The organism is Pseudomonas sp. S5F11, from assembly GCF_019641515.1.
Taxonomy (GTDB): domain Bacteria; phylum Pseudomonadota; class Gammaproteobacteria; order Pseudomonadales; family Pseudomonadaceae; genus Aquipseudomonas; species Aquipseudomonas rhodesiae.
In genome coordinates this window covers 4923269-5846014 of sequence record NZ_JAIFJZ010000001.1, presented here as the reverse complement: position 1 = coordinate 5846014, position 922746 = coordinate 4923269, and the positions used below count along the sequence as shown (strand labels likewise).

857 protein-coding genes, 16 tRNA genes, 1 other RNA gene, 18 pseudogenes and 3 riboswitches (2 of these 895 only partly in view) are annotated in these 922746 nt (G+C 59.7%); of the genes and pseudogenes, 374 read left to right on the top strand and 518 right to left on the bottom strand.

The window, feature by feature from the left end:
• The 11 genes from K1567_RS26610 to K1567_RS26560 form a co-directional block, all read left to right on the top strand.
• Positions 1-721: the 3' portion of an efflux transporter outer membrane subunit gene (locus K1567_RS26610; protein WP_213547464.1), read on the top strand. 695 nt of this gene lie to the left of the window's left edge; 721 of the gene's 1416 nt are visible here — the last part of the coding sequence; its start codon lies off the left edge, out of view; its stop codon occupies positions 719-721.
• 104 nt (positions 722-825) lie between these two features.
• Complete coding sequence (locus K1567_RS26605) at positions 826-1575, top strand: alpha/beta fold hydrolase (RefSeq protein WP_220699006.1); 750 nt, start codon at positions 826-828, stop codon at positions 1573-1575.
• A gap of 107 nt (positions 1576-1682) precedes the next feature.
• Complete coding sequence (locus K1567_RS26600) at positions 1683-2450, top strand: FadR/GntR family transcriptional regulator (RefSeq protein ID WP_034137819.1); 768 nt, start codon at positions 1683-1685, stop codon at positions 2448-2450.
• A 152-nt stretch (positions 2451-2602) separates the two neighbouring features.
• Complete coding sequence (locus K1567_RS26595; RefSeq protein WP_220699005.1) at positions 2603-3805, top strand: ABC transporter substrate-binding protein; 1203 nt, start codon at positions 2603-2605, stop codon at positions 3803-3805.
• Between the two features lie 59 nt (positions 3806-3864).
• On the top strand, positions 3865-4725 hold the full coding sequence (locus tag K1567_RS26590; protein ID WP_040268820.1) for a branched-chain amino acid ABC transporter permease: 861 nt from the start codon (positions 3865-3867) through the stop codon (positions 4723-4725).
• Between the two features lies 1 nt (position 4726).
• Positions 4727-5737: a branched-chain amino acid ABC transporter permease gene (locus K1567_RS26585; protein ID WP_040268821.1), complete on the top strand. Its 1011-nt coding sequence runs from the start codon at positions 4727-4729 to the stop codon at positions 5735-5737.
• Positions 5734-6483: an ABC transporter ATP-binding protein gene (locus K1567_RS26580; protein WP_034137823.1), complete on the top strand. Its 750-nt coding sequence runs from the start codon at positions 5734-5736 to the stop codon at positions 6481-6483. The genes K1567_RS26585 and K1567_RS26580 overlap by 4 nt, the downstream gene beginning before the upstream one ends.
• A complete protein-coding gene (locus K1567_RS26575; protein WP_169868516.1) occupies positions 6483-7178 on the top strand; it encodes an ABC transporter ATP-binding protein in 696 nt (231 codons plus the stop codon). Before K1567_RS26580 ends, K1567_RS26575 begins: the two co-directional genes overlap by 1 nt.
• Before the next feature lie 13 nt (positions 7179-7191).
• Positions 7192-8463: a Zn-dependent hydrolase gene (locus K1567_RS26570; protein ID WP_169868517.1), complete on the top strand. Its 1272-nt coding sequence runs from the start codon at positions 7192-7194 to the stop codon at positions 8461-8463.
• Positions 8456-9859, top strand: coding sequence for an amidase (locus K1567_RS26565; protein WP_169868518.1), 1404 nt, complete (start codon positions 8456-8458; stop codon positions 9857-9859). The genes K1567_RS26570 and K1567_RS26565 overlap by 8 nt, the downstream gene beginning before the upstream one ends.
• A gap of 94 nt (positions 9860-9953) precedes the next feature.
• Positions 9954-10817, top strand: coding sequence for a LysR family transcriptional regulator (locus tag K1567_RS26560; RefSeq protein ID WP_034111016.1), 864 nt, complete (start codon positions 9954-9956; stop codon positions 10815-10817).
• A gap of 71 nt (positions 10818-10888) precedes the next feature.
• On the opposite strand, the gene K1567_RS26555 is transcribed toward K1567_RS26560, so the two are convergent.
• The 10 genes from K1567_RS26555 to K1567_RS26510 form a co-directional block, all read right to left on the bottom strand.
• Entirely contained in the window at positions 10889-12331 is a 1443-nt protein-coding gene (locus tag K1567_RS26555; RefSeq protein WP_034098972.1) for a hypothetical protein, read from the bottom strand.
• Between the two features lie 116 nt (positions 12332-12447).
• The gene (locus K1567_RS26550) at positions 12448-12825 is read right to left on the bottom strand and encodes a hypothetical protein (protein WP_034111018.1); all 378 of its coding nucleotides are present in this window, start codon (positions 12823-12825) and stop codon (positions 12448-12450) included.
• A gap of 2 nt (positions 12826-12827) precedes the next feature.
• The gene (locus tag K1567_RS26545) at positions 12828-13205 is read right to left on the bottom strand and encodes a hypothetical protein (protein ID WP_047882612.1); all 378 of its coding nucleotides are present in this window, start codon (positions 13203-13205) and stop codon (positions 12828-12830) included.
• 190 nt (positions 13206-13395) lie between these two features.
• Positions 13396-13782, bottom strand: coding sequence for a hypothetical protein (locus K1567_RS26540; protein WP_034115644.1), 387 nt, complete (start codon positions 13780-13782; stop codon positions 13396-13398).
• A gap of 567 nt (positions 13783-14349) precedes the next feature.
• Complete coding sequence (locus K1567_RS26535) at positions 14350-14727, bottom strand: hypothetical protein (protein WP_047882636.1); 378 nt, start codon at positions 14725-14727, stop codon at positions 14350-14352.
• Positions 14728-14729: 2 nt separating this feature from the next.
• Positions 14730-15107: a hypothetical protein gene (locus K1567_RS26530; RefSeq protein WP_034111024.1), complete on the bottom strand. Its 378-nt coding sequence runs from the start codon at positions 15105-15107 to the stop codon at positions 14730-14732.
• Positions 15108-15109: 2 nt separating this feature from the next.
• Complete coding sequence (locus K1567_RS26525; RefSeq protein ID WP_034111025.1) at positions 15110-16105, bottom strand: hypothetical protein; 996 nt, start codon at positions 16103-16105, stop codon at positions 15110-15112.
• A 137-nt stretch (positions 16106-16242) separates the two neighbouring features.
• Complete coding sequence (locus K1567_RS26520; protein WP_220699004.1) at positions 16243-17307, bottom strand: lipocalin-like domain-containing protein; 1065 nt, start codon at positions 17305-17307, stop codon at positions 16243-16245.
• On the bottom strand, positions 17297-19759 hold the full coding sequence (locus tag K1567_RS26515) for an FtsX-like permease family protein (RefSeq protein WP_220699003.1): 2463 nt from the start codon (positions 19757-19759) through the stop codon (positions 17297-17299). The genes K1567_RS26520 and K1567_RS26515 overlap by 11 nt, the downstream gene beginning before the upstream one ends.
• A 1-nt stretch (position 19760) precedes the next feature.
• Positions 19761-20429, bottom strand: a complete 669-nt coding sequence (locus tag K1567_RS26510) for an ABC transporter ATP-binding protein (protein WP_034098980.1) — start codon at positions 20427-20429, stop codon at positions 19761-19763.
• Between the two features lie 235 nt (positions 20430-20664).
• On the opposite strand from K1567_RS26510, the gene K1567_RS26505 reads away from it, so the two are divergent.
• From K1567_RS26505 to K1567_RS26490, 4 genes are all read left to right on the top strand, one after another.
• Positions 20665-21378 (top strand): histidine phosphatase family protein, encoded by a 714-nt coding sequence (locus K1567_RS26505; RefSeq protein ID WP_220699002.1) that lies wholly within the window; start codon positions 20665-20667, stop codon positions 21376-21378.
• A gap of 183 nt (positions 21379-21561) precedes the next feature.
• Entirely contained in the window at positions 21562-23217 is a 1656-nt protein-coding gene (gene arnT, locus K1567_RS26500) for a lipid IV(A) 4-amino-4-deoxy-L-arabinosyltransferase (RefSeq protein ID WP_169868523.1), read from the top strand.
• A complete protein-coding gene (locus tag K1567_RS26495) occupies positions 23217-24737 on the top strand; it encodes a glycosyltransferase family 39 protein (RefSeq protein ID WP_169903406.1) in 1521 nt (506 codons plus the stop codon). The genes arnT and K1567_RS26495 overlap by 1 nt, the downstream gene beginning before the upstream one ends.
• A 366-nt stretch (positions 24738-25103) precedes the next feature.
• Positions 25104-25883 carry a helix-turn-helix transcriptional regulator gene (locus K1567_RS26490; protein ID WP_034098983.1) on the top strand — a complete coding sequence of 260 codons (780 nt, stop codon included), beginning with the start codon at positions 25104-25106 and terminating at the stop codon, positions 25881-25883.
• 32 nt (positions 25884-25915) lie between these two features.
• Here the strand turns inward: K1567_RS26490 and K1567_RS26485 are convergent, their stop codons facing one another.
• The 4 genes from K1567_RS26485 to K1567_RS26470 form a co-directional block, all read right to left on the bottom strand.
• Positions 25916-26842, bottom strand: coding sequence for a pyridoxamine 5'-phosphate oxidase family protein (locus K1567_RS26485; protein ID WP_220699001.1), 927 nt, complete (start codon positions 26840-26842; stop codon positions 25916-25918).
• Positions 26843-26921: 79 nt separating this feature from the next.
• The gene (locus tag K1567_RS26480) at positions 26922-27788 is read right to left on the bottom strand and encodes a LysR substrate-binding domain-containing protein (protein ID WP_034111037.1); all 867 of its coding nucleotides are present in this window, start codon (positions 27786-27788) and stop codon (positions 26922-26924) included.
• Positions 27788-28708: a LysR family transcriptional regulator gene (locus tag K1567_RS26475; RefSeq protein WP_220699000.1), complete on the bottom strand. Its 921-nt coding sequence runs from the start codon at positions 28706-28708 to the stop codon at positions 27788-27790. Before K1567_RS26475 ends, K1567_RS26480 begins: the two co-directional genes overlap by 1 nt.
• Positions 28709-28717: 9 nt before the next feature.
• Positions 28718-29350 (bottom strand): glutathione S-transferase family protein, encoded by a 633-nt coding sequence (locus K1567_RS26470; RefSeq protein ID WP_034111040.1) that lies wholly within the window; start codon positions 29348-29350, stop codon positions 28718-28720.
• Positions 29351-29582: 232 nt separating this feature from the next.
• Between K1567_RS26470 and K1567_RS26465 the strand changes: the two genes are divergently transcribed.
• On the top strand, positions 29583-30662 hold the full coding sequence (locus K1567_RS26465; RefSeq protein ID WP_034111042.1) for an aldo/keto reductase: 1080 nt from the start codon (positions 29583-29585) through the stop codon (positions 30660-30662).
• A 181-nt stretch (positions 30663-30843) separates the two neighbouring features.
• Positions 30844-32049 carry a DUF1835 domain-containing protein gene (locus K1567_RS26460; protein WP_034111044.1) on the top strand — a complete coding sequence of 402 codons (1206 nt, stop codon included), beginning with the start codon at positions 30844-30846 and terminating at the stop codon, positions 32047-32049.
• A gap of 850 nt (positions 32050-32899) precedes the next feature.
• Here K1567_RS26460 and K1567_RS26455 read toward each other — a convergent pair.
• The 13 genes from K1567_RS26455 to K1567_RS26395 all read right to left on the bottom strand — a co-directional run bounded on the left by K1567_RS26455 (position 32900) and on the right by K1567_RS26395 (position 45110).
• Positions 32900-33937, bottom strand: a complete 1038-nt coding sequence (locus K1567_RS26455) for an IS110 family transposase (protein WP_099311725.1) — start codon at positions 33935-33937, stop codon at positions 32900-32902.
• 990 nt (positions 33938-34927) lie between these two features.
• On the bottom strand, positions 34928-37147 hold the full coding sequence (gene gspD, locus K1567_RS26450; protein WP_047882623.1) for a type II secretion system secretin GspD: 2220 nt from the start codon (positions 37145-37147) through the stop codon (positions 34928-34930).
• A complete protein-coding gene (locus K1567_RS26445) occupies positions 37144-37668 on the bottom strand; it encodes a general secretion pathway protein GspN (RefSeq protein WP_034098993.1) in 525 nt (174 codons plus the stop codon). Before K1567_RS26445 ends, gspD begins: the two co-directional genes overlap by 4 nt.
• Complete coding sequence (gspM, locus tag K1567_RS26440; RefSeq protein WP_047882625.1) at positions 37665-38276, bottom strand: type II secretion system protein GspM; 612 nt, start codon at positions 38274-38276, stop codon at positions 37665-37667. The genes K1567_RS26445 and gspM overlap by 4 nt, the downstream gene beginning before the upstream one ends.
• Positions 38251-39294 (bottom strand): type II secretion system protein GspL, encoded by a 1044-nt coding sequence (locus K1567_RS26435; protein ID WP_034098995.1) that lies wholly within the window; start codon positions 39292-39294, stop codon positions 38251-38253. Before K1567_RS26435 ends, gspM begins: the two co-directional genes overlap by 26 nt.
• The gene (locus K1567_RS26430; protein ID WP_220698999.1) at positions 39291-40016 is read right to left on the bottom strand and encodes a general secretion pathway protein GspK; all 726 of its coding nucleotides are present in this window, start codon (positions 40014-40016) and stop codon (positions 39291-39293) included. The genes K1567_RS26435 and K1567_RS26430 overlap by 4 nt, the downstream gene beginning before the upstream one ends.
• Positions 40013-40642: a prepilin-type N-terminal cleavage/methylation domain-containing protein gene (locus K1567_RS26425; RefSeq protein WP_034098998.1), complete on the bottom strand. Its 630-nt coding sequence runs from the start codon at positions 40640-40642 to the stop codon at positions 40013-40015. Before K1567_RS26425 ends, K1567_RS26430 begins: the two co-directional genes overlap by 4 nt.
• Complete coding sequence (locus tag K1567_RS26420; protein WP_034111052.1) at positions 40639-40995, bottom strand: prepilin-type N-terminal cleavage/methylation domain-containing protein; 357 nt, start codon at positions 40993-40995, stop codon at positions 40639-40641. The genes K1567_RS26425 and K1567_RS26420 overlap by 4 nt, the downstream gene beginning before the upstream one ends.
• Positions 40992-41423, bottom strand: coding sequence for a type II secretion system protein (locus K1567_RS26415; protein ID WP_220698998.1), 432 nt, complete (start codon positions 41421-41423; stop codon positions 40992-40994). Before K1567_RS26415 ends, K1567_RS26420 begins: the two co-directional genes overlap by 4 nt.
• 3 nt (positions 41424-41426) lie before the next feature.
• The gene (gspG, locus tag K1567_RS26410) at positions 41427-41852 is read right to left on the bottom strand and encodes a type II secretion system major pseudopilin GspG (RefSeq protein WP_034111054.1); all 426 of its coding nucleotides are present in this window, start codon (positions 41850-41852) and stop codon (positions 41427-41429) included.
• 20 nt (positions 41853-41872) lie between these two features.
• A complete protein-coding gene (gspF, locus tag K1567_RS26405) occupies positions 41873-43075 on the bottom strand; it encodes a type II secretion system inner membrane protein GspF (RefSeq protein ID WP_169903928.1) in 1203 nt (400 codons plus the stop codon).
• A complete protein-coding gene (gene gspE, locus K1567_RS26400; protein ID WP_220698997.1) occupies positions 43072-44790 on the bottom strand; it encodes a type II secretion system ATPase GspE in 1719 nt (572 codons plus the stop codon). Before gspE ends, gspF begins: the two co-directional genes overlap by 4 nt.
• Positions 44791-44882: 92 nt before the next feature.
• Positions 44883-45110 carry a hypothetical protein gene (locus K1567_RS26395; RefSeq protein WP_034099010.1) on the bottom strand — a complete coding sequence of 76 codons (228 nt, stop codon included), beginning with the start codon at positions 45108-45110 and terminating at the stop codon, positions 44883-44885.
• A 507-nt stretch (positions 45111-45617) separates the two neighbouring features.
• On the opposite strand from K1567_RS26395, the gene K1567_RS26390 reads away from it, so the two are divergent.
• The gene (locus K1567_RS26390) at positions 45618-48368 is read left to right on the top strand and encodes a glycoside hydrolase family 3 C-terminal domain-containing protein (RefSeq protein WP_220698996.1); all 2751 of its coding nucleotides are present in this window, start codon (positions 45618-45620) and stop codon (positions 48366-48368) included.
• 58 nt (positions 48369-48426) lie between these two features.
• Here K1567_RS26390 and K1567_RS26385 read toward each other — a convergent pair whose 3' ends face one another.
• The 7 genes from K1567_RS26385 to K1567_RS26355 form a co-directional block, all read right to left on the bottom strand.
• Entirely contained in the window at positions 48427-49041 is a 615-nt protein-coding gene (locus tag K1567_RS26385) for a TetR/AcrR family transcriptional regulator (RefSeq protein ID WP_034099013.1), read from the bottom strand.
• Positions 49042-49107: 66 nt separating this feature from the next.
• The gene (locus K1567_RS26380; protein ID WP_220698995.1) at positions 49108-50718 is read right to left on the bottom strand and encodes a gamma-glutamyltransferase family protein; all 1611 of its coding nucleotides are present in this window, start codon (positions 50716-50718) and stop codon (positions 49108-49110) included.
• 36 nt (positions 50719-50754) lie between these two features.
• Complete coding sequence (locus K1567_RS26375) at positions 50755-51534, bottom strand: amino acid ABC transporter ATP-binding protein (protein WP_034099017.1); 780 nt, start codon at positions 51532-51534, stop codon at positions 50755-50757.
• A 2-nt stretch (positions 51535-51536) separates the two neighbouring features.
• Positions 51537-52313, bottom strand: coding sequence for an amino acid ABC transporter permease (locus K1567_RS26370; RefSeq protein ID WP_034099019.1), 777 nt, complete (start codon positions 52311-52313; stop codon positions 51537-51539).
• Positions 52314-52324: 11 nt separating this feature from the next.
• On the bottom strand, positions 52325-53131 hold the full coding sequence (locus tag K1567_RS26365; protein WP_034099022.1) for an ABC transporter substrate-binding protein: 807 nt from the start codon (positions 53129-53131) through the stop codon (positions 52325-52327).
• Positions 53132-53192: 61 nt separating this feature from the next.
• Positions 53193-53861 carry a GntR family transcriptional regulator gene (locus tag K1567_RS26360; RefSeq protein WP_220698994.1) on the bottom strand — a complete coding sequence of 223 codons (669 nt, stop codon included), beginning with the start codon at positions 53859-53861 and terminating at the stop codon, positions 53193-53195.
• Between the two features lie 289 nt (positions 53862-54150).
• Positions 54151-56556, bottom strand: a complete 2406-nt coding sequence (locus K1567_RS26355) for a TonB-dependent receptor (RefSeq protein WP_220698993.1) — start codon at positions 56554-56556, stop codon at positions 54151-54153.
• A gap of 706 nt (positions 56557-57262) precedes the next feature.
• Here K1567_RS26355 and K1567_RS26350 point away from each other — a divergent pair.
• A pseudogene (locus tag K1567_RS26350) lies at positions 57263-57926 on the top strand (integrase arm-type DNA-binding domain-containing protein); the annotation flags it as partial.
• A gap of 255 nt (positions 57927-58181) precedes the next feature.
• A pseudogene (tnpB, locus tag K1567_RS28100) lies at positions 58182-58361 on the top strand (IS66 family insertion sequence element accessory protein TnpB); the annotation flags it as partial.
• Positions 58362-58404: 43 nt separating this feature from the next.
• Here tnpB and K1567_RS26340 read toward each other — a convergent pair.
• Genes K1567_RS26340 through K1567_RS26325 form a run of 4 tightly spaced genes read right to left on the bottom strand, consistent with a single transcriptional unit; the run spans position 58405 to position 64157 of the window.
• Positions 58405-58968 carry a condensin complex protein MksE gene (locus K1567_RS26340; protein WP_034099035.1) on the bottom strand — a complete coding sequence of 188 codons (564 nt, stop codon included), beginning with the start codon at positions 58966-58968 and terminating at the stop codon, positions 58405-58407.
• Positions 58952-60358 (bottom strand): hypothetical protein, encoded by a 1407-nt coding sequence (locus K1567_RS26335; RefSeq protein WP_220698992.1) that lies wholly within the window; start codon positions 60356-60358, stop codon positions 58952-58954. Before K1567_RS26335 ends, K1567_RS26340 begins: the two co-directional genes overlap by 17 nt.
• A complete protein-coding gene (locus K1567_RS26330) occupies positions 60355-63300 on the bottom strand; it encodes a hypothetical protein (RefSeq protein WP_220698991.1) in 2946 nt (981 codons plus the stop codon). Before K1567_RS26330 ends, K1567_RS26335 begins: the two co-directional genes overlap by 4 nt.
• Positions 63301-63305: 5 nt before the next feature.
• Positions 63306-64157: a hypothetical protein gene (locus tag K1567_RS26325; RefSeq protein ID WP_034099041.1), complete on the bottom strand. Its 852-nt coding sequence runs from the start codon at positions 64155-64157 to the stop codon at positions 63306-63308.
• Between the two features lie 219 nt (positions 64158-64376).
• On the opposite strand from K1567_RS26325, the pseudogene K1567_RS27700 reads away from it, so the two are divergent.
• Positions 64377-64496, top strand: a pseudogene (locus tag K1567_RS27700) (IS5/IS1182 family transposase); the annotation flags it as partial.
• An 84-nt stretch (positions 64497-64580) separates the two neighbouring features.
• Here the strand turns inward: K1567_RS27700 and K1567_RS26320 are convergent.
• Positions 64581-64817, bottom strand: coding sequence for a YdaS family helix-turn-helix protein (locus K1567_RS26320; RefSeq protein WP_034099043.1), 237 nt, complete (start codon positions 64815-64817; stop codon positions 64581-64583).
• 98 nt (positions 64818-64915) lie between these two features.
• Between K1567_RS26320 and K1567_RS26315 the strand changes: the two genes are divergently transcribed.
• Complete coding sequence (locus K1567_RS26315) at positions 64916-65341, top strand: helix-turn-helix domain-containing protein (protein ID WP_005789662.1); 426 nt, start codon at positions 64916-64918, stop codon at positions 65339-65341.
• A 51-nt stretch (positions 65342-65392) separates the two neighbouring features.
• Here the strand turns inward: K1567_RS26315 and K1567_RS26310 are convergent, their stop codons facing one another.
• The 5 genes from K1567_RS26310 to K1567_RS26290 form a co-directional block, all read right to left on the bottom strand.
• Positions 65393-65710 (bottom strand): DNA-binding transcriptional regulator, encoded by a 318-nt coding sequence (locus K1567_RS26310; RefSeq protein ID WP_034099046.1) that lies wholly within the window; start codon positions 65708-65710, stop codon positions 65393-65395.
• On the bottom strand, positions 65707-66051 hold the full coding sequence (locus tag K1567_RS26305) for a toxin (RefSeq protein WP_034099048.1): 345 nt from the start codon (positions 66049-66051) through the stop codon (positions 65707-65709). Before K1567_RS26305 ends, K1567_RS26310 begins: the two co-directional genes overlap by 4 nt.
• A gap of 122 nt (positions 66052-66173) precedes the next feature.
• Entirely contained in the window at positions 66174-66977 is an 804-nt protein-coding gene (locus K1567_RS26300) for a phage antirepressor KilAC domain-containing protein (protein WP_220698990.1), read from the bottom strand.
• A 77-nt stretch (positions 66978-67054) separates the two neighbouring features.
• Positions 67055-67285 carry a DUF3077 domain-containing protein gene (locus tag K1567_RS26295; protein WP_236238667.1) on the bottom strand — a complete coding sequence of 77 codons (231 nt, stop codon included), beginning with the start codon at positions 67283-67285 and terminating at the stop codon, positions 67055-67057.
• 73 nt (positions 67286-67358) lie between these two features.
• Complete coding sequence (locus K1567_RS26290) at positions 67359-67514, bottom strand: Arc family DNA-binding protein (RefSeq protein WP_143506426.1); 156 nt, start codon at positions 67512-67514, stop codon at positions 67359-67361.
• 153 nt (positions 67515-67667) lie between these two features.
• Here K1567_RS26290 and K1567_RS26285 point away from each other — a divergent pair, with 153 nt between their 5' ends.
• Positions 67668-68099, top strand: a complete 432-nt coding sequence (locus K1567_RS26285; RefSeq protein ID WP_052202228.1) for a helix-turn-helix domain-containing protein — start codon at positions 67668-67670, stop codon at positions 68097-68099.
• A gap of 488 nt (positions 68100-68587) precedes the next feature.
• On the opposite strand, the gene K1567_RS26280 is transcribed toward K1567_RS26285, so the two are convergent.
• Positions 68588-69220 (bottom strand): hypothetical protein, encoded by a 633-nt coding sequence (locus K1567_RS26280; protein WP_220698989.1) that lies wholly within the window; start codon positions 69218-69220, stop codon positions 68588-68590.
• 200 nt (positions 69221-69420) lie between these two features.
• Between K1567_RS26280 and K1567_RS26275 the strand changes: the two genes are divergently transcribed.
• The 3 genes from K1567_RS26275 to K1567_RS26265 all read left to right on the top strand — a co-directional run bounded on the left by K1567_RS26275 (position 69421) and on the right by K1567_RS26265 (position 70564).
• Complete coding sequence (locus K1567_RS26275; RefSeq protein ID WP_034114380.1) at positions 69421-69894, top strand: hypothetical protein; 474 nt, start codon at positions 69421-69423, stop codon at positions 69892-69894.
• Positions 69895-69999: 105 nt separating this feature from the next.
• Positions 70000-70287, top strand: coding sequence for a type II toxin-antitoxin system Phd/YefM family antitoxin (locus tag K1567_RS26270; RefSeq protein ID WP_034099056.1), 288 nt, complete (start codon positions 70000-70002; stop codon positions 70285-70287).
• Positions 70277-70564: a type II toxin-antitoxin system RelE/ParE family toxin gene (locus K1567_RS26265; RefSeq protein ID WP_034099058.1), complete on the top strand. Its 288-nt coding sequence runs from the start codon at positions 70277-70279 to the stop codon at positions 70562-70564. Before K1567_RS26270 ends, K1567_RS26265 begins: the two co-directional genes overlap by 11 nt.
• Before the next feature lie 39 nt (positions 70565-70603).
• On the opposite strand, the gene K1567_RS26260 is transcribed toward K1567_RS26265, so the two are convergent.
• The 3 genes from K1567_RS26260 to K1567_RS26250 all read right to left on the bottom strand — a co-directional run bounded on the left by K1567_RS26260 (position 70604) and on the right by K1567_RS26250 (position 72030).
• Positions 70604-71368, bottom strand: a complete 765-nt coding sequence (locus K1567_RS26260) for a KilA-N domain-containing protein (protein WP_034099060.1) — start codon at positions 71366-71368, stop codon at positions 70604-70606.
• Positions 71369-71480: 112 nt separating this feature from the next.
• A complete protein-coding gene (locus K1567_RS26255; RefSeq protein WP_034099062.1) occupies positions 71481-71699 on the bottom strand; it encodes a hypothetical protein in 219 nt (72 codons plus the stop codon).
• Positions 71700-71721: 22 nt separating this feature from the next.
• A complete protein-coding gene (locus K1567_RS26250; protein ID WP_034114377.1) occupies positions 71722-72030 on the bottom strand; it encodes a hypothetical protein in 309 nt (102 codons plus the stop codon).
• Between the two features lie 1114 nt (positions 72031-73144).
• Here K1567_RS26250 and K1567_RS26245 point away from each other — a divergent pair.
• The 3 genes from K1567_RS26245 to K1567_RS26235 all read left to right on the top strand — a co-directional run bounded on the left by K1567_RS26245 (position 73145) and on the right by K1567_RS26235 (position 75353).
• Positions 73145-73378, top strand: a complete 234-nt coding sequence (locus K1567_RS26245) for an Arc family DNA-binding protein (RefSeq protein ID WP_169903935.1) — start codon at positions 73145-73147, stop codon at positions 73376-73378.
• A 151-nt stretch (positions 73379-73529) separates the two neighbouring features.
• Positions 73530-73877 (top strand): hypothetical protein, encoded by a 348-nt coding sequence (locus K1567_RS26240; protein WP_034099069.1) that lies wholly within the window; start codon positions 73530-73532, stop codon positions 73875-73877.
• 279 nt (positions 73878-74156) lie between these two features.
• Positions 74157-75353 carry a tyrosine-type recombinase/integrase gene (locus K1567_RS26235; RefSeq protein ID WP_034099070.1) on the top strand — a complete coding sequence of 399 codons (1197 nt, stop codon included), beginning with the start codon at positions 74157-74159 and terminating at the stop codon, positions 75351-75353.
• 368 nt (positions 75354-75721) lie between these two features.
• Here the strand turns inward: K1567_RS26235 and K1567_RS26230 are convergent, their stop codons facing one another.
• The gene (locus K1567_RS26230; RefSeq protein ID WP_034099071.1) at positions 75722-76831 is read right to left on the bottom strand and encodes an MFS transporter; all 1110 of its coding nucleotides are present in this window, start codon (positions 76829-76831) and stop codon (positions 75722-75724) included.
• 145 nt (positions 76832-76976) lie between these two features.
• The gene (locus K1567_RS26225) at positions 76977-77900 is read right to left on the bottom strand and encodes a LysR substrate-binding domain-containing protein (RefSeq protein WP_034099072.1); all 924 of its coding nucleotides are present in this window, start codon (positions 77898-77900) and stop codon (positions 76977-76979) included.
• Between the two features lie 505 nt (positions 77901-78405).
• On the opposite strand from K1567_RS26225, the gene K1567_RS26220 reads away from it, so the two are divergent.
• Positions 78406-79782 carry an MFS family transporter gene (locus K1567_RS26220; RefSeq protein WP_034099074.1) on the top strand — a complete coding sequence of 459 codons (1377 nt, stop codon included), beginning with the start codon at positions 78406-78408 and terminating at the stop codon, positions 79780-79782.
• Between the two features lie 62 nt (positions 79783-79844).
• On the opposite strand, the gene K1567_RS26215 is transcribed toward K1567_RS26220, so the two are convergent.
• From K1567_RS26215 to K1567_RS26205, 3 genes are all read right to left on the bottom strand, one after another.
• On the bottom strand, positions 79845-81299 hold the full coding sequence (locus tag K1567_RS26215; protein ID WP_034114375.1) for a sodium:alanine symporter family protein: 1455 nt from the start codon (positions 81297-81299) through the stop codon (positions 79845-79847).
• 166 nt (positions 81300-81465) lie between these two features.
• On the bottom strand, positions 81466-82284 hold the full coding sequence (locus tag K1567_RS26210; protein WP_034114374.1) for an alpha/beta fold hydrolase: 819 nt from the start codon (positions 82282-82284) through the stop codon (positions 81466-81468).
• 159 nt (positions 82285-82443) lie between these two features.
• Positions 82444-83337: a LysR family transcriptional regulator gene (locus K1567_RS26205; RefSeq protein ID WP_034099080.1), complete on the bottom strand. Its 894-nt coding sequence runs from the start codon at positions 83335-83337 to the stop codon at positions 82444-82446.
• A 105-nt stretch (positions 83338-83442) separates the two neighbouring features.
• On the opposite strand from K1567_RS26205, the gene K1567_RS26200 reads away from it, so the two are divergent.
• The 14 genes from K1567_RS26200 to K1567_RS26135 all read left to right on the top strand — a co-directional run bounded on the left by K1567_RS26200 (position 83443) and on the right by K1567_RS26135 (position 96328).
• Positions 83443-84108 (top strand): RraA family protein, encoded by a 666-nt coding sequence (locus tag K1567_RS26200; RefSeq protein WP_034099082.1) that lies wholly within the window; start codon positions 83443-83445, stop codon positions 84106-84108.
• Entirely contained in the window at positions 84108-84770 is a 663-nt protein-coding gene (locus K1567_RS26195; RefSeq protein ID WP_034099083.1) for an RraA family protein, read from the top strand. The genes K1567_RS26200 and K1567_RS26195 overlap by 1 nt, the downstream gene beginning before the upstream one ends.
• Positions 84770-85408 carry an RraA family protein gene (locus tag K1567_RS26190; protein WP_034099085.1) on the top strand — a complete coding sequence of 213 codons (639 nt, stop codon included), beginning with the start codon at positions 84770-84772 and terminating at the stop codon, positions 85406-85408. The genes K1567_RS26195 and K1567_RS26190 overlap by 1 nt, the downstream gene beginning before the upstream one ends.
• On the top strand, positions 85405-86619 hold the full coding sequence (locus K1567_RS26185; protein ID WP_099312049.1) for a pyridoxal phosphate-dependent aminotransferase: 1215 nt from the start codon (positions 85405-85407) through the stop codon (positions 86617-86619). The genes K1567_RS26190 and K1567_RS26185 overlap by 4 nt, the downstream gene beginning before the upstream one ends.
• A gap of 173 nt (positions 86620-86792) precedes the next feature.
• Complete coding sequence (locus tag K1567_RS26180) at positions 86793-87332, top strand: thiamine pyrophosphate-binding protein (protein ID WP_003442221.1); 540 nt, start codon at positions 86793-86795, stop codon at positions 87330-87332.
• On the top strand, positions 87320-87916 hold the full coding sequence (locus K1567_RS26175) for a thiamine pyrophosphate-dependent enzyme (protein ID WP_034099090.1): 597 nt from the start codon (positions 87320-87322) through the stop codon (positions 87914-87916). The genes K1567_RS26180 and K1567_RS26175 overlap by 13 nt, the downstream gene beginning before the upstream one ends.
• Before the next feature lie 66 nt (positions 87917-87982).
• Positions 87983-89146 carry an acyl-CoA dehydrogenase family protein gene (locus tag K1567_RS26170; protein WP_034099092.1) on the top strand — a complete coding sequence of 388 codons (1164 nt, stop codon included), beginning with the start codon at positions 87983-87985 and terminating at the stop codon, positions 89144-89146.
• Between the two features lie 74 nt (positions 89147-89220).
• Positions 89221-90423 (top strand): CaiB/BaiF CoA-transferase family protein, encoded by a 1203-nt coding sequence (locus K1567_RS26165; RefSeq protein WP_177449821.1) that lies wholly within the window; start codon positions 89221-89223, stop codon positions 90421-90423.
• 63 nt (positions 90424-90486) lie between these two features.
• Positions 90487-91236, top strand: coding sequence for an electron transfer flavoprotein subunit beta/FixA family protein (locus tag K1567_RS26160; RefSeq protein WP_034099095.1), 750 nt, complete (start codon positions 90487-90489; stop codon positions 91234-91236).
• A 16-nt stretch (positions 91237-91252) separates the two neighbouring features.
• Complete coding sequence (locus tag K1567_RS26155; RefSeq protein WP_034099096.1) at positions 91253-92182, top strand: electron transfer flavoprotein subunit alpha/FixB family protein; 930 nt, start codon at positions 91253-91255, stop codon at positions 92180-92182.
• Positions 92183-92207: 25 nt separating this feature from the next.
• Positions 92208-93053, top strand: a complete 846-nt coding sequence (locus tag K1567_RS26150; RefSeq protein ID WP_034099098.1) for a MaoC family dehydratase N-terminal domain-containing protein — start codon at positions 92208-92210, stop codon at positions 93051-93053.
• Positions 93050-93865: a CoA ester lyase gene (locus K1567_RS26145; RefSeq protein WP_220698988.1), complete on the top strand. Its 816-nt coding sequence runs from the start codon at positions 93050-93052 to the stop codon at positions 93863-93865. Before K1567_RS26150 ends, K1567_RS26145 begins: the two co-directional genes overlap by 4 nt.
• A 61-nt stretch (positions 93866-93926) precedes the next feature.
• Positions 93927-95318: an aldehyde dehydrogenase family protein gene (locus K1567_RS26140; protein ID WP_034099102.1), complete on the top strand. Its 1392-nt coding sequence runs from the start codon at positions 93927-93929 to the stop codon at positions 95316-95318.
• A gap of 95 nt (positions 95319-95413) precedes the next feature.
• A complete protein-coding gene (locus K1567_RS26135; protein ID WP_220699067.1) occupies positions 95414-96328 on the top strand; it encodes a transporter substrate-binding domain-containing protein in 915 nt (304 codons plus the stop codon).
• A gap of 170 nt (positions 96329-96498) precedes the next feature.
• Here K1567_RS26135 and K1567_RS26130 read toward each other — a convergent pair.
• From K1567_RS26130 to thrS, 9 genes are all read right to left on the bottom strand, one after another.
• Positions 96499-96575 (bottom strand) — tRNA-Pro (locus tag K1567_RS26130).
• Between the two features lie 90 nt (positions 96576-96665).
• The gene (locus K1567_RS26125) at positions 96666-97022 is read right to left on the bottom strand and encodes a MerR family transcriptional regulator (RefSeq protein WP_003174972.1); all 357 of its coding nucleotides are present in this window, start codon (positions 97020-97022) and stop codon (positions 96666-96668) included.
• Positions 97003-97305 carry an integration host factor subunit alpha gene (gene ihfA / locus K1567_RS26120; RefSeq protein ID WP_029613142.1) on the bottom strand — a complete coding sequence of 101 codons (303 nt, stop codon included), beginning with the start codon at positions 97303-97305 and terminating at the stop codon, positions 97003-97005. The genes K1567_RS26125 and ihfA overlap by 20 nt, the downstream gene beginning before the upstream one ends.
• 3 nt (positions 97306-97308) lie before the next feature.
• Positions 97309-99687: a phenylalanine--tRNA ligase subunit beta gene (pheT, locus tag K1567_RS26115; RefSeq protein WP_169868998.1), complete on the bottom strand. Its 2379-nt coding sequence runs from the start codon at positions 99685-99687 to the stop codon at positions 97309-97311.
• A 26-nt stretch (positions 99688-99713) separates the two neighbouring features.
• Entirely contained in the window at positions 99714-100730 is a 1017-nt protein-coding gene (gene pheS, locus K1567_RS26110) for a phenylalanine--tRNA ligase subunit alpha (RefSeq protein WP_034099107.1), read from the bottom strand.
• A gap of 109 nt (positions 100731-100839) precedes the next feature.
• Positions 100840-101196: a 50S ribosomal protein L20 gene (rplT, locus tag K1567_RS26105; RefSeq protein WP_002553161.1), complete on the bottom strand. Its 357-nt coding sequence runs from the start codon at positions 101194-101196 to the stop codon at positions 100840-100842.
• Positions 101197-101226: 30 nt separating this feature from the next.
• Positions 101227-101421 (bottom strand): 50S ribosomal protein L35, encoded by a 195-nt coding sequence (rpmI, locus tag K1567_RS26100; protein ID WP_002553160.1) that lies wholly within the window; start codon positions 101419-101421, stop codon positions 101227-101229.
• A gap of 60 nt (positions 101422-101481) precedes the next feature.
• Positions 101482-102033: a translation initiation factor IF-3 gene (gene infC, locus K1567_RS26095; RefSeq protein ID WP_169850653.1), complete on the bottom strand. Its 552-nt coding sequence runs from the start codon at positions 102031-102033 to the stop codon at positions 101482-101484.
• Entirely contained in the window at positions 102033-103955 is a 1923-nt protein-coding gene (gene thrS / locus K1567_RS26090) for a threonine--tRNA ligase (RefSeq protein WP_169868999.1), read from the bottom strand. Before thrS ends, infC begins: the two co-directional genes overlap by 1 nt.
• A 366-nt stretch (positions 103956-104321) precedes the next feature.
• Here thrS and K1567_RS26085 point away from each other — a divergent pair, with 366 nt between their 5' ends.
• Positions 104322-104636, top strand: coding sequence for a hypothetical protein (locus K1567_RS26085; protein WP_021491187.1), 315 nt, complete (start codon positions 104322-104324; stop codon positions 104634-104636).
• Between the two features lie 289 nt (positions 104637-104925).
• On the top strand, positions 104926-105138 hold the full coding sequence (locus tag K1567_RS26080; RefSeq protein ID WP_003234260.1) for a cold-shock protein: 213 nt from the start codon (positions 104926-104928) through the stop codon (positions 105136-105138).
• A gap of 72 nt (positions 105139-105210) precedes the next feature.
• Here the strand turns inward: K1567_RS26080 and K1567_RS26075 are convergent, their stop codons facing one another.
• Both K1567_RS26075 and K1567_RS26070 read right to left on the bottom strand, forming a co-directional pair.
• Entirely contained in the window at positions 105211-105531 is a 321-nt protein-coding gene (locus tag K1567_RS26075) for an I78 family peptidase inhibitor (protein WP_034099112.1), read from the bottom strand.
• Positions 105532-105676: 145 nt separating this feature from the next.
• Entirely contained in the window at positions 105677-105985 is a 309-nt protein-coding gene (locus K1567_RS26070; RefSeq protein WP_169869000.1) for a hypothetical protein, read from the bottom strand.
• Positions 105986-106154: 169 nt separating this feature from the next.
• Here K1567_RS26070 and K1567_RS26065 point away from each other — a divergent pair, with 169 nt between their 5' ends.
• Complete coding sequence (locus K1567_RS26065; RefSeq protein ID WP_034099115.1) at positions 106155-106367, top strand: hypothetical protein; 213 nt, start codon at positions 106155-106157, stop codon at positions 106365-106367.
• A 33-nt stretch (positions 106368-106400) separates the two neighbouring features.
• Here K1567_RS26065 and K1567_RS26060 read toward each other — a convergent pair whose 3' ends face one another.
• The 7 genes from K1567_RS26060 to K1567_RS26030 are packed head-to-tail and all read right to left on the bottom strand — an operon-like array spanning position 106401 to position 113370.
• Positions 106401-107429: a nucleoside hydrolase gene (locus K1567_RS26060; RefSeq protein WP_169869001.1), complete on the bottom strand. Its 1029-nt coding sequence runs from the start codon at positions 107427-107429 to the stop codon at positions 106401-106403.
• Between the two features lie 26 nt (positions 107430-107455).
• Positions 107456-107860, bottom strand: coding sequence for a D-ribose pyranase (gene rbsD / locus K1567_RS26055; RefSeq protein WP_034099117.1), 405 nt, complete (start codon positions 107858-107860; stop codon positions 107456-107458).
• Entirely contained in the window at positions 107857-108774 is a 918-nt protein-coding gene (rbsK, locus tag K1567_RS26050; protein WP_040268858.1) for a ribokinase, read from the bottom strand. Before rbsK ends, rbsD begins: the two co-directional genes overlap by 4 nt.
• A gap of 23 nt (positions 108775-108797) precedes the next feature.
• On the bottom strand, positions 108798-109820 hold the full coding sequence (locus K1567_RS26045; protein WP_034114417.1) for a LacI family DNA-binding transcriptional regulator: 1023 nt from the start codon (positions 109818-109820) through the stop codon (positions 108798-108800).
• A 3-nt stretch (positions 109821-109823) separates the two neighbouring features.
• Positions 109824-110801 (bottom strand): ABC transporter permease, encoded by a 978-nt coding sequence (locus K1567_RS26040; RefSeq protein WP_003174987.1) that lies wholly within the window; start codon positions 110799-110801, stop codon positions 109824-109826.
• Positions 110798-112351 (bottom strand): sugar ABC transporter ATP-binding protein, encoded by a 1554-nt coding sequence (locus tag K1567_RS26035; RefSeq protein WP_034114419.1) that lies wholly within the window; start codon positions 112349-112351, stop codon positions 110798-110800. The genes K1567_RS26040 and K1567_RS26035 overlap by 4 nt, the downstream gene beginning before the upstream one ends.
• A 59-nt stretch (positions 112352-112410) precedes the next feature.
• Complete coding sequence (locus tag K1567_RS26030) at positions 112411-113370, bottom strand: sugar ABC transporter substrate-binding protein (RefSeq protein ID WP_034099124.1); 960 nt, start codon at positions 113368-113370, stop codon at positions 112411-112413.
• A gap of 543 nt (positions 113371-113913) precedes the next feature.
• Here K1567_RS26030 and K1567_RS26025 point away from each other — a divergent pair.
• From K1567_RS26025 to K1567_RS26015, 3 genes are all read left to right on the top strand, one after another.
• Entirely contained in the window at positions 113914-115002 is a 1089-nt protein-coding gene (locus K1567_RS26025) for an asparaginase (RefSeq protein WP_034099126.1), read from the top strand.
• A 167-nt stretch (positions 115003-115169) separates the two neighbouring features.
• Positions 115170-115421 (top strand): DUF1654 domain-containing protein, encoded by a 252-nt coding sequence (locus tag K1567_RS26020; RefSeq protein ID WP_169869002.1) that lies wholly within the window; start codon positions 115170-115172, stop codon positions 115419-115421.
• Between the two features lie 4 nt (positions 115422-115425).
• A complete protein-coding gene (locus K1567_RS26015; protein WP_034099128.1) occupies positions 115426-116115 on the top strand; it encodes an endonuclease in 690 nt (229 codons plus the stop codon).
• A gap of 32 nt (positions 116116-116147) precedes the next feature.
• Here K1567_RS26015 and K1567_RS26010 read toward each other — a convergent pair whose 3' ends face one another.
• Positions 116148-116513 (bottom strand): SPOR domain-containing protein, encoded by a 366-nt coding sequence (locus K1567_RS26010; protein WP_034099847.1) that lies wholly within the window; start codon positions 116511-116513, stop codon positions 116148-116150.
• Positions 116514-116775: 262 nt separating this feature from the next.
• On the opposite strand from K1567_RS26010, the gene csrA (K1567_RS26005) reads away from it, so the two are divergent.
• On the top strand, positions 116776-116970 hold the full coding sequence (gene csrA, locus K1567_RS26005) for a carbon storage regulator CsrA (protein WP_003192511.1): 195 nt from the start codon (positions 116776-116778) through the stop codon (positions 116968-116970).
• Between the two features lie 551 nt (positions 116971-117521).
• Positions 117522-117818, top strand: coding sequence for a hypothetical protein (locus tag K1567_RS26000; RefSeq protein ID WP_220698987.1), 297 nt, complete (start codon positions 117522-117524; stop codon positions 117816-117818).
• Between the two features lie 19 nt (positions 117819-117837).
• Here K1567_RS26000 and K1567_RS25995 read toward each other — a convergent pair whose 3' ends face one another.
• Positions 117838-118515: an HAD-IA family hydrolase gene (locus K1567_RS25995; RefSeq protein WP_169869003.1), complete on the bottom strand. Its 678-nt coding sequence runs from the start codon at positions 118513-118515 to the stop codon at positions 117838-117840.
• A gap of 200 nt (positions 118516-118715) precedes the next feature.
• Here K1567_RS25995 and K1567_RS25990 point away from each other — a divergent pair, with 200 nt between their 5' ends.
• Genes K1567_RS25990 through K1567_RS25980 form a run of 3 tightly spaced genes read left to right on the top strand, consistent with a single transcriptional unit; the run spans position 118716 to position 121081 of the window.
• Entirely contained in the window at positions 118716-118967 is a 252-nt protein-coding gene (locus tag K1567_RS25990) for a DUF2790 domain-containing protein (protein WP_034099132.1), read from the top strand.
• Positions 118968-119009: 42 nt separating this feature from the next.
• Positions 119010-119681: a heavy metal response regulator transcription factor gene (locus K1567_RS25985; protein WP_034136881.1), complete on the top strand. Its 672-nt coding sequence runs from the start codon at positions 119010-119012 to the stop codon at positions 119679-119681.
• Positions 119678-121081: a heavy metal sensor histidine kinase gene (locus K1567_RS25980; RefSeq protein WP_169869004.1), complete on the top strand. Its 1404-nt coding sequence runs from the start codon at positions 119678-119680 to the stop codon at positions 121079-121081. Before K1567_RS25985 ends, K1567_RS25980 begins: the two co-directional genes overlap by 4 nt.
• Here the strand turns inward: K1567_RS25980 and K1567_RS25975 are convergent.
• The 7 genes and pseudogenes from K1567_RS25975 to K1567_RS25945 form a co-directional block, all read right to left on the bottom strand.
• Positions 121082-121540: pseudogene (locus K1567_RS25975) on the bottom strand (anti-virulence regulator CigR family protein).
• Between the two features lie 75 nt (positions 121541-121615).
• Entirely contained in the window at positions 121616-122245 is a 630-nt protein-coding gene (gene pcp / locus K1567_RS25970; protein ID WP_034099139.1) for a pyroglutamyl-peptidase I, read from the bottom strand.
• A gap of 7 nt (positions 122246-122252) precedes the next feature.
• Positions 122253-123203: a DUF979 domain-containing protein gene (locus K1567_RS25965; protein WP_034099141.1), complete on the bottom strand. Its 951-nt coding sequence runs from the start codon at positions 123201-123203 to the stop codon at positions 122253-122255.
• Positions 123200-123916 carry a DUF969 domain-containing protein gene (locus K1567_RS25960; RefSeq protein ID WP_169869005.1) on the bottom strand — a complete coding sequence of 239 codons (717 nt, stop codon included), beginning with the start codon at positions 123914-123916 and terminating at the stop codon, positions 123200-123202. The genes K1567_RS25965 and K1567_RS25960 overlap by 4 nt, the downstream gene beginning before the upstream one ends.
• A 254-nt stretch (positions 123917-124170) precedes the next feature.
• Positions 124171-125784, bottom strand: coding sequence for a histidine kinase famiy protein (locus K1567_RS25955; protein WP_034099144.1), 1614 nt, complete (start codon positions 125782-125784; stop codon positions 124171-124173).
• Positions 125785-125906: 122 nt separating this feature from the next.
• Positions 125907-126332, bottom strand: a complete 426-nt coding sequence (locus K1567_RS25950) for a hypothetical protein (RefSeq protein ID WP_169869006.1) — start codon at positions 126330-126332, stop codon at positions 125907-125909.
• Positions 126333-126490: 158 nt separating this feature from the next.
• A tRNA-Val gene (locus K1567_RS25945) sits at positions 126491-126567 on the bottom strand.
• 184 nt (positions 126568-126751) lie between these two features.
• Between K1567_RS25945 and K1567_RS25940 the strand changes: the two genes are divergently transcribed.
• Positions 126752-128035: an FAD-binding oxidoreductase gene (locus K1567_RS25940; RefSeq protein WP_220698986.1), complete on the top strand. Its 1284-nt coding sequence runs from the start codon at positions 126752-126754 to the stop codon at positions 128033-128035.
• Positions 128036-128190: 155 nt separating this feature from the next.
• On the opposite strand, the gene K1567_RS25935 is transcribed toward K1567_RS25940, so the two are convergent.
• From K1567_RS25935 to leuC, 19 genes are all read right to left on the bottom strand, one after another.
• Positions 128191-128267, bottom strand: a tRNA-Asp gene (locus K1567_RS25935).
• 103 nt (positions 128268-128370) lie between these two features.
• A tRNA-Asp gene (locus K1567_RS25930) sits at positions 128371-128447 on the bottom strand.
• 55 nt (positions 128448-128502) lie between these two features.
• Positions 128503-128578: transfer RNA gene (locus K1567_RS25925), tRNA-Val, on the bottom strand.
• A 107-nt stretch (positions 128579-128685) separates the two neighbouring features.
• Positions 128686-129450, bottom strand: a complete 765-nt coding sequence (locus K1567_RS25920; RefSeq protein ID WP_034136873.1) for an SDR family oxidoreductase — start codon at positions 129448-129450, stop codon at positions 128686-128688.
• A gap of 11 nt (positions 129451-129461) precedes the next feature.
• On the bottom strand, positions 129462-130673 hold the full coding sequence (locus K1567_RS25915) for an O-succinylhomoserine sulfhydrylase (protein WP_034099149.1): 1212 nt from the start codon (positions 130671-130673) through the stop codon (positions 129462-129464).
• Between the two features lie 65 nt (positions 130674-130738).
• Positions 130739-132244 carry an amidophosphoribosyltransferase gene (gene purF, locus K1567_RS25910; protein ID WP_034099151.1) on the bottom strand — a complete coding sequence of 502 codons (1506 nt, stop codon included), beginning with the start codon at positions 132242-132244 and terminating at the stop codon, positions 130739-130741.
• A gap of 41 nt (positions 132245-132285) precedes the next feature.
• Positions 132286-132843: a CvpA family protein gene (locus K1567_RS25905; protein WP_034099153.1), complete on the bottom strand. Its 558-nt coding sequence runs from the start codon at positions 132841-132843 to the stop codon at positions 132286-132288.
• Positions 132844-133061: 218 nt separating this feature from the next.
• The gene (locus K1567_RS25900; protein ID WP_169869007.1) at positions 133062-133736 is read right to left on the bottom strand and encodes an SPOR domain-containing protein; all 675 of its coding nucleotides are present in this window, start codon (positions 133734-133736) and stop codon (positions 133062-133064) included.
• Positions 133720-135027 (bottom strand): bifunctional tetrahydrofolate synthase/dihydrofolate synthase, encoded by a 1308-nt coding sequence (gene folC / locus K1567_RS25895; RefSeq protein ID WP_169869008.1) that lies wholly within the window; start codon positions 135025-135027, stop codon positions 133720-133722. Before folC ends, K1567_RS25900 begins: the two co-directional genes overlap by 17 nt.
• Positions 135024-135944 (bottom strand): acetyl-CoA carboxylase, carboxyltransferase subunit beta, encoded by a 921-nt coding sequence (accD, locus tag K1567_RS25890; protein WP_034099158.1) that lies wholly within the window; start codon positions 135942-135944, stop codon positions 135024-135026. The genes folC and accD overlap by 4 nt, the downstream gene beginning before the upstream one ends.
• Positions 135945-136188: 244 nt before the next feature.
• Positions 136189-136821 (bottom strand): phosphoribosylanthranilate isomerase, encoded by a 633-nt coding sequence (locus K1567_RS25885; protein ID WP_169869009.1) that lies wholly within the window; start codon positions 136819-136821, stop codon positions 136189-136191.
• A gap of 63 nt (positions 136822-136884) precedes the next feature.
• Complete coding sequence (truA, locus tag K1567_RS25880; RefSeq protein WP_034099162.1) at positions 136885-137709, bottom strand: tRNA pseudouridine(38-40) synthase TruA; 825 nt, start codon at positions 137707-137709, stop codon at positions 136885-136887.
• A 158-nt stretch (positions 137710-137867) separates the two neighbouring features.
• A complete protein-coding gene (locus K1567_RS25875; protein WP_169869010.1) occupies positions 137868-140405 on the bottom strand; it encodes a FimV family protein in 2538 nt (845 codons plus the stop codon).
• Positions 140406-140569: 164 nt separating this feature from the next.
• Entirely contained in the window at positions 140570-141580 is a 1011-nt protein-coding gene (locus K1567_RS25870) for an aspartate-semialdehyde dehydrogenase (RefSeq protein WP_034099166.1), read from the bottom strand.
• Between the two features lie 237 nt (positions 141581-141817).
• A complete protein-coding gene (asd, locus tag K1567_RS25865; RefSeq protein WP_034099168.1) occupies positions 141818-142930 on the bottom strand; it encodes an aspartate-semialdehyde dehydrogenase in 1113 nt (370 codons plus the stop codon).
• 64 nt (positions 142931-142994) lie between these two features.
• Positions 142995-144077 (bottom strand): 3-isopropylmalate dehydrogenase, encoded by a 1083-nt coding sequence (gene leuB, locus K1567_RS25860; protein ID WP_034099170.1) that lies wholly within the window; start codon positions 144075-144077, stop codon positions 142995-142997.
• A gap of 53 nt (positions 144078-144130) precedes the next feature.
• Positions 144131-144895 (bottom strand): class I SAM-dependent methyltransferase, encoded by a 765-nt coding sequence (locus K1567_RS25855; RefSeq protein ID WP_040268881.1) that lies wholly within the window; start codon positions 144893-144895, stop codon positions 144131-144133.
• 136 nt (positions 144896-145031) lie between these two features.
• Positions 145032-145676: a 3-isopropylmalate dehydratase small subunit gene (gene leuD / locus K1567_RS25850; RefSeq protein ID WP_034099174.1), complete on the bottom strand. Its 645-nt coding sequence runs from the start codon at positions 145674-145676 to the stop codon at positions 145032-145034.
• Positions 145677-145686: 10 nt separating this feature from the next.
• Positions 145687-147105, bottom strand: a complete 1419-nt coding sequence (leuC, locus tag K1567_RS25845) for a 3-isopropylmalate dehydratase large subunit (protein ID WP_034099176.1) — start codon at positions 147103-147105, stop codon at positions 145687-145689.
• A 148-nt stretch (positions 147106-147253) separates the two neighbouring features.
• Between leuC and K1567_RS25840 the strand changes: the two genes are divergently transcribed.
• Positions 147254-148144 (top strand): LysR family transcriptional regulator, encoded by an 891-nt coding sequence (locus K1567_RS25840; protein WP_034114436.1) that lies wholly within the window; start codon positions 147254-147256, stop codon positions 148142-148144.
• A gap of 69 nt (positions 148145-148213) precedes the next feature.
• A complete protein-coding gene (locus tag K1567_RS25835; protein ID WP_034099180.1) occupies positions 148214-151492 on the top strand; it encodes a PAS domain S-box protein in 3279 nt (1092 codons plus the stop codon).
• 34 nt (positions 151493-151526) lie between these two features.
• On the opposite strand, the gene K1567_RS25830 is transcribed toward K1567_RS25835, so the two are convergent.
• From K1567_RS25830 to uvrB, 12 genes are all read right to left on the bottom strand, one after another.
• Positions 151527-152471 carry a hypothetical protein gene (locus K1567_RS25830; RefSeq protein WP_177329684.1) on the bottom strand — a complete coding sequence of 315 codons (945 nt, stop codon included), beginning with the start codon at positions 152469-152471 and terminating at the stop codon, positions 151527-151529.
• Between the two features lie 87 nt (positions 152472-152558).
• Positions 152559-153713: a hypothetical protein gene (locus tag K1567_RS25825; RefSeq protein ID WP_220698985.1), complete on the bottom strand. Its 1155-nt coding sequence runs from the start codon at positions 153711-153713 to the stop codon at positions 152559-152561.
• Between the two features lie 535 nt (positions 153714-154248).
• A complete protein-coding gene (locus K1567_RS25820; RefSeq protein ID WP_034114440.1) occupies positions 154249-155214 on the bottom strand; it encodes a tRNA-dihydrouridine synthase in 966 nt (321 codons plus the stop codon).
• A 55-nt stretch (positions 155215-155269) separates the two neighbouring features.
• Positions 155270-155704 (bottom strand): thioesterase family protein, encoded by a 435-nt coding sequence (locus K1567_RS25815; protein WP_034114443.1) that lies wholly within the window; start codon positions 155702-155704, stop codon positions 155270-155272.
• 41 nt (positions 155705-155745) lie between these two features.
• Positions 155746-156579 carry an alpha/beta hydrolase gene (locus K1567_RS25810; protein ID WP_034114445.1) on the bottom strand — a complete coding sequence of 278 codons (834 nt, stop codon included), beginning with the start codon at positions 156577-156579 and terminating at the stop codon, positions 155746-155748.
• 12 nt (positions 156580-156591) lie between these two features.
• Positions 156592-157131 (bottom strand): TetR/AcrR family transcriptional regulator, encoded by a 540-nt coding sequence (locus tag K1567_RS25805; RefSeq protein ID WP_034099190.1) that lies wholly within the window; start codon positions 157129-157131, stop codon positions 156592-156594.
• A 182-nt stretch (positions 157132-157313) separates the two neighbouring features.
• Positions 157314-157389: transfer RNA gene (locus K1567_RS25800), tRNA-Glu, on the bottom strand.
• A gap of 78 nt (positions 157390-157467) precedes the next feature.
• A tRNA-Ala gene (locus K1567_RS25795) sits at positions 157468-157543 on the bottom strand.
• Positions 157544-157593: 50 nt separating this feature from the next.
• A tRNA-Glu gene (locus K1567_RS25790) sits at positions 157594-157669 on the bottom strand.
• A gap of 81 nt (positions 157670-157750) precedes the next feature.
• Positions 157751-157823: transfer RNA gene (locus tag K1567_RS25785), tRNA-Ala, on the bottom strand.
• Positions 157824-157970: 147 nt separating this feature from the next.
• Complete coding sequence (gene gltX / locus K1567_RS25780) at positions 157971-159452, bottom strand: glutamate--tRNA ligase (RefSeq protein ID WP_034114447.1); 1482 nt, start codon at positions 159450-159452, stop codon at positions 157971-157973.
• A gap of 188 nt (positions 159453-159640) precedes the next feature.
• Positions 159641-161656 carry an excinuclease ABC subunit UvrB gene (uvrB, locus tag K1567_RS25775; RefSeq protein ID WP_034099192.1) on the bottom strand — a complete coding sequence of 672 codons (2016 nt, stop codon included), beginning with the start codon at positions 161654-161656 and terminating at the stop codon, positions 159641-159643.
• 343 nt (positions 161657-161999) lie between these two features.
• On the opposite strand from uvrB, the gene K1567_RS25770 reads away from it, so the two are divergent.
• Complete coding sequence (locus tag K1567_RS25770; protein ID WP_034099193.1) at positions 162000-163196, top strand: amino acid aminotransferase; 1197 nt, start codon at positions 162000-162002, stop codon at positions 163194-163196.
• A 97-nt stretch (positions 163197-163293) separates the two neighbouring features.
• Positions 163294-163506 carry a hypothetical protein gene (locus K1567_RS25765; protein ID WP_094066772.1) on the top strand — a complete coding sequence of 71 codons (213 nt, stop codon included), beginning with the start codon at positions 163294-163296 and terminating at the stop codon, positions 163504-163506.
• 48 nt (positions 163507-163554) lie between these two features.
• Here the strand turns inward: K1567_RS25765 and K1567_RS25760 are convergent, their stop codons facing one another.
• On the bottom strand, positions 163555-164427 hold the full coding sequence (locus K1567_RS25760) for a putrescine utilization regulator PtrR (protein ID WP_034099848.1): 873 nt from the start codon (positions 164425-164427) through the stop codon (positions 163555-163557).
• Positions 164428-164530: 103 nt separating this feature from the next.
• Between K1567_RS25760 and K1567_RS25755 the strand changes: the two genes are divergently transcribed.
• The 8 genes from K1567_RS25755 (at position 164531) to K1567_RS25720 (ending at position 172600) form a co-directional block, all read left to right on the top strand.
• Positions 164531-165922, top strand: coding sequence for an aldehyde dehydrogenase family protein (locus tag K1567_RS25755; protein WP_169869016.1), 1392 nt, complete (start codon positions 164531-164533; stop codon positions 165920-165922).
• 73 nt (positions 165923-165995) lie between these two features.
• A complete protein-coding gene (locus tag K1567_RS25750; RefSeq protein ID WP_034099199.1) occupies positions 165996-167438 on the top strand; it encodes an ATPase domain-containing protein in 1443 nt (480 codons plus the stop codon).
• A gap of 23 nt (positions 167439-167461) precedes the next feature.
• Positions 167462-167824 carry a response regulator gene (locus K1567_RS25745; RefSeq protein WP_034099201.1) on the top strand — a complete coding sequence of 121 codons (363 nt, stop codon included), beginning with the start codon at positions 167462-167464 and terminating at the stop codon, positions 167822-167824.
• Between the two features lie 96 nt (positions 167825-167920).
• Positions 167921-168850, top strand: a complete 930-nt coding sequence (locus tag K1567_RS25740) for a DNA/RNA non-specific endonuclease (RefSeq protein WP_169869017.1) — start codon at positions 167921-167923, stop codon at positions 168848-168850.
• Between the two features lie 36 nt (positions 168851-168886).
• Positions 168887-169080, top strand: a riboswitch (cobalamin riboswitch).
• A 117-nt stretch (positions 169081-169197) separates the two neighbouring features.
• The gene (locus tag K1567_RS25735) at positions 169198-170208 is read left to right on the top strand and encodes an ABC transporter substrate-binding protein (protein WP_034114455.1); all 1011 of its coding nucleotides are present in this window, start codon (positions 169198-169200) and stop codon (positions 170206-170208) included.
• Positions 170209-170216: 8 nt separating this feature from the next.
• Positions 170217-171221 carry an iron ABC transporter permease gene (locus K1567_RS25730; protein ID WP_169869018.1) on the top strand — a complete coding sequence of 335 codons (1005 nt, stop codon included), beginning with the start codon at positions 170217-170219 and terminating at the stop codon, positions 171219-171221.
• Complete coding sequence (locus tag K1567_RS25725; RefSeq protein ID WP_220698984.1) at positions 171218-171982, top strand: ABC transporter ATP-binding protein; 765 nt, start codon at positions 171218-171220, stop codon at positions 171980-171982. Before K1567_RS25730 ends, K1567_RS25725 begins: the two co-directional genes overlap by 4 nt.
• 114 nt (positions 171983-172096) lie before the next feature.
• Entirely contained in the window at positions 172097-172600 is a 504-nt protein-coding gene (locus K1567_RS25720) for a GNAT family N-acetyltransferase (RefSeq protein ID WP_220699066.1), read from the top strand.
• Between the two features lie 446 nt (positions 172601-173046).
• Here the strand turns inward: K1567_RS25720 and K1567_RS25715 are convergent, their stop codons facing one another.
• A complete protein-coding gene (locus K1567_RS25715; RefSeq protein ID WP_169869119.1) occupies positions 173047-173991 on the bottom strand; it encodes an alpha/beta hydrolase in 945 nt (314 codons plus the stop codon).
• The gene (locus tag K1567_RS25710; protein ID WP_034099216.1) at positions 173991-174431 is read right to left on the bottom strand and encodes a tryptophan-rich sensory protein TspO; all 441 of its coding nucleotides are present in this window, start codon (positions 174429-174431) and stop codon (positions 173991-173993) included. Before K1567_RS25710 ends, K1567_RS25715 begins: the two co-directional genes overlap by 1 nt.
• Positions 174432-174617: 186 nt before the next feature.
• Here K1567_RS25710 and chrA point away from each other — a divergent pair, with 186 nt between their 5' ends.
• Positions 174618-175817 carry a chromate efflux transporter gene (gene chrA / locus K1567_RS25705; protein WP_169869118.1) on the top strand — a complete coding sequence of 400 codons (1200 nt, stop codon included), beginning with the start codon at positions 174618-174620 and terminating at the stop codon, positions 175815-175817.
• Here the strand turns inward: chrA and K1567_RS25700 are convergent.
• Complete coding sequence (locus K1567_RS25700) at positions 175806-176378, bottom strand: nucleotidyltransferase family protein (RefSeq protein ID WP_169869117.1); 573 nt, start codon at positions 176376-176378, stop codon at positions 175806-175808. The two genes, chrA and K1567_RS25700, sit on opposite strands and share 12 nt — an antisense overlap.
• 133 nt (positions 176379-176511) lie before the next feature.
• On the opposite strand from K1567_RS25700, the gene K1567_RS25695 reads away from it, so the two are divergent.
• A complete protein-coding gene (locus K1567_RS25695) occupies positions 176512-177117 on the top strand; it encodes a hypothetical protein (RefSeq protein ID WP_169869116.1) in 606 nt (201 codons plus the stop codon).
• A 358-nt stretch (positions 177118-177475) separates the two neighbouring features.
• Entirely contained in the window at positions 177476-177715 is a 240-nt protein-coding gene (locus K1567_RS25690; protein WP_034099222.1) for a DUF6124 family protein, read from the top strand.
• Here the strand turns inward: K1567_RS25690 and K1567_RS25685 are convergent.
• Positions 177712-177945, bottom strand: a complete 234-nt coding sequence (locus K1567_RS25685) for a hypothetical protein (protein WP_034099224.1) — start codon at positions 177943-177945, stop codon at positions 177712-177714. The two genes, K1567_RS25690 and K1567_RS25685, sit on opposite strands and share 4 nt — an antisense overlap.
• A gap of 165 nt (positions 177946-178110) precedes the next feature.
• Here K1567_RS25685 and K1567_RS25680 point away from each other — a divergent pair, with 165 nt between their 5' ends.
• From K1567_RS25680 to K1567_RS25670, 3 genes are all read left to right on the top strand, one after another.
• The gene (locus K1567_RS25680; protein WP_034097281.1) at positions 178111-179541 is read left to right on the top strand and encodes an IS1182 family transposase; all 1431 of its coding nucleotides are present in this window, start codon (positions 178111-178113) and stop codon (positions 179539-179541) included.
• Positions 179542-179939: 398 nt separating this feature from the next.
• The gene (locus K1567_RS25675; RefSeq protein ID WP_034114463.1) at positions 179940-180500 is read left to right on the top strand and encodes a hypothetical protein; all 561 of its coding nucleotides are present in this window, start codon (positions 179940-179942) and stop codon (positions 180498-180500) included.
• A gap of 1523 nt (positions 180501-182023) precedes the next feature.
• Complete coding sequence (locus tag K1567_RS25670) at positions 182024-182902, top strand: hypothetical protein (protein ID WP_143506432.1); 879 nt, start codon at positions 182024-182026, stop codon at positions 182900-182902.
• 457 nt (positions 182903-183359) lie between these two features.
• On the opposite strand, the gene K1567_RS25665 is transcribed toward K1567_RS25670, so the two are convergent.
• From K1567_RS25665 to K1567_RS25655, 3 genes are all read right to left on the bottom strand, one after another.
• The gene (locus tag K1567_RS25665) at positions 183360-185516 is read right to left on the bottom strand and encodes an AAA family ATPase (RefSeq protein WP_169868997.1); all 2157 of its coding nucleotides are present in this window, start codon (positions 185514-185516) and stop codon (positions 183360-183362) included.
• Positions 185517-185920: 404 nt separating this feature from the next.
• Positions 185921-186379 (bottom strand): hypothetical protein, encoded by a 459-nt coding sequence (locus tag K1567_RS25660; protein WP_220698983.1) that lies wholly within the window; start codon positions 186377-186379, stop codon positions 185921-185923.
• Positions 186380-186411: 32 nt separating this feature from the next.
• A complete protein-coding gene (locus K1567_RS25655; RefSeq protein ID WP_213547512.1) occupies positions 186412-186780 on the bottom strand; it encodes an antibiotic biosynthesis monooxygenase in 369 nt (122 codons plus the stop codon).
• 97 nt (positions 186781-186877) lie between these two features.
• Here K1567_RS25655 and K1567_RS25650 point away from each other — a divergent pair, with 97 nt between their 5' ends.
• The 4 genes and pseudogenes from K1567_RS25650 (at position 186878) to K1567_RS25635 (ending at position 190571) form a co-directional block, all read left to right on the top strand.
• Complete coding sequence (locus K1567_RS25650) at positions 186878-187342, top strand: MarR family winged helix-turn-helix transcriptional regulator (RefSeq protein WP_034114568.1); 465 nt, start codon at positions 186878-186880, stop codon at positions 187340-187342.
• A 174-nt stretch (positions 187343-187516) separates the two neighbouring features.
• On the top strand, positions 187517-188890 hold the full coding sequence (locus tag K1567_RS25645; protein ID WP_220698982.1) for a transposase: 1374 nt from the start codon (positions 187517-187519) through the stop codon (positions 188888-188890).
• 287 nt (positions 188891-189177) lie between these two features.
• Positions 189178-189345 (top strand): annotated as a pseudogene (locus K1567_RS25640) (AAA family ATPase); the annotation flags it as partial.
• A gap of 356 nt (positions 189346-189701) precedes the next feature.
• Positions 189702-190571: a GyrI-like domain-containing protein gene (locus tag K1567_RS25635; RefSeq protein WP_034114570.1), complete on the top strand. Its 870-nt coding sequence runs from the start codon at positions 189702-189704 to the stop codon at positions 190569-190571.
• Between the two features lie 8 nt (positions 190572-190579).
• On the opposite strand, the gene K1567_RS25630 is transcribed toward K1567_RS25635, so the two are convergent.
• The 3 genes from K1567_RS25630 to K1567_RS25620 are packed head-to-tail and all read right to left on the bottom strand — an operon-like array spanning position 190580 to position 193047.
• Positions 190580-191245: a hypothetical protein gene (locus K1567_RS25630; protein ID WP_053060084.1), complete on the bottom strand. Its 666-nt coding sequence runs from the start codon at positions 191243-191245 to the stop codon at positions 190580-190582.
• Positions 191246-191247: 2 nt separating this feature from the next.
• Positions 191248-192615, bottom strand: coding sequence for a M48 family metallopeptidase (locus K1567_RS25625; protein ID WP_259445029.1), 1368 nt, complete (start codon positions 192613-192615; stop codon positions 191248-191250).
• A gap of 3 nt (positions 192616-192618) precedes the next feature.
• Complete coding sequence (locus K1567_RS25620; protein WP_034114580.1) at positions 192619-193047, bottom strand: hypothetical protein; 429 nt, start codon at positions 193045-193047, stop codon at positions 192619-192621.
• Between the two features lie 173 nt (positions 193048-193220).
• Between K1567_RS25620 and K1567_RS25615 the strand changes: the two genes are divergently transcribed.
• Both K1567_RS25615 and K1567_RS25610 read left to right on the top strand, forming a co-directional pair.
• The gene (locus K1567_RS25615) at positions 193221-194168 is read left to right on the top strand and encodes an AraC family transcriptional regulator (protein ID WP_220698981.1); all 948 of its coding nucleotides are present in this window, start codon (positions 193221-193223) and stop codon (positions 194166-194168) included.
• Positions 194169-194243: 75 nt separating this feature from the next.
• On the top strand, positions 194244-194699 hold the full coding sequence (locus K1567_RS25610) for a VOC family protein (RefSeq protein WP_169868995.1): 456 nt from the start codon (positions 194244-194246) through the stop codon (positions 194697-194699).
• 3 nt (positions 194700-194702) lie between these two features.
• On the opposite strand, the gene K1567_RS25605 is transcribed toward K1567_RS25610, so the two are convergent.
• From K1567_RS25605 to K1567_RS25595, 3 genes are all read right to left on the bottom strand, one after another.
• Positions 194703-195482, bottom strand: a complete 780-nt coding sequence (locus K1567_RS25605) for an SDR family NAD(P)-dependent oxidoreductase (protein WP_034099242.1) — start codon at positions 195480-195482, stop codon at positions 194703-194705.
• A 55-nt stretch (positions 195483-195537) separates the two neighbouring features.
• A complete protein-coding gene (locus K1567_RS25600; RefSeq protein WP_034136833.1) occupies positions 195538-195903 on the bottom strand; it encodes a hypothetical protein in 366 nt (121 codons plus the stop codon).
• A gap of 114 nt (positions 195904-196017) precedes the next feature.
• Positions 196018-196812, bottom strand: coding sequence for a hypothetical protein (locus K1567_RS25595; RefSeq protein WP_047882074.1), 795 nt, complete (start codon positions 196810-196812; stop codon positions 196018-196020).
• Between the two features lie 285 nt (positions 196813-197097).
• On the opposite strand from K1567_RS25595, the gene K1567_RS25590 reads away from it, so the two are divergent.
• The 3 genes from K1567_RS25590 to K1567_RS25580 all read left to right on the top strand — a co-directional run bounded on the left by K1567_RS25590 (position 197098) and on the right by K1567_RS25580 (position 199340).
• Positions 197098-198324 (top strand): MFS transporter, encoded by a 1227-nt coding sequence (locus K1567_RS25590; RefSeq protein ID WP_034099249.1) that lies wholly within the window; start codon positions 197098-197100, stop codon positions 198322-198324.
• Positions 198325-198486: 162 nt separating this feature from the next.
• The gene (locus K1567_RS25585) at positions 198487-198918 is read left to right on the top strand and encodes a YeeE/YedE family protein (protein WP_034099251.1); all 432 of its coding nucleotides are present in this window, start codon (positions 198487-198489) and stop codon (positions 198916-198918) included.
• Between the two features lie 2 nt (positions 198919-198920).
• On the top strand, positions 198921-199340 hold the full coding sequence (locus K1567_RS25580) for a YeeE/YedE family protein (RefSeq protein WP_220698980.1): 420 nt from the start codon (positions 198921-198923) through the stop codon (positions 199338-199340).
• 15 nt (positions 199341-199355) lie between these two features.
• Here the strand turns inward: K1567_RS25580 and K1567_RS25575 are convergent, their stop codons facing one another.
• Entirely contained in the window at positions 199356-200816 is a 1461-nt protein-coding gene (locus K1567_RS25575; protein ID WP_034099255.1) for an MFS transporter, read from the bottom strand.
• 125 nt (positions 200817-200941) lie between these two features.
• Here K1567_RS25575 and K1567_RS25570 point away from each other — a divergent pair, with 125 nt between their 5' ends.
• Together K1567_RS25570 and K1567_RS25565 are read left to right on the top strand one after the other, a co-directional pair.
• Positions 200942-202705 carry a S8/S53 family peptidase gene (locus K1567_RS25570; RefSeq protein ID WP_184336098.1) on the top strand — a complete coding sequence of 588 codons (1764 nt, stop codon included), beginning with the start codon at positions 200942-200944 and terminating at the stop codon, positions 202703-202705.
• Positions 202706-202781: 76 nt separating this feature from the next.
• Complete coding sequence (locus K1567_RS25565) at positions 202782-203162, top strand: cupin domain-containing protein (protein ID WP_034099257.1); 381 nt, start codon at positions 202782-202784, stop codon at positions 203160-203162.
• 36 nt (positions 203163-203198) lie between these two features.
• Here the strand turns inward: K1567_RS25565 and K1567_RS25560 are convergent, their stop codons facing one another.
• The gene (locus K1567_RS25560) at positions 203199-203825 is read right to left on the bottom strand and encodes a glutathione S-transferase family protein (RefSeq protein ID WP_220698979.1); all 627 of its coding nucleotides are present in this window, start codon (positions 203823-203825) and stop codon (positions 203199-203201) included.
• Positions 203826-203947: 122 nt separating this feature from the next.
• A complete protein-coding gene (locus tag K1567_RS25555) occupies positions 203948-205687 on the bottom strand; it encodes an OPT family oligopeptide transporter (protein ID WP_220698978.1) in 1740 nt (579 codons plus the stop codon).
• Between the two features lie 533 nt (positions 205688-206220).
• On the opposite strand from K1567_RS25555, the gene K1567_RS25550 reads away from it, so the two are divergent.
• Positions 206221-206679, top strand: a complete 459-nt coding sequence (locus tag K1567_RS25550; protein ID WP_220698977.1) for an REP-associated tyrosine transposase — start codon at positions 206221-206223, stop codon at positions 206677-206679.
• Between the two features lie 306 nt (positions 206680-206985).
• Here the strand turns inward: K1567_RS25550 and K1567_RS28095 are convergent, their stop codons facing one another.
• The 3 genes from K1567_RS28095 to K1567_RS25535 all read right to left on the bottom strand — a co-directional run bounded on the left by K1567_RS28095 (position 206986) and on the right by K1567_RS25535 (position 210811).
• Positions 206986-207678: a methyl-accepting chemotaxis protein gene (locus tag K1567_RS28095; protein ID WP_371263991.1), complete on the bottom strand. Its 693-nt coding sequence runs from the start codon at positions 207676-207678 to the stop codon at positions 206986-206988.
• 1696 nt (positions 207679-209374) lie between these two features.
• A complete protein-coding gene (locus K1567_RS25540; RefSeq protein ID WP_220698975.1) occupies positions 209375-210070 on the bottom strand; it encodes a tRNA (adenine(22)-N(1))-methyltransferase TrmK in 696 nt (231 codons plus the stop codon).
• Positions 210071-210100: 30 nt separating this feature from the next.
• Positions 210101-210811, bottom strand: coding sequence for a FadR/GntR family transcriptional regulator (locus K1567_RS25535; RefSeq protein ID WP_220698974.1), 711 nt, complete (start codon positions 210809-210811; stop codon positions 210101-210103).
• Positions 210812-211135: 324 nt separating this feature from the next.
• Here K1567_RS25535 and K1567_RS25530 point away from each other — a divergent pair, with 324 nt between their 5' ends.
• Positions 211136-212494: an MFS transporter gene (locus K1567_RS25530; RefSeq protein ID WP_040268929.1), complete on the top strand. Its 1359-nt coding sequence runs from the start codon at positions 211136-211138 to the stop codon at positions 212492-212494.
• A 19-nt stretch (positions 212495-212513) separates the two neighbouring features.
• Positions 212514-213839, top strand: coding sequence for a glucarate dehydratase (gene gudD / locus K1567_RS25525; protein ID WP_220698973.1), 1326 nt, complete (start codon positions 212514-212516; stop codon positions 213837-213839).
• A 342-nt stretch (positions 213840-214181) separates the two neighbouring features.
• Here gudD and msrA read toward each other — a convergent pair whose 3' ends face one another.
• Positions 214182-214688 carry a peptide-methionine (S)-S-oxide reductase MsrA gene (gene msrA / locus K1567_RS25520; protein WP_034114605.1) on the bottom strand — a complete coding sequence of 169 codons (507 nt, stop codon included), beginning with the start codon at positions 214686-214688 and terminating at the stop codon, positions 214182-214184.
• A gap of 96 nt (positions 214689-214784) precedes the next feature.
• On the opposite strand from msrA, the pseudogene K1567_RS25515 reads away from it, so the two are divergent.
• The 3 genes and pseudogenes from K1567_RS25515 to K1567_RS25505 form a co-directional block, all read left to right on the top strand.
• Positions 214785-214919, top strand: a pseudogene (locus tag K1567_RS25515) (3-oxoacyl-ACP reductase); the annotation flags it as partial.
• 181 nt (positions 214920-215100) lie between these two features.
• Positions 215101-215574, top strand: a complete 474-nt coding sequence (locus K1567_RS25510) for a VOC family protein (protein WP_310794505.1) — start codon at positions 215101-215103, stop codon at positions 215572-215574.
• 278 nt (positions 215575-215852) lie between these two features.
• Positions 215853-217874, top strand: coding sequence for a methyl-accepting chemotaxis protein (locus K1567_RS25505; protein WP_169868988.1), 2022 nt, complete (start codon positions 215853-215855; stop codon positions 217872-217874).
• Between the two features lie 69 nt (positions 217875-217943).
• Here K1567_RS25505 and K1567_RS25500 read toward each other — a convergent pair whose 3' ends face one another.
• The gene (locus K1567_RS25500; protein WP_220698972.1) at positions 217944-219290 is read right to left on the bottom strand and encodes a hypothetical protein; all 1347 of its coding nucleotides are present in this window, start codon (positions 219288-219290) and stop codon (positions 217944-217946) included.
• 379 nt (positions 219291-219669) lie between these two features.
• Between K1567_RS25500 and K1567_RS25495 the strand changes: the two genes are divergently transcribed.
• Positions 219670-220710 carry an alpha/beta fold hydrolase gene (locus K1567_RS25495; RefSeq protein WP_169868986.1) on the top strand — a complete coding sequence of 347 codons (1041 nt, stop codon included), beginning with the start codon at positions 219670-219672 and terminating at the stop codon, positions 220708-220710.
• A 145-nt stretch (positions 220711-220855) separates the two neighbouring features.
• Positions 220856-221017, top strand: coding sequence for a DUF2986 domain-containing protein (locus tag K1567_RS25490; protein WP_080758769.1), 162 nt, complete (start codon positions 220856-220858; stop codon positions 221015-221017).
• Position 221018: 1 nt separating this feature from the next.
• Here K1567_RS25490 and K1567_RS25485 read toward each other — a convergent pair whose 3' ends face one another.
• The 3 genes from K1567_RS25485 to K1567_RS25475 all read right to left on the bottom strand — a co-directional run bounded on the left by K1567_RS25485 (position 221019) and on the right by K1567_RS25475 (position 224409).
• Positions 221019-222230, bottom strand: coding sequence for a YeeE/YedE family protein (locus K1567_RS25485; RefSeq protein ID WP_034099273.1), 1212 nt, complete (start codon positions 222228-222230; stop codon positions 221019-221021).
• A 70-nt stretch (positions 222231-222300) separates the two neighbouring features.
• Positions 222301-223098 (bottom strand): DNA/RNA non-specific endonuclease, encoded by a 798-nt coding sequence (locus K1567_RS25480; RefSeq protein ID WP_034099274.1) that lies wholly within the window; start codon positions 223096-223098, stop codon positions 222301-222303.
• 93 nt (positions 223099-223191) lie between these two features.
• Positions 223192-224409 (bottom strand): MFS transporter, encoded by a 1218-nt coding sequence (locus tag K1567_RS25475; protein WP_169868985.1) that lies wholly within the window; start codon positions 224407-224409, stop codon positions 223192-223194.
• A gap of 123 nt (positions 224410-224532) precedes the next feature.
• Between K1567_RS25475 and K1567_RS25470 the strand changes: the two genes are divergently transcribed.
• Positions 224533-225183 carry a TetR/AcrR family transcriptional regulator gene (locus K1567_RS25470; protein ID WP_220698971.1) on the top strand — a complete coding sequence of 217 codons (651 nt, stop codon included), beginning with the start codon at positions 224533-224535 and terminating at the stop codon, positions 225181-225183.
• Positions 225184-225218: 35 nt separating this feature from the next.
• Here K1567_RS25470 and K1567_RS25465 read toward each other — a convergent pair whose 3' ends face one another.
• Both K1567_RS25465 and K1567_RS25460 read right to left on the bottom strand, forming a co-directional pair.
• Positions 225219-225677 (bottom strand): Hsp20 family protein, encoded by a 459-nt coding sequence (locus tag K1567_RS25465; protein ID WP_034099277.1) that lies wholly within the window; start codon positions 225675-225677, stop codon positions 225219-225221.
• A gap of 168 nt (positions 225678-225845) precedes the next feature.
• Entirely contained in the window at positions 225846-227699 is a 1854-nt protein-coding gene (locus K1567_RS25460) for an ABC transporter ATP-binding protein (protein ID WP_034099278.1), read from the bottom strand.
• A gap of 126 nt (positions 227700-227825) precedes the next feature.
• Between K1567_RS25460 and K1567_RS25455 the strand changes: the two are divergent.
• The 4 genes and pseudogenes from K1567_RS25455 to K1567_RS25445 all read left to right on the top strand — a co-directional run.
• A pseudogene (locus tag K1567_RS25455) lies at positions 227826-228500 on the top strand (DUF1206 domain-containing protein); the annotation flags it as partial.
• Positions 228501-228571: 71 nt separating this feature from the next.
• Complete coding sequence (locus K1567_RS28090) at positions 228572-228874, top strand: transposase (protein WP_040267329.1); 303 nt, start codon at positions 228572-228574, stop codon at positions 228872-228874.
• Positions 228871-229707, top strand: coding sequence for an IS3 family transposase (locus K1567_RS25450; RefSeq protein ID WP_405046002.1), 837 nt, complete (start codon positions 228871-228873; stop codon positions 229705-229707). Before K1567_RS28090 ends, K1567_RS25450 begins: the two co-directional genes overlap by 4 nt.
• Before the next feature lie 36 nt (positions 229708-229743).
• Positions 229744-229884 (top strand): annotated as a pseudogene (locus tag K1567_RS25445) (DUF1206 domain-containing protein); the annotation flags it as partial.
• Between the two features lie 113 nt (positions 229885-229997).
• On the opposite strand, the gene K1567_RS25440 reads toward K1567_RS25445, so the two are convergent.
• Positions 229998-230073, bottom strand: a tRNA-Asn gene (locus K1567_RS25440).
• A gap of 60 nt (positions 230074-230133) precedes the next feature.
• The gene (locus K1567_RS25435; protein ID WP_034099281.1) at positions 230134-231030 is read right to left on the bottom strand and encodes a LysR family transcriptional regulator; all 897 of its coding nucleotides are present in this window, start codon (positions 231028-231030) and stop codon (positions 230134-230136) included.
• 101 nt (positions 231031-231131) lie between these two features.
• On the opposite strand from K1567_RS25435, the gene lldD reads away from it, so the two are divergent.
• Together lldD and K1567_RS25425 are read left to right on the top strand one after the other, a co-directional pair.
• Positions 231132-232274 (top strand): FMN-dependent L-lactate dehydrogenase LldD, encoded by a 1143-nt coding sequence (gene lldD, locus K1567_RS25430; protein ID WP_034099282.1) that lies wholly within the window; start codon positions 231132-231134, stop codon positions 232272-232274.
• Between the two features lie 272 nt (positions 232275-232546).
• The gene (locus K1567_RS25425; protein WP_034114620.1) at positions 232547-233473 is read left to right on the top strand and encodes a GGDEF domain-containing protein; all 927 of its coding nucleotides are present in this window, start codon (positions 232547-232549) and stop codon (positions 233471-233473) included.
• 21 nt (positions 233474-233494) lie between these two features.
• On the opposite strand, the gene K1567_RS25420 is transcribed toward K1567_RS25425, so the two are convergent.
• From K1567_RS25420 to K1567_RS25400, 5 genes are all read right to left on the bottom strand, one after another.
• Positions 233495-234274, bottom strand: coding sequence for a TenA family transcriptional regulator (locus tag K1567_RS25420; protein WP_187697020.1), 780 nt, complete (start codon positions 234272-234274; stop codon positions 233495-233497).
• A 79-nt stretch (positions 234275-234353) separates the two neighbouring features.
• Positions 234354-236816: an EAL domain-containing protein gene (locus tag K1567_RS25415; protein ID WP_220698970.1), complete on the bottom strand. Its 2463-nt coding sequence runs from the start codon at positions 236814-236816 to the stop codon at positions 234354-234356.
• Positions 236817-236886: 70 nt separating this feature from the next.
• Positions 236887-238707 carry an ABC transporter ATP-binding protein gene (locus K1567_RS25410; RefSeq protein WP_220698969.1) on the bottom strand — a complete coding sequence of 607 codons (1821 nt, stop codon included), beginning with the start codon at positions 238705-238707 and terminating at the stop codon, positions 236887-236889.
• The gene (locus K1567_RS25405) at positions 238700-239335 is read right to left on the bottom strand and encodes a DsbA family protein (protein WP_034099292.1); all 636 of its coding nucleotides are present in this window, start codon (positions 239333-239335) and stop codon (positions 238700-238702) included. Before K1567_RS25405 ends, K1567_RS25410 begins: the two co-directional genes overlap by 8 nt.
• Positions 239336-239338: 3 nt before the next feature.
• Positions 239339-240280: a rhodanese-related sulfurtransferase gene (locus K1567_RS25400; RefSeq protein ID WP_034099294.1), complete on the bottom strand. Its 942-nt coding sequence runs from the start codon at positions 240278-240280 to the stop codon at positions 239339-239341.
• Positions 240281-240515: 235 nt separating this feature from the next.
• Here K1567_RS25400 and K1567_RS25395 point away from each other — a divergent pair, with 235 nt between their 5' ends.
• The 3 genes from K1567_RS25395 to K1567_RS25385 are packed head-to-tail and all read left to right on the top strand — an operon-like array spanning position 240516 to position 252574.
• Positions 240516-243218 (top strand): Tc toxin subunit A, encoded by a 2703-nt coding sequence (locus K1567_RS25395; protein ID WP_259445028.1) that lies wholly within the window; start codon positions 240516-240518, stop codon positions 243216-243218.
• Between the two features lie 33 nt (positions 243219-243251).
• Complete coding sequence (locus tag K1567_RS25390; RefSeq protein ID WP_220698968.1) at positions 243252-248093, top strand: neuraminidase-like domain-containing protein; 4842 nt, start codon at positions 243252-243254, stop codon at positions 248091-248093.
• Positions 248090-252574: a SpvB/TcaC N-terminal domain-containing protein gene (locus K1567_RS25385; protein ID WP_220698967.1), complete on the top strand. Its 4485-nt coding sequence runs from the start codon at positions 248090-248092 to the stop codon at positions 252572-252574. Before K1567_RS25390 ends, K1567_RS25385 begins: the two co-directional genes overlap by 4 nt.
• 51 nt (positions 252575-252625) lie before the next feature.
• On the opposite strand, the gene K1567_RS25380 is transcribed toward K1567_RS25385, so the two are convergent.
• From K1567_RS25380 to K1567_RS25370, 3 genes are all read right to left on the bottom strand, one after another.
• Positions 252626-255499, bottom strand: a complete 2874-nt coding sequence (locus K1567_RS25380; RefSeq protein WP_169868978.1) for an RHS repeat-associated core domain-containing protein — start codon at positions 255497-255499, stop codon at positions 252626-252628.
• A gap of 114 nt (positions 255500-255613) precedes the next feature.
• Entirely contained in the window at positions 255614-255910 is a 297-nt protein-coding gene (locus K1567_RS25375) for a BolA family transcriptional regulator (RefSeq protein ID WP_034099304.1), read from the bottom strand.
• A gap of 6 nt (positions 255911-255916) precedes the next feature.
• On the bottom strand, positions 255917-256432 hold the full coding sequence (locus tag K1567_RS25370) for a DUF2059 domain-containing protein (protein ID WP_032885944.1): 516 nt from the start codon (positions 256430-256432) through the stop codon (positions 255917-255919).
• Between the two features lie 194 nt (positions 256433-256626).
• On the opposite strand from K1567_RS25370, the gene K1567_RS25365 reads away from it, so the two are divergent.
• On the top strand, positions 256627-258015 hold the full coding sequence (locus K1567_RS25365; protein ID WP_034099307.1) for a class II fumarate hydratase: 1389 nt from the start codon (positions 256627-256629) through the stop codon (positions 258013-258015).
• On the opposite strand, the gene K1567_RS25360 is transcribed toward K1567_RS25365, so the two are convergent.
• The 3 genes from K1567_RS25360 to pap all read right to left on the bottom strand — a co-directional run bounded on the left by K1567_RS25360 (position 258012) and on the right by pap (position 262252).
• Positions 258012-258968: a DMT family transporter gene (locus K1567_RS25360; protein WP_034099309.1), complete on the bottom strand. Its 957-nt coding sequence runs from the start codon at positions 258966-258968 to the stop codon at positions 258012-258014. The genes K1567_RS25365 and K1567_RS25360 overlap by 4 nt on opposite strands.
• Before the next feature lie 114 nt (positions 258969-259082).
• Positions 259083-260267, bottom strand: coding sequence for a thiolase family protein (locus K1567_RS25355; protein ID WP_034114632.1), 1185 nt, complete (start codon positions 260265-260267; stop codon positions 259083-259085).
• A 470-nt stretch (positions 260268-260737) separates the two neighbouring features.
• Complete coding sequence (gene pap / locus K1567_RS25350; protein WP_034099313.1) at positions 260738-262252, bottom strand: polyphosphate:AMP phosphotransferase; 1515 nt, start codon at positions 262250-262252, stop codon at positions 260738-260740.
• 152 nt (positions 262253-262404) lie between these two features.
• On the opposite strand from pap, the gene mnmC reads away from it, so the two are divergent.
• The 5 genes from mnmC to K1567_RS25325 all read left to right on the top strand — a co-directional run bounded on the left by mnmC (position 262405) and on the right by K1567_RS25325 (position 269676).
• Positions 262405-264393: a bifunctional tRNA (5-methylaminomethyl-2-thiouridine)(34)-methyltransferase MnmD/FAD-dependent 5-carboxymethylaminomethyl-2-thiouridine(34) oxidoreductase MnmC gene (gene mnmC, locus K1567_RS25345; RefSeq protein ID WP_169868976.1), complete on the top strand. Its 1989-nt coding sequence runs from the start codon at positions 262405-262407 to the stop codon at positions 264391-264393.
• A 188-nt stretch (positions 264394-264581) separates the two neighbouring features.
• Entirely contained in the window at positions 264582-266354 is a 1773-nt protein-coding gene (locus tag K1567_RS25340) for an N-acetylglutaminylglutamine amidotransferase (protein WP_169868012.1), read from the top strand.
• A gap of 3 nt (positions 266355-266357) precedes the next feature.
• Positions 266358-268091 (top strand): N-acetylglutaminylglutamine synthetase, encoded by a 1734-nt coding sequence (ngg, locus tag K1567_RS25335; protein ID WP_040268959.1) that lies wholly within the window; start codon positions 266358-266360, stop codon positions 268089-268091.
• 113 nt (positions 268092-268204) lie between these two features.
• Entirely contained in the window at positions 268205-269389 is a 1185-nt protein-coding gene (locus tag K1567_RS25330) for an osmoprotectant NAGGN system M42 family peptidase (RefSeq protein WP_034099320.1), read from the top strand.
• Between the two features lie 59 nt (positions 269390-269448).
• Positions 269449-269676 carry a YheU family protein gene (locus tag K1567_RS25325; RefSeq protein ID WP_003192759.1) on the top strand — a complete coding sequence of 76 codons (228 nt, stop codon included), beginning with the start codon at positions 269449-269451 and terminating at the stop codon, positions 269674-269676.
• Positions 269677-269686: 10 nt separating this feature from the next.
• Here the strand turns inward: K1567_RS25325 and csrA (K1567_RS25320) are convergent, their stop codons facing one another.
• Positions 269687-269890 carry a carbon storage regulator CsrA gene (gene csrA, locus K1567_RS25320; RefSeq protein ID WP_034099321.1) on the bottom strand — a complete coding sequence of 68 codons (204 nt, stop codon included), beginning with the start codon at positions 269888-269890 and terminating at the stop codon, positions 269687-269689.
• 318 nt (positions 269891-270208) lie between these two features.
• Positions 270209-271024, bottom strand: a complete 816-nt coding sequence (locus K1567_RS25315; protein WP_034138785.1) for an SDR family oxidoreductase — start codon at positions 271022-271024, stop codon at positions 270209-270211.
• A gap of 329 nt (positions 271025-271353) precedes the next feature.
• Here K1567_RS25315 and K1567_RS25310 point away from each other — a divergent pair, with 329 nt between their 5' ends.
• Positions 271354-271506 (top strand): DUF3309 family protein, encoded by a 153-nt coding sequence (locus K1567_RS25310; protein ID WP_003192767.1) that lies wholly within the window; start codon positions 271354-271356, stop codon positions 271504-271506.
• Between the two features lie 55 nt (positions 271507-271561).
• Here the strand turns inward: K1567_RS25310 and K1567_RS25305 are convergent, their stop codons facing one another.
• The 5 genes from K1567_RS25305 to K1567_RS25285 form a co-directional block, all read right to left on the bottom strand.
• Complete coding sequence (locus K1567_RS25305) at positions 271562-273649, bottom strand: LTA synthase family protein (protein ID WP_040268962.1); 2088 nt, start codon at positions 273647-273649, stop codon at positions 271562-271564.
• 270 nt (positions 273650-273919) lie between these two features.
• Positions 273920-274111: a PLDc N-terminal domain-containing protein gene (locus K1567_RS25300; protein ID WP_003172956.1), complete on the bottom strand. Its 192-nt coding sequence runs from the start codon at positions 274109-274111 to the stop codon at positions 273920-273922.
• A gap of 67 nt (positions 274112-274178) precedes the next feature.
• Positions 274179-274709 carry a hypothetical protein gene (locus K1567_RS25295; protein WP_040268963.1) on the bottom strand — a complete coding sequence of 177 codons (531 nt, stop codon included), beginning with the start codon at positions 274707-274709 and terminating at the stop codon, positions 274179-274181.
• A gap of 41 nt (positions 274710-274750) precedes the next feature.
• Positions 274751-275263 carry an ankyrin repeat domain-containing protein gene (locus K1567_RS25290; RefSeq protein ID WP_034099327.1) on the bottom strand — a complete coding sequence of 171 codons (513 nt, stop codon included), beginning with the start codon at positions 275261-275263 and terminating at the stop codon, positions 274751-274753.
• Between the two features lie 111 nt (positions 275264-275374).
• On the bottom strand, positions 275375-277201 hold the full coding sequence (locus K1567_RS25285; protein WP_220698966.1) for a long-chain-acyl-CoA synthetase: 1827 nt from the start codon (positions 277199-277201) through the stop codon (positions 275375-275377).
• Positions 277202-277596: 395 nt separating this feature from the next.
• On the opposite strand from K1567_RS25285, the gene K1567_RS25280 reads away from it, so the two are divergent.
• Positions 277597-277875 (top strand): DUF3509 domain-containing protein, encoded by a 279-nt coding sequence (locus K1567_RS25280; protein WP_003172952.1) that lies wholly within the window; start codon positions 277597-277599, stop codon positions 277873-277875.
• Between the two features lie 60 nt (positions 277876-277935).
• Here the strand turns inward: K1567_RS25280 and K1567_RS25275 are convergent, their stop codons facing one another.
• The 4 genes from K1567_RS25275 to aroC form a co-directional block, all read right to left on the bottom strand.
• Positions 277936-278205, bottom strand: a complete 270-nt coding sequence (locus tag K1567_RS25275) for a response regulator transcription factor (protein ID WP_034099331.1) — start codon at positions 278203-278205, stop codon at positions 277936-277938.
• Between the two features lie 210 nt (positions 278206-278415).
• Positions 278416-278922 carry an acireductone dioxygenase gene (locus K1567_RS25270; protein WP_220698965.1) on the bottom strand — a complete coding sequence of 169 codons (507 nt, stop codon included), beginning with the start codon at positions 278920-278922 and terminating at the stop codon, positions 278416-278418.
• A complete protein-coding gene (locus tag K1567_RS25265) occupies positions 278919-280076 on the bottom strand; it encodes an MFS transporter (protein WP_220698964.1) in 1158 nt (385 codons plus the stop codon). The genes K1567_RS25270 and K1567_RS25265 overlap by 4 nt, the downstream gene beginning before the upstream one ends.
• An 85-nt stretch (positions 280077-280161) precedes the next feature.
• Positions 280162-281253 (bottom strand): chorismate synthase, encoded by a 1092-nt coding sequence (aroC, locus tag K1567_RS25260; protein WP_034099336.1) that lies wholly within the window; start codon positions 281251-281253, stop codon positions 280162-280164.
• A gap of 142 nt (positions 281254-281395) precedes the next feature.
• Between aroC and K1567_RS25255 the strand changes: the two genes are divergently transcribed.
• Positions 281396-282358, top strand: coding sequence for an alpha/beta hydrolase (locus tag K1567_RS25255; protein WP_034114650.1), 963 nt, complete (start codon positions 281396-281398; stop codon positions 282356-282358).
• A 99-nt stretch (positions 282359-282457) separates the two neighbouring features.
• Positions 282458-283264 (top strand): hypothetical protein, encoded by an 807-nt coding sequence (locus K1567_RS25250; RefSeq protein WP_034099339.1) that lies wholly within the window; start codon positions 282458-282460, stop codon positions 283262-283264.
• A gap of 62 nt (positions 283265-283326) precedes the next feature.
• On the opposite strand, the gene prmB is transcribed toward K1567_RS25250, so the two are convergent.
• Entirely contained in the window at positions 283327-284235 is a 909-nt protein-coding gene (gene prmB / locus K1567_RS25245; RefSeq protein ID WP_047881342.1) for a 50S ribosomal protein L3 N(5)-glutamine methyltransferase, read from the bottom strand.
• Positions 284236-284474: 239 nt separating this feature from the next.
• Here prmB and K1567_RS25240 point away from each other — a divergent pair, with 239 nt between their 5' ends.
• The 5 genes from K1567_RS25240 to K1567_RS25220 all read left to right on the top strand — a co-directional run bounded on the left by K1567_RS25240 (position 284475) and on the right by K1567_RS25220 (position 287252).
• Positions 284475-285065, top strand: a complete 591-nt coding sequence (locus K1567_RS25240; protein ID WP_034099343.1) for a cysteine hydrolase family protein — start codon at positions 284475-284477, stop codon at positions 285063-285065.
• Between the two features lie 136 nt (positions 285066-285201).
• The gene (locus tag K1567_RS25235) at positions 285202-285522 is read left to right on the top strand and encodes a hypothetical protein (RefSeq protein WP_034099345.1); all 321 of its coding nucleotides are present in this window, start codon (positions 285202-285204) and stop codon (positions 285520-285522) included.
• Between the two features lie 74 nt (positions 285523-285596).
• Complete coding sequence (locus K1567_RS25230) at positions 285597-286154, top strand: Smr/MutS family protein (RefSeq protein WP_034114655.1); 558 nt, start codon at positions 285597-285599, stop codon at positions 286152-286154.
• A gap of 78 nt (positions 286155-286232) precedes the next feature.
• Entirely contained in the window at positions 286233-286778 is a 546-nt protein-coding gene (gene folE, locus K1567_RS25225; RefSeq protein WP_003236739.1) for a GTP cyclohydrolase I FolE, read from the top strand.
• Between the two features lie 102 nt (positions 286779-286880).
• Positions 286881-287252, top strand: a complete 372-nt coding sequence (locus K1567_RS25220; RefSeq protein ID WP_034114659.1) for a glutathione S-transferase N-terminal domain-containing protein — start codon at positions 286881-286883, stop codon at positions 287250-287252.
• Here K1567_RS25220 and K1567_RS25215 read toward each other — a convergent pair.
• Genes K1567_RS25215 through K1567_RS25205 form a run of 3 tightly spaced genes read right to left on the bottom strand, consistent with a single transcriptional unit; the run spans position 287215 to position 290199 of the window.
• The gene (locus K1567_RS25215) at positions 287215-287583 is read right to left on the bottom strand and encodes a hypothetical protein (RefSeq protein ID WP_259445027.1); all 369 of its coding nucleotides are present in this window, start codon (positions 287581-287583) and stop codon (positions 287215-287217) included. The genes K1567_RS25220 and K1567_RS25215 overlap by 38 nt on opposite strands.
• Entirely contained in the window at positions 287580-288905 is a 1326-nt protein-coding gene (locus K1567_RS25210; RefSeq protein ID WP_220698963.1) for an acyclic terpene utilization AtuA family protein, read from the bottom strand. Before K1567_RS25210 ends, K1567_RS25215 begins: the two co-directional genes overlap by 4 nt.
• Position 288906: 1 nt before the next feature.
• On the bottom strand, positions 288907-290199 hold the full coding sequence (locus K1567_RS25205) for a CitMHS family transporter (RefSeq protein WP_034099360.1): 1293 nt from the start codon (positions 290197-290199) through the stop codon (positions 288907-288909).
• 114 nt (positions 290200-290313) lie between these two features.
• Between K1567_RS25205 and K1567_RS25200 the strand changes: the two genes are divergently transcribed.
• Positions 290314-291210, top strand: a complete 897-nt coding sequence (locus tag K1567_RS25200) for a LysR family transcriptional regulator (protein ID WP_220698962.1) — start codon at positions 290314-290316, stop codon at positions 291208-291210.
• A 9-nt stretch (positions 291211-291219) separates the two neighbouring features.
• Here K1567_RS25200 and K1567_RS25195 read toward each other — a convergent pair whose 3' ends face one another.
• Both K1567_RS25195 and K1567_RS25190 read right to left on the bottom strand, forming a co-directional pair.
• Positions 291220-291822 carry a glutathione S-transferase family protein gene (locus tag K1567_RS25195; protein ID WP_034099363.1) on the bottom strand — a complete coding sequence of 201 codons (603 nt, stop codon included), beginning with the start codon at positions 291820-291822 and terminating at the stop codon, positions 291220-291222.
• 10 nt (positions 291823-291832) lie between these two features.
• Complete coding sequence (locus tag K1567_RS25190) at positions 291833-292999, bottom strand: PLP-dependent aminotransferase family protein (RefSeq protein WP_220698961.1); 1167 nt, start codon at positions 292997-292999, stop codon at positions 291833-291835.
• An 81-nt stretch (positions 293000-293080) separates the two neighbouring features.
• Between K1567_RS25190 and K1567_RS25185 the strand changes: the two genes are divergently transcribed.
• The 3 genes from K1567_RS25185 (at position 293081) to K1567_RS25175 (ending at position 295732) form a co-directional block, all read left to right on the top strand.
• A complete protein-coding gene (locus tag K1567_RS25185; RefSeq protein ID WP_047881338.1) occupies positions 293081-293515 on the top strand; it encodes a MarR family winged helix-turn-helix transcriptional regulator in 435 nt (144 codons plus the stop codon).
• A 263-nt stretch (positions 293516-293778) separates the two neighbouring features.
• Positions 293779-295041 carry an NCS2 family permease gene (locus K1567_RS25180; RefSeq protein WP_405046005.1) on the top strand — a complete coding sequence of 421 codons (1263 nt, stop codon included), beginning with the start codon at positions 293779-293781 and terminating at the stop codon, positions 295039-295041.
• A 64-nt stretch (positions 295042-295105) separates the two neighbouring features.
• Positions 295106-295732 carry a LysE family translocator gene (locus K1567_RS25175; RefSeq protein ID WP_034138799.1) on the top strand — a complete coding sequence of 209 codons (627 nt, stop codon included), beginning with the start codon at positions 295106-295108 and terminating at the stop codon, positions 295730-295732.
• Here the strand turns inward: K1567_RS25175 and K1567_RS25170 are convergent.
• The 3 genes from K1567_RS25170 to uraH all read right to left on the bottom strand — a co-directional run bounded on the left by K1567_RS25170 (position 295722) and on the right by uraH (position 301507).
• Positions 295722-300722, bottom strand: a complete 5001-nt coding sequence (locus tag K1567_RS25170) for a dermonecrotic toxin domain-containing protein (protein ID WP_259445026.1) — start codon at positions 300720-300722, stop codon at positions 295722-295724. The two genes, K1567_RS25175 and K1567_RS25170, sit on opposite strands and share 11 nt — an antisense overlap.
• A gap of 24 nt (positions 300723-300746) precedes the next feature.
• Positions 300747-300998 carry a hypothetical protein gene (locus K1567_RS27680; protein ID WP_259445025.1) on the bottom strand — a complete coding sequence of 84 codons (252 nt, stop codon included), beginning with the start codon at positions 300996-300998 and terminating at the stop codon, positions 300747-300749.
• A gap of 155 nt (positions 300999-301153) precedes the next feature.
• A complete protein-coding gene (uraH, locus tag K1567_RS25165; protein WP_034114675.1) occupies positions 301154-301507 on the bottom strand; it encodes a hydroxyisourate hydrolase in 354 nt (117 codons plus the stop codon).
• 379 nt (positions 301508-301886) lie between these two features.
• Here uraH and puuE point away from each other — a divergent pair, with 379 nt between their 5' ends.
• From puuE to K1567_RS25130, 7 genes are all read left to right on the top strand, one after another.
• Positions 301887-302813 (top strand): allantoinase PuuE, encoded by a 927-nt coding sequence (puuE, locus tag K1567_RS25160; RefSeq protein ID WP_034099379.1) that lies wholly within the window; start codon positions 301887-301889, stop codon positions 302811-302813.
• The gene (gene uraD, locus K1567_RS25155) at positions 302810-303325 is read left to right on the top strand and encodes a 2-oxo-4-hydroxy-4-carboxy-5-ureidoimidazoline decarboxylase (protein ID WP_034099380.1); all 516 of its coding nucleotides are present in this window, start codon (positions 302810-302812) and stop codon (positions 303323-303325) included. Before puuE ends, uraD begins: the two co-directional genes overlap by 4 nt.
• Positions 303326-303365: 40 nt before the next feature.
• Positions 303366-304361, top strand: coding sequence for an allantoicase (gene alc, locus K1567_RS25150; protein ID WP_034114678.1), 996 nt, complete (start codon positions 303366-303368; stop codon positions 304359-304361).
• 120 nt (positions 304362-304481) lie between these two features.
• Positions 304482-304985 (top strand): ureidoglycolate lyase, encoded by a 504-nt coding sequence (locus K1567_RS25145; RefSeq protein ID WP_034099384.1) that lies wholly within the window; start codon positions 304482-304484, stop codon positions 304983-304985.
• 51 nt (positions 304986-305036) lie between these two features.
• Positions 305037-306326, top strand: coding sequence for a urate hydroxylase PuuD (locus K1567_RS25140; protein WP_034114680.1), 1290 nt, complete (start codon positions 305037-305039; stop codon positions 306324-306326).
• Between the two features lie 178 nt (positions 306327-306504).
• Complete coding sequence (locus tag K1567_RS25135) at positions 306505-307851, top strand: nucleobase:cation symporter-2 family protein (RefSeq protein ID WP_034099388.1); 1347 nt, start codon at positions 306505-306507, stop codon at positions 307849-307851.
• A 233-nt stretch (positions 307852-308084) separates the two neighbouring features.
• A complete protein-coding gene (locus tag K1567_RS25130; protein WP_034099390.1) occupies positions 308085-308870 on the top strand; it encodes an outer membrane protein OmpK in 786 nt (261 codons plus the stop codon).
• A gap of 57 nt (positions 308871-308927) precedes the next feature.
• Here K1567_RS25130 and K1567_RS25125 read toward each other — a convergent pair whose 3' ends face one another.
• The gene (locus tag K1567_RS25125) at positions 308928-310067 is read right to left on the bottom strand and encodes a patatin-like phospholipase family protein (protein ID WP_034114686.1); all 1140 of its coding nucleotides are present in this window, start codon (positions 310065-310067) and stop codon (positions 308928-308930) included.
• A 29-nt stretch (positions 310068-310096) separates the two neighbouring features.
• Complete coding sequence (locus K1567_RS25120; protein ID WP_220698959.1) at positions 310097-311032, bottom strand: lipid A biosynthesis lauroyl acyltransferase; 936 nt, start codon at positions 311030-311032, stop codon at positions 310097-310099.
• A gap of 119 nt (positions 311033-311151) precedes the next feature.
• Between K1567_RS25120 and minC the strand changes: the two genes are divergently transcribed.
• From minC to K1567_RS25085, 7 genes are all read left to right on the top strand, one after another.
• Positions 311152-311889, top strand: a complete 738-nt coding sequence (gene minC / locus K1567_RS25115; protein WP_034099395.1) for a septum site-determining protein MinC — start codon at positions 311152-311154, stop codon at positions 311887-311889.
• 200 nt (positions 311890-312089) lie between these two features.
• On the top strand, positions 312090-312902 hold the full coding sequence (minD, locus tag K1567_RS25110; protein WP_034099397.1) for a septum site-determining protein MinD: 813 nt from the start codon (positions 312090-312092) through the stop codon (positions 312900-312902).
• Between the two features lie 3 nt (positions 312903-312905).
• Entirely contained in the window at positions 312906-313160 is a 255-nt protein-coding gene (gene minE, locus K1567_RS25105; protein ID WP_003175252.1) for a cell division topological specificity factor MinE, read from the top strand.
• 96 nt (positions 313161-313256) lie between these two features.
• Complete coding sequence (locus K1567_RS25100) at positions 313257-313892, top strand: RluA family pseudouridine synthase (protein WP_034099399.1); 636 nt, start codon at positions 313257-313259, stop codon at positions 313890-313892.
• A gap of 170 nt (positions 313893-314062) precedes the next feature.
• Positions 314063-315352 (top strand): M18 family aminopeptidase, encoded by a 1290-nt coding sequence (locus K1567_RS25095; RefSeq protein WP_034114690.1) that lies wholly within the window; start codon positions 314063-314065, stop codon positions 315350-315352.
• 124 nt (positions 315353-315476) lie between these two features.
• Complete coding sequence (locus K1567_RS25090) at positions 315477-315653, top strand: hypothetical protein (protein WP_016970148.1); 177 nt, start codon at positions 315477-315479, stop codon at positions 315651-315653.
• A gap of 72 nt (positions 315654-315725) precedes the next feature.
• Positions 315726-317891 (top strand): mechanosensitive ion channel family protein, encoded by a 2166-nt coding sequence (locus K1567_RS25085; protein ID WP_034114692.1) that lies wholly within the window; start codon positions 315726-315728, stop codon positions 317889-317891.
• Positions 317892-317928: 37 nt separating this feature from the next.
• On the opposite strand, the gene K1567_RS25080 is transcribed toward K1567_RS25085, so the two are convergent.
• From K1567_RS25080 to K1567_RS25060, 5 genes are all read right to left on the bottom strand, one after another.
• A complete protein-coding gene (locus K1567_RS25080) occupies positions 317929-318153 on the bottom strand; it encodes an MbtH family protein (RefSeq protein WP_034099405.1) in 225 nt (74 codons plus the stop codon).
• Between the two features lie 83 nt (positions 318154-318236).
• Positions 318237-319631, bottom strand: coding sequence for an aspartate aminotransferase family protein (locus K1567_RS25075; protein WP_220698958.1), 1395 nt, complete (start codon positions 319629-319631; stop codon positions 318237-318239).
• 301 nt (positions 319632-319932) lie between these two features.
• The gene (locus tag K1567_RS25070; RefSeq protein WP_034114696.1) at positions 319933-320700 is read right to left on the bottom strand and encodes an N-acetylmuramoyl-L-alanine amidase; all 768 of its coding nucleotides are present in this window, start codon (positions 320698-320700) and stop codon (positions 319933-319935) included.
• Between the two features lie 124 nt (positions 320701-320824).
• Positions 320825-322147 (bottom strand): ATP-binding protein, encoded by a 1323-nt coding sequence (locus tag K1567_RS25065; RefSeq protein WP_034114698.1) that lies wholly within the window; start codon positions 322145-322147, stop codon positions 320825-320827.
• A complete protein-coding gene (locus tag K1567_RS25060; RefSeq protein WP_034099412.1) occupies positions 322144-322824 on the bottom strand; it encodes a response regulator in 681 nt (226 codons plus the stop codon). Before K1567_RS25060 ends, K1567_RS25065 begins: the two co-directional genes overlap by 4 nt.
• Positions 322825-323001: 177 nt before the next feature.
• Between K1567_RS25060 and dsbD the strand changes: the two genes are divergently transcribed.
• Genes dsbD through dsbG form a run of 3 tightly spaced genes read left to right on the top strand, consistent with a single transcriptional unit; the run spans position 323002 to position 326317 of the window.
• Positions 323002-324729 carry a protein-disulfide reductase DsbD gene (dsbD, locus tag K1567_RS25055; protein ID WP_169868022.1) on the top strand — a complete coding sequence of 576 codons (1728 nt, stop codon included), beginning with the start codon at positions 323002-323004 and terminating at the stop codon, positions 324727-324729.
• A complete protein-coding gene (locus K1567_RS25050) occupies positions 324729-325580 on the top strand; it encodes a TlpA disulfide reductase family protein (RefSeq protein WP_047881332.1) in 852 nt (283 codons plus the stop codon). Before dsbD ends, K1567_RS25050 begins: the two co-directional genes overlap by 1 nt.
• Entirely contained in the window at positions 325556-326317 is a 762-nt protein-coding gene (gene dsbG / locus K1567_RS25045; protein ID WP_034099418.1) for a thiol:disulfide interchange protein DsbG, read from the top strand. The genes K1567_RS25050 and dsbG overlap by 25 nt, the downstream gene beginning before the upstream one ends.
• A 63-nt stretch (positions 326318-326380) precedes the next feature.
• Here dsbG and K1567_RS25040 read toward each other — a convergent pair whose 3' ends face one another.
• Together K1567_RS25040 and K1567_RS25035 are read right to left on the bottom strand one after the other, a co-directional pair.
• Positions 326381-339277: a non-ribosomal peptide synthetase gene (locus tag K1567_RS25040; protein ID WP_220698957.1), complete on the bottom strand. Its 12897-nt coding sequence runs from the start codon at positions 339275-339277 to the stop codon at positions 326381-326383.
• Positions 339278-339329: 52 nt separating this feature from the next.
• Complete coding sequence (locus K1567_RS25035) at positions 339330-340082, bottom strand: thioesterase II family protein (RefSeq protein ID WP_220698956.1); 753 nt, start codon at positions 340080-340082, stop codon at positions 339330-339332.
• A gap of 302 nt (positions 340083-340384) precedes the next feature.
• Between K1567_RS25035 and K1567_RS25030 the strand changes: the two genes are divergently transcribed.
• Positions 340385-340936: an RNA polymerase factor sigma-70 gene (locus tag K1567_RS25030; RefSeq protein ID WP_034099424.1), complete on the top strand. Its 552-nt coding sequence runs from the start codon at positions 340385-340387 to the stop codon at positions 340934-340936.
• Positions 340937-340945: 9 nt separating this feature from the next.
• Here the strand turns inward: K1567_RS25030 and K1567_RS25025 are convergent, their stop codons facing one another.
• Together K1567_RS25025 and K1567_RS25020 are read right to left on the bottom strand one after the other, a co-directional pair.
• Positions 340946-341734: an ABC transporter substrate-binding protein gene (locus K1567_RS25025; RefSeq protein ID WP_047881329.1), complete on the bottom strand. Its 789-nt coding sequence runs from the start codon at positions 341732-341734 to the stop codon at positions 340946-340948.
• Between the two features lie 93 nt (positions 341735-341827).
• A complete protein-coding gene (locus tag K1567_RS25020) occupies positions 341828-342454 on the bottom strand; it encodes a TetR/AcrR family transcriptional regulator (RefSeq protein ID WP_034099426.1) in 627 nt (208 codons plus the stop codon).
• A gap of 152 nt (positions 342455-342606) precedes the next feature.
• On the opposite strand from K1567_RS25020, the gene K1567_RS25015 reads away from it, so the two are divergent.
• From K1567_RS25015 to K1567_RS24980, 8 genes are all read left to right on the top strand, one after another.
• Positions 342607-344385 (top strand): acyclic terpene utilization AtuA family protein, encoded by a 1779-nt coding sequence (locus K1567_RS25015; protein WP_034099427.1) that lies wholly within the window; start codon positions 342607-342609, stop codon positions 344383-344385.
• 13 nt (positions 344386-344398) lie between these two features.
• Positions 344399-345271, top strand: coding sequence for an SDR family oxidoreductase (locus K1567_RS25010; protein ID WP_169868026.1), 873 nt, complete (start codon positions 344399-344401; stop codon positions 345269-345271).
• A 4-nt stretch (positions 345272-345275) separates the two neighbouring features.
• Positions 345276-346892 carry an acyl-CoA carboxylase subunit beta gene (locus K1567_RS25005; RefSeq protein WP_034099429.1) on the top strand — a complete coding sequence of 539 codons (1617 nt, stop codon included), beginning with the start codon at positions 345276-345278 and terminating at the stop codon, positions 346890-346892.
• A gap of 16 nt (positions 346893-346908) precedes the next feature.
• On the top strand, positions 346909-348066 hold the full coding sequence (gene atuD, locus K1567_RS25000; RefSeq protein WP_034138818.1) for a citronellyl-CoA dehydrogenase: 1158 nt from the start codon (positions 346909-346911) through the stop codon (positions 348064-348066).
• Complete coding sequence (locus K1567_RS24995; RefSeq protein WP_034099432.1) at positions 348063-348824, top strand: enoyl-CoA hydratase/isomerase family protein; 762 nt, start codon at positions 348063-348065, stop codon at positions 348822-348824. Before atuD ends, K1567_RS24995 begins: the two co-directional genes overlap by 4 nt.
• Before the next feature lie 90 nt (positions 348825-348914).
• Positions 348915-350837, top strand: coding sequence for an acetyl/propionyl/methylcrotonyl-CoA carboxylase subunit alpha (locus tag K1567_RS24990; protein WP_220698955.1), 1923 nt, complete (start codon positions 348915-348917; stop codon positions 350835-350837).
• A gap of 90 nt (positions 350838-350927) precedes the next feature.
• Positions 350928-351470: an exonuclease domain-containing protein gene (locus K1567_RS24985; RefSeq protein ID WP_034099435.1), complete on the top strand. Its 543-nt coding sequence runs from the start codon at positions 350928-350930 to the stop codon at positions 351468-351470.
• Positions 351471-351563: 93 nt separating this feature from the next.
• Positions 351564-351848, top strand: a complete 285-nt coding sequence (locus K1567_RS24980) for a pyrimidine/purine nucleoside phosphorylase (protein ID WP_034099437.1) — start codon at positions 351564-351566, stop codon at positions 351846-351848.
• Between the two features lie 69 nt (positions 351849-351917).
• On the opposite strand, the gene K1567_RS24975 is transcribed toward K1567_RS24980, so the two are convergent.
• Positions 351918-352724 (bottom strand): MOSC domain-containing protein, encoded by an 807-nt coding sequence (locus tag K1567_RS24975; protein WP_034099438.1) that lies wholly within the window; start codon positions 352722-352724, stop codon positions 351918-351920.
• 40 nt (positions 352725-352764) lie between these two features.
• The gene (locus K1567_RS24970) at positions 352765-353700 is read right to left on the bottom strand and encodes a chemotaxis protein CheV (protein WP_034099439.1); all 936 of its coding nucleotides are present in this window, start codon (positions 353698-353700) and stop codon (positions 352765-352767) included.
• 555 nt (positions 353701-354255) lie between these two features.
• Between K1567_RS24970 and K1567_RS24965 the strand changes: the two genes are divergently transcribed.
• The 3 genes from K1567_RS24965 (at position 354256) to K1567_RS24955 (ending at position 356585) form a co-directional block, all read left to right on the top strand.
• A complete protein-coding gene (locus K1567_RS24965; protein ID WP_177329668.1) occupies positions 354256-354705 on the top strand; it encodes a hypothetical protein in 450 nt (149 codons plus the stop codon).
• 330 nt (positions 354706-355035) lie between these two features.
• Complete coding sequence (locus K1567_RS24960; protein ID WP_184336205.1) at positions 355036-355929, top strand: sensor histidine kinase; 894 nt, start codon at positions 355036-355038, stop codon at positions 355927-355929.
• Positions 355926-356585 carry a response regulator transcription factor gene (locus K1567_RS24955; protein WP_034099442.1) on the top strand — a complete coding sequence of 220 codons (660 nt, stop codon included), beginning with the start codon at positions 355926-355928 and terminating at the stop codon, positions 356583-356585. Before K1567_RS24960 ends, K1567_RS24955 begins: the two co-directional genes overlap by 4 nt.
• Here the strand turns inward: K1567_RS24955 and yegS are convergent.
• From yegS to K1567_RS24695, 52 genes and pseudogenes are all read right to left on the bottom strand, one after another.
• Positions 356544-357464: a lipid kinase YegS gene (gene yegS / locus K1567_RS24950; protein WP_220698954.1), complete on the bottom strand. Its 921-nt coding sequence runs from the start codon at positions 357462-357464 to the stop codon at positions 356544-356546. The two genes, K1567_RS24955 and yegS, sit on opposite strands and share 42 nt — an antisense overlap.
• Before the next feature lie 146 nt (positions 357465-357610).
• Complete coding sequence (locus K1567_RS24945; protein ID WP_034099447.1) at positions 357611-358003, bottom strand: DUF2802 domain-containing protein; 393 nt, start codon at positions 358001-358003, stop codon at positions 357611-357613.
• Complete coding sequence (locus tag K1567_RS24940; protein WP_370694733.1) at positions 358004-358489, bottom strand: chemotaxis protein CheW; 486 nt, start codon at positions 358487-358489, stop codon at positions 358004-358006.
• 83 nt (positions 358490-358572) lie between these two features.
• On the bottom strand, positions 358573-359397 hold the full coding sequence (locus K1567_RS24935) for a CheW domain-containing protein (RefSeq protein WP_034099449.1): 825 nt from the start codon (positions 359395-359397) through the stop codon (positions 358573-358575).
• Positions 359397-360185, bottom strand: a complete 789-nt coding sequence (locus K1567_RS24930; RefSeq protein WP_034099451.1) for a ParA family protein — start codon at positions 360183-360185, stop codon at positions 359397-359399. Before K1567_RS24930 ends, K1567_RS24935 begins: the two co-directional genes overlap by 1 nt.
• 51 nt (positions 360186-360236) lie before the next feature.
• On the bottom strand, positions 360237-361124 hold the full coding sequence (motD, locus tag K1567_RS24925) for a flagellar motor protein MotD (protein ID WP_034099453.1): 888 nt from the start codon (positions 361122-361124) through the stop codon (positions 360237-360239).
• A gap of 15 nt (positions 361125-361139) precedes the next feature.
• On the bottom strand, positions 361140-361880 hold the full coding sequence (locus K1567_RS24920; RefSeq protein WP_034099455.1) for a flagellar motor protein: 741 nt from the start codon (positions 361878-361880) through the stop codon (positions 361140-361142).
• The gene (locus tag K1567_RS24915; RefSeq protein ID WP_034099457.1) at positions 361880-363016 is read right to left on the bottom strand and encodes a chemotaxis response regulator protein-glutamate methylesterase; all 1137 of its coding nucleotides are present in this window, start codon (positions 363014-363016) and stop codon (positions 361880-361882) included. Before K1567_RS24915 ends, K1567_RS24920 begins: the two co-directional genes overlap by 1 nt.
• 48 nt (positions 363017-363064) lie before the next feature.
• Entirely contained in the window at positions 363065-365308 is a 2244-nt protein-coding gene (locus tag K1567_RS24910; protein ID WP_034099459.1) for a chemotaxis protein CheA, read from the bottom strand.
• A gap of 11 nt (positions 365309-365319) precedes the next feature.
• Positions 365320-366108: a protein phosphatase CheZ gene (locus K1567_RS24905; protein WP_034138832.1), complete on the bottom strand. Its 789-nt coding sequence runs from the start codon at positions 366106-366108 to the stop codon at positions 365320-365322.
• Between the two features lie 18 nt (positions 366109-366126).
• The gene (locus K1567_RS24900) at positions 366127-366501 is read right to left on the bottom strand and encodes a chemotaxis response regulator CheY (RefSeq protein ID WP_162276696.1); all 375 of its coding nucleotides are present in this window, start codon (positions 366499-366501) and stop codon (positions 366127-366129) included.
• A 169-nt stretch (positions 366502-366670) separates the two neighbouring features.
• On the bottom strand, positions 366671-367411 hold the full coding sequence (fliA, locus tag K1567_RS24895; protein ID WP_034099464.1) for an RNA polymerase sigma factor FliA: 741 nt from the start codon (positions 367409-367411) through the stop codon (positions 366671-366673).
• Positions 367408-368241 (bottom strand): flagellar synthesis regulator FleN, encoded by an 834-nt coding sequence (gene fleN / locus K1567_RS24890; protein ID WP_003192912.1) that lies wholly within the window; start codon positions 368239-368241, stop codon positions 367408-367410. The genes fliA and fleN overlap by 4 nt, the downstream gene beginning before the upstream one ends.
• Before the next feature lie 104 nt (positions 368242-368345).
• Positions 368346-369662 (bottom strand): flagellar biosynthesis protein FlhF, encoded by a 1317-nt coding sequence (gene flhF, locus K1567_RS24885; RefSeq protein WP_034099465.1) that lies wholly within the window; start codon positions 369660-369662, stop codon positions 368346-368348.
• 12 nt (positions 369663-369674) lie between these two features.
• The gene (gene flhA, locus K1567_RS24880) at positions 369675-371789 is read right to left on the bottom strand and encodes a flagellar biosynthesis protein FlhA (protein ID WP_187696874.1); all 2115 of its coding nucleotides are present in this window, start codon (positions 371787-371789) and stop codon (positions 369675-369677) included.
• A 344-nt stretch (positions 371790-372133) separates the two neighbouring features.
• Complete coding sequence (locus K1567_RS24875) at positions 372134-372334, bottom strand: cold-shock protein (RefSeq protein WP_099312015.1); 201 nt, start codon at positions 372332-372334, stop codon at positions 372134-372136.
• Positions 372335-372364: 30 nt separating this feature from the next.
• Entirely contained in the window at positions 372365-372565 is a 201-nt protein-coding gene (locus tag K1567_RS24870) for a cold shock domain-containing protein (protein ID WP_047881322.1), read from the bottom strand.
• 163 nt (positions 372566-372728) lie between these two features.
• Positions 372729-373865, bottom strand: a complete 1137-nt coding sequence (gene flhB / locus K1567_RS24865; RefSeq protein ID WP_034099468.1) for a flagellar biosynthesis protein FlhB — start codon at positions 373863-373865, stop codon at positions 372729-372731.
• Positions 373866-373867: 2 nt separating this feature from the next.
• Complete coding sequence (gene fliR / locus K1567_RS24860) at positions 373868-374653, bottom strand: flagellar biosynthetic protein FliR (protein ID WP_034114727.1); 786 nt, start codon at positions 374651-374653, stop codon at positions 373868-373870.
• Between the two features lie 4 nt (positions 374654-374657).
• Positions 374658-374927: a flagellar biosynthesis protein FliQ gene (gene fliQ, locus K1567_RS24855; protein ID WP_034099472.1), complete on the bottom strand. Its 270-nt coding sequence runs from the start codon at positions 374925-374927 to the stop codon at positions 374658-374660.
• A gap of 4 nt (positions 374928-374931) precedes the next feature.
• On the bottom strand, positions 374932-375675 hold the full coding sequence (fliP, locus tag K1567_RS24850) for a flagellar type III secretion system pore protein FliP (RefSeq protein ID WP_034099473.1): 744 nt from the start codon (positions 375673-375675) through the stop codon (positions 374932-374934).
• Positions 375675-376109 (bottom strand): flagellar biosynthetic protein FliO, encoded by a 435-nt coding sequence (fliO, locus tag K1567_RS24845; protein WP_034099475.1) that lies wholly within the window; start codon positions 376107-376109, stop codon positions 375675-375677. The genes fliP and fliO overlap by 1 nt, the downstream gene beginning before the upstream one ends.
• Position 376110: 1 nt before the next feature.
• The gene (fliN, locus tag K1567_RS24840; protein ID WP_027603860.1) at positions 376111-376578 is read right to left on the bottom strand and encodes a flagellar motor switch protein FliN; all 468 of its coding nucleotides are present in this window, start codon (positions 376576-376578) and stop codon (positions 376111-376113) included.
• A gap of 39 nt (positions 376579-376617) precedes the next feature.
• A complete protein-coding gene (gene fliM / locus K1567_RS24835; RefSeq protein ID WP_034099479.1) occupies positions 376618-377586 on the bottom strand; it encodes a flagellar motor switch protein FliM in 969 nt (322 codons plus the stop codon).
• A 9-nt stretch (positions 377587-377595) separates the two neighbouring features.
• Entirely contained in the window at positions 377596-378099 is a 504-nt protein-coding gene (gene fliL / locus K1567_RS24830; RefSeq protein WP_034099481.1) for a flagellar basal body-associated protein FliL, read from the bottom strand.
• A gap of 331 nt (positions 378100-378430) precedes the next feature.
• Entirely contained in the window at positions 378431-379747 is a 1317-nt protein-coding gene (locus K1567_RS24825; protein WP_034099484.1) for a flagellar hook-length control protein FliK, read from the bottom strand.
• A gap of 101 nt (positions 379748-379848) precedes the next feature.
• On the bottom strand, positions 379849-380193 hold the full coding sequence (locus K1567_RS24820; RefSeq protein ID WP_034114730.1) for an Hpt domain-containing protein: 345 nt from the start codon (positions 380191-380193) through the stop codon (positions 379849-379851).
• A 30-nt stretch (positions 380194-380223) separates the two neighbouring features.
• Positions 380224-381942: a fused response regulator/phosphatase gene (locus K1567_RS24815; protein ID WP_034114732.1), complete on the bottom strand. Its 1719-nt coding sequence runs from the start codon at positions 381940-381942 to the stop codon at positions 380224-380226.
• Positions 381939-382243 (bottom strand): annotated as a pseudogene (locus K1567_RS24810) (STAS domain-containing protein). The gene K1567_RS24815 and the pseudogene K1567_RS24810 overlap by 4 nt, the downstream one beginning before the upstream one ends.
• Before the next feature lie 78 nt (positions 382244-382321).
• Positions 382322-382771 carry a flagellar export protein FliJ gene (gene fliJ, locus K1567_RS24805; protein WP_034099491.1) on the bottom strand — a complete coding sequence of 150 codons (450 nt, stop codon included), beginning with the start codon at positions 382769-382771 and terminating at the stop codon, positions 382322-382324.
• Positions 382772-382774: 3 nt separating this feature from the next.
• Positions 382775-384133 carry a flagellar protein export ATPase FliI gene (fliI, locus tag K1567_RS24800; RefSeq protein WP_034099493.1) on the bottom strand — a complete coding sequence of 453 codons (1359 nt, stop codon included), beginning with the start codon at positions 384131-384133 and terminating at the stop codon, positions 382775-382777.
• Entirely contained in the window at positions 384123-384887 is a 765-nt protein-coding gene (gene fliH / locus K1567_RS24795; RefSeq protein ID WP_034099495.1) for a flagellar assembly protein FliH, read from the bottom strand. The genes fliI and fliH overlap by 11 nt, the downstream gene beginning before the upstream one ends.
• 10 nt (positions 384888-384897) lie before the next feature.
• Entirely contained in the window at positions 384898-385917 is a 1020-nt protein-coding gene (gene fliG, locus K1567_RS24790) for a flagellar motor switch protein FliG (RefSeq protein WP_034099497.1), read from the bottom strand.
• Complete coding sequence (fliF, locus tag K1567_RS24785) at positions 385910-387688, bottom strand: flagellar basal-body MS-ring/collar protein FliF (protein ID WP_034099499.1); 1779 nt, start codon at positions 387686-387688, stop codon at positions 385910-385912. The genes fliG and fliF overlap by 8 nt, the downstream gene beginning before the upstream one ends.
• Positions 387689-387704: 16 nt before the next feature.
• A complete protein-coding gene (gene fliE / locus K1567_RS24780; RefSeq protein ID WP_034099500.1) occupies positions 387705-388034 on the bottom strand; it encodes a flagellar hook-basal body complex protein FliE in 330 nt (109 codons plus the stop codon).
• Positions 388035-388162: 128 nt separating this feature from the next.
• Entirely contained in the window at positions 388163-389539 is a 1377-nt protein-coding gene (locus K1567_RS24775; RefSeq protein WP_034114734.1) for a sigma-54 dependent transcriptional regulator, read from the bottom strand.
• Positions 389540-389545: 6 nt separating this feature from the next.
• A complete protein-coding gene (locus K1567_RS24770; protein WP_047881320.1) occupies positions 389546-390757 on the bottom strand; it encodes a PAS domain-containing sensor histidine kinase in 1212 nt (403 codons plus the stop codon).
• Between the two features lie 110 nt (positions 390758-390867).
• The gene (locus tag K1567_RS24765; protein WP_034099504.1) at positions 390868-392343 is read right to left on the bottom strand and encodes a sigma-54 dependent transcriptional regulator; all 1476 of its coding nucleotides are present in this window, start codon (positions 392341-392343) and stop codon (positions 390868-390870) included.
• 169 nt (positions 392344-392512) lie between these two features.
• On the bottom strand, positions 392513-392809 hold the full coding sequence (gene fliT, locus K1567_RS24760) for a flagellar protein FliT (protein ID WP_034099506.1): 297 nt from the start codon (positions 392807-392809) through the stop codon (positions 392513-392515).
• A gap of 25 nt (positions 392810-392834) precedes the next feature.
• Positions 392835-393224: a flagellar export chaperone FliS gene (gene fliS, locus K1567_RS24755; protein WP_034099507.1), complete on the bottom strand. Its 390-nt coding sequence runs from the start codon at positions 393222-393224 to the stop codon at positions 392835-392837.
• Between the two features lie 128 nt (positions 393225-393352).
• The gene (gene fliD / locus K1567_RS24750) at positions 393353-394720 is read right to left on the bottom strand and encodes a flagellar filament capping protein FliD (RefSeq protein ID WP_220698953.1); all 1368 of its coding nucleotides are present in this window, start codon (positions 394718-394720) and stop codon (positions 393353-393355) included.
• An 83-nt stretch (positions 394721-394803) separates the two neighbouring features.
• Complete coding sequence (locus tag K1567_RS24745; protein WP_034099511.1) at positions 394804-395148, bottom strand: flagellar protein FlaG; 345 nt, start codon at positions 395146-395148, stop codon at positions 394804-394806.
• A 76-nt stretch (positions 395149-395224) separates the two neighbouring features.
• On the bottom strand, positions 395225-396919 hold the full coding sequence (locus K1567_RS24740; RefSeq protein ID WP_220698952.1) for a flagellin: 1695 nt from the start codon (positions 396917-396919) through the stop codon (positions 395225-395227).
• Positions 396920-397196: 277 nt separating this feature from the next.
• Positions 397197-398126, bottom strand: a complete 930-nt coding sequence (locus K1567_RS24735) for a ketoacyl-ACP synthase III (protein ID WP_034114743.1) — start codon at positions 398124-398126, stop codon at positions 397197-397199.
• A 280-nt stretch (positions 398127-398406) separates the two neighbouring features.
• Positions 398407-400017 carry a flagellar hook-associated protein 3 gene (locus tag K1567_RS24730; protein WP_040269028.1) on the bottom strand — a complete coding sequence of 537 codons (1611 nt, stop codon included), beginning with the start codon at positions 400015-400017 and terminating at the stop codon, positions 398407-398409.
• A 14-nt stretch (positions 400018-400031) separates the two neighbouring features.
• A complete protein-coding gene (gene flgK / locus K1567_RS24725; RefSeq protein ID WP_034099519.1) occupies positions 400032-402077 on the bottom strand; it encodes a flagellar hook-associated protein FlgK in 2046 nt (681 codons plus the stop codon).
• 10 nt (positions 402078-402087) lie between these two features.
• Complete coding sequence (flgJ, locus tag K1567_RS24720; RefSeq protein WP_220698951.1) at positions 402088-403359, bottom strand: flagellar assembly peptidoglycan hydrolase FlgJ; 1272 nt, start codon at positions 403357-403359, stop codon at positions 402088-402090.
• Between the two features lie 4 nt (positions 403360-403363).
• Positions 403364-404452 carry a flagellar basal body P-ring protein FlgI gene (locus K1567_RS24715; RefSeq protein WP_034099860.1) on the bottom strand — a complete coding sequence of 363 codons (1089 nt, stop codon included), beginning with the start codon at positions 404450-404452 and terminating at the stop codon, positions 403364-403366.
• A gap of 27 nt (positions 404453-404479) precedes the next feature.
• On the bottom strand, positions 404480-405175 hold the full coding sequence (gene flgH / locus K1567_RS24710) for a flagellar basal body L-ring protein FlgH (RefSeq protein ID WP_034099521.1): 696 nt from the start codon (positions 405173-405175) through the stop codon (positions 404480-404482).
• 52 nt (positions 405176-405227) lie between these two features.
• Entirely contained in the window at positions 405228-406013 is a 786-nt protein-coding gene (flgG, locus tag K1567_RS24705) for a flagellar basal-body rod protein FlgG (protein WP_034099522.1), read from the bottom strand.
• A 68-nt stretch (positions 406014-406081) separates the two neighbouring features.
• The gene (locus tag K1567_RS24700) at positions 406082-406822 is read right to left on the bottom strand and encodes a flagellar basal body rod protein FlgF (RefSeq protein WP_034099525.1); all 741 of its coding nucleotides are present in this window, start codon (positions 406820-406822) and stop codon (positions 406082-406084) included.
• Positions 406823-407292: 470 nt separating this feature from the next.
• Positions 407293-408855, bottom strand: coding sequence for a sigma-54-dependent phenylalanine hydroxylase transcriptional regulator PhhR (locus K1567_RS24695; RefSeq protein WP_034099527.1), 1563 nt, complete (start codon positions 408853-408855; stop codon positions 407293-407295).
• 258 nt (positions 408856-409113) lie between these two features.
• Here K1567_RS24695 and phhA point away from each other — a divergent pair, with 258 nt between their 5' ends.
• From phhA to K1567_RS24680, 3 genes are all read left to right on the top strand, one after another.
• Complete coding sequence (gene phhA / locus K1567_RS24690; protein WP_034099528.1) at positions 409114-409905, top strand: phenylalanine 4-monooxygenase; 792 nt, start codon at positions 409114-409116, stop codon at positions 409903-409905.
• A 99-nt stretch (positions 409906-410004) separates the two neighbouring features.
• The gene (locus tag K1567_RS24685) at positions 410005-410361 is read left to right on the top strand and encodes a 4a-hydroxytetrahydrobiopterin dehydratase (protein WP_034099530.1); all 357 of its coding nucleotides are present in this window, start codon (positions 410005-410007) and stop codon (positions 410359-410361) included.
• Entirely contained in the window at positions 410361-411554 is a 1194-nt protein-coding gene (locus tag K1567_RS24680; RefSeq protein WP_220698950.1) for an amino acid aminotransferase, read from the top strand. Before K1567_RS24685 ends, K1567_RS24680 begins: the two co-directional genes overlap by 1 nt.
• 120 nt (positions 411555-411674) lie before the next feature.
• Here the strand turns inward: K1567_RS24680 and K1567_RS24675 are convergent, their stop codons facing one another.
• Entirely contained in the window at positions 411675-412493 is an 819-nt protein-coding gene (locus K1567_RS24675; RefSeq protein ID WP_220698949.1) for a UDP-2,3-diacylglucosamine diphosphatase, read from the bottom strand.
• Between the two features lie 137 nt (positions 412494-412630).
• On the opposite strand from K1567_RS24675, the gene K1567_RS24670 reads away from it, so the two are divergent.
• The 3 genes from K1567_RS24670 to K1567_RS24660 all read left to right on the top strand — a co-directional run bounded on the left by K1567_RS24670 (position 412631) and on the right by K1567_RS24660 (position 414777).
• A complete protein-coding gene (locus K1567_RS24670) occupies positions 412631-413380 on the top strand; it encodes an AraC family transcriptional regulator (protein ID WP_034114747.1) in 750 nt (249 codons plus the stop codon).
• 100 nt (positions 413381-413480) lie between these two features.
• A complete protein-coding gene (locus tag K1567_RS24665) occupies positions 413481-414365 on the top strand; it encodes a DMT family transporter (protein WP_034099538.1) in 885 nt (294 codons plus the stop codon).
• A gap of 130 nt (positions 414366-414495) precedes the next feature.
• Entirely contained in the window at positions 414496-414777 is a 282-nt protein-coding gene (locus K1567_RS24660; RefSeq protein WP_040269035.1) for a hypothetical protein, read from the top strand.
• A 36-nt stretch (positions 414778-414813) separates the two neighbouring features.
• Here K1567_RS24660 and K1567_RS24655 read toward each other — a convergent pair whose 3' ends face one another.
• Positions 414814-415101, bottom strand: a complete 288-nt coding sequence (locus K1567_RS24655; RefSeq protein WP_034099542.1) for a SelT/SelW/SelH family protein — start codon at positions 415099-415101, stop codon at positions 414814-414816.
• Positions 415102-415185: 84 nt separating this feature from the next.
• Between K1567_RS24655 and K1567_RS24650 the strand changes: the two genes are divergently transcribed.
• Positions 415186-417375: a patatin-like phospholipase family protein gene (locus tag K1567_RS24650; RefSeq protein WP_034099544.1), complete on the top strand. Its 2190-nt coding sequence runs from the start codon at positions 415186-415188 to the stop codon at positions 417373-417375.
• A gap of 86 nt (positions 417376-417461) precedes the next feature.
• Here K1567_RS24650 and K1567_RS24645 read toward each other — a convergent pair whose 3' ends face one another.
• Positions 417462-417896: a MarR family transcriptional regulator gene (locus tag K1567_RS24645; RefSeq protein ID WP_034099546.1), complete on the bottom strand. Its 435-nt coding sequence runs from the start codon at positions 417894-417896 to the stop codon at positions 417462-417464.
• A 121-nt stretch (positions 417897-418017) separates the two neighbouring features.
• Positions 418018-420144 (bottom strand): DNA helicase RecQ, encoded by a 2127-nt coding sequence (gene recQ / locus K1567_RS24640; RefSeq protein WP_099311988.1) that lies wholly within the window; start codon positions 420142-420144, stop codon positions 418018-418020.
• 274 nt (positions 420145-420418) lie between these two features.
• On the opposite strand from recQ, the gene K1567_RS24635 reads away from it, so the two are divergent.
• From K1567_RS24635 to K1567_RS24625, 3 genes are all read left to right on the top strand, one after another.
• Positions 420419-421006, top strand: a complete 588-nt coding sequence (locus K1567_RS24635) for a YecA family protein (RefSeq protein WP_034099550.1) — start codon at positions 420419-420421, stop codon at positions 421004-421006.
• Positions 421007-421026: 20 nt separating this feature from the next.
• The gene (locus tag K1567_RS24630; RefSeq protein WP_034099551.1) at positions 421027-421410 is read left to right on the top strand and encodes a YbaN family protein; all 384 of its coding nucleotides are present in this window, start codon (positions 421027-421029) and stop codon (positions 421408-421410) included.
• A 119-nt stretch (positions 421411-421529) separates the two neighbouring features.
• Positions 421530-425000, top strand: coding sequence for a PAS domain-containing hybrid sensor histidine kinase/response regulator (locus K1567_RS24625; protein ID WP_169868039.1), 3471 nt, complete (start codon positions 421530-421532; stop codon positions 424998-425000).
• Positions 425001-425020: 20 nt separating this feature from the next.
• Here the strand turns inward: K1567_RS24625 and rmuC are convergent, their stop codons facing one another.
• Together rmuC and K1567_RS24615 are read right to left on the bottom strand one after the other, a co-directional pair.
• The gene (rmuC, locus tag K1567_RS24620) at positions 425021-426385 is read right to left on the bottom strand and encodes a DNA recombination protein RmuC (RefSeq protein WP_169868058.1); all 1365 of its coding nucleotides are present in this window, start codon (positions 426383-426385) and stop codon (positions 425021-425023) included.
• Positions 426386-426560: 175 nt separating this feature from the next.
• A complete protein-coding gene (locus tag K1567_RS24615; protein ID WP_034138870.1) occupies positions 426561-426884 on the bottom strand; it encodes a hypothetical protein in 324 nt (107 codons plus the stop codon).
• Positions 426885-427339: 455 nt separating this feature from the next.
• Between K1567_RS24615 and K1567_RS24610 the strand changes: the two genes are divergently transcribed.
• The 4 genes from K1567_RS24610 (at position 427340) to K1567_RS24595 (ending at position 430502) form a co-directional block, all read left to right on the top strand.
• Positions 427340-427645 (top strand): hypothetical protein, encoded by a 306-nt coding sequence (locus K1567_RS24610; RefSeq protein ID WP_034114754.1) that lies wholly within the window; start codon positions 427340-427342, stop codon positions 427643-427645.
• Between the two features lie 441 nt (positions 427646-428086).
• A complete protein-coding gene (locus tag K1567_RS24605; RefSeq protein WP_007898912.1) occupies positions 428087-428311 on the top strand; it encodes a hypothetical protein in 225 nt (74 codons plus the stop codon).
• A 281-nt stretch (positions 428312-428592) separates the two neighbouring features.
• Complete coding sequence (locus tag K1567_RS24600) at positions 428593-429075, top strand: hypothetical protein (protein WP_169868040.1); 483 nt, start codon at positions 428593-428595, stop codon at positions 429073-429075.
• Between the two features lie 146 nt (positions 429076-429221).
• Positions 429222-430502, top strand: coding sequence for an OmpP1/FadL family transporter (locus K1567_RS24595; RefSeq protein ID WP_169868041.1), 1281 nt, complete (start codon positions 429222-429224; stop codon positions 430500-430502).
• Positions 430503-430569: 67 nt separating this feature from the next.
• Here K1567_RS24595 and K1567_RS24590 read toward each other — a convergent pair whose 3' ends face one another.
• The 14 genes from K1567_RS24590 to cobO are packed head-to-tail and all read right to left on the bottom strand — an operon-like array spanning position 430570 to position 441804.
• The gene (locus K1567_RS24590; RefSeq protein WP_034114756.1) at positions 430570-431121 is read right to left on the bottom strand and encodes a glutathione peroxidase; all 552 of its coding nucleotides are present in this window, start codon (positions 431119-431121) and stop codon (positions 430570-430572) included.
• Positions 431122-431156: 35 nt separating this feature from the next.
• Positions 431157-431279: a hypothetical protein gene (locus tag K1567_RS27675; protein ID WP_256203843.1), complete on the bottom strand. Its 123-nt coding sequence runs from the start codon at positions 431277-431279 to the stop codon at positions 431157-431159.
• A complete protein-coding gene (locus K1567_RS24585) occupies positions 431276-432484 on the bottom strand; it encodes an MFS transporter (protein ID WP_034099567.1) in 1209 nt (402 codons plus the stop codon). Before K1567_RS24585 ends, K1567_RS27675 begins: the two co-directional genes overlap by 4 nt.
• A 54-nt stretch (positions 432485-432538) precedes the next feature.
• Entirely contained in the window at positions 432539-432943 is a 405-nt protein-coding gene (locus K1567_RS24580) for a MarR family winged helix-turn-helix transcriptional regulator (RefSeq protein WP_034099569.1), read from the bottom strand.
• Positions 432944-432985: 42 nt separating this feature from the next.
• On the bottom strand, positions 432986-433714 hold the full coding sequence (locus K1567_RS24575; RefSeq protein ID WP_034099571.1) for an adenosylcobinamide-GDP ribazoletransferase: 729 nt from the start codon (positions 433712-433714) through the stop codon (positions 432986-432988).
• A 2-nt stretch (positions 433715-433716) separates the two neighbouring features.
• Positions 433717-434292, bottom strand: a complete 576-nt coding sequence (cobC, locus tag K1567_RS24570) for an alpha-ribazole phosphatase family protein (RefSeq protein ID WP_034099572.1) — start codon at positions 434290-434292, stop codon at positions 433717-433719.
• A complete protein-coding gene (gene cobT, locus K1567_RS24565) occupies positions 434289-435344 on the bottom strand; it encodes a nicotinate-nucleotide--dimethylbenzimidazole phosphoribosyltransferase (RefSeq protein ID WP_169868042.1) in 1056 nt (351 codons plus the stop codon). The genes cobC and cobT overlap by 4 nt, the downstream gene beginning before the upstream one ends.
• Entirely contained in the window at positions 435341-435862 is a 522-nt protein-coding gene (gene cobU / locus K1567_RS24560) for a bifunctional adenosylcobinamide kinase/adenosylcobinamide-phosphate guanylyltransferase (protein WP_047881309.1), read from the bottom strand. Before cobU ends, cobT begins: the two co-directional genes overlap by 4 nt.
• Positions 435850-437316: a cobyric acid synthase gene (locus K1567_RS24555; RefSeq protein WP_047881308.1), complete on the bottom strand. Its 1467-nt coding sequence runs from the start codon at positions 437314-437316 to the stop codon at positions 435850-435852. Before K1567_RS24555 ends, cobU begins: the two co-directional genes overlap by 13 nt.
• Entirely contained in the window at positions 437313-438302 is a 990-nt protein-coding gene (gene cobD, locus K1567_RS24550) for a threonine-phosphate decarboxylase CobD (RefSeq protein ID WP_099311980.1), read from the bottom strand. The genes K1567_RS24555 and cobD overlap by 4 nt, the downstream gene beginning before the upstream one ends.
• The gene (gene cbiB, locus K1567_RS24545) at positions 438295-439203 is read right to left on the bottom strand and encodes an adenosylcobinamide-phosphate synthase CbiB (protein WP_094064960.1); all 909 of its coding nucleotides are present in this window, start codon (positions 439201-439203) and stop codon (positions 438295-438297) included. Before cbiB ends, cobD begins: the two co-directional genes overlap by 8 nt.
• Positions 439200-439850, bottom strand: coding sequence for a 5,6-dimethylbenzimidazole synthase (gene bluB / locus K1567_RS24540; protein ID WP_034099583.1), 651 nt, complete (start codon positions 439848-439850; stop codon positions 439200-439202). The genes cbiB and bluB overlap by 4 nt, the downstream gene beginning before the upstream one ends.
• Positions 439847-441196: a cobyrinate a,c-diamide synthase gene (locus K1567_RS24535; protein WP_034099585.1), complete on the bottom strand. Its 1350-nt coding sequence runs from the start codon at positions 441194-441196 to the stop codon at positions 439847-439849. Before K1567_RS24535 ends, bluB begins: the two co-directional genes overlap by 4 nt.
• Positions 441193-441804, bottom strand: coding sequence for a cob(I)yrinic acid a,c-diamide adenosyltransferase (gene cobO, locus K1567_RS24530; protein WP_169868043.1), 612 nt, complete (start codon positions 441802-441804; stop codon positions 441193-441195). The genes K1567_RS24535 and cobO overlap by 4 nt, the downstream gene beginning before the upstream one ends.
• 78 nt (positions 441805-441882) lie before the next feature.
• A riboswitch (cobalamin riboswitch) is annotated at positions 441883-442136 on the bottom strand.
• Between the two features lie 99 nt (positions 442137-442235).
• Here cobO and K1567_RS24525 point away from each other — a divergent pair.
• Complete coding sequence (locus K1567_RS24525) at positions 442236-443549, top strand: sorbosone dehydrogenase family protein (RefSeq protein WP_034099588.1); 1314 nt, start codon at positions 442236-442238, stop codon at positions 443547-443549.
• Positions 443550-443596: 47 nt separating this feature from the next.
• On the opposite strand, the gene K1567_RS24520 is transcribed toward K1567_RS24525, so the two are convergent.
• The 5 genes from K1567_RS24520 to K1567_RS24500 all read right to left on the bottom strand — a co-directional run bounded on the left by K1567_RS24520 (position 443597) and on the right by K1567_RS24500 (position 448178).
• Complete coding sequence (locus tag K1567_RS24520; RefSeq protein ID WP_034099589.1) at positions 443597-444136, bottom strand: C40 family peptidase; 540 nt, start codon at positions 444134-444136, stop codon at positions 443597-443599.
• Between the two features lie 144 nt (positions 444137-444280).
• Positions 444281-444910, bottom strand: a complete 630-nt coding sequence (locus K1567_RS24515; RefSeq protein WP_034099590.1) for a C40 family peptidase — start codon at positions 444908-444910, stop codon at positions 444281-444283.
• 209 nt (positions 444911-445119) lie between these two features.
• A complete protein-coding gene (hda, locus tag K1567_RS24510; RefSeq protein WP_034099591.1) occupies positions 445120-445824 on the bottom strand; it encodes a DnaA regulatory inactivator Hda in 705 nt (234 codons plus the stop codon).
• A 204-nt stretch (positions 445825-446028) separates the two neighbouring features.
• A complete protein-coding gene (locus K1567_RS24505; protein ID WP_034099592.1) occupies positions 446029-447102 on the bottom strand; it encodes an AI-2E family transporter in 1074 nt (357 codons plus the stop codon).
• 44 nt (positions 447103-447146) lie between these two features.
• Positions 447147-448178 carry a DUF2066 domain-containing protein gene (locus K1567_RS24500; protein WP_220698948.1) on the bottom strand — a complete coding sequence of 344 codons (1032 nt, stop codon included), beginning with the start codon at positions 448176-448178 and terminating at the stop codon, positions 447147-447149.
• A gap of 357 nt (positions 448179-448535) precedes the next feature.
• Between K1567_RS24500 and purM the strand changes: the two genes are divergently transcribed.
• The 4 genes from purM to K1567_RS24480 all read left to right on the top strand — a co-directional run bounded on the left by purM (position 448536) and on the right by K1567_RS24480 (position 451430).
• Positions 448536-449594, top strand: a complete 1059-nt coding sequence (gene purM / locus K1567_RS24495) for a phosphoribosylformylglycinamidine cyclo-ligase (protein WP_034099596.1) — start codon at positions 448536-448538, stop codon at positions 449592-449594.
• The gene (purN, locus tag K1567_RS24490; protein ID WP_220698947.1) at positions 449594-450244 is read left to right on the top strand and encodes a phosphoribosylglycinamide formyltransferase; all 651 of its coding nucleotides are present in this window, start codon (positions 449594-449596) and stop codon (positions 450242-450244) included. Before purM ends, purN begins: the two co-directional genes overlap by 1 nt.
• Positions 450245-450252: 8 nt before the next feature.
• Positions 450253-450966, top strand: a complete 714-nt coding sequence (locus K1567_RS24485) for a DUF3108 domain-containing protein (protein WP_034099599.1) — start codon at positions 450253-450255, stop codon at positions 450964-450966.
• Positions 450967-451241: 275 nt separating this feature from the next.
• A complete protein-coding gene (locus K1567_RS24480; RefSeq protein ID WP_034099600.1) occupies positions 451242-451430 on the top strand; it encodes a hypothetical protein in 189 nt (62 codons plus the stop codon).
• A gap of 169 nt (positions 451431-451599) precedes the next feature.
• On the opposite strand, the gene K1567_RS24475 is transcribed toward K1567_RS24480, so the two are convergent.
• The 7 genes from K1567_RS24475 to K1567_RS24445 all read right to left on the bottom strand — a co-directional run bounded on the left by K1567_RS24475 (position 451600) and on the right by K1567_RS24445 (position 459344).
• On the bottom strand, positions 451600-452145 hold the full coding sequence (locus tag K1567_RS24475; protein ID WP_034114768.1) for a DUF2058 domain-containing protein: 546 nt from the start codon (positions 452143-452145) through the stop codon (positions 451600-451602).
• 25 nt (positions 452146-452170) lie between these two features.
• Positions 452171-453004, bottom strand: coding sequence for a nucleoside triphosphate pyrophosphohydrolase (mazG, locus tag K1567_RS24470; RefSeq protein ID WP_034099603.1), 834 nt, complete (start codon positions 453002-453004; stop codon positions 452171-452173).
• A gap of 8 nt (positions 453005-453012) precedes the next feature.
• Complete coding sequence (relA, locus tag K1567_RS24465; RefSeq protein WP_034099604.1) at positions 453013-455259, bottom strand: GTP diphosphokinase; 2247 nt, start codon at positions 455257-455259, stop codon at positions 453013-453015.
• Positions 455260-455398: 139 nt separating this feature from the next.
• Complete coding sequence (gene rlmD / locus K1567_RS24460) at positions 455399-456751, bottom strand: 23S rRNA (uracil(1939)-C(5))-methyltransferase RlmD (protein ID WP_220698946.1); 1353 nt, start codon at positions 456749-456751, stop codon at positions 455399-455401.
• Positions 456751-457653 carry a cysteine synthase CysM gene (cysM, locus tag K1567_RS24455; protein WP_034114771.1) on the bottom strand — a complete coding sequence of 301 codons (903 nt, stop codon included), beginning with the start codon at positions 457651-457653 and terminating at the stop codon, positions 456751-456753. The genes rlmD and cysM overlap by 1 nt, the downstream gene beginning before the upstream one ends.
• 184 nt (positions 457654-457837) lie before the next feature.
• Positions 457838-458443 (bottom strand): tRNA-uridine aminocarboxypropyltransferase, encoded by a 606-nt coding sequence (locus K1567_RS24450; protein ID WP_034099608.1) that lies wholly within the window; start codon positions 458441-458443, stop codon positions 457838-457840.
• 7 nt (positions 458444-458450) lie between these two features.
• On the bottom strand, positions 458451-459344 hold the full coding sequence (locus K1567_RS24445) for a LysR family transcriptional regulator (RefSeq protein ID WP_034099609.1): 894 nt from the start codon (positions 459342-459344) through the stop codon (positions 458451-458453).
• A 149-nt stretch (positions 459345-459493) separates the two neighbouring features.
• Here K1567_RS24445 and speB point away from each other — a divergent pair, with 149 nt between their 5' ends.
• From speB to K1567_RS24425, 4 genes are read left to right on the top strand one after another with little or no spacing between them, the layout of a single operon-like run.
• On the top strand, positions 459494-460444 hold the full coding sequence (gene speB / locus K1567_RS24440) for an agmatinase (protein WP_169868045.1): 951 nt from the start codon (positions 459494-459496) through the stop codon (positions 460442-460444).
• The gene (locus K1567_RS24435) at positions 460444-460866 is read left to right on the top strand and encodes a nuclear transport factor 2 family protein (RefSeq protein WP_169868046.1); all 423 of its coding nucleotides are present in this window, start codon (positions 460444-460446) and stop codon (positions 460864-460866) included. Before speB ends, K1567_RS24435 begins: the two co-directional genes overlap by 1 nt.
• Before the next feature lie 21 nt (positions 460867-460887).
• Positions 460888-462384, top strand: coding sequence for a cytosine permease (locus K1567_RS24430; protein ID WP_169868047.1), 1497 nt, complete (start codon positions 460888-460890; stop codon positions 462382-462384).
• Between the two features lie 24 nt (positions 462385-462408).
• Positions 462409-463791, top strand: a complete 1383-nt coding sequence (locus K1567_RS24425) for a sodium:solute symporter (RefSeq protein ID WP_034114773.1) — start codon at positions 462409-462411, stop codon at positions 463789-463791.
• Between the two features lie 52 nt (positions 463792-463843).
• Here the strand turns inward: K1567_RS24425 and K1567_RS24420 are convergent, their stop codons facing one another.
• The 3 genes from K1567_RS24420 to K1567_RS24415 all read right to left on the bottom strand — a co-directional run bounded on the left by K1567_RS24420 (position 463844) and on the right by K1567_RS24415 (position 466811).
• Positions 463844-465415 carry an amino acid dehydrogenase gene (locus K1567_RS24420; protein WP_220698945.1) on the bottom strand — a complete coding sequence of 524 codons (1572 nt, stop codon included), beginning with the start codon at positions 465413-465415 and terminating at the stop codon, positions 463844-463846.
• Between the two features lie 220 nt (positions 465416-465635).
• The gene (locus K1567_RS27670; protein ID WP_003193089.1) at positions 465636-465758 is read right to left on the bottom strand and encodes a PA1414 family protein; all 123 of its coding nucleotides are present in this window, start codon (positions 465756-465758) and stop codon (positions 465636-465638) included.
• A 159-nt stretch (positions 465759-465917) separates the two neighbouring features.
• Positions 465918-466811: a putrescine utilization regulator PtrR gene (locus K1567_RS24415; protein ID WP_034099619.1), complete on the bottom strand. Its 894-nt coding sequence runs from the start codon at positions 466809-466811 to the stop codon at positions 465918-465920.
• A 104-nt stretch (positions 466812-466915) separates the two neighbouring features.
• Between K1567_RS24415 and K1567_RS24410 the strand changes: the two genes are divergently transcribed.
• Complete coding sequence (locus K1567_RS24410) at positions 466916-468121, top strand: MFS transporter (RefSeq protein WP_220698944.1); 1206 nt, start codon at positions 466916-466918, stop codon at positions 468119-468121.
• On the opposite strand, the gene K1567_RS24405 is transcribed toward K1567_RS24410, so the two are convergent.
• The 3 genes from K1567_RS24405 to K1567_RS24395 all read right to left on the bottom strand — a co-directional run bounded on the left by K1567_RS24405 (position 468033) and on the right by K1567_RS24395 (position 470958).
• Positions 468033-469475 carry an NCS1 family nucleobase:cation symporter-1 gene (locus tag K1567_RS24405; protein ID WP_220698943.1) on the bottom strand — a complete coding sequence of 481 codons (1443 nt, stop codon included), beginning with the start codon at positions 469473-469475 and terminating at the stop codon, positions 468033-468035. The genes K1567_RS24410 and K1567_RS24405 overlap by 89 nt on opposite strands.
• A 198-nt stretch (positions 469476-469673) precedes the next feature.
• Complete coding sequence (locus K1567_RS24400) at positions 469674-470069, bottom strand: DUF2177 family protein (protein ID WP_034099623.1); 396 nt, start codon at positions 470067-470069, stop codon at positions 469674-469676.
• A gap of 52 nt (positions 470070-470121) precedes the next feature.
• Entirely contained in the window at positions 470122-470958 is an 837-nt protein-coding gene (locus K1567_RS24395) for a S1 RNA-binding domain-containing protein (RefSeq protein WP_034099624.1), read from the bottom strand.
• 322 nt (positions 470959-471280) lie between these two features.
• Between K1567_RS24395 and K1567_RS24390 the strand changes: the two genes are divergently transcribed.
• The 3 genes from K1567_RS24390 (at position 471281) to K1567_RS24380 (ending at position 473322) form a co-directional block, all read left to right on the top strand.
• Entirely contained in the window at positions 471281-471460 is a 180-nt protein-coding gene (locus K1567_RS24390) for a hypothetical protein (RefSeq protein ID WP_003193095.1), read from the top strand.
• Between the two features lie 206 nt (positions 471461-471666).
• On the top strand, positions 471667-472389 hold the full coding sequence (locus K1567_RS24385; protein WP_034099626.1) for a TorF family putative porin: 723 nt from the start codon (positions 471667-471669) through the stop codon (positions 472387-472389).
• A 66-nt stretch (positions 472390-472455) separates the two neighbouring features.
• On the top strand, positions 472456-473322 hold the full coding sequence (locus K1567_RS24380) for a DUF6279 family lipoprotein (RefSeq protein WP_034099628.1): 867 nt from the start codon (positions 472456-472458) through the stop codon (positions 473320-473322).
• Positions 473323-473355: 33 nt separating this feature from the next.
• Here K1567_RS24380 and K1567_RS24375 read toward each other — a convergent pair whose 3' ends face one another.
• Positions 473356-473757: a hypothetical protein gene (locus K1567_RS24375; protein WP_034099630.1), complete on the bottom strand. Its 402-nt coding sequence runs from the start codon at positions 473755-473757 to the stop codon at positions 473356-473358.
• Between the two features lie 155 nt (positions 473758-473912).
• Here K1567_RS24375 and K1567_RS24370 point away from each other — a divergent pair, with 155 nt between their 5' ends.
• A complete protein-coding gene (locus tag K1567_RS24370) occupies positions 473913-474188 on the top strand; it encodes a hypothetical protein (RefSeq protein ID WP_034099632.1) in 276 nt (91 codons plus the stop codon).
• A 49-nt stretch (positions 474189-474237) separates the two neighbouring features.
• Here the strand turns inward: K1567_RS24370 and K1567_RS24365 are convergent, their stop codons facing one another.
• Positions 474238-475584 carry a DEAD/DEAH box helicase gene (locus tag K1567_RS24365; protein WP_016979359.1) on the bottom strand — a complete coding sequence of 449 codons (1347 nt, stop codon included), beginning with the start codon at positions 475582-475584 and terminating at the stop codon, positions 474238-474240.
• A 193-nt stretch (positions 475585-475777) separates the two neighbouring features.
• Here K1567_RS24365 and K1567_RS24360 point away from each other — a divergent pair, with 193 nt between their 5' ends.
• Complete coding sequence (locus K1567_RS24360; RefSeq protein ID WP_034099634.1) at positions 475778-477076, top strand: mechanosensitive ion channel family protein; 1299 nt, start codon at positions 475778-475780, stop codon at positions 477074-477076.
• On the opposite strand, the gene K1567_RS24355 is transcribed toward K1567_RS24360, so the two are convergent.
• From K1567_RS24355 to K1567_RS24345, 3 genes are all read right to left on the bottom strand, one after another.
• Positions 477073-477942, bottom strand: a complete 870-nt coding sequence (locus tag K1567_RS24355; protein WP_034099636.1) for a carboxylate/amino acid/amine transporter — start codon at positions 477940-477942, stop codon at positions 477073-477075. The genes K1567_RS24360 and K1567_RS24355 overlap by 4 nt on opposite strands.
• Before the next feature lie 202 nt (positions 477943-478144).
• Entirely contained in the window at positions 478145-478744 is a 600-nt protein-coding gene (locus K1567_RS24350; RefSeq protein ID WP_034114781.1) for an FMN-dependent NADH-azoreductase, read from the bottom strand.
• A 151-nt stretch (positions 478745-478895) separates the two neighbouring features.
• Complete coding sequence (locus tag K1567_RS24345) at positions 478896-479210, bottom strand: hypothetical protein (RefSeq protein ID WP_034099640.1); 315 nt, start codon at positions 479208-479210, stop codon at positions 478896-478898.
• Positions 479211-479259: 49 nt separating this feature from the next.
• Here K1567_RS24345 and K1567_RS24340 point away from each other — a divergent pair, with 49 nt between their 5' ends.
• From K1567_RS24340 to aqpZ, 5 genes are all read left to right on the top strand, one after another.
• The gene (locus tag K1567_RS24340; RefSeq protein WP_034099642.1) at positions 479260-480183 is read left to right on the top strand and encodes a LysR family transcriptional regulator; all 924 of its coding nucleotides are present in this window, start codon (positions 479260-479262) and stop codon (positions 480181-480183) included.
• 14 nt (positions 480184-480197) lie between these two features.
• On the top strand, positions 480198-481001 hold the full coding sequence (locus K1567_RS24335; protein WP_040269070.1) for an alpha/beta fold hydrolase: 804 nt from the start codon (positions 480198-480200) through the stop codon (positions 480999-481001).
• A 3-nt stretch (positions 481002-481004) separates the two neighbouring features.
• Complete coding sequence (locus K1567_RS24330; RefSeq protein ID WP_220698942.1) at positions 481005-481568, top strand: peptidylprolyl isomerase; 564 nt, start codon at positions 481005-481007, stop codon at positions 481566-481568.
• Between the two features lie 82 nt (positions 481569-481650).
• Positions 481651-483483 carry an ABC transporter ATP-binding protein gene (locus K1567_RS24325; protein WP_034099647.1) on the top strand — a complete coding sequence of 611 codons (1833 nt, stop codon included), beginning with the start codon at positions 481651-481653 and terminating at the stop codon, positions 483481-483483.
• Between the two features lie 147 nt (positions 483484-483630).
• Positions 483631-484332 (top strand): aquaporin Z, encoded by a 702-nt coding sequence (gene aqpZ / locus K1567_RS24320; protein WP_034099649.1) that lies wholly within the window; start codon positions 483631-483633, stop codon positions 484330-484332.
• Positions 484333-484403: 71 nt separating this feature from the next.
• Here aqpZ and K1567_RS24315 read toward each other — a convergent pair whose 3' ends face one another.
• The 3 genes from K1567_RS24315 to K1567_RS24305 form a co-directional block, all read right to left on the bottom strand.
• Positions 484404-484652 (bottom strand): BrnA antitoxin family protein, encoded by a 249-nt coding sequence (locus K1567_RS24315; RefSeq protein ID WP_034114783.1) that lies wholly within the window; start codon positions 484650-484652, stop codon positions 484404-484406.
• 16 nt (positions 484653-484668) lie between these two features.
• On the bottom strand, positions 484669-484908 hold the full coding sequence (locus K1567_RS24310) for a BrnT family toxin (RefSeq protein ID WP_169868050.1): 240 nt from the start codon (positions 484906-484908) through the stop codon (positions 484669-484671).
• 77 nt (positions 484909-484985) lie between these two features.
• Positions 484986-486110: a GNAT family N-acetyltransferase gene (locus K1567_RS24305; RefSeq protein WP_169868051.1), complete on the bottom strand. Its 1125-nt coding sequence runs from the start codon at positions 486108-486110 to the stop codon at positions 484986-484988.
• A 284-nt stretch (positions 486111-486394) separates the two neighbouring features.
• Here K1567_RS24305 and K1567_RS24300 point away from each other — a divergent pair, with 284 nt between their 5' ends.
• On the top strand, positions 486395-487717 hold the full coding sequence (locus K1567_RS24300) for a putative porin (protein ID WP_034099652.1): 1323 nt from the start codon (positions 486395-486397) through the stop codon (positions 487715-487717).
• A 107-nt stretch (positions 487718-487824) separates the two neighbouring features.
• Here K1567_RS24300 and K1567_RS24295 read toward each other — a convergent pair whose 3' ends face one another.
• From K1567_RS24295 to aceK, 5 genes are all read right to left on the bottom strand, one after another.
• A complete protein-coding gene (locus tag K1567_RS24295; RefSeq protein WP_034099654.1) occupies positions 487825-488070 on the bottom strand; it encodes a zf-HC2 domain-containing protein in 246 nt (81 codons plus the stop codon).
• Positions 488064-488678, bottom strand: a complete 615-nt coding sequence (locus tag K1567_RS24290; protein WP_034114785.1) for an RNA polymerase sigma factor — start codon at positions 488676-488678, stop codon at positions 488064-488066. Before K1567_RS24290 ends, K1567_RS24295 begins: the two co-directional genes overlap by 7 nt.
• A 16-nt stretch (positions 488679-488694) precedes the next feature.
• The gene (locus tag K1567_RS24285) at positions 488695-489816 is read right to left on the bottom strand and encodes a beta-ketoacyl-ACP synthase III (protein WP_034099658.1); all 1122 of its coding nucleotides are present in this window, start codon (positions 489814-489816) and stop codon (positions 488695-488697) included.
• A 264-nt stretch (positions 489817-490080) separates the two neighbouring features.
• On the bottom strand, positions 490081-493992 hold the full coding sequence (gene hrpA, locus K1567_RS24280; protein ID WP_220698941.1) for an ATP-dependent RNA helicase HrpA: 3912 nt from the start codon (positions 493990-493992) through the stop codon (positions 490081-490083).
• Positions 493993-494092: 100 nt separating this feature from the next.
• Complete coding sequence (gene aceK, locus K1567_RS24275) at positions 494093-495808, bottom strand: bifunctional isocitrate dehydrogenase kinase/phosphatase (RefSeq protein ID WP_034099662.1); 1716 nt, start codon at positions 495806-495808, stop codon at positions 494093-494095.
• 195 nt (positions 495809-496003) lie between these two features.
• Here aceK and K1567_RS24270 point away from each other — a divergent pair, with 195 nt between their 5' ends.
• From K1567_RS24270 to K1567_RS24260, 3 genes are all read left to right on the top strand, one after another.
• Positions 496004-496900 carry a DMT family transporter gene (locus K1567_RS24270; RefSeq protein WP_099311953.1) on the top strand — a complete coding sequence of 299 codons (897 nt, stop codon included), beginning with the start codon at positions 496004-496006 and terminating at the stop codon, positions 496898-496900.
• A 69-nt stretch (positions 496901-496969) separates the two neighbouring features.
• The gene (locus K1567_RS24265; RefSeq protein WP_034114789.1) at positions 496970-497761 is read left to right on the top strand and encodes a CPBP family intramembrane glutamic endopeptidase; all 792 of its coding nucleotides are present in this window, start codon (positions 496970-496972) and stop codon (positions 497759-497761) included.
• 73 nt (positions 497762-497834) lie between these two features.
• Positions 497835-499400 (top strand): PAS domain-containing methyl-accepting chemotaxis protein, encoded by a 1566-nt coding sequence (locus K1567_RS24260; RefSeq protein WP_040269076.1) that lies wholly within the window; start codon positions 497835-497837, stop codon positions 499398-499400.
• Positions 499401-499493: 93 nt separating this feature from the next.
• Here K1567_RS24260 and K1567_RS24255 read toward each other — a convergent pair whose 3' ends face one another.
• Entirely contained in the window at positions 499494-500186 is a 693-nt protein-coding gene (locus tag K1567_RS24255; protein ID WP_169868054.1) for an alpha/beta family hydrolase, read from the bottom strand.
• 78 nt (positions 500187-500264) lie between these two features.
• Between K1567_RS24255 and ccoN (K1567_RS24250) the strand changes: the two genes are divergently transcribed.
• From ccoN (K1567_RS24250) to K1567_RS24175, 16 genes are all read left to right on the top strand, one after another.
• The gene (gene ccoN / locus K1567_RS24250) at positions 500265-501689 is read left to right on the top strand and encodes a cytochrome-c oxidase, cbb3-type subunit I (RefSeq protein ID WP_034138921.1); all 1425 of its coding nucleotides are present in this window, start codon (positions 500265-500267) and stop codon (positions 501687-501689) included.
• A 10-nt stretch (positions 501690-501699) separates the two neighbouring features.
• Entirely contained in the window at positions 501700-502308 is a 609-nt protein-coding gene (gene ccoO / locus K1567_RS24245; RefSeq protein WP_034099669.1) for a cytochrome-c oxidase, cbb3-type subunit II, read from the top strand.
• A gap of 3 nt (positions 502309-502311) precedes the next feature.
• Positions 502312-502518, top strand: coding sequence for a cbb3-type cytochrome c oxidase subunit 3 (locus K1567_RS24240; RefSeq protein WP_034099670.1), 207 nt, complete (start codon positions 502312-502314; stop codon positions 502516-502518).
• A complete protein-coding gene (gene ccoP / locus K1567_RS24235) occupies positions 502515-503462 on the top strand; it encodes a cytochrome-c oxidase, cbb3-type subunit III (RefSeq protein ID WP_034114792.1) in 948 nt (315 codons plus the stop codon). The genes K1567_RS24240 and ccoP (K1567_RS24235) overlap by 4 nt, the downstream gene beginning before the upstream one ends.
• Before the next feature lie 387 nt (positions 503463-503849).
• The gene (ccoN, locus tag K1567_RS24230; protein ID WP_040269079.1) at positions 503850-505292 is read left to right on the top strand and encodes a cytochrome-c oxidase, cbb3-type subunit I; all 1443 of its coding nucleotides are present in this window, start codon (positions 503850-503852) and stop codon (positions 505290-505292) included.
• A complete protein-coding gene (gene ccoO / locus K1567_RS24225; RefSeq protein ID WP_003193167.1) occupies positions 505292-505900 on the top strand; it encodes a cytochrome-c oxidase, cbb3-type subunit II in 609 nt (202 codons plus the stop codon). Before ccoN (K1567_RS24230) ends, ccoO (K1567_RS24225) begins: the two co-directional genes overlap by 1 nt.
• A gap of 6 nt (positions 505901-505906) precedes the next feature.
• On the top strand, positions 505907-506092 hold the full coding sequence (locus K1567_RS24220) for a CcoQ/FixQ family Cbb3-type cytochrome c oxidase assembly chaperone (RefSeq protein WP_020372609.1): 186 nt from the start codon (positions 505907-505909) through the stop codon (positions 506090-506092).
• Positions 506089-507066: a cytochrome-c oxidase, cbb3-type subunit III gene (ccoP, locus tag K1567_RS24215; protein WP_169868055.1), complete on the top strand. Its 978-nt coding sequence runs from the start codon at positions 506089-506091 to the stop codon at positions 507064-507066. The genes K1567_RS24220 and ccoP (K1567_RS24215) overlap by 4 nt, the downstream gene beginning before the upstream one ends.
• Before the next feature lie 350 nt (positions 507067-507416).
• Complete coding sequence (ccoG, locus tag K1567_RS24210; RefSeq protein WP_034099674.1) at positions 507417-508832, top strand: cytochrome c oxidase accessory protein CcoG; 1416 nt, start codon at positions 507417-507419, stop codon at positions 508830-508832.
• A gap of 29 nt (positions 508833-508861) precedes the next feature.
• Complete coding sequence (locus K1567_RS24205) at positions 508862-509401, top strand: FixH family protein (RefSeq protein ID WP_034099675.1); 540 nt, start codon at positions 508862-508864, stop codon at positions 509399-509401.
• Positions 509402-509496: 95 nt separating this feature from the next.
• Entirely contained in the window at positions 509497-511947 is a 2451-nt protein-coding gene (locus K1567_RS24200; RefSeq protein WP_047881288.1) for a heavy metal translocating P-type ATPase, read from the top strand.
• A gap of 22 nt (positions 511948-511969) precedes the next feature.
• Entirely contained in the window at positions 511970-512188 is a 219-nt protein-coding gene (gene ccoS, locus K1567_RS24195; RefSeq protein ID WP_034099677.1) for a cbb3-type cytochrome oxidase assembly protein CcoS, read from the top strand.
• Positions 512181-512864 (top strand): sulfite exporter TauE/SafE family protein, encoded by a 684-nt coding sequence (locus K1567_RS24190; RefSeq protein WP_220698940.1) that lies wholly within the window; start codon positions 512181-512183, stop codon positions 512862-512864. The genes ccoS and K1567_RS24190 overlap by 8 nt, the downstream gene beginning before the upstream one ends.
• Positions 512865-512966: 102 nt before the next feature.
• Entirely contained in the window at positions 512967-514349 is a 1383-nt protein-coding gene (gene hemN / locus K1567_RS24185; protein WP_034099679.1) for an oxygen-independent coproporphyrinogen III oxidase, read from the top strand.
• A gap of 138 nt (positions 514350-514487) precedes the next feature.
• Entirely contained in the window at positions 514488-515222 is a 735-nt protein-coding gene (gene fnrA / locus K1567_RS24180) for a Crp/Fnr family transcriptional regulator FnrA (RefSeq protein ID WP_034099680.1), read from the top strand.
• Positions 515223-515303: 81 nt separating this feature from the next.
• Positions 515304-515852, top strand: coding sequence for an adenine phosphoribosyltransferase (locus tag K1567_RS24175; protein WP_034099681.1), 549 nt, complete (start codon positions 515304-515306; stop codon positions 515850-515852).
• A 12-nt stretch (positions 515853-515864) separates the two neighbouring features.
• On the opposite strand, the gene K1567_RS24170 is transcribed toward K1567_RS24175, so the two are convergent.
• The 6 genes and pseudogenes from K1567_RS24170 to dnaX form a co-directional block, all read right to left on the bottom strand.
• A complete protein-coding gene (locus K1567_RS24170; protein ID WP_047881287.1) occupies positions 515865-517013 on the bottom strand; it encodes an acyl-CoA dehydrogenase family protein in 1149 nt (382 codons plus the stop codon).
• Positions 517014-517819: 806 nt separating this feature from the next.
• Positions 517820-518857, bottom strand: a complete 1038-nt coding sequence (locus tag K1567_RS24165) for an IS110 family transposase (RefSeq protein ID WP_034097221.1) — start codon at positions 518855-518857, stop codon at positions 517820-517822.
• Positions 518858-518959: 102 nt separating this feature from the next.
• Positions 518960-519562, bottom strand: a complete 603-nt coding sequence (recR, locus tag K1567_RS24160; RefSeq protein WP_014719453.1) for a recombination mediator RecR — start codon at positions 519560-519562, stop codon at positions 518960-518962.
• Positions 519563-519628: 66 nt separating this feature from the next.
• Positions 519629-520663 (bottom strand): NADP-dependent oxidoreductase, encoded by a 1035-nt coding sequence (locus K1567_RS24155; protein ID WP_034099683.1) that lies wholly within the window; start codon positions 520661-520663, stop codon positions 519629-519631.
• 132 nt (positions 520664-520795) lie between these two features.
• On the bottom strand, positions 520796-521134 hold the full coding sequence (locus K1567_RS24150) for a YbaB/EbfC family nucleoid-associated protein (protein WP_017527493.1): 339 nt from the start codon (positions 521132-521134) through the stop codon (positions 520796-520798).
• A 44-nt stretch (positions 521135-521178) separates the two neighbouring features.
• Positions 521179-523214: pseudogene (gene dnaX, locus K1567_RS24145) on the bottom strand (DNA polymerase III subunit gamma/tau).
• A gap of 134 nt (positions 523215-523348) precedes the next feature.
• Between dnaX and K1567_RS24140 the strand changes: the two are divergent.
• Both K1567_RS24140 and K1567_RS24135 read left to right on the top strand, forming a co-directional pair.
• On the top strand, positions 523349-524110 hold the full coding sequence (locus K1567_RS24140) for an ABC transporter substrate-binding protein (RefSeq protein WP_034099685.1): 762 nt from the start codon (positions 523349-523351) through the stop codon (positions 524108-524110).
• Between the two features lie 54 nt (positions 524111-524164).
• On the top strand, positions 524165-524536 hold the full coding sequence (locus tag K1567_RS24135; protein ID WP_047881285.1) for a VOC family protein: 372 nt from the start codon (positions 524165-524167) through the stop codon (positions 524534-524536).
• On the opposite strand, the gene K1567_RS24130 is transcribed toward K1567_RS24135, so the two are convergent.
• On the bottom strand, positions 524450-525409 hold the full coding sequence (locus tag K1567_RS24130) for a DMT family transporter (protein WP_220698939.1): 960 nt from the start codon (positions 525407-525409) through the stop codon (positions 524450-524452). The genes K1567_RS24135 and K1567_RS24130 overlap by 87 nt on opposite strands.
• Before the next feature lie 102 nt (positions 525410-525511).
• Here K1567_RS24130 and K1567_RS24125 point away from each other — a divergent pair, with 102 nt between their 5' ends.
• Both K1567_RS24125 and K1567_RS24120 read left to right on the top strand, forming a co-directional pair.
• Positions 525512-526375, top strand: a complete 864-nt coding sequence (locus tag K1567_RS24125; RefSeq protein ID WP_034099687.1) for a LysR family transcriptional regulator — start codon at positions 525512-525514, stop codon at positions 526373-526375.
• Positions 526376-526449: 74 nt separating this feature from the next.
• Positions 526450-527361, top strand: a complete 912-nt coding sequence (locus tag K1567_RS24120; protein WP_034099688.1) for a DUF2167 domain-containing protein — start codon at positions 526450-526452, stop codon at positions 527359-527361.
• 58 nt (positions 527362-527419) lie between these two features.
• Here the strand turns inward: K1567_RS24120 and K1567_RS24115 are convergent, their stop codons facing one another.
• The 4 genes from K1567_RS24115 to K1567_RS24100 all read right to left on the bottom strand — a co-directional run bounded on the left by K1567_RS24115 (position 527420) and on the right by K1567_RS24100 (position 531671).
• Positions 527420-528016, bottom strand: coding sequence for a hypothetical protein (locus tag K1567_RS24115; protein WP_034138934.1), 597 nt, complete (start codon positions 528014-528016; stop codon positions 527420-527422).
• A gap of 1 nt (position 528017) precedes the next feature.
• Positions 528018-529064 carry an N-acetylmuramidase family protein gene (locus tag K1567_RS24110; protein ID WP_040269099.1) on the bottom strand — a complete coding sequence of 349 codons (1047 nt, stop codon included), beginning with the start codon at positions 529062-529064 and terminating at the stop codon, positions 528018-528020.
• Between the two features lie 157 nt (positions 529065-529221).
• A complete protein-coding gene (locus tag K1567_RS24105) occupies positions 529222-531183 on the bottom strand; it encodes a hypothetical protein (RefSeq protein ID WP_220698938.1) in 1962 nt (653 codons plus the stop codon).
• 59 nt (positions 531184-531242) lie between these two features.
• Positions 531243-531671, bottom strand: a complete 429-nt coding sequence (locus K1567_RS24100) for a hypothetical protein (protein ID WP_034099692.1) — start codon at positions 531669-531671, stop codon at positions 531243-531245.
• A gap of 405 nt (positions 531672-532076) precedes the next feature.
• On the opposite strand from K1567_RS24100, the gene K1567_RS24095 reads away from it, so the two are divergent.
• The 3 genes from K1567_RS24095 (at position 532077) to K1567_RS24085 (ending at position 535354) form a co-directional block, all read left to right on the top strand.
• Positions 532077-533369, top strand: coding sequence for a site-specific integrase (locus tag K1567_RS24095; RefSeq protein WP_220698937.1), 1293 nt, complete (start codon positions 532077-532079; stop codon positions 533367-533369).
• Between the two features lie 511 nt (positions 533370-533880).
• Positions 533881-534588, top strand: a complete 708-nt coding sequence (locus tag K1567_RS24090; RefSeq protein ID WP_213547798.1) for a hypothetical protein — start codon at positions 533881-533883, stop codon at positions 534586-534588.
• 97 nt (positions 534589-534685) lie between these two features.
• Complete coding sequence (locus K1567_RS24085; RefSeq protein ID WP_213547800.1) at positions 534686-535354, top strand: hypothetical protein; 669 nt, start codon at positions 534686-534688, stop codon at positions 535352-535354.
• Between the two features lie 500 nt (positions 535355-535854).
• Here the strand turns inward: K1567_RS24085 and K1567_RS24080 are convergent, their stop codons facing one another.
• Both K1567_RS24080 and K1567_RS24075 read right to left on the bottom strand, forming a co-directional pair.
• Entirely contained in the window at positions 535855-536163 is a 309-nt protein-coding gene (locus K1567_RS24080; protein WP_213547802.1) for a hypothetical protein, read from the bottom strand.
• A gap of 54 nt (positions 536164-536217) precedes the next feature.
• Positions 536218-536538: a hypothetical protein gene (locus K1567_RS24075; protein ID WP_213547803.1), complete on the bottom strand. Its 321-nt coding sequence runs from the start codon at positions 536536-536538 to the stop codon at positions 536218-536220.
• A 106-nt stretch (positions 536539-536644) separates the two neighbouring features.
• On the opposite strand from K1567_RS24075, the gene K1567_RS24070 reads away from it, so the two are divergent.
• A complete protein-coding gene (locus K1567_RS24070) occupies positions 536645-536920 on the top strand; it encodes a helix-turn-helix domain-containing protein (RefSeq protein ID WP_213547805.1) in 276 nt (91 codons plus the stop codon).
• Between the two features lie 262 nt (positions 536921-537182).
• Positions 537183-537397: pseudogene (locus tag K1567_RS27665) on the top strand (hypothetical protein).
• Positions 537398-537411: 14 nt separating this feature from the next.
• Here K1567_RS27665 and K1567_RS24065 read toward each other — a convergent pair.
• Complete coding sequence (locus tag K1567_RS24065) at positions 537412-538098, bottom strand: hypothetical protein (protein ID WP_213547807.1); 687 nt, start codon at positions 538096-538098, stop codon at positions 537412-537414.
• A 299-nt stretch (positions 538099-538397) separates the two neighbouring features.
• Between K1567_RS24065 and K1567_RS24060 the strand changes: the two genes are divergently transcribed.
• Positions 538398-539024, top strand: a complete 627-nt coding sequence (locus tag K1567_RS24060) for a recombinase family protein (RefSeq protein WP_213547809.1) — start codon at positions 538398-538400, stop codon at positions 539022-539024.
• A gap of 396 nt (positions 539025-539420) precedes the next feature.
• Here K1567_RS24060 and K1567_RS24055 read toward each other — a convergent pair whose 3' ends face one another.
• The 7 genes from K1567_RS24055 to K1567_RS24025 form a co-directional block, all read right to left on the bottom strand.
• Positions 539421-541121, bottom strand: coding sequence for an AIPR family protein (locus tag K1567_RS24055; protein WP_220698936.1), 1701 nt, complete (start codon positions 541119-541121; stop codon positions 539421-539423).
• A 333-nt stretch (positions 541122-541454) separates the two neighbouring features.
• Positions 541455-541551: signal recognition particle sRNA small type (gene ffs, locus K1567_RS24050), an RNA gene on the bottom strand.
• Between the two features lie 147 nt (positions 541552-541698).
• Complete coding sequence (locus K1567_RS24045; protein WP_034099693.1) at positions 541699-542865, bottom strand: putative zinc-binding metallopeptidase; 1167 nt, start codon at positions 542863-542865, stop codon at positions 541699-541701.
• Between the two features lie 119 nt (positions 542866-542984).
• Positions 542985-545351, bottom strand: coding sequence for an NAD-dependent DNA ligase LigA (gene ligA, locus K1567_RS24040; protein WP_047881282.1), 2367 nt, complete (start codon positions 545349-545351; stop codon positions 542985-542987).
• 86 nt (positions 545352-545437) lie between these two features.
• Positions 545438-546301, bottom strand: a complete 864-nt coding sequence (zipA, locus tag K1567_RS24035) for a cell division protein ZipA (RefSeq protein ID WP_220698935.1) — start codon at positions 546299-546301, stop codon at positions 545438-545440.
• A gap of 292 nt (positions 546302-546593) precedes the next feature.
• Entirely contained in the window at positions 546594-550082 is a 3489-nt protein-coding gene (gene smc / locus K1567_RS24030; RefSeq protein WP_220698934.1) for a chromosome segregation protein SMC, read from the bottom strand.
• 2 nt (positions 550083-550084) lie between these two features.
• On the bottom strand, positions 550085-550744 hold the full coding sequence (locus K1567_RS24025; RefSeq protein ID WP_034114814.1) for a GntR family transcriptional regulator: 660 nt from the start codon (positions 550742-550744) through the stop codon (positions 550085-550087).
• Between the two features lie 279 nt (positions 550745-551023).
• On the opposite strand from K1567_RS24025, the gene xdhA reads away from it, so the two are divergent.
• The 4 genes from xdhA (at position 551024) to guaD (ending at position 557136) form a co-directional block, all read left to right on the top strand.
• Complete coding sequence (xdhA, locus tag K1567_RS24020) at positions 551024-552472, top strand: xanthine dehydrogenase small subunit (RefSeq protein WP_034099698.1); 1449 nt, start codon at positions 551024-551026, stop codon at positions 552470-552472.
• Positions 552465-554864, top strand: a complete 2400-nt coding sequence (gene xdhB, locus K1567_RS24015; RefSeq protein WP_220698933.1) for a xanthine dehydrogenase molybdopterin binding subunit — start codon at positions 552465-552467, stop codon at positions 554862-554864. Before xdhA ends, xdhB begins: the two co-directional genes overlap by 8 nt.
• A 117-nt stretch (positions 554865-554981) precedes the next feature.
• Positions 554982-555824 carry a xanthine dehydrogenase accessory protein XdhC gene (gene xdhC / locus K1567_RS24010; RefSeq protein WP_213632348.1) on the top strand — a complete coding sequence of 281 codons (843 nt, stop codon included), beginning with the start codon at positions 554982-554984 and terminating at the stop codon, positions 555822-555824.
• Between the two features lie 7 nt (positions 555825-555831).
• Positions 555832-557136 carry a guanine deaminase gene (gene guaD, locus K1567_RS24005; RefSeq protein WP_034138943.1) on the top strand — a complete coding sequence of 435 codons (1305 nt, stop codon included), beginning with the start codon at positions 555832-555834 and terminating at the stop codon, positions 557134-557136.
• Between the two features lie 139 nt (positions 557137-557275).
• Here guaD and K1567_RS24000 read toward each other — a convergent pair whose 3' ends face one another.
• Positions 557276-558040: a GntR family transcriptional regulator gene (locus tag K1567_RS24000; RefSeq protein WP_015885332.1), complete on the bottom strand. Its 765-nt coding sequence runs from the start codon at positions 558038-558040 to the stop codon at positions 557276-557278.
• A 244-nt stretch (positions 558041-558284) separates the two neighbouring features.
• Between K1567_RS24000 and K1567_RS23995 the strand changes: the two genes are divergently transcribed.
• Positions 558285-559475 (top strand): benzoate/H(+) symporter BenE family transporter, encoded by a 1191-nt coding sequence (locus K1567_RS23995; RefSeq protein ID WP_034099702.1) that lies wholly within the window; start codon positions 558285-558287, stop codon positions 559473-559475.
• A 54-nt stretch (positions 559476-559529) separates the two neighbouring features.
• On the opposite strand, the gene K1567_RS23990 is transcribed toward K1567_RS23995, so the two are convergent.
• Complete coding sequence (locus K1567_RS23990; RefSeq protein WP_034099703.1) at positions 559530-559874, bottom strand: YggL family protein; 345 nt, start codon at positions 559872-559874, stop codon at positions 559530-559532.
• 237 nt (positions 559875-560111) lie between these two features.
• On the opposite strand from K1567_RS23990, the gene dacB reads away from it, so the two are divergent.
• Complete coding sequence (gene dacB / locus K1567_RS23985) at positions 560112-561572, top strand: D-alanyl-D-alanine carboxypeptidase/D-alanyl-D-alanine-endopeptidase (RefSeq protein ID WP_034099704.1); 1461 nt, start codon at positions 560112-560114, stop codon at positions 561570-561572.
• A gap of 100 nt (positions 561573-561672) precedes the next feature.
• Here dacB and K1567_RS23980 read toward each other — a convergent pair whose 3' ends face one another.
• Positions 561673-564060: a diguanylate cyclase gene (locus K1567_RS23980; RefSeq protein WP_034099705.1), complete on the bottom strand. Its 2388-nt coding sequence runs from the start codon at positions 564058-564060 to the stop codon at positions 561673-561675.
• Positions 564061-564198: 138 nt separating this feature from the next.
• The gene (rlmKL, locus tag K1567_RS23975) at positions 564199-566463 is read right to left on the bottom strand and encodes a bifunctional 23S rRNA (guanine(2069)-N(7))-methyltransferase RlmK/23S rRNA (guanine(2445)-N(2))-methyltransferase RlmL (protein ID WP_034099706.1); all 2265 of its coding nucleotides are present in this window, start codon (positions 566461-566463) and stop codon (positions 564199-564201) included.
• Positions 566464-566995: 532 nt separating this feature from the next.
• On the opposite strand from rlmKL, the gene rmf reads away from it, so the two are divergent.
• Positions 566996-567211: a ribosome modulation factor gene (gene rmf, locus K1567_RS23970; RefSeq protein WP_002553055.1), complete on the top strand. Its 216-nt coding sequence runs from the start codon at positions 566996-566998 to the stop codon at positions 567209-567211.
• Positions 567212-567334: 123 nt separating this feature from the next.
• Here rmf and K1567_RS23965 read toward each other — a convergent pair whose 3' ends face one another.
• From K1567_RS23965 to sctC, 5 genes are all read right to left on the bottom strand, one after another.
• Positions 567335-568363 carry a quinone-dependent dihydroorotate dehydrogenase gene (locus tag K1567_RS23965; RefSeq protein ID WP_034099707.1) on the bottom strand — a complete coding sequence of 343 codons (1029 nt, stop codon included), beginning with the start codon at positions 568361-568363 and terminating at the stop codon, positions 567335-567337.
• 87 nt (positions 568364-568450) lie between these two features.
• Positions 568451-568909 (bottom strand): transglycosylase SLT domain-containing protein, encoded by a 459-nt coding sequence (locus K1567_RS23960; protein WP_034099708.1) that lies wholly within the window; start codon positions 568907-568909, stop codon positions 568451-568453.
• Positions 568902-569291 carry a winged helix-turn-helix domain-containing protein gene (locus K1567_RS23955; protein WP_034099865.1) on the bottom strand — a complete coding sequence of 130 codons (390 nt, stop codon included), beginning with the start codon at positions 569289-569291 and terminating at the stop codon, positions 568902-568904. Before K1567_RS23955 ends, K1567_RS23960 begins: the two co-directional genes overlap by 8 nt.
• A 152-nt stretch (positions 569292-569443) precedes the next feature.
• Complete coding sequence (locus K1567_RS23950; protein ID WP_169902490.1) at positions 569444-569671, bottom strand: FliM/FliN family flagellar motor switch protein; 228 nt, start codon at positions 569669-569671, stop codon at positions 569444-569446.
• A gap of 12 nt (positions 569672-569683) precedes the next feature.
• The gene (sctC, locus tag K1567_RS23945) at positions 569684-571126 is read right to left on the bottom strand and encodes a type III secretion system outer membrane ring subunit SctC (RefSeq protein ID WP_220699065.1); all 1443 of its coding nucleotides are present in this window, start codon (positions 571124-571126) and stop codon (positions 569684-569686) included.
• A 271-nt stretch (positions 571127-571397) separates the two neighbouring features.
• On the opposite strand from sctC, the gene K1567_RS23940 reads away from it, so the two are divergent.
• The 5 genes from K1567_RS23940 to cobA all read left to right on the top strand — a co-directional run bounded on the left by K1567_RS23940 (position 571398) and on the right by cobA (position 577071).
• Positions 571398-572624, top strand: coding sequence for a CmpA/NrtA family ABC transporter substrate-binding protein (locus K1567_RS23940; RefSeq protein ID WP_099312259.1), 1227 nt, complete (start codon positions 571398-571400; stop codon positions 572622-572624).
• A gap of 13 nt (positions 572625-572637) precedes the next feature.
• Positions 572638-573213 carry an ANTAR domain-containing response regulator gene (locus K1567_RS23935; RefSeq protein ID WP_034114824.1) on the top strand — a complete coding sequence of 192 codons (576 nt, stop codon included), beginning with the start codon at positions 572638-572640 and terminating at the stop codon, positions 573211-573213.
• A gap of 208 nt (positions 573214-573421) precedes the next feature.
• Entirely contained in the window at positions 573422-574633 is a 1212-nt protein-coding gene (locus K1567_RS23930; RefSeq protein ID WP_034099712.1) for a NarK/NasA family nitrate transporter, read from the top strand.
• The gene (locus K1567_RS23925; RefSeq protein WP_220699064.1) at positions 574633-576303 is read left to right on the top strand and encodes a bifunctional protein-serine/threonine kinase/phosphatase; all 1671 of its coding nucleotides are present in this window, start codon (positions 574633-574635) and stop codon (positions 576301-576303) included. The genes K1567_RS23930 and K1567_RS23925 overlap by 1 nt, the downstream gene beginning before the upstream one ends.
• Before the next feature lie 24 nt (positions 576304-576327).
• Entirely contained in the window at positions 576328-577071 is a 744-nt protein-coding gene (gene cobA, locus K1567_RS23920; protein ID WP_034099714.1) for a uroporphyrinogen-III C-methyltransferase, read from the top strand.
• A 59-nt stretch (positions 577072-577130) separates the two neighbouring features.
• Here the strand turns inward: cobA and K1567_RS23915 are convergent, their stop codons facing one another.
• From K1567_RS23915 to ppsA, 8 genes are all read right to left on the bottom strand, one after another.
• Positions 577131-578111 (bottom strand): OmpA family protein, encoded by a 981-nt coding sequence (locus K1567_RS23915; protein WP_034099715.1) that lies wholly within the window; start codon positions 578109-578111, stop codon positions 577131-577133.
• A gap of 107 nt (positions 578112-578218) precedes the next feature.
• Positions 578219-578809, bottom strand: coding sequence for an RNA polymerase sigma factor SigX (sigX, locus tag K1567_RS23910; protein WP_034114827.1), 591 nt, complete (start codon positions 578807-578809; stop codon positions 578219-578221).
• An 87-nt stretch (positions 578810-578896) separates the two neighbouring features.
• Entirely contained in the window at positions 578897-579721 is an 825-nt protein-coding gene (locus K1567_RS23905) for a mechanosensitive ion channel family protein (protein WP_034099717.1), read from the bottom strand.
• A gap of 2 nt (positions 579722-579723) precedes the next feature.
• Positions 579724-579969 carry a hypothetical protein gene (locus K1567_RS23900; RefSeq protein ID WP_005790375.1) on the bottom strand — a complete coding sequence of 82 codons (246 nt, stop codon included), beginning with the start codon at positions 579967-579969 and terminating at the stop codon, positions 579724-579726.
• An 86-nt stretch (positions 579970-580055) separates the two neighbouring features.
• The gene (locus tag K1567_RS23895) at positions 580056-581051 is read right to left on the bottom strand and encodes a zinc transporter ZntB (RefSeq protein WP_047881273.1); all 996 of its coding nucleotides are present in this window, start codon (positions 581049-581051) and stop codon (positions 580056-580058) included.
• A gap of 25 nt (positions 581052-581076) precedes the next feature.
• A complete protein-coding gene (gene rraA / locus K1567_RS23890) occupies positions 581077-581568 on the bottom strand; it encodes a ribonuclease E activity regulator RraA (protein WP_034114828.1) in 492 nt (163 codons plus the stop codon).
• A gap of 187 nt (positions 581569-581755) precedes the next feature.
• Positions 581756-582745 carry an alpha/beta fold hydrolase gene (locus tag K1567_RS23885; protein WP_034114829.1) on the bottom strand — a complete coding sequence of 330 codons (990 nt, stop codon included), beginning with the start codon at positions 582743-582745 and terminating at the stop codon, positions 581756-581758.
• Positions 582746-582850: 105 nt separating this feature from the next.
• A complete protein-coding gene (ppsA, locus tag K1567_RS23880) occupies positions 582851-585226 on the bottom strand; it encodes a phosphoenolpyruvate synthase (protein WP_034099721.1) in 2376 nt (791 codons plus the stop codon).
• A 177-nt stretch (positions 585227-585403) separates the two neighbouring features.
• Here ppsA and K1567_RS23875 point away from each other — a divergent pair, with 177 nt between their 5' ends.
• Positions 585404-586222: a pyruvate, water dikinase regulatory protein gene (locus tag K1567_RS23875; protein WP_034099722.1), complete on the top strand. Its 819-nt coding sequence runs from the start codon at positions 585404-585406 to the stop codon at positions 586220-586222.
• Positions 586223-586291: 69 nt separating this feature from the next.
• Here the strand turns inward: K1567_RS23875 and K1567_RS23870 are convergent, their stop codons facing one another.
• The gene (locus K1567_RS23870; protein WP_034114830.1) at positions 586292-587716 is read right to left on the bottom strand and encodes a PLP-dependent aminotransferase family protein; all 1425 of its coding nucleotides are present in this window, start codon (positions 587714-587716) and stop codon (positions 586292-586294) included.
• A 160-nt stretch (positions 587717-587876) separates the two neighbouring features.
• Between K1567_RS23870 and K1567_RS23865 the strand changes: the two genes are divergently transcribed.
• The 5 genes from K1567_RS23865 to K1567_RS23845 are packed head-to-tail and all read left to right on the top strand — an operon-like array spanning position 587877 to position 593371.
• Positions 587877-588770 (top strand): DMT family transporter, encoded by an 894-nt coding sequence (locus tag K1567_RS23865; RefSeq protein WP_167389909.1) that lies wholly within the window; start codon positions 587877-587879, stop codon positions 588768-588770.
• 38 nt (positions 588771-588808) lie between these two features.
• Positions 588809-590671 (top strand): molybdopterin-synthase adenylyltransferase MoeB, encoded by a 1863-nt coding sequence (gene moeB, locus K1567_RS23860; RefSeq protein WP_220698932.1) that lies wholly within the window; start codon positions 588809-588811, stop codon positions 590669-590671.
• A gap of 24 nt (positions 590672-590695) precedes the next feature.
• Positions 590696-591610, top strand: a complete 915-nt coding sequence (locus K1567_RS23855) for a PLP-dependent cysteine synthase family protein (protein WP_034099867.1) — start codon at positions 590696-590698, stop codon at positions 591608-591610.
• 37 nt (positions 591611-591647) lie between these two features.
• The gene (locus K1567_RS23850; RefSeq protein WP_034099726.1) at positions 591648-592640 is read left to right on the top strand and encodes a serine O-acetyltransferase; all 993 of its coding nucleotides are present in this window, start codon (positions 591648-591650) and stop codon (positions 592638-592640) included.
• Positions 592641-592642: 2 nt separating this feature from the next.
• Positions 592643-593371, top strand: coding sequence for an alanyl-tRNA editing protein (locus tag K1567_RS23845; protein ID WP_034099727.1), 729 nt, complete (start codon positions 592643-592645; stop codon positions 593369-593371).
• 67 nt (positions 593372-593438) lie between these two features.
• Here K1567_RS23845 and K1567_RS23840 read toward each other — a convergent pair whose 3' ends face one another.
• From K1567_RS23840 to K1567_RS23810, 7 genes are all read right to left on the bottom strand, one after another.
• Positions 593439-594353 carry a hypothetical protein gene (locus K1567_RS23840; RefSeq protein WP_220698931.1) on the bottom strand — a complete coding sequence of 305 codons (915 nt, stop codon included), beginning with the start codon at positions 594351-594353 and terminating at the stop codon, positions 593439-593441.
• A gap of 148 nt (positions 594354-594501) precedes the next feature.
• On the bottom strand, positions 594502-595986 hold the full coding sequence (gene prpD, locus K1567_RS23835) for a 2-methylcitrate dehydratase (protein ID WP_220698930.1): 1485 nt from the start codon (positions 595984-595986) through the stop codon (positions 594502-594504).
• A gap of 129 nt (positions 595987-596115) precedes the next feature.
• Positions 596116-597306, bottom strand: a complete 1191-nt coding sequence (prpF, locus tag K1567_RS23830; protein ID WP_034099868.1) for a 2-methylaconitate cis-trans isomerase PrpF — start codon at positions 597304-597306, stop codon at positions 596116-596118.
• 11 nt (positions 597307-597317) lie between these two features.
• Positions 597318-599912 (bottom strand): Fe/S-dependent 2-methylisocitrate dehydratase AcnD, encoded by a 2595-nt coding sequence (gene acnD / locus K1567_RS23825; protein ID WP_220698929.1) that lies wholly within the window; start codon positions 599910-599912, stop codon positions 597318-597320.
• Positions 599913-600049: 137 nt separating this feature from the next.
• A complete protein-coding gene (gene prpC, locus K1567_RS23820) occupies positions 600050-601177 on the bottom strand; it encodes a 2-methylcitrate synthase (protein ID WP_034099731.1) in 1128 nt (375 codons plus the stop codon).
• A gap of 41 nt (positions 601178-601218) precedes the next feature.
• Positions 601219-602112, bottom strand: a complete 894-nt coding sequence (prpB, locus tag K1567_RS23815; RefSeq protein ID WP_034099732.1) for a methylisocitrate lyase — start codon at positions 602110-602112, stop codon at positions 601219-601221.
• Positions 602109-602831, bottom strand: a complete 723-nt coding sequence (locus K1567_RS23810; RefSeq protein WP_034099733.1) for a GntR family transcriptional regulator — start codon at positions 602829-602831, stop codon at positions 602109-602111. Before K1567_RS23810 ends, prpB begins: the two co-directional genes overlap by 4 nt.
• A gap of 268 nt (positions 602832-603099) precedes the next feature.
• Here K1567_RS23810 and K1567_RS23805 point away from each other — a divergent pair, with 268 nt between their 5' ends.
• The 4 genes from K1567_RS23805 (at position 603100) to pabB (ending at position 607603) form a co-directional block, all read left to right on the top strand.
• Positions 603100-603636, top strand: coding sequence for an ATP-dependent zinc protease (locus tag K1567_RS23805; protein ID WP_034099734.1), 537 nt, complete (start codon positions 603100-603102; stop codon positions 603634-603636).
• Between the two features lie 5 nt (positions 603637-603641).
• On the top strand, positions 603642-605174 hold the full coding sequence (locus K1567_RS23800; protein WP_034099735.1) for an inactive transglutaminase family protein: 1533 nt from the start codon (positions 603642-603644) through the stop codon (positions 605172-605174).
• On the top strand, positions 605174-606160 hold the full coding sequence (locus K1567_RS23795) for an alpha-L-glutamate ligase-like protein (protein ID WP_034099736.1): 987 nt from the start codon (positions 605174-605176) through the stop codon (positions 606158-606160). Before K1567_RS23800 ends, K1567_RS23795 begins: the two co-directional genes overlap by 1 nt.
• A gap of 99 nt (positions 606161-606259) precedes the next feature.
• The gene (gene pabB, locus K1567_RS23790) at positions 606260-607603 is read left to right on the top strand and encodes an aminodeoxychorismate synthase component I (RefSeq protein ID WP_034099737.1); all 1344 of its coding nucleotides are present in this window, start codon (positions 606260-606262) and stop codon (positions 607601-607603) included.
• Positions 607604-607707: 104 nt separating this feature from the next.
• On the opposite strand, the gene thrH is transcribed toward pabB, so the two are convergent.
• Positions 607708-608325, bottom strand: a complete 618-nt coding sequence (gene thrH, locus K1567_RS23785; protein WP_034114837.1) for a bifunctional phosphoserine phosphatase/homoserine phosphotransferase ThrH — start codon at positions 608323-608325, stop codon at positions 607708-607710.
• Positions 608326-608476: 151 nt separating this feature from the next.
• On the opposite strand from thrH, the gene K1567_RS23780 reads away from it, so the two are divergent.
• The 3 genes from K1567_RS23780 to K1567_RS23770 all read left to right on the top strand — a co-directional run bounded on the left by K1567_RS23780 (position 608477) and on the right by K1567_RS23770 (position 611951).
• On the top strand, positions 608477-609211 hold the full coding sequence (locus tag K1567_RS23780; RefSeq protein WP_034099739.1) for a phosphoadenylyl-sulfate reductase: 735 nt from the start codon (positions 608477-608479) through the stop codon (positions 609209-609211).
• 468 nt (positions 609212-609679) lie between these two features.
• A complete protein-coding gene (locus K1567_RS23775) occupies positions 609680-611209 on the top strand; it encodes an NCS1 family nucleobase:cation symporter-1 (RefSeq protein WP_047881270.1) in 1530 nt (509 codons plus the stop codon).
• Positions 611210-611222: 13 nt separating this feature from the next.
• Entirely contained in the window at positions 611223-611951 is a 729-nt protein-coding gene (locus tag K1567_RS23770) for an aspartate/glutamate racemase family protein (RefSeq protein ID WP_099312247.1), read from the top strand.
• 13 nt (positions 611952-611964) lie between these two features.
• On the opposite strand, the gene K1567_RS23765 is transcribed toward K1567_RS23770, so the two are convergent.
• Complete coding sequence (locus tag K1567_RS23765) at positions 611965-612888, bottom strand: LysR family transcriptional regulator (protein WP_169868641.1); 924 nt, start codon at positions 612886-612888, stop codon at positions 611965-611967.
• A gap of 126 nt (positions 612889-613014) precedes the next feature.
• Between K1567_RS23765 and K1567_RS23760 the strand changes: the two genes are divergently transcribed.
• Positions 613015-613761, top strand: coding sequence for a 3-oxoacyl-ACP reductase family protein (locus K1567_RS23760; RefSeq protein ID WP_220698928.1), 747 nt, complete (start codon positions 613015-613017; stop codon positions 613759-613761).
• 48 nt (positions 613762-613809) lie between these two features.
• Here K1567_RS23760 and K1567_RS23755 read toward each other — a convergent pair whose 3' ends face one another.
• Positions 613810-614496 carry an HAD-IA family hydrolase gene (locus K1567_RS23755; protein WP_169868639.1) on the bottom strand — a complete coding sequence of 229 codons (687 nt, stop codon included), beginning with the start codon at positions 614494-614496 and terminating at the stop codon, positions 613810-613812.
• Between the two features lie 164 nt (positions 614497-614660).
• On the opposite strand from K1567_RS23755, the gene K1567_RS23750 reads away from it, so the two are divergent.
• From K1567_RS23750 to K1567_RS23740, 3 genes are all read left to right on the top strand, one after another.
• On the top strand, positions 614661-615239 hold the full coding sequence (locus K1567_RS23750; RefSeq protein ID WP_169868638.1) for a DUF4337 domain-containing protein: 579 nt from the start codon (positions 614661-614663) through the stop codon (positions 615237-615239).
• Between the two features lie 114 nt (positions 615240-615353).
• Positions 615354-615689 (top strand): hypothetical protein, encoded by a 336-nt coding sequence (locus K1567_RS23745; protein ID WP_034099746.1) that lies wholly within the window; start codon positions 615354-615356, stop codon positions 615687-615689.
• A gap of 61 nt (positions 615690-615750) precedes the next feature.
• Positions 615751-616791, top strand: a complete 1041-nt coding sequence (locus tag K1567_RS23740; protein WP_034099747.1) for a DMT family transporter — start codon at positions 615751-615753, stop codon at positions 616789-616791.
• A 30-nt stretch (positions 616792-616821) separates the two neighbouring features.
• On the opposite strand, the gene K1567_RS23735 is transcribed toward K1567_RS23740, so the two are convergent.
• Positions 616822-618387, bottom strand: a complete 1566-nt coding sequence (locus K1567_RS23735) for a sensor domain-containing diguanylate cyclase (protein ID WP_034099748.1) — start codon at positions 618385-618387, stop codon at positions 616822-616824.
• Positions 618388-618567: 180 nt separating this feature from the next.
• Here K1567_RS23735 and K1567_RS23730 point away from each other — a divergent pair, with 180 nt between their 5' ends.
• The 4 genes from K1567_RS23730 (at position 618568) to K1567_RS23715 (ending at position 621985) form a co-directional block, all read left to right on the top strand.
• Entirely contained in the window at positions 618568-618945 is a 378-nt protein-coding gene (locus K1567_RS23730) for a c-type cytochrome (protein WP_047881265.1), read from the top strand.
• Between the two features lie 245 nt (positions 618946-619190).
• The gene (locus K1567_RS23725; protein ID WP_220698927.1) at positions 619191-620681 is read left to right on the top strand and encodes a site-specific integrase; all 1491 of its coding nucleotides are present in this window, start codon (positions 619191-619193) and stop codon (positions 620679-620681) included.
• 140 nt (positions 620682-620821) lie between these two features.
• A complete protein-coding gene (locus tag K1567_RS23720; RefSeq protein ID WP_220698926.1) occupies positions 620822-621262 on the top strand; it encodes a hypothetical protein in 441 nt (146 codons plus the stop codon).
• A gap of 78 nt (positions 621263-621340) precedes the next feature.
• Positions 621341-621985 (top strand): hypothetical protein, encoded by a 645-nt coding sequence (locus tag K1567_RS23715; protein WP_220698925.1) that lies wholly within the window; start codon positions 621341-621343, stop codon positions 621983-621985.
• 714 nt (positions 621986-622699) lie between these two features.
• Here the strand turns inward: K1567_RS23715 and K1567_RS23705 are convergent.
• The 6 genes from K1567_RS23705 to K1567_RS23680 form a co-directional block, all read right to left on the bottom strand.
• Positions 622700-623245: a recombinase family protein gene (locus K1567_RS23705; protein ID WP_220698924.1), complete on the bottom strand. Its 546-nt coding sequence runs from the start codon at positions 623243-623245 to the stop codon at positions 622700-622702.
• A gap of 988 nt (positions 623246-624233) precedes the next feature.
• The gene (locus K1567_RS23700; protein WP_220698923.1) at positions 624234-625406 is read right to left on the bottom strand and encodes a hypothetical protein; all 1173 of its coding nucleotides are present in this window, start codon (positions 625404-625406) and stop codon (positions 624234-624236) included.
• Positions 625407-626775: 1369 nt separating this feature from the next.
• On the bottom strand, positions 626776-629007 hold the full coding sequence (locus tag K1567_RS23695) for a tape measure protein (RefSeq protein WP_220698922.1): 2232 nt from the start codon (positions 629005-629007) through the stop codon (positions 626776-626778).
• A gap of 28 nt (positions 629008-629035) precedes the next feature.
• Positions 629036-629584: a hypothetical protein gene (locus K1567_RS23690; RefSeq protein ID WP_220698921.1), complete on the bottom strand. Its 549-nt coding sequence runs from the start codon at positions 629582-629584 to the stop codon at positions 629036-629038.
• 115 nt (positions 629585-629699) lie between these two features.
• On the bottom strand, positions 629700-629960 hold the full coding sequence (locus K1567_RS23685; RefSeq protein WP_220698920.1) for a hypothetical protein: 261 nt from the start codon (positions 629958-629960) through the stop codon (positions 629700-629702).
• 1006 nt (positions 629961-630966) lie between these two features.
• A tRNA-Ser gene (locus K1567_RS23680) sits at positions 630967-631056 on the bottom strand.
• A gap of 320 nt (positions 631057-631376) precedes the next feature.
• Here K1567_RS23680 and K1567_RS23675 point away from each other — a divergent pair.
• The 3 genes from K1567_RS23675 (at position 631377) to K1567_RS23665 (ending at position 634080) form a co-directional block, all read left to right on the top strand.
• Positions 631377-632069: a crotonase/enoyl-CoA hydratase family protein gene (locus tag K1567_RS23675; protein ID WP_034099749.1), complete on the top strand. Its 693-nt coding sequence runs from the start codon at positions 631377-631379 to the stop codon at positions 632067-632069.
• Positions 632070-632281: 212 nt separating this feature from the next.
• Positions 632282-633004, top strand: a complete 723-nt coding sequence (locus K1567_RS23670) for a 1-acylglycerol-3-phosphate O-acyltransferase (RefSeq protein WP_034099750.1) — start codon at positions 632282-632284, stop codon at positions 633002-633004.
• 104 nt (positions 633005-633108) lie between these two features.
• Entirely contained in the window at positions 633109-634080 is a 972-nt protein-coding gene (locus K1567_RS23665; RefSeq protein WP_034099751.1) for a magnesium and cobalt transport protein CorA, read from the top strand.
• On the opposite strand, the gene K1567_RS23660 is transcribed toward K1567_RS23665, so the two are convergent.
• From K1567_RS23660 to K1567_RS23650, 3 genes are all read right to left on the bottom strand, one after another.
• Positions 634058-634801, bottom strand: a complete 744-nt coding sequence (locus K1567_RS23660) for an amidotransferase (RefSeq protein WP_034099752.1) — start codon at positions 634799-634801, stop codon at positions 634058-634060. The genes K1567_RS23665 and K1567_RS23660 overlap by 23 nt on opposite strands.
• Positions 634802-634885: 84 nt before the next feature.
• Complete coding sequence (locus tag K1567_RS23655; protein ID WP_169868637.1) at positions 634886-637033, bottom strand: 3-hydroxyacyl-CoA dehydrogenase NAD-binding domain-containing protein; 2148 nt, start codon at positions 637031-637033, stop codon at positions 634886-634888.
• Between the two features lie 16 nt (positions 637034-637049).
• A complete protein-coding gene (locus tag K1567_RS23650; RefSeq protein WP_047881263.1) occupies positions 637050-638255 on the bottom strand; it encodes an acetyl-CoA C-acetyltransferase in 1206 nt (401 codons plus the stop codon).
• A 651-nt stretch (positions 638256-638906) separates the two neighbouring features.
• Here K1567_RS23650 and K1567_RS23645 point away from each other — a divergent pair.
• Positions 638907-639710: a cytochrome c gene (locus K1567_RS23645; protein WP_034114886.1), complete on the top strand. Its 804-nt coding sequence runs from the start codon at positions 638907-638909 to the stop codon at positions 639708-639710.
• Positions 639711-639760: 50 nt separating this feature from the next.
• On the opposite strand, the gene K1567_RS23640 is transcribed toward K1567_RS23645, so the two are convergent.
• From K1567_RS23640 to K1567_RS23575, 14 genes are all read right to left on the bottom strand, one after another.
• Positions 639761-640564 carry a transglutaminase family protein gene (locus K1567_RS23640; RefSeq protein ID WP_034099755.1) on the bottom strand — a complete coding sequence of 268 codons (804 nt, stop codon included), beginning with the start codon at positions 640562-640564 and terminating at the stop codon, positions 639761-639763.
• On the bottom strand, positions 640561-641511 hold the full coding sequence (locus K1567_RS23635) for an alpha-E domain-containing protein (protein WP_034099756.1): 951 nt from the start codon (positions 641509-641511) through the stop codon (positions 640561-640563). Before K1567_RS23635 ends, K1567_RS23640 begins: the two co-directional genes overlap by 4 nt.
• Before the next feature lie 4 nt (positions 641512-641515).
• The gene (locus K1567_RS23630) at positions 641516-642925 is read right to left on the bottom strand and encodes a circularly permuted type 2 ATP-grasp protein (RefSeq protein WP_034099757.1); all 1410 of its coding nucleotides are present in this window, start codon (positions 642923-642925) and stop codon (positions 641516-641518) included.
• Positions 642926-643335: 410 nt separating this feature from the next.
• The gene (locus tag K1567_RS23625) at positions 643336-643677 is read right to left on the bottom strand and encodes a ribonuclease E inhibitor RraB (RefSeq protein WP_034099758.1); all 342 of its coding nucleotides are present in this window, start codon (positions 643675-643677) and stop codon (positions 643336-643338) included.
• A 213-nt stretch (positions 643678-643890) separates the two neighbouring features.
• Positions 643891-644127, bottom strand: coding sequence for a hypothetical protein (locus tag K1567_RS23620; protein ID WP_034099759.1), 237 nt, complete (start codon positions 644125-644127; stop codon positions 643891-643893).
• A 103-nt stretch (positions 644128-644230) separates the two neighbouring features.
• Entirely contained in the window at positions 644231-644836 is a 606-nt protein-coding gene (locus K1567_RS23615; protein WP_169868636.1) for an START domain-containing protein, read from the bottom strand.
• A gap of 41 nt (positions 644837-644877) precedes the next feature.
• Positions 644878-645132, bottom strand: coding sequence for a YkgJ family cysteine cluster protein (locus tag K1567_RS23610; RefSeq protein ID WP_034099761.1), 255 nt, complete (start codon positions 645130-645132; stop codon positions 644878-644880).
• A gap of 160 nt (positions 645133-645292) precedes the next feature.
• A complete protein-coding gene (locus K1567_RS23605; protein ID WP_034099762.1) occupies positions 645293-645763 on the bottom strand; it encodes a hypothetical protein in 471 nt (156 codons plus the stop codon).
• A gap of 115 nt (positions 645764-645878) precedes the next feature.
• The gene (locus K1567_RS23600; protein ID WP_034099763.1) at positions 645879-647318 is read right to left on the bottom strand and encodes a PLP-dependent aminotransferase family protein; all 1440 of its coding nucleotides are present in this window, start codon (positions 647316-647318) and stop codon (positions 645879-645881) included.
• Between the two features lie 211 nt (positions 647319-647529).
• A complete protein-coding gene (locus K1567_RS23595; protein WP_034099764.1) occupies positions 647530-648345 on the bottom strand; it encodes an OmpA family protein in 816 nt (271 codons plus the stop codon).
• Positions 648342-648704, bottom strand: a complete 363-nt coding sequence (locus tag K1567_RS23590) for a DUF4398 domain-containing protein (RefSeq protein WP_034099765.1) — start codon at positions 648702-648704, stop codon at positions 648342-648344. The genes K1567_RS23595 and K1567_RS23590 overlap by 4 nt, the downstream gene beginning before the upstream one ends.
• A 9-nt stretch (positions 648705-648713) precedes the next feature.
• Positions 648714-649532 (bottom strand): ABC transporter substrate-binding protein, encoded by an 819-nt coding sequence (locus K1567_RS23585; protein WP_169868634.1) that lies wholly within the window; start codon positions 649530-649532, stop codon positions 648714-648716.
• Between the two features lie 84 nt (positions 649533-649616).
• Positions 649617-650546 (bottom strand): electron transfer flavoprotein subunit alpha/FixB family protein, encoded by a 930-nt coding sequence (locus K1567_RS23580; RefSeq protein ID WP_034099767.1) that lies wholly within the window; start codon positions 650544-650546, stop codon positions 649617-649619.
• Positions 650547-650548: 2 nt separating this feature from the next.
• Complete coding sequence (locus tag K1567_RS23575) at positions 650549-651298, bottom strand: electron transfer flavoprotein subunit beta/FixA family protein (protein ID WP_034099768.1); 750 nt, start codon at positions 651296-651298, stop codon at positions 650549-650551.
• Between the two features lie 515 nt (positions 651299-651813).
• Here K1567_RS23575 and K1567_RS23570 point away from each other — a divergent pair.
• A complete protein-coding gene (locus K1567_RS23570; RefSeq protein ID WP_034099769.1) occupies positions 651814-653478 on the top strand; it encodes an electron transfer flavoprotein-ubiquinone oxidoreductase in 1665 nt (554 codons plus the stop codon).
• A gap of 108 nt (positions 653479-653586) precedes the next feature.
• On the opposite strand, the gene K1567_RS23565 is transcribed toward K1567_RS23570, so the two are convergent.
• Positions 653587-654480, bottom strand: coding sequence for an AraC family transcriptional regulator (locus K1567_RS23565; RefSeq protein WP_220698919.1), 894 nt, complete (start codon positions 654478-654480; stop codon positions 653587-653589).
• Between the two features lie 222 nt (positions 654481-654702).
• Between K1567_RS23565 and K1567_RS23560 the strand changes: the two genes are divergently transcribed.
• The gene (locus K1567_RS23560; protein WP_034099771.1) at positions 654703-655755 is read left to right on the top strand and encodes an NAD(P)-dependent alcohol dehydrogenase; all 1053 of its coding nucleotides are present in this window, start codon (positions 654703-654705) and stop codon (positions 655753-655755) included.
• On the opposite strand, the gene K1567_RS23555 is transcribed toward K1567_RS23560, so the two are convergent.
• From K1567_RS23555 to K1567_RS23530, 6 genes are all read right to left on the bottom strand, one after another.
• The gene (locus K1567_RS23555) at positions 655756-656559 is read right to left on the bottom strand and encodes an IclR family transcriptional regulator (RefSeq protein ID WP_034099772.1); all 804 of its coding nucleotides are present in this window, start codon (positions 656557-656559) and stop codon (positions 655756-655758) included.
• 437 nt (positions 656560-656996) lie between these two features.
• On the bottom strand, positions 656997-657965 hold the full coding sequence (araH, locus tag K1567_RS23550) for an L-arabinose ABC transporter permease AraH (RefSeq protein WP_034096889.1): 969 nt from the start codon (positions 657963-657965) through the stop codon (positions 656997-656999).
• Positions 657966-657974: 9 nt separating this feature from the next.
• A complete protein-coding gene (araG, locus tag K1567_RS23545) occupies positions 657975-659477 on the bottom strand; it encodes an L-arabinose ABC transporter ATP-binding protein AraG (RefSeq protein ID WP_220698918.1) in 1503 nt (500 codons plus the stop codon).
• Positions 659474-660463 (bottom strand): substrate-binding domain-containing protein, encoded by a 990-nt coding sequence (locus tag K1567_RS23540; protein ID WP_184316511.1) that lies wholly within the window; start codon positions 660461-660463, stop codon positions 659474-659476. Before K1567_RS23540 ends, araG begins: the two co-directional genes overlap by 4 nt.
• Positions 660464-660501: 38 nt before the next feature.
• Positions 660502-661323 carry an SDR family oxidoreductase gene (locus K1567_RS23535; RefSeq protein ID WP_034139010.1) on the bottom strand — a complete coding sequence of 274 codons (822 nt, stop codon included), beginning with the start codon at positions 661321-661323 and terminating at the stop codon, positions 660502-660504.
• A gap of 167 nt (positions 661324-661490) precedes the next feature.
• A complete protein-coding gene (locus tag K1567_RS23530) occupies positions 661491-661970 on the bottom strand; it encodes a GNAT family N-acetyltransferase (protein WP_034099874.1) in 480 nt (159 codons plus the stop codon).
• A gap of 219 nt (positions 661971-662189) precedes the next feature.
• Between K1567_RS23530 and K1567_RS23525 the strand changes: the two genes are divergently transcribed.
• From K1567_RS23525 to K1567_RS23515, 3 genes are read left to right on the top strand one after another with little or no spacing between them, the layout of a single operon-like run.
• A complete protein-coding gene (locus K1567_RS23525; RefSeq protein ID WP_034099875.1) occupies positions 662190-662522 on the top strand; it encodes a hypothetical protein in 333 nt (110 codons plus the stop codon).
• Positions 662523-662573: 51 nt separating this feature from the next.
• Positions 662574-662840 (top strand): hypothetical protein, encoded by a 267-nt coding sequence (locus K1567_RS23520; RefSeq protein ID WP_034114858.1) that lies wholly within the window; start codon positions 662574-662576, stop codon positions 662838-662840.
• A gap of 50 nt (positions 662841-662890) precedes the next feature.
• Positions 662891-663271: a termination factor Rho gene (locus K1567_RS23515; RefSeq protein WP_034114859.1), complete on the top strand. Its 381-nt coding sequence runs from the start codon at positions 662891-662893 to the stop codon at positions 663269-663271.
• 51 nt (positions 663272-663322) lie between these two features.
• Here K1567_RS23515 and K1567_RS23510 read toward each other — a convergent pair whose 3' ends face one another.
• From K1567_RS23510 to K1567_RS23415, 20 genes are all read right to left on the bottom strand, one after another.
• Complete coding sequence (locus K1567_RS23510; protein WP_220698917.1) at positions 663323-664240, bottom strand: PfkB family carbohydrate kinase; 918 nt, start codon at positions 664238-664240, stop codon at positions 663323-663325.
• Positions 664233-665699: a cytosine permease gene (locus K1567_RS23505; protein ID WP_220698916.1), complete on the bottom strand. Its 1467-nt coding sequence runs from the start codon at positions 665697-665699 to the stop codon at positions 664233-664235. The genes K1567_RS23510 and K1567_RS23505 overlap by 8 nt, the downstream gene beginning before the upstream one ends.
• A gap of 102 nt (positions 665700-665801) precedes the next feature.
• Positions 665802-666803 (bottom strand): ADP-ribosylglycohydrolase family protein, encoded by a 1002-nt coding sequence (locus tag K1567_RS23500; protein ID WP_034114862.1) that lies wholly within the window; start codon positions 666801-666803, stop codon positions 665802-665804.
• Positions 666800-667513: a GntR family transcriptional regulator gene (locus K1567_RS23495; protein WP_220698915.1), complete on the bottom strand. Its 714-nt coding sequence runs from the start codon at positions 667511-667513 to the stop codon at positions 666800-666802. The genes K1567_RS23500 and K1567_RS23495 overlap by 4 nt, the downstream gene beginning before the upstream one ends.
• A 70-nt stretch (positions 667514-667583) precedes the next feature.
• A complete protein-coding gene (locus K1567_RS23490) occupies positions 667584-668144 on the bottom strand; it encodes a DUF1285 domain-containing protein (RefSeq protein WP_034099882.1) in 561 nt (186 codons plus the stop codon).
• 27 nt (positions 668145-668171) lie between these two features.
• Complete coding sequence (locus K1567_RS23485; RefSeq protein WP_025854156.1) at positions 668172-668777, bottom strand: DUF4823 domain-containing protein; 606 nt, start codon at positions 668775-668777, stop codon at positions 668172-668174.
• Between the two features lie 87 nt (positions 668778-668864).
• Positions 668865-669833, bottom strand: a complete 969-nt coding sequence (locus tag K1567_RS23480; protein ID WP_047882806.1) for a GTP 3',8-cyclase MoaA — start codon at positions 669831-669833, stop codon at positions 668865-668867.
• A 107-nt stretch (positions 669834-669940) separates the two neighbouring features.
• Positions 669941-670600, bottom strand: coding sequence for a TetR/AcrR family transcriptional regulator (locus tag K1567_RS23475; protein ID WP_034099884.1), 660 nt, complete (start codon positions 670598-670600; stop codon positions 669941-669943).
• Positions 670601-671043: 443 nt separating this feature from the next.
• Entirely contained in the window at positions 671044-671829 is a 786-nt protein-coding gene (locus tag K1567_RS23470; protein WP_034099885.1) for a TatD family hydrolase, read from the bottom strand.
• Between the two features lie 65 nt (positions 671830-671894).
• Entirely contained in the window at positions 671895-672884 is a 990-nt protein-coding gene (locus K1567_RS23465; protein WP_034099886.1) for a DNA polymerase III subunit delta', read from the bottom strand.
• Positions 672877-673509 carry a dTMP kinase gene (tmk, locus tag K1567_RS23460; RefSeq protein WP_047882807.1) on the bottom strand — a complete coding sequence of 211 codons (633 nt, stop codon included), beginning with the start codon at positions 673507-673509 and terminating at the stop codon, positions 672877-672879. Before tmk ends, K1567_RS23465 begins: the two co-directional genes overlap by 8 nt.
• Positions 673510-673528: 19 nt before the next feature.
• The gene (gene mltG, locus K1567_RS23455; protein WP_034099888.1) at positions 673529-674638 is read right to left on the bottom strand and encodes an endolytic transglycosylase MltG; all 1110 of its coding nucleotides are present in this window, start codon (positions 674636-674638) and stop codon (positions 673529-673531) included.
• A gap of 1 nt (position 674639) precedes the next feature.
• The gene (pabC, locus tag K1567_RS23450) at positions 674640-675455 is read right to left on the bottom strand and encodes an aminodeoxychorismate lyase (RefSeq protein WP_034099889.1); all 816 of its coding nucleotides are present in this window, start codon (positions 675453-675455) and stop codon (positions 674640-674642) included.
• Positions 675455-676699 (bottom strand): beta-ketoacyl-ACP synthase II, encoded by a 1245-nt coding sequence (gene fabF / locus K1567_RS23445; protein ID WP_034099890.1) that lies wholly within the window; start codon positions 676697-676699, stop codon positions 675455-675457. The genes pabC and fabF overlap by 1 nt, the downstream gene beginning before the upstream one ends.
• 128 nt (positions 676700-676827) lie before the next feature.
• Positions 676828-677064 carry an acyl carrier protein gene (gene acpP, locus K1567_RS23440; RefSeq protein ID WP_016973676.1) on the bottom strand — a complete coding sequence of 79 codons (237 nt, stop codon included), beginning with the start codon at positions 677062-677064 and terminating at the stop codon, positions 676828-676830.
• Between the two features lie 193 nt (positions 677065-677257).
• Entirely contained in the window at positions 677258-678001 is a 744-nt protein-coding gene (gene fabG / locus K1567_RS23435) for a 3-oxoacyl-ACP reductase FabG (RefSeq protein WP_034099891.1), read from the bottom strand.
• A 31-nt stretch (positions 678002-678032) separates the two neighbouring features.
• The gene (fabD, locus tag K1567_RS23430) at positions 678033-678971 is read right to left on the bottom strand and encodes an ACP S-malonyltransferase (protein WP_047882809.1); all 939 of its coding nucleotides are present in this window, start codon (positions 678969-678971) and stop codon (positions 678033-678035) included.
• Between the two features lie 127 nt (positions 678972-679098).
• Positions 679099-680109 (bottom strand): phosphate acyltransferase PlsX, encoded by a 1011-nt coding sequence (gene plsX / locus K1567_RS23425; RefSeq protein WP_080758776.1) that lies wholly within the window; start codon positions 680107-680109, stop codon positions 679099-679101.
• A gap of 4 nt (positions 680110-680113) precedes the next feature.
• Positions 680114-680296, bottom strand: coding sequence for a 50S ribosomal protein L32 (rpmF, locus tag K1567_RS23420; protein WP_003179396.1), 183 nt, complete (start codon positions 680294-680296; stop codon positions 680114-680116).
• Between the two features lie 13 nt (positions 680297-680309).
• A complete protein-coding gene (locus tag K1567_RS23415) occupies positions 680310-680840 on the bottom strand; it encodes a YceD family protein (protein WP_034099894.1) in 531 nt (176 codons plus the stop codon).
• 105 nt (positions 680841-680945) lie between these two features.
• Here K1567_RS23415 and K1567_RS23410 point away from each other — a divergent pair, with 105 nt between their 5' ends.
• Positions 680946-681524 carry a nucleoside triphosphate pyrophosphatase gene (locus K1567_RS23410; protein WP_169868629.1) on the top strand — a complete coding sequence of 193 codons (579 nt, stop codon included), beginning with the start codon at positions 680946-680948 and terminating at the stop codon, positions 681522-681524.
• 133 nt (positions 681525-681657) lie between these two features.
• On the opposite strand, the gene K1567_RS23405 is transcribed toward K1567_RS23410, so the two are convergent.
• Genes K1567_RS23405 through rluC form a run of 3 tightly spaced genes read right to left on the bottom strand, consistent with a single transcriptional unit; the run spans position 681658 to position 684271 of the window.
• A complete protein-coding gene (locus K1567_RS23405) occupies positions 681658-682641 on the bottom strand; it encodes a S49 family peptidase (RefSeq protein ID WP_034099896.1) in 984 nt (327 codons plus the stop codon).
• A gap of 21 nt (positions 682642-682662) precedes the next feature.
• Positions 682663-683325, bottom strand: a complete 663-nt coding sequence (locus K1567_RS23400; protein WP_034099897.1) for an HAD-IA family hydrolase — start codon at positions 683323-683325, stop codon at positions 682663-682665.
• Positions 683312-684271: a 23S rRNA pseudouridine(955/2504/2580) synthase RluC gene (gene rluC, locus K1567_RS23395; RefSeq protein WP_034114867.1), complete on the bottom strand. Its 960-nt coding sequence runs from the start codon at positions 684269-684271 to the stop codon at positions 683312-683314. The genes K1567_RS23400 and rluC overlap by 14 nt, the downstream gene beginning before the upstream one ends.
• Before the next feature lie 767 nt (positions 684272-685038).
• Between rluC and rne the strand changes: the two genes are divergently transcribed.
• Complete coding sequence (rne, locus tag K1567_RS23390; RefSeq protein ID WP_220698914.1) at positions 685039-688239, top strand: ribonuclease E; 3201 nt, start codon at positions 685039-685041, stop codon at positions 688237-688239.
• Between the two features lie 59 nt (positions 688240-688298).
• On the opposite strand, the gene K1567_RS23385 is transcribed toward rne, so the two are convergent.
• From K1567_RS23385 to K1567_RS23375, 3 genes are all read right to left on the bottom strand, one after another.
• Positions 688299-688883 carry an NTP transferase domain-containing protein gene (locus tag K1567_RS23385; protein ID WP_040269227.1) on the bottom strand — a complete coding sequence of 195 codons (585 nt, stop codon included), beginning with the start codon at positions 688881-688883 and terminating at the stop codon, positions 688299-688301.
• Positions 688880-689866 carry an XdhC family protein gene (locus tag K1567_RS23380; protein WP_220698913.1) on the bottom strand — a complete coding sequence of 329 codons (987 nt, stop codon included), beginning with the start codon at positions 689864-689866 and terminating at the stop codon, positions 688880-688882. The genes K1567_RS23385 and K1567_RS23380 overlap by 4 nt, the downstream gene beginning before the upstream one ends.
• Positions 689867-690002: 136 nt before the next feature.
• Positions 690003-691334, bottom strand: coding sequence for a dicarboxylate/amino acid:cation symporter (locus tag K1567_RS23375; RefSeq protein WP_034099901.1), 1332 nt, complete (start codon positions 691332-691334; stop codon positions 690003-690005).
• A gap of 340 nt (positions 691335-691674) precedes the next feature.
• Here K1567_RS23375 and K1567_RS23370 point away from each other — a divergent pair, with 340 nt between their 5' ends.
• The gene (locus tag K1567_RS23370; protein WP_220698912.1) at positions 691675-692673 is read left to right on the top strand and encodes an AraC family transcriptional regulator; all 999 of its coding nucleotides are present in this window, start codon (positions 691675-691677) and stop codon (positions 692671-692673) included.
• 99 nt (positions 692674-692772) lie between these two features.
• Here K1567_RS23370 and K1567_RS23365 read toward each other — a convergent pair whose 3' ends face one another.
• Genes K1567_RS23365 through K1567_RS23355 form a run of 3 tightly spaced genes read right to left on the bottom strand, consistent with a single transcriptional unit; the run spans position 692773 to position 695120 of the window.
• Positions 692773-694119: an ATP-binding protein gene (locus K1567_RS23365; protein WP_034099903.1), complete on the bottom strand. Its 1347-nt coding sequence runs from the start codon at positions 694117-694119 to the stop codon at positions 692773-692775.
• A complete protein-coding gene (locus K1567_RS23360; protein WP_034099904.1) occupies positions 694116-694793 on the bottom strand; it encodes a response regulator in 678 nt (225 codons plus the stop codon). The genes K1567_RS23365 and K1567_RS23360 overlap by 4 nt, the downstream gene beginning before the upstream one ends.
• Positions 694794-694811: 18 nt before the next feature.
• The gene (locus K1567_RS23355) at positions 694812-695120 is read right to left on the bottom strand and encodes a hypothetical protein (RefSeq protein WP_034099905.1); all 309 of its coding nucleotides are present in this window, start codon (positions 695118-695120) and stop codon (positions 694812-694814) included.
• 135 nt (positions 695121-695255) lie between these two features.
• On the opposite strand from K1567_RS23355, the gene K1567_RS23350 reads away from it, so the two are divergent.
• A complete protein-coding gene (locus tag K1567_RS23350; RefSeq protein WP_220698911.1) occupies positions 695256-695981 on the top strand; it encodes a 4'-phosphopantetheinyl transferase in 726 nt (241 codons plus the stop codon).
• Here the strand turns inward: K1567_RS23350 and K1567_RS23345 are convergent, their stop codons facing one another.
• Positions 695982-697598, bottom strand: coding sequence for an ATP-binding protein (locus K1567_RS23345; RefSeq protein ID WP_047882815.1), 1617 nt, complete (start codon positions 697596-697598; stop codon positions 695982-695984). It lies immediately after the preceding gene.
• The gene (locus K1567_RS23340; protein WP_034114870.1) at positions 697595-698320 is read right to left on the bottom strand and encodes a response regulator; all 726 of its coding nucleotides are present in this window, start codon (positions 698318-698320) and stop codon (positions 697595-697597) included. The genes K1567_RS23345 and K1567_RS23340 overlap by 4 nt, the downstream gene beginning before the upstream one ends.
• Before the next feature lie 786 nt (positions 698321-699106).
• On the opposite strand from K1567_RS23340, the gene K1567_RS23335 reads away from it, so the two are divergent.
• On the top strand, positions 699107-702001 hold the full coding sequence (locus K1567_RS23335) for a ribonucleoside-diphosphate reductase subunit alpha (RefSeq protein WP_034099909.1): 2895 nt from the start codon (positions 699107-699109) through the stop codon (positions 701999-702001).
• A gap of 91 nt (positions 702002-702092) precedes the next feature.
• Here the strand turns inward: K1567_RS23335 and K1567_RS23330 are convergent, their stop codons facing one another.
• The 7 genes from K1567_RS23330 to K1567_RS23300 all read right to left on the bottom strand — a co-directional run bounded on the left by K1567_RS23330 (position 702093) and on the right by K1567_RS23300 (position 708362).
• Entirely contained in the window at positions 702093-703184 is a 1092-nt protein-coding gene (locus K1567_RS23330) for a hypothetical protein (protein ID WP_259445022.1), read from the bottom strand.
• 143 nt (positions 703185-703327) lie between these two features.
• Positions 703328-704638, bottom strand: coding sequence for a flagellar hook protein FlgE (gene flgE, locus K1567_RS23325; protein WP_034099910.1), 1311 nt, complete (start codon positions 704636-704638; stop codon positions 703328-703330).
• A 31-nt stretch (positions 704639-704669) separates the two neighbouring features.
• Complete coding sequence (flgD, locus tag K1567_RS23320; protein ID WP_034099911.1) at positions 704670-705395, bottom strand: flagellar hook assembly protein FlgD; 726 nt, start codon at positions 705393-705395, stop codon at positions 704670-704672.
• A gap of 15 nt (positions 705396-705410) precedes the next feature.
• Positions 705411-705854: a flagellar basal body rod protein FlgC gene (gene flgC / locus K1567_RS23315; RefSeq protein ID WP_024076985.1), complete on the bottom strand. Its 444-nt coding sequence runs from the start codon at positions 705852-705854 to the stop codon at positions 705411-705413.
• Positions 705855-705857: 3 nt separating this feature from the next.
• Positions 705858-706265, bottom strand: a complete 408-nt coding sequence (flgB, locus tag K1567_RS23310) for a flagellar basal body rod protein FlgB (RefSeq protein WP_003175633.1) — start codon at positions 706263-706265, stop codon at positions 705858-705860.
• A gap of 295 nt (positions 706266-706560) precedes the next feature.
• Positions 706561-707388 (bottom strand): protein-glutamate O-methyltransferase CheR, encoded by an 828-nt coding sequence (gene cheR, locus K1567_RS23305; RefSeq protein ID WP_034099912.1) that lies wholly within the window; start codon positions 707386-707388, stop codon positions 706561-706563.
• A gap of 41 nt (positions 707389-707429) precedes the next feature.
• A complete protein-coding gene (locus tag K1567_RS23300; RefSeq protein ID WP_034099913.1) occupies positions 707430-708362 on the bottom strand; it encodes a chemotaxis protein CheV in 933 nt (310 codons plus the stop codon).
• Positions 708363-708443: 81 nt separating this feature from the next.
• Between K1567_RS23300 and flgA the strand changes: the two genes are divergently transcribed.
• From flgA to K1567_RS23280, 4 genes are all read left to right on the top strand, one after another.
• Complete coding sequence (gene flgA, locus K1567_RS23295) at positions 708444-709199, top strand: flagellar basal body P-ring formation chaperone FlgA (protein ID WP_034099914.1); 756 nt, start codon at positions 708444-708446, stop codon at positions 709197-709199.
• 140 nt (positions 709200-709339) lie between these two features.
• On the top strand, positions 709340-709660 hold the full coding sequence (gene flgM / locus K1567_RS23290; protein WP_034099915.1) for a flagellar biosynthesis anti-sigma factor FlgM: 321 nt from the start codon (positions 709340-709342) through the stop codon (positions 709658-709660).
• Positions 709661-709708: 48 nt separating this feature from the next.
• Entirely contained in the window at positions 709709-710179 is a 471-nt protein-coding gene (locus K1567_RS23285; RefSeq protein WP_034099916.1) for a flagella synthesis protein FlgN, read from the top strand.
• A 95-nt stretch (positions 710180-710274) separates the two neighbouring features.
• Positions 710275-711024 carry a flagellar brake protein gene (locus K1567_RS23280; RefSeq protein ID WP_034099917.1) on the top strand — a complete coding sequence of 250 codons (750 nt, stop codon included), beginning with the start codon at positions 710275-710277 and terminating at the stop codon, positions 711022-711024.
• A 58-nt stretch (positions 711025-711082) separates the two neighbouring features.
• Here K1567_RS23280 and K1567_RS23275 read toward each other — a convergent pair whose 3' ends face one another.
• From K1567_RS23275 to K1567_RS23260, 4 genes are all read right to left on the bottom strand, one after another.
• Complete coding sequence (locus tag K1567_RS23275; protein WP_034099918.1) at positions 711083-712462, bottom strand: MFS transporter; 1380 nt, start codon at positions 712460-712462, stop codon at positions 711083-711085.
• A gap of 1409 nt (positions 712463-713871) precedes the next feature.
• The gene (locus tag K1567_RS23270) at positions 713872-714216 is read right to left on the bottom strand and encodes a hypothetical protein (RefSeq protein WP_220698910.1); all 345 of its coding nucleotides are present in this window, start codon (positions 714214-714216) and stop codon (positions 713872-713874) included.
• 302 nt (positions 714217-714518) lie between these two features.
• Positions 714519-717470 (bottom strand): hypothetical protein, encoded by a 2952-nt coding sequence (locus K1567_RS23265; protein ID WP_220698909.1) that lies wholly within the window; start codon positions 717468-717470, stop codon positions 714519-714521.
• 284 nt (positions 717471-717754) lie between these two features.
• Positions 717755-719092, bottom strand: a complete 1338-nt coding sequence (locus tag K1567_RS23260; RefSeq protein WP_220698908.1) for a tyrosine-type recombinase/integrase — start codon at positions 719090-719092, stop codon at positions 717755-717757.
• 783 nt (positions 719093-719875) lie between these two features.
• Between K1567_RS23260 and K1567_RS23255 the strand changes: the two genes are divergently transcribed.
• The 3 genes from K1567_RS23255 (at position 719876) to K1567_RS23245 (ending at position 722430) form a co-directional block, all read left to right on the top strand.
• The gene (locus tag K1567_RS23255; protein WP_220698907.1) at positions 719876-720172 is read left to right on the top strand and encodes a hypothetical protein; all 297 of its coding nucleotides are present in this window, start codon (positions 719876-719878) and stop codon (positions 720170-720172) included.
• Positions 720130-720786, top strand: a complete 657-nt coding sequence (locus K1567_RS23250) for a DUF262 domain-containing protein (protein ID WP_259445021.1) — start codon at positions 720130-720132, stop codon at positions 720784-720786. Before K1567_RS23255 ends, K1567_RS23250 begins: the two co-directional genes overlap by 43 nt.
• Before the next feature lie 717 nt (positions 720787-721503).
• On the top strand, positions 721504-722430 hold the full coding sequence (locus tag K1567_RS23245; protein WP_259445020.1) for a DUF6685 family protein: 927 nt from the start codon (positions 721504-721506) through the stop codon (positions 722428-722430).
• Here the strand turns inward: K1567_RS23245 and K1567_RS23240 are convergent.
• The 4 genes from K1567_RS23240 to K1567_RS23225 all read right to left on the bottom strand — a co-directional run bounded on the left by K1567_RS23240 (position 722402) and on the right by K1567_RS23225 (position 726083).
• Complete coding sequence (locus K1567_RS23240) at positions 722402-722809, bottom strand: hypothetical protein (protein ID WP_220698906.1); 408 nt, start codon at positions 722807-722809, stop codon at positions 722402-722404. The genes K1567_RS23245 and K1567_RS23240 overlap by 29 nt on opposite strands.
• Complete coding sequence (locus K1567_RS23235) at positions 722802-723338, bottom strand: 3'-5' exoribonuclease (protein WP_220698905.1); 537 nt, start codon at positions 723336-723338, stop codon at positions 722802-722804. The genes K1567_RS23240 and K1567_RS23235 overlap by 8 nt, the downstream gene beginning before the upstream one ends.
• A gap of 454 nt (positions 723339-723792) precedes the next feature.
• Complete coding sequence (locus K1567_RS23230) at positions 723793-724842, bottom strand: DUF4238 domain-containing protein (protein WP_220698904.1); 1050 nt, start codon at positions 724840-724842, stop codon at positions 723793-723795.
• Between the two features lie 74 nt (positions 724843-724916).
• Positions 724917-726083 carry a restriction endonuclease gene (locus K1567_RS23225; RefSeq protein WP_220699060.1) on the bottom strand — a complete coding sequence of 389 codons (1167 nt, stop codon included), beginning with the start codon at positions 726081-726083 and terminating at the stop codon, positions 724917-724919.
• Between the two features lie 518 nt (positions 726084-726601).
• Here K1567_RS23225 and K1567_RS23220 point away from each other — a divergent pair.
• From K1567_RS23220 to K1567_RS23205, 4 genes are all read left to right on the top strand, one after another.
• Positions 726602-727168 (top strand): hypothetical protein, encoded by a 567-nt coding sequence (locus K1567_RS23220; protein WP_220698903.1) that lies wholly within the window; start codon positions 726602-726604, stop codon positions 727166-727168.
• 781 nt (positions 727169-727949) lie between these two features.
• On the top strand, positions 727950-729623 hold the full coding sequence (locus K1567_RS23215; RefSeq protein WP_220698902.1) for a dsDNA nuclease domain-containing protein: 1674 nt from the start codon (positions 727950-727952) through the stop codon (positions 729621-729623).
• Positions 729616-731790 carry a DEAD/DEAH box helicase gene (locus tag K1567_RS23210; protein WP_220698901.1) on the top strand — a complete coding sequence of 725 codons (2175 nt, stop codon included), beginning with the start codon at positions 729616-729618 and terminating at the stop codon, positions 731788-731790. Before K1567_RS23215 ends, K1567_RS23210 begins: the two co-directional genes overlap by 8 nt.
• A 217-nt stretch (positions 731791-732007) precedes the next feature.
• Complete coding sequence (locus K1567_RS23205; RefSeq protein WP_220698900.1) at positions 732008-732493, top strand: hypothetical protein; 486 nt, start codon at positions 732008-732010, stop codon at positions 732491-732493.
• 36 nt (positions 732494-732529) lie between these two features.
• Here K1567_RS23205 and K1567_RS27655 read toward each other — a convergent pair whose 3' ends face one another.
• Entirely contained in the window at positions 732530-732748 is a 219-nt protein-coding gene (locus K1567_RS27655) for a hypothetical protein (RefSeq protein WP_259445018.1), read from the bottom strand.
• 294 nt (positions 732749-733042) lie between these two features.
• Here K1567_RS27655 and K1567_RS23200 point away from each other — a divergent pair, with 294 nt between their 5' ends.
• On the top strand, positions 733043-733588 hold the full coding sequence (locus K1567_RS23200; protein WP_220698899.1) for a hypothetical protein: 546 nt from the start codon (positions 733043-733045) through the stop codon (positions 733586-733588).
• A gap of 274 nt (positions 733589-733862) precedes the next feature.
• On the opposite strand, the gene K1567_RS23195 is transcribed toward K1567_RS23200, so the two are convergent.
• From K1567_RS23195 to K1567_RS23185, 3 genes are all read right to left on the bottom strand, one after another.
• Entirely contained in the window at positions 733863-734327 is a 465-nt protein-coding gene (locus K1567_RS23195; RefSeq protein ID WP_220698898.1) for a hypothetical protein, read from the bottom strand.
• Positions 734328-734414: 87 nt separating this feature from the next.
• Positions 734415-734816 carry a hypothetical protein gene (locus K1567_RS23190; RefSeq protein ID WP_220698897.1) on the bottom strand — a complete coding sequence of 134 codons (402 nt, stop codon included), beginning with the start codon at positions 734814-734816 and terminating at the stop codon, positions 734415-734417.
• Between the two features lie 224 nt (positions 734817-735040).
• Positions 735041-735595: a hypothetical protein gene (locus tag K1567_RS23185; RefSeq protein WP_259445017.1), complete on the bottom strand. Its 555-nt coding sequence runs from the start codon at positions 735593-735595 to the stop codon at positions 735041-735043.
• Between the two features lie 303 nt (positions 735596-735898).
• Here K1567_RS23185 and K1567_RS23180 point away from each other — a divergent pair, with 303 nt between their 5' ends.
• The 3 genes and pseudogenes from K1567_RS23180 to K1567_RS23170 all read left to right on the top strand — a co-directional run.
• Positions 735899-736366, top strand: coding sequence for a transcriptional regulator (locus tag K1567_RS23180; protein ID WP_220698895.1), 468 nt, complete (start codon positions 735899-735901; stop codon positions 736364-736366).
• Between the two features lie 325 nt (positions 736367-736691).
• Positions 736692-737693, top strand: a complete 1002-nt coding sequence (locus tag K1567_RS23175) for a metallophosphoesterase (RefSeq protein WP_220698894.1) — start codon at positions 736692-736694, stop codon at positions 737691-737693.
• Between the two features lie 68 nt (positions 737694-737761).
• Positions 737762-738370, top strand: a pseudogene (locus K1567_RS23170) (histidine phosphatase family protein); the annotation flags it as partial.
• Positions 738371-738721: 351 nt separating this feature from the next.
• Here K1567_RS23170 and K1567_RS23165 read toward each other — a convergent pair.
• The 4 genes from K1567_RS23165 to K1567_RS23150 all read right to left on the bottom strand — a co-directional run bounded on the left by K1567_RS23165 (position 738722) and on the right by K1567_RS23150 (position 741310).
• Positions 738722-738964, bottom strand: a complete 243-nt coding sequence (locus K1567_RS23165) for a hypothetical protein (protein WP_220698893.1) — start codon at positions 738962-738964, stop codon at positions 738722-738724.
• Between the two features lie 651 nt (positions 738965-739615).
• Complete coding sequence (locus K1567_RS23160) at positions 739616-739840, bottom strand: DUF2188 domain-containing protein (RefSeq protein ID WP_220698892.1); 225 nt, start codon at positions 739838-739840, stop codon at positions 739616-739618.
• Between the two features lie 150 nt (positions 739841-739990).
• Positions 739991-740821: an alpha/beta fold hydrolase gene (locus K1567_RS23155; RefSeq protein WP_220698891.1), complete on the bottom strand. Its 831-nt coding sequence runs from the start codon at positions 740819-740821 to the stop codon at positions 739991-739993.
• Between the two features lie 45 nt (positions 740822-740866).
• Positions 740867-741310, bottom strand: a complete 444-nt coding sequence (locus K1567_RS23150; RefSeq protein ID WP_220699059.1) for a DNA methylase — start codon at positions 741308-741310, stop codon at positions 740867-740869.
• A gap of 407 nt (positions 741311-741717) precedes the next feature.
• Between K1567_RS23150 and K1567_RS27650 the strand changes: the two genes are divergently transcribed.
• Together K1567_RS27650 and K1567_RS23145 are read left to right on the top strand one after the other, a co-directional pair.
• A complete protein-coding gene (locus K1567_RS27650; protein WP_259445111.1) occupies positions 741718-741927 on the top strand; it encodes a hypothetical protein in 210 nt (69 codons plus the stop codon).
• Between the two features lie 57 nt (positions 741928-741984).
• Positions 741985-742845, top strand: coding sequence for an alpha/beta fold hydrolase (locus tag K1567_RS23145; protein WP_220698890.1), 861 nt, complete (start codon positions 741985-741987; stop codon positions 742843-742845).
• 67 nt (positions 742846-742912) lie between these two features.
• Here K1567_RS23145 and K1567_RS23140 read toward each other — a convergent pair whose 3' ends face one another.
• Positions 742913-743128 (bottom strand): hypothetical protein, encoded by a 216-nt coding sequence (locus K1567_RS23140; RefSeq protein ID WP_405046004.1) that lies wholly within the window; start codon positions 743126-743128, stop codon positions 742913-742915.
• A 59-nt stretch (positions 743129-743187) separates the two neighbouring features.
• Positions 743188-743889: a glycosyltransferase family 2 protein gene (locus K1567_RS23135; RefSeq protein ID WP_220698888.1), complete on the bottom strand. Its 702-nt coding sequence runs from the start codon at positions 743887-743889 to the stop codon at positions 743188-743190.
• A 187-nt stretch (positions 743890-744076) separates the two neighbouring features.
• Here K1567_RS23135 and K1567_RS23130 point away from each other — a divergent pair, with 187 nt between their 5' ends.
• Positions 744077-745300 carry a zinc-dependent alcohol dehydrogenase gene (locus K1567_RS23130; protein ID WP_042559202.1) on the top strand — a complete coding sequence of 408 codons (1224 nt, stop codon included), beginning with the start codon at positions 744077-744079 and terminating at the stop codon, positions 745298-745300.
• A 266-nt stretch (positions 745301-745566) separates the two neighbouring features.
• The gene (locus tag K1567_RS23125; protein WP_042559203.1) at positions 745567-745977 is read left to right on the top strand and encodes a response regulator; all 411 of its coding nucleotides are present in this window, start codon (positions 745567-745569) and stop codon (positions 745975-745977) included.
• Between the two features lie 351 nt (positions 745978-746328).
• Here the strand turns inward: K1567_RS23125 and K1567_RS23120 are convergent, their stop codons facing one another.
• On the bottom strand, positions 746329-746595 hold the full coding sequence (locus tag K1567_RS23120) for a DUF1652 domain-containing protein (RefSeq protein ID WP_220698887.1): 267 nt from the start codon (positions 746593-746595) through the stop codon (positions 746329-746331).
• A 325-nt stretch (positions 746596-746920) separates the two neighbouring features.
• On the opposite strand from K1567_RS23120, the gene K1567_RS23115 reads away from it, so the two are divergent.
• Complete coding sequence (locus K1567_RS23115; RefSeq protein ID WP_042559206.1) at positions 746921-747169, top strand: DUF6555 family protein; 249 nt, start codon at positions 746921-746923, stop codon at positions 747167-747169.
• Positions 747170-747364: 195 nt separating this feature from the next.
• On the opposite strand, the gene K1567_RS23110 is transcribed toward K1567_RS23115, so the two are convergent.
• The 12 genes from K1567_RS23110 to K1567_RS23055 all read right to left on the bottom strand — a co-directional run bounded on the left by K1567_RS23110 (position 747365) and on the right by K1567_RS23055 (position 754892).
• Positions 747365-747901 (bottom strand): hypothetical protein, encoded by a 537-nt coding sequence (locus K1567_RS23110; protein ID WP_220698886.1) that lies wholly within the window; start codon positions 747899-747901, stop codon positions 747365-747367.
• Between the two features lie 93 nt (positions 747902-747994).
• Positions 747995-748498 (bottom strand): ferritin-like domain-containing protein, encoded by a 504-nt coding sequence (locus K1567_RS23105; RefSeq protein ID WP_220698885.1) that lies wholly within the window; start codon positions 748496-748498, stop codon positions 747995-747997.
• Positions 748499-748650: 152 nt separating this feature from the next.
• Entirely contained in the window at positions 748651-749580 is a 930-nt protein-coding gene (locus K1567_RS23100) for a ZIP family metal transporter (protein WP_220698884.1), read from the bottom strand.
• A 221-nt stretch (positions 749581-749801) separates the two neighbouring features.
• On the bottom strand, positions 749802-750686 hold the full coding sequence (locus tag K1567_RS23095) for a manganese catalase family protein (RefSeq protein ID WP_220698883.1): 885 nt from the start codon (positions 750684-750686) through the stop codon (positions 749802-749804).
• A 132-nt stretch (positions 750687-750818) separates the two neighbouring features.
• Entirely contained in the window at positions 750819-751046 is a 228-nt protein-coding gene (locus tag K1567_RS23090) for a PLD nuclease N-terminal domain-containing protein (RefSeq protein WP_042559210.1), read from the bottom strand.
• A 90-nt stretch (positions 751047-751136) separates the two neighbouring features.
• Entirely contained in the window at positions 751137-751583 is a 447-nt protein-coding gene (locus K1567_RS23085; protein ID WP_042559211.1) for a DUF421 domain-containing protein, read from the bottom strand.
• Positions 751584-751590: 7 nt separating this feature from the next.
• Positions 751591-752109 carry a hypothetical protein gene (locus K1567_RS23080; protein ID WP_042559212.1) on the bottom strand — a complete coding sequence of 173 codons (519 nt, stop codon included), beginning with the start codon at positions 752107-752109 and terminating at the stop codon, positions 751591-751593.
• A complete protein-coding gene (locus K1567_RS23075; RefSeq protein WP_042559213.1) occupies positions 752109-752615 on the bottom strand; it encodes a CinA family protein in 507 nt (168 codons plus the stop codon). Before K1567_RS23075 ends, K1567_RS23080 begins: the two co-directional genes overlap by 1 nt.
• Positions 752616-752628: 13 nt before the next feature.
• Positions 752629-752877, bottom strand: a complete 249-nt coding sequence (locus K1567_RS23070; protein WP_181263831.1) for a hypothetical protein — start codon at positions 752875-752877, stop codon at positions 752629-752631.
• A 127-nt stretch (positions 752878-753004) separates the two neighbouring features.
• Positions 753005-753826, bottom strand: a complete 822-nt coding sequence (locus K1567_RS23065; protein ID WP_042559215.1) for a DUF3618 domain-containing protein — start codon at positions 753824-753826, stop codon at positions 753005-753007.
• Positions 753823-754251: a phage holin family protein gene (locus tag K1567_RS23060; RefSeq protein ID WP_042559216.1), complete on the bottom strand. Its 429-nt coding sequence runs from the start codon at positions 754249-754251 to the stop codon at positions 753823-753825. Before K1567_RS23060 ends, K1567_RS23065 begins: the two co-directional genes overlap by 4 nt.
• Positions 754251-754892 carry a hypothetical protein gene (locus K1567_RS23055; RefSeq protein WP_042559217.1) on the bottom strand — a complete coding sequence of 214 codons (642 nt, stop codon included), beginning with the start codon at positions 754890-754892 and terminating at the stop codon, positions 754251-754253. Before K1567_RS23055 ends, K1567_RS23060 begins: the two co-directional genes overlap by 1 nt.
• A gap of 307 nt (positions 754893-755199) precedes the next feature.
• Between K1567_RS23055 and K1567_RS23050 the strand changes: the two genes are divergently transcribed.
• Positions 755200-755649: a low affinity iron permease family protein gene (locus K1567_RS23050; protein ID WP_142580120.1), complete on the top strand. Its 450-nt coding sequence runs from the start codon at positions 755200-755202 to the stop codon at positions 755647-755649.
• Between the two features lie 179 nt (positions 755650-755828).
• Here K1567_RS23050 and K1567_RS23045 read toward each other — a convergent pair whose 3' ends face one another.
• On the bottom strand, positions 755829-756944 hold the full coding sequence (locus tag K1567_RS23045; protein ID WP_042559219.1) for a sensor histidine kinase: 1116 nt from the start codon (positions 756942-756944) through the stop codon (positions 755829-755831).
• A gap of 252 nt (positions 756945-757196) precedes the next feature.
• Here K1567_RS23045 and K1567_RS27645 point away from each other — a divergent pair, with 252 nt between their 5' ends.
• On the top strand, positions 757197-757415 hold the full coding sequence (locus K1567_RS27645; RefSeq protein WP_042562089.1) for a hypothetical protein: 219 nt from the start codon (positions 757197-757199) through the stop codon (positions 757413-757415).
• 115 nt (positions 757416-757530) lie between these two features.
• Positions 757531-757785: a hypothetical protein gene (locus K1567_RS23040; RefSeq protein ID WP_220698882.1), complete on the top strand. Its 255-nt coding sequence runs from the start codon at positions 757531-757533 to the stop codon at positions 757783-757785.
• Positions 757786-757980: 195 nt separating this feature from the next.
• Here the strand turns inward: K1567_RS23040 and K1567_RS23035 are convergent, their stop codons facing one another.
• Positions 757981-758220, bottom strand: a complete 240-nt coding sequence (locus K1567_RS23035; RefSeq protein WP_042559149.1) for a hypothetical protein — start codon at positions 758218-758220, stop codon at positions 757981-757983.
• Positions 758221-758404: 184 nt separating this feature from the next.
• Between K1567_RS23035 and K1567_RS27805 the strand changes: the two are divergent.
• The 4 genes and pseudogenes from K1567_RS27805 to K1567_RS23020 form a co-directional block, all read left to right on the top strand.
• Positions 758405-758692: pseudogene (locus K1567_RS27805) on the top strand (short chain dehydrogenase); the annotation flags it as partial.
• Between the two features lie 265 nt (positions 758693-758957).
• A pseudogene (locus tag K1567_RS27640) lies at positions 758958-759278 on the top strand (hypothetical protein).
• Between the two features lie 156 nt (positions 759279-759434).
• The gene (locus K1567_RS23025) at positions 759435-759617 is read left to right on the top strand and encodes a hypothetical protein (RefSeq protein ID WP_080896020.1); all 183 of its coding nucleotides are present in this window, start codon (positions 759435-759437) and stop codon (positions 759615-759617) included.
• Positions 759618-759703: 86 nt separating this feature from the next.
• On the top strand, positions 759704-760378 hold the full coding sequence (locus tag K1567_RS23020; protein WP_042559147.1) for an HAD family hydrolase: 675 nt from the start codon (positions 759704-759706) through the stop codon (positions 760376-760378).
• A 217-nt stretch (positions 760379-760595) separates the two neighbouring features.
• On the opposite strand, the gene K1567_RS23015 is transcribed toward K1567_RS23020, so the two are convergent.
• Positions 760596-761861, bottom strand: coding sequence for an APC family permease (locus tag K1567_RS23015; protein ID WP_042562070.1), 1266 nt, complete (start codon positions 761859-761861; stop codon positions 760596-760598).
• Positions 761862-762227: 366 nt separating this feature from the next.
• Between K1567_RS23015 and K1567_RS27635 the strand changes: the two are divergent.
• Positions 762228-762441 (top strand): annotated as a pseudogene (locus K1567_RS27635) (hypothetical protein).
• Between the two features lie 335 nt (positions 762442-762776).
• Positions 762777-764342, top strand: a complete 1566-nt coding sequence (locus K1567_RS23010; RefSeq protein WP_042559146.1) for a PAS domain-containing methyl-accepting chemotaxis protein — start codon at positions 762777-762779, stop codon at positions 764340-764342.
• A 130-nt stretch (positions 764343-764472) separates the two neighbouring features.
• Here K1567_RS23010 and K1567_RS23005 read toward each other — a convergent pair whose 3' ends face one another.
• The 3 genes from K1567_RS23005 to K1567_RS22995 all read right to left on the bottom strand — a co-directional run bounded on the left by K1567_RS23005 (position 764473) and on the right by K1567_RS22995 (position 766313).
• The gene (locus K1567_RS23005; RefSeq protein ID WP_042559145.1) at positions 764473-764838 is read right to left on the bottom strand and encodes a histone-like nucleoid-structuring protein, MvaT/MvaU family; all 366 of its coding nucleotides are present in this window, start codon (positions 764836-764838) and stop codon (positions 764473-764475) included.
• 168 nt (positions 764839-765006) lie between these two features.
• The gene (locus K1567_RS23000) at positions 765007-765306 is read right to left on the bottom strand and encodes a hypothetical protein (protein WP_042559144.1); all 300 of its coding nucleotides are present in this window, start codon (positions 765304-765306) and stop codon (positions 765007-765009) included.
• A 296-nt stretch (positions 765307-765602) separates the two neighbouring features.
• Positions 765603-766313 carry an SOS response-associated peptidase family protein gene (locus K1567_RS22995; protein WP_042559143.1) on the bottom strand — a complete coding sequence of 237 codons (711 nt, stop codon included), beginning with the start codon at positions 766311-766313 and terminating at the stop codon, positions 765603-765605.
• 97 nt (positions 766314-766410) lie between these two features.
• Here K1567_RS22995 and K1567_RS22990 point away from each other — a divergent pair, with 97 nt between their 5' ends.
• The 6 genes from K1567_RS22990 to K1567_RS27625 all read left to right on the top strand — a co-directional run bounded on the left by K1567_RS22990 (position 766411) and on the right by K1567_RS27625 (position 770886).
• On the top strand, positions 766411-766842 hold the full coding sequence (locus K1567_RS22990; protein ID WP_042559142.1) for a LexA family transcriptional regulator: 432 nt from the start codon (positions 766411-766413) through the stop codon (positions 766840-766842).
• Positions 766829-768109, top strand: coding sequence for a translesion error-prone DNA polymerase V subunit UmuC (umuC, locus tag K1567_RS22985; protein ID WP_220698881.1), 1281 nt, complete (start codon positions 766829-766831; stop codon positions 768107-768109). Before K1567_RS22990 ends, umuC begins: the two co-directional genes overlap by 14 nt.
• Before the next feature lie 243 nt (positions 768110-768352).
• Positions 768353-768481, top strand: a complete 129-nt coding sequence (locus K1567_RS27630; protein ID WP_256588646.1) for a hypothetical protein — start codon at positions 768353-768355, stop codon at positions 768479-768481.
• Positions 768482-769012: 531 nt separating this feature from the next.
• Entirely contained in the window at positions 769013-769381 is a 369-nt protein-coding gene (locus K1567_RS22980; RefSeq protein WP_038443869.1) for a hypothetical protein, read from the top strand.
• A gap of 61 nt (positions 769382-769442) precedes the next feature.
• Positions 769443-770615, top strand: coding sequence for a DUF3800 domain-containing protein (locus K1567_RS22975; RefSeq protein ID WP_220698880.1), 1173 nt, complete (start codon positions 769443-769445; stop codon positions 770613-770615).
• On the top strand, positions 770608-770886 hold the full coding sequence (locus tag K1567_RS27625; RefSeq protein WP_259445015.1) for a hypothetical protein: 279 nt from the start codon (positions 770608-770610) through the stop codon (positions 770884-770886). Before K1567_RS22975 ends, K1567_RS27625 begins: the two co-directional genes overlap by 8 nt.
• 528 nt (positions 770887-771414) lie before the next feature.
• Here K1567_RS27625 and K1567_RS22965 read toward each other — a convergent pair.
• Together K1567_RS22965 and K1567_RS22960 are read right to left on the bottom strand one after the other, a co-directional pair.
• Entirely contained in the window at positions 771415-772854 is a 1440-nt protein-coding gene (locus K1567_RS22965) for a hypothetical protein (RefSeq protein ID WP_220698879.1), read from the bottom strand.
• Positions 772851-773837, bottom strand: a complete 987-nt coding sequence (locus K1567_RS22960; RefSeq protein WP_032894897.1) for a nucleoid-associated protein — start codon at positions 773835-773837, stop codon at positions 772851-772853. Before K1567_RS22960 ends, K1567_RS22965 begins: the two co-directional genes overlap by 4 nt.
• Before the next feature lie 323 nt (positions 773838-774160).
• Between K1567_RS22960 and K1567_RS22955 the strand changes: the two genes are divergently transcribed.
• Entirely contained in the window at positions 774161-774790 is a 630-nt protein-coding gene (locus K1567_RS22955) for a hypothetical protein (protein ID WP_220698878.1), read from the top strand.
• A 290-nt stretch (positions 774791-775080) separates the two neighbouring features.
• Here K1567_RS22955 and K1567_RS22950 read toward each other — a convergent pair.
• The 3 genes and pseudogenes from K1567_RS22950 to K1567_RS22940 all read right to left on the bottom strand — a co-directional run.
• Positions 775081-775683 (bottom strand): annotated as a pseudogene (locus K1567_RS22950) (Sir2 family NAD-dependent protein deacetylase); the annotation flags it as partial.
• Positions 775684-776001: 318 nt separating this feature from the next.
• Complete coding sequence (locus K1567_RS22945; protein WP_220698877.1) at positions 776002-776385, bottom strand: hypothetical protein; 384 nt, start codon at positions 776383-776385, stop codon at positions 776002-776004.
• Between the two features lie 590 nt (positions 776386-776975).
• Positions 776976-777371, bottom strand: a complete 396-nt coding sequence (locus tag K1567_RS22940; protein ID WP_220698876.1) for a DUF6957 family protein — start codon at positions 777369-777371, stop codon at positions 776976-776978.
• Positions 777372-777465: 94 nt separating this feature from the next.
• On the opposite strand from K1567_RS22940, the gene K1567_RS22935 reads away from it, so the two are divergent.
• Entirely contained in the window at positions 777466-777963 is a 498-nt protein-coding gene (locus K1567_RS22935) for a helix-turn-helix transcriptional regulator (RefSeq protein ID WP_310794503.1), read from the top strand.
• 252 nt (positions 777964-778215) lie between these two features.
• On the opposite strand, the gene K1567_RS22930 is transcribed toward K1567_RS22935, so the two are convergent.
• Positions 778216-778287: transfer RNA gene (locus K1567_RS22930), tRNA-Arg, on the bottom strand.
• Between the two features lie 546 nt (positions 778288-778833).
• Between K1567_RS22930 and K1567_RS22925 the strand changes: the two genes are divergently transcribed.
• The 3 genes from K1567_RS22925 to K1567_RS22915 all read left to right on the top strand — a co-directional run bounded on the left by K1567_RS22925 (position 778834) and on the right by K1567_RS22915 (position 779980).
• Complete coding sequence (locus K1567_RS22925; protein ID WP_034099919.1) at positions 778834-779064, top strand: hypothetical protein; 231 nt, start codon at positions 778834-778836, stop codon at positions 779062-779064.
• A 10-nt stretch (positions 779065-779074) separates the two neighbouring features.
• Positions 779075-779254: a PA3371 family protein gene (locus K1567_RS22920; protein ID WP_047882818.1), complete on the top strand. Its 180-nt coding sequence runs from the start codon at positions 779075-779077 to the stop codon at positions 779252-779254.
• Positions 779255-779653: 399 nt separating this feature from the next.
• Positions 779654-779980: an Arc family DNA-binding protein gene (locus K1567_RS22915; protein WP_017849200.1), complete on the top strand. Its 327-nt coding sequence runs from the start codon at positions 779654-779656 to the stop codon at positions 779978-779980.
• Positions 779981-780108: 128 nt separating this feature from the next.
• Here the strand turns inward: K1567_RS22915 and mgtE are convergent, their stop codons facing one another.
• The 8 genes from mgtE to ltaE form a co-directional block, all read right to left on the bottom strand.
• Positions 780109-781551 carry a magnesium transporter gene (gene mgtE, locus K1567_RS22910; protein ID WP_034099922.1) on the bottom strand — a complete coding sequence of 481 codons (1443 nt, stop codon included), beginning with the start codon at positions 781549-781551 and terminating at the stop codon, positions 780109-780111.
• Positions 781552-781880: 329 nt separating this feature from the next.
• Positions 781881-781957 (bottom strand) — tRNA-Arg (locus tag K1567_RS22905).
• Between the two features lie 72 nt (positions 781958-782029).
• Positions 782030-782106 (bottom strand) — tRNA-Arg (locus K1567_RS22900).
• Between the two features lie 108 nt (positions 782107-782214).
• A tRNA-Ser gene (locus K1567_RS22895) sits at positions 782215-782305 on the bottom strand.
• 62 nt (positions 782306-782367) lie between these two features.
• A complete protein-coding gene (gene csrA, locus K1567_RS22890) occupies positions 782368-782556 on the bottom strand; it encodes a carbon storage regulator CsrA (protein ID WP_003175645.1) in 189 nt (62 codons plus the stop codon).
• Positions 782557-782742: 186 nt separating this feature from the next.
• Positions 782743-783984, bottom strand: a complete 1242-nt coding sequence (locus K1567_RS22885; RefSeq protein ID WP_034099923.1) for an aspartate kinase — start codon at positions 783982-783984, stop codon at positions 782743-782745.
• A 95-nt stretch (positions 783985-784079) separates the two neighbouring features.
• On the bottom strand, positions 784080-786698 hold the full coding sequence (gene alaS, locus K1567_RS22880) for an alanine--tRNA ligase (RefSeq protein WP_040269234.1): 2619 nt from the start codon (positions 786696-786698) through the stop codon (positions 784080-784082).
• 146 nt (positions 786699-786844) lie between these two features.
• Positions 786845-787849: a low-specificity L-threonine aldolase gene (ltaE, locus tag K1567_RS22875; RefSeq protein ID WP_034099927.1), complete on the bottom strand. Its 1005-nt coding sequence runs from the start codon at positions 787847-787849 to the stop codon at positions 786845-786847.
• A gap of 190 nt (positions 787850-788039) precedes the next feature.
• A riboswitch (FMN riboswitch) is annotated at positions 788040-788209 on the top strand.
• A 114-nt stretch (positions 788210-788323) separates the two neighbouring features.
• On the opposite strand from ltaE, the gene K1567_RS22870 reads away from it, so the two are divergent.
• Positions 788324-788833 (top strand): 6,7-dimethyl-8-ribityllumazine synthase, encoded by a 510-nt coding sequence (locus K1567_RS22870; protein ID WP_003193604.1) that lies wholly within the window; start codon positions 788324-788326, stop codon positions 788831-788833.
• A gap of 120 nt (positions 788834-788953) precedes the next feature.
• On the opposite strand, the gene astE is transcribed toward K1567_RS22870, so the two are convergent.
• The 7 genes from astE to K1567_RS22835 form a co-directional block, all read right to left on the bottom strand.
• A complete protein-coding gene (gene astE, locus K1567_RS22865; RefSeq protein WP_034099929.1) occupies positions 788954-789958 on the bottom strand; it encodes a succinylglutamate desuccinylase in 1005 nt (334 codons plus the stop codon).
• Positions 789959-789970: 12 nt separating this feature from the next.
• Entirely contained in the window at positions 789971-790261 is a 291-nt protein-coding gene (locus tag K1567_RS22860) for a hypothetical protein (protein WP_034099931.1), read from the bottom strand.
• Positions 790262-790284: 23 nt separating this feature from the next.
• On the bottom strand, positions 790285-791631 hold the full coding sequence (astB, locus tag K1567_RS22855) for an N-succinylarginine dihydrolase (RefSeq protein ID WP_034099933.1): 1347 nt from the start codon (positions 791629-791631) through the stop codon (positions 790285-790287).
• Positions 791632-791786: 155 nt separating this feature from the next.
• Positions 791787-793256 carry a succinylglutamate-semialdehyde dehydrogenase gene (gene astD / locus K1567_RS22850; protein WP_220699057.1) on the bottom strand — a complete coding sequence of 490 codons (1470 nt, stop codon included), beginning with the start codon at positions 793254-793256 and terminating at the stop codon, positions 791787-791789.
• Positions 793253-794278, bottom strand: a complete 1026-nt coding sequence (astA, locus tag K1567_RS22845; RefSeq protein WP_034099936.1) for an arginine N-succinyltransferase — start codon at positions 794276-794278, stop codon at positions 793253-793255. Before astA ends, astD begins: the two co-directional genes overlap by 4 nt.
• A gap of 48 nt (positions 794279-794326) precedes the next feature.
• Positions 794327-795346 carry an arginine/ornithine succinyltransferase subunit alpha gene (aruF, locus tag K1567_RS22840; RefSeq protein ID WP_034099938.1) on the bottom strand — a complete coding sequence of 340 codons (1020 nt, stop codon included), beginning with the start codon at positions 795344-795346 and terminating at the stop codon, positions 794327-794329.
• A gap of 204 nt (positions 795347-795550) precedes the next feature.
• Positions 795551-796771 carry an aspartate aminotransferase family protein gene (locus tag K1567_RS22835; protein ID WP_034099940.1) on the bottom strand — a complete coding sequence of 407 codons (1221 nt, stop codon included), beginning with the start codon at positions 796769-796771 and terminating at the stop codon, positions 795551-795553.
• A gap of 304 nt (positions 796772-797075) precedes the next feature.
• On the opposite strand from K1567_RS22835, the gene K1567_RS22830 reads away from it, so the two are divergent.
• Positions 797076-803006 (top strand): dermonecrotic toxin domain-containing protein, encoded by a 5931-nt coding sequence (locus K1567_RS22830; RefSeq protein WP_220698875.1) that lies wholly within the window; start codon positions 797076-797078, stop codon positions 803004-803006.
• 8 nt (positions 803007-803014) lie between these two features.
• Here the strand turns inward: K1567_RS22830 and argR are convergent, their stop codons facing one another.
• From argR to acs, 7 genes are all read right to left on the bottom strand, one after another.
• Complete coding sequence (gene argR, locus K1567_RS22825) at positions 803015-803995, bottom strand: transcriptional regulator ArgR (protein ID WP_034099944.1); 981 nt, start codon at positions 803993-803995, stop codon at positions 803015-803017.
• 206 nt (positions 803996-804201) lie between these two features.
• Positions 804202-804966: an ABC transporter ATP-binding protein gene (locus K1567_RS22820; protein ID WP_010208310.1), complete on the bottom strand. Its 765-nt coding sequence runs from the start codon at positions 804964-804966 to the stop codon at positions 804202-804204.
• A gap of 27 nt (positions 804967-804993) precedes the next feature.
• Positions 804994-806106, bottom strand: a complete 1113-nt coding sequence (locus tag K1567_RS22815) for a succinylglutamate desuccinylase/aspartoacylase family protein (protein WP_220698874.1) — start codon at positions 806104-806106, stop codon at positions 804994-804996.
• 1 nt (position 806107) lies between these two features.
• Positions 806108-806806 (bottom strand): ABC transporter permease, encoded by a 699-nt coding sequence (locus K1567_RS22810; protein WP_034099949.1) that lies wholly within the window; start codon positions 806804-806806, stop codon positions 806108-806110.
• Complete coding sequence (locus K1567_RS22805) at positions 806803-807492, bottom strand: ABC transporter permease (protein WP_003193627.1); 690 nt, start codon at positions 807490-807492, stop codon at positions 806803-806805. Before K1567_RS22805 ends, K1567_RS22810 begins: the two co-directional genes overlap by 4 nt.
• Positions 807493-807583: 91 nt before the next feature.
• Positions 807584-808369 carry an ABC transporter substrate-binding protein gene (locus K1567_RS22800; RefSeq protein WP_034099951.1) on the bottom strand — a complete coding sequence of 262 codons (786 nt, stop codon included), beginning with the start codon at positions 808367-808369 and terminating at the stop codon, positions 807584-807586.
• Between the two features lie 694 nt (positions 808370-809063).
• Positions 809064-811019: an acetate--CoA ligase gene (gene acs, locus K1567_RS22795; protein WP_034099953.1), complete on the bottom strand. Its 1956-nt coding sequence runs from the start codon at positions 811017-811019 to the stop codon at positions 809064-809066.
• A gap of 399 nt (positions 811020-811418) precedes the next feature.
• Here acs and K1567_RS22790 point away from each other — a divergent pair, with 399 nt between their 5' ends.
• The 4 genes and pseudogenes from K1567_RS22790 to K1567_RS22780 all read left to right on the top strand — a co-directional run bounded on the left by K1567_RS22790 (position 811419) and on the right by K1567_RS22780 (position 814377).
• Positions 811419-811688, top strand: coding sequence for a DUF2790 domain-containing protein (locus K1567_RS22790; RefSeq protein ID WP_034099955.1), 270 nt, complete (start codon positions 811419-811421; stop codon positions 811686-811688).
• Positions 811689-812198: 510 nt separating this feature from the next.
• Positions 812199-813449, top strand: coding sequence for a ribonucleotide-diphosphate reductase subunit beta (locus K1567_RS22785; protein ID WP_040269240.1), 1251 nt, complete (start codon positions 812199-812201; stop codon positions 813447-813449).
• A 77-nt stretch (positions 813450-813526) separates the two neighbouring features.
• Positions 813527-813658, top strand: a pseudogene (locus K1567_RS27615) (HNH endonuclease); the annotation flags it as partial.
• Between the two features lie 71 nt (positions 813659-813729).
• Positions 813730-814377: an HAD-IB family hydrolase gene (locus K1567_RS22780; RefSeq protein ID WP_034099970.1), complete on the top strand. Its 648-nt coding sequence runs from the start codon at positions 813730-813732 to the stop codon at positions 814375-814377.
• Positions 814378-814493: 116 nt separating this feature from the next.
• Here K1567_RS22780 and K1567_RS22775 read toward each other — a convergent pair whose 3' ends face one another.
• Positions 814494-815453, bottom strand: a complete 960-nt coding sequence (locus K1567_RS22775) for a LysR family transcriptional regulator (protein WP_220698873.1) — start codon at positions 815451-815453, stop codon at positions 814494-814496.
• A 194-nt stretch (positions 815454-815647) separates the two neighbouring features.
• Between K1567_RS22775 and argH the strand changes: the two genes are divergently transcribed.
• From argH to K1567_RS22740, 7 genes are all read left to right on the top strand, one after another.
• Positions 815648-817075: an argininosuccinate lyase gene (argH, locus tag K1567_RS22770; RefSeq protein WP_220698872.1), complete on the top strand. Its 1428-nt coding sequence runs from the start codon at positions 815648-815650 to the stop codon at positions 817073-817075.
• Between the two features lie 119 nt (positions 817076-817194).
• Entirely contained in the window at positions 817195-818073 is an 879-nt protein-coding gene (locus K1567_RS22765; RefSeq protein ID WP_034114941.1) for an amino acid ABC transporter permease, read from the top strand.
• Positions 818074-818096: 23 nt separating this feature from the next.
• Positions 818097-818861: an amino acid ABC transporter ATP-binding protein gene (locus K1567_RS22760; RefSeq protein ID WP_034099976.1), complete on the top strand. Its 765-nt coding sequence runs from the start codon at positions 818097-818099 to the stop codon at positions 818859-818861.
• Between the two features lie 25 nt (positions 818862-818886).
• Positions 818887-819705, top strand: a complete 819-nt coding sequence (locus K1567_RS22755; protein WP_034114942.1) for an ABC transporter substrate-binding protein — start codon at positions 818887-818889, stop codon at positions 819703-819705.
• A gap of 151 nt (positions 819706-819856) precedes the next feature.
• Positions 819857-821026 carry an MFS transporter gene (locus tag K1567_RS22750; RefSeq protein WP_220698871.1) on the top strand — a complete coding sequence of 390 codons (1170 nt, stop codon included), beginning with the start codon at positions 819857-819859 and terminating at the stop codon, positions 821024-821026.
• A 54-nt stretch (positions 821027-821080) separates the two neighbouring features.
• Entirely contained in the window at positions 821081-822028 is a 948-nt protein-coding gene (locus K1567_RS22745; protein ID WP_034099982.1) for a hypothetical protein, read from the top strand.
• Between the two features lie 106 nt (positions 822029-822134).
• Positions 822135-822515, top strand: coding sequence for a helix-turn-helix transcriptional regulator (locus tag K1567_RS22740; RefSeq protein WP_047882006.1), 381 nt, complete (start codon positions 822135-822137; stop codon positions 822513-822515).
• Positions 822516-822544: 29 nt separating this feature from the next.
• On the opposite strand, the gene K1567_RS22735 is transcribed toward K1567_RS22740, so the two are convergent.
• Both K1567_RS22735 and K1567_RS22730 read right to left on the bottom strand, forming a co-directional pair.
• Complete coding sequence (locus K1567_RS22735) at positions 822545-823105, bottom strand: hypothetical protein (RefSeq protein WP_259445014.1); 561 nt, start codon at positions 823103-823105, stop codon at positions 822545-822547.
• A 294-nt stretch (positions 823106-823399) separates the two neighbouring features.
• Positions 823400-824449: an MBL fold metallo-hydrolase gene (locus K1567_RS22730; protein ID WP_034099986.1), complete on the bottom strand. Its 1050-nt coding sequence runs from the start codon at positions 824447-824449 to the stop codon at positions 823400-823402.
• A gap of 124 nt (positions 824450-824573) precedes the next feature.
• Here K1567_RS22730 and K1567_RS22725 point away from each other — a divergent pair, with 124 nt between their 5' ends.
• The 5 genes and pseudogenes from K1567_RS22725 (at position 824574) to K1567_RS22710 (ending at position 828639) form a co-directional block, all read left to right on the top strand.
• Positions 824574-825200 (top strand): TetR/AcrR family transcriptional regulator, encoded by a 627-nt coding sequence (locus K1567_RS22725; RefSeq protein ID WP_034114943.1) that lies wholly within the window; start codon positions 824574-824576, stop codon positions 825198-825200.
• Between the two features lie 192 nt (positions 825201-825392).
• On the top strand, positions 825393-826451 hold the full coding sequence (locus tag K1567_RS22720; protein WP_034114944.1) for a diguanylate cyclase: 1059 nt from the start codon (positions 825393-825395) through the stop codon (positions 826449-826451).
• Between the two features lie 264 nt (positions 826452-826715).
• Positions 826716-827486 (top strand): annotated as a pseudogene (locus K1567_RS28085) (PAS domain-containing protein); the annotation flags it as partial.
• Positions 827487-827540: 54 nt separating this feature from the next.
• The gene (locus tag K1567_RS28080) at positions 827541-828035 is read left to right on the top strand and encodes a methyl-accepting chemotaxis protein (RefSeq protein ID WP_256593263.1); all 495 of its coding nucleotides are present in this window, start codon (positions 827541-827543) and stop codon (positions 828033-828035) included.
• Between the two features lie 85 nt (positions 828036-828120).
• Positions 828121-828639 carry a DUF1003 domain-containing protein gene (locus K1567_RS22710; RefSeq protein WP_220698870.1) on the top strand — a complete coding sequence of 173 codons (519 nt, stop codon included), beginning with the start codon at positions 828121-828123 and terminating at the stop codon, positions 828637-828639.
• On the opposite strand, the gene K1567_RS22705 is transcribed toward K1567_RS22710, so the two are convergent.
• On the bottom strand, positions 828636-829520 hold the full coding sequence (locus tag K1567_RS22705; protein WP_220699056.1) for a LysR family transcriptional regulator: 885 nt from the start codon (positions 829518-829520) through the stop codon (positions 828636-828638). The genes K1567_RS22710 and K1567_RS22705 overlap by 4 nt on opposite strands.
• Positions 829521-829600: 80 nt before the next feature.
• On the opposite strand from K1567_RS22705, the gene K1567_RS22700 reads away from it, so the two are divergent.
• Both K1567_RS22700 and K1567_RS22695 read left to right on the top strand, forming a co-directional pair.
• Positions 829601-830308 carry a CTP synthase gene (locus K1567_RS22700; protein ID WP_034114947.1) on the top strand — a complete coding sequence of 236 codons (708 nt, stop codon included), beginning with the start codon at positions 829601-829603 and terminating at the stop codon, positions 830306-830308.
• Complete coding sequence (locus K1567_RS22695) at positions 830305-830619, top strand: antibiotic biosynthesis monooxygenase (RefSeq protein WP_034099998.1); 315 nt, start codon at positions 830305-830307, stop codon at positions 830617-830619. Before K1567_RS22700 ends, K1567_RS22695 begins: the two co-directional genes overlap by 4 nt.
• Here K1567_RS22695 and K1567_RS22690 read toward each other — a convergent pair.
• Positions 830616-830954, bottom strand: a complete 339-nt coding sequence (locus K1567_RS22690) for a DUF2025 family protein (protein WP_034100001.1) — start codon at positions 830952-830954, stop codon at positions 830616-830618. The two genes, K1567_RS22695 and K1567_RS22690, sit on opposite strands and share 4 nt — an antisense overlap.
• A gap of 232 nt (positions 830955-831186) precedes the next feature.
• Here K1567_RS22690 and K1567_RS22685 point away from each other — a divergent pair, with 232 nt between their 5' ends.
• The 4 genes from K1567_RS22685 (at position 831187) to K1567_RS22670 (ending at position 835613) form a co-directional block, all read left to right on the top strand.
• Positions 831187-832314 carry a glycerophosphodiester phosphodiesterase gene (locus tag K1567_RS22685; RefSeq protein WP_034114948.1) on the top strand — a complete coding sequence of 376 codons (1128 nt, stop codon included), beginning with the start codon at positions 831187-831189 and terminating at the stop codon, positions 832312-832314.
• Positions 832315-832393: 79 nt separating this feature from the next.
• Positions 832394-832699, top strand: coding sequence for a PepSY domain-containing protein (locus K1567_RS22680; RefSeq protein WP_034100004.1), 306 nt, complete (start codon positions 832394-832396; stop codon positions 832697-832699).
• 145 nt (positions 832700-832844) lie between these two features.
• Positions 832845-833867, top strand: a complete 1023-nt coding sequence (locus K1567_RS22675) for a transporter (RefSeq protein ID WP_034100005.1) — start codon at positions 832845-832847, stop codon at positions 833865-833867.
• 129 nt (positions 833868-833996) lie between these two features.
• Complete coding sequence (locus tag K1567_RS22670) at positions 833997-835613, top strand: inorganic phosphate transporter (RefSeq protein ID WP_034100006.1); 1617 nt, start codon at positions 833997-833999, stop codon at positions 835611-835613.
• Between the two features lie 251 nt (positions 835614-835864).
• Here K1567_RS22670 and K1567_RS22665 read toward each other — a convergent pair whose 3' ends face one another.
• A complete protein-coding gene (locus tag K1567_RS22665) occupies positions 835865-836761 on the bottom strand; it encodes a LysR family transcriptional regulator (protein ID WP_034100007.1) in 897 nt (298 codons plus the stop codon).
• 105 nt (positions 836762-836866) lie between these two features.
• Here K1567_RS22665 and K1567_RS22660 point away from each other — a divergent pair, with 105 nt between their 5' ends.
• Complete coding sequence (locus K1567_RS22660) at positions 836867-837625, top strand: SDR family NAD(P)-dependent oxidoreductase (protein ID WP_034100009.1); 759 nt, start codon at positions 836867-836869, stop codon at positions 837623-837625.
• Here K1567_RS22660 and K1567_RS22655 read toward each other — a convergent pair.
• On the bottom strand, positions 837524-838036 hold the full coding sequence (locus K1567_RS22655) for a multidrug/biocide efflux PACE transporter (protein ID WP_034100011.1): 513 nt from the start codon (positions 838034-838036) through the stop codon (positions 837524-837526). The genes K1567_RS22660 and K1567_RS22655 overlap by 102 nt on opposite strands.
• Before the next feature lie 88 nt (positions 838037-838124).
• Here K1567_RS22655 and K1567_RS22650 point away from each other — a divergent pair, with 88 nt between their 5' ends.
• Positions 838125-838979, top strand: a complete 855-nt coding sequence (locus K1567_RS22650) for a LysR family transcriptional regulator (RefSeq protein WP_034100013.1) — start codon at positions 838125-838127, stop codon at positions 838977-838979.
• A gap of 5 nt (positions 838980-838984) precedes the next feature.
• Here the strand turns inward: K1567_RS22650 and K1567_RS22645 are convergent, their stop codons facing one another.
• From K1567_RS22645 to K1567_RS22635, 3 genes are read right to left on the bottom strand one after another with little or no spacing between them, the layout of a single operon-like run.
• Positions 838985-840214, bottom strand: a complete 1230-nt coding sequence (locus K1567_RS22645; protein WP_220699055.1) for an RNA polymerase sigma factor — start codon at positions 840212-840214, stop codon at positions 838985-838987.
• The gene (locus K1567_RS22640) at positions 840211-840555 is read right to left on the bottom strand and encodes a YciI family protein (RefSeq protein WP_034100016.1); all 345 of its coding nucleotides are present in this window, start codon (positions 840553-840555) and stop codon (positions 840211-840213) included. The genes K1567_RS22645 and K1567_RS22640 overlap by 4 nt, the downstream gene beginning before the upstream one ends.
• Before the next feature lie 42 nt (positions 840556-840597).
• Positions 840598-841017, bottom strand: a complete 420-nt coding sequence (locus K1567_RS22635; protein ID WP_034100018.1) for a nuclear transport factor 2 family protein — start codon at positions 841015-841017, stop codon at positions 840598-840600.
• 145 nt (positions 841018-841162) lie between these two features.
• Here K1567_RS22635 and K1567_RS22630 point away from each other — a divergent pair, with 145 nt between their 5' ends.
• Positions 841163-841648 carry a GNAT family N-acetyltransferase gene (locus K1567_RS22630; protein WP_040269256.1) on the top strand — a complete coding sequence of 162 codons (486 nt, stop codon included), beginning with the start codon at positions 841163-841165 and terminating at the stop codon, positions 841646-841648.
• Positions 841649-841722: 74 nt separating this feature from the next.
• Here the strand turns inward: K1567_RS22630 and K1567_RS22625 are convergent, their stop codons facing one another.
• Positions 841723-842205, bottom strand: coding sequence for a GyrI-like domain-containing protein (locus K1567_RS22625; RefSeq protein WP_047881999.1), 483 nt, complete (start codon positions 842203-842205; stop codon positions 841723-841725).
• A gap of 196 nt (positions 842206-842401) precedes the next feature.
• Here K1567_RS22625 and alaC point away from each other — a divergent pair, with 196 nt between their 5' ends.
• A complete protein-coding gene (gene alaC, locus K1567_RS22620) occupies positions 842402-843613 on the top strand; it encodes an alanine transaminase (protein WP_220698869.1) in 1212 nt (403 codons plus the stop codon).
• A 157-nt stretch (positions 843614-843770) separates the two neighbouring features.
• Here the strand turns inward: alaC and K1567_RS22615 are convergent, their stop codons facing one another.
• Entirely contained in the window at positions 843771-845123 is a 1353-nt protein-coding gene (locus K1567_RS22615; RefSeq protein WP_034100026.1) for a GntP family permease, read from the bottom strand.
• 83 nt (positions 845124-845206) lie between these two features.
• Positions 845207-845740: a gluconokinase gene (locus K1567_RS22610; RefSeq protein WP_034100028.1), complete on the bottom strand. Its 534-nt coding sequence runs from the start codon at positions 845738-845740 to the stop codon at positions 845207-845209.
• 213 nt (positions 845741-845953) lie between these two features.
• Here K1567_RS22610 and K1567_RS22605 point away from each other — a divergent pair, with 213 nt between their 5' ends.
• The 6 genes from K1567_RS22605 (at position 845954) to K1567_RS22580 (ending at position 851262) form a co-directional block, all read left to right on the top strand.
• Positions 845954-846985, top strand: a complete 1032-nt coding sequence (locus K1567_RS22605; protein WP_169868277.1) for a LacI family DNA-binding transcriptional regulator — start codon at positions 845954-845956, stop codon at positions 846983-846985.
• A 314-nt stretch (positions 846986-847299) separates the two neighbouring features.
• Entirely contained in the window at positions 847300-847533 is a 234-nt protein-coding gene (locus K1567_RS22600) for a DUF6124 family protein (RefSeq protein WP_034100032.1), read from the top strand.
• 129 nt (positions 847534-847662) lie between these two features.
• Positions 847663-848295 carry a glutathione S-transferase family protein gene (locus tag K1567_RS22595; protein WP_034100034.1) on the top strand — a complete coding sequence of 211 codons (633 nt, stop codon included), beginning with the start codon at positions 847663-847665 and terminating at the stop codon, positions 848293-848295.
• Positions 848296-848435: 140 nt separating this feature from the next.
• Positions 848436-849851: an MFS transporter gene (locus tag K1567_RS22590; protein ID WP_220698868.1), complete on the top strand. Its 1416-nt coding sequence runs from the start codon at positions 848436-848438 to the stop codon at positions 849849-849851.
• A 131-nt stretch (positions 849852-849982) separates the two neighbouring features.
• Positions 849983-850480 (top strand): hypothetical protein, encoded by a 498-nt coding sequence (locus tag K1567_RS22585; protein ID WP_047881995.1) that lies wholly within the window; start codon positions 849983-849985, stop codon positions 850478-850480.
• 344 nt (positions 850481-850824) lie between these two features.
• Positions 850825-851262, top strand: coding sequence for a GNAT family N-acetyltransferase (locus K1567_RS22580; RefSeq protein WP_034100038.1), 438 nt, complete (start codon positions 850825-850827; stop codon positions 851260-851262).
• Between the two features lie 206 nt (positions 851263-851468).
• On the opposite strand, the gene def is transcribed toward K1567_RS22580, so the two are convergent.
• From def to K1567_RS22565, 3 genes are all read right to left on the bottom strand, one after another.
• Entirely contained in the window at positions 851469-852008 is a 540-nt protein-coding gene (def, locus tag K1567_RS22575; protein ID WP_034100039.1) for a peptide deformylase, read from the bottom strand.
• Positions 852009-852011: 3 nt separating this feature from the next.
• Complete coding sequence (locus tag K1567_RS22570; protein ID WP_034100041.1) at positions 852012-852962, bottom strand: YihY/virulence factor BrkB family protein; 951 nt, start codon at positions 852960-852962, stop codon at positions 852012-852014.
• Between the two features lie 182 nt (positions 852963-853144).
• On the bottom strand, positions 853145-853330 hold the full coding sequence (locus tag K1567_RS22565) for a CsbD family protein (RefSeq protein ID WP_034100043.1): 186 nt from the start codon (positions 853328-853330) through the stop codon (positions 853145-853147).
• Between the two features lie 200 nt (positions 853331-853530).
• Here K1567_RS22565 and K1567_RS22560 point away from each other — a divergent pair, with 200 nt between their 5' ends.
• On the top strand, positions 853531-853908 hold the full coding sequence (locus K1567_RS22560; protein WP_024077075.1) for a hypothetical protein: 378 nt from the start codon (positions 853531-853533) through the stop codon (positions 853906-853908).
• Between the two features lie 59 nt (positions 853909-853967).
• Here K1567_RS22560 and fadD1 read toward each other — a convergent pair whose 3' ends face one another.
• Positions 853968-855659 (bottom strand): long-chain-fatty-acid--CoA ligase FadD1, encoded by a 1692-nt coding sequence (fadD1, locus tag K1567_RS22555; protein WP_034100045.1) that lies wholly within the window; start codon positions 855657-855659, stop codon positions 853968-853970.
• Positions 855660-856056: 397 nt separating this feature from the next.
• Complete coding sequence (fadD2, locus tag K1567_RS22550; RefSeq protein WP_169868267.1) at positions 856057-857745, bottom strand: long-chain-fatty-acid--CoA ligase FadD2; 1689 nt, start codon at positions 857743-857745, stop codon at positions 856057-856059.
• Between the two features lie 211 nt (positions 857746-857956).
• On the opposite strand from fadD2, the gene K1567_RS22545 reads away from it, so the two are divergent.
• Positions 857957-858901, top strand: a complete 945-nt coding sequence (locus K1567_RS22545; protein WP_169868258.1) for an alpha/beta hydrolase — start codon at positions 857957-857959, stop codon at positions 858899-858901.
• A 57-nt stretch (positions 858902-858958) separates the two neighbouring features.
• Positions 858959-859429, top strand: a complete 471-nt coding sequence (locus K1567_RS22540) for a MaoC family dehydratase (RefSeq protein WP_003175719.1) — start codon at positions 858959-858961, stop codon at positions 859427-859429.
• 112 nt (positions 859430-859541) lie between these two features.
• Here K1567_RS22540 and K1567_RS22535 read toward each other — a convergent pair whose 3' ends face one another.
• A complete protein-coding gene (locus tag K1567_RS22535; protein ID WP_003175720.1) occupies positions 859542-860009 on the bottom strand; it encodes a PA2169 family four-helix-bundle protein in 468 nt (155 codons plus the stop codon).
• 206 nt (positions 860010-860215) lie between these two features.
• Between K1567_RS22535 and K1567_RS22530 the strand changes: the two genes are divergently transcribed.
• Together K1567_RS22530 and K1567_RS22525 are read left to right on the top strand one after the other, a co-directional pair.
• On the top strand, positions 860216-860452 hold the full coding sequence (locus K1567_RS22530) for a DUF3820 family protein (RefSeq protein WP_003213031.1): 237 nt from the start codon (positions 860216-860218) through the stop codon (positions 860450-860452).
• A 10-nt stretch (positions 860453-860462) separates the two neighbouring features.
• Entirely contained in the window at positions 860463-861644 is a 1182-nt protein-coding gene (locus K1567_RS22525) for an aminotransferase class V-fold PLP-dependent enzyme (RefSeq protein ID WP_034114959.1), read from the top strand.
• 101 nt (positions 861645-861745) lie between these two features.
• Here K1567_RS22525 and K1567_RS22520 read toward each other — a convergent pair whose 3' ends face one another.
• From K1567_RS22520 to zwf, 3 genes are read right to left on the bottom strand one after another with little or no spacing between them, the layout of a single operon-like run.
• Positions 861746-862411, bottom strand: coding sequence for a bifunctional 4-hydroxy-2-oxoglutarate aldolase/2-dehydro-3-deoxy-phosphogluconate aldolase (locus tag K1567_RS22520; RefSeq protein WP_026067364.1), 666 nt, complete (start codon positions 862409-862411; stop codon positions 861746-861748).
• 17 nt (positions 862412-862428) lie between these two features.
• Entirely contained in the window at positions 862429-863142 is a 714-nt protein-coding gene (pgl, locus tag K1567_RS22515; protein WP_034100055.1) for a 6-phosphogluconolactonase, read from the bottom strand.
• Positions 863129-864595 carry a glucose-6-phosphate dehydrogenase gene (zwf, locus tag K1567_RS22510; RefSeq protein WP_034100057.1) on the bottom strand — a complete coding sequence of 489 codons (1467 nt, stop codon included), beginning with the start codon at positions 864593-864595 and terminating at the stop codon, positions 863129-863131. Before zwf ends, pgl begins: the two co-directional genes overlap by 14 nt.
• Before the next feature lie 219 nt (positions 864596-864814).
• Between zwf and K1567_RS22505 the strand changes: the two genes are divergently transcribed.
• The gene (locus tag K1567_RS22505) at positions 864815-865675 is read left to right on the top strand and encodes a MurR/RpiR family transcriptional regulator (protein WP_169868275.1); all 861 of its coding nucleotides are present in this window, start codon (positions 864815-864817) and stop codon (positions 865673-865675) included.
• 328 nt (positions 865676-866003) lie between these two features.
• Here K1567_RS22505 and K1567_RS22500 read toward each other — a convergent pair whose 3' ends face one another.
• The 10 genes from K1567_RS22500 to K1567_RS22455 all read right to left on the bottom strand — a co-directional run bounded on the left by K1567_RS22500 (position 866004) and on the right by K1567_RS22455 (position 877053).
• On the bottom strand, positions 866004-866849 hold the full coding sequence (locus tag K1567_RS22500; protein ID WP_034114960.1) for a D-hexose-6-phosphate mutarotase: 846 nt from the start codon (positions 866847-866849) through the stop codon (positions 866004-866006).
• Positions 866850-866946: 97 nt separating this feature from the next.
• Positions 866947-868293, bottom strand: coding sequence for a carbohydrate porin (locus tag K1567_RS22495; protein WP_040269278.1), 1347 nt, complete (start codon positions 868291-868293; stop codon positions 866947-866949).
• An 85-nt stretch (positions 868294-868378) separates the two neighbouring features.
• The gene (locus K1567_RS22490; RefSeq protein ID WP_034100065.1) at positions 868379-869539 is read right to left on the bottom strand and encodes an ABC transporter ATP-binding protein; all 1161 of its coding nucleotides are present in this window, start codon (positions 869537-869539) and stop codon (positions 868379-868381) included.
• Positions 869540-869541: 2 nt separating this feature from the next.
• The gene (locus tag K1567_RS22485) at positions 869542-870387 is read right to left on the bottom strand and encodes a carbohydrate ABC transporter permease (RefSeq protein WP_034100067.1); all 846 of its coding nucleotides are present in this window, start codon (positions 870385-870387) and stop codon (positions 869542-869544) included.
• Positions 870380-871288, bottom strand: a complete 909-nt coding sequence (locus tag K1567_RS22480) for a carbohydrate ABC transporter permease (protein ID WP_034100069.1) — start codon at positions 871286-871288, stop codon at positions 870380-870382. The genes K1567_RS22485 and K1567_RS22480 overlap by 8 nt, the downstream gene beginning before the upstream one ends.
• A gap of 99 nt (positions 871289-871387) precedes the next feature.
• Entirely contained in the window at positions 871388-872674 is a 1287-nt protein-coding gene (locus K1567_RS22475; RefSeq protein WP_034100070.1) for an ABC transporter substrate-binding protein, read from the bottom strand.
• 104 nt (positions 872675-872778) lie between these two features.
• On the bottom strand, positions 872779-874038 hold the full coding sequence (locus K1567_RS22470) for an AGE family epimerase/isomerase (protein WP_169903355.1): 1260 nt from the start codon (positions 874036-874038) through the stop codon (positions 872779-872781).
• A 115-nt stretch (positions 874039-874153) separates the two neighbouring features.
• Positions 874154-874981, bottom strand: a complete 828-nt coding sequence (locus K1567_RS22465; RefSeq protein ID WP_034114963.1) for an ATPase — start codon at positions 874979-874981, stop codon at positions 874154-874156.
• A gap of 127 nt (positions 874982-875108) precedes the next feature.
• A complete protein-coding gene (locus K1567_RS22460) occupies positions 875109-876107 on the bottom strand; it encodes an NAD(P)-dependent oxidoreductase (RefSeq protein WP_034139103.1) in 999 nt (332 codons plus the stop codon).
• 52 nt (positions 876108-876159) lie between these two features.
• Positions 876160-877053: a LysR family transcriptional regulator ArgP gene (locus tag K1567_RS22455; protein WP_034114965.1), complete on the bottom strand. Its 894-nt coding sequence runs from the start codon at positions 877051-877053 to the stop codon at positions 876160-876162.
• 98 nt (positions 877054-877151) lie between these two features.
• Here K1567_RS22455 and K1567_RS22450 point away from each other — a divergent pair, with 98 nt between their 5' ends.
• The 7 genes from K1567_RS22450 (at position 877152) to K1567_RS22420 (ending at position 884712) form a co-directional block, all read left to right on the top strand.
• Positions 877152-877553 carry an ACT domain-containing protein gene (locus K1567_RS22450; RefSeq protein ID WP_034100078.1) on the top strand — a complete coding sequence of 134 codons (402 nt, stop codon included), beginning with the start codon at positions 877152-877154 and terminating at the stop codon, positions 877551-877553.
• A gap of 5 nt (positions 877554-877558) precedes the next feature.
• Positions 877559-878158, top strand: coding sequence for a LysE/ArgO family amino acid transporter (locus K1567_RS22445; RefSeq protein ID WP_034100080.1), 600 nt, complete (start codon positions 877559-877561; stop codon positions 878156-878158).
• Positions 878159-878336: 178 nt separating this feature from the next.
• Positions 878337-878933: a superoxide dismutase gene (locus K1567_RS22440; RefSeq protein ID WP_003212997.1), complete on the top strand. Its 597-nt coding sequence runs from the start codon at positions 878337-878339 to the stop codon at positions 878931-878933.
• Positions 878934-879084: 151 nt separating this feature from the next.
• The gene (locus tag K1567_RS22435) at positions 879085-879261 is read left to right on the top strand and encodes a hypothetical protein (RefSeq protein ID WP_158248577.1); all 177 of its coding nucleotides are present in this window, start codon (positions 879085-879087) and stop codon (positions 879259-879261) included.
• 235 nt (positions 879262-879496) lie between these two features.
• The gene (locus tag K1567_RS22430) at positions 879497-881548 is read left to right on the top strand and encodes a bifunctional diguanylate cyclase/phosphodiesterase (protein ID WP_034100084.1); all 2052 of its coding nucleotides are present in this window, start codon (positions 879497-879499) and stop codon (positions 881546-881548) included.
• 127 nt (positions 881549-881675) lie between these two features.
• A complete protein-coding gene (locus K1567_RS22425; RefSeq protein WP_169868250.1) occupies positions 881676-883019 on the top strand; it encodes an imelysin family protein in 1344 nt (447 codons plus the stop codon).
• A 238-nt stretch (positions 883020-883257) separates the two neighbouring features.
• Complete coding sequence (locus K1567_RS22420) at positions 883258-884712, top strand: TrkH family potassium uptake protein (protein WP_169868248.1); 1455 nt, start codon at positions 883258-883260, stop codon at positions 884710-884712.
• On the opposite strand, the gene K1567_RS22415 is transcribed toward K1567_RS22420, so the two are convergent.
• Complete coding sequence (locus tag K1567_RS22415) at positions 884669-885727, bottom strand: AraC family transcriptional regulator (protein ID WP_034100089.1); 1059 nt, start codon at positions 885725-885727, stop codon at positions 884669-884671. The genes K1567_RS22420 and K1567_RS22415 overlap by 44 nt on opposite strands.
• 159 nt (positions 885728-885886) lie before the next feature.
• Between K1567_RS22415 and K1567_RS22410 the strand changes: the two genes are divergently transcribed.
• From K1567_RS22410 to K1567_RS22400, 4 genes are all read left to right on the top strand, one after another.
• Positions 885887-886198, top strand: coding sequence for a DUF962 domain-containing protein (locus K1567_RS22410; protein ID WP_034100605.1), 312 nt, complete (start codon positions 885887-885889; stop codon positions 886196-886198).
• A gap of 116 nt (positions 886199-886314) precedes the next feature.
• Positions 886315-886443: a hypothetical protein gene (locus tag K1567_RS27610; protein WP_256203855.1), complete on the top strand. Its 129-nt coding sequence runs from the start codon at positions 886315-886317 to the stop codon at positions 886441-886443.
• 72 nt (positions 886444-886515) lie between these two features.
• Positions 886516-886698, top strand: coding sequence for a hypothetical protein (locus K1567_RS22405; protein ID WP_034100091.1), 183 nt, complete (start codon positions 886516-886518; stop codon positions 886696-886698).
• Positions 886699-886800: 102 nt separating this feature from the next.
• Positions 886801-887997, top strand: a complete 1197-nt coding sequence (locus tag K1567_RS22400) for an MFS transporter (RefSeq protein ID WP_213547911.1) — start codon at positions 886801-886803, stop codon at positions 887995-887997.
• On the opposite strand, the gene arfB is transcribed toward K1567_RS22400, so the two are convergent.
• Both arfB and K1567_RS22390 read right to left on the bottom strand, forming a co-directional pair.
• Positions 887994-888407 carry an alternative ribosome rescue aminoacyl-tRNA hydrolase ArfB gene (gene arfB, locus K1567_RS22395; RefSeq protein WP_034114970.1) on the bottom strand — a complete coding sequence of 138 codons (414 nt, stop codon included), beginning with the start codon at positions 888405-888407 and terminating at the stop codon, positions 887994-887996. The genes K1567_RS22400 and arfB overlap by 4 nt on opposite strands.
• Before the next feature lie 110 nt (positions 888408-888517).
• Positions 888518-889939 carry an amino acid permease gene (locus K1567_RS22390; protein ID WP_220698867.1) on the bottom strand — a complete coding sequence of 474 codons (1422 nt, stop codon included), beginning with the start codon at positions 889937-889939 and terminating at the stop codon, positions 888518-888520.
• Positions 889940-890574: 635 nt separating this feature from the next.
• Here K1567_RS22390 and K1567_RS22385 point away from each other — a divergent pair.
• Positions 890575-890712 (top strand): hypothetical protein, encoded by a 138-nt coding sequence (locus K1567_RS22385; RefSeq protein ID WP_034100099.1) that lies wholly within the window; start codon positions 890575-890577, stop codon positions 890710-890712.
• Between the two features lie 73 nt (positions 890713-890785).
• Positions 890786-891745 carry a leucyl aminopeptidase gene (locus tag K1567_RS22380; protein ID WP_220698866.1) on the top strand — a complete coding sequence of 320 codons (960 nt, stop codon included), beginning with the start codon at positions 890786-890788 and terminating at the stop codon, positions 891743-891745.
• Positions 891746-891844: 99 nt separating this feature from the next.
• On the opposite strand, the gene rluB is transcribed toward K1567_RS22380, so the two are convergent.
• The 5 genes from rluB to K1567_RS22355 all read right to left on the bottom strand — a co-directional run bounded on the left by rluB (position 891845) and on the right by K1567_RS22355 (position 896537).
• The gene (gene rluB, locus K1567_RS22375; protein ID WP_034100103.1) at positions 891845-893053 is read right to left on the bottom strand and encodes a 23S rRNA pseudouridine(2605) synthase RluB; all 1209 of its coding nucleotides are present in this window, start codon (positions 893051-893053) and stop codon (positions 891845-891847) included.
• 231 nt (positions 893054-893284) lie between these two features.
• Entirely contained in the window at positions 893285-894199 is a 915-nt protein-coding gene (scpB, locus tag K1567_RS22370; RefSeq protein ID WP_034114971.1) for an SMC-Scp complex subunit ScpB, read from the bottom strand.
• Positions 894200-894211: 12 nt separating this feature from the next.
• Positions 894212-894910: a ScpA family protein gene (locus tag K1567_RS22365; protein ID WP_164365898.1), complete on the bottom strand. Its 699-nt coding sequence runs from the start codon at positions 894908-894910 to the stop codon at positions 894212-894214.
• A 120-nt stretch (positions 894911-895030) separates the two neighbouring features.
• Positions 895031-895660 carry an L-threonylcarbamoyladenylate synthase gene (locus K1567_RS22360; RefSeq protein WP_034100108.1) on the bottom strand — a complete coding sequence of 210 codons (630 nt, stop codon included), beginning with the start codon at positions 895658-895660 and terminating at the stop codon, positions 895031-895033.
• A gap of 13 nt (positions 895661-895673) precedes the next feature.
• A complete protein-coding gene (locus K1567_RS22355) occupies positions 895674-896537 on the bottom strand; it encodes a PHP domain-containing protein (protein ID WP_034100110.1) in 864 nt (287 codons plus the stop codon).
• A gap of 87 nt (positions 896538-896624) precedes the next feature.
• Here K1567_RS22355 and K1567_RS22350 point away from each other — a divergent pair, with 87 nt between their 5' ends.
• The 7 genes from K1567_RS22350 to K1567_RS22320 all read left to right on the top strand — a co-directional run bounded on the left by K1567_RS22350 (position 896625) and on the right by K1567_RS22320 (position 902124).
• Positions 896625-897221, top strand: coding sequence for a septation protein A (locus tag K1567_RS22350; protein ID WP_034114973.1), 597 nt, complete (start codon positions 896625-896627; stop codon positions 897219-897221).
• A 1-nt stretch (position 897222) separates the two neighbouring features.
• Complete coding sequence (locus tag K1567_RS22345; RefSeq protein WP_169868244.1) at positions 897223-897522, top strand: YciI family protein; 300 nt, start codon at positions 897223-897225, stop codon at positions 897520-897522.
• Between the two features lie 107 nt (positions 897523-897629).
• Positions 897630-898037, top strand: coding sequence for a translation initiation factor 2 (locus tag K1567_RS22340; protein ID WP_034100116.1), 408 nt, complete (start codon positions 897630-897632; stop codon positions 898035-898037).
• 7 nt (positions 898038-898044) lie between these two features.
• Entirely contained in the window at positions 898045-898722 is a 678-nt protein-coding gene (locus K1567_RS22335) for a response regulator transcription factor (RefSeq protein ID WP_034100118.1), read from the top strand.
• Positions 898723-898857: 135 nt separating this feature from the next.
• Positions 898858-899322 carry an LTXXQ domain protein gene (locus K1567_RS22330; RefSeq protein WP_034100120.1) on the top strand — a complete coding sequence of 155 codons (465 nt, stop codon included), beginning with the start codon at positions 898858-898860 and terminating at the stop codon, positions 899320-899322.
• Between the two features lie 67 nt (positions 899323-899389).
• A complete protein-coding gene (locus tag K1567_RS22325) occupies positions 899390-900736 on the top strand; it encodes a HAMP domain-containing sensor histidine kinase (protein ID WP_034100122.1) in 1347 nt (448 codons plus the stop codon).
• 38 nt (positions 900737-900774) lie between these two features.
• A complete protein-coding gene (locus K1567_RS22320) occupies positions 900775-902124 on the top strand; it encodes a CoA transferase (protein ID WP_034100124.1) in 1350 nt (449 codons plus the stop codon).
• A gap of 51 nt (positions 902125-902175) precedes the next feature.
• Here the strand turns inward: K1567_RS22320 and arcD (K1567_RS22315) are convergent, their stop codons facing one another.
• A complete protein-coding gene (gene arcD, locus K1567_RS22315) occupies positions 902176-903603 on the bottom strand; it encodes an arginine-ornithine antiporter (RefSeq protein WP_220698865.1) in 1428 nt (475 codons plus the stop codon).
• Positions 903604-904048: 445 nt separating this feature from the next.
• On the opposite strand from arcD (K1567_RS22315), the gene arcD (K1567_RS22310) reads away from it, so the two are divergent.
• From arcD (K1567_RS22310) to K1567_RS22255, 12 genes are all read left to right on the top strand, one after another.
• Complete coding sequence (arcD, locus tag K1567_RS22310; RefSeq protein WP_034100127.1) at positions 904049-905476, top strand: arginine-ornithine antiporter; 1428 nt, start codon at positions 904049-904051, stop codon at positions 905474-905476.
• A gap of 24 nt (positions 905477-905500) precedes the next feature.
• Positions 905501-906757, top strand: a complete 1257-nt coding sequence (gene arcA / locus K1567_RS22305; protein WP_034139119.1) for an arginine deiminase — start codon at positions 905501-905503, stop codon at positions 906755-906757.
• A gap of 69 nt (positions 906758-906826) precedes the next feature.
• Positions 906827-907837 (top strand): ornithine carbamoyltransferase, encoded by a 1011-nt coding sequence (locus K1567_RS22300; RefSeq protein ID WP_034100131.1) that lies wholly within the window; start codon positions 906827-906829, stop codon positions 907835-907837.
• Between the two features lie 88 nt (positions 907838-907925).
• Positions 907926-908855 (top strand): carbamate kinase, encoded by a 930-nt coding sequence (gene arcC / locus K1567_RS22295; RefSeq protein ID WP_034100134.1) that lies wholly within the window; start codon positions 907926-907928, stop codon positions 908853-908855.
• An 18-nt stretch (positions 908856-908873) separates the two neighbouring features.
• Positions 908874-909236 (top strand): DUF5064 family protein, encoded by a 363-nt coding sequence (locus K1567_RS22290; RefSeq protein WP_220698864.1) that lies wholly within the window; start codon positions 908874-908876, stop codon positions 909234-909236.
• Between the two features lie 186 nt (positions 909237-909422).
• Complete coding sequence (locus tag K1567_RS22285) at positions 909423-910931, top strand: sigma-54-dependent transcriptional regulator (protein ID WP_169868240.1); 1509 nt, start codon at positions 909423-909425, stop codon at positions 910929-910931.
• A 424-nt stretch (positions 910932-911355) separates the two neighbouring features.
• A complete protein-coding gene (gene gcvH, locus K1567_RS22280; protein ID WP_034100140.1) occupies positions 911356-911739 on the top strand; it encodes a glycine cleavage system protein GcvH in 384 nt (127 codons plus the stop codon).
• A gap of 10 nt (positions 911740-911749) precedes the next feature.
• The gene (gene gcvP, locus K1567_RS22275) at positions 911750-914590 is read left to right on the top strand and encodes an aminomethyl-transferring glycine dehydrogenase (protein ID WP_220698863.1); all 2841 of its coding nucleotides are present in this window, start codon (positions 911750-911752) and stop codon (positions 914588-914590) included.
• A gap of 115 nt (positions 914591-914705) precedes the next feature.
• Entirely contained in the window at positions 914706-916082 is a 1377-nt protein-coding gene (locus K1567_RS22270; protein WP_034100144.1) for an L-serine ammonia-lyase, read from the top strand.
• Positions 916083-916122: 40 nt separating this feature from the next.
• Positions 916123-917247: a glycine cleavage system aminomethyltransferase GcvT gene (gcvT, locus tag K1567_RS22265; RefSeq protein WP_220698862.1), complete on the top strand. Its 1125-nt coding sequence runs from the start codon at positions 916123-916125 to the stop codon at positions 917245-917247.
• Positions 917248-917640: 393 nt separating this feature from the next.
• On the top strand, positions 917641-917853 hold the full coding sequence (locus tag K1567_RS22260) for a cold-shock protein (RefSeq protein WP_003365337.1): 213 nt from the start codon (positions 917641-917643) through the stop codon (positions 917851-917853).
• Between the two features lie 93 nt (positions 917854-917946).
• Positions 917947-918435: an RDD family protein gene (locus K1567_RS22255; protein WP_034100149.1), complete on the top strand. Its 489-nt coding sequence runs from the start codon at positions 917947-917949 to the stop codon at positions 918433-918435.
• Positions 918436-918501: 66 nt separating this feature from the next.
• Here K1567_RS22255 and nadA read toward each other — a convergent pair whose 3' ends face one another.
• The 6 genes from nadA to tolB all read right to left on the bottom strand — a co-directional run.
• Entirely contained in the window at positions 918502-919560 is a 1059-nt protein-coding gene (gene nadA / locus K1567_RS22250) for a quinolinate synthase NadA (protein WP_034100151.1), read from the bottom strand.
• Between the two features lie 339 nt (positions 919561-919899).
• A tRNA-Lys gene (locus K1567_RS22245) sits at positions 919900-919975 on the bottom strand.
• Positions 919976-920122: 147 nt separating this feature from the next.
• Positions 920123-920770: a 7-carboxy-7-deazaguanine synthase QueE gene (queE, locus tag K1567_RS22240; protein ID WP_034100607.1), complete on the bottom strand. Its 648-nt coding sequence runs from the start codon at positions 920768-920770 to the stop codon at positions 920123-920125.
• A 164-nt stretch (positions 920771-920934) separates the two neighbouring features.
• Positions 920935-921768: a tol-pal system protein YbgF gene (gene ybgF / locus K1567_RS22235; RefSeq protein WP_220698861.1), complete on the bottom strand. Its 834-nt coding sequence runs from the start codon at positions 921766-921768 to the stop codon at positions 920935-920937.
• A 6-nt stretch (positions 921769-921774) separates the two neighbouring features.
• On the bottom strand, positions 921775-922275 hold the full coding sequence (pal, locus tag K1567_RS22230; protein WP_034100156.1) for a peptidoglycan-associated lipoprotein Pal: 501 nt from the start codon (positions 922273-922275) through the stop codon (positions 921775-921777).
• A 55-nt stretch (positions 922276-922330) separates the two neighbouring features.
• A protein-coding gene (gene tolB, locus K1567_RS22225) for a Tol-Pal system beta propeller repeat protein TolB (protein WP_034100158.1) crosses the window boundary here: on the bottom strand, positions 922331-922746 show its end. The gene runs 865 nt beyond the window's last position; 416 of the gene's 1281 nt are visible here — the last part of the coding sequence; the start codon falls outside the window, past its right edge; the stop codon is at positions 922331-922333.

Here is a 922746-nt window from a genome sequence, read left to right as displayed (position 1 = left end):
CGGCCAGCAGCGCCAGTTGCCATTGATCGCGCAACAGGCCGAAGAATCGCGCATCACCCTCGCCGCCCTTCTCGGCCAGCCCGTGCAGGCCCTGGACCTGGGCGCCGAGCCCTTCCAGAACCTGACCTGGCCCGTCATTGGCGCCGGCCTGCCCAGCCAATTGCTCAGCCGCCGCCCGGACATCGCCAAGGCCGAAGCCCAACTGGCGGCGGCGCAGGCGGACGTGACGGTGGCCCGCGCCGCCCTGCTGCCCGCCGTGACCCTCGGCGCCACCTTGGGCTCCGACGCCTACAAGGCCGTCGATGTGCTACGCAGCCCCTATTACACGTTGACCGCCGGGCTGGTGGCACCGATCTTCAACAACGGCCGTTTAAGCGCTGAACGGGACAAGGCCCGCGCGCGCCAGGACGAATTGCTACAAAGCTACCGCGGCGCGATCATCAACGGCTTTGCCGACGTGGAAAAAGCCCTCAGCAGCATCACCCGCCTCGACCAGCAGCGCCAATGGCAGGACGAAGAACTGCGCCAGGCGCAGACCGCATTCCAGATCGCCCAACAGCGCTACCAGGCTGGGGCCGCCGACTGGCTGACGGTGCTTGAAACCCAGCGCACCTTGTTCGCCTCTCAGGACCTGAACGTGCAACTGCGACTGTCACGCCTGCAAGCCAGCATCGCGCTCTACAAAGCGTTGGGTGGCGGCTGGACCTCTGAAATCCGATAAACAAAACTCCGCTTTCTTACACGAGCCGTCTTTTCACCCTACATTCTCAACCCCGAGGTCCTTGGTAAAAAAGCCGCTGTCATACAGCTGCCCTGGACCTCTCGATGACCGTCGTAAAACACTTGGCCTGCGGCTGCCTCTGGCTGCTGGCAGGCCTTGCCTTTGCCGAGCCGTTGATCAAACCGACCGCCATCGATTGGTTGCTGGACTGCCCCCTGCCCGCTAACGAACGCCTCGACCCCAACGTACTGGAACGCACCCAGTGCGGCACCGTATCGGTACCGCGTAACTACGCAGCGCCCCGCCAGGGCATCCTGCGCCTGACCGTCACCCGTGTTGGCGCCCGCGAGCCGTTGAGCCGTCAGGGCGTGATCTTCACCCAAGCCGGCGAACCGGCGCGCAAGAACAGCAGCGGCACCTTCGCCATTCAACTGGCCAGCCGCTGGAATACCCACACCACCCCGGCCTATCGCACGCTGCTCGATCGCTATGACGTAATCGAACTCAGCACGCGCACTATCCGCCAGCCCAACGACGTCGAATACGCCGCCCGCGACATGGAATACGTACGCGCCCAACTCGGCGATGCCCAACTGCATTACCTGGGCAACGCCGAAGCCACGCGACTGGGCAATCGCTACAGCGCGCTGTTCCCCGAACGCGTGGCGCGCATGGTGCTGGTCAACGCCGACCCCGACCACAGCGGCCCCCTGCAAGTCGAACAGCTGCGTCTCAAGGAGCCGGCAAAGGCGGATGCCGGCGCTTGCGTCACCCGCTGGATCGGCGATTTTCTGGCCTATGGCAAGCAGCCGCCACCCTTCACGCGCTGCCTGGATATAGGCGACTGGCAATAACGCACCGTTTGCGACCCTTTGCCGCCGAAAACGACCTCCCGCATTGACGCTCCGGTCGGATCGTTATTAAGTGCTATTTATCCGCATTAATACGATAAATCGCACCCATGCTAAGCCGCCCGCTACGCCGCAAACGCCAGAAGCTGTCCGATGTGATTGTCGAGTCGGTCAAGCGCTCCATCGTTACCGATGCCTTGAAGCCGGGTGATCGACTGCCCACTGAGCGTGAGCTGATGGAGAGCTTCCAATGCTCGAAAGGCTCGGCCCGCGAAGCGCTCAAGGCCTTAGAGGTCGAAGGCCTGGTCAGCACCCGCACCGGCCCCAGCGGCGGTGCGTACCTGAACCAGGCGGGCACCGAACCGGCCAGCCGTGCGTTGCGCAACTATCTGCACTTCCAGCATTTGGACGGCGAGCAGGTGTACCAATTGCGCAAAGTCATCGAGGTGGAACTGGCGGTGTCGGTGTTGGGTCGCCTGAGCGAAGCCGACTTCCAGGCCCTGCAGGACAACGTGGATTTTTGCAGCGCACCGGAAGACAGCGAGGCCGGCCAACGCGAACAGCGCTTGGCGGAGTTGGAGTTTCACAACCTGCTGGCCAAGGCCTGTCCTAACCCGTTGCTGAGTTTTATGGCGCAATTTCTCAACGACCTGCTGCGCGACCTGGTGGTGCTGAAAAAAGCCTACAAGCCCAAGCGCAAGCAGTTCGACGCGGCCAACCTGGATTATCACAAACAGCTGCTGGTGGCCTTTCGCGCCGGTGATGAACACGCCGTGCGCAGCCTGATGCACGAACATATGTGCGACGCCGAGCACCATATGGCCGCGCTGGAAGGCCAGGTCAGCCCGCACTTCCTTTTGGAGTTCGATCACTCTTAAGCACACGTCGATTCAAGGTGGGAGCGGTTTGCCCTCTCCCCCACCGTGAACACTATCCATGCTCGCCCCAAATAACAGGCCTGCCCACAGGCCCCAGCTCCACCGTATCGCCCTTGCCGCTCCTGCCAATAACTAAACCAGGGAGTCACCCCATGCAGCGTCGTACGTTATTGAAAGCCAGCCTCACCGCAGCCGCCGCCCTCAGCCTCCCGCTGAGTGTGCGTTCGGCATTCGCCGCCGAGCCCTTTACCTTTTACGGCCTCAAGTCCATGTCCGGCGCTTTCGCCAGCTATGGCAAGTTTGCCGACATGGGCTCGCGCCTGGCGGTGGAGCAGCACGCCGAGATTCTCGGTCGCCCGCTGAACTACAAGGTTATCGACACCGAAGGCAATGCCGGCAAAGCGGTACGCAAGGTGCAAGAGGCGATCCAGCAGGACGGTGCGCGGTTCTTCCAGGGCTGCACCTTGTCTTCCTCGGCGTTGGCGGTAGCCAAGGAAGTGGACAAGGCCGGTGGCGTGTTCATGACTCCGGTGGGCGCCGATGAAGTTACCGGCAAGGACTGCAACAAGGCCACGTTTCGCTGGTCGGTGCCCACCTACGGTGCGATCCGCGAAACCCTGCTGCCGCTGATCAAGTTGCTGCCTGAGGCCAAGCGCTGGTACACCATCACGCCACAATACGTGTTCGGCGAAGCGCTGCTTGAAGGCGCGAAAACCGTGCTCAAGGACAATGGCCTGGAGCACGTCGGCAACAGCTTCCATTCGCTGCAGGAGCAGGAATTTTCCGGTTACCTGACCAACGCCATCGCCGCCCGGCCCGATGTGCTGGTGCTGCTGAATTTCGGCAGCCAGTCCTCCAACACCCTGCGCCAGGCGGTGAACTTCGGGATCAAGGAGCGCATGAAGGTGCTGCTGGTGTGGTCCGCCGGGCTCGACCAGTTCCAGGAACTGGGCAGCGACCTATTGGAAGGCGTGTACCTCGGCGCGCAGTACTGGCATCAGGTGGACACCCCACTCAACCGCGAGCTGGTCAAGCTGACCCAGGCCAAGTACGGCATCAACCCCACCTACCCGCTGGCCGCCGACTACATCAGCACCAAGGTCATGCTCGACACCATCGTCGCCACCGGCAGCTTCGACGGGCCCACGGTTGCCAAGGCCATGCAGGGCCTGAGCTACGACGGCCCCACCGGTAAAGAATCGATCCGCGCCGGCGACCATCAGGTGATCAAGGATTACTACCTGTTGATCGGCAAAGCCGCCAGCGAAATGGCCGACAAGGACGACTTGGCCAAAGTGCTCAGCGCCGGCCAATCCTTCCCGCCGGTCGACGCCACGGGCTGCACGCTCGTCTGATCCTGACCAGTCAAACGCGACAGCGCCGCCCCGGCGGCCACCTGTCCGAGGGTTTCTGCATGCTTAATCTTTACCTGTTCCAGATACTCAATGGCCTGGGGTTGGGAATGATCTACTTCCTGATCGCGGTCGGGCTGACGATCATTTTCGGCCTGCTTAACTTCGTCAACTTCGCCCATGGCGCGTTCTTTCTGCTGGGGGCGTACATCTGCTACACGGCCGTCAGCCTGACCGGCAATTTCTGGCTGGCGTTGCTGCTCGCGCCGTTGGTGGTGGCCGCCTTGGCCTGGGTGATCGAACGCGTGTTGATCCAGCGGATTTATCACCTGCCCCACATGTTCCAGATCCTGGTGACCCTGGGCATTGCGCTGATCATCCAGGAAGCCAGCGTGATGATCTGGGGACCGGTGGGCAAAAGCGTCGCCGTACCGGAGTTGCTGCGCGGCGTACTGGTGGTGGGGGATTTTGTCTATCCCTACTACCGCCTGTTTCTGATCGGGTTTTCCGCCCTGATCGGCCTGGGCCTGTGGCTGTTGCTGGAACGCACGCGCTTCGGCGCCCTGGTGCGCGCCGGCAGTGAAAGCACCGAAACCGTATCGCTGCTGGGCACCAATATCTTCCGTCTGTTCTCCATGACCTTCGCCCTCGGCGTGGCGCTTGCCGGCGTCGCGGGCGTGCTGTTCGCGCCGTTGCGTGGCGCGCAGCCTTTTGTCGGCCCGGAAATCCTCGGCATCGCCTTCGTGGTGGTGGTGATCGGCGGCATGGGTTCGTTCGGCGGCGCGCTGGTCGGCGGCCTGCTGGTGGGCGTAGTGCAAAGCCTGATGACCACACTGTGGCCCCAGGGCGCGAGCCTGATGATCTACGGCGCCATGGCCGCGGTGATTCTGGTGCGTCCTTACGGCCTATTCGGGAGAGCCTGACATGAGCGAGAAAAACCCCCTGCCGTTCGCCAAGACCCAGTCCCGCGCCATGCTGCTGTGGGTGCTGGCAGTGCTGATCGGCCTGCCATTGGTGCTGCCCTCGGCAACCCTGGCTACCGAGATTCTGATCTTCGCCATGGCCGCCCTGGCCTGCAACCTGTTGCTGGGCTACACCGGGCTGTTGTCGTTCGGCCAAGGCATCTTCTTTGGCGCCGGCGCCTATTGCGCAGCGCTGCTGATGATCCACCTGCAACTGGGGCTGTTCACCGCGCTGCTCGGCGCGGCCCTGGCCGGCGGGTTCCTGGCGTTGCTGGTGGGCGCCCTGGCGATTCGGCGTACCGGCATTTACTTTGTGATGCTAACCCTGGCGTTCAGCCAGATGGCTTACTTCGTGGCCTACACCTTGAGCGACTGGACCGGCGGCGACAACGGCTTGCTCAGCGTGCCGCGCCCGGAGATTCGGGTAGGCGACAACGTGCTGCTGTCCCTGGCCGATGCCCGTGCGTTCTACGGGTTTGTCGCGGTGCTGTTCCTGCTGATATTTATCGGTGCGCGCCGGGTCATCGCTTCGCCATTCGGCAGCACGTTGATGGCGATCCGTGAAAACGAAACCCGCGCCTCGGCCATCGGCTACGACACGCGGCACTTCAAGATCCTGGTGTTCGTGCTGTCCGGCGCGGTCACCGGCATCGCCGGCGCGCTGTACGCCATGCTGCTGCACTTTGTGCCGCTGTCGAATATCGACCTGGCGATGTCCGAGAACATCCTGATCATGACCATCGTCGGCGGCACCGGCTCGTTGTTCGGTTCGCTGCTAGGTGCCGGCTCCATCGTGTTGTTGGGGGATTTTTTGTCCGACCTGTGGCCACGCTGGCTGATGCTGCTGGGGGCGATCCTGATCCTGGTGGTGATCTTCATGCGCGGCGGTTTGTGGGGCGGCCTGGCCGGGCTGTTCGAACGGGTGCGCGGCATTCGCAAAACCGCTGCCGTCATCAAGGAGGAAGGGCTATGAGTATCTTGCTGGAAACCCAAGATTTGGAACTGGCCTACGGCGCGTTCCGAGCGGTGAACGGCGTGAACCTCAAGGTCGAGGCCGGCACCATCCACACCATCATCGGCCCCAACGGCGCCGGCAAAACCAGCCTGTTCCACTGCCTGACCGGCGAACGCCAGGCCACGGCCGGGGCGATTCATTTCAACGGCCAGAACCTGATGCGCAAACCGGCCCACGGCCGTGTGGGCCTGGGCATGGCGCGCTCGTTCCAACTCACCAGCCTGTTCCAGAACCTTAGCGTGCGCGAAAACCTGCGCCTGGCCGCCCAGGGCCGCGACGGTGCGCGCGCGCTGAATTTCTGGCGCCGGGTGGACAGCCAACGCGAACATCTAGAGATGGCCGATCAGGTGCTGGAACGCCTGCAACTGACCGCCCGTGCCGAGACCCTGGCCGGCGAGTTGTCCCACGGCCAACAACGGGTATTGGAGGTGGGCATGTCGATCTGCTCCAAACCCAAACTGTTGATGCTCGATGAGCCCACCTCGGGCATGGGCATCGACGACATCCCGATCATGACCCAGTTGATCAGCGACCTTGGCCGTGACCACACGGTGCTGTTGATCGAACACAACATGAGCATTGTCATGTCCATCAGCCAACGCATCACCGTGATGAGCCACGGGCAGATCCTAGTGGAAGGCACACCGGAATTCGTGCGCGCCGATGAACGTGTGCGTACGGCTTACCTGGGGGAGGCTGCCTGATGCTGACTGTCGAGAATATCCATTCCTACTATGACAAAAGCCACGTCCTCGAAGGCGTGTCGTTGACCGTCAACCCCGGCGAGCTGGTGACCCTGCTGGGCCGCAACGGTGCGGGCAAGACCACCACGCTGCGCAGCATCCTCGGCATCATTTGCCCGCGCCAGGGCCAGATCCACTTCAACGGCCAGGCGCTGGTGGGGCAGAAAATCTTTGAAATCGCGCGCCAGGGCCTGGCGCTGGTGCCGGAGAACCGTGGGATTTTCCGCCTGCTCAGCGTCGAAGAAAATTTGCGCATCGCTGTGCGCAAGAGCAGTCGCTGGCAGTTGGATGACGTGTACACCATGTTCCCGCGCCTCAAGGAGCGCCGCAAAAACGCCGGCCACGCGTTGTCCGGCGGCGAGCAGCAGATGCTCGCCATCGCCCGCGCCCTGCTTAACGCCCCCAAGCTGCTGATCCTCGACGAGCCCACCGAAGGCTTGGCCCCGGTGATTGTCGACGAGTTGGTAAAGATCCTGCGCAAGGTCAAGGACGACGGCCTGCCGGTACTGCTGGTGGAACAGAACCTGATGGTCTGCGACAAGCTCGCCGACCGCCATTACGTGCTCGAACAGGGGCGCGTGGTGTACGAGGGCAGCGCCGCAGCGTTCCGCGCCGACCCGAGCATCAAAAACCGCTATTTGGCCCTGAGCGCCTGACCGGAGAGTGCCCATGAACAGCTTTGCACAACCGCTCCAGAACAATGCCCCGCTGATCGATCGCGACCGCTTGTGGCAGTCGCTGATGGACCTGGCTCGCCTCGGCGCCACCGCCAAAGGCGGCGTGTGCCGCCTGGCCCTTACCGACCTCGACCGCCAGGCCCGCGACCTGTTCGTGCAGTGGTGCGAAGACGCCGGGTGCAGCGTGACCGTCGACGGTATCGGCAACATTTTCGCCCGCCGCCCCGGTCGCAATCCGGACCTGGCGCCGGTAATGACCGGCAGCCATATCGACACCCAGCCCACCGGCGGCAAGTTCGATGGCTGCTACGGCGTAATGGCCGGTCTGGAAGTGATCCGCACCCTCAATGATTTGAAGATTGAAACCCAAGCACCGATTGAAGTGGTGGTGTGGACCAACGAAGAAGGTTCGCGCTTTGCGCCGTGCATGATGGGCTCCGGGGTGTTCGCCGGGAAATTCGACTTGCAGGACACCCTGCACAAACAGGACGAACAGGGCCTGTCGTTGGGCGCCGAGTTGCAACGCATCGGCTATGCAGGTTCTCGCGCCGTCACCGGCCACGCGGTGGGGGCGTATTTCGAGGCGCATATCGAACAAGGCCCGGTGCTGGAAGACCGCGCCACTACCATCGGCGTGGTGATGGGTTGCCTGGGCCAGAAGTGGTTCGACCTGACCCTGACCGGTGTCGAGGCCCACGCCGGTCCGACGCCGATGCACTTGCGCAAGGACGCCCTGGTGGGCGCCGCCGAAGTGGTCAGCGCGGTCAACCGCATCGCCCATCAACACCAGCCGCACGCCTGCGGCACGGTAGGTTGCCTGAGCCTGCATCCGGGTTCGCGCAACGTGATCCCCGGCCAGGTGCATATGACCCTCGACCTGCGCCACCTGCACGCCGACAAGCTGCAAGCCATGGTCGAACAAGTGCGCAGCGTGATCGACGCCACCGCCGCCCGCCACGGGCTCAGCGTTGAACTGACACCCACCGCCGACTTCCCGCCGCTGGACTTCGACCCGGCCTGCGTCAATGCCGTACGTGACGGCGCACAGGCGCTGGGCTTGAGCCATATGGACATCGTCAGCGGCGCCGGGCACGACGCGATCTTTGTCGCCGAACTGGGCCCGGCCGGCATGATCTTCGTGCCGTGCGAAGGCGGTATCAGCCACAACGAAATCGAAAACGCCGCCCCGGACGACCTGGCGGCAGGCTGCGCGGTGTTGCTGCGCGCCATGCTCAACGCCGCCCAGGAGAGCCGCCATGAGTGAGATCGGCCAGCTGACAGCGGTTCAGCTACTGCAGCAGTTCCGCGACAAAACCCTGTCGCCGGTGGAGGCCACCGAAGACGCGCTGCTGCGCATCGAACGTTACAACCCGGTGGTGAATGCGTACTGCCATGTGGACCCCGAAGGCGCGCTCAATGCCGCGCGGGCCTCGGAGCAACGTTGGTTGAAGGGTGAACCGTGCGGCGCGCTGGATGGCGTACCGGCGTCGATCAAAGACCTCACGCTGACCGTCGGCATGCCGACGCGCAAGGGTTCACGCACCACCTGCGCCGACGGCCCATGGGATGTCGATGCGCCCTTTTCGGCATTCATGCGCAACGCCGGCGCGGTGCTGCTGGGCAAGACCACCACCCCGGAATTCGGCTGGAAAGGCGTCACCGACAACCCGCTATACGGCATTACCCGCAACCCGTGGGACACCCGCACCACCGCCGGCGGCTCGTCCGGCGGCGCCGGCGCGGCGGCGGCATTGAACCTCGGTGTGCTGCATCAGGGCAGCGACGCGGGCGGCTCGATTCGCATTCCCTGCGCGTTTACCGGCACCTTCGGCATCAAGCCGACCTTCGGCTATGTGCCGCAATGGCCGGCGAGTTCCATGACCATCCTGTCGCACCTGGGGCCGATGACCCGCACCGTCGAAGACAGCGTGCTGATGTTGCAAGCCGTCGCACGGCCGGATGCGCGGGATGGTTTGATCGGCGCGCCACGCAGCACGCCGTGGTTATCCGACCACTTGGACTTGAAGGGTCTGCGTATCGCTTACAGCCCCAACTTCGGTTACGTCGACGTGGATCCGCAGGTGGCCCAGGTGGTCGCACGGGCGGTTGAGGGCCTGGTGCAGTTGGGCGCCCATGTCGAGCAGATCGACCCCGGCTTCAGCGACCCGCTGGACCTGTTCAGCACCCTGTGGGCGGCCGGCGCCGCGCGCTTGACCGGTTCGATGAGCGAGGCACAAAAACACCTGCTGGACCCTGGCCTGCTGCACATCGCGCAACGCGGCGAACGCTTGAGCCTGAATGATTTCAACACCGCCCTGGAAGCGCGCGCAGCGTTGGTGGCACGTATGGCGGCGTTCCATGAGCATTACGACGTGCTGGTCTCGCCGATGCTGCCGATCACCGCATTTGCCGCCGGGCACAACGTACCGCCAGGCTCGGGGCTGGACGAATGGACGCAATGGACGCCGTTTACCTACCCCTTCAACCTCACCCAGCAACCGGCGGCATCGGTACCCTGTGGCTTGGCCAATGGCTTGCCGGTGGGGTTGCATGTGGTGGCGGCGCGATTTGCCGATGAGAAGGTGTTGCGGGTGTGTCGGGCCTATGCCGACGCGTTTCCTACCCAGCACTTGCGGGCGCCGAAGGACTCGACACCGTAGAACAAAATGTGGGTTGGGCTTATCCCTTCCCACATTTTCTGATCGCATTTCAATTCCCTGCCTCTACAATGCCCCATTCATTCGCGGGGGCTTCATGGACATCGAACTGGCACGCACCTTCCTCGAAATCACACGCTGCGGCAGCCTGGCCGCGGCGGCAGAGAAACTGCACGTTACCCAGACCGCCATCACCGCCCGCGTGAAAAACCTGGAGAACCAGCTGGGCTGCACGCTGTTCGTGCGCAACCGGGCCGGGGCACGACTGACCGCCGATGGCGAGGCGTTTGTGGTGTACGCCAATCAATTGCTGCAAACCTGGGAAGCCGCGCGCCGCGACCTGCCGTTGCCCGATGGCTATCGCAATGTGCTGCATATCGGCGGCGAGGTGAGCCTGTGCAACCCGCTGATGCTCGGCTGGGCCCAAGCCCTGCGCGAACACATCCCCGGTCATGCCCTGCGTACGGAAATCCGCGAGGGCGACTATCTGTTGCGTCAACTGGAATTGGGCGTGCTCGACGCCGCGCTGGTGTTCCAGCCGCACTACTGGCCGGGGTTGCAGGTGGAGCAGGTGTTGGAGGAAAAACTGATCCTGGTGCAATTGGCGAGCAAGCCCGAGCCCTACGTCTATATCGATTGGGGCCCGGGGTTTCGCCAGCAGCATGACGCCGCCCTGCCCGACCGGGCCCGCGCCGCCGTGAGTTTCAACCTCGGCCCGCTGGCACTGCAATACATCCTGGAGAACGGCGGCGCCGGGTACTTCCGCACGCGAGTGGTGCAAAGCTACCTGGACAGCGGCGTGATGCGGCGCGTAGCCAAAGCGCCCGAATTCAGCTTTCCGACGTACCTGGTGTACGCACGGGCGCGGGATTCGGCGGTGTTGCAGCAGGCGCTGGAACTGTTGCGCGGGGTGGTCAAGGCCGAAGGGGATTGGTCACAGCGCTGGGATCCATTGAGTTAAGCCATCAGCCATTGCCGCAAAAAAGGGGGCAGCCTGTGCAGGCTGCCCCCTTTTTCACTGACGCGTCACGATCAATGCACGATGGTCTGGGTGCAGATATGCCCCAGGCTGACGTACTGCACATTGTCACCACCGACGCCTACCCCCGGAAACTCAGCCAGCTCGATGCGCCAGCCGCCCTGGTTGTAGGTGGTGTCCCACTTGTACGGCACACCGGTGCTGCTGTCGTTGATGACCGTATGGTAATCGCCGAAGCAGCTGCCGATATTTGCCGTGGCCGAGGTCGCACCTGCGCTGTTGGTGGTGGCCGGATAGTCGACCCAGCGGTAGTCGAAGTCGATGAAGTGGTTGTCCACGCGCAGCACCGGCGTGACACCCAGCAACGGCGCTCCGGTGGAGTCGGACCATTGCGTGCTCCAGTTCAAAACCCGCGCGGTTTGCGTGGCCAGTGGCATTTCCGATACCGGCACACGAACGATGTTGTCACCCTTCACATCGTGGTTATTGAGGCGCGGCGTGGAGCCCAGGCTCAGCTGGTACTGCTTGGTCGCATCCTGCGCCACGTTCGGGTTGGCCCGTACGCGCACTTTGACCGTGGTGCCCGGCGCTACGCTGGGGTAGGTCGACGTCGAACCGGCCGGCACCGTGACCCAATTGACCCCGTCGAAACGGTCGAAGATCCACTGGTTGCGACTGCCGGTTTCATCACCGGCCAGGTACATACTCACGCTCTGGCCGCGCACGGCCTTGAAGTCGAAGTAATCGACATCGTTGGCGTTGTCGAGGTTACCGCTGACTTTGTTCATCGAGTCCGGCAGCACGAAGGCGGTTTGCGGCGTGTCGTTGGGTTCGTAGGCATCGATATTGGTGTCTACGGCAACGCCAAAGCTGAACTGCCCGTTGCTGGCGGCGTTGGCCACCATGTACCAGTAATAATCCCCCGCCGGCAGCACGCCATTGAGGTATTCATCGGCGTTGCCGGCGGCATCCGAAGAGCCGACCAGGCTCAGGTTGCCCTGGCCGTCGTCGAGGAACAGGTTCAGCGACATGTCGGTGCCGGCGCTCTGGTTGACCAGTTGCACTTGGATGCGCGCATTCTGCGGCAGGTTGAAGTGGTAGGCGAACTCGTTGCCGGTCTGCACCCCGTCCACGCTGTAGAGCGTGTTGATATCCAGCGTGGGGAACAACGGCTCGAACGCAGCAATGGCAGCGGCGCTCAATTGGGCCTGCGCCGGTTTTTTCAGTTCACCGACCACGGTGTCGAACGGTGCGGTTTTCACCGCCTGGGTCAGCGCCTTGGACTGGCCGGTCTTGGCGGCCTTGAGTTTTTGCTTGAGCGAGGCCGAAACCTTCGCCCCATCCAACTTGCCGCCGGGCTTGAGCGCCTTGTCGACCGCCTGCCGGACGGCCTGGGCACTGAGTTTCTGAGGGGTTTGCTCCGCCAGCGCAAAGGCCGAAACAAAGCAGGAGGCAGCCATGGCCGCGCCGAGCATAAAGGCTTTTTTCGATTTCATTTTTTATCCATCCATAGTTAAAAACTGAAGGTCAGGTGACATCCGGTCACCTGGGATGGACTGTAGGACTTTACTGTATAGATGTACAGTGTTTTTTGAAAAAAATGTGGGAGACTTCAGATTTCAATGCCGCCCCATCTACGCCAGACAGCCCCGATGATCAATGCGAGAGCCCAAATGTGACACAGGCGATAGGGCCATAGAGCCCAGCGTTTGAGAGCTAACGGAACGCAGCCCAACTCAGCCTCGGTCACAAGTCCTTCTTTCACATGGCACTTTGGCATTGAGAGGATATCGATCATCAAACCCATGCGATGAAATCTGGCGAGTCTCTGGTTACGCCCCCATTTACGTTTGTGTTCAAGAACCATTTTGTTCTTACTGAAATAACTCTCCAGCTCTTCCAGCTTTCTATGTTCGGCAAATAACATCAGTCCTAAGATGACGAAAGTAAAAACTATCAATAGAGTGATGTAGACGAGAAAAAAATCCACAGTCAAATCCACTCTGGCCACCCATGAAACCAGATATACCAAACGCAGGATGCGACAAACCAAACGCAAGCAACACGATAAGGCCACAACGCCCATCGTTTAAGCGCTAAAGGAACAGATGCCAGTTCCGCCTCAGTCACAAGACCGGCTTTCAGAAAAGCGTTGGGCGTTGACAGAATATCGATCATCAACCCCATGCGATGAAAACGGTCAATTCGCTGTTTTCTTTTCCAAAAACGTTTATGTCTACAAACTTTCTCGTTTTCACTGAAATAACTTTCCAGTTCGTCGAGTTTTGTATATTCGGCATAAAGCATCAGTCCCAAAATAACAAGCATCCCACCAAACCACACGATGGTGTAAGCAAGAAAAAGATCCATGGCTATGCGCCCTCTGGCTGGAATATCAAATCACCATTAACTTCCAGGATCTGCCCACCCAGAAACGCCCCGCCATCGCCGAACAAATTACCGCCCTCATATCCACCCGCAGCACCTCCGATAACACTACAGATCAGTTCACCACGCCCTTTAGCCGCAATATCTAAAAAGATGTTGCATGCACACCGACTTAATTTAGCGCCATTTCGACGCCGCACCATCTACGCCAAACGGACCAAGCGACGGTGCCGATAACCCAAATGAGGCCAAGGTAATAGGGCCACAACACCCAACGCTTGAGCGCTAACGGCACAGACACCAGTTCGGCTTCGGTCACGACACCTGCTTTCACATAGCGTGCTGAGTCAGACAGTAAATCAAACATCAACAACATGCGGTATTGCCTGTCGATCCAATGATTTTTTCTCCAGAATCGCTTATTGGCGCGGACCCTTTCGTTATGAGTGAAATAACTTTCCACTTCGTCGAGTTTTGTATATTCGGCAAACAGCGCCAGTCCCAAAACAACAAACGCCCCAACAAAATGCACAATGGTGAAGGCAAGAAAAAACGACACGCTTAAGCCCCCTCTGGCTCGAAGATCAAATCACCGTTAACCTCCAGGATCTTTCCACTCAGTAATGCAAGCCTACCGCCTGCCCACCCGCAGCGCCGCCAATATCTGCGCACGCCAGCACCCCTTGTCCCCTCATCGAAGCGCCCAAATGTGGATGTACAGTATTTTTTGAAAGTTATGTAAGACATTTCAGATTTCGATATCGTACCAACTGCGCCAGACAGCTCCAACGAGCAATGCAAGAGCCCAAATGTGGCACAAGCGATAGGGCCATAGAGCCCAGCGTTTGAGAGATAATGGAACGCAGGCCAACTCGGCCTCGGTCACAAGTCCTTCTTTCACATAGCACTTTGGCATTGAGAGGATATCGATCATCAAACCCATGCGATGAAATCTGGCGAGTCTCTGGTTACGCCCCATTTACGTTTGTGCTCAAGAACCATTTTGTTCTTACTGAAATAACTCTCCAGCTCTTCCAGCTTTCTATGTTCGGCAAATAACATCAGTCCTAACATGACGAAAGTAAAAACTATCAACAGAGTGATGTAGACAAGAAAAAATCCACAGTCAAATCCACTCTGACCACCCATGAAACCAGATATACCAAACGCAGGATGCGACAAACCAAACGCAAGCAACACGATAAGGCCACAACGCCCATCGTTTAAGCGCTAAAGGAACAGATGCCAGTTCCGCCTCAGTCACAAGACCGGCTTTCAGAAAAGCCTTGGGCGTTGACAGGATGTCGATCATCAACCCCATGCGATGAAAACGGTCCATTCGCTGATTTCTTTTCCAAAAACGTTTATGTCTACAAACCTTCTCGTTTTCACTGAAATAACTTTCCAGCTCGTCGAGTTTTGTATATTCGGCATAAAGTATCAGTCCCAGAACGATAAACGTCCCAACAAACACAACAATGGTGTAGACAAGAAAAAAATCCACAGTCAAGTCCACTCCGACCACCAATTGAACCAGACGTACCAAATGCCGGCAGTGACAATCCAAATATAAGAAACACAATATGGCCATAATGCCCATCGTTTAAGCGCTAAAGGGACAGATGCCAACTCAGCCTCAGTCACGAGGCTGGCTTTCAGGAAAGCCTTAGGCGTTGACAGAATATCGATCATCAACCCCATGCGATGAAAACGGTCAATTCGCTGATTTCTTTTCCAAAAACGTTTATATCTAAGGACCTTCTCGTTTTCGCTGAAGTAACTTTCCAGCTCGTCGAGTTTTGTATATTCGACAAAAAGCATCAGTCCCAAGAGGACTAATACTCCAATAAAATTCACTACAGTGAAGGCGACAAAAAACGACATGGTTAAACCCCCTCTGGCTCGAATATCAGGCTCCCGTTGACCTCCAGTATCTTTCCCCCCAGAAACGCTCCGCTATCGCCAAGTATATTGCCGCCCTCATAACCACCCGCAGCACCTCCGATAACACTACAGATGAGTTCACCACGTCCTTTAGCCGCAATACCTAAAAAGATGTTGCATGCACGCCGACTTAATTTAGCGCCGAAACTTGCAGCTCCAGCCGCCCCCGACACCGCCCCCACCAACCTCCCCGTCTCCACATACTTCGCCTTCCTGCACTGCGCCTCTCGCCCCGTCACACACGCCTCCTTGATCTCCAACCCCGCCACGCCCACATCCAGCGCCACGCCCAGATAGGTCCCCTTGCCCAACCACTTCGACATTTGCGCGGTCTCCCGAATCCGCTGTGCATACCCGGCGATCTCACCTTTATGCAGATAGCTTTTGGTCGATATTCCCAGCACCTTTTTCAACGATTCATGCCCCTGCAGCCCTGTGCCAAAACGTGCCGCGCCTTGCAGTTGCAGGTCCAGGCGGCGGAACAGGGTCTGGCGCTGTTGGATAAAGGCATCGCGGTCCAATGCACCGTCTTTCAAGCGCTGATGCAACTGCTCGATTTCTTCCAAGGTCTGCGCCACGTCATTAAGATGCCGCGCCCAGGCCGCTGTGGCGCTGCCGATGCCTATGGAGCTGTATGCCATAAAGCTTTGTAACAAGTCATAGTTGCCGATCAAGGCCTTGCCGGTGGATGAGTTCATGTCCAGGTTGCGTCGCACTACTTCGGCATGCCGCATCAACCAGGCTTCCTCGCCGGAACAACTCACGCTGTGGGGATCGGGAATAATCACCAACTGCCCCGGCGTGACCAGGCCGGGGCGCAGGTGTCGGTTCAACACATCAAAATGTTCGGAACGTTGTCGGGTCGGGGCGCTGCCCATCAGGCGGGATTTCAAGCTGTGGTAGTCCGTGGTGCGGTCGTTGATATAGCTCTGCGCCATGCCCTACATCCGGGATGCAAAGAAGATGGCGTGGAAATATAAGCAAGCGCCTACGCCCCGGACACAAGCGCAGGTGGGGTAAAGCGCATTTGGGAAGTTGCCTACTGGGTGAGGAAATAGCGCCTACGGAAACGCCCCTAATAGCCAGTCATCTCCAAGTAACCCACCCCACCGTCAAAGCGCACCGGGCCTTCCCAGTACGGAATACTCAGGTTCATCCAGGCGTTCGGGTTAAGCGCCTCGGTGGTGATGTCCAGCTGTTTGCTGGGGATCTTCAGCGACCAGCGCGTCGGTATCTGGCGCCCATCGATGGCGGTAGTGTCCAACGGCGTCAGTTGGATATCGCCATTGTGCAGGGTCTGGGTATGGCCTTCGCGGTCGATCCAGGTGCCGGTCAGGTAGGGCGCACCGTCGGTTTGCCGCACCCGGAACAGCATCAGTTGTGCGCCGCGATCCAGGTGCAGGGAGAACCAGTCCCAGCCGCTCTGGCTGGCGCTCAGCGGTTGGCTGCTCCATTCGCGGTCGAGCCAGGCGGGGCCGCTGACCTGATAGGTCTTGCCATCAATGCTTACGCTGCCCTCGGCGCTAAAAAATGGCTGGCTGTAGTAATACGACGCCTGGCCCTGATCGGATTTGCGGCTGTAGCCGTTGTCGCCCTGTAACACCAGCGGGCGCTGGGAGGTCAGGCGCAGGTCGTAGGCAAATTGCGCGCCGTGGGCCTTGAGTTGCATGTCGGTCAATGCGCGGGTGGCACCGGGGCGGCTGGCGAAATTCCAGTCATCGATCCAGGCATTGAACGGCGCCGCTTGCGCCCCGGCCTGGCCCACGCCGCCACGGGCAAAGCGTTCGGCGGCGTAGTGGCGGGTGGCGGATGTGACGGCTGCATGTCCGAGCCACAGGGTGGAGTCGTGCCAGCCCGGTCGGGCGGGCCCGGCCTTCAGGGCGTTGCGAAACAATGTCCACTGCACACCGAACTGATTGCCCTGGGCATCCTTGAGATTGGCGGTGACGTACCACCATTCGATGCGATACCCCGCGTGGGGGCCATGGTCTTCGGGAAAGCTGAAGACTTTACCGGGCACCACTTGGGCAAAGTCCGCCGCATCGCTGCCAAGGCCGGCGAAGCTTTCCGCGGGCGCAGGGGCTTTATCGCAGGCCGCCAGCAGCCACAGCACAGCCCAACACAACGACCTAACCTTCATGGGCAAATGTCCTCAACAAGTCCGCCGGACGGCTGCGATACAACTGCCACAGCGGCCAGGCCGAAGCCAGCAACGTGGCCAGCAGTGCCAAGCCCAGCAATTGCGCCAATTGCCATGGGAACACCTGCAACGGCAGGCGCCAGCCGAACGCCTGCACATTGATCACCGCGTCCAGGCACCACGCCAACAGCAGCCCCAGCGGCAGCGCCAGGCACAAGGTGAGCACCGCCAGCAGCCAGGTCTGGCCGAGGTTGAGCAGCATCAATTGTCGCCGCGTCACCCCCAGCGCCCACAACGGTGCGAGTTGACCGAGGCGGCTCTGGCTCTGGGTCAGCAAGCTGATGAACAACGCCACGCCCGCCACGCCAAGGGTCAGGCTATTGAGCGCGGCGGTGGCGGCGAAGGTGCGCTCGAACACCTGGCTCGACCAGCCCTTGAGTTGCTGCTGATCGATGATGCGGCTGTCCTCCAGGGCAAACACCCGTTGCAGGTCACGGATCAGCGCCGGCACATCGGACGGCGCGACCCGCAGGTTGAAACGCGACGGCGACAGGCCCGGCCAGTGGCTGAGCAAGTGGGTGGCATTGATCAGCAGATGGCCCTTGGGGTTGCCGTAGTCGGCGTAGATGCCCACCACCTTCGGCGTCCACGGCCCCTGCGGCGTTGACAGGTTCAGCGTGTCGCCCACGCTGACGGAAAGGCGGCGCGCCAGTTGCTCGCTGAGCATCACGCTGTCGCCGTCACGCAATTGGTCCCAAGGCGCGCGCGCCGCTTCCAGCAACGGCCAGTGCTGCCGATAGGTGGGATCGTCGACCACCCCTGACAGGTCCGCCGGCCAGCCTTGCACCTGCACCGCCACCTGCCAGGTGGGCAGTACCGCACGCACCCGTGGTTGCTGCGCCAGCCAGGTGCCCAGTTGCTCGGCCTGGGCCGGGCTTTGGGGGTTGAGGTACAGCTCGGCGGTCAGGCGTTGTTCCAGCCAATGATTGAATGTATGGCGAAAGCCCGAGGTCATGGAACCGGCACCGATATTGGCGGCCAGCGCCAACAGCACCGCCATCAGCGCCAAGCTCAGGGCCGGCAGTTGCTGACGGCAATCGGCGAGAAACCATTGGCCGAGCACCGAGCGACTGCGGCCCAGCACTGCTTTGAGCAAGCCGTTAAGCAACACCGGCAAACCCAGGGCGGCGCCCAGCAGCAACGCGGCCATCAACACAAAGCCGGCGGCCAGGCTATCGCCGCGCCACAGCGCCAACAGGGCCACCAGCAGCGCGAAGGCGGCCACATAGCCTTGACGCCGCAACCAGCGCCCGTGGGCCTCGTGCCAGGCCTGGGCATTGGCCAACGCCAGCAACGGCAGGCGCGCCGCACGCCATAGGCTACTGGCACCGGCGAGCAAGGCGCCGAGCAGGCTAACGCCCAAACCGGCCAGCCACCAGCCTGGGTTCAGGCTCAATTGCCCCGGCACTTCGGCGCCATACAGACCGCGCAGGCTGGCGGCCACATCCGGCAGCAACAGGCTGGCCAGCAGGTAACCGCTGGCCACGCCGAGCACGCCGCCGAGCAACGCCAATGCACCCAACTCCACCCCTAAGCCGACGATCAGGCAACGCGCGCTGACGCCGCAGGCACGCAAGGTGCGCAGTAACCCACGCCGCTGCTCCAGGGCCAGGCCGATGGCGGCATGCACGATAAACAGCCCGACTACGAAGGACAAAAAGCCCAGTGCGTCGAGGTTCAGGTGAAAACTGTCGGTCAGCCGCGCGAGGTTGTTGTCCTCGCCCTGCTTGAGTTGGAGCCCGGCGGGCGGCGTGGGGCGGTCGGCGGCGAAAGCGTTGTCCAGCAACAGGCGTGACAAGCGCTCGTGCATCCCCAGCAACGGCTGGGCGAAAGCGATATCCGTGAGCAACAGCCCAGGTGCCATGTCCGCTTGGGCCTGCAACGGCGGCAGGCGCTGCCCGTTCAGCGTCAAGGGTTGCTCGCCCGCTTGCAGCCCGAGGGCCTGCAAGGTTTGCGGGGCCACCCAGGTGCGGCCCGGCGGCGCGAAGAACGCCAGCATCTGCGCCTGGCTCAAGCGCTGCCCCGCCACCGCGCCACTGCCCGGCAGCGACAGCGGATCGATGCCCATCAATTGCAGGCGCAGGTCTGCATGCCCTTGAAGTTGCACCCTGCCCTGCACCACCGGCGACACCGGCCACCCGGCACGGCGCAACTGGGCAAACAGTGCCTGGGGAAAACTGGCGCCGTCCGGCATCGCGAGGCTGGCCTGGGGTTCGCCGCCGATCAATTGGCTGGCGCGGGCGTAGCTGTCGCGCGCCTGGCTGTTGAGGGCTTGCACCCCGGTCAATAACGCGGTGGCCAGCCACAGGCCGGTGAGCATGCTGAAAAACTGCACGGGATGGCGTCGCCAATGGCTGAGCAAGGCGCGCAACGTCCAATAGAACACCGCCATCTCAGACTGCTCCCGCCGCTACGACCTGGCCGCGATGCAGCACTACCTGGCGATCCAGTCGTGCAGCGAGGCGTGGGCTGTGGGTGACCATCAACAGGCTGGTGGGGCTGTCGCGCAACAGGTCGAGCATCAGTTGCAGCACCTCGTCGCTGGTGGCTTCGTCGAGGTTGCCGGTGGGCTCATCGGCCAACAACAGCCGCGGACGCGAAGCCAACGCACGCCCCACCGCGACCCGCTGCTGCTGGCCGCCCGAGAGTTGCTCCGGGTAACGCGTCAGCAAATCCCCCAGGCCCAGGCGCTCGATCAATTGCGCCTGCCAATGGGCATCGAAACGCCCCGCCAGCCGCGCCTGGAATGCCAGGTTGTCGGCCACGCGCAAACTGCCGATCAGGTTGAATTGCTGAAACACCAGGCCGATGTCCGTACGCCGCCAGTGCGCCAGTTGCGCCTCGCTCATCCGGTCCAGGCGCTGTTCGCCGATCTGGATACGGCCACTATCGACTCGATCCAACCCGGCCACCAGATGCAACAGCGTGCTCTTGCCGCTGCCCGACTCCCCCATCAACGCCAAGCTGCTGCGTGCGGCCAGGTGCAGATCGACACCGGCCAGCACCGTCAACGGGCCCTGAGGAGTGACATAGCTTTTAAACACGCCTTGCACCTGCAACATGGGAGCACTCGTTTGATGGGTGGCCATCGAGGATAACGGCTGCGGTCCGAGCCCACGCAAATTTTTCACATGGATTTCACCGGACGGCCACCCGTCACTCTTTAAATTGCCGGCCAAGCGTCATCCGTCGGCAACTTGTTAGTTGCTACGCCTGGCAACTTTTAAACGCTCCATGTTCAGCGAAAAGACAGCCGCTCTGTGACAGCTTCTGGCTCCACTCAAGGCACTCGCCAACATGTCGCGCCCAATAAATAAAACGCTGGCGACAGCGCCCAAGGTGAATGAAGTGGTTGACCTGACCCTGACCAAACCACGCGCACGCCGATACTTTCTCAAGCGCTTGTCAGCGCTCTGGCTGGGCATTACGGTAGTTGCCTTGCTGGTGACTGCTTTCATGAACTGGCCCTTATCGCCACGGGACTTGGGAGTCGGCAATCGCCTGCTGAGTTCATCGGTGTTGCCGCTCTGGCGCGATGGCGATCTGATTGTGCTGGTGCGCCACGAAGAGCGTTGCGACCGTTCGAGCAACCCGTGCCTGGGCCCCGTCGAAGGCCTGACGATTGAAGGCAGCCAACGCGCCGAACAACTCGGCAAAGCCTTTAAATCCTTGGGCATGGAAGGCAGCGACGTGCTCGCCAGCCCGACCATTCGCACCGCCCAGACCTCCCGCTTCATGTTCGACAAGACCGATGTCACCGCCAGCCAGCAAGCCGTCTGCGGCGCGGCCATGGGCGAGGAATTGCTCAGCCATAAACAGCCCGGGCGCAACCTGGTGTTCGTCACGCACAGCGGCTGCATCGCCGACTTTGAAACCCATCTGGGCTACCCCCGTGCGCGGTTTCCCGAGTACGGCAGTGCACTGTTCGTGCAAGTTCTGCCCAACGGTAAGTTCAAAACCCTGGGCATTGTTAATAACCCCGATTGGCCCGCTGCCCTCAAGCAACTTTAAGCACAGTACAACGACCGCCACAGCGTGTTCAGCAAAAAGACAGCCCTGTTCTGGCATGTTGAATTGCGTCTTTAAATCAGGACGCCATGACTCTTTCTCGCCACTTAGTGAACGCTTTGGTTCTTCCGCTATGACTTTATTAGTTCAAACGGTCTCCATAAAACGTCAAGGAGCGACGTTGCCATGCCCCGCATAAAACCGTTGCACCTGCTGTTATTGGCCTTCGCAGGGTTTTATCTGCTGCCCTTGGGCCTGCACGGTTTGTGGACGCCGGATGAAACCCGCTACGCCCAGGTCAGCCAGCAAATGCTGCTCAGCGGCAACTGGGTGGCACCGCACTTTATGGGCATGCGCTATTTCGAAAAACCCGCCGGAGGCTATTGGCTGATCGCCCTGGGCCAAGCCGTGTTTGGCCAGAACCTGTTCGGCGTGCGCATCGCCTCGGCCCTGACCAGCGGCCTGAGTGTGTTGCTGGCCTATCTGCTCGCCCGCCGCCTGTGGAATGACCCGCGCAAAAGCTTCGCCTGTGCCCTGCTCTACCTGAGCTTCGGCTTGATCGCCGGCCAAGCCGGGTATTCCAACCTCGACCCGCTTTTCACGCTGTGGGTCAACCTGAGTCTGGTCGCGTTGTGGTTTGCCCTCGACAGTCAAACACTGCCTGGCCGACTGAGCGCCTGGGCCATCGTGGGGCTTGCCTGCGCCATGGGCTTTATGACCAAGGGCTTTCTGGCCTGGACGCTGCCGGTGTTGATCGCCGTGCCCTATATGCTCTGGCAACGGCGCCTGGGGGAATTACTGCGCTACGGCCCACTGGCGGTACTGGTGGCGGCGCTGGTGTGCCTGCCGTGGGTGTGGGCGATTCATGTGCAGGAACCGGATTTCTGGCGCTTCTTTTTCTGGAACGAACATATTCGCCGCTTCAGCGCCGCGGATGCGCAGCATGTGCGGCCGTGGTGGTTTTTCCTGCCGATCATGGCTGTGGCGTGCCTGCCCTGGGCGGGGCTGTTACCCAACACCCTGCGCAAGACCTGGCAGGAAAAAAACCAGGCCCCCATTCGCTTCCTGGCCCTGTGGCTACTGCTGCCGCTGGGATTTTTCAGCCTCAGCAACGGCAAGCTGCCGACCTATATCATGCCGTGCCTGCTGCCGCTCGCCCTGCTCATGGGGCACACCTTGACCGACCTGATCAGCCAAGGCAAAGCCCGGTCGATCTGCCTTAACGGCCTGCTTAATTTCGCCATTGGCATGGCGGCGATGATCGGCCTGATTTACCTGCAAATCGCCCGACCGCTATACGGCAATAGCCATGCCGAGATGTTCAGCCTGTCCCTGACCTTTATCGTGCTGTTGGTGTGGATTCTGACCAACCTGCTGCAAGCCTTCCGCCCGTTGACGCTGTGGGCCATGCCGACCCTGGGCATCGGCCTGCTGGTGGTACTGCTGCCCGCCGGCATGCCGGCGCTGATCACCGACAATGAAATGCCCGACCAATTCGTGCAAGAACACCTGGGCGAACTGCAGCAAACCAGCGCCTTGCTGAGCAACCAACTGGAAAGCGCCAGCGCCCTCGCCTGGCGCCTGCAACGCCCTGACGTGACGTTGTACAACACCGAGGGCGAATTGCGTTACGGCCTGCAATACCCCGATGCCGCGCAGCGTAAGGTGGGCGTGGCGCAGGTTCAGGACTGGCTCAAAGAGGCCCGCCGTCACGGCCCGGTCGGCGTGCTGCTGCGGGTCGGCAGCACCAGCGAAATGGCCGAGGCTGGGCAACTGCCGCTGGGTGGTAAACGCTATAACAAAGGCTATCTGGAACTGACCCTGTACCCGCAGGTGCCCTGATGCCGTTTTTTCCTCGCAGCGAACGCGGCGCCTTGCTGTTACTGCTCGGCGTCTGTGCCCTGTTGCTGTTGTGCGGGCTCGGCGCGCGTGACCTATGGGGGCCGGAAACTCGCTGGGCGAACATTGCCTTGCAGATGTTGCAGAGCGGCGATTACTTCGACCCGTACCTCAAAGGCGCGCCGTATTACGACAAACCCCTGCCCTCCTACTGGATGATCACCGGCATGGCGCACCTGATGGGCGGCCTGGGCCCGTGGTCGCTGCGCTTACCCTCGGTCATCGCCGCGTGGTTGAGCGTGTGGCTGATCTACCTGCTCGGCGAGCGCCTGTTCCGCAAAGGCACCGGTCTGATCGCGGGCTGGATGCTCGCCACCACGTTCTACTTCCTGTTCTGGGCGCGGGTGGCCACGGCGGATGTGCTGACTCTGTGCGGCGTCCTCGCCGCCGTATGGTGGTACTGGCGTGGGCCGGACGACACACGGTTGGGACGTTACACCGTGTTCTGCCTGCTGCTGGCAGCGACGTCGCTGTTCAAAGGCTTGATCGGCGTGGTGCTGCCAGGCCTGGTGTTGCTGCCGCACCTGCTCAGCAAGCAGCGCTACAGGCAGCACCTCAACCTGCGCTTGTTACTGGCCGCACTGATTGGCGGCGCGGCATATGCGGTGCCGTTCGTGTTATCTCACCTCTACGGCGCAGCGACTTACGGCGAGAGCGGCCTAGCATTGGTGTTCCGGGAAAACGTGGTGCGCTTCTTCGATCCCTTCGACCACATGGGGCCGATCTACACCTACCTGATCTACCTGCCCGCCTACACCCTGCCCTGGACGCCGTGCTGGCTGCTGGGTCTGTGGCTGGCCGTGCGGCACTGGCGCCATACGCCTGCCAATGTGCGCTGGCTGGTTTGGGGCTTGGGTCTGTTATTTGTGTTTTTCACCGCCAGCGGCAGCCGACGCAGTTACTACGTGCTGCCGCTGGTGCCATTCGCCCAGCTGTTGGCCGCTTGGTGGTTGAGCGAACGCCTGGCGAAAACGCCGGCCAGTGGGACGCGCTGGCGCAAGGGTTTCGCCATCGCCGCCGTGGTGATGCTCGGTGTGCTTGGCGTGGCCTACCCCTGGAGCAACGGCAATGGCGGCGTCACCCGCTTTGCCGAGGATGTACGCACCGAGGCGGTCAAAACCGCGCCGTGGGATCAATGGCAGATGGTCATGTTGGAAGTCGACAACAAGGTGCCCCTGTACCTGCAAAACCAAGGCAACGCGTTCTACTACGTCAGCCAGGCCCAAAACTTCCCGCGTCAAGGCGACAGCGCCGCGTTCATGGCGTGGCTGGACACCACCAGCGGCCGGCACTTCGACCCACAGCGCACGATTATCGTCACAGCGTTCTCCAAGGACGACCCGATGCCGCTGGCTTACCTCGCCGCAGACCATCAGATCATCACGACACAACCGGATAACGGCGAACGGCTGTTTCAGGTGCGCGAGGACGGCAGCAGGGCGTTCATTCCTCGCCCGCCCTGAGGTGGACGGTCGAGCTGATCTACTGTCCCTGATATCCAAACGAATGGATCGGCGCTTTTGATGCTTGAATGCTGAAACGATTAAAGCCCTGTAGGAAATTGGCTAGTAATTGGCGAGGACAACGTGAACAAAGGAATCTTTTCTTTAAAATTTTTTGTATATATTTCAAATACTTAAATAAATATAAAAACCTGACCTACTAAACCCTATCCGGAAACACCCCTTAGAAGCGTCGAATTAATGACGTGGTTTTTATGGCACGTTGTGTACCTCGTTTCAGCTGGATAAGTAGGATTAGGCCCTTATGTTTCAAGCAAACTCCCCGGGCGACCATTAACGGTGCTCGACCTCGACGATCAACGGGCCATGGATGCCCAGCCCTACGCCCCTCAGAGCCCACACTTTTATGCGCAACTGGGCGAGGTGATAACCCACAGCGGGCACGCCCATTTCGCCGACCATCTGCTGCATCTGGTAAACCGATGGGTGCCTACCCAGTGGGTCGATCTCAGCCAATGGGCGTTTGACGAATTGCCCGAGCGCGTCCTCGATATCACACGGCTGGGCAGCGCCGGCCACCCGCAGGCACGGCCGCCACGCCTGCCCTCGGCGAAGGACCACCCCTTGGTGCGAGCCATGCTCGACATGCAGGACCCGCTGCTGATCCAGCTGAACCCCAGAATCAATAACCTGCACCAGTGCCATCTGGTATCGCGCCACGGCAACCAACGCTGGGTGATCTCGCTGTTCCGGCCCTACACCGAACACGGGTTTTCCCTGACGCAGTTGTCATTCCTCAAGTGCCTGTCGGATACCCTTCTACCGTTGCTCGAACACCACGCCCAACTGCTGCGTCAGGCGCCGCGCAAAACCGATCACGCGCTGCCGGAACAATCGCAGCTGCAGCAGGCGTTCTACCGGCGCTTGTCTCTAGAGAACATCAGCCTATCGGCGCGCGAGCAGGAGGTGTGCCTGGGCCTGCTGACCGGCAGTACCGTGCCGCAGTTGGCGGAAAAACTCAGTGTGAAGAACAGCACGATCGAAACCTACCTCAAACGCGCCGGCGCCAAGCTGGGCATGAGCGGCCGGCATGGTCTGGCCAAGTGGATGATAGGCGCCGGTGAGTCTGGATACGGTAAGCGTTGACGCAGTCTGCACTGGACTAATGGGGTGAGCGATCACCGCATCGCCATACTGAACGGCGAAAATTCCGCAAACCGCCAGCGCAAGGCCAATGCCGCCGGGCGCCGAACCATGTGCTCCACGGTCACTGTCCACACGCGCTGGGCGCCTTCGAACAGCGCCACTTGCGGCCCGTCCAGGATCAGCGTGGTGCGCCCGACAAGCTGCAACACATCCCCCGTGTCGAAATCGATAAACAACAGCCCTGCCACCGGGTTGGCCGCCAGGTTGCCCAAAGTGTTGAAGAACAGGTTGCCGGCGTAGTCGGGGATGGTCAGCACGTTGCCGTCGACGCGCACGAAACCGGTATTGCCGCCCCGGTGGGAAACATCCACCGCGCGCTCGCTGTCGGTGTCGACGTAACTGGCGACGAAGAAGGTGTCGGCGCTGCGAATCAGGTGCTGCGCGGCGGCGTCCAAGTGATCATAACGCTCAACCGCACTGCCCGGTTTGCGGGCGACGCCTTCGACCGGGCGCAATTGGATGTACTTGGGGCAATTACCGAAGGTGTGCACCACGTCCACCGACAATCCTTCGTGGTCAAGGGCACCGATGCGGCCGTTCATGCGATTGCGACGACGGGTATTGAGGTCGATGCCGAGTACGCCCACCGACGCGCCCTGATGCAGCCCCGCACGGGCCGGATCGCCCGCCGAGGGCAGGCTGTCGATCTGCAAGCGCTGCGGGTCGGGCGAATGCACAAAGCCCGGCGCACCTTCCACCAGGGTCGCCCAGGGAAGGCCTTGCGCATCCACCGCGCCCAGCACCAGGTACGGCAGCAAGGGGTAGAAATCCCGGTGCTGTTCGGGCAAGTGGTCGCGAATCACCTTGGGCCCGACCATCGCCATGCGCTCGGCAACGCCGGCGCTGTGCTGCATCTGCCGCTCGCCGGCATGCCAAGGGGACTGTTCGATCGGGTTCATAGGGTCACCTCCATTAGGGATAGGCGAATGCTGCGCCCCGATACGCGACGGGGGAATCACCACCTCCGGCAATCCACTGTTACGCCAACTGAAATGCCGGATGCCCGCGCAGCGCGCTCACACAGTGTTCGACAAAACTGCGCACGCGCATCGGCGCCTGCCTGCCCTCGCGGTACACCACCTGCACCGGCAGCGGTGGTCCGTCGAAGTCCGGCAGCACACGGCGCAGGGCGCCGCTGAGCAAATGCTCATGCACCGGATAACTGAGGCAGTGCAACAACCCTGCGCCCTGTACGGCGGCATTGATCGCGCCTTGCACCGTGGAACAGGCCAGACGCGCGCGGGTGCGGAACGGATCATAAGAGGCGGGGCTGGCGATCAAGCGATGCTGCTTGAGTTCATCGGGGTGGGTGGGTTCACCGTGGGCAGCCAGGTAATCGGGGCTTGCGCACAGAATGGGTCGCACCTGGCCCAAAGGACGCGCGATCAGCGCTGAGTTGGGCAATTCGCCCACCAGGATCGCCACATCCAGCCCCTCCTCGTACAGGTTAGGGTGAGGGTCCTGATAGCGCACCAGCAAGCGCATGTCGCGGTAGTGCGCCAAATAGTCGGCCAATACCGGCGCCATCACGTAGCGGCTGAACAGTAACGGCAAACACACCCGCAGGCTGCCCTGAACCTGCATCTGCAAGCCCTTGGCCGAGGCTTCGGCGGCGTCGACGGCGGCCAGCAACCGTACGCAATCGGCTAGGTAGGCAGCGCCGGCAGTGGTGAGGCTGACGCCGCGGGTGCTGCGCTGCAACAACGCCACGCGCAGGCGCGCCTCCAAACGGGCAATGGCGCGCACCAAGGTCGGGCCGGACACCCGTGCAGCGCGCGCCGCCGACGCCAGGCTCGGTTGCCCAGCCAGCGCGGCGAACAACTGCATATCGCGATAACGCTCCATCAAAGCGAGTGCCGGTCGGACGGGTTCAGCGCAGCATCCTGGCTCAGGCGCTGGCTGAGAAAGTCGACAAAGGTGTTGACCCTGGCCGGCACGCGCCCACGGTTGTGGAACACCACCTGGATCGGCAGCGGCGGCGGCTCGAAGGCGTCCAGTACAATCTCCAGCTCACCAGCCGCGACCGCCGCCGCGACCTGATACGACAGCACCCGCGTCATCCCCCAGCCTAGGCGCGCCAGATGGATCGCCGCGTTATTCGCCGAGACCACCAGGCGTGGAGTAATCGGCACCGTCAGCGAGCGACCGCCGTCGACGAATTGCCATTCGCTGACCACTTGGCTGGCGGACGAGGTGGCAATCGTAGCCTCGCGCAACTGCCCGGGATGTTCGGGCCGGCCATGCCGCTCCAGATAGCCCGGCGCAGCACACACCACGCGGCGCACTTCGCCGACTTTTAGCGCCCGCTGCCCCGGCTCATGCAGATGGCCGATACGCACGGCCACGTCGACACCTTCATCGGCCATGTTCACCACACGATCGACCAGCAGCGCGCTGATCGTCACCTGGGGGAATCGGTCGAGGTATTCGCCCAACAGCGGCGCCACATACAGCTCGCCGAACAGCACCGGGGCGGTCACCGTCAGGTGGCCCCAGGGGCTGGCGTAACTGCCCGCCGCCGCCTCCTCGGCCTCGTCCAACTCGGCGAGGATGCGTCGGCAATCTTCCAAATAACGCTGGCCGGCTTCAGTCAGGTGCAGGCTGCGGGTGGTGCGCGCCAGCAGCTGTGTGCCGAGGCGTTGTTCCATCGCGGCGATGGCACGGGTCACGCTGGGGGGCGACGTATTTAACCGCCGTGCTGCCGCAGCGAAGCCCTGCTCCTCGGCCACCGCCAGAAAAACCTGCATTTCATGAAATCGGTCCATTGACGCTCCCTAGCTCGATTGCAAACCGACGGCTGTGCGCGGCATACCGACAAAACCCGGCAGGGCTTCGATGCGCCCCAACCAGGCGCGTACCTGAGGGTAGTCGGCCAACGACACATTGCCTTCCGGCGCGTGAGCCACGTAACTGTAGAACGCCACATCGGCAATGCTCGGCTGCTCGCCCACCAAAAACGATGTCTGACTCAGTTGCTGCTCCAACAGGCTCAACAACCCATGAGCCCGGCTGATGGCCAACGGCGCATCCACATCGGCGCCAAACACCACCGCCAGCCGCGCGGTGGCAGGCCCTGCGTGCAGCGGCCCGGCGGCGGCCGACAGCCAGCGCTGGACCCGCGCCTGCCCCACCGGGTCACTCGGCAGCCATTGGCCGTTACCGTATCGGCTCGCCAGGTACACCAGGATCGCATTGGAATCGGCCAGCACCACGCCGCCGTCATCGATGGCCGGCACCTGACCGAAACTGTTGATATTGGCCAGAAACGCCGCGCTTTTATGCGCGCCTTGCTTGAGGTCGACCAGGATAAATTCACTGGGCAGCCCCAACAGCGACAACATCAGCTCGACTCGATGGGAGTGGCCGGACAACGGAAAACCGTAGAGTTTGATCGCAGGCTGAGACATGACAGGCTCCAAAAAAGTAGTGGGTAGGCAGCGCTGACCATCTTCCAGCGCTGCTGCCACCGATGGAATCACCACGGTTCACAATCGAGCATTTCATCTGGCGAAACAATGCCCATCCACATATATCCGGCAGCCAGGTGCAGCAGGCGCATCGAGGTTTCATGGAAAAAATTCAAACTATCGCCAACTGCATGGCTCAGAACTTCACGTTCAACGTTTAGCAGGAGGCGACATGCAGTATCGACAACTGGGCCATTCGGGTCTGCTGGTATCCGAAATCATCCTGGGCACCGTACCGTTTGGCGGCCGCGCCGAGTTTGAGAAATGCGGCAGCGTCGACGTGCCCCAGGCCAGGCGCATGTTCGACATCGCGTTCGACGCCGGGGTAAACATGGTCGACACCGCCGACCTCTATTCCCATGGCTTGGCCGAGGAAGTGGTCGGCAAGGCGCTTGGCGACAAGCGCAACGACATCCTGCTGGCCACCAAAGGGCGCAGCCCGGTGGACAACAACAACCCGAACAACTCCGGCTCGTCGCGCTATCACTTGATCCGAGCCTGTGAAGCCAGTTTGAAGCGCCTGGGCACCGACCATATCGACCTGTATCAGCTGCACAACTGGGACGGTATGACGCCCATCGAGGAAACCCTCGAAGCCCTGCGCTTGTTGGTGGGTTCGGGCAAGATCCGCTATTTCGGCACCAGCAATTTCACGGCCTGGCAAATGATGAAAACCCTGGGCAAAGCCGAGTTGCACGGCATGCTCAAACCCATCACGCAACAGATCTACTACACACCGGAATCCCGCGAGGCCGAGTACGAATTACTGCCGCTGGCCCTCGATCAGCACGTTGGCACCCTGGTGTGGGGACCGATGGGCGAAGGTCTGTTGACCGGCTCCACCCGCCGAGGGCAAAAGCCGCCGGCCAATACCCGCCAGGGCAGCGACTGGCCGGAACCCTACGTGCATGATCATGAGCGCGCGCTGGACATCATCGAAACCCTCGCCGCGGTAGGCGACGAGCACGGCGTCTCGGTGGCGCGTACGTGCCTGGCGTGGCTCAAGGATCGTCCGGGCATCACCTCGTTGATCGTCGGCGCGCGCACCGAGGAACACCTGCGCGATAACCTGGCGGCCACCGAGTTGAAGCTCACCGAGGCGCAATCCTCCCGCATCGAAGCCGTGACACGGCGCCAGCCGTTATACCCGTACTGGCACCGCTTCACTGCCGGGATCGATCGCTTTGATCCGGCCGAACAGCCGTTCTTGGCCGAACACCGCAAGACCCTGGACGCGCGCCAGGACAAGTAAGGCAAGGCGGCCCTCTGCGTGAGGGCCGCCTTGCAATCGCCTGCCATGCTGCCTATATTTGCGGCCTGGCGCGATCCACGCCACCTTCCGCGGAAAGGGCTGCGCCCAGGACACCGCAACACCCATCCGATTGCTACGACTCCCCACCTGACAGCGGAAAAAGGTAAGCCCAGGAGCTCGTATGTCGCCACGTCCCGTCACCTCCACCACCGATGGTCGCCTCAACCTTGAGCAGCAGCGCAAGCGCGCCAAGGAATTGCTGCCGCATCTCAAAGCCCAAGACCCCGGTGCAACCTTGTCCCAGGCCCAATGGCAGATCGCCAAGCAGTTGGGGTTCAGCAGTTGGCCCAAGCTCAAGGCCCATGTCGACGCCCTCGACTTTGCCGCGCGCCATCCCGATTTCCACGCCAGTGATGAAGCCCGCACCACCCATTGGCGCTGCGGCAGCGACATCGCCCACACCTTGCAACTGGCCGGGTTCCAGGGCCAGTTCCGCATGCTCACCGACCCGCTGTGCATGGGCCCGGTACGCGACCTGCCCGCCGAGGCGTTTCGCGCTCTACGCAGCGCCTTTATCAGCCAGGCCTTCGCCCTGGACTTGGCCACCGTGGCGCGCCGGGTCGACGATGAATACCAGCAATTGCAGGCGCTGGCCGACGACACGCCGAGTGTGTTGTGGTGCGAAGCGGACGCGTATGACCAGCTGTTCCTGATCCGTGTCCTGGCCGGCCTGGACCGTGCTCCGCGCCAATTGGAGTTGATTGAAGTGGCGCAGATTCCAGGCGTCGAACGCTTTATCGGCATCGGCCAACTGGCCCCGGACGTGCTCGCCTGGCTGTGGCCACAGCGGCGCTTGATCGGTGACGACGCGGTGCAGCTGGCCAAACAGGCCTGGTCGGCCTATTGCGATCCGTCACCGCTCAAACTGGCGCAACTGGCACACGCCCATCACCCCGCCCTGCCCTTGCTGGGCCCGGCCTTGTTGCGTCAGTTGCAAGAATTGCCTGGCGCCCAGGACGGCCTGTCGCTGACCGAGCGCCTGGCCTTGACCAGCCTCGCCGACACCGGGCCCATGCCCTTCGGGCGTGTATTCGCCGAACTGATGGCCAAGCGCGAACCACTGCCGTTTCTGGGCGACATGATGTTCCATGCGCTGCTCCGCCCGCTCATCGATGGCGCGCAACCGTTACTTACCGAAAGCGCAACACAACTGGAATGGCCCCGTCGCGTGCTGACGCTGACGCCCCTGGGCCATCAGGTGCTCAGCGGCCAAGCCTATTGGCTCGACCACGCCTCACACGAACGCTGGGTCGGCGGCACTTGCATCCGCCCCGGCGAGCCGCACTGGGTGATTGACCACGCGCTGCGGCCAGTCTGGAAGACCTAAGAAAATAGGTTTTTTTGTGGTGAGCGGGCTTGCCCCGCGCTGGGCCGCGAAGCGGCCCCCAAACCAAGCCCCTCGGTGTGCCCGATAAAAACACAGTGTCTGGAGTGGGGCTGCTTCGCAGCCCAGCGCAGGGCAAGCCTGCTCACCACAGCGTGATGAGCCAGCCTTTATGATTGGCTTAGATATCTACACATCTGCGGCGAAAACAAAACCCGAGAAAATGAGCTTTCTGTGATGAGCGGGCTTGCCCCGCGCTGGGCCGCGAAGCAGCCCCCAAACCAAGCACCTCGGTGTGCCCGATAAAAACACAGTCTCTGGAGTGGGGCTGCTTTGCAGCCCAGCGCAGGGCAAGCCTGCTCACCACAGCGCTATATCTCAGCCTTTATGATTTGCTTAGATATCTACACATCTGCAGTGAAAACAAAACCCAAGAAAATGAGGTTTCTGTGGTGAGCGGGCTTGCCCCGCGCTGGGCTGCGAAGCGGCCCCCAAACCAAGCCCCTCGGTGTGCCCGATAAAAACACAGTGTCTGGAGTGGGGCTGCTTCGCAGCCCAGCGAGGGGCAAGCCCGCTCATACATGGACGCCCCCAGTATGCCAAGCACTCAATTCGTGAAAACACAGACGGGATAAGGTTGCAGCCATACATCCGGACTTTAAGTGAGGCGGTGCCTCTGTCCCTGATGGAATTCGCTGATCGGGCTCTTATCACTACAACGCGCTCGAAGCGCTGTGAGCAGGGCAGAGTTACCCGATCCCGGTCCTACCTGTCTTGCCATCACGTCATGATCGCCTGAGCAACCTTGGAAGTACTCCTTCTAACGCATCACTTTTTCATTCCACCGGGCCGGCTACGCCACCGTTACGTCGGGGGTGTAGTCGGGTCGGAACTTGGTGCCATGGGCCAATAATGCCCAGGCTATCCGGGCCGTTTTATTAGCCTGGGCAACGACAGCAACGTTGGTGTGACGACGAGCCAATAACCCCTTCAGCCAATCCGCCGAAGGATCTGTCTTGCTCTCCACCACTCGAACCATCGAGCGTGCGCCGTGAATCAGCAAGGTGCGTAAATAACCATCGCCCCGTTTACTGATCCCCAACAACGTGGGCTTGCCTCCGCTGGAGTGTTGTCGCGGCACTAACCCCAACCATGCCGCCATTTGCCGACCGTTACTGAAGTTTTTCGCGTCACCCACTGACGCCACTAGCGCGGTTGCAGTGAGCGGGCCAACGCCTGGGATTTCTGCCAGGCGGCAGCTGCCTTCATTGCTGCGATGCCATTGTTGAATCTCTCGTTCCAACTCGACGACCTGTCGATCCAGCTCTTTGAAATGCTCCATCAAGCGCTGCATCAGTTGGCGTAACGATCCAGGAAGAGCGTTTTCATGATCTTCCAAAATATCCGGCAAACGCTCGACGATATGTCGAATGCCCTGAGGCAAGACCACGCCAAATTCTCCAAGGAGCCCACGAATCGAATTAGCTTGTGCCGTTCTGGCCTTTACAAACCCTTGCCGTGCGCAATGCACCGCCAAAATAGCTTGCTGCTCTACCGTCTTGATCGGCACAAAGCGCATGTTGGGCCGAGTAACGGCTTCACAGATCGCTTCTGCGTCAGCTACATCGTTTTTGTTCGACTTCACGTAGGGCTTCACAAATTGCGGAGCCATTAACTTGACCGTATGACCAAGTGCCTGCAGTTTTCTTGCCCAATAGTGGGCTCCGCCACATGCCTCCATGCCCACTAGGCAGGGCTCCAGGTTGGCAAAAAAAGGGACAACCTGCTCACGTTTAAGCCGCTTCCTTAGTGCTGTTTTTCCTTGTTGATCGATCGCGTGAAGTTGAAACACGGTTTTTGCCAAGTCAACCGAAACAGTCGTAAGCTGCATGAGGACGCTCCCTTCCGCTAAGTGTGGGTAACACTTTAACTTTGGCACATAGATGCCGTTAGGAAGGGGGCGTCCATTCCATTACCACAGCGTTATGAGCCAGCCTTTATGATTGGCTTAGATATCTACACATCTGCAGTGAAAACAAAACCCAAGAAAATGAGGTTTCTGTGGTGAGCGGGCTTGCCCCGCGCTGGGGCGCGAAGCGGCCCCCAAACCAAGCGCCTCGGTGTGCCAGATAAAAACACAGTGTATGAAGTGGGGCTGCTTCGCAGCCCAGCGCAGGGCAAGCCTGCTCACCACAGCGCTATATCTCAGCCTTTATGATTTGCTTAGATATCTACACATCTGCAGTGAAAAAAACCCGAGAAAATGAGTTTTCTGTGGCGAGCGGGCTTGCCCCGCGCTGGCGCGCGAAGCGGCCCCCAAACCAAGCCCCTCGGTGTGCCAAATAAAAACACAGTGTCTGGAGTGGGGCTGCTCCGCAGCCCAGCGCGGGGCAAGCCTGCTCAGCACAGCGTGATGAGCCAGCCTTTATGATTGGCTTAGATATCTACACATCTGCGGCGAAAACAAAACCCGAGAAAATGAGCTTTCTGTGGTGAGCGGGCTTGCCCCGCGCTGGGCTGCGAAGCGGCCCCCAAACCAAGCGCCTCGGTGTGCCAGATAAAAACACAGTGTATGAAGTGGGGCTGCTTCGCAGCCCAGCGCAGGGCAAGCCTGCTCACCACAGCGCTATATCTCAGCCTTTATGATTTGCTTAGATATCTACACATCTGCGGTGAAAAAAACCCGAGAAAATGAGTTTTCTGTGGTGAGCGGGCTTGCCCCGCGCTGGGCGCGAAGCGGCCCCAAAACCAAGCCCCTCGGTATGCCCGATAAAACCACAGTCTCTGGAGTGGGGCTGCTTCGCAGCCCAGCGCAGGGCAAGCCTGCTCACCACAGCGTTATGAGCCAGCCTTTTCGATGACGCAGGCAGTTCAAACCTGCTTACTGAACAGGCCGCAACAACTGCATCTGCTGGCGATAGTCATCCGTCACCTGTCGCGCCTGGCTGCTGCTGGTGATCACCCTCGGTGTAATCAGCACGATTAATTCCGTGCGGTCCTTGGACTTGCTGGTGTTGCCGAACAACCAGCGCAATCCCGGAATTTTCCCCAGGTAGGGCACTGCACTGACACTTTCGGCGTTGTCCTGTTTGATCAAGCCGCCGAGCAGCACCGTCTGCCCGCTCTGCACCGCCACTTGGGTCGAGACCGAGCGTGTGGAGATGCGCGGATTATTTTGCGTGTCGCTGTTGGCGGCCTGGTCCTGGGCGTCGCTGACCTGCTGCTGAATGTCCATGTACACCAGGCCGCCCGGATTGATGCGCGGCACCACGTCGAGGATCACACCGGTCTGCACGTATTCGACGCTGCTCAACGTGGTGTCGGAGGTGCCGGTGTTGACCGTGGTCTGGCTGATGGGGATGTTGTCGCCCACTTGGATCTGCGCCGGTTGGTTGTTCATCACCACCAGCGACGGCGCCGACAGCACTTGGGTACGGCCGTTGGTTTCCAGGGCGTGCAGGGCCACTTGCAGGTTGGAGCTGACGAAGGAATAGAACAACGAATCCGTCGCCCCCAGCCCTGCCCCGCCACCGCCCAGCGCACCTTGGCTACCGGCGGCGTTGGCCACGGTGGTGCTGGTGGAATTACCGGCCAGGCGCCCCAAGTACCACTGCACGCCCAGGTCCAGTTCACCGGTGAGTTTGACTTCGAGGATGCGCGTCTCGATCTGTACTTGCAGCGGCGGGTTGTCGAGGCGTTTGATCGCCGATTCGATCTCTTTCCACTGCACCGGGCGCGTGCGTACCAGAAGTTGGTTGCTGCTCTTCTGCGCGGTGATGCGGGTGCCGGCGTCGAGGCTTTTGGTCGGGGCGCCTTCACTGGCGTCCTGGGCGGTGCTGTCCTGATCGGCTTCGGGCTCCTGCTCTTCATCCTCCGCGGCGGGTGGGTTGTTATTGAAGTTGTTACTCAAGCCGCCCGGCGTGCTGCCGGAGGTGCTGTTGGTGCCGGGGGATGACAGGGTCGCGGTGCGCAGGCCAGGGGCGACTTTAGCCGGGGCGTCGTCCTTGATCGCGCCCGTGCCGTAGATCTGTCGCAAGTACTTGGCCAGGTCGGTGGCCTTCATATTGCGCACGTCATACACGTACATCTGCGGCTCGTTGCCGCCGCCCTCATCGATGGTGTGAATCCAGTCGCCGACTTCGCTGAGGTACTGCGGCTGCGACGAGATCGCCACCACCGAGTTGGTCCGCTCGATCGGCAGGAAGCGCACCATGCCCGCCAACGGCATGCCACTGTCGGGGCCGAACATTTTTTGCAGCTCAGGCATCAGCTCCGCCACCGAGGCACGTTGCAGGCCGAACACTCCAACGGACATGCCTTTGAGCCAGTCCACATCGAAGGTGTCGATGGTGTCCTGATAGTTGGCCAACTCTTCCGGAGTGCCGGCCAGGCTCAGTACGTTGCGCGCCGGGTCCACCAGCAAAAATGCGTTCTCGCGGGCGAATGGCTTGAGCAGTTTCTGCATCTCGGTGGCCGAGATATAGCGCAACGGAAACAGCCGCGCCGACAGCCCGCTGGACGGCTGTGCCACGCGCATCTGCGGCACCAGTTTGCCCGCCACCGCCTGGCTCGCCGGCAGGATCACATAACGGTTGCCCTGCTGGATCATGGCATTGTCGGTCCAGGACAACAGGGTTTCGAGGATCGACAACGCCTGCTGCTTATTCACCGGCTTGGAGGTGGAAAAGCTGACAGTGCCTTTCACGCCCTGGGCGATGCTGTAGTTCTCGTGCAGCAGGTCGCCCATCACGCTGTTGATCACCGCTTCGATGGGCTGGTCGGCGAAGTTGAACACGATGTCGCCGCCGCTCTCCTCGCGACCGGCGGGTGCGGCGCTTGGGGGGCGAACGAAGGACTGGTTGCCACGGATCAACTGGCGCTGGGGTGGGGTTTTCGCGCTGGGTTGGGGATTGTCGAGCGGTGCCTGTTCCGTTGTCGGGTCCACCGGCGGGCGTTGCGAACCGGTGCCTTGCAACGCTTCGTGCAACAGCGCCGGGTCGGCGTCCAGGTGCTCGGGAAAGGTCCCGCAGCCACCGAGGGTGACGGCGGTGGCCAGGCAAAACGCAGTGGTGCGCAAAGCGCCAGGGAAAGTATCGATCAAGGGGTGGACTCGTGAGGAAGGGTAATCGGGGGCGTCATGGACGGCGGCGGCAAACGCGGGGTTTTGAGGCTCAGGGTTTGCGTGCGGCCATCCAGCACAAAACGGGCGTCGCGTGGGGTGAGCTGTTCGAGTCGCCAGCCGTTGGGCAGGGTCTGACCCTGGTGGACTTTGAGCGGCGGGCCATCCGCGCGCTTGAGCAGCGCCACCCGCACGTTGCCGTCCAGAAGGACGCCGGTCAGCACCAGGCTCGAAAAGCCGGACACACCGGCCTGACCGACAGCGCGGTCAGGGCTGCGATCCGGGCTGAACAGTGGCGCCTGCCAGGTGCCGGCCAGGCTGTCGAGACTTGCACTCGGTGCATTCAGCACCTTGGGCGCGGCCTGGGTACGCGCATCCGGCGCTGGCGCCGGCAGCCATTGGGGCGCGTCGCCGATGCTGCTGAGAATGCCGGCCATCAGCAGGCCCAACAGCGCGGCCACGCCGAGCAATACCCATTCGAGGGGGCGCAATACACTGATCATGGCTGCACCTGCCGCGCGCTCGCCGGTTGCAGGTAGCCGCGCACCAACAGGTGCACCACCAGCTTGCCGGCACCGCCACTGACCGGCGCGCTCGGCGCGCGGCGAATGCTCATTTCATCAACGAACAGAAACGGCCGCTGGTATTCCAGCTCGTACAGAATCGCGGTCAACGGCTCGATGGCGCAATTAAGCGTGAGGCTGACTTTAACCTGGCGATAGGGCTCGCTGTCGTCTTGTTCCGGGGTGATCGGCATGCGTTGGGTCAAGCTGCAACCGCCGCCGACAGTGGCGCGGCTGTTGATCAGGTCGGCGATGCGTTGCATCAAGTCGGCGGCCACCGCGCTGGGGTCATCGCCGGGCAATAGGCTGGTGCTGCTGGTGGGGTCCTGGCGCGCCTGCTCCAACTGTTGGCGCAGGCTGTCGGCCTGGCGCAGTACCCCGGCGTAGCGTTGTTGTTGCTCGCGTAACTGCTCGGCTTGCTCGCCCATAGCGCGCAAGGGGCCGGCGAACCAGCTGTCGATCAACAGCCAGTACACGGCGCCGAGTACCAGAGCCAGGCCGATCAGGGCGGCGCCACGGCGTTCACGGGGTGTCAGGGGTCGGCGCATCAGCGGCCTCCTGGTGCAGGTGGGCGCGCAAGGAAAACTGATCCTTGCCGGTTTGCGCATCGGGTTGGATCACCCCTTCGAACTGGGCGTTTTCCAGGCTGCGGCAGCCTTTGATCCGAGTGATCAGCGCGCTGGCCTTGGCGCTTTGGCCGGAGAAGGACACCTCGGCACCGTCGCCGACTTCCAACTGGTCGAGCCAGGTGTCGGGCGGCAGGCACGCGGTCAGTTCGTTGAGCAGCGCCGACAGCGGCGGTTGCGCCATTTTGCGGCGGATCAGGTACTGCGCGGCGCCGCGGGTATTAAGCAGTTGCTGGCGCAACGCTTGAACGTCGGCCACTTGCGCTTTTTGCTCGCGCACGCTCTGCTGCATGGCCTCCAAAACCCGTTGACGGTCATCGAGCCACAGCACCATGGCGCCGATCATCAAGGCGCCGCACAGCCACGGCAGGCTGCGCTGCAAGCCCTTGCCGGCTGGACGCTGACGGCGGCGCAGCGGCAGCGGCAACAGGTCGACGCCAAGGGCGTTGCCCCCAGCGTCCTGCACATCCACGGCATGGGGCTGCAACCCCAGGGCGGCGCAGTCGCTGAGGATCTGGTCCAGACGCTCACGTAAAATCGCCACCACGGTCACGTCGACATGGGTCGGCATGCGGCGCTCCTGGCGGGCGACGAAGTACAGTTGGTCCGCATCGAACGGGGTAAAGCGATCCAATTCATAACCCACCACCGTGGACAGATTGCGCGCCGTCGCCGGCGGCAGCCGCAGGGTTTGCATCAGCACCGCCTGCGGAGCCAGCAACAGCACCTGGCGCACCTCCCCCACCACTGGCGGCACGGCGGCGGTCAGTGGCCAGTGGTAGAGCCGGTCGGGGATATCGTGCAGCGACAGCCAGCGCGGCAGGCAGCCACGCAGTTCCTTGAGCCACAGTCGCCAGCCCTGTTGCAACAGGCTGCCACGCCAGCGCTGGGCGATGGGCGCCGTAAGCGGTTGCAGGCGCGCCGCGAGGAAGTCATTCATTCTTGCCAACGGAGTACTCGATAAGGTTGGGCGCTGCCTTGCGCGGGGCTCAATAACACGGTGGCCTGCAACCGGGCGTGGTAGCCGCCGGGCCGTTCGGCGTGGCTGTCGATCACCAACACCTCACCGGGGTCGGCGCCCACCGCGCTCAGGTGCGGCAGGTTCAGGGCAAGGCGCATCAGGGCGCTGGCAAAGGCTGGGTCAGGCCGGTCGAGGCCGCTCCACAGGCTGATCTCGGGTACGAGTGCGCTGTACAGCGCCTGGGTCATGCCCGGTAATTGACGCAGTTCTTCCACCACGCGAAACGGCGCCAGGCCCTGGTTACGACGCACCTCCAGGTCCCGCGCCACTTGGTTGGCCTGGGCCTGGCTGGCACCACAGGCCAGGGCCAGGCGGGCAAAATCGGCCACCTCGGCGCTGTTCAAATACAACTTGCCGCGCTCGCTGCGCAGGCTGACGCGCAGCTGCGCATCGTCGAATACCAATGGGATTTCGCGCCCATCGGCGATCCACTGTTTGCGCTGCAACGGGTCGGCGAACGCCTGCATCGCCAGGGCGATACCCGCTTCGGCCGCGAGCACCGCCTGGGTGTGCTGGCGATGCCACGCCGCCTGACGCGTTTCCAGTTGCACCCAACCGGCCAGGCCGCCCAGCAGCAGGCTGAGCAACGCCAATACCCACAGCACCAGCAGCAACGCGACGCCGCGTTGATGACGGATCATTCCGCGGCCCCGCTGGATAGGTTCAGGCGCAGCGCAATCACTTGGGTCACCCACGGCACCGGGCCGTTGACCCGCGCGGCGATCCGCACCGTCTGGGGCAAGCGCCGCGACCATGGCCAGTCACTGAGCCAGCCGGTCGGCTGGCCCTTGGGCGACAAGCCGCGATAGCTCAATTGCAGGTCTTCGACATCGCTGAGCAACACCTGCGGCTCGCCGCGTGAGGCCGGCACACTGACCTGGGCCGGCGACTCAAACCGCGCGAACGCCACCTGCAAATCGCGCTGCGCCTGGTCGCCGGTCAACTGCAAGGTAAAGCGCTGGATGCCGCCGCCGAGCACGCCGGGCAGGGTTGCGACAAACTGCATGCGCTGGGCGCTGCCGACAAAGAAGCCATCGGTCTGGCTGTCATCCTCGGTAACATCCAAGGGCAGCGCCTCGCTGATCGACGTACGCAGAAACTGCTGCGCCGCGCGTATTTCATCCAGGCTTAGCGTGTACCGCTGTGCCTTGAGCACCGCGCGATTGGCCCCCAGCAGCGCGCCCCCGACCAGCACCAGCAGCACCCCCAGCAAGCTGATGACGATAAGAATTTCCAGCAAGGTGAAGCCCTGTTGTCGCGTGTTCACAGGCTCGCTCCGCGCAATTTCAAGGTGCTGAATTGCGCGCTGCGCGGGCCTTCGCTGACGGTCAGGTCGAGGCGAAACAAATGCGGCTGGCCGAGGCGTCCGGGTTGTTGGGCGATACGCAACTGCCAGGCGATGCCGTCCAGTTCGCCCTGGCGCACGCCGTTGGCGAGGGGCCCGGAGGCTTCCTGGTCCATCACGCTAAGGGCGGCGTGGCTGAGGCGGTCGCTGTGGGTCACTTGCAGCAACGAACGTGCGCTTTGGCCAAAGGCGACCAGCAGCACCGTGCTGCACAGGGCCATCAACAGCAGCGCGGCGAGCATTTCCAACAAGGTGAAACCGCCTTGTTTTTTCATGGCAACGCCTTGGATTGCACGCTGCCGGTCAGCCAGCCGATATCGATGCGCCAACGCCGCGTGCCGTGGGCCAGTAGCAGATGACCGCCGGTGGAGCTGCCGTCGGGGTAGAACTCAATCGCGGAGCCGGCCTGCTCGGCGGTGTGCAGGGTCACTTGCAGCTCGGCGGGCCAGTGTTTGGGTGGGCGATCCGGAGCTTGGAAGCTGAGTGTGTTCAAGTCGAACAGCGTGCTTTGCGTGGCGCCGCTGACAATCGCCCGCGCCCGCGTGCTGAGCAGCGCTTCAACCATCTGCCCTACCACCTGGCGTTCCTTTGCCGCGCGCAGGCCCTGTTGCAGGCCAAACCCAACCAAGCCGGCCGCGACGCTGATCAGTACGATCACCACCAGCATTTCCAGCAGGGTAAAGCCGCGTTGGCGGGCGGGCATGGGTTATTCCCAGTTGCCCAGGTCGGCGCTGTAACCATCGCCGCCGGGCTGGCCGTCCTGGCCGTAGAAAATCAGGTCGAAGGCGCCGTGTTCGCCGGGGAAGCGGTAACCGAAGGCGTGGCCGAACGGGTCTTTGAGGTCCGACGGTTTGGCATACGGACCGGCCCACCCGGCGCTGTTGGCGGGTTTGTCGACCAGTTGCTGCAAGGTCTTGGGCGGCGAGCCGACGTCCAGGCCATAGCTTTCGATCTTCATGCTCAGGCTGGCCAATTGGGCCTTGCCCGCGCCGTACTTGCCCTTGTCCACGTTGCCGCCGACCTGGCGCACCACGATGGTCGCGACGATGCCCAGCAGCACGATCACGGCGAGCATTTCCAGCAAGGTAAAACCGCCCTGGCGGCGGGCGGGTTTGAATCGGGTATGGCGCATGGGAGTGGGTCCTTATGGGTTCATATATTGCTGGTCAGGCTCATCAGCGGCAGCATGATCGCCAGCATGATCACCGCCACCAGCACCGCCATGACCACGGTCAGCGACGGCACCAGCGCGGCCAGCAAGCGGTCGATGCCGCGCTTGGCTTCGACGTCGAACACATCGGCGACCTTAAGCAACATGCCGTCCAGGTCGCCGGCCTGTTCGCCGACTTCAATCATTTGCAGGGCCAAGTCCGGTAGCAGCGGCTCGGCGCCGAACGCACTGGCCAGGGTGCCGCCGCCCTTGACCGACTCGGCGGCCTGGGCCACCTGGGCTTGCAGGGCGCGGTTGGTGCAGACCTGCCGCGCAATCACCAATGCTTGCAGCAAGGCCACGCCGTTGCTGAGCAAGGTGCCGAGAGTGCGCGCCAGGCGTGCGGCTTCGACCCGTTGCAGCAACGGGCCGATAACGCGCAGGCCGAGCACGCGACGGTCATAGCGTTCGCGGCACTGGGGGTCGCGCAGACGCGCGGCCAGGACCCAGACCGTTACGATCAGGCCGGCCAGCACGGCTAATCCATAGGCGCCGAGAAACTGCCCAAGGCCCAGAATCACTTCGGTGATCAGCGGGATCGGCACGCCAAGGTCTTTGAAAATCGGCACGAATTGCGGCACCACATAGGCCAGCAGCAGCGCCAGGGAACCGAGTACGCCGACCACCAGAAACGCCGGATAGATCAGTGCGTTGATCACTTCGCCTCGCAGCAACTGGCTGCGTTCCAGGTAGTCGCTGAGTTGACGCAGGGTGTTTTCCAGGGCCCCGCCCGCCTCGCCGGCGCGCACCATGCTCAGGTACAGCGGCGAGAACTGCCCGCCCTCTGCTTCCAGGGCTTTGGATAACGGCTGGCCGGCCTTGACCTGTTCGCGGATGCGCTCGATCAGCGCGCGGGTCTGCGGTTGGCCGGGTTGCTTGAGCAGAATGCCAAGGGCGCGCTCCAAGGGTTGCCCGGCGCCGAGCAACGTGGCCAGTTGCTGGGTAAAGCTGACCAGGGCGGCGCCGTTGAGCTGGCCACGGCCCAGGGCTTTATGCAGGCCACTGAGGCCCGCTGGCTCGACCTGCAGCACCAGCAGGCCGCGCTTTTGCAGCAGGGTCACGGCAGTGGGTTGATCCTTCGCGTCGAGGGTGCCGTTGTGCGGCGCACCCTGAGCATCGAGCGCGCGGTATTTGAACAGGCTCACGTGCCCTCCCCACGCGTGACGCGCAGCACTTCTTCCAGCGAGGTGATGCCGGCCAGCGCCTGGCGCAAGCCTTCTTCGTGCAGGGTACGCAGGCCGCTGCGGCGCGCCGCATGTTCGAGGGTGGCAGCGTCGGCCTGGCGCATCAGCAGGCTGCGCAGTTCGTCATTCATCACCAGCAATTCGGTGATGGCGCTACGGCCGCGATAACCACCAGTGCCGGGGCGATAGAGCACAATCGGACGTCGGTCCGTCAGGCGATCCAAGCCATGTTCCGCGATCAATTCAGGCGGTGCTTCGAAGGCTACGCGCGTGGCCGGGTCCAGGCGGCGCACCAGGCGCTGGGCGAGGATGCCGTTGACCGTCGAGGCGATCAGGTAGCTCTCCACGCCCATGTCCAGCAGGCGCGTGATACTCGCCGCCGCGCTGTTGGTGTGCAGGGTCGACAGCACCAGGTGCCCGGTCAACGACGATTGGATCGCGATGCGGCAGGTCTCCAGGTCGCGGATCTCGCCGATCATGATCACGTCCGGGTCCTGACGCACGATAGAGCGCAACGCACCGGCAAAATCCAGGCCGATGGCGGGTTTGACCTGGATCTGGTTGATGCCTTCGAGTTGGTATTCCACCGGGTCTTCCACGGTGATGATCTTGCGTTCGGCGGTATTGAGCCGCGACAGCGCGGTGTACAACGTGGTGGTTTTTCCCGAGCCGGTCGGGCCGGTGACCAGCAGAATGCCGTGGGGCCGCTCCAGCACATCGAGAAAGGTTTGCAGGCGCTCGCCGTCGAAGCCCAGGCTCTGGAAGTCGAAGCGTACGGTCTGGCGGTCGAGCAAACGCATCACCACCGACTCGCCAAAACTGGTGGGCACCGTGGACACGCGCAGGTCCAGTTCCTTGCCCTGGATGCGCAGCATGATGCGCCCGTCCTGGGGCAGGCGGCGCTCGGCGATGTCCAGGCGCGCCATGATCTTTACTCGGGAAATCACCGCCGCCGACGAGCTGGACGGCGGCGCTTCGGCGTCATGCAGCACGCCATCGATGCGGTAGCGCACCTTGAGTTGGTTCTCGAACGGTTCGATATGGATGTCCGAGGCGCGCTGCTCGACGGCGCGTTGCAGGATCAGGTTGACCAACCGTATCACCGGCGCTTCGGAGGCCATGTCCTTGAGGTGTTCGATGTCTTCCAAGGCGCCGCCCTGCTCATCGAGGTTTTCGATCAAGGTGCCCATGGTCGAACGGCCCTGGCCGTAATAGCGCTCGATCAAGGTATCGACTTCGGTGCGCGGCCCCACCGCCAGCCACACCGGCACCCCGCAGGCATAGGCCAGGGCCTGGAAAGCGTAGCGTTGCGCCGGGTTGGCCGACAGCACCGTCAGCCCGCCTTCTTGCCACCCCACCGGCACCACTTGGTAATGACGCATAAAGCGCTCGGTCAACACCGGTAACGGATCGAGCAGCGCGGGCGCGGCCTCGGCCAACAGCAGCGGCGCGCCGAGCAATTGAGCCCAGGCGCGCGCCAGTTCGACTTCGGAAACCAGCCCCAGACGCGTGAGCAGGCCGAGCAAATCGTCGTCGGCGGACGCCTGAGCCAGACGGCGAGCACGCTCCAGATCGACGGTTTTCAGGCCGGCGTGCCGCATCAGCCAGGCGCAGACTTGGTCGGTCTCCGGGAGGGGGGTCTGGCAGGCATCGATGGGCGTTGAAGGGTTGGACATGGGTGACGGTCTGAGGGGCTATCTGAGGGGCTATGTTCATAAGGCCTGTGGGAATGGCGCTTGCCATCTCCCACAGGCGACCGGCTTTCCCGTTAGTTCGAGGTTTTCGGCGCGGCCTGGTGGCTGCTGTTCAGTGGGCGACCGCCCTTGGTGGTTTCAGCCTTTTGTTTCTTGGCGGCTTTGGCATCGTGGGTCTGGGTCAGCACCGTGGAATCGGCAGCGCCAGACTGGGCATCTGCATCGGTGGAGTCGGCGGCCATGGCCGCGCCACTCAATGCAACGCCCAGCACAATACCGGCACCCAACAGGGAAACTTTCATAAATATTCTCCAGATAAAAACAGCGTTCGGCTCAAGCGGCGCCTTGACTAAGTTCAAGACCCTACACCAAAGCAGGAAGTGTTACAGCCTGTATGAAACATGGCACTTTAGAACTATCGGGCAACGCCATTAGTTCGCCATGACTGCATATATTTTCTTAAACCAATCGACTTGTAGGTTTAGCGTAAGTTCCAAAGCGTAAGAAATTATTTCTTATTTTGCGCAAAAAATAGCTTTTATTTGACTTATAAGCGCAAGAATTGCCTTAATTGTGACGTTTTTGCGATTCAAAATGCCATCGCGTGATATCGCATAGACACCATCCACAAGAATAATCAATACAATTTCCAACTAATACATTCGCGAATTTCGCCAAGTAGTTGCAATTAGCCATCGGCTAAAAATTGCGATCAGGGGCAACTATTGCCCTTAAAAAAGTGATGAGTGCGCAGAAAACACTGTTGTTTAACGCGCCTATTGATTGAACTGTTGTTGTCGGAGAAACCCATGAGTAAACGCAAAAAGATCGGTGCGCAGTCGGCGCTCGCCCTGCTGGCCCTGGCTGTGTCCCAAGTGCATGCGGGCACCAGCCCGGCGCTGGACGAGGGCCGAATGAGCCGCGCGGAAACAGCGGCGGATAAAACCCTGGCGAAGATGACCATGGAGGAAAAACTCGCCTACATCGGCGGTATCGGTGGCTGGGACGTCAAACCCCTGAGCCAGTACGGCATTCCACAGATCCACGGCGCCGACGGTGGCGTGGGCGTGCGCTACACCAGCGAAGGCAATGCCCAGGGCGTGGTGTACCCGTCGGGCCCGAACCTGGCAGCCAGCTGGAACCCGCGCCGCGCCATCGACTTGGGCCGGGCGCTGGGTTATGACACTGCCAGCGGCGGCTACCAGTTCGTCACCGGCCCCGGTGTGAACCTGTACCGCATGCCGTACAGCGGCCGCGCGTTCGAGTACCTGTCCGGTGAAGACCCGTTCCTCGGCGCCAGCCTGGGTCCTGCGTTGATCAACGGTATCCAGTCCCGTGGCGTGTGGGCCAATGCCAAGCATTTCGCCGCCAACGATCAGGAAAGCAACCGCTTCCACCTCAATGAAATCATCAGCGAACGCGTGCTGCGCGAGATGACGTTGCCGCCGTTCGAATCCGCGTCCAAGAACAGCAAAGTCGCGATGATGATGTGCGCCTTCCAGAAAGTGAACGGCGAGTTCGCCTGCCAGAACAAGCACCTGATGCACGACATTCTGAAAACCGAATGGGGCTATCCGGGCTTTGTGCAGAGCGACTACAACGCGGTGGTCGATGGCTTGCCCGCAGCCCAGGCCGGCACCGATCTGGACATGATGGGCTACCAGATGAACAGCACGGTGCTCAAGCCGTACCTGGACAGCGGCGAACTGAGCAGCGCGACCATTGATGACAAAGTGCGGCGCATCCTCAAGCAGATCTACCTGTACAAGTTCGACAGCAAGGCGCCGTTGACCAGCCACAATATGAACAGCGCCACCAGCAACCGCGTGGCGCTGAATGCCGCGCGCGAAGGCATTGTGCTGCTCAAGAACCAGAACAACCTGCTGCCGCTGGATGCCAAGAAGGTCAAGCGCATCGCCGTGGTCGGCAGCCTCGCCAAGTACGCGCCGCCCACCGGTTTCGGCAGTGCCAACGTAATGGCAGCCAACTACATCAGCGAGCTGAGCGGCCTGCAGCAATTGGCGCCGGGCGCCAAGGTGGAGTTTATCGACGGCCTGTCCCTGGACCCGGCCACCTCGACCTGGACCCACGCCGACAGCGACGGCAACCCCGTCAAGGGCCTGAAGACCGAGTTCTTCAGCAACGCCAACTGGTCCGGCGACCCGGCCGCGCGCCGCACGGACCAGCATGTCGACCTGGACTGGTCCACCGACAGCCTGCAGGTCAATGGCGACACCGCCGCCACATCCATCCGCTACAGTGGCCAGATTACCCCGACAGTCAGCGGCGAGCAGGTGTTCAAGGTGCGCGCCGACGGTGCGGTGCGCCTGTACGTGAACGGCCAGAAAGTCCTCGATAACGGCGACGGCAAGCCGCTGCCCAACAACAGCATCCCGCCGACCATTCCGGTGTTTGCCAAGGTCAAGCTGGAGGCCGGCAAACCGGTCGACATCAAGCTGGAATACTCGCGTCGCAATGGCTACCTCTCGACCATGGGCGGCCTAGTGGGCGTGCAGATGAGCTGGGCTTCGTTGGTGGCGCCAAAGGACCTGGCCAACTACGACGCGGTACTGGTCGCGGCCGGTAACAGCAACGAGTACGAAGGCGAAGGCTTCGACCACAGCTTCGATCTACCGGAATATCAGAACCTGCTGATCCAGAGCATCGCCAAGGTCAACCCGAACACCGTCATCACCCTGCACGGCGGCACCGGGTTGAAGATGAGCGACTGGGTCGATCAAGTGCCGGCCGCGCTGCATGCGTTCTACCCTGGACAGAACGGTGGCCAGGCGTTGGCGGAGATCCTGCTGGGCAAGGTCAACCCGTCGGCCAAACTGCCGATCAGCATCGAACGCAATATCGAAGACAACCCGATCTACGCGACCTTCCCCAAGTTCGACAACCAGGAAACCCTGGACGAGATGAGCTACAAGGACGACCTGTTCCTGGGTTATCGCGGCTACGAGAAAAAGGGCATCAAACCGCTCTACCCGTTCGGCTACGGCTTGTCGTACACCACGTTTGGCTACAGCAATATCAGCGTCACCCCTGGGGTGGCGGTGGCCGGTGCGCCGATCAAAGTCTCGTTCGACCTGGCCAACACCGGCAAGGTGGGCGGCGCCGAAGTGGCGCAATTGTATGTGGGGCAGAACAACCCGAAAGTCGAACGCGCGCTGAAGGAACTCAAGGGCTACAAAAAAGTGTTCCTCAAGCCGGGCGAAAGCAAGCGCGTCACCATCGAGCTCAATGACCGCTCGCTGGCCTACTACGACGTGGCGAGCAAGCACTGGGTGGTGGACGCCGACAGTTTCACCCTGTCGGTGGGCGCGTCGTCCCAGGACATTCGCCTGAACGCCAAGCTGGTCAACCCGTTCCGCCAGGAACTGTCGACCGGCACCAGCAACCCGCTGCCACGTTCGGCGCTGAACTCGACGTTGCGTGAATCGACGGTCAAGACCGGCGGCGTGCTGCATCAAAACCAAGGCGACAGCGGCACCAGCGACGGTGATGGCTATGACATGAGTGATGACAGCAGCCAGGGCAGCGCTGCAGGTAACTGATCCAGCGCGGTCGAGTGTGGCTGGGCTTGCGCCCTCTCACACTTGACCCGCGTTCGGCTCAGGTTCTGATGGCCGCTTCGACCCGCGCAAGGTAGGTATCGAAGCGCGCCACCAGGTCCACCCGCTCGGGAAACCGCAGCCACTGGATCTGCAGGCCATCCATCATGGCCAGGATTTCTTCCACCAGCCCAGGGATGTCCACATCGCTGCGCACTTCCCCCGCCGCCACGAGATCGGCGAACTGTCCCTGCAAACGTCGTTGGATCCCCTCATAGCGTTGCTGGAACCAGGCCCAGGCCGGCTGTGCATCGAGCAGGCTTTCGGCATTGAGAATGGTGAACGCGCGCACTACCCCCGGCGCATTGGCGTTCGCGGCATTGATCGCCCGCAGGCTGCCGAGCAACCCGCACAGCGTCTTCTCGGCGCGCACTTGATCGGCGATCCGCTGATTAATCTCGTCACGCCGTTGCAGCACGCCCATCAGCAACGAGATCTTGCTGGGATAGTGATGCAGCAACCCCGCCACCGAGAGACCGGCAACCGCCGCCACCCGCGCCACGGACGCGCCGCTGTAACCTTCGCGGGAAAACACCTGCAAGGCCGCGTCCAGCAGCTCTTCGCGGCGTTTTTCACCTTTGGGGGCGCGACGGGTTTTAGGAGCGGGATCGGTCATGGGGGCATCCTGGGGGGGCAGGTATGCACCCTATCCAAAATGCCCATGAGCCGCAAATGGTGCGTTTTACCACACCGCGATATGCCCATCCGCCCGCGGCTCGGTGCCGCCGCATAACACCCCGCTGTGTGGGTCGCGCAGGATGATCTGCCCGCGCCCGTAATCTGTGAGGTCGCTGGCGATCTGCACCTGGTGACCGCGCCGCGCCAGGGCATTGGCCAACTCGCGAGAAGCGCCGTGCTCGACGCCGACATTCATATCGCCCAACCATTGCCAGCGCGGTGCATCCAGCGCGGCCTGGGGGTTGAGGCCGAAGTCCACCAGATTCATCACCATCTGCACGTGCCCCTGGGGCTGCATGTAACCGCCCATCACGCCGAATGGGCCGAGGGCGTGGCCGTTCTGGGTGAGGAAGCCAGGGATGATGGTGTGGAAGGTTTTCTTGCCGGGAGCCAGGCGGTTGGCGTGGGTGGCGTCGAGGCTGAACTCCTGGCCACGGTTCTGCAGGGCGATGCCGCTGTCGGGCAGTACCACGCCGGAGCCGAAGCCGTGGTAGTTGCTCTGGATGAACGAGACCATGTTGCCTTCGGCGTCGGCGGTGGCCAGGTACACCGTGCCGCTGGCGTGCGGGTCGCCTGGTTTGGGCGGTTGCGCCTGCTCGCCGATCTGCGCGCGGCGACGGCTGCTGTAGCGGTCGCTGAGCAGGTCGTCCACCGCCATGCGCATGTGCAGCGGGTCGGTGATGTAATGCAGGCCGTCGCTGTAGGCCAGCTTCATGGCTTCAAGCTGACGATGCCAGGTCTGTGGGCTGTCGCGGTGATCGAAGTGGAAACCTTCGAGGATTTTCAGCGCCATCAGCGCGACCAGTCCCTGGCCGCTGGGGGGGATCTCCCAGACGTCGACGCCGCGATAGTTAATGTGGATCGGCTCCACCCATTGGGCGCGGTAATCCTTGAGATCGCTGGCGCGCAGGTAACCGCCAGTGGCGCGGGCATGCGCGTCCAGGCGCTCGGCCAGGGCGCCGCGATACAGGCTTTCGCAGCGCGTGACGGCCAGTTCCTCCAACGTGCGGGCCTGGGCCGGATTGCGGAATATCTCGCCGGTTTTGGGCGCGCGCCCATCGATGAGGAAAGTGTCGAACCAGGCATCGAGCACCGGGTCGCGATGGGGGCTGAATTCGTTTACGGCCAGTTGCCATTGATGGGCAACCACCGGCGACACTGGAAAACCATCCCGTGCCAAGCGGATGGCCGGTTGCAGCAGCGCAGCGAAGGGCAACTTGCCGAAGCGTTGCGACAGCTCCGCCCAAGCCGACGGGCAGCCAGGCACCGTCACCGGCGTCCAACCGTACAGCGGCATACGCTCGTAGCCGGCTGCCTTGACCGCCTCGATACTCAACGCTGCCGGCGCATGGCCGTTGCCGTTCAGACCGTGCAGTTGGCCTTTGCACCAGACCAGCGCAAACGCATCACCCCCCAGGCCGCAGCCGGTGGGTTCAACTACGGTGAGCGCCGCCGCCGTGGCGATGGCGGCATCGATGGCATTGCCGCCCTGCTGCATGACTTCAATACCGGCCTGAGCGGCCAGGGGCTGGGACGCGGCTACCATGCCGCGATGGGCGAACACACTTTGACGCTGCGACGGATAGGGGTACTCATGGGCAGAGAAATTCAACATGGCAAAGGCTCTTGAATACGGGGGGTTGGCGTGCGTTCAGAGCACGCGACTGAGAAACGCTCGGGTACGCGGGTGGCTGGGATGGCTGAAGATCTGTTCCGGTGGCCCTTGCTCAATCAGTTCGCCCTGATCGAGCACCACCACGCGATCAGCCACCTCACGGGCAAAGCCCATTTCATGGGTCACCACCACCATGGTCATGCCCTCCTCGGCCAGTTCCTTCATCACTTGCAGCACTTCGCCGACGGTTTCCGGGTCAAGGGCGCTGGTGGGTTCGTCGAACAGCATGGCCTGGGGTTTCATTGCCAGCGCGCGGGCAATCGCTACCCGTTGCTGCTGGCCCCCGGAGAGCATCGACGGGTAGTGGCTGGCCTTGTCCGCCAGGCCCACCCGCGCAAGCAAACCGCGCGCCTGTTCCAACGCTTCGGCACGCGGGGTGCCGAGCACCTGGATCGGCGCCTCGATGATATTTTCCAGCGCGGTCATATGGGGGAACAGGTTGAACCGCTGGAACACCATGCCGATGTCGCGGCGCTGACGGGCGATGTTGCGCTCCGAATCGCGCACCAGGCTGCCGTCGCTGCGTTCGCGGTAGCCCATGGCGCGGCCATTGACACGGATGCGCCCGCCCTGGATGTCCTCCAGCAGGTTGATACAGCGGATAAACGTGGTCTTGCCGGAACCGGAGGCGCCGATCAGCACCACCACTTCGCCGCGCCGCACTTGCAGGGAGATGCCTTTGAGGATCTGCAGCGCGCCGAACGATTTGTGGATATCCAGCGCCTCAATGATCAGTTCTTCACTTTGATGCGCCATGGTTAACGTCCCCTCAGCAGTTTCAGGGTACTGCGACCGAACATGCGGCTGGCTGCCGGCGGCGGTGCAGACGGCCGGTCGGACTGGCTGAAGCGCACTTCAAGCCAGCGCTGGAAAAAGCCCCACAGCGTGGTCAGCGTAAGGAAGTACAACGCGACCACCAAGTACAACTCGAACACGCGGAACGTCGCCGAGGTGATCATCTGAGTGCTGAGCAGCAGCTCCTGCACGCCGATCACGCTGACCAAGGTGGTGTTCTTGAGCATCACGTTGAACTCATTGCCCAGGGGCGGCACGATCACGCGAAACGCCTGGGGCAGCACAATGCGCCGCATCAACTTGGCGAAGCCCATGCCCAGGGAACGTCCGGCTTCGTATTGGCCCTTGTCTACCGCACCGATACCGGCGCGGATGATTTCGGCCATGTACGCGCCTTCGTTCAGGCCCAGGGCAATGATCGCCGCCTGGATATTGCCGGGGACGATCAAGCCGAACAGCTCGATGTCCTCGAAGCGGAAAATCCCGCCCGCCGCCAATGCGGTGTACAGAAACACGATCTGCACCAGTAACGGCGTGCCGCGCATCAGCCACACATAAAAGCGTACCGGCAGGTGCAGCAACGGGTTGCCGGACAGCCGCAACAACGCCGCCGCCAGGCCCAGCACACACCCCAGCGCCATGGCCAGCACACTGATCAGGCAGGTCAGCCACAGCCCGGTGAGGTACACCCCGCTGGGCTGCAATAGGTACTGCCAGAACACATCCCAATTGAAGTTCATCGCGGCGGACCTCAGTCGAGTGTGTCGCTGCTGACATGCCACTTGTTCAGTAACTGCACATAGCTGCCATCGCTGCGCATATCGCTGATCACCTGCTGCACGGCGGCCGTCAGTTGTGGGTCATCCTTGCGCATGCCCAGGCCGGTGAGGATGCGGCTGAACGCAGGCACGCCCTCCTGAAACAGGTCCGGGGCCATCGCCGCGTAATAACCGGCGGTTTCCACGGTGGTGCCGTAGGCGTCCACCTGGCTGATGCGCAGGGCCTGAAAGGCGTCGGTGTCGGTGTTGTACACCACCAGTTTCATCGGCGGCTTGCCGGCCTTGGTCAGGCTGTCGTTCTGCGTGTCCAGCAGGGTTTTGATGGTGGAGCCGTTGAGCACAGCAACTTTGTGCGCGGACAAATCGTCCAGCGTCTTGATGCCCTTGGGATTGCCCTTGGGCACCACCACCGCTTGGCTGGAATACATGTAGTTGACGATGTCGATCACTTGCCGCCGCTCGGGCTTGTCGAACAGCTGATCAACGATCATGTCGCATTGCTGGGCCAGTAACGCCGGCACCAGCCCCGAGAACGGAATCACCTTCCACTGCACCTGCTTGTCGCCCAGGCGCTTGGCGATTTCCAAGCCCAGGTCCACTGTAAGCCCCCGGGGTTTCTGAGACTCATCGAAGGAGACCAGGGGCGGTGAATCCATGCCGGAGCAATAAGTGAGTTTATCGACGTTGCGCAATCGCTCCGGCACCTGGGGCGCGGCAACGGCCCATTGCGTGCACAGACCGAGGGAGACAGCCACCAGCAAGGCGCGGTGTTTATGCATGACCAGACACTCCAGTTCGTGGAAAAACGGGGCAGGACTCAACGTCAAAACACAGTGGATCTTATTGTTCTGTTTGCAGGAATTGGATCAGGGCCGGCACGGTGCCTTCGATGTGCTCACGCACCACGGCCTCGGCGCGCGCGGCATCGCCGGCACGAATCGCCTCCAGGATCACCGAGTGCTCCTGACGCGCGCTTAGAGGTTTTTCGCCGTGCTGCAGCCACAGCCGCATCGGCGCTTCGACCAGGGAATACAACGCCGAAATCTGCTTCATCAAACGCGGCCTGCCGCTGAGGCTGCACAGGTATTCGTGGAAGGCGCGGTGTCGGCTGACCCACTCGGCGCTCTCATAGCGGTAGTCATCCATTTCATCCAGCAGACGCTCCAGCGCCGCCAACTGACGCTCGCCGATGCGGCCTACCGCCACGCGTACCGCCAGCCCTTCCAGGGCGCTGCGCATCTCGAAGACTTCGTGCAACTCATCAATGTCCAGGCCACTGACAACCGCGCCACGGTTGGGACGCAAAGTCACCAGCCCTTGGGCATCCAGACGGCGAAACGCTTCGCGCACCGGCATACGGCTCATGCCGATCTCGCTGGCGATGTCTTCGGCGATCAGGCGATCGCCCTTGCGCAAGCGACCGCCGCAGATGGCGTCGAGCAGGAAGTTGTAAGCCTCCTCCTCGGCGGTCAGCGGCTGACGGTCAACGTAAGCGGGAGCAAATTGCATCAGCGTCACCTTTTGTATTTTTGTATCCAATTATCCACGGATACAAACACAGCAGGATATGTGCCAGATGCACTAGGCAATGTTTAAGAGACTGATTTTGCAGGAAACAGCGGCACGCCCCGTCGGTTAACAAGGGCTGCCGTGTGTGGAGGTGTGCTACCAAATGGCTCACCGATGGCACCGATTGTGAGCAGAACAGTGCCAGTAACACGCTGGGGATGAGCGCTCGGTCAGGCAGTCCGACCGCGCTCCCCCCCTTTTGCCAACCCGTTGCAGCCCGCGCCGGGCGTTAAAAGTCGACGGTAGCCGACAGCAGATACGTCCGCGGTGTAGACAGGGTCAGCCCCGGCTCGCTGTCGTCCGAAGCGCCTGCCGAGCTCCAGTAGCGTTTGTCGGCGACGTTCTCCACGTTGGCGCGCAGGGTGATGTGTTTGTCGTCCACCTTGAATGCGTAACGGGCGCCGACGTCGATTCGGTTCCAGGCGTCGATTTCCTTGACGTTGGACTGGTCCAGGTACTGGGAACTGGAGTGGATGCCGCGGGTAGTCAGGGTCAGGCCTTCGAGGGTCGGTACGTCCCATTCGGCACCGAGGTTGACGTTGTACTTGGGCGTGGCCGGCGCACGGTTGCCGTCGAAGGTGCCGTTAGTGGTGTTTTTCAGTTCGCTGTCGATATACATCACGCCGCCCAGCAGGCGAACGCCCTTGAGCGGCTCGCCGAACACACTCAGCTCCACCCCGTCGTTCTGGCGCTTGCCATTGGGACCGAACACGCGGGTGGTGGCGTTGGTCTCGTAGGCCGGCTGCTTGATGCGAAACACGGCGGCGGTCACCGCAAAGGCACCGGCGTCGTACTTGGCGCCCACTTCCACTTGGCGGCTGATGAACGGCGCGAAGATTTGATCTTCGTTGACCGAGGTGGATGGCGCGATCTTGCCCTGGCTCAGGCCTTCCATGTAGTTGGCATACAGCGACAGTTTGTCGGTGGCTTTGAACAACAGACCGCCCGAAGGCGAGATTTTTTCTTCGTCGTAGGCGGTGTCGCCTTTGACGCCATTGCTCCAGTCGTCGACCTGGACCCGCTGCCAGCGGGCACCGAGGGTGAGCAACAGGCGATCGTCGAAAAAGCCCAGGGTGTCGGACAACGCCAGGCCGCTGAACTTGTTTTCGGTGTAGACCTTGGCGTCCTGGCGCGTAGGCGTCGAAGGTGTCGGCGTTTGCACCGGGTCGTACAGGTTGCTCGATGCCTCTGCATAGCGCGCGCCGCCGTTGGTGAAATCCATATAGAAGTAGCTGGCCGCCAGGTTGACCTCGTGGCTCACCGGCCCGGTGTGGAACCAGTTGCGCACGCCAGCGGTGGCGGTGCGTACATTTTCATCGCGGGTGAAGTCCCGAGGCTGCACTTTGAACGCACCGGCCGCGTTGGTGACGGACACCGCGTGGCGCAGGAAGTCGTGGCTGCTTTTGCGCACGCCGACGCCGCCATAGAGCATCACGTTATCGCTCAGATCGAACTCGCCGTTGAACGTGCCGAACGTGTCGTTGGTGCGTGCCTTGCTCCAGGATTGCGCATAGTTGCGGCGCACATCGCTGGCCCGGGGCACCGGCGCGGCGGCGGCGACTTGCACGCGCTCCTGGGGCGCGTCGGTGTCGCGTTCGGTGTGGCCGATATCGGTGGAGAGGCGCAGGCGCTCACCACGGAAGTCCAGACCGAGCACGGCCATTTCACGGTCGACGCTTTGGTGATCCCACTCGGTATCACCGGACTGCTTCACGCCGTTGAAGCGCAGGCCGAACTGGTTATCCTCGCCAAAGCGCCGGCCCACATCCACCGCGCCGCCGGCCTGGCTGTCGGAGGCCCAGGTGCCGGTGAATGAGGTGATGTCCTTGTCGGTGGCGCGCTTGGGCACCACGTTGATACCGCCGCCCACACTGCCTCGCGGCGAGATGCCGTTGATCAACTGGGTCGGCCCCTTGAGGATGTCAACGCGGTCGGCCATTTCCATATCGATGCTGTAGGTCGGCAGTACGCCGTACAGACCGTTGTAAGCCACATCGCTGTTGAACAGGCTGAAGCCACGGATGGTGAATTGCTCATAGCGCCCACCGGCCGGGTTGGTGGCGCGTACCGAGGGGTCGTTGGCGATGAGGTCGCCCAAGGTGCGCGCCTGCTGATTTTTTACGGTGTCCTGGGTGTAGGTGGTGATGCTGAAGGGCGTCTCCATAAAGTCGCGGGTGCCCAGCAAGCCCTGGGAGCCACGTCGCGCCACCTGGCCGCCGGCATAGCTGTCGCCGTCATACAGGCCGGTGGTGCCGAGGATGGAGGTGGGCGCCAGTTCAAGGCTGCTGCCGTCCGGCTGGGGCACCAGCATGTAGGCCTGCTCGCCCATGGGTTGCAGTTGCAGGCCGGAGCCTTGCAGCAGGCGCGCAAAGCCCTCTTCCACACCATACTCGCCGGTCAGGCCTTGGCTGCTGCGCCCGCTGACCAACGCCGGGTCCACCGACAAATTAACCCCCGCCAGCCCGGCAAACCGGGTCAACGCCGCGCTCAGGCTGCCGGCCGGCACCTGGTAGCTGCGGCGCGGCGCGCTGTCTTCGGCATAACTGACGGGGACGAACAACGGGCTGGTACTCAGGCTCAGCAGCAAACTCAGTTTCAGCAACGGGCGCAAGCGCAAGGGGCGGACGACGGGCATTGGGGAAGCTCTCGATTATGTTCACTTGCCTGGAATGACAGGCGAGGTGAAAAAAAGGGACAGGCTCCACCCCTATTTTTTGTCGATGGCTATGCGCGCTATGAAAAGGATCAGGCGGAAAATCCGCGGTGAACATGCCTCATCGCCAATATTTTTTCTTCGCCTAACAGCCTTCGCGTCAGCAGCGGATCTCAAAGCCGCCGTCAGCAGTTTATGAGCCAACCTACTGCTCTGCCTCCACAACGACAGCACCGTCGGAGCGCATCTCGCTAAAGCAGCCGACGCGATGTATCAAGCCACACCAAGCAGTGGAGACACCTGCCGTTTCAGTCGAGTACGCCGGCTAGCCGATCAGGGTTGTACAGGGTACAGGGGACGCTTTGATTGGCTTCCATTGCCGTTGCGTAGCGCATGGGTGTGAGCACGGGTGGGAGTCGTGGGATATTTTTTGGGCATGAAAAAGCCCAACCTGGGTAGATTGGGCTAAGTCATTGAAAGATATGGTCGGGACGGAGTGATTCGAACACTCGACCCCTAGCACCCCATCTCCTTTTTCATACTTCTTGAAAGCTTTCAAAATTTCACTCTGGAATATTCAAAGCTAGTATTTACTTGAGTTTCAGCGGAGCTCTGCTACACAAAAGTCCAGTAACGTCCATCAAGAGCAGACGTTTTTGTGGGGGGAAAAGTAGGGGGAACCGATTTCATGGCCAAAATCACCATAAAAGAACTCGAGTCGCTGACCGCCAACGATGTCGGTCGAATCCTGCGGGAGGATGGCAATCTGGCCGGTCGAATCTCAATGCGTAAGGACGGTGTGTAGGTCAGCTGTTTCTATCGGTATCGCTGGGGCGACCAGGACAAAGAGTACTCCTGCGGATCCTGGCCGCGCAAATCCCTGACAGACATCCGCAAGGCGCGTAACCAGGCCAAGGCGCTCATCGATGAGCAGATCAATCCCAACGAACACAAGAAAACGGCCAAGGCACAGGCCTATACCGCGGCCAACGTCGAGGCCGAACAAGTAAACACGTCGAAGGTGCAAACGCTGATCGTCCAAGATCTGGCCAAGGCCTGGCTGCTGGATGGCGTCGCGCGAAGACGGCAATGCCGAGTTGCAACGACGCTTTAACAAGAACCTTTTGCCAGCACTCGGCAAGAGCGCGGTGAACGATGTTTCCGAACACGATGTTCGGGCGCTGATCCGCGCCGTGGTCAACCGCGGCGCTCACCGGCAAGCCATCAGCTTTTTCGCCGACCTCACTCAGATGTTCAGTTGGGCCTGAAAGCGTCAGCCTTGGCGGGCCTTATTGATCGAGGGCGATCCGACTGAGCTAGTCGACATATCCCCCTTGATCCCTGCCGACTACTAAGCGGAAAGAAGCCGCATCCCGATTGCTACCGACTTCATAAGTCGGCATTTTCGGTACTGAGTAATCATAGTTTCGTATTACATCGCCGAGCGCGCTATTTGGCTCAATTTCTGCCCATCATGACCGGCAAAAGTCGGCCAGCAGTTGCCAGTCGCACGTCTTAAAAAGTATCGGCGACTCAGCCGCTGGCAATGAGCCAAAAGCAGGCACTCAAAGCGTCTACTAAACCGGGGACGATTCAGTGCTTATCTCTTTGCCAACCGCCGAGGCAATCGCATGAAGGTGTTGGTGCACGACGGACTGGGCGTTTGGTTGGCGGCACGGCGTCTGCATCAGAGGAGGTTTTCCTGGCCGAGTAATCGGCATGACGGCCTAATGGAGCTGAATTCTGAGCATCTCCAGGCATTGGTGGTATCTATGTCGAGGATGTGATGGAGGGTAAAGAAACCATCTACCAACTGATAAAGCCGGAAACTCAAGCCACCATAACTGCACCTGGTTCAGCATTACTGTACTTAAATACGTCGTCAAAGAACGCTAATCCAGCATGAGTCAGTACCAGGTTGCCTTTTGCATTCCTGTAGGCGATCCCACGCTGCTCGAGATTTTTCCTAACTGCAGATGTAAGAGCCTCCCCTTTCATGTTGCTGGCAGACATGACATCTTGTTTGTCTTCTCCCTTCCCGATCTCCTCCATAATCCCATCAGACACACCAGCTTCCCCGTCGCGCAGAATATCTAGCTGGTAGCCCTGTTCATGCAGTCCGCGAGCAAGGATCAACAGCAGAACCTGTATTTTCCTGACCACCTCGCTGTACTCCTCATCGCGCTCGACTGAACGGATGTAGATAAAGCCATTCCGCATCACCAACTCAAACCCGATGTTCAAGTACAAGGGCTTGTAGCTCTGATCGTAGTTATTGAGCATCTCTTCGAAGAGCGGGTTGGGTTTTATTTCACCATTCTCGTAGGTGTCTTTGTTGATCACCTTCCCCGACATCAACTCTTTGTAGATGGCTTGGCTAAGCTGTTGTCTCACTACCCTGCTCCTCGATCCTCAATTTGTAATAGGTCAACTTCTGCCTGTCGTCCTCAATCACCCCTAACTGAAATCGAGGGGTTAGCACAATGTCCTCTCGGTGCTTTAGCCAAGACACGCCTTCCACTAGGTCAGCAATTTCGTAGTCGCTGATCTGCTGGGCCAGATGTGCGTGAAGCGACGCATGGGCGTCAGGCCCGACCTGAACAGGCCACTCATCTATCAGCCTTCCAATTAGTTTTCGGCGCACGTCTGAAGCACGCCTAGCTTTGAGCACGTCCTCTCCAACCGGCTCAACAGACGTTGTTGTTACTCGGGTATTTTTGAGTGAATCCAGGCTACTCCGCAGATGCTCCTGAAGGTGAAGCCAATGGTCTACGTTGTGCCATTCAATCTTGCTATCGGCTCTCTGCCTCTTCATGCCTTTGAAGGTAGAGAAACGCTCCAGTACCTCATGATCTTTAGGGATGAGATTGCCCCTTAGTTTCCCGTCATGGAGCTCCCGACAGGCAACCAGTAGATCGTTGAAAACACTCTCAACCTGGTCGTACTCACGACGCTGAAGTTCATTCTGATGCACGTAGCGCTGCAGAGACTTGCTGATGACCTCCACGTCGTAGCGATAGGAGCGAATGGATGCCACTGCATAGAGAACCTGCTGACCCAATTTTGGCAACTTGGCATCGCGGAACATCTCGGATATCCGCAGCAAGGCAGTGAGTGCCGGTAGGCCTTTCTTCAGAGGTTCCCTCTCGTTGAGGAACTGCAATGTGGGGAGAACATGCCTACCGTAGATTCGGGTGATCGCCTGCAAAGCACCGCGAGCCTGCTTCACCTCGTCGAGGTTCTCAAGGCTCATCACTTCGACGATCTCCGCCAGGCGAAGAGTCTGCCCCTGAAGACTGTCCACGTTCTCCTTGATCTTCCCTTGAGCGTAGCGGATGCGTTCCCGAAGTAGCTTAAGCTCATCCTCGAACGTGTCGTTACCCTGCTCAATCACTGTCAAATCGCGAAGCTTTTCAAGACTATCATTGAAGCTATCGCACAGCGCCTCAAGCTCGGCGCTACTCAGCTGCCGAAGACGCGATCTATCAAAGTGACGAAATAACTCGATCAAAAACGGGGCGAAGGCAATGACTCCTCGCTTGGTGTCATGGTGCAATATCAAGCTTGCCCGGACGAGGTTACGCACGTCGAAGGCCGCTTCAATTTTTTGCCGATCGGACTTACTGTCTCCCAGCGAATCAAGCAGCTTCATCACTTTTGACTCGTAGAGACGAGTTGACACTTCTTCGCCAGCCGAGCCTTCATCCATGATGTCGATAAGATCAAGAAAAATGTGCTTATGCTCGATCATGAGCATGACCGTTTTGTCTGCTGCAACGATCATCCGGCAGTGATCTCCGCAACAGCATCGGCGGGATCTTTCTTTGTTCTCAGCGACTCGCTTTCACCTGTGTAGATCACTCGACGTAAGTGGCTGTAAGCCCTGTCGGTGGCGAGAAAATGCGAAAGGTCGATGTAGTTTTCGATTACTTTCGCGATAGTAGACGTGGGCTCCGGCGTTGCCCCGAACAGCACGAACCCTTCTGACTCAGCGATGCCACGCGCAGCCTTCAGATTCAAGTGGCTCAGATTCGACAGCTCATCCATTACCAATGGCAAACAGATCTGTGTATTTGCAATCAGCAGCCTACGCAGAAGGATCGATAGCAGGCGGCAGTTAATCATTGCCGTAGTACCGTTGGATTGATCCTCTTCGGTGTACTTGTCATGCCCACGCTTGCGGTACCGATATCCAACCCGATCAATCAGTAGGCTCATATCCAGTGTGGTCCCCCGACGGCCACCGTTAACAAAGAACTCGGTACAGAAAGCTCGTAACCGTTCATACAAGCGCTTCTCGTGGAGCCCGGTTGTCATGAGGTTTATGGAATCAATATCGACCAACAGTTCTTCGAAATGGGGATTTAATACGCAGTAAATCTCGATCGCCTCGAGGTCAGACACGATGAATTCCGAGAGCTGGTCATCTACCTCTTTCTCGAACTCCTTGATCATCCTTCTGGCGTGTTTGATTTCGTCGATTTGAATAGAGGTATTCGAGTTATGCGCGGTGACCTTGGCCTGGTAGGTCTGCTGCTCACCTTCCAAGGTGCCAAACATCGCCGCGAAAGCTCTCCGACAGCTACGCATCCGACTCAAGTCATGGAAAGCATGGTAGCCAAAGTCTCTGCCCTCTTCGCCCAGCAAGTTACGTTTCAGCAGTTCATCCAAGGCCACTTGCAGAGCTTCTCTGCTCTTGGCTACCTCAGAAGCGAACTGGGAAATCTCCTTGATCTGGCTAGGGTGAAAGAAAGTATCGCGAGCTTTCAGCTTCATTTCGCGGATCGAAAGGAATCCTAAAGTGATCTCAGCTACGTTCCGGATCTGCTCAAGGTAATTGCGCAGATCTTCGTTTTCCTTCCGGACCCTGGCGAGCACGTCTTTTGCGCGCTCAACCTGTACCGCTAGGTCCTCCAGCTCACTGGCGGCATCCGCCACACTCTCATGTAGCTTGGCCAACTCTACCGTCTGTTCCCCCACCTCAAGTTCCAATGCTTTCTGCTGCTCGCGCATGTAGCCATGCCGACTGAGTAGTTGAACCTCTTCATCAGTTTCAATCCGCTCGCGGGTCAGCTTCTTGGCTTTATCCATGGCCTGCTCAGCAGTCAACTTGCTGTCATCGTTTAGGCGCTGAATAAGATCATCACAGTCCTTGATATCGTCATCCAGTTTAATCAGGTCTTGCTCGTGCTGCTTCCTTGCTCTGGTCGGATCGAAAGACATGAAACCAAATGAGGTCTCCTGACTCAGGAAGCTGATGAAAGAACCTCGCTCCTGGAATAGGCAGCCAAACTCTTTGATGGCTTGCTTCTGGTCAGAGTTGAGTCGAGGAGTTAGCTTGGTGAACAGCGTCGAGTTCAAGCTACTCAGCACCGACGCACTGTGACGATCGACCTGCTCGAGAACAGTTTCCACATGTTCATCAAGAATTTTTCGGAGTTGGTCGCGCTGATGGGAAAGACTGTTCTTATTCCTGATCGCCTGGGCTAGTTGCTCAGCGCTCTGAACCTTGTTTGTCAGGGTCTCGATCTCTGCGGTCAACTCTGCGGAGAGATCGGATAAGAGCTCGCGGACCTCATGCTCTGTTGTGCCAGGGTAACGCCGAAGAATCTCGCTGACCTTAAATAGCTGCTTTTGGACACCGTCCAAATCCTTATGCCGGAGACTCAGTGCTCCAGCCAGCTTCAGATACTCAGCCTTGACCAGACCGTGGTGCTGTCTCTTAGCTGAGTGAGCCACATCAAGAGCCTGATATCTCTCGGATGCTGCCTTAACATCATCAAGAATGCTGGACTGCCTATCAGCCAAGGCATGCTCAACATCGACGATACTCTGAACGATCAGTTCGGATTTCGTCTCAAACAGTTGGAACTGGCTATCAAAGCTCTCCCAAGACCTCCGCGCGCTTTCTATGTCCGCCAGGCGATCGCCTTCTTTTTTCAGGTTCTCATAGTCATCGAGGATCTCGCTCAGGCTGACACTCAGCTCTGCATTCTTCCGGTCCTTATCCCCTTCGATGATCGTGGCGATAGTATCTGGCAGAGTGCGGTTGTCCTTCGCCCCAATGTCGAAGGCCAGGTGGATTAGCATCTTCCACGCGTCGATCTCGCGTGCTGTACCGCCATTCCTAAGAGGCAGCAAGCAGAATCGGCCCTCCTCACGATTAAGAGCCTGTTGACCGAAGAGCCGCTGGCGAATGACAGCACCGTCGTTCATTGCCTCCCCGCCCCGAGCTCGGAGATCCGAAAGCACACCAGAAAGTGAGATGCCGTCTATTGGTGCTCCCATGCCCCCATTGATGGGCGATTCAAGGTCCCAAAACAAGTGCTGGATATCGGTATATATGCAAGGTACTGCCATTCGGCCGTATGAGAATGGTCGATTCCCACGGTGCAGGACCAGGCAGAACGGGCCGTGCATGTTCTCCGCTTCGAGGATGATAAAGGAGTGATTTTCCGGGAAGTAGTAGCTGAAGCTAGCCTCAGTCGAGTAGTAGGTCCCGGCCGGCCCCTTGAAGGCGAATTTCTTGGAGCAGCTCTTGAAGTTCTCGTGTGGCAGCAAAAAAAGCTTCAATGCATTCAACATCGAGGTCTTTCCGAGGTTGTTCTGGCCACACAAAGCGGTGTGCTTGTCCACGCGGATTACAGTGTAGGCATAGGCAGCACTGTTAACAAAAATCAGCCTGTGGAATTTGTATACGTCCTGAAACGCGTATGAGTCGCTCAACATCATCAGTCCCTTGTCGTTGTCGACATCAAATAGGTTTCCTGCTCTAGCGCTTTTCGGCTGTCTCGCATAAGTCCGATCAGCTCATTGGTTTCCTTGGATAGACCAATAAACTCAAGGAGATTTTGTCTCGTTTGCTGATTGAGTGAGTATTTGGAAGCGGTTAACCGGTGAGCGATATCATCAGGGTACACAAACACTACCCGGTGCCCGTCTGGCAACCCTTTGAGAAGGGTTCGGTACATTATCAGCCCGCCTAAGTCGACATCAAAAAGGCAGTACAGCCTCTGATATTGGCTGAGGAATGGCATGTTCAGCCTGTTGGTGATCTGATTACCGGCGCTGAAGATGACGTCGAAATTTTCACTTTGCTCAGCTACGCCACAGTCGGCCAGGATGTCGACGGTCTGTTTGAGAGCTAGGAAGTTCTCGAGATTTTCCACCAGCAATGCCGCTGGTTGGAGAGTGTTAGGTGCTTCCCATCCATCCTTGCTCAGAAGAACCACGCTTGGATGAGGATGGAGCACGCTTCGTGTTATCAAAAGCGAGCTGCTTACTGCTGCTGCGTGGCTATTTCCATCGAAAGCAGCACCAATACGACCCGCAAATTCTGATAGAGCGTGTTCACGAATCAGCTCCGCAAAGCGATCCTCACGCAGGACGGCCACCTGATAGCTGCTCTTTCCAATTTTCGACGCTGAAAACGTATCGAACAGATAGCCAGCACCCTTGCCATGCTTCTTCAATTCCTTAGCGAAAGCCTCAAAATTGATCGGCTGACCAGAGCTGATTGAGTTCAGATAGGTGTAGATCCTCGACATTGCATCCCTTGCGCTCTGCGAAACAAGTGAAACCATAAGCTCTCTTGGCCGTAGCATATATCGATTGTCGCGGCTAAGCGTATTCAACGAATACACTGCAGTCTTTTCGCTTGCTGGGCCTGCCTGGCGGTTTCTTCGCCCACGATACAGAGAAAACGGGCTCTAGGTTCTGTACGAAATCCCCAGAAACCAATTTGAATTCCATAGCCGTTGAGATTCAGTAAAGTCCCCAACCATCAAAGGCAGGAGCCCACGATGGCCAAACGGTACGAACTCCCCGACGCAGCCTGGGATTTGGTTGCGGATATCTTCGACGAACCACGTCACAGCGGGTGCCCGCGAACAGATGATCGCTTGATGCTCAACGGCGTACTCTAGGTGCTTTGCTCGGGCGCCGCTTGGCACGTTCAGCTCAGGGCGAAGATATGCGCCCCCAATCAGGGCTTCTATTAATCGGGATTAAAGATTTGGCTCTTGGCCTGAATTGCGCAGATAGGCCCAGTCGACATCGGGCCGGAGCTCTTCACAGGTAACCGCCCTGCTCGACTCCCGCTCAAGATTGATGGCGAGGCCTGGGCCCGCCCGGCGAAAGCCATGGGCGATCTGTTTAAGGTTCCCGGCACTGGTGCCGCTGCGCTTGGCCAACGACTCCATCGAAGGTGTGTCGAGGGACCGGATGAGTTCGAGTAGCGTCATGTATGCCTACGAAAGAAGCCCAGATTACATTTTGCTAATCTCAATAGCAATAGCATTTTATAATTTACTGTTTGCTAATGCAGGGACACTATTCGCCTATGGATATCAAAACTCTTCGGGTCGACGCGCTGCGGCGTGTAATCGGCCCACTCAGCCAGAAAGACTTCGCCGACCAGCACGATCTGGACGCTTCGTATTTGTCACAGATCCTCAATGGGCACCGCTCTCTGGGCGAGAAGGCGGCGCTCAACCTCGAGAAGAAAATCGGACTCACGCCTGGTGTGCTGGTCAACCCGAACGGGCACGGGCCGGCATTGATCGAGGGTGAGTACACTCGTCAGGATGTGGTGCGAGAAGCGGCATCTGCTTACCAGGCCCTTCAGGACAAGGCCACGCCGCGAGCAGTTGCGGTTATCGAGAAACTCGCCAGGGCCGCGGCGAAGGGAAGACTCAAGGAGTCGGACTTAGTTCTGCTTGAGGGCATAGCTGCCCTGCTTGAGAAGGCCAACGCTGAAAAGCCTTGAGCTAGATGCAGAAAGCCCGGCGCTTGGCCGGGCTTCAAGGTAATCATCAATTCAAACGGCGTTGAGTCGCTCAACCATGTCAGGGAAGCGCTGAACCAACTTAATCAGCAGCGCCGCCTGGGCATTTGGCTTGGACTTCGATTGCTCCCAGTTCTTCAGCGTGTCGGGGCTCGTCCTGATTTGCCGGGCGAACACTGGCTGCGACATGTGAAGATTCTCACGGATGGAAACGATCTCAGCAGCCGTCACCTCTGGAGGTGCAAGAGCCTCCACTTCGTACTGTCGAAGTGTGATCTTCCCCTGCCGGTGCTCGCCCATCTCGTTTACGCCTTGCATCAGCTCAGCAAACAGATCGCGCTTCTTTTTCATTTCCCACCTCGTTTTTTCAGCTCTGCATCTATAGCGGCCTTCAATGCCTTCTCCTGAGCAGCAGTCAGGTTCGCCATCTCATCCTTGTCATAAATCGAAAACATCCAGAACTGGCCGTCATTGAGCAGCCAGTAATAAATCACACGAAGACCACCACGCTTGCCCTTCCCGCGGCGAGTGTCCTGCCAGCGAAGCTTTCTGAAGCCACCGGTACGTGGCATTACATCACCGGCTTCAGGATTCGCCTGCATTTCCGTCTGGAGCTGCCGATATTCATCGTCAGTCAGATAGTCACCTACCGTGGCGGTGAAGCTTGTCGTTTCAAAGAAGACTGTTTTCATTAGGCACAAGTATACGCAAGTTGCTTACATTTAAAAAGCGTAGCCGCTCTGCCAAGTCGCTGCCACGCCATTGAGGATTACTGAGGCTCTGACGAAAAGCCCGGCACTGGGCCGGGCTCTACTTATTGCTGCGCTAACAAATCAGCGTCTCGCTCCCGCCACAGAGCTTCTAACTTCGTCAGCCCCTTCCCGGTAATCAACGTTGAGAATGTCGGGATCGTCCCCTGAATGGGATGCTCGAAGGTGCCCAGCTTCACATCCAGCAGACCGGCCTCGATCTTCGCCTGATACGGTTCGTTCGATCGAGTGATCCACCCCTTTTGCCGCATGAAATGCAGTAATCTGGTACGGCCCGTACCAATGAGCTTTGCAGCCTGGGCGGCGTTGTACGTCTTATGCGACACAACGACCATGTCGTGAAAGGCCACCTTTGGCGCGTCCTGCTCCACCTTCACTTCCAGCTCGTGGTTCTCTTTCGAGAGCTCCGTGTTGTCAGCTTCCAGGGCGACGACCTTGCGGACGTTGTCAGTCAACAATGCGAGCAGCACCTTGGGGTCATTCAGGCTGGCAATGTCGAAGGCTGGCTTGATCGTTTGCTCTTCCAATTTCTGCCAGCGATCAACCAGGCGTGCCGTAAACTCAGGGCTAAGCTGGGCCACGATGACGTAACTGTCGCGCTTGCTCACATAATAAACCGATTCTGTGCGCGGACGGCCCAGTGCGTCGTTGAACTGTTCATCCCCCATTGGGGGGCGGACGATGACGCTACGCTCAGCCAGTCTTTCAATGGACTGCTTCACCTTGTCGTGACGGGAACCCACCAGTTCTGAAATTTGGCGAGACGACATCCGCGCCACGTTTTGCGTTTGCGGAAAACGTGGCGCATCTTCAGAACGCTTCTCTGCTTGAATCGATATCGTATTCATCGTGTTTTCTCCAAGCCTTCGGCGACGGAGTCGATAGCAGCTTTAGCAGACTCGACTGCCATATGTAACAACCGTGCTTAGCTTGGGGTGACGATGAGCTCGGACATACCTGCGTCTTCTAAAGCCTTTTTCACGCTATGAAGAGTGCAAGATGCCTGATTCAAAGCATCAACAGCGGGAACGCCTGGACGGACGCCATACAAATCTTGCTCTTCAATGTTGCAGCGCGCGAACGAAAGCGCCACGGTCACAGGTCCCTTGAAGGTGCCAGCATTGAGTTTTTCGTTTACTTCGGTATGCTTATTCATGACGTTTTTCCTAGAAGATTGACGTTATCCAAACCTCAGCGCTGGCCGGCGCTGAGGTTTTTTTATGGATCCCCTACCCACGGTCCACCTCCTGCTCCAACGATTTCCTCAATCGATAGACGATCTTCCTGCTCATGCTACGGTCATTTTCCTTGGCTTTAGCAGCTAGAGCACTTCTCATCAGGATCTCTAGTCGAATCCCAACGACCTTGGTTTCTTCTGTTTTCATTGCTTCCTCCATCGAGATGTCACATAAAGCACCTTGTTGTGTTTGTTGTGTTTGTTGCGTTTGTTGCTTTAGTCAACATTTTTGTTGTCTTTGTTGCGTCGTGCCACTCACCGCGTAATTTCACTTCAACGAATTAGCCATAAATTGACAAAGATGAACGAGAGCTTCGGAAAGCGCCTGGCTCGCCTCAGAGCAGAGAAAGCGATGACTCAACGTGATCTTGCTTCTAAGGCGGGAATTTCTTGGTCGCAGATATCCAGATACGAATCGGACTTGGCCCAACCTCGTCTCAAAGTCCTGATGAAGCTGGCGGAGGCGCTTGACGTTCATAAGGACGACCTCAAGCCGCCCGGCAAAAAAGAAATTACGCTCAGTTTGTCTGACGAAATGATCTCCAAAATTGAAGAGTTTGCTGAAACCAAGAAAATAGCCTTCGATCAGGCGGTTCAGTTGATAGTTATAATGGGCATGAAGATGAAGCTCGATCAGGACCCGTCGCTTGTGGAAGAGCTTGAAGCCGAAATACCTGGCGCGTACGAGAGCCTTCTGAAGGGCATCAGTAATAATGGCGCCTACAAGCGATAACGTTTGAAAAATGAAAAATCCCTCCAGCTTTTGGTGATGGAAGTGCATTTTTGGCCCCGTGATTAATCAACGAGGTATAGCTTGATTCAAAAGTTATACACAGGCCAGCACCTTTCCTACACTAATAGGTCACCCATTCAGCAATGCCGGACAGCCTGATAAGACAAAAGCTAGAAAAATAAAGGCCCATGAATGGGTAGCCTATTATTTTGACCTGATTGCACCGCTTCCCTTCCCGCGCCAGCCAATCACGGCTGCCAGACGCTTTATACGCAAACCAGACTTCTTCATAGAACCGACATCAGGCTCCCCTCGAGATTTCAGCCATTCGAGAACAAGACTCTGAGCCCCTCTCCCCCCAGGACCAGACGGATCGCGAGTTCCATTATCAGTAACCGCTTGCCAGCACTGGAAAGCCTCGTACAGCCCTTTCGGGTGAAGCGGATTTTCAGGGTTGAAGCAATTCAAAAACACATCGAGCTCCGCGCTCAACGCTCAATCTGCGCATCCTTTTCTTGAATTTTTCTATCCTTGGCTCGGAGCTCGTTATAAAGATTTCGGCTATCATCGGCTGAAGCTTTCTCCTTAGCCTTGAGCTCGACAATTAATGACTCAGCCTCGGCAAGGCGGTTTTCAGCCTCCAGTACAGCAAGCCGATCTTCGGGAGAGCGCACGATTACCGGGTCACTATCGAGCTGAGCTAGCCCACCAGGGGGTTGATGACTTCGCGCCTGACGCTCCTGTCCTTTTGGCGCACTTGTATAATTTGGAATTAACTCGCCACCCAGCGAGCGAGCTTTCTTTTCAGCGTCGCTCACTTGCCGATCGAACCACTCCCGATTGACCATGACCTTATTTGAATCAATCGGCCCCTGTGGAGTTTCAAACAACACTGGTACATACCTACCGGTCGCACTTCTAAAATATTCAGACAACTTAGAATAAGTAACCGGAATATTTAAAACAGCGTTTTTGGTACCTTTTATGTAAATAGTTTCGGGATTAAACTCTGCATCAGGCTGAACAATTGAAGACAATCGTTCTGCAATAGATACAAGCAGAGAGGGATTTCGGCCTTTGATATTAGAGCAGGATACATCCAGCGAAATGTATTCTTGCATCAATGCCCCCTCCCTTATCGAAAACCAAGCTCGAAGCCAGACACTGTCTATCCAACCAGCAATGGCACTCAGTCTAACCAGCCCGTTAGCAAAATGTAATAGCCCAAGGGCGCATCTCGGGAACACACTCTTGGCCAGCTACGTGTAGGCGTAGGTCCTCGCCAATCAACGTCGAACATCACTCGTCAGGGATGAAAAAAATGGGTTTATTCACAAAATGGAAGCTATCTCGCTACCTCCGCATTCAAGAAAGCGAGATTTCGTCGTTCACCGCTCAGCTGAGCCAGATGGACAGCGCCGAAATAGGCGTGGTGGTAGCGCTGACCACCGATACTAGAAATCGACTGGAGGATGCAGGTTTTCTCCTGAGCGATCCGATCGTGGCTTATACAATTAACCCTGAGACCCCTTCAGCTCTCAGCGGGATGATCAAAACCCTCCAGGCCGAAGGACGCCTTCAAGAAGCAGCAGCAGTCATGGTTTGGCTGCATACATCGCGAGTCGGCGCCCGATTAGAACTGAGACCTTTGGCCAGGCAGATGTGGGGGCAGCTCGAGAGAGGCTTTCCACATGCCGAAGATGCATCGATGTCGCTCATGAGAGTGTTTTTTCGGCCAATCAGAATTGACGGGTACGATCAGTTTCCAAAAGGCCTGTCACCGGATCCTCTATGACATCCATCGCTATAGAACAGCCCCTCTGACTCGATACTGCGCTGTTTGAGCTTGCCACGCCAGTCTAAAAAGACCAGAATAAAGACCAATATAGGAGTCTTATATATGCAAAATATTCTGGCTGATGTGGCCGTCAGCGTATCTGAACTCAAGAAGAACCCCTCCTCCGTCTTGAGCGGCGCCAACGGCATGCCTGTGGCTGTGCTGAACCACAACCGCGTTATGGGCTACATGGTTCCAGCAAACGTCTACGAGGCGATGGTTGAGCGCCTGGACGAACTGGAGCTGGTCCAACTAGTCAAGGCTCGGCTCGATGCTAAAGAAACACCTGTTCGGGTATCTCTGGACGATCTGATTGGCGAGACAGAGGCAGATATCGCCAATGGCCGCTGAGTACGAGGTTGAGTGGGATCCGAAGGCACTGAAGGAGTTGCGTAAACTCGACGGAACAATACGCCTCCAGTTTCTGAAAAAGCTCCAGGAGCGGCAGTCCGGCCCGCGAGTGCCAGGCGATGCGCTTCATGGCATGAAGGACTGCTACAAGATCAAATTGCGCGGCGCCGGCTACCGACTTGTGTACCGCGTTGAGGATGAGCGAATTGTCATCCTGGTGCTGGCTGTCGGCAAACGCGAGCGAAGCTCTGTGTATGAGCAGGCGGGGAAGCGGTAGGCAGAGATAAGAAGCCCGGCGCTGGGCCGGGCTTGATCTCTAACGCGGTGCTGGCAGGGCAAGTAGGCGCTCAAGGTGCGGAATGGCCTTCAGGTCTTTACCTGAAAAATACGCGACGGATTTCTGCGGGAGCCAAACGGTGTGAAAATGATTTCTAAAGTCCGCAAGGACTTCGTTGGGATACAGCTTGGGGTAAACGATGCGGCCATCTTCAAACTCATGGCGGTACTTTGGCAGTGCGTCCGTGTCAATTCCTTTGACATCCCTTAACCATTTGCAAAACATTTTACCTTCTGAGATGTCTGGCAGCAGGTTGTCTGGCAGCGTGTAACCGGTGTCCTCCATTGGACCTATCAAAACCAATGCCATTTCATTGAGCATAGAGAAATGGGTGTAAGGGACTTGGCTGCGGTTAGCCATGTATCTGCGGAGATGATAGGGAATGCCGTTGCCTTGAGGCTTTGCGCCACCACCGCCCAACCACTCCCTAACCCACTGCGACACTGCAACAGCGAATCTCGGCGAGCACCATTGCCCTAAATTTATAGCTACGTCTGGATGGACCCAAGTGCCACGGTTTTCGTTCGACCCATTGGTTACTGTGTGAATCAGCCGGTCACCGGGAATTCCCGTTGACCTCGTTAGCTCATTCAGAAAATCGCCAGTCGCCTTTAAACGCGAGTAATCGTAGAAGTTTTTCCCTGATGCGTTGCACATTGCCGTTGCATTAACGTAGCCATCAAGTGCTCGCTGATGAATAAGCGCGCCCTCTACCTGTCTCGGTATTAGTTCAAGTTGAGCCATCCTTGCCACCCCTCATTCTCTAAAGATGCCCTACGGGCGGTAAAATTCTTTGCGCTTACATACTCATCCTTGTCAGGTCATCACGCGCCGCACGATCCTTCCCGCCTTCACCTCATGCGCCCACGCCATAAAAGTGGTTCAGCGCTATCAGCTCAACCACCGCCACGAAAACGCAGAGCACAACAAAACCAGGGCTGAATACCCGCTTGCGGCCTGATGAGCCCCAGCTAAGACCAGCTGCGTCGGAATAGCCGGGGATCAACATTAGGAAGGCCAGCGCAGCCAAGACCCCAACCTTGCTCCATAAGCTCTGCTCTCGCCATTCAGTCATTGGCTGATCCTGGGCAGCAGCATCAGGAAAACCGGCCATACCCAGGACACTTCATGGCTCTGAGGCGATTTCTAAGAACTTGAGTCTCGGTATATTCCGAATCCGAGGCGCCCATCTTGGACCGCAGTGCGTATTGCACGAAATCCTCAGCCTGCTGGCGATCTGCGGCTAGCTTGAAGGTACGGCATTGCTCTAGACGCTCAGCTTCCGTCACAGGCATCGGTAATGCGTCGATCTGTTTTTCGTACTCAGTTTTTTCTTTTGGCGTGCTGTAGCAGCCGGCGAAAAGAAGCGGCGCAGCTATTAGAGCGGCTATCCGTAAGGCATTCATCACTACATTCCCTTGCGCATACGAGCTTTGCTCAGCTCGCGGTAGTTCGATTTAGGTTGTCGCGCCCGACCAGGTGTCTATTCGGGCTTGTTTCGATTTATTTGCCCCGCCTTCACCTCATCGGCATAACTCACCAGCCTGTCAGTTTTCTCATATAGCGTACCCACCAGTCCCATCAGGGCTATGGCGTCAGCATCGCTGAGTTTTTCTGAGAGCTTACCCATCAAGGTTTGAGGCGATCGCCTTCAGGTCGCGGCGTAGCTGCTGGCTAGGTTTGGAGAGAGCCATGACTAAATATCCAAGTAGACTTATTGGGCCATTATTTCCTGATAGCGCTTCTGATATTCATCGTAAGGCAGGTTCTGTTCTGTGAGTTTCTGAAGTTGGATCTGCTTGTACTGACTCTTGGTCATAGGGCCAGGTGTCGGTTGCACGGGCGCCGCGGAGTAGTTTGATGGTGCCCCTCCTCCGACCTTCGAGCCACTACGGGCATAGCTGCTCACAGTCCCGTCAGGAGCAATGGTCACCGTAGTGCTCTCTACCTCCGTGCCGATACCTGCGAAACCGACATAGGCATAGCCCCAGCCCAAAACCTGCGATCCGTCAGAATTCTGGGTGACTGCTGTAGGCGGGCCGAGAAGGGCAATCACTTCTTTGCTGGTGGCTTTGCCTTTAATCAGGCTATCGATCTGGGCTGTTCGATTTTGGTGCCACTACTAGCGCAGCCGGAGAGGAGCGCCGCCATTGAGAGGCAAAGAAGCATCTTTTTCATAAAGTCCCTTTCTGTCTTGAGGCCAGCAAACTTAAGCCCTAGCTGGTGCTGCCAACCAGTCGTAATGAGGCGAATCTAACACCATTATTTAGCCACTACGAGTTGAAAGCTTTCTCCCCGAGAAAAATTAGCAAACGTCAAATCGCAAGAACAATTTGCTAATTTACAGCCACTCCTTCGCCACCTCATGGCGAAACAAGAGCACCTCAATTTTTTGCGAAAGCCAACAACGCGGCGGGCCCTTGCTCGCCCTGGAGAAAGTGAATGTCACCACGCCGAAATCAGGCGAATAACCCCACTCATTCAGCTCCCAATACGTAGGGGGCTCGCCAGGAGATCATCATGACCACCAACCAATACGATTCTCGCACCGCAGACAAGCTTGTGGTGCGACTGCCTAACGGCCTGCGCGCGGACATTGAAGCGGCTGCGAGCGCCGCGGACCGCAGCATGAACAGCGTATTCGTCCAGGCCGTGCGCCAGTATCTGGACGGACAGAATCGCCAATCCTTGCTGCTAGACGCTCTGACAAATGCCGGCGCCCCGCTCCCACCGGCTGTGAGTTCTAGCTTATGAGCCGCCGCAACGGACAACAGGGCGAGCGCCTGATCGAGCTGCTCAACGCCATGCAGCGTCGAGAAACCACCCCAGATCTATGCCATGTCCGCATCGTGCGGTATCGACGCTCGCAGGGTGCTGGCAGACCACTTTCAAGGTGGTGAACTCCATGGCTAAGACAGTACTGCGGGTGCGCCTCGATGGCGTCGCGTTCTACATGAACACCGAGACCTCTTCACCCGGTACCGGACACCGAAACAGGTTTCGCTTGTTCAAGACAGAAAACTACGGGCGCGACAAATCCGGCTGGATTCAGGTGGGCTCGACGGCTGGCCAGGAGTTATTGGCAATTGAAGATGAAAGCACCTTGCTGAAGGCGTGTGAAAAGCTATTCGCCAGCAAAAAGCCCCACCGCTACGACCTACATGGAGCGATACGCGGCAAATCCGGCAAGTGGGAGGGCGAAGCCTTTCCCATCAGGAAGTCAGTGCAAACAACGTCCTCCATCGACCAGTGATGACTCCATGGCCAAGTCAACTGCATTACCCACCAAAGAGACCGCGCCTCGCTTCCTCAGAGCGTCAACTGCCCCCTCGTACCTGGGCATGTGCCGGGAAGAATTTAACAAGACCGTTCGACCTAACGTCCGCGAATTCCCCATTGGGAAACAGGGCGTTGGCTTCGACCGGCTCGAATTGGATCAGTGGGCAGATTCCTGGGCTGAGTCCATGGCAATTGAAAAGCAAGCCAATGAGGACAACAATCTGCCCCGCAGTGGGCGCCAAGGAGCAAAACAATGGCGCGAAAAACGATGTCGGGCCTCTACCAGAGGAACGGGATTTGGCACATCGACAAAGTCGTCCGAGGTAGCCGACTTCAGGAAAGCACTGGAGCAAGCGAAAGGGAAGAAGCCGAGCAGTACCTGATTCATCGGCTGGAAAAGCTACGACAGGAAAAGATCTACGGCGTGCGCCAGGTGCGAACCTGGCGTGAGGCCGCTACCCGATTCCTGGTTGAGTTCAAAGACCAAGCATCGATCGGCCTTTCCGCATCCCACATCGAACAGCTTGACCCGTATATCGGTGATCTACCGATCACACACATCGATGACGGGACCTTGGCCCCATTCATCCGCGACAGGCAGCAGCCAAGCAAGACGGACAAAGGCAAGGTCAAGCCTGGCGTATCGAACAGGACGGTCAACATTGCTTTGCAACGTGTCGTTCGAATCTTGAACCTGTGCCACAGGAAGTGGCGAGACGCAGAGAAGCGGCCGTGGCTGGATAGCGTGCCGATGACCTCAATGCTGGAGGAGGCGAAGTCGAGCAGGAAGCCCTACCCGATGTCCTGGGCTGAGCAGTCGATGCTGTTCTCGGAGATTCCGGATCACCTGTTGAGGATGTCACTCTACAAGGTGAACACCGGGTGCCGGGAGCAGGAAGTCTGCAAACTTCAGTGGGATTGGGAGGTTAGGGTTCCGGAGTTGGGAGCAAGCGTGTTCCTGATCCCCGCTGATTTTGGCGGGAGAAGCGAAAAGTCAGGCGTGAAGAACGGCGACGAGCGACTAGTGGTGCTGAATAAGGTGGCGATGTCGGTCATCGACGGTCAGCGCGGCCTGCACTCGAAGTACGTATTCCCATACGGACAGCCGGACGAACGCGGTCCGACTCCGATGCACCGGATGAATGACACGGCGTGGAAGAAGGCCAGGGTGAGAGCGGCGACGAGGTGGGAGTTGGAACAAAAGTCGCCGGCACACCCTGGGTTCAGATCAATCCGGGTTCACGACCTCAAGCACACCTTTGGGAGAAGGCTGCGTGCCGCAGGGGTGACACTGGAAGATCGGAAGGCGCTCCTGGGGCACAAGAATGGCAGCGTTACCAGCCACTATTCTACCGCAGAGCTTGAGCAGTTGATCGCAGAGGCAAACAAAGTGTCAGCGACGGATTCACGCGGGCCGGCACTGACAATCTTGAGGAGGAAAACGGGATGAACCCCCGCAAAAGTCCCTACGCATGAAAAAGCCGAACTGGTTAGAGTTCGGCTAAGTCATTGATAAATATGGTCGGGACGGAGTGATTCGAACACTCGACCCCTAGCCCCCCATCTCCTTTTTCATACTTCTTGAAAGACTCCAAAATTTTACTCTGGATTTCTCCAAGCTAGTGTTTACTTGAGTTCCAGAGGTGTTCTGCTCTACGAGAGTCCAGGAACGTCCATCAAGAGTCGCCGTTTTTGTGGGGGGAAAAGTAGGGGTAACTCATTTTATGGCCAAAAAATCACCATCAAAGAACTTGAATCGCTGATCTCTGAAGATGCCAGCCGAATCCTTAGGGAAGATGACAATCAGCGCTGTTCTTTTCATACCAGTCGAATGAGCAGCAAGACCAAGAGCACGTTCAATACAGCCAGCACACTCAGTCCCGCAAGCACACCGCCAGCGCCCCAGGTCTGCAACAGGTAACCGCCTGCAAGGGGGGTCAAGGCTTGTCCTATGAGCGAAGGCCGAGCCATGCGTCCCATCAGCAAAACATAATGGGTGGGCGACATGAGGGCCAATGGCAGAAGTCCTCGAACGATCGCCCGCAAACCATTACCCGCGCCATAGATCACCAACCCCAGGGCAGTCATTGCCGGTGCGATGGTCACAAACAGCAGACCAATTGCCACGAATATAACGGAGATCAACGTCGTCCAGATTGGGTGTCGCTTACGCGAAAACACCTGTAGAACACGTGATCCTACCTGGCTCGGCCCCAGCAATGCGCTCAGTCCGACGGCGGCTGCAAGCGAGTAACCCTGCCCCTGCAACAATGAAATCAGCTGGACCGACATCGCCGTCATGATCACTGCACCCAAAGCAAAAATCAGCGTAAGCAACAAGTAGATCCGCCGGTCGATTGAGAAACTTTCGCCACCCACTGCCTGACTTTTTATGAGTGGTCCCGTGCCCCGTGCCAGCACCCAGAAATAAAGCGGTGCCACGACAATGACCAATAACACTCCATAAGCCACGCACGTCGTGCGCCAACCAACGTGTTCGATGACCAACGCAACCGCGGGCCATGACAGTGTTGTAGCAAACCCGGACACAAGCGTGATGCCCGTAATCGCACTGCCCGCTCGCTCCCCATAGAGAGAACCTAAAGCGGCGAATAGCGCTTCATACAACCCCAGCGCCATACCGACACCTATTACAGCCCAAGACAAAAAAAACATCGGCAACGAGGTCGAACTGGCCATCAGAAACAACCCGATGGCGACGCCCAGACCGCTACTGGCCAGAATAGGGCGACCGCCGTACTGGCCAATAAGCTGGCTGGTCAACGGCGCCAGCAACGCGGAAACCAGAATGCTCAGAGACAGTGCGCCATACACCCATTGGCTGGCCCAGCCGGTTTCTTTCATGATCGGATCGGCCATGACGGCCATCAGGAAGAACGAGCCTCCCCAGACCAGAACCTGCAGCATCCCCAAAATAAAAATGCCGAATACGCCAGGCAGTCGCGTTTGTTGATTCAAGACGATGTCATCAGTGGTGAGAAAGGCGGATAGCGTGACTAGCTGAGCAATTACGTTTAAACGAACGATTCACCTAGCCAACGAATCCATTGGCTCAAAGCATGTGCCCAGCCCAAATCTTACGATTGACCAGGTCGGCAGCAATTTCGATGAAGGCATCCCCGACGAATTTGGCAGCCGGACTGACACGCCTGTCGGCAGGAAAAACCTGAACAAGTTTGCGCATGGGAATGGGGTCAATCAAGGGAGCGGCACTGAGCACGCCAGCTTCGATTTGGGCGTAAATCGATGCCAAAGGCAAAGCGGTCAAACCGAACCCATTGCAGACCAAGGCAATCATCGCGCCAAAGGAATCCGCTTCGACACTGGTCTTGAGCTTGATCCCGACTTCACGCGCACAATCATCCAGAATCACGCGAAGGCTATGCCGAGCACTTGGCAACACCAATAGCTGCTCTGCCAAAGACTCGAACGACACCGGTGTATCAAGACGCAGGTTGGCGCTGGCGGGGCCGACCAGCAGCAGATTTTCCATCATCACCGGCACGATACGCAGCGTATGCAGGGGTTGGGGATCGTAAGAAATCGCCAGTTCCAATTCGCCACGCTGAACCCAATCCAGCAGATAGCCGCTGAAGGCCGAGGAAAACCTGACGGCAAGATTCGGATGCGCCTCTTTGATTTTGCGCACTAGAGGAACGGTGACGATTTCCGCTACCGTCGGCGTCGTACCGATGACGACCGTTCCCCGAAAAGAGGTCTTTCCGCCCACCACAGAACTTCGAATGGACTCCATTTCTTCCATGATTCGAGTGGCATGCGCCAAGACTTCACGGCCGGCATCGGTAATTTCCATGCCTCGTCCATGCCGATCAAAAAGGTAGGCCCCGAGTTCCTTTTCCAACAGACGAATTTGCCTACTCAGTGCCGGTTGTGCGATGTGAAGCCGGTCGGAGGCCTTGCTGAGACTGCCAAGCTCGGCCACATGAATTAGGGTCTTGAGTTGAACGACATCCATTACCTGGCCAGTCAAAGTCGGGCTCGGCGCGAAATGCGTCGAAAGTAGTATGAGTGTAAACGCATTAGCGTTCCTTGGAATGCCACAGGGCCCGCGCCGCAGGGGGCCTTGCGACTTTCGAGCCGGCTGTATCCCCCAGCCCGCACGGGTTGCAAGGCAAGCTATAAAATTTCGGTATATCAGTTAGGCCTGGCTGACGGCTTATTACCCTCGTCACTCTGCGGTAGCGTGCAATCAACGTCGACGCCAAGAGCGCTCGACTGACTACAAGAATAAGATTCGAGGGCTTACGTCATGATTTACTGCATTTCTCGTTACCTGACCGACCCGCCTTACACAGTCAGCAAGCAGCTGACCTCTCATATACATCCCCCCTCTTCATGTGCCTTGGTCGTCAAAGGATCACTGCAACTGCGTTAAGCCCATCAACCCATCGAGCTTGCAACGTCGGACACGCATCAGCGTGCGCCTCGTATCGTCTCGCCTTGAAAAAAGGGTGAACAGAATGTCTGCATCAACCAGCGACTCAACACTCCACACTGAAAAGTCCGATCAGATAAAAAGTCCGAATCGCGTCAGAGCCATCATGGGTGCCTGCTCGGGCAATTTGGTGGAGTGGTACGACTTTTTCATTTACGCCTATACCGCCATCTATTTTGCGAGCTCGTTTTTCCCCAAAGGCGACACCACCAGTCAGTTGCTCGCAACCGCCGGCGTCTTCGCCGTCGGCTTTTTCATGCGGCCTCTCGGCGGCTGGATTTTCGGCTGGATTGCCGACACTCGCGGCCGCAAGGTCTCGATGATTATCTCGGTTTTTATGATGTGCGCCGGCTCCCTGCTGATTGCCGTCATGCCGACCTATGAAACCATTGGTGTGGCGGCGCCAGTTTTGCTTGTCGTCGCGAGGTTGATTCAAGGGCTGTCAGTCGGCGCGGAGTACGGCACCGGTGCCACCTACATCAGTGAGATCGCTACACCTGGGCGTCGCTGTTTCTATGGCTCGTTCCAGTACTTCACCATCATTGCCGGTCAGCTCATGGCATTGATGACTGTGGTCATTCTCCAGCAAACCCTCACCGGCGAAGAATTGCGCGAATGGGGCTGGAGGATTCCGTTCTTCATCGGTGCCCTGAGCTCAATCGTGGTGGTGTATCTGCGCCGCGCCATGCATGAAACCGCCACCAAGAAAGACATGAGCCGCAAAGACGCCGGCTCGCTACGCGGCATGTTCAAGCACAAACGGGCGGTCGCGCTGGTGGTAGCGTTTACCATCGGTGGTTCTTTGTACTTCTACACCTTCACCACCTATATGCAGAAGTTCCTGGTGATCTCAGCCGGTTTCAGCCCGGAAACGGTTAGTTTCATCATGACCGCGGCCCTGGTCGGTTTCATGTTCTGCCAGCCACTGTTCGGCTTGCTGGCGGACCGTATCGGGATCAAGGCGCACATGCTGATGTTTTCCGGGTTGGCGATGCTGTTGGTGATTCCCCTGCTCTATTCACTGCAATCGGTCAGCAGCCCGTTTACGGCGTTCCTGCTGGTGTTTGGTGGCCTGGCCATTGCGTCGCTCTACACCCCGATTGCCGGGATCGTCAAAGCTGAACTGTTCCCACCTGCGGTACGCGCATTGGGCGTAGGCTTTCCGTATGCCATCGGCAATGCGGCATTCGGCGGCACCGCCGAATACGTCGCCTTGTCGCTCCGGTCCCAAGGCATTGAGGAATATTTCTTCTTCTATGTCGCGGCCGTCGTGACCATCACTTTCATCGCCGCGATGCTGATGCCGAATCTTTCGCGCTATGGATACATCAGCGGTTCCGGTGAGATCGAAGAGCGCACCGGTTTGAAGGGTTGCGCAAAGTCACACGCTGCGAGCGTTTGAAGCACTGACGATTACAGCAGGTATTTGAAAAGGGCCCATGAGATCCATGGGCCCTTTTTGCATCACTGGGTAGCAGATGCAGGTGCAACTTGAGTGACAGTTTCGGCGAGGACGTTGGCCGCGTGCTCCCGGTTCGGCCATGCATGCAAATCAAGATCAAGATCCTTGAACTGACTTGAATCGAAGACAGGCGTTTTGATGCCGGCTTTGCGTTGCTGGTCATAGTCGCGCAGCAAGCGCATGCCGACATTGAACAACAGCGCCAGGGCGATCAGATTCACGAAGGCCAGCAGCGTCATGGTGATATCGGCAAAAGCGAACACAGTGCCCAGATTTTGTACGGCCCCCCAAAGGATCAGCAGCAGCACCAAACCACGATAGACAATGACTGCAGCGCGCTTGTCGCCCAGCAGAAAGCGCAGGTTATTCTCGCCCAGGTAGTAGTTGTAGAGGATCGACGTGAAGACAAACAGCGCCAACGCCACGCTGATGAAGGTGCGTCCCCAATCTCCGACCACTGCCGCCAACGCGTTCTGAGTCAGCACCAGGCCATCGCCTTCAAAACTAGCCGTGTAAAAGCCTGACAGCAGAATCAGCAGCGCCGTACAGGTACAGATCACAAAGGTATCGAGAAAAACGCTGAAGGCCTGAACCACCCCTTGAGCCGCCGGGTGATCCACTTTCGCCACCGCGGCTACGTTGGGAGCACTCCCCAGTCCCGCCTCGTTGGCAAACACCCCACGTTTGACGCCCATGACAATGGCACTGCCGACCAGGCCGGCAAACGCCTGATCCAGGCCGAAAGCACTTTTGAAGATGGTCATCAGCATTCCGGGAACATGATCAAACTGGAGCACGATCACATAAACGGTCACGCCAATGTAAGCCAGCGTTTTGACCGGCACCAGCAGGTCCGAGACCGCGGCGATGCGCTTGATGCCGCCCATGAACACCAGGCCAAGCAATATGGCAATCGTAATTCCGGAGTAGGTCGTAGAGAAACCGAACGCATTATTCAGCGAGTGAGTCACGGCATGGGATTGCAGTCCGTTGAAGGCGAAACCAAAGGTCACCAATAGCAGTAACGCCATGACCTTGCCCAGCCAGGGTTGTTTCAGTCCGTACTGGATGTAATACGACGGCCCGCCGCGGAACTGTCCGTTAGCATCACACCGTTTGTACAACTGCCCCAGGCTGCACTCAAAGAAGCTGGTGGACATGCCCACCAGCGCGGTAACCCACATCCAGAACACCGCGCCCGGGCCGCCCAACGTTACCGCCAACCCGACACCGGCGATATTGCCCGCACCTACGCGCCCCGCCAGGCTAAGCATCAATGCCTGGAATGAGCTGATCTGCCCGGCACTCTTTTGCACGCTATCGCGGAAGGCGCCGAACATATGCAGAAAATGGCGGAACTGGACAAAGCGTGAACGCACCGTGAAGTAGCCGCCCAGGCCTACGATGAGCACGATCAGAAGCTTGCCGGAGAGAAAATCATTAATGACATCAAGCATGGGTCGAACCTCTTGTTTTTATAGGTACACGGATTTCAGGCACGCACGCGCCTGCACAAGTCGCCGCCCGAAGGCAGGAGAAGTGACTGAATCAGCTTTTGAATTTCAACTTCGTGGCCTGGCCAGGCTCCCGCGAATGATCAGGAAGCCCTCAGGACGACCGGGTTTACCCGGTAAGGCTGCTCACCTGGAAATCGGCGATCTGTTGCCACATCGCGATGGGGTTGGAATACATCGGGAAATGCCCGCAATCAGGAATGGGGGCCAGCCGGACACCTTCGGCCTGGATATGCGGCAGATAGGACAGTGACGCGTTCTGCTCGCCGTACATGAACATTCGTGGGCATTTCAAGCCGAGGAATTTGCTCATCAGATCGGCATTATCGGAAAGATCTACCATCGACTGGAATATCCCCCGCACCGCACCGGCACGCACCTTGTGCCGCAAGCTCGCGGAATAGAGTGCACTGGCATAGGCAGGGGCGTGTCGGGCACGTTCGATGAAGGCGGCGAAAAACACCTCGGGATCGTTGCTCGGATAGTCGATGATCTGCCGGCTGAGGAAGCAGTCTTCCGGGGCGATATTGCCCTCGATATCGACGAAACTGAGCACCCGGTCCGGGAACTGATGCGCCAGCATCAATGCGGTCAGACCGCCCATGGAATGGCCGACCAGATGGAAGCGTTCGATGCCGAAATGTGCCAGCACCTGCAGCGCTGTCTGCAGCACAAAGGGAATGGAAATCCTGGAAAGATCATCGCACTGGCTTTCACCACAACCCGGTGCGTCGTAAGCCACGAAAGGGTGACCGGCGAACGCGGGCTGCTGCACGATGTCGGCATAGTCCTCCTTGGTCGAACCAAAACCATGCAGGAACACGATCGGCGCAAGGACGCCGTCGCGATGGATGGCGGCCACGTTCAGTTGGACACCCTCCACCGTCAGAGGGAGTTGCACATGAGTGAACGTTTGTGGAGAAGACACGTTGTTGACTCCTTGAACGAAAAGGTAGCGCCGAACTTGGGTTGCCGGCAGCCAGACTCGCAATTTCAAGGGAATCGAGCCTTCTGTAAATTCCTAATACGGGAAGGCTTTCATACGCCAAACCTATCACTCCTGTTCACGCACAGGGCCTTGCTCGACTCACACACGGGACTGGAGTCGGGTGACCAGCTCCTGCACCAGCGGATTGGGCCGATCTGCATTCCAGGCCACCGCTGTGGTCACGACATTGAGCTTCTGGATCAGTGCTCGAAATACCACATTGTCCGGTGCCAGTTTTTTCAGCGACGCTGGTACCAGTGCGATACCCTGGCCGCAGCTGACAAAGGCAATTTGCGAGGCGACCGAGCGCACTTCATGCAGCACGCGCGGGGAAAAACCGCTGGCGCGGCAAGTCGCAATCAGATTGTCGAAGTAGACCGGACTAACCTTTCGGGAAAACATCACCAAGGGTTCAGTGGCCAGGCTGGCCAGGCTGATTCGCGTGCGCGCCGCCAAGGGGTGATCGCTGGGCAGGGCCACAACCAGGCGGTCCTGAGTCAGCGGCAGTGATTTGATCGAGGCCCCCAGATCACCGTCCAGCCGGGCGAAGGCCAGGTCGATGTCTCCGGCTTCCAGCGCCGGCACCGCTTCGACGCTGTCGATCTCCCGTACAGACACGGTGAGGTGCGGGTAATCGCTCTTCAGTTGCTCGATCAAACCCGGCAAGACATCAAACATGGCCGTAGAAATCGCGCCGATGGTCAATATCCCCGACTGCCCCGCCACCGCCTCCTCCACGGCGAGCTCCAGCCGTTCCAATTGGTCGGCGAACTTGCGCACGGCCGGCAGAATCGCCGCTCCCACCGGGGTCAGCTTCGCACCGCGTCGCGAGCGATCAAACAGCTTGACCTTGAGCGCCTGCTCCAACACTTGGATCTGCTCGCTCAGCGGTGGCTGGGACATGCCCAAACGCTTGGCCGCACGGCCGAAGTTCTGTTCTTCGGCCACCGCCAGGAACAACCAGAGATGACGAATCAGTCGAAAATTGATCATGATTAATCCATAGGTTTAACGTATCTAACGCATCTGTGATTAGTAATATACCTATCAAATTGTCTCGCTAACACTGGGCGCCTCCGTCACCACTGAGGCTTTCCCATGATCAATAAGAGTTTGCTGGATCGCTTGGCGGCGCTGGATACCAACACGGTTTCCGATGCGCTCGACTTCATCGGCCTGCCGGGTGCCACTGTTGGGCTGCGCCCACTGTGGAACTGCCCAAAGATTGTCGGCCGCGCCAGCACCGTGCTGCTGGCTCCTAAATCCGACAACGTCCCCACTGTGCACCTGATTACCCCCGTGGTGGAACAGATCGACAGCGATGATCGTGTGCTGGTGATTGCAGGTGGAATCGAAGGCATCTCCTGCTGGGGCGATATCCTCGCCAATGCAGCGGCCAGCAAGAAAGTGCGCGGCACGGTAATCGACGGTTTCAGCCGCGACATCGACGGCAGCGAGTCGATTGGCTACCCGGTTTATGGCCGCGGGGTGACCATGATCAGTGCCCGCAATCGGGTGGTGCAGATCGATGCCGCCGTAACCATCAACGTGGCCGGCGTCGACGTCAGCGAGAACGACTATGTCATCGCCGATACCTGCGGCACCGTATTCGTGCCCTCAGCCTATATCGAGAAAGTGCTCGACCTTGGCGAGCGTATCGCCCGCCGCCAGGACGGCATGGTCGAGGCTGTCCGCAGCGGTCGCTCGGTCGCCGAAGTGATGCATGACACCCAATTCGAAGCGATCCACACGGAGCACGCCTGATGAATATCGAAGACAAAGAACTGGTCGCCTTGTTTGAAGGCCTGGACACCCCGGGTGTTTCCGATGCGCTGGACAAACTCGGCCTGCCCGGCCAATGCCTCGGTGTGGCGCCACTGGACAACTACAGCAAGGTTATCGTCGGCCCGGCGTTTACCGTGCAGTACGTCTCGGCCAGCGTACCTCCGGGTACCGTTGGCGATTTCATCGAAGACGTCGCGCCCGGCGATGTGGTGGTCATCGACAACGGCGGCCGCACTGATTGCACCGTCTGGGGCGACATCATGACCCAGTACGCCGGTACTCGGCAGATCGCTGCCACAGTCATCGACGGTGTTTGCCGTGACGTGAACAAAGCACTGGGCGATGGCTACCCGATCTTCAGCAAGGGCCGCTTCATGCGCACCGGCAAAGACCGCGTACAGGTTCAGTCGGTCAACCAGCCGGTGTCCATCGGTGCCGCCCGGGTCTGTGCCCGCGACATCGTAGTCGCCGACGCCAACGGTGTGGTCGTCGTCCCCCGGGCTCGTGCAGCTGAAGTGGCAGCGTGTGCCCGTCAGATCGAATCGGTCGAAGCCGACATTCGCGCCCTGATCGCTCAGGGCAAAACCCTTAAAGAAGCCCGCGCCGCACTGGGCTACCACAGCCTGCAGAGGAAAGTTTGATGACCATACTCCCCCTCCCCCTGGATTCTTACGCACGGGCAAAAGTGCTGGGCAGTTCGACGCTGTATGAAGCGTCCCACCTGCCTTGCGCGGTCGACAGCGCGATCCGCCCGATCTGGGACGGTGCCTTTATCTCCGCTCCCGCTTACCCTCTGGAATGCTCGCCCGGCGACAACCTCGCCCTGCACCTGGCGATGGAACGTGTGCCCCGTGGCAGCGTGCTGGTCGTAGGCACGGGCAGCTTCATCGCCGGTTATTGGGGCGAAGTGCTGACCGTGGCGGCCGAAGCGGCTGGCGTGGTCGGGCTGGTGATCGATGGTGGCGTACGCGATATTGCGGCCCTGAAGAAACGCCAGTTCCCGGTGTTCGCCCGCGGCATCTCGCTGAAAGGCACAGTCAAAGCCAGTGCGCTTTCGGTGGGGCAGCCGTTCAATTTCAATGGTGCTTTCGTGACACAGGGCGACTGGGTGGTGGCCGACGATGATGGTGTGATCATCATTCCCAAGGCGGATGCCGCACGCACCTTGGCAGAAGGTGAAGCGCGGGCGGACAAGGAAGCGCAGATGATGCAGGCGTTGACCGAGGGCCGCTCGACCCTGGAACTGATGAACCTGACTGAGTGGAGAACTCGCGCATGAGCGCCGATATCCAACGTCTGAATCAGCGTCTTGCCAATGCGCAGCCGTCCGCGACTTACCGAATCATGGATCGGGTGGCAGAGCGCCGGGCGCAAGGCGCGAAAATTATTTCGCTGTGTGCCGGCGAGCCGGATTTCGATACGCCCAAGCATGTGCGTGAAGCGGCCATTCATGCCATTGAACACGGCCACACCCGCTACACCCAGGTCGCCGGTGTACGTTCACTGCGAGAAGCAGTGGCCGCCAAGTTCCGTCGTGAGAACGGTCTGGACGTAGCCTGGCAAGACACCCTTGTCTGCAACGGTGGCAAACAGGTGATCTACAACGCCTTGGCCGCGACCCTCAATGAGGGTGACGAAGTTATCGTGCCGGCGCCGTACTGGGTCAGTTACCCGGAGATGGTTCAATTGTGTGGCGGTGAAGCCCGAATCGTTACTTGCGACGCCGACACTGGCTTCAAGCTGACGCCCTCGGCGCTGGCCGCCGCGATCACACCGCAGACCCGCTGGTTGATCCTCAATTCGCCGTCCAACCCGACCGGCGCGGTGTATAGCCGGGAAGAACTGCACGCCTTGGCTGAGGTGTTGTTGGCTCACCCTCACGTGCTGATTCTGGCCGATGACATCTACGAGCATCTGATTTTTGATGATCAAGCGTTCTACACCCTGGCCCAGGTTGAACCACGACTGGCACCTCGCACCCTGACCATGAACGGTGTGTCCAAGGCCTATGCTATGACCGGCTGGCGAATCGGTTTCGCCACAGGGCCGCGCTGGTTGCTGGAAGCCATGGAAAAACTGCAAGGTCAGCAAACCTCTGGCGCCAGCTCTGTGTCGCAACAGGCTGCGCTCGCGGCACTGGAAGGTCCCAAGGATTTCATCCGTGAAAGCCGGGTGGCATTCCAGAGTCGTCGCGATTTGATGGTGGCGCTGCTGAACGACACCCCAGGCCTTGAATGCGTCAGTCCAGCCGGGGCGTTCTACGCGTTCGCGTCCTGTGCCGGATTGATCGGGCGTACCTCAGCGGGTGGCCGGGTACTGCACACCGACGAAGATGTCGCGCATGCACTGCTCGACGAAGCGGATGTGGCCGTAGTGCATGGTAGCGCTTTTGGTCTTGGCCCTTACATTCGCATCGCCTACGCCCTGGATGAGGCTTCATTGCGCCAGGCCTGCGAGGCGATCCGTACCTTCTGCACCTCACTACGTTAATCATTTCCCTTCCCATAATGCGTGGCTATCGCCGTTGCCCGGCAGGCCACGCATTCACCCCACCTGCTATACAAAATGGGCATATCTCAAAGACAAAAACGGTAGTCGCAGTCCGCTCCCAGCACTCCCAGAATGGGTGAAAACACAAAAGCAGCACTGCTTGGGAGATTGGCATGTCAACAGAAGCTGAACACACCGTGGGACAGGATTGGCAAGAGGACGTGTTCCGCGTGCTCAAGGCCCACGACGTCAAACACGTGGTCTTCGTACCGGATGCAGGTCACTCGGCGGCCATCCGCATGTCGTATGCCGACCCGGATATCAAGGCTGTCGTCCTCACCACCGAAGAAGAAGGCATCGGCTACCTCGCCGGCGCCTGGCTGGGCGGTGAGCGCGGTGCACTCTTGATGCAGTCCAGCGGCGTCGGTAACTGCATCAACACCCTGGCACTTCAAGTCTGTGCCGGCTTCCCGTTGTTGATGGTGGTCACCATGCGCGGCGACTGGGCCGAATTCAACGCGTGGCAGAACCCGATGGGCCAGGCCACAGAAGCCTCCCTGAATCTGATGAAAGTGATGACCTGGCGCGCGGACGTCCCGGAAGACGTTGCCCCGCTGCTGCACGGTGCCGCGACCATGGCCTTCAACGGTGATTCGTCCACTGCCCTGCTGCTCGGTCAGCGCCTGATTGGAGAAAAGAAATGGGTCAAGTAAGCGCAAACCACACTCTGTGCCGCCGCGAAGTGGTCAAGGCCTTGCTGGCCGACCGCAAAGACGTGCTGGTCGTGACGGGTCTCGGTTCGGCGTCCTACGACGTCATGGCTGCCGGTGACAATGATCTGAATTATTACCTGTGGGCTGCCATGGGCAGCGCGATCACTGTGGGTCTGGGCCTGGCAAATGCGCAGCCAGACAAATCGGTGGTGGTAGTCACCGGTGACGGCGAGTTGCTCATGGGCTTCGGTGCACTGGCCACGGTAGCACTGCAAAAGCCCGCCAACCTGACCATCGCGGTGCTGGATAACGGTCACTTTGGTGAAACCGGCATGCAAGTCAGCCACGCCGGTTTTGGTATTTCCCTGGACCAGGTGGCGAAGACTTGCGGCTTCAGTTGGACCGATGAAATCCGCGACATGGAAAGCGTACATGACCTGCGCGAGCGCTTTGCGAGCCGCGACGGCGTCAAGCTCGCGACGATAAAGATCAAAGCGGAAAACCCGCCACGGGTGCTGCCACCGCGCGATGGTCATTACGTCAAGAATCGCTTCCGTGCCGCCTTGGGTTTCAACCCGATCTGATTGCTCTTTGCCCGGACCCGGTCACGCAGGGCAGATGCCGTGCGTGACACGTTGAGGAGAATAATAATGACTGACCGTAACTCTGAAGAGCTCAATGCCATCCGCGAGGGCGTACGTGCTCTGTGCGCTGAATTCGATGCGGCTTACTGGCGCAAAGTCGACGAAGAAAAAGGTTTTCCGGAAACCTTCGTCAAGGCCCTGACCGATGCCGGCTGGCTGGCGGCGATGATTCCTGTCGAGTACGGCGGATCCGGCCTCGGGCTGGCCGAGGCCTCGGTGATCCTTGAAGAAGTGAACCGTTGCGGCGGCAACTCCGGCACCGTCCACGGGCAGATGTACAACATGTTCACCCTGCTACGACACGGCAGCGAGGCGCAGAAAAGCTACTACCTGCCGAAACTGGCCAGCGGTGAATTGCGCCTGCAATCGATGGGCGTCACCGAACCCACTACCGGCACCGACACCACCAAGATCAAGACCACCGCGATCAAGCGCGGCGACAAGTATGTGATCAATGGGCAGAAGGTGTGGATCTCACGAATCCAGCATTCCGACTTGATGATCCTGCTAGCGCGCACCACACCCTTGGCCGAGGTGAAGAAGAAGTCCGAGGGCATGTCGATCTTCCTTGTCGACCTGCGTGAGGCCATCGGCAATGGCATGACAGTGCAACCCATCGCCAACATGGTCAACCACGAGACCAATGAGTTGTTCTTCGACAACCTGGAGATCCCCGCAGACAGTCTGATCGGCGAGGAAGGCAAAGGCTTCCGCTACATCCTCGACGGGTTGAATGCCGAGCGCACCCTCATCGCCGCCGAATGCATCGGTGACGGTCGCTGGTTTATCGAAAAGGCCAGTGCCTATGCTCGCGACCGCGTGGTGTTTGGGCGTCCTATCGGGCAGAACCAGGGCGTGCAATTCCCCATCGCCGAAGCGCACATCGAAATCGAAGCGGCCGACCTGATGCGCTGGCGCGCCTGCGAGGAATACGACAGCGGCCTCAACGCCGGGGCCAGCGCCAACATGGCCAAGTACCTGGCGGCGAAAGCCTCCTGGGAAGCGGCTAATGCCTGCTTGCAGACCCACGGAGGCTTCGGCTTTGCCTGCGAATACGACGTCGAGCGTAAATTCCGTGAAACCCGTCTGTATCAGGTGGCGCCCATCTCCACCAACCTGATCCTGTCGTACGTTGCCGAACACCTACTTGAACTGCCGCGCTCCTTTTAAAGGATCAGCGTAAAGCCCAGTGCGTCGGCCCAAGCTGGCGCGGCTGGGGAGCCATGACAAGAGAGATAATAATCATGAGCCAACCCAAAGGCATCCGTCCGCTCGATGGCATTACCGTCGTCAGCCTTGAGCATGCGATTGCAGCGCCCTTCTGCACCCGACAATTGGCCGATCTTGGCGCGCGCGTGATCAAGGTCGAACGCCCAGGCACGGGTGACTTCGCCAGAGGGTACGACCAACGCGTCAACGGTCTCGCCTCGCACTTCGTCTGGACCAATCGTTCGAAAGAAAGCCTGACCCTCGATCTGAAACAAGATTCGGCCACCGAGGTGCTGGACAGCTTGCTGGCCACTGCCGATGTCCTGGTGCAGAACCTGGCGCCGGGTGCCGCAGCACGAATGGGACTTTCATTTGAGGCTTTGCATCAGCGGTTTCCGCGCCTGATCGTTTGTGACATTTCAGGCTACGGCGCAGGCGGCCCGTATGAAAAGAAAAAAGCCTATGACCTGTTGATCCAGAGCGAAGGCGGATTCCTATCGGTCACCGGCGGACCGGGTGAGGAAGAAATGGCCAAGGCCGGTTGCTCGATTGCTGACATCGCGGCCGGCATGTACGCCTACACCGGAATTCTATCTGCCTTGCTGTTGCGTGGACGCACTGGCGAAGGTAGCCACCTCGATGTGTCGATGCTGGAAAGCCTGGTCGAGTGGATGAACTACCCGATGTACTACGCCTACGACGGCGCTACACCTCCCCCTCGCGCCGGCGCCGCGCACGCCACGATCTACCCCTATGGCCCCTTCCCTATCGGTGACGGCACCACAGTCATGCTGGGGTTGCAGAACGAACGAGAGTGGCGGCTGTTTTGCGACAAGGTACTGCTTACTCCTGAACTGGCGAAAGACGAACGCTTCTCTGCCAACTTCAAGCGCGTCGAAAACCGTCAAGCGCTGCGGGCACTCATCGTTGAATCGTTCTCCACACTCAATTTCGATGCCGTGTTTGATCGGTTAGAGCATGCGCAAATTGCGAACGCCCGGGTCAACGACATGCAAGGTGTTTGGGACCATCCGCAACTTCAGGCACGTGACCGATGGCGGGAAGTCGAAACCTCCGCCGGCACCGTCCCGAGCTTGATACCTCCCGGCAGCAACAGCGCGTTCGAGCCACGCATGGATGCCGTACCGGGCCTCGGTCAGCACACCGAACAGGTGCTCAGGGAACTGGGTCTGGGTACAGACCGTATTGAACAAATGCGCGCAGCCGGGGCGATTTAGCCTTCATCTGAAAACAAAAAACCTGCCTGCAACAATCAAAGTTTTTCGAGAGAACACTGCCCAATGAAAATGCTGGTAGCTGTGAAACGAGTGGTCGACTACAACGTCAAGGTTCGCGTTAAGGCGGACAATTCCGGCGTCGACCTCGCCAACGTGAAAATGTCGATGAACCCGTTCTGCGAGATCGCCGTGGAAGAAGCCGTACGCCTGAAAGAAAAGGGTGTTGCGACCGAAATCGTTGTCGTCTCCATCGGCCCGTCCACCGCTCAAGAGCAACTGCGCACCGCGCTGGCTCAGGGTGCCGATCGCGCCATCCTCGTCGAATCCGCCGAAGATCTGACTTCCCTGGCCGTTGCCAAGCTGCTCAAGGCTGTTGTCGACAAGGAACAGCCACAGCTGGTGATCCTTGGCAAACAGGCCATCGACAGCGACAACAACCAGACTGGCCAGATGCTCGCTGCATTGAGCGGCTACGGTCAGGGCACGTTCGCTTCGAAAGTCGAAATCAGCGGCGACAGCGTGGCTGTTACCCGTGAAATCGACGGCGGCGCGCAGACAGTTTCCCTGAAACTGCCGGCCATCGTCACCACCGACCTGCGTTTGAACGAGCCGCGCTACGCGTCGCTGCCCAACATCATGAAAGCCAAGAAGAAGCCTCTCGACGTGCTGACTGCGGACGCTTTGGGCGTTTCCACCGCCTCCACCAACAAAACCCTGAAAGTCGAAGCGCCTGCTGCACGCAGCGCGGGTATCAAGGTCAAGTCGGTGGCTGAACTGGTCGAGAAACTGAAAAACGAAGCGAAGGTGCTTTGAGCTTAGGAGCCTAATCATGACTATCTTGGTAATCGCTGAACACGACAACAAAGTAGTGGCCCCGGCCACGCTGAACACCGTGGCTGCTGCCGTCAAAATCGGCGCTGACATCCACGTTCTAGTTGCAGGCCAGGGCGCTGGCGCCGTGGCTGAAGCCGCTGCGAAAGTGGCTGGCGTGGCTAAAGTGCTGGTTGCCGACAACGCTACCTACGCTCACCAGCTGCCGGAAAACGTTGCTCCTCTGGTCGCTGAACTGGGCAAGGGCTACAGCCACATCCTGGCTGCCGCTACTTCCACCGGCAAAAACATCCTGCCACGCGTTGCCGCGCAGCTGGACGTTGACCAGATCTCCGAGATCATCGCCGTGGTCAGCGCTGACACCTTCCAGCGTCCGATCTACGCCGGTAACGCCATCGCGACCGTACAGTCCAACGCTGCAGTGAAAGTGATCACCGTGCGTGCCACCGGTTTCGACCCGGTTGCCGCTGAAGGTGGTTCGGCTGCCGTTGAATCGGTGGCTGCTGCTCACGACGCCGGTACTTCCAGCTTCGTTGGTGAAGAACTGGCCAAGTCCGATCGTCCGGAACTGACCGCTGCCAAGATCGTCGTTTCCGGCGGCCGCGGCATGCAGAACGGCGATAACTTCAAGCACCTGTACGCCCTGGCCGACAAGCTGGGCGCTGCTGTTGGCGCTTCCCGCGCGGCAGTGGACGCAGGTTTCGTACCCAACGACATGCAGGTCGGTCAGACCGGCAAGATCGTTGCTCCACAGCTGTACATCGCCGTCGGTATTTCCGGCGCGATCCAGCACTTGGCCGGCATGAAAGACTCCAAAGTGATCGTTGCGATCAACAAGGACGAAGAAGCGCCGATCTTCCAGGTGGCCGATTACGGCCTGGTGGCGGATCTTTTTGAAGCGATTCCAGAAATGGCCACCCTGGCCTGATCACTGACCGACTGGAGCAAAGAATATGAGCAGCAGTTCCGATTTTTCCGCCTGGATTGGACGACGTCAGGAAAGCCAGGACCGGATCAGTTTCACTCTGGTCAGACGCATTGCCGCGACATTGGGCGAGTCGGCACCACAACCCGGTGAGCCGCTGCCGCCCCTGTGGCACTGGGCATTTTTTCAGGAGCCGGTGGGTGCCAGCGAACTGGGGCCGGACGGCCATCCAGCGCTTGGGGGATTTTTGCCGCCGGCCCATAACCGCAATCGCATGTGGGCGGGAAGCCGAATTGAGTTTTTCCAGCCATTAAAAGTGGATGCTGAAGTGACCTGTGTATCGACCATCCTCAACGTCGAGGAGAAGCACGGTCGCACGGGTTCCTTATTGTTCGTCACAGTACGCCATGAGTTTTTCCAGGACGGCAAACGCGCCCTTCAAGACGATCAGGACATTGTTTACCGTGAACCTTCCCCGCCCAAACTGAACGGTACCGAAAAGCTACCTGAAGGCCAATGGCAGGAACGGATAGAGCCCACTCCAACCCTGCTGTTTCGCTATTCCGCAGTGACCTTCAATGGTCATCGTATTCACTATGACTGGCCGTATGTGACAGAGACCGAAGGTTATCCGGGGCTGGTGGTACATGGTCCATTGATCGCCACGTTGAATTTGCGTGCCTTTACCAAAGCGCATCCAACTGCGCGCCTGGAGCGTTTCGCATTCCGCGGAGTACGACCTCTGATTTCGCCTAAGCCTTTCCAGGTGGGCGGACGTCTAATCGAAAACGGCAAGGCACAGGTCTGGGCTGGCAATCAGGACGGCACAGCACAGATCGGAGAGATCGAGTTCAGCAATGGAGCAACGCCATGAGCAAATCAATTGTTCGCTCCGCCCTGTTTGTGCCGGCTACTCGACCAGAGCGCATCTCAAAAGCTATTGCCACCGGGGCGGATCGAGTCATCGTTGACTTGGAAGATGCCGTGCAAGAAAACCTCAAGGAGCAGGCGAGGGATAATCTCGACGCGTTCCTGAGCGAAGCCCCGGATGCACGGATTCTGGTCCGAGTGAATGCCCCGGATCACTGGGCGCATGTTGCGGATCTGGATCTTTGCCGACGCCACGCCGGCGTTATCGGAATTCTGCTACCCAAAGCAGAAAGCGCGAAACAGGTCACCACAGCTGCCGGTACCGAAAAAACGATTTGGCCAATCATCGAGAGCGCGAAGGGCTTGTCAGCACTCAACGAAATTGCCGGCACTCAAGGCGTTGAGCGGTTGTCGTTCGGTAGTCTGGATCTGGGTCTGGACCTGAACCTGACTACTGGCAGCCATGCCGCCGAAGAAATCCTTAGCCATGCGCGCTACGCCGTTTTGCTCGCCACCCGGGTTGCAGTGCTCGCTCCAGCGTTGGATGGAGTATTTCCGTCGATCCAGGACACCGCTGGGCTACTACGCGCGGTTCATTTTGCACGCGACATGGGCTTTGGTGGCGCGCTTTGTATCCATCCAACCCAAGTCGCGATCATTCATCAGGCGCTAAAACCAAGCCAGGAAGAATTGCACTGGGCGCAACGCATTATCGAAGCCGCTCGTTCAGGTGAAGGCGTTTTCGTGCTGGATGGGCAAATGGTCGATGCGCCGGTCATTGGTCGCGCGCAATCCATTTTGGCTCGCGCGACCTGATTCAACACCGGCGCCGTTGCTTAGAAGCTATGAATCCATTCCCATCCTACAGGACGGTGTCATGACTAACGTTTCCAGCCTTACCCATGCCATTTCAATCAATCCCGCCAATGGTGAGCAGATCGGCCACTACCCCTTCGAATCCGCATCGGAACTGGAGGCATCACTGTCACGTTCTAACAAGGGGTTTTCCACCTGGCGTAGCCAACCCGTCGAAATGCGTTCGCAAGCACTGATCGCTTTGGCAAGGGCATTGCGCGACAACGCAGAAGCGATGGCGAAGATGATCACTCAAGAGATGGGCAAACCCAACACTCAGGCGCGCGGTGAGATTGAAAAGTGTGCGCAACTCTGTGAGTGGTACGCCGAGCACGGCCCCGCCATGCTAACCGCCGAACCCACTCAGGTTGAGGGCGGAAAGGCACGAATTGAATATCGTCCACTGGGTCCGATTCTCGCCGTGATGCCTTGGAACTTTCCGATCTGGCAGGTGCTGCGTGGCGCCGTCCCGGCGTTGATTGCCGGCAATACCTACGTCCTCAAACATGCGCCGAACGTGATGGGATGCGCCTATCTGCTACTAGACGCGTTCAAGCGCGCCGGCTTTGCTGAAGGTGTGTTCGAAGTCATCAATGTCACGCCCGACGGTGTCTCCACTGCGATAACAGACACTCGCATCGCCGCGGTCACGCTCACTGGCAGCGTCCGAGCGGGCATGGCTATTGGGGCACAGGCGGGTGCAGCTTTGAAAAAATGTGTGTTGGAACTGGGTGGCTCAGATCCCTTCATAGTGCTCAACGACGCCGACCTGGATGAAGCTGTCAAAGCCGCTGTGATTGGCCGCTACCAAAACACCGGACAAGTCTGCGCGGCGGCTAAACGCTTAATTGTCGAACAAGGCGTTGTCGAGGAATTTACCCGCAAGTTTGTCGAATCCACCTCCAAGTTGGTCATCGGCGATCCACTGGCCACAGACACTTACATAGGGCCCATGGCCCGCTTTGATTTGCGCGATGAACTGGATCGTCAGGTCCGAGACACCCTGGAAGAAGGTGCGACCTTGTTGTTGGGAGGCAGAAAGGCCGAAGGCCCTGGCAACTACTACGAGCCTACGGTCTTTGGTGATGTCACCGACCAGATGACCTCATTCAAACAGGAATTGTTTGGGCCCGTGGCATCGATCATCACCGCGCGGGACGCCGCACATGCATTGGAACTGGCTAACGACAGTGAATTTGGGCTCGCCTCGACCATCTACACACGCAATGTCCAACTGGCCCAGAAGCTGGCCGGCGAACTGGAAACCGGAGGCGTGTTCATCAATGGCTATTGCGCAACCGACCCACGCGTCACCTTCGGCGGCGTAAAGAAAAGCGGGTTTGGCCGTGAGCTTTCGCATTTCGGTGTGCGCGAATTCTGTAATGCACAGACCGTCTGGCTGGACCGTCACTAACAACAAGCAAGTCGCCAGGCCCAGCGAAAACGTCCGCTGAGCCAAAGATGGGCGAGTCAGAAAAAGACTCGCCCCACCTTTATGAGGAGCTTTTGATGCGAGTCTTCCCTGCAATGCTGGGCGTGACGCTGACTGCGGCGTTAACCTTCACGCCAGCGATGGCTGCCGAACTTACCGGTACACTTAAAAAAATTAAGAACTCGGGGACCATAACCCTGGGGCACCGAGACTCTTCAATTCCGTTCTCCTACATCGCCGACGCTTCCGGCAAACCAGTTGGCTACTCGCATGACATCCAATTGAAAATTGTCGACGCTATCAAGCAGGAACTTGAGATGCCCGAGCTGAACGTACGGTACAACCTGGTGACGTCACAAACGCGCATCCCGCTTGTGCAAAACGGTACTGTCGATCTGGAGTGCGGTTCTACAACCAATACCGCAGAGAGGGCGCAGCAAGTCGAATTTTCAGTCGGCATCTTCGAAGCCAGCACTCGACTGTTGGTCCGAAAGGATTCGATCTACAAAGACTTTGACCATCTCAATGGCAAGAACGTAGTGACCACTGCTGGCAGCACTGCCGAACGGATGCTCAAGGTCATAAATGCCGAGAAAAAGATGAACATGAACGTCATCTCTGCCAAAGACATTGGAGAGTCTTACCAAATGCTCGAGTCCGGCCGCGCCATTGCGTTTATGCAGGACGACGCATTGCTGGCGGGCGAGATGGCCAAGGCAAAGAAACCGGAAGATTGGGTGGTGACCGGCACCCCGCAATCCAACGAAATCTATGGTTGCACAATGCGTCGGGGTGATCCGGATCTCAAAAAAGTCGTGGATGACTCGATCAAGTCACTTTTCGTCTCGGGCGAAATCAACGCCATCTACGATAAATGGTTTACTCAGCCCATCCCTCCCAAAGGCTTGAATTTCAAATTCCCCATGAGCGCAGAACTCAAAACAATCATCGCCCAACCCAACGACCAACCGGCGCCGGAAAAGGCTCTTTAACGGTCGCCCCCTTCTGCTCAAGCGACCAGGACACAGCGAGGCACTCTCCTCGCGCCATGACCTTTGTATCAGCTGAAAATTCCACCAAGAGCCAGAGCTTTTGTAGGGGTAAAAACGCCTAAAAATAAAAAGGGGTCGCGAGATAAAATCTCGCAACCCCTTGAATTATATGGTCGGGACGGAGTGATTCGAACACTCGACCCCTAGCACCCCATGCTAGTGCGCTACCGGACTGCGCTACGCCCCGACTAGGCGTGTTACTGGGTTCGCTTCGCAACGAAGCGATCAGGAATATACCGCAAGCTTTTGAAATGTGGAAGTATTTTAAAAGCCGGATTTACTTCTTCAAAACCACCAGCACATCTTCGAGTTCGGAGATCATCTGGCGGATCAGTTGTTTGTACTGAGTGGTGTCGTCCTTGGCTTCATCACCGGACATGCGCTGACGCGCACCACTGATGGTGAACCCTTGGTCGTACAGCAACGCGCGGATCTGTCGGATCATCAGCACATCCTGGCGCTGATAATACCGACGGTTCCCGGTGCGTTTGACGGGGTTGAGTTGAGGAAACTCCTGCTCCCAATAGCGCAGCACGTGCGGCTTTACCGCACACAGCTCGCTGACTTCACCAATGGTGAAGTAGCGCTTGCCTGGGATGACGGGTAGTTCGTCGTTATGACTTGGTTCCAGCATAAGCCTCAACTCGGGCCTTCAACTTCTGCCCTGGACGAAAGGTGACCACACGGCGAGCCGTGATCGGGATTTCTTCTCCCGTTTTTGGATTGCGGCCAGGCCGCTGGCGTTTGTCCCGCAGGTCAAAATTGCCGAAACCAGACAATTTGACCTGTTCGTTTTCTTCCAGAGCATGGCGGATCTCTTCAAAAAACAGCTCGACCAATTCCTTGGCCTCGCGCTTGTTAAGACCCAGCTCTTCGTACAGACGTTCCGCCATCTCAGCTTTCGTCAAAGCCCCCATACGTCACTTCCTTAACGTGGCGTTTAACCTTTGTTCAAGCGAGGTGAGGATATTTTGTGTCGTGGTATTCACCTCATCGTCATTAAGAGTGCGCGATGGATGCTGCCAGGTCAAGCCGACTGCGAGGCTTTTTCTATGCGGATCAATACCTTTACCCTGATAGACGTCAAATAGCCTGAGGTCCGTCAGCCATTCCCCTGCATTTTCACGGATTACATCCAGAACGGCAGTAGCGGCGACATCGCGATCGGCGATCAGCGCCAAGTCTCGGCGCACTTCAGGGAAACGCGACAACTCGCTGAATTTGGGCATCTTGCCAGTCGCCACTTCAGCCAACACCAGCTCGAATACAAATACCGGGCGATCAAGGCCGAGAGTTTTCGACAGTTCCGGGTGAATAGCGCCGACGAAACCGACCAAACGTCCCTCACGCTCGATGCGCGCAGTCTGGCCCGGATGCAGCGCCGGGTGGCTACCCGGAACAAAGGTGAACGCGTCCAACGCACCGGCAAAGCCCAGCACGGCTTCTACGTCAGCCTTAACGTCGAAGAAGTCCACGGCTTCGCGGCCTTGGGCCCAGCCCTCCGGCAACCGGCTGCCACAGACCACACCGGCCAGCATCGGCTCTTGCTTCAAGCCATCCAACTGCCCTACAAAACGTAGGCCACTTTCGAACAGGCGCACGCGATCTTGTTGGCGGTTCAGGTTGTGAGAAAGCGCTTTCACCAAGCCTGGCCACAGAGACGAACGCATGGCGGCCATATCGTTGGAGATCGGGTTGGCCAGCAACAGCGGCTCGACGCCTGGATTGAACAGTTCAAACTGCTTTGGATCGATGAAACTGTAGGTCACCGCTTCTTGGTAACCACGAGCAACCAGCAGACGACGCAGCTCAGGCAAGTGCGCACGCGCCTCAGCCTTGGGCTGAGGAGCAAGACGAGCCTGCGGGTAACGGACCGGCAAACGGTTATAACCGTACAGGCGCGCCAGTTCTTCGATCAGGTCGACTTCAAGGCTGATATCGAAGCGATGGCTTGGCACTTCTACCTGCCACTGCCCTTCCCCGCCCGTAGCAATGCCAAGGCCGAGGGCTGACAACAACTGCTCGATTTCAGCAGGATCGATCACCAGGCCAAGCATCTGCTCAACGCTTTTAGCGCGCAGGGTAATCGGCGCCACACTTGGCAGATGCTCTTCGCTGACAGTTTCGGTGATTGGGCCGGCTTCACCGCCGGTAATCTCCAACAGCAGGCCAGTGGCGCGCTCCATGGCTTCACGGGCCAGCTTCCAGTCCACACCGCGCTCGTAGCGGTGCGAAGCATCGGTGTGCAAGCCGTAGGAGCGAGCTTTACCAGCAATGGCGATCTGATCGAAGAACGCACTTTCCAGGAATACGTCGCGGGTGGTCGCGGACACGCCGCTGTGCTCGCCACCCATCACGCCCGCAATCGCCAGGGCGCGAGAGTGGTCGGCGATGACCAGTGTATCGGCACGCAGGGCCACTTCCTGGCCGTCGAGCAGTACCAGCTCTTCGCCTTCTTCGGCCATGCGCACACGAATGCCGCCGTTGATTTCGGCGAGATCAAATGCGTGCAACGGCTGGCCCAGCTCCAGCATCACGTAGTTGGTGATATCGACGGCAGCGTCGATGCTACGGACATCAGCGCGACGCAGACGCTCGACCATCCACAACGGGGTAGGCTTGGACAGGTCGACATTCCGGATCACACGACCCAGATAACGTGGGCAAGCATTCGGTGCCAGCACTTCGATCGGGCGCACTTCGTCATGCACCGCAGGCACGGCAGCCACTACGGGTCGAGTGACCGGCACGTTGTACAGAGCCCCGACTTCACGGGCCAGACCGGCGAGGGACAGGCAGTCGCCGCGATTCGGGGTCAGATCGACCTCGATGCTGGCATCCTCCAGCTCCAGGTAGACGCGGATGTCCTGACCCACCGGCGCATCGGCCGGCAGCTCCATCAAACCATCGTTACCTTCACCCACCTGCAGTTCCGCCTGGGAACACAGCATGCCGTTGGACTCGACCCCGCGCAGTTTGGCCTTCTTGATTTTGAAGTCGCCTGGCAACTCGGCGCCGATCATGGCGAAAGGAATCTTCAGGCCCCGGCGCACATTGGGCGCTCCGCACACGACCTGAAAGGTTTCCGCGCCGTTGCTCACTTGGCACACACGCAATTTGTCAGCATCCGGGTGCTGCTCGGTGCTCAGCACCTCGCCCACTACCACGCCACTGAAAACACCGGCGGCCGGCGTAACGCTATCGACCTCAAGGCCGGCCATCGACAAACGAGCAACCAGCTCGTCGCGATCTACCTGCGGGCTTACCCAGCCACGCAGCCATTGTTCACTGAATTTCATCCTGCTCTCCTAAAGATTCGTTACGACTAGCGAAATTGCGCGAGGAATCGCAAGTCGTTGTCGAAGAACAGACGCAAGTCGTTCACCCCGTAACGCAGCATAGCCAGGCGCTCTACGCCCATGCCGAAGGCAAAGCCCGAGAACTCTTCCGGGTCGATCCCGGACATGCGCAACACATTCGGGTGAACCATGCCGCAGCCCATGACTTCCAGCCAGCCGGTCTGCTTGCACACGCGGCAGCCTTTACCGCTGCACATCACGCACTCCATGTCGACCTCAGCGGACGGCTCGGTGAACGGGAAGAACGAGGGACGGAAACGCACCGCCAGCTCTTTCTCGAAGAACACCCGCAGGAATTCTTCGATCGTGCCTTTAAGGTCGGCGAAGTTGATATCGCGATCTACCAGCAGGCCTTCGACCTGATGGAACATCGGCGAGTGGGTAATATCGGAGTCGCTGCGGTACACACGGCCTGGGCAGACGATGCGGATCGGCGGCTTGTTCGCTTCCATGGTGCGGACCTGTACCGGCGAGGTGTGGGTGCGCAGCAGCATATTGGCGTTGAAATAGAAGGTGTCATGCATCGACCGGGCCGGGTGGTGGCCTGGGATGTTGAGTGCTTCGAAGTTGTGATAGTCATCTTCGACCTCAGGGCCTTCGGCAATGCCGTAGCCAATATGGGTGAAGAACTGTTCGATACGTTCCAGAGTCCGTGTGATCGGATGCAGACCGCCCGAGGCCTGACCACGGCCAGGCAAGGTGACGTCAATGGATTCGGCGGCGAGCTTGGCCGCAAGATCGGCCTCCTCGAGCGACGCCTTACGCGCATTGAGAACCTCTGTGACACGCTCCTTGGCGACGTTGATCAGCGCACCGACTTGCGGACGCTCTTCAGCCGGCAAATTTCCCAGGGTCTTCATCACCTGAGTCAATTCACCCTTTTTGCCAAGGTAGTGAACCCGGATTTGCTCCAGGGCATTGATATCTTCAGCGCTTTGCACAGCCTCGAGAGCTTGAGCGACGAGCGCGTCCAGGTTTTCCATGTACAGACTCCAGATACGAAATAGGGGAAGAGCTTTAAGGCTCTTCCCCTATTTATGACGTTTAACACCTTGGGCTGCAGGAGCAACCCAAGGTGACTGTCGGGGGTACTTAAGCCAAGGTGGCTTTAGCTTTCTCGACAATCGCAGCAAACGCCGCTTTTTCGTTCACTGCCAGATCAGCCAGAACCTTACGGTCGATCTCGATGGACGCTTTTTTCAGGCCAGCGATGAAACGGCTGTAGGACAGACCGTTAACACGAGCACCAGCGTTGATACGAGCGATCCACAGAGCGCGGAACTGACGTTTTTTCTGACGACGGTCACGGTAGGCGTATTGGCCTGCCTTGATTACCGCTTGCTTGGCAACACGGAATACGCGTGAACGCGCGCCGTAGTAGCCTTTAGCAAGTTTCAGAATTTTTTTGTGACGTTTACGGGCAATGACGCCACGCTTTACACGAGCCATGAGTTACTTCCTCTATTCTTGATCCAAAAATTAACGAAGGCGCAGCATGCGCTCGACTTTTGCCACGTCAGACGGATGCAGCAAGCTGCTACCGCGCAGTTGACGCTTACGCTTGGTCGACATTTTGGTCAGGATGTGGCTCTTGAAAGCGTGCTTGTGCTTGATACCGTTAGCAGTTTTCAGAAACCGCTTAGCAGCACCACTTTTAGTCTTCATCTTTGGCATGTTCGGATACTCCGCATTCAGTTGATAAACATAATCAGAAGGCCTGCCGTGCCCTGTTGATTACTTCTTCTTTTTCGGGGCGATGACCATGATCAGCTGGCGTCCTTCCATCTTAGGATGCTGTTCGACCGAACCGTACTCGAGCAGGTCAGCTTCAACCCGCTTGAGGAGTTCCATCCCCAGCTCCTGGTGGGCCATCTCACGGCCGCGGAATCGCAAGGATACCTTGGCCCTGTCCCCATCACTCAGGAAACGTACCAGGTTGCGCAGTTTTACCTGGTAATCCCCTTCCTCCGTCCCTGGACGAAACTTGATTTCTTTTACTTGAATCTGCTTCTGGTTCTTCTTCGCCGCAGCAATCTGCTTCTTCTTTTCGAAGATCGATTTGCCGTAGTCCATCACCCGGCAAACAGGCGGGACTGCGTCGGCGGAGATTTCCACCAGGTCCAATTTGGACTCTTCAGCGATACGAAGCGCTTCATCAATCGAGACGATGCCAATCTGCTCGCCGTCAGCGCCAATTAACCGAACCTCGCGTGCCGAGATATTCTCGTTGATCGGGGCTTTCGGTGCAGCTCGTTTATCTTGTCTCATTTCACGCTTAATAATAATTACTCCGAATCTGGGCGACCACGCCGGGAAACCGCTTGCGCGAGGAACTCAGCGAACTGGGCGACGGGCATCGAGCCCAGGTCAGCACCTTCACGAGTACGCACAGCGACAGTCTGCATCTCGACTTCCCGATCTCCGATAACCAAAAGATAGGGAACCTTGAGCAAAGTATGCTCGCGGATTTTAAAGCCGATCTTTTCATTTCTCAAGTCGGACTTGGCACGAAATCCGCTTTCGTTGAGAGTTTTTTCAACTTCAGCGGCAAAATCTGCCTGTTTATCAGTGATATTCATGATCACTGCCTGGGTCGGAGCCAGCCACGCAGGGAATGCACCCTCGTAGTGCTCGATCAGGATCCCGACGAACCGCTCGAACGAACCGAGGATCGCCCGGTGCAGCATGACCGGGTGCTTACGGCTATTGTCTTCGGAGACGTATTCGGCTCCCAGACGGATCGGCAGGTTAAAATCGAGCTGCAAGGTACCACATTGCCAGACACGGCCAAGGCAATCTTTCAGCGAGAATTCGATCTTAGGACCGTAGAAAGCTCCCTCACCCGGCTGCAGGTCGTATGCAAGGCCCGCACTATCAAGGGCTGCGGCCAATGCTGCCTCGGCGCGATCCCACAGCTCGTCGGAACCGACGCGTTTTTCCGGACGAGTGGACAGCTTCATCTCAACTTCGGTAAAGCCGAAATCACGATAAACGTCCATGGTCAGCTTGATAAATGCTGCCGACTCAGCCTGCATCTGCTCTTCTGTGCAGAAGATATGAGCGTCATCCTGCGTAAAGCCGCGCACACGCATGATGCCGTGCAGCGCACCCGATGGCTCGTTGCGGTGGCAGGCACCGAACTCCGCGAGGCGCATCGGCAACTCGCGGTAGCTCTTCAGGCCTTGGTTGAACACCTGCACGTGGCATGGGCAGTTCATAGGCTTAATGGCGTAATCGCGGCTTTCCGACTCGGTAGTGAACATGTTGTCGGCGTAGTTGGCCCAGTGCCCGGACTTCTCCCACAGACTGCGATCAACCACTTGCGGTGTCTTGATTTCCAAGTAACCATTTTCGCGCTGAACCTTGCGCATGTACTGCTCAAGCACTTGATACAGGGTCCAACCGTTCGGGTGCCAAAACACCATGCCCGGCGCTTCTTCCTGGAGGTGGAACAGGTTCAGGCGCTTGCCGATTTTGCGGTGGTCACGTTTTTCGGCTTCTTCGATGCGCTGGATATAAGCGGCCAACTGCTTCTTGTCAGCCCAAGCAGTGCCGTAGATGCGCTGCAATTGCTCGTTCTTGGCGTCGCCGCGCCAGTAGGCGCCGGACAGCTTGGTCAACTTGAACGACTTGAGGAAACGCGTGTTCGGCACGTGCGGGCCACGGCACATGTCGACGTATTCTTCGTGGTAGTACAGACCCATGGCCTGTTCGTCCGGCATGTCTTCCACCAGACGCAACTTGTAGTCTTCGCCTCGAGCGGTGAACACGTCGATCACTTCGGCGCGCGGCGTGACCTTCTTGATCACGTCGTAGTCTTTTTCGATCAGCGCGTGCATGCGCTGCTCGATGGCCGCGAGGTCGTCCGGAGTAAAAGGACGCTCGTAGGCGATATCGTAATAAAAGCCTTCTTCGATGACCGGACCGATCACCATTTTCGCCGTCGGGTACAGTTGCTTGACCGCATGGCCAATCAAGTGCGCGCAAGAGTGGCGAATGATCTCCAGCCCTTCTTGATCCTTGGGCGTGATGATTTGCAGGCTGGCATCGGTGGTGATCAGGTCGCTGGCATCGACCAGCTTGCCGTCGACCTTACCGGCCACGGTGGCTTTGGCCAGGCCTGCGCCAATGGATGCGGCGACCTCGGATACGGAAACCGGATGATCGAATGAACGCTGACTGCCGTCGGGAAGAGTAATAGTTGGCATGGCGCCTCCTCTCCTAGTGGTGACCCCTACCAAAGGTCACGTGGGTTGGGATGAGCCAGTACAAGATCCAACACCAGGCCGCTCAATGCTGAACGCCTGCCTTACAGCGGCAGGAGCCTTTCGGCCAACCGATAATCGAACCAGAGTGACTGGAGTGAAAAAAAACAACGTGGCAAGGCCGCTTTGAACGCGCCGTTAAATAGCCAGGCCGCCGATGCTAGCACAGATGAACGGTCATCGGGCCGCAGCTGCTGTTGCTGATAACGAATTTCCAGGCTTTATAGATGCAAAAGTGAACTTGAGCTGTACGCTGTGCCTCAAACCCCCTGAGAATCGCCGTTCGTCCTCGACTCAAAGGAGCATCCAATGATGCGTTTTACCTCGACCCTCGCTCTCGCTGCTTCACTGACCGTCCTTTCCCTTGGCGCCCAGGCTGCTGCCCCATCGAACTGGCCAGCCGGTGCGCGCGATAGTTTCGTCAGCGACTGCAGCGCTGCGGCCAGCCAGAATGTGGACGTCAAAACCGCCAAAGCCCATTGTGAATGTGGCGCAGATAAGATCAACGCGGAATTGAGCACTGCTGAAATCAAGGAATTGATGACTAATCAGAACGCCAGTCCGGAGCTTAAAAATAAAGCTGTGGCGGCTATTTCGTCCTGCAAAGTCGTGAAGAAAAAGTAAATCGACAGCCTGATCACACGGCCGATTGATCGAAAAAAAGACCTGAAATCCGCTGTTTCTCACAAATTACGCAGCTTTTACGGCTTTTTTTAAGACCCCATATTTAGCGCAGAAGCCCCGTAGTTCGGGGCTTTCAGCCAGAAGAAGGTCTAAAGCCAACGCTATTGATCAGCAAACAATGCCTTGGGGGGGCTCCCAAGCCGAGCATTTCGACTATGATACCCCGGTGTGCCCAGTTGGCCTGAGCAGCACAGCACTACTGAAAATATATGTTTCTTGGAGATACACCATGTCTAATCGCCAAACCGGCACCGTTAAATGGTTCAACGATGAAAAAGGCTTCGGCTTCATCACTCCTCAAGGTGGCGGTGACGACCTGTTCGTACACTTCAAAGCTATCGAAAGCGACGGTTTCAAAAGCCTGAAAGAAGGCCAAACCGTTTCCTTCGTGGCTGAGAAAGGCCAAAAGGGTATGCAAGCTGCACAGGTTCGCGGCGAGTAATTCTCCGCTGAGCTAAAAAAACCCCGTCCATGTGACGGGGTTTTTTATGGGCATAGCAAAAGCCGGTGAAGATCAGCCGCAATTGACCCGCGTGATCACCAAGTTATCATCGGTGTTCAGGTTCAGTCGGTCGGAGCGGTACTCCAGGGTGATCATGTCGTTGGGCTTGAGGATCCGGGCGTTCTGCGCACCGGAGCGCGTACGAGCCTGTTCCAACAGTTGCGGCGAGGCTTTCTGGCCAATTGTAAATTCGGCAGCCTTCGCCTCACAGCGGCTATGACCGGCATCGGTCACAGCGGCATTTTTGGCTGGCTCAGAGGTACCCGAGGTGCTGCAGCCCGCCAATGCGAGTGCTGCCAACAAAGTACCGAATGATGCGAGCTTCCAAGGCATGAAGCCTCCTATGAATAAAAAATGGACAGAGATCGTGCGACAGCGGTGTGGCGATTTGGTTTCAAGACGTAAACCGTTGAGAAGCAAGTCTGCCTGACTCTAGCCGGGCATTCGCTTGATCAATCGTGACCAGATATGAACGCGATCAGTAGATGTCGATATAGTCATCCGACGGCTTCGGCCAGTTTTGCCGCAACGCATTGAAAATCTGCGTGACCCAGACTTCGTCACTGGCCGCCACGTTACCGACATAACCGGAGCCTTTTGCCCAGGTCTCCAGCCGAAACAGCAACCCGTCGATATCCGCACTGCCTACCGCCCTTCCACTTGAAATGTAGGCAAGACCGGCCTTGGTCACTCTTAACTGGGCATGCTCTTCGTCGCTGGCACTGGCCAGCAGTTGGCGCACGGCGGCCAATGTCAGATTCTCAGGGTTATTCAAATCGATATGCACGTAGCGTTTTCCGACTGTTAAACAAGCCGACAGTGTGGCACAGCGCGCGCCCGCACCTAAGCATCATGCCTAAGTATCAGTGCCAAACAGCATGCAAAATGGTTAACTGCCCCGGCAAAAACCGCGCACCAGCGCGCTGCCCAGTATTTTTCTGCCTCGCGAGACCTTCATGACCACCGTAACGCTTCAAGCCGACATCAAAGCCAAATGGCCCTTGGGCCAGAGTTCCTACAGCCCAGGCAGCCCAGAGGAATTGGCAATCATCGGCATCGACCTGCTGGTAAAAGAATTGGGTACCCAGGCCGCGCAAGCATTCATCGGCCAGGTATTCGAAAAATACCCAGCCGATCACATGGGGGCGGATAACCCCGAGCGCGAGTAAAAATCGGCCGGCGAACGCCGACCGATCAGCACGTTACTTCAAGCGAGCCAGGCGTTCGGTCAGCAGATCGAAAAAGCCCTGGGCATCGCCGTTCTCAACCCAGAATGCGTTCTTCGGTTGTTTCAGGCCATCGTACCAATCGACGATGGTCTGGCCGAAGGTCGGGCCTTCACGGCTGTCGACCACAACGTTGACTTCACGCCCGCTGAACAGCGAAGGCTTGAGCAGATAGGCGACCACGGTGGCGTCATGCACAGGCCCACCGGGAATGCCGTAGTGCTCCATGTCGCCCTTGACGTACTCGTTGAGGATATCGCCGACGATCTTGCTCGCATTGCTCTTGAGGTCGGCGATCTGCTTCAGGCGCGCTTCACTGGTGAGCACCTTGTGGGTGACGTCCAGCGGTAGGTAGGTCAGCTTGACCCCACTCTTGAGCACGATTTCCGCGGCGACAGGGTCGGCGAACAGGTTGAACTCCGCGACCGGCGTGATATTGCCGCCGTTGAAGTGCGCACCGCCCATCACCACCACTTCCTTGATGCCTTGAGTGATTTCCGGGTCTTGGGTCAATGCCAGCGCCAGGTTGGTCTGCGGGCCGAGCATAGCGATGGTGATGCTGTGAGGCTTGGCGGCACGCAGGGTCGTGATCAGGTAATCAACGGCATTGCCTGGCGCGAGACCCTTTTTGGGCTCATGCACGGTGACGCCGGAAATACCTTCCTTGCCATGAATGTTCTCGGCATAGATCGGCGTGCGCAACAGCGGTGCTGGCGCACCGGCGTATACCGGAATGTCCTCGCGCCCTGCCCACTCACGGGCCAGCCGGGCGTTACGGGAGGTTTTGTCCAGGCGCACATTGCCGGCGACGGTGGTGAGCGCGCGGATATTCAGCTCCTCAGGAGAAGCCATGGCGAACAGCAACGCCACAACGTCATCGGCGCCCGGGTCGGTGTCGATGATCAGGTCGATTTTTTCCGCCGCCTGGGCGCTTGCTGCAGTGAGTGCGGACAAAAGCAGAACACTCCGAAACAAATTTCTCAGGGTGGGTAGACCACGTTGCATAAAACACTCCTTGTCGTTGGGAAAGACTAGAACGTCACGCCGGACACCAGCGCAATATTGCAGTAAGGCTGGCATTCGCCAGTACGCACCACGGCGCGGGCCTGACGGCTCAGTTGTTTGAACTCATCATGACTCAGCAGACGACGCTCGCCGAGCGCGGCCTGAGCCGTCAGGGCATTCAGCTCAGTCAGCGCTGGCGGCTGCTTGAGTAGAATTTCGTTGGCCAGTACATGGCTCTCCACCTGCATTTCACTGAGCACAATGCGCAGGGTACTGATGAAGTCCGGAATGCCCTGAGTCAGCGCCAGGTCGATCAACTCTACACCCGGCGGCACCGGCAAACCGGCGTCACCGATGACCAGGATGTCGCCGTGTCCCAGAGAAGCGATCACCCGCGACAGGGCGATATTGAGCAGTGGGGTCTTTTTCATGAGGCTACAAAACCTTGTACGTCGTGCAGCGTTGGAATGGAGGGTTGCGCACCGGCGCGGGTGACCGACAACGCTGCCGCGACCTGACCGAAGCGGATGGCCTCGGCCTCGCTTTTGCCAGCGGACAACGCAGCTGCAAAACCGCCTACGAAGGTGTCGCCGGCTGCGGTGGTATCCACCGCCTTGACCTTGGGTGCCACCAAGTGCTCAAACCCTTGGCCATCGGCAAACAACGCACCTTGCGCACCCAAGGTAACGATAACTTTACCGGCGCCAGCTTCGATCAGACGAGTCGCCGCTTCTTTGGCGCTGTCGAGAGAGTCGACCATCACGCCGCTGAGCGCACTGGCTTCGCTTTCGTTGGGAATCAGATAGTCGATCGAGGCGTACCACTCGGCCGGCAAAGGAGCACTGGCAGGCGCCGGATTGAGGATCACAGTCTTGCCCAGTTCACGGCCACGCTTGAGGGCGTACCCCACCGTGTCCATGGGCACTTCAAGCTGGCAGACGATCACGTCGGCGCCCTGTAGCACCGCGTCGAACGCTTGCAATGACGCCGGCGTTAGAGCGCCATTGCTACCGGCCACGATGACGATTGCGTTCTGACTGCTGTCATCCACCACGATCAACGCGACACCGCTGGAGCCGGCGACGCTGCTGACCGCCTGGCAATCGATGCCTTCGACCAGCAATGCCTCGCGCAGTTGGCTGCCGTAGGCATCGGTGCCGACGCAGCCGATCATCGCCACATCGCCACCCAGCCGCGCCGCCGCGACTGCCTGATTGGCGCCCTTGCCGCCGGGCACGGTGGCAAAGGTCTGGCCGATCAGCGTTTCACCGGCGCGCGGCAAGCGGCTGGCGCGGGTCACCAGGTCCATGTTCAAGCTGCCTATTACCACTACTTTTGTGGGCATACATCAGTACTCATCAATTCGGTTCAGCGGTATTGGGCAAACACACCGGCGACGGGGGCCGTCGACTCGCGCAACACAATGCTTGGGGTCACGATACGTTGATCGATTGGCAGTTGAGGGTTGGCGATCCGTCGCAGTAAAAGCTCGGCAGCCGTCTCGCCCAGCTGCACGATGGACTGCCCCACCGTGGTTAGCGCCGGGTAGACGTAACGGCTCATTTGAATGTCGTCGAAACCGATCACCGACAGCTCGCCGGGCACGCGAATATTACGCTCGGCCGCCGCGCGCAATACACCGAAACCGATCATGTCGTTGCTGGCGAAAATCGCGCTGGGCGGTTTTTCAGCCAGCAGTTGCACGGCGGCGGCATAACCGCCGGTGCTGGTGAAATCGCTTTCGCGGATGCGCTCGGCCGGTACTTCCACGCCAGCCTCGTGCAACGCCCGGCGATACCCTGCCAGACGCATTTGTGCCACGCGGGTGTGGGCCGGGCCGCCGATACAGGCAATATCCCGATGACCGAGGTCGAGCAGGTGCCGGGTGGCCAGGTAAGCGCCCTCTTCGTGGTCGATACGCACCAGATCGACATCAATGCCATCCAACGCCCGGTCGACGATCACCATGGGCGTTCGCACCGCGCTCAAGCCTGCGGCCAGCCCACTGTCGTCGCCGCCCACTGAGGTGACGATCAAACCGTCGATACGCTTCTCCAGCAATACCCGTAAATAACTGCGCTGCTTTTCAGCGTTGTCATCGGAGTTGCAGAGGATCACGCAATAGCCATTACGCTCGCAATAGTCCTCGATACCACGGGCCAATTCCGCGAAATACGGGTTGAGGCTGTTGGGCACCAGCAGGCCTATGGTTGCGGTGGTCTTGGCTTTGAGCGAACGCGCGACGGCACTGGGCACGTAGTCGAGCTGCTTGATCGCCGCCTCGACCTTGAGGCGCACCGGCTCGCTGACCGGGCGCGTCTTGTTCACCACATGGGACACTGTGGTGTAGGAAATACCCGCAAGCGCTGCCACATCCTTGATCGTTGCCATGGTTCAGCCTCGCCGACTGGCACGCTGGCTGCGATAGGTATCGAGCACCACAGCGATCACAATCACGGCACCGGTAATGATGCGCTTGGTCGGCTCCGTGGCCCCGATCTGCGCCAGGCCGGCAGCCAGGACCGAGATGATCAAGACGCCGAAGAACGTGCTGATCACCGAACCGCGCCCGCCCATCAGGCTGGTGCCGCCGATAACCACCGCCGCGATCACTTGCAACTCCAGACCGGAACCCGCGTTCGGGTCAGCCGCCTCCAGGCGCGAGATCTGGAACAACGCGGCTACGCCGGCCAACAGGCCCATAAGGCTGAACACCAGGATCTTGTAAGGCTTGGGATTGATCCCCGCCAGGCGTACCGCTTCCTCGTTGGTGCCGATACCGATCAGGTAGCGACCGAACACGGTCCGCGTCAACACCAGTTGGGCCGCAATGATCACTAGCAAGGCAATGATGAACGACGGCGAAATACCAAAGGCAATCGGATTGGACAGCCAGGCGAAGGAGTCACCGATGTAGGCGGTGCGTGAACCGGTCATTTGGTACGCGACGCCGCGGGCCATTTCCAACACACCGAGGGACACGATAAACGACGGAATGCGCCAGGCCACGGTGATCGAACCGGTGAGCGTACCGGCCAGCGCCGCACAGCCCATGCCCAGCACGGCGGCCGGCAAAACGCTCCAGCCCCAGCTGAGGATCGCCACACTGACCGCCGATGCCGCCAGCGCCAGCACCGAGCCTACCGACAGGTCGATACCGCCGATGATCAGGATGAAGGTCATGCCCACCGCCAGCACCATCAGGTCCGGAATCTGGTTGGCCAGCGTACTGAACGTGTCATAGGACAGGAAGTGATCGCTCAATACCGAGAACAGCGCAATCATCGCGAGCAAGGCACCTGCCAGGCCCAGGTAAGTCCCCAGGCCGTAGAAGTTGCCGCCGGTTTTACCGGGAGAAGTGGTCGTTTTCATGGGGTATCCCTAAGCACTGCATCGTTGAGCAGCGCATCACGTTTCTGATAGCCGGCAAAGGCGGCGGCGAGCAATTCGTCCTGGGTCCAACTGTCGCGCTCGAAGGTGTCGATCAGGCGCCCGGCGGACAGCACACCGATGCGGTCGCAGATCAACATGAGTTCGCGCAGGTCGCTGGACACCACTACCAACGCCTTGCCCTGCCGGGTCAACTCGCCGAGCAAGGCGTAAATGTCGAATTTGGCGCCGACGTCGATACCGCGCGTAGGCTCGTCGAACAGCATCACCGAGCAGTCGCGCTCCAACCAGCGACCAATCACCACCTTCTGCTGGTTGCCGCCGGATAATTCCGACACCAACTGCGCCGGGCTGGAACTGCGAATGCGCATGGCATCGATCTGACGTTGGGCCAACGCGGTTTCATCGCCACTGTTAACGACGCCGCCCGCGGAAATTTCAGGCATGTTGCCCAGAGCAATGTTGGCGCTGATGGACTGGGTCAGCAGCAAGCCTTCACCCTTGCGGTCTTCGGTGATCAGCGCGATGCCATGGCCCACGGCATCCACCGGCGAACGAATGCTCACCACCTGGGCTGGCGAGCCCAGGGCCACGGTGCCGCTGTCGGCTTGGTCAGCGCCGAAGATCAGGCGCAGTAGCTCAGTACGGCCCGCGCCGATAAGCCCGGAAATGCCATAGATTTCACCGGCACGAACTTCGAACGAGACGTCGCGGACTTTGTCCGAGCGCGTCAGACCTTTGAGCGTGAGCGCCGGGCCACCGATGGTGCGCGGGCCCAAATCGATGTGTTCGCCCAGTTCGCGACCGACCATCAATGTGACCAGTTGCTCGCTGTTGTAGTTAGCCATCGGCTCGACGCACACCAGTTTGCCGTCACGCAGGACCGCGATGCGCTGGGCGACACGAGCCAGCTCTTCCAGTCGATGGGAAATGTAAATAATCGCTACGCCGCGGGCCTGCAAACGGGTGATCTGCTCAAACAGCATCTCGACTTCACGGGCGGTAAGCATAGCCGTGGGTTCGTCGAGGATCAGCACATGGCAGTCGCCGATCAGGTTGCGCGCGATCTCGACCATTTGCTGGTGGCCGATCCCCAAGCTGCCGACCAGGGTGTCTGGGTCGATGGCATCCAGGCCGACCTGGGCCATGGCTTCGATGGCAGCCTTACGCAGTTGCTTGCGGCTGATCCAGCCACCGTGGCTGGGCAGGTTATGCAAAAACAGGTTTTCGGCGACAGTCAGGGTCGGCAGCAGGTTGAGTTCCTGCATGACCATGCGCACACCCAGCGCTTCGGCCTGGGTGCGGCTGCCTGGGCGGTAATCCTGGCCGTTGAACTGCATGTGCCCGGTGGTCGGAGTGACCAGCCCGCCGATGATTTTCGACAAGGTGCTTTTGCCTGCGCCGTTTTCACCCGTCAGCGCCAGCACTTCGCCGCGATTGAGCGTCAGAGTGATGTCGGACAGAACTGGCTGGGCATACGTCTTACCGATACCGCTGACCGAGAGGACAGCGTTCGGGGCGGAAGATGACATAGGAAAATCTCCGAGCGTCCGCCCGGGAGCGAGCGGACGCTGTTTGGGTGCTGCCAGAATTACTTCTTGAGGACGAGTTCGACCGGGGTTTCGATCACGCCATCTTTGGCATCGACTTTTTCACCCTTGACCAGCTTGAGCGCGTTCTGGATACCGAACACGGCTTGCTGGGCAGCGGCCTGGTCGGCGGTAGCCAGCACGCGGCCGTCCTGCAGCATCGGCTTGATGGCTTCGATATTGTCGTAGCCCACTACCAGCACCTTGCCCGCTTTGCCGGCTGCACGTACGGCAGAGACAGCACCCAAAGCCATGTTGTCGTTACCGGCCAGCAGCGCCTTGAGGTCTGGGTATTCGCTCAGCATTGCGGAGGCGACTTTCTGGCCCTGGTCGATCTCCCAGTTACCCGACTGGGTGGATACGATCTTCATGCCGGCAGCATCCATCGCGTCTTTGAAACCGGCGGTGCGCTGCTGGGCGTTGGTGGTGGTCGGTACGCCTTCGATGATGCCGACCTTGTCGCCCGCGCTCATTTGCTTGGCCAGGTAATCGCCCACCAACTTGGCACCTTTGCGGTTGTCCGGGCCAACGAAGGGAATGTCCAGGTTCTTGCTTTTCAACACACCGGGGTCGAGACGATTGTCGATGTTGACCACCTTGATCCCAGCGTCGGAGGCTTTTTTCAGTACGGTGACCAGCGCCTTGGAGTCGGCTGGCGCAATGACGATGGCGTTGACCTTGGACAGGATCATCTGATTGACGATATCGATCTGGGCAGCAGTATCGGTTTCATTCTTGATGCCGTTCGTGATCATGTCGAAATCGGCGGGGTGGGCTTTCTGATAGTCCTTGGCACCTTCCTGCATGGTGACGAAAAACTCGTTGGCCAGGGACTTCATTACAAGACCGACTTTCGGTTTGGCGGCGGCCTCGTCAGCGAATGCAGAGGAGAGCGGTAAAGCGGCGGATGCGGCAGCAAGCACAGCGATAGCAAGAAGACGTCCAGCAAATGGCAGCTTCATGGGGTCACTCCGATCTTATGATTATTGTGAGCAACGCTTGCACCGAAGAAGGCTTCGGCAGCCCGCCCACCTGGGAGGCTGATACGAGCTGTCACGTTACGCCAAGCGCATCGGAAACATCTCGCAAACGTTTGCGTTATTCAAACTATGAGAACCTTGTCGAAATTTGTCAACGGGGGTATGCGTCTTTGATGCTCCGCTAATACGAAAGCTTGGCAACATGCGCTGCTTCTAAACATCGCCTCCCCTTACAGATCTCCGAAACGACAGCTCATGTCTGATCACGGCGGATTTTTCCGTCAGTGTTTTCGGGCTACCGAACGCCAACCCAGGCAGTTGTTCGGAAAGCCGGACAATAAGCTCGTCGCCCACACTAAAAACTTCTACAAATTCCTTTTTAATCAATAAGTTAATTTAAAAATACACAAGCCATAAGGCTGGTACAGATCCTGCTCTTACCCAGTACCTCGCGGCATTTAGCATCGCCCGAGTGTTCTGGATGAACCTGCTACAGCACTCATCAAAAAATCAGAGAGAAAAATAATGAAATCCGCACTGAAGAACTTTGTTCCGGGCGCCTTAGCCCTCCTGCTGCTGTTCCCCGTTGCCGCCCAGGCAAAAGAAGTTGAAGCCAAGACCAAACTGTCCAACGTGGTGATTCTCGCCACCGGCGGCACCATTGCCGGCGCCGGCGCCAGTGCCGCTAACAGCGCCACCTATCAGGCGGCCAAGGTCGGTATCGAGCAATTGATCGCCGGTGTTCCTGAGCTTAGTCAGATCGCCAATGTGCGCGGCGAACAAGTGATGCAAATTGCGTCCGAAAGCATCAACAACGAGAACCTGCTGCAACTGGGTCGCCGCGTTGCGGAGCTGGCCGACAGCAAAGACGTGGATGGCATCGTGATCACCCACGGTACCGACACCCTGGAAGAAACCGCCTACTTCCTGAACCTGGTAGAGAAAACCGACAAGCCTATCGTAGTGGTCGGCTCGATGCGCCCAGGCACCGCCATGTCGGCGGACGGCATGCTCAACCTGTATAACGCAGTGGCCGTGGCCGGCAGCAAAGATGCACGCGGCAAAGGCGTACTGGTGACCATGAACGACGAAATCCAGTCCGGTCGTGACGTCAGCAAGATGATCAACATCAAGACCGAAGCCTTCAAGAGCCCATGGGGTCCCCTGGGTATGGTGGTTGAAGGCAAGTCCTACTGGTTCCGCCTGCCGGCCAAGCGCCACACCATGGACTCCGAGTTCGACATCAAAACCATCAAGAGCCTGCCCGATGTGGAAATTGCCTACGGCTACGGCAACGTGAGCGACACTGCTTACAAGGCCCTGGCCCAAGCTGGCGCGAAAGCCATCATCCATGCCGGTACCGGTAACGGCTCGGTGTCTTCCAAAGTTGTGCCGACTCTGGTGGACCTGCGCAAGCAAGGCGTGCAGATCATTCGTTCTTCCCACGTCAACGCGGGTGGCATGGTGCTGCGTAACGCCGAACAGCCTGACGACAAGTACGACTGGGTCGCAGCCCTGGACTTGAACCCACAGAAAGCGCGGATTCTGGCAATGGTCGCCCTGACCAAGACCCAGGACAGCAAGGAGCTGCAACGGATGTTCTGGGAATATTGATTTCTAAACATCTTCTGTAGGAGCGAATTCGCTCCTACAGCCCCTCCTCCCCTCCCCCCATCAAACATCCCGAATTGCTGACAGAAGAACTTCCAGAAATTTAAGCAGTTGCGAAATTGCCTACAGTTAAATACTGTATGCACGTACAGCTAAATAAGGAATATTCCGTGGCAAAATCTTCTGCAGCACTGCCGACAGCACCTGATGCCTATGAACGCCTGGCCGTTCGTGTGCAAAAGATCATTAACTCGACCCAGGCTCAGAAAGCCAAGGCCGCCCTCATCTTCCGCCTGCCGGATGAGCCTGAAGAGCAATGGCAGCGCCTGCTCGAGGAAATCGCTGAAAACGATAATGTCACCCTCGCCTACCGCGACGACGGCGGCGTACAGATTTTCTGGGTTGTGCCGAAGGAAGATTGAGTCAATGAGTGCCCGTTTTATTGCTGTCTGTTGCCTGTTTTTTGCCATTTCCGCCCATGCCCAAGCGCCGCGCACTTTCAGCGAAGCCAAGAAAATTGCCTGGAAGCTCTACGCCCCGCAATCCACCGAGTTCTATTGCGGCTGCAAGTACACCGGCAATCGCGTGGACCTGAAAGCCTGCGGGTACATTCCACGCAAAAACGCCAACCGCGCCGCGCGAATTGAATGGGAACATATAGTGCCGGCATGGCAGATAGGCCATCAGCGCCAGTGCTGGCAGAACGGCGGTCGCAAGAACTGCACGCGCCATGATGATGTGTTCAAGCGCGCCGAAGCGGATTTGCACAACCTGGTGCCTAGCATTGGCGAAGTAAACGGCGACCGTAACAACTTCAGCTTTGGTTGGCTGCCGGTACAGAGTGGGCAATACGGTTCATGCCTGACACAGGTGGACTTCAAGGCCAAGAAGGTCATGCCGCGCCCATCGATTCGCGGAATGATCGCGCGTACCTATTTCTACATGAGCAAGCAGTACGGTTTGCGCTTGTCGAAACAGGATCGCCAATTGTATGAAGCCTGGAACAAGACCTACCCCGTACAGGCCTGGGAGCGCCAACGCAACCAGACCGTGGCTTGCGTGATGGGGCGCGGTAATGAGTTTGTCGGCCCGGTGAACCTCAAAGCATGCGGTTGAACATGGGCGGGAGCCCCCGCCCAATCGGCCCGTTACTGGGCGGCCTTGTGCTCGATGACTTGGGACTCGGTGTCGTTCTTCTTGGCCCGCGCGAGTTTTTCAGTGAGCAGTGCCTGCTTGGCTTCTGCTTCCTCCTTGGTTGCGAACGGCCCTAGAAGCACTTCGTCCTTGCCGTCCACTTTCACGATATAAAAATTGAAACCATGTTCCAGCAACCAGGCGGTGAGGTCAGTGATCGCCTGCAGCTTGTGGTCCGGTGGACCTACCCGTACATCCCACTCCTGCACAGCAATCGCGCCGGTCTGTGGTTGGCTTTCGCTCACGGCAGGCTTGGCCTTGGGGGTATCGACGGGCTTGCCTTCGCCACAGCCGGCCAGCGCCAACACCATCATTGCCATCACTACTTTACGCACTGCCCTGCTCCTTTAAGGATTAAAGAGGCGACTTTATCATCCACTGTCTATTCTGGCCGTCATAAACGTTGGATTAAACAATGCGAATGATGTATCGCAGACCTGTATGATGCGCCCATGGGAATTAATGTTGCCTCTATGCGTCCTAAAGAGGCAGTCACAGGGAAGCGCTTAGCAGTAAGCTATACACATCCGACACCTGCCCTGTCTGAAACATGTGTCCTTAAAAGTAATCAAGGAGAAGTCCATGCTTATACTCACCCGCAAAGTTGGTGAAAGCATAAACATCGGTGATGACATCACGATCACCATCCTGGGCGTCAGCGGCCAGCAAGTACGAATCGGCATCAACGCACCGAAAGACGTTGCCGTGCATCGCGAAGAGATCTATCAACGTATCCAGGCTGGCCTGACTGCTCCGGACAAAAACCAGACGCCTTGAAACGCCCTCAGTAGCCAGCCCTTTCGTGCACGGTAACGGCTGGCGAAAACTCTTCCCAACGGCCTGCGTTTCGGACGTGGCCAGTATCGCCAGCAAGTCGGTCCACGCGACAAGATGAAACAATCTTCGGGACCGGAACTTGTTACGTCATTTACAGCCGAAACTCCTGACTGACTTCCTCCATGTGCACTCGGGAGCACGTACATGAGGTCTGATACCGCATCGCCGCGCTTTTCCAGATCCTGGCTGATCGCCTTGCTGATAGGGCTGGCTTTTATCGGCCTGGAATTTGTAATCAGGTTTGAAATTGCAGGCAGCGCTCCCACCGATCAGCATTCGGTGCTGGACCTGACGCTACTGCTATGCGGTTACCTGTTTATGTTCTGCCTCAAGCCTATACAAAAGGTCGTACACCGCAGATTCTGTCAGCGCAGCCCTGGAAAAACGTCACGCCCATAGTCACGTATCAGCTAGCAGATTGCCGGTATTTACAGTGTCGCATCGCGGCCTATGCTTGGTGTGTTTACCCGTTAGTTGAAGGCCTGAAATCGATGGATACCCTCAGCCGATCAGAAATCGAATCCGCCCTTGCAGCTCGCTTACCCAGTTATTCGGTTGCCTGCACGCTACACGCTAACGGCACCTTGTCCGTGGTGCTCAGCGGCCCGGAGACAGATCATTTCGCAATCACCGGGATCGTACGCGCGCACTATCGCGGCGCCGAAGCGATTGCACGACTGGCTAATGAGATTCTTCGCGAAATGGTGGTGTCACGACGCGGCATGAGGAGCGAACGCATGCATGCGCCGCCCAACGCGATTGCGTGGCAAGAAAGCCAAGACCCGTAAAGGTCTTGGCTTTCTTGTATCAACCCGCCTCGTTGTGCAAGGTCAACCAGCCCTCGGCATTCCGCCGCACCTGCAGCCGCTCATACCCACCAATGGTTGGGTGTTGTGTCGCCAACGGCTTGAGGTGGGTCGTAGTCACCACCATCACATCCGCGCCCGCCGCCTCACCTGCGCGAATGCCCACCGACGCATCCTCAAACACCAGACACTCCTGCACCGAAACGCCCAAACGCTGGGCGCCCAGCACATAACAGGCCGGATTCGGCTTACCGATGGCGACATCTTCTGCCGTCACCATCACCGTCGGCGGCGCAATGCCCGCTGCTTGCAGCCGGCGCATTGCCAGTTCCCTGGGCGCCGACGTCACCAACGCCCACTGATCGGCAGGCAGGCGGTCGAGAAACGCCGCAGCACCGGGAATCGCAACCACGCCATGCACATCGTTGATTTCAGCTTCGGTGATCCATTGCGCTTCAGCGTGCGGGTCGACGCCGGGTAACCCCTGGCGCGTGATGGTATCGATGGCGCGGGCGCCATGGATGGTGGTTAAAAACGCCGCCACATCCAGACCGTGACGTTCGGCCCAGCGGCTCCACACACGCTCGGCGGCGGCGATGGAGTTGAGCAGGGTACCGTCCATATCAAACAGGAAAGCACGGTAAGAACGGGCAAATACAGCTGGAGCACGGATGGACACTGGGGGCTTCCTCGTGGGCGGTAACGCATGATCGACCGCTGCAATCTACGGGGCTACCCGATGGCTGTAAACGCCACCACGCCTGAGCCAGGGGTTTCATTACGAACTTGTCATCATTCTGTTGGCGGGCTGTTAGGGGCGGCTGTTTACCGTGAACTTACTGCCAGAGCCTGGCAGCCACCCTTCGGAGTAAGAACGTGATGAAACTGTTGATCCTCGGCGTCGCCACACTGCTTGCCACCGGCTCCGTATTCGCCGCCGACAACACCGGCGTAATCCATGACGCGACTGGCGCCTATGTACATCTGGACGTCGCCAAAGTGCTGTCGAGCAGCGACACTGGCAACCAATGCGGCATTGTCCCGGCGCAATTGCGCTATCTTGACCACCAAGGTCGCGAACATGTGCTGGACTATCAGGTCCAGGCTATCGGATGCCCCAATGACAATTGATCGGATTACACTGGCGCGACGTACCGAATCCGAGCCTTTTCCATGAATATCCTTGTTGTAGAAGACGAACCCAAGGCCGGCAATTACCTGCTCAATGGCCTTCAGGAACTGGGCTACTCCGTCAGCCTTGCCCGCGATGGCGTGGATGGCCTGCACCAAGCGCTGGAAACGCCGTTCGATGTGATCGTGCTGGATGTGATGATGCCGAAAATGGACGGCTGGGAAGTGCTGCGCCGCCTGCGTAAAGAAGCTGACACACCAGTGCTTTTTCTTACCGCCCGTGATGATATCGCCGACCGCATCAAGGGCCTGGAGCTGGGTGCGGACGATTACCTGATCAAGCCCTTTTCCTTCGCTGAACTGGTAGCCCGCCTACGCACCCTGACCCGTCGCGGCCCAACCCGTGAAGAAGACCAACTGCACATCGCCGACTTGCACATTGAAGTGCTCAAACGACGCGTCACCCGCGCCGGCACACGCATTACCCTGACCAACAAGGAATTTGCCCTGCTGCACCTGTTTGCCACGCACCAGGGCCAGGTATTGTCACGCTCGCTGATCGCGTCGCGGGTATGGGACATGAACTTCGACAGCGACACCAATGTGGTGGATGTAGCCGTGCGCCGCTTGCGCCTGAAGATCGACGACCCGTTCCAGCTCAAGCTGATCCATAGCGTGCGTGGCATCGGCTACCGCTTCGATACCCAACCATGACGCCTCGCCGACATTATTCGCTGACTCTGCGCTTGGCGCTGGTGTTCGCCCTGCTCGCCTTTGCTTTGCTGGCCACCCTCGGCGTGGCGCTGTACCGCGAACTGGAGCGCGAGCTGATCCGCCGCGACGACGCCGCGTTGATCTCGCGGGTCGATCAACTGCGCAACCTGCTCAACGACAGCAACACCCTGGAGCTGATCAGGAACAAACCGGAATTGTTCCAGAACATGCTGGGCAACCGCGAGTCGGTGCTGAGTATTGCAGCTCCCGGGCAACAGCCATTGCTGCTGGTGAATCCAGGAAATATCGACTTGCCGGCGGTCACACCGGTGCCCAAAGGCCATGTCCTGGACCTTGCCGATGTGCAGCACCTGCCCGGTGTCAACGGTGTTCCTTTGGCCGCCCTTGCCGCGTCTATCGACTCCGGCGACTTGGGCAACCTGCAAGTTACCAGCGGACGCTTGATGACCGAACGTACCGCCATGCTCGCCAGTTATCGATTGAGTGTGTATATCCTGGCAGGTATCGCCGCACTGGCCCTGGCGCTAGCCGGCTATCTACTGGTGCATCGAGGCCTGCTGCCGTTGCGACGGTTGGCGCAGCATGCCCAAGGGATCGGCGTCGGCAACCTGGCCGAACGTCTCGACAGCCGGGGCGCACCGAAAGAACTGCTGCCGATGATTAATGCCTTCAACACCATGCTCGAACGCCTGGCCAAGGGTTTTGCGCAATTGAGCCAGGTGTCGACCGACATGGCCCATGAACTACGCACGCCTATCAACAACTTGTTGGGGGAAACCCAGGTTGCCCTGCATCAACAGCGCAGCGTCGATAGCTACCAGCAACTGTTGGCCTCGAATGTCGAAGAACTCGAACGGCTGGCGCGCATGCTCGACAATATGCTGTTCCTCGCACGCACTGACCCGGCCAGCGCCCTGCGCCAACGCCAGGCACTCAGCGCCGCAGATGAAGTGGAACGCATCGCGGAGTACTTCGAGGGGCTGGCAAGTGATCGGGGGATGCGCATTCTCGCCGCTGGCCAAGGGGAAATCTGGGCCGAGCCCATGCTACTGCGGCGCGCCCTGGCGAACCTGTGCGCTAATGCGATCAAGTACGGCGCCGCGCATTCAGAGCTGCGTATCGAGGCGATGCCCACGGATGAGGGCCTCATCCTACGGGTGAGCAATCAGGGGGAGACGATTGCGGCCGAACACCTGCCGCGTCTGTTCGAGCGTTTTTATCGAGTGGATGAGTCGCGGGAACGTTCGGCTCACTCCAACGGGTTGGGCCTGTCGATCGTGGCGACCATCATGCAGTTGCACAATGGCCGCTACAGCGTCAGCAGCCAGAACGGTGTCACCTGTTTCGAGCTGTTGTTCCCCGGGCGTGAAGAGGACTGATCAGTTGAACGCACCATTGAGGACTTCGTAGATGATGCCCGAAGCAATGGCCACCAGGATCAAGTCAGTGCCCGCCTGCTGCCATTCGTAGCCATCGTAATGTGGCAACTGACCCAGCAAACGGCCATCGAGTTTTTTCGCGATACCCGGCGGCAGCGGTTTGCCGCGTGCCAGGTTCTTCTGGATCCCCGGCGGCAAGGCCGGGCCGGGGCTTCAATAGTTCCGATAACCGCCCAGCACATTCAATACGCCGCTGCGATCCACGTTGGGCCCATGACTGCCCGAGGCACCTTTGCCTTTGGGTTTGTCGTAGTTCTGACCGCCAGGGTTATTGCCTTTGCCGTTACCGCCGCCCTTGCCATTCCCATGGCCGTTGCCAGGATCGGCCAACGCCAGAGCACTCCCGGCAGACAACGCAAGCATTAGCGCAACAGACGCATATTTCGAGCACTTGATCATGGCGATTTTCCAGGGCAGAAACGTCCTTCAACTGTAGTTGAAATTACACCGCGACGCATTGAAAGCAGCGCCCGATCAACTTACCTGACCGCCCGCCTCCACCACATCCACCGAGGTCTGCCAGGCTGCCGTCACCGCGACGCGCAGTCCTTCGATCAGGGTCGTCAACGCCATGGACGGCTCGCTGCCCCCTGGCAAGCGCGGCACATGAATAAAGCCGCTGCGCACACCGGAGCCGGCGAGCGCATGCTGCAGGCGATAGAACACCTGGTTGCACACGAACGTACCCGCTGTATGGGACACCGAAGCGGCTACCCCAGCCTCGCGCACCGCCCGCACCATCGCCTTGATCGGCAGCGTGGTGAAGTACGCCGCCGGGCCATCCGTTACAACCGCCGTGTCGATCGGCTGCGCCCCGAGGTTATCGGCGATACGCGCATCGTTGAGATTGATCGCCACCCTTTCGATGGAAATATCGCTACGCCCAGGCCCCAGCCCCGTGGCGATAACCATCGCCGGGCGCAGTTCGTTGATCATTTGCAGCAGGCATTCCGGGGCCGTGGCAAAGGCACAGGGCAGCCGCCGCGCAACGATCCGCACGTCGTCGCGCAGTTGCAGGCCATCCAACTGGCGCACGGCTTCCCAGGACGGGTTCACCGGGTCTTGATCGAAGGGCTCAAACCCCGTTAGCAACACAGTGTGCATAGTGGCCTCACATCAACAGGTAAAGCAGGACGATATTGACTACCAGCATCATCAGGGCGGTCGGCAATTGCGCTTTGATCACCGCGTTCTTGTCCGGCAGTTCCAGCAAGGCCGCCGGGACGATATTGAAGTTGGCGGCCATCGGGGTCATCAGCGTACCGCAGTAGCCGGAGAACATACCGATGGCAGCCATGACCGCTGGGTTGCCGCCGTAGATCCCCACCAGCACCGGCACACCGACGCCGCCGGTCATCACCGGGAACGCCGCGAAACCGTTGCCCATGATCACTGTGAACAACGCCATCCCCAGCACATAGACCATCACCGCCACCAACTTGAAATCCAGGTTGATGTAGGTAGTGGTGACATGGGCGACCGCCGTGCCCACCCCAGCCTCGTTAAACAACAGGCCGAGCATGGCCAGCATCTGCGGCAAGACCATGGCCCAGCCCAGGGCTTCGGTCAGGCGACGCGACTCCCGCAAGGCTTGCACCGGAGTATCGCGGGTTAGCCAACAGGCCAGGCCGAGGGCGATCAGACAGCCGATACCGAGGGACACAAAGGTAGTGTTTTTCGGGTCCAGCAACGGCACGCCGCCGATCTCGGTGTGCTTGAGCAAGACCGAACCGATCACCGTGGTCAGGGGAATAGCCAACGCTGGAATAAACAACTTGTGCCCCAGGCGACCGGCGCTGGCGCGGGTGGCCTTGTCATGCAGTTCAGCATGGGAGCCACGCCCCACACCGCCGAAACCGGCGATCAATGCCATTACCACTACGCCGGCGCCGATCACCACCGAGGGCAGACGCTCACCCACCAGAAACGGAATCGCGAACAGTAGCCAAAAGAGCGCGCTGGACCAACGCTTGGGGTGGCTGCGATCCAGCACAATCATGCCTGCCGTAATCAACAGCAGCACCCCGGCCAGCCAGTACAGGTATTGAATCGAAATAATCATTGCGCCGCCTCCACAGCCTTCACGCTGGGCGTCAGCTCGCGGGTGAGCCGTCGGTCGAAGCGGTGCAGCCGGATTCCATGCACGATAAATGCACAGATCGCCGTGGGAATGCCCCATACCGCAATGTGCAGCGGCTCCACATCAATCCCCGAGCCCAGCAGGAACGTGTGCATCAGCGCGATGGCGCCGAACGCCACGAAGATGTCTTCACCGAAGAACAGCCCAACGTTGTCCGTGGCCGCACACATGGCTAGGACTTTGTGGCGCAATTTGTCCGGCAGTTTGCCGTAGCGCTTTTCCGCCGCACCTTCAGCCATCGGCGCCAGCAGCGGCCGCACCATCTGCGGATGCCCGCCCAGGCTGGTCAGGCCCATGGCCGCAGTGGATTCGCGTACGAACAGATAGATGATCAACAAGCGCCCGACCGTGGCGCGCTGGAACCGTGCGATCCAGTTCTGCGCATGCAAACGCAACCCATGACGCTCCAGCAGTCCGATGACCGCCAACGGTAACAATAGAATCAGCTGTAGGGCACGGGTCTGAAGGAAGCCATCCCCCATGGAGGCGAGGATTTTTTCCAGGGGAAAATGAGCAGCAAGCCCGGTGGCGATCGCAGCACCTGTGACCACCAGCAGCGGATTGAAGCGCAAGATAAAGCCAACCACGATGACAAGTACGCCGATCAACGGCCATAGATTCACAACAGTTTGCATGACGGGGAGGTCCTTTAAATGCGCGCTGCGGCGCCATTACAGCAGGATGTGAACAAAGGGTTCACAGCAAGAGATGGCGTGCAGTCGGCTCGGTTTTTTATTGTTGACCCGGAAGGTCGAGCGTCAGTGGCGGCAACTTTGCTGCCTGGAGGCGGGAGGTGTCCAACAAGAAAAATTGTTGCTGCGATCCAATAAATTTTGTGGGTATCGGAGGGGATGGGGGCGCGTCGTCGGCGACGCCCCCTACGCAAGGCTCAGCTCACGCCGTTGGGGCCATCGAGCACGTACCTGACCTTCTTGGCCAACACATTGGGCAAGCACGGTTTGGAGATCACCTCGAACTCCGCGCCGCCCAGGTCGGTGCGTTCAATGGCGTTTTCCGCGTAGCCAGTGGTCAGCAGGATTTTCATGTCGGGGTACAACTGGCAGACCTCCCGCGCCAGCATCACGCCATTCATGCCGCCGGGCATGATCACGTCGGAGAACAGCAAGTCGTAATGTTCTTCCCTGGCCAGCACGTCCAATGCCTCGGCAGCGCCGTAGGCGATGGTGGTGTGATAGCCGTAGTCCTCCAGCACCATGCGCGCCAGCTCGGCCACATCAGGGCGGTCCTCGACGATCAGGATACGTTCCGAACCGCTGCGGGCTTCCGATACCTTGGGCTCTTCATGGGCCGAGATGCCGGCCTCATCCGCTGGAAAATACAAGCGCACCGTGGTGCCAAGGCCCTCCTCTGAATAAATCCGCACCGCACCGCCGGATTGCTTGGCAAAACCGTAGACCATCGACAAGCCCAAGCCAGTGCCCTTGCCTTCATCCTTGGTAGTGAAAAACGGGTCCATAACCCGCGTAAGAATACTGTCGGGCATCCCACAGCCATTGTCCGTCAAGGCCATGCTGACATAGCGTCCCGGCATCAGCCCGTCGTAGGACATGGAGCTGAGTTCGCGCACTCGGATATTGCGGGTCTCGATGGCTAAGGCTGGCTGCTCACGCTCCACCAGGGCATCGCGCGCATTGATCACGATATTGAGGATGGCCAGCTCGGCCTGGGTCGGGTCGATTCGGCAGTTCCACAGGTCGGTTTGCAGGTCGGTGCGAAAATCGATGTTGTCACCCATCACACGCTCAGCGGAGCGTCTGGCCAGCTCGACGAAATGATTGAGGTTGATCACACGCCCCTGCAGCTTTTGCTTGCGGGAAAACGCCAGCAACTGCTGCGTCAGCGTAGACGCTTTCTCCACCGCCCCTTTGGTCATACTCAGGCTGCGAATCACACGATCTTCGTCCAGCACAGGCTTGCGCACGGCGCGGTCGACCATCTCGACATAGCCGCCGATGACCTGCAGCAGGTTGTTGAAGTCGTGAGCAATACCGCCGGTGAGCTGGCCCAGGGCTTCCATTTTCTGCGCCTGACGCAGCGCGTCCTCGGCATCGCGGCGGCGACTGACGTCCAGCTGCGAGGCGAAGAAGTACATCAACTGATTGGATTCGTTGTATACCGGCGAAATGAACAAGGCGTTCCAGAACGTTGAGCCGTCCTTGCGGTAGTTAAGCAACTCGACCGAGATGTCTTCTTCTTCACTGATAGATTGCTTGATCTGGCCCACCACCTCGGGGTCGGTGTCCGGCCCTTGCAGAAAGCGGCAATTGCGCCCGTAGATTTCGTCGGCGCTGTAACCGGTCATATCCAGGAAAGCCTGGTTGGCAAATATGATCGGGTTATCTTCGCGATTGGGATCGGTGACGATCATGGGCATACGCGTGGTGCCGACGGCAGCAAAGAAAATGTTCTTACCTGCCGATGTGATATCACCGGTTTCAGAGTTATCCACGCGGGTGTGGAGATCTTTTGGTTGATGAGTCACGGGGCTAAATCCTGTCGGCTTGATAGAGGAGAAAACGGACTTCCTGCCTCATAGACAACCGGAGTCAAAAAATAGTTTGGCGCCCCGTGGCTCCTTTGCTACACCAACTCTTCACGATCAGATCACGCCGTCGTGCTGACCATTGAGCCCTTCCCACTGCCGCTCTCGGCCATGACGGCCTGCAAAAGCGCTGCGGTAACGGTCTGCAATGCCGCGCTGATGGTCATAACTTGTGTTTGAGCTGCGGCGACAGCCACGGCCTTGGCCTCTTCACTTTGTTTGCTGGACTGGGCTCTCTGCAACGTCTGCTGCGCCTGCTGAAGCTGCTTTTGCAATTGTTCGATCTGTTTTTTCAACTGTTTGACCTGATCGGACTCCTGCGGGCCGGATGAGGCCTGGTCCGCGCCGTTTGCGGCAGTAGCCCCGTTAGCTTTTGGATCCATACGAATGGTCAAAGGCCCAGTGTTTTCGTCCTTAGTCGTTTCGCTGGTGATAGACGTGGTCTGCGGGACGACTACCGTGCTCGAATTGCCAGCATTGATAAGCATGTCGAATGTCCTATAACGAGAAAGTGCTCACTTTATCGGCTTGTTTACAGGGGACTTTAGTCTCGCTATCCGTCTACATTGCAGTAAATTCGAGACAACAAAAAAGGGCCCACCTTTCGGTGAGCCCTTCTAGACCGCCCAGCAGAGCGGATTTTGTTTGGTAGGCGCGATTGGACTCGAACCAACGACCCCCACCATGTCAAGGTGGTGCTCTAACCAACTGAGCTACGTGCCTGCTGTGAGGCGGCATTCTACGGAATTCCGAAGGTGTGTCAACATCTTTTTCGTAGCTAACCCTATGAATATGCGAATTTTTTATCGAGGGCCACATCACTCGCAGTTTTTGCATGGCTGGCAGCCGATTTTCAACTCAGGTAGGATTGACGCACTCGTAAAAAATATAAAACAGAGGTTCCAGGATGGCGAACACCCCCTACCCCCAGTCGTATTACGCCGCTTCCGCCAACGCCGTTCCCCCTCGCCCAGTGCTGCAAGGCGAGGTCGAAACCGATGTGTGCGTAATCGGCGCCGGCTACACCGGCCTGTCCAGCGCGCTGTTCCTGCTGGAGCACGGCTTTCGCGTGACGGTACTGGAGGCCGCGAAAGTGGGTTTCGGCGCCTCGGGCCGCAATGGTGGACAGATCGTCAACAGCTACAGCCGCGATATTGACGTGATCGAGCGCAGCGTTGGGCCCAAGCAGGCGCAGTTGCTGGGGCAAATGGCGTTCGAAGGTGGCAGGATCATTCGCGAACGAGTGGCCAAGTATCAGATTCAGTGCGACTTGAAAGACGGTGGAGTTTTCGCCGCGCTCAACAGTAAGCACATGGCCCACCTAGAGTCGCAAAAGCGTTTGTGGGAACGCTACGGCCATACACAACTGGAGCTGCTGGACGAGCGCCGTATCCGCGAGGTGGTGGGCTGCGAGAACTACGCAGGGGGTTTGCTGGACATGAGCGGCGGCCATATTCATCCGCTCAACCTGGCATTGGGCGAAGCCGCCGCCGTGGAATCCCTGGGTGGCACGATCTACGAGCAATCGGCGGCGGTGCGCATTGAGCGTGGCGCGAATCCGGTGGTGCATACGGCCGAAGGCAAGGTCAGAGCCAAGTTCATCATAGTCGCGGGCAATGCCTATCTGGGCAACCTGGTGCCGGAGTTGGCGGCGAAATCGATGCCGTGCGGCACCCAAGTCATCACCACTGCGCCGCTGGGCGATGAGCTGGCCAAGTCGCTGCTGCCGCAGGATTACTGCGTCGAAGATTGCAATTACTTGCTCGACTACTATCGCCTGACCAGCGATAAACGCCTGATCTTCGGTGGTGGCGTGGTGTACGGCGCGCGTGATCCAGCCAACATCGAGGCGATCATCCGACCGAAAATGCTCAAGGCCTTCCCACAACTCAAGGACGTGAAGATCGACTACGCCTGGACGGGCAACTTCCTGCTGACGCTGTCGCGCTTGCCGCAAGTCGGGCGCCTGGGCGACAACATCTACTATTCCCAAGGCTGCAGCGGCCATGGCGTGACGTACACGCACTTGGCAGGAAAGGTACTGGCGGAGGCTTTGAGAGGCCAGGCGGAGCGTTTTGACGCATTCGCCGACCTACCGCACTACCCGTTCCCAGGCGGGCAACTGTTGCGTACGCCGTTTGCGGCAATGGGGGCCTGGTATTACGGGCTGCGGGACAAGCTGGGTTTCTGAATAGGTCGTTGGAGCCGGTTCGCCGGCTCCAACATTCGTTCCAAATCGCACAAACAAAAAACCCCGGTCTTTCGACCAGGGTTTTTGCTATCGGATCAAAACAGCTTTTAGCTTGCTTTGTGCTTCAAGGCGTTCAGTGGGCCTTGACGCAGATATGGCGCAGCGGACGGGACTCGAACCCGCGACCCCCGGCGTGACAGGCCGGTATTCTAACCGACTGAACTACCGCTGCGTATCGCTTGACCGGCAGAGCAACATCTCTACCGTCATTAAACGTCTGACTGATCAACCTTGGCTGTTCAATCTCAGGCCCGATGTATCAGACCTGGAGAATATGGCGCAGCGGACGGGACTCGAACCCGCGACCCCCGGCGTGACAGGCCGGTATTCTAACCGACTGAACTACCGCTGCGCGTCGGTGCAACCTTTAACGTTGCGTCCTGCCCGAAGGCAAAACTCTCAAGAAGTGGTGGGTGATGACGGGATCGAACCGCCGACCCTCTGCTTGTAAGGCAGATGCTCTCCCAGCTGAGCTAATCACCCTTTGCTTCGTTGAGGCCGCGAAATTTACGCAGGTAGCAGACCTAAGTCAATAGCCCGCTTGAAGTTTTTCCGAAAAAGACAAAATTGCTTCAAGACAGCCCGGCGCCCTACTCGCTGTAAATCATCTTCTTGCTCATGCCACCGTCCACGACGAACTCTTGCCCGGTAACAAACCCGGCCTGACGCGACAGCAACCACGCCACCATCGCCGCCACATCCTCCACCGTGCCGACCCGGCCGGCCGGATGCTGAGCATGGTCGGCGTCACTCAACGGCTCGGCGCGCCGCACCGCAGGATCACGCGCATCGATCCAGCCAGGGCTGACGGCATTGACCCGCACTTCCGGCCCCAAGCTGATAGCCAGCGCGTGGGTCAGCGCCAGCAGCCCGCCCTTGCTCGCCGCATAGGCTTCACAGTCCGGCTCCGATTGCCGCGCACGGGTCGAGGCCAGATTGACGATTGCGCCACCGTGGGCACGCAGGTAGGGCGCACAATGCTTGGCCAGCAACATCGGTCCACTGAGGTTAACCGCCAGCACACGATTCCAGTACGCCAGATCCAGGCTTTCCAGCGTAATGTTATGCGGATCGGCAACCGCTGCATTGCACACCAGGGCGTCCAGGCGCCCGAACTGCCCGAGCACTTCGGCAACCCCTTGGGCGACCTGTTTCTCGTCAGCCACGTCCATGCTGATAAACCAGGCGTTATCGCCCAACACCTTGGACACCTTGGCACCGCGCTCACGATCAAGGTCCGTCAGCACAACTTGCCAACCCTCACTGATCAACCACGCCGCGATACCCAGGCCAATGCCCCGCGCCGCGCCGGTCACCAGCGCAACACGGCCGTTACTGGCTACCGCGGCTTCCATGGCCCACTCGATCACAAGACCGCCAGCCCGCGAGCCAGGTCGGCCTGCAGGTCGGCCACGTCTTCCAGGCCGACCGCGATGCGGATCAGGCTGTCACGGATACCGGCCGCTTCCCGCTCCTGCGGTGCCAAGCGTCCGTGGGACGTAGTGCTCGGATGGGTAATGGTGGTTTTGCTGTCACCCAGGTTGGCGGTGATGGAGATCAAACGAGTCGCGTCGATAAAGCGCCAGGCGCCGTCCTTGCCGCCTTTGACCTCAAAACTCACCACAGCGCCGAAACCACGCTGCTGGCGCTGGGCCAACTCGTGCTGCGGATGGCTCTTGAGGCCCGCGTAGTGAACCTTCTCGATGCCGTCCTGCTGCTCCAGCCACTCGGCCAAAGCCTGAGCGTTGGCACAGTGGGCCTTCATGCGCAGGCTGAGGGTCTCCAGGCCCTTGAGGAAGATCCAGGCGTTGAACGGGCTCAGGGTCGGGCCGGCGGTGCGCAAAAAGCCCACCACTTCCTTCATCTGTTCGCCGCGACCAGCCACTACACCGCCCATGCAACGACCCTGGCCGTCGATGAACTTGGTCGCCGAATGCACCACAACGTCCGCACCCAGCTTCAGCGGCTGCTGCAAGGCTGGCGTGCAGAAGCAGTTATCGACCACCAGCATTGCACCTTTGGCATGCGCCACTTCGGCCAGGGCGGCAATGTCCACCAGCTCGGCCAACGGGTTGGACGGCGACTCGACGAACAACAATTTGGTGTTGGCCTTGATGGCCGCGTCCCAGCCGGACAGGTCCGCCAAAGGCACGTAGTCCACTTCGACGCCGAAGCGCTTGAAGTATTTTTCGAACAGGCTGATGGTCGAGCCAAACACGCTACGTGACACCAGCACATGGTCGCCGGCGCTGCACAAGCTCATCACCACCGCCATGATGGCTGCCATGCCGGTCGCGGTGGCTACCGCCTGCTCGGCGCCTTCCAGGGCCGCAATGCGCTCTTCGAATGCGCGTACGGTAGGGTTGGTGTAGCGCGAGTACACATTGCCCGGCACTTCACCGGCAAAGCGCGCAGCGGCATCGCCAGCGGTACGAAACACATAGCTGGAGGTGAAGAACATCGGATCGCCGTGCTCACCTTCCGGCGTGCGATGCTGGCCGGCGCGCACAGCCAGGGTATCGAAAGCTACGCCATCGAGGTCGCTGTCCAGCCGACCGGCATCCCATTCCTGACTCATGCTGCCACTCCTTACTCAATACGGTATTTAAGATACAAAACCGGCCCCTCAGGGCCGGTGTCTACTCAGTTGTTGTACAGATCGATGATCGCACTGACCGCCTGGGTCTTGATCTTCGACGAGTCGTTACGCGCCTGCTCGATCTTGTCCAGGTACGCCTCGTCGACGTCCCCGGTCACGTACTTGCCGTCGAACACGGCGCAATCGAACTGGTCGATCTTGATCTTGCCGCCACCGACCGCTTCGATAAGGTCCGGTAGGTCCTGATAGATCAGCCAATCGGCGCCGATCAGATCAGCAACGTCCTGGGTCGTGCGGTTATGGGCGATCAGCTCATGGGCGCTCGGCATGTCGATACCGTACACGTTCGGGTAGCGCACGGCGGGTGCGGCGGAACAGAAGTACACGTTCTTCGCCCCGGCTTCGCGGGCCATCTGGATGATCTGCTTGCAGGTGGTGCCGCGCACGATGGAGTCGTCCACCAGCATCACGTTCTTGCCGCGGAACTCCAGCTCGATGGCGTTGAGCTTCTGACGCACCGACTTCTTGCGTGCTGCCTGACCCGGCATGATGAAAGTACGGCCGATGTAGCGGTTCTTGACGAACCCTTCGCGGAACTTGACGCCCAGGTGGTTAGCCAGTTCCAGCGCAGCGGTACGACTGGTGTCCGGAATCGGGATCACCACGTCGATATCGTGCTCGGGACGCTCGCGCAGGATTTTCTCGGCCAGTTTCTCACCCATGCGCAGGCGCGCCTTGTACACCGACACACCGTCGATGATCGAATCCGGACGCGCCAGGTAGACGTGTTCGAAGATGCACGGCGTGAGTTTCGGCGCCACGGCGCACTGACGGGTGTGCAGCTTGCCATCTTCGGTGATGTACACCGCTTCACCCGGCGCGAGGTCGCGAATCAGGGTGAAGCCCAACACGTCCAGGGATACGCTTTCCGAGGCGATCATGTACTCGACGCCTTCGTCGGTGTGACGCTGGCCGAACACGATCGGGCGGATGCCATGGGGGTCGCGGAAACCGACGATGCCGTAGCCAGTCACCATGGCCACTACCGCATAGCCACCTACGCAACGGTTATGCACATCGGTGACCGCGGCAAACACGTCCTCTTCGGTGGGTTGCAGCTTGCCGCGCTGAGCCAACTCGTGAGCGAACACGTTGAGCAGCACTTCCGAATCGGAGCTGGTGTTGACGTGGCGCAAGTCAGATTCGTAAATCTCCTTGGCCAGTTGCTCAACGTTGGTGAGGTTACCGTTGTGCGCCAGGGTGATGCCGTAAGGCGAGTTGACGTAAAACGGTTGGGCTTCGGCCGAAGTGGAGCTGCCGGCAGTCGGGTAGCGCACATGGCCAATGCCCATGTGTCCGACCAGCCGCTGCATGTGACGCTGATGAAACACGTCACGTACCAGGCCATTATCCTTGCGCAGGAACAACCGGCCGTCGTGGCTGGTCACAATACCGGCAGCATCCTGGCCGCGGTGCTGGAGGACGGTTAGCGCGTCATACAGCGCCTGATTGACGTTCGACTTACCGACGATACCGACGATGCCACACATGCGACGCAACCCCTACTTAATGGATCTTGACTGAGTACCGCTTACTGAGGCGTTTTGGCCGGTAAGAGGTGCTCCTTGAACGGCATATCAGCGGGTACGCTGATGCCGCTGGCCAGCCACTGACTGCTCCACCCCAATATGAGGTTCTTGGACCAATCTGCAACCAATAGAAATTTTGGCACGAGTACCGACTCCTGCCACCATGCATCCTGCTGTACCGGCCCTAGGCTCAACAGCCCGACCGCCACGACCACCAGCAACGCACCACGCGCGGCGCCGAAGGCCATGCCGAGAAATCGATCGGTCCCGGAGAGGCCGGTGACGCGTATCAACTCGCCAATAAGATAATTGACCATTGCCCCCACCAGCAGCGTGGCGATGAACATGATGGCGCAGCCCGCGATGACGCGAGCCGAAGGTGTCTCGATGTAACCGGCCAGGTAAACCGACAGTGAACCACCGAACATCCAGGCTACGACTCCTGCGATGATCCAGGTCAGCAACGACAGGGCTTCTTTGACGAAGCCGCGGCTGAGACTGATCAAAGCGGAGATGGCGACGATTGCGACAATCGCCCAATCAACCCAGGTAAATGGCACGTTTGAGCCTACGGACGGATAAGGCGGCGCATTTTAGCAGAGCGTCAGGCTGTCGGTAAGCGGTGATTGCAGCTGCTTAGCAAATCAATGGTTTGCGACGCCCATGACAAACCAATGTGGGAGGAGGCTTGCCTCCGATAGCGGGCCAGTCATTCGTCGACTGCTACACCGCCATCAGATTCCCCCCTCCCACACTCAGACCGATTGGTCGGCTTGGATCAGCCACGCTCAGGCTGGAAACGGGTCACAAAACCTTTAAGACCCTGTTGACGATCGAGCAAATCGCGCAAACGATCGGCTTCGGCACGCTCGATTAACGGCCCGATAAATACCCGATTCTTGCCGTCAGCACTGCGGATATAGGCGTTGTACCCTTGAGCCCGCAGCTTTTTCTGCAAGGCGTCGGCACCGTCGCGATTGCCCAGGCTGGCCACCTGGATTGACCAGCTGATCGACAGACCATTGGCATCGATACGGCTCTGCCCCACGTCCGGCTTGCCCGGGGCGGCGGGCTGTGGCGCCACCGGCTTGGGTGCCGGCGCGGGCGCGGGCGCCGCAGGCTTGGCAGCTGCGGTCGCTGGCGCAGGTGCCGGAACAGGCTTGACCACCGGCACGCTTGGCTGCACCGGCATCGACGGCGCCTGTTGCGTCGCCAGGTCTTCCTCGCTTGGCACAGGTTCTTCTTCCGGCAAAGCTTGCGGCTCAGGCACCACCACCGGCTCAACCTGTACCTGCGGCACTGCCGGCGCCTGAGGCGCAGCTGGGGCCTCGACCACCACCTGGCGCTGTTCGTCCTGGCGGGAAAACAGCATCGGCAGGAAAATCACGGCCAACGCCACCAGCACCAGTGCGCCGACCATCCGCTGCTTGTAAGCGCTATCCAGTAATGCCATGTGCAGCTTCCTCCGTGGAGCGCCGGGCCAACCACTCAAGCGCCTCGGCAACACAATAAAATGATCCGAACAACAGAATCTCGTCCTCGGGCATTGCCACCGCACACTGCGCCTCAAGGGCTGCGATGACGCTTGTATACGACGTCACCGGTGCACCAAGGTTCTGTAGCGCCGCCGCCAATTCCGCGGCCGGACGACTGCGCGGCGTATCCAACGGTGCTACCGCCCACGCCTGGACGCTGCTCAGTAGAGGCGCAATCACCCCATCAAGATCCTTGTCGGCCAGCAACCCGAAGACCGCAAGACGTCGCCCGACCGGCGGCGTGCGCGCCAAGCGGCGCGCCAGGTAGTCGGCGGCGTGGGGGTTATGCCCCACGTCCAGCAGCAGATTCAAGCGCTTGCCTTGCCATTGGACCACACGACGATCCAGGCGCCCGGTCACCCGGGTCGACAACAAGGTCGCAGCAATCTGCTCGGCATTCCACGGCAGATCCATTAGCAGATAGGCTTGCAGCGCCAGCGCAGCGTTTTCCATCGGCAGATTCAACAGCGGCAGGTCACCCAGCGTCACGACCTGTCCACGCGCATCACGCCCCTGCCATTGCCAGTGCCGCTCGCCAATCTCAAGTTTGAATTCACGGCCTCGCAGGAAAAACGGGCAATCCAGCGTGCGCGCTTTGTCCAGCAATGGCTGCGGCGGGTCAAGATCGCCGCACAGCGCAGGCTTGCCCTGGCGGAAGATTCCGGCCTTCTCGAACGCCACGGATTCCCGTGTGTCGCCCAGATAATCGGCGTGATCCACGCCAATACTGGTGACCAGCGCCAGGTCGGCATCCACCACGTTAACCGTGTCCAGGCGCCCGCCCAGGCCCACTTCCAGCACCACCACATCCAGCTGCGCACGCTCGAACAGCCAGAACGCCGCCAGAGTGCCCATTTCGAAGTAAGTCAGGGAAATATCGCCACGCCCGGCATCAAGCGCGGCGAAGGCGTCGCACAGCTGCGCATCGGTGGCTTCGACGCCATTGATCTGCACCCGCTCGTTGTAGCGCAGCAGGTGCGGCGAGCTGTACACGCCCACCTTCAGGCCTTGGGCCTGCAGCAACGCGGCGACAAAGGCACAGGTAGAGCCCTTGCCGTTGGTGCCGGTCACCGTGATTACGCGCGGTGCCGGCCGGCCCAACCCGAGGCGGGCCGCTACCTGTTGCGAGCGCTCCAGGCCCATGTCGATGGCGGAAGGATGCAACTGCTCAAGGTAGGCGAGCCATTCGCCCAGGGTTCGTTGGGTCATAGGTTTGCAGGCACCGGCGGCACCACGATCGGCTCGACCTTGGGCGCAACGTATACCGGCGTAGGCAAGCCCATCATTTGCGCCAGCAGGTTACCCAGGCGCGGACGCAGTTCGCCGCGCGGAATGATCATGTCGATGGCTCCGTGCTCCAGCAGGAACTCGCTGCGCTGGAAACCTTCGGGCAGCTTTTCGCGCACGGTCTGCTCGATCACGCGCGGGCCGGCAAAGCCGATCAGGGCTTTTGGCTCGCCGACGATCACATCACCCAGCATCGCCAGGCTGGCGGAAACGCCGCCGTAGACAGGGTCGGTCAGCACGGAGATAAACGGGATGCCTTCTTCGCGCAGACGCGCCAGCACTGCGGAGGTCTTGGCCATTTGCATCAGGGAGATAAGGGCTTCCTGCATACGCGCACCACCAGAGGCGGCGAAACAGATCATCGGGCAACGGTTTTCCAGCGCATAGTTGGCGGCGCGTACGAAGCGCTCACCAACGATCGCGCCCATGGAACCGCCCATGAAGGAGAATTCGAACGCCGACACGACGACCGGCATGCCCAGCAGCTTACCGCTGACGGAAATCAGCGCGTCTTTCTCGCCGGTCTGCTTTTGTGCGGCGGTCAGACGGTCCTTGTACTTCTTGCCGTCGCGGAACTTGAGGCGGTCGACCGGTTCCAGGTCGGCGCCCAACTCATTACGGCCATCGGCGTCGAGGAAAATGTCGATGCGGGCGCGGGCGCCAATACGCATGTGGTGGTTGCACTTGGGGCAAACGTCCAGGGTCTTTTCCAGCTCGGGGCGGTACAGCACCGCGTCGCAGGATGGGCACTTGTGCCACAGACCTTCAGGAACCGAGCTTTTCTTCACCTCGGAACGCATGATCGAAGGGATCAGTTTGTCTACTAACCAGTTGCTCATGCTTTCTTTCTCCAGTACCGGTGGCTTGAACTCAGCCCCGCGTATGCCCTTGAGCTAAATTCATATGTGGCGATGACACAGACTGGACGGGGTCAGACGTTCGACCTGCCATTTCCAGCCAGTGCCCTCAGCCTTCCAGACAACCTGCCAACGCAAGGTTGCCACTTCGTTTCCGAGCCACCCACAGGCGGCGTCGGGCTGTTTTACACAGTGGTAGTTATGGACGGCGGCAGACTGCCAGCCGTCACATCCCGCCATTGCTGTCGCGCACGGCCTGCATGAACGCGCGAATCTTGCTGTGATCCTTGATGCCTTTGGCCTGCTCCACCCCACCGCTGACATCTACCGCATAGGGCCTGACTTGCTGGATGGCCGCACCGACATTCGCTGGGGTAAGCCCGCCGGCCAGGATGATCGGTTTGCATAGCCCTTGCGGAATCAGCGACCAATCGAACGCCTCGCCCGTGCCGCCCGGAATACCTTCGACGTAGGTGTCCAGCAATATGCCCCGCGCACCGGCATAGGCGGCGCAGGCACTGGCGATGTCATCGCCGGCCTTGACTCGCAGCGCCTTGATGTAAGGCCGCTGATAGCTTTCACATTCTTCGGGGGCCTCGTCGCCATGGAATTGCAGCATGTCCAGCGCCACGGCATCCAAGGTTTCGTTGAGTTCGCAACGGCTGGCGTTGACGAACAATCCCACGGTGGTCACGAACGGCGGCAAGGCGGCAATGATGGCCCGCGCCTGCAACACATTCACCGACCGCGGGCTTTTGGCATAAAACACCAGGCCGATGGCATCCGCCCCCGCCTCGACGGCTGCCAGCGCGTCTTCTATGCGGGTAATCCCGCAAATCTTGCTGCGAACGGCTGACATGTCGTAGAAACCTCGGGGTTGGACCGCGAAAGTCCCGGATGGTAACAAAAGCTTTTCCGGGCGTCAGCCGCCAAGTTCGCTGAAGCCGGTCAGGAAGTGTGGCCCGATAAAACGCTCCGGCAGCTCGAATTCGTCCCGGTACTCCACTTGCACCAGATACAGCCCGAACGGGTGCGCCGTCACACCACCGGTACGCCGGATGCGGCTTTCCAGCACTTCCTTGGCCCATTCCACCGGACGCTCGCCGGCGCCGATGGTCATCAACACGCCAGCGATATTGCGCACCATATGGTGCAGGAACGCACCGGCACGGATATCCAACACAATCATCTTGCCGTGACGGGTCACACGCAGGTGATGAACTTCCTTGATCGGCGACTTGGCCTGGCACTGGCCGGCACGAAACGCACTGAAGTCATGCACGCCAACCAAATGTTGTGCCGCCTCGGCCATGCGTTCGGCGTCCAGCGGGCGGTGGTTCCAGGTGATCTCTTCATTGAGGTGGGCCGGACGGATCTGATCGTTGTAGATCACGTAACGGTAGCGCCGGGCGATGGCTTTGAAACGCGCGTGAAAATGCGCGGGCATCACTTTGGCCCAGCTGACGCTGACGTCATGGGGCAAATTGATATTAGCGCCCATGACCCATGCCTTCATTGAGCGCTCGGCCTGGGTATCGAAATGCACCACCTGGCCGCACGCGTGGACGCCGGCATCGGTGCGCCCGGCGCACATCAGCGACACCGCCGAGTCGGCGACTTTGGACAGCGCATTCTCCAGGGTTTCCTGCACCGTCGGCACGCCGGACGCCTGGCGCTGCCAGCCGCGATAGCGCGAACCTTTGTATTCAACGCCCAAGGCGATGCGGTAAAAGCCTGCGGCCGCCATTTCGGCGGCCGCGTTATCTATGTTTGCCAAGAACTGAGAGCCTGATGAGTTGCGCAAAGGCGGCCATTATAAGGCCGCACGCCACATACGCCATGTGTTTGGTGGGCTGCAAAGCAAAACGGCGACCCGAAGGCCGCCGCTGCGTCAATGGCCCGTCATCAAGCCAGCCGGCCGAGCATCTCTTTGGCCTCGCCGCGCTGCACCTCGTCGCCCTCGGTGAGCACTTCGGAAAGGATGTCCCGCGCACCATCCGCATCGCCCATGTCGATATAGGCCTGGGCCAGGTCGAGCTTGGTCGCCACTTCATCGGTGCCGGAGAGGAAGTCAAACTCTGGCTCATCATCACCCAGCGCGGCGTCCTGCGCCGTGAAGGACGGGTGCTCAAGGCTCTGGGACAGGCGATCCAACTCAGCGTTGACGTCGTTCAGCTCCGAGGCGAACGCATCCGGCTTGGCCGCTGCCTCGGGTTCGTCCGCCAAGGACAAGTCGAAGTCCTCCGGCAGGTCGAAGTCGTCCAGGGCCGCAGGCGTCAACGTTGGCGGCTCTACGGCCGGCACGTCCTTCATCTCGCTTTCCAGACCCGAAAGGAAATCGTCGTCCGACTGCGCCGACGCTGGCGCGTCCAGCTGCAAGTCGAAATCCGCCAGCTCATCCGGGGCGGCCTGGGCTTGGGTTTGCTCCTTGAGCAGGGATTCGAAGGTCTGCTGATCGTCCTTGAGTTCGGCCGGGGATGCCGACTCCAGCTCGTCCAGGCTCAGATCGAAATCCGTATCGAACGCTTCCGGCTGCTGCGCGGGCTTATCTTCCAGCAACTCCTTGACGTACTGAGCGTCAAGGGCAGCGGCGGCCACCGCGGCACTGACCCCCGCGGCCAGCACAGCCATCGCCGGGAAGCGCGCCTTGAGCTGCTCGACCTGGGCGTGGTTTTCACCGTTGGCCACCAGTTGACGCTCTTGGGTGACGAAGCCGTCTTTGTCGTTTTGCAGGCCGTAGACCTCCATCAGCTTCAGGCGCAGATCGCTGCGCTTGGGCTCATGCTTGATCGCCTGCTCCAGTACATCGGCGGCCTGATTGAGCAGGCCGCGATCAATATGGGACTGAGCCAACGCCAAGGCGTCATTGGCGTTTTGCGGCGCGACCGCCGCGGCCAGGGGCGACAGCACGGACGCAACCGACGGTGCCACCACCGGCGCGCTCACCGCAGCAGGCGCGGGCGCAGCAGCCAGTTTGACGTTCGGTGGTGGCACCTCCAGGCCTTCAAAACTGTCCGGCGGCAGGTCCTGGTCGATATTGGAGGTGAATTCCGGTTCTTCGGCCAGGGCTCGCGCCATGCGCAGGTGCTTTTCTTCTTCGCGGCGAGCATTGCGATGGCGCAATACCAGCAGCAAAAGCAGCAGTGCAATCAAGGCCGCGGCACCGCCGACCACACCCAGGACGATCGGGTTGGTCAGCAGCTCATTGAACTTGCCTTCGGTGGCGGCCGGTGCCGCATCCGTCTTGATCGGTTCAGACACCGGGGCCACTGGGGTCGGTGTAGTCGGTGTAGTCGGTGTAGTCGGTGTGGTCGATGCAGCAGGAGCAGCCGGGGTGGCAGCGGGGTCGGCGGCTAGTTGGGCCGACATCGCCGGCGCTGCGGCGGCAGGGTCCGCTTTTTCAGCCTGGAGGCGAGCCAACTGATCGTTCTTCAGTTGAATCAGCTTTTGCAGCTTGTCCAGTTGGCTTTGCAGGTCGGCGGCGCGGCTTTTCAGCTCTTCGTTGTCGCGGCGCGTGGTGTCCAATTGCTCCTGGGTCATCGCCAACTTGTCGCTCAGGGCCTGGCTGTCGCCAGCCTTACCCTTGCCGCCTTTCTTGGCCGCTTCGGCAGAGACCAGGCTCAGGTTGTCCTTGGCATTGGTGGTCGCCGGGGCATTGCCCGTCTGGGTGCGTTTGGTGGCGTCCAGCTGCTGCTTGCCGGCGGCCTGGTTGGCCGCCGTGCGACGGCCCTGACGCCAGGCCTCGTTCTGCGCCCTGACTTCGGCGATCGCCTGGGGTTGCGGCAGTGCAGTGCTTTGGACCGTGTCCGGCAGGCGCAGCACCTGGCCGGTTTTCAGCCGGTTGATATTGCCGTCGACGAACGCGCTCGGATTAAGTGCCTGGATAGCCAGCATAGTCTGTTGGACCGAAGCGCCATTGCGATGCTTTTCGGCAATTTCCCACAGGGTATCGCGGGAGGTGGTGGTGTGCTGGGCGGGCTTGCTCACGGCCGGCGCACTCAGGCGCGGCGCCGGGGCTGCGGTGGTGGCGGCCGGCTGATCGAACTTGGCCGGGTCAAGCAGCACGCTGTAGTCACGCATCAAACGGCCATTGGGCCATTGCACCTGCAACAGGAAACGGATGTAGGAATCGGGCAATGGCTTGCTGGAGGTGACGCGCACCACACTGCGACCATTGGGATTGACCACCGGGGTGAACGTCAGGTCATCGAGAAACGCCTGACGATCGACGCCGGCATCCACAAACGCCTGTGACGACGCCAGGCTCGGCGTGATCTCGGACGCCGTGAGGCCGCCGACATCGAGCAATTCGATTTCCACCGACAAGGGCTGGTTCAGCTTCGACTTGAGGGTCATTTCCCCCAACTGGAGCGCCTGCGCCATACCGGAGGACAGCGCCGAGGCGGCCGCTATTGCTAACACCAGTTTGCGAACTTGAACCATAGCCTCATCCTTTGTTTGAACGCTCCCCGGCCTGCGAGAAGGTTGGTAACCGCTGCCATAAAAGGCATGGCGAGCCGATAGGTCACCGACACGCAATTGTTCCTGCTTGGGGCCAAGCATAGCGCCTGGTTAGAATCAATCTACAAATTGCCGCCAAGTATCTTTTACACAAGGCCTTTTATCAACAACTGCGCCAGCTGCACGGCGTTGAGCGCCGCGCCTTTGCGTACGTTATCTGACGTCAGCCACAGATTTAGTTCCGCCGGGTCATCCACACCGGCACGCACACGCCCGACATAGACCACATCCTGGCCCACCGCATCGCCGACTGCCGTTGGATAATCGCCCTCCTCTACAAGCTCTATCCCAGGCGAGGTATCGAGAATGCGATTCACCGCAGCGAGATCGACCGGCGCCCCCAATTGCAGCGAGACAGTCAGGCTATCGCCAAAAAACACCGGGGCTTGAACGCAGGTTGCGGAAATCTTTAGCAATGGTGAATCCAGCACGGCGCGCAGTTCGTGTACCAGGCGCTTTTCCAGGGCGGTATGACCTTGAGCATCTGGCGTGCCGACTTGCGCCAAGAGGTTAAAGGCCATCTGGCGATCGAAAAACTTTGGCTCCAATGGCCGCGCATTCAGCAATTCGGCGGTTTGCCGGGCCAGTTCACTGACGGCTTCGCGCCCCTGTGCCGACACCGCCAGATTAGCTGTGACGTTAACCCGCTGGATATCCAGCAAGCCACGCAACGGCGCCAGGGCCACCGCCAGGTATGTGGCGGATGGGCTCGGGCTGCTCAGCAGGAACGGTTTGCCCAGTCCATCGAGCAGATGGGCATTGGCCTCAGGCACCACCTGCGGCGCCTGCTCGGCGGGCAACGCGCCCGACAGGTCGATCACCGAGCAACCCGCGGCCGTGGCGCGCGCAGCGAAGCTCATGGTCACGGCCGGGCCGGCGGCGAAAAACGCCAGGTGCGCTTTGCTGAAATCGAACTCGTCTACCTCTCTGACCCGCACGTTCTTGCCACGAAACGGCACCGAGGCCCCGGCGGAGTTGCTGCCCGCCAGCAGATACAAGGTGCCCACCGGAAACGCCAGTTCTTCGAGAATCTGCACCAGGGTTTCACCGACGGTGCCGGTGGCGCCGATCACGGCGACTTCAAAGGTCTGGGTCATGGGGGTTGCCTCGGGCATTGCGGGGGGAGCGGCACTTTACCGGGTGGCTGGGGGCGAGGCAATTGGTGTGGGGGTGTGGTGGAGCGGATGGCGCTATCGGGGGCAAGCCCCCTCCCACCTTTGAGTTGCGAACACATGCCACTGTGGGAGGGGGCTTGCCCCCGATAGCACCCGAACTCCCAACAAAAAACCCGCGCCTGTCACCAGAACGCGGGTTTCTCTTACCGCCTCAGGCGATCAACGCTCCAGCAGAATCCGCAGCATGCGACGCAGCGGTTCGGCCGCGCCCCATAGCAACTGGTCGCCGACGGTGAATGCGCCCAGGTACTGGGTGCCCATGTTCAGCTTGCGTAGACGACCCACCGGTACATTCAGGGTGCCGGTGACCTTGGTCGGGCTCAGCTCCTGCATGCTGATCTCGCGGTTGTTCGGCACCAGCTTGACCCAGGGGTTGTGCTGGCTGATCAGCGATTCGATATCGGCGATCGGCACATCTTTGTTCAGTTTGATGGTCAGCGCCTGGCTGTGGCAGCGCATGGCGCCGATGCGCACGCAGATACCGTCGACTGGGATCGGGCTCTTGAAGCGACCGAGGATCTTGTTGGTCTCGGCCTGGGCCTTCCACTCTTCACGGCTCTGACCGTTGGGCAGCTCCTTGTCGATCCAGGGAATCAGGCTGCCGGCCAACGGCACGCCGAAGTTCTCGGTCGGGTAGGCTTCGCTGCGCATGGCTTCGGCCACACGGCGGTCGATGTCGAGGATCGCGCTGGCCGGATCGGCCAATTGATCGGCGACGGCGGCGTGGGTGGCGCCCATCTGTTTGATCAGCTCGCGCATGTTCTGCGCGCCGGCGCCGGACGCCGCCTGATAGGTCATGGCGCTCATCCACTCGACCAGCCCTGCTTCGAACAGGCCGCCCAGGCCCATCAGCATCAGGCTGACGGTGCAGTTGCCGCCGACGTAGTTCTTGGTGCCGGCGTCCAGTTGCTGGTCGATGACCTTGCGGTTGACCGGGTCCAGGATGATCACGGCATCGTCCTGCATGCGCAGGCTCGACGCGGCGTCGATCCAGTAACCCTGCCAGCCGGCCTCGCGCAACTTGGGGAAGACTTCGCTGGTGTAGTCGCCGCCCTGGCAGGTCAGAATCACGTCGAGGGTCTTCAGCTCGTCAATGCTGTAGGCGTCCTTGAGCGGAGCAATGTCCTTGCCCACGGACGGACCCTGGCCACCCACGTTCGACGTGGTGAAAAACACCGGCTCAATAAGATCGAAATCCTGCTCTTCCAGCATCCGCTGCATGAGCACGGAACCGACCATACCGCGCCAACCGATCAGACCTACACGTTTCATCGCAACTACACCTTGTTAAAAAGTGGGCCGCCTTGCAGCAACAACTGCAAGCGGGCCCGAGAGATTACAGATTCCGCAGCGCGGCGACTACTGCGTCGCCCATTTCTTGCGTACCGACTTTGGTGCAACCCTGCGACCAGATGTCGCCAGTGCGCAAGCCCTGATCCAAGACCAGGCTCACGGCCTTCTCGATGGCATCCGCCGCGTCGCTCAGGTTGAAGGTGTAACGCAGCATCATCGACACCGAAAGGATAGTCGCCAGCGGGTTGGCAATGCCCTGCCCTGCGATGTCCGGCGCCGAGCCGTGGCAAGGTTCATACATGCCCTTGTTGTCGGTATCCAAAGACGCCGACGGTAGCATGCCGATGGAACCGGTGAGCATCGAGGCCTGGTCGGACAGGATGTCGCCGAACAGGTTGTCGGTGACGATCACGTCGAACTGCTTGGGCGCGCGCACCAGCTGCATCGCGGCGTTATCGACATACATGTGGCTCAGTTCCACGTCCGGGTAGTCCTTGGCGACTTCTTCGACAATCTCGCGCCACAGTTGGCTGGACGCCAGTACGTTGGCCTTGTCCACCGAGCAGACCTTTTTGCCGCGCACGCGGGCCATGTCGAAACCGACACGGGCGATCCGGCGGATTTCGCTTTCGCTGTAGGGCAAGGTGTCGTATGCCTGACGTTCGCCGTTGTCCAGCACGCGCACGCCGCGTGGGGCGCCGAAATAGATACCGCCGGTCAGCTCACGCACGATCAGGATATCCAGACCCGACACCACCTCCGGCTTGAGGCTCGACGCATCAGCCAGCTGCGGATAAAGGATCGCCGGGCGCAGGTTGCCGAACAGGCCCAGTTGCGCGCGGATCTTCAGCAAACCGCGCTCCGGACGGATGTCGCGTTCGATCTTGTCCCATTTCGGTCCGCCCACTGCGCCCAGCAGCACGGCATCGGCGGCGCGAGCACGTTCCAGGGTTTCATCGGCCAGCGGCACGCCATGCTTGTCGATGGCGGCGCCGCCGATCACGTCGTGGCTCAATTCGAAGCCCAGGCTGTACTTGGTGTTGGCCAGCTCCAGAACTTTGACCGCTTCGGCCATGATTTCCGGACCAATACCGTCGCCAGGGAGAATCAGAATCTGCTTGCTCATGCTTGCCTCATTTCATCGGGCGACCCATCCGCGGGACAGGTCGGAAAAATTAATCAGCGCTCGGCCCACACTACCAGCACGTCGGTACTGAAGGTGCCGTCGGCTTGAATCTCGTAGTAATCGCGCACTTCCTGGCCCATCGCTTGCTGCAGCTCAAGAATCGCGGTGCGCAAGGCTTGTGGCGTGCGCATGCGCTCGACCCAAGAGGTGTATTCCAGACGCAGGCGTTGGCGGCTGCTGTTGCGTACGTGCAAACCGGCTTCGCTGAGCTGACGCATCCATTCAGCGGCAGAATAATCGCGTACGTGGCTGGTGTCGCGCAGCACTTCGACGGTTTGCAGGTAAGTGTCCAGCAGCGGGCTGCCGGGTGACAGCACATCGACAAAGGCCGCCACGCCCCCAGGTTTAAGCACCCGGCGTACTTCGCGCAAGGCCAGGCCGAGGTCACTCCAGTGGTGGGCCGAATAGCGACTGAACACAAAATCGAACTCGCCATCGGCGAACGGCAAGCGCTCGGCGGCACCGTTTACGGTGCTTATATTGGTGAGACCGCGCTCCTGCGCGGCGGCGGCCACTACGTCGAGCATCTGCTGGGACAGGTCGTAGGCCACGACTTCCTTGACCAATGGAGCCACATGGAAACTCACATGACCGGCACCGCAGCCCAGGTCCAGCAGCCGTGCATGGCCCTGCCCGGCCAGCTCGGCCTGGAGCAGCGCGAATTCGGTGCCTTGGGCGTGCACGGCACTGCTCAGGTAGGCCGAGGCCTGTTCGCCGAATTGTTTTTGCACGACTTGGGTGTGGGCGGTGGCGGTCATGGTGGCATCCTTCAAGGGTTGTGTTGCTGGTACCGGCCCTATCGGGGGCAAGCCCCCTCCCACATTTGAATGTATTCACAACTCAAAAGGTGGGAGGGGGCTTGCCCTCGATGAAGCCGGCCCTGCCTACATCAATTTACGCGTCACGAAACAACCAAGGCTGGCTGGCCCGGTGCTTGGCTTCAAACGCCGCAATCGCATCACCGTCCTGCAAGGTCAGGCCGATATCGTCCAGCCCATTGAGCAGGCAGTGCTTACGGAAGGCATCCACTTCAAAGTGATACACCTTGCCGTCCGGACGGGTCACGGTCTGCGCGGCCAGGTCCACCGTCAATTGGTAGCCCACAGTGGCTTCCACTTGCTGGAACAGCTCGTCCACTTCGGCGTCGCTCAAGATGATCGGCAACAGGCCGTTCTTGAAGCTGTTGTTGAAGAAAATGTCGGCAAAGCTCGGCGCGATGATGCTGCGAAAGCCATATTCTTCCAGGGCCCACGGCGCGTGCTCACGGCTGGAACCGCAGCCGAAGTTTTCCCGGGCCAGCAATACACTGGCGCCCTGGTAACGCTCGGCGTTGAGGACGAAATCCTTGTTCAGCGGGCGCTTGGAGTTGTCCTGATAGGCATAGCCCACGTCCAGATAGCGCCACTCGTCGAACAGGTTGGGGCCGAAGCCGGTGCGCTTGATCGATTTCAAGAACTGCTTGGGGATGATCTGGTCGGTGTCCACGTTGGCACGGTCCAACGGCGCGACAAGACCTGTGTGTTGGGTAAAAGCTCGCATCGGGTATTCCTCAGATCAATTCGCGAACGTCGATGAAACGACCGTTGACGGCAGCAGCGGCGGCCATGGCCGGGCTGACCAGGTGGGTACGGCCACCGGCGCCCTGACGCCCTTCGAAGTTACGGTTGGAGGTCGACGCGCAATGCTCGCCCGACTCCAAACGGTCCGGGTTCATCGCCAGGCACATGGAGCAGCCCGGCTCGCGCCATTCAAAACCGGCCTCAAGGAAGATCTTGTCCAGGCCCTCGGCCTCGGCTTGCGCTTTGACCAGGCCCGAGCCCGGCACCACGATGGCTTGCTTGATGGTCGAGGCGACTTTGCGGCCCTTGGCGATCACCGCCGCGGCGCGCAGGTCTTCGATCCGCGAGTTGGTGCAGGAGCCGATGAACACGCGATCCAACTGGATATCGGTGATCGCCTGGTTGGCGGTCAACCCCATGTACTTCAGGGCGCGCTCGATAGAGCCGCGCTTGACCAGGTCGGTTTCCTTGGCTGGGTCCGGCACATTCTGATCCACCGCCAAGACCATTTCCGGCGAAGTGCCCCAACTGACCTGCGGCTTGATCTGGGTTGCATCCAGCTCGACCACGGTGTCGAACACCGCATCGGCGTCGGACACCAGGTCTTTCCAGGCTTCGACCGCCGCGGCCCAGTCGGCGCCTTGCGGGGCGAACGGCCGGCCTTTGACGTACTCGATGGTTTTTTCGTCCGCCGCCACCATGCCCACGCGGGCACCGGCTTCGATGGACATGTTGCAAATGGTCATGCGGCCTTCGATGGACAGATCGCGAATGGCGCTGCCGGCGAACTCGATGGCATGGCCGTTGCCGCCGGCGGTGCCGATCTTGCCGATCACAGCCAACACGATGTCCTTGGCGGTCACGCCAAAAGGCAATTGGCCTTCGACGCGCACCAGCATGTTCTTCATTTTCTTGGCGACCAGGCACTGGGTGGCGAACACATGTTCCACTTCGGAAGTGCCGATGCCATGGGCCAGCGCGCCGAACGCACCGTGGGTGGAGGTGTGGGAGTCGCCGCACACCACGGTCATGCCCGGCAGCGTGGCGCCCTGCTCCGGGCCGATGACGTGCACGATGCCTTGACGCACGTCATTCATCTTGAACTCGGTGATGCCATATTCGTCGCAATAGTCGTCGAGGGTTTGCACCTGCAGGCGCGACACCTGGTCGGCGATGGCGTCGATGCCGCCCTTGCGCTCGGGAGTGGTCGGTACGTTGTGATCCGGGGTGGCGATGATGGAATCGACGCGCCAAGGCTTGCGCCCGGCCAGCCGCAGGCCTTCGAACGCTTGGGGCGAGGTCACTTCATGGATGATGTGACGGTCGATATAGATCAGCGACGAACCGTCGTCGCGCCGTTTCACTTCATGGGAATCCCAAAGCTTGTCGTAAAGCGTTTTGCCGGCCATCAGTCGGTCCTCATCAGCGGTCTTTCTATGCCCCGGGTTTTGAGACGTATCAATAACCCTTTGGCTTGTGAGGCTGATGGTATGGCGCTACATTAAATAACTCAAATTCATATTTTTTATGCTTTGGATTACCAACTGGAATACAACAATGGACCTGGCCAACCTCAATGCCTTTATTGCCATCGCCGAGACTGGCAGCTTTTCCGGGGCCGGCGAGCGCCTGCACCTGACCCAGCCCGCCATCAGCAAGCGCATTGCTGGCCTGGAGCAACAGCTCAACGTGCGGCTGTTCGACCGGCTAGGCCGCGAGGTCGGCCTGACCGAAGCCGGGCGTGCCCTGCTGCCGCGCGCGTATCAGATTCTGAATGTGCTGGACGACACGCGCCGCGCCCTCACCAACCTCACCGGAGAAGTCAGCGGGCGCCTGACCCTTGCCACCAGCCACCATATCGGCCTGCATCGCCTGCCGCCGGTACTGCGCACATTTACCCGGCAGTACCCTAACGTGGCCCTGGATATTCAGTTTCTGGATTCAGAAGTGGCCTACGAAGAAATCCTCCATGGCCGTGCCGAAGTGGCGGTGATCACCCTGGCGCCCGACCCTCATCATCTAGTGCGCGCCACCCCCGTTTGGGACGATCCGCTGGATTTCGTGGTAGCGCCGGAACACAGCCTGGCCGGCGATAGCCCTGTCAGCCTGGCCGACATTGCCGGCCACCCGGCGGTATTCCCTGGCGGTAACACCTTTACCCACCATATTGTCAGCCGTTTGTTCGAGGCTCAGGGGCTCACGCCGAATATCGCGATGAGCACCAACTACCTGGAAACTATCAAGATGATGGTGTCCATCGGCCTGGCCTGGAGCGTGCTGCCGCGTACCATGCTGGACGATCAGGTGGCCAGTGTCGCTTTGCCAGGCATACAGCTCAGTCGCCAGCTAGGCTATATCGTGCACACCGAAAGGACGCTGTCGAACGCTGCGCGGGCCTTTATGAGCTTGCTGGATGCACAGGTCGATCTCCCAGGGATATCGGCATGACCTAGTGCGTCCGGTTTACTGAGCTGGACCGCGTTGTTTGCCCATTGAGTGAGCCAAGGCCCTTTGATAATGCGCACCCCCGTCGATTCCATGCCACCGCTGCCCCGCATCTACGCCCTCGACCCGCGTGAGGCGGAGCAAAGCTGGGAGAGCGCCCCGCAGTTGCTGGCGGCGCTCAATGCCGCGCGCCTGGGCGCATGGTGCTGGGAAATCGACAGCGGGCGCATCAGTTGGTCACGGGGCACCCAGGCGCTGTTCGGCTTCGACCCGCGCCAGCCACTGCCCAAGGACCTGGAATACCTGGAGCTGCTGGACCCCGCCGATCGCTCCCGGGTGGTGCGCGCCTTCCACGCAGTCTTGGCCGGCGAGCCGTTCGAGCAAGCCATGCACCACCGCATCCAGTGGCCAGACGGCAGCTTTCATTGGCTGGAGATCAACGGCAGTGTGGTGCCGGATAACACCGGACGGGGCCGCATGATCGGGGTGATCCGCGAAATCACCGAGCAGCGCGAGCGGGAGCGCGCCCTCAGCCACTCCGAAAAGCGCTTCGCCACGCTGTTCCACCTGTGCCCGAACATGGTGCTGCTGACCCGCCAGGCCGACGGCTTGATTAGCGAAGCCAACCAGTATTTTGAAATGCTGTTCGGCTGGCCCCTGGCCGATGCGATTGGCCGCACTACCCTGGAGCTGGGCCTATGGCGCCATCCCGAACAACGCGCGCAGCTGGTCAAAGCCACCCAGCGTAAGGGTGAACCGATCACCATGGAAGTGCAGTTCTGCGCCAGTAACGGCCAGATCCACGACGGCACGCTCAGCGCCCAAAAGGTCGAACTGGACGGTGAGGCCTACCTGATCAGCACGTTCCTCGACACCACCGAACGCAAAATGGCCGAGGACGCCCTCAAGGATAGCCAAGAGCGTCTCGACCTGGCCCTTGATTCCGCGCAATTGGGCACCTGGGACTGGCACATCCCCAGCGGCATGCTCTACGGCTCGGCCCGCGCCGCCCAACTGCATGGCCTGCCGCCGGAGCCGTTCCACGAGTCCTTCGATGCGTTTTTCGAAGGCATGCCCGATGAAGAGCGCGAAAATATGCGCCATGCCTACCGCACCCTGCGCGAAGGCCCGGCCGGCAACTATCAGCTGACCTACCGCGTGCCGATGGAAGACGGCTCCTCACGCTATTTGGAAAGCCGCGCCCGCCTGTACCGCGACGCCCAGGGCGCGCCGTTGCGCATGGCCGGTACCCTGCTGGACATCACTGACCAGGTCGAACGGGAACAGCGCCTGAGCGCCTCCGAAGAGAAATTCGCCAGTCTGTTCCAGGCCAGCCCCGACCCAATCTGCGTCACCGGCCTGGATAGCGGCGCGTTCATCGAGATCAACCCGGCGTTTACCCAGACCTTCGGCTGGAGCGTCGCCGAGGTGATTGGCAGAAGCGCCGATGAAATCGGCCTATGGAACGATTCGAGCCAGCGCCTTGAGCGCATCGAGCGAGTAATCCGCGAGCAAGCGCTGAACAATGTGGCGGTGGTGGCCCATCACAAAGACGGCCGCAGCCTCACCTGTGTAATTTCCAGCCGCCTGATCAAAGTGGGGGAGCAACCGTGCATCGTCACGACCTTGCGCGATATCACCCAGCAACAACGTTCGGAGGCGGCGTTGAAGGCCAGCGAAGAAAAGTTCGCCAAGGCGTTCCATTCCAGCCCGGACGCTATCTCGATCACCGAACGCGACACCGGCCGGTATGTAGAAGTCAACGATGGTTTCTGCCGCTTGACCGGCTACCGTGCTGAAGAGGCCATCGGTCTGACCCTCTATCAGATCGGCATCTGGGCCGACGACAAACAACGCTCGGCGCTGCTGGCCGAGCTGCAGATCAAGGGGCGCATCCATCATCTGGAGATGCTCTGGCACAACAAACGCGGCGAATTACTGGCAGTGGAAGTCTCGGTGGAGCCCATTACGCTGAATGAAACCCCGTGCCTGCTGCTGACGGCGCGGGATGTGAGCCTGCTGAAAAACGCCCAGGCGCAGATCCGCCACCTGGCCTATCACGACCCACTGACCAACCTGCCCAACCGCGCGCTGCTGATGGATCGTCTGAGCCAGCAGATTGCATTGCTCAAGCGCCACAACCTGCGCGGAGCGCTGTTGTTTCTGGACCTGGACCATTTCAAGCACATCAACGATTCCCTCGGCCACCCGGTGGGCGACACCGTGTTGAAAATCGTCACCGCGCGGCTTGAAGCCAGCGTGCGCATGGAAGACACCGTGGCGCGCCTGGGCGGCGATGAGTTCGTGGTGTTGCTTAGCGGTCTGGAAGGCTCACGCAACGAAGTCAGCCATCAGGTTCAGAACCTGGCCAATACCCTGCGCGAGTTGCTCTCGGAGCCAATGTTTTTGGACGGTCACCGCCTGCAAGTCACTCCCAGCATCGGCGTGGCGCTGATCCCCGACCACGGTTCGACCCCGGCCGACCTGCTCAAGCGCGCCGACATCGCGCTGTACCGCGCCAAGGACTCGGGGCGCAACACCACGCAAATGTTCCACAACAGCATGCAGAAGACCGCCAGCGAACGGCTGCGCATGGAAACCGACCTGCGCCTGGCCCTTTCCCGCGGCGAGTTCAGCGTGCATTACCAGCCGCAAGTGGACGCGCGCGGCAACCGTATCGTCGGCGCCGAAGCTTTGGTGCGCTGGCAGCACCCGCAATTGGGCGCGCAGTCGCCGGCGGAATTTATCAAGGTATTGGAAGACAGTGGCTTGATCCTTGAAGTCGGCACCTGGATTCTCGACGAGGCCTGCGCGGCGTTCGGGCAATTGCTTCAGGAGGGCAAGATCGACCCGTTGGACTTCAGCCTGTGCGTGAACATCAGCCCGCGGCAGTTCCGCCAGAGCGATTTTGTCGAGCGGGTGGAGCGCAGTCTGCAGCAGCACTCCTTGCCCTGCAGCCTGCTGAAACTGGAAATCACCGAAGGCATCGTGATCCAGAACCTCGACGACACCATCAGCAAGATGCGCCGCCTGAAAAAACTCGGCGTGAGCTTTGCGATGGATGACTTCGGCACCGGCTATTCATCCCTCACTTACCTCAAGCGCTTGCCGGTGGACGCGCTGAAAATCGACCAATCGTTTGTCCGCGATGCCACCCACGATCCCAACGATGCCGAAATCATCCGCGCCATTGTGGCCATGGCGCGCAGTTTGAATCTGGAGGTGATTGCCGAGGGCGTGGAAACCCCTGAACAACTGGCATTCCTGCAGATGCTGGGCTGCCATTTGTACCAGGGGTATTTACACAGTCGTCCGCTGCCGATCGAAGGCTTCAGACGGCTGCTGGTATAGCCGACACCCGCCCTTCAGCGCAGGTAAGCGACCCCTAGACCAAGGCTACTGCAACGCCCCGTCTCGGTGTCGAACCCTGTCGCCCCCACAACTCTTCACGTCCGTTGATAACCGCCACCGAATGCCCGGCTCGATTACACATGCCTATTTGTCCACGGGCGAGCTCACGCACGGAGACTCTTTTCATGTGCTTTTTCAATCCAAGCCGTTCAAACCCCTCACCTGCCATGGTTTCATCCTCACCGTTGTTCAAGCTGTGGATCGCTGCACGGTAACTCCTGCCCGCCGTGCCGTCGTTATTGTCCCGTTGAGCACGCTTGGCGCTCACCGCAAACAGAAACTGCGCATCCTTGAGCATTCCTTTGTCCGGGCCAATAAACTTCGCGCCTTGTGCGCCCTCTCTCAACTCTTGGTCGCTCAAGGTCAGTTCATAGCCGTCCCGCATGACCACGTGATAACCCGTACTGGTTTTTTTCACCTCTTTATAAATATCCGTTGGGCTTTGACCGAAGCGATGCATCGCCGCCTTAATCGCCGAGACAGTGACACAATTGCCATCGGGGCCCTGACGAAAACCACTCCAAATATTCTCCGGCTTGGCACCATTACGCTTGCTTGAAAGACCCGGGATATCCGTGGCGGGTCCGGGAGCGGGCGGTGTCGGATCAGGTACGACCTTTGGCAGAACGTCAGGGGGACGTGGAACGTCAGGTACGGCTGTTTCTTTTTTATTGGATATCAAGCCAATTAATTGGTTAAAAAATGAAGCAAACAATGCCACCAATGAATTGACCGCATCCGCATTTTGGACAGCACTATTTTTTACATTCGCGACGGCGCTGGGCGACGCATCAAACTTTATGTTATTTCTGGAAGAACCGTGCGAGACGTCTTCATTCACTGCATTGAAAGTATCAACACCAAGGACCTGACGCACATCTATCACACGCGCAACATTATTAATTAAAGGACATGGCATAACTGACTCCTTGAACAATGACCTCACCGAACCGAGCCGACACCGGAGAAGTCATTGTTTTACGTGAACGATCCTAGCCTGTTGTTTTCAACGCCTGAATGCAGGCCGCCTATTGAAACGCCAGTCCCTGTTATCGAATGTATTTTCCGCTGGGCCAGGGCTGGTCAAATCAGGTTCCGTTTTGTCAGGTTTAACTTCGACGAGGGTGTCCGGCTTGACGGGTGGCGTCACATTGGGTTTCGCGTCCGGCTTCACATCCAACTTCACGGCCGGCTTCATGTCCGGTTTCACATCCAACTTCACGGCCGGATTCGTGTCCGGTTTCACATCCAACTTCACGGCCGGGTTCGTGTCCGGTTTCACATCCAACTTCACGGCCGGGTTCGTGTCCGGTTTCACATCCAACTTCACGGCCGGGTTCGTGTCCGGTTTCACTTCCAACTTCACGTCTGGCTTCGTGTCCGGTTTCACCTCAGGCTTAACTCTCGGCGCGGGTTTTGGCGTTACGCCAGGCGTTACATCGGGATTGGGCCCAACGCGCACGCCTGGGACAACCCTTGGCCTGATCCCACTATCAGGCAATACACCGTGGTCGGGGCAGTGACAATGGCTGACGTTGACATTCACCTGTACGTTCGCCTTTGCATCGTTGGTCACTGCGACCTCAGGCCGGGGCACTTGCGGCATCACCGGTGTTGGGGTGTTGCGGGCGTCCGCTAAAACCATCGACTTCTCTGCGTCAGCCTTACCGGAGAGGTCCGTTGTCTGAGGGGTTACCCGACGCTTTTCCAAGCCTGGTGTCACGGATGGGGCGGCAGCATCCGGCTTCACCGATTGCTTTTCCATATCCGGCTTTACCAATCGCTTATCTGCGCCTGGCGTCGCCGGTTGGTCAGCAGCATCCGGCTTCACAGGCGCTTTGGTGACGTCCGGCGTAAGACCCGGCGAATGCTTCAAACCAGACATAAGATCAGGCGCATTATTTCGCCCAACAAACACTTCCCGCATAGACCTAAAGAACTGTTCGATCATGTCAAACATCTTAAAGAGTGCACCCGCACTGAACATCAACTCGTTATTTTTAACGCTAGAATTTTCAAAGCGCGTCGTCGAAACATCGGAACGGGAAGTGCTACTAGGCGGGGTGGATTTAGCATCAGCGCTCGTCGGCTTGGACGACGGTTGATCGAGAATCGATGTATCAGGTTTTACAAAAGTAGGATTATTGATCGTTAGAGACATTCATAAATTCCTCAATTAACGCAACCTGACCCCGTTATAGGAACAGGAAAGCAATAGTCTTATTGACCAGCAAGCAACAAGGCTGCTTCACAGTCCCTACTTTCGTGGAAAATAACGCTGTCGGGTTCCTTGAATCGCATTTCATATAAGGAAATCAAACCGAATTTTCAGATAATGCCTCATGGCTTTTATCGGAAGTCCGCGAATCAAGCCGCCAAGCGAAGGCATTAACGGAAATACATATTAATAAATCGACGCGCGCGCAACTCAGCGAAATAATTCCGGATACCGCCCAGTAATTGATTCTGCTAACAGCCTCGCAAGAGACAAATCAAGACAAACTGACACATGTGTATGAACTTAAATAAAAAGACACCCGGCGATACATCAGCTTGGTTAAATATAAAAAATACATCTCACTTGACGCCGCCCCATTGATGCCGCCCATAAACAAAAAATGCCCCGCATCTTTCGATACGGAGCATTTCCTGGAAACATGCAGCCATTCACGCCATACCGCCGCCCCACTCCTCCGTCAGGGCTGATAAACCGGCGGATGGGCCACACCGAGCAAAAGACTGACTTGCTCCAGCGATGTCTCACGCCGCAAGGCGGCAAACAACGCCACCGCTTCGGGGTAGTTACGCGTCAACATCGCCAGCCACTGCTTCAGGCGACCTGGCGCCTGGCGCTCGGTCAATTGCGCCACGCATTGCACCCAGAAATCCTGCAGCAGCGGTTGCAGCTGTGCCCAGGACATTTCCACCACGTCTTCACCTGCGCGAGCAGCTGCGATTTGCCGCGCGAGATCAGGACGCGCCACCAAGCCACGGCCGAGCATGATGTCTTCGGCGCCGCTGACTTCGCGACAACGCCGCCAGTCTTCAACACTCCAGATATCGCCATTGGCGAACACCGGCACCTTGACCACGTCCTGCACACGAGGAATCCACTCCCAATGCGCGGGCGGCTTGTAGCCATCGGTCTTGGTACGGGCGTGCACCACGATATGGGCGGCGCCGCCCTCGGCCAGGGCTGTGGCGCATACCAGCGCACCGTCGGGGCTGTCGAAGCCCAGGCGCATCTTGGCAGTCACCGGGATATGCGCCGGCACCGCGCGGCGCACATGCTCGACAATCTGGTTAAGCAGCTCTGGTTCCTTGAGCAGCACGGCACCGCCGCGCGATTTATTGACGGTCTTGGCTGGACAGCCGAAGTTCAAGTCGATCACTTCGGAGCCCAGTTCACAGGCCAACGCGGCGTTTTCCGCCAGGCAAACCGGGTCGGAGCCGAGCAATTGCACACGCAATGGCACACCCGCAGCGGTGTGGGCACCGTGCAGCAGTTCAGGCGCGAGCTTATGGAAATAGGCTGGAGTGAGCAGGCGGTCGTTGACGCGGATGAATTCGGTCACGCACCAGTCAATCCCGCCGACGCGGGTCAGCACGTCACGCAGGATGTTATCGACCAGCCCCTCCATGGGCGCCAAAGCAATTTGCATGGAAAACACTCAAGAAAAATCGTGGCGCAGTTTACTGGGTTTCCCACTGCAACCGTTAACCCCCTGTCAGGGCGGGGCCATAGCCATCGAGAAACTCCGTCGGCATGCGCTTGGGCTTGCCGCTGGACAGCTCAATGCAGACGAATGTGGTGTGCGCCCGCAGCAAGGTGGCGCCATCCCGGGGGCGGACCAGTTGGAAACGGCGGGTCATCTTCAGACGCTGATCCCAATCGACGATCCAGGTGGCCAACTGCAACTCATCGCCTTCGTACCCGGCCGCCAGGTAGTCGATTTCATGACGCACCACCGCCATGGCACGATCCAATCGACGGTACTCGGCAAGGTCCAACCCCAAGCGCTGCGAATGGCGCCAGGCGCAGCGTTCGAGCCAGGCGACATACACTGCGTTGTTGGCGTGCCCCAGACCGTCAATGTCTTCAGGGGCGACCTGCAGGTCAATGATAAACGGCGTTGCCAAATCCCAGCCCATGCGCTGCTCCCGGTCGATTAATGTCAGGGGGCAGCAGTGTATCAGGCGCTTTGTCGCTCCTGTAACCGAGCGCCGGCCAACAACGTCAGCACACCGTCGATCACCCGTGGATCGGCCAGTACCTTCTGATGCCCGCCCTGCTCCAGTTGCAGCAAGCGGCTGTCGAACCAGGCCTCGTGGATGGCCTTGGCGGCCTTGACGGGCACAAACGTATCGTCCTCGGCGTGCACGATCAGCCCGGGAATAGCCATATCGTAGTGAGCGACATCCAGATGTTTGAGTGGCATACCAAATGTCAGCTCGACCTCTTGGATAAATGCCAGCCGCGCCCGCGTCGGCAGGCCCACCATACGGGTAAAGCCGCGCAGCACATCCAGAAAGCGCGACGGCGCAGCAATGCTTACCAACGCATTGGTGCGCAATCCCAATTGCACGGCGAGCATGGCACTCGCCCCGCCCATGGAATGGCCGATAACCGCGTGCAGCGGCGGCAACTCGGCGGCCGCCTCCAACATGGCTCGGGCAAACAGCAGCACATGGGCTTCACGCCCCGGCGAATGGCCATGGGCCGGGCCGTCCAGGGCGATCACGGAGTAGCCGTTGTCGACCAGCGCATTGATGAGGCTGGCGAATTGGGTTGGCCGGCCTTCCCAGCCGTGCATCAGCAGCACGGCGGGCCCTTCGCCCCAGCGCAGCGCCGACAAACCGAAACGCAACGTGACACGCTGCGCCTGCGCCAGCAGCGGCAACTCCCAATCACGGGGCGGCAATTCGCGCGGGGTCATGAACACACGCCGCATTCTGTTGGCCACCGTTCGCGGCGCCACGTACCCCAATGTACCGTTGACACCTCGCACCCAGGTTAACGCACCCATAACCCGCTCCTTTTAACGCACCGCCGACTTGGCCGCGCGCATCACCCGATCCGACAATTCCCCCGGCCCGAGCGCACGCGCCAGGGTCAGTCCACCCACCATCAACGCCATGTCCGCCAGGGCCTTGTCGATGTCTTCCGGGCACGTCGCCAACTGTGCAGCCATCAATTCAACATGTTCGCTGAGCACCTGGCGGAACGCCTCTGGCAAGCGCCCCATCTCCCCGACCGTGGCGGGTAGCGGGCAGGCCTGGGAGGTTGAGTCGCGGTGTTTGCGCGACAGATAAAACGCCGCCGCCAGGGCGCGGCGCTCTTCGCCGGTGATCTGCTCGTCCAGGTCATTGATGGACGCGCGGCGCTGAGCCAGCAACTGACTGAATGCCTCCAGCATCAGCGCGTCCTTGCTTTCAAAGTGTGCGTAGAAGCCACCCACGGTCAGCCCCGCCGCCCCCATGACTTCACCGACGCTAGGCTCAGCCGGGCCACGCTGAATCAACGCAGCGCTGGCAGCCTGCAGAATGCGTTCGCGGGTTTGCGCTTTTTTGTCGCTCATCGTTGCCTCCGTGGTTCATGGGTTGAATATTATTACCATAATAATATTCCGCAAGCGACGGGTATGACCACTGGTCAGAACGACAATAAGAAAGGGAAGGAGGAATTGGCCAAACGCCAGACAAACAAAAGGGCCATTCAATAATTGAATGACCCTTAAAAATCCCGCAGAGCGGGTAATCGTGGCGTCCCCTAGGGGACTCGAACCCCTGTTACCGCCGTGAAAGGGCGGTGTCCTAGGCCACTAGACGAAGGGGACACAAACCTTCTATACAACTGATCAGGCTGAGACTGATCGATTCAAGGACGGTGTGGCCGGAACCTTGAACCTGTAAATTGGTGGAGCTAAACGGGATCGAACCGTTGACCTCTTGCATGCCATGCAAGCGCTCTCCCAGCTGAGCTATAGCCCCAGATTTTTCGCCTCGCGGCGCAGCAGACCTTGCGAGCTGCTTGTTGAAACTGGCGTCCCCTAGGGGACTCGAACCCCTGTTACCGCCGTGAAAGGGCGGTGTCCTAGGCCACTAGACGAAGGGGACAAAACCTTCTGTACAACGGATCAGAGCTGAGTTCTGATCGATTCAAGGGCGGTGTGGCCAGACCTTGAACCTGCAAATTTGTGGAGCTAAACGGGATCGAACCGTTGACCTCTTGCATGCCATGCAAGCGCTCTCCCAGCTGAGCTATAGCCCCTCATCGGTGAGGACGGGGCGAATCTTAATGGCGGTTTGGAAACGTGTCAAATTTATTTTCAACTATTTCCAAAATTTTTTGCCGGGATAACAATCACTTACCGACGAAACCCCGGAAAACCGGGGTTTCGTCGTTACAACCGCGTGCTTAAGCGATAGTACCCAGCAGCTTTTCCCACTCTTTGTTTTCTTTCTTCGACACACCACCCAGCAAATCAAGCGCTTGGCGCAGACGGAAACGCGTCAGGTCAGGGCCGAGAATTTCCATCGCATCAAGCACCGACACCGAACTAGCCTGCCCGGTGATCGCCGCGAACATCAGCGGCATGGCGTCGCGCAGTTTCAACTCCAGGGACTCGACCACCGCCTGAATCGTCGCGGTGATGGCGTCCTTCTCCCACTGACGCAGGCTTTCCAGCTTCCACAGAATCAACTGCATCAACTGGCGAACCTGGTCACCCGAGAGCTTCTTGGATTCAAACAGCTTCGGATCCGGGTTCACGCCCCCCGCAAAGAAGAAACTGGCCAACGGCGCGACCTGGCTGAACGTCTCCACCCTGCCCTGCACCAGCGGTGCGATCTTCATCATGTATTCAGGGTTCAACGCCCACTGCTGCACACGGCTGGCGAATTCTTCCACCGGCAAGTCACGCAGCCATTGGCCGTTGAGCCACGACAGCTTCTCGATATCGAAGATCGGCCCACCCAGCGACACACGGGACAAGTCGAAGTTGTCGACCATCTCCTGCAGCGAGAACTTCTCGCGCTCGTCCGGCATCGACCAGCCCATGCGACCCAGGTAATTGAGCATCGCTTCGGGCATAAAGCCCATGCGCTCGTAGAAGGTCACCGAAGTCGGGTTCTTGCGTTTGGACAACTTGCTCTTGTCCGGGTTACGCAACAGCGGCATGTAGCACAGTTGCGGTTGCTCCCAGCCGAAGTATTCGTAGAGCAGGATCAGCTTCGGCGCCGACGGCAGCCATTCTTCGCCGCGCAGCACATGGGTGATGCCCATCAGGTGGTCGTCGACCACGTTGGCCAGGAAGTACGTGGGCAGGCCGTCGGTCTTCATCAGCACCTGCATGTCCATGCGGTCCCACGGGATCTCGACGTCACCGCGCAGCATGTCCGGCACCACACACACGCCTTCGCTCGGCACCTTCATGCGGATCACATGGGGTTCGCCGGCAGCCAGGCGACGTGCCACTTCTTCTTTGGATAGCAACAGCGCGCGACCGTCGTAGCGCGGCGTTTCGCCCCGGGCCTGTTGTTCGGCGCGCATCTGGTCGAGTTCTTCGGCGGTGCAGAAGCATGGGAACGCATGCCCCATGTCGACCAGTTGCTGGGTGTACTGCTTGTAGATGTCACTGCGCTCGCTCTGGCGATACGGGCCGTGAGGGCCGCCCACGTCCGGGCCTTCGGCCCAGGTAATGCCCAACCAGCGCAGCGCATCGAAAATCTGCTGCTCCGACTCGCGGGTGGAGCGCAGTTGATCGGTGTCTTCGATCCGCAGAATGAATTCACCGCCGTGCTGCTTGGCGAAGCAGTAGTTGAACAAGGCGATGTAAGCGGTACCGACGTGGGGATCCCCAGTGGGCGATGGCGCGATGCGCGTGCGGACGGTGGTCATGGCAGGTCTCGAATGGGCGATATAACTGAAAATTGAAACAAGGGGCGAATGGTAACAGCCCAGGGGGTTTTCTGGAAAACCGCGGCGCGGCTATCGGGGGCAAGCCCCCTCCCACACTTGGATCTGTGAACACATTTCAACTGTGGGAGGGGGCTTGCCCCCGATAAGGCCAGTCAATTCAGCGCAGATCAAACCGCCAGCAATCGCTCACGCAACTTGCCAATCTCGTCACGCGTCTGCGCCGCCGCTTCAAACTCCAGGTCGCGCGCCAACTGGTACATCTTCTCTTCCAACTGCCGAATCCGCTTGGTGATTTCACTCGGCGAGCGCAGTTCGTTTTCGTACTTGGCACTCTCCTCCGCGGCCTTGGCCATGCCCTTGCGCTTCTTGCTGCGCGAGCCGGGCACGGTGGCGCCTTCCATGATGTCGGCAACGTCCTTGAACACACCTTTGGGCGTGATGCCATGTTCGAGGTTGAAGGCAATTTGCTTGTCGCGACGACGCTCGGTCTCGCCGATCGCCCGCTCCATGGAACCGGTGATACGGTCCGCGTACAAAATCGCACGACCATTGAGGTTACGCGCCGCGCGGCCGATGGTCTGGATCAGCGAACGCTCGGAGCGCAGGAAGCCTTCTTTATCTGCATCCAGGATCGCCACCAGCGACACTTCCGGCATGTCCAGGCCTTCGCGCAGCAGGTTGATGCCCACCAGCACATCGAAGGTGCCCAGGCGCAGGTCGCGGATGATCTCCACGCGTTCCACGGTATCGATGTCCGAGTGCAGGTAGCGCACACGCACGCCGTGGTCGGCCAGGTAGTCGGTCAAGTCTTCGGACATGCGCTTGGTCAGGGTGGTAACCAGCACCCGCTCTTCCAGGGCCACGCGCTTGTTGATTTCCGACAGCAGGTCGTCGACCTGGGTCAGCGCCGGGCGGATTTCGATTTCCGGGTCCACCAGGCCGGTGGGACGCACCAACTGCTCGATCACCCGCCCGGCATGCTCGGCTTCGTAGTTGCCAGGCGTTGCCGAGACAAAAATCGTCTGCGGGCTGATGGCCTCCCACTCATCGAAGCGCATCGGCCGGTTATCCAGCGCCGATGGCAACCGGAACCCGTATTCCACCAGGGTTTCCTTGCGCGAACGGTCGCCCTTATACATCGCGCCCACCTGCGGCACGCTGACGTGGGATTCATCGATCACCAGCAGCGCATCCGGCGGCAGGTAGTCATAGAGGGTCGGCGGCGGCGCGCCGGACTCGCGGCCTGAGAGGTAGCGCGAGTAGTTTTCGATGCCGTTGCAGTAACCCAGCTCCAGGATCATCTCCAGGTCGAAGCGGGTGCGCTGTTCCAGGCGCTGGGCTTCCACCAGCTTATTGTTGGCGCGCAGGTATTCCAAGCGTTCGGCCAATTCGACTTTGATGCCCTCAATCGCGCCCATCAGGGTTTCGCGGGGCGTCACATAGTGGCTTTTCGGATAGAAGGTGAAGCGCGGCAGTTTGCGGATTACCTCGCCGGTCAACGGATCGAACGCCGACAGGCTCTCGACTTCATCGTCGAACAGCTCGATGCGGATCGCCTCCAGGTCCGATTCGGCCGGGTAAATATCAATCACATCGCCGCGCACGCGGAAGGTGGCCCGGGCGAAGTCCATGTCGTTGCGGGTGTATTGCAGGCTCGCCAAACGACGCAGCAGCTCGCGCTGGTCGAGTTTGTCGCCGCGATCGACGTGCAGCACCATCTTCAGATAGGTTTCCGGGCTGCCCAAGCCGTAGATGCACGACACCGTGGTAACGATGATTGCGTCCTTGCGCTCCAGCAGCGCCTTGGTCGCGGACAGGCGCATCTGCTCGATATGGTCGTTGATCGAGGCGTCCTTCTCGATGAAGGTATCGGAGGACGGCACGTAGGCTTCGGGCTGGTAGTAGTCGTAGTAGGAAACGAAGTACTCCACCGCGTTGTTCGGAAAAAACGCCTTGAACTCGCCATACAACTGCGCGGCCAGGGTTTTATTCGGCGCCAGCACCAGGGTCGGGCGGTTCACCTGGGCGATGACGTTGGCGATGCTGAAGGTCTTGCCTGAACCGGTCACCCCGAGCAGCGTCTGGTGGGCCAGGCCGGCTTCAATGCCTTCGACCATCTGGCGAATGGCCTCGGGCTGATCGCCGGCGGGTTCGAAGCGGGTGACTAGTTGGAAATCCGACATAACGTACCTCTTGAAGTCACCCCAGACTGTAAAGCGGTCGGGGAAGAAATAGACCACCACCCGCGAAAATACAGAGCGGGCCGTAGGAAATAATCATGATAGCCATACAAGTGGAGGCGAATGTGACGGCTTTCAAGGCAATCGTCTGACCCTGGGTTTTCGATCAAGGTTGCAATATGACTAACGGTCGGTAAATAAACCGAAAAACTTGGCCGAAAAGCCGTTTCGGTGGTCGCCCTCGGCGATGATGGCCTCTATACTAGCTCCCCGTTTGTGCACCGCTCTAGTGCATTCGGCTGGAGCGCGACACGTCCCTCCTACCCCCCATAGAGCTGCCGCAAAAATGAGCCTGTTCTCCGCTGTCGAAATGGCACCACGCGATCCAATCCTGGGCCTCAACGAAGCATTCAACGCCGACACCCGAACCACCAAGGTCAACCTTGGCGTAGGCGTTTACTGCAACGAGGAGGGGAAGATTCCACTCTTGCGTGCCGTTGCCGAAGCGGAAGCCATTCGCGTGGCGCAACATGCCGCTCGCGGGTACTTGCCGATCGATGGTATCGCCGCCTACGACAAGGCCGTGCAGACCCTGCTGTTCGGTCAAGCGTCGCCATTGCTCAGCGCTGAGCGGGTGGTCACCGTGCAAGCCGTTGGCGGCACCGGCGCGCTGAAGATCGGCGCAGACTTCCTCAAGCAGCTGCTGCCTAACGCCGTAGTAGCCATCAGCGACCCGAGCTGGGAAAACCACCGCGCGCTGTTCGAAACCGCCGGTTTCCCGGTGCAGAACTATCGCTACTACGATGCCGCCACCCACGACGTAAATCGTGCCGGCCTGTTCGAAGACCTCAACGCCCTGCCGCCGCAGTCCATCGTGGTACTGCACGCCTGCTGTCACAACCCGACCGGCGTCGACCTGAGCCCGGCCGACTGGCAAAAAGTCCTGGACGTGGTCAAGGCCAAAAACCTGGTGCCGTTCCTCGACATGGCCTATCAAGGCTTTGGCGATGGCATCGACGAAGACGCCGCCGCCGTGCGCCTGTTCGCCGAGTCGGGCCTGACCTTCTTTGTGTCCAGCTCTTTCTCCAAGTCGTTCTCGCTGTATGGCGAGCGCGTAGGCGCGCTGTCGATCGTCAGCGAGTCGAAGGAAGAAAGCGCGCGCATCCTGTCCCAGGTCAAGCGTGTGATCCGCACCAACTACTCCAACCCACCGACCCACGGCGCGGCCATCGTCGCGGCGGTACTCAACAACCCGGAGCTGCGTGCTCAGTGGGAAGCCGAACTGGCCGAAATGCGCCTGCGCATCCGTGGCATGCGTGAGCAGATGGTCGCCGAACTGGCCAAGGCTGCACCGGGCCACGACTTCAGCTTCGTCGGCCGCCAGCGCGGGATGTTCTCCTACTCCGGCCTGACCGTTGAGCAAGTTACCCGCCTGCGCACCGAGTTCGGTATTTATGCGTTGGATACCGGGCGGATCTGCGTGGCAGCGTTGAACCAGGCCAACATCGATGCGGTCACAAAGGCAATCGTTCAGGTCCTGTAAACCTGCTGGTTGCATAAGGAGGGGAAGCCGATGGCTTCCCCTTTTTCGTATCCAGCCCCTAGACTGAACCCCACCGCCCCTTTGCTGTGAGAGCCCTATGCGAAACGATGACTTGGACCTGCGCGCCGACCCCGACGACATGGACCCCTTCCCCCCGCGTACCACCCACCACCCCAAGCGTGAAAAAAGCCTGGTGCTGCAAGTGGCGCTCGGTGTGTTCCTCGGTGGTTTGGCACTGTGGCTGGTGCAACTGGGGGCAACGGCGATCATGGCGAAATTGGCCATGGGCACCTTCCAGTTCGGCGGCTGATTAAGACCAACATGTGGGAGAGGGCAAATCCACTCCCCTATCGATAACTCAGGCGGCAACCAGGCCGCCCTCCTCCAGCAGCTTCACAAAGCTGTTCAAACTCTGCGACACCGTGCCACGCCGCCAGATCAGCCAGGTATTCAATAAGCGGAAGGTATCGGCCAGCGGCCACACACTCACCGCCGCCGACCCCGGCATGCTTTCCAGCATGCTGCGCGGCATCAACGCCAGCCCGGCACCGGCACTGACGCACGCCAACATACCGTGGTACGACTCGATTTCGAAGATTTTGCCCGGCACCGCGCCATCCTGGGAAAACCAGCGCTCAAAGTGATGCCGGTAAGAGCAATTGGAGCGGAACGTATAGATGTTCTCGCCATTCACGTCTTGCCCTCGGGTGATCGGCGCGTGGTGCAGCGGCGCGATCACCACCATCTCTTCCTCGAACACCGCCACACCTTCCAGGGTCGAGTGCAACACCGGCCCGTCGACAAACGCGGCCGTCAGGCGCCCCGACAGCACACCTTCGATCATAGTGCCCGATGGCCCGGTGCTCAGGTCCAACTCGACCTTGGCGTGCTTCTGGTTATAGGCCGCCAGCAAGGCTGGGATGCGCACCGCCGCCGTACTTTCCAGCGAGCCCAGGGCGAACGCGCCCTGGGGCTCCTCCCCCGCCACCGTGGCGCGGGCCTCTTGCACCAGATCGAGAATGCGCCGCGCATAGCCGAGGAAATTCCACCCAGCTGGCGACAAGCGCAAACGGCTCTTCTCGCGAATAAACAACTCGACGCCCAAGTCCTGCTCCAACTGCTTGATGCGCGTGGTCAGGTTCGACGGCACCCGATGGATCAGCTGTGCCGCGGCACTGATACTGCCCTGCTCGGCCACGGCCTTGAAGATTTCCAACTGCACCAGATCCAAGTCATTCTCCATTCGTGAATGTATCGCTCAATATTATTCAGTTCTCAGAAAAGAGCCAGCCCCGTACGCTGAACCCATTCCTCCCATTCAGCAGGACGGCGCCATGAACGCAATCACTTCCCAGACCCACGCCCTCTCGATCAACCCGGCCAGCGGCGAAACCGTCGGCAGCTACCCTTACGAAACCGCACCGCAACTGGACGCGGCGCTTGATCGCGCTACCCGGGCGTTCCGCACTTGGCGTCGCCAGCCGGTCTGCCAGCGTGCCGAGCTGCTGCTGGCCCTGGCCACTGCTCTGCGCGAGCAGGCCGAAGCCATGGCGCAGATGATCACCCTGGAAATGGGCAAACCCATTGCCCAGGCCCGTGCCGAAATCGAAAAATGCGCCCAACTCAGCGAGTGGTACGCCGCCCACGGCCCGGCCATGCTCGCCCCGGAACCGACCTTGGTGGACAACGGCACGGCCCACATCGAATATCGCCCGCTGGGGCCGATCCTCGCCGTGATGCCGTGGAACTTCCCGGTCTGGCAGGTGCTGCGCGGTGCCGTGCCGACTTTGCTCGCTGGCAATACCTACGTGCTCAAGCACGCGCCGAATGTGATGGGCTGCGCGTACCTGATCAAAGCAGCGTTCCAGCAAGCCGGTTTCCCTGATGGCCTGTTCGAAGTGCTCAACGTGACCCAGGAAGGCGTGTCCAACGCCATCGCTGACCCACGCATCGCCGCCGTCACCCTCACCGGCAGTGTGCGGGCCGGCATCGCCATCGGCTCACAGGCCGGCGCCGCGCTGAAAAAATGTGTGCTGGAACTGGGCGGCTCCGACCCATTTATCGTGCTCAACGACGCCGACCTCGACGCCGCCGTGCAGGCCGCCGTCATCGGCCGCTTCCAGAACAGCGGCCAGGTCTGCGCCGCCGCCAAGCGCCTGATCATTGAGGAAGGGGTGGCACAAGCCTTCACCGCAAAGTTCGTCGAAGCCACTCGCACCCTGGTCATGGGTGCCCCGACCGCCGACAGCACTTACGTCGGCCCGATGGCGCGCTTCGACCTGCGCGACGAACTGCATGGGCAAGTCCAGGCGACCCTGAATGAAGGCGCGACCCTGCTGCTGGGCGGCGACAAGGTCGAGGGGGCCGGCAACTATTATCAGCCGACGGTACTGGCGGGCGTCACCGATCAGATGACCTCCTTCAAACAAGAACTTTTTGGCCCGGTAGCCTCGATCATCACTGCCCGCGATGCCGACCACGCCGTGGCCCTGGCCAATGACAGCGAGTTCGGCCTCACCGCCAGCATTTTCACCGAAGATCCGGCCAAGGCGCGCCAGATCGCCGACCAACTGGAGACTGGCGGTATCTTCGTCAATGCGTTCAGCGTTTCCGATCCGCGCGTCGCTTTTGGCGGTGTGAAAAAGAGCGGGTTCGGCCGCGAGTTGTCGCACTTTGGCGTACGAGAGTTCTGTAATGCACAGACGGTGTGGCTGGATCGTAAGTAGCCCCATTGAACAAATGGCGTTAGCATCCTGTCCACTCGGCTTAACAGCATGTTTTTAGGGTCAGGATCGCACTGTGGAAAAGCTAAATCGCCTTCAAAGCGGAATCGAAGGGCTGGATGCTCTGCTCAAGGGAGGGCTGGTGTCTGGGGCGTCCTATATCATTCAGGGGCGCCCCGGCTCCGGTAAAACCATCCTCGCCAACCAGCTGGGGTTTCATCATGCGCGCAACGGCGGCCGTGTCTTGGTCGCTACGTTGCTGGCGGAATCCCACGACCGCCTTTTCCAGTTTCTGTCCACCCTGAGCTTTTTCGATGCCTCCCGCGTCGGCGCCGAAATCCAATTCGTCAGCGCCTTCGACACCCTGGAAAACGAAGGTCTCGACGAGGTGGTGAAGTTGCTCCGGCGCGAAATCAGTCGGCAAAAGGCTACCGTCATGGTGGTGGACGGCCTGCTCAATGCGCGCTCCAAAGCTGACTCACCCATCGACACGAAAAAATTCATCTCCGAACTGCAAGGCCATGCCGCCTTCGCCGGTTGCACCGTGCTGTTTCTAACCAGCTCGCGCCTGGACGACGGCAGCCCCGAACACACCATGGTCGACGGCGTGATCGAAATGGGCGAAGAACTGTTCGGCACCCGCTCGGTCCGCCGTATCCAATTGCGCAAGACCCGCGGCAGCGGCGCGCTCACCGGCCTGCACGAATGCGAAATCACCAACGACGGCCTGGTGGTGTACCCGCGCCTGGAAAGCCTCTATGGCCGCCCTTCCGCACCGGACAGCGCCGACCTGACGCGCATCCCCAGCGGCATCACTTCATTGGACGCGATTCTCGGCGGCGGCCTGCACAGCTCCAGCGTGACCCTGGTGATGGGCCCGTCGGGCATCGGCAAGACCACTTTGGGCCTCAAGTTTTTGTCCGAGTCCACGGTGGACGCGCCGGGTCTGCACTTCGGCTTTTACGAAAGCCCGCAGCGCCTGCAACTCAAGGGCCTGTCCCTCGGCATCGACTTGCAACAGATGCAGGACAGCGGCGCCCTGAGCATCGCCTGGCAGCCCACCACCGAAGGCTTGCTCGACGGTCTGGGCGCGCGTCTGCTGGGCCTGGTGGAAGAAAAAGGCATCAAGCGTCTGTTTATCGACAGCCTCAGCGGCATGACCCGCGTGTCCACCAACCCGGCGCGCATCACCGATTTCTACAGCGCGCTGATGAACGAACTGCGCGCCCGTGGCGTCACGGTATTCGCGACCTGGGAAATGCACGATCTGTTCGGTTCCGAGGTCAGTTCACCGGCATCCGAGCTGTCGAGCATTGCCGACAACTTGATGTTGATGCGTTTCTTCGAGATTCAGTCTGAACTTAGAAGGACGCTTTCCATTCTTAAGGTCAGAGACAGCTTCTATGACCCCTCGCTCCTGGAAGTGGTCATCCGCGACCAAGCCGTTGATCTAAGAAAGGTTTCAAGAAATGCCCCCTCAGTGGTGTCCAATTCAGCGCTGCCTGGTTCAGCTTTTTAAGTCTTTGTGTGGGTTGGACTGACATGACCACCATCCTGGTCGTCGATGACGAATATCTGATCGCCGACATCCTTGGCTTCGCGCTGGAGGATGAGGGGTTCATGGTCGTCACAGCGAGCAACGGACGCAAGGCACTGGACGTGCTGGAGCGCGAACGCCCGTCGCTGATCATCACCGACTTCATGATGCCGGTAATGGACGGTCAACAACTCGCCGAAGCGGTGCGCGCCCTGCCGAGCGTCAATCACCTGCCGATCATCCTGATGAGCGGCGCGCAGGCGCACATCGGTATGGAGCGCTCGGACCTGTTTGACGCCGTGCTGGCCAAGCCCTTCAAGATCGATCTGATCGTCGCCGAAGTGAGAAGGCTGCTGGCGGCGACGTGACAAGCGCTGCCCTGACAATCGCGATAGCGACCAGGCTGAAATTGTCATGAGCCTATGCTGCACTGGTGTGTATTCAAGGACCGAGAGGAACACCCCATGCCAGCCCGCAATCCCCCTATCGATTTGTCCCATCGCCCGCGCCTGGCCGATCTGCGCCCACTGATCGCGCCAAGCGCGAGTCTGCTGGAAGCCCGGGCAGCAACCCCACGGGTGACCGCCGCCAAGGATCTGCAGGACCGCCAAGGTTACGCCACGGATTTTCTCAGCCGCTTCGTCGTGCCTTGGCCCGCTACAGACGAGGCGTTGCAGGATGATGTGGAACCACTGCGCCTGGACTACACGCACTTTTCGATAACGATGTCGCGCTCGCGGCGACTGGCGCTCTACGTGGGCGTCAATATCGACGGCGCCAAGCACGTAGACATTACCCGCAGCAACGACACCTGGGCCTACGACGGTCGCCTGCCGATCAGCGCGCAGGTGGGCGAAGCGCTCTACACCAACAATGGCCTGGACCGCGGCCACCTGGTACGGCGCCAAGACCCCAACTGGGGCGAGCAGGCCGCCACCGCCAATGTCGATACCTTCCATTTCACCAACTGTTCGCCGCAAATGAGCGGGTTCAACCAGAAGACCTGGCTGGAGCTGGAAGACTCCATCCTGGACAACACCCAACGCTGGCAAGCCCGCGCCACCGTGTTCAGCGGCCCGGTGTTTGCCGATGACGACCGCGTGTACCGTGGCGTGAAAATCCCCAAGGCATTCTGGAAAGTGGTGGCTTACCTGGGCGATGACGGCAAACCCTCGGCCAGTGCCTACATGATCGATCAAAGCCGCGAGCTGGGGCAGCTCGACCTGATCTTCGGCCCACTCAGGACCTACCGGCGCAGCGTGCTGCAAATTGAACAGTTGACCGGCATTCGCTTCGCCAACCTGGCTGACTACGACGGCTTCAGCAACGAAGAGCGCGCTACCGGCACGCGGATTGAGGCACTCATCCGGGGCCCGCAAGACATTCGTCTGTGACCGGGCGTTCTTCGGGCTATATCGCCTCGCTCTGATCGACTACCATACCGCGCCGGTTCCCGAAGGGGACTAATAGGGAATTCGAAGCGCGGTACGCCGCGCCAATCGGAACTGCCCCCGCAACTGTAGGTGCCGAGCCTGCTCCCCACTGCCACTGGACGCGTCCGGGAAGGCTGGAGCGAGGCGACGACGCATCAGTCAGGAGACCTGCCGGCCCAGCAACATCACTAACCGGCGGGGTGTCCGGGAAGGACTTCCTTGCCCGGCCCTTGGCGGCGGTGTTCAAGGGCGTGTTTCCATGACCGTAGCTCCCCAGTCGCACGTACGGTCCACACGGAGAACGCCCCATGCTGCCACGCGCTACCGCCCTGCTCGCCAGTTTCGGCCTGGCCACCCTGGCTCACGCCGCGCCCACTCACTACCCGCTGACGGTGCAGAACTGCGGCAGCACGCTGACCTTTGCCCAGGCCCCCGCGCGCAGTGTGACCATCGGCCAGACCGCCACCGAGATGCTTTACACCCTCGGTGTAGGCGACAAAGTGGTCGGCACCTCGCTGTGGTTCAACCCGGTGTTGCCGCAGTTCAAGGCGCAGAACGACACCATCGAGCGCCTGGCCAATAACGAACCGAGCTTCGAAGCCGTGATCGCCAAGCGCCCACAACTGGTGGCCGCCGAGCTGGAATGGGTGGTCGGCCCCCAAGGCGTGGTGGGCACACGCGAGCAGTTTCATGAGCTGAACATCCCCACTTACCTGCTGCCCTCCGATTGCGAAGGCAAGGACAACCTGGTGGGCGCCGACGGCACGCGGCTGGAGCCGTTTCGCATCGACACCATTTACAAAAGCATCAGCCAACTGGCAGCCATTTTCGACGTCCAGGATCGCGGCCAACAACTGAATGACAGCCTCAAGGCGCGCCTGGCCAAGGCCGTCGCCACGGCGCAGGGCAAGGGTCTCAAGCAGGCCAGTGCGCTGGTGTGGTTCTCCAGCTCCGAGATGGCCAGCGACCCGTACGTGGCCGGCCATAAAGGCGTGCCTGAATTCATGCTGGAGACCCTCGGCCTGCGCAACGTGGTGCAGTCCGACGAAGAGTGGCCGGCCGTCGGCTGGGAAACCATCGCCAAAGCCAACCCGACCTTTCTGGTAATCGCCCGCATGGACCGCCGCCGCTACCCCGCCGACGACCACGAAAAGAAACTCGCTTTCCTGCGCAGCGACCCGGTCACGCGCAACATGGACGCGGTCAAACATAACCGCATCATCATCCTCGACGCCCTGGCCTTGCAGGCCAGCGTGCGCACCTTCGATGGCCTGGAACAACTGGCCAGCGCCATCGACGGCTACGACCTGCCGCAATGACCGCCAGTCTGCTACGCACCCTCCTCGCCCTGGCGCTGCTGCTCGCTGCCGTACTCGCCGGGGTGGCCATCGGCGAAACCGCCATCGAACCCCAGGTGGTGTTGCAGGTGCTCGCCAACAAACTGTGGCACGCCGGTTATGTGCTCGACCCCATCGACGAGGGCGTGGTGTGGAACTACCGCCTGACTCGCGCCCTGGTCGCCGCCGCCTGCGGTGCCGGGCTGGCCACTTGTGGGGTGATCCTGCAATCGTTGCTGCGCAATCCGCTGGCCGATCCGTATTTGCTGGGCATCAGCGCCGGCGCCTCGACCGGCGCGGTGCTGGTGGCGCTGATGGGCGTGGGTGGCGGGCTGGTGTCGCTGTCGGCCGGCGCATTCGTCGGCGCGATGGCGGCGTTTGCCCTGGTGATCCTGCTCGCGCGGGCCAGCGGTTCGTCCAGCGGCACCGGCCAGATCATCCTGGCGGGCATTGCCGGTTCGCAGTTGTTCAACGCCCTCACCGCCTACCTGATCACCAAGTCGGCCAGCTCCGAACAGGCGCGCGGCATTCTGTTCTGGCTGCTGGGCAACCTCAGCGGCGTGCGCTGGCCATCGGTGTGGCTGGCGGTGCCGGTGGCGCTGTTGGGGTTGGCGGTATGCCTGTGGCACCGTCGCGCGCTGGATGCGTTTACCTTCGGCAGCGACTCGGCGGCATCCCTGGGCATCCCGGTGCGGCGAGTGCAGATCGTGCTGGTGGGCTGCGCGGCGCTGGTCACGGCGGTGATGGTGTCGATTGTGGGCTCCATCGGTTTTGTCGGCCTGGTGATCCCCCACGCCGTGCGCCTGTTGCTGGGCACCGGGCACTCGCGCCTGCTGCCGGCCAGTGCGTTGGGCGGCGCGCTGTTTCTGATCGCCGCCGATGTGCTGTCGCGCACCTTGATCAAGGGCCAGGTGATTCCAGTCGGCGTGGTCACGGCGCTGGTGGGCGCGCCGGTGTTTGCGCTGATCCTGATCGGCCGGAGAAACGCGCGATGACGGTGTTGAGCTGCACCAACCTGGGCTTCAAAGTGCGCGACGCCGAGCTGCTGCGCGGGATCGATCTGCAGGTGGCCCAGGGAGAAACCCTGGGCATCGTAGGCCCGAACGGCTCGGGCAAATCCACCCTGCTCAAGCTGCTCGCCGGCCTGCGCCCGCCGGCCAGCGGCGAAGTGCGCTTGGGCGAGCAGCGCTTGCACGACCTGTCGCGCCGCGCCATCGCCCAGCAACTGGCGGTGGTGGAACAACAGGCCGACACCGACGACGCCATCCGCGTGTTCGACGCCGTGGCCCTGGGGCGCACACCCTGGCTGTCGGCGCTGAGCCCATGGTGCGCCGAGGACGACGCCATCGTGCGCCAGGCCCTCGTCGACGTGGACGCCACCCACCTGCGCCAGCGCGCCTGGCGCAGCCTTTCCGGCGGTGAACGCCAACGCGTACACATCGCCCGCGCCCTGGCGCAACGGCCCCGGATCCTGCTGCTGGACGAACCGACCAATCACCTGGACATCCAGCACCAACTAGCGATCCTTAAAGGCGTGCAAGCGCTACCGGTGACCACCCTGATCGCCCTGCATGACCTCAACCAGGCCCTGACCTGCGACCGCCTCGCCGTGCTGGATCGCGGGCGGTTGGTGGCGCTGGGCAAACCGTTGGAGGTGCTCACCCCGCAACGCCTGCAAGACACCTTTGGCGTGCAGGCGCACTACCTGACCGACCCGTTCGATGGGGCGCAAATACTGCGGTTGCGGCCCAACTGATCAGACAGCCAGGGCGTGGGGCGGATTCAGCCTGCGTAGACGAGTAATTTTCCAGTTCTCTATTTCAGCTCAACCAGTCAAGGACACCCTGTGAAACTTGATAAAAGCACCACGATGCTGCCGGCACTCACTCTTACACCAACAGCGATAACCACCGCCGACATCCCCGACGTACTGACCTTCATCCTGCAGGCCCGCGCCGAGTTGTTTCCGTCCCTCAGCGCCGCCGGTCTACCCGCCGATCTAGCGAGTTTCGAAGCAACGTACCTTCAGGGTGGAGGTCAATTCATGATCGTGCGTAAAGCCGGTGCGATCGTTGCCGCCATCGGCTACCTCCCCTACGACGGACGTTTTCCCCAGTTGAACTACCGAGGCCTGAACACCGTGGAAGTGGTGCGCCTGTACGTGCTGCCGGCGTTCCGTGGCTTTGGCCTGGCAAGCAGGCTGTATCGGGCGCTGGAGGTACAGGCCCGAGCCGATGAAGTGCAGATGATGTACCTGCACACTCACCCGTTTCTGCCGGGGGCGATTGATTTCTGGAGACGCCAGGGCTTTGAAGTGGTGGATATCGAGTCAGACCCGGTTTGGCGGACCACTCATATGCAACGGCGGTTGTAAGTGCACTCAGGTGAGCGGGCTTGCCCTAATGCCAGCCAGTTAAGACGAGATGGGCAAGACTAAAAAATCAGAGCCAGTATGCGAATCTAAACGGCCTACTCAGTATTAACTGGAAGAACCGGCTCAAAATGTGGGAGGGGCGGTGCGACGATTCGACTTGCCCCCGATTGCGGTGGGTCAGTGACAGATGGGCTGACTCACCAGCGCTATCGGGGGCAAGCCCCCTCCCACCTTTGATAGTCATCGCCTGGCTGGATCATACGGCGTACTACCGCGCAGTTTGCGGCATGCGAACCCGTCCTCAGCCTAGCGCAGAAAAACACTCACTGAGTCCTTAACTGACCGGCATTCGGACAAGCCCGCTCACCACAAAAAACCGCTCATCACATCACGTCGACTCACCACGAAAAGAGTCGTCAGACCCACTGTCGATGTGATGCGCTGTGTTAGCGCGAAGACTGTTCACCAGTGATGCAACCGCTGATCCACCGTCGGCTATACGCCAATACCGCATCCGCCATGGCCACCGGAAAGTGGATAAACCCGTGGGCCGATTCCGGCAGCAAGTGCGCCTCTGCCAGGGGCCAGCGCTCGGCGAGCAACCGCGTATCGTCCAGCAGCGGGTCCAGCTCGCCGACGAACATCAAGGCCGGCGGCATTCCCTCCACCTCACCAAACAGCGGCGATAACGGTGGCTGCCGACGCTGCTCGTCACTCAGCCCTGGCGTCAGCAAGCGCAGCGCGTCGACCATGCCCGGCCCGTCCAGCAGCAACGTATCGGGGCCTGCCGCCCGCACGCTGGGGCTGCCGGTGAGGTCGTAGACGCCGTAATACAGCACCGCGCCGCTGATCCGTTGGAGCAGCGCCGGCCATTGTTTCAGCGCGAGCAATGTCGCGGTCGCCAGGTGCCCACCGGCCGATTCGCCGACGACGATCACCGGCAACCCGGCAAACTCCGGTTCACCGAGCAGCCAGCGCGCGGCGGCCAGGCAGTCCTGCATCAGGCCTTGGACCGGCGTGTCGACCGCCAACCGATAGTCCACCGACACCACTATCACGTCGCAGGCGCGCACCATGCCCAAGTTGAGGTCGTCGTCCATTTGCGCGTTGCCGATCACCCAGCCGCCGCCGTGGATATCCAGCACCACGCCCTTGGGTGTGCCGCTGGGACGCAGGATGCGCACCGGCACTTGAATGCCGTCCTGGCGAATCAAGCGGGTTTCAGCGGCTGGGCCTTTCTTGATTTTCTGGCTGATGCGCAACAACGTCTGCAATACGCGCGGCGTCACGCGATTGCGGATCTTGAAGCGCGGCATCCACCCCAGTTTCTGGTTGAAGCGGCGCATCTGGGCCAGTTCGGCCGCACTGGCGGGCCATGGCTGCAGGGCCATCAGCGGTTATTACGCAAGATCGAAAAATTCAACGCCGCCGCCACACACAGCCACGCCAGGTACGGGAACAGCATCAAACCGGTGAGCAGGTCCAGGCGCACGGCCAGCACCACCATCGCGGCGACGGTAAGCCACAGCAGCACGATAATCACCATGCCCGCCAACAGCCGGTGGGCGCCGAAAAACACCGGGGTCCACAAGGTATTCAAGGCAATCTGCGCCGCCCACAGCGCCAATACCATCTGGCTGCCGGGGATCAGGCTCAAGCGGTAACCAGCCCAGGCCAGCAGCAGATAGATGATCGTCCACGCCACCGGGAACAACCAATTGGGCGGTGTAAAGCTCGGTTTGACCAGGGAGTCGTACCACGCGCCAGGCTTGAAAATGATGCCGGTACTGGCGGCGGCGGCGCAGGCGAGCAGGAAGATAAAAAAGGTCATCGTCGGTCCTTGGCTGAAGTCAGCGGGGCGAGTGGAAAGAAAACCAAGCGGTCTGCTTGTTTCAAATGACTCAAGCAAGCGCGCATAAATTCAATGCGGGTCTGAAATTCGCGTCGGCCCCCTCGCTTTCAGCCGTCATTAAAATTGGTTACCGTGCCTTCACTCCACGCGCCCGAGAGCCCAATCTTGACCGACCTCATCAGCGATCGACACAGCAGCCCCTGGGCGGTGTTCCTGATTTTCCTGCGCCTGGGGCTTACCTCGTTTGGCGGCCCGATTGCGCACCTGGGGTATTTTCGCCATGAGTTCGTGACCAGGCGGCGCTGGCTGAGCGAGCGCAGCTATGCGGAATTGGTCGCCCTGTGCCAGTTTTTGCCCGGCCCGGCCAGCAGCCAGGTCGGCATCGCCCTGGGCCTGACCCGCGCCGGTTATGGCGGCGCGGCGGCGGCGTGGGCCGGGTTCACATTGCCGTCGGCATTGCTGCTGATCCTGTTTGCCCTGGGCTTGGCCCACTACGGTACGGCCGTGCCCGCCGGTGTGCTGCATGGCCTCAAGGTGGTCGCGGTGGCAGTGGTCGCCCAAGCCGTGTGGGGCATGGCGCGCAGCCTGTGCCGGGGCGTAGCGCGGGTGCTGCTGATGCTGCTCGCGGCCGCAGCAGTACTGTGGCAACCCTCGGCGTGGGCGCAGGTGGGCGTGATTGCCGCCGCTGGATTGGCCGGCCTGGTGCTATTCAAACCTGCACTGGCCGCTGCGCCCGACGCACTGCCCATCCCCCTCAGCCGACGCGCCGGGGCCCTGTGGTTGCTGCTGTTTGCCGTACTGCTGGTGGGCCTGCCGGCGCTGGCGCAGGGGCTGCCCCATCACAGCCTGGCGCTGGTGGACGCCTTCTACCGCAGCGGCGCCTTGGTGTTCGGCGGTGGCCATGTGGTGCTGCCGTTGTTGCAAGCTGAAGTGGTGGCGCCGCAATGGCTGAGCAACGACGTATTCCTCGCCGGCTACGGTGCCGCACAAGCCGTGCCCGGCCCACTCTTCACCTTTGCCGCTTTCCTCGGCGCCTCGATGCATGCGCCCCCCAACGGCTGGATCGGCGGCGTGGTGTGCCTGCTGGCAATCTTCGCGCCGTCGTTTTTACTGATCTTCGGCGCGCTGCCCTTCTGGCAGAGCCTGCGCCACAGCCCCCGCACCCAGGCCGCGTTGGCGGGGGTCAACGCGGCGGTGGTCGGCCTGTTGCTGGCGGCGCTGTACCACCCTGTGTGGACCAGCGCGATCTTCAATCTGTACGACTTCGCCCTAGCGTTACTCGCACTCGTCGCCCTGATGACCTGGAAGCTGCCGCCGTGGCTGGTGGTGGCAGGTTGCGCCGTGCTGGGTGGCCTACTCGGCTGAACCGGGCGCGACGATCCTGAGCCAGGGCCAGCGCGCCTGATAACTAAGGGCCTTTTGCGCAAACAACGCGGGTTCTGTGTGCAACGGGTTGATGCGCAGCACGCCCTCGGCCACATCCTGCAACCCGTAAGGCGCATACAACTCGCCCGTCGCCACCTCCAAAGCGATGCAGGTGCCGGCCACCAAGTAACGATCCACGCCGTCGCGGGCCGAGTGCAACTGGGGGTAAGGCCGACCGAAACGTTGGCCATACCACAAGTGAACCCGCGCCTGATTCCTGACCTCGACATTTACCCCCAAGTCCTTGAACACCCCCTGCGCCGCCCGAATCACCCTGTCCTCAGCCTCGTAGGACAGGTCTGGGTCGAAATAAAAAACGTCGTAGTCCTTTACGCCGTGATCGGCCGGTCGATTCGCTTGATGGTTCCACACCGCCTGGAACAGGCAGCCCGCCGTGAGCATGCATTGCGCCACACCCAGGTCGGGTAGGCGTGCAGTAATTTCGGCATTGAGGGGGTTGGCCATGGCCAGGGAGATAAACGTGTCGACGGTCAATGTCATGGGCGCTCCTGCGGACGGCACTGCTTATTCGGGCGAAGGCGGCCACAATAATGCACCGTCGTAAATGGCGGAAACATTTACTCAATGTGACAGTCTCAGTGCCGACACGCCCTCAATCGTCAAGGATAAAACGATGCGACTCACTGCCATGGCCCTCGCCACCGCCAGCGCCCTGCTGCTCACCGCCTGCAGCGACAGCCCGTCCGACACGGACATTCAAACGGCGCTGCAAACCCGACTGCAAGGCCCTGCCTGCATCAGCGCACCAATGTTCAAGAGTTTCCCGGTGACCTTGAGCGAGAGTTTCAGCGCCGGCGTTTCCAGCGGCAACGCACCGGCGTTCGACGCCCTGGTCGACGCCGGCCTTCTGGCCAAAAGCGACAAAACCTACAGCCTCACCGAATCCGGTCGCACGGCCTACACCGAACAAGCGCCGGGCTTCTGTTATTCCCAAGGCTACGAAATTGCCAAGATCAAGGATGTCAGCCCCAACCCTGACCCGATGGGCGCCGCCGTGGACAAATCCTGGGTGGTCACCCTAGACATCCGCCAGATGCCCGTGGCCGCCTGGGCTAAAACCCCGGCCCTGGCAAAACTCACACGCCATCCGGAAAACCTTTCCGAAGCGCCCAAGACCTACCACGTTACGGTCGGCCGCGTGAAAGGTGAGCAGGGCCTACAGCTGATCGACCCACGGTTTTTCATCATGCGTGGGGTCAGTGTCAGCCAGGGGTTCTGACCGTAGAACTTGGAGGTGTTGGCGAAAATCGTCTGAAGGCTAAATCCGAATAGCCAGCGACGCCTTGCTCCCTTGCCTACGCCTGCGTCAGAATCCGCCGGCTTGTGCGCTGGGGTGGCCGTCTCTAAGGTTGCCCGGTCGCTGAATTTCTCAGGGACCGGGTTTAGTAGCCTGAGTTGGGTATCGAAGAGTGCATGAGTTACATCATTCAGACATTGCGTCTGAACTTGATGGTGGCTGTGCGTAGGGCGCCTCCGGGCGCGCCGGCTTTAGATATCCACCGGTCTACTAACCTGCGTACAGCTGCCACCCATCGTTTAGTAGCGACAAGGTGACGGCATCATTCGGGATATCTTGTATGTACAAAGTCACGCCAGATTCACCCCCTCTTTTTAGCGTCACCCCCGACGCCAGCACCGAAAGCCTCATCACCAACAGCTACGAAACTTTCACCAGCGTCAGCACGCTGCTGCTCGACCTGTCCGAAGACCTCAGCGGCAAACACCGCGACATCGCCCTGGCCATTCACCAACTGAGCGAACTCGGCGTACTGCTCACCGCCCGCCTCCTCGACCGCGAAGCGCCCTGCTCGGCTTAACCTTTCAACTCATCCGCCCGATGGCTCGCCGCGTCGTCGTAAGCCACATACAACGACTCGGCGACCTGGCTCTTGATCGCTTTGCTGGCTTCCAGCCCAAGCACAAACCCTTCGGCTTTACCCCCGGCGCGGTTGAGTTCTTCATGGGTGGCGGCGCCGGTAATGGCGTCAAGAAGCTTGGCGGCCTGCGGGCCGACGCCTTTGGGGAGGGAAATGTGCTCGATGGACATTGCGGTACCTATTGAGGAAAAGAACGGTAGCGCGTGGAACCACTGCCGGGGCGTGCATGGTAGACAGATTGCGGGCGTGATGGGCCGGTTTCGGCCCAGAGTGTGTAAAAACGCCCGGACATACCCTTGCTATGATTTCTGAGAATTTCATCGCAAGGGAAGCCCATGAAACGGTTTATCCAGGGTGAGCACCGAGGGCAAAGCACCTTACTTCCCGAGAGGCTCGACGACTACGTCAGCGATTCCAACCCGGTACGGGTGGTTGATGCCTTCGTCGATGAACTCGATTTGGCCTCGTTGGGTTTTGATGGCGTCATTCCCGCCGAAACCGGCAGACCTGCGTATCACCCTGCGATCCTGCTGAAGATCTATATCTACGGCTACCTCAATCGCATCCAATCGAGTCGACGTCTTGAGCGAGAAGCCCAGCGCAACATCGAATTGATGTGGTTAACCGGGCGCTTGATGCCCGACTTCAAAACCATCGCCAACTTCCGAAAAGACAACAGCAAAGCCATTCGCGGCGTGTGCCGCCAGTTCGTTGTGCTGTGCCAGCAGTTGGGGTTGTTTAGCGAAAACCTGGTGGCCATCGACGGCAGCAAATTCAAGGCAGTGAACAACCGCGACCGCAATTTCACCAGCGCCAAACTGAAGCGGCGAATGGGAGAAATCGAGTCGAGCATCAACCGTTACCTGACCTCCCTTGATGCAGCTGATCGGCAAGTGCCAAGCGCCGCTGAGCCAGACGCTACGCGCCTGGAAGAGAAAATCGCCAAGCTCAAAGCTCAGATGAAAGAGCTTCAGGTGATCGAGTCTCAGCTCAACGACTCTCCAGACAAACAGGTCTCACTGACCGACCCCGATGCCCGCTCGATGATGACGCGTGGCAATGGCATCGTCGGCTACAACGTACAGACGGCGGTCGATACCCAGCACCATTTGATCGTTGCTCACGAGGTCACGAACGTTGGCTCTGACCGCGACCAACTCAGCTCGATGGCGAAGCAGGCGCGGGAAGCCATTGGTTCAGAAACGCTGTCCGTCGTGGCTGATCGAGGCTACTTCAAAAGCGAGGAAATCCTGGCCTGCCATGATGCAAAAATTACCGCCTATGTACCCAAGTCGATGACTTCAGGAGCTAAAGCGGACGGGCGTTTCAACAAAGATGCCTTCGTTTTTAACGCAGCTAAAAATGAATACCTTTGCCCGGCTGGCGAGGCATTGATTTGGCGTTTCTCCAGCGTCGAGAAAGGCCTGAACATGCACTGCTACTGGAGTTCGAACTGCCAAAGCTGCGCCCTGAAAACTCAGTGCACGCCGAGCAAGCAGCGACGAGTGCGGCGTTGGGAGCATGAAGCCGTGCTAGACGAAATGCAGAACCGGCTGAACCAGGCGCCGGACATGATGCGAGTCCGAAAGCGCACTGTTGAGCATCCCTTCGGGACGCTCAAACAATGGATGGGATCCACGCATTTCCTCACGCGTAGGCTGGCCGGCGTCAGCGCGGAGATGAGTCTAAATGTGCTCGCCTACAACATGAAGCGGGTCATGAGAATCATCGGTGCCGAAGGCTTGTTGAAGGCAATAGCGGCGTAAAAACCTCCGGCTTTTGCTGCTCCAGGTTGCGCTAAAACGCTTCATAAGCGCTCCGGAGCGTTACCGATGCTGATCGTGGCAAATACGTGGCCAATCGACTCGCCTGGCTGCGCTGGGCTGAGGCATCCACGATACGGAAGTGTTTTTACACACTCTGGGCCAATAGAAGCCGCTGGACAGCTTGGGCAGGTGTTGTCGTTCAGCGTTTGCCTTCAACGTTCGCGGGTTCACACTGGGTTGGGGTAAAGAGAGCATGGCGGCGGCCTTTTCTCTCTCCCGAAGTGCGCGCGTACAGTCTGTCCTGTTATGCTGATTCAGCCGTCCGGCGTGTGGATAAGATGCTATACGGCATTAAGTGACAGGTATGTTGGATAATTGATAGTTAGGGAAAACTAAGTATGCGTCGTTTAATAGCCAACGGGTTTGTGTTTGTCGGCATTGCTATACTCTGTTGCAGCTGCACATCTTATTCGTCCCAGCCGACAATCAACGAACCCGTTGAACCCGAAACACAAGAAATTGTCTCCAGCTTCAGTTACGCAATAAATTCTCCATGGAAAGACAGTCGCTTCGGCAAGGACGCATACGCAGCGACACTCAACGTTATTCCCGGTGCGCAGGATAAGAACTCCAGCCTTGCCGCCCCGAGCCTGCCAGCATTAGAAATAAAGATCTCGGAGTTCTCATCTGGCGGCGCTTGCGGACAAGATTACTTGACGGGGCTGAGTCTGGGTTTGTTCCCCAGTTGGTGTACGCGGACAAACCTTTTCAAGTTTGATTTTATATTGAATAAGGACCAGCGCTTTTGCAGGCAGAAAACCTACTCGATAAACTCCACGTCGTTTTCACATCTCACGATGATTCCGTTTGCACTTCTCAATACGGGCAATCAGCCATTGACGCTCTATCAGGCGGCGCTTAAAGATTTTCTTCGCAGAGGTCAATGTGCCACGCGTTGAGAGGCTGCTTTTGGCCCAGACTGTGTAAAAACGTTTTTGAGCGCGTCAGGTACTCCAAACCGCACCGGAAATCGCGTTTCTACGTGAAATCCATATCTACAGATGTGCTGATAAATTTCAGATTTAACGTAGACGCGCACACTTCAATTTTGGCGAAGCGATTTTACACACTCTGGGCCGGTTGCTGCCCGTCACGAACGGCATAAATCGGCCAGAAGCAGCTCTTTAGATCAGATATGTCGCGTCGATTTAGAGAGCAGAGAGTATTGAATAAACTGCCCTAATGTTTGGAATGAAGTGAGGTGTCGGGCCCGACGCCAACTCACTTGCGACTTGCGTGATAAATTCCCGTGCCCGCTCAAGTGGAAGGCCGATGATTTCATAAGGAAGCCAATCATTATTCATGGCATCCTCGTATGCCTCGATTACATACAGCAAATAGTCGCCTTCAGGGGTATCTCGGAAGGCACTGTACTCCTTTGGAGAACTAAGGCGCGTGCTCAACTCTACTACTTGCGCGGATCCAGGGGCGTCTGGATTTTGCCAACGCGGTGACGCTGAAAGTTCTCTTGTTTCAGCGATTAAATGAGCGGTGATTAAGTGACTCCAAATCATAAGCTAGGTAGCCTGCATTGAAGGTACCGGCGAGAGCATATCACTGACGAATGGACACTGAATTAACCCGCTAGCCATATCACCAAAAAGCAGGATCTGCGAACCGATCCCGACAGTTACACCCGTTAGCGCTGAAGGAACCATTTCGGCCAAATCTGAATCACTTATCATCATTCCGTACTCTGGTCACACCGGTGGATATTGAAGAATCATAGGTCTGAATCGAATCTCATTTTGTAGGAAGATCATATGTCTACTTGTTATAACTTCCACTCATTCTGACCACCAGGTCCTTGCAGAGAGGGCTCGGGCCAGCGTCCGCTTCTGGCCCAGACTGTGTAAAAACGTTTTTGAGCGCGTCAGGTACTCCAAACCGCACCGGAAATCGCGTTTCTACGTGAAATCCATATCTACAGATGTGCTGATAAATTTCAGATTTAACGTAGACGCGCACACTTCAATTTTGGCGAAGCGATTTTACACACTCTGGGCCGATAGCTGTCAGTAGGGGCCATGCGGGCGTAGGATGAGGGCTTTCCCATCAGTCCAGATTTTTTCCCTTATGACTCAATCCCTGCGGACAATCTCAAGGAATCCGCGAGCCGAGGTTTGGCAAGGTGGCTAAGGGAGCCTGATGAGCACGGCTATACGCCACGCAAACTTCTTAAACCAGAACAAAGAATTTTTTTAGAATGTATTGCATCAGGAAAATTCAGCGGCTCAGAGCTCTGATTACTTCAAGCGGGCAACTCAGCCGGTTGTAAAAAATAGCGTTGTTCAGTTTCACCGTTCGACTCGTGATCCAACTGCCGCTGATCGTGATGGACCGCAATGGGTCGAATGGAGCCTTTCACGACAGGCAGCAATCGGCCGGCGAAAAATCGAGTTGCAATGTCCGGTGGTCTGGCATGCAAGGTAAAATGGCGATTTTTGTCATATCAAGGAACGAAAGAGTGTCGACCATTAAAATGACATCCCGGGCCGATTGTCGGCTAACCTCCGCGCTGCTGTTATTAACAGGCTTAGTGGCTCTCTCTGGTTGCCGCCAGTTAACACCTGAGCAGCGAATAGATTCCTGGATCGATAGCGATGGTAAATCCGCTCCAAGTTACCTAACCCCAGAAGAAATCAAACGTCTCGAAGCAAGACGTTATCTCAGGGTTTTGCGCTCTACCTTGGCTCGAAGTGTGTTCTGGGCAAATGGCGAGGGGATGCAAGGCAGCGTGAAGTTGCGGATGAAGCTCAATCAGCAAGGTGACGTATTGCTCTGCGAGGCGCAGCCAAGTGACGCTGGAGCTCCACCAGGCTTTACGAATCTCGTCATGGATGTGTGCTGGAGCAGTAGCTGGAATAGCATCCCGGAAGGTCTCCAGAATCCAGCTGATGGCACGCTCGAGGTCATCGCACCTTTGATAGCTTCTGGTAATACCTCACCTATTTCTGATTACGAACGGGGGCACCAGAGAACTGATGCTGAAAGCCGTTTTTTCTGGGACAACGTGGTGGCCAAGCAATCAATAAATGCGTTCGGCAGAGCTCGCTTCGAATTCACTGCCAACGTAAAGGGCCAAGTCGCAAGTTGCGATGTGACGCTTAAAAAACACTATTTCCGTCCTGAATATTTTCATCCGGATCCTGCGTTACAAAAGGTACTTGCAACTCAGTGCTTGCAGCTGGATTTGCAACAAATGCCTGGGTTTCGTGTAGGGGAAAACGGGGTAACCCATCGCGTGGTTTTCGTGGACTACTTACCGTGGAAAAACCATGTGGGGAAATACTCCGAGTAAGGCCCTCACTTTAGTGTCTTCTGCGATGGCGTTCCTGTGGCAACACCTTGCGCAAGGTGAATCGCCCTCAGTTTTTCAGACACATCCAAGGTCTGCAATTGGCCGATTTCTGCGCTGGTGACGGGCAGCAATCGGCCCAGAGTGTGTAAAATCGCTTCGCCAAAATTGAAGTGTGCGCGTCTACGTTAAATCTGAAATTTATCAGCACATCTGTAGATATGGATTTCACGTAGAAACGCGATTTCCGGTGCGGTTTGGAGTACCTGACGCGCTCAAAAACGTTTTTACACAGTCTGGGCCAAAAGCGGACGGTCACCCAGTGAATAAATCTGCCCCCTTTTCCACCCACCTGGTTTCGTGATGGGGCTGGCTTCACCCGTCCTGACGGAGAGAGCCTGGCTAATTGCCGATGAGACGGAGTACTCGCCATATGGTGAGTGCCCGTCTCATGTCGGATTTACTTATTCATCGCCTGGTAATGCTCTCCATATCCTGACTCTTCGAAAATCAACCTCAAGCCGTCCTTGAATATTTGATGGTCAAATTCTTTGATATCAAAAATATTTTGTCCCAACGAATGGGATTCTCGATTCATATATCTGTAGAACGTCACGAACTTATCGCCTGACAGGGCTGGTTTTTGGAAAACATTATTAAAGTCTTTCTTTTGAACAAAATTAAAGAAGTATTCGACAATGTTGCGCATGCAGTTTGCAATTAGCGCAGGCGGTGAGGCTTGGTCCTTTATAATTGACCAGTAAGACTGGTAATCATTCTGGATTTCCTCATAGCTCATTGAAATTACAGAGCTTCCATTTGCATTTTTGATAATCCTGAAAAGATGCTGCGTCTCGGCCCGTTTCTCTTTGTTAGTGTGCGTTAGCTCATAGAAAAAATACAGGCTATGAGTCAGGACAAAAACTTGGGCATAGCTTTTATCATTGATGAAGTATCTTTTAATCAACTGCCCGACATTGAAAACATAAAGGTGTGAAAGGCTTGAGATCGGGTCATCAATCACCATTACTTTCGTCTGCGGGACGGCATCGGCCGTCTTCTGCCCTTTACAAAGCTCAATGAAGTACAGAAAGCTAATGACTGTTTTCTCGCCCTCACTTAGCGAGTGAAATGCGTTCCCTTGATCACTGGCCCTTGAAACGCGATAGAAGTTCTCGCCATGTGGTATCACAGAAAAACCATCGATGCCGATCTCTACCAGTCCGCGATTTATATTTTCGATAGATTCTTCGATATTAACAGTTTGTTTTCTAAGATTAGAAATTTTGAGATTGGAGGCTCCGATAGATTCATTTATTTTGCTGGCGGCTTGGCTGATTTGGCTGGCCTCATATTTAATGTCAGTGGCCGATTGAGAGTAGGCAGAAATGGTTTGATCGTAGTCCCAACGCATCAAAGCCCAAAAACGAGCCTTTATATCGTCCCGAGTTTTTTTCTTGTTCGTGAGTTTGTCATTATGCGATTCGATCAATGTGTTCAGGTCGTTGAGCAAACCGTTAAGCACATCAACAGTTGCCTTGGTGTCGGTAAGACTAACTGCCGCGCTCGGGCTCTTGACCTTGCTGCCAATAAGCAGGACGTTCTCGCGTATTGATGCTCTCAAAGCCTCAGATGCGATATTCCATGTTTCTACTAGTTCTTTACTCGCAAGCGCAGCGTTTGAGATGTCGTGGAGGTTCAAGCTAGAGGTCAGTGTTTCATAGGTACTTTTCATTGACTCCAGCGAGTTAACATCAGCCTTGTAAGCCTCATCAAATACTGAACTTATGGACTCAATAAAACTTTTGGTGACCGTTTCTTGCTGGCAAAAGGGGCATTCCTGCTGATCTTTGTCATTCGAAACGAACTGAAGGCCCTCTTTCACCCAATCAAAATTACCTGCCTTGGCTATGAATTCGGCGACTGAACCTTCTTGACTGCCTACAATGATCTTCGACCAGAGCGAATTGTCCTCAATACTTAGCCAACCAGCAGAAATGTTTGGAATTTTATTATACGTAACAGCACCTTCACCTTCGATTGATGAGGCCTCAGCTTTTAAATCATCGGCCGTGTATTCCGGTGCAGCTTCTGGCAAGGGAAGCCCAAGAACGTGCTGAAAAAGAAGATCTGTCTTTTTCAAACCATCCATGCAGAACTCCAATACACGATCTCCACCAGCATACCTCGTTTTTATTTCCCAGATCTTTGTGCTCGCTTTCGATTTCTCTTGGTCTAATTTGGCAGAGTTTGCTGAAGAGGCTGCGGAGTTTTCCTGTTGCGCAGCACGATGTTTGTCCAGCTCTTTCGTTTCTGCTTCAATTCTTTGGAGTGCCACCTTGTTCTCTTTCGAAAGAGTAAAAATTCCTTTTAAATTATCTTCTTCGTAGAAGTAGTCGTTGAGAAAGCTTTGGTTATAGACTAGAAAATCACACGGCTGACTTAATTTTACACTGCATTTAGCAAACCGCGGCTCACTCTGGTTATATAGAAACTCGGAAATAGTGCTTTTCCCGGCTCCATTAAGCCCATAAATTAGCGATGTCTTTCTGGTTGGAGAGAGAATAGATTTGGATTTGTAGCTAGCGACGCCATCGATATTCAATTCCGTGATCACATCCTGACTCCCTTTTTCTAAGTGGCTTTGGGCCATTATTGTTGACAGCAAGGAGCATAGGCGACGACGGGAACACCTTCCTCATCTACTCTAGGCGAGGACAAAGATTTTTGGGCGTGTACAAACCTGGCTTGAGACCGAGCTAGAGCCTCTGCGGGGCGTATCAGACCCCTTTTTTCTAATAGATCATATGCCTAGGCGCTGAGTGGATGTCCACAGCTCTCACCAGCCACCCCTGGCTGCCTTTCACTACTGGCTGATCCGTATAGATCCATCGTTCATTTGCACGGAATAGGGGACAGAGTTACCTATTGGGTAACAGTCCACTTCTGGCCGATAGCTAGCGGTCACAAACGGCGGATTTCGGCCCAGCTTTTTAAGACAAGCAGAAACAAGTATTCAGCTTACTGTCTGTGACGTGCAACCCGCAGCAGTCGGCCGCTGAGGCGCAGGCCGTCACGCATATTCAGCCCCTTTAATGCGAGATTGGTGGCCCCTGCGATCAGTTCGATTACCTGTACGAGGTAAAAACGCGTATCGAAGCTTCCCGCCGACGCCCATTGGTTAAGCACAATGGCGCACGGCATCAGAACCAGCAGGCCATTGGCGGCAATGAATGGCATGCGTTTCTTCTTCAAAGCGACCAGTCGTCCTTGTCGTTTCCGACTCATTAGCACTCCACTTGCACCGGTCGCAATCATTGCCGGTACCAGTATCCAAAGCCCGGGACTCACGATCAGGTGCTTGAGTGAGGCTATCGAGTGTCCGGATCCGATGAGTTCGACAAAAATAGTCGACAGAAAGAAGGTGGCGATGCAGGTCAGTGCCAGCGTGCTGGAGATCAAATGTAATCGTCTAAGCATTTATCTAATACCGTCAGACAGTTGGTTAATACTCAGGCCGTGCAGATATTCGACACAGCTACCTTGGTGAACAGATGCGGCATGGCCAAGGCACTTGAGGGATACCGCGCTAAGGCATTGGTGAATTCTGGATGATTGAAAGCATCGCGAAACCGCTCTACCGATTCCCATACGGCGTAATTCAAGAACATGTTGCTGCCACCGATGGCCTGATGGAGCTGCGTGGTGATGAAACCGGCACGTTGTTTCATCCAGTTGGCATCCAGCTCCCATGCGCAAAGGAGGTCAGGTATATCGTCTGCGTCGACAGTGAAGAGGTTGATCAATACCACTGGAGCTTCGCTGCATTGCAGCTGTTGAGTAATGGGCACGATCGGATCAAGGGGGCGGATAGAAAGCATGGCGACCTCTACATTGTAATCATGATGACAATTTGGGTTTCAGGTTCCAAACCTACTGCGATTGACATCATGGTGTCAACGTGGAAGGATTCGCGCCATGAAAAAGACAAACTACAGCCCCCCAGGACGCGCGATGAGCGATCTGGCTCTTGAGATCTTTCGAGCAAGTGCGCGTCTGCTTACTGCAGGCGATCGACTCGTCGCAGAGCTAGGTCTGACAAGCGCCCGCTGGCAACTACTGGGTACTATTGTGTACGCCGAACGAGCACAACCGGTTTCATGGATTGCTCGCGACATGGGGGCAAATCGGCAAAACGTTCAGCGGATCGTTAACGATCTGGTGAAGGATGGACTGCTGGAGTTTCAGCCGAACCCACACCACCGCAGGGCGCAGTTGGTTGTCCTGACTGAAGCTGGAAGAGAAGCATTCGATCTGGCGATGAATCTTCAGACGCCCTGGATTAATGAGCTGGCGGAGGGGTTGGACATCGATGCTATCCAGACTACCCATCAGGTTCTAAACCACCTGCGCAATAGGCTTGAGGAAGACCAGGCCGACTGACCCGGCCAGCCCCAGCATAGTCCAGCTTGCCAAAAGCTCAGGCAACAAAAGACCGGATCAGCTTGTAAATGGTGGTTCACAGACGTCCGCTTCTGGCCGATTCTGTTGAAAAAGTAGCTCCCCTGTTTGACCTGCGGCAAAATTGCTTCATTGGCCGGCGGGGGATCACAGAGCATGATGGGACAGTTATCGAGTGGGCAGGATCGGCTGTTTTACTCGTTCAACCTTGAAGATCACATCCCAGCCAATCATCTTCTGCGCAGCATTGATCGGTGTCTCGATCTGAGCGACCTGCGCCATTACCTCGCCGATTTCTATAGCCCGATTGGGCGTCCGTCGATTGATCCTGAGCTGATGATCCGCATGCTGATCGTGGGCTATTGCTACGGCATTCGCTCAGAGCGGCGGCTGTGCGAAGAGGCCCATTTGAACCTGGCGTATCGCTGGTTCTGCCGGTTAAGCCTTGAAGATGAAGTCCCCAACCACTCGACATTTTCCAAAAATAGACACGGCCGTTTTCGGGACAGCGATCTGTTTCGCTGGTTGTTCAATGAAGTGCTGCGTCGTTGCATGGACGCAGGCTTGGTCAAAGGTGAAGGCTTTGCCGTGGACGCCAGCATCATCAAGGCGGATGCGAGTCGGCAGCGCGGCGTACCGGGTGATGAACAGATCAACTGGAGCGATCCGGCCCTGAGCACTCGCGCTGTGCGTGAGTACCTTGAAGGCCTCGATGAGGAGGCTTTGGCCGAAACGCTACCGAAACGCCTGTCGCTGACGGATCCTCAGGCCCGCTGGACCGCAGCTCCAGGTGGCCCAGCGTTCTACGCTTACTCCACGAATTATCTGATCGATACCGAGCACGGCGTGATCATGGATGTGGAACCCACACCGGCTCATCGAACCGCAGAAGTCGAGAGCACCAAGACAATGATCGATCGGGTCGAAGCGCAGTTCGACATCAAGCCGGAACGCCTCATTGGCGACACCGCTTACGGTACCGCGCCGATGCTGGCCTGGATGGTGGAGGAAAAGAACATCGAGCCACATGTGCCGATGTGGGACAAAACCGAACGCAAGAACGACAGTTTTTCGAGCAACGATTTCCGCTGGAATGAAGAGACTGAGGAATACTGCTGCCCGGCTGGCAATGCATTACGTAGCGAATGGCGAGCCTTCAAGAACGAGCGTTCGCACGTCACCAAAGCCAACACCATCATCTTCCGATCCAGGCAGAGCGACTGCGTTGCCTGTCCGATGAAAGCCAAGTGCTGCCCGAACACTGCGTTCCGCAAGATCGCCCGCAGCGTCCATGAAGCCGCGCGCGATGTGGCTCGGCGAATCGCAACGACACCTGCGTACGTGCGCTCTCGCCACGAACGTAAGAAGGTCGAAATGTTGTTTGCCCACCTCAAGCGCATCCTGAAATTGGATCGCTTGCGACTACGTGGCATGAGTGGCGCGACGGATGAATTCACGCTGGCCGCTGCGGTGCAGAACCTGAGACGGCTGGCTAAATTTACATCTCAAGGGCCACCTGCCACGGGATAGGTGCGCCCGCACTCAGCAAAAAACCTCAAATTAACCCACTAACTGAGCAGCAACGGTCAACGAAGGGCCGAGAAACCACTCAATGTGGTGAGTTGGTTCTAGTGCCTGAGTTCAGGCGAGCGGTAAATCCGACTTTTTCAACAGAATCGGCCGAAAGCTGCCTTTCCCAACCGCCATATGTCAAACGCCCCCCCCACACCACCAACCTCCCTTTTGTTGACACACACCGCCATTAACACAAAATCCCCCACCAACCACTCAACGTGCTCAACCCAAAAGGAGTCCCAATGCAGCGCGTGATGATCGTCGGTCAACCCGGTTCCGGCAAAAGTACGTTAGCGCGCAAGCTTGGCCAGCGTACGGGCTTGCCGGTGATTCATATCGATACCATCCACTGGCAACCCGGTTGGGTAGAACGCAGCTGGGACGAGAAGACGCGCTTTTGTAACGAGGTCTAGGCGCGTGATGTTTGATTGCGCCAATCGCGCCTTAGCTATTCACACGACACTCTCACAGGCGACAAATAACGCTGTGGTGAGCGTTTTGGCCCTGCGCTGGGCTGCGAAGCAGGCCCAATAAAGGTATTGGAACTCTTCTGTTGGTACTCAGCGTTTGGTCTCAGGGCTGCTTCGCAGCCCAGCGCAGGGCAAGCCTGCTCACCACAAAAACCTGATGTTCTCAGGTTATGTTTTCACTGAACGGGTTGTGTAGAGACTCTTACCCCAATCGCACCTTGAGCAAACCCGGCTAGGCACGCGCGCCCCGCTATAGTCGACTCTATCGCCGACCGCCCTTCCAGGAGTTTCTCCCAGTGTCCGAGACGCCGACCCAACGCGCCTACACCAAGCGCTTCAACGCCGTCCTCGCCTACATCCAGGCCAACCTCGAAGGCGACCTGTCGGTGAATACGTTGAGCCGGGTGGCGAATTTTTCGGTGTTTCACTTCCATCGACAGTTCACCGCGTTTGTCGGCGTGCCGGTGTCGCGTTATGTGCAACTGATGCGCCTGCGTCGTGCGGCCCATAGCCTGGCAACCGCTGCCGATTATTCGGTGCTGGAGGCCGCGCTCAGTGCCGGTTTCGATAGCCCGGAGGCATTTAGCCGGGCGTTCCGGCGGGCGTTCGGTATGGCGCCGAGTGCGTTCAGGAAGGCGCCGAACTGGCAGACCTGGAATGCGGTGTTCGCTATCCCTCACTTTTCCAGGACGATCATCATGCAATTACGCATCGTAGAATTTCCCCACACCCAGGTGGCCGCGCTTGAGCATTGCGGGCCCGCCGGGCTGGTCGACCAGACGACCAGCCGATTTATCCAATGGCGCAAGCAGAGCGGCCAGTCGCCGGTGGCGTCGAGCCGCACGTTTGGCATTCCCTATAACAACCCCGATACCACTGCGCCCGAGGCGTTTCGCTTTGCTATCTGTGGCGAGATTGACGAGGCGGTGGCGCCGAATGGGTTTGGCGTGCATGCGCGCATCATTCCTGCCGGGCGCTGCGTGGTGGTGCGGCATGTGGGCTCGCCGGATCATATCGGCGAAACGATTTATCCGATTTACCGCGATTGGCTGCCTGCCAGCGGCGAGGAGCTTCGCGACCACCCGCTGTTCTTCCATTACCTGAGCGTCTACCCCGAGACGCCGCAGGATCAATGGCAGACCGATGTGTATGTGCCGCTGCGCTAGCGGACCGATCAAGCCCGCTGGGTTTCCTGGCGCAACGCATCGAGGTGACGTTGCGCATGGGCGGCCTGGCAATAGGCGTTGAGGATCTCTGCGATCTGGTCGCAGTCCAGGGTGCGGCCGCCCTGCATCAGGCCGGCGGACTGGATGCGGATCTGCGGCTGGGGCTTTTTCAGGGCCAGGGCCTGGTTGCCGAACAGCTGTCGCGCGGAGCGATGGACAGGCAGGGGCGCATCGGCACGCAAAATCAGTTTCTGCACCGTCAGCCAGCCTTCCTCACTGATGGAGACGTCGACAATGTCCACCAGATCCACTGGCGCGCTGAGGGTGTCCACAAACAGCTGGCGGCGGGTCAGGCGCATAAAGGCGTGTTGCCCGGCGTTGCGGTGCTGCCAGGTGAGCAGCACGAACACCACGGCCATCACTGCGGCACACACGCCAAGGCCGGTGGAGCCCCGGTGCAGCGCGAACCCCAGCAGCGCCAGGGAAATCAGTAAAAACAGCGGACCGCGCACCTTGTACCGGCGCGAGTTGGTGAATTCGGTCTGCTCGGGTACGCGCTGGATAACCTGCTCAAGTTCGGCGACCGCACGCTTGCGTTGAGCGTCGCGGGAGTCGGCATATTCCTGGCTGAGTGCACCGGCGAGATCCGCCAGCGGATCGGTGGGTTGGGTCATGGTCATTCTCCTTGGACGGTTGATATCGGCGGTGATACGGGCTGTGTGGCAGCCGACGACGCCGTACGGGTGAGTTGGCTGAACCAGTGTCGGTCGTGTTCGGTGGGCACACGGGTGGCCTCGGCCAGCAGGGCTTCATCCAGCGTGACGCCCAGTTGCTGAAGGCGTAATGCCGTGGGCGGGTGCGTATCGAAAGGGTGGGCGATGGCGTGATCCAGTGCTGCCTCGTTCAGGCGCAGCGGGGTATGGCGCAGATGGTCGGCCAATGCCTGGATCAGGTTGGGGTGACGCTCGCTGAGCAGCGTGTTGATTTCAGCGTCCAGCGCGATCACCCGTAACAGCGCTTGGCAGAACAGCCGCTCGCCACCGATGTTGCCGCCCACCCGATCCGCGACCAGTTCTTGAGCGCGGCCCCAGTGATGCACCGCCAGTTGAAAGTGGTGCAGGAAACGCTGCGTCATCCAGATCGCCGGACGCTCGATCCAGGCCGGGTCGGCATCTTCAGCGCGGATAAACGCACAGTGCAGACACATCAGGCTGAAATGCGCGCCGATTTCGCTGCCGCGCTCGGTGTCGCGACTGCTGAAATGGCCCAGCTCATGACCGATGATGGATGCCGTCTCGGCCTGGCTCAGGGTCGAGAGGTAGGTTAGCGGCAGGTAAAGGGTGCGCCCGCTGAGCGAGTCGCCGGCCGGTTGCAAGAGCACATCGACGCTGGTGACGAAAAACGATTGGTCGATGCCCACCACGATATGGTCGGGCACCGGCGCGCCGGTGGCGGTGGCCAGTTGTTCAATCCACGCCCACAAGGCCGGAGCCTTGTCGCGCCCGATGCTTTGCCCCAGAAACGCCGAGGACGGGCTATCCAGGGCATGCCATTGCTGGCGCAGACGCCCGATTAGCAAGCATCCGGCCCACAGCACGGCAACCACCGGCACCGCCACCAGCAGCATGAACCAGCCACCGGCCTTGAAGTGGCTCCAGCCCCAGCTCAGTTCATACAACAGGCTCAGGGCCAATGCGCCCACCAATAGCCCCGTGTACGCCGCCAGCCAATGCCCCAAGGCACGCCAGCAGAGAAACAGGCGGTGGTAGAGAAAATCCCTGGACTTCAGCGCGCGCCAGGCATCCAGCCGCAGCTTGAGCCACGTCGCAGGCCCGGCCACGAACGCGGCAAGGGCCAGCCAGTAGGCCAACCCAGCCAGCACCTGACGCACGCGCAGCCAGGCATAGTCACTGCCGACACTCTGTGCTTCGCGCAGCACGTCATCGACACGCCCGCTTTGCACACTGGCCCAGCCCATCAATACCAGCGGCAGCAGCAACATCGTCAGCGGCCACGACCACGACCACCGCGCGAATCGGCCCATGGCTCAGTTGGCCTGCAAATAATCGGTCAAAAAGGCCTGTGCATTGCCTTGGCTGGACAGGAACTCGTCATAACCGACGTTCAGCGTCTGCGACTCGCCGGGCAAGTACAGTTCGCCCCAACCTTGTTGCAGCACCAGCACCACGAACTTCTGACCGTCCACGGTGGTGGAATAGCGGGTGTCCTTGCTGGTCTTTTCCACGGCCATCTTCTGGATCTTCATGTTCCAGTCATGGTCCACGCCCTCTAGCTGCACCAGCGCCTGGTTGTCACTGCGCGCACCGATACGCAGGGTCCAGACTTTCACGCCGCCTTCACCGGCATAGGCCAGCACTTTTTCCGCGACTTCCGGGCGGTTGTCAGCATGGGCGAGCCCCGCGATCACGGCCAGAACCAAGCCCAGCAGCGCTGCCCACTTGCGATACATCAACATTTGCGGCTTCCTCGACAGTTCAAAGCCGACCATTGAAATCAACGCTTGGCCGCCTGCCAAGCGGGCCGGCCGTGGCGCACAACAATAAGGCCGTGACTCACAACAACTGATCGGCCTGCCCGATGTCGATATCATGCAACGCTGCCCACCAGCTCTAACGGACGCTTTTGCCAATGGACCGCCGCAACCCCTACTTGGACACTCACTTCTGCTTCGATCACCCGGAGGCCCTGGACCAGGCCGGTGTATTCGATGACAGCGCACGGCAGGTCATGGGCAGCGCGATCGGCCATTACCGCGCGCAGACGGTGCGGCCACATGTGCAATATTTCGACTGCGACTTGCAGTTTCCCGAGCCGTTGCGCATCCACAAAGTGCTGCCCGACAGCGTGTGCATCGTGCAGGTGCTGGGTGGGCAATGGCAGCATCGGGTGGACGGTCGGCTCAATCAATACACACCCGGCGCGCCCCATGTACTGGGCTTGAGCGAAAGCATGGAAGCCATGGACCAGATGCCTGCCGGCAGCCGTGCGCGCATGGCGGGGCTGCGCATCGGCGGCGACTATCTTCGCGAGTTGGCCGAAGAAGACCCGTCACTGCAACCCCTGGCCAGGCTGCTCGACGATGGCATGCACTTTTCAGAGTTGCATGGCTGTCGCGCCGTCGGGCGTTTGTTCGAGCGCCTTTATCACTCGCCCTACCAAGGGGCGTTGGAGCGGCTGAATCAGGAAAGCCTGAGCCTGGCCGTGCTGGTCGAGTTGGCGACACATCTGGCGCCGCAGCCAGCCAAGCCCATGGCCCCGCTGCGCAGCCATTCGGACCTGGCACACGAGGCACGCTTCAAGCTCGACACCAACCTGATGAACCCGCCCGGTACGCTGGCGCTGGCACGGGAACTGGGCGTGGGCGAAACCACCCTGAGACGCGCCTTCAGCCGCGTGTACGGCCAGTCGATGCTCAATTACGTGCGCCAACAACGCCTGGAACTGGCGCGCACCCTACTGCGCCAGCGCAAATGGCACGTCGCGCAGATTGCCCACCGCCTGGGCTACGCCAACCCTGCCAACTTCAACCATGCCTATAAGGCGTATTTCGGTCATCCGCCGGGAGCTGAATCCTAGAATTGGCACAAGGTGTTTTGGGACACGCAAATCGGCTACTGTCGTGGGCTTCCCTCTTTCGCCGGATGGCCAGCAATGGATCTGAAATTCAGTCACGTCGATATCTTGGTCGAAGACCTCGACGAGGCGTGCGCTTATTACGCCAACATTCTTAATTCGCGCATCTCCACGACCCAGGTCTGGGAACGCGGCGGCCTGCATGTGCGCTATGCGGTAGCGCTGATGGGCCAGGAGCGTTTTATGCTGGTACAGCCGTTGGCCGGCAACCTGCGGATGCTGTTGGACACTCACGGTGAGGGCATGATTTACCGGCATTGCTACACCACGCCGGACATTGAGTTGGCTTACGCCGAACTGGTCGCCAAGGGTGTGCAGCCCGAGGACGAAAACGGCCTACCGTTGGCCCTGGAGGACCTGCAATCGCCGTCGGGCACGCGCATCATCTGGCTGCCCAAGCGTTTCGGGCACTTCTCCATCGAGATCCTTGAGGAGCAAGGGCTTGAGGCGTTTATGGTGGCGGCATTTGCCTGAACCTCAACGCGGGCCTTTGTTCTCCGACAGGCAGTTGCCGCCGTCGATCACCAGCAGTTCGCCGGTGATGTAGCTGGCCTCTGGCGACGCCAGAAACGCCACCGCTGCCGCGACCTCATCCGGCCTGCCGGCACGCCCCACGGGCACATACTGAGCGGCGGCGATTTCTTCGGCAGTGCTGGACTGCGTCGCGATCCACCCCGGCGCCACCGAATTCACGGTGATGCCAAAGGGCGCAACTTCCAACGCCAGGCTCATGTTCATCCCTACCATGCCGGCTTTGGCCGCCGCATATGCCGCCTCGCCAGGGTTGCTGACTCGGGTGCCGGTGGTGGAGCTGACCTGTACGATGCGCCCGTAACGACGCTGCTGCATCCCCGGCAGGACCGCGCGGGTCAGCAGAAACGCCGTGGTCAGGTTGCGCGCGATTGACGCATTCCAAGCATCGAGGCTCATGCTGGCCACCTCAGCGAAAGCTTCGGCGTCGCCCTGCATCGCCATGCCCGCGTTGTTCACCAGCACATCGATTCGACCCCAGCACGACTCGGCCCACGCCACCAATTGCGCGACCTGATCGGCTTGGGTGAGGTCCGCCGCACGCCCTTGCACCTCGTAACCCTCCTCGCTCAATTGCGCGACGCGCTCGTGGATGCGGGCACTGCTGCCGGTGATGATCAGCTTTGCCCCCGCCGCTCCCAGCCGCCGGGCAATTGCCAGGCCAATCCCCTGCTCACTGCCAGCGCCACTCACCAGCGCGACCTGGCCCTTCCAGTCGTTCACCATTGCACAGCTCCTCGCGGTTACCTGGACAGACTGCTTGCGCCCTCCATGGCGCCGGTCACTCCACCTCGTCCGACGGCGCGCCGTACGCCTCCCCAATCTCAACCCGGTCGGCCTTGAGCCAACCGGTGTAGTCCTCGCCATCCTTGGCGACGAAATTCACTTGCACCCAAGTCTGGTCTTCCAGCATGGCGTAGACCGTCAGGCCGTCACCGGGGATCACGAACAGCTTCTTGTTGGCACAAGCCTCATCCGGCGCGGTATGAAAATGCGCGCGCCCGGTGCCGATAACCTTGCCCTGCACCGCAGGATGAAATTCAGGCGCCGTGCCGGAGATTTTTTCCGCCAGGGCGGAGCAGTCGACAGCGGCCTGAGACAGACCGCTGAACAAGCACAGGCATAACAGGCTGGAACGCAGAAGCATGGGGCGAATTCCGAAGGAGTTGATGGCGCAGGACAATGAAGCCAGAACCTATTGGATAATTCAGGACCATGCCAGCGTTATCTCAGAAATCTAATCCCCCGGCGCGAAGCGAAGTTAAATCACCGTCTGGGCTCGCCGGGCTTCTGCGCGCTCGGGATACATCAGGTCCTCAATTTCTTGATACGTACGCTGAATGCCAGACACCGGCGCATCGGCCTCCATCTTGCGTACCTGGGCGGTGAACTTCATCCCTTCAGCGGAGTTGAAATCGAAGTTGGCAGGCATGTCTCTAATGAGGTATTCGGGCATGGTTTTCCACAAAACCAAATACGCCGCGGCAGGCGCCAACGCTTGCGAGACGAGGCCCTTGCGCACGAGATTACTGGCCAAGTTGTCGAATACCTCTTGCGGGGTGCTAGAAGCAAATGGCTTCAGTTTAATGCCCGCAAAATGAGTGGGGCTTGTGGGGTTGGCTGACGCTTCGGAGGAGCTGCCTTTCTCCAACAGACTGAAGGCCCCCGCCGCCGTGAGGTCAAAACTCGTCGGAGATTGATCACCGCCAAGCTGGCTCTTGAGCTTTTCTCCCAGTTTTTTGCCCAGCTCCTTGCCCAAAGGCGTATGGAGCAGCGCGCCCAGGCGAGCACTGGGGACGTTTGCCACTGAGTTCCAATCAGAATCACTGATTTGAAGACGCATTTGTTCAAGCGTGGGCAGGGGATTGAAGTTGTTCAAAATAGAACCATGGATGGCCGATTGCTTGGCGGTCTCGTACAGCCCCCCCTCTAGCGCAACAGAGGAATTAAGATCGTCGAAGAGCCGCGACGCGGCCGTCGAGTCGTCAACCCCTGGAGTGACGTAACTGGCCTGGGAGGTAGAGGATGTCGTTGGCGTGCTGTTAACCGTAGTCATGTGTTGGGACTCACTGTATTGACGGGAAAAATACAAACCGCTTCTTTCGAAGCGTCCCTTTGTAGTGGAGCAGCAACTGCGTACGTTCCGCCTTGATGTTTGCGAAACATTTACGCGTTATCGCTTTAAAGCGCTTCGTTGAGCAGCGCGCATTAATTGCAGTGATGATCACTATCGAACCACCGACCTGTTTAATCGCCAGACCGGCTTCCTATAATCGCCTCCACTTTCCTCCCCGCGTCCCCGTCGACTGACTTCAGTCGGCCCTCTCCCGGAACCCAACTTATGCCAAGCGCCAGCCAGGCCCCTCGTGGCCTTCCCGAACATAATCAGCAAAGCGTCAAACAACAGTGGTTGGCGATTCTGTCGGTCGCCGTGGGCGCCTTCGCCCTGGTTACCAGCGAATTTCTGCCGGTGGGGGTGCTCAATGACGTCGCCAGCGACTTAGGCATCAGCGCCGGCCACGCCGGGCTGATGGTGACGCTGCCCGGCATCATGGCCGCGCTGGCAGCGCCGTTGCTGTCGGTGAGTATCGGCGCGATGGACCGGCGCTATCTGCTGATCGGCCTGACGCTGATCATGATCATCGCCAACGCCGTCGTGGCCTATGCCAGCGACTTCAGCTTGTTGCTGTTCGGCCGTGTGTTACTGGGCATCAGCATCGGCGGCTTCTGGGCCACGGCCATTGCGCTGAGCGGACGCCTGGCGCCCAAAGGTGTCGGCGTGGCGCAGGCGACTTCGATCATCATGGTCGGCGTAACCCTGGCCACCGTGCTCGGCGTGCCCGTCGGGACCTGGCTGAGCGGCCTGATGGGCTGGCGCATGACGTTTCTGGTTACCGCGTTGGTGGGCGTGCCGGTGCTGCTGGCGCAGATCTTCCTGCTGCCCCGGCTCACCCCGGAGAAAGCCATTCGCATCAGTGATCTACCTGCGCTGTTCATCAACCCACAGGCCCGAGTCGGCTTGATTGCCGTGCTGCTGATCGGCCTGGCGCACTTTGCCGCTTACACCTATGTGGCGCCGTTCTTCAAGCACAGTTCCGGCTTCGACGGGCCGACCATTGGCTCGCTGTTATTGCTGTATGGCGTGGCAGGCGTGATGGGCAATATCTTCGCCGGCTTCGCCGCCAACCGCAGCGTGCGCCACACTTTGTTGCTGGTGGCGCTGATGATCGGCACCAGCACCGCGCTGTTTCCGTACTTCGCCACCGGCTTGACCGGCGCCGCCATGCTGATCGCTCTGTGGGGCTTCGCCTTCGGCGCCTTTCCGGCCTGCGCGAGTATCTGGATGTTCGTCGTCGCCCCCAAGGACGTGGAGCGCGGCATGCCGCTGTTCGTCGCCTTGTTCCAGGTGATCATCGCCCTGGGCTCGTTCTTTGGTGGACGCATCGTTGATCAGATGGGCAGCTCGGTGCTGCTCAGTATGGCTACGGGGCTGGTGGTGTTGGGCTTCGCCACGGTGCTGGTGTTGGGGCGCAGGGTCAGTAATGGGTTGGTGGCGCAGGCTTGCTGAACCGTCGGCACTGCGCTTGAGGCAGGGGGGCTGATGCGCCGTCATCGTGAAGGTCCCCTCTGCTGGCGACGTCTCAAGGATGCGACCGAAAGCCAGCTTTCACAGGCTCAAGCATCCAAACTATGCTAGCGGTACATCACCCTCCCCCACTGGTCCTACCCCATGACCCTCTCCCCAGATTTCACCCCTTGGTCCTCCCTGCTCGGCGGTGCCCTTATTGGGTTATCGGCCGGGCTGTTCATTCTGTTTAACGGCCGCATCGCCGGTATCAGCGGGTTGTTGGGCGGCCTGCTGTCACGCCATGGCGAGGGCCGTGGCGAGAAAGCGCTGTTCTTGACCGGCCTGCTGGTTTCTCCGTGGCTGTGGTCGCTGTTCGGTGAACTGCCGGCTTCGTCGTTTCCGGTCGGCGGTTTTGGGTTGGTGGTGGCAGGGTTGATGGTGGGGATCGGGACGCGCTATGGCGCCGGTTGTACCAGCGGGCATGGGATCTGCGGGCTGTCGCGATTGTCGCCACGTTCGATGGTGGCAGTGGGGTGTTTTATGGGCAGTGGCTTTGTCGGGGTCTATGTGATCCGCCATTGGCTGGGGGTTTGAACATGCGTCGACTGACGGCGTTACTGACTGGCCTGATCTTCGGCCTGGGACTGTACCTGAGCGGCATGACCAATCCCGCCAAAGTCATGGGGTTTCTGGATCTCGCAGGCGAATGGGACCCTTCGCTGGCATGGGTGATGGGCGGTGCGCTGATGGTCAGCGGCGTGCTGTTCTACTTCGCCCGACGGCGCAACATGTCGTTGCTGGGCGCGCCGATGCAGATGCCCACGCAGACCCGCATCGACAAACGCCTGGTGCTGGGCAGCCTGCTGTTCGGCATGGGCTGGGCGATTGCCGGCTTGTGCCCCGGGCCGGCGATAGCGCTGGTGCTGACGGGGCAGTGGCAGGTGCTGGTGTTCGTACTCGCCATGCTGGTGGGCATGGGAATATTCGAAGAGCTTGAATCGCGCCGGCGGCGTTGACTCGCCCGCCGCGCTTCAATCCTTGGCCTGTGACAACGGCCTGGCCACGCTTTCCAATGCTTGCCGTTCCGCCGCCACGCCCCAGATCGCCTGCACCAGCGCCGCGCCGCACATCAATGCGGCGCCGATCAGATAGCCGATCAACAGGCTGCCACGCTGCTGTGTCTGGATCAGTTGCCCGAACAGGGTCGGCCCGATAATCCCGCCCAGCCCGGTACCGAAGGCATAAAACACCGCGATGGCCAACGCGCGGATTTCCAGGGGAAAGGTTTCGGCAACGGTCAGGTAGGCCGAGCTGGCCGCAGCCGACGCGAAGAAGAAGATCACCATCCACGCTATGGCTTGCTGGGTCACATCGAACCAGCCTTGCGCAAAGGCGTAACCGCTCAGGGCCAGCAACACGCCAGACACCGCATAGGTGAGGCTGATCATCACGCGCCGGCCAATCACGTCGAATAGCCGCCCCAACAGCAGCGGCCCACAGAAATTGCCCAGGGCCAACGGCAGCACATACCAGCCAACCTGTTCGGCGGGCACTTGGTAGAAGTCAGTCAAGACCAGCGCGTAGGTGAAGAAGATCGCATTGTAGAAAAACGCCTGGGCGGTCAGCAGGGTCATGCCCACCAGCGCCCGGCGGCGAAAGCTGACGAACAGGGTGTAAAAGATTTCACCCAAGGGCGTGTGATCGCGAGGGTGCAACCGCAAAGCCGGGCTGTTGACCGCCGGCAGTGTGTGGCCCTGGTCGCGCAGGCGGGCTTCGATACCTTCGACGATGCGCAGGGCTTCGTCGTGCCGGCCGTGAATCAGCAACCAGCGCGGGCTTTCCGGCAACCACAGGCGCATCACCAGAATAATCAGGCCCAGGGCCGCACCGATGCCGAAACACAGGCGCCAGCCGAGGTCGCCGCCGACCACGTTAGGGTCGAGCAACACAATGGCACCACCAGCACCCAGCGCCGCCCCCAGCCAGAAGGTGCCGTTGATGGTGAGGTCGACCCAGCCGCGATAACGCGCCGGGGTGAATTCCTGAATGGTCGAATTGATCGCGGTGTACTCGCCGCCGATGCCCATGCCGGTGAGAAAGCGAAACAGCAAAAAGCTCTCCAGGCTGAATGAAAACGCGGTGGCCGCCGTAGCGCCGATGTACAGCCACAAGGTAATGAAGAACAGCTTGCGCCGCCCCAGGCGATCGGTGAGCCAGCCGAACAACAGCGCCCCGAGCACGGCGCCAGCGATGTACACGCCGCCGGCCAGGCCGATGTCGAAATTGCTCATGCGCAGTTCGGGGCTGGCCTTCAGGGCGCCGGACACTGAGCCGGCCAAGGTCACCTCCAGGCCGTCGAGCAACCAGGTGATCCCCAGCGCGAACACCAGCAAGGTGTGAAAGCGCCCCCAGGGCAAGCGGTCGAGCCGCGCCGGCAGGTCGGTTTCAAAGACGGTGCCGGGCTTACCGGCGGGCAGGTGTAGATCGGTCATCGCGACATCCCTGGTGCAGAACCTTACGAAATAGGAGCCAAGCGGCGCCGCAGGAGTTCAAAGTCTTGGAACGCGGCACACCTTGCGGTAGTCGGAACAACACCTCCCGGCAAAGAACCTGGCCCATGCCCTTCAAATCCTCCGTCCTCGCAACCCTTTTCACATTGGCCGCCAGCGCAGCCGCCTGTGCCCAGGAGCCCCTGCGCCTGGAAAACCTCAAGCGCTGCGGCGACCTGCTGGAAAACCGCGAGCAGGACTGGTGCCTCAGCGTCCGCGGGCTGGGCGCTGCCACGCCGCAGTTGAAACTGGCGGGTAAGGCCCTGCCCGCGCCAGCCGTTGTGCGCGACGGCAACACCCTGCGCCTGCGCCTCGACAGCAGCCACTACCAGAGCGGCCCGTTATGGCTGGAGGACGGCCCGCGCACCAGTAACGCGGCATGGCTCACTCTGCGCCACAGCCATGTGGTGGCCGCCCGCCCGGATGAAGTGGCAAAGAACATGGACGGCCTGACCACCTATGTGGACCTGGTCAGCGTGCTGATCGAGGAAGACCAGAACGGCCGCCAGGAAGCCGAGCGCCTGGCCCGCAAATACGGGGCGACGGTGGTCGGTGCCATCGCGCCGCTGAATGTCTACCAGCTACGTTTGCCCGCCAAAGACCTGATGCAGCGTGACGCGCTGGTGCTGCGCCTGGGCAGCGAGACCGGGGTAGATGCGGTGGTGATCGAAGAATCGGGCGCCGAAGAACAGGAGCAGGCCGCGCCACAGGCCACGCCGAGCAAGCCTGCGCCGGACTCCGATGAGTGGGCCGCCAACCGTTTTCTCGACGCGGTGGCCTACTATCAGCGGCGCATCCCTGGGCACCACACACCGATCACGCCACAACCAATTCGCATCGGCGTCATCGAACGCGGCGTGGATTTCGACACCGCGGACTTCGCCGACGACCTCGGCGCATGCACGGGGAAGCGTACCTGCGTGTACGCTCGCGACACCTCCAAGCCCGACAGCCATGGCACTACCGTCACCGGCATCCTCGCGGCGCGCTGGGACAAGGGCGGCAACCGGGGCTTGCTGAGCGGTCTGGATAAGGCCAGCGGCGGCTTCGAGGTCATCGTTGACCGCAACTCCGACGCCGGCATCACCGCCAACATCGCCGCCTCGGTCAACCTGGTGGAGGACGGCGTGCGGGTGCTGAACTGGAGCTGGGGTATCCATCGCGTCGGCACTCAAGACGTCAACGGCAAGGAGGTCGATTCCCTGGTGCGCTCGGGCATCGCCATGAGCGGCTACGAGGAACTGCTGGAGGAGTTTTTCCTGTGGCTGCGCAAGGAACATCCCGACGTGATCGTGGTGAATTCCGCGGGGAATGGCTCGGCGTTCTCCGGCACCGATGACTATCGCCTGCCCTCCTCGTTTATCACCGAGCAACTGTTGGTGGTGGGCGGGCACCAGCGCAGCGAGCGCACTGACGTGGGGGTGGATGATCCAGGCTATGCGGTCACCCGCAGCTCATCGAACGTGGATATGCGCGTGGACATCACCGCCGCAGCCTGCACCCACGCTTCGACGCCGGGGGCCGACGAACAAGGCGCCGTGCATTGCGGCACCTCGTACGCGACGCCAATGGTGGCCGGCCTCGCGGCGGCGATGCTGTCGATTAACCCGCAGTTGCAGCCCGAGCAACTGCGCATGCTGCTGCGCCGTAGCGCCATGACCATCGGTGATCAGCATGATTTCGAACGCAGCGACGCCCAAGACCTCACCGCGCCAATCCTGCCCTCGGAGCGCAACTACCAGCTTGACGACAAAGACGTAGGACGCTCGGCCCGCCTGGACATGCAAAAGGCCCTGGACCTGGCGGTGCAGAGCCGCACGCGGGTGCGCTGACGCGCACAATCGTGCAAGCCCGTTTGGCCATCGCGTCGATAGTCTGGTCATCCTATAAATGATCAGAGGCTTCGTGATGGCTCAGTCAAACCCCACCGCACAACCGATCAACCTCACCCACAAAGCTTCGCTTATCCCTGAACAGTGGAGCCCCAGGGTCGTTGCGCAAATGAACGACTACCAATTCAAAGTGGTGCGCATTGAAGGTGAGTTCATCTGGCATGCCCACCCGGAAACCGACGAAGCGTTCCTGGTGCTCGAAGGCACCTTGCGCATCGATCTGCCGGACGGGCCGGTGTATGTGGCGCCAGGCGAACTGTATGTGGTGCCGCGTGGCATGCAGCACCGCACGGCTGCGGAGGGCGAAGCCCGGTTGCTGATGATCGAGCCGCGTGGCGTGTTGAACACCGGGCATGAAGGCGGCGATCGCACGGCGACGAATGATGTGTGGATCTGAACATTCCTCGCCGACAATGCCGCCTGCATCACACGATCATTTGGCGAACGCGTACTCGCCACCCTGCTCCACCGCTTTGCGGTAGGCCGGGCGCGCTTGCAGGCGTTGCAGCCACGCCGCCAGATGCGGGTAAGCCTGCAATTTGCCTTGGGCTTGGGCGATTTCGCCGATAAAACTCATCTGGATATCCGCGCCGCTGATGGCTTCACCCACCAGGTACGGGGTGCGCGCCAGCACGTCGTTGAGGTAGCCCAGGTAGTTGGCCAGTTCCGATTCGATACGCGGATGCAACGGCGCGCCGGCCTCGCCCAGGCGGCCGACATACAGGTTGAGCATCAACGGCAGCATCGCCGAGCCTTCGGCGAAATGCAGCCATTGCACGTATTCGTCGTAGGTGGCGCTGGCCGGATCGGGCTGCAAGCGGCCCTGGCCGTGGCGGCGGATCAGGTAGTCAACGATGGCGCCGGACTCGATCACCACATGGGGGCCGTCCTCGATCACCGGGGACTTGCCCAGTGGGTGGACCGCTTTGAGTTCAGCCGGCGCGAGGTTGGTCTTGGGGTCGCGCTGGTAACGCTTGATCTCGTAGGGCAGGCCCAGTTCTTCCAGTAGCCACAGGATGCGCTGGGAGCGCGAGTTGTTCAGATGGTGGACAGTGATCATACAAACTCCGCGGGCGACAGTAGGTGTGTAGCAACAGACTACGCCAACGCGGCCGAGTGCCGTGCATTAACCAACCGCGTGAGTGTGGCGAGCGGCTCGGTGCAGGCCGAGCCGTATCGACCTCAGCCGTTGACCATCGCCCACAGCGAAGCGCCGACCCCGGTGATACTCTCCCCGGCGATCAACCCCGCCGCAGCGGTGATTGCAAAGCGCTCGGTGAGGCTCGGCCAACGGCAACTCACCAGCCAGGTCAGCACGGCGCCGAGGGCCATCATCAGCGAGACCGACGCCGGCAGTACGAATGCCAGGCCCAACGCAGCGGCACTGGGCAGGTAACGCGCACGGTGCGCGGGCAAGGTGCTGTCCAGAATGCCGAGCAGTACCCCGATCACGCCGCCCAACCCAATCGCCCAGCGGATACTGATCGACAACGAGTCAAGCCCATGGGTCAGGGTTTGCGCCACGGCTTTCCAGGTGGCGACGGCCGGAGCAGGCCACTGCTCGGTCAACAACATGGCTTGTGGGTCGGGGATCAGCGCCAGGTAAGCGAATACGCCGACGATGCTGCCGATAAAAATCCCCAGGATTTGCGCGATCACCTGTTTATGCGGTGTGGCGCCAATCGCCTTGCCCACCTTGAAATCATTCATCAGGTCGGTGCACTGCCCGGCTGAACCGCCTGCGGTGTTAGCGCTCATCAGGTTGATCGGCACCTGGCCCGGCGCGACGATGCCAAAACTCAGCTGGGACAACTGCCCGATGGCGCCAATCGGCGGAATACCCGTGGCGCCCACCACGCGCGCGGCCACCGCGGCCAGGCAGATCGCCAACGGAATGGTCAGCAGCGCCATCCACAGGTTGATGCCGAACAACAGCGCCTGCAGGCTGACCACCAAGGCAATCGCCAGCACGAATCCAGCGGCCGGACCGGGCTTGGGCACACGCCAAGCCTGCGCCCCGGTAGAGCGGCTGGACGCATATAGCGCCCACAACCGAATAGCCAGAGATGCCAAGGTCGAACACACCATCAGGCTCACGCCCGGCCACAACAGCCATTCCACCAGCGCGGCAAACTGCGGGCCGGTGCTGCCGGCGGGCACGATCACCAAGCCTTCGGCCAGCAGCCATGGCGCAAGCCCACCCCAGGCGAGCACGGCGCCGAGCAACAGGGTCAGGCCGACGCGGATGCCGATGATGCCGCCAAACCCCACCAGCAACAGCGATGGGTCGGCACTGAAGGTCAGGCGCTCCAAGTGGGCGCTCGGCGACCAGCGCGGCAGGGTCCATAGAAACGTGTCCACCCATTTGACCAGCCCGGACAGCAACGCAGCGACCAGCAGCACTTTCAAGCGCGTCGCGGCTTCGCGGCCATGGTTGTAGATGTGCAGCAGGGTTTCCAGGGTGGCCATGCCTTCGGGAAATTTCAGCGCGTTGTCATTGAGCAACGAGGGCCGCAGGTACCAGGCGATCCAGATCCCCAGAAAACTCACCGAGAACACCCAGGCGATCATCGGCAACGCGTCCAACTGGTTGCCGGTCAGCAAGGTATAGGCCGGAATCGGCGCCACCAGCCCGCCGGAGATGATCGACGCGGCGGCCGAGGCGACGGTCTGGTTGATATTGCTTTCATGCAACGTCCACGGCAGCGCCTGGGACGAACGCCGGGCCAGGTCTTGCCAGATTGCGTAGCCGACCAGCAGGGCAATGATCGACATATTGAACGACCAGCCGATCTTCAGCCCGGCGTAGACATTGGAAGGCGTGAGCAGGATACCGAGCAGCGTACCGGTGACGACGGCGCGCAGGCTCAGCTCGCGTTTGATAGGGCCGTGCTCAGGGAGCGCTGGCGGGGTGGAAGGCATGCGGAGTCCTTTCAGCAAAAAAAGAGCGACCCAACTAGTGAGCCCCCTCAGCTTCGAAGGTTCCTGAAACGACACCCGAACCTCTGTTTGTGCTGAGCGGACTTGCTGCTATGAACAGCCTTGTTGGATTGGGAGAGCTTGATGGGGTGGGCGGGCTTTAAGCTTTCTGTGGCGAGCGGGCTTGCCCCGCGCTGGGCTGCGAAGCGGCCCCAAAACCAGCGACGCGGTTTGTCTGGGTGACCGTGGTGGTCTTATGAGGGGCTGCTTCGCAGCCCAGCGCGGGGCAAGCCCGCTCACCACAAGAGCCCCGCTCACCACAAAAAAGTCCCTTCACCACAAGAGCCCCGTTCACCACAAAAAGCCCCGTTCACCATAACGAGTCTGATCAACAGAAAGGGCATCGCTGCTTACGGTCAGCTTGCAGGGCTGCAGGCGAGCAAGTCTGAATACATCTGGTCATCAACTGACAGATGCTCGTCACTCATCTCGGGCTAGCGTTAAAGCTCTTCAGAACAGTCATATAGAGCAACGCAATGCGCTTCCCCCCTCAATCCCATCGCCTGCGTCACGGTCGCTATTCGGAACATGGACGTAGCTACCTAGTGACCTTCGTTGTGAACCACCGTCGCCGTTTGTTCACTGACCTCTATCTGGGTCGGCTGCTGGTTGCCGAGCTGCGGCAGGCGCATGAACTGGGCCTAGTTGATTCTTTGGCCTGGGTCGTGATGCCAGACCATGTGCATTGGCTATTTGAGTTGAAGCAACGGAATTTGCCCGATGTGATAAGGCGCGTGAAGTCACGAAGTACGCTGACCATCAACCGACGCCGCCAAAGCAAGGAGCGGGTCTGGCAACCCGGTTATCACGACAGGGCGGTGCGTGCGCAGGACGATGTGTGCAAGATGGCTCACTACATCATTGCCAATCCCCTGCGGGCCGGCCTGGTGGAGCGGGTTGGAGATTTTTCGTTATGGGACGCCGCCTGGCTCTGATGTCTCAGCGGGCTTTGGAACATCTGGGAGGGTGTACGTCCATGCGTTTTATTTGTGGCGAGCGCGTCTTCTGTGGTGAGCGGGCTTGCCCCGCGCTGGGCTGCGAAGCAGCCCCTCTTACACACGCCGCGTTGATTCGGTACACCGCGTTGCCGGTCTTGGGGCCGCTTCGCAGCCCAGCGCGGGGCAAGCCCGCTCACTACAATGCGTTCGCGGGTCTCAGCCTGCATCCTGGGTGGGTGATCACGCCGTACCGGTCGGGCCTAAAACGTGGGAGTGGCGCGCAATCTCCGTCAGGTGCTTGTCTCAATCCAGGCGGAACCGCGCCGTGTTATCGCTCAGCGCCTGGCTGCCCTTGCTCAGGGTGTCCGCCGCGCGGTTCACAGCGCGGGCGCCGTCGAGCAAGCGCCCGGCGGCCTGGTCGACTTGTTGAATATTGCCGCTGACTTCATCCGCCGTGGTCGCTTGTTCCTCTACCGCCGTGGCGATTTGCGCCAAGGTGTCGGTGACGTTCTGCACCGCGCCGGCGATCTCGCCCAATCGCACGCCCAGCCCGGTGACCGATTCGGCATCGCTCAGTGCTTGTTCGCACGCGGCGCCCATCAGGGTGACGGCCTGGGTCACGGTGGCGCGCAGGCTGTCTACCGTGCCGGCGATCTGCGCGGTGGATGCCTGAGTGCGTTGGGACAGGCTGCGCACTTCATCGGCCACCACCGCAAAGCCGCGCCCTTGCTCACCGGCGCGCGCCGCTTCGATGGCGGCGTTGAGCGCCAGCAGGTTGGTCTGCTCGGCGATACCGCGGATGGTGTCGACCACCGATTGAATCTGCTGGCCCTGATCGCTGACTTGCTGCAACGCCGCGGCAGTGTCGGTCAGGCGTTGGTTGAGCTGCTGGATGCTGGCCGTGGTGCGTTCGCTGTCGCGGCTGCTGTCCTCGGCGATGCGCCGGGTTTGCTGGGCGCTGCCGGAGGCCTGTTCGCAACTTCTGGCGACCCCCATGGAGGTGGCGGCCAGCTGCGTGGCGGCGGCGGCGATCTGGCTGATCTGATGTTGCTGGTCTTCGACTTCGCTGAGGGTGCTACCCGATTGGGTGTTGAGGGTGATCACCGCCGAGCCGAGCTGCTGGGTTTCGTGATTGACCCCCAGCAGGCTAGTGCGCAGTTGCATCACCGCCACGTTCAATGCCGTGCTGATCGCCGCCAATTCGTCACGCCCCTGCACCGCCACTTCCACGCACAGATTGCCGTCGCGCAGGGACTCGGCCAGGGTCGTGATGCCACTGGCGCTACGCCGGATAGAAGCTTGCAAGCTCATAAACAGGTACAGCGCCGCCAAGGCCAGCAAGCCGAATGTCGCCGCCACCGGGATAAATTGCTGCAGTGAGCGATCGTGGTAATACGCCAGGCGCGCGTCCAGGGAATTGAGCGACTGGTTGCGCAGTGCGCCGAGGCTGCTCAGCATGGCGTCGACACTGCGCTCGAAAGCAGCGGTGTCGAGTTTGATCGTGCCGCCGAACACGCCGTCGTCCAGCACTTTGAGTTCGTTGTCCAGCACCTGCAGGCTGTTGTCGTACTGCGCGGTCCACGGCTCCATACCCGCGTAAGGCTTGGCCTTGAGCGATACGGCGGCCTTGATCAGTTGATCCCGCGCATCACCGATGCGGCTGCGCAGGTCACGCATCTGCAAGCGGCTCTGCAAAGTGAACTGCCCCGACGCGATGGACGACTGGCCGATGCCCGCCATGCGGCCGATGCGCTCGATCAGGTCGGGCGTCTGCTGCGTGGCGATTTGCATCGTCAGGTAGGTTTCCAACCAGGGGTCGAGGATCAGGCCGGTATCCAGCGCGATCTGCTCGCGCAATGCCTGCATGGCACCGAGCGCCGACGTGAAGCGGTCGTAGCCATCCGGCCACCAACCCACGGCGCGCAGGGATTGGCTGTCCAGGCCCTTGACCGCGCCTTGCAAGGTGTCGAAGCGTGCCTGAATGTCCGCGCTGACGTTCTGCGCCTTGAGTGTTTCACCCAAGGTTTGCAGGCTTTGTTGGATCGGTGCGTAGTTGGCATCCAAGGCGGCCATGGCAGCCTTCGCAGCGGGTGTGGGCTCGCGCAGCAGATCCACGGCCTTCCAGCGCGCAGCCAGGTTGCGCTGGGCGGTCAATTGCGCGTCCAGGCTATCGAGCGCCAACAACTGGCTGACACCGGAACGCTCGCTGGAAATCACGGTTAATTTTTCTCGGTAATCCTGACCGATCATCCACAAGCTACCCGCCAGGGGCAGCATGAAAAGGAAAAACAGCAGTTGGAATTTTCGCGCGAAACCAAACTGTCCGAGCAGGCGGATACCGGGTGATAACAAACTGTGCATGTCCGACTACTCCCTCAAACCACCCAGGCGGTGCAGCGCTGGGGGAAACCTTGAAATGACTAACGGCAAAACGCCATGTCATTGATTATTCTGGGACTAGCAAGATACGGGCCGTTGAGCCACAGCCCCGAAACAGGGCAGGCGATGTGCAAAAACGCGCCGTAGCGTGCTCGAAAATGGGGCGAAAGCACTCAGTCCTGGCAGTGACGGTGTCACCGCCGGGGACGACAAGCACGGGGATGTTCGGACAAGCACACGCTTCAACCATCCGCCGTCATAGGCAGGCTATCGGCTGCCTACCGCGCAAACTTGAAGACGCGATGAGGTGTGCTTAACCCAGCAGCTCCCGGATCCATTGCACCTGCCGGGCGATGTGTTGTTGCTTGCCGTGTAGAGCGCCCTGCTCCGACTGTTCAAGGCCTGCCAGCACCTTCTGCTTCAGACGCAACGCCCGTTGCCATTTGGCCAAAAACACCGGGCTGCGCGCCTGCATCTGCAGTGGGCCGAAGTACAGTTGTTCGGCGCTGTAGGCCACCGGCCCGGCGCGTTCGGCGACGATGATTTCGTAGTAGAAGCGGTTTTCGTGCACCAGCTCTTCGTTGAGGATCGTGTAAGCGTTATCCATCAACCAATGGCGCAGCGATGCCTCGCCGCCATTGGGTTGCAGAATCAGGCGCTCGCGGCCGCTCAAGCGCGCCTTGCCGCCGTCCAGGATGTCGCGAATCGTCTCGCCGCCCATGCCGCACAGGCTGATCGCGGTAATGCCGTCGTCGGGCTCGATGGCCGCAAGACCGTTGGCCTGGCGCACGCTGATGTGCGCTTGCAGGTCGTTATCGCGCACGGTGCGCTGGGCCGCGTGGAACGGCGTGCTCGCCAGCTCCCCCGCAACCGCCGAGCTGATCGCGCCACGACGCAACAAGGCTACCGGCAGGTACGCGTGGTCCGAGCCGATATCGGCCAGGCGCGCGCCCGACGGCACGTTCGCCGCCACGCGCTCCAGGCGCATGGATAAAGTGTGTTCGTTCAATTGAGGGTCCTATGGGCGCGTTCGAGCGTCTTACTCGCCGGAAAACCGGTCCCGGCTATTGGTCAAGTGCAGCACCATGGCTGCGCGGGCCGCGTCCGCGTCCTGACGCTTGATCGCGTTAAAAATCGCCTCATGCTCTAGGTGCGCCAACTGCCCCAGCTTCGCGAAGTCCGCGCCACCGCGCTCGGCGCCCTTGACCATGCTGCGCGGAATCATAGCGCTGCCCAGGTGCTGCATGATCTCGGTGAAGAAGGTATTGCCGGTGGCTTCGGCAATCAGCTGGTGGAAGCGTTTGTCTTCTTCCACACAACTGTCGTTGTTGGCCAGGGACGCCTGATAGTCATCCAGGGCCTGGCGCATATGGGCCAGTTGCGCATCGGAGCGTCGCCCCGCAGCCAACGCCACCGCCTGCACCTCCAGGCCCAGGCGCAGCTCCAGCATGTTGCGCACACTGGCCACCGTGTCCACATGCAGACGCAAGCCTTGCTGGGCGCGCGGCTCCAGCACAAAGGTGCCGATGCCGTGGCGCGTCTCCACCAGCCCGGACGCCTGCAGCTTGGAAATGGCTTCGCGCACCACCGTGCGGCTCACGCCGTGTTCGAGAACGATGGTGGATTCGGACGGCAGTTTTTCACCGGGTTTCAACTGCCCCAACAGGATGCGCTGGGTCAGATCATCGACCACGCCTTGAGCCAGGTTGGTGGAGCGTTTGCGTGGGGTGGCTGGGGGTTGGATGGGCATTGCGACGGGTCCACGGGGTTGGGCTGGGGAGAAGCTTAACATTCTGCCTGTTCGGCGTGACACGAATCCGAAACCCTCTAACTTGTATGACAACACTACACATCAAGACCTATTAGGGTCCTTTGAGAGAGACTACACTCCGGGCTTAACAACCGCTAAAAAACCCAATGAAAGCTGATAAATAACCAAAATACTCACTGAATGGCGGGCTTTATAAGAACAAATCCCGAGCAGTGCATTGCGACCCCAAGAAAACTACTTGTATGATGTCTATCAACAAAACGCACAAACCCGCATAAAAATAATCAGGGGGAGTCTTGAATTGTGAACAATTCAAACCACGCAGCTGTTGCTTCAGAACGCAGTCCGGTCCTCGCGCGCGCCGTGAGCAAAGTGAAGGGCCATGTGCTCCCACTGTTCGTGATCATGTTCATCCTCAACTACATCGACCGGGTCAATATCGGCTTCGTGCGAACGCACATGGAGCATGACCTAGGCATCGGCGCGGCCGCCTATGGCTTTGGCGCCGGGCTGTTTTTCATTGGTTATGCCCTCTTCGAAGTACCTTCCAATATGCTGCTGCAAAAGGTCGGCGCGCGTATCTGGCTGACCCGCATCATGTTCACTTGGGGCATCGTCGCCACGTTGATGGCGTTTATCCAGAACGAAACCCACTTCTACATTCTGCGTTTTCTGCTGGGAGTGGCCGAGGCTGGTTTCTTCCCAGGAGTGATCTACTACTTCACACGCTGGCTGCCGGGTGTGGAGCGCGGCAAAGCCATCGCGATTTTCCTCAGCGGCTCGGCGGTGGCCTCGCTGATCTCCGGCCCGCTGTCGGGTGCACTGCTGCAGATCGAAGGGTTTGGCCTGCACGGTTGGCAGTGGATGTTCGCCATCGAAGGCCTGGCCTCGGTGGCCATCGGGTTCTTCGTGTGGTTCTGGCTCGATTCCAAGCCCCACGACGCCAAATGGATGACCCGCGAAGAACAGGACGCACTGGTGGACGCCATCGACCAGGAACAGCGCGAGCGCGAGGCACTGACCAGCGTCAAGCCGACCCTCGGCCAACTGCTCAAAGACCGCCAGATTCTGTTGTTCTGCGCGCTGTACTTCTGCATCCAACTGACCATTTACGCCGCAACCTTCTGGCTGCCGAGCATCATCAAGAAGATGGGCGACCTCAGCGATGTGCAGGTGGGTTTCTTTAACTCGATCCCGTGGCTGATCTCGATCATCGCCATGTATGCCTTCGCCTCGCTGTCGGGCAAGTTCAAATTCCAGCAGGCCTGGGTCGCGGCGGCGCTGTTGATTGCGGCGGCGGGCATGTTCATGTCCACCACCGGCGGGCCGATCTTCGCCTTTGTGGCGATCTGCTTCGCGGCGATTGGTTTCAAGTCGGCGTCTTCGCTGTTCTGGCCGATCCCCCAGGGCTATCTGGATGTGCGCATCGCCGCGGCGGTGATCGCGCTGATCAACTCCATCGGCAACCTGGGCGGCTTTGTTGCGCCAACCACGTTTGGGTTCCTGGAGCAGACCACCGGCTCGATCCAAGGCGGCCTCTACGGCCTGGCCGGCACCTCGGTACTGGCCGCGATCCTGGTGTTCTTCGCCAAGACCTCGCCCTCGTCCACCTTGACCGCGCCCGGCAGCGTGCCCAGCGCCGCCCTCAGCAAACCTCTTTAAGCTCAACCAGGAACCTGCCATGACTACGCCAATCGTCACTCACTTTCAGGTCATCCCCGTGGCCGGCCACGACAGCATGCTGCTCAACCTCAGCGGCGCCCATGGGCCATTTTTTACGCGCAATATCGTGATTCTCAAGGACAGCAGCGGCCACACCGGCGTCGGCGAAGTACCCGGCGGCGAACGCATCCGCGAAACCCTGGAAGACGCGCGCAGCCTGGTGATCGGCCAACCCATCGGCCAGTACCAGCGCATCCTCAACCGCATGCGCAGCACTTTTGCCTCGCGGGATGCCGCCGGGCGTGGCCTGCAGACCTTTGACCTGCGCATCACCATCCACGCGGTGACCGCCATGGAAGCCGCCTTGCTCGACTTGCTGGGGCAGTTTCTCGAAGTGCCGGTGGCCGCACTGCTCGGCGAAGGCCAGCAGCGCGATGCGGTGAAAATGCTGGGCTATCTGTTCTACGTCGGCGACCGTACGGCCACCGACCTGGCCTATCGCAACGAGGCCGACAGCGATGATGCGTGGTTCCGCCTGCGCCATGAAACCGCCCTGACCGCCGAGGCGGTAGTGCGCCTGGCCGAGGCGGCCCAGGCCAAATATGGCTTCAATGACTTCAAGCTCAAGGGCGGCGTGCTAAGCGGCGATGCCGAAATCGAAGCGGTCACCGCACTGGCCGAACGCTTCCCCGAGGCACGCATCACCCTCGACCCCAACGGCGCCTGGTCGCTGAAAGAAGCCATCCGCCTGTGCCGCGACCAGCACCACGTACTGGCTTATGCCGAAGACCCCTGCGGTGCCGAAAACGGTTACTCAGGCCGCGAAGTCATGGCCGAATTCCGCCGCGCCACCGGGCTCAAGACCGCCACCAACATGATCGCCACCGACTGGCGCGAGGTGGGCCACGCGATCCAGCTGCAATCGGTGGATATCCCCCTGGCCGACCCGCACTTCTGGACGATGCAAGGCTCGGTGCGCGTGGCGCAGATGTGCCACGAGTGGGGCCTGACCTGGGGTTCGCACTCCAACAACCACTTCGATATTTCCCTGGCGATGTTCACCCAAGTGGCCGCCGCCGCACCGGGCGACATCACCGCTATCGACACCCACTGGATCTGGCAGGACGGCCAACGCCTGACCCGCGAGCCGCTGAAAATCGAAGGGGGTTATGTGAAGGTGCCGACCCGGCCCGGCCTGGGGGTAGACATCGACATGGACGCCGTGGCCCACGCCCATGAACTGTACAAAGGCATGGGCCTCGGCGCGCGGGATGACAGCGTGGCGATGCAGTTCCTGATTCCGGGGTGGCGGTTTGATAATAAGCAGCCTTGCCTGGTGCGCTGAAGCCTTCAGGTAAAGCGGATAAATGTGGAAGGGGCGGAGCGACGATTGGACTTGCTCCGATAGACACAGGTATCCACACAAGTCTTAAAGGCTGACGCATAACCCTGTGAGCGGGCTTGCTGTGGTGAACGGGCTTGCTGTGGTGAGCGGGCTCGCTGTGGTGAACGGGCTCGCTGTGGTGAGCAGGCTTGCCCTGCGCTGGGCTGCGAAGCGGCCCCAAACCCAGGCACCTCGGAGTGTCAGATGAAACCACATTGCCTGGAGTGGGGCCGCTTCGCAGCCCAACGCAGGGCAAGCCTGCTCACCACGGAATTCACGGCCTCTCCCCAGCGCTACTCACGCTTAGCTCCGCTTGGGCAATGTCCAATTCGGCCGAATGAAGTGGCAGGTATACCCGTTGGGTATCCGCTCCAGGTAATCCTGATGCTCCGGCTCCGCCTCCCAGAACTCCCTTGCAGGCTCTATCTGCGTAACCACAGGCCCCGGCCATAGCTGGGAAGCATCCACGTCAGCCGCGGTGTCTTCGGCAATCTCCCGTTGCTGCTCGCTCAGGTAGTAAATCGCCGAACGATAGCTTGGCCCCAGATCATTGCCCTGCCGATTCGGCGTGCTGGGGTCATGGATCTGGAAAAAGAACTCAAGGATCTGTCGGTAGGAAATCACCGCCGGGTCAAACACGATTTCAATCGCTTCGGCATGGTTGCCATGGTTGCGGTAGGTGGCATTCGGCACATCGCCGCCGGTGTAGCCGACGCGCGTGCGCAGCACGCCGGGGTAGCGTCGCAGCAGGTCCTGCATGCCCCAGAAGCAGCCGCCGGCGAGGATGGCGGTTTCGGTTGGGTTGGTCATGGTGTGTCCTTGCGCTTGGTGGATATGGGGATAGTTATGGGGTGATATCGGGGCAATACCAAGCTGGATCGCGGAAAAACGACCGCTGGGCCACCAATCGCCAGCCGTATCTCCCTGGGCCGCGTTGGTCTGCAGGATGATATAGGCGCTGCGGTTGCAGCGATCTTGTCCGATGACATGGCCTGGGCTAATGGGACGACGTTTGATATCTCGGGCGGGCAACTGTTGTAGCTTGGTTGTACGGGATCATTTTTGATCCCATCGGGGCAGAGGTATCTACACCTCCTGGGTGAAAACATCACCTGAGAGATGAGGTTCCTGTGATGAGCAGACTTGCTGTGCTCACCACAGATTTATTTTTCAGTCTTTGAGACTGATGTAGATACCTGGGCCTTTCGCGGTGAAGCCTGCGATGCGAGCCCGATTGGGCCCTTTCACCGGTAGTCGTTTCGGGCCAGACTCATGCGTATTCATAGCCGCAGTGGTAGCCACCATGATTTCCCATGTTTGTTTAGGCGTAGGTGATTTTGATCGGGCCTTTGCTTTCTACTCAAAAATAATGGCCGACTTAGACCTCACTTTAAAATTCTGCGAAGCGAGTAAGCCGTGGGCCGGTTGGGTCTCAAAAACCTCATCTCGCCCCCTTTTCGTCATAGGAAAGCCATTTGACGGCAACGCATGCGAGCCCGGCAATGGAAATATGGTGGCGCTACTTGCACCCAATCGGGAGGCGGTAAGAAGAAGCCACGCAACCGCACTGGCCTTAGGCGGAACGTGTGAGGGCGCGCCTGGATTAAGGCCTCACTACCATCCCGACTATTACGGCGCGTACTTTCGAGACCCTGACGGTAACAAGCTTTGTGTCTGCTGCCACAGCCCAGCATAAGATTAGTCGGCGTTTATAAAGAGAGCTGCCAACGCTCAAGCAAAGTCGAGGGCATCAACCCAATAGCTCGTGGACTTTACGTAGCCGAAAGACTTTAAAACGGCCCACGGGTTTTCTCATAGCCTTGACCTAGAGCTGCCGCCGTATGCATCCCCACCTACGACCCGCGTCCATCCGTCGCATCCCCCCACCCTCCCCCTCCAGCCCCCATCCAACCTGCCGATAACCCTACTAACCACATGCCTTACCCCGCTTCCCCACCCGACCGAGCCCACCCCATGAATCCACTCGCCCTTATAAAAAAATCCCGGCCCGCTCGCCAAGGCACCACCACCCTCACCTGTACCGCCAGCGACCTGGACGCCGCTTTAGCCGCCCAGCGCCTCACGCCGACGTTGATCACGGGCTTCATCTCGCCGCACTTGGACATCGACGCCATCGCCGCCAAGCTCAAGCGCCGTTTCCCGCAATCCACCATCAGTCTGTGCACCACCTCCGGCGAGTTGTGCAACGCACCCAATGCTCTCTACTGCAGCACCGGCGAGCGCTGGGATCGGATGGTGTTGCAGTTGTTCGATGCCAGTGTGATCGCCTCGGCCGAGGTGGTGATGGTGCCGTTGGAGTGCGAGGACATCCGCAGCGGTGGCAAGCGCCTCAAAATGCAGGAGCGGATTGCCAAGTTGGTGGCCAATATCAAGCGGGTGCAGGTGAATACACCAATCGATCATCGCGATACCTTGGCGTACGTGGTGTTCGACGGGCTGTCGGCGTCGGAGTCGTTTTTTATGGAGGCGCTGTACGAGTCGGGGCGGTTCCCGTGTTTGTTTGTAGGGGGATCAGCCGGGGGTAAGTCGGATTTCCAGAAGACGCTGATTCATGACGGCCAGCGCAGTTATCAAAACCACGCGCAAATCGTGTTCGTGAAAACCGCGGCGGATGTGCGTTTTGGCGTGTTCAAAAGTCAGAATTTCAAGCCTGCCGACCTGACCTTCAGTGTGCTGACCGCTTCGGTGGAAGACCGCACTATTGACCAGGTCATCGACAGCAGCGGCAACATCAAGAGCATGGTGCAGGCGCTGTGCGATGCCTTCAACTGCTCGCCCCAGGCGCTGGAGCCGAAGCTGGCGGATTATTCGTTTGCTATCCGCGTGGGCAGTGAATTGTTTGTGCGCTCCATCGCACGCATCGACTATGAACAGCAGATTGTGCAGCTGTTTTGCGACGTGGCGCCGGGCGAAGAGTTGGTGATGGTGCGGCGTACGCCGTTGCGGGAGGCGACGCGCCGTGACTACGAGCAGTTCTTGCGCGGCAAGGGTGGCCAGCCAGTGGCGGGCATCTTGAATGACTGCATCTTGCGGCGGCTGAACAATGGCGCCGAGCTGGGCAGCATGGCCGGCACGTTCGGCGATGTACCGCTGGCGGGGTTCTCCACCTTTGGGGAAATCCTGGGTTTGAACCTCAACCAGACACTGACTGCGATTTTCTTTTTCCGAGTGGGCAAAGGCGCGAGTTTCACCGACGAGTATGTGGACAATTTCATCGCCCATTACGGCGAATTCAAGGCGTTTTTCCTACGTCGCCAGGTGAAGAAACTGGCCGGTTTGAACCATGTGGTGGTCAAGCAGATTGCCGCGTTCAAAAACAACAACTTCGCCAACACCCTCAATACCCGGGGGCTGGACAGCAATATCCTGCCGGTATTCGAAGGGCTGGCGGACTTGGGCATGGTGTTGGCCCAGGCTGAGCGTCAGCAGGAAGACATCGCTGCGCAGCTCAAGCATTACTCGGGTGAGTTGCACGCGTCGATGGATGAACTGGTGGGGACCATCGGCCAGCAGAACACCGTGTCCGCCCAGGCCGGGGCCACGGTAGAGGGGCTGTCCAGCCAGGCGGACGTGGCGGTGGAAGGTGCGCGTACGCTGGCGGGGTCGAGTTTGCGTATTCAGTCGATCGTGCAGGTGATCCAACAGATCGCCGGGCAAACCAACCTGCTGGCGCTCAACGCAGCCATTGAAGCGGCACGCGCCGGTGACTTGGGCCGTGGCTTTGCCGTAGTGGCGGACGAAGTACGCAAACTGGCGGAAATCACCCGTAAGAATGCGGCGGAAATCGGCGTGGATATTGACCTGCTGTCCAGTGAGATCCAGCGCGTTGCCCAGCAGATCGAGGACCAATCCACCGGGGTCGGCGCACTGCGCGAAATGCTCGACGCTCTGGAGGCGTCCAGCCGCGCCACCGAGGGCACGGCGCAGCGGACCAAGACAATTGCCGATACGTTGACGGGGCTTACACATGCGTAGGCATCCGTCGGGTCGCCAGGGCTGCACGCTGATCCGCCATTAGCCGCCGCACCTGGCTGATAGGCCACTTCAAGGTTTGTACTGTTTGATCAGATTGAACAATTGACGGGTCCAGACCCAACGCGCGCTGGGCCTTTCGCGGTTGTCCGAAAGCGCATCAAGTAGGGTGCGCTCACGCGCTAAGCCTGAGACAAGGCCCGGCTCTGAGCGCTGCGGACCTGGAACGTCAGAAGGTTCGACTGGCTTGATCAACGAGCCGGTAGCCGGGTCTATCGTATACCCCGCTGCCTTGCCTTTTTCGGTGAGGGTCCAGACGCCGTTTACGTTATCAGCGAGCGCCTCGGAGGGCGGGCGCCTTATGGATTCGTCGGTGGTAACGACGATGTTGTCTTCGACAGGGATCACTTTAAAGGTGGTGAACTCATCGCCGAGCCCAGCTTGCTTGCCACCTTCGTCCGAAAACCTATTCACCATTTTTTCCAGGAACGGCAGGCCGCCAATATTGGAAAGCGCCCCGTAATCCGGATTGAGGATATGTCGCAAATAGCCCTGATCAAGTCGGGTACTGGTGATGGCCGTGCCGTTCAGAATTCGTGAGGCCGTTGCCGCGTCTTCTTGCTTAAAGTTGAACGTTACGCGATACCCCTGTGCATCGTAGCCGTTATTGGAACTCAACTGCTGGCGCCCGTCGCTTGCACGACGATAGCTGCCGAGTGAATGAGCCAATTGATCCACATAGCCCAGACTGGCACCCTCCTCCTGTGCGTAAGCGAACATATCCGCGATCAGTGCACGATCATCGTGACGTAAAAATTCAAAAACGTTCTGGCCTGCATTTTCGTAGGTCGCAGGCGGCAGGGCGACCGGCGGCTCGTGGCTACCGAACAAGCGCGCAATCATCAAGTCACGGCCAGCTACTGACCTTGAGCTGGGTGCTGCGGGGGACACCGCAGACTGCATCTGCAACCAAGCTGCACGTCGCTCATTCATGGTGAAAGTGCCGTCGTCGTCGTGGGCGATCAAGCTCAGGTGGTCGCGGGCGAGGTCTTTGAACGGGTTGATGTCAGTACCGTTGACGAAGCCAGTGGCCTGCCGAGCACGCGCCAGGAGGTCCGGGTCATCGGTATCGGGGGTCTGTGCGTCGTGCCGCACTTTGTTGGCGAAGTAGTTGCCATCTGTAATTGGGTCGACCAGATTGGAGCCTTGCTGAACGATACGGTTTTCAGCGTGCGTTGCGGCGTCACTTAACTGGCGCGCAAGGGTCGAAACGGTCTCGGTAGCTGGGTGACTATTGGTTGAAACACGCACACTTGCACGCTCATGGGCAGGCATAGCAGCGTAGTCGTTAGCCGCACTGACGGAAGTGCTTGTCAAATGACGGTAAGACGAGGACGCATCAGGATTGAGATTGACCATGAACATCGCTCCTTTCTTAAGGAAGCAGCCATAGTGCTGCATGAGTCCCGGCTCAATAACTTAAAGTTCGCCCTAACATTGCAAGTTTTTTAAACCAAATAAAGGCATCAACTTCCTAAAAACACGAAGTCTCCATCTGTAAGACATTCAAGAAGGAAGCCGCCAGCAACTTCCTAGTCCTGCCTCTCTACTATAAAAACCGCCTGTTTTAAGCCATCTGGCGACCGTCACTTCAAACGCGGAATTTCAAAAAACCAGTGATCGACTTGCTGCCATATCCCGAAGGTTTACCCATGTGCTGATCAAAAATAGCCCGCACCATGGCGCTGGAGTCATGATGCCGTGCATGATGCCTCGCTCACCTCAAGGACGATAAAAAGTGAAAATCAGCCTCGCCGCTTTGCTGCTGACTTGCCTTGCCGGACCTGTGCTTGCAGTTGATATCCCTATCGGATTTCAGACCGCCACCCTCCCCGATGCGCAAAACAATCGCCCATTGCAACTGACCGTCTGGTATCCCGCCGCTACCACTGCGGCCCCCGAACCGATCGCCGACGATACGGTGTTCGTCGGCGCTCTCGCGGTGCCGAACGCGCCGGTGGTGGCAGGGGAGCATCCACTGGTGGTGCTCTCCCACGGTTATGGCGGCAATTGGCGCAATCAGGTGTGGTTGGCCAGCGCATTGGCACGGCGGGGTTATATCGTGGCGGCGGTCAATCATCCAGGCACTACCAGCAAAGACCGCAGCCCCGCCGCCGCTGCGCAGTTATGGCAAAGGCCCAGGGATTTGAGCCGGGCGATCGATGGGGTGCTGGCCGAGCCGGGCCAGTTCGGTGTGGTCGCCAAAGGCCAGATTGCCGCCATGGGCCATTCCCTGGGCGGCTGGACTGTGCTGGAAATGGCCGGCGCGCGGTTCGATCCCGACCGGTTTGCCCGAGACTGCACCGTTCACCCTAAGCTCGGCGGCTGCCTCGGTTACCGGCAAATGAACCCCGCCGGTACGCTAGAGGGTAAAGAGCGCTTGGCTGCGGATTTAAGCGACCAGCGCGTCACCGCCATTGTGTCCTTGGACCTGGGCCTGTCGCGCGGCTTCACCGATGCCAGCCTGGCGACATTGCCAGTGCCGGTGCTGGTGATTGCGGGAGGCGTGCCGTCCGAGGACATGGACCCGCAGTTGGAGTCCGCCAATATGGTCAAGCGCCTGCCAAAAGCCACGACTCAATATATGGAGATCGCCGACGCCACCCACTTCAGCTTTATGTCGATCTGCAAACCAGGCGCCGTGGCGTTGATTGAAGCGGATTCGCCGGGCGATGGGATGATCTGCCAGGACGGCAACGGGGCGAGGCCACGGTCAGTGGTCCAGCAGCAGGTGGTCGACCTGATCGATGCATTCCTGCAGCGTTCATTTCACAACTGATACTTGGGCCTGGGGGATGTTCCTCCTTATGAAACACCCGGACGATACAGCCAAAGCGCGATCTACGCCTGGATTGCGCCTAGGCCCCACGGTGCAGCTTGCTTAGCTGGTATGATCCGCGCGTTGACAGCCCCGGTAAAAACCCATGAATCGCCAGAAAAAACTCCAGCAACTGTTCAAGGCCAAGGCCAAGAAAGCCAGCGCCAAATTGGCGCCCAAATCCAAGGATCGCTACATCAGCAAGGCCGAGCGGGAAAGGCTGGCGGCTGAAGCTGCCGAGGCGCCCAGCCCGTCCCCCGAAGCCTGACTCAGCAGCCGCTCAACGCCACTTGCGGCCGCTCACCGGCAAAGAAAAACGGCCGCAGGCGCACACCCACGCTGTTGCCGATAAACGCTGCCACCAACCACATCCAGCCATGCAGACTGCCGGACGCGATGCCGCTGAAATACGCGCCGATGTTGCAGCCGTAGGCCAGGCGCGAGCCGTAGCCCAGCAGCAACCCGCCGATCACCGCCGCGATCAACGAACGGGCTGGGATCTTCAGGCTCGGTGCGAAACGTCCGGCCAGGCCGGCGGCCAGCAACGCACCGAGGACGATGCCGATGTCCATCACACTGGTGATGTCTTCCCACACCGGCGCGGCCAGGGCCTTGGCATTACCCGGCATCTGCCAGAATGCCCAGGCGCTGACGTCCACGCCCACACCGCTCGCCACCTTGGCGCCCCACAGTGCGAACGCCGAAGTAATGCCCCACGGCCGCCCGGCCAACGCCAGGGTCGCGTAGTTCAGCAATGCCAGGCCAACGGCGCCCCACACCAGCGGCCACGGCCCGCGCAGAAAGCGGCGCACACCTGAATGCGGGCTTTTCACCCCCTCTTCAAGCTGACCGTGGCGGCGCTTTTCCAGGCGCACCGTGACGGCTGCGATCAACGCAAACACCGCAAGGCTCAGGATCAAGGCCGGCACCACGCCGAAACTTTTGACGATGGACACCGCCGGGAACGCCGGCAGCGCAAACCACCAATCCACGTGGTGAGTAGCGATCAGCGAGCCGCAGATAAAGAACAACAGGGTCACCAGCATGCGCGCATTACCGCCGCCCACGGTGAACAACGTGCCCGAGGCACATCCGCCGCCCAACTGCATGCCGATACCGAAGATGAACGCACCGAACACCACCGACACTCCAGCCGGCGCTACCAGCCCGACAACCGGCTGACCCAGCAACGTGCCCGCCCCCAGCGCCGGGAAGAACAACAGCACCGCCAACGCCAGCATCACCATCTGCGCCCGCAGGCCGGCGCCACGACGATCATTGATAAAAACCCGCCAGGCCGAGGTGAAACCAAAGGCGGCGTGGTACAGCGTCAGGCCCAGGGCCGCGCCGACCATCAGCAATAGCATCTGGCGCGAGCCGACAACGTTGTGCAGGAACAGCGCGCCCAGCACCAGCAGGGCAAAGGCCACCAGTGGCGCGACGGGTGCGCGCGCGGGGGTCAGGGGAATTGAGGCGTTCATGGGTCTCTCGCGGGTTGAAATAAATGAGGGGCAAGGGCGACAGTATAGATAAGCCCGAAGCCGTCTGGTGTCAGCCGCGGCCGATCGAACCCGACACCGGCAGATTCCCCAATAGTTTCAGCCCGGTGCTCTTCACAAAAGTGGGGTAATCCATCGGCCGCTGAATCCTTGTTTCAGCATTCGGCAGCACATAAGCCCACGCCCGTTGGGACGATGCGTCGTACACCAGCTTGAACAGCCGCGTCGGCACCCACACCCGGTTAGCACCGATGGTGCCGTGCCCCCCATCGAACAGCGGCCCAGTGAATACATACACATCGCCGCCGGCGCGAAGGGTGAACTTGCGCACGTCCGCCTCGACCTTGCTCCAGATCTTGCGGTTGTTGGTAGGGTCTTGCGGCACCATGTTCGACAACGCAAATGACTGGGCCATGGCCTTGGCATCGGGTGCGTCGGCGGCCGGGGATTGGTGGCCGCGGTCCATCGCCGGCTGCACGCCACGGTAGTCGCTCAACTCCGCGCGCGCGCCCTTAGGAATGCGCGGGTCCGCATAGAAATGGTTGGTTCGTTCTTCGCCTTTGGCGTCCTTGAGCTGGCGGGCGTTGAGGCGCTCGACCACCACCAGCGGTGTCTTGCTGGTTTGCGAATACAGCACCGCAAAATGGTCGGAGCACAGCGCCAGGGGTTTCAGGCTGGCGGGGACGGTCGCGGTTTTGATCGGTGTTGCGCCGGGGAATACATCGGCGCAGGTGTCGAACGACAACTGCCGTTCCTGGGTGGAATAAAGGTCTATCGCGCCACGGGCATGTGCCCCGGCCGAAAACAAAACAAAGGCCGATAGCCCAACTGCAATTTTGCGTAGGTACATGGATTGAATCTTCGACAGAGAGCGACGCGGCAGGCTCCGCGTACGGAGCCAAGTGAATGATATTTCGAGGATTATGGACTAACAGATGTCAGATTAGTGCCCGAGCGACGTAGGTTTTCCCGCACCCCGCGCGCCCGGCCTGAAGCCGTGGGCGCTGGCCGCCCAGGCAATGGCAAACGCCACGCCGACCAACAGCAGCATCGCCCACGCAAATGCGGCCACGCCCCATGTGTCCAACAGCACGCCACCCACCACACCGCTGCCCGCAATCGCGCTGTTCCATGCCACCACGTTCAGCGACAACGCCACATCCGCGCCATCACCCGCCGCGTCCGCCAGGGCGGTTTGCAACAAGGTCGCAGCGCCGCCGAAACTCAGGCCCCATACCGCCACGCCGAGGTAGATCACTTGCGGCACGTTCCCCAGTAAGCCCAATAGCACGCTCACCGCCGCAAACGCCGCCAAGCTCACCAGCACAGTGTTGCGTAACAACGGTTCGACCAGTCTGGCCGTGCCCCAAATCCCCGCCAACGCAGCGATGCCGAAGACCAGCAACACCAGATCCACCCGCTCGGCCAAGCCCGCCGGTGCCACGAATGGGGCAATGTAGGTGTAGAGGATGTTATGGGCCAGCATCCAACTGATTACCACCGCCAGCACCGGGCGCACGCCCGGCGTGGTCAGCACCTTGCGCAATGACAAGCGCTGATGCGCGGGCTGTGGCGCAAAGTCCGGGACCTTCACCAGCACCCAGCCGATCAGCACCAGGCTCACGCCCGACATCAGGCCGAAGGTGGTGCGCCAGCCCAGCAGGCCACCGAGCCAAGTGCCCAGCGGCACACCCAACGACAGCGCAATCGGCGTACCGACCATGGCCAACGCCAGCGCCCTACCCTGTTGCTGCGGCGCGACCATCCGGCGGGCATAACCGGCGAGCAAGCTCCAGGCCAACCCTGCCGCCACCCCGGCGAAGAAGCGCGCCACCAGCGTAACCCCATAGTGGGAGGACAACGCGGTGATGGAGTTGAACAGCAGGAAACCGGCGATGGTCAGCAGCAATACGTTGCGTCGGCGCCAGCCACGAGTGGCGATGGTCATGGGGATCACCGCCAGTACTGAACCCAGCGCATACGCGGTGACCATCTGCCCGGCCATTGACGGCGAAATCGCCAGGCCGTCACTGATCAACGGCAACAGGCCGGCGGGCAGGGTTTCGGTGACGATGCAGATGAAGCCGGTCATCGCCAGGGCGAGCAAGGCGCCGACGGGCAAGCGGTCGGACGAATGCGATAACGTCAGTGAGGGGGGCACGGGAAACTCCTGGGCAAATTGATTTAAATACTGATCGATACAAATGTTGCAGGCGGGCGCAGCGCGTTGTCAACGACTTATGTATCGACTAGTATCTATTTCGTTTTCCGAAGGAGACCTCACATGGCACAGATGGGCCGCCCGCGTAATTTTGATCGCGAACAGGCTGTGGAACAGGCGTTGCATCTGTTCTGGCAGCACGGCTATGACGCCACGTCCCTTGCCCAGCTCAAAGCGGGTTTGGGCGGTGGCATTTCCGCACCGAGTTTTTACGCCGCTTTCGGCTCCAAAGAAGCGCTGTTCGAGGAGTGCGTGCAGCGCTACCTGTCCACCTACGCCCAAGTCACCGAATGTTTGTGGGACGAATCCCTACCGCCGCGCCAAGCCATCGAAACCGCGCTGCGCCAATCGGTGCGTATGCAATGCGAAGACGGTCACCCCAAGGGCTGCATGGTTGCACTTGGCGTGATGAGTGCGCCCAGTCCGGAAAACGCGCGGGTAGCGAATGCGCTGACCCAATCGCGACTGCGTACGCGGGCGGGGATTGTGGCGTGTGTGGAGCGGGCCGTGCGTGAAGGTCAGTTGCCTGAAACAACCGAAGCTGCGGTGATGGCTACCGTGTTTGACAGCTTTTTGCAGGGAGTGTCGATCCTGGCGCGGGATAACGTGCCCCATGCAATCCTTGATGCCGCGATCAGCCAACTGTTGGTGACATGGGACGCTGCGGCGTCTTCCGTGCCGGCCGCTGAGCCTGAATTAGGTGGCGCAAAATAAAGGCGCTCCGAAGAGCGCCTTTATTCATTGCTGTATTACTGCTCGCTGATCGACTTCACTTCAGCCTTGTTCGCGCCGCCAATCGCAATGCGTTTAGGCTTGGCTTCCTCCGGCACCACTCTGAGCAGATCGATGCTCAGCAGGCCATTGGAGAGCTGCGCGCCCTGCACTTCAATGTGGTCGACCAGGCGGAACGACAAGCGGAACGCGCGCTGGGCGATACCTTGATGCAGGTAGGTGATGTTTTCGTCGTGTTCGCGTTTGCCGCCGGCGACGGTCAACACGCCTTTTTCCACCTGGATATCCAGGTCGTCTTCCACCAGGCCGGCAGCGGCGATCACGATGCGGTAGTGATCATCACCGTGCTTCTCGACGTTATGGGGTGGGTACGTGGTACCGGCCTCGCTGCGAAGCGCCGATTCGAAAAGGTCGTTGAAACGGTCAAAGCCAACGGAGTGGCGGAACAGTGGGGCCAACGAGAGAGTAGTAGCCATTGCAAAATCTCCTGAGTTTTCTCCAAGTGATTTGATACGCGACCCGTATTCGGCATCGCGTAAAACCTAAGTAGGTTCAGGGGAAAAAATTTCAAGCGACGACCCAAAAAAAATTTTCCTGCCGACAAACGGCTGTTTGGCCCCTCGGAATGAGATATCAGAACAGGTCTATTCCGCAGTCTCGGCCACGCCCTGATCCTCCCCCAGAAACCCGCCGCTCTGGTGATGCCATAACCGCGCATAGGTGCCGTTCTTCTCTAGCAACTCGGCGTGGCTACCTTGCTCGATGATGCGACCGTTATCCATGACGATCAGTCGATCCATGGCGGCGATTGTGGACAGTCGATGGGCGATGGCAATGACGGTCTTGCCCTTCATCATTTCATCCAGGCTTTCCTGGATGGCGACTTCGACTTCCGAATCCAGCGCGCTGGTAGCCTCGTCAAGCAGCAGGATCGGAGCGTTCTTGAGCATCACGCGGGCGATGGCGACCCGTTGGCGCTGGCCGCCGGATAACTTGATGCCCCGCTCACCCACCAACGTGTCGTAACCGCAGTGGCCTTGTTTATCGCTCAGTTGGCTGATGAAGCCGTCAGCCTGGGCACTCGCGGCGGCACTGCGGATTTGCTCATCGGTTGCATCGGGGCGCCCGTAAGCGATGTTGTCGCGAATCGAGCGGTGCAGCAGGGATGTGTCCTGGGTAACCATGCCGATGGCGCTGCGCAGACTGTCCTGAGTGACGTGGGCGATATTCTGCCCATCGATGCAGATCTGCCCTTTGTCCACGTCATAGAAGCGCAACAACAGATTGATGAGCGTGGATTTACCGGCACCGGAGCGTCCCACCAGGCCGATTTTTTCACCTGGGCGGATGCTCAAGCTCAGGCCGTCGAGAACCTGGCGTTCGCCGTTGTAATTGAAGCTCACGTTGTTAAACGTCACCGCGCCGCCGTGGGTGACCAGCGTGGCGGCATCCGGCGCGTCCTGCACCTTGGGCCCGCGGGTCAAGGTTTGCATACCGTCCTGCACGGTGCCGATGTTCTCGAACAGCGAGGTCATCTGCCACATGATCCAATGCGACATACCATTGACGCGCAACGCCATGGCGGTGATGGCCGCCACCGCGCCGGTGCCCACAGCCCCTTGGTGCCACAGCCACAAGGCATAACCGCCCGCGCCCATGATCAACGCAACCACCAGTGCCTGATTGACGATCTCGAACTGGCTGACCAGGCGCATCTGGCGAAAACCGGTCTGCTTGAAGTCCTCCATCGCCGCGCGCGCGAAATGCGCTTCACGCTTGGAATGGGAGAACAGCTTGACCGTGGTGATATTGGTGTAGGCGTCCGAAATACGCCCGGTCATGGACGAGCGCGCATTCGCCTGCTCCTGCCCGACTTTGCCCAGGCGCGGCACGAAGTACCCCATGGCCAGGCCGAACAACGCCAACCAGGCAATGAAAGGCAGCATCAGCTTCGGGTCGAAGCCGCCGGCCAGTGTGATAAGCGCGATGAAGTACACACCGATTCCGGGGGCCATCTCGATCAGGGTGAACAGCACCTCGCGCACCGACAGCGCCGTCTGCATGACCTTGGTGGTGACACGGCCGGAGAACTCGTCGGAGAAGAACGACAGGCTTTGTCGCAGCATCAGCCGATGGAAATCCCAACGCAGCCGCAACGGCAGGTTGATCGCCAATACCTGGTGCTGCACCAGCGTGCGCAGCGCTACCAGCCCAATGCTGGTCACCAGCACGATACCGATCCCCCACAGCACCCGGCTTTCCTGCCCGCCTGCATCGCCGCCGGCTTGCCAGGTCGACAGCAGGTCCACCACCTGTCCGAGAAAAGCAAACAACCAGGCTTCGTAGATCGACACACCGGCACTGAGCAGCGCGAGCGCAACGATATAACCCCGGGCACCACGGGTGCAGGCCCACAAAAATCGCGCCAGGCCCTCGGGGGGTGGAGGCGCCTCGTCGGGCGGGAAAGGGTCGAGGCGTTGTTCGAATGCACGAAGCATAGGGTTCTCCAGAACGATCTAGTGCGGGGATTCTGGCATTTAAAGCTTGGCTTGAGGGCGTATCGGGATAGAACCCTGCTCTGCAAGCAGGGTCTGCTCTTGAATCAGATCTCAGGAATACGTCGAATGTCAGCGCAAAACAGTCTTGTCATGCTCGCTCGAGGAGGCTACGCCGCTCGGGGAGTGCTGTATCTGATCATCGGTATCTTCGCGCTGCTGGCAGCACAGGACTCGACAAAACCGAAGGATAGCCACAAAAGTCTGGAGGCATTGCTCAGCCAACCATTCGGCTATTTTTTAATTGGGGTTGTGGTGGCGGGCCTGCTCTCATTTGCCTCTTGGCGCATGCTGCAGGCTACCCGTGATGTCGATCATCATGGCAAAGAACTCAAGGGTTTGGTGATTCGAACCGGCCTGTTTGCCGGGGGCATCGTTAATGGCGCACTGGCGTTTTTTGCATTGGGCCTGCTTATCAGCGGCATTAAAAGCTCGGGTAATTCCGGGGGGCAGGCCAAAGACTGGCTGTCCCATCTATTGTCCTGGGAACATTCGAACATGTTGGTTTACCTGATCGCCCTCATTCCGCTTGGGGTCGGTATTGCTCACATCATCAAGGGATGGAAGGCATCGTTCGAAAAATATTTTGAGGCCGATGAAGATGTCATGCGCTACGTGCGCCCCGTATCGCGATTCGGATTGATCGCCCGCGGCGTGGTGTTTTTAGAGATTGCAGTGTTATTGGCCATCAGCGGTTCCACTTATCAAGCCATGGACCCACCCGGTATGAAGGAGGCGCTGGACTGAACTGGCCTAATGATTTTGGACACTTCAATCGGGCGCTATGATGGCGCCCAAATCTGAGGTGTTTGGATATGCGTAAATCTTATTCGAGTGAGTTCAAGCTCAAGGCTGCCAGCATGGTGCTGGACGAAGGCCAGCCGGTTACCGAGGTGTGTGCCAGTTTGGATATAGGCCCTACCGCCTTGCGTCGTTGGGTTGATCAGGTACGCAAAGAGCGTTTGGGCTCGACGCCGGTAGGCGCCAAGGCGATTACCGCCGACCAGCGAGAAATTCAGAGGCTCAAAGCCCTGCTCAGGGAGAAAGACCTGGACATCGAAATCCTAAAAAAGGCCAGTGCTCTCCTGCTTTTGGACGCCAAAGATCATTCACGCTGATCGATGAGCTGGACGAGCAGTACGGCGTTAATCGGTGTTGCCGGGCGTTCGGCGTCAACCGCAGCAGCTTTTACGCTTGGCGTCAGCGCCAAGGTAAGGCTAACCCTCAGCGAGAGCAGCTTAAAGCCGCGCTGGTCAAGCATCACAAGGCATCGCGAGCTTCTGCGGGAGCGAGGACTTTGGCGAAGGAGCTGCAAGAGAAAGGGCATCGCATCGGCCGGTACTTGGCTCGCAGTTTGATGCGCGAAGCGGGGATCGCCAGCCGCCAGCGCCGACGCCATAAGTACAAATCGTCCGGCGTAGAAGCTTTGGTGGCACCGCACGTGCTCAAGCGTGAGTTTGATGTCACGGCGGTCAATCAGGTGTGGTGTGGCGACGTGACGTACATCAAGGTCGGCAAGCGGTGGCTGTATTTCGCTGCGATTCTGGATTTGTTCGCCCGTCGGATCGTGGGCTGGTCGTTTTCGATGATTTCCGATGCCACGCTGACCTGCGAGGCTTTGCGGATGGCGGTTGAGCTCAGAGGTCGTCCTAAAGAGGTGCTGTTTCATTCAGACCAAGGCTGTCAGTACACCAGTCATAAGTTCAGGAATGAGCTGCTGGCGCATGGCCTGCGGCAAAGCATGAGCCGTAAAGGTGAATGCTGGGATAACGCTCCGATGGAGCGTTTCTTTGGAAGTTTGAAATCAGAGTGGGTGCCCGAGACGGGTTACGCATCAGAACATGAGGCCCGAGCAGACGTGCAGCGTTATGTCTCGCGCTACAACATCACCAGGCCCCACAGTTACAACGATTACCGGTCGCCGGTCGTCAGGGAGAGACTGGCGGCATGAACCTTAAATGGTGTCCAAGAATACTTGACCAGTTCAGACGCCCTCCAGAACCTACCCGCTGGGTGGTTGCTTTTGATGGTAATGGCCTTGGGGCTGATCGCTTTCTCGGCTTACAGTTTTTCTGAAGCCTTCTGGCGCAAGATCAATATGGATGTGCCGGGGGTGGCAAGAACGTAGCAGGCCACGGCCGTTTGTGGCGGTTTTAGAGTCGCGCTTATGCTGTGCGCTCGAATCACCCAGAAAAATCCAAGGCAAAAAAAAGCCTGCATCGCTGCAGGCTTTTCCCTATCTGGCTCCACGACCTGGACTCGAACCAGGGACCCAATGATTAACAGTCATTTGCTCTACCAACTGAGCTATCGCGGAATGCGCCGTATGTTACTGATTGAAAAGGAGAAGTCAAGCATTGCCTGGCAAACGTGAGGATTAATTCCCCGGCCCGCCCGTCAGCGGCTGTTCTGCGGCCAGGTCCAACCAGGCGCGGGCGGCAGGTGGCAAGTGGGCGTTGGCGCGCCAGGCCAGGGCGATGTGCCAATCGGTATGGGGCTCGTCCAACGCGACCAAGGCAATTCCGGCGTGTTGATGCTTGTGCGCCAACATTCGCGGCAGGAAGGCGACGCCCAGGCCAGCCGCGACCAGGTCGACAATAAAATCGATCTGCCCGCTGCGTGCCGTCACGCGGGGGGTTACGCCTTTGCGCTCGCAGGCCGCGAGGATCTTGGCGTTCAGGGCGAAACCGGCTTCGAACAGGATGAAGGGCGAGTCTGCCAGGTCGGTGAAGTCGATACACTCACGCCCTGCCAGGGGATGGTTCATGGGCAGCACGGCGATCAGCGGCTCATTGCGCACCGGTTGATAGTCGAAGCCCTCGTCAATCGGTAACAACAGTGCCGCCAGGTCGACCTCTCCTTCTTCCAGGCATTCGCGCAGGCGCTTGCTGCCGTATTCGGTCAGCTCAATATCAATGTCCGGGTAGCGGCTGCGGTAGGTGGCGAACATGGTCGCAAACAGCACGCCGCAGCCTACCGGTGGCAAGCCGATGCGCAACATACCGCGCTTGAGACCGCGCAGGTCGTTGATTTCGCCGAGCAGGTCGCTGTGTTCGGCCAGCAATACCTGGGCGCGACGGTAGGCAATTTCGCCGGCGGCGGTCAGTTGGTTACGATGCCCAAGGCGGTTGAGCAGCGGCATGCCCAGTTCCTCTTCGAGGGTTTTGACCGCCTTGCTCACGGTGGACTGTGTCAGAGACACCACCTCAGCTGCCTGAGAAAAACCGCCCTGGCGCACCACCTCGACAAAGGCGCGCAGTGTTCGCAGATTCATCGGTATTCCTTTGGCGACTGGAAGCCAGTGATAAAAGTTGTTTTTATCATGACAGAAGTTCGCTTAAGGTGGAGCCACCTTGCCCTGTGGATTGACCGTTGATGATCATTTCGTCCGCCTCCGACTACCGCGCCGCCGCCCAACGCAAACTGCCGCGTTTTCTGTTCGACTATATCGACGGCGGTGCCTACGCCGAGCACACGCTGCGGGCCAACAGCGCGGACCTGGCCGACATCAGCCTGCGCCAGCGCATCCTGCGCAATGTGGATAACCTCAGCCTCAACACCACCGTGCTCGGCCAGAAGCTGGCGATGCCGGTCATTCTGAGCCCGGTAGGGTTGACCGGCATGTACGCGCGCCGTGGCGAAGTACAGGCAGCCAAGGCCGCCGCCAACAAGGGCATTGCGTTCTGCCTGTCGACGGTGTCGGTGTGCTCCATTGAGGAAGTGGCATCGCAAAGTCCGCAGGCCATCTGGTTCCAACTTTATGTACTCAAGGACCGCGGTTTCATGCGCAACGCGCTGGAACGCGCGCAGGCAGCCGGGGTGACGACGTTGGTGTTCACCGTGGATATGCCCACGCCGGGGGCGCGCTATCGCGATGCTCACTCGGGCATGTCCGGGCCGTACGCGGCCTCGCGGCGCATGCTGCAGGCTGTGACCAAGCCGCAGTGGGCCTTCGACGTGGGCCTGATGGGTCGCCCCCATGACTTGGGCAATATCTCCAAGTACCTGGGCAAACCCACCCATCTGGAAGACTACATTGGTTGGCTGGCCAACAATTTCGATCCGTCGATCAGTTGGAGCGACCTGGAGTGGATCCGCGAATTCTGGAAAGGTCCGATGATCATCAAAGGCATCCTTGACCCCCAGGACGCCAAGGACGCCGTGAGCTTCGGCGCCGATGGCATCGTGGTGTCCAACCACGGCGGCCGCCAATTGGATGGCGTGCTGTCCACCGCCAAAGCGTTGCCAGCGATTGCCGAGGCCGTGGGCGATGACCTGACGGTGCTGGTGGACTCCGGCATCCGCTCCGGCCTCGACGTGGTGCGCATGCTCGCCCTGGGCGCCAAAGCGTGCCTGCTGGGGCGCGCGCCCTCCTACGCGTTGGCCGCCGACGGCCAGCACGGGGTCGAAAACCTGCTGGATATTTTCGCTAAGGAAATGCGCGTAGCCATGACCCTGACCGGTGTGACTTCAATCGAGCAGATTAACGCCGACACCTTGGTACAAGCAGCCAAATAACCGGCGCGGGCCCTCCACACCTGGGGCTGGCCTGCTACAGCGACCATTGATTCGTAAGGTTTTTTATTAAATTAAACGAAGTGGCATGAATCTCGCTCTAACCTGTTCCAAGCAGGTCCAGCGATGACAAGACGTGCGGCGGTGCCCAGGGGTTAAAACCCACTGTAAAGCGGTTTAGACTGTTTCAATGTTTTACGAAACTGACGGAACAGTAAGACCCCGGCACTCGCCACACGCATCGGGCCTGTAAGACTCTTAGAGGCCGAACGGTTATGAAAACACCTACCCAGACCAACGCAATTGATTTCGACACAGCCAAATTGCAACGTCTGGGCTTCGGCCAGCCGCTCCCGCCACCCCGCCGCCCCACTACCGTTGCTCAACTGCGCCAGCAACTGGGCCTGCAATTGCAGACCAGTCTGGAACCGGAGCGCATCCTCAGTGTGTTCTTCCGTGAGATCCAACGCCTGGTGCCCCTGGATGCCCTGCATTATCGTCACGACGCCGCAGACCTGCGCCTGGAGTTCGGCCAGCGCGGCCATCACTCGGTGAGCTACAGCCTGAGCCACGAGGGCGAGCATCTGGGAGAACTGATCTTTCGCCGTAACCAACGCCTGAGCGAAGAAGAACTCGGCCAGCTCGAATCGCTGCTGGCCACCCTGCTCTATCCCATGCGCAATGCCCTGCTCTACCGCGCGGCCACTCGCAGCGCCCTGCGTGACCCGCTGACCCAGACCGGCAACCGCATCGCCATGGATCAGACGCTGCAACGGGAAATCGACATGGCTCGCCGGCACCTGAACCCACTGTCCTTGCTGATGCTGGACATCGATCACTTCAAGCACATCAACGATACCCACGGCCACGCCGCCGGCGATGACGTATTGCGCGAAGTGGCGGCTGTCATCAAGGCGCAGCTGCGTAACGTGGACATGGTGTTCCGGTTCGGCGGGGAAGAGTTTCTGATCCTGCTGTCCAACACCAGCCGGGAGGCGGCGGCGGTGGTCGGGGAACGCCTGCGCAAAGCGACCCAGGCCCAGGACTATTGGGCCGACGGTAAACGGATTGAATTGACGGTGAGCTTGGGCTGCTCGACATTGCTGGCCGCCGAGTCGGCCGAAAGCCTGCTGCGCCGGGCCGATAATGCGTTGTACGTGGCCAAGCGCGAAGGCCGCAACCGCTTGGCAATGGCGGGGTAAGCACCCCGCCACCGCGTTACATCAGGCTTCGCTGGCGACACGCTCCTTGCGCTCGCGCACGGCGGCGCTGGCGAGGCTGACAGGCTTGTCTTTCTCAAGACGCATGCAGCTTTCCAAGAACAGGTACATGTAGTCGTAGCTTTTGCACACGGCCTGGCGCAGTTCCACCTGCAAGGCCTTGCTCGGGTTCATCCCGGCCAGGGTGCAGATGATTTCCAGGGCTTCCCACGGGTGCGCGTCGTCGTACTGGGCGTGCATCTTCAGCCACTTCATTGCCCGTTTGCGCTCCTCCTCAGGAAAGGCCGCGGCGTAGACACCCGTGGAGCAGACCACGGCTGACCATTCCCCAGTCGCCCCTTCGATTGCGTAGTTGGTGGCGGCAATTGCCACGATCAACGAATCGGCCGAGCTGGTATGCCAGCACCAATGGCTCAGTGCATGCAACTCCGGCGGCACATGCTGGGCCTGCAACTCTTCCAGGCTCACCCCATGGGCGTGCGCCCAATTGACCCAGTAGTCGGCATGGTTGAGTTCCACGCGAATATTGCGCATCAGCCAGCGCCGCGCCATATCCTCCCCAGGATGGCGGGCAAACTTAGTCTTGGTGAGGTTCTGTGCCATGTACAGGGCAAACTGTTCTACCACGGGCCAGCCACCGATCAAGTAGTGACGCATGGTCCGCGCGCTGAGCGTGTTGTCGCGCATGCGCTGGTACAGTTCGTGTTCGACAACCCGGCGCTTGCTCTCGCTACAGTCCTGGATCAATTGCTGTGCCCAGGCTGGGTAACTTGAGGCTTCCATCAGCGGGCCGGTTCTGTTGAATGTGTCGATCACTATAAGGCTCCTTTTTAAGTGTGATGTTTACAGACCGGCAAATGTTTCAGCGGAATGTGCCGGGCGCCTTGAATAACAGGGGCTGCGGCCGCACAGGTCGACATTGCAAGCTATCAAAGGTAAACAACTGCGGTCGTTCGATCAGGTAGCCCTGAGCGTAATCCACTCCTATTTCGAGCAGTGCCTGTTCGATTTGGGGTGTTTCGACAAACTCGGCAATTGTGCGCTTACCCATGACGTGGCCGATGTGGTTGATCACTTCGACCATGGCGCGGTTAATCGGGTCGTCCAGCATATCCTTTACGAAACTTCCATCGATCTTCAGGAAGTCTACAGGTAAATGTTTCAGATACGCGAATGAGGACATTCCGGCACAAAAATCATCAAGTGAGAAATGGCAACCTAAGGCTTTGAGTTCATTAATAAAAGGAATTGCACTGGCCAAATTGGCAATCGCACTAGTCTCGGTAATTTCAAAACAAATCATTTCTGGCGGGATGCGATAGGAGGCGAACTTATCTCGTAAAAATCCTAAAAAATCGTCATCGCCGATGGTAATACCTGACAGATTAATCGCACACATGGCCATGGGCCGGCCCGGACGCTCGTGCAGGCAGCGGGCAATGATCGCGAACACATTCTCCACCACCCACCGATCCAGAGAAGTGATCAGGCCATAGCGCTCGGCCGCCGGAATAAAACTCTCGGGCAGGATGATGCGACCGGATTCGTCATGCAGGCGCAGCAGAATCTCGATATGCCCGCTGCCGCCCTCGGTGTGGTTCAAGGCAGCGATTTCTTGGGAATACAGGCAGAAGCGGTTTTCTTCCAGGGCCATGTGCAGGCGCTGCACCCAGGCCATTTCGCCGAAGCGCACGGACAACTCGGAGTCGTCGGCGTGATACACCTGCACGCGGTTGCGCCCCTTCTCTTTGGCCATGTAGCACGCCATGTCGGCAGCGCGCAGCGACGCTTCCAGGGTGGTCGGGGTATGGGAAATATGCACCAGGCCGATACTAACGGTGGTCACAAACGGTCGGCCTTTCCATACAAAATGCAGGCTTTGCACAGTGTGGCGCAGGCTCTCGGCGATCTTCTCCGCAGCCGCCGGCGGACAGTTCTCCAGCAAGATGCCGAACTCATCGCCGCCCAGGCGCGCCAGGGTATCGCCCTCGCGCAGGTCCGATTGCAGCAGCGCGCAGATATGCCGCAACAGTTCATCGCCCGCCGCATGCCCGCAGGTGTCGTTGACCAGTTTGAACTGGTCCAGGTCGAGGAACATCAAGGCGTGGCGCCCAACCTGCTGATGCGCCAACGGGTACAACACCTGCTCCAGACGGAATTCGAATTCACGCCGGTTAGCCAGGCCGGTCAGGGCGTCATGGGTCGCCTGCCACGACAGGTTGGCGATGTACTGCCGCTCCTGCGTCATGTCGTGCAGAACCAGCACCGCACCACTGACCCTATCGCCACTGCGAATCGGCGTGCCTACCAAGGTGACTGACACCGTGCTGCCGTCCAGGCGCTGGATGGTCTTGGCATGCTCGCTACCGCCCCTGAGCTGGCCCTTTACGATTTGCTCGATCAGGGTGAAGCCGTCAGGCTGGGCATCGTCGTCCAGCAGGTTGAACAGCGCCGCCAGGGGCAAGCCCTGGGCCTGGCTCGACTTCCAATGGGTGAGTGCCTCGGCCGCCGGGTTCATGTAGGTAATGGCACCGTCGACGTTGGTGGTGATCACCCCGTCGCCAATCGACGCCAGAGTGATCTGCGCCCGTTCCTTTTCCACCTGCAGCGCTGTAGCGAACGCATGGCGCTGGCTCAATAACTTGTGGGTGCGCAACAACGCCAGCACGATCAAGCCCAGGGCAGTGGTCAGGTTGGTGATCAACAGCAGGCGCAGGATCACCCGCGAGCCTTCGCCCAAGGCATCGCTGAAGGCTTTGGCGGCGGGGGTCACGCCGTCGTTGATGGCGGTGATACGGGCCTTCCATTGGCGCACATCGTTGGCGTTGACCTGGTCGGCGCTGATCGCGGCGTGCATCTCCTGGGCCAGGTTATCCAGCTGCACCAGGTAGCCATCGCCCACCGTCCACAACTCGATGGCTTTTTCCAGGTAGCTGAAATGCCGGAAGTTCAGGTACAGCCAGATCACGCTCGACACATCGTCCGGGTGGTTGCCGCCCTTGAGTATTCCCAGGCGTGCGGCATCGAGGTCAGGGGTTGGGCGGTCCAGGGCAACGCGCAGTTCGTGCCCGCCCTGAGGCACGGCGATGGCGTGCTGGTATTTGAGGTAGGTGGCTTCGTCGCGGTTATCGGCGTACAGCGTGAGGTAATAGATGGCGTCTTTCTGGCCCTTGGACCACAGACTCTCGCCGCCCACGTAACCACGCACAGCCGACAGCACATACAGGCTGCCACAGCCCAGCAATGCCTGAAACAGCACGACTGCGATAAAGGGCCACACAATGCCCAGCAGCCGAGGCGTTCCGAAAGTCCGCTTTCGCTTCATGAAGTCCCTTGAATATGCACTGCTCAATACGCACGCTAAAACCCGCTTCCCTGCCACAGCCTAAGCTAAATCAACGTACTTGTTGCAAGTGTCCATAAAGCTTGGCGTAAAGGCCGCCATCGGCGATCAGCTGCTGGTGGTCGCCATCTTCGGCAATGTGCCCGCCATCAAACACTAATACCCGGTCCGCCTGTTTTACCGCCGACAGACGGTGGGCGATGATCAGTGTAGTACGGCCACTGAGAAACCGCGCCAGCGCCTGATGCAAGTTATATTCGGTGGCGGCGTCCAGAGCCGAGGTGGCTTCATCGAGGATCACCACTTTGGGCTCGGCCAGCACCATCCGCGCAATCGCCAGGCGTTGGCGCTGGCCGCCGGAGAAACGCACCCCGGAACGCCCCACCACACTGTCCAACCCCTGAGGCAGGGCCCTGACGGTGGCGTCCAGCTGGGCGATTTCCAGCGCCTGCCAGCAAGCCTGGTCACTGCGTTCGCGGCCCATGGTCAGGTTGGCGCGCACCGTGTCGTTGAACAGCGCCGGGTGCTGCAACACCACCGCGACGTGCTCGCGGATGGTCTCCAAGCCAATCGCCTGCTGGGTCGCGCCGCCAAAACGGATGGAGCCGGCCTGGGGCGTATAAAGCCCCAGCAACAGTTGCACCAACGTACTTTTGCCGCCGCCGCTGGCGCCGACGATGGCGACTTTCTCACCCGGCGCGATGCTCAGGTTCAACTGATCGAGCACCAACTCTTCGCCGTAACCGAAATCCAGCCCGCGCACTTCGATACCGACGGTGTCGTGCCCGCTGAACGGGTCTTCGCCGCCGACATACTGCGGTTCATCGGCACGCGCCAAGAGTTCATTGATGCGCGTCAGCGCACCGCCCGCTGCGTAATAGGCGTATTGCAGGTTCAGCAATTGCTCCACCGGGCCGATCATGAACCACAGGTAGCTGAACACCGCGAGCATCTGGCCGATGGACAGGTCGGAAAACAGCACGGTAAGCATCGCCGCGGCGCGGAAGATGTCGATGCCGAACTGGAACAGCAACCCGCTGGCGCGGCTGGAGGCGTCGGTTTTCCATTGCGAGTGGATGGCGTAGTCGCGCACTTCCTGGGCGCGCTGGCCGAGTCGCCCTAGAAAGAAGCCCTGGCGGTTGCCGGCGCGTACCTCCTGGATGGCGTCGAGGGTTTCGGTCAGGGCCTGGGTGAAACGCGAAGTGCTGTCGTTTTCGAGTTTCTTCAGGTGTTTGACGCGCTTGCCCAATTGCACCGTGGCGTAGATCACCAGCGGGTTGAACAGCAGGATCAGCAGCGCCAGTTGCCAGTGCATCCACACCAGGATCGCCGAGGTGCCGACGAGCGTCAGCATCGCCACCAGGAAACGGCTCAGGGTTTCGCCAACGAATTTGTCCAGCGTGTCCAGGTCGGTGACCAGGTGCGTGGTCACCGTGCCGCTGCCCAGGCTTTCGTATTCGCCCAGGGAGATGCGTTTGAGCCGTTCGATCAGGCGCACGCGAATACGGTACACGATGTCCTTGGCCAACCGTGCGAACAGCCGCGCCTGCACCACGTTGAACAGCAGCGCGCCGCAGCGCAGCAGCAAGGTCACCAGCAGCATCAGGCCAATGTAGCCGGCGGCTTTCTGCCAACCCAGGGGCAGCGCGTGGTTCATCACCTTGAGCGCGGCATCGCCACGGCTCAGCAGGACTTCGTCCACCAGTAACGGCAACAGCAAAGGGATGGGCACGCTGCACAGGGTCGCCAGCACGGCGACGCCATTGGCGATCCACAGGGATTTCTTGTGACGCAGGGCCAGGCGGCGAATTTCCGCCCAGGTCAGTCGGTCGGTGCGCTTGGGCTGCTCGGGCGTGGCGGGCTGGTCATGCACAGGCGCCTCGCTTCAGCCATCGGGCCAGCAAGGGCGACAACTCGGACAGCGGCTGATAACCATTGGTCAGCAGCGCCAACTGGCCGTCGCGCTCGGCCAGCAGCGTCGGGAAACCGGCGATGCCCAAATCCTGCACCCAGGTAAAATCGGCGGCCGTGGCGGCGTGTTGCTCGGCGCGATCGAACTCGCCGGCAAACTCGATACGCGGGATGCCGGCCTGTTCGGCCAGCTCCACCAACACCTTGGCCAGGGTCACGTCGCGGCCTTCGACATAGAACGCCTGCTGGATCAGCCCCAACAGCTTCCATGCGCAATCCGGCGCCAGGCTGCGCGCGGTGACGATGGCGCGGCACGCAGGCTCCGTGTCATAGACAAAGCCATCGGGCAGCGCCCCTTCGCGCTTGAACGGCTGGCCGGTGGCGTCGGTGACGGCTTGCCAGTGTTCGAGAATATAGCGCCGCGTGGTCGGTTCCAGCGCCGCGCCGCTGCCGGTGCGCAGGCCGCCCACCACCAGATGTACGTCGACGCCGGCCACTTGGGCCTGCTCTACCAGGGCCTGCGCCACCGGGGCAAAGCCCCAGCACCAGGAACACATCGGGTCCATTACGTAGAGCAGGCGCGCGGACATGGCTCAGGCCTCGGAAGGGGTTTGCTTGTAGTTGTAGCCAATCGGGTGCGGCATGTTGCGGGCCTTGGCCAGCTCAATCTGCTTTTGCCGGTCGATCGCGCTGCGACGGGTTTTCTCCGGCAGCTTATCCCAGCAGTGCGGGCAACTGATGCCGGCCACATAGTGTTCGGATGCGCGGTCGGAGACACTGACCGGTGTACGACAGGCATGACATTGATCGTAGTCGCCTTCGCTCAAGTCGTGGCGCACGGTCACGCGGTTATCGAACACAAAGCAATCGCCCTGCCACTTGGTTTCTTCCTGCGGCACCTCTTCGAGGTACTTCAGGATGCCGCCCTTGAGGTGGTACACCTCATCGAAGCCTTCGCTGAGCATGTAGCTCGAGGCTTTCTCGCACCGAATGCCGCCGGTGCAGAACATCGCGACCTTCTTGTGCTTGGCCGGGTCGAAGTGGGCTTTGATGTAGTCGGGAAACTCGCGAAAACTGGTGGTTTTCGGGTCGATCGCGCCTTCAAAGGTGCCGATGGACACTTCGTAGTCATTGCGGGTGTCGATCAACAACACTTCCGGATCGCTGATCAGCGCGTTCCAGTCCTTGGGATCGACATAAGTGCCGACCTGCTTGTTGGGGTCGACGCCTTCGACGCCCAGGGTCACGATCTCTTTCTTGAGCTTGACCTTGGTGCGGTAGAACGGCTGCTCGTCGCAGTACGACTCTTTGTGGTCGAGGTCGACCATGCGCGGGTCGGTCTTCAACCAGGCGATCAGGCCATCGATGCCTTCGCGGCTGCCGGAAACGGTGCCGTTGATGCCTTCTTCGGCGATCAGCAGGGTGCCTTTGATGCCGTTGTCGACCATCGCCTGCAACAGGGGCTCGCGCAAGGCAACGTAATCTTCGAGGGTGACGAACTTATACAGTGCCGCCACGACAATCGGTTGAGTCATGGGTGTTCTCTCCAGGTGGCTACCCTCGTAAAGGGTGAACCGGATGCAAAAAAACGCGGGCCAGGCCGCGCGGCGCGCATTCTAGCAAAACCCCGGCGGCGCCGCATCGACACTCAGTCGCCGATATTTCCTCGACACCCGCGCGGCATTGGCCGACCTCGGCCGTAAAACCTGCGTGATAGCGTCAGGCGTTGCCCATTGGATCCACTGGTGGGCTCACTGGAAGATCGTTGTCATGCACACTCTAAGCAGTCCTCTGTTGGCCAGACTGCTGGAACGGCCCGCCCCTCCAGGCGAGGGGAAGGTCGACTTCAGCACGGCCCTGCATCAACTCGGCGTTACCAGCGTCTTTGACATTGTGCGCCTGCCCCGCGCCGACTTCATCCGGCAACTGGGCCGCGTCAACGATGACGATGGCGCCCAGGCCTACGACACCGCGCTGGCCTACGCCACCCAGCTGCAATGGCTGTACGAGCTGCAGCCGACCGACGCGCCGCCCGCACGCAGCAAGCGCGAGCTGGACGCGAGCGGGTCATCCCTGCTGGCTGAAGACTGGGCCAATGCCTGCGCGCCCGATGCGCTCGCCGCGCTCGATTCGCCGGTGGCTTATCTGCGCACGCTGTACCTGTTCGCGCGGCAGCTGGAACAGAACGGCGTGGGCACCTGCGATAAAGTCCTGCTGAGCCAACGTCGCCCGGATCTGGAAGCACTGGTGATCGACCACGACAGCACCTTCACCCAGCGCCCCCTGCTGACGCTGGTCGATGACATGCTGCGCAAACACATCAAATACCACCATCCGCGCCAGAAGCTGTATCGCCTGCTCAGTACCCAGCACTACCCCCTGACGCTGCCGTATCACCATCACCACTACCAATGCCGCCTCGGGCTGGACGGCACCCGGCACCGCGTGGGCGAATTGAATTACCGCATCAGCAAACGGCTACCGTTCGATGCCGCCGGCAGCGCGCAATATGGCTGGGTGCAGACGCACAACCCCGATGTGCAATGCCTGTTAAGCGACCTGAACCCCGGACTACAAACGCTCCTGCTGCAACCGCCCCTTGAAGCCGGCACGTTGTTTCAAACCTGCTTCGGCCTGGCTGGCGCACCGCAGACCCTGCAAGCGCTGCTCGACGCCACTGCCCTGAATACCGCCCAGTTGCACGCGTTGCTGGCAGAGGAACGTTTCGCCCCCCATGCCTCCCCCTCGGTCAAAGATATGCCGTTGCCCCTTTACGGGGCTCGCTACGTCAACGGCACCGATGAGTCGCCGATGACAGTGGCGAGTAATAACGCGCAGTTGCTCAATATCACGGATGAGCGCTTCGACCGCCTGCAGCGCATGATTCGCCTGCAACACGGGGTCGATTTGCCATTTGCCGAACTGGATACCTTGATCGTCAGCGCCATGGCCTGTGAACGGCCGATCAACGCCGACCTGCGTATCAGCCACGGCACCCTGCGTGCGCTGGGAGTGTTTCGCTACCTCAATCGCCGCTATGCACTGACGCCCCTGGCATTCAGCGCCTGGCTTGATCGCGTGCCGTTGCAGGCCAGCGCCACTGCGCAGCCGTTGTTCGACCAGGTGTTCAATCCCACACCGGTAGGCAGCCAACCCCTGCCGCTGGACGACCAGGTGTTGGATAGGCCGACCCGCCAGCGCCTGTGCGCCGCGCTCGAACTCACCGACACGCCGAACTCGTTGCACCTGCTGATCGACGCCTGCCCCACCCCGGTGCTGCGTAACCTGGCGACCTACTCGGCGCTGTATCGGCAGGCACACATCGCGCGCACCTTCGGCCTGTCGGTGCAGCACTGCCGACAGTTGGCCGACCTGCTCGGCCCTGCGACGTGGAGCCACTTGACCGCCCCGACCTTGCGCAGCGGGGAACGTGTTGCCGCAGACTTTCTCGACGGGCTTATGCAACTGGATTGGGCCGTCACTTGGCTCAAGGACAGCCACACCAGCGTCCCCCAATTGCGCCAGCGTCTGTTGCTGGAGCCGGTCAGCGAGAACCCGGCCCTGGCGCGCTGGGTCGATTTGCTGCGTCACCCCCCCTATGAACTGCCGTCGGCCTGGCAACTGGCGCCGTTGCCGCAGCCGGCTACCGCCGACAACCTGCCCCCCATCGAATGGGCCGGCGTGCTCGCCCAGGCGTTCGGAGCGTCAGCGGACCTGTCCCAACCTCGACAACCCTCGCTTGCCCTGGACCAGGCGATTGCGGCCTTGAGCCTGAGCCCGGTGCCCGCCCAGGACGCAGTCCTCAAACAGCAAGCCAAGGATCGACTGACGCCCTGGCTGCAACGCATCGCGGACAAAGGCCAACGCGTGTGCATCCAGCAGTTCCTGGATACCCCGGTGCCGACGCCCTACAGCAAGGAGCTCACGCTTTACTACAACCAGTTCCTCAACAGCGCAAAAACCCCGCCCGCGCTCAAGCACCTGATCCTGCTGGCGCCGGATGTCACCACACTGCTGGCCTTGCCGGTGAACGACACGTCATTGCGTCAACTGCTGCTCAACCCCCATTGGCTGGACCGCGCGCTGGCGCCGTCGACCCTGCTCGAACTGAACCTGGGCACTCTGTATTTATTGCAGCGCTTCAAGGCGTGCTGCGACACCTGGGGCCTGACCCAGGACGAGCTTCTGGACTTCTTTCGGCGCGCCAACGGCAATGGCGCGCAGCCACTCGACACACAACTGAGCCACTGGCTGGGCTGGAGCGAAACAGAACTGCGGGTGCTCACCGATACCTTGCCCACCGGGCGTGTCACGGCCATGGATCAGTTGGATTGGATCCTGCGCTGCCACCAAGCGTGCGCCGCCACGCGCCTGCCCTGCCAGGCCCTGCTGGACGCAAGCCACCTGAGCCTCTCCAGCGACTTCAGCCAATGGAAGGCCCTCGGCGAAGCAGTCATTGCCGCGCGCCACTAAGGGCCGCTTCCCACCCGGACTCAAGGAACGACTATGTCTGAGCCCCTCGAACACCGTCTCAACGAAGCCCGCCGCGATGCCATGCTCGGCTTCTACCTGGCGCATTGCATCAGCGCCCCGTTGAAAACCACCCTGCGTACCCCAGAGGATCTGTACGACTATTGGCTGCTGGATGTGCAGGTCAGCCAGGCCGTGCCGAGCAGCCCGGTGGCCAGTGCGATCACCAGCCTGCAGCACTACATCAACCGCATCCTGGGCGGGCTGGAACCGGGCTACGAAACACAGGGCCCGTTGCCTGACGAAGCGCGCGCTTGGCAAGACAGCCTGCGCACCTACCCGCTGTGGAGCGCCAGTCAGCAACTGCGTTACCAGCCCCACCACTTCCTCGACCCCACGCTGCGCGAGGACAAGAGCGCCAGCTTCGAGCAACTGGAAAACGACCTCAACCAGCACCGGCTGCAACCGGCCACGGTGCAAAGCGCCGTGCAAGGTTACCTGGCACGGTTCGAACACATCGCGCGCTTACAGACCCTCAACGGCTACATCGATGGCGACGTGCGACAACTGGACACCAGCACCTATTACTTTGTCGGCAAGTCGGTCAGCGACGACCTCTATTACTGGCGCTCGCTGGACCTGTCCAAACGCTCCAGCGCCAACCCCAGGGCACCCGCGCCTCGGGCATGGAGCGATTGGAAGCCGATCAACCTGACGTTTTCCGCCGACATTCCGGCCCACAGTGTGCGGCCGGTGCTGTTCAATCAGCGCCTGTTTATCGTATGGGCCGAGTGCATCAAACCCGCGCCGTATCACGCCGTGCACGGCCCGGTAAACGACAATGGCGAAGACGGGGACGACGATGATAAACAGCGCCACGCCGAATGGCTCAACAGCCGCTTCGTGAAGTTGCGCCTGTGTTTTTCCTATCAAAAACGCGACGGCAGTTGGAACCTTCCCCAGGTGGGACTGGAGGAACATTGCGTCACACGCGGGATCAATGCGCTCACCCCCGAACAACTCAAGCGCATCACCCAAACCATTGCGGTGGTCGACAGTCGCAGCCCCCAAAGTCTGTTCCTGGGTATACGCGCCAACACGTTGAACCATGGCGGCGAACAGCCGGGGGAGTTCTTTCAAGCCATCAGTGTCGATCAGGCACTGGACGTCAAGGTGGTGGCGTCCGCCGGCAGCCCGGGGCGTTACAAGATCGTGCCGGGCTCGGCCGTTGCGCTGGAAACCATCCGTCTGCTGGAGGCTTACGAGTCCACGCAGAACACACCGTTGCAGACCGCCCTGCTCGGAGGGCTCGACGAAGCCAATGTGTTTTCCAGCGCCTTGCTGCCGCCATTCGCCCACCGTTACTTCGGGTTGTTCTTCGACATCAACAAGGACAGCCTGCAATTCAAGGCCAGCCTAACGGATGACTACACCGAGCCCGTGCTGACCCTGACACCTGAAGGCTCGCCCCAGGCCCCTTTGAAAACCTGGGATTTCGAAGCCAGAAGCCAAGACATCCTCGACGCCGACAGCATCAGCACCACATTCGACCCGATCACCAACGAAGTAGTATTCACCTCGAAAACCGCCAAGCGCTTTTTGCAGACCTACAAGGTCACCCTCAAAACCCGGCATGCCGAAGCGAGCATTACCTTGGTCACCGAATCAGCCATGCACGATTCGGCCATGGCCGATGTCGAATTGAGCGAGGGCTCGGCCATCATCCTGGACAGCACGATCGTCTCGGACGTCGACGTCACGCACTACGCGATGTTTTTCAAAAACCCCAAGACCGGCAAGACCTTCGCCAATGCCATCTATGACAAAGGCAGCCTGTTGCTCACCCTGACGGGCCAAGCGAAGGCCGCTCAGGATTGGCGCGCCGGGCAAGACGGGACCAAGAACGTCACCGAGTATTCGCTGGAAGGCAAATTCATCGCCAAGAATGCCTTCCTGCATTTATATGCCCATGCGCAGGACAACGTGCTGGCAATCCTCGACCGCTACAGTGACTACGGCCTGCCGGGCGATCAATCCTCCAGCAAAAAACTGCACTTCGTGAATGACTTGCGATTGGTGTACAGCAGCGCGTCGATGCCCATCCGGCTTTATCGCCACGTCATCATGCAGTCCCGGCTCAAGGACCGGCCCACCCCGCACGCGATCAGCAACAACACTGCGCAGATCCTTAACTTCACCGACAGCGAACACGAAAGCCTGGCCGGCTCGGCACCGGAGTTGCCGGTCGGGCACGTCACGACCACACGGATCAAACTGCCCAGCGGGCAACCGTCCTCGGCGGTCACGGTGATCCACGGCGTGATTACCCTGGAGAGCCAAGAGGATGGCGCACGGGTGCTGGGGTATGCGTTCAAGGCCGTCACCTGCACCCTCAGCCACTCCCTGAGCGTTACCCAACCGGCCCGTTCCCCGCGGATCAGCTCCCTGCGCGAGGAAAGCGGGGAGCGCCTCGAAGTCCTCGACTTTTCCGCGAGCCTCAAACCGTCGCTGCCGGCGATCCCACTGAACAGCCGCCTCGCCAGCCAACTGTTCAAGACCGCCACGGCCGCGCTTGATCCGCCGCTTGCCTGTGGTTTCACAGCGGTTGACGGGGTTGCAGCGCAATCGGCGGACTTCCACGGAGCGCACGGCCAGTACCTGCGGGAGCTGTTGATCTACGTGCCGTGGACCATCGCCCATCAGCTCAACCGGCAACAGCAATACGCCGAAGCAGAACGTTGGCTGCACGGGCTATACAACCCTCGCCAGCCGCATACCGGCACACTGAGCGCGCTGACAGCCGCCCCTGTGGAGCTGAGTTACGCCTGCATGCAGCCCGAGCAGCCCCATGAGCTGGCCCTGAGTTTTCCGCGTTACCTGCGCAAGGCATTGCATTTGCTCCATGTGGATATCCTGATCAACCGCGGCGACGCGGCCTATCGTCAGTTAAGCCCCGACAGCCTGGCCGAAGCCAAGCTCTGGTACCGCCAGGCGCAGCACCTGCTGGGCACGCGCCCGACGCTGACCCGCGCCGATACTTGGACCCCGCGCGCCCTCGGTGACCTGGCCAGTACCGCAGCGCTGGCCATACGCGCGCTGGAGCACCAACCGGAGTACTTGCGCTCGTTGTCGCGCCAGTGTGTCACCTTCGGCCAGCGCGCCTGGCTTATGGACAGCCCCTACCTGCAACGTCCTTTAAGCCCGCAACAGGTGGCGCGTTGGGACACTCTGGACGCTCGCCTGCACGGCTTGCGCACCCACTTGGACATCACCGGCAAGCCGTTGCGCCCGTCGTTGTTCGCCGCGCCTTTAGCGCCTGCCGCGCTGCTCGCGCGGGCGGCGCACAGTGCCATGGGTGGCGCCGAGGCACCTTTGACGACGCGCCCGGAAGTCGGCCACTACCGCTTCCAGGTCATAGCCGGGCACGCCATGAATGCGGTCGACAGCCTGGCACAGTTCGGCACCACGCTGCTGGCGCTGATCGAACGCAAAGAGCAGGCGCACCTGCTCGACGTGCAACAACAGCAGGCTTGGGAGCTGGCCAGCCTGGTGGTGACCCAGCATACCCAGGCGCTGGCGATCGACGAAAAAAACCGCCAAGCCTTGCTGCACAGCCGTGCGGTGATCAAGGGGCGCCTGGACTTCCTGACCCAACGGCTCAACGAAGGCATCAGCGCCGGTGAAATCGCCGCCGGCCAGCAGTACCTCGAAAGCGCCGCCTGGGAGCGCAAAGTGGCCATCGCCGGCATGGGCGCCGGTGCCGCCATGCTGGCGCCGAACATTTTCGGCACCGCCTTTGGCGGCATGCGTTTTGAGGGATTGTTTCAAGGCTATCAGGCGTTCGCCCAGGGCGAGGCCAACGCTGCCCGCGCCAACGCCAACGAGCTGGAGCGCACCGAGCAGTTCAACCGGCGCGCCCAGGACTGGGCCCATGCCGAGCAACAAGCGCGCCTGGAACTGGCGCAGATCGACGCATTGCTGCATACCCAGGCCGAACAGGAAAAAGCCACCCGCCTGCACCTGCGCAGTGCCCAGACGGCCCTGGCCCAGGCCCAGTCGACCTATCAACTGCTGAGCACCCGCACCGCCCGGGCCCAGCTGTATGAGTGGCTCAATACACAGTTGGGCACTTTCTATTACGCCCTGCATGACAGCGCCCAATCACTGTGCCTGGCCGCCGAAGCGTGCTGGCAGTACGAAACCGCCGAACAGCGCACGTTCTTTTCAGCAGACAGTTGGCGCCAGGCCCACCACGGCTTGCTGAGCGCCGAAGCCTTGAAGTTGAACCTGCTACGCATGAATGCGGCGTACCTGCAACACACGCCAAGGGAGCTGGAGATCAGCAAAACCGTGTCGCTGCGCCATCGCCTGATCGAGTGCGGGGTGATGGTCCCGCAGTTAAGCCCGAACACCTTGCCCACCAAGACCTGGGCCGATCACAAAGCCGCGCTGGTGCAGCACGGCACTTTGTGTTTCGAGCTGACCAGAGCGTTGTTCGATGAGGATTACCCCGGCCACACCTTGCGCCGCATCAAGCAGATCAGCCTGTCATTGCCCGGCACCCTGGGGCCCTACGAGGACATCAAGGCCACCCTGACCCAAACCCGCAACGAAGTGGATAGCGCCGGTGGCGGCCCGCGTACCGAATGGCGCGCGCGCCAGCAGATCGCGTTGTCGCGGGGGCTGGACGACAACGGCCAGTTCAGCCTCGACTTCGATAACGACCCGCGCTACCTGCCGTTCGAATACACCGGTGCCGTGTCCTCCTGGCGCCTGGATTTTCCCCATCCGCAACGCCAAAAAGACCTGCTGGAATCGATCACCGACATCATTGTGCATGTGCGCTACACCGCCCGACCGGCCAGGAGCGACGCATGAGTACCCCCGCTAATTCATCACCTATCCAACTGCCGGCGCTGCCCAACAGCGGCACGCCACCAGGCGCCGCCAAGGGCTGGGCGCCTGTCGGCGCCGACGGTGTCGCGCGCCTGGAGATCGCGCTGCCGATCAGCCCCGGTCGCGGCTACGCACCGGCACTCGCCCTCACCTACCGTAGCAACGCCGGCAACAGTGCGTTCGGCTTCGGTTGGGACGTCAACGTCGCGGCCGTGACCCGTTGCACCCGGCGTGCCGTGCCGAGTTACACCGAGGCCGACACCCTGCTGGGGCCGGACGCCCAGGCATGGATGCCCGAGTGCGACGCCAACGGCACGCCGGTGCAGACCCAGCGCGACACCTTCAATCAACAGGCGCTGGGCACGACTTACACCGTTACCCGCCACTTCCCCAGGGTGGAAAGCGACTTCGCGCGCATCGAACATTGGTACTCGGCCCTCGACCCCGCCGGCTTCTGGCGGGTGCAGGCCAGCGACGGCAGCCAGCACCTGTACGGCAAAACCCTCGCGGCGCGCATTGCCGACCCCGAACACCCCACGCATGTGGCGCAATGGCTGCTGGAGGAAAGCCTCAATGCGCACGGCGAACATATCGGCTATCGCTATCAGGCCGAAACCGATACCCGCACATTCCCCCATGACAGCCGAGCCCAGCGCTATCTGCACAGTGTGTATTACGGCAACGTCAACGCCCGGGAAAAAGCCACGCCGTACCTGTTCAAGACCGACGACCTCTCGCGCCAAGCCTGGCACTTTCATCTGGTATTCGACTATGGGCAGCGCAGCGCCGCTTTCGACCAGGTGCCTACCTATGCGCCGACCACTGACTGGGCCGTGCGCCAGGACCCGTTTTCCCGCTACGCCTACGGTTTTGAACAGCGCACGTTGCGCCTGTGTCGACAAATCCTGATGTTTCACGCGTTCCCCGACGAGCCAGGCATGGGGCCCGACCCAGTGCTGGTCAAACGCCTGCTGCTCGAACATCACGTCGGCCGCAATGGCTTGACCCAGCTGATGGCCACCCACGAGCAGGCGGTGGATGCCCACGGCACGCTCAGCTATCAACCGCCCCAGGAATACCTGTACCAGAGCGTCGCATTGAAGCTGGACAGCACACGTTATCGACCGTTTGAGGCGTTCCCCGGCCATGGATACCAGTTGCTCGACCTCTACGGCGAAGGCGTGCCGGGGTTGGTATACCGCACTGACCACGCCTGGTATTACCGCGCGCCCGTGCGGGCCGTGGACGCCGCCGACGCCGATGCCGTCGGTTACGGCCCGGCCCAGACGTTGCCGGTCAAACCGGAAGTCGGGCCGTCGCGCCCGCGCGTCCAGGCGTTGCTGGATGTGGATGGCGACGGCCGCCCGGAGTGGGTTACGGCGCAACCGGGCATGCGTGGTTTTTTCCGGCTTGACCCGCACCCGGACGAAGCGCGTTTTATCCCTTTCGAGGCATTGCCCGTGGAGTTGCTGCACCGCGACGCGGTGTTCGCCGACTTGATGGGCAGCGGCTTGGCCGACCTGGCGTTGGTGGGTCCGCGCAGCGTGCGCCTGTATGCTCATCGACAAACCGAGGGGTTTGCCGCCGGCATCGAGGTGGCGCATGTGGTCGAGGACGATGACTTGCCTTCATTGAGCCCATCACCCAGCGATTGGGTGGGCTTCAGCGATGTGCTCGGCAGCGGTCAGCCGCACCTGGTGCGCATCCGCCACGACGAGATCAAGTGCTGGCCCAACCTGGGCCGTGGCCGCTTCGGCAAGGGCCGGGTGCTGGCCACGCTGCCGTTCCGGCATAGCGCGTTCAACCCGGCCAATGTGTTGCTCGCCGACTTGGACGGCTGCGTCGCCAGCGACCTGCTGTACCTGACCCCCGATGCCGTGCGCATTTACCTTAACCGAAGCGGCAATGGGTTCGCCGCCACGCCGTTGCTGTTGCCCTGGCCTGCCGGGGTGCAGCACGACGAACGCTGTCAGGTCAGCCTGGCGGATGTACGCGGGCAGGGTTTTGTCAGCCTGGTCATCAGCGTCATGCACCCGCGTCCGCGTCACTGGATCTACGACTTTTTCGACGCCAAACCGGGACTGCTGCGTTATACGTGCAATAACCTGGGCACGGTGGCCCAGGTGAGATACCGCAGCAGCGCCCAGGAATGGCTGGACGAGAAAAAGGAGCTTGAGGACGCCGGAACGCGTCCCGTCAGTCGGTTGCCGTTCACTTTGGACGTGGTCAAACAGCACATGCAGCACGACGAGATCACCGGTAACACGCTGACACAGCACTTGAGCTATCGACAGGCGTATTACGCCGCCGACGAACGTGCATTCCACGGCTTCGGCCTGGTACTGAAGCGGGACAGCGACCTCCCCGTCGGCGGTTTGCTGAGCAAGCGCTGGTTCCACACCGGCCAGGCGCTCGACATGCCCCGCGACGGCTACAGCACCCACGACCCTGACGAAATCACCCTGGGCCCGACCTTACTCGGGCAGCCCATCACGCCCAACACGGCGCAGCCCACCGACCACCAAGACCGCCTGATCACGGCCCCCACGCTCCAGGAACGGCGCGAGGCCGCCTATGCGCTCAGGGGCCTGCCACTGCGGGAGGAACTGTTTGCGCTGGATGCCGCCGACGGCGTGCCGTTTTCCGTGCAGCAGCATCGCTATCTGGTGCGCCGCCTGGCCCCCGCACACGGCGCACAGCCCTGGGCACGGCTGTTGCCGCTGAGGCTGGAGAGCGTGGAGTGCCGCTACGAACAGGTGCGCGACGATCCGGTGTGCCAACACCAACTCAACCTGCGCTGGGACGCCTATGGTTGCCCGGTGCACAGCGTCACGGTGCACCACGCGCGGCGAAAAACCGCCGACGACACGCCGCCGGCACACCTCACCGATCCCCACGCCCAACAATGGTGGCGGGATACCCACGACAGCGCGCAACAGCGTTATTACCTGAGCGAAACCCTGAGCCAGTGGATTCATCACGATCAACCGGATCAATGGCGCCTGGCCCTGCCCTATCGCCATCGCACCAATACCTGGACTTTGCCCAAGGGCGAAGCGGCGCACGGCCTCACGGATGCGGCCGTGCGCTATGAACGCTTTATCGACCGCCACAGCGGGCCGCTGGGGCCGCAAGCACCGCGTGAACTCAGTGGCTTGTCGGTACAGCACTACCGCGAGCCGGGCGGCAAGGGCAAAACCCTCGCGCCGGGGGGCGCCACGTTCCAAGCCCTCAGCGACTACCTGGAAACTGCCGAACTCGATCCCCAAGCCCTGGCTGCGTACAGGCAGATCCCCAGCCTGCCGGGCCAGCCGACTTGGGACACCGACCGCCAATTGCAGGACCTGGGCTACCAGCCCATGGCGGTGTTTTTTTTCGCCAACGCGGCGGAACGAAGTGCGCCACCGCGCCTGTGGTCGGTACGCCGGCAGTTCCCCCGCTACCTGAGTGCCAAACGCTTTTACCGCCTGCGCAGTTGGCGCCTGACCGAGGATGCGGGTGAAACCACGCTGGATTACGACCCCTATTGGTGTCACGTCAGCCAGATCACCCAAGCAGACGGTTGCGTGACCCAGGCCACTTACGATTACCGCCTGCTGCTGCCGGTCAAGGTGGTGGACCCCAACGGCACACAGCAGGAGGTGCGCTATGACGGCTTCGGGCGGGTAATGGTCAGCAGTATTCACGGACAGGAGGCTGGCAAAGCTGTGGGCTTTGCGTCGTTGTCCTCCCTCGGCCATACGCAGGCGCTGCCGATGGCCCAGGTGATCCAAAAGCCCGAGACCTTACTCGGCGGCGCCGCCAGTGCCTGGGTGTATGCGCCATTCAGTTGGATGGGCACCGTTGCCCAGGCCGACCTGCGCCCATCATGGGTGAGCCAGAACTACCTGCTGCCGGGCGGGCAGATCCGCGCCACCGCCCGGCTGCGTCTGAAAAAGATCGGCGCGGCCGCCAGCCAGGAACAGCAGGCCCTGTACCGCTTGATCAACCAGGCGCAACGCGAGCCGGTGCACTGCCTGATGCTGCAGGCCGATCGTTACCCCGACGACCAAGCCAGGCAGATTCACCAACGGCTGACCCATTGGGACGGCTGGGGTCGCGCATTACAAAGCAAGCAGAAGACCGAGCCCGGCCTTGCCCACGCCGTGGCGGCGGACGGCACATTAATCGTGGAAAACCAGCGCCTCCAGCAGGTCAGCGCCGATCCGCGCTGGCGCGTGAGTGAACGGGTGGAATACAACCCGCAAGGTTTGCCCATCCGCGTATACCGGCCGTATTTCGCCGACCGGCCTGGTTTTATCGACGACGCGTCACTGCGCAACTTCGGCGTATGCGACCAGCTCGTCTACGATGCAACAGGCCGCCTGGTGCGCACGCTCAACGCCAACGGTTCGCTCACGCGCAGCAGCTATTGGGCCTGGTACACGGTCAGCGAGGATGAAAACGACACCGCCGAGCCGTGAGCCGCGCGGCTGCCAGGGGACCGGACAAGTCCTTGGCAGCCACGCCTGGCATCAGCGCCGGTGGGGCTGACGCACGCCTTCCACGCGATAGTGGCTGCCGCCCAAGTGCCTGAACATCAAACGGTAGGCGCCACGCCCGCGCGTCGCGGCATAACCGTGCAGGTCTGCCGACCACAGGCGATCGTCGTGCTGATGCCAGTGAATCGCGCCAAACCGACGTTCGCGCAGGTGGCTGAGGGTCAGGGCAATGCTGCGCCCGGCACGGCTACGGGGGTCGATATCGGCCACGGATGCGCTGTCGATGCGCATCACCGGCAGCGCGGCAGAGCTGCCCGAAGGCGCCATGCCCGGCACTGCGGCGCTGGACTGTCGGCCTCGGCGCGCACGCCCGCCGCTCGCCGTCTGCGTCGTGGCGACGACCTCGAAGGTGCCGGCCACCCCTTGCGCAGCGCCAGTGGGGGACAACGCCCGAGCGGGGCCACGCAACACGAGGGTGCTGAACCCCATGCGTCTCATCTCGGGGCCGGGGTTACGCGTATCCGTCAGCAAGGTATCGACCCGACCGGTTCTATCCACCGGCCCCACATAACCCAATACGCGGTCTTCCTTCACAGACAAATAAATCGAAACGCCCTCTTCACCATGGCGGCGCTCATACGCGAAGTTGACCAGCCGCTCTGTTTCTTGGTGGCTCAGACCCGCCTGCTGGGCCAAGTCGAGGGCCAGTTCCGTGACCGACCGGGCGAACTGTTGCTCGGCCTCCTCATCTGCCCTGGCCATGGCCTGGGGTTGCATTTCACGGTAACCGCGCAGACGACTGGCGCCGAACAACAGCCCTCCGATCAGCGCGCCCACGGCTGCGCCGCTGGCCGCGTCGCCGTGCAACGTCCCGGCACTCAGCCCCATCAAGGCAAACAGCAACAGGATGATCAGCCCGCCCACTATGCGTGTGGTTTCCGCGGCGGCCGGCTGAAGGCCCATCACATCGACAAACGTAACGGGGTTGTTATTGGCCATCAGGTAGGGGTTCGAGCCGTCGCCAGCGCCCGCCGGGTCGGGGTTGATCCAGCGCTGCAACCACGGCGCGTAGTAGCGAAAACCGTAATAGTACAAACCGCTGGCATCGCGCTCTTTGCCGCAATAACGCCGGCTTTTCTCGTGCCCCTCCAAGGCATTGCGCGACGCCCACCACGCCGTGCCGCCAAACGGAAAATAGCTCTCCTGACTGAGCAACTGCGCCTGTTCGTCCAGCTCCAGCGTATGGCTGGACTGATGGTCCGTCAGGCAAAAGCGCAACGCTTCATGGCCGGCGCCCGCCTCCGGCCCCTGCTCCCATTGCAACACCTCGACCGCGCATGGCCCCGCCTCGACGCGCAGCACATTCAACTGACGGGACGGGCTGTGGCGGACCTCCAGGCCCGGCAAGTAATAGACTCGCGCCGTTTGCCGCTGCCCGGCGACTTGGCGATGGATAAGCTTGAGGGCGCGCTGACCATCGCTGGCATAGACGTAGGTTTCTTCATCGTCGGGCTCGGCCTCGCGTTGCACGAGGGTGACCTTGGCCAATTGGTTACGCACGTTCCAATGCATCGGCTGGCCCCGCGCCAACCATTGCTGGTTGCCATTGGCATCAAAACCCTGGGCCGAACTTTCGTCGCGCAGCCCACGGTTGCTGTTATCCGCCACCTGCAAGGTGCGTGTGTAACCGCTGCCAGTCGACGGCGCATGGCGCAACCGGGTCAGGTTGCCGGCGGCGTCGTACTCATAGCGCTGGGTGTAATTGCGCCACAGGCCGCTGTCGGTCGCGCCGAAAGACACTTGCGCCGGCAAACCCGGGCCGATGCTCGCCACCGCGCTTTCACGCCCCGTGGCCTGGATCAACTGGTACAGCGAATCGTAGGCATAGTGACTTGAGGCCTCGATTTGAGTATTGCTGTGCCACTGCGTCGGTTGCGCCTGATCCAGCAGGCTGACCACGTTGCCGACCGGGTCGTAGGCGTAGCGCAGGTCCTGCAAAAGCGCCGAAGTCTCCCCCGCGCGCTGCGCGGTCAAGCGTTGCAAGCGGCCATCCTCGACGCCGTAGTGCGCCTGGCGGCTCACCCCGTTGCCCAGCAGCGCCGATTCCAGCTGGCCGGCGGCGTTATAAACGCAGCGCTCGATCAAGGCTTTGCGCGCGCCGTCCTTGAAACTGAGGCTGCTTGTTTGCAATTGCCCATCGACCCCATACAGGAACTGCCGGCTATTGCCCCTGGCGTCGATCTGCTCCAGCGTGGCACCCAACGCATCGAACCGCCAACGCGTGGTGTAGGCCCGATTTTGCAGGAGCCCATCCTGGGCGGCGGCGGCCTGGGGCCAGTCGACGTCAGCGCCGAGCTGGCAAAAACGCCGGGTCTGGCTGAGCACCTGGCCCCCCATCCCGTACGCGTCAAACATCTGGGTGCCCGCCGGGTCGGCATGCCGCAGCAGGCGGCCATTGCGGTTCAAGGCGCGATGTTCTTCGGTAGGCGCGGCGTAGACCAGCCGCTCGACACAACGCGGTTGCGCATCCGTGGCGGCTTGCTCGAACACCGCCACCGGACGCAGCAGCGCATCGTACTCATGCTGCTGATGGGCGCCGCGCCCATCCCACGCCTGCACTACCTGCCCGGACGGCGCGGCCAGCAGCAGGCGCAGGCCGGCGTCCACGTCCTGACGCCGCACTACCGCGCCGGACAGGCTGTAGAGATAACGTTGGTTGGGTTGGGTTTGCAGGCGCGGGTCCCACTGCTCCAGCACAAAACCGTTAGCACTGTGGACAGCACGTCGCACGCGGGGCGTGGGCGCATCCTCGGCACTGGCACGGTGGTAAGCGACGTTGCGCACTGGCAGACCACGGGGGTCGAACGCCGTCAGCGAGGGGGTATTGCGATGAAGTGAAGCAGGCATGACTCATGACTCCAAGGACACAATGGTCACCTGAGCCTAGGGAGCCTGAACGGGGAGCGGCGGTAGCCGGGTATGTGGGCTTCAACCGGTCAACACCGGTTGAAGCCCGCCACATTACGCGTGCCCGCCAGCGCAGGTCGGCGAGGCCGGCGCTGCGTCGATGGTCGCCCATTCTTCGGGCGTGTAGGTGTGCAGCGCCAGCGCATGAAACTCGCTCATCAGGTCACCCAATGTGGCGTAGACCTTTTGATGGCGCTTGACGCGGTTAAGCCCGGCGAACTGCTGGCTGACCAACACGGCCTTGAAGTGGGTCTGCAACCCACGGCTGTGCATATGGCTTTCGTCCAGCACGCTCAGGTGATCCGGGGCCAGGGCGGCAAGCGCCGTTTCGATACGCTGTTGCATAGTCATTGCTGCTTACTTCTTCTTGGCCGGTGCGGCTTTTGGGGTCAGCTCGTTGGTCATGTCTTCCAACAGCTTGTTGACCACCGGTACGGCGCTTTCCAGTTTGGCCTGGGTCATCTGAGCCGATTGCTGGGTCAGCTGCGGCATTTTCTCCAGGACTTTCTTACCCAACGGCGACTGGTAGAACGCGACCAGGTCCTTGAGTTCGGATTCGCTGAAATTGGTGGTGTAAAGCTTGACCATGTCCGGTTTCAGCTTCGGCCAACCGATGGCCTGGTCCAGGGCGGCATTGGCCTTGGCCTGGTAGCTGTCGAGCACCGATTGCTTGGCGGCGGGCGCCTTGGTCTGCTCGAAACGCTGGGCGAACATTTGCTGCACTTGCATGTACACCGGGGTACCCAGCTTGTCGGCATGGGCCAGGGTCAGGAAGGCTTCGGCACTGGCGTTGTGGCTGGCGGTATCGGCAAAAACCTGGCCGCTGGCGCAAACCAGAGCAACCGCGGTACAGATGGCACGAAGACGAGTCATCGAGTTTCCTTTCTAGCTGGCGAGGTAAAACCCCAAGGGCGACCATTCTGCGCCTAAAAAACCTCGCGGCTCAACCCCACCCCTTGTCAGCCCTGGTTTTGCGGGGCGCAGACGCAGTGAAGAAAGTTTGTGGAACCCATCTGCGTGCCCAGGGCCTAAACTGACCTCTCTCGACTGGATAAGGAGGATGCACGATGAGCCGTATCGAAACCGACAGCCTGGGCGACGTAGAGGTGCCTGATGACGCCTACTGGGGTGCGCAGACCCAGCGCTCGCTGGTCAATTTCGCGATTGGCGAGCAACGCATGCCCCTGGCGGTTCTACATGCCCTGGCCCTGATCAAGAAAGCCGCGGCGCGGGTCAACGACCGCAATGGCGACTTGCCCGCCGACATCGCGCGCCTGATCGAACAGGCCGCCGATGAGGTGCTCGACGGTCAACACGACGATCAATTCCCCCTGGTGGTGTGGCAGACCGGCAGCGGCACCCAGAGCAACATGAACGCTAACGAAGTCATCGCCGGCCGCGCTAACGAGCTGTCCGGCAAGACCCGTGGCGGCAAGAGCCCGGTCCACCCCAACGACCATGTGAACCGCTCGCAAAGCTCCAACGACTGCTTCCCCACAGCCATGAGCATCGCCACCGTGCAGGCGGTGCATCAACAACTGTTACCGGCGATCACCTACCTGTCCGGCGGCTTGGCGGAACTCTCGGCGCGGCATATGAACCTGGTGAAGACCGGCCGCACCCATATGATGGACGCCACGCCGATCACCTTCGGTCAGGAGATCTCGGCGTTCATCGCCCAGCTCGACTATGCCGAAAGAGCTATCCGCAGCGCCCTGCCCGCCGTGTGCGAGCTGGCCCAGGGCGGTACGGCGGTGGGCACCGGGCTCAATTCCCCTCAGGGTTTCGGCGAGGCAATGGCTTCCGAGCTGGCGGCGCTGTCCGGGTTGCCATTCGTTACCGCGCCCAACAAGTTTGCCGCGCTGTCCGGCCACGAGCCGCTGGTGACCTTGCACGGTGCGCTGAAAACCCTGGCCGTGGCGCTGATGAAAATTGCCAACGACCTGCGCCTGCTGGGCTCCGGCCCGCGCGCCGGGCTGGCCGAGGTGAAACTGCCGGCCAATGAACCGGGCAGTTCGATCATGCCGGGCAAGGTCAACCCCACTCAGTGCGAAGCGTTGTCGATGCTGGCGTGCCAGGTGCTGGGCAACGACGTGACCATCGGCATCGCAGCAAGCCAAGGGCACTTGCAGTTGAACGTGTACAAGCCGGTGATCATCCACAACCTGCTCGAATCGATCCGCCTGCTGGCCGATGGCTGCAACAACTTCCAGGAGCATTGCATCGCCGGGCTTGAACCGGATGCTGGGCAGATGGCCGAGCACCTGGAACGCGGTTTGATGCTGGTTACTGCGCTGAACCCGCATATCGGCTACGACAAGTCGGCGCAGATCGCCAAGAAAGCGTACGCCGAGGGCCTGACGCTACGGCAAGCGGCGCTGGACCTGGGCTACCTCACCGACGCTGAGTTCGACCAGTGGGTGCGCCCGGAAAACATGCTGGAGGCGGGGCATTAAGGCGCCATGCGCAATCGCCGGGCCTTGAGCCCGGCGAACAACGACGGCGCCAGGGCAACCGCCGCCGAGCCCAATACCACCACCACCGCGCCGAAATAGCCGAGGGCGTTGATCTCTTCGGCCTGCACATAGTCGGGCCACAGCCACGCCGCCAGCGCCACCGCGACGAAGGTCACCAAGGGCGTGAGCGCCAGGGTCGCGCTGACCCGCGACGCCTCCCAATGGGCCAGGGCTTCTGCGAACGCGCCATATGCCACCAGGGTGTTCATGCAGCACGCCAGCAGCAGCCAGCCTTGCAGCGGGCTCAGTTGCAGGGCTTCCAGCGGATGCGCCCAGGGGGTCAGCAGCACGGCGCAGCAGAGGTAAATCACCATCATCACCTGCAACGAGTTCCACACCGTGAGCAACTGCTTTTGGCCCAGTGCGTAGAACACCCAGATGGAGGTGGCGAGCAGCACCGTCAGTACACCGGCGGTATAGGCGCCGAGGGAGGTAAGCAACTCCGTCAGCCGCTGGTTGAAGAACAGCCCGAACCCGACGATCAGCACCACCAGGCCAATCACCTGGCCCAGGCTGAAGCGTTCTTTGAACACAAACACACTGGCGATCATCAGAAAGATCGGACCCATCTGCACCACTAATTGCGCCGTGCCGGGGCTGAGCAGCTTGAGGCCCACCAAATACAACACGTAGTTGCCCACCAGGCCGCACACCGCCATGGCCACCAGCCAACCGCCCTTGGGGCCCAACACCTTGCGACTGGGCAAGCGCTTGGTGGCGGCCAGGTAAACAAACAGGCAACTGCCGGCCACCGTCAGGCGAAACCAGGTCACCGTGATTGGGTCCATCACTTGCAATACTTGCTTGAGTTTGATCGGCAAAATGCCCCAGAGCAGCGCGGTCAGCAGGGTCAGGAAGAAACCGTAGACCCAGCGGCCGGAAGAGATATGCATGAGTGCCCCAAAAAATGCCAGAGGTGGAGGAGCGGCCATTCTAGGGGCAAGCGCACGCATAGGGATACGGTGCTGTTTAACAGTGGGAGAGGTCTCGCCCCTCCCACCTGTGGCTTAGCGCACGGCTTCGAACAAGCCGGTGGCGCCCATGCCGCCGCCCACGCACATGGTGACGATGCCGTAACGCAGGTTGCGCCGTTGCAGCTCACGCACCAGATGCCCCACTTGCCGCGAGCCTGTCATGCCGAACGGATGACCGATGGAGATCGATCCACCGTTGACGTTGTATTTGGCGTTATCGATTTCCAGGCGATCCCGTGCGTACAGGCACTGCGAAGCGAACGCCTCATTGAGTTCCCACAGGTCGATGTCCGCCACTTGCAGGCCCTTGGCCTTGAGCAACTTGGGCACCGAGAACACCGGGCCGATGCCCATTTCGTCCGGCTCGCAACCGGCAACGGCGAAGCCGCGGAAAAACGCCTTGGGCTTGAGCCCCAGCTCCAGGGCCTTGTCCAGGCTCATCACCAGGGTCATCGAGGCACCGTCGGAGAGTTGCGAGGAGTTGCCCGCCGTCACCGATCCGTCTTCGGCAAATACCGGTTTCAACCCGGCCAGGCTCTCCAGGGTGGTGTCGGGACGGTTGCAGTCGTCACGGTCGACCACGCCGTCAAGGATCTGCACCGCGCCGGTGTTTTTGTCTTCGACTTTGTACTTGACCGCCATGGCCACGATTTCATCGTCGAACAAGCCGTCCGCCTGGGCCTGGGCCGTACGTTGCTGGCTTTGCAGGGCGTAGAGGTCCTGGGCTTCGCGGCTGACGTGGTAGCGCCGCGCGACGATCTCGGCGGTCTGGCCCATGGGGAAGTAGATGCCCGGCACTTGCTCCTTGAGCAGCGGGTTGATCAGGTTATCGGTGTTGACGCTTTTCATGGTCAGGCTGATGGACTCCACGCCGCCGGCAACGATGATGTCGCTGCAGCCGGAAGCGATCTGGTTGGCCGCGATCGCGATCGCCTGCAGCCCCGAGGAACAGAAGCGGTTGAGGGTCATGCCTGCCGTGCCGGTGCCCAATTGCGAGAGCACCGCCACATTGCGCCCGATGTTGTAGCCCTGGGCGCCCTCGTTGGAACCGGCACCGACGATGCAGTCTTCCACACTGGCCGGGTCGAGGCCGTTGCGGCTCAGCAGCGCGTTGACGCAATGGGCCGCCATGTCATCGGGACGGGTCTGGTTGAACTTGCCGCGAAAGGACTTGGCCAGGCCGGTTCGCACGCTGTCGACGATCACTACTTCACGCATGGGCTACCTCGATCTTGTCATTGTTGGGAGATGGATCGAGGATAGATCCGCACCTGCCAGACCGCGATGATCATTCATCCGGCGTATGCAAAAGCATGGCTCGGCGGGGGCGCTGGGGAGGTGATGAGCCAGGTTTTATGGTGAAGGGAATTTTGGCGTGGATAGACTTATTGTGGTGAGGGGGCCAGTTGTGGTGAGCGGGCTTGTCGAATCGTCGCACCGCCCGCGCTGGGCTGCGAAGCAGCCCCAAAACCAGGCACCTCGGAGGATCAGCTGACACCGTATTCCAAGGATTGGGGCCGCTGCGCAGCCCAGCGCAGGGCAAGCCTGCTCACCACAAAAAACCTGCTCACCATAACTGGCTCCTCACAACAACAGCCCCCTTCTCCACAGCAAGCCCCTCACCATACAGGGCCCCTCACCACGGCAGGTCCCTTCACCACGACAGTCCGGTCTGTCATACAAGGGGATTATTTTTTGGTCTTTTTATCGTGCTTTTCGGACTGGGCGAACGCTTCCTCCAACGCGCGGTTGATGGTGCGCAGCACCTTGACCCGCGCCCAGCGCTTGTCATTGGCCTCCACCAATGTCCACGCCGACACTTCGGTGCTGGTGCGGTCGACCATATCGCCCACGGCGGTGCGGTAGTCGTCCCACTTGTCGCGGTTGCGCCAGTCGTCTTCGGTGATTTTGAAGCGTTTGAATGGGATCGACTCACGCGCCTGGAAGCGCTCCAGTTGGGTGTCCTTGTCGATGGCCAGCCAGAACTTGACCACGATCACCCCGGCATCGCGCAGTTGCTCTTCGAAATCGTTGATCTCGCCATAGGCGCGCATCCAGTCCGCCGAGGTGCAGAAGCCTTCGATACGCTCCACCAGCACGCGGCCGTACCATGAGCGGTCGAACACGGTGAACATGCCGCGCGCCGGGATTTTCTGCCAGAAGCGCCACAGGTACGGCTGGGCTCGTTCGTCTTCGCTCGGCGCGGCAATCGGCACGATGTGGTACTGGCGCGGGTCCAGCGCCGCCGCCACGCGACGGATGGCGCCGCCCTTGCCCGCCGCATCGTTGCCTTCGAACACCGTGACCAGCGCGTGCTTGCGCATGCGTTTGTCGCGCATCAAACCGGAGAGGCGCGCCTGCTCGGTGATCAGCTGTTCTTCGTAATCGTCTTTGTCCAGGCGCAATGTCATGTCGAGGCTGTCGAGCAGGCTCTTGCGGTCCACCGAGGCCACCAGCGGCGCGGGGTTCATGCCGCTGCTCCTGGCCTTGGCCATTTTCAGAGCGTTTTGCAAGCCTTCGAGGAGGATCTTGCCCACGGTCAGGCCACGGTAATACGGGTCGACCCCTTCGATCACATGCCAGGGCGCATAGTCGCGGCTGGTGCGGCGCAGCACGCGCTCACCGAAATGCACGAACTTGTCGTAGGTTTGGGACTGTTGCCAGTCCAGCGGGCTGATGCGCCAGCTGTGCAGCGGGTCGTCGGCCAGGGCCTTGAGCCGCGCCTTCATTTGCTTCTTGGAGAGGTGGAACCAGAACTTGAAGATCAGCGCGCCTTCGTCGCAGAGCATTTTTTCCAAACGTTCGGCGCCGGCGATGGCCTGGTCGAGCCGGGCATTCTTGATCTGGCCGTGTACGCGGCCTTGCAGCATCTGGCTGTACCAGTTGCCGAAAAACACGCCCATGCGGCCCTTGGCAGGCAGTTGGCGCCAGTAGCGCCAGGCCGGTGGGCGCGCCAGTTCTTCGTCGGTCTGCTGATCGAAGGTGCGCACCTCAATCAGGCGCGGGTCCATCCACTCGTTGAGCAATTTGACCGTTTCACCCTTGCCCGCCCCTTCTATACCGTTGATCAGCACGATTACCGGGAAGCGTTTTTGCTGATGCAGTTCGTACTGCACCTCCAGCAAGGCTTCGCGCAGGGCCGGGACTTCGGCGTCGTAGGTGGCTTTGTCGATGGCGTGACCGATTTCGGCAGATTCGAACATGGGCGGCTCCGTTCCAGAAGTGAGCAAGACTAGCGGATTGGGCAACGCCGTGCGGAAGGAAATTCAACGCGCCCTTGCCGTGGGTCAATTCAAATGAGGTTGATCGGCTAGAATGGCCGCCTTGCTTTCGCCTGCTTAGTTACGAGCCGCCCATGACCCCCGTATCGCCCAACGCCCAGCTCGACTGGGACGCAGAAGGTCGCCCGCATTCGCGGGTGTTCGACGACGTGTATTTCTCCGACCAATCGGGCCTGGAAGAAACCCGCTACGTGTTTCTGGAACAGAACCGCCTGCGCGAACGCTTCGCCGCCCTCAAACCTGGGGAGCGCCTGGTCATCGGTGAAACCGGCTTCGGCACCGGCTTGAATTTTCTCTGCGCCTGGCAGTTGTTCGAGCAGCACGCCTGTGCCGACGCGCGCCTGCACTTTATCAGCGTGGAAAAATACCCCCTCACCCACGCCGACCTGCAACGCGCCCTCGCCCTCTGGCCGCAGCTGCAACCGTTCGCCGCGCGTTTGCTGGCGCAGTACCACGCCATCCATCCCGGTTTTCAACGACTGCTGCTGGACAGCGGCCGCGTGACCTTGACCCTGCTGATCGGCGATGCCATGGAGCAATTGCCGCAACTGGACGCCCAGGTCGACGCCTGGTTTCTCGACGGGTTCGCCCCGGCCAAGAACCCCGACATGTGGACCGCCGAGTTGTTCGCCGAACTGGCGCGGCTGGCGGCCCCTGGCTCTACCATCAGCACCTTCACCAGCACCGGCTGGGTGCGACGCTTGATCAATGCCGCCGGGTTCAAGATGAAACGCACGCCAGGTATCGGGCATAAATGGGAGATCCTGCGCGGCGAGTTTCTCGGCTGGCCGGCCGACACAGCGGCGCCAGCACCGATCAAACCCTGGTTCGCGCGCCCCGCGCCGGTCCACGGCGAACGCAGCGCGTTGGTGATCGGCGGCGGCCTGGCCGGTTGCACCACCGCCGCCAGCCTCGCCGCGCGCGGTTGGCGCGTGCAATTGCTGGAGCGCCACGCGGGCCTGGCCGAGGAAGCCTCGGGCAATCCTCAGGGTGTGCTGTACCTCAAGTTATCGGCCCACGGCACCGCGTTGTCGCAGTTGATCCTCAGCGGGTTCGGCCACACCCGGCGCCTGCTCGAACACCTGCACCGTGGCGTCGACTGGGACGGCTGCGGCGTACTGCAACTGGCCTTCAACGCCAAGGAAGCCGAACGCCAGGCCCAACTGGCAGCGGCGTTCAGCCCGACGCTGCTGCATGTATTGGACCCGGCCCAGGCCCAGGCCCGGGCCGGGGTGGCATTGGAACACGGGGGGTTGTTCTTCCCCGAAGGCGGCTGGGTCCACCCGCCGGCGCTGTGCGAATGGCAGGCGCGGCACCCGTTGATCGAGGTGTTACAACACCGTGACGTGCTGGCGCTGCAACAGGTCCAAGGCCAGTGGCAGGCCCTCGACGGCGATACCGTATTGGCCAGCGCCAGCGTGGTGGTGCTGGCCGGCGCCGCCGAAATCAAGCGCTTCCCGGCCAGCGCCGAACTGCCGCTCAAACGCATTCGCGGGCAAATCACCCGCTTGCCGCAGACCGTCGCCAGCCAAGCCCTGGCCACCGTGGTCTGCGCCGAGGGCTACGTGGCTCCACCGCGTTTGGGCGAGCACACCCTGGGAGCCAGCTTCGATTTCAAGAGCGACGACCTGGCGCCGACGCAGGCCGAACACTTGGGCAACCTGGACATGCTGCGGGAGATCTCCGAAGACCTCACGCAGCGCCTGAACGCCGACCAACTGCCGGTTGAACTGCTGCAAGGCCGCGCCGCGTTCCGTTGCACCAGCCCCGATTACCTGCCGATCGTCGGGCCACTGGCCGAGCGCGACGCGTTCGATCAGGCCTACGCCGCCCTGCGCAAGGATGCACGCCAGATCCCCGCCACTGCCTGCCCGTGGCTCGACGGTCTGTACATCAACAGCGGCCATGGCTCGCGCGGTTTGGTCACGGCGCCGCTGTGCGCGGAACTGCTGGCGGCCTGGCTGGATAACGAACCGTTGCCACTGCCGCGCAGCGTGGCCGAAGCCTGCCATCCGAACCGTTTCGCCTTGCGCACGCTGATTCGCGGCAGCGGCGCGTCATAACCCCAGCCACCCTGAGCTGCCACCCCCACCGCGCGGCCAATCAAGGCCGCGTGGGCCGACAAGGCCCATTGCCTTATAACGTATTGTTCTAAAACTCCCACAATCTGCTCGGGTCAGTCTCTGGGTACCCGCCGTTTTGGCGCGCAGTACTTCTATCCCTCCCCAACGGAAAAACCGGTAAGGAATTTATGTGCGGATTAGCTGGTGAGTTACGTTTCGATGCCCAACCTGCCGACCTGGCTGCGATTGAGCGCATCACCCATCATTTGGCGCCACGCGGCCCTGACGCGTGGGGCTTCCATGCCCAAGGGCCGATTGCCCTGGGCCATCGCCGCCTGAAAATCATGGACCTGTCGGATGGCTCCGCCCAGCCGATGGTCGACGCTCAACTCGGGCTGTCCCTGGCATTCAACGGCGCGATCTATAACTTTCCGGAGCTGCGCGAGGAACTTGAAGCCCTCGGCTACGCGTTCTATTCCGGCGGCGACACCGAAGTGCTGCTCAAGGGTTATCACGCCTGGGGCGAAGCGCTACTGCCCAAGCTCAATGGCATGTTTGCCTTCGCCATCTGGGAGCGCGACGCGCAGCGGCTGTTTATCGCCCGCGACCGCCTTGGTGTGAAGCCGTTGTACCTGTCGCGCACCGGCCAGCGCCTGCGCTTTGCCTCGGCATTGCCGGCGCTGCTCAAGGGCGGCGATATCAACCCGATCCTCGATCCGGTGGCGCTCAATCACTACCTGAATTTCCACGCGGTGGTGCCAGCGCCGCGCACCTTGCTGGCGGGCATCAAGAAGCTGCCTCCGGCCAGTTGGATGCGCATCGACGCCCAGGGCAACATCGAGCAGAAAACCTGGTGGACCCTGCCCTACGGTCCCCATGACGATGAGCAACACCTGACCCTGCAAGACTGGACCGACCGTGTGCTCGACAGCACCCGCGAAGCCGTGGCGATCCGCCAACGTGCCGCGGTGGATGTGGGCGTGCTGCTGTCCGGTGGTGTGGATTCGAGCATGCTCGTGGGGCTGTTGCGGGAAGTCGGCGTGCAGGACCTGTCGACATTTTCCATCGGTTTTGAAGATGCCGGCGGCGAGCGCGGCGACGAGTTCCAGTACTCGGACCTGATCGCCAAGCATTACGGCACGCGCCATCACCAATTGCGCATTGCCGAAAGCGAAATCATTGAGCAATTGCCTGCGGCGTTCCGCGCCATGAGCGAGCCGATGGTCAGCCACGACTGCATCGCGTTCTACCTGCTGTCGCGAGAAGTTGCCAAGCACTGCAAGGTGGTGCAGAGCGGCCAGGGCGCTGACGAATTGTTCGCCGGTTACCACTGGTATCCGCAGGTCGATGGCGCCAGCGATCCGTACGCAGCCTATCGCGAAGCCTTTTTCGACCGCAGTTACGACGACTACGCGGCCACCGTCGCGCCCAAGTGGCTGACCGTCAACGACGCTGCCGGCGATTTTGTGCGCGAGCATTTTGCGATGCCGGGCGCCGATGCCGCAGTGGACAAGGCCCTGCGCCTGGACAGCACGGTGATGCTGGTGGACGACCCAGTCAAACGCGTCGACAACATGACCATGGCCTGGGGCCTGGAAGCGCGCACGCCCTTCCTCGACTACCGCCTGGTGGAACTCTCGGCCCGTGTGCCAGGTAAGTTCAAACTGCCCGATGGCGGCAAGCAAGTGCTGAAAGAAGCCGCGCGCCGAGTGATCCCCAGCGAAGTCATCGACCGCAAGAAGGGCTACTTCCCCGTGCCCGGCCTCAAGCACTTGCAGGGCGACACCTTGAATTGGGTCCGCGAACTGCTGCTGGACCCGAGTCAAGACCGCGGCCTGTTCAACCCGGCCATGCTCGATCGCCTGCTGACCGACCCTCAAGGCCAATTGACCCCGCTGCGCGGCTCCAAACTGTGGCAACTGGCGGCGCTGAACCTGTGGCTCAGCGAACAAGGAATCTGATTGATGAAACCTCACGCCGCGGCTTACAGCCAACGTTTGCTGAAGGGCCAGACGCCGACCTATGAGCGCCTGCAAGCCCGTCTGGCCGAAGATGGCAGCCCCCTGGCCGCCGAGCCGATTGCCGTGCACTGCGGCTGGGGCCGCTTGTTGATCGGTCACACCTTCCCAGACCCGTCCAGCCTGGCCCAGGAACTGCTCAAGGAGCAGCCGGGCGAGCGCGATATCGCGCTGTATGTGGCCGCGCCCCAGCAGATTCTGGGGATCGACCCGCAGCAATTATTCCTCGACCCGTCCGACACCTTGCGTCTGTGGTTCAGCGATTACCGCCCGGCCACTCGTGTGTTTCGCGGGTTTCGTATTCGTCGCGTACAGAGCGAGGCCGATTGGCAGGCGGTCAACCGTTTGTATCAAGGCCGCGGCATGTTGCCGGTGGACGCTGAACGCCTCACCCCGCGTCATCAGGGCGGCCCGGTCTACTGGCTGGCTGAAGATGAAGACAGCGGCGCGGTGATCGGCAGTGTGATGGGCCTGAATCATCAAAAAGCCTTCCACGACCCTGAAAACGGTTGCAGCCTCTGGTGCCTGGCGGTCGACCCGCAGTGCACCCGCCCCGGCGTGGGCGAAGTGCTGGTGCGCCACTTGGTCGAACACTTTATGAGCCGTGGCCTGAGCTACCTTGACCTGTCGGTGCTGCACGATAACCGCCAGGCCAAGAACCTCTACGCCAAGCTGGGTTTTCGCGCGCTGACCACGTTTGCGATCAAGCGCAAGAACGGCATCAACCAGCCGCTGTTTCTCGGCCCCGGTCCGCAAGCGGAGTTCAACCCCTATGCGCGGATCATCGTCGAAGAGGCCCATCGCCGCGGCATCGATGTGCAGGTGGACGATGCCGACGCCGGCCTCTTCACCCTCAGCCACGGCGGGCGCCGCGTGCGCTGCCGCGAGTCGCTGAGCGACCTGACCAGCGCCATCAGCATGACCCTGTGCCAGGACAAGAGTCTGACCCACAAAGCCTTCAAGGCGGCCGGGTTGAACGTGCCGTCCCAGCAGTTGGCGGGCAGCGCCGACGACAATCTGGAATTTCTCGACGAACATCAGCGCGTCGTGGTCAAGCCCCTCGACGGCGAGCAAGGCCAGGGCGTGGCCGTGGATCTGCAAACCATCGAAGAGGTGCAGCAGGCCATCGAGGCGGCGCGGCAGTTCGACAGTCGTGTGCTGTTGGAGAGCTTCCACGAGGGCCTGGACCTGCGCATTCTGGTGATCGGCTTCGAAGTGGTCGCCGCCGCGATCCGGCGCCCTGCAGAAGTCACCGGCGATGGTCAGCATTCCATCGGCGCGCTGATCGAAGCCCAGAGCCGACGCCGCCAGGCCGCCACCGACGGCGAAAGCAAGATCCCATTGGACGCCGAAACCGAGCGTACCCTCGCCGCCGCCGGCTATGACTACAGCAGCATCCTGCCACGCGGCAAAACCCTGGCTGTGCGTCGCACCGCCAACCTGCACACCGGCGGTTGCCTGGAGGACGTCACCGCGATCCTGCACCCCACGCTGGTGGACGCCGCCGTGCGCGCCGCCCGGGCCCTGGACATCCCCATGGTCGGCCTGGACCTGATGGTGCACGCCGCCGATCAACCCGAGTACGTGTTTATCGAAGCCAACGAACGGGCCGGCCTGGCCAACCACGAGCCGCAGCCAACGGCCGAGCGATTTGTAGACCTTCTATTTCCACACAGTTAGAAGCCTCGAGTTACAAGCTGCGAGCTTCAAGAGTAGGGCATTACCGGCAAGCCTCAGATACCGCTTTTAACTTGAAGCTTGCAGCTCAACGCTTGCAACTAAAGGAAACCTTTATGACCCGAACCATTCCCGAACCGGATCTCAACTACCTGCAAAAAGTCCTGCTGGAAATGCTCGCCATTCCCAGCCCTACCGGTTTTACCGACACCATCGTGCGGTATGTGGCCGAGCGTCTGGAAGAACTGGGCATTCCGTTTGAAATGACCCGGCGCGGCACCATTCGCGCCACCCTCAAAGGTCAGAAAAACAGCCCGGACCGCGCAGTGTCGGCGCACTTGGACACCATCGGCGCCGCCGTGCGCGCGATCAAGGACAACGGCCGCCTGACCCTGGCGCCGGTGGGCTGCTGGTCGAGCCGCTTTGCCGAAGGTAGCCGCGTCAGCCTGTTCACCGACAACGGCGTGATCCGCGGCAGCGTGTTGCCCCTGATGGCCTCCGGGCACGCATTCAATACCGCCGTGGATGAGATGCCAGTGAGCTGGGACCACGTCGAACTGCGCCTGGACGCCTACTGCGCGACCCGTGCCGACTGCGATTCCCTGGGCATCAGCGTAGGTGACTACGTGGCATTTGACCCGTTGCCCGAGTTCACCGAGAGCGGACATATCAGCGCCCGTCACCTGGATGACAAAGCCGGCGTCGCCGCCCTCCTCGCCGCGCTCAAGGCGATTGTCGATAGCGGCGAACCCTTGCTGATCGACTGTCACCCGCTGTTCACCATCACCGAGGAAACCGGCAGTGGTGCGGCGGCGGCGCTGCCGTGGGATGTGAGTGAATTCGTGGGTATCGACATCGCGCCGGTCGCCCCCGGTCAGCACTCCAGCGAACATGCGGTGAGCGTGGCCATGCAGGATTCCGGCGGGCCCTACGACTACCACCTGTCCCGGCACCTGCTGCGTCTGGCGGCGGATAACGAACTGCCGGTGCGCCGCGACCTGTTCCGCTATTACTTCAGCGATGCCCATTCGGCAGTGACCGCCGGCCACGATATCCGCACCGCGTTGCTGGCATTCGGCTGCGATGCGACCCACGGCTACGAACGCACCCATATCGACAGCCTTGCCGCCCTGAGTCGCCTGCTGGGTGCGTATATCCTCAGCCCGCCGGTATTCGCCAGCGATGCGCAACCGGCCCAGGGCTCACTGGACCGCTTCAGTCATCAGATCGAGCACGAAACGCAGATGGAGAGCGACACGCGAGTGCCGTCGGTGGACAGCCTGGTGGGGCAAAAGTCCTGACACTGGCAACTGGGGTCCCGGCGCAGTAGGATCGCCGGGATCCAACACCTGAGGCTTGTATGCTGATTCCCTACGATGCACTTGAAGTCGATACCCTGACGCGCCTTATCGAAGACTTCGTCACCCGCGATGGCACCGACAACGGTGACGACACGCCCCTGGAAACCCGTGTACTGCGTGTGCGCCAGGCGCTGACCAAGGGCCAGGCCCTGATCGTGTTCGACCCTGAGAGCGAACAGTGCCAACTGATGCTCAAGCACGACGTGCCCAAGCATCTGTTCGATTGACGGAGGATCTTCAGGGGTTGGGGACTGCCGCCGGGTGTGTGGCGGCAGCTTGGCGTTTGCGGATTTTCTGATGCACCTCGGCGCGATGAACATTCACCCCGGCCGGTGCGTGGATGCCGAACTTCACTTGGTTACCGTTCAATTCGACGATGTGCAGGGCGATTTCATCGCCGATGGCAATGCTTTCGCCTACAGCGCGGCTTAAAACCAGCATGGCGGTTGTCCTTTTTAGAATGACAGGATCCCGACCATGCTCGCCCGATGTAGAAGCATCAATGCCCTGCCACTAAAACAGGCAGGACCTACATCAACTGGTAATTTAGCTGACAGACTAAGTGAAAGATGCAGAGGGTTTTCCCCGCTTTCATAAATCCAAACGCTGACGCATAACCCATCGGGGGCAAGCCCCCTCCCACAGTTGGACGTGTTCACAGTTCAAAAGGTGGGAGGGGGCTTGCCCCCGCTATGGCTACAGGTAGCTGCACATCTTCGGTGAAAACTTACCCTGAGAATTGAGGTTCTTGTGCTGAGTTCAGCTTTTGGTTGCCTGCGCTTTGGCGCGCATTTTGTCGGCCATACTGGCCATTTCATCGTAGAGCAGCTGCGGATTCTTCTGCTTCAACGCCCACGCCATCCGCCCTTGCTCGTGGGGCAGAATCATGAATTCTCCCTCGGCCACACGCTGGTAGATGTAGTCGGCAATATCCGCCGCCGAAATCGGCGAGCTCTCCAGCAACTTACCGACCTGCGCTTTCATGGCCGGCGTCGGGCCTCGGAACGAGTCCAACAGGTTGGTCTGGAAGAACGATGGGCAGACCACATGCACACCGACCTCCTGCTGCTTGAGTTCCACCAGCAGACTCTCGGACAGCGCCACCACACCGGCCTTGGCCACGTTGTAGTTGCTCATGGCCGGGCCCTGCATCAGTGCCGCCATGGAAGCGATGTTGATGATGCGCCCCTTGCTCTTCTCCAACAGCGGCAGGAACGCCTTGCAGCCCTTGACCACCCCCATCAGGTTGATTGCGATCTGCCAGTCCCAGTCTTCCAGCGACAACTCGGCGAAGAACCCACCGGAAGCCACCCCGGCGTTGTTGACGATCACATCGATGCCTCCCAGCTTGACCTCGCAAGCCTGGGCAAACGCGGTGAGCTGGCTGTAGTCGCGCACATCGCAACGCTGCACGAAACCATCGCCGCCGGCTTCGCGTACCTGCTTGAGGGTTTCCTGCAGGCCGGGCTCGCTGACATCCGACAAGGCCAACTGCCAGCCCTCGCGTGCCCAGCGCAGCGCGATTTCGCGACCCAGGCCGGAGCCGGCACCAGTGATCATCATGCGATTTTGCATAAGAAGTAGCCTTGTGGTTCACAGTAGAAGTGATCGGCAGTGTAGCGAAGGTTTCCACGCGCCCCACGCACCATCAGAGTGATGAATGCCCCAGGCAAACCCGCGGCCGGGTCAGATGCCTCAGCTCTCTCTAAGTTCAATCTTTTTCAACTAAGCAGGGTTTTAGCCACGTATTTAAAAGAAATAACCAGGTTATCGAAATGCTTTAAAAAAACAGGGAATTTTCTGTGAAGCACTACAGTCGGAGTTGTTAAGGCGCCCGTAACTAAGAGTACGGTCCTACCGTTAAATAACCTGTCCTTGCATAAGGCCTATAAGGAAATAAAACCATGAGCCTCATTCTCATCATCATCCTAATTCTGTTGCTGGTCGGCGGTCTGCCGGTGTTCCCGCACTCACGTAACTGGGGTTATGGCCCGTCGGGTATTCTCGGCGTGGTACTGGTCGTACTGCTGGTGCTGTTGTTGCTCGGCAAGATATAAAACCGCGGTAAAAAAAAGAGGCCCTCAAGAGGGCCTCTTTTTTATTGCCGGTTAATCAGTCCGGCTTGCCGTCCACCACACCGGCGGTGTTATCCAACAGGCTCTTGGTCGCCGTTTGCAGGAACGACTCAAGTTTCTGCTTGAGGGCCGCCTCATCCGAAGACTCCGGAATCAGTTTGCCGGTCGGGTTGGCACCCAACTCGTACTGCCACAACTTCGGTGGCATTTCCTTGGGCAGTACCAGGATGCGGTCCGCAGTGACCAACGCCACGGTCTGATCGCTGCCCGAAGGCTTGATCACGCCGAAGCCCTTGTCCCCTTCCGGCAGGTTGAGCAGGTCGCGGCCCCAGCACTGGTGCAGAGTTTCCCCACCCAGGCGGCCCATGATGGTTGGCACGATGTCGATCTGCGTACCCACGGTGTGGTCGCGCTCGCCGAACTTTTCCTGCATGCCCGGCGCAATCATCAGCATCGGTACGTTGAAGCGGCCCAGGTCCATCTCAGTGATTTGCTGTTCGTTGCCGAAGCCGTGGTCGCCGACGACCACAAATAAGGTTTCCTTGAAGTACGGTTCCTTGCGCGCCTGCTCGAAGAACTGGCCCAGGGCCCAGTCGGAGTAACGCATCGCGGTCAAGTGCTCGTTGAGGCTGCCACGGTCAGTGACTTTCTCCACCGGCAACGGCGTCGGCAACGCGTACGGCGTGTGGTTGGACAGGGTTTGCAGCAGCGCGTAGAACGGCTTGCCGCCTTCACGGGCCTTCAGCTCTTGCAGGCCACGATTGAACATATCCTGGTCGGATACGCCCCACGTCGGGTCGGAGAATACCGGGTCGACGAAGTCATTGCGGCCAATGAAGTTGGTCATGCCCTGGTTGCTGAAGAAGCCAGACTGGTTGTCCCAGGCGAAGTCGCCGTTGTAGACATACACGTCGTCAAACTTGCGCGCGCTGAGCAATTGCGGCAGGCCCGACAGTTTGTGGCTGCCTTCGGGGGTCTGCATCAGGTATTCGAAACCCGGCAGATTCGGGAAGCAGGCCATGGTGGCAAACATGCCCTGGTGGGTATGGGTGCCGTTGGAGAAGAAGCGATCGAACAGCAGGCCTTCCTTGGACAATTTGTCGAAGTACGGCGTGATGTTGCCCGGACGGCCCAGCGCGCCCACCGAGTGGCCGGCGAAGCTTTCCATCAGGATCACCACGACGTTCTTGATCGGCAGGGTTTTCTCGGCCGGCGGCAGGAAGTTACGGCGCACGGCGGCGGTGTCGGTATCCACCAATTTTTCCGTCGGCAGTACCAGCATGTCGCGCACGGTCTGGGTCGCCAGCGGCTGCTCCAAAGTGGCCTTCCAGATGTTGGAGCGGTCTTCGGAGAAGCGTGACTTGGCCGCCGCAATCAGCGACAGCGTGCCATTAAGGCCCAACTGGTTGGCGAAGTTGGAGTCAGTGGTGTACACGTCGCCCCAGCGCAGCGGCGGGCCCTGGCGCAGGGTGCCACGGGCGGCGACCACGGCCACCAGCAGGCACACCACGAACACGGCGATGCGCGAATACCACGGCGCCACTTGGCGCGTGCCGATGCTGCCGCCGCTGAACGGGCCGCGCGGGCGCGTGGCGCGGTCGGCGCCTTTGAAGGCCATGCTCAGAATCAACGTACCCACGGCCCACGCCAGCAGGTAACGCACCACCGGGAAACCGTACCAGAGCATGCTCATCACGGTTTTCGGGTCTTCCTTCACATATTGGAAGACCAGGCCGTTGAGGCGCTGGTGAAACTCGCGATAGAAGTCCATTTCCATCAGGCCCAGGAACAGGGCGATGCTGGACGCGACGGTCAACCACAAACGGAAGAACCCACGCGCGGCCATCGCGCGCACGCTAAACAGCGCCAGCAACAGCGGAATGCTCAGGTACACCACCAAGCGCAAGTCCAGGCGCAGGCCGTTGCCGAACGCTTCAAGGAAGGTCGAGGCCGGTGTGTCGAGGATCATCTCGCGGTTGTATACCAGCAGCGCCAGGCGCAGCAGGGAGAACATCACCATCATGACCAGTGCGCAGAGCAGCGTGTATGCCAGATGGGATTTGACGGTCGGTTGCAGCAGACGAGTCGAGGCTCGCTGCTGGCTCAGGGCGTCCGGGTTTGCCATGTCGTTTCAGGACCCATTGGAAGTTGAAGTGACGAAGTATTGCAGTGGCGCGAATGGTGCCCGATCAAGGCCGGCAAGGCTATTAAATTACTGAACGGGGAGCTTTACCGCGCCTTGATTGGCGCGCAGCTGGAACCGGGGGGAATTGTCTTGGAGGGAATGTGAAAATTCCGTGCAACGCATATTTCGATACACAAATTTCCAGACCGGACGGCAAGCCCGTGTGGGAGGGAATGGCTCCCTCTCACACATAGCCCCTGAACGCCGTGGTCAGATCCGCACGTTACCGCGCGGGCCGGCGATCGCCCAGATAATCAGGCCCAGTACCGGCAGCAGCAGGATCAGCAGGATCCACAACACCTTGGCCCCGGTGCTGGCGCCGCTTTTGAAGACGTTGATGATCGCCCAGATATCCAGCGCGAGGATGATCAGGCCGATCAGGCCATTGAACGTGGAACCCATGGTGTCGCTCCTAAGTGAGGGCATGCCCTTGTAGGATAGTCAGCCCCTGCCAGGGTTCCGTTTTATTTCAGACATGTACGGCGATTTTCAGGGCTTCCAGGGACGGCTCGGCCTTGATCCCGACCTCGGCGCACAATTCCAGTACCCGTGGCAGGACGTTGCCATAAACCAGCACCACTTGAATCTCATCGTCCAGCAACTGGCTGAAGTTCACCAGCACATAGCCACCGTCTTCCTGGCTCAGGGCGCTCATCTGCACCTGGATGCGATTGAGCGCGGTCAGCGCTTCGGTCTTGGCCAGTTGTTTGGCCTTAAGGTTGAACGCCACACCCGGGCCGAACGACGCGACGATCTGGGCAAACAGGTCGCCATAAGTGTCAGCCTGGAACAGCACCGTGTCCGGCAGGCTGCCGACCACCACCCACTCCCCCAGGGGGATCGGGAAAGTGTCGTCGTAGTTGATATCCGGGTTGGCGGCCAGAAACGCCGCCGGATCGGCGTAGGCCTGAGCGGCCTCCTCGGCGATGCGCGCCACCTCATCCTCGCCCATGACGCCGGCGCTGATGTGGCTGATGAGTTCGACGAGGGCGGTTTTCATGGGGCGTTCCTGTTGCGGGCTGATTTTCGAGGGCGCAAAGCCTACACCAGATTCTGCAAGCGCGCCGCCGTATCCATCGCGCCCATGGTCTGCGCCGCTGCCAACGCGGTGGCGCCCTGGGCGTCGGTGGCCTTGGGGTTGGCGCCCTGGGCGAGCAGGTAGTCGAGCATTTCGACGCGATTGAACATCGCCGCCATCATCAATGCGGTGCGACCGTCCGACGACGCGGCTTCCACCGGCGTGCCGCCTTCGATCAAGGCCTTAACTACGGGCAGGTTGCCTTTGAACGCCGCGCCGGCAATCGGCAATTGGTTCTTATCGTTAGCGATCAACGGGTCGGCCTTGAACTCCAGCAGCACTTTGACCGCCTCGGCATGACCGTGGTACGCCGCCAGCATCAGCAAGGTGTCGCCATTGTGATTGCGAAAGTTGGCCGGCAAGCCCTTAGCCAGCAGCGCGGCGAGCATGGCGGCATCGCCTTTGCGAGCCACATCGAAAACCTGTTCGGCAAATTCGGCGGCTTCGTCTTCGGTCATTTGTTTGGGGGCAGACATGGGGGCTCCTTGGCGGGTGCGAGTTCAAGTACTGAATATGGCGCCCAGTGTCGCGATGGAGTTCCCCACTGTCATGGCTTTTTTGTCAAAAGTGTCCATAGACACACTCAATCAATAGCGGAAATGGCCACCCTGAATCTGCGCCAATAGCTCGCCAGTGATCGGCACGTAACCATCCGACCCCGGCAGCCAGGCATACACCGGGTCGTTGCCCGCCTTGGCCGGGTCGAAAGCCTCTTCCTTGAGCCGCACCTTCTGGTACTTGAATGTGCCGGTGGTTTCCATCTGCACCTTGATCCGCAGGAACAGCGGCACCGCGTATGGGGGCAACTGGCCGTGGGCGAATTGCAGCAGTTCACGCATGTCCAGCGCGGCCAGGGACTCGCTGGGGGTGATGGCGACCATGCCGGCGCGGCCATTGGTGTTGTCGATTTCCACTCCGTAGGCCACCACTTCGGCAATCTGCGGGTGTTGCAGCAGGACGTTTTCGACTTCGGTGGTGGAGACGTTTTCCCCTTTCCAGCGATAGGTGTCCCCCAGGCGATCGACGAACTGCGCGTGGCCGAAACCGATGCTGCGTAATAGATCGCCGGTGTTGAAATAACGGTCGCCCGGTTCGAAGACGTCGGTGAGGATGACCTTGCGGTTTTTTTCTGGGTCGGTGTAGCCGTCGAAGGGCGACTTGTCATCGATCCTGGCCAGCAGCAGCCCCTGCCCGCCCGTCTGGACCTTGCGCATGAAGCCATCGCCGCCACGGATCGGTTCGCCGCTGTCGTGGGCGTAGTCCACCAGCGCCCAGTGCTGCAGGCAAAAACCGATGGTGTTGTCGAAATTCAACACATTGGTGAAGCCGATGTTGCCGTCGCTGGCGGCGTACAGCTCGCAGATATGAGCCACGCCATAGCGCGCCTTGAACTGCGCCCACACGCCGGGGCGTAGGCCATTGCCGACCATCTTGGTGACGCGGTTGTCGCGGTCGTTTTCGCTGGACGGCTGGTCGAGCAGGTAACGGCACAACTCACCCACGTAGCCCAGGGTGGTGGCGTTGAACTTGCGCGCATCGTCCCAGAACTGACTGGCGCTGAACTTGCGACGGATGGCGAACCCCGACGCGCCGACAATCGCCGAGCCCCAGCACACACATAGGCCGGTGGCGTGGTACAGCGGCAAGGTGCAATACAGGACGTCGTCGGGGCCCATGTCCAGGGCGATGCGGCCGAAACTCACGGCGGTCTTGGTCCAGCGTCCGTGTTTCATGATGCCGGCCTTGGGCAGGCCAGTAGTGCCGGAGGTGTAGATATAGAAGCAGGGGTCGTTGAAGAACACCTGGGCGGTGCTGGCAGGGTTAGCCTGCGCGCAGTCGGCGCTGGCTGCGATCAGGTCGACATAGCCCTCGGGCAGCGACGCTGGCGACTGATCAGGCACGAACCATGTCCGTTCGGCCTGGATCGGCACCTGATCGCGCACCGCGTCATAAACACCGACCAACTCCGCGCCGACCACGATCGCCACCGGGCTGACCAGGTTAAGGCTGTGCACCAACGTGGCCTGGGTTTGCGCGGTGTTGACCATCGCGCAGATGCCGCCCAGCTTGGCCACGGCCAGTACGCACAGCAATAATTCCGGGCGGTTTTCGATAAACAGCGCCACCACATCGCCCTTGCCAATGCCTTGGGCGTGTAAGTGGTGGGCAATCCGATTGGCCTGTCGGTTGACATCGGCGTAACTGAGCACGCGGTCGCCGTACAGCACCGCGTTGCCGTCGGGGTTGCGCAAGGTGGCTTGTTCAAACTCCCAACCCAGCCCGCAAGGTTGGCCGGGGTCGGTGACATTCGCCGCGCGCATGCCACGCACCACGCGCGGCAAAGCGCGAACAATGGCGGGCACCTTACGCAGCATCTTGCCCCAGGTGATCATGTCGTCATGCGGAGGGTTCATGGCGGAACGTCCTTTTTCTTATTCTTCGTATGATCCGCACACAGCAGCATCACCGTAGGAAGCTGCTAAATGCCTTGCAGGAAAATACGTCAGCCCTTCTTCAGCTGTACACGCAGGATTTGAAAAGTTTTGTATCCCGACGGATGCGCTCGGGAAAAAGGGAATTTAGCCGCGCTTAAACAGTCTTTAAACGTAATGAGGCGCCAGTGGCACCGCGCCGGGTAACGCAAAATGCAGGATGCATGATGGCCATTCATGCAAATTGCACGAAAACGAAAATTTCTATTTTTTATAAGGCCATGATTTATAAGGAATTTTTAGTATTCGTTAAGCTGGCACAATCGCTGCACCTATCACTCCATGCTTGCCCACTTGAGCCAATGGAGCTGATAAACATGAGCCTGATCCAAGATAAATTCGCTTCGGTATTTTCCAACTACGACGTCACCACTCAGCCTCGTCCGGACGGCGGCATCCTGTTGACCTTGCGTAACAGTGAAGGCAAGCAGGTCAAACGCTCGATCTCTTACCAGCAATTGCATACTGCCGACCAACTGACCTGGGTGATCAGCGCCATCCGTCGTGACCTAGCTGAGCAAGCCAGTGAGCTGCCGCAGATCTCCATGCTGCAAAGCCAGAATCGCTTCGCCCTGCCGACCTACCACTCCGCGTAAGTCAGCCGCGCACAAAAAGGGCCGCGACGCCGTTGAGCGTCGCGGCCCTTTTTTATGGGCTTAACACAGACCCTGGCGCGCGGCTTCGTTCATGGCCTGTACGCGGTTGTTGACCTGCAACTTGCCGTAGATGTTGCGCAAGTGGAACTTCACCGTGGCCTCGGAGGTGCAGCGAATCTGGCTGATCTCCCAGACGGTCTTGCCTTCGGAAGCCCATCGCAGGATTTCCAACTCCGACGGCGTCAGCGGCTTCCCCCATAAGTTAAGGCGTCTTCTGACGGCATTGGGCACGGTATACGACGACTCAAACGACTCCTCTGGGCGATTCATTGCGTCTCTCCTTTTTATTGGCTAATGCCCGATCACCCTTCGGATTCCTCCTATTGACAGGTGACATAAACACTGAGGCCGCAGAAGAGTTACACAACCCATGCACGTCGTGGGCAAGGGTCCGCATAAACAGCAGAGCCCTACAGATAACTAAGCCACTTCCCACAGCAATTTCAAATTTGCCGGGGTTGAAGATCCTATTCGTTGAGGTTAGTCGTCCAAACCCGGAAAGCGTTCGGCGAGGGTATCGCCCGTCAGCGCAGGCTTGGCGCCCTCGGCACTGTTGAACAACCGCAGCATGACAAAATGCCCATGCTCGCCCTGATCAAACCAATGCGCCATGCCGGCCGGAATGACCAACATATCGTTTTTTTCGCAGCGTACGCTGTAGACGTAATCGCCAACATGCAGGCTGAACAGCCCCTGCCCCGCGATAAAGAAGTGGGCGTGGGCTTCGCGGCAACGTTGCTCGGCAAGCGGCGGGCGCGGGTCGATGACCGTGAGCACCTCGACGTTGGCATACCCCAGATCATTGATCGGCGCCTTATACGCCTCGATCATCGCACTATCGGTGGCGCCCTTCTCGATCGCGGCCGGTTGCCAGCGCTCGAAGCGCGCGCCGTGCTCGGCCAGGGTGCTGGCGATATCGTCGAGATGGGTCAACACCTTGTTCGGCGTATCCGGTGTAGCGACGTGGTAGACGGCGACATAACTCATTGAAGGGTTCCTTGGTTCTGCTCGTGCAATCGAAAGCCGATGATAACGGCCGCGGCCAGGGCGGCGACGCTGGCAAGACTAAAGGTGAAGGTCGGGCCCAGCAGGTTCCAGCTGTAGCCGGCATACAGCGCGCCCAAGGCTCCGCCGGTGCCGGACAATGCGGCGTACAGCGCCTGGCCCTGGCCCTGTTGTTTAGCCCCGAAGCTGCGCTGCACAAAGGCAATCGCCGCCGCATGGAAACTGCCGAAGGTAGCCGCATGCAGCACCTGCGCCAGCAGCAGCACCCAAAAGAATTCGGCCAATGTGCCTAGCAATACCCAGCGCAGCGCCGCCAGCAGAAAACTCGCCAGCAGCACCCGACGCAGCGAAAAGCGCGTAAGGATACGGCTCATGCCCAGGAACATCAGCACTTCGGCCACCACCCCCAGCGCCCACAGCAGTCCGATCACGCCCCGGCTGTAACCCAAGTGTTCGAGGTGCAAGGTCAGGAACGTGTAATACGGGCCATGGCTCATCTGCATCAGCGCCACACAGGCGTAGAACGCCAGCACGCCGGGGCTGCGCAGTTGCTTGAGGAATCCGTCCCCGGCCAGGCGATTGCCGTGGTTGGCCGGCTGTGCATTCGGCACCCACAGGCTGGCACCGATGATGCCGGCCATGATCACCACGACCACCACCGGGTAGATGTCCAGGCTTAGCCAGTCGAACAGGCGGCCCATGATGACCACGGTAAGAATGAAACCGATGGAGCCCCAAAGGCGGATCTGGCTGTAGCGCGAGGTGTGTTTTTGCAGATGGGCTAGGGTGATCACTTCAAACTGCGGCAGCACTGCGTGCCAGAAGAACGCATGCAGCGCCATCACCAGCCCCAGCCAGGCATAGGTGTGGCTGACGAAAATCAGCGAGAAGCTCAGCAACGTGCACACCGCGCCAAAACGCACGATGGCCAGGCGGCGGCCGGTGTAATCCCCCAGCCAGCCCCACAGGTTCGGGGCCACGCAGCGCATCAACATGGGGATGGCCACCAACTCGCCGATGCGCGCGCTGGAGAACCCCAGGTGATCGAAGTACAGCGCCAGGAACGGCGCAGTGGCGCCCAGCAGGGCGAAGTAGAACAGGTAGAAGCTGGAAAGGCGCCAGTACGGGATCAGCATGGTGTGGGGGGCTGCTTCGCAGCCCGGCGCGAGCAAGCTCGCTCACCACAACAATTTTGCTTACCACAGCCAATATTGCGGACGGTCACAGCTGGCCCAGTACCGGGGTCGTCACCTGCACGTCGGCGTTCTGCCCGCGATTGCGCAGCAGGTGGTCCATCAGCACGATGGCCATCATCGCTTCGGCGATCGGCGTGGCGCGGATGCCGACGCAGGGGTCATGGCGGCCTTTGGTGATCACGTCCACCGGGTTGCCGTGCACGTCGATCGAACGGCCCGGGGTGGTGATGCTGGAGGTGGCCTTGAGGGCCAGGTGCGCGACGATGGGCTGACCGGACGAAATACCCCCGAGAATGCCACCCGCGTTATTGCTGAGAAAACCTTGGGGCGTCAGCTCATCGCGATGCTCGGTGCCGCGCTGGGCGACACAGGCGAAACCGGCGCCGATTTCCACGCCCTTGACCGCGTTGATGCTCATCAGCGCGTGGGCCAGCTCAGCGTCGAGGCGGTCGAAAATCGGCTCGCCCAGGCCCGGCTTGACGCCTTCGGCGACCACGGTGATCTTGGCGCCGACCGAGTCCTGGTCACGGCGCAGCTGATCCATATAGGCCTCCAGCTCCGGGACTTTGTCCGGGTCGGGGCAGAAAAACGCGTTGTCTTCCACGCTGTCCCAGGTCTTGAACGGGATTTCAATCGGGCCCAACTGGCTCATGTAGCCACGGATCAAGATGCCCTGGGTCGCCAGGTATTTCTTGGCGATGGCCCCGGCCGCCACGCGCATGGCGGTTTCCCGGGCCGAGCTGCGGCCGCCGCCACGGTAGTCGCGCTCGCCATATTTGTGGTGGTAGGTGTAGTCGGCGTGGGCCGGGCGGAACAGGTCTTTGATCGCCGAGTAGTCCTTGGACTTCTGGTCGGTATTACGAATCAGCAGGCCGATGGCGCAGCCGGTGGTGCGGCCTTCGAACACGCCGGAGAGGATCTCGACTTCATCGGGTTCCTGGCGTTGGGTGGTGTGGCGGCTGGTGCCGGGTTTGCGGCGGTCGAGGTCACGCTGCAGGTCGTCCAGGGTCAACTCAAGGCCGGGCGGGCAGCCGTCGACAATGGCGACCAACGCCGGGCCATGGCTTTCGCCCGCGGTGGTGACAGTGAACAGCTTGCCGAAGGTATTGCCGGACATGCAGGGCGCTCCGTGAAATCAGTTGTAATCACTCAGGGGTGATAACCAAGCGCGCCAGTATACGCGGGCACACCGACTAGTTCATCCTCGAAACCTTACCGGTCGGCATGGGTCCAACCGGCACTTCCCTGATGATGGCGCGATGATGCTGCGAGTTTTGCTGTTCACCCTCACCCTCTTGACCACCCTGGCCCACGCCGCGTCCCCTGTTGTCCTACAACGGCCCATCAGCCTCGACACCGGCAGTGGCAAGCTATTCGGCTCGTTGTTGCTGCCGCAGTCCGACAGCCCCGTGCCAGTGGTATTGATCATCGCCGGTTCCGGCCCCACCGACCGCAACGGCAACAGCGCCGACGGCGCGCGCAACGACAGCCTCAAGCGCTTGGCCTGGGTGTTGGCCCGGCACAATATCGCCAGCGTGCGCTACGACAAGCGCGGCGTGGCCGCCAGCCTGGCCGCTACCCCGGACGAACGCAACCTGACCCTGGATGCCTACGTCGCCGACGCGGTGGCGTGGGGCAACCTGCTCAAGGCCGATAAGCGCATGGGCCCATTGATCGTACTGGGCCATAGTGAAGGTGCACTGGTGGCCGCGCTGGCCGCGCCGCAGTTGCAGCCTGCCGGGGTGATTTCCCTGTCCGGCAGCGCGCGCCCGGTGGATCAAGTGATCCGCCAGCAACTGGCGGATCACCTGCCCCCTGCCCTGTTGTTACGCAGCAATGAAATCCTCGATCACCTCAAGGCCGGCCAGGTGGACGCCGATGTGCCTGGCCCGCTGCAAGGCATTTTCCGACCCAGTGTGCAGCCGTATCTGATCAGCCTATTCCGCGCCGATCCATCGGCCGCGTTCGCCAAGCTGAACATGCCGGCGCTGATTATCCAGGGCACCCACGATATCCAAGTGGGCGTGGACGATGCACGGCAACTCAAGCAGGCCAAGCCCGACGCGCAACTGGTGGTGATCGACGGCATGAATCATGTGATGCGCATCGTGCCCAAGGAAGTGAAACAGCAGCTGGCGTCCTACAACGACCCGCAATTGCCCCTTGCCGCTGAATTGGGCAAGCGCATCGTGAGCTTTATCGACGGACTTCAACCCCGTTAAGCAACAAATGGCCTCCAGTCCTGGCAAATCCGGCCGATAAGCCCAGGGTCGCCAGTAAAAAGACCGTCGACTCGCTGGGCCTGGACAGGATCGCACCGCATGACAACCACAGAAGCACTACCCGAACCGACCGCCGACACCTCGGCCGCAACACCCGAGGCCGCCGACACGGCGCCTTTGCCATGGGCGGACGTTCAAGCCGAACATTTCAAGATGCTGCGCCTGGCTCCCCTGGCCACCGACCGCGCCACCGGTGCGCGGCCGTTGCGGTTTGTGCAGTTCGGCTATGCCGAGCGCAACGACAAACACCACAGTCTTTTGCGCATGGTCATCCAATTGCCCGGTCAGCGCGTGCGCCGCGAGCAGAACCATTTGGATGTGTGGGTCGACCACGATAAACATCGCGTGCATTTTGGCCCCGGCAACAGCCTGGAAATCGAGCCGCCCAACCGTGGCATCGGTCGATTCCTGGTGGCCCAGGCCGCGGCTTGGGCGAAAAAGCACTGGTCCCATTACCGCGTCGATGGCGTCGACCTGTCCAACAAGGACGCCCTCAACGAATCGACGCGCCTGCGCCGCGATCACTTTTTGCGCATCCAGGGTTTCGATGTGGCCTACGCCGATGTGCAGCACCTCAAAGGCAACGTACAGCCCGGTAAGGTCAGCGCGGTGCTGGACAGTTGGAACACCGAGAAGGTGCAGTTCGTGGAAATCCTCGAAGCCGCACAAATGCTGCAGCAGGCCGAGCAGAATCTGCTGGAACAGGAAGTGAAGCTGCGCAAGGAAGAAGAAAAGGTCACCAAGTTCAAGCGCGAAGACAGCGGCTTGCGCTTTACGATTACCTGCCTGGTGGCGTTTACGGTGTTTCAGGCGGGGTTGTTGATCTGGATTGCGACGCACCGATAGCCGTTTGAAAGGCGATCGATGTGGGAGGAGGCTCCCTCCCACATTTTTTAACGGTGTTCCTGTTACACCTTGGCAGCAAACACCGCTTGATGGGCGCGGCACTGTTCGGCGGTCAACATAAACACACCGTGCCCGCCACGCTGGAACTCCAGCCAGGCGAAATCCACCTCCGGGTACAACGTTTCGACGTGAACTTGGCTGTTACCGACCTCGACGATCAACAGGCCTTTCTCCGTAAGGTGGTCCGCCGCCTCGGCCAACATGCGTCGCACCAAATTCAGGCCGTCGTCGCCACAGGCCAGGCCCAGCTCGGGTTCGTGCTGGTACTCGTCCGGCATGTCGGCAAAATCCTCGGCGTCCACATACGGCGGGTTGGAGACGATCAGGTCGAACCGCTGGCCCGGCAGGCCGTCGAAGCCGTCGCCCTGCACGGTGTACACGCGCTCGTCGACGCCATGACGCTCGATGTTCTGGTTGGCCACTTCCAGGGCTTCAAAGGACAGATCCCCCAACACCACTTCGGCGTCCTGGAATTCGTAAGCGCAGGCGATGCCGATGCACCCGGAGCCGGTGCACAGGTCGAGAATGCGCGCCGGCGGTTGGGCCAGCCAGGGTTCGAAGCGGTTTTCGATCAGTTCGCCAATCGGTGATCGCGGGATCAGCACGCGTTCATCGACGATAAACGACATGCCGCAGAACCACGCCTCACCCAGCAGGTAAGCGGTGGGCACGCGCTCATGGATGCGACGATGCAGCAGGCGCTGTACGTGGGAGATTTCCTCTTCTTCGAGGTTGCAGTCCAGGTAGCTGTCGGCCATTTCCCAAGGCAGGTGCAAGGCGCCGAGTACCAACTGGCGGGCTTCGTCCCAGGCATTGTCGGTGCCATGCCCGAAAAACAGGTCTTCCCCATGGAAACGGCTGACAGCCCAACGGATATGGTCGCGCAAGGTGCGCAGGCGGGAAGTGATCACGGGGCAGACTCCTGGAAAAAACGACTGGCGATTCTAACAGCCTTCGCCTGTACCGACGATGTACGAAAAACCTGGCGCCGTACGTCGGTTTTCATCCAAATTGCCAGTATTGCGCCCCACACGCCCACCCCTTGACATCGCTGCACGCCAGCAACGGCGTACCTTACGATCGTAGCGATTCACAGAAGCGCTCAGCCAGTGGACAATGTCGCAAACGCCCCCCTCACAGGAGCCCCAGAATGTCCGTTCCAAAGACGATGTTTCAACTCAGCGGTCGTGGTTACGCAGCTGCCAATCTCAGCCATGCGACCCTTGTGATCATCGACGCCCAGAAGGAATACCTCAGCGGCCCGCTCGCCCTCTCGGGCATGGACGCGGCCGTGGCCAATATCAAGCAATTGGTCGCCGCGGCGCGGGAAGCCGGGCGCCCTATCGTGCATGTACGTCACCTGGGTACCGTCGGCGGCCTGTTCGACCCACAAGGTGAGCGCGGTGAATTCATCCCGGGCCTGGAACCCAGCGCTGACGAAACCATTATTGGCAAGCTGCTGCCCAGCGCGTTCCACGGCACCGAACTGCTCGACTGCCTGCAGAACCTGGGTTCCCTGGATCTGATCGTCTGCGGGTTCATGAGCCACTCCAGCGTCAGCACCACGGTGCGCGCCGCCAAGAACCTGGGCTTTCGCTGCACCCTGGTGGAAGACGCCTGCGCCACCCGCGACCTGCCGTACAAAGGCGGCGTGCTGAGCGCCGAGCAGGTGCAGCAAACCGAAATGGCCATCATGGCCGACAACTTCGCCACCCTCGCTTTGACCAAAGATCTGATCTGATCGCCGCCGGGATGAGCGGCGGGTTTATTGCCCCGCTCATCCGCTAAGCCCTTTCATTTGGCGCAATTACCCCTGCCCCCGGAACAAGCCGGGTATCTTCCGGTCGAAGGGCCGATACCCTGGAGGAAAGGTCGGGATGAAGATATCCGATGGTTTTGACGCTCGTCGCTTGCGCCCCAAGGGCCCGAGCAATTGGCGTCTGCGCTTGGTGGCCGGCATTGCCGCGCTGCTGGCGATTGTAGGTGTGCTGTTGGCGGGCGCCGGTGGTGCTGGTCTGTTTGGCCATTCGCCGGCCCTGGGCGAACTGAATGCCAGCCCGGGCGGTTCTGCCTTGCTGTTGGGCATTGGCCTGCTGGTGCTGTGGTTGGGTGTGTGGTTGTGGCGCCGCAGCCGACGCCGCATGCGGCAGCCGCTGTCGTTGAACATTGCCTCACACCTGATGAAGAAGCACGACTAGTGGCGCTTGGATAGCGTTTCCTGCGCCCGGCCGCCGCGATTTAGGTAAACTGCCCGCCCTTCGCGGAGGCTGACATGCAAGACGACGATTTTTCCCTGTTCAAAAACGAGCTGCGCGGCGTCAAGCCGATCAAGCATGACCGTGCCGACACCGGTAAACCCAAGACCGATCGCGCGCAGATCGCCAAACTGCGTCAGGCCGCGACCGTGCGCACCGACGCCACCACCGTGGATGGCCTGTCGGACCAGTTCGTCATCGACGTCGGCCCCGAAGACGAGCTGATGTGGGCCCGCGACGGCGTGCAGGAAAGCCAGATGCGCAAGCTCAAGGCCGGCCAGATCCCTTTCGAAGGCAGCCTCGACCTGCACGGCATGACCGTGGAAAAAGCCCGGGAAACCTTATGGGCCTTTCTCGCCGAAGCCACCAAGTTCGAAATCCGCTGCGTGCGCGTTACCCATGGCAAAGCCGTGCGGCTCGACGGCAAGCGGCCAATGATCAAGAGCCACGTCAATACCTGGCTGCGTCAGCACACACAAGTACTCGGCTTCACCTCCTGCCAGGCCCGCCACGGCGGCGCGGGGGCGGTGTATGTGATGCTCAAGCGGACCATGATGGAAGGGCGTGACGAGTAAACAGTGCCATCGTCGTGCTTGCAGCGATGTGCCCGCCACCGTAACCTTGCGCTTTGCGAAAATCCCACAGGTAGTTTCATGTCCCTGGAACAGAATTACACCGCGATCCTCGGCCAACTCGGCGAGGACGTTTCCCGCGAGGGCCTGCTCGACACGCCCAAGCGTGCCGCCAAGGCGATGCAATACCTTTGCCGCGGTTATGAACAGACGCTCGAAGAAGTCACCAATGGTGCCTTGTTCAGTTCCGACAACAGCGAAATGGTGCTGGTCAAGGACATCGAGTTGTATTCGCTGTGCGAACACCACCTGCTGCCGTTCATCGGCAAGGCCCATGTGGCCTATATCCCGAGCGGCAAGGTGTTGGGCCTGTCCAAAGTGGCGCGGATCGTCGATATGTATGCGCGTCGCCTGCAGATCCAGGAAAACCTCAGCCGCCAGATTGCCGATGCCGTGCTGCAGGTGACCGGCGCACTGGGCGTGGCGGTGGTGATCGAGGCCAAGCACATGTGCATGATGATGCGCGGCGTGGAAAAGCAGAATTCGTCGATGATCACTTCGGTGATGCTCGGTGAATTCCGCGAAAACGCAGCCACCCGCAGCGAATTTCTCAGCCTGATCAAGTAAGCGGCTGCGTAGGAAAAGACCGGCGTTCATCGCCGGTTTTTTTTCGCCTGCACAAATCAGGTAAGCTGCGGCCCCTTCTGTGTTGGGCAAGAGGTTTCAGCCATGTTCGTCAAAGCACTTCGAGTGGGCCTCGGCCACGTCATCATCGCGGGCGATTTACTGACCCGTCCCCGTAAAAAGCAGCGCCCCGCCGAGCAACAGGCGCAGGTCAACGAAGCGGCCAAGGGCCTGACCCTGTATCAGTTCCACGCCTGCCCGTTCTGCGTGAAGACCCGCCGCACTCTGCATCGCCTGAATGTGCCGGTAGCGCTGAAGGACGCGAAGAACAATGAGCAGGACCGTCAGACCCTGCTGGAGCAAGGCGGCAAGATCAAGGTGCCGTGCCTGCGTATCGAAGAAAACGGCCAGACCACCTGGATGTACGACTCCAAGGTGATCATCGATTACCTGGATAAACGCTTCGCCGCCGTCTGACAGACTTACCGCCCCGTTGCCGGGTGAGCTCCAGATCCAGCAACGCCGAGCCCAGACACTTGCCATGGGCATCCAGGGCCAGCGAGCGGGTCACGCCGCCGCGCAGTATCCCCGGCAGCACGAAGTTCAGCGCGTGCACATGGGGCAGTTCATAGCGCCGCACCGGTGCGGCGCCCGGGCCGAGCAACCCGGCGAAAAACTCGGCGACCCGTTCGGCGGTGAGCTGTTCGCACAGCCTTGGGTAATCCTCGGCGCGGTAAGCAATGATCGAGATATTCGACGTATCGCCCTTATCGCCGGTACGGGAATGGGCCAGTGTGTGCAGTTTCATGCCTGAATCCTCGGGTTGACCGCATCACGGGGCAGCAGCAACGAGGCCACCGCCACCACCTGGCGTAGGCTTTTGCTGGCACCGCCGCCGCCGGACGGGCCGTTGGTGTACAGGGTTTCCACCTCGTTGCCGATGCGCACGGCGTCGCTACGCTCTTCACAGCGGGCGGCGACGCGCAGGCGCACTTCCCAGGGCTCCACGCTATTGCGCGGACCGTGCAGCGAGTCGATACCGATCAGTTCGGCGCGTACCTCCTGCATCTTCACTCCCATCAATTCAAGACGCTTGAGCACCACATCCCGCGCCAACTGCGCCCGTGCGACAGCGCCGGGGCCGCCGTAGGACATCTGCCCTTCCCCGATCCAGCCATCCAGATAGCCCACGCTGACCTTCAACTGCGACGGGCGCCCACGGCCATCGGCGCCTTGGGCCCGAACGCGATCCACACCCTCGTCGACAAAGCTCACCTGGGAAAAGTCCGCGGTCACGTCGGGTGTGAGATAGGCCTCCGGGTCATGCACCTCATAGATCAATTGCTCGGTGCAAGTGGCGCGGCTGACCCGCCCACCGGAACCCGCAACCTTGGTGATCACCGCGCTGCCCTCGGCATCGATCTCGGCCAAAGGGAAGCCGAGCCGCGCCAAATCCTCCACGTCCTTGAACCCCGGATCGGCGAAATAGCCGCCGCTGACCTGTCCTGCACATTCGAGCAAGTGCCCCACCAAGGTGCCCCGGCCCAGGCGCGGCCAATCGTCCGCGGCCCAGCCGAATTCAAACATCTGCGGCGCAAGGAACAACGACGGGTCGGCCACGCGCCCAGTGATCACCACATCGGCCTCGGCGCGCAGGGCCTCCAGGATCCCATCGACACCCAGGTAGGCGTTCGCCGAGATCACTCGCGCGCCGAGTGAGGCAAGGGTTTGGCCGTTGTCCAGCACCTGCTCGGGGCGTAGCAGCGGCAATACGTCGTCGCCGACCACCGCCACGACCTTGAGGTCCAGGCCCAGTTCCGCGGCGATGCACCGTACGTGTTCGGCCGCCGACAGCGGGTTGGCCGCGCCCATATTGGTGATCACCCGCAAACGCCGGCGCCCCGGCTGCGCGCCGACAAACGGCAGCACCCGGCGCATGCGCTCGCCCAGCAGCGGGTCGTAGCCACCCTTGGGATCGCTGATGCGCGCTTGTTGGGCCAGGGCGATGGTGCGTTCGGCCAGGCATTCGAAAACCAGGTAATCCAAGTCGCCGTGCTCGGCCAATTCCACGGCCGGTTCGATGCGGTCGCCGGAATAGCCGGCGCCGGAACCGATGCGCAAGGTGTTCATGTCAGATCACTCCCAAAAGCAACGCGGTCAGGGTCATCAACACTGACGCGGCAAACAGAAACGGAATGGTGAAGCGCTGGTGATCGGCCAGTTCGATCTTGCACAGGCCCACCAACAGGAAGGTCGCCGGGGTCAGCGGGCTGACCGGGAAACCGGTGGTGTGCACGCCCAGCAGCGAGGCCTGGGCCACTTGCAGGGGGTCCACGCCGAGGGCCTTGCCGACTTCGGCGATCACCGGCATCACGCCGAAATAGTAGGAATCGGGGTCGAACAGCATGCTCAGGGGCATGGATATAAAGCCCACCACCGCCGGGATTAGCTTGCCGTGGCCCGCCGGAATCTGCGCCACCGCCACTTCGGCGATGGCCTTGAGCATGCCGGTGCCCTGCATGATGCCGGTGAACACCCCGGCGGCGAGCAGGATACTGGCCATGGTCAAGGCGGTTTTCGCATGGGCGTCGATGCGCGCACGCTGGGCGTCCACGTTCGGGTAATTGATGCACAGCGCCACGACGGTGCCGAGCATGAACATCACCACCGGATCGACCCAACCGGCAATCATCACCACCATCACCAGCACGGTCAGGATCAGGTTGAGCCAGAACAGCCGTGGGCGCCGCAGCTTGAGGTCGTCCTCGCTGAGTACGCGTTGCGGCACGGCGTCTACCGTAGAACCGGCGCCCAGGCCCAGACGTTTTTCTTCGCGCCGGCCCAGCCACCAGGCGCAGGCGAACACAAAGATCAGCCCCACGATCTGCACGGGAATCAGCGGTTGGAACAAGTCCGCTACCGGCACATGCAGCGCGGCCGAAGAGCGCAGTACCGGGCCGGTCCACGGCAAAAAGTTGACCCCGGCGGCCATGGCGCACACACACGCGAGGATGCGTTTGTCGATGCCCAGCCGCGTGTAGAGCGGCAACATCGCCGGCACCGTCACCAGGAAGGTCACCGCACCGGAGCCGTCCAGGTGCACCAGCAGCGCGAGGGTCGCGGTGCCGACGACAATCCGTGTAGGGCGCGTGCCCACCGTGCGCAGGATGCGGTCAATGATGGGGTCGAGCATGCCTGCGTCGGTCATGATTCCGAAAAACAGGATGGCAAACACGAACATCCCCACAACAGGCGCGACGTTCTTGATTCCGGTGATGATGAAGGCACTGGTTTGCAGGCCGAACCCACCGAGCAGCGCGGCGATGATCGGCAAGGCGATCAGGGCCACCAGTGGCGAGAGGCGTTTGCTCATGACGGCAATGAGCAGGCACAGGATGGTAATGACACCCAGGGTAGCGAGCATGGGGACTCCAGAGCGGCCTTTGCTGGCCGGTTATTGTTTTCCACGGAGTATTGGAAGCGCGGTAGTCTTTGTAAATTGGAATATTCAGCCCGGCATGTTCGGAAAAACAAAACGATGAAAAATTCGATCCAGCATATCCAAGCGTTTCTCACCGTCGCGCGCACCGGCAGCTTTACCAAGGCCGCCAGCGAAATGAACCTCTCGCCGTCGGCGCTCACCGTACAAGTGCAGCAACTGGAAGAGTGGCTGGGCATCGCTCTGCTCGACCGCAGCCCGCGCCACGTCAGCCTCACCCCCGCCGGGCAGGAAGCGCGCGGCCCTATGGAAAAACTGCTGCTGGACCTGGATAACATCGTCACCGGCTCGCGCGACCTCGCCGCGTTGCGCCGGGGCGTGGTCACCATTGCCGCCCTGCCCTCGGTGTGCGCCGGTAGCCTGCCCCCGGCGCTGCGTCTGTTCCGCGAGCGCTTTGCCGGGATCGACGTGCGCCTGCACGACGTGGTGGCCCATCGCATTCATGCCCAGGTGCGCGCCGGCGACGTGGACTTTGGCATCGGCGTGCGGGCGCGCTTAAGCCATGGCCTGGATTTCATGCCGGTGCTCAATGACCGCCTGTGTGCGTTTGTGCCGCTGGCTCATCCCTTCGCGGCTTTGCCACGCTTGTCCCTGGAGCAACTGGCGGACCAGCCGATCATCCTCACCGGCCGCGACAGCAGTGTGCGCGAGCAGGTGGACGCGCTGTTCGACCAGACGCGGCTGAGCATGACGGCCGGCATGGAGGCTAACTACATGTCGACGGTGCTGGCCTTGGTGCGTCAAGGGTTGGGGATCAGTGTGCTGCCGGAATCGGCGGCGGACAGTTTGGAGGGGTTACAGCGGATCGCCATCGATCATCCCGGGGTAAGCCGGGAGATCGGCCTGATCAGTCGCAGCGGCACAACGCTGAGCCCGGCGGCGCAGCGCTGTTTCGACCTGCTGAGCGATGAGTTATCTGACACGTCATCGAACTGAATGGAGTGATCAGTCCAGCATCGCCACATGCTTGGGATGACTGGCTACCCGTGCCAGCCAGGCCTGCACCGCCGGGTACGGCGCCAGATCGAAGCCGCCTTCGTGGGCCACATGGGTGTAGGCATACAGCGCGATATCGGCAATCGAATACTGCTCGCCCACCAGATATGGCGTGGCTTGCAGTTGGCGTTCCATCACCCGCAGCGCCTTGTAGCCGCCCTTATGGGTGGTTTTGTATTCCTCCAAGCGATCTTCCGGCATGTTCAGGTAGTACTGGATAAACCGCGCCACGGCGATGTAAGGCTCGTGGCTGTACTGCTCGAAGAACTGCCATTGCAGTACCTGGGTGCGCAAGCGCGGCTCGGTGGGCAGAAACTCACTGCCGTCGGCGAGGAAGTTGAGGATCGCGTTGGATTCCCACAGGCAGGTGCCGTCTTCCAGTTCCAGCACCGGGATTTTGCCGTTGGGGTTCTTGGCCAGGAATTCGGCGGTCTGGGTGTCGCCGTTGAGGATGTCGACATTCACCCATTCATACGGGATGCCCAGCAGGTTGAGCATCAGTTTGACTTTGTAGCAGTTGCCCGAGCGGTAATCGCCATAAACCTTGTACATGGGGTTCCCCTTATGCCGCTTGCGCGTGCTGTGCTTGACGGATCACTGCGGCCAGACGCATCAGACCTTCGTCCAGGCGGGACGGGTCGATATGGCTGAAATTGAGCCGCAGTGAGCCCAGGTGCTGGTCCGGCTCGGAAAAGAACGGTTCGCCGGGCATGAAGGCGACGTTCTGAGCGAGCGCGGGCGCCAACAAAGTGCGGGTATCGAGCGGCTGTTTCAAGGTCAGCCAGAAGAATAATCCGCCCTGGGGCACCTGCCAGTCGGCGAGTTCGCTGAAATGCCGTTCCAGCGCGGTCTGAAACCCATCGCGGCGCTCGCGGTAAAAACGGCGCAGTTCAGCCAGGTGCTGCTGATAATTCGGCGTGCCGATCCACTGCATCGCCTGCCACTGGCCCACGCGATTGGTGTGCAGATCCGCCGATTGCTTAAGCTTGAGCAGGTGCGGGAACAGGTCGGGGCTGGCAATCAGGTAACCGACGCGCAGGCCCGGCAGCAGGGTTTTGGACACGGTGCCGGTGTAGATCCAACTGGCCTTGTGCAGGCGGCTGACGATGGGCCGCGCGCTGGCGCCGTCGAAGGTCAGTTCGCGGTAGGGTTCGTCTTCGATCAGGGTCACGCCGAATTCGTCGAGCAACGCGGCGACAGCATCGCGCTTGGCCTCGCTATAGCGCACCGCCGACGGGTTCTGGAAGGTGGGGATCAAGTAGATGAACGCCGGGCGATGACGCTCAAGCTTGGCGCGCAACGCAGCCAGGTCGGGGCCGTCGTCCTCCAGGGGCACAGTGAGGCAATCGGCGCCGAACAGCTGGAAGATCTGCAACGCGGCCAGGTAGGTCGGGCCTTCGAGCAGGATGGGCGTGCCTTGATCGATATACAGCTTGGCCGCCAGGTCCAGGGTCTGCTGGGACCCGCTGACCACCAGCACCTGGCTGGCCTGGCACGGCACGCCCAGGGCGCGCGCGTCGGCAGCCAGCAATTCACGCAACTGTGGCTCGCCTTCGCTCATGCCGTATTGGCCGATGTTCAATGGCATGTCATCCCAGTTCAACGCCGGCAGCATGCTTTCGGCCGGCAGCCCGCCGGCGAACGACATCACTTCCGGGCGCTGCGCCGCGGCGAGGATTTCACGGATCAAGGAGCTTTTAAGGCGCGTAACACGTTCGGAGAAGGCCATAAGGTCACCGCTGGCGAAGACTGTGGGAAATACGTCAAACTGGTTGACCGAAATTACGACAGCTCACCTGGATACGTCAACATGATTGACCTTAAAAACCCAAACAGCCAGCAGCAAGCCATGGAAGCATTTTTCTTCGGCTACCAGGCGTTCACCGCCAAGGCCGATGAAATGCTCGAACGTCGCGGCCTGAGCCGGGTCCATCAGCGCATTGTGTTTTTTATCGCCCGCTACCCGGCCCTGAGCGTGACGCAGTTGCTGGCATTGCTGGGGGTGAGCAAGCAGGCGCTGAACATGCCGTTGCGCCAATTGCAGGAGATGCACTTGGTGAACAGCGTGGCGTCGCAGACCGATAAGCGCAAACGCTTGCTGGAGCTCAGCGAAGAAGGTCGGCGGTTCGAACAATCCCTGCGCCGCGAGCAGGTGAAGTTGCTGCAGCGCGCCTTCAGTGAAGCCGGTGAAGAGGCGGTGAAAGGCTGGCTGGCGGTGAATATGGCGCTGAGCGCGAAAAACTAGAGGTTTGCCTTTCATCCCTTTCGCACACAAAATGGAAAACATTATTTGCTTTCTTTGTATACAAAAGCATAATTCGCTTCGTGCGAGTTCCTGACCTATTAGTCAACAAAACCCGCCGGTAACCTCACAGCGCCCTGCGCTGGCCATAACAATAAAATGCTTGAGGAGTACTCGCTGTGGATAGCCGCAAATCCGAAGCCCCTACGCTGGACCTGTCACCCTCCTCCCAAGGCGGTTGGCTGGAACGCCTGTTCAAACTGCGCATGCATGGCACCACAGTGAAGACCGAGCTGATCGCCGGCCTCACCATCTTTATCACCATGGCCTACATCATTTTCGTTAACCCCAACATCATGGCCGATGCCGGCATCGATCACGGTGCGGCCTTTGTCGCCACCTGCATCGCCGCCGCCCTCGGTTGCCTGCTGATGGGCCTGTACGCCAACTGGCCGGTGGGCCTGGCGCCGGGCATGGGCCTGAATGCGTTTTTCACCTACACCGTGGTCGGCACCATGGGCTATCACTGGGAAACCGCCCTGGGTGCGGTGTTTATCTCCGGGGTGCTGTTTATGCTGCTGACGCTGTCGCGCATCCGCGAGTGGCTGCTCAACAGCATCCCGGTCAGCCTGCGGCATGCCATGGGCGCCGGTGTCGGTCTGTTTCTTGGGGTGATCGGCCTGAAAACCGCCGGCATCATCGTCGACAGCCCGGCCACCCTGATCAAGCTCGGGTCGCTGCACGAGCCGGCACCGCTGCTGGCGGCGGTGTGCTTTTTGCTGATTGCGATCCTCAGCTACCACCGCGTGTTCGGCGCGATTCTGATCAGCATCATTGCCGTGACCCTGGCCGGCTGGGGCCTGGGCCTGGTGCATTACAACGGCATCCTGTCCACCCCGCCGAGCCTGGCGCCGACCTGGATGGCGATGGACGTCAAAGGCGTATTCAACGTCAGCATGATCAGCGTGGTGTTCGCCTTTCTGTTTGTGCACATGTTCGACACCGCGGGCACCTTGATGGGCGTCGCGCAACGGGCCGGGCTGGTGAATGCCGACGGCAAGATCGATAACCTGTCCCGCGCCCTCAAGGCCGACAGCGCCTCCAGCGTGTTTGGGGCCATGGTCGGTGTGCCGCCAGTGACCAGTTACGTGGAAAGCGCTGCCGGCGTGGCCGCCGGTGGGCGCACCGGATTGACCGCCGTGACCGTGGGCGTGCTGTTTGTGGCGGCGATGTTTTTTGCGCCACTGGCCGGCATGATTCCGGCCTACGCCACGGCCGGCGCGCTGATCTATGTCGCGATGCTGATGATGGCAAGCATGGCCCATATCAACTGGGACGAAGCCACCGACAGCATCCCGGCGATTGTCACGGCGATCATGATGCCGCTGACGTTTTCTGTGGCTGACGGCATCGCCCTGGGTTTTATCACGTATGTGGCACTCAAGGCCGGCACCGGCAAATACCGTGAGATATCCATCAGCCTGTGGGTGCTGTGCGCGATTTTCATCGCCAAATTCGTTTTCCTGTGACCCAGGCAAACGGCGATAACCGCCTCACCTTCGGGTGGGGCTTTTGCATGAAGGGAGGAATGTAATGAGCGTGGAAACCTGGCTGCTGTTCAGCGGCGCTGCCTTGATCGTGATCCTGATTCCAGGCCCGCTGTCACTGCTGATGATCAGCAACAGCCTCAACTACGGCCTGCGCCGCTCGTATCCGGCGTTTCTGGGCGGGGTGTTCGCCTCGATCTGCCTGCTCAGTGCCTCGGCGCTGGGTCTGGGGGCGCTGCTGCTGGCGTCCGAGCAATTGTTCAGCGCATTGAAAATCGTCGGCGCGCTGTACCTGTTCTACCTGGCCTGGCAAAGCTGGCAGCAATCGCGCCTGCCGTCCCAAGGCGCGGTGGTGCCGGACGCGGTGCCGGTGCCGCGTTTTCGCGCGTTGTTCGGGCGAGCCTTTGTGCTGGGCGCCAGCAACCCCAAGGACATCCTGTTTTTCGCCGCCTTCCTGCCGCAGTTTCTCAGCAGCCAGCAGGCGTTCCTGCCGCAATTGCTGATCATGATCGCCACCTGGACCGTACTCGACTTGCTCTGCAAGCTGGCCTACGGCCTCGGCGCCCATGGCGCGGCGCGCTACCTGCGCACCGGCAAGGGCCAGAGCTGGTTCAACCGCTTCAGCGCCGGGCTGTTTGGCGGTGCCGGCGCGGTCTCCCTGCTCAAGGGCTAGTAAGCTGAGGCTTGATGAAATACACGGTGGGGGGAAGGTTGCCTTTGACCGGCCACTGAATGCCCCCCACCATCGTCACCAAGCGCTCACTGCCCATTGCATCGTTGACCAGACGATGCACCTCTGACGTCGGATGAAGGGTCAGCTGTTTGGCGACCGATTCCTTCGACAATCTGGGAACGCCCGCAACGCTGCCTGATTCAAGCCATTGGGTCGACAGGTAATACACGTTGTCGGAGCGCTCATGGGTACACACCCACACGAAATGCTCCCGCCCGCCATGGGTTTTCTTCATCGACCTGAGCACAAAGCCTTGTGCCTCCAACACTTGTCTGATTGCGGCCTGCTGCGCCTGGCCTCGCTCCCGCAAGAGCACATCCTTTGCCTGCTTCTTCTGCAACACACCGAGCGACGCGGAAACAGGCGCCTTGAGTGACGCCGCCAAGGGGGTGGGCGGCTGGAAATCCACGCGCGAGAAGCCAGGCGCCTTGCCTTCGAACCCAATGAAAAAGGCGTGTTTGCCCGAGGGTTCGGCCGGGCGCAGGAGTTTGAACAGGTCGTCGGTCTGGCCCCCGGCCGCAATCCAGCCGTCCAGGGTTGCGCGCACGTTCAACAGGTGCGTGGCCGACGCCGTGCGGCCGGTGTCCGCCAGTTCGATCAAGCGCTGGCCGGCGAAACGTCGGCTGGCCAGGGTCATGCCGGGAAACACCTGGGCCACGGATTGCTCCAGCGGGCGGTCGAACAACGGGCGATGCAGTTGCCAACGCTTTTCGGCGTTCAGGGTCGCCGGAATCGGTTGCTCGTGGAGCTGGCTGTTGAGCCAACGCTCGATATCGTCGACAGCCCGAGAGAAAAGTGGGTTGTCTTTCGTCAGGAAAATAATCTGGTCGAGGGGCGCGTTGCTGCCCTGGGGCAGCAACCGGTAGTAGTGGCCGTCGATCCTGACTACGTAGTAGTTACGCTCCTGCAACGACGGTGAAGAAGAAACCGACCTGAACGGCAGATGGGGCAACGCGACTTCAGGCTGCATCGGCACCAGAAACACCCCATGCCCAGACGGCGCTTCCGGCAACTGCGCAACGATATTGGCATGCCAATCGCGCCACTCCACCTGAGAGCCCGGCGATTGACGCACGGCGGTTTCGGTGGCGCCGCGCGCCGGTGGCGACCAGGCGACCGGCGTGTCAGACCGCCACGGATTGAGCACCCCAGAGCTGGGGCCGGCCACCGGAGCGTCCGCACCCAGCAGCCATTCACCGGGCGCGTGAATCGTCAGGATCAGTTCATCCTGGCCCGGCGCGTCCTGGTTTTTCAGGCGCAAAAACTGCTCGTCGCCGCGTCGGTAAACCGGGTAACGGTCCTCGCCTACCAACATGAATGGCTCACCGTGTTTGACGTACAGGCCTTTTTCGCCGGGCCCACTGAGCGGCACGGCGTCGGCTGGCACGCCCGGTTTCTTGAATCGCTCCAGCAGTTTGAGCTGACCAGCGGGAGAAGCCGACCGGCCCAGCCGAGGCAACCGGCCAACCTCGACGAGCGTGGTGCGATGCAGGCGGTTCAGACCTATCCCCATGGAGCGTAGCGGTACGCCCTTGCGCGCTTTTGGCCCAGGCATAACGCTCAGTATCAGATCCACCAGCAGGAATACCGCGCCAAATGCCACATCCACCGCATCCCGTGGGTCACCGCTATGGTGATAACGCCGTGCCGCCAACAACACCTCGTAGAGCTGGTTCACCAAGCCGAACCAGGGCACGAAAAGCGACAGCAATGCCCGGTCGCGGCGGTCTTTTTCCGCTTGCAAGCGTTGGGTGCGGTACTTTTCCAGGGTTTTACCGGAGTGGCTGCCGGCCTGGGCCTGACGATGCAGTTCAAGCACCCGCGCCTGGTACAACAGGGCCTGGGCATCGCACTGGGAGGTGGGCACCAATGCCAACCAGTTCAAGGGATCGCTGGCGATCTGCTCAAGGGTCTGCGCTTCGGCTTCCGCGGCCAGCGCCGTCGGCTCCTGATGCTTGACACTGAACGAGCGCACAAACTCGGCGCCGCGCCAGAGCCCTTGCAACATGACGTACCCCGGCAACAGATACACCGCCTGGAACTGCGGCGGCTGCGCGCAGGCTTCGTCAGGCGTGTGCGCGATGGCTTCGAATGCCCAGCCGGGTGCGATGTGCCGCGCCAAGGCTTTGGTATTAGGCGGTACTGCGCCAATGCGATTCAGATATTCCCGCGCCAGTTGCAGGCTGCTGTGCTCACTGATGGCATTGCCATCCGGCGCAGCGGGCCAGTAAACCACGCAGCCTTGGGACAGCAGGTCGTGAATCACCACGATGCCGGCAATGTAGCGATCGTGCTGCAACGTGTGGCCCACCAGATGCACCACATACAGTTGCAGGTGATAGCCCTGCTGGCGCAGGTCGTTCGGCGTGCGCGCCGCCATGGACAGGCTGAACAGGCGCTGAGCGCTGGACGTCAGCCCCTGTTGAGTCGCCGAATACAGGTGCGCGTCAGCGCCTGTGACCAGCGCGCGCCTGAGCAAGGTGGGCACGCGCCCCTCAGTCAAGCGCCGTGGCGCCTCGTCGCGCGGGTAAAACACTCCATTGATCAGCGCCTCATACTGACCGCCGATATCCAGCGAGGAGACCATGGCGATCAGGTAGGGCGGACTCAGCAGCCCCTTCCATTCGGGCTTCAGGTACTGCGCATATTTAAATCGCCACCAAGTGGGCAACATCTGGGGATCGAGGTTATGCAGCGCCAGTTGCAGCAAAGTGAACTGAGTGCGCCCGGTGCTGGGAGTGAGGATTTCCTTGCGATCGCCCACACTGCAGGTGGCATCTGCACTACAGAAACGACCGTCGACATGGTCTGGCATTTCGATAAACGGCGTGTCGATGTCCACCGCCGGAGGGAGGCCGTCCTCGCGTAAACGGGCAATCAGTACGCGGCGGGCGAAGCTGGGTAAATCCGGCAGACGTTGTTCCAGACGTGCCTGCAGGGCAAAAGTGCTGCTCAGGTAGTGGCCTTGCAGGCGTCTGAATCGGTCGAGCTGCGCGGCCGACGCCTCTTTCAGCCACGCCGGCAGTGTGGGCTGCGCGCCCATCGCCTGGCGCACCACATCAACATGGGCCCGCGCCCGACCCCGCGCTGCGCTGGCCGGCGCCGTTAGGTGCTTTGCCAGCTCTTGGGCCAGCAACAGACCGCTCAGGTGCACATCGCTGACTTCACTGAATACCGGGGGAGTGCGCCCGATCCCTCGGTACACGCGCATATAGCCCTTGAGCAGTTGCTTGAGCGCGAACAGCAGCGGGTCGCCGTCGATGGGGGCATAGCTCACGGCCAGAGTCTGCCCGGCCACCGCTGCGCGCACCGCACCACGGTGCTGACGATCGACGTACTGCCACATCAGTGAGGCGTCACGGCTGGCAAAACTGGCCTTGACCCCCTCGGTGAGCGCGTCGAGACGAGCAAAGCTCGCCACCCCACCCTCCTGTCCGAACGCGCACAACAGCACCGGCGCACGTCGCTGCGGATCGTCGAGGGCCGCCGCCTCGGTCACCACAAACAGACTATGCAGCGGCTCGCCGCCCACTCGCACCGACAGCACCCGGGCTTGGCTGCCCTCACGCTGACGGGTCAGCGGAGCGTCCAGCACCTCAAGCAGCAGATCGCGATGGGGCGTGCGCAGCAAGCGCAGTCGATGCTGCAACTGAACCTCGTCACGCAGCAGCTCGCGCCAGACAGCGATAAAGCATGCCACCCGCCGGGCCGTACCGTCGGCGCGCGCGGCCCAGAACGCCACGTCGAACAGTTTCAATTGAGCATCGTGCAGCAGCGTGCGCAGGCCGTTAGCGTGACTGTTGAGTTGGTTTTCCAGCGTGACTGATTCCTGCCAGGCCGGGGTGTCCTGGCCGGGGTCGTGGGGGTCCAGCAGCGCAGTCAGGCCCTTCTCATAACGCTTGACCTGCTGCTGCACGGTGTTCAACGCCAGGCCCGGCGCCGTGCTGGCGAAATTGATTTCCTGACGGCGACGCTGCTGGTCCCAGTCCAACAGCTCGCGGCGGATTGGCCCCAGGCGCGACTTGCCGATGCTGTGACGCCGACCCCGCTCGATCTGGGCGAGAAACCGCGCCTTATCGGTCACAGCCGGCCGCCGCGCAGCGGAAAACACCTGCGCAAGGTTGATCGACACGGCACAGGCCAACTCGTTTTCCCATTGCCCGTCGCGAATCGCCAGGGCGCTGAGAGCCAAGGCATCGCCATGCAGCGCCGAGCCGCGAGCCGCTGTCAACGCCATGCCGGGTTGACACAGCTCGTGTCGACGTCGCAACGGCAGGCATTGCCACAGGTCGTCAAATAACGTGCTGCGGATCAGCGCGACCAGGCCGCACTGCAACTGAGCAAAGGACGGATACTCGTAAAAGGGGCGATTCAGCCCCGGCAGATACATTACATGGGGCATGCCCACCGGGTCGCCTTGCCGGTAGAGATGCAACGCACTGGGGATGGGCATCAGTCGCGGCCCCACTCCCGGCCACATCAATTGGCAGGCCTGTACGCTGGCCCACTGCTGCCCCGCACGTTGGCGGGCTTCGGCGGTCGGTGCGTCCACCAGGGCCTGGACCATGACCGCACCAGCGCTGGACAGCTCGTCCAATTGCCGCGCCACCAGCGCCCGGTCGGCGAACAATTGCCTGTGGAGTTCCACCCAGCGCTCCTCGCGGGTCTGCCAGGAACCCGTGGCAAGGGTCTGCCAGTACTCGGTCTGAGCGGTGTTGAGGCGCTCGAACAACTTGAGTGCGACAACTCGCTGCAGTGCTTCCAGCGCTGTGAACGGCAAACGGCGCGTCGGCTCGTCCTTGAGGCTGAGGGCGGTGAATTGATTGATATTGAGCGGCACCGACGGCAGCACGAGCAACTGCAGGGCGCGGTCGGTCAAGCACTCCACCTTGCTCGCGGTGGCCGGCGGCAAGGGTTCGGTGAACAGCAACGTATCCGGGTCCAGATCGAAGGCCTAGCGCAGGGCGGCGCGAATCACTCGCAGCACCTTGGGCGCGCGCGCAATCAGGCCTGACACGCGGCGTGCCGCGTCGGCGCAGCGCAGATCGGCCGTCGCCAGCTGGTTGATCAGACGGCTGGGATGGGGGCTGCTGTTGATCCGCTGGGTCAGCTGGGCGCGCAGGGCCTGGCGCGCTTCGTGGGCGGCGCGGGCCGGGTCGTCCGCCTCGGCAGGCAACGCGGTAGGGTCGTCGTTAAGTGAGGTCACGGCGGTATCTTCGTCGAGGAAAACACCTAGCCTAGGCAGGGCCAAGCTCGCGCAGGCGCTAGATAATTGAACGCCGCCCGAGCAAAAAAAAGCCCGCAGTGTGAGCGGGCGAAAAACCAACGAAGAGCTTTGGGGGTGTGAAGCGCGGGGACGACTCAGCTACCGCGATAAGTGGAGTAGCTGTAAGGCGAAATCAGTAAGGGCACATGGTAGTGATCCTGTTCGGCGCTGATGCCGAAGCGCAGCACCACCACGTCCAGAAAGGCCGGCTCCGGCAGTTGTACGCCGCGGGCGCGGTAGTAGTCACCGGCGCTGAACTGCACCTGGTAGACGCCGCTGCGATAGTCGTCGCCTTGCAGCAATGGCGTGTCGCAACGACCGTCGCTGTTGGTCACAGCGCTGGCCACCAGTTCCAGCTGCGTGCCTTCGACGCGGTACAGTTCAACCTTGATTGCGCTGCCGGGGCAGCCGTGGGCCGCGTCGAGTACGTGTGTGGTCAGTCGTCCCATGGATCGGGGCTCCGTTCAGTCGAGTGAGAAAGGCCGCACCTTTTCAGGGCGAGAAAAAGACGGCGATGGCTGATTAAGACACTTTTGATAAAAATTGTACACAATAAAAACCACAAAATTTTCAGCACGCTCCGCAGCGCTTTTCGCGCTGGTGAATCCTCGGTAAACCTTGCGGTTAAAAGGACTGCTATACATTTACTGACCAACCGGGCAAGTTTCTTGCAGGGTTAAGCCGTGCAGATGGCTTGGAAAAAATGCGGAAATACAGGCTTACAAAGTGACCAGCAAGTTGTATACAATCAGTCCATCGCTGTGACGCCACCCAGTCTTTCCGCTGGCCGCCACGCACTTGTTACCACGCACAAGAAGGAAGACTGCAGTGAGCGCTGACTACCCACGCGACCTGATCGGTTACGGCAGTAACCCTCCTCACCCCCACTGGCCAGGCAAGGCGCGCATTGCCTTGTCGTTCGTACTCAACTACGAAGAAGGCGGTGAACGCAACATCTTGCACGGCGATAAAGAGTCGGAGGCGTTCCTTTCGGAAATGGTCTCGGCCCAGCCGCTGCAAGGCGAACGCAATATGAGCATGGAGTCGCTGTACGAATACGGCAGCCGTGCCGGCGTGTGGCGCATCCTTAAGTTGTTCAAAGCATTCGATATCCCGCTGACCATCTTCGCCGTAGCCATGGCCGCCCAGCGTCACCCGGACGTGATCCGCGCCATGGTCGCCGCCGGCCACGAGATCTGCAGCCACGGTTACCGCTGGATCGACTACCAATACATGGACGAGGCCCAGGAACGCGAGCATATGCTCGAAGCCATCCGCATCCTCACCGAGCTGACCGGCGAACGCCCGCTGGGCTGGTACACCGGGCGCACCGGCCCCAACACGCGGCGGCTGGTGATGGAGGAAGGCGGGTTTCTCTACGACTGCGACACCTACGACGACGACCTGCCCTACTGGGAACCCAACACCCCCACCGGCAAGCCGCACCTGGTGATCCCCTACACCCTGGACACCAACGATATGCGCTTCACCCAGGTGCAGGGCTTCAACAAAGGCGATGACTTCTTCGAGTACCTCAAGGATGCGTTCGACGTGCTTTACGCCGAAGGCGCCGAGGCACCGAAAATGCTCTCCATCGGCCTGCATTGCCGCCTGATCGGTCGCCCGGCGCGCCTGGCCTCGCTCAAACGCTTTATCGAATACGCCAAAAGCCACGAACAGGTGTGGTTCACTCGCCGCGTCGACATCGCCCGTCACTGGCAAGCCACCCACCCGTACAAGGGAGCGGCGAAATGACTGCGTTCCAAACCCTGCAACCCTCGACCTTGAGCCGTGACGCCTTCGTCCGCGCCTTTGCCGATATCTATGAACATTCGCCATGGGTGGCCGAAAAGGCCTTCGACCTGGGCCAGGACGCGTCGATCGATCAGATCGAAACCCTGCACCAGCGCATGAGCGATATCCTGTTGAGCGCTGATCACGCCAGTCAACTGGCGCTGATCAACGCTCACCCGGACCTGGCCGGCAAAGCCGCCGTCCAGGGCCAACTGACCGAAGCCAGCACTAACGAACAGGCCGGCGCCGGTATTCACCAATGCACGGCCGAAGAGTTTTCTCGCTTCACCGAGCTGAACGAAGCCTACAAAGCCAAGTTCAAGTTTCCCTTCATCATGGCGGTAAAAGGCAGCAACCGGCATCAGATACTCGCCGCGTTCGAAACGCGCATTCACAACTCGGCGGACGCCGAGTTCAAGTGCGCGCTGGACGAGATCAACAAGATCGCGTTGTTCCGTTTACTGACCCTCTAAACACCATCCCCAGCCACTCTATCTAAGGCAGACAAGAAGAATGAAAGCGCAACCCGTACCTTTCGAAAAGTTCGTCAACCTGGCCGACGCCCGCTTGGGCACCAAGATCATCTCCGTGACCGATGACTGGTTCGCCGACGCCAACCGCCTGTTCCAGCCGACCCCGGCCGTGTGGAAGGAGGGCGTGTTCGATGACAACGGCAAGTGGATGGACGGCTGGGAGTCGCGCCGCAAGCGCTTCGAAGGCTACGACAGCGCGGTAATCCGCCTGGGCGTGCCGGGTTCGATCAAAGGCGTGGACATCGACACTTCATTCTTCACCGGCAACTACCCGCCGTCGGCCTCCCTGGAAGCCTGCTTCCTGGCCTCGGGCGAGCCGGACGAAAATACTCAGTGGACCGAAGTGCTGTCGGCCGTCGAGCTGCAGGGCAACAGCCACCACTACCATGAGATCAACAACGACCAGGCGTTCAGCCACCTGCGTTTCAACATCTACCCGGATGGCGGCGTGGCGCGTCTGCGTGTGTACGGCGTGCCGTTCCGCGATTGGTCGGCGGTGGGCGACAACGAACAGGTCGACCTGGCCGCGGCGCTCAACGGCGGCCGCGCCCTGGCGTGCTCCGACGAACACTTCGGCCGCATGAGCAACATCCTTAACCCAGGCCGTGGCATCAACATGGGCGACGGCTGGGAAACCGCGCGTCGCCGCACGCCAGGCAATGACTGGGTGATCGTCGCCCTGGGCCATCCGGGAGAGATCGAGAAGATCATCGTCGACACCCTGCACTTCAAGGGCAACTACCCGGATACCTGCTCGATCCAAGGTGCTTTCGTAAAAGGCGGCACCGACAGCCAGATCGAAACCCAGTCGCTGTTCTGGCGCGAATTGCTGCCGGCGCAGAAGCTGGAAATGCACGCCGAACACACCTTCGCCGAGCAAATCAAGGCGCTGGGGCCGATTACCCATATCCGCCTGAACGTATTCCCGGACGGTGGTGTAAGCCGCCTGCGCGTGCTGGGCAAGGTCGCTAAATAAGCGGTGAACCTAATCGCGGGCAAGCCCGCTCCCACAGGGGAATGCATTCCAAATGTGGGAGCGGGCTTGCCCGCGATTGCAATAGACCAGACAACACAGAACTCGGATAAGAAGACAGCCATGCGCACACTAGTGATCGAACCCCTGACCAAAGAAGCCTTCGCCCCTTTCGGAGACGTTATCGAAACCGACGGCAGCGATCACTTCATGATCAACAACGGGTCGACCATGCGCTTTCACAAATTGGCCACGGTCGAAACCGCAAAGCCGGAAGACCACGCCATCATCAGCATCTTCCGCGCCGACGCGCAGGACATGCCGCTGACCGTGTGCATGCTGGAGAGACACCCGCTGGGCAGCCAGGCTTTCATTCCGCTGCTCGGCAACCCCTTTCTGATCGTGGTCGCGCCACTTGGCGATGTACCTGTATCGGGCTTGGTCCGCGCCTTCGTCACCAACGGCAGGCAGGGCATTAATTACCATCGCGGCGTCTGGCACCACCCGGTGCTGACGATCGAAAAGCGGGATGACTTCCTGGTGGTTGATCGCAGTGGCACAGGCAATAACTGCGATGAGCATTTTTTCCAAGAGGATGAGCGGTTGATCCTCGCCCCCCACCAATAAGAGAAGGTCTGATCACCCGACAACAAGGGTGACAGGCGAGAGGTAAAGACTGTGGAAGCACATCTGTTGGAATGGCTGAACCTGAGCGTGCGCTGGGTTCACATGATCACTGGCGTCGCCTGGATCGGCGCTTCGTTCTACTTCGTCTGGCTGGAAAACAACCTCAACCGCGTCAACCCAAAGGACGGCCTGGCCGGCGACTTGTGGGCGATCCACGGTGGCGGCATCTACCACCTGGAAAAATACAAACTGGCCCCGCCGACCATGCCGGACAACCTGCACTGGTTCAAATGGGAAGCCTATTTCACTTGGATGTCGGGCGTCGCGCTGCTGTGCGTGGTGTTCTACTCCAACCCGACCTTGTACCTGCTGGCGCCGGGCAGCAGCCTCAGTGGTCCGCAAGGCGTGTTGCTGGGCATCGGCTCGCTGTTCGTCGGCTGGTTCATCTACTCCTTCCTCTGCGACTCGGCCCTGGGCAAACGCCCTGCCCTGCTCGGTTTCATCCTGTTCGTACTGTTGATTGCCGCCGCGTATGGCTTCAGCCAAGTGTTCAGCGGGCGTGGTGCCTACCTGCACGTAGGTGCGGTGATCGGCACCATCATGGTGGGCAACGTGTTCCGCATCATCATGCCGGCGCAGCGCGCGCTGGTGGCGGCCATCGCCGAGAACCGTACACCTGACCCGGCGCTGCCGGCCAAGGGCCTGCTGCGCTCGCGTCATAACAACTATTTCACCTTGCCGGTGCTGTTCATCATGATCAGCAACCACTTCCCGAGCACCTACGGCAGCCATTACAACTGGCTGATCCTGGCCGGTATCGCGGTGGCGGCGGTGTTGGTGCGGCATTACTTCAACACCCGGCACAACAGCCAGAAGTACGCGTGGACCCTGCCGGTTGGCGCGCTGGCGATGATCTGCCTGGCTTATGTGACCGGCCCCAAGCCGGCCGAACCGATTGCCAAGGCGCCGGCGGCCATTGAGTACCAACCGTTGCCGGAAACCGCATTGGGCGGTGGCTTGAAACCTGCCGCGCCTGCGGCAACCGAACCCGCCGCTGCACCTGCACCGGCCCAGGCGACCATTGATTTCGACAAGGTCCACGGAGTGATTCAGGAACGCTGCGCCGTGTGCCATTCGGCCAAGCCCACCAGCCCGTTGTTCAGCACCGCGCCGGCCGGCGTGATATTCGATACACCGGCGCAGATCCAGCAACAAGCAGCACGCATCCAGGCCCAGGCTGTGGCCAGCCAGATCATGCCGCTGGGCAACATCACTCAGATGACCCAGCAGGAGCGCGACCTGATCGGCACCTGGATCAACCAGGGGGCGCATACCAACTAACAGCCTGGTGCAACTCCAAAATGTGCGAGGGGGCTTGCCCCCGATAGCGGTATGTCATTCAAAACATCAGTGACTGAACCAACGCAATCGGGGGCAAGCCCCCTCCCACGGATGACTTGCAGTGGTTTAGAGATTGCGTTCCACACAATACAAAAATAAAAAAGATTCGAGGTGTTGCATGTCCCCGTTAGAACCGCAGACTCCTGCCGCGCCCGCCATGGTGCGGCTACCCCTCTTGCAACTGATTCTGGTCGGCCTGCAACACGTCTTGTTGATGTACGGCGGCGCCGTCGCCGTGCCTCTGATCATTGGCCAAGCCGCTGGCCTGAGCCGTGAAGAAATCGCCTTCCTGATCAACGCCGACCTGCTGGTGGCCGGCGTCGCCACCATGGTGCAGTCGTTCGGCATCGGCCCCCTGGGCATCCGCATGCCGGTGATGATGGGCGCCAGTTTCGCCGCCGTTGGCAGCATGGTCGCCATGGCCGGTATGCCCGGTATCGGTTTACAGGGGATCTTCGGCGCCACCATCGCCGCCGGGTTCTTCGGCATGCTGATCGCGCCGTTCATGTCCAAGGTCGTGCGCTTTTTCCCACCGCTGGTGACCGGCACCGTGATCACTGCCATCGGCCTGTCGCTGTTCCCCGTGGCCGTGAACTGGGCCGGTGGCGGCAGCGCGGCGGCCACCTTCGGCTCACCGATCTACCTGACGATTGCCGCTTTGGTGCTGGCCACCATCCTGCTGATCAACCGTTTTATGCGCGGTTTCTGGGTCAACATCTCGGTGCTGATCGGCATGGGCCTGGGGTACGCCCTGTGCGGCGTTCTCGGCATGGTCGACCTTAGCGGCCTGGCCCTGGCGCCGTGGGTGCAGGTGGTGACGCCGCTGCATTTCGGCATGCCCACCTTTGAGTTGGCGCCGATTCTGTCGATGTGCCTAGTGGTGGTGATCATCTTCGTTGAGTCCACCGGGATGTTCCTGGCGCTGGGCAAGATCACCGACCGCGAGGTCACGCCAAAGATGCTGCGTCGTGGCCTGCTGTGCGACGCCGGCGCGTCGTTCGTGGCCGGGTTCTTCAACACCTTCACCCATTCCTCGTTCGCCCAGAACATCGGCCTGGTGCAGATGACCGGCGTGCGCTGTCGCTCGGTGACGATCATGGCCGGCGCGTTCCTGATCGTGCTCAGCCTGTTGCCCAAAGCCGCTTACCTGGTGGCCTCGATTCCGCCGGCGGTGCTGGGCGGCGCGGCGATTGCCATGTTCGGCATGGTGGCGGCCACCGGCATCAAGATTCTGCAGGAGGCCGACATCGCCGATCGCCGCAACCAGTTGCTGGTGGCGGTAAGCATCGGCATGGGCCTGATTCCCGTGGTGCGCCCGGAGTTCTTCGCTCAACTGCCGCTGTGGATGAGCCCGATCACCCACAGCGGCATCGCCATGGCCACCCTCAGCGCGTTGTCGCTGAATGTGTTGTTCAACATCCTCGGCGGTTCCGAGCGGGCGGTCGTCGAGCACGCGCACACCTGAGCGTGCCCCATCATCGCGCTGTACGCCCTGTAACAGCGCGCTTGAGCCCAGGCAGGGTTATCAGTATTCTCCGCGCCCGCTCGAATCGATTGCTCTTCAACGCGTTGGCGCGGCTCTTGCTAAACCCATAAAAGCTGACCGATCAGACGATATTCACAGCGAACCAAAGGCGCCACATCAGAGCGCCTGCATTAGAAGAAAAACCAAAAAAACTTTAACTCGGGAGCAACCGAATGAAACCTATGTTCAAAGGCCTGATGCTGGCGGGATCCCTGCTGGCCGGCGGCCAGGCCGTGGCCGGTGACTTGTTGCAGTGGCAGAACAACAGCCTGACCTACTTGTGGGGCAAGAACTTCACCGTTAACCCGCAGATCCAGCAAACGGTCACGTTCGAACATGCCGACGCCTGGAAGTACGGCGACAACTTCTTCTTCCTCGACCGCATCTTTTATAACGGCAAGGAAGACGGCAACGTCGGCCCGAACACCTACTACGGTGAGTTCAGCCCGCGCTTGTCGTTCGGTAAGATCCTCGACCAGGACTTGTCCTTCGGCCCGATCAAAGACGTGTTGCTGGCGATGACGTATGAGTTCGGCGAAGGCGACAACGAGTCATACCTGGTCGGCCCAGGCTTCGATTTGAACATCCCCGGTTTCGATTACTTCCAGTTGAACTTCTACCAGCGCCAGACCGAAGGCAATCGCCCCGGCGACGGCGTGTGGCAGATCACCCCGGTGTGGTCGTACACGATCCCGGTGGGCAACTCGAACATCCTGATCGATGGCTTTATGGACTGGGTGGTGGACAACGACAAGAACGCCCGCGGCACCTACCACGCCAACCTGCACTTCAACCCGCAAGTGAAATACGACCTGGGCAAGGCGATGAACTGGGGCGAGAAACAGCTGTATGTCGGTTTCGAATACGACTACTGGAAAAACAAGTACGGCATCGAAGATTCCGGCGCGTTCAAGACGACTCAGGACACGGCGAGCTTCCTGGTCAAGTACCACTTCTGACCGAACGCCCCAGGTCAGCGTGTGAGAGGGGCTTGCCCCCTCCCACCGTTAGATCGGCTACAGACCCAAGAATCGGGTGATCTCTTCACGCTTGGCCAGCGCATCTTTCCTGCCCAACTCGATCAATTCGCTGCAGTACCCCGCCTCGAACAACAAGTAGCTCAGCACCCCTGCCCCGCTGGTCTTGGTCGCACCCGGCCCGCGCAGGAACACACGCAACGCCGCCGGCATTTCCTGGCGATGTCGCGCGGCGATTTCGTCGATGGGCTGGCTGGGCGCGATGACCAGCACTTCCACCGGCGCCAGGCCGCGCGCCGCGCTGTCGGCCGGCTGCAAATGGCTGAACTGATTGAGGCGTTCCAGCAATTCGATATCGCTTTCCAGGCTGTCGATAAAGGTGCTGTTGAGCATATGCCCACCGATCTGGGCCAGGGTCGGTTGCTGCCCGGTAAAGGCGCGCTGCACCGCCGGTTCGTTGCCTCGCGGGTTGCCGCTGACGCCCACCACCAGCACGCGGTTGGCGCCCAGGTGCAGGGCCGGGCTGATGGGGGCCGATTGACGCACGGCACCGTCGCCGAAATATTCCTGGTCGAGTTTCACCGGTGCAAACAGCAGCGGAATCGCCGAGCTAGCCAGCAAGTGCTCTACCGTCAGCTGGGTCGGTACGCCAATGCGACGGTGGCGCAGCCAGGCGTCGATGGCGCGCCCGCCCTGATAGAACGTCACGGCTTGCCCGGACTCATAGCCGAACGCCGTGATCGCCACTGCATGCAGGTGGTTTTGCCGGATAGCCTCATCGATGCCTTGCAGGTGCAGTTTGTCTTGCAACAAATCGCGCAGCGGCGAGCTGTTGAGCAACGCCACCGGCACCCGGCGGCCCAGGCCCAACAGGCTGTGGATCAGGAAGCGAGCGGCCTGGCGCACCACGCCGGGCCAGTCGCTGCGCAGCACCAAGTGGCTGCGAAAGCCCTGCCAGAAGGCGGTCAGGCGCTCGATGGACGCGCGAAAATCCATGGCGCCGCTGGCCAGGCTCACCGCATTGATCGCCCCGGCCGAGGTGCCGACGATCACCGGAAACGGGTTGGGCGCCCCTGGCGGCAGCAGCTCGGCAATCGCCGCCAACACCCCTACCTGATACGCCGCTCGCGCCCCGCCGCCGGAAAGAATCAAACCTGTAACCGGTTCAGCTGGGCGCATCGCATCACTCCATTGGGGGAAGGTCGTTCTTATCGACGGCGTTTTTCGTACAGCTTGGGTTCACCCGGTGGCCGGCTCTTGAAGCGGCGGTGGGTCCACAGGTATTGCTCGGGGCATTCGCGCACGGAGGCTTCGACCCACTGGTTGATGCGCAGGCAGTCCACCTCGTCGCTTTCGCCGGGGAAGTCGGTCAGCGGCGGGTGGATCACCAGGCGATAGCCACTGCTATCGGCCAAACGCTCCTGAGTGAACGGCACCACCAGCGCCTTGCCCAAGCGAGCGAACTTGCTGGTGGCGGTCACGGTGGCGGCCTGGATGCCGAACAGCGGCACGAAAATACTTTGCTTGGCGCCGTAGTCCTGATCCGGTGCGTACCAGATGGCACGGCCGGCGCGCAGCAGCTTGAGCATGCCGCGCACGTCTTCGCGCTCCACGGCCAGGGAATCGAGGTTATGGCGCTCGCGGCCACGGCGTTGGATATAGTCGAACAACGGGTTGCCGTGCTCGCGGTACATGCCGTCGATGGTGTGCTTCTGGCCGAGCAATGCCGCGCCGATTTCCAGAGTGGTGAAGTGCAGGGCCATCAGGATCACGCCCTTGCCATCCAACTGTGCCTGCTTGAGATGCTCCAGGCCTTCAACATGGGCCAGCCGCGCCAGGCGCTGACGCGACCACCACCAGCTCATGGCCATTTCAAAGAAGGCGATGCCGGTGGAGGCGAAGTTTTCCTTGAGCAGGCGCTTGCGTTCCTTGGCGGTTTTTTCCGGGAAGCACAGCTCCAGGTTGCGCGCGGCGATGCGGCGGCGTTCGCCGGCCACGCGGTACATGCCCGCGCCCAACAACCGACCGATGGTCAGCAGGGCGCGGTACGGCAATTGGGTCACCAGCCATAGGAGGCCGAGTCCCAGCCATAACAGCCAAAATCGCGGGTGAAAAAATACAGCTCGAAAACGCGGGCGATCCATTACAGATTCCGGTAAAGACAAGGGCCGCGCATTCTACAACGGTTCGACTCGGCTTGCGGCCAGTGAGTGTTCTCGTTATAAGTCTCGACACTTTTCGTGACAAGCCGCTTTTGCCGACCATGAGCCAAACCGAACCGCTAGACCAAGATCCCGTGTTCCAGTTGAAAGGCAGCATGCTCGCCATCACCGTGCTGGAACTGGCGCGCAATGACCTCGATGCCCTGGACCGCCAATTGGCCGCCAAGGTCGCCCTGGCCCCGAACTTCTTCAACAACGCCCCGCTGGTGCTGGCTCTGGACAAACTGCCCGCCGGCCAGGGCGCCATCGACCTGCCTGGTCTGATGCGCGTGTGCCGCTCCCATGGCCTGCGAACCCTGGCCATCCGCGCCAGCCGCATCGAAGACATTGCCGCCGCCATCGCCATTGAACTGCCAGTACTGCCGCCGTCCGGCGCGCGCGAACGTCCGTTGGATCCGACGGAAGGCGACGTAAAGAAAAAACCGGAAAAACCGCCCGAGCCGACGATAAAGCCTACAAAGATCATTACCACCCCCGTACGCGGCGGGCAGCAGATTTACGCCCAGGGCGGCGACCTGGTGGTGGTCTCTTCGGTCAGTCCCGGCGCGGAACTTCTGGCCGATGGCAACATCCATGTATACGGCCCGATGCGCGGACGTGCCCTCGCCGGTATCAAGGGTGACACCAAGGCCCGTATTTTTTGCCAGCAATTGACCGCTGAACTTGTGTCCATCGCCGGCCAGTACAAGGTTTCCGAGGATTTGCGCCGCGACCCGCTGTGGGGGGCCGCCGTTCAGGTCAACCTGTCGGGCGATGTGTTGAACATCATTCGGCTTTAACGGATACTGCCGCATTTTCCAAGCATCTCTAGACTCTGATAGCACAGCGAAACCGGCAAGACTTGTGTAGGAATAACTGAAAGCTGGCGTTTCCCCGCGGAAACCACAGCTTTTTCCTACAGTAGCTGTCCGCCTGCAGCGAGTTCCAAGAGATGTTTTTCAGGGGCTGAAAAGTCCTTTTTCCTTAGGGGTGAAACACCTTGGCCAAGATTCTCGTGGTTACATCCGGCAAGGGTGGTGTGGGTAAGACCACCACCAGCGCCGCTATCGGTACCGGTCTCGCACTGCGCGGCCACAAGACAGTCATCGTCGACTTCGACGTGGGTTTGCGTAACCTCGACCTGATCATGGGCTGCGAACGCCGCGTGGTGTACGACTTCGTCAACGTGGTCAACGGCGAAGCCAACTTGCAACAGGCCCTGATCAAGGACAAGCGCCTTGAGAACCTGTACGTACTGGCCGCCAGCCAGACCCGCGACAAAGACGCCCTGACCAAAGAAGGCGTAGGCAAAGTCCTTGCTGAGCTGAAGGAAACCTTCGAATACGTGGTCTGCGATTCCCCAGCGGGTATCGAGACTGGCGCGCACCTGGCCATGTACTTCGCCGACGAAGCCATCGTCGTGACCAACCCGGAAGTCTCCTCGGTACGTGACTCGGACCGCATGCTCGGCCTGCTGGCCAGCAAATCCAAGCGCGCCGAAGAAGGACAGGACCCGATCAAGGAGCACTTGCTGCTCACCCGCTACAACCCTGAGCGCGTCAGCAACGGCGAAATGCTCGGCGTTGAAGACGTGAAGGAGATCCTGGCCGTGACCCTGCTGGGCGTCATTCCAGAATCCCAGGCGGTGCTCAAAGCATCCAACCAGGGTGTTCCGGTGATTCTCGACGACCAGAGCGACGCCGGCCAGGCGTACAGCGATGCGGTCGATCGCCTGCTGGGCAAGTCCGTGGAACATCGCTTCCTCGATGTCAAGAAGAAGGGATTCTTCGAGCGTATCTTTGGAGGCAACTAAACAATGAAATTTCTCGACTTCTTTCGCGCCAACAAAAAGCCAAGCACCGCGTCGGTCGCGAAAGAGCGTCTACAGATCATCGTGGCGCACGAACGCGGCCAACGCAGCACCCCGGATTACCTGCCAGCCTTGCAGAAGGAACTGGTCGAAGTGATCCGCAAGTACGTCAATATCGGCAACGATGACGTGCATGTCGCCCTGGAAAATGACGGCAGCTGCTCGATTCTGGAACTCAATATCACCCTGCCCGATCGTTGATCGAACGGGCGGTCGCCACGGCGGCTGGGGCGTGCGGCTCCCTTTACGGGAAGCGGACGGCCCAGCCGCCGTTGGCGTTTGTTACGAGGCTGTTTAATGCCGTTGTCCAACATTCATATCCTCTACCAGGACGACGCGGTCCTGGTGGTGAACAAGCCGACCCTGCTGCTCTCGGTGCCTGGCCGCGCCGATGACAACAAGGACTGCCTGATCACGCGCCTGCAGGAAAACGGCTACCCCGAAGCCCGCATCGTCCACCGGTTGGACTGGGAAACCTCGGGCATAATCCTGCTGGCCCGCGACGCCGATACTCACCGCGAGCTGTCCCGTCAATTTCACGACCGTGAAACCGAAAAGGCCTACACCGCCCTGGCCTGGGGCCAACCGGCACTGGACAGCGGCAGCATCGACCTGCCCTTGCGCTACGACCCACCCACCAAGCCCCGGCATGTGGTGGACCACGAATTCGGCAAGCATGCACTGACCTTCTGGAAGGTGCTGGAGCGCTGTGGCGATTGGTGTCGCGTTGAGCTGACGCCGATCACCGGGCGTTCGCACCAATTGCGTGTGCACATGCTATCCATCGGCCACCCTCTGTTGGGGGATGGCCTGTACGCCCACGAACAAGCCCTGGCTGCATGGCCGCGCCTGTGCCTGCACGCGAGCATGCTCAGCTTTACCCATCCGCAAAGCGGCGAGCGCTTACGCTTCGAGTGCCCTGCACCCTTTTAAGTGGTCAACACAGGCAAATGTGGGAGTGGGCTTGCCCCCGGTGACGGCGTATCAGTGACAGCTGTACTGACTGACACACTGCAATCGGGGGCAAGCCTTCTCCCACATTTGTTATGTGCACTTGCCGCCATCGAACGGTAAACTCCGCGCATTGCTGTCTGGAGCTATTTATGCGCGAAGCGTTGAATCAAGGCCTGATCGACTTTCTCAAGGCCTCCCCTACTCCTTTTCATGCCACCGCCGCCTTGGCCCAGCGCCTGGAAGCGGCCGGTTACCAGCGTCTCGACGAGCGCGAAACCTGGGCCACCGAAGCCAACGGGCGCTACTACGTTACCCGTAACGACTCCTCGATCATCGCCTTCAAGCTCGGCCGCCAGTCGCCGCTGCAGGGCGGCATTCGCCTGGTCGGCGCCCATACCGACAGCCCGTGCCTGCGGGTCAAGCCGCAGCCGGAGTTGCAGCGCCAGGGCTTCTGGCAGTTGGGCGTGGAAGTCTACGGCGGTGCGTTGCTGGCGCCGTGGTTCGACCGCGACCTGTCCCTGGCCGGCCGCGTGACTTTCCGCCGCGACGGCAAGGTCGAAAGCCAATTGATCGACTTCAAGCTGCCGATCGCGATCATCCCCAACCTGGCCATTCACCTGAACCGTGAAGCCAACCAGGGCTGGGCGATCAATGCCCAGACCGAACTGCCGCCGATCCTGGCGCAGTTTGCCGGTGACGAGCGCGTGGATTTCCGCGCCGTACTCACCGACCAACTGGCCCGCGAGCATGGGCTCAATGCCGACGTGGTGCTCGACTACGAGTTGAGCTTCTACGACACCCAAAGCGCTGCGGTGATCGGCCTCAACGGCGACTTTATCGCCGGTGCGCGCCTGGACAACCTGCTGTCGTGCTACGCCGGCCTGCAAGCCTTGCTCACCAGCGACAGCGACGAAACCTGCGTGCTGGTATGCAACGACCATGAAGAAGTCGGTTCCTGCTCGGCCTGCGGCGCCGACGGCCCGATGCTGGAACAGACCCTGCGTCGCCTGTTGCCTGAAGGTGATGAATTCGTACGCACCATCCAGAAATCCCTGCTGGTGTCTGCGGACAACGCCCACGGCGTGCATCCGAATTACGCCGACAAGCACGACGCCAACCACGGCCCCAAGCTCAATGCCGGCCCGGTGATCAAGGTCAACAGCAACCAGCGCTACGCCACCAACAGCGAAACCGCCGGGTTCTTCCGCCATCTGTGCATGGCCCAGGAAGTACCGGTGCAGAGCTTCGTGGTGCGCAGCGACATGGGCTGCGGCTCGACCATCGGCCCGATTACCGCCAGCCACCTGGGTGTGCGCACCGTGGATATCGGTTTGCCGACATTTGCCATGCACTCGATCCGCGAACTGTGCGGCAGCCATGACTTGGCGCATTTGGTGAAGGTGCTGGGCGCGTTCTACGCCAGCCACGACCTGCCCTGATCAATGAGGGAGGGGGCAGCCCCTCCCTCATTGGGTTTTGCCTAAAGCTGATCTGCATCATCTGCACTTTCTGCAATCCGACCTAGACTGGTCGATATTCCCCGTCAGACAAGGCCGTCGTTCCATGATTTCCATGTCCTCGTTCCACGCCATGCTTATCCCTATCCTGATCGGCATGATCATGCTGGCAGTGGGTTTCAACTTTCGCGACAAGCCCCTGGGCGTGTTCGGCATGTGGGTCGGCATGCTGCTGATCCTGGGCACCGTGGTGTACAAAATCCTCGCCAAACTGGCTGAATAAGAATTGCACTCGCATCTGGCATAGCGCCCTCGTACACTCGGTCAGTTCGTCGTCTCCAAGGTTGACCGCCTCGTGCTTTCCCGTCTGTTTGCCCTGCCCTGTTCCCTGTTGCTTGCCCTGCTTATCCTGCTGCCGACCACGCCTGCCCACGCAGCGGGCCTGCCGGGGTTGCTCAACGGCGGCAATAAAGCCCAACCCCAGGCCGAAGTACCGCTGGGGCAGTCGTTGGACGAGGTGATCAAAACCCTGGAGAACGACCAGCAGCGCACCCAATTGCTCAGTGACCTGAAGAAACTGCGCGCCGCCACGCAAAAGGCTCAGCCGGCCGCCGAGCAAGGCGTACTCGGCTTGATCGGCAGCACCTTGTCAGGCCTGGAACAGCAATTTTCCGGCAGCGACAGCCCACTGGGGCGTTGGTCCGATGAAGTCGATCAGGCCAAGGACGAACTTGAAGCCCTGATGCTGCCGGCCAGCGAATGGCTACCGATCATTTTCGGCTTTGCCTTGATTCTGGCGGTGTGGAGCCTGCTCGCTGCCGCGCTGATCTGGCTCAGTCACCGCGTGCGCGAGCGCTTCGGCCTGCCCGAAGAATTGCCGCAGCACCCACGCACCTGGGACATGCTGCGCTTTGCCCTGCGCAAACTCGGGCCGTGGCTGATAGCGCTGGTGATCACCGTGTACCTGAGCTACGCCCTGCCCTCGTCCCTGGGCAAATCCCTGGCGATGGTGCTGGCCTATGCGCTGGTGGTGGGCACCTGTTTTTCCGCAATCTGTGTGATTGCGTTCTCCCTGCTCGACGGCCCGCATCGCCATCGTGCACTGTACATCCTGCGCCATCAGGCTTTTCGTCCGCTGTGGCTGATCGGCAGTTTCGCCGCCTTCGGCGAAGCCCTGAGCGACCCGCGTCTAGTGCAATCCCTAGGGCAGCACTTGGCTCACACCGCCGCGACCGTGGCCAATGTGATGGCGGCGTTGTCCACCGGGGTGTTTATCCTGCGTTTTCGTCGGCCGATCGCGCATCTGATCCGCAACCAGCCACTGTCGCGCCGCCTCACACGGCGCACCCTCAGCGACACGCTGTCGATCATCGGCACGTTCTGGTACTTGCCGGCGCTGTTGCTGGTGGGCATCTCGCTGTTCGCCACGTTTCTGTCGGCCGGCGACACCAGCACCGCCCTGCGCCAGTCGCTGCTGTGCACGGTGCTGCTGGTGTTGTGCATGGTGATCAACGGCCTGGTACGCCGCCATTCGCTCAAGCCCCAGCGCGGGCACAAGCGCCATGCGCTGTATTCCGAGCGCCTGAAGAGTTTTTTCTACACCCTCGCCCACTTGCTGGTATGGCTGGCGTTTATCGAACTGGGTCTGCGGGTCTGGGGCCTGTCGTTGATTCGCTTTACCGAAGGCGACGGCCATGAAATCAGCGTCAAGCTGTTCGGCCTGGGCGGCACGCTGCTGTTTGCCTGGCTGATCTGGATTCTCAGCGACACCGCGATCCACCACGCCTTGACCCGCTCGCGCAAAGGCCTGGCCAACGCCCGCGCGCAGACCATGATGCCGTTGATCCGCAACGTGCTATTCGTGACCATTTTCATCATCGCCGCCATCGTCGCCCTGGCGAATATGGGCATGAACGTCACGCCGCTGCTGGCCGGTGCCGGTGTGATCGGCCTGGCCATCGGCTTCGGTGCGCAATCGCTGGTGGCGGACCTGATCACCGGCCTTTTCATCATCATCGAGGACTCCCTGGCCATCGACGACTACGTGGACGTCGGCGGCCACCTGGGCACGGTCGAGGGCCTGACCATCCGCACCGTGCGCCTGCGCGACATCGACGGCATCGTGCACACCATTCCGTTCAGCGAAATCAAGAGCATCAAGAACTACTCGCGGGAGTTCGGCTACGCGATCTTCCGCGTGGCGATCCCTTACAACATGGACATCGACGACGCGATCAAGCTGATCCGCGACGTGGGCCAGAAAATCCGCAACGACCCGATGCAGCGTCGCAATATCTGGTCGCCGCTGGAGATTCAGGGGGTGGAGAGCTTCGAGTCCGGCAGCGCAATCCTGCGCGCCCGGTTCAAGACCGCGCCGATCAAACAGTGGGAAGTGTCGCGGGCGTTCAACCTGTCGCTCAAGCGTCAACTGGATGAAGCTGGCCTGGACCTGGCCACGCCGCGCTTGAGCGTGCAGGTGGTGACGGCGGCGTCAGGGCAGGAAAAAGACAAGAGCGTCTAACTCCCGATCCCATGGCGGGATCGGGAGGCGAGAGAGGTCAACCGGCCAGTGCCGCGCCATCCATCTTCTGGCGCAGGCTCAACGGGCGCATGTCGGTCCAGACTTCTTCGATGTAGGCCAGGCATTCTTTCTTGAAACCGCTCTTGCCCACGGTACGCCAGCCGTCCGGCACGGCCTTGTAATCGGGCCAGATGGAATACTGTTCTTCATGGTTGACCACTACCTGAAACAGGATGTCGTCGCGGTCAAATACTGAGGTCATTGCTGTTCTCCGTCGTTCAAAGGCTGGGCTGCGCACCACGCGCAGCATCGATATCTGTAGAAACGTAGCGGGCGCGCAAAAAATTAGAGACTGGCGACGGCTGCCGCCAGGGCGCGACCGAAAATATCGGCTACTTGGTCGATTTCGCCGGCGGTGATTACCAGCGGCGGCAAGAAGCGCACCACGCTGGCGTGGCGACCGCCCAGTTCCAGGATCAAGCCGCGCTTGAGGCATTCGCGCTGCACCAACGGCGCCAACTGGCGATGCACCGGGGGGTGGCCCTGGCTGTCGAGCGCGCCGTGGGGGTCTACCAGCTCAACGCCGAGCATCAACCCACGCCCACGGATATCCCCCAGGTGTGGGTAGTCGCGCTGCAACAGGCGCAGGTGTTCACCCAGGCGCTCGCCCATCGCCGCTGCGTGACCCGGCAAATCGTGGGCCTTGAGGTAGCGCATTACCGCCGAGCCCGCCGCCATTGCCATCTGGTTGCCACGAAACGTGCCGGCATGGGCGCCCGGCAGCCAGGTGTCGAGCCAGTCGCGGTACACCACCACCGCCAACGGCAGGCTGCCGCCGATGGCCTTGGATAGCACCACCACGTCCGGGATGATGCCGGCGTGTTCAAACGCAAACATCTTGCCGGTGCGACCGAAGCCGCTCTGGATCTCATCGACGATCAATGCCACGCCCGCCTGTTGGGTGATACGCCGCAGGCCGCGCAGCCAATCGAGGTCGGCCGGAATCACGCCGCCCTCGCCTTGCACCACTTCCACAATCACCGCCGCCGGCAGCAGCACGCCGGCTTCGGGATCGTTGAGCAGGTTTTCCAGGTAATGCAGGTTGACCCGCACGCCCTCCGCGCCGCCCAGGCCGAACGGGCAGCGGTAGTCATAGGGGAACGGCAGGAATTGCACACCATTGCCGAGCAGGGCACCCAACGGTTTCTTCGGCCCCAGGCTGCCCATCAGGCTCAACGCGCCTTGGCTCATGCCGTGGTAACCGCCCTGGAACGACAACACCGTGCTGCGCCCAGTGGCGGTGCGCACCAGTTTCAGCGCGGCTTCCACCGCATCGGTGCCGGTGGGGCCGCAGAACTGGATCTTGGCTTCCTGCGCCAGCTCAGCCGGCAGCAGGCCGAACAAGTCCTGCACAAACTGATCCTTGACCGGCGTGGTCAGGTCGAGGGTGTGTAGCGGCAGTTCATCGCTCAGCACCTGCTGGATGGCGTCGATCACCACGGGGTGGTTATGCCCCAGCGCCAGCGTACCGGCGCCGGCCAGGCAATCGATAAAGCGTCGGCCCTCCACGTCCTCCACGTAAATGCCCTTGGCCCGCTTCAGCGCCAGGGGAATACGCCGCGGATAACTGCGCGCATTGGACTCTTGCTGACGCTGACGGGCCAGCAGCAGGGTTTCGTCGAACTGATAAAGCGTTTCATGCACTTGGGTATCTTCAATACGGCTGATAGCGACTGACATCTCTCGATCCCTCAATACGCGGATGATGGTGACCAAACTGCCGATCCGTTGGCGTCTGGCCCAAGGGCATGCGCACGGATTTCCTGTTCTGGAAACGCACCAGCGAGAAGAGGATTTAGGCGGCAGTGATGATTGCCCCTGATAGCGGGGAATCAATCGGCAACTCTATTGGCTGATCCAGTGCCATCGGGGGCAAGCCCCCTCCCACATTGGGATGACCTTTGTTTTCGAAATGGAGCAATGGGTCGGTTAAAGTGAAATCGGTCAAAACTGTGGGAGGGGGCTTGCCCTGCGCCGGGCTTCAGAGCCCGCGGTATTTTTCATTCAAGGCATACAGAATCGCGCAGGTCTCGGCATCCAGCACGCCACGGTAGTCCCGTGGCCGAAAGTGCATCTGAAAGGCCCGTGTCCGCGATTCGAACGCCTGGCGGTTCTGCGCCGGCTTGTAGCCGTAGCGCTGGAACGCACGCTCCACTTCTACCTCCGGGGGTAAGCCGACGCAGAAGCGGCGTTGATACATGGCCCGGGTCGACTCGTCGAACCAGGCGCCCAGGCCCGCCTCGGACAAGCGCTGCCACGGTAGTCGCGGCCCTGGATCGCTTTTGCGCCAGTAGGCGACGTCGCTATGGCCGAGGATGTCCGTCGGTTCGATCTGCGGATAACGCCCCAGCACATCATGCAGCAGCGCAGTCAGCGCCTCGATCTGTGCTTCGGCAAACCCGGGAAAAACAAACACACCCGCCTCATCCCGCGCCAGGTTGACGATCTCGATGCCAATCGACCGTGCATTGAGGTTGTCGCGCCCACCCCATTGGCTGGCCCCGGCGTGCCAGGCGCACTGACGTTCGTCCACCAGGCGGAACACGCGCAGTTCCTCGTACCCGGCGGCGCGGTAGCCGGGGTCGTTGGGGTCGGGCAACAGGTAGTGGGCACTCACGGCAGCCTGGGTCAGGGTGCGCAGAGACGCGGCAAACGGCGCCGCGGTGTAATGCAGGATCACCTGCCGCACGGGCTCGCCGTTACGTTCGTTGCAGCCCGTGGCGGAAAAACTGGTGTCGATGACCAACATAAGAAGCATCCTTTTCAATTCAGGCCGAGTCTTTCGGCCCGTTCAAGCGCAAAAAAATTACCGCCATCCTGAAGCCTTCCACTTCAAGAGGGCGGTAACTATTTGGCACCGGAAAGAAAAGGGATCAGCGTCGCAGCGGCATGCCCAGCTCGACCCGCAGGCCATCGGGCTGGCTGTCGAAGTTCAGTGAGCAACCACAGCGCTGCACGATCGCCTGCACAATCGCCAGGCCCAGGCCACAGCCTTCGCTGCTGCCGTTGCGCCAGAAACGCTGGGTAAGGTATTGCAGGTCTTCGCTGGAGATCTGCTCGCCATGGTCACGCACGCGGAACACTACCTTGTCGGCGTCGTTGAACAGGCTCAGTTCCACGCGGGTATGGGCTGGGGTGTGGCGCAGGGCGTTGTCCAGCAAGTTGCGCAGCGCGGCCACGGCCAGGCCCACCGGCATGTCCACCGGGGCGCCGCAGAGGTTGTCCGACAGGATCAGGTCGATGCGTCCGTTGTCGCCGGCGCTGGCGTCCTGGATCGCCAGGCGCGCGACTTCTTCGGCGCTGGACTGCAAACCATCGTCAAACGACAGGCTGCCTTCCACCCGCGCCAGCAACAGCAATTGTTCCAGGGTGCGGTGCAGGCGGTCGGCGCCCTCCTCGGCATGGGCCAGGGACTGGTCGCGCGCGGCGCCGTCGGTCATGCGCGCCACTTGCAGGTGAGTCTTGATCGCCGTCAGCGGGCTGCGCAGTTCATGGGCCGCATCGCCGGTGAGGCGGCGTTCGCGCTCGATGGTCTTGGCGATGCGCTGCAACAGTTGGTTCTGGGTGTCGAGCAGCGGCTTGAGTTCGCTGGGCAGCGGGTGGATTTGCAGCGGTTCGAGGGAATCGGCGCTGCGCCGCATCAGCGCATCACGCATGCGGTTAAGCGGCAGCAGGCTCTGGCCGATGCCCAGCCACAGCAGGCACAGGCAGCCCAGCATCGCCACGCCCACCGGCACCGACGCCGCCAGCAGGATCGACAGGTTCAACGCCTCGCGCTCCACCTGACGGTCAGCGGTGGTGATCAGCAGGTCGCCACGGGACAAGGTAAAGCTGCGCCAACCCACGCCGTCGATAACCTGATCGCGAAAGCCGCTTTTGCGCGACTCCAGCCCTTCATCCGGGGTGGTGTGGCTGCGCGCGAGAATTTCCCCACGCAGGGAGCTGACCTGGCAGGCCATGCCGCCCGGCACATTGAGTTGTTCGGCACTGAAATGCGCACCGCCGCTGACGCTGGCCAGGCCCGGCATCTGCTCGGTCAGCCCGGCCACCATGCGCGCCGACGCCACCAGGCGCTGGTCGAGGGAAAACATCATCTGGTTGCGCAGGTCATTGAGCATCCAGGCTGCCGCCAGGGCCCAGATCAACACGAACGCGGCGCCCAACTTGAAGGTCAGGCGCAGGCGCAGGCTCTTCACGACGCGTTCTCTCCCCCGTCCGCCGGCCCCAGTCGGTAGCCCAGGCCGCGCACGGTCTCGACGATGCCGTTGCCCAATTTGCGCCGCAGGTGGTGGATATGCACGTTGAGGGCGTTGCTTTCCAACTCGTCATTGAAGCCGTAGACGCTGTCCTTGAGCTGCTCGCTGGACAGCACACGACCCTTGTTGTGCAGCAACGCTTGCAGCAACGCCTGTTCCCGGCGCGACAGGTCTACCGGCTGACCGCCCAGGAAGGTTTCGCGGCTGCTGGGGTCGTAGGTCAGGCGGCCATGTTCGATCAGGTTGACGCTGCGCCCGGCCACCCGCCGCAGCAGGGTTTGCAGACGTGCGGCCAATTCGCGCAGGTCAAAGGGCTTGAGCAGGTAATCGTCGGCCCCGGCCTGCAGGCCGTCGACGCGGTTGGTCACCGAATCCCGCGCGGTGAGGATCAGCACCGGAATCTCCAGGCCCTGGCTGCGCTGTTGCTGCAACAGCTTAAGGCCGTCTTCGTCGGGCAGGCCGAGGTCGAGCACCATGATGTCGAAGGTCGCGGCCTTGAGCATCGCGCGCGCGGCCGCTGCCGTGGCCACGCGCTCGACCGTAAAGCCTTGGGCGGTGAGGCCGGCCACGATGCCGCTGGCGATCAGTTCGTCGTCTTCGCAGACCAATACGTGCATGGAGAACCCTTCGTCAAAGATGGGGGAGATTAAAGAACCAACCGATTAAGCGCGGATTATGCCGTGAAAAGATGCACCCTCAGATATTCCCTACACTTTAGAATAGCGCCCGGTTAATCATCGGTTAATCAACGCCACACATTGTGTGCCTCACTTGTATCGAACTAAGGCTTGACCATGCGGCTTCTGTTGACCTTTCTACTGGTGATGTTCGCCGGGTTCGCCCAGGCCGCGCCGGGTAACCCCTTCGACACCAAACCCGAGTTCCTCCCGGTGGGCAAGGCCTTCACCTTTACTTCCGAGCGCCTTGAAAGTGGCGAGATCCAGTTGTATTGGCAGATTGCCGACGGCTACTACCTGTACCAGCAACGCATGAAGTTCGACGGCCTCGCCGAAAAGCCCGTGCTGCCCCAGGGCGAAGCCCATAGCGATGAATTCTTCGGCGAGCAACAGGTGTATCGCCAGGGCCTGGAAGTCAAGCTGCCGGCGGGCACCACCGGCCAGGTCAAGCTGGGCTGGCAGGGCTGCGCCGACGCCGGCCTGTGCTACCCGCCGCAATCGATCACCGTGGACCTGGGCGGCAACCCGGCGGTAGCCGCCACTGCGCAGGCGCAGGATCAAAGCCTGGCCAGCGGCCTGCAACAACGCAGCCTGGGTTGGAGCCTGCTGGTGTTCTTTGGCCTGGGCCTGCTGCTGGCGTTCGCACCCTGCTCGTTGCCGATGCTGCCGATTCTCGCCGGCCTGGTGGTCGGCAGCGGCGCCAGCCCGCGTCGCGGCTTTGCCCTGGCCGGCAGCTATGTGGTGTGCATGGCGCTGGTGTATGCCGCGCTGGGCGTGCTGGCCGCCCTGCTCGGCGCCAACCTCGCGGCGCTGCTGCAAACCCCCTGGATCCTCGGCAGTTTCGCGGCATTGTTCGTGATCCTGGCCCTGCCGATGTTCGGCTTCTTCGAACTGCAACTGCCGGTGGCCCTGCGGGATCGTTTGGATAACGTCAGCCGCAACCAGAGCGGCGGTAGCCTGGTCGGCGCGGGCGTGCTCGGCGCATTGTCCGGCCTGCTGGTGGGGCCATGCATGACCGCGCCCCTGGCCGGCGCGCTGTTGTACATCGCCCAGAGCGGCAATGCGCTGCACGGTGGGTTGATCCTGTTCGCCATGGGCATCGGTATCGGCGTCCCGCTGTTGCTGTTGGTGACCGTGGGCAATCGCTTCCTGCCCAAGCCGGGCACCTGGATGAACGTGCTCAAGGGGGTATTCGGCTTCCTGTTCCTGGGCACTGCCGTGCTGATGATTCGCCCGGTGGTGGATGAAAGCCTGTGGCTCGCCCTGTGGGGCGCGCTGGCGATGGCCATGGCCTATTGCGGCTGGCGCCTGGCCCAGGATTTCGGGCGGGTGGCCATGCTGTTCGGCGCCGGTTCCGTGGTGCTGGGCCTGTGGGGCGCGCTGATGCTGGTGGGCGCCGCCGGTGGCAGCGACGAACCGTGGCAGCCGTTGAAGGTGTACAACGGCTCGAGTAGCGCAGCCGCGCCGACGGCCCACGACGCCTTCCTGACCCTCAACGACCCAGCCGCGCTGCAAAGCCAACTCGACAGTGCCAAGGCCCAGGGCCAATGGGTGCTGGTGGATTACTACGCCGACTGGTGCGTGTCGTGCAAGATCATGGAGAAACAGGTGTTCGGCCGCCCCGAAGTCCTCGCCGCCCTCAAAGATGTGCGCCTGTTGCGCCTGGACGTCACCGCCGACAACGCCGCCAGCCGCGAACTGCTGGGCCGCTACCAGGTGCCAGGGCCGCCGAGTTTCGTGTGGATCGGCCCGGACGGCCAGGAACGCCGCGCCCACCGCATTACCGGTGAAGTCGACGCGATGACCTTCCTGCAACGCTGGACCCAAGCCCGGGACGCCCTCTGATGCTGACCCTGACCATCGGCACCTTCGCCATCGCCCTGAATCACATCCTGCTGATCGGCGCGCTGATTCTCGCCACCCTGGTGGGTTGGCGCGTGGCCAAGCGTGGCGGTGAAAACCCGGAGTCGGTGCTGTTCAGCCTGTTTCTACTAGGCATGCTCACCGCGCGCATCAGTTTCGTGCTGATGTACTGGAGCTACTACCGCAACGACCCACTGCAAATGGTCGACCTGCGCGACGGCGGTTTCCTGGCTTGGCCGGGCGTGGTCGCACTGATCCTCGGCGCCCTGCTCTACGGTTGGCGCCGCCCGGCGCTGCGCAAGCCGCTGAGCGCCGGCGTCATCACCGGCCTGCTGTTCTGGGGCATGACCAGCCTCTCATTGAGCGTGTATGAAAAAGGCACGCGCCTGCCGGACATCACCTTGCGCAATGCCAATGGCGACGTAGTGCAACTGGTCGACTACCAGGGCGGGCCGCTGGTGATCAATCTGTGGGCCACCTGGTGCCCGCCGTGCCGGCGCGAAATGCCGGTGCTGGAAAGCGCCCAACGCATGCGCCCCGACGTGACCTTCCTGTTCGTCAACCAGGCCGAAAGCATGCAAAGCGTCAGTACCTTCCTAGCCACCCAGGGCCTGACCCTGGACAACGTCTTGTTCGACGCCAGTGGCCGCCTCGGCCAGGCCGTTGGCTCCATGGCCCTGCCGACCACGCTGTTCTATACACCCGACGGACGCTTGATCAACAGCCATTTGGGCGAGTTGTCCCAGGCCAGCCTGGCCCGTGCCATGGAGCCCTTCGACACCGTCCCCACCGCCACAAGGAAACCGACATGCCCCGCCTCCGCCACCTGCTGACCCTGCTGCCGCTGACGCTGGCGGCCTCCCTGGCCCAAGCCGAAGACTGGCCAGCGCCGATCAAGCAGATCGAAGCCAAGGGCGCCAAGATCATCGGCAAATTCGACGCCCCCAGCGGCCTCACCGGCTACGCCGCGCAATACCAGAACCGTGGCATGGCGCTGTATCTCACCGCCGATGGCAAACACGTAATCGCCGGCAGCCTCTACGACGCCCAGGGCAACGACCTGAGCAACGCGCCCTTGGAAAAACTGGTGTATGCGCCGATGGCCAAGGAAGTCTGGGCCAAGATGGAACACAGCAGCTGGATCCAGGACGGCGACGTTAAGGCACCGCGCATCGTCTACCTGTTCAGCGATCCCAACTGCCCTTACTGCAACATGTTCTGGGAACAGGCGCGACCCTGGGTGAAGGCCGGCAAGGTGCAACTGCGCCACATCATGGTCGGCATCATCCGCGAAGACAGCCCCGGCAAATCCGCTGCGCTGTTCGCCGCCAAGGACCCGCAAAAAGCCCTGGAAGAACACGAAGCCGCCGGCAAAGGCAGCAAGCTGCAGGCGCTGGCCAAGATCCCGGCGGATATCGAAGCCAAGCTCGATGCCAATATGAAGTTGATGGACGAGCTGGAGTTGTCGGCGACGCCGGCGATTTTCTATCTGGACGACAAAGGCGGGTTGCAGCAACAGCAAGGTGCGCCGTCGCCGGATAAGTTGGTGAAGATACTTGGGCCAAAATAAACGCTGGCTGGACTGACGTTATCGGGGGCAAGCCCCCGATAATGCCCTCACAGACAGCGAAGATCAGAGCCCTTCCAACTCCGCCATCAGATCACTCAACCGATCCACCTTCTCCACGCTGATCTCACTGCCCGCCAACCCGTCGATGTACTCGGCCAGTTCCGCCACGCTGCTGCACTCGAACATCGCGCGCAGCGGTACGTCCCGTTGCAGGGTTTTCTGCACACGCGAGGCAATCTGTGTGGCTAGCAGCGAATGCCCGCCCAGCTCGAAGAAGTTGTCCTGCACACCAACCCGCTCGACTTTGAGCACTTCGGCCCAGATGACGGCCAGGGTGGTTTCCAGTTCGTTGCGTGGCGCCAGGTAATCCTGGCGATGCAACTGGCCGATTTCCAGGACCGGTAGAGCGTTGCGGTCGAGTTTGCCGTTGGCGTTGAGCGGCAGGCGTTCAAGCCATAGCCAATGCAGCGGCACCATGTACTCCGGCAGTTCGGCGCGCAGGCGCTGTTTGATACGGTCCAGACGTTCGCTGGGGTCGAGCGCGCCATCGGCCGCCACCAGGTAGCCCACCAAGTGTTTGCCGTTGACGCCGTCCTGCACGCCGACGGCGGCATCGCGCAGGTCGGCTTGTTCGTGCAGACGCGCTTCGATTTCCCCCAGCTCGATCCGGTAGCCGCGAATCTTCACCTGATGGTCGATCCGACCGACATATTCCAACACCCCATCGCTGCGCCGCCGCGCCAGGTCGCCGGTGCGGTACAGGCGTTCGCCCGGCGCGCCGAACGGGTCGGGCACAAAGACCGGCGCAGTACGCAACGGGTCGCCAACATAGCCGCGCCCGACTCCGGTGCCCGCCACGCACAACTCGCCGACAGCGCCTTGGGGCACCAACTCCAATGCGCCATCGAGCAGGTACAGGCGGTTGTTGTCGGTGGGTGTGCCAATCGGCAGATAAGTGTCACGGGTCGAGGCCAGGTCGACTCGGAAGAACGCCACGTCATCGGAACATTCCGCCGGGCCGTACGCATTCACCAGGCCGATCTCGGGGTAGCGTTGCAGCCACTGGTGCGCCAGTTCAGGCGGCATCGCCTCGCCGGTCGGCAGCATCCAGCGCAGGCCGTCCAGGTGCAGGCGCTCCTGGGCGAGCATGCCCTGAATCAACGACGGCACGCTCTCCAGCACGCTGATGCCCTGGGCCTGCACATGGGCCAGCAAACCTTGCGGGTCGTGGGCGATGCTGTTCGGCACGATGTCCACCCGCGCGCCAAACAACGGCGCGGCGAGGAATTGCCACACGGAAATATCGAAACTCTGGGAGGCGGTTTGCGCGATCACATCCGCTGCGGTCAGGTCCAGGTACGGCACTTTGCTCAACTGGTTATTAAGCATGCCGCGCTGTTGCACCATCACGCCTTTGGGCAGGCCGGTGGAGCCGGAGGTGTAGATCATATAGGCGAGGTTGTCGGGGCCACTGTAGACACCCGGGTTCTCACCACGGGCCGGCACTTCGTCCCATACCAGCAACTGGCAGTCGATACCGTCCAACAACGCGATGGCCTGTTCGCGACACGCCTCGCTGCACACCAGCAGCGGCGTACGGCTCAGCTCGATAAGGCGGCGCAGACGCTGGCTCGGCAAGCCCGGGTCCAGCGGCAAGTAGCCGGCCCCGGCCTTGAAGCTGCCGATGATCATGCCCAGCAATTCCAAGTCGCGTTCGGCCAGCAACGCCACCGGTTGATCCAGGCCGACACCCGCCGCGATGAGTGCGTGCCCCAGGCCATTGCTGCGGCGATTCAGTTCCTCGTAGCTCCAGTGCCGATCCAGGCAACTGGCGGCGATACGCTGTGGATGCGCGGCTACCTGGGCTTCGAACAGCTCCACATAGCTGCGCTCCAGTGGGTAGGCGTGTTCGCTCTGGTTGCAGCCGTGCACCAGGAAATCGCGCTCCTGTTCGCCCATCAGCGGCAAGTCGGCCATGTCGCCATGGAAGCCCTGCACCAGCGCCAGCAGCAGGCGTTTGAACTCGGCAAGTAAACCTTGCACGGTGCTTTCGTCGAAATAGCGTTGGTCGTAGGACAGGTGCAAGCCCAGGTCATCGCCCGGATAGCACACGGCCGTCAGCGGGAAATTGGTGTGGGTGCGCCCGGAATCCGAGGTGGCGTTCAGACTATGGGCGCGGTCCAGTACCGTGGTGTCCACCGGGGCGTTTTCGAACACGAACAGGCTGTCGAACAACGGCTGGCCCTTGGGCAGTTCGCTGTGTTCCTGGATAGTCACCAGCGGCAGGTATTCGTACTCGCGCAATTGCATATTGCTGTCGAGCAGGCCGTTCAACCACTGCCGCACGCTGCAGGGCTGGCCGTCCTGGGGCAGTTGCACCCGCAGGGCGATGCTGTTGATAAACAGACCGACCGTGTGTTGCATCTCGGGCATGTCCACCGGACGACCGGCCACGGTCACGCCAAACACCACGTCACGGTCTCCGCTCACCCGACGCAGCACCAGCGCCCAGGCCGCCTGGGCGAAAGTGTTGACGGTCAGTTGATGGGCCTGGGCCAATTCACGCAGCTGTGCGCCGTCGTGCGCATCGAGGCGGGTGTAGCAGTCGCCCACCACCATGCCGCCGCTGTGGCCGGCGTGTTCGCGCAGGAATGGGCGGTCGCTGGGGATCGGCGTGGTGCGTTCGAAGCCTTTCAGGTTCTGCTGCCACCACTGGCGCGCTTCGCTCAGGTTGCGGCGTTGCAGCCAGGCGATGTAGTCGCGATAGCGTGGCGGCGTGGCCAGTTGCGCATCGCGGCCCTCACCCAGCGCCAGGTAGATTTCGAAGAAGTCGTTCATCAGCAACGAACGGCACCAGGCATCGATCAGGATGTGGTGGTTGCTCATCATGAACCAGTAGCGCGCCTCGCCCACGCGAATCAGCCGCAGGTGGAACGGAGCCTGGTTAAGCAGATCGAAACCGGCCTCGCGCTCGGCCTTGAGCAGCGCTTGCAGGCGCGGCTCATGCTCGGCCTCCGGCGCGTGGCGCCAGTCCAGGTACTCGATGGGGGTGCTACCCGGTGCGTGGATCACTTGCAGCATGTCTTCGCCGACGTTCCAGCAGAACGACGCGCGCAAGGCTTCGTGACGGGCGATCACCGCTTGCCAGGCCTGGGCGAAACGCTCGGGGTCCAGCTCGCTATTGATGCGGTAGCGATCCTGCATGTAGTACAGGCCAGTGCCCGGTTCCAACAAGGTGTGCAGCAGCAAACCTTCCTGCATCGGGGTCAGCGGGTAGACATCTTCGATCACATGGGCGGGCACCGGCAGGCTGTCCAGTTGTGCCTGAGTCAGACGCGCCAGAGGGAAGTCCGACGGAGTCAGGCCACCGGCCTGGTCGCTGAGGCAGTGTTCGATCAGGCTGTGCAACTCGGCCAGGTAAGCCTCGGCCAATGCGCCGATGGTGCGCGCATCATAGCGTTCGCGGCTGAAGGTCCAGCGCAGCAGCAATTCACCGCCGTAGACCTGGCTGTCCACGCTCAAAGCATTGGGCAGCGGCGCGTCCGGGTCATGGGCCTGGCCGGCCGGCTCATCCAGCGGATGGAACAGCGCATCGGCGCCGAAGCTCTGGTCGAACTGGCCAAGGTAATTGAAGGTGATTTCGGCGCTCGGCAGCGTCGCCATCTGCTGCTTGCAACCGGCGTCCGCCAGGTAGCGCAGCACGCCATAGCCCAGGCCCTTGTGGGGCACCGCGCGCAGCTGTTCCTTGATCGCCTTGATCGAATCGCCCTGCCCGTCTTGGGGCGTGAGGCGCAGCGGGTACGCGCTGGTGAACCAGCCGACGCTGCGGGTCAGGTCGATATCGTCGAACAGCGGTTCGCGGCCGTGGCCTTCCAATTGGATCAACGCCGAGGCGTGGCCGCTCCAGCGGCACAGTACGCGGGCCAGGGCGGTCAGCAGCAGGTCATTGACCTGGGTGCGGTATGCGCTGGGCGCCTGTTGCAGCAACTGGCGGGTGCGCTCGGCGTCCAGGCGCAAGCTGACGCTGTCGGCATCGCGATTGCGCAGCGCGCCATGGGCACGGTCCACCGGCAACGCCACGTCAGGCCCGGCCAACTGCGCTTGCCATACGGCCAGTTCTTCGCGCAGGGATTCGCTGCCGGCATACGCCTGCAGGCGCGCGGCCCAGTCACGCAGCGCGCTGGTCTTGGCCGGCAGGCTGACCGACTGGCCGGCGCTCAACTGGCGGTACACCGTTTGCAAATCTTCGAGCAGCACACGCCACGACACGCCGTCCACCACCAGGTGATGGATCGCGATCAGCAGGCGTTGCTGGCCCTCGGGCCCGTCCACCAGCAGCGCGCGCAGCAGCGGGCCGTGTTGCAGGTCGAGGCTGCGCTGGGTGTCGTTGAACAGCGCGGTGCACTGCGCCATGTCGCGTACCTGGGCCTGCATCAGCACACCGCCATGGGGTACGGCCAGGTGTTCGGCGTGCCACTGGGCGTCGCGCTGGGTAAAACTCAGGCGCAGCGCATCGTGGTGCTCCAGCACCGCCAGCAGCGCTTGCTCCAGACGGTGCGGGTCGAGCAGTTGCAGCGGCTTGAGCAGCAGCGCCTGGTTCCAGTGCTGACGGTTGGGCATCGGCGTTTCGAAGAACCACCGTTGGATCGGCGTCAGCCCCGAACGACCGGTGAGCACGCCTTGCTCGGCGCGGATGTGCTCGGTGCGCGTGGCCACGGCGGCCAAGGCCCTCACGGTCTGGTGCTGGAACAGGTCACGCGGGCTGAAATGAATCCCGGCCTGGCGTGCGCGGCTCACCACTTGGATCGACAGGATCGAATCGCCGCCCAGTTCAAAGAAGTTATCGTCCAGGCCCACTTGCTGCACATTCAACACGGCGCACCAGATCGCGGCCAGGTTGCTTTCAAGGGCGTTGCTTGGCGCCACGTAATGTTGGCGGTTGGCCTCCGGGTCGGGTTGCGGTAGCGCGCCGCGATCGAGCTTGCCGTTGGCGGTCAGCGGCATGCTGTCGAGCACGATCAGATGCGCAGGCACCATGTAGTCCGGCAGTTGCGCCTTGAGGTGGGCTTTGAGGGCCTCGCGCAGAGGACCGTGCTCGGCGTCGCTGACCAGGTACGCCACCAGTTGTTTGCCGCTCGGCGCTTCCAGCGCCAGCACCACCGCTTCGCGCACCTGGCTGTGTTCCAACAGACGGGTTTCGATTTCCCCCAGCTCGATGCGGAAACCGCGAATCTTCACCTGATGGTCGATTCGCCCCAGGTACTCCACCAGGCCATCGGCGCGCTGGCGCACCAGGTCACCGGTGCGGTACAGACGCCCGCCATCGGCGGCAAACGGGTCGGCCACAAAGCGCTCGGCGGTCATGCCCGGACGTTGATGGTAACCCTGGGCCAGACCGGCCCCGCCAATGTACAACTCGCCGCTCGCGCCCTGGGGCACCAGGGCCAGATCGGCATCCAGAATGTACGCCACGCGCTCACCGACAATGCTGCCGATCGGCACGCTGCCAGCGCCCTCCTCCCACTGCGGCGGCGCCAGGCTGGCCAGGGGCATCACCACGGTTTCGGTGGGGCCATAGGCGTTGAAAAACAGCGCGGGCTGGAACGCCCCACGGATGCGCTGCAAGTGTTCGCCGGTCAGGGCTTCGCCGCCGGTGATGCACATGCGCACCGGCAATGTCTGCCGCTGGGTCGCCAGCCATTGCGCCAACTGGCTGCCGTAGCTCGGGGTAAAGCCCAGCACCGTCACGCCATGGTTGCGTATCAACCCACAGATCTGCTCGGCATCCCATTGCCCCTCAGCCCGCAGCACCACGTGTGCGCCGCTGAGCAACGGCACCAGCAAACGCTCGGTGGCGGCGTCGAAGTTGATCGAATAGAAGTGCAATTCGCAATCGTCGGCGCGCATGCCGAAACGCTCGATCACCGCCTGGCAGTGCATGGCGATTTCACCGTGGGACACCACCACGCCTTTGGGCTTGCCGGTGGAGCCGGAGGTGTAGATCAGATAAGCCTGATGCTGCGCCAGGTTGATGCACGGCGGCGCCTCGGCCGGGTAATGGCCCAGCACCGGCAGGTCATCTTCCAGGCACCAGCAGGCTACCGTGGCCGGCAGTTCGCCGAGGGCTTCGAACATCGCCGCATCGCTGAGCAGCAGGCCGATGCCGCTGTCGTCGATCATGTAGTGCAGGCGATCGAGGGGGTATTCCGGGTCCAGCGGCACATAGGCGCCGCCGGCCTTGAGGATCGCCAGCAGGCCAACCACCATCTCCAAGGACCGGGGCAATGCCAGGCCGACCCGCACTTGGGGGCCCACGCCACGCTCGCGCAGCATCCAGGCCAGGCGGTTGGCGCGCACTTCCAGCTCACGGTAGCTGAGGGTTTCACCGGCAAAGGTCAGCGCCGGGGCGTCGCCACGTTGTCGTGCCTGTTGGCTGAACAGCGGATGCAGGCATTGATCCAGGCGATGCACACCGGGCTCGGCGCCCAGGCTGCGCTGCAAGTGGCGTTGTTCAGCGGCGCTCAGCAACGGCAATTCACTCAAGCGCTGGTGCGGGTCGGCGATCAGTGCTTCGAGCAGGTTGCGCCAATGCTCGGCCATGCCCGCGATGCGCGGTTCGTCGAACAGGTCGGTGCTGTAGGTCAGGCAGCAACCCAGGCGATGGTCGAGGTCGGTGACTTCCAGGTTGAGGTCGAACTTGGTGGCGCGCGCATCGTTGGCCAGGTACTCGACGGTCATGCCGGCCAGTTGGCGGCTCTGTTGGAATTCCCAACGCTGCACGTTGCACATCACCTGGAACAGCGGGTTGTACGCTGCACTGCGCGGCGGTTGCAAGGCTTCGACCAAGTGGTCGAACGGCAGGTCCTGATGGGACTGGCCTTCGATCACGGTGTGACGAACGTGCTCGAACAATTCGTGGACATTCATCTGCCCATTGAGCTGGCAGCGCAGCACCTGGGTGTTGAGGAACGCGCCGATCAGCCCCTCGCTTTCCGGGCGGATGCGGTTGGCCACGGGGGCGCCGATGCGCAGGTCGGTCTGGCCGCTGTAGCGGTAGAGCAGCACCGCCAGGGTCGCGGTCATGGTCATGAACAGCGTCAAGCCGCGCTCGGCATTGAACGCCCGCACCCGCGCGGCCAGTTCGTCGCTGAGGTCGAAGCGATACAGCTCGCCCCGATGGCTTTGCACCGGCGGCCGCGGACGATCGGCGGGCAGTTCCAGCAAGGGGTGTTCGCTGCCCAGTTGCGCGGTCCAATAATCCAATTGGCGCTGGCGCTCGCCGCTCTCCAGCCATTGGCGTTGCCACACGCTGTAGTCCAAGTACTGCACCGGCAGCGGCGCCAGCGGCGACTCGCGCTCGTCGATAAACGCTTCGTACAGCGCACTGAGTTCACGGGCAAAAATGTCCATGGCCCAGCCTTCGGTGACGATGTGGTGCAAGGTCAGCACCAGGTAATGCTCCTGCTCGCCGGCCTTGACCAGGCACGCACGCAGCAACGGCCCGGTTTCCAGGTTGAACGGTGTATGGGCTTCGTGATCGGCCAACTGCTGCAGGCGTTGCTGGCGCTCGGCAGCATCGAGGGCGGACAGGTCCTGCCAGTCCATGCGCACGCCGGTCTGCGCCGCGACGTGCTGGCAGGCCACGCCGTCGACGCTGGGGAACGTGGTGCGCAGGGTTTCGTGACGCATGATCAAGGCCTGCAACGCGGCTTCGAAACGCCCCACATCCAGCACCCCGCGCAAGCGCGCCATGCCGCCGACGTTGTAGGCCGGGCTGTCCGGTTCCATCTGCCAGAGAAACCACATGCGCTGCTGGGAATAGGACAGCGGCACCGGCTGGCGACGGTCGACCCTGGCGATGGCGGTGTGCTGATTGCGCTGACCGGCCGCCTGGATCAGCGCGACCTGTGTGGCAAATGCTTCAAGCTCGCTGGCGTCGAACAGGGTGCGCAACGGCAGCTCGACATCGCAGGCTTGGCGGGTGCGGGAAACGATCTGAGTGGCCAGCAGGGAGTGGCCGCCGAGGGCGAAGAAATCATCGCGCAGGCCCACCTGCGTCACCCCGAGCACCTCGCGCCAGATCGCGGCGATCTGCTGCTGCAACGGCGTCGCGGGCTCCACATGTTCGCGGGTGTGCCACACCGGCTCAGGCAACGCGCGACGGTCGAGTTTGCCGCTGGGGCTCAGGGGCATGGCATCCAGGTGCATCACCTGCGCGGGCACCATGTACTCCGGCAACTCGGCGGCCAGGGCAGCTTTGACGTCACGTTCATCCAATGGGGTGTGCGCGGTGTAGTAACCGATCAATTGCCCGTCGCGCACCAACACCACGGCCTGGGCGACGCCATCCAGGGCCAGCAGGCGCGCTTCGATTTCTTCCGGTTCCACGCGGAACCCGCGCAGCTTGACCTGCTGGTCGAGGCGACCGAGGTATTCGAGCACACCGTCGCGGCTCCAACGCACACGGTCGCCGGTGCGATACAGGCGCGTGCCGGCTTCGCCCAGCGGGTCGGCAACGAAGCGTTCGGCGGTCAGCCCGGCACGCCCCAGGTAACCGCGCGCCAGGCCGATGCCGGCGATGCACAGCTCACCCGGCACTCCGGCGGGCAGTGGGTTGAGGTGCTCGTCGAGCACGCGGCAGATCACATTACCCAGCGGCCGACCAATCGGCGAGCGCTCGCCGTCCTCGGCCTGGCAGTGCCAATGGGTGACGTTGATCGCGGTTTCGGTCGGCCCATAGCGGTTGTGCAACTGCACCGCCGGCAACTGCGCCAACACGCGATTACGCAGCTCGGCGGGCAAGGCTTCGCCACCGGAGAACAGGCGGCGCAGGCTGGTGCATTCGGCGGCCAGCGGCTCGTCGATAAACAGCTGCAACAGCGGCGGCACAAAGTGCAGCGTGGTCACGCCGTAGGTCTGCACCAGTTGCGCGATGCGATGTGGGTCGCGGTGTTCGCCGGGCCCAGCCAGTACCAGGCGGCAGCCGCTGATCAACGGCCAGAAGCACTCCCATACCGACACGTCAAAACTGATCGGCGCCTTCTGCATCAGCACATCGCTGGCGCCGAGCCGATAGGTGGCCTGCATCCATTGCAGGCGCTCGGCCAGAGCCCCGTGGGTGTTGCCCACGCCTTTGGGCTGGCCGGTGGAGCCGGAGGTGTAGATCACGTAAGCGAGGTTGTCGCCGTGCAGGTGCAGGCCCGGCGGCTGGGTCGGCCAGCTATCCAGGTGCAAGCTGTCCATGGCGATCACGCACACGCCCTCGGCGCTCGGCACGCGATCGAGCAGTGCGGTCTGGGTCAGCAGCAGGTGCACGCCGCTGTCCTTGAGCATGTAGGCCAGGCGCTCGGCCGGGTAGTCCGGGTCCAGTGGCACGTACGCGCCGCCGGCCTTGATGATCGCCAGCAGACCGATCAGCAACTGCGGCGAACGCTCGGCGGCGATGGCCACGCACACGTCCGGGCCGACGCCTTTGTCGCGCAGGTAATGGGCCAGGCGATTGGCCTGGGTATGCAGCTGGGCGAAGCTCAGGCTGCCGCCGTCCCACACCAGCGCGGTGGCGTCCGAGGTGTGTTGGTTGAGGGCTTCGGGCAGCCATTGTTGCGCCGGTGCGCAGGGCGCGGCGTTCCATGCCTGCTGTTCATCGTGCGGCAGCAGCGCAAGGTCGCCGAGGGCCAGGTGCGGCTGTTCGCACACGCCGTGCAGCAGGTGGATAAAGTGCTCGGCCAGACCCTGGATAGTCGCCGCCTCGAACAGTTCATCGGCGTAGTCGAACGACAGACTCAGGCGCCCGTTGCGGTCCTCTTCACTGTGCAGTTGCAGGTCGAACTTGGCCTCGCGGCTGTGCCATGGCAGCTCGTCGGCGAGCATGCCCGGCAGGCGGCGCAGCGCGCTCAAGTCCCGCTGCTGATGGTTGAACATCACCTGGAACAACCCCTGTTCGCGAGCCTGGGGGAAGGCTTCTAGGAGTTGTTCGAATGGCAGGTCCTGATGGGCCTGGGCGCCCAATGCGGTTTGGCGGGTAGCGGCCAGCAACTCATTGAACGGCAGGCGCCCATCCAGCTCGGCGCGTAGCACCAAGGTGTTGATAAAGAAGCCCACCAGGCCCTGGGTTTCCTGGCGCGGGCGGTTGGCGCTGGGCACGCCGATACGAATATCGCGCTGGCCGCTATAGCGGTAGAGCAAGGTCTGGAACGCCGCGAGCAGCAACATGAACGGCGTGGATTCATGGGTCTGGGCAGTCTGGCGAAGCGCTTCGCTGAGGCTCGCGCTCAAGCGCACGCTATGCCGCGATGCGCTGCGGCGGTGCTGGGCCGCACGTGGGTGATCGGTCGCAAGGCTCAGCACCGGGTGCTCATCGCCCAGTTGCGCCTGCCAGTACGCCAGTTGACGCGAGCCCTCACCGTCGGCCAGCCATTGGCGCTGCCAACTGCCGTAGTCGGCGTAGCTTACGGTCAAAGCTGGCAGCGTCAGGGTTTGGCCCTGAACAGCGGCCGAATACAGGCGCGCGAACTCGTCGAGCAGGATCGACAACGACCAGCCATCGGCGATGATGTGGTGCAGCGTCACCAGCAACTGGTGGTCTTCGTCGTCCAGGCGCACCAGGGTTACCCACAGCAGCGGACCTTTCTCCAGATCGAACACGGTGCGCGCTTCGTCCTCGCGAATCTGCTGCGCGCGGGCTTCACGCTCGGCGGCGGGTAAATCGCTGAGGTCGATCAGTTGCAAGTCGAACGTGACTGCGGCGTCGATGCGCTGATAGGCCTGGCCGTCGCGTTCGTAAAAGCGCGTACGCAGGGCGTCGTGGCGCTGGCTCAACTGCGCGAAGCTGGCGCGCACCGCGTCTTCATCCAGTTCGCCGCGCAGGCGCAGGGCGCCGGGGATGGTGTACGCGCTGCTCTGGGGGGCGAGTTGCCAGGTGATCCACAGGCGATTCTGCGCCAGGGACTGAGGCAGTTCGTCGTGCGCAGGCAAGGCGCGGATGGCCCCTTGAGCCACCCCGCCGTCCTGTTGCAGGTGCGCGACCTGTGCGGCAAAACCCTGCAGGGTCGGTGCCTCGAACAACAGGCGCAGGTTCAGCTCCAGGCCCAGGCTTTCACGCAGGCGCGCAATCACCTGGGTGGCGCTGATGGAGTTACCACCGAGCAAGAAGAAGTGGTCGTCGGCTGCCACGCTCGCGACCTGCAGTTGCTCGCACCAGATCGCGGCGATCTGGCGCTGCAGTTCGGATTCCAAGCTCGCCTCAACGGCCAACACCTGCCGATCAGGGAATTGCGCGTAACAATCGAGACTGCCATCGGCATGGCGCAGTGCGCAGGCGGCGCGCTGCACCTTGCCGCTGGAAGTCTTGGGCAAACCGCCGGGGTTGAGCAGCACCACCACACACGGCGCTTCTTGATAGGCCTCGGCCACCGCTTGACGAATCGCTTTGATCAACGCTTCGGGCGGCAGGATTTTCTGCACGCTGCGGCTGATTTCGGCGGCGATGCCGATACCTTCCAGGCCCTGATCACTGACGGCGAACGCCGCCACCCGGCCCTTGCGCACCACTTCCACTTCGCGCTCGATGGTCTGCTCGATGTCCTGGGGATAGAGGTTGTGGCCGCGCACGATCAACAGGTCCTTCAGGCGGCCGGTGATGTACACCTCGCCGTCGCGCCGAAAGCCCAGGTCACCGGTGCGCAACCAGGTACGCCCGGCGTGCGACACAAAAGTCTTGGCGGTGGCTTCGGGGTTACGCCAGTAGCCGTGGGCGATGCTCGGCCCGCTGGCCCAGAGTTCGCCGACGTGGTTGTCAGCCAGTTCGCTCAGGCTGTGGGGGTCGACGATCAACACCGCGTGGTCCGGCTGCGCCGTGCCGCAGCTCATGATCGCACTGCCCTGCCCTGGCTCGGCGCGGTTGGCGGCCAGTGCCGCATCGTCCACCCGCAGCGCCGGGATGCCCTGGCCACGACGGCCGCCGGCCACAAACAGCGTGGCTTCGGCCAGGCCGTAGGAGGCGAAAAAGTTGTTGGGGCTGAAGCCGCACACCGCGAATTTGTCGGCGAAGCGCTCCAAGGTGTCGAGGCGGATCGGTTCGGAACCGGAATAGGCCACGCGCCAGCGGCTCAGGTCGAGACGCTCCAAGGCCGATTCGCTGACCCGCTCACTGCACAAGCGATAGGCAAAGTCCGGACCGCCGCTGATGGTGCCGCCGTATTCACTGATCGCTTCCAGCCAGCGCAACGGCCGACCGAGAAAGTACGCCGGCGACATCAACACACACGGCACGCCGCTGAAAATCGGTTGCAGCAGGCCGCCGATCAAGCCCATGTCGTGGTACAGCGGCAGCCAGCTGACGATCACGTCGTCCGGGTTGAGGTCGATGCCGAAACCACGGCGGATCAGCACTTCGTTGGCCACCAGGTTGCCGTGGCTGACTTGCACGCCTTTGGGCAACGCGGTGGAACCGGAGGTGTATTGCAGAAAGGCGATATCGTCGGCTTGCAGGTCGACCGCGACCCACTGTTCGGCGAGCTGCGCGTCGAGGGTGTCGACGCTCAGCACCGGCGGCGCGCTGTGGAGTTGCGCCAGGCCCTCGCTCAGACTGGCGATGGTCAGCAACAGGCGCGGCTCGGCGTCGCCGATGATCGACAGCAGGCGCTCCTGATGATGGCGACGCGTGGACTCCGGCGGATAGGCCGGCACCGCGATCACCCCGGCGTACAAGCAACCAAAGAACGCTGCGACGTAGTCCGGGCCGCTGGGGAACAACAACACCGCGCGGTCGCCCAAGCTCGCCTGCGCCTGCAACGCTGCTGCGATGGTGCGGGCGCGTTGGTCCAGTTCGCGGTAACTGAGCACCACGTTGTGCTCGGCCGACTCGGCGAGGAAGCGCAACGCCACCTGATCCGGGGTGTGCGCGGCGCGATGTTGAAGGGACTGGACCAGTGTGCGGGGAAGTTCGAAGGCGTCCATCATGGGGTTCCTGCCTGAAATCGGCTTACGGGGAAATCGGAAAAATGGGCTGCGCTCAGCCGGCGGCCAGTTGCCGCGTCGCGCCATTGCGCCAGCGCGTCAGGTGTTCCTCGGCATAACGCCGCAAACAGCGCAGCACCGCGCTTTCGTGCTGCACGATGAAGAAGTGGTGACCGTCGAACAGGTCTAGGGAAAAGCCGCTGGCGGCCTCCAATTGCCAGTCGAGCAATTGGTCGGCGCGCACGCTGTCCTGCTTGCCGCCGAACACATGGATCGGCATGCCCAGGGGCTGGCGCTCGCCATAGCTGAAACTGCCGCACAGCAGAAAATCGGCGCGCAGGATCGGCAGCATCAATTGCATCAATTCGGGGTTGGCCAGGGCCTCCTCGGCGGTGCCCTGTAGTTCGCGCAGACGGGCGATCAGCTGTTCATCAGTCTTTTCAACCGCGTATTCACTGACGTCCCGACTGGCCGGCCCGGCAGTCCCGGATGCGAACAGCGCCAGCGGCGCCGGCAGATTGCGAACGTTCAGCGCGTGGGCCAGTTCAAACGCCAGCAGACCACCCAGGCTGTGGCCGAACAAGGCGTAGGGGGTGTGCAGGTCGCGGCTGATTTCCTGCGCGAGCTGCGCCGCCAGGGCCTTGATGTCGCGCTGCAAGGGCTCGTCCATGCGCATGCCGCGACCGGGCAATTCCAGCGGGCAGACCTGTAGCCAGTCCGGCAACGCACGGCGCCAGCGCACATAGACCATGGCGCTGGCGCCGGAATAGGGCAGGCAATACAGGCGCAATCGGGTCGCTGCACTCATCCCTGGAGTGCTCCGATGTGAGACACGCTGTGTGCACGATAAAAACCCATCTCGTCCTCCTGCGGGTGCTGATCCTTGGCCGCTGCGGGAACGGACCTGTCACCCATGAGAACGGACGGCCCCGGCAAATAATTAGTCGCCGGGGCAGCGCGTGAGGCACTTCACATCAAAGCGAAGAGCATAAGATTAGTTCGTCTTCTCATTTGACAATCATTATCATTCATCCTAATTTGTTGCCCGATGTGTAGGAGGCCTTAGCAAGGAAGCCCTCCCCTAACCTCTTTTGCGACAAGGTGATTTCCATGACGGAACCAGTAACCACAGGCAGGTGCGATTCACCTCTTCTTCAGGCGTTCGTCGACAATCGAACGATTCTGGTGAAGATTGCGGCACGCATTACCGGCTGCCGCTCGCGGGCCGAAGACGTCGTGCAAGATGCGTTCTTTCGCCTGCAGTCGGCGCCAACCATTACTTCATCGTTCAAAGCCCAGCTCAGTTACCTGTTCCAGATCGTGCGCAACCTGGCGATCGATCACTACCGCAAGCAGGCCCTTGAACTGAAATACTCCGGCACGGAAGAGGAAGGCTTGAATGTGGTGATTCACGGTGCTTCACCGGAAACCTCCCACATCAATTTCAATACCCTGGAAACCATCGCCGACGCCCTGACCCAACTGCCGCAGCGCACCCGCTATGCATTCGAGATGTATCGCTTGCACGGCGTGCCACAAAAGGACATCGCCAAGGAACTGGGCGTCTCGCCGACCCTGGTGAACTTTATGATTCGCGACGCGCTGGTGCACTGCCGCAAGGTGTCGGGCAGCCACAGCGATACGTTTGCGCGGCGGGTTTGAAACGCTCGATCAAGGCACCGACATCACATCGATGCGGTAAGGCTCGAAAATCTTCAGCATTTCGCCGTTGTCGCGCAGGCGTTTGAGCAGCGCGGCAAACGCTGGGCCTGTGATCGGCGCTTTGGGACGCAGCAGTGCGTAGTGGTGGTAGATCTGGTCGATACGCTCCGAGACCAGGAACTGCGTGGCGGTGTCGGCATTGCGTACCATGAAATCGCTGAGGTAAGAGCGGGTCACCAGCGCAATATCGGCGCGCCCGCGGGCGACCATCAGCAGGTTGCTGTCGTGGGAATAGGTCAAGGTCGCGTTGAAGCGTTCGGCCATGAGCTTGGGATCTGGGTTGAAGTTGGCGAAGGCGTAGTGATAACCGCTGAACACCGCCAGACGCTTGCCGACCAGGTCAGCGAAATAGCTTTGGTCGCGTCCGGGCGCACTTTGAGCGACGAAGATTTCCGCGTCTTCCAAGCCCATATCGACGCTGGTATGGGGAATTTTCTGCCAGCCCCAATCGGGGTTTTCGAAGATCGCCATGTCGACCCGGCCCTGGTCGAAATCGCGGAAACGCCGGGGAATCGAAGTGGGCACCAGCACGAACTGGTACTCGGTCTGCTCGGCGTTCAACGCCTCCACCAACTGCGGCAGCAACCCAGTGTCGGCCCCCTGCTCGGGTCGCACGGTGTACGGCGGGAAATGCGCCGCGCCGATGCGCACCAATTGCGCGGCTGAAACAGGCAGCCACGCTACGGTGCCCAGTGCCGATAAAGTAAGTCCTGCAGCCAACCGCCATGGCGATAACATCAAGGCACACACCGTTCATCACTCTGATGGCAATAAGCTAGGCGTTTTTGCCTGGGGAGACAACTTTCTACCGGCAAATTAATAGCTTGCGCCTCAGTCCTCTTTCAGAACCATTAACAATGCTTCTTCCGCCAGTTGTTCGAGGGTCAGGCTGCCGCCCTCGGCACGGAACCAGGTGGTCGTCCAGGACAGCGCACCGGTCAGGAAGCGCCGGGTGATAAATACATCGCCGCGGATGTAGCCCGCCGCTTTGGCTTCATTCAACACCTGCAACCAAATCTGCTCATACACATCACGTAACGCCAGCACCTGGGCCTGCCCTTCGGCTGACAGCGAGCGCCATTCGTACACCAGCACCGCCATGGCTTCGCCGCTGCCGCCCATGATCGACTGCAATTCGCAGCGGATCAGCGCCAGCACGCGCTCGCGCACGCTGCTCGCCGCTTGCAGCGAAGCACGCATCAACGCGGTGTTGTAGTGGATGGTTTCTTCCATCACGGCCCGCAGGATCTCGTCCTTGCTCTTGAAGTGATGAAAGATGCTGCCGGACTGGATGCCCACGGCGCCGGCCAGATCGCGCACGGTGGTGCGCTCGAAACCTTTGTTGCGAAACAGGTGAGCCGCCGTCTGCAGCAACTTGCCCCGGGCGCTGTCGGGGTCGGTCAATTGGCCGCCGTCGACCATGGTGCGCATCACCTGCAGGGCTTTTTGCTCATCCATGCTTCTCTCCTCTACTGCCAGAACGTGTTGGCCGGCAATTTAGGCCGTGCCAGCCACCCAAGCAAGCGCTTGGGTAAAACTTGTCAGCGGCGTTTACAAACCAAGCGCTTGCTTGGTAGTCTCGGCCACAGCCATTCGAGGAAGGATTTCTCATGAGCAAGACCGTTCGTATCGGCTGCGCCAGCGCCTTTTGGGGCGACACCTGCACCGCCGCCGCGCAGTTGGTGCACGGCGGTGCCCTGGACTACCTGGTGTTCGACTACCTGGCGGAGGTGACGATGTCGATCCTCGCCGGCGCGCGCATGAAAGATCCCCAGGCCGGTTACGCCACGGATTTCGTTGAGGTGCTTACGCCGTTGCTGGCCGATATCCAGCGCCAGGGCATCCGGGTGATCAGCAACGCCGGCGGCATCCACCCTCAGGCCTGCGCCGCCGCCCTGCAAGCGGCTTGTGACCATGCCCAGGTGCCCTTGAAAATCGCCGTGCTGCTGGGCGATGACCTGCAACCCCAACTGAAAAATCTGCACGGCATCACCGATATGTTCGACGGCACGCCACTGCCGCCGGTATGCGTATCGGCCAACGCCTACCTCGGCGCGCCGGGCATCGCCCAAGCCCTCGCCCTCGGAGCGGATATCGTCATCACCGGTCGGGTGGTCGACAGCGCCGTGGTCAGCGCGGCGCTGGTGCATGAATTCGGCTGGTCCTGGCACGATTACGACCGCCTCGCCCAGGCTGCCCTGGCCGGGCACATCATCGAATGCGGTGCGCAGTGTACCGGCGGCAACTTCACCGACTGGCGCGACGTGCCCGATTACGAACATATCGGTTTCCCCATCGTTGAGGTCAGCGCCGACGGCCAGTTCACCGTAAACAAAGTCGACGGTAGCGGCGGCTTGATCAGCGAACTCAGCGTGGCCGAACAACTGCTGTATGAAATCGGCGACCCGCGCGCGTATGTGCTGCCGGATGTGATCTGCGATTTCAGCCAGGTCAAATTGCAGCAACAAGGCAAGCACCAGGTGCGCCTGCACGGCGCCAAAGGCTTGCCCCCGACCGACCGCTACAAGGTCAGCGCCACCTACCCGGATGGTTTTCGCTGCACCGCCAGTTGCCTGATCGCCGGGATCGACGCGGTGGCCAAAGCCGAGCGGGTCAGCCAGGCGATCATCGGTAAGACCGCCGAGTTGTTCAGCCAGCGCGGCTGGGCGCCCTTTACCGACGTGAACATCGAACTGCTGGGCAGCGAAGCGACCTACGGCGCCCACGGGCAGCGCCATGACACCCGCGAAGTGGTGGTCAAACTGGCGGTGCGTCACCCAAGCAAACAGGCGCTGGTGCTGTTTGCCCGTGAGATCGCCCAAGCGGCGACCGGCATGGCGCCGGGGCTGACCGGCATCGTCGGCGGGCGGCCGACGGTATACCCGCTGATCCGCCTGTTTTCGTTTCTGATCGACAAATCGGCCTGCGACCTGAGTATCCACTGGCAGGGCGAACGGCATACCTGTGCCCTCCCCGCCGCCCAGGCACTGGTGACACCGGCGGCACCGATCGACCCGCCCAAAACCACAGGCCGCGCCGACGCCAGCGTCCCCCTGGTGAAACTGGCGGTAGCGCGCGCCGGCGACAAGGGCAATCACAGCAATATCGGTGTGATCGCCCGCGCGCCCGAGTACCTGCCCTGGATCGCCGAAACGCTGACCCCAGAAGTGGTCGTCGACTGGATGCGCCATGTGCTCGACCCCGTGCATGGTCGCGTCGAGCGGTGGTACTTGCCCGGCAGTCACAGCCTGAATTTCCTGCTGGAAAACGCCTTGGGCGGTGGTGGCATCGCCAGCCTGCGCATCGACCCCCAGGGCAAGGCTTTCGCCCAGCAACTGCTGGAAATCCCCATCGCCGTGCCGCAGCACATCGCCGATCAACTCAACTGACAGGAGCCTGGCCGTGGCCTTCGACTCGATCTTCAAAGCCGAGCTGTTCCAGGGGCACACCGTGGTGGTCACCGGTGGCGGCAGCGGCATCGGCCGTTGCACCGCCCATGAACTGGCGGCCCTCGGTGCCCGCGTGATCCTGGTGGGGCGCAAGCCGGAAAAACTCCACGCGGTCGCGGCGCAAATTGCCGAAGACGGCGGCAGCGCCCATGGCTACGCCTGCGATATTCGCGATGAAGTGGCGGTGAAGGCGCTGGTCGGCCAAATCATTGCAGAACACGGCGCAATCCACGGCTTGGTCAACAACGCCGGCGGCCAGTACCCCTCGCCCTTGGCGTCGATCAATCAGAAAGGCTTCGAAACCGTGCTGCGAACCAACCTGGTCGGCGGTTTTTTGATGGCGCGGGAGGTGTTCAACCAGTGCATGAGCACCCACGGCGGCGCCATCGTCAACATGCTGGCCGACATGTGGGGCGGCATGCCCGGCATGGGCCACTCAGGGGCAGCGCGCGCCGGTATGGATAACTTCACCAAGACCGCCGCGTTCGAATGGGGTTACGCCGGGGTTCGGGTTAACGCCGTGGCGCCGGGTTGGATCGCCTCCAGCGGCATGGACACCTACGAAGGCGCGTTCAAGGCCGTGATCCCCACCTTGCGTGAACATGTACCGCTCAAGCGCATCGGCACCGAGTCGGAAGTCAGCGCGGCGATCGTGTTCCTGCTCAGCCCCGCCGCCGCGTTCATCAGCGGCAGCACCCTGCGCATCGATGGCGCCGCCAGCCTTGGCAACCGGGCCTGGCCACTGCACAAAACGGCCGTGCCGAGCGCGCCGTTCAATGGTTTTCACCGCGCGTATCTGCCCGATGTGCTCAAGGCGCAGGACTGACGCCATGCCGACAATAATCAGCCAGATCGACCCGCACAGCCCGGCGTTCGCCCAGAACCGCGCGGCGCTGCTCGCCAGCATCGAGCACCTGCGCCAGCTGGAAAATGCCCTGCTCGACAAGGCTCAGACAGCCAAGGCCAAGTTCGAGCAGCGCGGCCAGTTGCTGCCGCGCGAGCGCCTCAGTGCGTTGCTGGACCCAGGCGCGCCGTTCCTGGAACTGGCCAGCCTGGCCGGCTACAAGCTGCACGATGACAAGGACGGTAGCGCCGCCGGCGGTGGCTTGATCGCCGGCATCGGTTACGTCAGCGGCGTGCGGGTGCTGGTGGTGGCCAATAACAGTGCGATCAAGGGCGGCACCATTTCCCCTTCGGGCTTGAAGAAATCCCTGCGCCTGCAACAGATCGCCATGGAGAACAAACTGCCGGTGGTGACCCTGGCCGAGAGCGGCGGCGCCAACCTCAACTACGCCGCCGAGATTTTCGTTGAAGGCGCACGTAGCTTTGCCAACCAGGCGCGCATGTCGGCCATGGGCTTGCCGCAGATCACCGTGGTGCACGGCTCGGCCACGGCCGGCGGTGCCTACCAGCCTGGGTTGTCAGATTACGTGGTGGTGGTGCGCGGCAAGGCCAAACTGTTTCTCGCCGGGCCGCCGCTGCTCAAGGCCGCCACCGGTGAAGTGGCCACGGACGAGGAATTAGGCGGTGCCCAGATGCACGCGCACGTAGCCGGCACCGCCGAATACCTGGCAGAAAACGATGCCGACGGCCTGCGCATCGTGCGTGAGATCGTCAGCCTGCTGCCGTGGAACGCGCACCTGCCGCCGACGCCGTCGCGTGCCTTCGCCGAGCCGCTGTACCCCATCGACGAGTTGCTCGGGCTGATCCCCGCTGACGCCAAAAAACCCTACGACGTGCGCGAAATCCTCGCGCGCCTGGCCGACGGCTCGCAGTTCCTCGAATTCAAAAGCGAGTTCGACCCGCACACGGTGTGCGGCCACCTGCATATTCACGGCCACGCGGTGGGAGTGATCGGCAATAACGGCCCGATTACGCCCAAGGGCGCGAGCAAGGCCGCGCAGTTTATCCAACTGTGCGACCAGAGCCGCACGGCGCTGCTGTTTCTGCACAACACCACCGGTTTTATGGTCGGCACCGAGTCGGAGCAGCAAGGGGTGATCAAGCACGGTGCGAAGATGATCCAGGCGGTGGCCAACGCACGGGTGCCTAAACTCACGGTGGTGGTCGGCGGTTCCTATGGCGCCGGCAACTATGCAATGTGCGGTCGCGGCTTGGACCCACGCTTTATCTTCGCCTGGCCCAATAGCCGCACAGCTGTGATGGGTGGTGCGCAGGCGGGCAAGGTGCTGCGTATCGTCACCGAGGCCAAGCAGTTGAAGGACGGCCTGGTGCCCGACCCAAAGGTGCTGGACATGCTGGAGCAGGTCACCGCACAGAAACTCGACAGCCAATCCACCGCGCTCTACGGCAGCGCCAATGTGTGGGATGACGGCCTGATCGATCCACGGGATACCCGCACCGTGCTGGGGTTTGTGCTGGATATCTGCCATGAAGCCGAGGCTCGACAGCTACAGCCGAACAGCTTCGGTGTGGCGCGTTTCTAACAGGAGAACAATAAAAATGATCTTCACCCAGGAACATCAGGAACTGCGCCGCACCGTGCGCGCCTTCGTCGACCGCGAGATCAACCCCCATGTGGACGAATGGGAGAAAGCCGGGCGTTTTCCCATCCACGAGGTTTTCCGCAAGGCCGGCGACCTCGGCCTGCTGGGCATTTCCAAACCGGAACGCTTCGGCGGCATGGGCCTGGACTACAGCTACTCGATTGTGGCCGCTGAAGAGTTCGGCACCATCCGTTGCGGCGGCATCCCCATGGCCATCGGCGTGCAGACCGATATGTGCACCCCCGCCCTCGCCCGCTTCGGTTCCGACGAGCTGCGCGACGAATTCCTGCGCCCGGCCATCAGCGGCGAACAGGTCGGCTGCATCGGCGTCTCGGAAACCGGCGCCGGTTCCGACGTGGCCGGGCTCAAGACCCACGCGCGCAAGGATGGCGGCGATTACGTGATCAACGGCAGCAAAATGTGGATCACCAACTCCCCCAGCGCCGATTTTATCTGCCTGCTGGCCAACACCTCCGACGACAAACCGCACATCAACAAGTCGCTGATCATGGTGCCGATGAACACCCCCGGCGTGAGCCTCAGCCCGCCCCTGGAAAAACTCGGCATGCACAGCTCCGAGACGGCCCAGGTGTTCTTCGACAACGTGCGCGTGCCGCAACGCAACCGCATTGGTCAGGAGGGCGCGGGCTTCATGATGCAAATGCTGCAATTCCAGGAAGAACGCCTGTTTGGCGCGGCCAATATGATCAAGGGCCTGGAGTACTGCATCGACAGCACCATCGCCTACTGCAAGGAACGCCACACCTTCGGCAAAGCACTGATCGACAACCAGGTGATCCACTTTCGCCTGGCGGAACTGGCCACCGAAATCGAATGCCTGCGCGCACTGGTGTACCAGGCCACCGAGCAGTACATCAAAGGCCAGGACGTGACGCGGCTGGCCTCCATGGCCAAGCTCAAGGCCGGGCGCCTGGGCCGCGAAGTCAGCGACAGTTGCCTGCAATACTGGGGTGGCATGGGCTTTATGTGGGACAACCCGGTGGCGCGGGCGTATCGCGATGTGCGCCTGGTGTCGATTGGCGGCGGCGCCGACGAAATAATGCTGGGCATCATCTGCAAACTGATGGGCACCTTGCCGGGGAAAAAGCCATGAACACCCTGTTGCTGGAAGCCCACAACGGTGTGCTGCACATCACCCTCAACCGCCCACAGAGCCGCAACGCCATGAGCCTGCAGATGGTCAACGAACTGCGCACGGTGCTGGCGCAGCTCGACAGCCAGGTGCGTGCCGTGGTGATCAGCGGCGCGGGCGGGCACTTTTGCGCAGGGGCCGACGTGAAGGATCTGGTCAGTGCGGGCGATCAATTGCAGGCGCTGAACCGCGCATTCGGCACCTTGCTGCAAGAGGTGCAAGCCACACCACGCGTGGTGATCGTGGTGCTGCAAGGCGCCGTGCTGGGCGGCGGGTTCGGCCTGGCCTGCGTAAGCGACATTGCGATTGCCGATCACCAGGCACAGTTCGGTTTGCCGGAGACCAGCCTGGGGGTACTGCCGGCACAGATCGCACCGTTTGTGGTCAAGCGCATCGGCCTGACCCAGGCGCGGCGGCTGGCGCTGACCGCCGCACGCTTTGATGGCGTGGAAGCGCAACGCTTGGGCCTGGTGCATTTTGTCGAGCGCGACCCCCAGGCCCTGGCCGAGCGTGTGGATGAGGTGCTGGGCCAGGTCTTGCAATGCGCGCCGGAGGCCAATGCAAGAACCAAAGCCTTGTTGCTGGCCAGCGTCGAGCAGCCATTGGAGCCGTTGTTGGATCAAGCGGCGCAGTGGTTTGCCGAGGCGGTGGCCAGTGCAGAAGGCATTGAGGGGACACAGGCTTTTGTACACAAGCGCAAGCCTGGGTGGTGCAAATGACGCCAGCCCCGGGGACTGGTTCCAAATGCGGGAGGGGGGCTCGTCCCCGATAAGGCCAGAACAAACAGCGCATAACCAAGGGACCTTCCAATGCCCACATTCAGCAAAATCCTGATCGCCAATCGCGGCGAGATCGCCTGTCGCATCCAGCGCACGGCTCAGGCCCTGGGCTATCGCACCGTGGCGGTATACAGCGATGCCGACGCCGACGCCCTGCATGTGCAGATGGCCGACGAAGCCGTGCACATCGGCCCCGCCGCGGTGCAGCTGTCCTACCTCAATATCCCGGCGATCCTCGATGCCGCGCATAAAACCGGCGCTGACGCGGTGCACCCCGGCTACGGCTTTCTCTCGGAAAACCCCGACTTCGCCCGCGCCTGCCAACACGCCGGGCTTACCTTTATCGGCCCCAGCGCCGAAGCGATCGAGCTGATGGGCAGCAAACGCCTGTCCAAGCTGGCCATGCTGGAGGCCGGCGTGCCGTGCATTGCGGGCTACCAGGGCGCCGATCAGGATGACGCCACCCTGCAACGCCACGCCGAACGCATCGGCTACCCGTTGATGATCAAGGCTAGCGCCGGCGGCGGTGGGCGTGGCATGCGCCTGGTCCATCAACAGGATCAATTGCTGGCGCAATTGCGTACGGCACGCTCCGAAGCGCTCAACGCCTTCGGCAGCGCCGAGCTGATTCTGGAACAGGCGCTGATCGAGCCGCGTCACGTCGAAATCCAAGTGTTCGGCGACCGTCACGGCCAGCTGATATACCTGGGCGAGCGCGATTGCTCGGTGCAACGCCGCCATCAGAAAATCATCGAAGAAGCGCCCTGCCCAGTGATGACGCCCGACCTGCGCCAGGCCATGGGCGAGGCCGCGCTCAAGGCTGGGCGCGCGGTGAACTACGTGGGCGCCGGCACCGTGGAGTTTCTGCTCGACCGCGACGGGCGCTTTTACTTCCTGGAAATGAACACCCGCCTGCAAGTGGAGCACCCGGTCACCGAGCTGATCACCGGGCTCGACCTGGTGGCCTGGCAACTGCAGGTCGCCGCCGGCCAGCCACTGCCACTGACCCAAGCCGACGTGACCCTGACCGGGCATGCCATGGAAGTACGCTTGTACGCCGAAGACCCGGCCCAGGGCTTCCTGCCGCAGACCGGCGACGTGCTGCGCTGGCAACCGGCCGCCGCTGTACGAGTTGACCACGGCGTGCTGGAAGGCCAGCGCATCAGCCCGTTCTATGACGCGATGCTGGGCAAGATCATCGCCCACGGCGCCACCCGCGAAGAAGCGCGGCGCAAACTGCTGCGCGCGGTGCAAGACACGCTGCTGCTGGGGGTGACCAGCAATCAACGGCTGCTGGCCGAGGTACTTGAACATCCGGACTTTGTACGCGGGGACTTCAGCACTGGGTTTATCCCCCGGTATTTCAACGCGATCGCCCCCTACCCGGCCACTGACGAACAATTAGCCGTCGCCGCCGCATTGTTCTACCAGCACAGTGCCGCGCGGCATCGTCCCGGTTTGTCCGGGTGGTGCAACAACGCCAGCGCAGCCACGAGTTATCGCTTGCTGGTCAACGACAGGGTGCACGGGATCAGCGTCAGCGTGTCGGCCGATAACGCCCTTTGCATCAACGGCATCGATATCCGACCGCTCGGGCTCGACGACCGCCACTTCACCCTGGTCATCGATGGCATTCGTCGCCGCCTCGCCTATCACCTCGATGGCAGCCGGTTGTGGCTGCCGGGGCTGACGGTGGTCGACGTGACCCAGCAGGTTGCCCAGCGCCAGGACGACGCCGGCAGCGGTACGCTCAAGGCGCCGATGGATGGGGCAATCGTCGACGTGTGTGTGGGCGTCGGTGACCGTGTGCGCAAAGGCCAACTGCTGCTGGTGCTGGAGGCCATGAAGATGGAGCATCCGCTCAAGGCCGGGGTTGAGGGCGTGGTCAAGGGCATACAGGTGATGACGGGCGATCAGGTTCGCAATCGCCAGATTCTGCTGGAGATCGAATAAACCCTGGCTCTCCTGGAAAAAACAGCGCGGAACTACAGGGGCCGTCTACGCTCTATCCCCCAGGACGGGAAGAGTACGGGAACCTGCACCATGCCTCATTGGCTGATTATTGACCTTGAAGCCACGACGGATGAAGGCGGCTGGCCCGTGACGGAAATGGAAGTCATCGAGATCGGCGCGAGCCTAGTCAACCGCCAGGGCCGCGAAGTGGATCATTTCCAGCGCTTTGTGCGCCCGCAGCGCCGCCCGTTGCTGACGCCGTTCTGCCGCCAGCTTACCCATATCACCCAGGCCAATATCGACGCGGCAACCCCGTTGAACGAGGTGTGGCCGCTGTTCGAACGCTGGCTGGGCCAGCATCGTACGCGCCTGGAAGGCTGGGCCAGTTGGGGCGACTACGACCGCCAGCAACTGGAACTGGAGTGGCAGCGCCATGGCCTGGACAGCGCCCTGGCCCACACGCCCCATATCAACCTCAAGCAGCGCTTCGCCAAGGCCCGACGCCTGGACAAACCGCTGGGGCTCAACGGCGCGCTGCAACTGGCGGGGATGCAGTTCCATGGCCAGCAGCACCGGGCACTGGAAGACGCGCGCAACACTGCCCGCCTGCTACCGCTGATTTTACCGGTCTAGGCAGCCTCGCAAGGCTTGGGCATACTGGCCAACCTTTTCCATAACGCTGCCCTCGCTTCGACAGGGAAGGCAACTTTTTCCGAGGATTCGCCCATGTTCAAAGTCAACGAGTACTTCGACGGCACCGTCAAGTCGATCGCGTTCGGCACCGCTGAAGGTCCGGCGACCATCGGTGTGATGGCCCCGGGTGAATATGAGTTCGGCACTGCCCAGCGTGAAATCATGCACGTCGTCTCCGGCGCGCTGACCGTGAAACTGCCGGATGCCAGCGAGTGGCAGACCTTCTCCGCCGGCAGCCAGTTCAACGTACCGGCCAACAGCAAATTCCAGCTGAAGGTCGAGGTCGACACCGCTTACCTGTGCGAATACCGCGGCTAAGGTTTCAGCCAGGCAAAAAAATGCCCGTTTCCTACTAGAAGGAGACGGGCATTTTTTATGGGCGATGGATTATTCGAGGATCGTCACCGGCATGCCGACTTCCAGATGACCCACGCCATCGTTGACCAGGTTCTGGCCGAACATCGCGCCATCCTCGGTCTTGCGGTAGCCATTCAAAGTGGCGAAGGGTTCACGGTCGGCGCTGCGCTCGCCGGTGCGCGGGTCGATGGTGGTGAGGATGCAGCGTGCGCACGGCTTGACCACCCGGAACTCCACGTCGCCGATGCGCAGGCGCTTCCAGCCATCTTCGGCAAACGCGTCGGCACCTTCGATCACCAGGTTGGGGCGAAAGCGCAGCATCTCCATGGGGCGGCCGACCTTCTCGGACAGGTCTTCCAGGGAGGCCCGGCCGATCAGCAGCAAGGGATAACCGTCGGCCAGCGCCACTTGGTCATCGTCGCGGCCATAACCGGACTGAGTGGTGCGCGCCCGCTTGAGCGGCATGTGCACCAACCGGGTCGGCGCGCCGACAAACTCGCTGACCCACGCAGCCGCCGCGTCACCGGCATCCGGCAGGCGCGGGGTGTCGCGCCAGATGGTCACGCCGCGCAACGCAGCGTCTTCATCGGGCAATGCGACGTCAAGGGAGGTATAGCCAGGCGAACTCAGGGTCAGGCCGCCGGCGCTGTTCCACAAGGCCGACAGCTGGCTCATCTTGGTGACGGCGCGTTGCGTCAGGAAGCGGCCACTGGCCTCGTCCACCAGCATCCAGCGTCGATCCCCGTCCAGCCCGAGTTTATCCAGGCCGCTGTGTTGCAACGATTCGGCCTTGCCGGATTTCAAGGGGTAACGGTACAACGCGCTGAGACGGAGCATGGGCCTGCATTCCTGAGGGGCGAAGCCCATCACCCTAAGGTCAAGCCGACTGTTCGTCCAGCATCAGTCGTTGGCGCACCACATCCACCAGTTTGTCAGGCTGGAACTTGGACAGGAAATTGTCGCAGCCGACCTTCTTCACCATCGATTCGTTGAAGCTGCCAGACAGCGAGGTGTGCAGCACCACATACAGTTTGCGCAGGCGCGGGTCGTTGCGGATCTCGGTGGTGAGACGGTAGCCGTCCATTTCCGGCATTTCGGCGTCGGTGAAGATCATCAATAGTTTGTCGGTCATCACGTGACCGGCGTCGGCCCACGACTTGAGCATGTTCAGCGCTTTGAGGCCATCACTGGCGATGTGCATTTTCACGCCCAACTGGCCGAGGGTGTCACGCAGCTGCGACAGCGCCACGTTGGAGTCGTCCACCAGCAGCACTTCGCGGCCACGGGCGCGTTCGAGCACTGGGTCTTCGAGTTTTTCCCGGGAGACCTTGGCGTTGTAAGGCACGATCTCGGCGAGGACTTTTTCCACGTCGATGATTTCCACCAACTGGTCGTCGACCTTGCTGATGGCGGTGAGGTAATGCTGGCGACCGGCGCTGGTCGGAGGTGGCAGGATGGCTTCCCAGTTCATGTTGACGATGCGGTCCACACCGCCCACCAGGAACGCCTGCACCGAGCGGTTGTACTCGGTGACAATGATGGTGCTGTTCGGGCCCGGCACCAGCGGGCGCATGCCGATGGCTTGGGACAGGTCGATCACCGGCAGGGTCTGGCCGCGCAGGTTGACCACGCCACACACAAACGGATGGCGCTGGGGCATCAGCGTGAGCTTGGGCAATTGCAGGACTTCCTGCACCTTGAACACGTTAATGGCGAACAACTGCCGCCCGGCCAGGCGAAACATGAGGATCTCTAGGCGATTCTCACCCACCAGTTGCGTGCGTTGATCTACCGTGTCGAGAATGCCGGCCATTGGAAGCTCCTGATATGCGCGGGTAAGTGCTGCGCGTAGGGGTTGTGCAGTTCACTAAGCTGTTTATCGGCGGCGAGCGCCAGATCTTGACCCCGTTAAAATGCCACGTAAATTAATTGATGTCACACTGACATCATGCTTTACTGGCCGCGCTGCTTCATAAGCGGGCAAGACGGCATTGCGCGACACACAAATCGACGCAAGGTTCCCGCTTGTAAGGGATTCCCCTATGCGCAATCAGGTCCAACCTGATATTCGCAATATCTAATAGCCATTAATGTGACGCCATTCTCATTGCATGAATGGAGTCAGGCTTTTGTTTGCCATCTCACGTCCTCGCCCGCTGGGTGTTCCAGACATTTACGTCGCGGCAAATGAAGGTGTGCAACTGGGCCTGCTCACAAGGGCTTGGCAGCGCCCTTGCCGTCATTTCAATAAACTTCCTACCAAAAGCTCAGAAGTAACCTACAAGCAAGAGCAATATTTCAGCGCTAGCTTTAAGCCATTGACCCGCAGCGACATCTCATCGCCCGATTCCATATTGTGGAGACTTGCATGATGAACGACGGTAAAGAGTGGCAGCTCGCACTTTCGGCGTTTCTGCTGGAGGCTGAAAAACTGTTGAACCGGTCAGAGGAATGCCTGAGCCATCTGCATCTGATTCGTAACGACAGCGACGCCATCGACTGCATGACACTCAGCCTGGCCAAGCTCGCGGAACAGGCCGACACCCTGGCGCTGCAAGCCATCAGCGAATTTTCCGGACATATCCACGGCCTGATTGCCAACGCTGAAAACCCGTTGCAATTGCACGACCAGGCGCTGGACGCGCTGCATGACTGCCTGACTTTACTGGCCTGGCAATTAGAACTGATCGACACCAAAACCGGTCAGTTGGCGTTGGATGAAACCGAGCAAACCACGTTGATTGCGACGGTCAGCCTGCAAATCCCGCAAAAGGGCTTCACCTATAAACCGCAGCAACGTTTGCATCACGCCTCTTGAGCGATTGGCAGGTCGTATTTCGCAACGCAACTTATCTAAAAACGACAGGCGTTAACGATTCCATCATCTATAACGTCCATTAACGTTACAACTTCGTTTAAATAGTAAAACTTCCCATGCTTCACACGCTGATATCACCCACTACATCCCCTCGTTTAATTGGTCGGCACAGCACGGTGTCAGGCGACCAACGGTTACAGGGGTGTTACTATGCGTCGCTCGAAGTCATTCAACTTCCTGTATATAAACGATTCGGCCACGCACGCCAGACTGAGCCCCGTCAGACGTGACCGGACTTCCCGCAGCGAACCTTCATTGGCTCCATCCGCTATGTACGCCAGCCTCAAGTCACTCCTCGCCAGGTCCGTGCCCCGCAGCCATGCTCGCCGCCTGACCCTTGGCCTGTGCCTTGCCTCGCTGCTGATCAGTCTGTGGGCCTACAGCGAGTCCGCGCCGTTGCCACTGACGGTGTTGCTGCTCAACCTGGCCACCCTGATGGTGGTGGGTCTGCAACAATGGCGCTCACGTAAATCCATCCGCTTCCAGCCCCAAGAATTGGCCGATCGTCTGTTGCAAGTGCAGGAAAACGAACGCCATCGCCTCAGTCGCGAACTGCACGACGATATCGGCCAACTGCTCACCGCCGCCAAACTGCAAAGCGAATGGCTCAAGCGTCGCCTGCCGGATGACCTGCAAGACCAATGCACGATGCTGTGCAACACCCTGAACGAAACCCTGGCCAAGGTGCGCGATGTGTCTGCCATCCTCAACCCCCGGCAACTGACCAGCCTGGGCCTGGAAGCCAGCCTGCGCGCGCACCTACTCAAAACCCTGGAAAACAGCCCCGTTCACTGGAGCCTGGAATGCCGGCAACGCCTCACCGGCATCCCGGAAGAAATGGCCGTAGCGGCGTTTCGCATTACCCAGGAAGCGGTGACCAACATGCTGCGCCACGCCCAGGCCCAGAACCTCCTGGTGCGCCTGCAACGCCTGCCCGAAGGGTTATCGCTGACAATTCGCGATGACGGCCGTGGCTTCGCGCCGGCGAGCAACCCAGCCCGTGAAGGTCAGCGAGGCATGGCAGGCATGGTCGAACGTATCGAACAACTGGGTGGCACGCTGTCCGTCAGCAGCCAGCCCGGGCAAGGCACGCGCATCGACGCACTTTTTCCCTGGGCGCCGCGCGCCCTCGAACGGGCCAACTCCCCTAAGGTTCTCGAGTGACCTGCACATTACTTCTAGTGGATGACCATGCACTGATCAGGGCCGGCGTGCGTGCCCTGATCCAGGATATTCCCGGCTACACCGTGATCGGCGAAGCCAACGATGGGGCACAGTTACTTGAGCAGTTCCACGCATTGCAACCGGACATGGTGCTGCTGGACCTGTCGATGAAGCACACCGGCGGCCTGGACGCCTTGCAGCAACTCAAGGCCGCCTACCCGCGCTGCAAGGTGCTGATCCTGTCGATGCACACCGACCCGCAACTGATCATGTGCGCGCTGGAGGCCGGCGCCCATGGCTACCTGCTCAAGGACACCACGGCCAACGAGCTGGAACACGCCCTGCGAGCCCTGTGCAATAACGAGCGCTACCTGAGCCCGGCGATCGCCCATACCGTGATCAACCAGGCGCTGGTACGCAGCCAAGGGCCCACTGCGTCGTCCGGCTACGGCCACAAACTCACGGCACGGCAGTTGGAAATCCTGCGCCTGATCGTGCGCGGCAAGTCCACGCGTGAGATCGCCCACGGCCTGGGCCTGAGCATCAAAACCGTGGAAGCTCACCGTTCGCAAATCATGAAGCGCTTGCAGATATTCGACGTGGCGGGGCTGGTGCTATTCGCGGTGCGCGAGCAGATCATCAGCCTGGACGACTAGGGGCGAATCCAGCGGCAAATGCACGCGCAAGGCCTTGGGCAGGGCTTCGAAACGCAGGTCGTCGCCCTGGAGCGGTTCACCATCCAGGTTGATGTACAGCCCTTCGGCCTGTTTGATCTGCACCCAGGGCAGCCGCGCGCGGACGAACATGTTGTCCAGGCCCCAGCCATTGCTCATCAGTTCGCGCAAAGTACCGACCACTTCCTGGGGTGCCGGTAGGATACTGACATCGAGCAACCCATCATCGGCCATCGCCTCCGGGCACAGCGCATGCCCGCCGCCGGCCTGGCGACCGTTGCCGATACCCAGCGCCAGCATCTCGCCCTTCCACTGGAAACCCGGGCCTTCCAACTCCCCATAGGCGGCCTTCAACTCGCTGAAACGCGTCAGACCGGTAAACAGGTACGCCGCCCCCCCGAGGATTTTTTTCAGGTCTTCGGAGGTATTGGCGGTGACCTGGCTGCCGAAACCGCCGGTGGCCATGTTGAGGAAAATCTGCCCGCCAACCTGGCCGAGGTCGATCGCCCGCGGCGCCACATCCAGCAGCGCCAGGGCCTGGGCCGGCTCCAGCGGTACGCCGGCGGCCTTGGCGAAATCATTGGCGGTGCCCAGGGGCATCAGCACCAGGCTGGCATCGGCTTTGGCCTGGGCCATCGCTTCAGCCACGTCGCGCAAGGTGCCGTCGCCGCCGCCGGCAATGATGTGGGTATAACCGTCTTCGAGGGCCTCCCTGACCAGACGCTGTGCATCACCGCCCTCCCACGTCACCCGCACCGCCAACTCCCAACCCTGCTCACGCCGGGCCAGCACGGCGCTGCGCACGTCCTCGTTGAGGGCTTGCTTGCCGTGGAGGATCAACAGTGCCTTGGGGGTGCTCATGCAGGGAATCTCCTGATTCAAAGGTGCTTGAAGGATGTGGACCTTGGCAGAGGAGAAAAAAGTCAGTGGGATTGGAAATTAATTGGGCGGCAGAGCGCTATCCGTCGCAAACACGACGACTCATAACGGCGTACCACCGATGGCAATCAGCTCTTATGCAACTTACTCATCAACTGCGCCTCAGCCTGGGTCAAGCCGCACGACTGGGTCAGGTCATCCACCGTCGCGCCCATCCCCACCAACTTTGCCGCTTGGGCAAACGACAGGTTGGCAGGATCGCGCTGCTCCAACTGCTCCAGCTTGTCGGGCATCGGTGCGAGGATCGCGCGCAGCTCATGCACCTCATCCCCGACCCGCACGGCACTCTTTTGGTAATGGTCGACGCGCTTAACCAGCTCCACGATGCGTCGGTCACGCACCGCATCGCGCTCGGCCTGCTGCAACGCCAATTCGCGCTGCCGAGCCATGTAGCGCAGCAGAAAACCCAGGGTCCCGGCCCACAACAGGGCCAGGACGATCACCGCGACCTCAAGGAACAATCAAATGCTCTCCAGTTCCGACCATTCTTCTTCGCTCATCATTTTGTCCAGCTCAACCAGAATCAACAGTTCGTTGTTCTTGTTGCACACGCCCTGGATAAACTTGGCCGACTCTTCGTTGCCCACGTTCGGCGCAGTTTCCACTTCCGATTGGCGCAGGTAGACCACCTCGGCGACGCTATCGACCAGGATACCGACCACTTGCTTGTCGGCTTCGATGATGACGATGCGCGTGTTGTCAGTAACTTCGGCGGTATCCAGGCCGAAACGCTGGCGCGTATCGATCACGGTCACCACGTTGCCACGCAGGTTGATGATACCCAGCACGTAGCTAGGAGCACCCGGGACCGGGGCGATCTCGGTATAGCGCAGCACTTCCTGCACACGCATCACGTTGATACCGTAGGTCTCGTTGTCCAGCTTGAAGGTTACCCATTGCAGAATCGGATCGTCCGAGCCTTTTTGTGCAGATGCTGACATATTCATACCCATGACCCCTTCAAATGCCGTTGGATACGGCGTGTGTGCTTCATTCGCCAACCGCACACCCGTGCGGCCGGCGTGTTCAATCAACTGCGTTTGTTACCGGGCATCGACTTGACGGCGCCGCTGGCGATCAACTCGGCCAGTTCGGCGACGTCGAGCAACGCGCACATGTGTTCGATCACGGTGCCGGCCAGCCAAGGCCGCTGGCCCCGGTGGCTGCGCCATTTGATTTCGTTCGGGTCCAGGCGCAGCGAGCGGCTGACCTGATGCACCGCCAGCCCCCACTCGTAGCCCTGAACGGAAATAACGTATTGCAGGCCCTCGCGGAAATCGTCGCGGTAGCGGTCGGGCATCACCCAGCGCGCAGTGTCCAATACCTTGAGGTTGCCGGCCTGGCTGGGCAGGATGCCGAGGAACCACTCCGGCTGGCCGAACAGCGGCGTCAGCTCGTGACCTTCCAAAGAGTAGATCGAACCCAGGCACACCAGCGGCACCGCCAGGGTCAACCCGGCGACATCGAACAGCAGGCATTCGAAAGGCTCGGCGGCCCACGCCGGACGGTCATCGCCGCTCACCGGCGGCGGCGTGATGCTCGGCGGCAGGTGCACGTCCACCACCGGCTCGATCACCACGGGCGCCGCCACCAACGGTTCCGCCGCCACAGGCTCTGCCACTACGGGTACGACCGGCGCGACAATCGGCGCTACGATCCGGGCGTCTCGGGCCTGCTCTTCCAGCACCGCCAGTTGGAATTCATCCAGTGTACTGCTGGGCTCGACAACCGCCTCCAGCACCAGAATCGGTTCCGGCAGCACCTCATCGGTGGCTTCCTGCAACAAGGCATCCAGGTAGGATTCCAGGGCCAGTTGCGGCCGGGTCTTGGTCTTGAGTTCGACAGGACGGTTCATCATGCCACCTGCGCCACGAGTTGCTGGGACAGCAAGTGTTTGAGCAACGCACGGTAGGCCATCACGCCACGACTCTTGCCATCGAACTGCGACGGCGTGAGCCCTGCGCGGCTGGCGTCACGCAGGCGCGTATCCACCGGAATGTAGCCTTGCCAGATGGTGTCCGGGTAGGCGTCGCGCAATACCCGCAGGGTGCCCAGCGACGCCTGGGTGCGGCGGTCGAACAGGGTCGGCACGATGCTGAACGGCAGCGGCTGTTTGCGCGAGCGATTGATCATCGCCAGGGTGCTGACCATACGCTCAAGGCCTTTGACAGCCAGGTGCTCGGTCTGCACCGGGATCACCAGTTGCTGGCTGGCGGCCAGCGCGTTGACCATCAGCACGCCCAGCAGCGGCGGGCTGTCGATAATGGCGTAGTCAAAGTCCTGCCACAGTTGCGCCAGGGTCTTGGCGATCACCAGGCCCAGGCCGCTCTGCCCTGGCGACTGACGCTCAAGGGTGGCCAGCGCGGTACTGGAAGGCAGCAGGGAAATGCTCTCATTGCTGGTGGGCAACAGCAGTTGCCCGGGCAGGTCGCCAGGCACGTTGCCCTTGTGCAGGAACAGGTCAAAGCAGCTGTGTTCCAGCGCATCCGGGTCGTAGCCGAAATAGCTGGTCATCGAGCCGTGGGGGTCCAAGTCCACCACGACCACACGCTTGCCCGCCTCGGCCAGCAAACCGGCCAGAGCGATGGAGGTGGTGGTCTTGCCGACTCCACCTTTTTGATTGGCAACTGCCCAGACTCTCATTCGGATGATTCCTCCCGGCAGGCACACGCGCGACCGAGACATTGCATAACGTTATTGAGCCGGTGACGGAGAATTGACGGCACTCTGTCCCACCGGCGGCTTAACCGCTGGCGGTGCAGTTTGTGTGCCAGCACGCCTCAAGGCCGCATCCGGTGTTGCATTGGCGGTGCCGGTGCCGGTCAGGCTGCGGCGCACATCCAGGTTGCGCGACACCACCAGCACTACCCGACGGTTGCGCGCGCGCCCTTCCAGCGTGGCGTTATTGGCCACTGGCTGGAATTCGCCATAGCCCACCGACGCCAGGCGCCCGGGGTTCACACCCTGCATCGCCAGCATGCGCACGATGCTCGCCGCGCGGGCCGAGGACAGTTCCCAGTTGGTAGGGTACTGCGCGGTGCTGATCGGAATATTGTCGGTAAAACCTTCGACATGAATCGGGTTCTCGAACGGCTTAAGGATCGCCGCCACTTTGTCGATGATGGTGAACGCCTGGTCGCTGGGCATCGCATCGGCGCTGGCGAACAACAGGCTGGAATTCAGCTCGATCTCGACCCACAACTCATTGCCGCGCACGGTCATCTGGTTGGAACTGATCAGGTCGCCAAACGCCGCGCTGATGTCATCGGCGATGCTTTTCAACGGGTCGCTGGTTCCGCCCACGCCGGCGGCGGTCTCATCGCTGTCGTTGACCAGCGGCTTGGCCGGGGTCACGGTGCGGGGCCGCTCTTCGCCGATGGGAATCGGCTTGAGCGAACGGTCGGCGTCGTTGAACACCCCGATCAGCGCTTGGGAAATCACTTTGTACTTGCCTTCGTTGATCGACGAGATGGAGTACATCACCACGAAAAACGCGAACAGCAGGGTGATGAAGTCCGCGTAGGACACCAGCCAGCGTTCATGGTTGACGTGTTCTTCAGGCTCGCGACGGCGACGGCTCACAACCCATACCTCCCATCAATCCATGAAGCCCTGGAGCTTCAATTCGATGGAGCGCGGGTTCTCGCCCTCGGCAATCGACAGCAGACCTTCGAGCAACATTTCGCGGTACCGCGACTGGCGCGTGGCAATCGATTTGAGCTTGCTGGCCACCGGCAGCAACACCAGGTTGGCGCTCGCCACGCCGTAGATGGTGGCGACAAAGGCCACGGCAATGCCGCTGCCCAATTGCGACGGATCGGCCAGGTTGCCCATCACATGGATCAGGCCCATCACCGCACCGATGATGCCGATGGTCGGCGCGTAGCCGCCCATGCTTTCAAAGACTTTGGCGGCATTGATATCGCGGCTTTCCTGGGTGTAGAAATCCACCTCAAGGATGCTGCGGATCGCTTCCGGCTCGGCGCCGTCCACCAGCAACTGCAAGCCTTTGCGCGCGTAGCTGTCAGGCTCGGCATCGGCCACGCCTTCCAGGCCCAGCAGGCCTTCCTTGCGTGCGGTGAGGCTCCAGTTGACCACGCGATCGATGCCACCGGCCAAGTCCACACGGGGCGGGAAAATAATCCAGATCAGGATCTGCATGGCGCGCTTGAACGAACTCAACGGCGATTGCAGCAACGCGGCGCCCACCGTGCCGCCGATCACGATCAGCGCCGCTGGGCCGTTGGCCAGGGCGCCCAGGTGGCCGCCCTCCAGGTAGTTGCCGCCGATGATGGCGACAAATGCCATGGTGATGCCAATCAGACTCAAGACATCCATCAGAGGCAGGCCTCCACCAGATGCTTGCCGATGTCATCCAGGCTGTAGACGGCGTCGGCCAGGTTGGCTTTGACGATGGCCATGGGCATGCCATAGATCACGCAGCTGGCTTCGTCCTGGGCCCAGATCGCGCTACCGCCCTGCTTGAGCAGGCGCGCGCCTTCGCGGCCATCGGCGCCCATGCCGGTCAGGACCACCGCCAGAACTTTGTCGCCGTAAGACTTAGCGGCCGAACCAAAGGTGATGTCCACGCAGGGTTTGTAGTTGAGGCGTTCGTCACCCGGCAGGATTTTGATCGCACCCCGGCCGTCGACCATCATCTGCTTGCCGCCCGGGGCCAGCAGCGCCAGGCCGGGCCGCAGGATGTCGCCATCCTCGGCTTCCTTGACGCTGATGCGGCACAGCTTGTCCAGGCGCTCGGCAAACGCCTTGGTGAACGCGGCCGGCATGTGCTGGATCAACACGATCGGCGCCGGAAAGTTGGCCGGCAATTGGGTCAGCACGCGCTGCAACGCCACCGGGCCACCGGTAGAGGTGCCGATGGCGACCAGTTTGTAGGCCTTGCGCTTGGGCGCCGGGGACTGGGCCGTTGCCGCTGGCGCAGACGCACGCACAGGTGCCGCTGCGGGGCGGGCAACCGGTGCGGGCGCGGGGCGCCCGAACGTCGAGGCACTCGCTGGCGCCGGTGCTGCAACAGGTGTCGGGGCCGGCGCGGGGGCGCTGAACAGGCTGCGACGGTTGCTGCGGGAAATGCTGTGGACTTTCTCGCACAGCAGTTGCTTGACCTTCTCGGGGTTGCGCGAGATGTCTTCGAAATTCTTCGGCAGGAAGTCCACCGCCCCTGCATCCAGCGCGTCGAGGGTCACTCGGGCGCCTTCATGGGTCAGCGAGGAGAACATCAACACCGGAGTCGGGCAGCGCTGCATGATGTGCCGCACCGCCGTGATGCCGTCCATCATGGGCATCTCGTAGTCCATGGTGATGACATCTGGCTTCAACGCAATGGCTTGATCAATCGCCTCTTTACCGTTGGTGGCCGTGCCGACCACCTGGATGCTTGGATCGGCGGAAAGAATTTCCGAGACGCGGCGGCGGAAGAAACCCGAATCGTCCACCACCAGGACCTTGACTGCCATAAACACTCCGTTAGGCGGGGCGGGCAATACCGCCCTGCCCCGCCAGAATCAAATACGCCGAGCGGCGTAACGCTTGAGCATGCTCGGAACATCGAGAATCAGCGCGATCCGACCGTCACCGGTGATGGTCGCACCCGACATGCCCGGGGTTCCCTGCAGCATTTTGCCCAAAGGCTTGATGACCACTTCTTCCTGGCCGACCAACTGATCGACCACAAAGCCGATGCGTTGAGTGCCCACGGAGAGAATCACCACATGGCCTTCGCGCTGTTCTTCATGGGCCGCCGAAGCCACCAGCCAGCGCTTGAGATAGAACAGCGGCAAGGCCTTGTCGCGCACGATCACCACTTCCTGGCCGTCCACCACGTTGGTGCGCGACAGGTCGAGGTGGAAGATCTCGTTGACGTTGACCAACGGGAAGGCGAACGCCTGGTTGCCCAGCATCACCATCAGGGTCGGCATGATCGCCAGGGTCAACGGCACCTTGATGACGATCTTCGAGCCCTGGCCCTTGGTCGAGTAGATATTGATCGAACCGTTGAGCTGGCTGATCTTGGTCTTGACCACGTCCATGCCCACGCCACGGCCCGACACGTCGGAAATCTCGGTTTTGGTAGAGAAGCCTGGGGCGAAGATCAGGTTGTAGCACTCGGTGTCGGTCAGGCGGTCGGCGGCGTCTTTGTCCATCACGCCACGCTTGACCGCGATGTTACGCAGGATGGCCGGGTCCATGCCTTTGCCGTCGTCGGTAATCGACAGCAGGATATGGTCGCCTTCTTGCTCGGCCGCCAGGATCACTTTGCCGCCACGGGACTTGCCCGAGGCTTCGCGTTCTTCCGGGGTTTCCACGCCGTGGTCGACGGCGTTACGCACCAAGTGGACCAGCGGGTCGGCCAGGGCCTCGACGAGGTTTTTGTCGAGGTCGGTCTCTTCGCCCACCAACTCCAGGTTGATCTCTTTCTTCAACTGACGCGCCAGGTCGCGAACCAGGCGTGGGAAGCGGCCGAAGACTTTCTTGATCGGCTGCATCCGCGTCTTCATCACCGCGGTTTGCAGGTCGGCGGTAACCACGTCGAGGTTCGACACGGCCTTTTGCATGGACTCATCGCCACTGCTCAGGCCCAGGCGCACCAGGCGGTTACGCACCAGCACCAGTTCGCCGACCATGTTCATGATGTCGTCCAGGCGCGCGGTATCGACCCGCACGGTGGTTTCGGCTTCACTGGCAGGCTTGTCGGCCACCGGCGCGGCGGCAGCAGCCCGGGCGGGTGCCGCAGCCGGAGCGGCCGCTGCGGGCTTGGGCGCTGCGGCAGGCGCCGCGGCCTTGGCGGCGACCGGTGCAGGTTTGGCGGCGGTAGCGGCGGCCGCAGAAGCGGCCGGCGCAGGCACTTCGCTGAATTTGCCCTTGCCGTGCAAATCATCCAGCAACGCTTCGAATTCATGATCGGTGATCAGCCCGTCACCGGCAGGTGCCGCAGCGGCTGCCGGCTTGGCATCAGCCGGCGCGGCGGCGGTGGCCGCGACTTCCGGCAACGCGTCGGCGGCAAAGGTACCCTTGCCGTGCAACTGGTCGAGCAACGCTTCGAACTCGTCGTCGGTGATATCGGTGCTGGCAGCCGCAGCGGCCGGTGCAGGCGGCGCGGCGGCAGGCGCCACGGCATCGGCGGCGAACTGGCCTTTGCCATGCAACTGATCGAGCAGCGACTCGAATTCGGCGTCGGTTATGTCTTCGCTGGTCGGAGCGTCAACCGGGGCCGGGGCCGCAGCGGCCGGCGCTTCGGCTTCGGCCTTGACCGCGCTGAGGGAGCTGAGCAGCTGTTCGAATTCACTGTCGGTCACGTCCGGTTCCGGCGCCGGTTCAGGCTCCGGCACGGCCTCGACCACGGGCTCCGCCGACAGGTCGGCAGGCTCTGCATAGCGCGCCAGGGCGGCCAGCAGTTCCGGGGTGGCGGCAGTGATCGGCGCACGTTCGCGCACTTGGCCGAACATGCCGTTGACCGCATCGAGTGCTTCGAGAATCACGTCCATCAACTCCGAGTCGACGTGCCGCTCACCCTTGCGCAGGATGTCGAACACGTTCTCGGCGATGTGGCAGCACTCCACCAGCTCATGGAGCTGGAGGAAGCCGGCGCCCCCTTTTACAGTATGAAAACCGCGAAAAATTGCATTGAGCAGGTTCGCATCATCCGGGCGGCTTTCCAGCTCGACCAGTTGTTCGGACAGTTGCTCTAAAATTTCGCCGGCCTCTACAAGGAAATCCTGAAGGATCTCTTCATCGGCGCCGAAGCTCATGTGGGTGCTCCTTAGAAGCCTAAACTGGATAACAGGTCATCTACGTCATCCTGACCTGACACAACGTCTTCACGTTTATCGGCATGAATCTGCGGACCTTCACCCTTGGCGAGATGTTTTTGTGGATCTTTTTCCGAGAGGATCGCTGCGCGGTCATGTTCGATGCCGGCGAAACGGTCAACCTGACCGGCCATGAGCACCAGTTTGAGCAAGTTGCTTTCCACTTCGGTGACCAATTGCGTCACGCGCTTGATCACCTGACCGGTCAGGTCCTGGTAATCCTGAGCCAGCAGAATATCGTTGAGGTTGCTGGACACCGTGCGGTTGTCCTGCTCGCTGCGTGACAAGAACCCTTCGACCCGGCGCGCCAGCTCGCGGAACTCTTCAGCCCCCACTTCCCGGCGCATAAAACGACCCCAGTCGGCATTCAGGGCCTGAGCTTCGGTGGCCATGCCGTTGACCAGAGGCGTGGCGTTTTCCACCAGGTCCATGGTGCGGTTGGCCGCGGCCTCGGTCAGCCTGACCACATAGGACAGGCGTTCGGTGGCATCCGTGATCTGCGAGATTTCTTCGGCCTGGGGCATGTGCGGGTCAATCTGGAAATTGACGATTGCACTGTGCAGCTCGCGTGTGAGCTTGCCCACTTCCTGGTACAGGCCTCGGTCACGGGTCTGATTGAGCTCATGGATCAACTGCACCGCGTCGCCGAAATGGCCTTTTTCAAGACTGTCGACCAGTTGGTGAGCATGTTTTTTCAGGGTGGACTCAAAGTCTCCCTGTGACGTTTCTTTGTGCTCCATAGCTCCCCCGCGATGGCATTAGCCGTGGATGCGTTCGAAGATTTTTTCGATCTTCTCTTTCAACGCCTGTGCAGTGAATGGCTTGACCACATAACCGTTAACACCGGCCTGGGCGGCCTCGATGATCTGCTCGCGCTTGGCTTCGGCGGTTACCATCAGCACCGGCAGGTTGCGCAGTTTTTCATCGGCGCGCACCCAGCGCAGCAGGTCGATACCGGTCATGCCCGGCATGTTCCAGTCCGTCACCAGAAAGTCGATGCCTCCGCTGTTGAGGATCGGCTGTGCAGTAATGCCATCGTCCGCCTCGACCGTGTTGGTGAACCCAAGGTCACGCAACAGGTTTTTTATGATCCGCCGCATCGTTGAGAAGTCATCAACGATGAGGATTTTCATGTTCTTGTCCAATTCGACCTCCAAGCAGTCTTAAACGCGCCCAGCACCTGGACGCGCCATTTCAATCAACAGGCATTACACAAAAAGGACTGCCGGGGCCACCACGGGCCGAACCCGCGCAGGCCAATCGCCCCCGCGGTATCGCTCTGCAGTGTCCCCACACTGCCTGTCAGCGCGCTCGCCACTCTCCCAAACGCCCCCGCAAGCGGGCGGCGCACTGGCTGTGCAACTGGCTGACTCGCGATTCGCTGACCCCCAGGACCTCACCGATTTCCTTGAGGTTCAGCTCTTCGTCGTAGTACAGCGCCAACACCAATCGTTCACGCTCCGGCAAATTGGCGATCGCGTCCGCCAACGCCCCCTGGAAACGCGCATCTTCCAGGTCGCGCGACGGCTCCATGTGAGCGCTCGCGCCGTCCTCGTGCAGCCCTTCGTGTTCGCCGTCCTGCAGCAGGTCGTCGAAACTGAACAGGCGGCTGCCCAAGGTATCGTTCAAAATCCCGTAATAATCGTCGAGACTCAATTGGAGTTCGGCCGCAACTTCATGATCTTTAGCGTCGCGACCGGTTTTTGCTTCAATTGCACGAATTGCGTCACTGACCATGCGCGTATTGCGGTGCACCGAACGGGGTGCCCAATCACCTTTGCGCACTTCATCGAGCATCGCCCCACGGATACGGATACCCGCATAGGTCTCGAAACTCGCGCCCTTGGTTGCGTCGTACTTGGTCGACACTTCGAGCAGACCGATCATGCCGGCCTGAATCAAATCTTCGACCTGCACGCTGGCAGGCAACCGGGCCAGCAAGTGGTAGGCAATGCGCTTGACCAGGGGCGCATAGCGCTCGATCAGTTCACCCTGGCTGTCACGCGCCGATTTCTTATAGAGGTTGTAGCCGCTCGATGTCATAGCACTGGTCCTGCGCTCGTCTGATGCACCAATCGCTCGACGAAAAACTCCAGATGCCCACGCGGGTTGGCGGGCAAAGGCCAGGTATCGACCTTCTGAGCAATAGCCTTGAACGCCAAGGCGCATTTCGAACGAGGGAATGCTTCGTAGACCGCACGCTGCTTTTGCACGGCCTTGCGCACACACTCGTCGTAGGGAACTGCGCCGACGTATTGTAAGGCGACATCGAGAAAGCGATCCGTGACCTTGGTCAACTTGGCGAACAGGTTGCGTCCTTCCTGGGGGCTCTGGGCCATGTTGGCCAGGACGCGGAAGCGGTTCATGCCGTAGTCACGATTAAGGAGTTTGATCAGGGCGTAGGCGTCGGTGATCGAGGTGGGTTCGTCGCAGACCACCAGCAGCACTTCCTGCGCGGCGCGCACAAAGCTGACCACGGATTCGCCGATCCCGGCGGCGGTGTCGATCACCAGCACGTCGAGGTTGTCGCCGATATCGCTGAACGCCTGAATCAGGCCGGCATGCTGCGCCGGGCTCAGGTGCACCATGCTTTGAGTGCCGGAAGCGGCCGGCACGATGCGGATCCCGCCAGGGCCCTGCAGCAGCACGTCGCGCAGCTCACAGCGTCCCTCGATCACATCGGCCAGGGTGTGTTTGGGCGTCAGACCCAGCAGAACGTCGACGTTCGCCAGCCCCAGGTCAGCGTCCAGCAGCATGACGCGACGGCCAAGCTCTGCCAGCGCCAGGGACAAATTCACTGACACGTTCGTTTTTCCGACGCCACCTTTGCCGCCGGTCACCGCGATCACCTGTACGGGATGCATGCTGCCCATTTTATTTCTTTACCTTGTCTTGCTTAGACGCAGGCTACATGGCTTGGCCGCGTGAATCGCTTGCAGACCATCGATGTAGGTACATTGCATTGTGTTCATGTTGCTCAGCCCACCCGTTTTGCCGGGCTGTGGTAAAGATCAGCGAACATATCGGCCATCGCTTCCTCGCTCGGCTCGTCTTGCATTTGCACGCTGACTGCACGGCTGACCAACTGATGACGCCGCGGCAGATGCAGATCATCCGGGATCCGCGGCCCGTCGGTCAGGTAGGCGACCGGTAACGCATGACCGATAGCCAGGCTCAACACTTCGCCCAGGCTGGCGGTTTCGTCCAGTTTAGTCAGGATGCAACCGGCCAGCCCGCAGCGCTTGTAGCTGTGGTAGGCAGCGGTAAGAACCTGTTTCTGGCTGGTGGTTGCAAGCACCAGATAATTTTTTGACTTGATGCCACGCCCGGCCAGGCTTTCCAACTGCATGCGCAGTGCCGGATCGCTGGCTTGCAGGCCGGCGGTGTCGATCAACACCACACGTTTGCGCAGCAGCGGGTCGAGGGCGTTGGCCAGGGATTGGCCCGGATCGACGTGAGTCACCGGCACATTCAGGATGCGCCCCAGGGTCTTGAGTTGTTCCTGGGCACCGATACGGTAGCTGTCCATGCTCACCAGCGCGATGTTATGCGCGCCGTACTTGAGCACATAGCGCGCCGCCAGTTTGGCCAGGGTGGTGGTCTTGCCCATGCCGGCGGGGCCGACCATGGCGATCACACCGCCCTCTTCCAGAGGTTCGATTTCCGGGGTGACGATCATGCGGGCCAAGTGGGCCAGCAGCATGCGCCAGGCTTGGCGCGGCTCAGCGATTTCAGTGGTCAGGGCCAGCAGGTCGCGGGACAACGGGCCGGACAGGCCGATGCGTTGCAGGCGACGCCACAGGTTGGCTTGCTGCGGCTTGCTGCCTTGCAGTTGGGTCCAGGCCAGGGAGCCCAGTTGCACTTCCAGCAGCTCGCGCAGGCCGTTGAGTTCAAAGCGCATCGAATCGAATACGCGCTGGTCGATCGCGGCGGCCGGTGCCGGCGCGGCGGGACGCGGTGGCTCGACGAAGGTTGGTTCCACCAACGGCTCGGCGGCGGTCAGTGGCAGCCCGGCGAACAACTGGCGATTGGTGGTGGCATCGCTGTCGCCACGCATGCTCAGTTCAGCCTGGGCCGAGACGATGCGCGATGCGGTCTTGCGCAGTTCATCTTCGAGTTCCATGTTGGGAACGCGCGGCGCCAGCGCCGAGGGGGTGTAGTCCAGGGCAGCCGTCAGCTCGACACCGCCGGCAATGCGACGGTTACCGATAATCGCGGCATCGGCGCCCAGCTCATCACGGACCAGTTTCATGGCCTGACGCATATCGGCGGCGAAAAAACGCTTCACTTGCATAACCCACTACCCTCAGCCGTTGGGCCCTACTGTCGCGACGATAGTCACTTGCTTGTTGTCAGGAATTTCCTGGTAAGCCAAAACGTGCAAATTCGGTACTGCCAGGCGTCCAAACCGCGACAACATCGCTCGGACCGGGCCCGCCACCAGCAGAATCACCGGTTGGCCCTGCATTTCCTGACGCTGTGCTGCGTCGATCAACGAACGCTGCAGTTTTTCAGCCATGCTTGGCTCCAGCAGAACGCCCTCTTCCTGGCCTTGTCCTGCCTTCTGAATACTATTGAGCAATATTTGTTCCAACCTTGGTTCCAAGGTGATCACAGGCAGCTCGGAGTCAAGCCCTACAATGCTTTGCACGATGGCGCGCGACAATCCGACGCGCACTGCCGCCACCAGCGCGGCGGTATCTTGACTCTTGGCGGCGTTGTTGGCGATGGCTTCGGCAATGCTGCGGATGTCGCGCACCGGCACCTGTTCGGCCAGCAGCGCTTGCAACACTTTGAGCAATTGCGACAACGACAGCACGCCCGGCACCAGTTCTTCGGCGAGTTTTGGCGAGGCTTTGCCGAGCAACCCCATCAATTGCTGGACTTCCTCGTGGCCGATCAGCTCGTGGGAGTGCTTGTAGAGGATCTGGTTGAGGTGGGTGGCAACTACCGTGCTGGCGTCCACCACGGTGTAACCCAGGGACTGTGCCTGGCTGCGCTGGCTGATTTCGATCCACACCGCGTCCAGGCCAAAAGCCGGATCTTTGGCGGTAATGCCATTGAGGCTGCCGAACACCTGCCCGGGATTGATCGCCAGTTCGCGGTCGGGGTAGATCTCGGCTTCGGCCAGGATCACGCCCATCAGGGTCAAGCGGTAAGCGCTGGGGGCCAGGTCGAGGTTGTCGCGGATGTGTACGGTGGGCATCAAAAAGCCCAGGTCCTGGGACAACTTTTTGCGCACACCCTTGATCCGCGCGAGCAATTGGCCGCCTTGGTTGCGGTCGACCAACGGGATGAGGCGGTAGCCGACTTCCAGGCCGATCATGTCGATCGGGGTCACGTCATCCCAGCCAAGCTCCTTGGTTTCCTGGGCGCGGGCCGGGGATGGCAGCAGTTCCTGCTGACGGACGATCTCTTGCTGGGCCTGTACTTTGACCATGTTCTGTTTTTTCCAGAACAGGTAGGCGGCGCCGCCGGCCAGCGCGGCCATGGTCAGGAACGACACATGGGGCATGCCCGGCACGACGCCCATGATCGCCATGATGCCAGCCGCTACGGCCAACGCCTTGGGCGACGCGAACATCTGCCGGCTGATCTGCTTGCCCATGTCTTCGGAGCCCGAAGCACGGGTCACCATGATCGCGGCTGCTGTTGATAACAACAGTGATGGCAATTGCGCCACTAAACCGTCACCGATCGTCAGCAAGGCGTACACCTTACCGGCATCGCCAAAACTCATACCGTGCTGGAAGATACCCACCGCCATGCCGCCGATCAGGTTGATGAACAGAATCAACAGGCCGGCGATGGCGTCACCGCGCACGAATTTGCTGGCACCGTCCATAGAACCGTAGAACTCGGCTTCCTGGGCCACTTCCAAGCGGCGGGTCTTAGCCTGGTTCTGGTCGATCAGGCCGGCGTTGAGGTCGGCGTCGATGGCCATCTGTTTGCCGGGCATGGCGTCGAGGGTAAAGCGCGCGCTCACCTCGGAGATCCGCCCGGCACCTTTGGTCACCACCACGAAGTTGATGATCATGAGGATTGCGAACACCACAATACCGACCACGTAGTTGCCGCCGATCACCACTTCACCGAAGGCCTGGATCACCTTACCGGCAGCGGCGTGGCCGTCCTGACCGTGGAGCATCACCACACGGGTGGACGCCACGTTCAGCGCCAGGCGCAACAGGGTCGCCACCAACAGGATGGTGGGGAACACCGCAAAATCCAGCGGCCGCAGGGCATACACACACACCAGCAGCACCACCACGGACAGCGCGATGTTGAAGGTGAAGAACACGTCCAGCAGAAACGGTGGCATCGGCAACATCATCATTGCCAGCATCACCAGCAACAGCAACGGCACACCCAGATTGCCCCGCGACAGGTCAGTCAGGGTGCCACGGGCCGTACTGAGCATTTGAGAGCGATCCACCACCGGTATTCCTCGTTTCCTTGAAGCAAACTTTTGACGCCAGCTGGCGACTTGCAGGCGGTGTTGCAAGAAGCCTTCCAACTTTACTTTTGTGCCTGGAGAACCTCACAAACACCCCGGGGCATCGGGTGTCAATCACTCCAAATGTGGGAGGGGGCTTGCCCCCGATTGCAGTCTGTCAGGCGCGGATCAAGTGCCTGATACACCACCATCGGGGGCAAGCCCCCTCCCACATTTGAGCTGTGTACAGCCAGTGCTGCTGAGGAAATTTATGGCAAGGAGTGAGGATCGTCTTCAGGAGGCCCGCTCCAGCACCGAAGACCTGAAGTTCAAAGGACGCGGACGTTTTCAGCCTGAGCCCCTTTGGGCCCCTGGGTAACCTCGAACTCCACTTTTTGCCCCTCTTCAAGCGTTTTGAATCCGTCGCCCTTAATGGCGGAGTAGTGAACAAATAGATCCAACCCACCCTCCTGCGTGATAAACCCAAAGCCCTTCTCCGCGTTGAACCACTTAACCGTGCCCGTCGCCATTGCCGCTCTCCATACACTTCAATAAAACACTCAGATCAACTTGATCTCGCACGCGTAAACACCATCCGGACGATGGATCTTCTGGAACACCACTCTCTGTCCTTGCGAAAGCAAGCGACCTCCCGAGCTGAGTAAATCGACCGCCACCACCTCGCCCCTCCCCTCCGGCGCAATCAAACCCTTACCGGTCCGCGGGTCATACGTTTGAACCTTGCCTGTAAACACCTGCATTAACCCACTCCCTGCATCTTGAGGTGCAGTCACTCAGGCTATGGAACCGCGAGAACGCGACACTGACTACTGTCAAAGTTGACAGGTAGACGAGATCGCGCGACGAGTGGTAGCAGGCATGGAAGGCAGTAGATGGCAAGCCTGCTCAGCACAGGCGTGGCGATCAGGAGTCGCGGCGCAGGTCCGGCGGGATGGGCAGGTCTTTGAGCGGATCGGGCCGCTTGCCTTTGCCGGCGCGGTACTGGCGAATCTGATAGACATAGGCCAACACCTGGGCCACGGCCAGGTACAACCCGGCAGGGATTTCCTGATCGAGGTCGGTGGAGTAAAAGATCGAGCGCGCCAACGCCGGCGATTCCAGCAGCAGAATGTCGTTGGCCACGGCAATTTCGCGGATTTTCAACGCGGTGAAATCGCTGCCCTTGGCCAGCAGCATTGGCGCTCCGCCCTTCTCCGGGTCGTATTTCAGGGCCACGGCGTAGTGGGTCGGGTTGGTGATAACCACGTCGGCATCCGGCACCGAGGCCATCATCTTGCGTTGGGACATCTCGCGCTGCAGTTGGCGGATGCGCTGTTTGACCTCGGGCCGACCTTCCTGATCCTTGTGCTCGTCACGCACTTCCTGCTTGGTCATCAGCAGCTTCTTGTGGCTTTCCCACAGCTGGATCGGCGCATCCACCGCCGCGATCAGGATTAGCCCAGCCGCCATCCACAGCGCACTCCAGCCCACCACCTGCACGCTGTGGATAATCGCCGACTCCAGGGGCTCATGGGCGATGCGCAGCAAGTCATCGATATCGGACGACAACACCGAAATGGCCACGAACAGAATCAGGATGAACTTGGCCAGGGCCTTGAGCAGCTCGACCAGCGCCTTGGCCGAAAACATGCGTTTGAGCCCCGCGGCCGGGTTCATGCGGCTGAACTTGGGCGCCATGCTGCTGGCGGCGAATAACCAACCGCCGAGGGACACGGGGCCGATCAGCGCAGCCAGCAGCAAAGTAATCAGGATCGGCTGCACGGCCAGGATCGCGATCTGGCCAGAATGCAGTAAGTACTGGCCCATGGCGCCGGGGCTGAGCAGCACTTCGCGGGGCAAGCTGAAGTTGTGCTTCATCAGCTCCATCAGATCCAGCGCCAGACCGCCGCCGTAGATCAACAGGGCCCCGGAACCGGCCATCATGGTCGCAACGGTATTGAGCTCTTTGGAGCGGGCGATCTCGCCCTTCTCCCTGGAGTCCTTTTTGCGTTTCTCCGTGGGGTCTTCTGTTTTGTCCTGACCACTCTCGCTCTCAGCCATGGTCAGCGCGCCCGTGCCAGGTCACGTAAGAACTGCAAGGCGTCGGTCGCCAGCGGTTGATACTGATTGAGAATGTCGGCCAGGCCGACCCAGAAAATCCCCATGCCCAACACCAGGGTCAATGGGAAACCGATGGAAAAAATGTTCAGTTGCGGCGCCGCGCGGGTCATCACGCCAAACGCAATGTTGACCACCAGCAGGGCCGTGATTGCCGGCAACACCAGCAACAGCGCCGCCCCCATCACCCAGCCGAGGCGCCCGACGATTTCCCAGAAATGGTTAACCACCAGCCCCGAGCCCACCGGCAAGGTGGTAAAGCTCTCGGTCATCACCTCGAACGCCACCAAGTGGCCGTTCATGGCCAGGAACAGCAAGGTCACCAGCATGGTCAGGAACTGCCCGATCACCGCCGCCGACACGCCGTTGGTGGGGTCGACCATGGAGGCGAAGCCCATGCCCATCTGCACCGAGATGATTTGCCCGGCAATCACGAAAGCCTGAAAGAACAACGTCAGGGAAAAGCCCATCAAGGCGCCGATCAGGATCTGTTCAGCGATCAGCAGCAGCGCACTCAGGTCCAGCGCATTCACCGGCGGCATCGGCGGCAGCCCAGGCACGATCACCACGGTGATCGCCACGGCGAAATACAAGCGCACGCGCCGCGGTACCAGGGTTGTGCCGAACACCGGCATGGCCATCAACATCGCCGTCACGCGAAACAGCGGCAGGATGAAGGACGCCACCCAGGTACTGATCTGGGTGTCGGTCAAGGCCAGCAAGGATTGCATCGGGTCAGCCGATCAACTGCGGAATACTGCCGTACAACTGCAGGATGTATTCCATGAAAGACTGCACCAGCCACGGCCCGGCGACGATCAGGGTAACCAGCATCACCAACAGGCGCGGCAGAAAGCTCAAGGTTTGTTCGTTGATCTGGGTTGCGGCCTGAAACATCGCAACCAGCAAGCCCACCAACAGGCTGGGCACCACCAGCACGGCGACCATCACGGTGGTCAGCCACAGCGCTTCACGGAACAGGTCGACGGCGACTTCTGGCGTCATAGCGCTATACCCCTCCGAAACTGCCGGCCAAGGTGCCGATAATCAGCGCCCAGCCATCCACCAGCACAAACAGCATGATCTTGAACGGCAACGAGATGATCAGCGGCGACAGCATCATCATACCCATGGCCATCAGCACGCTCGCCACCACCAGGTCGATGATCAGGAACGGAATAAAGATCATGAAGCCGATCTGGAACGCCGTCTTCAATTCGGAGGTGACAAATGCCGGCACCAGAATGGTCAACGGCGCCTGGTCGGGGCTGGCGATGTCGGTGCGCTTGGACAGGCGCATGAACAGCTCAAGGTCGCTGGCGCGGGTTTGCGACAGCATAAAGTCCTTGATCGGGCCCTGAGCCTTGTCGATGGCGTCCTGGGCGGTCATTTTCTCCGCCAGATAGGGTTGCAGGGCTTGCGTATTCACCTTGTCGAATACCGGCGCCATGATGAACAGCGTCAAGAACAGCGCCATGCCGGTGAGGATCTGGTTCGACGGAGTCTGCTGCAGGCCCAACGCCTGACGCAGGATCGAAAAGACGATGATGATCCGCGTGAAACTGGTCATCAGCATGACGAACGCTGGGATAAAGCTCAGCGCGGTCATGATCAGCAGGATCTGCAGGCTCACCGAATACTCTTGCGCGCCCGCTGCGTTGGTCCCCAGCGTGATGGCCGGGATCGACAACGGGTCGGCGGCCAGCGCCAAGGGCGCGGCCAGCAACAGCATGAGCGTCAATAAAACGCGCATTACTTCTTATCCTTCTGATCCTTGCCCAGCAATTCCATCAGGCGCTGGGCGAATTCGGGCGTGGCGGACTGGGTCTGCTCCACATTTACCGGTGTCTTGAGTACGTGCAGTGGGGTGATGCGCCCAGGTGTGATACCCAGCAGGATCTGTTCCTCACCCACCTGCACCAGCACCAGCCGATCGCGCGGGCCGAGGGCGCGGGCTCCGATCATTTCGATCACCTGGCCATTGCCAGGGCCTACGCGCTGCACCCGGCGCATCAGCCAGGCCAGCACGAAGATCAAGCCCACTACCAGCAGCAGGCCAAGCACCAGCTGGGTCAACTGCCCGCCGACACTGCCGACCACCGGCGCCGCAGCGGCCTGGGCCACCGGCTCCGCCGCCCACACGGGCAGCGCCAACGCGATCAACAGCCCCACCATCAGCCGCTTCATATCAGCGCAACTTCTTGATGCGTTCGCTTGGGCTGATCACGTCTGTCAGGCGGATGCCGAACTTTTCGTTGACCACCACCACCTCGCCATGGGCGATCAGCGTGCCGTTGACCAGCACGTCCAGCGGTTCACCGGCCAGGCGGTCCAGCTCGATCACCGAGCCCTGGTTGAGCTGCAGCAGGTTGCGGATGTTGATGTCGGTGCTGCCCACTTCCATGGAAATCGACACCGGAATATCCAGAATCACATCCAGGTTCGGACCGTCGAGGGTCACCGGGTCGTTGTTCTTCGGCACGCTGCCGAACTCTTCCATCGGCAGACGATTGCCAGCCGGCGCGGTGGCGGCGTCAGCGGCCAACAGCGCATCGATATCGTCCTGACCGACATCGCCGGTCTCTTCCAGGGCCGCCGCCCATTCGTCGGCCAGGGCCTGGTCTTCGGCGGAAGTGTTTTCGTGTTCGGTAGCCATTACATGTCCTCGGCGAAGCAAACATTCATAAATTAGGAATCAGCGACGGTTGATCGGCTCAACCACTTGCAATGCCAGGTTGCCCTTGTGGGAACCGAGCTTGACCTTGAACGACGGCACGCCATTGGCGCGCATGACCATTTGTTCCGGCAAATCCACCGGGATGATGTCCCCCGGCTGCATGTGCAGGATGTCGCGCAGGCGCAACTGACGGCGGGCCACGGTGGCGCTCAGCGGCACGTCGACGTCCAGCAAGTCTTCGCGCAGGGCTTTGACCCAACGCTCGTCCTGGTCGTCCAGGTCGGACTGGAAGCCGGCGTCGAGCATCTCGCGCACCGGTTCGATCATCGAGTACGGCATCGTCACGTGCAGGTCACCGCCACCGCCGTCGAGTTCGATATGGAAGGTGGACACCACGATGGCTTCGCTGGGACCGACGATGTTGGCCATGGCCGGGTTCACTTCCGAGTTGATGTACTCGAAATTGACTTCCATGATCGCCTGCCAGGCTTCCTTCAAGTCGATGAACGCCTGCTCCAACACCATGCGCACCACGCGCAACTCGGTGGGGGTGAATTCACGGCCTTCGATCTTGGCGTGGCGGCCGTCGCCGCCGAAGAAATTGTCCACCAGCTTGAACACCAATTTGGCGTCGAGAATGAACAGCGCGGTGCCGCGCAAGGGCTTGATCTTGACCAGGTTGAGGCTGGTGGGCACGTACAGCGAGTGCACGTACTCGCCGAACTTCATCACCTGCACGCCGCCCACCGCCACGTCCGCCGAGCGGCGCAGCATGTTGAACATGCTGATACGGGTGTAACGGGCGAAACGTTCGTTGATCATTTCCAGGGTCGGCATGCGTCCACGGACGATGCGATCCTGGCTGGTCAGGTCATAACTTTTGACACTGCCGGGCTCGGCAGCCATTTCGGTCTGTACCAGACCATCGTCGACGCCATGCAACAGCGCATCGATTTCATCCTGGGACAGCAGGTCCTGCACGGCCATGTCGTGATCCTACTGCAATACGAAGTTAGTGAAGAGCGCCTGTTCGACCACCGTTTTGCCCAGCTCTTTCTGGGCTACTTCCTGCACGCTGGCAGTGACCTTCTGGCGCAGCATTTCCTGGCCGACCGGCGTGGCCAGGGTGTCGAAACTCTGGCTGGAGAACAGCATTACCAGGTTGTTGCGGATCACCGGCATATGCACCTTGAGTGCCTCCAGGTCCGACTGGTTGCGCGCCAGCAAGGTGATGCTCACCTGCAGGTAGCGCTGACGACCGTTCTGGTTGAAGTTGGCGACAAAGGCCGGAAGCATCGGCTCGAAGATTGCCGGTTGCTTGACGTTGGTGGCGGTCTCGGCGGCGGGTGCCGGTTTGCTTGCACTGCTGTGCATGATGTACCAGGTGCCACCCACCGAGGCACCGATGGCCAGGAGCAGGCCCACGACTATCAACAGAATAAGCTTGAGCTTACCTTTGCCTGCGGGTGCTTTTGCTGCTGCGTCGTCGCTCTTCGCCATGCCAATAATCCGTCACTATTCGGGGATTCATAGATCTACGGGAAGGCAAGAGCAAGTGTTATGCCAGAGTTGTCTGGCTGAACACAGACAAAGGAACACCATAAAGTGTGGGGGTGGCCTTGCCCCCGGATAGCGGCGTATCAGTCAACTTATCTATGAACTGACACACCCTCATCGGGGGCAAGCCCCCTCCCACTCGAATCGCATTCCAGCTTGAGTGGCAATTGACGAAACGAGATCAAAATGTGGGAGGGGGCTTGCCCCCGATGAGGGTGTGCCAGCTTATACATCAGCGGGCTGATACACCGTTATCGAGGCAAGCCCCCTCCCATCAAGCGTAGTAATCCACCGCGCTGGAGCCGATTACTGTCGATGTCACCGGCGCCACTGCTTCAGCCACGTCAACGTGACCACCGCTGTCGCCGACGTCACCGCGTCCACCGCTACTGCTCACACTGCGGGTCTGCGCCTGTTGCTGTTGCTGCTCCTGGCCACGGGACTGGTCGGAGACGTTGACGTCCACTTGCCCCATGCCCTGTTGGGCAAACATTTCACGCAAACGCCCGGACTGGTTTTCCAACGCTTCGCGCACCACCGGGTGGGCGCTCATAAAGTTGACCTGGGCCTGCTGGTCGGCGGTCATGTTGACCTTGATATCCAGGCGTCCAAGTTCGGCCGGCTGCAACTGGATCTCCGCCGATTTGAGGTTGGCGCTGGAGAGGTACATGACGCGGTTGACGATCTCGTCGGTCCAGCCGCTCTGGTGCATGGCCAGCGGCGCGTTCGCGACAGGCGGCAAGGCGTTGGCGGTCTTCGGCGTGGCGGCCTGGGTCAGCGCGGCGAGGCGGTTGGCGAAGTCGTCGACCCGAGTGTCGCTGCTGGCGCTCTTGAGGTCTTTGAGACCATCGTCAATCAAACCGCTGAAAGCCTTGTCGCCGCCTTGGTCGGTGCTGTCCTTGGTGGCTTGCTGATCGACCATGCTGGCCATGCCTGCGGCGAAGTTCTGTGCGGCGGTCGGTTGTTCCTGGGTCGATGCCGAGGCGGTTTTCGCCGAAGCCTGGCTGCTGGCCGACACATGACCGCCCTGCTCCATGGCCAGGCGTACGGCGGGCATTGCATCTAGAGGGTCGGCCTCGGGGTCGAAGGCGGGCTTGGCGTCATCGCTGGCCACGAGTGGCGCGGCGACCGGCAATTGAGTATTGGCATCGACAGAGTCAACGACCGGAGCCGGGGCTTCCACAGGCACCGCGACCGGCACGACAGCGGCGATCAACGCGGGATCCACCGCAGGCTGCTGCGCCAGGCTCGGGTCGGCGGCGGCGTCCTGATCGGCATCGTCATCGGCTTTGGCCGGTGGATTATTGGCAGGCAAAGTATTGCCGCTATCGGCAACCGCCGGTGTGTTGGCGGCAGGCTTGTCCCCCCCAATGGACGGCTTGGCGCTGGCATCGGCGGGCTTGTCGCGAGAGGGTTTGACGCTGTTGTCATCGCCCTTGAGGCTGGGCTTGGAACCCTGGCTGGCGAACACTTGAGCGAAGCCAGGGCCCTTGTCCCGTGGGTCCGCCGCCACCGCCGGCGGGTTGGCGGCGGGCGCTTGAGACTTGGCTGCGGGGGCAGCCTGAAGAAGCGAATTCGTGGCGACTGGCATGATAAAGGTCTCCACTGCATGGGGATCGAGGATGCAGTATCGAGAGCTACAGCAAGAGTCGGGCCAAGTGTGGTTCTGTCTGCTGAACAGCGGATTTGGCGCTACACCTGATACCGCTGGCGCTCCGACTCATACAGCGGCTTGACCAACGCAAACTCATGATCGATCTGATCCACCAGCGCCTCTAGATTTGCTGTCGGCTCGCCGGATTCCAGCTCCAGCCGCTGGCACAACTGCGCCAGGCGCACAGCCCCCAGGTTACCGCTGCTGCCCTTGAAGCTATGGGCGATCCTGCCCAATGCTTTAGCGTCATCCCGCGCGGTGCGCAGCGCTTCGATGCGTTTTTGCGAATCGTCAAGAAAGGTTTCGAGCAGTTTGGGGTACTCGCCTTCCATGACTTCCTGCAAACCCGACAACACGTCAGGGTCCAGATGAACATCGACCACTTGCTCGCTCCTTGATCAAGAATCGGCGGATTATGCCAGAGCCTCCCAGGAAAACTCCACGCAGACACAGCGCCCGCCATCGGACCAGCGTATATCGCGGCTGAGCTGGCGTACCAGGCTCAAGCCGCGCCCAGACAGACGGTCGGTATCCGCCGGCCGCGCCAGCACTTTTTCCACGTCAAACCCGGGGCCGCTGTCTTCGATCCGCAAGGTCATCGTCCCGCCCGCTCCATTGGGCGCCACTTGCACTTGCACTCGCACGTAACCACTGTCCAGTTGGGCCAGACGCTCGTTGCGCTGGCGATAATAGTCCGCGAAGCCCTGGGCATCGCGTTTGAGCAAAGAATCCAGTCCGAGTACGCCGTGCTCCAGCGCGTTGGAGTACAGCTCGGCCATCACACTGTAGAGCGCGCCGCTCTGTGCACGCAGGCCGTGGATCTCCAACAGCAGTTGCAGCAGGTAGGGTAACGGGTTGTAGTGCTTGAGGGTTTCGGCGCGAAATTCGAAATTCACTGACCAATCCCGTGGGCACGACTGGCCGCTGTCGGCGTATAACGGCCCGGTGGCGCGCGTCGCCAGACCTGACCTCAAGGTAATCTCCACCATGCTCACGTCATCGCGGGCTTCACCGCGAAACGCGACCAGCGCCTGTTCGATGTCGTCGAACAGACGATCGGGCTCGCGGTTGGTGTCGAATACCTCCTGCAGACGCTCGACCCCGAACAATCGATCATTGGCGTCGGCGGTTTCCAACACCCCATCGGACAGCAGAAACACCCGGTCGCCCAGGGCCATGGGCCAGACTTCAGTGCGGTCGTCGAACAGTTCCGCCGACAACACTCCCAACGGCAGGTGTCGCGACACCAGCGGTGTACGCTTACCCGTGGCTACCTCATGCACATAGCCCTCGGGCATGCCGCCGTTCCATACCTCGACCACGCGCCGATCGGTACTCAGGCACAGCAGGGTCGCGCAGCAGAACATGTCCACCGGCAGAATACGTTTAAGCTTGGCGTTCATCTCGCGCAGAGTCTGCGCCAGGCCATAGCCCTTGGCGGTCATGCCATAGAACACTTCCGCCAGGGGCATGGCCCCCACTGCTGCCGGCAAACCGTGGCCGGTAAAATCGCCGAGCATTACGTGCATATCGCCGGAGGGCGTGTAGGCCGCCAGCAGCAAGTCCCCGTTGAACAACGCATAGGGCGATTGCAGGTAGCGAATATTCGGCGCGGCATTGATACAGCCCGAATGCGCGACCTTGTCGAATACCGCCTTGGCCACCCGCTGTTCGTGCAGCAAGTAATCATTGTGCTTGGCGATCAGGTCGCGCTGCTGCAAGACCGTGGCTTGCAGGCGGCGCAGGCGGTCCATGGCGTTGATCTTCGCGGCCAGGAGCAAGGGGTTGTAGGGCTTGGCCAGGAAGTCATCGCCGCCGGCGTCCAGGCACTCGGCTAGGTCGGCGCTGTCGGTCAGGGAGGTAAGGAAGATGATCGGCACCAAAGCTTCGCCGGACAACTGCTTGATCCAGCGCGCGGCTTCGAAGCCGTCCATCACCGGCATCAGCGCATCCATCAGCACCAGTTGCGGACGCGCGCGCGTGAATACCTCGACCGCTTCGCGCCCATTGGCGGCGGTGAGTACTTGATGCCCCTGACGTCGCACAATGGTCGACAGCAGCAACAAGTCAGTAGCGCTGTCATCGGCGATCAGGATCGTTAGCGCCTCATGGGCGGGGGCCAGGGCGCTCAATTGATGTCGAACAGTTTGTCGAAGTTGGAGATGGCGAGGATCTTGCGCACATCGGAGTTGCTGTTGATCACCCTGACCTCAGACTCGTCCCCCCCGCGTGGTCTCGCAGCAACAGCAGCATGCCCAGGGCGGAACTGTCTAAATAGGTGGTTTCTTTAAGGTCGACGATATAGGTATCTGGATCCTTGTAGAACCGCTCGTAAGCGTCACGAAAGAGCTGGTGGCTGCTGAAATCGAAGCGGCCTTTGATAACGATGGTCAACTTCTTCCCGTCCGGGGATACAACTGACTCGACTGACATATGACTGCTTCCTTGTCGTAGGTGACGTACACACAAGGTTTAGCAGTTGAACCGAGTGCGGGCAACACAGTCCGTCATTTAGAACTGTTCCGGACGCGGCAGGCGTTGGGACAGTTCATCCAGCAACTTCTGCTCGCGCTTGTCTTCAATCGCCCGCGCTTCATCGATATAGCGCTGCACCAGTTTGCGCAAACCTTCGACGCGGGCGAATGCCTGCTGCCAGCTCTCACGGGCCTTGTCGAGATTGTTCTGGTGCCAGGCCAGGCTTTGACGCTGCTGGCCGACGGCGGTTTCCAACTGGTTGAGAAAGCCCTGATAGCCCATCAGCCATTGGCCCGATACGCCTTTGGCGCCGCGCTCGATCCACTGCTGCTGGTACTCGCCGCGAAAACGCTCCAGGTCGCCCAGCTTGCTTTCGGCCAAGCGCACTTGGCCCTGGAAATACCCCAGGCGCTGCACCGCGGTTTTTTCGGCCTTTTCGGCCATGTCCACCACCGGGGCCAAGCGTGACGCGCGACTGCTGGCCATGGCTTAGCCGCCTGGCGCCGGGGCGAAGATAGACTGCAAGTGCGCTTCGCTTTCGCCCATGCTGATCTTGTCGTTGAGGCCCTGGCGCAGGTACGTCACCAACTGCGGTTGCAGGGCGATGGCCAGGTCGGTGTCGCGATCGCCGCCGGCCACATAGGCGCCGACGCTGATCAGGTCGCGACTCTGCTGATAACGCGACCACAACTGCTTGAACTGCTGGGCACGAGTCATGTGCTCGGGCGTGACCACCGCCGGCATCACCCGGCTGATGGACGCTTCGATGTCGATGGCCGGGTAGTGCCCCTCCTCCGCCAGCCGCCGCGACAACACGATATGGCCGTCGAGTACGCCCCGGGCCGAGTCGGCGATGGGGTCCTGCTGGTCATCGCCTTCGGACAGCACCGTGTAGAACGCGGTGATCGAGCCCCCACCGGCCTCGGCGTTACCGGCGCGCTCCACCAGCTTAGGCAGCTTGGCGAACACCGACGGCGGGTAACCCTTGGTGGCCGGCGGCTCACCGATGGCCAGGGCGATTTCCCGCTGGGCCTGGGCGAAACGGGTGAGCGAGTCCATCAGCAACAGGACGTTCTTGCCCTTGTCGCGAAAGTATTCGGCGATACGCGTGCAATACATGGCGGCGCGCAGTCGCATCAGCGGCGCATCGTCGGCAGGGGATGCAACCACCACCGAGCGTTTGAGACCTTCCTCGCCGAGGCTGTGCTCGATGAACTCCTTCACCTCCCGGCCCCGCTCGCCGATCAGCCCAACCACGATGATGTCGGCCTCGGTAAAGCGCGTCATCATGCCCAGCAACACCGACTTACCCACGCCGGTGCCCGCGAACAGGCCCAGACGCTGGCCGCGGCCGACCGTCAATAAACCGTTGATGCTGCGAATCCCCACGTCCAGCGGCACGCTGATGGGGTTACGGTTGAGCGGGTTGATGGTGGGGCCGTCCATCGGCACCCAATCTTCGGCCTTCATACCGCCCTTGCCGTCCAGCGCGCGACCGGCGCCGTCGAGCACGCGACCGAGCATGCTCATGCCCATGGGCAGGCGGCCGGTATCGGCCAGGGGCACCACGCGGGCACCGGGGGCGATGCCCGCCAGGCTGCCCACGGGCATCAGGAAAATCTTGCTGCCGGAAAACCCCATGACCTCGGCTTCAACCTGCACCGGGTGATAACTGTCGTCGTTGATCACCATGCAGCGGCTGCCCATGGCGGCGCGCAAGCCTTCGGCTTCGAGGGTCAGGCCGACCATGCGCAACAGCCGCCCTTCCAGGATCGGCTGGCCGGGCAATTCGGTGGCTTCGGTGTAAGCGCTCAAGCGCTTGGTGAAGCTGGTGCGATCAAGGCGCATCGGGGGCGTCCAAGTCGATGCTCAGGTCCGGTTCGGCCGGGTTCAGCACCTGCTCGTGCTGTTGATCGAGCAACTTGGCCATGATCTGGCTGATGCGGGTTTCCACCGTGGCATCGATGCGGCTGTGCTCGGTCTCGACGCGGCAACCGCCGGGCTGCAACGCGGCGTCTTCGACGATGCGCCAGGTTTCTTCATGGCGCTCGCGCAGGGCTTTGACCTGTTCGAAATCCTGCGGGTTGATGTATAGCCGCACATTGCCGACGCCCAGGGGCAGCAGCTTGAGGGCTTCGCGCATGACGCTTTCGATCTGGCTGGAGTCCAGCGCCAACTCACGCTGAATCACCTGACGCGTCATGTGCTCCACCAGGCGCACCATGGCTTTTTCGATCTGGGTGTCCTGTTCGGCGATAGGCTCGAACAAGCTGCCCATCAAGCGCTCCAGGCTGGCCAGTTTCACAGCCAGCGCGGCCTCGGCTTCCTGGCGCACCTTTAGGGTGGTGCTACGAAAACCGTCTTTTTCACCAGCGGCAAAGCCCTCGTTGTAGGCTTCCTGGCGGATGCTTTCCAACTCTTCCAGGGTCAGCGGCTGGACTTCTTCCAGCGGCACTTCTTCCATTTCCACCGGTAGTTCTTCCACCGGTTCGGGTTCGGGTTCAGGCACATGCGGGTCGAAGCTGGGCAACGACCAGATGTCGAACCCGCCGACATCCCGTGCGCGAATCAGATCGCTGGGTGCCTCATCTTTGCTCGACATGGACAACGCCTTAGATCATTTCTTCGCCGCCCTTCCCACCGAGAACGATTTCTCCGGCTTCGGCCATACGGCGGGCAATGGTGAGGATTTCTTTCTGCGCGGTTTCCACGTCGCTGACGCGCACCGGGCCCTTGGCTTCCAGGTCGTCGCGCAACAGTTCGGACGCGCGCTTGGACATGTTCTTGAAGATCTTTTCCTTGACGCCGTCGTCGGAGCCTTTGAGTGCCAGTACCAGCACGTCGGAGGACACTTCGCGCAGCAACGCCTGGATGCCACGGTCGTCGACATCGGAGAGGTTGTTGAACACGAACATAAGGTCTTCGATCTGGCCGGACAGGGTGTCGTCGATCTCGCGGATCGAGTCCATCAACTGGCCTTCGACCGAGCTGTCGAGGAAGTTCATGATGTCCGCCGCGCGCTTGATACCGCCCAGGGTGGTACGCGAGGCATTGGAGTTGCCCGAGAACTGCTTCTCCAGGATGGTGTTCAGTTCTTTCAGGGCCGCCGGCTGCACGGTATTGAGCGACGACACGCGCAGGATGATGTCCAGACGCACTTTGTGGTCGAAGTGGCCCAGCACTTCACCAGCCTGGTCGGGGTCAAGGTACGCCACCACAATCGCTTGGATCTGCGGGTGCTCGTAGCGGATCACATCGGCCACGGCGCGCGGCTCCATCCACTTGAGGCTGTCCAGGCCGCTGGTATTGCCGCCCAGCAGGATACGGTCGATCAGGCCGTTGGCCTTGTCTTCGCCCAGGGCCGAGGTGAGCATCTTGCGGATGTAGCTGTCGGAACCGACGCCCAGGCTGGTCTGATCGCCGACAATCTCGACGAACTCGCTCATCACCTGTTCGACTTGCTCGCGGTGCACATTGCGCATTTGCGCCATGGCCACGCCCACCCGTTGAACCTCTTTGGGCCCCATATGGCGCAGCACTTGGGCGGCGTCGGTTTCCCCCAACGACAGCAGCAGGACTGCGGCTTTGTCGACTCGGGAGAGCTTGGCAACAGCGGCTCGATTATCACTCATCTGCGTTAATCCACTCTTTCACGACCTGAGCCACACGGCCCGGGTCTTCTGCTACCAGACTCTTGATTGCGTTCAACTGCGCGTCATAGCCTTCGCTCGGGCTTGGCAACAGGATGCTTTGCGGGCCGCCGAGGCTGACGCGGTCGTTGCCCAGTTCGCCGTCCAGGCCGCCCATGCCACCCAACTCGACATCGCTGCCGCCGGCCAGGGCCAGTTGTTTCTTGCCATTGCCAGTGATGTTGTTGAGCACCGGACGCAGCACGCCGAACACCAGCACCAGGATGAACAGCACACCCAGCACTTGCTTGACGATGTCCCAGAACCACGGCTGCGAGTAGAACGCAGGCTCGGCAATCACTTCGCCACGCTCGGCGGAGAACGGCATGTTAATCACGCTCACGCTGTCGCCACGGCTGGCGTCGAAGCCGACGGCGTCCTGCACCAGGCGGGTAAAGCGCGCCAATTCGTCGGCGCTCCACGGGGCACGGGTGACCGCGCCGTCTGCGGCATTGACCTTGACCTGATCGTCGACCACTACCGACACCGACAGGCGATTGACACGGCCCTGCTGCTGCTTGGTATGGCTGATGGAACGGTCCAGCTCGAAGTTCTTGGTGGACTGGTTACGCTTGTCCGCCGGGTACGGGGCGAGCATCGGCTGGCCGGTGGCCGGGTCCATGATCTGCTGACCGTTGGCGTCCAGCAGCGGTTGCCCAGGCTGGATCGCGCCGGCGGTAGCGGCGGCGCCACCGGTGGTTTGCGGGGCCGAGGCCGGCGATGGCGGCTGGTTGCTCAGGGCTCCCGGCACACCTTGGGGGCCATTGCTGGCGGTGCGTTGTTCGCTGGTGGACTGCTCGCTGCGCAGGGCCGGCTGGTCAGGGTTGAACTGCTCAGAGGTGGACTCCACGGCGCTGAAATCCACATCGGCGGAGACTTCGGCTTTATAGCGGTCATTGCCCAACACCGGTTGCAGGATGTTGTGCACGCGCTGGGTCAGCATGCTTTCCACGCGGCGGCTGTAATCGAACTGCTTGCCGGCCTGGGTCAGCGCGGAGTTCTCAGCTTGGTCGGAGAGCAGGTTGCCCTTTTGATCCACCACGGTGATCTGGGATTTGCTCAGTTCGGGAACGCTGGTAGCCACCAGGTTGACGATGGCATTGACCTGACCGGGTTCCAGGGAACGACCGGCGAACAGCTCAACCAGCACCGAGGCGCTGGGCTTGCGCTCATCACGCACAAATACCGAGCTTTTCGGAATGGCCAGGTGCACGCGGGCACCCTTGACGTTATTGAGGCTGGAGATGGTACGCGCCAGTTCCCCTTCCAGGCCGCGACGATAACGGGTGGCTTCCATGAATTGACTGGTGCCCAGGCCCTGGTCCTTGTCGAGGATCTCAAAACCGATATTGCTGTCGGACGGCGTCACACCGGCAGCGGCCAGCTTCATGCGCGCACGGGCGACGTCATCGGCCTTGACCAGCAGAGCCCCGGAGTTGGGCTCCACGGTGTAGGCGATGTCGGCGGCGGCCAGGGTTTCCATGATCTGTTTGGAATCCAGGCCAGCCAGGCTGCCATACAATGGCCGGTAATCGGGTTGCTGCGACCACAACACCACGGCAAAACCAATCGCCACGCTGGCAGCCAGGCCGACCAACAGGCCAACCTGACGCAACATGGTCATTTCCGAAAGGTTTTCCAGGAACGACAGGCCAAACAGCGGCGGCTTGCCTTCTGTCTTGGCGGGTACGTTGTCCACGACTGCTTCTGCCATGACTTAAATCTCGCCCTTAAACCGGCATCTGCATGATGTCTTGATAGGCCTGAACCAGCTTGTTACGCACTTGGGTCAGAGCCTGAAAGGAAACGCTGGCTTTTTGCGAAGCGATCATCACGTCGGTGAGGTCCACACCGCTCTTGCCGATCTCGAACGCGCTGGCCAACTGGCTGGAGGCTTGCTGGGTGTCGCTGACTTTATTGATGGCCTGACCGAGCATGTCGGCAAAACTGCTTTGGCCCAATTCCGGCGCTGGCGCGACGGATTTCGGTTGAGCCATGGCATCCATCTGCATGGAGCGCATATCCAACATCAACCGATTGAACTCAATACCCTGGCTCATGACCTTCTCTCTCCGACCCGCAAAAATTTGACACTACGCTGCAGTTACTAGGGGAGGTAGCAACAAGGGTGCCAGATCCGTGGCGACTCGTAAGAAAAGGCGACAAACCTTGTACGCCTTGGCTATTTTCAGGTGGCGAAAAGATACGCTTCCACATCCATGCCCGCGTCGCGCATCTGCGCCAACTTGTAGCGCAAGGTGCGCGGGCTGATGCCCAGGCGTTCGGCGGCCTCTTTGCGGCGGCCGCGCTCGGCGCGCAGGGTATCGATGATCATCTGGAATTCGCGGCGACGCAGGTCATCGCCCAAAGCGCTGGCGGTTTCCACCTCGGCGACCAACGGTGCGGGGGCCAGTGTCGGCAGCGGCGCCGCGCCACTGCCCATGGCCAGACAGAAATCCTGGGGTTGAATCAAGCCGCCCTGCTGCAAGATCAGGGCACGTTGGATCGCGTTGTCCAGTTCCCGCACGTTGCCCGGCCATGGATAGGCGATCAGGCACGCCTGCGCCTCGGCCGACAGCCGCGCCTGGGCGTGCTTCATTTTTTTGACGTGGTTGTTCAGCAGGCGCTCGGCCAAGGGCACGATATCCGCCGGACGCTCGCGCAAAGGGCGCCAGGCCAGCGGAAACACCGACAGGCGATAGAACAAGTCTTCACGGAAGCGCCCCGCCGCCACTTCGCCGGCGAGATCGCGGTTGGTGGTGGCCACCACTCGGATATCCAACTGGATCGGTTTGCGCGCGCCGACGCGCTCCACTTCGCGCTCCTGCAACACACGCAGCAACTTGGCTTGCAGACCCAAGGGCATCTCGGAAATCTCGTCGAGCAGGATCGTGCCGCCGTCGGCCTGCTCGAACTTGCCGGCTTGCGCCGCAATAGCACCGGTGAATGAGCCCTTTTCATGACCGAACAGCGTGGCTTCCAGCATGTTGTCGGGGATCGCCGCGCAGTTGATGGCGATGAACGGCTGCTTGGCGCGGGTCGACTGCTGGTGAATGTAACGCGCCAGCACTTCCTTACCCGTACCGGACTCACCGGAAATCAGCACCGTGGAATCGCTGCGCGCCACGCGGGCCGCCAATTCCAGCAACTGGGCGCTGGCTGGCTCGATGGCAATCGGACCCTCGCCTTCGTGCGCCGAGATCACGCCCAGAGCGTGGCGCGCTACCAACTCGATCAGGGCCTTGGGCTCAAAGGGCTTGACCAGGTAATCCGCCGCGCCCTGGCGCATCGCATCCACCGCGCGCTCCACGGCTCCGTGGGCAGTCATCAACAACACCGGCAGTTGCGGCTGGCGGGCGCGCAGCAGGGCCAACAACTGGTGACCGTCCATGCCGGGCATATTGACGTCGCTGACCACTAGGCTGAACGCCTCCTGGGCCACCGCCTCCAAGGCCTCCTCGGCAGACCCGACCGCCCGGTAGTCATGGCCCGCCAGCAGCAGCGTGTCAGCCAATGCTTCACGCAGGGCGCGATCGTCTTCCACCAGTAAAACCTTGATAGCCATGACTCTTTACTCCGCGCTTGCCGCGCCTGAAAACAGCGGCAAGCTCATCAATGCACAGGTGCCGCGCCCCAACCGGGAACGCAGCTGCAATTCTCCCTGATGGGCGCGCGCCACGGCCTTGACCACCGTCAGGCCCAGGCCAGTTCCGTTGGTCTTGGTGGTAAAAAAGGGTTCGCCCAGACGCCGCAGCACCTGCGGGTCGATGCCACTGCCGTTGTCGCTGATGCACAGGCGCAGCGAATCTTGACGGCGATATAGATGCACCTTGAGCCGCGCGCCGGGGCCGCTGGCCTGGGTGGCGTTTTCGATCAGGTTGAGCAGCGATCCCACCAGGGTGTCGCGATTGCACAGCAACTCGCCTTGGTGGCTGTCGCACTGCCAGCGCACCTGCGCGTCTTGAATGTGTGTGGCGGCCGCCGCCTGCAGGGTCTGCATCAGCTCGGCCGGAGTGATGCGGTCGGTCAACGGCAGTTCGCCGCGAGCGAACACCAACATGTCGCGTACCTGATGCTCCAATTCGTGCAGACGCTCTTTAAGGCGCCCGGCGAAACGCTGATGGGTCACGGCTGGCAACTGTTCATCAGTCAAATGACTGGCGTAGATCAACGCCGCCGACAAGGGCGTACGGATTTGATGCGCCAGAGAAGCGACCATGCGCCCCAGGGACGACAAGCGCTCATGGCGCGCCAACTGGTCTTGCAAGTGGCGGGTTTCAGTCAGGTCGTTGAGCAGCACCAACTGGCCGGGCTCGGCGTCCAGGGAACGGGTGGAAATCGACAGTCGACGCCCATCCTTGAGGGAGATTTCATGACCATCATCTTCGCGCGGGGCGAAGCAGCGGGTGATGACGTGACGCCACAGCTCGCCTTCCAGCGGCAGTCCCAGCAGGTCGCAGGCAGCCGGGTTGGCTTCGCGCACGCGGCCCTGGTCGTCAATCACGATCACGCCGCCGGGCAACAGGTCGAGCAGGTTTTGCAAGCGGTTGGCCAGGCGTTCTTTCTCGGCCAGCTCCTGCATACGCTGAGCACTGACCACCGCCAGCTCGCCTTTAAGCTCCGAGACCCGGGCTTCCAGCAGACTGTAGGAGTCGCTCAGTTGGCTCGACATCTGGTTGAACTGCGAGAACGCATGTTCAAGACCCTGCCGGGCGAGCGGCTCTGCGGAGGGAACAAGCCCCTGGATGGCAGGGGCTGAGGCTAATTGGGCGGCGTGGGGCATGATGCTCTCTCGCTTGGCTGACCGTCAGTTAAACGGAACGTTGCGAGGGCTGTAGCAATACCCGTGCCTAAAAAAATAGGCTTAGTTTTCAGTCAGTTGAAAAACAGGCGTCAATCATCCGCCTGTTCGTCACCTTCGCGGCGGCTCATACCGTACTTGCGCATCTTCTCCACCAGGGTGGTACGACGAATGCGCAAGCGCTCGGCGGCACGGGCGACAATGCCACCGGCATCGTCCAGGGCTTGTTGGATCAGGCCCTGCTCCAGGTTGCCGAGGTAGTCCTTCAGGTCCAGGCCCTCCGGCGGCAGCATGGCAGTGGAACCGAAGTCCGGGGTGTGGCCGTTGATGGCGACCCGTTCTTCCATGTCACTGCGCAGACTGTCGACCAATTGCTCATCTTCGTCGTCGACATAGCGGAATTTCTTCGGCAGCTCGACCACGCCGATCACACCGTAGGGGTGCATGATCGCCATGCGCTCCACCAGGTTGGCCAGCTCACGCACGTTGCCCGGCCAGCCGTGGCGGCACAGGGACATGATTGCGGCGGAATTGAAGCGAATCGAGCCACGCTTTTCGTGTTCCATGCGCGAGATCAGTTCGTTCATCAGCAGCGGGATGTCTTCCACGCGCTCACGCAGCGGGGCCATCTCGATAGGGAATACGTTGAGGCGATAGTAGAGGTCTTCGCGGAAGCTGCCGATCTCGATCATGCTTTCGAGGTTCTTGTGGGTCGCGGCGATGATGCGCACGTCCACGCTCTGGGTCTTGTTGCTGCCCACACGCTCGAAGGTGCGCTCCTGCAACACACGCAGCAGCTTGACCTGCATCGGCAGCGGCATGTCGCCGATTTCGTCGAGGAACAGAGTGCCGCCGTTGGCCAGCTCGAAACGCCCGGCACGGCTGGTAATGGCGCCGGTAAAGGCGCCCTTCTCGTGACCGAACAGCTCGCTTTCCAGCAGCTCTGCCGGAATCGCCCCGCAGTTGACCGGTACAAAGGGCCCGTCGCGGCGCTTGGAATGGTAATGCAGGTTGCGCGCGACCACTTCCTTGCCGGTGCCCGACTCGCCGAGGATCAGCACGCTGGCGTCAGTGTCGGCCACTTGCTGCATCATCTGGCGCACGTGCTGGATGGCGCGGCTGGTGCCGACCAGGCTACGGAACAGGTTGGGTTCGCGATGACGACCGCGCTCGCGAGCCTGGTCGTACATCTCGCGATAGACCTGGGCACGGTGCAGGGAATCAAGCAATTTGCTGTAGCTGGGCGGCATTTCCAGGGTGGAAAGGACACGTCGGCGCTGGTCTTCGGGCAGGTCGAGCGAAGAATTTTCGCCCATCAGCAACACGGGAAGGAACTCATCCCAGGTAGACAGTGTCTTTAACAAGCCCAAAACAGCGCCAGGAGCGTTTACCGTCCCGATCAGCACACAAATGACTTCACGGCTCGACGACAACGAGCTGACCGCCTGCTGCCAATCGTGGCTGCCGCAGGGCAAATTTTCTTCGCCGAGAAAATTCAAAATCACCGCTAAATCGCGGCGGCGGACGCTATCGTCATCAATCAGCAGAATTTTGGTTTCACGCCACATGCAATAGCAACTTCCCTAGTAAAACTTCCTGCCCAAGTGTAAGGGCAATCGAGACGGCTGTAGGACTTCTTACTCTATAGACGTCTGAACTCTGAAAACAGCACTAGTTAAGTCAAAAAAGCTGGCACGGTCAAATTTATGACGCGCCGGTCGGATTAACTGCGTCTGTTCAGCCGAACAGATGGTAGACCTTTGACGCATTCTTCGCTTGGTTGATCTGCGACATCTCTTCGAAAATCGCCTGGCGCTCGCCGGTCGTTACCTCCAGCAATTGCTGGTAGACCGCCAGCAGACTCTCCAGCTTCTCACGCAGCGCATCTTCGTCCACAGGGGCTTCGCTGAGCACCTCATCAATCACCGCACGGCAACCCAGATCCAACTCGCTGACAGCCTCCCAGTTGCGCTCAGCCAGCGCGCCGATCAGGGCTTCGCGGGTCTCGTCAATACGTTGCAGTGCGTGGCTCATGATGTGTACCTCTAGGCGGTCCGCCTTATTGTGGAGCAATGGCATCCCAGCCAGTCTTGACGGTGATCAGCAGACGCGCGACTTCGTCGATCATCTCGGCGTCATTGACCTGATTAGCCTCGACCAGACGATTACCCATGTAGTTGTACAGCGCGTCCAAGCGCTGAATCGCTTCCGGATCTTCGGCCTTCTCCGGCTCCAGGCCATCGCGCAGGCCGGAGATAATTTCAATGGCCTTGCCTAGCAACAGCCCTTTCTGGGCGATATCACCGCGACTCAACGCGCCCTTGGCCTGCGCCATACGATCCAAACCACCCTCCATCAGCATCTGCACGAGGCGATGCGGGCTGGCCTCGGAGACCTGAGCATGGGAATTGACCTTCTGGTACTGGCGAAGGGCTCTCATCGGGTTCATGTTGCTACCTCGTAACGGGCTACAATCGAATAGGGTTGCTTAACCAGTTTTTCGACCATGGCGACAAAAACTTTAATCCAGAACTATGCGACAAAGCCCTGGATCAGGGCTTTTAGGCGCACCGACTATCAGCTCGACTTCGGATTGTTCAGCGAGTTGAGGGTGGTCATGATGCTGGAGCTGCTGGCATTGATCTGCGCGATCATGGTGTCCATCGCGGTGTACTTGGCGGTCAGGGACTTTTGCAAGGCGTCCATGCGTCGTGTCAGATCCGCCGTCTGGGTGTTCAAATCCGTCAACTTATTGTTCAAGTCGGTCGCACGGGCTGCCAAGGTGCCAGTGGTGCCCACGTAACTGTTGGTCGCCTTGTTCATGCGTGTGATCAAGCCAATGTCGCCGGTAAACAGCTTGGCAATATCGCCTGCGCCCTTGACCACCGCTTTGTCCCAGGTCTTATCGTCCAGGCTCAACAGCCCGGTTTTCTGATCCGTGGTGATACCCATCTGCGCCAAGCTGGTCATGGTGCCAGCGCCAGAGCCGTTGACCAGTTCGGAGCGCAGGCTGTTGACCAATTGACGCATCGACGCGTCGCCCGTCAACGCCGCGGCTGTGGTGGTCGAGGCATCCCCGGTAGCCGTGACTTTGGTCTGGGTGTTGATCGCGGTCATCAGCGTGTTATAGGCACTGACGAAGGACTGCACCGACGTCTTCAATGTATCGGTATTGCTGGCCACGGTGATGGTCGTCGGCTTGGTCGTATCGATCGTGTCCAGCAGGTCCAGGGTCACACCACTGATCGCAGAGGTGATCTTATTGGTGTTCGACGACATTTCAACGTCATCGATTGAATACTTGGCGTTGGTGGGGGCTTTGCCTTTGTCGTAGCCTACGGCCAGTTCGGAATCACCGCTGAGAGTGATGTCGGTACCATCCCCCATGGTGGTCGAGGTCAGCACCAGACGCGCGCCGTTGGAGTCACTCAGCACGTTGGCACTGATGCCCTGAGCCGAGAGCTGGGTATTGATCGTCTCGCGCACTTGCTGCAAGGTCGCGCCGCCGGGAATTACCACGTCATAGCTTTTGCCCGACTGATTGATCGTCAGCGTCTGATCTTCGTCGGTGCTGTTGGCCTTGCCAGAAGCGCCGTCCGCATTCATCGCCGTAGTGACTTTCGACGCGGTCGCCAGGTTGGTGACTTTAAGCACGTATTTGCCGCTGGATGCACCGTCCCCCAGAGTGACCTTGATGTTCTTCTCCTCCGAAGAGGAGGCCGACAGCCCGTTAAACGCCGAGGCATTGTTCAACTTGGTGATCGCCGCCTGGTAGGCTTCCAACGCCGTCTTGACCGAGCCAACAGCCGACAACTGGACGGTGGCTGCTTTCTGTTCGTTGGTGATCTGCTGCTGCTTGGGCGCCTGCTCAGCCCCCACCAACGCTTTGACGATAGCCTGCGTGTCGTAGCCCGAACCTGGGCCGGAAATCGTTGAACTAGCCATTTGCCATTCTCCTTGTCCTGCAGCGGCCGTTTTTTTGGCGCTCGCGTGCTCTGACCGCAATCAGAAACATGTTTCGTGCCAACTCACGCCTTGCTGTCAAACAGCACGCTGCTGGCATCGCTCAGATTCTGCGCCAACTTCAGCGCGGTCTCCGATGGAATTTGTCGAATTACTTCGCCACTGTCCGTGGCAATCACCTTGACGACCACTTTGCCGGTGGTGTCATCGATGGAAAAATCCAGATTGCGCTGTGAAGCCTGCACAAACTCTCGTATATCAGTCACCGCTTTTTCCAATGCCACGCGCTGGGGCTCTTCACCCTTGACCGGTTCACTGGGGGCCGCAGGCTTGAACGGTGTTACAGGCGCACTACTGGCCTGGGTAATACCAGCCGGGTAAGACGCGTTAAGCTTGATGCTCATGTCCATGTCATCACCTCCAAACTGAAAAAACGGAAGGGCACGTTGTTAAACGCACCCTCCCGTTATTTAACCGCTACCGCTATTACTGAAGCAGCTTCAGAACAGAGGAAGGCAGTTGGTTGGCCTGGGACAGGATCGCAGTGGAAGCCTGTTGCAGGGTTTGTTGCTTGGTCAGTTCAGCAGCTTCAGAAGCGAAGTCGGCGTCTTCTACGCGGCCTTTGGCAGCGGAGGAGTTCTGCGAAATGCTCTGCAGGTTGGCCACAGTGCTGGCGAAGCGGTTTTGTACGGCACCCAGCTGCGAACGCTGGCTGTCGATCTGCTGCATGGCGTCGTCCAGAGCCTGGATAGCCTGCTGCGAAGAAGCGGCAGTCAGGATGTTCAGGTCGGAAACGCTGGTTTCCATAGTGACGGCGGTTTTAGTACCGGCCGCAGCAACAGTGGTCAGACCCAGTGCCGCCAGGCCAGTACCGGCGCTGCCGTCCTTGATGGTGATGTCTTTGTCGGCGAACAGGTTCAGGGTGCCGTCAGTATTTTTGCTGGCTTGTACACCGGTGCTGGCGCTGTTGATCGAAGAAACGATCGCGTCAGCGGTATCACCCTTTTTGAACTTCACTTCAACGCCGTTTACGTCGATCGAGGTGTCAGCGGTCAGTTTGGCCTGAGTAGTACCAGCGGAGAGGCCCAACTGCGACAGCGAACCGGCGGAAGTATTGGACAGTTTGATATCTGCACCATCACCCGACGTCAGCTTGACACGACCATCAGTGAAAGTGGCCGTGGCACCAGTACCCGCGGCGCCGGCGAGGCTGGTGAGAACGGACGCCATCGTGGCGCCCTTTGTCCAAGTTACGGCTGTCCCGTTAACCGAAATGGCACCGTCAGCAGTAAGGTCACTGGAGGGAGCAGGAGAAGCAGCAGCCGTAAGGTTGAGCTTGGCTAAACCGTCGTTGGTAGCACCGGCGGCAAGGGTAAATACCTTGGTCGACGAGAGGCTCACGATACCAGTAGCGTCAGCGCTGGCAGTAACACCAGTGGTGGCCGTTTGTGCGTTAATGGCTTTCACTGCATCATCAGCAGCAGCGGTAGCAGTAGCACCACCCGCAAGCGTGATCGTCGTGCCGTTAATGGTGAAGTTATCACCAGCAGTGGTAGCGCCGGCTGCAGCAGACCCAGTTACGGTTGATTTATCAGTCAGAACCGAGCCAGTAGCGGTAGCAGCCAGACCAGTCATCGCGGCGCCGTTTACGGCAGCTTCTTTGTAGTTGCCTTTCAGCGCAGTAGAGCTGATGTCGGTCATACCGAACGAGATAGTCTCGTTGGCGTTTGCGCCAATCTGGAACGCTACGTTGTTGAACGAGCCGTCCAGCAGGTTACGACCACCGAAGGTAGTGGTGCTGGCGATACGGTTCAGCTCGCCCACTTTAGCGGTGAATTCTTGCTGCAGGGAAACACGGTCAGCGTCGCTCTTATCACCGTTCGCCGCTTGCAGGGCGAGTTCACGCAGACGCTGCAGGGTGTTGGTGGATTCTTGCATCGCGCCTTCAGCGGTCTGGGCAATCGACACGCCGTTGTTGGCGTTGGCGATCGCAACGTTCAGGCCCTTGACCTGGTTGTTCAGACGGTTGGCGATCTGCATGCCAGCAGCGTCGTCTTTAGCGCTGTTGATTTTCAGACCGGAGGACAGACGGTTCATCGACTGGCTCAGAGCGTCGGAAGCTTTGTTCAGGTTCTTCTGGACACCCAGGGAAGTGATGTTGGTGTTTACTGATAATGCCATGACGAAATCCTCGTTGGTATTGGATACTGCGGCTTCCGGCCCTGGCAACCGCCGGGTGTGGCCTAGAGAACCTACGTAATAGTTATCGTCGTGGTAGCCGGTTGCTTGAGGGTTTTTTTGATTTTTTTTACTGGCGTGGTGCCACCCCTTGTAATTCAAGGGTTTAAGCCGGGTTTTAACGCCGATTTTGATGGCTTTTCTGGCGCCAAATAAAAAACGCCGATGATCTTTCGATCATCGGCGTTTGCTTTTGCGGTGAACGCAGTCTAAAGACGCGTCACGGACGATGCAGAATCGCCGAGCCCCACGACAGGCCCACACCGAATCCACTGATCGCCACACGCTTCCAGGTGGCGTCCATCACGTGCTTTTCCAGCAGCAATGGAATGCTCGACGACACGGTGTTACCGGTCTCGACCATGTCCTTGATGAACTTGTCCACCGGCGCCTCTTCGAAGCGACGGGCCACGGCGTCGACAATCGCCGCACTGCCCTGGTGAATGCAGAACGCGTCGATGTCATCGGCCTTGAGGTCCGACTCATTGAGCAGCTCGTGCAAATGCGCCGGCACTTTGAGCAAGGCAAAGTTGAACACCTGGCGACCGTTCATGAAGAACACGCCATCGCTGACCTTCAGGTGCGGTGCGCCGGAACCGTCGGTGCCGAACTTGGACTTGCCCAGCAGCCACGAGGCGTCTTCGCCCATCCAGGTCGCAGTGGCGGCGTCGCCGAACAGCATGGTGGTGTTGCGATCTTCCGGGTCGACGATCTTGGAGTACGGGTCGGCGGTGATCAACAGGCCGTTCTTCAGGCCGGCGGCCTCCATGAAGCCCTTCATCGCGTAGATGCCGTAGACGTAACCGGAGCAGCCCAGGGAAATATCGAACGCGGCGACGTGGGTCGGCAAGCCGAGTTTGTCCTGGACGATGGCGGCGGTATGGGGCAAGCCCTCTTCGTCACCGTTCTGGGTCACGACGATCAGCGCGTCAATCGACTCGCGCTTGAGATCCGGGTTGTTGGCAAACAAGGCGTTGACCGCTTCCACGCACAGATCTGAGGTTTCCTGCGTGGCTTCCTTGCGCGGCAGGAACGCCGAACCGATCTTGCCAATGATGAACTCTTCATCCTTGGCGAATTTGGCACCCTGGGCGTAGTTATCGATACCGTCCGCCGGCACGTAACTGGCGATGCTTTTTATGCCAATCATTGTGGCTTCCCAATACTAAATAGCTGGAGAACACCCCACGGCCGACGCCTGGAGTGCTGACAATAAAGGGGGTAACCCCATAAAAATCCCGCTGAAAGCCGCCCCGCAAGGACCCTGAGACGACTTATCCTTTTCACACGATACAGTGAAGATGCGCTTTATGACTCACAGGTCACTCAATTTTCTCCGGTTTATGCAAAACCTTTAAACAATTGAGCCCCCTGAAACGACAGCGGCCCCGCCTGTTTCCAGGCGGGGCCGCTGTGCTGATGCGGTGAAATCACATTTTGTTGAACAGGCTCAACTGCGAAATCTTCACAAAGGCCAGCTGCGATGCTTGCAGCATGGTTTGTTGCAGACTCAGATTGATAGCGGCATCCGCAAAATCGACGTTGCCCAATGCATTCATGGTGGTGGCGTTGGCCAGGCTCAAGCTGGTGTTCTCTTGGGACTGGATATCCATACCATTCAAGCGAGCACCGATGGCGCCGCGCACCTGGTCGATCTGACTCTTGGCGTTGGTCAGATTACCGATGGAGCGGGCGACCACGTCCTTGAGCTCTTTCTGTGCCGCCGGTTTTCCGTCCGAGGGCGTCTCTAGGATTTGGCGCAAATGGCTGAGAGTGTCGAGCACGTTCTCGTTTTTGTTGCTGGTGGCGCCAATCACAAACTGGTCGCCATCACCCGGTGGCGGCGTGGTCGTGACGTCAAATGTCACACCCGCCGCGCTCAAGGTTGTGGCGCCGGCGGCCAGGGTGCCGCTGGCGATGGACTTGCTATCCGAGCTATACGGCTGTGCATACACATTGTAATCACCCGCCGCGCCGAACTTGATGACCATACCAGCGTTGGGGAAAGTGCTGGCATAAGCCGCCGAATCACTGACCGTACCACCGCTTATTTGAGCCGTGGTCGGGTTGCTGGGAGTGCGCGAAACACTGAAGGTGTCCGGTTTGATCGACAGGCTGAACTCGCGGTCTTTGACAACCGCATCCGCCGGTGCGCCGGGCAACACGTCTTTTCCCAAAGCGTCCTTACCCAGGTTCAGGCCGATGTCGAACTTCACGCCACGCAGATTGATGGTCGAGGCGCCCTCTTTGGTGGCATCGAACGTGCCGTTACCCGGAATCTCGGAGGTGATGTCTTTGCCGGTGTTGTCGCTCACCGTGTATTGAGTGCTGCTGACAAAGGTCAGCTTGTATGGCTGCCCATCGGCAAAGCTGCTGTCATAGCTGGTCTCGGCAGCGATCAACCCCGCCGATATAGTGACCTTGCCGTCATCGACCGCAGGCGGCACAAGAATCGGCGCGGTCTGGGTGCGACCCGTGTTCGCGGAGCTCTCGAGCATGCTTTTGGCGGTGTCGCCCATCGAAACGGAAATATTCTCGGCGATCTTCAGGCTCAACGGGATGTCGTCGCCCTGATAACTGTAGGTGCCGTTATTGTTGCGCGTATAGGGCGGCGTGTCGGTCTTGCTTCCGGAAAACAGGTAATTGCCCCCGGCATCCTTAGAATTGAGCAGGCCCAGTACCTGATCCTCAATGGCACCGACCTCGGCCGCAATCGATTTGCGGTCCGCATCACTGATCCCGACATTACCGGCCTTCAGGGCCAGTTCGCTGGCCTTTTGCAGGGCGGTGTTGATGTTATCAAGAACGCTATCTTCGGTTACCAGCGAGTTCTTCAGGGTATCGATGTTGCCATTGAACTGCGACAGCATGTCTTTCTGCTGCTGCAACATCAGCAACCGCGCCGCCGCCACAGGATCATCCGCCGCGGTCTGCACGCGTACGCCGGAGCTGGCCTGATCCTGAGCCTTGACCACACTAGAGTAGTTGGACTGGTACTTGGCGGAGCTGGTCTCGAAATACTGCTGTGTGGAAATACGCATCGTCCCGGCCTCCCTTAAAGAGCATTGATCAGTGTGGTGAAGGTTTCCTGCGCGGCCTTGATAATCTGGGACGACGCGGTGTAGTACTGCTGGAACTTGATCATGTCGCCCGCCTCGTCATCCAGGTTAACCCCTGACACTGAGTTGCGCGCTTCCTTGTTGGCGCTGAGCAACGCGCCAGTAGCCGTGGTATCAACCCCCGCCTGACTGGCCTTGGAACCGACCTGAGAAACCAGGCGACTGTTGGCCGCCACCAGGCTTACGCCGACATTGCCATCGTTCATGCCGACGCTGGCCTTGGTCTGCAAGTTGAGCAGTTCCTGCGCGTTCCGGCCGTCCGATTTGCCACCGCTGTTGAACGCGAACGTGGTGCTGTCGCCCGCGGCCGGAGAACCGTTCACGGTAGTGTCGAATTTGAAACTCTTACCCGGAATGGCGGCTCCCGAAGCGTCTCGCATCGGAACATCCACGGTGATCTTGTTGCCCTGCCCCGGAATGATGCTGCCGGTGCCGATCGGGTTGCCTTGCGCATCGTTGACGGTATAGGGCTGAGTGCCGTCAGCCGCCGGTTTGCCAAACACCATTTTGACCGGCATCGAGTTCTCGATACCCGCGCGCAACTGTGCGGTGTCTGCCCCGCCATGAATATCCAACGGTACAGTCAAGGTGGGCTGGGTAAACGTGCCAGTGCCACTGTTGGTCGTACTACGAGTACCAGACAGCGGGCCGGCGAACGCCAGCTTATTGGCGTCAGAAAGCGCCACGCCGATGCCACTGGCGCCCGTAGCGGTGGGGCTGACCTTGAAACTGTCTCCGACTGCCACAGGGCCCTTGCCGTCCAGAGACAAGGTAAATCCATCGATCTGGGTCGGCGGCGTGGCTGACAGATCGATAATGCCCAGGGCTTTGCCGTCCGAACGCACCACCGTCGCTTTATTGAGGTCGGTGCTGTCGTTGAAGGTCACTTTGTAATCGAAGGTCGAGAGCTTACTGCTGTCGCCAATCGACACATTCAGGTTGCCGGAACCGCTGCTGTTGCCGGCGGTAGCCTGGCTACGGGAGGCGATAGCAGTTGCACTATTGATGTCGTTGAACAACGACACACCAAAGTCACCGTTCAAATCCAGACCTTGGCCGAGCTGATTGTTCAGGGTATCGGCTGTCGCAATAGCGATACGCCCCAAGTCATTGATAGCCGGCATCAAGGCATCACTGCGATAGCGCAACAGGCCACCGATGCTTCCGCCACTGATTACCGCGCCAAGATCCAGTGTCGTTCCGCTCACATTCAGCTGGATCGTATATTGACTGTTATCCGTGCTGCTCGGCACTGCCGTAATCGTATTGGACAACCCGCCCTCAACCAGCGACTGACCGCTGCCGGTGGTCACACTGAACTGGCCATTCTTCTCGGTGGCGGTGACCCCGATCAGTTCATTGAGCGAACGCACAGCTTCGCTACGCTGGTCCAGCAGGTTGGCCGGAGCGGTGCTCGATGAACCCTGCACTTGAGAGATTTGCCGGTTGAGCGCAGCGATCGAAGAAGTCAGTTGGTTGACCTGATCACTCATGGTACTCAACTGGCTGTTGATGGTTTCTTTCTGCTGCGTCAACTGGGTGGAGATGGAGTTGAAACGATTGCTCAAGGTCTGGGCATTACTCAACAGCAGTTGGCGGGCCGACAGATCGCTAGGGTTGGAAGATGCGGTCTGCAGCGTGGCGAAGAAGGTGCTGAGTACTGATGACAGACCGGTGTTCTTATCCGACAGCACCTTATCGACCGCACTGATCTGGTCTTGGTAGGCGCGGGCGTCATTATTCAATGCCGTACTGTTCTGGTATGCCGTGTCCAGGTACTCGTTGTAGACACGCCGTACATCCGCCAGCGTGGTGCCGCTGCCGATGAATACGCCGCCGAACTGGTTCGACGCGCTAGCGTTCTGGATAGTCTGCTGACGCGAATAACCCGCGGTATTGGCGTTGGCGATGTTGTTACTCAAGACCGACAACGATCCTTGAGCGGCGTTAAGCCCCGACATCCCGATATTGAGCAAACTCATGGTTCAGACCTTATAAAAGAGTGGTCGCGCCCGCGGCGGCGTAGTTCTGGTAACTGTTCATCGAATTGGCGATCTGCGAGATCTTGTTGGCGTAGTTCGGGTCGGTGGCGTAACCGGCTTTTTGCAACTCGCGTACAAAGCGTTCCGGGTTATCGGCCGACTTCACCACTTCTTTATAGCGGTCATTGCTTTGCAGCAACGTCACCAAGTCGTGGAAGCTGTCCTGGTAAGAGTCGTAGGAACGGAACTGCGCCGTCTCCTTGACCATCGCCCCGTCGCGGAACTCGCTGGTGATCGCGCGGGCCTGGCCGCCCTGCCAACTCTTGCCGGCCTTGATGCCAAACAGGTTGTGGCTGCTGCTGCCGTCTTCGGCGCGCATCACCGATTTGCCCCAACCGGTTTCCAAAGCGGCCTGGGCCACCAGGTACTTCGGATCGATGCCGATACGCTTGGCGGCCGCTTCGGCCATCGGCAGCATGGTGGCGACAAATTCGTCCTGGGAGCTGAAGGCTTTCTTGGCAGGCGCCAATGGTGGCTGGGCCACGGCGCGGCCATAGACCTGCATGCTGCCGTTGGCCGCGGCAACACTGCGTGCGCCGCTGTTGATCACGTTGTCTTGCAGGGCGCTGTTGCGCAGCGGCGCGGCCTTGGCCTCGGTGGCGACCTGGGTGCTCGGCACGATGCCGGCCAGCAGGCGATCGGTCAGCTTGCTCGGCAAGGCGATACGGCGCTGGTTCATCAGCTCCATGTCGTTGCTGTGGGTAGCGGCGGCGCCGGCTTGAGGCTCGGCGACACGGAACGCCCACAACGGACGCTGACCATTGGAGCGCCCCAACGGGCCATCGGCCTGGGTGCCGGCGGCGATCTCGGTCGGCACATCGACTTTCTTGACCGCCTCGACCGCAGCCGGGCCCTGCAAGGTGGCCGCCTGGGCGTCCACCGGCTTGTTCTTCTGCATCTGGCGCATCAGCACGTCGGCCAGGCCGATGCCGCCGCCCTCGCGGGACAGCGAGACCGCCAATTGCTGGTCGTACATTTCCTGGTACTGCTTGGCCGCCGGGGTGTTCATCGGGTTGTCTTTGCCCAGAGCCTCGGTGGCCGAACGCATGGACTTGAGCATCTCGCTCAAAAACAGCGACTCGAACTCCTGCGCCACTTTGCGCATGTTGCCTTCGCTGTTTTTGTCAGCACCGACCTTGAGCTGGTTAAGCCGGTTCAAGTCGGAGTAAGAGCCAGAGTCTGCCGAACTGACAATGCCGCTTTTGTGCATATCCATGGCCATGGCCTCAGATGACGATCAGGTCGGCTTGCAAGGCGCCGGCCTGTTTCAATGCTTCAAGGATCGCCATCAAGTCGCCGGGCGCCGCGCCCACCTGGTTCACCGCGCGGACAATCTCGTCCAGGGTGGTGCCGGGGCCAAATTTGAACATCGGCTTGGCTTCTTGCTGAGCGTTAACCCGCGAGCGTGGCACCACTGCGGTCTGGCCGTTGGACAACGGCCCCGGCTGGCTGACGATCGGGTCTTCGGTGATGGTCACCGTCAGGCTGCCGTGGGTTACCGCCGCCGGCGAGACTTTGACGTTCTGGCCGATCACGATCGTGCCGGTACGCGAGTTGATGATGACTTTGGCTACTGCCTGGCCCGGGTCGACTTCCAGGTTTTCCAGGATCGACAGGTAATCGACGCGCTGGCTGGGGTCCAGCGGCGCGGTCACACGGATCGAACCGCCGTCGATGGCCTGGGCCACGCCTGGGCCGAGCATGTCGTTGACCTTGTCGACCACGCGCTTGGCGGTGGTGAAGTCCGAGCGATTGAGGTTCAAGGTCAGGCTGTTGCCCTGATTGAAACCGCTGGGCACGGTGCGTTCCACCGTGGCCCCGCCAGGGATACGACCGGCCGACGGCACGTTGACGGTGATCTTGGAACCGTCGCGACCTTCGGCGTCGAACCCGCCCACCACCAGGTTGCCCTGGGCAATGGCGTAAACGTTACCGTCGATACCCTTGAGGGGCGTCATCAGCAACGTACCGCCGCGCAGGCTTTTGGAGTTACCGATGGACGACACGGTGATGTCCACCACCTGGCCTGGCTTGGAGAACGCCGGCAAGTCGGCACTGATCGACACCGCCGCGACGTTTTTAAGCTGCACGTTGCCCGACCCCGGCGGCACTTTGATGCCGAACTGCGAGAGCATGTTGTTGAAGGTTTGCAGGGTGAACGGGGTCTGGGTGGTCTGGTCACCTGTACCGTTGAGCCCCACCACCAGGCCATAGCCGATCAACTGGTTGGAGCGCACGCCGGAAATGCTGGCGATGTCCTTCAAGCGTTCGGCCTGGGCGACGGCGCTCAAGGAAAGCAACAGGGCCGCCGCCATCAGCTGTTTGAATTTCAAAGTGGCCACCTAGAAAGGGAACAGCGGGCTGAGGAAGAAACGGTCGAACCAACCCGGCTGGCTAGCATCGGCAAACGAACCCGTCCCCGAGTAAGTAATGCGTGCATCGGCGATTCGCGTCGACGAAACGGTGTTGTCGGTAGAGATATCGTCGGCGCGCACCATGCCGGCAATCCGCACCAGCTCGTCGCCAGTGTTGAGGGTCATCCACTTCTCACCGCGCACGGCGATGATGCCATTGGGCAATACATCGGCCACGGTCACGGTGATCGAACCGGTCAGGCTGTTGCCCTGCCCCGCCGCACTTTTGCCACTGGTCGCACGGTCGCCGCTATAGCCAGCGTTGAGGCTCAAATCGCCGTCACCCAACGGGTTGTTGGTGTTAGGTACGGCACCGAACAACGAGGTCAGGCCAATGCCTGCCTTGCTGGTCTTGCCGACCTGGGAGTTGGCGTTCTTGCTGGCCTGGGTCTTCTCGTTCAGGGTGATGGTGATGATGTCACCGACCCGGAAGGCCTTGCGGTCGCTGTACAGGTTCTGTTCGAAACCGGCCTGGTAGATCGAGCCATTGTTGGCCGCCGCCGGCAGCGGCGTGCGTGGCAACACCGGCGCGTAGTACGGGTCATTGGGTTTTGGCGTCGGGGCGACACAGCCCGCGAGCACGGCAATCCCACTCAATGCCAGAACGGAAACATAGCGATTCATGACCCTTACCTCACGGTGTTGCAGACGCTTTCAGGGCGCCCCATAGACTTGATTACAGATTCTGCGTTACGAACGAGAGCATCTGGTCGGCGGTGGAGATCACCTTGGAGTTCATCTCGTAAGCGCGCTGAGTGGTGATCATGTTGACCATCTCTTCCACGGTGCTGACGTTGGAGGTTTCCAGGGTGCTTTGCAGCGTGGTACCGAAACCGTTCAGGCCAGGAGTGCCGATCTGTGGCGCGCCGCTGGAGGCGGTTTCCAGGAACAGGTTGTTGCCCATGGCCTGCAAGCCGGCCGGGTTGATGAAGTCGGCGGTCTGCAGGTTGCCGATCACTTGCGAGGCCGGGTTGCCGGCCACGGTAATGGACACGGTGCCGTCGTTGCCGACGGTGAAGGTCTTGGCATCGGCCGGCACTACAATCGCCGGTTCCAGGGCAAAACCGTTGGCGGTGACGATCTGGCCGTTGGAGTCCAGGTGGAATGTACCGTCGCGGGTGTAGGACGTAGTGCCGTCCGGTTGCAGGATCTGGAAGAAGCCACGGCCGTTGATGGCCATGTCCAGCGGCTGACCGGTTTGTTGCAGGTTACCGGCGCTGAAGTTCTTCTGGGTGCCGACGATCTGCACACCGGTACCCAATTGCAGGCCCGACGGCAGCTCGCTGTCCTGGGTCGACTGAGCGCCCGGCTGCTTCTTGATCTGATAGAGCAAGTCCTGGAACTCGGCGCGGTCACGTTTGAAACCCGTGGTCGATACGTTGGCCAAGTTGTTGGAAATGGTGGTCAGGTTGGTGTCCTGGGCGGACAGACCGGTTTTGGCAACCCATAGAGCCGGAAGCATGCTGTTCTCCTTCGTGCGCCTGTTTGTTGGCGCTGCGCTGCGAAATTAGTGGTTCAGTGAAACCGCGATCAGCTCATCTGCATGACGCGTGTCATGGCCTGGTCGTCTTCCTTGGCGCTGTTCATCATTTTGATGTGCAGCTCGAACTGCTTGGAAAGCGCCAGCACCGCCGTCATTTCTTCCACGGCATTGACGTTGCTCGCCTGCAGGAACCCCGAGGTCAGCCTGACGCCTGCGTCGGCCTGAGCCGGCTGGCCATCCTTGGTGTGGATGGTGCCATCCAGGCCCTTATTCATGTTCTTCAGGTCCGGCTGAACCAGCTTGATGCGGTCCACTTCGGCCATCACTCGTGGGCCTTCACCCATGGCACGGATGCTGATGGTGCCGTCGGCGCCCACTTCGATCTTCTGCTGCGGCGGCACCGCGATAGGGCCACCGTTGCCCATGATCGGCATGCCGTTGCCGGCACGCAGCACGCCCAGGGCGTCCACGTTCATGCTGGCGCTGCGCACGTAGGCTTCGCCGCCATCCGGAGTTTGTACGGCCAGCCAGCCGTCGCCGTTGACAGCCACATCCAGGTCGCGACCGGTTTCGATCATCGCGCCAGGCGTGAAGTCGGTGGCGGGACGCTCAGTCAGGGCGAAGGCCCGCGCCGGAAAGCTGTCACCGAACACCGGCATCGAACGCGCCTGCTCCAGGTCGCGTTGGAAACCGTTGGTGGAAATGTTCGCCAGGTTGTTGGCATGGGCCTTCTGCGCCAGCGCATTCTGGCTGGCGCCGGTCATTGCCACATAAAGGTACTTGTCCACGCTCTTTCCTCTTTATGACGGACGCTTGCCGCCCACCGCTGTACTGATGAGGCTTAAGCAATTAGCGAACCAACTTTTAAAAAGTCAGGAAAATCCAGGCGGGACGGGGGGTTGCGGGCTGCCTTCACATTTTCCAGGAAAGGAGAGAGTCGAAAAAACGGCGGACTACTGCCGCTTACGGCAAGGGCCGTCTTACGGGTGACAGAGAACCCATGTGGGGAGGGGCGGTGCGACGATTCGAATTGCCCCCGATGGAGGTGGGTCAGTGACAGATGGGCTGACTGACCCAGCGCCATCGGGGGCAAGCCCCCTCCCACATTTTGAGCCGGTTCTTCCAGTTAATAATGAGGAGGGCGTTTGGATCCGCATATTGGCGCTGACTTTTTAGTCATTGCCCCTCGCGCCTTAACTGACTGGCATTAGGGCTTGCCTTGCCCCTCCCACATTTTTGCCCACGTTGTGTCGGTTGATTATTTATCGGTCTTGAGGATTTCGTAATCGCGCAATTTATTGGCGATGGTGGTGTGGGACACGCCCAGGCGCTTGCCCAGCTGTCGACTGCTGGGATGTTCGACATACAGGCTTTCCAACACCGCTTTCTCGAAGCGCCCGACAATCGCCTCCAAACCGCCGTCCAGGGAAAAATCGCCGAGGGGCTGACGCACGCCGTAATCCGGCAGACGAATATGCTCGACCTTCACCGTGCCGCCGTCGCACAAAGACACCGCCTGGAACAACACGTTTTCCAACTGCCGCACATTCCCCGGCCAGTGATAATGGCGGAGGCGCTCCATCGCCGCCGGTGCCAACGTGGGCAACGGGCAGCCGATCTGGCGGCTGGCCTGGTCAAGAAAATGCTCCACCAGCGGCGCCAGGCCATCCAGGCATTCGCGCAGCGGTGGGATATGCAGCGACAGCACATTGAGGCGGTGGTAGAGGTCCTGGCGGAATTCGCCGCGCGCGCAGAGTTCGGACAGATCCACCTGAGTCGCGCAAATCACCCGCACATCCAGGTACACCTCTTCGTCACTGCCGACGCGGCGGAAGCAACCGTCCTGCAAGAAGCGCAGCAATTTCACCTGCAGGCGCGCGCTCATTTCGCCCACACCGTCGAGAAACAACGTACCGCCCGCAGTCAGCTCCAGCAGCCCCAACTTGCCTTCCGCCCGGGCGCCTTCGAACGCGCCGGGGCCGTAGCCGAACAGCTCGGTCTCGGCCATCGACTCCGGCAGGCCGGCGCAGTTGAGGGCCATCAGCGGCGACTGCCCGCGCGGACTGGCCAAGTGGCAGGCGCGCGCCAACAGTTCTTTGCCGGTGCCGGTCTCGCCTTCTATTAATAGCGGCGCGTCCAACGGGGCCATGCGCCGTGCTTCACGCACCACGGCGGCCATCACCTTGGAGCTCTGGAAGATGCTGTCAAAGCCGCGCAGTTCCTGCTTGCGCACGTTGTAGATGCGCTCGCCGACCCGGTCCGCACGATGCAACGTCAGCACGGCGCCGGCCATGGCTTCACTGTCATCGTGTTCGGAGGATTGCAGCGGCGCGATATCCGCCAGGAACACGTCGCCCTTGACCTTGACCCGCAGGCCGTTGATCCGCGACTTGCTGGCGCGCACCAGTTCCGGCAAATCGAAATCCTCGGCGTAGCGTGACAACGGAATGCCCGGCACCTCGTCCACCCGCACCCCCAGCAACTGCGCCGCCGCACGGTTGGCGGCGACGATGGAGCCGCCCATGTCGATCGACAGCACCGGAAACTCCAGAGCGCCCAGCAAGGCATTGAGTTCCATGTGTCGCCGCTCGCTGGGCATCAGCCCTACCCGCTTGACCCCAAACACCCCGGCAATCGCCTCGAACTGCGGGCGCAACGCCTGAAATTGCATATTCACCAGGTTCGGACAGAACAGGTAGATAGCATTGCCGTGCTCACCGCCCACCTCGCCTTTGGCAACGTTGACGCCGTATTCCACCAGGAGGTTGAGAATGTCCCGCAGGATGCCGATGCGGTTCTGGCAATGCACTTTGATACGCATGAATGAGGCCCGAAAAGAGGGAAGGCGCCGCGTCTTTTTGTCGCTGGGCGCAGAAAGTCGTCAAGATTATGTGACAGCCGGACTGCTTTTCCCAGCCCAACACTAAGAGCAGGTCGTCAATCGTAACGAATACTTTACAAAAAACGGTAAATTTTCCTACGTAGCACTGCCACAGGTGGCTGGCATCCGCACGCCATCGGGTTATCAATAGGCCTATCGCAGGACATAACAAGAACGAATGCCTAGCAGGAGAGCCGTATGAAGCAGACGCACTACGTGGCCCGCGAGCCCGATGCGCAAGGGTTTATCCACTATCCGCCGGAAGAACATGCGGTATGGAACACCCTGATCACGCGCCAGTTGAAAGTGATCGAAGGTCGCGCCTGCCAGGAATACCTGGACGGCATCGACAAGTTGGGCTTGCCCCTGGACCGCATCCCGCAACTGGGCGAGATCAACCAAGTGCTGGCCGAGACCACCGGTTGGCAAGTCGCTCGCGTGCCGGCGTTGATCCCCTTCCAAACCTTCTTTGAATTACTCGCCAGCAAGCAGTTTCCAGTGGCGACGTTTATCCGCACCCGCGAAGAACTGGACTACTTGCAAGAGCCGGATATTTTCCACGAGATCTTCGGCCACTGCCCGCTGCTGACCAACCCTTGGTTCGCTGAATTCACCCACACCTACGGCAAACTCGGGCTGGCGGCGACCAAGGAGCAACGGGTCTACTTGGCGCGGCTGTACTGGATGACCATCGAGTTCGGCCTGGTGGACACGCCGGCTGGTCGGCGCATCTACGGCGGCGGGATTCTGTCGTCGCCCAAGGAGACGGTGTACAGCCTGTCCTCCGAGCCCGAGCATCAAGCCTTCGACCCGCTGGAAGCGATGCGCACGCCGTACCGCATCGACATCCTGCAACCGCTGTACTTCGTGCTGCCCGACCTCAAGCGTCTGTTCGAGGTGGCGCAGGAAGACATCATGGGCATGGTCGAGCGTGGCATGCAGCTGGGTCTGCACGCGCCGAAATTCCCGCCCAAACCAAAGGCTGCTTGAACCGTGCCTTTTAAGGCCAGGTGAGTCTGTTCCCTGGCGCCGCGTTGCTTTAGGGTGACGCCACTGACCTTCACTTATTCGAATTCAGGACATTTCCACATGACCACCTTGAACCAAGCCCACTGCGAAGCCTGCCGCGCCGATGCCCCGCAAGTCAGCGATGAAGAACTGCCGGTACTGATAAAGCAGATCCCTGACTGGAACATCGAAGTGCGCGACGGCGTGATGCAGCTGGAAAAGGTTTTCCTGTTCAAGAATTTCAAATTCGCCCTGGCCTTCACCAATGCCGTGGGTGAGATTTCCGAAGCCGAAGGCCATCACCCGGGCCTGCTCACCGAATGGGGCAAAGTCACCGTGACCTGGTGGAGCCACTCCATCAAGGGCCTGCACCGCAACGACTTCATCATGGCCGCGCGCACCGACGAAGTGGCCAAGACCGCCGAGGGCCGCAAGTAATGCATTTCGATGCCATTGGCCGCGTGCCCGGCGACCCGATCCTCGGGTTGATGGACCTGTACGCCCAGGATGCCAACCCGCACAAGTTCGACCTGGGCGTAGGCGTCTACAAGGACGACCAGGGCCTGACGCCGATTCCGCCGTCGGTGAAGCTCGCCGAACAGCGCCTGGTAGACCAGCAAACCACCAAGACTTACATCGGCGGTCATGGCGACGCCGCGTTCGGCCAACTGATCAGCGAACTGGTGCTGGGCGCCGACTCCGCGCTGTTGCACGGGCGTCGTGCCGGCGCCACCCAGACCCCGGGCGGGACCGGCGCGCTGCGCTTGAGCGCCGATTTTATCGCCGCCAACCTGCCAGGCCGTGGTGTCTGGCTGAGCAACCCGACCTGGCCGATCCACGAAACCATCTTCGCCAAGGCCGGGCTCAAGGTCAGCCATTATCCCTACATGGGCGACGATAACCGCCTGGATGTGGCGGCGATGCTGGCTACCCTCGCCACCGTGCCGGAAGGCGATGTGGTGTTGCTGCATGCCTGCTGTCATAACCCGACCGGCTTCGATCTGTCCCACGACGATTGGCGCCAGGTGCTGCAGATCGTGCGCGAACGCCACCTGCTGCCGCTGATCGACTTCGCCTACCAGGGCTTCGGCGATGGCCTGGAACAGGACGCCTGGGCCGTACGCCTGTTTGCCGCCGAATTGCCGGAAGTACTGATCACCAGTTCGTGCTCGAAGAACTTCGGCTTATACCGCGACCGCGTCGGCGCATTGATCGTGTGCGCGGCGGATGCCGAGAAGCTGACGGATGTGCGCAGCCAATTGGCGAATATCGCCCGCAACCTGTGGTCGACCCCGCCGGATCACGGCGCGGCCGTGGTGGCGACCATCCTCGGCGATGCCCAGCTCAAACAGCAGTGGAGCGCAGAAGTCGAAGCCATGCGTGGGCGCATCGCGCAGTTGCGTTCCGGGCTGGTGGAGGCCCTGGCGCCCCATGGCTTATCCGAGCGATTCGCACACATTGGCGTGCAACGTGGGATGTTCTCCTACACCGGCCTGAGTGCCGAGCAGGTCAAGCAACTGCGCGAGAAGCACAGTGTGTATATGGTCAGTTCGGGGCGGGCCAATGTGGCGGGGATTGATGCGACACGCTTGGCGTTGCTGGCCGAGGCTATTGCCGACGTCTGCAACTGAACACTGCGCATCTAAGTCAGTGACTGGTTGACTGATACACCGCTATCGGGGGCAAGCCCCCTCCCACATTTGGTCGCATTCCAATGTGGGAGGGGGCTTGCCCCCGATGGCGATCTGAAGTTACAGAAGGTGCGCCTGAGCCACCTCAGCCTTCAGTTGCGCTTCTTTGGCCTGGGCATCCGCCAGCCGATACAACTCGATACTGCCATCCCAGTGCTCGATCAGCGCCGTGCAAGACTCCACCCAGTCCCCGCAGTTGAGGTAATCCACCTCGCCCACTTTGCGAATCTCCGCATGGTGAATATGCCCGCACACCACCCCATGCAATTCACGCCGGGTCACTTCGTGGGCGATCGCTTCTTCGAAATCGCTGATAAAACTGACCGCCGTCTTGACCTTGTGCTTGAGGTACGCCGACAGCGACCAGTAACCATAGCCATAGCGCGCACGCCAGTAGTTCAACCAGCGGTTCAAGGTCAGAGTGAATTCGTAGGCCGAGTCGCCGAGAAACGCCAGCCAGCGATGATAACGGGTAATCACGTCAAACTGATCACCGTGGATCACCAGCAGGTGGCGCCCGTCAGCGGTCACATGCACGGCTTCGTCGACCAACTGGATATTGCCCAAGATCAGCTTGGAATAACGGCGCAGGAATTCATCGTGGTTGCCGGTGACATAGATCACCTCGGTGCCGCGCTTGGCCATGGTCAACAGGCGGCGGATCACGTTGGTGTGCGCCTGGGGCCAGTACATGCCGCCGCGCATTTTCCAGCCGTCGATAATGTCGCCCACCAGGTAGACCTTATCGGCGTGATAGCCCTTGAGGAACTGCGAAAGATGGTCGGCCTGGCAATCCCGGGTGCCCAGGTGCACGTCGGAAATCCACAGGGTACGCACCCGTTGTTTGCGGCTGGGCTTGGCGAACTCGGCACTGGTCATGGGCATCCCTCGACGGTGTTTTCGCGAGCTTGCGCCATGGCGGTTAATGGCCCATGACAAGTGTGGGTCAGTCTGATGACAGCGACCGGCGCCCACGATGCGTTGTAGACTGACGCCTCGCCGCCCAGGAGACCGTGATGAGACCGTCCCTTACCCTACGCCACTACCTCGAAGCGCCCATCGCCCACAGCCATGCGCATGCACAGTTGGTGTTCGGCCTGTCCGGGCATCTGGATCTGGAGGTCGATGGCCGTGGCAGCCAAGTGCGCGAAAGCAGCGTGATGGTACTGCCCTTCTCTGCCCATCACGCCTGCGGCAGTCGCGATGGCAGCCGCTGCCTGGTGCTGGACGTACCCACCGAACATTGGCTGCTGCAGTCCCTGGGCGAACATGCTGACGCGAGCCGACGCCTGCTCGACCAACCCGCGCGCCTGGCCCTGGATGCACGTCAGCACCAGTTGGTGCAGTGGCTGGCCCACAGCCCAGTGGACGACCCGCTGATCGTGCAGCAAGGTTCGGTGTTGCTGCTGGCCAGCCTCAATTCTGCGCAACCCCAGCCCGTGCCAGGTCGACGCTTGCCCTATCCGGCCTTCAATGCCCATATCGAACGGCACGTGGCGCACCCCCTGCAAGTGGCCGATCTGGCGCGCATCGCCGGGCTGTCGGTGGCGCGCCTGCACGCGCGGTTCGTCGCCGAGTGCGGGCAGACGCCGATGGACTACATCCGCAGCCGACGCCTGCATAAAGCCCTGAGTCTGCTGCGCGATACCGCGCTGCCCATCGGTGAAGTCGCCGAGCGGGTCGGCTATAGCTCCCAGAGCGCGTTTGCCGCCGCTATGTCCCGTGAGTTCGGCGCGTCTCCCGGCGCGTTGCGGCGCTCGCCTTAGGGCGAGTCCTGCGCTAAAACGCGCGAGCCTCACGACAGACGCCAGCCATCCCAAGCCACTAGACTGCGAGCCTGTCACTCTCGTGGTTTGAAGGAACGCAATGACTCCCCGCACAGCCCTGGGCGCCCTGCATATCGGCGCATTGATGTTTGGCCTTACCGGCGTATTCGGCAAACTGGCGGCCGCTTCGCCAGCCATCATCGTGTTTGGTCGCGCCGTGTTTGCCGTGCTCGCCCTGGCGGTGTTCGCCCGGTTCGCCAGCCGCGCTCCGTGGAAGCACCTGGAGCGGCGCGACTGGCGTCGGCTGCTGGTCAGCGGCGTGTTGCTAGCGGCGCACTGGGTGACATTTTTTCTTGCGGTCAAGGTGGCCGGTGTGGCGGTCGCGACTCTGGGGTTCACAGCGTTCCCGGCGTTTACGGTCATTCTGGAAGGGCTGATATTCCGCGAGCGTATTCGCGCCAACGAAGTACTGCTGGTGGTACTGGTCACGATCGGCCTGGTGCTGGTGACCCCCGACTTCAACCTGGCCAGTGAAGCCACCGGCGGCCTGCTCTGGGGCATCCTTTCCGGCTTGTTGTTTTCCCTGTTGTCGCTGAACAACCGCGCCGGCTCCGGGCGCATTCCGGCGGTGCAGGCGGCGCTGTGCCAGAACCTGGTAGTCGCGGCGTGCCTGTTGCCGGTGGCCGCACCGGGCCTGGCGCATGTGCGAGCGCTGGACTGGTTGTGGATCGGCCTGCTCGGCGTGTTCTGCACCGGCCTGGCCCACAGCCTGTTTGTCGCCAGCCTGGCGGTGATCAAGGCGCGTACGGCGTCGGTGGTGTTTGCCATGGAGCCGGTCTACGGCATCACCATGGCGTGGCTGCTGTTTGCCGAAACGCCGACCCTGCGCATGCTGCTGGGGGGCGCCTTGATCATCGTCGCCATCGTGATTTCCGGCCTGATGAGCAGCGCCGGCCCGGCCAAACAACCGACCGCAACGGCCTGATCTATACTCCGGGCATCCGCAACAGTCTGTCGTCGTTCAACGGATAACGGCTCCTCGACGACAGCCAGGGCATTTTCCGCAGTTGCTGCAAGCGAGTGGTCACTCCCTTAACGCTATGCAGGACTTGATCATGGAAATGCTCATTAACGTGTTGGTTCAAATCGTCAGCGGCGCTGTTGGCGGAAACATCGCCGGCATGACCAAACAAAGCCTGGGTACCGGGCTTAACACGATGTTGGGCGGTGTCGGCGGGCTGGTTCTGGGTCAGCTTGTCTCGGCATTGACCGGTACTCCAGGCGGCGAAGCGCTGGATGTGGCGGCCGTTGGCGGCAATATCCTCGGCGGCGGCGTGGGCGGTGCGGTGTTGACCTGGGTTGTCGGATTCATCAAACAGAAGTTGGACGCCAGATAGCGCTCAGTTCACCGCCCCTTGCACGGGGCGGTGACGTCATTGGGGACGGTCGTTGTGGCCCAGATCGCGCGCCGGGTCGATCTGGTCGCGCACCCGCTGCTTGAGCACCTTGGCCTCGGGGAAACCGCCGTCGGCCTTGCGCTCCCAAATCTGCACACCGTCACAGGTGATATGGAACGTGCCACCGGTAGCCGGCACCAGTGAGACCTTACCCAGGTCATCGGCAAATGTGCTCAGCAGTTCCTGGGCCAGCCACGCGGCACGCAGCAGCCACTGGCATTGGGTGCAATAGGTGATGACGACCTCGGGTTTAATCGACGACATAATTTGACAGGTTCCTGGCATAACGGACGCGGAGGATCGGGTGGCTATAATAGCGGCCTTTATCGTCCAGCTCCGAGATTCAAGATGCGCCGCCTGCTGTCCTGCCTGTTTTTGTGCCTGCTCCCCCTCCTTGCCCATGCCGTGGACGCTCCGCGCCCGAAGGTCGGCCTGGTGCTGTCTGGCGGCGCCGCCCGAGGCCTGGCGCATATCGGGGTGCTCAAGGCGCTGGAAGAGCAAGGCATCCAGATCGATGCGATCGCCGGCACCAGCATGGGCGCGGTGATTGGTGGGCTGTATGCCTCCGGCTACAAGATCGACGAGTTGGAAAAACTCGCATTGAACATCGATTGGCAACAGGCGCTCTCCGACGCACCGCCGCGCGAAGACGTGCCGTTTCGCCGCAAGCAGGATGACCGGGACTTCCTGGTCAAGCAGAAGCTCAGTTTCCGCGATGACGGCAGTCTCGGCCTGCCGCTGGGGGTGATCCAGGGCCAGAACCTGGCGCTGCTGCTGGAAAGCATGTTCGCCCACAGCAGCAACACCCGCGATTTCGACAAACTGCCGATCCCGTTCCGCGCGGTGGCCACCGATATCACCACCGGTGAAAAAGTTGTGTTCCGCAAGGGCCACTTGCCCAAGGTGATCCGCGCGAGTATGTCGATCCCAGCCGTGTTCGCCCCCGTGGAGCTGGACGGCCGGCTGCTGGTGGACGGCGGCATGACCGATAACATCCCGCTGGATGTCGCGCGGGAGATGGGCGTGGATATCGCCATCGTGGTGGACATCGGCACCCCGCTACGCTCGCGCAAGCAACTGGCCACGGTGGTGGACGTACTCAACCAGTCCATCACCCTGATGACCCGGCGCAATTCCGAAGAGCAACTCAAAGCCCTGCAACCCAGGGATGTGCTGATCCAGCCGCCGCTGGCAGCCTATGGCGTGACCGATTTCGGCCGCGCCAAGGACATGATCGACGCCGGCTACCGCGCCACCCGCGCCCTCGACGTGCGCCTGGCGCACCTGCGTCCGGCTGAGCCGATCGACCCGCAGCTGGTGGCCGCGCGCACGCCGGGCGAGCGCACCCCGGTCATCACCGCCATCACCGTGGAGAACGACTCGAAAGTCAGCGACGACGTGATCCGCTACTACATCCGCCAACCCTTGGGCGAACCGCTCAATCTGGGTCGCCTGCAAACCGACATGGGCACTTTGTATGGCCTGGACTACTTCGATCAGGTGCAATACCGCGTGATCAAGAAAGGCCAGGACAACACCCTTGTAATCAGCGCCCACGGCAAACGCAGCGGCACCGACTACCTGCGCCTGGGGCTGAACCTGTCGGATGACATGCGCGGCGACAGTGCCTTCAACCTGGGCGCCAGCTACCGCATCAACGGCATCAACCGCCTTGGCGCGGAATGGCTGACGCGCGTGCAGATCGGCGACCGCCAAGAGCTGTACAGCGAGTTCTACCAACCGATGGACGCCGGTTCGCGTTACTTCGTCGCGCCCTATATCAGCGCCCAGGCACAGAACGTCGAGCTGATCCTGGATAACGACCCCATCTCCGAATACCGCCTGGAACGTTACGGCTTCGGCCTGAATGTGGGGCGGCAGATCGGCAACAGCGGTGAGATTCGCTTCGGTGTCGGCGAAGCCTGGGGCCAGGCGGACGTACGCATCGGCGACCGCGACCTGCCGAGCGTGAGCTTCAGCGAAGGCTTCTATGAGCTGAAATACTCCTTCGACTCTCTGGACAACGTGTACTTCCCCCACTCCGGTGAAGACATCGGCCTGGCTTATCGCGAATTCGAACCGGGGTTAGGCTCGGATCAACGCTACCGTCAATGGGAGTTCAAACTCGACAAAGCCATGAGCCACGGCCCGGACACTCTGGTGCTGGGCGGACGTTACGGGCGCACCCTGGACGATTCGGACGTGGTGATTTCCAGCTTCCTGCTCGGCGGTGCCAGACAGCTGTCAGGCTTTCGCCAGGACGCGATCTCGGGGCAAAACATCAGCCTGATGCGCGCCGTGTACTACCGCCGGCTGACGCCGCGTTCGTACTTGCCGCTGGATTTCCCGCTGTACCTGGGCGCGTCTCTGGAACGTGGGCGGGCGTGGAACAACGACAATGAATTCGACAGCGGCTATATCAACGCCGCGAGTGTTTTCCTCGGGTTCGACACGCCACTGGGGCCACTGAATTTCAGTTATGGCTTCAACGATGATAACCAGAAGGCGGTGTACCTGAACCTGGGGCAGACTTTCTAGGGAGCCTGCGCGCATAGGGTCAATGCGGCAGGCTTTTAAGATGGGGTGAGCCTGCTCATCACAACAGGCTCAGCCATCTGCGCAGCTCAGGACTTTTCCAGATTCGCCAGAATATGCGCATGCACCCGCATGCACACACGCAGGTCCGCCTCGTTTACGCCGGCAAACAGCTCGTGACGCAACTCGGTGGCAATGGTTTCAATTTGATCGATCAGAGGACGGGCGCTGTCGCACAGCAGGATGCGCTTGGCGCGACGGTCTTCGAGCACCGCCTGGCGTTGCACCAGGCCCTGGCCTTCAAGGCTGTCGAGCAGCCTTGCAAGGGTCGGCCCCTCTACCCCGACGCTCTGGGCCAGCTCACGCTGAGTAGGAGCTTCTTCGAAACGGGCCAGGTGCAACAGCACCAGCCAACGCGCCTGGGACAGGCCCAGCCCCGCCAAACGGCGGTCCAGCTCGGCGCGCCAACCTCGGGACATTTGCGCCAGCTGCATGCCAAAACGGTGTTGATCGGTTAACGGCATAAAAAACTCATGTTTTAGACTGAAAATAAAATGTGGCTAATTATTAGTCAGCTAAGCATGAGCCTTGCCCTTAGGCAAGCGCCGCTCAGTACTGATCTGTGACATTGTCGTAATTGACACATTAAATTTCGAATTCTGACTGCAAAGCGGCTCGCACGCAGTACAGAACCCCCTCCGGCACACGCCCGGTAAACAACGGTGCGATCTCCGCGACAGCTGGCAATTCGCCTTCGCCGTCAAGGAAAGCGTCCTGGATCTCACCCAGCAAATCTTCCGGTAAATCCAGTGCTTGCTCCAACGACAACTGTTGCTTGCCGATGGATTCGGCGAGCAAGGTGTAGACGTTTTTTTCCGAGCATTGCAGTTGGCCGGCGATCTGGATCGGGGTCATTCCGGCGCGGGCCAGGCTGATCAATTCGTGGCGAATGTCGGCCACTTCCTTGGGCGCCTCGGCCTGACCACCGAGCACTTCGAGAAAGGCCTGGCCATAGCGCTCCAGCTTGCGCGCGCCCACGCCGCTGACGCGGGCCATTTCCGCCAGGGAGGCGGGTTGCTCGCGCAACATTTCCAGCAAGGTGGAGTCCGGAAAGATAACGTACGGCGGCACACTGTGTTCCTGTGCGAGTTTGCGCCGCAGGGCGCGCAAGGCTTCCCACTGCTCGCGCTCTTCCCCGCGCACCAGTTGGCTGGCTTGGCTGGTGCTGCTTTTGGCAGTGGTCTGCGGCTTGAGATCGCGGCGCAGTTCCAGGCTCACTTCACCCTTGAGCAGTGGCCGGCAACTGTCGTTAAGGCGCAGCCCGCCGTACCCTTCAAGGTCGATGTCCACCAGGCCGCGGGCCACCATTTGCCGGAACAACGAGCGCCACTCGCCTTCGGCGCGGGCCTTGCCGACGCCGTAAACCGAGAGTTTTTCGTGGCCAAAGCTGCGAACTTTTTCGTTGTCCTTGCCCAGCAACACATCCACCAGATGGCCCACGCCGTAACGCTGACCGGTTCGGTAGATCGCCGACAACCCCTGGCGCGCCGGTTCGGTGGCGTCCCAGGTCTGCACGCCGTCCACGCAGTTGTCGCAATGCCCGCAGGGCTCGGGCATGTCTTCGTCGAAATAAGCCAGCAGCGTCTGACGGCGGCAACGGGTCTCTTCGCACAGCGAGAGCATGGCATCGAGCTTGTGCTGTTCCAGGCGCTTGTGGCGCTCATCGCCTTCGGAGTTCTGCAGCATTTGCTTGAGCATCACCACGTCTTGCAGGCCGTAGACCATCCACGCATCCGCCGGCAGACCATCACGGCCGGCACGTCCGGTTTCCTGGTAATAAGCTTCCAACGACTTGGGCAGGTCCATGTGGGCGACAAAGCGCACGTTGGATTTGTCGATGCCCATACCAAACGCAATGGTCGCCACCATGATCAAGCCTTCCTCGTTGAGGAAACGCTTCTGATGATAGGCGCGCAGGTCGTTCGGCAGGCCGGCGTGGTAAGGCAAGGCTGGGTAACCCTGTTCACACAGAAACGCGGCCACTTCGTCGACTTTCTTGCGCGACAGGCAATAGACAATACCCGCATCGCTGCGCCGCTCGGACAGGAACGCCAACAGCTGCTTGCGCGGCTGCTCCTTGGGCACGATGCGGTAGAAAATGTTCGGCCGGTCGAAGCTCGACAGGAAGCGCTCGGCGTTCTGCAAATGCAGGCGTTCGACGATTTCTTCGCGGGTACGTTTGTCGGCCGTGGCGGTCAGCGCAATGCGCGGCACGTCGGGGAACAGTTCCGCCAGTTGGCCCAGTTGCAGGTATTCGCGCCGGAAATCGTGGCCCCATTGCGAGACGCAGTGCGCCTCATCAATCGCGAACAGGGCAATTTCCAGCCCCTGCAGGAACGCCAGCATGCGCGGCTGCACCAGCCGCTCCGGGGCGAGGTAGAGCATTTTGACTTCACCGCGTTTGATCCGCGCGGCCAGGTCGCGTTGTTGCTCGGCGCTGAGGGTGGAGTTCAGGGAAGCAGCGGCCACGCCGAGTTCCTCAAGGGTTGCCACTTGGTCGTCCATCAAAGCGATCAACGGCGATACCACCACCGCCAACCCGTTGCGCAACAGCGCCGGCACCTGGAAGCACAACGACTTGCCGCCGCCGGTAGGCATCAGTACCAGGGCATCGCCGCCACTGGCCACGCGCTCAATGATCGCACCCTGACGGCCACGAAAACTGTCGTAGCCGAAGATGTCCTTGAGGACGCGTTGAGCCTGCTCGAGCATGTAGAACTCCAAAAAAGTGCCGAAACCCTCCGTATAGGCTGGCCGAAAAAAAACGCGGCCTCGGAAAATAATCCGTAAGCGAAGTTTTCTCGGGCGGGCTCCTGGCCGGTAGGGGCATCACAAAACGCGGCAGTATACCCGAGCGTCATCCGGCAAAGGGCGCCACTGACGAATTGCAGCCCGTCTTTAAAACCGGGCAAATGTGCATGGCGGCTGGCCTGTGGGCGCAAGAACGCCTAGAATTCAGCATCGTTTATCCCCAAGGTAGTCCTTCATGTCCTTCGCTGAGCAACTAACCCGCCTGCAAGCCTTCCTCGACGCCGATGAGCTGCATGAGGAGGCGCTGGACTATGTAGCCGCCCACGGCTACCTGACCGCCCTGTCCATCTGCTCCGAGGTCGTGCCCGACCGCGAATGGATCGACGCGCTGTTCGCCGAAGAACCCCACTACGCCGACGCCGCCCAGCGCGAAGAAATCGAGTCCACCCTGGTGGCCCTGAAGGCCCATATCGGTCGCCAACTGGCATCCGACGAGGAATTCGAGCTGCCGTGCGAGCTGGACTTGGGCGATGACCCGGACGACTCCGACCTGCGCGGCTGGTGCATCGGTTTCATGGAAGGCGTGTTCCTGCGTGAAGCGGCCTGGTTCGAAACCGCCGAGGAAGAGGTCAGCGAGATGCTGCTGCCGATCATGGTCGGTTCGGGCCTGTTCGAAGAAGAGGCGGAATTTTCCGACATCGCTTCCGACGCCAACCTGATGGACGACATGATCGTACAGATCCCGGAAGCCCTGACCGCCCTGTACCTGCTGTGCAACGCCCCTGATGAAAAACCGGCGATCCTCAAGCCACGTCACCACTGAGTCGCTCGCCCGTGACACCCATGGGCAAGCGTTCGCCGCTGCTGCGCTACGCACTGCTGGCCATCGGCTGGCTGAGCGTGGCCCTGGGCGTGATCGGTATTTTCCTACCGGTCCTGCCCACTACCCCCTTCCTCTTGCTCGCCGCCGCCTGCTTCGCGCGAAGCTCCCCGCGGTTCTACCAGTGGCTGGTGGAACACCCGCGCCTGGGCCCGTGGATTCGTGACTATCTGGATGGCAATGGCATCCCGCTCAAGGGCAAGGTCTACGCCATCGGCCTGATGTGGCTGAGCATCGGTATTTCCTGCTATCTGGTGCCACTACCTTGGGCACGCGGGTTCATGCTGACCAGCGCCGTGCTGGTGACTGTCTATATCCTGCGCCAGAAAACCCTGCCGCCGCGCTGAACGCCGTGTGCGACATAAGATCCCACACGACCTTGGTCGACACTGACTAACCCCGAGCATCATGCGAGACTGTCCCACCGGGCCTGGAATGCCTGGGTGTTCTTTTGTTCGGAGTTCCCATGACGCTGTCCAGTGGGCTGATCGCCACCGTCGCCCTGGCCTATATGGCCATTATGTTTGCCATCGCTTTCTACGGCGACCGTCGCCATGCGCCACTGCCGCCGCGCATGCGTGCCTGGGTGTACAGCCTTTCGCTGGCAGTTTACTGCACCAGTTGGACCTTCTTCGGCGCTGTCGGCCAGGCTGCCGAACAGTTGTGGGCATTTATACCGATCTACCTGGGACCGGTGCTGTTGCTGGTATTGGCACCTTGGGTCCTGCAAAAAATGGTGCTGATCAGCAAGCAGGAAAACATCACTTCCATCGCCGACTTTATCGCGGCGCGGTATGGCAAATCCCAATCCCTGGCGGTGGTGGTGGCGTTGATCTGCCTGGTGGGCGTGCTGCCGTATATCGCCCTGCAGCTCAAAGGCATTGTGCTGGGGGTCAACCTGTTGATCGGCGCCGGGGCCGACACCACCGGCACGCGCGCTCAGGACACCGCGCTGATCGTGTCGCTGGTACTGGCGTTGTTCACCATCGTGTTTGGTACGCGCAACCTCGATGCCACCGAACACCATCGCGGCATGGTGTTGGCCATTGCGTTTGAGTCCCTGGTCAAGCTGTTCGCTTTTCTCGCGGTGGGTGCGTTCGTGACCTACGGCCTGTACGACGGCTTCGGCGACCTGCTCGACCAGGCGATGCTCACCCCTCGCCTGGAGGAATACTGGCAAGAGACCGTTAACTGGCCATCCATGGTGGTGCAGACCGGGGTGGCCATGATGGCGATCATCTGCCTGCCCCGGCAGTTTCATGTGACCGTGGTGGAAAATATCGAGCCTCAGGACCTGCGCCTGGCCAAGTGGGTGTTTCCGGCCTATCTGGTGCTGGCCGCGCTGTTTGTGATCCCCATTGCCCTCGGCGGCAAGATGCTGCTGCCGGCCTCGGTACTGCCGGACTCTTACGTGATCAGCCTGCCCATGGCCGAAGCCCATCCAGCGCTGGCGGTACTGGCGTTTATCGGTGGCGCGTCGGCGGCTACCGGCATGGTGATCGTGGCGAGCATCGCGTTATCCACCATGGTGTCCAACGACATGTTGCTGCCATGGCTGTTGCGCCGCTCCAGCGCCGAGCGGCCGTTCGAGGTGTTCCGCCACTGGATGCTGTCGGTGCGTCGGGTGAGCATCGTGATCATCCTGTTGCTGGCGTACGTCAGTTACCGCCTGCTGGGCTCCACGGCGAGCCTGGCGACCATCGGCCAGATCGCCTTCGCCGCCGTGACCCAATTGGCGCCGGCGATGCTCGGCGCGCTGTATTGGAAGCAGGCAAACCGGCGCGGAGTGTTTGCCGGTCTCGCTGCAGGCACGTTCCTGTGGTTCTACACCTTGGTCCTACCGGTTACCGCGAAAAGTCTGGGATGGTCGCTAAGCCTGTTCCCAGGGCTGACGTGGATGCATTCCCACCCGCTAGGGCTGTCCGTGACTTCGCTGACCCTGGGCACGGTGTTCTCCCTGGCGGGCAACTTCACGCTGTTCGTGTGGGTGTCGATGCTGTCGCGCACGCGGGTGTCCGAGCACTGGCAGGCCGGGCGCTTTATCGGCCAGGAAATCAGCCAGCGTGCCAGCGCCCGTTCGATGCTGTCGGTGCAGATCAGCGACCTGCTCAGCCTGGCCGCGCGTTTCGTGGGTGAAGAGCGCGCGCAGCAAAGCTTTATCCGTTTTGCCTATCGCCAAGGCAAAGGCTTCAACCCCAACCAGAATGCCGACAACGACTGGATCGCCCACACCGAACGCCTGCTGGCCGGTGTGCTCGGCGCTTCTTCGACGCGCGCGGTGGTAAAAGCCGCGATTGAAGGTCGGGACATGCAACTGGAGGACGTAGTACGCATCGCCGACGAAGCCTCGGAAGTGCTGCAGTTCAACCGTGCCCTGCTGCAAGGCGCCATCGAGAACATCACCCAGGGCATCAGCGTGGTGGACCAGTCTCTCAAACTGGTGGCCTGGAACCGGCGTTATCTGGAGTTGTTCAATTACCCGGAGGGGCTGATCAGCGTAGGCAGGCCGATTGCCGACATCATCCGGTACAACGCCGAGCGTGGCCTGTGCGGGCCGGGCGAAGCCGAGGTGCATGTGGCGCGGCGTCTGCACTGGATGCGCCAGGGCCGTGCGCACACGTCCGAGCGCTTGTTTCCCAATGGCCGCGTGATCGAACTGATCGGCAACCCGATGCCTGGCGGTGGCTTTGTCATGAGCTTCACTGACATCACCGCGTTCCGTGAAGCCGAACAGGCCCTGACCGAGGCCAACGAGGGCCTGGAACAACGGGTTACCGAACGCACCCATGAACTGTCGCAGCTTAACCTGGCCCTCACCGACGCCAAGAGCGTGGCCGAAACCGCCAGCCAGTCGAAAACCCGCTTTCTGGCGGCGGTCAGCCATGACTTGATGCAGCCGTTGAACGCCGCGCGCCTGTTCTCCGCCGCCCTCTCCCACCAAAGCGACGGACTCTCCGACGAGGCACGGCAATTGGTGCAGCATCTGGACAGTTCGCTGCGCTCGGCCGAAGACCTGATCAGCGATCTGCTGGATATCTCGCGCCTGGAAAACGGCAAGATCAACCCGCAACGCCAGCCGTTCGTTCTCAACGAGCTGTTCGACACCCTGGGCGCCGAATTCAAGGCGTTGGCCCAGGAGCAAGGTTTGCGGTTCCGCCTGCGCGGCAGCCGTTTACGGGTGGACAGCGACATCAAGTTGCTGAGGCGCATCCTGCAGAATTTTCTCACCAATGCCTTCCGTTATGCCGACGGCCCGGTGCTGCTCGGCGTAAGGCGTCGCGAAGGCGAACTCTGCCTGGAAGTGTGGGACCGCGGCCCCGGTATCCCGCCGGATAAGCAAAAGGTGATCTTCGAAGAGTTCAAACGCCTGGATAGCCACCAGACCCGCGCGGAAAAGGGGCTGGGCCTGGGCTTGGCGATTGCCGACGGCCTGTGCCGCGTGCTGGGTCACCGCCTGAGCGTGCGCTCATGGCCCGGCAAGGGCAGCGTGTTCAGCGTGAGTGTGCCGCTGGCGCGCAACCAGGCCAGCCCGCTACACAAGCCAGCGCAGGAAAACGGCTTGCCCCTCAGCGGCGCGCAGGTGCTGTGCGTGGATAACGAAGAGAGCATCCTGATCGGCATGCGCAGCCTATTGACCCGTTGGGGTTGCGAAGTGTGGACGGCCAGGGATCAGGCTGAATGCGCGGCGCTGCTGGCCGAGGGGGTACGCCCACAACTGGCGCTGGTGGATTACCACCTGGACCATGGCGAAACCGGCACGGAATTGATGGGCTGGCTGCGCACGCAGTTGGCCGAACCGATTCCCGGCGTAGTCATCAGCGCCGACGGGCGCCCGGAGAGCGTGGCCGAAGTGCATGCGGCGGGCTTGGACTATTTGGCCAAACCCGTCAAACCGGCGGCGTTGCGGGCGCTGTTGAGTCGGCATCTGCCGTTGTAGGGCAAGTTTGTGCGGGGTGATTATTCAGGCAGATGCGCCACGCCGTCCGCATCGGTCATCGCCCGCTCCAACAGATCCGCGGGCAGGCTTTTGCTGGCGCGCGCCCCGAGCAATCTGAGCTGCTCGGTGCGGCTGACCAGGTTGCCGCGTCCATCTGTCAGCTTGTTTCGCGCGGCGCTGTAAGCTTTATCCAATTGCTGTAGACGGTTGCCCACTTCATCCAGGTCTTGGATAAACAGCACGAACTTGTCGTACAGCCAGCCGGCACGTTCGGCGATCTCACGGGCGTTCTGGCTTTGGCGCTCCTGCTTCCACAGGCTGTCGATCACCCGCAGCGTGGCCAATAACGTGGTGGGGCTGACGATGACGATATGCCGGTCGAACGCCTCCTGAAACAGGTTCGGCTCAGCCTGCAGCGCGGCGGAAAAAGCCGCTTCGATCGGAACGAACAACAACACGAAATCCAGACTGTGCAGACCTTCCAGACGTTTGTAGTCCTTGCTGGCCAAGCCTTTGACGTGATTGCGCAGGGACAGTACATGCTGTTTCAACGCCGCCTGGCCGATCACCTGATCTTCGGCCGCGACGAACTGCTGGTACGCCGTCAGGCTGACCTTGGAATCCACCACCACTTGCTTGTCACCGGGCAGCATGATCAGCACATCCGGCTGGAAGCGTTCGCCGTCCGGGCCTTTGAGGCTGACCTGGGTCTGGTACTCGCGGCCTTTCTCCAGGCCTGCGTGCTCCAGCACCCGCTCAAGAATCAGTTCGCCCCAGTTGCCCTGGGTTTTCTGACCCTTCAGCGCACGGGTCAGGTTGGTGGCTTCGTCCGATAGACGTAGGTTCAGTTGCTGCAGGCGTTCAAGCTCCTTGGCCAAAGAGAAACGCTCGCGCGCTTCGTTCTGATAGCTTTCTTCCACACGTTTTTCGAAGGACTGAATGCGCTCTTTCAGCGGATCGAGCAACTGGCCCAGGCGTTCCTGGCTGGTCTCGGCGAAACGCTGCTCACGCTCATCGAAGATCTTGCCGGCCAACTCGGCGAACTGCGCACGCAACTCATCGCGCGAGCCTTGCAGATCGGCCAAGCGTTGCTGATGGCTGTCCTGTTGCTCGCGCAGTTCAGCGCTCAGCGCGGCCGCCAACGCATCGAGACGACGCAATTCGGCCTCCTTGGCGCTGCGGTCGAGGTTCCAGGCGTGGGCGGCATCGCGGGCATTGTCGCGGTCGATCTGCAACAGTTCGACTTCGCGGCGCAGCGCCGCCAGATCGGCCTGCTTGGCGGTGTTGGCCTGGCTCAGGTCGCTGATTTCATCGCGACTGGCATCCAGTTGCGCGGCGAGACCTTCCTGGGCCAACTGCGCGTTGGCCAAGCGTTCTTCGAGCACTTCCCAGCCGGCCATACGCGCGCTCAGTCGCCGCTGAAGCTGCCAGCACACTGCCAACAGCGGCACTGCGGCGCCTGCAAGGCCCAGGGCAATACTGGTCCAGTCAAAAGCCATCGCCATGTCTGCCATCACCGAAAAAGAGCAAGGTTAACCAAGCACAGGGGCAGAGGACAGCTCAGTCTTCGACCTGGCGCAATTCGCGCTGGGCCCGCACGTCGCCGGCACGGGCCGCCTGGCGCAGCAGATCATGGCCGATGCGACGGTCGCGGGCACTGCCGCACTCGCGGCACATCAACTGACCCAGACGGCTCTGAGCAGCGACTACACCTTCCCGGGCAGGCTGCTTGAGCAAGCGCCCGGCGAAATGTTTGACATTGGCGCTATGCCCCAGGCGTGGGCTGTCGAGCAGCCACAGCGCGACTTTCAAGGAAAAACGCTTGGGTGCGGTAACAGTTTGGAGGGTATCGGTAACGGCAGGTGATACTGAGCGAAACTTCATAAAGCACTGTGGGACAGAACGGAAGGCGCGCCACTCTACTCTTTTTTTCGCACAGGTAAAGCTGAAAAAACCGTGCACGCCCGTGCTAGAGCAAGCGCTTGGGACAATCCACAGAAGCTGTGGATAACTCAGTGGACAACCCGCCCTCAACTGGCGCAAAGCCCCATGGAACGGGGCTCGCAGTCAAACTGACGATTTTTTCACCAATAAAAAAAAGCCAGATTTTTCATTGACTTAAATTTCCAATGCAGGCAAATGGCGGGCTTTTCCAGAAGTTGACGGCTTGGTTACATACGCTGCAACTAATGTGCACAAGTACCATGCGCCGGTTATATCGCCGCGATTTTTTAAGCGACACGCGTCAGAATTGTTACCGCCCTATCCCATTAAGGACTTTTCAAATCCTCCCAGGCTGTCCACACTGCCGGACCTGCAATGCAAGGCTGGGTGGGTCGATGAAGGGAATGCTGTTGTTCGCCGTGTTGTTACTGGCCATCTGCGCCATCTCCTTAGGAATCAATGCCGCGTTACCTTCTCCAGACGGAGCCTTGTTTGCCATCGCAATTCTGCTGTCTGCCACGTTCACTGCGGTTAGTTTGTGCATTGAGCTGGGAGAAGGACGCATCAACGACATGAGCGGCCTGATTACAGTGGTAGAAACCGGTCAATCCTTGCGTCTGACCCTGGCCGCCTACGCGTTGGGCTGCTCATTGGCGGCGGCCGCGACGGTGCTGGTCTATCGCGGCCTGCTCACAGGCTGACTGGTTTTTTGGCGAACACACTTCCCTTACCTGTTTCAATCCGTTACTATCCGCGGCGTTAGTACCAAGCTGAAAGTCAATTCTGGTCGAACAAATCCCCTGAACAACACGGGATCGACCACCTCGATGGTTTCCAGGTATCACTTGCGTCGACACTGCCTTTGAACAAGCAAAGGGTGCCGCGAAGTTTCAATACTCTGACCGAACCAACCTGCAAATTGATCAGGATCTTCACCCCGGGCCCAGAACCTTTGCCCTTGTCGTGTTGCCTGCCCTCCTAAGTACCTACCTGCCAGCCCAAGCGCGCCTTATTGAACAGCGCTTCAAACTGGCTGCTTTGTTCCAGTCGGGTTCTTCGTTTGATCAATGGTGATCAACGTCACTGGAACGTTTTAACGTTGCACGGTTCTTAACCGTGTCATTTGTAGGAACACCAATAATATGTCCACTCAAATCCATACTCAGGATGCCATTCGCACCCTTACCAACGCTTTTGCTCCAATGAACTGCCTGATCATGGCCGCTCGCAAAGGCTGCTTCAGCTTCACCCTGGTCAACGAGCATGGCATCGCCCGTCATAGCGAACGCCTGTACCCCGATCAATACTCCAGCGCAGAACCGCTGCAGGCCGTGATCGAGCGTACCCGCCAGGCACTGGTTGCCTGATCGACCCGAGTCGCTGAAACACAAAAAACCCTGTTTAACCCACAGGGTTTTTTATTGCCCGAAATAACTGTTTTACCGATTTCGGTTAAGTTCAAATAGATATAAACGATATAACTAAATGAATAAGATGTTTTAAAAACAGGCCTTTACATCACAAATATGACACTACACTTCAACTCAAGCGGCATGATCCGCTTCCGGCGAGCCTGAGATCCGATCCACCGCTGCCAAGCCCTTACTGTCTCAGGCCTCGCCTATCCCTTTTATGGATTGAGACGTTTATGGGTATCGCTGCCAGCGAATTGTGTCGATATGTGATCCGGCCGACCTTGATGTACCTCGGCCGTCACGACCCGAACGCGGAATCCCTGCTGCTGGGTATCGCCGCCAGCCAATCCGAATTGGGCTCGGCGCTGCATGATCGGCGTGGTCACGGCCTGTACAGCATTACCGAGCCGTGCCATCGCGCGTTGTGGGACACCTATTTGGCGCTGGACCCGGACCGGGCCAGCCTGGTGCGCGGCTTGGCCAGCCAGCACGCGTTTCTCAGCGCTCCTCAGCTTGAACTCACCGTCAACCTGCGTTACGCCACCGCCATCGCTTGGCTTTTGGTGGAACAACATGCCACCGCCCTGCCACCGCCCGGCGATGTTTTAGGCATGGCGCGTATCTGGAAAGAAATTTTTCACCCTCAAGGGAGACTGCGAGATTTCACCCAAGCCTGGCAAACCTGTGTTTCGCCCAAGAAACACATGGCCTGTTGACCGGGCAATTTGCAAGATTCGGCAAAAAACGCGAATTTTGGTCGGATTGTCCTACAAAACAGCTCTATCTCCAGTATTACAGCCTGTAGCGCGTTGTGTATTTTATTGATACTTTCCGCAGCGGTGATCACCACGGAGTTCTAATAATGAAAAAAGTAATGCTCAAGACCACACTTAGCCTCGCCGTTGCCATGGCCTCCTCCCAACTGTTCGCAAGTGGTTTCGCACTCAACGAACAGAGTGTCAGTGGGATGGGTACGGGTTTCGCAGGTCGTTCATCCACTGCCGATGATGCAAGCACTGTTTACGGTAACCCAGCCGGTATGGCTCGCCTGAATGGCCAGCAAATCACTGGCGGCGTAGCAGCCATTGATGCCTCCACCGATATCAGCGACGTCAGCGGCCGCTCCCGCGGCAGCAACAAAGGCGATATGGTGCCTTTCACTGCCGTGCCTTTCGGTTTCTACACCAACAAACTCAACGATCAGTGGGCTGTCGGTTTTGGCGTGTACGCACCGTTTGGCCTGGTGACCGACTACGAAAAAGGCTTCCAGGGCCGCAGCTTCGGCAGCAACAGCGAAGTGAAAGTCATCACTTTCCAACCGACTGTCAGCTACGCCTTCAATGATCGCGTTTCGGTCGGTTTCGGCCCGACCATCAACCGCATCGCCGGTACCCTGGAATCGGACCTGTCGTTCAACCCAGCGGCGCCAGACACCAACATCAAGATCAAAGGTGATGACACCGCGCTGGGCTTCAACGTCGGCGTACTGGTACAAGCCACCGATACCACTCGCGTGGGCCTGACCTACCACTCCAAAGTCAGCTATAAGCTGGACGGCCACACTGAGGTGAGCGCACCCGCCGCTACTTCGGGCCTGTTGCGTAGCAACCGCTACGACGCGTCGCTGAAGATCGATACCCCTGAGTCCTACGACCTGTCGGTGACTCAAGACCTGACCGACGCCTGGAAACTATATGCCGGTGCCACCTGGACCCGCTGGAGCCGCCTGAAAGACATCACAGTCAAGAACGAAGGCGTCGTGGGTGGCGCAACGGGCGGCGCGCTGGCCCCCGCTCTGGTCGGCACCATCAAGGAAGAACAGAACTGGCACGATACCTGGGCCTACGCCCTGGGCACGTCGTATCAGTTGACCAAGCAGGTGGTACTGCGTACCGGCCTGACGTTCGACCAGTCGCCTACCAACAACACTGACCGTTCGCCGCGTATTCCTACCGGTGACCGCACCATCTTCAGCCTGGGCCTGGGTTACGAGGTCATGCCAAACATGACCATCGACGTGGCCTACTCCTACCTGAAGGAAGAAGACGTCAAGATTGCGCGCTCCAACCAATTGGCCAGCTACAACGCCAAGTACGAAAACAGCGCCAATGGTTTCGGCCTGGGCATGACCTATCGCTTCTGATTTCACCGAGGCGTAAAAAAGCCCCGCTCTCCTGCAAAGGAGGCGGGGCTTTTCAATGGGTGGTTGATCAGGGTTTGGAGGCCAGCGCCTGCTCCACCGCCTCGATCAGATCCGGACTGTCAGGCTTGGTCAGGCTGGAAAAATCGGCGATGACTTTGCCCTGGCGGTCGATCACGTATTTGTAGAAATTCCACTTCGGCGCATTGCTCTGCTGCGCCAGCACTTTGAACAAATGCACCGCGTCCGGGCCTTTAACCTTCTGCGGCTCGGTCATGGTGAAGGTCACGCCGTAGTTGACGTAGCAGACCTTGGCCGTCTCTTCGCCGGTCTTGGCTTCCTGCTTGAAATCATCGGAGGGCACGCCGATCACTTCCAAGCCCTGGTCCTTGTAGCGTTGGTACAGTGCCTCAAGACCTTTGAACTGCGGGGCGAAACCACAGAAGCTCGCGGTATTGACGATCACCAGCGGCTTGCCGGCAAAGCGCTGGCACAGATCGATGGACTCCTTGGCGCGCAACTTCGGCAATTGCCCCTCCAGCAAGGGTGGGCAGTCGGCGGCCATCGCCACACCGCCAAAGGCCGCCATCAGCACGGGTACTGCAAGCCAGCGCATCTGCATGGGGAAATATCCTTTTAAGAATTCAGGGATCGAACTTAACAGATCGACATGCCCAGTTGCATCAACGCCAGACCGCCGCGCTGCCAGCCCCACCAGGCCAGCGCCAGCAACAGCGCCATGACTGCTGCGCCGCCGAGCCAATACCAGGTCGAACTCATGCCACCTCCATTTGCGCCTGCAAACGCGCCACCGGCCGCTCGCGCACCGGCCAATTCAGGGCCGCGGCGAGCAGGCTCAACAGAATTGCCACCTGCCAGATCAAATCGTAGTTGCCGGTTCGATCATAGACCACCCCGCCCAACCACCCACCGAGGAATGAACCGAGTTGGTGGAACAGAAACACGATGCCACCGAGCATGGACAGGTTGCGTACACCAAACAGCGTCGCGACGGTGCCGTTGGTCAGCGGCACGGTGGACAGCCACAAGAAACCCATGGCCATGCCGAACAGGTAGGCCGACATCTCTGTGACCGGCGCCCACAGAAACAGCACGATCACCACCGCCCGCAGCAGGTACAAAGCCGTCAGCAGGCGCGGCTTGGACATGCGCCCGCCGAGCCAACCAGCGGTATAGGTGCCGAAAATATTGAACAGACCAATCAGCGCCAGCACCGTGGTGCCGACGGTTGCCGGCAGATGCTGGTCCACCAGATAGGCCGGCAGGTGCACACCGATAAACACCACTTGGAAACCGCACACAAAAAACCCAAAGGCCAGCAACCAGAACCCGGAGTGAGCGCAGGCTTCCTTGAGCGCTTCACCCAGGGTCTGCTGACCGGCCATGACCGGCAGCGGCCGATCCTTGAGCATGCTGACCAGCGGCAGAATCAACGCCACCATCAAGCCCAGCGCCAACAATGCGGCGGACCAGCCCAGCCAACCGATCAGGCCTAAGGTGCCCGGAACCATGGCGAACTGGCCGAACGACCCGGCCGCGCTGGCGATGCCCATGGCCATGCTGCGTTTTTCCGGAGCCACGGCGCGGCCCACCACCCCCAGGATCACCGAGAACGAAGTGCCCGACAGGCCGATCCCGATCAGCAAGCCCGCGCTTAGCGACAGCGACCACGCTGAATCGGACATGCCCATCAGCACCAGGCCCGCCGCGTATAAAACACCGCCAACAAACACCGCTTTGGTGGCGCCGAAGCGGTCCGCCAACGCGCCGGTGAACGGCTGCGCCAGGCCCCAGATCAGGTTCTGCAAGGCGATGGCAAAGGCGAAGGTTTCACGGCCCCAGCCGAATTCGGTACTCATCGGCGCGAGAAACAGGCCGAACCCGTGCCGCACGCCCAACGATAACGCCAGGATCAGCGCACTCCCCAAAAGAACCCAGCCACTGGTGCGCCACATCGAGGTCATTTCTTATTCTCCGCTCGCGGGTATATACCCGCTTATCATCGAACAAACCCGCGTTCAGGCGAGTTCATCCAGCAAGGCCAACAGGGTTTCGCGTTTTTGCGCGCCCAATTTATCGATCAGTTTCTGCTGTGCCGCTTCCCAGGCCGGCAACGCGGCAGCCAGGCGTGCTTCACCGGCCGCGGTGAGCTGCACCAGGCGATTGCGCAAATCATCGCCTTCCACCAGTTGCACCAGCCCTTCACCTTCCAGCACCCGCAGGTTGCGGCCCAGGGTACTGCGATCCAGCCCCATCGCATCAGCCAGGCTGGAGATACTCGGTTGATCCAGGCGTTGCAGGTTGCTCAACAAAGAATACTGGGCAACGTTGATCCCGAAGCCGTCGAGGGCGCCGTCGTAATGCCTGCTGACGCCACGGGCGGCACGTCGCAGGTTGGTGCATAAACATTGGGAGGCAAGCATGGAACGTGTATATACCCGCGATTGAGCAAATGCAAGAAAGTGTTACAGCGCCAAGCCGACCAATACCACGACTTCCAGCAGCTCCAGCAGCGCACCGGCAGTGTCGCCGGTAGTGCCACCGAGGCGATTGATCATCAATTGGCGCAGGCCTACAAAGGCGATAGCCGCCAGCAGCACTGCCACCCCGCCGCTGAACCCACCGATCAGCAGGCACGCCAGACCGCTGAGGATCAGCACCTGCTGCCCCACAGCCCTTGGTAAATGCTCCGACAGTGCCTGACCCAAGCCGCCGGCACGCACATAACGCGTACTCAGGAACAACGCGAGCATCGACGCGCGGCCAATCAACGGCGCGAGGATCAATGCCGCAGTGTTGTGCTGTTCGATCAAGGCGACCAACGCGCTGAACTTGAGCAGCAACACCAGGCCCAACGTCACCACGGCAATCGGCCCGCTGCGCGGATCTTTCATGATAGTGAGGGTGCGCTCGCGATCACCGAAGCCACCCAGCCAGGCGTCAGCGCTGTCCGCCAGACCGTCCAGGTGCAAGCCGCCGCTGAGCAAGACCCAGGCAGTCAGCAGCAGCACCGCGTGCAGCAGCAATGGCGCGCCCGTCAATGCGATACTCAGCCCCCACAACAGCACACCGAACACCCCACCGACCACCGGGTAAAACAGCAACGAGCGTCCCATTTCCTGCGGCTGCGGCATGCCTGGCAGGCGAATCGGCAGGCTGCTCAGAAATTGCAAGGCGATCCAGAACGGCAACATCGTCAGCTTCCTTCCCACAACGCGCCATCGGCGGCGACACGCAGGCTGAACAACCCACCGTGGCCGACTTCGACATTCAATAAGTGCTCACGAGGCAGCCCCCTCGCGCGGGCCAGCAACAGACGCATCACCCCGCCATGACTGATCAACAGGACACGCTCACCGGCATACGCCTGATGCAAACGTGCGACAGCACCCAGAACCCGCTGGGAAAAATCTTCAACCGGCTCGCCCTCGGGCGGCGTGAACCGGTAGGGATCGGCCCAGAAGCGCCCCAACCCCTCGGCATCGGTTTGCATCAGCGCCGCTGCGCTCTGCCCTTCCCACGCGCCGAAGTGCAATTCCTGCAAATCTTTTTCCAGACTCACCGGCACGTTGAGCTGGGCGCCCAGTTCATCGGCAAACCGCGCGCAGCGTTGCAGGGGCGAACTGATCAGCCGGTCCCACGGGCCTTGTTGCGCCACGGCGGCGCGCATCTGCGCCCAACCGTTGGCGGTAAGCGCGTCGTCCAGGCTGCCGCGCAGGCCGCCGCCCAGCTCGGTTTCACCGTGGCGCAGCAGGTCCAGGTGCAAGGTCATGCCGGGCGATCCGCCACGGCAGCTTCGGCGAAGGTCGCCATCTGCCCGTGCAGCGCACAGGCCAAGCGCAGCAACGGCACCGCCAGCGCCGCGCCGCTGCCTTCGCCCAGGCGCAGGCCCATGTCCAGCAACGGTTGCGCATCCAGGTGTTGCAGCACATGACGGTGGCCCGGCTCGGCGCCGCGATGGCCAAACAGCAGCCACGGGCGACAGGCCGCATTCAAACGCGTGGCCACCAGTGCGGCGACGCTGCAGATAAACCCGTCCACCAGCACCACGATGCCGGCCTGGGCGCAGGCGAGGTAGGCGCCCACCAACGCGGCGATTTCAAAGCCGCCCAGGTTGAACAGCGTCTGCAACACATCGCCGCGCTGGGCAGCATGCCGTGCCAATGCACGCTCAATCACTGCCACCTTGTGACTAACACCCTGGGCATTCAAGCCGGTGCCCGGACCGGTGAGGTCGCTGACTCGGCAATCGAGCAAGGCACAGGCCAGCGCGCTCGCCGCCGTGGTGTTGCCGATGCCCATTTCGCCGCCGATAAACAGCTGCGTGCCATGTTCCAATGCGCGCTGTGCGCTGTCACGTCCGGCCTGCAACGCCAACCGCCCCTGAGCGACGCTCATCGCCGGGCTGTCGACGAAATTGGCCGTACCCGCGCCGATATTCAGGTGACGCACACCCGGCAGGTCCAGGGACGGTGTCACCGTGCCCAGGTCGACCACTTCCAGACACGCCTCCAATTGCCGCGCCAGCACGCTGATGGCGGCCCCGCCACTGACAAAGTTGTGCAGCATCTGCCCGGTCACCGCCTGGGGAAACGCCGACACCCCTTCGGCCACCACGCCGTGATCGCCGGCAAAGATCGCGATCCACAGCTGATCCACCGCAGGCTTGACCCGCCCCTGCAAGCCGGCCAGTTGCACCGCCAACGCTTCCAGCTGGCCGAGGGAGCCAGCGGGTTTGGTCAATTGCTGCTGGCGTGCCAAGGCGTTTTCGTACGCCTCGATATCGACAGGCTTACAGGGGTTGAGCCACCAGGTGTCAGTCATAACGCAGTACCTTTCAATGTCAGGGGCAGTCCGGCGACCGTCAGCACCACGCGCTGACACCGCTCGGCCAAGGCTTGATGCAGCCAACCGGCTTCATCCACATAGCGGCGAGTCAATTCGCCCAGCGGCACGACACCCAGACCGGTCTCGTTGCTGACAAAAATAATCTCCCCCGGCAGCGTGGCCAGGGTCTCCAGCAAGTGGTCGCGCTCCAGCGCCAGGCGCTGCGGATCTTCGAGCATCAGCAGGTTGGTCAGCCACAGGGTCAGACAATCCACCAGCAGGCAGCGGTCGGCGGCGGCGTGTTCACGCAGCACCCGCGCCAGCTCGATCGGTTCTTCGATCAAACCCCAGTGCGCCGGACGACGCTGGCGATGCAAGGCCACCCGTGCGTTCATCTCGCCGTCCTGGGGTTGGCTGGTGGCGACATAAATGACCGGCAACGCCGTGTCGACCGCAAGTGTTTCCGCCAGTCGACTCTTGCCGGAGCGGGCGCCGCCGAGGATCAGTTGGTGCATGGGGCCACTCCACACAGGCTGCGCAATAAATCGGTATCCAAATGCTGCTCCACCAGATCCGCCAAACGCTCGATATCGCGCTCGCGCAGGGCGTGATAATCCACCTCCTGCACATTCGCCAGCCCCGCCCAGCGCAGCAGCGCGCTACATGCGGCCGGCGTTTCGAACAGGCCGTGCAGGTAGGTGCCGAGGATCTGCCCGTCGGCACTGCGCGCGCCGTCATGGCGGCCGTCGTCCAGGCGCACGGCTGGGCTCGCCAGAGCCCGGCCGGACGTTACCCCCGCATGGATTTCATAACCGCTGACCTCGACGTCTTCCAGCAGCAAACGGCCGCGCACATTGCGCAATTGCTTCTCTTCTTCCAGGGTCGTGCTGAAGGCCAGCAGCCCCAGGCCATCGCTGGAACCGGAAGGTCCTTCCAGACCCAGGGGGTCGTGCACCTGCTCACCGAGCATCTGCAGGCCGCCGCAAATACCCAGCACCTTGCCGCCGTAGCGCAAGTGCCGCGCCACGGCACTGTCCCAGCCATTGCCGCGCAGGTAGGCGAGGTCGCTGCGCACGCTTTTAGAGCCCGGCAGGATAATCAGGTCGGCGGCCGGGATCGCTTGGCCCGGGCCGATAAATTGCAAGTCCACCTGGGGGTGCAGGCGCAACGGGTCGAAATCCGTATGGTTGCTGATGCGCGGCAGCACCGGCACCACCACCTTGAGGACCTGGGCGGCTTTGTCGATCTGGCGCCGGTCGATGCCGTCCTCGGCCTCCAGGTGCAAATCCATCACATAGGGCAGAACCCCCACCACCGGCTTGCCTGTGCGCGCCTCCAGCCAATCCAGGCCTGGCTGCAACAGCGCAATATCGCCGCGAAAGCGGTTGATGATGAAGCCCTTGACCCGCGCCTGCTCGCTGGGCGAGAGCAATTCCAGAGTGCCCACCAAGTGAGCGAACACACCGCCGCGATTGATATCGGCGATCAGCAACACTGGGCAGTCCACCGCTTCGGCGAAGCCCATGTTGGCGATGTCGTTGGCGCGCAAGTTGATCTCCGCCGGGGAGCCCGCCCCTTCGACCATGACCACTGGGTAGGCCGCGCTCAGTCGCGCATGGGAGGCCAGCACGGCCTGCATGGCGATGGCTTTGTAATCGTGATAGGCCACGGCGTTCATGCTGGTCACGGCGCGGCCATGGATGATCACCTGGGAGCCGGTGTCACTGTTGGGTTTGAGCAGCACCGGGTTCATGTCGGTGTGGGGCGCCAGCCGCGCGGCCTGGGCCTGCACGGCCTGGGCGCGGCCGATCTCGCCGCCTTCGGCGGTCACGGCGCTGTTGAGCGCCATGTTCTGCGGTTTGAACGGTGCAACGGCAACGCCCTGACGAATCAGCCAACGGCACAGCGCGGTTACCAGAGTACTTTTGCCGGCGTCGGAGGTGGTGCCTTGCACCATCAGCGTACTCATGTGGCGTCCTTATAGGCGACCAGGGCTTCGTCGAGGCGCAGCCAATCGGCCTCGGTGTCCGGCAGGCCGAAGCGCAGGCTGCTGTTGTGGACGAACAAGCGCAGCAGGATGCCGCGCTGGGCCATGAACTCATGCATGCGTTCGGCATGCGGCGTGATCAGCCATTGGAACAGCGCGCAGCCGCCTTGCGGCTGGAACCCCCGCTGTTCAAGCAACGCATACAAACGCGCACCGGCCTCCAGGCAACGCGCACGCTGGCGTGCCTGCCCTTCGGCATCGCGCAGGCAGACTTGGCCCAACACCCGCGTCGGCCCGCTGACTGCCCATGGCCCGACCTGATCGGCGAGCAGCTTGAGCAACTTACGGTCGGCCAGGACAAAGCCCAAGCGCACTCCAGCCAGGCCGAAAAACTTGCCGAACGAACGCAATACGATCAAGCCGACGAGATGGGCCTGACCCGCCAGGCTCAAATGCGGCGTGACATCCATAAAGGCTTCGTCCACCACCAGCCAGCCGCCCCGCTGGGCCAGGCGCGCGTGCCAGTCCAATAAGCGTTGGGGGCTCAAGCTCAGACCGGTCGGGTTGTTGGGGTTGACCACCACCAGCACGTCGAGGCCGTCGAGGTAAAAGTCCACTTCCTGCTCCTGGACCTCGCGCACCACGTAACCGGCGCGGCGCCAGGCTTCGGCATGTTCGGCGTAGCACGGCGACACCACGCCGACCTTGCCGGCGCGGCGCAGGCGCGGCAGCAACTGGATCGCGGCCTGGGAGCCGGGCACCGGCAACAAGTGGGGCGCGCCGTAATACTCGCTGGCGGCCTGCTCCAGGCCGTCGTCGGTTTCCGGCAGGCGTGCCCAGGCCCGCAGCGGGATTTCGGGGATCGGCCAAGGCCAGGGCGCGAGGCCGCTGGACAGGTCCAGCCAATTGGCTTCGGCGATCCCATATTGAATGGATGCCTTACGCAGTCGCCCGCCATGTTCAAGCATAGAATTGCGCCCCCGCGCACAGGATCAGCAGCCACAACCATACGCCGCGCTGCACCAGTTGCCAGCCCCGCTCGATGGCATCCGCATCCGCCGCCGGGCCTTCGCCCAGTGGCGGACGTTGGTGCAGTTCACCGTGATAGATCGCTGCACCGCCCAACTCAACGCCCAAGGCGCCGGCACCGGACGCCATGACCGGGCCGGCGTTGGGGCTGTCCCAAGTCGGGCCCTGGGTGCGCCAGCATTTGAGGGCCAGGCCGGTTTTGCCGAGTACGGCGTAGGTCAACGCCACCAGACGCGCGGGAATGTAGTTGAGTACATCGTCGATTTTTGCCGCCGCCCAGCCGAACCGTTCGAAGCGTTCGTTGCGATAACCCCACATGGCGTCCAGGGTATTGCTGAGGCGGTACAGCACCACACCGGGCACACCGGCGATCACAAACCAGAACAGCGCGGCAAACACCGCGTCGCTGCCGTTTTCCAGGACCGACTCGGTGGCGGCGCGGGCGACTTCGGTGCGGTCCAATTCGCTGGTCTGGCGGCTTACCAGATAACTCACGCGTTTGCGCGCCTCATCAAGGTCATCCCCGCGCAACGCCTGGGCCACCGGCAACACATGCTCGCCGAGGCTGCGCATACCGAGGGCGCAGTACAGCGCGAGAATCTCCAGCACCCAACCGATATAGGGCGCCCACGATAAAGCGGTGGCCAGCAGCGTCAGCGGCACCACCGCGATAAACCAGGCGGTGACGCCATGGCTGCGCCAGCCGCGCCCGCCGCTGTTGAAACGCTGCTCGATGCGCCCGGCGAAATTGCCGAACGCCACCAGCGGATGCCAACGCTTGGGCTCGCCCAGCAGCGCATCCAGCGCCACGGCGGCGACACACAGCAAGGCCACACTCATCGACTCACTCCCCACACATTTTCATACAGCATGTCACTCAGCGGCCGAGGTTCGGCCCAGCCTTCGAGTTGCAACATCGGTGCCGGGTAAAACTCGGCCACCGGGCCCAGGCATAACACCGCCAGCGGCTTGGCACCGGCAGGCAGCCCCAACAAATCGGCCAGGGCCTGGGGTTCGAACAACGAGACCCAGCCCATGCCCAGCCCCTCGACGCGGGCGGCCAGCCACAGGTTCTGGATCGCACAGGACAGCGACGCCATGTCCATCTCCGGCAACGTACGGCGCCCGAAAATATGCCGCTCGCGATCGTCCATCAGCGCCGCCACCAGGACTTCGGCGCAGTCGTTAATACCTTCGACCTTAAGTTTCATAAACTCGTCAGAGCGCTCGCCCAGCGCCTCAGCGGTGCGCACTCGCTCCTCTTCCACCAGTTGTTGAATCTGCCCACGCAATACGCGGTCGCTGATGCGGATAAAGCGCCACGGCTGCATCAGGCCGACACTCGGCGCCTGATGCGCAGCCTGGAGCAGGCGCTGCAACACCTCGCAAGCGACGCTGCCGCCGCTGAAGTGGCGCATATCGCGGCGTTCGGCGATGGCGCGGTAGACGGCGTCGCGGTCGGCCTGGGGGAAAGCGTTGTCGGTCATGGCCCTATCGGGGGCAAGCCCCCTCCCACAGTGGAGGGGGTTTCAGCTCGGTCCGGGGCGAACAAAGCGGCGACCGCCGTCGGATTCGACGGGAAATAAAAGTGTACGTAGGAGGCGGTCATCCGCCCCTGTCGGAAGACTGCCTCGGCACCGCGCCCACCGTTAGGGCTCTGGCCGCGGGCAATCGGCTGCCACTCGGTACTGGTCAGGGAATGATGGTAGGTATGGCCACGCAGTACGCCTTCGGGCAATTCGACGCTTTGCAGGGCCAGGGCGGCGAGTTTCTTCTGCATCACCGCATCGCCCTGCAACAGGCCCACCAGTTCGGCACGGTTGCCGTCGACATCGGTGAGCGAGTCCAGCAGGTAGAGCATGCCGCCGCACTCGGCGAGCATCGGTTTGCCGGCCGCGTGATGGGCGCGGATGGCGGCCAGCATCGTAGTGTTTTGCGCCAGGGCCTGGTGATGCAGCTCCGGATAGCCGCCGGGCAAGTAGAGGCTGTCGACGTCGGGCAGTTCGCGGTCGTGGATCGGTGAGAAGAAGTGCAACTCGGCGCCCATAGCCCGTAGGAGGTCGAGGCTGGCGCCGTAGGTAAACGCGAAGGCTTCGTCGCGGGCCACCGCGATGCGCACACCGGCCAGCAGCGGTTCGGCTTCGACGATCCTCGGCGCGGCGAAAGTGACCGGCGGCGGCACCGCCACTTCGCAACTACTGCCCAAGGCTTGGGCGGCGGCGTCCAGGCGCAGGTCGAGGTCATTCAGCTCACTGGCCTGCACCAGGCCCAGGTGGCGGCTGGGCAACTCGATCCCGGTTTCGCGGGACAGCGCGCCATACCAGCGCAGGCCCTCGGTGAGGCTGCCTTCGAGCAGTTGCGCATGACGCAGCGTACCGACGCGGTTGGCCAGCACCCCGGCGAACGGCAGGTCCGGCTGGTAACGCGCCAGGCCCAAGGCCAGGGCACCGAAGGTTTGGGCCATGGCGGTGCCGTCGATAACGCCCAGCACCGGCACGCCGAAATGCCGCGCCAGGTCGGCGCTGGAAGGCGTGCCGTCGAACAGGCCCATTACGCCTTCGATCAGAATAAGATCGGCCTCGCCGGCGGCCTCCCACAATAGACGGCGACTTTCCTGCTCGCCCACCATCCACATGTCCAGTTGATACACCGGCGCACCGCTGGCGCGCTCGTGGATCATCGGGTCCAGAAAGTCCGGGCCGCATTTGAACACCCGCACCTTGCGCCCCAGGTTGCGATGCAAGCGGGCCAGCGCGGCGGTGACGGTGGTTTTGCCCTGGCCGGACGCCGGTGCGGCGATCAGGACGGCCGGGCAATGACGAGGCTGATTCAAAGTTCGACGCCTTTCTGTGCCTTGATACCGGCCTGGAAAGCGTGCTTGAGCATGCCCATTTCGGTGACGGTGTCGCCCATCTCGATCATTTCGGGCTTGGCGCCACGGCCGGTGACCACCACATGCTGCATCGGAGGGCGAGCTTGCAGGTCGCTTAGCACTTGATCCAGATCGAGGTAGCCGTGCTTGAGGGCGATATTCAGTTCGTCCAGCACCACCAAGCCGATAGTCGGGTCTTGCAGCATCGCGCGGGACACAGCCCAGGCGGCTTCGGCGGCGGCGATGTCGCGTTTGCGGTCCTGGGTTTCCCAGGTGAAGCCTTCGCCCATGACATGAAAGCGCACTTGTTCGGGGAAGCGCCGGAAGAACAGCTCTTCGCCGGTGCTGTGGCGACCCTTGATGAACTGCACCACACCGCACTGCATCCCGTGGCCCATGGCCCGGGCCAGCATGCCGAAGGCCGAGCTGCTCTTGCCTTTGCCGTTGCCGGTCAGCACCAGCAGCAAACCGCACTCATTGGGGGAATTGGCGATGCGCTCGTCGATCACGGCTTTTTTGCGCAGCATGCGCGCCAGGTGGCGTTCGTCGCGGTCGGGGGAATCGGTCATGGCAGCTCTCCGTTGGGGCTGGACAAAAACGGCGGGCAGGAAAAAACACAATCAGACAGCCAAGCATCGCCCACCGTGATGCTGTTGAATGATCCAGGCCGGTCTCCGGGCTCATAAGTGGCCCGCTCCCGGCGAACCAGGAACAGACCGACGCTGCGCCTTCCCGTATCGCTGGGATACAGTGGCCAAAGGCAGCGTCTTGACTCATTTACCGTTGCGGGGGCAGCGCCGGGATCGCGGCCACACTGTGTACAAGTGCGCTCACTCACCGGCTTCCCTGTTTCACTCCGTCGACCCGTGGGTCACAGAGCACCTGAAACAAGCCGCGAAGGTTAGTGGGTTGGGGGTGGAGCGTCAATTAAAGCCGGCCTTGTTCTTGAACCATCGCACCCGCGCCCTCCTCTATCCCTACAGGTATCAAGGAGAACACCATGCATAAAACCAGACTCGCCTTACTGATCATGCTCGCCGGCAGCCTCACCGCCTGCGGTGAAAGCTCCACTTTGCAGATCAGCGACGGCACGGGGCCATCGCCGCGCTTACCGCAACCGAACAAGACCCTGATCCCCACCGTCAACATCGCCCCGGCCATCGGCTGGCCCGACGGCGCCAAGCCCACGGCAGCACCAGGCTTGCAGGTGAGCGCTTTTGCCGAAGGCCTGGATCACCCGCGCTGGCTGTACGTTTTACCCAATGGCGACGTGCTGGTGGCGGAAACCAACGCGCCGCCCAAGCCGGATGACGCCAAAGGCATTCGTGGTTGGGTAATGGAAAAGGTCATGGACCGCGCTGGCGCCGGCGTACCCAGCCCGAACCGCATCACCCTGTTGCGCGATGCCGACCACGACGGTGTGGCGGAAACCCGCACGGTGTTCCTGGAAAATCTCAACTCGCCGTTCGGTATGACACTGGTGGGCAACGACCTCTATGTCGCCGATTCGGACAAACTGCTGCGCTTTGCCTATCAACCGGGCGCCACTGCAATCAAGACCGCAGGCACCACGGTGGTCGAGCTGCCGGGCGGACCGCTGAACCACCACTGGACCAAAAACGTGATCGCCAGCCCGGACGGCAGCAAGCTGTACGTGAGCGTCGGCTCCAACAGCAACGTCGGTGAAAATGGCCTGGAGGCCGAACAAGGCCGCGCTGCGATCTGGGAAGTGGACCGCGCCAGCGGCCAGCACCGCATCTTCGCCTCAGGCTTGCGCAACCCCAACGGTATGGCCTGGGAACCCCAGAGCGGCAAACTGTGGACCGCAGTGAACGAACGCGACGAGATCGGCAGCGATTTGGTGCCGGATTACATCACGTCGGTCAAAGACGGCGCTTTCTACGGGTGGCCCTTCAGCTACTACGGCCAGCACGTGGATGAACGCGTCACGCCACAGAATCCGGACTTGGTGGCCAAAGCCATTGCCCCGGACTATGCAGTGGGGCCACATACCGCTTCACTGGGCCTGACGTTTGCGCAAGGGAGCAAATTGCCACCCGCCTTCAGCAACGGCGCGTTTATCGGCCAGCACGGCTCGTGGAACCGCAAGCCACACAGTGGCTACAAAGTGATCTTCGTACCGTTCGAGGGTGGCCAGCCGAAAGGGCAACCTGTGGATGTACTTACCGGATTCCTCGATCAAGATGAAAAAGCCATGGGCCGGCCGGTGGGCGTGGTGATTGATCAGCAAGGCGATTTGCTGGTGGCCGATGATGTGGGGAACAAGGTGTGGCGGGTGTCGGCCGCTAAATAAACACCGCAAAAACCATGTGGGAGGGAACTGCTCCCTCCCACATTGGATTAAGGATTGCGTGCCAAATGCTCAGCCGGCAACACGCGTTTGGCGCTCAGGTAGGCATTCTGCCAATAGGCTTTGGATAAGGTGTCCAGTTTCACCGTACCGCCGGTTTGCGGTGCGTGTACGAAGCGGCCTTCACCCACATAGATACCGGCGTGACTGACTTGGGAGCCGCCGCCGGTGGCGAAGAACAGCAGGTCGCCGGTCTGCAGGTTCTGCTCGCTCACATCTTGGGCACGCATCACGATCAGCTCTCGGGTGGTGCGCGGCAACGAGATGCCGGCGGCATCGCGGAACACAAACCCGATCAGGCCACTGCAATCAAACCCAGAGTCCGGGGTGTTGCCGCCCCAGCGATAAGGCGTGCCGACCAGGCCGAGCGCGCGAAACAGCACATCTTCGGCGGCAGGCGAGAAACTTTGCGTGGAATAGTTGAACACCGGCTTGGGCTTGACCGCGACGGGCGCGGGCGGTGGCCGGCTGGCGCAGGCGCTGATAAGCGCGGCGCAGAGGATAAGAATCAGGCGGGCCGAGGTCGACATGTGCAGAACAATCCTGGTCTGGATGCGGCTTTCGCTGCCGAACGCTGAAAACCAGAACGCGCAAGCAAAGCTCGCGCGTACCGATTACAACAATGTCCAGGGATTCTAGCGCTTACACGTCAAACTTCAAGTATCACTTTAACTTTACTTGCTGGCGGTAACGGTAGTCGGAGCCATCGCCAAGGCACGCTTGGCTTCGATGAAGGTTTTGCTCCAGTAGCTGTCGCCCAGATTGTCGACTCGAACACCGCCGCTGCGACGGCTGCTGGAGTGGATAAACTGGTTATCGCCCAAATAGATACCGGCGTGGCTGACGCGCCCACGACCACTGGTACTGAAGAAAAGCAGATCGCCGGGCTTGAGGTTGTTGCGCGCGACCAGCGGTGCATTAACGTTGATCATTTCGCGCGTCGAACGCGGCAGGTTCATGCCGGCCTCTTCACGGAACAGATAACCGATAAAGCCGCTGCAATCGAAACCGGCTTCGGAGGTACCGCCGAAACGGTAACGGGTACCGATCAGGGACATGCCGCGCTCAAGAATGCTGTCGGCCAGAACTGGGAGTTGATAAGGCTTGCTGCCGGAAAAGTCGGCCAGCTCTTTTTCGGTCGCCACTTCTTCCTCATAAACAGTGGAAGATTGCGCCGCGACGAATTTTGCCTGGTTTTGAACCTGTGGTTTTTGCTGTTCTGCCACCTGTTGAGGGTGGGACGCGCAACCAAACAACAGGGTGACGAGTGCGAGAGGCACGAGGGGTGCGAAGCGATTTAGCATGGGCACGACCGTGGCTGATAGATTTAGAAGCCGCGACTATGCCCTCTATCACATCGATTTGCAAATTCAATCGTGCCTTTTGTGACTTCCCGATTCGACCCTGACATCTAAGCCGTAATTCCATTTATCGACAAAAATGCGTAGCTCGCCGGGCTCATACGCAGGTTTTCTGGCGCCTGAAAAGTGCCGAAACATTGAAAATCAAGGCGTTACCAGCCCAATGTCTCTTTGAGAAAAGGGATCGTCAATTTTCTTTGCGCCTGCAAGGAAGCTTGATCGAGCTGTTCAAGCAGATCGAACAATGCGCTCATGCTGCGAGTGCCACGGGTCAGGATGAAATGCCCGACCTCATCGGTGAGATGCAGGCCGCGCCGCGAGGCTCGTAACTGAAGGGCGCGCAATTTGTCCTCGTCGGACAAGGGGCGCATCTGGAAGATCAACGCCAGGGTCAGGCGCGATTTAAGGTCCGCCAGCTTGACCGGCAATTCCCGCGGCGAGGTGGAGGCCGCAATCAACAGGCGTCGGCCACTGTCACGCAGGCGGTTGAACAGATGGAACAGCGCTTCTTCCCAGTCAGCTTTGCCAGCTATGGCCTGCAGGTCGTCGAGGCAGACCAGCTCGTATTGCTCAAGGTGGTCGAAAATGCCGACGCCGCGATCCATCAACTCAGCCAACGGCAGGTACACCGCCGGTTCGCCCATCTGCTCGAAGCGCAGACACGCGGCCTGCAACAGGTGGGTACGCCCCACGCCATGCTTGCCCCACAGATAGATCAGGCTTTCAGTCCACCCGGCGTCGGCTTCGCAGAGCCGCTCGACATAGCCGAGTGCAGCGGCGTTGGCGCCTGGGTAGTAATTGATGAAGGTGGCGTCGTCACGCAGACGCACACCCAAGGGCAGCTGAATCGGTTTCATGCTGACTGAACGGCTCCCATCGAACCGTTAGTGGCCTCTGTGAAAAGTTTGCGAAGTTTATACCCGTGACGTCGGGCGCACAATGCAGCAGACCTCAAGCAAAATCAAAGGTTTGCGTTAACTTGTTGGTTTTACGCGAATTGTTTGACGCCACGCCTGAATAAACAACAAACCCGGCGTTGCGCCGGGCTTGTGACACTGCGATTACAGGTCGGGGTCTTCGACCCCTGTGTACACATCCGAATCCTTGTACAGATCATGCACATGGCGCACCAGCACCATGATCACCGCAGCCACCGGTAGGGCCAGCAGGATGCCGGTAAAACCGAACAACTCCCCGCCCGCCAGGATCGCAAAGATCACGGCCACCGGGTGCAGACCGATGCGATCCCCCACCAACAGCGGCGTGAGCACCATGCCTTCCAGCGCCTGGCCGACCATAAACACTGCAACGATACCCAGCATCGGGTAAAGATCGCCGCCGAACTGAAACAGACCCGCCACCAACGCCGCGCCGATCCCGATCACAAACCCCATGTACGGCACGATCGCAGCCAAACCTGCAATCAGCCCGATCAACAGGCCCAGCTCCAGGCCGATGGCCATCAACCCGGCGGCATAGATAACGCCCAAGGCCAGCATCACCAGCAACTGACCACGCACGAATGCGCCCAGCACTTCATGGCACTCTTCGGCCAGGGACACAATGCGCTCTTCGCGGTCACGCGGCAGCAGGCTGCGGATCTTGGCCATCATGATGTCCCAGTCGCGCAGCAGGTAAAACGCCACCACCGGGATCAGCACCAAGTTGGTCAACCAACCGATCAGCGCGAGCCCGGAAGCGGTGGCCTGGCTAAGCACCACACCGACGATATCGGTGGTCTGGCCCATGTGCTCACTGATGGCCGCCTTAACTTTGTCGAACTTCCAGAAGCCATCCGACAGCCCCAGCTTGGATTGAGCCCACGGCATCGCCGTGTGCTGCAGCCAGTCGAGCATTTGCGGCGCCAGCTCATACAATCGATACAGCTGCTTGACCAGCATCGGCACCAGCACCAGGACCAGGGCCGTGACGATCAAGGTGAACAGCGCGAACACCGTTACCACGCCCAAGGTTCGCGAAAGTCCGGCCTTTTCCAGACGATCCACCACGGGATCGAATAGGTAGGCCAACAGCAACGCGACAAGGAACGGCGTCAGGATCGAATGCAGCAAGAACACAAAAACGCACAGCAGGACAATCCCGCCAAGCCACACCCAACGACGCGTATCCGCCATAAACCACTCCATCTGTTTGCTTCTATCTATATAAGGAAGAACGTTTACCAGCGAAAACGCAGTTGCGCCTGGGGTTCGGGGGCAGCGGCCGGTGGCGTTCCGTCGGTCACCGGCTGGGCTTCAGCCGCTGGAACCTCCTGCAACTTGGCCAGGTTCAACTGGGTACGCAATTGCTCGGCGCTGCCGTTCACGCGATACACAATGCGGTCGCCATCGACCAGCAGCGGTTGACCGCCAAACGGCTCAAGCAGATGCCCAAGCGTTGCGTAGCGCTCCAGATTCATGCCCTGCACTTCCAGCAACTGCTCGGTGCTGACACCCGGCTTGACCGCAAAACGCGGCGCCAGCTTCTGGCTGACGGCCAACATCACCGCATCCGCCAGCGCTGCGGTGTCTGCGCCCTCGGCGGTGCCTTGATCAGCCTTGTCGCCCAACCACAGGCGCCATTTGGCCTGCCACTGATTACCTTCTTGACGCGCATGCACCGCCAGCAACGCATCGGCGCCGTAGCGTTCGGACGCAGCCCGCAGCGGCGTGGCATCGGCGCTCTCCAGGTTCGGCGCGGTGGCCACTACTTGCTCTTCCAGGTCGCCCAATGGCAGACGCAGCGGCAAGCCACGGTGTTGCGCCGCACGACGCAGCGCTTGGGCGGCGGACTGGCCGTCGCCCACCAGGCTGCTGCCCTCGGTGGAATCATTCAGCCACCAGCCCAGGATCGAGGGCCGATTACTGCCCCAGATAGACAACCCGGCGTCACGCAATGCGCGATCGGTGCTCACCGGGTCGAAATCCACTTGCAGGCTTTCCGGCGGGCCGGCGTCGTAGCCGAACTGGCTGATGATCTGCTGCGGATCTTTGCGTACCGCCGCCAGGCCCGGGCCTTCGGCGGCCTTGGCATCGCCAGTCAGGCGGATCACCAGGGTCTGCACCGCGCGCTGGGTTGCTTGGTCGCGCTCCTGGGGCGACTGGCTGCTGACCGGTTCAAGTACTTGATAAAGGCCGTTGAGGGTTTCGGCATGACTCGCCAGGCTGACCAACGACAAACAGCCCACAAAAAACACATTACACAGACGCATGAAAGATTCCCGAACGACAGATTTAGCGGCTGGAACAGACCGCGCGAACTCGGTTTCGCCTGGGCTGGGACCACGGCGACCGGTAAAACATTCACGGGGTCTCGGTAAGTTTTCGTACTGTCACAGTACTAGCGGGTTCAAGGCTATACCTTAATAGGCGCTGAAGCCGAGTCGATTAGCATTTTTTTAATCGCCTTTTTTAGCCGATATGGCCCTGCCCGTCGGCCCGAGGATGGCCGCTGCCCCTCAAGCCTGATAAAATCGCGCGCCTTCGCAGACCGTCAACGGCTGGGCCTCTTTACAAAAGCCCCCGCCCGCTCGGTCGTTACCCAGAAATCCCCCCTAAAGGCCTGGATCATGAGCAAGCAACCCTCCCTGAGCTACAAGGACGCCGGTGTAGACATCGACGCCGGTGAAGCATTGGTCGAACGCATCAAGAGCGTCGCCAAGCGCACTGCGCGCCCCGAAGTCATGGGCGGCCTGGGCGGTTTTGGCGCCCTCTGCGAGATCCCGGCCGGCTACAAGCAGCCAGTCCTGGTGTCCGGCACCGACGGCGTGGGCACCAAGCTGCGCCTGGCCCTGAACCTGAACAAGCACGACAGCATCGGCATCGACCTGGTGGCCATGTGCGTCAACGACCTGGTGGTATGTGGCGCCGAGCCGCTGTTCTTCCTCGACTACTACGCCACCGGCAAGCTGAACGTGGACACCGCCGCCCAAGTGGTCACCGGTATCGGCGCTGGCTGCGAACTGTCGGGTTGCTCCCTGGTAGGCGGCGAAACCGCTGAAATGCCTGGCATGTACGAAGGCGAAGACTACGACCTGGCCGGTTTCTGCGTCGGCGTTGTAGAAAAAGCCGAAATCATCGACGGCTCCAAAGTGGCCGCTGGTGACGCCCTGCTCGCCCTGCCATCCTCCGGTCCGCACTCCAACGGCTACTCGCTGATCCGCAAGATCATCGAAGTGTCGGGTGCCGACATCGAAAACACCCAGCTCGACGGCAAGCCACTGACCGACCTGCTGATGGCGCCGACCCGCATCTACGTCAAGCCGTTGCTCAAGCTGATCAAGGACACCGGCGCCGTGAAGGCCATGGCCCACATCACCGGTGGCGGCCTGCTGGACAACATCCCGCGCGTCCTGCCAAAAGGCGCTCAGGCTATTGTCGACGTCGCCAGCTGGCAGCGTCCTGCGGTGTTCGATTGGTTGCAGGAAAAAGGCAACGTCAACGAAACCGAAATGCACCGTGTGCTGAACTGCGGCGTGGGCATGGTCATCTGCGTAGCGCAGGAACATGTGGAAACCGCGCTGAACGTATTGCGCGAAGCCGGCGAGCAGCCTTGGGTCATCGGCCAGATCGCCACCGCTCCGGAAGGCGCGGCCCAGGTTGAACTGAAGAACCTTAAGGCGCACTGATGCCGGCAACCTGTGATGTCGTGGTGCTGCTCTCCGGCACCGGCAGTAACTTGCAGGCCCTGATCGACAGCACGCGCACCGGCGACAGCCCGGTGCGCATCGCTGCGGTGATCTCCAACCGTAGCGACGCCTATGGGCTGCAACGCGCCAGGGACGCGGGAATCGAAACCCGCGCCCTGGATCACAAGGCGTTCGACGGCCGCGAGGCTTTTGATCGCGCCCTGGTGGAACTGATCGACGCCTTCGATCCCAAGCTCGTGGTACTGGCCGGTTTCATGCGCATCCTCAGCGCTGACTTCGTGCGCCATTACGCCGGGCGCCTGCTGAATATCCACCCTTCCCTGCTGCCCAAATACAAGGGCATGCACACGCACCAACGTGCCATTGATGCCGGTGACCGCGAGCATGGCTGCAGCGTGCACTTCGTCACCGAGGAACTCGATGGCGGGCCTCTGGTCGTACAGGCAGTGGTTCCGGTAGAGTCGGATGACTCGGCGCAGACGCTTGCGCAACGGGTTCACACCCAGGAACACAGGATTTACCCGCTGGCGGTTCGCTGGTTTGCCGAGGGGCGGTTGATTCTCGGTGACCAGGGTGCATTATTGGACGGCCAGTTACTCGCGGCCAGCGGCCACTTGATTCGAACCTAGGAGATTTTATGCGTCGTGCCTTGCTCTTCGCTTTTGCGCTGTTCGCCTTGCCTGCGGTGCAAGCGGCAGACCTTCATCCCTTCTCCGTAAGCTACACCGCCGACTGGAAACAGTTGCCCATGAGTGGTTCGGCCGAACGCAGCCTGACCAAGAATAGCGACGGCACGTGGACCTTGAACTTCAAGGCTTCCATGATGATTGCCAGCCTGACTGAAACCAGCGTGATCCTGTTTGACAAGGACAGCCTGCAACCGAAGAGCTACACCTTCGAACGCGGCGGCCTGGGCAAAGCCAAGAAAATCAACCTGGACTTCGATCAGGCAGCCAAGAAAGTCACCGGCTTCGAAAACAAAGACGCCGTGAATGTGCCTCTGCAAAGCGGCATGCTCGATAAGTCGACCTACCAGTTGGCCTTGCAGCGCGATGTCGCCGCCGGCAAAAAGAGCATGAGCTACAACGTGGTGGAAGGCACTGATGTCGACACCTACGACTTCCGCGTGATCGGCCCGGAAAAGGTCCAGACCAAGGTCGGCTCCATCGACGCCATCAAGGTCGAGCGCGTACGTGATCCGACGCAAAGCAAGCGCATTACCCAGATGTGGTTTGCCAAGGACCAGGGCGGCATTCTGGTTGCCCTGCGCCAGGTTGAGACCGACGGTAAGGAATACAACATCATGCTGCAGGACGGCACCGTTGACGGTAAAGCGGTCAAAGGCAGCTGATCGATCGATAAGACTGAAAGCCTCGCGAATGCGGGGCTTTTTTTCGCCTGTTTTCTCGCTCGCACAGGGGTGCGGCAAGCCCTTTCACATGAAACTTTTGTCATCAAACCCACGGCTCTGCGGCGCAATGTCGCGGTTTACGGGGCCTGCAGCATTGTTGCGTTTCATGCAATGAATTGTTGCAGGCAAAACCGGTTTACTTAGCAAGCTAACAAAACATATAACAAAAGCCTGCGACGACTTGCCGCAGATCCACCAGAGATTGGAGCAAGCAGATGACTGTAAAAGTAACTGAACGCGACGATGCACATATGTCCCATGAAGCGTTGGGCCATGGGATTCACATCTGGGATGTACACCAACAAGACCTGCTGGTCGGCATGTTTCATAACGAAAGCGACGCTCAGAACTATAAGAACGAGCTTGAAATGCTTGAGATGAGACGCCAGGCAGAAAGCGCCTGAAACCCGAAATCGTGTAGAGGGTTGTGGTGAGCAGGCTTGTCCTGGGCTGGGCTGCGGAGCAGCCCTGAGCACGGCTAACGCATTCCGTCAGACAGAATCTCAACCAGGTTTTGGGGCTGCTTTGCAGCCCAACGCGGGGCAAGCCCGCTCACCACAACAAGCCGGCTCGTTACCACATCAGATCGTCAGGGATCTGGTAAGCCGCGTAGGGATCATCCTCGTCCGGCACCTGGCTCTCGGTGAGGATATTGAGCTGCACGATGCGCTCGGGTGCGCGCTCCTGGATCTTCAACGCGGCCTCCCGTGGGATCACTTCGTAACCGCCGCCGTGATGCACGATCGCCAGGGAGCCGTTGCTCAGTTTGTTGCGCATCAACGTGTTGACCGACAGGCGCTTGACCTTCTTGTCATCCACGAAGTTGTAGTAGTCCTCGGTGGTCAGCTTGGGCAGGCGCGAGGTTTCGATCAGTTGCTTGACCTGGGCCGCACGGGCCTTGGCCTCGGCTTTTTCCTGCTGCTGGCGGTTCAGTTCCTGATCGCGCTTGACCTTTTCGGCCTTGGCCTCAAGGGCCAGGCGCGCCTGGGTGTCATCGGCTTCGGCCTGGCCTTTGTGGACCAGGCGTTGCTGCTTCTGTTTCTCTTTGCCGACCTGCTTGGCCTGCTTTTGATTGACCAGACCTGCTTTGAGCAACTGGTCGCGAAGGGAAAGGCTCATGGTGCTTACTCACTTAGGCAACTGCTCAACCGCAGCTGGACACGTTCTTTTCCTGACGTTTGGCTTCGCCCCATAGGGCGTCCAACTCTTCGAGGGTGCAATCTTCCATGGGACGCTGGGTCTCGCGCAATGCCTGTTCGATAAATCGGAAGCGTCGTTCGAACTTGGCATTGGCGCCACGCAGCGCGGTTTCGGGGTCGACCTTGAGGTGACGGGCCAGGTTGACCGCCGCGAATAGCAGGTCGCCGACTTCATCGGCAATGGCCGCCGGGTCGTTATCGGCCATGGCTTCGAGGACTTCATCCAACTCTTCGCGCACGTTGTCCACCACCGGCAAGGCCGATGGCCAGTCGAAACCGACCTGGCTGGCGCGTTTCTGCAACTTGGCGGCACGGGACAGGGACGGCAAGGCGCTGGGCACATCGTCGAGCAGTGAAAGCTGCTGCGGAGCGTCGGATTTTTCCGCGCGCTCCTCGGCCTTTATCTGCTCCCAGCGTTCCTTGACGTGTTCTTCGCTGAGTCGCGGGACATCCAGCGGCGCATACAGATCGCCGGTGGGGAACACATGGGGGTGACGCCGAATCAGCTTGCGAGTAATGCTGTCGACCACCCCGGCAAATTCAAAGCGCCCTTCTTCCCGCGCCAGCTGGCTGTAATACACCACCTGAAAGAGCAAATCGCCTAGCTCGCCCTGCAAGTGATCGAAGTCGCCACGCTCGATGGCATCGGCCACCTCGTAGGCTTCTTCGAGGGTGTGCGGGACGATACTCGCGTAGGTTTGCTTGATGTCCCACGGGCACCCGTATTGCGGGTCCCGCAGGCGATTCATCAGGTGCAGCAGGTCTTCGAGGCTGTACATCGGGCTACTCATGATGGCGTGCGATTACGCCGCGTCTCGATGATGTTCGGCAACTGGGAAATCCGCCCCAGCAACCGCCCCAGCGCATCCAGCCCGGGAATCTCGATGGTCAGTGACATCAACGCGGTGTTGTCCTCTTTATTCGAGCGGGTGTTGACCGCCAACACGTTGATCCGCTCGTTGAGCAACACTTGCGAGACGTCGCGCAGCAACCCCGAACGGTCGTAGGCGCGGATGATGATGTCCACCGGATAGGTGAGCACCGGTACCGGCCCCCAACTGACCTGAATGATGCGCTCCGGCTCACGCCCGGCCAGCTGCAACACCGAAGCGCAGTCCTGACGGTGAATGCTCACGCCACGACCCTGGGTGATGTAGCCGACGATGGCATCGCCCGGCAGCGGCTGGCAGCAACCGGCCATCTGCGTCATCAGGTTGCCCACGCCCTGGATCTGAATATCGCCGCGCTTGCCAGGTTTGTAGCCGGTGGCTTTGCGTGGGATCAGCTCCAGTTGTTCGTTGCCGCGCTCCGGCTCCACCAGTTGCTGGGCCAGGTTGACCAACTGCGCAAGGCGCAGGTCGCCGGCACCGAGGGCGGCGAACATGTCTTCGGCAATCTTCATATTGGCCTTTTCGGCCAGCTTGTCGAAGTCCACCTGGGGCAGCCCCAGGCGCGCCAGTTCGCGTTCGATCAGGGTCTTGCCGGCGGCGACGTTCTGGTCGCGGGCCTGCAGTTTGAACCAATGGACGATCTTGGCCCGCGCCCGCGATGTAGTGATGTAACCCAGGTTCGGGTTCAGCCAGTCGCGGCTGGGGGTGCCGTGTTTGCTGGTGATGATCTCGACCTGTTCGCCGGTCTGCAGGCTGTAGTTGAGCGGCACGATGCGCCCGTTGATCTTGGCGCCCCGGCAGTTATGGCCGATCTCGGTGTGCACGCGGTAGGCGAAGTCCAACGGCGTGGCGCCCTTGGGCAAGTCGATGGCGTGGCCGTCCGGGGTAAAGATGTAGACCCGGTCCGGTTCGATATCGACCCGCAGTTGTTCGGCCAGGCCGCCGATGTCGCCGAGTTCTTCGTGCCATTCCAGCACTTGGCGCAGCCAGGAGATTTTCTCCTCGTACTGATTGGAGCCGGCCTTGACGTCGGTGCCCTTGTAGCGCCAGTGCGCACACACCCCCAGCTCTGCCTCTTCGTGCATGGCATGGGTGCGGATCTGCACTTCCAGGACCTTGCCCTCGGGGCCGATCACCGCTGTGTGCAGCGAGCGGTAACCGTTTTCCTTGGGGTTGGCGATGTAGTCGTCGAATTCCTTGGGAATGTGCCGCCACAGGGTGTGGACGATGCCCAGCGCGGTGTAGCAGTCGCGCATTTCCGGCACCAGCACGCGCACCGCACGCACGTCGTAGATCTGGCTGAAAGCCAGGCCCTTGCGCTGCATTTTGCGCCAGATGGAATAGATGTGTTTGGCGCGGCCACTGATGTCAGCCTCGACCCCGGTGGCCTGCAGCTCGGAACGCAGTTGGTTCATCACATCGGTGATGAAGCGCTCGCGATCCAGCCTGCGCTCGTGCAAGAGCGTGGCGATCTGTTTGTATTGATCGGGCTCCAGGTATCGGAAGGACAGGTCCTCCAACTCCCACTTGATATGGCCGATACCCAGGCGGTGCGCCAGGGGCGCGTAGATATCGAAGACCTCGCGGGCGACGCGGTTGCGTTTCTCGTCGTCGGCGTTCTTGACCGCACGGATAGCACAGGTGCGTTCGGCCAGCTTGATCAGGGCCACGCGCACGTCGTCGACCATCGCCACCAGCATCTTGCGCAGGTTCTCGACCTGGCCCTGGGTACCCAGCACCATCGACTGGCGCGGGCTGAGGCTGGCGCTGATGGCGGCCATGCGCAGCACGCCGTCGATCAGTTTGGCCACCACCGCACCGAAGCGCTGGCTGACCGTCGGCAACGGAATATGCCCTTCGCGCACGCCGCGATAGAGCACGGCGGCGATCAGCGAATCCTGGTCCAGCTTGAGATCGGCGAGGATCTCGGCGATCTCAAGGCCGGTGCGAAAACTTGAAGTGCCTTCGGCCCACAGGTTCTTCGCCGCGTTGTCCTGTTGCTCAGACTCACGGGCGAACTCGCAGGCGGCCTTCAAGGCTTCACGGTCCAGTGCCGGATCGACACTGACCGCATGATCCAGCCATGCCTCGAGATTGATACTGCCGTCAGTGTTGATCGGCTGGTGTGCTCTCACCTGTACCATCTTGCTTACCTTCCCTACGACGCACCTTCGATGCGTCAAAAATCATCGCCAACCTGCTTTATCACTAAAGCTCACCCTGCAGATTCCCTGGCGGATCACGGCCCTGGAGAATGCAGGCCAGTCGGATTAAACGGGCATCCTAGCCCGCTTCATATAACGCCATGGCCTCGACATGCGCTGTCTGCGGAAACATATCGAGGATCCCGGCACGTTTTAGCCGGTAGCCTTGCTTGACCAACTCAACCGTGTCCCGCGCCAGCGTCGCCGGGTTGCAGGACACATACACCAGACGCTTGGCTCCCAGGGTGGCGAGCTTGCGCACCACCTCCTGAGCACCATCGCGAGGTGGGTCCAAGAGTACCGCAGAAAAGCCCTGCTTGGCCCATTCTGCGTCAGTCAAAGGCTGAGACAAATCGGCCTGAAAAAACCGCGCATTATGCAAATTGTTGCTGACGGCGTTGAGCGCCGCCCGGTCCACCATGGTCTGCACACCTTCTACCGCGACCACTTCACGCACCTGGCGCGCCAATGGCAAGGCGAAGTTGCCCAGACCGCAAAACAGATCCAGCACCCGCTCGTCGGGTTGCGGCGCCAGCCATTCCAGGGCCTGGGCCACCATCGCCTCATTGACCCCGGCGTTGACCTGAACAAAATCCCCTGGCCGATACGCCAGCTCCAGATCCCAGGCTTCCAGGCCAAATCCCAGGGTCAGATCGGGCTCCACCGGTGCCGGTTGCCCCTCACCCTGGAGCCACAATTGAGCGTTATGGAACGCGCAGAATTCTTTCAACACCAGCAGGTCCGCTTCGGACAACGGCGCCATATGCCGCAACAACACAGCAATGGACGACCCGCTGAACAACTCCACATGCCCCAGGGCTTGAGGTTTGCTCAAGCGGCGCAGCATGTTCGGCAGGCGCTGCATGATCGGCTGCAAGGCCTGTACCAGCACCGGGCATTCATCGATGGCAACAATGTCCTGGCTGGCCACCGCGCGAAAACCCACTTCAAGGGTCTTGGCCTTGGCGTCCCAGCGCACGGCCACGCGGGCGCGGCGACGGTAGCCGAATTCCGGGCCACTCAACGGCGCCGCCCATTCCGACGGCTCGATACCGGCCACACGGGACAGTTGCTCGGCGAGCATGCGCTGTTTCAGGGCGAGTTGTTCGTCATGCGCCAGATGCTGCACGCTGCAGCCGCCGCAGCGGCCGAAATGCGCGCAAGGTGCAGGGCGGCGCAGTTCGCTGGCGCTGAACACCCGCTCGGTGCGGGCCTCGACCACTTTGCCGTGGGTGCCCAACACCCGCGCTTCGACCTCTTCGCCGGCCAGGGCGCCATTGACGAACCAGGTGCGTCCTTCGAAGAACACGATGCCGCGCCCGTCATTGGCCAGGCGCTCAATGGTCAGGCGTTGTTTCTTGCCCACCGGAATCTGTGGGGCCCGGCTGCCGCCCGTCGGTTGGAAGCGCAGGCCTCTGTCGTGCTTGGCCATCAGTTGGGTTCGTCGAAAATGCCGGTCGACAGGTAACGGTCGCCTCGGTCACAGATGATCGCGACGATCACCGCGTTTTCCACTTCTTTCGACAGCCGCAGCATGCCGGCCACCGCACCGCCGGAGGAAACGCCGCAGAAGATGCCTTCTTCACGGGCCAGGCGGCGGGTGGTGTCTTCGGCTTCGCGCTGGGCCATGTCGATGATGCGATCGACCCGCGAGGCGTTGTAGATCTTCGGCAGATAGGCCTCTGGCCAGCGGCGAATGCCGGGGATAGCCGCGCCTTCCATCGGTTGCAGGCCGACGATCTGGATCGCCGGGTTCTGCTCCTTGAGGTAACGCGAGTTGCCCATGATGGTGCCGGTGGTGCCCATGGAACTGACGAAATGGGTAATGGTGCCCTGGGTCTGGCGCCAGATTTCCGGGCCGGTGCTGGTGTAGTGCGCCTCAGGGTTATCCCCGTTGGCGAACTGGTCGAGCACCAGGCCACGGCCTGCGGCGGCCATACGCTCGGCGAGGTCGCGAGCACCTTCCATGCCGTCTTCCTGGGTCACCAGCACCAACTCGGCGCCATAGGCGGTCATTGCCGCCTTACGCTCGGCGCTGCCGTTGTCGGGCATGATCAGGATCATTTTGTAACCCTTGATCGCGGCGGCCATGGCCAGGGCGATCCCGGTGTTGCCCGAGGTGGCTTCGATCAGGGTGTCACCCGGTTTGATCTGCCCGCGCAACTCGGCGCGAGTGATCATCGACAGCGCCGGGCGGTCTTTTACCGAGCCGGCCGGGTTGTTCCCTTCGAGCTTGAGCAACAGGGTATTGCTGGTTTCACCCGCCATGCGTTGCAAGCGGACCAGGGGCGTGTTGCCGACGCAATCGGCGATAGTGGGGTACTGCAAGGTCATGGCGTATTCGCAATCCAGACTGCGGGGCGCACATCATACCGGGAAAGGTCGGCGGGCCATATCACGCAAAGTGCGGTACTTATGGCTTATGGGAATAAGCGAGGGAAATGGGCAGCTGTGAGGGGCTATCGGGGGCGAGCCCCTTCCCACATGTGAGCGCATTTCATGCTGCAACGACCCCCGCCTACTCCCAATGCCCGCCGCCATGATTCTTCTGGAAAACCTCGTCCCCCATCGCCGCAATCTGCCCGTCGATCAATGCTTCAAAAGGTTTGAGCAGCGGCTCGAAAGAAGTGGGTGCCTCCAGCACCTGCAATGCCTGCGCAATTGCTTCAACCGTCGACAAGGCTCCCGGCCCGGGCGCCTTGCGCAGCCGATAGCGCGACACACCGCCCTCGGCCAGCGACACCCGTGGCAACGCCGCCAACAACGGATTCAGGTGCAGCAATTTACGTGCTTTTCGCCAGGTGCCGTCGGGGACCACCAGCAACAGCGGCTGGGCGTCGGGCCCATAAGCGTGCAATGGCTGGGCGTCGTCAGCGGGAAACAACAGCCGTGCCTGATAGCCGGGAGGGTTCAACAAGGTCGGCAGATCATCGAACACCTCGCCCACCACCAGTTGCGCATTGTTCAAACCTAATGCCGCCAGGCGCGCGGTATTGAGCGCATGGTTGACCTCGCTCGGATGCTGCAACAACAACACCCGAGTGCGGCTATCCAGACGGGGAATCAGCGCGCACAAGCAATGGGCTGCGGGCCTGAGGCAACGGGAACATTGGGGTCTGGACATGCTGGTATCAGGCCTGATTGAGCTGAGCTTTAAGTAAGTCGCGGAAAGTCTGGATCAACGGTTCGCGGCTGCGGCCCCGGCGCATGATCATCGAAAACGGTGCCTGATAACCAAAGGTGGCGGGCAACAACACCCGCAGATCGCCTTTGTCGGCCCAGGCCTGGGCGTAGTGTTCCGGCAGGTAACCGATATAGGCGCCGGACAGCACCAGGATCAACTGCGCCTCCATACTTTCCACGGTCGCCGCGCTGTGTTTGAAACCATGGCGCGCCAGTTCCGCCTGGCTCCAGTAGCCGCGTCCAACCATGCGCTGCTGGGTAATCACCTGTTCCGGAATACGCCGCTCGCCGAACAGCGGATGGCGCGAGCTGCAATACAGCCAGTGCTGCTCGCGGTACAGCGGCATATAGATCAACCCGCTCATGCGATTGGAAAAGGCGCCAATCGCCAGGTCCAGGCGATTGTCCTGCACGCCAAGCTGCAATTCGTAGGGACTCATGACCGACAGATGCAGGTGCACCGCCGGGTGTTCCTGGCTGTAGGCGCCGATCACTTCAGCGAACGGCAGCGCCTTGTCGCTGACCGTGGAGTCCAGCACGCCGAGCTTGAGGGTACCGCGCAATTCCCCTTTGAGCGCGGCGGCGTACTGCTCGAAGCCTTCCAGCTCGGCCAGCAAGCGCAGGGTTTCCTGATGGAACAACTCGCCCTTGCTGGTCAGGCTGAAGCCGCCGCGCCCCCGATGACACAGCACCAGGCCGAGCGCCGATTCCAGCTGGCTCATATAGGTGCTGATAGCCGATGTCGACAGGTTGAGTTCGTGCTGGGCATTGGCGAACCCCTGGTGCCGCACGACGCTGACGAAGATGCGCAGGAGTTTCAGGTCTGGCAAGGCGTTGGCCATGGGCGGCTCCGAGGGTTGAGAGCGGCAGTCTACCTGCCTACTTTAGTTTAGAAAAATCTGAACTAAGTATTTGCCTCAGCCGATTTGTCCGGCGCCGCGCTTTTCGCAGAATCGGCCCCCAACAACCAAAACAACGATGAGGCACTCCCGTGGACAAGATTTTTCACCAACCACTGGGCGGCAACGAAATGCCGCGCTTTGCCGGCATCGCCACCATGATGCGCCTGCCCCACCTGCCAACGGCCAAGGGTCTGGACGCCGCGTTTATCGGCGTGCCCTTGGACATCGGCACCTCACTGCGCGCCGGCACCCGCTTTGGGCCCCGCGAAATCCGCGCCGAATCGGTAATGATCCGCCCTTACAACATGGCCACCGGCGCCGCGCCGTTCGACTCGCTGTCGGTGGCGGACATCGGTGACGTGGCAATCAACACCTTCAACCTGCTGGATGCCGTGCGCATTATCGAAGAGGCGTATCACGAGATCCTCGAACACGACGTGATCCCCTTGACCCTGGGCGGCGACCACACCATCACCCTGCCGATCCTGCGGGCGATCCACAAGAAACACGGCAAGGTCGGACTGGTGCACATCGATGCACACGCCGACGTCAACGACCATATGTTCGGCGAGAAAATCGCCCACGGCACCACGTTCCGCCGCGCGGTGGAAGAAGGCCTGCTCGACTGCGACCGCGTGGTGCAGATCGGTCTGCGCGCCCAGGGCTACACCGCCGAAGACTTCAACTGGAGCCGCAAGCAGGGCTTTCGCGTAGTCCAGGCCGAAGAATGCTGGCACCACTCCCTCGCCCCTCTGATGGCCGAAGTGCGGGAAAAAGTCGGCGGCGGCCCGGTGTACCTGAGCTTCGATATCGACGGCATCGACCCGGCCTGGGCACCTGGCACCGGCACCCCGGAAATCGGCGGGTTGACCACCATTCAGGCGATCGAAATCATCCGCGGTTGCCAGGGCCTGGAATTGGTGGGTTGCGACCTGGTGGAAGTGTCACCGCCCTACGACACCACCGGAAATACCTCCCTGTTGGGCGCGAATCTGCTGTACGAAATGCTCTGCGTGCTGCCTGGCGTGGCGCACCGTTGATGATCGCGCACGAGGTGCTGCAAGCGGCCGCCGACCTGGTGGCCGCGTTCGCACGCAATGACCGCGCCGCCTACTTCGACGCATTCACCGCCGATGCCAGCTTTGTGTTTTATACCCTGCCCGAGCCGTTGCTGAGTCGCGACGCGTACCAGACGTTGTGGGACAGCTGGCGCAGGGACGAAGGATTCGAGGTGCTGTCCTGCACGTCGAGTAATGCCCACGTCAGCCTGCACGGGGATGTGGCGATTTTTATGCATGACGTGGCCACCGAGTTGCGCATGCATGGGGAGCACTGCTCCAGCCAGGAACGCGAGACCATTGTGTTTATTCGGCAAGGGTCTGGCACACAACAAAAACAAGGCCTGTGGCTGGCCTGTCACGAACATTTGTCCGCTATGCCGGAAGGGCTGCCGCCCCCTTAGCCAATGTGATCGGAGCTGATCATGAATAATAAAAACAACCAAAAAAGTATTCGCACCATAGAAACCAACGGGGTCGAACAGATCCCGGACCACGAGCGCACCGCCAGCCCCAAGGATCTGTTCCGACTGATTTTCGGCGGTGCCAATACCTTTGCCACCGCCGTGTTGGGCTCCTTCCCCGTACTGTTCGGCCTGTCATTCCAGGCCGGTGTGTGGGCGATTGTGCTGGGCGTGCTGGTGGGCGCGCTGATCCTGGCGCCCATGGGCCTGTTCGGGCCGCTCAACGGCACCAACAACGCGGTGTCGTCCGGCGCGCACTTCGGTGTGCATGGGCGCATTGTCGGCTCGTTTCTGTCATTGCTGACGGCGATTGCCTTCTTCTCCCTGTCGGTGTGGAGTTCGGGGGATGCGCTGGTCGGCGGAGCGAAACGTCTGATCGGCCTGCCGGAAAACGACCTGACCCTTGGCCTGGCCTACGGCATGTTTGCCCTGCTGGTGCTGACGGTGTGCATCTATGGCTTTCGTTTCATGCTGTGGGTCAATCGCATTGCCGTGTGGGCGGCCAGCCTACTGTTCCTACTGGGCATCTTTGCCTTCGCACCGACCTTCGACAGCCATTTCGCCGGCAGCTTGGCCTTAGGCCAGAGCGGCTTCTGGGCGGCCTTTATCGGCGCGGCACTGGTGGCCATGAGCAACCCGATTTCCTTCGGTGCGTTCCTGGGGGACTGGTCGCGCTACATCCCGCGCGAGACGCCGAAACTGCGCATCATGCTGGCGGTGATCGCCGCGCAGATCGCCACGCTGATTCCGTTTCTGTTCGGCCTGGCCACCGCGACCATCGTGGCGGTCAAGGCGCCGGATTACATCGCGGCCAACAACTATGTCGGCGGCCTGCTGGCGGTGGCGCCGACGTGGTTCTTCCTGCCGGTGTGCCTGATCGCGGTGATCGGCGGCATGTCCACCGGCACCACCTCGCTGTATGGCACCGGCTTGGACATGTCCAGCGTATTCCCCCGCGTGCTCTCTCGGGTCAGGGCGACATTGCTGATCGGCGTGATGTCGATTGCCTTCATCTTTATCGGACGTTTCGCCGCCAACCTGGTGCAGAGCGTGTCGACTTTCGCCGTGCTGATCATCACCTGCACCACGCCATGGATGGTGATGATGATCATCGGCCTGATCGTGCGCCGCGGCTTCTATTGCCCGGATGACCTGCAAGTGTTCACCCGCGGCGAGACCGGCGGGCGTTACTGGTTCAGCCACGGCTGGAACTGGCGCGGTTTGGGGGCATGGATTCCCAGCGCGCTGGTGGGGTTGTGCTTCGTCAACCTGCCGGGGCAGTTCGTCGGGCCGCTGGGCAACCTGGCCGACGGCATCGACATCAGCCTGCCGGTGACCCTGGGGCTGGCTTCGGTGGTGTACCTGGCGCTGCTGCGGGTGTTCCCGGAGCCGGCGTCGGTGTATGGACCGACCGAGTCGGCCAGGGCTTTGGCCACTACCCGCGTGCAAACCGCCTAAAACAATAATCGGAGACTCGCCGTCATGGCTTTGGATTTATTCGTCGTACTCATCTACGCCGCCGGTATGCTCGTGCTCGGCTATTACGGCATGCGCCGCGCCAAGACCCACGAAGATTACCTGGTGGCCGGCCGCAACCTGGGCCCGTCGCTGTACATGGGCACCATGGCCGCCACGGTACTGGGTGGCGCGTCTACCGTCGGCACGGTGCGCCTGGGCTATGTGCATGGCATCTCGGGCTTTTGGCTGTGCGCGGCGCTGGGCATGGGGATCATTGCGCTGAATCTGTTTCTGGCCAAGCCGCTGCTCAAGCTCAAGATCTTCACCGTCACTCAGGTGTTGGAAAAACGCTACAACCCCATGGCGCGCCAGGCCAGCGCGGTGATCATGCTGGCGTATGCGTTGATGATCGGCGTCACCTCGATCCTGGCCATCGGCACCGTGCTGCAAGTGCTGTTCGGCCTGCCGTTCTGGGTGTCGGTGCTACTGGGCGGCGGCGTGGTGGTGGTGTATTCGACCATCGGCGGCATGTGGTCGCTGACCCTTACCGACATCGTGCAGTTCGTGATCAAGACCGTCGGCCTGATGTTTATCCTGCTGCCGATCTGCCTGTATCGCGTCGGTGGCTGGGACGAATTGGTGGCCAAGCTGCCGGCGTCGAGTTTCAGCTTCACCGCGATCGGCTGGGACACCATCATCACCTACTTCATGATCTACTTCTTCGGCATTTTGATCGGCCAGGACATCTGGCAGCGGGTGTTCACCGCCCGTGATGAAAAAGTCGCGCAGTACGCCGGAACCTTCGCCGGTTTCTACTGCGTGCTCTACGGGCTGGCCTGTGCATTGATCGGCATGGCGGCCCATGTGCTGATCCCGGACTTGGACAACGTCAACAACGCCTTCGCCGCTATCGTGAAACTGTCGCTGCCAGACGGCATTCGCGGCCTGGTGATCGCCGCAGCGCTGGCAGCGATGATGTCCACCGCCAGCGCCGGCCTACTGGCCGCCTCTACCGTGCTGACCGAAGACCTGCTGCCGCGCCTGCGCGGCGGCAAGCAGTCGAGCCTGAGCCTCAACCGCTTGTTCACCCTGCTGACCGGCGCGACAGTGCTGGGCATTGCGTTGGTGGTCAACGACGTAATCAGCGCTCTGACCCTGGCCTACAACCTGTTGGTGGGCGGTATGTTGATCCCGCTGATCGGCGCGATCTTCTGGAAACGCGCCAGCACACCTGGCGCGATCGCCTCCATGGCCCTGGGCTTTGTGACGGCGCTGGTCTTCATGTTCAAGGATGGCCTGGATGCGAACACACCGATCTACTACAGCCTGGCGGTGGGGCTGGTGAGCTTTGTCGCGGTGAGCCTGCTGTCGCGCAAGCCACAAGGCGTGACAGCTCGGGCGGTGTGAGACAAAGCGGTTTCTTCAGCGGGTGCAACGTCGGAGGTCGCACCCGCTTTTTTTATTGGGCGTTCATGGCCAAAACCATAGGCGCTTTGGCTTGGATGATTTCCTGCACCAGAGAAGCCCACAGCAACCCCTGCGTGGTGCCCGCGGCATAGGTTCCGCCGGCGACCATGCGGTTGTGGGCGCAGCGGTACACGATGGATAGTTCTTCGAGATCATCACCCTCCAAGACCGACACAACGCAGTGCCGCCTACTCAGTGCGGCAGTTTGAGCCGGACTCAACTGCTGGGGCAGAAACCGGACCCCAGAGGCACCCAAGAGCGCCTCAAGCTCATCCCACAACGCAGTGGTCGCCTGCCCGTGTGCGAGTCGTGCCAACGAAGGGTTGTCCGCCAGCAGCTTTTCGAACAGCTCTAGCCCTGCGCGGTGACACTCAACGGGCAAGCGGTGGTCGGGCTCTGGTTCCGCTGTCGGCTGCGTTGTTGACATGGGCCACGTATTGACGTGCTTAAGGCGGGCATCATCGCTGTGTCGTTCGGTTCCGTACACCGTGACCTGATAGTTGGCCAAGCGGAACATCACGGCTTGAAACAGGCTATTGATCCCCCTGCCGACGATCGACACACATGGCGCGGCGGCATCAGTTTGCACGGTCGGGATAGTGAAAGATTTGGCAAGGGACCGCTTGAGCAGGCCGCGCACGGCCATCAGGCTCTGCTGAACGCAGACGGCGTGGTCAAGGTCGCCATGGCAGGCATCGCTGGAGGTGGCTTGAATGGTGAAGGTCACCGGCCTGCGCCAGGTATCGAGACTGCAGCCAAGCAGTTGAGCGCGCGAGCGAAACTCACCCAATGTGACGGACCCGCAGCCCAGCACCAATTGAAGGTGTTCAGCCACTGCCAGGGCCTGGACCGCATCGTCGCTGAACACGTCTGGCTCGACGACGCAAACCAGACGGGCGTGTGGGTGCAGACACTCAATCAACGCCCCATCGATGCGGGGCGTGGTTTCGTCATTCCGGGTCGGGCATAGGGCGACAGCATGGGCCCCCGTCAGCGCTTCGAACCGGTCCACCGCAAATGTCACTCTGCTGTCGGCGGTCTCTTGGGACTGATGCTCACCCAGCACCTTGATTCGCACATGGGGGTCACGCTCAAGCAACAATCTGACAAGCGCCTTGCCCACATTCCCGTAGCCAACTACGCCGACTTCAGAGGGCAAGGCCCCCTCGCCAAGCGTCAGCCAATGCGCCATATACGCCGCCACATGCGGCGCGTTGATGCCCGGGGTATTGATTACTCGAATATCGTTCGCTTCGCACAAGTCCAGTCGTACTTTATCCAGGCTCGTGCCTCTACGAATCAGACACAGGTCGCCAAATGGGTGGGCTGTGCGCCAGCGCTCAATGATTTCGGCGTCGATGACTTGGTCCGCGACAATCAACGCGGACGGCCGCAACAGTGCGATCTGCAACAGCAGTGTCTGCTTGGCCAGGGTGGGGGGAAGAAACACGACGTTGCCGGGGGCGTCGGCCCTCCAGCGTCTAGAGACAGGGGCGATGTGTAAAACCGTGTCGAGGGTGGCGATCAGTGAAGCGGCGACGGGCGGGACACATGAGAGCGTCATGGGCTTATCTCCAGCAGATTCATGTAGGCGCTGGAGATTTTTTCTACGCTGATTTTTCGGATTAACTAAGCCAGGCAAATCTGACAAACAAGTAGTCCGATTCCGATACTCAAAGACGAACGTGTGACACAGAGCAGACTAAGACACCTGTGGTGGCAGACTTGCCCTAACAAGCCTGCTGCTACAGTTGCGAAGTGCTCAATGTTCCCTCAATCGCGGCTCACCGGCGACGTGGGCGACGCTGTTCGTCATCCGTGCGAATCGGCACCGGCTGCAGCGGTGGCTCGATCAGGCCCAGGGCGACGCCGAGGTCATGGAGCCAGTTTTGAATTTTCTCTTTCATGGTGGTGCCCCCTTTGAGGGTAGTGCGGATCGGCGGAAGCTGAATTGCCCTACATAAAATATCGCCGCTTCCTACTGATAATAGCCCTAAGTACTACGTATTGCTTGCGGCAAACCACAACGAACTATTACCGAATAGGTCTGAATCCTGACGGATCGCTCAAGCGATGGCGCGGGTGTCTGGCAGCAACTCGGCCTTGCCTGTTTGCTGCAGGTCGATCCATGCGTTGAGGTTAGCGCCGAGCATACCTTTTCGCCACATCAACCAGGTGGTCGCAGTGGCAAATTGCCCTATCAGCGGATGAACGGACACACTGTCCCTGCCCGGCAGGCTGGCAAGCATGGATTCGGACATCAACGCCACTCCCGAACCGGCAATCACACAGGCGAGCATGCCCTGATACGACTCGATCTCAATAGCGCGCCCCATGGCCACACGATCCTGGGCAAACCAGCTTTCCAGACGCGCGCGATAAGCGCAGCTGCGGCGAAAGGTGAACACTGCGCGACCAGCCACGTCCTGAGGCCCGCGCACTGGCGCATGGTCCGCTTCACAGATCAGCACCAAGCGCTCTTCGCACAACGGGATGCCATCCAAAGAGGCGATGGTCAGCGGGCCGTCCACCAAGGCCGCGTCGAGGCGCCCGGTGATCAGGCCTTCAAGCAATTCGCCACTGGGCGCCGACTGCACCTGCAAGTTCACCTGCGGATAAGCCTTGTGATAACGCGCCAGCAAGGTCGGCAGGTGAATCGCCGCGGTGCTGTACATGCTGCCCAGCACAAAATCCCCTGCCGGCTGGCCGCCTTGCACCGCGCCGTGGGCTTCGTCATGCAAGGCCAATAGACGCGTGCTGTAGTCCAGCAGCACCTTGCCTGCCGGGGACAACTGCAAGCGTTGACGTTCGCGCACGAACAATTCAACGCCGAGCTGTTCCTCCATCTGCTTGAGGCGTGTCGACAGGTTCGACGGCACGCGGTGCAGGCGCTCGGCCGCGCGAGTGATGGAGCCCTCTTCGGCCACCGCCTGGAAGATGCGCAATTGACTGAACTCCATGCCTTTCTCCAAAACTGAACAAGTTGCTCACTATTATTCATTTTTGCAGAAAGTCAATGCACCTTAGGCTGACCGTCATACGTTTCTTGCAGGAACCCCTGACCATGTCGCCGTTAATCCGCTTACTCGCCAGCTTCATCGCCTTGATGATGGCTATGGGCATTGGCCGTTTCGCGCTCACTCCGCAACTGCCCCACCTACTGAATGAAGGCCAGATCGACCTGACTGACGCGGGCCTGATCGCGGCCGCCAACTACCTGGGCTATTTCGTCGGCGCAGTGGATTCGATGTTCGCCCGCAGCCATCAGCATATTCGCGGCCGTCTGTACGGCGGCTTATGGCTGTGTGTGCTGCTGACCGTGGCCTCGTCTTGGGCCCATGGCTTTTGGGCGCATTTGTTACTCCGGTTCGGCACGGGAGTGGCGAGCGCGTGGGCGTTGGTGATGATCACCAGCCTGAGCCAGCCCCTGGCGCTTGCCGCCGGCCGCCCGCGCTTGGGGGCACTGGTATTTGCCGGACCGGGGCTGGGGATTTTGCTGACGGGGGTGCTGGCACTGGTCGCCAACCAAGTGGGGCAAAGTAGCGCAATACTGTGGCGGGTGTATGGCGGCGTGGCGTTGGTGATGCTGCTGGCGATTCTGCCGTTCCTGCCGCCGGTCAAGGCAACCGCCGCGCCAGGGGCCGACGTCAGCGCTGGCCGCAATGGCAGCATCACGCATCTGTGCTGGGTTTACGTGCTGTACGGCGTGGGCTACATCATCCCGGCGACCTTTCTGTCGCAAATGGCCAGTGCACAATTGAAGGGCGCCTGGCAGGCCGATCTGTTCTGGCCCTGCTTTGGCCTGGCATCGGCCCTTGGCGTGGTGGCCGCGAGCCTGCGCCGCAAGGATGCGCACACTACCCGCCGTTGGCTGATGACGACCTTATGGCTGCAAGCGGCCGGGGTGTTCGCCTGCCTGCTGGGCAATGGCTGGGGCCTGGCCTTGGGTGTGCTGCTATGCGGCGGGCCGTTCCTGGCATGCATGCAACTGGTGATGGCGCGTCTGCGAGAGATCGCGCCCCACGGCTACCAGCGCAACACCGGGCTGCTCACTGCCAGTTTCGCCATCGGGCAATTGAGCGGCCCGTTGCTGGCCTCGATCAGCAGCCATCTGAGCGGCGGTTTGCAGCCGGCGTTGGTAATCGCCGGTGCAGGTCTGTTAGTGGCGGGCGGGATCGTCCTCAGCTCGCAACCAACGGCACCGGCACGCGACCCTGCTCGCGTCGCGCCAGCACCAGGAAGAACAGGCCGCCCAGCAAACACCCAGTGAACCAAGCGAAGTTGGCCAGGCCCTGCAATGCCGGGGTGAAGGTGATCGCAACGCCCACCAGCGTCGCGGGCACCAGCGCCTTGACCGCTGTCCAGTTCACACCACCGTCGAAGTAATAGCGCCCGCTCGGGCTGTCATCGAACAGCGCATCCACATTGATCCGTTGTTTTTTGATCAGGTAGAAGTCCACCAGCAGGATGCCGAACAGCGGCCCGATGAACGCCGCGAGAATATCCAGGGTGTAGTGGATCATCAGCGGGTTATTGAACAGGTTCCACGGGGTGATGAAGATCGAGGCCACCGCCGCGATCATGCCCCCGGCGCGCCAGCTGATTTTGCTCGGCGCGACGTTGGCGAAGTCGAACGCCGGGGATACAAAGTTGGCGACGATATTGATGCCGATGGTGGCGGTTACAAATGCAAAGGCACCGAGCAGAACAGCCATGCTGTTATCGATCCGCGAGACGGTGGCTATGGGGTCATGCAGCATCTCGCCAAACACCGGCAAGGTGCCTGAAACAATCACCACGGTGACCAGGGAAAACGCCAGAAAATTCACCGGTAGGCCCCAGAAATTACCGCGTCGCACGTCTTGCATGCTGCGGCAGTAGCGGCTGAAATCGCCGAAATTCAGGGTGGGCCCAGAAAAGTACGACACCACCAACGCCGTGGCGACGATCACCTGGCCAAACGCTTGCCAACCCGACAGGGATTTTTCCGCCAGGGTGAAACTGATATTCGCCCAACCCGCCTTCCACACAATCCAGCCGGCCAGGATAAACATCACGGCGTACACCACCGGGCCCGCCCAATCGATAAAACGGCGGATGGATTCCATCCCCGCCCAGAACACGGCGGCTTGCAGCACCCATAGGCTGAGAAAACCAAACCAGCCCAGGTAGGAGAGGCCCGCGAAATGCGGCTCGGCATAGACCGCCATTTGTGGGAAGAATCGCAGTACCACGATGATCAAGGCACTCGACGCTAAGTAGGTCTGAATGCCATACCACGCCACGGCGATCAGGCCGCGAATCACCGCGGGAATATTCGCACCGAACACCCCAAACGCCAGACGGCAAATCACCGGGTAAGGCACTGCCGCTTGCTGGCTGGGCTTGGCCACCAGATTGGCGATCAATTGCACGATACAGATGCCGGCGAGCAAGGCGATCAACACCTGCCAACTGGCCAGCCCCAGCGCGAACAGGCTGGCGGCGAACACGTAGCCACCGACGCTGTGCACGTCGCTCATCCAGAAGGCAAAGATGTTGTACCAGGTCCACTTTTGCGGGAGTGGACCAAGGTCCTGGTTGTACAGGCGTGGGCTGTAGCCGTTGGGCAATTGTTCGGTCATCGCTGGCTCCTCGTCATACCGGCCTGCGCTGCCGTAGCGGGTGCATACGGGAGGCGGCATGGTTTGTATACGAGATCGTCAGCAGAATACGTGCCAATGGCACACAATCCCTGTGTTACGGCAGTCCAAGGGGATCAGCGAACCTTAATCAGCGGCACTTCGCTCAGCAACGGTGCAGATTTATCCTGTACACAATCATCAGTGCACCCGATGTGCACACACGTAACCCACCGTGCAGCAGGCCGCCGTGAGGAAGGTGCCCCAAGCCATGTCCATCACTGCCAGTTGAGCGGACCAACCCTGCAACGTGGCCCAGTTGCTTAGATCATAAGTGCCGTACGCCACCAGCCCCAACAATGCGCCCAAGCGCGCCGCGCGCTGCCAACTGACGCTGGGCAGCACCACGAATACCACGCAGCCGAGCACATACAAGAGATAGAAGAGCACCGCGGGCAACAGCCTAGGTTGATCGAGCATCAGAGGGCCCAGCAGGGATTTGTAGGTGGGGCCCATAAGGACGCCGAGCCAGAGGCCGTCCAGAATCAAAAAGGCGAGCAACGTGCCCAGGTAGGCAAACAGGATTTTCTTGGTCATGGAAACAGCCTCTGTAGGCGCCGGTCAGCGCCTACAGAAGAGCAAAACGCCCTCAGCTTAGTTCAATGCGATCGGCATGAATCACGATCTGGCCCTGTTTGTAGAGCGCGCCGATGGCTTTCTTGAAGTTGCCTTTGCTCACGCCGAACAAGTTGCTGATCACCGCCGGATCGCTTTTATCGCTGACCGGCAAGGTGCCGTTGTTTTCGCGCAACTTGGCGAGGATCTTCGAGTTCAGGCTGGAGGCCGCTTCCTGACCGACCGGTTGCAGGCTCAGGCTGATGTTGCCGTCGGCGCGGATCTCCTTGATAAAGCCTTTCTCTTCCTTGCCGGGACGCAGGAATTTGAACACTTCGTTCTTGTGGATCAAGCCCCAGTGCTTGTTGTTGATGATCGCCTTGAAACCCATATCGGTGGCTTCGGCCACCAGCAGATCGACTTCCTGGCCCACCTGATAGTTGGCGGGTGTCTTGTCCAGGTAGCGATCAAGGCGCGCGGTGGCGGTGATGCGCTTAGTGTGCTTGTCGAGATAGACATGCACCACGCAATACTCACCCGCGCTCAACTGACGCTTTTCTTCCGAGTAAGGCAGCAACAGATCTTTGGGCAGCCCCCAATCGAGGAATACGCCAATGCTGTTGACTTCCACTACTTTCAAACTGGCGAACTCGCCCACTTGAACTTTGGGCTTTTCAGTTGTAGCGATAAGTTTGTCATCGCTGTCCAGATAAATAAAAACGTTAAGCCAGTCTTCATCTTCACTGGGAATATCTTTGGGGATATACCGATTAGGCAAGAGGATTTCGCCGTCTTGCGCACCATCGAGGTACAAACCAAAGTTAGTGTGTTTAACCACTTGCAAGCTGTTGTAGCGCCCGACTAAAGCCATTTCCAAACCCCTCGTTACGTGGGCGGCATTCTACCCGAGTTGTGCCCGCCACGCGCGCACGCCTGAAAAATCCAGGGGTTGCGTGGCTTTCTGCTGGCCCTGCCCCGCTCGTCAGATCATCCCGATGAATTTTGCCAGGAGCGCCAGGCCAGTCGTTCCAGGGCTTTCCAGTTAAAACAGTAAGTTAGCGGGTTATTCATCGGCCCAACTTTGCCCATTTTCAACCAGGCGTTTTATTCTCAGGGGATATTTACCAAGCAATTGTCAAGTATTTCATGTACGATGCCTGGCCAAGTTAATTCTCTACAGGTTAGTGGCCGCCATGCGTGTAAAAGCATCCAACAGCAAAGCAAAGCCAGCTCCCGCCGTTGAAACCAGCGAATCGATCAACAGCCAGATTGCTGCGTTCCTTAAATCCGGTGGCGAAATCCAGCAAATTGCCAAGGGCGTAAGCGGCCAGACTTTCGGCCCGTCCAAGCAGATCAGCCTGGGCAAGAAGTAACACTCTCGCAACACACCTGGTCCCTAAGCGCCTTGCCTTCAAGGCGCTAGGACTAGCGTCGGTACCACCCTCTTATTGCATTCAATAGCACCCTAATCGACGAACGGGCCTCACCGACCGCTATTCGCCGGTATCCTTGCACGCGTCTAGCGCGGGCATCTGCCCGATTTTTCCGTCACTGCTCCTCGCTTTTCATGGAGTGAAGCATGTTTAAACCCTGCATATTCCTGATCACTGCCCTGGTCGCCAGCCCTCTGGCCGAAGCGCAAATCTTCCAGCGCGAATTGGGCGACTTCGACCTGAAACTGGGTACAACCCCCAGCCGCAGCATGGCCCAGGGCCTGGTCAAGCCGACGTCGCCGGGCAGTGGCTCGTTCCACGGCGGCCTGGATCTGAGCCACGACAGCGGCCTGTACTTCGGCCAGTTCTCGCCGAACATGGGGCTATCCTCCTCCAGCAACCTCGAAATCGATTCGTATATGGGCTTCAAACACCCTTTCGATCAGACCCTGGGCTACGAAGTCGGCTTGATCCACTACAGCTACCCCACCCTCAGCCCGCTCAACAGCCAGGAGTTCTACGGAGGTCTGAACCTGCTCGGCAATCGTTTCGGCGCTTCCTTCAGCAACGACCCGGACCGCCAGGACAGCACCCTCTTTGCCGACCTTAGCGGCACACAGCCGTTCGGGATCGGGGTAAGCATGAAGTACACCACCCATCAGTTAGGCTCGCCAGTGTCGGTGGATGGCGGCTCCATCAGCAGTTTCAGCGACTGGTCGGTGCAGTTTTCCCGCGCCTGGAAGGGCATCGACCTGGACCTGATCTACAGCGATTCCAGCCTCAGCGGCGGCAATTGCTCCGCCTACTCCGGGCACAACGCGCAATGCGATGGCCTGCTGACTCTCAAGGCCGTGCGCTCGTTTTATTGATGGGCTGAACTGTCGGACCCGGCAAGGGTTCACATGCACAAGTCCCCTCTGTGCAAGGATCCGCTCATGCTGCGTCGGCTCAAACTATTGGTGGTAGTACTGACCCTGAGCCTGGTGCTCGCCGGCTGCAATCGCGTGGGCCTGGCCTATCGCAATCTGGACGTGATCATCCCCTGGACCCTCAATGACTACCTGGACATGAACGCCGGGCAGAAGAGCTGGTTCAACGACACACTCAAAGAACACCTGGCCTGGCATTGCACCACGCAACTGCCGGGTTACCTGGACTGGCTGGACCGCCTGCAACAGATGGTGGACGCCAATCAAGTCACGGACGCCGCGCTGCAAACCCGCACCGTCGAGGCCAAACAAGCGATTGCCGAAGTAGCACGAGAAATCACCCCGTCGGCCATCGAGCTGCTGCAAGGGCTGGACGATGAGCAGGTCGAGGACATGAACGCCGCGTTGGCCAAAGACCTGCGCAAGCGTCAGGACGAATACCTCAAGCCCCCACTGCAACAGCAGATCAAGGAGCGCGCCGAACGCATGCGCAAGCGCCTGGACAGCTGGATGGGCCCGCTCAGCCCCAGCCAGCAAGCCCGCGTCCTGGCCTGGTCGGTCGCGCTGGGTGAGCAGAATGAGCAGTGGATCGGCAACCGCGCCCATTGGCAGGCGCAGTTTATCGACGCGGTCCAGCAACGCCGCAGTGCCGATTTCCCACAAAAGATGCAGCAACTGCTGGTGGACCGTGAAAGCCTATGGACCCCGCAATACCGTGCCGCCTACGCCCAGACTGAAGCGCAAGCGCGAAGCCTGATCGTCGACTTGATGGCCGACAGCACGCCGCAACAGCGGTTAAAACTCACCCAGAAAATCGACGGCGTGCGCAGCGACTTCAAGGCACTCAAGTGCCTCAAGGCCGCTGCCCGTTGAAATGCGGGCTGCCTTAGCAACTCGACAACGATCCTAGATCGCGCCGCCCGCAATCGCCGCTTCGGAAGCCACGCGATCAAAGGTTTCAGGGTCCAATGCGTCTTCCTGCTCGTCCATGACCTGACGCGGATGAGCGTTGCCAGGAATGGAGCTGTCAATCAGGGACAGCAGGCTCGCTCCCCGTGGGGTCAAAATGAAATTCTCGCCGTTACCGCCCTGTTCTTCCGGGCGCGATTCGATAAAGCCGCGTTTGAACAGCAACGCTTCATAGTCGGCAGCGGTCTTTTTCAGCGTATCCAGGTTGCCGATGGACTCACCGGCCGTGGCCTTGTCGGCGGCTTCCTGCTCCGCATATTTGCGCGGGGCAAAGCTGCCCTCGCCGTTCTGCACTTCGTGCAGCAAACGTTCGATCAAATCCCAGTTGTAAGTCGTCATCCTGATTCCTCCTGCGGGCGTGAGCAAAAGTGGCCCGTCAGCAGGTGTGACCTGTCACGTCGGCAGCCGTTCAGCCGAATGGACGGGCGTCATTTCTCTGAACTTTCCAGACGTTCGCCCCCTCAACTGCGTACAAACGCCAAGGAGGTCGCCCCATGAAAACCCTGATGAATCTGACCGTCGCCGCCGCTCTGCTCACCGCCCTGCCGACCTGGGCCTGTACGCCGGAAGAAGCCACCGCCAAGCGCGAGGAGCTGGCTAAGCAAGTGACCCGGCTCACCGAACAGAACCCAGCCAAGGCCAAGGAGATGAACGACGAACTGCAGAAAATGGACCTGGACACCGAGAGCGCGGAGTTCCCCGACAAATGTCAGTTGATCGACGCGCGCCTCAAAGAACTGAAAGAGGCCGCCGCCAAGGCCGAAAACTGAGCCCATAAAAAAACCGGACATCGTCCGGTTTTTTTATATCGCCCCAGGCTTATTCAGCAGCTGGCGCTTCGGGTTTGCGGCGCTTGAGCGGGGCCATGCCGTCCTTGCTCACCAACGACAGGTTGTCGGTCTTCGGGCGGTTGGCGATCTTGCGCTTGGTCGGCGACTTGGCGCCGGTTTTCTTCTTGTCGCCCTTGGCGTCGGTCTTTTTCTTCTTCACGCCGACGGCCTTGCCCGACGCCTTGACCTTCTTCGGCCCGGTGTAGGTGCCTTTGACTTCCTTGATGGTGCGGCGCTCGAACGACTGCTTGAGGTAGCGTTCGATACTCGACATCAGGTTCCAGTCGCCGTGGCAGATCAGCGAGATGGCCAGGCCATCGTTGCCGGCCCGCCCGGTGCGGCCGATACGGTGCACGTATTCGTCGCCGCTGCGCGGCATGTCGAAGTTGATCACAAGGTCGAGGCCATCCACGTCCAGGCCACGGGCGGCCACGTCGGTGGCCACCAGGATCTTCACACCGCCGGCCTTGAGGCGGTCGATGGCGAGCTTGCGATCTTTCTGGTCTTTCTCGCCGTGCAGCACGAACGCCTTGTATTCCTGGGCGACCAGGCGGCCGTAGATGCGGTCGGCGGCGGCGCGGGTGTTGGTGAACACAATGGCTTTCTGATAGGTCTCGTTGGCCAGCAGCCAGTTGAGGATCTGCTCTTTGTGCACATTATGGTCGGCGGTGACGATCTGCTGACGCGTGGTGGCGTTGAGGTCGCTGACGTTGTTGACCTGCAGGTGTTCCGGGTTGTTCAGCACCTTGGCGACCATGTCGCGCAGGGTCGAACCGCCGGTGGTGGCGGAGAACAACATGGTCTGTTGACGGTTGACGCACTCGCCCACCAGGCGCTGCACGTCGTCGGCAAAGCCCATGTCGAGCATGCGGTCGGCTTCGTCGAGTACCAGCACTTCGACCTCCTTGAGGTCCAGGTTGCCGGCGTTGAGTTGTTCGATCATGCGCCCTGGCGTGCCGATCAGAATGTCCGGCACCTTACGCAGCATGGCGGCCTGCACCTTGAAGTCTTCGCCGCCGGTGATGATGCCGGACTTGATGAAGGTGAACTGCGAGAAGCGTTCGACTTCCTTCAGGGTCTGCTGGGCCAGCTCGCGGGTCGGGAGCAGGATCAGGGTCTTGATGCTGACGCGGACCTTGGCCGGGCCAATCAAACGATTCAGAACCGGCAGGACGAAAGCGGCGGTCTTGCCGCTACCGGTTTGCGCTGTCACCCGCAGGTCACGCCCTTCGAGCGCGAGCGGGATGGCCGCGGCTTGCACAGGCGTAGGCTCGACAAATTTAAGCTCGGCCACGGCTTTGAGCAGGCGTTCGTGCAGGGCGAATTGGGAAAACACGGGTGCTACCTCGAAGAAATGCAAAATATCAGCTGCATAGGGTAACGGTTTCGGGCGTCCAAACCGAGTTTCTTTACGCGAACGGGCCCAATCAGGCGTTTTTTTGTGCTTGATTGTGTCGGCGACGTCAACTTTGTCGCACTCAGGTGCTCTAATCGCCCCCGACTTGTCTTACCGAGGAATCGCTTTATTCATGGATATCAAACAGCTCTGGCGCAACGTCCAAGACCTTTGGGACGCACTCGACCAACATCCCATGCTGCATGCGGGCCTGGGCTTGCTGGTATTGCTGGTGGTGGCCCTGGTACTGGGTCGGGTGGCGCGCTACCTGATCCTGCACGCGGTCAAACTGCTCGGGCGCCAACCGGCCCTGCACTGGCTCAACGACCTGCGGCACAACAAGGTTTTCCATCGTCTGGCGCAGATGACACCGTCTCTGGTGATTCAGTTCGGCCTGTACCTGGTGCCCGACCTGAGCAAGACCGCCACGTTGTTCATCGGCAACGTGGCCCTGGCGTTCACCATCCTGTTCCTGGTGCTGGCCATAAGCGCCCTGCTCAACGCCCTGCTGGACATCTACGCCCGCACCGAACACGCACGCACCCGTTCGATCAAGGGCTATGTGCAATTGGCCAAGATGGTGCTGTTCGTGTTCGGCGCGATCATCATCGTTGCCACCCTGATCGACCGGTCGCCGCTGTTGCTGTTGTCCGGCCTGGGTGCAATGTCGGCGGTGATTCTGTTGGTCTACAAGGACACGTTGCTGTCGTTCGTCGCCAGCGTGCAGTTGACCAGCAACGACATGCTGCGGGTCGGCGACTGGATCGAAATGCCCCAGGTCGGCGCCGACGGCGATGTGGTGGACATCACCTTGCACACGGTGAAAGTGCAGAACTTCGATAAAACCATCGTCTCCATCCCCACCTGGCGCTTGATGTCCGAATCGTTCAAAAACTGGCGCGGCATGCAGGCCTCGGGCGGGCGGCGCATCAAGCGCAGCTTGTTCATCGATGCCAGCGGCGTGCGCTTCCTGCGTGACGACGAAGAAGTGCGCATGACCCAGGTGCACCTGCTCACCGATTACATCAGCCGCAAGCAAGCCGAACTCAGGGCCTGGAACCAAGCTCAGGGTCACAGCGCGCAGTTGTCGGCCAACCGCCGGCGCATGACCAACCTCGGCACCTTCCGCGCCTACGCGCTGGCCTACCTGAAAAGCCACCCGGACATCCAGCCGAACATGACCTGCATGGTCCGCCAGATGCAGACCACCGCCCAAGGCGTGCCGCTGGAGATCTACTGCTTCACCCGCACCACGGCGTGGGCCGATTACGAACGAATCCAGGGCGATATCTTCGATTACCTGCTGGCGGTGTTGCCGGAGTTCGGCCTGAGCCTGTACCAGCAACCCAGTGGCAACGATCTGCGGGCGGGCATGCTACCGGCGGTGGCGGGCGCCAGTCATTTAGCAGCCCCGGATTACCCGGCGGTTTAAGCCAGCGAGCGGTTGGGCGCCTTGACGCCCAACCGACTGATCCACACCGCCCCCACAATCACCAGCCCGCCCAAGGCCAACCGGCCCAGCGGCTCGTGCTGGTTCCAGATCAACAGGTTGAGCAACAGCCCTACCGGTACGTGCAGGTTATTCATCACTGCCAGGGTGCCGCCGTTGACCAGGCATGCGCCCTTGTTCCACCAGTACAGGCCCAATGCCGTGCTGACCAGGCCGAGGAACACCAGTACACCCCACTGCAGCGGCGCTTGCGGCAGAAAATCAGCTTTGCCGAACAACAGGAACGCCGGCAACACCACCAGCAATGCGCCAAGGTAGAAATAGCCGAAGCGTCGGTAGTGCGGCAGGTCGCTCGGGTAGCGCGCCACCAGGTGCTTGTACATGACCTGCCCGGCGGCATAGGTGAAGTTGGCCAATTGCAGCAGCAAAAAGCCCATCAGGAAGTGCGGGGTGACCTGGTCGAAGCGAATCACTGCCGCACCCGCCACTGCCACCAGGGCAGCCAGCAATGCCCAGGGATTAAAGCGGCGGTTGAGAGCATCTTCGATCAGGGTCACATGCAGTGGCGTGAGGATGGTGAACAGCAGCACCTCCGGCACGGTAAGCACGCGAAAGCTCAGGTACAGGCACACGTAGGTCACGCCGAACTGCAGCGCGCCGATCACCAGCATGCCGCGCATGAACGCCGGCTCCACCGAACGCCAGCGCGTCAGCGGGATAAACACCAGCCCGGCCAGCACCACGCGCACCAGCACCGCGAAGTAGCTGTCGACGTGACCGGCGAGGTATTCGCCGATCAAGCTGAAGGAAAATGCCTGAATCAGGGTGACAACCAGTAGATAGCCCATGCGCGCCTCGTTTCGAATGGGCGGGACATTAAAGCTTTTCGCCGCGGGACGAAACTCGGGGCAAAAAAAACCCGACCTCGCTAAAGCGTCAGTCGGGCAGGAGCACTCAGGAGCACAAGTGCAAAGGGAGGTTCGTTACGCGTACTTGAAGGGTTGGCGTGCAGCGATATAAACACCGCGGGATTATCTGGCGATTAAAGCTTCACACCACCTGGGCCAACTGGGCTTTGGCGTGATTGATGCCTTTTTCCTGGAAGTCGCCGCTCAGGTTCACCCCTTCGGCATGAATAAAAGCGACCTCATGAATCCCGATAAAGCCCATGACCTGGCGCAGATACGGCTCCTGATGATCGGAGCTGGCGCCGGTATGAATGCCGCCGCGCGCGGTGAGCACAATGGCGCGCTTGCCGGTCAGCAGGCCCTGGGGCCCGGTGGGTGTGTATTTGAACGTCACGCCGGCACGCAATACGTGGTCCAGCCAGGCTTTCAAGGTGCTGGGGATGGCAAAGTTGTACATCGGCGCGGCCAGTACCAGCACGTCGGCGGCCAACAGCTCATCGGTCAATTCGTTGGAGCGGTCCAGAGAGATCTGTTCGTCGTCGTTGCGCTGTTCCGACGGTTTCATCCAGCCGCCGAGCAGGTTGGCGTCCAAATGCGGAACCGGGTTGAGGGCCACGTCGCGCACGGTGATCCGGTCCGCCGGGTGGGCGGCCTGCCATTGGCTGATGAACTGTTGAGTGAGTTGGCGGGAAATGGAATCCTGCTGGCGTGCACTGCTTTCGATGATCAGAACGTTGGACATGGCTATGTAGGCTCCATCTGAAACTGCTGTAAGTCGATGGAGAAAAGATTAACCAGGGCTCATTCGATAAAAAAGCGCAAAAAACTGCTATAACCCATCTAGAAATTTGTTGATAAGCGGAGTATCCCTGTTGGCCTGCTCCGCTGATGGGTTATTTCGGGGTGCAGGTCAGGGCGATACGCATCTTGATAATCGCGCGGTTGAATTTGACCGTGGTGTTGGTGCTCTTGCCGGCCGGTACCGAGACGGTACGCCGACGCGGCGACTCCGGACCGTTGGTGAAGACTACCGAGCACTGGGCATCGTTGGTGCCGTAGTTATTCAGTTGAATCGAACTGATATCGGCATCCACGTCGGTCGCAGTGTAGTCCACGCTCACGCCGTCGATCTTTTTGCTCACATCGATAGGGTAGGCGAACGCGCTCAACGGCAGCAGCGCCAGCAGCACACAACAGAATTTTCTCATTCGGCAGTCTCCAATAAGGACCGCCAGCTTAGGACAAGAGGAACCCATCTTGAAAGCGCCCCGCGTTACCCTCGATCAATGGCGCACGCTGCAAGCCGTGGTCGACCATGGCGGCTTCGCCCAGGCGGCCGAAGCGCTGCACCGTTCGCAGTCTTCGGTGAGCTACACCGTAGCCCGCATGCAGGACCAACTCGGCGTGCCGCTGCTGCGCATCGACGGGCGCAAGGCTGTACTCACCGACGCCGGTGAAGTGCTGTTGCGCCGCTCGCGGCAACTGGTGAAAAACGCCAGCCAGTTGGAAGACCTCGCCCACCATATGGAGCAAGGCTGGGAAGCCGAAGTGCGCCTGGTGGTGGACGCCGCCTACCCCAACGCACGCCTGGTGCGCGCCTTGAGTGCGTTTATGCCGCAAAGCCGCGGTTGCCGCGTGCGCTTGCGTGAGGAAGTGCTGTCCGGCGTCGAAGAGCTGCTGATCGAAGGCGTGGCCGACCTGGCGATTTGCGGTTTCAGTATCCCCGGCTACCTGGGCACCGAGATGAGCGATGTGGAGTTTGTCGCCGTGGCCCACCCCGAGCACGCCCTGCACCGCATGAACCGCGCGCTGAGCTTCCAGGACCTGGAAAGCCAGATGCAAGTGGTGATCCGCGACTCCGGCCGCCAGCAGCCGCGGGATGTGGGCTGGCTCGGCGCCGAACAGCGCTGGACCGTCGGCAGCCTGGCCACGGCGGCGTCCTTTGTAGGCAGCGGCCTGGGCTTTGCCTGGTTGCCACGGCACATGATCGAACGCGAACTCGCCGAGGGCGTGCTCAAGCAGCTACCTTTGGAACAGGGCGGCAGCCGCCATCCCACGTTCTACCTGTATTCGAATAAGGACAAACCCTTGGGGCCGGCCACGCAGATCCTCGTGGAATTGCTGCGTACCTTCGACACCGCTCCGTTGGACGCCCCTTTCGCCGCCCCTCGACAAGCCTGAAACGGAGTTCAAGCATGCCCTGGTTCGACCATGACGACTGCAGCCTGCACTACGAGGAATACGGCCACGGCACCCCACTGATCCTAATTCATGGCCTGGGCTCCAGCAGCCAGGACTGGGAGCTGCAGGTGCCGGTGCTGTCCCGGCATTACCGCCTGATCGTGGTAGATGTACGCGGCCATGGGCGCTCCGACAAACCCCGCGAACGCTACAGCATCCCTGGCTTCAGCGCCGATCTGAGCGCACTGATCCAACACCTCGACCTGCCGCCGGCCCATGTGGTGGGGTTGTCGATGGGTGGCATGATTGCGTTTCAGTTGGCGGTGGACGAGCCCGGCAGCGTCCGCAGCCTGTGCATCGTCAACAGCGCGCCTGAGGTCAAGGTGCGCAGCGCCAATGACTATTGGCAATGGACCAAACGCTGGACGCTGGCCCGGGTGCTCAGCCTGAACACCATCGGCAAGGCTCTCGGTGACCGGCTGTTTCCCAAACCGCAGCAGGCCGACCTGCGGCGCAAGATGGCCGAACGCTGGGCAAAAAACGACAAACGTGCTTATCTCGCCAGCTTCGACGCCATTGTGGGCTGGGGCGTGCAGGAACGACTGTCCAGCATCGCCTGTCCAACCCTGGTCATCAGCGCCGACCACGACTACACCCCTGTGGCGCAAAAACAAATCTATGTAAAACTGCTGCCCGATGCGCGACTGGTGGTCATCGAAGATTCCCGCCATGCCACGCCCTTGGATCAACCCGAGGTCTTTAACGCAACCCTGCTCGAATTTCTAAAGACCGTCGACACCACTGCTCAGGATCACTGACCCATGCTGAAAAAAATCGCCTTCTTTGCCGGTTCCGTTCTGTTCGCTGCCAACCTGATGGCGGCCCAGCCGGCCAAGGCGCCACACGTTTTGATCTCCACCACCAATGGTGACATTGAAGTCGAACTGGACCCGGTCAAGGCGCCGATCAGTACCAAAAACTTCCTGGACTACGTAGACAAAGGCTTTTACACCAACACCATTTTCCATCGCGTGATTCCGGGTTTCATGGTCCAGGGCGGGGGTTTCACTCCACAGATGCAGCAGAAAGACACCCAGCCGCCGATCAAGAACGAAGCCAGCAACGGCCTGCACAACGTGCGTGGCACGCTGTCGATGGCACGCACCTCCAACCCGGATTCGGCCACCAGCCAAATCTTCATCAGCGTGGCGGACAATGCGTTCCTCGACCCAGGCCGTGACGCCGGTTACGCGGTATTCGCCAAAGTGGTCAAGGGCATGGACGTGGTCGACATCATCGTCAACTCCCAGACCACCAACAAGCAAGGCATGCAAAACGTGCCGATCGACCCTGTCGTGATCAAGTCGGCCAAGCGCATCGACTGACGTCTGCAGGATGCTCCGCGCACAGCCCACAAGGCTGTGCGCGCACCTGAAAGGAGAGCCCGCTCGGCGGGCGTCAACCCCAATGCTCTATCGTCGTTTCGAACAACTGATCGATATTTTTCGCGACGCGCCCAGCGCCGCACCACCTGACAAAGTCCTACCCTTCTACCTCTACTACCTGCGCCAAGTGTGGCCGCATTTTGCCGCCCTGCTGGTGGTGGGCCTGATCGGTGCGCTGATCGAAGTCGCACTGTTCAGCTACCTGAGCCGCATCATCGACCTGGCGCAGGGCACGCCGCCGGCGAATTTTTTCCAGGAGCACAGCAGCGAGCTGATCTGGATGGCCGTGGTCGCCCTGTTGCTGCGCCCGATCTTCGGCGCCCTGCATGACCTGCTGGTGCATCAAACGATCAGCCCCGGCATGACCAGCCTGATCCGCTGGCAGAACCACAGCTACGTGCTCAAACAGAGCTTGAATTTCTTCCAGAACGACTTCGCCGGGCGGATCGCCCAGCGCATCATGCAAACCGGCAACTCGCTGCGCGATTCCGCTGTGGCGGCGGTGGATGCGATCTGGCACGTCGCGATTTATGCCATCAGCTCTCTGGTGCTGTTTGCCGAAGCGGACTGGCGCCTGATGATCCCACTGGTGACGTGGATCATCTGCTACAGCCTGGCGCTGCGGTATTTCGTGCCGCGGGTCAAAGAGCGCTCGGTGATTTCCTCCGAGGCGCGCTCCAAACTGATGGGGCGCATCGTCGATGGCTACACCAATATCACCACCTTGAAGCTGTTCGCGCACACCCAGTACGAGCAGCAATACGCCAAGGAAGCGATCATCGAGCAGACCGAAAAAACCCAGCTGGCCAGCCGTGTGGTCACCAGCATGGACATCGCGATCACCACCATGAACGGCCTGTTGATCGTCACTACCACGGGCCTGGCCCTGTGGTTATGGACGCAGTCGCTGATCTCGGTGGGCGCCATCGCCCTGGCCACGGGCCTGGTGATCCGCATCGTCAACATGTCCGGCTGGATCATGTGGGTGGTCAACGGTATTTTCGAAAACATCGGCATGGTGCAGGACGGGTTGAAAACTATCGCCCAACCGCTGGCCGTGGTCGACCGTGAAAACGCCCCGCGCCTGAGCGTGCCCCATGGCGAAGTGCGCTTCGAGCAGGTGGATTTCCACTACGGCAAACAGAGCGGGATCATTGGCGGCCTGAACCTGACCATCAAGGCCGGGGAGAAAATCGGCCTGATCGGGCCGTCCGGCGCGGGCAAATCGACCTTGGTCAACCTGCTGCTGCGCCTGTACGACCTGCAAGGTGGGCGCATCCTGATCGACGGCCAGAACATCGCCGAGGTGGCCCAGGAAACCTTGCGCGAGCAGATCGGCATGATTACCCAGGACACCTCGCTGCTGCACCGCTCGATCCGCGACAACCTGCTCTACGGCAAGCCTGACGCCACCGATGAAGAACTCTGGAGCGCGATCCACAAAGCCCGCGCCGATGAATTCATCCCACTGCTGTCAGACTCCGAAGGCCGCACCGGGTTGGACGCTCACGTCGGCGAACGCGGGGTGAAACTCTCCGGTGGGCAGCGCCAGCGCATCGCCATTGCGCGGGTGCTGCTCAAGGATGCACCGATCCTGATCATGGACGAGGCCACCTCGGCGCTGGACTCGGAAGTAGAAGCAGCGATCCAGGAAAGCCTGGAAACCCTGATGCAAGGCAAAACGGTGATCGCGATTGCCCACCGCCTGTCGACCATCGCCCGCATGGACCGCTTGGTGGTGCTGGAGAAAGGCCGGATCGCCGAGAGCGGCAGCCATGCCGAACTGTTGGCCCATGGCGGGCTATATGCGCGGCTGTGGCAACATCAAACCGGTGGCTTCGTCGGTATCGACTGAACACAACGCTAGTTGCACCGTCCGCCTGGCACTTTGCGCTGACCATGCTGTAATTCAGTGCAGTGCCCAGACGGGCGCTGAAGTAAATCTGCAGGGAGCATCACTGATTTACTGATTCGGTAGAGCGATCTATCAAGGACGGGTTTCATGTCTTTGTTCAAGCGTTCAGTCACAGAGGGGCTGGGTACGTTTTGGCTGGTGTTGGGTGGGTGCGGCAGCGCGGTATTGGCCGCAGCGTTCCCAGCGGTTGGGATCGGGTTGCTGGGGGTTTCCCTGGCGTTCGGGCTGACGGTGTTGACCATGGCGGTCGCCATCGGCCATATCAGCGGTTGTCACCTCAACCCAGCCGTGACGGTGGGCTTGGTGGTCGGCGGGAGGTTTCCGGCCAAGGAGTTACCGGCCTATATCATCGCCCAGGTCATAGGCGGCGTAGTCGCGGCGGCATTGTTGTATATGATCGCCAGCGGCAAGCCAGGCTTCGAATTGGCGTCGGGGCTGGCTGCCAACGGGTATGGCGAGCACTCACCCGGCGGCTATTCGCTGGCGGCGGGGTTCGTCAGTGAGCTGGTGATGACGGCGATGTTCCTGGTGATCATCCTCGGCGCCACCGACCCACGCGCCCCCAAGGGCCTGGCGCCCATCGCCATCGGCCTGGCTTTGACCCTGATCCACCTGATCTCCATTCCCGTGACCAACACCTCGGTCAACCCGGCGCGCAGCACAGGCCCGGCGCTGATCGTGGGTGGGTGGGCGATCCAGCAGTTGTGGTTGTTCTGGCTGGCGCCGTTGCTGGGTGCGGCGATCGGCGGTTTTATTTACGGATGGTTGGGTAAGGAGCCTCCAGCCTGACGCCCCCATACCACGATGGGCCGGGGCAGCCCTGCCGATACAGGGCAGGGCTGCATTCAATAGAGGCTGACTTAACCCTGATGGGCCTGCATGTATTGACGCAACAATTGGTTGATCCGTGTCTGGTAGCCCGTACCCTGACCTTTGAACCACTCAAGAACGTCAGCATCCAGCCGAATAGTCACCGCCTGTTTTACAGGCACACGTAACTCCGCACGTCGGAAAAATTCGGCGTCCAGCTCAGGGATGTCGCTGGTATCGATTTCTTTATCTTTCATCTTGGCCAGGCGCTCCCAATCAGTTTTGGATGTTTGCGTCATAGTATTTGGCCTCCTTCTAAGTTGCCTTTCGGACGGAGATGATACGAATCACATCACCACACCGCTCGGTGTATACGACTACACCCATTAACCGTTTTATCCAGCCAATACAGATCCAACGCTCTTCCCCATAATCCGCTCGATCATCGCGCAAGGCCAGCATCGGATGGCGAAAAATATCGGGTACGTCATTGAAATCGATTCCGTGCTTGGAAATATTGACCTTGTTTTTTGATTCATCCCATTCAAAACGCATGGCAATGCCTGTATGTACTTTTGTACATACAAAATAGCCAATTTTACAGTTCGTTTGCCGCGACGCGGACGAACGGCTTACGCCTGCCGATACGGCAGCGCCGCCCTCGCTTCTTCGGCATAGGCCAAAACGCCTACCCCTTCGCGCTCGAGAAAATCCTCCACCGCCTTTTTCAAGCCCGGATGCCGCAGGTAGTGCCATGACCGCGTGATCACCGGCTCGAACCCACGGATCAGTTTGTGCTCACCCTGGGCACCGGCGTCGAAACGTTGCAGGCCTTGGGCGATGGCGTAGTCCATGCCCTGGTAGAAACAGGTTTCGAAATGCAGGCGGTCGAATTCCGCCAGGCAGCCCCAGTAGCGGCCGTAGAAGCTGTCGCCGCCGATCAGGCTGAAAGCCATGGCCACTGGGCGTGTGCCCTGCTTGGCCAGTACCACGCGGATTGCCTCGGGCATACGTTCGGCCAGCAGGCTGAAAAAGGCGCGAGTCAGGTACGGCGCCTGGCGACGGACTGCATAGGTGTTGGCGTAACAGGCGTAGACAAAATCCCACTGCGCCTCGCTCAGTTCGTGGCCTTGCAGCCATTCGAACTCGATGCCCTGCCCCGCCACTTGCTCGCGTTCCTTACGCATCTGCTTGCGTTTGCGCGAACTCAGGGCGTCGAGGAAATCCTGAAAGTCGCGGTAGCCGCGGTTCTGCCAGTGGAATTGACAACCCAGGCGCTGCAACCAGCCCGGTTGGCCGGCCAAGGCCTCATCAGCCAACCCGTCGGTAAAGTTGATATGCGCGCTGGAAAGCCCTTCGATTTCCAGGTAATCGGGCAGGCTGTTGAGCAGCTCGAAACCATCCTCGACGCTGGCGGCTAGCAAACGCGGGCCGCTTACCGGGCTGAACGGCACGCCTACCAGCAGTTTGGGGTAGTAATCGATACCGGCGCGCTCACAGGCATCGGCCCAGCCGTGATCGAACACGTACTCGCCATAGGAATGCCATTTGCGATAACCGGGCAGCGCCGCCACCAGTCGATCGCCTTCCCAGTGCAGCAAATGCTCCGCTTGCCAGCCTGACTGCGGGCCCAGGCTGGCACTGTCCTCCAAAGCGCTGAGGAAGGCATGTCGCACAAAGGGCTGGGCGCTCGGCAGCAGCGCATCCCATGTCTGCGGGGCGATTTCGGACAGGCTGTCCAGGCGTTGCAACGGCATCGGCATCCTCACTACATCATGGCGTGAAAGCTTCGCGAGTATCGCTTATCGCCGCGACCAGCACACCCTTGAATCGCCGGACAGGGCTCTAAACCAATAGTTCCACGCCCGAACAATTTGTCACCGACATGACATTACTTTGCCACTGTTCCGTCATAAACCACCGCGATACTGACGCCTGTTTTTAGAGCGCCTGGTTCTAGCAGGCGGTTATTTTTTCCGTCCGTCAACGGTCGGTTGTGTCCTGGATGGTTTGCCATCCCTCCCCACTTTCGGAGATTGATATGCGTCTTGCTTCCACTAAAACTGCGGCGGTCCTGTGTGGCGGCCTGTTGCTGGCCTTGAGCGTTCCGGCCAGCGCCGCAGTCGACGCTAAATTGCTCGACATGCTCAAGGCCAACGGCCAGATCACTGCGGCGCAGTACACCGAACTGCAAACCGAGTTGGCCAAAGACCAGAAAGAACAGCAGATCGCACGGCAAGCTCAACAAGAGACCAACGAACAGATCGCGGCCACCGCCAAGAAAGCCAACGAACTGAGCGTGTTCGACCAGAAGCTGGCCTGGGCCGCCAAGACGCAGTTCAAGGGTGATGTACGCTTCCGCCAGGAAACCATCAAGATCGACGGCGAACCCAACAACGGCGGGCGTGACAAGGATCGTCAGCGCATCCGTGCCCGCCTCGGCGCTTACACCGAGATCAACCCGCAAGTGGACACCGGCATCCGTATCGCCACCGGCGGCGGCGACGATGCGCGCTCCACCAATCAGGATCAGGATGGCTACTTCGACAAGAAGTCGATCTGGCTGGACCTGGGCTACATCGACTACCACCCCGACCAGATCAAGAACCTGCACGTGATCGGCGGCAAGATGCTGCAACCGTGGGTCAACATGGGCGATGTGATCTGGGATAGCGATATCAACCCTGAAGGCCTGGCCCTGACCTACAAGTACCCGCTGGGCAGCAGCGCCGAGCTGTTCGGCAGCATCGGTAACTACAACCTCAAAGACAACGTCGACGGCGACGGCGTGCAATTCCGCCACGACCTGCGCCTGACCGCCGGCCAGTTGGGCTCGCGTTTCTCGCTGACCGACAACCTGAAACTGACCGTGGGCGGCAGCGTCTACGCCTATCAGAACGATGAGGACAGCCGCTGCACCACGACCACCACGCCGTGCGCGCTGGCGGTCAACGGTAACTCGGCCAACGAAGAGTTCCGCCTGTACGAAGGTTTCAGCCAACTGGACATCGGCGGCCTGGCCGTACCGCTGTCGCTGTACGGTCAATACGTGAAAAACAACGACGCCTCCACCGATCAGGACACCGCCTGGTTGCTGGGCGCCAAGTCCAAAGTGTTCGGTTTCAACCTGGACTACAACTACCGCGACACCCAGCGTAACGCCGTGGTCGGCGCCTTCACCGACTCGGACTTCGCCAACGGCACCACCGGTTCGCGCGGTCACAAGTTCAAAGTGGGTTACGACATCGACAAGAACTTCGCGGTCGGTGCCACGTACTTCCTGACCAAGGCGGATTTCTCCAGCCGTACCCAGCGCGACGCCGACACCAACACCCTGCAGTTGGATGCCGAAGCCAAGTTCTGAAGCTAGGCGTTGTAAGCCTTGGGCCAGGAAGGCCCGAGGTGGTTGTCACAGTCTGGCGTGGGCGGGGCGATCCCCATCATCCGTTCGGCTCACCCACGCGAGCCTGTTTATTTCCCGTCTTTGCGATCCTTGCGCCGCTCGTCAGCGAGCCGCTGCGCCAAGGCATCCACATTCTTGACCGGCGCGTCGGGCATCATCTTCAAGGTGGCTTGCATCAGGCGCATCTGGCGGATAAACCGGCGGCAGTTCGCGCAGAACATCAAGTGATGACGCACCATCAGGCGCTCGCGAAAGGTCAATTGCCCATCGAGATAATCACTGGAACGTGCCACTTGTTCTTTACAGGTCAGCATTCGCCGGTTTCCTCAAAATGCTCCACCGTGGCGAAGACTTTAAGCCGTGCCCGATGCAACAGCACTCGCACATTGGAGAGCGAGAGGGTCAGCAGATTACAGATTTCTTCCAACGCCAGGCCCTGGCGTTCGCGCAAGACCAACACACTGCTTTGCAGCTCGGACAAGCTCAGCAACGTATGTTCCAGGCAGTCGCGCAGCTCGTCCTCGGTGAGTAACGCCTCCGGCGTGTCCTGGTGCCAGGCATAAGGGGCGACGGCCCAGTGACCGTCATCGGGGCTGAAACGGTCGTCGCCGATGGTGCCGTGGGGCGAAGGCAAATCGTCGAGCAGCACCTCCCGACGATTCTGCTTGTAACGGCCCTTGGCGGCATTGGCGGTGATGGTCAGCAACCAGGTCTTGAGGCTGGAACGCCCCTCGAACTTCGCCAGGTTGCGCACCACCGACAGCCAGGCGTCCTGTACCACTTCATCGGCATGGCGCTGGCCGACGATGGCATAAGCCACCGCCCGCATCGCGCTCTGATAGGTGCTAACCAGTTCTTTGTAAGCCTGCTGCTCGCCCTTGAGCAGGCGTTCAAGCAGGTGCGCGTCGTCCGCTGCAGCCATTAAAGACTCCGGTTATTCAGCGCTTGCGCAGGATGACACTGCCGATCGAATAACCCGCGCCGAACGAACTGAGCACGGCAACCGAGCCCTTGGGCAAGTCGTCCTGGTAAGTGTGAAACGCAATCACGGAACCGGCCGAACTGGTGTTGGCGTAGGTATCGAGAATCACCGGCGCCTCTTGCACCGTGGCTTCGCGACCCAGCAGTTTCTTCACGATCAGGTGGTTCATGCTCAGGTTGGCCTGGTGCAGCCAGAAGCGCTTCACATCCGCCACATTCAGCTGGTTTTCTTGCAGGTGCACGCCAATCAGCTCAGCGACCATCGGGCATACGTCGCGGAACACCTTGCGGCCTTCCTGCACGAACAGCTTGTCCGGCGCACCGATGCCTTCCGGCGCCGCGCGATTGAGAAAGCCGAAGTTGTTGCGGATGTTGTTGGAGAACTTGGTCAGCAGCTTGGTGCTTACCACGTCGAATTGATGCTCGGAGGTGGCCAGGTCGGCACGCTCCAGGATCACCGCCGTGGCGGCATCGCCGAAGATGAAATGGCTGTCGCGGTCACGAAAGTTCAGGTGACCGGTGCAAACTTCCGGGTTGACCATCAGGATCGCCCGGGCCTGGCCCAGCTGGATGCTGTTGGCGGCATTCTGGATGCCGAACGTAGCGGAAGAACAGGCCACGTTCATATCGAAACCAAAGCCTGCGATACCCAGGGCTTCCTGGACTTCAATGGCGATGGCCGGGTAAGCGCGCTGCAGGTTGGAGCAGGCGACGATCACACCGTCGATGTCGGCGGCGGTCTTACCGGCGCGTTGCAGGGCCTGTTCAGCGGCACCGACGGCCATCTGGCAGAGCACCGACCACTCGTCGTTACTGCGCTCCGGCAGGCTCGGGGTCATGCGCTGGGGGTCGAGAATGCCGTCCTTGTCCATCACGAAGCGGCTTTTGATACCCGATGCTTTCTCGATAAAGGCCGCGCTGGACTCGGTCAGCGCTTGCACATCGCCGCGCTCGATGGCGGCGGCGTTGTCGCTGTTGAACTGATGCACGTAGGTATTGAAAGACTGCACCAGCTCTTCGTTGGAGATGCTGTTGGCCGGGGTGTACAGGCCAGTGCCGCTGATGACGACGTTATGCACGGTCGTTCCTCTAAATCTGTCAGGCAGAAGATATTGGTACCGTCGTACCAAACTGTAAGTAGTCCGATTCCGCACCGCGGACACCAAACTGGCATCGCTTTATTCCATCGCGCCGCAGACTTCTGCGACGATCCCGGCATTTATAGCGGCGAAGTTTGCCACAAACACCGGGATTTGGCGCCATCTGCCAGCGGGTTTCAATAGGAGAGGCGCCACGCCCCCTCTACTATTTTAATCTGCCTGCCTGGCTGACCGAAAAAGGGATCAGGCCTCGACCAGGCTCCACTGCTTGCTCAATCGCTTGTCGGAAATCGGCACCTTGGTTCCAAGCTGTTGGGCAAACAGTGACACGCGGTATTCCTCCAGCCACCAACGGTACAGCTCCAGTTGCGGGTCGCGCTTGCCTTCTTGGGTGTGTTTGTTCAGGCGGTTCTGGTACTGCGTCCACAGGCCGCTGAGTTCACCGCTCCACACTCGATCTTTCTGTACCTGGCTCGGTAGCTTCTCCAGACGCAATTCGATGGCCTTGAGGTAGCGCGGCAGTTCCTTGAACCATTGCGCCGGCGTTTCACGTACGAAGCCTGGGTACACCAGGTTGCTCAGTTGCTGTTTGATGTCGTTCAACGCCACGGCCTGGGCCAGATCGATCTTGCCTTTGAAGCGCTTTTGCAGGCCGTGCCAGAGTTTCAGCACATCCAGGGTCAGGCGCGCCAGGCGCTCGGCGTGTTCGGTCCAGCCGCTGCGCTTGCGCTCGGCCAGGGCCGCCAGGCCGGCGCCGTCGCGCGGCAGGCTGGCTTCGCCTTCCAACACACAGCTGTCGAGGCTGGCCAACAGGATGTCTTCGACCAGAGCGTCGATACGCCCCAGTTCGCGGTACATCAGCCCCAGTTCGGTAAGACCAGGCAACTTGCCGCGCAGGAATTTTGCCGGTTCCGCCAGCTGCTGCATCAAGAGGCGCTGCAAAGCGCGACGGTGCTGGAACTCTGCCTCGGCGGCGGTTGAGAAACGCCCTTCCTTGACCGTGCCGTTCTCTTCCACCAGCGCCGGGTACACCGTCATGGACAGCCCGGCGATGTTCTGCTGGGTCTTCTCGGCCACCGCCGCGAACACCTTGGCCTCCACCGGTTGTTGGCTTTTCGCGGTCTGCGGCACGGCGAGCGCGGCTTGGCTGGCTTCGGCGAAGCGTGCGGTCAGTTCGGCCAGGTCGCGCCCTTCACCGAGGAACTTGCCCTGGCCGTCGACCACTTCCAGATTCATCTTCAGGTGGTTTTCCACCTGCTGCGCCGCTTCGGCCCAGGCTTCGTCACTGACCCGCGCACCGGTCATGCGCAGCAGTTCGCGCCCCAGCGCCTGGGGCAGCGAGCCCTGGCCGAACTCGATACGTTGCAGCGCGGCCTTGACGAAGTCCGGCACCGGCACAAAGTTCTTGCGCAACGCTTTGGGCAGGTTGCGCACCAGCGCGATGCACTTGGCTTCGATCAAACCTGGCACCAGCCATTCCAGGCGCTCGGCGGGCAACGCCGGCAACAGCGGCGCCGGCACGCGCAAGGTCACACCGTCGCGCGGGTGGTTGGGTTCGAAGTGGTAACTCAAGGCCAGGGCCAGATCGCCCAAGTGCAAGGTGTCGGGGTAATGCGCGGCGGTGACTTCGCTGGCCTCGCGGGCCAGCACGTCCTCCTCGCGCATGATCAGCAATTGCGGGTCTTTCTGGCTGTTGATCTTGTACCAGCTGTCGAAGGTCGCGGTCTGGTGGATTTCCGCCGGCAAGCGCGCGTCGTAGAAGGCGTACAGGGTTTCTTCGTCGGCCAGGATATCGCGACGGCGGGCCTTGGCTTCCAGTTCGTCGAGCTGCTCCAGCAAGCGCTGGTTGGCGCTGAGGCACCTGGCGCGGGACTGAATCTCGCCGCGCACCAGACCTTCGCGGATAAACAATTCCCGTGAGACGACCGGGTCGACTGGGCCGTAATGCACCGGCCGGCGGCCGACCACAATCAGCCCGAACAGGGTGATTTGCTCAAAGGCCACGACCTGGCCGCGCTTCTTCTCCCAATGGGGCTCGAAGTGGTTCTTCTTGATCAAGTGCCCGGCCAACGGCTCGATCCAGTCGGCGTCGATCTTGGCCACCATGCGTGCATACAGCTTGGTGGTTTCCACCAGTTCGGCGGTCATCAGCCATTGCGGGCGCTTTTTGCCGATGCCCGAGGACGGGTGGATCCAGAAGCGCCGCTGACGCGCCCCGAGGTAATCGCCGTCTTCGGTCTTCTGGCCGATCTGGCTGAGCAGACCAGACAACACGGCTTTGTGCAGTTTCGGGTAGTCCGCCGGGTCTTTATTGATGGCCAACTGCATATCGCGGCAAATCAGGCTCAACTGCCGATGGGAATCGCGCCACTCGCGCAGGCGCAAATAGTTGAGGAAGTTTTTGCGGCACCAGTTGCGCAGCGGGCTGGCGGTCAGTTCCTGGCGCTGCTCTTCAAAGCCGCGCCACAGATTGACCAAGCCGGCGAAGTCCGAATCCGGGTCTTTCCACTGCGCGTGGGCCTGGTCGGCGGCCTGTTGGCGCTCCGGTGGGCGCTCGCGCGGGTCCTGGATCGACATGGCACTGGCGACGATCAGCACTTCCTGCAAACTGCCGAGCTTGGCCGCTTCCAGTAGCATGCGGCCCATGCGCGGGTCCACCGGCAGGCGCGCCAACTGGCGGCCCAGTGGGGTCAACTGGCTGTTTCGGTCCACCGCCGACAGCTCTTGCAGCAGATTGAAACCGTCACTGATGGCCTTGCCGTCCGGCGGTTCGATAAACGGGAAGTCGGTAATTTCGCCCAGGCGCAGGTGCAGCATTTGCAGGATCACCGCGGCGAGGTTGGTGCGCAGGATTTCCGGGTCGGTGAATTCCGGACGGCCGATAAAATCCTCTTCGCTGTACAAACGCACGCAGATGCCCGGCTCAACCCGACCGCAGCGGCCCTTACGCTGGTTGGCGCTGGCCTGGGAAATCGCTTCGATGGGCAGGCGCTGCACCTTGGCGCGGTAGCTGTAGCGACTGATGCGCGCCGTGCCGCTGTCGATCACATAGCGAATGCCCGGCACCGTCAGCGAGGTCTCCGCGACGTTGGTCGCCAGCACCACGCGACGGCCAGGATGGGATTGGAAAATCCGCTGCTGCTCGGTCGGCGACAGGCGCGCATACAACGGCAGAATCTCGGTGTGCTTGAGCTGGGCCTTGCGCAGCATGTCGGCGGCGTCGCGAATCTCGCGCTCGCCCGGCAAAAACACCAGCACGTCGCCGGGGCTACGCCGTTCGCTGCGCTCGTAGGCGGCGATTTCATCGAGGGTGGCGAGGATCGCCTGGTCGACGGTGAGGTCGTCCTCAACACGGTTACCCTCCTCGTCCTGCTCCAGGGTCAGCGGGCGGTACCAAGTCTCCACCGGGAACGTTCGGCCCGATACCTCCACGATGGGCGCATCGTCGAAGTGCTTGGAGAAGCGCTCCAGGTCGATGGTGGCCGAAGTGATGATCACTTTGAGGTCGGGGCGACGCGGCAACAGGGTCTTGAGGTAGCCGAGCAGGAAGTCGATGTTCAGGCTGCGTTCGTGGGCTTCGTCGACGATGATCGTGTCGTACCGTTCCAGATAACGGTCGTTCTGGGTTTCCGCCAGCAGGATGCCGTCGGTCATCAGCTTGATCAGGGTGTTGGCGTCGCTCTGGTCTTCGAAACGGACCTGGTAACCGACCAGCGCGCCGAGGGGCGTGGCCAGTTCTTCGGCGACGCGGCTGGCCACGCTACGCGCGGCGATCCGGCGTGGCTGGGTATGGCCAATCAGGCCGTACTGGCCGCGACCTATCTCCAGGCAGATCTTCGGCAGTTGGGTGGTCTTACCCGAGCCGGTTTCGCCGGCAATGATCAACACCTGGTGCTTGCTCAGCGCGGCCTTGATCTCATCGCGCTTGGCGGCGATGGGCAGGCTGTCGTCATAGCGGATCACTGGCAGGCTGGCGCGCCGCGCCGTCACCTGGGCACAGGAGGCCTGCATGCGCGCGACCCACTGCGCCAACTTTTCCTCGTCGGGTTTCTTGCGCAGCTCAAGCAACTGCCGGCGCAAGCGGTGGCGGTCGGCGAGCATGGCGTGATCGAGGTTTTTGAGCAGTTGGTCGATAGTGGGCGCTTGGTCAGTCATCTGGTACGTGAGGGCCGTCTATTTATGCAGGGCGCCGATTGTGGCAGAAAAGCGGGGGTTAGCGGCAAGCTTCAAGCGGCCAGCAAGGGCCGCTTGAAACTTACGGCTGGCCCTTTCTCCTGTAAGGAAACACATCGATCACCTTCCCCGCCCGAATCGCCTCTTGCAGGCCCTTCCAATAATCCGCGTTGTACAACTCGCCATGCAGTTCATTGAATAGCTTGCGCTGGCCGATATCGGCAAACAGGAACGGCGGGAACTCCTCCGGGAACACGTCCAGCGGCCCGATGGAGTACCAGGGCTCGGAGGCCATTTCATCCTCGGGTGTACGCGGGGCGGGAATGTGGCGGAAGTTGGCCTCGGTGAGAAAGCAGATTTCGTCGTAGTCGTAAAACACCACGCGACCGTGACGGGTGACGCCGAAGTTCTTGAGCAACATGTCACCGGGGAAAATATTTGCTGCCGCCAACTGCTTGATGGCCAGGCCGTAATCTTCCAGGGCTTCGCGTACCTGTGCGGGGTTGGCATTTTCCAGGTAGAGGTTGAGCGGGGTCATGCGCCGTTCGGTCCAGCAGTGGCGGATCAGCACGGTGTCGCCTTCCACTTCGACGGTACCAGCGGCCACGTCCAGCAGTTCGCCCAGGCAATCAGGGTCGAACTTACTCAAAGGAAAGCGAAAATCGGCGAACTCCTGGGTATCGGCCATGCGCCCCACGCGGTCGACGCTTTTAACCAGGCGGTACTTTTCGATCACGGTGGCGCGGTTGACGTTTTTCGACGGTGAGAAACGGTCCTTGATGATCTTGAACACGGTGTTGAAGCCCGGCAGGGTGAACACGCTCATGACCATGCCGCGCACGCCGGGGGCCATGATGAACTGGTCGTCCGTGGTGGCCAGGTGGTTGATCAGCGCGCGGTAGAACTCCGACTTGCCGTGCTTATAGAAACCGATGGAAGTGTACAACTCGGCAATGTGCTTGCCCGGCAGAATGCGCTTGAGAAACCCGACGAATTCCGCCGGCACCGGCACATCCACCATGAAGTAGGAACGGGTGAACGAGAAGATGATCGACACCTCAGCCTCATCGGTGATCAGCGCATCGATGCGGATGCCCTGCCCTTCGCGGTGCAGCAGCGGAATCACCAGCGGCCATTGCTCATCGCGGGTATAGATGCGCCCGACCAGGTAGGCCCCTTTATTGCGGTACAGCACCGACGAAAACAGCTCGACTTTGAGGTCCGGGTCTTTGCACACCCAGTCCGGCAAGTTCTCCCGCAGTTGGGCTTCGAGTCGGTGCAAGTCGGCCGCCAGGTCGGCGTAGGGCTCGCTGAAGCGGTAGTCCTCGACGATCTGCGCGAGCATCTCGGCAATCTGCCCGGCCGGCGCGTAGACACGGGTTTGCGCCGCCCGCGCGCGGCGCAGGCTGGGCCGGGTGGTGTGGATAAACATGCAGCCGTCGCTGATCAGGTCGTGGCTGAACAGGCCACAGAAGATCGAGTTGTACCAAGTCTCGGACAATTCATCGTCGAAACGCAGGTCGATCAGGCCGATATAGGCGCTTTTCACCAGAGGCCACAGGTCGATGTCCAGCAGATCGGCGGCATCGAACCCAGCGCGCAGCCGCGTGGTGACTTCGCCGACCTTTTCTTCATACAGGTTGATCCGCGCCGCCGATGCCGCTTGGCCCAGCTGCCATTGGGCCTTTTCGAAACGCTCGCGCGCACCATCGGTGATCTGACGAAAGTGTTCGCGGTAGTCATCGAAGCCCTCAAGGATGGTGCGGGCGATGGCAAGGGCGGGCGTGGGCTGCGACATGCGGGAAACCTCGAACGGGCATCGGGAAGCCCTGAGCTTAGCCAGTGCGGGAACCCAGGAGAAGAAGGATTTTCGGCGCAGTTGGATTCAATCAGACAAAAAACCAGTGCGCACCCTGCCGTCACTGTAATCAGGGATTGTGCCGCGCAGGCCGCTGGGCAACACTCGCCGGCTTATTCGCGTAGGAAGTTTTCCGTGAGACCTGTCGACACCCTCTACCTGCTGGGACTGGCCGCTATCTGGGGCGCGAGTTTCTTGTTTATGCGCATCATTGCGCCGGAAATCGGTACGCTGCCCACCGCGTTCTTCCGCGTATCGATCGCCGCCGCCGGCTTGCTGGTAATGCTGGCCGTGATGCGGGTGAAATGGGATTTCCAGGGTAAATTCAGAACCGTCCTGCTGCTGGGGGTGATCAATTCCGGGATCCCCGCCACCATGTACTCGGTGGCCGCCCAAGTGCTGCCGGCCGGCTATTCGGCGATTTTCAACGCCACCACGCCGCTGATGGGCGTGTTGATCGGCGGGTTGTTCTTCAGCGAACGCCTGACCCCCTCGAAAATCGCCGGCGTGTGCCTGGGCCTGCTGGGCGTGGCCGTGCTGACCCGCGCCGGGCCGGTGGCGTTCGACCTGACCCTGCTGATGGGTGCCCTTGCCTGCCTGCTGGCCACCACCTGTTATGGCTTTGCCGGGTTCCTGGCACGCCGCTGGCTGGATCGACGCGGCGGCCTGGACAGCCGCCTCGCCGCTCTAGGCAGCATGCTCGGCGCGACCTTGTTTCTACTGCCATTCTTCGCCGTCAGTGCCCTATATCAGCCACCTGCCAGCTGGGGAGGTTGGCAGGTCTGGGCATCGCTGCTGGGGCTTGGATTGGTGTGTACGGCGTTTGCCTACGTGCTGTACTTCCGCTTGCTGACGGCCATCGGGCCGGTGCGCTCGATGACCACCACATTCCTGATCCCGCCGTTTGGCGTGCTGTGGGGCGCCTTATTGCTGGATGAGCCGCTGTCCATGGCTCATCTATATGGTGGGGTGTTGATCGCGGGCGCGCTGTGGCTGGTATTACGGGTAGGGAAACTGGCCAAGACCTTGTAGGCAGGTTTCATGCGGGGAGCCAGGGACGGTCGTTATACTGCCGCCCGGTATTTTCAAGGATTCCCCCCAATGCTGACCCTGCCTTGGCTGTACCTGGCACTGCTTTCCATCGGCTATGTAATGGCCCTGGTTTACGGACAATTGGGTGCACTGGCGTTGGTGTCAGTCGCCCTGCTGCTGGTCGCCGGCTACGCCGTGCGCCAACAACGCACACCCTGGGCGCGCTACCTGGGCCACGGCCTGTTTATCGTATTGGCGCTGGGCCTGGCGATGCATTGGTTGCCGGGCTTCTATAACGGCCGCGGGATCGACCCGCAACGCTTCACCCCCGATGCAGTGCCGTTCTCGATGTACCTGAATCAGGACAAACCTCTGATCGGCTTCTGGCTGCTGCTGGCCTGCCCCTGGATCGTGGCGCGGCGCGCGTTGCGCCTTTCGATCTGTGTCACCGCCCTGGCCTTGACCCTCACCGCCATCGCGGCCCTGGGCGGCGCGGCGCTGCTTGGCATCATCAGTTGGGCACCGAAATGGCCGGATCCGGCGTGGCTGTGGGTGCTCAATAATCTGCTGTTGGTCACGCTGGTGGAAGAAGCGCTGTTCCGTGGCTACATTCAAGGCGGCTTGAGCCGGCGCTTCAAGCACCTGCCCTATGGCGACAACCTCGCGCTGTTGTTGGCGTCGCTGCTATTCGGCCTGGTGCACCTGGGGGCGGGGTGGCACTGGGTGCTGCTGGCGAGCATTGCCGGGGTCGGTTACGGCTTGGCATACCGGTTTGGCGGCCTGGGGGCGGCGATTGCCACGCACTTTGGCTTGAACCTGCTTCACTTCGGCTTGTTTACCTATCCGATGCTGGCCGGTTGATTGTTGCAAAAATAAGTTAAATAAACCCCCGTGCCGGTCGATACCCCCTGAAAGCCTTGCGGATTGAACAATCATGCGTAATAACCAGCCCGTTACCCAGCGCGAACGTACCTTCCCCGCTCAGCAACGGTTGATCTCCACCACGGATGCCAAGGGCGTGATCACTTACTGCAACGACGCGTTTGTCGAGATCAGTGGGTTCAGCCGTGAAGAACTGCTGCGCGCCCCGCACAACCTGGTACGTCACCCGGATGTTCCGGCGGCAGTGTTCGCGCACATGTGGACGACGCTCAAACAAGGCTTGCCATGGATGGGCATTGTCAAGAACCGCTGCAAGACCGGCGATCATTACTGGGTGAATGCCTATGTAACGCCGATTTTCGATGGCAACCAGGTGGTCGGCTACGAATCGGTGCGGGTCAAACCCACCGCCGAGCAGATCCGCCGGGCCGAAGCGCTCTACCAACGCATCAACCAGGGCAAGTCGGCGATTCCACAGCGCGACAAGTGGCTACCGGTGCTTCAGGACTGGGTGCCTTTTATTCTGGTGAGCCAGTTGAGCTTTATGATTGGGGCCTGGCTTAACTCCCACTGGGGTTTTGCCTTGGCCGCGGCGCTGTCGGTACCCTTGGGCCTGCTGGGCCTGAGCTGGCAACAGCGCGGCCTCAAGCGCCTGCTGCGCCTGGCCGAGCAGACCACGTCCGACCCGTTGATCGCGCAGATGTACACCGACAGCCGTGGCGCCCAGGCGCGTCTGGAGATGTCGATCCTCAGCCAGGAGGCGCGTCTGAGGACGTGTCTGACCCGCTTGCAAGACACTGCCGAGCACCTCAACGATCAGGCGTCGCAGTCCAATACCCTGGCGCATAACAGCTCCAGCAGCCTGGAGCGCCAGCGCGTCGAAACCGAACAAGTGGCCACCGCCGTCAACCAGATGGCCGCGACCACCCAGGAAGTGGCCAGCCACGTGCAGCGCACCGCCGATGCCACCCAGGAAGCCAATCGCCTGACCGGTCGCGGCCGCGATATCGCCGGGGAAACCCGCGAGGCGATTCAGCGCTTGTCCACCGCCGTGGGTGAAACCGGTGTCACCGTGACCCAACTGGCCAAGGACAGCGATGAAATCGGTGGCGTGGTCGATGTGATCAAAGGCATTGCCGACCAGACCAACCTGCTGGCGCTGAACGCCGCCATTGAAGCGGCGCGTGCCGGTGAAATGGGTCGAGGCTTTGCCGTAGTGGCCGACGAGGTTCGCCAACTGGCGCAACGTACCGCCGAGTCTACCGGGCAGATCCATACCTTGATCGCCAAGCTGCAACAAACCGCCAGCGCGGCCGTGCAGACCATGGATGCCGGGCATCGCCAGGCCGAAGAAGGCGTGGCACGGGTAATGGAAGCGGATCAGGCGCTGGTGGGCATCAGCGAAGCGGTGGCGCACATCACCGATATGACCAGCCAGATCGCCGCCGCGACCGAGGAGCAAAGCTCGGTGGCTGAGGAGATCAGCCGCAATATCAGCACCATTGCACTGCTGGCCGATCAAACCTCGGAACAGGCCCTGAACTCGGCGCAATTGAGTGAAGACCTGACCCATACAGCTAATAGCCAGTATTCCTTGGTCGAACGTTTCAACCGATAGACCGCTATCGGGAGCAAGCCCCCTCCCACAGTTAACCGCGTACATCCCTTGGAATGCGGTCGAATGTGGGAGGGGGCTTGCTCCCGATTGGCCCTAACAGACGCTGAGAAACTCAGCCACCTGCACGGCCGCAGCCTCCAAATGCTGCTCATGCGTAAACCCCGAAGCCTTCAACGGCTTCAAGTCATGGTCCCCCGCCTCCAGCCACATCACCTCGATGCTCGGCGATAACGCATAAGTCTCTACCGCGGCCCGATTACCCAAAGCATCGCGCTCACCTTGCACGATCAAGGTCGGGGTCTTCAGCTCGGCCAAATGTTCGACCCGAGGCTTCTGCGGCTTGCCCACCGCATAAAACGGATACCCCAGGCACACCAACCCATCGGCGCCCAGTTCGTCGGCCACCAGACTGGCCATGCGCCCGCCCATGGACTTGCCACCGATGGCCACAGACCCAGCGACATGACGCCGCACCTCGGCATACACCTCACGCCAGGCCTGCAGCAGTTTCGGTGCCGGGTTAGGTGGGCGTTTGCCGCCGTCGAGCCGGCGCTGAGCCATATAGGGAAACTCGAAGCGCAACACGTTCACGCCTTGTGCGGCAAGGCGTGCAGCCATGTCGTTCATAAAGGTTGAGTCCATTGGCGCGCCGGCGCCGTGGGCCAGGATCAGCGTGATCGGCCCGCCCGAGGGCGCGTTGGACGCGACATCCCACAACCAGCCATGTTCCCGCGCACACTGCGCCCATTGATCCCCGTCAATACTGGCCTTGTGCTCTTTGCCCATGCTTGCCTCGCTATTTAGTCTGCCTATAACTCCAGCCCAAGTGCCGCTCGGCTTGGGTTGAACCGTGGATGGGGAACCATGAACACTACATTAAGTACCGCCTATAACTACAAGGTGGTCCGCCAATTCGCCATTATGACGGTGGTGTGGGGCATCGTCGGCATGGGGCTCGGGGTTTTTCTCGCCGCCCAATTGGTTTGGCCCGCGCTCAACTTCGATTTGCCCTGGACCAGCTTTGGCCGTTTACGCCCATTGCATACCAACGCGGTGATCTTCGCGTTCGGTGGCTGTGCGCTATTCGCCAGCTCCTTCTACTCGGTGCAGCGCACCTGCCAGACCCAGCTGTTCGCGCCGAAGCTCGCCGCGTTCTGCTTCTGGGGCTGGCAACTGGTGATCCTGCTCGCCGCAATCACCTTGCCGCTGGGCTACACCAGCTCCAAGGAATACGCCGAGCTGGAATGGCCGATCGACATCTTGATCACCATCGTCTGGGTGGCCTACGCCATTGTGTTCTTCGGCACCGTGGCCAAGCGCAACACCAAGCACATCTACGTCGGTAACTGGTTCTTCGGTGCGTTCATCATCACCGTGGCCATCCTGCATATCGTCAACAACCTGGAAATCCCGGTCAGCCTGACCAAGTCCTACTCGCTGTACGGCGGTGCGACGGATGCCATGGTGCAGTGGTGGTATGGGCACAACGCGGTAGGCTTTTTCCTCACCGCCGGTTTCCTCGGCATGATGTATTACTTCGTGCCCAAGCAAGCCGAGCGTCCGGTGTACTCCTATCGCCTGTCCATCGTGCACTTCTGGGCGCTGATCACCCTGTACATCTGGGCCGGCCCGCACCACCTGCACTACACCGCACTGCCGGACTGGGCACAGTCCCTGGGCATGGTGATGTCGCTGGTTCTGCTGGCGCCAAGCTGGGGCGGCATGATCAACGGCATGATGACCCTCTCGGGCGCCTGGCATAAATTGCGCAGCGACCCGATCCTGCGCTTCCTGGTGGTGTCCCTGGCGTTCTACGGCATGTCGACCTTCGAAGGTCCGATGATGGCGATCAAGACCGTCAACTCGCTCTCCCACTACACCGACTGGACCATCGGCCACGTACACGCCGGCGCTCTCGGTTGGGTGGCGATGATCTCCATCGGCGCGCTGTATCACATGATCCCGAAAGTCTTCGGCCGCGAGCAGATGTACAGCCTTGGCCTGATCAACGCGCACTTCTGGCTGGCCACCATCGGCACCGTGCTCTACATCGCCTCGATGTGGGTCAACGGCATTGCCCAAGGCCTGATGTGGCGTGCGATCAACGACGACGGCACCTTGACCTACTCCTTCGTCGAGACCCTGGTGGCCAGCCACCCAGGCTTCATCGTGCGGCTGGTGGGCGGCGCGGTGTTCCTCAGCGGCATGTTGCTGATGGCTTACAACACATGGCGCACCGTGCGCTCGGCACAACCTGTCGAAGCCGCCCCTGTCGCGCAGATGGCCTGAGGAGTCAGTGATGAAACACGAAACGATTGAAAAGAACGTCGGCCTGATGATGCTGCTGATGGTGCTCGCCGTGAGCATCGGCGGCCTGACCCAGATCGTCCCGCTGTTCTTCCAGGACGTGACCAACAAGCCGGTCGAAGGCATGAAGCCCTACACCGCGCTGCAACTGGAAGGCCGCGACATCTACATCCGCGAAGGCTGCGTGCAATGCCACTCGCAGATGATCCGCCCGTTCCGCGCCGAAACCGAACGCTACGGCCACTACTCGGTCGCCGGCGAAAGCGTGTGGGACCACCCGTTCCTGTGGGGCTCCAAGCGCACCGGCCCGGACCTGGCGCGCGTCGGCGCACGTTACTCCGACGACTGGCACCGTGCGCACTTGTACAACCCGCGCAACGTGGTGCCTGAGTCGAAAATGCCGGCCTACCCGTGGCTCGTCACGGCCCCGGTCGACAGCAGCCACACCGAGACCAAGTTGAACGTAATGCGCACCCTCGGCGTGCCGTACACCGACGACGACATCAAGGGCGCCGTGGCCAGCCTCAAGGGCAAAACCGAGATGGACGCGCTGGTCTCGTACCTGCAAGTGCTCGGCACTGCCATCAAGAGCAAGAGGTGAGCCATGGGATTTGAATTCGATGCGGGCACCATCCGCGGCCTCGGCACGCTGGTGGTCGCCATCGCCTTTATCGGCTTGTCGCTGTGGGTGTTCAACAATCGACGCAATGCGGAATTCGAGCAGGCGCGCCTGCTGCCGTTCGCCGACGAGCCCACCGCCCCCCCATCCGACGCTCAAGAAGAGCCTGCAATAAGGAGCACTCGGCCATGACCCTATTTTGGAGTACATGGATCTGCGTACTGACCATCGGCAGCCTGATCGGGCTGACCTGGCTGTTGATCTCCACCCGCAAGGGCGAGACCAAAGGCAGTGTCGACCAGACCATGGGCCACGCCTTCGATGGCATCGAGGAATACGACAACCCCCTGCCCCAGTGGTGGTTCATGCTGTTCGTCGGCACCTTGGTGTTCGCGGTCGGCTACCTGATCCTCTATCCGGGCCTGGGCAACTGGAAAGGCGTGCTGCCGGGCTATGAAGGCGGTTGGACCCAGGCCAAGGAATGGGAAAAGGAAATGGCCAAGGCCGATGCGAAATTTGGGCCGATCTACGCCAAATTCGCGGCCATGCCCGTGGAAGAAGTAGCCAAAGACCCACAAGCGCTGAAAATGGGTGGCCGCCTGTTCGCCTCCAACTGCGCGGTGTGCCACGGCTCGGATGCCAAGGGCGCGTACGGCTTCCCAAACCTGGCCGACAACCTGTGGCGCTGGGGCGGCTCTGCCGAGGCGATCAAGACCACCATCATGAACGGTCGCCACGCGGCGATGCCGGCCTGGGGTGAAGTACTGGGCGAAGACGGCGTGAAAAACGTCGCGGCCTATGTGCGCCACGACCTGGCCAAGTTGCCGCTGCCGGCCGATAGCACCGCCGATCTGGCCGCTGGCCAAGCCACCTTCAACACCACCTGCGTTGCCTGCCACGGCCCGCAAGGCCACGGTGTGGAAGCCATGGGCGCGCCTAACCTGACCGAACCCGCCGGTTTCATCTACGGCACCGGCCTGGCGCAATTGCAGCAGACCATCCGTCACGGCCGTCAAGGCCAGATGCCAGCGCAGGAAGCCCTGCAAGGCAATGACAAAGTGCACCTACTGGCGGCTTACGTGTACAGCCTGTCCCACAACGCTGATGGCGCAAAGCCAGAAAGCCAAGCGCAATAACCACACAAGGCCGCCCCGCCCGGGGCGGCCGCTGCTTCGTCTGTAGGAGCGGGCTTGCTCGCTCCCACACCGACCGCCCTACGCGACCAAGTGTCGCACCCGTCTAAAGCAAACCTTTCCCCTCCTCCCATTCGGGTCTACGCTTGCTTGCACAGTGGACCGATCCTGGTGTACGCGACGAGTCACGTTGCGACCTGCAAAATTTCCTGTCCACTCGATCAGCTTTCCATTTCGGATTTTGTCCTTACGCCAAACATGGAAAGGGCGCAGAATCTGGCGTGGAACGCATTGATACAGGTCAGTCATTGCGTTGCAATGACCCCTCGCTTTCTACATACTTGCGGCCGATTTTTACCTATAAAAAAACCTAAACCGTGGAACCTTAGAATGAGCACAGCAATCAGTCCGACTGCTTATAACTATAAGGTAGTCCGCCAGTTCGCCATCATGACGGTGGTCTGGGGGATCCTTGGCATGGGGCTCGGGGTCTTCATCGCCTCGCAACTGGTCTGGCCGGAATTGAATTTCGACCTGCCCTGGACGACCTTCGGTCGCCTGCGCCCGCTGCACACCAACCTGGTGATTTTCGCCTTCGGCGGATGTGCATTGTTTGCCACCTCCTACTATGTCGTGCAGCGAACCTGCCAGACGCGACTGATCTCCGATGGCCTCGCCGCTTTCACCTTCTGGGGTTGGCAAGCGGTCATCATCGGCGCCATCGTCACCCTGCCGTTGGGTTACACCACCACCAAGGAATACGCCGAGCTGGAATGGCCCATCGCCATTTTGCTGGCCGTGGTCTGGGTGACCTACGCTGCGGTGTTCTTCGGCACCATCATCAAGCGCAAGACCAAGCACATCTATGTGGGCAACTGGTTCTACGGCGCGTTCATCCTGGTGACGGCGATGCTGCACATCGTCAACCACGCGTCGTTGCCGGTCAGCCTGTTCAAGTCCTATTCAGCTTACTCGGGCGCGACGGATGCAATGATCCAGTGGTGGTACGGGCATAACGCCGTAGGCTTTTTCCTCACCACCGGCTTCCTGGGGATGATGTACTACTTCGTGCCGAAACAGGCCGAACGCCCTATCTACTCCTATCGCCTGTCCATCGTGCACTTCTGGGCGCTGATCACCCTGTATATCTGGGCCGGTCCGCACCACCTGCACTACACCGCGCTGCCGGACTGGGCGCAATCCCTGGGCATGGCCATGTCGATCATCCTGCTGGCGCCAAGCTGGGGCGGCATGATCAACGGCATGATGACCCTCTCGGGCGCCTGGCATAAATTGCGCACCGACCCGATCCTGCGGTTCCTGGTGGTGTCCCTGGCGTTCTACGGCATGTCGACCTTCGAAGGTCCGATGATGGCGATCAAGACCGTCAACTCGCTCTCCCACTACACCGACTGGACCATCGGCCACGTTCACGCTGGCGCCCTCGGTTGGGTGGCGATGATCTCCATCGGCGCGCTGTACCACATGATCCCCAAACTGTTCGGCCGCGCGCAGATGCACAGCGTCGGGCTGATCAACACGCACTTCTGGCTGGCTACCATCGGCACCGTGCTCTACATCGCTTCGATGTGGGTCAACGGCATCACCCAGGGCCTGATGTGGCGTGCGATCAACGATGACGGCACCCTCACCTACTCCTTCGTCGAAGCGCTGCAAGCCAGCCACCCGGGCTACATCGTTCGTGCCCTGGGCGGTGCGTTCTTTGCCGCCGGCATGCTGTTCATGGCCTACAACGTGTTCCGCACCGTGCGGGCCTCGGACCCCGTAGAAGCTGAAGCCGCCGCCAAGATCGCCGTTGTGGGAGCCCACTGATGAAGCATGAAGTAGTCGAGAAGAATATCGGCCTGCTGGCCTTCTTCATGGTCATCGCCGTGAGCATCGGCGGCTTGACCCAAATCGTCCCGCTGTTCTTCCAGGACGTGACCAACAAGCCGGTCGAAGGCATGAAGCCGCGCACCGCCCTTGAACTGGAAGGCCGCGACGTCTACATCGCCAACGGCTGCGTGGGCTGCCACTCGCAGATGATCCGCCCGTTCCGCGCCGAAACCGAACGCTACGGCCACTACTCGGTCGCCGGCGAAAGCGTGTGGGACCACCCGTTCCTGTGGGGTTCCAAGCGCACCGGCCCGGACCTGGCGCGCGTGGGCGGGCGTTACTCCGATGACTGGCAACGTGCGCACCTGTACAACCCGCGCAACGTCGTGCCCGAGTCGAAAATGCCGGCGTACCCGTTCCTCGTGGAAAACAAGCTCGACGGCAAGGACACCGCGAAGAAGATGGAAGTCTTGCGCACCCTGGGCGTGCCCTACACCGACGAAGACATCGCCGGTGCCGCGGCTGCCGTGAAGGGCAAGACCGAAATGGACGCATTGGTGGCCTACCTGCAGGGCCTGGGCACCATCATCAAAAGCAAACGGTGATTCTTCATGGATATCGGGATGATTCGTGGCCTGGGCACCGTTGTGGTGATGGTGGCCTTTGTCGGCCTGGCGCTGTGGGTGTTCAGCCCCAAGCGCAAGTCGGAGTTTGACGACGCAACCATGCTGCCCTTTGCGGATGACCCCGAAGCCATCAAGCACGTCGAGCAAGCTTCTAGGAGTAACAAAGAATGACTACGTTCTGGAGTCTGTACGTCACAGTCCTCAGTCTGGGTACCATCTTCGCCCTGACCTGGCTGCTGCTGTCGACCCGCAAGGGCCAGCGCGCCGAGCAAACCGACGAAACCGTCGGCCACTCGTTCGACGGCATCGAGGAGTACGACAACCCGCTGCCCAAGTGGTGGTTCATGCTGTTCGTCGGCACCATCGTGTTTGCCCTTGGTTACCTGGTGCTGTACCCGGGCCTGGGCAACTGGAAGGGTCTGCTGCCGGGCTATAACTACCTCGACAACGACAAGCAAACCCCCTTCGCCAACGGTCAGACCGGCTGGACCGGCGCGCACGAATGGGAGAAGGAAATGGCCCGCTCGGACGCCAAGTTCGGGCCGATCTTCGCCAAATTCGCCTCGATGCCGATCGAAGAAGTCGCCAAGGATCCGCAAGCGCTGAAAATGGGCGGCCGCCTGTTCGCCTCCAACTGCTCGGTGTGCCACGGCTCCGACGCCAAGGGCGCCTATGGTTTCCCCAACCTGACCGACGCCGACTGGCGCTGGGGCGGCGAACCTAACACCATCAAGGAAACCATCCTCAAAGGCCGCCACGCGGTGATGCCAGGCTGGGCCGAAGTGATTGGCGAACAAGGCGTGGCCGATGTGGCCGGTTTTGTGGTGACCAAGCTCGATGGTCGCAAGTTGCCTGAAGGGGCCAAGGCCGACGTGGCCAACGGCGAAAAACTCTTCGCCGCCAACTGCGTGGCCTGCCACGGCCCCGCCGGCAAAGGCACCCCGGCCATGGGCGCCCCCGACCTGACCCACCCCGGCGCGTTCATCTACGGTTCGAGCTTCGCTCAGTTGCAGCAGACCATCCGCTACGGCCGTCAGGGCCAGATGCCTGCGCAGGAACAACTGCAAGGCAACGACAAGGTGCACTTGCTCGCGGCGTATGTGTACAGCCTGTCTCATGCAGACAAAAAGGCCGCGGAGCAGTGAGACTGATCGTTATTTAGCAACACAGAAACAACCCATGTGAGAGGGGGCTGGCCCCCGATAGCAGTGGGCCAGTCATGCCTTTATTGACTGACACTCTGCTATCGGGGGCCAGCCCTTCTCACATTGCATCTCTGGCATTTTTGAAGGTCGAACCGGCAAAACCGTCCATACTTCCCAAGTCAATTGATCCAGATCACGTACACCATCAATTGATTTCCCCCAACGCGACCAAAGGTCGCACCCTTGGCGTACCATCGGGGGCGTATCATTACGCTACTGCAACATCCTTAATTTGACCCCGGTTGGCACGTACTGGCCGAGGCAAATCTCCACCGCCGTGGGATGCAATGATGAGCGACCAAATACCGGTACATGACGTTACCCCGCCTGCCAAACATTCAAGCCAGACGGTCGATCTCTACGCCGCGCGCGAGAAGATCTACACCCGTGCCTTCACTGGCCTGTTCCGCAATCTGCGCATGCTCGGCGGTGCCGCGCTGTTCCTGCTCTACTTCGGCACGGTGTGGCTGAACTGGGGCGGTCACCAGGCTGTGTGGTGGAATTTGCCGGAACGTAAATTCTTTATTTTCGGCGCAACCTTCTGGCCTCAGGACTTCATCCTGCTGTCTGGCATCCTGATCGTCGCCGCGTTCGGCCTGTTCTTTATCACGGTGTACGCCGGGCGCGTGTGGTGCGGCTATACCTGCCCGCAAAGCGTGTGGACGTGGATCTTCATGTGGTGCGAAAAGGTCACCGAAGGCGACCGCAACCAACGCATCAAGCTGGACAAAGCGCCGATGAGCGCCAACAAATTCCTGCGCAAGTTCAGCAAGCACAGCCTGTGGCTGATCATCGGTTTCGTCACCGGCATGACCTTCGTCGGTTACTTCTCGCCGATCCGCGAACTGGTCTTCGACTTCTTCACCGGCCAGGCCGATGGCTGGTCGTATTTCTGGGTCGGTTTCTTCACCCTTGCCACCTATGGTAACGCCGGTTGGCTGCGCGAACAGGTGTGCATTTACATGTGCCCTTATGCGCGTTTCCAGAGCGTGATGTTCGACAAGGACACCCTGATCGTCTCCTACGACCCACGCCGTGGCGAACTGCGCGGGCCACGTAAAAAAGGCGCCGACTACAAGGCCCAGGGCCTGGGCGACTGCATCGACTGCACCATGTGCGTACAGGTATGCCCGACCGGCATCGACATCCGTGACGGCCTGCAGATCGAGTGCATCGGCTGCGCGGCGTGCATCGATGCCTGCGACAACATCATGGATAAGATGGAGTACCCACGCGGCCTGATCAGCTACACCACCGAGCACAACCTGTCCGGCCAGAAAACCCACAAGCTGCGTCCACGTCTGATCGGCTATGCGTTGGTATTACTGGCGATGATCAGCCTGTTGGTCACCGCGTTTTTCATGCGTTCGCTGGTGGGCTTCGACGTCAGCAAAGACCGCGTGCTGTTCCGCGAAAACGCCGAAGGCCGCATCGAAAACGTCTACAGCCTGAAGATCATGAACAAGGACCAGCGCGACCACACCTACGTGCTCGATGCCGCCGGCCTGCCGGATCTCAAGTTGCAGGGCCGCCGCGAGATCAAGGTGTCCGCCGGCGATATCGTGAGCATGCCGGTGGAACTGTCGAGTGCGCCGGAACAAGTGCCATCGAGCACCAACGAGGTGACGTTCATCCTCAAGGATGCCGATGACCCGAGCATTCACGTCGAAGCCAAGAGCCGATTCATCGGCCCTCAGGTCCGTTAACCCAACGTTGTTAAACAGAGAGCCGAACAATGCCCGTAGCCACTGCCGCAAGCCCTTGGTACAAGCACCTCTGGCCTTGGATCATCATCGGTATCCTCGCCTGCTCGGTGGCCTTGACCTTGTCCATGGTGACGATCGCGGTGAACAACCCTGACAACCTGGTCAACGACAACTACTACGAGGCCGGCAAAGGCATCAACCGCTCCCTGGATCGTGAACGCCTGGCCCAGACCCTGCAGTTGCGCGCCAAGCTGCACCTGGACGAACTGACCGGCGAGGTCGAGCTGAACCTCACCGGCTACAGCAACCCCAACACCCTGCAACTGAACCTGATTTCACCGACCCAGCCGGAGAAAGACCGCAAGATCAACCTGACCCGCAGCGACAGCGAGCCGGGCCGCTACCTGGGTCAGGTGACCGATAAAGTCGAAGGCCGCCGTTTCGTGGAGCTTTTGGGTGTGGAAGGCGACAAGACCTGGCGCCTGTTCGAGGAAGAAGAAGTCAGCCACGACAAAGACTTACTGCTGGGAGATGAGCCCTTGCAAGGCGCCGAAGACCTGAAGAAGTAAACACTCTGCGCTTCGCACGTCGCGGCCCCGCCCCTCCCTGCGAGAGCCGGGCTGGCCCGCGACGAGGCCCTACCAGCCCCTAAAGATTCCAAGCCATGACCACCCCGCTTCCCTGCTACCACTGCGCCCTGCCCGTGCCGCCCGGCAGCCGGTTCACCGCTCAGATCCTCGGCGAGCGCCGTGAACTCTGCTGCCCAGGTTGCCAGGCGGTGGCCGAAGCGATTGTGGCCGGGGGCCTGGAAAGCTATTACCAGCATCGCAGCGAAGCCTCGGCCAACCCCGAAGCGCTGCCGGTACAACTGGTGGAGGAGCTGGCGCTGTATGACCGCGCCGACGTGCAAAAACCCTTTGTGCGCCATGACGGCGAACTGGCCGAAACCACCCTGCTGATGGAAGGCATCAGTTGCGCGGCGTGTGGCTGGCTGATCGAAAAACACCTGCGCAGCCTGCCCGCCGTGGCCGAGGCACGGCTGAACCTGTCCAACCATCGCTTGCAGGTCCGCTGGGCCGATGGGCAACTGCCGTTGAGCCAGGTGCTCAGCGAACTGCGCCATATCGGCTATGCCGCCCACCCGTATCAGGCGGACCGCGCCGCTGAGCAATTGGCCAGTGAAAACCGTCTGGCCCTGCGCCAACTGGGCGTGGCCGGGTTGCTGTGGTTCCAGGCGATGATGGCAACCATGGCCACTTGGCCGGAATTCAATATCGACCTGAGCCCAGAGCTGCACGTCATCCTGCGCTGGGTAGCGATGTTTCTGACCACCCCCATCGTGTTCTACAGCTGCGCGCCGTTTTTCAAAGGCGCGTTGCGCGACCTGCGCACCCGCCATCTGACCATGGATGTGTCGGTGTCCCTGGCGATTGGCGGCGCCTACCTGGCGGGCATCTGGACCGCCATCAGTGGCGTGGGCGAGCTGTATTTCGATGCAGTGGGCATGTTCGCGCTGTTCCTGCTGGCCGGGCGCTATCTGGAACGCCGCGCCCGCGAACGCACCGCCGCCGCCACTGCGCAACTGGTCAACCTGCTGCCGGCGTCGTGCCTGCGCGTGCAAAGCGATGGCCAGAGCGAGCGCATCCTGCTCAGCGAACTGGCCGTGGGCGATCGCGTGCGCGTACACCCAGGCGCGGTGCTGCCGGCGGACGGAGTGATCCTCGACGGTCAGTCCAGCATCGACGAGTCACTACTGACCGGCGAGTACCTGCCGCAAGCGCGCCAGGTGGGCGATAGCGTCACCGCCGGCACCCTCAATGTGGAAGGCGCGCTGACCGTTGAAGTACGTGCCCTGGGCCACGACACCCGCCTGTCCGCCATCGTGCGCTTGCTGGAACGGGCCCAGGCCGAGAAACCGCGGCTGGCCCAGATCGCCGACCGTGCCGCGCAATGGTTCCTGCTGGGCTCGCTGCTCGCCGCCGCGCTGATCGGCCTGTGGTGGTGGCAGTTGGACGCGTCGCGGGCGTTCTGGATCGTACTGGCGATGCTGGTGGCGACCTGCCCGTGCGCCTTGTCGCTGGCCACACCCACCGCCCTCACCGCCGCCACCGGCACCCTGCACAAACTCGGTTTGCTGCTGACCCGCGGCCATGTGCTGGAGGGTCTTAACCAAATCGACACGGTGATTTTCGACAAGACCGGCACCCTCACCGAAGGCCGCCTGGCGCTGCGAGCGATTCGCCCCTTGGGCCCGTTGGACAGCGATGCCTGCCTGGGCCTGGCCGCCGCCCTGGAAAACCGTTCAGAGCACCCGATTGCCCGTGCTTTCGGGCGTGCGCCGCTGGCTGCCGATGAAGTGCTGAGCACCCCCGGCCTCGGCCTGGAGGGTCGCGTGGGCGAGCGCCTGCTGCGCATCGGCCAGCCGGGGTTCGTGTGTGAACTCAGCGGCTGCGCCTTGCCCGCCTCACCCGACGAAGCCGGACAATGGCTGCTGCTGGGTGACCGCCAGGGCCCGCTCGCCTGGTTCGTGCTCGACGACCGCCTGCGCAGCGACGCACCGGCCTTGCTGCAAGCCTGCCAGGCACGCGGCTGGCGCACCCTGCTGCTCTCGGGGGACAGTTCGCCGATGGTCGCCAGCGTCGCGCTTGAGCTGGGCATCGACGAGGCCCACGGCGGCCTGCGTCCCGACGACAAACTGCAAGTGTTGCAACGCCTGCACCAGGAAGGCCGCAGGGTGTTGATGCTCGGCGATGGAGTCAACGATGTGCCGGTGCTCGCCGCCGCGGATATCAGTGTGGCCATGGGCTCGGCCACCGACCTGGCCAAGACCAGCGCCGACGCGGTGCTGCTGTCCAACCGCTTGGATGCGCTGGTGCAGGCCTTCAGCCTGGCGCGGCGCACCCGACGGGTGATCATTGAAAACCTGGTGTGGGCGGGGCTATACAATGGCCTTATGCTGCCGTTCGCCGCCCTCGGCTGGATCACGCCCATTTGGGCGGCGGTGGGCATGTCCCTCAGTTCGTTGACCGTGGTGCTCAACGCCCTGCGCCTGACTCGCCTGCCGAGCGCGCCGGCCGCCAGCGCCCCTCAAGTAACCCGCCCGCTGCCGGCTTGAGCCGCGCGGGCATGGAGTGCAGATGCCAGCTTTATACGTGATGATTCCGGCGGCGCTGCTATTAGTGGGCGTCGCCATCTACATCTTCTTCTGGGCCGTGGACAGCGGCCAGTACGACGACCTCGACGGCCCGGCCCACAGCGTGCTGTTCGATGACCAGGACCCCAACCACTTGGCCGGCGTCGAAGAAGCCAACAGCCCCGAGCAACCGCCCAAGCCCCAAGAACCACCCCATGCTTGAACTGGCGCCGTTACTGGTTTCCGCGCTGATCCTCGGCCTGCTCGGTGGCGGCCATTGCCTGGGCATGTGCGGTGGACTGATGGGCGCGCTGACCCTGGCCATCCCTCAAGAGCAGCGCAGCCGTCGGTTTCGTCTGCTGCTGGCGTACAACCTGGGGCGCATCCTCAGCTACGCCTGCGCCGGGCTGCTGATCGGCATGGCCGGCTGGGCCGTGGCCAATAGCCCGGCGGCCATGATTCTGCGGGTGTTGGCCGGTCTGCTGCTGATCAGCATGGGCCTGTACCTGGCCGGCTGGTGGAGCGGTCTGACCCGTATCGAACGCCTCGGGCGTGGCCTGTGGCGGCATATCCAGCCGATTGCCAACCGTTTGCTGCCGGTGTCCAGCCTGCCCCGCGCGTTGTTGCTGGGCGCGCTGTGGGGCTGGTTGCCGTGCGGGTTGGTCTACAGCACCCTGCTCTGGGCCGCCAGCCAAGGCAATGCGCTGGACAGTGGTTTGCTGATGCTGGCGTTCGGCCTGGGCACCTGGCCGGTGTTGCTGACCACCGGGCTGGCGGCGGAACGCGTCACTGCCTTACTGCGCAAGCGCAGCGTGCGCATGGCCGGCGGTGTGCTGGTGGTGCTCTTCGGTATCTGGACCCTGCCCGGCCCGCATCAGCACTGGTTGATGGGGCATTGAAACGCCGTGTGGCATAGCGCCGCTCCCCGTTGACGCAAATCAAGGCGCCCCCTACGGCCAACCCCTAGACTCGGCCCACTAGCCTATCCGGGGGACGCCCGCATGCTCGACGCCATTCGTTGGGACACCGATCTGATTAACCGCTACGACCTGGCAGGGCCGCGCTACACGTCCTACCCGACCGCCGTGCAATTCGACAGCCAAGTCGGCACATTCGACTTGCTCCACGCCCTGCGTGACAGCCGCAAGGCCACACGGCCGCTGTCGCTGTACGTGCATGTGCCGTTCTGCGCGAACATTTGCTACTACTGCGCCTGCAACAAGGTCATCACCAAGGACCGAGGCCGCGCCCACGCCTACCTGCAACGCCTGGAGCAGGAGATCCAACTGGTGGCTTGCCACCTGGACCCCAAGCAGCCGGTGGAGCAACTGCACTTCGGCGGCGGCACTCCGACCTTTCTCAGCCACGACGAACTGCGCCAGGTCATGACCTGCCTGCGCCAGCACTTCAACCTGCTAGACGATGACTCCGGCGACTATGGCATCGAGATCGACCCGCGCGAAGCCGACTGGGCCACCATGGGCCTGCTGCGCGAGCTGGGCTTTAACCGCGTGAGCATCGGCGTGCAAGACCTCGATCCCGAGGTCCAGCGCGCAGTGAACCGTCTGCAAAGTCTGGAAGAAACCCGCGCGGTGATCGACGCGGCGCGCACCCTGCAATTTCGTTCGATCAACATCGACCTGATCTACGGCTTGCCTAAACAGACGCCGATCAACTTCGCGCGCACCGTGGAGGAAGTCATCAAGCTGCAGCCGGACCGCCTGTCGGTGTTCAACTATGCGCACCTGCCGGAACGTTTCATGCCGCAACGCCGCATCAACAGCGACGAACTGCCCTCCCCGGCGCAAAAACTGTTGATGCTGCAAACCACCATCGAACAACTGACCCAGGCCGGCTATCGCTACATCGGCATGGACCACTTCGCCCTGCCCGACGACGAGCTGGCCATCGCCCAGGAAGAGGGCCGGCTGCAACGCAACTTCCAGGGTTACACCACCCATGGTCATTGCGATCTGATCGGGCTTGGGGTGTCGGCCATCAGCCAGATCGGCGATCTGTACTGCCAGAACAGCAGTGACCTGAATACCTACCAGAACACCTTGGCTGGCGCGCAACTGGCCACCAGCCGTGGCCTGGTCTGCACCACGGACGATCGTTTGCGCCGTGAAGTAATTCAGCAACTGATCTGCAATTTCAGCCTGGCTTTCGAACCTGTCGAGCAGGCTTTCAATATTGATTTTCGCGGGTATTTCGCCGATCTCTGGCCGCAACTGGAGGCGATGGCCACGGATGGTCTGATCGCCCTCGACGAACACGGCATTCGCGTGCTGCCGGCCGGCCGACTGCTGGTGCGTTCGGTGTGCATGGTGTTCGATGCGTACTTGGAGCACCAGAACCGGCAGCGGTTTTCGCGGGTGATCTGAAGGGCAAGCCCCGGCGCGGTGAGGGCCGGGCTTGCGTTAACCTCTATACTATTGGTGCTTTTTTGTACAGGCTGGCCTGACTGCCCACAGTGCGTTACCCTTACGCATTATGTGTGATTCCCCACAAGGATTTTAGTAATGTCCGAGCCAGTCAAGCTGCGCGCTCATAACCAGGCCCATTGCAAGGATTGCAGCCTGGCCCCCCTCTGCCTGCCACTTTCGCTGAATCTGGAAGACATGGATGCGCTGGACGACATCGTTAAACGCGGTCGCCCGCTGAAGAAAGGCGAGTTTCTGTTTCGCCAGGGCGACAAGTTCGATTCCGTCTATGCAGTACGCTCCGGCGCGTTGAAGACATTCAGCCTGAGCGACGGCGGCGAGGAACAAATCACCGGTTTCCATCTGCCGAGTGAACTGGTGGGGTTGTCGGGCATGGACACCGAGATTCACCCGGTATCGGCCCAGGCGCTGGAGACGACCTCGGTGTGCGAGATCCCCTTCGAACGCCTGGATGAGCTGGCGCTGCAATTGCCGCAACTGCGCCGCCAATTGATGCGTGTGATGAGCCGCGAGATCCGCGACGATCAACAAATGATGCTGCTGCTGTCGAAGAAAACCGCCGACGAGCGCATCGCCACCTTCCTGGTTAACCTCTCTGCCCGTTTCCGCGCCCGTGGGTTCTCGGCCAACCAGTTCCGCTTGAGCATGTCGCGCAACGAAATCGGCAACTACCTGGGGCTGGCGGTGGAAACCGTGTCCCGCGTGTTCACCCGTTTCCAGCAGAACGAACTGCTCGCCGCCGAAGGCAAGGAAGTGCATATCCTCGACCCGATCCAGCTGTGCGCGCTGGCCGGTGGCTCCATAGAAGGTTGATGCAGACACCTGCGGCCGCGCCAATCGGCAAGGTCGCAGGTATACTTCGAGTCCGTTTTCCGCACCCAGGACTCCTCGACGATGACCTTCGACTCGTTCGACATCAAATCCCTGATCCGCCCTGTCATCGACTTCCCCAAGCCTGGGGTGATCTTCCGTGACATCACCCCGCTGTTCCAATCGCCCAAGGCCCTGCGCCTGGTGGCGGACAGCTTTGCCCAGCGCTACGTCGAAGCCGAGTTCACCCACATTGGCGCGATGGATGCTCGTGGTTTTCTGATCGGTTCGATCATTGCTTATCAGTTGAACAAGCCGCTGATCCTGTTTCGCAAGCAAGGCAAACTGCCGGCCGATGTGCTGGCCGAGGGTTACCAGACAGAATACGGCGAAGCCTTCCTGGAAGTGCACGCCGACAGCTTGTGCGAAGGCGACTCGGTGCTGATATTCGATGACCTGATCGCCACTGGCGGTACGCTGATAGCCGCTGCGAACCTGGTACGGCGCATGGGTGCGAAGGTGTTCGAAGCCGCCGCAATCATCGACCTGCCGGAGCTGGGTGGCTCGCAGCGCTTGGAAGACATGGGCATCCCGGCGTTTTGCCTGACGCAGTTTTCATTGACTGAACGCTAATGGCACTGACCATCACAAGCCCATCTGCTTGCTGATGATTTCGTTCATTACCTCCCGAGTCCCCCCGCCGATGGACAGGATGCGGTTGTCGCGATACAGCCGCTCCACCAGATTGCCGCGCATATAGCCCTGGCCGCCGAGGATCTGCACGGCGTCGTAGGTGACGCGGTCGGCGGTGTCGGTGGCCAGGTTCTTGGCCATGGAAATTTCCTTGATCACACTTTTGCCCGCCGCCATCTTCGCTGCCTGGCGGTAGGTGAACTCCCGCGAGACTTCCACGGCCGTGGCCATTTCCGCCAAGCGATGCTTGAGCACCTGGAATTTACCGATGGGTTTGCCGAACGCCTCACGCTGAGCGGCCCATCGCAGGCTCTGTTCAAGGGCCATCTGCGCGGTCATATTGGCCATCAATGCCAGAGCCAGGCGTTCGCTTTGGAAGTTGCCCATGATGCAGGCGAACCCCATGTTCTCGGCGCCGATCAGATTGCCGACGGGCACTGGGCAGTCATCGAAGAACAACTCAGCCGTGTCCGACGCCCACCAGCCCATCTTCTTCAGTGGTGGACCGACGGTAAAACCAGGGGTGTTTTTTTCGATCAACAGCAGGCTGATACCGGCAAATCCCGGCCCACCGGTGCGCACCGCCACGGTGTAGAAGTCGGCGCGCACGCCGCTGGTAATAAAGGTTTTGCTGCCGCTGACGCGGTAACAGTCGCCGTCGCGCACGGCGCGGGTGTGCAGGTTGGCCACATCGGAACCGCCACCCGGCTCGGTAACCGCCAGAGCAATGACCTTCGCCCCTGCCAACACCTGCGGCACCACTCGCTCGCGCACTTCGGGCCGTGCCCATTTGACGACCGGCGGCAAGCCGATATCCAGCGAACCGAGCCCCGCGACAACGCCGCCGGAGCCGCAGCGCATCAACTCTTCGCTGGCCGCAACCTTGGCGAACAAATCGCCTTCGTGACTGCCACCCAATGATTCTGGATACCCGATGCCAAGGATCCCCGCCGCACCGGCCTTGTCGTAGAGTTCGCGGGGGAAACTTTGCGCCTCCTCCCATTGCTCGATGCCCGGCAGCATCTCGCGCTCGACAAAGCGACGCACGCTGTCGCGGATCAGCTGGTGATGGGGGTCGAAGTAATCCTGATAGGCAGACATCGGCAAACTCCACGCAACGGTGGAGAGAAATTACCAAGCGCTTGCTTGGTTAACAAGCATTCGAAAAAACGTAGTGCCAAAGAAATCCGAACTGAACCCGCCACACACTTGTTGCGGCGAAGCGGCCCTGTATCCAGACACTGCGGTGGGTCAGGCGGAAACGGTTGCCAGGTTGTAGGGCTGCTTCGCAGCCCAGCGCAGGGCAAGCCTGCTCACTACACGGGGAGCGGCGCACATGCTTGCAGTGGTGAGCGGGCTTGCCCCGCGCTGGGGCGCGAAGCGGCCCTGTCTGCAGGCGCTGCGGTGTGTCAGGCGGAAACGGTTGCAAGGTTGTGGGGCTGCTTCGCAGCCCAGCGCAGGGCAAGCCTGCTCACTACACGGGGAGCGGCGCACATGCTTGCAGTGGTGAGCGGGCTTGCCCCGCGCTGGGGCGCGAAGCGGCCCCGTCTGCAGGTGCTGCGGTGTGTCAGGCGGAAACGGTTGCCAGGTTGCGGGGCGGCTTCGCAGCCCAGCGCAGGGCAAGCCTGCTCATACATGGACGCCCCCAGTATGCCAAGCACTCAATTCGTGAAAACACAGACGGGATAAGGTTGCAGCCATACATCCGGACTTTAAGTGAGGCGGTGCCTCTGTCCCTGATGGAATTCGCTGATCGGGCTCTTATCACTACAACGCGCTCGAAGCGCTGTGAGCAGGGCAGAGTTACCCGATCCCGGTCCTACCTGTCTTGCCATCACGTCATGATCGCCTGAGCAACCTTGGAAGTACTCCTTCTAACGCATCACTTTTTCATTCCACCGGGCCGGCTACGCCACCGTTACGTCGGGGGTGTAGTCGGGTCGGAACTTGGTGCCATGGGCCAATAATGCCCAGGCTATCCGGGCCGTTTTATTAGCCTGGGCAACGACAGCAACGTTGGTGTGACGACGAGCCAATAACCCCTTCAGCCAATCCGCCGAAGGATCTGTCTTGCTCTCCACCACTCGAACCATCGAGCGTGCGCCGTGAATCAGCAAGGTGCGTAAATAACCATCGCCCCGTTTACTGATCCCCAACAACGTGGGCTTGCCTCCGCTGGAGTGTTGTCGCGGCACTAACCCCAACCATGCCGCCATTTGCCGACCGTTACTGAAGTTTTTCGCGTCACCCACTGACGCCACTAGCGCGGTTGCAGTGAGCGGGCCAACGCCTGGGATTTCTGCCAGGCGGCAGCTGCCTTCATTGCTGCGATGCCATTGTTGAATCTCTCGTTCCAACTCGACGACCTGTCGATCCAGCTCTTTGAAATGCTCCATCAAGCGCTGCATCAGTTGGCGTAACGATCCAGGAAGAGCGTTTTCATGATCTTCCAAAATATCCGGCAAACGCTCGACGATATGTCGAATGCCCTGAGGCAAGACCACGCCAAATTCTCCAAGGAGCCCACGAATCGAATTAGCTTGTGCCGTTCTGGCCTTTACAAACCCTTGCCGTGCGCAATGCACCGCCAAAATAGCTTGCTGCTCTACCGTCTTGATCGGCACAAAGCGCATGTTGGGCCGAGTAACGGCTTCACAGATCGCTTCTGCGTCAGCTACATCGTTTTTGTTCGACTTCACGTAGGGCTTCACAAATTGCGGAGCCATTAACTTGACCGTATGACCAAGTGCCTGCAGTTTTCTTGCCCAATAGTGGGCTCCGCCACATGCCTCCATGCCCACTAGGCAGGGCTCCAGGTTGGCAAAAAAAGGGACAACCTGCTCACGTTTAAGCCGCTTCCTTAGCGCTGTTCTTCCTTGTTGATCGATCGCGTGAAGTTGAAACACGGTTTTTGCCAAGTCAACCGAAACAGTCGTAAGCTGCATGAGGACGCTCCCTTCCGCTAAGTGTGGGTAACACTTTAACTTTGGCACATAGATGCCGTTAGGAAGGGGGCGTCCATTCCATTACTACAACAGCCGGGGTGGCTAGAGGGCGATGGGTTTGCGGCCGGCGAAAGAGTGCGCCAGGGTGCCGCCGTCCACCAGTTCCAACTCGCCTCCCAGCGGCACGCCGTGGGCGATGCGTGAAGTGATCAGGCCTTTGTTGGTCAGCAGTTGGGCGATGTAATGGGCAGTCGCTTCACCTTCCACCGTGGGGTTGGTGGCGAGGATGACTTCGGTAAAGGTGCCCTGTTCCTCGATACGCGCCACCAGTTGCGGGATGCCGATGGCCTCCGGGCCGAGGCCGTCGAGCGGCGAGAGGTGGCCCTTGAGCACGAAGTAGCGTCCGCGATAGCCGGTCTGTTCCACCGCATACACATCCATCGGCCCTTCCACTACGCACAGCAAAGTGTCGTCGCGGCGCGGGTCCGCGCATTGCGGGCAAAGCTCTTCTTCGGTGAGAGTGCGGCACTGGCGACAGTGGCCAACGCCTTCCATGGCCTGGCTCAAGGCCTGGGCCAGGCGAGTGCCGCCGCTGCGGTCACGCTCCAGCAATTGCAGCGCCATGCGCTGGGCGGTTTTCTGGCCGACACCCGGCAAAGTACGCAGGGCGTCGATCAGTTGACGAATCAGGGGGCTGAAGCTCATGGGGCATGGGTCCGACAAAACGACGAGACGCGGTTTATACCCGCGCCCCGGATTAGCGTCAAATGATCAATCCTGCGCGACGCGCACCACCAACTTGCCGAAGTTGCGCCCTTCGAGCAGGCCGATAAAGGCTTCGGGCGCCTGCTCCAGGCCCTCGACCACATCTTCGCGGAACTTGATCTTGCCCTCGCGCACCCACGGCGCCATGGCGCTGAGGAACTCGGGCTGACGGTCGCCGTAGTCATCAAACACAATAAAGCCCTGGATGCGCACGCGCTTGGTCAGCAGAGTCCGTTGCAGGGCCGGTAGACGATCTGGACCACTGGGCGCCTCATGGGCGTTATAGCCGGCGATCAGGCCGCACAGCGGCACCCGTGCCTTGGCGTTCAGCAGCGGCAACACTGCGTCGAAGACCTTGCCGCCGACGTTTTCGAAATAGATGTCCACACCTTTGAAGCAGGCCTGGGCCAACTCGTCGGCAAAGTCCTCGCTTTTATGGTCGATACAGGCATCAAAGCCCAACTCGTCCACCACATAGCGGCACTTCTGCGCGCCGCCCGCAATACCGACCACACGCAGGCCCTTGAGCTTAGCCACCTGCCCCACCACCGAGCCGACCGCTCCGGACGCCGCGGCCACCACCAGGGTTTCGCCGGCCTTTGGCTGGCCGATGTCCATCAGGCCCATGTAGGCGGTCATGCCGGGCATGCCCAGCACACCCAGCGCCATGGAAGGACTGGCCAGCCCCTTAGGCACCGGTATCAGGTTGCGGCCGTCGGAAATGCTGTGGCTCTGCCAGCCGGTCGCACCGACCACCAGATCACCCACTTCAAACTTCGGATGACGCGACTGCTCGATCCGGCTGACAGCGCCGCCGGTCATCACCTCGTCGATTTCCACCGGTGCCGCGTAGGACGGCGCATCGCTCATCCGCCCACGCATGTAGGGGTCAAGGGACAAGTACAGGGTTTTGAGCAGCACCTGGCCGTCCGCCAGCTCCGGCAAAGTCACACGCTCCAGGCGGAAGTTCTCCGGGGTCGGTGCGCCTTTAGGACGCGAAACCAGGACGATTCGCTGGTTGAGTGTCGGTTCGTGAGGCATCAGAGGGCTCCTTATCGAATTCATCGGTATAGGGTGCAGACCATGGGTGCCGTGCCGGGGTTCGATCGGATCGGCATAAACAAAAATGCCAGGCGCGATGCCTGGCATTGGAGTCTAGCTAAAGCCTGCGGATCAGAACGGCAGCTTCATGCCCGGCGGCAGTTGCATGCCGGCGGTCACACCGGACATTTTGTCCTGGCTGTTGGCTTCGATCTTGCGCACTGCGTCGTTCACGGCAGCCGCGAACAGATCTTCCAGCACCTCACGGTCGTCATCGCTGACGCCTTCAAGCAGGCTCGGGTCGATGCTCACGCGCTTGATGTCGTGACGACCGGTCATCACCACACTGACCATATCGCCACCGGCTTTACCGGTGACTTCGGCGTTGGCCAGTTCTTCCTGCATCTTGGCCATTTTTTCCTGCATCTGCTGCGCCTGCTTCATCAGGCCGGCCATGCCACCTTTCATCATGGGAATCACCTCAAAAGTACGTGGATCAAGTTAGTAGCCCGGTGTCATGACGCCTGGGGCACCGGAGCTTCGACAGGTTCAATAGTATCGTGGCGCACCACCGCACCGAACTGCTGCATCATTTGCTGGATGAGCGGATCGGCGTGGATCGCGTCCTCGGCTTCACGCTGGCGGTTCAGACGCCGGCGGGTCGCGGCCTGGGCCGGGGTTTCCTGCTCAGGCTTGATCAATTCGATGCTGATCGTCAGCGTGCGCCCATGGTACTGGTTAAGGGCATCATTGAGGCGACGCTGCTGGGTTGCGTTGAACAAGGCACTGTGGGCCGGGTCCAGGTGCAGCGACCAGTGGTCGCCGTCGACGGCGATCAGTGTGCAGTTGGCGGCGATGCTGCCGGTCATGCCGGAAATCGGCAATTTCGGGAACAGTTCCAGCCACTGCAGAGCCAGACCGGTGGCCGGCGCCGCGGCCGGTTCAGGCTCGGGCTCCGGGGCAGGTTCGGCGGCGTGTTCGCTGGCCAATTCGTCCAGGTAGCTGTAGGCCGAATCCATGTCCGGCTCGATGTAGTCTTCGTCCAGCGGCGGCTCGTCGTCGAGGTCGATGCCCGGCGTGGCCGCGTCGACTTGGGCGACCGTCGGCTCGGGCACTGGCGCGGACACCCACTCCGGCGCATCCGGCACCACGCTGTCAGGCGTCGGCGTGGGCATCGGGGTCAGTTCGGGTTGCTCGCCGGTGGTTTCCAGCACGGGCTCCACGGCAGGCTGCAACTCGGGCTCGGGCTCGGCGTCCGCCGGTTCGTTCCACGGCAGGTCGACCACAGGGTCGGGCTCAGGCGCGGCAACCACTACTGGCTCAGGCGCCTCAGCTGGAGGCGCGACCGGCGCAGGCGCTGCGGCAACTGGCGCAACCACGGCGGCGCCAGCCACAGGTTTGGCGGAATCAACTGTGGCCTGGCTGATCCCCACTGGCTTTAGCGGCTGTCTCGGCGCATCCGCCGTATCGGCGGGCCGGAACGCCAGCATGCGCAACAGCACCATTTCAAAACCGCCGCGCGGATCCGGCGCCAGGGGCAAATCGCGACGGCCGATCAGGCCCATCTGGTAATAGAACTGCACGTCTTCGGCCGGCAATGCCTGGGCCAACGCCAGCACCCGGTCGCGGTCGCCGTGGCCGTTGTCGACACCTTCAGGCAGAGCCTGGGCGATGGCCACGCGGTGCAGCACATTGAGAATTTCCGAGAGCACGCCGTTCCAGTCCGGGCCTTGCTCCGACAAATGGCGCACGGCCTCCAACAACGCCTTGGCATCACCGTCGATCAACGCGTGCAGCACGTCGAAGACCTGGCCGTGATCCAGGGTGCCCAACATGGCACGCACATCGGCGGCCATGACCTTGCCTTCGCCAAAGGCGATGGCCTGGTCGGTGAGGCTCATGGCGTCACGCATCGAGCCATCGGCCGCGCGGCCGAGCAGCCACAGCGCGTCGTCTTCGAACGGCACGTTCTCGACACCCAGCACATGGGTCAAATGCTCGACCACTCGCTCGGGAGTCATGTTCTTCAGGGAAAACTGCAGGCACCGCGACAGAATGGTTGCAGGAAGTTTCTGCGGGTCGGTGGTGGCCAGGATGAATTTGACGTAGGGCGGCGGCTCTTCCAGGGTTTTCAACAAGGCGTTGAAGGAGTGGCTGGACAGCATGTGCACTTCGTCGATCAGGTAGACCTTGAAGCGGCCACGGCTCGGGGCGTACTGCACGTTGTCCAGCAGTTCGCGGGTGTCTTCGACCTTGGTGCGGCTGGCGGCGTCGATCTCGATCAGGTCGACGAAACGCCCTTCGTCGATTTCCCGGCATACCGAACAGGTGCCGCAGGGCGTTGAGGTGATCCCGGTTTCACAGTTCAGGCACTTGGCGATGATCCGCGCGATCGTGGTCTTGCCCACCCCCGGGTACCGGTGAACAGGTAGGCGTGGTGCAGCCGTTGGCTGTCCAAGGCATTGATCAGAGCCTTGAGCACATGGGTCTGGCCGACCATTTCGCGGAACGAGCGCGGGCGCCATTTACGTGCAAGAACCTGATAACTCATCGAAAACCGTCGCAACTGGGAAGCAGAGGCCGGTAATGCTAGCGGAGCAAGGGGGAAATTGCATCCGGCACGCTCGTCTAATCTGACTAAGCTCTGCTGACTGGCCCCCGAAACGGCCTGAACCTGGAGAGTGTATGCGCGTAGTCCTGGGCGCTTTATGGATGATCACCACGGCCAGCTTGGCGGCGCCTGCCCCGCTGCGTTTTTCGATTTCCGACAGTTGGGCGATGCCGATGGTGCAAGTGGAGAACGGTCAGCCGACCCAGGGCATTTTGTATGACGTGATGGCGAGCCTGGCCACACAGCTCGGCCTACCGGCCCGGTTCCAAGTGCTGGCACGCGCGCGCATCGCCACTGCCTTGCTCCATGGCGACATCGACGTGCGCTGTTATGTCACCCAGGCCTGGCTCGATGACCTCCCCGGCGACTACGCCTGGAGCGTGCCGCTGATGGCGCAGCGCAGCGTCCTGGTCAGTACCGACGAACAACCGGTCACACTGAGCAACCTGGCCCCGCAGGCCATCGGCACCGTACTCAATTACCGCTACATCGGCCTGGCCGCGTTGTTTGCCAGCGGACGGCTGACCCGTGACGAAGCGCGCAGTGAGGAACAGGTGTTGCAAAAACTGCTGGCTGGGCGCTTTCAATACGCCGTCATCAACGAATGGACGGTTGATCGCTTCAACCAGTCTCTGCCGCTTGGTCGGCGTCTGCATAAGGTCGCCGTGGTCGATGAGTTGAGCCTGGGCTGCATTGTGCGTAACGATCCCAATTTGCCGGTGCAGCAAATCCTGGACACGTTGCAGCGCATGAAAATGTCAGGGGAAATCGACAAGATCATTCAGCTGTACACCGGCCAGATTCCATCGGTGCCCCACGCTCCTGACAAGAACTGACAGTGCGACCTTTTAGACTGGGCTGACTTAACCGCCTGCCCTCAAGGAGCCTGCATGCACACCGTCGCCCATTATTTCCTGCTGTATGTCGACAGCCCCGCCACCAGCGCGAATTTCTACAGCCGCTTGCTCGATAAGCCGCCCGTGGAACTCAACCCGACCTTTGCCCTGTTCATACTCGATAACGGCGTCAAGCTGGGGCTGTGGTCGCGCCACACCGTGGAACCGGCCGCCACGCTGACGGGCGGCGGCGCGGAAGTGGGGCTGTCACTGGCGGACAAAACCGCCCTAGACACCTTGCACGCGCAGTGGTCGGCACGGGGCGCCACGATCATTCAGTCACCGACGGATCTGGACTTCGGCTATACCTTCGTCGCCGAGGACCTCGACGGCCACCGATTGCGCGCATTCTGCCTGCACGACTAAGCGCCAGCGCCCCTCCAGGCTGATGGCCGCCACGCTGGCCAGCACGATCAGCGCGCCGAGCACCACCCAGGGCGTCACCTGCTCACCCAGCAGAGTGGCGGCCATCAGCATCGCCACTGGCGGAATCAGGTACATCGCCACCGACGCGCGGCTGACCTCCACATGTTTCAACACATAGCCCCACGCCAGATAGGCCAGAGCGCTGGGAAAAATGCCCAGCACCAGCACCGCCAGGTTCTCCGTCAACGGCGCCCTCAGCACCGCCGCGGGCAGGCCCGGCAGGTTCACGCAGAGCATCAGGGTGCCCGCCCACACCATGTAGCACGCCATGGTCAGCGGGCTGTAGCGATGGGCGTAGTGTTTCTGAAGGGCGAAATACACACTCCAGGACAGCGCTGCCAGCAGGATCAGCACGCCGCGCGGGTCGATCTCGCCGATGCCCCGATCACCGCAGATCACCACCCCTACCCCGACCAGCCCCAATGACACACACGCCCAACGCCACACACTCACCCGCTCCTTCAAAACCAAAAACGCGATCAGCACACTGAACAGCGGTGCCGACTGCGCCAATACGCTGGAGGCCGCCGCCGTGACCCATTGCTGTCCATAGTTGAGGGATGTGTGGTGCAGGAACACGCCGAAGAACCCCAGCACCAGCAACCAGGGCACGTCCCGCCAGCGCGGTCGGCCAATGCCCAGTACCAGCGCCACCCCGGCCATAAACAGCGACGCGATCAAAAAGCGCAACAACGCCAGCTGGCCGGGGCTGTAGCTGTGCAGGCCCAGATGCACACCAATCGGCGAATAGGCCCAGCAGAGGATCACGCTGGCGGTGACTAGCGTAAGCTTCAGGCGTGACGGTGTGTTCATCGAGAGCGTCCGGAAACCGCGAAAGAAGGCCTTCAGTCTTGGCCCGGACGCGGCGCAGGACAATTAAGCGTTTCTGACTTCTGAAATCACGGGAATTGAGCAATGGAACTGGCCCAACTGAAAATGGTGCGCGCCGTGGCGCAGACGGGCAGCGTGGCCCAGGCAGCCGTGCAGCTGCATTGCGTGCCCTCCAACATCACCACGCGCATCAAGCAGCTGGAGAGCGAGCTGGGCACGCCGTTATTTATCCGCGCCGGACGCGGGCTGGCGATCAGTGCGGCGGGTGAAATTTTTCTCGACTACTGCGAGCGCATCCTGGCGCTGGTGGATGAGTCCAAACGCGCAGTGGATGCCACTGCCATCCCCCGTGGCACCTTGCGCATCGGCGCGGTGGAATCCAGCGCCAGCGGCCGCTTGCCACCGCTGCTGGCGGAGTATCACCGGCGTTACCCGCAAGTCAGCCTGGAACTGGTGACCGGCGCCTGGAGCCCATTGCTTGACGACCTGCAACACCATCGCCTGGACGTGGCCCTGGTGGCCGCCGGTAACCGGCGGGCCAAACTCGAACACAGTGTGGTCTACCGCGAACGCCTGGTGCTGATCGCCAGCGCGTGCAGCGCGCCCATTCACGGCGCACAGGACCTGGCGGGCCGCACGTTGTTGGTGTGGCCAAGTGGCTGCCCCTATCGCGCCGCACTGGAAAACTGGCTCAAACCCCATGACATCACACCGAGCATCGCCACCTATGCCAGCTGGGGCACGATCATCGGCTGCGTCAGCGCCGGGATCGGCGTGGCGTTGGCGCCGGAAGGGATTCTGGCGCGTTATGAGCAGGCCAGTCAGTTGGCTTCGTACCGGTTCGAGGAGCTTGAGGCCGTGGACAATCTGCTGTTCTGGCACACCGACACGCAGCGGCACCTGGCGCGGGATGCGTTTGCCGATTTGCTGCGCGAAACCTTCGGCTAAGCCATATCTGGATGCCCGTAGCAGGTTTTTCCGTTATCCTCCCGCGAAATTAATTCAAAATGTAAGGGACTACCGTGAATTACTTCCGCTTGTTGCTTGCGGCGGCTGCTCTGAGCCTGCCCGTCGTACCCGCCTTCGCCGCCGCCACACCTGCACCGGTCGAAGCCAGCGCCGCCGCTGAACCGGCTGAAACCGCCGAACATTTCCTGGCTTCGCTGAAGAAAAAAACCGGCACGGTCACCCTGCCCAGCGGCATCGCCACCCTCAAACTCAACGACGAGTTCTACTACCTCGACCCGGCCGATACCGAACGCCTGCTGACCGACGGCTGGGGCAACCCACCGGGCTTCAAGACCCTGGGCATGATCGTACCCAAAGCCGTTAGCCCGCTGTCCGAGCGTGGCTGGGGCGTGATCGTCAGCTACAAGGCCGATGGGCATATTTCCGACGAGGACGCGGCGAAAATCGACTACGCCGACCTGCTCAAGCAGATGCAGGAAGAAGACGAGGCCGAGAACCAGGAACGCAAGAAACAAGGCTACGCCGGCCTGCATCTGCTGGGCTGGGCCGAGCCGCCGCACTATGACGACACCACCCACAAGATGTACTGGGCCCGCGAGCTGAAAGCCGACGACGCCGATCAGAACACCCTCAACTACAGCATCCGCGTACTGGGCCGTGAAGGCGTGCTGGAACTCAATGCCGTTGCCGCCATGGCCGACCTGCCGACCATCAAGCAAGAGCTGCCCAAGGTGCTGGCCTTTACCAACTTCACCGATGGCAACCTGTACACCGACTTCAACCCCAGCACCGACAAAATGGCCACCTATGGCCTAGCGGCACTGGTGGCCGGTGGGATCGCCGCCAAGGCCGGGTTGTTCGCCAAGATCGGCATTTTCCTGCTGGCGGCGAAGAAGTTTTTGGTCATCGGCGTGGTGGCGTTGCTCGCCGGTATCCGCAAGTTGTTCAGCCGCAATAAGGGCTGAACCCCGCCCATAAAAAACGCCGCCGTGTGCCAGACACACGGCGGCGTTTTTTTGTGGCTCAGTTTTGCGCGGTGGGCGCAGCCAGACGGCTGTACTGGTCCTGGCTGATCCAACCAATGAACGAGCGGCCTTCGGCGTTGACGAACTCGACCTGGGCCCAGCCGTCCTTGTACGCCAGCACACCGACCACGTCACGCTTGACGATATACGGGCGCTTAGCGACCTTGGCACCCGGGGTTTTCTGCAAGTAAGCCTTGTCGGCGGACACCGTGACCAGGCCGATCCAGTTTTTGCTGGCGGTCTGGCTCAGGTCCAGGCCGGTGGCGATTTCCGGCATCAACACGTTCAGGCAACCGGGGTGCTGGCGGCCTTGTTCTACGGTCAGGGTCACGCCATCGCCAGACGCTGCGATGCTGCCGGGATAAGCTTCCTGGCCCCAAGTGGTCAGCGCGCCCGGTTTACCCTGCAGGTAAAACGTGCAGCCGCGGGTGACGCCCTCGCCCATTTCTTCGGCGTAGTAGCCTTCGACCTGCTGCTGCGGCGTGACCGCCAGCATCAGGCCTTCATACTTGCCCGAATGCAAAGCGCTGCTGGCGGCCAATGCCGGCACTGCAAAGCACAACGACAACACACCCATCGTCAGAAAACGCGTCATCCTATTTTTTCCCTTCAAGTTTTTCGTAGGCTTTCTTCATCAGGACGTCGTAGTTGCCGTAGTCCTCACCGTTGTAATTACGCGCCATGCCGGTGAAATCCTTGGCCTTCATGGCTTTCATCAACGCTGGGCTCTTGCTGCAGAAACCCAGGAAGGCTTTGAGCTGGTTGCCAGCATTCACTTTCAAGGCGGCCGCGAATTCAAACACGGTCTTGTAACCGCACGATTCGAAGTTGAAGCCCATGATCTGGAACATGCCCCAGGACGCCGACATCAAGGCCGCTTCCTGATCCAAGGCAAACGCAGTAGCCATGGTTTCCCAGGCTTTGATCTGGTCCTTGTTGTTGGTCTGCCACTGCGGCCCGGCCTTTTTCACGTAGGGGTAAGACAGCAGCGGGTGGGCCTGGTCGTAGATGCGCTTGGTGTACTTGCGAAACAGGTGCCCTTCGAAAGCGATCACCGGCAACTTGGCCGGCCCGAACCCCGAACGCCCGCCGGATTCCACGGTGGCGAAGGCCTTGATGATATTGACCGAAATGCCGTTGCCCAACTGGGTGGCGGCGTTCTGGAAATCAGTGTCGGAGAGGGTCATGCCACCGTCGCAGGTGGGCTGCAACATCAGTTGCCGGTTGCGGCGCTCCGCCTCGATCATCGCGCGCATGCGGTCCAAGTACACATTCACCGTAGCCTGCACTGCATCGCCGTGGTTATTGCCGAAGGCATTCAGGAAGGTTGGAATGCGCAGCGTCGGAGAGGCCTTGACCGGCACCTTGACGGCCTCTTCGATCAGACTGTTGAACGTACGACCGGTGGGGTCGATCACGCCGTCGGGATGGGCGTACTTGAGGTGGCGAAACTGATACTGGCTGATGCACTGCACCAACTGGCCGTCGCACTTGCCGTTTTCCGGCAGGGGAAAGCCCATTTTGGGAATGATCAGATTGAATAAATACTGGATGCACTGCACATCGGCGGGCAAGTTGCGGGCTTTACCGGGAGCGCCCACCGAAGCACTGATCAGACGGGGCAACCCTTGCAGGCTTTTCATCAGAGACATCCTTGTTAGTTAAAGAAGTGATATCACTTCAATATCAATGCGTTACTGTTGTCATATTCTGAAACATGCGGCTGGCGGAAACTAGCAAGGCAGTTTTAGGTTGTCCAGAGGGGCGCTCAAAAGTTGTGAGACAACCGAACTAAATCCCTTAATAACCATGAATTTCACGGGTCTTCTGATACTTGTGGTAATCGATCCACTCGACCACATCGTAAGGCAAATAGAGCTGGCGCCTGGCCCGTGAAATCGCGATATACACCTCGCACAATCGTTGATCGAAGGCATACGCATCCTTGAACTTCACGTTGCTCAGCAATTCCGGGGTGAGCAACACGCAGTCGAACTCCATGCCGCCGGCCTCTTGCGCCAGCATCAGCCGGCAGCGTTTGTCGGGCTCGCCGGCCAGGCGGTTCAGGCGGGTGACATCGGCCACGTTGAAGCCTTTTTCCAGCTCATGCTCGACCCACAGGAACGCTTCGTCGAACTGCCCGGCCTCACGCACCTGCTGCCAGTCGGCCAGGTCGCTGAAATAGGCGTGGGGGCCTTTGTCGGTGTGCTCGGTGCTGTAGAACTGCGGTTTGAACAACGCAATGGCGCTGATCATAAAACGCTCCAGATCGCGCTGCGCCGCGCTGTCGAACAAGGCGAACGGGCAATTGGCCTGTTGTAACTGGATCGCCCACTTCATCGTGTCCCAATGGGACGCGGTCAACACTACGCAGCCTTCCGGCGGCACGAAGCCCTGGGGGTAATGTTCGATGCCGACATCGGCGTCCCGCGCGCCTTCGAACGGAACCTTGCTCTTCTGAGAATGTACGCTGATCAAGGGGTTGACCAGGCGCTCGACGTTGCGGCCGGAACGCACCGAATAGCTGATATCGGTGTGCCGGACTTCACGCTTGCGCCGCACCATCACGCCGGTGGCCAACTGATATTCGTCGCCCAGGGTGATCAGCACCTGACGGCCGCGCTCGATGATCTGCAGCAACGAGGCCGGGATGTCCTGGCTTTCATCGATCAGCACATGGGTAAACCGCGGCGGCACTTCGCAGCCTTCCAGGCTGGCGCGCTTGATCAACCACAATGTGGCGAACTCGGTCTGGACGACCCACTGCGGATGGCGCTCCAGGTACGTCCACACGCGGCTTGAGTATTCCAGCAAGACCTGTGCATCCAGACTGGACAAGGCGTGCTTGAAGTGAGGAAAGTGTCGGGCCGAGAGGCTGTGATGGCTGGAGTCGCAGTAGTTCTCAAGCACCTTGAGGCACACATTCAACGTCGCCTGACCATCGTGGCCGCGCCAACCCAGGATATCCAGGGCTTGGGCCACCGCCTGCTTACTGGGCAACCTGGCCGATGATTTGTCTGCGGTTGGCCGCCCGTTCTGTAACAGCGCTTTGGCAAACGCGGCGAAGGTCGAACCGGCCTTGCTGTCCCGCGTCAGCCCCATGCGCTCGCGCAACGTGGCCAATTTGGCTCCGGTGCGTGCCAGGATCAGGGTTTTTTCCGGGCGCAGACATTCCAGCAACGCGCCCAGCAAGTGGCTCTTGCCGATACCGGCATAGCCTTGCACGTGCAGGTCTTCATTGAGATTGGCGCGAAAGGTACGCACCAGCTTGTCCTGCGCCGGGCTGAGCCAACGCTCGCGGTGCCGGGGAGTGATCATCTGCTGGCTGAAGGGATCGTTGCTGCGCCGCTGGCGGACTTTGTAGGTCACATCCCACTGGCCGTCGGGCAGCAGATAATCACGCGCCGCGACCTCTTCGGCCAGTAACAGGCGCAGGTTGAGGTTTTTGAGCGCATTGATGCCGAAGTACAACTTGCGCGGATCGAACAACCGCCGCGCTTCGGGCAGCAACGCCGCCGTGCCGGACGTCGGCGTGTTCAGCGCCCAACCGATCAACTTGACCAGCACACGCTCGGCGGCGGCACCGTTGAGGTCCGCTGGCGCGGCCTGCGCCAGATTCTGAATGACCAGCACCGCCGCCAGCTCCGGGTCCGTCAGGGTGTCCAGGTGCGTGGCACCGTCGGCACCGAGCAAGGCGCTGCAGGTGTCGTCGGTAACCGGCAGGAAAACGGGGCTGGATAAATCGAAGTGTTCCGGTTGCATACATCCTCGCGGCCAGGGGCCGAATGAGGTCAGTCAAATGGATTCAGCGGCTAAGCCTGTCAGGCATCCTGACCGACGCCCACCTCGAATTGATAGCCACCCAGAGAACCCGCCATGCCACCGGGGTAACGCCGTGGCCCGGTGGAGGCCGGGGCGCTGGCCAGTTCAATCTGCCGTTGCAGTTCATGAACGGCCATATCGAGCAAACGCCGCAGGTCTTCGGCGCTGTGGGCGGACACGTCCAAGTGCAATTGGTAGGTAGCGGTGACCGGTGGAGGCTGATCGACGCTCGGCCCAGGGCTCGGCTCGGCAGTACGGACAAACTGCGCACCGCTCATAATCTCGGCGTGCTCCTCGTCCATAAGGTCCAACACCTTCGACAACGCCAGGGTCTGCTCCGGGTGTGCCTGGATACGGTCCTTGATCTCCAAGCGCCGCATCTGCCATTCCCGCAGTTTTTCTCGTGTGAGGTCGTCAACTTTTTCCACTTGCGCTGCCTCCGGTTGCCAGGCAGTGAAGTATGCCACCGATAAACTGCCGAGCTGGCGTGAGTTTTTGGCCGTCGCGACAATGCCACCATGGACTGCTCAAGGGCAGATGGTTCGCAAACAGTTTTTTTGGATATTGGGATGAACAACTAAAGAAGAGCGTTATGGAGGCAACCCCACCAGCCACACCCCGGCACACAATGTTCCCGCTGTGGCTGCTCCCTTCCGGGCCTGACCATGTGGCATGCAAGCATGCTCGGTAATCGTTGCGGGTCTTATGGGGTAAGGGTTTCAGGCTGATGAGGGTGCAGCATATCTGCCGTGCGACACTCAGCACGGGCGGTCAAAATTCCGGGGTGTAGCCAGCACTGTCACACTTTGCTGTAACACTTTGGTGTCACACCCATGGCCTACATCATCAGACGCGAAGCCGTCTATTACCTGAATATCAAGCTGCCGAAGCACCTCTTTCCGAGGTGTCACACTTTGCGATTGAGCCTGAGCATTCGGCATCGTCAGAGCGCCTTGTTCATTGCCACATCACTGGTGCAGCGGCTTCATCAATACCTCAACGAGCACCCTCTAACAGACCTTCAGACGCTTCGTGCGTTGTGTTCGCAGTGGCGGGACTCAATACCCATACCCTCTATCCAAACCGCTCCAAGGAGTGCTACGGCGGTTACAGCTAAACGGAACAGCGACAGCCCGACCCTCGCTGCACTCTCAAAGCTGTACATAGAAGAAGGGAAACGCGGTGGCACATGGCGACAAGTCAGTACCGAGGAAGTCGAGCGAGCTTTATCCGACCTGTTCGAGCTGATGGGTGACATGCCCGCCAACGCCTTCGATGCGCACCAAGCACGCCTGCTAAAGGAACGGCTCAGCCTATGTCCGCAGTACTTCGGTTTACGCCCCGAATTCAAGGGCAAGACGCTGAAGCAGGTGGTGGAGTCCGGCAGTACCTACAAGACCATCACTGCCGTGACGGTGAATAATCGCCTACGCAAGCTCACAGCCTTCATGAACTGGTGCAAGGCGAACGGGTACGTGACTGGCAACCCACTGGCGGGCATGAAAGTCATGACGGGATCAGCGAAGGAAGCTCGACTGTCCTTTGAGCGGCATGACCTAGCTGCTCTGTTGAATCATGAGGGACTGCGAAAGGAGGCTCGCAAGCATCCGTGGCGCTACTGGTTGCCGCTGCTTGGGCGAGCCACTGGAGCACGATTGGAAGAGCTGTGCCAACTGCGTCTCGATGACTTCATTGAGCAACAGGGTATCCCATGCATTCGGATTGACGACAGCCGTGAAGGTCAGAACCTGAAGAACGCCAGCAGCCGTCGTGTTCTTCCGCTGCATCCTTCCCTGATCGAACAGGGATTGTTGCAACACGCTGAGTCAATCAGGGTTAATGGGGCTGATCGACTGTTCCCCGAGCTGGGGGCCGTGCGAGGAAAGCTGGGCCACGCACCATCCAAATGGTTTGGACGCTACAAGGCGAAACTGGGTATTACCGATCCACGCAAAACTTTCCACAGTTTCCGCCACACCTTCATCGATGACCTGCGTGATGCTGGCGTGCAAGACTCACTGATCAAGCGGATGGTGGGACATGAAGACAGTTCCGTGACCTTTGGCATCTACGGCAGCAGAACGCCACTCAAGGCGATGGTCGAGGCATTGAGGCACATTGAATAACTCCCGAATAACCCGCCGTAAACCTCCTTGAAACATTGGTTCCAAATCGACGCCACCTATTCGCCTTTTATACCAAGCCCTATGTTTACGGGGCGTGTGGGTGGTCTGAGCTAAGCAAAAGGCGTTCCTCGCCATGAAACTAGTTTTCAAAACGCGGAAAACGGAAATGTCAACCCGCAGGGGTTGCTTTTCGTCTGAATTCGTGTAGTATTAGTGACCTGCCTCAGCGGGCAGAACAGATCGCCGAGAGACCTCTACGTGGCCAGTGCTGAAAATGCACGAAACCGCAGGAGGTTTTTTAACGCCTGATATTTGGCTGACCACCATTTGGCGATCACAGCAAACCATGAGAATTGCCATGACCATTGCAAAGCAAGTGCATACCAACATGAGGTTAACGACATCGAATAGCTAAATTCCTGCCCCTCCGAGACAGAAGAATGACGAGCCTCCGATGCCGACCTTGAGTCGGTTTTTTATTGCCCATTTTTCAACCAAACGGAGGTAACAAATGCAACAACAAAGCATATATGACGTCAGCCGAACCATCCTCGTACTCCCTTACGTTGCCGGACACAGACTCGATTACACCCCCGGGGAAGAATTGCCGCTGTTCGGAGCACCGAAGGATAAGAAGTTGACCTACGGCATCGGCTACAACAGTCGGGATCGACGCAAGGCCATGGGGCTGCCCTACTTCAAGACAGGCAAGGGCACCCCACACAAAACTTGGTCCAACATGATGCGGCGTTCCTACGGCCCCAAGAAGGCTGCTGCCTATGAAGGTTGCAGTGTCTGTATCAAGTGGTGGGACTATCAAGAGTTCGCAGCGTGGTACTCCATGCAGCCCTACGCGTTCGAGGCTGACGCCGAGCTGGACAAAGACATTTTGGACCCGCTGAACACAACGTACTCACCCGAGCACTGCACGGTAGTCCCAAAGAGCCTAAATCTGATTTTCAAGGGTTCTCGAAAACTGCGAGCAAGACTCCCGCGTGGCGTATACGTCCACTCCAGCGGATCAGGCTTTGTTGTCCGGATTTCAAGGTATGGCAGTGTGAAAGACCTGGGCCACTTCGATACCCCTATTGCAGCCTTCGAGGCTTACAAGCAGGCAAGGCAATCGTATGGACAAGAGTTGGCCGAATTCTATGACGGGCTGATCGACGAGAGAGTCATTAGCAGACTTATGAACCTGTCGGCCCACATCCGCGACTGATTTATCCCCCAAGTGCTACCGCAGGTCTACGCCTGCGGCAACCACTACTAACGAGGCACATGCCTATGAAAAATTAAATTGAACAGGAGAATCACCCATGCAACACATCGCACGTATGCGCACGCACAACATTGACGGATTCATCGTTGACCCAGCCACAGGCCAACTACTGGGAAGCTACACCACCCACTCCCTAGCCCCATCTTCCTACGATTACCCATTGCCCCAGGTCTGCAAGACCTCAGCGGTATACCTGAACTTTGAGCTTGATCCGACGCCACACCCCAATGTTACCGAAGCTCAAGTAGAAGGTTTGCCAGATGGGGTGATTGACCTTGACGCCCAACGAGCTAAACGCGGGCCAAAGCCCAAAGTGAAATACAACTCGATCGCCAGCTTGTTGAAGGTAGCCCACGCTGAACATCGTGGATGGATGGACGATTTTGTCTTTGGTGGCAGCGCCACAGTAGGTCTTGTCAGTAACGGCAAACTGAACGTGAGCCCATCACACGTACTACGCGCTTGTCTGCTGGATGAGATAAGTGTTGAAGCGGTGAAGCGCGTGATCCGCCTTGAAGGATTGCGCACTATAAGCGACCAGCAAGCACGTAGAGTCTGTCAGTGTGCACGGCTCGCCATTGGCGGAATGGAACTTTACCTTGAACGCAATCCGGCTGTACTCCAGCAACTCCAGTACGAAGTGGATTTTGCCGAGTCGTACTATGCTGATAGTGCGGATGTCCTGCAAGAATTGGCTATCGTTTAATTACGCTCGGATAAGAGAGAGAGAAACGAACGACCTTTGGTAGGGGATTTCACGACAATGAATTTACGCTCGGATATGAAGTTTAAGCATTCACACATTGAGTGGAATGTTTCAGCCGGTACGACTGAGCTTGATACCTCTCGAAAATTCCGTTCAAAGCTGACTCACTTGAAGAGCGTTCAGTATAAAAAACAGATAATACCAAGCAACTTCAAAGAGAGATGACTACTGACAGGCAAGCCTGTCGTGTTAACCCTGACCACCTAAGGTGTTCTTTCTGCACCAGCAAAAAAAGATCAAGAGCAAGATCACAAGCGAAGAGCTGAATTTGTGTGATCTTCTTTTTATTATTTAATTACATCCGAAGGAATGTCGGCGGTCACGCCGGAGCTGAGTACAGTTGAAAACTGACGTTTTCGGTATAAAGACTTTGGTGCGTATACACTTCAGCGGAGCTGGAAAGGTATCATGTTCAAAGCTCCGCTTTACGAGCGTAACAGTTACCGCAGGTAGAAGTAGAGGAACACAACAACTAGAATCATAAATATCACCCGCCCTTGATAGACATCAGAGTTCAGTTGGTCATTCTTGATTTGTCGGTAGGTACTGGTATCACTCAAGCCTTGCGTCTTGTAGTGCATGATCTGATTGATTTGCTTGTCGAGCCTCCTGTTGTGTGCATCATTGCTCCGCATGGTGATGCCCCAGACGAAGAGCCACAACCCGCAAGTGGGGATACACATCAGCAGGTGGAGGATGTGATTGGTTTTCTTTTTCTGCGTTGCCAGTACAAACAGCTTTTCGTTCATGCCCCGCCCTAACTCGGTCAGTGGTTGGTGTGCCTATTGGCCCATTGAGTAAAATCAACGCAACCAACCATTGGCTGTCATGGCAGTCTTGCCGCTTGGTAGCTGAATCAATGCTGACTTGTCTCCATTTTTCGGACCTTCGATGAAGTTGACCTTAGTAGCAGTTGAAATCGTTCGGCACTTTCCCGAGCCGATCAAGCTTTCAGCCTCATCTTCATCCTGATCAAGCGAAGCCTCTACCAGCTTTGTCCAGTCACCAGCTTTGAAGCAGACCATCGAACCGGCAACGAGTGTCCGCTTAGGATAGGTGTCAGCCGTAGCGGTAGCAGATGCGATCAAGGGCAGCAGGCACAGCATGCGAGAAATGGTGTTCATCAAGCGATTCCATTGGTGCGGTAGGTAGAGGGCAATAATATCCCAAATTCAGATATCTGAAAACCAGATATAGGTTGGGGGCTGCTCACCTCGCAGTTATCCAGCCATGCCTAAAACGATCTACAAACCCGAACACGCAGTCCTGCTGACCCTACTGAAGAAACATAGGAAGGCGGCTAGACTGACTCAAGTACAGTGCTCAAAGGCTCTGGGGCGTCCGCAGTCATTCATGAGTGACGTTGAGAATGGGACACGCCGCTTGGATATAGTGCAGCTTCGCGACTTGTGTGAAGTCCTAGGGATTGGTCTTACCGAGCTGATCGTAGAGTTTGAAAAGTCATTATGGGAGGAGCGACAGAACGACAGCCCCTCGTCAGCTTGAACCCTTGCGGAACTAGCAACCTAAGCTAGCGTTGATGATGTCGCCAAAATGGCGGTAAGCGATTAGGAGCACAGCACGTGGTTAACAAGCGTGGCAGGGATTCAAAGACCGGGGACTTTATCCCTATCGACGAGGCAAAACGGCGTCCGAACACCACGACGGTAGAGACGATTCCACCGCCGAAGAAACCAACGAAACCAAAGGGTAACTAGCAGCACCGTGAGGGCCATGAGACGCCCACACGCCATTAAGGACACCCTCTATGCCAGAAACCACAGATGCCCGCATAGCAGCAGCAGACGTCTTAACCCTCCTGCTGCACAACCAGTACGCACTAGCCGCTGCAATCGAAGAAGTAGCTCTATGGCTAGAGCCAGTGGTTCTAGCGAAGCCCATGAGCACGCCGTCGCTGCGATGGAAGCTCTCGATGCGAATGCATCCGCTATCACCGCTGGAATTCTCAAACTTAGGCAATAATCGCTCTCAATCGCCTATAGCCCGAGGCTTTTCTTAATAAGTTCGCCAACAATCGGCCACATCACAGGCTGCACGGACTCCCATGCGGGTCCGCAGACCTTTTCAAGCATGCTTTTAGCCTGCTTCCCGTTGCCCTCGCTCGCTTCCTCAATAGCTGATGCTAAATCTTTTCGTTGATCTATTGAAACCACTTGTCCTTGCTTCTCAAGTATCGCAACTAATTTCGTTAAGATGTCGCCGTACACACCTGACCCCGAATCCATCTTTTGAGTAACGTTGTTGCCAGCGGCAAGCTGCAAGTTAGAAAATTGGCCGCCAGAAATGTGCACGTTATTCACAATACGAGGAACCCTGCTCGGTCTATTCGGCGATTGCCGAGCAGTCTTGTACCCCAGTTGAGTCAAACCAGCATATTCTCGCTTGCTGTATCCCCCGATAAACACTACCCCACTGCCGGGTTTGTTCTTATATAATGCGAATGGCCCTGTTTTAATTAGCTCCTTCTTTTCAAGATCGGAAAAAGCAACGTCAAAGTCGACCTGTGTGATATCTCCACCTGCACAGATTGCTGCCGTGAGATCAGATACTTGAGGGCCTTCATATCCTGAACTCAATTGATCGGCGGTCAGTGCACGGTCGGAAAAATCCGCTAACAAAGCACCAAGGATTTGTTTTTCAGCTTCGTCTAGATGTGCGGCCACACTCAAACCTCATATGTAGGGGGCGACGGGCCAACTCATACCAGCGTTGCTGAGACGGTCCCTCACCTTGGATGCCCAAAATCAAATTGGGCCAATTGTCTGTCTTTCAAGCCAGATATCGGGATTTCTCGATATCCAACCTATACTGGCAGAATGTTGCCATCGCTGACTATCAAAGAAGTAGACCTTTACGGTAGTCCAAGCGCTGTCAGGAAATAACTATCAATAGCCTATTGCAGAAAGCTATATGATCATATTATCATTTATCTATCAGATCTAATGACAAAGGATAGCATCTCATGAACACCCACTTGTACCTTCGAGCATCGACCAAAGATCAAGATGCCAACCGTGCAAGAGTTGCTCTGGAATCGTTCGCTACCGAGAAGGGCTTGAACATCGTTGGCGTGTATGCCGAGAACATCAGCGGCACCAAGCTCAACCGTCCTGAGCTGCTCGCCTTGCTTGGTAAAGCCAAGGCTGGAGACGTGCTGTTGGTTGAGTCCGTAGACCGCCTGAGCCGCCTCTCACAAGCAGACTGGGACACTCTCAAGGCCACTATCAAGGCCAAGGGACTTCGGTTGGTGGTAGCTGATCTACCTACCAGTCACATGTTGGTTGAAGCCAAAGGAATTACTGGGCAAATCATGGATGTGATCAACAACATGTTGATTGATTTGATGGCAACTATGGCTCGATTGGATCAAGAGAAGCGTGTGGAGCGCATCAAGCAAGGATTGGAAAACAAGAAAGCTGCTAATCCTAAGTGGAAGCCAGCAGGCAAAGGCAGGAACGTAGCCAAGTGGGCTGATGTGCAGTCGCTCATGCTTAAGCATCCAACCATGTCTGCTGATCAGATTGCCAAGCTGGCTGACTGTGGTGTTGCCACTGTGTACAGGATCAAGAAAGAAACAACCGTCGCCTGATGAGCGCCCTGCGGACGGCCTTCTGACGTAGAGCACCGACTGGAGAGGTGCCCAGAGTTATTTTAGAAAAGTAGACGCTTTCCCTTTGGGCGCTCGCCAGTGGCTTGATACCCCTCGCTTAAATCCAGCTTTTCGAATCCAGCACACCCTAGCTTATATTTTCCAACCAGAACTACAGAACGCACCTCAAGTGCTCGACCTACGCGGCGCGGGATTTGAAATTGCCCAGCTTATTCTCTCCCAGCAACACCGGAGGTATACCACCACTTTCAGCACGCCTGACCAACACTGCAATGAGTTGGCAGTATCCATCACGGCAATCGTTATAGCTTCAATTTTGCCAAATAGAATGCCCTTGCATTTCAGCTCTCCAACTGACACGAGGGCAAAGCCACATCAATTAGAAATATTATGAAGCCTTGGTAACTTCCATCGAGCGGAGTTATTTAGTTTCAGAGCAAGTGTTCTCTTCAACTTGTCTAGAAAAGGCTTTACACGAATTTCATTTCGAACACTCGCAGCCTCATCATCCGAACTTACAATACTAACTGCAATTTCGGAGTAAAATTCCATCGCCTTTCTAGAGTACTTGCCTACTGCATTTTTGAAATCATCGCCAACCATCTTACTTAAGGTCAGTTTCGAAACGTCAGTACCAAGACGGTCAATTAGGAAATTAGTAACAAAAATCCCCCACGGAGTACCGTGTATACCTAAAATAACCTTCATCACTTTATCGTCAGGCACACCGGCTGCATTAAGCAATACAGCTCGTTCTACTTCAACTTCATGAGCTATCAACCACGCAAGGAAAACTTTTTCTGCTGTTAACCCTCGCGGAAATACCATTTTATAAAAGCGATCAAATAGCTCCATCTTTCTCGTGACAGCTTCGAGAATGGTATCATCGGACATAGCAGCCAAATACTGAGCGGCTTTATCCAACTCTATCCTCTTCGAGTTTTTCATTACTCTTGCACCCTCTTGCTTGGGCGCATACGTATAGTCGATAGTAGAAAATGTGGTGCGCAAACTTTCTTGAATAGGATCAAGCAATCGAACAGCAGCAAGCTTAACCGGGTTTTGCGTGTTGTTGTACCTAACAATATCTGTAAGCAATGCTTTCTTAGCCGCCACCACACGCACTAATACCTGCGATTGCCCTGCATTGGGGCTATTTTCAATAGCTTTAGATAAGCTAACTGTGGTTTGACAACCATTGACAATGGAGAAGCTTCTGATTGTGTATTTATTCGCAGCGATTTCCTCAAATGAATCGGCAACTATTGTGATGCCATTATTCAAAGCCCAAAAATCACCATGCCTATTTTCTGCGGTCTCGACTATCTTCTCGTTAATACCGCCCTTTCGCTGACCGATAAAAAGCCGAACATTACCCTCAAATAGTTGATTATCATACTGGCTGTATAGTCGAAATAGCTCTCCAGCATATACAGAACCAACTATTGAATACCCAAACTCCCCGCGTAGCTCAGCAATACCGCCATTAAATTGCAAGCTATCCTGCGGAACATTACGATCAGCAGCTTTCACCACTAGATACTTATCATACAAAGTATCTTGGTATTCGTAGAAGAAAGAGACATCACCATAACTTCTGGAACGAACAGTTGCCTCTCTGTTTCTTGATATAAGATCAGATTTAGCTGCGAGCGTTACCAAGCCAAAGACCATGCTATAACCGTCTGTATCTCCTTCAGTCAATCTATCATATATGTCATTTCGACCCGCATACTGAAACATAATAGGGTCTTTAACGCTAGCAACAGCACCAACTAGCGCATTCCATTTTTTCAAACCAGCACTTTTATCTGCTCTCTCGGAAACATATCCTTGAAGAATATAAATAGTCTGCTGGTCATCGTCGATGTAAATAAAATCACAACCAGCATCTTCCGGGCCGTCTACCGAGGCAGCATCAATTGCCTCGTCTTCGTCAATCCCCAGAAGAGTGGACGCGTACCATGCAGCTAGGGCTCTATCACGACTTATACCGCCCCTTTTAGCTAGCGAGTCAATCGCAGCGAGTAGCTCCTTACGTTGGGCAGGAGTTTTTTGAGTGGGTGACAGAGCCATTTGCGTAAGTCCTTTTACAATGTTTGAAAGGCGTTTCCTTCGATGTCGCAATGCTATCATGCGCCATCATGCGGCAGCCAATACAACAGGCTAAACACCCAGCTAGAGCACGCAATAATGAGTCAACGAAGCTCGCATTGCCTCATAGCAGCTATCGGTAGTGGCGATTCACAGGCGAAATCGCCCACTGAGTGGCTACATTGGTGTGAACAAAATTAACAAGGTAGGATTGCCAGCACAGTGCACCACTTAGGTGTACCTAAACGCCGTCACACTTCGAGATTTTTGACTGAGAAATCCTTGAGAATTCAAGGACTTGCGTTATGGAGGCAACCCCACCAGCCACACCCCGGCACACAATGTTCCCGCTGTGGCTGCTCCCTTCCGGGCCTGACCAGGTTAACGGGTAATCGTTGCGGGGGGACCGATGGGGTCACCATAACGACGCTGGCCTCTCGGCAAGCCGCGCCATTGTACCGATCTCATCGGAAGTTACAACCGTTGGTTACGGATTAAAAATATGAAGAGGTTCAAGCACTTGCCATGGCCCTCAGCATGCCCTTCCCACATGGGTTGATCATTGTGCTTGCAGCACCTCGTCCGCACGGCCGCCCTCTTCCTGGATCACCAGATGGATAAAGTGCAGTTTGGCGATCACCGCCGGTGGCAGTACGAAGGGGTAGAAATCCGGTTGACCCATGCTGCGCGACAGTTCGTTGAGCATGCCGGCCAGTTCGATCCACGCATTGACGAACGCCAGAAACGCCGGACCGCCGGGGTGCGCGGGATCGTAGAGGGTGGCAAGGGGGAATGGTTGGTAATCCAGGTCCATCTCCCGCGCGCTCATGCCGAAGCCTAGGGCGGTATCCACGGCGTCCATCATGTGCAGGTAATGCGCCCAGGTTTCCGCCCAGTCTTCCCAGGGGTGCATGGTGGCGTAGGCGCTGACGCAGGCTTCCTGCCAGTCCGGTCGCGGGCCGTGCTGATAATGCCGGTCGAGGGCCTCGGCGTAACTGGCGCGTTCGTCACCGAACAGTTGGCGAAACGGTTCGATCCAGTGGCTGCCGGCGATCAGGCGATCCCAATAGTAGTGGCCGACTTCATGGCGAAAATGGCCGAGCAAGGTGCGGTAAGGCTCGTGCATCTGCACGCGGACTTTTTCGCGGTGGGCGTCGTCGGCTTCCTTGATGTCGAGGGTGATCAGGCCGTTGGCATGCCCGGTGGTGGGCGCGTTGCCCTCCAGGTCGACACCGATAAAGTCGAAGGCCAGGCCGGTCTCTTCGTCGACGCTCTTGGGCACCACCTGCAGGCCCAGGCTGATCAACTGCGCCACCAGGCGGCGCTTGGCGGTTTCCACTTTGCGCCAGCGTTCATGGTTGTCCACGATGGACAGGTCGGGAATGGTGCGATTGAGGCTGCAGGCCACGCACAACGGCGCAGTGCTGTGGGCCGGGATCAGCCAGTTGCAGGCCGCCGGGGTGTCGAGGTTGGCGCAACGGCGGAAGGCCCCGGCGTCGAGATTGCCGTCCTGCAGCCACGTTCCGGCAACGGGCCCGGGCCGAAGGGACGCCAAGCGGCTCTGCTGCGGCTGATAACCCAACAGCGCCGAGCAAGCCAGGCACTGACTATTGCGAAAGAACAGCGGCTGGCCGCAGCGGCATTGCCAGACTTTGCTGTTACGCGAAGTGTCGGCCATGAACGGTGCGGCGATGCGCGAACTGAGTTGCTCGAAATAGCGGAACATGGCGATCTCTCCCTAGGTGACCCAGACTAGATCATTCAGGGCTCGGGATCGTTCCACTTCGCTGCTGTAGGGTTGCAGCGCCGCCCGACGCGCGGCAAGCCCGCGCCCGGCACACGCCATCAGACAGTCACATTATGCTGGGCAAGAAAGGCAACAAACGCCTCTTCATCCAGCACCTTCAGGCCCAGCTCGGTGGCCTTGGCCAGCTTTGAACCAGCCCCAGGGCCCGCCACCACACAGTGGGTCTTGGCCGAGACGGAACCGGCGACCTTGGCGCCCAGGCTTTCCAGTTTGTCCTTGGCCACATCGCGGCTCATCAGCTCCAACGAACCGGTCAGTACCCAGGTGTGGCCGGCTTCCGGCAAGCCTTCGACGACTTTCTTCGCGCTGTGCCAGTGCATGCCGAAATCCTTGAGCTGCTGCTCGATGGCCTGTGCACGGCGGGCGTTCTGCGGATTATCGAAGAAGTCGCGCACGGCCTTGGCCTGCTTTTCAGGCAGTGCCTGGCGCATGTCCAGCCAGTCGGCCTGGATTACGCCGTCAAGGCTGCCGAACTTGTCCGCCAGTTTCTGCGCGGCGCCAGGGCCGACGCTGGGGATATTGAGCTTGTCGAGCAGCCCGCCCAACGTCGCGCTGGCGGCAAATTCCGCGCTCAGGTCGCCCTGATCCTGCAATTGCAGGCCGCATTCGTCCGGAGAAAGCAACGCACCGATCACCTGCTGGTTATGGCTGTCCTCAAAGAAACTGTGGATCTCGTGCGCCACTTCCAGACCCACGTCCGGCAAGTACGTCAGTACCTCCGGCAACGCCTGCTGCACGCGCGCAAGGGACGCCAGCGAGCGCGCCAACACCTTGGCGGTCTCCTCGCCCACATCGGGAATGCCCAGGGCGTAGATAAAGCGTGCGAGGGTCGGCGATTTGCTGTTTTCGATGGCGGTGATCAGCTTTTTGCTGGAGATATCGGCAAAGCCTTCCAGGTCGATGATCTGCTCGTACGTGAGCTTGTACAGGTCGGCCGGTGACGCGATGAGATGTTCATCCACCAATTGCTCGATGGTTTTGTCGCCCAAGCCGTCGATGTCCATGGCGCGGCGGGACACAAAGTGGATGATCGCTTGCTTGAGCTGCGCGCCACAGGCCAGGCGCCCGACGCAACGGTACACCGCGCCTTCGCTGACGGTTTCCTTGCCCTTGCTGCGCTTGACCAGTTGCGTGCGTTCCACATGGGAACCGCACACCGGGCAGCTTTCAGGGATCTGCACCGCACGCGCATGTTCCGGGCGGCGATCGGTGACCACTGAGACCACCTGAGGGATCACATCACCGGCACGGCGGATGATCACGGTGTCGCCGATCATCAGGCCCAGGCGCGCCACTTCGTCCATGTTGTGCAAGGTGGCGTTGGACACGGTCACACCCGCGACCTTGACCGGTTTCAGGCGGGCCACCGGGGTCACGGCGCCGGTACGGCCGACTTGGAATTCCACGTCGAGCAGTTCGGTGAGTTCTTCCATGGCCGGAAACTTGTGGGCGATGGCCCAGCGCGGCTCGCGGGCGCGAAAGCCCAGTTCGCGCTGGGAGGCAAGGCTGTTGACCTTGAACACCACACCGTCGATTTCATACGGCAGGCTGTTACGTCGCTCGCCGATGTCACGGTAGTAATCGAGGCATTCCTGAATCCCCTTGGCCAGCTTCAGATCGTGACTGATCGGCAGTCCCCACTTCTGTAACTGCTTGAGGTTGCCGATATGGGTGTCGCTGATATCCGCCGTGACCTGACCGATCCCGTAGCAGCAGAACTCCAGCGGGCGGCTGGCGGTGATTCTCGAATCCAACTGGCGCAGGCTACCGGCAGCGGCATTGCGCGGGTTGGCAAAGGTCTTGCCGCCCACTTCCAGTTGCGAAGCGTTAAGCCGCTCGAACCCGGCCTTGGACATAAACACCTCGCCGCGCACTTCCAGGGTCGCCGGCCAGCCGCTGCCATGCAGCTTCAGGGGGATATTGCGCACGGTGCGCACGTTGACGCTGATGTCTTCGCCGGTGGTGCCGTCGCCCCGGGTGGCACCGCGCACCAGCTCGCCGTCTTGATACAACAGGCTGACCGCCAGGCCATCGAGTTTCGGCTCGCAGCTGTACTCCACCGCCGCGCCACCGCCAAACAGATCGCCCACAGGCAGATCGAGACCTTCAGTAACGCGACGATCGAACTCAAGCATGCTGGCTTCATCGAAGGCGTTGCCCAGGCTGAGCATCGGAATCTCATGCTTGACCTGGGTGAACGCCGACAGCGCCGCGCCACCGACCCGCTGCGTCGGTGAATCCCGCGTGACCAGCTCCGGGTGCTCGTCTTCGAGAGCCTTGAGTTCGTGGAACAGTCGGTCGTATTCGGCGTCCGGGATGCTTGGCTCGTCGAGGACGTAATACCGGTAGTTGTGCTGATCCAGTTCAGCGCGCAGTTCGAGGATGCGGGTATGGGCGGCGGTCATGGGTGTTCTCTCATAAAGCAAAAGAGCAGCCGAAGCTGCTCAAATGTTGGTGCGCTTATTCTATCGACAACGCTTGAGGCCAATCCTCAGCGTTTCTGTGTCAGGGCGCGACGCTCGAACTCGACGATGCGCTGACGGTAGTGTTCGATGGTCTGGGCGGTCAGGACGCTGCGTTGGTCGTCCTTCAACTCGCCGTTGAGTTCCTGAGACAGCTTGCGTGCTGCGGCCACCATCACATCGAACGCTTGTTTCGGGTGGCGCGGGCCTGGCAGGCCGAGGAAGAAGCTAACCGCCGGCGTGCTGAACAGGTCGATATCGTCCAGATCGAAAGTACCTGGCTTGACGGCATTGGCCATGGAGAACAGCACTTCGCCGTTGCCCGCCATGCTTTCGTGGCGGTGGAAAATATCCATCTCGCCGAAGCGCAGGCCGCTTTCGAGGATGTTCTGCAACAGCGCCGGGCCTTTGAAGCCGGCGGCGTCGCGGCAGATCACGCTGATCACCAGCACTTCTTCGGCGGCCGGCTGATCGTTGACCGATTGGCGCGGCGCGTTCTTGGCGGCGTTCTCATCGGGGAAATCGTCGTCACGGCTGCTGAAACTCGGGCCTTCATCCACGTCGAGGTTAAGGTCACCCTGATGGGGTTCGGCAACCGCTGCGCCACTGCGTTTGCCGCGTTTGGACGATGGCTCGCGGGCTTCACGCGCCGGCGCGCTCATCGACGGCAGGTCGTGCTCGTCCAGTTGCGGCTCTTTATGGGTGTCCAGCACACGGGGCGGCCCCAGCAGCTCGGCGCTGCCGTCGTCGTCGGGCAGGTTGGACAGGTTACGGTCCAGACGGAATTTGAGCTTGCCCTTGCCACCGCGCATGCGGCGCCAGCCATCAAAAAGAATACCGGCAATGACAATAATGCCGATGACGATCAGCCACTCGCGCAGACCGATTTCCATGTAATCCCGTGCCTCTAATAAAAAATGCTGAAAAATAAGGGGTTTAGCATCGTGCAAACCGCTTTAAAACGTGGCGCCAACTCTATGTTCTGACTGACGTTTTGCCCACGCACACGAAAAATTGACATTAAACTAGCACGACCAAAGATAACTTTACACAGTTGGCGCGAAATGTGTCGAATTGCCAGCTTTCAGGCGTAGCAGGCAATCTCCTACAGCAGACGCCAACTGTGAACCACAGCCCCTGAGCGACAAGCTTCAAGCTGACTCACTTACCGCTTGAAGCTTGCCGTCAGGCGTCCACCATCGCCATCGCCTCTTCCACATCCACCGCCACCAAGCGCGAACATCCCGGCTCGTGCATCGTCACCCCCATCAGTTGATCAGCCATTTCCATGGCGATCTTGTTGTGGGTGATATAGATGAACTGCACGGTCTGGGACATCTCTTTGACCAACCGCGCATAGCGTCCAACGTTCGCATCATCCAGCGGTGCATCCACTTCATCGAGCATGCAGAACGGCGCCGGGTTCAGCTTGAAGATGGCAAACACCAACGCCAAGGCGGTCAGGGCTTTTTCCCCACCAGACAGCAAATGAATGGTGCTGTTCTTCTTACCCGGCGGGCGCGCCATGATCGTCACCCCTGTATCGAGTAGATCTTCGCCCGTCAGTTCCAAGTAAGCGCTGCCGCCACCGAAAACTTTTGGGAATAACGCCTGTAAACCGCCATTAATCTGATCAAAGGTATCTTTGAAACGGTTGCGGGTTTCCTTGTCGATCTTGCGAATTACGTTTTCCAGGGTGTCGAGCGCCTCCACCAGATCCGCGTCCTGAGCGTCCAGGTAGCGCTTACGTTCGGATTGCTGCTGGTATTCGTCGATGGCCGCAAGGTTGATTGCGCCGAGGCGTTGAATCCGCGCGGCAATGCGTTCGAGTTCTTCTTCGGCGTCTTTCTCGTTGGCCTGGGCGGTCAGGGTATTGAGCACGCCGTGCAGGTCGTAGCCGTCTTCGAGCAATTGGTCCTGCAAGGTTTTGCGGCGCACGGTCAGGGCTTGCCATTCCATGCGCTGCTGTTCGAGCTGGCCGCGAATCAACTGGGACTGCTGCTCGGCCTGGGTCCGGCGTTTTTCCGCGTCGCGCAGTTCGCGGTCGGCGTCTTCCAGGGCGATCTGTGCGGTCTTGAGTTCTTCGTCGACGGTCATGCGCTTGTCGAGCAACTCTTCGAGCTTGAGGCGCAGCTCTTCCAGCGGCGCTTCGCCCTCTTCCAGATTCAGGCTCAGTTGTTCGCGCTTTTCGGTCAGGCGCTCGGATTGCATCTCCAGGCGCTCAAGGGCCTGGGCCGTGGACGCGTGCTGGGCCTTGAGCGAGCCCAGGCGCACCGCCAACTGATGGGCGTGGTCTTTGTGCTGGCGCGCTTCCTGGCGCACGCGGTCGAGACGTTCGCGCAGGCTGTCGCGCTGGGCCAGCAGCAGTTCCCGTTGCTCGGTGTCCTGAGCCATGCTGTCGAGGGCTTCCTGCAAGTGCAGGCGCGCTTCGCCGATTTGTTCGTGCTCCAGCGCGCGTTGCTCGCCCATCTCGGCGACTTCTTCGTCGAGACGGGTGCGACGCAGGCTCAGTTGCTCGACCTTGGCCTTGCTTGCCGATAGCTGCGCCTTGAGTTCGCCTTGCTGGCGCGCCTCATCCTGCAAAAGCCGACGCAGGTGCTCGCGGCCGGTCTCTTGCTGACGCTGGGTGGCGCGCAGGGTTTGCAGTTCGGTTTCCAGGCGTTCGAGGGTGGCTTCGCGCTCTTCGCGCTCGGCGCTCAGATTGACGATTTCCTGGCCACGGGCCAGAACGCCGCTTTGCGCTTCACTGGCGCGACGCACGCGCAAAAAGTGCCGGCCGACCCAGTAACCGTCGCGGCTGATCAGGCTTTCGCCGACCGCCAGTTGACCGCGCTGGGCCAGTGCCTGCTCCAAGGACTCCACCGGCCGCACTTGGCCCAGCCACGGCGACAGATCAATCGCGGCTTCGACCTTATCCAACAAGCTGCCCGGCACCCGCGCACCATCCGCGGCGGGGCTGAGCAAACGCAGATCGCCCTGGGCAAAGCCGGCGAGGTCAAAGCCGCCAAAATCGTCCACCAGCACGGCTTGCAGATCGGCGCCCAACACGGTTTCCACGGCCAGCTCCCAACCGGCGTCGACCTTCAAACCTTCGGCCAGGCGCGGGCGCTCGGCCAGGTGTTGGTCGCGCAGCCACTCGGCCGTGCCGGTGTCCGGGTCCAGCGCGGCTTGTTGCAAGGCTTCAAGGGACGCCAGACGCCCGTTGAGCCGTTGCAGGTCGCCCTGGGCCTGCTGCTGGGCCTGGGTCGCCTGTTGCAGTTGCTGGCGCAGTTGCTCCAGGCGCTCGACTTGCTGCTCTTCGCTGGCTTCGAGTTCTTCCAGGGTCATTTCGCTTTCGGCCAGTTGCTCGCTGAGCGCCATGATCGCCGCATCTTCCGGGTCGGCGGCGAGCAGCACGCGCTCTTCCTGCAAGCGGCGCTGGCGCTCGGCCAGACGTTCCATACTGGTTTCCAGTTGCTGGATGCGCGACTGCTGCACTTCGGCCTGGCGGCGCGGTTCGGCCGATTGCAGGTTGAAGGCGTCCCACTGTTCCTGCCAGCCGTGCATGGTGGTTTCGGCTTCTTCCAGGGCGGCGGCGGCTTCTTCGGCGGCGGCGCTGGTGATCTCCTGCTCAGGGGTGAGCATGTCCAGCTCTTCGCCGAGGGTCAGCAGCAAGGTGCGGTCGTGGCCCAGGTGGGATTCGGTCTCCAGGCGCGCGCGCTCGGCTTCCTTCAGATCGTCCTGCAATTGGCGCAGACGTTGCTGGCCGTGCTGGATGCTCTGCTCGACCCGGGCGATATCGCCACCCACCGAATAGAAGCGGCCCTGCACCAGATTGAAGCGCTCGGACAGATCGTGGTGCCCGTCGCGCAGGCGTTCGATGCTGGCGTCGGCGTTGCGCTGCTCGGCCACCAGCGCTTCGAAGCTGATTTCCTGGGTGCCGATGATCGCTTCGCGCTGGCCCACTTGATCGTTCAAGGCTTGCCAGCGCAGGGCCGACAATTGGGCCTTGAGCTGGCGCTCTTCGCCCTTGTATTCCTGATACTTCTCGGCGGCCTGGGCCTGACGGTGCAAACGCTCCAACTGGCGCTCCAGCTCTTCGCGCAGGTCGGTCAGGCGGGCGAGGTTTTCGTGGGTGCGGCGGATGCGGTTTTCGGTCTCGCGGCGACGTTCCTTGTACTTGGAGATGCCGGCCGCTTCCTCGATAAAGTTGCGCAGGTCCTCGGGCTTGGCTTCGATCAGCTTGGAGATCATGCCCTGTTCGATGATCGAATAGCTGCGTGGGCCCAGGCCGGTGCCGAGGAAGATATCGGTGATGTCGCGACGGCGGCACTTGGTGCCGTTGAGGAAATAACTGTTCTGGCTGTCGCGCGTGACTTTGCGGCGGATGGAGATTTCCGCATAGGCCGCGTATTCGCCGATCAGGGTGCCGTCGGAGTTGTCGAACACCAGCTCGATGCTGGCCTGGCTCACCGGCTTACGGCTGGTGGAGCCGTTGAAGATGACGTCGGTCATCGACTCGCCGCGCAGGTTCTTGGCCGAGCTCTCGCCCATCACCCAGCGGACGGCGTCGATGATGTTCGACTTGCCGCAACCATTGGGCCCGACCACCGCCGCCATATTACTGGGGAAGTTCACCGTGGTCGGGTCGACGAAGGATTTGAACCCCGCCAGTTTGATGCACTTGAGCCGCACGTTTAGGCGTCCGCCAACGCTGCGATAACCAGCGAGCAACTGCGCTGACCGTAGGCCGACAGCACCTGGCGGATCTGCGGCAAGTCACGGGCCAGCACGGCGGCAAGCAGTTGCTCGAACAGCGCCAGGTACTCGCTCATCTCGGCCTTGCGCTGGTCCAGGGCCAGGTAATAGGCGCGGTTCATCGCCGGTTGCAGGTTTTCGACGGTTTCCTGCAGGTACGGGTTGTTAGCGAAGGGGTACGCGGCGCGCATCACATTGAAGCTTTCTTCGACGAACGCGCGGATGTCCTGACGTTCGAAATTGCTCACCAGACGCTGCTGGATCTGCACGAACGGCGCCATATCGGCCTGGGTCTGCCAGCCCTGCGCCACCGCATTGCCGAGCAGGATGTACAGCTCGCCCATCAACGTGCACAGGCTTTGCACCTTGTGCGCGGTGAGTTCGGTGACGTGGGCGCCACGGCGCGGCAGGATCGCGATCAGGTGCCGGCGTTCAAGGATCAGCAAGGCTTCGCGCACGGAGCCGCGGCTGACATTGAGTGCCAGCGTGACCTTCTGTTCCTGGATGCGCTCCCCAGGCTTGAGATCGCCGCGAATGATACGTTCGGCGAGGTGGTGAGCGATCTGCTCGGCGAGACTGTCCGGCGCCTTGAACGTCATGGGTTTCCTTCAAAATCGTCTATCGGTACAAGCGCGGCAGTGTAGCGCATTGGCCCGCTGATGGCGCTACGCCCACTGTCGCGAATTGGCATGAAATAAGCAGCTCTGCCTGTCTACACGCCGCCAAAAACGCCGGTTCCAGAAGACTGAACCATAATTGAATGGGTTGTGACCGCATTTTCTTGACCCTTAGGTCAGAAAACAATTGACCGAAAAGTCAGACATGACTAGATTCGGCCCACAGCGGTTAACAACAATAATGAGTCTGCGAGGCCTTCCGTGATCCAGTTTTTACTCAACCAGGAACTCCGTAGCGAGCACGCCCTGGACCCCAACCTGACCGTGCTCAACTATTTACGTGAGCATGTGGGCAAATCCGGCACCAAGGAAGGCTGCGCCAGCGGCGATTGCGGTGCCTGCACCGTGGTAGTCGGCGAGCTGCACAGCGATGCCCAGGGCGTCGAGCAGATTCGCTATCGCAGCCTCAATTCGTGCCTGACCTTCGTTTCGTCATTGCACGGCAAACAACTGATCAGCGTCGAAGACCTCAAGCACCAAGGCCAACTGCACAGCGTGCAGCAGGCGATGGTCGAGTGCCACGGCTCGCAATGCGGGTTTTGCACCCCCGGTTTCGTGATGTCGTTGTTTGCCCTGCAGAAAAACAGCGACGCCCCCGACAGCGCCAAGGCCCATGAGGCCCTGGCCGGCAACCTGTGCCGCTGCACCGGCTACCGGCCGATTCTCGCCGCCGCCGAACAGGCCTGCTGCAACAAGCCCGCAGACCAGTTCGACAGCCGCCAAGCCCAGACCATTGCACGCCTTAAAGCCATCGCCCCGACCCAGACCGGCGAACTCAACAGTGGCGATAAACGCTGCCTGGTGCCCCTGACGGTAGCCGACCTGGCCGACCTCTACGACGCCTATCCGCAAGCCCGCTTACTGGCCGGCGGCACCGATCTGGCGCTGGAGGTCACCCAGTTCCACCGCACGCTGCCGGTGATGATCTACGTCGGCAACATTGAAGAAATGAAGCGCATCGAGTCGTTCGACGACCGCCTGGAAATCGGCGCCGCCACCCCGCTCTCCGACTGCTACGCCGCGTTGCACCAAGCGTATCCGGACTTCGGCGATCTGCTGCACCGCTTCGCCTCCCTGCAGATCCGCAACCAGGGCACCCTGGGCGGCAATATCGGCAACGCCTCGCCGATCGGCGATTCGCCGCCGCTGCTGATCGCCCTGGGCGCGCAGATCGTGCTGTGCAAAGGCAACACCCGGCGCACCCTGGCGCTGGAGGACTACTTCATCGATTACCGCGTGACCGCGCGCCAGGACAGCGAGTTCATCGAGAAAATCATCGTGCCAAAGGGCCATACGCTGTTCCGTGCCTACAAAGTCTCCAAACGTCTGGATGACGATATTTCGGCGGTCTGCGCCGCCTTCAACCTGACCCTCGACAACGGTGTGGTCCAAGCCGCCCGCGTGGCCTTCGGCGGCATGGCCGCCACACCCAAACGCGCGCGGCACTGCGAGGCCGTGCTGGTGGGCGCGACTTGGAACGCCGCCACGGTCGAGCAAGCCTGCGCCGCCCTCGCCGAGGATTTCACCCCGCTGTCGGATTTCCGCGCCAGCAAGGAATACCGCCTGCTCAGCGCGCAGAACCTGCTGCGCAAATATTTCATCGAGCTGCAAACGCCGCATATCGAGACTCGGGTGACCGCTTATGTCTAACCATCACGCCGTGGAAAAAACCCAGGCCGAGCTGGCCGAACTGTTCGCCCAGGACTTGACCAGCGGAGTCGGGCGCAGCGTCAAGCATGACAGCGCCGCCAAGCACGTATCGGGGGAGGCGCAGTACATCGACGACCGCCTGGAATTCCCCAACCAGTTGCATGTGTACGCGCGGCTGTCCGACCGCGCCCACGCCCGCATCCTCAGCATCGACACCGCCCCCTGCTACGCCTTCGAGGGTGTGCGCATCGTCATCACCCATGAAGACGTGCCAGGTTTGAAAGACATCGGCCCGCTGTTGCCTGGCGATCCGCTGCTGGCCATCGACACTGTGCAGTTCGTCGGCCAGGTGGTGCTGGCCGTCGCCGCCCGCGACCTGGAGACCGCGCGTAAAGCGGCGATGGCGGCGGTGATCGAATACCAGGACCTGGAACCGGTCCTGGATGTGGTCGAGGCCTATCGCAATAAACACTTCGTGCTCGACAGCCACACCCACCAGCGTGGCGATTCGGCGGGCGCGTTGGCCGCGGCTCAACATCGCATTCAGGGCACGCTGCATATCGGCGGCCAGGAGCACTTCTACCTGGAAACCCAAATCTCCTCGGTGATGCCCACCGAAGACGGCGGCATGATCGTCTATTGCTCCACGCAGAACCCCACCGAAGTACAGAAGCTGGTGGCCGAAGTGTTAGACGTTTCGATGAATAAAATCGTCGTGGACATGCGTCGCATGGGCGGCGGGTTCGGTGGCAAGGAGACCCAGGCCGCCAGCCCGGCATGCCTGTGCGCGGTGATTGCCCACCTGACCGGCCAGCCGACCAAGATGCGCCTGCCTCGGGTCGAAGACATGCTGATGACCGGCAAGCGCCACCCCTTCTATATCGAATACGACGTGGGCTTCGACGACACCGGTCGTCTGAACGGCATCAATCTGGAGCTTGCCGGCAATTGCGGCTGCTCGCCGGACCTGTCGAACTCGATTGTCGACCGCGCCATGTTCCACGCCGACAACTCGTATTACCTGGGCGACGCCACGGTCAATGGCCATCGCTGCAAGACCAACACCGCCTCCAACACCGCTTACCGGGGGTTCGGCGGCCCGCAAGGCATGGTCGCCATCGAAGAAGTGATGGACGCCATCGCCCGCCATCTGGCGCTCGACCCGCTGGCCGTGCGCAAGGCCAATTACTATGGCAAGACCGAGCGCAACGTCACCCACTACTACCAGACCGTCGAGCACAACATGCTCGAAGAGATGACCGCCGAACTGGAAGCCAGCAGCCAATATGCCGAACGCCGCGAAGCCATTCGTCGTTACAACGCCCATAGCCCGATCCTGAAAAAAGGCCTGGCGCTGACCCCGGTCAAATTCGGCATTTCGTTTACCGCCAGTTTCCTCAACCAGGCCGGCGCGCTGATCCATGTCTACACCGACGGCAGCATCCACCTGAACCATGGCGGCACCGAGATGGGCCAGGGACTGAACACCAAGGTCGCGCAAGTGGTGGCCGAAGTGTTCCAGGTCAGCATCGACCGCGTGCAGATCACCGCCACCAACACCGACAAGGTGCCCAACACTTCGCCGACCGCCGCCTCCAGCGGTGCCGACCTGAACGGCAAGGCCGCGCAAAATGCCGCCGAAACCATCAAGCAGCGCCTGGTGGAATTCGCTGCGCGCAAGTACGACGTCAGTGAAGCGGATGTGCAGTTTCACAATGGCCATGTGCGGGTGCGCGAGCAGATCCTGACCTTCGAGGCGCTGATCCAGCAGGCGTACTTCGCCCAGGTCTCGCTGTCGAGCACCGGGTTCTACAAGACCCCGAAAATCTTTTACGACCGCAGCCAGTCCCGTGGCCGGCCGTTCTATTACTACGCGTTCGGCGCGGCGTGTTGCGAAGTGCTCGTCGATACCCTGACCGGTGAATACAAGATGCTGCGCACGGACATTCTTCACGATGTGGGCGCGTCGCTGAACCCGGCCATCGACATCGGCCAGGTGGAAGGCGGTTTCATCCAGGGCATGGGCTGGCTGACCATGGAGGAACTGGTGTGGAACGACAAAGGCAAATTGATGACCAACGGCCCGGCCAGCTACAAGATCCCGGCGGTCGCCGACATGCCCCTGGACCTGCGGGTGAAGCTGGTGGAAAACCGCAAGAACCCGGAAGACACGGTGTTCCACTCCAAGGCCGTGGGTGAACCGCCGTTCATGCTCGGCATTGCCTCGTGGTGCGCGATCAAGGATGCGGTGGCGAGCCTTGCAGGTTATCGCCATCAGCCGAAGATCGACGCGCCGGCGACACCCGAGCGGGTGTTGTGGGGTTGCGAACAGATGCGCCAGTTGCAGGCGGCGACAGCCGTTGAGACTGAAGCCGAGATGGCTTCGCTCTAGATCGAGGTGCTGCCATCGGGGGCAAGCCCCCTCCCACATAGTGATCTGCGAATGCTTTCAAATGTGGGAGGGGGCTTGCCCCCGATAGCGGCCTGAAAGACATCACTAGAGGTGACTATGAACAACTGGATCAGCGCCCTCGCCGACCTGCAGAACCAGGGCGAACCTTGCGTCCTGGTGACCATCATCGAAGAACTCGGCTCCACGCCACGCAATGCCGGTTCCAAGATGGTCATCAGTGCGTCGCAAACCTTCGACACCATTGGCGGTGGGCACCTGGAATACAAAGCGATGCAGATCGCCCGCGACATGCTCGCCCGTGGCCAGCAGAACACCCATCTGGAGCGCTTCAGCCTGGGCGCGAGCTTGGGCCAGTGCTGCGGCGGCGTCACCGTGCTGCTGTTCGAACCCATGGGCCAGGTGCAGGCGCAGATTGCGGTATTCGGCGCCGGCCATGTGGGACGCGCCCTGGTGCCGTTGCTGGCGAGCCTGCCGTGCCGGGTGCGCTGGATCGATTCGCGCGAGCAGGAGTTTCCGCAACAGATCCCCGAGGGCGTGCGTAAAATCGTCAGCGAAGAACCCGTCGACGAAATCGCCGACTTACCGGTGGGCAGCTACTGCATCGTCATGACCCACAATCACGCACTCGACCTGGAGCTGAGCGCCGCGTTGCTCAAACGCAACGATTTCGCCTACTTCGGCCTGATCGGCTCGCAGACCAAACGCGTCAAGTTCGAACACCGCCTGCGCGATCGCGGCTTCGACGCCGCCCAACTGCAACGCATGCGCTGCCCCATGGGCCTCACCGAGGTGAAGGGCAAATTACCGGTGGAGATCGCCATCTCCATCGCCGGCGAAATCATCGCCACTTACAACGCCAATTTCGGCCAGCACAACGCCGGCGCCGAACCGATTGCCAAACTGCTGCCGGTGTCACGCCGCAGCCAAGCGACCCATTGAGAAGACCATGCCTTTGACCCGCAAAGCCTACCGCGCCGCCATCCTGCACAGCATTGCCGACCCCGCCGAGGTGGGCATCGAAGCGTCCTATGAGTATTTTGAAGACGGCCTGCTGGTGATTGATAACGGCCAGATCAGCGCCCTCGGGCACGCCAGCGAATTGCTGCCGACACTGCCGGCCGATATTGACGTGACCCACTACCAGGACGCGCTGATCACCCCCGGCCTGATCGACACCCATATCCACCTGCCGCAAACCGGAATGGTCGGCGCTTATGGCGAACAGTTGCTGGATTGGCTCAACACGTACACCTTCCCCTGCGAAAGCCAGTTCGCCGACAAGGCCCATGCCGAGCAAGTGGCGGATATTTTCATCAAGGAACTGCTGCGCAACGGCACCACCACCGCATTGGTGTTCGGCAGTGTGCACCCGCAATCGGTGAACGCGTTTTTCGAAGCGGCGCAGAAACTCGACCTGCGCATGATCGCCGGCAAGGTGATGATGGACCGCAACGCGCCGGACTATCTGACCGACACGCCCGAGTCCAGTTATCAGGACAGTAAGATGTTGATCGAGCGCTGGCATGGCAAAGGCCGGCTGCACTATGCGGTCACGCCACGCTTCGCCCCCACCAGCACGCCGGAGCAATTGACACTGGCCGGGCAGCTGCTGGGGGAATATCCGGATCTGTATATGCAGACCCACATCAGCGAGAACCTGCAGGAAGTGCAGTGGGTGAAAGCGTTGTTCCCGGAGCGCAGCGGCTACCTGGATGTGTATGACCATTACAAGCTGCTGGGCGAGCGCTCGGTGTTTGCCCACGGCGTGCACCTGTGCGACGACGAATGCGCGCGCTTGGCGCAAACCGGCTCGGCGGTCGCCTTCTGCCCGACCTCGAATCTGTTCCTGGGCAGCGGCCTGTTCAACTTGCCGATGGCCGAGAAGCACAAACTGAACGTTGGCCTGGGTACCGATGTGGGCGGCGGCACCAGTTTCTCGCTGCTGCAAACCTTGAACGAAGCCTACAAAGTCATGCAGTTGCAGGGCGCGCGGTTGAGCCCGTTCAAATCGCTGTACCTGGCGACCCTGGGCGGCGCGCGGGCGCTGCGCCTTGAAGACAAGATCGGCACATTGCAACCGGGCACGGATGCGGACTTCCTGGTGCTGGACTACAACGCCACACCGCTGCTCAGCTACCGCCTGAAGCAGTCGAACAGCATCGACGAAACGTTGTTTGTATTGATGACCCTGGGGGATGACCGCACCGTGCTGCAGACCTATGCCGCCGGCCAACGGGTGCACCAACGCTGATCTTGGCACCAGCACAAAACCAATGTGGGAGGGGGCTTGCCCCCGATAACAGAGTGTCAGTCACTGCATGAGGTGACTGTTCCACTGCTATCGGGGGGCAAGCCCCCTCCCACATTTTGTCCTTGGCAAACCAGGAAAATTACAGCTTTATCGAGGAACGCCCAGGCTTCTTGGTCTGCAACAGATGCGAGAACACCGCATGCAGATCATCCGACGCGCTCTCTTCATCGAGGTTGAGCTTGCTGTCGATGTGATCCATGTGATGCATCATCAGGTTCACCGCCAACGCCGCGTCGCGGGCTTCGATGGCATCGATCAACTGGGTGTGCTCATCGTAGGAGCAGTGGGAGCGGTTACCGCTTTCGTACTGAGCGATGATCAACGAGGTCTGGGACACCAGGCTGCGCTGGAAGCTGATCAGCGGTGCATTCTTTGCCGCTTCGGCCAGTTTGAGGTGGAATTCGCCGGAAAGGCGGATACCGGCACCACGATCACCACGGGAAAAACTGTCGCGCTCGTCGTTGACCATCTGGCGCAACTCGGCTAGTTGCTCGGCGGTGGCGTGCTGCACCGCCAGCTCGGTGATCGCCCGCTCTACCAGGCGACGGGCCAGGAACACCTGACGCGCTTCTTCGACACTCGGGCTGGCCACCACCGCGCCGCGATTGGGCCTCAGCAATACCACGCCTTCATGGGCCAGGCGCGACAGGGCGCGACGAATGATGGTGCGGCTCACGCCAAAGATTTCCCCCAGTGCCTCTTCACTCAACTTGGTTCCGGGCGCCAGGCGTTGTTCAAGGATGGCCTCGAAGATATGCGCATAGACAATATCGTCCTGGGTTCCGCTGCGACCGGCCTTGCCGGCTCGCGGTTGTTTCTTGAGAGGTTGCAACTGTTCGTTCATGGGCACTCGGGTTTGGAGAACGGCGGCGAATTATCGGTGATACGGCGACTTTACGGTAATACGGCAACAGCGGGTCGCTGGCAAGTATCCGCTAAAAACAGCGCACATTGTACACAACCCAACAGGCCAACACACTGTACGGCTGTTTGCGGCCTCGGCTGTATTGCAATGCGTCGTTACGTTTGAGTTTAGGCTTGAATCTGCGCCTTCACCGGCAAACCCCAGGTAAAAAGGAACAGCGTTCATGACTGACGCCACCCAAGCGCCCCTGCGCCCACTGGCCGACACTTCCCCTTCGGCGGTTGTCGCCGGCTTTATTGCCATGATGACCGGCTACACCAGCTCCTTGGTGCTGATGTTTCAAGCCGGACAGGCCGCAGGTTTGACCACGGCGCAGATCTCCTCATGGATTTGGGCGATTTCCATCGGCATGGCGGTGTGCAGCATTGGCTTGTCCCTGCGTTACCGCACGCCGATTACCATCGCCTGGTCCACCCCCGGCGCGGCGCTGTTGATCACCAGCCTGGGCGGTGTCACCTACGGCGAAGCCATCGGCGCCTATATCACCTGCGCGGTGCTGGTGACGCTGTGCGGGCTGACCGGCAGCTTTGAAAAACTGGTCAAGCGCATTCCGGCGTCGCTGGCAGCCGCGTTACTGGCTGGCATTCTGTTCAAGATCGGCAGTGAGATTTTCGTCGCGGCGCAGCATCGCACCGGCCTGGTGCTGGGGATGTTCTTCACCTACCTGATCATCAAGCGCGTGTCACCGCGCTATGCCGTGCTTGCCGCGCTGATCATCGGCACCCTGTTGTCGGGCGCGATGGGGTTGCTGGATTTCAGCGGGTTTCATCTGGAAGTCGCCACGCCGGTGTGGACCACCCCGCACTTCTCGCTGGCAGCCACCATCAGCATCGGCATTCCGCTGTTCGTGGTGGCGATGACCTCGCAGAACATGCCGGGCGTGGCGGTGTTACGTGCCGATGGCTATAACGTGCCGGCCTCGCCGCTGATCACCGCCACCGGCCTGGCCTCGTTGGTGCTGTCACCGTTCGGCTCCCACGGCATCAACCTGGCGGCGATCAGCGCGGCCATCTGCACTGGCCCCCACGCCCACGAAGACCGTAACAAGCGTTACACAGCAGCGGTTTGGTGCGGTGTGTTCTACGGCATTGCCGGTGTGTTCGGCGCGACACTGGCGGCATTGTTCGCAGCCTTGCCCAAGGAACTGGTGCTGTCGATTGCGGCGTTGGCGTTATTTGGCTCGATCATCAACGGCTTGAGCATTGCCATGAACGAACCCAAGGAACGGGAAGCGGCGCTGATCACCTTTATGGTCACCGCGTCAGGCTTGACGTTGTTTTCCATCGGCTCGGCGTTCTGGGGGATCGTGGCGGGGGTGTTGACGCTGTTGATTCTAAATGGGCGCAAGGCCTGAGTTTTCAAAGCCCCAAACGAAACAGCGACCCGGGCGGGTCGCTGTTTCAGCACATCAGGCTACCGGGTTGATCGGCGTCTCTGGGTGCCATGCGTCCAACAGCGGGCTCACTTCAACGCGAGTCAGCTCTGGGCGGGCCTTGAGCCACGCCTCGACGGTTGCACGCTGCTCTTCGCTGACCGAACCGCGTTTGGCCGAGCACACCAGACCGAAGTCGTCGCCGCCTACGTAGTCCAGGCCATTGCCGTCCATCGCTTCAGTCAGGAATGCTTCGAGGAAAGCGTCAACCGCTTCATCGTCCAAACCTTCTTTGAAGTCCAGGTTCAGTTCGAAACCCAGCTCTTGAAATTCATCAACGCACAGTTTTTTGCGCAGACGCCGGGAACGGTTAGTCGCCATTGGAACAGTCCTCTTAAGTAATAACGGCCGGCACTTTAGCAGTTTAAGACGGCGATTGCCCGACTCTCTGGGACGGGCGGCGGTTTGTGTGGAAAAAAACGCGCATTAGCAGCTATCGTTCAGCTACAAGAGCCCGCGCCTTGGGGCATAATGCCGACACTTTCTTGACCATTGAGGGATTTTTCCTATTTACCCCTCGCCTTTTTCACCCTCCTCAGCAGTAGGGTCTTATTCTTTATGATCAAATCTTTGCGTCCATTGTTACTTGCCGGGTTTCTTCTGCCACTGGCCTTTTCCGTCACCGCCGCTCCGATCAACACCACCCTGCCGCCCAACGTCGCGCAGGCCCTGCAAAAAGCCAAACTGCAAAATACTGCGTTGTCCCTGGTCATGCTGCCGCTCAACGGCCCCGGCACGCCCACCGTATTCAACGCCGACGTTTCGGTGAACCCGGCCTCTACCATGAAACTGGTCACCACCTATGCGGCCCTGGAAATGCTCGGCCCCAACCACCAGTGGAAAACTGAGTTCTATACCGACGGCACCCTCAACGGTGGCGTGCTGCATGGCAACCTGTACCTCAAGGGCGGTGGCGACCCCAAGCTGAATATGGAAAAGCTCTGGCTGCTGATGCGCGATTTGCGCGCCAACGGTGTGCAGCAAGTCACTGGTGACCTGGTGCTGGATCGCGGCTTCTTTATCCCGCCGCAATTGCCGGAATTCAACGACGATGGCAATGACGAGAACAAGCCGTTCCTGGTCAAGCCCGATGCGCTGCTGGTCAACCTCAAGGCCCTGCGTTTCGTCACGCGCAACGATGGCGGACGGGTACTCGTTTCGGTAGAGCCACCGATTGCCAGCATTCGTATCGACAATCAGGTCAAGGTCTCCAACGCCAAGCAATGCACCGGCGATGTTCGTTACAACCCGGTAACCGCCGCCGATGGCAGCGTGACGGTGACCGTCAGCGGGCAACTGGCCGACGGCTGCAGTTCACAGACCTACCTGTCGCTGCTCGACCACGCCACCTACACCGCCGGCGCGGTGCGGGCGATCTGGAAGGAACTGGGCGGCAGCATCCAGGGCCGCGATATCCAGGCGCCGGTGCCCAAGGATGCCAAGGTCCTGGCACGCGCGTTCTCGCCGGACCTGGCGGAAATCATCCGCGACATCAACAAATACAGTAACAACACCATGGCCCAGCAGTTGTTCCTGAGCCTGGGCGCGCAGTTCCGTAACGATGCCGACGGCGACGATGCCAAGGCCGCGCAGCGCGTGGTGCGTCAGTGGCTGGCGAAAAAAGGCATCACCGCGCCGCACTTGGTGATGGAGAACGGCTCCGGCCTGTCCCGCGCCGAACGGGTCAGCGCTCGTGAGATGGCGGCCATGCTGCAAGCCGCGTGGAGAAGCCCTTACGCGGCGGAGTACATCAGCTCGATGCCCATCGCCGGCACCGACGGCACTATGCGTAAGCGCTTGAAGACCACCGCCATGCGCGGCGAAGCCCACGTCAAGACCGGCACCTTGAACACTGTGCGCGCCATCGCCGGGTTCAGCCGCGACAACAACGGCAATTCATGGGTTGTGGTGGCGATCCTCAACGATCCGAAGCCATGGGGCGCGTCGTCGGTACTGGACCAGGTGCTGCTGGATCTGTATCGCCAGCCAAAACTGACGGCGGCGGCACCGGTGCTCTAGCACACACCATCGTTCACCTGTGGAAGGGATTTACTGGCGAGCAGGCTTGCCCTGCTCACCACCGAGTCATGCGTAAGCCTTTAAGTATCCCGCCAGCCTTTCAAGCCTGAACCCTTTCGGCCTCCACCCGGTCCCTGCCCGCCTGCTTGGCCACATACACCGCCGAGTCGGCGCGCAGCAGCAGCCCATCGATGCCTTCATCGCCCCGCCAGCTGGCCACGCCAAAGCTGGCGGTGACGATCCCCACCGGCTCCATCGGCGCACTGCGCAACGACTGCCACAATTCCAGCGCCAGGCTGTAGGCCTGTTCGCCATCGGTGGTGGGGCACAACACCATAAACTCTTCGCCCCCAAAACGGCAGAACACATCGGTGCGGCGCAGACGTTGGCTGATACGCGAGCACAACTCCTGCAACACGCCATCGCCTACCGCGTGGCCATGCTTGTCATTGATGCGCTTGAAATGATCGATATCCAGCATGATCACCGACAACGCTCCGCAGGTTCGATTGAGCCTGGCGATTTCGGCGCGCAAGCGATCCTGAAAGTAGCGCCGGTTATAAATGCCTGTCAGCGAGTCGGTGATGGACAAGGCGCGCAGCTCCTCCTCTACCCGCTTGAGATCGGAAATATCCGACACATACCCATGCCACAGTGTGCCGCCGCCGGGTAACTCTTCCGGGGTTGCTTCGCCACGAATCCAGCGCAGGCCACGTTGCGGTAACAGCACGCGATATTCTTCGCGCCAGTGGCTCAGTTGCAACGCCGACAAGCGCACCGAGGCGCGCACCCGCTCCGCGTCCAGCGGATGGATGCGTTCGAACACGCGCTTGGCATCCTGCTGCAACAGCCCGGTTTCAATTTCGTAGATATCGCGCATGCCGTCGCTGGCATAGAGGAAGCGCCAGTTGTCCTGAGGTTCCAGGGTGAACTGAAAGATCCCACCGGGGACATGGGCGCTGAGTTTTTTGAGCAATCGATCGCGCGCGGCCAAGGCTTCGTAGGCGCGCTTTTGCTCGGTCACGTCCAGGTAGATCGCCAAATGCCCGACCCAAAGGCCGTGGTCGTCCAGCAGAACGGTGGCCAACATGGTGACGTTCAACGGGCTGCCGTCGTTTCGAATCAACGTCCACTCACGGGCCTCGTGCAAGCTGTCGGGGCTTTCTACCAACATGGCCTGGCTCGCGGGGATGCGCTTACCCAGGGTCACGCCCAGTTTGACAGAGCGCATTTCCAGCTCCGTCGCCAGGTGCAGGCTTTCCAGGGTCAACTTGCCCACCACTTGATCGGCCGTGAAGCCAAGCATCTGTTCGGCACCGGCATTGAACGTGTTGATCACACCGCGCAGGTCAGTGGCAATAATCGCAACCTGGGTGGCAGCGTTCAGCACACTGCGCAATTGACCGTGCGCACCGCGCAATTCCTGCTCACGCAGACGCAACTGCTGAGTACGCTGCTCGACCATCTTCAAAGCACGCTGGCGCTGGCTGACCAGCATATACAGCAAGATGCTCAGCAGCAGGCTGAGCAAGCTGCCCATGGTCAGGATAGCGGCCAGCGAAGAATGGTTGGCCCGGGCGAATACTTCGCTCGGCCGCAGGGTCAAGGCGTAGACATGATCGCCTAGGGTCAAGCGCCGCACCCCAACGAGGCCGCTGTCGGCCACGGCATTGTTGGATTCATAAAGCACACGTTGTTGCTGGTCGGAGGTGTCGACAATCTGCATCACCAGGTTGTCCCGCTCCGGCTTGGGCAAACCGTCGGCCATCAGCTGGCGCATGCTGATCACCGCCATGACGTAGCCATAAGGTTGTTCTGCGCCCACCTCACGGCTCACGGGCGCCACCAGCAATACGCCGGCTGCATAAGCTGGCTCCACGCCCACCAACTGCATGGGTTGAGATACTGCCAGCTTGCCGCTTTTATGCGCGCGCTCCAGCGCCGAACGCCGCAAGGGCTGGGCCAATAGATCGAAGCCCAAGGGCGAGCCCAACAGGCTTTGGGTTTGACTGTAGAGCACTGGTACGTACTCCTCGCGCTCCGGCGCGGGGGCCAGTTCACCCGCCGGGTTCAACTCACGGATCACGAAATCCACGCCCCTTTCACGGGACACTTGCTGTTCAAACTCGCTGCGTTGCTGACGCAGCACCCGTGGCGCCCAGGCGTACGCGCGGGCGCGCAGAAGCAACGGCTGGGTAAACCCATCGAACTCTTCGCGGGACACATCGGAGGAATTGACAAAAAAACGCCGCAGGCTGTTAAGGCGTTGTTCCTGATCTTCAAAGCGCTCCTGCAAACGGGTGTAGCGCTCGTTGACCAGCAGTTGAAAGCGCTGGCGCACCTGCTGCTGATACAGATCGTGAGTGGCCCAGGCGACGATACCCGTCAAGGTACAACCGGCCAACAGCACCACCAATGCCACCAGCCAAGCCGATGCCTGCTCACTGATGAAGCCTAGGATTTTCGGGCGAACGGCTTGCAACGGCATAGGCAACACTCACAACGCCAGCGTGCGGGGGGTGTCACTTTGGCTTGGCCTTAAGTTATAGCTATCGGCCAGTAGTTTGACCAGCGCAAAAAAGCCGTAAGCCTGGAATATCCTGGCTTGCGGCCTTTTATGCAGTCATCAACGGGCGGTGATTTTCCACGCGCGGTGGATTTTGGCATTGCGCGCGAAATCCGGGTCGATGGTTTTGTCGCTGATTTCCTCGACCGCATAGCGTTCGCTGAGATTGTCTTCCAACTGGAACTTGCGGAAGTTGTTGGAGAAGTACAGCACGCCGCCCGGTGCCAGGCGGGCCATGGCCAGGTCGAGCAACTGCACATGGTCGCGCTGCACGTCGAAGATGCCTTCCATGCGCTTTGAGTTGGAGAAGGTCGGCGGGTCGATGAAGATCAGGTCGAACTCATCGCGACTGGCTTCCAGCCACGCCATCACATCGCCCTGCTCCAGGCGGTTCTTGTCGGAGAAACCGTTGAGGGAGAAGTTGCGACGTGCCCAGTCCAGGTAAGTCTTGGACAGATCGACACTTGTAGTGCTGCGCGCACCGCCCTTGGCCGCGTGCACACTGGCAGTAGCGGTGTAGCAATACAGATTGAGGAAGCGCTTGCCGGCCGCCTCTTTCTGAATGCGCATACGCATCGGGCGGTGGTCGAGGAAGAGGCCGGTGTCCAAGTAATCCGTGAGGTTGACCAGCAGCTTCACACCGCCCTCGCTCACCTCAGTGAACTTGCCCTGGGCGCTCTGGCGCTCGTACTGCTTGGTACCGCTCTGACGCTCGCGCCGCTTGACCACCACGCGGCTCTTGTCGATGTTCAGCGCCTGGGGAATGGCCGCCAGGGCATCGAACATGCGCGCGGAAGCTTTTTCCGGGTCGATGGACTTGGGAGCGGCGTACTCCTGCACATGCACCCAGTCGTGATACAGGTCGATGGCCATGGAGTATTCCGGCATATCGGCGTCATACACACGGTAGCAATCCACGCCCTCTCGCTTGGCCCACTTGCCCAGCAGCTTGAGGTTTTTTTGCAGGCGATTGGCGAACATCTGCCCGCCTTCGCTCAGGCGCGCCTGCTCGACCACGGGAGCCGGGGCCGGTTTGATCGGGTTACCGTTCTTGTTGTACTGGCGTTCTTGCGGCTCGGTCGGGGCCTGGTCGTATGCAGCCTGCTCGCGTTCGGCCTGGCGCTGTTCCGGGGTGCGGCGCTCGCCGGTGACGAACTGGTCGGGGTTGACTTTGATCAGCAGCAATTTGCACGGCAAGGCGCCGTTCCAGAACGAATACTGCTTGTGGCTGCGGATGCCCATGCGCTTGCCCAGATCGGGCGCGCCGGTGAACACTGCGGCTTCCCAACCCATGCAGGCTTGGCGCAGACGTTCGCCGAGGTTCTGATAGAGGTACAACAGGCTGGCTTCATCACCCAGACGCTCGCCGTAAGGCGGGTTGCAGATCACCAGGCCTTTCTGGTTCTGGTCCGGGCGCGGCTCGAAGGTCCCGACCTCCCCCTGGTACACCTTGATCCAATGGCTGAGACCGGCGCGCTCAATGTTGTTGCGCGCGGGTTGGATCAGGCGCGGGTCGGCTTCGTAACCTCGAATCCACAGCGGCGTTTTGTTCATGCCAATCGCGGCGCGCTCGCTGGCCTCGGCGTGCAGCTTTTTCCACAGCGCCGGGACGTGACCGAGCCAAGTGGTAAAGCCCCACAGCTCACGGTTGAGGTTGGGCGCCATGTCGGCCGCAATCATCGCGCCTTCCACCAGGAAGGTCCCCACGCCGCACATTGGGTCGGTCAGCGCACCGCCTTCGGCGGCGATACGCGGCCAACCGGCGCGAATCAAGATCGCGGCCGCCAGGTTTTCCTTCAGCGGCGCCGCGCCCTGCTGCAGGCGATAGCCGCGCTGGTGCAGGCTATGACCGGAGAGATCGAGGGACAGGATGGCTTCGCCACGGTCCAGGCGCAGGTGGATACGCAAGTCCGGGTTGATCTTGTCGATGGACGGGCGCTCGCCGGACGGAGTGCGCAGTTTGTCGACGATCGCATCCTTGACCTTCAGCGCGCCGAAGTGGGTGTTGTCGATACCGGAGCCGTGACCGCTGAACTCCACTGCCAGAGTGCCGTCGGGGACCATGTGGTCGGCCCAGTCGATATCCAGCACGCCGTGGTAGAGGTCTTCGGCGTCCTTCATGGGGAAACGCTTGAGTACCAGCAGCACGCGGTTGGCCAGGCGCGACCAGAGGCACAGCCGGTAAGCGGTCTCCATGTCGGCCATGCCGCGCACGGCCGAAGTGTGCTCGCGCGCTTCCTCAAGGCCAAGCCCGACGGCTTCCTCGATCAGCAGGCCTTCGAGGCCCTTGGGGCAGGTGAGGAAGAGTTCAAAACGGTCCGACATGGGGCATTCCAGGCTTTTCAGCAATAAGTGAACGGGCGACGCATCGCCGGCTCGGTTTTCAATCAAGCACTTTTCTTGAAGAGTGCTCGCGTGGCACGAATGTGCCGTTCCACCCCGGCTGCCAGGCCGTTGGGCCTTTATTCACGGGGCAGATAAAGAATGTGCAGCAACAAAAAGAAATATTCCGACCCTTCGTCGAATAATAACCGACTGCATCAGACGGACATTCTTACTTAAGGATCAAACCATTCCTCTACGCGGGGTGCATCATAGCTGGCTTTGCCAGACAAATGGGGCGTAAAGCCATCCCAGCTTATGGCTATAGCATCGTTATAGTTACGTGCTTATGACAAAACGATCATTGAATCCATGTGACCTATTGGTTAGAACTCACCACAGGTTGGCGCCGTAACGACGCCGACACATCGGCTCGCCACGCCGGCAGCGAGCCCACCAACGGCAGAAAAACTCTGCCCGGCCTCAGACGAGGCCGAAGGATATCAAGACAGTCAACAAGTGAGGGAAACACCCTATGAGAAGACTTAAGCGTGATCCGTTGGAAAGAGCGTTTTTACGCGGATATCAATATGGCGTTCATGGCAAATCCCGTGAGCTTTGCCCATTTACTCTACCGTCGGTACGCCAAGCCTGGATCAACGGCTGGCGCGAAGGACGCGGCGACAACTGGGACGGTATGACAGGCACTGCGGGAATCCACAGACTCAACGAACTTCACGCCGTCGGCTAATCAGGGCACTTAATTCCGACACACCACCTTTGAAGCTGTAACGACTTACCATGCGCGCCCCATCCGGGCGGCGGGCTTCGGCCCAGGGGGCTCCTTGATGGAGCCCTTTTTTATGGGCGCCGTTCAGGCCTTTCTGGGCAACGCCGCAATTGCATCCACCGACTCACGAATCAACGCAGGGCCTTTATAGATAAAGCCAGAATACAACTGCACCAGGCTCGCACCCGCGGCGATTTTCTCGGCCGCGTGCTTGCCTTCAGTGATGCCGCCCACCGCGATGATCGGCAAGCGCCCCGCCAGCTCGGCGGCCAGCACCTTGACGATATGAGTGCTTTTATCGCGGACCGGCGCACCCGACAGGCCGCCCGCCTCGTCACCATGGGCCAGACCTTCAACACCGACACGGCTCAACGTGGTATTGGTGGCAATCACTGCGTCCATACCGGAATCCACCAGGGCCTGGGCTACCAGCACCGTTTCTTCGTCGCTCATGTCCGGCGCAATCTTGATCGCCAGCGGCACGCGCTTGCCATGGCGAACGGCCAGGTCTTCCTGACGCTGGCGCAGGGCTTCGAGCAATTGCTTGAGGGAATCACCGAACTGCAGGCTACGCAGGCCTGGGGTATTCGGCGAACTGACGTTAACGGTGACGTAGCTGGCGTGGGCATAGACCTTGTCCAGGCAGATCAAGTAGTCGTCCACCGCGCGCTCAACCGGCGTGTCGAAATTCTTGCCGATATTGATGCCGAGAATGCCGCTGTACTTCGCGGCCTGGACCCGTGACAGCAGGTGATCGACGCCCAGGTTGTTAAAGCCCATGCGATTGATGATCGCCTCGGCTTCCGGCAGGCGGAAGATGCGAGGCTTGGGGTTGCCCGGCTGCGGTCGCGGCGTCACGGTGCCAATCTCAACAAAGCCAAAGCCCAATTGCGCGAAACCATCAATGGCCGCACCGTTCTTGTCCAGGCCGGCAGCCAGCCCGACCGGGTTGGGGAAGTCCAGCCCCATCACCGATACCGGCATTTTTGCCGGCGCCTTGCACACCAGACCATTGAGTCCCAGGCGGCCACCGGCACCGATCAGGTCCAGGGACAGATCGTGGGAGGTTTCCGGGGAGAGTTTGAACAACAGCTGGCGGGCCAGGGTATACATGGGCGGGCTAGACTCGGATGGCGACGAAGGTGGCGGCGATTATAGCCGGGGTAACCGCGCGCAGGCGAGGCGTGCCGCCCAACGCCGCTAACGCTGCATGACCAGGGCCTCATAACGCGCCCAGATTTTTTCGGCATAGCGCTGGCGTAGTACATCGCGCTCCGGCCCAGAACCCGGCCCCGCATTGTAGGCGCCCACTGCTGTCCAGTTGTAGCCGAAGCGCTGGATAAACTCGGCGAGTATCGACGCACCAACCTCCACCGACAGGCAAGGCTCGTTCAACAATCGCTCCTCGGTAATCCCCAACTTGAGCAGGCGCGGCAAATGCATGCTGTTGATCTGCATCAGGCCGATGTCCCGGGTGCCATTGTTGTTGGCGGTGTTCACCGCGTCAGCTCGATAGCCCGACTCCACCGCGGCGATGGCTTGCAATAACTCCGGTTCGATATCGTAACGACCGGCAATTTCCTCCCAGCAGTAGGCCAACGCCGGATGCGCGCTCATCAACCAACCAAAGAGCAGCGCCTTGCTCCAACGCTTATCCATGTCGGACCTGACCGCAGGCAGAACACACTTGCCCCCCTTGAGTGTGCCCGTCTCGGCGCACCTTGACCGGACAGTTAAAGCGATAACCCCTACCGTAGATCGTCTTGATAAACCCCTTGTCGGCGCCCAAATGTTTGCGCAGCGAGTAGATGCACCGTGTCAGGGATTCTTCGGCGACCTCGCCTTGGGGCCAAACCAGCTCCAGCAAGCGATCCTTAGTCATCAGCGCACCACCCGACACCAGCAGCAATCGCAAGACATGCCACTCCTTGGGCGGCAATTGAATATCGGCGCCCTCACCGGTCAAGCGCCCATCGCCATGCAAGGTCCAACAGGCAAAAACCAGGGAAACCGTCGTCAATTCATCATTCACGACGCCCATATCCACCTCGGTATCCGACAACTGACATTGAAGTCCTTATTTCCTTGACTGGCGCTTGCGCCCACGCGACGACTATAAAAACCCGCCTGACAACCCACCCTAGGAAAAAGCTCAGAGATCCTGCGTTTTTTGGGATCACTGCGTAGGGCGTTTCACAACGTGAACGCACCTGGGGCCCACTCTCGATAAACCTCATGCAGCTCAACCCCCAAGCGGTCCTCCAGTTGCACCAACTCGCCCAAGGCCAGCAGTTGGCCGTTGACCCGAACTTCCACGCAGTGAATGACCGCTGGCGCCAACGGCAACACCTTCCCTGGCGCAAAAGCGGCCAGACGCTTGCGGCTGATCAGTTGTTCCTGCAGAAGAATTTCCAAATGCATGGGTCAATGCCTTTATTCACGAGAACCGTCGCGATTTGGCCGCACGAACGCACGTTGCACACGCTCGTATTGCGCCGCGGTCAATGGAGGCGGCCCGCTGCCTGCGGCCGCGTCTTTCGCCTCTGCTGCGGCAGCGCGGGCCTGAATCACAAACAGGCGAACGTCGGCCGAACCTCCGGGCACCGTGCTACGGCCCTGCTCGCGCGGGTCACGGGGGAATGCGCCCAGCCACAGGCGCTTGCCCTGTGAGACGCGCACCACGCTGCTGACCCCTACCCGCCCGACCCCTGCCGGTTTATCGCGCTGCCCCTTGGCACTCATGGGGCGACCATCCTCAATATCCAGGAGCATCTCGATTTCGTTCGCCTCAGCAAAACGCGGCAGCACACTGACCTGGGTGGCGTAATGCACAGGCTTCCACTCGGCGGTGTCATCCGCACGGGCCGGCAGATAGAACGTATGGTTGTCGTTAAACACCGCCGGCACGTTCTCCTGAGTCAGAATCACCGGCAGCGTCACCACCTTTGCTCGACGGCGGCGCTCCAGCGCAGCGATCTGCGCCATCAGGCGGTTATCCTCCAGCGGCTCCATGACACGAGTGGTCGAGTTTTTGGCATCTTCGTCCAAAGCCAAGTTGAGTTTTTTCAGCTCATCGCGGCCCAGGTCGACCAGCCACAGCGACACTTCGACCGCTCGCCTGGGCGTATCCAGTTCCGCCACCAGTTGTTCGATAAACCGCACCTGCGCCGGTTTGCCTCTGATCAACAGGCTGTTGGTATCCGGATAGGCAATGACTGCAAGGCTTTTGTCGGTCAGCAACCCCTTGTGCTCACTGGCCAGCACCGCTTCGATTATCGACGCTATCCCCGCGACCCTGACCTTGCCCTCACCCATTGCGTACTCACGATCCGCCACATGGGTGTTGAGTACCTGAACCACCCCAAAGGCGTGGTCCCCCACACGCAGTTCAGCGCGCTCGCGGTCCATCAATTGCGCCAGCCGCAACACCCGGTCGACATAGCTCGGCGGGCCGGACACATAGAACGTTCGCGGGCCGTCGGCACGCAGGGGAAAGTGGGATTCCTGCAACCCAGCGCGACGCATGAGGCTGCGAAACCGATCGATGGAAATATGCCGCAGCGACACCGCCGAGCTTTTCGCTTCGTTGGCGTCATAGAGACAAAACCCTTGGCCGTCGCTGTACCAGATCAAGCCATGCTGCTGCGCCAGTTCTTCCAGGGTCTGCTGCGGCGCAGTCAAATCAAACAGACCACTGACACGTTTGCGCGCCACCTCGCGACTCACCACGATCGGCAGCCCCAAGGGTACCGACAGCGCGGTGAACACCGTGTGCAGGCTCTCCTCCTGTGCCTGATAGGTCTCGCCCCAGGCCACTGCACATGCCAGCCACAGCAGGGCACACAGCCACCAGTGGCGAAGGCGGCGGCGGGACATGCGTTCGAGGAAGTCAGCGTACACCGTGGAAGTTCCTGGGGCCTGCAGAGGGAAGCGGCCATACTGCGAGGCCGCCTCTTTTCAATCTTGATGGAAAGTTAACGGCCGCCCATCACGCTTACCCCGTGGCATGTGCCTTGCTATGAACTCTGCATCAAAGCGCGTACCAACGGCGGAACGGGCTTACGGACAAAGGCGTCGTTACCCGCAATGGCCTTGCATCGCCATCTGAGGGGGCGACGCTTTTTTTTGAATGAAAAGGTAGGTGCGGATGAAAGATTCGGTGGGCAACGGCCCGATAAGCAACGCGCTGGCGTGGGTGAACGGCAGCGATGCGCCGGAAAAGAGCAGCCTCGACCTGGGCTTTATGGCCTTGAGCGATTGCGCCTCGCTGGTAGTGGCGGCGACCCAGGGCTTCGCACAACCCTACGGCCTGACCCTGAATCTCAAACGTCAATCTTCCTGGGCCAACCTGCGTGACAAGCTGGTCAGTGGGGAGTTGGATGCCGCCCACAGCCTGTATGGGCTGATCTACGCCGTACACCTGGGTATCGGTGGCGTGGCGCCCACCGACATGGCCGTGTTGATGGGCCTGAACCAAAACGGTCAGAGCATCAATCTTTCCCGTGGTCTGCAACAACAAGGGGTGGTCACTCCTGAGGCACTGGATCGCCATGTGCACCAAAGCCGAACAAAACTGACCTTCGCTCAGACATTTCCCACCGGCACCCATGCGATGTGGCTGTACTACTGGCTGGCGAGCCAAGGCATTCATCCGTTGCAGGACGTTGACAGTGTGGTGGTGCCGCCCCCGCAAATGCTTGCGCATCTGCAAGCCGGCCGGATCGACGGGTTTTGCGTGGGCGAGCCCTGGAGCGCCAGCGCGGTCGCGCAAGATCAGGGCTTTACCCTGGCGACCAGCCAGGCGATCTGGCCAAACCATCCCGAGAAGGTCCTCGGCTGTACCCACGCGTTCGTCGAGCAATACCCCAATACGGCGCGGGTACTGGTGATGGCCATCCTCGAAGCCAGCCGCTTCATTGAACAGAGCATTGAGAACCGGCGCTCCACGGCGCAATTGCTCAGCGGCCGCGAATACCTCGACGCGCCACTCGATTGTATTGAGCCACGTTTACTCGGGGCTTATGACGACGGCCTGGGCAACCACTGGCAGGACCCTCACGCGCTACGGTTTTTTGCGGGTGGCCAGGTCAACCTGCCGTACCTCTCCGACGGCATGTGGTTCATGACCCAGTTTCGCCGCTGGGGCCTGTTGCGCGACGACCCGGATTACCTGGGCGTGGCGCGCCAGGTGCAGCAACTGGCGCTGTATCGCGAGGCCGCCACCGCCTTGGGCCTCAACGCCGGGGACCAGGACCTGCGCAGCAGCCAGCTGATCGACGGCAAAGTCTGGGACGGCTCGGACCCGAGCGGCTACGCCCGCAGCTTCCGCTTGCATGCGCTGGCCGATCACGCCAACCGCCAAGCCTTGCGCTGACAGGAGAACTGCCATGCTGCGTATCCTGTTGATCAATGACACACCCCGCAAGGTCGGGCGCCTGCGTACGGCGCTGATAGAGGCCGGCTTTGAGGTAATCGACGAGTCCGGCCTGACCATCGACCTGCCGGCGCGCGTCGAAACGGTGCGTCCGGACGTGATTCTGATCGATACCGAGTCACCGGGCCGCGATGTGATGGAGCAAGTGGTGCTGGTCAGTCGCGACCAGCCACGCCCCATCGTGATGTTTACCGATGAACATGACCCGAATGTGATGCGCCAGGCCATCAAGTCCGGGGTCAGCGCCTATATCGTGGAAGGCATCCAGGCCCAGCGTCTGCAGCCGATCCTCGATGTGGCCATGGCCCGCTTCGAGAGCGATCAGGCCTTGCGCGCGCAGTTACAGGCGCGGGACCAACAGCTGGCGGAACGCAAACGCATCGAGCTGGCCAAGGGCATGCTGATGAAAATGAAGGACTGCAATGAAGAAGATGCCTACACCTTGATGCGCCGCCAAGCCATGAGTCGTCAGCAGAAATTGATCCAGGTGGCGGAGCAGATCATCGCCATGAGTGAGCTGCTCGGTTGATTTGGCTCAGCTCTTGCTAATGAATCATCACAGGTAACCAACGGCGGTTGCCCCTCCACGACAAAGACGTCGCACATCCGGTTTGCCCTCGCGAACCCGGTGGCGGCGTTTTTTTTGTTTTGGCCCCTGTGTGGGGCCGGTGGGGCGGCCGTAGTGGCTGTTCCATCACCAGGCCTTCTTACAAGACTCCTAACCGTTGAGGTGCGTGATGAAATCAAGCTTCTGGAAATCCGGGCACACCCCGACCCTGTTTGCCGCGTTCCTGTATTTCGACCTGAGTTTCATGGTCTGGTATCTGCTGGGCCCGCTGGCGGTGCAGATTGCCGCCGACCTGCAATTGACCACCCAGCAACGCGGCCTGATGGTAGCGACACCGATCCTGGCCGGTGCGGTACTGCGTTTTCTGATGGGAATGCTGGCCGACAGGCTGTCGCCCAAGACCGCCGGGCTGATCGGCCAGGTGATCGTGATTGTCGCGCTGTTCGGGGCCTGGAAACTGGGCATCCACAGTTACGAACAGGCCCTGCTGCTGGGGCTGTTTCTGGGTATGGCCGGCGCGTCCTTCGCCGTGGCGCTGCCCCTGGCTTCACAGTGGTACCCCGCCGAACACCAGGGCAAAGCCATGGGAATTGCCGGTGCCGGCAATTCGGGCACGGTATTCGCTGCCTTGCTGGCCCCGGTGCTCGCAGCGGCGTTTGGCTGGAGCAATGTGTTCGGGTTTGCGCTGATTCCGTTGATCTTGACGCTGGTGGTCTTCGCCTGGCTGGCGCGCAATGCCCCTGAACGGCCGAAAGCCAAATCCATGGCCGACTACTTCAAGGCCCTGGGCGACCGTGACAGCTGGTGGTTCATGTTTTTCTACAGCGTAACGTTCGGCGGCTTTATCGGCCTGGCCAGCGCATTGCCCGGCTATTTCAACGATCAATACCACCTCAGCCCGGTGACTGCCGGCTACTACACCGCCGCATGCGTGTTTGGCGGCAGCCTGATGCGTCCGCTGGGGGGGGCTCTGGCGGACCGATTCGGCGGCATCCGCACCCTGCTGGGCATGTACAGCATCGCGGCCATCTGCATTGCCGCCGTGGGCTTCAACCTACCCAGTTCGTACGCAGCATTGGCGCTTTTCGTCTGCACCATGCTCGGTCTCGGCGCAGGCAACGGCGCGGTGTTCCAGTTGGTTCCGCAGCGCTTTCGCCGTGAAATCGGCGTGATGACCGGGTTGATCGGCATGGCCGGCGGCATCGGTGGCTTCGCGCTCGCGGCCGGCATGGGCGCGATCAAACAGAGCACCGGTAGCTATCAACTGGCCCTGTGGTTGTTCGCCAGCCTGGGCGTATTGGCATGGTTCGGTCTGCACGGCGTCAAGCGTCGCTGGAGAACCACTTGGGGCTCGGCCGCCGTGACGGCTGCACGCGTCTGATGAGCCTGCAACTGAGCGTCGCCCAGGCCAGTGCCATCGGCCCGCGCCCGGAAAACCAGGATGCGCTGCGGGTGGTCACCCCCGTGGCGGAACTGGCGGCCAGCAAAGGCTATTTGTGCGCCATGGCCGACGGCGTCAGCCAATGTGCCGATGGCGGATTGGCCGCGCGCTCGACCTTGCAAGCCCTGGCGATGGACTACTACGCCACGCCGCAAACCTGGAGCGTAGCCCAGGCACTGGAACGTTTACTGCTGGCCCAGAATCGCTGGTTGCAAGCCAACGGTGGTGGCCAGCCGCTGCTAACGACTCTAAGTGCCCTGGTGTTTCGGGGCCAGCGCTTTACCCTGGCCCATGTCGGCGACTGCCGGGTCTATCGCTGGTTGGACGGCCAACTGCAACGCATCAGCGAGGATCAAGTCTGGGAACAGCCGGGCATGCAGCACGTCCTTAAACGTGCGCTGGGCCTGGATCAACATGTGGTGCTGGATTTTCTAGACGGCCACTTGCGCGAGGGCGAGTGCTTCCTGCTGCTCAGCGACGGCGTATGGGCAACCTTGGCCGAGCACAGCATCCAGACCATCCTGCGTGAGCAGGCGGACCTGGACGTAGCCGTGGGCACCCTGGTCAATACTGCCCACTTGGCCGGCAGCCAAGACAATGCCAGCGCGTTGCTGGTACGCGTTGATGCCTTGGGTGCCGCCACCCTCGGCGACGCCCTGGGGCAGTTGCAGCAATGGCCGCTGCCACCGCCATTGAAACCCGGCCAACCGTTCGAAGGCTGGCGGGTGGAAGCATTAGTGGCGCAAAGTCGACAATCCTTGCTCTACCGGGTCCGCGATACCCAGCAACAGCCCTGGCTGTTGAAAACCTTGCCACTGAGCCATGACGACGATAGCCAAGCCGGCCAGGCTTTGCTGGCCGAAGAGTGGTTTTTGCGGCGCATGGCCGGACGCGCATTCCCAGAAGTGCACAGCGCCGGTAGCCGGCAGCACTTGTATTACGTCATGCGCGAGTATCCCGGACAAACCCTCGCCACCCTGTTCCAGCTTCAGGGGCCCCTGCCTCTGGCCCAATGGCAGTCCGTCGCCGAGCGCTTGCTGCGGGCCGTGGGCCTGCTGCACCGGCGGCAAATCCTGCACCGCGATATCAAACCGGAAAACCTGTTGTTGGGGGACGACGGCGAGTTGCGCGTGCTGGATTTCGGCCTGGCTTACTGCCCCGGCCTGTCGGAAGACCGTGCCCACCAACTGCCGGGCACTCCAAGTTTTATCGCGCCCGAAGCCTTCAATGGCGAAGGGCCTACCGCCCAGCAAGATTTATACAGCGTTGGCGTCACCTTGTATTTCCTGCTGACCGGGCATTACCCCTACGGCGAAATCGAAGCCTTCCAACGGCCCAGATTCACCCAGCCTGTCAGCGCGAGCCGCTATCGCCCCGACCTACCGGACTGGCTGCCGCTGAGTCTGGAACGGGCGGTGTCCGCCCAGCCGTCGCAGCGTTACGAAACCGCCGAAGAATGGCTACTGGTACTGGAGCAGGCTGACCGGCGCGAGCTGAGCGTCCGCCCCAGGCCTTTGCTGGAGCGAGAACCGCTAAAAGTCTGGCAAACCGTGGCACTGCTGTCGGTGCTGATCAATCTGGTGTTGCTGTATGCACTCCTTCATAACTGAGTATCTCTACACGAGGGCAACCTTATGAATGCAAAAGTCTGGTTGGTGGGCGCAGGTCCCGGCGATCCGGAGTTGTTGACCCTCAAGGCGGTCCGCGCCCTGTGTGAAGCCGACGTGGTGTTGATCGATGATCTGGTCAACCCGGCAGTTTTGGACCACTGCGCCGCGGCGCGCGTGATCACCGTGGGCAAACGCGGTGGCTGCCGCTCCACCCCTCAGGACTTTATCCACCGCCTGATGTTGCGCTACGCACGCCAGGGCAAATGCGTGGTACGCCTCAAGGGCGGTGACCCGTGCATTTTCGGACGAGGCGGCGAAGAGGCGCTGTGGCTGCGGGATCGGGGCATTGAGGTGGAACTGGTCAATGGCATCACCTCAGGGCTGGCAGGCGCGACCAACTGTGGGATTCCTCTGACATTGCGTGGTGTAAGCCGTGGCGTAACGCTGGTTACTGCGCACACCCAGGATGACAGCCAACTGAACTGGCGCGCCCTGGCCGAGGGCGGGACTACCCTGGTCGTGTACATGGGGGTGGCAAAACTGGAAGAGATTCGTCAGCAGTTGATGGAGGGTGGCATGGCGGCAGATATGCCCGTGGCGATGATCGAGAATGCCTCGCTGCCCCAGCAGCGCGAGTACCGTAGCCTGTTATCGCGCATGCACAAGGATGCCCACGCATTCGCCCTTAAAAGCCCGGCGATCCTGGTCATTGGCCGTGTTGCCGCCAGAGAACAAGCTGCATATGTCGCAGCCGCCGCCAGCGCATGACACAAATGGTAGGCGAAAAAAAACCCGGCCTGAGCCGGGTTTTTTCTACAACTCAGTAATTACTGAGCGGTAGCTTCAACCGAAGCTTCTACGCGACGGTTGATAGCGCGACCAGCTTCAGTTGCGTTGTCAGCAACTGGGCGGGATTCGCCGTAACCTACAGCAGTTACACGGCTAGGAGCCACGCCGTCTTTAACCAGGACTTGCTTAACAGCGTCAGCACGACGCTGGGACAGCTTCTGGTTGTAAGCGTCTGGACCTACGGAGTCAGTGTGACCAGCTACTTCTACGTTAGTAGATGGGTACTGAGCCATGAAGTCGGCCAGGTTTTTCACGTCGCCGTAGCTGTTAGGCTTAACAACGGCTTTGTCGAAGTCGAACTTAACGTCCAGCTCAACACGAACAACCTGAGCAACTGGAGCTTCTGGCTCTGGAGTTGGCTCTGGAGCTGGTGCTGGGGTAGGAGCTGGAGCAGCTGCGCCAGCGTTACCGCCGAAGTTCACGCCCAGGCCGACCAGTGCGGAGTAATCCCACTTGCCGTTGTCCAGACCGTAGTCAGCTTCAACACCGGCACGAGCGTACAGGTTGTTGGTGAAGTAGTACTTAACGCCGGTACCGACAGTGGCGAAAGTGGTCTGATCGCGACCGCTGTGACCGTCAGCCTGTACGTTGGTACGGCTCTGGTGACCGAAACCGCCTTCTACGTATGGACGCAGGGAGTCTACGCCAGCTTGACCGAAGTGATACTGGGCAACCAGGCTGCCGGTATCGCCTTTGATCTTCTGGTTACCAGTACCGTCGTTCGAACGGGTGTGGTTGGTCTTGTCGTAGGACAGGTTCAAGGACAGGTCGTCGGTCAGGAAGTAACCGATGCGAGCGCCAGGATTGAAGCCGTCTTCGATGTGCTTGACGCTATCGTTGTACTGCTTCTTGTAGAACAGCTCGCCTTCAACTGCGCCTTGGCCTTGTGCCAGAACGCCGAAAGAAGTAGCGGCAATAAGAGAACCAATGGCCAAGCCCAAGGTGTTTTTCAGTTTCATCCGTTAAATCCCCATCTGGTGATTGTAAAGCAGTCCCACAAACCGGGGGACAACTCGGCGACAAGTCTAACAGAACTTGCCTACACGTAAGAGATATTTGCCACGCACTAAGTTTCAGTCTCGCCCGCAAATTTCTCACGTAATTTATCAAGAGCACGTTTGTAACGCATTTTTGTAGCACTCAAACCCATATGCATGATGTCGGCGATTTCCTGAAACTCCAGCTCTGCGACAAAACGTAGCACCAGAATTTCTCGGTCAATCGGATTCACATGCACCAACCAGCGATCGAGCCCGCCCTTTTCCTCGGGTGCCGGCGCCTTTTCTTCAGACGCCTCCTCAAGGGGGTCCAGGCTCAAAGCGTCCATCAAGCGACGCTTTCGCCGTTCCTTTCGATACTGCGTGATGCACTCGTTGTACGTGATGCTGTAGAGCCAGGTCTTGAACTTCGATTTGCCCTCGAAGTTCTTCAGGCCGTACAACACCTTGAGCATCACTTCCTGACAGACATCGTCAGCATCTCTATCGTTCCCCAAATACCTTGAACAAACGTTGAACAGAGTGCGTTGATATCTGCGCATCAATTCTTCGTACGCGCGAGTTACGTGAAACAGCTCCGTGTGCGAACGCGCGACCAACTCCTCATCAGAGAGCTCACGGGGGTCATAGCGCGTGGACAGCGATTGGGCTTTATTCAAAACAAGTCGTGCCGACAGTCAGGTCAATGTCCGCTGCGGCCCGGTCACCCGGGTTCGCGGCGGCGTACATTAGCAGGGTTTGCCGGTTTAGCGGCTACTGACCTGCTGTTCCAGGAGAATGCGATTGGACAGCGACACCAGCTCGCCGTCATCGGTCAACACGGTCGTCTTGACTGTGCCGATCTCCTCGATTTGCCCTTCGACCTCGCCCACACGCACCTGTTGGCCCACCTGGTACAACTCGCGCACATAGATTCCTGCAAGAATCTGACCGGCAATTTCCCGGCTACCCAAGCCCATGGCCAGCGCAACGGCCAGACCAACGGTAATCAAAACGATCACAATCACATGGTTGAGCAGGTCAGTCTTGACCTCCAACTGGCTGATCGCGACCGAAATACTGATGATGATCACCAGCCCCTGGGCGATCCGCCCCAGGCCGGCAGCGTAGTCCAACCCCACGCCTTCGGCGGCTCCGCGCACCAGCCCGTTGGCCAACTGCGCCAGTAAAACACCTACCAACAGCACCAGCGCGCCGCCGAAAACCTTCGGCAAATACAGCGCAAGCATGTCGAGCGTAGCTGAAACTCGCTCAAGGCCAAGGGATTGAGCGGCAGAAACCAGAAAAATCAGCAACACGAACCAGTAGACGATCTTGCCGACCAGTGTGGAGATCGGCACTTGCAACCCGGCGCGCCCCAGCAGCTTGGTCAGGCCGGTGCCTGCCATCAAGCGATCAAGGCCCAGTTTCGCGAGCAATTTGGACAGCAGGGTGTCGAGCAGCTTGGCCACGACAAAACCCAGCAACACCAGCACCAGCGCACCGAACAGGTTGGGAATGAAGTTCGCCACCTTGGTCCACAATGCGGTCATCGCGGTGACCAGGCTCTGGGTCCAGAGATCAAGTTCCATATTCAATCAGCCTTATCAGCAGTGCGAGCAAGAGGTTTTCGACGGGAAACCGGTGAAACATGGGCAGAACCATTGTTCAGCGCCATCATCAAGGCCGGCAGCCAACGACCGAGCAGACCGAACAGATCCCCCGCCCCGACCTGACGGTTGGCGGTTTTCAACACGCGCCCCAGGCAAGCATCGTCATCGCGGTTGGACGGCGAAGCATTGAGCATGTCACGCAAAGACTGTTCGAACGGATCGTGCATAAAGACCTCTCGCAAGTGATTTAAAAGACGAGGGTAAATTTCATGGGGTCACATGAGACCCTTCCTACGTTCAGCTCATATTCAGCTCAAACCCAGCGCAACCGTCTAAACAGCCACCATTGCCCGAGCGCCACCGAGACCATCAGCAGGCACGCAAGCATGAATCCATAGGGGCTGGCCGAGAACGGAATGCCGCCCACATTGATGCCCAGCAAACCGGTCAGGAAACTCATCGGCAGGAAGATTCCAGTGATGATTCCGAAGCGGTACATGGTGCGGTTCATGCGTACGCTCAAACGCCGGTCTTCGGCCTCCAGCACAAGCCCCACGCGCTCCCGGGTCAATTCAAGCTCCTCCAGATAGCGTGTCAGGCTGTTGTTCAATTCGTTCCAGTAATCAGCATCGTCGTCACAGAACCACGGCAGTTTGATCCGCGTGAGCTGGGCAAAAATATCCCGCTGCGGTGCCAGAAATCGCTTGAGCCCGGCCGCTCGCCGGCGGATCTGCAACACGCTGCCATGCTCTGGGGTATACCGTTCGTCGGTATCGAGTTTTTCTTCCTCGGCATCGACGATTTCAGACAAATCCGTGACCAGATCCTGCACTTTATTGGTCAGGTACTGCGCCATATAAAGGATGAGCTCCGACGCAGTACGCGGCCCCTTGCCGTCCGCCAGTTGCACCAGCAACTCATCGGTGGCGCGCAACGGGCGCAGACGCAGGGAAATCACCCGGTTGGCCGCCGCGAAAATGCGCACCGAGACCATGTCTTCCGGTTCGGCGCCTGGATTGAGGTTGACCCCTCGCAGAAACAGCAACAGCTGCGAATCCGGCAGCGGCAACAGGCGCGGGCGAGTGTTTTCCTCCAGCAACAGGTCGCAGGCGAATTCACTCAAGCCACTGGATTTGCGCAGCCAGGTCTGCGTCTGGGGATGGCTGCGATCCCAGTGCAGCCACAGACTTTCCTCTGGCTGCAACTGCAGGTCATCCAGCTCAGTCCGGGCAATCGAACGCGCACCGCCTTTACAGTCCAGCACCAGGGCATGCACCAGCCCCCATTGCGCGTTTTCTTCCTCGAACATCCTCACCCCTGTCGGCTTTTACGATTTATTCAGGCATTTTCAACGGGCTGGGCGACACGATCACGCCATTGTTATCCGCATACACGTATTCACCCGGGCGGAAGGTGACGCCGGCAAACGTGACCGCCACATTCAGGTCACCAATGCCACGCTTGTCGGTTTTCATCGGGTGACTGGCCAAGGCTTGTACGCCCAGGTCGGTCTGGGCGATGACGTCGACATCGCGGATGCAACCGTAGATGACCAGCCCTTCCCAACCGTTTTTCGCAGCTTTCTCGGCGATCATGTCGCCCAGCAGCGCGCGGCGCAGGGAACCACCACCGTCGACCACCAGCACCTTGCCGGTCCCCGGTTGGTCGGCCTGTTCCTTGACCAGCGAGTTATCCTCAAAGCACTTGATGGTAACAATCTCGCCGCCAAAGGAGTCTCGGCCGCCAAAATTGCTGAACATCGGCTCGACCACCTGCACCAATTCGGGGTAGGCGTCGCACAGGTCGGGGGTCACGTAATGGTTCATCGAAAAATTCCTTTCTGCCAGAGAAGTGTCTTTCAAAGAAGTACCGGGCGAAACGGGTGGGAAACATCCCATCGGTTTCACTGCAACGCAATAGCCTCTACGCGACTGAATATGACCAGAAGCGTCCGGCGCGTCATATCTTAGCCGCAACCTCGCAGGAGTGAAACGCCCTTGGTAGAGCGCTTGGTCAAACCGCGGCGAGAGCCTGCGCCGGGGCGCCGAACAAAGGTGTTATAGGGTCTTTCAACCATTGCTCCACCAGAGGCCAGACCTCGGCCTGGGCAGCTTTGCTGACCAGCATCTCGACGTGCCCGAAATCTTCGGTAAACCCGTGCTTGCGTCCCAGACACACATATTGCCGATGCTCAGTGCCGACTTGTTCGAACAGCTTGCGGCAGGCCCAGTCCGGGTCCTGATGGTCGCCCGCCGCACTTACCGCCAACAACGGCACGTCGACGTCCGCCAAGCCCTTCCACCAGTCACGCTCGGCATCGCCGAAACGCCCGAACAGCCCGTGCCAGCGCATATTTTCAATCAATACCCCCACCGGCTCGTCTTCGGGCCCGCGTTTGAAACGCGCACCGGACACTTCAGCCATTCGCTTGAGAATAAAGCGCCCGCCCCACTCCACTGGTGGAATTTTCAACGGCCAGTAGGTGCGGCTGACCTGGCAGCCAAATAACGCGACCGAAGCCACCGCCGGCGCACCCAGATACTGACCGCCCAGGGCCGCCGCCAAGGTCGTGCCGCCCAGAGAATGGCCGATCCAGTGCGGGATCTGCGCGCTTTGCTCACGCACGAACGCGCCGATGGCCGGCAAGTCGTAACGCGCATAATCGGCCACCCGGTTACGCGCATATGCTTGATTGCGCTTGGACAGACCATGGCCGCGCATTTCCGCAATCCACACGTCAAAGCCTCGACGAGCCAGATAGGCGCCCAGGCCAATGCCCTTGGGCGAGTACCAGAAACGTCGATTGGAAAAACTGCCGTGCAACAAAATAACCGGGATGCCCCGGTTTTCCGGGACATCGGCCAGCCCCAAACGGGTCACCGCCAGTTCGACGCTGCCGTCCGGACTGTTGCCGGGTTTGAGGCGATACACATCTTCACTCAGGTCGCCACGACGCTCAGCGCTGATCAAGGCGACGGGAAACAGGTTGCTGCTGCTTTGCATAATGTTCTTGCACAAAAAAGGGCGGCGTCCACATGGATTCCCGCCCTGTACAGATAAGAATGCCGGTCAACCTCACGGCTGACCGGCACTTTTCACGGATCGACCTCAGGCGGACGCTTGGCCTTCCGCCAGGAAGAACCAAGTTTCCAGCACCGAGTCTGGGTTCAGCGAAACGCTTTCGATACCCTGCTCCATCAGCCATTTGGCCAAGTCAGGGTGGTCCGAAGGGCCCTGACCGCAAATGCCGATGTACTTACCGGCCTTGTTACAGGCCTGGATGGCATTGGCCAGCAGCTTCTTGACCGCCGGGTTACGCTCGTCGAACAGGTGCGCAATGATCCCGGAGTCACGGTCCAGGCCCAGGGTGAGCTGAGTCAGGTCGTTGGAACCGATGGAGAAACCGTCGAAGAATTCCAGGAACTCTTCAGCCAGGATCGCGTTGGATGGCAGTTCGCACATCATGATCACACGCAGGCCGTTCTCGCCGCGGGTCAGGCCGTTCTCAGCCAGCAGGTCAACCACCTGGCTCGCCTCGCCCAAGGTCCGTACGAACGGCACCATGATCTCGACATTGGTCAGGCCCATCTCGTTACGCACGCGTTTGAGCGCGCGGCACTCAAGCTCGAAGCAGTCGCGGAAGGTTTCGCTGATGTAACGCGAGGCGCCACGGAAGCCCAGCATCGGGTTTTCTTCTTCCGGCTCGTAGAGCTTGCCGCCGATCAGGTTGGCGTACTCGTTGGACTTAAAGTCCGACAGACGCACGATGACCTTTTTCGGGTAGAACGCCGCCGCCAGAGTGCTGATGCCTTCCACCAGTTTCTCGACGTAGAAACCCACTGGGTCGTTGTAACCGGCGATGCGCTTATCGACGCTTTCCTTGATATCCAGCGGCAGGCCGTCGTAGTTCAGCAAAGCCTTGGGGTGCACGCCGATCATACGGTTGATGATGAATTCCAGGCGGGCCAGGCCCACGCCGGCGTTCGGCAACTGCGCGAAGTCGAAGGCGCGGTCCGGGTTACCGACGTTCATCATGATCTTGAACGGCAGGTCCGGCATGGCGTCGATGGAATTTTGCTTGATATCGAAGCCTAGCTCGCCTTCGAAGATGAAACCGGTGTCGCCTTCGGCGCAGGACACGGTCACGCCCTGGCCATCCTTGAGCAACTGCGTGGCATTGCCGCAACCCACTACCGCAGGAATCCCCAGCTCACGAGCGATGATCGCCGCGTGGCAGGTACGCCCGCCACGGTTGGTGACGATGGCACTGGCGCGCTTCATCACCGGTTCCCAGTCCGGGTCGGTCATGTCGGAGACCAGCACGTCGCCTGGCTGGACTTTGTCCATCTCGGAGACGTCTTTGATGATGCGAACCTTGCCGGCGCCAATGCGCTGGCCGATAGCTCGGCCTTCCACCAATACGGTACCGGTTTCTTTGAGCAGGTAGCGCTCCATGACATTGGCCGAAGTGCGGCTCTTCACGGTTTCCGGACGGGCCTGCACGATATACAGCTTGCCGTCGTCACCGTCCTTGGCCCATTCGATGTCCATCGGGCACTGGTAGTGCTTTTCGATGATCATCGCTTGTTTGGCCAACTCGCTGACTTCAGCGTCGGTCAGGCAGAAACGCGCGCGTTCGGCCTTGTCGACTTCAACGGTTTTTACCGAACGACCGGCCTTGGCCTCGTCGCCATAGATCATCTTGATGGCCTTGCTGCCCAGGTTACGGCGCAGGATGGCCGGGCGACCCGCTTCGAGGGTGCCCTTGTGTACGTAGAATTCGTCGGGGTTGACCGCGCCCTGTACGACGGTTTCACCCAGGCCGTAGGCGCCGGTGATAAACACCACGTCACGGAAGCCGGATTCGGTATCGAGGGTAAACATCACGCCGGCGGTGCCGGTTTCGGAACGGACCATGCGCTGCACGCCGGCAGACAGGGCAACCAACTTATGGTCGAAGCCCTGGTGCACGCGGTAGGAAATCGCGCGATCGTTGAACAGCGAGGCAAATACTTCCTTGGCCGCGCGGATCACGTTTTCCACGCCGCGGATGTTGAGGAAGGTTTCCTGCTGGCCGGCGAAAGAAGCGTCGGGCAAGTCTTCGGCGGTAGCCGACGAGCGCACGGCAACGGCCATGTCCGGGTTGCCGGCCGACAAGGTGGCGAACGCGGTGCGGATTTCTTCGTTGAGCTTCTCGGGGAACTCGGCTTCCATGATCCATTGGCGGATCTGGGCACCGGTCTTGGCCAGGGCATTGACGTCGTCGACGTCCAGGGCATCCAGCGCGGCGTGGATCTGAGCATTGAGGCCGCTCAGTTCGAGGAAATCGCGGTAAGCCTGGGCCGTGGTGGCGAAACCACCCGGCACCGAGACACCGGCGCCCGCAAGATTACTGATCATCTCGCCGAGGGATGCGTTCTTGCCCCCCACATGCTCTACATCATGGACGCCGAGCTTATCGAGGGAAACTACGTACTCTACCAAGGTGATCTCTCCACTAACTGTGTTGGAAAAGCTCAGGACGCCGGCTGCTCGTGGGAGCATTCACCAGCGTTTGTGGCCTGGACCTGGAAAATAAGTGAGAATGCGGCCCACTGTGGGACGGCAAAATCGCGCCTATCATATCCAAGATTCGTCATCAGCTTAAGGCCCAGGGCTCAAATGAAACGATCTGCTTTCTTTATTTCCGACGGCACCGGCATTACAGCCGAAACACTGGGTCAAAGCCTGCTCGCGCAGTTCGAAAACGTTACCTTCGCCAAATTCACGCGGCCTTACATCGACAGCGTGGAAAAAGCGCGGGCCATGGTACAACAAATCAATCTGGCGGCTGAAAAAGACGGTTTTCGGCCGATCATTTTCGACACCATCGTCAATCAAGACATTCGTGAGATTCTCGCAACCTCGAATGGTTTCATGATCGACATTTTCTCCACGTTCCTGGCGCCACTGGAACAGGAGTTGAGCGAACATTCCTCCTATTCGGTCGGAAAGTCCCATTCCATTGGGCATAACTCCAACTATATGGAGCGTATCGAGGCGGTGAACTTTGCCCTCGACAACGATGATGGCGCCCGCACCCACTACTACGACAAGGCCGATCTGATTCTGGTGGGCGTGTCGCGCTGCGGCAAAACGCCCACCTGTTTGTATATGGCCATGCAATTCGGTATCCGCGCGGCCAACTACCCGCTGACCGAGGATGACATGGAGCACCTGACCCTGCCGGCCGCTCTGCGCGCCCATTCGCACAAACTGTTCGGCCTGACCATCGACCCGGACCGCCTCACCGCCATCCGCAACGAACGCAAGCCCAACAGCCGCTATTCGAGCTACGCCCAGTGCGAGTTTGAAGTGCGCGAGGTGGAAAATCTGTTCCGCCGCGAGAATATTGCGCACATCAATTCCACGCATTTTTCGGTGGAGGAGATCTCGGCGAAGATTCTGGTGGAAAAGGGCGTAGAGCGTAGGTTTAAGTGAGGCAGCTGCAAGTTGAAGCCGCAAGCCACGGCCACTCAGCTCTAAGCTTGCAGCTTGTCGCTATCCCAACTACAGCTGAAACCGCCCCCCTCCCTGCCCCAAGGCCGTGGCCAACGCATCGAACCCCACGCGCAACAACTGATCGTCCCCCGAGGTGTTGCAGATACTCGCCCGGATAAATTGCGGCACGGCGGTCTGCCCCACGGCGAAAGCTTCGGCAGTGGCGATCAGGTAATTATTCTGCTTGAGTTCCGCCTCGATTTCCGAAGCACGCCACGGCTCAGGGACTTCAATCCAGAAGTGCGGACTGTTGAGATGGGTGCGGTACTCCAGCCCCTCCAGAAGGTCGCGCACCAGGGCTTTGCGCCGGCTGATCTCATTGATTTGCTGGCTGAGCAGGTATTGCGCCGTGCCATTTTCGATCCACTGCGTGGCCAGTTCCAGGGTAACCGGCGTGGCCATCCAGCACGTCGAACGCAACGCTGCCGAAATGCGGCTGACCAACGCCGGCGGTGCATGCACATAGCCCACCCGCAGGCCCGCGGATACGGCCTTGCTCAGGCTACTGATCAAAATCGTACGCTCAGGCGCGAAGAAACTCAGCGGCGGCGGCCGATCTTCCACCAGCACACCATGGGCTTCGTCCTCCAGAATCAACAGGTTGTGTTCGCGGCACACCTTGACCAGTGCTTCGCGACGCGCCACCGATAGCACTGCGGTGGTCGGGTTCTGAATCGTCGGTGTGCAGTACAACGCCGAAATCCGGTGATTACGACAGACTTCATCCAGCGCACTGGGCAGTACCCCTTCGTCGTCCATTTCCAGGCCGATCAAGCGGACGCCGAGCATACGCGCGGCAGTGATCAGCCCAGGGTAAGTCAGTTGTTCGGTGACCACGGTGTCGCCCGCGCGCAACAGCGCCATCATTGCGCAGAGCAAGCCATGCTGGCCGCCATTGACGCAGATAACCTGTTCGGGAATCGGATGGAAATCGCGCTGCACCAGCCACTGCGCGCCCGCGTCGCGGTAGCGCGGCAGACCGGCATCCGGGGTGTAGGCACTGATGTCCTGCAAGAACTTAGCGTTGGTCGACAGGGTCTGAAAGCTCTGGGCCAGGAAGGCGGTCTCCTGCCCTGGGATATGCATATTGCGGCTCATGTCGAAGTACTGGCGCGGTTCCTCACTGAAGTTGCGAAACCCTTCATCGCGCTGGCGCTCCATCCCACGCTTGCGCACGAAAGTGCCGTCACCTACCCGAGCCACCACCAACCCAAGGCGCTCCAGTTCACCGTAAGCCCGGCTGATGGTGCCGATAGTCACCCCCAGGTTATCGGACAGCACCCGATGGGGCGGCAGTTTTCGCCCCGGTTCAATCAAGCCTTCAAGGATGCCTCGCTCCATCACATCAGACAGGCGCTTGTACTTCACGCCCTGCCCGCTGGACAGCCCCTCACGCATAATTGACACCATGTCAATATTTGTTTTGACAGCCATCTTTCGCCCTAATAGTGTGCTTTTACGGGTTCAATCGCCGAATTTAACCACTCATTACAAGTTCAATATAGAGTTCAATTCCGGCTCAGGGAAGCAATAAACGATGCCAATGTCCGCCGTCCTCGAAAACACCGCCAAAACCAAAACCCAGAAACAGTGGGTGGCCGGGCTGGTCACCAGCGTCATGTTTCTGATCGTTTGCCTGAGCTGGGGCACCACCTGGTTGGGGATCAAGATCGCCGTGGAGAGCGTGCCGCCATTGACCTCGGCGGGCCTGCGTTTTCTGATCGCCTTTCCACTGTTCCTATGCTTTGCCATGGCCCGTCGCGAGCCGATTCTGTTTCCCCGCGAGAGCCGCTGGTTCTTTGTGTTCGTGACCCTGTCCTACTTCAGCGTGCCCTACTACCTGCTCAATTACGGTGAGATGCATGTGTCGTCCGGCCTCACCGCCCTGCTGTTCAGCTGCATGCCAGTGTTTATCCTGATTTTCTCGGCGCTGTTCCTGCGCGAGCGCATCTATTTTTCCCAGGTGGTCGGCATCGGCATCGGCTTCGGCAGTCTCTACATGATCATCCGCAGCCAGGGCCTGCACCTGGACCACGCCGAGTTCTTCGGGGTGTTGGCGATTCTGACCGCCGCGATCATGCATGCCTTGTGCTATGTCATTACCAAGCAAAAAGGCAGCGCCATCAGCGTGATCACCTACAACACCCTGCCCATCGGGATTGCCGGAATGATGCTGTTTATCGCCGGTTTGTTGTTTGAAACGCCGACTTTCGATGCCATTACCCTGCGTTCATGGAGCGCGCTGGTTTACCTCGGGTTGGTGGCCTCGGTGGGCGGGTTCATCGTGTATTTCATGCTGCTCAAGCGCTTGAGCCCGATCATCCTGTCGTTTGTGTTCATCATTTTTCCGGTGTTCGCAGTGATCATCGGCGCCTGGTACGAAGGCGTGCCGATTTCCCGCGACCTGATGCTGTACTCGGCCATCCTGCTGGCCGGTTTTGCAATCACCAAACTGCCGATCGAAAAATTGCTGGCCAAGAAAAATTGACCTGCCCGACCCATCACCTTCAACCACGCGAGAGAAACATGGACGTGCTCCGCCCCGACGCCCTGGAACAGATCTACACCCACGCCAGCCGCACCTATCCAGAGGAATGCTGTGGCTTCGTCTTCGCCGACGGCAGTGTGCACCAGGGCAGCAATATCCAGAATGAGCTGCACCGCAAGAACCCCGAGATGTACCCGCGCAGCGCGGCCAATGGCTACACCTTCTCGGTGGCCGACACCCTGCTGATGAACAAGGCGTTTCGCAGCGACAACCCGGTGGTAGTGATCTACCACTCACACCCGGATGTCGGCGCCTATTTCAGCGACGAAGACCAGGACAAGGCACTGTTCATGGGCGAACCGATCTACCCGGTCAGCTACCTGGTGGTCGATGTTCGCCAGGGCCAGGCCCTGGGTTCCAAGCTGTTTGCCTGGGATGGCAAACAGTTCGCTCTTAACCCTTTCAACGACCTGCACACGGAGTTGTCCATGAACGCTGTCTCTTTCCCCGACATTCTGGTTCGCGTGGCAAAGCTGCCGGAATCGACCCTTGAGGGCACCGGATCGACATTGCGCGAAGTCATTGAAAACCTCTGCAGCAGCCACCCGCAACTGCGTCCGCATCTGTTCCACGAAAAGAACAACCAGCTCAAGGAACACTTCCTGTTTACCGCCGAGCAAGAGCTGATCAGCGCCGACGACCCGCTGCCGGAAAAAGCCAGCATCGAAGTGCTGCTCGCCACGTCCGGTGGGATGGACGTGGACACCCTGAGCAACGAAGAAGTACAGCGCTACGTGCGCCACATCACGCTCCCCGGCGTGGGTCGCGAAGGTCAGTTGAACCTCAAGAAAGCCAAGGTGCTGATCATCGGCACCGGCGGCCTCGGCTCGCCCATCAGCCTGTACCTCGCGGCGGCCGGCGTGGGCACCCTGGGGCTGGTGGACTTCGACGTGGTGGAAAGCAGCAACCTGCAACGCCAGATCGTCCACGGCAACAGCACTCTCGGCCTGCCGAAGGTCGAATCAGCCAAACAGCGCTTGCTGGACCTCAACCGGCATATCCGGATCAATGCCCACGACACCGCCCTGAATGCCGACAACGCCCTGGACCTGGTGGGCGCCTATGACCTGGTGATCGACGGCACCGATAACTTCGACACCCGCTACCTGGTCAACGACGCGTGCGTACAGTTGGGCAAGCCCTTGGTATACGGCGCGATCTACCGTTTCGACGGGCAGATCAGCGTGCTCAACTACCAGGGCGGGCCGTGCTACCGCTGCCTGTTCCCCAGCCCACCGCCCGCCGAACTGGCGCCCAATTGCAGCGCCGGCGGTGTCATCGGTGTGCTGCCGGGAGTGGTCGGAATGATCCAGGCCACCGAGGCCATCAAACTGTTGATCGGCATTGGTGAACCATTGTCCGGCCGGTTGATGCGCTTCGACGCCCTGGCGATGAAATTCAGCGAGATCCGCTTCAAGCGCCGCGCCGACTGCCCGTGCTGTTCGGACCTGCGTCACAGCCAAGCAATAGCGCCGGCCGTGTGCGCCGATGCCATGCCGCGCGCACCTTCACTGGCCGAGGAACGCTACATCAAGCCCCAAGGGCTCAAACAGGTCATCGAACACCCCAGCAGCGCCGACGTACTGCTGGATGTACGCGACGCCAGTGAACTGGAGGTATGCAAGTTGCCGGGAGTGGTGCATATCCCCCTGGCGGAGCTGGATGGGCAGCTGGATCGCCTCAGCCGCGACAACACCCATTACCTGATCTGCTATGCCGGCACCCGCGCCGAGCAGGCCGCCAGCACGTTGCTGGCGGCGGGCTTTGCCAACACCAAAGTCCTGCAAGGCGGCATGAAGCACTGGGTTCGCGACGTCGAACCCGACATGCCTTTGTACTGACCACCGGCCATGGGTTCCTACCTCATGCTGCATAACTCTATTCTCGACGCCATCGGCCAGACGCCCATCGTGCGTCTGGCGCAATTTTCCGAAGACCTCGGCATCGAGGTCTACGCCAAGCTGGAATCCCTCAACCCCGGCGGCAGTCACAAGGCGCGCATCGCCCTGGGCATGATCCTCGATGCCGAGCGCCGAGGCGTGCTGATCCGGGACTCCGGGCAAACCATCATCGAGCCCAGCGGCGGCAACACCGGCATCGGCCTGGTCATGGCCGGCAACGTGCTCGGCTATAAGGTGGTGCTGGTGATTCCCGACAATTACAGCCCGGAAAAACAAAAATTACTGCGCCTTTACGGGGCCAAGGTGGTGCTGTCGGACAGCCGTCTCGGGAACAACTCCCATGGCGAAAAGTGCATGGAATTACAGCTGGAAAACCCCAGCTACGTGATGCTCAACCAGCAGCGCAACGGCGCCAACCCGCAAACCCACCGCGACACCACCGCACGGGAAATCATCCGCGCCTTCGGCGACCGCCATGTGGACTACTTCGTCAGCGGCATCGGCACCGGCGGGCATATCACCGGTATCGGCGAAACCCTGAAGACCGCCTGGCCCGCCATCCGTGTGATGGGCGTGGAGCCGGAAGAATGCGACCTGCTGAAAAACCAACACGCACCGCACCATATCCAGGGTCTGTCGATCGGGCTGATCCCCAGCATCCTCAACGTGGATGTGATCGACGGCATGCTCAAGGTGTCGCACCAGGACTGCAAGGACATGATGAAACGCATCATGCGCACCGATGCCATCAGCCTGGGCCTGTCATCTGCCGCCAATATGGTGGCCATCGCCAGGCTCGCTCCCGAATTACCGCCCGAAACGGTGGTGCTGACCATGGTCTACGACAATGCCGACAGCTACCTGCCCAGTTTCGACTAACCGGTTTTCCAACCCTCCAGAACGCGGGGATGCCTCCATGGGCGGCTTTATCGACATGCAACACCTGCACGATGAGTTGCTCACCCATCTCATCAAGACCCTGACGCCCGCGCAGATGAAGCAATTGGAGCCGCATCTGGCGCCGCTGATCCAGAACGCCGCCCAAGCGATTGCCGAGGATTTGATCGCCTATGCCTATCGCGACCCGGCATCCCGTGGGCGGGGCGAGCTGATTCTGGAGTCCTATGCGTCGTTCAAAGCGGTGCTGTACTACCGCCTGGCCCATCTGGTGTGGAATTTCCCCGACACCCCCAACGGCATGTTCTCGCGCATCGCCCTCAAACTGAGCAACCAGGGCAAGGTGCTCTCGGGTGCCGAAATTCACCCGGCGGCCCGTATCGGCCGGCGTTTTGTGCTGGACCACGGCTACGGCACGGTGATTGGCGAAACCTGCGAGATCGGCAACGACTGCTACATCCTCTGCGGCGTGACCCTGGGTGCCCGGGGCATTGCCAACAACCCCGACGGCAAGCGCCATCCGCGCCTGGGCAACAACGTCGAGGTCGGCTCCGGGGCCCGCGTGCTCGGCTATGTACTGATCGGTGACAACGTGTTTATCAGCCCGTCCTGTGTGATTACCCAGGACGTGCCGGCCGGCACCAAGGTCAAGGTGGTCAACCAGATCCAGCTGCAAAAGCACGATGAGTCGGACAACAGCAAGTACCTCGGTGCGTTCGCCTTGGACGAGCGCCTGCATGTGGTCGGCGAGATCAATACGAGCCACAAGGTCACCGTGCTCGATGCCGATTTCCACCCGCTGCCGGGATTGATGTTGGAGCCCACAGTCAAGGAGCGCCATCACCTGCAGTTTCGTCTGCACCGCGTGGAACCCGCCAGCCACCTGCCGCGCCTGCCGCTGAACCTCAAGGTCTGCGGGCCGGAATTCGAGATCACCCTGCTCTCTCCCCCTGGCTTGAGTGCAATGGTGCGTCATCTATTGCAAGCCAGCCCACTGATCGTCGGAGGATGAACATGTCCGTGCATACCATGGAAACCCTGGCGCTGTTCGACAGCGCGCCCTATCAGAACGCCTTCAGCGCCCGGGTGATTGCGGTCAGCGAACACGGAATCGCGCTGGAGCACACCTTGTTCTACCCCACCGGTGGCGGCCAACCAGGCGACACCGGGCACTTCACCTTGCCGGACGGCACCCGGGTGGAAGTGATCGGCACCGTGCGCGACCCGGCCTTGCGTTCGATTATCTGGCACCAGGTCGAGCAGCGGCCCGAACAGTTGACCGCCGGCGTGCAGGTGGATGCCGGCCTGGACTGGGAGCGGCGCTACCAGCACATGAAGATGCACACTTGCTTGCACCTGCTGTGCTCGCTTATCGATGCGCCAGTGACCGGATGCAGCATCAGCGCCGACAAAGGCCGCCTGGATTTCGACCTGCCGGAAATGACCCTCGACAAAGACACCCTCACCCGCGACCTCAATGCCCTGATCGAACAGGCGCACCCGGTCAACACCCTGTCGATGCCCGCGTCGGAATACAGCACTTTATTGCAGATCACCCGTACCCAGGCCGTCGCACCGCCGGTGATGCAGGGCTCGGTGCGAGTTATTGAAATTGCCGGTATCGATATCCAGCCTTGCGGCGGCACCCATGTGCTCAACACCGAGGAAATTGGGCGGGTGTTCTGCGAGAAGATCGAGAAGAAGAGCAAGCACAACCGCCGGGTGATTTTGCGGTTCGAATGAAACGCCCCATAGGTGGCGGTCAATAGAGGGGTGGATAGACCTCCTCTCTATCGACCTGATTGTTGCCTTAAGATTTTGCTGCTTTGGCTTTTAGGAGATTAGTGAGCTCCTCTACTTGCCGCTGCAGATGTTCGAGCACCTTGCCGTACTGAACGGACATCTGTTCTATACGGGCACGAAGTTGCTGGTTTTCACGCAGGTAATCATTGACGCCGGGATTCTCGGACGGTGTGTCGTTGGCTGCCTGAGTGGACGGAGCTGCGTTATTCGTGTCTGGCGTATCATCGACCGCGGAAGGATCCGAGGGGGTCGTGCCCCGAGCGTCCGAGCCTTGAGGAGCAACCTGATTGGATGGAGCCCCGCCCTCGTGCAGCCTCTCAGCCAACGCTTGTATTTGCTCTTGAAACTTCGTGACGATCGCTTCGAATTGAGTTTGCATGCGCACAACCGCTTCCTTCAGTTGCTTATTTTCGAGCGTCAGCTGCTGAAAACTCTGCGGCGTCTGTTGCTCTGACACCGGTGGGTTTTCTGACCGGGCTGCTACTTCAGACGGTGCGCTGCTCCCGGAACCGCTACTAGCGTCTGGCGTCGATGGCGAACCTTCTTGTACAGGCGCCCCGCTTTTGCCGAATTGTTCCTGGAGATTATTCAGTTGCTGGCTAAGTTTGATAATTTGCGGCGAGAACTCAGTCCTCATTTGTTCTAGCTTTGCACGCAGTTCTTGGTTTTCTTTAGACAGCTGCGGCAGTGCGGCGGGATCAGCTTGTGTGGCCGCTGCAGTCGAGTTGACGATGCCACGATGTGCAGAAAACTGCCCGCGTTGTTGCGGCGACATCGAATGCCGGGGTGACGCTGAAGGGGAATGGCTGCTTGGCGATTCCTGCACTTCGGCATTGCCCTCATTCCGATCGGACGATGGCTTAGGAGGCATTTCGTAGTTTGCGTGATAAGGCGCGTACTGTTGAGTGTTTACACTGGTCATGAGGCATCTCTCAGGTTCAAGAAGTTATACAAGACGGCCCGGTGGCGGGCCGTCTGACTACCTGATTGGCAGCTACCTGAAAACGGTTCCTCATAAGTAGGAAACATGACTCTCAAAGAGCGTCTTCGCTATGCCTCGAAAGTCACCGTCAGATCACCCACGCGTCCACAAACCGGTTCACCGGCGTCGCCTCAAGCCGTGCCTGGTCGTTACACAACGCAAAAATTTCGGCACTGCGCTGCGCGCTGAACCGCGTGGTTAGGTTGGCCTTGAACTTGTCTTCCAGCAACAGAATGCCCTGTACCCGACGGCGACGATGACCAATCGGATACTCCACCACTACCTCTTCGGTGCAGCTGCCATCGGTGAAGAACACCTGCACCGCATTGGCAATCGAACGCTTGTCGGCCTCCAGGTATTCGCGGCTATAGCGCGGGTCTTCGACGATGACCATCTTGTCGCGCAGCTCGTCGATGATCGGGTGCGCAGCGTGGAACGCATCTTCGTAGTGCTCGGCCACCAGGTTGCCAAACGCCAAGGGCACGGCGGTCATGTATTGCAAGCAGTGATCGCGGTCGGCGGCGTTGGCCAGTGGGCCGACCTTGGAAATGATGCGAATCGCCGACTCGTGGGTGGTGATCACGATGCGTTCGATCTCGTGCAGGCGGTTCTTGACCTGCGGATGTAACGTCACCGCCGCTTCGCAAGCGGTCTGCGCGTGAAACTCGGCGGGGAAGCTGATCTTGAACAGCACGTTTTCCATCACGTAAGTGCCATAAGGCTGACTCAGGCTGAACGCCCGCTTGTCTTCGGGCTTGAGGGCCAAGTCCTGGTTGGTGTGGCTGAACAGCACGTCATAGAAGCCCCATTGCGGCGCGCTCAACACCCCGGGGATGCCCATTTCGCCGCGCAGCGCGATGTCCGCCAGGCGCACGCCGCGGCTGGAAGCATCCCCCGCCGCCCAGGATTTGCGCGAACCGGCATTCGGCGCATGGCGATAAGTGCGCAGTGCCTGCCCATCGACAAACCCGTGGGACAGCGCCGACAGCAACTGCTCGCGATTGGCCCCCATCAGTTTGGCGCTGACGGCGGTGGAGGCGATTTTCACCAGCAGCACATGGTCGAGGCCGACACGGTTGAACGAATTTTCCAGGGCAATTACGCCCTGGATTTCATGGGCCATGATCATCGCTTCCAGCACCGCACGTACCGTCAGCGGCGCATCGCCATTGGCCACGCGTTTTTGCGACAGGTGATCGGCCACGGCGAGGATGGCGCCCAGGTTATCCGAGGGGTGGCCCCATTCGGCGGCCAGCCAGGTGTCGTTGTAGTCGAGCCAGCGCACGCTGCAGCCGATGTCCCAGGCCGCCTTGACCGGGTCCAGTCGATAGGAAGTACCCGGCACCCGCGCGCCGAACGGCACCACCGTACCTTCCACCATCGGCCCCAGATGCTTGGTGCATTCCGGAAAACGCAAGGCCAGCAGGCCGCAGCCGAGGGTGTCCATCAGGCAGTAGCGTGCGGTGTCCAGCGCGGTTTGCGACTCGATGCGGTAGGTGAGGACGTAATCGGCGATGTCCTGCAAGACCTGGTCATAGTCAGGACGATTATTCTGGTCGACATTGGCGCTCATGGCAGTTCTCCACAGTGGGTTAGGGGTTGCTCCGTCCTCAGGGTCAGGGTTGATCGCTTCGCAGGTCTGAGTGCCTGCTTATGGCTGTGGGAGGGGCTTGCCGCCTCCCACAGAGGATGGGTGCCGGGCTTAGAAAGCGTCGCCGGGGATGCGTACGAAACCTTCCATCAACACCCGCGCACTGCGGCTCATGATGGCTTTCTTCACCACCCATTCACCGTTCACTTGAGTGGCCTCGGCGCCAACGCGCAAGGTGCCGGACGGATGCCCGAAACGCACGGCGTTGCGCTCGACACCCCCGGCCGCCAGGTTGACCAGCGTCCCGGAGATTGCCGCCGCAGTGCCGATCGCTACCGCCGCGGTGCCCATCATGGCGTGGTGCAACTTGCCCATGGACAGGGCGCGCACCAGCAAATCCACATCGCCGGCCTTGATCGCCTTGCCGCTGGACGCCACGTAATCGGCGGGTTTGGCCACAAACGCGACCTTCGGCGTGTGCTGACGCTGGGCGGCTTCGTCCAGATGCTTGATCAAGCCCATACGCAAAGCGCCATGGGCGCGCACGGTCTCGAACATCGCCAGGGCCTTGGGGTCGCTGTTGATCGCGCCTTGCAGTTCGGTGCCGGTGTAGCCGAGGTCTTCGGCGTTGATAAAAATCGTCGGGATACCGGCGTTGATCAGCGTGGCCTTGAACGTGCCCACACCCGGCACCTCCAGCTCGTCCACCAGGTTGCCGGTGGGGAACATCGAGCCGCCGCCGCCCTCTTCTTCCGCCGCCGGGTCCATGAATTCCAACTGCACTTCGGCGGCCGGGAAGGTCACGCCGTCCAACTCGAAGTCGCCGGTTTCCTGGACCGCGCCGTCGGTGATCGGCACATGGGCAATGATGGTTTTGCCGATATTGGCCTGCCAGATGCGCACCACGGCCACGCCATCTCGCGGCACGCGGGCCGGGTCCACCAGGCCGGCGCTGATGGCGAACGAGCCCACCGCCGCCGACAGATTGCCGCAGTTACCGCTCCAGTCCACGAATGGCTTGTCGATGGAGACCTGACCGAACAGATAGTCCACGTCGTGCTCGGGGCGAGTGCTTTTGGCCAGGATCACGGTTTTGCTGGTGCTCGACGTGGCGCCGCCCATGCCGTCGATCTGTTTGTCATAGGGGTCGGGGCTGCCGATCACCCGCAGCAACAAGGCGTCGCGCGCGGCCCCCGGCACCTGCGCCGACGCGGGCAGGTCCTGGAGGCTGAAAAAAACGCCCTTGCTGGTGCCGCCACGCATATAGGTGGCGGGGATTTTGATTTGCGGTGCGTGTGCCATGTTCATCCTCTTCAGGCGGTGGCCGCCGATTCCAGGAAGTCCTGGGCAAAACGCTGCAACACGCCGCCCGCCTCGTAGATCGACACTTCTTCGGCGGTGTCCAGGCGGCAGGTCACCGGCACTTCGACACGTTCGCCATTCTTGCGATTGATCACCAGGGTCAATTGCGCGCGCGGGGTGCGGGCGCCGACCACGTCATAGGTTTCGCTGCCGTCGATCTGCAAGGTATGGCGGTTGGTGCCCGGCAGGAACTCCAGCGGCAACACGCCCATGCCCACCAGGTTGGTGCGGTGAATACGCTCGAAGCCTTCGGCGGCAATCGCTTCCACACCGGCCAGACGCACGCCCTTGGCCGCCCAGTCACGGGACGAGCCCTGACCGTAATCGGCGCCGGCGATGATGATCAACGGCTGCTTGCGCTCCATGTAGGTTTCGATGGCTTCCCACATCCGCGTGACCTTGCCTTCCGGTTCGATGCGCGCCAGGGAGCCCTGCTTGACCTTGCCGTTCTCGACGACCATTTCGTTGAACAGTTTCGGGTTGGCGAAAGTGGCGCGCTGCGCGGTCAGGTGGTCGCCACGGTGCGTGGCGTAGGAGTTGAAGTCCACTTCCGGCAAGCCCATTTTCGCCAGGTACTCACCGGCGGCGCTGTCGAGCATGATCGCGTTGGAAGGCGAAAGGTGATCAGTGGTGATGTTGTCCGGCAGCACCGCCAGCGGGCGCATGCCCTTGAGCGGCCGCGCCCCGGCCAGCGCGCCCTCCCAGTACGGCGGACGGCGGATATAGGTACTTTGCGGGCGCCAGTCGTACAGCGGCGCGACTTTCGGGCCGGTGTCCTCGTGCACCGCGAACATCGGGATATACACGGCGCGGAACTGCTCCGGCTTGACCGACGCCTGAACCACCGCGTCGATTTCCTCATCGCTTGGCCAGATGTCCTGCAGGCGGATTTCCTTGCCATGGGCGTCGTGGCCGAGCACGTCCTTTTCGATATCGAAACGGATGGTGCCAGCAATCGCGTAGGCCACTACCAACGGCGGCGACGCGAGAAACGCCTGCTTGGCGTACGGGTGAATACGCCCATCGAAGTTGCGGTTGCCCGACAGCACGGCGGTGGCGTACAGGTCGCGGTCGATGATTTCCTGCTGGATCACCGGGTCCAGCGCGCCGGACATGCCATTGCAGGTAGTGCAGGCAAACGCCACCACGCCAAAACCGAGTTTTTCCAGTTCATGGCCCAGGCCGGCTTCTTCCAAGTACATGGCCACGGTTTTCGAACCCGGTGCCAGGGACGATTTGACCCACGGCTTGCGTGTCAGCCCCAGTTTGTTGGCATTGCGCGCCAACAAGCCGGCGGCGATCACGTTGCGCGGGTTGCTGGTGTTGGTGCAACTGGTGATGGCGGCAATGATCACGGCGCCGTCGGGCATTTGACCGGTCACTTCGTCCCATTGGCCGCTGATGCCTTTGGAGGCTAGGTCGCGGGTGGCGACGCGAGCGTGGGGGTTGCTCGGGCCGGCCATATTGCGCACCACGCTGGAGAGGTCGAAGGTCAGGCCGCGCTCGTATTGCGCGCCCTTGAGATCGTCGGCCCACAACCCGGTGTGACGCGCGTACTGCTCGACCAGCGCGACCTGTTGGTCTTCACGCCCGGTGAGTTTGAGGTAAGCGATGGTCTGTTGATCGATGTAGAACATCGCCGCGGTGGCGCCGTACTCCGGAGCCATGTTGGAGATGGTCGCGCGGTCGCCGAGGGTCAGTTTGGACGCGCCCTCACCGAAAAATTCCAGCCAGGCGCCAACCACTTTCTGTTGGCGCAGGAACTCGGTCAATGCCAGCACCATATCGGTGGCGGTGATGCCCGGTTGCAGCTTGCCAGTCAGCTCCACGCCCACGCTTTCCGGCAGGCGCATCCATGAGGCGCGGCCGAGCATCACGCTCTCGGCTTCCAGGCCGCCGACGCCGATGGCGATCACGCCCAGGGCATCCACATGGGGGGTATGGCTGTCGGTGCCGACGCAGGTATCGGGGAACGCCACCCCGTCGCGCACCTGGATCACCGGAGACATTTTCTCCAAGTTGATCTGGTGCATGATGCCGTTGCCCGGTGGGATCACGTCGACGTTCTTGAACGCCTTCTTGGTCCACTCGATAAAGTGGAAACGGTCTTCGTTGCGACGGTCTTCGATGGCGCGGTTTTTCTCAAAAGCCTGCGGATCGGCACCGCCCGCTTCGACGGCCAGGGAGTGGTCGACGATCAACTGCGTCGGCACCACCGGATTGACCTGCGCCGGGTCGCCGCCTTGTTGGGCGATGGCATCGCGCAGGCCGGCGAGGTCCACCAGGGCGGTCTGACCGAGGATGTCATGGCACACAACACGTGCCGGGAACCACGGAAAGTCCAGGTCGCGCTTGCGCTCGATCAGTTGGCTCAGGGAGGCGTTGAGGGTGGCGGGGTCGCAGCGACGCACCAGGTTCTCGGCAAGCACACGAGAGGTATAAGGCAGCGTGGCATAGGCACCGGGACGAATGGCATCGACCGCCGCACGGGCATCGAAGTAATCCAGGCGACTGCCAGGGAGCGGTTTGCGAAATTCAGTGTTCATCGGTCAGGACTCGGTCACGGTGATTGCAAAAGGAAGACCTGCGCCGATCCAAAATTGAAATGCGACTTCAATGTGGAAGGGACTTGCCCCTCCCACACTGGGTCCGGTTTCTACTTCGAGATCGTCGGTGTTCCCATTCAGCGACGTTCGATTGGCACGAACTTGCGCTGCTCGACGCCGATGTACTCGGCGCTCGGACGGATGATGCGGTTGTTGGCACGTTGTTCGAACACATGGGCGGCCCAGCCGGTCAGGCGCGAGCACACGAAGATCGGCGTGAACAGCTTGGTCGGGATGCCCATGAAGTGGTATGCCGAGGCATGGTAGAAGTCGGCGTTGGGGAACAGTTTCTTCTGCTCCCACATAGTCTTGTCGATGGCTTCGGACACCGGGAACAGCACGGTGTCGCCCACTTCATCGGCGAGTTTCTTCGCCCAGCCCTTGATCACTTCGTTACGCGGGTCGCTGTCTTTGTAGATCGCGTGGCCGAACCCCATGATCTTGTCTTTGCGCGCCAGCATGCCAAGGGTGCCTTCCACCGCTTCTTCGGCCGAGGCGAAGCGCTCGATCATTTCCATCGCCGCTTCGTTGGCGCCGCCGTGCAGCGGGCCGCGTAGGGAACCGATGGCGGCGGTGACGCAGGAATACAGGTCGGACAGGGTCGAGGCACAGACCCGCGCGGTAAAGGTCGAGGCGTTGAATTCATGCTCGGCGTAGAGGATCAACGACACGTTCATCACTTTGACGTGCAACTCGCTCGGCGTCTTGCCGTGCAGCAGGTGCAGGAAGTGGCCGCCGATGCTCGGCTCGTCGCTCACGCAGTCGATGCGCTGGCCGTCGTGGCTGAAGCGGTACCAGTAGCACATGATCGCCGGGAAGGCAGCGAGCAGGCGGTCGGTGACATCGCGCTGGGCGCTGAAGTCTTTTTCCGGCTCGATATTGCCCAGGAACGAGCAACCGGTGCGCATCACATCCATCGGATGGGCGTCGGCGGGTATGCGTTCGAGCACTTCTTTGAGCGCCTGAGGCAGGTCGCGCAATTTGCTCAGCTTGGCACTGTAGGCCGCCAATTCGGTTTTGCTCGGCAGCTCGCCGTACAGCAGCAGGTAGGCGACCTCTTCGAATTGCGCGTCGGCGGCCAGTTCACGCACGTCGTAGCCGCGATAGGTCAAGCCGGCACCGGCCTGGCCCACGGTGGACAGTGCAGTCTGCCCGGCCACCTGACCACGCAGGCCGGCGCCACTCAATACTTTTGCTTCAGCCATGGTTCTTCTCCAATTTTGTAGTTATCTGGGAGGCGCTGCGCTTATTTCTTGGCGGCGAACAGCGCGTCGAGCTTCTGCTCGAAGGTGTGGTAGTCGATGCGATCGTAAAGCTCCATGCGGGTTTGCATGGTATCGATCACATTCTGTTGGGTGCCGTCGCGACGGATCGCGGTGTACACGTTTTCGGCGGCCTTGTTCATGGCACGGAAGGCCGAGAGCGGGTACAGCACCAGGGAAACATCCGCAGATTTCAACTGTTCGGTGGTGTACAGCGGGGTCGCGCCGAATTCGGTGATATTGGCCAGGATCGGCGCTTTCACCCGCGCGGCGAACAGTTTGTACATCTCAAGCTCGGTGATTGCTTCCGGGAACACCATATCAGCGCCGGCTTCGATGCACGCTGCGGCACGCTCCAGAGCGGACTCCAGGCCCTCGACGGCCAAGGCATCGGTGCGCGCCATGATCACGAAGCTGTCATCGGTGCGCGCATCCACGGCAGCCTTGATGCGGTCGACCATTTCCTGCTGGGACACGATTTCTTTGTTTGGACGATGGCCGCAGCGCTTGGCCCCAACCTGGTCTTCGATATGGATGGCGGCCGCGCCGAACTTGATCATCGACTTGACGGTGCGCGCCACGTTGAACGCCGAGGAGCCGAAACCGGTGTCCACGTCCACCAGCAGCGGCAGGTCGCACACGTCGGTGATGCGGCGCACGTCGGTCAGCACGTCATCCAGGCCGGTGATGCCCAGGTCCGGCACGCCCAGGGAGCCGGCGGCCACCCCACCGCCCGAGAGGTAGATGGCCTTGAAACCGGCGCGCTTGGCCAGCAGCGCATGGTTGGCGTTGATCGTGCCGACCACCTGCAAGGGGTGCTCACTGGCCACCGCATCACGGAAACGCTGGCCTGGCGTGCTGTTATTGTTGGAACTCATGACTCACCTCGCTGAGTGGCTGTCTGGGTGGCGCCGTCGGGGAAATGACGGGCGATATTGCGCTTGGAGGCGCCGATATGCCGGCGCATCAATAATTCGGCCAGTTCGCCGTCGCGGTCGGCAATCGCATCCAGAATGCGATGGTGCTCGGCAAACGCCTGGCGTGGACGGTTGGGCGTGGCGGAAAACTGGATGCGGTACATGCGCACCAATTGGTACAGCTCGCCGCAGAGCATCTGGGTCAGGGTACGGTTGCCCGCGCCTTGAATGATGCGGTAATGGAAATCGAAGTCGCCTTCCTGCTGGTAATAGCCGACACCGGCCTGGAACGCCGCATCCCGCTCATGGGTATGCAGCACCTGGCGCAACTCTTCGATCTCGGCGTCGGTCATGCGCTCGGCGGCCAGGCGGCAGGCCATGCCTTCCAGGGATTCGCGGATTTCGTACAGCTCGATCAGCTCGGCATGGCTGAGCGAAACCACTCGCGCGCCTACATGGGGCACCCGCACCAGCAGGCGCTGGCCTTCCAGGCGATGGATCGCTTCACGTAGCGGGCCGCGGCTGATGCCATAGGTGCGCGCCAGTTCCGGCTCGGAGATCTTGCTGCCGGGGGCGATCTCACCTTTGACGATGGCGGCCTGGATACGCCGAAAGACGTTCTCCGACATTGTTTGGGAGTCGTCCGACGCCACCGTCGGAAGCTCTGCTTGAACCCGCATATTGTCAACACCTTTAAAACCAGTGCGGCAAAAACTAGCCAATAGGCCGCAGCTAGTCAAAGAATAAATGCACATTGTCGACAATCGTCTAATAACCTCCCTGCGATTGCGCACAACATGGCCGGCTGCCAGCGCTGGCGTCAGAAAAGCATCATGCTAGAATGCCCGCCGCCTTTGCCTGACGTCTTTTGATGAAAGGGCGTACCAGAGATTGCGCAGTCATGCCAGTCGCCATGAATGAACATCGCACTGCACTGCCTCAGGATCTATGACACTCAAGCCCCTCCCCCTATTGTTTTGCCTGCTGGCCATCCCAAGCCTTGGCGCTGCCGCCGAGAAGACTGTGTATGGCCTCAACGAATACGCCCAACTGGCCGGCATCGACCTGGAAGTCGCCGCCAAACTGGACACCGGCGCCAAGACCGCCTCCCTCAGCGCCCGCGATATCAAACGCTTCAAGCGCAACGGTGAGTCTTGGGTGCGCTTCTACCTGGCGATCGACACCGCCCACTCCCACCCCATCGAACGCCCCCTGGCCCGGGTCAGCAAAATCAAGCGCCGCGCCGGTGACTACGACCCCGATGAGGACAAGAACTACACCGCCCGCCCGGTGATTGCCCTGGATATCTGCATGGGCACTGCTTTACGCAGCATCGAAGTGAACTTGACTGACCGCAGCGCTTTCCAATACCCGCTGCTGATCGGCTCCGAAGCACTCAAACGCTTTGATGCGCTGGTCGATCCCAGTCTTAAATATGCAGCAGGCAAACCCGCCTGCGCCGCCGACGCTCATACCGCCGAGTAACCCGAATGCGCTCTCTGACCCTGCACCTGAAAATCCTCATCACCCTTTTGGTGGTGCTGGGCATTTCGGTCACCGCCTACCAAATCTTCGTGCTGGGCATCCCCGTGACCGAAGACGCCACGGACGACCTGTGGAACATCGACGCCAAGGTAGAGTTCGTGGCCAGCCCCAAGGACCCGGTCAAGATCCAGATGTTCGTGCCGCCCCTGAGCCGCGACTTCGTCAGCCTCAACGAGAGTTTCATCTCCAATAACTACGGGGTCAGCGTCAACCGCATCGACGGCAACCGCAAGGTCACCTGGTCGGCGCGCCGGGCCAAGGGCAACCAGACCCTCTACTACCGTTTGGTGCTGACCAAGCGTTACAGCGGCGAAAAAACCAAGATCAAAGGCCCGACCTTCCGTGACAGCATCGCCGTGGAAGGCCCGGAGAAAATCGCCGCCGAAGCCCTGCTGGCGCCGATCCGCCAGCACTCGGCCGACGTCGAGACCTTTATCACCGAAGCCATCAAGCGCACCAACAACCTCAACGACGACAATGTGAAACTGCTGCTGGCAGGCGACCCGTCCACGCCGCACAAGGCCAAGATCGTCGAACTGCTGCTGTCCATCGCCCATGTGCCGGTGGAAAAGGTCCATACCATCCGCCTGGTCGCCGACCAGCCGCAAACCCCGGAACTGTGGCTGCGCAGCTTCAACGGCAACGACTGGCTGTACTTCAACCCGGAAACCGGCGAACAGGGCCTGCCCGCCGACCGCCTGCTGTGGTGGACCGGCGATGAAAACCTGATCACCGTCGATGGCGGCAAGAAAGCCATGGTCACCTTCAGCCTCAACAACAGCGAAATGAACGCCATTCGCCTGGCCAAGCTGACCGACGAGAACACCGACGCCAATTTCCTCGAATACTCGCTGTACGGCCTGCCGCTGCAGACCCAGCAGACCTTTATGATCATGGTGATGATCCCGATCGGCGTGCTGGTGATCCTGATCCTGCGCAACCTGATCGGCCTGCAGACCCTGGGCACCTTCACCCCGGTGCTGATCGCCCTGGCGTTCCGCGAAACACAGCTGGGCTTCGGGATTGTGCTGTTCACCATCATCACGGCGCTGGGGCTGTCCCTGCGTTCGTACCTGGAACACTTGAAACTGCAGATGTTGCCGCGCTTGTCGGTGGTGCTGACGTTCGTGGTGGTGTTGATCGCTGCGATCAGTCTGTTCAGCCACAAGCTGGGCCTGGAGCGCGGCTTGTCGGTGGCGCTGTTCCCGATGGTGATCCTGACCATGACCATTGAGCGTCTGTCGATTACCTGGGAAGAACGCGGCGCCAGCCATGCGATGAAAGTGGCGATCGGTACGCTGTTTGCCGCATCCCTTGCGCACATCATCATGAGCGTGCCGGAGCTGATCTACTTCGTATTTACCTTCCCGGCGATCCTGCTGATCCTGGTGGGCTTCATGCTGGCCATGGGTCGTTATCGCGGCTACCGCCTGACCGAGCTGGTGCGGTTCAAGGCCTTCCTCAAGGCTGACTCGTAATGTTCGGCTTCTGGAAGACCTGGAAGGCCCTGGAGGCGCGGGGGATCATGGGCATCAACCGGCGTAACGCCGACTACGTGCTCAAGTACAACAAGCGCAGCCTGTACCCCATCGTGGATGACAAGATCATCACCAAGGAACGGGCGCTGGCGGCCGGCATTCATGTGCCTGAAATGTACGGGGTGATCTCCACCGAGAAGGAAATCGACAAGCTCGACGAGATCATCGGCGGGCGCAGCGATTTTGTAATCAAGCCGGCCCAGGGCGCCGGTGGTGACGGCATCCTGGTGGTGGCCGACCGCTTTGAAGGGCGCTACCGCACGGTGTCCGGCAAGATCATCAGCCACGAGGAAATCGAACATCAGATTTCCAGCATTCTTACCGGCCTGTACTCCCTGGGCGGCCACCGCGACCGCGCGCTGATCGAATACCGCGTGGTGCCCGACCAGATCTTCAAAAGCATCAGCTATGAAGGCGTGCCGGATATCCGCATCATCGTGCTGATGGGTTACCCGGTAATGGCCATGCTACGGCTGCCGACCCGGCAGTCCGGCGGCAAGGCCAACCTGCACCAGGGCGCAATCGGCGTGGGCGTCGATCTCGCCACCGGCCTGACCCTGCGTGGCACCTGGCTGAACAACATCATCACCAAACACCCGGACACCACCAACGCGGTGGATGGCGTGCAACTGCCCAACTGGGACGGCTTCATGAAGCTCGCAGCGGGCTGCTACGAACTGTGTGGGCTGGGCTATATCGGTGTCGACATGGTGCTCGACCAGGAGAAAGGCCCGCTGATTCTGGAGCTGAACGCGCGGCCGGGGCTGAACATCCAGATCGCCAACGACTGCGGCCTGACCTTGCGCACCCATGCGGTAGAAGCGCGCCTGGAAGAACTCAAGGCTGCCGGCGTGACAGAAACCGTGGAAGAGCGGGTGAAGTTCGTGCAGGCAATGTTCGGGCATATTCCCCCGGTGGAAGGCTGATCCGAACGCTCCATCTGTCTATCCCCGACATCCCCCCTAGGAGCAAATCCTACGGGGGACTACAATCCCCTCCCCCGCGCCCTGGCTGATCCACCCCGCATGTCGACCTGCACCGTTTACCCGCTGCCCTACCGGGCCAACCCCGCCGAGTATTTCGCGGCGATTCGCCACGCGCCCGGCGCGGTACTGCTCGACAGCGGCCGCCCGGCTGCGGACCGCGGCCGCTATGACCTGCTCAGCGCTTGGCCGCAAGCCACGTTGACGGTTTCGCCTGATGAAAGCGGCAGCGATTTCCTGCAACGCTTGCGGGAAAACCTCGCGCTGTTGGGTAAGGCAGAGCTTCCGGCCGGATATGAGCTGCCGTTCGCCGGCGGTTTGATCGGTTACCTGAGTTACGACTTCGGCCGGCATTTGGAGCAAATGCCGCACCTGGCGGTGGACGATCTGCATCTGCCGGACGCGCGTTTCGGCCTGTACGCCTGGGCGCTGGTCAGTGATCACCAGGCGCAGACCAGCCAACTGGTGTTCCACCCCACGCTGGCCGACAGCGAGCGACAGCGCCTGATTGCGCTGTTCAACTCATTACCCAAGGCTGCTGCGGCCACCTTTGCCTTGCAGGGGCCGATGACACCGGACATCAGCGCCGAGGACTATCGCCAGGCCATCGTGCGTATCCATGACTATATCCAGGCCGGTGACTGCTACCAGGTCAACTTCGCCCAGCGCTTTCGCGCGCCGTGCAGCGGCGATCCCTGGGCGGCTTACTGCGCGCTGCGCGAAGCCTGCCCGACGCCGTTTTCCGGGTTCCAGAGCCTGCCCGACCACGGCGCGGTGCTGAGCCTGTCGCCGGAGCGTTTCGTACACATCAGCGCGCGCCGGGTCGAAACCCGCCCGATCAAAGGCACCCGCCCACGCGGCCTGACACCCGAAGAAGATGCCGCCCACGCCGCCGAACTGCTGAGCAGCCCCAAGGACCGCGCGGAAAACCTGATGATCGTCGACCTGCTGCGCAACGACCTGGGCCGTACCTGCCGCACCGGCTCGGTCAGCGTGCCGGAGTTGTTCAGCCTGGAAAGCTACCCCAACGTGCATCACTTGGTCAGCAGCGTCATCGGCACCCTCGCCGACGACAAGGACGCCCTGGACCTGATCGCCGGCAGCTTCCCCGGCGGCTCCATCACCGGCGCACCGAAAATCCGCGCGATGCAAATCATCGACGAACTGGAACCGACCCGGCGCGGCCTGTACTGCGGCTCGCTGATGTACCTGGACGTACGCGGCGAGATGGACAGCTCGATTGCCATCCGCAGCCTGTTGGTCAAGGACGGGCAAGTGTGCTGCTGGGGCGGCGGCGGGATCGTCGCGGACTCGCAGTGGGAAGCGGAGTATCAGGAATCGTTGACCAAGGTGCGGGTGTTGTTGCGGACGTTGGAAGGGTTGTAGGTGCTGGAAAGTTCATCGGGGCAAGCCCCCTCTCTCCTGGACCTGCTGCATTCAGGTGGGAGGGGGCTTGCCCCCGATTGGGCCTTCAGCCGCGCTGCAAAGCTTTAAAGACTCAACGACCGATTCGACGCCTTGATAAATTCCTGCTTCAACGCCTCGAACGTATGCACCGCCGGAAACTGCGGGAATTCGCGGATCACATTGTCCGGGGCATGGAACAAGATCCCCTGGTCAGCCTCGCCCAGCATGCTGGTGTCGTTGTAGGAATCGCCGGCGGCGATCACGCGGTAGTACAGGCTCTTGAAGGCCAGGACCGACTGACGCTTGGGGTCTTTCTGGCGCAGTTGGTAACTCACCACGCGGTCTGTCTCGTCGGTGATGAGGCGGTGGCACAGCAACGTCGGGAAGCCCAGCTGGCGCATCAGCGGTTGGGAGAATTCGTAGAAGGTGTCGGACAGAATCACCACCTGGAAGCGCTCGCGCAGCCAGTTGACGAACTCGACGGCGCCGTCCAGCGGCTTGAGGGTGGCGATCACGGCCTGGATGTCGGCAAGCTTCAGGCCGTGTTCGTCAAGGATGCGCAGGCGCTGTTTCATCAGCACGTCGTAGTCGGGAATGTCCCGCGTGGTGGCCCGCAAGGCTTCGATACCGGTTTTTTCGGCGAAGGCGATCCAGATTTCCGGCACCAGCACCCCTTCCAGGTCAAGACAGGCAATTTCCACAAGACACTCCATTTGGATGTTATTGGTTGAGCGAGCAAAAGGCCTGCCGAACTCTAGCGATTCAAGCCCGAAGCCGCAACGCAGGGCGGATTTTGATACCATCGCCCACCTATAGAGCGCTCAGCGCCACTGACCTGCAGGAACCGTGCTGATGAACCAAGCCTTCGATGTCGCTGAACTCGCCGCGACCTATGCCAACAAATCCGCCCAGGACATCCTCAAACTGGCATTCAGCCAGTTCGGCGACGACCTGTGGATCTCTTTCAGCGGCGCCGAGGATGTGGTGCTGGTGGACATGGCCTGGAAGCTGAACAAGAACGTCAAAGTGTTCAGCCTCGATACCGGCCGCCTGCACCCGGAGACCTACCGGTTTATCGAGCAGGTACGTGAGTTCTACAAGATCGACATCGAACTGATCTCGCCGGATCAGAGCAAGCTGGAACCCTTCGTCAAGGAAAAGGGCCTGTTCAGTTTTTATAAGGACGGCCACGGCGAATGCTGCGGCATCCGCAAGATCGAACCGCTGCGGCGCAAGCTCGCCGGTGTCAGCGCTTGGGCCACCGGCCAGCGTCGCGACCAGAGCCCCGGCACACGCAGCCAGGTAGCGGTGATGGAGATCGACACAGCGTTCTCCACGCCAGAGCGCACCTTGTACAAGTTCAACCCGCTGGCGCAGATGAGCAGCGAAGAAATCTGGGGCTACATCCGCATGCTGGAGCTGCCGTACAACAGCTTGCACGAGCGAGGTTTTATCAGCATCGGCTGCGAGCCGTGCACCCGCCCGGTGCTACCGAACCAGCACGAACGCGAAGGGCGTTGGTGGTGGGAAGAAGCCACGCAAAAAGAATGCGGGCTGCACGCCGGGAATATCATCAGCAAAGCCTAAGGGCTGACGCAGTTAAATAGGTGGGAGGGGGCTTGCCCCCGATAACGGTGGATCAGCCAACTGAGTGGTGACTGACACTGGGCTATCGGGGGCAAGCCCCCTCCCACATTTGTTTTGAGTTTTACTTCTAGATGTACACACACCTGTAACCATAGGTGCCATTTATGTGTGCAATCCTCATAAATTCGCACCATAACGTAACACCTCCTCCGCATCATCCTGCGTACTGGCGAATAGCCCCTCTTCAACAGAAAAATAAATAGCTGTTCAAACGGTCAATTTATATTGCTTTGAATTCAGCCAGTTATTTACCCCACCTCTAAAAACGAAATTACCTACAGTTTTGATATGCCAAAAACTGGCACGCATGTGGCTTAAGCTGAAAAGTGCTTTGTATACAATAAATACAAAACCTACATACACTTTGCCATCCGCGGCGTTGCTGCAGATGCCTTGGAGCCTGCCGGAATGCGTACAAGCCTCTCGAATAACATCGCACTGGATCTGCCCTCCTCCGCCCTGAATAACCAGGCCCCAGATCCTGGCCCGCTCGTACTAAGCCCACGCCTGCACAACAAGGACCTGGCGCCGACCAAGGCGCAAGGTCGCCGTTGGGGGCGCTACAGCATCTTTGCGCTGTGGACCAATGACGTGCATAACATCGCCAACTATTCATTCGCGATCGGCCTATACGCCTTGGGCCTGGGCGGTTGGCAGATTCTGCTGTCCCTGGGGATCGGCGCGGCGCTGGTGTACTTCTTTATGAACCTGTCGGGGTATATGGGGCAAAAAACCGGCGTGCCGTTTCCGGTGATCAGCCGCATCAGCTTCGGCATCCACGGGGCGCAGATTCCAGCGCTGATCCGTGCGGTGATCGCGATTGCCTGGTTCGGTATCCAGACCTACCTGGCCTCGGTGGTTTTCCGCGTATTGCTTACGGCGATTCACCCAGGCTTTGCCGACTACGACCACAACTCGATCCTCGGCCTGTCGACCCTGGGCTGGGTGTGTTTCGTGGCGATCTGGTTCGTGCAGCTGGTGATCCTGGCCTACGGCATGGAAATGGTGCGGCGCTATGAAGGGTTCGCAGGCCCCGTGATCTTGCTGACCATGGCCGCGCTGGCCGGTTGGATGTACTTCCAAGTGGACGGCCATATTGCCTGGTCGGTGCGGGAGCCGCTGAGCGGCGGTGAGATGTGGCGCAATATCTTTGCCGGCGGCGCGCTGTGGCTGGCGATCTACGGCACGCTGATCCTCAACTTCTGCGACTTCGCCCGTTCCTCGCCGTGCCGCAAAACCATCGTGGTCGGCAACTTCTGGGGCCTGCCGGTAAATATCCTAGTGTTCGCCGCCATCACCGTGCTGCTGTGCGGCGGGCAGTTTCAACTCAATGGGCGCGTGATCGAGAGCCCCACCGAGATCATCGCAGCGATCCCCAACACCGTGTTCCTGGTGCTCGGTTGCCTGGCGTTCCTGATCGTGACCGTGGCGGTGAATATCATGGCCAACTTTGTGGCGCCGGCCTTTGTGCTGAGCAACCTGGCGCCCAAGTACCTGAACTTCCGCCGCGCCGGGCTGATCAGCGCCACCGTGGCGGTGCTGATCCTGCCGTGGAACCTCTACAACAGCCCGCTGGTGATCGTGTACTTCCTCTCGGGCCTGGGCGCACTGCTGGGGCCGTTGTACGGCGTGATCATGGTCGATTACTGGCTGATCCGAAAAAGCCAGGTGAACGTACCGCAGCTCTACAGCGAAGACCCGCAAGGCGCTTATTACTACAGCCGCGGGGTCAATTTGCGTGCGGTGGCGGCGTTTATTCCGGCGGCGGTGATCGCCATTCTGCTGGCCCTGCTGCCAGGGTTCGCCAGCGTCTCGCCCTTTTCCTGGTTGTTTGGCGCCGGTATTGCAGGGCTGCTGTACCGGCTGATCGCCAAGCGCCAGCCTTTCTATGCCGATGTCAGCGGCGAAAGCATTGCAGTCGATAACGTCAGTCATTAATCAAGGACACCCCATGCGCATCCTCGTGGTCAACGTCAACACCACCGCTTCCATCACCGACACCATTGCCGAGCAGGCGCGGGCCGTGGCCGCACCGGGCACTGAGATTGTCGGGCTCACCCCGTATTTCGGCGCCGAATCGGTGGAAGGCAATTTCGAAAGCTACCTGGCCGCCATCGCCGTGATGGACCGCGTGATGGCATACGACCAGCCGTTCGATGCGGTCATCCAGGCCGGCTACGGCGAACATGGGCGCGAAGGCCTGCAGGAGTTGCTCGACGTGCCGGTGGTGGATATCACCGAAGCGGCCGCCAGCACCGCAATGTTCCTTGGCCATGCCTACTCGGTGGTCACCACTCTGGATCGCACCGTGCCGTTGATCGAAGACCGCCTGAAGCTCGCCGGCCTCTATGCGCGCTGCGCCTCGGTACGCGCCAGTGGCATGGCCGTGCTGGAACTGGAAGAAAACCCGTTGGCCGCTATGGAAGCCATCGTGCGCCAGGCCGAACTGGCCATCCACGAGGACAAGGCCGAAGTGATCTGCCTCGGTTGCGGCGGCATGGCCGGGCTGGATGAGCAGATTCGCCAGCGTACCGGCGTGCCGGTGGTGGACGGCGTAACGGCGGCCGTGACCATTGCCGAATCGCTGGTACGCCTTGGGTTGTCGACCTCGAAGATCAGGACCTATGCCACGCCAAGGCCGAAGAAAGTGATCGGTTGGCCGGGGATGTCCGGGCGCTAGGGCCGCGCTTCGATTAAACCGCGCTAAAGCGCTGCCCCAGGCGCTGCTCGGCAAACTGCTCGATGATGAAATCCACAAATGCCCGGGTCTTGCCGGGCAGCAGCTTGTGCTCGGCGTAGTAGATGGAAATATTGCCGTCGTCCACATACCACTCAGGCAGCACCCGTACCACCGCGCCACTGTCCAGAAACGGCACGGCCATGGGCATGCTCACCAGCGCAATGCCCAGGCCCTGGGCGCTGGCGCAGCAGGCGGCTTCGGAGTCGCTCAAGGTCATGCGCGGTTTGAGCGTCAAGGGGCGTTGCTCGCGGTCGGGACCGGTCAATTGCCAGGTGCGCACGCGGCCGGTTTGCGGCGAGCGGATCAGGATACCCAAGCAACGCCCCAGGTCTTCGGGCCCCTGCACCGGCGGGCGTTTGGCCAGGTAATCCGGCGACGCCACCAACACCCGATGAGCCGGCGCCAGTTTGCGCGCCACCACGCCCTGGGGCAGTTCGAAGCCACCACCGATGGCCGCATCGAAGCCTTGGCCGATCAGGTCCACCTGGCGATTATCGAAGTGCCAGTCCGGGCTGATATCCGGGTAGCGCTCAGTGAATTGCCCCAGCAGCGGCATCACATAACGATTACCGAACACCGTGCCCATGCTCACCTTGAGTGTGCCAGCCGGCCGCCCCTCGGCGCTGGCCAGGTTGGCCACGGCGTTCTGGATGGTGATAAGGCTTGCGCTGACTTCATCGAGGAACAGCTTGCCGGCTTCGGTGAGGGTCAGGCGCCGCGTGCTGCGCTGAAACAGGCGCACGCCGAGGCGCGCTTCAAGCTTGGCCACGCTTTTGCCCACCGCCGCCGGGGTCAGGCTCAAGTGCCGCGCAGCCTCGGCAAAGCTGCCGCCTTCGGCGCTGCGCACAAAGCATTCGATACTGCCAAAGCTTTCCATACCGCCTCACCCTAAACTTTTGGTTTACACAGACTATAGCAATCACGGTCTACCGGCCTGGGTGAGGCAGGTCGATACTCGGCTGCAACAACAGGGCATACCGCCTTGAACAGACAGGAGATCGACATGACTGCACACAACCTGACCGGCAAAGTCGCCTTGATTCAAGGCGGTTCCCGCGGCATCGGCGCCGCCATCGTCCAGCGTCTGGCCGCCCAAGGGGCCGCCGTCGCCTTTACATACGTCAGCTCGGCGACCAAGGCTGAGGCGTTGCAAAACAGCGTGATCAGCGCAGGCGGCCAAGCCTTGGCCATCCACGCCGACAGCGCCGACGCCACCGCGATCCGCAACGCCGTCAGCGCCACCGTCAAGGCGTTCGGTCGCCTGGATATCCTGGTGAACAACGCCGGCGTGCTGGCCATTGCGCCGCTGGAAGACTTCAAGCTGGAGGACTTCGACCAGACCCTGGCGATCAACGTGCGCAGCGTATTTATTGCCACTCAAGAAGCCGCCAAGCACATGAGCGAAGGCGGCCGTGTGATCAATATCGGCAGCACCAACGCCGAGCGCATGCCCTTCGGCGGCGGCGGACCGTATGCCATGAGCAAGGCCGCGCTGGTGGGGTTGACCAAAGGTTTGGCACGGGACCTGGGGCCGCGCGGTATCACCATCAACAACGTGCAACCCGGCCCGGTGGACACCGACATGAACCCAGCCGACAGCGATTTTGCCAAGAGCTTGATCGGCTTGATGGCCATTGGGCGGTACGGGCAGGTGGAGGAGATTGCCAGTTTTGTGGCGTATCTGGCGGGGCCAGAGGCCGGATATATCACCGGTGCCAGCCTGACTATCGACGGTGGTTTCAGCGCCTGAGCCAACAGAGAAGGGGCAAGCCCCCTTCCCTGTTTTGGCCGTGCGTGATCAGGACATCGGCGGTAAGCCATACGCCGCCAGATCAAAGGCCGCGAGTTTGCGGATGATCTGGTCGGCGTGGTGGTACTTGCTGTCGGCCATGGCTTCATCGGGCACAGCGATGGCGGTCATTTGCGCAGCCTTTGCCGCGGTCACGCCGAACGGCGAATCTTCGAACACCAGGCAATCCTTGGGTTCGACCCCCAGACGGCGTGCGGCGGTGAGGAAGATGTCCGGCGCGGGCTTAGCGGCACCGACTTCCGGGTCATCGGCGGTAACGATGGTGTCGAACAACGCAAACCACTCGCGGTGCAAGGTGGTCTTGTGACCGAACGAATTGCGCGAGGAACTGGTGCCCACGGCAATCGGGATGTTGTGCGCCTTCAAATGCCGAACCAGCGCTTCGGCGCCGGGCATGCCCAATGCCTTGGGAAAACGCTCGCTCATCAACGGTTCGCGGATGCGCAGAAATTCGGCCGGGGTGATCGGCAATTCCAGCGCCTTGACCACATACTCGGCCAGGTCCTGGGCACCCCGCCCGATAATGTGCTGCTTGATCCCCCAGTCATAAGAACGGCCGTAGCGCTCGGCAATGATCTGCGTGACTTCGGTGTAGATGCCTTCGGTGTCCAGCAACAATCCGTCCATATCGAAAATCACAGCCTTGATCGGGACAGCGGTACGCGGTGCATTCATCACAACGGATCCTTGGGGGAAGGACTAAAAGGTTTCAGCACAATAGCGGTCACATTGACCTGCGGGCAACCCTTTGGGCGAGGTTGATCCTGCGTCGCGGACAGGATCGCGACAGCTTGGCTGGTGAAGAATCAGTATCCCTCACGCCGTTCACAGAGGCCGCCATGTCCGAAGCCTTCGAAGTCCCCAGCCCCCACGAAAAACATATCGAACACACCACCGAACATGCCCACGCCCGAGGGGATAGTTTCGCCAGTCGCATCGCCGTGATGACCGCGTTGATGGCCACCCTCGGCGCCATGCTCAGCTACCAGGCCGGTTCCACCGAGAGTGAAGCGGCGATGGACAAGAACAACGCCGCGATCATCAAGACCGAAGCCGCCAACCAGTGGAATTACTACCAGGCCAAGTCCAGCCGACAAAACCTGGCGGAGCTGGCCACCCATATCCCCGGCGTGGATGCTGCGCATTATCGGGAAGAGATCGGACGCTACAAAAGCCAGAAGGAGGCCGTGCGCCAACAGGCAGAAAAACTTGAAGCCACCTCACGGGAGTGGGATGAAAAATCCGAACAGGCGCTGCATCGGCACCACCGCTGGGCCCAGGCGATGACTGCGATTCAGATCGCGATTTCGTTGGCGGCAATTACCTTGTTGACGAGGAAGGAGTGGTTGAAGCGGCTTTCGTATACGGCCGCAGGCGTGGCCATGGTGCTGGGCGGGCTGGCGTGGCTGCATGTTTAGCCGCGCGGCGTGAACGAGCCTAATCGTTCAGATTCGTTTCAATTCGTCTATGCAGCGATTACAGTACGCGCCCCCAGGAATTGAATCTTGGGCTTTAGACCATGGAGTTACACAGTGAAGTACGTCAGCAAAGTAGTTGCAGCCGCAGTACTCGGTTTCGCCCTGGCCGGCTGCACCGGCACCGCCATCAAATCCCCACAGTACGACAGCAACCAATACACCGTGCTGGGTCACAGTGAAGCCAGCGCCACCGGCATCATGCTGTTCGGCGTGATCCCGATCGGTCAGAACAGCCGTTTCGTCCGCGCACAAGAAGCGGCCATCAAGGCAAAAGGCGGCGACGCTCTGATCAACACCCAAGTGCAGGAAAAATGGTTCTGGGCCTGGGTGCTCAGCGGTTACACCACCAAGATCTCCGGTGATGTGGTCAAGCTGAAAACCGCGCAGTAAATCCCTCGGGCGTTCCCCTGCGCCCGCGACGTATCATGGGCTGACCCTCCGAGGATGGCCCATGAACCTCAGCATCGTTTATGCCCTCTGCGCCGCCGCCCTGTTCGGCGCCAGCACCCCGCTCGCAAAACACTTCGGCCTGGGCCTCTCGCCCATTCTGCTGGCCGGCCTGCTATACCTCGGCAGTGGCCTCGGCCTCGGCGTGGTGCGCCTGATCCGCGATCGCGGCTGGCAGCACAGCGGGCTGACACCCCATGAATGGCCCTGGTTGCTCGGCGCCATTCTCTTCGGCGGCATCCTCGGCCCCGTCGCCCTTATGTACGGCCTGACCCGCACCGCCGGCGCAACGGCCTCGTTGATGCTCAACCTGGAATCGGTGCTCACCGCCGTGATCGCCTGGCTGGTGTTCCGAGAAAACGCCGACCGCCGTATCGTCCTGGGGATGATCGCGATTGTGCTGGGCGGTGTGGTGTTGTCCTGGTCGGACGGCGCCGGCGCCAGTCGCGACTGGACCGGGCCGCTGGCAGTTGCGCTGGCCTGCCTGTGCTGGGGCATCGATAACAACCTGACGCGCAAGGTTTCCGCTTCGGACGCAGTATTTATCGCCGGCATCAAAGGTTTGATCGCCGGGCTGGTGAATACCGGCCTGGCCGTTTACCTCGGCGCGCAATGGCCGGCCACCGTTCAAATGATGCCAATCCTGCTGGTGGGCTTCCTCGGCTACGGCATCAGCCTCGTCCTGTTTGTACTGGCCCTGCGCGGCCTGGGTAGCGCACGCACCGGGGCGTATTTCTCCACCGCCCCTTTTCTCGGCGCCGCCCTGGCGGTACTGGCGATGGGCGAGTCGGTGTCGATCGCGTTCTGGGTGGCCTCGGCGTTAATGGCGGTAGGCGTGTGGCTGCACCTGACCGAACGCCACGCCCATGAACATCAGCACGAAGCCACGCAACACGGGCACCGGCATGTGCATGACGAACATCATCAGCATGAACATGCGTTTGATTGGGACCCCAATCAGCCACACAGCCATGTGCACGTGCACAGCCCGATCAAGCATAGCCACGCGCATTTTCCGGATGTGCATCATCGCCACAGGCATTGAGGGCCCAATGGCGTGACGGCTGGTCGCAGTTCAGTCCGGCACCTGCTCAACCACCACGCGATTGCGGCCGCTTTGCTTGGCTTGGTATAGCAGTTGATCAGCTCTCTCAAGGACGGCCGATATCGACTCGACCTCAGGACGCCACAGCGCCACCCCCATTGAGACGGTGATACGCCCGACCGTCTCGATGCTGGCCGCCTCGATTGAGGCGCGCAGCCGCTCAGCGACATCGGCCGCTATTTGCAGCGAACTGCCCGGCAATAACAAGACGAATTCCTCTCCCCCCACCCTGCAAGGCATGTCGTTGGCGCGTGAGTTCTGCTGCATGAGTTCGGCAATGGCGCGCAGCGTTTCATCCCCCACACCGTGGCCGAACGTATCGTTGACGTGCTTGAAATGATCGATGTCGACCGAAACCACGGCAAACGCTTTGCCTGTCTCCTGCCACAACGCCAGAACGTCCTGCATGGCCCGGCGGTTGGCCAGCCCCGTCAGCGCATCCGTATGGGCCTGATGATTGAGCTTGCCGATCTTTTCCTGCAACAGGGTCGCGCCCAGCAACAGCGCTCGGCGGATCTGCCAACTTTCGAAATAACGCGCAGGCACTGCGCTGATGCGCGCGTAGCTGTCAGGCATGTCCAGCCGTTTGGCACAGTCGGCCAGCCGCGATAATGGGGCCGAGATCCTTGCGCCCAACCACCAGATCAGAACGATCCCGAACAGCGCCAACGGGGCTATACCTTGAGCGACTTTGGTCATCGTCCGGCGCAGAACTGCCTGGATATTCTCCAAGGGCTGCTGCGAGATCACCCCCCAACCGCTGCTGGGCACCCGAGCGAAACCGGCGAGCATTTGCACATCGTGCTCATCCTTAGCCTGTAAGGTGCCTGAGGCCTCGCGGAGCGATGCGCTGGCGATCAGGTCCGTGCCCCTGACACTGCCTATCTGCGCAGGATCGCTGTGATAGAGCACCTGGCGCGCAGCGTCGACCAAGTAGAAATGCGCGCCATCCTTGCGCACATTCGTGTCCATGAGGGCTTGAAGGGTGTTGCTCTGCTCCAACCGGATAGTGCCGCCGATCAAGCCCAGATACTCTCCGCCCGTACCGAATATGGGTTGAGAGATAAACACCACCAAATTGCCGGAGATCGACCTGAAGGCGTTGCTGATTTTCGGCGTGCGCAGCGTCAAAGGTTCTTTGTGCTGCAACGTGCGGCCATTGAGTTGAAGGTTTTCAGGCGCGGAAGCAATGATGGTACCGTCCGCGCTGGCGACCAGTACGGAGTTGAAACTGGCGTCCTGCTCAAATAAGCGCTTGGCCTCACGGGTCAAAGCACTTTTGTCGCCAAACGCTTTGCCAATACCCGCTGCACCATATTTCAATTTATCGAGATCGGCGTCCAATACCTGCTCGACACTGCGGGCGATACGGGCGGCGTAGTTTTTATTGACGTCCAGCGCCCCTTCAATGAGTTCCTGCTTCTGGATCTTGAACATGACCCAGAAACTGTTGACCAGGGTCGCAACAGCAGAAAGCAGTACAAAAATAAGAATCAAACTACGAAGGTTGAGCGTGGGCTTCGGTCGAGTGGTCATCTACACAATCCGGGCAAGGCGAAGGTTGTACAACGAACAAGATAACGTTTAAGTCGCCCTTTACGGGGAATTGTCAGTGAATGTCGGTAAAATGCGGGCATCTCGAGTCAAGCTTGGCATTCATCCGACGGTTAGAAAATGGAATTCAGGTTTGCTTCGACATAACAAGGCTGCGCCAACATGAAGATGCTCGTCATCGTTTCGCTGGGGATACTATCGCTGACCCAAACCCCGATCGCCCTTGCGGACACTGCGAATGGCAAAAACCTCTTTTTACAACGATGCGCCATATGCCACGGACCCGACCTCAAAGCAACAGGACCTTTGGCGACAAGAAGCACCCCACCTACGCCTGATCTCACCGCACCGGTTTTCAAGAAACGTTTAAATGACTACCCAGGCGTTATTGTGTCGTCGGTTATCCTTCGCCCAAACGGCAACTTGATTCCCCGGACCTTGCAGGAAAACGGTGTAAAGCTGCCAGCGCACGCTTGGAGCGTTCAGGACCTGCGGGATTTGAATGATTATATGCGCGGGATGATTGTAAAAAGTCGGTGACGCAGACGGGGCTGGGCACAGCGCACGGTGTCCAACCCTGTATTTAAGAACGCCAGAAACCACAAACCCCCGGCTCTTGTTAAGAAACCGGGGGTTTGTGTTTGTAGAATGTGGCGGTGAAGGAGAGATTCGATTTGAACGGGTGCTCGGGTCAACGAGGCCCGTATTACGGGGCTTTCAGCGTGCATAGTAGTACAAATGAGTAGTACAATCCGTTGTATCACTTCCCGCTCTATGGCGCTTCAATGGCAGACAATCTAATCCAGAAGAAAGGCGAATCCACTTGGTACGTCAGGCTGGCTGTTCCTGTCGATGTACAGAAAGCCATTGGCTGCAAGGTGCTGATTCAGTCGTTGAAGACTGGGCTGCGTAAAGAAGCAATGGACGCACGTCTTCCGATCCTTACCAAGTGGAAAGCTCAGTTTCAGGCAGCACGGGATAAGCGCACCAACCGTGGTGATGCTTGGAAAGAGCGAATCGCTCAAGACGCTCAAGACTTCAACCAGATCACCCGCCAACTCAAAATTGACACCGCACTTGGCGAAGCCAAACCCACGCATCTCGATATCGATCCGGCTCACTTAGAAGAGTTGCGGCAGTTCGTGTTCAGTGACACGGAAGACGGGAGACGGCGACGAGCTGAAGCAGACGCTGTGTATGCTAAGCACGGCTTGGAGGGCGAGATTGCGATTCATGATCTTGTACATAAAATGCTGCTCGAAACGTGGGGCGGTTTGACTGCACATGCCAATGACTTTTCGTCGTCAGAGGCGGAAGAGATGCAAGTCATTTTGGCTGACCCCACCTCCCACAAGGTCAGATCGCCAATCACTACAGCACGCCTGAAGGCGTTCAGAGAGTTCAGGGAGAGTCGGGGCGGCGCTCCGAAACACATTGATCAGCAGGTTGGGAAGATGGAGCGTCTGTCGGAGTTTCTGAAGAAAGACGGCCTGCCTCTAACCTTTGACACCGTAGACGTTTGGCTGAAATCCCTAGACAGAGCACCCGCGACACTGAGCCAGTATCTAATGGCTGGCACAGCGTTCTGGAAATGGGCGATGAAGTATGACGCCGGGTGGCGTGACCAGTTTAAGGACAAGGTGAATCCGTTCGTTGGTCACGATCTGCCCCAGGGTGGGGGCGCGGAAACAGCAGGCAAGGACAGGGAAATCTATACGAAGGCTGACACTCTCAAGCTGCAACGTGCCGCGCTGGATAACGATGACCAACCGCTTGCAGACCTCATCGCTTTGGGCTGGTACACGGGGGCCAGGATCGAAGAGCTTTGCCGACTGACTAAGGACAGCGTGATAACCATTGATGGTATCCAGTGCTTTGATTTCCCAAGGAGCAAGAGCAAGGCGAGCAAACGTGTGGTGCCGATTCATCCGGGCTTGCTTGCTACTGTGGATCGACTCCGCAAGGACAGTACAGACACCTTCCTCATCCCCGCAGAGTCAGCCGATAAGTATGGCAAGCGGTCACACGCAATCTCCAAAGCGTTTGGCAGGCTACGCACAGCAGCGGGCTTCAGTAAGCTGCACGTCTTCCACAGCTTCCGTCATACCGTGGTTACCGAACTGATCAGGGCTGACGTACCTGACGCCTTGGCGAAAGAGTTGGTTGGGCACGAAACGGGGTCTGTGACGCACGATGTGTATTCGAAGGGTGCGAGCACTGCACAGAAGCTGGCGGCAGTCTCTAAGCTGCCCGCCCTGTCTCCGAGGGGCGTTTAGCCACTACTGGCTACTGAATGCTATCGTACTATTAGAGCCGCCTTCATGGGACCTTGTTGCGAGAAGCTTCCCGGCTTCATCCCTAAGAACGAACTCTCTATCGCTGAAAGACGTCTGATTACCCGTCGAAGGAATTCTACATGACCGCCGAGCTTCACATCGCTGACCAGATGTCACTCAAAGCTGTAGAAGAATCTGCAAAACTTGATCAGTTTCTGCTGGGTGCGACAGTAGCTATATGTGCATACCTTGCACAGAGTAATATCTACACTCCCCTTGGGATGAATCGCAGTACAGCTATGATTGGGTGCATGTTGATTTTTGCTACTAGCGCGGCACTCGGGTTTATGCGTATGAACATTGTCGTGAAGGTGTATCACCAGAACGCCGAGCTTGTTTCCCCAAAAAATGCTGGGAAGGAGAGCAAATATCAGGACGAGTGTCAGCGGCTATTGTGTTGGGGCAAATGGTACGGTCACACACGAAATGCTCTTCTGTTCGCAGGGCTCGCAGCCTTCATCGCCGTTAAGGTTGGAGCGTCCTACTACTGCCTAGGCTGCATGCCTCGCCTTCCAGTCTGACAGACTACAAAAACTTGATTGCCTTGAGATCAAATTGCCACTATTTTGAAGGCTCATTTTATTCCCAAGGACGACTCTATGAAATCAAGGAACCTGTACACAATCCACGATGTGATCATTAGAAACTACACGGTCACAGCAATGCCCTCAGGCAAATTTCTGCACCAGTTCAATCCGCTGACCACTGATACCTTGTACCAATTCGAAACCAACAGCAGCAATGCGGAGCTGGTGAACGGAGACCGTTACAACATCGGCTTCATTGCAGACGCAGCAGGACGGAATATTATCGAGCCGTCAGCCCTGGGAAAGGCTGACACCGCTAACAAACTACTGAGCTATTCGGCGGCAAAACACTTCTCGATAGACAAGCTGGCTGAAAATAAAGGCAAGAATGACGCACGAGTGAAGCACCGTGCAAAAGACGGCTACTACTGGGGTCGTAAGTATGCATGGCGCCGTTTCGGATTGGTGATCGCAAAGAGCGCGTTCTACCAATACCTTGAAGAGATTGCCCACCCATTCGTCCCGTGCAAGACCATCAATGATGATGTGGGAATACACTCAAATGAGGAATCGATAGCTTTTAAGGAAGAAGGTCTGGAAGAGGCTATGGACCGCCTCATTGAAACCGCTGAGCGGGTTGGGCGGTACTTTAAATCGCCGCTCTACAGCAAGAAGTTTCAGGTTCGCCCAGTCAACGCTATTTCCGACAAGAAATAATTTCTTGCCCCCCTCCTCCGAAAATAAAAGAGGGTGAGGACTCCTTTGCTTTGGAGTCCCGCCCGCAAGGCGAATCACTAGGGTTACAAGAAACAGCCTTATACCCCGCCCCCTCACGCAGCCTGTCGATTGCAGCAGTGATTCCTTTGGCGTTCATATCAAGTTGCTCCAACTCGGTGACAACATTCTGGTGTGTGTCAGCCGCCCCGTGCCGCGATCCATAAGGCCAGTTCTTCAAGACCAGCAGCGATTGCATGCTGATTGAGCAAGAGCAGTTCCAGGGCATCGGCCATTGTTTCTTGGCTTGTGGTCATGATCTTCATCCTTGGCTGTGAGGGACATTGTAGTTCCCAAGGGTGATTTCTGTGCAATCTCCAAATTCCCGCCGTGGAAAACGGCCTCATGCTTCATGGGTTTGGGTTCTTGGCTAGGAAAATAATGAGAGCGGTGTTTAGGAAAGTGGAGTTTTCGCTAGAGCTTCTCAGTGCGAACACAGGCACCCTGTTTTGAAAGCTGAACGATTCTAAAATAAGTGACACCATCGTCAGCGAAGTCTAGCTGCACTCATGCCTATTCTGGCTGCTGTGGGCGTGTGTGGAAGGTGTTTGGCAGGGATGGTGCAGGTGAGAACGCGTCAGCTTAAAATGGCTACGAGCCCCGTAAACCGTGGCTTAGGGGCGAATCCATTCCGGTAGAATGGCTACTACTGGCCCGTTATGCGGCATTCTTCTTTGCACGTTGCACAGTGGACGGGTTGATATCCAGTTCAGCAGCGACAGCACGTACAGACTTGCCAGAAGCCAGCAGGGCCAGGATCGCAGCATCATCAACTGACTTCACTCGACCTTTGTAGACACCCTTCTGTTTAGCCTTGGCGATACCTTCCCTTTGACGCTCCTTCATCACTTCACGTTCGAACTGGGCGAAGCTGCCCATCATGTTCAGCATCAGTTTCTGCATGGGCGAGTCGTCGCCGGTGAATGTCAGACTCTCTTTGTGAAACTTGACGTGTGCACCCTTGGCGTTGATGTCAGCAACGATCTTGAGCAGGTCGGACATGGAGCGAGCCAGACGGTCAATCGAATGCACGTGAACAACATCACCAGCACGTGCCCAATCGATCATGGCGAGCAGTTGAGGACGATCAGTAGTCGCACCAGACAGCTTGTCAGTGAATGTTTTGTCGAACGTCATTCCATCAAGTTGACGGTCAGTGTTCTGGTCAACTGTCGAAACTCGAATGTAGGCGATGTTGGTCATGTCAGGCATCCCGTGTGCTTATGACTCTAGATGTGTGCATCTTATCTGTATGCACTACCAGAATCAACCCTAATGCACACGATTCTGCTAGTTCTGGCGTATGCACGGAGCGTGTGCCCTAGACCCTGCCCTATTGCACACGCTGACCGCTGAAAAAGAGTCCAAGCACCTGCGCCCCAAGAGAGTCAGTGACACATCGTCAATGGTAATGAAGTTCAGACGCTCGGAAGCCGCACCCGTGATGTTCCGCCCCTCCAAAGTGCGAAATTTTGCCGCCGCCGCGAGAGAGAAAGCGCAAAGTCAAGTAGAACCAGCTATGTGCTACGCACGACAACTTGGTGCTTCTGCAATACAAGATTGTTCACACTTGGCTGTAAGCCTTAGCCCGCTTGGGGTGTGGGCAGACTTGAAGGTGGGGAGTTACTTGGACCGAGGTCCGGGAGGGAGAAACTGAAAGCTGATCGTTTTGAGGGTGCATATAATCAAAACGTAGTTTTACTGGTGTATTCTTGATGTTTTATTTATATAAACATACATCACGAGAGAAAATTAATCTGTCGTAACCGACAGGGGGTGCTATCCAGAACGGACGTTCTGAGAGGGTTAACACTTGTCCTAACGGACAGAAGCAAGATCAAGAGCAGAAGCTTGGTTTCGTAGTGACGTTGGTATGTATGGGCGGGGTGTCAGGAAGAGCAGCGGTGGTGCGAGGATCGATGCTCCGCAGGTGCAATTCCAGTTGGAGCATACACCGCGTGAGGACACGCAGTGTCCATTAATTCACTCTTCCTGTCAAGCACTTTCGATAGCGTAAGGCTATCGATGATGTTCTTATCGCGCTCTTGCACGGAGGATGTTCTATCACGCTCCGGGCAAACAACTTGCAGAGTGGAAAACGCTGGAGGCCACGTAAACCGTGGCTATCAGAGGGGTAGCACTTCAATCTTCATTTCAAGATAAGAGCAGTGACAGGGTGTGTTTCCGATCGTTAGAACGGGACGAATCCATAGCCAGCAGCTTCGTTAGCCTCACACATACGCAGAAGCTCGATGTTCGCACGCATGTTCGCCTCACGCTGAGCTAAGGCTTGCAGGGCGAGTTCCTGCATTCTCGCTTTGATGACGGTTGTTCGGGCCAGTGCAGCACGGGTCGGCAAACGCAGGTCGAATTTCAGTTCGTCGATAACATCGTCATATTCGAAGTGACCGTGTAGCAGCTTGCTCAACGTGATCTGTGAATCTGGAGACAGCGAGTCATGGTGAAAGCCATCCTTCGTGTATTCACGGCAGATGTCTGCGTAGTCTTCAAGCTCTGGTCTGAATCCAGAGTGACGAATCAACTCTTGGATCAGCATTGCAGATGGCGACAGTCTTTCACCACGCATTAGGGGTTTGAACTGGGCCTTGCACTGGATAGTTTCGATTGCTGCAACCAGTTGTGGCGTTGTGGCTTTCTTGTCAGCCAGCAGGGCCAGGAATGGCGAGTGAGATTCGTCAGCAGGGTTTACCAGACTGGAGAGTGTTTTTAAGGCTGCTGCGCGTTGAGATGGGTTCAACTTCACCTTCTTGCAGAACGCAATGACGGTATCAAGGCCGATGTAGGCAATGGCTCGTTCAAGTACGTCCTTGTCAGATTCCAAGATGGTGTTGCCCAGTTTCATGTCAGAGCGATACATGAAGACGCCTGCGTTGTTGATGTGGGCGTTAGAATGGTGAAGGTTGAGTTTGGCGGGCAGAACGATCAGGTTGTCTGCACACAGCATCCCTAGAATGAATTCGTGCTTCACCGGGGCGATATGACCAACGTGAAAAGGATCGCTACGCTTACCGTCAGCAAACATTGTTGGGCCTGTTAGCACGTTGGCGACCAGACGTGTACGGACAACGCCATAGAGGGCTTCCAAGGCTTCGACACTGCCCACCAGTTTATCAAGAACGTGGAGAGTTCCAGCACGTTGCACTTCCTTGCTGATGTAGATGAGGAAGTGGTTAGTCTTGGGAATCTCGTATGTGGACTTACGCTTGGTGGTGATGTTCTTTGCAGCTTGGCAACTAGAGCAGCAGTAGATTTTGCGGCTGTCTGTTGTGGAGAACTTAGCTTTGCAGGATGGGTTCTTACAAGTGCGGCGATGTTGCTTACTCGGTTTTGTTGCTCTGGTCACGTGTGTTTGCTCCAATCAGGATTGCGGTAAGTGGGTTGTTCGCCATGAAGGTGTGGCGGCACTCGTTGTTGCAGAATGGGCGAACTCGTTTACTTACGAACACATGGCCGCAGTTCTTGCAGGTGGAAGTCTTTAGACTCATAAGTGTTTCTCCATTTGATGAATGATTTTTTCAGTAGCGAGAGCGTAGGCCGGGAATTTCCCTGACGGCATACATGGTGTAGGCATCGTCTCGAAACTCTGCTTCGCTTCTGCCTGCGATAACACTTCTAATCAAGTGATCGATCAGTGGTTTAAAGAGGACCGGGACGTGTTCGCCATACCAGTTTGAGAGGTATCGTTTAGCGGCTTGTGCTTCGTCTGGGGCACATTGGATATCGTTGTAATCGGACACAGGGTGTTCTCCATTTTGATGAGTTGGGTGTTTGTGTTTAAACAGGATGCAACAGGCCAGCCAGAAGCTCGTCAGGGACGTTCTAGGAAGAGTTTAAAGGCTGAGCAGTGCTGTAGTGGCACTTAGAGCAAAGAAGCTCTCATAATGCACTGTCGGGACTTGTAGCGGTAAAGCAAGAAAGGGATGAAACTGAAGATTAGAACACAATGAAATTCTCACATCTAAATGTTAACATTAAACTCTCACACGTCAACCCTCCAGGGCAACTTTGTCAAGATTTATTTCTTGCCAAACCTCTGTTGGAGGATTTGGATAGTTCTTTCGGCAGACGTGATTGTGGCGGACTTTTCGACTCTAACAACCTCAATATCGGTGCCGCTCAAACTTAAAGCTTGAAGTGCGAGCCAGACATGTTCGGTTGCACGGAGGTCGGTTAGGCCAAGGGCTTCCCTCAAGTCATCCAGTAATAGTGGGTTAAATGGAGTGGTCACTCTGACTCATTCCACACACTGAACATAGTTTCGGCGTCCGTCCTGAACTGATGTTCAGGGACGCCGCGTGTGATGGCCGTTACCAAACGACTAACAAGATCAGGCATCATGTATGGCGTGTGTTGCCCGAAAGTGTCGGCAATGTAGCTGTAAGCGGCTTCGTACCGATCACGGTGATTCTTGATCTGGCTATACTGTATATTCATTGTTGGATTCTCCTATCTAGGTGGCAGGTTGCACAACTGATCATTGTTTTCTCGCTTACAGATGATTAGTGCTAGCAGTCGCGTTGCCTTGGATACTTCCGTCACTGTGTCGAGCACTCTGTTCTGGGATTCAAGAATACGGTTATCTGCATATCGACGTGATTCGTCAATCATGAGGCTCGTATCTCTAGCAAGTTTTTGCTGTGACTGATATGTGTAGAAAATGAAGATCAGGATGAGTGACAGGGCCACCATCCTGATAAAGTTTAAAAGAGCTGTCACTGTCGTTCTGCCTGTTGTGCCCTAGCCTGTCCAAGCATACTGCGAACTGCATCAGCAGACAGGCCAGGAATTTTACCCTCTAGAGTTCCGATCTCAGACCTGACTTTGGTCAAGAACTCTTGAGCGTCTTTCTCGGTTGCACTACCTGCAATTGTGACATCGACTTGATTGTTCACGGTGATAGGCTGATTGAACACTTGGCTTGTTGTTGTAGCGGCCTGCATCTGCCCTGAGTCAGACATTGCACTCTGCATCGCACTGAAAGTGTCAGCAAGCGACGACATACTGTTAGGAATCTTGTAAGTCTTATCCATCGTAGGCTTTGGCGTCAGAGTAGAGGAGTCAAGTTCAGGGAGCTTGAATTCGCCAAGTGACATGTCACGATCTTTACGTGCTTGAGCATTGCGTTCAGTTACACCAAAAATCTTGTCTAGGAAGTTGTCATAAAATCCTTTGTCTCGATTACCGAGTGGGTCAACCTTGTCGTACTCTGGAGTGTTAAACCAATTGAACATGGCAGGCATATCAACGGTGGTCATACGGTCTGCCATCTGATCGCCTTGCGATTTCGTGGAGCCGTCCAGGTTGCGTCCAAACATGAACCTCAGTAGACTGGTCTGGGCATTTGTCAGACCTTCGTCAAAACCTTTGAGTGCCACACGGGTAGACTCAAGGTCTGTATTAACATCTTGCCACGCCTTTACATTGTCTTTCATTGCAGAGCTAAGGTTTTGATCGGTGTTAACTTGATTGGTGTTTAGGAAAGCTTGGTTATCAGCTTGTGCCTTGGCGAACCCTACAGTTTTCTTCCGGTCTTCAAGCATCCCTTGATTTTCATCAACCATGTACCCCATGGCTTTTTCGTACCAATCATACTTAACGCCCTTGCCTGCTTTTAGGTCTTTGTTAAGTTGAACACGGGCTTTCTTAACGTCCTTAATCCCTTTCTCTTCACCGTAAGCACGGGCCAAGTATGGGGCAAGAAGTGGTAGGCGGTCGTTAATAATATTGGCGTCACTGGCTGCACCAGTTCCATCAGAGGACATTTGACCAAGTTGCTTATTAAGTTCTTTGGCATCTTCTCTAGACGCACCGCCAATGGCGAATGCTTGTTGACGGAGCTTGTAACCCTTCATAATATCGTCAGGCTTCTTGCCATACGCTTGTTGGGCCATTACAAAGTTGCGGAAGTCCTTTGCACTCTCAACGTCAACAGTATTACCACTGTCATTAGTGGCTTTGATGTACTGCTCTCGCCACATCTTCTGCTGAGCGGGGTCACGGCTGATGGCTGTGAAGTTGCTATTAAATGCTTCGGCATCCATAACACTCTCTTTCCGCTCTTCGACGCGCTCCCCAAGTTTACCAATCAGGCCATTCAGGGCAGACACTGCAATCCCGATACCACCGATTGCACCACCTAGAGCCAATACACCGCCGATACCAGACCCGAACATGCCATTATTAGCAGGCGCTGGTGCGTTCTGACGGGCTTGCCAAGCTTGGTGACGCTGTTGTGCCCATTGGAAGCGTTGAGCGCTCTGGGTGCTGTTCTGTGCCTTGTTCGCTGCTGTCTGCTGGGCTGCTGCCTGTTGAATGGCGGCGCGTTGAGCACGAATGTGAGCTTGCTGCTGGGCATGGTTGATTTGCTGTTGAATACGTTGCAACTTGCCTTGGCTCATCAAATGGTTGTTGGCTGCCTTCTGAGTGTTCGCTGCTAGTTTCTGCTGAATAGCCTGTAGTCGGGTTTGCTTAGCGACGGAGGCCACGAGCGCATTCTGAGTCGCCAATTGAGCCTTAGACGCTGCACCACCGGCAGCTTGGCTTGCTGCTGCCTTGGCTGCGACAACAGCGGCGTCCTTCTGGCTTTGCAGAGAAGCACTGTTGAGCTGGTTCTGCGCTTTGGTGCCAGCATACTTTAGTTTCTGCTGAGTCAGTTCTGCGGTGAAAGTCTTGCGTTGCTGGTTACCCAGCGCGGCTTCAGCTTGTGCCTGACGTTTTAGAGCATTATCAAGTTTGGCCTTAGCCTTATCCACTTGACTGGCGTCCACCTTGATTTTGAATGTTTTGCTAAACGCCGCGTTCAACTTATTGGCAGCGACTTGTAAACCGTCCATCTTGCGGGCAGCTTGTTGCAAATATTGGTTAAAGCGTTGGAGGGTCTGAAGCCCTTGAACGTTGAATTTTAACGTACCCGTAAGGCGGGCTATTTCCTCGTGCATTGACATGGTTTTTTTTATCCTTAATGTAGGCTCCTTATAGAGCGTTCTCCCAAGTGGCTGTTGGGCCGCTCATGTAGAGTTGTTCATAATCGGCAGGACCACTCTGAATTTTTACGTTCGCTTCAGCTTGGGCTTTCATACCTGCTTTCCATTCAGCGAATAGGCGTTCTTCTTCAGCAACTACGGCAGCGTCTTTATCACGGAGTCTTTCCGCACGCTTGTTGTGGTCGTCAATCTCTTTCTGATAATCATACTCGGCACGTCTGACGATCTTCTCAAGAAACTGCTCATTGAACACGTGTTCAGGGGCGATGGCTGTGAAGGATAGAGGCAGGCCAACTTCTTGCACTAGGCAGGAGTTATCGTCGGTATCTAGAATCCATCCTTCAGATGCAAGAGTGGCATAGCGTGTCAGAGCTTCGTGGGTGCTTCTTACATAGAAGATTACGCGGGATGTTGGGTTGCCACTGCCTTCGTGTTGAGGAAGCCCGTTCTTTGCAGCTTCGATGGCAGCCTTGATGTATTCGGACAGTTCGGCCTTGAGGTGACGGCGGTTAACTTTTGGATCATATGTTGCAGTCATTGGGAGTCTCCATTGTTTTTGATGTTTTGTTTAAAGGCCATAATGGCAGTATTAAAGGCTTGGCAAGCACAGGCGAGTGCACCAGCGGATGTGCACATGCAGAAGATAGCGAGCATTAAAAGCTCCCTGCCATTACGCTGTTAGCAACGTCATCACCAAACAGCGTACGAAGTCTTTCAGCTACACGGAGTTTGTACTGAAGGCGATCTGCACGTTTCTGAAGAGCTAGTTGCTGTAGTCTGGCGCTCTCATGCTTTTGCTGGATTTCTTCTTGGGTACGGTGGGCGCGTCTAATTGAGGCCACTGGCGTTTCTTGCACTGGCTCTTGAAGCTGGATAGTCACATTGACAGTGAGGTATTCGATGTTGATGTTCATGCTTGTTTTCCTTATTGATGAGTTTGGAAATAGGGGGTTGCGAGTTATTAGAACTGTTCAGTAAGCGACTGTGGAGCTTGTTCGAATGTTTTGGCTTTCTGTGTCATGCGCCACACTCGCATATAGCAGCGGTGGCTACAGTACCGGGGGCCATTGGTGATGTAGGAAGTTACTACAGACGTGCCACAAGCAGCACAACGGGTGAAAAGAGATGCAGGTTTGGACATATATGTTCCTTTTGTGAATGTGTGAAAGATTGGTGAGCGAGCAAAAAGAGGCCAGCAAAAGAGCTGGCCTAAAGGGATGCAACTGGATGCCTCAAGTGCATTGAATAATGGGTGCGAGTTGTCGTAGCAGTTACTGGCGGAACCGTCATCAGGCCATGGAGGAAGCCCCTACGATTTAAGGACTCTGATGAAGGAAGTTATTGACGGTATATCCCCACAGACTACCGTCGGAGTCCTGACCCAAGCTAAGAGTTGTGGGTAAGTTGCATCGTCCATTCGCGTAAACGATCAACTTGTGCTTGATTACGACACTAGCGGCTAAGCATCTATGGCGTGATCGAAGAAAGAACCCGCGTTAACGGGCTAATCGGATGCCAGACAGGGAGGAAGGAGCGCCAGCATACAAGAGGAAAGTGGAGCAGTTGGCGCCGCCAGTGACTGCAAGCACTGTGGAAAGGCATCCTGAATACCTTGCGACTGGACGAGAAAACTTTTGTTCTCTCATTACGGTTATTATCCCATGAGAATGATTATCTGTCAATATAAATCTTCATTTTTGCTTGACTAGTGACAAAATAGTTGGTAGGTCGGGATGGCTTGGTATTGAAAAGTGCGCGTGGCGATTGCTGAATAACTGGAGGGCTTTGGTGTTGTTGGAGGGGCGGATATTAGAAGGCGGTATCGGACTGAGAAAGCTGAGGACGAGTAGTACAATTGAGTAGTACAACCCAGAATGCAAAACGCCCGTAACTCGTTGAAGTTACAGGCGTTTTTTAATGTGGCGGTGAAGGAGAGATTCGAACTCTCGATACAATTTCTTGTATACACACTTTCCAGGCGTGCTCCTTAAGCCACTCGGACACTTCACCGTATCTCGTCAAACCAGTTCAGTCTGTCGAGGCGCGCTAATGTAGTCGAAAGCCTTTCTGATGGCAAAGGTTTTTTTCAGAATATTCATGCGGTTAGCCGGTTATGCCTGAGCATGTCCGGCGAGGGGTGGTGATTGTGCCATTCTCAGGCACCGCTGGCGCCTGTCTCAAGGCTTTGTCGCGCCACGCCGCAGGCCGTCTAGGCTTGGGCATGCAGGAAAAGGCTGACTGGGTAGTCAGTCATAGCGCTTTACCGAGCCGGGCGTGGTGGGTAACGTCTGCTGCATTCTTCTATAACAAGCCCTACAAGGAACCGCGTCATGAGTGAGTTGATTGCCTACCACCTCGAAGACGGTATCGCCACCCTGACCTTGAGCAACGGCAAGGTCAACGCCATTTCCCCGGCGGTGGTCAGTGCGTTTAACGAAGCGCTGGACCAGGCCGAGAAGGATCGGGCGGTAGTAGTGATTACCGGCACGCCGGGGATTCTGTCCGGGGGTTACGATTTGAAGGTGATGACCGCCGGCCCCAAAGAAGCAATCGGCCTGGTGACGTCGGGCTCGACATTGGCGCGGCGGCTGTTGTCGCACCCGTTCCCGGTGATTGTGGCGTGCCCTGGGCATGCGGTGGCTAAGGGCGCCTTTCTGTTGTTGTCGGCGGATTATCGGATCGGGGTGGAAGGCCCGTTCAGCATCGGCCTGAACGAAGTGATGATCGGCATGACCATGCACCACGCCGGGATCGAGCTGGCACGGGATCGTCTGCGCAAGTCGGCGTTCCATCGCTCGGTGATCAATGCCGAGATGTTCGACCCTCAGGGTGCATTGCAGGCCGGCTTCCTCGATAAAGTGGTCGCCCCCGAAGAACTGCACGCAGCAGCTCTGGAGGCGGCGCGGCAATTGAAAAAGATCAATATGAACGCCCACAAGCACACCAAATTGAAAGTGCGCAAAGCGCTGCTGGAAGCTCTGGACGAGGCAATCATCCAGGATCAGGGCCATATTCTTAGTTAAGCCCAACCTTGCTTGTGCCAAAGCCCGACCTTGCGCCGGGCTTTTTCTTACAGCCATATCTGAAGAAGCCTTAGTCGCTCTAGGCTGGGGGCTCTGGCAAATACCGAAATATGCGCTTAAACATCGCCCATCTCCTACCTCTATAGCGCCAATTGCCGAATACAGTGCACAACCGTACACTGCGCCACCTTTTGTTTCGATAGGCCAGGTGGATGCTTTTTCTGTTACGTATGGTGTTGATGGGCCTGCACTTTATAGTGGCTGGTGTGTTGGGTGTGCTGATTGGCGTTTGCCGTCCGTTCAACCCGGATAACAGTCGCTTGTGCGCCCGCCTATACGCCGTGCCCGCCATGTGGTTGTTGGGGCTGAATGTGAAAGCCGATGTCGACTCGCTGCGGCATAAGCCGGGCACTTGCGTGATTATCGCCAACCATCAGTCCAATTATGACTTGTTCGTGTTCGGTACCGTGGTGCCCCACCGCACCGTGTGCATCGCCAAGAAGAGCCTCAAGTGGGTGCCGCTGTTCGGCCAGTTGTTCTGGCTGGCGGGCAATGTGTTGATCGACCGCGGCAATGCCCATAAAGCGCGCCGCGCCATGCTTACGACCACCGATACGTTGCAACATAAAGACACCTCGATCTGGGTGTTCCCCGAAGGCACGCGCAACCTGGGCAAGGGTCTGCTGCCATTCAAGAAAGGCGCCTTTCATATGGCCATCGCCGCCGGGGTGCCCATCGTGCAGGTGTGCGTCAGCAATTACGTCACTCATATGCAGCTCAATCGCTGGAACAGCGGTGATGTGCTCATACGCTCTCTGCCGCCGATTCCTACCTGCGGCATGACGTCGGATGATATCCCCACCTTGATGCAGGCATGTCAGGCACAAATGGATGCCTGCATCGAGGCCATGGATGCGCAGCTCAAGAGGGCCTGATTCCCTTTTCCTTATAGGAGCGAGGGTGCTCGCTCCTACAACGGAACGCCATTCACGCTAAGCTGCCCAACATCTGTCTCCTCTTATAAGAAGTGATCAGCATCATGGGTAGAGTTGTTGCGGCCGCCGTGTATAGCGCCGGAAAGAAAGTCACCGATATCACCCTCGACGAAGGCGCGGCCTGGGCCGCCAAACCTGGGCATTTTGTGTGGATCGGCCTGGAAGAGCCCAACGCCCTGGAATTGGCCAACCTGCAACGCCAGTTCAACCTGCATGAACTGGCCATCGAAGACGCCCTGGAAAAACACAGCCGCCCCAAGCTGGAAACCTTTGGCGACGCGCTGTTTATCGTCACGTATTCGCCGGTGCGCGAGAACGGCAAACTGGTGTTTATCGAAACCCATATCTTCGCCGGCAACGGCTACGTGATTACCGCACGCAACGGTCACTCGGCGTCCTACGGTTTTGTACGTCAGCGCTGTGAGGCGCGACCATTGTTATTGGAGCATGGGGAAGATTTCGTACTCTATGCGCTGCTGGATTTCGTCACGGAAAACTACCAGCCGGTCAGTGAGGCAATCCATGCCGAGATCGATGAGCTGGAGCGCAATGTGCTGTGCAGTTCGTTGAGCGAACGCGATATCCAGAACCTCCACAGCCTGCGCCGCGACGTGCTGCGGCTCAAGCGCCATGTGGCGCCAATGGTAGAGATCAGCCAGGAGCTGCAGAAACTGAGCTTTCCGTTTATCGACAAGAACATGCGTCCGTATTTCCGCGATGTGCAGATCCACGTCACACGGCAGATGGAAGACCTCACCACCCTGCGCGACATTGCCAGCCAGACCATTGAAATCGGAGTGTTGCTGGAGGCGTCGCGCCAGAGTGTAGTGCAGCGCAAATTCGCCGCCTGGGCGGCGATCCTGGCGTTCCCCACCGCAGTGGCGGGGATTTATGGGATGAACTTCCAGAACATGCCCGAGCTGCAATGGCACTACGGCTATTTTGCGGTGCTCGGGCTGATCGCGGTGGGGTGCACCAGCCTGTGGGCCAGCTTCAAGCGGTCGGGATGGCTTTAACCTCGGCTTCGGGCTTGTGCGCCACAAAGCGCATCATCCATTCCGCTACGGTGACGCCATGGTGTTCGCGTGCCAGGCTGGCTACACCGTTTGAGTAGACTTTTTCGCCCAAGGTTGTCTGAAGAATCTCCAGCAACTCGCGCGAATAATCCTGAACAAATTCCGGGTGGCCCTGGAAGCACAGTACCTGATCACCGATGTGGTACGCGGCGAACGGGCAAAACTCGCTGGAGGCAATGACTTTGGCGCCCTCCGGCAAGGTGGTCACCTGGTCCTGATGACTGATCAGCAGCGTCAGTTCAGGCACCTCGGGGCTCATCCACGGCGCCTGGGCATCCAGTGTGTAATCATGAATGCCCATGCCCCAACCTTGAGTAGCGCGCTCGGCTTTACCACCCAGCAATAGCGCCAGCAACTGATGGCCAAAGCAGATGCCCAGCAGTTTATCGCCGCGTTGGTAACGTTCGAGCAAGTAGGTTTTGAGCGTCTGGATCCACGGGTCGGTGCCGAAGGAGTCTGCCTTGCTGCCGGTGACCAGATAGGCGTCAAACTGCTCATCGTCCGGCGGGTACTCCCCGTTCACCACGTTGTACACCACAAACTCGGCAGGGATCGGCTGCTTGGCGAACAGGCGCTTGAACATCTGCCCGTAACCTTGGTACTGATCGATCAAGCCTGGACGCAGGATATCGGTTTCCAGGATGCAGACGCGTAGCGACATAAAAAATACCTGACACGGCGATGGGAATATCGAACACCTCAAGCCTGCCTGCAAACCTACCTGCAAAGCAAGCCCCCGCCACACCTATACGAAACTCTCCCCTCGCGCGGCTTTTTGCAACAACAGTGCCGGCGGCGTGAACCGCTCGCCGTACTGTTCGGCCAAATAGCGGGCGCGAGCGATAAAGTCGTTCAGGCCGTATTGATTGATAAATTGCAATGCGCCGCCACTCCATGCCGCAAAACCGATGCCGAAGATCGAGCCCACGTTGGCGTCCGCCGTGGACATCAACACCCCCTCCTCCACACAGCGCACGGTTTCGATGGCTTGGATAAACAGCAACCGGTCGCGCACGTCCTGCGCCGAGATCCGTTGTTCGGGCCGCTCGAAGCGCTGTTTCAGCTCTGGCCACAGGTATTTCTGCCCGCCACTGGGGTACTCATAAAAACCGCCGCCAGCGGCTTTGCCCAGCCGTTTGAATTCATTGACGAGCCGCTCGATCACCGCCGTGGCTGGATGAGCCAGCACCGCCTGACCTTCGGCCAGCAGATCCTTGGCGGTTTGCTGTCGGATATGGCTCATCAGGCTGAGTGAGACTTCATCGGACACAGCCAGCGGCCCCACCGGCATCCCGGCCTTACGCGCCTCAGTCTCGATCAACGGCGCGGCCACGCCCTCGCCAAGCATGGCGATACCTTCATTGGTGAAGGTGGCGAACACCCGTGAGGTGAAGAAACCACGGCTGTCGTTGACCACGATGGGGGTTTTCTTGATCTGCAGTACGAAATCAAAACCACGGGCCAGGGTTTCGTCCGAGGTATGTGCGCCCTTGATGATTTCCACCAAGGCCATCTTGTCCACCGGGCTGAAGAAATGCAGACCGATAAATTTGGCGGGGTCCGGCACCGCCGTGGCCAGGCCGGTGATGGGCAAGGTGGAAGTATTGGACGCGATCACCGCATCGGCACCCACCACGCGCTGGGCGGCGGCCGATACCTTGGCCTTGAGTTCACGGTCTTCGAACACTGCTTCGATGATCAGGTCACAGCCGGCCAGGTCGCTGTCGTCCTGGGTGGGAAAAATTCGCCCGAGGATGCTTTCGCGCTGTTCGGCGCTCACTTGCCCACGGCCAAGCTTTTTGTCCAGCAGCGCCGTCGCGTGCGCTTTACCCCTCTCGGCCGCCGCCAGGTTGATGTCTTTGAGCACCACGTCGATTCCCGCACAGGCGCTGACATAAGCGATGCCCGCCCCCATCATGCCCGCGCCGAGCACACCGAGCTTGCGTGTCACATAAGGTGCAATACCTGCGGGGCGCGAACGCCCGGCATTGATGTCATTGAGCTGGAACCAAAAGGTGCCGATCATGTTCTTGGCCACTTGTCCGGTGACCAATTCGGTGAAATAGCGGGTTTCGATCAGGTGAGCCGTGTCGACGTCTATCTGAGCGCCTTCCACAGCGGCGCAGAGGATTTTCTCCGGCGCCGGGAAACAACCCTGGGTTTTGCTGCGCAGGATCGACGGCGCAATCGCCAGCATCTGCGCGACCTTGGGGTGCGACGGCGTGCCGCCGGGGATCTGATAACCCTTGTTGTCCCAGGGTTGTCTGGCCTCGGGGTTGGCAAGAATCCAGGCGCGGGCCTGGGCCAGCATCGCGTCGCGGTCCGTGGCCAGCGCATGGATCAAACCGGCTTGCAATGCTTGTTGCGGGCGTACTTTTTTACCTTCCAGCAAATACGGCAGGGCTTTTTCCAAGCCCAATAAACGCACCATACGCACCACGCCCCCGCCGCCGGGCAGCAGACCCAAGGTGACTTCCGGCAACCCCAGTTGCACCGATGGCTCGTCCAGCGCGATACGGTAATGGCAGGCCAGGCAAATCTCCCAGCCACCGCCCAGCGCTGCACCATTGATGGCGGCCACCACCGGCCTGCCAAGGGCCTCTAAGCGACGCAACTGCGCCTTGAGCACTCGCACGCCGTCGTAGAACGCCTTGGCATCGGCCTTGTCGACGGCGATCAACTCGTTGAGGTCTCCACCGGCGAAAAAAGTCTTCTTGGCCGACGTGATAACCACACCGGCGATGTGGTCCTTTTCCTCTTCAAGACGTGCGACGGTGGCGGCCATGGCCTCGCGGTATACGGCATTCATGGTGTTGGCACTCTGGCCAGGCAGGTCAAGGGTCAGCACCACGATCTGGTCCTGGCCTTTTTCGTAACGAATGGCATCGGTCATAACTAATTCCTTGGGCTCAGAGACGTTCGATCACAGTGGCGATGCCCATGCCACCGCCGACACACAGGGTGGCCAGGCCATAGCGCAGCTGGCGTGCCTCTAATTCGTCGAGCAAAGTACCGAGAATCGCACAGCCGGTGGCGCCCAACGGGTGGCCCATGGCGATCGAACCGCCATTGACGTTGACCCGCGCGGGGTCGATACCCATGTCCTTGATGAACTTGAGCACCACCGAGGCGAAGGCTTCGTTGACTTCGAACAAGTCGATGTCTTCCACGCGCAAACCGGCCTTGACCAAGGCTTTGCGGGTGGCCGGCGCCGGGCCAGTGAGCATAATGGTGGGGTCGGTGCTGGTCACCGCAGTGGCAACAATCCGCGCCCGTGGGTGCAAGCCCAGCTCACGGCCCTTGGCCTCTGAGCCGATCAGCATCACCGCGGCACCGTCGACGATGCCGGAACTGTTGCCCGGTGTGTGCACATGCTGGATCCGCTCTACATGGCTGTAGACCCGCAACGCGGTGGCGTCGAAGCCCATCTGCCCGATCATCTCGAAACTGGGCTTGAGCTGGCCGAGCCCTTGGAGGGTGGAGTCGGCGCGGATAAATTCGTCGTGATCCAGCAGCACAATGCCATTTTGGTCCTGCACTGCGATCAACGACTTATTGAAGGAACCGTCCGCACGGGCCCTGGCTGCTTTCTGTTGGGATTGTAAGGCAAAGGTATCGACGTCCTCGCGGGTGAAACCTTCCAAGGTTGCGATCAAGTCCGCGCCAATACCCTGGGGGGTGAAATGGCTGTGCAGATTGGTCTGCGGGTCCAGAACCCAGGCGCCGCCGTCGCTGCCCATGGGCACGCGGGACATGGACTCGACGCCGCCCACCACCACCAAGTCTTCGAAGCCGGAGCGCACTTTCATCGCGCCCAGGTTGACCGCCTCCAGGCCCGAGGCGCAGAAGCGGTTGATCTGCACGCCGGCGACGCTGATGGCCCAGTCGGCGACCAGTGCGGCAGTCTTGGCGATATCCGCGCCTTGGTCGCCGATCGGGGTGACGCAGCCGAGCACGATGTCATCCACCTGCTGGGTGTCGAGGTCGTTGCGTTGCGCCAGTGCCGTAAGCAACCCGGCGGCCAGGTTGACCGGTTTGACACTGTGCAAGGCACCGTCGGCCTTGCCCTTGCCCCTGGGCGTGCGTATGGCATCAAAGATCAAAGCTTGGGTCATGACGTCCTCGAACCGCGTGCGTGTGTGCCCTTACCTTAAGCCCGATTGACACGGTTTCAATGACGGATGCGCTCATTGCCTTTGACCCTCATGCTCGGACGAACGGTAGGTGCCTAAGCTAATTGCCGGATTAATCGTTTTAGCTGTCTAGCCAAGGCATTGGCGCCAAGATGGCGTTATGCCTCATGTCGTTTTAAGCGCGAATTCGTATTAGCTGATACGAAATGGATCTAAGCCACGAAGAACGAGGGCTCTAAGGTTCAATCAGTAAGACGTTGCTGCCGGGTTTTGCCGGAGCGGCTGTAAGAAAAGCGACACGTCATAGCGCCATACTGGACGACCACGGCACGCATTTGACGCTCAGGAATAACAACAAAAGGCAGTCAGCCATGTTCAAGCATTCGAAAGTACGTCAGGCGGGACTTATTCTCTTCGCCACCACATTGATACTGATCCTACCCAACCTCACCAAGGTGATTGGGTGACCCTTCAGCCCCCGAATTCTGGGCATTTATCGCATCAGGATTGCAGCTTTTGGCAGCACCTGCCGGGACTTCGCCGTGCGCGATCCTATGGCAGGGGCTGTCTTTTTACGCGCGGTTTTCCGGTATCGTGAGCGCTTTCGCCATTTCTTATTACCGGGCCTTCCTCTTGAAACCGATCTTCGCCCTTCTCCTCGTGCTGTTTGCCCTGCCGGTCACGGCGGCGTCCCTGACCATCGAACTCGACCACGCCAGCAAGACCTGGCAGAGCGCCGACCTGCTCAAGCATCCGGCTGCGCAAACTGTGCATATCGTTGATGACGTTTCCTACAAGCGCACCATGACGTATCGCGCAGTGCCGCTGGCGCTACTCCTGCCGGGTCTTAAGCCGGAACACCATGTGCAAGCCGTTGCACTGGATGGCTTCGCCGCCGAGCTGAGCGCTGGCCCACTGCTGCAAACCCACGGTGCCCGCGCCTGGCTGGCCGTGGAAGACCCCGCGCAGCCATGGCCGGCACTGGCCGACGGCAAGCCTAGCGCAGGTCCGTTCTATCTGGTGTGGACCGACCCACAGGCCGGGCCTATCAGCCCCGAACAGTGGCCATTCCAAATTTCCAGCATCAAACAGTTGAAAACCGTGGCGGAGCGCTTTCCCGCCCTCCTACCCGACCCGAAACTCGCAGCCGATGACCCGATCAATCAGGGTTTTGCACTGTTCCAGAAAAACTGCCTGGCGTGCCATCGCCTCAATGGCGCGGGGGATGCGCAGGTGGGACCGGACCTGAATATTCCCTTCAACCCTACGGAATATTTCGCCGCCGATTTCCTCAAGCGCTACATCCGTGATCCGCAAAGCCTACGGCATTGGCCACAGGCAAAAATGCCCGCGTTCACCGCCAGCGTGTTGCCGGACCATGAACTGGACCTGCTGGTGGGCTATCTGAAGCACATGGCGGGGCGTAAGCAGCCGTAAAGCTCAGCGCTCACCTTCGTTTGGCGGGTGAGCTTCACGGTGGAGGCTGGTTATTGCTGCTGGACTGAAATGACCGGCATCGGCGCCACGGACACTTTGGCGTGCATCTGTTCATGCCCGCCACCCCGGCGCATGCCGCGTACCGGGCAGGCATCGAGATAATCCAGGCCCACGGCCAGTTTCAAGTGGCGTTCCGGACGTGCCAGACGGTTGGTCACGTCGAAGCTGTACCAGGCGTCGTCAAGCCAGGCTTCGGCCCAGGCGTGGCTGGCCAAGTGAGTGCTGTCTTCGCTGTACAAATACCCCGACACATATCGCGCAGGAATCCCCAGGCTGCGCGCGCAAGCCAGGAACACATGGGCATGGTCCTGGCATACCCCCGCACGGCCAGCGAAAGCATGAGCGGCGCAGGTGTCGACTTCAGTGGCGCCAGGCGTGTAGACCATGGTTTCGTTGAGTGCGTGCATCAAATCAATCAGGGCGCTGCGGTCGCGCCGTTGGCCGCACTGCTGCTGGGCGAACCCGCGCAGGGCTTCATCGGCCTCGGTCAGGCGAGTGCCGCGCAGGAATGGATAGGCCGACTGTTGCTCGTGCTCGGCCTCGCGCAACTCATCGATATCCACCTGACCACGGGCGCCGATGATGATGGCGTCGTGGGGCTCATCCAGGGTCAGCACATGCAGGATATTGCCGAACGGGTCGACCTGCGCGCGCACCGGGCGCGGCAGATCCAGTTGCCAGCTGAGCACATGCTGGCGCTCGCTGTCGTGGGGCGTGAGGCGCAGGTACTGGATGCTGGCGCGCACTTGGTCTTCATAGTGGTAGGTGGTTTCGTGGCTGATGGAAAGTCTCATGCCGCCTCCAAGTAGGAATGGTAGATGGCATCGCCCAATTGGCGGACCAGGGGGATAAAGTCGGTCAGCCAGGCATGCAGGCCTTCTTCAAGAATTTCATCGATGGCGGTGAAGCGCAGGCGTGCATCCATCTCGGCGGCCAGACGCTGCGCCGGGCGGCCATTGAGGCCCGGCAGGCTGGCGAGGATCTGGTCGATCTCTTCGCTGCACGCACGCAGCGAGCGCGGTACATCGGCGCGCAACAGCAGCAACTGCGCCACTTGCCGGGCACCGGGGGCGTCGCGATAGATTTCGGTGTAAGCCTCGAACGAGGACAAAGCACGCAGCAACGCGCTCCACTGGTAGTAGGCGTGAGCCGTGCCATCGGTGACGGCGTCGGCGTGGTCGCCGGCCATTTCATAGCGCGCATCCAATAGACGAAGCGTGTTGTCGGCGCGCTCGATAAAGGTCCCCAAGCGAATGAAACGAAATGCGTCATTACGCATGATGGTGCCGTAGGTCGCGCCACGGAACAGGTGGGAGCGCTCCTTGACCCACTCGCAGAAACGGCTCATGCCATAACGGCTCAGGCCTTGCTGGGCGATATCGCGAATGTCCAGCCAAGTGGCATTGATGTTTTCCCACATGTCTGCGGTGATTCGCCCACGCACCGCATGGGCGCTTGCCCGCGCTGCGCCCAGGCAACTGTAGATACTGGCGGGGTTTGCTGCGTCCAGGGCAAAGAAGTGCAGCAGGCGCTCGGCGTGCAACTGGCCGTGGCGCTCGTGGTAATCCTCCAGGGTGCCGGTGATCAACAACGGCATCGCCAGTTCATGCAGGCCATCGCCGCGTCCGTCCTGGGGCATCAGCGACAGCGAATAACTCACGTCGAGCATGCGCGCGAGGTTTTCCGCACGCTCCAGGTAGCGCGACATCCAATACAGATCCGAAGCAGTTCGACTCAACATGGCATCAGTCCTCCACCACCCAGGTGTCTTTGGTGCCGCCGCCCTGGGACGAGTTGACCACCAGCGAGCCTTCGCGCAGGGCCACACGAGTCAGGCCGCCGGGGACCACACGCGTCTCCTTGCCGGACAGCACAAACGGGCGCAGGTCGATATGGCGCGGGGCAATACCGTTTTCCACAAAGGTCGGGCACGTGGATAGACACAGCGTGGGCTGGGCGATATAGGCATGGGGCTTGGCCATGATGCGCGCGCGAAAGGCCTCGATCTGCGCCGCCGTGGACGCCGGGCCGACCAGCATGCCGTAGCCGCCGGAGCCTTGGGTCTCCTTGACCACCAACTGCGGCAGGTTAGCCAGTACGTGGGATAACTCGTCAGGCTTACGGCATTGAAAGGTCGGAACGTTCTGCAGGATCGGCTCTTCATCCAGGTAAAAGCGGATCATCTCGGTGACGAAGGGGTACACCGACTTGTCATCCGCGACGCCTGTCCCGATGGCATTGGCCAGCACCACATTGCCCGAACGATAGGCAGCCAACAGGCCGGGCACTCCGAGCATGGACTCCGGGTTGAAGGCTAAGGGGTCGAGGAACGCGTCGTCGAGACGGCGATAAATCACATCCACCGCTTTGGGGCCGTCGGTGGTGCGCATAAATACACGGTCATCGCGCACGAACAGGTCGGCGCCTTCAACCAGTTCCACGCCCATTTCCCGGGCGAGAAACGCATGTTCGAAAAACGCGCTGTTGAATCGGCCCGGGGTCAGCACCACCACGCTGGGGTTATCCAGGGGGCTGGCGCTTTTTAGGGTATCGAGCAGCAGGTTGGGGTAATGATCGATCGGCGCAATGCGCTGGGCGGCGAACAGTTCGGGGAACAGGCGCATCATCATCTTGCGGTCTTCAAGCATGTAGCTGACACCGCTGGGTGTACGCAGGTTATCTTCCAGCACGTAGTACGTGCCGTCGCCATCGCGTACGAGATCGACCCCGGCAATGTGGGCATACAGATTGCCGTGCAAGTTCAGGCCCTGCATTGCCAATTGGTATTGCTCGTTAGCCAGCACCTGTTCGGCGGGAATGATCCCCGCTTTGATGATGCGTTGCTCGTGGTAAAGGTCAGCGAGAAACATATTCAACGCCTTGACCCGCTGAATACAGCCACGCTCGATAATCCGCCATTCACTGGCCGGTATGCTGCGGGGGATGGTGTCGAAAGGGATCAGGCGCTCGGTGCCCTGTTCGTCACCGTACAGGGTGAAGGTGATCCCGGCGCGGTGAAACAGCAAATCGGCCTCGCGCCGGCGCTGGGCCAGCAGCTCATCTGGGGTTTGGGCCAACCAGCGGGCGAACTCGCGGTAATGGGGCCGGACCTGCCCTGCCCCGTCGTACATTTCGTCGTAATAAGTGCGGATCATGCCGTACTCCTTGTCACCCGGACGCAAGAACCATCGCAAGGCCCGTGCCATCGGCATAAACACTTAAAAATCAGTGAGTTGAATAGACCCAGGCAGTTAATCGCACCTTCCTGGTGCGTCGAATGCCTGGTGTGTCGTGGCGCGCTTCATCGTAATGCGGGCTTTGACTATCAAGAGCATAGTCAGAGTTGATTTCACTGGCCCGCCATAGCTGCGGATAATCGCCACCATCTGCTGAACAGACCTTCAGCGCTCCGCTCTTCCCTTCGGCCACCCTACTTGGGTGGCTTTTTTTTGGTGCATGAAAAGAGCCCGCAAGTTCCGCCGGGGTTCGCGCCGGCGCAAACAAAATCGGCCGACCCGAAGGTCAGCCGATACGCTGCGTTGCTAACGATGTGGAAGACGCACAATTACATCGGCCGGCCCCGCACCTCCTGCTTGACGCCCCAGCCCTCGATAATGCCGCCCAAGGGCTCGACCACTGCTTCAAAGTCTTGCTCGAAGTCTCCTATGCCGTCGTAGGTTGCAGACATGATCTTGCTCAGTTCCAAGTACCAGGCGCCATCATCGCGCGCGCTGACCTGAGCGTTCAGGGATTCGCCACGAAATTCGCCCGCTGCTCTGCGCGCCCGTTCTTCGTCCGGGAAAATCGCGTAGAACTCAATGGGATGAAACCGTGAAAAATCGAAACCGCCTTCTTTCATGCGGCGCAGAACGTGGGTGCTGATGTCTTCTTGATAGGCTGTGCTCATGAAAAGTGCTCCTCAATACGATGGATAGACTTTCCGTGCTTCCCGAAGCCCGCGCCTTACTGGCACGGGAACTACGGCAATGGTTTCACCGCTGGAAAACAAGCATGTAGCTGACAAGACCAGACCTTAGCGATTCATTCGCTGATCTCGTTTGCAGAGTAGCGCGAAGCAATCGCCTCCACCAGAGGCGCTTGGGTGGAGGACAGGGAATATTCAGGCGGCGGGAGAAATGTCGAGAATCTGGATACTGTTCTGGTCTTTGAGGATCTTGACCGTCGGCTCTGGCTTGCGCCCCTCAAGGTCATTGAGGTCAAGTTCGGCGGCAACCGGCACCAGTTTGCTGCGAATCATATGCGCAGCGTCTTCGAGGCTGGGCTTTTGTTCGCAGGTGAACTGCTCTACGGATTTTTCGCCGTGATCATCAACGAAGGTAATTTGCCACGTTTGCATCGGTGCCTCCTCGATAAAACCCGTGTGTGGGCTCACCTTTATCTGGACCTTGGGGGTTCGCCAAACGTTCCACCCAAGGCAGGAAGCACCCGATCAATCGCGCTTATTTTTCCGCGCGGGCTTTGAGCGCCTTGAGGGTGTTGAACGGCGCGTCGACCACGAACTTGTTGGCCAGCCACGAAGGCACGCTGCCGCCTGGCTCGGTGTGCACCTGGTAGGTCACTTCGGTTTCGTTAGCGCCCTTTGGCACCAGTCTCCAGAAACCTTCGACCTGGGCCACACGTACGAAGCCTTTTTCCTCAGGCTTGTAAGTCGGCACGCCTTCCAGCTTGCGGGTCACGCTGCCGTCAGCCGCTTTGGTGGAGGTGACATGGGTATAAGAGTCACGCGGCGTCACAGGCCATGGCGTGTTGAACTGCGTGTAGGTCCAGGCCTCGTCGCCTTTGCTGTCGATCAGCTTTTGCGACTTGCACTCATGAATCCAGGCACATGCGCCAACCACGTCCTCCTGGATAGCGAGGATCTTGGCGACGGGCGCCTTGATCACCGTTACACCTCGATACGCCTTGTATTTGGAGCCGGCAACTTCGCTCAGGGATACCTTGATGCCGTCGTCGTCTTTGGCGGTCACCCATTCTTCAGCCTGGGCGGTGGCCGCAAATAACACGGTAAAGCCGCACACCACAGCCATTCGTTTCAGCGAACCCATTGTTGTATTCCTTATTGTTCAAGTTCCGAGAGTAAAGCCCATCAAGCCGCCGTCATATGTTCCCACCAGCCGATCAAACGGATCGCATCGGCCTGGTCGGTGCCGCACACCTCGATATCAGCCTTGAAATCACTGCACACCGCCGGCCGTTCCGGCTGGCCGAACAGTTGACACAGCAATTCGACAGACAGGTGCATACAGCGTTCACCCGCCGGCTTGCCATTGGGCATGCCGGGCAACGGCGAACTGATGGAGGGGGCGATGCAGCAAGCGCCACAGCCTTCACGGCATTTCATGACCAGCAGGTCCTCGACGACTCAATAGGATGGCCGGGCTAGAGTACGCCCTTAAACAGCCGTTTTAAAATGGTCCAACAGCGGTTTTTCACCCAAAAAGAAAGTGACTGACCAGTCTGCGACAGATGGTCGAAACGTCGAGTCACTTGGTAGGAAAAGTTTACTGCTTGAATTCGAAATCCAGCGCCGCGCCCTCAACATCACGCCGCTCTTCGTTGCGCAATTGCAGGCGCATTTCGTTGCTGAGCAGGCGACCGTTAATCTGGAAAGCGCTATTGTCGGTGGGCTTCTCAGCGAACATCGGCGGCAGCAACGGCACGCTCTTGGGCTGGGGCATGGTGCCCAGCGGCTGCAAGTGCCTGACCATGTCCGAAGGCAATGACAGGTCCAACTGGGCCGGCGGCAGTTTGGTCTCGGCCACTTCGTGGGCAGACTTGGCCTTTTTGGCCGCCGCGCGTTTCTTGGCGGCGTTTTTCTTCACAGAAGCGGCCGTCTTAGCCGGCGCCGGCTTAGTGTTCTGTGCGCTCGCCGCGGGCTTGCTTTCGCTCACGGGAGTCGCCGCCAGCAGCGTGGGGACGTTACACAGGCTTAACAGGCCAATCACCAAAACAGCTCGGAACATCGAGGTCATATCGCCTACAGCATTAACGGCAGAAGGCCACATGCTCGCCTGTTGAGGGCAACATGACAAGCTCGGTGATTAGCCAGCTATCGGCAATGTGCCCATTGTGTATGTCGGCCGTGCCTTAAAATCCGGCGGCGGTCTCCTGGCACAACTGACTGGCCAGCATTCCCAAGGTCATCAACGCCCGCTCTGCCTCGCGGTTCCACGGCGTACCGCAGTTAAGCCGGATGCAGTGGTTGAACTGCTCGGTGTTACTGAAGATCAACCCGGGCGCGATGCTGATGCCCTGCTGCAAGGCACGCACATGCAGTTCCTGGGTATTGACCCGTCCGGGCAAACTGACCCACAGGATAAAACCGCCGGTGGGACGAGTCATCTGTGTGCCTTCCGGAAAATACTGCTGCACCGCCAGCTGGAAGGCGCTGAGGTTCTTGCGGTATTCCTGGCGGATGTAGCGCAAATGCCTGTCATAACCGCCGTTCTCCAGGTATGCCGCCACGCCCATTTGGGTCACGCTACAGGCCGAGTGGGTGCTGAACATCTGCAAACGTTGGATTTCCTGCTGGTACTTGCCGGCAATCATCCAACCGATACGCACGCCGGGGGATAAGGTTTTGGAGAAGCTGGAGCAATAGATCACCCGGTCCAGGCGGTCATACGCTTTGAGGGCCTTGGTGCGGCCCAGCTCGAACATCAGCTCGCCGTAGATATCGTCCTCGACGATCTGGATATCGAAATCCGAAGCCAACCGCAGCAGGTGTTTCTGCCGCTCCTCAGGCATGGTGCCACCCAAGGGATTACTCAGCCGCGTGGTGAGCACCAGCGCCTTGATCGACCATTGGTTGGCCGCCAGTTGCAGGGCTTCCAGGCTCATGCCGGTGGCCGGGTCGCTGGGGATCTCAATGACCTTCAGGCCCAGCAGGTCCGCCAGTTGCAGCAGGCCGTAATAAGTGGGGGATTCCGCCGCGATCAGGTCGCCGGGGCGGGTCAGCACACGCAGTGACATCTGCAACGCATCGACGCACCCGTGGGTGATCACCACTTCGGAAGGGTCTACCACCACGCCGGCATCGCGCATGCGGATCGCCACCTGGCGGCGCAACGGCTCGAAGCCGGGGCTGAACATATAGCTGAATGCCCGCGGGCTCTGGAAACGCGTGACCTTGGCCAATTGCTGATGCAGGGCGCGCACCGGCAGGTAGTCGACGCTCGGCACCGCAGCGCCCAACGGGAACACACCTTCGCGGCGCGACTCGCCCAAAACCTGCTGGATAATGCTGCTGCGCGTGACCAGCCCCGGGCGCTCCACCCGTGCGATATCCGGCGTGGGCGCGGTGAGCGCGGGGGTTTGATGCACGTAGTAACCGGACTGCGGTCGCGCCCTGATCAGCCCCTGGTCCTCCAGGTTGGCATAGGCTTGCAATACCGTGGCGTGGCTCACATTGAGCTGGGAACTCATCTTACGTACCGAAGGCACGCGTTCGCCCGGTTGATAGACACCACGCCGGATATCCTCAGCCAGTTGCTGAGCGATACGTTGGTACAGCAAGAGATTGGTCATGTCGCAGCACTCGATTTCACGGGCATTTTATTTTTGTGTGAAACATACCGGCACAGTTTAGAAGTGTACGGGGACAGTTGCCACAATAGTCGAGCACGACGGGCAGTGATAGCAAAAACTGTAAGGGTGGCGCTGAGGATATTCAGGCTCGTGCAAAAAAAATGTGGGTAGGGGTTTGCCCCCATCCCACATTTTTAACCAGCGTAAGGCTTTAGCGGGCGGCGCCCAGTTGGCCCTTGGCATCGGAAAACACGATTTCTACGCGACGGTTCTGCGCGCGGCCGCGCTCGGAAGCGTTAGCTTCCACCGGGTACTGGTCGCCATAGCCTTCGACCTGAATGCGCTTTTCGTCGATGCCCAGGTCTACCAGCACATCAGCTACCGATTGCGCGCGGTCACGGGACAGTTTGAGGTTTTCCTGCTCGCCACCGGTACTGTCGGTGTAACCCTCGATGCGCACCACGCGCTTGGGGTTCAGTTGCAGGAACTGCACGATCTTGAGCACGGTGCGGTTGGCCGAGTTTTTCAGTTCCGCCTCGCCGGTGTCGAACAGCACATCGCCCAGGGTCATCACCAGGCCCCGATCGGTCTGGGTGGTAGCCAGGCTGGCGATCTGCTCTTCGAGCCATTTGCCCTGTTGCTGCACGCTGCTCAGTTTGCTTTCGCGTAGGGCTAGTTGCAGGCGCTGACGTTCCAGTTCGAGCTTGGCGCCGCGTTCTTCATTGAGTGCCTGTTCGGTGTGTTCGCGGGCGATGGCGCTGTAGCGCTGGCTCAAGTAGGCGTAGTGCACGACGTCGGCGCCGCTGCCCCAGTAGCTGGACAAGCGATCGGCGCGGGCCAGGGATTCACCCGCGCGAATCACGTCCTTGGGCGCGATGCGCAACACATTGGCGTCTTCCTTGACCTTCTGAAAGTCGCTCCCCGCCTGTTGCAAGGCCTGCTCGCCACTCGGGTGGCTGGCACATCCGCCCAGCAACGCGCTGCCCAGCAGCACTGCGCAGCTCACACCTCGGATCATCGGGCTCATTGGGCGTCTCCCAATTGCAATTGCTTGCGCAGGCGCGTGATACGGGTATTGAGCACGTTCAGTTGTTCCTGGCTCTTGCGAGTCAGCACTTTGGCTTCGGCCAGCCGCGCATCCAGCTCGGCCTGTTCGGCTTGCATGCGCGCATCCTTGAAGGATTGCTCGGCCATATCGGCCTTGGCCTGGGCGAATTTGTCCTCGGCCAGCTTCAACTCGGGGGATTCATCGGCATTGGCGCCGACGGCACTGGCCTGTTCCAGGGCTTGCTGGGTGAGGCGTATTTGTTCATTCGGCGCAGGATCGGCTGCACATCCCGCCAGAGCGACAACGGCGAGGGCCGCGAAAAGAGGTCGAAGAGTCACTGAAAATCCCTACTTTGTTGGGGTGCCGACAGATTGTTGCAGTTGCGCCTTCCAGCGCTCGATATTGCGCTGCAGAGCGGCTTGTACCCCATCGGACCCGGCCAATTCTGTCATCTTTTTGGCCAGCTGTCCGCGCAGCCATGGATCATTGCAGGCCGAGTTGTGGGAAATCGCCAGGTACAGGCCAGGTTGATCGACGGGCACATCACGGGCGACCAGGTCGCTGCTCATACCCAGCGACTGCGCCATGGCGGTGCCGGAATAGCGACCGGCCAGCACATATTCCACCTCCCCCAGCAACAACTTTTGAAACGCAGGCGTCAACGTGGGAAAGCGTTGCAGGGTCAGTTGCTGATTGGCGAAGGTTTCAAATTCACGGCTTAGGCGCGCACGCTCGGAAATGGCGCCTTTATGACCGTGAAGATCGGCGGCCGTGGTATAGGCCAGCGCCGAATCCTTGCGCGTCCAGACCAGATAATCGGTCTGCATCAGGGCCGGATGGATATAGTCGAAGTGGTCCAGCTCCGCCAGATTAAGCGGTGCATCGGCCAGCATATCCATGCGTCCGCTGCGTGCTTCATCCGAAGCCAGGGTGCGCTTGCCGCCGTAGAGCAGGTCGATTTTCAGCCCCAGGTCACTGGCGACTTGCTGCAACACATCGGCAGTGGCACCGATCAGGTGCGTGGGGTCCTGCGGGTCGCGCCATAAGAGCGGCGGTGCATCCGGGCTGCCGGTAATCACCAGACGATCACATTTACCGGCAGCCAGCGATAGGGTCGGCAGCAACAGTGTGATACCCAGCATTGCGGTCCAAGGGCGCAGGTCCATGGCACGGTTCTCCAATTTTCAAAAAAGCCGGGCATAAAAAAGCCCGGTCATACGACCGGGCCCTTTATAAGTGAAGCGACTGGATTAGACCAGCTTCTCCAACTCAGGTACGGCTTCGAACAAGTCCGCTACCAGACCGTAATCGGCTACCTGGAAGATCGGTGCTTCTTCGTCCTTGTTGATCGCGACGATCACTTTGGAGTCCTTCATACCGGCCAAATGCTGGATCGCGCCGGAGATACCGACGGCGATGTACAGCTGTGGCGCAACGATCTTGCCGGTCTGGCCGACCTGCATGTCGTTGGGTACGAAACCTGCGTCGACGGCCGCGCGGGAAGCGCCAACCGCAGCACCCAGCTTGTCGGCCAGGGCGTACAGGTGCTTGAAGTTGTCCCCGTTCTGCATGCCACGCCCGCCAGAAACGACGATCTTGGCAGCGGTCAGTTCAGGACGGTCGGACTTGGCCAATTCTTCGTTGACGAAGCTGGACGTGCCGGCGTCGTGGGCAGCCGCAACCGCTTCAACAGCGGCCGAACCACCTTCGGCGGCGACCGGGTCGAAACCGGTGGCACGCACGGTGATCACTTTGATCGCAGCGCTCGATTGCACGGTGGCAATGGCGTTACCGGCATAGATTGGGCGCTTGAAGGTGTCAGCGCTTTCGACCGAGATGATCTCGGAGATCTGGTCAACGTCCAGCTGCGCGGCAACCCGTGGCAGGATGTTTTTGCCGTTGGAGGTGGCGGCGGCCAGGATGTGGCTGTAGCCCTTGCCCAACTCGGCGACCAGCGGCGCAACGTTTTCTGGCAGCTGGTGCGCGTAGGCGGCGTTGTCAGCGTTCAGAACCTTGCTCACACCGGCGATTTTTGCAGCGGCTTCAGCCACGGCGCCCGCGCCCTGGCCGGCGACCAGTACGTGAATGTCGCCACCGATCTTAGCGGCGGCAGCCACGGTGTTCAGGGTGGCCGGAGCCAGCACCTTGTTGTCGTGTTCGGCGATTACCAAGATAGTCATGTTCAGATTACCTTCGCTTCGTTTTTCAGTTTCTCGACCAGTTCGGCCACCGACTTGACCTTGATGCCCGCGCTGCGTGCAGCCGGCGCTTCGACTTTGACGGTCTTGTTGGTGGAGGCGGTGGAAACGCCCAAGGCATCCGGAGTCAGCGACTCAAGCGGCTTTTTCTTGGCTTTCATAATGTTTGGCAGGGACGCGTAGCGCGGCTCGTTCAAACGCAGGTCGGTGGTGACGATGGCCGGCAGTTTCAGGGAAACCGTCTGAGCGCCGCCGTCGATTTCGCGGGTCACGGCAACGCTGTCGCCGCTTACTTCGACCTTGGAAGCGAAGGTGCCCTGGCCGTAACCGGTCAGTGCAGCCAGCATCTGGCCGGTCTGGTTGTTGTCGCTGTCGATAGCTTGTTTGCCGAGGATCACCAGCTGAGGCTGTTCCTTATCGACAACGGCTTTGAGCAACTTGGCCACGGCCAGGGAGGTAAGGTCCTCGGCAGACTCGACCAAGATGGCGCGGTCTGCGCCCAGAGCCAGGGCAGTGCGCAACTGCTCTTGAGCGGTGGTTGGGCCGATGGACACCACGACGATTTCAGTCGCAACGCCTTTCTCTTTCAGACGCACTGCTTCTTCAACAGCGATCTCGCAGAAAGGGTTCATCGACATTTTGACGTTAGCAAGATCGACGCCGGAATTGTCCGCCTTGACGCGAACTTTCACGTTGTAATCGACAACGCGTTTGACAGCTACAAGAACCTTCATGGATTCCTCGTTACTCTCCGGTGAAAAGAAAGTCGCCTAGGCGAACCTGGCGGTTGATGCTCATCGGCACACAAGGGCACCTCCAAAAACCTCAGCAGCGGCAAACCGACGCAAGTGGCGACCGTTCGTCAGGGGTGACTGGGAGGTCATTCCTAATCGCGGCGTGTAAACTGCGCGCCATTCTTTGCACGCGTACCTGCCGTTTCTACCGTTGCGTTGCTTTTGGACGTGCTCTTGAAACCCGCTGTCTGCCTACGGTAAGCGCAAAACCGACCGTATCTTGACCGGAACGCCTATTCTGGTCAATACGGCAAAATGGTCAGTCATAAGCCGCGTTGCTTTGATTTACCTAGCCTGCGGGCAATTCAAACAAACGTTTGTATTGGACGCTGACAGTGGTCTATATATAATGCGCCACCTAGAGAGAACGGTGGGTCTTACCGTTGCTGTAAGACGATGCCGAACCTCCATCCATTAGAAAAAAAGCCTGTTGAGCCTTGAGTAGGAGATAGCCTGTGGAACGCGAATACATGGAATTCGACGTGGTCATCGTCGGCGCTGGCCCGGCTGGCCTGTCCGCCGCCTGCCGACTGAAGCAGAAGGCCGCCGAAGCCGGTAAGGAAATCAGCGTCTGCGTGGTCGAGAAAGGCTCTGAAGTCGGCGCCCATATCCTCTCCGGTGCCGTGTTCGAACCACGCGCCCTGAACGAACTGTTCCCGGACTGGAAAGAACTCGGCGCCCCACTCAACACCCCCGTGGTGCGCGACGACATCTATGTACTGCGCAGCAGCGATACCTCGACCAAGGTGCCTGACTTCTTTGTGCCCAAGACCATGCACAACGAAGGCAACTACATTATTTCCCTGGGCAATCTATGCCGCTGGCTGGCCCAGCAGGCCGAGAACCTCGGCGTGGAAGTCTACCCAGGCTTCGCCGCCCAGGAAGCGCTGTTCGACGAAAACGGCGTGGTGCGCGGGATCATCACCGGCGACCTCGGCGTCGACCGCGAAGGCAAGCCGAAAGAAGGCGTCTATACCCCCGGCATGGAACTGCGCGGCAAGTACACGCTGTTCGCCGAGGGCTGCCGTGGCCACATCGGCAAGCAACTGATCCAGCGTTTCAAGCTGGACAGCGATGCCGACGCCCAGCACTACGGTATCGGTCTCAAGGAAATCTGGGAAATCGACCCGGCCAAGCATCAGCCAGGCCTTGTGGTGCACACCGCCGGTTGGCCGCTGGATATCATGAGCAACGAGAACACCGGTGGCTCGTTCCTTTATCACTTGGAAAACAACCAGGTGGTCGTCGGCCTGATCGTTGACCTGTCCTACAGCAACACCTTCCTGTCGCCGTTCGATGAGTTCCAGCGCCTCAAGCATCACCCGGTGCTGGCCCAGTACCTGGAAGGCGGCAAGCGCATCAGCTACGGTGCTCGTGCACTGGCCAAGGGCGGCATTAATTCGCTGCCGAAAATGGTCTTCAAGGGTGGCGCGCTGATCGGCTGCGACCTGGGCACCATGAACGTGGCCAAGATCAAAGGCAGCCACACCGCCATGAAGTCCGGCATGCTCGCCGCTGACGCCGTGGCCGAGCGTCTGTTCGCCGAGTCCGAAGGCGGTGACGAGTTGACCAACTACGTCGACAGTTTCAAAGCCAGCTGGCTGTACGAAGAACTGTTCGCCAGCCGCAACTTCGGCCCGGCGATGCACAAGTTCGGCCCGATCATCGGTGCCGGCTTCAACTGGTTCGACCAGAACATCCTGGGCGGCAAAATGCCGTTCACCCTGCACGACACCAAGCCGGACTACGCCTGCCTTAAGCTGGCCAAGGACTGCCAGAAGATCGACTACCCCAAGCCCGACGGCAAACTGAGCTTCGATAAACTCAGCTCGGTGTTCATCTCCGGTACCAACCACGAAGAAGAACAGCCGTGCCACTTGAAGCTCAAAGACCCAAGCATCCCGATCGGCACCAACCTGCCGCTCTACGATGAACCGGCGCAACGCTACTGCCCGGCCGGCGTGTATGAAGTGATCACCCAGGAAGACGGCGAGAAGCGCTTCCAGATCAACGCCCAGAACTGCGTGCACTGCAAGACCTGCGACATCAAGGACCCTTCGCAGAACATCACCTGGGTCACGCCGGAAGGCGCGGGCGGGCCGACTTACCCGAATATGTAAGCCAGAGAAGGCTCCCACATGGGAGCCTTTTTTATAGTTGTCATCAGTCCTGTGTGGAAGGGAGCAAGCCCGCCTACCACCTTTGGATTGTGTCTTCGCCTGAACTCACTACGCCGCACGCTCTTCACCCGGATTGCGCAAAAAGTAGCGCTTATATTCCCGGCTGAACTGCGACGTACTCTGATACCCCACGCTGTGCGCCGCCTGCGCCACGCCCATGCCGTCCACCAGCAGCAACTGCTGCGCCTTCAACAACCGCAAACGCTTGAGGTACTGCACGGGGGACAACAAGGTGCAGCGCTTGAAGTGCTCGTGAAAGGTCGACGCGCTCATGTGCGCGAAACCGGCCAACGTCTCGATATTCAGCGGCTCGGCGTAATGGGCATGCAGATGATTTAGCGAGGTGGCGATGCGCGAGAATTGCCCCTGCTGCTCCACCAATGCGCGCAGCACATCGGCCTGAGGCCCGCGCAGGGCGGTAAACAGCAATTCGCGCACCCGCGACGGGCCGATGATCCGGCTTTCCAGCGGATCGTGCAGGCACTGCAACAGTCGCTCGACGCAACCTCGCATCGCGTCGTCGAGCACCACCGAACTCATCGACGCCAATGTCTGCGCAGTGGGCGGTGGTCCGGCCTGAATACCCATGGCCATGACCAGCTCGCCGAGCACCACGCGGTCAATCCCCACCGTCACCCCCAGCAACGGCGCGCCAGGCGCCATTGCAAAGGTCTCGCACTCGAACGGCACCGGCATCGCCTGGATCAAGTAATGCCCGGCGCCGTACTCCAGCGTACGTGGGCCCAGGTACGCGACTTTGCTGCCCTGGGCCACGAACATCAGGCTCGGCTCGTAGATATGCGGGCCGCGTGCCACATCACAACTGGCACGCAAAACCTGTACGCCAGGCAAGTGGGTCGGGGAGAAACCGTCACGGGTCGTGAGGCCCTCGATCAAGGAAACCAACGTGGCGTTGGCGTCGAGATGGCGGGTCAATAGCATAAAAGCAGTTCTCGGGAGTTTTCAGATCTGAGCATCAGCAAGCTTCAAGCCTCAAGCTGCAAGAGAGCGCGCAGTTTATAGCTTGCGGCTTGTAGCTTGCTGCTTTTAGCTGCTCCCCCGGAGCTTTAGGCATAAGACTCGGAGCAATCGCCATGGCCGCCAACCATGTCGATGGGGACAATGGCCCGCCTCACTTGTCATTGTTTTTGCGAGGTTCTCTGCATGTACACCGCCATCGGTTACGCCGCCCAGTCGGCCACCACTCCCCTCGCCCCCATGAGTTTCCAACGTCGCAGCCCACGGGCCGACGACGTGGCCATCGAGATTCTGTACTGCGGCGTGTGCCACTCTGACATTCACCAGGCGCGCAACGAGTGGGGCATCGCCGTCTACCCGCTGATGCCCGGCCACGAGATCGTCGGCAAAGTCACCGCCGTGGGCGCCAGCGTCACCGCGCACAAAGTCGGCGACCTGGTGGGCGTGGGCTGCATGGTCGATTCGTGCCGCCAGTGCCAGGCTTGCCAGTCGGACCTCGAGCAATACTGCCTTGAAGGCCCGACCATGACCTACGCCACCCCCGACCGTGTGGACGGTAGCAACACCATGGGCGGCTACTCCGACAGCATCGTGGTCAGCGAACATTTCGTGGTGAAGATCCCGGCCAAGCTCGACCTGGCCAGCGCTGCGCCGATCCTGTGCGCGGGCATCACCACCTACTCACCGCTCAAGCACTACGGCGTCAAGGCTGGCGACAAAGTCGGGATTCTCGGCATGGGTGGCCTGGGCCACATGGGCATCAAGTTCGCCAAGGCCATGGGCGCGGAAGTGACGCTGTTTACCCGTTCCGCGAGCAAGGCCGAAGAAGGCCGTCGCCAGGGCGCCGATCATGTGATCGTGTCCACCGACGCCGAGCAAATGAAAGCCGCCGCCGGGCACTTCGACTTCCTGCTGGACACCATCCCGGTGCAGCACGACCTGAACCCCTACCTCGATACCCTGCGTTTTGACGGCGTGCATATTCTGGTGGGCCTGATCGAGCCGGTGGACCCGCCCGTCAATGCCGCCAAACTGGTGCTGGGGCGCAAAGTGCTGGCCGGTTCGTTGATCGGCGGTATTGCTGAAACCCAGGAAGTCCTGGATTTCTGTGCCGAGCATGGCATCACCTGCGATATCGAAATGCTCGACATCCGCCAAATCAACGAGGCTTACACCCGCATGATCGCCGGCGATGTGAAGTACCGCTTTGTCATCGACATGGCGACCCTCAAGGTCTGATCAGGCCTTCGCGCCCAACTCCGCCGACAGCCGTGCTGCAACCTGTTTGATCACAGGGATCAGCTCGGCCATTTTTTCCAGCGGCATGTAGGGCACGGTACTGGCGATGCTGATGCCGGCGACGATCCGCCGGCTGGCATCGCGCACCGGTGCGGCCACGCAACGGATCGACGGTTCGTTGTCTTCCAGATCGAACGCATAACCGCCCGCCACGTACTCGTGCATGCGTTGCTCGAACTGCGCCCAGGATTGCTCAGGATGGTGGGGCCACTGCAGATTCTTCCCGCCTGCTGGCAGGCTGGCGTCGTACAAGCGTTGCCATTCCTGTACCGAATCATCCAGCAACATCGCCTTGCCCACCCCGGTACGCGCCAACGGCATGCGATGGCCGACCCGCGAGCGCATTTCCGGGCCGTAGCGGCCAGGGTTCTTGTGCAGGTAGAGCACATCATCGTGTTCGCGGATGGCCAAGTGGATGGTGTCGCCGGTCAGCGCCGATAGTTCGTCCAGGTACGGCACCGCCAGGGTGACCAGCGGCAACTCTTCGCGCGCCTGGAACCCCAACTCGATCAACTTCGGCCCCAGCAGGTAACCGACTTGCGGCACCACACGCAGGTAACGCTCGTCCACCAGGCAACTGGCCAGGCGGTGGGTGGTGCTGCGAGTGGTGCCGATGCGCTTGGCGATCTCTTTCAGATCCCGCGCACCCGCCGCCACCGCCTGCACCACCCCCAGGCCACGCAACAGGGTCTGGGTGCCGGTGGGGGCGGCGTCTTTGACGGGGGTGTGGGCGTTTTCCTGCATATCGGGCCTATTGGGAAGTACGAAAACGGGCGCCATTATGGCAAATACCCGAGGGCAACACAGTGCGGATATCTATGTAGGGGGCTTTGCCCGATGGCTGTGGGTCAGTTTGAACATCCGGGTCTGACACACCGCTATCGGGGGCAAGCCCCCTCCCACCTTTTGATTTCACATGACCAAGGCTCAGCGTTGTTTCATGGGCTCGATCACCGCTGCCAGCACCAGCATCGATCCCCCTCCCAGCTTTTGATTTCACATGACCAGGGCTCATCGCTGTTTCATGGGCTCGATCACCGCTGTCAGCAACAACATCGAACCGCTTTACTGTGGGAGGGGGCTTGCCCCCGATTACGGAGTGTCAGTCTGCATTTTTGTTTCTGATCTACCGCTATCGGGGGCAAGCCCCCTCCCACATTGAGTCCTTACGGGGCATGGAGTCAGCGTTGTTTCATGCGGTCGATGACCACGGCCAGCAGCAGGATGGAGCCGCGGATTACATACTGGTAGAAGGTGTCGATGTTCTTCAGGTTCATCGCGTTTTCGATGATCGCCAGGATCAGCACACCCGCGATCACGTGGCGGATCATGCCGATACCGCCGCTCAGCGACACGCCGCCCAGTACGCAGGCCGAGATGACGGTCAGTTCGAAACCCTGGCCGATCATCGGTTGGCCCGAGGTCATGCGTGAGGCCAAAATCACGCCGGCCAGGGCACCGATCAGGCCGTGTACGGCGAAGATCAGGATCTTGGTGCGGTCCACGTTCACGCCCGCCAGCAGCGCCGCTTCCGGGTTGCCGCCGATGGCCATGGTGTTGCGCCCGTAGGTGGTGTAGTTGAGCAGCCAGCCGAAAAACACGAAGCACACCAGGGTGATCAGGATCGGCACCGGCACGCCGAACAGTTGGCCGTTACCAAAGATAAAGAACTGCTCCTGGGACACCCCCACCGCTTTGCCGTCGGCAAAAATGTAGGCCAGGCCGCGCACGATTTGCATGGTCGCCAGCGTGGTGATCAGCGCGTTGACCCGCAGTTTGGCGATCACGATGCCGTTGATCAGCCCCACCACCAGGCCCATCAGCAATGCCGCGCCAATGCCCAGCATGACGCTGTCGGTGTCGCGCATGACGATGGCCGCGACCACCCCGGCGCAGGCGATTACCGAGCCCACCGACAGGTCAAAATGCCCCGAGGCCAGGCAGAACAGCATGGTGCAGGCGGCGATGCCCACGGTGGAAATCGCCAGGCCCAGGCCGCGCATGTTCAGCGGCGAGAGGAAGTTGTCGATCAGCAAGGCGCACAACACGAAGATGGCGATGGCCGCCAGCAGCATCGCCCAGTTGTCGAGCAAGGCGCGCATGTCCAGGGGTTTGCGTGCCGTGGGCAGCGCGTTGTTTTGAGTGGTCATGGTTTTCTCTCAGTTCGTCACGCGGCGCGGCAAGGCCAGCTGCAGCAGGTTGGATTCAGTGGCGTGTTCGCGCGGGTGTTCGCCGCGCAGCGCGCCTTCGCACAGCACCAGGATGCGGTCGGCGATGCCCATCACTTCCATCAGGTCGCTGGACACCACGATCACCGCGATGCCCTGCGCCGCCAGGTTGTGGATGATCTGGTAGATCTCGGCCTTGGCGCCGATGTCGATGCCGCGGGTCGGTTCGTCGAGCAACAGCACTTTCATCGGCATCGACAGCCAGCGGCCCAAAATGGCTTTCTGCTGGTTGCCGCCGGAGAGGTACAGGATCTTCTGCGCGGCGTTCGGGGTTTTGACTTTCATCGCCTGGATCTGGTGCGCGGCGTTGCCCTTTTCCCAGCCCTCGCGCAGCAGCCAGCCGAACCGCGAGTGGGCGCCACGAGCACTGATGTTGATGTTTTCGGCCACGCTGGACAGCGGGATGATGCCTTCCTTTTTGCGGTCTTCGGGGCACAGCAGCACCCCGGCGGCGATGGCGTCGCGCGGCGAGCGCAACTGCAATGGCTCACCCTCCAACTCCAGGCTGCCGGCGCTGGCACGCTCCAGGCCGCTGAGCAGACGGAACAGCTCCGTGCGCCCGGCCCCCACCAGGCCGAACAGGCCGAGGATTTCGCCTTTGCGCACCTGGAAACTCACCGGCTCGCGCAGCCCAGGGCCGAGCAGACCGTCGACCTTGAGCGCCACCTCGCCGTGCTCACGCGGGCGGTAGTCGTAGATGTCCTGAATATCGCGACCGACCATGCAGGTCACCAACTGGTCGTGGGTCAGCGCGCTCATGTCCTCGAACGTACGCACGTAGCGGCCGTCCTTGAACACCGTGACCGCGTCGCAGATGCGGAACACTTCTTCCATGCGGTGCGACACGTAGAGCACCACTTTGCCCTCGTCGCGCAGGCGCGTGATGATCGCCATCAAACGCTCGATCTCCCGCGCCGACAGGCTGCTGGTGGGTTCGTCAAAGGCGATCACATGGGCGCCACGGGACAGCGCCTTGGCGATTTCCACCAACTGGCGCTGGCCCAGGGACAGACGCCCGAGCTTCTGGTCCGGGTCGATTTCATCAGCCAGACCCTTGAGGCACGCCAGGGCTTGCTTGCGCAGCAAGCCACGGTTGACCACGCCCCAGCGCGTGGGCAAATGGCCGAGGAACAGGTTCTCGGCCACGCTCATTTCCGGCACCAGGTGCAGCTCCTGGTGAATCACCGCCACGCCGCTGGCGATGCTGTCGGCCGCGCATTTGAAGGCCAGGGTCTGCGCGCCGATCTGCAGCGCGCCGCTGCTGGGGATATAGGCCCCGCCGAGGATCTTCAGCAGGGTCGATTTGCCCGCGCCGTTCTCGCCCATCAACGCATGCACTTGCCCGGGCTGGGCGGTAAAACTGATGCCGTCCAGCGCCTTGACCCCGGGAAAGGTCTTGCCGATGCCGTCAAACCGCAAGGCCGCAGCGGTCATTTCCACAGCCCGATCTTGGTCAGTTCTTCCTGGAAGTTGGCGCGGGTGATCAGGGTCACTTCGTCCATGGCGGTGTATTTAGGCGGCTCTTTGCCGGTGGTCACCCACTCGAACATCATCTCGGCGGTTTTGTAGCCTTCGATATGCGGGCTTGGCAGCATGGAGCCGTAGAAGCCGCTGTCGGGTTTTTTCAATTCGCCGATGGCATCGGTGCCATTGATGCCGATCCCGATCACATTGGCCGCCTTGAAACCGGCCGCTTCAGTGGCGCGCACGCCGCCGAGCACGGTGTTGTCGTTCATACCGCCGATGATCAGGTTTTTCACGCCGCTTGGGAGTTTGACCAGCGCCGAGTTGGCGGCGTCCATGCTGCCCGGTACATCCAGGGTTTTCAGCGGCGCGGTGAGGATATGGTCCGCGGGGATGCCGGCTTTTTTCAGCGAATCGATCGAACCGTCGGTGCGTTTCTTACCGGTATCGAGCTCGTTGAAAGTGGTGATCACCGCGTAGGTTTCTTTCCAGTCCCAACCGCGTTTTTTCGCTTCATCGGCCATGGCCGCGCCCTGCTTCTGGCCTACCTCAAACGCGGCCATGCCCAGGTACGGCACGTCTTCCATAAACTTGCCCTTGGCGTCGACGAAACGGTCGTCCACCGCCATGACTTTCATATCGTTGAGCTTGGCCTTGGCCACAATCGCAGGGCCTAGGGACACATCCGGCGGGCAGATCACAAAACCCTTGGCGCCGTTGGCGGCCAGGCTGTCGATGGCCGACAGGGTTTTCTCGCCGTCGGGCACGGCGATCTTGATCAACTCAAACCCCTTGTCCTTGGCGGCTTTTTCAGCGAAGGCCCACTCGGTCTGAAACCAGGGCTCTTCGGCTTGTTTGACCAGGAAGCCGATTTTGACTGCATCAGCGGCCAGGGCGAAGGAGCTGAGGCTGCTGAACGCCACGGCGGTAGCGAGAACACGTAAGGCTTTTTTCATGAACGGCACCTCTTGTTGTTATTGGAGAGCGGCAGGTTCTAGTCGTGGTACATCACAGACCGCCCGCCATCGATCATCAGGCAGGTGGCATTGATAAAAGGCGCTTCGTCGGTGGCCAGGAACAGCGCCGTCATCGCCACCTCGACCGGTTGGCCGATGCGCTTGGGCGGGTGCAGGTCGAAGGCGCGCTGGCGTTCGGCGTGGGGGTCGGGGAAACCGTTCCAGTAATCGACATTCAGCTGGGTTTCGATATAGCCCGGCGCAATCGCATTCACGCGGATGCCTTTGGGCGCGTATTCGATACCCAGAGCGCGGGTCAGGCCGAGTAGGCCATGTTTGGCCACCGGGTACGGAAAGCACCCGGGAATGATGTGGCTGGAATGGGTGGAGGCGATGTTGATGATATTGCCGATGCCCTGCTCGATCATGTGCGGCAACACCGTGCGACAGCCGAACCAGGCACCGTCGAGATCGATGGCGAAGCAGCGGCGCCAGTCTTCGTCGGTCATTTCCAGCGGGTCGCGGAACACATTGACCCCGGCGCAATTGACCAGCACATCCACACGCCCGAAGCGCTCGATGGCCAGGTTGACCAGCGCCTGCCACTGTTCCTTGGCGGTGATATCGATAGGGAGTGCGTGGATCTGGGCGCCGCGTTCGCGCCAGTGAGCGGCAACGGCCTCGACCTTGTCGCCCTGGATATCGCCGATCACCAACTGCGCCTGCTGGGCTTGAAAGCACGCGACGATCGCCTCGCCAATGCCTTGGGCGGCACCGGTGATCACGACCACCTTGCCTTTGAGACGCTCGCCGTAAGTAGGCTCGGGCACCCTGGGCAACGACAACGGTTGTGCCTGCATCGCTTCACCTGTTTTATTTTTGGTAGTGAGTGCTGATGCCGCCGACTATAAACCTAGAACTTGAAACATCTCAATATATAAATTTACATCCCATATTGTGAGAACAGATGTAAAAAAACCGGCACATTCATGCCGGTTATTGATCAAGCCATGGACGACTTTCAGCCTCAACCCAAGGCAAAGTCACGCAACGCATCGCCTTCCATGCGGTACCGCACCCACTCTTCCTGCGGCTGTGCGCCAATGGATTTGTAGAAGGCAATCGCCGGCTCGTTCCAGTCCAACACGCTCCACTCAAAGCGCCCGCAGCCATTGTCGAACGCGATCTTGGCCAGGTGGCGCAACAACTTCTTGCCCGCCCCGCCGCCACGTTGTTCCGGGTTGATGTAGAGGTCTTCGAGGTACAGGCAGTTACTGCCAAGCCAGGTGGAGTAGCTGAAGAAGAACACTGCAAAACCGATGGGCACGCCGTCCCGCGAGCAAATCAGACCATGGGCGGTGGCGCCCTCGCTGAACAGGCTACGTTCGATGTCCACCACACTGGCGATCACTTCATGCCGGGCTTTTTCGTACTCCGCAAGCTCGGTGATAAAAGTCAGGATCTGCGCAGCGTCACTGGGCACGGCGGGACGAATCTCGATGGTCATGGGCGAGCCTTGGCAATGTCAAAGCCCACATACTAAGGCGCTTTGATGACTGATTGCAGCGCAATTTTATGGGCTACGACGTGGCGTCGACGTGGCCCGGTGCGCTGACACACAAATTTTTACAGGCAACTTGATACCGTTCGTCGCCATCGAGGCACGATCAATAAACGTCGGCTGACCAACAAAGGGTAAGGACATTAATCATAAGGAGACACCCTCATGAACCATTCCAAATGTGCTGCCCTCGCCCTCGCCGGTCTGCTGTCCGCGGTTTCCCTGAGCAGCTTCGCCGCGACCTCGTCCACCGGCCCGACCAACCCGGACGCCACCACCGAGTCGCAGAAGTCCATGGGCACTGGCCTGGACACCAATGGCGGCGCGGTAATCGATAACACCAACGCGGCCGACCCGCACACTCAAGGCCATGACACCCAACGCCAGGCACCGGCTGCGGTAGGTAACGGCAAGATGGGCCCCTCGGTCGATGAGCCCAAAGTCAATAAAGGCGACGACGCGAACCTGCCGGGCGCGCCGAAACAAACTGCACCTTGATTCATCGCACGCGAGACGAACACCCGATCATTTCCCCATGAAGAGGTACGCATGAACGTCGATAAGAACCTTGAGAGAGAAGTCCTCACCCGCCTGTTGCACGCCCATCCCCATGGTTTGGGCAAGGAGGTACTGGACAACTACCGCGGCGAGAAAGTAGTCGCCAGTGCCTTGGCGTTCCTTCAAGACCGTGGGCTTATCAAGGACGGTCACGTGACCACCGACGCTGCCGGTGAATATGCCTTGAACCTGCCGATCAAGCTGACCGCGTCGGGTGTCGATGAGGCGCGCAAGCTGGAAAGTGCCGACCCTCAGTAATTCATTTTGTCTGGTCTGGCCCTGGCGACAGGGCCAGTAGGAGTATCGCAATGCCTCTTGGAAGCAAAGCCAAATACACCGCCGCACAGAAGCGCAAAGCCTCCCGTATCGAACAGAGTTACGAGGACAAAGGCGTGCCCAAATCCGAAGCCGAAGCCCGTGCGTGGGCCACCGTCAACAAGCAGTCCGGCGGGGGCGAAAAGGCCGGCGGCTCGGGTCAGCGCAAGGCCCCGGCGAAGAAGGCCCAGGATCGTCACGACTCGGCCAAGCGGGCTGCCGCCAGCCGAGAAGGGCATCCGCGCAACAGCCGTGTGTCCTTAAGCACCCAGACCAAGGAAAGCCTGCTCAAGGAAGCCCGGGCGAAAGATATCCGCGGGCGTTCGAGCATGCGTAAAGATCAGTTGATCGAAGCGTTGAAGAAGGCAAGTTGACCCCTGCCTGACAACGGTGGGAGGACGTCCGCGTCCTGCCACCGTTGGTTGTCATGATTTGAGGAAGGCGTCGACTTCAGCACCGGTCGGCGCAGTGGCCGGGCCCCAGCGCGTCACCGCCAACGCCGCCGCCGCATTTGCACGGCGCGCCGATTCCACCGGTTCGAGGCCTTGGGCCAGACCGGCAATCATCACCCCCGCGTGCGCGTCCCCGGCGCCATTGCTATCTACCGCCTGCACCGTGAACCCCGGCACATGTTCGATCCGAGCCCCCCGCCCCACCCAGCAGCCATTCGGACCATCGCGTATCACCAACAGCGTGTCAGCGGGTAAGTGGCGAGCGAGGTCGGTCAACGCCTGCGAAATATCCGCCGCCCCGGTGAATGCCAGCGCTTCTGGCCCGTTGCTGGTCCAGATATCGATGCGCGGCAGCAAGGCAAGCATCAGTGCCGAATTCGGCCCCTTGGCCAGCGGCCCCGGATCGAACACCACCGCGATGGACCGCGGTAAGGCCAGCAGCCAGTCGATCAGCGGCTGGGCCTTGCCTTCCAGCAGCAGGCTGTAGCCGCTGACATACACGTAGTCATCGGCGCATGGCACCACGCAGGCCAAATCTTCGGCGCTCAGTTCGCCCTCTGCCCCAAGGCGTGAAATAAAAGTGCGCTCCGTGGACGCCTCGGTCAGGGCCACGCATAGGCCTGTGTCCTTTCCACTGCTCGGTGCCAGGGCCATGTCGATGCCGTCCGCATGCATCGCAGCACGGGCCAGATCGCCGAAGCGCCCGGTGCCATGGCGCCCCAAGTACACCACCGGCATGCCGTTGCGTCGCGCGGCTGCCATCACATTGAAGCCGCCGCCGGTTTCGAAACTGGCCGATTGGGCCAGTACGTCGCCCCCCGTGGCAGGCAACGTATCGAGGGCCATGACCAGGTCGACGATGACCTGCCCCGTGTGCAGCAATCTAGACATGTGCGCCCTCGACCAGCGCCGGGCGTCGATCAGATGCACCACCCAGCACGGCGTAGATCCCACCCGCGACCAAGAACGTGACAATCCAACCCAAACCGTTATGGCCCAGCCAGGAGTCGGACAACGGCCCGGCGAACCAGATGTTGTCGGCGGTAGTACCGATGGTGGTGAAGCTAAAACCCAGCACGATCGCCACGGCCCACGCGCCGAATGCGCGCCATTCCACGCCGCCGCGATACCAGTAGGCGCTGCTGGGGCTGACGTCCAGCAGATCCTGGGCGCTGTAGTAGTGACGGTGGATCAAGTCGACCACGAAGATGCCGACCCAGGCGGTAATCGGCACCGCCAGCAGCGAAATGAAGGTAATAAACGGGCCGTAGAAACTGTCGGCAATCAGCATGAAGTAAATCGAACCGGCGAAGATCGCCACGATATCGACGATCACCGCATGTACGCGCTTGACCTTCAAACCGAGGGTCAGGGTGGTCAGCCCCGCCGAATACACCGACAGGTTATTCGACAGCAATAGCCCGCCGAACGCCGTGATCAGGTACGGCACTGCCATCCAGGTAGGCAGCATGTCGCGGATCGCGATGATCGGGTCCGTGGCCGCCGCCAGGTCGTTATTGCCCACCGACAATAGGCCGCCCAGGGTGATCAACAGCACCAGCGGAATGCCCGCGCCAAAGGCGGCGGACGCCACCAGTCGCGCGGCCTTGACGCTGCGGTGCTGGTAACGCGACATATCGGCACCGGCGTTGGCCCAGCCGATACCGGTACCGGCCGCCATGGTGCCGATGCCGATGATCATCGCGCTCAGCGGTGCCGGCGTGGCATTGAACACGGCGTTCCAATCGATAGTGGCGCAGAGAAAACCACCCACTAGGATATTCAGCGCGCCAAACACGTAAGTGGCCCATTTCTGGATCACCAACAACGTGGCGTGGCCCAGGCCGGAGACCGCCAGGGTCAGCAGCACGAAGATGCCGATAAAGATCAGGGTCAGCACCGGCGCGCTTTTGGCCTCGACCGCCGTGCCGAACAGGATTGAGCACAGCGACAGCAGCACAAACGCAGCGGTGGTGGTGTTGACGGTTTCCCAGCCCAGGCGCGACATCAGCGAAACCAAAGTCGGACCGATATTACCGCGCACGCCGAAGATGGCGCGCGACAGCGTCAGGCTGGGTGCGCGGCCGCGTCGGCCGGCGATGGAGATGATGCCCACCACAGCAAAGGAACCGGCGGCGCCGAGGATCGCCACGATCACCGCCTGCCAGATCGCCAAGCCGCGAAACGCCACCAACGTGGCACCCAGCGGCAGGCCGAGGATGCTGATATTGGCGGCGAACCACACCCAGAACAGCTGCAGCGGATGGCCATTGCACTCCGCTTCGGGGACCGGTTCGATACCGCGTGTTTCCAATTGCCCGGCGTTTTGGCCGGCGGACGTGCTGCTCATGGTGCTGCTCCTGGTGCCTGTATTTGTTGTGGTGATGGCAAATAGTTAAAGGGTTAACCCGTCATCCTGACTGTGTTCAGCAACGCACGTCGCAACGCGCGCTTAACGCAAGGCGAGCAGCCCCTGGACCAAGGGTTGCAAATCCAGCCCATTGACCCGTTTGACCTGCTCGATCATCGCTGGTGGCCAGCACTGCATGCCCAGACAAGCGCCAAGCATGGCGCCCAGCATCGCTGCAATGGTGTCGGTATCGCCGCCGAGGCTGGCGGCCAGGCACAACGCGTCCAGCGCCGTCAGCTCACCCACCGCTACCCGCTGCGCGAGGGCGAACGACACCACCACCGACTCCTGGGAGGCCACGGAGGTGCCGATCAACTCATACAACAGGTCAGCGAACAGCGCGGTATCGCCGCTGCCAACGCTCAAGGTGCGGGCCCAACTGATGCGCGTGGAAATCCGCCCACCCGCCACCCAATGACCATGGCTCTCGGTTTGTTGGGCAATCTGGGTGCCGATGCTTAACGCTTCGCCCAGATCCACGCCGTTGATACCGGCCGAAACCACCGCAGCCACCGCTGCCGCGCTGGAGATGCCCAGGGTCGTGTTGTGGGTGACTTGGCACGCCTGAATCACCGACTGGACAAATCGAACCGAGTCGTTGACATCGGCGGCAATGCCCACGGGGGTGATACGCATGGCCGCGCCGTTGGTGGTGCCATAACGCCCGGATTCCTCTGGAGTATGGCCGGCGAGGATCATGTCGATCGCGCGCTTGGTAGAGGGACCGAGCAAGTCCTGGGAGCCCTTGGCGCGCATGCTCGCTTCCCAGTCGATAAGGCGCTGGGCGAGGATCGCAGGCTCGATCGTGCCCTGGCCCTGCACCAGTAACTCGCCCACCAGAATCGCTTGCTCGGTGTCATCGGTGACCGAGCCGGCGGGCATGTTGGGGGCGATGGGTTGGTCGGCGTGGGCATCGACCAGCGCCGTGATCGCGCCGAAACGCGCGCGTACCTGCTCGCGGTTGAGGGACTGGGTCGGCATGCCGAGGGCATCGCCCAGGGCCAGGCCGTAAAAGGCGCCGAGGGCGCGATTATGCGGGGTCATTTGGCGGTTCCGAATTGCAGGTGCAGGCGAAAGTGCACAGGGTCAAGCACGCTTTCGACGTACTCCATAAAACGTCCGCGACGGTCGAAAGTGGTTCGCGACGCCTTCAAAAACACCGTGCCGACTGGGCGCCCCAGCAGCTCGGCGTCTTCGTCGCTCAATGGCTCGGCACCGATCCACTGGTCGCCATCAGCGCCGACATAGCCATAGGCCGCCAGGGTAATGGTCAGAGAATTGTCGATCAGGCCGACCCGGGGCAGGCTCTCAAGACTGCCAGAGGCGGGCATAAACGAGCGTTCCAGGGACACGGCAGTGCCATCGGTGGTCCGACGGCGACGGTCGAGGGCGATGAACTGATCGCTGCCGAAGCGGTTGAGCAAGTCCGGGCGGGTTACCGCTTCCAGGCGCAGGACGTCAGTGGTGATCAACGCCCCCGTATCGGCCAGGGCCTGCGCCCAGCCGCTGGCTTGATCGAGCACCATGCCGTCAAAGGTGACAATGGAGCCGACCCCGCTCTGGGTGGCGATGTAATTACGGCGCTTCAGCTCGGCCAGAGCCTCGCGCAAGGTGCCTCGGCTGACCCCGAACTCTTCGGCCAATTGGTGCTCGCCCGGCAGCAGGAAACCGTCGGCCATCATGCCACCTTCAATGCGGCGGATGAGTTCGTCGACGACGCGTTTTTTCTTATCGAATCGCACATGTCTAATCATGTACAAATTGATAACCGAAAGGCCCGGTGAGCGGCAAGCGAATTATGTCAGGGCTTGGTAATAAGCGGCCTCAGGGCTCCAGGCCAATCGGGAAAAACTCCCCGCCGCTCCACACACCCAGCCAATTTCGCCCGTTGATCGGACGACTCACCGCCAACTCGACCAATTGATAGAACACGTTGCGATGCACCAGGGCTTCGAGGTTAGCGCGCACGCGCAGATAAGGCGAGGGCTCTTCGGTGACCGGGTCAATCACCACCCGTAGGGGATGTTCGAGCCCCGCCTCGATCTGCTCGTCGACGTTGGTGGTCAAGCGCAGCCGCTGACTTTCGCCCTCGCCTTCCACCTCCAATGTCACCGCAACGAACGGCGCGTCGTCGACCACGATCCCGACTTTTTCCACCGGGGTAACCAGGAAGTAATCATCGCCATCGCGGCGAATGATATTGGAGAACAATTTGACCATCGGCTTTCGCCCGATCGGCGTACCTTGGTAAAACCAGGTGCCGTCGCGGGCGATGCGCATGTCGATATTGCCGCAGAAATCCGGGTTCCACAGATGCACCGGTGCCGGGCCCTTGCCTTTAGGCAGTTGCGCCAACAGATCGTTGGCCTTGGCGGAATCGGTCATGGGTTCTCCCTTGTTTACGTGCCGGACCTACTGATCACTCATCCCCAGCAAGCCTCGTGCGTACTGCGCCAGGGGGCGGGCAATCAGGTCTTGTGGCTTGTTGTCGTGGAATGTCAGTAAACCGCCACGACTGCGAATACGTGCAGTATCAATCAAATATTGGGTGCTGGTCTCGATCAACATGATCTGGATAACGCCGCTGTCCAGGCCAACACGGTCGAGCGCCTCTTGATCGGCCCACTCATCGGCATTACCGATACGGTCGTCGGCCTTGGCGAAGCGGCAGTACAGCAGGTAATGAGCGCCCGCCGCACGGGCTTCGGCCATGGCTTGCTCAAGGCCTTCAGGTTGGCGGGCGCGACGCACCATGGGGAAATATTCGACGAAACCATTGAAGGCTTCCTCAGCCACCACGTTCGGACGCGGATAGGCACTGCCCGGCGGCACAAACGCGCCCTGGGCGATAAAAATAAAGGAATCCGGCTGCACACGAATCGACGCCGTGCGGCGAGTGTCGCTGTGATCCAGCAACCCGGCGTCACTCATCTGATAGCGGGTGCCTTCGGCCATATCGCTGACGGTCATGCAACCACTCAGCGTCAACGACGCCAGCAACAAAACCAGACTACGCATCCTATTCCTCCAGAAGCCGGTGACGGAAAACCGGCGAATGGGCACGAGATGCAGAATCTGGGCCAGGGGAGGCGCGCGCATGCGGCATTAGCCGCCGATGATTTTCATGATGGTTGCGCCGCCGGAGAACGCCACTTCCTGCTTATCACCCAGGGCTTTCATCAACAAACCCTGCAAGGCCGGCAGCGCCTGATGACGGGGCTTGTCGAGCAAGTCGCCGACATAGTGGCGGTTGCTCGACGACAGGCAGCCATGCAACCAACCGGTGGACGACAGCCGCAACCGCGAGCAAGTACGGCAGAACGGCACGCTTTCGTTGGCGATCACGCCGAAATGGCCTTTGCCCGGCACTTCATAGCGCACCGCCGTGGCGTCCACTGGGGCATTGGCTTGCAAGTATTCGTAGCGTTCGCCGATCAGGCTCAACAGTTGTTGCAGGCTGACGAACTGCTGCAGAAAGGCATTGGAATCCTTGGCCAGGTGGCCCATGCGCATCAACTCGATAAAGCGCAACTCGTAGCCGCGCTCCAGACAGTAATCGAGCAGCGGCATCACCTGATCCAGGTTCTGGCCGCGCAATGGCACCATATTGACCTTGATCTTGAGCCCGGCGGCGCGAGCCTGATCCATGCCATCGAGCACGGTGGCCAGGTCGCCGCCACGGGCAATGCTGCGGAACGCGCCGGCGTCCAGGGTATCGAGGGAGACGTTGATACGACGGATGCCGGCATCCACCAGCAGCGGCAATTTGCGAGCGAGCAGTTGGCCATTGGTGGTCAGGCTGATATCGCCCAGCCCCAACTGGCCCACGGCACCGAGGAAAGCTTCCAGCTTGGGACTGACCAGCGGCTCACCGCCGGTGATGCGCAAACGCTCGATGCCGGCCGCTTCAATCAGGTACGCCACGCCACGGGCCATGGCCTCGGCCGAGAGTTCGTCCTGGGCAGCCACCAGCCGCTTGCCATCAGGCACGCAGTAGGTACACGCGTAATTGCAGGCTGAGGTCAGGCTGATTCGCAAATTGCGAAAACGCCTGCCTTGACGATCAACGATCATGGATCACTCCGGCAGAGGATAATTCGGGCGCACTGAAAGCTGACCTATAAATCAGCTTTTAGCAAGATCCTTGCCTGAGTATATTCCTGGGTTACTGCGCCTGGCAGCTAATCTTGACTGGCGGGCGTGGCTTCAAGCGCCGGTTCGGAACTGTGCTTGCGCTTGTTGCCCATACGCACACCGATATCCATCAGGAACTGGAAAAACCCTTCCTGATCTTCCAGCACATTGCTCCAGAACGGCGAGTGATACAGCGCCACGGCGCCGTGCACCAACGCCCAGGCGGCGCAATAGTGGAAATACGGCGGTACATCCTCCAGCTTGCCTTCGCTGATACGGCCTTTGATCAGGAGGGTCAGGCGTTCGAAGTTCGAGGCGCGGATCTTGTGCAACTCCTCAACCATTTCCGGTACCTGATGGCCTTTGACCACCTTCTCTTCCAGACGGTCGAAGAGGCGGTAGCGCTGGGGGTCACGCATACGGAATTCGAAGTAGGCGCGGGACAGGGCTTCCTTGTCCTTGTCCACGTCGGCCGAATGCAGCAACTCGTTCAAATCGCGCTCGTAGTCGAGCATCAGGCGCAGGTAGATCTCGGCCTTGGACTTGAAATGTTTGTAGATGGTGCCTTTGCCGATACCCACGGCATCCGCAATCATCTCGACGGTGACGCTGTCTTCACCTTGTTCGAGGAACAACTTGAGCGCGGTGTCGAGAATTTCCTGCTCTCGGCGGCGAAACTCACGGACCTTACGGGGTTCTTTGTGCATGAGGAAGAGGTCTGCAGAGGTCGGTAGAGGGAGGGCCATGCAAGGCCACGGATACGTGGCGATACGATTTAGCCGATGCGAGGGATTATCCCGACTGAACGGTCGTTGGGCAACGCCTATGTGAACCCACTCTGCACTTTAATGACAGCATGCCAACGAATCAGCGGTTATCAGTCAGAAATAATACGCAACACGCACCCATGACCATGGCGTCGATGAGAACTCAACTGAAGCGCACGTATTCCAAATCTGTTTAAAAAACGATCAGGGGCGACTGGACTGAATCGGATACTGATCAATACTTCAACTGTCGGCGTGACATCTCCCCCAAGTGAAACGCCGATCTGGGTACCGACGGACTGCGTGCCCTTGTTTACTCCTAATGGTCTTAGCCCGGATTCACCCCCCAGAACCCGGGTTTTTTTTGCCTGGGATTTGGTCCCTCAAGCGGCGACATGAGCCAACGGGAACAGGCGTTTGAAGTTCTCGGTGGTCTGTTCGGCGAACCGCTCGTAGGGCACACCGCGCAGCATCGCCAGGTAATCCGCTACATCACGTACGTACTCCGGCAGGTTCGGCTTACCGCGATGGGGGATAGGGGCCAGATACGGCGAGTCGGTTTCCACCAGCAGACGGTCGGCCGGTACTTGTCGCGCCACGTCGCGCAGGGCATCGGCATTGCGGAACGTGACAATCCCCGACAAGGAGATATAGAAACCCAGGTCCAGGGCGGCCTTGGCCATGTCCCAGTCCTCGGTGAAGCAATGCAGCACACCGGCCTGGGGCAAGGCGGCTTCGCGCAGCAGCGTCAATGTGTCGGCACGGGCGCCACGGGTATGGACGATCACCGGTTTACCGGTCTGCTGGGCGGCTTGCAGGTGCAAACGGAAGGACGCCTGCTGCAACTCGGCGGCTTCGGGCTCGTAGTGGTAATCCAGGCCGGTCTCGCCAATGGCCACCACGCGTGGATGATTGAGCTCTGTCAGCAGCCAATCGAGCGCTGGCGCTTCACCAGGCTTGAGGTCCAGCGGGTGGATACCCACCGAACAATCCACATCGGCGTAGCGCTCGGCGAGGGCTTTGACATCAGCGGCGTTTTCGGCGCTGACGCCGATGCACAGGAAATGCCCTACCCCGCGCTGGCGCGCGGCTTCAAGCGCAGCGTCAAGGGACCCGGCATGCTGGGCGAGGTCAAGGCGGTCAAGGTGGCAATGGGAATCTACGAGCATAAGAAGGTACGACTAAAGTCACGGTAAATGTCTGACCAACGATACACCCGTCGGCCATCGAAGGATCAACGGCGCCCGAGCAGGCCAACCCATTGCACCAGCAGCGCTTCAAGCAGCAGCACACGGTTGAGGTTGGCTTTGCCGAGGACTTTCTGGCGCTGGGCAAGGATCCAGTCTTGGATAGTCAGCACCTTGGCCTGGGGGCTTTTCTGCGCGAGGTATTGCACCACTTTGCGCATATCCGGCAGACCCAGGCCGGCTTCGTCCTGGGTCAGTTGGTAGCGCAGGATCAGACTGGACCAGTCGCAGAACCAGTCGAACAACAGCAGCAGAGGGATATCCTTCCAGGCCGTCTCGGCCAACTGAGTGGCGGACAGCTCCTGCTTGAGCAGTTTCTTCACTCCATCGACCACCAGGGCCCGCTGCTCACGCACGCCTTGGGCCTGCAGCTTGACGGCCGCCAATGGCGAGCCGGCCGCCAGGGTCAGCAACTCCACGCGCTCCTCAGCGGAGCAATCCGGCAGGGCCTGCGCCAGCCATTGCACACTCATCGCCTCGCTTGGCAGAGGGCAAGCCTGCTGCACGCAGCGGCTGCGAATGGTGGGCAACAAGCGGCTGGACTGGTGACTCACCAACAACAGAACAGTGTCGCCGGAAGGCTCTTCGAGGCTTTTAAGCAGGGCATTGGCAGCATTGATGTTCATCGCCTCCACCGGCTCGATCAGCACCACTTTGCGCCCGCCCATCTGCGCGGTCTGCACCACGAAGCTGACCAGATCGCGCACTTGGTCGACCTTGATCGCCTTGTCGGCCTCCTCCGGTTCGAGCAGGTAGTTATCCGGATGACTGCCCGCCTTGAGCAACAAGCAGGATTTGCACTCGCCGCAAGCCTCCAGATTGACCGGCCGTTGGCACAACAGACTGGCCATCAAGCGCTCGGCCAGATGGCGCTTACCGATGCCCGCCGGCCCATGCAGCAAATAGGCATGGGCATGCTGGGCACGTCCGGCCAACTGCTGCCAAAGGCTGTCTTGCCACGGATAGGCTTCAGCCACGGGCGCGCTCCAGCAGCGCGGGCAACAGCGCATCGATGGCCTGTTGCACATTGGCCAACGGTTGCGCCGCATCCAGCAGGTGATAGCGCGCAGGTTCGGCCTTGGCGCGCGCGAGGAAAGCGCGACGCACGGCGTCGAAGAACACCTGGCCTTCCAGCTCGAAACGGTCCAGACGGCCACGGGCACTGGCGCGCGCCATGCCCACTTCCACCGGCAGATCGAACAACAGGGTCAGGTCCGGGCGCAGGCTGCCCTGTACAAAGGTTTCCAGCGTGGCTATGCGCTCCAGGGGTAAGCCGCGACCACCGCCCTGGTAGGCGTAGGTCGAATCGGTGAAACGATCGCAGATCACCACGGCGCCGCGGGCCAGGGCCGGACGGATCACTTCGGCAAGATGCTGGGCGCGGGCGGCGAATACCAGCAGCAGCTCGGTGTCCGGATTCATCTGTTCTTCGCCCGGGGCCAACAGCACGTCACGGATGCGTTCGGCCAGAGGCGTACCGCCAGGCTCACGGGTCAACACCACCTCGATCCCTTCGGTGCGCAAGCGCTCGGCCAAGTAGTCGCGGTTGGTACTTTTGCCGGCGCCTTCCGGGCCTTCCAGGGTAATAAACAAGCCAGTCACAGGCGGTCCTTAGTCAGAGTCATTGCGGGCTTTGCGGCGCGGCGGTGTCCGGCACCGCCTCGGCCGGAGGTGCCGCCTCTTCCGGCGGCTTCACCACCGGTGCCGGGCTGGAGCGGTAATCGGCCCGACGCTTGAGCTGAAACTCGCGCACGGCCGCATTATGCGCATCCAGATCATCCGAGAAAATATGGCTGCCATCGCCACGCGCGACAAAATACAGGCTACTGCCCGGTGCGGGGTTCAACGCCGCATGGATCGCCTCACGGCCGACCATGGCGATCGGTGTCGGCGGCAACCCGGCCACCATGTAAGTGTTGTAGGGGTTGGCTTCCTTGAGATGGGCGCGGGTCAATTTGCCGTTGTAGCGCTCGCCCAGGCCGTAGATCACCGTGGGATCGGTCTGCAGCAACATGCCGATCTTCAAGCGGCGCACAAACACACCGGCAATCTGACCGCGCTCCTCCGGTACGCCGGTTTCCTTCTCCACCAAAGACGCCATGATCAGCGCCTGGTAAGGATCGGTGTAGGGCGCATCAGCGGCGCGCTTACTCCACTCCTGAGCCAGGACATCGTCCAAGCGGTTATAGGCTTTTTTCAGGAATTCGACGTCAGTCATGCCCCGCACAAAGCGGTAGGTATCGGGAAAGAATCGCCCTTCGGGGAATACACCAGGATGACCGAGCTTATCCATGACTTCGCTGTCGGTCAGGCCCGCCAAGGTCTGTACGATCTTTTCGTGCTTGGCCAACGCCGCCCGCACCTGACGAAAGTTCCAGCCTTCCACCAACGTGAGGCTGTATTGCACCACTTCGCCACGCTGCCACAAACCGATCAGCCCCTGGGCAGTCATGCCGGGGGTCATGCGATATTCACCGCTATGCAGCGGTTGGCCGTCCAGGTTGAAGCGCCAGTACAAGCGCAACCAAAAGGCGTCGTCGAGCACACCGTCGGCTTCGAGGCGATTGAAGGTACCGGTGGGGGTTGCCCCGGCCGGTACATCAAGCAATTGCTCCTGGGTCAGCTTCAAGGGCTGCTTGAGGGCAGAGTCGAGTTTCCAGGCAGAAAAGCCCAACAGCAGACCGGCGGAAAACAGACCGATCAGCAGCAGTACAACCAGTTTTCGTATCAACTCAAATATCCAATAGGGCGCGAACAATGCCCTGCAGTTTACGGGTGAGCGGGCCAACCGACCAGCTCATCGCCGCGCACTCACGCACCGGCCAAATGCCATAAACGCTGTTGCAGACGAAGACTTCGTCCGCCTGCCGTAACTGCTCGACATTGATGTCGGCCACGGCCACCGGGATGCCCAGCGCTTCGGCCTGAGCCAGAATCTCGGCACGCATGACGCCAGCAACCCCGCAACGCTTCAGATCGGCGGTTAGTAACAAACCGTTGCTTACGATAAATAAATTACTGAACACGCCTTCGATGACACGTTCGGACATATCCAGCATCAAGCCTTCGGCATGCTCGGGGTCCTGCCATTCGGCACGGGCAATCACTTGTTCCAGCCGGTTCAGGTGTTTGAGACCGGCCAATAGCGGTTGCTCGGCCAGACGAGTAGCACACGAAAACAAACGAATGCCGTCGATTCCGTGGGCCAGGGGATAGGAGGCGGGCGGGCTGCCCTGCACAATGCGACGCACCGCTGCGTCGGGGTTCATGCCGTAACCGCGCAGGCTGTCGCCACGGGTGAGAATCAACTTGAGAACGCCTTCGCCGAGGCCGGCGGCGTAGGCCAGCACTTCATTGCGCACAAGGCGGTGGTCGACCTTTAAAGCGAGGCGCCGGCAACCCTCTTCCAGGCGCTGCAGATGCCGGTCGAGCAGCACGGGCCGCCCGGCCTTGACGGCAATGGTCTCGAATAGACCATCGCCGTATGCCAGGCCCCGGTCTTTCAGGGGCACGGTGTCCGCTGGCTGACCGTCGACCCAGCAGTGCATCACTCGGCGAACCGGCGGAACACCAGGGAGCCGTTGGTGCCACCAAAGCCAAACGAGTTGGAGATGGCGACATCGATCGGCATCGGCTGGGCTTCGTGAGGCACGAAGTTCAGGTCGCAGCCTTCGTCCGGCTCATCCAGGTTGATGGTCGGCGGTGCGACCTGATCCTTGATGGCCATCACGCTGAAGATCGCCTCAACCGCGCCCGCCGCACCCAAGAGGTGACCGGTCATGGACTTGGTGGAGCTGACCGCCAGCTTGTAGGCGTGCTCGCCGAACACCGACTTGATGGCCTCGGCTTCCGCCAGGTCGCCGGTCGGGGTCGAGGTACCATGAGCGTTGATGTACTGCACCTGGTCGGCATTGACCTTTGCATCACGCAACGCATTGGTGATGCAGCGCGCGGCGCCAGCACCATCGGACGGTGGCGAAGTCATGTGGTAGGCGTCGCCACTCATGCCAAAGCCAATCAGTTCGGCATAGATGGTGGCACCACGCGCCTTGGCGTGTTCCAGCTCTTCCAATACCAAGGCACCGGCACCGTCGGACAACACGAAGCCATCACGGCCCTTATCCCAGGGACGGCTGGCGCGGGTCGGCTCATCGTTGCGGGTCGACAGCGCACGAGAGGCACCGAAGCCACCCATGCCAAGGCCGCAGGCGGCCATTTCGGCGCCGCCGGCAATCATCACGTCCGCCTCGTCATAGGCAATGTTGCGCGCCGCCATGCCGATGCAGTGGGTGCCCGTGGTGCAGGCCGTGGCAATTGCGTAGTTGGGTCCCTGTGCGCCCAGGTGGATGGACAGGAAGCCGGAAATCATATTGATGATCGAGCCTGGCACGAAGAACGGCGAAATCCGACGTGGGCCCGTCTCATGCAGCGTGCGGCTGGTTTCTTCGATATTGGTCAAACCGCCAATGCCCGAACCCATGGCTACGCCGATACGCTCACGGTTGGCGTCAGTGACTTCCAAGCCAGCATTACGCACTGCCTGAAAACCAGCGGCCAAACCGTATTGAATGAACAGGTCGAGTTTGCGGGACTCTTTGATCGAGAGATATTCCTCGACGTTGAACCCCTTTACCGAGCCGCCAAAACGGGTGGAATAGGCAGAAAGGTCCGTGTGTTCGATCAGACCAATACCACTGCGGCCAGCCAGAATGCCCTGCCAACTGCTCGGCACATCTGTACCCAGTGGCGACAACATACCCATACCGGTGACTACGACGCGTCTACGCGACACAGCACTCTCCTTTTTCTTGATGACGACACTTTGCTTCAGCGCTCACTTTTCATTGGAGCTAAAGAAAAAACCGCACGCCGTTACAGCAGTGCGGTTTTTCCCTGACAGCAAGCGACGACTACAAACTATTACGCCTGGTGGGCAGTAACGTAGTCGATAGCAGCTTGAACAGTAGTGATTTTTTCAGCTTCTTCGTCCGGGATTTCGGTCTCGAATTCCTCTTCCAGAGCCATCACCAGCTCAACGGTGTCAAGGGAGTCGGCACCCAGGTCTTCAACGAAGGAAGCGCTGTTGGTCACTTCTTCTTCTTTAACACCCAGTTGCTCGGCAACGATTTTCTTGACGCGCTCTTCGATGGTGCTCATACCTTGTTTTCACTCCTAATGGACAAATTCAGGCAGCTGGCCAGTGGGTAAGTGTATAGAAAGCCTTTTCAGCTTTTCAACTGAAAGCTTCACCCTGTACCCCGAACGACCCTCTGCCTATAAATTAAGTTGCAGCTTTATAACGGATTTTAGACAGCTCGTATGACATTTTTTTGAAGCGATCCGTCACAATTTAACTCATGTACATCCCGCCGTTCACCGGGATTGTAGCCCCAGTCACGTATGCCGCACCGTCAGATGCCAGGAAAGTGACCACATTCGCGATCTCTTGAGCCTGGCCCAGACGGCCCAGCGGAATCTGCGTCAGCAAGGCTTCACGCTGTGCTTCCGGCAGTTCGCGTGTCATATCGGTGTCGATGAACCCTGGGGCTACCGAGTTGACCGTAATCGAGCGCGAACCGACTTCACGCGCCAGTGCGCGGCTGAAACCTTCCAGGCCGGCCTTGGCGGCTGCGTAGTTTACTTGGCCTGCGTTGCCCATGGCACCCACTACGGAACCAATATTGATAATTCGGCCCCAGCGCGCCTTGGTCATGCCGCGCAAAACGCCCTTGGACAGGCGGAACAGACTGTTCAAGTTGGTATCGACCACGTCGTACCACTCGTCGTCTTTCATGCGCATCATCAGGTTGTCGCGGGTGATACCGGCGTTGTTTACCAGGATCGACGGCGCACCGAACTGTGCAGTGATCTCGGCCAGTACAGCAGCCACGGACTCATCATTGGTCACGTTCAGTTCAAGGCCAGTGCCCTGAACGCCGTTTTCCTTCAGGGTCGCGGCAATACGCTCGGCGCCCGAAGCGGAAGTGGCGGTGCCGATCACGACGGCGCCCTGACGGCCCAGTTCCAGGGCGATCGCCTGACCAATGCCACGGCTTGCGCCGGTAACCAGTGCAACTTTACCTTGCAGACTCATGCAGGCTTCTCCTAAGTTCGGAATTCAGGGTTCAGGCCAGTGCCGCGCGAGCGGCAGCGAAGGCATCCGGGGTATTGAGGTTGGATGTCGAGACGCCATCGGCGCAGCGCTTGTTCAGGCCAGCCAGGACCTTGCCCGGACCGCACTCAACCAGCTCGGTGGCGCCGTTGGCGGCCAGGGTCTGAACCGACTCAACCCAACGCACCGGCTTGTAGAGCTGCTCCAGCAGGTCGCGCTTGAGGGTGTCGAGGTCGGCCACTACCGCTGCGCTGACGTTCTGTACCAACGGGATCTGCGGCGCCTGCCAGTTGATCGCAGCGATGGACTCGGCAAAACGCTCGGCCGCCGGACGCATCAGCTCGCAATGGGACGGCACGCTCACCGGCAACGGCAGCGCACGCTTGGCACCACGCGCCTTGCAACCCTCAATGGCGCGCTCGACGGCGGCCTTGGCACCGGCAATCACCACCTGGCCAGGGGAATTGAAGTTGACAGCGCTGACCACTTCGCCCTGAGCGGCTTCGGCGCAGGCTTCGATCACCACCGCGTCGTCCAGACCCAGGATAGCGGCCATGCCGCCCTGCCCGGCCGGAACGGCCTCTTGCATCAACTGGCCACGACGCTCGACCAGCTTGACCGCTTCACCGAGGGTCAGGCTGCCCGCCGCCACCAGCGCGCTGTATTCGCCCAGACTGTGACCGGCGACGAATGCGGGACGCGCGCCGCCCTCTGACAGCCACAAGCGCCACAGGGCAACCGAGGCAGTCAGAATCGCCGGTTGGGTTTTATCGGTTTGATTGAGTTGCTCTTCCGGCCCCTGTTGGGTCAGTGCCCACAGGTCGTAACCCAAGGCATCGGAAGCTTCCTTGAAAGTGTCCAGGATCAACGGGTATTGCGCGCCCAGCTCGGCCAACATGCCGAGGGACTGCGAACCCTGCCCTGGAAAGACGAATGCGAGGGATGTAGACATGTAACAAGCCCCTAATGATCTGGTCGTCGGAAAATGATCGCTCCTACGGTGGGAGCGCACGAAACTGACAGATTGGATGGTCAATTGAACTGGTCGGTCACATTTAAGCATTCCTGGACCAATTCGCCTAAGGCAACAGATCCCCGAGACGGCCGTGCAGGCGTTGCGGCAGGTTTTCCTGGATCTCGATCACCGCGCGGGCAATCGCACTCTGAAAACCTTCCACCCCCGCCGAACCGTGACTTTTCACCACAATGCCTTGCAAGCCCAGAAAACTCGCACCGTTATGCCGCGCCGGCGCCAGATCAGCCTGCAGGCGACGCATCAATGGCAGCGCTAAAACGCCCACCAGACGCGAGACCAGGCTCTGTCTGAACAACGACTCGATGCGTGTGGCAATCATAGTCGCCAGCCCTTCGCTGGATTTAAGCAGGATGTTACCCACAAAGCCGTCGCACACCACCACGTCCGCTTCGCCCCGGTACAAACCGTCACCTTCGACGAAACCGATGTAATTCAAGCCCCGCGCTTGTTGCAACAAGGCCGCGGCGAGCTTGACCTGCTGGTTGCCCTTGATGTCTTCGGTGCCGATGTTCAACAGCGCCACGCGCGGGCGGGCCACTCCCAGGGCCTCCGCCGCCACCGAGCCCATCACAGAGAACTGGAACAGGTGCTCAGCAGTGCAATCCACATTTGCCCCGAGGTCCAGCAACTGGCAATAGCCTGTTTGCGTGGGAATCGCCGCCACCATGGCGGGCCGGTCGATCCCAGGCAAAGTCTTGAGCACATGCCGCGACAACGCCATCAAGGCCCCGGTATTGCCGGCGCTGACACAGGCCTGCACCTTGCCGTCGCGCAACAATTCCAGGGCCACCCGCATCGAAGAGTCAGGTTTACCGCGCAGGGCCGCCGCCGGTTTTTCATCCATCGTGATGGTTTCGCTGGCCGGCACAATGCTCAGGCGCGCGCGATCCACCGCCGGATGGCTGGCAATCAGTTCTTCAAGAAGGGAGGGTTGACCGACAAGGGTCAGGTGCAGCGAGGGTGTTGCAGACAGGCTGGCAACGCAGGCCTGAACAATGCTGCGGGGACCGAAGTCCCCGCCCATTGCGTCAATCGCGATGACGAGAGCAGACAAGTGATTACTCGTCAGCGCCCTTGTCGATCACTTTACGGCCACGGTATACGCCTTCTGGCGATACGTGGTGACGCAGGTGAACTTCACCAGTGGTCTTTTCCACGGACAGAGTGCTTGCCTCGAGAGCGTCGTGCGAACGGCGCATGTCACGAGCGGAGCGGGATTTTTTGTTCTGCTGAACAGCCATAATTGATTAACTCCTAAACGTTTGGGTCACGCTTTAACTGCGCCAATACACTGAACGGGTTGGACCGCGTTACCTCGTCCTCGCTCGGTTCGGGCTCGTCATCGAGGCCCGCCGGCTGCTGGCATTCTTCCGGATGATGAGCAGGCACAATGGGCAAGGCGAGCAGAAGCTCCTCCTCGATCAGTGCATGCAGATCCAAAGGATCTTCGCCCAGTTCCAGCACGTCATAACCTTTCGGCAACGACTGGGTATTCGCACCCTCCTTCACCACGGCGTAACTGCATTCGCTGTGGATCGGCAGGGTGACCAGCTCAAGACAACGCTGGCAAACCATTTTGACTTCGGTGTCGATAAAGCTGTGAATTACCACAGATTTACGTTCATCTCGTTCAAAAACGAATTTGGCCTGCACCGTACCGACAGTGTCGGAAAGCGGGTCGCAGAGTCTCTCCAAATCGGCCAGCAGCACTTCACCTTGAAGGGAGGTGCCACGATCAGCCAATTTGCGCGGGTCAACGTGAGGTGGAATCGGGTCATTCAACATAGGCGCAGCATTATAGGGATGCACCCGGCCATGTCAAAGGAAATTCAGCCCTGTGCGTCAGCCGGTCACCCCGCTAGAATCCCGGCCTGCCCTGAGGAGTCGCCCATGCTGCCTTTATTACTCGCATCCAGCTCGGTTTATCGCCAGCAATTGTTGAACCGCCTGCACCTACCGTTCATCTGCAGCTCTCCGGATATCGATGAAAGCCATCGTCCAAATGAGCCGGCCGTGGAGCTGGTCAAACGCCTGGCCGAAGAGAAGGCCCGAGCGTTGGCCGCCAGCTATCCGGGGCATTTGATTATCGGTTCGGACCAGGTGGCCGCGCTCGACGGCCGGATCATCGGCAAGCCGCATACATTCGAGAACGCCCGCGAGCAGTTGCTGGCGGCAAGCGGCAAGCGTGTCAGCTTTCTTACCGGACTGGCATTGCTCAACAGCGAAACTGGGCGCTGCCAAGTCGATTGCGTGCCTTTTATAGTGCATATGCGCAAGCTGGACATTGAGCGCATCGAACGCTACCTGCGCATCGAGCAACCATTTGACTGCGCGGGCAGCTTCAAAGCTGAAGGCTTGGGCGCGAGCCTGTTCCAGAGCACCGAAGGGCCGGATGCCACCAGCCTCGTCGGTTTACCCCTGATTCGACTGGTGGACATGCTGCTCAGCGAAGGCGTGCAGGTCCCTTAAGAACACCGCAAAACCCATTGTGAGAGGGAGCTTGCTCCTGACAGTATTGGATCAGCCAATCTGTCTGTAGCACCACAGCAATCAGGGGCAAGCCCTCCCCCTCCCACATTTTGGCTATGTCAGCCTGACTATCTCAACGCAACGTTGGACCTTGAAAGCCCATATAGAGCGCCAGTTTTTCAGCCACGCTGGCGCCGAGCTTTTTGGAAAACCGATCGAATGGCGACTCCTCAACGGTGAAGTCCACCAGTTCTTTCTCACCAATCACATCCCGCGCCACCGAACTGGCACTGCCCAAGCCGTCGATCAACCCCAACGGCAACGCCTGCTCGCCGGACCAGACCAGGCCGGAAAACAACTCAGGGTGCTCCTTGTCCTTCAGACGATCGCCTCGGCCCTGCTTGACGCTGGCAATGAACTGGCGATGAGTGGTATCAAGCACGCTCTGCCAGAACTGCGTTTCATCGGGCTTCTGCGGCTGAAACGGGTCAAGAAACGCTTTGTGCTCACCCGAGGTGTAGGTACGGCGCTCCACGCCAAGCTTTTCCATGGTGCCGACAAACCCGTAACCGGCCGCCGTCACGCCTATGGAGCCCACTAGACTGGCCTTGTCGGCGTAAATCTGGTCAGCCGCACTGGCAATGTAATAGGCACCGGAGGCGCCAAGATCAGAGATCACCGCGTACAGCTTGATGTCCGGATGCAGAGCGCGCAGACGACGAATCTCGTCATACACATAGCCCGACTGCACAGGACTGCCGCCCGGGCTATTGATGCGCAGGATCACACCCTTGACCTTGGTGTCTTCGAACGCGGCGCGCAGACTGCTGACAATATTGTCGGCACTGGCAGGCTCTTTATCGGCAATCACCCCACGCACTTCGATCAGCGCGGTGTAGTTGGCGCTGCGGGTCGCGCTTTTCTCCATATCCATTAATGGACTGAACAGCGCCAGCATGATCAACAAGTAAGTGAAGGTCAGCAGCTTGAAGAAAATCCCCCAGCGCCGCGAGCGACGCTGCTCCTGCACACTGGCCAGCAGGGTTTTCTCCAGCAGTTTCCAGCTTTTGTCGTCGCTGCTTTCAGCCTTTTCGGGCGCTTTCCACTCGTCACTCATGCCATAAACCCCAGCAAAGACTTATTGAGCCCGATTGAGCCAGGCGTGCAATTCAGAAAAATGATCGATCGTGACCCTGGGCTCGTACTGCTGCAACGCCTCGGGCGACTGCGCGCCGTAACTGACGGCCACACTGTCCATACCCGCATTGCGCGCCATCATCAGGTCAAAGGACGCATCCCCCACCATCAACGCCTCACGCGGGGAAACAGCGCAATGGGCCAGAATCTCCTCCAACATCAGAGGGTGAGGCTTGCTGGCGGTTTCATCGGCTGCGCGGGTGATATCGAAATAATCTTCAAAACCGTGGGCCTTGAGTACCCGATCCAAACCGCGACGGGCCTTTCCGGTGGCGACAGCCAAGTGGTAGCCATCGGCACGGAACGCCTCCAGGGATTGGCGCACACCCTCGAACAAAGGCGAAGGCTCGGCCTCCAGTGCAATGTAGTGATCGGCGTAGTGCTCACGGAATGCGAGCAACTCTTGATCGGCGATCTGCGGATACAAGGTACGAATCGCCTCAGGCAAGCCCAGGCCGATGATGCCTTTGACCGCCCGGTCGCTGCACAGCTCGAACCCCGAGCGGGTCGAGGCCATGTGCATCGATTCGACGATGCGACCAATGGAGTTGGCCAGGGTCCCATCCCAATCGAAAATCAGCAGTTTGTAGTCACGGTGCGACACTCAAACGCTCCACGGTCTTGGCCCACATCTCATCAACCGGCGCCTGCAGCTTGAGCTCACCGCCATCGGGCAGCGGCACGGTCAGCATATAGGCGTGAAGGAACAGGCGTTTACCGCCCAGATCGCGAATTTCCTTGGAAAAATCTTCATCGCCATACTTGGTGTCACCGGCAATGCAGTGACCAGCGTGCAGGGTGTGCACGCGGATCTGGTGGGTACGCCCGGTAACGGGTTTGGCCTCCACCAGCGTGGCGAAGTCGCCGAAGCGGCGCAGCACCTTGAACAGAGTCAGCGCCTCTTTGCCCTCCTCGTCCACCTCCACCATGCGCTCGCCGGAGCGCAAGTTGCTCTTCTGCAACGGCGCACGAACGCTCTTGATAGAACTGGCCCAGTGGCCCCGCACCAGCGCCATGTAGCGCTTATCCACGCCATCGCCGCGCAGAGCGGTATGCAGATGACGCAGCATGCTGCGTTTTTTGGCGATCATCAGCAGGCCAGAGGTGTCGCGGTCCAGACGGTGCACCAATTCCAACTCCTTGGCATCCGGGCGCAACTGACGAAAGGCTTCGATCACGCCGAAATTCAGGCCGCTGCCGCCGTGCACCGCAATGCCGCAGGGCTTGTTGATCACGATCAGCTTGTTGTCTTCGAAGACTATCGATGCTTCCAAGCGCTGAAGCAGGCCTTGTGCCAGCGGCACCGGCTCGTCGCGCTCAGGCACCCGAACCGGCGGCACACGGACGATATCGCCCGCCTGCAATTTATACTCGGGCTTGATCCGCCCCTTGTTCACGCGCACTTCGCCTTTACGCAAGATGCGGTAAATCAAGGTCTTGGGCACGCCTTTGAGCCTGGCCAGGAGAAAATTGTCGATGCGTTGGCCGGCATATTCCGGCGAGACCTCAAGCAGCTGAACGCTGGGGGTCGGGGGGGCGGTAGTTGTCATGGCGGCGATGATAACAATTTTTTATGGAATTGAAGCACTTAATCATTACTGCTATAGTCGCGAACGCCGCCAAAAGCGGCCTGGCCAGAGGACTTGCGGCAGACTGCCGGCCCTGACCATCGCAATTCATCAGGACGCGAGGCCGTCCTACGGGGCGTTTGCCACCCTGGAAAGCTCAAAGTTGTAACAAGCGCAGGTGACATGAGGCCTGAAGCGAGTGCCAAAAGCAGAGTGAATACTCGCGTTTGGCGCCGATATTTACGGCCAGTTCACAAAGTGCAGTCAGTTTTGAGCCAGACCATGGCGAATGCTTCGGAAACAACGCCTGTTAAGAGCTGAGTGAGAGCGCAGTCGTTTTCATTCAGGCCTGTTTAGCCATGAGCGTGGACTCCCCATTGGAGAACACGGTAAATGCCAACCCGCTGCGGATTCTGCGCGCGGCAGCACCCGAATTATCAGGGATACGTGTAGGGTGGAGATGCACAACCGTCGGACCGTGTAGCACTAGGCTTATATTTAGACGCTTCATCTCGTCCACAGTCGCCGGTTGATTCCTCCTCCTGACCTTAGCTTTTGTTGAAGCGGTGCCTTTGTCACCGCCGCTAACAAGCAGGACGCGTCCGTCGCGACTCCCGCCCAATTGGCAGGTTTTGCTGGACACTGGAGTGGCCAACCACTCTTGACGCACCTGACACCGACCGTGAGAAGTCGTGTGTGCCGAACGCCGTTTCCGGCAGCCCGGAAACCGACGGTACAACATGAAAAGAATGCTGATTAACGCAACTCAACCCGAAGAGTTGCGTGTTGCACTGGTAGATGGCCAACGCCTCTACGACCTGGACATCGAATCCGGTGCACGCGAGCAAAAAAAGGCCAACATCTATAAAGGCCGTATTACTCGCATCGAACCAAGCCTTGAGGCTGCCTTTGTCGATTTCGGCTCCGAGCGCCACGGCTTCCTGCCCCTCAAAGAAATCTCCCGCGAATACTTCAAGAAAGCCCCAGAAGGCCGCGTGAACATCAAGGACGTCCTGAGCGAAGGCCAGGAAGTCATCGTTCAGGTGGAAAAAGAAGAACGTGGCAACAAGGGCGCCGCCCTGACCACCTTCATCAGCCTGGCCGGCCGCTACTTGGTACTGATGCCGAACAATCCGCGTGCCGGCGGCATCTCCCGCCGCATCGAAGGCGAAGAGCGCAACGAACTGCGTGAAGCGCTCAACGGCCTGATCGCACCGGCCGACATGGGCCTGATCGTGCGCACTGCCGGCCTGGGTCGCAGCAGCGAAGAGATGCAGTGGGACCTCGATTACCTGCTGCAACTGTGGACTGCCATCAAGGAAGCCTCGCTGGATCGTTCCGCGCCGTTCCTGATCTACCAGGAAAGCAACGTAATCATCCGCGCCATCCGCGACTACCTGCGCCAGGACATCGGCGAAGTGCTGATCGACAGCGTCGAAGCCCAAGACGAAGCCCTGACCTTCATCCGCCAGGTCATGCCGCAGTACGCCAGCAAGATCAAGCTGTACGAAGACAGCGTCCCACTGTTCAACCGTTTCCAGATCGAAAGCCAGATCGAGACCGCTTTCCAGCGCGTGGTCGAACTGCCTTCCGGCGGCTCCATCGTGATCGACCCGACCGAAGCCCTGGTGTCCATCGACATCAACTCGGCGCGCGCCACGAAAGGTAGCGACATCGAAGAAACCGCCCTGCAGACCAACCTGGAAGCGGCCGAAGAAATTGCCCGCCAGCTGCGCCTGCGCGACATCGGCGGCTTGATCGTGATCGACTTCATCGACATGACCCCGGCCAAGAACCAGCGCGCCGTGGAAGAAAAAGTCCGCGAATGCCTCGAAGCCGACCGTGCCCGCGTGCAAGTGGGCCGCATCTCGCGCTTCGGCCTGCTGGAAATGTCCCGTCAGCGCCTGCGTCCTTCCCTGGGCGAGAGCAGCGGCATCGTCTGCCCGCGTTGCAACGGCACCGGCATCATCCGTGACGTTGAATCGCTGTCGCTAGCAATCCTGCGCCTTATCGAAGAAGAAGCCCTGAAGGACCGTACCGCCGAAGTCCGCGCCCAGGTGCCGATCCCGGTGGCCGCGTTCCTGCTCAACGAAAAACGCAACTCGATCACTAAGATCGAACTGCGTACCCGCGCTCGTATCGTGATCCTGCCGAACGACCATCTCGAAACGCCGCACTTCGAAGTGCAGCGTCTGCGTGATGACAGCCCGGAAGCCCACAGCGGTCAGTCCAGCTACGAAATCGCTGCTGCCGCTGCCGAGGTGGAAGAAGTCCAGCCAGCCGCCGCAACCCGCACCCTGGTCCGCCAGGAAGCCGCCGTGAAGACCGCTCCAGCCCGTGCCAACGCACCGGTTCCGGTTGAGGCCGCTGCACCGGTTGCCGCACCAGCCGCGATGCCTGAACCAAGCCTGTTCAAAGGCCTGGTGAAATCCCTGGTTAGCTTGTTCGCCACCAAGGAAGAGCCTGTCGCACCGGTCGTCGTCGAAAAACCTGCCGCCGAGCGCCCAGCGCGCAACGAAGAGCGTCGCAACGGTCGCCAGCAAAGCCGTAACCGCAACGGTCGCCGTGACGAAGAGCGCAAGCCTCGCGAAGAGCGTGCACCGCGTGAAGAACGTGCGCCGCGTGAAGAGCGTCAGCCTCGTGAAGCCCGCGAAGACACTCCGACCGTAGCCCGCGAAGAGCGTGCACCGCGTGAAGAGCGCGCGCCACGTACGCCGCGTGCCCCGCGTGAAGATCGCAAGCCTCGCGGTGAGCGTGAAGAGCGTGTGCGTGAACTGCGCGAGCCTCTGGATGCCGCCCCGGCCGTTGCCGCTGCTGCTGCCACCGAAGAACGCCCAGCCCGTGCGCCTCGCGAAGAGCGTGCGCCACGAGAAGAACGCCAGCCTCGTGCCCCGCGTGAAGAGCGTCAACCGCGCGCCGAGCAGGCCGCTGCCGCAAGCGAAGAGGAAGTGCTGACCGGCGAAGAGCAGCTGCAGGAAGACGGTCAGGACAACGCCGAAGGCGATCGTCCACGCCGCCGCTCCCGTGGCCAGCGTCGTCGCAGCAACCGTCGTGAGCGTCAGCGTGATGCCAACGGCAATGTGATCGAAGGCTCGGAAGAGACCGGCGAGAACGCCGAAGGCGCCAACAGCGAGCCGACCACTACCGAACTGGCTGCAGGTCTGGCCGTTACCGCAGCGGTTGCCAGCTCGGTTATCAGTGCACCGGCTGAAGCCCAGGCTCATCAGCAGGCTGAACGCGCTACCGCCGCTGTCGAGGACACCGTTGGCGCCGAAACGCCTGTGGTGCAGACCCCAGCAGTTGAAGCGCCGGTAGTAGAAGCAACAACTCCGATCGAAGCCCCCGTGGTACCGGAAGTGGAAGTCGCACCGGTTCGCGACGCCCAGCCAGTGACCGACGTGGTTGCGGTTGAAGTGGCGCCAGTGGCTGAGCCTGAACCCGTGGTTGAAGCCGCTGCACAAGCGCCGGCTGTAGAAGAAGCCGCCCCGGCAGTGCGCGAAGTTCGTGAAGAACAGACCGCCTTCCAGTGGACCGCCGAACCTGCTGCGCCGGTTGAATCGCCTGCGCCGGCGGCGGAAGAAGCACCGGCACCGGTTGCCGAAGTGGTGGTTGCCGAGCCAGCCCCCGTGGTTGAGGCCGCTCCGGTGGCTGAACCTGCGCCTGTGGTTGAAGCGCCCGTGGTTGCCGAAGTCGCCGCGCCGGTAGTTGAAGCCGCACCGGCCAGCGCCTTGACCGAAAACGGCCGTGCGCCGAACGACCCGCGTGAAGTGCGTCGTCGTCGCAAGGAAGCCGAGGCGGCCGCCGCTGCGGCAGCTGCTGCACCGGCTGTGGTTGAAGCTGTCGAGGCGCCAGCCCCGGCTGCAGAAACCGTGACTGAGCACTCTGCTGTCGAAGAAGTGGCCGAGCGCAAAGTTCAGGAAGAAGAACACGAGCCTAAACCTCTCGTCTGATTCCAACCGCTACTAAAAAGCCCCGCCTGAGTGATCAGGCGGGGCTTTTTTATATCGGATCAGCGGTAATTCAGTCGCTCTGGTACATCCACATCCCATAACACGCCTGGGTCATTCACCGGCACCTCCCTCACAGCCGTCGGTGTAAACAAGAGCCTGGCACCTCGATCACCCGCTAGCGCCTTCAACCCCGGCCCGAAGTCACGCCCAAACGCCACAGGGTGACCATAACGGCCATCCTGCACTGGCACGCGAATGCCCTGCTCCGGCAGCCCCTGAATCACTTGCTCGATGCTGGATGACTGGATAAAGGGCATATCCCCCAGTACCACCAACCAACCTTCGGCCGTAGCGCTGGCCGCTACCGCCGCTGCGATACTGTCGCCCATGCCTGCCGACGTCAGTTGCAAAACCTTACACCCATGTGCCTCGGCCAACTGAATCACCTCGGCACGCTCCGGCGACGTCACCAGCCAGCGCTCTACCACGCACGTCGGCAAATTCACCAACACCTGCTCGATCACCGGCCGCGTCACCCCGTCCAGCCCCAGGCAAGGCGCCAGCAATTTATCCTGATCAGCTCCCGCCTCGGCGCGGAAACGACTGCCCTGCCCCGCCGCCAGCACAATCGCGGTGACGGTCATTCGGCCACCACCGGCAGCGGCTTTTTCTGCATCGGTGCTACACCGTTTTTGATCGCGACAATTTCCGCCATCAGCGACAGTGCGATTTCCGACGGCGTATGACTGCCGATATGCAAGCCGATCGGCCCATGTAGCCGCGCTATCGCCTGCGCCGACAGACCCAGCGCCGACAAGTTCTCCCGGCGCTTCTGACTGTTGACCCGCGAGCCCAGCGCGCCAATGTAGAACGCCCGGGAATCCAACGCCGTCAGCAGCGCCATATCGTCCAGGCGCGGGTCATGGGTCAGGCAAACGATGGCCGTACGCTCGTCGGTCTGGATAGACAGTACCGCTTCATCGGGCATACCGGGCACGAAGCGCCCGTGTTGCGCCTCCCAACCGTAGACGAACTCTTCGCGGGGGTCGCAGATAAGCACTTCGAAATCCAATAAGCGCGCCATTTCCGCCACGTACCGCGACAATTGCCCGGCGCCGATCAGCAGCAGACGCCAGCACGGGCCATAGATGGCGCGCAAGCGTTCACCGTCGAAATTCAGGCCATCGGTCTTGGTGGCGCTGCTCAAGGTAACCTCGCCCGTGGCCAGGTTCAGTTCCCGCGCGACGATCTCATGGGCTTCGCAACGCGCCAGCAGGTCGGCGACCCATTGCCAGTCCAGCACTCGCTCTTCGGTCAGGCGCAAGGTGCCGCCGCAGGGCAGGCCAAAACGCGCGGCTTCGTCCTGGGTCACGCCGTAGGTCACTAACTGCACCGGCGGCCCGTCGTCCGTCAGGCGGCCGTCGTGCAAGCGGGCTATCAGGTCATCTTCGATGCAACCACCAGACACCGAGCCGATGACGATACCATCGCCGCGCAGCGCCAACATGGCGCCCGGTGGACGCGGCGCGCTGCCCCAGGTCTGGACCACGCTGTACAACACCACTCGCTGCCCGGCACGACGCCACTCCAGCACACTGCGCAGCACATTCAGATCCACACTGTCCATCAAGCCTCCCGCGGGCAATATCGCGCTTACTGTAACCAAAAAATAACCCGGGTGCCGCGCGCCAGAAACGCAAACGCCCCGAACAAGTCGGGGCGTTTGCGCAGAGCTGGGGGCGTCAGTTCACGCCATCAGCGGCTTACTTGACCACCGGTGCAGGACCTTCGGCCACACCCAGGTCATCGAGTTCACGGGTTTCGGAAATACCGGTCCCGCCAGATGCCAGTTCGCTGTGCAGCTTGTCGGTATCCAGTTCTTTCACCCACTTGGCCACAACGATGGTGGCAACGGCGTTACCCACCAGGTTGGTCAGCGCACGGGCTTCGGACATGAAACGGTCGATACCCAGAATCAGCGCCAGACCGGCAACCGGCAGGTGGCCAACGGCCGACAGGGTTGCAGCCAGTACGATGAAACCACTACCAGTCACGCCCGCAGCACCTTTGGAGGACAGCAGCAGCACCAGCAGCAGGGTGATCTGGTGGGTGATGTCCATATGGGTGTCGGTCGCCTGAGCGATAAACACGGCCGCCATGGTCAGGTAGATCGAGGTACCGTCGAGATTGAAGGAGTAGCCGGTCGGGATCACCAGACCTACTACGGATTTCTTCGCACCCAGGCGCTCCATCTTGATCAGCATGCGTGGCAACGCGGATTCGGAGGAGGATGTACCCAGAACGATCAGCAGCTCTTCACGAATGTAGCGGATCAATTTCAGCACGCTGAAACCGTGAGCGCGGCAGATGGCGCCCAGCACCAGGACCACAAACAGCACGCAGGTGATGTAGAAGCAGATCATCAACTGGCCCAGTTGCACCAGGGAACCCACGCCGTAGGCACCGATGGTGAACGCCATGGCGCCCAGGGCACCGATCGGCGCCAGCTTCATGATCATATTGATGATGTTGAACATCACGTGAGCGAAGCGATCAATAAAGTCCAGCACCGGCTTGCCGTAAGCGCCCAGGCGGTGCAGGGCAAAGCCGAAGATCACCGAGAACATCAGCACTTGCAGAATGTCGCCGTTGGCGAAGGCGCCGACGATGGTGTTCGGGATCACGTTAAGAATAAAGCCGACAATGCTCTGGTCTTTACCGGCGGTGACGTAAGCAGCCACTTTGGACGCGTCCAGGGTCGACACGTCGATGTGCATGCCGGCGCCCGGTTGCACGACGTTGACGACGACCAGGCCGATCAGCAGGGCAATGGTGGAGACGATTTCGAAGTAGAGCAGCGCATAGCCACCGGTTTTGCCCACCGATTTCATGTTCTGCATGCCGGCGATGCCGCTGACAACGGTACAGAAGATGATTGGGGCGATGACCATTTTGATCAGTTTGATGAACCCGTCACCCAATGGCTTGAGGGCCACGCCGGTCTGCGGGTAGAAGTGACCGAGCAAAATACCGATAACGATTGCAACGATCACCTGGAAATACAGGGATTTGTAGAGTGGCTGACGAGTCGTCATTGCAAAATTCCTCAATCGTCCCGTGTGGCAAATATCCGCCATTGCCCACGACACTTGAATTGCGAACCCTCCTGCACTGGAGGGATTTGTTGTTTGCGAGGGCTGTGAGATAAGTCCTGCGCTGTCTTACCTATCGCAAACGTCGTGCCACTTTGCGCAAATCCGCTTTATGCCTTAAGACAGCGGGCCCTGCGTTTACAAGCGGCCCCTCCAAGTAGACGAGCACATGGCGGATTTCCGCCGTACCGACCGATACCATCCTGCAATTTGGCGGATATCCGCCTTGTCGCTCCCCCTAGGTGGTGGCTACCATCGGCCGTTCTATGGACGAGGGCCCCCTATGCGCGAACGTACCATCGCCAGCCACTTTGCCCGCGCAGCCCTGGGCGGTGCGCGGCGGGTCGGTTACGACTATTCGGCCCTGCTGCAGCAGGTGGGCATTGCCCAGGAGCTGTTGAGCGAACCACGCGCACGCATCGCACCGGAACAATTTACCCGACTGTTGCAATTGCTCTGGTTGGCGCTGGACGACGAATACCTGGGGTTTGCTGAAGGCCCCAGCAAACGCGGCACCTTCGCCATGATGTGCCACGCGCTGATCCACTGCCGTACCTTGGAGAAGGCTCTGGAACGCGGCTTGTTGTTTTATAGCCTGTTCCCGCAGGGGCCCCGCTGGCAGCTGATGCGTGAAGGGGAAATGGCGCACTTAAGCCTGGACCACACCCAACTCTGGGACCCGGACCACTTCCTCAGTGAATGCCTACTGGTCATCTGGCATCGGCTGGGCAGTTGGCTGATTGGCCAGCGCATTCGACTGCACCAGGCCACCTTCGCCTACCCGAAACCGGCCCACGCCAGCGAATATGATCTGCTGTTCCCGTGCCCTCAGGTATTCGGTGCACCGAACAGCAGCCTGGTGTTTCCGGTGCGCTATTTGAGCCTGCCACTGCTGCAGGACGAGCGTACCCTCAAGCATTTCCTCGAACGCTCCCCCGCCGACCTGCTCTCACGCCCGGACGAAGGCGACAGCCTGAGCAGCCAGTTGCGCCGCCTGCTGAGCCGCGACCGCACGCCTTGGCCGGACCTTGAAGCGGTTGCCCAGCACCTGCACATCAGCCCGCAGACCCTGCGCCGACATCTGCGCGAAGAAGGCACCAGTTTCCAGGCACTCAAGGATGAACTGCGGCGAGACATCGCCATTTTTCACTTGGGACGGGCGGACTTGTCATTGCAGGAAATTGCCGAACAGTTGGGATTCTCCGAGCCCTCGGCGTTTCATCGGGCGTTCAAGAAGTGGACAGGGCTGACGCCGGGCGCCTATCGCGAGCAGGAGAGTTAGAGAGGTGGTGTTGGTGCGCCTCATCGGGAGCAAGCTCCCTTCCCCATTTGTACGGGTTCGCGCATCAAAAATGCGGGCGAGCGAACCAGCTACAACTGATCACACGGCCGGAAAGTGAATCCTGAACGCCGCGCCGCCCAGGGGTGAATCGTCCAGGGTCAAGCGCGCGCCGTAACTTTCGATGATGTCTTTGACCACCGCCAGGCCGATGCCCTGACCCGGGTGTTGGCGGTCCAGACGCTCGCCACGTTGCAGGATGCGCGCACGTTGGTCCGGCGGCACACCGGGGCCGTCATCTTCGATGCACAACTCGGTGCCGTCGTCGCTTTCCACCAGGCTGACGCGCACCTGGCTCAGGCACAGGCGGTAGGCGTTTTCCAGCAGGTTGCCAAGTAGTTCGAGCAAGGCGCCCTTCTCGATGGGCACGTCACACTCCTCTGGTAGCTGGAAAGACACCGTCACCGCTTTGTCGCGGTACACCTTGCCCAGGGTATCGCAAAGGCTTTGCACTACCGGCTCCAGACGCACCTGATGGCGCACCAGGCCGCTTTTACGCAGGCTGGCGCGTTGCAACTGGTAGCTGATCTGTTGGCTCATGCGCTCGATCTGTGTTTGCAGCACCCTGGCCTGGTCGCGGTCCGCAGGGCGTTGAGCCATGTCTTCGCTCACGCCCTGCAAGACCGCCAGCGGGGTTTTCAAGCTATGGGCCAGGTCGTCGAGGGAGTCGCGGTAACGCGCCCGCTGTTCCCGTTCGCTGTGCAACAAGCGGTTGAGCGAGCCCGTCAGGCGCAGCAGCTCGCGGGGGTGCTGCTCGGACAAACTCTCGCGGGTGCCGCCTTCAATCTGGTCCAGTTCCTGGCTCAACCGCCGTAGCGCCTGCAAGCCCCAGGTCAGGCCCAGCCACAACAGAGTCAATAACACCAGCAATGCCGCGCCGAAGCCCAGATAGAGGTTTTCGCGCAGGCCTTCGAGGGTCAGTTGGTATTCGCGCACCGGTTGCAGGGCCACGATGCTGAACGCCGCGCTCTTGCCGCCGAGCAGCTTGACCTCGACGTCATACACGAAGAATTCCTGGCCGTTGTCTTCGCGAATCCGCGCAAACTCATTGCCGCGTCCGTCATAGCGCGGTTTGTAGTTGATGTTTTCTTCGCGGGTCGCGCGCGAGCGCCATACCAAATGGCCTTCGCGGTCGTAGATGTAACCCAGCAGCCGACTGTCGGCGAGGTTGAAGCGCTCATCGGGCAATTGCGCAGGCATCAGCAAGTGGTTGTTTTCCACCCGCGCGGCGGAGATCAGCGTGGTGACGTCCGACGCCAGGCGCTGCTCGATGGAATCCTGCAACGCCAGGCTGAAGGCGCCTTGCATCGCCGGCAGCAAACCGAGCATAAACAGCACGGCCAGGGTGGCGGCCGCCAGCATCAAGCGCACACGTAACGAGCGAATCAACGGCAGCGCTCATTGAACAGGTAGCCCAGGCCACGCACGGTGTCGATTGGCTTGAACCCGGCCGGGCCTTCCAATTTGCGGCGCAGGCGGCCGACCAGCACTTCGATGACATTCGGGTCGCGCTCGTCGTCGTCCGGGTACAACTGCTCCATCAAACGATCCTTGGCCACCACTTGCTGGTGATGGCGCATCAGGTATTCGAGGATGCGGTATTCGTAGGCGGTCAGCGCCAGGGGTTGCTCGTCGAGGGAGGCTTGCTTGCGGTTGATATCCAGCAGCAACGGCCCGGCGACGATGGTGGACTGGGTAAACCCGCTGGAGCGGCGCAACAACGCATTCATCCGCGCTTCCAGCTCTTCGAACTGGAAGGGTTTGACCACGTAGTCGTCGGCGCCGGCGGCCAGGCCTTCGACCTTGTCCTGCCAGTTGCCGCGCGCGGTGAGGATCAGGATCGGGAACGTCTTGCCCTTGGCGCGCAACTGGCGAATCAGGTCCAGGCCGCCCATGCCGGGCAGGCCCAGGTCGATGATGGCCAGGTCGTGATTGAACTGGCCGGTCTGGTACAAGGCTTCCTCGGCGTTGGCCACAGCCTCGACCACATGGCCACTGTCGGTGAGGCGGGTAAACAGGTGATGGCGCAGCAGCGCCTCATCTTCCACCACCAGCAATTTCATAAGGCTCTCCAAAGCAAATCAACTGTCCGACTGGGTGACATCATAGCGGCCCTGCAGGTCTTGCGGGCGCAGTTTAATGCCATTGAATTGGCCGGTCAGGTGCGCGTAACCGACGCGGTAGGCTGGCTGCGCGGCGGTGGCGCCCAAGGGTTGGCCCCAAGGCGAGGCTTGGCTGCTGACCTCTTCGAAGTTCACACGATGGATCAGGCTACTGGGCTTCCTGGTTTTCTCCCTGCCGAATTCGGCGAAAGCGCCTTCGGATGCCTGGGCGCCAGCGGTGGCACTCAGCAGGGTCAAGGCCAGCATCAGCTTTTTGATCGCAGTCATGGTGTTACCTCATACGCGTTTGGCTGTAGAGCCAGACTACGCAAGCGCCCCTGAACTCCCCCTGAACAGGCTCTGAACCCAACCTGAACCGGCGCGGGCTATCCTGTGGCGCGGCAACTGGGCAAAATAGCGCCCATGAATCCTCTACCCGCTTGCTGCACCCCACTTGACGCTCGCTGGCCGTTACCCGAACGCTTGCCGGGCACGGTATTCCTCAGCACCCGCTTCGATCCTGCGTCACTGGTAGCGGATGATTTCCAACGTTGCGCCGTGCCGCCGCCGGCCAGTATCCAGCGTTCGGTCGCCAAGCGTCAGGCCGAGTTCCTCGCCGGTCGTGTGTGCGCCCGCGCCGCGCTGCATCAGCTCGGTCACCACGACTGCATCCCGGCCATTGGCGAAGACCGCGCGCCGGTATGGCCCACGTCTATCAGCGGCTCCATCACCCACAGCACCGGCCACGCCGCCGCGATTGTCGGGCACAAGGCGCAGTGGCGCGGCCTGGGGATGGACTTGGAGAACCTGCTGAGCCTGGAGCGGGCGCAACGCCTGGCCGCGGAAATCCTGACCGCCGATGAGTTGCAACGCATGGTCGCCCTGGCGCCAGAGCAGGTCGCCCTGCTGGTGACCTTGACGTTTTCCATCAAGGAGAGCCTGTTCAAGGCGCTCTATCCGATTGTGCAGAAGCGCTTTTACTTTGAGCACGCCGAGTTGCTGGAGTGGTCCGAAACAGGCCAGGTGCGCCTGCGGTTGCTGACGGACCTGTCCCATGAGTGGTGCCAGGGCAAAGAGTTGCAGGGGCAGTTTGCGCTCGACGATGGTCAGCTCTTGAGCGTCGTGGCGGTATCCAAACAGCCCCATTGATCAATCTGCCGGTTTTTCTTGGCTCCGCGGCCAGCTCAGGCTGAAACACGCCCCGCCCAGGTTGTTGCTCTTACCGATCAACGCCCGCCCGCCGTGCCAATAAATGATGCGCCGTACGATAGACAGGCCCAAACCATGGCCTCCCGAAGCGCGGGTGCGACTGTCGTCCAGGCGCAGGAACGGCGTGAAGATACGCTCCCAAGCGCTTTGCGGCACGCCGGGGCCGTCATCCTCCACGTCGATGCGGCAACGTACCTGGCCCACCTGATAACTGATCAACACTTGCCCCTGGGCATGACGCATGGCATTGGACACCAGGTTCTGCAACGCGCGATGCAGATAACGCGGCTCGGCATCGACCCAGGCATCATCCCAATGCACCGATGACAGACAAATGCCACGACTGACGGTGATCTGCGGGCGCAGTGGCGACAATTCGCCGATCACCTGATCGAGCAACGCATTGAGGTCCACCCGCTGGAAATTCAGCGCCGGCGAGCCTTGCTCCAGGCGTGCGTAGGTGAGCATTTCGTCCACCAGTCCATCCAGATCCTGGATATCGCTGTCCATACCGTCCAGGTACTTGCGTCGCGCTTCCGGCGTGGCGGCATCGCCTAGCATCTCCAGGCCAAAGCGCAGGCGCGCCACTGGCGTGCGCAGTTCATGGGACACCGCACGCACCAGTTCGCGCTGGATCGCCAGCAATTGCTGCAAGTGCTCGGCCATGCCATTGAACGCCGCCGCCAAGCGCCCCACCGAGTCCGCGCCACGGGCCGGTACGCGCACTTGCAGATTGCCCTTGGCGATACGGGTAGCCGCCGCTTCCAGCCCTTTGAGCCGGCGCTCCAACTGACGGACTAAGAAATAGACGATTAAGCCGATCAGGGTCAGGCCGATCAACGCAATCAGGATCAGCCATTGCGCCGGGTACGGGTTCATTTGATACAACGGGCCGATTTCCAGCACCCACGGCGTGCCGACCATACCGGCGAACACGCGGATCGAATCTCCGCCCTTGCCTAGTGCCATCACCGTGTCGCCCTCGGACACGCGCCGACGCTGATCATCGTCCATGTCGGCCTGGTCGAGGGTCATCAAATGCATGTCGAAGCCGAAACCCTTGGCTTCTTTGATATCCGCCAGCCGCTGCGGCTGCTCGGCCTCGGGATAGCGCACCAGCTCATCGGCCAGTAAATAAATAGTCGCGCGGGCCAATTGCTCGCTGATCTGCTGCACTTCGCCGGTCAGCACCAGTTGTTCCTGCTCGCTGACCAGGCGCACCACCCGCGCCGCGTGGGGGCCGGTCTGTTCCACCAGAACTTGGCCGCGTTGCAGGCGCGTGCGCTGGCTGAGGTCCAGGCGGGCTTCGGCGAGGGTGCGCAACTCCAGAGGAATGCCTAACAGACGTTCCCATACCGCCAGGGCGCGCTGACGTTCAATGGCGCTCATGGGCTGCAGGTTGTCGCCCATCAAGGCAAACGTGCCGTGGGCCAAGCGTTCGCGATACTGACCACTGCGCACCTCATTAAGCAGGTGCAGCGCCAGCACGCCAAGCAACGCCACCAGGATCAGCGCGGCGCACATGCCGCCGTAGATACGCAGGAAGATCGAGTTCACAGCGGCATGTCAGCGGCGGCTTCGGGGACGAACAGGTAGCCTTTACTACGGATGGTCTTGATCAGGCGTGGGTGGATCGGGTCGTCGCCGATTTTCGGGCGAATCCGCGAGATGCGCACATCGATGGAGCGATCCTGGCCGTCATAGCCGACGCCACGCAGGGCAATGAAGATTTCTTCGCGGGACAGGATGCGCCCGGCGTTGGCCACCAGCAGCCACAGCAGGTCGAACTCAGCGCTGGTCAGCTCGATACCGGTGTCATGCAGCCAGGCTTCGCGCAGGGCGTTGTCCACCACCAGCGGGCCGAACTGCAGGCGCCGTTGCAGCTCCACCGTCGCCGGTTCTGCCGGCTCGCTGCGGCGTAACAGCGCTTGGATACGCGCCAACAACAAGCGCGGACGCACGGGTTTGCACACATAATCGTCGGCGCCCAGGTCGAGGCCGAGCACTTGGTCCATGTCGTCGGTGCGCGCGGTGAGCATCAGGATCACGCCGTCATAGCGTTCGCGCACTTTGCGGCAGATGCTCAGGCCGTCTTCGCCAGGCAGCATCAGGTCGAGGATCACCAGGTCCGGTTGCTCGTCGATGATGCGCTCAGCCGCCAGCGCTCCATTGCCTTCCACCGCAACCCTCAGACCGTTGCTTTGCAGGTAATCACGGGTCAACTCGGCCAATCGCTCGTCGTCTTCGACGATCAGGATTTGCCAGGCGTCATGCTCCATCCGCTACCTCGGTTGTATTTATTGTTGGAGAAGCCCAAGGGGCCCGCGTCTATGCAAGATGCCAGGGTGATCGCCGAGCTCGTCTGCAGGAAGGCGCGCTCCTACAGCTGTCATCTGGCAAGGGCAAACTACCGCCGATTGTAGCCATGGGCCAGCCTTCAAACACAAGCCAGGAAATCCATTCGGTGATCACCTTTTTTTGTGATAGGGTTCGCGCCCTCAAAAATCCAACCGGCTGTTTTCATCTTGGAATATTCAGTGACAAACGGCTGAATCCAGCAGTGCTGCGGCCTACGCGGGCGTTCCACGTTTCATACACATTTTACCCACAGCGTTATCCACAGGCCGTGCGTTGCTAAGCCCTCCAAAACGCATTATCTTGTAGCTCGGCGCTAAAAAACCCCTACATGTAGGGTTTTAAGCGAAACCACCAAACACAGATCAGACAAGAAACTCAAGTCATTTCTTGCTCCCGTTTGGTTGAACCAAAGCAATTTTTGAAAGCCCAAACCGCGCACGCGGATGGCGACCGTTTTCAAGCTTCAACAGCGTAAATCGGTATGGGTGTTGCAGTGCTTGAATCCGGCAACTGTCACCTACCAGGAATACGGCCACGGGCATTGAGCCCCGAACCGAAGACTTCGGCATGGAAGCGGCGCGAACAGCCCCCTTCCTACTGTCCCGAAGTTGTTATGCCAGGCCCAGGCCTGCTGTAAGTGCTTCAGGACGGAACGGTGGGCACCGTGATGGTGCCCAAATAAATATAGAATGTGGAGACACCCCCCCATGCAAACCGACACAACTCGCGAGAACCCGCAGGGCTCCGTGCCGCAGGCCGCCGATTCGACTATGGATCTGTCCGCCACTGCACCTGGCCAACTGCGCGTGATCAAGCGTAACGGCACTGTCGTTCCTTACACCGATGACAAAATCACCGTCGCCATCACCAAAGCGTTTCTTGCAGTTGAAGGCGGCACCGCTGCCGCCTCGTCGCGTATCCACGACACCGTTGCCCGCCTGACCGAACAAGTCACCGCAACCTTCAAGCGTCGCATGCCCTCGGGCGGCACCATCCACATCGAAGAAATCCAGGATCAGGTCGAACTGGCCCTGATGCGTGCCGGCGAACAGAAAGTCGCCCGCGACTACGTGATCTACCGCGATTCGCGCGCCAAGGAACGTGCCGTGCGCACTCCCGCCGAAGAAGCAGCGGTACAAGCGCACCCGTCGATCCGCATCACCCTGGCCGACGGCAGCTTTGCGCCGCTGGACCTCGGCCGCCTGAACACCATCATCACCGAGGCCTGCGAAGGCCTGGAAGAAGTCGACGGCGACCTGATCCAACGCGAAACCCTGAAGAACCTGTACGACGGCGTGGCCCTGACCGACGTCAACACCGCGCTGGTGATGACTGCCCGTACCCTGGTTGAACGCGAGCCGAACTACTCGTTCGTGACCGCACGCCTGCTGATGGACACCCTGCGTGCCGAAGGCCTGGGCTTCCTGAAAGTCGCCGAAAGCGCCACCCACCATGAAATGGCCGACCTGTACGCCAAGGCCCTGCCTGCGTACATCGCCAAGGGTATCGAATTCGAATTGCTGAACCCGGTCCTGGCCACTTTCGACCTGGAAAAGCTCGGCAAGGCCATCAACCACGAGCGTGACCAGCAGTTCACCTACCTGGGTCTGCAAACCCTGTACGACCGTTACTTCATCCACAAGGACGGTATCCGCTTCGAACTGCCGCAAGTGTTCTTCATGCGCGTGGCCATGGGCCTGGCGATCGAAGAGAAGCACAAAGAAGACCGCGCCATCGAGTTCTACAACTTGCTGTCGTCCTTCGACTACATGTCCTCGACACCGACGCTGTTCAACGCCGGCACCCTGCGCCCACAGCTGTCCAGCTGCTACTTGACCACCGTGCCGGACGACCTGTCGGGCATCTACCATGCGATCCACGACAACGCCATGTTGTCCAAATTCGCCGGTGGCCTGGGCAACGACTGGACGCCAGTGCGTGCACTGGGTTCGTACATCAAGGGCACCAACGGCAAGTCCCAGGGCGTAGTTCCGTTCCTGAAAGTGGTGAACGACACCGCCGTCGCTGTTAACCAGGGTGGCAAGCGCAAAGGCGCTGTGTGTGCTTACCTGGAAACCTGGCACATGGACATTGAAGAGTTCATCGAGCTGCGCAAGAACACCGGTGACGACCGTCGTCGTACCCACGACATGAACACCGCCAACTGGATTCCTGACCTGTTCATGAAGCGCGTCTTCGATGACGGCAAGTGGACCCTGTTCTCGCCCTCCGAAGTACCGGACCTGCACGACCTGACCGGCAAGGCCTTCGAAGAGCGCTACGAGTACTACGAAGCCCTCACCGAGTACCCAGGCAAGGTCAAGCTGTTCAAGACCATCCAGGCCAAAGACCTGTGGCGCAAGATGCTGTCCATGCTGTTCGAAACCGGCCACCCGTGGCTGACCTTCAAGGACCCGTGCAACCTGCGCAGCCCGCAGCAGCACGTGGGCGTGGTCCACAGCTCCAACCTGTGCACCGAGATCACCTTGAACACCAACAAGGACGAGATCGCCGTTTGCAACCTGGGCTCGATCAACCTGCCGAACCACATCGTCAACGGCAAGTTGGACACCGCCAAGCTGGAGCGCACCGTCAACACCGCCGTACGCATGCTCGATAACGTGATCGACATCAACTACTACTCGGTGCCACAGGCGCAGAACTCCAACTTCAAGCACCGCCCAGTGGGTCTGGGGATCATGGGCTTCCAGGACGCGTTGTACCTGCAGCACATTCCTTACGGTTCGGACGCTGCGGTCGAGTTCGCCGACAAGTCCATGGAAGCGGTCAGCTACTACGCGATCCAGGCTTCCTGCGACCTGGCCGACGAGCGCGGCGCCTACGAGACATTCCAGGGTTCGCTGTGGTCCAAGGGCATCCTGCCGCTGGACTCGCAACAGATCCTGATCGAAGCCCGTGGCCAGAAGTACATCGACGTTGACCTGAACGAAACCCTGGACTGGGCGCCGGTACGTGCCCGTGTGCAGAAAGGTATTCGTAACTCCAACATCATGGCCATCGCACCGACCGCCACCATCGCCAACATCACCGGCGTGTCGCAGTCGATCGAACCGACTTACCAGAACCTTTATGTGAAATCGAACCTGTCGGGCGAATTCACCGTGATCAACCCGTACCTGGTTCGCGACCTGAAAGCCCGCGGCCTGTGGGACTCGGTGATGATCAACGACCTGAAGTACTACGACGGTTCCGTGCAGCAGATCGAGCGCATCCCGCAAGAACTCAAAGAGCTTTACGCGACTGCCTTCGAAGTGGACACCAAGTGGATCGTTGACGCTGCCAGCCGTCGTCAGAAGTGGATCGACCAGGCGCAGTCCCTGAACCTGTACATCGCCGGCGCTTCGGGCAAGAAGTTGGACGTGACCTACCGCATGGCTTGGTACCGTGGCCTGAAAACCACCTATTACCTCCGCGCCCTGGCCGCAACCAGCACCGAGAAGTCGACCATCAACACCGGTAAGCTGAACGCAGTGTCCAGCGGCAACCACGGTGATGATTCGGTACTCGCCGCCCCGGCCGGCCCAGCGCCAGTGCCAAAGGCCTGTGCTATCGACGAGCCGGATTGCGAAGCTTGCCAATAAGCTGAGCTCATGACTAAAAAGCCCGTCATCCCTTTGGATTGACGGGCTTTTTTGTTTTTACAGCGCCACGAATCCTGAACGGTCTTTGCCATTATTTGAATGCATACGCCTCGCCACCATTCTGAGGCTGGCCGCCTCGTCCGCCCCATAGCTCCACATGTCCGCCAATGGATGCCATCGCATGGCCGCCATAGGCCACGACGCCAAGCACGCCGCTTGCAAGCTCAGAACTTGAAGATTGCCGGTACAAACCTTTCAACCCGAGACGATCAAGTCCCTCGGAGAGCATTTCACCGTCATTCAAACTGACCAAGGCATCTGCGAAGCTTCTGCGTGCATTAGCGTCATTACCAAATCCCCATCCCTGATTGCCCTCCATATGAGCCCGCTTTGCACTTGCTGCGTATAAGAAGTTGGCATCGGTCATCATGCCCGCATCATCACCCATGAACCGAGCCTGCTGGGCGGCCTGCTGCAGTTCGCTCTTGCTTAGATGGAGTTGGAACCCATCTCGCATCTGTATATCCCAACCATCGCCATTGGCTGTCACGTCCTTGAAAATATCGGTGGGTTTCTGACCAAACTTCATCATTGCAGCCTTTATTGCAGCCACTGTGGTGCAGTTCCCATCAGGACCTTGCTTGAAACCGCTCCAGATATTGCCGGCCTCTCTAGACATGCCAGGTTTTTGCCCCGGATTGCTTTTGTCGATTTTATAATCAGTGTACTTGGCGCCTTCAGTAAACGGCTTGTTGGTCATAGCCTGCACGGGACCGAAGTCCGTAGGGTTGACCCTGCCACCACCACCACCACCACCAGGTGATGGCTGCGGAGAAGGAGAAGGCTCATCAGGGAACAAATCCGGAAACAGCATCTTCAAAAGATCCAGCCACCGTCTCGGCCATTCTTCCTTGAGTTGCTCAAGGATTTTTTTGAACTCCTCGTCGCCAAGCGCTTTGCGCTTCTCATTAAGTTTGTCGCGTAGCTCCCGGACGGTCTGGCTCTTGCCGGTAATTTGCGCGTCGTCAAGCTCCTTGAGCAGTGTTGCGACGGCGCTCTTATTTGCGCTCACGTCATCGTTAATATTGACTGTCGCGCCTTTTTCGCTCAAATAAAGCGGTGCCGCTCCAGCAGGAAAATGCGCTCCGGTCCCGACAAGACCCACCTGCCACTGATTTCCCATCGCTCTCCCCCAACCAAAATCACACACTCAACGGCTCGCCGCTTCCTGGGTGGTATTGGGGGTGTAGGGCGTTCCAGATGATATTGATTAAAAAAAAACCCCTCGATGGAGGGGCTTTAAGTCAAACGCATAACGCCATGGCATCAGGTCATCTGAATGATGGTCTGCATAATGGTGCTCTGGGTCGAGATGGTCTTGGCGTTCGCCTGGTAGTTGCTCTGGGCCTTGATCAGGTCTACCAGTTCGTTGGTCAGGTTGACGTTGGAGTTCTCAAGCGAGTTGGCCACGATCGAACCCAAGGTACCGGCCTGAGGGGTGTCGTAACCCGGTTGGCCCGAAGCAAAGGTTTCACGCCAGGAAGTGCCGCCGGAAGGCTGCAGCCCCTGCTCATTGTTGAAGCTGGCCAGAGATATCTGGCCGATGGCCTTGCTCTGCTGGTTGCTGAACGTGGCGAACAGTACACCGCTGCCGTCAATTTTCAGGCCGGTGATCTGGCCAGTCGCATAACCGTCAGTCACCGGTGGGTTACGGTAAGTGGCGGAGTTGTACTGCGTGATGTTGGCCATGTTGATGGCGATACCGGTCGGGTTGGCATCCGCACCGTTTGCCTTCCACACACCATTGGTCACGGTGCCTGGCACCCAGCCGGTGATGTTCAGAGTCGTGCTGGAAACAGTCCCGGTGAGAATACCGGTAAGTTTGCCCGCGCCATCAAAGCTCAGGGTCGACGGAACAGGCGGCGTGGACGGTGTGCCGGTAGGCGCCGAACCGTTCGGGTTGCGGCCGTCGATCAGGGTGTAGGCGTTCCACTTGTTGCCGTCGGTTTTCACCAGGTACTGCACCATCGGGTGCGCATTACCCTGGGAGTCGTACAACGTAGTGCTGTACTGGGTGGTGAAGGTGCTGGTATCGGTAGGGTTGAACGGCTTGAGCGTCTGGTCGATCACCGGCTCGGAGGAGTTCAGGTTACTGGTGGAGTCCACTTTGGTGGACGCCTTTGGCGGCAGATTCGACAGGTTCAGTTGCAGGTCGGTCAGGCCGCCCTTGATGATCTTGCCGTCTTCATCCGCTGCATAACCTTGCAGACGCGAGGTGCCGGTGTTGTTGGTGATGTAGCCGTCCTTATCGGCACGGAACGCACCGGAACGGGTGTACTCAAGCGAGCCGTCGCTGCCCTTCTGCACGAAGAAGCCACCGCCCTGAATCGCCATATCCAGGATACCGCCGCTGCCGTTGACGTCACCTTGGGTGAACTGCTGTGACACCGCCGCCAGGTTCACACCGTTACCAATGCTGTTCTGACCGGTGCCCAGCTTGGAGGCAGCGTAGATATCGGCGAATTCCGCACGAGAGGATTTGAAGCCAGTGGTCGCGACGTTGGCGATGTTGTTGCCCGTCACGTCCAGTTGTTTGTTGGCTGCATAGAGGCCGCTAAGGCCGATGTTAAAAGACATGTTTCTCTCCTTCTGCCGTATTTAGCCGGCTCTATGTACCGATAGTCTGAATTTGCGACAGCTTGACGCTGCCCATGCCGCCCGCCAGGTTCAGCAGCATTTCGCCGCCGGTCTTGCTCAGCGTCACGCTGGTCACCGTTGCCGGCAGCGAAGTCGCCAGGGCCACCGAGTCGCCTTTGTCGTTCTTGGTCGTGGCCGCGAAGGTATAAGTACCCGCTGCCGCCACCTCACCTTTGTCGTTCTTGCCGTCCCAGATGAAGTCGGACGTGCCGGCGCTTTGGGCGCCCATATCGATGGTGCGGACCACGTTGCCGTCCTTGTCGGTAATCTTGACGGAGACGTTGCCCGTCGCCGCCGTCACCGCCACCGAACCGGTCATGCTCTTGCTGGTATCGACCAAAGCCTTGTCGGTCTGGGTGATGATCGAACGACCTACCAGAGACGAAGCCTGCAGCGCCTGGGAGGAGCTGAAGTTGCTGGAAATCGAATTCACCGAGTCATTGAGGGTGTTGATGCCTTCCAGGCTGCTGAATTGCGCCAGTTGGGCAACGAACGCGCCGTTGTCCTGGGGCGACAGCGGGTTCTGGTTTTTCAGCTGGGTGACCAGCAACTGCAAGAATGCGTCCTTGCCCAGTGACTGGCTGCCGGTCGCGGCCTTGGAAGCATCCGCTAAGTTAGTGTTGTCCGACGCCGTCTTGACCTTCGAGTTGAAAAGGTCTTGAACCGCCGTGTTATTAGACGTATCGACAATGGCCATGGTTGGCGCCCCTTATCACTGACCCAGGGTCAGGACCTTCTGCATCATGGTTTTGGCGGTGTTCATCATTTCCGCGTTGGTCTGGAACGAGCGGCTGGCCGAAATCATGTCCGCCATTTCCTCGACCACATTGACGTTCGGGTAGTACACGTAGCCTTTTTCGTTCGCCGCCGGATGGTTGGGCTCGTAACGGGCTTCCAGGTTGCTTTGATCCTCGACTACGCCGAGTACCTGCACACCTTGGCCCGCGGCGTCCTGGTTCTGGAACAGCGAATCGCTGCCACCGCTCTGGCCGCCCTGGAACATGGTGGCGAACACCGGGTGACGGGCGCGGTAGGTTTGGTCAATGCTCGAAGACACGGTCTCGGCGTTGGCGATGTTACTGGCGACGGTGTTCAAGCGCGTGGTCTGCGCGCTCATGCCACTGCCGGCAATATTGAAAACACTGGACAGGGACATGGCTTACTCTCCACGCAGGGCTGACATCAGCCCTTTGAATTTACTGTTGAGCAGGGTGAAGCTGGCCTGAAAGTTCACCGAGTTCTCGGCATAGGCAGATTGCTCCAGCTGCGCGTCGACGGTGTTCTGATCGATGGATGGCTGCATCGGCGTGCGATACAGCAGCGACTCGTCACCACTGCTCAGGCCTTGCGCTTCGATATGACGGCTGTTGGTCATATTCAAGGCAAAGGTGCCGTTTTTGGTCTTGTCCTGCTGTGCAGCGAGCACGGCGGAGAAATCCAGATCCCGAGCCTTGTAGTTCGGGGTATCGGCGTTGGCAATGTTGTTGGCCAGGACTTCGGCACGCTGGGCGCGAAAGCCCAGGGCTTGTTCATGGATACCGAGCGCTTTATCGAAGCTGATGCTCATGGCGGAAACCTTTAGGCTGACCTGCTGTTCGTTGACAGAGGTATAGCAAGGTGCATGCCAATTTTTTCAGTCCCCATATATCAAGGACTTAAGCAGAAATTACCGGCGGCAATGCCAGAAAAGCGGCAAGCGGCTTCCGCTTGGCGCCAGTAAAGCGGCAATGGGGGATTGCCGCAAAACTAAAAGTGGGAGGAGGCTTGCCTCCGATAGCGGTGTATCAAGTCACATAGAGGTGACCGATCCAACGCTATCGGGGGCAAGCCCCCTCCCACATTTTTGACTGCACAGGCCTTGTTTACTTGGCCTGGTAGATGATGCCAGGGCTGCACTGCACCATCTGGTAGTGATCCGGCAGGCCGTTAAGCGCCTCAGACGCTCCGAGGAACAAGTAGCCGCCACGCTTGAGCGTGCCATGGATACGCAACAGGATGTCTTTCTTCACTTCGGCCGAAAAGTAGATCAGCACGTTGCGGCAGAACACCATGTCGAACTTACCCAGGCTGGCGTAACTGTCGAGCAGGTTGAACGAGCGAAACTCCACTCGGCTCTTGATCGGCGCCTTTACCGCCCAACGCCCTGCTCCCTTGGAGTCAAAGTAACGTTGCAAACGCTCCTGAGACAAACCGCGACCCAGTGCCAGGGTGTCGTATTCGCCGGTCTTGCAGTTGTTCAGCATGGTCCCGGACAGGTCAGTGGCGACAATCTGTGCCCCAGCCTTCAACTGGCCCATGTTGGTCCGCTCGAACTCGTCGATAGCCATGGAAATCGAGTACGGTTCCTGCCCCGACGAACAAGCCGCCGACCAGATGCGCAAGCGCTGTCCGGGACTGGCCTTGATGGCCTCCGGCAGCACCTTGCTTTTAAGCACTTCAAACGGATACGTATCGCGAAACCACAGGGTTTCGTTGGTGGTCATGGCATCGACCACCATCTCCTTGAGCCCACTGCGCGGCTGACTCTGGATCCGCTGAACCAACTCGCCCAGGGACTTGATACCCTGCTGCTCCATCAGCTTGTTGAGACGGCTGGATACCAGGTACTGCTTGTTCTCACCGAGCAATATGCCACAGGCCTTTTCCAGGAAGACCCGGAACTGTTCAAAATCCAAATTACCTGTCGACACTGATACCGCCTCTAAAATCGTATGATCGCCAAGGTTAAACCTTAGCCGTGATCTGCTGCGTTGATCCGGTCGACAACCCGCGATGCAAGGTCATCAGGACGGAATTTGGCCAGGAAATCATCCGCCCCGACCTTTTTGACCATGGCCTGGTTGAATACACCCGACAATGAAGTATGCAGGACGATATGCAATTTTTGCATACGCGGGTCGCTACGTATCTCGGCTGTGAGAGTGTAGCCGTCCATTTCCGGCATCTCGATATCCGAGATCATCATCAGGAATTCTTCTTCCGGCTTCTTGCCCTCATCCACCAGTTTGCGCAGGTAATCCAGCGCCTGGCGGCCATCGTTGAGCGCCACCACTTCCACACCGACAGTTTGCAGGCAACGGGTCACCTGCTTGCGCGCCACGGAAGAGTCATCCACCGTCAGCACACGCAAGGACACCGCTTTGTGCGCCGTCTCGGCATCGACCACGCCCACCGAAATGGTCTCAGAGGTAGGGGCAACTTCGGCGAGGATCTTCTCCACATCGATAATTTCCACCAACTGGTTATCGACCCGCGTCACCGCCGTGAGGTAGTGATCGCGGCCGGTGCCCTTGGGTGGTGGATGGATCTCTTCCCAGTTCATGTTGACGATGCGCTCCACCGAGCGCACCAGGAAACCCTGGGTCTTGGTGTTGTACTCGGTGATGATCACGAACGGACTTTCACGGTCCTGAAGACCGGACGAGCCTGTCGCCAGGGCCAGATCAAGAATCGGGATAGTGGCGCCGCGAATATTGGCCACACCACATACCACCGGACTGGATTTGGGCATGATCGTCAGTTTGGGGCATTGCAGCACTTCCCGCACTTTGAACACATTGATGCCATACAGCTGCCTGCCATCGAGGCGGAAAAGCAACAACTCCAGGCGATTCTGCCCTACCAGCTGTGTGCGCTGGTTTACTGAATCCATTACACCTGCCATGCCCAGACTCCTACGCTAAAACCTTCGGGGGTACGACGCGCACCCGACACTAAACGGCACGAGCTTTGCTATTTGTTGGCTATGGATATGAAAACGACAGTTTCCCGACACCCCCGCCACCGCAGATTGCTCAGCGTCTCGATGGCATTGCTGGCTTTCTGCCTGGGCACCACGGCCCGCGCAGAGAACGTCACCTTGCCTGATCTCCTTATCGGCGTCACTCAAGGCTTTCTTGAGTTCACTGTAGAAGATTATCTGGCAACTACACAGACGCTGGGTCGTTATGAAATCCAAGTCAACCAATTGGACCCTCGCCTGCGCATGCCGATGTGCGACAAGGAATTGACAGCCACCCTGGAAAGTCCTGCCCAGCCCATCGGCCGTGTGACTGTGAGGGTCCGGTGCGACGGCGCCTCGCCCTGGACCGTGTTTGTGCCGGCGCAGGTCAAACTATTCCGCGATGTGGTGGTGGTGGCGAGGCCACTGAAGCGCACCGGGATCATCGCTTTTGAGGATGTCGTCTTACGCGAACGTGACATCAGTCAGATCAGTCAGGGCTATCTGACGAGCGTCGACCAGGCCATCGGGCAGAGATTAACCCGACCAGTGGTCACCGATCAGGTTCTCACGCTGGTTCATTTAGAGCAGGCCGAGGTTATCCGTAAGGGCGATCAGGTGGTGATTTCAGCCAGTAGCGGCGCCTTGAATGTGAAAATGCCCGGTGAAGCACTGTCCAACGGCGGCATGAGCGAGCAGATCCGGGTTAAGAACCTCAATTCAAACCGCGTGATCAAAGCGCGCGTGACCGCCCCAGGACAAGTGGAGGTGGCTTTATAGATCGCTGGTAGAGGACGCTGGGTTTTCCTACACTGTGCACGAGAAGTCCCGTGTGGAGATTTATTGTCATTCGCGCCTAAAGTTTATCCGGGTATGGCCGAAAACATGGCAAGCGTCCAAATACCCAGAGGTTTTTTATCATGGTCATTGATTTCAATCGTTTAAATAACTCCCCGGCAACGTCTGGTACTGCTCGCACCACGGGCGCCAAAGAAAGTGCGGAAACCAAGGCCCCAGCGCCTGCCAAGACGGAACAGACCAGCGCCAGCCAGAGCGGGGAATCGGTACACCTGAGCAATGAGGCTCAACAGTTGCAGAAGGTCACTGACTCGCTGCGCGATCAACCGGTGGTCAATAAAGCCCGCGTGGCCGAATTGAAACAGGCAATCGCTGATGGCAGCTACAAAGTCGACAGCAACCGTGTAGCCAGCAAGCTGCTTAACTTCGAAGCCGAGCGCTAGGCAAAGGCCTGCGCCGGGCTTTTGGACGCTTAAAACCCAAGGCCAGCCATGCATCACGACGAAACCCTGCTTCAACTGATCATCGATGATCTAGCGCCGACGCAACAGTTGCTCGAGCTGCTAAAAGAAGAATCCTTGGCGCTCTATGGCCGGGATATGCCGCTCCTTGAGGAAATCCTGGCGCGCAAGCAGTCGCTGATCGTCCTACTGGAACAGCATGGCAAGAAACGCAGCCAGATCCTTATCAGCCTGGGTCTGCCCGCAGACCATGACGGCCTGGCACAGCTGGCCAGCCACTCCTCGGTGGGCGACCATCTGCTCACTCAGAGCAAAGCACTCAATCAATTGCTCAGCCAGTGCCAGGAAGCCAATCAACTCAACGGCCAGTCGATTCAGCTTCAGCAAGCTACGACGGCCAACCAGTTGCGTATACTCCACGGCGGCGAGCCACCGGCGCTGTATAACGCTCAGGGCTCCACCTCGCGTCTGGTCAAGCCCAGCACCCGCAGCCAAGCCTGACACCGGTTTACCGCGCGCCCTATCCAAGGCGCGCTACATGCTGGCAAAATGCCGGTTCTTGCGTGTAGTCGTATTTGTCTGGAGATGGAAGAACCGTGTTCAACGCTCTTAATGCGGAAGATGCTCCGCAGCCCCCCAAGGTCCTCACCACGCCTCTGGAAATCGCCGGCAACTTGCGAATGCTGCAAGAAAGCCATGACCCGCTGATCATTACGTTTCACGAGCGCAGCCAGCGTTTCCAGAGTTATCTGGTGGATGTCGATCGGGACAGTAACACGCTGGTCATGGACGAAATGATCCCCCGCGACGGTGAGCGCTATCTTGAAAATGGCGAGCCGTTCCGCATCGAAGGCTTCCACGATGGCGTGCGCGTCGCGTGGGAAAGCAACGGTGGCATGACCATCAGCGAAAAGAATGGTCACCGCATCTACACCGGCAGCATGCCCAATGAAGTTGTGTATCACCAACGCAGGAATGCCTTTCGTGCAGCCCTGAAGCTGGCACAGTTGGTGAACATCGAGCTGGGTGGTGAAAAGCTCAAGGCGCCGATCAACGGCAAGCTATTGGATATTTCCGCCACCGGCTGCAAATTGCGCTTCGAGGGAGACATCACTGAGCGCCTGCAACTGGGCCAGGTCTATGACCGATTTATCGCCGCCCTGCCCTTCGGCAGCATGACCACCTCGGTCGAACTGCGCTACCTGCACTTCGAAGAGAAGATCAACACCACTTTCGCCGGCGTACGCTTCCATAATATGAGCGGGCTGGTGCAGCGACAGGTCGAGCGTTTCGTTTACCAATTGCAGCGCGAAGCACGTCGTTTCGACAAAGACGACGACTTTTAAGCGCCACACGTCGCAATAAAAAACGGGCAGCCCTCAGGGGTCTGCCCGTTTTTCGTTGTTAGGGACGCGCCCCGCTCAAGCCGTTGGGATGCTCGTCGGAGTCCGGCTGCTCGGCAGGCGCCTCGGTACTGGGCTCCTCGACCGGCGGCTGCGGCGGCTCGACTTCGGGCTCGGGGCTCGTTTGCATCTGATCCTGCACCACTTGCTCATCCACTCGCGGATCGAGCGCCGCGACCAACGGCGAACTGGACATACTGTCGGGCATCGCTACGTGATGCAAAGGCGCGTCGTCCACCTGATGCAGATTAGTGACAGCCTTGGGCCTAATGCGCCACACCAGGATCAGCGCGCACAAGGTGAAAAACGCGTACAGCATCTGACTGCCGAACAACTTCATCACCACACCCGCCAACAAAGGCCCGACACTGGCGCCGACGCCATAGGTAACCAACAGCATGGCCGTCAAAGATACCCGGCGGTCACCTTCGACATGGTCGTTGGAAAACGCCACCGCCAGCGGGTACAGGCAAAACTGCACCAACGAGCACAGGAACCCGGCGATGAACAACACCTCCAGCGGCACCTGAGTGAGAATCGCCAACGGCAATGACGCCACGGCCAGGCAAAGCGCGAAGCAACGGATCAGCAGCGCGCGATCATAACGATCCGATAACCAGCCCAACGGCCACTGCACCACCAACCCGGCAAAGATGCAGCTACCCATGAACAGGCCGACCTGCTCGGTCGTCAACCCCTGCTGGGACGCATACAGCGGCGCCAAACCGTAGAAAGAACCGACGATCAGCCCCGCGCCCAACACTGTACTCAGCGACTGCGGCACGCGCTTGATGAAGAAGCGCGGCTCCATCGGAGCCGGCCGCAAAGGCGCCGGGTGAATGCGCCGAGTCATGGCAACCGGTACCAGACAAAGCGCAAAGCACAACGCGACCAGCATCAACAGTTCCAGGCCGAGCTGGGGATGCATCACCAGAATCAACTGACCCAGTACCAGACCCAGATAAGAGGCGATCATATAGCCACTGAACACCACACCACGCTGCTTGGCGTCCGCCTGTTCGTTGAGCCAGCTTTCAATGACCATGTACTGGCACATCATGCCCAGACCCACGATCACCCGCAGCACGATCCAGGCCGGCAGCCAATCGACCAGGCCATGACCCAACACCGCCGCACCGACAATTCCGGCACAGGTCGCATACGCGCGGATATGCCCGACTCGGGCAATCAGGCGGTGTCCAATCTTGCCGCCCAGCACCAGACCAAAATAGTTGGCGGCCATCAGCGCACCGACCCACAGGCTGTCAACGTTATCAGCCGCCAGGCGCAGAGCCAGGTAGGTGCTGAGCAAGCCAGAGCCGATCAGCATCATCAAGGAGGCGAAATAAAGGGCTCGAAAAGATTTCCAGATCTGTCGCATCGGCGTTCCGAGCGGCTCCTTGCAGTGAGAAACAGGGCTATCGGCATGATAGTCCCCGGTGATCGGTTCCGGACAGGCAATACAGGCAGCTTCCGGGGATAAATTTTTACAAAACAATTGACTGCTGTTCAGACGATGCTCAGTGGGGTGCGAGGTACACCGTTGCCACAAATACACGCTAAGCCCTGCTGTGAACCTCGATTGACGCCAAGGTTCGACCCGTGTTGCAAAAGTTCAAGCGCGCACAAAAAAGCCCCGCCGGATATTCCGTACGGGGCTTTGAATATGGCGTCCCAGGGCCGGTTCGAACTCCTATCCGACACTACCCCTCCTAGATTATAGAAAATCATCATAAAATACAGTCGGTTACAAGGTGCAGTAACTGCACGCTGATAAAGCAGCGCGACTCAGTTCGCAGCCTCCTGCCATTGCTCCAGGCGAGTAACTAATCTCATGGGAGCACCGACCACGTAGCCTTGAGTGCTCATGGCTGACGACAATCTGTCCCACCGTCTTGGCTAATCACGCCATCTAACCGCAACCATTTCATTGAGATAGCAAACCTGCGGTTGCACCATTCCCGCTCAGACTTTGACATCAACATGCTCCAGCAGATCGCTCCTGAGCAGATGGTTGGTGTACTGAAAGCCTCATCACCGTGAACGGTTGTCTCAGGTCTACCCCTCAACTCAACCGGCATCCGTAAAGCGCCAGGCGTCAAATGGGTAATAGAAATTACAGAAAACGACCAGTCCACAAAACCTGCCTGACTATTTTGACACCATCCTCGCGCCTAAATGTATGCGGAGCACGCTTCCAAGCCGGGAGACGCGCACCGATGTCAAGTGAGCGATGACTGGTGACGCCAGGTTCGCGCATCAAAGTGCGGCCAATGTGACGTTTTCACTTGCAACTCGATGGCCAGCGTTCGTCGACCCCCAAAGGCTCTCGACACCATGTGATATTTGATCGGCAGGGCTTTGAGCTTCACATGCTCGGGATTCACTTTCCAAGAGCACTGAGGTCAGTCATAACAGCTGCTATCACTTTTTCAAATTGCTCGGCCTAACGGTAAACGTGACACTGCTTGTCCAGCCATCACATCAATGAGAAGGCTTTTGGCGTCCATGCAGCAGAAGACCACTGGGCTTTTGATATCTCGATATTCAGGTTTTTGCTGAAGCAACGCTTTAGGTTCTTAGGTGCTCACTGAACGCGGTATCGCCTAGGGCTCCATCGGAGCCGATCCTAAGCGCCTCTTGCGACCATGATAGACCGAACAGCGTAACGCTGTTGGCTGTAAGGCTGTAAGGCGAATATGCAGACTGGCACACCGTGGGGAACTGAAACAAACGTCTCACTGCCCTGCCTGCATCCTAACTAAAGGAATTTCATACAATCATGCAAAGTCAATTTTCTGAACGAGTAGCCGACCGACGTTTTTTCCAATTTAAAATTGGCGCAATCTGTAAGCGCGCAATTGCAACTTTTCGGGAGCGCGTTACATAAAGCAGGTCTCCTGCTTCCTCGTCTAGTTTGAAGAGACCAGTTCCAATTATCACATCGAGTAAAACAACCGCCGCACTTCCCAATGCGTCGATCTCTGCGTGCACAGGATTTTCAGGACTATTCAGGTGCAGCCCCCGCTTATCTAAGTAATCGATTTTCTTGAGCGCACGCTCTAGTTTCCCGCACACATTCCGTATCTTCAAATCTTTAGACGCAAGTAATCGCTTCGCCACAGGGTTGGACACATGAGATTCGGGATTAGCCGACCGTAGACCCCTTTCGATTAAAAACGCATCTAAGAGTGGTCGATAACTACCGTCGGGGCGCAATAGCGTCGAACTATGAATAGGCTTGTATTTTTTTCCTAAACTCTCCGCCTCCCTAATTTCTACTGCCCTAATAGTTCGACAGATACTCTCCGCCAGTCCGGTGACATTAAGGCGCCCTCCCTTGCCACCTCGCAAAGACGCGAGGACTTCCCTTACAATAGCTACACGTGCAGCCACATTGCCTTTCTGCCATGGCGAACAGTTACTTCCCATAATATTTACTCTGTAGAGATGAGAATTAGCGGTGTATATTCACCTAGGGCGATATCAGCACCGAATTCCAACGCCTGCGTAATATTATCCAAGGATATGTTATTTGATTCCAGCAATGTCTTAATTTGACCTACAATCACGCTAGCTGAGTCTGCCGTCACAGGTTTAAACAATCCGGGAATATCAGAACTTGCTCCTTGAAGCCGCATCTTAAGGAAATTATATTTGGCCCGCACTGTCTCTGTTTGCAGCTCAGGATACAAACTATTTTCGTAAAGCCGGGAGAAAATATACTGTATAGACTGATCTGCCATCTCAACTTCGCACATTTGTTTTCTCATCAGCTGAGGCTGAATCGAAATTAGTTTATTTTCTGATTTAGAGTCCCGCCGGTAACATTCAATGAGATAGTCACGACTCCATGTCCAGCCGAGCAGATCAGCAACAGTTTTTTCTAGAAGTTCATCAACCCGCTCGAGCTCATGAGTATTTTCCTCAGAAAGGGAATCCGCGTAAGCATGCAATTCCTCAACCTCTACCGAAAGGTTGTAGATCTTCACATCGATTGCTGGAATGTGATCGATACCTTTGACAGAGAAAATGCAAAGTCCACACCTTTTCTCAAGACCTTCACGGACAATAGATTCAGTGCACTGATCCCCCTTAGTGCAGACATGGGTTGAATGGTGACGAAGCCGGTCGTGATATTTTCTGACCATATCATCAAGTGCTGAATTCCTGCTCGATGATGACTCAGGCGACATTGTGATACATCCAAAGTCACGGACAGCCTGCGAGGGATTAACAGCCAATGCTTTACGAAAATTCGAGTTTGGGCTCGAAGCGTCAATACGTTCTCCTGACCAAACTTTCGCTAGGTCACTACCTACTTTTTCTGTGATTTCCTGGTAATCTTCATCAATCAACGTCCCATAATATCGGACAGTACGAACACCCTGACCAGTTTTGAACCGACCGACCTCGCTATCCTTCATAATCCTTTGCCACACCTTAACCGTGCTATTCCTAGTATGGTGTGGGGTCATATCAGTAACTATTCGCACTGGACAATATGGGGTATGAACATTAAGCACAACCACATCACCGGCGATTACCGTTTCCCCATATCCGAACCTATTGGGTTTGAACTCAAAGAACTTACACTGCACATCGTGATCTTTCAAAAAAAACTGAAAGGAAACCAAGAAAGATAAATATGTTGTAAAATACAAACCATCACTATATGGATCTCCATCCACAATGGACTTAGAGAATAATGGAAGATAGTCCACCCTTACGTTGGGCTCTCTATTTTCATAGCTCTTCGTTTTCTTAAACGCATGACTAGAGACCATCTCCCTGACTTCACGTTGATAGCGCAACGCTAAAATAGTTTGGCCACTCACAATTGTCCTTATCGGAGTTTTTTTTACCTTATCTATTACTACATGGAGCCAATAAGCCTTATTAAGTTCAACATCGCCAATCACATGCTTGTCAAAATCAGTTGATAACCACTGGATTGATTGATGCCTCAAGCCGCTCTCCACTGCTGAAAGCGTATGAACAATCATATGAGGACTGAATATCGTTTTGGAGGCACCATTTGCCAAAGGAATAGACCATCGCTTGAAGAAGCATCGCGGCAGCACGTTCACAGTGTACTTACGTCCTCCATGGTAAAATTCATTGCTCCATCCTAACGCCAATGCCCTTTGTTCTAAATCACCATAAAGTATATCGGTGTAATTGGATTCAAGTATATCTTCATTGAGCACCTTAAGAGCCTGAAAAATACAATATAAGTAATTTATGGAAAGGCTATATTCAGCCCTTTTGAAGGGTCGTTTGTCAGAATTCGGCAATGCCATACTTGGCGGCATATCCAGCTTTGACAGGTAATTCTTGAAACTTCCAAGATCATCCCTGAAACCCTTCATTTCCATCCACTCAAACATGGCTCGGAGCTGCTGGAGTGAAGTTGATCTAATAGTCAACGCATCGCTCGTGAGCTCGTAAATAAAGTTTTTAAGTGGCAATGGCGAATTCACAGCCTGGGTCAGCGGAGCAACAAAGTTGATGCTTAATTGCGAGATGAATTCAGGATATGATACATCCGCATCTGAACCAAATAGGGAATACCATTTGTCGAGGTAGACAAACAGATATATATTCAAGAGACCACTTCCTAACGACCCATTTGCCTCCTGCTCATACCCTTTCATTTCCAGGTAGGTTTTTTGCACGGCGACCCATCGTAAAAGAGCAGGTGCATTATGAAAACCAGTATCACTTATAACTGGATTTTGCAATATGCTTTCTGGCATAAACTTCGTTCGCACTAAAAGCCGGCAGTAATCGACGATCTGTTCGCTAGACTTTGCTGCCTCTACAACTGGATTAAAGTCGATAGATGCGAGCTCCCCTCTAGCTCCGGATTTATACTTATTAGGCCTCAATTCATTTAAAGCATGATACAAATCCGCGTAATCAAAATTGACCCGCTCACCAAAATAACCACAGACATAATTAACAATAGTATGAACAGGCAATTCAGCAGTCAATCGCTCGTTTTCGTAGTAATATTTTTTATGAACTGAGACTAAATTCTCAACAGTCAAATCTTCTGGCTTGATCGCCCCGATGATCCAGAACAAACGAGTTCCGTATTGGGCCACGCGTTCCCGTACCCGTTGATCGACATTTTCCCAAAAAATTGGAAGGTCTACTTTATCCCTCGCCGAGAGCGTGAACGCCATCAGCTCAGGATAGAGTTCAAAACCAAACTCCTTATGCACTGTCGACCTGTATTTGAATTGATTGGCCTTCATTAATGGGGTAAGCAACAAGCAGCCATCTTTGAACAGCAGAACCAACAATAGCCAAAGCGATCTTCTGAGATCTACTTTCATGATCTTATAATAATGTTGAGCGTCTTCCCCCAGAACTCTATTCACCAACTCCTGGGATGGGGCTAGGTCACCTATGAGAACATATTCATAGACAGAAAGAACCCACGATTCATCATATATGCGCGAAGACAAATTTGGCGAATAAACAAAAAACTTTTTGAACGAGTAATACCTTTTATCCGGCGTTGAATTTATAGCATCATAACTGAGCCTGCATGGCCCGTACGTCTTGTCAATGTACTTGCTAATGATTCTTATATTTTTTTGTACAGATCTGTGGATCTGTGCCTCATCTACCAGAAACACAGGCTTTTCTGAAAAATTAACCTTCATTGCAATTCACCCAGCAGAATACTATCGTAATAGCCGTTCTCGATGTACATCATTTCGGCTGCCGCCAAGGCTTTGGAAGAGTCGACATGATTGTAGATCTCAGTGCTTTCAATATTAATATGGCCAACGCACCTTGAAGTTTCTTGAACTCCTAAACCTAGGCCTTCAGGAGTTGGAATATCGTTGCAGAGATAAGAGATATGCATATGCCTTACATCATGCTGATGACCAATGTCTACGCCAATCCGCCGTAGGTTAGCTTTGAATGTCCGTAAAATTGGTGATTGGTCGACTAAACATAAAGGGGTACCTTTAGTTGGGCCTCGATGTACGCAGAAGAGAAAGTCATGAGTGAGAAAATACCCATCTTTGTCTGTAGCTGGAAATTCAGGTGAAACATAGAGTTCCTCCAGTGCGTCCCAGAACATTGTTGCAAAAGGCTCGATGAGCGTAAGTCGCTGATTCGCTCTACCTTTAAATCGCAGGGAATTGATTTCCGACATACTCAACCCCATAGATTTATATAACTTCTTCCTGCTTTTGGGGTCAACGACCTTAACTATCTTCTGTTTATCGTCAATGTCAGACATTAAAACTTGCAACGTTTCAGATACGCGCGCACCGCCTGCTGCCAACAAAGCATAGTAGGTTTTATCTCTAATACTCTCAACATCACCTATAAGCTTAACCGCATCCGCGATAGTAAGTTTAAGTTCCGGGACGTTTCTTGCGGAGCCACCTGTAAAATACTGAGGAATATAATTTAACGCATTAACCCCTACACCACCCGCTATACATTCCGCCAAATATGAATTTACCTTACGACTACTCCAACCTTTAGTTTTGTAATCAAAGACAGTAGAGATAGGTGGAGCGGTACTAATGATCATAACGGGAGAATCCGAACCATCATTAAATGTGGCTGCCGCAGAGTATTTCTCAGAAAGCTGGAAAAACAAATGTAGTGCGTTACGTATGAGTTTTACAGTTGCGGGGCTAGCTACATCCATTCCCAAACGTTCAACAAGGACGCGGACTATCTGGAGTTCTGACTCACTTCCTAAGCTTAGCGCTTGGAAATACAACTCAACGACCGAAAGCTCAGCAGCTTCTTCCCCCATCTCGGTAGAAAGCAGAGCCATGGCTTCGACCGTAAAATCAAGATACCAGCAAACACAGGGGGTATACGTTTTGACCGTCCCAAGCGGTGCATTGCTTGAAAACAATTTACTAACATAACTTTCTACACACTCAATAGATTCGCCGGCTAGGGACTTAATAACCCGCACCGCTTGACCCGCAATAATTACTTTATGATATTTAAAGTTTTTCATAACTTCGTCGCCCGAAAAAAGTGGCGCACCTTAACCATGAAAAACTCCAAAGTCAAACATCAGGCCATAACGAATTTTAGTTTAGGTTTAATTGTCAAAAGCCCCCTACCAGAACTTTACCCATGAATTGTCAATGATAGAAAAAGATCGCAATAGAAGCTTTTATCTTTTGCTCATCAGCGCTAAATCCGCGCAGCATTCCCCTCACCCTAGATTTGAGCCACCCTCCAAAGATAAACAACGATCCCACCCAGGCGCCCGGCATTGTTTATTTTGCAGATATTGACAATCGCAAAGCATTACAGGAAATCTTCCTTGTTCATAAAATCCGAGCAACACATAGATATAACTACATTTAATACTGCTTATATATCATGCAGGCAAATCAAAAACACATCTAAGGCGCGCAGTCCGTGCAATCGTGGTTTCACAGCATGACTTTCAATCTGGGTTTATTTAATATCGCTTGCTTGTAGAATAGAGACTTACCGAAGGCGGAAGATTTTTAATAATATTTTTCAGTCACGTTGCATCCCTTCAGTCGACTTGTAAAGCTAGGCGTTGTACCTAAGAACTCCCTCGTGACCTCCTTACTTTGTCCCTCCCCTCCCGGTGCCAGAATACGAATCATCTAGAGCATTCGCACATTGCAGGTGCGCGATCAGTCGTGATTTTGGGTAAAACCTGAGCCACTCATCTTCCACAAAAAATCTCCGCATCACGCTCAAGGTTTTCCGAAACCAACCGTTTGTGATGAGTAAGTACCCTTTTTGAGCGACAGCTTTGACCCTCTCTACACATGACTTCGCACAGCGCTTAAGCAGCATCTTAACGTTACCCTGCACGATTCTCGGCAACCGCCAGCGGCGCACATGGGAGCGGCTGATCGGCTTCATCGAATCCTCAGCCTGCACATCCGAATTCGATAAGGCGTCAGCCTATGCCGAAGGTTATGCACATGCTTTGGCCGACAGCGGCCAGATCAATATCTCGACAGATCGGGATCTGCTGATCATTGCAACGGTGGATGCATGGCGATGCGCCCGTACTTATCCGAATACTTCGACCAACCTGAGCTAGCCAGGAAAATCATGACTTCTATTTTTCAACGCTTTGCCGACGACGAACCGTCTGAATTACGCATCCAGATGCCGCAGCGGGTTCTGGCTACAGCCGTCAGTCATTACCCAATTGATGTTCTGGTAGGCCACTGGGAAATGTATCTGGTTGACTCCTCCTCCGCTCACGATAGGTTTCCATGGGCTGGACGATTTGTCATGGGTATGCCCGTACCCAAGTGGGCGCGCGGATTGGAGTGGAACGTAGGCCAGCAGGCTCGTTTTATTAGCGCTGTTTGGTCAGAGGCAGACTTGGGAAGCTACCTTACAAACGATTGGTGCGAGCCGGCGAGCACTGGCAGGGCGTTGGCGGAGAACAGCGAGATTCTGGTCGATGGTCAGCAACGTCTGCACAGCCTGGAAGAGTATCTCCTCGACCGGTTGGCGATTCCTGATGCACAAGGACAGCCTAGAATTTGGTCTGAGCTCGGCAACGGCGAAAGGAAACGCTTTCTGTCGACGATCTTTACCCATGTCCGGGTGTCGTCTGGTGACGAGGTGGCATTGCGCAGAACATACGATCTTTGCGCGCTGGGCGTAGCGCCTCGGTCATTTGATCAACGAGCTGTTCGGTAACTTTTAATCAAGGCGGTCGGGCGTATCCCTTCGGGATCGGCTGTCGTAAACCGAGCCCCGCTATGCTGGGTCTCGGCCCTTCGGGCTTCCATCCTTACGCTCTTCGACCATCCTGGCCTGCGCGCTCCGCTTGCAGAGCGATCCGACTCACCTTCTTACTTGGACATTGGCTACCGCTCCCACATACTGCTGAGCATCCGATCAAAGATGAGGCCGGGCAAATGTGTTGGCTATTTTGGAAAGACAAGCGCCCCGAGTGGGTTCAGGCGGAAGAACGGGAATTCATCAAGGCTGCGAACCGCTTAAAGACGCTTCAGGTCACGCCTCGTGGTGGCATGAGGATTGACCCTGAAGAGATTCGAGACCAGATTGTTGCCGCCCGAGAGCTGTATAAAGGCTTGGTTAAGAAATAGCTTTCGCTAAGGATCAACAACCAAACGGTGCAGATAAAGGCCCGCGAGTCAGCTACAAAACGTCCACGACCTAAAGCCATACCACGGCAGGAACAGCTAGGCGGCTTTCCGAAAACTGGTCTGCCTCCCCCCTGCTTACACAGAGATTTGATCCTGTCGCCTAGATAAACCTTTCGCGCTAAAGGTCGTAGCAACCTCATCCGGAATCCGCAGCTATGTTTCGGTTAGCCTTCCATATCGCAGTGCTACATTCTGTGCTGAGACATCTCGTGCATCGCGCCGGGGTAGGCAATAGGAAGCGCCAATGCTTAAGAAAGCGATCAAATTTCTCCGCGACTCTCTACTGGAGGACTTCGGCCAGCCGGCGACCCTGATAAACTTGCTCCGTGCAGACGTGAGCCTGAACAGGCACTTGGTCGAGCATCGAAAGGGTATCAGCGCAAGCGAAGTGGTGCGTTGGAACGACTTTGGCGACTTGGGGTACGAGACAAGTCGAATGTACCGGCGGAGGCTCAATGGATGGACACGCTCCCCTGGCTCCTATCAAAACTACGGCTCGACCAGCCTAGTCAGAGAGGATCTTCTCAGCTTGGGTACAGTTAGGGAGATCCAGCGCTGGAACTGTGACATTCAGCAGGTCGACGGCTTTTCCGCCTCGAAGTCAGAGCTGCGCAGGTTCAAAAGCATGGACGCCATGGTTGAGCGCAACTCGCAGCCAATGATCACACCTGTTACCCAAGAAAAGCTTGAAGAGAATCTCCGATGGGACGAGATCCGGATCATCTCTAGAGAAGATCACGATTACTTCTCCACTTGGGAATGGGACGGACGAGTGTTCTTGATCAACAGTGGAGGCTCCCACCACTTCGCAGCGGCTAAGTACATCGCGAAACGCATCGGGGTCAACGTTCCACTCAAAGGTCGGTATAAGGTTTACGGAATTAATCAGCTCGCCTTGGCGAGCCTAAGACGCGATTTCGACATGTTTGTGTTGTCATGGCACTGCAAACAGCAAATGGACTTTCACCGAGCCATGCAGAGGTTTGAGGCGACCTACTACTGGAAGGATCTCCCTCGTCCATACACTGACCAGGTGGCGATATTCCTGCCTAAAGCGGAGAAGCGCGCAGGGAAGGTATCTGAGGTACTGCGTGAGGCTGGGTTTCAGGATTTAGGCCTTTACCTTCAGAAGCTGGCTAATGCTACGAGTCATCATGTCTCGGTCGTCTAGCAGCTCTATGTGCATCTAAATGCCGCATTTCAGCCTGCCATTGAGTCAGAAATTTGTCCCAGTCATGGGCGTACGGGCCATCGACCAAGCGCGTCGAGCCGATGCTCGCTTGTAGAAAACGCTCACGCCACGGCTGTGGAATACTGGCCTCGTCAACGATGTTGATACCGGAACTGTGGCGCTCAATCAGGACTGCTTTGCGGACAGCATCAATATCGAGATGTGGATGACTCTGGTGTAAGTCGACGCGTTCTTGGTCTTCAATGTAGTCAAGCACATGCAAAATAGCGGCAGCTTGTGGGTCGCCCGGCACCAGGTGCAAAAGTGTCCAGAGGGCTTTGCGCCTAACAGACTCAAGCGTACGAAGATCATCAGCCATGTTCAGCGCCTCGATTGGAACCGGCAGTCAGTCGACGATAAAGGTCGGCTAAGAGGCGAGCATCCAGCAGCGCGTGATGTGGAAGTTCCGGGAGCGTCACGTTGCCGAGATCATCCGCTTCGAGATGCCTGAATAGCAGGATCAAGTTAGTCGCGCGATTGGCAACATTACCTGGCCAACGATGATCTACGTAGGCTAGTTGGCAGAAGAGATCCCAATCCCATTCTGGAGCATCGGAGCAAACCTCGAGGGGGCCTTCCAGATCACTCAGGAAAGCGAGCAGTGAGGATTGGGCTTCGACCAAGGTTTGCCCGTGCGTCGCTAGGTTGAGCTGAGGCAGCACGTTCAGGATCACGAAATCGCTGCAGTCCCCCACTAGATATGTATCTGTGAGCTCGACGTAAAACTCGTGCCCGGCTTCGGACACGAGCGCCAAGGAAATCAGCTTCGTATCTCGGTTCAGCTGTGTGAACTCACAGTCCAAAAATAGCTTCATCTGCTCCTCCCTGTGAGTACCTGGTTCATGCATGCCGGTGTACCTTTGGCAAAACGACCAAAGCCGACTGGTTTCTTTTATGACTTTAACCTATTGCCCTGACGAACCTACGCCTGCGCTCACAGCAAGGGAGGTTTGCCAGGTACTGCGCGATGCGATCTTTGGGCGACGCACGATGATCAGAGTATGTGCTCAGACTTGGGACGAGCTCTATGCCGGGATGTTCATGGTCGACGTCGAGGGATGGAGCATGACGATCTTCAACGACTGTGATGAGATCGATTACTGCGAAGCATGCGTCAGCACCGATGGACGGCGTTGGTCATTCGACTCGGGAGATCGATACGGGACTGACCCTATAGCTCTGCTTAGCACATGGGAGCATCAGACACTTGAGCGGCTTCTGAAGGCGTTATGATGAGGATTAAATCTCGACGAACCATCTCAGGAAGATCCCTTCGCGTAACCTCGCCTTGACTGTTCCGCGTCAAGTTAGCTTCTGCCCCATCAACCCCGAAAGCACTTCTTCGAGTAATACGCTCATTTCTCGTGCCGAAAGCCAGCTAGCGTTGCGTCCTATCTGCGCCTGAAAATCAACAGCACGATCACTCTGGTGCGAGCAGATGAAATACTTCATAGAGCATCGGGCGATTTCAAGCGGCAGGTTTTGGGAAAGCGGTGGCTGAGAGATATCCGTCTCCCCAAGAAGATACAGATCCGACGACAGCGGCAGAATTACGTGAACAAGCTCATCATCCTTATCCATGAAGGGCTTGAAAGAGCGCTCGCCTCTCACACGGAACAGTACGACTGAATCCCCTAGAAGCAGATCGCCTGACTCAAATCTTTGAACCGAATAATGGAGTGCGCTGAAACGCAGGGCGCGGGCAGCTGGCGATACAGACTCGTTGAGCATGCGGACATGACTGGCTTTTATCATGTCGGGTATTGAAGACTTAATACGCGTCAACAGGGCAGGCATCTGGGCTGCAAATATCGCGACGAGCGGCTCGATGATTTGGTCGAGGAGTGATTCATCCATAGTGAGCAAAGCCTGAAGCTGCTGCGGGCTAACATCCTGCTTTGCCAAGGCACTGTCAAAGACAGGGGAACCTGGTCTGAAATGATCTTGAGTCAACGCACGGAGGGTAGCGGGATCTGAAAGATACCGAAGAATGCCAGTGGCACACTCATCAACCATCGACTGCATATTCTGGCGAACATGGCGGCTTCTGATTTCTAGGTGAGATAACAGCGCTGGAATCCTCTCGACCACCGCCTCGCTCAGGTTGCCAGCCCGTAGGCTGTCTATCAAAGGTACGTAAACGTCCCGCTCTTCGTCGGTGATTTTATCGTCCAGATCCGGCTCGCCGTCGATAGCATAAAAATGCCTTTCAAGTCCTACATCTTGAATATTTGCAGATCTGGGGGGCTTATTCTGTTCGTATACCCAGCATCGGACGATTTTGCCGTTACCTGGAGATCTGAACCCTTTCTGCAAAAACTTTGGAATGAAGTGCTGTCTTACTCCTGACACCTCGGGTGCTCCCTCAGATCTGTACGCTTATGATGCCTTGGCGATTGCCGTCTTGACCGCTGACGGGCACAGACCTAGGCGCTTTCATCCTCGGCTTGGAAGACCTCGATGAGCTTCTGATTGTAGTCATCAAGGTAGCTCTGAAGCCCATCACGGTCGATTAGCCGCACGCCCGCCGTGCTGGCCAACTCCTTTGCTGATTTCGTGTAGTAGGAGTTCGTTACGACCATCGCCTCGGCACACCCGTAGAAGGCTTTAGCAGAGATGGCCTGCTGCACAGCAGCGTTGCCTACGGAGCCCGAATAGTTCTTAGCCTGGATGACCATGTTTTTACCGAACCGGGTAACGAAAAGATCGGCGCCCTGATCAGCAGTTTTCTTGGTTTCCTTAACGTCATAGCCAATGGTCTGGAAGATCTCAACCAGGAAAGCTTCAAACTGAAATCCGTCCATAGCATCCACCAGGTACATGGTGATGAACTGATTCGGATTAAAATGCTCCAGCTGAGATCCCAGACGTTCGACGAGAATATCGAAATAAATCTCCTCGCAGAGGCTCAGGCCATTCCGGAAAACCTGTATCGGGAGGAGCGGCACACCAGATGTCGACGCCGCCTGGGGATTGAATTGAACATTGGGGAAAGCTACGTCATTTTCCCAAAGGTAGTAATAGAACAGAGCCAAGTCAGACCTGAATGTCGTTCCTGCCTCTTCAATCCAAGAACGTAATGTGTCGGCCAGGTCAGTCCGAATGTGGCGGGTCAATTCTCTGGAGAAGCCCAGATAGGCAGAGTTGAAGGCTGTGGTCTGTAGCAGCTTGTCCAATAGAGAGGGAAGCCCTTCAAGTTCGTCAAAGCCTTTGCGAATCAAGACTTCCCTGAACAGCTCCCTCTCGCTGTACACACCATCCAACCGTGGGCCGGGCACGCCTGCTTCATCGCTTGTACCTGCGCTTTCGCGAGTGGTGTGTATGAAGTTCGTGAAGTATGGCTGCTTCAGCTCCGCGTACTTTCTCAAGACGTTGTTCAAAAGATCGTTGAGCTGGGCTTGCTCCTTCTTCTTCCCGAAGAAGTCCTGAATCAAGCCTTTGGATCTGTATTGAAAGTCGGGATAAAACGAAGGATCCAGTGGCGTAAGGTGTCGCAACGTGAGCTCTGATGACGGTGAAACTTGAGAACCCATGCACCATGGGCATGCGATCTCGAAGGTAGTCCTATTGCATCCATTGCATTGATAAATCATCGCGTCTATCCCTTTCATGAGTCGTCACGCGACCTGCGCGTTTTCGTGTTTGAGACATTATCTGAGTGCCGTCAGCACGTCCACGCGCTTGCCTCCCGCTGTTGGATAGTCGCTAAGCGCGTATCGACAGAGGGCACGCTGGGAAGGCTACCAGCGCTACTGGTGGGCTCCCCGTCGTAATCATTGCGCCTTCCTGCTCAAATCGGAATCCATGCAATTAATATTTCCTCGTTACATGCCGACAGATATGCGCGTGGACGATTTTAAAGATCCCGTGCAGCAATGAAAAACCTGAAAGGGTGGAGTTTATTTTGTTAAAAAAGCTTGTCTCAGCCTTGTCATCAATCCGGAGCCGCCCCGCAATTCGAAATATGCTGTCGGTCGTTGCCCTCTTTGCCTTCGTTGGCTTTTTGAGTGACGGGTCTTCCCTTATATCGTTCGTGAGTCAGTTGCGAGGACAGGACAAAGCGCCCCTAGCCGTTGTCCGAGCAAGGCTAAAGCCTTTCAGAATTAACGCCGTGATGCCTGAAAACCAAGATGACGTATTTGTTCAGCTGCAGCTGAGGAACTATGGAAAGGATCCCGTCTACCTGACGTCGGCTCAAATTGAAGTCACCAAAAGCAATACGGCAAAGCTCGGCAGAGCCGGTGCAGCGGGAATGTGCGTATTGTCCGAGAACCCGAACGCCAACACGCCTATCAAGGTTGAACCAGGTGCGAGTGTTTGGGTTCGGGTCTCAAAGAGCATTCATCTACAGGGCTTGTCTACTTGGCTGACTGAGGAAACCCTAAAAGACATACACGTCACCACCCCTGAAGACCCATCTACCATCACCGAGAACTTTTTTGTCGGTGAGGTAAATCGAAAATTTGGCGAGCTCTACGGCTCTGAAGCTGCTCTGAAGGTCACCGTTTTTTCGGGGAATCGCGAGGAATTGCAGACATTCAGTTTTAGGCTAGCTGAAGGAAAAGACATATTTGCCAAAGATGGTAGCCTCCAGCAAGACTGGTTGATCGCCAACTGGATGTTTCCAAGATGGCGGCCTGCTGATCAAGGTACAACCTGTGAGGATGAGCCGAGCTAGGGATACTCCCGTGCGACTGCAGCCAGGAGGCTTTTGCCAATTCAAGTATCGACGAGCGAGACATTCTCGTCCCTATACAGACGAGCCCGTGTTGGGCCCACCATTGCCCCAACGGGGGCGGCTGTCGTAAATCAAGCCGCCCGCGAGGCGCACGTTTCGGCGCTGCGGGCGTCTATCCTCACACCTCTTGGCCTATCGGCCTGCGCGCACCGCTTGCGGCGGCTAACTGTGCAAATCTCGTCCGCATCTTTTCGAAGCGGTTAAAACGTATGCTGTGAACAAGCTGGGGTTAATGTCGGCCAAATCCATCGACACCAACGAGCGGCTCCTCAACGAGCTCAATGCAGGAATTCAGTTCGTGTTGTATTTCTTCAAGGGTTGAGTCGAGCTCAGGATTCTGGCCTGACGCTCGTACCTCAGCTACCGACTGCGAAAAATACGCCCTTTGATAAGGGCCATCTGGACGTCGCAGTACCCAGAGTCTTCAGCGTCAGGACTCATGAGTCCTCCAAGCCACGCAGGCAAAGTATGAAGGTTGGTATACAACCAAGTAATAGCTTTGGCACGAAAGCAACGGGGTGAATTCGGTAGCATTTCTAAACAGCGTAGAGCGAAGCTTGTTGCTTTTGATGTGCCTGAACGAGGCTACTTCCTCGGGCTGGAATCAGCTACCTTCCATCCGGATTAGCGCCGTGTCTCTACTGGCTACGAGAGCCTCCATTCCGCCATAGACTGGCAGAGCACAATCCCATACGCTGGGCATAGCAAAGTGCCATGGAATATGAGCGAAATGGAAATAACCGACTCAGGAGGCGTAGCAGCGAAGTACGGCTTCCTTTATCAGGACTGCGTCGCAGCCTGGCTTGCCACTGAGATGCTCATGGACAGGGATATGCGTGCCGTGCGTGTTGAGACCGTTGACGATGTTGATATCGTTTGGTCAGGTTTCACAGAGTTCATCCAAGTGAAGGCTGCCGCTGAGAAAAAATGGACACCGACCACGATTACCGATAACGCTACAAGCACTGCTGTCGCCTCGACCAAAAGCAAATCCGTAGGCAAACCGCGAAAAAAACGCATACCTGATTCATCGATGGTGCATAAGTCGATGAAGCAAGCAACCACCCCAATTGACAAGTGCAAGTTCCGAATCGTCTCCGCAGAGCGCCCAACCGGCCTTCTGGAGTACCTTCGGGTTTTACCGACCTCGCGAACTGGCAGGCCAGGAAGGCAGGAGTTAGTCGATGACCTCAACCAGCGAACCTCCAGCTTTGTTGCCGCATCCAAAAATGATATTGGGCACTGGGTAGACTCCACCTGGTGGCAGGTATATGCGTCGGAACGCGAAATCGAATTACTGGGCATTAAAAACATTCGCAATGCTGCTCTAGAAGTCGTTGGGGTAACGCTGAGCTCTGATGCCGCCGCCGAGGCAATTTGGCGAGACATCGTCTACACGCTAACCAAGAAAAGCGCACTCTCTAGAAAGGTTTACTGCGAAGACGATAAGACCTACCACCGCGATAACCTCATCGACTGGTTTAAATCCGAAATTTTGATTCACGAGAAGTCATCCCACACAAGAACCAAGATATACGCAAACAAAAAATTGCAACCTATCCTCAATCACCTACACACGCATACGCCAAGCTGTGGGAGCATCGCAAGGTGCGGAAAGGTAATGCACCAGCATTACAATATTAATAACTATAGATATAGCTACATTTCGGACAGTGTCATAAAGTGGATCGACGAAGTCCTGCTAATGCCTGAGGAAATCGCAGACGTCACTGGGCTCTCTACTGCTGACCGATACCGAAAACTATTATCTCGACTAAAAGCTTCCATGACCGAGCTTGGAGACTTTCTTGGCAAAGTCTTACTTCACTCCTGCATCCGCAGCCTCCATACGAGCCAGCCAATACCTGCCTCGCTGTACATAGAAAAGCCGTTTGAAGTAAAAGTTCTCGAGAACGTTCACATCGTGCCACGAGCTTCAGGGGGTGATGAGCTTTGGATAGGATTTAGTCATCTCTATACTGGCACCGACATAATTGATTGCCTTCAGAACCTCCGTACCATTCTTTACACAGACATTACCGATAACATCGACTCAGCTCGATCCAAGATTCTTGAAATCAAACAAGACTCTTACTTGCTCCAGCATGATATCGATGAACTTCTTGAGACCAGCCAGGCCTTCGACACACACCTGAACAGATACCGATTTATAGTTTTCCTAGGTTATAACTCCGCCCTAATGACCGACCACAAAACACCAGGGTACGAGCCTGACCTTTTAACAGAAACCAAAAAACTATTTGACGATTTCGCGTCAGATCTAAACACCAGTGGATTCGGAGAGGTGCTGATTGAGCTTCATCTCTACCCTGTGCCGGACATGGAAAAGCTTCTATCCGAAGTAAAAAAAGCACCGGAGAAAGCTTGTGCTTGAAAACTACGAATCCGCGTTGCAAAGCCTCCAACAACAGAGCTTTTCGGCTTTTTCTTATCTAAAAATCGCTGATAAGCTTTTGTCCAACCCCAAGTACAGGAGCTCGGGACGAGAACTTGTCATCCGGGCCCTGGACTCTCGAAGCCGATTCTTGGCTGTACATGCATTATTACGGCACCTTGTGCGAAAATCGGGACTCTATCCGTATCTGAAAACACAATTCCAAGATCTATCGCTTGCAGAAGAGTGTGTCTTAGAGGCCTATCAGACGCCTATCTCGACTGATATCGTCTTTCACTCCATGCAATACAAAATCTACGAACTACTTCTAGAAAACCGAAACGTGATCTTGAGCGCCCCCACGAGCATGGGGAAGAGCGCTATCGTGGACTCGCTGATCGCATCAGGAAAATTTAAGAAACTCGTCATAGTCCTTCCTACTGTCGCCTTGGTAGACGAAACTCGACGCAGACTCGAAGAGCGATTTGGTCAAACATTTCAGATCATTCATCATGGCACTCAGCGTTCAGAGCAGGAGAAAATCCTCTACGTACTTACACAAGAGCGCGTAAATGACCGAGACGATCTCGAGAGCATTGATTTATTTGTACTTGATGAATTCTACAAGCTAGCCTTCAAACGCAAGAAAGACGGCGACATTGACGATGAAGATGAACGAGTGCCCGCTCTCAACTCAGCCCTGAGCAAGCTTCTACGTTGCTCCGAACAATTTTTCATGACAGGCCCATTTATCAATGGCGTCAGCGGATTACCTACGACCAACCTCAATTACACATTCATTCCCACTGACTACAATACCGTCGCGGTTGACGTCGAGTTCTTCAACATCAAGCCTGATAGTGTCGATGAGAAGAACAGGGCTTTAGCCACAACGCTCAAACAAATCCATGGGCCTACCATTATTTACTGCAAGTCACCAGGCCGAGCGGTACAGGTTGCTAAATTCCTTCTGAAATCTGGATATGTAAAATCCATAGAAGATGACTATCTAACGTGGCTGGATCAGCACTACCACCCCAAATGGGAGTACACGCGAGCATTTCGAAATGGAATCGGCCTACACTATGGAGGACTTCCCAGGGCCATGCAGCAATACACGATTGACAAGTTCAATCGTGGCGAGTTGCCGTTTCTCATCTGCACCTCAACTATTATTGAAGGCGTAAACACCGTCGCCAAGAACGTTTTCATATACGACAACCGGGCCGGAAATTTTAGCATTGATCGTTTCACTCACGGCAACATCAAAGGCCGAGCAGGACGGATGGGCGTGCATTTCGTCGGCAAGGTTTTTTGCATGGAAGAGCTACCAAAGCAAAGCGACTGTTTTGAGGTAGAGATACCTCTAGGCAAGCAAACCGAAGAACTGCCATTAAATTTTCTCGCCGGCATTCAGCCAGAACATTTGACTGACTTCTCCCAATCAAGATTTGAGGCCGGAACATCAGCCAGCAAGGCAGGTAAAGATTTTCTGAGGAAGCACGCATCATTCAAATTTGAGACCATTGAAGCGGCATTTAGCTTCATAGAAATCTGCGATGAAAGCGAATTCCAAAGCTGTTTATTTTCAGGCGTCCCAAAAACAGGATTTGCTAACTTCCTATCTCGCTTCGTTGATCGCGTATGCGCTGGCTCGCTTAAGAAGCTGGGACTCATCAATAACATCAGCGTTATCAATGCCAGGATCTCTGCCTACCTGATGGCACCGAGCCACGAAAGTTACATTGCGCAGCAAATTTCTCGCATACCGTCCAGTACCGACAGCGAGGAGTTATCCGATCAGATTAACCATGCCCTGAACTTTGCCAGTCGAATATTTGGTTATGCAATACCCAAAGCTTTAGCCCTGCTTGAGGATATCGTCAACCTCAAGCTCGAAGAGAGGGGCACAGAGTTCCGGGCATCATATGGACATCTGCGCAGTATCTTCGAAAACTATCATTTGCATCCGGCCTGGGCCGGACTTGAAGAAATGGGAATTCCTGTTCAACTACTTCATAAGCTCGGAACACTATTTCCATTTGTAGAAGAGGCAAGCGTAGACGACGCTTCTCGAATCTTGCGTGAAAACCTGAATCGACTCCAAGGCCTGACCTTGCTTGAGCGTCATTTCATCGATAGAGCGCTAGGCCGAGTAAAGCGGTAAAAGAACTACTTAGCCGCCGGCGCCTTTGTCTTCGGAGAGATCACCGCCGGCGTCGGCCTTGGATAGGCATCGGGAGATTTTCAGCTTATCTCTATATCCTCGGAACTCGGGAACGCAGTAGCGCCCTTCCTTCAATACTGATATCTATAAGATGCTCACATAAAGAAGTGGCGCGAGATGCATTAACAAATGCAAAAACGTGGAGGCAAGCCTGCCCATGAACAAGCCGCTTTTCGACTTTGACCTCAAACGCGTCTCGCACCAGCACTACATAACAGGGAAAGCTGCCATCAATTTCCCCTATCTTGGGAGCAGCACAGGGGGATGGCATTTCCTTTCCTATTTTGATCGGGAATCGGGGGTGACTAAGGTGTCGTTGGCAGGTATCCATTATCCTGACACCACAGCCTACTTTGGTGACCTTGGCATCATCGACGTGACCGATGAGCTAGCAAAGCGTGGATGGTCTGTGGATGGCCAGCGCCTGTTCATGGCCGATCACTACAGAGCCGCTGCGGACATGATCGTGAGATGGGCGCTGAGCGAGTCCAACCACTGCAGCGTCGAAATTGATGATTGGTTTCCCTCTCGTGCGGAGAGACAGCGACTGCTTGAGATTCTAGATACAGCAAGGTCACAGCTTTGCAAGGTTGGCCGATGGCAAAAAGTGGAAGCGTGGCTGCGTACGCAAACCTTGAGCTAGGGTAGTCGCTAGTCTGGATGTAGCGTGGTGCTAGTGCTAAGTGGTGCGTCTACCCCAAGGGCCCCAGGTCGGTGGATTTTCGGCGATATCAATCGATGCGCTGAGCTCGTCTTGCATGCGCTCGAAAACTCTGTCGAGAGTCGAATGGGCTTTTGACTCCCTCAATGCGCTAACCAGTTGGAGCAGCTCGCGGCCCTGCGCTAAAGACATCTGGACGTCGCAGTAGACAGTGTCGTCATCGTCTGTCATTCCCATCGAAAAATCCTCGCAGTATGGTCTTGGCCTCTGTTCCCACGACCGGCATTAGGCCGTACCCTTCGGGGACGGGCTGTCGTAAACCGAGCCTTGGCGCAAGCGCCGCCATCTCGGCCCTTCGGGCGTCCATCCCACACGCCTGCGCGCTCCGCTTGCTGTAATGTTCAAATGCGTTAGCTGCGCTGGCTGGATGTGGATAAAATCGATGGTTGTCGGCAAGATTAATCCCAGATCGCATGGTTGATAGCAGGAGACCGACTCAGTGAACAGTGCTATCGAACTACCGGAGAAATCGTGGGCAACTTAATAGCTTTGACACGAAAAAACCTACATGAGCTCGAAGCTATCGAACGCCTCGCCTCATTTCGAGGTGCCGACCGATTCGGTGCTCTGGCTCTGCAGTTAGCTTACGACTATCCGGTCAAAATCGAAGAGCCCTACCAATCTATATCCAAACTGCATCACAGCTCTATCATAGGCATGAGTGACGCTCCGTTTGAGGCGCTGCGCATCGTTTGCGAAGTCGTTATCAACCGAGTTCCTGAACTGCTGCGGATACTGTCGTACCGTAATCGACACGAGAATCGTACGACTGTCCCCCATGGGCTTTGGTTAGCTCTTCTAGAACGGGCCAATGGAGATATGTCTGTCATCGAGCCTTCAAGTTCGCGCGCCGTTGATGGGCGCTTGCCTCCAGATTTTTTTGCCACATGCCACGACTTGATATCTAACAACCAGGCAGTGTTTGACCAGAATTTTTTACTCGCACGTAAGCACGAAGGTTTATCAGCCAGCGAGGCCGTGGAGAGCTTAATCGCACACAGACGAGGCGGCATTTGAACGTCGCAATACACTGTGCGGGAATCGTCTGTCGTACTTGGCTGATACGCGAAGATTGCGGTGTTGCGTGCCCTTCGGGAGCGGCTGTCGTTAATCCGAGTCTACGTCTCGGCCCTCGGGCGTCCATCCCACACGCCTGCGCGCTCGGCTTACCATGCTTATCCAGCCGGTGATCACCTGACTTCGGTCGAGTGGACACTCAGGCTGAGCTAGATCCAAAGCTCAATGGGTTCGATGCATTCGTATGGCTGGGGTGTTACACCCCTTCGAAAATTCAAGCCTTAAAAAAAGCACGGCAGGCCTCCATCAAAGCAGTAGCGTCATGCAGAGCTCGATGGCGCCTGGTTGTTGGCAGTAGACGATAAATGTCACTAGCCGCCTCCCGACCGACAAAAACTTCCAAAGGCTTCAACTCAAAGGTCGGCATCAGATCTGCGGCCTCGAAAAGCACATCGAACCAAAAACCGTCTTGAGGTGAGTCGCTGCAAAGCACCTGCCCTGAAAACAGCTGATTCATCTGTTTCGCCACGGCGTGTGGGGTATCACCTTCCTGAAGCAGATGATCCTGAGTGAGGCCATGCATGTCTTGTGCATCGAACGACCAGTGCGTCCAGTACCGAGCGGGCTTGATCAGCAAGCTGTAGACGGTCTCATTCGACACGACGGCGACTTCGACAGGATAGCTATCCGGGGCTATCCCTGAGGCTTCGAAATCGATAAAAAAAGAAGGCCGTTCCACTCTGCTGCTCCTGTTTTGAGGGTGCGACTTCACCAGGCTACACCGACTGCTTGTGTGCTTGCGCCGCCATCGCTCGAACCAGCCGCTCTAGCTGGTAGCAGCCTGTGCTGCTCGGTGATTTTTCACATGCTGCATCTCACGCTGCCATTCAGTCAGAAATTTATCCCAGTCTGTGGCGTAGGGGCCGTCAGGAACTCTGGTCGACCCGATGCTTGCTTGGTGGAAACGCTCTCTCCAGGGTTGCGGAATAGTCTGCTCCAAAATGGTGTCGATGCCGGAGTTATGGCGCATCACCGAGACAGAGTTACGAACCTCAATGAGGTCGAGTGGCTTATCGCTACAGGGGGTGTCATTTCGCTCTTGGTCGTCGAGATCATCGAGGATGGCAAGGAGGTCGGATGCGTTGGGATCACCAAGACGGAGGCTGGCAAGTGCCCACAGAGCCCTTCGCCTAGCGCCCTCAAGCTGACGGAGTTCATCGTGGGTCATTCAGCCGCATCCTTGTTGATTTGATATCAGGCAGTAGCTATGGCGTGCCGCCTGCGGCGGAAGGCTGGCGAGAACTGAGCGACGGCTGCGCCGCGTCTCAGCCCGTTGGGCGCTCATCCAGCACGCCTGCGCGCCCCGCTTGCCCGATACTCGCTAGGAAAGGAAAGTCTGGCGCAGCGATCCTGTAGCCGGGCTGGTGTAATCGTGCCCTACGTACAGGACTATTACTTGTGGAGCTTACTGAAGCGACTCGATAGAGCTGCGGCTTCGGTAGCTTCCCAAGATTCAGGATCAGACGTAGCGTTGAACATCACCAATGCCCTCCACAGGAAAAAGGCCGCAACCAAGCTCGACTCAATTACTGCAAATACCGTGGTGGTATACATATAATCCGAATTTTCTCCAAATAAGAAAAGCACTGGAAATAACGAGCCGATCCACCCGGCGACGAAAGTTAAGCAAAATGCGATGGCTGCAGTAACCGTCAGGAAAAGCGGGACTTGATATCTATACTGAGTTGCAAATGACTTTTCGCCGTTTTGCTTCGCCAGGCCGTACAAGATGCCTGTGTTTTTTTCCTTGTCATTACTTCTTTTAAAAAGCCCATACAAAGTTACGCTCTCGCCGACTTCTAACTCTTCATAAAGCTTGTTCGACACTTGCAAATTCGGGATAACTGCACCATCAATGCTGACTTTAGCTTTATGTCCGCCATTCATTCGATCAACAGATCGAACGTAGTCAACTTTTCCTGAAACTTTCACACAATCGAATTTCATCACTCACTATCCCTGCCTTCGCTCAAAAAGTGGATCTGGTTTTTGCTAAGACGTCGCTCAGTGACGATTGCAGGCGAGCTTGCGCGGGCCATATACGTCGGGCTTGACGAGCGCGTCTCCCATCGAGACGTCCCTGGCCGTGTTTTAGGTGCTGCTCTCATGACCAACCATCACCAATCCAAACATCCCGCCGCTATGATCAAACGACCGCTTAGCAAACCATATGTCACGATAATATCACTATGGTCTGTTTATCGAAACACGCTTGCCGTGGCTCTATCCTCAGTTTTGAGGATCCGACTCATGCATCTGAAAGAAGCGCTGGCAGGAGCGTTGCGTGGAGCTCGTGCTCATCAGGGGTTGAGTTACGAAGAGTTGGCGGGGGCAACGCACAGAACGTACGTGGGGAAGCTTGAGCAAGCCAAAGCGAATGCGACGTTGGAGAAACTGGACGAGATCGCTGACTACCTAGGACTCGACCTTTTGACTATGGTCACTCTCGCCATTGCTGCGCAGGGTGACGACCTTCCATCCGAGGCTTTGCAACGTACTGCCCTGCGAATCAGGGAATTCGAGATGTCTGGAGGGTGGCAGTTGGTAGAGGAGCAATTCCGTGATGGAAGGCTCATCAAGCGCTCACAGGGAAAGCCAAAGCAGCCGCTTAATGCGGAATACATTCGAGCCTTGAAAGCGCAAGGTTTCGACAGGAAAACAATCGCCGAAAAGCTCGGCGTTGCGAGAAGCACAGTCCAAAAATATTGGAATACATAAGCCTGCAGAACATCAGCAATCCTGCAATCTAAGCAAATCGCGGTTTATGGCGCGCCCTATCGGGTCGGCTGTCGTAAACCATGCCATGGCTGACGCCAAGTCATGGCCCTCTGGGCTTCCATCCTCGCGTCTCCGGCCTTACTGGCCTGCGCGCTCCGCTTGCTCTGGTTATTTTCATCGACGGAAGAAATTCGTTATACCTCAGCCCTGCGCAATAGAGTGTAGTCCTCCTGTCCGTCCAGATTTCTGTTGGAAGGTGCAGTCGCGGGGCGGACAATACGGGTTTGGTCACTTGGTAGGTGGCCATTGAGGAAGGAATCCGCGCATGAGTCAGAAAGTCCTGAGGCTTCCCCGGAACGAGGTCGGTCGCGACTTCGTTATCGGTGACATTCACTTCAAGTCGATTGATCTCTACAAAGGATTATTGAAGCTCGGTTTCGACAAAACTATCGACCGAGTCATTGGGGTGGGTGATCTCATAGATCGCGGGCCTGGAGTCCTCGACGGTCTGAAGCTTCTTGGTGAGCCGTGGTTCTTCACCGTTCAAGGTAACCATGAGCAGATGCTTATCAAGGCTTACAGGGAAAACCCCAGCGCTCGTTACGTAGCTCATGGTGCAGGCTGGTGGTCGACCATCGCTGACGAATCAAAAGAGATGGTCATTGCGAAGCTCGAGAGCCTTCCCACAGTCATAGAAATCGAGTCCCCTCGCGGTTTGGTTGGCGTTGTTCATGCTGATGTCCCTGCCGGGATGTCATGGGTCGAGTTCACCCGAGACATATCAATCCCTGCTGTAGAAGAGATCGCGCTATGGGGGCGCGAGCGGATCAAAAAGCACCATCGAGAAGGTGTCAAAGGGGTCTGGCGTGTGTGCACGGGGCACACCTGGATTCCAGAGCCTGTTCGGCTAGGGAACGTTCTTGCACTTGATTGCACCGGAGGGGGTGAAGGGCCACTAGCTGTCTATTGCGTTCAGGCGGACACGATTTATGTGGAGGGGCGCCCCGTATCACTTGACCAATCGGAGGCTGTTACCGAGCTACTGGACGAACTTGAGCAGGCTTTAGGTCATCTTAAGGCCACCACCAACGCTAACAAGCTTATTGAGTCACAACGCTTGAGCCATGAGGCCGACGAGTTAGCTCGTCGAGTGAACACTACCTGGCTGACTTTGCGTTCGGAAATTGGTGAGTCTCAGAAGTTGCTTAATGCGCTTCACGGACTCAGCTTGCTCACCGGCGAACGAAGGGAAGCTAAGCTCGAAGAGCTGAAATTCAAGCATGCCGGCACCCAGATTGAGGGATTGCTGTCGAGGCTTCTTGATTGAGGGTTGAGTACCAGTAACCTTGGGGATCTAAGAGAAATGTTGGCCGAATCTGTGCGAGTAGTTCGTAAATGAAGCATGTGAGACTAATACGACATGGAGAAAGCGCTGCGAACGCGGGCGAAGCCACTTCAGATCACTCGACCATTCCTCTGACTCCGAAAGGATTCGAGCAAGCGCACCTGGTGGCTCTGTCGCTCAACCATCCTCCGGCTCTGATCGTTGCTTCGCCTTTCACCCGAGCGCATTCAACCGCTAAGGCGACAGCAGCGGTGTTTCCTCATATCCCTTTTGAAACTTGGCCCATCCAAGAATTCACTTACCTTGAACCCGCGCGGTGCACTGGCACAACCGTCGCTGATCGGCGCGAATGGGTGGAGGCGTATTGGGCCAAAGCAGATCCTGGTTTCATGGATGGTGAAGGCGCTGAGTCATTTCTAGATTTCATAGCTAGAGCTCATTCTTTCCTGGAGCGTCTTGCTGAACATCCCGCTCAAGACATCGTAGCGTTTTCGCATGGTCAGGTTATCAACGCTGTAGCCTGGCTGATTGAGCGCAAGCCGCTCGGCATTGACGGCGGAGCTATGGTGGACTGGCATGAGTATGAGATCGCGAACCACGTGCCCAACTGTGGTGGTTACGTGCTATCGAAAAATGCCGACGAAGCCGGATGGAGAGTAAGCCGGACAGCCGCCGAGGAGCCACAAATGGGTGCCGCTTCGCGGGTGCCGGGCAGAGCCTTTCAAGTCGCTCGTGATCCTGAGCGCTTGCTCATCGAAGAGCGAGCCGAGGCTCTCTCACTTTTAGGCTATCCACTGGTATTGGACGACGATACGGCTATGCATGCTGAGGAGAGGCTCAAAGAGGCCAAGGAGGCAGCTCGTTCAGCGCAGGTTGGTGGCATTCACGAGCACGCTCCACCTGAGAAAGATCTGCGAGGGCTGTGAGAAGTGATCCTCGGTCGAAGTAGTGTAAAACGCGCTGGCGGGAACAAGCGTCATGGCAGGTGATTTTGCCTCAATGACGATCCGCTAGAACTTCGGTGCATCGCCTGTGGCTTCCGCAATGGTGGCTAAAGCCTCCTCCATATTGGCGATGTTGTCTTGAAGCTTCTGAAAAACCAATAAGAAAGCGCCGTCCACATCCACGGTCTGGTGGCCGCGAAGCGTACCTACTCTTTCATCCTCCATCTGCTGGAGACGGTTGACGCTCTCTCGCAGAGCCAACAGCTGATCAAAGATGACGCCGATTTGAGCTTGGCTTTGTGCACTCATTGATGCCACCCAAGCCTTGAATTGATTTCCCTTCGATAGGACGTATCGATCTGAGCCGGCACCTGCCTAACGTAGTCCCGCGCGTGCTCCTGCGCATCTGCACTCAAGCCAGCTAGATATGAAACAGCGTCATCAACAGTTGGGATCAAACCTTCAATGTCTTCGAATCTGGGCGGCAGCGCAGTCCAGATAACTGCGTCCAATTGGTGAAGGAGTGCCCATTCGGCGATTACTCCCACTGGGGAGCTGCTGGTGGTAAAGACACCGATTCCATCCTCCCTGTCCTCTGGAATTTGCTCTCGGACACGCAAGGCCTCGCATGCCTCCTCAAGGTTTTTTACATTCAACACTGCCCATAGAACAGTGCATGGATGTGCATTCGCGCAGATCGCCGTTGCGAGCTCGCCCCCATCACCGACTCGCGCAAATTCGATGGGTAAATTGGGCCCATCCAAAAACCATTTGCTTGCGAGCGGTAATGCTCCAGGTTTCCAAATCAGAGATCCCCATCCTAGACATGCAATTACCATTGAAGAGTTCCTGTGGTGAGACATGCGCCGGCGGGAATGGAAAGCGAACTGCTGCTAAACCTGACTTCCTTGATAAGGATCGAAAGTCTTCTTCGCGGCCTCCCATTCTTTTGGATTCGACTCAGCCTTTGGTTTGCCTAGGGTCGGCGGCGCGAGGAAAAGTACGTTCCTCTTGAATCGTCCCATCCTCTTTGTGAATTTTCAAAGAGGCTGTTTTACCCTGCAGAAATTCGCTGGCTATCTCAGTGATTTCCGCTTTCGTAGAGGCTGTTTTGGAAGCACGTTGCGCGCCCTCTTTGACAAGCTCCCAAGCGTTTTCTTTTTTTGTGATGTGATAGTTATCCATGGGTCACCTCGACATGATTAATCAACAACAGCTACAAGGTTGACCATCGTCGATCTGTAGAGTTTGAAAGGATTGGCGAAGAATCCAATGCTGCCTACGACTCGTGTGAGCCCCCCCCTAACAACGACTTCAAAGAGCGGATTAACCGACCTAGGTGAGCTCCAGGCTAACCTTGGCCTTTCGGTTTGCGAACCTCGGTGCCATCTCTTCATCCTCATACTGTCGGCTAAGAAATTCGCGGATCAAGACGGCAGTTCGTCTAGCGCTGGTCACCACAAAGAAGTGCCCCTCGCCCTTCAGAATGCGAAGTTCTGAACGTCGAATTGTGCGGCGCAGGATATGGGCGTTGTACGGCTGTATGAATGGATCGCGGTCGCCGGTAAGAACCAGCGTGCGTTGAGGCAGCCGGGACAACCGGAGCAGGCTTGTCCATCCAATCAAGGCTGCGAGCTGGAAATAGTACGTTCGCGGATTAACAGAGAGCATGCCTTTCATCACACCGAACCGCAGCAGCGTGTGAATTGAATTGCGGGAGCTATCTTGCTTGCGCACTTTGGCGTTTTTACTCTTGCGGAAAAAATCCATAACGTCAGCAGGCTTCATCAATAGCACTGGGCCGGGAGAGGTCGCCGCGAGAATCAGCCTGCGTACCATGCTCGGGTAACGAAGAGCGAATTCTTGAGCCAATGCACCTCCCCAACTCACCCCGAACACATCCACTTGGTCGATTCCCAATTGCTGGAGCATCTCGGCAATCACGTCGGCATGACTTGGCAGGCGAATGGGCCAACGGGGCATTTGCGACTTGCCGACTCCTGGCACATCCGGCGTGATGGTCATGAAGTCGTCGAGTTCATCGCGCAGCGGATCGAAGGTACGAATCAACCCACCCAAACCATTGAGTAAAAGCAGCGGAGAGCCTTGACCGCAGATTGAAACATTCAACTGCAAGCCCTTCGCTATTAGCCTGTGGGTTGTCATGATTTCTCCTTGCAGCACGCAGTTGGGAGGCAGTATTGGTGAGAGTTAGGGGGAAGTTCCGAAGAGCTCCGCAGCCGCGTCCCTCATAAAAATCTCGATGGTTTTCGGCCCTATCCCTTCAAATTCAGATAGCCGTTTTTCGAAGGCCTTACGATCCGCGCTTGCCGCGACGATGTTGCTGACCTTGCCGTGATATTCAGCATTCATCTTGTTAGCCAATGCCAACAACCGCGACGCGGTGGTCTCGTCGTAACGCACGTAGTGAGCCTCACCGAGCATCATGACCAGCTGGCGGTGAGTGCAGCTCGCCAATTTGTGCGGCGTATCCCGATGGTGTTTATCGACGATCACTTGATAGGCGTTGGCAGCAATTGGCCCCTGGATTCTCTTGCCCATCAGGAAACTGGCAAGCAGCCATTTGAATAACCCGGCTTCGTTCGCACCTTGAAGGTCGATTTGTAAGTCATGTGCGCAGATGATTTTGCTCACTGGTTCACCCTCAAACGATGGTCTCAATGTAGACCAGGCGCTATCGCGAATGATCCAGCTGTGCGACGCCGTGATAAAGGAACCCTTATTCATGCTCGACGCCTAATGGTTGAACCTTACGATTTGAGAAAGAAGAAATGCATATCTCCGACACAATCCAAGTCATGGAAGCGCTGTCAGCTAACGAAGCAAATCTTAAGCTTCACGAAGGCTGGTCATTGATAGCTGTGGTCGTCACCACTCACCCAAATGGTCAGCTCCACCCTTGCTACATTCTCGGCAAATCGAAAACCTCATCCAACCATCAGAAGCCCGAGTGACTAGGGTGGCATCTACCTTGCGATTCACTTCGCAAACTGAAAAGGGGGAATGACTTGGCTTATCTGGATTGGATTCAATGGCCAGCGATGGTTGTTACGGTTCTCGCCGCATGGCTAATCGGATCGCAGCGGCCAGGACGGCGGATGATCGGATTTGTATGCTTCAGTGTGAGCAACGTTTTGTGGGTGATTTGGGGATTTTACGCAGGAGCATATGCATTGATCGTATTACAGGTTTGTCTTTTCCTGATGAACCTTCGAGGGCTCAAGAAAAACTCAAGCCTCAATGAGACATAGTCAGCCAGCAGGGTCATTGCTAATCGAAGAGCAGTGGACACCGCCAAGGACATTGGAATGTTCGATAACTTTTCGCTCGATATCGTAAAACTCCCAGAGGCAACCCTCAGAGTCAGGCATGGTGGGAGCGGCTCTCCCGTCTTATTACTCCATGGGCATCCTAGGACTCATGCGACCTGGCATCGCGTTGCTCCACTCTTGGCAAAAAATCATTATGTTGTCTGCCCTGATCTAAGAGGCTTTGGCCAGTCATCAAAGCCTGAGGATACATCCGATCATGCAGGCTCCTCCAAGCGCGCCAAGGCCCGGGATTGCATCGCCCTAATGCGACATCTGGGTTATCAGCGGTTCGCCGTGATTGGCCATGATCGAGGTAGTTACACCGCCTTTCGCACGGCTATGGATCATCCCGAGGCCGTCACACATCTAGGCATATTGGACGGCGTACCGATACTTGAAGCTCTCGAGCGCTGTAACGCCCAGTTCGCGACGAATTGGTGGCATTGGTTCTTCTTCGGGCAACTCGAAAAACCGGAGCAGGCAATCCTGGCCGACCCTGATCGATGGTACGGCGGCACAGCCGAGGCGATGGGTGCAGACGCCTACAGAGACTATCAAGCAGCTATACATGATCCAGCAACCGTTCATGGCATGGTCGAAGATTATCGAGCAGGCCTTGGAATCGACCGTATTCACGATGAAGTCGACCGCCGCGAGAGCCGCAGGGTCGAGTGCCCGACAATGATTTTATGGTCGCTACGTGATGATCTTGAGCTTCTGTACGGCGATGTTTTAGGCGTGTGGGAACCGTGGACAACACGACAACGTGGTCGTGGGCTCGACTGTGGGCATCACATGGCGGAGGAAGTGCCCGACGAGCTCGCGAGAGAAATAATCGAGTTCCTGCGTGAACAATGATCTCTCAGGACACTAATCCGTAATCGCTTCGGGCTACGTAGGGTCAAAGTCATTCGAGCTACATGTCTTAGGTTGATGACTCGGAAGCATTGAGGTTCTTCCTGAAGCCTCGGGCATTCATCCCCAAAAGTATGCATTCGAGCAGGATCAGCGCGTAAGCGTCGGCGTGAAGCCCCCAGATCACCCAAAGCGCATTACTGGTGATAAATCCCCAAAAGGCGATCATGCGCCTATACGCTCGTTGCGAACCGATGAACCACGCTGAGGCTACCGTCACTACCATGGCTGGCCATTGCAGGTAATCGATGTACTCCAACTTGCCACCTCCTTCCCACAACACTTTCAAAGAGAGACGCCGGCGCTAACCTGTGGATCAAGCGCAGGCAACCCCAGTGAGGCACCCAGATTGACCAGATACTCTCCAAACCCTCCGCGACATTTGTAATCCTTGCGGGCGCTGGTTATTACCGGATTCGTGGCTGTCCAAACGATATGAGCACCAACCCGCTTCAGGTCAGCAACCAAATGGACGTCTTCGTGTGCAGTAAGATGCTGGAACCCGCCAGCGTTCCGGTAGGCCTCGGCACTCAATCCAAGATTGGCGCCGTGGATGTGCCGGTGATTCTCGATAAACTGGTAAAGCTCCATGTACTTTGACCGAACCAAATCTCCATGGATATTCCAGCTATCCACCTCGACTGTCCCACAAACTGCATCAGCCTTGAGCTCAATCTGACGCGCCAGCCAATCATGTGGCACTACGGTGTCAGCATCGGTGAAGGAAAGCCACTCCGCGCCAGCGGCTAGAAGATGATCTGCACCGGTTGCTCTCGCCTTGCCCACGTTCTGAAAGGAAACCTCGATCCCGCTAACATCGTGTGCTGCAACGATCTGTCCGGTCTGATCAGCACAGTCGTCTAAAACGACGACTACGCAGACTCGCTGGCCTGCTAATGCAGGATGTGCAGCGGCGGATAGAACAGATGTTAGACACGCAGAGATGTGATGCTCTTCATCGTGGGCAGGTATGACAACACCGATCATTAACGTCACCTCCGACTATCTGAGTTACAGACTCCAGCAGTCGACCTAATTTCGCTCCATTAGGTTTAAAAAATTACAAGCGAGCGTGTATAGGCGACCGCTAGTCATTTGCGTCTGTATCGCTCTGAACTTACTTTCCCCGATCCTCCTCTCCCACTTACCATCCAGCTGAAGTAGGTAAGACGTCATGAGAGCACTCACCTATCACGGCGCGCACAGCGTCAAAGTCGACACGGTTCCCGATCCGGTTATTGAAGAAAGTGATGACATCATTCTTCGGGTTACCGCAACGGCGATATGCGGATCTGACCTCCACCTCTATCGGGGAAAGATTCCAACTGTCGAGCATGGCGATATCTTCGGCCATGAGTTTATGGGAATCGTTGAAGAGGCAGGCTCAGCTGTGACCGCCGTGCAACCCGGCGACCGTGTGGTAATTCCGTTTGTAATCGCCTGCGGTAGCTGTTTCTTCTGCGCAATGGATCTGTTCGCGGCCTGCGAAACAACAAATACAGGGCGCGGAGCGATCATAAATAAAAAGGCCATACCACCAGGAGCCGCGCTGTTCGGTTTCAGTCACATGTACGGCGGGGTGCCTGGCGGGCAAGCCGAATACGTGCGCGTACCAAAAGCCAACACCGGGCCGTTTAAAGTGCCGGGGACGCTGTCGGATGAAAAGGTTCTTTTCCTGTCAGACATCCTTCCAACTGCTTATCAGGCCGTAACGAATGCGGGGATTGGTAATGGCTCCAGCATCGCCATCTATGGTGCAGGCCCCGTAGGGTTGTTGAGTGCGGCCTGTGCAAGGATGCTCGGTGCCGACCAAATTTTCATGGTCGATCACCATCCTTACCGCTTGGCATACGCGCAGAAAACATACGGTGTAATTCCGATCAACTTCGATGAAGACGACGATCCCGCAGATACGATTATTCGACAAACCAAAGGAATGCGGGGTGTTGATGGCGTCGTGGATGCGGTGGGGTTTGAAGCAAAAGGTAGTACGACGGAAACCGTTCTCGCGACACTCAAGCTTGAGGGCAGCAGCGGCAAGGCTTTACGTCAGTGCATCGCCGCCGTTCGACGCGGCGGCATTGTGAGTGTTCCTGGCGTTTATTCAGGGTTCATCCATGGCTTCCTGTTCGGAGACGCATTTGACAAGGGGCTGACCTTCAAAATGGGTCAGACTCATGTGCATCGCTTCCTACCTGAGCTCCTCGACCATATCGAAACAGGTCGTCTTTCACCGGAAGTCATCATCAGCCATCGCATGTCACTGGAACAGGCCGCTGAGGGATATAAAATCTTTGATAAAAAAGAAGAGGACTGCCGAAAAGTCATTCTGACACCCGGAGATAGCCACATCGATATTCCGGAGAGCGATAGCAGCGCAACACTGTTGACTACCTAAGTCTACCGGTAAGTGAAAAGGACGAGATGGTTCGGTTTTATACCGAAAACTCTCGTCCTTTTTTCATTTGGGGGAGCGATCCAAAAAAAGGCAGCGGTTTTCCACCCTGGTCGGCCTCGACTCTCCAGCTCGTTCAGGTTCTGAAGACGATCTGTGATCTGGGTCATCAATAGATTCGCAAAGGGCCACAAAATCCTGAAATGCGAATACACTCACAAACTGACTCATCAAACGCCGACAGGTGCGCTCGGCTAAGGGATCTCGGATTGATCGTACAGTGGGAAGGTTTTTTGCCTATTGAAGGATCGGTGATCGTCATCGAGGACGATCCGACCTTGCGAGCGCTGATGGAAGAAATCGTATCGGAGGTCGGCGGGAAGGCGATCTCCTTTGAGACTGCAGATGATGCGTTAACCTATTTGCTTCAAACTCATGAACAGTGTCGTTTGGTGATCGCAGACCATGGCGTACCCGGCCAGATCCAGGGGATCGAATTCATCGAGATGGTAAGTAGTCGATGGCCATCAATTGCAGCAATCCTGACCTCTGGATATTTGATAGATCCAGAAGCGGTTCCAGCCTCTAGCATCTATCTGCACAAGCCGTGGTCGCTGGATGATTTCGTGATAGCTATGGCGACGTTATTACAACCTGGCATCGCGATTCACAAAGCCTGACTTACAGGATCGGAGATGCGGAGGTAGGTCGGGCTCGACTTTGTAACTCCTCTCATCAGAAGCTTTGTGAGTGCCTCCTCTATCTCATCAGCAGCGCCGTTTCTATGCTCCGTAAGCGACCACTGCCAGTAACGATCTGCCATCAGGCCGCCAACTGCTTCTGCACATAGTGCATCACAGCTCACCCCCATTTTTGTGGCTGCCGCTATAACGGCTAGAAGTGCTTGCTCAAGTTGCTGTGTTCTATCGGAGGACACGGGACGGGCTCCATGTAAATGAAGCCATATTATGACCGATATCAATTTGACATCAAAGTCGGCTTTTGACGGCTACGTTTGTGCATCAATCTGCTCAACGCCCCTGCGCTTTAAGCTCACTCGACTCGAAATTGGTTTTGCGTGCCGTCATCTCACTGCGTAGCTCGCCAATTAGAGCGGCAATCGCTCTGCTTGAGGTGAGCTCCGCAGTCGAAACCCCTGTCACCAAAAGCTCCACACTGCCTGTTGAAGGATCGGTAACCTTAATCATCAATGAGCCATCCGCATTTGTCGTGCATGAGCAGGACAATGGTAGGAAGCCACACTCAATGATATGTCGGAGCTCGAGAGCGGAAATCATTACGTTTTTCCTAAGGGCAGTGTTCATTGATTGTTGTCTAAATTCGGAGCGAGTCAAATGCTCACCGAAGCAATTTGACAACGCATTTTAAGACTACTTTTGCTGAAACGTTGCACCTGTCTGTGTGCGCTGCAACGCATTCTAGAAAAAAATACACCTCGCTCTGACCCTTCTAGATCGCCGCTGTTCGGGGTGCCTAGCAAAAAATAGGCGACTTCGAACGCTTATAGCCTGGCGAAAAAACCGTCCTCCGAGGAAAACTGAAAAACGTTGGAATTTTTTTTGCGAGCATCACTCTTTTGCCTATGAGCGTAAGGAGGTACTCATGAGCCAAACAGATATTTTTGTCATCGACTACAAACTCCACGGGCAGCCAAAGTCATTCGTCATTCGCGCCAAAACAATGCGCAATGTGGATGCCTGGCATTGGGCAAGCTGCGATGCCGGTCTGGCCCCAATTCCTAAACCAGGTCGACCACCCTTGAAGGTCGTGTCAAAACCTCAAGCTGAGCGTTACGGTGTGACTGAAGTTAAATGGCGCGAAACCGCGATCTTGGAATGGAATGAGGCATAGATCTAGCTGCGCAAGGCCAAAATCCTTGGCGACTAATTGCGCAAAGAAGTGACTTAAGATGCTCAATCAGATGGGTGTACCCCGAATAGAGGTCAATCATGCCGTCTGCGAAGGGATCGATCCCTACTATGTGATCGATGTCCTTATTGAAGATGGAGGGCCATGGCGAACGCACTATTCTGATGTAGTGGGGGGTTATGCTCCAGGATTGGAGACTTGGATATAGATTGCCCAGCCGGCGAGCAATACCCAAAACGTCGCAAAAATCCAAGGCGTACGAACTGAGAAAAGTAGCGCCTTTCGGTATCCCTTGTGAGTGGATTCGCGCTCGCAAAACAAAGGCGACTCGTCATACGCCAACCCCATCACTGGCTCACTTCGCAGCAGCTCGCTTTGCTTGTAATACCAATGATCGATGATGTCATACGCTGCGCGAATCCCAGGCCAAGCATTCAGTGAGCTAAGAATTCCTAGCAGCGCTAGGAAGGCAGGCACTACTAAGGTAAACAGCTTCCCCCATTCCGGATTTACGTTGGCCATGCAGGACACAAAAGCAATTACCAGAAAGGATTGCGCAGTCAGATACGCGTTCGTTCGATTGGAAAGAATGCTTGTCTCGTACTGAATCTCGCGACGGTAGAAATCCAGACGCTCTTTAGGAGATCCGAACATCTCCGCATCGCGCGCAGTGAGCTCAGTATCGCTCAATTGGGAGGTCAAAATTCTCGGCAAATCGGATGGTTCCTGAGGTGATGAAGCCGATGCTTTGGAAAAAGAGGTGACGATGTTGCCACCGTCACCAAGCAGCGGATCTTTACAAACCTTTTAGCGTTTCTTTTCCAAGGTCGCAGCTTGATTACCGCCCTGCTCTGCGATCTTGCTCAGCTTCTCATCAGCCCCTTTCTCTTCGGCAAGGGTCGCAGCTAGAAGAGCCGCCGCGTCATCGAGTTTGAGATGCTTGGCCATCGCTATCAGTGTGCCGTAGGCAGCAATTTCATAGTGCTCCACTTTTTGAGCCGCACCGATTAGTGCAGCGTCGAGCACGGCTCCTTTGTCGATTTCTTCCAGCAGCTCTTTCGACTCTTCGACAAGTCCCTCCATGGCCACGCACTTCATACGCTTCAGCTTGATCCCGGTAAGCTCGACCAACTGATCAATGCGCTCAATCTGTCCATGGGTCTCCTCCAAGTGGGACGTAAACGCGTCTGCCAACAGTGGATTAGTCGCTGCTTTCGCCAAGCGCGGCAATGCTTTGGTAATTTGTTTTTCCGCACTGTAAACGTCAGAGAGTTCATGGATAAACAAGTCTTCGACAGTTTTTCTAGCCATTTCCAAACTTCCTTCTGGTCAGTATTGGCGTCGCCCGATGGGCGTCCGCATGGGATCAACATGCATTGCAAAACTTGCCGTGCATGAAGAATGACCAACCTCGTTTGAGACGTGTTCCGAATATTTTTCGGGGGACAGACAAAAGGCTGAAGCTAACCCAAAGCAGTGTCGAGAAACATCATCACACCGAAACCGAGCATCAGTCCCAAGGTTGCGGGAGTTTCATGACCGTTGCGATGAGTCTCCGGAATGACCTCATGGGACACCACAAAAATCATGGCGCCCGCTGCTAGACCGAGTGCAATTGGGTAGCCCAATGCAAAGCTGCTGGAAATACCCACGCCGACGATGGCGCCAATTGGCTCCATCAAACCAGACCCCACTGCAATCAGCGCCGCGCGCAGTGCGGAGATACCGGTCACGCGTAACGCCAAAGCGACTGCAAGCCCTTCGGGAATGTCTTGAATGGCGATGGCAGTGGTGAGCGGCAGTCCGACTTTCATATCGCCATTGGCGAAGCTCACTCCAATAGCCATGCCTTCCGGTAGGTTATGCAGGGTGATTGCCAGGACGAACAACCAAACACGATTGATACGCTGCGCGTCCGGCCCCCTGCGTCCGCTTTTCTCGTGTTCGTGAGGGACGAAACGATCAAGGCCAACCATCAGCGCTACGCCCAATCCCAATCCCGCCACAACTACACATGCTGCGAGTAACTGGTTTCCGCAAAGAGCTTGAGCTGCTTCGATCCCTGGGAGAATGAGCGAGAAGGAACTGGCGGCCAGCATCATGCCGGCGGCGAAGCCCAGTATGGTGTCTTGAGTACGGGCGGCGATGTCTCGTAACGCAATCGCTACGACAGCTCCCATGGCCGTCGCAGCGAAACCTGACATGCCACCGAGAAAAGCGAAGTGCAGATTTTGTTTGTTGGCGCCGACAAAGGCGCCGTACCCGCATATGAGTAAGAACAATGTTACGCAAATCAAAATTGACCAGAAGGCGCGCCCGCCCCACCCAGTTCCTGAGACCCGGGCGAACCAGGAGCGAGGCGATGCGCCTGATGAGGTCAACGGATCGGGCACGGATACCTCCTATTTTTTTGAATCGTACTTTTCAGTAGATACGGAAAGCGACCGTAGGAACTGCCTGGATACGCGTTGCGCGTCACGTTCGTAAGCGACGCTGGTGGCAAAGAGCATCTCAGGGCCAGTTAAATTCCGACGCGCTGATTTTTTGTTAACCATGATGTGATTCCCCTCTGAATAGATGGAAGACCGCACGCCAGAGGACGTGCGGCTGCTCTTCAAGGTTGAGGTTCGCCTTGTACCCCCGCCCCTAAGTCCGCCCCTGTGATCGGATTGCTGTCTGGGTCGGACATCGTCCTTGCTTTCATATCCATGAGCAGCGTTTCGTCCTCAGCGCTCAATTGCACAGAGGCGGTGCCGTCCCCACCATCCACTGCAGGCGCCGGATCTTCCACGAAGTCCCAATCGTCCCCTTCGTTCCAAGGGCCGCGAGTGCTGCCTTCGCCCTTTGACATGTTGAAGTAGACGTTGGTGAACTCCGGCATGCCCGGCAGTTTGCCCTGAGGGAAATTTGGTTGGATGGCGTGCAGCGCTTTTTCGAAAGATAACTGGTGGGCGATTTCACGCGTCATCAGAAATCCTAGGGCCTCTTTCACACCCGGATCATCGGTAACATTCATCAACCGTTCATAGACAATTTTCGCTCTCGCCTCAGCGGCGATATTTGAGCGCATGTCTGCTGTGGGTTCGCCGATGGTGTCGACGTAAGCTGCTGACCAATGTACGCCCGCCGAGTTAGTCAACGGAGCACCCGCGCCATACAACAAACTGGTGATGTGAGAGTCGTTGCCGGCACCATTAATGGCGCGATACAGCTCTCCTTCTTCCTCCACACCTTCAGCCATTTGTCCTTTGGCACCCTTGTTTAACATCACGATGATCGACCCGACGATCTCAAGGTGACTGAGCTCCTCGGTGGCGATATCCATAAGCAGATCTTTTCTGCCTGGATCATCTTCTGCCAAGGCTTGGGTGAAGTAGCGTGAGGCGGCTGCAAGCTCGCCCTGAGCTCCCCCAAACTGCTCCAGTAATAAATTTGCTAACCCAGGATTTGGCTGGGCAACCCGCACGGTGTATTGAAGTCGTTTGTTATGTAGAAACATGACATTCTCCTCAGGCGAATACGGGCTGCGATTCACTCGGTAAGAGACCGAATGCCAACCCACAATCATCTGAAGCAAATGCATCTGGGTAAATTTCAAAAACCTTCTGCGCTAACGACAGACGGATGCTGACTACCCCTTACTGTGTTCTGGCGACGAAGGGCCTTCTTTGATCCCACGGGGCCCCGCAACACCCCAAACAATTAAACCAATGACTGGGAAGATGATGAGCCCGATAGCCCAACCGGCTTTGACTCCCACCGTCTTGTCGCTGCGAAACACGCTTACGATAGCCCACAGATCAACGAGCAAAATGATCACCGCGACGGCAATTGCGAAATAGCTGGTAGCTTCCGACATGGTTAAGCCCTCCTCAGATTGATAATGATTAGGCCCCCCGAATCCAGAGGTGTTCAAGTAATTCCGCAAGTGCCTATTGACGCACGCGATTCAGTCTTCTCGGGCAATGACGGAGATCTTGCCGTTGCGCTCTAGGATTGCGAACTTGATCTCTTCCAGCTTCTCAATGCCTTGGCTGGAACGTGCAGCCTCCATCACATCCGCTTCTAGCAAACGCGCACGACGCAGGCGTTCGTGGAGAAGTTTTCCGTTCTCGACGATTATGGTCGGCTCGCCATCAATCAGCCGTGAGATCCACTGCGAGCGCTGTTTAAGAAGGGACAAGCCAACATCGATGGCGACAAGTGTGACGATGACGATCACAGAATTAGTGAGCGAAAAATCATCGCCCAGTAGGGCTTGCTGAGTCGCCTCACCGATCATCAGTAGCAGAATGAAATCGAAGGTTGTCAGTTCCGCCAAGGAGCGCCGCCCAGCGATCTTGAAGAGCACCATGAGAGCCACATACATCGCACCAGCACGCAAAACCGAATCCATGAATCACCTAAGGGAAAATGAACTGCACAAGTTTTATGCCATTGGTGCCCGGTGAAGAGACTTGACTGCGGTAGAAGCCAAGGCCATCCCCTCGCAGGGTGATATATAGCGTCGCTTGACCATCAAGGTCGGTCTGTAGCCAGAGCCTGATGCCTTGTGAAGAACTTCTTGAGCGCAGAGGTTCGGGTTGTAGAGTTTCGATACTGAAGCCCTCCAATAGCTGACCTGCGAGCTCCAGCTCCGCCTGAGAATCTGGCGTCGAACTCAAAGTTATTTTCATCGAGTTGGTCGAGCCATTGCGATGGAACATTTCATATTCCACTCTGACTTTACCGTCCTCACTGCGGACATCTCTTGAACTGAGCAAGCCTCTGGAAAAGACGCCCATCAACCCCATCAAAACGACTAAAACCAATACGTACCAGCCAACGCGCTCGAAACGCCAGACCTTCAATTGGTAGGGCATATCCTCGCGAATCGGATGTTCACGGCTTCTCAGGTCTGCGTTATCGGAGTCTTCGTTCATTAGGCTTCAGCCTTCTCGCCAGCGTGCGCACGACGATGAAAATGCGGTAGCCACTGCAACGCATATTCCGTCGCCTCTGCCTGAACCTGACAACGTCCTCCGGAGAACCTGTGTTCATGACTGAAGACATAGCAGTCATCATCCGCCTGAAACGCCCAAGCAAAACAGATTGTGCCTGCAGGGATGCCATCAACATCGTTCGGCCCCAGTATTCCGGTAGTTGCGATTGCGACATTTGCGGTGCTATCACGTAAGGCCCCCGTAGCCATTTCTCTAGCCACCTCGACACTGGTGAGGTTGAAGGTTTCGATAGTTTGAGGGCTGACATGGAGTAGACGCTCTTTAGCTTGGGGCGAGTAAACGACGTAACCACACTCAATAAATTCGCCGCTGCCCTCCACCTCGGATAACAGCGTGACAATTTTTCCCGCCGTACACGATTCCGCTGTTGTGATCATCAATGCGTGATCCCGCAGGTACTGAACAGTGTCGCCGGCGATAGACATGGCCTAAATAACCTCAGTGGTAATCGTCTCCAGCGACAGCACGCAGGTACGCGTCGTCTGCTTCTCGTCTCAGGTCGCGCCACTCGTCCCAAGTCAGAATTCCCAAACGATCCATTTCATCCGACTGGCGCAGCAGTTCATCGTGATAGGCGTCTGGGCATTCCATCCGCAATTCAAAATTTTCCAATGCGCGATGCCAGGCATCCAAAGCGAGTAATTTAGTTTCCTGTGCAAATGTCAGTTGATTCTTAAAAGCGCTCATCTCGCTCACCCCGAACATTTCCCGGTTGAGCAACCGGAGTTGAATAAGGTTCAACGTGCCGGACGAAAAACCGCATGACCTGAAACAAAGGTGGGAGGCCTATTGCGGGCCTCCCGATGCCGCGCGGTTAGGAGGTGCCCAAACCTTGAGAAAGATCTGCGCTCGCCGACGTGGTGGTGCGTGTTTCTTCAGCCGCAGATTGCGCGCCCGGCTGATCAGTGGTTTTCGTCACTGTGTCGCGTACCGCTTCATAACCCTCTTGCGCGTGCTTTTTCACCTTGTCGACCAGCCCAGCACTGGTGCGACCCATGTAGCGTTGTTCGGTTTGGGTCGTCGGCAGTGCTGCGCCTAGCAAGGCTCCCAGCGCGATACCGGCAGCGGCCACCACCAAGGGTTGTTCCCTGAGCAACTGGTTGAATTGCTGCCCCAATACCTGGGAATTACGCGTCAGCCGATCACCGACGTCGTGCATGGCGTGGCTGAGATTTTCACCCGCAGCGCCAACGTTTTCTCCTAAGTGGGCGGCCTTGCCCTTGAGCGACTGGTAGCCCCCTTTAATCGAATCGGCGGTCTGGTGCATGTGCTCGCGGGCACTGCCCAAGCCCTCAGCCAAACCATCGGCCCACTCGCTGGCCTTGTCCTGATCAGGCCCGGAGCGATAGGTTGGTTGCGGCACCGGTGGCCGGTTCTGGCTCATCATCAACCAGAGCAACCCGACCGAGGTCAGCACGGCGGGCACCGGGTTGTTGCGCACGCTGGTGCCGAGATTGCTGATAAAGGTTGAGCCGTTGTTCTGCATCATGCCCCACGCTTGATCGAACATCTGGCCGGGGGTGAATTTGCTTTCCAGCTTGTCGACGATGTTGCCGATACTGGCGCGTTGCGCGTCGATTTCCCGCTCGATCTGTTCAGGGCTCTTTTGCGATTCGATATCCAGTTCAGTGTTCATGAGACTTTCCTCCGCAGCGCTTCCTGATCCTTGTTCAAGGCATCGAGTGTCCGGTCAGGTTTGAAGTGGGATGGCTCAAACTGTTTTTTGCCCGACTGCAGCATGGCGAAGCCGATGATCATCACCACCACGCCGACGATCAGCGCTGCTAGCCACGGCGCCATGAACAGGCTCAAGCCGTAAACCGCCGCCATCAGCAGAATGATGAAGCCCGCGAGGAACACAATCGCACCGCCCGCCACCGCCGCGATGCCGGCCTTGAGTGTGTTGAGGCTGGTCTGAAGTTCGACTTTGGCCAGCGCCAATTCCTTGGTGAACAACGCGGGGACTTCGCGGGACAACTGCCGCAACAGGCCCACCACGGAAGCATCGTCCGTGGGCGCCAAGGGTCTGGTTCCCGGGAGATCAGGATCGTCTCTGTTCATCACAATGCTCCTTTGGTGCTGGGCGAAACCGCCGCTGATGCACCGGCAAAGTCGGTGGGATGGTCGTGTTCACCGGGGGACGCAGGGGTGATGCCGGTCGCGAGTCCCGGGTTCGGATCGGTGGACGTTTCATAGGGCCGATGCACGCCATAACCTCCCGAGGGCGGCGTCGAGCGGCCTGCGGCTGGATCGTGGTGATCCGCACTGACGGTGGCCGCCGCCGAGGTGCCGGCCTTCAAAAACCGCGACAATCCGAAGCCGATGGCCACGCTGCCGGCGATAAACAGTGCGGGGTTGTTGCGGGCCAGATCGGCGGCGTCATGCAAGAGCTGCTCGGCGCTCTTGCCGCGCAGGTTCCCGGCGAGGCCTGTCATCGACTCGGCCATATCGGTGAGATAGTCGGACATGCCCAGTGTGTCCTTGTCCTCCAGCTCGGAGACAAAGCTTTTCGCACCTTGGGCCAATGCCTCGATTTGATCGGCAGCGGTGTCGCGATATTGGCCGAACTGCGCATCGGCCTGCTCCCTAGCTCCACCGAGTGCTTCGGTGACATCCTCCTTCAAATGCTGAAAGTCTTGTCCTGGTTTAAGGTCTGCAGAATCGTCGGCCTGGGATCCCGCCCTGCTGTCTGAAGTATTCATGTGGCCCCTCGCTTTCCGTGTGAAAACGTTTAATGAGACTACACAGCAGAATTGCCCTGAGCCCCTCATATCAAAGGACGGGGCAGCTCAGGCTAGAGTTCAAAGAGGGTGATGAGCGTCAAAAGTCCTTCGTCTAAGTTGCGCGGAATTAGGTTACGGCGCTCCTATATCAGACGTTTCTTTCGCTAGATTTTAGGTGCATGGAAACGATTTGGAGGTTCGAGATGCCGACGAAAGGTCGAATTGTAATAAAGTATTTCAGGCGTACCGGTTGTCTAGTTCTTACCTACAACTAGAGTTAGCAATCATGAAATTCGCACGATTCTGCCAAGCCCTTTCCAACTGGGCAGGCAGCTCAAAAACCTTCCTGCTAGCAATCGCTTTGATCGGAGTATGGGCGCTCACGGGGCCGTATTTTCATTACAACGACACGTGGCAGCTGATCATCAATACGTCGACAACCATCATCACGTTCCTAATGGTGTTTCTGATCCAGAACACGCAAAACCGCGACAATGACATTCTACATCTGAAGATCGACGAACTGATTCGGGCAACTAAGGACGCACAAAACGCGACGTTATGCCTTGATAAAATGGGCTCGAGAGACCTACGCAAGCTCCGGGATCAGTACAGCTCTCTAGGTGAGAATGATCAGGTCGATCTCGGTACTGCCGGTACGGATGAGACGATTTCTGCTGAAATACCTCTTCAATCTAAATCGCCTGACTCTGACCTTGGAGGTCTGCAAAGGTGAGGGCATTGAAGTAGCCTGCGGAAAGAGAGCAACTGAGCTAGTGCCTTCTTGTTACCCTCATCGATTGGGGCCCAATCGGCCCGCCCCTAAAGCGACCGGTGAGGTAAGCAATTTTCGCTAACATTCTTATAATTGAGCCTGGTTGGTCGTTAGCAAAAGCTGTGTAGCGCCCTCTCTCCTCAACGTGGAAATTCTAGAGAGCATTGCAGTCCAGGATGTTGGTTCAGCATCGAAATTTCGCCACGAAGCTGGCGTGTCAGCGACTTGATAATCTTCATTCCTACCGACGAGTGCTTTTTGAGATCGAACCCTTCCGGAAGTCCCCTCCCTCTGTCAGTCACTCTCAACAGTACCTGGTCAGTGGACGCCTTTAACTCAACAAATACCTCGCCGGTTGCCTTGTCTGGATAAGCATATTTAAGGGCGTTGGTGACTAGCTCATTCAGGACTAGAGCCAAAGGTATTGCTCTATCCAGCGGCAGAATTACGTCCTCCATATCGATTGCGAAGCTCGTATGGAGGGATGCTGAGCCACGTAGGCCGTCTATCAACTCAGACAAGTAAATTCCCGCGTTCACGGTTTCCACTTGATCAGCCTGATACAGCTTTTCATGCACTGCCGCGATGCTGGTGATTCTTCTACTGGTATCGACGAGTGCTGCCCGCGCCTGCGGATCTGCCAACTGGCGTATCTGTAACTGAATCAAGCCAATGATCAGCTGCAGGTGGTTCTTCGTTCGATGGTTGATCTCCTTGAGAAGCATGTCCTTCTGTTCAAGAAGTCGACTCTTCTGCTTTAGCGACCGTCTCAACTCCAACTGAGCCATTACCTGCTTCGCCAGCGTTGCAAGGGCGAACTTTTGTTGCGGGGTTAACTCTCTTGGCTGACGGTCGAGGATGCATAGAGTCTCTAGACCATAGCCATCCGGTGTTTCCAATAAGCAGCCAGCGTAGAAGCGCAGACCTTCATCCGCCGTCACGAGAGGATTGGAACTCATCCGTGGATCATCTCGCAGATCCGGTATGACGGTGACACCTGGTAGGAGAAGGACATGACGACAGATGGAAACGTCCAATGGCGTTTCACTTATCCCCAATCCGACTTCCGCCTTGAACCACCGCCGATGGCTATCGATCAGGTTTATCACTGAGATAGGCGCATCACAGATGGAAGCAGCCAAACTTACCAATTCGTCGAAATCGGACTCGCGCGGGGTGTCGAGGATCTCATATCCATGCAGTACGGCAAGACGTTCCGGCGAATCGCATGGATCAGTGATACGTTGCGCAATCATTAGGACTCCAGCATTAGGGCAAGCAGCATCAGTGCGATCAAATTCAAAGGAATCAAATGCATTGGCTGCGCGTGCTGATGGAGAAAGTGAGGAAATTGAGCATACCGCATCTGGAGCATTTTCTGATGACTGCAACACAGGATGTTCTAAGGTGTAATCTCAAATTTGTTGGACTTCATGGGAGATGAGCGGTTAGATCCTAAAATCACCCGTAATCTGCAAGCTCAGCTGTTTTCATTTAAGGACGAGTCCATGCACGATAGCTTTCAAGCAAACGTAGCTGCAGCTGACGCTCTTACGTTGCTTCTGCATAACCAGCATGCAATTTGCGCGGCCATTGAAGAGGTTACGACGTGGCTTTCGAACAACGGAGCGGGGAACTCTGCGATCAATGCCCTCACTGCCATGGAAACGTTAGACAGGAACGCTCAGGGGATTACGGACGCAATCTTGCGGCTACGTCAGTCATAGGCATCGGTTCCAACTGTCCGTCCAGCATGAACAAGTCAATTGCTTCTCGCTTATCTTGTTCCTCGCTTTCGGGACGAACTATGATTGAGCCGATGTAGCCAGACAAGGAAGCGCCATGTCAGCCTTCAGGACGATTGCCATTCTAGGAGTAGCAGGCGTCATCTCAACCGCAGCGTACTCAGCTCATTTTGTAGAGCAGCAGATCGAATATCTGCATCACAAGCTTTCTGCTCCGACAGAAAATCAGAGCTTCGCGACCAAGTGGCCCCTTGTAGAAGCAGCGCTCCCCGAACTGGAAGGCCAGCTGCCGAGCTCGCTACAGAAGGCCACTCCCGTATCATTGAATAATCTTGGTTCTGAAAAACGGTGAAACACCCGTCACGATAATTTCACATTTGCAGGTGTACGGTTGTAACAGCTCCTTTAGTGATTCCCGGCCCGCCCCCCCATCGCGGGTCTTTTTTTGCGCCAAATATGGAATCAACTGTCCAGCTCTGCATGCTATCCATCCGAGTTCGCCCTCCAGGCCAACTCACTTGAGGATCGCGGAAGGGGTGTCCAAGGGTTAGCGCGGATCCTGCTGATTGTCCATCACCGCATTATCCGTCTCCTCCCGCACACGCTCAGGGTCGAGCCCGACGTCGTCATCATCAAGCGGGCGCTCACCTTCGTTATCCGGAAGTTCGTCAACTCCTTCCTCTTTCATTGGATCAACTTCGGTGCGGCCTGGGCTCAGTGGATCAGGCGATGTCGGCATAGGGTCATCCTCACCCATCCCGCCTTGCAGCTTTGGATCGCTATTCATACACACCTCTCAGTACCCTCAATGGTGGGGGCATGTAGCTTGGAGAGGGTTTGTATTTCGAGTGTTCGATTTATTGGCTTACCGACCGTCACCTCCCTGCCACTCAGCCTTTCAGTCATCTCGATGGAACGTTGCGCCACACCCCATCCTCTATCGCAACACCAGCGAATCTGAGGGCTTCATCATGATTAACCCAGCAACCGGTATGAAGGCAGGCGAGCGTTACATCGTAGAAAGTCTCGAACGCACACGACATTTCCCAGGCTTCTTCCTCGACGGGAAATATTACCTTGGCCCCGAATTGATGACGGCCATAGGCTGGCTGGAAGGTCAGCAGTTTTATTACGATGAGCTTGACCCCACTGGTGAGCCAGTATTCCCCAATCGACTCGCCGGCACGGTCGAAAATCTCACCCTAATTCTCGCAGACGGTGCGCATTTACCTTTAAACGAAATGCCTTACGAAGCAGAGATCGATCCCTATGACATTCCGATCAGTCGTAATCCATCGTCATCGGGACATCGCCCTATTTCGCCAAGCGATCAACACGGAGTTGAGGGCGTCTGGATGTCAGGTAAACACCCCTATCCCATACTCCTGGCGGCGGGCGCAGCGCTATTACTGGGAATACTGTTTGGGGTCAAACAAGCTAAACGCCTTCCCATTCGAAAGCTGAGGTAGTCGTCCTCCGTGAACTCCCTGGAGAAGCGCCCTTGGAAAGATCTGAGGTGACGAAATGCATCCAGTAACACCTGACGGTCGTTACTTCGTTGTCAAAGGGCTGCTGTGGCGCTGTTCAAACCCGTCATTGGAAGAGGACGTGCGCCAGCGTCTTGTCGATGCACTCATGGCAGCTCGACGCGAGGTGAAGAGAGCAAAGGATTCGGAAGACGAATCGCAGCTAAAGCCCGCTCGGGAAAAGGTACAACTCGCCTAAGTAGCACTTGGTGAGCGGGGCCCTGTTTGGTGGGCTGATGGCAGTCCTGATTTCAATAGGTTCCGGGTCACTAACTCCCCTTATGCTGAATGGTTCAGCTTGCTTCATAAGTCTGATTAACCCTCGGCTCAAGGCGGAAGTAAGGCGATGGAAACCACAGCGGCATTCATGCGCTGCGGTTTCTCCGCTTCGAGATCTGCGAAAGAAGGAACGACTCAGACCATGTGCTTTCGAAAAATTGAGCGCTTCAAATTTCGAGGGTCGAGGAGAAATCTCATGAATGAAAGAAGCTCCGCTTCATCAAAAAAAAGCAAAGCACTGGAGGATTCTGCTCTTGTCTCAGACGTGTCTAAAACGGGTTTAACAGATGACGAACGGGTCGTTAGGGAAGATAAGTTTCTTGGCGACGAACCACGTGTGGAACCCGGCCCAGCCGACTTGGAAAGACTTAAGGATTAACGTCAACTCACTAGGTATTCGATGCGACCAATATTTCCAATACGCGACATCTACTACCTGAAATTTGCTTAACGGAGGTGTCACGTATGCGCCAGCAAACCTCATTCATATTTGATCTGGATGGCACGTTGACTGATAGCGTTTACCAGAATGTTTTCGCGTGGAAAACCGCGCTCGACTCAGAAGACATACCGTTGGCCATGTGGCGTATTCACAGAAAAATCGGTATGAGCGGTGGACTGATGCTTAAGACGTTAGCCCGTGAGACCGGCTTGGAAATCAAATCAGACCAGGCCAAAAGGCTGAGCGATAAACATGATAAAGCCTACAAGGATCTGCAAGGCCAGATAACCGCTCTTCCTGGCGCTGTAGAGCTTCTCGATACCTTAAACCGCAATCAGCTCAAATGGTGCATCGCTACCAGCGGTGGGATGGATACTGCAGCAATAAATCTGAAGGCATTGGGCTTGGATATCGCTGAGGTCAATCTCATTACCCGTGATGACGTGAAGTACGGCAAGCCCGACCCCGACCTTTTCCTCGCCGCTGCAAGCAAACTCAATGTACCCATAGAAGATTGCCTGGTGATCGGCGACGCCATCTGGGACATGCTCGCCGCACGCCGCTGTAAGGCCACCGGTATAGGCCTGCTTTCTGGTGGTTACGACACCGGAGAGCTTGAACGCGCTGGGGCACTCCGCGTCTACGAGGATCCTCTGGCACTGCTGCGGCACTTGGACGAGGTGGCTTCCCGTCCGTGAGCAATCTGTGAGCACGCGGATTGAGTTGGTGTGCTCCCCGCTCGCGCCGATGTTCACGCATGCAGCCATGCCAGACGATTGATCGGGTGGTGTTCCAGTGTTCCTCAGAATCAACGATCCTAGGCATTGGACGCACCTGATACAACTGCACCCAGCCCGCACTCCTATGACTTCGACGAGCTTTACGCTGCGATAGACCGGCGAAGCGCTTACAAGATCAGCCAGGCTCCACTGGCGCCGGCAGTGCCACTCTTGAACAGACAAAAAGCAGCATGCCTATCAGAATCAAGCCCCCTCCCCGCATCCAAGTCTCCAGACTTTGCTGACTGAGCAGCACCAGGCACGAGACGATAGCAAGTACCGGAACCCACGTCGGCACCCGAAAGTGATTTTCCGCAACCTCGTCGCGGCGCAGGATTAACACGGACAAATTAGTGCTGAAAAATACAAACAGCAGGAGCAGGACGACGGTTTCGGCCAATGTAGCTAGCGTTCCCGTCAGCGTGAGTGCGATTGCTACAAGGGTGGTAGCGATGACCGCGATCCAAGGGGTGCGTCGCCGAGGCAGCACCTTGCTCAAGGCGGTCGGCAAAAGTCCTAGACAGGCCATGCCATAAGTAAGGCGACTCGCCATTATCATGGTTAACAGCGCGCCGTTGGCTACCGCGATCAGTGCAATGAACGCGAAGACGCGAGGCGGAATGTTTAAACCTGACGCCCGAACCACTTCAAGAAGAGGAGCCGAGGTTGCCACAAGTTTTTCCATGGGCAGTACGGAAGATGCCGCGACGCCGACAGCCATGTAGACGACTCCGGTGGTTAGCAATGCGGCAAATAATGCGCGCGGATAAACTTTTCGTACGTCTCGAATTTCTTCCGCGAGATTGGCGGATGTTTCGAATCCTACAAAAGAATAGAAGGCGATCAATGCCGCGCCCAAAACGGCTAACATCGGGCTGATCCCCGGCTTGAACTCCAGGCTGCGACCCAATTCCGCTTCGCCTGTACGGAAATACCAAGCAGCGGCAACAACGACCAAAAGAAGACCCGACAGCTCAATGACTGTCATCACCAGGTTGGCTCCCAAAGACTCTCTAATTCCCCTCGCATTTAAGAGCGCGATAACGAGAAGGAACAGTAGGGCTGCGATGTGAGGCGATACACGGATGAACGCCGCTAGGTAATCACCCGCAAACGCCAGCGATAAACCCGCCGCGCTCGTAACAGCTGCCGATAGCATGCAAAAGCCAACGAGAAAAGAAATGAGCGGAGACCGGAACGCCTTTTCTGCGAAAACCGATGCGGCGCCCGCGTGAGGATATTTTGTCACCAACTCTGCGTAGGAACCTGCAGTAAGCATCGCGAAAAACAGAGCGATGAGCAGGGGCACCCATATTGCGCCACCTACCTCGCCCGCAATTGTCCCGGCGAGCGCATAAACGCCCGCCCCGAGTACATCGCCGAGAATAAACAGAAAAAGCATAGGGCCAGTGACGGCGCGACGCAGGGAGGTCTTGGGGGGCGTAGTCTTCACGTTCAACTTCCTGGCTTGAGGTTGCGACAGCCGATCAGTGGGCTGATAGCTAGGTGGCTTTACTCTCAAGCAATGGAAATTCGCGTATCACTAAAGTTCACATATCTTGCCAAAGTGACGGGGGGAATACGCCGCCTCTACAAGCAGAATAGGGCTTCAAAATCGCCCTCGAACTCAATAAAAATCTATAACAAAAAAGGCCGTGGCGGGCCTTTTTCGTAATCAAACTAAAATCACTTAGTCAACCTAGACTGACCTTGTCGGAGCCGCGTCCGGCTACCAAGACCTTTTGCTACGCCGACCTCTTTCAGGAGGATTCGCGATGCCAAATCATTCCTGATCCCTTCCCTACTATTCAAGATCAATCAAAACCAATTCGCGTGAGACCGCCATCATGGAGCTCACCCTATGTGTCAAGCAGCGTGGAACGGTTTAGGTTGGAAGCAATGGGCGTAGTACGCTGGAAACGATCAGCAAGAACGAAGATTTCATCGATATGACTCTCGCGATGCTCATGGCACCGGAGTGATCTACATCATGATCCGTATGCCTAACCGTGCAGCCGCACTGTGCCAAACCCATGGGATTCCCAAGGCACCGTTAAAGGCAGCCTAAAAGCGGGGGCTTTCAATCAGTTACCGAATCATCACTGATCTGATTGACCTTTTTAGTACCTCAGGGCGTGTATCGCCATTCGGGACATAGAACATCACAAATCGCTCGTGTAGCTCAAACTGCTCGAGGTGGCCACACCTCAATACACTTAACACAACCTATTGTTATTAAAGTTTTTTTTGCGATACCCACTAACCTTTTTCTAGTATCTGCCGATGGCATTCTAATTGGACATAAGAGGCATCGGGAATGAGAAACAATCAACCAGTAACGCAGCGCGAAATTGCGCTAGCTCCTCAACAAAAGCTCATCTCAACGACAGATGTCCGAGGAGTTATTACTTATTGCAATGACTCCTTCGTCGAGATCAGCGGTTTCGACCGAAGCGATCTGATTGGCGCCCCTCAAAACATCGTCCGCCATCCTGATGTTCCATCTGCAGTCTTTGCGCATATGTGGAGCGCTCTTAAGCAAGGCAACCCGTGGATGGGGATTGTCAAAAACCGTTCTAGGAATGGCGATCACTACTGGGTGAACGCTTACGTAACACCAATTTTTGAAGGCAGCCAAGTCGTTGGCTTTGAATCGGTCAGAGTCAAACCGACCGTTGAGCAGATCCGACGCGCAGAATCCCTTTACCGGCGCATCAGCCAGGGAAAACCCGCCATTCCCACTCGAGACAAGTGGCTGCCTGCCCTGCTGGACTACCTGCCGTACCTTGTTATGGGTCTGGTGGGCACTTTGAGCGGTCTACTTCTCGACGCATCCGTAGCTATTGTCGCCACAATAGGCACATCCGCTCCGCTCGGACTGATGACCTCTCGTTGGCAAAAGCAAGGAACAATGCGCCTGTTGCAGATGGCTGAGCCCTCTACTTCTGATCAACTTATTGCACAGATGTACAGTGATCAGCACGGGGCTCAAGCGCGTTTGGAAACAGCCTTTGTGAGCCAGGCTGCGCGTCTGAAGACCTGTCTCACACGCCTGCAAGACACCGCAGAGCAACTCAGTGGGTTAGCCGGGAGATCCGACATACTGGTCTCTGACAGCTCACGTGGACTTGATCGCCAGCGCGTCGAGACCGAGCAAGTGTCCGCTGCAGTCAATCAGATGGCGGCGACCACACAAGAAGTCGCGAGCCATGTCCAGCGCACCGCTGACGCCACCCAGGAGGCTAATCTGTTGACCGGACGCGGACGCGACATTGCCCGAGATACCCGCGAAGCGATCCAGCGCCTCTCTGCAGTGGTGGGTGAAACTGGGGAGACCGTCGCGCAGTTGGCCAAGGACAGCAACGAAATCGGAACAGTGGTCGACGTAATCAAAGGTATTGCCGATCAAACCAACTTACTGGCACTGAATGCCGCGATCGAGGCCGCGCGCGCTGGCGATATGGGTCGAGGCTTCGCTGTAGTGGCCGACGAGGTACGTCAGTTGGCACAGCGCACGTCTGAGTCCACTAAGCAGATCCATGACCTGATCACCAAGCTTCAGACTTCCTCTAACACTGCCGTACAGACAATGGAGAGCGGCCATCGTCAAGCCGAAGAAGGTGTGGCGTGGGTACTTGAAGCAGACAAGGCATTGGTGGGAATCAGTGAAGCCGTAGCCCACATCACTGACATGACAACGCAGATTGCGGCCGCCACTGAAGAGCAAACCGCCGTCGCCGAGGAAATCAGCCGCAACATCACCACCATTGCCCAACTCGCGGATCAGACATCGGAGCAAGCTCATCACTCAGCAGAACTTAGCAAGGAGTTGACCAAGACAGCGGCAACTCAATATTCGTTGGTCGAGCGCTTTAACCGATAGCCCCAACATACTGAGCCATAGGCTTTGTCATTGTATGGGGCCGCGAAAAACGCTCTGCTTTCTAGTTCGAGCGCTCTTCCTCGCCAGCTAACTAAGGGCCTTCTCAGGCCCTTTTGTACTCAAACCAAAATCACTTGGCCAGCCATGACTCGACGGTGTCGGAACCATGCTTAGCTTTCCATTCTTTTAGACCTTTGTGATTGCCACCCTTAGTCTCAATAACCTCGCCAGTATGAGGGTTCTTGTAGACCTTCACCTGGCGAGCTTTCCGGGTGCCGCCTTTCGTCGCTGCTACTGGAGCGCGACGACCCGCTTGCGGATCAAGCAGATTGATCACGTCCTTCAGGCTGTAGCCATATTTTGCGAGCAAATCGCGCAGCTTCGTTTCGAACTCAATTTCTTTCTTGAGGCCAGCATCCCCCTTGAGAGCTTCAAGCGCTTGGAGTTGTTCGGCGAGGTGTTTTTCAAGTTGGCGGAATTCGGCAAGTTTGGACATGGAAATTCTCGATGTGAGTAATACCTAGAGGTTACACCATAAATCACGCCCCGCACTTACAAGTAGTTGCTCGTGAGGTCTTTCACCCAGCCAGCCGATATTAAAAGCTGTTTCCAAGCGACAGTAGGTCTTGGATTGATTCCGTGTGAATGGCCGATGCGCCTTTTCTTATAGATGAGTATTCGCCTCCTCAGCCGGATAAAACTCCCCCACCATCCCCATCATTTTTAGCTGTTCGCGCACGATCAACTCAACGCTGGCAACTGTGGCTTGATCGTCAGGGTTGACCAATTGCAAGCACAGGCGTCGGACATTCTGATCGTGGGTGCCCTCGCTCATCATCTCGTGGGTGAAGACCTGTTCACCACGCCATAGGCATAGCTGGGTATGAGTCTCGCCGAGCCATATCTCGTTGAATGATCTTAGGTCGGTGGTAGCCAGTTGATCGGCGGTGATTGTCTTATCCATTGCTCTGTACCTTATCAATAAGCAGTTACAGGTAGACTTCCGGGCACAGGGGGTCGTTCCAACTGCCAGCAGGTGACCCGGCTAGATGGTGGTGAAAATACCTCTCGGATTGATAGCGGACAATCAACGATTTAATCCGGCAAGTACGAATAGACGACGGGAATTACATGACTAATCTGACTGCTTTTACATTCAGATGGCCGCGCATGGAAAAGCCTTACTCCCCTCTTCATGCCAATACTTCTGTTCGCTGGCGTGCAACTGCCGATACGCCGGCTCTCAGACTGCGGCTGAAGTCAGTCATCCACGTCTTCGAGCAGTGAGAGGGGCTGAATCAGATGCGGGCCTTGATTACGAACGTTACCCACATCCTTTCTAACCTTGTACCAATGAAAATCGGTAACCGGTCGGCAATGTTCCATCGCGATTTCCTTGGCTCGTTCAACTGACGTCTCAGGATCAATCCATTCGCGAGCGTGCTCAGGCGCCAGAACAAGGGGTTTCCGGTCATGGATATCGACCATACCCTCATCGCTCGCGGCGGTGATGATGACGAAGCCATCTCGATCATCCGGCTCCAGGCCTTCGTGTACTTCAGCCAAGCCGGCGAAGAACATCGGAATCTGCTCTTTCAACGTAATGAAATAGGGCTGCTTTTTCTTTGCATCATCGGGGTCTTTAACCCATTCAAACCAACCATTCGCCGGCGCGAGTATGCGACCATTTGGCCAGAGCTGACTGAAGAATTTCCCGGTCATGACGGTCTCGACTCTCGCGTTTATTGGATCAGGACGCTTTCCCTTCGCCCAGAACGGCGCCCACCCCCATTTGACCTTATCGACACTCAAGCCCTCTACCGCTGGCCGGATGATTTCCACCCGCGTAGAAGGCGCGACGTTGTACCGCTCGACTGGCCAAAGGTCATAGCCATTGATCACCAGCTGCGTAGGCGCAAGCTCCTTAAGGTAGTGATCCATCGATTCGTAGATCGAGTAGCGTCCGCACATGGTGTCACCCGTCGAATTGTCATACCTATGAGATTGACCGCAAGCCAAGCAAATCGTTAACTGTATGCATGTACAGTTAACCTACAAGGTTTGCATCATGAGCGTCACCATTCTCGGCCCACTCGCGTCTGGCGGTAGGAAACTGCCCCTCTATTCTTCCAGGGTGCCGGCGGGCTTCCCCTCCCCGGCGGCTGATCACATCGAAAAACATATTTCCCTCGATGAGCTGTTCGATATCCGCGCGCCGCACGTATACCTGGTGAGAATTGATGGAGACAGCATGCAGGGCGCCGGCATCTATTCAGGGGATCTGGTGGTTGTTGATCGGAGCATAGAAGCGGTCAGTGGCGATATCGTCATCGCAGCGCTCAATTCCGAGCCATTCTGCAAACGCCTGCTTTTGCGGGAGAACGCCGTGATGCTTTTGTCAGAGAATCCAAAATATCCGGCAAGGCATGTGATGGAGGGTGATGAGCTGGTGATCTGGGGTGTGGTGAAATATAGCGTGCGCGATCATGACAACACGTGAGCCCGTCTTTGCCCTGATTGACTGCAACAGCTTCTACGCGAGCTGCGAGCGAGTGTTCAGACCCGACCTGGCAAAGACGCCCATCGTGGTTTTGTCCAACAACGACGGCTGTGTGATTGCGCGCAGCTACGACGCCAAACCTTTTGTGAAAATGGGCCAGCCGTACTTCCAGATCAAAGACCATCTACGCCGGCATGGGATCGTAGCCTTCAGCAGTAATTACGCTTTATACGGCGACATGAGCGAACGCGTCATGACGATCATCGAATCGCTGGTGCCTGCGCTTGAGGTCTACAGCATTGACGAGGCGTTTGCCGATCTGACCGGCGTCCCAGGCGATCTGCCTGCATTCGGAAGGCACATGCGATCCACGCTTCTAAAACGCACAGGCATTCCTGTCGGTGTAGGCATCGCACGCACGAAGACGCTGGCCAAGCTCGCCAACCACACAGCCAAACGGCTGCTGGACATCACTGGCGGCGTGGTGGATCTGTGCGATCCGTTCAAACGGGACTGGACGCTGCGCAACACCGATGTCGGCGAGGTCTGGGGCATCGGCAGGCGCATGAAGGCGCACCTGGAAACGATGGGCATCAAGACCGCCATGGACTTGGCCAAAGCCGACCCGTGGATGCTTCGCCAGAAATTCAGCGTGGTGATTGAGAAAACCGCTCGGGAGCTCGCCGGCACCTCCTGTCTGGAATTAGGTGAAGCTGATCCACCCAAGCAGGAGATCTGCTGCAGCAGGATGTTCGGCAACCGGCTCACGCAGATTGAGCCAATCAAAGAGGCCGTCGCCACCTACACCCAGCGCGCAGCGGAAAAGCTCCGAGCGCAACACTCGCTGTGCAAGAAGATCCGCGTGAGCATTCGCACCGGCATGTTCAATCCTGAGGAAGCGAAATATGCCAATGGCGCCTTGGTGGAGTTACCGTACCCGACCAACGACGTGCGGCTGATGACGAAGGCTGCGACCGAAGCGGTCAATCGTCTCTTCCGTCCCGGCTACAAGTTCAGCAAGGCGGAAGTGCTGCTGATGGATCTGCGCCAGCCTGGCGAATTCACCGATGACCTGTTCGCGCAATCCCAGCCGGCAATGGCAGACAAGGTGATGGGTGTGCTGGATGAGATCAATGGCCGCTGGGGAAAGGGAGTGCTGCGTTTAGCCAGCGTGCCTGCAGCACCTGGATGGGCGATGCGTAGGGAGCTGAAGAGTCAGAGCTACACGACGAAGGTGGATCAGTTGTGGACGGTCAAGGCTAGGTAGCAGACAGGTGCGGTCTGGCGATGCTCGAATGATTCTGGAGGTGCAGTGCTACCTTCAAGATGTAATCAATGAACGTAAAATCAACACGTTACCTGTCGTTAGATTTCCAGTAGATGAGCCAAAGCTAATTCGAGTTTTCACATACCTAAAATCAAGTATCTCTTGCCTATTGAAAGTATCCGTCCGTACCAATAGGATGATCCCGCAGCAACTAAAATAAAACTAACATCAAGGAGATATTTTATGGCGCTTAAACCAGGCCCCAAACCGATTGCCAAATCAACCGGCGAAGTTGATAAGCGTCGTCGTGACAATAAAGACACACCAAGTAACAATCCTGACTTGAAGCCTAGCAAGTCTACAAAAAAATAGCTTGTCGCTGGCAGAAGCTACTTTAATGGTAGCTTTTGTCATTGAAGCTTATTGGGTGTAAATGCATAGTCTGTAATTTCGCTTTATCTGACGATCAGTGCCCTTTCTATGACCGCTACAACGACATATTGAATAGCATCATTGCGGCACTGCCTGAGAGTTGAATTACACTGGCTCATCAAGATACCCTCCTGGTTGAGTGCGTACAGTATTTTTCAATACGGTTGAACTGCTCCTGTTTCGCGAAGAAGCTAAATGACCGCTTTTGGCCGTATATAGCCGTAGCAGACATGCTCATAAACGAAAACCAGCCGGTTGCTAACCGAAAGTACCGTTCTTACATGAAGGCACCCTTGCTCCCACGATTTAGAGCTCAATGGTTCGGAGTTTTTATGGTCTGCCCTGCCTCGAGTGCATTTATTTATGTGTGTGGTGCCCTGTCGGCGAGAGCGAGCACAGGTGATCAAGGAGACGATGGCTTTTAGCCTCGATGCCAGCTAGATTTGGAGCTTTCTACGATCAAGGAAGGATATGAAAAAGCTCATCGCAGTAATGGGAATCTGTGTCGCACTTGGCGGTTGCGCTACGTCCCACTACACCGCAGGACGAGACTTTCCGTCGGCCAGTGTAGCGAGCATCACCAAAGGCAAAACGACAACTACTGAGTTGAAGTCCCTGTTTGGTGAGCCCTACGCCAAGAGTGCTGTCAGCGAGACTGACGAAAAGTGGATCTACACCTACACCAATGGCTCAGCCCACGCCCAAAGCTACGTGGTCACCATGAAGGTAACGACTACGGGCACTCAGAAAACCCTCGACGTCTTGATCCGCAATGACGTGGTAATCAATTACACGTTCAGCGAAGGCCCCGCTCCAGGCACTACCACTGCGACGAACTAAGTTCGCCACCTTGCCATTGGGCGACCCACTGCGCTCAGTACGTTGTTGATGGAGCAAGCTCATGGACAGAACATATGCCTTCGTGGATGAGTCCGGGAATTCCGACCTTGATACGTCAAAGGGAGGAAGCTCGGGCTTCTTCATCGTGTGCTCCATTCTGGTGGCAGAGAAAGACCTCGAAGCTGCTTATGCCCAAGCTGAAGCACTCCGCGAACGTAATTTTCAAACAGGCGAGATCAAATCCAGCAATCTGAAGCCCAAAGATTCAGATCGCCGTGCCCGGATCCTAAATGAGCTCGCCGAGCTGCCATTCAAGCTCTATTTCACCGTCGTTGATAAGTCCCGAATTCACAAAGACGGCGGCCTCCGTATCAAGACCTCGTTCATAAAATACGTGAACGGGTTGCTCTATGAACGTTTGTTCCGCGCATACCCTGACCTCCAGATGATCGTAGACGAGCATGGTGGCCAGGAATTTCAGGAGAGCCTCAAAAGCTACGTTGCAGAACGATTCGTGGACGACCTATTTGGCGATAAGGATGCCTTCCAGACGATGGCCAGTAAGGACAACGTTTTGGTTCAGGTTGCAGATTTTTTTGCTGGCTCAGCCGCTCAGATCTACGAAGAGAAAGCATCGGAAGAAGCAGTTCTTGCCTACAAAAAGATCCTACGCAGCCTGACTCTTGGAATGCTTGAGTGGCCATCCAAGTACCAGTCTCTTCTGCCACCGCCTACGAATGAGTCTGGATATGCTGACTACCAGGTACACCAGGAGGCTCTCCGCCAGGCCGACCGTTTTAGCGAGCGGGTTGGTGACCACCCCGATGAAGATGAGCGACTGCAGCTAAGCATCTTGCGGTTCTTGAGATTCCAGAGCGAATTTGTCACCAAGGACTACGTACTGACTACGGAGATCATGGCCCATCTAAAAGACAGTGGATTGGGAGAGGTCAACGGCCAGAGAATCCGATCCAGTGGCATTGCCAAGCTTCGGGATGCGGACGTAATCATCACAAGCGCGGCCAAAGGCTACAAGATCCCTCAGACACGGGCAGACATTAACGAGTTTCTTGAAAGAGCGTCAGGCATTGTTGTTCCCCTACTGGAACGGGTCAAAAAGGCTCGAGAGGTATATCGGCTGAGTAGTCGAGGAGAATATGACATCGTGACGGCGGCCAACCTGGCTGAGCTAGCGAAGCTGCTGGCTGCGCTTGAGGCATTTGCAGATGACTGAACTGAGTCATGGCCAGGAACCTCACCAGGCTGCATTGATCCAGGATGAAATCCTAGAGACTCTGAAAGAGGCCAAGGTGCTCGCGCGTAGATTCTATCGCCTGACCGGCAAGCCGCTGGGCGTGACCGGCGAGGTCGCAGAGTACGAAGCTGCTGTTAGGCTCGGCCTGTTACTACATCCTGCAAGGCAGGCAGGTTACGACGCTACAGAGGCGCTGGAAGATGGTGTCGCGAGAATCCAGATCAAGGGGCGATGTATCCTGAACCCGTAAAAGATTACGGGCCGTATGGGTGCAATTGATCTACGACAACCCTTCGATACAGTGCTCTTGGTGCTGCTTGATTCTGAGTTCAACGCATTTGCAATGTACGAAGCGAGTCGTGCCAAGGTAGAGGCAGCACTGACCCTGCCTGGCTCGAAAGCCAGAAATGAACGGGGAGCGCTGGCTATTAGACAATTCATGTCGATAGCGGTGTTGCGCTGGGCTCGCCAGGAGGCGAGCGAATCCGAGAGTCAACTACCCTCCTAGAATCGAACGCCAGTGGTACGTTGCTCTGGGATACATATTTAATGTCCCAAATCAGTCACATTAACCATCATTTTTAGGCTTAATGACCCTATTTGGGTACATTACGGGCGAGCAACGGAATGCGGACAGTAATGGCTATAGCCTCTACCTCAGCCAGACTATCTTCTGATGCGTAAGCAAGCCCCTGACGGTTCCTGGCATAGCTTCTAAATATCTGTGCAGCAACACTGCTGCCACAAAGAGTTAATCGTAGTTGTAATTATAGTTTTATTAAAAAAAGGCGGTGATGTAGTTCCACGCGTAGAAAAAATAATAATCGATGTGATTCGCTACAAAGCTAGGCGCCGCAAGCGATAGGAAGTAGTGGACAATGGCTGCGTATAGACAGAAGCACACAGCCCAAGCAAGCCAGTAAACAGTGCGTCCGGACGATATAGGTTTTTCAACCAAGCGCTTCCAGTCGTCGGCAGACATAAAGTTGTAGATCTTCTTCCGCCATCCTTCTCTACTGGTGTCAGCAAGACTGTTAAAACGCAAGGTTGATAGAGTGTTGATAACCATGCTCAATATGAGAAGTACAGAAACGCCTAGATACAGAATCGTGGTAGCTGTATCCGCTACGCCTGTAGTCGCTATCGGAGTCTTGAGAGCTAAGACAACACCCGCCACCGCGAAATCACGCCAGAGAGCTGATATTAAATCCCTTGTCGCGGTTTGTGTCTTATTAACCTCGTCCTGCAAACCCTTGCGCAGATCCCCCAGGCTTTTGACAGCCTCCTTGCTCTGATCCTGAAGATGAAAGGCGAACGCTTCCTTGGCCCCCGAGAGGCTATTTTTCAAGAGTGGCGTTGAGCCAGAGGGCCACGTCGTCCCACTGTTCCAGTTGATAGCAATGTGGTTATTGAAAAGTTGGAATTTCGTTTCAGACTCCCTAGGGGTGGAGTAAATCCACTGGCAGGTGTCGTGAAGTGTTTCAAAATTGATATCAGCCCAGTTAATAGGCTGGTCTATAGCTATGGGGAGTGAGCGCCCGCCTCGAAATATTACATGAGTATCATCATCTTCCTTGCGAATCTCGGCTGGCAAGCAAAAGGAAAGCTTTTCCACCGCCACGCGCTTCCAGGCTGTAAAAGGTTCGCTTTCAGTAATTGGCTCAGCGGTTAGCAGCCATGGCTCAAGCGACGGTGGGGTAAGGGAGTGGGTAAGATCCCGTACCATTTTCCAAGGCTTTTCAGGATGTTGAGTGGCGGCAGGTAAACTTTTATCTCCACCCATTTCTTTAACTAGAAACTGATGAGTGGAAAACTCAAAGGTTTCACCTGCAACCCATACACACATTTTTTTCTGTGAGGTATGTGCTGAGAATTGATTTGTTCTCAGCCAGTTTTCGAAACCTCTTAAAGTGAGGAAATAACACCAACCATCATCCGCTGGCTTCTCCAAGATTAGTGTTAGTCTGTCATTTTCTACATCCTCCAAATCTAAATCCTTGATCTCGATGCTGTCGGAAACCTCTCCAAAAAGCTCTATCGTTCCGATGCCATCAGAACAAACACGCTGGGCAAGATCTTTCAACTCTCGAACAAACTCAGAAGATGTAACGCTTACTTCATCAATTCGAACAATATGCGCAGTCTCAATCTGCGCAGAACCGCCCGACGCCGCAAGTCGCTCAAAGAAGCTGCGAAGTTCCAGCGCTAGCTGTTTCATGATTCACGCAAGCGACTTGTACGAATAGTAATGACAGTTTCATCCTTTCCGTTTTCGATAGTTAAGCTTCCCTTTGCCCGTGCAGGCATATTGATGGTGATGCCTTCGCTTGTTACGTATTTCTTTGCCTCATTGGTAGGTAACTCTTCCTCATCATAGGAGAACACCTCACCAGTCAAATTTAGGCTTTCCAATTCTTTGTCGAAGGTCGCCCGAATTTCATCTTGGCCATTGATGCCAAAAAAATCTGTGAAGAATTCGTCGACTTCAAAGTCTTTACGCTTTTTCGCAATCTCAACGACTTTCTCAGCGACTTTTGATGTGATAGCAGGCGGTAGATCACCCAGGTGTGTCCTTACAGTTTTTTTGATTGCCTTCACCAAATCTACCGTCATTTCCTTTGAGTTCCGGAGACGCTCTACACCCAGGAATTCCTTGAAGAAGTCACTGATTCCTGAGCGGCTCATTTTATCAATGATCACCACTTCTGAGTCTTTGGAATCCAAATCAATAAGGGCTGATTTCTGCAACGCTTTTGGTGATTCAGTAAAGTTGTTAGTAACTGCCTGAAGAATTGCCTGGGCGCCCTTGGTTTCAAATGTGACAACTTTTTCAGAGTCATACTTGATTAAAGAATAAAACTTTTTAGCGCCTGTAACCAAGCCAATTACAATCAACACGCCTGACTTCATGCGTTTATCGCCAAGGCGATGAAATTGTCGCGCCAAGCTCTTGGAGATATCGACAAAATTCGACTCACCCTTCTCCCAGCTATTCAATTTGGCCTTTACTTGAGATATTTCAGCGAAAGAAAATTTATTGCCCTTGAGGGTTTCTTTGATGCGGTCAATGAAGAACGGCTCGAAGGTGCTCAAGGGAGTATCGTCAAAAAGTATCGGATCATCAGCTCGATGATGCACCACGTGAAAAATGAAGTTCTCGATTTTCAGGGCTTCTATTTCTTTATCGGTAAGAGTGGCCAAGTTAAATCCTCTTCCTTGCTGGTGGCGACATGACATTAAGCATTGATCTAAGCACCTTTCCAGCGTTATGCCAGCGCCCTCCGCTGGGCATAACATGATCACTGTATGAATATACACCCATAAGGAGCGATTGGCTTCCGTATGCCCCATCCAGGATCACCTGTCCGATGGAAGGATCTCTGGTCAGCGTGTTCAAGCGGGCATGAAATCGGAGCGCCTGGCTTACTTTTTTAGCTTCTTTTTTTGCTTTTTTAAAAAAGCACAAATTGATTTTATTTTTATACCATGGGATGCTTTACTACATCTGACAGGAGATCCATCCCATGAACGACATTATTTCGCTCATCGAAAACGCCGCGAAGACGAAGAACGACCTAGCGTCCGCATCTATCCGCATGCCCAAGGAGCTTTACTCCTTCATCGAAGGTTTAGCTGATCAGCTTGATCTGAGTCGCCAGGAGACAATGCTTAAACTGCTTGAGAAGGGGGTTGAAGCCGCTAAGGTTGCTCTTAAGCTTGATGACGAAGAGCAAGCGGCGGTAGACATCGAGTCACTCGAACCATCGAGCTTCCACCTTCTAAATACGAATAAGCGTCACTCATTGGAAGACCATGACCGCATGCTCAGCGAGGGTAGCGCAGCAGCCTTTTATGGCCCCTGGAAGTACAACATTGATCGTATACAGAAAGGCGATGTGGTCTTCTTGTACGAGAACGGCAAAGGAATCGTCGCATTCGGCCAAGGCACTGGTGAAACTGAAAAGCGTGAGCATCACGGCTATCTCGGAGAGTGCCACTTTCAACGACTGATGGATTTCACCATCCTGGACAAGCCAATTTCAGCCGCTGAGATCAAGAAAACGGTGCAAAAAAACGTCGTATTCTTGCGCACCATGTCACCCATGCCCGATGGCAAGTTGCTGCTGGATCTCATCCAGAAGCGTTCTGCGTGAAGTCTCCTCGGGCCTAATATAAAACACGGTACTCTGCCCCCGATTGAGGCGGCGTCAAAATACAAAGCCTCTAGCGCAGTAATACGCAGGTGAGGCTTGCTTCTACAATCATCGAGATAACGCCGCACGTTGTGACCAAAGGTGCGAGCGGAGCGCTCCGGCCAGACGGGCCAAAGGCTTGAGGATGTAAGCCCGGAGGGCCAAAACCTGACGCAGTCAGGGTTTGGTTCACGCCAGCCGTATCCCAAGGGGGCAAGCTCAAGGCAGAGGCAACGTGAATCCCCCTCGAACTACGAGGTAGGAAAGTCGCCGAAGGTCTCGCGAAATAGTCCCTCCATCATGATCGAGGCAGGGCCTTGAAGAAAGTGCTCCTGACTGCTGATATCAAACCGCACAGGATTGATGTGAACGACAGTCGCCCCGTGCCCCAAAGCACGTAGCGGTAGCTCGGCAGCCGGATACACAATCCCGGATGTCCCAATCGAAAGGAAAAAATCGCAGTCCTCTGCTGCTGCGAGACCTGCACTCCATGCGTCCTCCGGAAGCATCTCACAAAACCAAACGACGCCAGGCCGAACATACCTGCTGCAAGCGCTGCATCGCGGCGGCTCAATCCGACTTCCATCCTCAGGCAGCGCGTCAGTCGTGAGGGGCAACGTATACGCAATCCCGCAATCAATGCATCGAGGAGAGTGCAGGCTGCCATGTAGATGAATCACATCTTGGCTGCCGGCGCGTTCATGAAGGTCATCAACATTTTGAGTCACCACTGTCAGCTTAGGCACATGGTTGGCAAGTGCAGCGATGGCTCGATGCGACCCATTTGGCTGCGCCTGGATAACTTTCTGCCTACGCCACTCGTACCATCCCCAACAGAGCGCTGGGTCGGCTTTCTTCCGTCAGTTCAACGTCACCCAAAGACCCCAAGTGAATTCGTCGACAAGGTAGCTCGACAAGGAGACCTTGCTCAACAAGCAACCGAGGAAGCTCCCAAAGCAATTCGGTGATTTCCCAAGTTTCCGTAACAGCAGATACGGTCTCGGCAACGAATGCGCCAAGGTCGAATCTTGGGTCGCTACAAACGGCCCTTCCCGGCTGTAGGCGTCAAAGATACCGGAAGCAATGGAGACGACCTCGCCTTTCCTCAGGAGCATGAAGCCACCTTGATCCCAAACTCACAACAGTAGGCCGAGACATTCCCTCCTGAAATATCACTGCAAGATCCGAGGGGTCGGATGGTACTGCCCATTAGTGGTACGCAAAAAATCACGCAAGCTGGCGCGGCCATTTTGGCGCTGAAAAGTTGCTAATACATAACGGCTATTCTCCGTCGTCATAACCCAGAATCTGCCTTCGCGCTCAACTTTCAATACGTCAGAAGTGCGGATCAAATGGCCGTCTCCGAACCGCCCATACTGGTCTTTACGCTTGTGGCCAAAAACAACACCGATACCTGCTCGTGATCTGATGGAAACGCCGCAAAGGTACGCAGTGACCGGTATGTCGAAGCCATGCTCGTGAGCTTTTAAGATTCGCAAAAGGTCGAAATCGGTGTGGCACTTGCCATGAAAATTTACATCTAATGTGTCCAGCATCGTTGGGCTCCAGTTGCTGTCTGTATGGAGTTATCAAGAATTGCACACGCAACCAGGCGCGCTGGTACCGTGGGGGATTACTGGTAATTTTCAGGCTGATCGAATCATGCTTGAGAGAAAGACGGGCCTCAGGTTGGCTAGCGCTTCAATCTTGAAGTCTCGTTGGTGTGACGTGTGATACACCGCCCCCTTAGCCACTTCCAACAAGCAAACCTCACAACCAGACCTGTCCTCACCTACGGTTATTCTGGTTAACCGCTCCATCTGCCAGCCTCCGGACTTATTCATCCAAGATGGCGTCACAGCCATAATCTCGGTGATAGCTAAATCCGCACCTTGGCTTACCAACATTTTTTGAAGCTGGTAGGTGTCGTCAATCATCACTGCGCATTCGCTGGGCCGACCCTCGTTTTCGACGCTAAGGGTTAAGTGATACCAAGGCGTTCGGAGCAGCCTTGAGACTCCGCGCCAATGGGACACGCCCTCCCCGAACATTCCTGGGACGCCTATCAGGTCGTTGTCTAAGGTTCTGAACATGTGTCGCCTCAAACTGCTGGAGCAAGTCAGTTGCCCAGCAGAACCGTGGGAAATCAGAAAAGGGAAAATATCGCTTCGATAGAAGCAGACTTACGATGGCCTGGGCCGAGCAAGACGTAGACAGTGTTGCGTGTTTCGAATAGGTAGCATTCCTTGAAAGCGGTGCCCATGCTTGAGCGCACCCAATGGCCCGGCTCAAAGCGTCTCTGCTCGTCATCCACGACCTTGTGGGCAAACATAAACATTGGCTGGCAGCCTGCAGCGGTAACTTTCGCTCGCTCGGCGTCGGTGACGATGGCGTCTAGGATGATCCACTCTTCTACGGCGCAGAGGGGCATCCATTTGTAGCGCTTTCTGGCCGCATGCATCGCTTCCTCAAGACCGTGCTCAGAACCCATCAGGCTGACACCAAGATCGCCCAACAGACCGTCTTCGATGATCCTATCCACGGCCCAATCCCTCTCTGTCAATATTCGATAATTAGCAGCTGAGGCATAATACCGCCACGAATACAAATATATCTGTTTGTGCGGCGGCAGGCAAATGCGACATACCGTCTCTTTTTATTGGGATAGTGAAATGTCGCTGCGGAAATCTTATGCAGCAGTGGTTCAACTGCTTCGCACTCGGAAAGGCTTGTCTCAAGCAAAACTCGCGGGCTCGTTCACACAGGCCCACGTGAGCGAGCTAGAGCTCGGTAGAAGCTCAGCGACCATCGAAATGAGTGCCCGACTTGCCTCAGCGCTGAAAGTAGAGCCAATAACTTTGCTGGCACTAGCTGCTGCCTCCCATGAGAAGTGCACAGTGCGGGAAGCTCTCCTGGCTGCGCTGGCCGAAGCAGAAGGCTTAGGGCTAGCGGATGCCCTACTCCCATCAGAGCCACAAGCCTTGGCCGCGCCTAGCGTCGTGGAGGCTAGAAAGAAATGGTTGGCGGTGCAGGAGCTGAAGAAGCGTGGGCTCAGCCAGTCCCAAGCGGCGAAAGAGCTCGGACTGCCAGAGAGCACCTTAAGGCGGCTGTGGCATCAAAACATTATCAACTGACGGAAGAAGACTGCGCTCTATCAATCGCCAGCATCGCTAAGAAGCCTATTCCTAAACGACGGAAGGGAAACTTCCTCCGACGGCAACCTTGTGGTGCCTCGGCTCAAACACCCTCAAGACCGTCTTCTAGTTGATCGAGCTTTCTGATGGGAACGGTAGCGACTGAAGAAGGACGCATCGTGTGCGCAGTCGCGTAGCTTGTTGCCAGATGAGTAGCAAAAGACTTGGGAAGGGAAGGAAATGCGGATGATGTGTCCCCTGCTGGAATCGAACCAGCATCTAGCCCTTAGGAGGGGCTCGTTCTATCCGTTGAACTAAGAGGACATTGAGCGTCGGCATCTTACGCAAAAACAGCGGGTTATGAAAGTTCGATCCTGAGATCCGACCACGATTCAGGTGCATTGAATATGCAGTAAAAAGGACGCTGACTGGCGCGCAGCCCTTACTAGGCGAACCTTTTCAATATGCAGTTAAACCAATGTCGGATAAGAACGGCCAACCTTCCCCTTAGGAGGGGGATGCTCTATCCAATTGAGCTACTGGGACTAATGACAGCCATCAAGCCATGGCGGCGATGGACGGCGTGCATGTTAACGGCGGAGGTGAGTTTTGTCATGTCGTCCTTAGGCTTTTTGCCCGTAAGCCGATCCTGACTACAGCGAATTCGGTTTCGCCCCGTATACATAGGCACTTGGTCTAAGTCGTGCAAAATGCACTCCCCCAAACTGGTCGCGTTGCAAATTGCAACCTGAGAAGCAGCATAAACGCCTACAAGCCATTGATTTTATTGAGTTAATGGTTTGGCACGACACCTGCAATACTGTTCTTATACCCCACCACTCAGCCAGGCGGTAAACGGAGAACATGCCCATGAACAGCGCCCTTCTGTTAGCTCTCAATTCTGTCGCCCTGGCTGCACTGGTGATGTTTCACTTTCAATCGTCAAATGCGCAGGACCCAGCGCAGATCAGCCAACACGCTGTTCCACACCACTTGCAGCAACGCCCGCAACTGGCAGTGATGACGCCAACCGCGCAATCTCCCGTACGCCTGACCCAGGGCACCCAGGCCGCACCTACATCCGAACACTGGGTTTTCTGAGAATTTAATAATGAGCAAATCTGCCTGGCTTTTTTTGTGCTTGACCACCGCCACCGGCCTGTATGGCTTAGAGACGTATACAAAAGATGAGCAAAGCACCGCTTTAATTATCAGCGGCATATCCGCCTGCTTTTTCTTACTAACCCTTTTCGTAGGCCGTCGGATCAAATTCGATCCGATCCTGCGCTGACAGCTCCTCCTCTTCCTTTCATTCACCCATACCTTACGTCGCCTCACCCTACTCATTTGGCCGTTTGCCACTAGTCTAAAGGATAAGGGCAAAAGGCCACTTTGCTATAGGATGTGCGGCCTCAAACCCTGCTGCGACTGGGTTTTCGGGATAGTTCCATCTGGGTAGCCCCTCAAGTGAATGTTTTCCAACCAGTCCGCAAAAATGCAAATCAGTGCTGGCATAAAGCCTCCAGGCAGTTCAATATTTGTCACAGAATTGACGCCAAGGAACTGGCAAATGTGAGGCATGATGCGGCCTCTTTGCAATTCGGGTTGAACTTTGGTCGTGAGTCTTGTCTTAACACTCATCTTGCGGCCAATTCCAGAAACCGCTCCCCTGAACTAACCGGTTAAATATATGCGCCCATTGAAACAGGCAATTTATTCCAGCCGTACGGCTGACAAGTTCGTCGTACGTCTGCCAGACGGAATGCGGGAACGCATTGCCGAGGTGGCTCGCAATCATCACCGCAGCATGAACTCCGAAATCATCGCGCGCCTGGAACAGAGCCTTATTCAGGAAGGTGCGTTGGGTGAAGAGTTGAGCATGCGCCTGGACAGTCCTGAGCTGTCGCTGCACGAACGCGAACTGCTGCAGCGTTTTCGTCAGCTCTCCCATCGCCAGCAAAATGCTCTCGTCTCGCTGATCGCGCACGACGTTGAGGCGGCCGCAGAAGCCGAATGAATTGCAACTGAAAGCAGAAGCCAGCCTAGTGCTGGCTTTTTTTTGCGTGGGATTTGTGAAGACAACCGCAAGAGCAAGTCTGCTCGCTCTTGCGGCGTAGCGGCCGGGCAGCCGCGCATCGAGTTGGCTTAGAGGAGAAAGATCGTCGCCAGGCCCAGGAATATAAAGAAGCCGCCGCTGTCGGTCATGGCCGTGATCATCACGCTGGCACCCATGGCAGGGTCGCGTCCCAGGCGTGCCAAGGTCATGGGTATCAACACCCCCATCAGCGCCGCCAACAGAAGGTTAAGGGTCATGGCGGCAGTCATCACTACGCCAAGCGACCAGCTGCCATACAGCAAGTAAGCCACGACGCCGATCACGCCGCCCCATACCAATCCGTTGATCAAGCCCACCGCCAATTCTTTGCGCAGCAATCGCGAGGAGTTGGCAGTACTCACCTGATCCAGTGCCATCGCACGCACAATCATGGTAATCGTCTGGTTGCCTGAGTTGCCGCCGATGCCTGCCACAATCGGCATCAGCGCCGCCAACGCCACCAGCTTCTCGATGGAGCCTTCGAACAATCCGATCACGCGGGATGCGATAAACGCAGTAATCAGATTGATTGCAAGCCACGCCCAGCGGTTATGCAGCGAACGCCAAACCGAGGCAAAAATATCTTCCTCTTCACGCAGACCCGCCATGTTGAGGACTTCGGTCTCACTCTCTTCACGGATCAGGTCGACGATTTCATCGATAGTCAGACGACCAATCAGCTTGCCGTTCTTATCGACCACGGGAGCCGAAATCAAGTCGTAACGCTCAAAGGCCTGAGCCGCCTCGTAAGCATCTTCGTCAGGATGAAAGCTCACCGTGTCGCTAGCCATCAAATCGGCCACTTTTTTCTCAGGGTCGTTGACCAGCAGCCGTTTGATCGGCAGCACACCCTTGAGAATACCTTCGTAATCCACCACGAACAGCTTATCGGTGTGGCTTGGCAATTCTTTCAATCGACGCAGATAGCGTAGTACCACTTCCAGGCTGACGTCTTCACGGATGGTGACCATCTCGAAGTCCATCAGGGCGCCGACCTGATCCTCATCGTAGGACAACGCTGAGCGCACGCGCTCGCGCTGCTGACCGTCAAGGGCCTCCATCAGCTCGTGGACAACGTCACGCGGCAATTCCGGCGCCAGGTCGGCCAGTTCGTCGGCGTCCATCTCCTTGGCCGCCGCCAACAGTTCGTGATCGTCCATGTCGGCGATCAGGGTTTCACGCACCGAGTCCGACACTTCGAGCAGGATGTCGCCATCACGGTCGGCCTTGACCAACTGCCACAGGGTCAGTCGATCATCGAGCGGGAGGGCTTCAAGTATGTAGGCGACGTCGGCAGAGTGCAGATCATCGAGCTTGCGTTGCAGCTCGACGAGGTTTTGCCGGTGCACCAGGTTTTCGACGCGGTCGTGGTGAGGACCTTCCTGGCGGTGCGTTAGGTCTTCGACCACACGCTGGCGCTGCAGCAGCTCGATAACTTGAGCAAGGCGATCCTGCAGGCTTTCTTGAGTTTTCTTTACTTCAACTTCGGTCATAGGCGAACTCCACTCCCAGCAGCGGGGCACGCCGGAAGGATCAATCAGTCAATTCATGATTGGTGAAACGGGGCACTGAGTAACTACTGGGTAAGTCCATGGAGGTATTCCACAAGCCCCGGCGGGGCTGACGGGCGCAATGATACACCTTGCGTCCGCTTTTAACGTTAAAAAACTGGAAAGAACAAGCGCTTGCGAGCCAAAGTTGAGTATTGGCCGCATCTATGAACTGCGACGACGCAGACGGAAAGGAAAACACATGGGCCGAGAGAAAAAAGATAAAACCCCAGACGGCAAAAAGCCCGCGCTAGGCGGGCTTTTTGTTTGTATGGTGCACTCGACAGGATTCGAACCTGTGACCGCTCGGTTCGTAGCCGAGTACTCTATCCAGCTGAGCTACGAGTGCAGATTGTGTTTTTAGACCAGATCACAACTGGTTGAAGCCAAGCTACCTGCATCGCTGCAGCTAACTCTTAAATGGTGCACTCGACAGGATTCGAACCTGTGACCGCTCGGTTCGTAGCCGAGTACTCTATCCAGCTGAGCTACGAGTGCATTTGTTGCCGCGCATTATAGGCCGTTCAATCTCTATGTAAAGCGATTTTTTCGAGTAATTTCAACAACTTACCGATAAATCCAGATTGCAACGTACTAAGCAAATAATGGCGGAGAACGGGGGATTCGAACCCCCGACACCCTTTTGAGGTGTACTCCCTTAGCAGGGGAGCGCCTTCGGCCACTCGGCCAGCTCTCCGCAACACGGGGCGTATATTAACCACGTTCATCCCCGTTTGCAAACATAAAAAACGATAAAAATTAAAGGCTTGGTTCTTCGTCCTTCTCTTTCTTGATCCGCAGGTAGATTTCCTCGCGGTGGACCGCTACCTCTTTCGGAGCGTTAACCCCGATACGCACTTGATTGCCTTTAACGCCGAGCACGGTCACGGTGATTTCTCCATCACCGATAATCAGGCTTTCTGCGCAACGACGAGTCAGAATCAGCATGCCTTTCTCCTCACGCATTTCAGTTCAGGAACAACAGTCTGCAAAAAAAAGGCCTTCGACCTACAACCCGAAAGCCATAGCCCTACCCGCCTAAGTATTGTCGAGCGCGCGCAAAAGAACAGGTCCTACACACGCAGCCCACAAAAAAATGAAAGGCGCGGTAAACCGCGCCTTTCTGGCATTACGTCACTCGCCCTGTCGGGCCGGAGCGTCCAGCTCAAAAGCGGTATGCAGCGCGCGTACAGCCAGTTCCAGGTACTTCTCTTCGATCACCACCGAGACTTTGATTTCCGAGGTGGAGATCATCTGGATGTTGATGCTTTCCTTGGCCAGGGCTTCGAACATGCGGCTGGCAACGCCGGCGTGGGAACGCATGCCCACGCCTACGATGGAGACCTTGGCAATCTTGGTGTCACCCACCACTTCACGGGCGCCGATTTCTTTTGCAGTGTTCTGCAGAATACGCTCAGCCGCATCGTATTCGTTGCGGTGCACGGTGAAGGTGAAATCGGTGGTGTTATCGTGCGAAACGTTCTGCACGATCATGTCGACTTCAATGTTTGCGCCACTGATAGGGCCCAGGATCTTGAATGCCACGCCCGGGGTGTCTGGCACGCCACGGATCGTCAGCTTGGCTTCATCGCGGTTGAAAGCGATGCCGGAAATGATCGGCTGTTCCATGGATTCCTCTTCATCAATAGTAATGAGGGTGCCCGGACCCTCTTTGAAGCTGTGCAATACGCGCAGCGGAACGTTGTACTTGCCGGCGAATTCCACCGCGCGGATTTGCAGCACCTTGGAACCGAGACTGGCCATCTCCAGCATCTCTTCAAAGGTGATCTTGTCCAGGCGCTGCGCCACGGACACCACACGCGGGTCCGTGGTGTAGACGCCATCCACATCGGTGTAGATCTGGCATTCATCAGCCTTGAGAGCTGCCGCCAGCGCCACGCCGGTGGTGTCCGAACCGCCACGGCCAAGGGTGGTGATGTTGCCCTGCTCGTCCACACCCTGGAAGCCCGCTACAACTACCACACGCCCGGCTTTCAGATCAGCGCGAATTTTCTGATCGTCGATCTGCAGAATACGCGCCTTGGTATGAGCGCTGTCGGTGAGGATGCGCACTTGGCTGCCTGTGTAGGACACAGCCGGCACGCCGCGTTTGTTCAGGGCCATGGCCAGCAGGGCAATGGTCACCTGTTCGCCGGTGGACACGATCACATCCAGCTCGCGCGGCAACGGTTGCTGGTCGCCACTGATTGCCTTGGCCAGATCGATCAGGCGATTGGTCTCGCCGCTCATGGCCGACAGCACCACCACCAGGTCGTCGCCAGCGTCGCGGAATTTCTTAACTTTGTCGGCCACCTGCTCGATTCTTTCGACAGAGCCGACCGAGGTGCCTCCAAATTTCTGTACGATCAAAGCCATTTCCAGCCGCCTCAGCCCGTAAAGGGGCGCCTAAATATCCAATCAACCAGCACTGATCAGGCCCGCGACTAGACCGCGGGCCGATTCACAGTGCCTTAAATGCCAGCCTCGACAAACGGCACGGTCAGAGCCAGGGCCGCATCCAGGGCACCGGCGTCTACACCACCGCCTTGCGCCATGTCCGGACGACCACCACCCTTCCCGCCCACTGCCGCAGCGGCTTGCTTCATCAAATCACCGGCTTTGAGTTGGCCAGTCAGGTCTTTGGTTACACCGGCAACCAGTACGACCTTTTCCTCATGGACACCGCCGAGCAGGATCACTGCGCGGCCGAGCTTGTTTTTCAACTGATCGACCAGGGCCAACAACGCCTTGCCGTCCTGACCGTCCAGGCGTGCGGCCAGGACTTTCACGTCCTTGACGTCAACGGCCGAAGCCGACAGATCGTCGCCCGCTGCGCTGGCAGCCTTGGCTTGCAACTGTTCCAGCTGTTTCTCCAGGGCACGGTTGCGCTCCAGGACAGCGGACAGCTTGTCGATCAGGTTGTCGCGGCTGCCCTTGACCAGGCTGGCCGCTTCCTTGAGTTGTTCTTCCGCCGCGTTCAGGTATGCCAGGGCCGCAGCGCCGGTCACCGCTTCGATACGACGTACACCGGACGCCACGCCGCCTTCGCTGATGATCTTGAGCAAGGCAATGTCGCCAGTACGGTTGGCGTGGATACCGCCACACAGTTCCACCGAGAAATCGCCGCCCATGCTCAGCACGCGCACGCTGTCGCCGTACTTCTCGCCGAACAATGCCATGGCGCCCTTGGCCTTGGCCGTCTCGATATCGGTCTCGACGGTTTCAACCGGGGTGTTCTTGCGGATTTCGGCGTTGACGATGTCTTCCAGTGCCTTGATCTGCTCTGGCTTGATCGCTTCGAAGTGGCTGAAGTCGAAACGCAGGCGCTGACTGTCGACCAACGAACCTTTCTGCTGAACGTGTTCACCCAGCACCTGGCGCAGGGCGGCATGCAGCAAGTGGGTGGCCGAGTGGTTCAGCGACGTGGCGTGGCGCACGTCGGCGTCTACCTGGGTGTCCACCGGGGAGCCTACGGTCAGACTGCCTGAGGCCAGCACACCGTGGTGCAGGAAGGCGCCGCCGGTCTTGGTGGTATCACGTACGTCGAAACGACCGGAGCTGGATTTGACGAAACCACAGTCGCCGATCTGACCGCCGGATTCGGCATAGAACGGGGTCTGATCCAGCACCACGACACCCTCGTCGCCTTCGTTCAACACGTCGACCGACTGGCCTTCCTTGTACAGCGCGACCACTTTGGCCGAGCCGCTGGTGGCCTTGTAGCCGGTGAACTCGGTGGCCACATCCACCTTGACCAGGCTGTTGTAGTCCATGCCGAAGGAACTGGCCGAGCGTGCGCGTACGCGCTGGGCTTCCATCTCGCGTTCGAAACCTTCCTCGTCGAGGGTCAGGTTGCGCTCGCGGGCGATGTCGCCGGTCAGGTCCATCGGGAAGCCGTAGGTGTCGTAGAGCTTGAACACCACGTCGCCCGGCACCACGTTGCCCGACAGGTTGGCCAGGTCTTGTTCGAGGATCTTCAGGCCCTGTTCCAGGGTTTTGGCGAACTGCTCTTCTTCGGCCTTGAGCACGCGCTCGATGTGCGCCTGGTTCTGCTTGAGTTCCGGGAAGGCATCGCCCATCTCGGCGACCAGGGCCGCGACGATCTGGTAGAAGAAGCTGCCATTGGCGCCCAGCTTGTTACCGTGACGGCAAGCGCGACGAATGATGCGACGCAGCACATAGCCACGGCCTTCGTTGGACGGCAGTACGCCGTCGGCGATCAGGAAGCCGCAGGAACGGATGTGGTCGGCCACCACTTTGAGCGAGGCTTGGTCATCATTACTGCAACCGATGGCCTTGGCGGCCGCAGCCAGCAGGCTCTGGAACAGATCGATTTCGTAGTTGGAATGAACGTGCTGCATCACCGCACTGATCCGCTCCAGGCCCATGCCGGTGTCCACCGACGGTGCCGGCAGCGGATGCAACACACCATCGGCGGTGCGGTTGAACTGCATGAAAACGTTGTTCCAGATCTCGATGTAACGGTCGCCGTCTTCTTCCGGCGAGCCCGGCGGGCCACCCCAGATATCGGCGCCGTGGTCGTAGAAGATCTCGGTGCAAGGGCCGCATGGGCCGGTATCGCCCATGGTCCAGAAGTTGTCGGACGCGTAAGGTGCGCCTTTGTTGTCGCCGATACGCACCATGCGCTCGGCCGGCACGCCCACTTGTTTGGTCCAGATGTCGTACGCCTCGTCATCGCTGGCGTAGACGGTGACCCAGAGTTTTTCCTTCGGCAGTTTCAGCACGCCGGTCAGGAAGGTCCAGGCGAAGTTGATCGCGTCTTGCTTGAAATAATCGCCAAAGCTGAAGTTGCCGAGCATTTCGAAAAAGGTGTGGTGACGGGCGGTATAGCCGACGTTTTCCAGGTCGTTGTGCTTACCACCGGCGCGCACGCACTTCTGGCTGCTGACCGCGCGGGTGTAGGCGCGCTTTTCCTGGCCCAGGAAGCAGTCCTTGAACTGGTTCATCCCCGCGTTAGTGAACAGCAGGGTAGGGTCATTGCCTGGGATCAAGGAGCTGGAGGAGACACGGGTGTGACCTTGCTCTTCGAAGAAGCGAAGGAAGGCTTCACGGATTTCTGCGCTTTTCATTAGGTTCTTCCACGGAGGCTGCGGCCAAAGGCCAGTGCGCAACATCATCAGACGGAGCGACGGCAAAGGGCCGCATTATATCGGCCCTTTGCCGGTGGTACAGCGTGTTTATGCGATAGAGAGGTTCAATTAGACGGTCTGCACGTTCATTTACGCGAATATTCGACGAATGTTTCCAGCACCTGTGCCATCTGCGCCCGATTAACATCCAAATGGGTGACCATGCGCAGACGAGGCGCCGCGCTCAACTTGATCCCGCGCTCGGCGGCAAACGCCTTCAATGCCTGGGCCTGATCGCCCACCTGCACATAGACCATGTTGGTCTGCACCGGCTCTACGCTGTAACCGGCCTTGCGCAGCTCATCCCCCAGCCACTGGGCATTGGCGTGGTCTTCGGCCAGGCGCTGCACTTGATGATCCAGGGCATACAGACCCGCCGCCGCCAATGAACCGGCCTGGCGCATGCCGCCGCCCACCATCTTGCGCAAACGGCGCGCCTTGGCGATCAGCGCGGTAGACCCGCACAACACCGAGCCTACCGGAGCGCCGAGGCCCTTGGACAGGCACACCGACACCGAATCGAAATGCTGGGCGATCTCCCGCGCATCCACCCCCAGCTTGACCGCGGCGTTGTAGAGACGCGCGCCATCCAGATGCAGGGCCAGGTCATGCTCACGGGTAAACGCTCGCGCCTTGGCCAAGTACTCCATGGGCAGCACTTTGCCCTGCATGGTGTTTTCCAGAGCCAGCAAGCGGGTGCGGGCGAAGTGGAAGTCGTCGGGTTTGATGGCCGCCAGCACTTGATCCAGATCCAGAGAACCGTCCGCCTGCACCTCCAGCGGCTGTGGCTGGATCGAGCCCAGCACCGCCGCACCGCCGCCTTCGTATTTGTAGGTGTGGGCCTGCTGCCCGACGATGTATTCCTCGCCGCGTTCGCAGTGGGCCATCAGCGCCAGCAGGTTACTCATGGTGCCGGTGGGCACGAACAACGCAGCGGCAAACCCCAGGCGATGGGCCAGCTCGGCTTCCAGGCGATTGACGCTAGGGTCTTCACCGTAGACGTCATCGCCGCTGGCGGCGCTGGCCATGGCATCGCGCATGCCGGCGGTGGGTTGGGTCACGGTGTCGCTGCGAAGGTCTATCACGGTCATCTAACTGGCCTCGGGCAGATGGGGCGTTTTGTCGTATTGACGATTACTGCGGGCAAAGCCGCGCAATATCAAGCCCCGTGTGCATTCAATCGAATACCAACCAAACAAACCGATATAGCTAATCGATACGACGTCCGTGCAGTTTCTGAAAAACCGTGTTAAAAACTCTGCGCCGCCAGGGTTCTGGCGGCAACGTTCTCAGGGCGGGGTGTAATTCCCCACCGGCGGTAATTACACGCAATGTGTATAGCCCGCGAGCGCTTGGCGCCTTGGACTGCTTACGCAGGCCGGCGGCAAGGTCAGCAGACCCGGTGTGATCCCGGGGCCGACGGTCATAGTCCGGATGAAGAGAGAACGGGATTGGCACCCAAGGGCCGCACGTTGACCGCATGCCCGCATGCCCACGCGTTGCATACCCTTGAAATCCCATTCGATTCATAACGCCCTGTTTTTTTCTTAAACAGGAGTCAGAACATGCAACCCACCGCTATCGACAGCAAAAGCAAAAACCATCACGGCGAGCGCGTCGCGTTTATCCAGGCCTGCTGGCACAAGGATATTGTCGACCAGAGCCGTAAGGGCTTTCTCGCCGAAATGATCGCCCAGGGCTACCAGGAATCGGACATCGACTTTTTCGAAGTCGGCGGTGCCTTTGAAATGCCCCTGCACGCCAAACTGCTGGCCAAGACCGGTCGCTACGCGGGCATCGTTGCCGCCGCGTTGGTGGTGGACGGCGGCATCTACCGCCACGAATTCGTTGCCCAATCGGTGGTCAGCGGCCTGATGCAGGTGCAGCTGGAAACCGAAGTGCCGGTGTTCTCGGTGTCCCTGACCCCGCATCACTTCCACGCCGGCAGTGAACACACCACATTCTTCTATGAGCACTTCGTGCACAAGGGTCAGGAAGCCGCGCGTACGTGCGCCGACACCCTGCACAAAGTGCGGGCGATCCGCCGCAGCGAGCCACGGGCGGTAGCAGTCTAAGCAATACTGCAAAACAAAATGTGGGAGGGGGCTTGCCCCCGATGGCGGTGTCTCAGCTCCAGATGAGCTGACTGACACACTGCTATCGGGAGCAAGCCCCCTCTCACATTCGGTCCAGGTCTATGCCAGGCCCACGTCCGTGGTCGGCACAATCAATATCCCTGCACGCAAACCGTTTTTCACCTTCGGGTTGGGGAAGATGATGCGCGCGCCCTCCTCCTCAATCACCCAACGGGTCTTGGCCACGTCTTCGGCCAGCAGATAACCCTTTTCCAACTCAGAAAAGTTTTCCACGTCCGCGGGCAAGTGCAGCAGGAACGCATCGCTGTGCTTGATGACTTCCCGCGAAACAGCGAACAGTTTCAACCCATCCAGGCTGTCCGCCTCAGGCTCGCTGCCTTCGATGATCTGAGTCAGGCGCGCCTCCAGGCGTGAGACGTCCACCCCCTGGTTCTGTCCGAACGGCCGCGCCTTGCCTAATTCCAGGGTGAAAGCCTCGGCGTCCAGTTGCTCGTAGGTGAAGGCCGTGAAGGTGATGGACGTTTTGTTCTGCAGCAGCACCGCTTCCATCCCGGCCGCACGCAGCCGCTCCAGCTCGCGTCGCGAATGCTGGCGCCCGTCTTTCCACGGGTACAGCGCGAACTGCTCGATCTTCGAGCCACGGATGGCGGTGTGCAGGTCGTAATGCAGGCGCGAGCGCTCGGGCTTGCTGAAAAAACTACGGGCCAGTTGTTCCAGCTCCGCGGCGCGCATGGCTTCGGGGCCGATGTTGCTTTCATGACGGCCATTGAACAGCCGGTTGATGTCCAGTTCGAGGTAACGCTCGCCGCGGCGCATGGCCTCGGGGTTGCCGAAGAGGAACAGAATACGGGTGCGGGGTTTGATCTCCCCACGGGCGATGCCATGCAACAGGCGGTCGAGCAATTCGATCGGCGCGGTTTCGTTGCCATGGATGCCGGACGACAGCAGCAGGTCGCTGCCATTGTCCGAGGCTTGCGGCGGACGCACTTCCAGCGCGCCCTCGCTGAGCCAGCGCATCTGCACGCCGTCGACAGTCAGTTGAATTTTTTGCGCCGGTTCGCGACCGGCGAGGGTCAGTTCAAGCAGTTTGCCGAGGGCGAGCATACGCAAGCTTCCTTAGTGGTTGCAGCCAGGACCGTGGACGTGATCGTCATCATCACCTTCCATGTCGGCCGGTTCCATTTCCAGCTGCAGGCTCATCAGGTTGGTGGCCAATGGGCGCATCAGCAGGTTGGCGTACTCGGCGTCGCCTTCTTCGACGTCCACACCGATCAGCAGTTGGCCGCGACCGTCGTGCTGGATCCAGATCTCCTTGCCCTGCCACACCACAGCAACGCGGGTGCAGGAAGTTTCCAGCTGGGTGCCGTCGGTGTCTTCAAGGATCAGTTTCAGGGTATCGGTGCTCATAAAATGCTCTCAGCCGTGCGGCGTTAATTGATCTGGAAAGGATAAACCGCGCCCAGTTTAAGGATTTGCGTCAGTTCATCCAGTGCCGTCCGGCACTCAAGCAGCAATTGCGGATCAGCCAGGTCGGATTCGCGCAGGCTGTCGCGGTAGTGCTTGTGGACCCATTGGGTCAGCGTGTCGTACAACGGCGCGGTCATGATAACGCCTGGATTCACCGCCGCCAGTTCAGTTTCGTTCAACGCCACGCGCAGACGCAGGCACGCCGGGCCACCGCCATTCTGCATGCTTTGCTTGAGGTCGAAGACTTTCACTTCGCGGATCAACCCACCGGAGGCCGTCAGGCCCTGCAAGTAGTGCCAGACACGTTCGTTGGCGCGGCACTCTTCCGGCACTATCAGCAGCATCGAGCCGTCGGCGCGGGTCAGCAACTGGCTGTTGAACAGGTAGGAACGCACCGCGTCCTCGACGCTGACCAGGGCGCGCGGTACACACACCGACTGGAAATTGCCGCCCAACTTGCCCAGCTTGGCTTGCAGTTCGCCGAGCATCTGTTCGGTATTGAGGAACGCATCCTCGTGATAGAACAGCACCTCGCCGTTGCCCACCGCGATCACGTCGTTGTGGAACACACCCGCGTCGATCACCGCCGGGTTCTGCTGGCCGTAGACCACGCCGTCGTCCTTCAGGCCGTGCAGGCGGGCGACAGCCTGTGACGCTTCGAGGGTCTGGCGCGCCGGGTACTTCTGCGGTGCCGGGTAGCGGGTGTCGAATGCACTGCGGCCGAACACAAAAAACTCCACGCCCGCCTCGCCGTATTCGCGGCAAAAACGCGTGTGGTTGGCCGCGCCTTCGTCACCGAACTGCGCCACCGCCGGCAACGCGGCGTGGTGGGCGAAGTGCTGCGGATCGGCAAACATGGCGCCCAGCACGCGGCTGGTGGTCGGGTGCTCGATGCTGCGGTGGTATTTGCAGTTGAGGTTGGCGGCGGTGAAATGCACACGGCCATCCGCGGTGTCGGCGCTGGGGCTGACGGTGGCGGCGTTGGCCACCCACATACTCGACGCCGAGCAACTGGCGACCAGCAACGGCATGGCTTGCTGGGCCGCCTGCTGGATCACCTGGGCATCGCTGCCGCTGAAACCGAGGTTACGCAATGCGGCCACGTCGGGACGTTCCTGGGGAGCCAGCACGCCCTGCACGAAGCCCATATCCATCAGGGCCTTCATTTTTTGCAGGCCCTGCAACGCCGCTTCCTTCGGGTTCGAAGACTGCTGGCTGTTGCTCTGGGACGCGACGTTGCCGTAGGACAAACCGCCGTAGTTATGGGTCGGCCCCACTAGACCGTCAAAATTGACTTCATAGGATTTCATCGGCGAGGCTCCACGAACATCTGTTTTTATAGGCATCAAAAGTCTTCAACACACCGCAAATCCAGTGTGGCAGGAGGCTTGCCTGCGATAGCAGTTGGTCAGTTGATAAATCAGGTGCCTGACACACCGCCATCGGGAGCACGCCCCTCCCACATTTAGATCAGCGTAATGCCGGGGGTTAGCGTGGCCGGAACCACCAGGCTTGGGGTCTCAAGCGATGCCACCGGGTAGGCGCAATAATCCGCCGCGTAATACGCACTGGCGCGATGATTGCCCGAGGCCCCTACCCCACCAAAAGGCGCGGTGCTGGCGGCGCCGGTCAGCTGTTTGTTCCAGTTGACGATCCCGGCGCGGCTTTCCAGCCAGAACTGCTGGTAGCGCGCTTCGGAATCGGACAACAAGCCAGCGGCCAGGCCGAACTGAGTGTTGTTGGCCTCGACTATCGCCGCTTCGAAATCGCTGTAGCGGATCACTTGCAGCAGCGGGCCAAACAGTTCTTCGTCTTCGCGCTCGGCCACGCCGGTCACGTCGATGATGCCCGGAGTCAGCAAGGCGGCCTGGTCCTGGGGCTGGGTCATTTCCAGCAGCGCCACGGCACCGTTGGCCAGCATCAACTCCTGGGCGTCCATCAAGGCTTTGGCAGCGGCGAGGGAAATCACCGAGCCCATGAACGGCGCCGGTTGCTGATCGAACGCGCCGACTTCAATGGTCGAACTCACTGCCACCAACCGCGCCAGCAACGCATCGCCCCAGGCGCCTTGCGGCACCAACAGGCGACGGGCGCAGGTGCAGCGCTGGCCGGCCGAAATAAACGCCGATTGGATGATGGTGTACACCGCCGCGTCCACGTCGGCCACTTCATCCACCACCAGCGGGTTGTTGCCGCCCATCTCCAGGGCCAGGATTTTGTCCGGGCGCCCGGAGAACTGCTGGTGCAGATGGTTGCCGGTGCGGCTGGAGCCGGTGAAAAACAAGCCGTCGATGCCTGGATTGGCCGCCAAGGCGATTCCGGTTTCCCGCGCGCCTTGCAGCAGGTTCAACACGCCCGCCGGCAACCCGGCTTCGATCCAGCATTGCACGGTCAGCTCGGCGACTTTCGGCGTCAGCTCGCTGGGTTTGAACAGCACGGTGTTACCCGCCAGCAACGCCGGCACGATATGCCCGTTAGGCAAGTGACCGGGGAAGTTATACGGGCCGAATACCGCCACCACGCCGTGCGGCTTGTGGCGCAGCACAGCGGTGGCGTCGCCCAGCGGGCCGCTCTTCTCGCCGGTGCGTTCGCGGTAGCTTTGCACCGAGATGGCGATCTTGTTGGCCATGCTGGTGACTTCTGTCGCCGCTTCCCACAACGGCTTGCCGGTTTCCTCGCCGATGCAGCGGGCGATTTCATCGGCGCGGCGCTTGAGGGTGGCAGCAAAGGCTTCCAGCACCGCGATGCGTTCTTCCAGGGTACGCCGGGCCCAAGCCGGGAACGCCTGGCGTGCGGCCTGCACGGCGGACTCGACTTGCTCGGCGGTGGCACCGTTGCCGGCCCACAGCACTTGCTGGGTCACCGGGTTGCGTGATTCGAACAGCTCACCCTGGCCAGCCAGCCAGCTACCTGCGATATACAGCGAATTCATTATTTCGACTCCCGAGCAGCGGACAACGGTACGGCACGCACTTGATCGCCGACCACCAATTGCAGGCGTTTGGCGGTCAACGGGTCGACCACCAGCGTGCCGGCGGCCAGGCGTGCGGGCGCGGCGGTGATGCGGCAATCTTCGCGTTTGCGGTTATGGATCAGGAACGGCGTGGCGTCGTCCCCCGGTGTGCCGATGGCCAACACCAGTGACTGGCTGTCACGCACCGCGCGAATCTTGGTGGTCTCGCACTCCACCGCCGGGCCGGCGTCGAAAATATCGACATAGCCCTGGTAACTGAACCCTTCGCTTTTGAGCATGCTCAACGCCGGCTCGGTGTCCGGATGGACCTTGCCGATCACATTGCGCGCGTCCTCGGACAAAAAGCAGCTATACAGCGGAAACTTCGGCATCAACTCGGCGATAAATGCCTTGTTGCCCACGCCGGTGAGGTAGTCGGCCTGGCTGAATTCCATCTTGAAGAAATGTCGACCCAGGCTTTCCCAGAACGGTGAGCGCCCGGCCTCGTTGGACACGCCGCGCATCTCGGCAATGATCTTGTTGCCGAACAATTGCGGGTACTCCGCGATAAATAGCAGGCGCGCCTTGGCCAGCATGCGGCCGTTGAGGCCGTTGCGGTAATCGGCGTGCAGGAACAGCGAGCACAACTCGGAGTTGCCGGTGAGGTCGTTGGCCAGGAACAGCGTCGGAATCTCGCGATAGATGTTCAACTCCTGGGACGCGCTGACGGTCAGGCCCACCCGAAAGTTGTACCAGGGCTCGCGCAAGCCCACGGCACCGGCAATCGCAGAAATGCCCACCACGCGGCCTTCGTCGTTTTCCAGCACGAACAGGTAGTCGGCGTCGCCGCGACCGGCCTCGCCGCGAAAGGTTTTTTCCGCCCAGCCCACCCGGTGGGTCAAGCGCTCTTCGTTGGCCGGCAAGGTGGTCAGGCCGGTGCCGGTGCTGCGCGCCAGATCAATCAGGGCCGGTAAATCGCTGCTGCGTACGGGACGAACGATCATGCTATCTCCTCAAACGGGCCGCCGTGGGCCACCCGCGAAACTCTGCTTTTAAACCGCGACCAGACGCACGCTGGCGCCCTCGCCCACACCCAGGGCTTCGGCCGCGGCCAGGTCCAGGGTCACCGGTTTGCCGGGCGCGTAGTCCAGCTCCAGCATCACCGCGCGGTAATCCTGCAACTGCGCATTGCTCACCAGATACTGGCGGCCCGCCCCCTTGACCATCTCACCGATCTTCACCGGCACCACGCGGCTCTGGGCAATCGAGCGGATGCCCGAGACCCGCGCGTGCAGCGTCGGGCCGCCGTCGAAGATGTCGATGTAATGGTCGGTCTCGAAGCCTTCGCGCATCAGGATGTCGAAGGTGATCTGCGCACGCGGGTGCACCTGGCCCATGGCTTCCTGGGCTTCGTCCGGCAATAGCGGCACGTAGATCGGGTAATGGGGCATCAGCTCGGCGAGGAAGGTGCGGCTTTTGAGCCCGCACAGACGCTCGGCGGCGGCGTAATTGAGGTCGAAGAAGTTGCGCCCGATGGCGTCCCAGAACGGCGAGTCACCGTTCTCGTCGCTGTAGCCGACGATCTCGGTCACCACCGAATCGGCAAAGCGCTCCGGGTGGCTGGCGACGAATAGCAGGCGCCCGCGGGAATTGAGTTCCGACCACGGCGAGCCGACCAGCTCCGGCACCACGTAGAAACTGGTGAGCAGGCTATTACCGGTCAGGTCGTGGCACTGGGAAAGCACATGGATCTTGTTGTGGATCTTCAGCTCGCGGGAGGCGTGCACGAAGGTCTCGTTGCGAAAACTATAAAACGGCTCGGAATAGCCGGCCGAGGCGACGATAGCCGAACACCCGACGAGCTTGCCGGTCTCGGTGTCTTCAAGCACGAAGAAATAGCTTTCTTCACCGTTGAAACTCACCTCGGCCGCGAAGGAGGCTTCGCTGGCGGCGATCTTGTCGCTCAAGCGTTCCACATCGTCCGGCAAGGAGGTGACACCAATCGGGCTGTCCGCAGCCAGACGCTGTACCTCGCCCAGGTCAGCCATTTGCGCGGGGCGCATCACCAGCATGGTGTCACTCCTTAACTCTAGAACTCACAGAAAAAAATACCGAACAGGTCAGGAACACCACATATTCTCAAGTGGGCATATTCCAGTGTGGGAGGGGGCTTGCCCCCGATAGCAGTCTGTCAGTTGATACATCTATGACTGATACACCGCCATCGGGGGCAAGCCCCCCCCCACACTTGATCCGGTCCGACAGACAGATGTGTATCAGGCTTGGGTCAGCGTTTTAACCGCACGCTCGAAACGATCCAGGCCTTCGTTGATATCTGCTTCGTCCACCACCAGGCTCGGGGCGAAACGCACCACGTCGGGGCCGGCTTGCAGGATCATCAGGTTTTCTTTTTCGGCTGCGTTGAACACGTCCTTGGCCTTGCCCTTGAATGCATCGCTCAATACGCAACCGATCAGCAGGCCCATGCCGCGTACTTCGGTGAAGATGCCGTACTGCTTGCCGATCTGCTCCAGGCGCGCCTTGAACAGTGCGTGCTTGGCCGTTACGCCCGCCAGCACTTCAGGGGTGTTGATCACGTCGATCACCGCTTCGGCCACTGCACATGCCAGCGGGTTGCCGCCGTAAGTGGTGCCGTGGGTGCCGACCACCAGGTGCTTGGCCAGCGCTTCAGTGGTAAGCATCGCCGCGATCGGGAAACCGCCGCCCAGACTCTTGGCACTGGTGAGGATGTCCGGGGTCACGCCGTAATGTTGGTAGGCGAACAGATGGCCGCTACGGCCCATGCCGGTCTGCACTTCGTCGAACACCAGCAACGCATCGTGTGCATCGCACAGCTCGCGGGCGCCTTGCAGGTAGGCCAGCTCGGCCGGCAGCACACCGCCTTCGCCCTGGATCGGCTCCAGCACCACGGCGCAGGTCTTGTCCGAAACGGCGGCTTTCAGTGCAGCCAGGTCGTTATAAGGAACGTGGGTAATGCCGGTGATTTTAGGCCCGAAACCATCGGAGTACTTGGATTGGCCACCGACGTTGACGGTGAACAGGGTACGGCCATGGAAGCTGTTGAGCGCCGCGATGATCTCGTACTTCTCGCTGCCGAAGCGGTCGAACGCCACGCGGCGCGCAAGCTTGAACGCGGCCTCGTTGGCCTCGGCGCCGGAGTTGCAGAAGAACACGCGCTCGGCAAAGGTGGCGTCGATCAGCTTATGGGCCAGGCGCAGCGCCGGCTCGTTGGTGAATACGTTGGAGACATGCCACAGCTTGTTGGCCTGCTCGGTCAACGCGCCGACCAGCGCCGGGTGGGCATGGCCCAAAACGTTGACCGCGATGCCGCCGGCAAAGTCGATCAGCTCGCGACCGGCCTGGTCCCAGACGCGGGAACCTTTGCCACGCACAGGGATGAACGCGGCAGGTGCGTAGTTGGGAACCATGACCTGGTCGAAATCGGCACGTTGCACCGGGGCTTGCTCAACGGACATCGGAGTCTCCTGAAGAGGAACGCCTGCCTGGAACTGGCGGGCGATGCAGGGATTGTAAGGACAGTTTTCAGCGCGACCTTGCCGCCAAGCGACAACTTCTTATAGCGCCAACCCCGGTTTTACGCGGGTTTACGGCAATGCGACATATAGCGTCGCAATGGCGCAGTTTAAACCGTGCGCCCGCTCCGTGGGCAGGTTCGATCACGGCCCATCGGCAAATTTCGCGCAGCCCTAACCGGCTACCACAGGCTGCACGACGCGAACTGGTTTGCTGAGGGCTTCTTGACCTTGCCCTGGAGCCCTTGTGACTGAACTCCCCACCTCCTCCGTTCCCCACTACGACATCCTGAAAAACGCCCTGCCCCCATGGCTGGCCGACATCACACCCGACAGACGCAGCGACCTGGCCCAGCCCGAATCGATCGTCGCCGACTGGTACAAAAATGCCAGCGCGGCGCAGCATCGAACGCTCAAGCGCCTCAATGATCAGGCCTGGATTGCCCAGAACTCGGTGGACACTGCCATGGCGCAGCTCAAAAGCCCCCAGGCCTTTGGCGCCGAGCGCCTGCAAGCGGCGCTCAAGGCGCAATACGGCGTGAGCATCGACGTGAGGAGCACCTGGCTGCAGCTTTATATCCCGCTGAAAATCGCCGGTTTCACCGTCAAACCCGGCGCCGCGCGCACCTGGTCGGTGTCATTGATCGAGGCGGCGCTGCACAACTTTGAAGCCAGCGAAACCGCAGTCGATGCCTATGACAGCGCCTCCACCTTCAGCACCCGACCCACGGCCGCCGGACACTTTGAAGCGCTGCCTGGGGTAGCCGCGCAGATCACAGTCGCGCAATTCACGGCGCTGTGCCGCCAGCTCGACATCGGCGCGGCGTATCAGCGCTACCTGCGCGACTACCTTGACCTGGATAACGCCGTGGCCCAGGCCCGCCTGCGGCAACGTCTCCAACACAGCCACATGAGCGCCCTGAAACGTGCGCTGTACATGGCCCTGCTCAAGCAAGACCTGCCGCAGAGTGGCTATGACAGCGTTATCGGCCTGCTCAATGGCCAAGCCCACAGCGCTAACGGTTGCCAGCCTCTGTTGCGGTATGAGCTGAGTATCCTGTCCACCCGACTGGCCGGCATCGTGCTGTTCGCCGACGATCTGGCGACCAGCCGCAGCGTAGTGCCGGTGATCGCCTGGATCCCGGATGACCCGCAGCACCCGATCAAGCACTACCCCAGCGGCCAGGCGTTTATGCGCGCGCTGTGCGAGCAATTGCGCGATCCGGATTACCAGCGCTTTTTCAGCCGCTTTGTCGCTCACGAGGACCTCGGTACGTTCTTTGCCGACCTCAACCAACGCCTTACCCAGGTCACCTGGCATGCGCACATCCCTGGCGAATCGGCGGCCAGTTGGCGCGAAACCGCAGTGGCCCGGCCGAACCTGCAGTTTCGTCCGATGCCCATCGCCGGCGATCTGTTTGAGCACCTGTATCAGGTCAAGCTCAATAAACTGCTCAATGATGCGCGCACCCAAGCGGTGTCCACGGCCAGTGTCGATCAGCAAGCGCGCTGGGAACGCTGGGCGGTGCTGCAAAAGATCGGCAGCACGTTGCTGCAAATCCTCGCGTTTATCGCCACGCCGTTCGTGCCGCCGCTGGGAGCGTTGGTACTGGGCTACAGCGCCTATCAACTACTCGACGACGCGTTTGAGGGAATTGTCGACTGGGCCGAAGGCCAAAGGCGCGAGGCGCTTGGCCACGCGTTGTCGTTTTCCGAGCAACTGGTGCAACTGGGGATGTTCGGCGTCGGCCTGCCCATTGCAGCCGACCTGCTGCGCGCGTCCCTGCCGGCCAATGTGTTGGGCTTTATCGACGCGCTCAGTCCGGTCACCAGGCCCAGCGGCGATACCCGCTTGTGGAAGCCCGACCTGGCGCCCTATCGCCATGACCTGAGCATTCCCAAGGACCTGCGCCCGGACGCACAAGGCATCCTTTGGCACCACGGCAAGCCCGTGCTGCGCCTTGGCGATGGGTACTACCAGTTGCGCACAGACGCGACATCCGGGCGCCATACCCTTGAGCATCCCACGCGCGCCGACGCCTATCGCCCCAGCGTCATGACCAATGGCCACGGCGCCTGGCTCACCGAGCTGGAACGCCCGCTGAGTTGGGACACGCCCACCCTGCTCAGGCGCTTGGGTCATCAGGTCGACAACCTCAGCGATACGCGCCTGCAACAGGCCCAGGACATCAGCGCCACCCACGACAACCTGCTGCGCCACATGCACATCAACCAGCAACCCCCGCCGCCGCTGCTGGCCGACAGCCTCAAGCGCTTCACCCTCGACCAGCGCCTGCAAGACTTCGTCACCCAGATGAACAGCGACGACCCGGCGGTCTATCGACAGGCCGATCCGCGTATCCAACTGCAGTTGGTGGTCACCTACGAACCGTGGCCGCAAACCCGAACCCTGCGATTCCTCGATCCTCGGGGCAACACCCTGTGGGAGTTTGCTCGCAACGGTGAGGCCAGCGTGGTGCAGGTGCATCAGGCGCAACTGGAGAACGGTGACCTGCTGCGGGTACTGATCGAAAGCCTGGACGAATCTGAGCGCAAAAGCCTGCTGGAGGAGCCATTCGGCACGCCGCCGTCTTCGGCGCAAACCCGCGCGAACGTCTGGCGCAAACGCCTCGCGCGGCTGGCCTGGGATAAGCGCTTTGCGCTGTTCGACGCCCACTATCGCGGCCTGGAAACCGCGCGCAATGCCCGCGTGCAGCGCATCATCGACGCCGCACCGAACCCCGGCTTGCCCACCAGCGTCGCCGAAGAAATCCTCGCCGGTGCCGACGGCGACGAGCTGCGCGCACTGGACCGGGCCACCGTGCCCGCCCGCTTGAAAGAACTGGCCGACTGGGCGCAACTGCAAGTCAGGACCACCCGCGCCTACGAAGGCCTGTACCTGGAAGCCAGCGACAGCCCAGACACCCCCAGGCTGGCCCTGCACTCCCTGGAAAACCTGCCGGGATGGCAGGCCAGTACGCGCCTGGAAGTTCGCCGCTACCAGGTCAACGGCACGCTGCTTGACGCCATCGGTCCCGAAGATGCCGAAGTGCGCCGCGTCCTGGTGCACACCGTGGACGGCGACTACGTTCCCTATGATCAGCAGAACGCGCTCTTTGGCAGCAGCGACTTTTACACCGCCCTCCTCCAGGCCCTGCCGGACGCCCGCCGCGACGCGCTGAACATCCATATCGGTCAAGGCGAACGGCTCAAGCAGGCGATTGCCGCCCACGCACTCGGGCGCGAACCCTTGCGCCGACTGTTGCACGCAGATCCGCTGATCAAGCCACCCTACAACCCAGCCTTTATGCGCCTGCGTGGCGGCATGGACGGCTATCGGCCCGCCGATGCGCCGCAACCCGGCTCCAGCCAGGAGTTGACCCTCGAACAACGCGCCCACGACTTACTGCCGACGCTGTCCGCCGAACAGGTACGCGATCTGGTACAGACCCTGGAGAACCGACCCGGCGGAGCGTTGGCCACCCTGGTGACGCTGAAAAACGAATACATGAGGCTGGATGTCGGCCTGTCGCTGTGGGTGTCCAGCACCCCACGTTTTCGCGCGGTCAGCGAAGCCCCAATGAGTGAAGCCGAGTATGACTACGCGCGGCGCAACCGTGAGCTGTGGGCCACAGAAATCCGGCGCGCATGGCGCCAGGAAACCGAGGTGGATCAGTACTACGAAGCCATGTCGCGCAACGGCCATGTACTCAAACTGACCGCGCCGATCATCGGTGAACTGCCGCGCCTGTCGGCGCGCATGGAACACATCTCGCGCCTGGAAGTGGTCGGCGACGGCCAGCCGTTACAGATCAATACGTTCCTGCAACTGTTTCCCCGGCTGCGCAACCTGACCCTTCGCCACCTGGCGCTTGAGGGGCTTCCGGAAACCATCGCCGCGATGCCCAACCTCAACGAGCTGATCCTCAGCGACTGCCAATTGCGTCTGAACCAGGAAGCCTATGGCCGCCTCAGCGCTCTGAGCCGCCTGGTCACGCTGGACCTGTACAACAACCCGCTGGGCCGCACCCCCACGGTCGAGCACATGCCGAACCTGAAGTACCTTGACCTCAACCACACCGGCATCACCGAGCTGCCTGCGGGCTTGTTGACTCGCCAGGACCTGACCCTGGCGCTGCTGTCGCACAACCGTATCCAGACACTGCCCGCCGAGCTGTTCGATGCGCCCGCGCGCATCAGCGACAAGCTCGACCTGTCCGAAAACCCGCTGTCGCGCGCGTCGCTGGAGCGGGTCAAGGCGCATTTCCAACGCACCGCCCGGCACTGGGGCATCAGCGCCGATCCGGCGGATGTGGCCCAGGCCCAACAGCTGTACCCCACTTTCAGCAGCGACGAAATCAATCGCTTCATTTTTGCCCTGCCTGGCAATCTGGAGGCCGGCAGGATCACCCTGACCCGTCTCGAACTTGAGTACCTGGGCATCCGTGGCGACATGCAGGACTGGGCCGACGCGCCCCTGCTGTCCACGGCCGAGCGCACCTACCGCAACCTGTTTCTGCAGGACGTGGAGGCGGCCTGGCGGCGCGAAATCCCCCTCGATGCGCAGCACCAGGGCCTTACCACCGGCTATGAACTGACCCTGCGCAAACCGGTCAGCGGCACACTGCCAAGCCTGCATACCACCTTCGACCACGTCACAGCGCTCAGCCTGCACGGTGCCGGTGCCGAGCTGCGCCTGGGAGCGTTCCTGCAAGCCTTCCCCGCGTTGAAACGGTTGACCATGCGGCAATACTCCCTGGACGCGCTGCCCTTGAGCATCACCAACCTGCGCCAGCTCACCCAATTGAGCCTGAACCGCACGCGGCTGCGCCTGACCCCATTGGCCGCCAATGCACTGTCGGGGATGGTCAACCTGGAACAGCTGGATTTGAGCGACAACCCCCTCGAACATATTCCCGATACGCGCCGTCTGACGCGGCTCAGCCGACTGTCACTGAGCAATACCGGCCTGACCGAGATTCCCGCCGACCTGCTGTCGCTGCCGCCCCGCACCTATCTGGACCTGAGCCACAACGCCCTGGAGAACCTGCCGGATCAAGCCTTCAACCTGCCCGTCAACGTAGCGGCCAGGGTCGATCTGTCCGCCAACCCGCTGTCGCGCCCAGCGTTGCGCCGCATCAAAGCCTACTACCAGGCCACCGGAGAGTTCTGGCTGGCGACTCCGCCCGCCGAGGACCTGCAACGGATCAGGGCGCTATATCCGGCAATCTCGGACACCGAACAAGCACGCATCTATTTCGATCTGCCCGGCGACATCGATGGCGCCGCTCACCAGATCACGCGCCTGGGCCAAGAGTACGAACAGCTGCGCAGCCAGTTGCAGGAATGGGCACTCAATGTGCCCACCCGCGATCCGCTGCTCGATACGGTACTGGACGTGGGTGCCCGCGCCGAAGAACAACTGCGGCGCATGCACTTCAAAGCGCTGCTGGAAAGCTGCTGGCGCCGGGAAGTCGAGCCGGATGAAGCGGGCAACGTCCCGCCGTATCACACTTACAAACTGGTATTCCACGGCCAGCTACTCGGGCCGCTGCCGACGCTGCGCGCCCACTTCGGCCACGTCACCTTGCTTGAATTGATCGGCGAAGGCACCAGCCAAAGCGTCGACGGCCTGTTGCGGTGCTTCCCTAATCTCAAGCATCTGGTGATCGAACGCTATGTTCTGGGCGACATCCCCGCGCCGGTGTTCGCCTTGCATTCGCTGCGTAACCTGACGCTGACGGAAAACATGATCCGCCTGACCCCACAGAGCGCGGGCCAACTGGCCAGTCTGGAAAATCTCATTTATCTGGACTTGAGCGACAACACCCTGGGCATCACACCGGATGTGCGCAACCTGCAGCGCCTGACCACCCTTTACCTGCACAACTGTGGCCTGACCGAAGTGCCAATCGGCGTGTTCAACCTTGGGCGACTGCGCATTCTGGATGCCAGCGACAACCTAATCGAGCACCTGCCCAGCGATCTGCTGGAAATGCCTCTGCCGATTAACGACGACTCCGACCTGAGTGGCAACCCATTGTCGGACGAGAGCATCGAGTTGCTGCGCCAGTATTATCAGCAGACTGGCTACGAACTCGGCGTGGAAGCGGCGATGTTCGACGAGCATGGCGTGCCGCTGCCGCCGCCGGGGACACCGGAGCCGATGGAGACGTGAGGTAGTTTTCAGCCGCGTTCGGCCGGCACCGAGGACAGCTCGAACGGGCTGCTGCTGCGGCGCTGGTTGCGGTCTTCGCGTGGGGTGGCGCCGAAGAAATTGCGGTAGGCGCTGGAGAAGTGCGGCCCCGAGGAGAAGCCGCAGGAGAGGCCGATCTGGATGATCGATTTGCTGGTTTGCATCAGCATCTGGCGCGCCTTGTTCAGGCGCAGTTCCAGGTAGTACTGGCTGGGAACGCGATTGAGGTATTGCTTGAAGATGCGCTCCAGTTGTCGTCGTGACACGCAGACATGCTGGGCGATTTCATCGGTGGTCAGCGGCTCTTCGATGTTGGCTTCCATCAGCAGCACCGCCTGGGTCAGCTTCGGATGGCTGGAGCCCAGGCGGTTTTGCAGCGGAATGCGCTGACGCTCGCCGCCTTCGCGGATACGCTCGACCACCAGCTCTTCCGACACCGCACCGGCCAGTTCGGCGCCGTGATCACGGGCCAGCACCGCCAACAGCAGATCGAGCACCGACATGCCGCCGCAAGCGGTCAGGCGGTCACGATCCCAGTCGAACAAATGGCTGGTGGCGATGACCTTGGGGAATCGCTCGGCGAAATCGTCCTGCCAGCGCCAATGCACGGCGGCGCGGTAGCCGTCGAGCAGGCCGAGCTGGGCCAATGGATAAACCCCGGCCGACAGCCCACCGATCACGCAGCCGGTGCGCACCAGTTGCTTGAGGGCGGTGCTGAGTTGGGAAGCGATGACGGCCGGTGGCTCGTCCGCCAGCAGGAACAACTTTTGAAAGCCCTCCAGCTTACCGGCCCAGGGCTCACCCGGTAGTTGCCAGGCACCGTCGACTGGCGGTTCTGCCTGCAAAAACGAGAGTTCGTACACCACCTCCGGATGAACCCGCTGGGCCACGCGCAAGGCCTCCTCAGCCAGCGCAAGCGTGAGTGCTTTTGTGCTGGGCCAGATCAGGAAACCAATTCGATGGGCAGTCATGGAGGGCTATCCGAAGCAAAAACAGTGAAAGAAGCCGTGGGCCAATGCTAGCCCGTAAATGAACACAAATCTCAAAAACGATGAACATCCAATGTGGGAGGGGGCTTGCCCCCCGATTGCGGCGTATCAGAATCAGATGTGCTGACTGACACTCAGCTATCGGGGGCAAGCCCCCTCCCACATAAAGCAGCGCTCACAAGGAGTGGCTACTTCAAGCTGCCGGAAAGGAACTGCTGCAAACGCTCGGACTGCGGGTTCACCAGCACTTCACGGGGGTTGCCGCGCTCTTCGACGATACCTTTGTGCAAAAACACCAACTGGTTGGACACTTCACGGGCAAAGCCCATTTCGTGGGTCACCACCACCATGGTGCGGCCTTCCTGAGCCAGGTCCTGCATCACCTTGAGCACTTCGCCGACCAATTCCGGGTCGAGCGCCGAGGTGGGTTCGTCGAACAGCATTACCTCCGGTTCCATCGCCAAGGCACGGGCAATCGCCACGCGCTGCTGCTCGCCGCCGGACATGTGGCCGGGGAACGCATCCTTGCGATGGCCCACGCCGACCTTGGCCAGGTAGTGCTCGGCCTTTTCACGGGCCTCTTTCTTCGATACGCCCAGCACATGCACCGGGGCTTCCATCACGTTCTCAATCGCGGTCATGTGCGACCACAGGTTGAAATGCTGGAACACCATGGACAGGCGCGAACGCATGCGTTGCAGCTGTTTGGGGTCGGCCGCCTTCATGGCGCCGTCCTTGTTGGCCACCAGTTTCAGCTCTTCGTTATTGAGCAGAATCTTGCCGGCGTGGGGTTGCTCCAGCAGGTTGATGCAGCGCAAAAAGGTACTTTTGCCCGAACCGCTGGAACCGATGATGCTGATCACATCACCGGCGGCAGCGGCCAGGGATACGCCTTTGAGCACTTCATGACTGCCATAGCGTTTATGCAGGTCTTGGACTTCAAGCTTATACATGCGGTCGGTTCTCACAAAAACAGGTGGTCAGTCGTTGAGCAAGCGCCCGTGCCGCAGCGCTTCGCGCCCCGCCACCTTGGCCAGCCAGAAACCCGCTTGGGCATAACGTAGCCGTTCAACGGCAAACAACACCCCCGACGTCCCCGCGCAGATAATGCTCACGCGGTCGGTCAGGGGATCAATCACTTCAAAAATCGGCTCGCCTTTGTCGACCCAGTCCCCGGCTTTGCGCAGGTAACTGATCACCCCGGCATGGGGCGCGAACAGCAATTCGGTGCCTTCGAACGGCACGCCTTCGCACGGCTCGTGCTGTGGCGCCGGCCATTGGCCCTTGATCAGGCCTTGCTCGGCGAGGAACGCGAGTATGCCCTCGGCGTGGAAGATCGCCTCAGCGCGACCGGTATCGGCCTGCCCGCCCAGCTCCAGGGTGGTCGCCAGGCACGCCAGCGGGATCTGCGCCTCGGGGAACGCCCGCGACAAGCGCAGCCACGGCAGTGAGCAAGCCTCATCGAACGAACTGCCGCCGGAATCTTCTGCGAGCAGGCCGACTTTGACATTCAGGTGCGCCGACAGTGAGCGCCACTGCGGCCAGTGCTGAGGCAGCGCGTACATGTGCAGCGCGGCTTCGGCGTCGCAGTGCAGGTCGAGCACGATATCGGCGCTGCACGCATGCTTGAGCAGCACGCGCTGCATGCCTTGCAACTGGCTGCTGGGCTCGGGCAGTGCGTCCAGCGCCTGATCCATTGCCTGGCGGATCAAGCGCATGTTGGCGTGAGGATCATCGCCCAATTTGCCGTGCAGCAGCGCGGCGACCGGCTCGCTCAACTCGACAAAATCGCGGTTGAAATTCTTGCCGCTGCCCACTTCGAAACGCCCCTGATGGCTGCCTTGCAGCAACTGGCCCAGGCCCATCGGGTTGGCCACCGGCACCAGCTCGATCACGCCGTTGAGGGCGCCTTGCTGCTCCAGTTCGGTCAGGCGTTTTTTCAGCTCCCAGGCGGCGCGCATGCCCGGCAGTTCATCGGCGTGCAGGCTGGCCTGGATATAAGCCTTGCGCTCGCCGCTGCCGAAACGGAACACGCTCAACTGGCGCTCGCAGCCCAGGTGGCCCCAGGGCAAAAGGTGATCGATACGTTGCATATCAGTGCTTCCGTGGAGCCAGGTAGCTCAGCCAGCGGCGCTCGGCCAACTTGAACAGGCGCACCAGGATAAAGGTCAGGCACAGGTAGAACGCGCCAGCAGTGATGTAGGCTTCGAACGGCAGGTAATACTGCGCGTTCACGGTGCGCGCGGCGCCGGTGATGTCGATCAAGGTGACGATGGAGGCCAGGCTGGTGGTCTGCAGCATCATGATCACTTCGTTGCTGTACTGCGGCAGCGCGCGGCGCAGGGCCGACGGCAGCAGGATGCGGCGGTACAGCTTGTAGCGCGACATGCCCATGGCCTTGGCCGCTTCGATCTCACCGTTAGGTGTGGCCTTGAGGCTGCCGGCAATAATTTCGGCGGTGTAGGCGCTGGTGTTGATGGCAAACGCCAGGCACGCGCAGAACGTGGCGCTGGACAGCAGCGGCCACATAAAGCTTTCGCGCACCACTTCGAATTGGGCCAGACCGTAGTAGATCAAAAACAGCTGCACCAGCATCGGCGTGCCACGGATCACGTAGGTATAGAGCCAGGCCACGCCATTGACCAACGGCTGCTTGGACACCCGCATCAAACCCAGGGGCACCGCCACGAGCAAGCCGAAGAACAGCGAGATGGCCAGCAGTTTCAGGGTGGTTGCCAGACCGCCGAGGTACAGCGGCATGGCCTCCCAGATGACGTTGTAGTCGAAGATCATAGATCAGCCGCCCTTACGCCTACCGAGTAGCGCTTTTCAAGGTAACGCAAGGCCAGCAACGACACGCTGGTGATCACCAGGTACATCGCCGCCACTGCGAGGAAGAAGGTAAAAGGTTCGCGGGTGGCGTCGGCCGCCTGCTTGGCCTTGAACATCATGTCTTGCAGGCCCACCACCGAGATCAGCGCGGTGGCCTTGGTCAGTACCAGCCAGTTGTTGGTGAACCCGGGGATCGCCAGGCGGATCATCTGCGGCACCATGACCCGGAAAAACACCTGGAACGAACTCATGCCATACGCCAGCCCGGCTTCGGCCTGGCCTTTGGGGATCGCCATGAAGGCGCCGCGGAAGGTTTCCGACAGGTAGGCGCCGAAGATGAAACCCAGGGTGCCGATGCCGGCGGCCAAGGGGTTCAAGTCAATATAGTCGTCGAAGCCAAGCAGCGGCGCGACGCGATTGAGCAGGTCCTGACCGCCATAGAAAATCAGCAGTATCAACACCAGGTCGGGGATCCCGCGGATCACCGTGGAGTACAAGTCACCTAGCCAAGCCAGCCAGCGCACCGGCGACAGGCGCAGGGCGACCCCGATCAGACCCAGAACAATGGCCAAGGCCATGGACGACAAGGCGAGCTGAAGCGTCAACCATGCGCCATCGAGGATAACGGCCCCGTAGCCTTTCAACATGATTCAGGTCCTCGAAAAGGGGGATGAAAAAATGGCGCAAACCGCAGGAATTCTGTTGCTTGCGCCATTCTGGACAGACAGCTGCGACGATTTACTTGGCGTCGGCGCCGTAGATATCGAAGTCGAAGTACTTGTCCTGGATTTGCTTGTATTTGCCGTTGGCACGGATCGCCGCGATAGCCGCGTTGATGCGGTCGAGGTTTTCCTTGTCGCCTTTGCGCACCGCGATGCCTACGCCGTCGCCGAAGTATTTGACGTCGGTAAATGCAGGGCCTACGAAGGCGAAACCTTTGCCGGCGTCGGTCTTCAGGAAACCGTCCTGCAGCAGGGTCGCATCAGCCACGGTGCCGTCGAGGCGACCGGCGGCCACGTCCAGGTAGATTTCGTTCTGGGTGCCGTAAGGAACCACGGTGGCGCCTTTAGGGGCCAGCACTTCCTTGGCGAAGCGATCGTGGATCGAACCGCGCTGCACACCGATCTTCTTGCCTTTCAACTCTTCCAGGCTGTCGCTGACGGTCGTGCCTTCCTTCAACACCAGACGTGCTGGGGTCAGGTAGTAGCGGGTGGTGAAGTCCACAGACTTCTTACGGTCTTCGGTAATGGACATGGACGACAGGATCGCGTCGATCTTGCGCACTTTGAGTGCGGGGATCAGACCGTCGAATTCCTGCTCAACCCAGGTGCACTTGACCTTCATCTCTTCGCACAGCGCGTTGCCGATGTCGTAGTCGAAACCGACGATGCTGCCATCCGGCGCTTTCGACGCAAACGGAGGGTAGGCTGCTTCGATACCAATTTTCAGTGGCTTGCCTTCAGCGAAAGCCTGCATGGACAGCACGGACAGCGCCAGGGCGCCCAACAGCACGAGTTTCTTCATCTTGGGACTCCATCGGTATAGGGCAGAAACAGCAGTATGAGCCATGGCCCATGATGCGATTGAGTAAAACCGAATAGCGTTGCAGCGTCCTACGCCGGTGACTACCTGCGACGACGAGCGAGTGATCGGCATTCTAACGACAGGCCGGAAGCCGATATTTCCTCAATGCGACAACAATTTACAGAAGCACCGAGAAAGCGGTTCCAGCTCATTGACAGCCCCTGAAATTTATGCAGAGACAAAAGATATTAAACCTGTTGATGCTGCAAATTGCGGGCCTATTATTCGCAAACCCTTCTAGCACGGCAAGTCTAGCGGTTAATCTTATTTCCAGGGGTGTCTAAAACGCGGTTTTTCGGGGCATTCGCGTAGCCGTTCGCCTCAGGTGTGGGCAGCGGGTTACACATTTGCACCACTCGGTAACATTCAGAAACCTCCTACACAATAAATCGATATTTATTGGTCTGGTGGTTATGTCGGGCCGTCAGCCCCTCCGCCATGCCCGCCTTGAACTGCACTCCAAATGTGGGAAAGGGCTTGCCCCCGATAGCAACTTATCATTCAGTTAATCTTTAGCTGACCTACCGGCATCGGGGGCAAGCCCCCTCCCACATTGGTTCTCAGTGGTTTTGAGAGATCATAAAAAAGCCCCACTCGGCTTACGCCGAATGGGGCTGTTCCCATCTACCCCGCTTTACGCGACGTTCATGGTCTTGTGCGTCTCAATCAAATGCGCCACCACACCTGGGTCCGCCAGGGTGGAGATATCCCCCAACCCGTCGTACTCGCCCGTGGCGATCTTGCGCAGGATGCGGCGCATGATTTTGCCCGAGCGGGTTTTCGGCAGGCCCGGTGCCCACTGGATCACATCCGGCGAAGCAATCGGCCCGATTTCTTTGCGCACCCAGTTTTTCAGCTCCAGGCGCAGGGCTTCGGTCGGTTCTTCGCCGCCATTCAAGGTGACGTAGACATAAATGCCCTGCCCCTTGATGTCGTGCGGCACACCCACCACCGCCGCTTCGGCGACTTTAGGGTGGGCGACCATCGCGCTTTCGATCTCGGCGGTGCCCATGCGGTGGCCGGAGACGTTCAACACGTCGTCCACGCGCCCGGTGATCCAGTAGTAGCCATCCTCGTCACGGCGCGCGCCGTCACCGGTGAAGTACATGCCACGGAAGGTCTTGAAATAGGTATCCACAAAACGGTCGTGGTCGCCGTACAAGGTACGGGCCTGGCCTGGCCACGAGTCGAGGATCACCAGGTTGCCTTCTGCGGGGCCTTCGATCAGGTTGCCGAGGTTGTCCACCAACGCCGGCACCACGCCAAAGAACGGCCGCGCCGCCGAACCCGGCTTGAGCGCATGGGCGCCCGGCAGCGGGCTCATCATGTTGCCGCCGGTTTCGGTCTGCCACCAGGTGTCGACGATCGGGCAACGGGATTGACCGACGTTCTTGTAGTACCAGTCCCAGGCTTCCGGGTTGATCGGCTCGCCCACCGAACCGAGCAGACGCAGGCTGCTGCCGTCGGCGCCTTCGCAGGCGGCGGTGCCCGAGGCCATCATCGCGCGGATCGCGGTCGGGGCGGTGTAGAGGATATTGACCTTGTGCTTGTCGACAATCTTTGCCACTCGGGTGATGTCCGGGTAGTTCGGCACGCCTTCGAACAGCAGCGTGGTCGCGCCATTGGCCAGTGGGCCGTAGACGATGTAGGTGTGGCCGGTGACCCAGCCGACGTCGGCGGTGCACCAGTAGATCTCACCTGGGCGGTAGTCGAAGACGCGCTCATGGGTCAGGGCCGCATACAGCAGGTAACCGCCGGTGGTGTGCTGCACGCCCTTGGGCTTGCCGGTGGAGCCGGAGGTATAGAGGATAAAGAGAGCTTCTTCGGCACCCATCTCTTTCGGTGCACAGACCGCGCCTGCCACTTTCATCAGGTCTTCGTACCAGATGTCGCGATGCTGGTTCCACTTGATCGCGCCGTTGGTGCGCTTGCACACGATAACTTTCTGGATGCTGCTGGTTTCCGGATTGGTCAGGGCGTCGTCGACGTTGGCCTTGAGCGGAATCTTCTTACCGGCGCGGATGCCTTCGTCAGCGGTGATCACCACCTTCGACTTACAGTCGATAATGCGACCGGCCAGGGCCTCCGGCGAAAAACCACCGAACACCACCGAATGGATCGCACCGATGCGCGCGCAGGCCAGCATGGCGACCACGGCTTCGGGAATCATCGGCATATAGATGGTTACCACGTCGCCGCGATGCACATCCTGGCCACGCAGGGCGTTGGCGAATTTGCAGACTTCTTCGTGCAGCTCGCGGTAGGTGATGGTACGGCTCTCGGCAGGGTCATCGCCCTCCCAGATGATGGCTGCCTGATCGCCGCGCTCGGCGAGATGACGGTCCAGGCAGTTGTAGGAAACGTTCAAGGTGCCATCGGCGAACCACTTGATGTCGACGTGGTGATCGTCGAACGACGTCTGCTTCACCGTGGTGAAAGGCTTGATCCAGTCAAGACGCTTGGCTTGCTCGCGCCAGAAACCATCGGGGTTGACCACCGACTGCTGGTACATGGCCTTGTAGGTCGCCTCGTCGGTCAGCGTGTTGGCTGCTACTTCGGGGCGAACGGGGTACAGGGAAGCCGCACTCATCTTTCTTACCTCGGTGACAATAGTTGTTTTTGTATGGCCCCTGTTTTAGCCGGGGTGAGCCTATAGAACCATTCGACGATGGTAGTAACAAGACCCTACAAATTGCCCTGCTATCCCCTTACACCGCTCTGGCCCGCAGCCTACGGGGCTTTACCGGCCTATGAAAAATCCTTCACCTGGCGATTGTTACAAAAACCGCCAAAAGTGTTTATCAAAAGCACGGGTATATGAATATAACCGGCACGCCTAAAATCAACTCCGCCAACAAGGCACTGTGATTAACAACGCAACAGCCCCCACGAAGGCAACGTTAATCCGAACTTCCCAACTTTTAAGTTACACACGCGGCCTCACAAGGGCCCCGTGACCCCTTTCGCCCTGAAGAAGGTAAATAAAGTAATGAAAGCGTTAGTAGTGATGGCCCTCAGCAGCGTGTGTGCCACTGCCGCCCTGGCCGACGAAGCCCCGACCGAACTGGCCGGCAAGAACGCACCGATTGTCGAGGACTACACCTACAGCACTCATTTGGACATCGCCAAAGTACTGTCCATGAGCAACGTGCCGAATGTCTGCGAAGTTGTACCGGTAAAAATGGAATATGAAGACTCCCAAGGTCAGCGTCATATTCTTAATTACCATGTAATGGGCAATGGCTGCTCTAACGGCTAATAACATAATTATTCAGATATAAACTCGGATCTTGGCCGCCGCAGAAAATCGTTTCTGCGGCCAAGAACCTGCCTTACAAAGCCCTACTCTGCGCCCTCACCCTCGCCTACCCAAAACATCCCACCGCCCGTCAAAAAATTCCTACCCCAGCAAAGCCTTGCAAACACGCGCTTTGACCGAAAACCATGGCCTCACAGCGGCCAATCGTGACCATCCGCCGCAACACAAAGCCGATTTTTTCCCTATAATGCGCGGGTAAATCGGGCCTGCAATATCCCTTTACACAGGGACGAAGAGCCAGACCTGAGGCCATCGCCGGAGCCAGCACCGACCGCTCCGCCCCTCAAGCCTCACGCAGCGCACCCGTTACGCAATTTCCGTTTAATGCCTGCGCGAGCTGTTGCAAGAAACGATTCCTTAAGATCCACCGCGGCCCTCGGGCCGTGTGAATACCCAACCATCCGGTTTCACACGGGCACCTTGGAGCCCTCACGCAGGAGACGACACGTCATGCTGAGCTGGGACGAATTCGACAAAGAAGATGAAGGCGAAGTAGCCACCAAAGGCGCCAACGCCGGCCACGCCACCGAAGCCAACATGGACCGCCTCGACGGTGCCGGCGCCGCCGCCGCCATTGAAGCCCGCGCCGTCACCGCCAATGACTCCGCCGCTATCGTGCGCGCCAAGGCCGCCCTGGACAAACTCGACATCGCCGAAGGCCTCGCCGAACTCGAAGGCGCCTCCGCCCGCGTCGCCGTCGACGAAAAGCGCATGATCAACTGCCGCGCCGACCTCAACCAACTCGTGCCCTTCAAGTACGACTGGGCCTGGCAAAAGTACCTCGACGGCTGCGCCAACCACTGGATGCCGCAAGAGGTCAACATGACCGCCGACATCGCCCTGTGGAAAAACCCCGAAGGCCTTACCGACGACGAACGCCGTATCGTCATGCGTAACCTGGGCTTCTTCTCTACTGCGGATTCGTTGGTCGCCAACAACCTGGTGCTGGCCGTGTACCGCCTGATCACCAACCCAGAGTGCCGCCAGTACATCCTGCGCCAGGCCTTCGAAGAAGCGATCCACACCCACGCCTACCAGTACTGCATCGAATCGTTGGCCATGGATGAAGGCGAGATCTTCAACATGTACCACGAGATCCCATCGGTGGCGAAGAAAGCCGCCTGGGGCCTGAAGTACACCCGTTCGATCTCCGATCCGAAGTTCGAAACCGGCACCGTCGACACCGACAAAGAACTGCTGCGCAACCTGGTCGCCTACTACTGCGTACTCGAAGGCATCTTCTTCTATTGCGGCTTCACCCAGATCCTCTCCATGGGCCGCCGCAACAAAATGACCGGCGTGGCCGAGCAGTTCCAATACATCCTGCGCGACGAATCGATGCACCTGAACTTCGGTATCGACGTGATCAACCAGATCAAAATCGAAAACCCACACCTGTGGGATGCCGAGATGAAAGAAGAAGCGACCCAGATGATCCTGCAAGGGACCCAACTGGAGATCGAATACGCGCGCGACACCATGCCGCGCGGTGTTCTCGGCATGAACGCAGCGATGATGGAGGATTACCTCAAGTTCATCGCCAATCGTCGCCTGTCGCAGATTGGCTTGAAGGAAGAGTATCCGGGGACCACCAACCCGTTCCCATGGATGAGCGAGATCATGGACTTGAAGAAAGAGAAAAACTTCTTCGAAACCCGCGTGATCGAGTACCAGACCGGCGGTGCGCTGAGCTGGGATTGATTTACAAGTAAAAAAAAGAGCTGCTAATCGCAGCTCTTTTTTTTGACAAAAATTCAGGATCGGACCTACAGCATGCTAAGGGTTCGGATCGCATCACCAATGCTGTAGCCTTGTGCCCCAATTGCCATCAGCGTTGTCACCGATCAAGCGACCGGGATGCTTTCACCGAAGCGCTTTACGCCAAGATCGGAAGATTGGCACGGGAGTAGACTCCTGCTGTCACACCTGATGCACGCTTAAAAATACTAAATAGGACCGAGGCCAACCCGTGAACCCAGACATGCTCGAAGCCGGTCCCGTTGATGCCAAAGTACTCTCCGTCTTTGACTTCGACGGCACCCTCACCCACCACGACAGTTTCGTGCCCTTCCTCAAGTTTGCCTTCGGCAGCGGCGAGTTCTATGGCCGGATGGTCAAGCTGGCCGTGCCGGGGCTGCGCTTTTTGGTGCGGCAGATCAGCCGGGATGAGTTGAAAGCACAGTTGATCCGCACCTTTATGACCGGGGTGGAGAAGACGTGGGTGCAGCAGAAAGCCGAAGAGTACTGCCAGCGCAATTGGGCGCGGCTGATGCGCCCGGCGGGGGTGCTGTCGGTGGAGCAGGAGTTGGGCTCAGGGGCGGAGGTGACGCTGTGCTCGGCATCGCCGGCGTTGGTGCTGCAGCCATTTGCCGATCGGCTTGGGATCAAGTTGATTGGCACGGAGCTGGAGGTGGTCGACGGGGTGTTGACCGGCAAGCTCACCGGCAATAACTGCCGTTGTGAGAATAAAGTGCTGCGGCTTGAGGCGGTGTACGGGGATCTGGGGGAGTATCGACTGCGGGCCTGGGGCGATACGCGTGGGGATCGGGAGTTGTTGGCGGCGGCGCAGGATGCGCATTTTCGGCATTTTCATGCGAAGAAGAAAAAGCGCGCTCGGTTGCAGCGGTGATGCGGGTGGAGAAGTTCGACAGGGAAACCGAGTCGGTCCCATCGCAGCCTCGCTAAACCTCGGCACCTCCCACATTTGACGTTTTTCAGCCCGTTGATCTGTGTTCGGCGAAGGGTTTATGGGGTGGCTTTGAGATTTACCCCCAGGGCGGTGGCAAAGGCTTTTACCAGCGGACTTCTCGGCGCGTTGTGGCGCAGGATCAGGTTAAACGCCGTGCTCAGGTGAACCTGCTCCGGACACAGTGCGCGCAGGCGCCCTTCCTTTACCAAGGGTGTGGCGTAGTGTTCGGGCAGGAAACCGATAAAGCGGCCGGTAAGGATCAGGATGGCGACGGCTTCGACCTGGGAGGCTGAGGCCGATTGGCTGTCGTAGTTGACGAAATGGCTCTTATCGCGATGGATCGCATACCGATGGTTGACCACTTCATATTGGCGCAGCACCTCAGGCGTGATGTCGTTCGCAGTGAACAGCGGATGTCCTACGGCGCAGTAGGCGTGGGCCCTTTCTTCGTAGAGCGGGAAGTAGTCGAATTCTTCGCGGCGCTGGTATACGGGAACAATACCGACGATCAAACGCCCTTCCACTACGCCGCGCTCAACTTCATCCAATTGCGAGGCATGTAGGCGCAATCTTATTTTTGGCGACTGGCTATGTAAGGCGCCCAGGGCTTTAATCAATGGTGAATTAACATCGGAGACGGTGTTATCAATAACTCCGACACTAAGGTCACCAATAAGCTCGTTTTGCGCCGAACTAAGCTTGTCTCTGAAACTGTCCACCGAGGCAAATAGCTCAATGCTGGCCTGATATACCAACTTGCCTTCTTCGGTCAGCCCGAAGCCTTCGCGGCCCCGCGTACACAGGCGCATGCCGATGCGGATTTCCAGGTCGGAAATCTGTTTGCTGATGGCCGCCAGGCCCACGTTCAGCTCGTTTTGAGCGGCGCTGAAGCCTCCCGCCTCGACCACGGCCATAAATACCCGGAGCAATTTGAAGTCCAGGCCGCTCAGTTGCAAAGGCGGTCGAGTGCCGGGTTTCGGCGCTATGTTTCCAGAATTGGAAAGTGGGGTTTCCATAATACGCGTTGACCTCTAGTGCCATATTCAAACAGGCTTTGACCCAATCCTTGAATACAGCCAGGCGGCGATAATGAACATAAACAACCGCCCTTGGCAACCTTGAATACGGTGCGTCAGACGCCGGTTCAACCCGATTGAAAACTTACTTTTACTGCCTCCGACTCTTCTAAAAACAAGCGTGAGGAACACCTATGTCTCAGCCTACCGACCGCCTCTGGGGCGCGCGTTTCAAGAGTGGCCCGTCCGCGGCATTGGCGGCGCTGTCCCGTTGCCCTGAGCGTTATTTCCGCCTGACGCCCTACGACCTGGCTGGCTCCCGCGCCCATGCCCGTGAGTTGCAGCGCGCCGGGCTGCTGGACGAATCGGAGACCCAGCGCACGCTGCAGGCACTGGACACTATCGGCGAGGACTTCGCCGCCGGCCGCCTGCATCCGACCCTGGATGACGAAGACGTCCACACCTTTATCGAACGCGTCCTGACCGAGCGCCTCGGCGCCCTGGGCGGCAAGCTGCGCGCCGGGCGTTCGCGCAACGATCAGACGGCCAATGATCTACGCCTTTTCCTACGGGACCATGCGCGCACCATCGCCACCGAGGTGCTGGGGTTGCAGCAGGCATTGGTGACCCAAGCCGAACAGCATATCGAGAGTATCTGCCCGGGCTTTACCCACTTGCAGCAGGCCCAGCCGATTGTGTTCGCCCACCACTTGCTGGCTCACGCCCAGTCGATGTTGCGTGACGTACAGCGCCTGGTGGATTGGGATGCGCGCACGGCATTGTCGCCGTTGGGCGCGGCGGCGATGGCAGGTTCCGCGATTGCGCGTCAACCGCAGCAGTCGGCTGAGGAAATGGGCTACAGCGCACCCTGCGAAAACTCCATCGATGCCGTGGCCAGCCGCGATCATGTAGCGGAATTTTTGTTTGTGGCGGGCATGCTCGGGGTGAATATTTCGCGGCTGTCCGAAGAGTTTTGCCTGTGGTCGTCGCGCCAATTTCGCTGGGTCGTGCTGGACGATGCCTACGCCACCGGTAGCTCGATCATGCCGCAGAAAAAGAACCCGGACATTGCCGAATTGGCACGGGGCAAGGCCGGGCGCTTGATCGGCAACCTGACCGGGTTGATGTCGACGCTCAAGTCGTTGCCACTCTCCTACAACCGCGATTTGAGTGAAGACAAGCACAGCGTGCTGGACAGCGTCGACACTCTGCTGCTGGTGCTGCCGGCCATGGCCGGGATGGTCGCGACCATGAAGGTGCAGGTGGAAGAGCTGCGGCGCCAGGCCCCCATGGGTTTTACCTTGGCGACCGAAGTGGCCGATTGGTTGGCCACCCGTGGCGTGCCGTTCAAGGAGGCCCACGAGATTACCGGCGCTTTGGTGCAGGCCTGTGAGAAGCATGAGATCGAATTGTGGGAAGCCTCGCCGGCGATGCTGGCCGAGGTGGATGCGCGGTTGACCCCTGATGTGCGCGATTGCCTGACCCTGGAAGCGGCGATTGCTGCGCGCAGTGGCTGGGGTGGGACGGCGCCGGAGCGAGTGCGCGAGCAGATCGGGCGGTTGAAGGTGGCGTTGGCTGAGCAGCAGAAATGGGCTGAGAGTTACCTGGGGTTTCGGCTTTGAGCCACTGGAATAGGTGGTGCCTGCATTGACGCTTTCGCAGCCAAGCCAGTTCCCACATTTTGACCGCATTTCAACAGTTGCACCGAGTACAGCGGTAATCGCTTTTTTGGAGAATCACCATGAACCCAACCCCTGCCGAGCGCTTGCAAGCCGAGCGCAAGCAGTCCGAGAACCAGTTCGATATCACCCAGTACGAACATGTGCCGCGGCGCTATTACGGGCGCATGTTCTTCGCCACGTTGATTGTGATCGTCCTGGCCGCGCTGTTGCGCGCATTCGCCAATGGCCAGATCGAATGGTCCTACATCGGTCAGTTCCTCACGTCTGAGGCCATTCTGTGGGGCCTGGTGAACACCATCGTCATGTCGATTCTGGCCATGGCGCTGGGCGTGGTGATCGGCGTGATCACCGCGATCATGCGCATGTCGGCCAACCCGATCCTGCGCTACGTGGCCATCACTTACACCTGGCTGTTCCGTGGTACGCCACTGATTCTGCAACTGCTGCTGTGGTTCAACCTGGCGTTGATCTTCCCGGTGATCGCGATTCCCGGCCTGTTCAGCATCGACACCGTCGACCTGATGACGCCATTCGTGGCCGCCCTGCTCGGCCTGAGCATCAACCAGGGTGCCTACACCGCGGAGGTGGTGCGCGCCGGTTTGCTGTCGGTGGATACCGGCCAGTACGAAGCGGCCAAATCCATCGGCATGCCGAGTCTGCAAGCGCTGCGTAGGATCATTCTGCCGCAGGCCATGCGCGTGATTATTCCGCCCGTAGGCAACGAGTTCATCAGCATGGTGAAAATGACCAGCCTGGCCAGTGTGATCCAGTACTCGGAGCTGCTGCACAACGCGCAAAACATCTACTACGCCAACGCGCGGGTCATGGAGCTGCTGATCGTCGCGGGCATCTGGTACCTGGCGGTGGTGACCGTTCTTTCATTTGGCCAAAGCCGCCTGGAGCGTCGCTTTGCCCGCGGCGCCGGCAAGCGTTCGTAAGTCTGGGTTGAGGAGATTTGCCCATGAGAAGCATCGTCAAGGCCGTCAACCTGAACAAGTATTACGACCAGTATCACGCGCTGCGCGACATCAATATCGAGGTCGAGCAAGGCGAGGTGATGTGCATCATCGGCCCGTCCGGCTCGGGTAAAAGCACCCTGCTGCGCTGCGTCAATCAACTGGAAAAAATCGACAAGGGCGGCCTATGGGTCGACGGCGAGCTGGTGGGTTACCGGGTGGTCGGCAACAAGCTGCACGAGATGAACGAAGTGCAGATCGCCCGCCAACGCCTGGCCACCGGCATGGTGTTCCAGCGCTTTAATTTGTTCCCGCATATGACCGTGCTGCAGAACATCATCGAAGGCCCGTGCCAGGTGCTCAAACGCTCGCCCAAAGAGGCCATCGAAGATGCCATGGAGCTGCTGGCCCGCGTCGGCCTGGCGGACAAGCGCAATGCCTATCCGGTGGAATTGTCCGGCGGTCAGCAGCAGCGTGTGGCGATTGCCCGCGCCCTGGCGATGCGTCCCAAGTTGATGCTGTTTGACGAACCCACGTCGGCCCTCGACCCGGAGCTGGTAGGAGAAGTGCTGTCGGTGATGCGCGATTTAGCCACCACCGGCATGACCATGATCGTGGTCACCCATGAGTTGGGCTTCGCCCGTGAAGTGTCCAACCGCATGGTGTTTATGGACGCCGGCCAGATTGTGGAAGCCGGCAGCCCCGAAGAAATTCTAATAAGCCCACAAAACCCGCGTACCCAAAGCTTTATTTCTGCCGTTCGCACTTAACTAAATAACTAACGAGAACGTCCCCATGAAAAACCTGTTTATCCCTACCCTGCTCGCCGGCCTGATGGCCTCCACTGCTGTGTTCGCCTTGCCGGCGGCCATCAAGGACAAAGGCGAAATCAGCGCGGCCATCGTGCCGAACTACCCGCCGATGGATTTCAAAGACCCGGCCACCAACAAACTCACCGGTTTTGACTTTGACCTGGGCAATGCGTTGGCCGAGCGCCTGGGTGTAAAGATCAAATGGCAGGAAACCGGCTTCGAGCAGATGCTCAGCGGCCTGACCACCAAGCGCGTGGACATCGTGCTGTCAGGCATGACCGACACCGCCGAAAGGCAGAAATCGGTGACCTTTATCGACTACTTCACCAGCGGCCCACAGCTGTACACCCTGGCCAAGCGTGAAGAGATCAAGGAATTGACTGACTTGTGCGGTAAAAAAGTCGGCACCAGCCGCCGCACCACTTGGCCGTCGGAGATTACCGCATGGAGCAAGGAACACTGCGAAGCGGCGGGTAAGCCAGGCATCGTAGTGATCGGTACCGAAGGTTCGGCGGACGCGCGAGCGCAGTTGCAGCAGAACCGCCTGGATGCAGCGATGCAGGGCAGCGAAACCATTCCGTATCTGATGTCGTTGGACAAGGGCAAGTACAAGCCGGTGGGCCTGGCGATTTCCAAGCAATTCACCGGGCTGGGCATCGAGAAGAGCAACACCGAGCTGGTCACGGCGATCAGTGAGACGTTGCAGGCCATGATCGATGACGGCACCTACAGCAAGATTCTGAAGAAGTGGGACCTGGAGCAAGGGGCGGTCGAGAAAATCACCATCAATGCCGGCCAGTAACAACACGGTCTGAAAATGTGCGAGGGGCTTGCCCCGATAGCAGTGGTTCAGTTAACTGATGCTTGTCTGATACACCGCTATCGGGGGCAAGCCCCCTCCCACCTTTGATCTATGTTGTCGTTAAGTACTATTTAGGACGCTCGCCTTCACCGTGGCCACCTACTCCCTGGTAATCCGCCGCTTGATGATCTGCTCGGTCACCATCGTGGTCAGCCGCGCCATGACCAGCCCGTTGCTGGCGCTGCTATTGAGCACCCGCCTGGGCCTCAACCAGCAGGACATCGGCCTGTTGATGGGCGTCGCGGTGTTTATCGCCACGCTGCTGGGCTTGTATGGCGGCTACATCATCGATCGTTTGGAAAAACGCAAGCTGTTGATCCTGGCGATGCTCTCCAGCTCCATCGGTTTTCTGTTGCTGACCTTTGCCAGCAACCTCTACCTCACCACCTTGACCCTGGTGATCACCGAAGCCGCCTCGGCACTGTTTTTGATCGGCTCCAAGGCAATCATCAGCGAAAACCTACCGGTGGGGGAACGGGCCAAGGTGTTTTCCCTGCGTTACACCCTGACCAACGTCGGCTACGCCACCGGCCCCATGGTGGGCGTAGTGATAGCCGGGCAAATGCCGTTGGCGCCGTTTTTGATCGCCAGCGCGATTGCCTTGGGCAGTGTGTTCCTGATGATCGGCATCCCGCCCACTCAACGCGACGAAAGCGTCAAGCCACTGAGTTTTCTCAGCACGCTGCGTACCTTGCGCAGTGATCGCACGTTGATCCTGTTCACCAGCGGCAGCTTGTTCAGCACCATTGTCCACGGGCGCTATACGCTTTATCTGTCACAGTTTCTGCTGGTGGCCTACAAGCCGGAGCAGGCGCTGAAAATTCTGTCAGCGGTGCTGGCGTGCAATGCCGTTACCGTGATCGCCATGCAATACCAGATCGGCCGCTTCCTCAAGCGTGAGCAATTGCGCTACTGGATCGTGCTGGGCACCACGCTGTTCATCGCCGGATTGGTTGGCTTCAGCCTCGCGGACGGTCTGCTGAGCTGGTGCGTGGCAATGTTCGTGTTCACCTTGGGCGAGATGATCATCTACCCATCGGAGTTCCTGTTTATCGACACCATCGCCCCGCAAGCGCTGCGTGGCAGTTACTACGGCGCACAGAACCTGGCGGCGTTCGGCGGCGCGATGAGCCCGGTGATCTGCGGCTATCTGTTGATCAACGCAGCGCCCACCAGCATGTTCTACGCCCTGGGTGCGTTGACCGCGCTGGGCGGCACCTTGTGTTTTCTGAGTGGACGGCGGGTTGCAGGTTCTTGCTGATATTTACCTAGGATCCGGCTATTAATAGCGAACTTTCTCACGGACCCGAGCCCCATGAAATTCGACACGGCCTACTGCCTGAGTCTCGACGAAAAGCTATCGATCTATGATGTGCGCGAGCTGAATTTCGACGAAACCGTCGCCTTCGATTCTGACAAGGACAGCTTTCTGTGCCCCAACGACGTGTGCCGCGCTGCGTTCCAAGCGAGCAACGTGCTGACCACCTTCAACGCGAAAAACGTCAACTACCTGCGCACGCCACACTTCAAGAACACCCCGGCCACCCAGCATATCGACGGCTGCCGTTACGCCAGCACGCACAAGGGCGCTGCCGGCGAAAGCGACGACGAGCGAGAGGACAATTTCCCATCGGAATTTGTACTGACGCGACGTACTTACCCACGCAACCCCGCACTGCCCGGTCACGAAGAGAAGATCCCACAAGATCCGACGAAGTCGCCTTCAACACGCGTAGGCTCCCCCGCCAGCTCCCACGAAAGCGCACCGGACAAAACCAGCGTGTTCGCCCATCCGGTGGAGTGCTATGTGTCGAACATCGACAACAAGGACAAGCTGAAAAGCATGCCGTTGAAGATCGGCGATCACACCGCGACCTACTGGACGTTTTTCAAGAAAATCGAATACCTGCAAGACAACAAGGGCCTGATTTACTGGGGCAAGATCAAAGAGATCAAGGACTACACCAACAGCTTTCGCATCGACTTCGAAAAGAAGGTATGGCTGGACAAGAAACCCTATTCGGTGAATGTCTACCTGAGCAAAAAACTCATCGAGAACTATCGCAAACGCAAGGCATTCCTGGAGCAGATCAAAGCGGCTGTCGACAGTGAACGCACGCTATATTGCTTCTTTTACGGCGTGACCCCGGAGTTGAAACAGGTGCCGAGCAAGAAAAACCCCGAACAGACGTTCGGGGTGTTCAGCGCGGATATCGAGAACCTGGACCACCTGATCATTCGCGAGGCGCCAGGGGTGCAATAGCAGGTGGCTCAACGCCAAGAGACGGCACAAGTTGATGAGCGGTCAAAACAACTGTACAAAAACACAGTATAGTTTGCCTTCACTCGTCGAACCCTGGAGAAATTCCATGTCCTCTCTGGCAATCAGTTCTTTCGTAGACCAACAGATCCTGCTGCACCAATTCACCGCCAAGCACTGCGTGCAGGCCCGCGCCATGTTGGGCTGGAGCCGGGAAGAGCTGGCACGCCAGGCAGGTGTGACGGTCGACGCCGTGCAACGCTTTGAGCAGCACGTCGAGGCCGATGACGAAACCCGCCTGGCGTTGGCGTTTCGGCTGGAGGCTGAAGGGTTGGTATTCTTCCCGGGCTTCGCACCGGGATGGGGTATGACCGCTCGCAAGTGGGCCGCCAGCCCCACCGAACCTGCCCCCCAGAGCATGATTGCACGGCTGATGGGCACCACCGCGGCAGCCATGGACTCGACCACGCCTCACGCCAATGGAGCTTAGCCACTCAGCCTATTCCGTGCCTACGTCGGTTATGAAGATGTCAGCCGAGCGGCGTTGCGATAGGCCTGTGCCAGCGCCGCCAGAGAGTCCCTGGACCATCGCGCGCCGTAAAACCATAACGTGGCGCCATCTTCGAGGGGTTCGCCCACCTTGGGGTAACCAGCCCAGCAAGCCGCATGGAATGCCCCGCTGCGGCTGTCCGACACCAGGGCATCCAGACGGTATTGGTTTATCAGATCATCGATTTCATTGCGGGTATGCAGGTCGAATTGCAGGCTGGCGTCCAACCGCTGCGCAGACACTGGAAACAGCAACGCCCCTCCCCGGCGCAGCCTCTCCAGTGCGCGCATGAAGGATGCGGAGTGCTCGATGGAGGCGTGGGCATCGCCCTGCTGGTAGCGGTCGGCAAACCCTACACGCTTGCCAGCCAAAAATGAGGTAACCGTGCGGGTGGTGTCGTTTTGCACCAATGGCACTTCCACCATCACCGGCTCGGTAGGGTCCACGCCGCTTAACGCGATGAGTGACAGCGACGGATCCCGCATGGGTTTTGCAGGCAGGCTGGGCGCGCTGAAACCGGGAATCGGCATATGACTTTCCAGGTGAATACGAGCTTGGGGGGCTGTATCGAAAGCAATACCCTTTTTTGCGCCTCCAGCGTCAGTGGAGACCTGAGGCGGACCGCAGGCGGGTTTTGTCGATTCGCCCTGCACCAGCCCCAGTGACGACACTGGGCAAACGACTGTTTTTGAACACGGTTTCCTGTAATCCTTTTCCATCGGATGGCCCCCTGCGATGATTTTCCGGGGGATGATCGCACCCTTGACTGGCACCTGTCGCAGCCTTGAAACAGCTTGAAAACTCCTTTTTCGACGGCGCTTTCGTCAGCTCGCCAGATGCTCCCGAGCACCATGGGTTTCCACGTCCAGCCACCAGGCATGCCCACGCTCTGGCTGATTCAAACTGAATGCCCGTCCCATTGGCGGCGTCGCAATCGACACATTGCGCTCCCACGCTAATGCCATGATGCGATCAAAGGGTTCGTGCCAGGCATGGAACGCCAGATCGAAGGTGCCGTTGTGGATCGGCAGCAGCCAACGGCCTTTAAGGTCGATGTGGGCCTGCAGGGTTTGCTCGGGCTGCATGTGAACATGGGGCCAGTCGACGTTGTACGCACCGGTTTCCATCAGTGTCAGATCGAAGGGGCCGTAGTGTTCACCGATACGTTTGAAGCCGTCGAAGTAGCCTGTGTCGCCGCTGAAAAAAATTCGCCGTGAGCCGTCGATCATGACCCATGAACACCACAGGGTGTGGTTGGCATCGAACAGGCCGCGCCCGGAAAAATGTTGGGCGGGGGTGGCGACAAAACGAATGCCATCCACCTCGGTGCCCTGCCACCAGTCCAATTGACGCACTTTGCTGGCATCTACCCCCCACTTGACCAAGATGTCGCCCACGCCCAGCGGCGCGAGGAAATGCCGGGTTTTGTCGGCCAGTTGGATGACAGCATTGCGGTCCAGATGGTCGTAGTGGTTGTGGGAAAGAATCACCGCTTCAAGGTCAGGCAGTTCATCCAGACTAATCGGCGGTTGGTGGAAACGCTGGGGGCCGGCCCAACTGAATGGGGAAGCGCGTTCGGCGAAGACCGGGTCGGTCACCCAGAACTTGCCGCGCATTTTCAACAGCACGGTGGAATGTCCCAGGCGAAACACACTGTGGTCCGGCGCATTCCATAACTGGTCGCGGGTCAGCGGTTCGACGGGTATAGCCCCTACCGGCCGCGTTGTGCGGGGTTTGTTAAACAGCATGTTCCAGAAAATACGCAACGTTTTGCCGAAACCGCCATGCTGCACGGGGGCTTCGTTGCTGAAAGCGCCTTTACCCTGCTCGGCGGGTTTGGCTGAAGGGACGACACGGGATGAAATCATGGCCATGACAGAGTGACTCCTACAGTCCGCTCATAAACTACACTGCACAGTGTAGTTTCAAGATTGCAACAAAACCCGTAGCAAGTAAACTACCGAGTGTAATTTCCCTCCTGAGAGCCGACCGCCAACCATGACTGCCCCTCAACGTCTTACCGACCGCAAACGCGAAGCCATCGTGAGCGCGGCGATCAGCGAATTTCGCGAAAACGGTTTCGAGGTCACCAGCATGGACAAGATCGCCGCCACTGCCGGGGTCTCTAAACGCACGGTCTACAACCATTTCCCGAGCAAAGAAGAATTGTTCGCCGAGATACTTCATCAACTCTGGGCCAGCACGGTCGCGCAGTTAGACGTCTGCTACAGCAGCGACCGCCCGTTGCGCGAACAGTTGCGCGGGTTGTTGGAGGCGAAGATGAAGATGATGTCGGATAACAACTTTCTCGACCTGGCCCGAGTTGCCATTGCCGCCACGATCCATTCGCCAGAACGCGCGCAGGATATGGTCACGCGTTTGAGCCAACGGGAAGAAGGCTTTACCCAATGGGTCCGCGCGGCTCAAGAAGACGGGCGGCTATCCGGCAACGACCCGGCCTTTGCCGCTCACCAGATCCAGAGCCTGCTCAAGGCGTTTGCATTCTGGCCGCAGATTACGCTGGGCCAACCCACCCTCGACGCGGCCACCCAGGCCCGCGTGATTGAGTCCGCCATCGACCTGTTTCTGGCCGGCTACGAAATCAAGCCCAGCACACAGCCATAACGACTGTTGCAACAGCGACATTCCTGGTCGCTTTTGACGCATCTGTCACCCTTTTTGCGGAAATGGCCTGGAAGGACACTGATTATTCCTACCTGAATAATTGACAATATTCACGGGAGTTATCCGATCAACGGTAATTCCCCAGAATGCGTGCCTTTATATCTACAAAAAAATCAGCTAACCCAGGTATCTATGGAAAACCGACAAGGCAAAGGGATCTCGTTTGCCAGGCGTATCTACAAGCCAAGAATCATCGGCGCGGCCATGTGCTGCCTCAGCGTCACCGCCGCGCTCTACCCGCTGGGGATGCCTGCGTGGGTCTGGGCGGTGCTGCTGGTCAATGGTTTTGTCTGGCCTCATGTGGCGTATCAACTGGCTATCCGGGCCAAGTTTCCCTACAACGCTGAACGGCGCAACCTGCTGTTTGATGCCCTGTTCAGCGGGTTTTGGACCGCAACGCTGCAATTTACGCCGTTGACCAGCGTCACCCTGCTGTCGATGGTAGCCATGAACAACGTGGCCGCCGGCGGCCAGCGTTTGTTGCTAGGCGGGCTGCTGGCCCAATTGTTCGGAGCAGGATTGGCCTGGGTGTTGTTTGGCGTGCAACTGAACCTCAATGTCAGGCTGATAGAGGTGTACGCCTGCCTGCCGATGCTGACGCTCTACCCCATGGCTATCGGCATGGTCTGCTATCAGTTGGCGATAAAACTGTCGGACCACAAACGCACGCTCAGCGCCCTGAGCCGTATCGACAGCCTCACGGAGCTGCTCAATCACGGTTCCTGGAAAGACTTGCTGAACCTCAAGTTCCACAAGTGCCAGCATCAGAAAAGCCACGCCACCATCGCGCTGATCGATATCGATCACTTCAAGCAAATCAACGACACCCACGGCCATATCGTCGGCGACACGGTGCTGCGGCAATTGAGCCTGGAGCTACGGCGCAACCTGCGGGATAACGACCTGGCCGGGCGATATGGAGGCGATGAGTTCTGTGTGATCCTTCCGCAAATGTCACTGGAAAAGGCAGCGCAGCGCATGGAACGCCTGCGGGAAACCTTCTGCAACTATCGCATCCCTCACCTTCCGGAGCTTAAGGTCAGCCTGAGCATCGGCCTGGCGGATTTCCAGCCGGTCTACGACGATGCAGCCAGTTGGCTGAATGCGGCAGACCGTGCCCTGTATGCCGCCAAACACACCGGCCGCAACCGGGTCTGCACCAACACCGACAGGCTAGCGCGCTCGGCCTGATAGTGGCGCAATGACATCTCGTCCGAAATATCCGCGCTTTCCCGCAGAGATACCATAATGCCATTACTGTTCGGCCGCCTAACAAAGGTCCTGTCCTTGGAACGAACTTCTGGTCGGGCTGATCACTCTGAACCGGTTGTTCCACCCACACTGCCAGCACACGGAGGCTGGCAATGAGCACGTCAGCCGTAGGGCCTATGCCTTACGGGGGCAGGCGCATAACCACGGATAACCTCAGACGCTTGCTTGCTCGAGCACACCATCATGTTTTTCAACACTCATAAGAAAACGATCGACACCCTGCAACACACCCTCAATCAACAGAACAGCCTGCTGAACGCCATGGAACGCTCCATGGCAGTGATCGAGTTCGACCCGCAAGGCCAAGTGCTGCGGGCCAACGACAACTTTCTCAAAACCTTGCGCTACCGAGCCGACCAAGTGCTGGGCCAACCCCATCGAATGTTTTGCACCACCGCATTCGCCCGCAGCGCCGAATACGCCCAGTTGTGGACGAACCTACGCAGCGGCCAGTTCCAGTCCGGCACGTTCGAACGGGTGGCTGGCGACGGCCAGTCGGTGTGGCTGGAAGCCAGCTACAACCCAGTATGCGATGACACCGGCCGCCTGATCAAAGTGGTCAAGTACGCCATGGACGTCACCCCGCGCCTGCAAAGCGAAAGCGAATCCAACGGCAAACTCGAAGCCATCGGTCGGGCCATGGCAGTGATCGAGTTCAACCTGGACGGCACGGTAATCACAGCCAATACAAACTTCCTGCAACGCATGGGTTATAGCCTGGCGCAGATCCAGGGCCAGCATCACCGTATTTTCTGCGCCCCGAACACCGCCGGCACCCAGGCTTACAGCGATTTCTGGCGGCGCCTGAACCAGGGCGAACTGTTCAGCGGGCAGTTCGAACGCGTGGATAAACACGGCAACACCGTATGGCTCGAAGCCAGTTACAACCCGGTCTACGACGCAGGCGGGCGCCTGTGCAAAATCGTCAAATTCGCCTCGGACGTAACGGCCAGAGTGCAGCAGCACGCCGCCGATGCCGCCAGCGCGGCCCAGGCCTATCACATCTCCATGACCACACGGGACATTGCCGAAAAAGGCGCCGAGGTGATTCAGCAAAGTGCCAGCGGGATGCGCGACATTGCCGTCGATATCGACGGTTCTTCGCACTTGATCGCCAAATTGGGCGAGCGCTCCGAACAGATCACCGCCATCGTCAACACCATTCGCGCGATCGCCGACCAGACCAACTTGCTCGCGCTCAATGCCGCCATCGAGGCGGCCCGGGCCGGTGAGCAAGGACGCGGGTTCGCTGTGGTCGCCGATGAAGTTCGGCAATTGGCGGCGCGCACCAGTGGCTCGACATCCGAGATATCCAGCATGATCGCGATGATCCAGAACGAAACCCGCCAGGCCATCACCAGCATGGACGGCACCCGTGACCGTGCGGCGCTGGGGGTAGACCTGGCCAACCGCGCCGGCGCGGTGATCGTGCAGATCCGTGAGGGCACCAGCGAGGCGGTGCAGGCAGTGAGTGCGTTTGCCAACGTGCGGGGGGCTCACTGAGCCGGGGCTCGGATCATTCATGCAGTAGACAGTCGGCCAGAGCTATAGTGAACCACTGTCTCACCGTTGATGATCCGAGCCTGCCATGACCCCAGATGCCCCTCAAAAAAAACCTGTCGACCACCTGCGTTTCCACCGAGGCAACGCCCACCTGGCGCCGACGTTCGGTAACGACGCCTTCGCACTCAAAGCCGAAGCGTTTGCGCGGTTCTTCGGCACCCCCGCGTTTCTCGGTGCACAAACCCTGATCGTGATCCTGTGGGTGGCCCTCAACGTAAGTGGTATCACCCACTTCGACGTCTACCCATTTATCCTGCTCAACCTGGCTTTCAGCCTGCAGTCAGCTTATGCCGCACCGTTGATCCTGCTGGCCCAGACGCGCCAGGCCGCACGGGACAAGGCCCAGTCCGATGCCGACGCCCAACACCGCGAAGCCTTGGCCATTGCCAACAGCGAGCGCCAGGCCCAAGCCGAGCAAACCACCAAGCAGCTACTGGAATTGCTGGAGCAGAACACCCGGCTGACGGAAATCACCAAACAGCTCTCGGAGCACATCGACAGCCTGACGTGCGAAATGCATGAGCACTTTGTGCGCAAGACTTAACCTTGCGGCAAGCGCACCTGTTTTCCCAACTCATCGAACAGCGTCACCACTGAGCGCAAGGCCCGGCAATCGGGGCGCGTGAGCAGCCACAGCGCGGTGTCATGCCCGGTCAGCACCGGGCCAAGCGCTTGCAGGCCGCTGCCCAGCAGAAAGTCCGGCAGTGCCGCCACCCCAAGCCCCGCCCGCACCAGTTCGGTGACCGACAACATGCTGTTGCAACGATAGCTGGGGCGTACACCCGGCAAGTGCTGGCGGCGCCAGACGACGGTGGGGTGATCGGGCAGAAAATCATCCGGTGCGATCCAGGCCAGTTCCGCCAACTCACAGCCTGCGTGGTGGGCTGCATAGTCGGTGCTGGCGCAGACTTGGTAGGACACACGCCCCAGACAACGGCCAACAAGATGCTCCGGCGGCGTGCGCGTCAGGCGCAGGGCGATGTCGGCATCGCGGCGGCTGAGGTTGGCGAAGTCATTGGAGGTAGTCAGTTCCAGGCTCAGCGCCGGGTAGTCCGGCATGAACTGCGCCAGCGCCGGTAGCAGCAAACCTTGCAGCACGGAGTCGGTGCACGTCAGGCGCACCGTGCCGCTGATCACTTCACCGCCCTGCTCTACGCCGATTCGCGCCGCTTCCAACGCTTGCTCCGCCCGTTCGGCCTGTTGCGCCAAGTTGCTGGCCAGGCCGGTGGGCAGGTAGCCGGCGCGGCTCTTTTCAAACAGCGTCTGGCCCAGCGCCGCCTCCAGTCGCCGCACGGCGCGGAACACCGTGGACACATCCACCCGCAGCAGCGCCGCCGCCCGCGCCAGGCTGCCGCCGCGCACCAGCGCGAGGATCAGAGAGAGGTCGGCATAGTCGAGCTGATAGTGCATCACTGCATTGAGCATGTGTTCAAACGCCAATATTGATTGCGTGGGCGCCAATCTATAGTGCACGCCAGGACACCACAAGCCATGGGACGCCCACGATGAAAGCCAAGCACTTGCACCTCGCCTTGATCGGCGACTACAACCCCGATGTGATTGCGCACCAGGCGATTCCCGTCGCGCTGCAACAGGCTGCCGACCGCCTCGGCGTGCAGGTCCATCCGCAGTGGCTCGACACCGACACCCTCACAGCCGGTTCGCAGTTGCACCGCTTCGACGGTTTCTGGTGCGTGCCCGCCAGCCCCTACCGTGATACCGAAGGCGCCTTGCATGCCATCCGCTTTGCCCGCGAACAGCGGCGTCCATTCCTCGGCACCTGCGGCGGCTTTCAACATGCCGTGCTCGAATATGCCCGCAATGTACTGGGCTGGGTCGATGCCGAACACGGCGAGCTGGCGCCCCACGCCGCCCGCGTGGTGATCACACCGTTAAGTTGCTCGTTGGTGGAGGCCACCGATACCGTGCGGTTAGCGTCCTACACCCGTATCGCCGACGCCTACGGCCAATTGGAGATCGAAGAAGGCTATCGCTGCCGCTACGGCGTGAACCCGGACTTCGCCCAGGCCCTATTCGAAGGCGACCTGATCCCTACCGGGCACGATTCGGCCGGGGACCTGCGCGCGGTGGAGCTACTGGATCATCCGTTCTTTGTCGCCACCCTGTTCCAGCCCGAACGTGCAGCGCTCAAAGGCACCCCACCGCCGCTGGCGCTAGCACTGCTCAAGGCCTGCCAGGCGGTGTCGGCATGATCGCTGACACACCGGCGGCGCCCTACTACGCGGTGATTTTCACCTCGCTGCGCACCGAAGGCGATCAAGGCTACAGCCAGGCCGCCATGCGCATGCTCGAACTGGCTCGTGAACAACCGGGGTTTCTCGGGGTGGAGTCAGCGCGAGAGGACGGCCTGGGGATCACCGTGTCGTATTGGGCCAGCGAAGCAGCGATCCTGGCCTGGAAACATCACGCCGAACACCGGGCGGTGCGTGAGCAAGGGCGTAGCACCTGGTACTCGGCGTTTCACACGCGGGTGTGCAAGGTAGAACGGGACTACACCTTTTAGGCGCGAGCCTGGGCCTGCACCAGACTGCGCATGGCGCTGATCTGCGGAATTTCCACCCGGCGCATATACACCCGCAGCGGTTCGGTGATGTTGATGCGATCGTCGATGTTCTGATCGAGCAGCAACTGAATGCGCTCGCGGGACAGGGTCATGGTTTGCCCCGGAGCCGGCAGCCAGACAAATTCGGCGCAGGGGATAATGCCGTCATCGGCCACGTCCATGCCGAACGAGTCTTCGCTGAAACGCACGATGTACTGGCCGGTTTTGCGGTTAAGGCCGACGAAACCGTTGAGTTGGTCGGCGGCCTGGCAGATAAGCTCGGAAGTGATGCGCATGCTAAACCTCACTGAAAAGTCCCACAGGGACTGGAAAGATGGTTTACACGCGTGGCAGAAGTTGCTGTCCTCTGACGGGGCAGCTGCGGGCAAGAGTACTGCAATGCAGGGTAAAAATGCGCAGAAAATTGGCGCGAGCGCACGTTAATGTCGGTTTGGTGATAGCGCCGTTCGCAATCAATTGTTAAAAAGGAGCCCTTCTCAAAGCTACCTCCAAGAAAGGACTTCGCCTATGCCTGCCACGTTCACCAAGAGCGCCTTGCTGCTCGCCCTGATGCTCGGCCTGGGCCACGCACAGGCCGCCGAACCGATCAGCCCGGCTGAATTGGCAACCAACGAAGGCATTCCATACCCCGCCGTGATCGCGCACCGTGGCGCGTCCTACGATGCTCCCGAATCCACTGCCGCCGCTTACAAAGTCGCACGCGACCTGGGCGCCGATTACCTGGAACTGGACCTGCAACGCAGCAAGGACGGCGTACTGTTCGCCCTGCACGACAACAACCTGCAACGCACCACCGATGTGGCCACCAAGTTCCCCGAGCGCAAAGACGCGCCGGCCAATGAATTCACCTGGAAAGAACTGCAAACCCTCGATGCCGGCAGTTGGTTCAACGCTGCCTACCCGGACCGCGCGCGGCCGGGGTTCGTCGGCCTGAAAATCCTCAGCCTGGACGACATCATCAAGATCGCCGAGGGCAACCCGCAGCACAAACCCGGGCTGTACATCGAAACCAAAGAGCCCCAGCAATTCCCTGGCATCGAAGCCGACCTGAAAAACAAGCTGCTGGATAAAGGCTGGTTGAGTTCCGCCGGTTCCAAGCTGGGCAAGAGCAACACCGGCGTGGGTCAGGGCAAGGGCCGCGTAGTGCTGCAAACCTTTGAAACCGCCAGCCTCAAAGAACTGCAAAAGGAAATGCCGAACACGCCGAAGATCCTGCTGCTGTGGGTAGGCGAAGGCAGCATCGAGCCGAAGTCCAAGCAGACCTTTGCCGAATCCGGCGAGCCAACCAAGGCCGCGTATTACGCCAAGCAAGAACCCAAGGACGCCGCCGAATTTGAAAAGTGGGTGGATCAGGCCAAGAGCCTCGGCGCTATCGGCACCGGCCCATCGGCTCAGCTGACCAACCTGGGCGACCAGAGCTACACCGACCTGGTCAAGCCGGAAATGAACAAGCTGACCCACGATAAGGGCCTGCTGGTCCACGTCTACACGGTGGATGAGCCCGTGGACTTCGACAAAGTGATGAAGGCCGGCGTCGACGGTATCTTCACCAACCGCGCCGCCGAACTGCTGAAGTTCTACAAGCGCTGGCCGTCGTCGAGCGTGCAGGATCTGCTCAACGACTATAAGTACTGAGTGCGCCTTTAAGGATGAGTTAAGTTGCGCCGGTTAATCTGGCGCCACTTAAACAGCTCAACCGAGAAGGAAGCCCACCATGAAAACCCTGACTGCCCTGTTCGCTGCCACTGCCCTGACGTTGACCGCCGGCCTGGCCCAGGCGGACGTTCGCCCGGACCAGATTGAAGGCCTGCTCAAGTCCGGCGAAGTGATGCCATTCGAAAAACTCAACGCCGCCGCCGTGGCCAAACATGCCGGCGCCAGCATCACCGATACCGAGCTGGACCACAAAAACGGCGTACTGGTCTACGAGGTCGAAATGACCGACACCGCCGGTAAAAAGTGGGACGTGACCCTCAACGCCAAAACCGGCGCGGTGCTGGAAGACAAGCAAGACAATTGATCTACCCCTTTAAAAACGCGCTACCTTCGGGTGGCGCTTTTTTATGGGCGCCTTCAAACCGTAATGTCCGCGTCATACAGCCTTGCAATGATTCGCCCACGCGAACCTGTGAAACGTCCTACAGGCGCTTTCTCTGCGAGCCCCCATGAACCACAGCATCGACCACAGCCACCAGGATTCCGATCTGTTTGGCTTGCTCTACGGTTTTCGTTTTCGCCCAGGTGAAAAAGGCGAACAGATTGATTCAGCCACGGCCTTGCAAGCGTTGCAGCAACCGGCCGATCCGGATGAGTTCCTATGGCTGCACCTGAACCTGGCGCACGCCGCCTGCGAGCGCTGGATGAAAGCGCATCTGCAATTGCCCGAGGAGTTTTTTGAGGCGTTGCACGAAGGCTCCCGCTCCACACGGATCGAACATGTCGACTCGGCGTTGCTGGCCGTGGTCAACGACGTGGTGTTCAACTTCAGCAGCATGGTGTCGTCGGATATTTCCACGCTGTGGGTATGTGCGCGCAGCCGCCTGTTGATCAGTGCGCGCCTGCAACCGCTGCACTCGGTGGACAAGTTGCGTTCGTCGGTCAAAGGCGGCGAGCGCTTTCGTTCGCCCCTGGAATTGCTGGTGCATCTGCTGCGCGATCAAGGCGAGGTGCTGACGCAGATCGTGCGCAAAACCAGCATCAGCGTCGACCATATCGAAGACCAGTTGCTCTCCTCGCGTCTGTCTACCAACCGCGCCGAACTGGGCGCCATGCGTCGGGTACTGGTGCGCCTGCAACGCCTGCTGGCGCTGGAGCCGGGCTCGCTGCTGCGCCTGCTTAATCGCCCGCCGCAGTGGTTGCAGAAGGAAGACGTGAAAGAGCTGCGTAAATCCACCGAGGAGTTCGCGCTGATCATCAACGACCTGACGGCCCTGGGTGAGCGCATCAAGTTGCTACAGGAAGAAATCGCCGCCAACCTCAACGAGCAGAGCAACCGCACGTTGTTCACCCTCACCGTGGTGACGGTGCTGGCGCTGCCGATCAATATCATCGCCGGCTTCTTCGGCATGAACGTGGGCGGCGTGCCGCTTTCCCAAGACCCGGAGGGCTTCTGGATCCTGGTGGCGCTGGTGGCGACGTTCACCCTGATTGCCGGGCGCTGGGCATTCCGCAAGCGTAAAGACTACTGAGACGAGTAATCCCGCCGTAGGAACAGACCGACGGTGGCCTCAATTGCTTAAACCATGACTTGACGCAGCATCTCTGTAACATTCTGCAATGATCATGGGCGACATCCTCCTTAATCTGGATGCTCCGGCATGGCCACCCCTTCCCTGACTGCCTCGCTGTCCACCGCAACGGCAGACCCCAAACCTCGGCTGGACAAGAAACCCAGCCTGTTGACCGTGATCATCTTTTTCGCCGTGCTCGCCATGGGCTTGCTGTTCACCGCCTATAGCCTGATGCACGACATGCATGAAATGGGCGCACAGCTCACCACCTGGACGCCTTTCCTCCTGTTGGGCGTGGCACTGCTGATTGCCCTGGGTTTCGAATTCGTCAACGGTTTCCACGACACCGCCAACGCCGTGGCCACGGTGATCTACACCAATTCGCTGCCGCCGCATTTCGCGGTGGTGTGGTCAGGCTTTTTCAACTTTCTCGGCGTGTTGCTTTCCAGCGGCGCGGTGGCGTTCGGCATCATCGCCCTGCTGCCGGTGGAGCTGATCCTGCAGGTGGGTTCCAAGGCCGGTTTCGCCATGATCTTCGCCCTGCTGATCGCGGCGATCCTGTGGAACCTGGGCACCTGGTGGCTGGGTTTACCGGCGTCGTCGTCCCATACCCTGATCGGTTCGATCATCGGCGTGGGCGTGGCAAACGCCTTGATGCACGGGCGTGACGGCACCAGCGGGGTGGACTGGAGCCAGGCGATCAAGATCGGTTACGCCTTGCTGCTCTCGCCGCTGATCGGCTTTGTGTTTGCCGCGTTGCTGTTGCTGGCCCTGCGCGCCTTCGTGAAGAACCGCGCGCTGTACAAGGCGCCCAAAGGCGACACTCCGCCGCCGTGGTGGATCCGCGGCATGCTGATCGCCACCTGCACCGGGGTGTCGTTCGCCCACGGCTCCAACGATGGCCAGAAAGGTATGGGCCTGATCATGCTGATCCTGGTCGGCACCCTGCCGATGGCCTATGCCCTGAACCGCGCCATGCCCGCCGAGCAATCGTTGCAGTTTGCGGCGGTGGCCGAAGTGACCCAGGCCGCACTGGTCAAATCCGCGCCACAGCCGCTGACCGGCGACCCGCGTGGAGTGCTCTCTGTGTACGTGCGCACCAAGGAAGCCACCCCGGAACTGGTGCCCGCCCTCGCCGCCCTGACCGGTCATATCGGCGATGAAGTCAAAGGCTATGGCTCCCTGGCCAAAGTCCCCGCCGAAGCGGTCGGCAACGTACGCAATGACATGTATTTGGCGAGCGAAACCATCCGCTTGATGGACAAGGGCAAAGTCGGTCACTTCGATGCCGACACCCAAGACAAGCTGCAACTGTTCAAACAGCAGATCGACAATTCCACGCGTTTCATTCCGCTGTGGGTGAAGATCGCCGTGGCCATTGCCCTGGGCCTCGGCACCATGGTCGGCTGGAAGCGCATCGTGGTGACGGTGGGTGAAAAGATCGGCAAGACCCATATGACCTACGCCCAGGGCGCCGCGGCGGAAACCGTGGCAATGCTGACCATCGGCGCGGCAGACATGTATGGCTTGCCGGTGTCGACCACCCATGTGTTGTCCTCCGGCGTGGCGGGCACCATGGTCGCCAATGGCGGCGGCTTGCAGATGAAGACCATCCGCAATTTGCTGATGGCCTGGGTACTGACACTGCCGGCGGCGATTGTGTTGTCCGGCAGCCTGTACTGGCTGTTTACCAACCTGTTCTGACGTACCTTGAGCAAACCTGTGGGTGGTACTGCTGTGGGAAACAGGCTTGCTGTGGTGAGCGGGCTTGCCCCGCGCTGGGCTGCGAAGCAGCCCCAAATCCAGGCACCTCGGTGTCTCAGCTAAACCATATCGTCTGGAATGGGGCCGCTTCGCAGCCCAGCGCGGGGCAAGCCCGCTCACCACAAAGCCCCCCTCACCCAAACAGGCTTGCTCACCACAGCAACCTCCTTCCCACCAGGGTGGAGCCGGGATTAAACGTGGGTCTGCACCATGGCGGCCAACCAGTCCATAAACACCCGAACACGCAACGGCAAATGCCGTTGCCCGGCGTACAGCAGGGCCACCTCCAACGGCGGTGGCGAGTAGTCCGGCAAGATCGCTACCAGTTCACCGCGCGCCAATTCGTCGAGCATGCCCAGGGTCGGCACCTGAATAATCCCGAAACCACCCAGGCAGGCCGACTTGTACGCATCGGTGCTGTTGACCGTCACCCGCCCCGCCATGGGAATCCGTTGCACCTTGTTGCCTTGCAGATACTCGAAACCCGCCGAACGTGACCCCAGCGGGCGTACGTAATGCACCAGGTGATGGTCGGCCAAATCGGCCAAGGTCTGCGGCACGCCGAAGCGTTGCAGGTAGGTGGCGCTGGCGCAGTTGATCATCGGCAGGCTGCACAGCGCGCGGGCCACCACGGTTTGATCCGGCTGCGCGCCGATGCGCAATACGCAATCGAACCCTTCGGCTAGCAGGTCGACCTGACGGTCGGTAGCGCTGATTTCCAACTCGATCAGCGGGTGGGCGTCCATGAACGAGGGCAGCCGCGGCAGGATCACTTCCCGTGCCAGGGCGTTGGGCATGTCCACGCGGATACGCCCGGCCAGTTGGGCTTCGTCCTGGCGAAACAAGCCTTCGAGTTCCTCCATATGCGCCAGTAAATCCTTGCTGCGTTCGTACAGCACGCGGCCGTCCTGAGTCGCTTGGACCTTGCGCGTGGTGCGTTGCAACAAGCGCGCGCCGAGCAGCTCCTCTAGCGCCTGCACATGCTCGGACACCGTGGAACGCGGCAGGCCCAGGCTCTCGCCGGCGCCGGTGAAACTCGACAGTTCGGTGACGCGCACGAAGGTGCGCAGCAGCTCAAGTTTGTTCATGGGATTGTTCGCCTTATCCGGCCAGTGTTTCCGATATAGCGCTGTTTATCACGTTATTACCGGACAAATACACTTCTTCCCTCGATCACATCAGAGGATTGCACCATGACCCGTAAAATCGCATTGATCACCGGCGCCAGCCGAGGCCTGGGTAAAAACGCAGCATTGCACCTGGCCGCCCAGGGCGTCGACATCATCGGCACTTACCACAGCAAGGCCGACGAAGCCCAGGCACTGGTGGCACAGATCGAACAATTGGGCGGGCGCGCGGCGATGCTGAAGCTGGATGTGAGCCAGAGTGCCACGTTCGGTGATTTTGTCGGCGATGTGGCTGGCGTGCTGAAAGAGGTTTTCGCACAGGATCGCTTTGATTTTCTGATCAATAACGCCGGCATCGGCATCCACGCCAGCTTCGCCGAAACCACCGAAGCACAGTTCGACCAACTGCTGGCGATCCAATTCAAGGGCCCGTTTTTCCTGACTCAGAAGCTACTGCCATTGATCCGCGACGGCGGTCGCATCCTCAACGTGTCCAGCGGCCTGGCGCGCTTCAGCCTGCCCGGTTATGCGGCTTACGCGGCCATGAAAGGCGCCATGGAAGTGCTGACCCGCTACCAGGCCAAGGAGTTGGGCAGCCGTGGCATCAGCGTCAACATCCTCGCCCCTGGCGCCATTGAAACCGACTTCGGCGGCGGTGCCGTGCGCGATAACGCTGACCTCAACGCAATGGTCGCCAGCAACACCGCCCTGGGCCGCGCGGGCTTACCGGACGATATCGGCGGGGCCATTGCCAGCCTGCTTGCCGACGGTAGTCATTGGATCACCGGTCAGCGGATCGAGGCGTCGGGCGGCATGTTTCTGTAAGAAACGCTCGCGCAGCACGTCATAGCCCCAGTGATACACATAGGTGTACGGCAAAAAAAACAGCAGTACACCTATGTCCAGCATCAACGCCTGCATCAGGCTGATATTCAGCCACGCCGCAATCAACGGCACCGCGACGACAATCAGCCCGCCTTCGAACAGCAGCGCATGCAGCACCCGCGTCCAAGCGCCGCCCGACAGTTGCAGGCGCGCTTTGAGGCGGTCGAACAGGCTGTTGAACACAATGTTCCAGCTCAGCGCCAGCAGGCTGAGGCCCAAGGTCACCGTGCCCATTTCCAAGGCCGGTCGCCCAGTGATCCAGACCAGCAGCGGCGTGCAGATCAACAAGGCCAACCCTTCAAAGCCCAAGGCTTGGCCAACACGTTCAGTCATCGATTTGGTGGGGTGCATAACCCGGCTCCGTGCGTAACGAGAGTTGCCATGGTTACTCAGCGGATCGATACTTCATAACCAATAACCATCGATCAAGGCGATAGTCATGGCTTCACATGAAGTGCTGCAGGCATTTGTCCAGGCGGCGACCCAAGGCTCGTTTTCGGCAGCGGCGCGCAAGCTCGGCAAGAGCCAGTCCACCGTCAGCGCAGCGGTGGCGAGCTTGGAGATCGACCTGGATGTGGAGCTGTTCGACCGCAGCAGTCGCAAACCCACACTGACCCCGGCGGGCCATGTGTTGCTGCAACGCGCCGAGCAGGTGTTGGAAGCCAATAGCCGGCTGGCCCTGACGGCGAGTCAGTTGGCCCAGGGGTTGGAGCCGAAGCTGAGTATCGCCATGTCGGACACCTACCAGTCCGACCGTTTCGAGGCCGCCCTCAGCGCGTTCGAACGACGCTACCCCGACCTTGAGCTGGAATGCCTGATCGCCGAATGCGAAGACCTGATCGCCTTGGTGCAGAGCGGCCGTGCGCAGATCGCATTTATTGAACACCAGGACCTGTACCCGCCGGACCTGACCTGCGCGCCCGTGGAGGAACGCACGGAAATCGCCCTGTTCGTATCCCCCAAGCATCCGTTGGCCAGCCTCGACACCCTCACCGCGCACGCCCTGCAACAGCATCGCGAACTGCGCCTGGCAAGCATCATCAATCCGAATGAAACCCGCGCCAGCGGACGTGTCTGGTCGGCCCCCAGCTACCTGATGCTGCTGGAAATGGCTCAGTTGGGTTTCGGCTGGGCACCGATTCCGCGCTGGTTGGTGGAGCGGTTTGGCGGCGGGCAATTGGTGGAACTTAAGGCACGCGGCTGGCCGCGCTCAGTGGCGGTAGATGCGTTGTGGTCGCGGCACCATCCGCCAGGGCCGGCGGGGAGTTGGTTGTTGGGCAAGATGCTCGAATGATATTTCTAGGGCATTGAAGCGCTGACAAGTTGAGCCAGGCGTTGTTCGAGGAAGGCCTTTTCGGGGGCCTGTTGGGTCAGTGACAGGGCTTTTTCATACGCAGACCGCGCTTCTTTCAACCTTCCCAGTTGCCGGCAGAACTCGCCCCGGGTCGCGTGCGCCAAGTGATAATCCTGCAACTCCCCGCGCGCCAGGATCCCATCGACCTGCTGCAACCCCGCCAGCGGCCCGTCGCGCATGGCCACCGCCACCGCCCGATTCAGCGCAATCACCGGCGACGGCAGCAGGCCCAGCAACACGTCGTACAGCCCGACGATCTGCGGCCAATCCGTCTGAGCCGCGTGAGGCGCTTCGGCATGTACGGCAGCGATCGCTGCTTGCAGGCAATACGGGCCAAACCCTCGGGTGCTCAGCGCTCGCTGCACCAGCGCGCAGCCTTCGGTGATTAACGACGCGTCCCAAAGCGTGCGGTCCTGCTCATCCAGCAACACCAGCTCGCCACTCGCCGAGGTGCGCGCCGCACGGCGGGATTCGTGCAGCAGCATCAACGCCAGTAAGCCCATTACTTCCGGCTCCGGCAGCAACGCCAGTAACAGCCGCCCGAGGCGAATGGCTTCGCCGCTCAATTCGTCGCGGGTGAGGTTTGCGCCGATGGACGCCGAATAGCCCTCGTTGAACACCAGGTAAACCACGCGCAGCACGCTGTCGAGGCGCTCCGGCAGTTCCGCCAGGGATGGCACCTGATAAGGAATGTTCGCCTCGCGGATCTTGGCCTTGGCCCGCACGATGCGCTGGGCGATGGTGGTGGGTGTGCTCAGGAAGGCTCGGGCGATTTCTTCGGTGGTGAGGTCGCAGATCTCGCGCAAGGTCAACGCAGCCTGGGCATCCGGCGCCAGCGCCGGGTGGCAGCAGGTGAAGATCAGGCGCAGGCGGTCGTCTTCCACGTCTTCGACACTCCACTCAGCCGCTTCCAGCGCGTCGGCCTGCGCCTGCGATAACGGCGTAAAACGCGCCTGGCGGCGTAAGCGATCGATTGCTTTGAAACGGCCGGTGGAGATCAGCCAGGCCCGTGGGTTGTCGGGCAGACCGTCGTGGGGCCAACGTTCGAGCGCGACGGAAAACGCCTCGTGCAGGGCTTCTTCGGCAAGGTCGAAATCCCCCAGCAGGCGAATCAACGTCGCCAGGACGCGTCGCGATTCGCTGCGATAGAGGGCCTCGATAGAGTGGCTGTTCAGAGCGCCAACTCGCGTACGGGCCGCACCTCGACGCTACCGACCCGTGCCGCCGGAATGCCACCGGCCACCTGCAGCGCTTCGTTCAAATCCCGCGCTTCGATCAGGTAGAAACCGGCGAGCTGCTCCTTGGTTTCGGCGAATGGCCCGTCGGTGATCGATAAGTGGCCATTGCGCTTACGCACGGTGGTGGCGCTGGCCACAGGTTGCAGCGGCTCGGCGGCCAGCATGCGACCACTGGCCTGAATGGCCTGGGCGTAGGCAAGGCACTCCGGATCTTTTGGGCTGTCGGGTGAGCTATGCAGCAACGTTTCGTCGCTGTAGATCAGGCAGAGGTATTTCATGGATATCTCCGTTGTCGGAATGCTGACTATAGTTCGCGCAGCTCAAGGTTTCAGGTCGAACAGTGCGGTGCCTTTCTCCATATCGAAGGGGGCCGACCAATGCTCATGCACCACTTTCCACTGGCCCGCGATGCGCTGATAACCGGCGGTGACGCGCATCCAGCAGGCCTTCAACTCACCGTCCGGGCCGGTCCCGCCGCAGTGCGCCAGCCAGTGGGCAAACGCGCTGTCGGCCGCCTCGACGATGCGCAATTGATGAAACTCGAAAATCCCCGGGCCTGGGCAGTGCTTCATGCATTCTTCCCAATGGGCGCGGTAGGCGGCTTTACCCTTGAATTGCAGAGCATTAACGGCGTCGAATGAGACGATATCGTCGGCGTAATAGCTGACAATTTTGTCGATATCGCGGCTTAGGACGGCATTTTTCCATTCTTCGATCAGGCTGTTGATTGCGGTGCTCATGGCGATAACTCCTTGGGGTGGAAAATCCGAAAGTCACCCTTAGTCGAACGCGCAGGGGGCAAATCGACAGCCTGCTGAAAAATAATTTCGCCCCCATCAAACCCGATAGACTGCGGCCCTACTTGCAGCCCTCCGGATACCCTCGATGCATACCCGCCTGGTCGCCTATGGGGCACTGACTGACCTGCAACAACAGCAGCTCAATGCCATCGAAGTTCATCCTGAGCAACTGCCGTTTTGCGGCGATATGTATTGCGCACTCAATAGCCTGTTAGCTAAACCCAGCCCTGGCGTGAAAGGCTTTGCACTGTTGGCCGACGACGTCCCGGTGGCCTTCCTGTTGCTTAAACGCCCTCCCTGTCTGCCCCACTGGGCCGACGCACACAGCGCCACCCTGCATGCCTTGCAGGTGGACCGGCGGCAACAGGGCCGTGGGTTCGGCAAGGCGTGCCTGCTGGCACTGCCGGCGGCGGCGCTTGAAGCATGGCCGCAGATCAAGGGGTTGGAGTTGTCGGTGGACACGGACAACGTGGCGGCGATGGGCTTGTATTTGGGGCTCGGCTGGGTAGACAGCGGTGAGGCGTACAAGGGGCGGGTTGGCTATGAGCGCAGATTGAGCCTTGCACTTTAATCCGCAGTAATGGATGTCACGTAAACATGCCGTTCAGACGCGTGTGTTATGTTTACGCGACAGGGGCGCTCAACTCAGCCGCGCTTTTCGACCGGCACCCAGACCTCCACCGTGCCCGTACCTTTTTTCACATCGAAATCGGCGCTGTAGCGCTCGAAATCCGCGCCGGCCACTTTGAACCCGGAATGTGGCAGCCATTCGAACATGATGCGTTCGTAGGTTTGCGCCAGCGCCTGAACCGCGCCGTAATGCGGGAACACCGCGTAGCGGCGGGCCGGAATTTCGACGTACTTGAAGTTGCTCGGCACGTCATCCTTGCTCGGCACTTGCACCCCGGCCAGGTAATCGAACTCATCGTGGTGGGGGTTGTGACACACCCCATAAGTCACGCCACCGGTACGTCGCTTGATCTCTTTGATGCAGCTGTCGAATAACTCCCACAAGCGTGGAATATCGCCCACGGTCGCCTTGGAATACCGCCCTTGCACCCCTGCGATCACCATGGCATTGCCTTCTTCCATGCGCGGTTCCAACGGTTGTTTTGTCTGCTGATCCATACGAACAGTCTCCTTCTTATGAGGGAACAAACCCGCATCGAGTATAGGGGCATACCCGGACTGTACTCCATGCAGAAAATTTTCCTACGGATCTGGACAACTTGCCATCACCGACCGTATTGTCTGCCCCGCAGGCCACCGCAGTGGCCAACGTCGCTCGGACGGTTCCGGGCGCTTACGTACTCTCGAGGCAACAATGGCCGAACAAGGTTCGCCGCGCCGCTTTGCGCGCATCGATCGACTCCCCCCTTACGTGTTCAATATCACTGCCGAGCTGAAGATGGCTGCGCGTCGGCGCGGCGAAGACATCATCGACTTGAGCATGGGTAACCCCGACGGCGCCACGCCGCCGCACATCGTTGAAAAACTCGTGCAAGTGGCCCAGCGTGAAGACACCCATGGTTACTCCACCTCCAAAGGCATTCCGCGCCTGCGTCGAGCGATTTCGCGCTGGTACAAAGACCGTTATGAAGTGAACATCGACCCCGAGTCCGAAGCCATCGTCACCATTGGTTCCAAGGAAGGCCTGGCGCACTTGATGCTGGCCACCCTGGATCAAGGCGACACCGTGCTGGTGCCCAACCCCAGCTACCCGATTCACATCTACGGTGCCGTGATTGCCGGCGCCCAGGTGCGCTCGGTGCCGCTGGTGCCTGGCGTGGATTTCTTCGCCGAGCTGGAACGGGCGATCCGCGGCTCGATCCCCAAGCCGAAAATGATGATCCTCGGCTTTCCGTCCAACCCCACCGCGCAGTGCGTGGAGCTGGATTTCTTCGAGCGGGTCATCGCTCTGGCCAAGCAGTACGACGTGCTGGTGATCCATGACCTGGCCTACGCCGATATCGTCTATGACGGCTGGAAAGCTCCGTCGATCATGCAGGTACCGGGCGCCAAGGACATTGCGGTGGAGTTTTTCACCCTGTCCAAGAGCTACAACATGGCCGGCTGGCGCATCGGCTTTATGGTGGGCAACCCGGAACTGGTCAACGCCCTGGCGCGGATCAAGAGTTACCACGACTACGGCACCTTCACCCCGCTGCAAGTGGCGGCGATTGCGGCATTGGAAGGCGACCAACAGTGTGTGAAAGACATCGCCGAGCAATACCGTCAGCGCCGCAACGTACTGGTCAAGGGCCTGCATGAGCTGGGCTGGATGGTAGAGAATCCGAAGGCGTCGATGTACGTGTGGGCCAAGATTCCCGAGCAGTATGCCGCCATGGGCTCGTTGGAATTTGCCAAGAAGCTGCTGCTGGAAGCCAAGGTGTGCGTGTCACCGGGGATCGGCTTTGGCGAGTATGGGGATGATCATGTGCGCTTCGCGCTGATCGAGAACCAGGACCGCATTCGCCAAGCGGTGCGTGGGATTCGCGGGATGTTCCGGGCGGATGGGTTGATCCAGAAAGCCTGAGCCATTCTGTTGCAGAAATGAGTTAAACATGTGGGAGGGGGCTTGCTCCCGATAGCTGAGTGTCAGTCACTGCATCAAGTGACCGATCCACCGCTATCGGGGGCAAGCCCCCTCCCACATTTGATTGGGTTTTCACCCTTGCCTTGTGGTGTGCCTGTTAGACCACCAACGACAGCAACATAATGAAGATCAACGCCACTACGGACAGGATGGTTTCCATCGCGGTCCAGGTCTTGAACGTCTCGGCCACGGTCATGTTGAAGTACTGCTTGACCAGCCAGAACCCCGCATCGTTGACGTGAGACAGGATCAACGAACCCGCCCCCGTCGCCAGCACCAGCAACTCGCGGTTAACCCCCGGAATCATGCCCACCACCGGCACCACAATGCCGGCGCCAGTAATGGTGGCCACGGTGGCCGAACCGGTTGCCACGCGAATCACCGCCGCCACCAGCCACGCCAGCAGGATCGGGTTGATCTGCGCGGTGACGGCCATATGCCCGATAACATCGCCCACGCCGCTGGTCACCAGCATCTGCTTGAAGCCACCACCGGCACCGATGATCAGGATGATCGCGGCGGTCGGCGCAAGGCTGGCGTCGAGCAGTTTGAGGATCTGCTTGGAGTGGATGCCCTGACGCGCACCGAAGGTATACAACGACAGCAACAGTGCCAGCAGCAACGCGGTGATCGGGTGACCGATCATGTCCATCCAGTTACGCACGACGTGGCCTTCGGCGAAGGCGATGTCGGCAAAAGTTTTGAGCAGCATCAGGAACACCGGCAGCAGCACGGTAACCAGCGTGATGCCAAAGCTCGGCAGGTCTTTGCTTTCCGGCTCGCGGGCCAGTTGATCCACCAGTTCCTGGGACGGGTTGCCCGGGATGTACTTGGCGATAAACGTACCGAAGATCGGGCCGGCGATGATGGCGGTCGGCAGTGCGACGATCAGGCCGTACAGGATGGTCTTGCCGATGTCCGCGCCAAACACGCCGATGGCCAGCAGCGGGCCCGGGTGCGGCGGTACCAGGCCGTGCACCGCTGACAGGCCGGCGAGCAGCGGGATGCCGATTTTGATCAGCGACACACCGGTGCGGCGCGCGACGATAAACACCAGCGGGATCAGCAGTACAAAGCCGATCTCGAAGAACAACGGAATGCCCACCAGGAACGCGGCGAACATCATGGCCCACTGGACTTTTTCCTTACCGAAGGCGCGGATCAAGGTCTGGGCGATCTGATCGGCACCGCCGGACTCGGCCATCATTTTGCCGAGCATCGTGCCCAAGGCGAGGATGATGCCGACAAAGCCGAGCACACCGCCGAAACCGTCTTGGAACGCCTTGATGATCTTGTCCACGGGCATGCCCGAGGTCAGGCCAAGAAAGCCCGCCGCGATGATCAACGCAATAAAGGGGTGAACCTTGAACCGGGTGATCAATACGATCAACCCGATAATAGTGACTACTGCATCAAGCAGTAGGTAGGACTCGTGGGACATGCCAAACATGGGGGTCTCTCCTGTTTGTTGTTGTTATTAAAGCGGGTGTTGAATTCGCTGCCGGGGATAGCGCTATCTTGTCCGGCAAAAAATTATTTGGATGGTTCAAAACCGTGCTGACGCCACCAGGCATCGGTCTGCTCGGCCAGTTGCTCGACGCTGTCGTCGCTGGCGTTGAGGGCCAGGGTCAGTGGCTCGCCTATGGGCGATTCGAGGGTGGCGAACTGGCTGTCGATCAGACTGGCGGGCATGAAATGGCCGGGGCGGTGGGACACGCGGTCGGCGGCCACTTCACGGGTCAGTTCCAGAAACACGAAACCCAGGCCCGGCGCGGCTTCGCGCAGGTGGTCGCGGTATTTTTTCTTAAGGGCCGAGCAGGTCAGTACCGGGTGTTGACCGGCCTTGAGCGAGCGGCGCAGCTCATCGCAGAGGATATCGAGCCAGCCGGCGCGGTCGTCGTCGTTGAGGGGGTGGCCGGCGCTCATCTTTTCGATGTTCGCGGCAGGGTGAAAGCTGTCGCCTTCAATGGCGGTGGCGCCGTTGAGGCGGCACACGGCCTCGCTGACACTGGTCTTGCCGCAGCCGGCAACACCCATGATGACCAGGGCGGTAACAGGTTGACTCATGAAACACCTCAGGACGCAGATAGCGCTACCTTTGCACGCTGTAAGGCTAGTGCAAAAACAGGCTTTTCCCGCGCCGTCTTGTCTTTTTTTATGGAGTGACGCGTGCATCCGCTCCAACGGTTTGAACAGGATCAGGCAACCCAACGTTCAAGTATTTGCAGCCTTTTGGAGACAGCGCTACCTTAGTGCCTCGATTTTTGTTTGGCAAGCCGCCTGATGACCTCTAAGAACGATAAAAAACTACGCACCACAGGGCGCCCCACCCTCAACGAAGTCGCCCGCCTGGCCGGCGTCAGCCCCATTACCGCCTCACGCGCCCTGCGCGGCATCAGCACCGTAGCGACGGAGTTGGTGGAGAAAGTCCAACAGGCCGCTGCTGAATTGAACTACGTGGTCAACCCCGCTGCCCGCGCACTGGCCTCGGCCCAGAGCCATTCGGTGGTGGTGCTGGTGCCCTCGCTGTCCAACCTGCTGTTTATCGAAACCCTCGAAGCCATCCACCAGGTGCTGCGGCCCAAAGGCTTCGAAGTGTTGATCGGCAACTCCCACTACTCGCGCGACGAAGAAGAAAACCTGCTGCGCAATTACATGGCTTACCAGCCCCGTGGCTTGCTGCTGACCGGCTTCGACCGCACCGAAAGCGCCCGACGGATGGTCGAGGCCAGCAACGTGCCCTGCGTCTACATGATGGACCTGGACCCGAATGCCGGCGTGAACTGCGTGGGTTTCTCGCAACTGGCCGCCGGCGAAACGGCGGCGGCGCACTTGATCGCCCGTGGGCGCAAGCGCCTGGCCTACATCGGCGCGCAGCTGGACCAACGCACCCTGCTGCGCGGCGAAGGCTTTCGCCGTGCGCTGCAACAGGCCGGCCTGTACGACCCCGCCTTGGAACTGCTGACTCCGCGCCCCTCCTCTGTGGGCCTGGGCGGCGAATTGTTCCTGCAGTTGCTGGCCAGCCATCCGGAGGTGGACGCGATTTTCTTCGGCAACGACGACCTGGCCCAGGGCGCCTTGCTCGAAGCCCTGCGCCATAACATCAAAGTGCCGGAACGCGTGGCAGTGCTGGGCTTCAACGACTTGCCCTCCTCGTCCTTCATGGTGCCGCGCCTGAGCAGCATCAGCACCCCGCGCGAAGCGATTGGCCGGCGTGCGGCGGAGCATTTATTGACGATCATGGCGGGCAACAAGATCGCCAAGCCGGTGGTGGATATGGGGTTTGAGTTGCGGGTGCGGGAGAGTACGTAGGACGGGTGTAGGAAGCGGCTGACATTGCGTTAAGCGTCTTGCCCGGTTGCCTACGCTTACGCCAGAATCCGCCGGCTTGTGCGCCTGGAGGGCGGTCTTTAAGGTTTGCCGGTCGCTGAATTTCTCGGTGATCGGGTTTAGTAGCCCGCGCTTCCCAACACAAGATGCATGAGCCAATCGATGCTTGATGGTGGCTGTGCGCAGGGCGCCTTCGGGTGCGCCGGGTTGTGTGGGATACCGGTCTACTAACCTGCGTACAGCTGCCACCCTCGTTTAGTAGCGATGAGGTATCAGCCCATATCAGGTTCTTCAACATGCCAAGCCCACATCCCGCGCATACGCTTTTCACCGTCACCCCCGATGCCCCCACCGAAACCCTGCTGATCAACAGTTACGAAACCGTCTGTTCCGTCAGCACCTTGCTGCTCAACCTGTCCGATGACCTCACCGGCAAACACCGCGATATCGCCTTGGCCATTTATCAATTGAGTGAGCTGAGCGTATTGCTGGTCGGCAAAGCCATGGATCAGCATACCCCGCGCTGTTGAGCGCTTAACCGTTCAGCCGGTGGGAAGGGGCTTGCTCCTCTCACCCTTTCAACCGTGTCCGCGTGGAAATATCGCCGTAACCTGCCGCCCCTGCTAGATTGTCCTTCTCTCCATCGCCAGGAAAGCACCATGGGACACTCACTGAAAATCTTGGGCCGCACGTCCTCCATCAACGTGCGAAAAGTGCTCTGGACCTGCCAGGAACTGGGCATCGACTACGTGCGTGAAGACTGGGGCATCGGCTACACACCCACCCAATCCGCTGAGTTCATGGCCCTGAACCCCAACGCCCAGGTGCCGGTGCTGATCGATGACCACGGCGTGTTGTGGGAATCCAACACCATTTGCCGTTACCTGGTCGGCCTTTACCAACGGCATGATCTGCTGCCCGCCGAGCCCGCGCCCCGGGCCCGGGTGGAGCAGTGGATGGACTGGCAGGCCACCGAGCTGAACCCGTCATGGGGCTACGCGTTCCACGCCTTGGTGCGCAAAAACCCGGACTATCAGGACCCGCAACGTATCCAGGCCGGCGTGCAGGGCTGGAACGACAAGATGGCCATCCTCGAACAGCAGCTGGCCAAGACGCAGGCCTACGTCGCCGGCGATGAGTTCACCCTGGCCGACATCCTTATCGGCCTGTCGGTGCACCGCTGGCGCATGACGCCGATGGAGCATCCGCATTTTCCGGCGGTGGCGGCCTATTACGAAAGGCTCAGCCAGCATGCGGGCTTCAAGGCGTTCGCCCTGGACGGGCATAATTGATTGTTGCGCCATAAAATCTTGAGCCATAAGCGGTAAACGCAATAAATCGCCAAATATGCCCGGCGTGCCCTGCCATTTAACAAGCAGCGATTTCCGTTAGCCAGCTAAGATTCCAGGTCCTGCACCTGGAATCGCTCACCATGTCCACACTCGCCGCTTCAACCACAGACGGTATCGACCCGCTGCGTGCCGCCCATATCAGCGCACGCATCGACCGCCTGCCCGCCGTCGCTACCGTCTGGCGCTTGGTGGCGCTGCTGTCCATCGGTGGTTTTTTTGAGCTGTATGACCTGTTCCAGACCGCCTATATCAGCCCCGGCCTAATCAGCGATGGGATTTTTCACACCGGCAGTGAAGGCGTGTTCGGTTTCTCCGACCAGGCCGCATTCGCCTCGGCGACCTTTCTGGGCCTGTTCCTTGGCACCAGCCTGCTCAGCCCGATTGCCGACCGCTTCGGGCGTCGTGCGATCTTCACCTTTGCGCTGATCTGGTACACGGTGGCCACGGTGTTGATGGGTATCCAAACATCCGCCCTGGGCATTATCGGCATGCGTTTTCTGGTGGGGATCGGCCTGGGCATCGAACTGGTGACCATCGACGCTTATCTTTCGGAACTGGTGCCCAAGCGCATGCGCAGTTCGGCGTTTGCCTTCGCATTTTTTATCCAGTTTCTGTCGGTCCCGGCGGTGGCGTTGATGTCGTGGTGGCTGGTGCCCCAGGCGCCGTTCGGCATCGCCGGTTGGCGCTGGGTGGTGCTTAGCAGCGCGGTGTTTGCGTTATTTATCTGGCAACTGCGCAAGCGCTTGCCGGAGTCACCGCGCTGGCTCGCGCAACAAGGCCGCTTCGACGAGGCCGGACAGATCATGGACAGCCTGGAGGCGCGCTGCCGCAAGGATCACGGTAAACCGCTGGACGAGCCCGAGCCAGAGGCCGTCAGCGTGCAGGGCAGCGGGCGCTTTGCCGATATCTGGCAACCGCCGTATCGGCGCCGGGCGTTGATGCTGATCGTGTTCCATGTGTTCCAGGCCATCGGCTTTTTCGGCTTTGGCAATTGGTTGCCGGCGCTCTTGTCGGGTCAGGGCGTGAGTGTGACCCACAGCCTGCTGTACGCCTTTATCATCACCCTCGCCTACCCGCTGGGGCCATTGCTGTTCGTGAAGGTGGCCAACCGCTTTGAAAACAAGTGGCAGATCGTCGGCTCGGCCATGGGCGCCGTAATCTTCGGCAGCCTGTTCGCACTACAGACCACGGCGGTAGGGCTGGTGTTCTGCGGCGTGATGATCACCTTCTGCAATGCCTGGCTGAGCTTCAGTTATCACTCGTACCAGAGCGAACTGTTCCCCACCAATATCCGTGCGCGGGCGGTGGGGTTCTGTTACTCGTTCAGCCGCTTGTCGACGGTGTTCAGCAGCCTGCTGATCGGGTTCATCCTCGAACACCTGGGCACACCGGGGGTGCTGGCATTTATCGCCAGCAGCATGCTGATTGTGATGATCACCATCAGTTGGTTCGGACCACGCACGCGCAACCTGGCCCTGGAACATATCGCCCATTGACGGCAACGATTGGCCGTTGGCGGGATAAGTGTTGCCGCCGATGGCGCGCCGACCCAGCAAAACCGGGGGTCTGGCACTCGGCATGTTATTTGCTCCAGCTGTGGCACCGAACATTACACAGGTGACCGATCATGCTGGTAAACAACAACACCCAAGCCGTGTCGACCGTTCAACAGATCAAGCGACCCGACATGGACCCCGCCAACGCCGCCGCCAGCGCGCTGTACAGCGGCGCCCTGCAAGCGGCGCAGCAAAGCGTGACCGTACCGGCCGCGCAGAAGGAATTGGACAAGGCCGCCGACCGTATCGATGAAGCTTTCGCCAAGACCCGCGTGCAATTACAGACAGCCAGTACCGCCAGTGAAGTACCGGCAACCAACTCGGCTTCCGGGGCTCGCGCGGAATTCACTGACTATATGAGCAAATCCCCTGCCGAACGCATCCGCGAGCAATTGCTCAAGGAACAAGGGCTGACCGAGGCGGATGTGCAGAATATGTCCCAGGAAAAGCAGGACGCGATTTCCAAGCAAGTGGCTGAACGCTTGAAGCAGCAACAGGAACAACAAGTAGCGGCAAAGACAGCTGAGCCTCAGGCGCGAACGTTGAAAGAAACCCTGGCGGCCATCTGACGTCACTGGCCGCGAGTTTTCTGCTCGCGAAGCCTCCAAGAACGCTGCGTTCATCCAGGATGATCGTGTCGTCGAATGGCTTCGCGAGCCTGCTCGCACCTGAGCGAGCAGGCGTTTGCTGATTAGTGCCCGAACAGACCTGTTTCGGATTTCTTGGCTTTCTTGTCTGCGCGTTTTTCATCGGCGGTCTTTGCCGGTTTTTTCTTCGCGGCTTTCTTTGAATCCATGCCTTTAGCCATGCTGCGTACTCCACTGTGAAGGGATGCAGCATTGGGTATACCACCTATTGCCCGGCAGAAGGCGCTTATAATCTTGGCCCCCATCACGACGCCTGCTTGAATACCATGCCCGAGTTGCCCATTGATCCACTGCCAGAGCCCCTATGGCCGCTGCTGAACAAGTTTTACCGCCGCCACGATTCATCGATGAAGGCGCTCAAGGGCGGGCGTTTATGGGTGGCGCGCGATGGCGACATTGTCGCCGGGTTGTGCCTGACACCCGTGGTGGGCGGGCAGTGGCTGACGGGCGTGTTTGTGGCGCCGGATTATCGCAGCCAGGGTTTGGCGACGCGGTTGATCCTTGAGGCAGTGGCGTCAGCCGAGGGCACGGTATGGTTGTTGTGCCATCCTGACTTGGAGCGGTTGTATCAGCGGATAGGCTTTACCCAGGACACGCGATTGCCGCAGTCCCTCGGCGAGCGGCTGGTGCGTTACAAGCGCAACAAACCGATGATCGCGATGGGCTTGGAATCGGGAGTGAGGCCGCCCTCGGATAGCAGGTGACCGAGAGGGAATGGGCCCATGCTTTTTGTCTGGCACACCGCGGTGTCTGGAGAGAGGGCCGCTTCGCGGCCCGGCGCGGGGCAAGCCCGCTCACCACAACCACTTTATGGGCCGATCCCCTGTGGTGCGCAGGCTTGGATTTTGTGTAGCTAACTAAGGCTATTGGGAAAGCCCCTTTTTCCACATGCTGATCGGCATTTCTTTGGTTAATCCGCCGTGGCGGGATCCAACTCCGGGAACATCACGTCGATGAAGCCGAACTTGCTGAAGTCGGTGATGCGCGATGGGTATAACCGGCCGATCAGATGGTCGCATTCGTGTTGCACCACCCGCGCATGGAAGCCATCGGCAAAGCGCACGATAGGCTCGCCCTTGGGATCGAAACCTTCATAACGGATCTGCTGGTAGCGGTTCACCGCACCGCGCAGGCCAGGCACCGACAGGCAACCTTCGAAGCCCTCTTCCAGCACCGGGCTGAGTGGCGTGATCAGTGGGTTGATCAGGATGGTCTGGGGCACGGCCGGCGCGTCCGGGTAGCGCTCGCTGCTCTCAAAACCGAAGATCACCAATTGCAGATCCACGCCGATCTGCGGCGCGGCAAGGCCTACACCGCCCACATGCTCCATGGTCTGGAACATGTCATCGATCAGTTGCCACAGTTCGGGGCTGTCGAACATTTCCGGCGGAACCGGAGGGGCGATGCGTAGCAAGCGTTCATCGCCCATTTTCAGGATTTCACGGATCATTAATCAGGCTTCGTCAGTAGTGGGCTTAATGGAATGGTCACGGCCAAGGCCGGAAACATGTTGTTTCTCATGGACCGGCGGCTCATCGAAATCCTTGGCCCCCGGTTCCTTGCCTTCGGCTGACATGTGTTCAATCACCGCATTCATCTCCGCACCCAGTAACAGCACGGCGGATGAGATGTAAAAGTATAGGAGCAGCACGATGATCGCACCGATGCTGCCGTACATGGCGTTGTAATCGGCGAAGGTCTTGACGTAGTAGCCAAACCCCAGCGAGGCAATGATCCACACCACCACCGCCAGTACGGAACCGGGGGTGATAAAGCGAAATTTCTGTTCGACATCGGGCATCACGTAGTACATCAGCGCCACGGCGAACATCAGCAGAATCACGATCAGCGGCCAACGCACGATGGTCCACAGGGTGACCACGAATTCCTGCATGCCGATCTGCCCGGCCAGCCACTCCATCACCTGTGGGCCAAGCACCATCAGCGCGGCGGCGGCGAGCAACATCCCGGCGATGCCTACGGTGTAAAAGATCGACAGCGGAAAACGCTTCCAGATCGGCCGACCTTCAACCACATCGTAGGCAGCGTTCATGGCGCTCATCATCAGGCGCACGCCGGCCGAGGCCGTCCACAGCGCGATCACGATACCCACCGACAGCAGGCCACCCTTGGATTGCTGCAACTGGTCGATCACCGGATTGACCTGCTCCAACGCCTGGGGCGGCAGCACCAGCTCCGATTGCAGGCGTAGCCAACTGAAGAAGTCCGGCAGGTGCAGAAAACCAATCAGCGCAATCAAAAACAGTAGGAACGGAAACAGCGAGAACAGCATCTGGTAAGCCAGCGCCGAGGCATAGGTGGGCATTTCGTCGTCGACGAATTCCTTGACGGTGCGCAACAGCACTTTGTGCAGCTTGAGACCATCAAGTACAGGAAAAATCATAGCGTCTCCTTTCGCCGCAAAGAGGATAAGGTCATGGGCGACTCAAGGGCCGTTTTCTACATCAAAGTAGCCCATCTGGCGACTTTGAAACAATTTCCAAACTTTAGTTGCAGCAGGCGACACAAAAACGGCCATCCGTGGATGGCCGCAGGACGGCGAGTTCACACCCGCCAAAGCCAGCGTTACTTGGTGGCTTTTTTAACGGCATCTTTGGTTTTGCCGACCGCCTGCTGAGCTTCGCCCTTCTTCTCTTGGACGACGCCTTCAGCGCGCATTTTGTCGTTATCGGTGGCTTTGCCGACACCTTGCTTAATGTTGCCGACCGCTTCGTTGGCCAAGCCTTTTGCCTTATCCGCTGTGCTGCCCATGGTATTTCTCCGAAAGAACAATCAAGGGTTATTGGTCGTTACATGAAGATTGACCGGAGCGGATTCGGCAGAGTTTCAATTATTTTCAGGGTGCATTTGATCGGTGCGCACAGGTTGGGCTTTATGTTTTGCGGCCAACCCATGAGAATGCGCGGCACATTCAGGCTATAAGGCTGAATAACAGATCCCGTAGGAAGGTTATGAAACTCAATAAAGCACAGGCCATTGCTCGCAGAAACCAGGAACTGGGCGGAGCCGTACTCGGCGTCAACAACTGCCATTTCACCGACCTGGACCGCAAACGCAACATCTGGTGGTTCGATCTGCCGGTGGCACGGATTGCGGTGGGCCAGTACGAGTGGATTCACCTGCTGATGCACAACGCCGAGACCGACCAGTTGTTGCATCTGAAGGTGCCGACGGTGTTTCTGCGCGAGAAACTCGAAGGGCTGGTGGTGCGTAATGCGGGCAAGCGCAAACCGGAGATCACTCTGGAGCTGAGCGCGGATAAGGATTCGTTCTTGAAAGATGTGCGCCCGGCGGGTGCGGGTGTGAACTTCGCGCAGTTTGCCCTGTAAGAGCCGCGGTCAGAAAAAATGTGGGAGGTGGCTTGGCCCCCTCCCACATTTGAATTGCGTTACTTTTTAAGACCGAGCTTCTTCAGCTCTTCATCGCGCAGCTCGCGACGCAGGATCTTGCCGACGTTGGTCGTCGGCAAGGCATCGCGGAATTCCACCGCCTTGGGCACCTTGTAGCCAGTGACGTTGGCGCGCATGTGCTCCATCACCTGCTCCTTGGTCAGGGTCGCACCCGGCTTGACCACAATAAACAGCTTGATGTGTTCCCCGGACTTCTCGTCCGGCACGCCGATGGCTGCACACTGCAACACGCCCGGCAGGCCCGCCAGTACGTCTTCCAGCTCGTTGGGGTACACGTTGAAGCCGGAGACCAGGATCATGTCTTTCTTGCGATCAACGATGCGCATATAGCCATCGGGCTGGATGATCGCGATGTCGCCGGTCTTGAGCCAACCGTCGCTGTCGAGCATCTCGTCGGTGGCATCCTGGCGCTGCCAGTAGCCCTTCATCACTTGTGGGCCCTTGACGCACAGCTCGCCGGTTTCACCCAACGGCAGCTCGGTGCCATCGTCGGCGATGACCTTGCACACCGTCGAAGGCACCGGAATGCCGATGGTGCCGATCTGGATATGCTGGATCGGGTTCACGGTGGCCACCGGGCTGGTCTCGGTCATGCCGTAACCTTCGCAGATACCGCAACCGGTCACGGCTTTCCAACGCTCGGCCGCTGCCAGTTGCAGGGCCATACCGCCGGAGAGGGTGACCTTCAGCGCGGAGAAGTCCAGCTTGCGGAAGGCTTCGTTGTTGCACAACGCTACGAACAGCGTGTTCAGGCCGACAAAGCCGCTGAACTTCCACTTCGACAGCTCCTTGACCATCGCCGGCAGGTCGCGCGGGTTGCTGATCAGGATGTTGTGGTTGCCGATCAGCATCATCGCCATGCAATGAAAGGTGAACGCATAGATGTGGTACAGCGGCAGCGGTGTGATCAGGATCTCGCAACCTTCATTGAGGTTGGAGCCCATCAGCGCCTTGCACTGCAGCATGTTGGCCACGAGGTTGCGGTGGGTCAGCATTGCGCCCTTGGCGACGCCGGTGGTGCCGCCGGTGTATTGCAGCACGGCCACGTCGCTACTGACCGGGTTAGCGTCGCTGACCGGTTGACCGCGTCCCTTGGCGAGCACGTCATTGAATTTGATCGCCTGGGGCAAGTGATACGCCGGGACCATTTTCTTCACGTACTTGATGACGCTGTTGATCAGCAGGCGCTTGAGCGGCGGCAGCAGGTCCGCGACTTCGGTGACGATCACATGCTTGACGGCGGTCTTGGGCACGACCTTTTCCGCCAAGTGAGCCATGTTGGCCAGGCAGACCAGCGCCTTGGCGCCGGAATCGTTGAACTGGTGTTCCATTTCCCGCGCGGTGTACAGCGGGTTGGTGTTGACCACAATCAGGCCGGCGCGGATGGCACCGAACACAGCGACTGGGTATTGCAGAACGTTGGGTAGTTGCACGGCGATTCGATCGCCAGGCTTCAAGTCGGTATGCTGTTGCAGGTAGGCGGCGAAGGCGCCGGACAATTCGTACAACTCACCGTAGGTGATTGTCTTGCCCAGGTTGCTGAACGCCGGTTTGTTAGCGAAGCGCTGGCAGGACTGTTTAAGTACCGCCTGAATATTTGGATACTCGTCTGGATTGATGTCTGCAGCAATCCCGGCGGGGTACTTATCCTTCCAAAAGTCTTCGTTCATGGAAGCCCACTCCTCAGCGACGCGAATTCATCATCGCATTTGATGCGATTATTATTGGTGTATGTTTTTTAAGTTTTAAGGTGAGTCTGGCGCGTTCAAGCAGGCCGAGAGGTCACAAAGCGCGCCGAGAGTAGCAGCTTTGCCGAGGGCCGACTAGAGCCAAAAGAGGGCCCTACAGTCATAAACATGACTCATGAATATCCAATGGTCATTTTTAGAGCAAAGATTCTATATCCGCAAAAAAGGCTCTAGAACAAGGTTTAACAGATTAAACACAGACAAATGTGGGAGGGGGCTTGCCCCCGATGGCATTAAACAGTCGATACAAATGGTGACTGTTGCGCTGTCATCGGGGGGCAAGCCCCCTCCCACATTTTTATTGCACTTCACTTCAGGGTCAGGCGATGTCGCGCAGCTCCCTGCGCAGGATCTTGCCCACCGGCGTCATCGGCAACGACTCACGCAACACGATGTGCTTGGGCACCTTGTAGCCGGTGAAGTTGCTCTTGCAGTACGCCTTCAGCTCTTCAAGGCTGACCCCCTGAGCCCGCGCCACCACGAACAGCTTCACCGCCTCCCCCGTGCGCTCGTCCGGCACGCCGATCACCGCGCAGCTGGCCACTGCTGGGTGGGCCATCACCACGTCTTCGATTTCGTTGGGGTACACGTTGAAGCCGGAGACGATGATCAGGTCTTTCTTGCGGTCCACAATGCTCACAAAGCCATCGGTGTCGATTACCGCAATATCACCGGTTTTCAACCACCCTTCGGCATCCAGGGTGTCGGCGGTTGCCGCCGGTTGCTGCCAGTAGCCCTTCATCACCTGTGGGCCTTTGATGCACAGTTCGCCACGCTCCCCGAGGGGCAATTCGCGGCCTTCGTCATCGATCACCTTCATGGCCGTACCCGGCACTGGAATACCCACGGTGCCCAGCCGCGATTGGCTACCGTAGGGGTTGGTGCTGGCCACCGGCGAGGTTTCGGTCAGGCCGTAGCCTTCGCCGATGGTACAGCCGGTCAGGGCCTCCCAGCGCTCGGCGGTGGCCTTGACCAGCGCGGTACCGCCGGAATTGGTGATCTTGAGGTGCGAGAAATCCAGGGTCTTGAAATCCGGATGGTCCATCAGCGCGACAAACAGGGTGTTCAACCCCAGCAGGCAGGAAAACCGCCACTTTTTCAGCTCTTTGATAAACCCGCCGATGTCGCGCGGGTTGGTGATCAGCACGTTGTGGTTGCCGGTCACCATCATGCACATGCAGTTCGCCGTAAAGGCATAGATATGGTAGAGCGGCAGCGGCGCGATCATCACTTCCTGCCCTTCCCGTACCAGCGGCTGGCCGTTATCGCTGACCTGGGACATGCACGCCCGCGCCTGCTGCATATTGGCCACCAGATTGCCGTGGGTCAGCATCGCGCCCTTGGCCAGGCCGGTGGTGCCGCCGGTGTATTGCAACACGGCGATGTCATCCAGGGTCACCGGGTGGCGGGTCACACCCAGGCCCGCGCCCATGCGCAGGGCACGCTTGAACGAAACCGCGCGTGGCAGGTGATAGGCCGGGACCATCTTCTTGACCTTGTCGACCACGGTGTTGACCAGCCAGCCTTTGGCGGCGGGCAAGAAATCGCCCATTTTGGCTTCGATCAGGTAGTCAATCTCGGTGTCGGCACACACTTCCTGCACCCGCGATCCGAACAGGTTGAGGTAGACCAGCGCCCGCACGCCGGCATCCTTGAATTGGTGGCGCATTTCCCGCGGGGTGTACAACGGGTTGGTGTTGACCACGATCAACCCGGCGCGCAGCGCCCCGAACACCGCGATGGGGTAATGCAATACGTTGGGCATCTGCACGGCGATGCGCTCGCCGGGCTTGAGGTCGGTGTGATGCTGCAGGTAACCGGCGAACGCCGCGCTCTGGCGCTCAAGCTCGGCGTAGGTCAGGGTCACCCCCATATTGCTGAATGCCGGACGGTCGGCAAAGGCTTTGCAGGAACGCTCGAAGACTTCGATCACCGACTTGTAGGTGGTGAGGTCGATGTCATTGGGAACGCCCGCCGCGCGTTTGTCATTCCAGAAATCAGGTTGCATTATTCTTGTCCTCTGTACCTGAGTGTGTCCGGCCGCTTTTATGCTGCGATGGAAAGCGGAGCTTTGGGGACGTTAGCAGCTATGGCCAATCAGGCAAATACAGGAAAGAGTGTCATCAACTGCGTGAATCTTCCTACAAGGGCCTGTACTGATCAGCCGCTTGCCAGAAGATCAGCGATACACTGCAACGACACCGAGCAAAGGAACCGCCATGAACCACAGCACCTTCTGGCTGACTGCGAACGACCATACCCGCCTATACGTCAACCAATGGCTGCCACAGGGGCCGCTCCAGGCTGTGGTAATGGTGTCCCACGGCATGGCCGAGCACAGTGGGCGCTACGCCCGCCTGGCCGAGGCCCTGTGCGATGCGGGCTACGGTGTGTACGCGCTGGACCAGCGAGGCCATGGACGGACCGCCGATGAAGGCACTCTGGGGTTGTTCGCCGAGCACGATGGCTGGAACAAAGTGGTAGGCGACCTGGCCAGCCTCAACCAACACATCGGCCAACAGCATCCGGGGCTGCCGATCGTACTGTTGGGGCACAGCATGGGCAGTTATATCGCCCAGGCTTATCTGCTGCACCACAGTGCCAGCCTGCATGGGGCGATTCTCAGCGGGTCGAATTTCCAGCCGGTGGCGCTATACCGCGCCGCGCGCCTGATCGCTCGCGCCGAACGCCTGCGCCAGGGCCTGCGGGGGCGCAGCGCAGTGATCGACTTCCTGTCGTTTGGCTCTTTCAACAAAGCGTTCAAACCTAACCGCACGGCCTTCGACTGGCTCAGTCGCGACCCGGATGAGGTGGATAAGTACATCAACGATCCCCTCTGCGGTTTTCGTTGCACCAACCAACTGTGGGTGGATTTGCTAGGCGGCTTGCAGCAGATCAGCAAAGCGTCCAACCTCGCGCAGATCGATCCAGGCCTGCCGATTCTGGTGATGGGCGGCGAATGTGATCCGGTGAGCGAGGGCAAGCGTCTCACCCATCTGGCTCAAGCCCTGCAAGCGGCCGGCTGCCAGCACCTGCAACTGACTATTTACCCCCAGGCGCGCCATGAAGTGTTCAATGAAACCAACCGCACGCAAGTCACGGCGGATGTGGTGACATGGCTGGATCACGCCCTGAGTTTGCAACGGCCTGCCCGCTGCGAATAAATTTTCCTTTAAAATCAGCAAATTAAATTACCGATTAGCCACAGGATGCGCTCTTAGATGACCCAGGTAACCAACACCCCGTATGAAGCCCTTGAAGTCGGCCAGACCGCCAGCTACAGCAAGACTGTCGAAGAGCGCGACATCCAGCTGTTCGCGGCAATGTCCGGCGATCACAACCCGGTGCACCTAGACGCCGAATACGCCAAGGCCACGATGTTCAAGGAGCGTATCGCCCACGGCATGTTCAGCGGCGCTTTGATCAGCGCAGCCGTAGCCTGCGAACTGCCTGGGCCGGGCACGATTTATATCGGTCAGCAGATGAGCTTTCAGAAGCCGGTGAAGATCGGCGACACCCTGACGGTGCGCCTGGAAATCCTGGAGAAACTGCCCAAGTTCCGCGTGCGGATTGCCACTCGCGTGTTCAACCAGCGCGACGAGTTGGTAGTGGATGGCGAGGCAGAGATTCTTGCGCCGCGTAAACAGCAGGTGGTGACCTTGACCGAGCTGCCGCCGATCAGCATCGGCTGAATACAAATGTGGGAGAGGGCTTGCCCCGATTGCGGTGAGTCAGTCATTCAAACATCGACTGATTCACTGCTATCGGGGGCAAGCCCCCTCCCACATTGACTAGGCGGTAAGCTTACGACTGAGCGCGAGCCTGGTTACGCAGGGCTTTAACCTGGTCGTGATTGCGTTGCACGCCGTGGTACTGACGCTCAACCAAGTCACGAATGCCCAGCAGGTTGTGCTTGTTGATCTTCTCGATCGCTTCACGATAAGCCTTCAGTGCGTGGTCCTCACCGCGCTCGGCTTCGTTCAGCACAGCCTCTTCATCTTTACCGGTAACCATCGACTTCACGTCGACCCAGCCACGGTGCAGTGCGCCGGCAACGCTGCCGGAATCTTCCGGATCGCCACCCAAGGCACGCACGGCGGTTTTCAGCTCGGCGGCAGCGGTGGCGCAATCGGCAGAACGCTTAGCAAACAGCGCCTTGAGTTCTGGGTGCTTAATATCTTCAGCGCACTCTTTAAAGCCTTTTTGGCCGTCGATGCTGGTTTCGATCAGGTCGTTAAGTACGGAGATCGATTCTTTGTTGATGTCAGTCATTTTCCAATTCCTTATGTGGGTTGAGAAAGGTTGTCTTAATGATTGCAGCGCCCGTGCCAGGTTTTAAAAAATAACTTTATTGTTTAAATTCAATCATTTACGAAATATTTAACCATCTGTATGTACGTTATTTGCATGATCTGTCATTTGGCCTTCATGCAGAATGCCTGTATTTTCCAAGCTCCTCTCGTAACCGTCTGACGTTCATGAACCCGGAAAAGCTCGAACTGTTGATCACCCGCGAAATGCCTTTCGGCAAATACAAAGGGCGGATCATTGCCGACTTGCCAGGCCCCTACCTGAACTGGTTCGCTCGCGAAGGTTTCCCCCACGGCGAATTGGGTGGTCTGCTGGCGCTGATGCAGGAAATTGACCACAACGGTCTGTCAGAACTGCTCGAACCGCTGCGCGCCAAACACGGCAAGCCTGCCCCACGCCATTAAGAGCCCACCCATGCCCAGCAACGCCCAAAACGAAGCGCATTGGCAAGCCATCGCTCAACGCTATGACTGCGAGCCAGGCCCTATCAATCTTGAGAACGGTTACTTCGGCCGCATGAGCCGCGCGGTGCAGGCCCAGTACCTGGAGCATGTGGCGTTTATCAACCGCAGCAATGCGGTGTATGTGCGCCAGCGTTTCGAACAGGGCGAAAACATCGAGATCCGGCGCCAGCTCGCCGCCTTGATAGAGGTGGAACCCGAGTCGGTGGCATTCACCCGCAACGCCACCGAAGCCTTGCAGTCGCTGATCCGCAACTACAACCGCCTGCAACCGGGTGACCAAGTGCTGATCAGCGATCTGGAGTACGACACGGTCAAGGGCGCGATGCGCTGGCTGGCGGCGCATCGCGGTGTGGAGGTTATCGAACTGTCCCACGCCCATCCGGCCAGTTTCGACAGCCTGCTACAGACCTATCGTGATGCCTTCGCCCAATACCCGCGTCTCAAGCTGATGGCCATGACCCACGTTACCCATCGCACCGGGCTGGTAATGCCAGTGGCCGCCATTGCTCAGGCGGCACGGACGCACGGTGTTGACGTGATCCTCGACGGTGCCCACGCCCTTGGCCAGATCGACTTCAACTTGGCCGATCTGGGCATCCAGTTCGCCGGGTTCAACCTGCACAAATGGATCGGCGCACCGTTGACCCTGGGCTTCCTGTATATCGCCCCCGAGCGCCTGGCCGATATCGACCCGGACATGGGCGAGTTCCACTACCCCATCACCGATGTACGCGCGCGGACGTCCTACAGCACGCCGAATTTTCCGGCGCTGATGACCTTGCCACTGGTATTGGATGAGCATCGCGCACTGGGTGGCGCGGCTGCCAAAGGTGCGCGGGTCAATTACCTGCGGGATACATGGGTGAGCCAGGTACGGTCATTGCCGGGGATCGAGGTGCTGACGCCGGATGACCCGAGGCTGTATTGCGGGATTAGTGCTTTCAAATTCAGCGGTCGGGACCAGCAGGCGATGGCGGACCGTTTGCTCAAGGACTACAACGTCTTCACCACGACCCGTGTCGGGGCCTCGTTCGGGACGTGTATCCGGATCACCCCCGGGTTGGTCACCTCGGTGGCGGACATCCATCATCTGGCCAATGCCATCACCGAACTGCACCGCAGCCCTCTATAAAAGCAGGCGCAGTTTTATTGCAGGCAAAAAAAAGCGGTACACCGACCAAGTGCACCGCAAAAATGCCGTTAAGCACAGCAACAACGATTCGGTAAATCAGATCAATCCAACAGCGCCAGGGCCTGGGCGGTAACTTCCTGGATGCGTGCCCAGTCGCCGTTCTTGACCCACTCTGGGTCGAGCATCCAGCTGCCGCCCACGCACATCACGTTTTTCAACGCCATGTAGCTTTTGATATTGGCCGGGCCGACGCCGCCGGTCGGGCAGAATTTCACTTCGCCGAACGGGCCGCCCAGGGCCTTGATTGCCGCTACGCCACCGCTGACTTCAGCGGGGAACAATTTGAAACGACGGTAGCCCAGGCCATAGCCTTCCATGATGCCGGACGCATTGCTGATACCCGGCAACAGCGGGATCGGGCTGTGCACCGAGGCTTCGAGCAAGTCGCGGGTAATCCCGGGGGTGACGATAAACTGCGAGCCGGCCACTTCCGCGGCCTCCAGCATGTGCCGATCCAACACGGTGCCGGCGCCGGTGCACAGTTCAGGGCGCTGCTCGCGCAGCACCTGAATGGCCTTGAGGCCGAACTCCGAACGCAGGGTCACTTCCAGCGCCGTCAGGCCGCCGGCCGCCAGGGCATCGGCCAGGGGCAGAATGTCCTGTTCGCGGGCGATGGTGATCACCGGCAGGATCCGCGCCTTGGCGCAGAGGCTGTCGATCAAGGCAACTTTATCCGCCATGGACACGGTCGGTTGAGGGCTTTTCATAGCGGCTGATCCTTGGCTCATGGGCACCAGTAAATCTCTAAAGTAGGTTGCAGAAACGCGCGAATCGGCATGGCGGCGACGTCGTCACTGGCCAGCGCGGCGCTCAAAGTGGTCAATTTCGAACTGCCGGAGATCGACAGCACGGTGTAGCGGGCCGTGGCCAGCAACGCGCGACTCATGGTCAGGCGCTGGTGCGGCACGGTCGGCGCCAGCATGGGCCAGCAACGGCGGGTACCGTCGGGCTGCAGGGCTTCGTTCAGGTTCGGGCTGTTTGGAAACAACGACGCGGTGTGGCCGTCATCGCCCATGCCCAGCACCAGCACATCGATGGCGGGCAGTTCGGCCAGCAGGCGATCGGCCTGCTCGGCAGCCTCTTCCAGGTTCGCGGTGGCGCTGTACAAACTGAGGAACCGCGCCTTGGCGGCCGGGCCCTGCAGCAGATATTTCTTCAATAGGCCGGCATTGCTGTCGGCATGCTCTACCGGCACCCAGCGCTCATCGGCGAGGGTGATGGTGACCTTGGACCAGTCCAGGCCCTGCTTGGCCAGGTTCTGGAAAAACGCCACCGGGCTGCGCCCACCAGACACCACCAGCGTCGCTTCGCCACGGGCGCTGATGGCCGTGCGCAATTGTTCGGCCACATCGTTGGCCAAACCGTCCGCCAGCAACGCAGGCGTACGGTACTCATGGGCGCTGACGCCCTGCGGCAGTTTCAATTCAGATATCGCCATACCATGACCTCCCATCCCGCGTGATCAGTGCAATGGAGCTCATCGGCCCCCAGGAGCCCGCCGCATACGGCTTGGGCGCATCACCGGATTTTTTCCAACCGGCGATCAACTGGTCACACCACTTCCACGCGGCTTCGATTTCATCTTTGCGAACAAACAGGTTCTGATTGCCGCGCATCACTTCCAACAGCAAACGCTCGTAGGCATCAGGAATGCGCGTACTGCGGTAGGTGTCGGAAAAATTCAGTTGCAGCGGGCCGCTGCGCAGTTGCATGCCTTTGTCCAGGCCCTGCTCCTTGGTCATTACCCGCAAGGAAATCCCTTCGTCCGGTTGCAGGCGGATGATCAGTTTGTTGCTGATCTGCAGGCGCTGCTCGGGGGCGAAGATATAGTGGGACGGTTCCTTGAAGTGGATAACGATCTGCGACAGCTTTTGCGGCATGCGCTTGCCGGTACGCAGGTAGAACGGCACACCGGCCCAACGCCAGTTACGGATATCGGCACGCAAGGCGACGAAGGTTTCGGTGTCGCTCTGGGTGTTGGAGTTTTCTTCTTCCAGGTATCCCGGCACCGGCTTGCCGGCGCTGTAGCCGGCGATGTACTGGCCACGCACCACTTGGGTGGTAAGGCCGTCCGGGCTGATCGGCGCCAGGGCCTTGAGCACCTTGACCTTCTCGTCACGGATGCTGTCGGCGGACAGGTCGGCCGGTGGGTCCATGGCGATCAGGCAAAGCAGCTGCAACAGGTGATTCTGGATCATGTCCCGCAGCTGGCCGGCTTTGTCGAAATAACCCCAACGACCTTCAATGCCCACTTGCTCCGCCACGGTAATTTCTACGTGGGAAATGTAGTGCTGGTTCCACTGGGTCTCGAACAGGCTGTTGGCAAAACGCAGCGCAATCAGGTTTTGAACGGTCTCTTTGCCCAGGTAATGGTCGATGCGGTAGGTGCGGTTTTCCGGGAAAAACTGCGCCACGGCGTCGTTGACCTTGCGCGAGGACTCCAGGTCCGAACCGATGGGTTTTTCCAGCACCACGCGGGTGTTGTCCGCCAGGCCGACCTTGGACAAATTTTCGCAGATCGCGCCATACACCGCCGCCGGAGTGGCGAAGTAGGCAATCAGGCGTTGTTCGGTGCCGGCTTTTTCAGCCAGGGCCACGTAGTCGTCGGCTTTCATAAAGTCGACATGGACGTAGGTCAGACGCGCCAGGAAACGCTGGGCGATGCTGTCGTCCAGTTCCTTGCCGACGTATTTACGCAGTTCTTTTTCGATATGGGCCAGGTGCTGCTGCTCGGAGCCGGCTTCACGGGCCAGGGCCAGGATGCGCGTGTCTTCGTGCAACAGACCTGCACCATCCAACTGATAGAGGGCAGGAAATAACTTGCGTAGCGCCAGATCACCCAAGGCGCCAAACAGGGCAAAGGTGCAGGGTTCCACGGTTATCGAAGGCATGATGTTTGTTCTTTTATCAAGTTAAGCTACAAATACCCTTTTTCAAGGTATCACTCAAGGAAAAATGTAGTAATAACCACAACATTTTCCCGAAATACGCATTGCGAGTGGTGGTGTTCAGCTACCCTCAGTAGGATAGGCCACCGCAAAAGGCCGCTCGTCGATTGCTTGCCGCCCTTAATTTGCATCGTCGCCCGAAGGAAAGACTGAATGGACCGCGTGCGAAATCTTCTGGAGCAGATCCAGAGCCGCCTCGAAGACTTGAACAAGGCAGAGCGCAAAGTCGCTGAAGTCATCCTGCTCAACCCGCAGCAGGCCACACGCTTCTCGATCGCCGCCCTCGCCCAGGCCGCCTCGGTCAGTGAACCGACGGTCAACCGTTTCTGCCGTTCATTCGGCGTGAGCGGTTACCCTGAACTCAAATTGCAGTTGGCGCAAAGCCTGGCCAGTGGCGCGGCTTATGTCAGCCGCGCCGTGGAGGCCGATGATAACCCGGAGGCCTACACGCAGAAGATCTTTGGCAGTGCCATCGCCTCCTTGGACAGCGCCTGCCAGGCCCTGGACCCGAACCTGATCAGCAAGGCCGTGGACCTGCTGATCCAGGCTCGGCAGATCCACTTCTTCGGCCTCGGTGCTTCGGCCCCGGTGGCCATGGACGCCCTGCATAAGTTCTTCCGTTTCAACCTGGCGGTCACCGCCCACGCCGACGTACTGATGCAGCGCATGATCGCCTCGGTGGCCCATACCGGTGAGCTGTTCGTGATCATTTCCTACACCGGGCGTACCCGCGAGCTGGTGGAAGTGGCGCGTATCGCACGCAGTAACGGCGCCTCGGTGCTGGGCGTGACCGCCGAGAACTCACCGTTGGCCAAGGCCAGTACGGTGAGCCTGAATATTCCACTCCCGGAAGACACGGATATCTACATGCCGATGACGTCGCGGATCATCCAACTGACCGTGCTGGATGTGCTGGCCACCGGCATGACATTGCGTCGCGGGGTGGATTTCCAGCCGCACTTGCGCAAGATCAAAGAGAGTCTGAACGACAGCCGGTATCCGGTGGGGGATGAGTTTAACTAAGCTCGAATCTCTACCAGCAGTACCGCCGCCATCGCGAGCAAGCCCGCTCCCACAGGGCAATGCGTTGCAAATGTGGGAGGGGGCTTGCCCGCGATGAGGCCACAAGCAACAACGCTAAACTCCAGCCCGAGCTTGCAAACTCAGGTGCGCCCGCCCCCACAGGGGAATGCGTTGCAAATGTGGGAGCGGGCTTGCCCGCGATGAAGCCATAAGCAACAACGCTAAACTCCAGCCCGAGCTTGCAAACTCAGGTGCGCCCGCTCCCACAGGGCAATGCGTTGCAAATGTGGGAGGGGGCTTGCCCGCGATGAGGCCACAAGCAACAACGCTAAACTCCAGCCCGAGCTTGCAAACTCAGGTGCGCCCGCTCCCCCGGCGCCAAACTGGCCCCGGCCATCGCCGACTCCACACACACAAACCCCGACGCCTCGTTAAAACTCACGCCCAATAGCGGTCGGCTGCCCGGATGCCACACCACAGTGTCGGCACTCTCGCCCGTGTCGATGCACAGTTCGCGCTGCCAGGCGTGATCCTTGAGGTGCAGTTCGCCTTCGTGCTGGAACACCCGCTGGCATCCGCCCTCTACGCGCAACTCGCCCTCCTGCTGGCACATCTGGCGGTTGAGCTGATCGTAACCTTGCGCGCCTTCGAGCCCAGACAGCGCTACCTCATCAACGTGACCAATACGCCAGTAAGCGTGCAACGCATGGCTCAACTGGCACGGCAGTTCGTCCTGATGCTCGGTGCTCAGGCGCAATTCCAAGGTAGCCCCCAGGTGCGCGTGCAGGTCCACCTGCCAGTCGCACAGTTGCAGTTGCCAGTGCAGGTTCACGCCTTCGTCATCGCTGGAGCTATCGAGCAGTTTCCAGTCGATCAGGCGCGCCCAGCCATGGGACGGCCAGGCGTTTTCGCTTGGGTGACGGCCATACCATGGCCAGCACACCGGCACGCCGCCACGAATGGCACCGACCTGCGGCCACTTGGCCGCGCACCACAGCCAGGGCTTCTGACCACGCGGCTGAAAATGCAACAGTTGCGCGCCCTGGCGACTGAATACCGCCTGGCACAGCGGATGATCGATCACCAACACGTCGCGCATCTGAAAGCGTTCCCAGGCGAACACCGGACGTTCGCGCAGGGATTTGAAAAAGCGTTGCAGCGGATGCTCATGCATGTGCCACGGTCCTGTATCACAGTGCTGCGCAAAAAAAAGCGGATAGCCATGGCTATCCGCAAATGCGCACAGAGAGAAGGAGCTTATCGCAACAGCGTTAGAACGTAGACTGAATTTTCAGACCCGCTACCAGCGCGTTGTCGACTTTGTCCACGCCGCCAGGCTGCACGACGTATTGCAGGTTGGGACGTACGGTCAGCCAGTTGGTAACGTGGAAGCCGTAGTTGAGTTCGAAGTTGTATTCGGTTTCACGAATCGGCGTGTACAGCGGGTTGTCATAGTCGCTGACGCCGTTAGCGGCATTGAGCAGTTCCGAGTTGCGCTTGACGTCATTGTTGACATGCAGGCGCGCGGCACCAATACCGACGTCGTCTTTTGGACGCGCATCGAATGGGCCTTTGTACACCAGCATGAGCGACTGATAGTTGTCGACCAGGTTGGTTTCCTTGTCGTGGAACGTCGCGTTGGCTGCGATGTTCAGGCCGCGCGACGCGTCGCCGTTATGGGTGGTGAGTTGCTGTTGCGCAACGAACCAGTAGCCTTTTTTGCTGCTGCGGGTACGGAAGTCAGCACCACTGAGGACCGCATCGCCACCGTTGACGTCTTTACGCACATCCGGAGCATCGGCGGCGCTCTTGTAGTAACCCACACGGTATTCGCCCGGCAGGTTATTCACTTTCGGCGACCAGACCAATTCCACCGGGATCACAGTACCTTTGGTACCACTGCCGCTGAGTTTGAAGCCATTGCCGTGTTCAAGCTGCGACGGGTTCTGGTTGTAGGCACCGATCTGGGCATACAGCTCAGGGGTGATGTTGTACTTGACGCGGATAGCCGCCTGGCTGACTGGCCAGTTGTACCAGGTGTTGACGTAGTTACCGACCTGGGAGCCGCAGAACGACAGGTTCTGGAAGTCGCATGGGAAGGTGTTGAAGTCTTCGCCTTCACCGAAGTAGCCCAGTTTCACGTCCAACTTGTTGTCGAACATCTGGTGCTGGATCCAGAACTGGGTCAGACGCACCATATGGCCACGGCCATACACTTCTTGGGACGAACTCAGCGTGCCGGCACGCGGGTCGCCAATACGGTCGTTGGAGATGTTCTGGCCGTTACGATTGGTCAACTGGATCTTGGCCTGGGTGTTATCCCAGCCCCACAGTTTTTGCAGGTCCAGCGCCACACCCAGACCGAACTGGTCGGAGTAGCGACCGGTCTTGTCGTTGTTGTAACCACCGTGGGCGTTGTAGCCCATTTCCCCGACGTAGTCGGCCTTGATGTCGATACCTTGCTCGATCAGCTTAGTACGCTCGCCACCCCAGTCGCCGGTCATCCACTTGGAATCGGCGCTGAATGCATCGGCCGCCATCGCATTGGCGGACAATACCAGGGCTGCTGCTGCTGACAGTTGGCAGATCAGCCGAGTGTTGTTGTGTTGCTTTTTCATCCCTACATCCTCGTCTTTATTGTTATTAAACTGTTTTTATCTAACGCGGGTTACATTTTTTAACCAAAACAACAACTTATCTCGATCAACGGCCCTTGAACTGGGTCACGTTGTCGGCAGGCACCTGAGCAGGCAACGCGGCGGCAGTGCCCAAACGCTCGCCAGTGTTGGCGTCAAACAGCAGCACCTTGGCCGGGTCGAACTGCAGGGTCAGGGTCTCCCCCACTTGCGGTGCCACATCCGGTGCCAGGCGGCAGCAGACTTTGGTGTCATTGAGCTGCACGAACACCAGGGTGTCCGGGCCGGTAGGCTCGGTAACCTGGACTTCGGCGCGAATACTCGACGAGCCATTGCCCTCCCCTGCCGCCAGCACGATTTGCTCCGGGCGCAGGCCCAGGATCACATCGCGGTCTTCCAGACCGGCGTCGTTCATCCCCAGCGGCAATTCGCAACGGGCCTGGCCGCTGTCGAGCAGCGCTACAAGCTTCCCGTCTTTGCGTTTTAGACGCATAGGAACGAAGTTCATCGGTGGTGAACCGATAAAGCTTGCCACAAACAGGTTAGCCGGGTCGTTGTAAATTTCCTTCGGCGTGCCGAATTGCTGGATGATGCCGTCCTTCATCACCGCCACTTTGTCGCCCAGGGTCATCGCTTCGATCTGGTCGTGAGTCACGTAGACCGTGGTGGTCTTGAGGCGCTGGTGCATCAGCTTCATTTCGGTGCGCATCTCAACCCGCAGCTTGGCGTCGAGGTTGGACAGCGGTTCGTCGAACAGGTAGATCTTCGGCCGACGCGCCAGGGCACGGCCCATGGCCACGCGCTGTTGCTGGCCGCCGGAAAGCTGGCCCGGCTTGCGGTTGAGCAAATGTTCGATCTGCAGCAGCTTGGCCACGCGCGCCACTTCGGCGTCGATATCGGCCTGGGGCATCTTGCGGATTTTCAGGCCGAACTCGATGTTCTCGCGCACGCTCATGGTTGGGTACAGGGCGTAGGACTGGAACACCATGGCGATGTCGCGATCCTTGGGGCTCATGCCGCTGACGTCCTGATCACCGATCATGATCGCGCCACCGGTGATGGTTTCCAGGCCCGCGATGCAGTTCATCAGCGTGGATTTACCGCAACCCGATGGGCCGACCAGGATCAGAAACTCGCCTTCCTTGATCGACAGTTCGATGTTCTTCAAGGTGTCGGGCAGGCCGGGGCCATAGGTCTTGTTTACATTGCGAAGTTCGAGCGTAGCCATGATTACCCCTTGACCGCGCCGGCCGTGAGGCCGCGCACGAAATACTTGCCTGCGATCACATAGACCAGCAGGGTCGGCAGCCCGGCGATCATCGCCGCCGCCATATCCACGTTATATTCCTTGGCCCCGGTGCTGGTGTTGACCAGGTTGTTCAGCGCCACGGTGATGGGCTGGGAGTCGCCGCTGGAGAACACCACACCGAACAGGAAGTCGTTCCAGATCTGAGTGAACTGCCAGATCAGGCAGACCATGATGATCGGCGTCGACATCGGCAGAATGATCCTACGGAAAATCGTGAAGAACCCCGCACCGTCTAGGCGTGCTGCCTTCACCAGTGCATCCGGAATGCTGACGTAGTAGTTACGGAAGAACAGTGTGGTGAACGCCAGGCCATAGACCACATGCACGAACACCAGACCGGTAGTGGTGCTGGCCAGGCCCATCTTGCCCAGGGTGAACGACGCCGGCAGCAGCACGGTCTGGAACGGCAGGAAGCAGCCGAACAGCAACAGGCCGAAGAACAACTGCGAACCACGGAAGCGCCACATCGACAGCACGTAACCGTTCAACGCGCCGATGGCGGTGGAAATCAGCACCGCAGGCACGGTGATCTTGATCGAGTTCCAGAAGTAACCATCCACGGTGGCCCAGGCCTTGACCCAGCCGATACCGCTGACCACGGTGGGCCAGCTCAGCAGGTTGCCGGTGCTGATGTCTTCGGGGGTTTTGAAACTGGTCAGCAACATCACCACCAGCGGTACCAGGTACAGCAGCACCGCCAGGATCAGCACCGCGTAGATCGCGATGCGACTCAGGCTGATGGAAGGTTTGGCAGCGAGACTAGTCATGACGCTTGGTCCTCAGCTCGGAGTACAGGTACGGCACGATGATCGCGAGGATCGCACCGAGCATCAGGATTGCACTGGCCGAGCCCATGCCCATCTGGCCACGGCTGAACGTGAACGAGTACATGAACATCGCGGGCAGGTCGGACGAGTAGCCCGGGCCGCCGGCGGTCATGGCCGCCACCAGGTCGAAGCTCTTGATCGCAATGTGCGCCAGGATCATCACCGCACTGAAGAACACTGGGCGCAGGCTCGGCAGCACCACGCTCCAATAAATACGCGGCATGCTCGCACCGTCGATCTGGGCGGCACGGATGATCGACTGATCAACACCGCGCAGGCCGGCGAGGAACATCGCCATGATGAAACCGGAGGCTTGCCACACGGCGGCGATGACCAGGCAGTAGACCACGCGGTCCGGGTCGATCAGCCAATCCAGACGGAAGCCTTCCCAGCCCCAGTCACGCAGGAGTTTGTCCAGGCCCATGCCCGGGTTGAGCAGCCATTTCCAGGCCGTACCGGTGACGATCATCGAGAGCGCCATCGGGTACAGGTAAATGGTGCGGATAAAGCCTTCGCGACGGATACGCTGGTCGAGGAATACAGCCAGCAGCACGCCGATCACCAGGGTAATACCGATGAACATCCCACCGAACACGGCCAGGTTCTTGCTCGCCACCCACCACCGGTCGTTGTCGAACAGACGCTGGTATTGGGCAAGACCGGCCCACTTGTAGTTGGGCAGGAACGTGGACGTGGTGAACGACAGCACAAACGTCCAAAGGATGTAGCCATAGAAGCCGACCAACACGATGAACATGCTGGGCGCCAGCACCAGTTTAGGTAGCCAGCGCTGCAATGCATCGAACGGCGAGGCCTTGCTGAACACAGCAACAGAACTCATGGGGAAATCCAATAATAAGACTGAAGGCAGCTACAAGCGACAAGCGTCAAGACATACCGCCCCGCTTGCAGCTTGCAGCTTGTAGCTTGTAGCTAGTTCCTACTTGGCAGACTTGATCGCAGCGCCGAGTTTCTTGGCGGTGTCGGCCGGGTCGGCTTTCGGGTCGTTGATGTAGTTGGTCACGACATCGAAGAACGCGCCTTGCACAGCCAAGGTGGTGGCCATGTTGTGGGCCATGCTTGGTTGCAGGCCGCCGGTCTTGGCATCAGCCAGGAAGTCCTTGGCCGCGGTCTGGGCGCAGGAATCGAAGCCGAGCTTGTCCATTTCATTGAGCATGTCAGTTCGAACAGGGATCGAACCCTTGTTGATGCTGAAGACTTTCTGGAAGTTTTCACCCAGCACGACTTTGGCAATGTCCTGCTGACCGGCCGCAGTGCCTTTGTCTTTCTGCTTGAAGACCGCCAGGGAGTCGATGTTGTAGGTGAAGGCTTTGTCGGTACCTGGGAAGGCTACGCACTCATAATCCTTGCCGGCGACTTTCTTGGCGGCGGTCCATTCGGACTTGGCCCAGTCACCCATGATCTGCATACCGGCCTTGCCGTTGATGACTTTGCCGGCTTCCAGGTTCCAGTCCTGGCCTTTGCCGTCGACATCCATGTAGGTCGCGACTTTCTTCAGCTCAGTCAGGGCCTTGACCATTTCCGGGCCGGTCAGCGCAGCGTTATCCAGGTCGACCAGAGCTTTCTTGTAGCCATCGGCGCCCATCACCGACAGGACTACGGCTTCGAACACGGTGCTGTCCTGCCAAGGCTGGCCACCGTGGGCGAGCGGAATGAAACCCGCGGCCTTGAGCTTGTCGCCCGCTGCGTAGAATTCTTCGAGGGTGGTCGGGTTCTTGGTGATGCCGGCTTTCTTGAAGACTTGCGGGTTGATCCACAGCCAGTTCACACGGTGGATATTGACCGGTACGGCAACATAGTCACCTTCGTACTTCACGGTATCGGAGACTTTTTTGTCTAGCAGCGAATCCCACTTTTCTTCTTTAGCGACGTCTTTGAGCACGTCGGTGTCGAGCAGGCCGGTGGACGCCCATTCCTGGATGTCGGGGCCTTTGATTTGGGCTACGCCCGGTGGGTTGCCGGCGACGGCGCGGCTTTTGAGCACGGTCATGGCAGTCGCGCCACCACCGCCGGCGACGGCACCGTCTTTCCAGGTGAAACCGTCTTTCTCAACTTGGGCCTTCAGGACATCCACAGCCGCTTTTTCGCCACCCGAGGTCCACCAATGCACCACTTCAACCGTACCTTTGGAGTCGGCGGCAAATGCACTGAGGGGGAACAACGAGGCAACGGAAATAGCAACGGCGAGGCGATTAATCGCGTTCATCTGAGTACCTTTTTTTGTTGTTATGCATGCAAGTCTTAGGCTTGCGCTGCACGGAGTTTAAACATGGATTTTTGGGGCGCAGGTAACAAAGGGATGCACAAACGTCACCACTTGGTGACATAGCTCCCGGCGTTCAAGGCGCTGGTCATGCTGGGCGCCAGCGGCAGCGCAGGCAGCACCACCGCTTGCCAGGCATGGTACAGGTCTGGCTTGCCGCCCCAAATCTTGCTGCTGGGTTGGTTTTGTGGGCTGAGCTCGTGGTGCCAACTGCCCTGCACGCGGTCGATAAAGTGGCTGTCGCAGAATTCCCAGATCCGCCGGTACCAGGTTTCGTAGTGCAACTCGCCGGTGCGCTTGAGCAGGGCCTGGGCGGCGGCGCTGGCTTCAGCGTGGGTCCAGTGCAGGCGCTCGCGCACCACCGGGCGATGGTTCCAGTCCAGGGTGTAGACAATTCCCGGCGCACCGTCCACAGACCAGGCGTATTCGCTGGCACTGGCGAACAGGCCCTTGGCGTCACCCAGCAGCCACGCGGGGGTGGGCAACCCGGCATGCAGGCGCGCGGCCTCAAGGTGCAGCATCAGCCGCGCCCATTCGAAACCATGGCCGGGGGTGATGCCATAGGGGCGGAAACCATCGGCGGGGTTGTCTTCGTTGTAGGCCAGCAGGGGTTGCCAATGGGCGTCGAAGTGTTCGATCACCATGAATTGGCTGCCGGCGGCATGCTGGTGAATCAATCGCTCGACGATCCGCAGCGCGCGGTCCAGCCAGCGCGTATCGCCGGTGACATCGGCCAGGGCGAGGAAGGCTTCGGTAGCGTGCATATTGCTGTTGGCGCCGCGATAGGCCTCCAGCCCGCTCCAGTCCTGGGCAAAGGATTCGAGCATCACGCCCTCCTCTTCGCTCCAGAAAAACTGGTCGATGATATGGATAGCATCGGTGAGCAACTGCTGCGCGCCGGGCGCACCGACCACCACCGCAGAACTGGCGGCCAGCGCCACGAATGCGTGCAGGTAGGCGGCTTTACCTCGGTTGCCATCCAATGCACGAGGCGTGGCGAACCAGCCGCCGTGTTCAGGATCCCGCAACGGGCCGCTGAGGGCCGCAACGCCATGAGCCACCAGCTCGGCGTAACCGGGCAAGCCCATGGCATGGGCCATGGCGAAGCTGTGGGTCATGCGGGCGGTGTTCATGGTTTCGGCGTGAGCGTCGGCGGGCAATCGGCCGGTGGCGTCCAGGTTGCCGAAGCCGTCGGGCAGCCGCGAGGCTTTGGCGAATGTCAGCAGGCGCTGGCCTTCGGCGGCGAGCCAAGCGTAATGGGCAGGTGCATTCAGCCAACTGCTGGCGGGCAGTGGTTGGGTGGTCATGGGGGCGGCCCTTATTGTTTTTTGTGGGATGACCGGAGTCTAAACAAGGGCCTTGCGGGGGCATGTAACGAAGGGGATAGGAAATGTCACCGGACGGTGACATTTCCTCAAGCGATTATTGCGTCGGTGCGGCGATCTGGCGCTGCAGGTTCTGCACCTGGCTTTGCAGGGTAGTGATATTGCGCGTGGTCTGGATGCGGAACACATCGAATTCCTTGTTGGTGGGCGCATCACTGTTGAGTGGCTGAGTCTCCTGCGCACTCTTGAGCACCACCAGGTCCTGCTCAAGGCGGGCAATGGCGGCGCTTGGGTTACCCTGCTTTTTCAGCGCGGCAACGTCGGCGACCAGGTCCTTGATCTCGGCGTCGCGCTTGGCGGTATCGCCCTGGGCGGCCTTGAGCGTCGCCACGGCGTCGGTGAGGGCTTGCACCTGGCCTTGCAACTTGGCATTGGCGTTGGACAAGTCGGTGGTGCTGGCCGTCATCTGAGCCAGGCGCTTGTCCAGCTCGGTGGCCTGGCCGGCCACGCCGAGTTGCTGCTTGCCCTGCTCCAGCAATTGCTTTTCCAACTGCTGGATCTGCAATTTCAACGCTTCGCTGCCGTTGTTCACATTGGCTTCACTGGCCACGACCTTGCCGGAAATGTCCTGCAAGCGCCCGGCCGCTTCTTCGCTGATGCGCGCAAAGCTCTCCTGGGTGGCAACCAATTGCTGGCCCATCAGGGAAATCTGCTGGAAGCTCCACCAGGCCAGGCCGGCGAAGGCGATCAGCAGCGCGCCGATCAAGGCCCACAACGGCCCGGTATTGGCGCTCTTGACCTTGACCACCGGCGTCGTGCGCGAACGCACCGAGGTGGCCGGGGTGGGTTCGAAATCATCGTCGTCCCCAAGGTCGGCCCGCAGGCTGGGAACGTTGTCGAAATCGTCGTTGGCATCGTTACGCATGGATCAACCCTGAATCATTGAAATGGCTGGCTGGAACGCCGAGCGGCGGCAGTATAAACCGCCGCCCCGCCGCACTGATCGACCGGGAACCCCACATTCGGTTCCCGGTGTGTTGCCGCTTGTGACCTTACCGGGTGCCCGGATCCTGAGCCTTCCACCAGCCGCAGAACTCGTCGAGGGCGGTCCACAGGCTGACCTTGGGCTCATAGTCCAGATAATGCCTGGCCCGACTGATGTCGAGGGTGAAATCTTTGTTCATGACCTGCATCCCCAGGCGCGACAAGGCAGGCTCCGGTCGACCGGGCCAGATCGCACAAAATGCCTCGTTCAACGCTGCCACGCTGTAGGACAAACCGTAGGAACGATACCGTGTGACCTGGGGCAACTGCATTTGGCGCATCACGTAGTTCACCACATCCCACACCGGCACCGGCGCGCCATTACTGATGTTGTAGGCCTTGCCCAGTGCCGATCCGGTGGCGAGCAAACTGCTGAGCAGCGCTTCATTGAGGTTGTGCACGCTGGTGAAGTCGACCTTGTTCAGGCCGTCGCCGACGATCGCCAGGCGGTTCTTGCGCTGCATGTTCAGCAAGCGCGGGAAGATGCTCATATCGCCGGCCCCCGTCACGAAGCGCGGGCGCAGCGCCAGCACCTCAAGACCGAACTCCTGGGCGCCGAACACTTTTTGTTCCGCCAGGTATTTGGTAGCGGCATAGGGGTGCTTGAAGCGCTTGGGCACTTGCTCTTCAGTCAGGCCCAAGTGGTCGCGGCCGTCAAAGTAGATCGACGGCGAGGACAAATGCACCAGACGCCGGACCCGCTCCTTGAGGCAGGCTTCGACCACGTTTTCGGTGACCAGCACATTGCCTTGATGGAAGTCCTGATACTTGCCCCACAGCCCCACGGCGCCGGCGCAGTGCACCACGGCCTCCACGTCTCGGCACAGGTCGCGCACCAGGTCGGCGTCATTCAGATCACCTTGGATAAACTCGGCGCCACGCCGCACCAGGTGCTCTACACCTTCGGCGCGTCGCCCGTTGACCCGCACGTCCAGGCCCTGCTCCAAGGCAAAACGCGCAAAGCGCCCGCCGATGAAGCCGCTTGCGCCGGTGACCAGAATCTTCATGTATTACCCCGTGTTCTTTCATTTTTCATCGCGGTTGCCTTGACGCACGCCGTCAGTCCAACGGCACCAACCATTGGCCGCACGCGTGGGCCAGATGGTCGGTCAACAAGTTCAGCAATTGCCCGCCACTGCGCCAATGATGCCAGTACAACGGCACATCGATCGGCTTATCTGGCAATAACTCCACCAACACGCCTTTTTGCAACTGGTCGCGCACCTGTAATTCGGGGACGAGGCCCCAGCCCAGCCCGGCCTCTGTCAGGCGGATAAAACCTTCGGACGAGGGGCATAAATGGTGTTCGAAACCGCCGTCCACACCGAGCGACGCCAGGTAACGGTGTTGCAGGAAATCATCCGGGCCAAACACCAGCGCCGGGGTGCGGGCCAACTGATCGGCACGCACACCGCCGGCAAAGTGCCGCGCAATAAAGGCCGGGCTTGCCAGTGCGCGATAACGCATGGCGCCCAGCAACAGGCTACGCGCGCCGGCCACCGGACGCTCGCTGGCGCAGATGCAGGCCGCTACCTCACCGGCGCGCATGCGCTTGAGGCTGACCGCCTGGTCTTCCACCACCAGATCCAGCAGCAAGTGCTGCTCGGCGCAAAACCCACTGACCGCCTCAGCCCACCAAGTGGCCAAGCTGTCGGCATTCAAGGCGATACGCAGGCGCTCGGGCATGCCCTCTTCGTCCAGCGCCGGCACCTGACTCTGCAGGTCACGTTCCAGCAAACGCACCTGTTGCACATGGTTAAGCAGGCGACGGCCGATCTCCGTGGGCGCCGGCGGCGTAGCCCGCACCAGCACCGGTTGGCCAATACGCGCCTCCAGCAGTTTGATGCGCTGGGAAATCGCCGACTGCGACACCCCCAGCACCTGCGCACCGCGTTCGAAGCCAGCCTGTTCCACCACCGCCGCCAGGGCAGAGAGCAATTTATAGTCGAACATCAGTTTCTCTAATGAGCGATCAGCAATATTGGTTTTTCTTATACAGCTTGCGCCGGGAGAATAGCCAGCATTGCTTCTCTTTATAAGGAACCCCGCCTATGGCCGGCGAAACCGCACTGGCAACGCTGCTGCGCAGCATGAGCCCACACCTCAATGAGGGTGACTACGTATTTTGTACCCTGCCCGACGGCCGTATCCCGCCAGCCTGCGAGGTCATCGGCAGTTTCCGTGAGCAGGAGGGCCTGACCCTCATCGTCGAACGTCAGCAGGCAGAACAGGCCGGGCTGGCGTTCGAGTACGTCGCCGCATGGATCACCTTGAATGTGCATTCGGCCCTGGAAGCCGTAGGACTGACCGCCGCTTTCGCCAGCGCCCTGGGCAAGGCCGGCATCAGTTGCAACGTGATTGCCGGCTATTACCACGATCACCTGTTTGTCGGCCGCGCCGATGCCGAGCGCGCCATGGCTGTACTGCGCCAATTGGCGGCGACCGCGGAGTAAACCTTATGTGGCAAAGCTATCTGAACGGTCTATTGGTCGCGCTGGGGCTGATCATGGCGATCGGCTCGCAAAACGCCTTTGTATTGGCGCAGAGCCTGCGCCGTGAACATCACTTGCCCGTGGCGGCACTGTGCGTGGTCTGCGATGCAATTCTAGTGGCCGCCGGGGTGTTTGGCCTGGCGACAGTGCTGGCGCAAAACCCGCTGCTGCTGGCAATTGCACGCTGGGGCGGTGCCGCGTTCTTGCTGTGGTACGGCACTTTGGCGCTGCGCCGGGCGTTTTCCAAGCAGAGCCTGGAGCAAGGCGGCAGTCTCAAGGTCCGCTCATTGCGCGCGGTGCTGCTGAGCGCACTGGCGGTGACATTGCTCAATCCCCATGTGTATCTGGATACCGTGTTGCTGATCGGCTCGTTGGGCGCTCAGCAAACCGAGCCTGGCGCCTATGTCGCCGGCGCCGCCAGCGCGTCGTTCCTGTGGTTCGCCACTCTAGCACTCGGCGCGGCCTGGTTGGCTCCGTGGCTGGCGCGTCCATCGACCTGGCGCCTGCTGGACCTGCTGGTGGCGATCATGATGTTCAGCGTGGCCTATCAATTGATCAGCGCGTGAGCAATATTCCAAAACGCTCTGGAACCTCTATCCCACACAGTTGTTGCGTGGTTTTGCCACACCCCCGGTGCTATGATCCTGCCCCTGCGCCGCAAAGAGTACAAACTCCCCGGCGCATGTTTGGCCGCCCGTGATCGGCCTTGCGCTCACCGCAACTGACCTGATTAGGAGAATCATCATGGCTTTCGAATTGCCGCCGCTGCCCTACGCACACGATGCCCTGCAGCCGCACATCTCCAAGGAAACCTTGGAGTACCACCACGACAAGCACCACAACACCTATGTCGTGAACCTGAACAACCTGGTGCCTGGCACCGAGTTCGAAGGCAAGACCCTGGAAGAGATCGTCAAATCCTCTTCGGGCGGCATCTTCAACAACGCCGCTCAGGTCTGGAACCACACCTTCTACTGGAACTGCCTGGCGCCAAACGCCGGCGGCCAACCTACCGGCGCACTGGCTGAAGCCATCAACGCGGCGTTCGGTTCGTTCGACAAGTTCAAGGAAGAGTTCACCAAAACCTCCGTCGGCACCTTCGGTTCCGGTTGGGGCTGGCTGGTAAAAAAGGCTGACGGTTCCCTGGCTCTGGCCAGCACCATCGGCGCCGGCAACCCGCTGACCAGCGGCGATACCCCGTTGCTGACCTGCGACGTGTGGGAACACGCTTACTACATCGACTACCGCAACGTACGTCCAAAGTATGTGGAAGCGTTCTGGAACCTGGTCAACTGGAAGTTCGTCGCCGAGCAGTTCGAAGGCAAGACGTTTACTGCCTGAGCATCGCTTGCAGCATGAAGAGCCCGGCAATCGCCGGGCTTTTTCTTGGCCGCTATGATTGCCATGCCAGAAATACAGGAACCCGCCGGTAATAATTAACCACATAGACATCAGGAGGAATGAACCTCCTCAATCAATGTGGAGAATGACGATGGACCCTATTTCAGCGATCTTGGGCGCACTTCCCATCGGAATGGGCCTGCTCGACAAGGGCCTGGACCTTGCAAATAGCGGTATGGACTTGGCGAACAAACTCGCAGACATGGCCTCTCAGGGCGCCAAGATCGGCGGGGAAGCCCCCCAGCCAGAGAGCAAGATTAATTATTAAGAAAATCGTCGAACTGGAAGGCGGATCTCCTCCGCCTTCTCCCGCCCGGTCTGCGGCGCATGTGCTGCCCCTTTGCCCGCTTCTGAAAGTCCCGACATAAGTTGTCGCCGCTGCTCTTTCATCCAGCAAAACCCTCAATTTATCTCAGCCCCTAATGTCCCTTTGACTGCCATCACCAGATTGCCAATACTCATGGCATATTGAAGGCCACCCGCATGAGACAAGGAATGCCCCTTTGAAGCTGGAACTCAAGAACAGCTTGTCGGTGAAGTTGCTACGGGTTGTGCTGCTGTCGGCGTTGGTCGTGGGCGTGGCGCTGAGCGTGGCGCAGATCGTGTATGACGCCTACAAGACGCGCCAGGCCGTGGCCAGCGATGCCCAGCGTATCCTCGATATGTTTCGCGATCCCTCTACGCAGGCCGTGTATAGCCTGGACCGCGAGATGGGCATGCAGGTAATCGAGGGGCTGTTTCAGGACGACGCGGTGCGCATGGCCTCCATCGGCCATCCCAACGAAACCATGTTGGCGGAAAAAAGCCGCGCGTTGCAGCACGCCCCAAGCCGCTGGCTGACCGACCTCATTCTTGGCCAGGAACGCACCTTCACCACGCCCCTGGTGGGCAAGGGCCCTTACAGCGAGTACTACGGCGATCTGAGCATTACCCTCGACACCGCCACCTACGGTGAGGGATTTATCGTCAATTCGGTGATTATTTTCATTTCCGGGGTGCTGCGCGCATTGGCCATGGGGCTGGTGCTGTATCTGGTCTATCACTGGTTGCTGACCAAACCGCTGTCGCGGATTATCGAGCACCTCACATCCGTCAACCCGGACCGTCCCAGCGAACACAAAATCCCACAGCTCAAGGGCCACGAACGCAACGAACTGGGGTTGTGGATCAATACCGCCAATCAGTTGCTCGAATCCATCGAACGCAACACCCACCTGCGCCACGAAGCCGAATCCAGCCTGCTGCGCATGGCTCAGTATGACTTTCTCACCGGCCTGCCGAACCGCCAGAAACTGCAGGAGCAGTTGGACAAAATCCTGATCGACGCCGGCCGTCGTCAGCGCCGTGTCGCGGTGCTGTGTGTGGGGCTGGACGATTTTAAAAGCGTCAATGAGCAGTTCACTTACCAGGCCGGCGACAAATTGCTCCTGGCCCTGGCCGACCGCCTGCGCGCCCACAGCGGCCGGCTCGGCGCCCTGGCCCGCCTGGGGGGCGATCAGTTCGCCCTCGTGCAGGCCGATATCGACCAGCCCTACGAGGCCGCCGAACTGGCGCAAAGTATCCTGGATGACCTCGAAGCGGAATTTGCCTTCGAGCACGAACAAATCCGTCTGCGCGCCACCATCGGTATCACGCTGTTCCCTGAAGATGGCGACAGCACGGAGAAGTTGCTCCAAAAAGCCGAACAGACCATGACCCTGGCCAAGAGCCGTTCACGCAACCGTTACCAGTTCTATATCGCCAGCGTCGACAGCGAAATGCGCCGGCGCCGCGAGCTGGAAAAAGACCTGCGCGACGCCCTGAGCCGCGAGCAGTTTCACTTGGTGTATCAGCCGCAGGTCAGCTATCGCGAACAACGTGTGGTCGGCGTCGAAGCCTTGCTGCGCTGGCAGCACCCCGAGCACGGGCTGGTACCGCCGGACCTGTTCATCCCCCTGGCCGAGCAGAACGGCACCATTATTCCCATTGGCGAATGGGTGCTGGATCATGCCTGCCGGCAATTACGCGAATGGCATGACCAGGGCTTCACCCAACTGCGCATGGCGGTCAACCTCTCGACGGTGCAGCTGCACCACGCCGAGCTGCCACGGGTGGTCAACAATCTGATGCAAATCTACCGCCTGCCGCCACGCAGCCTTGAGCTGGAGGTCACCGAAACCGGCCTGATGGAAGACATCAGCACTGCCGCCCAGCACCTGCTGAGCCTGCGCCGTTCTGGTGCCCTGATCGCTATCGATGACTTCGGCACCGGTTATTCCTCCCTGAGTTATCTCAAAAGCCTGCCGCTGGACAAGATCAAGATCGACAAGAGCTTCGTCCAGGACCTGCTGGACGATGATGACGATGCCACCATCGTGCGGGCGATCATTCAACTGGGTAAGAGCCTGGGCATGCAGGTGATCGCCGAGGGGGTGGAAACCGCAGAGCAGGAGGCTTATATCATCGCCGAGGGCTGCCACGAGGGTCAGGGTTACTACTACAGCAAACCCTTACCAGCACGGGAGTTGGCGGTTTTTTTGAAGCAAGTCGAGCGCAATAACGCGGCCATTCTTTGACCTGGCGAAACGATACTGAATATTTCCCGCGTATAACCCTTTACACAAAATGCAAATCTTTCGCATTATGTTGCAGTTTTGCGCGGCTCCCGCGCGCCCTCTCAACAACCGAAGCAGGATGTTCGCCATGATTCGTATGCCCCTGGCCACCGCCAGTCTGCTGGCCATTGCCATTTCTCTCGCCGGCTGCGGCGAAGGTAAAGACAAAGCCGCCGCGCCCCAGGCGCCGACCCCGGCGGCCAGCTCTGCCGCGCCAGCGGCGCCCGCCCCTGCCGGAAAAGTCGACGAAGCTGCCGCCAAGGCCGTGGTCGCGCACTACGCCGACATGGTGTTCGCGGTGTACAGCGATGCCGAATCCACCGCAAAAACCCTGCAGACCGCCATCGACGCGTTCCTCGCCAAGCCCAACGATGAAACCTTGAAAGCCGCGCGCACCGCCTGGATCGCCGCGCGCGTACCGTACTTGCAGAGCGAAGTGTTCCGTTTCGGCAACACCATCATCGACGACTGGGAAGGCCAGGTGAACGCATGGCCCCTGGACGAAGGCCTGATCGACTACGTCGACAAGTCCTACGAGCACGCCTTGGGTAACCCCGGCGCCACCGCCAACATCATCGCCAACACCCAGGTTCAGGTCGGCGAAGACAAGGTCGATGTGAAAGACATCACCCCGGAAAAACTCGCCAGCCTAAATGAGCTGGGCGGTTCCGAGGCCAACGTGGCCACCGGCTACCACGCCATCGAATTTCTGCTGTGGGGCCAGGACCTCAACGGCACCGGCCCAGGCGCTGGCAACCGCCCGGCCTCGGACTACCTGACCGGCGCCGGTGCTACCGGCGGCCACAACGAGCGTCGCCGTGCCTACCTGAGCGCGGTCACCCAATTGCTGGTCAGCGATCTGGAAGAAATGGTCGGCAACTGGAAACCCAACGTAGAAGACAACTACCGCGCCACGCTGGAAGCAGAACCGGCTACCGACGGCCTGCGCAAAATGCTGTTCGGCATGGGCAGCCTGTCCCTGGGCGAACTGGCTGGCGAGCGGATGAAAGTATCCCTGGAAGCCAACTCGCCGGAAGACGAGCAGGACTGCTTCAGCGACAACACCCACAACTCGCACTTCTATGACGCCAAGGGCATCCGTAACGTCTATCTGGGCGAGTACACCCGTGTGGACGGCACCAAGATGACCGGCGCCAGCCTGTCCTCCCTGGTGGCCAAGGCCGACCCGGCTGCCGATACCGCGTTGAAAGCGGACCTGGCGACCACCGAAGCGAAGATCCAGGTCATGGTCGACCACGCCAACAAGGGCGAGCACTATGACCAATTGATCGCCGCCGGTAACGACGCCGGTAACCAGATCGTGCGCGACGCCATCGCCGCCCTGGTCAAGCAAACCGGATCGATCGAAGCCGCAGCGGGCAAGCTGGGCATCAGCGACCTGAACCCGGATAGCGCCGATCACGAGTTCTGATCAGTGCCGAGTTGAAAGAGGCGACCTTCGGGTCGCCTTTTTTATAGCCACACAAAACCATGTGAGAGGGCGCTTGCCCCCGATGGCAGTGTGTCAGTGAGGGCGGTATCGGCTGCCTCACCGCCATCGGGGTTCATGCCCGCTCCCACATTTGAGTCACGGCGTTCCCGGCTACGCAGGTTTACATGCCCTGCACCCCAGGTAGAATGGCGCCTCTGCCCTATCTCGAGCGAACTTCATGGCGTTGCCGACCCTGCGCATCATCGGATTCATCATCGGCATCTTCCTGATCACCCTTGCGATCGCCATGGTCGTGCCCATGGCCACTCTGGTCATTTTCGAACGCACCAGCGACCTGCCCTCCTTTTTATGGGCCAGCCTGATCACGTTTGTCGCCGGCCTGGCGCTGGTTATCCCCGGTCGCCCCGAGCAGGTGCACCTGCGCCCGCGGGACATGTACCTGCTCACCGTCAGCAGTTGGCTGGTGGTGTGTGTGTTCGCCGCGTTGCCGTTTCTGCTGACCCAGCACATCAGTTATACCGACTCGTTTTTCGAAAGCATGTCCGGCATCACCGCCACCGGGTCCACGGTGCTGAGCGGATTGGACAACATGTCACCGGGCATCCTGATGTGGCGCTCGTTGCTGCACTGGCTGGGGGGCATCGGGTTTATCGGCATGGCGGTGGCGATCCTGCCGCTGCTGCGCATTGGTGGCATGCGTCTGTTCCAGACCGAATCCTCGGACCGTTCGGAAAAGGTCATGCCGCGCTCGCACATGGTGGCGCGGCTGATCGTAGCCGCGTATGTGGGCATCACCATCCTCGGCAGCCTGGCGTTCTGGTGGGCCGGTATGGGCCTGTTCGACGCGATCAACCATGCGATGTCGGCGATTTCCACCGGTGGTTTCTCCACCTCCGATCAGTCCCTGGCCCACTGGGAGCAACCGGCGGTGCACTGGGTGGCGGTGGTGGTGATGATCCTCGGCAGCCTGCCGTTCACGTTGTACGTCGCCACGTTGCGCGGCAACCGTCGGGCGTTGATCAAGGATCAGCAGGTGCAAGGTCTGCTCGGCTTGCTGCTGGTGACCTGGCTGGTGCTCGGCACCTGGTACTGGTGGACCACCAATCTGCACTGGCTGGAGGCGCTGCGCCACGTCGCGCTGAACGTCACATCGGTAGTGACCACCACCGGTTTTGCGCTGGGGGACTACAGCTTGTGGGGCAATTTCTCACTGATGCTGTTCTTCTACCTGGGGTTTATCGGCGGCTGTTCGGGCTCCACGGCGGGCGGCATCAAGATTTTCCGCTTTCAAGTGGCTTACATCCTGCTCAAGGCCAACTTGAACCAATTAATTCACCCACGCGCGGTGATCAAGCAGAAGTACAACGGCCACCGCCTCGACGAAGAGATCGTGCGCTCGATCCTGACCTTTTCGTTTTTCTTCGCCATCACCATCTGCGCCATCGCCCTGGCCCTGTCGCTGCTGGGCCTGGACTGGATGACCGCCCTGACCGGCGCCGCCAGCACCGTGTCCGGCGTCGGCCCGGGCCTGGGAGAGACCATTGGCCCGGCCGGCAACTTCGCCAGCCTGCCGGACGCGGCCAAGTGGATCCTGTCCCTGGGCATGCTGCTGGGCCGACTGGAGATCATCACAGTCTTTGTTCTGTGTATCCCGGCGTTCTGGCGTCACTGACCGTCGACGCGTCCTGCAACCGCGCCCGGTACTCACCGGGCGTGGCATCGAACCAACGGCGAAACGCGCGAAAGAAATTACTCGGGTCGGCGAACCCCAACAGGTAGGCAATTTCCAGCAGGGTCATGCTCGGCTGCGCCAGGTATTGCTCAGCCAATTCGCGCCGTGTGTCGTCGAGCAAAGTTTGGAAACTAGTGCCCTCTTCCTGCAAACGCCGTTGCAAGGTGCGTTGGGACAGGTGCAGCGTCCGGGCCACGACCTCGCGCTTGGGCTCACCCTGCGGCAGCAAGCGGCAGAGCACTTGACGCGCCTTGTGGGTCACACGGCTTTCCGAGAAGCGCGCCAGGTATTCGCCGGCAAAGCGATCATGCAGCAGCGCCATGGCTTCATTGGCCGTGGGCAGCGGTGTGTCCATATCGGCACGCTCGAAGATCAACGCGTCATAGGGCGCATTGAATTCCAGCGGCGCATGGAACGCCTGCTTGTAGGGCGCCAGGTCCAGCGGTGGTTCGCCTTGTAACAGGACTTTGCGCGGATGCAGGGTTCGCCCGGTCAACCAGCCGCATAGCGCTAGCGCACAGGCCAGGGAGGCTTCGGCGCTTTGTCGGGTTGGAGGCAGATGGTCGCCATGCACCGTCAGAATCAGCGCATAGCCTTCGGGTAACAGGCGGAAACTCAAGTCGGCACTTTCGGCAATGATGCGCTGATAGCGCACCAGCCGCATAAAGCCTTCGGCCAGGGTGTTGCTGGACATCAGCGCATAGCCAGCCACATGGAACGACGCCGGGCGCACCACTTTGCCCATGTTCAAGCCAATCGCCGGGTTGCCTGACAGCTCAACCGCGCGCTGCCACAGCCGGGTCATGGAGTCCTGCGGGAAGCGCGCGTCGGGATCGCTCAAGGCGGCGTAGTCCAAACCCAGTTGCTTGAACAGGGCTTGGCAATCGAGGCCGTCCATTTCCAATGCCTTGACTATCCCCATCGCCCAGCTTGCAGAAGTTGTTCGTTCGCTCATGGCGTCTTCTTAATTAAGCAGGCTCAACGCCAGCCAGGAAGGCAAGGATACTAAAGTGGCATCTATTGTCACTGGCTGTTACCAGTGATCACTCTAGACTCAAATAAGCTCCCCGCCGAACATCTGTTGGGCGGCATAACAATCAAAGGGCCGGTCACCGTGGAAAATACCAAGCGATTCAGCAGCTTCGCCGAGTTCTACCCGTACTACTTGCAGGAACACGGAAACAGCACCTGTCGCCGCCTGCACTTTATCGGCACCACGCTGGTGATTGCCATCCTGGCGTATGCCATTGGCCGAGGTTCACTTGGCTTGCTGCTGGCGGTGCCGATCGCCGGCTACGGGTTTGCCTGGGTTGGCCACTTCTTCTTCGAAAAGAACCGTCCGGCGACGTTTCAGCACCCGTTCTACAGCCTGCTGGGGGATTTTGTGATGTACCGCGACATGATTCTGGGCAAGGTGCCGTTCTAGGTCATGTGGATATAAAAATCTTTTTGTCATTTACAGTGCTGTATCCTGCGAAAGCTTTTTGAAAGCGCGGAATCACCTGCGATTGAAAAAAACAGACTTTGCGAGGAGCGACGACAATGCACGAGATCCCTAATCTCCCCTTCCCAAGCCTGCACGAAACTGAGCAGCCAACCCCGCAACAGGCCAGCGACAAGCAGCCTGAGGCCAAAGAAGCCAAACCAGTCGACAGCGAACGCCACGACTGACGCCGTACCAGACCGTGTGGAAAGCGCACCATCGAGCGCTTTCCACACTGCCTGAAACCAAGAGATTTTCCTATGACCGACACCCTCCCCGACAACCCGGACACAGCCATCCTCGATGCGGCCTTGCAGATGGTCGAGGTGTGGAATCGCCTGAGCGCCGATAAGCAAGCCATGCTGCTCAAGCGTTTCGGCACCCAGGAAAACGCCCTGGCCGCTCTGGTGACCACGCAATTGCTGAGCCCTGCCCAAGCCTGAGCTTTTTGAACTGAGCTTTTTGTGGATTGCCGCCCTGCGCGGGCCAAACCACCGGTATCATTAGCAGCCTATCTTTACCTGCTGCGAATGTGGACCCTTCCCATGCCCGATACCCAGCGCCCCATGGCGGTCACGCTGCAAGTTGTTTCCATCGTCTTATTCACCTTTATCGGTTACCTGAATATCGGCATTCCCCTGGCCGTATTGCCAGGCTATGTGCACAGCGAACTGGGGTTTGGCGCGGTGATCGCCGGGCTGGTGATCAGCGTGCAATACCTGGCCACATTGCTGAGCCGCCCGTACGCCGGGCGCATCATCGATAACCTGGGCAGCAAGCGCGCCGTGCTGATCGGCCTGACGGGCTGCGGCCTGAGCGGTGTGTTCATGCTACTGGCGGCGTGGTTTTCCAGCCTGCCGGCGCTGAGCCTGGGTAGCCTGCTGATCGGCCGCCTAGTGCTGGGCAGCGCTGAGAGCCTGGTGGGTTCGGGCGCCATCGGTTGGGGCATCGGCCGCGTAGGCGCGGCCAACACCGCCAAAGTCATCTCGTGGAACGGTATCGCCAGCTATGGCGCGCTGGCCGTCGGCGCGCCGTTGGGGGTGCTGCTGGTCAGCCATCTGGGGCTGTGGAGCATGGGGATGAGCATCATCCTGCTGGCCGCCGTGGGGCTGTTGCTGGCGTGGAACAAAGTCGCGGCGCCGATTGTGAGCGGTGTGCGTCTGCCATTTATGAATGTGTTGGGGCGCGTGCTGCCTCACGGCTGCGCGCTGGCCCTGGGCTCTATCGGCTTTGGCACTATCGCCACGTTCATCACCTTGTATTACACCACCCAGCACTGGGATAACGCGGTGTGGGCCCTGAGCCTGTTCGGTGCCAGCTTTATCGGGGCGCGCCTGTTGTTTGGCAACCTGATCAACCGCATCGGCGGCTTTCGCGTAGCAATCGCCTGCCTTTCGGTGGAGATCCTCGGTCTACTGTTGCTGTGGCTGGCCCCGGACGCCAACCTGGCCCTGGCGGGCGCGGCGTTGAGCGGCTTCGGGTTTTCCCTGGTGTTTCCGGCGCTGGGGGTGGAGGCGGTCAATCTGGTGCCGGCCTCCAGCCGTGGTTCGGCGGTGGGGGCTTATTCGTTGTTCATCGATTTATCACTGGGCGTCACCGGCCCGCTGGCCGGCGCCGTGGCGGCAGGCTTCGGCTTTGCCTCGATCTTTCTGTTCGCCGCCCTCGCCGCCCTCGGTGGCTTGCTGCTAAGCCTGTACTTGTACCGTCAGGCGCCCAAAGCCCGCGAAGCACGCGACGCCTAGAAATCGACCTTGCCGCGCCCGGCCTTGATGCTGCCGCGCTTGGTCTTGGATTCCAGGCGACGCTTCTTCGAACCCAGTGTCGGTTTGGTCGGGCGACGCTTCTTCTCCACCTTGGTGGCGCTCTGGATCAATTCCACCAGCCGCGCCAGCGCATCGGCGCGATTCTGCTCTTGGGTCCGATACGACTGAGCCTTGAGCACCAGCACACCGTCGCTGGTGATGCGACTGTCACGCAGCGCCAGCAGCCGCTCTTTGTAGAACTCCGGCAGCGACGACGCAGGGATATCGAATCGCAGGTGCACCGCGCTCGACACCTTATTGACGTTCTGCCCGCCAGCACCCTGGGCGCGGATGGCAGTCAACTCGATTTCGGCATCGGGCAGATGGACGTTGTTGGAAATCACCAGCATGGGCAATGGCTTCCTCTGGGGGGCGGCCAAGGATACGCGAATGCGCTCAGCCTATGCCCTAAAACGACAAACCCGGCGCATGGCCGGGTTTGCTCGACTGCAGAAAATCCTTACTTCAGCGCAGACGCGACCAAGTCCAGACGCTGCTGCGCACTGCGTTTGTTCTTGATCCAATAACACGCGGCCATAAATGCCACCCACACCGGGATCGCATACACCGACACCTGGATGCCCGGAATCATCAGCATGACCACCAGGATAAACACCACGAACGCCAGGCAGATGTAATTACCGTACGGGTACCACAGCGCCTTGAACAACGGCACCTGGCCGGTGCGGTTCATGTGTTGGCGGAATTTGAAGTGGGAAAAGCTGATCATCGCCCAGTTGATCACCAGCGTGGCCACCACCAACGACATCAACAGTTCCAACGCGTGCTGCGGAATCAGGTAGTTCATCAGCACCGCCACCAGGGTGATCGCCGCCGAGGCGAGGATCGAACGTACCGGCACGCCGCGCTTGTCGATCTTGGCCAGCGCCCGCGGGGCATCGCCCTGTTCGGCCATGCCCAGCAGCATGCGGCTGTTGCAGTACGTGCCGCTGTTGTACACCGACAGCGCCGCCGTCAACACCACGAAGTTGAGGATATGTGCCGCGGTGTTGCTGCCCAGCATCGAGAACACCTGCACGAACGGGCTGCCGCTGTAGGCATCGCCGGACGCGTTGAGGGTCGTCAATAGGCTGTCCCAGGGCGTCAGCGACAACAGCACCACCAGGGCGCCGATGTAGAAAATCAGAATGCGGTAGATCACCTGATTGATCGCCTTGGGGATCACGGTACGCGGCTGATCGGCTTCGGCAGCGGTAAAACCGAGCATTTCCAGGCCGCCAAACGAGAACATGATGATCGCCATGGCCATCACCAAGCCGCCGACACCGTGGGGGAAGAAGCCGCCGTGGTCCCACAGGTTGCTCACCGACGCCTGCGGGCCGCCGCTGCCGCTGACCAACAAGTAGCTGCCCAGGGCAATCATGCCGACGATCGCCACCACTTTGATGATGGCGAACCAGAACTCGGCTTCGCCGAACACTTTGACGTTGGCCAGGTTGATCACATTGATCAGCACGAAGAACGCCGCCGCAGAGACCCAGGTCGGGATCTCCGGCCACCAGTAGTGCACGTACTTGCCGACAGCCGTCAGCTCCGACATGCCCACCAGAATGTATAGAATCCAGCAGTTCCAGCCCGACAGGAAGCCGGCGAAACCGCCCCAGTACTTGTGGGCAAAATGACTGAAGGAACCGGCAACCGGCTCTTCGACGATCATTTCGCCAAGCTGGCGCATGATCATGAAGGCAATGAAGCCGCAGATGGCATAACCCAGGATCATCGACGGGCCGGCGGACTTGAGCACGCCGGCCGAGCCCAGGAACAAGCCGGTGCCGATGGCGCCACCGAGGGCGATCAACTGGATATGACGGTTTTTCAGGCCACGTTTCAGTTCGCCTGAAGAGGAATCGGGTCCACTCATGGAAAGGGTCTCACGCAAGGTTTGATGATGTTGAATGCACGTTGCTGTCTTGAATCTCTGCTCAAGCAGCGCCGCTCAAACCCCAGCGCAGGCACCAGGAATACAGCGTCTTTCTAAGGGTCATGCGTCACCTGTTTGTTTTTATCTGTGACGAAATCGAACCCGTCCGGCTCGTGGCCGGGCGGAGTGATCGGGGTGGCTAACCCCAGGTTTTGGCCTTTTGCGCAGGTACGCAAAGGGGGGTCACAGTAAAACGCGCGCATTGTACACCGCTCGACAGCCTGGGGCGGCCATTGCAGCGGGCGTGCGACGATCTGTCAGGCATTCCTTACAGCGCCGAATAACTCAATAATGCCGCGAACAAGTCGTAAATTAATCGTTACAGCGCGGAAAATCCTCGTTACAGCTGTAACTCACGGGAAAATTGACGCTCAGAAATTTCCTTCATGATGGCCATCCTCAGTGTCTTGAATTTCCTTGGAAAAAAATTCGCGCAAAAAATCAGAACAAAAAATCCAAATGAGACCGTGTCAATAAAAATTTTGCATTCTGAAACACCCTCACCTAGGTTTCCCACTTGCCCAGCGAGACCGCTGGCAAGCCGTTCTCAAACAACGTCCTCTAGGAGATACACCATGCAAGTACTGGAAAACGACCTGGAAACCGAACTGCAACTCGACGATTGGTTTGAAGCGCCGACCCATGAGGCCGCCGTAGAAATGATGCAAGCCGATGCCGTTGTGCCGTTTGGCACCGCGATGTGGCCTTTCTAACCCACGACAGGCATCCAGCGGGTGCTGTGCACGGCACCCGCTCCCTTACCCAAGACACACAAGGACATCCGTCATGGACAAGGCCCGCGCCGTCGAACATTTCCTCTACTACCTGGCTCATCATCCGGCCCTCAACGGCCTGAGCTGCCCGACCGTGCTACTGGGCTATACCGAGCGCTATGACGCTATCGCCCGCGCCATTACCCAAGGCAGCGCCGGTCGCTTCAATTTCCAAGTACAGCGCCTGGACCTGACCGCCAGCGATGCCATGGCCCAGGCCATCGAAGCCTGCGACCTGTACCTGTTCCTCTACGATTCCTCCACGCTGCCCAACCCACGCGCCGAAGGCCCGGACTTTATCCGCGCCCTGCAAGCGGTGATGGCCGAACACTGGAAGAAGTCCCTGCTGTTCAAGGATTACGGCGACTATTTCTACGATACGTTCAGCGTCGAGCCACAACGCATCGCCGACCTCAACGCCACGCTGATCCGACGCATGGGCCAGGCCACGGTGCTGAGCTTCACCGACAAGCACGGCTCACGCCTTCAGGCGCCCCTGAGCAGCATCAAGAAGTGGACGAATATCAACGGCGTCGGCAACCACGACCTGGCTCCCGGCGAGATCGCCACCCACAGCGAAGCGATTAGTGGTCAGGTGCGGTTTGTCGGCACATTCCTCAGCACCATCCCCTTCGCGCGTAAATACGGCGTGCTGCAATCACCGCTGGAGCTGTGGATCGAGAATTCGACCATCTGCAGCGTGGCCAGCGACGTGCCGGGGCTGGCCGATGACTTCAACAAATACCTCAACGCCAACCCGTCCAACCGCCGTGTGGAGGAACTGGGCATCGGCACCAATGAAGGGGTCAAGGATTTATACGCACGCAATGCCGGCTTCGAGGAGCGCCATTGCGGTCTGCATCTAGGCTTGGGGGGCGGGCAGAAAGGCAGTCATCACCTGGACTTGATCTTTGCCAGTGGGGTGTTGGCGTTGGATGACAAGCCCGTGTTCGATGGCAGGTTTGCGTTCTAGCGCCAGCTACCAGTCGCAAGCCACAAACAAAAAAAAGCGCCAACCCGTGAGGGCTAGCGCTTTTTCTTACAGCTTGCAGCTAAAAACTTACCACTGCTCTTAAGGCTTCTTGCGACCAAACCCTGGACGCTGACCGGAACCGCCCGGAGCGCCACGGCGCTTGCCCGATGGCTCGTCCGCGACCAGTTTCGGGCCAGGGCGTTTGTTCGCCGCCGGCTTGGCTGGGCGCTTGGTGCTGGCGCTGTCGGCCGGGCGATCGGCTTCACCCCGGTTGCTGCGGCCACCGGTCGGTGCAGGTCGCGGAGCGCGTGGCGCACGTTCGCCTTCCTGACGCGACGGCGCGGTCGGGCGACGCTCGCCTTCGATGTGCGGTTCGCGGGAGATACGCCCGCCAGTCGCCGGTGCATTCAGGGCCGGGCGCAGGGTGCGAGCAACGCGTTCGGTACGGGCTACCGGGCGCGACGATTTACGCTGCATCCGCTCAAGCTTGTCTTTGCTCTTGGCGTTCATCTGCGGCATCGCCACCGGGGTCAGACCCACTTCGGCACTGAGGATGTCGACTTCGTACTGGCTCATTTCGCGCCAGCGCCCCATCGGCAGGTCGGAATTCAGGAACACCGGGCCGAAACGCACGCGCTTGAGGCGGCTGACCACCAGGCCCTGGGATTCCCACAGACGGCGCACTTCGCGGTTACGGCCTTCCATCACCACGCAGTGGTACCAGTGGTTGAAGCCTTCGCCACCCGGTGCCTGCTTGATGTCGGTGAACTTGGCGGGGCCGTCTTCCAGCACCACACCGGCCTTGAGGCGTTCGATCATCTCGTCGTCGACTTCGCCACGTACACGCACGGCGTATTCGCGGTCCATCTCGTAGGACGGGTGCATCAGACGGTTGGCCAGCTCGCCGTCGGTGGTGAACATCAGCAGGCCGGTGGTGTTGATGTCGAGACGACCGATATTGATCCAGCGGCCTTCTTTCGGCTTAGGCATCTTGTCGAACACGGTCGGACGGCCTTCCGGGTCGTCACGGGTGCAAATTTCGCCATCGGGCTTGTTGTACATGATCACGCGGCGCACCGATTCGGCGGCCTCTTCGCGCTTGATGACCTTGCCATCGATGGTGATTGCATCATGCAGATCGACGCGCTGGCCAAGGGTGGCTTCCACGCCATTGACCTTGATGCGCTTCTGGGTGATCCAGGCTTCGACGTCGCGGCGCGAGCCCACGCCGATACGCGCCAGCACCTTTTGCAGCTTTTCGCCTGCTGGGCCGATTTCCTGGCTGTCGTTCTGGTCTTTATCGTTCATCTTAAGCACCTCCCGGTGGGTCGATTCAGGCGTGGCCTGAAGAGTGTTGAAAGCGGGGCTTTGGCCGAATAGCTCGGCAAAGGGTCGCGAATCATACGCGCAAGGCGCGCGTTGCGCATCAGAGAGTAGTCGATAAGCGCCAGGTCATTGATTTTTCCGCCGACCGGTGATGCCCAAGGCACCGCTGAACCCTTGTGGAAGGGGGCAAGCCCCCTCCTACATTGGACTGCGTCAGTCTTCGAACTGGCGGCGTTCGTTCTCGATGGCTTCGGCCAGGGCCCGGGCTTCGTCTTCTTCGTCGCTCAAGGGCGGTTGTTCGAGGGCGGCGACGGCGGCCAGGAGTTTTTCGCGGGCTTCGGCAACGCCGAGGATATCGTCCTCAGGTTCAGGTTCGACCTCCACGCTGACCGGGGCTTCGGGCTCGGCCTCACCATCGCGCAGCAAGTCATCGAAGTCGGTCTTGATGCCCTGCTCCATGTCGTCCAGTTCCAGCAACAGGGTGTGGAAACTGGTCTCGTCCTTCGGCTCCTCCGGCTCGGCGCTGGCGTCGGCCAGCTCCTGCAACCCCGCCGGAACCGGCGCGTCGTCGAAATCGAGTACCGGTTCGGCCTCCATTTCGCGCAATTCGGCGAGTGGCGGCAGGTCATCGAGGTTTTTCAGGTTGAAGTGGTCGAGGAACACTTTGGTGGTGGCGAACATCGCCGGTTTGCCCGGCACGTCGCGGTAGCCGACGATGCGGATCCACTCACGCTCCAGCAGCGTCTTGACGATATGGCTGTTGACCGCCACGCCGCGCACATCCTCGATCTCGCCCCGGGTGATCGGCTGGCGATAGGCAATCAATGCCATGGTCTCCAGCATCGCCCGCGAATAGCGCTGCGGACGTTCTTCCCACAAACGCCCCACCCAAGGGGAAAATTTCTCACGGATCTGCAAGCGATAACCCGACGCTACTTCGCGCAGTTCAAAGGCACGGCCGTCGCAGGATTTACGCAGGATCTCCAGGGCCTTCTTGAACACCGGCGGCTCGGGACGCTCGGCCTCTTCAAACAGCTCAAACAGGCGCTCCAGGGACTGCGGCTTGCCCGAGGCCAGAAGAAAAGCCTCCAGCAAGGGGGCCAGTTCGCGAGGTTCAGTCAGATTCATGGTGTCAGCTCTTTATTCGGCTCGCGCCCGCACGTGGATAGCCGCAAAAGGCTCATTCTGGACCAGCTCGACCAAGGATTCCTTGACCAGTTCGAGGATCGCCATAAACGTCACCACCACACCCAGGCGCCCTTCTTCGGCGGTAAACAGCTCGACAAACGGCACAAACCCGCCGCCCTTGAGGCGCTCCAGCACATCGCTCATGCGCTCGCGGGTGGACAGCGCTTCGCGGCTGACCTGGTGGCTTTCAAACATATCGCCCCGGCGCAGCACCTCGGCCATGGACATCAGCAATTCTTCCAGGCTCACGTCCGGCAGCAACTTGCGCGCGCGGGCCTCGGGGGCGTCGAGCTTGGGCACCACCACATCACGACCGACGCGGCTCAAGCCGTCGATGCCCTCGGCGGCGGCCTTGAAGCGCTCGTACTCCTGCAGGCGTCGGATCAGTTCGGCGCGCGGGTCATCCTCTTCGGCCTCCACCGTCTCCGAGCGCGGCAACAGCATGCGCGATTTGATCTCGGCAAGCATGGCCGCCATCACCAGATACTCGGCGGCCAGCTCCAGACGCACCGACTGCATCAGCTCGACATAGCCCATGTACTGGCGGGTGATTTCCGCCACGGGGATGTCGAGGATATTGATGTTCTGTTTGCGGATCAGGTACAGCAGCAAGTCCAGCGGGCCTTCGAACGCTTCCAGGAACACTTCCAGCGCATCCGGCGGGATGTACAGGTCCAGCGGCATTTCCATGACCGCCTGGCCGTAGACCATGGCGAACGGCAGTTCCTGCTGGGCGCCTGCCTGGGGATCGACGGATTCCACAGCGGACATTCAGGCCTCGGCCATAAAGGGCGCGGGGTCGCCGCAACCGACGCGGATCACTTCCGGCTCGCCATCGGCCAGATTGATCACGGTGGACGCCTTGGCGCCGCCGAAACCGCCATCGATGATCAGGTCCACCTGTTTTTCCAAGAGCTGACGCATCTCGTACGGATCTTCCAGCGGCTCGGTCTCGCCGGGCATGATCAGCGACACACTCATCAGGGGCTCACCCAGCTCGGCCAACAGCGCCAGGGCAATCGGATGCTCCGGCACGCGCAGGCCGATGGTGCGCTTCTTGGGGTGCAGCAGCAGGCGCGGCACTTCGCGGGTGGCGTTGAGAATAAAGGTGTAAGGCCCCGGCGTGTGGGCCTTGAGCAGGCGGAAGGTGCCGGTATCGACCTTGGCGAACAGCCCCAATTGGGACAGGTCGCTGCAGATCAGCGCAAAGTTGTGTTTGTCGTCCAACTGACGCAAACGTCTGACCCGTTCGACCGCGCCTTTATCGCCGATCTGACAACCGATGGCGTAGGACGAATCGGTGGGGTAGATCACCACGCCGCCGGCGCGAATAATCTCCACGGCCTGTTTAATCAGGCGTGGCTGGGGGTTTTCCGGATGAATCTGGAAGAATTGACTCACGTGCTCTACCTGTTCAGACGGTGGCAATAATGGGGTCATGCTTGAATCGCCCCCACAAGAGCGGCAAATCTTCCGGGACCGGACGATACTCACCGATCTCGGACCAGCCGCCTGGGCCATGAAAGTCACTGCCGGCACTGACCAGCAGACCAAATTCACGGGCAAGAATCGCCAGACTGCCAACCTGCTCGGCGGGTTGATGCCCGTTGACCACTTCGATAGCGTGGCCTCCCGCTCCAATATAGTCGCCGATCAGCTTGCGACGTTTGCTGCGGGTGAAATCGTAATGCCAGGGATGCGCCAGGCTGACCCAGGCCCCGGAGGCCCGCAGGGTCTCGACGGTGTCCTCCAGGCTCGGCCAGTGTTGCTTGACGTCACCCAGCTTGCCGGCGCCCAGCCATTTGCGAAAAGCTTCGGCACGGTCCCGCACGAACCCTTGGCGCACCATCCAGTCGGCAAAATGCGGACGGGCCGGCGCGTTGCCGCTGTCGCCCAGCTCCTGCTGGATGGCCCGCGCACCCTCGAGGGCGTTGGGCATGCCTTTAAGGCCAAGCTTGCGGCTTATTTCTTCGGACCGCAGCCAACGCCCATCGTGCAAATCGGCGATGGCCCGGACCAGCGGCGCGGCATTTTGGTCGAAACCGTAGCCAAGCACATGAATAGTGGCGCCGCCCCAGGTGCAGGACAATTCCACACCGTTGACCAGTTGCATGCCCAGGGCCTGGGCCGCCGCGCGGGCTTCGTCCAGGCCTTCTAGGGTGTCGTGGTCGGTCAACGCCAGGACTCGCACGCCGTGTTCAAACGCTCGCGCAACCAGTGCCGCGGGCGCCAGGGCGCCGTCGGAGGCTGTGCTGTGGCAGTGCAAATCAACATTCACGGGGGGTTGTAACCTCAAGTCAGCTGGCGCTTTCGCTACCAAGGATGTTTGTTATTATGCCGACACATCCAGCTTCTGGCTCTTACTGTGAAACAATTCATCGACTTCATCCCGCTGTTGCTGTTTTTCATCGTTTACAAACTCGACCCCAGGGTCATCGATATCGCCGGCCATGAGCTGACCGTCGGAGGCATCTACAGCGCCACCGCAGTGCTGATCATCAGCTCTATGGTGGTCTATGGCGCCCTCTTCATCTCCCAGCGCAAACTGGAAAAAAGCCAATGGCTGACCCTGGTCGCGTGCCTGGTCTTCGGCAGCCTGACCCTGGCCTTCCATAGCGAAACCTTCCTTAAATGGAAAGCCCCGGTGGTGAACTGGCTGTTCGCCCTGGCTTTCATCGGTAGCCATTTCATCGGTGATCGCCTGTTGATCAAGCGGATCATGGGCCATGCGCTGACTTTGCCGGAGCCTGTCTGGACCCGCTTGAACGTGGCGTGGATCGCGTTTTTTATCTTTTGCGGGGCCGCCAACCTGTTTGTGGCCTTTACCTTTCAAGACTACTGGGTCGACTTCAAAGTGTTCGGTAGCCTGGGCATGACCGTGTTGTTCCTGATCGGTCAAGGTATCTACCTGTCGCGCCACCTGCATGACACCGACCCCACCACGCCGAAGACCGAGGACTGACATGCTCTACGCCATCATTGCCACCGATGTTGCCCACTCCCTGGAAAAGCGCATGTCCGTGCGCCCGGCGCACGTCGAACGCCTCAAGCAGCTGCAGGCCGAAGGCCGCATCGTGCTGGCCGGGCCGCACCCTGCCGTCGAGAGCGATGACCCGGGCGAGGCTGGTTTCACCGGCAGCCTGATCGTCGCCGAATTTCCATCTTTGGCTGAAGCCAAAGCCTGGGCCGACGCCGATCCGTACGTGGCAGCAGGCGTCTACGCCAACGTGGTGATCAAACCGTTCAAGCAAGTCCTGCCTTAACCCGCAGGCGTGCCGAACCTATTGCGTTCGGCACACTCCTAATGGCTCATTATTCCCGGTAACCTGCCGACAACCTTCTGAATATTCGTGTGGAATCAGGAGTTCCGATGCGCTTACGTCAGTTGTGTCTGTTGGCAGTGTTAATGATCGGGGCTACGGCCCACGCTGAAGAACCCTCGAACACCGGCAGCTCCACGCCCCTGTCCTTGAGTGCCGGCGCCCAGATCACCGAGTTGCAGCAACGCTTGAAAGACAGCGAACGGCAACGTGAAGAACTGAGCAAGCAACTGCAAAGCGCGGATGCGACCCGCGAGAGCGCCCAATTGAGTCGCCTTCGCCAAGAGAACCAACGCCTGGCCCAGCAACTCAAAGACGCACAGGGCGGCGGCTTGACCCGATGGCTGACCGAGCAACAGCAGTGGTTCGTCACCGGTGGCGCCGTTGCTTTGATTGCCCTGTTGTGTGGGATCTTCGCCAGCGGGGGGCACCGTCGCCGTCGACAATGGCTAAATTGAGTGAGTCATGAGCGAGCTGTTACTGATAGATGATGACCAGGAGCTCTGCGAGCTGCTGACCAGTTGGTTAAGCCAGGAAGGTTTCCAGGTGCGTGCCTGTCACGATGGCCTGAGTGCGCGCAAGGCCCTGGCCGACAGTGCCCCCGCCGCCGTGGTGCTGGACGTGATGCTGCCCGACGGCAGCGGCCTGGAGTTACTCAAGCAGTTACGCACCGACCACCCGGAATTGCCCGTGCTGATGCTCTCGGCGCGCGGCGAACCGCTGGATCGCATCCTCGGCCTGGAACTGGGCGCTGACGATTACCTGGCCAAACCTTGCGATCCTCGGGAATTGACCGCACGCCTGCGCGCTGTGCTGCGCCGTAGTCACCCGACGGCCGTGTCGACCCAGCTCGAACTGGGAGATCTGTGTTTCAGCCCGGTGCGCGGCGTGGTCAGCATCGATGAACAGGAATTCGCCCTTACTGTCTCCGAAAGCCGCCTGCTCGAAGCCCTGCTGCGTCAGCCCGGCGAGCCACTGGACAAACAGGAACTGGCGCAAATCGCCCTGGGTCGCAAGCTGACCCTATACGACCGTAGCTTGGATATGCACGTCAGCAACCTGCGCAAAAAGATCGGCCCCCACCCCGATGGCCGGCCCCGGATCGTGGCGCTGCGTAGTCGTGGCTATTACTACAGCCTCTGACCTGGCTGCCGGGTTTTGTCAGCGCCGGACAAAACCCTCTTTACCGAAGCTTTACTCACACCTGACCGCCGCTGACCTTGATCTGCGTAACCTACTCACATCCGGACTCACCGGAATAGAGACAGGAGAATCACCATGCGCAAGACCCTTATCGCTTTGATGTTCGCCGCAGCCCTGCCCACCGTCGCCATGGCCATGCCAGAAGGCCCGACCCCAGGCCCAATGGGCGGTCCTGAAGGCCATATGATGGGTGGCCCAGGTCACGGCGAACACGGTCCGCGCGGCAAAGGCGGCCCGTTCAGCCAACTGGACCTGAGCAAAGAACAGCGCGAGCAGATCGGCAAACTGATGGGCGACCAATGGCACGCTCGCAAGGATCTGGTCAAAAAGTACCTGGACAAACTGCCGCCTGCCGAGCAGAAAGCCATGCAGGATGAAATCGCCGCCGGCCGCCAGAAAACCCAGGCGGATATCCGCGCAGTACTTAAGCCGGACCAGCAGAAGAAGTACGACGAGATCGTCAAGAAGCAAGCCGAGCGTCGTGCCGAGTGGCAGCAGTTCCAGGCGTGGAAAGCCCAACAGCCGCAAAAAGCGCAATAATGCGTCCGCGTTAATCCCCCAGCCCAGTGGCCAACGCCACTGGGCTTTTCCTGTTTGAGGGTGTCCTGTGCGTTCATTGTTCTGGCGAATCCTGGCAAGTTTCTGGCTAGCCATCGCCCTGGTTGCCGGCTTGTCGATCCTGCTGGGGCATATGCTCAATCAAGATGCGTGGATTCTGAGTCGCCATCCCGGCCTGAGTAACCTGGCTCAAGAGTGGACCCAACTCTACGAAGCCCAGGGCGAGGACGCGGCTCAAGACTTGCTGCAACAGCGCAAGCGTCAGTACCACATTGACGTCCAAGTGCTGAATGAAAGCGGTGAACCTGTGGTGCGCGGCACCTTCCCACGCCGTGCGGCCGCGTTTGAAGCGCGCCAGAACGACAACAAGGACAGCCACCTGCCCTGGCGCCGACTGACCGCCGAATACACCAGCGAAAAAACCGGCGACACCTACCTGCTGATCTATCGTATCCCCCACCCGGAACTCGATGCCTGGCACCGCAGCAGCCTGGCCTGGCCCTTGAGCGCGCTGGCTATCGCCCTGGTGGTGCTGACGCTGTTCAGCCTGTTCGTCACCTTGTCCATCACCCGCCCGCTCAGCCGCCTGCGCGGCGCAGTGCATGACCTGGGCCAGGCCACCTACCAGCAGAACAGTCTGGCGCGCCTGGCCAATCGGCGTGACGAGTTCGGCGTACTGGCTACCGACTTCAACCGCATGGGCGCCCGCCTGCAAAGCTTGATCGGCAGCCAGCGCCAGTTGCTGCGCGACGTGTCCCACGAACTGCGCTCGCCTCTGGCGCGTCTGCGCATCGCTCTAGCCCTGGCCGAACGCGCCAGCCCCGATGAACGGGAACGACTCTGGCCACGCCTGACCCGCGAATGCGACCGTCTGGAGGCGCTGATCAGCGAGATCTTGGTACTGGCCCGCGTTGACGCCGACAACGCCAGCGCTGAGGAGGTGGACCTCAACCCCTTGCTCAAAACCTTGCAAAAAGACGCCCAGCTCAGCGCGCCGGACCAAGTGGTGCACCTGAGCGCCGACACCGACCTGCACCTCAAGGGCTGGCCGACCATGATCGAACGGGCGGTGGATAACCTGCTGCGCAATGCCCAGCGCTTCAACCCACCGGGCCAGCCCATCGAGTTGCAAGCCCAGCGTCAGGGTGAACGCATTGTGATCAGCGTGCGCGACCACGGCCCCGGCGTCGATGCCGAACACTTGAGCCAACTGGGCGAGCCGTTTTACCGCGCGCCGGGCCAGACCGCCCAAGGTCACGGCCTGGGCCTGGCGATTGCCCGGCGCGCAGCGGAACGCCACGGCGGCAGCCTAAGCCTGGCCAACCATCCAAGTGGCGGTTTCATCGCCAGCCTCGACCTGCCGTTGCAACCCGGGGTTGTCACTCCCGCCGGCTGATCTTCTATAGTGGCTCTTCTCAAAAAGGAGGGCCTTTGATGACTGATCTGCTGACTCCCATCCAAGCCGCACTCGATCTGCCGCAAACACCGCTGCCTCTGACGGGTGCCGGCGCCCTGCCCTCGGCCTTTGCCGTGACCGATCTGGCCTGCGCCAGCATCGGCGCCGCCGGCCAGGCCGTGGCTGAGCTGATCCGGCAACAGACCGAACGCTTGCCCGCCGTCAGCGTGGACCGACGTTTGGCGTCCTGGTGGTTCTCCTCCTCGATCCGCCCGCTGGGCTGGCAAGTGCCGCCGCTGTGGGACCCGGTAGCCGGCGACTACGCCAGCGCCGACGGCTGGATTCGCCTGCACACCAACGCCCCCCATCACCGCGCCGCCGCCGAGCAGGTGCTGGGTAAAGTCCGTGATCGCACAGAGATGGCCAACAAAGTCGCGGCGTGGAAGGCCGCCGATCTGGAACAGGCGGTTGTGGAGGCCGGCGGTTGTGCCGCGCAGATGCGTGCTTGGCCGGCCTGGCAGCAACATCCCCAAGGCCTGGCAGTGAATGCCGAGGCCCTCGTGCAGCGCCAGACCTTCACAACCACCATCAATAAACCCTGGACTGGCTCGGTGGCACGGCCACTGGCCGGGCTCAGGGTGCTGGACCTGACCCGCGTGCTGGCTGGCCCCGTGGCCAGTCGTTTTCTGGCCGGGCTGGGCGCGGATGTGCTGCGCATCGACTCGCCGACCTGGGACGAGCCGGGTGTGGTGCCGGAAATGACCCTGGGCAAGCGTTGCGCTCGGCTGGATTTGAAAACCCACGAAGGCCGGCAGCGGTTCGAAGCCTTGCTCAAGGACGCCGACCTCCTGTTCCACGGTTATCGCGCCGACGCCCTTGAACACTTGGGCTATAACGCCGAAGGCTTGCAACGCATCGCCCCCGGTCTGATCGACGTCAGCCTCAATGCCTACGGCTGGAGCGGCCCATGGCGCAACCGCAGAGGGTTCGACAGCCTGGTGCAAATGAGCAGCGGCATCGCCGAGGCGGGCATGGCCTGGCAGCAGGCCGACAAACCGGTGCCGCTTCCCTTGCAGGCGCTGGACCATGCCACCGGTTACCTGATGGCCGCCAGCGCGCTACAAGCCTTGAGCGAACGCTTGAAGTCCGGCCGGGGTGGATCGGCGCGCTTGTCCCTGGCGCGCACGGCGAAACTGTTGGTAGACGCCGGGCAGGCGCCGCAGCAACCGGCGCTGAGGCCCGAGGAGCCTGACGATCAAGGGCTGCTGGTTGAACAAACCGCCTGGGGCCCGGCGCATCGGCTGCTGCCCCCCGTCAGCATCAACGGCACACCGTTGCAGTGGGATCTGCCGGCCGGAGAACTGGGTTCACATCGGCCACAGTGGTGATCGTCTGCCCTTGTCGAGATGCCGATAAGGGCTGCGCCGCGCTGCTCACTGTCACAACGACAGTACCCCGCTGTATAACCCATAGGCTGCCAGCCCCGCGCCGGCAATCACGCAGCTGAAAATGCCTTTTTCCACATGGGTGAACAACGGCAGGCCCTGTTCGCGCTTGGCCAGGGCGAACAGGATCACACCCGGCGCATACAGCAGCGCCGACAATAGCAAGTACTTCAACCCGCCGGCGTACAGCAGCCACACCGCGTAGCCGAGGGCGACCAGGCCGATAAGCAAGTCTTTGAGACGCTGGCGGTGGGCGCCTTCGTAGGTCTCGCCGCGCCCGCTCAACAACACCGCATACGCCGCCGACCACAGGTAAGGCACCAGAATCATCGACGACGCCAAGTAGATCAGCTTGGTGTAGGTGCTGTGGGAAAACAGCGTGATCACCAGAAAAGCCTGGATCATCAGATTGGTCAGCCACAGCGCGTTGACCGGCACCTGGTTGGCGTTTTCCTTTTTCAGGAAGGCCGGCATGGTCTTGTCATGGGCGGTGGCGTAGAGAATTTCCGCGCACAACAAGGCCCACGACAGCAACGCACCGAGCAGCGACACCGCCAGCCCGACGCTGATCAACAGCGCCGCCCACGGCCCGACGATACGCTCGAGTACGCCGGCCAGCGATGGGTTTTGCAGCCCCGCCAACTCCGGCCGGCTCATGACCCCCAAGGACAACACATTCACCAGCACCAGCAACGCCAACACGCCGAGAAAGCCGATCACCGTGGCCCGGCCGACGTCTGAGCGCTTCTCGGCCCGCGCTGAATACACGCTGGCGCCTTCGATGCCGATAAACACAAACACGGTGACCAGCATCATGTTACGCACCTGCTCCACCACCCCGCCGATCTGCGGGTTGCCCAGGCCCCAGATATCCCGGGTGAACACGTCGGCCTTGAATGCCACGGCGGCAATCACGATAAACATCAGCAGCGGTACGATTTTCGCGACGGTGGTGACCTGGTTGATAAACGCCGCCTCCTTGATCCCACGCAGCACGAGAAAGTGCACAGCCCACAGCAACAATGAGGCACAGCCGATAGCCACCGGAGTATTGCCCTGGCCAAAGACCGGGAAAAAGTAACCGAGGGTGCTGAACAGCAGCACGAAGTAACCGACGTTGCCCAGCCACGCACTGATCCAGTAACCCCAGGCCGACGAAAAGCCCATGTAATCGCCAAACCCGGCCTTGGCGTAGGCATACACCCCGGAATCCAACTCGGGTTTACGATTGGCCAGGGTCTGGAACACGAACGCGAGGGTCAGCATGCCTACGGCAGTGATCGCCCAACCGATCAATACGGCGCCGACTTCGGCGCGTGCGGCCATGTTCTGGGGCAACGAGAAAATCCCCCCACCGATCATAGACCCCACCACCAAAGCGATCAGGCCACTGAGGCGAAGCTTCTGGGTTGTTTGAGACATGAGTACTCCTGACTGAAACCACTTGAGCCAACAACTGTGCACTCAACTTATTTAATCGTTCGAGTGTAGCGCTTATTACCGAGCGTAATTTAACCGCCATGCTCATAACGCAAAGGCATGACAGTTAATAGAGTTTAGGCTTATTTAGAATTTAAATACGACTGGGCACACCAAGTATTGCTCGCTAGTTCGCAGGCGGCTCTGAAAAAGTTTGCACATTCAGGAATCCGGTCTAGCTTCAAACGTTCATATATCGCAACAAATGATTAACCACACGTACAGAGCGCTCTAGAAAGCGCTTTTGCGGGGCAAGCCAAGGTTCATCGGTTTGCCTTTAAGTCATTAATTCACAATGGAATGTGCCAATGAAGTGATCTGAGTCAGCTGTTTGATTAGCGCACGGATTTATTCTGTGGTCTCTCTTCTCCTGCATTGGAGTTATGCAATGTCTGAATCTCCCGGAAAACTTCGATTAGGCGCCTTGGTTGCACTTGTCGTCGGCTCGATGATCGGCGGCGGCATTTTCTCATTACCGCAAAACATGGCCGCCAGCGCCGATGTCGGTGCGGTATTGATCGGTTGGGTCATTACGGCCATCGGCATGCTGACCCTCGCGTTCGTGTTCCAGACCCTGGCCAACCGCAAGCCCGACCTTGACGGCGGTGTGTACGCCTACGCCAAGGCCGGTTTCGGCGACTACATGGGTTTCTCCTCAGCCTGGGGTTACTGGATCAGTGCGTGGCTGGGCAACGTCGGTTACTTCGTGCTGCTGTTCAGCACCCTCGGTTACTTCTTTCCGATCTTTGGCGAAGGCAACACCCCGGCTGCGGTAATCGGCGCCTCGGTGCTGTTGTGGGCCGTGCACTTTCTGGTGCTGCGCGGCATCAAGGAAGCGGCGTTCATCAACCTGGTGACCACCGTCGCCAAGGTGGTGCCGCTGGTGCTGTTCGTGTTGATCGCCCTGTTCGCGTTCAAGCTGGACATCTTCACCGCTGACATCTGGGGCGTGAAAAACCCGGACCTGGGCAGCGTGATGAACCAAGTGCGCAATATGATGCTGGTCACCGTATGGGTGTTCATCGGCATCGAAGGCGCAAGCATCTTCTCGGCCCGTGCGGAAAAACGCACCGATGTGGGCAAGGCCACAGTGATCGGGTTTATCACCGTGCTGCTGTTCCTGATGCTGGTCAACGTGTTGTCCCTGGGCATCATGACCCAACCGGAACTGGCCAAGTTGCAGAACCCATCGATGGCTGCCGTGCTGGAGCACGTGGTGGGCCACTGGGGCGCGGTGTTGATCAGTGTCGGCTTGATCATCTCGCTGCTGGGGGCATTGCTGTCGTGGGTACTGTTGTGTGCGGAGATCATGTTCGCCGCCGCCAAGGACCACACCATGCCGGAGTTCCTGCGCAAGGAAAACGCCAACCACGTACCGGCCAACGCCCTGTGGCTGACCAACGCGATGGTGCAACTGTTCTTGATCATCACCTTGTTCTCGGCCAGTACTTACCTGTCGCTGATCTACCTCGCCACCTCGATGATTCTGGTGCCCTACCTGTGGTCGGCCGCTTATGCCCTGCTGCTGGCGGTGCGCGGCGAAACTTACGAAAACGCCCTGGCCGAGCGCAAGAAAGACCTGTTTATCGGTGCCATCGCGCTGATCTACGCGATCTGGCTGCTCTACGCCGGCGGTACCAAATACCTGCTGCTGTCCGCCCTGCTCTATGCACCCGGCGCGATTCTGTTCGCCAAGGCCAAGCATGAACTGGGCAAACCGATTTTCACCAACGTCGAGAAGCTGATTTTCGCCGCGGTAGTCATTGGCGCCCTGGTGGCGGCCTATGGACTCTACGACGGCTTCCTGACCTTGTAATTGTTGTTCATTGGAGGATCTGAAATGACCACGGAAAAAGTGAAGTACGGCGTCCACTCCGAAGCCGGCAAACTGCGCAAAGTCATGGTGTGCTCCCCAGGTTTGGCCCACCAGCGGCTGACCCCCAACAACTGCGATGAACTGCTGTTCGATGACGTGCTGTGGGTGGCCCAGGCCAAGCGCGACCACTTCGATTTCGTCACCAAGATGCGCGAGCGGGACATTGATGTGCTGGAAATGCACAACCTGCTGACCGATATCGTCGCGATGCCCGAAGCGCTGGACTGGATCCTGGCGCGCAAAATCACCGCCAACACGGTCGGCCTGGGCCTGGTCGAAGAGGTCAATTCCTGGCTGCGCAGCCTGGAGCCGCGCAAGATCGCCGAATTCCTGATCGGCGGCGTGTCCGCCGATGACCTGCCAAGCAGTTTCGGCGGCCGAACCATCGAGATGTTCCGCGACTTCCTCGGCCATTCCAGCTTCATTCTGCCGCCGCTGCCCAACACCCAGTTCACCCGCGACACCACTTGCTGGATCTACGGCGGCGTGACGCTCAACCCAATGTACTGGCCGGCGCGACGCCAGGAAACCTTGCTGACCAGCGCCATCTACAAATTCCATCCCGAGTTCACCAACGCCGACTTCCAGATCTGGTACGGCGACCCCGACCAGGAACACGGCGCCGCCACGTTGGAAGGCGGTGACGTAATGCCAATCGGCAACGGCGTGGTGTTGATCGGCATGGGCGAGCGTTCGTCCCACCAGGCCATCGGCCAACTGGCGCGCAACCTGTTCAAAAACAAAGCGGTGGAACGGGTGATCGTGGCCGGCCTGCCGAAGTCCCGCGCCGCAATGCACCTGGACACCGTGTTCAGCTTCTGCGACCGCGACCTGGTCACCATTTTCCCCGAAGTGGTCAACCAGATCGTGCCGTTCACCCTGCGCCCCGACGAGAGCAAGCCCCACGGCATCGATATCCAACGGGAAACAACCAACTTCGTCGACACCGTGGCCGCGGCGCTCAACCTCAAGGCCCTGCGCGTGGTCGAGACCGGCGGTAACAGCTTCGCCGCCGAGCGCGAGCAGTGGGACGACGGCAACAACGTGGTGGCCGTGGAGCCGGGCGTGGTGATCGGCTACGACCGCAATACTTACACCAACACCCTGCTGCGCAAGGCCGGCGTGGAAGTCATCACCATCAGCGCCGGTGAACTGGGCCGCGGCCGTGGCGGCGGCCACTGCATGACCTGCCCGATCATCCGCGACCCAATCGACTACTAATTTTCAAGCCATGGCCGCCGCTCATAAGGCGTCGGCCATGGGGATAACCTAAACAGAAGGAGATCCATCATGGCTTTCAATATGCGCAACCGCAGCCTGCTGTCGCTGATGCACCACACCACCCGTGAGCTGCATTACTTGCTGGACCTGTCCCGCGACCTCAAACGCGCCAAGTACACCGGCACCGAGCGTCCGCACCTGCAAGGCAAGAACATTGCGCTGATTTTCGAAAAAACCTCCACCCGTACCCGCTGCGCGTTCGAAGTGGCGGCCCATGACCAGGGCGCCCACGTCACCTACATCGACCCGGTCTCGTCGCAGATCGGCCACAAAGAAAGCATGAAAGACACCGCGCGCGTGCTCGGCCGCATGTTCGACGCCATTGAGTACCGTGGCTTCGAACAGGAAATCGTCGAAGAGCTGGCCAAGTTCGCTGGCGTGCCGGTATTCAACGGCCTCACCGCCGAGTTCCACCCTACCCAGATGATCGCCGACACCCTGACCATGCGTGAACACAGCGACAAACCGCTGCATGACATCAGCTATGCCTACCTGGGCGACGCGCGTTACAACATGGGCAACTCGTTGCTGATGATCGGCGCCAAGCTCGGCATGGATGTGCGCATCGGCGCACCGAAGGCCCTGTGGCCGCATGAAGATTTCATCAAGCAGTGCCAGGCTTTCGCTGAAGAAAGTGGCGCTCGCATCACCATCACCGAAGACCCCAAAGAAGCTGTGAAAGGCGTGGACTTCATCCACACCGATATCTGGGTATCCATGGGCGAACCGGTGGAGGCATGGGATGAGCGCATCGAGCAACTGCTGCCGTACCAGGTCAACGCCCAGATGATGAAAGCCTCGGGCAACCCTCGGGTGAAATTCATGCACTGCCTGCCGGCGTTCCACAACAGCGAAACCAAGGTCGGCAAAGATATCGCCGCGCGCTACCCGAACCTGGCCAATGGTGTGGAGGTGACCGAAGAGGTGTTCGAGTCGCCGGCCAACATTGCCTTTGAGCAGGCGGAAAACCGCATGCACACCATCAAGGCGATTCTGGTATCGGCGCTGGCGGATATCTAAAGGCTACACGGGTTAAGTGTGGAGGGGCTTGCCCCCTCCCACATTTGGTCCTGTGTTCGCATCATCGAACTCTAGAAGGACATTCTTTATGCGCATCGTCGTAGCCCTGGGCGGCAACGCCCTGCTCCGCCGTGGTGAACCCATGACCGCGGACAACCAACGCGCCAACATCCGCATCGCCACCGAACAGATCGCCAAGATCCACCCTGGCAACGAACTGGTAATCGCCCACGGCAATGGTCCGCAGGTCGGCCTGTTGTCATTGCAGGCGGCGGCCTACACCAGCGTCTCGCCCTACCCGCTGGACGTGCTGGGCGCCGAGACCGAAGGCATGATCGGCTACATCATCGAACAGGAACTAGGCAACCTGCTGGACTTTGAAGTGCCGTTCGCCACCTTGCTCACCCAAGTGGAAGTGGACGCCAACGACCCAGCGTTCAAGCACCCCACCAAGCCCATCGGCCCGGTGTACTCCAAGGACGAAGCGGAAAAACTCGCCGCTGAAAAAGGCTGGGCGATTGCACCGGACGGCGATAAATACCGCCGCGTAGTCGCCAGCCCACGGCCCAAACGCATCTTTGAAATTCGCCCGATCAAGTGGCTGCTGGAAAAAAGCGCCATCGTGATCTGCGCCGGCGGCGGCGGCATCCCAACGATGTATGGCGAAGACGGCAAACTCAAGGGCATCGAAGCCGTGATCGACAAAGACCTGTGCTCGTCGCTGCTGGCCTCGCAACTGGACGCCGACTTGTTGGTGATTGCCACCGACGTCAACGCCGCCTTCATCGACTATGGCAAACCCACGCAAAAGGCCATCGGCCAGGCCCATCCCGACGACATGGAAAAACTCGGCTTCGCCGCCGGTTCCATGGGGCCCAAGGTTCAGGCCGCCTGCGAGTTCGCCCGCCGCACTGGCAAAACCGCCGTGATCGGTTCACTCTCGGACATCGAAGCGATCGTCCAGGGCACCGCCGGCACACGCATCAGCACGGCAACACCTGGCATCACCTATCTGTGAAGTAGAGGAGATTCGCCTATGGCCACCTTTGAATCCGGTCACTTGCATATCGAGCGACATGCGCTGAACAAGGACGACTACAGCTACAACCTCTGTATCGACTATCAGGTTGAGCAGGACCCGAAGGAAGGCAAGGGCATGCGGTTCACGATCCATGGCTCGGTACAGGGCAATGAACTCAAGGAAACGTTCTTCCTGCCCAAGGACCAGGCATTCGACTTTGCCCGTCATGCGATGAATATTGCGCAGAAATACGGCATGCCCAAGGTCGCGGTATTGAACGGCTCGATGCACAAACAGTACGACCTGATGTTCGAGGATGTGCGGCACCAGCTGGATGTGAAATCGGGCGACCCGGTCAAACCCGAACACCTGGCATAATCCGGTCACACGGACGCACTACCGTTAAAACTGTGGGAGGGGGCTTGCCCCCGATAGCGGCGAATCAGCCACCGATACCTTGGCTGACACGTCGTGATCGGGGGCAAGCCCCCTCTCACAGTTTGATCTCTATCGCCTGCAAGGCATACTTGGCACCCTCCGCCCCCCAGAACCCAACGCCATCCCATGCGTATCCACGTCAGCTTCATCGACCGCGTCGGCATCACCCAGGAAGTCCTGGCCCTGCTGGGTGGGCGCAATCTGAATCTGGATGCGGTGGAGATGGCGCCGCCCAACGTCTATATCGATGCACCGACGTTGAGCGCCGAAGTGCTGGAAGAACTGCGCGACGCCCTGTTCAGCGTGCACGGCGTGCAGGCGGTGACCGTGGTGGACATCCTCCCTGGCCAACGCCGCCACCTGCAATTAGATGCCCTGCTGGCCGCCATGACCGACCCAGTGCTGGCCGTGGACAGTGCGGGCAAGATCCTGCTGGCCAATCCGGCGTTGATCGCGCTGTACGGCCGCGAACCGGCCGGCGAAAGCATCAGCGCGCTATTCAATGACCCGGCCTTGCTGGAAACCCTGCTGGAACAGGGCTTTCGCCTGCCGCTGCGCGAGATCAGCGTAAACGGCCAGACCTGGTTGCTCGACGCCACGCCGATCACCGATGCCGGCGCTCTGCTCACCCTCTACCAGCCCAACCGTATCGGCGAACAGCTGTCGGCCCTGCACCACGACCATGCAGAGGGCTTCGATGCGCTGCTGGGCGAGTCCCCGGTGATCCGCACCCTCAAGGCCCGCGCGCAAAGGGTGGCGGCGCTGGATGCTCCGTTGCTGATCCAGGGTGAAACCGGCACCGGCAAAGAGCTGGTGGCCCGCGCCTGCCACGCCATCAGCGCACGCGCCAGTGCACCGTTCCTGGCCTTGAACTGCGCGGCGCTGCCGGAAAACCTCGCCGAGAGCGAGCTGTTCGGTTACGCACCGGGTGCCTTTACCGGCGCCCAACGCGGCGGCAAACCGGGCCTGATGGAACTGGCCAACCAGGGCACGGTGTTCCTGGATGAGATCGGCGAAATGTCGCCGTATCTGCAGGCCAAATTGCTGCGTTTTCTCAATGACGGCAGCTTCCGCCGGGTCGGGGGTGACCGTGAGGTGAAGGTCAACGTGCGCATCCTCAGCGCCACCCACCGCGACTTGGAAAAAATGGTCAGCGAAGGCACCTTCCGTGAAGACCTGTTTTACCGCCTCAATGTGCTCAACGTGGAAGTGCCGCCCCTGCGCGCGCGCGGCCAGGACATCCTGCTGCTGGCGCGCTACTTTATGCAGCAGGCCTGCGCGCAGATCCAGCGCCCAGTGTGCCGCCTGGCGCCAGGCACCTACCCGGCGCTGCTGGGCAACCGCTGGCCGGGCAACGTACGCCAATTGCAGAACGTGATCTTTCGTGCCGCAGCCATTTGCGAAAGCAGCCTGGTGGACATCGGCGACCTGGACATCGCCGGCACCTCGGTGGCGCGCCAGAGCGACGTGGAAATCGACAGCCTGGAACAGGCCGTGGAAGACTTCGAGCGCGACCTGTTGGAAAAGCTCTACACCAGCTACCCCTCGACTCGCCAACTGGCCAGCCGTCTGCACACCTCGCACACGGCCATCGCCCATCGATTGCGTAAGTACGGTATTCCCAACAAGCCCTGAACAGGTCCATGGGATCTGACTATGGAACACAGACAATGTGGGAGGGGGCTTGCCCCCGATGGCGGCGGGTCAGTCACAGGTTAGTTGGCTGATCGGTAGTCATCGGGGACAAGCCCCCTCTCACATTGAATGCACTGCCAACGTTTGGTCTGAGAACGACATCCACTGTACTGAAAGCGCTACAGCGTAACGATATCGCTACAGCCCTGCTTTTTACGCGCCATGCAAGGCTTTGATCCACATAGGCTTTTTTTCAGCCGCTCGACTGTAGCGAAATCGCTACACCTCACGCACACCTCATATCGTCAATTTTCTATAACCCATTGATTCATATGACTTAAATAACATTGGCCGCGATTTTGCTAAGCAACTGCCACTGTTTCCATTCCGTCCACCAGACGAATTCTGGCCCTGAGGAGTTTGCATGAGCGAATTGCGTTTTACTGAAGATCACGAATGGCTGCGCGCCGAAGCCGACGGCAGCGTCACCGTGGGCATCACCGCTTTCGCACAGAACGCACTGGGTGATGTAGTTTACGTGCAACTGCCAGAGCTGCAGGCCTACACCAAGGGCGACGAAGCCTCCACCGTGGAATCGGTCAAAGCCGCCAGCGGCGTGTACATGCCGTTGGACGGTGAAGTGCTCGAAGTGAACGACAAGCTCAGCGAAAGCCCGGAGCTGGTCAACGAAGACCCGATGGGCGATGGCTGGTTCTTCCGCTTTAAACCGGCCGATGCACATGCAGTGACTACGCTGTTGGATCAGGACGCGTACGACCGCCTGATCAAAGCCAACGCCGAAGCCTGAGGAGCACGCCATGACCGTTAATCTCACCACCGCCAACGAATTCATCGCCCGCCATATCGGCCCGCGCCAGGCAGACGAGCAACACATGCTCGCCAGCCTGGGCTTTGACTCCCTGGAAGCCCTGAGCGCCAGCGTGATCCCGGAAAGCATCAAGGGCACCAGCGTGCTCGGCCTGGAAGACGGCATGAGCGAAGCCGAGGCGCTGGCGCGAATCAAAGCCATCGCCAGCCAGAACCAACTGTTCAAGACCTACATCGGCCAGGGCTACTACAACTGCCACACACCGGCGCCGATCCTGCGCAACCTCCTGGAAAACCCGGCCTGGTATACCGCCTACACCCCTTACCAGCCGGAGATTTCCCAGGGCCGCCTGGAAGCGCTGTTGAACTTCCAGACCCTGATCAGCGACCTCACCGGCCTGCCGATTGCCAACGCCTCCCTGCTCGACGAAGCCACCGCCGCCGCCGAAGCCATGACTTTCTGCAAACGCCTGAGCAAGAACAAAGGCAGCAATGCCTTCTTCGCCTCGATCCACAGCCACCCGCAGACCCTCGACGTGTTGCGCACCCGTGCCGAGCCATTGGGCATCGATGTGGTGGTGGGCGATGAGCGCGAACTGAGTGACTTCAGCCCATTCTTCGGCGCCCTGCTGCAATACCCGGCCAGCAATGGCGATGTGTTCGACTACCGCGAACTCACCGAGCGCTTCCATGCCGCCAACACCCTGGTGGCCGTGGCCGCCGACCTGCTGGCCCTGACCCTGTTGACCCCACCGGGTGAATTCGGCGCAGACGTGGCCATCGGCAGCGCACAACGCTTCGGCGTGCCGCTGGGCTTCGGTGGCCCGCATGCGGCCTATTTCTCCACCAAAGATGCGTTCAAGCGCGATATGCCAGGCCGTCTGGTGGGCGTGTCCGTTGACCGTTTCGGCAAGCCGGCCCTGCGTTTGGCCATGCAGACCCGCGAGCAGCACATCCGCCGCGAGAAAGCCACGTCCAACATCTGCACCGCCCAAGTGCTGCTGGCCAACATCGCCAGCATGTACGCGGTGTATCACGGCCCCAAAGGCCTGACGCAGATCGCCCAACGCATTCATCAGTTGACCGCCATCCTCGCCAAAGGCCTGAGCGCGCTGGGCCTGAAGGTCGAGCAAACGCAGTTCTTCGATACCCTGACCCTCAACACCGGCGCCGCCACCGCTGCCCTGCACGACAAGGCCCGCGCCCAGCGCATCAACCTGCGCGTGGTCGACGCTGAGCGGGTTGGTCTGTCGGTCGATGAAACCACTACCCAGGCCGATATTCAGGCCCTGTGGGCGATCTTCGCCGACGGCAAGGCCCTGCCCGCCTTCGACGCCCAAGCCGACAGCTGCCTGCCGGCGACGCTGCTGCGTCAGTCGCCGATCCTCAGCCACCCAGTGTTCAACCGTTACCACTCCGAAACCGAGCTGATGCGCTACCTGCGCAAACTGGCCGACAAGGACCTGGCGCTGGACCGCACCATGATTCCGTTGGGCTCGTGCACCATGAAGCTCAACGCCGCCAGCGAAATGATCCCGGTGACCTGGGCCGAGTTCGGCGCCCTGCACCCGTTCGCCCCAACCGAACAAAGCGCCGGTTACCAGCAACTGACCGCCGACCTGGAAGCCATGCTCTGCGCGGCCACCGGTTATGACGCCATCTCCTTGCAACCGAACGCTGGTTCCCAAGGCGAATACGCCGGCCTGCTGGCGATCCGTGCTTACCACCAGAGCCGTGGCGAAGCCCGTCGCGATATCTGCCTGATCCCCTCGTCCGCCCACGGCACCAACCCAGCCACCGCCAACATGGCCGGCATGCGCGTGGTCGTCACCGCCTGCGACGCCCGTGGCAACGTGGACATCGAAGACCTGCGCGCCAAAGCGATCGAGCACCGCGAGCACCTGGCCGCGCTGATGATCACCTACCCGTCCACCCACGGCGTGTTCGAAGAAGGCATCCGCGAAATCTGCGGGATCATCCACGACAACGGCGGCCAGGTGTACATCGACGGCGCCAACATGAACGCCATGGTGGGCCTGTGCGCACCGGGCAAGTTCGGCGGCGACGTGTCCCACCTGAACCTGCACAAGACCTTCTGCATCCCCCACGGCGGTGGCGGCCCAGGTGTTGGCCCGATTGGTGTCAAATCGCACCTCACGCCTTTCCTGCCGGGCCATGCGGCCATGGAGCGCAAGGAAGGCGCGGTGTGCGCGGCGCCATTCGGCAGCGCGAGCATCCTGCCGATCACTTGGATGTACATCAGCATGATGGGCGGCGCGGGCCTCAAGCGCGCGTCGCAACTGGCGATCCTGAACGCCAACTACATTTCCCGTCGCCTCGAAGAGCACTACCCCGTGCTGTACACCGGCAGCAACGGCCTGGTGGCACACGAGTGCATCCTGGACCTGCGCCCGCTCAAGGACAGCAGCGGTATCAGCGTGGATGACGTGGCCAAGCGTCTGATCGACTTCGGCTTCCATGCCCCGACCATGTCGTTCCCGGTGGCGGGCACCCTGATGATCGAACCGACCGAGAGCGAATCCAAGGAAGAACTGGACCGCTTCTGCGACGCGATGATTGCCATCCGCGAAGAAATCCGCGCGGTGGAAAACGGCACCCTGGATAAAGACGACAACCCACTGAAAAACGCCCCGCACACCGCCGCCGAACTGGTGGGTGAGTGGAGCCATCCGTACAGCCGTGAACAGGCGGTGTACCCGGTTGCATCGTTGATCGAAGGCAAGTACTGGCCGCCGGTGGGCCGGGTCGACAACGTGTTTGGCGATCGCAACCTGGTGTGTGCGTGCCCGTCGATAGAGCTTTATGCCTAAAGCAGTTGGAAGCGGCAAGCTACAAGCTGCAAGTTAAAAGCCGAGAGGCTCTTTCTTACCGCTTGTGGCTTGGAGCTTGCCGCTGCTCCTATAACAAGAAACCGGAGAACCACTCATGTCTTTAAGCGTGTTCGACCTGTTCAAGATTGGCATCGGCCCCTCCAGTTCCCATACCGTCGGCCCGATGCGCGCCGCCGCTCGATTCGTCGAGGGGCTCAAGCGTGACGCGCTGTTGAGCGCCACCACTCACGTCAAGGTGGAACTCTATGGCTCCCTCGGCGCCACCGGCAAAGGCCACGGCAGCGACAAAGCCGTGCTGCTGGGCCTGGAAGGCGAACACCCGGACACCGTGAACACCGAAACCGTGGCCACGCGCCTGGCGCAGATGCGCAGCGACGGTCGCTTGAACCTGCTCGGCGAACACAGCATTGCGTTCAACGAGAAAGAACACCTGGCGATGATCCGCAAGCCCCTCGCCTATCATCCCAATGGCATGATCTTCCGCGCCTTCGACGCCGCCGGCCTGCAGATCCGCAGCCGCGAGTACTACTCAGTCGGCGGTGGCTTCGTGGTGGATGAAGGTGCCGCCGGCGCTGACCGGATTGTCGAAGACGCCACGCCCCTGACCTTTCCATTCAAGAGCGCCAAGGACCTGCTTGGGCATTGTGCGACGTACGGATTGTCCATCAGCCAAGTGATGCTGACCAACGAAAGCGCATGGCGTCCAGAGGCGGAAACCCGGGCCGGCCTGCTGAAAATTTGGCAGGTCATGCAAGACTGTGTCGACGCGGGCTGTCGCAACGAAGGCATTTTGCCCGGTGGTTTGAAGGTCAAGCGCCGCGCCGCGGCCCTGCATCGTCAACTGTGCAAAAACCCGGAATCGGCGTTGCGCGATCCGTTGTCGGTGCTTGATTGGGTCAACCTGTACGCCCTGGCGGTCAACGAAGAAAACGCCAACGGCGGGCGCGTGGTCACAGCGCCCACCAACGGTGCGGCCGGGATCATTCCGGCGGTGCTGCATTACTACATGCGCTTTATCCCAGGAGCGAACGAAGACGGCGTGGTGCGTTTTCTGCTCACCGCCGCCGCCATCGGCATTCTTTACAAGGAAAATGCGTCGATCTCCGGCGCCGAGGTGGGCTGTCAAGGTGAGGTCGGCGTGGCTTGCTCCATGGCCGCCGGCGCACTGTGTGAGGTGTTGGGCGGCAGCGTTTCGCAAGTGGAAAACGCCGCCGAGATCGGCATGGAGCACAACCTCGGTCTGACCTGCGACCCCATTGGCGGCCTGGTGCAAGTGCCTTGCATCGAGCGCAACGCAATGGGCTCGGTGAAGGCGATCAACGCTGTGCGCATGGCCTTGCGTGGTGATGGGCAGCACTTCGTGTCCCTCGATAAGGTCATCCGCACCATGCGCCAGACCGGCGCCGATATGAAAAGCAAATACAAGGAAACCGCCCGTGGCGGTTTGGCGGTCAACATTATCGAGTGCTGACGCCTAAAGGCGCGCCAGCACGTTTTTTCAGGAGCTGAACATGTCCACCGAAACCCTATTGAAAACCCCGCTGCATGCCCTGCATATCGAGCTGGGCGCACGCATGGTGCCCTTCGCCGGGTACGACATGCCGGTGCAATACCCGCTCGGTGTCATGAAGGAGCACCTGCACACCCGTGATCAGGCCGGGTTGTTCGATGTGTCCCATATGGGTCAGATCCGTCTGAGTGGCGCCAATGCTGCCAAGGCCCTGGAAACCTTGGTGCCGGTCGACATCATCGACCTGCCGGTGGGCATGCAGCGCTACGCGATGTTCACCAACGATCAGGGCGGCATCCTCGATGACCTGATGGTGGCCAATCTGGGTAACGATGAGCTGTTCCTGGTGGTCAATGCGGCCTGCAAGGATCAAGACCTGGCCCACCTGCGCCAACACATCGGTGATCAGTGCACCATCGAGCCGCTGTTCGAAGCGCGCGCCCTGTTGGCGCTGCAAGGCCCTGCAGCGGTGAAGGTGCTGGCGCGCCTGGCGCCGGAAGTGACCAAGATGACCTTCATGCAGTTCGCCGCCGTGCGCCTGCTGGGTGTGGATTGCTACGTCAGCCGCTCCGGCTACACCGGCGAGGACGGCTTTGAGATTTCCGTGCCTGCGGCCAGCGCTGAAAGCCTGGCCCGCAGCCTGCTGGCCGAAACCGAAGTACAACCCATCGGCCTGGGCGCCCGCGACTCCCTGCGTCTGGAAGCCGGCCTGTGCCTGTACGGTCATGACATGAACACGGACACCACGCCTATCGAGGCCAGCCTGCTATGGGCCATCTCCAAGGCACGCCGCGCCGACGGTGCCCGCGCCGGGGGGTTCCCGGGGGCGGACCGGATCTTCACCCAGCAACAGACTGGCGTGAGCCGCAAGCGCGTGGGCTTGCTGCCCCAGGAACGCACGCCAGTACGTGAAGGCGCTGAGATCGTCGACGCATACGGCAGCGTGATTGGCAGCGTCTGCAGCGGCGGCTTCGGCCCAAGCCTGGGCGGCCCACTGGCCATGGGTTACCTCGACAGCGCCTTTACCGCTCTGGATACAGAAGTCTCTGCGTTGGTGCGTGGGAAAAAGGTGCCACTTCGTGTAAGTAAAATGCCATTTGTGCCACAGCGTTACTACCGTGGCTGATTGACTGTTCCTATAAGTAACGCGGTCGCGCCAAGGCGCACTAAACTGTAACGCGACCGCCATAAAACAGTGCATTTACGATAGTTAATATGACTGGCGGCTGCCTATATCAAGTGATTAGGACTATCGAATAAGTCAGTTCCATTATATTCAACGAAGTGTCATCAGCCCGCGCAATGCGGGGCGTCCGGCAGGGCTTGTTTTTATCGTATTAGTTGGCGTAGAGTTTGCCCACTGTGTTTGCATGGGTCGCTTGGAACCTGGACCTGGGCAGTAGCTGAAGTAGTTTTGCTACAACCCGTTCGACGTCTCTTACTTTCCTGCAACCCAGCCCAGTACTCTTTCGCGTGAAAGGGGCTGTCATTAATTTTTTAGCGTCAAGGAAATAAGAAAATGGCTGAACGTCAGAGCGGTACCGTCAAGTGGTTTAACGACGAGAAAGGGTTTGGTTTTATCACTCCAGAAAGCGGTCCGGATCTGTTCGTGCATTTCCGCGCTATTCAGGGCAACGGCTTCAAGAGCCTGAAAGAAGGCCAGAAAGTGACCTTCGTTGCGGTGCAAGGCCAAAAAGGCATGCAGGCTGACGAAGTTCAAGCAGAAGGCTGATTCCTCTGCGACAAAAAGCCCCTGATATGACATCAGGGGCTTTTTTATGGGCGCAATTCCGTAAAATGGCTTTTTCCTTCCGAGAGCCCTGCCATGTCCAAACCCCTGCTGAGCCCCCAAGGCGAATTTCCCGCCGTTGGCCTGGGTCGTCGTTTGGCAGCGATGTTCTATGACTTCCTGTTGTGCACCGCCCTGATGATCGTCACTGCGTTTATCTACAAACTGATCTGGATCGCGTTCGTGGGCGAAGCCAGGATGCGCACGTTGACCGAATCGGGCGCCTTGGATGGCGACCCACTGCTGTCGACGATTCTGTTGTTTGTACTGTTTGGGTTCTTCGCCAAGTTCTGGACCCATTCCGGCCAGACCTTGGGCATGCAGGTGTGGGGCGTACGCGTGCAGAACGCCGACGGCTCGCGGATCAGCCTGTGGCAAGCGCTGCTGCGCTTTGTGGTGTCAATTGCGTCGTGGCTGTGCGTGGGGCTAGGGTTTCTCTGGTCGCTGTTCGACAAGCAGAAACGCAGCTGGCATGACATCTACTCGGATACGCAGTTGGTGCGGATTCCGAAGCAGAAAAAATAACCCCGTGCCTGGTACAGATCAAAATGTGGGAGGGCCATACCCTCCCACGCTTTTTACCGCACTCGACTATGCGTTACCGGCCAGCTTCAGGCGCGCAGCCTGAGTAAAATCCAGCATGCGCTTAAGCGGTCTCACAGCCTGTGGAATCACTGAGGGTTCGACGAAGATCTCGTTGCTGCCCTCACGCAGGCACTGCAGCGTGCGCTCCAGCGTATTCATGGCCATCCACGGGCAGTGTGCGCAACTGCGACATGCCGCACCGTTGCCGGCCGTAGGCGCTTCTACGAAGACCTTGTCCGGGCATAGCTGCTGCATCTTGTAGAAGATCCCGCGGTCGGTCGCCACGATGAAAGTCTTGTTCGGCAAACGCTGCGCTGCGGCAATCAGTTGGCTGGTGGAGCCCACCGCATCGGCCAGCTCGATCACCGACGTGGGAGACTCCGGGTGCACCAGGATGGCTGCATCCGGGTACAGCGCCTTCATATCTTCCAGCTGCTTGGACTTGAACTCTTCATGGACGATGCAGGCACCGTCCCACAGCAGCATGTCGGCGCCGGTCTGGCGCTGGATGTAGGTGCCCAGGTGTTTATCCGGGCCCCAGATGATGGTTTCGCCGTTGTCCATCAGACTCTCGACAATTTCCAGCGCACAGCTGGACGTCACCACCCAATCAGCCCGCGCTTTTACCGCAGCCGAGGTATTGGCGTACACCACCACGGTACGCTCGGGATGCTGATCGCAAAACGCCGAAAACTCATCTACCGGGCAGCCCAGGTCCAAAGAGCAGGTCGCTTCAAGCGTAGGCATGAGAATGCGTTTTTCAGGTGTAAGGATCTTGGCCGTCTCCCCCATGAAACGCACGCCGGCAACCAGCACGGTCTTGGCCGGGTGCGCGGCGCCGAAGCGAGCCATTTCCAGGGAGTCGGAGACACAGCCACCGGTCTCTTCGGCCAGGGCCTGAATCACCGGATCGCAATAAAAGTGGGCTACCAGCACCGCGTCTTGAGCTTTGAGCTCAGCGGCGATGGCGGTACGCAGGCTCGCCTCTTCCTCGGCGCTGAGAGCCTTAGGCTGCTTGGCGTCGAGATGGGCTTGAACCAGTAAGCGTTCGGAAATGTGCGTCATGTTCGCAAGACCTGCAGGCGCAGAAGCGCGAAAGTCGAGTGTACCACCGGCTCTGGAGCCCTTCGGGCACCGCCGGACGAAGTGATTGTGTTCATCAAGCACGGGTGAAACTGAAGCTGGGCAAGGCTACAGAATATCGAATGGATTCAAAAGCCTAATCTGGTATTCGCGGGGGTGCCTGTCGGGTAAAAAATGGGAACCTCCGGGATCATCGCTGTAGTACTGCCCGAGGCGTCTTTCAAACCCTTCCGACTCCGTCCGCCCCCCAAATGGCAGGCAAAAAAAAACCCGGAAATCCTCACTTACGTGGGCCTTCCGGATTTTCTAAACCGCTAAAAATGGTGGGTCGTGTGGGATTCGAACCTACGACCAATTGGTTAAAAGCCAACTGCTCTACCAACTGAGCTAACGACCCGCTGTGTGGTGGCGCGTATAATACTGATTTCTAAGGACTATTCAACACTTTATTTAAAATAAATCAGAAAAAACACCTTATCGCCGTGATTCAGGCTATTTGCAAGCCCCATACAACCCACCAAGGCCGAGTCCGAGAAGCTGAATTTCAACGACCCGGCTCGTCGTTCCACAGGTATTTATGGAGCTGCAGCTGCAAGCGCACCGGCAGATTGTCTGCCACTATCCAGTCGGCCAGGTCGCGGGCATTCAGGTCATGGTGGCTTGGGGAAAACAGCACCTCACCTGCGCGCCGCTCAAGACCATACTGAATCAGCTTTGATACTGCCCAGTCGTAATCATCACGAGAACAAATCACGAACTTGACCTGATCGTTGACGCTCAGCAGATCCATATTTTCGTAGCGGTTGCGATGCGCCTCTTTTGAATCCGGGGTCTTGAGGTCGACCACGCGGCTCACGCGAGGGTCTACCGCAGAGATGTCCAAGGCGCCGCTGGTTTCCAGAGACACTTCATAACCTGCGTCACACAGCTGCTTGAGCAACGGGAGGGCATTGGGCTGTGCCAGGGGCTCACCGCCCGTCACGCAGACGTAACGGGGCTTGAAACCTGCCACCTGCTCCAGGATATCGTCGAGGGTACGCACGGTGCCGCCACTGAAGGCGTAAGCGCTGTCACAGTATTGGCAACGCAAAGGGCAACCTGTCAGCCGTACAAATACAGTAGGCAGGCCTGCGGTTCGCGTTTCACCCTGTAACGAGTAAAAAACTTCGGTAATACGTAATGTGTCTTGCATAATCGCCACGGGCGTAACAGCTAAACAGGCTGTCCGCCTCCGTCAGGCACTTCTAGGAACCCCGCCAACGCGTAGACCCCAAGAAGCGTGTTTCATAAAAGGGCGTGGATTCTAACGAAAAAACCCGCGCCAGGCGCGGGTTTCTTCTAAACGGGCAGCTTCGCTTACAAGCGTTGCAGGTCGCGTTGAGCCAACTGGGCAGCAGACGTCCCCGGATACTGGGCCACTACTTGCTGCAGAATGCCTTTGACCTTGTCGGTATGACCCAGGCGGCGCTCTACGTCAGCCAGCTTATACAGCGAGTCCGGCACCTTGGCGTGCTTGGGGTACAGCTGACTGACCTTGGCAAATGCCTGGCCGGCACCTTGCAAATCACCCTTGGCGAGGTTGACTTCGCCAAGCCAGTATTGAGCGTTGCCCGCATATTGGCTGTTGGGGTATTTGCGCAGAAATGCGGTAAAAGCCTGGCTGGCTTTATCGAAGTCCTTGGCTTTGATCAGGTCGAAGGCAGCATCGTAATAGAGCTTTTCCTTCACTGGGTCACCCGGTTCGCTGCTGGCGGCGGGGGCTTGGCTAGCGGCCGCCCCGGCTGCTGCACCACCGGCAGCAGCGCTTGGCGCGCCACCGGCAGAAGAATTATCAGGAGTAGCGGCAGGTGTAACTCCGGCTCCTATACGTCGATCAAGATCCTGGTATCGCTCCAGGCCTTCTTGCTTGAGCTGGTTCACTTGATTCTGCAGAACTTCAATCGCGCCTTGTTGCTGCGCAAGTTGATCCTGCATGCGTTGCAGCTGATTGAACAGTTCGCCCTGTGCCGAGGGCGCGGACGTAGCCGCCCCCCCAGCATAGGCGCCGTTCGTGCCATAACCCGCTGGCGGATAACTGCTCCCGCTATTGTTATAGCCAGAGTTGCTATCTTCCACAGGAACCGCAGCCCACACCGCAAGCGGTGCGAAGCTGAGAGCCAATACAGTTAGAGCACGACGGCACGTTCGCATGACGAATTACTTACGCAGTTCGACGCGACGGTTTTGAGCCCAGGACTGCTCGTCGTGGCCAGTAGCAACTGGACGCTCTTTACCGTAGGAAACCAGTTCCAGCTGAGCTGGCGAAACGCCTTGCAGGACCAGGTAGCGTTGAACGGCTTTAGCACGACGCTCGCCCAGTGCCATGTTGTACTCACGAGTACCACGTTCGTCGGTGTTACCTTCCAGAACAACGCGAGCGCCGTTAGCTTTCAGGTCCTTCGCGTGAACGTCCAGAGCGCGCATGGCTTCTGGCTTCAGGTCCGAACTGTCGTATTCGAAGTAGAAAGTAGTGATCGCGCGCAGAGCAGCTTCTTCGCTCAGGGAGCCGTCAACTGCACCAGTGTTAGCGCCATAACCAGCGTTTGGATCAACAGCTGCGCCTTCACCGGCATTGTCGCCGCCTTTGGACGAGCAACCAACGGCTACGGACAGAGCCAGAGCCAGAGCAGCAAACTTACCAAACTTCAGCATTTCCATCGTGAAACTCCTAATGAACCCCAGTGTGTTAAGCAAATCTTTTTGTAGCGCCGCGTCAGTTCAGGTAAGGGGACCAGGATGGTTCTCTGACTTCGCCTTGTGCGGTAGGAAGCGGGAGCCTTACGCGTCCATTAATGGACACGAGCATCAAGACTCCCCGGCCCTGCTGGCGGGTGGCGTAGATTACCATGGTGCCGTTGGGCGCAACAGTAGCTGACTCATCAAGGTTGGTATCTGTAAGGATTTTTACGGTTCCGCGCTGCAAATCCTGGGCCGCAACCCGGAAATTAGTGAAACCATCCTGACGGTGAATCATCACCAACGTCTTTTCATCAGCCGAAAGTTTAGGGTTGGCGTTGTAGTTACCGATAAAGGTCACTCGTTCCGCACCGCCACCGCCAATACTGGACTTGTAGATTTGTGGCTTACCGCCACGGTCGGAAGTGAAGTAGATGGTCGAGCCATCCTTGC

Bases quoted from the DNA above. Each gene is read 5' to 3' on its own strand.
- lldD (WP_034099282.1), top strand. From the start codon at position 231,132: ATGATCATTTCGTCCGCCTCCGACTACCGCGCCGCCGCCCAACGCAAA.
- K1567_RS26240 (WP_034099069.1), top strand. From the start codon at position 73,530: ATGGCTAAGACAGTACTGCGGGTGCGCCTCGATGGCGTCGCGTTCTAC.
- cobA (WP_034099714.1), top strand. From the start codon at position 576,328: ATGAATGCAAAAGTCTGGTTGGTGGGCGCAGGTCCCGGCGATCCGGAG.
- K1567_RS22585 (WP_047881995.1), top strand. From the start codon at position 849,983: ATGCTGGTAAACAACAACACCCAAGCCGTGTCGACCGTTCAACAGATC.
- fliR (WP_034114727.1), bottom strand. From the start codon at position 374,653: ATGCAATCCTTGCTGGCCTTGACCGACACCCAGATCAGTACCTGGGTG.
- K1567_RS25285 (WP_220698966.1), bottom strand. From the start codon at position 277,201: ATGAACCCTCCGCATGACGACATGATCACCTGGGGCAAGATGCTGCGT.
- K1567_RS22600 (WP_034100032.1), top strand. From the start codon at position 847,300: ATGCCAAGCCCACATCCCGCGCATACGCTTTTCACCGTCACCCCCGAT.
- K1567_RS26065 (WP_034099115.1), top strand. From the start codon at position 106,155: ATGACCACCGTAACGCTTCAAGCCGACATCAAAGCCAAATGGCCCTTG.
- K1567_RS27610 (WP_256203855.1), top strand. From the start codon at position 886,315: ATGCACGAGATCCCTAATCTCCCCTTCCCAAGCCTGCACGAAACTGAG.
- K1567_RS24650 (WP_034099544.1), top strand. From the start codon at position 415,186: ATGCGCCGCCTGCTGTCCTGCCTGTTTTTGTGCCTGCTCCCCCTCCTT.
- K1567_RS26605 (WP_220699006.1), top strand. From the start codon at position 826: ATGACCGTCGTAAAACACTTGGCCTGCGGCTGCCTCTGGCTGCTGGCA.
- K1567_RS25480 (WP_034099274.1), bottom strand. From the start codon at position 223,098: ATGTACCTACGCAAAATTGCAGTTGGGCTATCGGCCTTTGTTTTGTTT.
- K1567_RS24155 (WP_034099683.1), bottom strand. From the start codon at position 520,663: ATGCCTCACGAACCGACACTCAACCAGCGAATCGTCCTGGTTTCGCGT.
- K1567_RS24140 (WP_034099685.1), top strand. From the start codon at position 523,349: ATGCGCGTAGTCCTGGGCGCTTTATGGATGATCACCACGGCCAGCTTG.
- K1567_RS25595 (WP_047882074.1), bottom strand. From the start codon at position 196,812: ATGACTACGGTTAACAGCACGCCAACGACATCCTCTACCTCCCAGGCC.
- hrpA (WP_220698941.1), bottom strand. From the start codon at position 493,992: ATGACTGACCAAGCGCCCACTATCGACCAACTGCTCAAAAACCTCGAT.
- flgK (WP_034099519.1), bottom strand. From the start codon at position 402,077: ATGAGTTTGCTCAATATCGGGATGTCGGGGCTTAACGCCGCTCAAGGA.
- fliO (WP_034099475.1), bottom strand. From the start codon at position 376,109: ATGAAGCGGCTGATGGTGGGGCTGTTGATCGCGTTGGCGCTGCCCGTG.
- K1567_RS26515 (WP_220699003.1), bottom strand. From the start codon at position 19,759: ATGGCGGTGTTCTATTGGACGTTGCGCGCCTTGCTCAGCCATTGGCGA.
- K1567_RS24410 (WP_220698944.1), top strand. From the start codon at position 466,916: ATGTCGCCGTTAATCCGCTTACTCGCCAGCTTCATCGCCTTGATGATG.
- fliT (WP_034099506.1), bottom strand. From the start codon at position 392,809: ATGAGCCACGCACTGCAACGTATTGACGAGACCCGCGAAGCCCTGATC.
- K1567_RS24085 (WP_213547800.1), top strand. From the start codon at position 534,686: ATGCAACACATCGCACGTATGCGCACGCACAACATTGACGGATTCATC.
- K1567_RS26415 (WP_220698998.1), bottom strand. From the start codon at position 41,423: ATGCCCGCCCGCCAACGCGGCTTTACCCTGCTGGAAATGCTGGTGGTG.
- K1567_RS24585 (WP_034099567.1), bottom strand. From the start codon at position 432,484: ATGACCTCGATGTGGCGCACCAGTGGCTGGGTTCTTTTGGGGAGTGCG.
- K1567_RS26430 (WP_220698999.1), bottom strand. From the start codon at position 40,016: ATGATCCGTCATCAACGCGGCGTCGCGTTGCTGCTGGTGCTGTGGGTA.
- K1567_RS24205 (WP_034099675.1), top strand. From the start codon at position 508,862: ATGCCCGTAGCCACTGCCGCAAGCCCTTGGTACAAGCACCTCTGGCCT.
- K1567_RS26305 (WP_034099048.1), bottom strand. From the start codon at position 66,051: ATGAAAACAGTCTTCTTTGAAACGACAAGCTTCACCGCCACGGTAGGT.
- K1567_RS24590 (WP_034114756.1), bottom strand. From the start codon at position 431,121: ATGCAGATGCGCTGGCTTGCAGTACCCGTGCTGATGGCGGCCTTTGGC.
- K1567_RS22965 (WP_220698879.1), bottom strand. From the start codon at position 772,854: ATGAAACAGCTAGCGCTGGAACTTCGCAGCTTCTTTGAGCGACTTGCG.
- K1567_RS22445 (WP_034100080.1), top strand. From the start codon at position 877,559: ATGTGGCAAAGCTATCTGAACGGTCTATTGGTCGCGCTGGGGCTGATC.
- K1567_RS22610 (WP_034100028.1), bottom strand. From the start codon at position 845,740: ATGAGTCAACCTGTTACCGCCCTGGTCATCATGGGTGTTGCCGGCTGC.
- K1567_RS22870 (WP_003193604.1), top strand. From the start codon at position 788,324: ATGCAACCCACCGCTATCGACAGCAAAAGCAAAAACCATCACGGCGAG.
- mnmC (WP_169868976.1), top strand. From the start codon at position 262,405: ATGACCCCCGTATCGCCCAACGCCCAGCTCGACTGGGACGCAGAAGGT.
- K1567_RS24605 (WP_007898912.1), top strand. From the start codon at position 428,087: ATGTCCACTCAAATCCATACTCAGGATGCCATTCGCACCCTTACCAAC.
- K1567_RS22730 (WP_034099986.1), bottom strand. From the start codon at position 824,449: ATGGCCATGATTTCATCCCGTGTCGTCCCTTCAGCCAAACCCGCCGAG.
- K1567_RS24505 (WP_034099592.1), bottom strand. From the start codon at position 447,102: ATGGCGGATACGCGTCGTTGGGTGTGGCTTGGCGGGATTGTCCTGCTG.
- K1567_RS26280 (WP_220698989.1), bottom strand. From the start codon at position 69,220: ATGCAAGAATACATTTCGCTGGATGTATCCTGCTCTAATATCAAAGGC.
- fliJ (WP_034099491.1), bottom strand. From the start codon at position 382,771: ATGGCCAGCAGTCGCGCGTCACGCTTGGCCCCGGTGGTGGACATGGCC.
- xdhB (WP_220698933.1), top strand. From the start codon at position 552,465: ATGTCTAACCATCACGCCGTGGAAAAAACCCAGGCCGAGCTGGCCGAA.
- K1567_RS23695 (WP_220698922.1), bottom strand. From the start codon at position 629,007: ATGTCAATGCACGAGGAAATAGCCCGCCTTACGGGTACGTTAAAATTC.
- rpmF (WP_003179396.1), bottom strand. From the start codon at position 680,296: ATGGCTGTTCAGCAGAACAAAAAATCCCGCTCCGCTCGTGACATGCGC.
- uraH (WP_034114675.1), bottom strand. From the start codon at position 301,507: ATGGGACGACTGACCACACACGTACTCGACGCGGCCCACGGCTGCCCC.
- K1567_RS26235 (WP_034099070.1), top strand. From the start codon at position 74,157: ATGGCGCGAAAAACGATGTCGGGCCTCTACCAGAGGAACGGGATTTGG.
- K1567_RS25340 (WP_169868012.1), top strand. From the start codon at position 264,582: ATGTGCGGATTAGCTGGTGAGTTACGTTTCGATGCCCAACCTGCCGAC.
- K1567_RS25275 (WP_034099331.1), bottom strand. From the start codon at position 278,205: ATGAATCGCCCAGAGGAGTCGTTTGAGTCGTCGTATACCGTGCCCAAT.
- K1567_RS23410 (WP_169868629.1), top strand. From the start codon at position 680,946: ATGCTGCCTTTATTACTCGCATCCAGCTCGGTTTATCGCCAGCAATTG.
- K1567_RS26420 (WP_034111052.1), bottom strand. From the start codon at position 40,995: ATGAAAAAACAAGGCGGTTTCACCTTGTTGGAAATGCTCGCCGCGCTG.
- K1567_RS23510 (WP_220698917.1), bottom strand. From the start codon at position 664,240: ATGTCTAGATTGCTGCACACGGGGCAGGTCATCGTCGACCTGGTCATG.
- K1567_RS23490 (WP_034099882.1), bottom strand. From the start codon at position 668,144: ATGACCGATTCCGCCAAGGCCAACGATCTGTTGGCGCAACTGCCTAAA.
- K1567_RS23665 (WP_034099751.1), top strand. From the start codon at position 633,109: ATGGGTAGAGTTGTTGCGGCCGCCGTGTATAGCGCCGGAAAGAAAGTC.
- K1567_RS22615 (WP_034100026.1), bottom strand. From the start codon at position 845,123: ATGTTTGGCATGTCCCACGAGTCCTACCTACTGCTTGATGCAGTAGTC.
- K1567_RS22885 (WP_034099923.1), bottom strand. From the start codon at position 783,984: ATGGCTTTGATCGTACAGAAATTTGGAGGCACCTCGGTCGGCTCTGTC.
- K1567_RS25550 (WP_220698977.1), top strand. From the start codon at position 206,221: ATGCGCTTCCCCCCTCAATCCCATCGCCTGCGTCACGGTCGCTATTCG.
- K1567_RS23575 (WP_034099768.1), bottom strand. From the start codon at position 651,298: ATGAAGGTTCTTGTAGCTGTCAAACGCGTTGTCGATTACAACGTGAAA.
- K1567_RS24355 (WP_034099636.1), bottom strand. From the start codon at position 477,942: ATGGGCTATCTACTGGTTGTCACCCTGATTCAGGCATTTTCCTTCAGC.
- K1567_RS25655 (WP_213547512.1), bottom strand. From the start codon at position 186,780: ATGCTTTCTATCCGCCCCCTTGATCCGATCGTGCCCATTACTCAACAG.
- K1567_RS22835 (WP_034099940.1), bottom strand. From the start codon at position 796,771: ATGTCCGTTGAGCAAGCCCCGGTGCAACGTGCCGATTTCGACCAGGTC.
- K1567_RS22780 (WP_034099970.1), top strand. From the start codon at position 813,730: ATGCTCGAAGCCGGTCCCGTTGATGCCAAAGTACTCTCCGTCTTTGAC.
- K1567_RS24125 (WP_034099687.1), top strand. From the start codon at position 525,512: ATGGAACTGGCCCAACTGAAAATGGTGCGCGCCGTGGCGCAGACGGGC.
- leuB (WP_034099170.1), bottom strand. From the start codon at position 144,077: ATGAGCAAGCAGATTCTGATTCTCCCTGGCGACGGTATTGGTCCGGAA.
- K1567_RS25470 (WP_220698971.1), top strand. From the start codon at position 224,533: ATGGCACAGATGGGCCGCCCGCGTAATTTTGATCGCGAACAGGCTGTG.
- astB (WP_034099933.1), bottom strand. From the start codon at position 791,631: ATGAAATCCTATGAAGTCAATTTTGACGGTCTAGTGGGGCCGACCCAT.
- K1567_RS24940 (WP_370694733.1), bottom strand. From the start codon at position 358,489: ATGAATATGTCAGCATCTGCACAAAAAGGCTCGGACGATCCGATTCTG.
- K1567_RS26000 (WP_220698987.1), top strand. From the start codon at position 117,522: ATGGATACCCTCAGCCGATCAGAAATCGAATCCGCCCTTGCAGCTCGC.
- K1567_RS26310 (WP_034099046.1), bottom strand. From the start codon at position 65,710: ATGAAAAAGAAGCGCGATCTGTTTGCTGAGCTGATGCAAGGCGTAAAC.
- K1567_RS26075 (WP_034099112.1), bottom strand. From the start codon at position 105,531: ATGCCTTGGAAGCTCGCATCATTCGGTACTTTGTTGGCAGCACTCGCA.
- K1567_RS24385 (WP_034099626.1), top strand. From the start codon at position 471,667: ATGTTTAAACCCTGCATATTCCTGATCACTGCCCTGGTCGCCAGCCCT.
- K1567_RS26365 (WP_034099022.1), bottom strand. From the start codon at position 53,131: ATGCATAAACACCGCGCCTTGCTGGTGGCTGTCTCCCTCGGTCTGTGC.
- K1567_RS23120 (WP_220698887.1), bottom strand. From the start codon at position 746,595: ATGATTTCCGCTCTCGAGCTCCGACATATCATTGAGTGTGGCTTCCTA.
- uraD (WP_034099380.1), top strand. From the start codon at position 302,810: ATGACTGCGTTCCAAACCCTGCAACCCTCGACCTTGAGCCGTGACGCC.
- K1567_RS28095 (WP_371263991.1), bottom strand. From the start codon at position 207,678: ATGGGGGTCGCCAGAAGTTGCGAACAGGCCTCCGGCAGCGCCCAGCAA.
- K1567_RS23525 (WP_034099875.1), top strand. From the start codon at position 662,190: ATGAACCATTCCAAATGTGCTGCCCTCGCCCTCGCCGGTCTGCTGTCC.
- K1567_RS24625 (WP_169868039.1), top strand. From the start codon at position 421,530: ATGACGCTGTCCAGTGGGCTGATCGCCACCGTCGCCCTGGCCTATATG.
- K1567_RS25130 (WP_034099390.1), top strand. From the start codon at position 308,085: ATGAAACCTATGTTCAAAGGCCTGATGCTGGCGGGATCCCTGCTGGCC.
- K1567_RS26370 (WP_034099019.1), bottom strand. From the start codon at position 52,313: ATGAACTTCAATTGGGATGTGTTCTGGCAGTACCTATTGCAGCCCAGC.
- K1567_RS26495 (WP_169903406.1), top strand. From the start codon at position 23,217: ATGCCGTTTTTTCCTCGCAGCGAACGCGGCGCCTTGCTGTTACTGCTC.
- K1567_RS24485 (WP_034099599.1), top strand. From the start codon at position 450,253: ATGCGTCGTGCCTTGCTCTTCGCTTTTGCGCTGTTCGCCTTGCCTGCG.
- K1567_RS23760 (WP_220698928.1), top strand. From the start codon at position 613,015: ATGACTGCACACAACCTGACCGGCAAAGTCGCCTTGATTCAAGGCGGT.
- K1567_RS23580 (WP_034099767.1), bottom strand. From the start codon at position 650,546: ATGACTATCTTGGTAATCGCCGAACACGACAACAAGGTGCTGGCTCCG.
- K1567_RS26255 (WP_034099062.1), bottom strand. From the start codon at position 71,699: ATGACTGAATGGCGAGAGCAGAGCTTATGGAGCAAGGTTGGGGTCTTG.
- atuD (WP_034138818.1), top strand. From the start codon at position 346,909: ATGATCTTCACCCAGGAACATCAGGAACTGCGCCGCACCGTGCGCGCC.
- K1567_RS23725 (WP_220698927.1), top strand. From the start codon at position 619,191: ATGGCAGACAATCTAATCCAGAAGAAAGGCGAATCCACTTGGTACGTC.
- K1567_RS24360 (WP_034099634.1), top strand. From the start codon at position 475,778: ATGGATATCAAACAGCTCTGGCGCAACGTCCAAGACCTTTGGGACGCA.
- K1567_RS23020 (WP_042559147.1), top strand. From the start codon at position 759,704: ATGCGCCAGCAAACCTCATTCATATTTGATCTGGATGGCACGTTGACT.
- araH (WP_034096889.1), bottom strand. From the start codon at position 657,965: ATGACCACTCAAAACAACGCGCTGCCCACGGCACGCAAACCCCTGGAC.
- K1567_RS23620 (WP_034099759.1), bottom strand. From the start codon at position 644,127: ATGCAAACGTGGCAAATTACCTTCGTTGATGATCACGGCGAAAAATCC.
- pheT (WP_169868998.1), bottom strand. From the start codon at position 99,687: ATGAAATTCAGTGAACAATGGCTGCGTGGCTGGGTAAGCCCGCAGGTA.
- K1567_RS26175 (WP_034099090.1), top strand. From the start codon at position 87,320: ATGGGTCAAGTAAGCGCAAACCACACTCTGTGCCGCCGCGAAGTGGTC.
- K1567_RS23850 (WP_034099726.1), top strand. From the start codon at position 591,648: ATGGGCGGCTTTATCGACATGCAACACCTGCACGATGAGTTGCTCACC.
- K1567_RS23655 (WP_169868637.1), bottom strand. From the start codon at position 637,033: ATGACCGATGCCATTCGTTACGAAAAAGGCCAGGACCAGATCGTGGTG.
- K1567_RS26485 (WP_220699001.1), bottom strand. From the start codon at position 26,842: ATGAACCCGATCGAACAGTCCCCTTGGCATGCCGGCGAGCGGCAGATG.
- K1567_RS25810 (WP_034114445.1), bottom strand. From the start codon at position 156,579: ATGGGTGCGTTAACCTGGGTGCGAGGTGTCAACGGTACATTGGGGTAC.
- K1567_RS25040 (WP_220698957.1), bottom strand. From the start codon at position 339,277: ATGATGGACGCCTTCGAACTTCCCCGCACACTGGTCCAGTCCCTTCAA.
- K1567_RS23010 (WP_042559146.1), top strand. From the start codon at position 762,777: ATGAGAAACAATCAACCAGTAACGCAGCGCGAAATTGCGCTAGCTCCT.
- K1567_RS25415 (WP_220698970.1), bottom strand. From the start codon at position 236,816: ATGAAGCGAAAGCGGACTTTCGGAACGCCTCGGCTGCTGGGCATTGTG.
- K1567_RS25920 (WP_034136873.1), bottom strand. From the start codon at position 129,450: ATGGAAGCCGCGGTAGCCAGTAACGGCCGTGTTGCGCTGGTGACCGGC.
- K1567_RS24875 (WP_099312015.1), bottom strand. From the start codon at position 372,334: ATGGCGACGGGCACGGTTAAGTGGTTCAACGCGGAGAAGGGCTTTGGG.
- K1567_RS25820 (WP_034114440.1), bottom strand. From the start codon at position 155,214: ATGCAAATTGCTTTGGCGCCCATGGAGGGGCTGGTCGATAACATCCTG.
- ybgF (WP_220698861.1), bottom strand. From the start codon at position 921,768: ATGCGAACGTGCCGTCGTGCTCTAACTGTATTGGCTCTCAGCTTCGCA.
- K1567_RS25620 (WP_034114580.1), bottom strand. From the start codon at position 193,047: ATGTTGATGTATCGCAAGTGGGCAGCGCTGCTGGGCTTGGTTCTGGCC.
- K1567_RS23005 (WP_042559145.1), bottom strand. From the start codon at position 764,838: ATGTCCAAACTTGCCGAATTCCGCCAACTTGAAAAACACCTCGCCGAA.
- K1567_RS25360 (WP_034099309.1), bottom strand. From the start codon at position 258,968: ATGCATATCTCTTCCGGCCGCTGGGTCTACGGTTTCTTCCTGACCCTG.
- K1567_RS24900 (WP_162276696.1), bottom strand. From the start codon at position 366,501: ATGAAAATCCTCATCGTTGATGACTTCTCAACGATGCGGCGGATCATA.
- K1567_RS22640 (WP_034100016.1), bottom strand. From the start codon at position 840,555: ATGAAATACCTCTGCCTGATCTACAGCGACGAAACGTTGCTGCATAGC.
- K1567_RS24995 (WP_034099432.1), top strand. From the start codon at position 348,063: ATGAACACCCTGTTGCTGGAAGCCCACAACGGTGTGCTGCACATCACC.
- K1567_RS24110 (WP_040269099.1), bottom strand. From the start codon at position 529,064: ATGAAAAGCCTGCAAGGGTTGCCCCGTCTGATCAGTGCTTCGGTGGGC.
- K1567_RS25980 (WP_169869004.1), top strand. From the start codon at position 119,678: ATGACGCCTCGCCGACATTATTCGCTGACTCTGCGCTTGGCGCTGGTG.
- K1567_RS24965 (WP_177329668.1), top strand. From the start codon at position 354,256: ATGATGAACGACGGTAAAGAGTGGCAGCTCGCACTTTCGGCGTTTCTG.
- K1567_RS22680 (WP_034100004.1), top strand. From the start codon at position 832,394: ATGAAAACCCTGACTGCCCTGTTCGCTGCCACTGCCCTGACGTTGACC.
- K1567_RS25700 (WP_169869117.1), bottom strand. From the start codon at position 176,378: ATGACATTGACCGTCGACACGTTTATCTCCCTGGCCATGGCCAACCCC.
- hda (WP_034099591.1), bottom strand. From the start codon at position 445,824: ATGAAACCGATTCAGCTGCCCTTGGGTGTGCGTCTGCGTGACGACGCC.
- fadD2 (WP_169868267.1), bottom strand. From the start codon at position 857,745: ATGCAACCTGATTTCTGGAATGACAAACGCGCGGCGGGCGTTCCCAAT.
- K1567_RS23385 (WP_040269227.1), bottom strand. From the start codon at position 688,883: ATGACCGTCACCGCGATTGTGCTGGCGGCGGGGCAGGGCAGTCGTTTC.
- K1567_RS24420 (WP_220698945.1), bottom strand. From the start codon at position 465,415: ATGACGCTCTCATGTGTCCCGCCCGTCGCCGCTTCACTGATCGCCACC.
- K1567_RS22540 (WP_003175719.1), top strand. From the start codon at position 858,959: ATGACCCAGGTAACCAACACCCCGTATGAAGCCCTTGAAGTCGGCCAG.
- K1567_RS23610 (WP_034099761.1), bottom strand. From the start codon at position 645,132: ATGAAATGCCGTGAAGGCTGTGGCGCTTGCTGCATCGCCCCCTCCATC.
- K1567_RS26245 (WP_169903935.1), top strand. From the start codon at position 73,145: ATGACCACCAACCAATACGATTCTCGCACCGCAGACAAGCTTGTGGTG.
- flhB (WP_034099468.1), bottom strand. From the start codon at position 373,865: ATGGCTGAGAGCGAGAGTGGTCAGGACAAAACAGAAGACCCCACGGAG.
- K1567_RS23640 (WP_034099755.1), bottom strand. From the start codon at position 640,564: ATGAGACTTTCCATCAGCCACGAAACCACCTACCACTATGAAGACCAA.
- K1567_RS26395 (WP_034099010.1), bottom strand. From the start codon at position 45,110: ATGAAAGTTTCCCTGTTGGGTGCCGGTATTGTGCTGGGCGTTGCATTG.
- K1567_RS22655 (WP_034100011.1), bottom strand. From the start codon at position 838,036: ATGCACCCCACCAAATCGATGACTGAACGTGTTGGCCAAGCCTTGGGC.
- flgE (WP_034099910.1), bottom strand. From the start codon at position 704,638: ATGTCTTTTAACATCGGCCTTAGCGGCCTCTATGCAGCCAACAAACAA.
- K1567_RS24265 (WP_034114789.1), top strand. From the start codon at position 496,970: ATGCTGACCCTGCCTTGGCTGTACCTGGCACTGCTTTCCATCGGCTAT.
- K1567_RS25690 (WP_034099222.1), top strand. From the start codon at position 177,476: ATGTACAAAGTCACGCCAGATTCACCCCCTCTTTTTAGCGTCACCCCC.
- accD (WP_034099158.1), bottom strand. From the start codon at position 135,944: ATGAGCAACTGGTTAGTAGACAAACTGATCCCTTCGATCATGCGTTCC.
- alc (WP_034114678.1), top strand. From the start codon at position 303,366: ATGAAAGCGCAACCCGTACCTTTCGAAAAGTTCGTCAACCTGGCCGAC.
- K1567_RS24975 (WP_034099438.1), bottom strand. From the start codon at position 352,724: ATGCTCCGTCTCAGCGCGTTGTACCGTTACCCCTTGAAATCCGGCAAG.
- K1567_RS22625 (WP_047881999.1), bottom strand. From the start codon at position 842,205: ATGGATCAGCAGACAAAACAACCGTTGGAACCGCGCATGGAAGAAGGC.
- K1567_RS22530 (WP_003213031.1), top strand. From the start codon at position 860,216: ATGAACCCGGAAAAGCTCGAACTGTTGATCACCCGCGAAATGCCTTTC.
- K1567_RS24390 (WP_003193095.1), top strand. From the start codon at position 471,281: ATGCGTGTAAAAGCATCCAACAGCAAAGCAAAGCCAGCTCCCGCCGTT.
- K1567_RS23495 (WP_220698915.1), bottom strand. From the start codon at position 667,513: ATGATTAGACATGTGCGATTCGATAAGAAAAAACGCGTCGTCGACGAA.
- K1567_RS22290 (WP_220698864.1), top strand. From the start codon at position 908,874: ATGGCCACCTTTGAATCCGGTCACTTGCATATCGAGCGACATGCGCTG.
- K1567_RS23795 (WP_034099736.1), top strand. From the start codon at position 605,174: ATGTTCGGCTTCTGGAAGACCTGGAAGGCCCTGGAGGCGCGGGGGATC.
- K1567_RS23540 (WP_184316511.1), bottom strand. From the start codon at position 660,463: ATGAAAAAAGCCTTACGTGTTCTCGCTACCGCCGTGGCGTTCAGCAGC.
- K1567_RS26295 (WP_236238667.1), bottom strand. From the start codon at position 67,285: ATGAATAAGCATACCGAAGTAAACGAAAAACTCAATGCTGGCACCTTC.
- K1567_RS23965 (WP_034099707.1), bottom strand. From the start codon at position 568,363: ATGTATACCCTGGCCCGCCAGCTGTTGTTCAAACTCTCCCCGGAAACC.
- K1567_RS24970 (WP_034099439.1), bottom strand. From the start codon at position 353,700: ATGGCCGGCATTCTCGACACGGTAGATCAACGCACGCAACTGGTGGGT.
- K1567_RS24695 (WP_034099527.1), bottom strand. From the start codon at position 408,855: ATGCGTATCAAAGTGCATTGCCAGAACCGCATCGGCATCCTGCGGGAC.
- K1567_RS26545 (WP_047882612.1), bottom strand. From the start codon at position 13,205: ATGGATCTTTTTCTTGCTTACACCATCGTGTGGTTTGGTGGGATGCTT.
- K1567_RS22925 (WP_034099919.1), top strand. From the start codon at position 778,834: ATGAACAGCGCCCTTCTGTTAGCTCTCAATTCTGTCGCCCTGGCTGCA.
- prpD (WP_220698930.1), bottom strand. From the start codon at position 595,986: ATGAGCGCCAATGTCGACCAGAATAATCGTCCTGACTATGACCAGGTC.
- K1567_RS24430 (WP_169868047.1), top strand. From the start codon at position 460,888: ATGAATAATAAAAACAACCAAAAAAGTATTCGCACCATAGAAACCAAC.
- fliE (WP_034099500.1), bottom strand. From the start codon at position 388,034: ATGAGCCAGGGTATTGAGTTCAATCGGTTGATGTTGGATATGCGCTCC.
- K1567_RS22320 (WP_034100124.1), top strand. From the start codon at position 900,775: ATGACTGATCTGCTGACTCCCATCCAAGCCGCACTCGATCTGCCGCAA.
- K1567_RS22270 (WP_034100144.1), top strand. From the start codon at position 914,706: ATGTCTTTAAGCGTGTTCGACCTGTTCAAGATTGGCATCGGCCCCTCC.
- K1567_RS25680 (WP_034097281.1), top strand. From the start codon at position 178,111: ATGAAACGGTTTATCCAGGGTGAGCACCGAGGGCAAAGCACCTTACTT.
- K1567_RS25200 (WP_220698962.1), top strand. From the start codon at position 290,314: ATGAAAAATTCGATCCAGCATATCCAAGCGTTTCTCACCGTCGCGCGC.
- K1567_RS22695 (WP_034099998.1), top strand. From the start codon at position 830,305: ATGATCGCTGACACACCGGCGGCGCCCTACTACGCGGTGATTTTCACC.
- K1567_RS23780 (WP_034099739.1), top strand. From the start codon at position 608,477: ATGAACCAAGCCTTCGATGTCGCTGAACTCGCCGCGACCTATGCCAAC.
- K1567_RS26360 (WP_220698994.1), bottom strand. From the start codon at position 53,861: ATGCAATTTGCTCCCGCTTACGTTGACCGTCAGCCGCTGACCGCCGAG.
- K1567_RS22995 (WP_042559143.1), bottom strand. From the start codon at position 766,313: ATGTGCGGACGCTACTCGATCTACGAATCGATGGATCACTACCTTAAG.
- dacB (WP_034099704.1), top strand. From the start codon at position 560,112: ATGATCAAATCTTTGCGTCCATTGTTACTTGCCGGGTTTCTTCTGCCA.
- K1567_RS24715 (WP_034099860.1), bottom strand. From the start codon at position 404,452: ATGGCGGCGGCCCTGTTGCTTTCCTTGAGCGCCGTCGCCCAGGCCGAA.
- K1567_RS24825 (WP_034099484.1), bottom strand. From the start codon at position 379,747: ATGCCAGTCGCCACGAATTCGCTTCTTCAGGCTGCCCCCGCAGCCAAG.
- K1567_RS22520 (WP_026067364.1), bottom strand. From the start codon at position 862,411: ATGAAAAGCCCTCAACCGACCGTGTCCATGGCGGATAAAGTTGCCTTG.
- gudD (WP_220698973.1), top strand. From the start codon at position 212,514: ATGACTACGCCAATCGTCACTCACTTTCAGGTCATCCCCGTGGCCGGC.
- rlmKL (WP_034099706.1), bottom strand. From the start codon at position 566,463: ATGTCGGACCGTTTTGAACTCTTCCTCACCTGCCCCAAGGGCCTCGAA.
- K1567_RS24740 (WP_220698952.1), bottom strand. From the start codon at position 396,919: ATGGCATTATCAGTAAACACCAACATCACTTCCCTGGGTGTCCAGAAG.
- ccoO (WP_034099669.1), top strand. From the start codon at position 501,700: ATGAAACACGAAACGATTGAAAAGAACGTCGGCCTGATGATGCTGCTG.
- fliA (WP_034099464.1), bottom strand. From the start codon at position 367,411: ATGACATCGAGCGGCTACAACCTCTATAAGAAATCGGCGCGTGACAGC.
- gspM (WP_047882625.1), bottom strand. From the start codon at position 38,276: ATGCGCCGACCCCTGACACCCCGTGAACGCCGTGGCGCCGCCCTGATC.
- K1567_RS24645 (WP_034099546.1), bottom strand. From the start codon at position 417,896: ATGCCGTTAACCGATCAACACCGTTTTGGCATGCAGCTGGCGCAAATG.
- K1567_RS23175 (WP_220698894.1), top strand. From the start codon at position 736,692: ATGAGTCAGAAAGTCCTGAGGCTTCCCCGGAACGAGGTCGGTCGCGAC.
- K1567_RS23515 (WP_034114859.1), top strand. From the start codon at position 662,891: ATGCCTCTTGGAAGCAAAGCCAAATACACCGCCGCACAGAAGCGCAAA.
- K1567_RS25310 (WP_003192767.1), top strand. From the start codon at position 271,354: ATGAGCCTCATTCTCATCATCATCCTAATTCTGTTGCTGGTCGGCGGT.
- K1567_RS24090 (WP_213547798.1), top strand. From the start codon at position 533,881: ATGCAACAACAAAGCATATATGACGTCAGCCGAACCATCCTCGTACTC.
- K1567_RS24920 (WP_034099455.1), bottom strand. From the start codon at position 361,880: ATGGATGTCTTGAGTCTGATTGGCATCACCATGGCATTTGTCGCCATC.
- K1567_RS23625 (WP_034099758.1), bottom strand. From the start codon at position 643,677: ATGAGCACAGCCTATCAAGAAGACATCAGCACCCACGTTCTGCGCCGC.
- K1567_RS25265 (WP_220698964.1), bottom strand. From the start codon at position 280,076: ATGCTGATCCCGTACTGGCGCCTTTCCAGCTTCTACCTGTTCTACTTC.
- K1567_RS24115 (WP_034138934.1), bottom strand. From the start codon at position 528,016: ATGACGCGTTTTCTGACGATGGGTGTGTTGTCGTTGTGCTTTGCAGTG.
- cobU (WP_047881309.1), bottom strand. From the start codon at position 435,862: ATGCACCAACTGATCCTCGGCGGCGCCCGCTCCGGCAAGAGTCGACTG.
- K1567_RS24170 (WP_047881287.1), bottom strand. From the start codon at position 517,013: ATGTCTGCCTATCAGGATTACTTCGACCCCCATCACCAGCTGATCCGC.
- K1567_RS26375 (WP_034099017.1), bottom strand. From the start codon at position 51,534: ATGGCGCATCAAAGTGAAGAACTGATCATTGAGGCGCTGGATATCCAC.
- K1567_RS25985 (WP_034136881.1), top strand. From the start codon at position 119,010: ATGAATATCCTTGTTGTAGAAGACGAACCCAAGGCCGGCAATTACCTG.
- flgA (WP_034099914.1), top strand. From the start codon at position 708,444: ATGGATATGAAAACGACAGTTTCCCGACACCCCCGCCACCGCAGATTG.
- K1567_RS25505 (WP_169868988.1), top strand. From the start codon at position 215,853: ATGAATCCACTCGCCCTTATAAAAAAATCCCGGCCCGCTCGCCAAGGC.
- K1567_RS26010 (WP_034099847.1), bottom strand. From the start codon at position 116,513: ATGGCAATGATGGTGTTGGCGCTGGCCGGCTGTGGCGAAGGCAAGCCC.
- K1567_RS23340 (WP_034114870.1), bottom strand. From the start codon at position 698,320: ATGGAGCATGACGCCTGGCAAATCCTGATCGTCGAAGACGACGAGCGA.
- K1567_RS26180 (WP_003442221.1), top strand. From the start codon at position 86,793: ATGTCAACAGAAGCTGAACACACCGTGGGACAGGATTGGCAAGAGGAC.
- arnT (WP_169868523.1), top strand. From the start codon at position 21,562: ATGCCCCGCATAAAACCGTTGCACCTGCTGTTATTGGCCTTCGCAGGG.
- K1567_RS23870 (WP_034114830.1), bottom strand. From the start codon at position 587,716: ATGGCTGTCAAAACAAATATTGACATGGTGTCAATTATGCGTGAGGGG.
- K1567_RS26160 (WP_034099095.1), top strand. From the start codon at position 90,487: ATGAAAATGCTGGTAGCTGTGAAACGAGTGGTCGACTACAACGTCAAG.
- rbsK (WP_040268858.1), bottom strand. From the start codon at position 108,774: ATGCCCACAAAAGTAGTGGTAATAGGCAGCTTGAACATGGACCTGGTG.
- alaC (WP_220698869.1), top strand. From the start codon at position 842,402: ATGGCCGAACAAGGTTCGCCGCGCCGCTTTGCGCGCATCGATCGACTC.
- K1567_RS22385 (WP_034100099.1), top strand. From the start codon at position 890,575: ATGCAAGTACTGGAAAACGACCTGGAAACCGAACTGCAACTCGACGAT.
- argR (WP_034099944.1), bottom strand. From the start codon at position 803,995: ATGACTGCCCATCGAATTGGTTTCCTGATCTGGCCCAGCACAAAAGCA.
- K1567_RS23165 (WP_220698893.1), bottom strand. From the start codon at position 738,964: ATGAGTGCACAAAGCCAAGCTCAAATCGGCGTCATCTTTGATCAGCTG.
- K1567_RS25675 (WP_034114463.1), top strand. From the start codon at position 179,940: ATGCGTCGTTTAATAGCCAACGGGTTTGTGTTTGTCGGCATTGCTATA.
- K1567_RS25070 (WP_034114696.1), bottom strand. From the start codon at position 320,700: ATGTTGGTCATCGACACCAGTTTTTCCGCCACGGGCTGCAACGAACGT.
- K1567_RS24960 (WP_184336205.1), top strand. From the start codon at position 355,036: ATGTACGCCAGCCTCAAGTCACTCCTCGCCAGGTCCGTGCCCCGCAGC.
- K1567_RS22745 (WP_034099982.1), top strand. From the start codon at position 821,081: ATGAAATTCGACACGGCCTACTGCCTGAGTCTCGACGAAAAGCTATCG.
- K1567_RS23235 (WP_220698905.1), bottom strand. From the start codon at position 723,338: ATGCATGAACCAGGTACTCACAGGGAGGAGCAGATGAAGCTATTTTTG.
- K1567_RS28090 (WP_040267329.1), top strand. From the start codon at position 228,572: ATGCGTAAATCTTATTCGAGTGAGTTCAAGCTCAAGGCTGCCAGCATG.
- K1567_RS26140 (WP_034099102.1), top strand. From the start codon at position 93,927: ATGACTAACGTTTCCAGCCTTACCCATGCCATTTCAATCAATCCCGCC.
- rmf (WP_002553055.1), top strand. From the start codon at position 566,996: ATGAGAAGACTTAAGCGTGATCCGTTGGAAAGAGCGTTTTTACGCGGA.
- fliF (WP_034099499.1), bottom strand. From the start codon at position 387,688: ATGGCAGAAGCAGTCGTGGACAACGTACCCGCCAAGACAGAAGGCAAG.
- K1567_RS24095 (WP_220698937.1), top strand. From the start codon at position 532,077: ATGGCCTACATCATCAGACGCGAAGCCGTCTATTACCTGAATATCAAG.
- K1567_RS23055 (WP_042559217.1), bottom strand. From the start codon at position 754,892: ATGAATACTTCAGACAGCAGGGCGGGATCCCAGGCCGACGATTCTGCA.
- K1567_RS24765 (WP_034099504.1), bottom strand. From the start codon at position 392,343: ATGTGGCGTGAAACCAAAATTCTGCTGATTGATGACGATAGCGTCCGC.
- K1567_RS26265 (WP_034099058.1), top strand. From the start codon at position 70,277: ATGGCCGCTGAGTACGAGGTTGAGTGGGATCCGAAGGCACTGAAGGAG.
- K1567_RS25215 (WP_259445027.1), bottom strand. From the start codon at position 287,583: ATGAAACTGCACACACTGGCCCATTCCCGTACCGGCGATAAGGGCGAT.
- K1567_RS24415 (WP_034099619.1), bottom strand. From the start codon at position 466,811: ATGGAGTTCAGTCAATTGCGCATCTTCCAGGCGGTGGCCGAAGAGGGC.
- K1567_RS24310 (WP_169868050.1), bottom strand. From the start codon at position 484,908: ATGCGTTTTGAATGGGATGAATCAAAAAACAAGGTCAATATTTCCAAG.
- K1567_RS23690 (WP_220698921.1), bottom strand. From the start codon at position 629,584: ATGACTGCAACATATGATCCAAAAGTTAACCGCCGTCACCTCAAGGCC.
- K1567_RS26145 (WP_220698988.1), top strand. From the start codon at position 93,050: ATGAGCAAATCAATTGTTCGCTCCGCCCTGTTTGTGCCGGCTACTCGA.
- K1567_RS23775 (WP_047881270.1), top strand. From the start codon at position 609,680: ATGCGTACAAGCCTCTCGAATAACATCGCACTGGATCTGCCCTCCTCC.
- K1567_RS23085 (WP_042559211.1), bottom strand. From the start codon at position 751,583: ATGGATTCGGTTTTGCGTGCTGGTGCGATGTATGTGGCTCTCATGGTG.
- K1567_RS26040 (WP_003174987.1), bottom strand. From the start codon at position 110,801: ATGAAAACGACCACTTCTCCCGGTAAAACCGGCGGCAACTTCTACGGC.
- acpP (WP_016973676.1), bottom strand. From the start codon at position 677,064: ATGAGCACCATCGAAGAGCGCGTCAAGAAAATCGTTGCCGAGCAACTG.
- K1567_RS23065 (WP_042559215.1), bottom strand. From the start codon at position 753,826: ATGAACACTGAACTGGATATCGAATCGCAAAAGAGCCCTGAACAGATC.
- pabB (WP_034099737.1), top strand. From the start codon at position 606,260: ATGTCGACCTGCACCGTTTACCCGCTGCCCTACCGGGCCAACCCCGCC.
- K1567_RS24685 (WP_034099530.1), top strand. From the start codon at position 410,005: ATGACCACCTTGAACCAAGCCCACTGCGAAGCCTGCCGCGCCGATGCC.
- K1567_RS23015 (WP_042562070.1), bottom strand. From the start codon at position 761,861: ATGCTTTTTCTGTTTATTCTCGGCGATGTACTCGGGGCGGGCGTTTAT.
- pal (WP_034100156.1), bottom strand. From the start codon at position 922,275: ATGGAAATGCTGAAGTTTGGTAAGTTTGCTGCTCTGGCTCTGGCTCTG.
- guaD (WP_034138943.1), top strand. From the start codon at position 555,832: ATGCCTTTGACCCGCAAAGCCTACCGCGCCGCCATCCTGCACAGCATT.
- K1567_RS23190 (WP_220698897.1), bottom strand. From the start codon at position 734,816: ATGACCCACGATGAACTCCGTCAGCTTGAGGGCGCTAGGCGAAGGGCT.
- K1567_RS24405 (WP_220698943.1), bottom strand. From the start codon at position 469,475: ATGACCGAACAATTGCCCAACGGCTACAGCCCACGCCTGTACAACCAG.
- K1567_RS24295 (WP_034099654.1), bottom strand. From the start codon at position 488,070: ATGCTGACCTGTAAAGAACAAGTGGCACGTTCCAGTGATTATCTCGAT.
- K1567_RS25650 (WP_034114568.1), top strand. From the start codon at position 186,878: ATGAAAAAGACAAACTACAGCCCCCCAGGACGCGCGATGAGCGATCTG.
- K1567_RS26600 (WP_034137819.1), top strand. From the start codon at position 1,683: ATGCTAAGCCGCCCGCTACGCCGCAAACGCCAGAAGCTGTCCGATGTG.
- K1567_RS26510 (WP_034098980.1), bottom strand. From the start codon at position 20,429: ATGTTGCAGGTGCAAGGCGTGTTTAAAAGCTATGTCACTCCTCAGGGC.
- zwf (WP_034100057.1), bottom strand. From the start codon at position 864,595: ATGCCTTCGATAACCGTGGAACCCTGCACCTTTGCCCTGTTTGGCGCC.
- K1567_RS24985 (WP_034099435.1), top strand. From the start codon at position 350,928: ATGCCTCATTGGCTGATTATTGACCTTGAAGCCACGACGGATGAAGGC.
- K1567_RS25305 (WP_040268962.1), bottom strand. From the start codon at position 273,649: ATGGCAAACCCGGACGCCCTGAGCCAGCAGCGAGCCTCGACTCGTCTG.
- K1567_RS26590 (WP_040268820.1), top strand. From the start codon at position 3,865: ATGCTTAATCTTTACCTGTTCCAGATACTCAATGGCCTGGGGTTGGGA.
- K1567_RS24175 (WP_034099681.1), top strand. From the start codon at position 515,304: ATGACCTTCGACTCGTTCGACATCAAATCCCTGATCCGCCCTGTCATC.
- K1567_RS23990 (WP_034099703.1), bottom strand. From the start codon at position 559,874: ATGGCGACTAACCGTTCCCGGCGTCTGCGCAAAAAACTGTGCGTTGAT.
- fliM (WP_034099479.1), bottom strand. From the start codon at position 377,586: ATGGCCGTGCAGGACCTGCTGTCCCAGGATGAAATCGATGCGCTGTTG.
- K1567_RS23940 (WP_099312259.1), top strand. From the start codon at position 571,398: ATGAAAGATTCGGTGGGCAACGGCCCGATAAGCAACGCGCTGGCGTGG.
- K1567_RS24745 (WP_034099511.1), bottom strand. From the start codon at position 395,148: ATGGACATGAGCATCAAGCTTAACGCGTCTTACCCGGCTGGTATTACC.
- K1567_RS26080 (WP_003234260.1), top strand. From the start codon at position 104,926: ATGTCTAATCGCCAAACCGGCACCGTTAAATGGTTCAACGATGAAAAA.
- truA (WP_034099162.1), bottom strand. From the start codon at position 137,709: ATGGCGGCCGCAGGCTTTTACCGCATCGCCTTGGGCGTTGAATACAAA.
- prpB (WP_034099732.1), bottom strand. From the start codon at position 602,112: ATGAGTTCCAACAATAACAGCACGCCAGGCCAGCGTTTCCGTGATGCG.
- K1567_RS22800 (WP_034099951.1), bottom strand. From the start codon at position 808,369: ATGAAGAAACTCGTGCTGTTGGGCGCCCTGGCGCTGTCCGTGCTGTCC.
- K1567_RS23185 (WP_259445017.1), bottom strand. From the start codon at position 735,595: ATGAAATTCGATTGTGTGAAAGTTTCAGGAAAAGTTGACTACGTTCGA.
- K1567_RS25885 (WP_169869009.1), bottom strand. From the start codon at position 136,821: ATGTCAGCCGTTCGCAGCAAGATTTGCGGGATTACCCGCATAGAAGAC.
- flhA (WP_187696874.1), bottom strand. From the start codon at position 371,789: ATGCTCAGTACGGCCCGTGGCACCCTGACTGACCTGTCGCGGGGCAAT.
- K1567_RS23675 (WP_034099749.1), top strand. From the start codon at position 631,377: ATGAGTGAGTTGATTGCCTACCACCTCGAAGACGGTATCGCCACCCTG.
- K1567_RS24870 (WP_047881322.1), bottom strand. From the start codon at position 372,565: ATGCAGGTGTTTACAGGCAAGGTTCAAACGTATGACCCGCGGACCGGT.
- K1567_RS25395 (WP_259445028.1), top strand. From the start codon at position 240,516: ATGCACACTCTAAGCAGTCCTCTGTTGGCCAGACTGCTGGAACGGCCC.
- K1567_RS25255 (WP_034114650.1), top strand. From the start codon at position 281,396: ATGATGCTGCGAGTTTTGCTGTTCACCCTCACCCTCTTGACCACCCTG.
- K1567_RS23535 (WP_034139010.1), bottom strand. From the start codon at position 661,323: ATGCAGGCACAACCGTTGTCGTTGCCCAGGGTGCCCGAGCCTACTTAC.
- queE (WP_034100607.1), bottom strand. From the start codon at position 920,770: ATGCAAGACACATTACGTATTACCGAAGTTTTTTACTCGTTACAGGGT.
- K1567_RS25365 (WP_034099307.1), top strand. From the start codon at position 256,627: ATGAGCCGTATCGAAACCGACAGCCTGGGCGACGTAGAGGTGCCTGAT.
- K1567_RS24555 (WP_047881308.1), bottom strand. From the start codon at position 437,316: ATGAGTACGCTGATGGTGCAAGGCACCACCTCCGACGCCGGCAAAAGT.
- K1567_RS24335 (WP_040269070.1), top strand. From the start codon at position 480,198: ATGCCCTGGTTCGACCATGACGACTGCAGCCTGCACTACGAGGAATAC.
- K1567_RS24045 (WP_034099693.1), bottom strand. From the start codon at position 542,865: ATGTTCCGCTATTTCGAGCAACTCAGTTCGCGCATCGCCGCACCGTTC.
- acs (WP_034099953.1), bottom strand. From the start codon at position 811,019: ATGAGTGCGGCTTCCCTGTACCCCGTTCGCCCCGAAGTAGCAGCCAAC.
- K1567_RS25940 (WP_220698986.1), top strand. From the start codon at position 126,752: ATGGCGAACACCCCCTACCCCCAGTCGTATTACGCCGCTTCCGCCAAC.
- K1567_RS22300 (WP_034100131.1), top strand. From the start codon at position 906,827: ATGGCTTTCAATATGCGCAACCGCAGCCTGCTGTCGCTGATGCACCAC.
- K1567_RS23025 (WP_080896020.1), top strand. From the start codon at position 759,435: ATGAATGAAAGAAGCTCCGCTTCATCAAAAAAAAGCAAAGCACTGGAG.
- K1567_RS25965 (WP_034099141.1), bottom strand. From the start codon at position 123,203: ATGATTATTTCGATTCAATACCTGTACTGGCTGGCCGGGGTGCTGCTG.
- K1567_RS24220 (WP_020372609.1), top strand. From the start codon at position 505,907: ATGGATATCGGGATGATTCGTGGCCTGGGCACCGTTGTGGTGATGGTG.
- K1567_RS25670 (WP_143506432.1), top strand. From the start codon at position 182,024: ATGCAAGGTAAAATGGCGATTTTTGTCATATCAAGGAACGAAAGAGTG.
- K1567_RS26565 (WP_169868518.1), top strand. From the start codon at position 8,456: ATGAGTGAGATCGGCCAGCTGACAGCGGTTCAGCTACTGCAGCAGTTC.
- K1567_RS24520 (WP_034099589.1), bottom strand. From the start codon at position 444,136: ATGTCGACCTCGGCCCGCCTGATTCTTATCCTCTGCGCCGCGCTTATC.
- K1567_RS22435 (WP_158248577.1), top strand. From the start codon at position 879,085: ATGGACCCTATTTCAGCGATCTTGGGCGCACTTCCCATCGGAATGGGC.
- K1567_RS24580 (WP_034099569.1), bottom strand. From the start codon at position 432,943: ATGCTTGCCTCCCAATGTTTATGCACCAACCTGCGACGTGCCGCCCGT.
- K1567_RS26290 (WP_143506426.1), bottom strand. From the start codon at position 67,514: ATGAAAACAGAAGAAACCAAGGTCGTTGGGATTCGACTAGAGATCCTG.
- K1567_RS26215 (WP_034114375.1), bottom strand. From the start codon at position 81,299: ATGCTTGATGTCATTAATGATTTTCTCTCCGGCAAGCTTCTGATCGTG.
- fliH (WP_034099495.1), bottom strand. From the start codon at position 384,887: ATGTCGAGCAAAGATGAGGCACCCAGCGATCTGATTCGCGCACGGGAT.
- K1567_RS23045 (WP_042559219.1), bottom strand. From the start codon at position 756,944: ATGATTGCGCAACGTATCACTGATCCATGCGATTCGCCGGAACGTCTT.
- K1567_RS23905 (WP_034099717.1), bottom strand. From the start codon at position 579,721: ATGGAACTTGATCTCTGGACCCAGAGCCTGGTCACCGCGATGACCGCA.
- K1567_RS26135 (WP_220699067.1), top strand. From the start codon at position 95,414: ATGCGAGTCTTCCCTGCAATGCTGGGCGTGACGCTGACTGCGGCGTTA.
- K1567_RS25120 (WP_220698959.1), bottom strand. From the start codon at position 311,032: ATGGATCGCCCGCGTTTTCGAGCTGTATTTTTTCACCCGCGATTTTGG.
- K1567_RS22760 (WP_034099976.1), top strand. From the start codon at position 818,097: ATGAGAAGCATCGTCAAGGCCGTCAACCTGAACAAGTATTACGACCAG.
- aqpZ (WP_034099649.1), top strand. From the start codon at position 483,631: ATGTCTTTGTTCAAGCGTTCAGTCACAGAGGGGCTGGGTACGTTTTGG.
- K1567_RS24150 (WP_017527493.1), bottom strand. From the start codon at position 521,134: ATGATGAAAGGTGGCATGGCCGGCCTGATGAAGCAGGCGCAGCAGATG.
- K1567_RS25615 (WP_220698981.1), top strand. From the start codon at position 193,221: ATGGACCGCCGCAACCCCTACTTGGACACTCACTTCTGCTTCGATCAC.
- acnD (WP_220698929.1), bottom strand. From the start codon at position 599,912: ATGAACACTGAATTTCGCAAACCGCTCCCTGGCAGTCGCCTGGATTAC.
- K1567_RS24655 (WP_034099542.1), bottom strand. From the start codon at position 415,101: ATGTCGTCGATTAAACCCGAGGTCGTCATCACCTATTGCACCCAATGC.
- K1567_RS25605 (WP_034099242.1), bottom strand. From the start codon at position 195,482: ATGGTGAACGACTGGAAGGGCCAGGTCGCGCTGGTGAGTGGCGCTGGC.
- K1567_RS22705 (WP_220699056.1), bottom strand. From the start codon at position 829,520: ATGCTCAATGCAGTGATGCACTATCAGCTCGACTATGCCGACCTCTCT.
- K1567_RS25960 (WP_169869005.1), bottom strand. From the start codon at position 123,916: ATGCAAACTGTTGTGAATCTATGGCCGTTGATCGGCGTACTTGTCATC.
- K1567_RS24775 (WP_034114734.1), bottom strand. From the start codon at position 389,539: ATGGCTATCAAGGTTTTACTGGTGGAAGACGATCGCGCCCTGCGTGAA.
- minE (WP_003175252.1), top strand. From the start codon at position 312,906: ATGAAATTTCTCGACTTCTTTCGCGCCAACAAAAAGCCAAGCACCGCG.
- rpmI (WP_002553160.1), bottom strand. From the start codon at position 101,421: ATGCCAAAGATGAAGACTAAAAGTGGTGCTGCTAAGCGGTTTCTGAAA.
- K1567_RS24910 (WP_034099459.1), bottom strand. From the start codon at position 365,308: ATGAGCTTCGGCGCCGATGAAGAGATCCTTCAGGATTTCCTTGTAGAG.
- K1567_RS26220 (WP_034099074.1), top strand. From the start codon at position 78,406: ATGTCTGCATCAACCAGCGACTCAACACTCCACACTGAAAAGTCCGAT.
- K1567_RS23630 (WP_034099757.1), bottom strand. From the start codon at position 642,925: ATGATCCGCACTTATTACGACGAAATGTACGACGGGGCAGGGCAGGTC.
- fliN (WP_027603860.1), bottom strand. From the start codon at position 376,578: ATGGCTACCGAACACGAAAACACTTCCGCCGAAGACCAGGCCCTGGCC.
- K1567_RS22815 (WP_220698874.1), bottom strand. From the start codon at position 806,106: ATGCAACGTATCGATCACCTTTTGCCCTGGGGCCACCTGGGCTGCGAG.
- K1567_RS25825 (WP_220698985.1), bottom strand. From the start codon at position 153,713: ATGTCTCTAACGATCAATAATCCTACTTTTGTAAAACCTGATACATCG.
- K1567_RS23300 (WP_034099913.1), bottom strand. From the start codon at position 708,362: ATGGCAGGTGTAATGGATTCAGTAAACCAGCGCACACAGCTGGTAGGG.
- pabC (WP_034099889.1), bottom strand. From the start codon at position 675,455: ATGCACTGCTGGGTCGACGGTCAGCCAGCGGACACCGTGCCCCTGAAA.
- bluB (WP_034099583.1), bottom strand. From the start codon at position 439,850: ATGACCGACAACGCTTTCCCCCAGGCCGACCGCGACGCCGTCTACCGC.
- gspE (WP_220698997.1), bottom strand. From the start codon at position 44,790: ATGTCCAACCCTTCAACGCCCATCGATGCCTGCCAGACCCCCCTCCCG.
- K1567_RS26560 (WP_034111016.1), top strand. From the start codon at position 9,954: ATGGACATCGAACTGGCACGCACCTTCCTCGAAATCACACGCTGCGGC.
- K1567_RS26530 (WP_034111024.1), bottom strand. From the start codon at position 15,107: ATGTCGTTTTTTGTCGCCTTCACTGTAGTGAATTTTATTGGAGTATTA.
- K1567_RS23470 (WP_034099885.1), bottom strand. From the start codon at position 671,829: ATGCTCGTAGATTCCCATTGCCACCTTGACCGCCTTGACCTCGCCCAG.
- cbiB (WP_094064960.1), bottom strand. From the start codon at position 439,203: ATGAGTGTGGCCTTGCTGTGTGTCGCCGCCGTGGCGCTGGATGCGCTG.
- rne (WP_220698914.1), top strand. From the start codon at position 685,039: ATGCTGATTAACGCAACTCAACCCGAAGAGTTGCGTGTTGCACTGGTA.
- fliL (WP_034099481.1), bottom strand. From the start codon at position 378,099: ATGGCGAAGAGCGACGACGCAGCAGCAAAAGCACCCGCAGGCAAAGGT.
- rraA (WP_034114828.1), bottom strand. From the start codon at position 581,568: ATGAACCATTACGTGACCCCCGACCTGTGCGACGCCTACCCCGAATTG.
- K1567_RS25950 (WP_169869006.1), bottom strand. From the start codon at position 126,332: ATGCTTATCAATGCTGGCAATTCGAGCACGGTAGTCGTCCCGCAGACC.
- ltaE (WP_034099927.1), bottom strand. From the start codon at position 787,849: ATGACCGTGATAGACCTTCGCAGCGACACCGTGACCCAACCCACCGCC.
- K1567_RS25050 (WP_047881332.1), top strand. From the start codon at position 324,729: ATGCTGACCCTGACCATCGGCACCTTCGCCATCGCCCTGAATCACATC.
- K1567_RS25185 (WP_047881338.1), top strand. From the start codon at position 293,081: ATGATTGACCTTAAAAACCCAAACAGCCAGCAGCAAGCCATGGAAGCA.
- K1567_RS23160 (WP_220698892.1), bottom strand. From the start codon at position 739,840: ATGGATAACTATCACATCACAAAAAAAGAAAACGCTTGGGAGCTTGTC.
- K1567_RS26260 (WP_034099060.1), bottom strand. From the start codon at position 71,368: ATGGCTCAACTTGAACTAATACCGAGACAGGTAGAGGGCGCGCTTATT.
- K1567_RS25210 (WP_220698963.1), bottom strand. From the start codon at position 288,905: ATGAACACCTTGCGCATCGGTTCCGGCGCCGGCTATTCCGGCGACCGC.
- K1567_RS23900 (WP_005790375.1), bottom strand. From the start codon at position 579,969: ATGCACGATCCGTTCGAACAGTCTTTGCGTGACATGCTCAATGCTTCG.
- fliP (WP_034099473.1), bottom strand. From the start codon at position 375,675: ATGCGCGTTTTATTGACGCTCATGCTGTTGCTGGCCGCGCCCTTGGCG.
- K1567_RS25355 (WP_034114632.1), bottom strand. From the start codon at position 260,267: ATGCGTGAAGTAGTGATCGTCGACAGCGTGCGAACCGGCCTGGCCAAG.
- K1567_RS24060 (WP_213547809.1), top strand. From the start codon at position 538,398: ATGAACACCCACTTGTACCTTCGAGCATCGACCAAAGATCAAGATGCC.
- K1567_RS23635 (WP_034099756.1), bottom strand. From the start codon at position 641,511: ATGTTGAGTCGAACTGCTTCGGATCTGTATTGGATGTCGCGCTACCTG.
- K1567_RS24000 (WP_015885332.1), bottom strand. From the start codon at position 558,040: ATGAACGAACAGTTGCAACCTCTCAAGAAACAACCGCGAGCCGGCAAG.
- K1567_RS26060 (WP_169869001.1), bottom strand. From the start codon at position 107,429: ATGCAACGTGGTCTACCCACCCTGAGAAATTTGTTTCGGAGTGTTCTG.
- K1567_RS24025 (WP_034114814.1), bottom strand. From the start codon at position 550,744: ATGACGTTCAAGGCGCCGGACAGTCTCGCCGAGCAGATCGCTCACCAC.
- K1567_RS27675 (WP_256203843.1), bottom strand. From the start codon at position 431,279: ATGAGTTCGACCTGGTATTGGCTCGGCGGCGCAGCAGTCATGGCGCTG.
- K1567_RS26480 (WP_034111037.1), bottom strand. From the start codon at position 27,788: ATGGAGCGTTATCGCGATATGCAGTTGTTCGCCGCGCTGGCTGGGCAA.
- flgD (WP_034099911.1), bottom strand. From the start codon at position 705,395: ATGGCCATTGTCGATACGTCTAATAACACGGCGGTTCAAGACCTTTTC.
- K1567_RS25220 (WP_034114659.1), top strand. From the start codon at position 286,881: ATGTTCGTCAAAGCACTTCGAGTGGGCCTCGGCCACGTCATCATCGCG.
- recQ (WP_099311988.1), bottom strand. From the start codon at position 420,144: ATGCTCGAGCAGGCTCAACGCGTCCTCAAGGACATCTTCGGCTACGAC.
- K1567_RS23415 (WP_034099894.1), bottom strand. From the start codon at position 680,840: ATGTTGAATGACCCGATTCCACCTCACGTTGACCCGCGCAAATTGGCT.
- K1567_RS24290 (WP_034114785.1), bottom strand. From the start codon at position 488,678: ATGGCTGCAGCGGACGACGCGCACCTGCTTGAACGCCTGCTCAAGGGC.
- folC (WP_169869008.1), bottom strand. From the start codon at position 135,027: ATGACCCAACGAACCCTGGGCGAATGGCTCGCCTACCTTGAGCAGTTG.
- flgG (WP_034099522.1), bottom strand. From the start codon at position 406,013: ATGCTTCCGGCTCTATGGGTTGCCAAAACCGGTCTGTCCGCCCAGGAC.
- K1567_RS25500 (WP_220698972.1), bottom strand. From the start codon at position 219,290: ATGGTCAATCTCAATCCTGATGCGTCCTCGTCTTACCGTCATTTGACA.
- fliS (WP_034099507.1), bottom strand. From the start codon at position 393,224: ATGAACCCGATGAGAGCCCTTCGCCAGTACCAGAAGGTCAATTCCCAT.
- K1567_RS22785 (WP_040269240.1), top strand. From the start codon at position 812,199: ATGCTGAGCTGGGACGAATTCGACAAAGAAGATGAAGGCGAAGTAGCC.
- K1567_RS23560 (WP_034099771.1), top strand. From the start codon at position 654,703: ATGTACACCGCCATCGGTTACGCCGCCCAGTCGGCCACCACTCCCCTC.
- K1567_RS25380 (WP_169868978.1), bottom strand. From the start codon at position 255,499: ATGCCTGCTTCACTTCATCGCAATACCCCCTCGCTGACGGCGTTCGAC.
- K1567_RS27645 (WP_042562089.1), top strand. From the start codon at position 757,197: ATGCACGATAGCTTTCAAGCAAACGTAGCTGCAGCTGACGCTCTTACG.
- K1567_RS26250 (WP_034114377.1), bottom strand. From the start codon at position 72,030: ATGAATGCCTTACGGATAGCCGCTCTAATAGCTGCGCCGCTTCTTTTC.
- K1567_RS23925 (WP_220699064.1), top strand. From the start codon at position 574,633: ATGAGCCTGCAACTGAGCGTCGCCCAGGCCAGTGCCATCGGCCCGCGC.
- K1567_RS23080 (WP_042559212.1), bottom strand. From the start codon at position 752,109: ATGAACGAAGACTCCGATAACGCAGACCTGAGAAGCCGTGAACATCCG.
- K1567_RS23140 (WP_405046004.1), bottom strand. From the start codon at position 743,128: ATGGTAGTGACGGTAGCCTCAGCGTGGTTCATCGGTTCGCAACGAGCG.
- K1567_RS26275 (WP_034114380.1), top strand. From the start codon at position 69,421: ATGGGTTTATTCACAAAATGGAAGCTATCTCGCTACCTCCGCATTCAA.
- arcD (WP_034100127.1), top strand. From the start codon at position 904,049: ATGTCTGAATCTCCCGGAAAACTTCGATTAGGCGCCTTGGTTGCACTT.
- K1567_RS22635 (WP_034100018.1), bottom strand. From the start codon at position 841,017: ATGAGCACCGCAATCAACAGCCTGATCGAAGAATGGAAAAATGCCGTC.
- msrA (WP_034114605.1), bottom strand. From the start codon at position 214,688: ATGACCAACCCAACCGAAACCGCCATCCTCGCCGGCGGCTGCTTCTGG.
- K1567_RS22980 (WP_038443869.1), top strand. From the start codon at position 769,013: ATGAAAAAGCTCATCGCAGTAATGGGAATCTGTGTCGCACTTGGCGGT.
- K1567_RS23370 (WP_220698912.1), top strand. From the start codon at position 691,675: ATGCGCGAACGTACCATCGCCAGCCACTTTGCCCGCGCAGCCCTGGGC.
- def (WP_034100039.1), bottom strand. From the start codon at position 852,008: ATGATCCGTGAAATCCTGAAAATGGGCGATGAACGCTTGCTACGCATC.
- csrA (WP_003192511.1), top strand. From the start codon at position 116,776: ATGCTTATACTCACCCGCAAAGTTGGTGAAAGCATAAACATCGGTGAT.
- K1567_RS22285 (WP_169868240.1), top strand. From the start codon at position 909,423: ATGCGTATCCACGTCAGCTTCATCGACCGCGTCGGCATCACCCAGGAA.
- K1567_RS23205 (WP_220698900.1), top strand. From the start codon at position 732,008: ATGAACAAGCCGCTTTTCGACTTTGACCTCAAACGCGTCTCGCACCAG.
- K1567_RS23855 (WP_034099867.1), top strand. From the start codon at position 590,696: ATGCTGCATAACTCTATTCTCGACGCCATCGGCCAGACGCCCATCGTG.
- K1567_RS22260 (WP_003365337.1), top strand. From the start codon at position 917,641: ATGGCTGAACGTCAGAGCGGTACCGTCAAGTGGTTTAACGACGAGAAA.
- K1567_RS26490 (WP_034098983.1), top strand. From the start codon at position 25,104: ATGGATGCCCAGCCCTACGCCCCTCAGAGCCCACACTTTTATGCGCAA.
- K1567_RS26570 (WP_169868517.1), top strand. From the start codon at position 7,192: ATGAACAGCTTTGCACAACCGCTCCAGAACAATGCCCCGCTGATCGAT.
- K1567_RS22455 (WP_034114965.1), bottom strand. From the start codon at position 877,053: ATGTTCGACTATAAATTGCTCTCTGCCCTGGCGGCGGTGGTGGAACAG.
- K1567_RS25295 (WP_040268963.1), bottom strand. From the start codon at position 274,709: ATGAAAACCGCCCTCGTCGAACTCATCAGCCACATCAGCGCCGGCGTC.
- K1567_RS24500 (WP_220698948.1), bottom strand. From the start codon at position 448,178: ATGCGTCTGTGTAATGTGTTTTTTGTGGGCTGTTTGTCGTTGGTCAGC.
- fabG (WP_034099891.1), bottom strand. From the start codon at position 678,001: ATGAGTCTGCAAGGTAAAGTTGCACTGGTTACCGGCGCAAGCCGTGGC.
- K1567_RS25990 (WP_034099132.1), top strand. From the start codon at position 118,716: ATGAAACTGTTGATCCTCGGCGTCGCCACACTGCTTGCCACCGGCTCC.
- K1567_RS24075 (WP_213547803.1), bottom strand. From the start codon at position 536,538: ATGAACACCATTTCTCGCATGCTGTGCCTGCTGCCCTTGATCGCATCT.
- K1567_RS25235 (WP_034099345.1), top strand. From the start codon at position 285,202: ATGAAGATATCCGATGGTTTTGACGCTCGTCGCTTGCGCCCCAAGGGC.
- K1567_RS25660 (WP_220698983.1), bottom strand. From the start codon at position 186,379: ATGCTTAGACGATTACATTTGATCTCCAGCACGCTGGCACTGACCTGC.
- K1567_RS26460 (WP_034111044.1), top strand. From the start codon at position 30,844: ATGTCGCCACGTCCCGTCACCTCCACCACCGATGGTCGCCTCAACCTT.
- fliG (WP_034099497.1), bottom strand. From the start codon at position 385,917: ATGAGTGATAATCGAGCCGCTGTTGCCAAGCTCTCCCGAGTCGACAAA.
- K1567_RS24730 (WP_040269028.1), bottom strand. From the start codon at position 400,017: ATGCGTATTTCCACACAGCAGTATTTCGAGACCAGCTCCGCCAAGTAC.
- K1567_RS25720 (WP_220699066.1), top strand. From the start codon at position 172,097: ATGCTGCCGGCACTCACTCTTACACCAACAGCGATAACCACCGCCGAC.
- K1567_RS25590 (WP_034099249.1), top strand. From the start codon at position 197,098: ATGCCAAGCGCCAGCCAGGCCCCTCGTGGCCTTCCCGAACATAATCAG.
- K1567_RS26015 (WP_034099128.1), top strand. From the start codon at position 115,426: ATGAGTGCCCGTTTTATTGCTGTCTGTTGCCTGTTTTTTGCCATTTCC.
- yegS (WP_220698954.1), bottom strand. From the start codon at position 357,464: ATGAGCACCCCCAAGGCACTGTTGATCCTCCACGGCAAGCAAGCCCTC.
- gcvT (WP_220698862.1), top strand. From the start codon at position 916,123: ATGTCCACCGAAACCCTATTGAAAACCCCGCTGCATGCCCTGCATATC.
- K1567_RS23330 (WP_259445022.1), bottom strand. From the start codon at position 703,184: ATGGGAAATCAGTGGCAGGTGGGTCTTGTCGGGACCGGAGCGCATTTT.
- K1567_RS23735 (WP_034099748.1), bottom strand. From the start codon at position 618,387: ATGACCACTCGACCGAAGCCCACGCTCAACCTTCGTAGTTTGATTCTT.
- K1567_RS22670 (WP_034100006.1), top strand. From the start codon at position 833,997: ATGGCCACCCCTTCCCTGACTGCCTCGCTGTCCACCGCAACGGCAGAC.
- K1567_RS25535 (WP_220698974.1), bottom strand. From the start codon at position 210,811: ATGCCCATCCAACCCCCAGCCACCCCACGCAAACGCTCCACCAACCTG.
- K1567_RS23485 (WP_025854156.1), bottom strand. From the start codon at position 668,777: ATGCGTAGTCTGGTTTTGTTGCTGGCGTCGTTGACGCTGAGTGGTTGC.
- K1567_RS22700 (WP_034114947.1), top strand. From the start codon at position 829,601: ATGAAAGCCAAGCACTTGCACCTCGCCTTGATCGGCGACTACAACCCC.
- K1567_RS22535 (WP_003175720.1), bottom strand. From the start codon at position 860,009: ATGACTGACATCAACAAAGAATCGATCTCCGTACTTAACGACCTGATC.
- minC (WP_034099395.1), top strand. From the start codon at position 311,152: ATGAGCCAAACCGAACCGCTAGACCAAGATCCCGTGTTCCAGTTGAAA.
- K1567_RS24400 (WP_034099623.1), bottom strand. From the start codon at position 470,069: ATGACCAAGAAAATCCTGTTTGCCTACCTGGGCACGTTGCTCGCCTTT.
- ccoS (WP_034099677.1), top strand. From the start codon at position 511,970: ATGCCAGCTTTATACGTGATGATTCCGGCGGCGCTGCTATTAGTGGGC.
- K1567_RS27655 (WP_259445018.1), bottom strand. From the start codon at position 732,748: ATGGGAATGACAGACGATGACGACACTGTCTACTGCGACGTCCAGATG.
- K1567_RS25510 (WP_310794505.1), top strand. From the start codon at position 215,101: ATGCGAGCCCGATTGGGCCCTTTCACCGGTAGTCGTTTCGGGCCAGAC.
- K1567_RS24575 (WP_034099571.1), bottom strand. From the start codon at position 433,714: ATGTTGCCGTTCTGGATCGCCTTGCAATTTCTGAGCAGCCTGCCGATT.
- fliD (WP_220698953.1), bottom strand. From the start codon at position 394,720: ATGGCTAGTTCAACGATTTCCGGCCCAGGTTCGGGCTACGACACGCAG.
- K1567_RS26030 (WP_034099124.1), bottom strand. From the start codon at position 113,370: ATGAAGCTGCCATTTGCTGGACGTCTTCTTGCTATCGCTGTGCTTGCT.
- K1567_RS26435 (WP_034098995.1), bottom strand. From the start codon at position 39,294: ATGAATGACTTCCTCGCGGCGCGCCTGCAACCGCTTACGGCGCCCATC.
- K1567_RS25035 (WP_220698956.1), bottom strand. From the start codon at position 340,082: ATGAGTGCAGCGACCCGATTGCGCCTGTATTGCCTGCCCTATTCCGGC.
- K1567_RS26355 (WP_220698993.1), bottom strand. From the start codon at position 56,556: ATGCCCGTCGTCCGCCCCTTGCGCTTGCGCCCGTTGCTGAAACTGAGT.
- K1567_RS23050 (WP_142580120.1), top strand. From the start codon at position 755,200: ATGAAATTCGCACGATTCTGCCAAGCCCTTTCCAACTGGGCAGGCAGC.
- K1567_RS25575 (WP_034099255.1), bottom strand. From the start codon at position 200,816: ATGACCGATCTACACCTGCCCGCCGGTAAGCCCGGCACCGTCTTTGAA.
- rplT (WP_002553161.1), bottom strand. From the start codon at position 101,196: ATGGCTCGTGTAAAGCGTGGCGTCATTGCCCGTAAACGTCACAAAAAA.
- K1567_RS25625 (WP_259445029.1), bottom strand. From the start codon at position 192,615: ATGGGCCGATTCGCGCGGTGGTCGTGGTCGTGGCCGCTGACGATGTTG.
- thrS (WP_169868999.1), bottom strand. From the start codon at position 103,955: ATGCCAACTATTACTCTTCCCGACGGCAGTCAGCGTTCATTCGATCAT.
- purM (WP_034099596.1), top strand. From the start codon at position 448,536: ATGAGCAAGCAACCCTCCCTGAGCTACAAGGACGCCGGTGTAGACATC.
- K1567_RS23875 (WP_034099722.1), top strand. From the start codon at position 585,404: ATGAAACGATCTGCTTTCTTTATTTCCGACGGCACCGGCATTACAGCC.
- K1567_RS24595 (WP_169868041.1), top strand. From the start codon at position 429,222: ATGAAAAAAGTAATGCTCAAGACCACACTTAGCCTCGCCGTTGCCATG.
- K1567_RS24240 (WP_034099670.1), top strand. From the start codon at position 502,312: ATGGGATTTGAATTCGATGCGGGCACCATCCGCGGCCTCGGCACGCTG.
- K1567_RS26150 (WP_034099098.1), top strand. From the start codon at position 92,208: ATGAGCAGCAGTTCCGATTTTTCCGCCTGGATTGGACGACGTCAGGAA.
- K1567_RS25390 (WP_220698968.1), top strand. From the start codon at position 243,252: ATGTCTGAGCCCCTCGAACACCGTCTCAACGAAGCCCGCCGCGATGCC.
- K1567_RS22340 (WP_034100116.1), top strand. From the start codon at position 897,630: ATGCGCTTACGTCAGTTGTGTCTGTTGGCAGTGTTAATGATCGGGGCT.
- K1567_RS25835 (WP_034099180.1), top strand. From the start codon at position 148,214: ATGCGCACCCCCGTCGATTCCATGCCACCGCTGCCCCGCATCTACGCC.
- K1567_RS24635 (WP_034099550.1), top strand. From the start codon at position 420,419: ATGTCCTTCGCTGAGCAACTAACCCGCCTGCAAGCCTTCCTCGACGCC.
- K1567_RS23565 (WP_220698919.1), bottom strand. From the start codon at position 654,480: ATGCTATTGACCCGCCATCTCGACGCCAACGCCACGTTGGTTTCCTTG.
- K1567_RS25645 (WP_220698982.1), top strand. From the start codon at position 187,517: ATGATGGGACAGTTATCGAGTGGGCAGGATCGGCTGTTTTACTCGTTC.
- astE (WP_034099929.1), bottom strand. From the start codon at position 789,958: ATGCTCGCCCTCGGCAAACTGCTTGAACTGACCCTCGCCGGTCGCGAA.
- alaS (WP_040269234.1), bottom strand. From the start codon at position 786,698: ATGAAAAGCGCAGAAATCCGTGAAGCCTTCCTTCGCTTCTTCGAAGAG.
- K1567_RS22345 (WP_169868244.1), top strand. From the start codon at position 897,223: ATGCTCTACGCCATCATTGCCACCGATGTTGCCCACTCCCTGGAAAAG.
- K1567_RS23090 (WP_042559210.1), bottom strand. From the start codon at position 751,046: ATGTCGGAAGCTACCAGCTATTTCGCAATTGCCGTCGCGGTGATCATT.
- K1567_RS23070 (WP_181263831.1), bottom strand. From the start codon at position 752,877: ATGAGCGCTTTTAAGAATCAACTGACATTTGCACAGGAAACTAAATTA.
- K1567_RS25840 (WP_034114436.1), top strand. From the start codon at position 147,254: ATGGACCTGGCCAACCTCAATGCCTTTATTGCCATCGCCGAGACTGGC.
- K1567_RS23035 (WP_042559149.1), bottom strand. From the start codon at position 758,220: ATGAATAGCGATCCAAAGCTGCAAGGCGGGATGGGTGAGGATGACCCT.
- K1567_RS22590 (WP_220698868.1), top strand. From the start codon at position 848,436: ATGTCCACACTCGCCGCTTCAACCACAGACGGTATCGACCCGCTGCGT.
- K1567_RS24675 (WP_220698949.1), bottom strand. From the start codon at position 412,493: ATGACCAGTGCCGAGTTCGCCAAGCCCAGCCGCAAACAACGGGTGCGT.
- rlmD (WP_220698946.1), bottom strand. From the start codon at position 456,751: ATGGCCAAGCACGACAGAGGCCTGCGCTTCCAACCGACGGGCGGCAGC.
- K1567_RS22495 (WP_040269278.1), bottom strand. From the start codon at position 868,293: ATGAAAAAGCAACACAACAACACTCGGCTGATCTGCCAACTGTCAGCA.
- K1567_RS25485 (WP_034099273.1), bottom strand. From the start codon at position 222,230: ATGAACGCCTCAATTCCCCTGACCCCCGCGCGCGCACCCGTCGCGCCA.
- K1567_RS25585 (WP_034099251.1), top strand. From the start codon at position 198,487: ATGACCCTCTCCCCAGATTTCACCCCTTGGTCCTCCCTGCTCGGCGGT.
- K1567_RS24735 (WP_034114743.1), bottom strand. From the start codon at position 398,126: ATGATTGGCATAAAAAGCATCGCCAGTTACGTGCCGGCGGACGGTATC.
- K1567_RS26025 (WP_034099126.1), top strand. From the start codon at position 113,914: ATGAAATCCGCACTGAAGAACTTTGTTCCGGGCGCCTTAGCCCTCCTG.
- K1567_RS22660 (WP_034100009.1), top strand. From the start codon at position 836,867: ATGACCCGTAAAATCGCATTGATCACCGGCGCCAGCCGAGGCCTGGGT.
- aroC (WP_034099336.1), bottom strand. From the start codon at position 281,253: ATGTCCGGCAATACCTTCGGCAAGCTGTTCACTGTCACCACCGCGGGC.
- K1567_RS25405 (WP_034099292.1), bottom strand. From the start codon at position 239,335: ATGTCCGCGCGCCTGCTCTACGTAATGGACCCGATGTGTTCCTGGTGC.
- K1567_RS22725 (WP_034114943.1), top strand. From the start codon at position 824,574: ATGACTGCCCCTCAACGTCTTACCGACCGCAAACGCGAAGCCATCGTG.
- K1567_RS23095 (WP_220698883.1), bottom strand. From the start codon at position 750,686: ATGTTTCTACATAACAAACGACTTCAATACACCGTGCGGGTTGCCCAG.
- K1567_RS23380 (WP_220698913.1), bottom strand. From the start codon at position 689,866: ATGGACAGTGTGGATCTGAATGTGCTGCGCAGTGTGCTGGAGTGGCGT.
- K1567_RS22490 (WP_034100065.1), bottom strand. From the start codon at position 869,539: ATGGCTACGCTCGAACTTCGCAATGTAAACAAGACCTATGGCCCCGGC.
- K1567_RS25420 (WP_187697020.1), bottom strand. From the start codon at position 234,274: ATGGAAGCCTCAAGTTACCCAGCCTGGGCACAGCAATTGATCCAGGAC.
- fliQ (WP_034099472.1), bottom strand. From the start codon at position 374,927: ATGACGCCAGAAGTCGCCGTCGACCTGTTCCGTGAAGCGCTGTGGCTG.
- astA (WP_034099936.1), bottom strand. From the start codon at position 794,278: ATGATCGTTCGTCCCGTACGCAGCAGCGATTTACCGGCCCTGATTGAT.
- K1567_RS26270 (WP_034099056.1), top strand. From the start codon at position 70,000: ATGCAAAATATTCTGGCTGATGTGGCCGTCAGCGTATCTGAACTCAAG.
- K1567_RS22330 (WP_034100120.1), top strand. From the start codon at position 898,858: ATGCGCAAGACCCTTATCGCTTTGATGTTCGCCGCAGCCCTGCCCACC.
- K1567_RS24450 (WP_034099608.1), bottom strand. From the start codon at position 458,443: ATGTCCAGACCCCAATGTTCCCGTTGCCTCAGGCCCGCAGCCCATTGC.
- K1567_RS25875 (WP_169869010.1), bottom strand. From the start codon at position 140,405: ATGGTTCAAGTTCGCAAACTGGTGTTAGCAATAGCGGCCGCCTCGGCG.
- cobD (WP_099311980.1), bottom strand. From the start codon at position 438,302: ATGCTTGAACATGGCGGGCGACTGCGTAAGGCATCCATTCAATATGGG.
- K1567_RS26045 (WP_034114417.1), bottom strand. From the start codon at position 109,820: ATGGCAACGATCAAGGATGTGGCAGCGCTTGCGGGTATTTCCTACACC.
- K1567_RS24080 (WP_213547802.1), bottom strand. From the start codon at position 536,163: ATGAACGAAAAGCTGTTTGTACTGGCAACGCAGAAAAAGAAAACCAAT.
- ccoG (WP_034099674.1), top strand. From the start codon at position 507,417: ATGAGCGACCAAATACCGGTACATGACGTTACCCCGCCTGCCAAACAT.
- K1567_RS23685 (WP_220698920.1), bottom strand. From the start codon at position 629,960: ATGAACATCAACATCGAATACCTCACTGTCAATGTGACTATCCAGCTT.
- fadD1 (WP_034100045.1), bottom strand. From the start codon at position 855,659: ATGAACGAAGACTTTTGGAAGGATAAGTACCCCGCCGGGATTGCTGCA.
- K1567_RS25080 (WP_034099405.1), bottom strand. From the start codon at position 318,153: ATGACCTCAGTATTTGACCGCGACGACATCCTGTTTCAGGTAGTGGTC.
- K1567_RS24515 (WP_034099590.1), bottom strand. From the start codon at position 444,910: ATGCTAAATCGCTTCGCACCCCTCGTGCCTCTCGCACTCGTCACCCTG.
- K1567_RS26170 (WP_034099092.1), top strand. From the start codon at position 87,983: ATGACTGACCGTAACTCTGAAGAGCTCAATGCCATCCGCGAGGGCGTA.
- K1567_RS26555 (WP_034098972.1), bottom strand. From the start codon at position 12,331: ATGAAATCGAAAAAAGCCTTTATGCTCGGCGCGGCCATGGCTGCCTCC.
- K1567_RS24300 (WP_034099652.1), top strand. From the start codon at position 486,395: ATGCGTCTTGCTTCCACTAAAACTGCGGCGGTCCTGTGTGGCGGCCTG.
- arfB (WP_034114970.1), bottom strand. From the start codon at position 888,407: ATGCTGGTGATTTCCAACAACGTCCATCTGCCCGATGCCGAAATCGAG.
- K1567_RS23240 (WP_220698906.1), bottom strand. From the start codon at position 722,809: ATGGCTGATGATCTTCGTACGCTTGAGTCTGTTAGGCGCAAAGCCCTC.
- K1567_RS23800 (WP_034099735.1), top strand. From the start codon at position 603,642: ATGCGCTCTCTGACCCTGCACCTGAAAATCCTCATCACCCTTTTGGTG.
- K1567_RS24660 (WP_040269035.1), top strand. From the start codon at position 414,496: ATGGAAATGCTCATTAACGTGTTGGTTCAAATCGTCAGCGGCGCTGTT.
- K1567_RS22440 (WP_003212997.1), top strand. From the start codon at position 878,337: ATGGCTTTCGAATTGCCGCCGCTGCCCTACGCACACGATGCCCTGCAG.
- K1567_RS22480 (WP_034100069.1), bottom strand. From the start codon at position 871,288: ATGAGTTCTGTTGCTGTGTTCAGCAAGGCCTCGCCGTTCGATGCATTG.
- K1567_RS25560 (WP_220698979.1), bottom strand. From the start codon at position 203,825: ATGATCACTGTCCACCATCTGAACAACTCGCGCTCCCAGCGCATCCTG.
- csrA (WP_003175645.1), bottom strand. From the start codon at position 782,556: ATGCTGATTCTGACTCGTCGTTGCGCAGAAAGCCTGATTATCGGTGAT.
- K1567_RS22630 (WP_040269256.1), top strand. From the start codon at position 841,163: ATGCATACCCGCCTGGTCGCCTATGGGGCACTGACTGACCTGCAACAA.
- K1567_RS23285 (WP_034099916.1), top strand. From the start codon at position 709,709: ATGCATCACGACGAAACCCTGCTTCAACTGATCATCGATGATCTAGCG.
- K1567_RS22935 (WP_310794503.1), top strand. From the start codon at position 777,466: ATGCGACATACCGTCTCTTTTTATTGGGATAGTGAAATGTCGCTGCGG.
- K1567_RS24915 (WP_034099457.1), bottom strand. From the start codon at position 363,016: ATGGCAGTCAAGGTCCTGGTGGTGGACGATTCGGGTTTCTTCCGCCGC.
- rluC (WP_034114867.1), bottom strand. From the start codon at position 684,271: ATGACAACTACCGCCCCCCCGACCCCCAGCGTTCAGCTGCTTGAGGTC.
- nadA (WP_034100151.1), bottom strand. From the start codon at position 919,560: ATGACGCACATTTCCGAACGCTTACTGGTTCAAGCCCATCTCGACGCC.
- K1567_RS27650 (WP_259445111.1), top strand. From the start codon at position 741,718: ATGGTTGTTACGGTTCTCGCCGCATGGCTAATCGGATCGCAGCGGCCA.
- flgB (WP_003175633.1), bottom strand. From the start codon at position 706,265: ATGAGCATCAGCTTCGATAAAGCGCTCGGTATCCATGAACAAGCCCTG.
- K1567_RS26125 (WP_003174972.1), bottom strand. From the start codon at position 97,022: ATGCTGGAACCAAGTCATAACGACGAACTACCCGTCATCCCAGGCAAG.
- K1567_RS23215 (WP_220698902.1), top strand. From the start codon at position 727,950: ATGAGCGAAATGGAAATAACCGACTCAGGAGGCGTAGCAGCGAAGTAC.
- K1567_RS24930 (WP_034099451.1), bottom strand. From the start codon at position 360,185: ATGAGAGTCTGGGCAGTTGCCAATCAAAAAGGTGGAGTCGGCAAGACC.
- K1567_RS22255 (WP_034100149.1), top strand. From the start codon at position 917,947: ATGTCCAAACCCCTGCTGAGCCCCCAAGGCGAATTTCCCGCCGTTGGC.
- K1567_RS23405 (WP_034099896.1), bottom strand. From the start codon at position 682,641: ATGAGTGACGAGTGGAAAGCGCCCGAAAAGGCTGAAAGCAGCGACGAC.
- K1567_RS22565 (WP_034100043.1), bottom strand. From the start codon at position 853,330: ATGGGCAGCACAGCGGATAAGGCAAAAGGCTTGGCCAACGAAGCGGTC.
- K1567_RS23670 (WP_034099750.1), top strand. From the start codon at position 632,282: ATGCTTTTTCTGTTACGTATGGTGTTGATGGGCCTGCACTTTATAGTG.
- K1567_RS25915 (WP_034099149.1), bottom strand. From the start codon at position 130,673: ATGAGTCAGGAATGGGATGCCGGTCGGCTGGACAGCGACCTCGATGGC.
- K1567_RS24445 (WP_034099609.1), bottom strand. From the start codon at position 459,344: ATGGCCAACGCCTTGCCAGACCTGAAACTCCTGCGCATCTTCGTCAGC.
- ccoP (WP_034114792.1), top strand. From the start codon at position 502,515: ATGACCCTATTTTGGAGTACATGGATCTGCGTACTGACCATCGGCAGC.
- K1567_RS24315 (WP_034114783.1), bottom strand. From the start codon at position 484,652: ATGACGCAAACATCCAAAACTGATTGGGAGCGCCTGGCCAAGATGAAA.
- K1567_RS23245 (WP_259445020.1), top strand. From the start codon at position 721,504: ATGCTTAAGAAAGCGATCAAATTTCTCCGCGACTCTCTACTGGAGGAC.
- K1567_RS26205 (WP_034099080.1), bottom strand. From the start codon at position 83,337: ATGATCAATTTTCGACTGATTCGTCATCTCTGGTTGTTCCTGGCGGTG.
- K1567_RS23225 (WP_220699060.1), bottom strand. From the start codon at position 726,083: ATGATTTATCAATGCAATGGATGCAATAGGACTACCTTCGAGATCGCA.
- gcvH (WP_034100140.1), top strand. From the start codon at position 911,356: ATGAGCGAATTGCGTTTTACTGAAGATCACGAATGGCTGCGCGCCGAA.
- K1567_RS23375 (WP_034099901.1), bottom strand. From the start codon at position 691,334: ATGACGACTCGTCAGCCACTCTACAAATCCCTGTATTTCCAGGTGATC.
- leuC (WP_034099176.1), bottom strand. From the start codon at position 147,105: ATGGCCGGCAAAACGCTTTACGACAAGCTTTGGGATTCCCATGAAGTG.
- flhF (WP_034099465.1), bottom strand. From the start codon at position 369,662: ATGCAAGTGAAGCGTTTTTTCGCCGCCGATATGCGTCAGGCCATGAAA.
- mgtE (WP_034099922.1), bottom strand. From the start codon at position 781,551: ATGACCGAAGTTGAAGTAAAGAAAACTCAAGAAAGCCTGCAGGATCGC.
- prpC (WP_034099731.1), bottom strand. From the start codon at position 601,177: ATGGCTGAAGCAAAAGTATTGAGTGGCGCCGGCCTGCGTGGTCAGGTG.
- K1567_RS25460 (WP_034099278.1), bottom strand. From the start codon at position 227,699: ATGCTTCGTGCATTCGAACAACGCCTCGACCCTTTCCCGCCCGACGAG.
- hemN (WP_034099679.1), top strand. From the start codon at position 512,967: ATGCTCGACGCCATTCGTTGGGACACCGATCTGATTAACCGCTACGAC.
- K1567_RS26380 (WP_220698995.1), bottom strand. From the start codon at position 50,718: ATGTTGAATTTCTCTGCCCATGAGTACCCCTATCCGTCGCAGCGTCAA.
- K1567_RS23520 (WP_034114858.1), top strand. From the start codon at position 662,574: ATGAACGTCGATAAGAACCTTGAGAGAGAAGTCCTCACCCGCCTGTTG.
- K1567_RS26465 (WP_034111042.1), top strand. From the start codon at position 29,583: ATGCAGTATCGACAACTGGGCCATTCGGGTCTGCTGGTATCCGAAATC.
- K1567_RS25180 (WP_405046005.1), top strand. From the start codon at position 293,779: ATGCATGGCACCACAGTGAAGACCGAGCTGATCGCCGGCCTCACCATC.
- gltX (WP_034114447.1), bottom strand. From the start codon at position 159,452: ATGACCACCGTCCGCACGCGCATCGCGCCATCGCCCACTGGGGATCCC.
- K1567_RS24665 (WP_034099538.1), top strand. From the start codon at position 413,481: ATGACTCCCCGCACAGCCCTGGGCGCCCTGCATATCGGCGCATTGATG.
- K1567_RS25300 (WP_003172956.1), bottom strand. From the start codon at position 274,111: ATGGGTTCCACGTTCAATGGCCTGATCGGCCTGATCATCCTCGCGCTG.
- K1567_RS24990 (WP_220698955.1), top strand. From the start codon at position 348,915: ATGCCCACATTCAGCAAAATCCTGATCGCCAATCGCGGCGAGATCGCC.
- K1567_RS25190 (WP_220698961.1), bottom strand. From the start codon at position 292,999: ATGGCCTTCTCCGAACGTGTTACGCGCCTTAAAAGCTCCTTGATCCGT.
- K1567_RS24330 (WP_220698942.1), top strand. From the start codon at position 481,005: ATGCTGAAAAAAATCGCCTTCTTTGCCGGTTCCGTTCTGTTCGCTGCC.
- K1567_RS25855 (WP_040268881.1), bottom strand. From the start codon at position 144,895: ATGACCGCCACCGCCCACACCCAAGTCGTGCAAAAACAATTCGGCGAA.
- rluB (WP_034100103.1), bottom strand. From the start codon at position 893,053: ATGAACGATAAAGACCAGAACGACAGCCAGGAAATCGGCCCAGCAGGC.
- K1567_RS23480 (WP_047882806.1), bottom strand. From the start codon at position 669,833: ATGATCGTTGATCGTCAAGGCAGGCGTTTTCGCAATTTGCGAATCAGC.
- K1567_RS25135 (WP_034099388.1), top strand. From the start codon at position 306,505: ATGTCCCCGTTAGAACCGCAGACTCCTGCCGCGCCCGCCATGGTGCGG.
- K1567_RS24435 (WP_169868046.1), top strand. From the start codon at position 460,444: ATGATCGCGCACGAGGTGCTGCAAGCGGCCGCCGACCTGGTGGCCGCG.
- K1567_RS22720 (WP_034114944.1), top strand. From the start codon at position 825,393: ATGGAAAACCGACAAGGCAAAGGGATCTCGTTTGCCAGGCGTATCTAC.
- K1567_RS25580 (WP_220698980.1), top strand. From the start codon at position 198,921: ATGCGTCGACTGACGGCGTTACTGACTGGCCTGATCTTCGGCCTGGGA.
- K1567_RS22975 (WP_220698880.1), top strand. From the start codon at position 769,443: ATGGACAGAACATATGCCTTCGTGGATGAGTCCGGGAATTCCGACCTT.
- K1567_RS24260 (WP_040269076.1), top strand. From the start codon at position 497,835: ATGCGTAATAACCAGCCCGTTACCCAGCGCGAACGTACCTTCCCCGCT.
- K1567_RS25370 (WP_032885944.1), bottom strand. From the start codon at position 256,432: ATGACTCGTCTTCGTGCCATCTGTACCGCGGTTGCTCTGGTTTGCGCC.
- K1567_RS23810 (WP_034099733.1), bottom strand. From the start codon at position 602,831: ATGCGGGTTCAAGCAGAGCTTCCGACGGTGGCGTCGGACGACTCCCAA.
- K1567_RS23750 (WP_169868638.1), top strand. From the start codon at position 614,661: ATGTCCGAAGCCTTCGAAGTCCCCAGCCCCCACGAAAAACATATCGAA.
- K1567_RS23000 (WP_042559144.1), bottom strand. From the start codon at position 765,306: ATGGATAAGACAATCACCGCCGATCAACTGGCTACCACCGACCTAAGA.
- ngg (WP_040268959.1), top strand. From the start codon at position 266,358: ATGAAACCTCACGCCGCGGCTTACAGCCAACGTTTGCTGAAGGGCCAG.
- K1567_RS23505 (WP_220698916.1), bottom strand. From the start codon at position 665,699: ATGAGCAGCACGTCCGCCGGCCAAAACGCCGGGCAATTGGAAACACGC.
- sctC (WP_220699065.1), bottom strand. From the start codon at position 571,126: ATGTCCCGCCGCCGCCTTCGCCACTGGTGGCTGTGTGCCCTGCTGTGG.
- K1567_RS23040 (WP_220698882.1), top strand. From the start codon at position 757,531: ATGTCAGCCTTCAGGACGATTGCCATTCTAGGAGTAGCAGGCGTCATC.
- K1567_RS22755 (WP_034114942.1), top strand. From the start codon at position 818,887: ATGAAAAACCTGTTTATCCCTACCCTGCTCGCCGGCCTGATGGCCTCC.
- K1567_RS23720 (WP_220698926.1), top strand. From the start codon at position 620,822: ATGACCGCCGAGCTTCACATCGCTGACCAGATGTCACTCAAAGCTGTA.
- flgM (WP_034099915.1), top strand. From the start codon at position 709,340: ATGGTCATTGATTTCAATCGTTTAAATAACTCCCCGGCAACGTCTGGT.
- K1567_RS23715 (WP_220698925.1), top strand. From the start codon at position 621,341: ATGAAATCAAGGAACCTGTACACAATCCACGATGTGATCATTAGAAAC.
- K1567_RS26470 (WP_034111040.1), bottom strand. From the start codon at position 29,350: ATGTCTCAGCCTGCGATCAAACTCTACGGTTTTCCGTTGTCCGGCCAC.
- K1567_RS26580 (WP_034137823.1), top strand. From the start codon at position 5,734: ATGAGTATCTTGCTGGAAACCCAAGATTTGGAACTGGCCTACGGCGCG.
- cobO (WP_169868043.1), bottom strand. From the start codon at position 441,804: ATGACCGATTCCCCCGACCGCGACGAACGCCACCTGGCGCGCATGCTG.
- K1567_RS23600 (WP_034099763.1), bottom strand. From the start codon at position 647,318: ATGACCAATCTCTTGCTGTACCAACGTATCGCTCAGCAACTGGCTGAG.
- K1567_RS22775 (WP_220698873.1), bottom strand. From the start codon at position 815,453: ATGGAAACCCCACTTTCCAATTCTGGAAACATAGCGCCGAAACCCGGC.
- scpB (WP_034114971.1), bottom strand. From the start codon at position 894,199: ATGAATCTGACTGAACCTCGCGAACTGGCCCCCTTGCTGGAGGCTTTT.
- K1567_RS24200 (WP_047881288.1), top strand. From the start codon at position 509,497: ATGACCACCCCGCTTCCCTGCTACCACTGCGCCCTGCCCGTGCCGCCC.
- K1567_RS25385 (WP_220698967.1), top strand. From the start codon at position 248,090: ATGAGTACCCCCGCTAATTCATCACCTATCCAACTGCCGGCGCTGCCC.
- K1567_RS23615 (WP_169868636.1), bottom strand. From the start codon at position 644,836: ATGGGTTCGCTGAAACGAATGGCTGTGGTGTGCGGCTTTACCGTGTTA.
- K1567_RS22465 (WP_034114963.1), bottom strand. From the start codon at position 874,981: ATGCGTAACGATGCCAACGACGATTTCGACAACGTTCCCAGCCTGCGG.
- ccoP (WP_169868055.1), top strand. From the start codon at position 506,089: ATGACTACGTTCTGGAGTCTGTACGTCACAGTCCTCAGTCTGGGTACC.
- K1567_RS25030 (WP_034099424.1), top strand. From the start codon at position 340,385: ATGACGGAACCAGTAACCACAGGCAGGTGCGATTCACCTCTTCTTCAG.
- K1567_RS22475 (WP_034100070.1), bottom strand. From the start codon at position 872,674: ATGAACGCGATTAATCGCCTCGCCGTTGCTATTTCCGTTGCCTCGTTG.
- K1567_RS26520 (WP_220699004.1), bottom strand. From the start codon at position 17,307: ATGAAGGTTAGGTCGTTGTGTTGGGCTGTGCTGTGGCTGCTGGCGGCC.
- zipA (WP_220698935.1), bottom strand. From the start codon at position 546,301: ATGGAAATCGGTCTGCGCGAGTGGCTGATCGTCATCGGCATTATTGTC.
- K1567_RS23805 (WP_034099734.1), top strand. From the start codon at position 603,100: ATGACACTCAAGCCCCTCCCCCTATTGTTTTGCCTGCTGGCCATCCCA.
- K1567_RS22570 (WP_034100041.1), bottom strand. From the start codon at position 852,962: ATGATTTTTCCTGTACTTGATGGTCTCAAGCTGCACAAAGTGCTGTTG.
- ccoO (WP_003193167.1), top strand. From the start codon at position 505,292: ATGAAGCATGAAGTAGTCGAGAAGAATATCGGCCTGCTGGCCTTCTTC.
- recR (WP_014719453.1), bottom strand. From the start codon at position 519,562: ATGAGCTTCAGCCCCCTGATTCGTCAACTGATCGACGCCCTGCGTACT.
- K1567_RS25100 (WP_034099399.1), top strand. From the start codon at position 313,257: ATGCCGTTGTCCAACATTCATATCCTCTACCAGGACGACGCGGTCCTG.
- K1567_RS27625 (WP_259445015.1), top strand. From the start codon at position 770,608: ATGACTGAACTGAGTCATGGCCAGGAACCTCACCAGGCTGCATTGATC.
- K1567_RS23555 (WP_034099772.1), bottom strand. From the start codon at position 656,559: ATGCAGGAAAACGCCCACACCCCCGTCAAAGACGCCGCCCCCACCGGC.
- K1567_RS23650 (WP_047881263.1), bottom strand. From the start codon at position 638,255: ATGACCCAAGCTTTGATCTTTGATGCCATACGCACGCCCAGGGGCAAG.
- K1567_RS23260 (WP_220698908.1), bottom strand. From the start codon at position 719,092: ATGAAAAACTTTAAATATCATAAAGTAATTATTGCGGGTCAAGCGGTG.
- K1567_RS23275 (WP_034099918.1), bottom strand. From the start codon at position 712,462: ATGCGACAGATCTGGAAATCTTTTCGAGCCCTTTATTTCGCCTCCTTG.
- K1567_RS25075 (WP_220698958.1), bottom strand. From the start codon at position 319,631: ATGTCAGTCGCTATCAGCCGTATTGAAGATACCCAAGTGCATGAAACG.
- K1567_RS23145 (WP_220698890.1), top strand. From the start codon at position 741,985: ATGTTCGATAACTTTTCGCTCGATATCGTAAAACTCCCAGAGGCAACC.
- K1567_RS26035 (WP_034114419.1), bottom strand. From the start codon at position 112,351: ATGTCATCTTCCGCCCCGAACGCTGTCCTCTCGGTCAGCGGTATCGGT.
- K1567_RS25195 (WP_034099363.1), bottom strand. From the start codon at position 291,822: ATGTACAAGGTTTATGGCGATTACCGCTCGGGCAACTGCTACAAAGTC.
- K1567_RS23915 (WP_034099715.1), bottom strand. From the start codon at position 578,111: ATGAAACTGAAAAACACCTTGGGCTTGGCCATTGGTTCTCTTATTGCC.
- K1567_RS23475 (WP_034099884.1), bottom strand. From the start codon at position 670,600: ATGCACAAAGAACCCCGTAAGGTCCGTGAGTTTCGCCGCCGAGAGCAG.
- K1567_RS22990 (WP_042559142.1), top strand. From the start codon at position 766,411: ATGAGCGTCACCATTCTCGGCCCACTCGCGTCTGGCGGTAGGAAACTG.
- K1567_RS25465 (WP_034099277.1), bottom strand. From the start codon at position 225,677: ATGGCTACTACTCTCTCGTTGGCCCCACTGTTCCGCCACTCCGTTGGC.
- K1567_RS25565 (WP_034099257.1), top strand. From the start codon at position 202,782: ATGGCTCAGTCAAACCCCACCGCACAACCGATCAACCTCACCCACAAA.
- K1567_RS23360 (WP_034099904.1), bottom strand. From the start codon at position 694,793: ATGAAATTGCTGGTGGTGGAAGATGAGGCGCTGCTGCGCCATCACCTG.
- fnrA (WP_034099680.1), top strand. From the start codon at position 514,488: ATGTCCGAGCCAGTCAAGCTGCGCGCTCATAACCAGGCCCATTGCAAG.
- aruF (WP_034099938.1), bottom strand. From the start codon at position 795,346: ATGCTGGTGATGCGCCCCGCGCAAATGGCTGACCTGGGCGAGGTACAG.
- pcp (WP_034099139.1), bottom strand. From the start codon at position 122,245: ATGCACACTGTGTTGCTAACGGGGTTTGAGCCCTTCGATCAAGACCCG.
- K1567_RS23840 (WP_220698931.1), bottom strand. From the start codon at position 594,353: ATGACCAGTGTAAACACTCAACAGTACGCGCCTTATCACGCAAACTAC.
- K1567_RS23060 (WP_042559216.1), bottom strand. From the start codon at position 754,251: ATGAACAGAGACGATCCTGATCTCCCGGGAACCAGACCCTTGGCGCCC.
- K1567_RS25805 (WP_034099190.1), bottom strand. From the start codon at position 157,131: ATGAGCGACAAAAAAGCGCAAACCCGCGAACGCATTCTGCAGGCTGCC.
- arcC (WP_034100134.1), top strand. From the start codon at position 907,926: ATGCGCATCGTCGTAGCCCTGGGCGGCAACGCCCTGCTCCGCCGTGGT.
- K1567_RS26335 (WP_220698992.1), bottom strand. From the start codon at position 60,358: ATGATCGTTGCAGCAGACAAAACGGTCATGCTCATGATCGAGCATAAG.
- K1567_RS26525 (WP_034111025.1), bottom strand. From the start codon at position 16,105: ATGGCGCAGAGCTATATCAACGACCGCACCACGGACTACCACAGCTTG.
- prpF (WP_034099868.1), bottom strand. From the start codon at position 597,306: ATGGCACACGCACCGCAAATCAAAATCCCCGCCACCTATATGCGTGGC.
- K1567_RS25610 (WP_169868995.1), top strand. From the start codon at position 194,244: ATGGATCTGAAATTCAGTCACGTCGATATCTTGGTCGAAGACCTCGAC.
- K1567_RS25280 (WP_003172952.1), top strand. From the start codon at position 277,597: ATGAGCCTGATCCAAGATAAATTCGCTTCGGTATTTTCCAACTACGAC.
- K1567_RS23705 (WP_220698924.1), bottom strand. From the start codon at position 623,245: ATGACCAACATCGCCTACATTCGAGTTTCGACAGTTGACCAGAACACT.
- K1567_RS23155 (WP_220698891.1), bottom strand. From the start codon at position 740,821: ATGACAACCCACAGGCTAATAGCGAAGGGCTTGCAGTTGAATGTTTCA.
- K1567_RS24525 (WP_034099588.1), top strand. From the start codon at position 442,236: ATGCATAAAACCAGACTCGCCTTACTGATCATGCTCGCCGGCAGCCTC.
- K1567_RS28080 (WP_256593263.1), top strand. From the start codon at position 827,541: ATGACCACACGGGACATTGCCGAAAAAGGCGCCGAGGTGATTCAGCAA.
- K1567_RS23350 (WP_220698911.1), top strand. From the start codon at position 695,256: ATGAATCCTCTACCCGCTTGCTGCACCCCACTTGACGCTCGCTGGCCG.
- K1567_RS23755 (WP_169868639.1), bottom strand. From the start codon at position 614,496: ATGAATGCACCGCGTACCGCTGTCCCGATCAAGGCTGTGATTTTCGAT.
- K1567_RS25270 (WP_220698965.1), bottom strand. From the start codon at position 278,922: ATGAGTTATGTCGCCGTCTACCACGTCGCTACACCGGATACGCCGAAC.
- K1567_RS24165 (WP_034097221.1), bottom strand. From the start codon at position 518,857: ATGCAGCTTACGACTGTTTCGGTTGACTTGGCAAAAACCGTGTTTCAA.
- K1567_RS24425 (WP_034114773.1), top strand. From the start codon at position 462,409: ATGGCTTTGGATTTATTCGTCGTACTCATCTACGCCGCCGGTATGCTC.
- K1567_RS25745 (WP_034099201.1), top strand. From the start codon at position 167,462: ATGACCACCATCCTGGTCGTCGATGACGAATATCTGATCGCCGACATC.
- K1567_RS23660 (WP_034099752.1), bottom strand. From the start codon at position 634,801: ATGTCGCTACGCGTCTGCATCCTGGAAACCGATATCCTGCGTCCAGGC.
- K1567_RS26315 (WP_005789662.1), top strand. From the start codon at position 64,916: ATGGATATCAAAACTCTTCGGGTCGACGCGCTGCGGCGTGTAATCGGC.
- argH (WP_220698872.1), top strand. From the start codon at position 815,648: ATGTCTCAGCCTACCGACCGCCTCTGGGGCGCGCGTTTCAAGAGTGGC.
- K1567_RS25425 (WP_034114620.1), top strand. From the start codon at position 232,547: ATGAAAACACCTACCCAGACCAACGCAATTGATTTCGACACAGCCAAA.
- K1567_RS22805 (WP_003193627.1), bottom strand. From the start codon at position 807,492: ATGTTGAAAGGCTACGGGGCCGTTATCCTCGATGGCGCATGGTTGACG.
- K1567_RS26230 (WP_034099071.1), bottom strand. From the start codon at position 76,831: ATGCTGCAGGTTCTGGTCTGGGGAGGCTCGTTCTTCCTGATGGCCGTC.
- K1567_RS22945 (WP_220698877.1), bottom strand. From the start codon at position 776,385: ATGCTGGACACATTAGATGTAAATTTTCATGGCAAGTGCCACACCGAT.
- K1567_RS24305 (WP_169868051.1), bottom strand. From the start codon at position 486,110: ATGCCGTTGCAACGCCTGGACAGCCTGTCCGAAATCGCCCCGCAGACA.
- K1567_RS26455 (WP_099311725.1), bottom strand. From the start codon at position 33,937: ATGCAGCTTACGACTGTTTCGGTTGACTTGGCAAAAACCGTGTTTCAA.
- K1567_RS23130 (WP_042559202.1), top strand. From the start codon at position 744,077: ATGAGAGCACTCACCTATCACGGCGCGCACAGCGTCAAAGTCGACACG.
- K1567_RS23770 (WP_099312247.1), top strand. From the start codon at position 611,223: ATGCGCATCCTCGTGGTCAACGTCAACACCACCGCTTCCATCACCGAC.
- K1567_RS23105 (WP_220698885.1), bottom strand. From the start codon at position 748,498: ATGGCTAGAAAAACTGTCGAAGACTTGTTTATCCATGAACTCTCTGAC.
- K1567_RS24190 (WP_220698940.1), top strand. From the start codon at position 512,181: ATGCTTGAACTGGCGCCGTTACTGGTTTCCGCGCTGATCCTCGGCCTG.
- K1567_RS25020 (WP_034099426.1), bottom strand. From the start codon at position 342,454: ATGGATGAGCAAAAAGCCCTGCAGGTGATGCGCACCATGGTCGACGGC.
- K1567_RS23075 (WP_042559213.1), bottom strand. From the start codon at position 752,615: ATGTCTATCGCCGGCGACACTGTTCAGTACCTGCGGGATCACGCATTG.
- K1567_RS23930 (WP_034099712.1), top strand. From the start codon at position 573,422: ATGAAATCAAGCTTCTGGAAATCCGGGCACACCCCGACCCTGTTTGCC.
- K1567_RS22790 (WP_034099955.1), top strand. From the start codon at position 811,419: ATGAAAGCGTTAGTAGTGATGGCCCTCAGCAGCGTGTGTGCCACTGCC.
- K1567_RS22420 (WP_169868248.1), top strand. From the start codon at position 883,258: ATGGCGTTGCCGACCCTGCGCATCATCGGATTCATCATCGGCATCTTC.
- K1567_RS25290 (WP_034099327.1), bottom strand. From the start codon at position 275,263: ATGTCTGCCCCCAAACAAATGACCGAAGACGAAGCCGCCGAATTTGCC.
- araG (WP_220698918.1), bottom strand. From the start codon at position 659,477: ATGACCGCTGCGGCCTTGCGGTTTGACGGCATCGGCAAGACCTTTCCC.
- K1567_RS25740 (WP_169869017.1), top strand. From the start codon at position 167,921: ATGCCAGCCCGCAATCCCCCTATCGATTTGTCCCATCGCCCGCGCCTG.
- K1567_RS24615 (WP_034138870.1), bottom strand. From the start codon at position 426,884: ATGAAGTTTCGCTCAGTATCACCTGCCGTTACCGATACCCTCCAAACT.
- K1567_RS25725 (WP_220698984.1), top strand. From the start codon at position 171,218: ATGACGGTGTTGAGCTGCACCAACCTGGGCTTCAAAGTGCGCGACGCC.
- K1567_RS23595 (WP_034099764.1), bottom strand. From the start codon at position 648,345: ATGAGCCCGATGATCCGAGGTGTGAGCTGCGCAGTGCTGCTGGGCAGC.
- K1567_RS22405 (WP_034100091.1), top strand. From the start codon at position 886,516: ATGACCGACACCCTCCCCGACAACCCGGACACAGCCATCCTCGATGCG.
- mazG (WP_034099603.1), bottom strand. From the start codon at position 453,004: ATGTACAGCCTCGAAGACCTGCTGCACCTGATGAATCGCCTGCGGGAC.
- K1567_RS22740 (WP_047882006.1), top strand. From the start codon at position 822,135: ATGTCCTCTCTGGCAATCAGTTCTTTCGTAGACCAACAGATCCTGCTG.
- K1567_RS25815 (WP_034114443.1), bottom strand. From the start codon at position 155,704: ATGGGCTGGGATTTGGCAACGCCGTTTATCATTGACCTGCAGGTCGCC.
- K1567_RS26585 (WP_040268821.1), top strand. From the start codon at position 4,727: ATGAGCGAGAAAAACCCCCTGCCGTTCGCCAAGACCCAGTCCCGCGCC.
- K1567_RS24905 (WP_034138832.1), bottom strand. From the start codon at position 366,108: ATGGAGCACAAAGAAACGTCACAGGGAGACTTTGAGTCCACCCTGAAA.
- K1567_RS22710 (WP_220698870.1), top strand. From the start codon at position 828,121: ATGACCCCAGATGCCCCTCAAAAAAAACCTGTCGACCACCTGCGTTTC.
- arcA (WP_034139119.1), top strand. From the start codon at position 905,501: ATGACCACGGAAAAAGTGAAGTACGGCGTCCACTCCGAAGCCGGCAAA.
- K1567_RS25400 (WP_034099294.1), bottom strand. From the start codon at position 240,280: ATGACTCAACCGATTGTCGTGGCGGCACTGTATAAGTTCGTCACCCTC.
- K1567_RS25325 (WP_003192759.1), top strand. From the start codon at position 269,449: ATGCTGATTCCCTACGATGCACTTGAAGTCGATACCCTGACGCGCCTT.
- K1567_RS22545 (WP_169868258.1), top strand. From the start codon at position 857,957: ATGAACCACAGCACCTTCTGGCTGACTGCGAACGACCATACCCGCCTA.
- K1567_RS26185 (WP_099312049.1), top strand. From the start codon at position 85,405: ATGAGCGCCGATATCCAACGTCTGAATCAGCGTCTTGCCAATGCGCAG.
- K1567_RS24055 (WP_220698936.1), bottom strand. From the start codon at position 541,121: ATGGCTCTGTCACCCACTCAAAAAACTCCTGCCCAACGTAAGGAGCTA.
- K1567_RS25330 (WP_034099320.1), top strand. From the start codon at position 268,205: ATGACCCGAACCATTCCCGAACCGGATCTCAACTACCTGCAAAAAGTC.
- K1567_RS25770 (WP_034099193.1), top strand. From the start codon at position 162,000: ATGAGCCTGTTCTCCGCTGTCGAAATGGCACCACGCGATCCAATCCTG.
- K1567_RS23980 (WP_034099705.1), bottom strand. From the start codon at position 564,060: ATGCCGTTGCAAGCCGTTCGCCCGAAAATCCTAGGCTTCATCAGTGAG.
- K1567_RS22595 (WP_034100034.1), top strand. From the start codon at position 847,663: ATGGGACACTCACTGAAAATCTTGGGCCGCACGTCCTCCATCAACGTG.
- K1567_RS26445 (WP_034098993.1), bottom strand. From the start codon at position 37,668: ATGATCAGTGTATTGCGCCCCCTCGAATGGGTATTGCTCGGCGTGGCC.
- aceK (WP_034099662.1), bottom strand. From the start codon at position 495,808: ATGTCGCAGCCCACGCCCGCCCTTGCCATCGCCCGCACCATCCTTGAG.
- K1567_RS23955 (WP_034099865.1), bottom strand. From the start codon at position 569,291: ATGGGCGTCGTGAATGATGAATTGACGACGGTTTCCCTGGTTTTTGCC.
- K1567_RS22580 (WP_034100038.1), top strand. From the start codon at position 850,825: ATGCCCGAGTTGCCCATTGATCCACTGCCAGAGCCCCTATGGCCGCTG.
- K1567_RS22335 (WP_034100118.1), top strand. From the start codon at position 898,045: ATGAGCGAGCTGTTACTGATAGATGATGACCAGGAGCTCTGCGAGCTG.
- K1567_RS25025 (WP_047881329.1), bottom strand. From the start codon at position 341,734: ATGTTATCGCCATGGCGGTTGGCTGCAGGACTTACTTTATCGGCACTG.
- K1567_RS23935 (WP_034114824.1), top strand. From the start codon at position 572,638: ATGCTGCGTATCCTGTTGATCAATGACACACCCCGCAAGGTCGGGCGC.
- K1567_RS23530 (WP_034099874.1), bottom strand. From the start codon at position 661,970: ATGACCATCGAGATTCGTCCCGCCGTGCCCAGTGACGCTGCGCAGATC.
- K1567_RS26195 (WP_034099083.1), top strand. From the start codon at position 84,108: ATGAATATCGAAGACAAAGAACTGGTCGCCTTGTTTGAAGGCCTGGAC.
- K1567_RS22650 (WP_034100013.1), top strand. From the start codon at position 838,125: ATGGCTTCACATGAAGTGCTGCAGGCATTTGTCCAGGCGGCGACCCAA.
- K1567_RS26200 (WP_034099082.1), top strand. From the start codon at position 83,443: ATGATCAATAAGAGTTTGCTGGATCGCTTGGCGGCGCTGGATACCAAC.
- K1567_RS24325 (WP_034099647.1), top strand. From the start codon at position 481,651: ATGCTCTATCGTCGTTTCGAACAACTGATCGATATTTTTCGCGACGCG.
- K1567_RS23740 (WP_034099747.1), top strand. From the start codon at position 615,751: ATGAACCTCAGCATCGTTTATGCCCTCTGCGCCGCCGCCCTGTTCGGC.
- K1567_RS22425 (WP_169868250.1), top strand. From the start codon at position 881,676: ATGATTCGTATGCCCCTGGCCACCGCCAGTCTGCTGGCCATTGCCATT.
- folE (WP_003236739.1), top strand. From the start codon at position 286,233: ATGTCCCTGGAACAGAATTACACCGCGATCCTCGGCCAACTCGGCGAG.
- K1567_RS23115 (WP_042559206.1), top strand. From the start codon at position 746,921: ATGAGCCAAACAGATATTTTTGTCATCGACTACAAACTCCACGGGCAG.
- K1567_RS25095 (WP_034114690.1), top strand. From the start codon at position 314,063: ATGCGCGAAGCGTTGAATCAAGGCCTGATCGACTTTCTCAAGGCCTCC.
- K1567_RS25375 (WP_034099304.1), bottom strand. From the start codon at position 255,910: ATGACTATGCAACAGCGTATCGAAACGGCGCTTGCCGCCCTGGCCCCG.
- K1567_RS26575 (WP_169868516.1), top strand. From the start codon at position 6,483: ATGCTGACTGTCGAGAATATCCATTCCTACTATGACAAAAGCCACGTC.
- xdhC (WP_213632348.1), top strand. From the start codon at position 554,982: ATGAACAACTGGATCAGCGCCCTCGCCGACCTGCAGAACCAGGGCGAA.
- K1567_RS22460 (WP_034139103.1), bottom strand. From the start codon at position 876,107: ATGAAGATTCTGGTCACCGGCGCAAGCGGCTTCATCGGCGGGCGCTTT.
- cobT (WP_169868042.1), bottom strand. From the start codon at position 435,344: ATGACTGACACCTGGTGGCTCAACCCCTGTAAGCCTGTCGATATCGAG.
- K1567_RS22400 (WP_213547911.1), top strand. From the start codon at position 886,801: ATGCCCGATACCCAGCGCCCCATGGCGGTCACGCTGCAAGTTGTTTCC.
- pgl (WP_034100055.1), bottom strand. From the start codon at position 863,142: ATGGCGATATCTGAATTGAAACTGCCGCAGGGCGTCAGCGCCCATGAG.
- K1567_RS25600 (WP_034136833.1), bottom strand. From the start codon at position 195,903: ATGCTTCTGCGTTCCAGCCTGTTATGCCTGTGCTTGTTCAGCGGTCTG.
- K1567_RS26385 (WP_034099013.1), bottom strand. From the start codon at position 49,041: ATGACCGATCCCGCTCCTAAAACCCGTCGCGCCCCCAAAGGTGAAAAA.
- K1567_RS24370 (WP_034099632.1), top strand. From the start codon at position 473,913: ATGAAAACCCTGATGAATCTGACCGTCGCCGCCGCTCTGCTCACCGCC.
- K1567_RS23585 (WP_169868634.1), bottom strand. From the start codon at position 649,532: ATGGACCTGCGCCCTTGGACCGCAATGCTGGGTATCACACTGTTGCTG.
- K1567_RS25695 (WP_169869116.1), top strand. From the start codon at position 176,512: ATGCGACTCACTGCCATGGCCCTCGCCACCGCCAGCGCCCTGCTGCTC.
- purN (WP_220698947.1), top strand. From the start codon at position 449,594: ATGCCGGCAACCTGTGATGTCGTGGTGCTGCTCTCCGGCACCGGCAGT.
- K1567_RS24670 (WP_034114747.1), top strand. From the start codon at position 412,631: ATGAGACCGTCCCTTACCCTACGCCACTACCTCGAAGCGCCCATCGCC.
- K1567_RS22485 (WP_034100067.1), bottom strand. From the start codon at position 870,387: ATGACTAGTCTCGCTGCCAAACCTTCCATCAGCCTGAGTCGCATCGCG.
- K1567_RS24070 (WP_213547805.1), top strand. From the start codon at position 536,645: ATGCCTAAAACGATCTACAAACCCGAACACGCAGTCCTGCTGACCCTA.
- K1567_RS22690 (WP_034100001.1), bottom strand. From the start codon at position 830,954: ATGCGCATCACTTCCGAGCTTATCTGCCAGGCCGCCGACCAACTCAAC.
- K1567_RS24480 (WP_034099600.1), top strand. From the start codon at position 451,242: ATGACTGTAAAAGTAACTGAACGCGACGATGCACATATGTCCCATGAA.
- flgH (WP_034099521.1), bottom strand. From the start codon at position 405,175: ATGAATCGCTATGTTTCCGTTCTGGCATTGAGTGGGATTGCCGTGCTC.
- arcD (WP_220698865.1), bottom strand. From the start codon at position 903,603: ATGTCTCAAACAACCCAGAAGCTTCGCCTCAGTGGCCTGATCGCTTTG.
- K1567_RS24980 (WP_034099437.1), top strand. From the start codon at position 351,564: ATGTTCAAAGTCAACGAGTACTTCGACGGCACCGTCAAGTCGATCGCG.
- K1567_RS25005 (WP_034099429.1), top strand. From the start codon at position 345,276: ATGCCGACAATAATCAGCCAGATCGACCCGCACAGCCCGGCGTTCGCC.
- K1567_RS26300 (WP_220698990.1), bottom strand. From the start codon at position 66,977: ATGAATACGATATCGATTCAAGCAGAGAAGCGTTCTGAAGATGCGCCA.
- K1567_RS27670 (WP_003193089.1), bottom strand. From the start codon at position 465,758: ATGAAAGAGAAAATTCAAAACTGGCTCCATGACCTCGGCGTCGCCCTG.
- uvrB (WP_034099192.1), bottom strand. From the start codon at position 161,656: ATGTCGGATTTCCAACTAGTCACCCGCTTCGAACCCGCCGGCGATCAG.
- K1567_RS25435 (WP_034099281.1), bottom strand. From the start codon at position 231,030: ATGAATCTGCGAACACTGCGCGCCTTTGTCGAGGTGGTGCGCCAGGGC.
- K1567_RS24130 (WP_220698939.1), bottom strand. From the start codon at position 525,409: ATGAACACACCGTCACGCCTGAAGCTTACGCTAGTCACCGCCAGCGTG.
- K1567_RS24770 (WP_047881320.1), bottom strand. From the start codon at position 390,757: ATGCCCCACGCCGCCCAATTAGCCTCAGCCCCTGCCATCCAGGGGCTT.
- K1567_RS24350 (WP_034114781.1), bottom strand. From the start codon at position 478,744: ATGTCCAACGTTCTGATCATCGAAAGCAGTGCACGCCAGCAGGATTCC.
- K1567_RS25060 (WP_034099412.1), bottom strand. From the start codon at position 322,824: ATGCACGTATTGGTCTGCGAAGACGACGAACTGATCGCCAGCGGCATC.
- K1567_RS25765 (WP_094066772.1), top strand. From the start codon at position 163,294: ATGCGAAACGATGACTTGGACCTGCGCGCCGACCCCGACGACATGGAC.
- asd (WP_034099168.1), bottom strand. From the start codon at position 142,930: ATGAAACGTGTAGGTCTGATCGGTTGGCGCGGTATGGTCGGTTCCGTG.
- K1567_RS25685 (WP_034099224.1), bottom strand. From the start codon at position 177,945: ATGTCCATCGAGCACATTTCCCTCCCCAAAGGCGTCGGCCCGCAGGCC.
- K1567_RS25490 (WP_080758769.1), top strand. From the start codon at position 220,856: ATGAATCGCCAGAAAAAACTCCAGCAACTGTTCAAGGCCAAGGCCAAG.
- K1567_RS22450 (WP_034100078.1), top strand. From the start codon at position 877,152: ATGGCCGGCGAAACCGCACTGGCAACGCTGCTGCGCAGCATGAGCCCA.
- K1567_RS24935 (WP_034099449.1), bottom strand. From the start codon at position 359,397: ATGAACCGTCCTGTCGAACTCAAGACCAAGACCCGGCCGCAACTGGCC.
- K1567_RS25125 (WP_034114686.1), bottom strand. From the start codon at position 310,067: ATGCGCCCAGCTGAACCGGTTACAGGTTTGATTCTTTCCGGCGGCGGG.
- K1567_RS22500 (WP_034114960.1), bottom strand. From the start codon at position 866,849: ATGCATGAGCATCCGCTGCAACGCTTTTTCAAATCCCTGCGCGAACGT.
- K1567_RS23895 (WP_047881273.1), bottom strand. From the start codon at position 581,051: ATGTTCGAGGAAGAAAACGCGCAATGGGGGCTGGTGCATGCCCTGGTG.
- gspG (WP_034111054.1), bottom strand. From the start codon at position 41,852: ATGCGCCATACCCGATTCAAACCCGCCCGCCGCCAGGGCGGTTTTACC.
- K1567_RS22390 (WP_220698867.1), bottom strand. From the start codon at position 889,939: ATGAGTGGACCCGATTCCTCTTCAGGCGAACTGAAACGTGGCCTGAAA.
- K1567_RS27630 (WP_256588646.1), top strand. From the start codon at position 768,353: ATGGCGCTTAAACCAGGCCCCAAACCGATTGCCAAATCAACCGGCGAA.
- K1567_RS26505 (WP_220699002.1), top strand. From the start codon at position 20,665: ATGTCGCGCCCAATAAATAAAACGCTGGCGACAGCGCCCAAGGTGAAT.
- K1567_RS25145 (WP_034099384.1), top strand. From the start codon at position 304,482: ATGCGCACACTAGTGATCGAACCCCTGACCAAAGAAGCCTTCGCCCCT.
- gcvP (WP_220698863.1), top strand. From the start codon at position 911,750: ATGACCGTTAATCTCACCACCGCCAACGAATTCATCGCCCGCCATATC.
- fliI (WP_034099493.1), bottom strand. From the start codon at position 384,133: ATGCGCCTTGATCGCACCAGCTTCACCAAGCGCTTGAGCGCTTACACC.
- K1567_RS24375 (WP_034099630.1), bottom strand. From the start codon at position 473,757: ATGACGACTTACAACTGGGATTTGATCGAACGTTTGCTGCACGAAGTG.
- K1567_RS26225 (WP_034099072.1), bottom strand. From the start codon at position 77,900: ATGGATGTCGTTCAACTCAAGACCCTAATTCATGTGGCCGAGCTTGGC.
- moeB (WP_220698932.1), top strand. From the start codon at position 588,809: ATGGACGTGCTCCGCCCCGACGCCCTGGAACAGATCTACACCCACGCC.
- K1567_RS22810 (WP_034099949.1), bottom strand. From the start codon at position 806,806: ATGATCTTCGACTACAACGTCATCTGGGAGGCCATGCCGCTGTACCTC.
- ligA (WP_047881282.1), bottom strand. From the start codon at position 545,351: ATGACCGCCGCCCATACCCGCATCCTCGAACTGCGCGCTGAACTGGAT.
- K1567_RS22765 (WP_034114941.1), top strand. From the start codon at position 817,195: ATGAACCCAACCCCTGCCGAGCGCTTGCAAGCCGAGCGCAAGCAGTCC.
- K1567_RS25570 (WP_184336098.1), top strand. From the start codon at position 200,942: ATGCCCTTCAAATCCTCCGTCCTCGCAACCCTTTTCACATTGGCCGCC.
- K1567_RS23605 (WP_034099762.1), bottom strand. From the start codon at position 645,763: ATGACCTCGATGTTCCGAGCTGTTTTGGTGATTGGCCTGTTAAGCCTG.
- K1567_RS26085 (WP_021491187.1), top strand. From the start codon at position 104,322: ATGATGCGTTTTACCTCGACCCTCGCTCTCGCTGCTTCACTGACCGTC.
- K1567_RS23335 (WP_034099909.1), top strand. From the start codon at position 699,107: ATGCAAACCGACACAACTCGCGAGAACCCGCAGGGCTCCGTGCCGCAG.
- K1567_RS22685 (WP_034114948.1), top strand. From the start codon at position 831,187: ATGCCTGCCACGTTCACCAAGAGCGCCTTGCTGCTCGCCCTGATGCTC.
- K1567_RS26325 (WP_034099041.1), bottom strand. From the start codon at position 64,157: ATGGTTTCACTTGTTTCGCAGAGCGCAAGGGATGCAATGTCGAGGATC.
- K1567_RS22860 (WP_034099931.1), bottom strand. From the start codon at position 790,261: ATGAGCACCGATACCCTGAAACTGATCCTTGAAGACACCGACGGCACC.
- K1567_RS23885 (WP_034114829.1), bottom strand. From the start codon at position 582,745: ATGCAAAGCAGCAGCAACCTGTTTCCCGTCGCCTTGATCAGCGCTGAG.
- K1567_RS25555 (WP_220698978.1), bottom strand. From the start codon at position 205,687: ATGCCTTCCACCCCGCCAGCGCTCCCTGAGCACGGCCCTATCAAACGC.
- K1567_RS23355 (WP_034099905.1), bottom strand. From the start codon at position 695,120: ATGACTGCGATCAAAAAGCTGATGCTGGCCTTGACCCTGCTGAGTGCC.
- K1567_RS23845 (WP_034099727.1), top strand. From the start codon at position 592,643: ATGTCCGTGCATACCATGGAAACCCTGGCGCTGTTCGACAGCGCGCCC.
- K1567_RS22380 (WP_220698866.1), top strand. From the start codon at position 890,786: ATGGACAAGGCCCGCGCCGTCGAACATTTCCTCTACTACCTGGCTCAT.
- K1567_RS24680 (WP_220698950.1), top strand. From the start codon at position 410,361: ATGCATTTCGATGCCATTGGCCGCGTGCCCGGCGACCCGATCCTCGGG.
- K1567_RS22470 (WP_169903355.1), bottom strand. From the start codon at position 874,038: ATGACCACCCAACCACTGCCCGCCAGCAGTTGGCTGAATGCACCTGCC.
- K1567_RS26320 (WP_034099043.1), bottom strand. From the start codon at position 64,817: ATGACGCTACTCGAACTCATCCGGTCCCTCGACACACCTTCGATGGAG.
- K1567_RS24610 (WP_034114754.1), top strand. From the start codon at position 427,340: ATGAAGGGAATGCTGTTGTTCGCCGTGTTGTTACTGGCCATCTGCGCC.
- K1567_RS22675 (WP_034100005.1), top strand. From the start codon at position 832,845: ATGAACCACAGCATCGACCACAGCCACCAGGATTCCGATCTGTTTGGC.
- dsbD (WP_169868022.1), top strand. From the start codon at position 323,002: ATGCGGCTTCTGTTGACCTTTCTACTGGTGATGTTCGCCGGGTTCGCC.
- dsbG (WP_034099418.1), top strand. From the start codon at position 325,556: ATGCCCCGCCTCCGCCACCTGCTGACCCTGCTGCCGCTGACGCTGGCG.
- ccoN (WP_034138921.1), top strand. From the start codon at position 500,265: ATGAACACTACATTAAGTACCGCCTATAACTACAAGGTGGTCCGCCAA.
- K1567_RS24630 (WP_034099551.1), top strand. From the start codon at position 421,027: ATGGGCAAGCGTTCGCCGCTGCTGCGCTACGCACTGCTGGCCATCGGC.
- K1567_RS25900 (WP_169869007.1), bottom strand. From the start codon at position 133,736: ATGGCATTACTGGATAGCGCTTACAAGCAGCGGATGGTCGGCGCACTG.
- cysM (WP_034114771.1), bottom strand. From the start codon at position 457,653: ATGACCTTGCAGTACCCCACTATCGCCGATTGCGTCGGCAACACGCCC.
- K1567_RS25230 (WP_034114655.1), top strand. From the start codon at position 285,597: ATGCAAGACGACGATTTTTCCCTGTTCAAAAACGAGCTGCGCGGCGTC.
- fleN (WP_003192912.1), bottom strand. From the start codon at position 368,241: ATGGGCAGCATGCATCCCGTACAGGTGATCGCGGTGACCGGCGGCAAA.
- K1567_RS22735 (WP_259445014.1), bottom strand. From the start codon at position 823,105: ATGCCGATTCCCGGTTTCAGCGCGCCCAGCCTGCCTGCAAAACCCATG.
- K1567_RS26285 (WP_052202228.1), top strand. From the start codon at position 67,668: ATGAACGAGAGCTTCGGAAAGCGCCTGGCTCGCCTCAGAGCAGAGAAA.
- K1567_RS24600 (WP_169868040.1), top strand. From the start codon at position 428,593: ATGGGTATCGCTGCCAGCGAATTGTGTCGATATGTGATCCGGCCGACC.
- relA (WP_034099604.1), bottom strand. From the start codon at position 455,259: ATGGTACAGGTGAGAGCACACCAGCCGATCAACACTGACGGCAGTATC.
- K1567_RS25735 (WP_034114455.1), top strand. From the start codon at position 169,198: ATGCTGCCACGCGCTACCGCCCTGCTCGCCAGTTTCGGCCTGGCCACC.
- K1567_RS25250 (WP_034099339.1), top strand. From the start codon at position 282,458: ATGACAACCACAGAAGCACTACCCGAACCGACCGCCGACACCTCGGCC.
- K1567_RS22915 (WP_017849200.1), top strand. From the start codon at position 779,654: ATGCGCCCATTGAAACAGGCAATTTATTCCAGCCGTACGGCTGACAAG.
- K1567_RS22560 (WP_024077075.1), top strand. From the start codon at position 853,531: ATGAAACTCAATAAAGCACAGGCCATTGCTCGCAGAAACCAGGAACTG.
- K1567_RS23995 (WP_034099702.1), top strand. From the start codon at position 558,285: ATGACTGACGCCACCCAAGCGCCCCTGCGCCCACTGGCCGACACTTCC.
- K1567_RS24135 (WP_047881285.1), top strand. From the start codon at position 524,165: ATGCACACCGTCGCCCATTATTTCCTGCTGTATGTCGACAGCCCCGCC.
- ihfA (WP_029613142.1), bottom strand. From the start codon at position 97,305: ATGGGGGCTTTGACGAAAGCTGAGATGGCGGAACGTCTGTACGAAGAG.
- K1567_RS25015 (WP_034099427.1), top strand. From the start codon at position 342,607: ATGAGCAAGACCGTTCGTATCGGCTGCGCCAGCGCCTTTTGGGGCGAC.
- K1567_RS25315 (WP_034138785.1), bottom strand. From the start codon at position 271,024: ATGCAAAATCGCATGATGATCACTGGTGCCGGCTCCGGCCTGGGTCGC.
- K1567_RS25090 (WP_016970148.1), top strand. From the start codon at position 315,477: ATGATTTCCATGTCCTCGTTCCACGCCATGCTTATCCCTATCCTGATC.
- K1567_RS22955 (WP_220698878.1), top strand. From the start codon at position 774,161: ATGAACGACATTATTTCGCTCATCGAAAACGCCGCGAAGACGAAGAAC.
- K1567_RS24345 (WP_034099640.1), bottom strand. From the start codon at position 479,210: ATGAGAAAATTCTGTTGTGTGCTGCTGGCGCTGCTGCCGTTGAGCGCG.
- K1567_RS23960 (WP_034099708.1), bottom strand. From the start codon at position 568,909: ATGGATAAGCGTTGGAGCAAGGCGCTGCTCTTTGGTTGGTTGATGAGC.
- K1567_RS25755 (WP_169869016.1), top strand. From the start codon at position 164,531: ATGAACGCAATCACTTCCCAGACCCACGCCCTCTCGATCAACCCGGCC.
- K1567_RS22525 (WP_034114959.1), top strand. From the start codon at position 860,463: ATGCCCAGCAACGCCCAAAACGAAGCGCATTGGCAAGCCATCGCTCAA.
- flgC (WP_024076985.1), bottom strand. From the start codon at position 705,854: ATGTCCCTGTCCAGTGTTTTCAATATTGCCGGCAGTGGCATGAGCGCG.
- K1567_RS26155 (WP_034099096.1), top strand. From the start codon at position 91,253: ATGACTATCTTGGTAATCGCTGAACACGACAACAAAGTAGTGGCCCCG.
- K1567_RS26165 (WP_177449821.1), top strand. From the start codon at position 89,221: ATGAGCCAACCCAAAGGCATCCGTCCGCTCGATGGCATTACCGTCGTC.
- K1567_RS26595 (WP_220699005.1), top strand. From the start codon at position 2,603: ATGCAGCGTCGTACGTTATTGAAAGCCAGCCTCACCGCAGCCGCCGCC.
- csrA (WP_034099321.1), bottom strand. From the start codon at position 269,890: ATGCTGGTTTTAAGCCGCGCTGTAGGCGAAAGCATTGCCATCGGCGAT.
- umuC (WP_220698881.1), top strand. From the start codon at position 766,829: ATGACAACACGTGAGCCCGTCTTTGCCCTGATTGACTGCAACAGCTTC.
- rbsD (WP_034099117.1), bottom strand. From the start codon at position 107,860: ATGAAAAAGACCCCACTGCTCAATATCGCCCTGTCGCGGGTGATCGCT.
- K1567_RS23765 (WP_169868641.1), bottom strand. From the start codon at position 612,888: ATGGAAAGCTTTGGCAGTATCGAATGCTTTGTGCGCAGCGCCGAAGGC.
- K1567_RS22415 (WP_034100089.1), bottom strand. From the start codon at position 885,727: ATGAGCGAACGAACAACTTCTGCAAGCTGGGCGATGGGGATAGTCAAG.
- K1567_RS25630 (WP_053060084.1), bottom strand. From the start codon at position 191,245: ATGACCCAACCCACCGATCCGCTGGCGGATCTCGCCGGTGCACTCAGC.
- K1567_RS25715 (WP_169869119.1), bottom strand. From the start codon at position 173,991: ATGGCCCTGCAGCCATGGCCCGCCAGTGCGGCCGAACTGGCCCAGATG.
- K1567_RS26475 (WP_220699000.1), bottom strand. From the start codon at position 28,708: ATGGACCGATTTCATGAAATGCAGGTTTTTCTGGCGGTGGCCGAGGAG.
- fabD (WP_047882809.1), bottom strand. From the start codon at position 678,971: ATGTCTACATCCCTCGCATTCGTCTTTCCAGGGCAGGGTTCGCAGTCC.
- purF (WP_034099151.1), bottom strand. From the start codon at position 132,244: ATGTGTGGCATCGTCGGTATCGTCGGTAAGTCGAACGTCAATCAGGCG.
- cobC (WP_034099572.1), bottom strand. From the start codon at position 434,292: ATGACCTTGCACCTGGACCTGCTGCGCCACGGTGAAACCGAGCTGGGC.
- K1567_RS22820 (WP_010208310.1), bottom strand. From the start codon at position 804,966: ATGTATAAGCTTGAAGTCCAAGACCTGCATAAACGCTATGGCAGTCAT.
- K1567_RS24475 (WP_034114768.1), bottom strand. From the start codon at position 452,145: ATGAGCCTTTCCCTTCGCGACCAGTTGCTCAAAGCAGGTCTGGTCAAT.
- K1567_RS24255 (WP_169868054.1), bottom strand. From the start codon at position 500,186: ATGGGCAAAGAGCACAAGGCCAGTATTGACGGGGATCAATGGGCGCAG.
- K1567_RS25205 (WP_034099360.1), bottom strand. From the start codon at position 290,199: ATGCTCGCTACCCTGGGTGTCATTACCATCCTGTGCCTGCTCATTGCC.
- K1567_RS26190 (WP_034099085.1), top strand. From the start codon at position 84,770: ATGACCATACTCCCCCTCCCCCTGGATTCTTACGCACGGGCAAAAGTG.
- K1567_RS24395 (WP_034099624.1), bottom strand. From the start codon at position 470,958: ATGGCTTTAGTCGGGCGCTACAACAGCTTGCAAGTGGTTAAACACACT.
- K1567_RS24380 (WP_034099628.1), top strand. From the start codon at position 472,456: ATGCTGCGTCGGCTCAAACTATTGGTGGTAGTACTGACCCTGAGCCTG.
- K1567_RS23180 (WP_220698895.1), top strand. From the start codon at position 735,899: ATGCATCTGAAAGAAGCGCTGGCAGGAGCGTTGCGTGGAGCTCGTGCT.
- K1567_RS23135 (WP_220698888.1), bottom strand. From the start codon at position 743,889: ATGATCGGTGTTGTCATACCTGCCCACGATGAAGAGCATCACATCTCT.
- K1567_RS25710 (WP_034099216.1), bottom strand. From the start codon at position 174,431: ATGACCTTTTTTATCTTCCTGCTCGCCTGCGCCGCCGCCGCCAGTACC.
- ccoN (WP_040269079.1), top strand. From the start codon at position 503,850: ATGAGCACAGCAATCAGTCCGACTGCTTATAACTATAAGGTAGTCCGC.
- K1567_RS25175 (WP_034138799.1), top strand. From the start codon at position 295,106: ATGAGCGTGGAAACCTGGCTGCTGTTCAGCGGCGCTGCCTTGATCGTG.
- K1567_RS23730 (WP_047881265.1), top strand. From the start codon at position 618,568: ATGAAGATGCTCGTCATCGTTTCGCTGGGGATACTATCGCTGACCCAA.
- K1567_RS23500 (WP_034114862.1), bottom strand. From the start codon at position 666,803: ATGACCCCGCATAATCGCGCCCTCGGCGCCTTTTACGGCCTGGCCCTG.
- K1567_RS23250 (WP_259445021.1), top strand. From the start codon at position 720,130: ATGCGCCCGTACTTATCCGAATACTTCGACCAACCTGAGCTAGCCAGG.
- K1567_RS25830 (WP_177329684.1), bottom strand. From the start codon at position 152,471: ATGCCATGTCCTTTAATTAATAATGTTGCGCGTGTGATAGATGTGCGT.
- phhA (WP_034099528.1), top strand. From the start codon at position 409,114: ATGAAGCAGACGCACTACGTGGCCCGCGAGCCCGATGCGCAAGGGTTT.
- flgJ (WP_220698951.1), bottom strand. From the start codon at position 403,359: ATGGCCATGGATATGCACAAAAGCGGCATTGTCAGTTCGGCAGACTCT.
- K1567_RS23950 (WP_169902490.1), bottom strand. From the start codon at position 569,671: ATGCATTTGGAAATTCTTCTGCAGGAACAACTGATCAGCCGCAAGCGT.
- K1567_RS22665 (WP_034100007.1), bottom strand. From the start codon at position 836,761: ATGAACAAACTTGAGCTGCTGCGCACCTTCGTGCGCGTCACCGAACTG.
- K1567_RS24105 (WP_220698938.1), bottom strand. From the start codon at position 531,183: ATGCAACCGGAACACTTCGATTTATCCAGCCCCGTTTTCCTGCCGGTT.
- leuD (WP_034099174.1), bottom strand. From the start codon at position 145,676: ATGCGAGCTTTTACCCAACACACAGGTCTTGTCGCGCCGTTGGACCGT.
- pheS (WP_034099107.1), bottom strand. From the start codon at position 100,730: ATGGAAAACCTGGACGCGCTCGTCGCTCAAGCTCTCGAGGCTGTGCAA.
- K1567_RS22920 (WP_047882818.1), top strand. From the start codon at position 779,075: ATGAGCAAATCTGCCTGGCTTTTTTTGTGCTTGACCACCGCCACCGGC.
- K1567_RS25240 (WP_034099343.1), top strand. From the start codon at position 284,475: ATGTCCGTTCCAAAGACGATGTTTCAACTCAGCGGTCGTGGTTACGCA.
- K1567_RS25870 (WP_034099166.1), bottom strand. From the start codon at position 141,580: ATGACCCAGACCTTTGAAGTCGCCGTGATCGGCGCCACCGGCACCGTC.
- pap (WP_034099313.1), bottom strand. From the start codon at position 262,252: ATGTTCGAATCTGCCGAAATCGGTCACGCCATCGACAAAGCCACCTAC.
- K1567_RS26390 (WP_220698996.1), top strand. From the start codon at position 45,618: ATGAGTAAACGCAAAAAGATCGGTGCGCAGTCGGCGCTCGCCCTGCTG.